The organism is Achromobacter sp. ES-001 (assembly GCF_019448355.1).
Lineage (GTDB): Bacteria > Pseudomonadota > Gammaproteobacteria > Burkholderiales > Burkholderiaceae_B > Achromobacter > Achromobacter spanius_B.
The window spans coordinates 1831992-2742897 of the sequence record NZ_CP079940.1; the positions used below are offsets into that span (position 1 = coordinate 1831992).

The window sequence follows — 910906 nt, forward strand, 5'->3', positions numbered from 1 at the left end:
GCATGCAGCCCAGCTGCGTGCGCGTTTGCCCGGCGGCGCGCGGGCCGCGTATCACCCGCCCTGCACCCTGCAGCATTGGCAGGGCCTGCGGCCGCTGTCCGAGCAGTTGCTGGTGGATCTGGGTTTCGATTTGCAGCCGTTTGCCGACAAACACCTGTGCTGCGGCTCGGCGGGTGCGTACTCGGTGCTGCATCCGGATATCGCGTTGCAGCTGCGCGACCGCAAACTGACGGCCATTGCCGCAGGCGGGCCCGACGTGATCCTGTCGGCCAACATCGGCTGCATTGGCCATCTGCAAAGCGGCACCGACACGCCGGTGCGGCATTGGGTGGAAGTGGTGGACGAACAGCTGCGCCAGACGGCGGCGGCGTAGGTACAGAAAGGCGCCGGTCCGAAGCTCGGATGAAGGCGCGCAACGAACGCCTGTCGCCAGGCGTTCGTTGCATGGCGCGGTTTATTCGACCGCCTTCACCATATCCTCAAGCACCTTCTTGGCATCGCCGAAGACCATCATCGTGCGGTCCATGTAGAACAACTCGTTGTCCAGCCCGGCGTAGCCGGATGCCATCGAACGCTTGTTCACGATCACGGTGCGCGCCTTGTAGGCTTCCAGGATCGGCATGCCGGCAATGGGCGACTTCGGATCGTTCTTGGCGGCGGGGTTGACCACGTCGTTCGCGCCCAGCACCAGCACGACGTCGGTCTGCGCGAACTCGCTGTTGATGTCGTCCATTTCGAAGACCTGGTCGTAGGGCACTTCGGCTTCGGCCAACAGCACGTTCATGTGGCCCGGCATGCGGCCCGCCACCGGGTGGATGGCGTACTTGACCGTCACGCCGCGTTCCGTGAGCTTGGTGGCCAGTTCTTTCAGCGCATGCTGCGCGCGCGCCACCGCCAGGCCGTAGCCCGGCACGATCGTCACGCTTTCGGCGTTGGTCATCAGGAATGCCGCATCGTCGGCGCTGCCCGACTTGACGCTGCGCTGCTGCGCCGCGCCCGCATCCGCCGCGCTGCCCGCCTGCCCGCCGAACCCGCCCAGAATCACGTTGAAGAACGACCGGTTCATCGCCTTGCACATGATGTATGACAGGATGGCGCCGGACGAGCCGACCAGCGAGCCGGCGATGATCAGCATCGGGTTGTTCAGCGAAAAGCCGATGCCCGCCGCCGCCCAACCGGAATAGCTGTTCAGCATCGACACCACCACCGGCATGTCCGCGCCGCCGATCGGGATGATGATCAGCACGCCCAGCACGAAGGCCACCAGCGTCATGATGATGAAGGGCGTCCATTCCTGCGTCAGCATGAACCACAGGCCGCAGCCCAGCATCACCAACGCCAGCGCCAGATTCAGCATGTGCTGGCCGGGGAACACGACGGGCGCGCCTTGGAACAGCCGGAACTTGTACTTGCCCGACAGCTTGCCGAACGCGATGACCGAGCCCGAGAACGTGATGGCGCCCACGAAGGTGCCGATGAACAGCTCGAAGCGGTTGCCCGTGGGAATCAGCATGCCGGCCGGCACGATGCCGAAGGCGTGCGGCTCGGCGACGACGGCAACCGCAATGGCGACCGCCGCCAGGCCGATCATGCTGTGCATGAAGGCGACCAGTTCGGGCATCTTCGTCATCTCGACGCGGCGGGCCATCAAGGTGCCGATGGAACCGCCCACCAGCAGGCCCAGCAGGACCCAGCCCAGGCCGATGGTGGCGGTGCCTTCGCGCGCCAGCCCGATGATGAGCGCTGCCGTGGTCAGCACGGCGATGGCCATGCCGGCCATGCCGAAGGCGTTGCCCAGCCGGGACGTGGTCGGATGCGACAGCCCCTTGAGCGCCTGGATGAAGCAGACCGAGGCAATCAGGTAGAGCAGGGTGACGAGGTTAAGCGAGATCATTTCGCTTCCTCCTTGCCCGGGCCAGGCTTGCGATCCTTTTTCTTGAACATTTCCAGCATGCGCCGCGTGACAAGAAAGCCACCAAACACGTTCACGGCCGCCAGCGCCACGGCGAACACGCCCATGCCGCGCGCCAGGCCACCTTCGGTCAGCGCGGCCGCCAGCATGGCGCCTACGATGATGATGGCGGAGATGGCGTTGGTCACCGCCATCAACGGCGTGTGCAAGGCGGGCGTGACGTTCCAGACAACGTGGTAGCCGACATAGATGGCCAGCACGAAGATGATGAGATTCATCAGGGTGGGGTTGATCGCTTCCATGTTCAGGTCCTTTGCATCACATTGCCGCCTTCGCACACCAGGCAGGCCGCCACGATTTCATCGTCGCGCTGGATCGCCAGCGCGCCGTCCGCATTGATGATGAGCTTCAGGAAGTCCATGACGTTGCGCGCATAGAGCGCGGACGCGTCGGTGGCGACCAGGCCGGGCAGGTTGGTCAGGCCGACGATCGTCACGCCGTGTTTTTCCACGATCTTGCCGCGTTCGGACAGGGGGCAGTTGCCACCGCGTTCGACCGCCAGGTCCACCAACACGGAGCCGGGTCGCATGGCCGCGACAGTGTCGGCCGACACCAGCGTGGGGGCGGGGCGGCCGGGGATCAGCGCGGTGGTGATGACGATGTCGGCCTGCTTGCAGCGTTCGGACACCAACGCCGCCTGCCGCGCCATCCATCCGGGTGGCATGGCGCGCGCGTAGCCGCCTTTGCCTTCGGCGATTTCGCGTTCTTCGTCGGTTTCGAAAGGCACGTCGATGAACTTGGCGCCCAGGGATTCGACCTGTTCCCTTGCGGCGGGGCGCACGTCGGACGCCTCGACGACCGCGCCCAGGCGCTTGGCGGTGGCAATGGCCTGAAGGCCGGCCACGCCGGTGCCCAGCACCACGGCGCGCGCGGCCTTGAGGGTGCCGGCGGCGGTCATCATCATGGGGATCAGCCGGCCGTAGTGGTGGGCGGCCAGCAGCACGGCTTTGTAGCCGGCCAGGTTGGCTTGGGAAGACAGCACATCCAGGCTTTGCGCGCGGGTGATGCGGGGCGCGGCTTCCAGGGCAAAGCCGGTCAGGCCGGCGCCGGCCATCTGTTCGATGCCTTCGGCGTCGAACGGGTCCAGCATGCCGATGACGACGGCCCCGCGCTTCATGTGGGGCACTTCATCGGCGGAGGGGGCGCGAACCTTCATGACCAGGTCCGCGCCCAGGGCATCCTGGGCAGAGCCTAGCGTGGCTCCCGCGGCCTCGTAGGCGTCGTCAAGATAACGGGCGGCGACGCCGGCCCCGCGCTCCACGACAACGGTGTGTTTGCCGCCTACGTACTTCTTGACGGTCTCCGGTGTTGCTGCGACACGGGTTTCCCCGTCTCGGGTCTCTTTGGGTATCCCGATGTGCATCGACGCCTCTCCTCAGAAGGTTCGCCGTAGTTATACACGTTAATGTTGCCCCCACGCGCGCTCATTGCATTCGCGCGCTGCCCCCCAAGGGGGCTGGCCCGCCTTGGGGCGGCCCGGCGGCGGGCCGTTGCCCCCACGCTGCGCTCATTGCATTCGCTTGCTGCCCCCCGAGGGGGCTGGCCCGCCTTGGGGCGGCCCGGCGGCGGGCCGTTGCCCCTACGGTGCGCTCATTGCATTCGCTTGCTGCCCCCAAGGGGGCTGGCCCGCCTTGGGGGTGGGCAGGTTCTTTGGGCTACGGCATTTGCCGGACGAAAAAAAGCCCCATGGCGAACCATGGGGCTCCGGGTTTTGCAACCCACTTGCTCCGGCCAGTCTTACCACGCCGCTGGCCGGCACTTGCGCGTAAACGTCCGGCGTCAGGCCGTTTGCGCGCGAGTCCAGTTGATCAGCGCAGCGGTCAGGTCGCGCAGATCGGCCTTCAGGCGGCCATAGTTTTCGGTCGGACGCAGCGTGACTTCGTCCATGTACAGCTTGCGGTTGATTTCGATCTGCAAGCTGTGGCGGCCTTCCTGGGGGCGGCCAAAAGCGCGCACCAGTTCGACACCCTTGTACGGGTCGTTGACCGTGACGTTATAGCCACGCTCGCGCAGCCACGCCGCGATGAACTCGCGGAACGCCGGGTCGCTGGTGCTGCCGTCGCGGTCGCCCAAGACGAAGTCCGGGTGAACCAGGCCGGGGCGGTCGGTGGCGAAGGCGCCGGCCACGCTGGGCATGGAGTGGCAGTTGATGTGCCAGACCTTGCCGAACTTCTTGTGTGCCGAATCCAGCACTTGGCCAAGGGCGGCGTGGTACGGCTTCCAGCAGGCGTCGATGCGGTGGCGCACTTCCTCGACCGTCAGCTTGCGGTTGTACAGCGGCGTGCCGTCGTCCAGCATGCGCCAGATCAGGCCCTTGCCCAGCTTGACCTTGGGCGATGCGTTGACGGCATCCGGCCAGGCTTGGTCCAGCAGCAATTCATCGATCTCGTCGGCCGCGCGGTTGGCGTCGATGTAGGCGCGCGGAAACGCGGCGGCTACCATCGGCACGCCCATGTCGAGCGCGTCGCCCCACAGGTCGTCAACCCAGGTGTCCTCGGCAGTGCGCAGCGCGCCAAAGTCCACCGCGGCGGCGAAGTCGGGAGGGTAGGCGGTGCCGCTGTGCGGAGAGTCCAGCACGAGCGGGGCCGAGGGCTCCGAATCGGGATATTGCTGCGGAAGGTCGAGCCGGTAAGACAGGGGTTGGGTAATTCGCATATAGAGGTGTTGCGTTCGTGATTCGAAAGGCCCGCGCTGCCCGTGATGGCGCGGCGCGGGCCGAAGATCGCTTAGTCGATCTTCACGTTGGCTTCTTTGGCGATGCGCTTGTTCTTGGCGATTTCAGCGGCGATCTGCTTGCCGAAGTCGGCCGAGCTGTTGGCGGCGGGTTCGGCGCCCAGGGCTTCCAGGCGCGACTTCACGTCGGCGTCGGCGCTAACTTTCTGCACGGCGGCGTTCAGCTTGGCCAGGATGGGTTCCGGCAGCTTGGCCGGGGCAACCAGGCCAAACCACGACGCGTCGTTCACAGCCGGCAGGCCGGCTTCGGCGAACGTGGGCACGTTGGGCAGGCTGGCCACGCGCTTGGGCGAGGCCACGGCCATGGCGATCAGGCGGCCGGACTGCACGTGCGGCAGGGTGGACGGCAGGTTGTCATACATGACGTCGACCTGGCCGGCCAGCGCGTCGTTCAGCGCCGGGCCCACGCCACGGTACGGAACGTGCATCAGGTCGGTGCCCGAAGCCATCTTGAACAGTTCGCCCATCATGTGCGAAACCGAACCGTTGCCGGCCGACGCGTACGTCAGCTTGCCCGGCTGGCTCTTGGCCAGCTTGATGAAGTCGGCGATGTTCTTGGCGTCAACCTTGGGGTTGATCGTCATGATGTTCGGCACGGCGGCCAGGTTCGAGATGGGCGTGAAGTCCTTCTCGCCATCGAACGGCAGGTTCGGGTAGATGGCCGGGTTGATGCCGTGCGTGCTGACCGTGGCGATGCCCAGGACGTAGCCGTCCGGTGCGCTGCTGGCAACGAATGCGCTGCCGATCGAGCCGCCCGCGCCACCGCGGTTTTCCACCACGACGGTCTGGCCCAGTTCCTTGCCCAGCTTGTCCGCGAACAGGCGGCCGACGATGTCGGTGGTGCCTCCGGGCGGGAAGGGAACGATCAGGCGGATGGGCTTGCTGGGATACGCGTCTTCAGCGTGCGCGATACCTGAGGTCAGCGGCATGGCCAGTGTCGCGGCGGCGACACACAGGCCCAGTACTACGTTACGGCGTTGCATGGATTCCCCTAATAAATGGAAAGCGAATGCGCAAAGGCAGTCGCAAACGCAACGATTCTTTCCTGGCGGGGCGGTTTGCGCAAACGAAAGTTTCTCCGTAAGCTATGACTTTTTTTCATGCCTCCCGTTTGCCGACACGATTCGGGCGTTACTTTTGTGTAACTTTTCCGCACTTGGCACACGCGATCGAGGCCGGGGAAACATCCCCGATCAAGCCCCGCCGGGGCGGGAGCCCCACGCGACGTGGGGGCGAATCATGCGACGTTTCTGTCCCTCTTTAACGGATCTTCAAGCATTTGAAGTTGCCGCGCGGCACAGCAGCTTTACGCGGGCGGCTCAGGAATTGTGCGTCACGCAAGGCGCGGTCAGTAAACAGGTGAAACATCTGGAAGAGTTCGTAGGCGTTGAACTATTCCTGCGCATCAGGCAAGGCCTGGTGCTGACCGAGGCCGGCCGCAGTTATCTGACCAAGGTTCAGGCGGGCTTGGGCCAGATCGAAGCGGCCACCGTCGAGCTGATTGCGCATCAAGGGCAGGGCGGCACGTTGAACCTGACCTGTATGCCCACGTTTGGCGCGCGCTGGTTGATCCCGCGCCTGACGGCTTTCATGCGCTTGCGCCCCGACATCCACGTTGAATTCCTGCCGCACCGCCAGGGCTACGATTTTTCCACGCCTGAACTCGATGCCGCCGTGCGATTCGGCGAAGGCATCTGGCCGGGCAGTGGCGCCGACTACATCGTGGGCCGCGACATCGTGCCCGTGTGCAGCCCGCGCTTGATTCCGGGCGGCTGTCCATCGCCCGAGGCTCTGCTGGCGTATCCGCTGCTGCACCATACGTCGGCGCTGGAGGGTTGGCGCGATTGGTTCGAGCAAGCCGGCTGCGATAGCCGTCGCAGCCTGGAAGGCGCGCGCTTTGACCAGTACGCGCTGTTGTCGCAGGCCGCCGCCGCCGGTTTCGGCGTGGCGCTGATTCCGCGTTGCCTGATCGAAGACGAGTTGCGCGACGGCAAGCTGGCCGTGGCCATCAAACTGCCGATCCGCGCGCGCATGGGCTATTACCTGTGTTACCCCGAGCAGAAGGCCAACCTGCCGACCTTGCAGGCGTTTCGCGCCTGGCTGATGGAAGTGTCCCGGGCAGCAGAGCCGCAGCCCAACGCCGAGCCGGCGCCCGAAGCCGCGTCCGAACTAAAATAGCCGCATCATGAGTCAAATATCCACCAAGAAAGGCCGCGTTGTCGTGGGCATGTCGGGCGGGGTCGATTCTTCGGTCACCGCATGGTTGCTCAAGCAACAAGGCTATGAAGTCGTCGGCCTGTTCATGAAGAACTGGGAAGACGACGACGATTCCGAATACTGCTCCACCCGCCAGGACTTGCTGGACGCCGCCAGCGTCGCGGACCTGGTTGGCGTGGACTTCGAGTTCGTCAACTTCGCCGCCGAATACAAAGACCGCGTGTTCGCCGAATTCCTGCGCGAATATTCCGCCGGCCGCACCCCCAACCCCGACGTGCTGTGCAATGCCGAAATCAAGTTCAAGGCATTTCTCGACCACGCCATGGCGCTGGGCGCCGAGCACATCGCCACGGGTCACTACGCCCGGGTGCGCGAAGTGCCGGCCGAGGGGGGCGGCACGCAGTTCCAGTTGCTCAAGGCTCTGGATGCGTCCAAGGATCAAAGCTACTTCCTGCATCGGCTGAACCAGGCGCAGCTGTCGCGCACGCTGTTCCCCCTGGGCGAAATCCACAAGACCGAAGTGCGCCGCATCGCCCACGAGATCGGGCTGCACAATGCCGCCAAGAAGGATTCCACCGGCATCTGCTTCATTGGCGAGCGCCCGTTTCGCGAATTCCTGAACCGCTACCTGCCGACCGAGCCCGGCCCGATCCTGACGCCCGAAGGCCAGCAGGTGGGCCGCCACGAGGGGCTGTCCTTCTACACGTTGGGCCAGCGCAAGGGTCTGGGCGTGGGCGGCGTGAAGGGCCGGCAGCGCGAGGACGGCACGGCCGAGGCCTGGTACGTGGCGCGCAAGGACCTGGAACGCAACATCCTGTACGTGGTGCAGGGGCATGACCATCCCTGGCTGCTGTCCGGCCAGTTGCAGGCCCAGGACGCCAGCTGGGTGGCGGGCCATCCGCCCGCGCTTGCCGGCTACGGCTCCAAAACGCGTTACCGCCAGGCGGATGCAGCCTGCCGTCTGGATCGGGCTGAAGGCGATACGTTTGCGCTGGACTTCACCGACCCGCAATGGGCCGTCACGCCGGGCCAGTCGGCCGTGCTTTACGATGGCGAGGTTTGCCTGGGCGGTGGCATTATTCTGTAGCGCACACGCCGCACCGGCACATGCGCGATCAAGCAAGGCCCCGTGGGCGCGTCGCCCGCGGGGCCTTGTTCATGAACCTGAGAATTCAAAACGAGAGGAGAGGGTTGTGGATGTTTCGATGGTGATTTGCCTGCTGGTGCTGGGCGCGGTGGCCGGCTTTGCGGCGGGGCTGCTGGGAATCGGTGGCGGGATGCTGCTGGTGCCGCTGCTGACCATGTTGTTCTCTTGGCAGGGCATGCCGCCCGAACTGGTGGTGCACGCCGCCATCGCAACGTCAATGACGTCCATCCTGTTCACGTCGATCTCCAGCGTGCGGGCGCACCAGCAGCGCGGCACGATCAAATGGAACATCGTGTGGGCGATGGCGCCGGGCATCATCATCGGCGGGCTGATATCGGGCGGAGCGGTGTTCGCGGCCCTGAACACGCTGTGGCTGTCGCTGTTCTTTGCGCTGTTCGTCGGTTATTCCGGCTGGAGCATGCTGCGCAACAAGAAGCCCAAACCGGCTCGGCAGATGCCAGGCGTGGTGGGCACCAGCGCGGCGGGGGCGGGCATCGGGTTCCTGTCCGGGCTGGTCGGCGCGGGCGGCGGATTTCTGTCGGTCCCGTTCATGGTCTGGTGCAACGTGGCCTTGCACAACGCCGTGTCCACGTCGGCCGCGCTGGGTTTTCCCATTGCGCTGGCCAACAGCGTGGGTTACGTGGTGTCGGGCCTGAATGAAGGGGCGACGCGCCCCGGCATGCTGGGCTACATCTATTGGCCCGCCTTGCTGGCGCTGGTGTGCACCAGCGTATTGACCGCGCCGCTGGGCGCGCGGATGGCGCACCGCCTGCCGGTGCAGACCTTGAAGCGCGTGTTCGCATGCCTGCTTTTCGCCTTGGCGGCGTACATGCTGTTCAAGGCCTGGCAGACGTTCGCGGCGCAATAAGGCAGTTCGGCGGCGGCCCTGGCCGCCGCGCCGGCAAGTCTGGCGCCCGCGCAATGCAAACCGGCCACACAAGGTGGCCGGTCATCAAGCACCCGTGTAAAACGGGCAGGCGGGGAACCGCTCAGGCGGTCTTGGGCGCGGTGTCGATAAACGATTGCCGCTGCGCCAGCTTGTCGTGCAGGCGCGCCAGGTTCAGGTGGTTGGCGCGCCAGTCCAGCGCCGCAAAGCGCAAGTCCAGGTAGCCCAGCGCGCAGCCGACGGCGATGTCGGCCAGGCTGTAGTTGATGCCCATGCAGTGGGCGTTGTCACCCAGGCTTTTGTTCATGGCGTCCAGGCTGGCGTGGATCTTGCCGTATTGGCGTTCGATCCATTCCGGGCTGCGCTGGGCCTCGGGGCGCTGGTTTTCCTTGACGATGGCGACACAGGCGTCCAGGACGCCATCGGCGATGGCCTCCCAGCACTTGACGGCGGCACGGTCACGCCCCTGTTGCGGAATCAGGCGGGCAACGGGCGACAAGGTGTCCACGTACTCGACGATGACGCGCGAATCAAACAGCGCGCCGCCATCTTCCATGACCAGGCAGGGCACCTTGCCCAGCGGGTTGTACGTTTGGATCTGCGTGTCGGCGGACCAGACGTTTTCGAGTTCAAGCCGGTAGTCCAGCTTTTTCTCGGCCATGACGATACGCACTTTGCGTACGTATGGACTGGTAAGCGAGCCGATCAGTTTCATGGAGTCACAAGCGGAGTCGAAAAGCGGCCGAAGTATAGCAGGCCGTATGACGGTCAAGCCGTCCGTTGGCCGGAATCTTCGCCAGTTTGCCACAATGTTGCACGCCCCTGGATGATAAAATCGCCGGGTTTTCCCATCCGTAGCCATTTCTTCTTCAGACCATGCAAATCGCCGACCAGTTGAGCCAACTTAATGCCCTTTCGCCATTGGATGGCCGTTACGCTTCCCGGAGCGACGCGCTGCGCGGCCTGCTGTCCGAAGCCGGCTTCATGGCGCATCGCGTCGAAGTCGAGGTGGCCTGGCTGGTCGCCCTGTCCGACGCCGGCCTGCCCGAGCTGCCCGCCTTTTCGCAGGCCGCCCGCCAGCGCCTGCAACAGCTGGTGCAGGATTTTTCGGAAGCCGATGCCGGCCGCATCAAGGACATCGAACGCGTCACCAACCATGACGTGAAGGCCGTTGAGTACTGGCTGAAGGAAAAAGTGGCCGACGACGCCGAGTTGGCGCGCGCCGCCGAATTCATCCACTTCGCCTGCACCTCGGAAGATATCAACAACACCTCGCACGCGTTGATGCTGTCGCGCGCCCGCGATCAGGTGGTGGTGCCGCGCCTGCGCGAACTGGCCGCCAAGCTGAACGACATGGCCGTGGCGCAAGCCGACCAGCCGATGCTGTCGCGTACGCACGGCCAGCCGGCCAGCCCCACCACGCTGGGCAAGGAGTTTGCCAACGTGGCCGCGCGCCTGAATCGCGCCATTGTCGCTGTCGAAGCCGTTGAACCGCTGGCCAAGCTGAACGGCGCCACCGGCAACTACAACGCCCACCTGTCGGCCTACCCGGAAATCGATTGGCCCGCCTTCAGCCAGCGCGTGCTGGCCGGCCTGGGCCTGACCCAGAACCGCCATACCATCCAGATCGAACCGCACGACTGGATGTCGGCCCTGTTCGACGCCATCACCCGCGCCAACATCATCGTGCTGGATCTGGACCGTGACGTCTGGGGCTATGTGGCGTTGGGCTACTTCAAGCAGCGCCTGAAGGAAGGCGAGGTCGGTTCGTCGACCATGCCGCACAAGGTCAACCCCATCGACTTCGAAAACTCCGAAGGCAACCTGGGCCTGGCCAATGCCGTGCTGCGCCACCTGGCCGACAAGCTGCCAATCTCGCGCTGGCAGCGCGACCTGACCGACTCCACCGTGCTGCGCAACCTGGGCGTGGGCCTGGGCTATTGCCTGGTGGCGTGGGACGCCTGCATGCGCGGCCTGGGCAAGCTGGAAGTGAACACGGCCGCCATCGACGCCGATATCGATGCTTGCTGGGAAGTGCTGGCCGAGCCGGTGCAAACGGTGATGCGCCGCTACGGTCTGCCGCAGCCTTACGAACAACTCAAGGCATTGACGCGCGGCAAGGGCATTACCGAAGAAGCGCTGCGCGAATTCATCCAGGGCCTGGCGTTGCCGGAAGAACCCAAGGCCCGCCTGTTGGCAATGACCCCCCGTTCGTACATCGGACTGGCCGCCGAGCTGGCCCGGGCGGTATAGTCGCCATGCCGCGCGCGTCATGCGCGCGGCATTCTTGTTGTTCTTACGGGAGATTGCAATGCAAAAGTTGTCCACGCTAGTCGCGTTGGCCTGTATGACCGTGGCGCCGTTGCTCGCGACGACCGCCTCGGCACAGTTCGCCAAGCCCGAAGACGCGGTCAAGTACCGCCAATCGGCGTTGACGCTGATGGCCTCGCACTTTGGTCGCATGACGCCGGTGGTCAAGGGTCAGGCGCCTTACGACGCCGCGCAGATCAAGGCCAACGTCGAAGTGCTCAAGACCTTGTCGGCGTTGCCGTGGACGGCTTTCGGGCCGGGAACGGAAGGCGGTGATGCTCGTCCCGAAATCTGGAGCGACGCTGCCGGCTTCAAGCAAAAGCAACAAGCCTTCCAGGACAATATCGTCAAGTTATCGGCAGCTGCTGATTCCGGCGACCTGGACAAGCTGCGTGCGGCCTTCGGCGATGTGGGCGCCAGCTGCAAGGCTTGCCACGACTCGTACCGCAAGAAGAAGTAAGGCGCTGCCGTCTGGCGACGGCATCGATACTTTCCAAGCAAAAAGCCCTTCGATGCATTGAGGGGCTTTTTGTTTTTCCGCGCGCTGGGTTCGTGCGTGGCGGATTACGAAAACGACATGTCGGCCACGATTTCCAGTGACCGTATCCACAGCACCAGGCCCGTCACGCAGGCGCCCAGCAGCAGTGCGCGCAACCACACGGCGAAACCGTCCTGTGCGGGCGGCGTCCCGGCGGGCAGGTCCTTGGCGTCGACATCGCCCGTGATGATGGATCGCACCAGGCGCTTGCGGCGCACCAGCGCGTACCAGGCAACCGCCACCAGGTGCAGCGCGATCAGGCCGATGATTACCCACTCGTTCAGCTTGTGCCACGACGTCAGGGTGCTGGCGGTGTCGGCGCTGACGTAACCGAACAAAGGCCCTTGCATCATGATGTCGTCGGTGGTGAACAAGCCGCTGACGGCTTGAAAGCCGATGACCAGCAGCAGCGCCAGTACCGACAGGGCGCCCAGCGGATTATGTCCGGCGGGCGCGGCGGCGCCCTTGAGGTATTTGGCCACCGCGCCGGGGCCGCGCACGAACGTGGCAAAGCGCGCGTAGCGCGGGCCGACGATGCCCCATAACAGGCGGAAGATAATCAGGCCCAGCGCCGTACAGCCAAAGCGCACGTGCCAGTCCATATACAGGCCGCCCAGCTTGACGCTGACGAACGCGCCGACAATACAGACGACTAGCGCCCAGTGAAAGAGGCGGGTGGGAAGGTCCCAGATCCGTACCGCGAGTCGATTGTTCTGCATGGTAAGCGTGCCAGGGCTGCGTTGCGAGCGACTTTATCACGCAACAATGAAATCGCCGCGCACCAGGCGCGGCGAAGCTGTCAGCGATATCGGCGCGTGGCGCCGATGGGTTCAATACGAAGCGTTGCGCACCGATTCGATGCGATGCACGTGTTCGTGGCGGAAACGGATCCGCTGGCCAGGGGCCTTCTGCGTGGTATTGCCGCAAGCCACGACTTCCGTCGTGTAAGTCGTCGTGCCGTTGATCGGCGCGTTGAAGATGACGGTTGCGCGAATGGCCGGGCCATTGGCCGGTTGCAGATGAACGATGTCGCCGATATGGATCGGGGTGTTGTCCAGCGTCGTGTGAGCCGGGCGGCGGATCAGGTCCGAGGTAGTGAAACGAGTATTCATGGTGTGTGTTCTCTTAGGTTCTAGTTATTAGAAAAGCTGCGTCTGGCGCATGCTGCGAAGGGCGGACGTACCAAAAGCGCCTCGCGTCCTCGCGGTTGCCTTGTCACCGGGTTTTGTTTTGACAGGGCAGGCATGACACTAACGCATAAGTGTTGCCGTCAGTTTGCGCATTCTCATGTTTTTTGCGTGCGCGCGTAACGGGGTACTGCGGGGGTGCTGCGGCCCAATGCCATCGGTCAGTCCTGGACGACATTGGTTCGAGCTAGAGGGCTGCCATGTCGGTGCATGCGCCTGCGGGCTCAAGGGATCGCACAGAGCGGGTTGACTCTGGCGGGTGCTGTGCGACCTGGAATGTGATGGGTAATCACGATCCTGGTTGCAACGTGTCTTGTTGCTTCTTTCCAAGCCGGACTGGCGGATTGGTGAAGATGTGGCGGGGTAGTGCCATGTATCCGGACGGATGCTGGCGATTTGCGCGTTTTTTCTCGTGATTGGTTTTGGGAAACCTGGAGTTTTTGCAAATCAGACTGCAATGCCGGGAGGCTGGGTGGCGCGCGGTTTTCGCGGCGGGTACCCGGGTTCAAGCCCCTGGTCTAATGTTTTCGGCCAATTTATTCTGGGAAATATGGGGCGCGAAAATGCATTAGTCGTCGATATTATCGCGACTTTTATTGCCGTGCAAGTGTTTTTTAAGGGGGCCAGGCCAGGCCCCCGGGGCGGGCTCAGTGCTCGGCCTGTCGGGCCTGGCGCTGGGCCTCGATGATCAGCTCTTCAAGGCGGGGAGACATCCGCAGCGCCACTTGCGCGCCCATCGATCCGTCGGGCTGGCGTTCGGTTTCAAGGGCCAAAACGATGCTTTCGTCGTTGAACGCCTCGGGCGCCGCGTCAAGGTCTGCATAGCGCAGGACCAGCGCGTCCACGGCCTTTTGGGCGGCCGCCAGGGCGTCTTCCGACAACTGGCCCTGCCCAAGGTACTGATTCACCACGCGAGCCAGGTCGTTCATGAAATACAGCAGCGCGGCCGCACCGCGGCAGTCGGGCAGGGTGAATCCCCAAGGGGCGGAAGAGGCGGGTTGAGTCATGAAGTGCGGTACCACGTAACGAAGGCCGGCTGGCCGGGATTTCGCATTTTACGGCCCCTTCAAGGCGGCTTCCCTCGGAAGCATCGACCAGGGTGCGCCGCCGGGGCGGGTTCCCTTCGGTGCCTCTCTTCTCGTGCCTATCTTCTCGTGCCTATCTTCTCGTGCTTCCCTTTGATGCATACTTCCGGGCCATCATGATTCGACTTGCCCATTCTTGCGACCTGACCCGCCTGGCCGACATCGAACGCTCCGCCGCCCAACGCTTTCTTGGCACGGACATGGCGTGGGCCGTCGACGGCGACACCTTGCCATTGGACACGTTGCGTCAGGCCCTGGCCGCTGGCCTGCTGTGGGTTGCCGTGGACGGCGAGCGGCTGTGTGGTTTTGCGCTGGCCATGCCGCTGGATGGCGACCTCTACCTGGCTGAAATGTCCGTGGCCATGCCCGAGCAGGGGCGCGGTCTTGGGCGCGCGTTGATGCGGGCGGTGCTGGACCACGCACGGCAGGCGGACCGCTACCGCGCCGTGGTGCTGACCACCGACCTGCATCTGCCCTGGAACGCGCCGTTTTATCGACGGCTGGGCTTTGACGTAGTGGCGCCGTCGTATTCGTCCGGCTTGCAGGCGCGCTTGCAAGCAGAAGCCGCCGCGGGCTTTGACTCCGCGCGCCGCTGTGCGATGGCTTATCCCTTGGCGCAACGGCCCGTCCAGCCGTGAGCCACGGCGTCCGTTTGCCGGCCCCTGTGTCAACTCGCTTCGATCGCAACAAATTCCACCCGTGGGCGGCGCGCGGCAAGGGCTTCAGGATAATCTGGCCTCATGCGTCGACTTCCGTTTCGAAGGCGGCGCGGTCTTGATCGGTCTGTAAATCAACCCGCTATGGCGAGGAGGACACGCATGTCACTGTGGCGAGCCGGCCTGATGGTTCTGGCAACGGCGTCGCTGTTGTTCGCAACGGCGTGCGTCAACAAAGAGCCCCAGGAGCGCGCGGCGTTCATCCAGCTGCTGCAAGCGCGGGTCAATAACGATGCGCTGCTGCCCCTGCCCGCCCTGAGCAAGGCGGAAAAGGAAGCGGTGGGCGATTACGCCGACGCCTACGAAGTCATCACCGATTTCCAGCAGAAAATGGCCAAGTCGGCCCAGGACATGCACGCAGTGCTTGAGTTGGAAACGATTCGATCCGTCGGTGAAATCGTCCAGCGTCAAAGCGGTTTCGAGGCCGCGCGCAAGACGCTTGCCGACAGCGCCGGCCGGCTGGAGGACGCCCGCGCGAAGGCGGACAGCGCGCGCGCCAAATTGGAATTGCCGGCGGATCTGGCGCCGGTGTATGACGGCGTGTACGACGAGGCCGTGACCGGGCCCGCCACCGAGCTCATGCGGTCGGCTTCCAAAATGGATTCGGTGGCGCGCGATGCGCTGGGCGTTGGGGCCTTTGTGGCCGCCAATGCCGCCGACATCCAGCTGGTGGACGACCAGGCGCGCGTGGCGACGCCCACTCTGCAACAGGAACTGAACCTGCGCCTGCAAGGCCTGAACGCACAGTCGGACGCCTTGACCCAGGCTCGCCGGACGATCCTGTTGGCCGCGCGGCGCGGCGAGTGACAGGGCGCTGGTGCATGGGCTTTGTACAATGCGGGTCTCGCGGCGATCGCCGTGCCTGGAATGGAACATGAGCCAATCACCCAGCTTGCACTACAGAACCTTTCTGCTCCTGCTCGTGGTGGTCTCCATCGCGTTCGGCTGGCTGTTGTGGCCTTTCTACGGCGCCGTTTTCTGGGGTGCCATTCTTGCCATCATCTTTGGACCCTTGCAGCGCCGTCTGGTCAAGCGCATGGGCGGGCGGCGCAATCTGTCCGCGCTGATCACATTGCTGGGCGTGTTGCTGTTGGTCATTCTGCCGTTGGTGGCGATTACCGGGTCCCTGGTTCGCGAAGGCGCCAACCTGTACCAGAGCATCAAGTCCGGCGAACTGAATTTCGGCGCCTATTTCCAGCAAGCCATGGCGGCGTTGCCGCCTTCCGTGCATGACGTGCTGGCGCGTTTCGATCTGGCCGATATTCCCAGCTTGCAAGAAAAGCTCAGCGCCGGCGCGATGCAGGCCAGCCAGTTCCTTGCGACCCAGGCGCTGAGCATCGGGCAGGACACGTTCCAGTTCGTCATCAGCTTCGGCATCATGCTGTACCTGCTGTTCTTCCTGCTGCGGGACGGGCCTGAGCTGTCGGCGCGCATCAAGCGCGCCATGCCGCTTAGCGACGCGCACAAGCAACATCTGTTCCGCAAGTTCACGACCGTGGTGCGCGCCACCGTCAAGGGCAACATCGCGGTGGCGGCCGCGCAGGGCGCGCTGGGCGGCATCATCTTTTCGATTCTGTCGATCCAGGGCGCGCTGCTGTGGGGCGTGATCATGGGGTTTTTGTCGCTGCTGCCGGCCATCGGGGCAGGCCTGATCTGGGCGCCCGTCGCGATCTACTTCCTGCTGACCGGCGCCGTGGTCAAGGGTGCGGTGCTGATCGCATTCGGGGTGCTGGTCATCGGCATGGTCGACAACGTGCTGCGACCCATCCTGGTGGGCAAGGACACGAAGATGCCCGACTACGTGGTGCTGATTTCCACGTTGGGCGGCATGGCCCTGTTCGGGCTGAATGGTTTTGTGATCGGGCCGCTGATCGCCGCGCTGTTCATGGCGTGCTGGGATCTTTTTTCGCCCACCGACAACACGCTTGAGCAGCAAGACAAGCTGCCGGTGGCGCCGCCGAAATAACGATTCGGCGCTGGCCGACTAGCGCCTGGCGGCTGGCCATTGCATCAACGCAGACGTAGCAACTGGTCGCCAATGAGCAGGTCGCGATCGGCTCGGGGGCGGGTGCGCACCAGCCCCTGCTTTAACGCCTGCGCCACATCGTCCACGCCGGTGACGTCTTCCATGGGTTGTTCAAAGCTGGCGGCGTGCAGGTCGCCTAGATAACGCCATTGGTCGGCCGCATCCAGCGTAAACGCGCTGAAGCGGTCCGGCCCCGGGTAGTCTGTGTCGGATTGAGGCGCCACGTACAAAACCAGTTCGTCCGCGCCGTCACCCGTCAGGTCGGCGAAGATGACACGGCAGCGCGACACAGGCGGTGCCTCGGCGGTAGACGCAGCGGCGCCCGACGCATCGGCGCCCGACGCTTCGGCGCCCGACGCAGCGGCGGCCGACGCTTCGGCACGGGCCTGGGGCTGGGCCTGGGCCTGGGCACCAGGCACGCACGCGCGTGCCAACGCGGGATGTTCGCGTCGCAGAGTGCGCCACCACGCCACCGGGACGTCGCGCCCGGCCGGTGTCACGGCCAGCGTTACAGCAAGGTCGGGGGCTTGGTCCCGCGCGGGATCCAAGGGCGCGTCCCAGCGGAAATATCCGCCTTGCAGCGTCTCTTTGGCGGCTTCGGCAATACGAGGGTCGCGCGCATTGGCAGCGCCGTCCGCCAGCCGGCGCAAGGCATCGTGCCCCCACACGCCGTAGTCTCTGCCCATGGCATGAAAGCTGAAATCCTCCGGATCCTTGCGCCCGTCCACCAGCCGCTGAAACTGGCTTTCGGCGCTCAGGCGCAGCGGGTTGGCCAGCGGCGTGGCAAGCGCCAGCAGCAGCGCCACCGTGGCCAATGCCGCGACCAGATTGGTGGCTGCAAGCGCCGCATGATGGTGTTTGCCACGTATCGCCGCCCATGCATACCCGACCCCGTACAGCACCAGGATCGCAGCGGCACCCACGCCCCAGGCGCGCAGCACCGTCCAGCCGTATTGCTCGACGCGAACTACCGCGCCGGTCAGGGCGACGGCCGCCAACGGCAACAGACACACCATCGCCCAGCGCAACAGCCGGCGCAGCCCAGGCCCAAACGGGTCTGCTTGCGGACCGTCTTGCCAGGCCGCGTTGATCAGCTTGATCCAGACCAGTAAAAAGGCGATCAGCGCGCCGGCGGATAATTGCACGGCCTGAAGCCCCAGCGCCAGCCTTGCCGCCAGCGCGACGGTAAAGGCCAGGCCCACTGCCGTCACCAGCGGCAGCAGCCACGCATTGAGCGTCAGCCAGGCGCGTTGCAGGATGTTCGTCAGCGCCGGCCGGCGGCGCACGCCGACCAGGCAGGCGGCCAGGACCATCGGCCACACGGCAAAGCGGAACGTCGCGTCCTCGACCAGGCTGCGCACGATGCGGATTCCGATCATGTCGAACATCGCCCCGGCCGCCGCCATCAGCAGGCAAACACAAAGCGCCAGGCCAAGGCTCAAGCCCAGGTGGACCGAGTTGCGCCATGCAGCGCGGAAAATGGCGGGGTAGTTCCAGCGAGGCCTGTGAACGTCCAGCGCCTGCACCAAGGCCAGCAGCACAAAGCCGACCATGCCCGCCAACAACAGCGCCATTGCCGTCTCGCCACGGCCCGCCCAGCCGCCTCGTTCATCAGGCATGGATCCAAAGGCGGCGGTCATGCCGTAAGCAGTGACCAGCGGCAGCAACACGCCGAAGATGCCCAGCGCCGTCAGCCACCGTCGGCGGCTTTTCATTCCCGACAGCAACGCTGCGGCAAGCGGCATCAGCGCCAGCCATTGCAGCAGGAAATACAAGGCGAAGGGGTGGCCCCAGGGCCAGGCCCGATGGGCCATTAACTGCTGCATGCCCGCGCCCAGCAGCGCGGCGATGGCGCCATGGATCAGCACGGTGATATCCGCCGCGTCCAGGCGGGCGCCGACGGTCTTTTTCAGGGACGGATTATTCATGGCGGCGATAGTAGCAACAGCTTGGCTGTCGCGCCCGGACAAGACGCGTTTCGCCCCCATCAAATCGTCGCGGGCGCGGATTTTTCGGAGTAAATTGGGGACGCGATGTGGCGCGCCAAAGGCGTGATAACGCCCCGAAAAGGCGTCTGTGCGCGGAGTGTGCGGTTGCGGCTTCTGCAATAATTTCTGAATTTCATCCTGACCGGACGGCGATCCGTACAGGACGTATCGGGAGGCGCATGGTTCCAAGGGGGAAGACGATGGCTGATGGCGAAAGCCTGCCTGGCGTGCGGACGCGCCCTCAACACCGGTATTCAATGCGCACCGGTCTGCTGACACTCGTCTTTGCCTGTATTTTGCCGGCCCTGGTCGTGGCGTCGGTGGCGGTGTACGAAAGTTACGTCGTCCAAAAAGACCGGATCCTGCGAGACACGATTTTCCTGGCTCGCAACCTTGCCGCCATCCTTGATCGCGAGCTGACCGGCGTTCAAGCCGGCTTGCAGATGCTGGCCACCTCGCCAGACCTGCTTAGCGGCGACCTTGCCAGTTTTCATCAGCGCGCGCGGGATTCGTTGCGTTTTCAGATCGTGGACAGTTATGTCCTGACCGACCACGACGGGCGCCAGCTGATCAATACCCTGGCGCCCTTTGGCGCGCCATTGCCTCTGAGCGGTGCGCCCGATGACCTGCGACGGGTATTCGCTACGCGGGCGCCGGTGCTGACCAGCCTGTTCATCGGCGGCGTCAGCAAGAAGCCGACGATTGCGATGGGTGTACCGGTGGTGCGGGCCGACAATGTGATTTACAGCCTGAACGTGGGCTTGTCACCCGACCGTATCGGCCACGCGCTGGCCCGGCGCGCCTTGCCCGAAGGCTGGGTGGCCGCGGTGCTGGATGGCTCGGGAACAATCATCGCCCGCACCCGCGACGGCGCGAAGTTCGTCGGCCAGAAGGCCGTGCCGGCGCTGGCGCAGGCCGTGCAGCAGGAAGGCGAAGGGGCGTTCGAATCCATCACCAAGGAAGGCACGCCGGTCTACACGGCGTTCAGCCGTTCGATGTTGTCGGAGTGGACGGTTGTGGCGGGTGCCCCCATGAGTCTGGTCACCACGGATCTGTACCGGTCGATTGCCTGGATTGCCCTGGGCACCTTGTTCGCGTTCGGCCTGGGGCTGTGGCTGGCGTTGCGCCTTGCCAGCCGCTTGACGTCCGCGGTGCAGGGGTTGGTCGGGCCGGCGTTGGCGTTGGGCGAGGGGCGCACCGTCGAGCTGGCGGGCACAAGCGTCAAAGAGGCAGAGGAAGTCGGCACGGCGTTGTTGCAGGCGTCCCGCATGCTGGCGCACGCGCAGCACCTGGCACACTACGACCCCTTGACCGGCCTGTGCAACCGGGTGCTGTTCGGTGAGCTCGTGCTGCGCGAATTAGCCGTGGCGCAGCGCAGCGGCGAATCCTTCGCCATCCTGGCCATCGATCTTGACGGCTTCAAGGCGGTCAACGACCTGCATGGCCATGCCGCTGGCGACACCGTGCTGAAAGAGGCCGCGGACCGCATGGCGCGCGCGATCCGCGTGTCCGATGTGGCAGCCCGGCTGGGCGGCGACGAATTCGCGGTGCTGCTGCTGGGCGTGGGCCAGGAACAGGCGCAGTCCGTGGCCGAGGCGCTGGTCGATAGCTTGTCTTTGCCCTATCCGGGCATCAGCGTGGGCGTGTCGGCCAGCGTGGGTATTGCCGTCTATCCCGACTCCGGTATTACGATGTTGCAGCTGCTTGAGCGCGCCGATGTGGCGCTCTACAAGGCCAAAGGCGAAGGTAAGCGGCGGGTGGCGTGGGATCGCTAGCGCGGGGCGCCAGGCGGTTTACGCGTCAGGCCGCGGCGGTTGCTGGGGCGCCAGCGCCGTCAGGACCTCGCCGGAATTCAACTGATATCGTCGCTCACCCAGGGCGATCACGCCTTCTCCCTCAGACGTTCTGAGGATGTACCGGGACGTCGCAAGCAGGGGCGGGCCGGACGCACCGGGCGTATCCGCTTGCAAGAAGACTTCGATCCGGTAAAGCCGGCCCGACTCCGTGCTGGCTAGCACATCGCTCAATCTGCGTATGGAAATGGCCATGCCGCTGATACTCCCTCTTGTTTGATGTTTCAGTGGGTCTGTCGCGTATCCCGGCGCGGTACTGGCCGCCCCGGTCGGTCACTACGATAACGATTGGTTTTCGCTACACTGCCCGCCTGCCGCCGCTCGGGTGCCAAACGAGGGGCATCAAGCAAATTAGCGGAAACGGTAATGCGATTCTCTCCCGGCCGGAATACGGCCACATTTTTCGGTCTGCTGGCGATCTTGCTTTGGGGCACGGTCGTCGGCCTGATTCGCGGCGTCAGTGAGAATTTCGGCGCCGTCGGGGGCGCCGCGCTTATTTATACGGTAGGTTCAGCCTTCCTTGTGTGTCTGCTTGGGTTTCCGACGTTACGGAGTTTTCCGCGGCCTTATCTCTGGGTGGGCAGCATGCTGTTCGTTGCGTATGAGATCTGCCTGTCGCTATCCCTGGGGTTTGCGCTGGACCGCGCCCAAGCTATCGAACTGGGCATCGTCAATTATCTTTGGCCTTGCCTGACTGTGCTGTTCGCCATTGCCATGAACGGGCAGCGCGCCAATGCCTGGGTGGTGCCCGGCATATTGCTGTCGGTATGCGGCATCGTATGGGTCGTGGGCGGATCAAGCCTGTCTTGGGAACGCACACTGGCAAACATTTCCAGCAACCCCCTGAGTTATGGATTGGCATTGGGCGGCGCCATTATCTGGGCCGTGTATTGCAACGTGACCAAACGATATGCCGACGGTAAAAACGGCGTGACCTTGTTTTTCATGCTGACGGCGGCAGCCTTGTGGGCCAAGTACGGATTCAGCGCCGAACCGCCGTTGGCGTTTACCGTGCCCGCCACGCTTGAACTCGTTATTACCGGCGGTGCAATGGCTGCCGGTTACGCGCTGTGGAACGTGGGCATACTGAACGGCAACTTGACCTTGTTGGCGACGGCGTCCTATTTCACTCCGGTGCTGTCCACCTTTTTCGCAGCCGTATGGCTGTCTACCCGCTTGACCGCGTCATTCTGGCAAGGAGTGGCGATGGTCACAGCGGGCTCTTTGTTGTGTTGGGCAGCAACGAAAAGCAAAGCCGCTCGGGGCGTGTAGCCCGGGGCGGCGATTACCGAAGGTTGAAAGCAATCAGTCGATCAGCATGGACTGCGCCACCGCGTATCCCAACGGGATAAGCAACAACGACGCAAAAGTTGAACTGACAATCGCCGCCGATATCTTCAGCCAGGGCTCGGGGCCCGCGCTTCGAATCGTTTGAACCACTAATCCGACGATACCCATAACCATCAAACAGCTCATTACCACTGCTACGTAAGTCATGTTGTCTCCGTCCTCGCCTGATTAAAGGGATTCGGCGCCGCGTTGTACGGTCTGTATGTGTGAACTGATTGTGCGCCTGTATTTGCGGACTTGGCCCTAGGGTTTTCCTGGCGCGGGGATCTCGGTGTGGCGTTTTTGCCGCGCGGTCCGCAGCATGAATTCGTGTGCGGTTGCAGCAATTCAAACGGTGTACGCCAAGGGCTTCATGCATCCACGGTTTGCGCTACGATGGCGGCGTCCCATCCTGGAAAAGGCGGCAACATGCCGAACAGATTGCGCCCTGGCACGCGTGCCACGCTTCAAGTCAGGCAACTGCTGCCGGGCGAATTCGCCTGGATCATCACGTTGCTGGATCCCGAAACCGGCAATGTGCACAGCACCAATTATTCTGAAAAGCGATATGGCAGCCAGGATGAAGCTTCGGTTGCCGGTAAGGCCGCAATCATGAAAATCCTGGGTAAAGACGGAAATAATGCCGTGGCGATAAGCCGGGACGGCAAACCCAAGCCGTGAAGCCCCCTCGCTGTTGAATGACCGAAAGCCCTCGCAAGAGGGCTTTTTTGCGCGCGCTGGTAATGGCTAATGGGAGCGGAGGACGCGTAGGGCGGGTACGGCGGGGACGGGGTGGCGGGACGTTGCCGGTGCCGGGAACGCCGCTTGCTGAAGGGCAGGGCGGTGCACTTTGCGCCGCAGAGGAGAACCGATCATGCCCCAGTCCCCGCATCGAGAGCCCGGCTTGCCGGACGATCTGCCGCCGGATGACCCGTCGTTGCCCGGCAACCTGCCGCCCGACGATCCCCTGTCGGACCCGAATCAGCCCCCGGATGATCCGCCGTTGCAGGACCCTACACCGCCTGCGCCGGACCCCCGCATGCCGGGCGCGATCGACCTGGCCTGAGCGCCACGTCCACTTTTTTCGATAACCCTGAGAAGGAGTCTGTCATGCGTTCCATTTTGCTTTGGCTGCTTGGCGTGCCTATTCCCATCATCATTTTGCTGGCGCTTTTCTGGCATTGATGCCGGTTGGCCGTCTCGTGCATCGGCGTCGGTGCGGCGTTGCACGCAGCCGGCGTGAAATAACAATGAACAAGGAATCACCATGGAAAACGCATCATCTTTGAGCCAACCCTACGGCGCCGTGCCGCCACGCGAGTCGGCGATATCGGCGGTGTCCTGGGCCGCGGTATTCGCGGGTGCCGTGATCGCCGCGGCGCTGTCATTGGCCTTGTTTGCCGGCGGTACCGGCCTGGGCTTCCTGTCTGTGTCGCCCTGGGGCGATGAGGGCATGTCGGCGCCCGCCGTGGGCATCAGCATCATTGCGTGGATGCTGTTCACGCAGATCGTGTCGTACGGTATCGGCGGCTACGTCGCCGGGCGCCTGCGCACCAAGTGGGTGGACGTGCATTCCGACGAGATCTATTTTCGCGACACGGCGCACGGCTTTCTGGTGTGGGCACTGAGCGCGGTTGTCAGCGCGGCCTTGCTGGGTTCGGCCATTGCCACGTTGGCGTCCGGCGCGGCCAAGGCGGGCGCGTCGGTGGCTGCCGGTGCAGGCACGGCGGTGACGGCCACGGCCGCGGCCGGCGCCAGCGGCGGTGGCATGGATCGCGCAACGGAGTACTTCACCGATACGTTGCTGCGTTCGGACCGGCCCGAAGCGGCTGGCGACCGTAACGCCGCCCGCACGGAAGTCGGCCGCATCGTGGCCATGAGCCTGGCGCGTGGTGACATGACGCCCGAAGACCGCGACTACGTGGCAAAGGTCGTGGCCGCGCAAACCGGTCAGGAACCGGCCGTGGCGCAGCGCCGTGTCGAGCAGACCATCGCCAACGCCAAGAAGGCCGCCGAAGACGCCAAGCAAAAGGCCAAGGAAGCGGCCGACAAGGCGCGCAAGGCAGCCGCCGCGTTCGCGCTGTGGGGCTTCGCATCGATGCTGATTGGCGCCTTCGTCGCCAGCCTGGCCGCAACCTGGGGCGGCAAGCGTCGCGATACGCTTCGCAAGCTGTAAAGCAGAAGCAGGCGGATGGGGCAGACGCAGGCAGCAGCGCCCCGGGCGCTTTGCGCTAATTTTGCGCAGGGGCAGTGCTCCAGCCCTCCGCCCCAGCCCCTGCAATGCAAAAGGCCCTCACCGAAGTGAGGGCCTTTTTAAATTCTTGGTGGCGCATCCCTGATTCGAACAGGGGACCTGCGGATTATGATTCCGTCGCTCTAACCGGCTGAGCTAATGCGCCAACTTGTCGTGCTTTTTCTTACTTTTCTTTTTCCTGCTTTCTCCGCTTTTCAGTGCCCGGTTTGTTTCCAAATTCGTGTCGCTGATCAACGAAGAACGAAATTCTAGCATAAAACTTTTTTCGCGTGCAAGCGGGCGGCAAGCGAAAAATCAGCGTGCCTTTTCACGCATCCCTGGCCAGCCGAATGCCCGAAAATTGCCAGCGCGCTTCCGGTGGAAAAAAGTTGCGGTAGCTGGCCCGGACATGGTCGCGCGGCGTCACGCACGAGCCGCCGCGCAACACGTATTGGTTGCACATGAACTTGCCGTTGTATTCGCCCACCGCGCCTGCGTCGGGCTTGTAGCCGGGATAGGCGTCGTACGAACTTGCCGTCCATTCCCAGGCGTCGCCAAACAGCTGGACCGGTCCGCCGGACGCATTGCGCGCGGGCGCGGGACGCGGGTCCAGGTGGCCGTTTTCCAGCATGTTGGCGCGGCCGGGAAACACGGGGTCGGTCTGCTGGCGCGCGGCGTGTTCCCATTCCGCTTCGCGCGGCAAGCGCACCCGGGCCCAGCGCGCATAGGCATCGGCTTCGTAGTAGCTGACGTGCGTGACGGGCGCCTGCAATTCCACTTCCCGCAGGCCGCGTAGCGTGAAGACCTGCCAGTCGTCGCGTTGGCCTTGCCAATAAAGCGGCGCGCGCCAGCCCTCGGCGCACACGCGGTCCCAACCTGCCGACAGCCACAGTTCGGGCCGCTTATAGCCGCCGTCGCGGATGAATTCCAGGAACTCGTGTTGGGTGACCAGGCGGTCGGCCAGGTAGTAAGGCCCCAGCAGCACCTCATGCGCCGGGCCTTCATTGTCAAAACCAAAACCTCGGCCGTCGTGGCCGATGCGCGTAATGCCGCCGCCATAGCGCGTCCACCCGGGCGGCGTGGCCGGCGGCAGTGCGGGCGAGCCCGGCGCCACGTACGCGGGCTTGAGGGGATTGAAGGACAGCATGTGCTTAAGGTCGGTCAGGATCAATTCCTGATGTTGCTGTTCATGGTTCAAGCCCAGTTCAAGCAGGGCATCAAACGCAGGATCATTGCCGCCCAGCCGCGAAATCAGGTCGTGCATGGCCGCGTCGACATGCTGCCGATATTGCTGGACCTCGGACAGGGCAGGGCGCGACAACAGCCCACGCTGCGGTCGCGGATGCTTGGCGCCGATGGCGTTGTAGTAGGAATTGAACAGCATCCGGTACTGCGGGTGAAACACGCTGTAGGCCGGGTGGAAATGCGTCAGCAGGAAGGTCTCGAAAAACCAGGTGGTGTGCGCCAGGTGCCACTTGACGGGGCTACAGTCCGGCATGGACTGCACCTGGCAATCTTCAGGACTGAGCGGCGCTGCAAGCGCGGTGCTGGTGGACCGCACCGCGTCGTAGCGGTCATGCTGGCCGGCCTGCCCGCTTGCGTAGGGTCCGGTGGCGGGGTGAGTCAGCAGGCAGGCAGGTTCCATGGCGATCCTCCAGTGGCGTTGATGAACTGCCCGCGTCATGCACGGGCGCTGAAAACCGAGAACCAGCCGCGCGAATCCGACCAGTGGGCAATGTCGCCAAAGCCCGCGCGTTGCAGCAGGTCCGAGAACGCTTGCGGCGTGAATTTGTAGGAATTTTCGGTATGGATGCGTTCGCCTTCGCGAAATTCGCGCTGGCCCCCGGGCCACGACACACGCACCGCGCGTAGCGCTTCAAGATGCATTTCCACGCGCGACCGGGCGCTGTTGAACAAGGCGACGTGGCGCCAGTCGGCCACGTCGAAATCGCTGTCCAGCACGTTGTTCACGTGCCGCAGCAAGTTCAGATTGAACGCCGCGGTCAGGTGTAGTGCATCGTCATAGGCAGGCTCAAGCACCTGCTTGGGCTTGACCCGGTCTACCCCCACCAGCAGTCCGCCACCGGCGCATTGCGCGCGGATGCGCTTGAGCATGGCAAGCGCACTGTCCGGATTCAGGTTGCCAATGCTGGAACCGGGGTAGAAGAACAGGCGCTGCGCTGGCGGAACGCCCGCCGGCAACGCAAGAATTTGTGAGAAATCCTGGCCCACCGGAGTCACTTTCAGGTCGGGGTACGACAAGCGCAGGCGTTCCACGGCGGCTTGAAGATAATCGGCCGAGATATCGATGGGGATGTAGTGCTGGGGGCGTAAGCGCGCGAACAGGCGCTCGGCCTTGACGCAATCGCCCGCGCCCAGATCGATCATCGACTGCACCGGCCCGATGTGGCGTGCGATGTCGTGGGCGTGATTCTGAAAAATCTCGGCTTCGCAGCGCGTCGGGTAGTACTCCGGCAGTTGGGTAATGGCTGTGAACAGCGACGAACCCAGCGCGTCGTACAGAAACTTGGGGTCGATATGCGCCGGATCATCCAGCAAGCCGTCGCGCAGCTCTGCCTGTTCGGGACGGGGGGCCTGGGCCTCGTGCGCCACGAAAGACGGCGCTGCGGGGGCAAGCATTGCGGAAGGGGAAACCATGCGTTCATTCCTTTTTTGAGGCAGTTGAAGCGCATTGCAAGGGGGTTATTGTGGCGGCCAGGGGGGCTGCGGTGTCAAGCGCTAAGCCGCTGAATGCAATGGACTTTTACGAAATTGAAGCAGCGGGCCGAAACAGGGATGCCGCCCGCCCAGCGCTTCGCGGTAGCCCTACAGCAAGTTTCGGGCCGCTGAAATATCGGATTACGGCTGGTTGCGAAAGCTGGAGCGGCGCCGCCAAATGATCGGCACAATGGGGACATGGTCAACGGGGTGGCGTCGTTGACGTTGCGGCAACGCGGCGTGGCTCTCCCCCCTTGCGACCCCAATCTTCAAAGGAGCGACTATGAATCGAAAGCACCAACGCGCCGAGATGGCTCTGCACCGTGACCGGGTCAACGACAGCTTCCGCGATCTGCTCTCTGGAACCGAAGACCTCTTGCGTTCGACGGCTTCTTATACGGGCTCCGAGATTGAATCCGCCCGTGCTCGGCTGAAGTCGCAACTTGCCGAAGCGCGCCACCATGCGGGTGATTGGGAAGGCGCGGCACGCGAACGTGCTTATCGCGCCAAGGCCTACGCCGATGAATACGTGCACGAGCATGCCTGGAAGTCGGTGGGCGTGGCGGCATTGGTAGGCGCCTTGCTGGGCTGCCTGGTGGCCAGCGGCCGGCGTTAAGCCGAAGTCGCCATGAGACCACCACCGGCCTTGGGCCGGGTAGTACGCGCGCCGGGCGCGCCTTCGTGGCTGTCCGGCGCGCGTCGTTGGGCGCACGCATTGGTGCTGGCGTGCGCGGCCACGCTGCTGGCGGCCTGCGCCCGGGTGCCGGACGCCGATGAACGCCAGGCCCGTAAAGAACAGGCCGGGCTGTCCGCCGAGGCCGCACGCGAAAGCTACCGGCGCGGCCAAGGCATTGTTGCCGACCCCAACACGCCGAAGGATGATTTCCTGGCGCGTCACCTGGCGGTCGAGCAAGCCGTCAGCGGCGCGCCTCTGTCGCCCGGCAATCAGGTCAAGTTGCTGGCCGACGGGCCCACGACCTATCAAGCGATGCTGAAATCCATTGCACAGGCGCGCCGCTATGTGCACATGGAGACCTATATTTTTGAAGACGATGCCGAAGGAGCGCGCTTTGCCGAGGCGCTTATCGCCGCGCGCAATCGCGGCGCCGAAGTGTCTTTGATGGTCGACGCGGTGGGCACCATCAAGACGCCCGACGCCTTGTTTCAACGCTTGCGCGACGCAGGCGTTCAGGTGGCGGTGTTCAACCCCGTCAACCCGGTTGCCGCGCGCGCGGGATGGTCACCGAACCAGCGTAATCACCGCAAGGTGCTGGTGGTTGATGGCAAGGTCGGCTACCTGGGCGGCATCAATGTCAGCAGCGTTTATGAGTCGTCGCCGGGGTCGGCCTCGGGCTCGACCCCCGGGTCGGGTGGTAAATCCAGTGGCGGCTCGGGCAGCGGCGCGGGCAAAGAGGCTGATGCCAAGCCGGACGATGAAAAACAAGACGGCCCGAAGGCCAAGGGCGATGCCAAGGCCGCGCCATGGCGCGATACGCACTTGCGCATCGAAGGGCCGGCCGTGGCGCAGCTGGAACAGGTGATTCAGGCGGGGTGGGCGTCGCAATCGGATGAACCGATCAAGGGCGGCGGCACGCATGTCGCGCCGCCGACGGGGTCGACCACCGTGCGCATCCTGGCGAATCAACCCGATCGCAGCGACGGCTATACCGTCTATCTGACGCTGATGTCGGCATTTGAAAGCGCGCAGAAATCCATCCACATCACCATGGCGTACTTCGTGCCCGATCCGGCCTTTATCGACGTGCTGTCGGCGGCCGCGCGGCGCGGTGTCGATGTGGTGTTGGTGTTGCCGGGGTTCAGCGATTCGTCGCTGGTCTTTAACGCCGGCCGCTCGCATTACACCGATCTGCTGGAAGCCGGCGTCAAGCTCTACGAGCGCCGCGATGCCTTGTTGCATGCCAAGACGGCGGTGGTGGACGGCGTCTGGTCCACGGTGGGGTCCAGCAATATGGACTGGCGCAGTTTCGCGCTGAACTACGAGATCAACGCGGTCGTGCTGGGCCCGGAATTCGCCGGCGAAATGGAAGCGCTGTTCCAGCGCGACGTTGCCGATTCCGTGCCCATCACCCCGGAAACCTGGCGGCAGCGGGGGGTGGACGATCGGTTCATGGAGTTCTTTTCGCGGATGTTCGAACGCTGGCTGTAGCGCCCGCGTCCGACCATCCGCCCAAGCTGTCTCAAGCGGTCAGCGCTGCGTGGCTAGGCGCGGTGCTCGGCCAGCGCCGTGGTGATGTCTTGCGTGGGTTGGAACGATTGCGCCTGGGCCATGGCCCAGCCCACGCGAAACACCTGATGCCGGAATTCGCCTCGCAGCAGTTCACCTGGCGCCAACTCCGGAAACAGCGCCGACAACAAACGGATTTCGCTGGACGAGATGCGGCGTGCGATGTGATGCGGGCGCAGTTGGCCCGGGTGCGTCAGGCCCGCCGCCGCCAGAAGCTCGGCCAGCGCATGCAGCGTATTGCGATGAAAGTTGGCCACGCGCTGGGCCTTGTCGGGCACCACCAGCGCGCGCTGGCGCAGCGGGTCTTGTGTGGTGACACCGGTGGGGCATTTGCCGGTATGGCAGGCCTGAGCCTGGATGCAACCGATGGCGAACATGAAACCGCGAGCCGCATTGCACCAGTCGGCGCCCATCGCCATGACGCGCGCCATGTCGAAGGCCGTAATGATTTTTCCGGATGCGCCGATCTTGATGCGGTCGCGCAGGTTCACGCCGATCAAGGTGTTGTGCACCAGGCGCAGCGCTTCGCGCAGCGGCGTGCCTACGTGGTCCACGAATTCAACCGGCGCCGCGCCCGTGCCGCCTTCCGCGCCGTCCACCACGATGAAATCCGGCGTGATGCCGGTTTCCAGCATGGCCTTGACGATGGCGAACCATTCCCAGGGGTGGCCCACGCAGAATTTGAATCCTACCGGTTTGCCGCCCGACAGTTCTCGTAGCCGCGCCACGAATTTCATCAAGCCGATAGGCGTGTCGAAAGCCGAATGGCTGGCTGGGGAATTGCAATCCTGCCACGCGGCCACGCCGCGTGCCTCGGCGATTTCCGGGGTGACCTTGCCGGCGGGCAAGATACCGCCATGGCCGGGCTTGGCGCCCTGCGACAGCTTGATTTCAATCATCTTCACCTGCGGCGTACAGGCGTTTTTGATGAAGGCTTCTTCGGAGAATGCTCCCTGTTCGTCGCGGCATCCGAAGTAACCCGACCCGATGTTCCACACCAGGCTGCCACCCGGCTGGCGGTGATAGCGGCTAATGCCGCCTTCGCCGGTGTCGTGCGCAAAATCCCCTTGGCGCGCGCCTTCGTTCAATGCCAGCACGGCGTTGGCCGACAGGGCGCCAAAGCTCATGGCCGACACGTTGAAGGTAGACATCGAATAGGGCTGCGTGCAGTCCGGGCCGCCCACCGTGACACGAAAGTCTGTGTCATTGATGTGCGAGGGCGACATGGAATGGTTGATCCATTCGTAGCGGTCGCCGTACACGTCTTCCTGCGTGCCGAAGGGGCGCTTGTCGATTTCGCGCTTGGCGCGCTGATAAACAATGGAACGTTGCGCGCGCGAGAAGGGCGCGGCCTGCGTGTCGTCTTCCAGGAAATACTGGCGGATCTCGGGTCGGATGAACTCGAACAGAAAGCGCAGGTTGCCGATGACGGGATAGTTGCGCCGGATGGCGTGGCGCGTCTGGATCAGGTCGTAGACGCCAAGCGCGCCCAGCATCGCCAGCGGAACGGCGGCCCATAGCCACCACAGTGAATCGGTAGCCGCCAGGAAAGCGGTGACGGCAGCGCCGGCAAGGGTCAATAAAAAGGCCGTGTAACGGCCAAGCATCCAGCTCATGTTCTCTCCGGGGTGCGCAAGTGACGCCACCATACACCAGCCGGCGCGGCCGAAAAAAGAAAAGCCCCCTGAAAAGGGGGCGATGCGTGGAACACAGTTTTTCAGCAGCGGGCCGTCAGCAGCTGGAAGCCGGGGGCGTTTTCTCGACGGCCAGGCCGAAGGCGGGGCGCAAGCGCACGCCCAGCGCGCTGCCCGCGAAGGCGGCCGGCAGCCACAGCCAGGCATGCAGGCTGCCCGACAGGATGCCGCTGAAGTACGCGCCGATGTTACAGCCGAAGGCCAAGCGAGCGCCATATCCCAGCAACAGGCCGCCGATGACGGCGCCGGCCAGCGAGCGTGCGGGCACCTTCCAGACGGGGGCGAACTTACCGGCGGCGCTGGCGGCGGCCAGGGCGCCCAGCATCAGGCCGATGTCCATGACGGTGGTGACGTCCTGGCGCAACGGCGCGCCCAGCGAAGGCTGCTTGCTCCAGTACGTCCAGCTGGCCACATCGCCGCTGACAGCGTTCAAGGCTTTGGCGCCCCACAAGGCAAAGGCGGATGTGATGCCCCACGGGCGGCCGGCCAGCGCCAGCGTGGCGAAGTTCAACACGACCAGCGCAACGCCGCCCCAGATCAGCGGCCACGGGCCTTGCAGCAGGGAAACGGGGCGCGAGGTGCGCGAGGCAAAGGAAATCACGTGGCCGTGGCGACGCTTTTCAAGCGCGGTGGTACCCCAGGCGATCAAGGCAAAAATCACCAGGTTGGCAATCAACGCGGGCGCCAGGCCCCAGGTCTTGATCAACGAGGTGGGCGCCAATGCGGGCAGCGTCGACCACCAGCTGAAATTGGCCGTGGCAACGACCGAGCCCACAATGAAGAACAGCAGCGTGACCAGCATGCGCGTATTGCCGCCGCCCACGGCGAACAGCGTGCCCGACGCGCAACCGCCGCCCAGTTGCATGCCGATGCCGAACAGGAACGCGCCCAGCACCACGGACACGCCCGGGGGCGATACGAAGCCGGTGACGGGTTGGCCGAACAGCGTGCCGGCGGCCAGGAACGGGAAGAACAGCAGCACGCCCACGCCCAACATCAGCATCTGCGCGCGCAGGCCCGCGCCGCGGCGGTCGGACACGAACACGCGCCAAGCCTGCGTAAAGCCGAAAGATGCGTGATACAGCGTGACGCCCAGCAGAGCGCCAATCACCCACAGCGCACCTTGGCGCCAGCTGACGGTTTGAAGCAGATAGAGCGCGCCGGCCAGCAACAGCAGCAGCGCAATCCACAAGGGCTTGCGGTTGATGTGCAGTGGCGGCAGGGCCGAGGGCAGGGGCAAGGTCGAGGCGTTGGAACTCATGGGGCATCCCGGGGGGATTGAATTGGTTCAAAGCAAACGGGCGCGTGTAGGGGCGCCCGTGGAGATGCTTGGAAGTTTACGGCGGCGGTTTAATGGCTCAAACCATCTATTTGTGCTTGCGTAATAACTAAAAGTTATTAAAGGCAGGGGGACAGTCGCTGCGCTATTGCAGCCGCCACACCAGCGCGGCCAGCGTCAGCAGCAGTACCGGCAACGTCAGCACAATGCCCACCTTGAAGTAATAGCCCCACGTGATCCGCAGCCCTTTGCGCGCCAGCACATGCAGCCAGAGCAGCGTCGCCAGGCTGCCGATCGGGGTGATTTTCGGCCCCAGATCGCTGCCGATGATGTTGGCGTAGATCATGGCGTCTTTCAGCGGACCGGTGGCGCTGGTGTCCGCAATGGACAGCGCGCCCACCAGCACCGTGGGCAGGTTGTTCATGACGGACGACAGGAACGCGGTGATCAGGCCCGTGCCCATCGCCGCGCCCCACAGGCCGTATTCGGCGCAGCGGTCCAGCACCTGCGCCAGGTGCGCGGTCAGGCCGGCGTTGCGCAGGCCGTAGACGACCAGGTACATGCCCAAGGAAAAAATCACGATGTGCCAGGGCGCCTCGCGCATGATCTTGCGCGTGCCCACGATGTGCTGGCGGCCGGCGATGACCAGCAGGCCCAGCGCACCGGCCGCGGCAATGGCGCTGACCGGAATGCCCATGGGCTCCAGCACGAAGAAGCCGGCAAGCAGCAAGGCCAGCACGATCCAGCCGGCACGAAAGGTGATGGGGTCGCGAATGGCGGACGCCGGGCTCGGCAATTGGCTGACGTCGTAGCGCGGCGGAATGCTCTTGCGGAAAAACAGCAGCAGCACCACCAGCGTGGCGCCCACGGCCATCAGGTTGACGGGCAGCATCACCGACGCATATTCGCCAAAGCCGATGCCGAAGAAATCGGCCGACACGATGTTCACCAGATTCGAGACAATGAGCGCGATGCTGCCCGTGTCGGCAATAAACCCCGCCGCCATCACAAAGGCCAATGACGCGCCCGGCCCGAAGCCCAGCGCAAGCAGCATTTCCATGACGATAGGCGTCAGGATCAGCGCTGCGCCGTCATTGGCGAACAGCGCCGACACCGCCGCGCCCAGCAGCACGATCAACACGAACAGCAGCCGTCCGCGCCCGCCGCCCCAACGCGCGACGTGCAAGGCCGACCATTCAAAGAAGCCGGCTTCGTCCAGGATCAGGCTGGTGACGATGATGGCGATAAAGGTGGCGGTGGCGTTCCAGACAATGCGCCAGACGTCCGCGATGTCGGCCAGGTGCACCACGCCCGTGGCCAGCGCCAGGCCAGCGCCGATGACGGCGCTCCAGCCTATGGACAAGCCTCTCGGCTGCCAGATGACCAGCGTGATGGTAAGAATGAAGATGGCGGCGGCAAGCAGCATGACGATCAATCAAGAAATGGGGTGGGCACTGATCCACGCGACCAGCAGGCTGACGGTCAACACGGAGGCGACGGTGGAAACCAGGATGGCGCGCGAAGTCAGGCGGGCATCGCGCCCGTACATCTTGGCCAGCATGAAGGGGCCGGTGCCGATGGGCAGCGCGCTCATCAGCACGGCCGTCCATGCCCACAGCGGTGGCATCGAAAAAACATAAAAGGCCAGCACCGCGGTGACGGCCGGTTGCAGCAACAACTTCCCGGTCACCAGGCGCAGCACGCCGGGGCCGGCGGTGGCGGTTTCAGTCTGCGCCAGGAACAGGCCGATGGTGACCAGCGCGCAGGGGCTGGCGGACGCGCCCAGCAGCGCGACGTAGCGGTCTATGCCTTCGGGCAGGGTCAGCCCGGTGGCGGCCCATGCCAGCCCGAGGACCGGCGCGGCCAGCAAGGGGTTGCGCATCAAGGCGCGGCCTACCTTCAATAGCGTGGCGGCGGGGTTCGGGGCTTGTTGCCGGTCGAATTCGATCAGCGCGATGGCAAAGCCGAACAGCACGCTGGCGGTCAGCAGGGTGGTGAAGGCGGCCGGCGCCAGGCTTTCCGCGCCGAACAGCGCCACGCACAGCGGAATGCCCATGTAGCCGGCATTGGCATACGACGCGGCCAGGCCTTCGATGCTGCGGTCGGTCAGTGCGCGGCGCCCGCCACGGCCGGGCAGGAAAGACACCAGGAAGGTCACGGCGATGCCGCCCGCGAAGGCGGCGACAAAACCCCAATGCGCCATGTGCGTCAGGTCCACCTGCGTCATTGCCCGAAACAGCAGCGCCGGCAGCGACAGGTAGACGACATAGCGGTTCAGCGCGTCGGTGGCGCCGGGTCCCAGCACCTTGCCGCGGGCGGCCAGCCAGCCGGTCAGGATCAGCGCAAAGACCGGCAGGGCGGCGGTAATGACGGCGTTCATCGGTGGTGATGGGGGCGTGGGCGCGGGAAGGCGCTCATTCTACTTGGCGCGGGCGCGGGTTGCGGGTGACCAGCAGGATGCCAAGGGCGGCCAGCGCCATGCCGGGCCACGCCAACATGGGTATCGGTTCGCCCAGGGCCATCAACGCAAACACGGCGGTGCAAGGCGGCACCATGAAGAAAAGGGCGGACACGCGGGACGCTTCACCGTGGCGGATCATGGTCAACAACAAGGTGATGGCCACCAGCGAATTGCCCACTACGAGATAAGCCAACGCGGCAAGCAGCGGACCGGTCCATTCGATGCGCATGGGTTCCAGCCAGAATGCCAGCGGCGCGGTCACTGTCAGGCCGACGGCGTATTGCAGCAGGTTGGACGTGACCGGATGCGTGGCCACCCCAAAACGCTTTTCGTAAAGCGTGCCGCTGGTGATGCAAAGCAGCGCGCCAACGGCGAACAGCAGCCCCAGTGGCGCCAGCACGTCGATGGATGCCTTGGCCACGATCACCAGCACAGCGCCCGCCACGCCCAGCCCCAGCCCGGCCCAGCGCCGCGCGTCGACGCGCTCGTGAGCGATCAATGGCGCCAGCAGGCCGATCAGGATGGGTTGCAATGACGCGATCAGGGCCAGCCCGCCGGCTGACATGCCCAGTTTCAGCGATAGATAGGTGCAGCAGAAATAGCCGGCTTGCAGCAGCAGGCCCACCATCGCCAGATGCCCCCAGGCGCGCGCGCCACGGGGCAGGGCGGGACGCAGCACCAGCATGAACGGCGCCAGGATCAGCACCACGCAGGCGTAGCGCACGGCCAGGAACGTCAGCGGGTCGGCATAGGCCAGACCGATTTTCAACACGACGAAACCGCTGGACCACAGCAACAGGAAAAGCGCGGGAGCGGCTTTCAACCAGGGCGGAGCGGCGGGTGTCATGTTGGATGCGGGCAACGGGGGCAAGCCGCGATCGTACCCCTTTTCGTGCCGGTATCATTCCCGCTTGAGAATGCGGCGTAGGATATTTATTGTTGATTGCCGCTCGCGAGGGAAATGAAGATGTCGACCCCAAAAAAATCAGCGGTGCGTATTGCATTGGGCACCTGGGACCGGCTGCGCGAAGACGCCAGTGCGGTTCGCTACGAGGTATTCGTCGTCGAGCAAAAGGTGCCGCCCGAGGTCGAACTGGATGACGACGACGCGCTATCGGTGCACGCCGTGGCGTACGGGCCGGACGGCACGCCAATGGGTACGGGGCGCTTGCTGCCCGACGGGCACATCGGCCGCATGGCCGTGCAGAAGCGGGCGCGCGGCATGGGCGTGGGCGGGCTGTTGCTGGATGCCCTGATCGAGCAGGGCCATGGCGATGGCCACCGCATGCTGGTGTTGCATGCGCAGACGCATGCCGCCGGCTTCTATCAGGCGCACGGCTTTGTCGTCGAAGGCGAGGAATTCGTGGAAGCTGGAATTCCGCACGTCGTGATGACGCGCGAGCTGAAGTAGTGCGGCGCATAATGCCGTGCGTATTGCCGCGAGTATTGCCGTGCGTATTGTCTCGACGCCGGCCGCATGCAAAAGAAAAAACCCCGGTCGTTTTCACGATCGGGGTTTTTCTTGGCGCATCACGACAGGTACCTCGTGATGTAATAATTGGTGCCCAGGAGAGGACTCGAACCTCCACACCTTGCGGCACACGGACCTGAACCGTGCGCGTCTACCAATTCCGCCACCTGGGCGCTGATGCTTCACGTGTTGCGTCGCTTGCGCGTCGTTTCTTGTTCAGCAGCAGAGAAGCGAGATTATGCACACTTTCTTTTGCGTGTGCAAGCCGGTGTCCTGCCTTTTTTTCACTTTTTCGCGCGCCTGGCGTTGGCGGCTTTCGCTATAGTGTCGCCCCATGTCACGTACCCTTTGCACGCGCTGCCTGCGTCCGGAATCCCATTGCCTGTGCGCGCTGATTCCTTCCTTGTCATGCCGCACCCGCGTCGTGGTGCTTCAACATCCAAGCGAAGCGCGCCACGCCTTGAACACGGCCCGGCTGGCCGTGCTGGGCTTGGTCGGCGCGCGCCGCGTGGTGGGCGAACGTTTTACGACCAGCGATTGGGCTGAGCCCGGCTACACGCCGCGTCTATTGTTTCCGGGGCCGGCCGCCGACGTCCTGACTCCCGGTTATGGGCGTGACCTGGACCTGCCGATTCAACTGATCGTGCCGGACGGCACGTGGGGCCACGCGCGCAAGCTGCTGCATATCAACCCCGAACTGGCTGCGCTGCCGCGCGTGATGTTGCCAGCCGGCTTGGTGACCCGCTATCGCGTTCGTCATGCCGATATCCCCGGTGCACTGTCGACAATCGAAGCGGTCACGCATGCCCTGAACGCCATTGAAGCGCCCATGAACGTCGATGCCTTGTTGCGTCCCTTCGAGGCGCTGATCGACGGACAGATCGAGGGCATGGGCCAAGATCTGTACGCCCGCCATCACTTGCAGCGCAAGGTGCCGTGGCGCTAAGCGGGCGCGGTATGAAAAAGGGTAGGGGATTAATACCGCGAAGCCGGCATATCGGCGTGGTGATTAACAAGATAAGCCGGCCACGTCGACGACCGGAAACATAAAGCCGAAACAAAAATGAAATAGCCCGGCGTGCAGTTAAATCGGCGACAAGTAAAAACACCGACAACAAAGCAAAAGCCCCGAATATCTTCCGATGTTCGGGGCTTTCTGTCTTGCTATCGAATCCGCGCAACGCGGCTTCGTCATCTATGCGGGTGGTGCCCAGGAGAGGACTCGAACCTCCACACCTTTCGGCACACGGACCTGAACCGTGCGCGTCTACCAATTCCGCCACCTGGGCACTGTAAGAGCCATGAGCTCTAGCAGGTTTACTGCAAGGACTGCTGATACTGCTTTGGCAGTCTTTACTGCATTTTTACTATCCAACTTGTTCGCGACCGTAGTCGGCAAGCAAGTTCGATTTAAATTCCGTGGTGCCCAGGAGAGGACTCGAACCTCCACACCTTGCGGCACACGGACCTGAACCGTGCGCGTCTACCAATTCCGCCACCTGGGCACTGAGACATGCTTGTCAGAACACTGTGATACGCTGCCGCTCTAGTTGCATTGTTTTAGCTCTGTTCTATTAAGCGCGTACGTTGTTTTCAACATACTGACTTAACCAAAACTTAACTAAAACATGCGTCCTGAGCGCACTTGGTTTTACAATGGGTCTTTCGACCTGGGGTTAGCAACCGCTTTGGTTTTCAACCCCTTCTGACCATTTCTGCTTCAGTGTTCAGCCTTGGGCGAACCACAGAAGCTGCGCATTATATACGGAACTTTCAGCTTTGGCAAAACGATCGAATAACGAATCGAAAAACAACAGATCAACACCCTTGCCCGAAGCGCCGCCGGACTTCGATCCCGATGTCCCGTCCCGTGAAGCCATCCTGACCGCACTGCGAGCCGCGGGCTCGCCGTTGTCTCCGGTGGAACTGGCCGAACGCATGGGCGTTGAGCGAGCCGCGACGATGGTGGGTTTCGAGCGCCGCCTGGGCGCCATGGAACGCGACGGCCAGTTGATGCCCAATCGCAAGGGCGTTTTGTTGCTGGCGACCAAATTGGATTTTGTCGCCGGCAAGGTGCTGGGTCACCGTGACGGGTTCGGTTTCCTGCTGCGTGATGACGGCGGCCCCGACCTGTTCCTGTCGCCGCGCGAAATGCTCAAGGTCTTGCATGGCGACCGCGTGCTGGTCAAGCCCACGGGCGAATACCGTGGCAAGCCCGAAGGCACCATCGTTGAAGTCATTGAACGCCGCACCAATAAGCTGGTGGGGCGTTTTCTGCACGAGCATGGCCTGTCCATCGTCGTGCCCGAAGATCAACGCATCAAGCACGACATCCTGATTCCGCCCAGCGACACCAACGGCGCCCAGCATGGGCAGGTGGTTGCGGTTGAAATCATGGAACAGCCCACGCGCCATACGCAGCCCCTGGGCCGCGTGGCCGAGGTGCTGGGCGAAATCGACGACCCCGGCATGGAAATCGAGATCGCCGTGCGCAAGTTCGACGTGCCCGTCGAATTCTCGGAAGCCGCTCGCAAGCAAGCCGCGCGCATCCCCGATACCGTCCGCAAAACCGACTTGAAAGACCGCGTCGACCTGCGCGACGTGCCGCTGATCACCATCGACGGCGAAGATGCGCGCGACTTCGACGATGCGGTGTATTGCGAGCCCGTCGAACTGGGCACCGGCCAGCGCAAGCGTCCAGGCTGGCGCCTGTTGGTCGCCATTGCCGACGTCAGCCATTACGTGCGTCCCGGCGACGCCCTGGACGACGACGCCATCGAGCGCGGCACCAGCGTGTACTTCCCGCGCCGCGTCATCCCGATGCTGCCCGAATCGCTGTCCAACGGCCTGTGCTCGCTGAACCCCGACGTCGACCGCCTGGTGCTGGTCTGCGACATGGTCATTCCGGCCACGGGCGCCAAGGCCGGCACGGTCACCGCCTACCAGTTCTATAACGCGGTGATGCATTCGCATGCCCGCACCACGTACACGAATATCTGGGCCGCCTTGCAGCAGCCGGGCGGCCCAGCCGCCGCGGCCATGCGCAACGTGATGCCGCATGTGCAGCATCTGTACGAACTGTTCCAGCTGCTGGTGCAAGGCCGCAAGAAGCGCGGCGCCATTGATTTCGACACCGTCGAAACCAAGATCGTCTGCAACGAACTGGGCCGTATCGAACAGATCGTGCCATCCGTGCGCAACGACGCCCACAAGCTCATCGAAGAGTGCATGCTGGCCGCCAACACTTGCGCGGCCGACTTCATGACGCGCAGCAAGCATCCCGGCCTGTACCGCATCCACGAAGGGCCCACGCCGGAACGCCTGCAATCGCTGCGCGAATTCCTGCGCACGATGGGCTTGTCGCTGGGCGGGGGCGACACGCCCACGGCCAAGGACTACGGTGACTTCCTTGACACCGTGCGCGGCCGTCCCGACTACCAGCTGTTGCAGTCGATGTGCCTGCGCTCCATGCAGCAGGCCGTCTACAGCCCTGACAACATGGGCCACTTCGGTTTGGCCTACCCCGGCTACAGCCACTTCACGTCGCCCATTCGCCGCTACCCCGATCTGTTGACCCATCGCGTCATCAAGGCCTTGCTGGCCGGCCAGCGCTATGTGCCCAGCCTGGATGACCACGCGGTCGTCATCGGTCGCACGCAGAAAGAACACGAGCACGCCATCTGGGAAAAGATGGGTCTGGTGTTGTCGGCCACCGAGCGCCGCGCCGACGAAGCATCGCGCGACGTCGAGGCCTGGCTCAAGTGCTGGTTCGTCAAGGAACGCGTGGGCGAAGACTTCAGCGGCACCGTCACCGGCGTGGCCAGCTTCGGTATCTTCGTCACGCTGGATACCTTGCACGTCGAAGGGCTGGTGCACGTGTCTGAACTTGGCGGCGAATACTTCCAGTTCAATGATGGTCTGCATGAATTGCGCGGTGAGCGCACCGGCATGCGCTACCGCCTGACCGACAAGGTCCAGGTGCAGGTGGCGCGCGTCGACCTCGAAGCGCGCCGCATTGAGTTCCGCCTGGTGCAGGGCACCAGCTTCGACGCCTTGCGCAAGGCGGCTGCCCGTGGGCCCGACGAGCCCGTGCGCCGCGTGAAGAAGGCGGCAGCCCCGAAGCCGGCCGCGCTGAAGGGCCAGACCGCCAAGGAACGCCGCGCCGACGCCAAGAAGGCCGGCAAGCCGCCCCGTGCGTCCAAGCGCGCATCGCCCGCCAAAAAGGCGACGCACAAGCGTCATTGACACGCGCTTTGTGACGCCTTTATGGCCCGCCCGCTGTAGGGCGGCGCGGCCATAAGGGGTAACATTGCGCAGATGGCCGGCTTGGTCCGGTGGCCCGCCCCCTCTGGGGCGGGTATTCGTTTATCTAAAGGTATTGCATCTATGGCGTCGACCCAAGTTCTAGCCGGGTTTCACGCGGTTGTCGCGCGGCTGCGCCACGCGCCCGACTCAATCAAGGAAATCTATGTCGAGGCCTCGCGCCGCGACAAGCGCATGCAGACGTTCATCGAGCAGGCCGAAAAGGCGGGCCGCCGCGTGCATCCCGTGCCGATGGAACGCCTGGACGGTCTGTCGCGCGGAACGCGGCACCAGGGCGTGGTCGCCTTGGCCGACGAGCGCCAACTGGCGGTGGATGTGGACGAAGTGCTCGACGTTATCGAGGGCCCGCCGCTGCTGCTGATCCTGGACGGCGTGACCGACCCCCACAATCTGGGCGCCTGCCTGCGCACCGCCGATGCGGCGGGCGTGCATGCCGTGATTGCCCCGCGCGACCGCGCCGTCGGCTTGAACGCCACCGTGCAGCGCGTGGCGTGCGGCGCGGCCGATACCGTGCCTTATCTGATGGTCACGAATCTGGCGCGCACCATGCGCAGCCTGAAAGACCGTGGCGTGTGGCTGGTGGGTACCGATGACCAGGCCACCGACAGCATGCACAAGATTGACGCCCGCCAGCCGATGGCGTGGGTCATGGGCGCCGAAGGCGAGGGCATGCGACGCCTGACCCGCGAAACCTGCGACCAGCTCGTCAATATTCCCATGTTGGGTTCGGTTGAAAGCCTGAACGTCAGCGTGGCCAGCGCCGTGTGCCTGTACGAAACGGTGCGCCAGCGTCAAGCCTGACCTTGTCCGACCCGACTACCTTGTAGCTCTTCCCTTTACGCGTCTGCCCATCATGCACCAGAACGGCTTTACCACCACGATCCTCCATTCCGACCGCCAACAATCCGTCGAGCACGGAGCGGTGCACAAGCCGATGCATCCCTCGTCGGAATTCGCCTACGACGACGCGCGCGAGCTGGCGGCGGTATTCCAGGGCAAGGCGGGCTTTACCTATGCGCGCCAGGGCACGCCCACGACCACGGCGCTGGAAGCCAAGATCAACCACATGGAAGGCGGCAAGGGCACCGTCAGCTTCGCCACCGGCATGGCGGCGTTGTCCGCCATTTTCACGACTTTGCTGCGTCGGGGCGATCATCTGGTGTCCAGCCAGTTTGTGTTCGGCAACACCAACAGCCTGCTTGGCACGCTGCTGGAGCTGGGTGTCGAAATCACCTTCGTCGATGCAACAGACGCCGAGCAAGTGCGCGCCGCGATCCAGCCCAACACGCGCATGGTCTTCACTGAAACGATTGCCAACCCGGGCACGCAAGTGGCCGACCTGGCGGTCATCGGTGAAATCTGCCGCGAGAAAAACCTGGTCTACGTCGTCGATAACACCTTGACGTCGCCGTGGATGTTCCGCCCGTCCACCGTGCATGCATCGCTGGTGATGAATTCGCTGTCGAAGTACATCGGCGGCCACGGCAACGCGCTGGGCGGCGCCGTCACGGATACGGGCCTGTACGACTGGGCCAACTATTCCAACATCTACGACGCCTACCGCAAGGGGGCGTCCACCAGTTGGGGTCTGACCCAGATCAAGAAGAAGGGCTTGCGCGACATGGGCGGCACGTTGGCCGCCGAGCCCGCGCACCGCATCGCCGTGGGCGCTGAAACGCTGGCGCTGCGCATGGCCAAGCACTGCGCCAACGCGCTGGCGCTGGCGCGCTTTCTGGATGAGCATCCTGGTGTGGCCAAGGTTCATTACCCCGGCCTGGCCGGTCACGCGCAGCATGCACGCGCCGCGGCGCTTTTTGGCTCGCGCTTCGGCGGCCTGTTGGGTGTGGAGCTTGCCGAAGGCGTGGACTGCTTCGATTTCCTGAACCGCCTGCGCATCGTGCTGATGGCTACGCACCTGGGCGACACGCGCAGCCTGGCATTGCCCGCCGCGCACACCATCTATTACGAGATGGGCGCCGAGCGCCGCAAACAAATGGGCATCGCGGACAGCCTGATCCGCGTGTCCGTCGGCATCGAAGACGAAGCCGACCTGCTGTTTGATTTCGATCAGGCGCTTAATGGTTGCCTGAAGGGATAATCCGGCAAAGGATCAGGCACATGCTTATACAGATCGCAGATGTATTCACGCCGCAAGAGGCGGCGGATATCCGCCAGCGGCTGGACGCCTCGGATTGGGTGGATGGCAAGATCACGGCGGGCTACCAGTCCGCCGAGGTCAAGCGCAACCGCCAGTTGCCCGAGCAGCATCCGTTGGCGCAAGAGCTGGGCAACCTGATCCTGCAACGGCTGGCCGCCAACAACCTGTTCATGTCGGCCGCCTTGCCGCGCAAGATATTCCCGCCGCTGTTCAATCGCTATGAAGGCGGCGAAGCCTTTGGCTATCACGTCGACAACGCGGTGCGCGGCATCACCGGCACGGCCGAGCGCGTGCGCACTGACTTGTCGGCCACGCTGTTCTTCTCGGACCCTGATTCCTACGATGGCGGCGAGCTTGTCATCGATGACACCTATGGGCCGCGCGCCGTGAAGCTGCCCGCGGGGCACATGGTGCTGTATCCCGGCACCAGCCTGCACAAGGTGAATCCGGTGACACGTGGTGCGCGGGTCAGTTCGTTTTTCTGGATGCAGAGCCTGGTGCGCGAAGACAGCCAGCGCGCATTGTTGCTTGACATGGACGTGGCCATCCAGCGTTTGAATCAGGACGTGGCGGGACATGCGTCGATCGTGCAACTGACCGGCATTTATCACAATTTGCTGCGCCGCTGGGCCGATGTTTGATTCAGGCTTGAAGTGATTTTTTTCGGTGTCGCGCAAACCCCGAAATGCGCGTTTTTGTTTATTGCGAAAATGGCTAAAAGCTAGTATTGGCGCGGGTTGTAGTGAGGTTTTTGCTTGACAGCCGCTCTACGCCAAGGCCTAATACACGTCTGCGTCGCTGACGGTTTGAAGGCATTTATGCCATCGAATCCTAAGCGGCGCAGCAGTTTAAAAGTTGTGCTTTGCAGCGCAAGAAAAAAGTCCATCCACTGTCTGTTCGTCGTTTGCCGGGCCTTGCGTTTTGTTGGTGGCGTCCCTGCATGACAGCCATGAACCGCACGGCCTCGCCAGACTCAATACCTTGTGAGGGGTACTCCTGAATGAACAAAACCGAACTCATCGATCACATCGCCAGCAAGGCCGATATCTCCAAGGCTGCCGCCGGCCGTTCGCTCGACGCCCTGATCGGTGCCGTCAAGACCACGCTGAAGAAGGGCGGTACGGTAACGCTGGTTGGCTTTGGCACGTTTGCCGTGTCGGCTCGCGCAGCTCGCACTGGCCGCAACCCGCGTACGGGCGAAACGATCAAGATCAAGAAGGCCAAGGTGCCGAAGTTCCGTCCGGGCAAGGCCCTGAAGGACGCCGTCAACTAATGGACGGCACGGCGATCGCGGGGCATCGGCCCGAAGCGATTTGCCGACAATGACGCGGTCCGGTATACTCCGGCCCGCGTATTGCTTTTGAGTACCCCGAGTTGGCTGCGAGTTAGTCACTGCTTCAAGCGAATCATCGCATTGAGGCGGCGCTGAAAGTGTCAGGATCGGGTGCTTAGCTCAGTTGGTAGAGCGGCGCCCTTACAAGGCGTAGGTCACAGGTTCGACCCCTGTAGCACCCACCAAAAGCGCATGCGTTGCGTTCGCGAATTTGAACGTACTTCTTGCAGATCACCCGCAAAACCCGCACACCTTACCGTGGCGGGTTTTTTGTTTTGGCGTTCTCTGTGTGTGGCGCATGGGCGTGATGCCTGGGCGTGTTCCTGCGCCTGCTCCACGGGCTGCGCCCTTGCGCTGGCGCAAGCTTTCTTGATGCCGTCTTGTGCTTTCTGGTTGAGCCCGGTAGGGCAGTGTTACGCTATTCCAGACGAAATAGGACGTGCGAATCATTCGCATTTAAGATATTATGATCGGCTTGTACCGGCTGGCTCACGCCGCTTTTTTTTGGCGCGCGTTTTCGTCAAGCTGGCCGGATAAGTCAATGCACCCTGGCTGATTCATGCCTAGTTTTCAACGCGGTTGGACTTCTTCTTCGCCGTCTTCATTTGGTATACGCGCTGGCGCCGGTCTGGCGGTTGTCGCCCTACACGCGGCGGTAATCGGGGCCATTTTCATGGCACCCGCGAATCGTCCTGAGCTTGAGGAGCCCGAGGCTGTCATGGTCAGCCTCATCGACGCGCCCGTTCCCCAGGTGGCCAAGGCCGAGCCCACGCCCGAGCCGCCGCAACCCGTCGTGGAACCGCCGCCGCCCGAGCCCGAACCCGTGGTCGAGCCGGACCCCGAGCCCCAACCGGAAATGAAGCCCGAGCCTGAACCGGAACCGGAACCCGTGGTTGAAAAGCCGCCGATGCCGGCCCCCAAGCCCAAGCCGAAGCCCAAACCCAAGCCCCAACCCAAACCGCAGCCCAAGCAGGAAGTCAAACCCGAGACGCCGCCCGTGCAGACGCCGCCCGCCGGCGCCGTGGATGGCGCGCAGGCGACGCAAAGCCCGCAACAAGGCCCGCCGCCCGATCAGCCCGTTTTGGTGTCCAGCATTGAATTCCAGGGCGCGCGCCCCATGCCCAGCTACCCGATGGCCTCGCGCCGCATGCGGGAAGAAGGGCGGGTGCTGGTGCTGGTGGAGATCAACACGCAGGGTCTGGTGGACCGCGCAACGATCGACACGTCCTCGGGCTTTCCGAGGCTGGACGAATCCGCGTTGACCGCGGCTCGCAAGGCCAAGTTCAAGCCCTATACCCGTAACGGCGTGGCCTATCCCGCCAAAGCCAAAATTCCGTTCGATTTCGTAATGAGGAACTGAGATGTCCAACGCACTGCATGGCGCCACCCTGGTGGCGCAGGCGACTACCAGCCCGGCTGCTCCGGCTGCCGCCGCCGCTGCGCCCGCAGCCCAACAAGCCGCCACGACCGGTGCCAGTGTCGTCCAGCAATCGGCTGACGCGCTGCAAAGCGCCGCCGCCGCGCTGCCGCCGACCGCGCCCATCGCGACCCCCGACATGGGCTTTCTGCACTTTGTCGCGCAGAGCGACTTCGTGGGCAAGAGCCTGTTCATCATCCTGATCCTGATGTCGCTGGTGACCTGGTACCTGATCCTGGTCAAGGCCGCCAGCAACGTCAGCATGCGCAGGCGTTCGGCCGATTTCCTGAACAAGTTCTGGAACGCCAGCTCGCTGGAGCAGGTCGAGCACGAGATCAGCACGCACGGCGCGCGCGATCCGTTCTCGCACCTGGCCAGCCACGCCATGCACGCGCAGGCGCACCACAACAAGTTCGGCGCGACCAAGCTGGAAGAGTCCGGCAGCAATTCCGATTTCGTCACGCGCACGATGCGCAAGGTGATCGACGAAGAAACCGCCAAGCTGGAAAACGGCCTGACGGTGTTGGCCTCGGTGGGTTCCACGGCGCCGTTCGTCGGCCTGTTCGGTACGGTGTGGGGCGTGTACCACGCGCTGGTCGGCATCGGCTTGTCCGACGGCGTGACCATCAACCGCATCGCCGGCCCCGTGGGCGAAGCGCTGATCATGACGGGCCTGGGTCTGGCCGTGGCCATTCCCGCCGTGCTGGCGTACAACACGTTTGTGCGCAACAACCGCGTGTTCCTGTCGCGCCTGGACGCCTTTGCGCACGACCTGTTCGCGTTCCTGACCACCGGCCAGCAGGTTGCGCTGTCCGACGGCAAGGTTCGCGCCTTGCGCCGCCAGAACGGTAACGGCGCCGCGGTTCAACGCGGGAGCGAATAATGGCCTTTGGCAGCTTCGAGGGAAAAGGATCCGGCAGCCATACGGTTTCCGAGATCAACATGGTGCCCCTGATCGACGTCATGCTGGTGCTGTTGGTGATCTTCATCATCACGGCGCCGCTGCTGGCGCACTCGATCAAGATCAACATGCCCCAGGTGGCAGCCGAGCAGATCGAAGAAGAACCCAAGACGGTCGACCTGGCAATTGACGCCAGCGGCGCATTGTTCTGGGACGAAAAGCCGGTCAATATCGATGACCTGCCCAACCGCTTCAAGTCGATCGCCGGCACCAAGCCGCAACCCGAGATCCGCATTCGCGCCGATCAGAACACGCGCTACGAAACCCTGGCCAAGGTCATGGCCTCGGCGCGCCGTTCGGGCATGTCGCGCATCGGCTTTGTCACGACGCCGCCTTCGGGGGGCGCCGCAGCGGGCGGCCAGGCACCCGCCGCGGGCGCCGCAACCCCGGCTCCCGCCGGGGCGCCGTCCGGCCGGTGAACGAATCCCACGGAAGGGGGCGCATTTCGCGCCCCTTTTTTTTCGGATCGCGCTAGAATCGCGGCATGCGAGTTCTGGTAATCGAAGACGACACCACCCTGGGCCATGCGCTCCAGGAATTCCTGGCCGACCAGGGTTATGCGGTCGACTGGCTGACGGAAGGCGACCGAGTTCTGGGCGCCCTGGCTGGCCAGCCGTATGACCTGATGCTGCTCGACCTGAACCTTCCCGGCATGAGCGGGCTTGATGTGCTGCGGCAATTGCGCCAAGACGGCAATCAGGTTCCGGTCCTGATCCTTACCGCGCGCGACGGCATCGAAGACCGCGTTGCGGGCCTGGATGCCGGCGCCGACGATTACGTCACCAAACCCTTTGAACTGCCCGAGCTGGCGGCGCGCGTGCGTGCCTTCGGCCGCCGGCGCGCGGGGCAGGCACAGCCGCTGATCGAAGTCGGCCCCCTGGTGTTCGACACGGTCGGCCGCGAAGTCCGCGCCAATGGCCAGCGCCTGTCGCTGTCGGTGCGCGAACTTTCCGTGCTGGAAATGTTGATGGCCCGCGTGGGCCGCGTCGTCACCAAGCGGCAAATCGTGAATTCGCTGTCCGCCTGGGATGCCGATTTCAGCGAAAACGCCGTCGAAGTCTATGTGTACCGCCTGCGCAAGCGCCTGGAAGGTACGGGCGCCAGCATCCAGACGGTGCGCGGCTTCGGCTACATGCTGGATGTGGAAACGGCCTGACGGCCCGGGCGCCGCCGGTATGCGCCGGCTGCGCTTCTGCATGCACCCAAGCGAGGGTATCGCGTCATGATGCACGATCGCACTCCTTCCGCTCCTACGGCGTCCCGCCCCTTGCTCCCCTCCCGCTCGCTTGCCCGGCATCTGGTCATCCGCTTGATGCCGCCCATTCTGCTGCTTGTCCTGCTGGACCTGGCGGCAACCTGGGTGATCACGCACAAGATCGATATGTCGCTGTGGATGCTGGAAGACTTCTTCTGGCTCATGGTGGTGGGGCAGGTGGCGCTGATTGCGCTGTTCACCTGGGTGGTCGTGCAGGGCGTGCGATCCGGATTGCGGTCCGTGAACCATCTGTCCGAAGAGATCCGGCAGCGTTCCATCGACGACATGCAGCCGCTGGAAGTGGCGGGCGTGCCGGTCGAAATCGAACCGCTGGTCACGCACACCAACGACCTGCTGCTGCGCCTGGACGCCTCGCTGGCGGCCCAGCGCCGATTCATCGGCCACGCGGCGCACCAGCTGCGCACCCCCTTGTCCGGCCTGCGGCTGGAATCCGAATTGATGTTGGCCCGCCCACTGCCGGACGACGTGCGGGCGCGGGCCGAACGCATCAAGGCCGTGAGCGACCGGATGATCCGCCTGGGTCAGCAGTTGCTGGTGCTGGCGCGCGCCGACCCCAATGCCCGCCCGCAAGACAGCTTTGTGCGCATCGACCTGTGTGAATGGGTGCGCGTGCACGGCGCCGAATGGTTTCCCCGGGTGCGCGAGGCGCGCTACGAGCTGGACCTGGTGGCGCCCGATGCGCCCATCTGGATCGATGCAGACCCCTTGCTGCTGGCCGAACTGCTGGGCAACCTGATCGACAACGCGCTGCGCTACGGCAACGAGACCGGCCGCATCACGTTGATTGTGGGCGCCAACCCGCCGTCCCTGACGGTCGAGGACGACGGGCCCGGCATTCCCTCCGAAGAACGCGACCGCGTCTTTGAAGCCTTTTACCGATCGCCCACCGCCACGGCGGGCGGCTCGGGATTGGGCCTGGCCATCGTGCGCGAGATCGCGCACGCGCATGGCGCCTGGTGGAAGCTGACCAGTCGCCCCGACTTCTCCGGAACCCGGCTTTCCGTCGTGTTCCCCGGCCCCCGCAAAGGGGCGCAACTAACTCGTCAAGAACCCACATCATGAGCCAAGCCACGGCGGGTGCCCCGCTTCCCACCGGCCCCCACGCGGGGGGCGTGCATGCGCCGTCGTCGCGCGCCGCGTTGATCCTGGGCGCGTTGGGCGTGGTGTACGGCGACATCGGCACCAGCCCGCTGTATACGCTGCGCGCCTGCCTCACGGGCCTTAGCGTGCACACCGACCTGGAGCCCGCGCACTTGCTGGGCGTGCTGTCCATCCTTTTCTGGATGCTGATGGTGGTGGTGTCCTTGAAGTACGTCACGCTGGTCCTGCGCGCCGATAACCGGGGCGAAGGCGGCACGCTGGCGCTGTTGGAACTGGCGGTGCGCAACCGCGACGGCAAGATGCGGTGGGTGCTGATCGTGCTGGGCATCTTCGGGGCGGCGCTGTTCTACGGCGACAGCATGATTACGCCCGCCATCTCGGTGCTGTCCGCGCTGGAAGGCATCGGCATCGTGTCCCACACCCTGGACGCGTGGGTCGTGCCCATTGCGCTGGTCGTGCTGGTGGGGCTGTTCGCCATCCAGTCGCATGGCACCGGCCTGATGGGCAAGCTCTTTGGCCCCGTGATGCTGATGTGGTTCGGCACGCTGGCGGCGCTGGGCGGCTGGCAGATCTGGCAGACGCCCGAAGTCCTGGCGGCGTTGAACCCGATGTGGGGCCTGCGGTTCGTCGTTGAATTTCCCTTGATCAGTTTCGTGCTGCTGGGCGCCGTGGTGTTGGCATTGACGGGCGCCGAGGCGCTGTACGCCGACATGGGCCACTTTGGCCGCCCCGCGATTCGCAGCGCGTGGTTCAGCATGGTGCTGCCGGCGTTGACGCTGTGCTACTTCGGCCAGGGCGCGCTGCTGCTGCGCGACCCCGAGGCCATCCGCAATCCGTTCTTCCTGATGGCACCCGACTGGGGCCTGGTGCCGCTGGTGGCGTTGGCCACCATTGCCACCATCGTCGCATCGCAAGCCGTGATCTCGGGCGCGTACTCGGTCACGCGCCAGGCGGTGCAGCTGGGCTTCTGGCCGCGCATGCAGATCCTGCATACCTCGGCGGTGGAAAAGGGCCAGATCTATCTGCCGCAGGTCAACGCGCTGCTGCTGTGCGCCGTGCTGGTGCTGGTGCTGCTGTTCCGCAATTCCGACAACCTGGCCGCCGCCTATGGGTTCGCGGTGACGGGCACGATGTTGACCACCTCGGTGCTGGCGTTTGCCGTCTTGCCGCGCGGGTCCACGGGCCTGAAGCGCATGCTGTGGTTTGGTGTGCTGGGCTTTCTGTTGCTGTTCGACGTGCTGCTGTTTTCGGCCAACGTGTTCAAGATCCACGAGGGTGGCTGGCTGCCGCTGCTGGTCGCCATCGTTGTGTTCACGCTGATGATGACGTGGCGCCGTGGCCGTCGCCTGTTGTCCGACATGCAGCAGCGCGACCGCCAGCCGCTCAAGGAATTCATGGAGCAGCTGGAACAATATCCGCCGTCGCGCGTGCCGGGCACCGCCATCTTCATGACGATGAATTCCGGCAACGTGCCCCCCGCGTTGCTGCATAACCTGAAGCACAACAAGGTGCTGCACGACCACGTGCTGTTCCTGACCATCCTGGTGGCGGACGTGCCCTACATTTCGCCTGAAGAACGCTTCGTGGTGAAGAAGCTGTCGGCCTCCAGCTGGACCGCCACCGTGAACTACGGCTTCAAGGAAGATCCGGACGTGCCCGAGGCCTTGCGCCTGGTGGCCGAAGCGTATCCGGAGCTGGACCTGGAGCCGATGCGCACGTCGTACTTCCTGTCGCGCCAGACCGTGGTGGCGGCGCGCAAGCCGGCGCTATGGCGTTGGCGCCGGGCGGTGTTTTCGTTCATGGCCCGGAACTCCACGCGCAGCACCAAGTTCTTCAAGATCCCGGCCAACCGCGTGGTGGAAATGGGGATGCAGGTCGAGCTCTAGGCCCCGGCGCGGCGCCATAAAAAAAACCCCTCGGTGTGATGACCGAGGGGTTTTTTGTTGCCTTGCCTGCAAGAATGCTTACTTCTTCTTCGCGGCGTCTTTCAGCTGCGGCAGCGACGTGCCGCTGGAAGCCAGCAGGCCCGTCTTCACGTAGGTGAACAGCTTTTCGCGCGTGTCGACGATGTCCAGGTTGCGCATGGTCAGCTGGCCGATACGGTCCGCCGGGGTGAACGGCGCGTTCTCGACCTTTTCCATCGACAGGCGCTCGGGCGCGTACGTCAGGTTGGCCGATTCCGTGTTCAGCAGCGAATAGTCATTGCCGCGACGCAGTTCGATGGTGACTTCGCCGGTGATGGCGCGGGCCACCCAGCGCTGGGCGGTTTCGCGCAGCATGATGGCTTGCGGGTCGAACCAGCGGCCCTGATACAGCAGGCGGCCCAGCTTGCGGCCGTTTTCGCGGTACTGCTCGATGGTGTCTTCGTTGTGAATGCCGGTGACCAGGCGTTCGTAGGCGATGAACAGCAGCGCCAGACCCGGGGCTTCGTAGATGCCGCGGCTCTTGGCTTCGATGATGCGGTTTTCGATCTGGTCGCTCATGCCCAGGCCGTGGCGGCCGCCGATGCGGTTCGCTTCCAGCAGCAGTTCAACCGGGTCGCTGTATTCCACACCGTTCAGGGCGACCGGCTGGCCTTCCTCGAAGCGCACGGTGACTTCTTCGGCCTTGACGGCCACGTCGTCGCGCCAGAACGCCACGCCCATGATCGGCTTGACGATGCGGATGCCGGAGTTCAGCTGTTCCAGGTCCTTGGCTTCGTGAGTGGCGCCCAGCAGGTTGGAGTCCGTCGAGTAGGCTTTTTCGGCCGACATCTTGTAGTCGAAGCCGGCTTGGCGCATGTATTCGGACATTTCCGAACGGCCGCCCAGCTCGTCGATGAAGCGCTGGTCCAGCCAGGGCTTGTAGATCTTCAGGTCGGGGTTGGTCAACAGGCCGTAGCGGTAGAAACGCTCGATGTCGTTGCCCTTGAACGTGCTGCCGTCGCCCCAGATGTTGACGTCGTCTTCCTTCATGGCGGCCACCAGCATGGTGCCGGTGACGGCGCGGCCGATGGGCGTCGTGTTGAAGTACGTGATGCCGGCGGTCGAAATATGGAACGCGCCCGATTGCAGGGCCGCGATGCCTTCAGCCACCAACTGCGCGCGGCAGTCGATCAGGCGGGCATTTTCGGCGCCGTAGGCCAAGGCCTTGCGCGGGATCTCATCGTAGTCGGACTCGTCCGGCTGGCCCAGGTTTGCCGTGTAGGCGTAGGGGATGGCGCCGTTATTGCGCATCCACAGCAGGGCTGCGCTGGTGTCGAGACCGCCGGAAAAGGCGATGCCGACCTTCTGGCCGGTAGGAAGGTTCGGGAGGATAGTGGTCATTGTTTGAGGTGAGACGCCAACAGGACTTTGACAGCAACGAGCCGCCAAACAAGAAAGGTAGCCGGCATTTTAACTCTTTTGCCTTGTGCGGCCAGACGCGGCGCCTTTTTGGCCGCCGGGCGCATCACGTGGCCGGGGCAAACAGTTCGGAAAGCTTCAGTTGCCGGATCAGTTGCGCGGTGGCGGTGGCCAGGCGCGTGGCGGGGCGGTGGCGGGCGCTGGCCAGCACCAGGTTGTTGGTGATGCGGGGCGAGCCGATATCCGAAAGGGACAGGGCGTGCTCGGCGGCAGGTCCGCGCGCGGCCGAGCGCGGCAGGATGGCGTACGCGTCGCCTTGCGCCGCCAGTTCCACGATGGTCTGCACGGCGTCGACTTCGGCCGCCACCTTCAGGCGCACGCCTTGCGCGCGGCACACGCTTTCCACCAGGGTCCGGATCGCGTTGGGCAGGCTGGGCAGCACCAGCGGGTAGTCGCCCAGCTGCGCCACGGCAACGTGGGCGGGCAGGGGCGGTTGATGGCCGGCGGCAGCGGCCAGCACCAGGTCTTCACGGAACAGCGATTCATACGCAAGCTGGGGCGAGGGCGCGGGATCGTAAAGCAGGGCCAGATCGACCCGGCCGGCCAAGAGCCATTCCCGCACCTGAGCGCTAAGGCCTTCGGCCACTGCAATGGACGCCTCTGGAAAGCCCCGCCGAAACGCCTGCACCAAGGGTGGCGTCAACACGCGCGCAATGCGCGGGGGCAGGCCCACCACCACCTTGCCGGTTGGCGTGGCGCGCAGCGTTTGCAGGTCTTCCTTGGCGCGTTCGGCCAGCGTCAGCAGCGCGCGCGCATGTTCCAGAAAGCGCAGTCCGGCCTCGGTGGGTTCGGCGCCGCGGCCGTTGCGGTAGAGCAGATGCTGGCCCAGCTCCAGCTCCAGCAGCCGTACCTGCCGGCTGAGGGTGGGCTGGGCCACGTCCAGCAGCTCGGCCGCGCGCGAAAAGCTGCGCCGCTCGGCGACGCTGACGAAATATTCGATCTGCTTTAAATCCACGATGCGCCCGCGCTGTTATGTATATGTTCTATATCTGAAATCAAAGATATAGCATTGTTAGTCGACTCGCAATCCGCGAGGATGTCGTTTTCCCAGCAGGAACCGACTGTGCCTGATTGCCGCCAACCGCTTGCGTCCCCGACCCGTCCGCGCCACGCCATGCCGCCCGGCGCCTGCGACGCGCATTGCCATGTCTTCGGGCCCGGCAACGTGTTTCCCTATGCCGAGGGCCGTTCCTACACGCCGCCCGATGCGCCCTATGCCGCCATGGCCGCGCTGCATGCGCACTTGGGCATCGAGCGCGCGGTGGTGGTGCAGGCCAACTGCCACGGCTCGGACCATAGCGCGCTGCTGGATGCCCTGGCGCAAAGCGGTGGCCGCTATCGCGGCGTGGCGTTGCTGGGCGCGGATGCCACGGCGGCGCGTGTCCGGCAACTGCACGACGGCGGCGTGCGCGCCGCGCGCTTCAACTTCGTGCCGCACCTGGGCGGCGCGCCGGACCCGGCCGTGTTCGACCACGCGGTGGCGCTGATTGCGCCGCTGGGCTGGCATCTGTGCCTGCATGTGGACGGCGCGATGCTGCCCGAACTGCTGCCCCGCCTGTTGGCATTGCCCGTGCCTTTCGTGGTGGATCACATGGGCCGATTGAAGGCGGCCGACGGCCTGGATTCACCCGCGATGCGCGCATTGCTGTCGTTGGCCGATGTGCCGCAGGCCTGGGTCAAGGTGTCGGGCATCGACCGCATCGCGTCGGGCAAGCGCCCGTTTGCCGAAGGCATACCCTTTGTGAGCGCGTTGGTGCAGGCCATGCCCGATCGTTGCCTGTGGGGCACCGACTGGCCACATCCCAACGTGGCGGGCGATATGCCCGATGACGGCGAGCTGGTGGATACCTTCTTTCAGGCCTGCCCCGATGCCGCCGTACGCCAGCGGGTGCTGGTGGACAACCCCGCAAAGCTGTACGGATTCGCGTAGACACCCGACGTTGCGCGTCGCTTAAAAAAATTCGATTCAACGAGGAGACACCATGTTCAAGAAATTGCTTTCGGCCACCGTGCTGAGTCTGTCCGCTTTCGGCGCGGCCCATGCCGACGGCCCGGTGCGCCTGATCATTGCGTTCCCGCCCGGCGGGCCGGTGGACCTGGTCGGTCGCGTGCTGGCCGAACAGCTGGGCAAAGAGCTCAAGCAAAACGTTATTGTCGAAAACAAGGCGGGCGCCAATGGCAACATCGCGGCCGCCTATGTGGCCAAGGCGCCGGGCGATGGCTCGGTGCTGTTCCTGACCAGCGTGGGGGCGGTGGCGATCAGCCCGGCGCTGTACAAAGACCTGCCGTACGACCCCGTGCGCGACTTTGCGCCGGTGTCCAAGGTGGTCAACAACGCCACGGTGTTCGTGGTGAACCCGTCCAACCCGGCTAGCGACGCGGCGGACTTCGTGAAGAAGTCGCAGGCGGCGTCGCAATCCGTGGCGATCGGCTCGTCGGGCATTGGCAGCATTCCGCACCTGACGATGGAAATGTTCGCCGACGCCAGCAAGGCCAACGTGCTGCATGTGCCGTACAAGGGGGCCGCGCCGGTCATCAACGATGTGATGGGCAACCAGGTGTCGGGCTTCTTCGGCGACGTGCCCGGCCTGATCGGCCATATCCAGGGCGGCAAGCTCAAGGCCCTGGGTATCGCCGCGCCCACGCGCCACCCGCTGCTGCCGGATGTGAAGACCTTGGCCGAACAGGGCATTGCTGGCGTGGAATCGAATAACTGGTACGGCATCGTCGCGCCTGCCTCCACGCCCGCCGCCACTGTCGACAAGCTGAATCAGGCGGTGCGCGCCGCCTTAGGCAATGAAGCCGTGCGCGCCAAGCTGGAGAAGTTTGGTGCCCAGGCAGCGCCCAGCTCGCCGCAGGAACTGGCCGCGCTGATCGCGTCCGACCGCGACAAGTGGACCGCGCTGATCCAGCGCAAGAACATCCGTCCGGAGTAAGCATGAGCGCCAGCCGAGTCAACCCCGTTGTCCCGGGCACCCGCCAGGAACTGGCTGCGATCGAGGCGCGTATCAGCGCCGCGCGCGGCCGGATCTCGCCGCTATACCAGGTGCTGCTGAACAGCCCCGCCGTCGTGGATGGCTGGGAAGCCATGCTGACCGCCATCCGCCAGAAGACGTCGCTGTCGCCGCGTCTGCGTGAACTGATCATCTTGCGCGTAGCGACCCTGAACAACGCGCCCTACGAATTTGACGCGCATGTGCCGCACGCCTTGGCGGGCGGCATGCCGCAGGAAGTGATCGACGCCTTGCGCTCCAACCCGGCGCCGCAAGATGTGCAAGGGCTGGCCCCCGGCGAAGCCGAGGTGCTGGCGTTGACCGACGCCATGACGCGCGACATCGAGGTACCCGACGCGGTGTTCGCGCCCGTGCGAGCACGCTACGATGACGCGCAACTGGTCGAGCTGGCCGCGACCGTGGGCGCGTACAACATGGTGTCGCGCTTCCTGGTGGCGCTACGCGTCGGACATTGAAGGAGATGACAGTGCAGGAATCCGTATTGCTGGTATCGCTGGGCGAACGCTTTGACAAGACCCGCGCGGCCGACATGGCAGAGCGTCTGACGGCCGGGCTGGACAGGGTTGAGATCAGCGCGTTTGCCGCGGTTGAAGAGGCGGACACGTATGTGTACCTGCGCGGCGCAAGCCATGCGCTGGCCGAAATCCAGGCGCGTCTGGCCGAAAGCTTCCCTGGCGCTCGCGCCCGCGTGTTGCATCAAACGCTGGACCTGCCGGGGGCGTCGGCAGGCCAGGACGCGCCGTGGCACTACATCGTTGAAACCGATGTGCTGCCCGAGGCCGAGCAGGACTTGAACGCCTGGTATGACCAGGAACATCTGCCGGGGCTGGCGTCCGTGCCCGGCACGGTGCGCGCGATGCGCTTTGAATGTCGCGATGAATCACCGCGATACCTGGCGTGCTACGACCTGCACACCCGCGAAACCTTCGGCAGCCCGCCGTGGCTGGCCGTGCGCGCCACCGACTGGAGCAGCCGCGTGCGGCCTTCGTTTCGCAACACGCGCCGCACGATGTTCAAGAAAATCCTGTGACGGCGGGCCGGCGATGGGCCGGCAAGGAGGCATGATGAAAATGAAACAGCTGCTGACGGGGCTGACGATCGGCTGCGCGGTCGTGGCGTCGACGCCGGTGCTGGCGGATGCGCCCAAACGCGTCAATGTGCTGGTCGGCAACGGCGCGTCGATTGAGGTGCTGGACCAGGGGCAGGGGCCCGCGCTGGTGCTGCTGCCGTCACGGGGACGCGGCGCGCAGGATTTCGACGAACTGGCCGAACGCTTCGTGCAAGCCGGCTATCGCGTGTTGCGTCCGCAGCCGCGCGGCATCGGCGGCAGTACCGGGCCGATGTCGGGCATCACCCTGCATGATTTGGCGGACGACCAGGCCGCCGTGATTCGCACCGTGGCGCGCCAACCGGTGGTGATGGTGGGCCATGCCTTTGGCAACTGGGTGGCGCGCGCCACGGGCGTCGACCACCCCGAGCTGGTGCGTGGCGTGGTGATCGTGGCGGCGGCGGCCAAGCAATATCCCAAGGGTCTGAGCGAACACGTGGATCGCAGCGCCGAACTGTCGTTGCCCGACGCCGAACGCCTGAAGTCGATCCAGTACGCGTTCTTTGCGCCCGGCAACGACGCGCGCGTCTGGTTGAACGGCTGGTACCCGGACGTCAGCGAGAGCCAGCGCCTGGCCGGCAAGGCCACGCGCCAGTCCGATTGGTGGTCGGGCGGGGTCAAGCCGTTGCTGGACCTGCAAGCGGAGCTGGATCTGTTCAAGCCGCCGGCTACGCGCAACGAAATCCGCGATGAGTTCGGTGACCGCGTGTCCGTTGTCGTGGTTCCCGGCGCGGGCCACGCGTTGGTGCCCGAAAAGCCCCAGGCGGTGGTGGACGCCATTGCGGCGTGGGAACGTACGCTGCGTTGATTGCGGTGTATTGAATGCGGCGCGGGCCGGCCACGCAACCCCAGCCGTCGCATTGCCGCCAAAGCAGCCCAAATGAAAAGGCCTGGATATCCGAAGATATCCAGGCCCTTTGCGCTTCCCGGCAGGCTTAGTTGATCTGGCCCAGCAGCAGGAATTCCATCAATGCCTTTTGCACGTGCAGGCGGTTTTCGGCTTCGTCCCAGACCACGCTTTGTGGCCCGTCGATGACTTCGCCGGTAACTTCTTCGCCACGGTGGGCGGGCAGGCAGTGCATGAACACGGCTTCGGGGTCGGCGGCCGCCATCATTTCAGCGTCAACGCACCAGTCGGCAAACGCCGCGCGGCGCTCTTCGTTTTCGGCTTCGTAGCCCATGCTGGTCCACACGTCGGTCGTGACCAGGTGCGCGCCCTGGCACGCCTGCATGGGGTCCTTGAACTGGCGCAGCACCTTGTCCGACGGCGAGCCGATGCGCGAGGCTTCAAGTTCGTAGCCCGCGGGCGTGGACACGTGCAGCGTGAAACCCAGCATCTCGGCTGCGTGCAGCCAGGTGTATGCCATGTTGTTGGCATCGCCCACCCAGGCCACCGTCTTGCCCGCGATGGGGCCGCGATGTTCGATGTAGGTGAAGATATCGGCCAGGATCTGGCAGGGGTGGAATTCGTTGGTCAGGCCGTTGATGACCGGCACGCGCGAATGCGACGCAAAGCGCTCGATGCGGGTCTGCTCGAACGTACGGATCATGACGATGTCGACCATGCGCGAGATGACGCGCGCCGTGTCTTCGATGGGCTCGGAGCGGCCCAGCTGCGAATCGTTGGAGGTCAGGTTGATGACCGAGCCGCCCATCTGGTACATGCCGGCCTCGAACGAGACGCGGGTGCGGGTGCTGGCCTTTTCAAACACCATCGCCAGCGTGCGGTCGTGCAGCGGCATATGGGGTTCGTAGCGCTTGAACTTTTCCTTGATCAGGCGCGCGCGGTCCAGCACGTAGGCGATTTCAGCGGAAGAGAAATCCTTGAACTGGAGAAAATGCCGCAACGGGCCGTTTTGAGTCGTGGGAGGAGTCATGGTGTTGTCGCAGGTCATTGAGCCCGGCCAGGCTGGTGGCCCGGTCGGTACGTTGATTATGGTTTTTCGGACAGGAAGCGTTGGATGAGCGGGACCAGGGTGGCGACGATCTGGTCCGCCTCTTGTTGGGTAAGGATCAGGGGCGGCAGCATGCGGATGACGCGGTCGCGCGTGACGTTGATGAGCAGGCCGGCTTCAAGGGCGTGCAGCACCAGCACGCCGCAGGGGCGCGCCAGTTCTATGCCCAGCATCAAGCCCCGCCCGCGCACTTCGGTAACGCCCGCCGTGTCTGCCAAGGCTTGCGCCAGGGCGTCCTTCAGGTAGGTGCCCACCGTGTGGGCGTTGTCCAGCAGCTTGTCGTCTTCCAGCGTGTCCAGCACGGCCAGGCCGGCGGCGCAGACCAGCGGCCCGCCGCCGAACGTGGTGCCATGGCTGCCGGGCGTGAAGACCCCGGCGGCAGGCCCTGCGGCCAGCATGGCGCCAATCGGCACGCCGCCCGCCAGCCCCTTGGCCAGCGTCATCACGTCAGGCTTGATGTCGGCCCATTGATGCGCGAACCACTTGCCGGTGCGGCCGATGCCGGACTGCACTTCGTCGATCATCAGTAGCCAGCCGCGCTCGGTGCACAGCGCGCGCACCGCTTGCAGGTACGAGATGTCGGATGGGCGTATGCCGCCTTCGCCTTGCAGCACTTCAAGCAACACGGCGGTGGTGCGCGGCTCGGCGTCGCCCGCCGCGCGCACGGCGTCCAGGTCGTTATAGGGCACCTGGATGAAGCCGCTGGGCAGCGGTTCGAAGCCCTTGCGGGCCTTGTCGCTGCCCGTGGCCGCCAGCGTGGCCAGCGTGCGGCCATGCCAGGACGAATCCATGGTGATGATGTGGGCGTGCTTGTTGCCGCGCTGGTAGGCGTAGTAGCGGGCCAGCTTGATGGCCGCCTCGTTCGCTTCCGAGCCGCTGTTGCAAAACAGCGCTTCCTGCATGCCCGACAAAGCGCTCAGGCGGGCGGCAAGCGCGGCCTGCTGGGGAATTTCGTAGATGTTCGACGTGTGGATGACGCGCGCGGCCTGTTCGCTGATGGCCGCCACCAGTTTCGGATGGGCGTGTCCCAGGCACGACACGCCGATGCCGGCCAGTGCGTCCAGGTATTTGCGCCCTTGGGCATCCCACAACCATGCGCCGTGGCCGTGCGTGAACGCAACCGGCAGGCGGGCATAGATATTGGCCAGAGGCGAGGTCATTGCGGATCCTCCTGGGGGATTACCAAAAAGCCGCCTTCAAAAAGCCGCCTTCAATTCGATGGACCCCGGGCGAAAGCGGGGCGGAATCGGCTTTTGGAAGAGGGCAAAGGATCAATCATATACAATTCGCGGCGCAGGGCGCATGTTTGATCACGCCGAAGATCCGGCTTTCGTGAAAGGCGCGCTGTAGTGAAGAACTCATGGCAACTCGCGTCAGACAATTCGTAATTCATGGCGTTACCGAAAGCGGTAGCCGATTCCGCCCCAGCGATTGGGCGGAGCGGCTCGCTGGCGTAATGGCACAGTTCCGGCCCGCCGGCTGTGCTGGTAACCACCTCACTTATTCGCCCTATGTGCTGCCTGTCGTGATCGACGGCGTGCGCGGAATCGTGGTCGACCTGCGTTTGCGCGACCTGGAACCGCTGGCGTACAAGTTCGTGGTGGATTTCGCTCGCGACAACAACCTCAAGACGGAAGAACGCGAAATCTAAGTGCCCGAACGAAAAAGCGCCCCGACCGGGCGCTTTTCTCATTCGTGCCGGACCGGCACGCCCGAACGGGCGGGCCGGCGCCTACGCCGCGCCTGCGCGCGGCGAGGTCAGCCGCGCGGCTCAGCTGCCGTAGCGGTCAAGAATCTTGCGGATGTCGCGCACGCCCGACCCGTCGGTGCTGAGCAGCGCGCGCGCCGTCACGGATTCCAGATGATGTTCCAGCAGATGCAGCACGTGCTTTTCGTCGCGCGCGCGCAGGCCTTCCACTATGTCCATGTGTTCGCTGACCGCGCATTCGCTGGAATGCGGCCGTCCGTAAAGCGCCAGGATCAGCGAGCAGCGCGACACGATTTCGTTCACGTAGCGGGCATAGACCGCGTTGCCGGATAGCTCGGCCATCAGGATGTGGAATTCGCCCGACAGTCGGATGGATTCGTTCGTGCTGTTGCGCTTGCGGGCCGCTTCCTCTTCTTCGACGTGACGCGCCAGTCGCGTCAGCCCGGCTTCGGTGATGTGTTGCAGCAGCCGGCGGGCGACGTCGCGTTCCAGGCAGCGCCGGGCCTCGAAGATATCGTGCGCTTCTTCCAGGCTGGGCCGCGCCACCGCCGCGCCGCGATTGGGGCGCAAATCCACCAGCCCTTCGCTGAACAGCCGCGTCAACACGCCGCGCACAATCGTGCGGCTGACCCCGAAACGCTCGCCAATGATGTCTTCGGGCAGCTTGTCGCCCGGCAGCAAGGCCTGTTCGATAATGGCGCGGCGTAAATTTATGTATACGATTTCGCTGCGGTTTACGTCTTTCTTGGCGGGCTCGTTGGCCGGCGGCGCGAGAGGTTTCATCGTCTTCTTTGGCTCCTGGACGTGCGCGTTTTCATTGTAATGGGATAGGCCGCGGCACCGGCCGCCGCTGCGCACTGCGGGTGTGGGCAAGCATACTACAACGCCCGCTAAGGGTTAGCGATAGCTTGAAGCCAGACTTCAAGCGCGTACATTGTCGGCATAAATCGTATACAAACATTTATACGAAATGGAATTCGCTGAACGAGTCCGTTCAGATTGTTTGTATACAAACCGCCGAGGTTGTTTGATGCCAGCAATGCCCGCCATGCCCCACGCCGTCACCGTCGACCGGCCCGCCTTCACGCCATACCGCCTGCTGGTGGTCAACGGCAACACCACGGCCGACTTGACCCGCAGCCTGGCCGCCCAGGCGCGCACGTTTTTCGATGGCGCGGGCCACATACACGCCGTCACCGCCGTATTCGGACCCGCCTATATCGCCAGCCGCGTCGAGGCCGCCGTGGCCGCGCATGCCGTGCTGGAAACCGTGGAGCAGGAAGTGGCCCGGGCCGAAGCGCCGTTCGATGCCTGCCTGTTGGCCTGTTTCGGCGAACCCGGCATCGGCGCCGTGCGCGAATGCCTGAACGTGCCCGTGGTGGGCATGGCCGAAGCGTCGATCATGGCCGCCATGCAGCGCGGCGACCGCTACGCCATCGTCACCGTTGGGCAGCGCTGGCCCGGCATGTTGCGCGAACAGATCCGCCAACTAGGCCTGGAAGCCCGCTGCGCCGCCATCATCGCCTTGCCCGGCAACGCGCTGGATTACGTGACGCGCTCGGCCGAATCAGCCGCGCAAGTCAGCCTGGCGCTGGACGCCGCCGTGGCGCAGGGCGCTGACGTGGTCATCGTGGCTGGCGCCGCCCTGGCCGGTTACCTGCCGGTGCTGCCGCGCCGGCCCCTCGTTCCGATCATCGATTCCTATCGCGCCGCGCTGGCCCAAATGCTGGCCCTGGCCTCACTGGACCGCGCGCAGCGCTTGTGCGCGTTGAACTGACCCCGCCGGGTCCGATCGCCATGCCTACCGCGCCGGGCCCGACCCGGCGACATCAAACCGGGTATCAACCCGATAGACAAGGGAGAGTTGCAGCCATGAAGACGTTGCTTAAATGGACCGCCGGCGCGGTGATCGCGCTGTCGGCCATCACGGGGGCTTCGGCCGCCAACACGCTTAAGTGGGGCGCCGCGCGCGACCTGGATTCGCTGGACCCGTATTCCTACGGCAGCACCTTCAACCTGGCTTTCCTGAACCATGTGTACGAAGCGTTGATCCGCTACGACGACAAGTTCAACATCACGCCCGCGCTGGCCGAATCCTGGGAATCCGTGTCGCCCACGGTGCTGCGCTTCAAGCTGCGCCCGGGTGTCAAGTTCCACAACGGCGCGCCCTTTTCGGCGGACGACGTCGTGGCGTCGATGACGCGCGTGTCGGACGAGGCCTCGCCGCTAAAGGGCAACCTGCCGGCGTTCAAGGCCGTGCGCCGTGTTGACGACCTGACCGTCGACATCGAAATGACGCATCCGTACCCGTTGATGCTCAACGACCTGACCAATATCTTCATCTTCAACCGCCAATGGCTGGTCGATAACAACAGCACGCGTCCGACCGACGCCGCCAAGAAGATCGAAGGCTATGCCACGCACAACGCCAACGGCACCGGCCCCTTCAAGGTGGAGTCATACCGGCCCGATACCCGCACCGTGCTGGTCGTGAACAAAGACTGGTGGGACAAGCCCCGCCACAATCTGGACCGCATCGAATTCACGCCCATTGCGTCGGCGCCCACGCGCGTGGCCGCGCTGCTTTCCGGCGACATCAACTTCACCGAAAACGCGCCGCTGCAAGACCTGGACCGCCTGCGCGCCGCGTCCAACGTGAAGGTGCTGGCGGCGACGGAATTGCGCACGCTGTACTTCGGCATGAACCTGGGCGACAAGCTGGTCGGCTCGAACATCACCGACAAGAACCCGCTGAAAGACCTGCGCGTGCGCCAGGCGCTGTACATGGCGCTGTCGCCCGATCTGCTGCAAAAGCGCGTCATGCGCGGCCTGTCGCGCACCACCGGCGCGCTGGTGGCCCCGTCCATTCCCGGCTACGACATCAAGCAGGAAGAGCGCCTGCCGTTCGATGCGGCCAAGGCCAAGAAGTTGTTGGCCGATGCCGGCTACCCCGACGGCTTCACCTTGTCGCTGCTGTGTTCGAACGACATGTTCGTGAACGAAGAAGAACTGTGTCAGGCCGCCGCGTCGATGTGGGCGCGTATTGGCGTCAAGGCGTCGCTGGCCAGCGGGCCGCGGTCGTTGCAGAACCCCAAGCGCTCGCGTGGCGAGTTCGACATCACCATCCACGGCTGGGCCAACGAGCCGCAGATCGATGCGCTGTCGATCCTGCTGCAAGTGATGCATAGCCGCACCGGCCCGGCGGGCGTCTTCAACTGGGGGCAGTGGGGCGACCCGGCATTGGACGCGAAGATCGACGCGGCCGCCGCCGAGATGGACCGCGACAAGCGCATCAAGATGATGGCCGAAGTGTTGCAGACGCTGCATGACGATGTGCGCTTCCTGCCGCTGCACCAGCAGCCCATGGCCTGGGCCGTGGGCGACAAGGTGGGCGACGTGCTGCAAATGCCGGACAACAAGGCGCGGCTGTGGACGGTGCGCATGCAGTAGCACGCGCGGTTCATGCGACCGCCGCGCCCCGGTCGGGGGCGGCGGTTGCAACAGTCCGACATCGGGTCTGAAGGAGGCCGCACATGCTGGCATTCATTGTTAGACGGGTCTTTAACGCAGTCGGCGTGATGCTGGCGGTGGCGTTGCTGGCCTTCGTGATATTTCGTTTTGTCGGCGATCCCGTCGACATGATGCTTAATGAGCAGGCTTCGCAAACCCAGCGCGACGAGCTGCGCGAACGCCTGGGCTTGAACGCGTCGGTGGGCATGCAGTTCGTGCACTTCGTCACCAACGCCGCGCAGGGCGAATTCGGCATTTCTTACCGTAACCAGCAAGACGTGTTCGCGCTGGTGGCCGAACGTTTCCCGGCCACGTTCGAACTGGTGATGATGGCCACGCTGCTGTCGCTTGCGATCGGCGTGCCGCTGGGCGTGCTGACGGCCATCTATCGCAAGTCACGCATGGCGCAGGCCTTGCAGTTCGTGTCCATCCTGGGTATCTCGTTGCCCAGCTTCGTCGTCGGCATCATGCTGATCCTGATTTTTTCGGTACAGCTGGGCTGGCTGCCGGGCTTCGGGCGGGGCGACACGGTGAAGATCGGCGGGTGGTCAACGGGCTTGTTGACGCCGTCCGGCCGCGCCGCGCTGGTGCTGCCGTCGATCACCCTGGCGCTGTTCCAGATCACGCTGATCATGCGGCTGGTGCGGGCCGAAATGCTGGAGACGCTGCGCACGGAATTCATCAAGTTCGCGCGCGCTCGCGGGCTGCCGGATCGCATCGTGCATTTTCGGCTGGCGCTGCGCAATTGCCTGATGCCGGTCATTACCGTGACGGGCATGCAGATCGGCAACCTGATCGCCTTCGCGTTGATTACCGAAACCGTGTTCCAGTGGCCGGGCATGGGCTTGCTGTTCATCCAATCGGTCATGTTCGTCGACATTCCCGTCATGGCCGCCTATCTGGTGATCGTGTCCTTCATCTTCGTGGCGCTGAACACGTTGGTGGACATGATGTACGGCGTGGTCGATCCGCGCCTGCGCAGCCAGCACGTCAAAGGAGGCGCCAGTGGCCACTAAACCTTTCTCTACGCCGTATTCGGGCGGCGCGCGCAGCCGGCTGTCGCGCTTCTTGCAAAGCGATTTGTGGTGGAGCCTGCGGCACGATTATGTGGCAATGGGCGCGGGCATCGTGTTGTTGGTGGTGGTGTTGCTGGCGGTGTTCGCGCCGTGGATCGCGCCGCAAAATCCTTATGACCTGGCGCAGCTGGATCTGTTGAACGCCGAGCTGCCGCCGTTCTGGGTGGAAGGCGCCGACCCGCAGTTCCTGTTGGGCACCGACACGCAGGGCCGCGATGTGTGGTCGGCCATTCTGTATGGCTCGCGCATGTCGCTGGCGATCGGGCTGGCCACGGTGGTGCTGTCGCTGGCCATCGGCTTGCTGGTGGGCCTGGCGGCGGGCTATTTCGGCGGTTGGGTCGACAACGCCTTGATGCGCGTGGGCGACACGCTGCTCAGTATCCCCACCATTCTGGTCGCCATTCTGGTGACCGCGGTGTTCCGGCAACTGCTGCCGCCGGGCCTGCGCGAAACCTTGTCCGCCGTGATCCTCATCCTGGCCATCTCCATGACCAACTGGGTGCAGTACGCGCGCACGGTGCGGGCGTCGGCGCTGGTCGAGCGTGGCAAGGAATATGTGCAGGCGGCGCGGCTGATCCGGGTCAGTTCGCTGCGCATCATGCTGACGCACATCCTGCCCAACACGCTGACCCCCGTCATGGTGACGGCCACGCTGAACCTGGGGCTGGCCGTGCTGATCGAGGCCACGCTCAGCTTCCTGGGCGTGGGCATGCCGCCTACCGAACCGTCGCTGGGCACGCTGATCCGGCTGGGCAACCAGTTCCTGTTTTCGGGGCAGTGGTGGGTGGTGGTGTTCCCCGCGCTGTATCTGAGCCTGATCGTGCTGGTGGTGAACCTGCTGGGCGATTGGCTGCGCGACGCGCTCAATCCCCGTCTGCGCTGACGGCGCAATCTTCAATAGAGGTCAAGCATGGAAAACGCAACGCTGTACACCCACGTCCGCCCGGCGGGTGGCGAGATCACCACGGTGCTGGTCAAGGACGGCCGCATCCACGCGTTGGGGGGCGAGGCGCCCTCAGGCGTGCCGGTGGTGGACGGGGGCGGTGCGCTGATGCTGCCGGGGCTGATCGACGCCCACGCGCACCTGGACAAGACGATGTACGGCATGCCCTGGTATCGCAACGAGGTCGGCCCGCGCCTGATCGACAAGATCGAGAACGAGCGTGCTGAAAAGAAGCGCCTGGGCATCGACCCGTATCGGCAATCGGCGCGGCAGCTGGTGATGTCGATTGCCGACGGCACCAGCCACATCCGCAGCCATGTGGACGTGGACACCGAGATCGGCCTGGGCGCGATCGAAGGCGTGATGCGCGCGCGCGAGCAGTACCGCGACCAGATCGACGTGGAACTGGTGGCCTTTCCGCAAAGCGGACTGCTGATCCGTCCCGGCACGCTGGCGCTGATGGACGAGGCGCTGCGCATGGGCGCCGAGGTGGTGGGCGGGCTGGACCCGGCGGGCATGGACCGCGATCCCAAGGGGCATCTGGATGCCATCTTCGGGCTGGCCGACAAGCATGGCAAGCCAATCGACATCCATCTGCACGAGGCCGGCGAGCTGGGGGCGTTTTCGATGCAGATGACGATCGACCGCGTGTTGGCGCTGGGCATGCAGGGCAAGGTCACCTTGTCGCATTCGTTCTGCCTGGGAATGCCGGACACGCAGGCGGTGCAAGCGCTGACGGACGGGCTGCTGGCCGCCGGCATCCACATCATGACCACCGGGTCCGCGTCGCGGCCGGTGCCCAATGTGGCGCGGCTGCGCCAGGCCGGCGTCACCGTCTGCACCGGCAACGACGGCATGCGCGATACCTGGGGCCCGTACGGCAAGCCCGACATGCTGGAGCGCACCATGCTGGTGGGCCTGCGCAACAACTTCCGGCGCGACGACGAACTGACGATGGCGCTGGACGTAGCCACCTATGGCAATGCGCGCGTGATGCAGTTGCAGGACTATGGCCTGGCGCCGGGCTGCCATGCCGACTTTGTGCTGGTCGATGCCGAGACCGTGGCCGAGGCCATCGTGGCCCGGCCCGTACGCAAGCTGGTCGTCAAGCGCGGCCACGTGGTGGCGCGCGACGGACGCGCCTTGGCGAGCGCGCCGTGATGTCCGCGATGATGCCCAACAGGGATGGCCCCATCCTCTTGACCGCGCGCTGGGTGGTCGGCCATGAAAACGGCCGCCATTGCCTCTACGAGAACGGCGAAGTCGTGTTCGACGGCGACCGCATCGTGTACGTGGGCCATCGCTATCCGGGCAGCGTTGCGCGCCGCCATGACTACGGCCGCGCGGTGATCGGCCCCGGCTTCGTGGACCTGGATGCCTTGTCGGACCTGGACACGACCATCCTGGGTTTCGACAATTCACCCGCCTGGCGCAAGGGCCGCATCTGGCCCGAGACGTACATGGAAAAGGGGCCGTACGAGATGTACACGCCCGCCGAACTGGCCTTTCAGAAACGCTACGCGTTTGCGCAGCTGATCCGCAACGGCATCACCACCGCCTTGCCGATTGCGTCGCTGTTCTACCGCGTGTGGGGCGAAACCCGCGACGAATTCCTGTCGGCCGCCAACGCGGCGGGCGAACTCGGCCTGCGCGTGTACCTGGGGCCGGCCTACCGCAGCGGCCACACCTATGTGGATGCCGACGGCAATATCCGCTGCCATTACGACGAGGCGCGCGGCATGGCGGGGCTGGCCGACGCCGTTGCGTTCTGCGATGAGATCGACGGACGTCACAACGGCCGGGTGTGCGCCATGCTGGCGCCGGACCGTATCGAAACCTGCACGCCGGACCTGCTGCGCGCATCGGCGCAAGCCGCGCAAGAACGCGATATTCCCATCCGGCTGCATTGCTGCCAGTCGCGCCTGGAATACGACCTGGTGCTGGAACAGCACGGCATGAGTCCGCCGGAATGGTTGCAAAGCCTGGGCTTCCTGTCGCCGCGCGCCTTGCTGCCGCATGGCACCTATGTCTCGGGTTCGCGTCACATCGCTCGCCCCGGGAATGACCTGGACATCATCCGCGATGCGGGCGCCAGCATCGTGCACTGTCCGCTGGTGTCGGCGCGACACGGCGCCACGCTGGACTCGTTTGCGCGTTATCGCAAGCTGGGCGTCAACATCGGCATGGGCACCGACACGTGGCCGCCGGACATGGTGCAGAACATGCAGGTGGGCATGATGCTGTGCCGCGTGGCCGAAGGGTCCACCGAAGCCGTGCGCGCCGAAGACTACTACGACGCGGCCACCGTCGGCGGCGCGGATGCCTTGGGTCGGCCGGACCTGGGCCGCCTGGCCGTGGGTGCCAAGGCGGACATCGTCGTCTTCGATTTTTCGCATGACCGCAACGGCCAGATGATCGACCCGATCCAGACGCTGATGATCAGCGGCAGCGGCCGCGATGTGTCGCAAGTGATCATCGACGGGCGTTTCGTCATGGTGGACGGGCGCATTCCCGGCTTTGACGCGCGCCTGGCGCAAGACCAGGCGCAGCGGCAATTCGACGGCCTGGTTGCGCGCTACCCCGACCGCACCTGGGGCCATCCCCCGGTGCAGCAGATTTTTTCTTCCAGCTATCCGCGTCCCACAAGGAGCAGGAGCCCGTCATGATGGCAATCGACCTTAACGCCGCGCCGGCCGGCGTGCCGACCTTGTCGGTGCGCGGCCTGTCGGTGGAATTTCCCACGCGCCACGGCACGCTGGTGGCCACGCGCGACATCAGCTTTGACATTCAGCCCGGCGAAATCCTCGGCATGGTGGGCGAGTCCGGCGCGGGCAAGTCCTTGACCGGCATGGCGGTGATCGGCCTGCTGGAGCCGCCCGGCCGCCTGGGCGCCGGAGAAATCCTGCTGGCGGGCAAGCGCATCGACAACCTGCCGGCCAAGGCGCGGCAACGTTTGCGTGGCAAAGAAATCGGCGCGATTTTTCAAGACCCGCTGACCAGCCTGCACCCACTGTTCACGGTGGGTGACCAACTGATCGAAACCATCCGCCATCACGACAAGGTGTCCGCCCCGGCCGCCCGCGCCCGCGCGCTGGAGCTGCTGCTGGCGGTGGGCATTCCGGCGGCCGACAAGCGCATCGACCACTATTCTCACCAGTTCTCGGGCGGCATGCGCCAGCGCGTGGTGATCGCGCTGGCCCTGGCCGCGCGGCCCAAGCTCATCATCGCGGACGAACCCACCACCGCGCTTGACGTGTCGGTGCAGGCGCAGATCACGGCGCTGCTGCGCCGGCTGTGCCGCGAGCACGGCACGGCTGTGCTGCTGGTTACGCACGACATGGGCGTGATCGCGGAAACCGCCGACCGCGTGGCGGTGATGTATGCCGGCCGCATCGTCGAGATCGGGCCGGTGCTGGACGTGCTGCGTCGGCCCGGGCACCCCTATACGCAAGGCTTGATGAACGCCATTCCGGGCCTGCGCCATCGAGCCGCCCGCTTGAACCAGATCGACGGCGCCATGCCGCGCCTGCACGCCATGCCCGATGGCTGTGCGTTTCACCCGCGTTGCGCGTCTGCCGGGCCGCGCTGTGCCCACACCCGGCCGCCCCTGGCCGCTTCGCCTTCGGGCGCTACCGTCAGCGCCTGCTGGCTGCACCAGGAAGGAGTGGCCCATGCCGCGTAACGATGATGTGCTGTTGCGGGCCGACGACCTGGCCTGCTGGTTCGACGTGTCGCCACCCTGGCTGGAACGCACGCTGTCGCGCCAGCCCATGCAGACGTTGAAGGCGGTGGATGGCGTGTCGCTGGCGGTGCCGCGCGGCACGACCCTGAGCATCGTTGGGGAATCGGGCTGCGGCAAGTCTACGTTGGCCAAGCTGCTGGTCGGCTTGGTCGCGCCCACGCGCGGCACGCTGCAATACGGGCGCAACCGGGCGGGCGGCGTGCTGTATCCACAAATGATTTTTCAGGATCCCTACGCCAGCCTGAACCCGCGCTGGCGCGTCGGCAACATCGTGGCTGAACCCATCATCACCCTGGGCCTGCGCCGCACGCCCGCCGACACGCGGCGCCGCGTGGACGAACTGCTGGAGCTGGTGGGCCTGTCCGCCAGTGACGCCAGCCGCTTTCCGCACGAGTTCTCGGGCGGGCAGCGCCAGCGCATTTCGATTGCACGGGCGCTGGCGACCCAGGCGGAATTCCTGGTGTGCGATGAGCCGACCTCGGCGCTGGACGTGTCGGTGCAGGCGCAAATCCTGAACCTGATGGGTGACCTGCAAAAGGAATTCGGCCTGACGTATGTGTTCATCAGCCACAACCTGTCGGTGGTGCGGCACGTGTCCGACAGCGTGGCGGTGATGTACCTGGGCAGAATCGTTGAGCAGGCGCCGGCCGATCAATTGTTCGAATCGCCGCGGCATCCCTACACGCGGATGCTGCTGGACACGATTCCCGACCTGGACGCCCCCCGCCGCGACCGTGAGCCCATGGGTGGCGAGGTGCCCAACCCGATCCGGCCGCCGTCGGGCTGTACGTTTCATCCGCGATGCCCGGAGGCGCGCGATGAATGCCGCAGCGAAGCGCCGCAGGTCACGCAAACCGGTGGCCGGCAAACCGGTGGCCGGCAATTGCGCTGCCACGCGGTGCGCTGGGAACGCGCGGTGGCGGCCTGAAGGACCCGCCCATCACGCACGCTGCGGTGATGGGCGGTGATGGGCGGTGATGGCGGTAACCCCGCCTTTTTTTACTTCGCGTAGACCAGGTCGCGCAGACTCAGCGACAGGCCCGGCCAATACGTAATCACCAGCAAGCAGACGATCACCACGCCCACGAACGGAATCAGCGGTTTGACTATCCGCTCCAGCGGCAGCTTGGCCACCGCGCAGGCGGCGAACAGGTTCACGCCGAAGGGCGGGGTGATCATGCCCAGCGCCAGGTTGACCACCATGATGATGCCGAAGTGCACCGGTTCCACGCCAAACTTCAGCGCCACGGGCAGCAGCAACGGGGCCAGCACGACGATGGACGCCGACGTTTCGATGAACATCCCGATCAGGAACAGCGCGGCATTCACGCCCATCAGGAACGAGAACTTGGTTTCGAAGATCTGCGACAGCCACGTGCCCAGTGCATCCGGAATGCCGGCGCGATTGAGCAGGAAGCTGAACACGCCCGCGTTGGCGATCACGAACATGATCACGGCCGTGGACACCACCGACTTGTGCAGCGTAACGGACAGCTGCTTGAAGCTCAGGCGGCGGTAAATGAACTTGCCGACCACCACCGCATACATCACGGCCACCACCGACGCTTCGGTCGGCGTGAACACGCCGCCGTAGATGCCGCCCAGGATGATGACGGGCATCATCAGCGCCAGCCAGGCGCTCTTGAACGCGGGCCACAGCGGCAGGCGGCCTTCGCCGTCGCGCTTGCCCAGGTTGTTGCGCTTGGCGTAGAACCACACGTAGAACATCAGCGCCAGGCCGATCAGGATGCCGGGCATCACGCCGGCAATGAACAGTTCGCCGGTGGATGTGTCGGTGGACACGGCGTACAGAATCATCGGGATCGACGGCGGAATGATCACGCCTAATTCGGCCGCGCTGGCTTGTAGCGACGCGGCAAACGGCGCCGGGTAGCCGTGCCGGACCATGGCGGGGATCAGGATGGCGCCCACGGCGAACGTGGTCGCCACGCTGGAGCCGGCCACCGCCGCGAAGATCATGCAGGTCAGCACGCAGGTGCAGGCCAGGCCGCCCTGGATGCCGCCCACCACGCTCTTGGCAAATTCCACCATGCGCTCGGAAATGCCGCCGGCTTCCATCAGGTTGCCGGCCAGGATGAAGAAGGGAATGGCGACCAGCGGGTACTTGTCCAGCGCGGCGTACAGCTGCTGGGCAACCACCACCCAGGGCAGGCCGGAGCTGCCGACGCCCGCCAGGCTGGCCAGGCCGATCGACACGGCGACCGGTACGGACAGCCCGAAGAAGATCAGCATCGAGACAATCATTAATTGGGACATGGCGATATCTGCTGCGTAGGTTCGATGGGGGCGGCTTAGCCTTGTGCGTCGTTGCGCACGGGCACGTCGTCTTCTTCGCCGGCGCACCAGCGGGCCAGCACGGCGATGGCGGCCAGCGTGGCGCCCACGGGGATCGCCAGGTAGATCCAGGAAATCGAGATGTCCAGGCTGGGCACCGTCTGGAAGCGCACGCGATAGGTCATGTTGCCGCCGATCCAGGCCAAAAAGCCCAGGAAGCTTGCGCAGATCAGGCCGATCACGGTTTCCAGCACGCGGCGCTTGGCGCCGCCCAGCAGGTTGCGCAGCAGTTCAACGCTGATCATCGCGCCATGGCGAAAGGCCAGCGCCACGCCCAACAGCACGGTCCAGATCAGCAGGGCGCGGGTCAGCACCTCGCTCCAGTCGGCGGGCGAATGCAGGACGAAGCGGGCAATGACCTGGTAGAAGGCGGCAGCCGCGGCGGCTACCAGCAGAAGTTGGGCAAGAACCGAGACCAGCTTGAACAGGCCGCGGTCGAAAGCGCAGAGCAAACGCATGATGAATCCCGATGGCGTGATACGCACAGGGTGGAAAACGGCAGGCGGCGGGATCAGCATCCCGCCGCCTGATGGCGCCGCGCCCGCACGGGGCGCGCGCCGCTTACTTGGTGTCGCGGATCGCGTCGATCAGCTTCTTGTCGAACTTCTTGTAGTACTCGGGGTAGGCGGGCTCGACGGCGGCGGCAAAGGCGGCGCGGTCCACTTCGGACACTTGCATGCCTTCTTTCTTCAGCTGTTCAACGCCGGTTTTCTCGATGTTGTCCACGTAGGCGCGCATGGCCATGGCGGATTCCTTGCCGGCCTTGTCGAAGTTGGCCTTGTCGGCGGCCGACAGGCCGTCATAGACGTTGGCCGACATCAGCACCAGCGCCGGGCCGTACACGTGGCCGGTCAGCGACAGGTACTTCTGCATTTGCGACAGCTTGGCCGACGTGATGACCGACAACGGGTTTTCCTGGCCGTCGATGGTGCCTTGCTGCAAGGCGGTGGCCACTTCGGGCCAGGCCATGGGCGTGGGCAGGATGCCGATCTGGCGGAAAGCCGTGATGTGGATCGGGTTTTCCGTGGTGCGGATCTTCAGGCCCTTGGCGTCGGCCGGGGTCTTGACCGGGCGCACGTTGTTGGTCAGATGACGAAAGCCCTGCTCGCCCCAGGCCAGGGCAATGATGCCGCGGCTGGGAAACTTGGCCAGCATGTCCTGGCCGATCTTGCTGTCCAGCACGGCGCGCGCGTGTTGCAGGTCGCGCAGCAGGAAGGGGATATCGAAAACCCCCGTCTCGGGAACAAAGTTCAGGGTGGCCCCTGTCGAAACGATGGCCAGGTCGATCGTGCCGATCTGCAAGCCTTCGATCACTTCGCGTTCGCCGCCCAGCGCGCTGTTGGCGAATTGCTGTACTTTGTATTTGCCGTTCGACGAGGCCTCGATGGACTTGGCCATGGCGTCGGCGCCCGCGCCGTAGTGCGACGAGGTCGACAGGGCGTAGGCCATCTTCAGGGTGGTCTGGGCTGCCGAGGGCAGGGAGGTGGCGGCCGCGCAGGCGGCCAGAATCGTGGCCGCAAGCCAGGATTTACGCATTGTCTTCTCCGGTATTAGGTATCTTTATGGGCGGCGTTGCCGCCCGCCCCGGGATGATATCGGGATTCGGACGGCCAATAAGCGGTTTTTAACATTGATGAATGATGGATTTCCCTGATATGTCACAGGCCAAGCGCCCCGGTTTCTGGTCCACCCTGCGCCTGGGCGCCAGGATGATGATGCGCGACGCCCGGGCGGGCGAACTGCGCTTGTTGGTGCTGGCCTTGGTGGTGGCCGTGGCCGCCGTGACCAGCGTGGGCTTTCTGGCCGACCGCGTCGGGCGGGCGCTGGAACGCGATGCGGGCCAGATGCTGGGCGCCGACCTGGTGCTGGACGCCGACGAGCCCGTGCCTGCCGCGTTTCTGGACCAGGCGCGCGAACGAGGCCTGACGCTGTCCAGCACCTGGCAGTTTCCGTCCATGGTGGGGGCGGGCGACGGCGCCCAGCTGGCCGCGCTCAAGGCCGTGGAACCTGGCTACCCGCTGCGCGGCGCGTTGCGCGTGGCCAACGCCCCGTTCGCGCCGGACGCGCCCACCCGCGACATCCCGCCCCAGGGCGCGGTGTGGGTCGATGCCCAGTTGCTGGCCCTGTTGAACCTGAAAGTGGGCGACACGCTGAACGTGGGCGACGCCCATCTGCGCGTGGACCGCGTCATCACGTACGAGCCGGATCGTGGCATGCAGTTCGTCAACGTGGCCCCGCGCGTGCTGCTGCGCGCCAGCGACCTGCCCGCCACGGGCCTGATCGCGCCCGGCAGCCGCATCGGCTACACCATGCTGGTGGCCGGCCAGCCGGACGCCGTGGCCGGTTATGCCACCTGGCTGAACCAGAACATCAAGCGCGGCCAGAAAGTGGCCACGCTGGAATCGGGCCGGCCTGAAGTGCGCCGCACGCTGGACCGCGCGCAGCGCTTTCTGTCGCTGGTCGCCCTGCTGGCGGTGCTGATTTCGGCCGTGGCGGTCGCGCTGGCGGCCGGCCGCTACATGACGCGGCACCGCGACGGCATCGCCGTCATGCGCTGCCTGGGGGCGGTGCAATCGCAGGTCTCGCGCATGCTGACGCTGGAATTTGCGCTGGTGGGCCTGTTTGCGTCGGCGGCGGGTTGCCTGCTGGGCTTTGCCGTGCATCAGGTGCTGGTGATGCTGCTGGGCTCATTGATCGACACGCGCCTGCCCGCGCCGTCCGCGATACCCGCATTGCAAGGGGTGCTGACCGGCCTGTTGCTGTTGCTGGGCTTCGCCTTGCCCGCGCTGGCGCAGCTGCGCCATGTGCCGCCCGCCCGGGTGCTGCGCCGCGACGCGGACACGCTCAGCGCCCGCAGCGCGGTCGGCTACGCGGTGGGCGCGGTCGGCTTCGCCTTGCTGATCTGGTGGTTCGCGGGCGATGCAAAGCTGGGCGCCGTGGTGGCCGGGGGCTTCCTGGGCGCCTTTGCCGTGTTCGCGCTGGTGGCCTGGCTGTGCATCCTGGGCCTGGCGCGTGTGCGCGGATTGGCCTCGGGCCTGCCCGCGCTGCGCTTTGCGCTGGCGGGCGTGGTGCGCCGTCGCGCCGCGACGATCACGCAGGTGTGCGCGCTGGCGGTGGGCCTGATGGCGCTGCTGCTCTTGACCATGACGCGCACCGACCTGATCCAGGGCTGGCAGCGCACGATGCCGGCGGATGCGCCCAATCGTTTCCTGATCAACGTGCAGCCCGACCAGCGCCAGCCCGTCACCGACGCGTTGACCCGCGAAGGGCTGGGCGGCATCACGCTGTCACCGATGGTGCGCGGGCGGCTGATCGCCATCAACGGCAAGCCGGTCGGCCCGGACGACTACGAAGAACCGCGCGCCAAGCGCCTGGTGGACCGCGAATTCAACCTGTCGTACGGCGACCAGATGCCGTCGTCCAACAAGATCGAGCAAGGCCGCTGGCTGAAGCCCGGCGCTTCCGAGGTCTCGCTGGAATCCGGCCTGGCCAAGTCGCTGGGCCTGAAACTGGGCGACAAGATGACCTTTGACGTGGCCGGCCAGCAGGTCCAAGCCGCCGTCACCAGCACCCGGCGCGTGGATTGGGATACGATGCGCGTCAACTTTTTCGCCATCCTGACCCCCTCGGCGCTGGCCGACATGCCCCAAAGCTGGATCACCTCTTTTTACCTGCCGCCCGACAAAGCGGCCGTGCTGCCCGCGCTGGTGCGCCAGTTTCCCAACCTGACCGTGTTCGACGTGGGCGCTATCCTGCAACAGCTGCAATCCGTGCTGAACGAAGTGGGCAAGGCCGTGCAACTGCTGTTCCTGTTCACGCTGGCCGCGGGCGTGCTGGTGCTGTCGGCCGCGCTGACGGCCACGCGCGACGAGCGCATGCGGGAAGCGGCGGTGCTGCGCGCGCTGGGCGCCACGCGCTCGCAACTGGCCCGGTCGCAGCGTATCGAGCTGTGGGCCGTGGGCGGTTTGGCGGGGCTGTTGGCGGCCGCTGGCGCCACCGCCATTGCCTGGGCGCTGTCGACCCAGGTGTTTGACTTCACCATTACCCTGAGCCTGTGGCCGTGGCTGGCCGGCATCGGGGCAGGCATGCTGGGCGCCTGGGCCGGCGGCGCCCTGGCCCTGCGCGGCGTGTTGCGCACACCGCCGCTGGTCACCCTTCGAGAAACCTGATGACAACCCGAGTCCATACCATTAGCGAACCCGTGGAAAATTCCCGCAGTATCTTTGACCTTCTGGGTGGCGAACCCGGTGTGCGCGCGCTGGTCTACCGCTTCTATGACCTGATGGACATGGAGCCCGACCTGAAAGAACTACGCGCCGCGCACGGCCCCAGCCTGGACGAGGCCCGCAACAAGCTGTTCTGGTTCCTCTGCGGCTATTTCGGTGGCCCCGACCATTACATCGAACGCTTCGGCCACCCGCGCCTGCGCGCGCGCCACCTGCCGTTTTCCATCGGCCAGGTCGAACGCGACCAGTGGGTGACGTGCATCGGGCGCGCCATGGAAGACCAGGGCATCGACCCGGCGCTGGTGGAGCGGCTGCTGGAATCGTTCTACGGCGTGGCTGACTGGATGCGCAATCGTGAAGGCTGAGGACGCACGCTCGGGCGCGGTGCGCCAGGCCTGGCCAGCGCCGCTGGCCGGCGCCATGCTGAGCGACGCGCGCCTGGGCAACACCGGCCCCGACATCTTCAACCCCGGCCACTATGGCGACCGCGCTCGGCCCGTGGACGCGGGCGGCCGCCAGGCGGCCTGGTTCGTGCAAGGGCAGGGCTGGCAGGGCGTGTTGCGGCGCTACCGACGCGGCGGCATGATCGCCCGCATCAGCCGCGACGCCTACCTCTGGAACGGCGAAGACCGCACCCGCAGCTTCCGCGAATTCCGCCTGCTGGCCGCGATGCGCGCGCAGGGCCTGGCCGTGCCCGCGCCGCTTGCCGCCGCCTACTGGCGCCAGGGCCCCATCTACCGCGCGGCCATCATCGTGGAACGCATCCCCGGCGTGCGGCCCCTGGCCCATGCGCTGGCCGAGCCGCTGTGGGGCGCCGTCGGGCAGGCCATCGTGCGCATGCATCGCGCGGGCGTCTGGCACGCGGACCTCAATGCGTTCAACATCCTGATCGGCGCCGACAACCAGGTCTGGCTGATCGACTTCGACCGTGGCACGCAGGGCGCCCTGTCCGAGCGCCAGCGCCAGGGCAACCTCAATCGCCTGCGCCGATCACTGGTCAAGGTGGCCGGCGAAGAGGGCGACCGCTACTGGATGAAATTGCGCGACAGCTACTGGACCGCCTGGGGCGTGGGCGTGCAGCCCTGACCCGGGGCTTGGCCCCGCCCTCGGTCGGCCGCTAATTGCGCGAACTCGCCGGTAAAGTTGGGCAGGTCATCGCTAAAAAGCTTTATCATTTCGCCTTTTGGTAGTCCTGACATACACGGCATACGGCAAGGGGCATGTAATGGAACTAAGGGCGGGAATGCGCTGGGCGCTTGGGGCGGTGTTGGTCGCGGCATCGGCATCGTCGGCGGTCGCGCAGAACAAGGTCGTCAACGTCTACAACTGGGCCGAGTACACGGCGCCGGACACGATTCCGGGTTTCGAAAAAGAAACCGGCATCAAGGTCCGCTATGACGTCTACGACAGCAACGACACGCTGCAAGCCAAGCTGCTTGCCGGCAAGTCCGGTTACGACGTCGTTGTACCGTCCACCCATTACGCCTCGCGCCAGATCGAGGCCGGGCTGTTCCAGAAGCTGGACAAGTCCAAGATCCCCAACTGGAAATACCTGGACCCCGAAGTGATGGCGCTGGTCGCCTCCGTCGATCCCGGCAACCAGTACGCCATTCCGTGGGGCTACGGCACCAATGGCCTGGGCTACAACGTCACCAAGGTCAAGCAGATCATGGGCGACAACGTCGACCTGGCCAACTGGGACATGATCTTCAAGCCCGAGAACGCCGCCAAGCTGAAAGAGTGCGGCATCTCGATGCTGGACGAAGCAGCGCAGGTGTTCCCCGCCGTGCTCAAGTACCTGGGCAAAGACCCCAACAGCACCAACGCGGACGACTACAAGGCCGCGCTGGACGTGCTCAAGCAGATCCGCCCGTACATCCGCCAGTTCAGTTCGTCGGGCTATATCGACGAACTTGCCGTGGGCGACCTGTGCATGGTCTACGGGTTTTCGGGCGACGTGATGATTTCCCGCAAGCGCGCGCAAGAAGCCAAGAAGTCGTATGAAGTGAACTACTTCATCCCCAAGGGCGGCGCGCCCGCGTGGTTCGACCTGATGGTCATCCCCAAGGATGCGCCGCATCCCGAAGAAGCCCTGGCGTTCATCAACTACATCGAAACGCCGAAGGTGCACGCCGCCATCACCAACACCATGTTCTACCCCAACGCCAATAAAGAGGCGCGGCAGTACGTGGTGAAAGACGTGGCCGACAACCCCATGATCTATCCGCCGGCCGAGGTCTCCAAGACCTTGTATGTGATCAAGGCGCTGCCCTTGAACATTCAACGCCTGCAAAACCGGATGTGGTCCGAGCTGAAGTCTGGAAGATAAGTCATGAGCGATAGCCGTTACTCGGCGCCGCATACGGTGGACCCGGACGAATTCGTCCGGGTGTCCGATGTGGTCAAGATTTTTGGCGATGTGGTCGCCGTGCGTTCCGTCAACCTGTCCGTCAAGCGCAACGAGATCTTCGCGCTGCTGGGAAGCTCCGGCAGCGGCAAGTCGACCTTGCTGCGCATGCTGGCCGGTTTCGAGGACGCCACCTCGGGTCAGATCCTGCTGGACGGCGAGGACATCACCAGCGTGCCGCCTTACCGCCGGCCCGTGAACATGATGTTCCAGTCGTACGCGTTGTTCCCGCACATGACGGTCGAGGCCAACGTGGCGTTCGGACTGAAGCAGGAAGGCGTGGACCGCGCCGAAATCCACGACCGCGTCTTCGAAGCGCTGGACCTGGTCCAGATGGCCGGCTATTCGCGCCGCAAGCCGCACCAGCTGTCCGGCGGCCAGCAGCAGCGCGTGGCGCTGGCGCGCAGTCTGGTCAAGCGCCCTAAGCTGTTGTTGCTGGACGAACCGATGTCCGCGCTGGACAAGCAGATTCGTCAGAAGACGCAGATTGAACTGGTAAAGATCCTTGAGCAGGTGGGCGTGACCTGCATCATGGTCACGCACGACCAGGAAGAAGCCATGACCATGGCGCACCGCCTGGCCGTCATGACCGAAGGCCAGATCGTCCAGTGCGGCACGCCGCAGGATGTCTACGCCTTTCCGAATTCGCGTTTCGTGGCCAGCTTCATCGGGTCGACCAATATGTTCACCGGCACCATCGTGGTGGACGAACCGGACCACGTCGCCATCGAATGCGCCGAGCTGACGCGGCCACTCTTCGTGAACCACGGCGTCAGCGAACCGCTGGGCATGGATGTGCACGTGTCCATCCGGCCCGAGCGCCTGCTGGTCTCGCGCGACCAACCCGACGGCGAATACAACTGGGCCCACGGCATGGTCAGCCACATGGCCTGGATGGGCAGCTACGCGCTGTATCAGATCCGGCTGGATTCCGGCAAGACGGTTGAGGCCAGCGTGCCCAGCCTGCTGCTGGCACAGATGGACGCCCCGGGCATCGACGAAGAAATCTTCGTCAGCTGGGGCGCCGACAGCGCGACGGTGCTGGCGTCATGATTCGTTTTTCGCCCCGCGACTGGTTGCCGTCGGGCCGGGCGCTGGCGGTGGTGCCGCCGTTTGCCTGGCTGGTGCTGTTCCTGCTGCTGCCCTTCCTGCTGGTATTGAAGATCAGCTTTGCCGAAGTCAAATTCGGTATTCCGCCGTATACGTCGCTGGCTGAATTCCAGGATGAAGCCGTGCAGTTCAGCCTGCACCTGCGCGGCTACATCCTGTTGTTCACCGACAGCCTGTATTTCAAGACCTACCTCAGCTCGGTGAAGATCGCCGGCATCACCACGCTGATCTGCGTGCTGATCGGCTACCCCATCGCCTATTACATCGCGCGCTCTTCGCCGCGCGTGCGCAACCTGCTGCTGCTGGGCGTGATCCTGCCGTTCTGGACGTCGCTGCTGCTGCGCGTTTACGCCTGGGTCGGCATCCTGCGCAACGACGGGCTGTTGAACAACCTGCTGCAAAGCCTGGGCATCATTTCCAGCCCGCTGGAAATCTATCGAACCGATGTGGCGGTGTATATCGGCATGGTCTATGCGTATCTGCCGTTCTTCATCCTGCCGCTGTACGCCACGCTGGTGAAGATGGACCTGCGCCTGCTCGAAGCCGCTTACGACCTGGGCGCCAAGCCGTGGCAGGCGTTCTGGCAAATCACCGTGCCGCTGTCGCGCCAGGGTGTGATCGCCGGGGCCATGCTGGTGTTCATTCCGGCGGTGGGCGAATACGTCATTCCTGAAATGCTGGGTGGCGCCAATACGCTGATGATGGGCCGCGTCATGTGGAACGAATTCTTCAACAACGCCGATTGGCCGATGGCGTCCGCGGTGACCTGCGTGATGGTGTTGCTCTTGCTCGTGCCGCTGGTCGTCTTCCAGTACAACCAGGTCAAGCAGCAGGAACTGGCCAACGGAGGCCGCAAATGAAGGGGCCCAACAAAACGTTGCGCGCCGTGGTGCTGGGGCTGGGATATTTCTTCCTGTACGTGCCCATCATCAGCCTGATGGTGTTCTCGTTCAACGAGTCGCCCACCGTCACGTCGTGGGCGGGCTTTTCTTTCCGCTGGTATCACGCGCTGGCCAATGACGATGCGCTGCTGCGCGCGGCGTGGCTGTCGTTTCGCATCGCCGCGATGACGGCCACCGCCGCCGTCATCATCGGCACGTGGGCCGGCTACGTGCTGGGCCGCATGGGGCGGTTTCGCGGCTTTGCGCTGTACGTGGGCATGTTGAGCGCGCCGCTTGTCATACCCGAAGTCGTGCTGGGCATTTCGCTGCTGCTGATGTTCGTGGAGCTGCGCGGCAGCCTGGGATGGCCGTCGGAAAACGGCGTGTTCACCATCTGGGTCGGACATGTGACGCTGTGCATGGCGTTCGTGGCCGTGGTTATCCAGACCCGTATTCGTGACCTGGACCGTTCGTTGGAAGAGGCCGCGCTGGATCTTGGCGCCACCCCCATCACCGTGTTTTTCAAGATCACGCTGCCCCTGATTGCACCGGCGTTGGCGTCGGCCTGGCTGCTGTCTTTCACGCTGTCGCTGGACGACGTGGTGCTGGCCTCGTTCCTGTCCGGCCCCAGCTCCAGCACGCTGCCGATGGAAGTATTTTCGCGGGTGCGGCTGGGGCTCAAGCCCGAGATCAACGCGCTGGCCACCTTGTTCATCCTGGCCGTGGGCACGTGCGTGATCCTGGCCAACCGCCTGCAATGGCGCAAGGAGTCTGAATCCAAATGAAGCAAACCACCCTGTATGGCCTGACCAAGTGCAGCACCTGCGTCAAGGCGCGCGACTGGCTGTCCGAACATGGCGTTGACCATGCCTTTGTGGACTACCGGGACAACCCCGTGGATGCGGCCACGCTGAAATCGTGGTCCGACCAGGTCGGCGGCTGGGAAAAGCTGGTCAACCGTTCGTCGATGACGTGGCGCAACTTGCCGGAAGACCGCAAGTCGGCCCATACCGACAAGCAGTGGAGCGACCTGATCGCCGAATACCCGGCGCTGGTGCGCCGCCCCGTCACCGTGACACCCGACGGCGAAGTCACCGTGGGCTTCAGCGAAAAGCGTTACGGCGAGCGCTTCGCCTGACGCCAGGCGGGTTGCGATGACGGCTGCAAAGTCGGCTTCCCCCAGCTCGGTATCGCGCGGCGCCGGCCAGGCGCTGCCCGATGCGTTTTTTGACCGCGATGCCTGCACGCTGGCGCGCGAGCTGTTGGGCAAGGTCATCCGCCATCGGGTTGACGGGCTGTGGCTGTCGGTGCGCATCATTGAAACCGAGGCTTATTACCTTGAAGAAAAGGGCAGCCACGCGTCCCTGGGCTACACCCACAAACGCCGCGCGCTCTTCATGGACGGCGGCGTCATCTATATGTATTACGCGCGGGGGGGCGATTCGCTCAATTTCAGCGCCGGGGGGCCGGGCAACGCCGTGTTGATCAAGTCCGGGTATCCCTGGACGGACGCCCTATCCGGCCCGGACGCGCTGGCCCGGATGCAGGCGTTGAACCCCGATGCGCAAGGCCAGCCTCGCCCGCCATCGCGGCTGTGCGCCGGGCAGACGCTGTTGTGCCGGTCGTTGGGGCTGAAGGTGCCGCAATGGGATGCGCGCCGATTTGATCCCGATGCGTTGTATGTGCAAGACGTGGGCGATTCGCCCGACGCGCTGATCTGCACCACGCGCCTGGGCATTCCGCCGGGGCGCGACGAACATCTGCATTACCGTTTTGTGGACCCGGCGTACGCCGCGTTCTGCACGCGCAACCCCTTGCGGCGGGGCCAGCGCGCCGGCCATGACTATGTGTGGGTGGATCGCCAGGGCGTCGTGCTGCCCGAAGCGCCCGGAATGCCCGGAATGCCCGAAGTGCGCTAGGCGCTCGGGGTGCCGGAGGCGGCCCGGGCTTTGTTTGCCGCCTCGATGCGCGCCTGCAACGACTTGCGCATTCTTCCGTACTTGCGGGCGATGCGCTTGCGGTTAAGGCTTTTGCTCCACGCGTAGACCGGCACCAGCGGCAACACGCCGAAGCCGTCCACCAGATACATGCCCGGTTTGCCATCGGCGTTCAGGCCACAGGCGATATTGCTGGCCGATATGTCGTGCAGCACGACGTGCGCGTCGGCCAGGTCGTCGAAGAATTCGTCCAGCTGTTCGAAGAACTTGGCGTCCACGCGGCCTTGCCTGGCCAGGTCCGCCACGGTGGGGGCCATGTTGCCGTCGGCGTCCGTGATTTTCTCGACGACCAGCCCCAGGCCCAGCGAGGTCTGCGCCACGCCCAGAATGCGCGCCATCGGCACCTGCCAGACGCCCGATGGGCGCGTCGTGGTGGTGACGTATTCGGCAATCTCGTTCAGGTAGACGCGGTAGGCGCTTTCCCGCTGGTACTGCTTGTACCAACGCTTGAACGGCCGCGTTTCCAGGTAGACCGCTCGGGCCTGCATGTCCATGACCTTGACCAGCAAGGCGGGAAAGTTCGGGTGCTGGAAAATGTGGCGATCACCGCCGGTGACCAGCGGCTTTTGCGTATCCAGGTCCAGGGGGCCGAATACGGATTGGAAGCTTGAACCGGACTGAGCGGAGAAGGGGTTGGCGGAATTCAAATTGGGTCGAACGTTGTGTTCAGGGTTCGGGAAGTTTAATCCCGTTGGGACGGCGGCGTTGGGCGGCATGCGACACCGCTTGTCGTTTGGTTACAACGCGACGATGATGCGGCCTACAATTTGCGCCTTTGGAGATGCCTGTTTTGAATGACATTCTGCTTTGGGTCGCCGCGGGTGGCGCGGTGCTGGCTTGTGTGGCGGCCTTGTTGGCGTGGCTGCGGCCGTCGGCCGATCATGCGCGGCTGGATGCGCTGCTGGAAGGCCTGGAAAGAACCGAACGCGCGCTGCGCGCGGATATCGCGGAAGGCCAGCGTGGCCTGCGCAGCGAATTTTCGGAGTCGACCCGCGCGTTGCGAGTGGAGCTGGGGCAGTCGCAGGGCGAACTGCGCGCCGGCCTGGCGCGCGACGCGCAGGCCGCGCGCGCCGAATCGGCCGAGTCGCTGGCCCGTTTCGCGGCCGGCTTTGGCGAGCAGTTGCAAGGGCTGATCCAGATCAACGAACGCCGCCTGATGGAGGTGCGCGCCACCGTCGACCAGCGCCTGCAATCCCTGCAAACCGACAACAGCGCCAAGCTGGACGAGATGCGTCGCACCGTGGACGAAAAACTGCACGCCACGCTGGAGCAGCGCTTGGGCGAATCCTTCAAGCTGGTGTCCGACCGCCTGGAAGCCGTGCATAAGGGGCTGGGCGAAATGCAGGCCCTGGCCGCCGGCGTGGGCGATCTGAAACGCGTGCTGACCAACGTGAAGTCGCGCGGCACCTGGGGTGAAGTGCAGTTGGCCCGGCTGATCGAAGACAACATGACGCCCGACCAATACGCCAGCAACATCAAGCCGGTGCCGGGCAGCGACGCGGTGGTCGAATTCGCCATCCGATTGCCGGGTCGTGGCGATGGCGGCGAGCCCGTCTGGTTGCCGATCGACGCCAAATTTCCCAAGGAAGAATACGAACGCCTGATGGATGCGCAGGACGCGGCCGACGCGGAAGGCGTGAAGGCCGCGGGCGCCGCGTTGGGCCGCGCCGTGGAACTGCAAGGGCGGCTGATTGCCGGTAAATACGTGTCGCCGCCGCATACGACGGACTTCGCCATCATGTTCCTGCCCACGGAAAGCCTGTACGCCGAGGTGCTGCGCCGCCCCGGCTTGCTGGACAAGCTGCACGACCTGCGCATCAACGTCGCCGGTCCCAGCAACCTGGCGGCGCTGCTGAACAGCTTGCAGATGGGCTTTCGCACGTTGGCGATCGAGCAGCGCTCGTCCGAGGTGTGGCAGGTGCTGCGCGCCGTCAAAACCGAATTCGGCAAGTTCGGCGACGCGCTGGCCAGCGTGAAGAAGACGCTGGACACGGCCAGCAACAAGATCGGCCAGACGGAAGTGCGTACCCGCGCCATGCTGAAAAACCTGCGGAACGTTGAAGCGCTGCCTGAAGCGGATGCGTTGCGCTTGTTGGCGGATGGCGCGGATGGGGCAGACAACGGGGACGGCGGCGACGACGCTGACTTCGACGGCACCGACGATGCCGCCCAACGGCCGTCTTCCAACGCCAGCCAGCCGTAGTCGGCCGACATGGCGCCGGCCCCGCTTGCGGCGCCGGCTTGTTGCTGAGCCGGACTGTCGATATCCTGGCGTGTGCGGCATGTCGCCGTCGAACCCCTGGAGCATCGCAAGCATGAGCACCGCTGACCGCCATGATTCCTCATCCCTCGACGCGACGGCGCTGGGCGCCGATATCGCCCAGGGGGTCACTACCGCGCTTGCTGCAATGCGGCAGGCCGTGGAGCGGGTGGCGGCGCGCAATCCCTCCATCAACGCCGCCTGCGGCGTCCAGGCCGAGACCGGCTTGCGGCTGGCCCAGGCGCTGGACGAAGAGCTTGCCGCCTTGTCCCCGGAACAACGGCGGGCGCAGTTGGACACCCGGCCCTTCCTGGGCGTGCCGACTTTGCTCAAGGATCTGGGCACGGCGGCGCTGGGCTTGCCCAGCGCCATGGGGTCGGTGCTGTACGGGCACGTGCAATGGGACGTGGATGCCGAAATCGTCAAGCGTTACCGCCGCGCCGGGCTGATTCCGTTCGGCCGCACGACCAGCGCCGAATTGGGCCTGAGCCCCACCACCGAATCTCCCGTCTACGGGCCGGCCACCCAAAACCCCTGGAAGGCCGGCCATAGCGCGGGCGGTTCCAGCGGCGGCGCGGGCGCGGCGCTGGCCAGCGGCATGGTGCGAATCGCGCACGGCAGCGACGGCGGTGGCTCCATCCGCATCCCCGCTTCTTGCTGCGGCGTGCTGGGCTTGAAGCCGTCGCGCGGGCTGATGCCCTTGGGGCCGTTGAAGGGCGAAGGGTGGGGCGGCCTGGCCACCGAACACATGATGACGATTTCGGTGCGTGATTGCGCCGCGTCGCTGGACATCAGCGCAGGAGCCGACGTGGGCGCGCCCTACGCCGCGCCCGCGCTGGCCACCCCGTCGTACCGGGCGGTCGTTGCCCGCGTTGCCGCCGACCCGCACAACGCGCCGCGCCGCCGCATCGCCTTCATCAACACCACCTATGAAGGCGGGGCCATCCACCCCGAGGTTGCCGCCACCGTGGATGAAGCCGCGCGCTTTTTTGCGTCGCTGGGGCACGAGCTGGTGCCGGCGTTGCCGCCCGTGGGCTCGGAAGAGGTGCTTTCACCCATGCTTCCGCTTATTGCCAGCGCCGCCGCCAACGCCATCGACGGCTTTGTGGCCGCGCGCGGGCGCCGGCTGGCCGCCGACGAACTGCAACCCACCACCTTGGGCGCGCGGGAATACGCCCGGGCCATTTCGGGCGCGCAGTACGTGGCGTGCGTGGACACCTGCCACGAAATCACTCGCCGCATCGGCCGCTTCCTGCATCGCGATGGCGCCCAGGGGCATGATCTTTTCCTCAGCCCGGTGTTGGCACAGCCGCCGGCGCCACTGGGCCGTTACGCCATGGACAACGCCGACTACCTGGCCTACCGTCTGGGCAAGAAGGGCGTGATCGGCTATTCGCCGTTCGCGCCCTTGGCCAACCTGACCGGCATGCCCGCCATCTCGATTCCGTTCGGCATGTCGTCCGACGGCCTGCCCATCGGCATCCAGGTAATGGGCCCCTTGGGCAGCGAAGCGTTGCTGCTGGAATTGGCGGCGCAGGTTGAAGCCTTGCGGCCATGGGCACAGGTGGCGCCCATGGCCAGATAGCCTTTTATTCAGGAGCCGCCATGTCTTCCTTTGCCACGCGGGTTACGTCGGCCGCGTCTGCCTCGTCCGCCACGTTTTCCACGCACACCGTGCAGAACCAGGTTCCCGTGCTGGAAGACTATTCGCTGTACGACACCGACCCCGCCTTGCAGGAAGCGGTGCGGCGCGAAGGCGCGCAGGCCTGGCACGGTGACCTGGCCGCGCACGGTGCGTGGCTGGGGCGCGCGCAAACCCTGGAGGCCGGGCACGAAGCCAACCGCTGCCCGCCCCGGCTGATTGCCTATGACCGTGGCGGGCACCGCATCGATCACGTGGAATTTCACCCGGCCTGGAACCTGCTCATGAGCGGCATCCTGGCGCGCGGCTTGCACAGCCGCGCCTGGGCGCAACCGACGCCCGGCGCACAGGTGGCGCGCGCCGCCGCCTATCTGATGCAAGGGCAGGTTGAAGCCGGCACGCTATGCCCCACCACGATGACGTTCGCCGCCGTGCCGCTGCTGCAACGTGAGCCCGCCGGCGCGGTGGAATTCGCCGGGCAATGGTTGCCCGCGCTGTATTCGCGCGACTTCGATCCGGCGGACGCGCCCTTGGCCGCCAAGCGCAGCGCGTTGATCGGCATGGGCCTGACCGAAAAGCAGGGCGGCTCCGACCTGCGCGCCGCAACCACCCGCGCGGCGCCCCTGGGCACGCCGGGCCGGGGCAATGCGTATCAGCTCGTGGGCCATAAGTGGTTCTTTTCGGTGCCGCAAGCGGACGCCCATCTGGTGTTGGCGCAGACGGACGAAGGGCTCAGCTGCTTTTTCGTACCCCGCTGGATACCGGACGGGCCGCGCAACGCCATTCGGGTACGCCGCTTGAAAGACAAGCTGGGTAATCGCAGCAACGCCAGCGCCGAAGTCGAATTTGAAAATGCCTGGGGCGTGATGGTGGGCGAGCCGGGGCGCGGCCTGGCGGTGCTGCTGGAAATGGCGGCCACCACGCGGCTGGACTGCGTGCTGGGCAGCGCGGCGTTGCTGCGTCAGGCGGTAGTGCAGTCGCTGCATCATGCGCAGTATCGGCATGCCTTCGGCAAATCGCTGATTGCGCAGCCGCTGATGCGCAATGTGCTGGCCGACCTGGCGCTGGAAAGCGAGGCGGCGATGGTGCTGGCGCTGCGGCTGGCCCGCGCGGTGGACGAACGCGCTGACGCGCAGGCCCGCGCGTTGGTGCGGGTGGGCACGCCCGCCGCCAAGCTGTGGGTGTGCAAGCGCGCCATCAACGCCATCGCGGAATGCATGGAAGTGTGGGGCGGCAACGGCTATGTGGAAGAAGGGCCGATGCCGCGCCTGTACCGCGAGGCGCCCGTCAATTCCATCTGGGAAGGCTCGGGCAATGTCATGGCGCTGGATGTGCTGCGCGCCTTGCAACGCGAGCCCGACGCGATGCCCGCGTTGGATCGCGAATTCGCGCCGGCCGCCGGCCATGCGGCCTTTGCGCGCGCTCTGTCGGCGTGGCGCGCGCTGCTGGCCGACCCCGCACAGGCCGAATTCCAGGCACGCCGTATCGCCTGCGGCCTGGCGCGGTTGTGGCAGGCCGCATTGCTGATCCAGCATGCGCCCGCGGCCGTTGCAGAGGCCTTTGTGGCCAGCCGGCTGCAAGCGGGCGGCGGGGTGTTCGGCGAACTGGGGCCGGACACCGATACAGCCGCGATCCTGGCGCGTGCCTGGCCACCCGCCGCCGCATGCTAAATTTCCTGGCTTGAACAACCTTCCCGCATTCTTCCCGCCATGCTCTCCCAGCAAGAACTCAAGCAACAAGCCGCCGACGCCGCCCTGCAATTCGTAGAACAGGTCGCTGGCCCGGACGTCATCATCGGCGTGGGCACGGGCTCTACGGCCGATCTGTTCATCGACGGCCTGGCGCGTTTCAAGGGCCGCATCGGCGGCACCGTCGCCAGCTCGGAGCGCAGCGCGGCCCGCCTCGCGGGTCACGGCCTGAAGGTGCTGGACCTGAACGATGTGTCGACCATGCCCATCTACGTGGACGGCGCCGACGAAATCGACGCGGACCTGTCCATGATCAAGGGCGGCGGCGGCGCGCTGACGCGCGAGAAAATCGTGGCCTCGGTGGCTGAACGTTTCATCTGCATCGCCGACGAATCCAAGCTGGTCCAGACGCTGGGCAAGTTTCCGCTGCCGCTGGAAGTGATTCCGATGGCGCGCGAATCCGTTGCCCGCGCCCTGACGGTCCTGGGCGGGCAGCCGCGCCTGCGCGAGGGATTCGTCACCGACAACGGCAACATCATCCTGGATGTGTCGGGCCTGGCTATCTCGGATGCGCGCGCGTTCGAGGCGCGGGTCAACAACCTGCCCGGCGTGGTCACCTGCGGTTTATTCGCCCTGGCCGGCGCCGACGTGGCGCTGCTGGCCACGCAATCGGGCATCCGCCGCCTGGACCGCGCGGCGTAACGTTGGCGGGCTGCCCGGCCTTGATTCATAATCCTGTCACACTTGGGTCATAACCTTGCCGGTTGTGCAGGCCCATCTCGTAACTCTCTTATTTCGGGGCAATGCAATGAGATCAACCACGCAGGGAGCCCGGATGACGGAGCATACAAACAAGCAGTTCGACGCCGATCTGGAAAGCGTCCGTTCGCAGTTCTTGCAAATGGGCGGCTTGGTGGAAGCCATGATCCAGGAAGCGATCGACGCGCTGGCCACCGGCGACCTGTCGCTGGTGGAAAAAGTCCGCGAGCGGGAAAAAGAAGTCAACCGCCACGAAGTCGAGATCGACGAGAGCATCAGCCGCATCCTTGCTCGCCACCAGCCCACCGCGATCGACCTGCGCATGCTGATGGCCGTGTCCAAGATGCTGACCGACATGGAACGCTCGGGCGACGAGGCCGAGAAAGTTGCCACCGTGGCGCGTCGCATCCACGAAGCCGAACTGCGCCACATCCCGGTGATTGAGCTGCGCCACATGGCCGCCGCGGTGCGCACCATGCTGCATCAGGCGCTGGACGCGTTTGCGCGCCTTGACCCGATCCAGGCCGCCGCCGTCGTGCGCAGCGACAAGGAAGTGGACAAGGAATGGAAGGGCGCGCTGCGCCACCTCATCACCTACATGATCGAAGACCCGCGCACCATTTCGCGCGCCATCGACATGATCTTCATTGCGCGTGCGCTGGAACGCATTGGCGACCATGCCAAGAACATGTCCGAACGCGTGATCTACATGGTCAAGGGCGCGGACGTGCGTCACACGGGCGTCAAGAACACCGAGCGCCTGGCGCGCGGTGAAGAAGAGTCGGAAGAGGACGCGTAAACCAACGGCTTGCGGCCACGCAGGCGAATAGACAAAACCCGGCACATCGCGCCGGGTTTTTTTATGGCCCGCATCGCACTGCGGCGCACCGCGCTACAGCGGCAGCACGGCGCCCTGGCATAGCCGGGGGTCGGGCACGCCGGGCTTGCCGGCGTCGATACGCCCCGCAAGCCTGCGCCCGAAAGCCGGCAGGGCAGGCGCACTGACCTGCACGTCGTACCAGCCTTCGCAGCCCACATACTTCAGCTCCAATGCGCCGCCCGCCTGCACGTGCGCCATCGTGCGCCAACCGTCGCCCATGTTCGATTCCAGCTTGACCGGCTGCGGCGTATCGCTGTGGTTGACCAGCCGGATGCGCAGGCCGGAAGTTACCGGCACCAGCTGCGCTTCCAGCATGCCGGCATCTTGCGCATCGCCCTTGAATTGGCGATGGAAGCCGTCCGGACCCAGCAGCCATAGATCGTAGGCGCCGCCCGTGCCCAGACGCCAACCATCGTCCAGCCGGGCGCCGGGGCCGATGGTGTAGCGGCGGGGCGCGCGCGCCAGGTCGTGGCGATCGTAGACGTGCAGCACAGCCGCCGCGCTGCCGGGGTTGCGCAGGGTCAGCCGATAGTGCTCGGCATCGGCGGTCATGCGGCCCACGGCTTCCAGCGCGTACGGCAGGGCGCAGGCGTGGCGGTTGCTGTCGGGATGATGCGGGCCCCGGTCGCCGCTGAAGTCGAAAGCGGATGTCAGGTCGCCCGCCACGGCCCGCCGCCATGCGCTGATGTTGGGTTCGGCCACGCCAAAGCGCGCTTCCAGAAAGCGGATCACCGAGGTGTGATCGAACACCTGCGAATTGACCCAGCCGCCTCGGCTCCAGGGCGAAACCACCAGCATCGGCACGCGCGGCCCCAGCCCGAAAGCGCGGCCGTGCAGGGCGGCAGGATCTTCCGGCGCGGCGCTGGGTCCGCATCGGGCATCGTGGTATTCGCCGTCCAGTTCCACCGTGGACAGGCCGCCCGAATAGCCATCGTCGTGGCGCGCGGGGGGCGCCGGCGGCGGTGCGTGGTCGAAGAAGCAATCGTTTTCGTCATAGGTAACGAGGAAAACGCAGCGGCTCCAGGTGTCGGGGTTGCCGGTCAGGATGTCCAGCACGCGCTCGGTGTAGGCGCCGCCCTGCCTGGGCGACGACACTTCGGGATGTTCCGAATCGGCCGTGGGCGCGATGATCCACGACACGGCCGGCAACTGGCCGGTGGCCACGTCGCGCGCCAGGTCATCCAGCGTGTGGGTGGACAAGGCGCGGTCGCGCAGCGGCGCCGATTCGGCGCTGTTGGCGTAGGCTTGGCGATACTGCCGGAAGCCTGCCAGCGGATTGTCGTGAAAATTGTCGGCCATGTCCTGGTAGATGCGCCAGTCCACGCCGGCGTCTTGCAGGCGTTCGGGGTAGGTGGTCCAGCCATAGCCTTCTGTGGCTGGCCCCAGCCGGTCGTAGGTGTTCACCAGCGCCGGGCCGCCGGCGGTGCCGGTGGGGTCATTCGTGCCCGTCCACAGGAACAGGCGGTTGGGATTGGTGCCCGCGTGCAATGAACAGTGGTAGGCGTCGCACACCGTGAATGCGTTGGCCAGGGCGGTCTGGAACGGCACGTCCTGGCTGGTGTAGGCGCCCAGCCCCAGGCGGCCCTTGGCCGGCAGCCAGTGGTCCATGCGGCCGTCGTTCCAGGCGTCTTGCGCATCCATCCAGGTGTGCGGCGTGATATAGCCGACGGGCGTGTCGCTGGCATGTTCGGCGCGCAGCGAATAAGGCCGGCAGGTGGCCGCGCCGTCAGTCTGCGTCAGCACGTTGCCGGCGATGGTGGGCACGGGATGCGGATCGGCAAAGCCTCGCACGCCAGGCAGTGTGCCGAAATAATGATCGAACGACCGGTTTTCCTGCATCAGGATGACAACGTGCCGGACATCGCGCAGCGTACCCGTCTGGCGATCGGGTTCGATCTGCATGGCGCGCTGGATGGACGACGGCGGATCGGCGGGGAGAGGCAAGCGCGATTCTTCTTTCATGACAGCATTAATACGGCCGGCAAACTTCGATCTTAAGGGCAGCTTCAGCTTGCGTGTCCGTGATCACGCGGCAGCGAGCCAAAATGCAAAGCCCCTCGCGAACGAGGGGCTTCGTGATGGGCCGCGGAGTGCCGGATCAGGCCGACGGCGGAACGTAGCCGTGGGCTTCGACGGTGCCGTCTTCGAACAGGAAGCGCTCCATCTGTTCTTTCAGGTACTTGCGGGCGCGGGCGTCAGCCAGGTTCAGGCGGTTTTCATTGACCAGGCGCGTCTGGATGGCTTTCCATTCTTCCCAGGCTTCCTTGGAAATGCTCTGCCAGATCTTCGTGCCGAGTTCACCGGGGTAGGGGGGGAAATCCAGCCCTTCGGCTTCACGCTTCAATTTCACACAGTTGACGATACGGGACATGGTTCGCTGCCGAATAAGGAATAACGCCGTATTTTAGCGGGCTTGGCGCGGCTAGGGCGCCAAGCCCCTTCGAACGCTGGGGACGGTACGGCGGGAACGGTCCGCCGGCAGCGTCACAGCTTCTTGATGAAGACGAGGCTGTTGCGCGACCGGTTGTAGTTGTTCTGCTTTTCACGGGGCAGGTCGGCAATGCCGCCCTGCACGAAGCCGCGCTTCATGAACCAGTGCGACGTACGCGTGGTCAGCACGAACAAGCGCTTGGCGCCGGAAGCGCGTGCGCGGGACTCCATATGGCGCAGCAGGATTTCGCCTTCGCCCGAGCCTTGCCATTCCGGGTGCACGATCAGGCAGGCCATCTCGGCCATCTGCTCGTCGGCAAAGGTGTGCAGCGCCGCGCAGCCGTAGATGACGCCGTCGTGCTCCAGCACGGTGAAGTTTTCTACGTCGCGCTCGATCACGCTGCGCGGGCGCGGCACCAGCGTGCCGTCCGCTTCCAGCGGTTCGATCAGGCTGAGGATGGCGCCCACGTCGTCGATCGTGGCGGCGCGCAAATCGTCCAGCGTGTCTTCGACCACCATGGTGCCCACGCCGTCGTGGGTGAAGATTTCAAGCAGCACGCTGCCGTCCAGCGCAAAGGGCAGCAAGTGGGCGCGCGCCACGCCGCGCTTGACCGCCAGCGACGCGTATTGCAGGAAAGCGTGCGTTTCCTCGTCAAGTTCGCCGCCGGCCAGCAACGCGTCGGCATCCACGCGCGCCAGTTCGGTGTCCAGCGTGCCGTCATCGTTCAGCACGCCTTGCGAGGTCGACAGGAAGATCAGCTTTTCAGCGCGCAGGGCCACGGCGACGCTGGTGGCCAGGTCTTCCATGGCCAGGTTGAACGCGTCGCCCGTCGGCGAGAAGCCCAGGGGCGACAGCAGCACCACGGACGAGCCTTTTTCGATGGCGAACTTCAATGCCTCGACGTCGATCTTGCGGACCTGGCCGGTGTGCTTGTAGTCCACCCCTTCGAGCACGCCGGTGGGGCGGGCGGTGACGAAGTTGCCGGAAATGACGCGGATGTGCGCATGCGACATCGGCGTGTTGGGCAGGCCCTGGCTGAACGCGGCTTCGATGTCCAGGCGGATTTCGCCCGCGGCTTCCTTGGCGCATTCCAGCGCGGCCGCGTCGGTGGGGGCCAGGCCACGGTCGAACTGCTGGGTGTAGCCCTTCAGGCGCAGCTGTTCATTGACCTGGGGCCGGGACCCGTGCACTAGCACCAGCCGGATGCCCAGGGACGACAGCAGCGACAAGTCCTGCACCAGCGCATTGAGCGCGCCGGCCTGAACCAGTTCGCCGCCAAACGCCACCACGAACGTCTTGCCTCGGAAAGCATGCACATAGGGCGCCACGTCTCGAAACCATCGGACGAATTGGGCGGGTGCGAATTCCGGGGCTTCAAGGGCGGAGACGGTGTCTGGTTCCAGGTCGGGCATGATGGGCGGAGGGATTCCTGAGAGTCGGTAAAAACGCGGCGCCTTGCCGCGTCATAGCGCCGTCGCATGACGGCGTGGCGAAATTATATGGCCCACGGGATGGGGCGCAGGCGGAAAATCAAGGCTAATTTAGTGCCGGATTTCGATGCGTTCCCAAGGGGTCGCCGGCAGGGGCGCCAGAGAAATTTATAATGCCGGGCTAACCGGACTATCGTACATGCCTGATTCATCTCGCCCGCGGGCGCCCAAAGCGGCTTCCCCGGGGGCCCCCGACGCGCCTGCCGCCCCGGCCGAGGCCGCCCGCGCGCCCCGCCGGCCCGCAAGGCCAGCGTCCGCCGAACGTCCTGAACGCCCGGCGCGCGTAGAGCGTCCCGAACGTCCCGAACGTCCCGAGCGTCCCGAGCGGCCTGCACGCGCGGATCGCCCCGAGCGGCCGATTCCTGCCGTGACCTACCCCGAAGACCTGCCCGTCAGTGCGCGGCGGCAGGAGATCGCGCGCGCGATCGCGGGCCATCAGGTGGTGATCGTCAGCGGGGAAACCGGCTCGGGCAAGACCACGCAGTTGCCCAAGATCTGCCTGGAACTGGGCCGGGGCCGTCAGAAGATGATCGGCCATACCCAGCCCCGACGCCTGGCCGCCACCTCGGTCGCCAAGCGCATTGCCGAAGAGCTGAACACGCCCCTGGGCGAAGTGGTGGGCTACCAGGTGCGCTTTAACGACCGCACCGGCCCCAACGCGTCCATCAAGCTGATGACCGACGGCATCTTGCTGGCCGAGTCGCAGCGCGATCCGCTTTTGCGCCGCTACGACACCATCATCATCGACGAGGCGCACGAACGTAGCCTGAACATCGATTTCCTGCTGGGCTATCTGAAGCAGCTGCTGCCGCGCCGCCCGGACCTGAAACTGATCATCACGTCGGCCACCATCGATGCCGACCGCTTCGCCAAGCACTTTGCCGCCTCGGAAGACAAGCCCGCCCCGGTCATCGAGGTGTCGGGCCGGCTGTACCCGGTGAAAGTGCGCTATCGCCCCGTGCGGGAAGAACCGGCCGAAGACGCCGCCGCGCCGGCCGCCAAGCCGGGCCGCGACCGCGAACGCATGTCGGGCGACGAAGAACGCGACCTGATCGACGCCATAGTCGACGCCGTGGACGAGTGCGCACGGCACGGCCCGGGCGACGTGCTGGTGTTCTTGCCCGGCGAGCGCGAGATCCGCGAATCGGCCGAAGCGCTGCGCAAGCGCCATCCGGCCGGCACCGAAGTGCTGCCGCTGTACGCGCGGCTATCGCAGGCCGAGCAGGAACAGATCTTCCACCCGCGCACGAATGCGCGGCGCATCGTGCTGGCCACCAACGTGGCCGAGACCTCGCTGACGGTGCCCGGCATCCGCTTCGTGGTCGATAGCGGGCTGGCGCGCATCAAGCGCTATTCGTGGCGCAACAAGGTTGAACAGCTGCGCATCGAGCCCATCAGCCGCGCGTCGGCCAACCAGCGCGCCGGCCGCTGCGGCCGCGTGGGGCCGGGCCTGTGCATCCGACTCTACGACGAGCTGGACTTCAATAACCGGGCGCCGTTCACCGACCCGGAAGTGCTGCGCTCGTCGCTGGCGTCCGTCATCCTGCGGATGAAGTCGCTGAAGCTGGACGATATCGAGCAGTTTCCGTTCGTCGAGGCGCCGCCAGGCCGCGCGGTGGCCGACGGCTACCATCTGCTGCAAGAGCTGGGCGCCATCGAACTGGCCTCCGCATCCGACGACGAAGGCGAAGGCGAGGCGACCCGCACCGGCGCGTCGTTCGTGCTGACTGAAACCGGCCATGAACTGGCCAAGCTGCCGGTCGACCCGCGCATCGGCCGCATGATCCTGGCCGCGCGCGAACACCAATGTCTGGCCGAAATGCTTATCATCGCGTCGGCCCTGTCGGTGCAGGACGCGCGCGACCGCCCCATGCAAGAGCGCGAAGCCGCCGAGGCCGCGCACGCCAAGTTCGCCGATGACAAATCGGAGTTCATTTCTTTCCTGAAGTTGTGGCGCTGGTATGGCGAACAGGTGCAGCACAAGGCGTCCCAGCGCAAGCTGGTGGGCTTGTTGCGGCAGAACTTCCTGTCGCCGATCCGGCTGCGCGAATGGCACGACGTGCACACGCAGCTGGCCGCGCTGGTGGGCGAGCAGGGCTGGCGCGTGAACCAGACGGAAGCCACCTACGAACAGCTGCATCTGGCGCTGCTGTCCGGCCTGTTGGGCAATATCGGCTTCAAAAGCGATGAAGGCGGCCACTATCAGGGCGCGCGCGAAATCCGCTTCCACATCCATCCGGGCTCGCGCCTGGTCAAGAAGGCCGGCCGCTGGATCATGGCGGCTGAATTGGTCGAGACCACGCGCCTGTATGCGCGCTGCGTGGCGCGGATCGACCCCGTGTGGCTGGAAAAGGTGGGTGCCCACCTGATCCGCAGGAATTGGTCGGACCCGCGCTGGGAAAAGAAGGCCGGGCAGGTGGTGGCCAACGAGCGCGCCACGCTGTACGGCCTGACGATCTACACGGGCCGACGCATTCAATACGGGCGCGTCAACCCGACGCAGGCGCGCGAGCTCTTTATCCGCCAGGCGCTGGTGCCCGGCGAGATCGACACGCGCCTGCCGTTCGTGGCGCACAACCGCAAGCTGATCGCCGGCATCGAAAAGCTGGAACATCAGACGCGTCGCCCCGACATTCTGGTGGACGACGAACTGATCTTCGCCTTCTACGACCGCCAACTGCCGGCGGATATCTCGCAGACGGCCACGCTGGAAAAGTGGGTGTCCAGCCTGGACAAGGCCGCCGCCGCCAAGCTGATGCTGACGCGCGACGAGCTCATGCGCCACGAAGCCGCGGGCGTCACCACCGATGTCTTCCCCAAAAAGGTGGAATGGCAGGGCGTGACGATGGCGCTGGACTATCACTTCGAGCCCGGTTCCCCGCGCGACGGCGTGACCCTGTCGGTGCCCTTGTTTGCGTTGAACCAGATCGACCCGGCGCGCTGCGAATGGCTCGTGCCCGGCATGCTTAAGGAAAAGGTCCACTTGCTGTTGAAGTCGTTGCCGCAAAAGCTGCGTCGCCATTGCGTGCCGTTGCCTGACTACGCGGCCGGCTTTTACGACCGCTGGTTTGAACGCCAGGCCGATCCGCAGCAAGGCTTGGTCGAGGCCATCATTGCCGACATGTGGGACCAGGTGCAGGTGCGTCCGGCCGTGGGCGACTTCAAGCTGGAAACCTTGCCCGCGCACTTGTTCATGAACTTTCGCGTGGTGGACGAACACGGTCGCATGCTGGCGGCCGGGCGCAACCTGGCGCAGTTGCGGGCTGAATTCGGCAAGCAGGCGCAGGCCACGTTCCAGCAACTGGCCGCCAGCGATACGCAGGTGGCCCAGGCGCTGGCGCACGAAAACCTGACGACGTGGTCGTTCGGCCCCTTGCCGGAAATCATGGAGATCAAGCGGCGTGGCCAGTCGGTGATCGGCTATCCCGCGCTGGTGGATCGCGGCACGCATTGCGACCTGGACGTTTTCGACGACCCTGACGAGGCGCGCAAGCATCACCGCGCCGGCCTGCTGCGGCTGTTCCGTCTGGGCCTGCGCGAGCAGGTCAAGTTCCTGGAAAAGAACCTGGCTGACCTGACCAAGATCAGCATGCTGTACATGACGCTGGGCACGCAGGAAGAATTGCGCGACCAGATCATCGACTGCGCACTGGGCCAGGCCTGCCTGGCCGAACCGTGGCCGGTGAACGAGCAGCAGTTCGATGCACGCCGCGCGGAAGGCAAGGGCAGGCTGGGGCTGTTGGCCCAGGAGGTTGCGCGGCTGGCCGGCGCGGTGCTGACCGAGTACGCCGCCGTGCAGCGCAAGCTGCCGCAAGCCAAGCCGCACGCGTCCGCCTACGCCGACCTGCAACAGCAATTAAGCGCGCTGATGCCCAAGTGGTTCATCCGCGACACGCCTTATGCCCAGTTGTCGCACTACCCGCGTTACCTGAAGGCCGCCGTGGCGCGTATCGACAAGCTGCGTGCCGACCCGGCGCGCGACGCCAAGCTGGTGGCCGAAATGGCGCCGCTGCTGACGCAATATCAGCGGGCACGGTCGGCGCTGAAGGGGGCGCCGGACCCGCGCCTGGACGAGTTCCGGTGGTTGCTTGAGGAATTGCGGGTGGCGTTGTTTGCCCAAGAGCTGCGCACGCCGATGCCGGTTTCGGTAAAGCGGCTGATGAAAAGCTGGGAATCGCTCAAGCGCTGAGGCTGGCTTGGGGGGGCTTGAGGGGGGCGGGTGGCGCGGGCCACCCGCCGATAGCGTCTGGCCTTACAGGGCGATAAAGCCCACGATCACCAGCGCAATCAAGCCGTACTTGGTGGCCTTGTAGACCGTGCGGTTCCAGTTCTTGAACGCCTTGCGCTTTTGGTCGATGACCCAGTGCGCATGCGTCAGCCGGTTGATGGCGCCGGTTTGGTCGCCGCCGTCGTTGGGCGAGCTGGCCGCCGACATCACCACGCGCCCGAACCAGCGGTTGAATGCTTCGGCCCAGCGCCATTTCAGCGGCCGTTCGACGTCGCAGAACAGAATGATGCGGTTTTGTTCCGAGTGGTTGTAGGCTTCGTGCACGTAGGTTTCGTCGAACACGACGCTTTCGCCGTCGCGCCAGCTATAGGATTCGCCGTCGACGATGATGTGGCAGCGGTCATCGTTCGGGGTGACCAGGCCCAGGTGATAGCGCAGCGAGCCGGCGAACGGATCGCGATGCGGGTTCAACTGGCCGCCCGGGGGCAGCTCGGCGAACATGGCGGCCTTGACCTTGGGCAGCGTTTTCAGGATGGCAACGGTTTTGGGGCAGAGCTCTTCGGCGGACGGGTGGCGGGCGTCATACCACTTCAGGTAGAACCGCTTCCAGCCGTATTTGAAGAAAGAATTGAAGCCGATGTCGTTATGGGCGTCCGCGGCCCGGATGCGCTGCATTTCCGCCATTTGCACGGCTTCGTCGCGTATCGTCTCCCAGTTGTCGTCCAGCACCTTCAGCTCGGCAATTTCGCTGGTCGTGAGGTACGGGGTGGGAGGCACGCGCGAGGCCAGCACCATGAAGGCATTGACGGGGGCGAGCAGCACCGAGTGGTCAAGCAACTGCCGGCCCAGCGGCAGTTTGACTCGGCCTCGGAAGTGGGCGAACAGGATGGCGGCGAGCCAGATCCCGGGGATTAACCATTTCATACTTGAACGTCGTCCTGCGGCAGATAGGTCAGATCGACCTCGTATTGTTACACAAGCTTCCTGAGGTTCGCCTGACGGGTCCCTTCAGTTTCCATGCGGCGCCACGCTCAAAATTCCGGACGCAAGGGCTTGGACCGTGATCCCTGGGTACAATTCCCGCTATGTCCGAAGCCGTAACAAACCCGACCCCTTTTGTGCACCTGCGCGTCCACTCCGAGTTCTCGGTGGTGGACGGTATTGTGCGCATCCCCGACCTGATCAAGCGCGTGGCCAAGCTGGGCCAGCCCGCCGTGGCGCTGACCGATCTGTCCAACCTTTTTGGCCTGATCAAGTTCTATAAAGGCGCGCGCGGCGCGGGGGTCAAACCCATCGCCGGCTGTGACGTCTGGTTAAGCAATGACGATGACCCGGGCAAGCCATTCCGGCTGTTGTTGCTGGTGCGCAACCATCAGGGTTACCTGAATCTTTGCGAGCTGCTGTCCAAGGCGTTTCTGACGAACCAGGGCAAGGGGCGTGCCGAAATCCGCCGCGAATGGCTGCAAGGCCAGCAGGGCCTGATCGCGCTGTCGGGCGGCCGCATGGGCGACGTGGGCCAGGCGCTGGACGCCGGCAACGCCGTGTCGGCGCTGGCGCTGGCGCGCCAGTGGGCGCACCTGTTTCCGGGCAGCTACTACATTGAATTGCAGCGCGCGGGCATGGACGGCGACGAAGCCTACACGCAGGCCGCCATGCGCCTGGCGGGCGAAGCCGGGCTGCCCGTGGTGGCCACCCACCCGGTGCAATTCCTGGACGAATATGAATTCCAGGCGCACGAGGCCCGCGTCTGCATCGCCGAAGGCGAAATCCTGGCCAACCCGCGCCGCGTGCGCCGGTTCACCAAAGAGCAATATTTGCTCAGTTCGGAAGAAATGGCGCGGCGCTTTGCCGACGTGCCCTCGGCGCTGGCCAACACGGTTGAAATCGCCAAGCGCTGCAACCTGAGCCTGGTGCTGGGCAAGCCGCGCCTGCCCAACTTCCCCACGCCCGACGGCGTGACGCTGGACGACTACCTGGTCCAGTTGTCGGAAGAGGGCCTGGAAAAGCGCATGGCGTTCCTGTTTCCCGACGAAGCCGAACGCGAAGCCAAGCGCGAGCAGTACTACGAGCGCCTGCGCTGGGAATGCAAGACCATCATCCAGATGGGGTTTCCGGGCTACTTCCTGATCGTTCAAGACTTCATCAACTGGGGCAAGAACAACGGCGTGCCCGTCGGACCCGGCCGGGGCTCGGGCGCGGGTTCGTTGGTGGCCTACGCGCTGGGCATCACCGACCTGGACCCCATTCGCTATGACTTGCTGTTCGAGCGCTTCCTGAATCCCGAGCGGGTCTCCATGCCCGACTTTGATATCGACTTCTGCCAGGACAACCGCGAACGCGTCATTGACTACGTCAAGGAAAAATACGGCCGCGCCGCCGTCAGCCAGATCGCCACGTTCGGTACGCTGGGCGCCAAGGCCGTGGTGCGCGACGCCGGCCGCGTGCTGGACATGCCCTATATGTTCTGCGACGGGCTGTCCAAACTGATCCCGTTCAACCCGATGGATCCGTGGTCCCTGGAACGCACCCTGAAGGACGAACCGGCCTTCAAGGACCGCTACGAACAGGAAGAGGAAGTGCGCGCGCTGGTCGATCTGGCCAAGCCGCTGGAAGGCCTGACCCGCAACATCGGCATGCACGCGGGCGGCGTGTTGATCGCGCCGGGCAAGCTCACGGATTTCTGCCCGCTGTATTGCCAGCCGGGGCAGGAAAACAGTGCCGTCTCGCAGTTCGATAAAGACGACGTCGAAGCCGCCGGCCTGGTCAAGTTCGACTTTCTGGGCCTGCGCAACCTGACCATCCTGGATTGGGCGGTGCGCTACGTGCGCCAGTTCAACGAGGACAAGCGCGACTTCGACGTCATGGCGCTGGAACTGGACGACCCGGCCGCCTACAAGATCCTGTGCGACGCCAACACCACCGCCGTGTTCCAGCTGGAATCGCGCGGCATGAAAGAGCTGCTGAAGAAGCTGCGGCCGAACACGTTCGAAGACATCATCGCCATGCTGGCCCTGTATCGTCCGGGGCCGCTGGAATCGGGCATGGTGGACGACTTCGTCAACCGCAAGCACGGCCGTGCCGCGGTGGACTACTTCCACAACGATCTGGAAGGCACGCTGAAAAGCACCTACGGGGTCATCGTCTACCAAGAACAGGTGATGCTGATCTCGCAGATCATCGGCGGCTATTCGCTGGGCGGCGCCGACCTGCTGCGCCGCGCCATGGGCAAGAAAAAGCCCGAGGAAATGGCCAAGCACCGCGAATTGTTCGAGCAAGGCGCCAAGGAAAAGGGCCACGACCCGGACCTGGCCGTCAAGCTGTTCGACCTGATGGAAAAGTTTGCGGGATACGGCTTTAACAAGTCGCACTCGGCAGCCTATGCACTGATCTCGTACCAGACCGCGTGGCTCAAGGCTTATCACCCGACGGAGTTTTTGGCCGCCACCATGTCGTCCGATATGGACGACACGGACAAGGTCCAGATTTTCTGCCGCGACGCCCAGGACAACGGCGTTGAAGTGCTGCCGCCCGATGTCAATTTTTCGGGCTACCGCTTCGAACCCGTCAAGGACAAGTACACCGAAAAAGGCAAGCCGCCGCGCACCATGCGCTACGGCCTGGGCGCCGTCAAGGGCACGGGGCAGGGCGCCGTCGAAGACATCCTGCGCGCGCGCAAGGAAGGCGGCCCGTTCCTGAACCTGTTCGATTTCTGCCGCCGTGTGGGCAAGCAGGCCGTCAACCGCCGCACTATCGAAGCGCTGATCAAGGCCGGCGCGTTCGACACCATCGAACCGAACCGCGCGGCGATGCTGGCCTCGGTGCCTACGGCGATGGAAGCGGCCGAACAGGCCGCCCGCAGCGCCAACCAGGCATCGCTGTTCGGCGACGACAGCAGCGACGTGGTCGCGGGCGAACTGGCCAAGGTCGCGCCGTGGGACCTGCACAAGAAGCTGACGGAAGAAAAATCCGCGCTGGGCTACTACTACAGCGGCCACCTGTTTGACGCCTGGCGCGACGAAGTGCGCCGCATCGTGCCGATGCAGCTGGCGCGGGTGGAACCGCAGCGCGACCTGCAATGGATGTGCGGCGTGCTGGCCAGCGTGCGGGTCATGATGACGCGGCGCGGCAAGATGGTGTTTGCCGTGCTGGATGACGGCACCGCGCAGGTCGAGATCTCGGTGTTCAACGAGCTCTACGAGAAGCATCGCAACCGCTTGCGCGAAGACCAGTTGGTCATCGTGCAAGGCAAGGTCAGCAACGACGATTACTCAGGCGGCATGCGCATCGTTGCCGAACAACTGTACGACTTGCAACTGGCCCGCGAAGCACGCGCCAAATCGCTGCGGGTCAAGCTGAACGGTACGGCGGACGCGGCGCGTTTGCGCCAGATGCTGAACCCGTTCCGCGCCGAACCGGAAAACGGTATCCCGGGCGTGCCCGTCGATATCGTCTATACCAAGAACAATTTTCTATGCACAGTGCGGCTGGGCGAAGAATGGCGCGTCCGCATGGCCGACACGCTACTTGAAAACCTGAACGCCTGGACCAAACCCGATGGAGTTGAGGTGACCTATTGATGCGAAGCCTGCGTATCGTGCATTCGGAAGCGGCTACCAGTTTCGGTGGCCAGGAAGGGCGAATCTTCAAAGAAATGACGGCCATGCGCGCGCGTGGTCACCATGTTGAAGCCATCGTCCAATCGCGGGCAATGCTGGTCGAACGTCTGACGGATGCCGGTTTTACCGTGCATAAAGTCGATATGGACGGGCCGGTGAATTACTTCAAGGGCGTGGCGGCCGTGCGCCGTATCCTGCGCGAGGGGCGGTTCGACGTGCTCAATACGCACAGCCGGCGCGATACCGTCATTGCGGCAATGGCCGGCCGGCTGGTCGGTACGCCGCTGATCGTGCGCACGCGGCACCTGTCGAACAAGGTCGGTTCGATGTGGTCCTACACGTGGCTGCCGCATCGCGTGACGACCGTGAGCGACCACGTGCGCAAATACCTGATTCAGCGCGGCGTGCCCGCCAACAAGATCGCCACCGTCTATTCGCCCATCGTGCTGCCGGCCCCTGTCGAACGGTCCACGTTGCGTGACGAACTGGGCTTGTCCGATGACGACGTGATCGTGGGCTGCGTGGCGGTCATGCGCGCCACCAAGGGCCACAAGGACCTCATCGACGCGATGGCGCCGCTGATGCAAAGCCGGCCCAAGCTGCACCTGGTGTTTGTGGGGGGCGGCTCGCCGGTGTTTGAGCAAACGCAGGAATACGTCGCCAAGCTGGGCTTGCAACACCGCATCCACCTGATGGGCATGCGGCGCGACGTGCCCAATCTGCTGGCCGGGTTCGACGTGTTCGCGCTGGCTACGCAGCAAGAGGCCTCGGGCACCGTCTACGTCGAAGCCCAGGCCAGCGGCCTGCCGGTGGTGGGCACCGATGTAGGCGGCGTATCCGAAATGTTCCGCAATGGCGAAACCGGCATCCTGGTCCCGCCCAAGAACCCGCAAGCCCTGGTCGACGCCTTGCAGCGCCTGATCGATGACCCGGCCCTGCGCCGCCAGATGGGCGACGCCGGCCGCAAGATGGTCTGGGAAGAAGCCGTGTTTTCGCCCGTGCGCCTGGCCGAAACCACCGAAGCCGTCTACCTGAAATGGTTGGCGGAACGCGCCGCATGAACGCGCCCAACGTCCCCGTGCTGATGTACCACCATGTCACCCCCGCGGGCGGCATGATCGCGGCGACGCCCGACGTGTTTGAAGCGCAGGTGTCGCGCCTGGCGCGCGCGGGTTATCAATCGCTGACGGCCGCGCAGTTTGCCGCCTACCTGGCGGGGCAGCCGGCGCCTGAGCGCTCGGTGCTGATCACCTTCGACGACGGCTATCTGAACAACTGGGTACACGCGCATCCGGTTCTGGCGCGCCACGGCATGCGCGCCGTGCTGTTCACCATCACGGGTTGGATCGGCGACGGCCCTGTGCGCGCGCACGCCGGTCAGGGCGGCGTGCTGCCGGCCACGCCCGACCACGACACCTGCAAGCAATGGGTGGCGGCCGGGCAGACGGACGACGCCATGCTGCGCTGGAGCGAAATAGAAGCGATGCAAGCGGCGGGCACGTTCGAATTCCATTCGCACACGCATACGCACACGCGCTGGGACAAGGTCTGCGGCAACGATGTGGACGCCAAGCGCGAGCACATCGCCCGCGAGCTGCACGATTCCCGCCAGACGCTGGTGCAGCGTCTGGGCTCGGTCAGCAGCCACTTGTGCTGGCCGCAAGGCTATTTTGACGCCGACTACGTCGCCGCCGCGCGCCAGGCGGGTTTTGCGCACCTGTACACCACCGACCCTTTCGGGCAGAACACGCCCGGCGCGGACCCCGAACACATCTATCGCTTCGCCGTGCGCAATCAGGGCGGAAGCTGGCTAAACCGGCGCATCTGGTTGTCGCGCGACCCTTTTTGGGGCCCGCGTTACCACGCCTGGAAGGCCTGGAAAAAGCGTCTTAGGAATCGCGGATGAAGCTATCAGTCATCATCATCACCAAGAACGAAGCGGCCAACATCGCCGCCTGCCTGAAGTCCGTGTCCTTTGCCGACGAATTCATCGTGGTGGACTCGGGCAGCACCGACGGCACCGTCGAGCTGGCGCAGGCGCTGGGCGCGCGCGTCGAAGTCACGGCGGATTGGCCCGGCTTCGGCCCGCAGAAAAACCGCGCGCTGGACCTGGCCACGGGTGACTGGGTCTTATCGATCGACGCCGATGAACGCGTGACGCCCGAACTGGCCCGCGAGATTCAGGACGTGCTGGCCAACCCGCGCGCCGATGCGTACGAGATTGCCCGTCTGTCCAATTTTTGCGGCAAGGACATTCGACATAGCGGCTGGTGGCCGGATTACGTGCTGCGCCTGTTCAAACGCGGCACGGCGCGCTTCACCGATGCCGCCGTGCACGAACGGGTGGTGCCGGCCAATGGCCAACCCTTGAAATTGCAGGGCTATTTCAACCACTATCCCTACGACAACCTGGACGCGCTGATCAACAAGGTCAATCGCTATTCGTCGGATGCCGCCGCCATGATGTACGCCAAGGGGCGCCGCACGTCGGTGTTCGGCGCGCTGGGCCACGGCTTCTGGACGTTCGTGCGCATCTACCTGATCCGGCGCGGTTTCCTGGATGGCCGGCACGGCCTGGTGCTGGCGGTGACGGCCGCGGCGGGCAGCTTCTTTCGCTATTCCAAGCTGATGTTCCTGGCCGAGAAGCAAAAGTGAAGATCCTGTACACGAACTTCCACGCGAACAACGGCGGGGGGCACGTCACCTACATCATCAATCTGGCGAAGGCGTTGGCGCGCGACCACGACATCACCGTGGCGGCGCCGCCCACCAGCCGGCTGTATCGCTACGCCCGCGCGATTCCCGGCGTGACGGTGGTGGACATGCTGTACACGACGCGCCCGTCGTCCTGGTTCAAGGACCGCGCAAAGTTGCGCCGCCTGATCAAGACCGGGCGTTTCGACATCATTCACGCCAACGGTTCGGCCGATCACAAGCAGGTCATGCTGGCGACGCTGGGCATGGCACGCCGGCCTCGCATCGTGTTTACCAAGCACAATGACCACCCGCTTTCCAGCTTTGGCCACAAGTTGCGCGTGGCGCTGGCCACGGACCACGGCATCGCCGTCAGCGATTACGTGCATGGACTGATGCAGCGCTCGCCCTACAGCAAGCGCCCCATCACCACGATACGCCACGGCGTTGACACTGACTTCTTCGCGCCGCCACCGCCCGAAAGCCTGGACAAGCTGCGTGCGCTGATCTTCGGGGAAGACTGGCAGGGCAAGCTGCTGCTGGGTAGCGCCGGCGGCACTGACTACGATAAGGGCTGGCTGGACCTGGTGGCCGCCGTGGCCGCGTTGCCGCCCGAAGACAAAGCGCGCGTGCTGCTGATGGTGGCGGGCGACCCGCCCAACGAGGCCAAGCTGGCTCGGGTGCGCGAGCTGGGCATGATCGATCAAGTGCGCTTTCCGGGCCTGCTGGACGACGTGCGCGCGTCGCTGGCGTCTTGCCACGCTGGCTTTGTCTTGTCGTATCGCGAAGCCCTGTCTTTCGCCTGCCGCGAAATCATGGCGCTGGGCCTGCCCGCGCTGGTGAGCGATGCCGGTGGCCTGCCGGAAAACGTGACTGACGGCGTCGACGGCTGGATCGTGCCGGTGCGCGACGTGCCCGCCATGACTGCCAAACTGCGTTTCATGCTGGACCATCCGGACACGGTGCGCGAGATGGGCGCGCGGGCGCGCGAAACCAGCTTGCGCGACTTCAATCTGCAACGTTTCGCGGCGGCCACAGTGGACGTCTACCAGCGTACGCTGGATGGACGTCGGGCTCTATAATCCGGTCCTATGTCTATTCCCATTCTCATGTACCACCAGATCGGCGAGCCCAATCCCAAGGGCACGCCGTTTCGTGGGCTCACGGTGCACCCCGACAGCTTCGCCCGCCAGATGCGCTGGATGCGTCGGCTGGGTTATCGCGGCTTGTCGATGCGCGACGTGATGCCCTATGTGCGCGGTGAACGGCAAGGCAAGGTATTCGGCATTACCTTCGACGACGGCTACCGCAACGTGCATCACAACGCGATGCCGATCTTGAGCGAGCTGGGCTTTACCGCCACCAACTATTTTGTTGCGCGCCAATTCGACGGCGGCAACGTCTGGGACTTGCAAAAAGGCATTCCTTTTTCGGCCCTGATGACCGTGAACGAAATGCGCGAATGGGCGCAGGCCGGCAACGAAGTGGGCTCGCACACGCTGGACCATGTGCATCTGCCCGAGCTTGCGCCCGACGAGGCGCGCCGCCAGATCGTGGAATCCAAGGATGAACTGGAACAAGCGCTGGGCGCGCCGGTTACCGCGTTTTGCTACCCCTATGGCGACCACGGCCCCGAGCATCGCGCCATGGCCCGCGAGGCCGGCTACGACAACGCCACGCTGACCCAACGCGGCCTGGCCGCGGCCTCGGATGATCCCTTCGGCTTGCCGCGTGTGACGGTGGCGCGTTCCACCAACATCATCCGTTTCCTGCAGAAGTGCCTGACCCGGTATGAAGACACCCGCCGGCGCCGTTGAGCGGCGGCTTCGCATCGCGCTGCTGGTGGACCGTTTCGGTAACCGCTTCGGTGGCGCCGAGGCTTACGGCGTGGAGCTGATGCGGGTGCTGGGCGAGCGTCACGACGTGTCCGTCGTTGCGCGCGATTTTGATAGCGATCTGCCGTTCGAGTTTCTGCCCGTGCGGTTTCCCGGGTGGCTGCCCAGTTGGATGCGGGTGCTGTATTTTGCCTGGCGCGCCGATCGGCTGACGCGCGGCCGGTTCGACATCGTGCATTCACACATGAACGGCTGGGCAGGCGAAATCCAGGTCATGCACGTGACGCCGGTGCGTTATAACCGCGTGGCGCGAGTCAACCCGGTGCAGGGGTTCCGCGCGTGGCTCAGCCCGCGCCTGGCCACCTATCTGCTGCTGGAGAAGCTGCGCGTGCGCCAGTCGCCCACGCGTCATGTGGTGGCCGTGTCCGGGCTGATCATGGACCAGCTGCACCGCAGTTATGGCCCACAGCTGAAGGTGGACATCATCGCGCCGGGCGTCAAGCTGCCATCGCCTGATCTGGCGTTTCGCCGTGAAGCGACCCGCGCCCGTCTGGGCTGGGATGCCGACACCATCGGCTGCCTGCTGGTGGCAAGAAACCCGCTACGCAAGGGCCTGCCGGCGCTGCTGGACGCGCTGGCGCAACTGCCGGCGCAATACAAGCTGCTGGTGGTGGGCGCCGATGACGCGACCCGCGACCGCGTGCGCGCAGCGGGCGGCATTGCCCACCGCGTAACGTTGATCGACCCCACGCCAGAAGTCGCGCAGTATTTCAGCGCGGCGGACATCTATGCGCATCCCACCCTGAACGACAGCTACGGCATGGCGCCGTTGGAAGCCATGTCGCACGGTTTGCCCGTGGTGGTGAGCTCGCCGGCTTACTGCGGGTTTGCGCAATACCTGTCCGCGGGTAAAGACGCGCTGATCCTGCAAGACCCGCGCGACGGCGCACAGCTTGCCCAGGCGCTGGAACGGCTGGGTTCGGAACCGGATCTGCGTGCGGCGTTGACCGAGCGCGGCCTGGCGATCGCGCGTGACCAAAGCTGGGAAACCGTGGCTGCGCGCTACGAGGCGCTATATGAAAAGGTGCTTGAAGCGCGGCAACAGGCTTGAAGCAGGGGATGCGTTCGATAGTTGGCGATTGACGGCCGGCGATTGACGGCCGGCGATTGACCGCTGGCCGTTGACGGTCAATGGCCGGGCGCGGTGGCGCGTTCCAGGTCCGCCAGCCATCGCACCGCGTGCTCGCGGTCCGGGCCGCACATCTCTTGCTGGGGTTGCAGCCCACCACAGAAATCGGGGCGGGATGGCTGGCCGAAAATCGCGCAGCGCATGTCCGGCAGCAACTGAATACAGGGCACGCCGGCCGGCTTGCCCTGGGGCATGCCGGGAATCGGCCGAGTGATAGACGGGGCGATGCAGCATGCGCCGCAGCCCGCCCGGCAATCCAGGTTGGAAGCCGTCAGGCTCATACCCATCCGCGCAGCCAATAGACGAACAGGCCGGCGTATTCCTTGATGATGGAACGGCTGGCGTCGAAAGTGCGCTGGTCGGGCAGCCACGGCGACAGCGAACCGTCGGCCGGAGCCACGATTTGCGGCGGCGCGGGCGCGGCGATGGCTTCCACGCCTTGCTTGGAAAACGCCGCCATGGCGCGCGGCATGTGCAGCGCGGACGTCACCAGCAGCACCTTGGCGATGCCGCGCGATTTCAGCGCGTCTTCGGTCAAGGCCGCATTTTCGTAGGTGGTGCGGCTGCTGTTTTCCAGGATCAACGCCGATTCCGGTACCCCTTGCTGACGGATGGCATGCGCCATGCCGCGCGCTTCGCTGACGTCGCCTTCCAGCGCGCCACCGGACAATACGACCTTGGGCGCGCGTCCGGCCAGATACAGCTGGGCGGCCGTGTCCACGCGCACGACGGCGGTGTCTTTGTCATAGGGCAGGAACCAGTTGGCGCGTCCATTGGCGGTATTGCCGCCCAGCACGACGATGGCGTCGGCGGTGGGGGAGTCCGCCGGGGGCAAGTGCGGATATCGGTTTTCAAGCGCGCCGCCCAGCCACAGCGAGGTCGCGGGCAGGGACCAGGCCAGCGCCCACAGCAAGCCCGCGGCGATGATGGCCGCGCCGGTCTTGCGCAGCCGGAACCATCCCAGCGCCAGACCGATGATGACCAGCGTCACGCACAAGTTGTAGGGAATGATCAGATTCGTAAGGTAGCTGGAAAAGGTCATGTCAAAACAATCCTGATTACATCGTCCCGCCCAGCAGGGACATTGCCTGCTGTTCTACTTCGTCGACGGTCGGCCATGCATGCTCCGACCCGACGCATACCGCCCGAGGCGACCACGGACCGGTTCGGCCCGGCCGGGTCACGCCAAACAGCGCAAGTTCCCGGGCGGACGCGGCGGCGGCAACGTGGGAGACCCCGGAGTCGTTGCAGATCACCAGCGCCGCGCGCGCCGTCAACGCGGCGAACGCGCCCAGCGGCAAGGCGGGCAGCAATTGCGCCGTTGGGGCGTTGCGCCGTGCCTCGTCCGTTTCGGCCGGAGGGGGGCACATTACCACGGTATGGCCTTGCGCCTGTAAGGCGCGCGTCAGTGTATCGAATCCCGGCCAGACCTTGATCTTGCCCTTGTGCAGGCCGGTGGCAGTGGGAGCAATCAGGACAAAACGCTGCGCGCTCAGCCCCGCAGCCTGCATGGCCTGGTCGGCGGCCTGCTGGTGCGACGGGGTCAGCGGCAGGTCCAGCGTGGGGCCGGGCTGCGCCGGGCCGCTGGGCAGGCCCCACAGCGACAAGGCCTGGCGGGTCAGGTGGTGCCAGGATTGCACCGCGTGCAAAGATTCATCCGGCTTGTTCACCGGCCAACGCAGCAGAAAGCTGCGGCCATCGTCGCGGTAGCCGGCGCACGGCAGGCCGGCCAGCCGGAACACCAGGGCGCTGGATAGCGAATCGGGCAGCAGCAGGCCCCGCGCGCGGCGGCCCATGGCGCCCAGCGAGCGGCGGTGGGCGCTGACGGCGGCCCGGTCCGGGCCGACCTTGCCGCGCATGGGAACAAAATCCTTCTTCGGCACGCCATCGAGCAGGTCGCGGGCCCATGGCCGCGCGCAGATCACCAGGGGCAGGCCACTGGCCTGCAACGCGCGCAAGCTGGGCAGGCTCATGCAGACGTCGCCCACCCAATTTGGCAGGCGCACGTATAAACAGCTGATATCGGACATGGATGGGTGGGAAGGCAAATTAGTCTTATTAGGGGTAGGGCCGCTCAGCGCGGCGGCGCGTAGCCAGTACAATCCTGGGCACAATTGTATAAAAGCGAGTGTTCCCTTTGAATTCTCCCGCACGCAACACACCCGCGGACTCCACCCCCGTCAAGGCTGAACTCTGGAGCCGGATCTACAGCCGGGTGGGTTCCTACTGGAAGGGCTTGTTGCTGGCCGTCCTGCTGATGGCCGGCGCGGCCGCGACCCAACCGGTTCTGGCCGTCATTATGAAGCCCTTGCTGGACGGCGGCTTTTCCGGCAACAAACCCTATTATGTCTGGGCACTGCCGTTGGCGGTGGTGGGCCTGATCCTGCTGCGCGGCATCTGCAACTTCTTCAGCGACTACCTGCTGGCCTGGGTGGCCAACAACGTGCTGCTGGGCATGCGCCGCGACATGTTCGAGCGCCTGCTGGGCCTGCCCGACGCCGACTTCAAGCGCGGCGACACCGGGCGCCTGCTGAACCGCTTCACCATCGACGCGGGCAACGTCACCGGCTATGCCACCGATGTCATCACGGTGCTGGTGCGCGAAACGCTGGTGGTCATCGCGCTGATCTGCGTCCTGCTGTACATGTCGTGGGTGCTGACGCTGATCATCCTGATCATGTTGCCGGTGTCGGTGCTGATCTCGCGCTTTTTCATCAAGCGCCTGCGCCGCATCAACCGCGATACGGTCAACATGAACGCCGAACTGACCCGGGTGGTCGGTGAAGGCATCGACGGCCAGCGCGTCATCAAGCTGTTCGATGGCTATGAAGTCGAACGCGGTCGCTTCGATTTCGTCAGCCGCCGCCTGCGCCGATTTGCCATGCGCACCGCCACGGCGGACGCCGCGCTGACGCCCCTGACCCAGGTCTGCATTTCGATTTCGGTGGGCGCGGTCATTGCCGTGGCGCTCAGCCAGGCCAACAGCGGCTCGCTGACGGTGGGCAGTTTTGCGTCGTTCATGGCGGCGCTGGCGCAGATCTTCGACCCCATCAAGCGCCTGACCAACGTGGCCGCCCGCATGCAAAAAATGCTGGTGTCCGCCGAAAGCGTGTTCACGCTGATCGACCAGACGCCCGAGATCGACACCGGCACCAAGGAACTGCCCGAACCGGTGCGCGGCAAGGTGGAATTTCGCCATGTCAAACATCGCTTTCCCGATGCCGACCGCGATACGGTCCACGACATTTCCTTCGTGGTGGAACCGGGCCAGACGGTCGCGCTGGTGGGCCGTTCGGGCAGCGGCAAGACCACGCTGGTCAACATGCTGCCGCGCTTTGTGCTGGCCGACTCCGGGTCGATTTTGGTGGATGACACCCCCATCAACGAGCTGACGCTGCGCAGCCTGCGTTCGCATCTGTCGCTGGTCAGCCAGGATGTCGTGCTGTTTGACGACACCATCGCGGCCAACGTCGGTTACGGCGCGCTGGGCAAGTCCAGCGAGCAAAAAGTGCGCGACGCCCTGGCGGCCGCCAACCTGCTGGAATTCGTGGAAGGGCTGCCGCAGGGCATCAACACGCAGGTCGGCGAGAATGCCGCCCGCCTGTCCGGAGGCCAGCGCCAACGCCTGGCCATTGCGCGTGCGCTGATCAAGAACGCGCCCATTTTGATCCTGGACGAAGCCACCTCGGCGCTGGACAACGAATCCGAACGCCAGGTGCAGGCCTCGCTGGAACGCCTGATGAAGGGCCGCACCACGCTGGTCATTGCGCATCGGCTGTCCACGGTTCAGAACGCCGACCGAATCATCGTGCTGGATGCCGGAAAAATTGTCGAAGAGGGTCCCCACGCCGAGCTGCTGGCCGCCAATGGCCTGTACGCGTCGCTGTACAAGATGCAATTTCGCGACGACTGAACGCGACCCTTATCGGCCCGAGCCGCCGCGCAACCAGCGCGGCGGTTTTTTTTGTGCCGCCCGGGGCACGGCGTGGGCGCTTCTTGGCGCCGCCCCGTCCACCGCCCAAGCCCCGTAGTTTCTGATTGCCAATCCGACGGATAGCCGGAAAATGGCGCAAGCCCCTCTGCTGTGGCCGGGCCCTGCCTTGCATGGCGGGCCCATCGTATAACCAGGAGCGCCTTATGGCTTCGCCTATCGAAGGCAATCAACTTGTGAACGTCGTCGTCCTGCTGGGCGCGGCGGTCGTCGCCGTACCGATCTTCAAGCGCCTGGGGCTGGGTTCCGTGTTGGGCTACCTGGCGGCCGGCTTGGCAATCGGTCCCTTCGGCATCGGTTTCTTTTCCGACCCCAAGTCCATCCTGCACGTGGCGGAACTGGGCGTTGTCATGTTCCTGTTCATCATCGGGCTGGAAATGCAGCCTTCGCGCCTGTGGAAGCTGCGGGGTGAAATCTTCGGGCTGGGCGTGGCCCAGGTCCTGGCCTGCGGCGGGCTGCTGACGGTGGTGGGCTTGCTGGCGGGCCTGTCGGGCGCGGCCGCCTTCATGGCCGCGATGGGGTTCGTGCTGTCGTCCACGGCAATCGTGATGCAGATCTTGGGCGAGCGCGACGAAAGCACCAGCGCGCAGGGCCAGCGCATCGTCTCCATTTTGCTGCTGGAGGATCTGGCCATCGTGCCCCTGCTGGCCTTGGTGGCCTTGCTGGCGCCCAGCGGCGCGACAGCGGATCACGGCAACCCCTGGACGCAGACCGCGATAGCCCTGGGTTGCATCCTGGCGCTGCTGGCGGCCGGGCGCTGGTTGCTGAACCCGTTGTTCCGGCTGTTGGCCGCCGCCCACGCCCGCGAAGTCATGACCGCCGCGGCCCTGCTCGTCGTGCTGGGCGCCGCCTTGCTGATGGAACTTGGCGGCTTGTCGATGGCGATGGGCGCGTTCCTTGCCGGGGTTCTGTTGTCCGAATCCACGTTTCGACACCAGCTGGAGGCCGAAGTCGAACCCTTCCGGGGCATATTGCTGGGCCTCTTCTTTCTGGGCGTCGGCATGTCGCTGGACCTGTCGGCCGTGGTGCGCGAATGGCCGCTGATCCTGGCGGCTGTCGTCGCGTTCATGGTCGTGAAATCGCTGGGCGTCTACGTGGTGGCCCGCTTACTGCGCGCCTCGCACGCAGAGGCGGTGACGCGGGCGGCGTTGCTGGCGCAGGGTGGCGAATTCGCGTTCGTGCTTTATGGGGCGGCTGCGGCTGCCGGCATTTTCGACGCGCATACCGGTGCGGTGCTGACCGCAGTCGTCATTATTTCCATGGCTCTGACCCCATTATGTGTGCTGTCGTTGCGGTGGCTGCTGCCCGCGCCGGTTCCTTCGATGGACGGAGTGGATGTTGCGCAAGACCTGGACGGCTGCGCACTGATCGTGGGTTTTGGCCGTTTCGGCCAGATCGTCACCCAGGCGATGCTGGCGCGCGACCTGAAAGTGTCGATTCTGGATACGGACACCGACGCCATCCGCGCGGCAGCGAAGTGGGGCGTGAAGGTGTACTACGGCGACGGTACCCGCATCGACATGTTGCGTACGGCTGGCGCTGAAAACGCCTGCGCGATCCTGATTTGTATCGACAACCCGCAGGCCGTGAATCACATGGTCAAGCTGATCAAGTCCGAATTCCCCTTGGTGCGCGTGGTGGTCCGGGCGTATGACCGCATTCATTCCCTGGCCCTCGCCAAGGAAGGGGTCGACTACCAGGTGCGCGAAACGCTGGAATCGGCGCTGGTATTCGGCGAAGCCGCATTGCGCGCCATCGGGGTGCCGGCGGACGAGGCCGCCGAGGTGGTGCAGGACGTGCGCCGGCGCGATACCGAACGCTTCGACCTGGAAGTGGCGGGCGGCCTGTTCGCGGGCCGGTCGTTGCTGTACGGCAATATGACCGGGCCTGCCGACGGGCGAAACGACAAGCCGGACCGAGAAGCCGCCGAGGCGGCTACCAATCCCCTGGCGTAACGCTGTATATCGCCATCGTTGCACAACTTTTCGGTTCATTTCACGCGCGGCGGTGCCCGGCTGCGGTAGATTTATCAGCACTGACTCTTCACTTACGAAGAGCATTTGCCAGGGGGCTGCCATGCTGCATTCGGACCGGGGTTTTTTGACACCGCACGCTGTAGGGGTTGAGCTTGCCCGACGCCAGGCTTTGGCGTTGCAATGCGGATTTTCGGCTGACGCGATGCGTCGGCTGCTCACGCCAGGGGGCAGCGCTGCGCCTGCGTGGGCGATCAGCGCACACCGCGAGACGGACCGGGTCCGGGGCGCGGGCGCGTTTCCGTTCCGAATCGGCGCGGCGGCGGTTTCTTGACGGCTAAGGCCGGGCGTACGGCGCCCGGAGCGTTGCTCGGGTTTGCCGCCTTGCGCGCCGCGCCAGGCGGCGGCATTATCCTGCTGAATATCACAAGGACGTCAGCCACGACACCCGCACGCATCGCCAAGGAGCGCCGGTTTGAAGTCTCGCAGTTTTGTGCACCGCGCCTTGTACGCGTTGGCCGGACTGGTGGCCATCGGCATCTGCATGGCGGCAGTGGCGTTGCTGTGGATCGACCGTCAGGCCACCTGGGCTACCGCGCACAAGTCGGCACGTAACATCACCGGGGTGCTTGCCGCTGATATTGGCCGCACGCTTCAAATCTACGATTTATCCCTGCAAGGCGTCGTAGAACGGCTGGGCGAGCCCGGTATCAGGGACGTCAGCCGTCCTACGCTACAGCGCTTTCTGTTTGACCGGTCGTCCACCGCCGAATACCTGGGCGCCATCGTGGTGCTGGATCGCGACGGAAACATCCGTTATGACTCCACCTCGATTAATCCCCCGCCGTTGAATTTTGCCGACCGCGACTACTTTCGCGTGCACCGCGATGCGCACGATGTGGGCTTGTACGTCAGCCGCCCTTATATCAGCCGCCTGCGACAGGGCGATGAAAGCATCGCGATCAGCCGTCGCCTGGTGAACGCGGATGGCAGTTTCGCCGGAGTCGTTGCCGGTTCATTGCGGATGGCGTATTTCCGCGATCGATTCGCAGAGCTATCCATCGGCCACAACGACGCCATCACGATATTTCGCAACGACGGCGTGGTGCTGGTGCGTAATCCTTATTCCGTTGCGGACGTTGCGGGTAGCGGGGTCGGGCTGCTGGCATTCCAGCAATTCCTGATCCGGCGTGAAAGCACTTTCGTGGGCGACTGGGCGCCTGATGGCGTGAACCGTCTTTACACCTTCGACACCATCGACAAGACGCCGCTGGTGATCGACGTGGCGCTATCCGTGGACGACATCCTGGCGCGTTGGGAACGGCGCGCGGCGTTGATCGTGCCCGTTACCCTGGCATTGTTTTTCTCGGTGATGGCCCAGATTGTGTTGTTCCGTCGTGAAATGCGGTGGCGTCAGGCATTCGAACAGCAATTGCGAGAGCGCGCACAGACGGATGGCCTGACCGGCATCGCCAACCGGCGCACGTTTGACGAAACGCTTGAACGCGAGTGGGCATCGGCCCGCCGCAATGGCACGCCGATCTCGCTGCTTTTTCTGGATGCGGATCACTTCAAGCGCTACAACGATCGCTACGGCCATCAAGAGGGCGACGAGCTGTTGAAACGGCTGGCGCTGGCCCTCGAGAGTAAAGCCCGGCGGCCTCGCGACCTGGCGGCGCGCTATGGTGGCGAAGAGTTCGTGCTGCTGCTGCCCGATACCGATCGCGGCGACGCGACGGCCATTGCCGAATCCATACGGGGAGCGATTGCGGAATTTGGTATTCCGCATGAAGACAATGTGGGCGGCATCGTCACGGTCAGCATCGGTGTGGCAACTGCCAGACCTACCGATGCAGAGCCCGCATCGACGTTGCTTGAGGCCGCCGACGCCGCCGTGTATCGCGCAAAAAAAGCCGGGCGCAATCGAATCGCCTCGGCTTGATGGTCCCTGACTTATCGGCCCAGCATCAACGCCTGCATGCGGGTATGCGCCTGTTGCAGGTTCTTGGCCTGTTCATTCAGGTTTTGCAGCAGCTGGTTCAACTCGGTTTGCACCGCCGGGTCGTTCACCTTGACGATCGGACCGGAGATCTCGATCTGCGCTTTGTGCGCCTCGACGTAGTCGGCGATTTTCAAGCCGCTGTCGAAGGTGGCATTCAATTGCGGCAGCACGTCGCGGAACGTGTCGGCGGGCAGGCTCACGGTCTTTTCATAGGCCTTGTCGTAAACCGTCTTCAAGTCCGCCGGCTGTTTAAGTTGCGCGTGCGCCGCGTCCGCCTTGGTCTGCTGATCTTTCAGTGCAACGCCCATATCGCTCAAGGACTGTTGCGCGGCTTTCATATCCTCGCGGCGCGTCACGATATCGTTCAACGAACGCAGGGCGCCTTTTTGGATGATTCCCGACAACGGCTTTACGGACGCGTCCATGCCGGCGTTGAAATCGGTGATCACGGCGTAATGGGCAGCGTAGTCGCCGAACGACTTCTGTTCCTCATCCGTCAGCTTGGGCACGCGCACGCCGGGCTTGTCCACGATGCGAGTTTGCAGGTACTGAATGAACGCGGCACGCTGCTCGGGCTCCTTGTCGCCGCAAGCGGCCAGCACCAGCGGCAGTGCCGCAACCAGCAGCAAGAACGGACGGAATAGGGACTTCATTGAATAACCTCCGAAAGCATGAAAAAGGGCGCTTGGCAGGGTAAACCCTGTCAAAGCGCCCGCGAGCTTATCGGCTGAAGCTACCCGCCGCCATCCGTTTCAAACTTCATTTCAATCGAATCGTTACGTCACATAATTTGCGAAGATTGATGTGAAAGTCAGATGGGTTTTTGCTATACGCGCGTGTCAGGCGAGATTAAACGAGAATGATGTCGTATTTTTCCTGCGTATAGGTGCTCTCGACTTCCAGGGATACCCGTTTGCCGACGAAATCGCCGAGCATCGCCAGATGCTGGCTTTCTTCTTCCAAAAACAAATCCACGACGTCTTGCGACGCCAAGATCCGAAACTCCTTGGGATTGAACTGCCGGGCCTCGCGCAGGATTTCACGCAGAATCTCGTAGCAGACGGTACGCGGCGTGCGGACATTGCCGCGCGATTCGCACATGGGGCAGGGCTCGCAAAGCTGATGCGCGAGCGAATCCCGCGTGCGCTTTCGCGTCATTTCCACCAGCCCCAGTTGCGTGAAGCCATTAACCGTCATGCGCGTGCGGTCGCGCGACAAGGCTTTTTTGAGTTCGGCCAGCACCGTGTCGCGGTGTTCCTGCTCTTCCATGTCGATGAAGTCCAGGATGACAATGCCGCCCAGGTTACGCAGCCGCAGTTGGCGCGCGATTGCCTGGGCCGCCTCCAGGTTGGTCTTGAATATGGTGTCGTCAAAGTTGCGGCCGCCTACGAACCCGCCGGTATTCACGTCCACCGTCGTCAGTGCTTCGGTCTGGTCGATGATCAAATACCCGCCCGATTTCAGATCCACCCTGCGAGACAGCGCACGCGTGATCTCGTCGTCGACGTTGGCGGTATCGAACAAGGGGCGGTCGCCGCTGTAATGTTGAATGCGGTCGACAACCGACGGGGTGTAGACCCGTGCCCATTCCAGCATCGCCGCGCTGGTCGTGCGCGAATCCACCAGAATGGCGCCAATCGTCGGCCCCACCATGTCTCGCAATACGCGTTGCGCCAGCGTCAGGTCTTGATGCAAAAGCGCGGGGGCGGGCTGGGTTCTAGCGGCAGCCTGGACGCTGCTCCAGAGCTTGCGCAAATATTCCAGGTCGGCGGTTAGTTCTTCATCATTAGCGCCTTCGGCCTGCGTCCGCACGATAAAGCCGCCTTTCTCATCCGCCGGCATCAGCGCCTGCAACCGCTCACGCAGCTGAATGCGCTCGGATTCGGCATCGATCTTCTGCGAAATCCCGATATGGGGATCATGGGGCAGATAAACCAGCATCCGTCCCGCCATGCTGATCTGGGTCGACAGACGCGCGCCCTTGGTCCCCAGCGGGTCCTTGACCACCTGAACCATGATGGTCTGTCCCTCAAAGAGCAGCTTTTCGATGGGCGTGGGCGTCAAACCCTGGCTACGTTCGCCGCGGTTCTCACGTAGGTCGGCAATATGAATAAAGGCGGCGCGCTCCAGGCCAATATCGATAAACGCGCTTTGCATGCCCGGCAACACACGAACCACACGCCCAAGGTAGATATTGCCGACATGGCCACGCTGGATGCTGCGTTCCACATGCAGTTCCTGCACTGACCCTTGTTCCACCAGCGCAACGCGGGTTTCAAACGGGGTCACATTGATCAGAATATCTTCGCGCTGGGCGATGGCGGGGGGCATAGCGTGCTCGTCTCCAAGTAGGTGCGGCGTACAGCGAATAGTAAACGTACCCTACGCCTAGGCAAGCCCGGGCGCCAACTATCTATATAGAGGGCGGCATCACCGGTTGCGATGCCCACTTCATGCGTATTTAGATTTACACAACTTTCTTGCCAGCCCGGGCGGCCCGCCCAAAAACCTGTGCTATAGTCTCGCTCCTTCGCAGTTCAGACATTTTTGAACCGCGAAGCCAAGCAGTACGACGGGCTCCGGCCTGCCGCCAAGTAGCCAGCGATGGCAGTCAGGTGGGATTGCAAGGAATGGTGCAAATCAGGCAAAAGCCAGTTGCACAATCTGCAAAAATCGTGCTATAGTCTTGGGCTTGGCTGGTGATGACGAGTAAGGGTTTACCCGGATCGAAATCGCAAGCCACCTGAGTAGTAACCGACGTATGGTTCCAGAGTCGCCCTAGCGAAAGCCGGTGGCGGGGTTGCAAGATAGGATGCAAATTAGGCAAGAGCCAGTTGCATAATCTGCAAAAGTCGTGTTATAGTTTCAGGCTTGGCAGTTGCCGAAAACTTAGGGTTTACCCGAATGGGTGGTTCTGATGTTTCGATAGCTGCTAAAGAGAGCAGACCTGAAGAGGTCGCAGGCAAGAAAGCGGTGGCGCGAAAGCGAACGAAGCTGACTTGACAAGCGATAAAAACTTCTTCATAATCTCGCCTCTCTGCTGCTGAAAACAGCAAGCGACGCAAGGCGGAAGCCGCGCAGCGCTGGCAGGATCAGCAGGTAGCAGTAAGTAGTTTGTAGTACCGAATTTGCAGTACCGCTCTTTAACAATTAAACAACCGATAAGTGTGGGCGCTTGATGCGATGCACTGTGATTTAAGTCTGGGGTTAAACCTTGGCTTGCTTCACAAGCACAATGAAATCAAGTGCTCACTAGAAGTGAAGTACCTTAGACGTCAAGTTTAAGAACATACCTCACTTCCTTTGAGTAGCGACGTATGACCTGGTTCGGATTTATTCGGACCAAGAATACGAAACAAATACAGAGATTAAACTGAAGAGTTTGATCCTGGCTCAGATTGAACGCTAGCGGGATGCCTTACACATGCAAGTCGAACGGCAGCACGGACTTCGGTCTGGTGGCGAGTGGCGAACGGGTGAGTAATGTATCGGAACGTGCCTAGTAGCGGGGGATAACTACGCGAAAGCGTAGCTAATACCGCATACGCCCTACGGGGGAAAGCAGGGGATCGCAAGACCTTGCACTATTAGAGCGGCCGATATCGGATTAGCTAGTTGGTGGGGTAACGGCTCACCAAGGCGACGATCCGTAGCTGGTTTGAGAGGACGACCAGCCACACTGGGACTGAGACACGGCCCAGACTCCTACGGGAGGCAGCAGTGGGGAATTTTGGACAATGGGGGAAACCCTGATCCAGCCATCCCGCGTGTGCGATGAAGGCCTTCGGGTTGTAAAGCACTTTTGGCAGGAAAGAAACGTCATGGGCTAATACCCCGTGAAACTGACGGTACCTGCAGAATAAGCACCGGCTAACTACGTGCCAGCAGCCGCGGTAATACGTAGGGTGCAAGCGTTAATCGGAATTACTGGGCGTAAAGCGTGCGCAGGCGGTTCGGAAAGAAAGATGTGAAATCCCAGAGCTTAACTTTGGAACTGCATTTTTAACTACCGAGCTAGAGTGTGTCAGAGGGAGGTGGAATTCCGCGTGTAGCAGTGAAATGCGTAGATATGCGGAGGAACACCGATGGCGAAGGCAGCCTCCTGGGATAACACTGACGCTCATGCACGAAAGCGTGGGGAGCAAACAGGATTAGATACCCTGGTAGTCCACGCCCTAAACGATGTCAACTAGCTGTTGGGGCCTTCGGGCCTTGGTAGCGCAGCTAACGCGTGAAGTTGACCGCCTGGGGAGTACGGTCGCAAGATTAAAACTCAAAGGAATTGACGGGGACCCGCACAAGCGGTGGATGATGTGGATTAATTCGATGCAACGCGAAAAACCTTACCTACCCTTGACATGTCTGGAATTCCGAAGAGATTTGGAAGTGCTCGCAAGAGAACCGGAACACAGGTGCTGCATGGCTGTCGTCAGCTCGTGTCGTGAGATGTTGGGTTAAGTCCCGCAACGAGCGCAACCCTTGTCATTAGTTGCTACGAAAGGGCACTCTAATGAGACTGCCGGTGACAAACCGGAGGAAGGTGGGGATGACGTCAAGTCCTCATGGCCCTTATGGGTAGGGCTTCACACGTCATACAATGGTCGGGACAGAGGGTCGCCAACCCGCGAGGGGGAGCCAATCCCAGAAACCCGATCGTAGTCCGGATCGCAGTCTGCAACTCGACTGCGTGAAGTCGGAATCGCTAGTAATCGCGGATCAGCATGTCGCGGTGAATACGTTCCCGGGTCTTGTACACACCGCCCGTCACACCATGGGAGTGGGTTTTACCAGAAGTAGTTAGCCTAACCGTAAGGGGGGCGATTACCACGGTAGGATTCATGACTGGGGTGAAGTCGTAACAAGGTAGCCGTATCGGAAGGTGCGGCTGGATCACCTCCTTTCAGAGCTTAAGTGCTCGTGTTAAGCGTCCACTCTTATCGGTTGTTTGATATAGCTGGGATCAGTTGTAGGCTTGGGTCGAGGGAATCTTCCCTGGGTCTTCAGCTACCTGACTACTGATCCGAGAAGGTTTTGGGTCTGTAGCTCAGTTGGTTAGAGCACCGTCTTGATAAGGCGGGGGTCGTTGGTTCGAATCCAACCAGACCCACCAAGTATTCTGCCATGCAGGATATGGGGGTGTAGCTCAGCTGGGAGAGCGCCTGCTTTGCAAGCAGGATGTCATCGGTTCGATCCCGTTCACCTCCACCATTGATTCTCATAATCGCCCCGGTGGTGATGTAGAGGCTAACTCATAGCGCTGTTGTCAGCGTTATGAGTTAGGTTTTACCTAACAGCTATATTCGTTCTTTAACAATCTGGAAGAAGCACAACGAAATGTACTTATTAAGTACTCGGCGCAAGTCGAAGAAAATAAGTACGGGTTGTGATTGCATTATTTTGTTCCAAGTTCTCAAGACTGGGGTGAATAACCTCAGACTGCTTTGAAACTTATGAACGGCACAAACGCTAATACTCAGGTCCTATAGCCTACAGCGTTATAGGATCAAGCGACTAAGTGCATATGGTGGATGCCTTGGCGATCACAGGCGATGAAGGACGTAGTAGCCTGCGAAAAGCTACGGGGAGCTGGCAAACAAGCTTTGATCCGTAGATGTCCGAATGGGGAAACCCACTGCAGCAATGCAGTATCCCTAGCTGAATACATAGGCTAGTGGAAGCGAACCGGGTGAACTGAAACATCTCAGTAGCTCGAGGAAAAGAAATCAACCGAGATTCCGAAAGTAGTGGCGAGCGAAATCGGAAGAGCCTTTACGTTTTAGCATGCAAGATAGTCGAACGGAATGGAAAGTCCGGCCGTAGCAGGTGATAGCCCTGTAGATGAAATCTTGTGTGTGGAACTAAGCGTAAGACAAGTAGGGCGGGACACGTGAAATCCTGTTTGAAGATGGGGGGACCATCCTCCAAGGCTAAATACTCGTGATCGACCGATAGTGAACCAGTACCGTGAGGGAAAGGCGAAAAGAACCCCGGAAGGGGAGTGAAATAGATCCTGAAACCGTATGCATACAAACAGTAGGAGCCTCCTTGTGGGGTGACTGCGTACCTTTTGTATAATGGGTCAGCGACTTACATTCAGTGGCAAGGTTAACCGAATAGGGAAGCCGTAGCGAAAGCGAGTCCGAATAGGGCGATTCAGTCGCTGGGTGTAGACCCGAAACCAGATGATCTATCCATGGCCAGGTTGAAGGCACGGTAACACGTGCTGGAGGACCGAACCCACTAATGTTGAAAAATTAGGGGATGAGCTGTGGATAGGGGTGAAAGGCTAAACAAATCTGGAAATAGCTGGTTCTCTCCGAAAACTATTTAGGTAGTGCCTCAAGTATTACTGCGGGGGGTAGAGCACTGTTATAGCTAGGGGGTCATGGCGACTTACCAAACTATGGCAAACTCCGAATACCCGCAAGTACAGCTTGGGAGACAGAGCACCGGGTGCTAACGTCCGGACTCAAGAGGGAAACAACCCAGACCGCCAGCTAAGGTCCCGAATTATCGCTAAGTGGGAAACGAAGTGGGAAGGCATAGACAGTCAGGAGGTTGGCTTAGAAGCAGCCATCCTTTAAAGAAAGCGTAATAGCTCACTGATCGAGTCGTCCTGCGCGGAAGATGTAACGGGGCTAAGCGATAAACCGAAGCTGCGGGTGTGCACTTTTAGTGCACGCGGTAGGAGAGCGTTCTGTAAGCCTGCGAAGGTGGCTTGTAAAGGCTGCTGGAGGTATCAGAAGTGCGAATGCTGACATGAGTAGCGATAAAGGGGGTGAAAAGCCCCCTCGCCGTAAGTCCAAGGTTTCCTGCGCAACGTTCATCGGCGCAGGGTGAGTCGGCCCCTAAGGCGAGGCAGAGATGCGTAGCTGATGGGAAACTGGTTAATATTCCAGTACCGTCGTACAGTGCGATGGGGGGACGGATCGCGGAAGATCATCAGGGTGTTGGATGTCCCTGTTGCTGTATCGAAGATGGCGCTTAGGCAAATCCGGGCGCGTAAATCAAGGGTATGGCACGAGCGAGCATTGCTTGCGAAGTGATTGGAAGTGGTTCCAAGAAAAGCCTCTAAGCTTCAGCTGTACGAGACCGTACCGCAAACCGACACAGGTGGACGGGATGAATATTCCAAGGCGCTTGAGAGAACTCAGGAGAAGGAACTCGGCAAATTGATACCGTAACTTCGGGAGAAGGTATACCCCGGTAGTGTGAAGCGCCTGCGCGCTTAGCATGATGGGGTCGCAGAGAATCGGTGGCTGCGACTGTTTATTAAAAACACAGCACTCTGCAAAGACGAAAGTCGACGTATAGGGTGTGACGCCTGCCCGGTGCCGGAAGGTTAAGTGATGGGGTGCAAGCTCTTGATCGAAGCCCCGGTAAACGGCGGCCGTAACTATAACGGTCCTAAGGTAGCGAAATTCCTTGTCGGGTAAGTTCCGACCTGCACGAATGGCGTAACGATGGCCACACTGTCTCCTCCTGAGACTCAGCGAAGTTGAAGTGTTTGTGATGATGCAATCTACCCGCGGCTAGACGGAAAGACCCCATGAACCTTTACTGTAGCTTTGCATTGATCTGTGAACCGGCCTGTGTAGGATAGGTGGGAGGCTTTGAAGCGTGGTCGCTAGATCACGTGGAGCCATCCTTGAAATACCACCCTGGTTTGTTTGCGGTTCTAACCTTGGTCCGTTATCCGGATCGGGGACAGTGCATGGTGGGCAGTTTGACTGGGGCGGTCTCCTCCCAAAGTGTAACGGAGGAGTTCGAAGGTACGCTAGGTACGGTCGGAAATCGTGCTGATAGTGCAATGGCATAAGCGTGCTTGACTGTGAGACTGACAAGTCGAACAGGTGCGAAAGCAGGACATAGTGATCCGGTGGTTCTGAATGGAAGGGCCATCGCTCAACGGATAAAAGGTACTCTGGGGATAACAGGCTGATACCGCCCAAGAGTTCATATCGACGGCGGTGTTTGGCACCTCGATGTCGGCTCATCTCATCCTGGGGCTGTAGCCGGTCCCAAGGGTATGGCTGTTCGCCATTTAAAGAGGTACGTGAGCTGGGTTTAAAACGTCGTGAGACAGTTTGGTCCCTATCTGCCGTGGGCGTTGGATACTTGACGGAGCCTGCTCCTAGTACGAGAGGACCGGAGTGGACGTACCTCTGGTGTACCGGTTGTCATGCCAATGGCATTGCCGGGTAGCTAAGTACGGAAGAGATAACCGCTGAAGGCATCTAAGCGGGAAACTCGTCTGAAGATTAGGTATCCCGGGGACTTGATCCCCCTAAAGAGTCGTTCGAGACCAGGACGTTGATAGGTCGGGTGTGGAAGCGCAGTAATGCGTTAAGCTAACCGATACTAATTGCTCGTGAGGCTTGATCCTATAACACTGATGGTTATTGACCTGGTGATATAGCGTTCCAAGTGTCGTTCAATACAAAATCTGGCTGCACCGTCAGCAGCCAGCCAACACCAATTACGACCCCCCTGTGCATGATCATCGAGCTAGCCTCTGATCATCCACACGTTGTGTTTCTTCCAAGATTGGAGCCGTTGCGTTAACCCGCAACCGCTCAACCAGTTACGCCTGACGACCATAGCAAGGTGGTACCACTCCTTCCCATCCCGAACAGGACAGTGAAACGCCTTCGCGCCGATGATAGTGGACGGACGTCTGTGAAAGTAGGTCATCGTCAGGCTTTTATTGCGCAAAACCCCACAGGTGATCCTGTGGGGTTTTGTTTTTTTGTTTTTCGGTTTTTGGTTTAAGTTTTAGTTTGAGAATTCATGAGAAAAGCCCCGCTGCTTGCAGCGGGGCTTTTCTGTTTATCGCCGCTAGTTGGACCACAAGTTTGATTACGACGCGGACAAGTACTGCTGACGGTCTATGCCATGACGCTGAAGTTTGTCGTAGAACGTCTTGCGCGGAATACCTAGCGATTCAAGCGTGGCTTTGATGTCGCCTTGATGGATTTGAAGCGCATCGCGTATCAGCTGAGCTTCAAATTGCTCCATACGCTCGGGCAGGGTTTGCTTATTGTCGGGCGCTGGTACGGGGCTGGATTTCACTGTGTCCGGGACGCCCAGGACCAGGCGTTCCGCGAAGTGGGCAAGCTCGCGCACGTTGCCGGGCCACGCGTGTGTCATCACATGCTGGGTGATTGAGCTTGGTATGTCCGGGATGTCTCGCTGGAAGCGGCGTGACGCGTGACCAAGGTAATGCGCGAACAGCAGAGGAATGTCCTCACGGCGCTCGCGCAGGGGCGGAATGCGGATGGTGACGACGTTCAGCCGGTAGAAAAGGTCTTCCCGGAATTTGCCGCGTATGGAGGGATCGCCCAAGTCTTCCTTGGTGGCTGCCACCACACGCAGGTCCAGGTTGCGAACCTCATTGCTGCCCAGCGGGGTGATCTGGCGTGATTCGAGCACGCGCAGCAGCTTCACCTGTACTGCCAACGGCATGCTTTCGATCTCGTCCAGGAAAAGAGTCCCGCCGCTGGCGTGTTCGATGCGCCCAATGCGTTTCTTCTGCGCGCCAGTGAAGGCGCCGGCTTCGTGACCGAATAACTCGCTTTCTATGACGCTTTCCGGCAATGCGCCGCAATTGATCGCAACCAGCGAACGATGACGGCGCCGGCTCAAGCGGTGAAGCGCAGTCGCGACGACTTCTTTGCCGGTGCCCGTCTCTCCCTCTACCAGTACGTCGACATTTGCGTCGGCGATGTGGCGCAGCGTTTCCTTGATACGTTGCATCGCCGGCGTCGAGCCTATAAACGGGACCTCGTCTGCCTCGACGGCAAACGCCGCCTCCCGCAGGCGTCGATTCTCCAGCACCAGGCGACGTTTTTCCGAAGCGTGAAGGATGGCGGTCGTCAGCCGGTCAGGCGCATACGGCTTGGCCAAAAAGTCATAGGCGCCATCGCGCATGCACTGCACCGCCGTAGCGATATCGCCATGGCCAGTGATCAAGATGACGGGAAGCTCCGGATCGATGTCGCGCAAGCGACGGAATAATTGCAGCCCGTCGATGTCGGGCATGCGGATGTCGGTGACCACCACGCCATCAAACCCGCGATGCAGCGTCGGAAGTGCCGAGCGCGCCGAGTTGTGCGCGTCTACCGTCATGCCATGCAACTTCAATGTCTGAACGTTGGCGTGGCGCAAGTCTTCATCGTCGTCGATGAAGACGACATGCGGCGGGCCGGGCTGACCGTCGTCAAGCGGCGCGACCGCGTAGGGGGAGGTGTCGGAAGGATGGTTCATGGCGAAATGGCTGGCCGGTAATGCGCGGTGGGCGCCTTGCGTAATGTGAGTATGAAAGTGGCGCCGCCCAAGGCGCCGGGCAGAGGCGGAAACGCGGGGTCGTTCGGGTCCACGGCCAACAAGTCGCCGCCGAATTCGGCGACGATGTCGCGGCATATCACCAGCCCCAGTCCCAAGCCTTCCGCTTTTGTCGTGTAGAAGGGCGTGAAAAGGCGTGTGCGCGTGCCGGCGGCAAGGCCGGGGCCGTTGTCGCTGACCGAGAGTCGCACTGTTTCGCCCAGGTCTTGCAGCGCGACGAGCACGCGGCCGTCGGCAACGCCTTCCAGCGCTTCCATTGCGTTCTGCAGCAAATTCACCAACACCTGTTCGAGGCGAATGCGGTCGGCACGGACCAGCACATCCTGGTCGTCGGGCGGCCGTACCAGGGTGACCCCTTGCCTGCGTGTACGCGGCCCGATCAGCAGCAGTGCGCCTTCCATGGCGTCCTTCAGGCTTGTCGGCCCCACTGAGGTGCCCGCCTTGCGCGAGAATGCGCGGAGTTCGCCGGTGATGTGGCCGATGCGTTCTGTCAACGCGGCGATGGTGCCCAGGTTTTCATTGACGGCAGCCATGTCGTCGCGGCGCACGAATTCGGTGGCGTTGTCGGCGTAGGCGCGGATTGCCGCAACGGGCTGATTGATCTCGTGCGCCACCCCCGCCGCCACCTGGCCGAGCAGCGCCAGCTTACTGGCCTGGACCAGCTCGTCCTGCATGGTGTGCAAGCGGGCTTCGGCCCGCTGCCGCTCGTCCATCTCGTCCATTAACTGCTCATTGAGTTCGCTAAGCTGCGCGGTACGTTCGCCGACCAGTGCAGCCAGCTGAGCCTGCGTGGCCGCTTGCTGCTGGGCTTGCTCGCGATTGCGCTGGCGCCGGTAAAGCACGATGCCCAGCGCCGCGGCCAAGAGGCTTAGCGCAAGCAGTGCCGCCATTTGGGCGTTGGCGGTGGCCTGGTTCATGGCGGCCTGGACTGGCGACAAAAGGTGCAGCGTCCAACCCGGAGACTCGGTGATCGGCAGCGTTGTGTGCAGCAGCGGAGCGCCTTTTGGAATCTGCGGCAAGGCGTCGTCAGTGTGTACCAACTGACCATTGCCCACGGACGACAGCGGTGGCGTCAGCGGCAAGGTTTGAAAGCGGGCATCACCGAACTGGAGACTGGTGCGCAACGTCTGTGCCAAATCGGGAGACAGGGGCGCTAACACGTCGAACCGCCAATCCGACACGCTGCCCAGCAGCACCACGCCATGTTCGTCCGTGACGAAGATGGGCGCGATGGATTGGCGCCAGTCGGATTCCAGGTCGCGAAAGTCCACCTTCAAGACGATCACACCCAACATGGCGCCTTGCGCGTCGTCCACCCGACGGGACAGGTACAGCCCGGCTTCGTGGCTGATCGTTCCCAACGCGAAATGTTCTGCCGAGCCTCGGGCAACCGCGCCTTGAAAGTACGGCCGAAACTGATAATCCACTCCGACAAACGTGGCGGGTTCTCGCCAATTGCTGGCTGCAATTGCCAAGCCCGTCTTGTCCAGCAGGTAGATCGCCGACGCGCCGACGCCACGCGTCAGTGTGTCGAGCTTGTCATCCAGCGATTCCACCTGAGCGGCCGAGGCGCCTTGCAGCACCGCGCGCACGTCCACGTCCCGGGTCAAGACAAAGGGCAGCGCGCGGAATTTGTCGAGGTTGTTGCGCAGCAAGGCCGCGTTGATCTGCCCCGCGCTACGCGCTTGAAGCGTGGCGCTTTTGATCGCGTTCTCGCGCGCCCACTCGGTGGCCGCCTGCAACACCCCGGCCACCACGCCGATGACGACCAGCATGGCAAGCACGCGCGCGCGCCAAGGCCGGGGCGCTGGGCGGGTGGGGGACCAGGCCAAGTTTGAATGCGCGGAACCGGCAGAGGGTGCGGGGCGAGCGGCGCGAGAGGAAGGAGCTTTGGACATGATGTGCGGGTTTCCGCACATTCTAACTTGATTCTGTGTGGTTATCCGCCATTTGGTTCGCCCAATACGAAACGAAAATCGGATAAATCCTTTAACTATCAATGGCTTGCCGTCCATGTATAGCCCGCCCACGACCTGGCACGGGTCTTGCGTATGTAGCCATAAGCCGAGCCGCTTTCCGCGCGCCCGGTGAAATCGGCGTGCGGCCACTGCGCATTGCCATAAAACAGAAAACGCCCCGTCGCCCGTTGCGGCAAGGGGCATTGGTGGGGACAAATCCCGATGATCGAAATAGATCAAGGCGCGCCTGCGCGCAAGCTCAAGTTCTATCAAATCCTGTACGTGCAGGTAATTTTCGCCATCGTGATCGGGGTGCTGCTGGGCGCGTTCAAGCCTGAACTCGGCCAACAGATGCAGCCCCTGGGCGACGCCTTCATCAAGCTGGTCAAGATGATCATCGCACCGGTCATCTTCCTGACCGTGGCCTCGGGCATCGCGGCGATGAGCGACCTGAAGAAGGTCGGACGCGTGGCCGGCAAGGCCATGCTGTACTTTCTGATTTTCTCGACGCTTGCGCTGATCATCGGCATGGTGGTCAGCCATATCGTCCAGCCGGGCGCGGGCATGCATATCGACCCCAGCACCCTGGACCAGAAGGCCGTGGCGAATTTCGTGGCCAAGGCCCATGATTCGACCATCACCGGCTTCCTGATGAACATCATCCCGACGACGATCTTCAGCCCATTCGTGGGCGGGGACATTCTTCAGGTGTTGTTCGTGGCGGTGCTGTTCGGCATTTCGCTGGCCATGGTGGGCGAGCGCGGCAAGCCGATCCTGAACTTCATGACCGCATTGGCCCAGCCGATTTTCAAGCTGGTCGCCATTTTGATGAAGGCCGCGCCCATCGGTGCATTCGGCGCGATGGCGTTCACCATCGGAAAGTACGGCATCAAGTCGGTCGTGAACCTGGCCATGCTGGTCGGCACGTTCTACGCGACCTCGGTCCTGTTCGTCGTCGTGGTGCTGGGCCTGGTTGCCCGCTACAACGGCTTTTCGATTCTGAAGCTGGTGCGCTACATCCGCGAAGAACTGCTGTTGGTGCTGGGCACGAGTTCATCGGAAGCCGCGCTGCCCACGCTGATGCAGAAGATGGAACGCGCCGGCTGTTCCAAGTCGGTGGTCGGGCTGGTAGTGCCCACGGGATACTCGTTCAATCTGGACGGCACCAACATCTACATGACGATGGCCGCGCTGTTCATCGCCCAGGCCTGCGACATTCCGCTGTCATTGGGCGACCAGATCTTGCTGCTGGCGGTTGCCATGCTCAGCTCCAAAGGGGCGGCGGGCGTGACCGGCGCCGGCTTCATTACCTTGGCTGCCACCTTGTCGGTGGTGCCGTCGGTGCCGATCGCCGGGATGACGCTGATCCTGGGCGTGGACCGCTTCATGTCCGAATGCCGCGCATTGACCAACCTGGTGGGTAACGCTACCGCCGCCGTCGTGGTGGCCCGCTGGGAGGGCGAGCTGGATCAAGAGCAATTGCACGCCGCGTTGGACGGCCAGCCTATGGCCGGTGGACCGGCCGGCGACATGCCTGCGCCGGAAACGCATGCGGCGATCAGCCACACGGCCTGAGGCCTGAGGCCTTAGCTAAAGCACGTCTCGCTATGAAAAATCCCCCGCGTCGGTTGCGACATGCGGGGGATTTTTTTAGGCGCTGCGGGACGGGCCTAGCCAATCGACAATGCGATGCCGGTTCAGGGCACGTGAATGCCCGCTGTTCGCAGCAGGTTTGCCGTTTCGAATAGTGGCAAACCCATCACACCCGTATAGCTGCCGGAGATGTGCGAGATAAAGGCGCCGGCCAGCCCCTGAATGCCGTACGCGCCCGCCTTGCCGTAGGGCTCGCCGCTGTCGCAGTAGCGGCCGATTTCGTCGTCGCCCAGTTCGCGCATCTGAACCTGGGTGATGGACACGGCTTCAAGCAACTGCCCGCCCGCGCATACCGCCACCGCCGTGTGCACCTCGTGTACCGAACCGGACAAGGCACGCAGAATCCGGAAGGCGTCTTCACGATCGGCGGGCTTGCCCAGCACGGCGCCATTCAGAATGACAGTGGTGTCGGCGGCCAGTAGCGGCAGTTCGGGCAGTGCGTGGTCGTGCATCCAGTCGCGGCCGCGCAGCGCCTTGTCACGGGCGGTGCGCTGGACGTAGTCGGCGGCGCTTTCACCTTCGTGTTGGGGTTCGTCTTCGCCCGGGGGGGCAGGCACAAGCAAGACTTTGTGCGCAAGACCGATCTGCGTTAGCAGTTCGCGCCGCCTGGGGCTGGCCGATGCCAGGTAAAGGCGGGCGGGGGAAGCGTCGGTGTCGGCGGTGTGAGACATGCGTGAACGCGTAAAAAATGGGGCGCTGCCCGGCCGGCGGTCAGGCGCGGTGGTAGGGGTGATTGGTCATGATGGCCCAGGCGCGATAGAGCTGTTCGGCCAACACCACGCGGACCATCGGATGGGGCAAGGTCAACGACGACAAGCGTAGCTGACCGCTGCACGAGGCCTTCAGGTCGGCGTCCAGGCCATCGGGCCCGCCGACGAGGAAGGCGACGTCCTGGCCACCGGCTCGCCATTGTTCCAGCTTTTGCGACAGGGCCATCGTGGTCAGATCGCGGCCGCGCTCGTCCAGGGCCAGGCGTAGCGCGCCTGGCGGCAGCGCGGCTTCGATGCGTTTGGCTTCGGCAGCCATCATCTGGGCGGGCGTTTTGCCGGTGGTGCGCGGTTCGGGTTTGATCTCGCGCAGTTCCAGCGCGCAATCGGCGGGCAGGCGCTTGGCGTAGTCGGCCCAGGCCGTCTCGACCCAATCCGGCATACGCGTTCCCACCGCCGCAACAATCAATTTCACGGCTGGAACTCAGGCTTCGGCGTCGTCGTAGCCGCTGTCGGTGGGGTTCGGCGCTACGCGGGTCGACTCCGGCAGCAGCTTCACTCGGACCGGCTTGCCACCCCAGATTTCTTCCAGGTTGTAGTACTGGCGAATCGCGGGCTGCATGATGTGCACGACCATGTCGCCCAGGTCGACGACGACCCATTCACCGGTGTCTTCACCTTCGATGGTGATGCCGGTCAGTTCAAGTGCGCGGCCACGGTCGGCCACGCTTGAAGCCAGGGCCCGGGTTTGGCGGTTGGAGGTGGCGCTGGCAATCACGACGCGATCGAACAAGCTTGTCAGATGCGTGGTGTTGTAGACCTTGATGTCTTGCGCCTTGACGTCTTCGAGGGCATCGATGACGGCGCGTTGGAGTTTCGTTATATCCATAGCTGCAAATATAACCCGCGGACGGACGGCGGATGCCGGCTCCGTGGCGTTTTCAGCGCCCGGCGGGTGTGGGTTTATCGGTAAAGTTGGTGCGCCGCAATATAGGCGGCGACCGAAGGGGCCAGCAGGCCGTCCGTGGACTCGCCCGCGGCCAGCCGGCGGCGGATGTCGGATGCGGACACCGCCATCGGGGCAAAGGGCAGTTCTTCCAGGCAGTGGCCTTGTTCTTGCAGCCAGGCGATCAGTTCCGCCGGCGGCGTCAACGCCGTGCCGGGGCGGGTGGCCACGGCCAGGTCCACCAGGCTGGCAATGTCGCGCCAGCTGCGCCAAGTGCAGAAATTGGCGAGCTGGTCGGCACCCAGCAGCCAGACATAGCGCGCGCCCGAGGGCAGGGCGCGCAATGTGTCGATCGTGTAAGTGGGGCCGCTGCGTTCGATTTCGATTGGGTTGACGACCAGCCCGTTATGGCCGGCAATGGCCAGTTCAAGCATGTCGCGGCGTTGTTCGCCGGTGGCATGCAGGGCGGCGCGCTGCCAGGGATTGCCCGCCGGGATCAGTTCCACGGCGGCCAGATCCAGCGTGGACAGGGCGTTTTGCGCCAGCGCGACGTGGGCGACGTGGACGGGGTCGAAGCTGCCGCCCAGGAGGCCGATGCGCTTCAAACCCAATCCCGCGGCGTCAGGTAGGGCGCGAGCTCGGCTTCGGGCGAGCCCGGTTCCGGGTGCCAGTCGTAGCGCCATTGCGCCATGGGCGGCATGGACAGCAGGATGGATTCGGTACGGCCGCCCGATTGCAGGCCAAACAGCGTGCCGCGATCGAACACCAGGTTGAATTCCACGTAGCGGCCACGGCGGTACGCCTGGAAATCGCGCTCGCGCTCTGTGTAGGCCATGCCGCGCCGACGTTCGACGATGGGCAGATAGCTGTGCAGGAACGCGTCGCCTACCGACCGCGTCAAGGCGAACGAGGCGTCAAAGCCCGGCGCGTTCAGGTCGTCAAAGAAAATGCCGCCGATGCCCCGCGTTTCGTTGCGATGCTTCAGGTAGAAGTATTCGTCGCACCAGCGCTTGTAGCGCGGATAGTAGTCCGGGCCGTGGCTGGCCAGTGCGTCGCGGCACACCGTATGGAAATGGCGCGCGTCTTCTTCAAACGGGTAATACGGGGTCAGGTCAATGCCGCCGCCGAACCAGAAGATGTCGGCTTCGTCATGCCCGGGCCGGGCCGCCGCCACGAACATGCGCACGTTCATGTGGGTGGTGGGCACGTACGGGTTGCGGGGGTGCAGCACCATCGACACGCCCATCGCTTCCCAGGCGCGGCCGGCAAGCTCGGGGCGGTGGGCGCTGGCCGACGGGGGCAGCTTGGTGCCCTTGACGTGGCTGAACAGCACGCCCGCGCGTTCGAACAGCTCGCCGCCTTCCAGCAGCCGCGACAGCCCGCCGCCGCCCTCGGGCCGGACCCATTCGTCAGCACGGAACGGGCCGCCTTCCGCGGCTTCCAGCGCCTGGACGATACGGGCCTGAAGGCCGGTGAGGTAATCGCGGACAGTGGCGACGGGCAAGGCGTTCATCGGCTTTCCGCTTACGCGTTGGACTTCGGTTTCTGTTGCGACGGCTTCAGGGCGCGCCAGCCGATATCGCTACGGTATTGGCGGCCATCGAAATGGATACCGTCGATGGCTTCGTACACGCGGTCGCGCGCCATCTTGACCGAATCGCCCAGTGCCGTAACGCACAGCACGCGACCGCCGGTGGTCTTGGTTTCTTCGCCGGTCAGTTCGGTGGCGGCGTGGAACACCATGCAGTCCTCGGCATCCGCGGGCAGGCCGCGGATGACGTCGCCGGTGCGCGGAGTATTCGGGTAATTGTGCGAGGCCAGCACCACGCCCAGCGCGGTGCGGCGGTCCCAGACGATATCGGCCTGGTTCAGCGTGCCGTCCACGGCGTGCTCAAGCGCGTCCAGCAGATCGCTCTTGACGCGCATCATGATGGGCTGCGTTTCCGGGTCGCCCATGCGGCAGTTGAATTCCAGCGTCTTGATCTCGCGGTCGGGATCATCGCCCGGGGCGATCATCAGGCCGGCGTACAGGAACCCGGTATACGGAATGCCGTCGCGCGTCATGCCCTGCACGGTCGGCAGGATGATTTCGCGCATGATGCGGTGGTGCAGTTCGGGCGTAACGATCGGCGCGGGCGAATACGCGCCCATGCCGCCGGTGTTCGGGCCCTGGTCGCCGTCTTGCAGGCGCTTGTGGTCCTGGCTGGTGGCCAGCGCCAGCACGTTGCGGCCGTCGCACATGACGATGAAGCTGGCTTCTTCGCCCACCAGGCATTCTTCGATGACGACACGAGCGCCCGCGGCGCCCATCGAGCCGTCGCCCAGCATGGCGTCAACGGCGGCGTGGGCCTCTTCCAGTGTGGCCGCGACCACAACGCCCTTGCCGGCCGCCAGGCCGTCAGCCTTGATGACGATGGGGGCGCCTTCCTGGTCGATATAGGCGTGTGCCTGGACCGGGTCGGTAAAGGTGGCATAGCGCGCGGTCGGGATGTTGTGCCGGACCATGAAGGCCTTGGCGTAGTCCTTCGAGCTTTCCAGCTGCGCGGCGGCCTTGGTGGGGCCGAAGATCTTCAGGCCACGCGCACGGAACACGTCCACGACGCCCGAGGCCAGCGGCGCTTCCGGGCCGACGACCGTCAGGGCGATTCCTTCGCGCTGGACGAAATCGGCCAGCTCCTCGGCATTGGTCAGCGGGATGTTTTCCATCTGCTCGGCCCGTTGCGTGCCGCCGTTACCCGGCGCGACGAACACCTTGTGTACGCGCGGGGAGCGGGCCAGCCGCCAGGCGAGGGCATGTTCGCGGCCGCCCGAGCCAATTACCAGGAGTTTCATGTTGCGTGATTCTGAAGGTTGCCACTCTAGCCCGTGGAGAAGGCGACGGACCCGGGACCACCCGGGGCCGTTTCACATTCCAGCGCGGCGGCGGCCGGGGCCGTCGACGTGCTGAAACCGTGCGATTTACTGCGCTTCGTCGAAAATGACGGTGGTATAGACTTCCTGCACGTCGTCCAGGCCTTCCAGGGCGTCGAGCAGTTTTTGCATCTTGATGGCGTCTTCGCCGGCCAGCTCGGTTTCGTTCAGCGCCTTCATGACGATGCCGTCCACTTCCGCCTTCAGGCCCGCGTCGTCAAACGCCTTGCGTACGGCAGCGTAGTCGGCCGGCGCGCAAACGACTTCGATCACGCCTTCTTCGTCGGTCGTGACGTCTTCGGCGCCCGCATCCAATGCGGCTTCCATGACTTTGTCTTCGGGCGTGCCCGGAGCGAATACGAACTGGCCGCAGTGCTTGAACATGAACGCCACCGAGCCTTCCTGGCCCAGGTTGCCGCCGTTCTTGGCAAACGCGTGGCGAACTTCAGCCACGGTGCGGGTGCGGTTGTCGGTCATGCAGTCGACGATGACCGCCGCGCCGCCGATGCCGTAGCCTTCGTAGCGGACTTCCTCGTAGGCGTCGCCGTCGGCACCGCCGGCGCCACGCTGGATGGCGCGCTGGATGTTGTCCTTGGGCATGTTGGCGTCGGTCGCCTTGTCCCACGCCATGCGCAGACGCGGGTTGCTGTCCGGGTCGGCGCCGCCGGCGCGCGCGGCCACGGTAATTTCACGAATGATCTTGGTCCAGAGCTTTCCGCGCTTGGCGTCTTGGCGCCCTTTGCGGTGCTGAATATTGGCCCATTTGCTGTGTCCGGCCATGGCTTCCCAGGATAAATTGGCTGCAAAAAAGGCATTTTACCGTGCCGACGGGCCTAGCGCCCGGGGCAGGGCTGCCTGTGTCGATATTGCCACGCGCACAAGCCGCGCGGCAGGCTCTACACTTGGGCATCCTTTAGCTTCCCGGTCCGGAGCGCTGCCCCATGCCCAACCCCATCGTCATCGCCAAAAACGCCCAGACCGAGCTCGCGCTGCTGCCCGCCCTGGCCAACCGGCACGGTTGCATTACCGGGGCCACCGGCACGGGCAAAACCGTCACCCTGCAAGTGCTGGCCGAATCCTTTTCCCGTATCGGCACGCCGGTGTTCATGGCCGACGTCAAGGGTGACCTGACCGGTATTTCGCAGGCGGGGGCGGCCAGCCCCAAGCTGGCCGAACGCCTGAAAAGCCTGGGGCTGGACGAGCCCGTCTGGGGAGCCAGCCCCGTCACGCTCTGGGACGTCTTTGGCGAGCAAGGCCAGCCGGTGCGAGCCACCATTACCGATATGGGGCCGCTGCTGCTGTCGCGCATCCTGGAACTGAACGACACGCAGGAAGGGGTGCTGACGCTGGTGTTCAAGGTGGCTGACGACGAAGGCCAATTGTTGTTGGACCTGAAAGACCTGCGCGCCATGCTGCAAAACGTGGCGGACCGCTCGGCCGAGCTCAAGACCCGCTACGGCAACGTGTCGTCGGCCAGCGTCGGCGCCATCCAGCGCGGCCTGCTGGCGCTGGAATCGCAGGGCGCTGAAAAGTTCTTTGGCGAGCCCATGCTGGACGTCGCCGACCTGATGCGTACGGACGCGCAAGGCCGCGGCATGGTCAACGTGCTGGCCGCCGACAAGCTGATGCAGGCCCCGCGCCTGTACGCCATCTTCCTGCTGTGGTTGTTGGCCGACTTGTACGAAAAGTTGCCCGAAGTGGGCGACATGGATCAGCCCAAGCTGGTGTTCTTTTTTGATGAAGCGCACCTGCTGTTCAACGATGCGCCTGCCGCGTTGCTGAACAAGATCGAACAAGTGGTGCGGCTGGTGCGCTCCAAGGGGGTGGGCGTCTACTTCGTGACGCAAAATCCGCTGGATATTCCCGATACCGTGCTGGGGCAGCTGGGCAATCGCGTGCAGCACGCGCTGCGGGCTTTCACGCCGCGCGATCAGAAGGCCGTCAAGACTGCCGCGCAAACCATGCGCCCCAACCCGGGGCTGGACATCGAAGCCGCCATTACCGAATTGGGCGTAGGCGAAGCGCTGGTGTCGTTGCTGGATGCCAAGGGGCGCCCCTTGCCCACCGAGCGCGCCTACATCGTGCCGCCTGCCAGCCGCATCGGCCCGGCCACCGACGCCGAACGCCAGGCGTTGCGCCAGGGCAGCCCCATGGCCGCCAAGTATGAAAAGGCCATCGATCGGGAATCCGCCTATGAGGTCCTTGCCGGGCGCGCCGCCGTCCCCGCGGACCCGCCGGCCACGGCCGGCCGCAATACGCGCGCTGAACCCGATGCGCCGGCCCCGACCGACGAGGCGGGCGGCGGTTTGATGGGCCGTCTGAACGACGTGCTGTTCGGCTCTACCGGCCCACGGGGCGGCAAGCGCGACGGCGTTGTCCAGACCATGGCCAAAAGTACGGCCCGGTCCATCGCGCGTGAACTGACACGTGGCATCCTCGGGTCGCTGCTGGGCTCAAAGACCCGGCGCTGAATCGCCCGGGGCATCCTCGACGTTACAGGCTGCGCGGCACCACCGTTTTGTAACGGGGGGTGTTGCGCCGTGGGCGTTTATGCCTATGATTCTGGGCGGTCTATCAAAGGAAAACTTAAGGAAACGTGGTGGCTAAGAAACACAAGATTGCGGTGATTCCAGGAGACGGGATTGGCAAGGAGGTCGTGCCGGAAGGCTTGAAGGTGCTGGATGCCGTGGCCAAGCGCTTCGGCATCGAATTCCAGTGGGATCATTTCGACTGGAGCTGCGACTATTACGCCCAGCACGGCAAGATGATGCCGGACGACTGGAAGGCGCAAATCGGCCAACACGAGGCCATTTTCTTCGGTTCGATCGGCTGGCCCGCCACCGTGCCCGACCACGAGGCGCTGTGGGGCTCGCTGTTCAAATTCCGTCGCGAATTTGATCAATACATCAATTTGCGACCAGTGCGCCTGATGCCCGGCGTGCCCTCGCCGCTGGCGGATCGCAAGCCCGGCGACATCGATTTCTTCATCGTCCGCGAAAACACCGAAGGCGAATACTCCAATAGCGGTGGCCGTCTGTTCGAGGGCACCGAGCGCGAAGTCGTCATTCAAGAAAGCGTGTTCACGCGTATCGGTGCGGACCGCGTGCTGAAGTTTGCATTCGAGCTTGCCCAAAAGCGCGGCAAGCACCTGACCGCTGCCACCAAATCCAATGGCATTTCGATTTCCATGCCGTGGTGGGACGAGCGCGTTGCCGACATCGCCGGGAACTATCCGGACGTGCGTTGGGACAAATACCACATCGATATCCTGTGCGCGCACTTCGTGCAGCACCCGGATTGGTTCGACGTGGTGGTGGCTTCGAATTTGTTTGGCGACATTCTTTCCGACCTTGGGCCGGCTTGCACGGGCACGATCGGTATCGCACCGTCCGCGAACCTGAACCCCGAGCGCAAGTTCCCGTCCTTGTTCGAGCCGGTTCATGGATCGGCCCCGGACATCTACGGCAAGGGCGTCGCCAACCCGATTGGGCAAATCTGGAGCGGCGCGCTGATGCTTGATTTCCTGGGTTACCCGCAGGCATCGGAAGCGGTGGTGAAGGCAATCGAAACCGTGTTGGCGGAGGGTCCGCGCACACGGGACATGAAGGGCACCGCGTCGACCGTCGACGTCGGCAACGCCATTGCGTCGCTGATTTCTGCCGGTTGAACGCATTAAGCGGGTACGGCCAATCAGGCTAGTTGATGGAACAATTAATCTCTCCCACTTCCGCCGCCCACGTGGGCGGTGGCCGTGCCGACCGCTTCGTGCGCAAGCTTTTCCGTTTGCTGCGTTCGCGCACGCAACGGCATAACCAGCATCTGTGGCCCTTCGTGCGGATCTGGCGTGACCGCACGGGCGCCATTTGCGGCTTCCGTGCCTTTGGCCGGTCGTTGCCCTTGACGCCCTTGTCGCAAGGGTACGACCGCGCCGACGAAACGGTGCACTTGATCCTGAGCGGCCCGTCGGTCGCCCAGATTCCGTACGACCAGCTGGACATACGCGTGGCGATGGGCGTGAATGGCGCCATCGCGCTGGCCCGCAAGTTTGATCTGCCGTTCAAGTACTACTGCATCATCGACCAGAATTTCGTGCGGGAACGCATTGAACTGGTGCGCGAAATCGTCTCCCGCGACCTGACGCTGTACGTCTTCCCGGAAGTGCTGCGCTACATCATGCAGGGCATCCCGCAGGACCAGATCCGCTGCCGCATCTGCATTATTGAAATGATCTCCGAACGCGCCTACCAGCGCAGCGCGGCGCCCGCCGTGCTCAAGCGGATTGCCGCCGCCACGCCGGACGTGCAATTGCTGGACGCCAAGCAGGGGCTGGGCTACAGCTTTGACGCATCGCTAGGCGTGTTCGACGCCGACACCGTGGCCTACGCGGCCTTGCAGGTGCTGGTCTCAGGCGGGGCGCGGCAGGTGTTCGTGCACGGGCTGGACCTTACCGTGCAAAATGGGCTGCGCTTTTATGACGAGGGCGGCCGTCCCCAGACCAGCCGACTGGCGCGCAATTTCGCGCACCTGATTGAACCGTCGTTCCGGTTTGCCGCCGCGCAGTGGCGAGCGCGCGGCGTGTCGGTATTCAACCTGTCGCCCGTCAGCGCCTTGTCGGCCGACATCATCGAACGGCGCGATTGGCAGGCGTTCTTGAAACCGGACGCGCTGAACATGCCATAGTCGCGCACGGCCAACCGCCGGGTAAAAAAAAGGGCGCCAGCGAAATCGCTGGCGCCCTTTTTATTTCACCGCGGCCCGGCGCGGCGTCAGTGCGCGCCTGCCGCCGCTTCCGCTGCACCGCCGTCCCCTGCCTTGGACGAACGGGGGCGCGCAAACCAGACCAGGCCCGTCAGCATCAAGAAGATGACGGCCGACGCATAGAACACGTCCACCGCCGACATCGTGAACGCCTGCGCGTTGATCAGGCCGTCAACCATGCTCAGGGCCTGCTGATGCGACACGCCCAGGCCGTTTTGCAACGTGTTGACCGTCTGGTCGAAAGCCTGCTGGCCGGGCTTGGCAATTTCGGTCAGCTGCGAGTGGTGCATGGTGGCGCGGTTTTCCCACAGCGTGGTGGCGATCGACGTGCCGAACGCGCCCGCCGTCAGCCGCAGGAAGTTTGACAGGCCCGACGCAGCGGGTATGCGCCAGGGTTCGATGCTGGACAGCGTGATGGACGTCAGCGGCACGAAGAACGCCGCCATTGCCGCGCCCTGGATGATGGTGGGCAGCATCAACGTGCGCACGTCGGTCTGCGTGTTGAACCCGGACCGCATGAAGCACACCAGCGCGAAGATCAGGAACGCCACGGTCACGATCTGGCGCGGGTCGCGCGTGGCCAGCATCTTGCCGACGATCGGGGTCAACAAGATGGCCAGCAGCCCCACCGGCGCGGTCACCAGGCCGGCGTAGGTGGCGGTGTAGCCCATATTGCTTTGCAGCCACAGCGGCAGCAGCACCACGTTGCCGAAGAACACGCCGTAAGCCACGGCCAAGGTCAGTGCGCCCACGGTGAAGTTGCGGACCTTGAACAGGCGCAAGTCCACCACCGGGTGGGCGTCGGTCAATTCCCAGATCAGGAAGAATACGAACGCCACAAAGGCCGTCGCGGCCAGCGCGATGATGGTCGGGCTGGCGAACCAATCCAGTTCCTTGCCCTTGTCCAGCATGATTTGCAGCGCGCCCACCCAGACCACCAGCAACACCAGGCCCAGCTTGTCGATGGGCAGCTTGCGCGTGACCGATTCGCGGTTGCCGTAGATGCGCCAGCTGATCCAGGCGGCCAGCAAGCCCACCGGGACGTTGATGTAGAAGATCCACGGCCAGGTGTAGTTGTCGGAAATCCAGCCCCCCAGCAGCGGCCCTGCCACGGGCGCGACCAGCGTGGTCATGGACCACACCGCCAGCGCCATGCCCGCCTTGGACTTGGGGAAGCTGGCCAGCATCAGCGTTTGCGACAGCGGAATCATCGGCCCGGCCACCGCGCCCTGCAACACCCGAAACGCGATCAGCGCTTCCAGCGACGGCGCAAAGCCGCACAGCCACGAGGCCAGCACGAACAGCAACGTCGAGATCAGGAACAGGCGCACCTGCCCGAAACGCTGAGTCAGCCACCCGGTCAAGGGCACCGTGATGGCGTTGGCAACGGCGAACGACGTAATGACCCAGGTGCCCTGGCTGGTGCTCACGCCCAGGTCGCCGGAAATCGTGGGGATGGACACGTTCGCAATCGACGTGTCCAGCACGTTCATGAACACCGCCGTGGACAGCGCGATGGACCCGATGATGCGGGCCGCGCCTTCCAGGGGCGGGTGGGTGCCCGGCGGGCGGGCGGGTTCGACGGGGGGCGCGCCAGCGCCCGCGGGCTGGGCGGTCGTGCTCATGATGCGAGGTTGTCGTCGATGATTTTCTTGATCATGGCGTCGACGTCGTCGTGCGCGGGTTCGAAGGCGCGCGTGGACCAGGCGGGCTCATTGCGCACGGCTTGCGTCAGCGCTTCGCCGTCTTGTTGGCCGACGTCCACTTCCACGTCCATTGACAGGCCGACGCGCAACGGGTGCGTCTTCAGGTCTTCGGGGTCGAGCAGGATGCGCACGGGCACGCGCTGCACGACCTTGATCCAGTTGCCCGTGGCGTTCTGCGCGGGCAAGAGCGCGAAGGCGCTGCCGGTGCCGGCATCCAGGCCGGCTACCTTGCCGTGATAAACGACCGAGCTGCCGTAAAGGTCGGCCACCATCTTGACCGGCTGGCCGATGCGCATCTTGCGCAGCTGGCCTTCCTTGAAGTTGGCTTCCACCCAGACCTGGTCCAGCGGCACCACGGTCATCAGCGCGGTGCCCGGGGCCACGCGCTGGCCCACTTGCGCGCTGCGGCGGGCAATGACGCCACCCACCGGCGCGGGCAGCACCGTACGCGACTGGGCCAGCCACGCGTTGCGCAAGCCCGCGGCGGCTTGCAGCACGTCGGGGTGATTGGCAACGGTCGTGCCTTGCGTCAGCGCCTGGTTGGTGGCCAGCTTGGCGCGCGAGGCGGCTAGCGCGGCGCGGGCCTGTGCCAGACCGGACTGCGCCGACTTCAGCGCGGCTTCGGCGTGCAGGATTTCTTCACCGCTGACGCCGCCCGACTTGGCCAGTTGCTGGCGGCGGGTGACGTCGCTTTGCGCGCGGGTCAGCTCGGCCTGGGCGCGCAGGATGTCGGCATTGCGCAGATCGACGTCGGCGGCCAGCGCATCGTTCTGCACGTAGTAGGTGCGAACCTGACGCACCATCTGCGCCAGCTTGGCCTGCGCCTGTTGCAGGGCCACGTCGGTGTCGGCCGGGTCCAGGCGCACCAGCGGCTGGCCGGCGGCGACGGTTTCGGTATCGTCGGCCTCGATGGCGATCACGGTGCCGGGCACTTGCGGCGTAATCTGCACCAGGTTGCCGTGCACGTAGGCGTCGTCGGTACTTTCAAAGTGGGAGCCAAACAGGAACCACCAGATGGCGTAGGCGATGGCGATAAGAATGAAGACGCCGGAGGCCAGCAGCAAGAGGCGTTTGCGGGCGGGATTGGCGGTGGGGGTGGCAGCGTTCATGACGTCTGAATCCGAGGATCGTTCAATGAATGGGGTTCGTGGCCGGGGCGGCCTGCGCGGCTTGCGCGGTGTCCGTGGGGGCGGGCGGGGTGTAGCCGCCGCCCAGCGCGTTGGCAAGATTGGCGTCAAGCTGGTAGGCGCGGATACGCAGATCGGTATCCATGCGCGCCTGCGTCAGCACGCCGGTTTGCGCGATCAGCACGGTGATGTAGTTGCCCAGCCCCGCCTTGTAGCGGTTAACGGCCAGGTCGTACGCGGCTTCGATGGCCTCGCGGGCCTGGCGCTGTTGGGTGCGTTCCTGTTCCAACAGGCGCAGCCCGTCCAGCGCGTCGGCCACTTGATGCACGGCGTCCAGCACGGCCTGGTTGTAGTCAGACACGGCAAGGTCCGCGTCGGCGCGGCGGCCGGCCAGGTTGGCGTTCAATTCGCCACCGTGGAAGATCGGCAACGTGACGGCCGGGCCGAAGCCGGCAGTGCGGGCGGCAGCGCCAAGCAGGTTGCCCGTGCCCAATGCCTGGAAGCCGGCGAATGCCGTCAAGTTGACGTTGGGATAGAACTCGGCCTTGGCGGTATCGATGGCGCTGCGCGCGGCTTCGGCGCGCCAGCGCGAGGCCACGACGTCGGGCCGGTGGCCCAGCAGGTCCAGGGGGATGGCCGTGGGCACGACGCCCGCGGGGGCGGTCAGGTCCACCGCAACCAGCGACTGCCCGCGCTGCGGGCCCGCGCCGGCCAGCGCCGCAACCTGGTTGCGCAGCTGCGCCAGCGTGGTTTCCGTCTGGGTCAGTTCAACCTTGCCGGCTGCCAACGAGGACTCAGCCTGCTTCACTTCCACCTGCGTGTCCAGCCCGGCGCTATAACGGCCCTGGGTCAGGGACAAGACGTCAGCGCGCTGCGCGATCACGCGCTTGAGCACGTCGCGTTGGGCAAAGGCGTTTTGCAGGTTCAGGTAGGCGCGTACGGTGGCGCTCGCGAGCATGTTGCGCGCGGCCTGGGCGTCGGCGGTGGCGGCTTCGCGCTCGGACACGGCCGACTTCAGGCGCGAACGGTTCTTGCCCCAGAAATCCAGTTCATAACTGAAATCGAGCGCCAGCCGGTTGTCGCTGACGACGGTGCCGCCCAGCGGGGCCGGGTAGATGTAGTCGGCCGACAGGTGTTCGCGATTCAGGGAGTAGTTGGCGTCCACGCGGGGCATCAGCGGGGCGCGGGCAGAGCTGACGGCGGCGTTGGCCTTGGCCAGTCGCGCTTGGGCAGCGCTCATTGAGGGGCTGTTGGCCAGCGCTTCGTCCATCAGGGCGTTGAGCTGGCTGTCGCCATAGCGTTGCCACCATTGCGTGTTGGGCCAGGCCGTGTCGTGAGCCGTCAGCCCCAGTTTGGCCGCATCCAGCGCTACGACGGGTTCGGGCCCGGGTTCCATCAGTGCGCAGCCGCTAAGTGCCAGCACCAATACGGTAGAAAGAAGGCGTTTCATCCTGACTGTTTGCTGAAAGTAATTGATTAATCTGTATTTGCCTAGGCAAACATTATGCCAAATAAAAACCCCGGTTCCGGGGGCAAGCATTGGGGGACTGGCGGCGTCACCGTTCCGGCGCCGTGCCCGAGGCCGAGCCGTTGGCGATCATGCGACGCAGGAAATGCATCAGCTGCGTTACTTCATCGGCCGAAAAACCGCGCAGGTGATGATTGAGCGAACGGGCGATGTTGGGCGCGATTTCGCGGGCCTTGGCTTCGCCCAGTTCCGTCAATTCAATCTTCACGACACGGCGGTCCTGCTGGCTGCGGTTGCGCCGCAGCAGGCCTTTTGCCTCTAAGCGGTCAAGCGCGCGGGTCATGGCGCCGGTGTCCATGTCGTTCAGGCGGGCCAGTTCGGCCGGGGTGTCGGCGCGCCCCAGAAAGACCATGGCCAGCGGACGCCATTGCATCGCGGTCAGGTCAAGCGGGGCCATTTCCTGGTCCAGCATTCGGGTCAGCGAGTGATAGACCAGCTTGATGAGGTAGCCGGCGTTCTCTTCCCCCATGCAGCGGTGATCGCTGCGGTAATGGACGGGGGAATCGGCGGCGGGCGGGGCAGTTTCGGCATTCATGGGCCGAATTTTACTGCCTAGTCAGTTATTGTCAAGGCTGCGAATTCGGCGCGTTATGGGCCTCGGGCGCGCCCTTGCGCAGGCCCGACCAGACGATTGCGGCGACGATCAGGGCCGCGCCCGCCATCATGCGCGGCGTGGGTTCCTGGCTGAACAGCGCCCATGCAAAGGCAATGGCATAGACCGGTTCCAGCGCAATCACCAGCCCGGCCGTGCGTGCGTTAAGCCGCGTCAGGCTGGAGACAAACAGGTAGTGCGACAGCCCCGTGCAGAACACGCCCAGCAAGGCCAGCCAGAACCAGTCCACCGCCGGCAGCGCCGGCAGCTGGCCCACCGCAAACGGCACCATCACCAACGCCACGACGACGTTTTGCCAGCAGGCCACCTGCATCGGGTCCATGCCGGACGCAGAGCGGCGGTTGCTCAGGGCAAGCAGTGCAAACGTCAGGCCGGACAACAAGCCCCAGGCCAGGCCGATGGTGCCCTGGTCCGCCAGGTCGAAAGACGGGGTGACCAGGATGAGCCCGGCCGTGACCAGACCCAGCAACATCCATTCGCCGGCGCGGATGCGTTCGCGAAAAAGCAGGCCTTCGAATAGCGTGATGAAGGCCGGGAAGCTGGCGAAGCCCAGCGTGGCAATGGCGATGCCCCCGACCTTGACCGAAATGAAGAACGTGACCCAGTGCGCGGCCAGCAGCGCGCCGGCCAGCACCAGCACGAACAGTTGCGCGGGCGTCAGCACACCTAGCAGCGGCTTGCCGCGCAGCCGGGCAAAGACCCCCAGCGACATCACCGCGAAGAGGGCGCGGCCCAGCGTGATGACGGCGGCGCTGGCTTGTATCAACTCCCCGAAAACGCCGGTCAGGCCGAAAAGCACGGCGGCAATATGGATATTCGTTAGAGCGCGTTGTCGGGTCATGCCTGGGGTGTCGATGCCAAAAAGCGATGTTGGGGCGTGCAAATCGGCTTGCACTGAATCTAAAATCATCGCATGAATCGTATTGCCAAGCTTTTGCCGCTCTATAGCCCGTCCGGTCGCGTGGCCGGAATCCTCATGGCGATGCTTGGCGCGGTGCTGTTTTCCGCGAAGGCGATTGTCGTCAAGTTCACCTATCGCTATGGGATTGACGCCGTTACGTTGATCGCCTTTCGCATGCTGTTCGCGATGCCGTTCTTCGCGGCGGTGGCCTGGTACCAGTCGCGCCGCGCGGCGCGGGGCGAGATCGTCGTCATGACTCCGAAGGAGCGCGTGCAGGTCATCGTGCTGGGGCTGCTGGGCTATTACCTGTCCAGTTTCCTGGATTTTCTGGGGCTGCGCTATATCACCGCCAGCCTTGAACGCTTGATCCTGTTTCTGTCCCCATCGCTGGTGGTGCTGCTGTCCGCGTTCTGGTTCAAGCGGCCCATCGAGCGCCGGCAGTGGCTGGCCATGGTGCTGTCTTATACGGGCGTGGTGCTGGTGTTTGCCCACGACCTGTCCTTCGGTGCCGGCAACGAGGTGCTGTTAGGGTCTTTGTTCGTTTTTGGCTCGGCGGCAAGCTATTCTGTGTACCTGATTTGTTCGGGCGAACTGATCAAGCGGGTCGGGCCGACGCGCCTGGTGGCCTACGCCATGCTGGTGTCGTGCATCGCCTGCATCATCCAGTTTTTTGTGATCCACCCGCCGTCAATGTTGATCCAGCCGGCGGGTGTGTATGGATATTCCGTTATTCACGCCACCTTGAACACGGTGGTGCCGGTGTTCATGCTGATGTGGGCGGTATCGCTGATCGGCGCGCCGACGGCCTCGTTGCTGGGCATGATGGGGCCGGTGTCGGTGCTGTTCCTGGCGTCGTGGTTCCTGGACGAGCCCATCACGGTATGGCAGATGGCGGGCACGGCCTTGGTGTTGACCGGCGTATTCGCATTGATGGGCGGCGGCGCCGGCAAAGCGGCACCGGTCGCCCCGCGCGAGGCCCCGCTGCCGCCGCGTTGAAATCTGGTTTTCTTGGTTTATTCGCATCACTTTCATTTAAAGGAGGCCAGCATGGCCAGCAATCTCGTCAAGGCAATTCGTATCGAGCAACACGGTGGTCCCGAAGTCCTGAAGCTGGTTGACGTGGAAGTGCCGGCGCCGGCCGCCAATGAAGTCACGATCGAACAGCACGCCGCTGGCCTGAACTTCATCGACATTTATTTCCGCACGGGCCTGTACCCCCATCCGTTGCCGCATGGCCTGGGCTTTGAAGCCGCCGGCGTGGTCACTGCCGTGGGCGCCGACGTCAAGCACCTGAAAAAGGGCGACCGCGTCGCGTACGGCCAAAGCCCCATCGGCGCGTATGCGCAGGCGCGCAATGTGCCCGCCAACCAGGTCGTGAAGGTGCCCAAGGGCATCGGCTTTGACGAGGCCGCCGCGCTGATGCTCAAGGGCTTGACGGTGCAATACCTGTTCCGCCAGACCTATCGCCTGCAAGGCGGTGAAACCATTCTGTTCCACGCGGCTGCTGGTGGCGTGGGCCTGATCGCCTGCCAATGGGCCAAGGCCCTGGGCGTGAAGCTGATCGGCACCGTGTCCAGCCCGGAAAAGGCCGAACTGGCCCGCGCCAACGGCGCCTGGGAAACCATCGACTACTCGCGCGAAAACGTCGCCGAGCGCGTGCTGGAATTGACCAAGGGCAAGAAAGTGCCGGTTGTGTACGACGGCGTGGGCAAGGACACCTGGGAAACCTCGTTGGACTGCATCGAGCCGCGCGGCCTGATGGTCAGCTTCGGCAACGCGTCCGGTCCGGTCGCCGGCGTCAACCTGGCCGTGCTGAACCAGAAGGGCAGCCTGTACGTGACGCGTCCGTCGCTGGGCGTGCATGTGAACACGCTGGAAAAGCTGCAAGCTGCCTCGGAAGAAGTGTTCGACCTGGTCTTGAAGAAGAAGATCAAGGTGCGCATCGACCAGCGCTATTCGCTGGAGCAAGCGGGCGAAGCGCAGACCGCGCTGGCCTCGCGCAAGACCACCGGCGCCACCGTGCTGATGCTGGACTGATCCGCCAGAATCGGCTGCCGGCCCTCGGGCCGGATCATGCCGTAGCCGGCTGAACCAGGGCCGGGCAAGACGCGCAATGCGCGGCTTGCCCGGCCCTTTTTGCTGCCGCGCGCCGTGCGCAGAATGACAAATCCCCATGCACGGCCCGACAAGCCTGCGCGCAATGCCGTTGCTATTCTGGCTCCACACTTTTTGTTGGAGCGTTCAGATGTCTTCAGCACGCAGCAGCGCCGCCGACACCGCCGCCAGCGACCGCCCGGAACTGGCCGCCATCCGGGAATTCATGCTGATAGACGGGCAGCCGGTACACGAAGGGCAGGGCCAGCCGATCCCCGTGTACGACCCAGCCACCGGCCGCGTCATCGCCCACCAGCCCGATGCCGGGCCCGCCCAGGTGGATCTGGCGGTACAAGCGGCGCGGCGCGCCTTTACCTCGGGCCCGTGGCGCGACATGCTGCCCGCCGGCCGCGAACGGCTGCTGCCGAAGCTGGCCGACCTGCTTGAACAGCACGGTACGGAACTGGCCCGTCTGGAAACGTTGAACAACGGCAAGCTGCTGGGCATTGCGCAGGGGCTGGAAGTGGGCGCGGGGGCACAGTGGCTGCGCTACATGGCCGGATGGGCCACCAAGATCACGGGCGACACACTGTCGCTGTCGATTCCGTTTCCCTCCGGCGTGCAGTACAGCGCCTACACGCGGGCGCAGCCGGTCGGGGTGGTCGGCGCCATCATTCCGTGGAATTTTCCCTTGTTGATGGCGGTGTGGAAGATCGCGCCCGCGCTGGCCACCGGCTGCACCGTTGTCCTCAAGCCCGCCGAAGAAACCCCGCTGACCGCGTTGCGGCTGGCCGAATTGGTGCTTCAGGCTGGCTTTCCACCGGGCGTCGTCAATGTCATCACTGGCCGTGGCGAGACCACCGGCGCGGCGCTGGTCGCGCATCCGGGGATCAACAAAATTGCCTTCACCGGCTCTACCGAGGTCGGCAAGCTGATCGGCCGGGCCGCCATGGACGACATGAAGCGCGTGTCGCTGGAACTGGGCGGCAAATCCCCCGTCATCGTGCTGGATGACTGCGACGTGGACCGCGCCGTGCAAGGCGCCGCCGCCGCCATCTTCTTCAACCAGGGTCAGGTATGCACGGCGGGTTCGCGCCTGTACGTGCAACGTGGCCTGTATGACAAGGTGGTGCCGGGGCTGGCCGCCGTGGCCGCCGGCATGACGCTGGGGTCGGGCTTTGATCCCGCCACGCAGATCGGGCCGCTGATTTCGGCGCGCCACAAGCAGCGTGTCATGGACTACATCGGTATCGGCCGCGCCGAAGGCGGGCGGGTACTGGCCGGGGGCGTGGCAGGCGATGGCGATGGCTACTTCGTGCGTCCCACCGTGTTCGCCGACGTACCGCAACAAGCGCGCATCACCCAGGAAGAAGTCTTCGGGCCCGTCGTCGTGGCGCAATCGTTCGACACGCTGGATGACGCGGTGCGTCTGGCCAACGACAGCGCGTTCGGACTGGGCGCCAGCATCTGGAGCAACGACCTGACGCGCGTGCAGCGCCTGATCCCGCAAATCGATGCGGGCACGGTGTGGGTCAACACGCACAACATGCTGGACCCCAACATGCCGTTTGGCGGGTTCAAGCAATCGGGCGTCGGCCGCGAACATGGCAGGGCGGTGATTGAGATGTATCTGGAGAAGAAGTCGGTTTGCATCGCGTACTAGAACGCAGGATGCGGGACGCTTCGCCCGACGAAACCGTGGCGATCGCGCGCAGCCACCCACTGGCGCTTGAGCTTACCCACCCGGTCAACGACGCCAACCAGATTCAAAGGCAGTACATCCACGACCTCAAGGTCGAGAACGGGCCTGGGATGCGCGGCGTGCAGCTGCGCTACGTCTACGCCTTCCAGGGAATCGGATCATGACACCAGGAGAATATCGATGATTGCGCTGCAAGCCAGATCACGGGCGTTGCGGGTAGGCCGATGGGCGCTGTGCGCCGCCTTGGTCAGCGCCACGGGCCTAGCCTGGGCCGACCTGCCCATAGAAGAGCTGAAGGGCGGCACCCGCTTGCCCCCGGCCAACGCGCACCGGCTTTACGTCGTGGACGTGGCCTTCAACCATATGGTCGACAGCCGGATCCACGTCTACGACGGTGACACCGGCAAATTCCTCGGCCTGGTGCCCACATCGCTCAACGGCCACATGACGGTATCGGCCAACGGCCAGGACATCTACGTCATGACGTCCTATTACGAGCGGCTCAATCGCGGCAAGCGCACCGACGTCATCGAAGCGTGGGACGCCGAAACGTTGACGCCGAAGTACGAAGTGCCGATTCCGAACAAGCGGGCGCAAGCGCTGAACTATCGCAATTATCTGCGCCAGACCACGGACGGTGAACTGCTGTTGGCGCAGAACGCCACGCCGGCCACGTCAGTCACCGTGGTCGATCTGAAAACGCGTCAGTTCACCGACGAAATCACGGCGACGGCGGGGTGCTGGAGCGTCATCCCGTTGCCGTCCCGCCCGCGCAGCTTCACCACCCTCTGCGGTGATGGCGCGCTGCTAACCATCGACCTGGACGCCGCGGGCAAGCCCGCCGCCCAGCAGCGCAGCAAGCCGATGTTCGACGTGGAAAAAGACCCCGTCTTCACGCACACCGAGAACCTGGGCGACACCTTCTACTTCGTGTCTTTCAACGGCAACGTCTACACCGCCGATTTCAGCGGCAAGGATGTGCAATTTGGCGCGCCATGGTCTTTGCTGGATGCCACCGGCAAAGATCGCGGCTGGCGGCCCGGCGGCTACAACCTGCTGGCCGTCAACCGCGCGTTGAAGCGGCTGTACGTGGGCATGCATCCCAACGGAGCGGAAGGCACGCACAAGAATCCCGCTGCCGAGATCTGGGTCTACGACCTGGAATCCCGCAAGCGCATCGCGCGCGTGCCGGGCAAGGGCGCCGTGTCGATGTCCGTTTCGCAGGACGACCAGCCCCGCCTGTTCACCATCGACGGCAGCAACGTCAGCGTGTTCGACGCCGTGCCGACGGCGCCGGTGTTCAAGACCACCATTCAGGCCGCGGGCGAAACCGCGGTGCAGGTCGAGCCGCAACCCGTCCGGAGCACGCCATGAATGACCCCGTGCTGTTCTACGGCGCCAGCGCCGCGCTGGCATGCGTGCTGCTGTTGGGCGCGCTTGAAAAGATCAAGGACCTGACGGCGTTCACAGCGGCCGTATCCGGTTACGACCTGCTGCCGGCCGGCCTTGTGGGCGTGTTTGCACGAGGCTACGTGCTTGCCGAGATCGCGGCGGGCGCATTGCTGCTGATCCCGGGGCGCCAGCCGCTTGGCGCCGCGCTGGCCTTGGGCGTGCTGGCCGTGGCAACCCTGGCGCTGGCGATCAACCTGGCGCGCGGGCACCGGGATATCGATTGCGGATGTTCGGGGCCGGTTGCCAAGGCGCCGGGTGCGCCGCATGGCGGCCTGACAGGGTGGCTGGTGCTGCGCAACGGCGCGCTGGCGCTATGGACGCTGCCGGCGCTGGCATCGCTGTCGGGCCATGCGCGCGGCCTGCAATGGGCGGACGCCGCTGCCGTGTTCGGCCTGGCGATGACCGCCGTGGGCCTGTACTTCACCGCCAATCACCTATTGGCCTCGCATCTCAAGCTACGGAACCTTTGAAGGAGTTTCATATGGATGCCTTGATCATTTCCAATTTCCTGTTGTGGGGCGTGGTGCTGTGCCTGGTGCTGGTCATCCTGGCCCTGTCGCGTCAGATCGGCGTGCTGTATGAACGCGTGGCGCCGATGGGGGCGCTGACGATGGACAAGGGCCCCGCCGTGGGCGAGCCCGCGCCGCACTTTGCCTTGCCCGATCTGCTGGGCCGCCGCATCACCATCGGTGAACGCGGCCAACACAGCCAGCTGCTGTTCTTTCTGTCGCCCACCTGCCCGGTGTGCAAGAAGCTGTTGCCCATCCTGAAATCGGTGGCCGCCACGGAAAACGCGTGGTTGCGCATCGTGCTGGCCAGCGATGGCGAGATGCCCGAGCATCTTGCGTTCTACAAGCAGGCTGGCCTGGAAAGATTCCCCTACGTGCTGTCGACCGAACTGGGCATGAAGTTCCAGATCAGCAAGCTGCCTTACGCGGTGCTGCTGGATGAAACCGGCACCCTGCGCGCCAAGGGGCTGATCAACTCCCGCGAGCAACTTGAAAGCCTGTTCACGGCCAAGGAACTTGGCGTGGCGTCGGTACAGGAATTCCTGGCCGCGGGCACGCTGGACGAAACCCAGATTTCCCGCAAGGAGAGCCGCAATGCACTGGCTGGATAAATTGGGAGAGCGCGCCACGCGCTCGGTAGCGCACGCCACGTCGCGGCGCAGCGTGTTGAATCGCATCGGCAAGCTGCTGGTCGGCACCGCGTTTCTGGTGCCGGTGCTGCCGGTGGCCCGCTCGGCGCCTGCCGCCGCGAAGAAGCCGCAAACCGACGACACGGCTTGCGACTACTGGCGCTATTGCGCGGTGGACGGGTTTTTATGTTCGTGCTGCGGCGGCAGCATGACATCGTGCCCGCCCGGCACCTCGCCGTCCGCCGTGTCGTGGGTGGGCACCTGCCATAACCCGCTGGACGGCAAGGACTATCTCATCAGCTACAACGACTGCTGCGGCAAGACGGCTTGCGGCAAGTGCATGTGCGCGGCCGCCGAGCGCGAGCGCCCGGGCTATCAGATGTTCCTGCACAACGACGTGAACTGGTGCATGTCGAACGAGTCCTCGATCTTTCACTGCACAACGTCGGTGATCGTGGGCATGGCCAAACCGCAGCCGAAGGCGCCGGCCAAACCATGAGGCAGGGCGGCAACGCGCGCATGCGACGGCGGTGCTTGGCAACAGCCCTCGTCCTGCTCTTGGCGGGGCGGGCGGCGGCCCAGGGCGATACCGCCCCGACCGACCGCCTGCGGCAGGCCGCCAGGGCCGACTACGTCCTGCAATGCGCGGGTTGCCATCGCGGGGATGGTCGCGGCAGCAACCCGCACGGCGTTCCCGATTTTCGGCAGTCGGTGGGAGCGTTCGTGCACTTGCCCGCCGGACGCGAATATCTGGTCCGGGTGCCGGGCGCCGCGCATTCGCAGCTGAGTCATGCCGAGCTTGCCGACGTGCTGAATTGGGTGCTGACCGAATTCAGCCCGGCCCAGTTGCCGGCGGATTTTGTTCCCTATGACGAAGCGGAAGTGGCCGCGGCCCGGCCGCGCCGTTATGACGATGTGGTGCCCGTTCGGCATGAATTGGCCAAGGCGTTGGCGGCAATGGGCTTCACCTTGTCTGATTATTCTTACGGTAATGACAGAAAGCCCTAGTCCGGACAATTTTTAGGGGTTGTCACCGATACTCGCCCGCCAGGCGTGGTGCTAGAAAGAGGCAGCATCCATCCACCGAACGCTGTAGCTGTGCCACGGGGCTAGCCGATCCAGGCACAAAAGGCACGCCGTTTCCAGACGCCGGAGTCGCCATGTCATCGTCCTTGTTGCGCAGCACGCCCAGCCATTTTCTGGATTGCGCCAGCTGGCAGGAAAGCATCAGCAGCACCTTCGTACCGTTGGAAGTATCGGCGGTATCTTCCGCGCGCTTTCGCAATAGCGTGGCGGTGGATTCGCTGGGTTGGATGCACGTTAGCGAATTGCGCAGCAGCGCGCAGCGCGTGCGCCGCAGCAAGCTGCTGGCGGGCCAGTCCGAGCAGGCGGGCTACAAAGTCACGCTGCAACTGTCGGGCCGCAGCGAAATTCGCCAATCCAGTCGCAGCGCCTTGCTGACGCCGGGCGAATGGAGCATCTACGACACGACGCGTCCCTACGAGGTTGACGTTGACGAGGGTGCGCATTTCCTGGTGATGCAGGTGCCGGGCAAGCATGCCGAGACCTGGCAGCCGCACATGCACAACGCGGTGGCGCGCAGCTTCAGCGCACGGCAAGGCTGCGGCCGCATGGCGATGGATCTGCTGCGGGTGGCGCTGAACGAGCACGCCCATCTGTCAGAAAGCGCCGCGCGCGACGCCGCCAACGCGGTGCTGCAAATGATGGGGTTGGATATCAGCGAGCGGACGGGAGGGCAGCTCGAACAAGACCAGATCGGGGTCAAGCAGGCGCAATTGCGGCGCGTGCAGCAGCACATCATGGAAAATCTGCACGATCCGAATCTGTCGCCGGCCTCGACCGCGGCGGTGTTTCGGATGTCGCGCCGCTATCTGTACAACCTGTTTGCGCTGGCATCGACGACGCCGGCCGAATTCATTCTTGGCACCCGGCTGCAACGCAGCCGCGACGTGCTGCGCGATGCCACGCAGTCGGCGCGGCAGATCGGTGATATCGCGTATCGCTTTGGATTTTCAGATGCGGCGCGCTTCAGTCACGCTTTCCGCAAGCGCTTCGGCGCGTCGCCGTCGGAATATCGGCGGCAAGGGCGTTGACGGGCTGAGCCGACGGTAGAAGGCAGGGGCCGACAGCGCAAGTGTCGGCCGGTATTTACAGCTGCTCTTCGTTGATCAGGTCTTCTTTGCCGTAGAACTTCACGCCGATGTGAATGCGGTCGCGACCTTGCGCGCGGCGATGGCGGTTGGTGTCGCGCAGCGAATACACGCAGCCGCAATATTCCTGCTGATAGAAGTTTTCGCGCTTGCTGATTTCGATCATGCGGGCCGAACCGCCGCCTTTGCGCCAGTTGTAGGTCCAGTAGATCAGATCGTCGTAGCGGGCGGCAGCGCGTTCGCCGCAGCCGTTGATCTGGTTCATGTCTTTCCAGCGCGAAATGCCCAACGAGCTGGTGATGGTGTCAAAGCCGTGCTCGTGCGCGTACAGGGCAGTGCGTTCAAAGCGCATGTCGAAGCAGGCGGTGCAGCGTTCGCCGCGCTCGGGGGCGTCTTCCATGCCCTTGACGCGGTCGAACCAGTTGTCCATGTCGTAGTCGGCGTCGATGAATTCGATGCCGTGCTGCTCGGCAAAGCGGATGTTTTCCTGCTTGCGGATCTCGTACTCTTTTACCGGATGAATGTTCGGGTTATAGAAGTAGATCGCGTAGTCGATGCCGGAAGCCGTCATGGCTTCCATGACCTCGCCAGAACAGGGCGCGCAGCACGAGTGCATCAGCACTTTGCTCCGGCCGGCGGGAAGGTCAAGCTTGGGGCGGACGAGTTCGGACATGGCGTGCAAGGGAAAAAGACGAAAAACGCCTTATTTTACCGCGAGTTGCCGCGCCCGGGCCGGCGCTTGGGCGATGACCCGGGCCACCACTCGGCCCAAGGTCACGTGTCACCCAAGCTGTGCCCCAAGCTGTGACCCCGGCTGCGGCCCCATCACCGAATCCCACAGCTCGCGCACCGCCGTGCGTTCGTCCACCAGCTGATCCGGCCCCACCCGCGCCTTTTCCACGCCCTGCATGCGCAGCTGATGCTGCACGCGGCGCAAGGTGCGGTAGGCGTCGGCGGCGCGTGCCGCGAGCTCGGGTGCGATCAGCCCGGCTTCGCCGGCCAGGCGCAACAGCGTGATGTTGCCCAGGTTCTTCACAAACACGGGGTGCGTGCCCGCATAGCAAAGCACCAGGTACTGCGTCACGAATTCCACGTCGACCATCCCGCCGCGGTCGTGTTTCAAATCAAACTGCTGGCTGGTGTTGGGATGGCCGGCGTTGATCTTTTCGCGCATGGCCAGCACTTCGTTGCGCAGGGCGGCGGGGTCGCGCGGCTGCACCAGGATCGCCTCGCGGATGGCTTCGAAACGGGCGCCCACGTTGGTATCCCCAGCCGCAAAGCGCGCGCGGGTCAACGCCTGGTGTTCCCAGGCCCAGGCATGCTTGTGCTGGTATTGCTCGAACGCTTCCACGGATACGGCCAGCAGCCCGGCGTCGCCATCGGGCCGCAAGCGCAGGTCCACTTCATACAGCCGGCCCGACGAAGTCATCGTCGACAGCCACGATGTCATGCGACGGCCTAGCTTGGCGTAGACCTCGGCGGCGTCCTCGCGCGCATCGTCGAACAGAAACACCAGGTCCAGGTCGGACGCGTAGCCCAGTTCCTTGCCGCCCAGCTTGCCGTACGCGATGACGGCGAATCGGGGCGGCTCGCCTTCCAGCTTGTTCACCAGCGGCCAGGCGCGGCGAATGGTCTCGGTCAGCAGCAGGTCGGCCAGCGCCGACAATTGGTCGGCCAGCTTTTCAACCGTGAGTTCGCCTTCCAGATCCTGCGCCAGCAGCTGGAAGCTGGCCTGGCGCTGTACGTCGCGCATCAGGTTCATCTGACGCTCGATGTCCGGCGAGCCATCTGGCAGTCGGCAAGCATCCAGGTCGGCGGTCAACTGCCGCGCGATCTGCGCGAAGTCCAGCGGTTGGAATAAGGTGCGCCAGTCGATCAGGCTGTCTAGCAGCAAGGGGTGCTGCGTCAGATACTGCGCGGCCCACGGGCTGGCCGCCACCATGCGCGCCACGCGCGCCAGGGTGTCGGGGTATTCGGCCAACAGCGCCAGGTAGGCGCTGCGTTGGGCAATTTTCTCGATCAGGTCAAACAGGCGGACAGCGGCGTTCAAGGGCGCCGGAGTCTGCCGCGCGGCGCGCAGCGCGGCGGGCAGCAGGGCTTCCATGCGGCGGCGGCTGCTTTCGGGCAGGCTGCGTACGCGATGGCTGCCCAACAGGGTCTCGGTACGCCGCAACAGGTCTTGGGCCTCGTCGCCGAAAGCCTGGCGGATCTGCTCGGCCAATTCGCATTCGTTGTCAGGCTCTTCGGCGTCGTCAGCAGCCTCGCCCGACGTGCCGGTGTCCTCGGCATCGCCCATGCCCACCATGCGGAACACGTTGCGGAACGTTTGCGAGACGAATTTGCGGTGCGCGGCCAGCGTGCTTTCAAAATCGTCATGGCTCATGCCCAGCGCGGCGGCCAGCGCGGCTCGCTGTTCGGCGTCGCCGGGCAACAGATGAGTCTGTTCGTCTTCGCGGTACTGCAAGGCGTGTTCGGTGCGGCGCAGGTAGCGATAGGCCTCTTCAAGGCGGCGCGCGTCGTCCTCCGGCACCAGCCCGGCCACGCGCTCGGCGTGCAGCGCTTCCAGGAGGCCGCGTTTTTGCAGGGCGGGCATGCGACCGCCGCGTATCAGTTGGGCCAGTTGCACCACGAATTCGATCTCGCGGATGCCGCCGTCGCCCAGCTTGATATTGTTGGCGCTGTCGATGCCGTTGCGCGCCATGGCGCGACGTTGCCAGTCTTGGCGGATACGTTCGCGCAGCGCGCGCAACGCGGCCAGCGCATCAAAGTCAAAATACTTGCGATAGACGAACGGCACCCGCAGGCTTTCCAGCTGGCGGGCCTGGGCGGCGCTGTCGCTGCCTTCAAACGCCTGGGCGGGCATGAGGCGCGCCTTCAGCCAGGCATAACGCTCCCATTCGCGGCCCTGGCCGATCAGGTAGTGCTCCAGCGCGTCCAGACTCCAGGCCAGCGGGCCGGCGTCGCCGTCGGGTCGCAGGCGCAGGTCCGTGCGAAATACCTGGCCGTTCGCATCCACTTCCGAAATCACCGGCATCATGCGCCGGGTGAGCCTACCGTAGAACTCGTGGTGGCTGATGCGGCGCGGGCCGTCGGTTTCGCCTTCTTCGCCATACAGCATGATCAGGTCGATGTCCGAGGACACGTTCAGCTCGCACCCGCCCAGCTTGCCCATGCCGACGATCAGCATTTCCTGGGGCTTGCCGGTGGCCGGGTCGCGCGGCACACCGTGCACGGCCGCCAAGTCGGTGGCCACACTGCGGTAGGCTTGCGCCACCGCGATGTCCGCCAGCGTGGTCATTGCGCCGACCACTTCTTCCAGATCGGCCTGGCCGGACAAGTCCCGCACGATCAATACGCTGAATACGCGTTCGCGTAATTTGCGCAGCACCATGCGGCAGGTGTCCACGGGCAGGATGTCCGGCGCGCCGGGGCCCGCCAGTTCGGCCTGCCATTGCGCCATGCGAGCGGCGGTAACCGGTTGCTGCACGGCCTCTGCGAGCCAGGCGGCCAAGTCGGGATGGGCGTCCAGTCGGCGGCGCAAATGGCCGGACCAGGCAAGGGCGGGGGCAAGCGAAGAGGGCGAGGACATGGCGTGGAGGCGGCAGACGAATGGACGCGTTTCAGGTATAAGTGGGGACGATACCGCAAGACATATTCTCCTGCCCACCGATCCGTGTCTGTTTCAAAAAAAGCCCCCGTGCCGCGCACGCGTAGCGTGCTCTGCTGCCTGTTCTGGGCCGCGCTGATCATCTATGGCGTGGTGGCGGTCGGCTTTCTGAGCGTGCGCTATTGGGTATTGCCCCGTGTGGGCGAATGGCGTCCACAGATCGAAGCGTACGCCAGCGAAGCACTGGGTGCGCGCGTCACCATCGGGGACATCAAGGCCGAGTGGCAGGGCCTGAACCCCCGGCTGGACCTGACCTCGGTTCAAGTCGTGGACGACAGCGCCACGCCAGTTCTGTCCCTGCCTTCCGTATCCGCCGTGCTGGCGTGGCGCAGCGTGCTGACTTTGTCGCCCCGCCTGGTGCGCTTGCAGGTGCGCAAGCCTGAATTGACCCTGCGCCGCGATCCCGATAATCATCTGTGGGTGGCTGGCCAGAACATCGATCTGAATGCCAGCGATCATCGGTCCGACCTGGACCACCCCGCATTGCGCTGGCTGGTGCGCCAGCGCGAGTTGGCCATCAACGACGCGACCATCATCTGGCAAGACGATTTACGCCGCGCGCCCGCGCTGCCGTTGACCGGCGTTGACTTCGTCATGCGCAACGGCAGCCTGTCGCATCGCTTCGTGCTGCGCGCCTCGGCCGGTGATGCATTGGCGCGCAAGGTCGAACTGCGTGGCGAATTCAATCGCAGCCTGTTCGCGGCGAATTCGGCCAATCCCGCCAACTGGAGCGGCCAGCTTTATACAGAGCTTGATGACGTCGAACCGCAAGCGTGGGCGCCGTGGGTACCGGCCCCCGTCATCTCGGGACGCATCGCCGCCCGTGCGTGGCTGCAACTGGAACGCGGCAAGTTCACTGACCTGACGACCGACGTGGCGGTACGCGGCGTGGACTGGGTGGCCGCCACGGACGGTACGGCGGTACGCGGCGCATCGGCGCAATTTCGTTTGCAGGGGCTGCCCGGGGACTTTTTCCAAGTAGAAGGGGTGCCGTTGGCGCGTAGCCCGGGGGCAGCCGATGTATCGCTGAAGGGCGCGGCGCAGCACCTGCAAGTGACGCTTCCGGGCGTGTTCCAGGAGCCGACCCTGATCGCGCGTGAATTGGCCGTGGATGCGCAGGTGAAAGGGCCGGATGCCAAGAACTGGTTTGTCGATGTGGCCCGATTGCACGTGGTGAACGACGATCTGGACGTGCGCTTGCAGGGCCAGTGGAAGCGCGAAGGCAAGACGGCGGCGGGCAGCGTCGACATGCGCGGCACGATGGTGCGTGGCGCCATGTCAGCCATCCATCGCTACCTGCCGCTAGAAGTCAACGCCGACGCCCGCGAATGGCTGGCGGGGGGCTTGCCCGCAGGCGAAATGCGGTCGGCCTCCATCTTGCTCAAGGGCGATCTGGACGATTTTCCATTCGCCGCGCCGAACGCCGTGGGCGAATTCGTCATCGCCGGCGCGTACGCCGGCGCCAAGGTCGATTACGCGCCGCCCGGCCAGCGACGCAAGGGCTGGCCCATGTTGGAGAACCTGTCCGGCAATTTCCGTATCGACAAGGTCAGCCTGACGCTGGATAGCGCCGGGGGCGCCACTGCGAGCACCGGGCCGGGGCAGACGCTGAATATGGGGGCGGTGACAGCCACGATCCCCAACATGGACCAGGGCGCGGAATTGTTGCTCAACGGCGAGACGTACGGTCCGGTGTCGGCCTATCTGGCGATGGCGGCCAATTCCCCGCTTGGCGGGTTGCTCGACGGGGCGCTGGACGAGGCGCGCGGCACCGGCGACTGGCGGGTGCCGCTGAAACTTAAGGTGCCGTTGTTGAACACCGACGACACGCAGGTGCAGGGTCACATCCTGTTCTCGGACAACAGCTTTACCTTTATGCCGGAAATGCCCTTGCTCAAGGAGATGCACGGCGATCTGGAATTCTCTGAAAAAGGGGTGCAGACCAAAGAGCTGCGCGCGCAGTTCCTGGGCGGGCCCGTAAAGATTTTCGGCACCCTGGCGCAGAACTCGGACGCACTTCAGTTTGAAGGGACACTGACGGCGGGCGGATTGACGCAACTGGGCAATATGCCCTCGATGTCGCGCTTTTCGGGCAAGACGGCCTACAAGGGGCGGCTGGGCTACCAGAAGGGCGGGTCGGTCGAGATCTCGATGGAATCGAATCTCTCGGGCATGGCCATCGACATGCCGGCGCCGGTGGGCAAAGCGGCTTCGTCATCGCAATTACTGAAATTGCAGTGGGGCGCGGCCCAGGACCGCGGCACGAAAGACCGCCGCTGGCTGACGGCCAGCCTGGGCGAAAACGTCAACGCGCTGTTCGAGCGTGACCCGGCCGACGCGTCTCCGTCTTATTTTGCCCGCGGCGCGTTGGGCATCGGCCGGCCCGCCAGCCTGCCGGACCGCGGAATGAGCCTGAACGCCAGCCTGCCCGAACTGGACATGGACGGCTGGGAAGCCGTAGTGAACGGCTTCGATACGCCGTCGGGCAAAAGCGGCGGCAAAAAAGCCGCTGCGAAGCCGGTCTTTCCGCCGCCCGAACGCATCAGCCTTGCCACCGGCATGTTGCGCGCCAGCGGCTACACGCTTAATGACCTGACGCTGTATGCCATGCGTCCCGGGCCGTCTCAATGGCGGGTGGACATCCAGTCGCGCCAGGCCACCGGGTCATTGGAATGGCAGGAGGCCTCGGGCGCGATTGCGGGCCAGATCAAGGCGCGGATGAAGCACCTGGCGTTCGGGGGCGAGGGCGACTCCAACGAAGCCGATAAGGCCCTGGCGTCAGGCAACGATTTATCCGATATTCCCGCCATCGACCTGCAAGCCAAGGAGTTCTTTCTATATGGCAAGAACGTGGGCGAGCTTCAGGTGGTGGGCACGAACCTGGAACGCGGGCGCCAGTGGCGGCTGGACAAACTGACGATCACCAACGATGCCGCCAATCTGAACGCCACCGGCACGTGGCGGCTGGAAGGGCCGGATCGCGGCTTGAGCGTGGACGCCAACGCCAACTTCGTGGACCTGGGCAAGTTCATGAACCGCATCGGCTTCGAGAACGTCGTCTCCGCTGGCTCGGGCACGGCGCAAGGCAAGGCAACCTGGCGCAATCTGCCGTGGACGCACAACGTGGCGGACGTGTCGGGCGAGGTCGATATCAGCCTGGACAAGGGCCGATTCATGCATGTGAACTCCCGTACGGCGCGGCTGTTGGAGCTGTTATCGCTGCAATCGCTGCAACGGCTGGCGCGGTTGGACGTCAACCCGAGCAACCTGCTGCGCGACGGATTTCCGTTCGATACCATCCGGGGCCGCGTGAAGATGGCCGATGGGAAAATGTCCACCGAAGGCTACAAGATCAACGGGCCCGTGGCGGCAATTGTCCTGGCGGGCGGCGTCAACATCATCAGCGAACGCTGGGACTTGAAGGCGGTGGTCATCCCCAATCTGGACGCCAGCGGGGCCGCCATGGTGACGGCGCTCGCTGTGAACCCACTGATTGGCCTGGGCGCTTTTGTCACGCAATGGCTGCTGAAGCAACCCCTGGCGCGCGCGATGACGATGGAATATTCCGTGACGGGTAATTGGGACGATCCGCAGATCGAGCCCATCGAGGCGTCGGGCAAGTCGGGCGAAAAGTCGGGCGAAAAGTCGGGCGATAAGCCGGCAGACAAGCCGGCAGACAAGCAGACGCCGCGTCCATTCACGGCTCCCGCGCGTGGCGCCATGCCGGAATTCATTGAGCATTAGAGCCGGGCCAGGTAACCAGGCCCATAAAAAAACCGCCTGTATGCAATGCAGGCGGTTTTTCTTTGATGCGAGGCGTCGGCTTACCGAACGTCGGCTTACCGAACGTGGGCTTACTTCTTCTTCATCATGTCGAAGAATTCGGCGTTGGTCTTGGTGGCGCGCATCTTGTCCAGGATGAACTCCATGGATTGCACTTCGTCCATGTCGTGGATGAACTTGCGCAGCACCCACACCTTTTGCAGCAGGTCGGGGGCAATCAGCAGTTCTTCGCGGCGCGTGCCCGACTTGTTCAGGTTGATGGACGGGTAGACGCGCTTTTCAGCCAGACGACGTTCAAGGTGGACTTCGGAGTTACCCGTGCCCTTGAATTCTTCGTAGATGACTTCGTCCATGCGGCTGCCGGTTTCGATCAGCGCCGTACCCAGGATGGTCAGCGAACCGCCTTCTTCCAGGTTACGGGCCGCGCCGAAGAAGCGCTTGGGGCGTTGCAGGGCGTTGGCGTCCACACCGCCGGTCAGCACCTTGCCGGAGGCCGGCACAACGGTGTTGTAGGCGCGGGCCAGACGGGTGATCGAGTCCAGCAGGATCACGACGTCTTTCTTCATTTCGACCAGGCGCTTGGCCTTTTCGATGACCATTTCAGCCACTTGCACGTGGCGCGTGGCGGGTTCGTCGAAGGTCGACGCCACCACTTCGCCGCGCACTGTGCGCTGCATTTCGGTCACTTCTTCCGGGCGCTCGTCCACCAGCAGGACGATCATGACGGCGTCGGGGTAGTTGGTGGTGATGGCATGCGCGATGTGCTGCATCATCACCGTCTTGCCCGACTTGGGGCTGGCGACGATCAAACCGCGCTGGCCCATGCCGATCGGGGCGAACACATCCAGGATGCGGCCCGTCAGGTTTTCTTCGCTCTTGATGTCCCGTTCCAGGCGCATCGTGCGGTTCGGGTGCAGCGGCGTCAGGTTCTCGAACATGATGCGATGCTTGATCGCTTCGGGCGCCACGCCGTTGACCTTGTCCACCTTGACCAGCGCAAAGTAGCGTTCGCCGTCTTTCGGCGTGCGCACTTCACCTTCGATGGAATCGCCGGTGTGCAGGTTGAAACGGCGGATCTGCGAGGGCGAGATGTAGATGTCGTCCGTGCTGGCCAGATACGAGGTCTCGGGCGAGCGCAGGAAACCGAAGCCGTCAGGCAGGACTTCCAGAACGCCGTCGCCGAAGATCTGCTCGCCTTGCTTGGCGCGCCGTTTCATGATGGCGAACATCAATTCCTGCTTGCGCAGGCGGTTGGCGTTCTCGATTTCCAGGCCAGCGGCCATTTCGAGCAGCTGCGAAACGTGCAGCGCCTTCAGTTCGTTGAGGTGCATCGCGGTGAATGTGGGGGAAAAGTAAAGGAGGGTTCTGGCGGCGCGCCACGGACGGGCTCGCGCGGTATTGAATGAGCGCCGCCTCCAGGGCGGCGCCTTCGTTCACAGCACGCGGTTTACAACGCGCCGTCCAGGAATGCGGTGAGTTGCGACTTCGACAGCGCGCCAACTTTGGTGGCGGCGGCTTGGCCGTCTTTAAAGAGCATAAGGGTGGGGATGCCACGGATGCCGTACTTGGTGGCGGTGCCCTGGTTTTCGTCCACGTTCAGCTTCGCGATCGTCAGGCGACCTGCGTACTCGGTGGCGACTTCTTCCAGGATCGGGGCAATCATCTTGCAGGGGCCACACCAGGCAGCCCAGTAGTCCACCAGCACCGGCTGGCCGGATTTCAACACATCGGCATCGAAGCTTGCGTCACTGACGTTCTTGATTTGGTCGCTCATGATGGTGATTCTCGGTTCGGCAGCAAAAGGCGCGTAAAAAGGGACGCGCCTTGCCGTTGTTCTTGTATGTGGAATGGGCTAAAGCATACCACTGTCAATAACAACAGGCATACCACTGTTAATAACAACAGGGTTTGCTGGTTTTGTGTAGGATGTTGCGGCGCAGTCGTTTGCGATCCGGGCCATCAAGCCCTGACGCGCCGGCTGTGACTGTCATCATCCTACCGAATTCGGAGTTGGTCAGGTCGTGCGCAACCCACCGGGAGCCGCGCAGAATCTAGGCTTATCCGTAAAATGTCGGTTTTTTTCCACAGATGTTGGGGATAACTTGGCCACTCCACGTTACACCGAGGCGTCCATTCGCGTCCTGAAGGGGCTGGAGCCCGTGCGCCAGCGCCCGGGCATGTACACCCGCACCGAAAACCCCCTGCACGTTGTGCAGGAGGTCATAGATAACGCCGCAGACGAGGCCTTGGCCGGCTACGGCAAACAGATACAGGTCACGCTGCACAGTGATGGCAGCGTGTCCGTCGAGGATGACGGCCGGGGCATCCCCGTCGGCCTGCATCCCGAAGAAGGCGCGCCCGTCGTCGAATTGGTCTTCACCCGCCTGCACGCGGGCGGCAAGTTCGACAAGGCGGGCGGCGGCGCCTATGCCTTTTCGGGCGGCCTGCACGGGGTGGGCGTTTCCGTCACCAACGCGCTGGCGACCCGGCTTGAAGTCGTGGTCTGGCGCGACGGCGCGGTCAACCGCCTGGTCTTCAAGGGCGGCGACGTTGCCGAACCCCTGGCGCCGTACGACCAGGGCGGCCGCAAGAAGTCGGGCACCCGCGTGCGCGTCTGGCCCGACGCCAAATACTTCGACAGCCCCAATATTCCGCTGGGCGAACTGACGCACCTGCTGCGCAGCAAGGCCGTGCTGCTACCTGGCGTGAAAGTCACGCTGGTCAACGAGAAAAGCGGCGACACCAAGACGTGGCAATACCAGGATGGCCTGCGCGGCTACCTGGCCGAAGCGCTGACCGGCGCCGAACTGATGGTGCCGTTCTTCGAAGGCCAGCAGTACGCCGGGGCCGACCACGAGAACTTCGCCGAAGGCGAGGGCGCCCAATGGGTCGTGGCCTGGACCGAAGACGGCAACGCCGTGCGCGAGTCCTACGTCAACCTGATCCCGACGCCGGCCGGCGGCACGCACGAATCCGGTCTTCGCGAAGGCCTGTTCGGCGCCGTGAAGGGCTTTGCCGAATTGCACAGCCTGTTGCCCAAGGGCGTGAAGCTGCTGCCCGAAGACGTGTTCGCCCGCGCCAGCTTTGTCTTGTCGGCCAAAGTGCTGGACCCGCAGTTCCAGGGCCAGATCAAGGAACGGCTGAATAGCCGCGATGCTGTGCGTCTGGTGGGCGGCTTTGCCAAGAGCGCGCTGGATCTCTGGCTGCACAGCAACGTCGAATACGGCAAGAAGCTGGCCGAACTGGCAATTCGCCAGGCGCAGGCGCGCCAGCGCTCGGCCCAAAAGGTCGAAAAGCGCAAGAGCTCCGGTGTGGCCGTGCTACCCGGCAAGCTGACCGATTGCGAATCCAGCGATGCCAGCCGCACCGAAGTGTTCCTGGTCGAGGGCGACTCCGCGGGCGGGTCCGCCAAGATGGGGCGCGACAAGGAATTCCAGGCCATCCTGCCGCTGCGCGGCAAGGTGCTCAATTCCTGGGAAGTGGACCGCGACCGGCTTTTTGCCAATAACGAAATCCACGACATTTCGGTGGCGATCGGCGTAGACCCCCACGGCCCCAACGACACGCCGGACCTGTCCGGCCTGCGTTATGGCCGCATCTGCATCCTGTCGGACGCAGACGTCGACGGCTCGCATATCCAGGTCTTGCTGCTGACGCTTTTCTACAAGCACTTTCCGAAGCTGGTCGAAGCCGGCAACGTGTTCGTGGCCAAGCCGCCTCTGTTCCGGCTGGATGTGCCGGCGCAGGGCAAGCGCCCCGCCCGCAAGATCTACTGTCTGGACGAAGGCGAGCTTGAAGCCGCGCAAGACAAGCTGCGCAAGGAAGGCGTGCGCGAAGGCGCCTGGTCCGTCAGCCGCTTCAAAGGCCTGGGCGAAATGAACCCGGAACAACTGTGGGAAACCACCATGAATCCGGACACGCGCCGCCTGCTGCCCGTGGGCTACGGCGATCAAACCCCCGAAGACACCACCCGCATGTTCGACATGCTGATGGGCAAGGGTGAATCCTCGCAGCGCCGCGCCTGGATCGAGGAAAAGGGCAACCTGGCAGAGCTGGACATCTGATGACGTCCACCTTGCCCGACCCCGCTTCCGATTCCGCCCGCATGACCGTCGACATGACGGCTGACGACTACGCCGAGTTCGCCGCCTATGTATACCGGCGGCCCGAACTGCGCCGGCGTCGGTATCGTTCGCACCTGCGCTTTGGCGTGCTGATGATCGTGGCGCTCTTTGCCTACCTGGTCTGGCAGACCTGGGACGGCAAGGGGCCCAACTGGTCGCGGATGCTGCCCGTGTATTTCGAAGGGCTGGCGGTCGGCCTGGGCATTCTGGTGCTGTTGGCGCTGGCGTATGAATTCGTCCTGCCGCCGCTGGTCCGGATGAACACCCGCCGCATGCTCAAGAAGCAGCCCGACGACCTTTTCCTGGGACGTCACCAGCTGGACTTTGGCCCCGACGGCATTCTGGATACCACCGGCAGCGCTTCCGGCCGGATGGAATGGTCGGATATCCGCCGCGTCGAGGAAACGCCGCAGCACCTGTACGTCATTCTGGGCACCTTGCAAGGCGTGATCATTCCCAAGCGCGGCCAGGACGCCGCCACGCTGGCAGCGGTGCGCGCCCAACTGCGCGCGCATGTCGCCGACACCCAGCTGGCCCCCTCCGCGTAAGGGCGCATTGACGCCGTTTCGATGAAATTGTCTACCTGAATAACCATGACCGACAGCAATCAACCCGGCCTGTTCGACCCCACCCCGCCCGATGGCGACGGCGATGCCAATGCCGCCATCACACTGGCGCGCTACGCGGAGCAGGCTTATCTGGACTACGCGGTGTCCGTGGTGCGCGGCCGCGCCTTGCCCGACGTGGGCGACGGGCAAAAGCCCGTGCAACGCCGCATCCTGTTCGCCATGCAGGCGATGGGGCTGGCCGCCGGCGCCAAGCCGGTGAAGTCCGCGCGCGTGGTGGGCGACGTGCTGGGCAAGTACCACCCGCACGGCGACCAGGCGGCCTATGACGCCATGGTGCGCATGGCGCAGGACTTCTCGCTGCGATATCCGCTGATCGACGGCCAGGGCAACTTCGGTTCGCGCGACGGCGACAACGCCGCCGCCATGCGATACACCGAGGCGCGCCTGACGCCGATCGCCAAGCTGCTGCTTGATGAGCTGGATGAAGGCACGGTCGACTTCGCGCCCAACTACGACGGCAGCCAGCAAGAACCGCAAATGCTGCCCGCGCGGCTGCCCATGATGCTGCTGAACGGCGCATCCGGCATTGCCGTGGGCATGGCCACCGAGGTGCCGCCGCACAACCTGCGCGAGGTGGCGCAGGCCTGCGTGGCGCTGATCAAGCATCCGCAATTGCCGGACGCCGAATTGCACGCCATGATTCCCGGCCCCGACTTTGCCGGGGGCGGCCAGATCATCACGCCGGCCGCCGATATCGCGCAGATCTACGGCGCGGGCCGGGGGTCCCTGAAGGTGCGTGCGCGCTGGCAGTTCGAAGAAATGGCGCGCGGCCAATGGCAACTGGTCATCACCGAATTGCCCCCGGGCACCTCGGGCCAGAAGGTGCTGGAAGAGATCGAGGAAATCACCAATCCCAAGGTCAAGTCCGGCAAGAAGAGCCTGACGCCCGAGCAGACCCAGGCCAAGGCCGTGATGCTGAACCTGCTGGACGCCGTGCGTGACGAGTCCGGCAAGGATGCGGCGGTGCGCCTGGTCTTCGAACCCAAGACCTCGCGCGTGGACCGTGACGAATTCGTCAACACGCTGCTGGCGCAGACCAGCATGGAAAGCAGCTCGTCGATCAACCTGGTGTGTATCGGCACGGACGGCCGGCCGCGCCAGAAGGGCCTGCGCGACATCCTGGTCGAATGGGTGGCGTTCCGCACCAACACCGTGGTGCGCCGCACGCGTTTCCGCCTGGACAAGGTCACCGACCGCATCCACGTGCTGGAAGGCCGCATGCTGGTCTACTTGAACGTGGACGAAGTCATCCAGACGATCCGCGAATCCGACGAGCCACGCGCGGCGCTGATGGAACGCTTCAAGCTGTCCGAGCGCCAGGCCGAAGACATTCTGGAAATGCGCTTGCGCCAGCTGGCTCGCCTTGAAGGCTTCAAGATCGAGCAGGAACTGGCCGACAAGCGCAAGGACCAGATTTCGTTGCAGGAACTGCTGGACAATCCGACGACGCTCAAGCGCCTGCTGATCAAGGAAATCGAGGCCGACGCCAAGCAGTATGGCGACGACCGCCGCACGCTGATCGAAACGGCCGAGCGCGCCGTGCTCGAAACCAAGGTGCTGGACGAACCGGTGACGGTGATCGTGTCGCAAAAGGGTTGGCTGCGTGCACGTCAGGGCCACGGCCACGATGCCGCGCAGTTCACCTTCAAGCAGGGCGACGACCTGTACGGCGCCTTCGAATGCCGCACCACCGACACGCTGATCGCCATGGGCGACAACGGTCGGGTGTATTCGGTGCCGGTCGCGGGCTTGCCCTCGGCGCGGGGTGACGGCCAGCCGGTCACGACGATGATCGATCTGGAATCCGGCACGCGCATCGTGCACACGATCGCGGCCGCGCCTGAATCGCGTTGGCTGTTGGCTACGCGCGGCGGCTATGGCTTTGCGGCCAAGCTGTCCGACATGGTCAGCCGCCAGCGCGCCGGCAAGCAGTTCATCACGCTGGAAACCGGCGATGAAATGCTGCGCCCGGTGCCCTTGTTCGACGGCGCCACGCAACTGGCGCTGCTGTCGGCCAAGGGCAAGTTCCTGGTGTTTGGGCTGGACGAATGCAAGTCCTTGTCGGGCGGCGGCCGTGGCACCATCCTGATGGGCCTGGACGCGTCCGACAAGCTGGACCAGACGGTGCCGATTGGCGCTCGCGGCCTGCGCGCCACGGGCATTTATCGCAACAAGCTGACCGAAGACATCCTGGTGGGTGACGCGCTGGCGCCGTATGTGGGCAAGCGCGCGCGCAAGGGCCGTCAGCTGGACGTGCGTCCCAAGCAGCCGGTCTTGTCGCCCGTGCTGGGGTAAGGCCACAGGCCATGCCCGGGCGCGCGCCCATGACTCACGCCGCCGCGCATGCCATGCCCGCCAGCCGCCTGGCGCACGTGGATGCGCTGCGCGGCTTTGCGCTTTTCGGCATCCTGGTCGTGAACATCGGCGTTTTCTCGTCGCCGTTCTACGGCGCGGGCATGGCCGATCCGACCTACTCCCGCACGCTGGACTTGGTGGTGCGCTGGCTGATTGCCTGCCTGTTCGAAACCAAGTTCTACCTGCTGTTTTCCTTTCTGTTCGGCTACAGCTTCACGTTGCAGATGGCGGCGGCTGAACGCAGCCAGGCGGCCTTCGCCCCGCGCTTTGTGCGTCGACTGGCAGGACTGGCCGTGCTGGGCGCACTGCACGCCGTGCTGTTCTACCAAGGCGACATCCTGCTGACCTACGCCTTGTTAGGCCTGGGCTTGCTGGCGTGCCGCCGGATCGCACCCCGGCATGCGCTGCACAGCGCGCTGTGGCTGATCGTGCTGGCCGCAACGGCGTGGGGGGTGCTGGGCCTGCTCAGTTTCCTGGACCCCGTGCCCGCCGGCTACGAGGCGCAGTACTGGGCCGACGCGCTGGCGTCCATCGAGGCGTATCGCGGCACGATTGGCACAACCATCTCGCAGCACATCAAGGAATTGACGACCTCGGTGTGGTTCATGGTGTTGTTCGTGCAAGGGCCGTTCGTCTTCGCGATGTTCCTCGCCGGTTGCGCGCTGGGCCGGCGCCAAGCGCTGGCCGACCCGTGGCGGCAACCACGCGTGCTGTGGCTGCTGTGCGCGTTCGGCTTGCTGCCCGGCCTGGCGGGGTCGGCGTTGTATGCCACCTCGTCCCTGCCGTTTGCCGGTGCCGCCTGGGAATTGCCCGGGCTGGCGGTGGACTTGCTGACGGCGCCGCTGTTAAGCATGTCGTACGCCGCCGCGTTTTTGCTGGCGTTCCGTAGCCGCGCGTTGGGCGGTTTGGCGGCGTGGCTGGCGCCAGCAGGGCGGATGGCGTTAAGCAACTACCTGATGCAGTCGGTCATTTGCGCGTTCCTGTTCACCGGCTGGGGGCTGCGCCTGTTTGCGTCGGTGTCGCCGCTGGCAACCGTGGGCATCGCGGTCGCCATATTCGCCGCGCAGCTGCCGTGGTCCGCATGGTGGTTAAAGCATCACGCATACGGCCCCGTAGAGTGGTTTTTGCGCGCGCTGACCATCGGGGCGTTGCCGCCTTGGCGGCGCGCGCGAGCGGGCTGATCGGCATACCGGATCACACGTCGCGGCGGACCGCGTTCAGCGCCGTGTCGATGGCGCCAACCAGTCGTTCGGTCAGCTGGTCCAGCTCGTCATCGGAAATGATGAACGGCGGGGCCAGCAACACGTGGTCGCCCTGGCGCCCGTCGATGGTGCCGCCCATCGGGTACACCATCAGCCCCTGCGCCATGGCTTCGCGCTTGATGCGCGCGTGTAGCGCCAACGCGGGGTCGAAGGTCTGCTTGGTGGCGCGGTCTTGCACCAGCTCAATCCCCATGAACAGGCCTCGGCCGCGGATGTCGCCCACGTGCGGATGCCGGCCCAGCGCCTGCTCCAGCCGCTGTCGCAGACCCGCGCCTTGTTCGCGCACGCGTTGCAGCAGGTTGTCGCGGCGGATCACGTCTTGTACGGCAAGCGAGGCCGCGCAGGCGATGGCGTGGCCCAGATAAGTGTGCCCGTGTTGGAAGAAGCCGCTGCCTTGCTGCATGGCGTCCACGATGCGCTGCTGGACCATCACGGCGCCAATGGGCTGATAGCCGCCACCCAGGCCCTTGGCGATGGTGATGAGGTCGGGCACGATGCCTTCCTGTTCCACCGCGTACAGCGTGCCCGTGCGGCCCATGCCGCACATCACTTCGTCGGCAATCAGCAGCACGCCGTGGCGGTCGCAGACTTCGCGCACGCGCTTGAAGTAGCCGGGCACGGCGGTGACGGCGCCGCTGGTCGCACCCACCACCGGCTCGGCCACGAACGCCATTACGGTGTCGGGGCCCAGCTTCTCAAAGGTCTGTTCCAGTTCCCGCGCCAGGCGTTCGCCGTACTGCTCGGCGCTTTCGCCGCTTTGCTGGTCGCGATACGCGTAGCAGGGCGACACGTGCTCCACGTCTATCAGCAGCGGCGCGAATTGCGCACGGCGCCACGCGTTGCCGCCTACCGCCAGCGCGCCCAGCGTGTTGCCGTGGTAGCTCTGGCGGCGCGCCACGATATGGCGCCGTTGCGGTTGGCCGATTTCCACAAAGTACTGCCGCGCCATCTTCAGCGCGGCCTCGACCGCCTCGGACCCGCCCGACACGAAGTACGCGTGCGAAATGCCCTGCGGCGCGTCCGCCACCAACCGCGCGGCCAGCTGTTCGGCGACGTCGGTCGTGAAGAAGCTGGTGTGGGCATAGGCCAGCGCGTCGATCTGGGCGTGCATGGCGGCCTGGACGTCGGGATGGTTATGCCCCAGGCACGACACGGCGGCGCCGCCGGAACCGTCCAGGTACGCGCGGCCGGCGCTGTCGTGGATCCACACGCCTTGGCCGCTGACGGCGACAGCGGGCGTCTGGCGTAGGGAACGATGCAGAACGTGGGAGTGGCTCATGGCAATCCGTTTGGCAAAGGTGAAGGTTGAAGTCAGCCGGGACGGCGGGAAGTCGGGGCGGTCCAATAGACGTTGTCGGCGCGCAGGCGCTGTTCCACTTCGGTCAGGCGGTTCAGGACGTCCGCGCCGCCGCGAGCCGTCAACCTGGCGATCAGATGTTCGGCCAAGCCGAGCAAGCCGGCGGTGGTGTGAAAGAACGAGCCGGGGCCTCGGCGGGCCGGGTTCGCCTGCACGCCGTCGCGGTCGGGCGGGGCGAAGCGCAGCGTGTGGCGTGCGTCCACGGCCAGCGGCGACAAGGGGTCGTCGGTCAGGGCGATCAGCGCCACGCCCCGCTGCGCCGCTTGGCGTGCCAGTTGCACGGTGGCGGTGGGGTAGGGCGCTTGCGAGATCACGATGAGCGCGTCGCCAGCGTCCAGGCCGTCGGCCTGTTCGGCTGGCGCCCCGCCCAGGCCGTCGATCAGCACGCTGTTACGGCGCACCAACTGATAGGCGTAGCGCATCTGGAACGCGATGCCGAAAGCGGAACGCGTACCCAGAAAACCCACCTGCCGGGCGTTCAGCAAAGTCTGGACGGCAGCGTCGAATGCGGACGCCTGGTTCAGGGCGCACACTGACGTCACCGCCTGGACCTGGTAGTCGGTCAAGGCGTCGTGGCCCGGCGTGGCGGCATCGCCGGCCGCCGCTTGCAGCGCGGCGGCGCGATCACGCAGGCCCGGCTGGGCTTGCCCGCTATTGCCGGCAAGCGCTTGTTGGAAAGGCTGTCTAAATGCTTCGTAGCTGGAGTAGCCCAGCGCCCGCGCCAGCCGCAGCATGGTGGCCGGCGCCACGCCCAGCGCCTGGGCTTGACGCCGCATCGACCACAACCCCACTTGCGCCGGATGCGCCGCCACCCAATGCGCCGCGCGTTGCAGCTCCGGTGGCAGTCCTTCCATTTTTTGCTGCAAGGTCGGGATGAGGTCAGGGGGCAATGACATGTAGGTAAGGCCCAGATTTACCGATTAAAAACAAATGATATATCCGCGGATTTAAATAAAACAATTGTTTTGTTGTTCGGCATTTCCCGTGCGGCGATGCGCGTTCTAGCCCACGCGGCCGCGCCTTGAGCACGCCACTTGCTCCTCTCGCAAGTCCGGGAAATTTGCTTATATCTTCTGCAAATCCGTGTTCATTTATTTACATCGTGCGCGGGTTTTTTGTTTGACGCGAATACATCGGGCGCATATCATTCGTGTAGAAATGAATTTGACCGAACCTTTCTCTTCCATGACCAGCCCCGCGAACACTGATCCCTCCCAGCAGTACGACCTGCGCATTTTGCGAGCCCTGCGCCGCATCACGCGTTCGATCGCATTGCACTCGCGACAGTTGTCCGCGGTCAGCCATATCACTGCTCCGCAGTTGATGTGTCTGCGCACGGTAATGGCCAATGGCCCGATGACGGCCACGGCCATCAGCCGTGAAATGCATGTCAGCCCCAGCACGGTGGTGGGCATCCTGGACCGCCTGGAAGACAAGGGTTTGATCCGCCGTGAACGCGGCCGCGAAGATCGCCGCATTGTTTTCGTTACTGCCACGGACGCCGGCCGCGAATTGGCCCAAGGCGCCCCGTCTCCCCTGCAAAAGCATCTGGCCGACGCATTGAACGCGTTGCCCGAGCTTGAGCAAGCCACCATCACGCTATCGCTGGAACGCATCGTGGCGCTGATGGAGCAGGAAGGGCAGGCAGTCGCAGCGGAACCGCACGGCGATGTATCGTCGCCCATCCTTGAAGTGCCCACGGGCGGGGCACCCCCAGAATCGGGAATCGTTGCATGAAGAAAAACGAACTGGACACCCCCCATCTCTCAAGTGCCGTGGCGCCGGCGGTTCGCGCGCAGACCCATACGATGCGTCTGCCCACCCGCAAAGACGGCGCCGCCATTCACCAGCTCATTTCCGAGTGCCCGCCGCTCGACCTGAATTCCCTCTACGCCTACTTGCTCCTTGGTGAGCATTTCAGCGACACCTGCGTCATCGCCGAAAGTGCCGGCGGACGTATCGACGGTTTTATCTCCGCTTATGTGATCCCGACCCGCCCCGACGTGTTGTTCGTCTGGCAGGTTGCGGTGCACACCCGCGCACGCGGCCATCGGTTGGGCCGCGCCATGCTTCGCGAACTCTTGCAACGCAAGGGGCTCGAGCATGTTCGATATCTTGAAACCACGGTGGGGCCTGACAACCAGGCATCGCGCCGCAGCTTTACCGGCCTGGCCGGCGAGCTTGGCGCCCACGTTTCCGAACAGCCGTTCTTCGACCGGCAATTGTTTGGTGGCGCGGACCATGACGACGAGATGTTGTTGAGGATAGGCCCGTTCGCATTGCCTGCCCCGTAGGGCAGCGCAACCCCAGCGGACTTATCGAAATTACCGGGATGGCAATGCCTGTCCGAATGCGTTCACCGCATCCGGAGGGATCGTGCCGTCTATTCAACTTATGAGATGAAAAGGGAGGATTGATCATATGGACTTGAAAATCTTTGACCGGATGGAATCCGAAGTGCGGGGCTACATTCGGTCGTTCCCCGTGATATTCAGCCAGGCCCGCGGCTCGACGCTGATCGACGAAGACGGCACCGAGTACATCGATTTCTTCAGCGGCGCAGGCACGCTGAACTACGGCCACAACAATCCTGTTCTCAAGGAAAAACTGCTGGAGTATGTGCAGGCGGACGGCGTCGTCCACGGCCTGGACATGGCGACCAGCGCGAAGAAGCGTTTCCTGGAGACGGTGGATCGCGTGCTGCTCAAGCCGCGCAACTGGCAATACACGCTGCAATTCACCGGCCCCACCGGCACCAATGCCGTGGAAGCCGCGCTGAAGATCGCGCGCCAGGTCAAGGGCCGTTCGAATGTGATTTCGTTCACGCATGGCTTTCACGGCGTCAGCGGCGGTTCGCTGGCCGTGACGGCCAACATGAAGTTCCGCGAAGCGTCCGGCTATGCGCTGGGCAACACCACGTTCATGCCCTATGACGGCTACTTCGGCCCCGACGTGGACACGATGGCCTACCTGGAACGCATGCTGGAAGATCCCAGCAGCGGCATGGACAAGCCCGCCGCCGTCATCGTTGAAACCGTGCAGGGCGAAGGCGGCGTCAACGTTGCCACGCTACGCTGGCTGAAAGAGCTGGAAAAGCTGTGCAAGCGCCACGACATGCTGCTGATCGTGGACGACATCCAGGTGGGCTGCGGCCGTACCGGCACCTTCTTCAGCTTTGAAGCCGCCGGCATCCGCCCGGACATCATCACGCTGTCCAAGTCGCTGTCTGGTTTCGGCCTGCCGATGTCCTTGGTGCTGATGAAGCCCGAGCTGGATATCTGGAAGCCGGGCGCCCACAGCGGCACGTTCCGCGGCAACAACCTGGCGTTCGTCACCGCCACGCAGGCCTTGGAAACCTATTGGGCCAACACCGCCTTCACGGCCGACATCCAGCGCAAGGAACGCACGGTGCGTGACTGGCTGGAAAACCTGGTCCACAGCTATCCCAACGCGGGCCTGTCGGTGCGCGGCCGTGGCCTGATCCAGGGCCTGGTATGCAACACCACGCCCGCGCTGGCCAACCGCATCGCGCAGCAGGCATTCAAGAAGGGCGTCGTCATCGAGACCTCGGGCGCGCATGACGAAGTGCTCAAGCTGCTGCCGGCGCTGACGATTGAAGAAGATTTGTTGAGCAAGGGCCTGGACATCATCGAGGCCAGCGTGGCCGACGCGCTGGCAGAAGAAGGCCAGTCCGCCCGCATTCTTAAATTTGGAGGAAAACGTCAATGATCGTACGCAATGTCAAAGATGTGATCGGCACCGCCGACGAAGTCCGTACCGACACCTGGGTCAGCCGCCGCGTGCTGCTCAAGAAGGACGGCATGGGCTTTTCCTTCCACGAGACCACCATCTTTCCCGGCGGCCGCACGCACATCCACTACAAGAACCATCTTGAAGCGGTGTGGTGCATTGAAGGCGACGGTTCCATCGAGACCATCGCCGACGGCAAGAAGTATGACCTGGGCCCCGGCGTGGTCTACGCGCTGAACGAACACGACGAGCACTGGCTGTGCGGCGGCAAAGAGCCGCTGCGCGTCATCTGCGTCTTCAACCCCCCGCTGACCGGCCAGGAAGTGCACGACAAAGAAGGCGTCTACGCCTTGCCTGAAGCCGAAGCCAAAGCGGCTTGATACAAGGAGGTTCGCATGATCTCACCTGCAAAGGATCCGTACGCCTCCCGTACGGACCGGGGCTCCGCCATCATTGCCCGCCAGGACCCGGTGGTCTATGGCGACGGCAAGTACGCCAACGCCTTGTCCGGCGAACAGGTCGGGCAATATGAGCGCGACGGCTTTCTCTTGTTGGAAAACCTGTTTTCCGAAGAAGAGATCCGCGCGCTGTCCGCCGAGGTCGAGCGCATGACGCGCGACCCGTCGATCATCCGGCGCGAGGAATCCATCACTGAACCCGGCAGCAACGCCGTGCGCTCCATCTTCATGGTGCATGTGTTGAACCCCGTGCTGTCGCGCCTGGTGCGCGACCCGCGCCTGGTCAACGTGGCGCGGCAGATCCTGGGCTCCGAGGTATACATTCACCAGTCGCGCGCCAACATGAAGCCCGGCTTCAAGGGCAAAGAGTTCTACTGGCACTCGGACTTCGAGACGTGGCACGTGGAAGACGGCATGCCGTCGATGCGCGCGCTGAGCTGCTCGGTGCTGCTGACCGACAACAACGAGTGCAACGGCCCGCTGATGCTGGTGCCCGGCTCGCACCGCCAGTTCATCTCGTGCGTGGGCGAAACCCCGAACGAGCACTACAAGCAATCGCTGAAAAAGCAGGAATACGGGGTGCCGGACCCGGTCAGCCTGCAATTGCTGGTAGAGCAGGGCGGCATCCGCTCGATGACCGCCAAGGCGGGTTCGGTGGTGTTTTTCGACTGCAACACCATGCACGGTTCGAACAGCAATATCTCGCCGTGGCCGCGCGCCAATGTCTTCATGGTCTACAACAGCATGGAGAACACCTTGAACCCGCCCAAGTACGGCCTGACGCCGCGCCCCGAACATATCGCGACGCGCAAGGGCTTCAAGGCGGTGACGCCGCTGGATACGCTGAAGCTGGTGGGCGGCTGATCCACCGCGTTCAGCCCGCCGCGTCGGACCTTGGCGGGTTGTACCTCCCACACCGAAACCCGGGCCTTGCCCGGGTTTTTTCATGCGCGGTGCGGCGCCTGAAATTCGACCGATGCCGGCGTCCGCTCTCTGCTATTCTTGCGCGGATTCCCCTCACGCCAAAGCGATGCCGCCATGTCCGCCCGTATCCTGAGCTTGCACATTTACCCGATCAAATCCTGCGCCGGCATCGATCTGGCGGAGTCGCCCATCGTCCGGGCCGGCCTGGCTTACGACCGTCGCTGGATGCTGATCGGCGCCGATGGGCAGTTCATGACGCAGCGCCAATGGCCGGCGATGGCCCTGATCCGCACGGCGCTGACCGCCGACGCCCTTCGCGTCAGCGCGCCCGGCATGCCCGATCTGGACGTGCCCCTGGATGAATCCGGCATCGAGCCCGGCGCGCAAACCGTGGCGGTCTGGGCCGACGCGATATCGGCGCGCCACGAAAGCGCCGCCACGGGCCAATGGTTTTCTGAATTCCTGAAAACGCCGTGCCGCTTGCTGAAGGTGGACAGCGCTGCCGCGCGCAACGCCAAGCCCGACTGGGTATCGCGCTGGGTGGATGCGCACCCCGATCTGGCGGACGCCTTCGTGGGCGACCACCACTTCGGCTTTGCCGATGGGTTCCCGCTGCTGATCGCCAACCAGGCCTCGCTGGATGACTTGAACGCGCGCCTGCAAGCCAAGGGCGTGGCGCCGGTGCCCATGGACCGTTTCCGGCCCAACATCGTGGTCGAGGGCGAATGGGAACCCTTCGAAGAAGACCATACCGCCATGATCACGGCAGCGGGCGTTCGGATGGCGTTCGTCAAGCCGTGCACTCGTTGCTCGATTCCCGACATCGACCAGCGCACCGCCCAGCAGCACGACGAGCCCGGCCGTACGCTGGCGGGCTATCGCAATCTGGATATCGGGGTGGTGTTTGGCCAGAACGCCATTCTGGACACGCCGGCCGGCGCGCGCTTGAAAGTCGGCGACGCGGTCGAGATCGAACTGGATTTCTGACCGGTCGTCGGGCCGGGGGTGTCTTCGGTCACGCCGAAGACACCTGTGCGGATTACGCCGAAGACAACTTCAGGCCGATCAGACCCAGCACAATCAGGGCCACGCTGACGATGCGCATCCAGCTCGTGGACTCGCCGAACAGCACGATACCGGCCACGAAGGCGCCCACGGTGCCGATGCCCACCCACACGGCGTAGGCGGTGCCCAGCGGCAGCGTTTTCATGGCGACAGCCAGCAGCCACACGCTGATGGCCATGCCGCCCGCGGTAATCAGGGACGGCCAGAGGCGGGTGAAGCCATGGGTGTATTTCAGGCCTACGGCCCAGACGATTTCAAACAGGCCCGCTAGCACCAGGATGATCCAGGTCATTGACGACTCCTTCTGTTGCGCTGCCGGCGTTGCGCCGGCAATAAGGGGTCGTCCCCGGATAAAAAAAACACCGGTCGTTTGACCGTGCGCAGCAACGGGCCGTCCCGCTGCGGCAAAAATTATAGAATACCGGCTTCCAACGGCAAAACCGGATGCCGGGCATCACTTAAGCAACACGTCGCGGACCGGACCGCGAACCAGGAATTTCCATCATGCAACGCATCATGCTGCGGGCAAAGCTACACCGCGTCACGGTCACCGAAGCCGACCTTCACTACGAAGGCTCATGCGGCATCGACGAAGACCTGCTGGACGCTGCCGGCATGCGCGAGTTCGAACGCATCGAACTCTACAACGTCACCAATGGCGAACGCTTCGACACCTACATCATCAAGGCGGCCCGCGGCAGCGGCGCCATCTCGCTGAACGGCGCGGCCGCGCGCCGGGCCCAGGTGGGCGATCTGTTGATCATCTGCACCTACGGGCCGATGTCCGAAGAAGACTCCGCCAAGCACAAGCCGCAGGTCGTGCTGGTGGACGACGCGAATCGCGTCAAGGAAATTCGCAAGTTCCCGGCCTGAGGCCGGGCCGGGCAACGCGCCATTTCGGCCTGGCCGGAGGGCGCTTTCGTCAACCCTGAACCATTTCATCATGAGCTTCCAGGTCATCATCCAACCCAGCAAGCATCAATTCCCGGTTGAGCCCGGCCAGACCGTGCTCGACGGCGCCTTGGCCGCCGGCATCGTGCTGCCCTACAGCTGTCGCAATGGCGCGTGCTCCACCTGCAAGGGCAAAGTGGTGTCCGGGGAGTTCGACGCCGGGCAATATCCCGCCCAGATCCTGTCGCCGGAAGAACTGGCCAACGGCTACACGCTGTTTTGCCAGGCCAGGCCCGCGTCCGACATGGTGGTTGAATCCACCGAAGTCCGGCTGGCCAGCGACATCCAGATTCGCAAGCTGCCGTCGCGCGTGCAGACGCTGGAACGCGTGGCGCCCGATGTCACCGTGCTTAAGTTGCAACTGCCTGCTTCCGAGCAGTTCCGCTATTACGCCGGGCAGTACATCGAAGTCATCCTGAAAGACGGGCGTCGTCGCAGCTATTCGATGGCCGGTGCGCCGCATACCGGCAGCCCGCTTGAACTGCACATCCGGCACATGCCGGGCGGGCTTTTCACGGACCATGTATTCGGCGCCGGCACCACGCAGATGAAGGAACGCGAGATCCTGCGGCTGGAAGGGCCGTTCGGCTCTTTCTTCCTGCGCGAAGACAGCAACAAGCCCATCGTGCTGCTGGCTAGCGGCACGGGCTTTGCGCCTGTGAAGGCCATCGTCGAGCACATGATCCACAAGAGCATTGCGCGCCCGGTCACGCTGTACTGGGGCGGCCGCCGTCCCCAGGACTTGTACATGGACGCACTGGCGCAGTCCTGGTCTGGCCTGCTGCCGAACTTCAAGTACGTACCGGTGGTGTCCAATGCGCTGCCCGAAGACGGCTGGTCGGGGCGCACCGGCTTCGTCCATGAAGCCGTCATGCAAGACATCGCGGACCTGTCCGGCCATCAAGTCTATGCCTGCGGCACGCCGCTGATGGTGGATGCCGCGCGTCGCGAATTCAGCGTGCAGAACGGGCTGCCGCCGGAAGAGTTCTACGCGGATGCCTTCACGTCCGAGGCCGACCTGGCGAAAGCCGCGTCGTAAATCGGACCACGGGAATCATCGGGGGGGAATTCACAGGCTGAAAAGCTTCGTGACTTCAGCCCCTTTTTTATACGTAGGCGAAGGCAAATCGGCGGGGTAAACTGCCTTCGCAGCGGCTTGCCAAAGGGGCGGACATCGGGTCCGTAACCGACTTGGCATGCAAGGAGCAATGCGGGCATGAAAGTAGCGGTATTGGGTAGCGGCATTATCGGAATCTCCAGCGCCTGGTGGCTGAACCAGGCCGGCCACGACGTTGTGGTCATTGATCGCTGCACCGGTCCCGCCCAGGAAACCAGCCTTGCCAATGGCGCGCAGATTTCGGTTTCCTATGCCGAACCCTGGGCCAATCCGCAGGCGCCGCTCAAGCTGCTCAAATGGATGTTCCAGGACAACGCGCCCTTGCTGTTCCGGCCGCAGCTGGACTGGCGTCAATGGATGTGGGGCCTGGCCTTTCTGCGTGAGTGCCTGCCCGGCCGGCTGGCTCCGAATATTCGGGCCATGGTGCGCATGGCCGAGTACAGCCGCGCCACGCTGCGCAGCATGCGCGCGGAACTGGGCATCGAATACGACCACCTTGAACGCGGCATCCTGAACTTCTACCGCGATCCCCACGAATTCGAAAACTCGCAACGGGCCGCCGGCCTGATGCGCGATTTCGGCGTCGAGCGCCGCGTGGTCACGGCAGACGAGGTCATCGCCATCGAACCGGCCCTGGCCCCGCACCGCCAGACCATCGTGGGCGGTGATTACACGCCTGAAGACGAAAGCGGCGACGTCCACTTGTTCTCGGTCGCGCTGGCCGAACGCTGCGCCCGCGCCGGCGTCGAATTTCGCTACAACACGCGAGTCACACGTTTGCTGACGCAAGGCGGCGCCGTGCAGGGCATGGAAATCATTGAACCCGATGGCCGCTACGGCACCCTCTCGGCAGACGCGTATGTCGTGGCGATGGGCAGCTTCAGCCCCAATCTGCTGCGTCCCTTGGGCATCCCGTGCAACGTGTATCCCGCCAAGGGCTACTCGGCGACCTTCCCGGTGCTCAAGCCGGAAGCCACGCCTACGGTCAGCCTGACCGACAGCAGCCATAAAATTGTGTTTTCGCGCCTGGGCGACCGTCTTCGCATGGCCGGCACCGCCGAGCTTTCGGGATATTCGCGCAGTCTGAACACCGGCCGTTGCGAAGCCATGACGCGCCTGGCGCAAGAACTTTTTCCCGACGCGCTCGATTTCGAACGCGTCAGTTATTGGTCGGGCCTGCGCCCGTCCACTCCCTCGAACGTGCCCATCATCGGCCGTAGCCGCATCCCCAACCTGTATATCAACACGGGTCACGGGACGCTCGGCTGGACGATGGGCGTTGGCTCGGGCCGGGCTTTGGCCGATCTGCTCAGCGGACGGCGGCCGGAACCGGAATTTCCTTTTCTTGGTCTGTGAACCTATGAAGAATCTGCAATTGGCGGGCGTTGCCCGCGCGATGTTCGCCAGCCGGCGTGCATGGGTCTTCGGCGCCGCGATGGCGCTGGCGGGGGTGGCTAACGCCGCACCCGTGGAAATCCAGGTCTGGCACACACTGTCGGACGCCAACAAGGCCGAGTTCGAAAAACTGGCCAAGCAGTACAACAAAGAGCAGGACCAGGTCAGCGTCAAGCTGCGTGGTTTCGCCTCGCAAGAGGCGCTGGAACAGGAAGCCGCATCGGCCGCCAAGGCCAAGAAGGCGCCCAACCTGGTCCAGCTGACGGATAACCATTCACCGGAAGTCGTGGCGCAGCACAAAGCCATCATGCCGATGTACGAACTGCTGGCCAAGTACCCGATCAAGGACCTGAACTGGTTCGTGCCGGCCACCAGCAGCTTCACGCGCGACAGCAAGGGCCGCCTGCTGGCGTTCCCGTGGATGGCCGAAGTGCCGGTGATGTTCTACAACACCGCCGCCTACAAGAAGGCCGGCTTGGATCCCAACAACCCCGCGCGCACCTGGAACGGCCTGCAAGCCGAACTGCTGAAGCTGCGCGACGTGGCCGACATCGATTGCCCCTACGCGTCCAGCGACCAGGTCACCGTGCACCTGGAGAACCTGGCCCCGATCAACGGTCAGCAATTCACCAGCAACAACAACGGCCTGGACGCGATCACGAAGAAAAGCGCCGCGCCCGCGATGCAGTTCGACACGCTCTACATGCGCCACATCTCCCTGATGGTCAGCTGGAAGCGTTCGTTGCTGTTCATGGCGCACACGGGCGACGCGTCGGCCGACAAGTTGTTCGCCAAGGGTGAATGCGCGGTGCTGACCGCCAATTCCGGCGCATTCGGCACGTTCCTGAACACCAAGTCGCTGTCGTTCGGCGTGGCGCCGGTGCCGTACTACGACCAGGCCACCAAGGCTGCCGGCCAACCGTTTGTCAGCGGCTCGGCTTTGTGGGCGCTGGAAGGCCGCCCGCAATCCGAAGAAAAGGCAACGGCACAGTTCCTGGCCTGGCTGTCCAAGCCGGTCGTGGCCGCCGAATGGCATCAGCGCACGGGCTTCCTGCCCCTGACCGAAGCCGCGTTCCGCGCGTCTGACGTGTCGTTCTACAAGAGCATCCCGGGCGCACAGGCCGTGATCGCGTCGATGAGCAACCGTCCGGCCAGCAACAGCCGCGGCTTCCGCATGGCCAACTACGCGCGCATCGAACCCGTTCTGAATCAGCAACTGAACGACGCCTTCGACGGCAAGGTTCCGCCCGTGTCGGCATTGAACAATGCGGCCTCGCAGGCGCGCAGCATCGCCGCCCAGCGTTAATCCATGCGCTAGGCCTGGGCAGCGTGTAGCTGCCTGCCGCCACCGCAAAAACCCGGTCTTTCAGACCGGGTTTTTTTTCGTCTTCGGCACGCCTGTCCGGCAGGGTGGATCAATCCATCCATGCGTACATGCCAGTCTGGCGGCCCGCTTTGCCCTCGTCCACCATGCCGTTCATGCGTACCGATTCCGGTGCGCCTTCAGCTTGCGGTGAGGCATGGTTCGAATCATTTTCCTGGTGGCAGGCGTGTCCTGCCTGGGGGCTTGCACTGGCTGGCCCGCCAATGATGGCGCCGGTGTGGCGTGGCAGGCTGCCGGGTCCGCTGCGCACGCGTTTCGTTTTGATTGGCGCTTGTCCGGCGACCCGGCGGTTGCGCCCATGCAGGTGTTCGACGACGGCAAGGACGTCTGGCTGCAATTCGCGCCGGGGCAACCTTTGCCCGCTATCTTCGGTGTGCGAGCAAATGTTGAACACGCGCTGCCCTATACGCGGCGCGACCCTTATGCGGTGGTGGCGGGGGCGTGGGACGCGCTGCGGTTTCGCGGCGGGCGCTTGATGGCGCGCGCTGAACGCGAAGCCCGACGCGACACCCAACGCGACACCGAACGCGCAGCCGATGTTGCGGCCGCGCCAGGCGCACCGGTTTCGATGTCGGCAGAAGCCGCCGTCGCCGTCCCGCTTGCGGGCGTAGGGCAACTGGCGGGTAAAGGGCCATTGGGCACGCGCGATGCGCCTGTGCTGGCGGCTTCTTTGCCCGGCGATTCCAAGGCAGACATTTCAACGGCGGGCGCTTTAACGGCAGCTGTTTCAAGCGGAGCCGCTTCAACGTCAGACACTTCAATTTCGGGCGTATCCCTATCCGCCATTCCAAGCCCAAACGCGGCTGCCGCCGTCAGCAGGTATCGGGCAGCACCCCCGGACACTACGCTGCGCGCCGTGCTGGCGCGCTGGGCCGGTGATTCGGGCTGGACCTTTCGCCCGCAACACTGGGCTGTCGACGTCGACATTCCCCTGTCCGCCTCGGCCGATTTTTCCGGCGATTTCAAATCCGCTGTCCGCGAATTGCTGAGCGCCACCGAGCTGGCCGACAAGCCCTTGCAGCCTTGCTTCTACGGCAATCAGGTCCTGCGTGTGGTGCCGTTGGCCCAACCGTGTTCGCGGGCCGCGCCTGCGCAAGGGGGTGGGGCATGAACCGGCTTCAATGGTTTGGCGTGGCTGCGACTTGCGCGCTAGCTGGCTGCGCGGCAACGGAGCAGGTGGCGCACTTGAATCGGGCGGCAAACGAACGGCTTGATGTTGTCTCCGGCCATCACCGCGCGTTCGCCCAGGGCTTGTCCGACCGCCAGGCGCGCATCGCCGCGCAGGACGTGGCGGCGCCGTGGGTGGCCGGCACGCCGCAACCCTTGGCGCGCGACGTGTCGCTGCCGCCCGCTTTGCGCGAGAACGTGCCCACCACGTTGATGCTTGCGGACGACGCCGATCTTTTCGGATTGGCGCAACGCCTGGGCGCTGCCACCGGCATCCCGGTGCGGGTGCAACCCGAAGCGTTGCTGCCGCTGGAGCAATTTCTGCCGCGTCTGGCCGTAACGGGCGGCCTGTCCGTGCCGGCGCCGTACCGCATGGAAGTCCGGGACGGCCCCTTGCCGCTTGCCGACTTGCTGGACGCGTTGGCCGCGCGCTTTTCGGTGCATTGGCGATACGTGCGCAACGCGCTGGAGTTCTACCGCACCGAGACGCGCGTGTTCGACGTGCGCGCGCTGTCGTTGGCAAGCGCGGTCGACGTGCGCCTGGGCAGGTCCGGCAACGCAGACGGCGAGGGCTTCGAAAGCACCTCCAGCACCACGTTGGCGGCCAAGGAACACAACGCGCTGGCCGTGCTGCGGGCCAGCATCGCGCCGTTCCTGACGCGGTCGGGCCTGATTGCCGATGCGGTGGACGGCGCATCGTCCCTCGTCGTCACTGACACTCCCGACGCGTTGGAGCGCATCGCGGTCTTCCTCGAACGCGAAAACAAAGCCATGACGCGTCGCGTACGCCTTGTCTTCGAAGAAATCACCGTCATCGTCAAGCAATCGGCCTCGGGTGGCCTGGACTGGAACGCGCTATACGCGGCGGCGGGGGCTTCCGCGCGCTACGCCATGCCGGCCGTGGCGGCTGCGGGCGCAAGCACGCTTGACCTGTCGGCGGGGCGGGGCGCCTGGCAAGGGTCGCAAGCGCTGGTGTCTGCGCTGAGCACAATGGGCGCGATCGTCCGGCACAACAAGGTTCCTGTCTTGACGCTTAACCGGCGCCCGGTCACTCATGCCATTCGCACCACGTTTTCCTACATCGATCGCGTACAAAGCACCGCGGTGCCGGGCACCACGGCGGGGGGCGCCAACGGCACGTTGCCGGCCGTGTCCATCACGCAAAAAGAAGAAACGGTGGGCTCGTTCCTGACCCTGGTTCCTGATATCCAGCATGACGGCCAGATCTTGCTGTCCGTGGCGTATGACAACGCGGTGGCGCAACCACTGAAGACCATCACCTTTGGCGAGCGCGGCAATCAGGTCCAGGTGCAGCAGATCACGATTGACGGCAATGGCACGGTTCAGCAAATAGAGCTGCGGCCGGGGCAACCCGTGATTTTGTCCGGCTTCGACCGCAGTACCGACCAGCATGCAGGCCAGCGCCTGGCCCCGGGGCTACCGCTGATCACCGGCGGGCACGACAGCGCCGAGCAGGCGCGCGAGACGACGTTGATGCTCGTCACCGCCCAAGTAGAAGAGGGGTACTAAGCCGCCATGAAACGAGCCCCCGACCCGTTGTTGCTTGACTGCCCCGGCGCCGGCCATCGCCTGGCGTTCGGCCTGCGATGGCTGGTATTGATCGGCTCCGACACGCAGGCCCTTGCGCGCGCGCGTGGGCGCCGGTTGCGCGCCACGCACGTCGTCGTAGGCGGTTCGCCTGCAACGATGGCGGGGTACGGGCGCCTGCGCGGAATGCGGCGTGCACGCGCTGGTGAATGGTGGCGCAATCGCGTAGCCAAACACGTAGACGGCCACGTAGGCAATCGGGCAGCGGACGCCGCGCCTGGTCGCGCGGCCCGCCGTCCTGCAAGGCCCTTCGTCCTGGCTGCCGCGCAGCTTTACGCGCTGCGGTTTCCGTCCGGCGGACACTGCGTCATCGCGCTTCCTGATGGTCGGTACTGGCTGGTCGCGGCTCAGGACGGTGTGGTGCTGTCCCAGGCGGATCGTGTGTTTGTGTCTCACGATGACGCGTTGCAGGCGCAAGCGCGGTTGCAAGAACAACGCCCTGGCTTACCGGCGCACGATCCCGACTCCATCTGGGCTTGCCTCATCAGCGCGGTGGATTCGGGCGCCCGCCTCGCGCCTTTGCCATCGCGCTGGGCGGGCGTGCCGTTTGCACTGCGTCTGTTCCTGCTGTGCGTCGCCATGGCGGCCCTTGCACCGCCGGTTTGGCGGTCTGTTGTCCCTTATGTTCTGTCCCATTGGGCGGCAGCGCCTGCTGAGGATTCCGCGCCACCCGATCCGCGAAGCGCCCATCAGGCTATGTTGGGCGCCCTGACCGCGCATGGGCCGAACGATGTCGCGCGGCTGCTACGCAGTGTGGGACTGTTGCCCATCCAGGTTCAGGGCTGGGCGCTACGCCGCGCGCAGTGCGATGCCGGCGAGGGCGTTTGGCGTTGTGCGGCGGTCTATGCGCGCGCGCACCGTTTCGCGACGAATCAACGCTTGTACGCGCGGCTGCCCGCTGGCTGGCAGGTGTCATTCAAGCCCTTGGACGAGGCCACGTTAGCGTGGCGCGTGGCATCCGAACCTATTCCTCTGACTGCCTTGGCGCTGCCTAGCGGCTTGCATGTCGACACCGAACTGGTGGCCGCATTGCAGCGCTTGCAGCCTGCATTCGCGTCAGTGTCGCTGGCGTCGGCGGTGGCATTGCCGCTGTCGTTGTCGAACGCATCGGTCGTTGGCGCCCAAGTCTCCCCGTCGCAGACCCTCCCGGTATTGCGACGGCGCGCGCTGCGTCTGCAAGGTCCGTTGCGGTCGATCGGCCTTATCCCCGCCGCGCTTGCCCCCGCGCTTACGCCCGCGCGTTGGTCTCGTCTTGTGGTGGACGTCCAAGCACAGGCCAAGCCTACCTTGGTGGCCAGCACGCTGGTTGCCGAACTGCAAGGAGATCTCTATGAACAAGACTAAACCGGGACTTGTCGCCATTGCGTTTGTGGCGCTATGCGGCGGCGGGGCCTCACATGCAACAACGCTGCCGCTTGAAGACGCCCGGCCCTGGCCAGAGGTTGAAACGGTGCAGACCTTGTTGCGTGCCGACGCGGCTGCCGCGCTGGCCGATTGCCGTGTGCCCGGCATCTGCCCGTCGGGCCGCGCGACGGCACAGCCCGACGAGCCCACCGCCCGGCAGGTAGACGCCATCCGCGTGGCGGCCATTTACGGATCTACCCGCCGCCTTAACGTCGACGTCGTTATCAACGGCGCGCTACTGCGCTATCGGGCCGGCCACCAAGCCCCGGTCGCCGGCGCCTACTCTGCGCGCGCTTATCGACTGCTGGCCGTCGAAGGCGCCTGCGTGCATTTGCGCCGCGACGATCTTGACCACACCGCTTGCGTCGATATCGGAGCGGCAACGCCATGATCCCGCGCATTATTCCAAGCCCCTCGCAGCCGCCTCCATTGTTGGGCACCCTCGATGACATCGCGCGGCTGACCCCTGCGCTTGTGCGGGCGCTGGCCCGCGAGTTTGACCTGGCCTCGTTGGCCGGCAGGCTGTGCCCGGTGTTGCTGGACAGTGGCGAGGTGGCCATCTTCGCGGTCAAGGAATATGTCCACGGCGATGCCATCGACGAGTTGCAGCGCATGGTGGCGGCGGCCGGCTACTCCCTGGCCGTGCCCCTGCGTTACCAGTTGCCCGCGCCATTGCTCCTGATGATTGCGCGGGGCCAATTGACAGCGTCCGGCGTGGGCGGATCGGGCGCCGGTCCTCAGGCGGATCGCGCATCTGCCCTGGCCGCGCTGTTCCTGGACATTGTTCGCTGGGGCGTCTTGCAGGGCGCCAGCGATGTGCATATCAACGTCAATCGACGGCGCGAGACCTGCGACATCCGCTACACGATCAACGGCGACTACGTTTCCACGGACCGGTTCGCCGGGTTGTCGAACGACACGCTGCTGGAGGTGCTGGCGGTGGCCTGGATGGACGTGCGCGGCGGCAATGGCGCCGTCTTCGACCCCGCGCTTGAACAGCAAGGGCGGTTGGCCTTTGTGGTCGATGGCATTCCGATCGTGTTGCGATGGGCCTCTCTGGCCGCCGATGCCGGGCCGTCGGTGTGCTTGCGCATCCTGCGCCTGGACGCCACGGCCGACGGCAACCTCCAGACCCTGGGCTACCCGCCCGGGCAAATCGCCACCTTGCTACGCGCCCGTGACCGCGAGGGCGGCGCCATTGTGCTGGCCGGCGTGGTCGGGTCGGGCAAGTCCACGACCATCGCGACCTTGATGCGCGGAATTGACCCCACGCGCAAGGTCATAACGTTGGAAGACCCGGTGGAGTACATCATCGCCAATGCGTTGCAAAACACCTTGGGTGGCGCGTTGGCGGAATCCGCCTGGGCGTCATTCGATGCCAAGTTGAAGACCATCAAGCGCTCGGCCATGAATGATCTGCTGATCGGTGAAATCCGTGACGTCAATACGGGCCGCGCGTTCATGGACCTTGCCAGTTCGGGCATCAGCCTTTACGCCACGACCCATGCGGGCGCGGCCGCCATGATTCCCGAACGCCTTGCTTCGGATGCCATCGGCGTGTCGCGAGATTTCCTGGCCACGCCAGGCATTTTGAAACTACTGGTCTATCAGACGCTGTTGCCGCGTTTGTGTCCCGCGTGCGCGTTGCCGGTGGACAGGCTCTGGCGGGCAACTGATGCCGTTGGGGGCGTCGAAGGCGCCTACGCGGCGTACGACGCGGCGGGTTGGCGGGCGTGGGTGCACGCACTTCAGGGCACCTATCAGTTGGATGCCGGCCAGTTACGGGTCAGGAACGCAGACGGATGTCCGGCGTGCCGACGCCCACAGTTGTCGCAGCTGAACGGCACGTCGGGTCGCTGTGTAGCGGCCGAAATGATCGAGCCCGAGCGCCTGGACGGATTTCTGGACCGCGTGCGCGCCCGTGATAACGCCGGGCTGGACAAGCTGGTACGCGAGGCGGGTTTTCAGTCGGGCACGGAGCCGGAGGCGGCTGGGCAAGACTGGCGGGAATCCGCCACGCGAGGGGCACGCGCGCTGCATTGTGCTCTGCTTAAGGTCAGCACTGGCGAGGTAGACCCGCGCGCGCTGTTGCGGCGTTTCGATGTCCCCATGGGGGCGCCGGCGGCGGCTGTGCGTCAAACCCCGCGAGGCGCCTCATGAACCGACCGCAAACACTTGCTCGCGGGTGGCCGCGAATCACAGGGCAAGGCATGTCGCCATGGTTCGACGCACTAAGGTTTCGGCCTCATCGCGCGGATTATTACGCGTATCTGGCCGATCTTATCGAGGGCACGCAGGGGCGTAAAAGCCTGCGCGACATCTTCGAGGACGATGCGCGCCGCTATGGCCCGGGAACGGTGCGTGGCCGCCTGTCCCGACATTGGGCGTCTTCCTATCAGGAGGAAGGCGGCGACCTTGGTGTTGCATGGTCTGGCACCTTGCCGCTGGACGAATGTCGTCTTGTCAGTTGTGTGCAGGAAGAGGGCGGTGACCTTGCCGCTGCGTTGCGCGATCTTGCCGGGGCCGTCCGCTTGGCGGGGCAAGCGTGGCTGGCTGTCGCCTCTGCCGCTGCCGCGGGAGTGGTCGCGGCCACGGTCGCCTTTGCGTTGCTATGCGCCATTCCTTACTTCACCGTGCCGCGCCTGCAATCGGTCTTCCAGCTGGTGCCGCCGGAAGACTACGGCCGCTTGACGCGCAACCTGTTCGGGCTGGCGGGCGCGCTGGATCAGTGGCTGTTGCTATGGCTGGTGTTGAGCCTGGGCATCGCCTTGCTAAGCCTCTGGTCCTTGCCAAATCTGACCGGCGGCGCCAGAGCCGCTTTGGACCGATGGTTGTTATGGCGCTTGTATCGCGACTTTCAGGCGATTCGCTTTCTGTGCCTGTTGTCTGTGCTGATCCGGCAACGCGGGTCCGCGGACACCCGGCTTCGTCGTGCGCTGTCGGTGCAGGCGGGGGGCGCGTCGCCTTGGCTGCACACGCATCTGCAAGCCATGTTGGACCACATTGATGCGGGCGATAGCGGGCCGGACATCTTCGCCACCGGCATGCTGGACCAGGAAACCTGGTGGTACATGGCCGACATGATGGATGCGTTGGGGCTTGAAGCGGGCTTGGCGCGAGTACGCCAGCGGGTCGAAGCTCGCCTGCTGGCGCGCGTGCGCAGACAGGCGACCGCATTGCGTTGGTCGCTGCTTGTCGCCTCGCTGGCAACGGTATTGGGCATCACGCTTTGGCACTACGGCGTCATTGACGAGTTGCGGCGCGCCCTTACGAATTTTTATGCAAGTCAGTAGCGCGGGGCAGGACTGTACCGAACCACCACTCGCGCACATTTCATCTATCCACGGAGGCAGCGATGCAGCGAATACCCATGAACAGTAAAAACCGGCGTCGATGCCGCATAACGCGGCAGCGGGGCTTTTCCTTGATGGAGGTGTCCATCGTGACCGCCATCGTGTTGTTGATCGCCATCGTCGGGATTCCGGCGATAGGCGCCTATGTCATCGAAAACAAGGTGCCCAAGGTCGGGGAAGAAATTCAGCGTTTCATTGCCAGCATGAAAATCAATGCCCAGGGTGGCGGCGTGACGCCGTACGAGGGGCTGGACACCGGCGCGCTGGCGAATGCGCTGCGCGACTCCAGCGTGCTGGCTGTCGTGGGCAGTGGGGCGTCGGCACGGGTGGTGCACGGTCTGGGCGGCAGCGGAACGGGCCGCAACGGTGTGGTCGAGGTGGCGGCCGCCGCGTCCGGCGGGGGCGGGCTGGGGTCGGCATTCGTCGTCACCCTGACTAACGTCAGCCATGCTGCGTGCCCAGCGCTGGCCTCGGTGTTGCAACGGGTCTCGGAGGCTATCTCCATAGGCGGCGGCACGGGAGCAAAAGTCGTGAAAGACGCGCTGGCCGTTCCCGACGTGCCGTATCGCGCCGCCTTGGCGCAGGCGCAATGCAGCCAGGGTGAAGTCAACACCTTCACTTTCACCGCAAGATGACGCCGCCGCTCTTTGGCAAGGGCGCGCGCGGGTCGCCGCGCGCATGCCAGCCCCAAGGCGGGTTCTCGCTGGTCGGTCTAGCGGTGGCGCTGGCATTGACGTCCATGATTGCGATCTGGGCGTCAAACCAGCTCGTCCAGCGGATCGAAGACGCGGCGGCGCGCTCCACGGGCGTGTGGCTGATGCAGGTCAGACAGGCGATGGCGCAAACGCTTCAGCGCCATTTCGACGCCTTGTCCAAGGGCGGCCCTTTGGTGGGCGAGGGCGGAGCCCCGTTGTTCGCGGACCCGTTTGCACCCACCGTGGCGGAATTGCGCACGCAGGCATATTTGCCCGCTGATTTTCCGGCGCGCACGGCGATGGGATTCGGCGTGCGGGTTCATATCGTGAGACACGACGCGTGCCCCGGCCCGCGCTGCCGGCTTGATGCCCTGGTCTACAGCGACACGCCCGTGCTGAAAAAGGGAACGCATGCGCCGGACCTGGTCGGCATCTCCACGATCATCGACGCCGCGCAAGGGTATGCGGGCGCAGTGTGGCCCGAGGCGCCCGGGCGGGTGCGGGGGCCGGCCTTCAGTTTTCCCAACCCCTTGGCCAACGCCCCGCCCTATGCGGCGGGCACGGTGGCGCTCTGGGCGGGCATCGGCGGACAAGCCGAGACCAGCGTCCAGCCCGTCATGCCGGACCTGACGCCGTACGTAAAGATTGGGGATGCGCGGGACCCCAGCTTGGCGGGGTCGCTCACCGCGGCATCCTCGATCATCGCAGGCGGGTATCTTTCCGTGGGCGCCCGCGCCACGGCCGGCCACGCCTGCAACGTTGGGGTTGGCACCGTGGCGTCATCCCACGAAAGTGAATTGTTGACGTGCCAGTCCGGGGTTTGGCAGCGTGCATCAAGCGGTTTTGGCGGCGCCTACAGCCTCAATCATCCGCGTGGGTGCAGGCATTACACCGGCGTGTCGACGGCCAATCCCGTGACAGGGCAGTGTTCCTGTCCCCCGGGCTTTGCCGGGGTCATCGTGTCCGCGGGCGGAAAATGGACGGAAACGGAAGGGTGGACGACGGGATATGTGTGTGTCAGATAGGGCAGCCGGACCGGCCTTTTCCGCGCTTTCGCGCTAACCCTCTATAATCAAAGATTCGCCTAAATCTGCGTCATCCACGATGAAATCCTCCGAGATTCGCCGCCAGTTTCTGCAATTCTTCAAGTCGAAGGGGCACACCATTGTCCCGTCGTCCTCGCTCGTTCCCGGCAACGATCCGACCCTGCTTTTCACCAATTCGGGCATGGTCCAGTTCAAGGACGTGTTCACGGGCAAGGAATCGCGGTCGTACACGCGGGCCACGTCCTCGCAGCGCAGCGTGCGCGCGGGCGGCAAGCATAACGATCTGGAGAACGTGGGCTACACCGCCCGGCACCATACGTTCTTCGAAATGCTGGGTAACTTCAGCTTTGGCGACTACTTCAAGCGCGACGCCATCCAGTACGCCTGGGAGCTGCTGACGCAGGTCTACAAGCTGCCGGCCGAAAAGCTCTGGGTCACCGTCTATCAGGAAGACGACGAGGCCTACGACATCTGGGCCAATGAAGTGGGCGTGCCGCCCGAGCGCATCGTGCGCATCGGCGACAACAAGGGCGCGCGCTACGCGTCGGACAACTTCTGGCAGATGGCCGACACCGGCCCCTGCGGCCCTTGCTCGGAGATCTTCTTCGACCACGGCCCGGACGTCTGGGGTGGCCCTCCGGGATCGCCCGAAGAAGACGGCGACCGCTACATCGAAATCTGGAACCTGGTTTTCATGCAGTTCGAGCGCGACGCCGAAGGCAATATGCCGCGTCTGCCGCGCCCCTGTGTCGATACCGGCATGGGGCTGGAGCGCATCGCCGCCGTTTTGCAAGGCGTGCATTCCAACTATGAAATCGACCTGTTCCAAAAGCTGATCCACGCCGCCGCGCGCGAAACGGGCGTGCAGGACCTCGAGAACAACTCGCTGAAGGTCATCGCGGACCACATCCGTGCCTGCTCGTTCCTGATCGTCGACGGCGTGATCCCCAGCAACGAAGGTCGGGGCTACGTGCTGCGCCGCATCGTGCGTCGCGCCTTGCGCCACGGCTACAAGCTGGGCCAGACCAAGCCGTTCTTCCACCGCCTGGTGCCCGATCTGGTCGCCGAAATGGGTGAAGCCTATCCGGAATTGGCCAACATGGCCGACCGCGTGGCGCAGGTGCTCAAGCAGGAAGAAGAGCGTTTCGGCGAAACGCTGGAACACGGTATGCGCATCCTGGACACGGCCTTGGCCAATGTGCCCAAGGGTGGCGTGCTGGACGGCACGACGCTGTTCACCCTGTACGACACCTACGGCTTTCCCGTCGACCTGACCGCCGACATCTGCCGCGAACGCGAAGTCGAAGTCGACATGGCGGGTTTTGAAGTGTCGATGGAACGCCAGCGGGATCAGGCGCGCGCCGCCGGCAAGTTCAAGATGGCCGAAGGCCTGAGCTACGAAGGCGCCGAAACGCGCTTCGAAGGCTACGAAAAGCTGGAGCTCGACAACGTCAAGGTCACGGCCCTGTACGTGGACGGCACGCAGGTCCAGCAGGTGCAGGCTGGCCAGAATGCCGTCGTGGTGCTGGACGCCACGCCGTTTTACGCTGAATCCGGCGGCCAGGTCGGCGATACCGGCTTGCTGGAAGCCGACGGCGTACGATTTGCCGTCGCCGACACCCTGAAGATTCAAAACGGTGTGTTCGGTCACCACGGAGTGCTGGAAGCGGGTTCGTTGTCGGTAGGCACGACGCTGCTGGCGCGCGTGGACGCCGTGCGCCGCGCGCGTACCGTGCGCAACCACTCGGCCACCCACTTGATGCACAAGGCCTTGCGCCAGGTGCTGGGCGCGCACGTGCAGCAGCGCGGTTCGCTGGTCGATGCCGACAAGACCCGCTTCGACTTCGCACAAGATGCGCCGATGACCGCCGAGCAGATCGCGCGCGTCGAAGCCATCGTCAACGCTGAAGTGTTGGCCAACCATCCCACCGTTGCCCAGGTCATGGCATACGATGACGCCGTCAAGGGCGGCGCCATGGCGCTGTTCGGCGAGAAATACGGCGATACGGTGCGCGTGCTGGATATCGGCTTCTCGCGCGAGCTTTGCGGTGGCACGCACGTCAGCCGCACCGGCGACATCGGTCTGTTCAAGATCGTGTCCGAAGGGGGCGTGGCGGCGGGTGTGCGCCGTATCGAAGCCATTACCGGCGACAACGCGCTGGCCTGGGTGCAGAACCAGAACGCCTTGCTGACCCAGATCGCCGGCATGCTGCGCAGCACGCCGGCCGACGTGCCGGCGCGTATCGCGCAGGTGCAGGATCAGATCAAGGCGCTTGAGAAAGACCTTGAGCAGTCCCGCAACAAGCTGGCGGCCAGTGCCGGCAACGACCTGGCGACCAGCGCCGCTGTCGACGTCAAGGGCATCAAGGTCCTGGCCGCCAGCATTGGCGACGTGGACCCGAAGGCCCTGCGTGGCATGGTCGACAACCTGAAAGACCGCCTGAAGCCGGCTGTCGTGCTGCTTGCCACCGGCTCGGCCGACGGCAAGATCAGCGTGGTGGGCGGCGTCACCGCCGACCTGACCGACCGCATCAAGGCGGGCGACCTGGTTGGCTTCGTTGCCAGCCAGGTGGGGGGCAAGGGCGGCGGACGTCCGGACATGGCCATGGGGGGCGGCACCGACCTGGCCGCCTTGCCGGCCGCCATCGCCGGCGTGCAAAAGTGGGTGGACGAGCGTCTCTGATGAGCAGCGCGGATACCGGTGTCGACGCCGGCGCGCAAGCGCCGGCTTTCGAACACGAGATCGATGCCAGCGGCCTGACGTGCCCGCTGCCCATCCTGCGCGCCAAGAAGGCGTTGGCGCAGATGGCCAGCGGCGAAGTTCTGCGCGTTGTCACCACCGACCGCAATGCAATCCGCGACTTTCAGGCGTTTGCCCGTCAAACCGGCAATACGCTGGTCGCGCAGCACGAGGCCGAGGGGCGCGGCGTGCATTACCTGCGCCGCCGATAGCCGGCGCAGGCGTTTATTCGGAGATTGCGCCGCACGCAAGCGGCAATTGAGTCCTCTGTCCGCCACTCGCTACGCTACCCGCTATCCGGCACGCACCGGCAAAGAAAAGGCCCGCTTGCATCAAGCGGGCCTTTTCTTTGCCGGTGCTCGGTTTATTTGTGGATGGCCGCGGCCACGGCTTGGGTAATCGTGAAATCCACCAAGTCGCCTTCCTTGAGCTGTTGCAGGCGCGCTTGCAAGGCGGGGTCTTTGACCTGGATCGTGCGCATGCCGCCCTGCGGCCCCTTCAGCGTGACCAGGTTGGCGCTTTTGTTGATGTGCCAGATCTCGGCGGTGATGGTGGTTTGGCGGCCCACTGCGCCGCCCGGCTTGGCGCCGTCGGCGCTGCGTGTCGCCGCCGTTTCAGTCTTGACTTCGGGGGCGCCCGAACCCGCTGGGCGCACATCCACCCCCACGGATTCGTAGTAGTCCAAGGTCAGCATGTCGCCCGGTTTGATCTGCTGGAAGTTGCGGACCTCGGGGCCGGCGACGACCTCGACCGTATTGCCGTTGTTGCCTTGCAAGGTAATGGCGCGCGTGGCCGGGTCCACGGCGGTGACCTTGCCCGTAGCGGTGGTCATCGCCGCGCCGACGATGCGGGCAGAAGCGGCGATGGGCATCGCCAGCGTGCCTAGCAATAGGCCGGTCAAGGCCAGGCGAGCGACGGGTTTGAAGACGGATGTCGGGTTCTTCATGGTGTGGCACCCTCCGAGAGAGGAAGTGTGGGGGAAAAAACACGAACGAACAGGCGTAACGATGCCGGAAGGAGTAAATCCGTCGTCAGGATGAAGATTGGAAAACAGGGGAAATGCCGCGCCGAAGGGGCACAGCGAAAGGCAGGCAAACGGGGGGTCTGGCGTAGGACGACATAAATCCGATCTCTCCAACCGGTTATTTCTTCAAACGCACTAAGGTGATTCGCAGGAAATACGGGCGAAAGCGCGGCCAGGCGGCTACACTTTGGCCTGCGGCGGGCTTCGGCCCGTTTTGTAGAATACCCGGATGCGGTGTTTTACGATACAAATTGCGCCGCCCCGACTGATTCAGCACCTGCATTTGCCAGCTGGCTTGTTTAAGTGCTAGAATTTCCCGTTTTTCACAACTAATTCAAGGGATTACCTATGGTGGTGATTCGCCTGGCCCGCGGTGGGTCCAAGAAGCGTCCGTTTTACAACCTGGTGGCCACCGATTCGCGTAACCGTCGCGACGGCCGCTTCATCGAGCGCGTGGGTTTCTACAACCCCGTAGCTAGCGAAGGCACGGAAAACCTGCGCATTGCGCTGGATCGCGTGCAGTACTGGACCGGCAATGGCGCCCAACTGTCGCCCGCCGTCGAGCGTCTGGTCAAGGACTACTCGGCTAAGGTTTCCGCCGCAGCTTAATTGCCTGCGTCGTACAACCGAACCGTTAGTTCAGCTGTAAAGCTACCATTCTTAGCTGTTTCATAATTACCAAGAGCACGATACATGTCTGATGCCGCAACCTCTAACGCGGCGCCTACGGATTTGATCGAGCTGGGCCGCATCACTGCAGCCTACGGTGTGAAAGGCTGGGTTAAGGTGCAGCCTCATTCGGCCAATGCCGAAGTGCTGCTCTCAGCATCTCAATGGTGGTTGACTCGCCCTGTGCCTGAATTGGCGCGGGGCGCTGTCGCGTCTGCGCCTGTCGCAATCAAGGTATTGCAATCCCGTTCACAGGGCGCCACAGTGGTGGCCCAGCTGGCGGGTATTGCGGACCGCGATCAGGCCGAAGCCTTGCGCGGATATTCCGTCCAGGCGCCGCGCGGTTCTTTTCCCGCGCCCAAAGAAGACGAATACTACTGGGTCGACCTCATCGGCTGCGCGCTGTATACCAGCGCCGACGGTGAACCCACGCTGATTGGTGTGGTGGACGAAGTCCTTGATAACGGCGCTCATGCCGTTTTGAAGGTCTTGTGCCAGAAGGTTGGAGCCGAAGGGCCCGAACCTATTCTGAACGCCAAGGGCCGACCCGCCGAAATGCTCGTTCCGTTCGTACGTGCGCACATCCACGCCGTCGATTTGGCTGCTCGCCGCATTGACAGCGACTGGCCGGCGGATCTTTGATGCGATTCGACGTCATTACGCTCTTTCCCGAAATGTTCGGGGTGGTGCGCGATTTAGGTGTCACCGGCCGGGCGCATGCCCAGGGCCGGTGGTCCCTTCATGCGTGGAATCCTCGCGATTTCACGCAGGACGTCCATCGCACGGTGGACGACCGCCCCTACGGCGGCGGCCCCGGAATGGTGATGATGGCAGCGCCACTGGAAGCTGCCGTCAACGCCGCCCAGGAGGCGCGCGCCGCGCAAGGTCTGGGCCGTGCCCCCGTGGCGCTACTGGCTCCGGTCGGCCAGCGCTATAACCAGGCGGGCGCCGAAACCCTGGCTGCCAGCGACGGCATCATCTTGATTTGCGGCCGCTACGAAGGCGTTGACCAGCGCTTCATTGAACGTTGCGTTACGCACGAGATTTCGCTGGGCGACTTTGTTCTGTCCGGCGGCGAAATAGCCGCGCTTGCCGTCATCGACGCCGCTGTGCGGCTGTTGCCTGGTGTGCTGAACGACGGCGATTCCGCATTGCAGGACTCGTTCAACGACACCTTGTCCGGTCTGCTGGACAGCCCCCATTACACGCGCCCGGAAGTCTACGAGGGCGAATCCGTGCCCGCGCCGCTACTAAGCGGCCATCACGCGAACATCGCCCGCTGGCGGCGAGAGCGTTCGCTGGCATTGACGGCCTCGCGCCGCCCGGAGCTGGTTGAATCCGCGCGCGCCAAGGGCTGGCTTAACAAGGCGGACGAGCGCTACCTGGCCGAGTTGGCCGGCACGTACGACCCCACAGCCGATGCACCCAAGCGCCGGCGCAGGTCCGCCGCATCTCCCTCCAAAAAATCCGAAGCGCCCGACGCGTCCTGAGCATTTCGCTTCCGCGTCCCGGCGTGTTGCCGCCATCTTCGGCTGCTCCTATCCGCTGTCCGGCACCCGTCCACAACCGCTAGGGATGTTCCTAGGTTGTGAGCTTTTGGCGTGCTCCTTAGTATTGAAAATTACACCACCGTGAAATTTTCACATGAGCAGATCCGAGCCTGGCGGCTCGCGTTCGACGCGGACCGCCCTTGATAGCCATCCCGAGTCGTCGCCTGCGTCGAAGGCCTTGCCGGCCGATCGGCCCGAGTCCGCCGTGGACTTATGGCTGGGCCAACAGCTGCGGCAGCTGCGTAAAGAGCAAGGCCGTTCACTGGCTGAAGTGGCGCGTGCCTGCGGCATGTCCTTGGGCTTGCTCAGTCAGATCGAACGCGGCCTGAGTTCCGCTTCCGTCAAGGTGCTGCACCTGCTGGCGCGTGAATTTCATGTCTCGGTCAATTCGCTGCTGCGCAATGCCGAGCCGACGCAGGGCGAAGATGGGGGCCGGGTGGCGCGAGCCGGCACGCACCGCTTCATTGACCTTAGTGAAAAAGGCATCAGCAAAGAGATGTACACGCCGCCGGCCTGCCGCAGCATGGACCTTTGCCGCGCCAGCATCGAGCCCGGCGGCTCCACCGGCAACGAGCTGTTCGTGACGGGGCAGGGCGAGCAGATCGGTGTTGTGCTGAAGGGGTCACTGGAATTGTGGGTGGGCGATCGCGTGGTCCTGCTCAATGAGGGCGACAGCTTTTGTTATGCCAGCAGCACGCCGCGACGCTGGCGCAATCCCGGCTCGCAGACGACCGAGGTCATCTGGGCCATTTCCAACATCACACCAGCCGCGGGGGACGACACGCAACAGGCGCCATAAGCGCGCAGCAGCCACATCCGCGCGACGACACTGGGGATTGTCGCGCCACCGGACACGCAGGGCGTTGCCCGGACTTCTTTGCCACGATGAGGAAATGTCATGAAATTCAAGACTCTTGTTGTCTCTGTATTTGCAGCATTGTCCATGGTCGCGGGCGCGCAAGCCCAAACGGTGTTGAAGGTGGGGTCCACGCCCACCGGCAGTCCTTTTACGTTTCTGGACACCAAAGCCAATAGCATCGAAGGCGTGATGGTGGACATCGTGAAGGCTGTGGGCAAAGAGGCCGGCTTCGAGGTTCAGATCGAACCCATGGCGTTTTCCGCATTGATTGGGTCACTGACATCCAAGCGCATCGATATCGTGTCGGCCGCAATGTTCATCACTCCGCAGCGCCAACAAGTCGTGAGCTTTTCCGAACCGGTCTATCGCTATGGCGAAGGACTGATGGTGCTTAAGACCGACAACAAGGAATACAAGTCGTTCGCGGACATGAAGGGCATGACCGTTGGCGTGCAGGTGGGGACGGCGTTTGTCGAACCCATCCAGAAGAGCGGTGTGTTCAAGGAAGTGAAGCTGTACGACAATCCGCCGGACATGATGCGCGACGCCAACGCCGGCCGCATCCAGGGCGGGTTCATGGACTACCCGATCGCCGCCTACATCCTGACGCAAGGCAACTACCCCAATCTGAAGATGGCACAAGCCTATCAACCTACCGTGATGGGTAGCCTGGGCCTGGCCACGCGCAAGGAAGATACCGCGCTGTTGGAACGCATCAATAAAGCGCTGGCCAAGCTCAAGGCCGACGGCGCCATCGACGCCATCTTGAAAAAGTGGGGGCTGTCCGGCGCATAACGCCGGCTGCTTGCAGGCAACCAACGTTTTAGCAACTGCCAAGCTGACGCGCGTGCGTGCGCGTCGGCGGGCGGGACGCATCCCGCGTCCCTGCTGGCGGTCGAGCCTGGGTGGATGAGGTCATGACGGAATTCTTCAACGACGCGGCGGAGTACCTGCCGATATTGCTGCAAGGCGCCAAGCTGACGATCCTGGTCACGCTCGGTTCGCTGGCGCTGTCCACGGTGCTGGGCCTGGTGTGGGCGCTGATGCGCGTCTCGGGCAATAAAATCCTGTCCAAGATCAGCGGCGGGGTGATCAACCTGCTGCGCGGTATCCCGATTATCGTGCTGCTGTTCTACATCTATTTCGTGATGCCGGACATGGGGGTCTCGTTGACCGCCGTGCAGGCGGCCATCATTGGTCTGGGCGTCGCGTATTCCGCGTATCAGGCCGAGAATTTCCGCGCCGGTATCCAGGCCATCGACCGCGGTCAGATCGAAGCGGCGATGGCGATGGGCATGAGCTGGAGCATGACGATGCGGCGCGTGGTCTTGCCGCAGGCCGTCAAGATCGTGCTGCCGCCGTACGGCAACATCATGATCATGATGTTGAAAGATTCGTCACAGGCGTCGACGATCACGGTGGCCGAGCTTGCGCTGCAAGGCAAGCTGATTGCGGTCTCCACCTTCAAGAACGCGACCGTCTTTTCGCTGGTGGCGCTGATGTACCTGGTGATGTGCGTGCCGTTGATCCTGCTGGTGCGTCACCTGGAAAAAAGGAGCGCCACCAAATGATCGAACTGCAAGGAGTGCGCAAGAGCTTTGGCTCGCTTGAGGTGTTGAAGGGTATCGACGCCGAAGTCCGCAAGGGCGAAGTGGTCTGCGTAATCGGCCCGTCCGGTTCGGGTAAGTCCACGATCCTGCGCTGCATCAACGGGCTGGAGCGCTATAACGCCGGCCGCATCACCGTGGATGGTGAACTCGTCGATGCCGACGCGGCGTCCATCGTGTCGATTCGCACGCAGGTGGCGATGGTGTTTCAACGCTTCAACTTATTCCCGCATCGCACCGCGCTGGAAAACGTGATTGAAGGGCCCATCTTCGTCAAAAAGGAGCCCCGCGCTCAGGTGATGGAACGCGGGCGCGAATTGCTGGCCAGCGTAGGCCTGGCGGACAAGGCCGACGCACATCCCAATCAACTGTCCGGCGGCCAGCAGCAGCGCGTGGCCATCGCGCGGGCGTTGGCGATGCAGCCCAAGGCCATTCTGTTCGATGAGCCCACGTCCGCCTTGGACCCTGAACTGGTCGGCGATGTGTTGGGCGTGATGCGCAAGCTGGCGGAAGCGGGCATGACGATGGTGGTCGTCACGCATGAAATGAGCTTTGCCCGCGAGGTCGCGGACCGCGTCATGTTCTTCGATGGCGGCGTCATGGTAGAGCAGGGCGCCGCCCGCGAAGTGCTGAATCATCCGCAGCATCCCCGGACGCAGGACTTCCTGCACCGCGTGCTGCATCCCATGTAAGGAACCGTCATGCCGCAAGCGCCGTTTCCCCTCTCTCCGTCCTTATGGGCCGCCACTGCGGCGCCGCCGCCTCCGACCGAGCCGTTGACCGCGTCGACGCAAGCCGACGTGTTGGTGATAGGCGGTGGCTACGCCGGGTTAAGCACGGCCTTGCACCTGGCCGAGCGGGGCGTGAAGACCATCGTGCTGGAGGCTCGCGAGATCGGCTTCGGCGGGTCCGGGCGTAATGGCGGTCAGGTGATTCCCGGACTGAAATACGACCCGGACGATTTGATCTCAATGTTCGGACACGACAAGGGCGAGCGGCTGTTGCGGTTTGCCGGTGCGACGGCCGATTCAGTCTTCAACCTGATCGACCGTCATGCGATGGACGTGCCGCATGTGCGCAAGGGGTGGATCCAGGGCGCGCACACCGCCGAGGCCTTGCGCATAGCGCATGGCCGCGCGGCGCAATGGGCCCGCCACGGCGTGGACGCCCAGCCGCTCGATCAGGATCAGGTCGCACGCCTGCTGGGCACGGACCGCTACCTGGGCGGCTGGGTCGATAACCGGGCGGGGGCGGTGCAGCCCTTGAGCTATGTGCGTGGCCTGGCACGCGCCGCGTTGAACGCGGGCGCGCTGATCCACACGGAAACGCCGGTCACGGGCTTGAAGCGCGACGGCGGCAAGTGGACAGCCACGACGGCACGCGGTGCAAGCGTGATGGCGGATCGCGTCGTCATGTGCACGAACGCTTACGGTGGCGACCTGCTGCCCGGCCTGAAGACGTCCATCATCGATGCCAACACCTTCCAGGTGGCGACGGCGCCGCTACCGGAATCGGTGCGCGCGGGCATCTTTCCCGAAGGCCATGTCACGTCCGATACGCGCAACCTGCTGCTGTACTTCCGTCTGGACCATCAGGGCCGCCTGTTGATGGGCGGACGCGGGCCGTTTCGTGAACCCAAGGGGCCGCAGGATTGGGCGCACCTGGAACGCGTGATGTTCAAGATGTTCCCGCAGGTGGCCGGCACGCCGTTTGAATACCGCTGGTGCGGGCGCGTGGCCATCACGCGCGATTACCTGCCGCATTTGCACGAGCCGCAGCCTGGCCTGCTCGTGGATATCGGCTGCCAGGGGCGCGGGGTGGGTCTGCAAACCAGCATGGGGCGCGCGATGGCGCAGTACGTGGCCACGGGCGACGCAACCGCGCTGCCGGTGCCTTTGTCACCGGTGGTGCCGTTTCCGCTCTACGGTTTGCGCCGACTGTACGTGAACGCGGTGGTCACGTGGTATCGCATGACGGACGGGGGCGTGTAAGCGTAGGCCACCGGCCAAGCAGAAAAAAACCCCGGAACGCGTTCCGGGGTTTTTGTTTGGCGGGCGTTTTGGCCAGAACCGATCAGGTTCAGTCCGCCAGCTTGGCACGCTGTTCGCGCACCTTTTGCAGGGTTTCGCCAAACTGCGCCATGCGCGCCTTTTCCTGCTCGACAACGGCTGCGGGTGCGCGTTCGACAAAGCTGGCGTTGGACAACTTGCCGTTGGCCTTGGCGATCTCGCCTTCCAGACGCGCGATTTCCTTGTCCAGACGGATGCGTTCGGCGGCCACGTCGATCTCAACGTGCAGCATCAGGCGGCTGGCACCCACCACCTGGACCGGTGCGCCGGCGTCGGGCAGGGTGTCCAGCACGTCCACCTGGCTCAGCTTGGCCAGCGCGGCAAGGTAAGGCGCGTTGCGCTTGAGCACGGGCGCATCGCCCTGGGCGCACAGCGGCACCTTCTGGGCGGGCGACAGGTTCATTTCGCCGCGCAATGCGCGCACGGCCTCGACCTGCGCCTTCAGCTCGGCCACGTCGGCTTCGGCCGCGGCGTCCACGGCAGCCAGATTGGCTTGCGGATACGGCTGCACGCTGACGCTGTCGGCAACGCCTTCCTTGCGCTTGCCCGCCACCACCGACACCTTCTGCCACAGCTCTTCGGTGATGAACGGAATGATCGGATGGGCCAGGCGCAACACGCATTCCAGCACACGGATCAGCGTGCGGCGCGTACCCAGTTGCTGGGCCGGCGTGCCGGTCTGGATCTGGACCTTGGCCAGTTCCAGGTACCAGTCGCAGTATTCGTCCCAGACAAAGCGGTACAGCGAGTTGGCGATATTGTCGAAGCGGTAGTCGGCAAAGCCGCGCGCCACGTCGGCTTCCAGCGTTTGCATCTGGCTGATGATCCAGCGGTCGACAAACGAGGTTTCGCCCGCGTCGGAACCCGTCAGGTCATGGCCTTCGGTGTTCATCAGCACGAAGCGCGTGGCGTTCCACAGCTTGTTGCAGAAGTTGCGATACCCCTCGCAACGCTTCAGGTCGAAATTGATGTTGCGGCCCAGCGTGGCGTAGGCGGCCATCGTGAAGCGCAGCGCGTCGGTGCCGAACGCCGGAATGCCGTCCGGGTACTGGCGGCGCGTTGCCTTTTCGATGGCGCCGGCCTGCTTGGGGTTCATCAGGCCGTAGGTACGCTTGGTGACCAGACCGTCCAGGTCGATGCCGTCGATCAGGTCGACCGGGTCCAGCGTGTTGCCCTTGGACTTGCTCATCTTCTGGCCGTCGGCATCGCGGATCAGGCCGTGCACATAGACGTGCTTGAACGGAATCTGGCCCGTCATGTGCGTGGTCAGCATGACCATGCGCGCGACCCAGAAGAAAATGATGTCGAAGCCGGTAACCAGCACGCTGGACGGCAGGTAGCGTTCCAGGTCGGGCGTTTTTTCAGGCCAGCCCAGCGTCGTGAAGGGCACCAGGCCCGACGAGAACCAGGTGTCCAGCACGTCAGGATCGCGCTTGAGATCGCCTGTGACGCCTGCGGCGCGTGCCTGCTCGATGGCGCCGGCTTCGTCGTGTGCAACGAAGATCTGGCCGTCTTCCGAATACCACGCCGGAATCTGGTGGCCCCACCACAGCTGGCGCGAGATGCACCAGTCCTGGATGTTGTTCAGCCACTGGTTGTAGATGGTGGTCCAGTTGTCCGGGTAGAACTTGATGCGGCCATCGGCCACCACTTCAAGGGCCACTTCGGTGATGCTCTTGCCCGGGTTCAGCGTGCCTTCGGGCGCGGGCTTGCTCATGGCCACGAACCATTGGTCGGTCAGCATGGGTTCCAGGACGACGCCGGTGCGGTCGCCCTTGGGCTGCATCATTTTGTGCGGTTCGACCTTGACCAGATAACCTTCGGCATCCAGCTGCGCAACGACTGCCTTGCGGGCTTCGTAGCGTTCCAGGCCCTGGAACTGCTTGGGGCCGTTTTCGTTGATGTGCGCGTCCAGCGTGAAGATCACGATCAAGGGAAGATCGTGGCGCATCGCGCAGGCATAGTCGTTGAAGTCGTGCGCGCCGGTGATCTTCACGCAGCCCGTGCCGAATTCCGGGTCAACGAAATCGTCGGCGATGATCGGGATGTTGCGGTCGCACAGCGGCAGCTCGACTTCCTTGCCGACCAGGTGCTGGTAGCGCGGGTCGTCCGGGTGCACGCACAGCGCGCCGTCGGCCAGCATCGTTTCCGGGCGGGTCGTGGCGATGGTCATGCCGCGCAGCGTGACGGTCTGGCCGTCTTTGTCGACGATGGTTTGCGGGCCGTCCACGAAGGGATAGAGGATGTGCCACATGTGGCCCTCGGTCTCTTCGGACTGCACTTCCAGGTCGGACACGGCGGTCAGCAGTTTCGGGTCCCAGTTGACCAGGCGCTTGCCCCGGTAGATCAGGCCCTGTTTATGCAGGCGCACGAAGGTCTCGACCACGCCTCGCGACATGCGGTCGTCCATGGTGAAATACTCGCGCGGCCAGTCAGCCGAGGCGCCCAGGCGACGCACCTGTTCGGTAATGGCGTTGCCCGACTTTTCCTTCCATTCCCAGACTTTTTCCACGAATTTTTCGCGGCCGAGGTCATGGCGCGAAATCTTCTGGGCATCCAGCTGTCTTTCAACAACGATCTGCGTGGCGATGCCGGCGTGGTCGGTGCCGGGAATGAACACCGTGTCGTCGCCGGACATGCGGCGATACCGCACCAGCCCGTCCATGATGGTCTGGTTGAACGCATGGCCCATGTGCAGCGTGCCCGTGACGTTGGGCGGCGGGAACTGGATGACATAGGGCTGGCTTTCTGTCCCCGTTTTTACGTGCTGACCCGCCGTGAAATATCCGCGCTTTTCCCATTCGGCGTACCAGCGCGATTCCAGTTCAGAAGGTTCGAAGCTCTTGGAGAGTTCCGGGGCGTCGCTCGCGGGGTTCGCGGCGGTGGGGGGAGCAGCTTGAGTCATTACAGGGTTCCGGCAGACAGGGCGCCCGGCGTAGGGATACGGGCAGCAAACCGCTCATTTTAAGATGTAATGCGGTCTTCTCAGCGTGTTAGAATACCGGGTTACTGTAAACCTTTTAGAAGTCCCTGAATTCATTGAGGATTCCTTCAGAAATGTGCGCTTAAAAGCTCCCGTTTCGGTATCCTCGGTAAGAATCCACGGCACGTCCGATCGGTGGCCAGTGTCGAATCCCTGCCTTGGCAAGCGGTTCGGGCCGGCCCGGAATGTTCAACGACATCGTTCAAACACGCCGGACCGCCCGCGCGCCCATCGCGCGATGACACTTCAAGGGTGACACCGACAAGTGCAGAGCCACGCCAGGCAATTCATCAGAAACCAGTCAGAAATCAGCTTTCGGAGTTCCTAATGTCCATCCAACGCACCCTCTCGATCATCAAGCCCGACGCCGTCGCCAAGAACGTCATCGGCCAGATCGTCGGCCGCTTCGAGCAAGCCGGCCTGAAGGTCATCGCTGCCCGCCTGGCGCAACTGTCGCGCGCCGATGCCGAGCGTTTCTACGCCGTGCACAAGGAACGCCCCTTCTTCAAGGACCTGGTCGATTTCATGATCTCGGGCCCCGTGTTCGTGCAAGTGCTGGAAGGTGAAGATGCCATCCAGAAGAACCGCGACCTGATGGGCGCCACGGACCCGAAGAAGGCTGAAGCCGGCACCATCCGCGCCGACTTCGCCGACAGCATCGACGCCAACGCCGTGCACGGCTCCGACGCTCCGGAAACGGCTGCCGTTGAAGTCGCTTTCTTCTTCCCCGAAATCAACATCCACAGCCGTTGATTTTCGCGTAAGCACTGAATTAGTTTTTTAGCGTTACCCAGGTCATGGAATCCGTCGAACGAATCAATCTGCTGGGGCTGGATGGCTCCGCCCTGTCCGAACTTGTCGGGCAGTGGGGCGGCAAGCCGTTTCGCGCCCGCCAGCTGCAGCGCTGGATGCACCAGCGCGGCGCCGATTCGTTCGACGCCATGACCGACCTGGCTCGCGAATTCCGCAGCCAGCTCGCGTCCAACTGCCGTATCGAGGCCTTGCCCGTCAATATCGAGCAACGCTCGACCGACGGCACGCGCAAGTGGCTGTTCGACGTGGGGCAGGGCAATGCCATCGAAACCGTCTTCATCCCCGAAGACGATCGCGGCACCCTATGTATTTCCAGCCAGGCCGGCTGCGTGGTCAATTGCCGCTTTTGCTCGACCGGGCATCAGGGCTTTAACCGCAACCTGAAAACCAGCGAAATCATCGGCCAGCTGTGGTGGGCCAAGCGTGTGCTGGAAGCCGATATCGGCACCGCCCGCCTGGAAAGCGCCAAGGCTACCGAAGATACGCGCGTCATCAGCAACGTGGTCATGATGGGCATGGGCGAACCCTTGCTTAATTACGACCAGGTCCTGCCGGCGCTGCGCCTGATGCTGGACGACAACGCCTACGGCCTGTCGCGTCGCCGCGTCACGGTTTCCTCCTCGGGCGTGGTCCCCATGATGGACCGCCTGTCGCAAGACTGTCCGGTGGCGCTGGCGGTGTCGCTGCACGCGCCCAACGATGCGCTGCGCGACGAACTGGTGCCGCTGAACAAGAAGTACCCGCTGAAAGAGTTGCTGGCGGCTTGCGAGCGCTATCTGGCGTTTGCGCCCCGTGACTTCATCACCTTTGAATACTGCATGCTGGACGGCATCAACGATACCGACCAGCACGCCAAGGAACTGATCCAAATTGCACGCCAGCTGCGCTGCAAGCTCAATCTGATTCCGTTCAACCCCTTCCCCGAGTCGGGCCTGAAGCGTTCCAACTCCGCCCGCGTGAAGGTATTTGCGCAGCGGCTGATGGACGCCGGCATCATCACGACCGTGCGCAAGACCCGGGGCGACGACATCGATGCAGCTTGTGGTCAATTGGCCGGAGAAGTGCGCGATCGCACTCGGATTACCGAGCGCAACGCCGCACAGCGCCAGACCATACCAATTAAACAGGTGCATGCATGACGCAGGAATTCGCTTCTGCAGTTTCTGAAACGCCCGCCGGTTCCGCGGGCAATATCGGCTCGGCATTGCGCGCGCTGCGACAGTCCAAGGGTTGGTCCCTGGACGAGGTGTCCAGCCGGATCAAGTTCTCCACGAAGCAGATCGAAGCCCTTGAAAACGAAGCGTGGGCAGACTTGCCTACCGGCGTTTCCCTGCGCGGGCTGGTCCGCAACTATGCGCGTTTGCTGGGTGCCGATTCCCAGGCCATCGTCGACTCGCTTGACCCGAAGGCCCGCGTTACCGGCCCCGTCAAGCTGAGCCCGGGCGCCCTGCATTCGGCGCATTCCATTCCCCAATCCAGTGCTGACGACGAGCGTTCGTCGTCCACGTCCTGGGGCTGGTTGATCGCCATTGTGCTGGTGCTGGCCGCCGGCGTGGCGTACGCCTTCTGGCAAGGCTGGTTGCCGCAGCAGTGGCTGCCGTTCGACTGGCTGCCCAAGCCCACCAAGTAAACCGGTTCCACCGATGCAAGATTCCTCTCTGCCTTGCCACGATGCGCCGCCTCCCTCTGTGGGGGCCGCCATGCGCCGCGCCACCCGTTCGGTGGCGGTGAAGTGGGGTGATCGCGTCGTCATGGTTGGCGGCGATGCCCCGGTCGTGGTGCAGTCCATGACCAACACCGATACCGCCGACGCCATCGCCACGGCGATCCAGGTCAAGGAACTGGCGCAGGCCGGTTCCGAGCTGGTGCGTATCACCGTCAACACGCCCGAGGCGGCCCGCGAAGTGGTCGCCATCCGCGAACAGCTGGACCGCATGGGCGTGAACGTGCCGCTGGTCGGCGACTTCCATTACAACGGCCACAAGCTGCTGACGCAGTTCCCGGAATGCGCGCAAGCGCTGTCCAAGTACCGGATCAACCCCGGCAACATGGGTGGCGGCAAGCGACGCGACGACAACTTCGCGCAGATGATCGAAGTGGCTTGCCGTTACGACAAGCCGGTGCGCATCGGCGTGAACTGGGGCAGCCTGGATCACGAACTGATGGCGCGCAAGATGGACGAAAACAGCCGTCGCGCGCAACCCTGGGAGGCCCAGGCCGTGATGCGTGACGCGCTGGTCGTGTCGGCCATCAGCAATGCCCAGCGTGCCGAGGAATTGGGCTTGCGCCGCGATGCGATCATCCTGTCGTGCAAGGTCAGCCATGTCCAGGACTTGATTGCCGTTTACCGCGACCTGTCCGCCCGCTGCGATTATCCGCTGCACCTGGGCCTGACCGAAGCCGGCATGGGCAGCAAGGGCATCGTGGCCTCCACCGCCGCGCTGGCCGTGCTGCTGCAGCAAGGCATTGGCGACACCATCCGCATTTCGTTGACGCCGGAACCCGGCGGCGACCGCAGCCGCGAAGCCATCGTGGCGCAAGAAATCCTGCAGACCATGGGCCTGCGCGCGTTCACCCCCATGGTGGTCGCATGCCCCGGCTGTGGCCGCACCAGCAGCACGTTCTTCCAGGAACTTGCCGACAGCATCCAGTCCTACCTGCGTCGTCAGATGCCGGTCTGGAAGTCGCAATATCCGGGCGTCGAAAGCATGAACGTCGCGGTCATGGGCTGTGTGGTCAATGGGCCGGGCGAAAGCCGCCATGCCGATATCGGTATCAGTCTGCCGGGAACGGGCGAAGTGCCCGCGGCGCCGGTATTCGTGGATGGCGAACGCACGGTCACCCTCAAAGGCGACCATATCGCCGAAGAGTTTCAGGCCATCGTCGAAGACTACGTGGCGCGCCGTTACGGCGTGCTCGCCTCTCATTAAAAGAAAGGGTGTAGCCGCAAACGCGCCGGCAGGCGCGTGATGCGGCATGATCAAGATGACTCAAGCTTTCCAGAAAGTCGCCGCCATACGCGGCATGAATGACGTGTTGCCCGGGCCGAGCGCCCGCTGGGAACAATTCGAGGAAATCGTGCGCGGCTGGCTGCGCGGCTACGGCTATCGCAACGTGCGTACGCCCGTGCTTGAGCATACGCGCCTGTTCACGCGCGGCATCGGCGAAGTGACCGACATCGTCGAAAAAGAGATGTACACGTTCACCGATGCGCTGAATGGCGAGTCGCTGACGATGCGCCCTGAAATGACGGCCGGCATCGTGCGCGCCTCCATCGAGCACAACCTGCTCTATGACCGCCCGCAACGCGTTTATTCGATCGGCCCGGTTTTCCGCCACGAACGCCCGCAGCGCGGCCGTTACCGCCAGTTCCACCAGATCGACGTCGAAGCCCTGGGCTTTGTCGGCCCCGACGTGGATGCCGAACTTATCGTCATGCTGGCCCGCCTGTGGAAGCTGCTGGGTCTGAAGGACGTGCGCCTTGAACTCAATTCGCTGGGTCAGCCCGCCGAACGCGCCGCGCACCGCGCCGCGCTGATCGAGCACCTGGAAAAGCACCGCGACATTCTGGACGAAGACGGCCAGCGCCGCTTGTACACGAACCCGCTGCGCGTGCTGGATACGAAGAATCCGACCATGCAGGAAATGGCCAACAGCGCGCCGCGCCTGTTCGATTTCCTGGGCGACGAATCGCGCGCGCACTTCGAAGGCGTTTGCCAGCGCTTGACGGAAGCCGGCATTGAATACAGCCTGAATCCGCGCCTGGTGCGCGGGCTGGACTACTACAACCTGACCGTGTTCGAGTGGGTCACCGATCGCCTCGGCTCCCAGGGCACGGTGTGCGGCGGTGGTCGTTACGACGGTTTGATTGAACTGCTGGGCGGCAAGCCCGCTCCCGCAGTCGGCTTTGCCATCGGCATGGAACGCCTGCTGGACCTCTGGGAACAGAGCGTTCAGTTGGACGCCCCTGCCGAATGCGACGTGTACGTGGTGCATCAGGGCGAAGACGCGCAGCGCCTGGCGGCCCGTGTGGGGGAGTCGCTGCGCGATGCCGGCCTGTCCGTGATCGTGCATGCCGGTTCGGCCGGCTTCAAGTCGCAATTCAAGCGCGCTGATGCCAGTGGCGCCCGCGTTGCGGTTATTCTTGGCGCCGACGAAGTCGCATCGCAGACCGCCAGCGTCAAATATTTGCGTGCGGATGCCCAAGGCGACGCGGCGCAGCAGCAGGTCCCGCTTGCGGATCTGGCTGCGGTACTGAACAACAAGGGTTAAGGCATGGCATACGATCTCGAAGAACAGGAAAAGCTGGACGCCATCAAGGCGTGGTGGGCTCGATACGGCACGCTGGTCGTGACGCTGTTTGCGGTGGTGGCGCTGGCCTGGGGCGGTTGGTGGGGCTGGAAGGCCTATGAATCGCACCGTGCCAACCAGGCCATGGGCTACTTCGAAGCGCTGGAAGATGCGGCACGCCTGGGCGGCGCCGATTCGGCGGTGCGCATCAAGACGGCGGCCGCCACGCTGCGCGAGCAGTACCCAGCCACCGGCTATGCCGCGCGCGGCGCCCTGGTGGCGGCTCAGGCCCTGCAAGCCCAGAAGGACGAAGCCGGCGCGCGTGAGCAGCTGGAATGGCTGGCGGCGCAAGGCAAGAATCCGTCAATGCAGGCCGTGGCCCGTCTGCGTCTGGCCGGCATGCTGCTGGATCAAAAGCAGTTTGATGCAGCGCTTGCGCAATTGAACAATCCGCCGGCTGCCTTTGCCGCCTTGTTTGCTGACCGTCGTGGCGATATCCTCGCGGCGCAAGGCAAGCGCGATGAAGCGCGTGCGGCCTGGCAAAGCGCCATTGATGGCTTGGGCACGGCGAATCCGCTGACCCAGGTTGTGCAATTGAAACTGGATGCCCTGAGCGGAGCGTAACTGTAATGCGTAAATTTGCACCTGGTCGTACGTGGCGTGGCGCGGTCTGCCTGGCAAGCTTGCTTGCCCTGGGCGGCTGCGGTTTGTTCTCCCACGATGACGGCCGATACGATCCCGCCCCGCTGACCGAATACAAGGCCGGCATGTCCGTGCGCCAGATCTGGTCCACGTCGATCGGTAGCGGCTCGGGCCTTGGCTTTGCGCCCACGGTGCTGGGCACGGCCGTCTACGCCGCCACGCCGGATGGCTCGGTCGGCAAGTTCGACCTGCAAAGTGGCCGCCCGTTGTGGAAGGCCAAGACCGAAGGCAAGCTGTCCGCCGGTGCCGGCAGCGACGGCACCACGACCGCGGTCGCCTCGCCCGATGGCGACGTGATCGCGTTCGACGACACCGGCAAGGTCAAGTGGAAGGTCCGCGCGACCAGCGACGTCACGATCCCGCCGGTGGTGGGCTATGGCATTGTCGTCGTGCGCAGCGGCGACTACCGCATTCAGGCGTTCGACGCCAATAGCGGCGAACGCGTCTGGAACGTGCAACGCCCCGGTCCGTCGCTTGCCTTGCGCAGCGTGTCGCAAATGGTCCTGGCCGAAGGCCTGGTGATCACTGGCCTGCCTGGCGGCAAGCTGATGGCAATCGCGTCCGACAGCGGCAACGTGCAATGGGAAGGCACCGTGGCTACGCCGCGCGGCGCCAGCGACCTTGAACGCCTGACCGACGTCGTCGGCACGCCGCGTATCACGGGCAACCTGCTTTGCGCAGTCGCCTACCAAGGGCGTATCGTCTGCTTTGACGTGACCGCCGGCGGCCGTCCGTTGTGGGCCAAGGATTTCTCCAGCGTCAGCGGCATGACGCTGGATGACCGTTTTGCCTATTCGGCAGATCAAAATAGCGTTGTCAACGCGTTTGCGCTGGATAATGGCGGCAATGTGTGGAAGCAAGCGGCGCTGAAGAATCGCCAGCTGACCGCCCCGGCCATGCTGGGCGGCGCGCTTGCCGTGGGCGACCTGGAAGGTTATCTGCACTTTCTGTCGCGTAGTGATGGCAGCCTGATGGCCCGGCTGTCCGTGGGTGGAGGCGCCGTCGTTTCGCCGCCGCAAACCACCCCCCAAGGTGTGCTGGTCCAGACGGGCAATGGCAATCTCGTCATGATCGGCGCCAACTAAAAACCTATAGAACAAAGCCTTACACCGTGTCTTTCAAGCCTGTCGTTGCCCTGGTCGGTCGCCCCAATGTGGGGAAGTCGACCCTTTTCAACCGCCTGACGCGATCGCGCGCCGCGCTGGTGGCCGATTTTTCCGGCCTGACCCGCGACCGCCATTACGGTGAGGGCAGGGTAGGCGAGATCCCGTTCATCGCTATCGATACCGGTGGTTTCGAACCCGTCGCCAAGGACGGGATCCTGCTGGAGATGGCGCGCCAGACCCGGCAGGCCATCGCCGAGGCTGACGTCGTGGTGTTCCTGGTGGACGCTCGCGCCGGCCTGAACGCCCACGACCACCAGATCGCCCAACTGCTGCGCAAGTCTGGCCAGCAGCGCGTGCTGCTGGCGGTGAACAAGGCCGAAGGCATGGGCTTGGGCCCCGCCATTGCCGAATTCCACGAACTTGGCTTGGGCCAACCCTTTCCGATTTCGGCAGCGCACGGTGACGGCATCGTCGACCTGATCGAACTGGCCCTGAAGGACCTGGCCGAACCGCCGGCCGAAGACGAGGCGTTCGAAGAAGGCGAGGGCGAGCACGATCACCGCATCAAGCTGGCCATCGTCGGTCGTCCCAACGTGGGCAAGTCGACGCTTATCAATACGCTGATGGGCGAAGAGCGCGTCATTGCGTTCGACTTGCCCGGTACGACGCGCGACGCCATCGAGATCGACTTCGATCGCGATGGCCGCCGCTACACGCTGATCGACACGGCCGGCCTGCGCAAGCGCGGCAAGGTCTTTGAGGCTGTCGAGAAGTTCTCGGTCATCAAGACGTTGCAGGCCATCGAGGCCAGCAACGTCGTGTTGCTGATGCTGGACGCGCACACCGAAATTTCCGAGCAGGACGCCCACATTGCGGGCTTCGTGCTGGAAACGGGTCGTGCCGTGGTGGTCGCCATCAATAAATGGGACGGCCTGGACGGCGAGGAAAAGGAACGCATCGAACGCGAGTTTCAACGCAAGCTGCGGTTCCTGTCGTTCGCGCGCATGCATACCATCTCGGCGCTGCGTGGCCAGGGCATCAAGCCGTTGCTCAAGTCCATCAACTCGGCGCACGCCGCGGCGTTCGCCAAGCTGTCCACGCCGAAGCTGACGCGTGAGCTTCAGGCCGCTATCGAACAGCAACAGCCGCCGCGCAAGGGTATCTTCCGCCCCAAGATGCGCTACGCGCACCAAGGGGGGCAGAACCCGCCGCTGGTCGTCATTCACGGCAACGCGCTGGATGCCATCCCCGATTCGTATCGCCGCTATCTGGAAACGCGTTTCCGCAATGCGTTCGATCTGGCCGGCACGCCGCTGCGCATCGAATTCAAGTCGTCGCACAACCCCTACGCGCAGGAAAGCTGATCCATGAGCCGTTTCTGGAGTCCCGTGGTCGGGACGCTCAGTCCGTATGTCCCGGGCGAGCAGCCCAAGCTTCAGAACCTGGTCAAGCTGAATACCAACGAGCACCCGTACGGGCCGTCGCCCAAGGTGCTCGAGGCCATCCGCGCGGCCGCCGACGACACGCTAAAGCTGTATCCGGATCCGGCTTCGGACCGGCTGCGCCAGGCAATCGCGACCACCGTCGGCGTGCAAGCCGACCAGGTCTTCGTCGGCAATGGATCCGACGAGGTGCTGGCGCACGCATTTCTTGCGCTGCTCAAGCACGACAAGCCGCTGCGCTTTCCCGACATCACCTACAGCTTCTATCCGGTCTACTGCGGCTTGTACGGTATCGAGTACGAAACGGTGCCGCTGGCGGCGGACTTTTCCATCAATGTCGACGACTACCTGCCGGGTGCAAACGGGCAGGCAGGCGCCATCATCTTCCCCAATCCCAATGCGCCGACCGGCCGGGCGCTGGGCCTAGCCGATGTTGAACGCATCGTGGCCGGCAACCCGGAGTCGGTTGTGGTGGTGGACGAGGCCTATGTGGACTTCGGCGGGGAATCCGCGGTGGGCCTGGTGGCCCGCTATGACAACCTGCTGGTCGTGCAGACGCTGTCCAAGTCGCGCTCGCTGGCAGGGTTGCGCGTTGGTTTTGCCGTGGGCAGCGCCGAACTCATCGATGGCCTTGAGCGCGTAAAGAACAGTTTCAACTCCTACCCGATAGATCGCCTGGCGTCGGCCGGCGCAGTAGCGGCATTGGAGGATACAGAGTACTTTGACAAGACTCGCCAAGCCGTGATCGAAACCCGGTCGCGGATGACGGCGGGCTTGCAGGCGTTGGACTTTGACGTTTTGCCGTCGGCCGCGAATTTCGTGTTCGCGCGGCATTCTTCAAAAGACGCTGCGGGCCTGGCCGCCGCCTTGCGCGAGCGCAGCATCATCGTGCGTCATTTTCGTCATGCTCGCATCGATCAGTTTTTGCGCATCACTGTGGGCACTGACGAGCAGGTCAACCTGCTTTTGAAGGCGCTTGAAGAGGTCCTGAAAGCGTGATCTTCAGGGGCATTTCAGCTTGAAATTTCTGGTGTCACTTTTGCTTCCTGGCCAAGTAGCACGGGCCGGGAAAACCCTGTAGAGTACATGTTTCGGTGTGCTCCACCAGCACAAGAAAGCACATCATCACTCAATAACAAACAAATGGAGCCTGGCCAATGAGCAATAAAGGGCAAACTCTGCAAGATCCGTTTCTGAACACGCTGCGCAAGGATCATGTGCCCGTGTCGATCTACTTGGTAAACGGCATCAAGCTTCAAGGGCAAATCGAATCTTTTGATCAGTACGTGGTGCTGCTGCGCAATACGGTTACGCAAATGGTTTACAAGCATGCCATTTCCACCGTCGTTCCCGCGCGCGCCGTCAACTTTCAGGTGGAAGTCCCTGCTGAATAATCTCGCTCCAGCTGTACCTTTTTTTGCCCGCCTGACGGTTGACGTCGGCGGGCATTTTCGCTTTGGCTCCAATATGGTGCATGTATGCGCGCTCTGATTATCAGCGTGGATCTGGGTGACCCGGACCACGCTGCCCACGCCGAAGAATTCACCATGCTGGCCAAGGGTGCGGGCGCGGAAGTCGTCGGTACGCTGACTGCTCGGCGCGATCGCCCCGACGCCAAGTTCTTCATCGGCTCGGGCAAAGCGGACGAAGCCGTGGCGATGGCGCAAGCCTTGCTGGCTGATATCGTTCTTTTCGACCAACCTTTGTCGCCAGCTCAGCAACGCAACCTTGAACGCGCTTTCAATCTGCGTGTGGTGGATCGCGTGGCCCTCATTCTGGACATTTTCGCGCTGCGCGCAAAAAGCCACGAAGGCAAATTGCAGGTCGAGTTGGCGCAGTTGCAGCATCTGGCCACGCGGTTGACCCGCATGTGGAGCCACCTGGAGCGTCAACGCGGCGGTATCGGGATGCGCGGTCCGGGCGAATCGCAGCTTGAAATGGATCGCCGCATGATCGGCGCCAAGGTCAAGACGCTGCGCGAGCGGCTCGATCGTGTCGAGCGCCAGCGGGTGACGCAACGGCGCGCCCGGGCCAGGGGCGGTGCGCTGTCGGTGTCGCTGGTGGGGTACACCAACGCCGGCAAGTCCACGCTGTTCAATGCGCTGACGCGTGCTGACAGCTACGCCGCCGACCAGCTGTTCGCCACGCTGGACACGACCACGCGTCGTATCTGGATCGATGGAGCCGGCTCGGTGGTGGTGTCAGACACCGTCGGGTTCATCCGCGACCTGCCTCACGGCCTGATCGCCGCGTTCCGCGCAACACTCGAAGAGACTGTTCACGCCGATCTGCTGCTGCATGTGGTCGACGCCGCCAGCCCGCAGCGCGACGAACAGATATTTGAAGTCAACAAGGTTCTTGCCGAAATCGGAGCCTCCGCAATTCCGACCATTCTGGTATACAACAAGATTGACCGGGCGGGTTTGGAACCCCGGGTGGAGCGCGATGCACATGGTACGATTGCGCGAGTATTTGTAAGCGCCACCGAGCGCGCCGGTCTGGATGCGTTGCGCGGGGCAATTGCGGAGACCGGACAGATTGTGGGAAACAATGCCGCGAATTATCAAACTCTTCAATCTGAATGACCCCGGTTGGGGTCGTGGGAACAACAATGGCTCCGAGCCGCCGCCGAAGCGGCCTCAAGGCAATGGAGACGGCCCACCTGACCTGGACGAAGTCTGGCGCGATTTCAATAATCGCATCGGCTCCTTGTTCGGTCGCAAGGGCGGTGGCGGTGGCAACAACCGCCCCGGTAACCGAGGCGGCATGACGCCGCCATCGCCGCGCGGTACGCGCATCGGCCTGGGCGTCATCGCCCTGGTCGCGGCGGGTATCTGGCTGGCCAGTGGCTTCTACATCGTGCAAGAAGGCCAGGTCGCGGTTGTGACCCAGTTCGGCAAGTACAAGAGCACGTCGCAAGCTGGCTTCCAGTGGCGCTTGCCGTACCCCATTCAAAGCCAGGAAATCGTCAACGTGTCGCAACTGCGCACGTTCGAAGTCGGTTTCCGTGGCGGTTCGCGCAATAAGGTCCTGCCTGAAGCGCTGATGCTCACGACGGACGAGAACATCGTCGATATGCAGTTCGTCGTGCAATACCGCCTGCGTGCCGACGGTGGCCCTGACTATCTCTTCAAGACGCGCGACCCGGACGAATCCGTCCGCCAGGCCTCTGAAACGGCGATGCGCGAAGTCGTGGGCAAGCAGTCGATGGACTTCGTCCTGTACGAAGGCCGTACCGCTGTCGCCACGCAAGTGCAGGCCTTGATGCAGCAAATCCTGGATCGCTATCAAAGCGGTGTGCAGGTCAGCACCGTTGCCATCCAGAACGTGCAGCCGCCCGAACAGGTGCAAGCCGCCTTCGACGACGCCGTCAAGGCTGGTCAAGACCGCGAACGCCAGATCAACGAAGGCCAGGCCTACGCCAACCAGGTCGTGCCATTGGCCAGCGGCCAGGCATCGCGCATGACCGAGCAGGCTGAGGGCTACAAGGCCAAGGTGGTGGGCGATGCGCAGGGTAATAGCTCGCGCTTCACCAGCATCCTGGGCGAATACGAAAAGGCGCCGCAAGTCATGCGCCAGCGTATGTACCTGGAAAGCATGCAAGACATCTTCACGCGCGCCAGCAAGGTTATGGTCGACACCAAGAGCAACAACAACATGTTGTATTTGCCTTTGGACAAAATCATGCATCTGGCTGCCCAGGACGCCAGCAAGTCCAGCGTCGGCAACCCGGGTTCGCCTGCGTTGATCAGCCCGCCAGTCCAACCGCCGTTGCGTAGCAACGCGGCGCCGGCGCCCCAGTCTTCCGGCAGCAGCAATAGCAACACGCTGCCCCGCGACCGCACGTCGCGCTAACCCGGAGGATTTCTGATCATGCAACGTTTTATGCCCATCCTGGTCGGCCTGCTTATCGTGCTGGCTGCCCTGTCGTCATGCGTCTTCGTCGTGCGCGAGCGCGACTACGCCCTGGTGTTCTCACTGGGTGAAGTGCGCAAGACCATTAATGAACCCGGCCTGTACTTCAAGGCGCCGCCGCCGTTCCAGAACGTGGTGACGCTGGACAAGCGCATTCTGACCATCGAAACCAACGAAGCCGAACGCATCCAGACTTCTGAAAAGAAGAACCTGCTGATCGATTCCTACGTGAAATGGCGTATTGCGGACCCCCGCCAATACTACGTTTCGACGGGTGGCAACGAGCGCGTCGCACAAGAGCGCCTGCAAGCGCTGATCCGCGACGCCTTGAACGCTTCGGTCAACGTGCGTACCGTGCGTGACGTGGTTTCGACCGAACGCGACAAGATCATGGCCGAGATCCTGACCAACGTGGCTAAGCGCGCCGAGCCCCTGGGCGTGCAAATCGTCGACGTGCGTCTGCGCCGCATTGAATTCGCGCCCGAGATTTCGGAATCGGTGTACCGCCGCATGGAAGCGGAGCGTACGCGCGTCGCCAACGAGCTGCGTTCCATTGGTGCCGCCGAGGGCGAGAAGATCCGCGCCGAAGCGGATCGCCAGCGCGAAGTGATTGTGGCTCAGGCTTACGCCACGGCGCAGGGCATCATGGGTGAAGGCGACGCTGCCGCCGCTTCGATCTATGCCCAGGCTTACGGCAAGAATCCGCAGTTCTACACGTACTACAAGAGCTTGGAGGCTTACCGCGCTTCGTTCTCGAAGCCGGGCGACGTGCTGGTGGTCGACCCCAGCTCCAGCTTCTTCCAGTTCATGAAGGACCCGGCGGGCGAAGCATTGGCGCCGGTCACCGTGCCCGCCAAGTAAGTCGCCACGCGCCTTGCACACTGAAAACCCCTTGGAAGTCCAAGGGGTTTTTTATTGCTGCAAGAGACCTTGAGGGCTGGGCTGCGGCGCTTGTTCGAACAAGCGGGGACGGCTCTTTCGGCCCTGATAATCCCGGCTGGCGCTGCCGGCCGACTCATGTACAATACCGCGTAAGCTAGAAAACATTCCGCAGCGGCTGAGCGGGCTTACGCCCCCTCAGCCGCTTTTTCGTTTGGGCGACGCCCACGCATCACTTGGCGTTATTCAGGTAAACATTCATGGGTAACTGGTTGCTGCCCGAGAGCCTTGCCGACGTACTTCCGGCAGAGGCCCGGCGCATCGAGGAATTGCGCCGCGAACTTCTCGATTTGTACCGTACATACGGCTTCGAGCTGGTCGCGCCGCCCCTGGTCGAATACATCGATTCATTGCTGTCCGGCACCGGTAGCGATCTGGATCTGCGCACGTGCAAGCTGGTTGACCAGCTGACGGGTCGCACGCTGGGTGTACGGGCCGACATGACTCCTCAGGTCACGCGCATTGATGCGCACTTGTTGAACCGTGCCGGCGTGACGCGCCTGTGCTATTGCGGCAACGTGCTGCACGCTCGCCCGGCGGACCTTCTGTCCAGCCGCGAGCTTCTGCAGATCGGCGCCGAGATTTACGGCCATGCTGGGTTTGAAGCCGATCTGGAAATTATCCAGCTCGTGTTGGAAACGGTGGCAATCGCCGGCGTGCGCAATCCCCGTCTGGACTTGTGCCATCCGGGTGTGGTGCGCGCCATCGTCGAATCCGATCCTGCCGCCGTCGCTTTGGCCGAAGATGTCATCCGTCTGCTGCGCGAGAAAGACGTGCCAGGGCTGGGTGAACTGGCCGAAAAGGCGCCCGGCATGCGCGAAGAAACGCTGAATGCGCTGAAGTTGCTGCCAAATTTGTATGGTGGCCCCGAAGTGCTGAAGAACGCACGTCGTGACTTGCCTTTGTTGCCTGGCGTGGCGGCGGCGTTGGATGCGCTGCAGGCTCTGGTGGATGCGATGCCCAACGTGGCATTCGGCGTCGACCTGGCTGATGTGGGCGGCTATGGCTACCACTCCGGCGTCAAGTTCGCGCTGTACGCCGAAGGGTGGCACGACGCGCTGGTCAGCGGCGGACGCTATGACGATGTCAGCCGAGCATTCGGCCGCGCCCGTCCCGCCACGGGCTTCAGTCTGGATTTACGCAAACTGGCGGCGGGTTTGCCGCCAGCAGAGCGGGCGCGTGCGGTTCGCGCGCCCTGGGGGCAGGCCCCCGCCTTGACCGAGGCGGTTCGCCGTCTGCGCCGGTCAGGGGAAATTGTCGTTCAGGTATTGCCCGGTCACGAGCAGGATCAGGACGAATTCGTTTGCGATCGCGAGCTGGCGCTGCAAGATGGTGCCTGGACGGTCAGAACGCTGTGACTAACTCCCTCTTGGAAACGAGAGGGCCGCGGGGAGATTTCCGGATTTCCCGAGAAACTCGATATTGATTCGTAACATGAGCAAGAACGTAGTCGTAATCGGCACCCAATGGGGTGACGAGGGCAAAGGCAAGATCGTCGATTGGCTGGCGGAATCCGTCCAAGGCGTGGTCCGCTTCCAAGGCGGTCACAACGCCGGCCATACGCTGTGGATCAACGGCAAGAAGACGATTCTTCGCCTGATCCCGTCGGGCATCATGCATCCCGGTGTCACCTGCTTTATCGGCAATGGCGTCGTGCTGTCCCCGGAAGCCCTGCTCAAGGAAATCGAAGAGCTGGAAGCCGCCGGTCTGGATGTGCGCTCGCGCCTGCAGATTTCCGAAATCTGCCCGCTGATCCTTCCTTATCACGTGGCCATCGACAAGGCGCGCGAAGCGCGCAAGGGCGAAGGCAAGATCGGTACGACCGGTCGTGGCATCGGTCCGGCGTACGAGGACAAGGTTGCCCGCCGCGCGCTGCGCGTGCAGGATCTGTTCAACCCGTCGCTGTTTGACGAGAAGCTGGCCGAAGTCCTGGATTACCACAACTTCGTGTTGACCAAGTACCTGGGCGCCGAAGCGGTTTCCGCTGATGAAGTGCGCGATCAGGCCATGGCCCTGGCTCCGGCCATTGCTCCCATGGTCAAGGACGTGTCCAGCAACCTGTATGCCATGCAGCAGGAAGGCAAGCGCATCCTGTTCGAGGGCGCGCAAGGCGCGTTGCTGGACGTCGACCACGGTACGTACCCCTTCGTCACCAGCAGCAATTGCGTGGCTGGCGCGGCGTCGGCGGGTGCGGGTGTGGGTCCGCAGCAGCTGGATTACGTGTTGGGCATCACCAAGGCCTACACCACCCGTGTGGGTTCGGGCCCGTTCCCCACGGAACTGGTCGACGAAATCGGCACGCGTCTGGCAACCATCGGCAAGGAATTCGGATCGGTCACCGGCCGTCCGCGTCGTTGCGGCTGGTTCGACGGTGCTGCGCTGAAGCGCTCGGTTCGCCTGAATGGCATTTCCGGCCTGTGCATCACCAAGCTGGACGTGCTGGATGGCCTGGAAACGATCCAACTGGGCGTCGGCTACCGCGTCAACGGTGAATTCCGTGATGTGCTGCCTTACGGCGCGCACGCCGTTGCGCAAGCGCAGCCGGTGCTGGAAGAATTGCCGGGCTGGTCCGAGTCCACCGTTGGCATCACCGAGTACGACAAGCTGCCCGCCGCGGCCCGTCGCTACCTGGAGCGCGTTGCCGAAGTTTGCGGCGTGCCGATCGACCTCGTGTCGACCGGTCCGGATCGCAATGAAACCATTGTCCTGCGTCATCCCCTGAAGGGCTGATCGGGTTAATATTCCAAAGGCCGCCGCCGGTCTCATACCGGCGGCGGCCTTTTCGTATTTTTAAGCAGGAGATGCTTACCTATGAGCGCACCGACCAATGATGAGAGCCATCTGTGGGTGACGTGGGACGATTACAACCGGCTGATCGAGCGCCTGACCTTGCAGGTGCACCAGTCGGGATGGAAGTTCGACAAGATTCTTTGCCTGGCGCGCGGCGGTATGCGCGTGGGCGACGTTATGTCCCGTATTTTTGATGTCCCGCTGGGCATTCTGGCCACCAGCAGCTATCGCGAAGCCGCCGGCACCAAGCAGGGCGACATGGACATCGCGCAGTTCATCACCATCACGCGCGGCACATTGTCCGGGCGGGTGTTGCTGGTGGACGACATGGTCGACACCGGCAAGACGTTCAGCAAGGTCTACGACCATCTGAAGAGCCAATTCGCCGACATCACGGAATTGCGCAGCGCCGTCCTCTGGTGGAAAGGGCATTCCCAGGCCACGCCCGACTATTACGTCGAGAAGCTGCCGACGAACCCCTGGATTCACCAGCCGTTCGAGGATTACGACAGCCTGCGACCACATCAGCTGGAAGCGTGGATCCGCAAGGGTTACAAGAGCTGAGCTCGGTCGGTCTGAAGTCCAAGGCAGGAAAGGAGGGATGCATGTATGCGTCAAGCGTCCCTCCTAGTAGTCAAAGCGGGCATGACCATGCTAGAATCGCTGGTTATCGCTAAACCGAACTTGGCTTGTTACTCTTTGGGTAGTCTTTGGGTAACGGAAACAGCCAGCGGAAATCCGAGAAATACGTAAAAAAACGGGCAAGAGTGGGTACGCATCAGTACTGCTAAAGCAGCGCTGCATGTTTTCCCGCTACGTCGTTTTTCGAGAACTTGGGTTGCGCTTTCAAGGTTCCTCGTTCCGCGGTTATTGGTTACCGCGGACCTGGACCCGCGCAGCGTTGCTGGTAAGCAAGCCAGGTTTGTCATCAACTTTTGTTACCCTACAAGCAGGCCAATCACTTTATGCCTATCGTTCGACTGAAGGAAAACGAACCGTTTGAAGCCGCTCTGCGCCGCTTCAAGCGCACCATCGAAAAGACCGGTTTGCTCACCGAGCTGCGTTCGCGCGAGTTCTATGAGAAGCCCACGGCCGAGCGCAAGCGCAAGCACGCCGCCGCCGTGAAGCGCCACTACAAGCGCATTCGTAGCCAACAACTGCCCCCGCGCCTGTATTGATTTTTGATTCCCGAATCTATTGATTCCAGAATCATTCATCCAGGATCTACTCGCCCGAGTCGACGTCGTCGACGTAGTCGGGCGATATGTGCAGTTGCGAAAGGGTGGGGCCAACTTGCTTGGCCTGTGCCCCTTTCATAACGAAAAAAGTCCGTCTTTCACTGTCAGCCCCACCAAGCAGTTTTATCACTGCTTCGGCTGTGGAGCCCATGGCAGCGCCATCACATTCCTGATGGAACATACGGGTACCAGTTTCCCCGAAGCCGTGCGCACGCTCGCGGCTTCGGCGGGAATGACGGTCCCGGAAGAAAATCGCAGTCCACGTCAGCAGCAGGAAACCGCGCGCCGCAAGGCCGAGGAGTCCCGCCATACGCAGGTGCTGGATGCCGCCCAGGCGCACTACCTGAAACAGTTGCGTGCCTCTCCGGCCGCCATCCGCTACCTGAAGCAGCGTGGCCTGACGGGCGAAATTGCCGCGCATTTCGGCTTGGGGTGGTCGGGAACCGACCGGCACGGCCTTGCGCAGGTCTTTCCCAATTACGACGACCCCACGCTCGTGGAGTCGGGGCTTGTCATCGAATCCGAAGATGGGCGCCGTTATGACCGCTTTCGCGAGCGCGTCATGTTTCCGATTCGCAACGCGCGAGGCAGTCTGATCGGGTTTGGCGGTCGCATCATCGGCAAAGGCGAACCCAAGTACCTGAATTCTCCCGAGACGCCGCTTTTCTCGAAGGGCCATGAGTTGTACGGCCTGTGGGAGGCGCGCCAAGCCATCCGCCAGGAAGGCCAGGTGATCGTGGTCGAAGGTTACATGGACGTGGTCGGGCTGGCGCAGCAAGGGATCGCCAACGCGGTCGCGACGTTAGGCACGGCAACGACGCCGGACCACGTCAAGAAGCTGCTGCGCGCCAGCGACAAGGTGATATTCAGTTTTGACGGTGACGGCGCCGGTCGGCGTGCCGCATGGCGCGCGCTGCAAGCCTGTCTGCCCGTTCTGCGCGACGATATCGCGATCCGTTTCCTGTTCTTGCCGTCCGAGCACGATCCGGATTCGTACGTGCGGGAGCTGGGCGCTGAAGCATTCCGCGCATGCCTGGGCGACGCTGTTGCCCTGTCCCGATTTTTGCTGGACGAATTGGCCTCGCGCCACAACATGAATGAAGCGGAAGGCCGCGCCAGTTGCCTGCACGAGGCCAAGCCTTTGCTGGCAGCGATTCCGGAATGCGCGTTGCGCGTCCAGATCGAGCGCGAAATGGCCAAGCTTGTGCAACTGACGCCCGAGGAAATGTCGCAGATCCTGGCGCAGCAGCCGGCCAAACCTTTTGCCCCGCCTGGCGCGGCGAAAGCCAGCGCAGGCGAGGCCGGTGCACCGTCAGGACATTCGGGTTCGGATCAGGACGGCGGTCACTCCGATATGGGGTATGACTTTGCCGGCCATGATTTCCACGATATTCCCGCCGAAGAGCCCGATTTTGCCGATTACGGGCATTTTCCGTCGGCGGGTGGGGATGCGGCGGCGGGCTCCGGCCAACGATCCGGCGGGAAGCCCGAATGGAAGAGCAAAGGCGATTGGAAAGGCAAAAGCGACTGGAAGGGCGGCAAGGGCAACTGGAAAGGGCGCCGGGACAATGATGTCGGCGGCTTTGAGGGGCGCCGCACCATGCCGTCCCTGGCCAAGCGTCTGCTGGGGCTTTTGCTGGCTCACCCCGAACTTGTCGACTCGATGGGCGATCAGCAGCTTGAAGTCATCGATCATGGCCCCCATCTAGGTTTGGTACGGGACTTGATCATGCTGGCTCAGTCCAGCGGCGCGCGCCATGTCGGCGCCCTGTTGGAGGCAGCCGAGCCCGATTCGGACCTGGCAACGGTCCTAAAGGGGCTGCGCGCGGACATCCTGTCTCAGGAAGATTTGCCGGATCCGCAAACCGAGTGGGATGACGCCTTGCGGCGCATTGAATTTGATTCAGCGAAGCTTGAAATGGCCAAACTGGCGGCGACGGGTCTGTCTACCGAGGAAGCTCGGAAGCGCTATCTGGAGCTGTCCAGCCGATTGGCGGTGTTGAAAGGTGCTGGGATACGGTAAATGCGCTAAAATCGAAGGTTGTCCGCTGGCAAGGGCCATGCGAAGCTGTGTAGTTCCGAGAGTGGTGCGACCATCGAGCATAGTCTTGGAGACTATAGCCTTGGAGCATATAGCCTTGAAGCATAGCCTTCCGACCGTAGCCTTGCATTTTATGCATCGATGTTTGCAGCGCAAAGATTCCTGAAATATTTCTGAATCCTAAGACGACTTGGCCCGAGAGCGCTCGTGCTGAAGGATGCGTCCAAGCCGGCGGAATCAATTTCGGCTAGATGAATCTAATAGATTTTCGCCGTCTTTGCTTGAAGCGGTTTGGCAGGAAGTAAGGCCGGCAGGACGGTGCAGGCACGACGGCATCGCAAGCGTGCATGAATGTGCAGTGCAAGACGTAGTGATGAATCGTAGTGATGAAGATTGATGCGAAAGCAGTATTGAGAAAGACCGAAGTACAGCAAAGGTACTTGTTTTAAGTGATTTTATGGCCGACGGCTGGAGCCGAAGGCTGAGCGGTGAATCAGGCAGTTCAGCGGTGAGCATTTTTGCGTAGCGTTAGTGGTCTGGGTGCTGTGTCTACATAGCTGCTAGGGGCAACCGTCCCCATAAGCAAGCAAAGCCTATTTATAGGCAGGCAGCCCCCCCGACGCCCGGAATCCGCCGCAGGATGAGGTTATGCACGCTAAGCGCCCGAACGGTATTGCACCGGCAAGGCGCCAAGCGGGCTCGCAAGAGCTGGCGCTGCGAACAACGCAGCCGCGTGATCTTGGCCGGTTTATCTGTTTTACCCGTATCTGCGTCGCGCTGGGCCACCGTCCAGGGTGAACCAGCGCGGTGCAACATGCCCAAACGGGTTGCGACGACCACGGAAGCGACTATGACCAAATCCACCGGCAAATCCTCCTCTGCAATTGATGCGGCTGAAACTCAGGCCCCCGCGGCCAAGCGTGCCGTAAGCATGGCGGCGGAAAAAGCGCCCGCCAAGACGGCGGTGAAGGTCGCCAAGCCTGCCGCCAAGACGGCTGCCAAAAAGGCAACCAAGACGGCCGCGGCTGACAAGCCCGAAAAAGTGACCAAGGCTCGCGCCAAGAAGGCTGAGGACAAACTCGCCGACTTGGTCGGCGGCAGCGCGCCTCGTTCGGGTCCGGTACCCAGCGGCCGCCGCCCGGGCCGCCCCGCCAAGAACGCCAATAACGACGGCGATGGTTTCGACGACACGATGGACGGCGAAGGCGAAGTGCTGCCTGACCTGAAGCCGCCCAAGCGCGGCGGCAAGCGCGGCAAGGCAGATCCCAAGGATCTGATCGCGCGCGGCCCTGTCACGCCTGAAGAATACGAAGCTCGCCGCAACCGTCTGAAGCAGCTCATCAAGCTGGGCAAAGACCGCGGCTACCTGACATACGGCGAAATCAACGACCATCTGCCTGACGACCTGGTCGACGCCGAAGCCATTGACGGCATCATCAGCACGTTCAGCGACATGGGTATCGCGGTCTACGACCAGGCCCCCGACGCCGAAACGCTGTTGATGAGCGAGAACGCCCCGGTTGCGTCCAACGACGACGATGTCGAAGACGAAGCCGAAGCCGCGCTCACCACCGTGGATTCCGACTTTGGCCGGACCACCGATCCCGTGCGTATGTACATGCGCGAAATGGGCTCGGTTGAACTGCTGACGCGCGAAGGCGAAATCGAAATCGCCAAGCGTATCGAAGACGGCTTGAAGCACATGGTCATGGCCATTTCGGCCTGCCCGACCACGATCAACGAAATCCTGGCCCACATCCTGCGCGTGCGGGAAGGCCAGGCGCAGATCGACGAAGTTGTCGACGGCCTGGTTGATCCGGAAGACGGCGAAGAATACGCCGGCGCCGGTGTGACCGCTGACGAAGACGAAAGCGATGACGGCCCCGCGGGCGGGATGTCCAGCAAGCAGCTGGAAGACCTGCGCGTGAAGGCGTTGGCCAAGTTCGACGAAGTGGGCAAGCAGTTCGACAAGATGCGCCTGTCGTACGAGAAAGACGGCTACAAGTCGGACATCTACGTGCGCGCGCAGGAATCCATCCAGAACGAACTGATGGGCATCCGCTTCACCGCGAAGATGGTCGAGAAGCTGGCTGACACGTTGCGCAACCAAGTGGAAGAAGTACGCCAGCTTGAACGCGCCGTCCTGCACACGTGTGTGGACCGTGCCGGCATGCCGCGCACGCACTTCATCAAGGTCTTCCCGGGCAATGAAACCAACCTGCAATGGGTCGTTGACGAAGTCAGCGCCGGCCACCCTTACGCCGAAACGCTGGAACGTCAGATTCCCGCGGTGCAGGAACTGCAGCAAAAGCTGATCGACCTGCAAACGCGTGTCGTGCTGCCGCTGAAGGACCTGAAAGACGTCAACAAGCGCATGGCCACGGGCGAAGCCAAGGCTCGCAAGGCCAAGCGCGAAATGACCGAGGCCAACCTGCGTCTGGTGATCTCGATTGCCAAGAAGTACACGAACCGTGGCCTGCAATTCCTGGATCTGATTCAGGAAGGCAACATCGGCTTGATGAAGGCCGTGGACAAGTTCGAGTACCGTCGCGGCTACAAGTTTTCGACGTACGCCACGTGGTGGATTCGTCAAGCCATCACGCGTTCCATCGCTGACCAGGCGCGCACCATCCGTATTCCGGTTCACATGATCGAAACGATCAACAAGATGAATCGGATCAGCCGTCAGATTCTGCAGGAAACCGGTGCTGAGCCGGATCCCGCGACCCTGGCGCAAAAGATGGACATGCCCGAGGACAAGATCCGCAAGATCCTCAAGATCGCTAAAGAACCGATCTCGATGGAAACGCCGATCGGCGACGACGATGATTCGCACTTGGGCGACTTCATCGAAGACACCTCGACGCTGGCGCCTTCGGACGCGGCTTTGCATGGTTCCATGCGTGATGTGGTCAAGGAAGTGCTAGACTCTCTGACCCCGCGTGAAGCCAAGGTTCTGCGTATGCGTTTCGGTATCGAAATGAGCACCGACCAGACCCTGGAAGAAGTGGGTAAGCAGTTCGACGTGACTCGCGAGCGCATCCGCCAAATAGAGGCTAAAGCGCTGCGCAAGCTGCGTCACCCCAGCCGCGCCGATAAGCTGAAAAGCTTCCTCGAAGGGCAGTAATCGTTTCCTGGGCCTCTAGCTCATGCCTGGTTAGAGCAGCGGACTCATAATCCGTTGGTGCCGAGTTCGACTCTCGGGGGGCCTACCAAGAAAATCCTGAGTAATCAGGTACGTACAGCCGCCAGCAATGGCGGCTGTTTCGTTTTTGGAGCGAAGAGGGGCCTTCAGTGTGTGCAGAATATGTGTCATTGAGAAACAGCGATATCTTTGTTGCCGTTAAGCGCCCATAGTGGCTGCGGGAATATTTTTTCCCTGTACATCTAGGACATACATTGAAGATAGAAACTGGTATCGTGAAGTGGTTCAACAACGACAAGGGCTACGGCTTTATTTCGCCGGAACTGGGTGGTAAAGACCTCTTTGCGCATTACTCGGAAATTCAGGGTGACGGGCACAAATCTCTTGAAGAGAACCAGCGCGTTTCTTTCGTCGCCGGCCAAGGACAGAAAGGTCCTCAGGCGACCATGATCAAAGCGATTTAATAACCTGTTTGCCCGCTGTCAGGCGGGCAAGTTGGTAGCAAGCTGCGGGGCCGAATCCATTGGAACAATGGATTCGGCCTTTTTGTTTGTGAGGCCGGTCTAGCGTTCGCTCTTGGGCTAACACGGGGCTAACAACAGGGCCAACAGACCAGATCGTGTGAATCTTGGCTGATTCTTTGTGCAGCCAAGGCGGGTATGCGGAAAGGTATGCGGCGGCCCCGACAAAAGCTATGGGCTTTGGCCGGGGCGTTCGCAGTCTTCATTGTGCAAAAGTCATACGGATATCGCCTTTACCCCCTCGTTCGGGAGCGTGTGGAACGCCCCCTTGCCTTTTCAAGGTCGGTAACTGCTGAAGGCACATCCGTATGGTGGGTTTCCGTGGGCTTATCTAATGCCTGCGGGCGTCGCCTGCCTATTCATTCGGATCCGGGCGCATGCCTCTCGCTTCTTGCAACGCTATCTCTGCGCAGAACGCTCGGATCATCGTTATGCAAAGCTCTTTGTCGGCTTCGGAGAGCGCCCGGAATTCGGCGGGCGGGAAATCGGGATAGGGCCATGTGTTCATTCAGACACTCTAGCAACGGGATTCGCTTCTGTATCGTCTGAAGCCCGGAACTAGGACTGATTGACGGGTCTATGCGCGGCGCTCCGGGGCTTGTGGCCTTGCCTTTTCAGCGCGGGGCCATTCCCTTGCGAAGCTTGTCAGGAGCCTCTAGCAGCGAGGCCGCCAGGCTGTCGCGCTCTTGCACACAGGGCTCGTCGCACAGACTTTTGACGAAATCATCGTACAGTTCGCCCGTCACGCCGGCGGGCCGCTTGAAGTCTCCCGATAGTTGATAGGCGCGCAGGATCACCGACCTTAGGCGCTTGACCTCCCAAAGCAGCGAGATCACGTCGGAGTTCCAGGGTTGACGCTCGCGGATCGTCCGGAGGTCGTCTAGGGTGAGGGGGGCTTTGAACGTCATGGCGAAAGACACTGTTTATATATCCAGTATATTCCACCAGAAACGGGGTCATTTCACGGCGTCGGCAATTAGTTTCAGGGCCGGATAGGCGCCGAGAAGGTCACGCGTCTCTTCCGAAGGCGCGCGCAGCCAGTCTTGGTACGAACCTTCCGACAGGATCACCACCATCCGCTTTTCCTCGTTTGGCCGGTGGTATCGACTGAACAGCGGATCGTCGTCGGCGTTGATGGTCAGCATTGTGTAGCTTTCGTACAGGTGGCCCGCGGCGTCGCGCCACCTGTCCCAAAGCCCGGCGATGCCTAGCGGCATGCCGTCGGCACGGCTGATCCGAGTCGGAACGGCCGCGCCTGATCGCCAGTCGGGTTCGAAGATGGCTTGGGCGGGGATGATGCAGCGTTGCGCGCGGCGCCAAGCGTTGCCGAACGTGTATGACTTTGCCGCGGTTTCGCTACGAGCGTTGAAGGTGGACAATTTGGCGGCTTTATCCACCGCATCCGGGCGCGTCGCCGCCGAGATCAGGCCCCATCGGCCGATGACAGCCTCTCGTTCCGGCACCGCTTCATCACCTGAATCCCACTCTATCGGCCGGCGGACAAACAAGCCTTCGTAACGGGGCCACATGTCGTACTTCGTGCTGACGGAAGGGGCGCGAACGCCGAATTTCTGCAGCAGCAGTTCTGCGTCTTTCAGCGTCTGATAGTGGGAACACATGCGTGCCTCGATGGCTGAAAAGTCGACGCGAAAACGGAAGAGCGCCCCAGCTCGAGATGAGTCTGAGGCGCTCCTGCCCGGCTTCGCACGCGATGGGTGTCAGACAGCCCGGCAACTCAAATCTACTGCTGGAAAAAACGGCCGGCAATAGGGAAAACCCCAAAAGAATTAGCGGGTTACAAGATCTCGGTCTTACGCAGCTCATTCCGCTCTGAACGCTCTTTATGACGCGTCCAGCGTTAACGAATTTTCTGCCCGCTGGGGCGCTCTTCCAACGCGTCAAGGCCCGGGGACACATTTGCCCACCTCGGCTTGTGCGAATTGTGGCGCCTGAGCGCGACGTCGACACTGACGCCTACTTTCAATGCAGCGGAGAGCAGAAATGTGGAGCAGTCGAAAACGTCAGCTTGGTCAGGGCATGACCGAATACATCGTCGTCGTAGCGCTTGTGGCGGTCGCGGCGATCGCCGTCTATCAATACTTCGGACAAGTGGTTCGCTCGCAAACCGCCGCGATGGCGCGCGAGCTGGCCGGAGAAGACGGCGGGACGCAGACGCGTGCGGCGCAGCAAGCGGCTCAGAAGGCGGGCGCGCAGGCAAAGGCCCGCTCGTTGAAGTCTTTCACCGGCAATGCGACGGAAGCGAAGTGAAGATGTTTACTCGTACGCCAGAGTCCCTTCAACATGGCCAGGCCCTGGTGCTCGGCATGGTCGTTGTGTCAGTGGCTGTGGCGTCCCTGGTCGTGCTTTACAACCTGGGCCAGACCGTCGAGGGCCGCGTGCGGCTGACGCATGCCGCGGATGCGGCGGCGTACAGCGGCGCACTGGAACAAGCGCGCACGCTCAACGCGATCACCTACGTCAATCGCACCCACATTGCCCACCAGGTCGCCATGGCGCATCTGGTCACGCTGGCAGCGGCCGCGCAGTACGGCGGCGCCTTGCACACGCAGCACACTCGCCGCAATCCGCCGGCGGGCCTGATAGCCATGCTGTTCGGCGCGGATATGGGCCTGGCCTATCGGGCCGGGCAAGCCCCATCGGACGCACAGTCGCGGCTGGCCGGCGCGTTTGCTCAACATGATCGGGCGGTACATCGCGTATTGAAGGCGGGTGCGGAATCGGCCAGGGCGGGGCTTGTCGCTACTCGCGATCGCATCATGCGCAAGGTGCTTGAAGCCAACATGGTCGACTTCGAGTCCGGCTCGGGGTCCGGTTCCGATTCCGGCGTAGGCGCACGTTCGTCGGGCTTGGCGCTGGATCTGCTGTCCGACAACTGGCCCGGCTTTATTGGGCGCAGCGCAGCTACCCGAAACGCGGGCCTGCGTCCGGCCGTGGAGCAGGCCACCGAACGTTATCGCTTTCTGAATAGCCGCGATGCAACGCGTCGCAATGCCTGGCCGGTCAGCCGCCGATGTCCGTTGAAGCGGCATGAATTGCGCCGTCGTGGAATGACCTGGCTTGGCCCGGACGGGCGATGGGGCGCGTTGGATACGCAATCGTTCCATGCGCTGCGTTCCAATCGCTGGATTGGGTGCTACTTCCGTGAGTACGCCATGGGTTGGGGCACGGCCCAAGGAAAAAAGTCCCAGACGCCTGACGGCATCGATTACGTGGATGAACCGCCCGCGGATTTCTCCCAAGAGGATTTTTGGCGATGGGTGCAGCAGTCCACCGGGTGGGACATTTTCAGCGGCGCGACCAATCCCATGGCCAACTCCTATGCGCTGGCATCAGCGCAGCGTTGGCCCGCCGGTGGCTTGCCGTCTTATCTGGAAATACCCACTGAGCGTATGCGCGACCCGCTGCGTTTTGCCGTGCGCGTGGCATGGTCAGGCGCCCGGCTCAAGACGACGGATGCGGATAGCGCACTGGCGCAACCTCGTGGTCACTTTCGCTATGACGGCTTGGGCCAGTCGGGCGCCATCACCGTCGCCAGCGCCGCCGAAACGTACTTTCTGCGGCCGGACCCTAGAGCCGACAAAAAAAGTGAATTGCCGACATTGTTTCGACCCTATTGGCAGGCACGTCTATCCGCAATCACTCGCGACGAAGCGCTGCGAATCAGGGAGGCACGATGAGCTCGATGTCGACTCGCGCGGGCTTTCCGGCCGCCCAGCAAGGGCAGGCAATGATTGAAGCGCTGCTGATGCTGCCATTGATGGCGGCGCTAGTGTGGGGTGTCACCTGGATCGGAGGGTTGCAGTTTTCGGCGCAACAGTTGGCGCATGCCAGCCGCAAGGCGGCCATGGCCGGCGCGTTGGGCGAACCGGTGACGCCACGACACTCTTTCGCAGCCGCCGCGCAAACTCGCCGGGTATTCGGCCTTGCTGACATCGCAGCGCCAAACCTGTCTCGCTTGCAGCACGAGTGGTTTGGAGCCGGGCTCCATTTGCTTGCGGTGTACGCCCGGTCGGCGCCTTCAGGGCGAGACGGACCGCCGGCGCCTTTGATCACGCGTCATACGCACGTGGCGGTCGGCACGGGACACGCACACGGAGACGCCGATGCACGCCGACGCATCGCCAACGCGCCCACGGCATGGCGTCACGTCGAACAAGCGTCTCTTGCCGAGGCGCGTCGGATGGCGCCGTACGTCCAGCGTATGGACCGCGCATGGGGCAGGGCGGCGATCCACACTGATTGGTTGTCGGCGTGGGACGACGTCGTCCCGCCGGACCGATTGGGCCAACAAAAGGAACGATCCCGATGACCACGGCTACGAACACTACTCAGAGACAAAGAAGGCGCGCTGTCAGCGCCGGCCTTCGTCCGCTGACGGCCGGCGTGCTGCTTGGCTGTATGGCCGTATCTTCCGTCGCGTGGCCGTCCGGGCGTTCGGCGGTATCGCCTGGCGTTACGTTGAACCGACTACGTTTTCCCGAAGGAAGCCGGCATGACATGTTGGCGGATCGTATATGGCTGCATGGGCTTCCTGCCCAGGTGCTTGTGTTCGACTCGCCTGTAGCAGTGCCCGATCTGATCCGCGACTTGTCGACTCAGCAGCCGGCCTTGGTCGACTTGAATGTGCTTCCCGATCAAATCATTTTGTCTGGCTGGGTCGACGACATGCAATGGGCGGTGCAGCTGCAAGCTGCGGGCCCGAGCCGCACGGTCGGCACGGTTTCTACGCTGCGCATGAATTCCGTTCCAGGCCTTGCGACACCGGCCTGGCTGCCGCAGGGCGCAATACCGAGGCTGGATCTTGCGGTGCAGGAAAAGGGAGGCAAAGTGTCCGATCGCATCTGGCAACTGGCCCTGCCGCCCGCCCGGCTTGGGCCGTTGCTGCACGGCGCGTTGCGCCGCGAAGGATGGGTATTTGAAACCGAAACCGAAAGTGGTGCAGAGCAGTCGTGGGCACAGGCTGGCGAGCGCCTGCAGATATCGTTGACTGCGTTGGACGGGGGCAGCGGGCTCCACGTCAGAAGGTGGACGCCATGAAGGCCGCACTGATGCACGGCGTTCTGCGGTTGCGGCGCGTTGGCGTTTATGGGTTGGCATTGGCGGCCGGGCTGGTGTCCGCGTGGGCCGTGCGCGAGCATGTGCAGCAGCGAGTGGAAGCGCTGGAAGCCGAAGCTCGGGCGCCTGTCGTCGAGCGCCTGGTGGCGGCGTATGACTTGGCGGCGGGGACGCAGCTTGAAGAAATCGACCTGGCCGTGCGAGAGATCCCGGTGAAGTGGGCGTCTGCCGCCAGTTTGGAGCCGCAGGCCGTGAACCATCTTCTTGGCGGCACGCTGGTCGTGGATGTCGCCCAGGGTGAACCCCTGCTGAAGTCGCAGGTGACGTTCACGGCGCCGGCGCCCGCGTTGGCCACCCGATTGCGATCGGGCCAACGGGCGCTGACCGTCAGCGCCGCGGACCTTGGCGGCTTGGCCGAAAGCTTGCGCGCCGACGACCTGATCGACCTTTACGTGACCTTCGTCCATCACCAACGAGAGGTCACTGTGCCCTTGCTGCAAGGGATGCGAGTGCTGACAGTAGGCGCCGGGGCGGACGAAGACGGCCTCGTCGGCTCGGCCGGCAGCATCACGCTTGCCGCCGATCCCGATCAAGCAATGAAGTTTGTTGCTGCCAGGCAGGCAGGCGCGCTAACCGCCATGCTGCGGCATCGCGACGATGTGGCCACCGTGGCTGGTTCGACTCAAACGGACCTGGCGTCCCTTATCGGGCTTGACCCCGAGCCCAAGCGCGCGCCGGACGTGACCATTTTGTATGGAGATCGTATGGACAAGCAGTCGGTGATGTTCCCACCGGAAGCCGTTGACGCGCCGGACTATTCCGCGAGGCGGCCATGAGACAAGTCATGGTGATTCTGCGGACTCTCTGCGTGGCGGCTGTCACTGCGCTTCTGACTCCCTGCGCAGCGGCCGCCCTGGCGAACTCGGAAGTGCTGGAGCTACAGGTCGGCGAAACCCGTGTTCTTTCCCACCCCGGTGTGAAGCGCGTGGCGATCGGCAACGGGCAGGTACTAAGCGCCATTGCCGCCGAGGGCCGCGACGTGGTGATCTTCGCGCGCGCGGAAGGAATGTCGTCGGTGCACGTCTGGACTGCCGCCGGCCGCGCGGCTGCGTACGAGCTGCGCGTGGTGCCTGCGGGGGCGCCACGCTTGCGCGCGGAGGTCGACTCGCTGCTTTCTCGCATTCCCGGGGCGCGCAGCACGCACGTGGGTGGCCGTATCGTGATCGAAGGGGATGACTTGTCTGACGACGACCGAGCGCGCATTGCCGCCCTGGCTGAACGCTATCCCGCCATCCTGGATTTCACCGGACAGGTGGGATGGGACCGCATGGTGCTTCTTGATGTTCAAGTCGTGGAAATCCCCACCTCGCGGATGCGAGAGTTCGGTGTGCGCTGGGACGGTGTTTCGCAGGGGGGCGTGAATGCCGGCGTCGCCTGGGACGCCGGCTCCAGAGGACGCATGACGCGTCCGGGCGAACCTGTGATCGAGACGCCGGGGCCCATGTCGACCGCGGCCGGATACTTCGGGGTCAACGCCTTGCTGTCCGCGCGTATCGCCGCGCTGGCCCAAAGCGGCGAGGCCGTCATGTTGGCTCAGCCGCAATTGCTGGCGCGCAGCGGCGCCAGCGCCACTTTCCTGGCTGGTGGCGAGGTCCCCTACACATCGACGGACTCGCGTGGCAACCCTACCACCTTGTTCAAACCGTATGGGGTGTCCCTGAACATCACGCCCCGCATCGACCGCAACGGCGTGATCCGTTCATTGATTGAAGTCGAGGCAAGTTCCGTGGACAGCTCGATAAGCGTCGCAGGAGGACCAGCGTTGCGCACGCGGCGGGCGTCTACCGAATTCAATGTCAGGTCGGGCAACACGCTGGTTATTGGCGGCTTCTTGTCGCGCGAGCAGGGGCAAGAGTCCACCGGACTGCCGTGGTTGAAGAACATTCCCATTCTGGGGGCGCTGTTTTCGTCCCGACGATTCCAGCAGCGCGAAACGGAACTGGCCATATTCGTGACGCCAAAAATCGTGTCGCAAAGCGAGCCGGCCCTGATGGACCGCGTGCAGCGGGGGCGGGGCGTTATTGACGCCGCGTTCCCGGACCCGCCCCGCCTGGGAACGGCGGCCCCGGTCGCTAGCCAGGGATGGGATCCCTATTCCGGCGCGGGCTCCCAGTGGGCCGTGAATGATGAACCTGCGCAGCCGCCAGATCAGCCCTGAAGCCATGCTAGACATCGAAATGACCTATGAAGATGCCGGCGTTCGCCGCCTGGCCACCACCGCGCCGGTACTGATCGGGCGAGGTGCCCAGTGCGGCCTTCGTATCGTCAATTGGCGAGTGGGGCGGCAGCATGCCCGGCTGCTGCGCGAGGACGGCCATATCGTCCTGGAGGATCTGGGTACGCTTGCCGGCACCATCGTCAATGGCGCTCGCGTCGTGCGGCATGCGCCGGTGCTGCCGGACGACGCCATCCTGATTGGACCGTGCCGCCTCAGGGTGCGCTTGGCAACCCCTGACGCAGCCGCGCTGCCGGATCCGTCCGCCAGTGCCTCGGCGCATTGCCACGCCCCGCCCGGCGGTGATGCAACCGCCCATTTGCCGCCGGCCGCCATCTCCCGGTTAACCCCGTCCCCATCCCCATCGCCATTGCCATCGAGCCTGCCGTCGCCCGCTCCATTGACCGCATCAAACGCATCAAACGCATCAACCCGAGCGACCACGGCAACGCAACAGGAGCCAACGCCCCCACCTCGACTTCAACCTCAACTTCAGCCACAGCAGGTGCAGGCGCGCCGCCGCCTGCATGCGGCGCTGTTGGACGCGCTGGACCTGCGCAGGCGCGATGTGGCAGGCATGAGCGATGGCACGTTGCGCGCCGAGGCCGAGCGCCTGCTGACGCGGATCGTGGCGTCGGACACCGATCTGCCGCCGGACGCCGACAGGCAGGCCCTGTGCGCCGAGGTGCTGGACGAGGCTGTGGGCCTAGGTCCCCTGGAACCGCTGCTGGCCGCGCCCGATATCACCGAGATCATGGTCAACCGCTATGACGAAATCTATGTTGAACGCGCGGGCCGTCTATGGCGGCATCCGGCCGCGTTCACCAGCGAACAGTCGGTCCGTTGGGTGATCGAACGTATTGTCACGCCGCTGGGCCGCCGCATCGACGAAAGCTCACCGATGGTGGATGCACGCTTGCCGGATGGCTCGCGCGTGCACGCCATCATCCCGCCCGTCGCGATGAAGGGCGCAAGCCTGACCATCCGCAAGTTTCCGCAGCGTCGGCCTCAGATGGCGGATTTGATTGCGGCGGCGTCATTAAGCGGTCCCATGGCCGGGTTCCTTGCGCTATGCGTCAGGATGCGCAAGAACGTCGTCGTGTCCGGCGGAACGGGGTCCGGAAAAACGACATTGCTGAACATCCTGTCCGACGAAATCTCTGAAGGAGAGCGTGTCGTCACCATTGAAGACGCGGCCGAACTGCGGCTGAATCACGATCATCTGGTTGCGCTGGAAGCGCGTCCCGCCAACCAAGAGGGCAGGGGGCATATCGCGATTCGCGAATTGGTTCGCAACGCGCTGCGCATGCGGCCCGACAGAATCGTCGTAGGCGAATGCCGAGGGGCCGAGGCGTTCGACATGCTGACGGCCATGAACACCGGGCATGAGGGCTCTTTGACCACGCTGCACGCCAACTCCCCCCGGGATGCACTGGCGCGGCTGGAATCGATGATCTTGATGGCTGGCCTGGATTTGCCTCTGTCGGTGGTGCGCGAACAGATAGCCGCCAGTGTGGACGTGATTGTGCAGCAGGCAAGAATGGCAAACGGCCGGCGAGTGGTGACATCCATTGTTGAAGTCGCGGGCATGGAAAGCGGTCGCATACAGATCCAGCAGCTATTTCGGTTTGATCGTGCAGCCGGCTTCAGCGGATGCGGAGCCTTGCCCGGCTTCATGCAGGATTGGGCCGACGAGGGTGTGTCGCTGGAACCGGCGTGGTTCTCCGAGGCCGCCTCCATACCCGCGCCGGTGGATGCCCATGGCGTATGGGGGGCATCATGATCTGGTTGGCGGCTGGGGCGGCGATGTGCTGCGCAGCGATGCTGGCTTGGCATGCGCAGGCCTGGTTTGCGCCGGCGTTGCGCCGCTATCGGGCGCTTTATACACAGGACGCCGGCGTGCGCTTGAGCGAGGTCTTTCTGTTCATTGACCCGGCGCAGTTATGGGCCGCCGCCATGGCGTTTGCGGCAATGTCCGCGGCGCTGGTCTTTTCATTGACCGGCAGCGGCATTTTGGCTGCCTTGTTCGCGGGCGTGGCCTCCAGGGCTCCCCGCATGACAGTTGGCCTGTTGCGGCGAAGACGGGCACGACGTTTCGAACAGCAGTTGCCCATGGCTTTGTTGATGCTGGCGGCGGCACTGCGCGCGGGCGTCGCGTTGACGACGGCGTTGCGCCATGTCGTCGAGCAAAGCGGCGCGCCCCTGGCGCAGGAATTCGGGTTGATGCTGCGGGAACAGCGCCTGGGCGTGCCCTGGGACGTCGCGCTGGAAAACCTGCAAGCGCGGATGCCGGGGGATTCCACTGCATTGGTGGTGGCGGCAATGCGTATCGCTGCGCAAACTGGCGGGAACCTGGCAGAAGCATTGGACAGCATCGCGCAAACCCTGCGGGCTCGCCTGCAGCTACAGGCGAAATTGCTCGCCTTGACCTCTCAAGGGCGCTTGCAGGCGTGGATCGTCGGCGCGTTGCCCGTGCTGTTGCTGGCTCTGCTGGACCGCCTGGAGCCCGATGTGATGGCCGTGCTGTGGCATACGCCGATGGGTTGGGGCGTCCTCGCGATATTGACCGTGCTGGAAACGGCCGGGGTGCTGTTGATCCGGCGCATCGTCCGAATCGAACTCTGACAGGGGGGAACCATGTTGCTGACTTTGAGCATGATGATGGCCGCAGCGGCCGTGGGCTGGTTGACTTGGTCCGCATTGCGTCCGTTGCTGGGCGGCAACCGATTGGTATTGGCCGGGCTGCCATGGTGGTGGCGGGTGGCTTGGCCGTGGGTGTCGGCCGTGGCGCCCCTTGTGGGGCCGCTTTGTTCGTGGCGTCTGCGTGCCCGCCTGGCCCGTGCAGTCGAACTGGCCGGGCTGACTGCCGAGGTTGGCTACGCGCACGTCGCGGCGTTGGGCGTCAGTGCGGCGTTGCTTGCAGGCGGTGTGTGCGCAGCCCTGGCGACGGCCTTTGACGCCTTCTTTCAAAGCGGGTGGCTGTGGTCGATAGCGGCGGCCATGGTGGCCGGCGTGGCGCCACGCCTGTGGTTGCATGGCCTGAGCGAAGCGCGGCGCCGCAGCATTGAACGCGACTTGCCCTTTGTGTTCGACATGATGACGCTATGCGTGGAAGCGGGCCTTAGCGTGCAGGGGGCGCTGCAAGTTGCGGCGCAAAGCGGGCCGAAGGGTGCGTTGCGCGATGCCCTGTCAGAAGCACTGTCGGAAATGCGGGCGGGCGTGACGCGCACCGTGGCGATCAAAGCGCTGGCTGACCGCAGCAATAGCCCGATCGCCCGGACGTGGGCTGCGGCGCTGGCTCAAGCTGAGACGCTGGGCATCAGCCTCGGCCCCGTCCTGCGTGCGCAGGCGGCGCAGTGCCGTGGTGACCGGCATGTGCGTGCCGAACAGCAAGCGATGCAGGCGCCGGTAAAAATGCTGTTGCCCTTGATTGGCTGCATCTTCCCGTGCACCTTCATTGTGCTGGCCTTTCCGATCGCGGTTCAGCTGCTTCAGAGCATTCCATGAACCGGAACGGGAACAGCCAAAACCAAAGCCCCTTGCCGGTGCCCCGGCTGCGATTCTTGCGTGTGCTTGACTGGAAAGGGCGGATGCGCGGACTGCTCGGGCGTCGACCGCCCGGCAGTCGGTCCGGTGTGATGCTGATGCCTTGTGCCGCTGTGCATACCTTTGGCATGCGCTACGCCATCGATGTGGCGTTTGTGTCGCGCGATTTAAGCGTGATAGCGGTGCGCCGGGCGCTGCCGCCATGCCGCATCGCCCTATGCCTGGGCGCTATTGCCGTTGTCGAGATGCGTGCTGGCGTTATTGATGCCAAACACGGAGGTATAGGCAGGATAGAAGCTGCAATACAACGCGCCGCCTGCGGCGATGTTGAACGGAATCTGCAACGTGCCGGCAAACTGCGGCGACAACCCCATGTAGACCAACAAGCCCGCGCACAGGTCGATGAAAAGAAACACCAAGGCCCACGTGGCGCCATAAACCAGAAAGGGCCACTTATTACGCCAGCACGCGATGCCAGAGAAGAACAGGGCTTGCACCAGCCGCAGGCCGTGCCAGGCGACCAGAACGGGTGCATGCCAGAACAACGCGGCAATCACCACATAAATGATGGCGAAGATGGTCAGCGGCACGCGCATGGCCATCAGGATCGGGTCCAGGGAACGTTCGACCGATGCAATCCGATAAGCTTCCGCCATCGAATCCATGAACGGCATAAACGTCAGCAAACCGGCCGCCATGCTCAAACCGGCGTACAGCAGGCCCATGACGAAAAGCTTTCTGAACACGCCCGGTTGCTTCAGCGGCTTGCCCCACATCGACGGCAGCATGACGCGGTCGGCTTCGACGTGCTTGCACGCGGACAACGTCATGAGGGTGATGATGGGCATGAACGCCACGACCAGGATGGGGCCGACGGGCGGTGTCGCGCTGGCGAAAACGACCAGCAGGCTGATGAACATGGCCCAGGTGAACATGGCCAGGGGTTGCTTGCGGAACAGGCGGAAGCCGTCTCGAACCCATTGCCAGCCGGATGTCGCGGGTAGGAATGCTGCTTGCATGGCTCTCTAAAGGAGGGATAGCTCTCAAAAAGGGACGCGCTAGCCCCATTATGGGGGGCGTTACGGTTACGGCAATATTGGCAAGCCCGGGCGGTGGCGCGCCTGCAACACTCTTTCAAAGTGTCGGGGGTCATGCGGCTTAAGCGTTTGGGCCGGGCGGGGCAGATAAAAGTCGTACAGGCGCGACAGCCAGAACCGCAACGCGGCGGCGCGCAGCATCAGCGGCCATACCTGGCGTTCGGCGTCGGTGAAAGGGCGCACGGCGGCATAGGCCGACAGCCAGGCTTGCACCAGTTCGGGCACGAACTCGCCCGTGTCACGTTCGATACACCAATCGTTGACGCTGACGGCCACGTCGAACAGCCAGGTATCGCAGCCAGCGAAATAGAAATCGATGATGCCGCCCATAAGCGGATCTTCGAAGGTGCCCGCGAACAGGACGTTGTCGCGGAAAAGGTCGCAATGGGCCGGGCCGGTTTGCAGGGCTTGCCAGGCGGGCGTGGCCACCGCGGCCTGCTGGGCAGCCAATTCGGCGGTCAGCAGTTCGGCTTGCGCGGGCGCCAGGAACGGCATCACCTTGGGGGCCGTATCCAGCCACCAGTTCAAGCCGCGCAAGTTGGGTTGGTGTATGGGAAAGTCCTGCGCCGCCAGATGGGCGCGCGCCAGGGTCGCGCCGGCAAGGGCGCAGTGCGCGGCGCCGGGAGCCGGCTCGTACCCGCCGGGCAGGCGCGACACGATGGCGCAGGGCTTGCCGTGCAGCGTCGTCAGGCGGGTGCCGTCGCGCAGGTTCTGCGGCCGAGGCACCGGGATGCCGCGTTCCGCCAAGTGATACATCAATTCGATATAGAACGGCAGTTGGGCGTGCGTCAACACTTCGAACAACGTCAGCACATATTCGCCGCGGGTCGTATACAAGAAGTAGTTGGTGTTCTCGATACCCGCCGTAATCCCTCGAAGCGAGACGAACTCGCCCAGATCGAATTGCGCCAGCAGGGCGCGCGCGTCGTCGTCGGATACGGGAGTAAATACGGCCATTGATATGCAGGGAATAGGGTTAACGGACGCTGGGACAAGCCCGTGCGGCGGCGGCGGCGCAATTTTAGACCACATAGCGTCCGGCCGTTCGGAAGCGCCGGGCACTGTCTGGCAGGGCGTCCCGGACATAATGCCGCGAAGCCCGTAAAATACCGCATCCCCTTGTTTTGTAGAGTGATTCTTGGACTCCCCCGACTGGCGGCTGTGCGTCGCCCCGATGATTGATGGTAAGTTCATCGGTCGGAGAGCCGCATAAAGCCTGGGCCGTAGCAAACCGCGTAGCACTGCCGTAGCACTGCTAAACACGGGTTGCCTCGTATTCGAGCTTGGCGGACTCGCGCATAGCGTCAAGGTATGCGGCCACGTCCCGCAGGTCGGCGTAGACGTTTCGACCTTCTTTATAGACAGGGACCGGCAGTTCACCGGCAGACTTCATGTTCTGCGCCCGGTGAAGGCTGACCCCCATGAAGTCGGCCAACTCGGCCAGACTAAGCCGGGGCTTCTGGTACTTTGCGAGCAGCAGGAATTCGCTGTTCATATCAGCTCCTATTTAGATCGCCAGAGGTTGAGGCCGTAGAGTCCCGGCCGTCCTTTGAGCGGCGCGAAGATCATTCGCATCTTGGTTGCCGGGTGCAAAGCGTTCGAAAATGTACCCATGCGCTTTGGCCGAAGCCGACGTTTCCGGATCTTCATATCGCCTCCAAAACGAAGCCCAGCATTAAGCCGAGCGCTTCTTAACCAGGCGGTAACCTAGGCGGTCAGCCGCTTCCTTGACCATCCGGACCGACATCGCACTGGTCGGCTCGTCTCGACGCCACGCGCCAGCCGCAATCGGCACAAAGCGGTAGCTGTCGAACACGCCGATGGTCTGGGCGTCGGCATGCTCACACAGCACGACGTGCCCATAACCTAGATCCGTCTGTCGGTCCTTCTCGCCAAAGCCCATGGCGAAGTTCATCGATCGCGCTATGTTCTTGCCCAGGTTCGGGTCGTTCTCCCAATTCCCGGCTTGATCGTTGTAGAGCATCACAACGGTTCGAAATCCCATCTGGTTTCTCCAAAACGAAGCCCGCGCTAGGCGGGCTGTTTCATCCAATTCTTGCGGGTGGTTCTGAGCATCTGCTCAATAACGTCAGTCACTGCGGGTCTTTCCAATTTCTGCTGCTACCAGGGTGACGGCTCGACGCGTGGCGGCGGCGCGGTCGCCTTTGTAATGTTGAATGGGCTGTTGAGGGATATCGCTATGCTGGGCTTCTACGCCGCTGACCCAAAAATACATGTCAATCCCGAGACTCACCGCCAGCCGCAGCACCTGCCCGTCATCCTGAAGCGGGTTCCAGCGCTCCACCGGACTGCCGTCGTCTTCTACGATCCAGACGTCTAGGCGGTCTGAGCGCGTGGTGTGGCCCGCAGCCTTCGCCGCCAGTTCCAGCAATTCACGATCTGTCATCTTCCTTCTCCGGATTAGCCTTCACCCAAGCCCTGGCCCAGCGCTCCATCAGTACGCCCGCATGCGACCAGTTATCAGCGTATCGGTCGATCAGGTGGAATGCGATGGCGGGGTCACGCTTGGACCAGTCGTCGCTTTCAGGGTCGATGTCGGGGAGCATGGTCATGGGGATTCCTTGTCGAGTTCATCGGCTCGAATCGATATGCGTTCGACGGGGACAGAATTGCCGCTAGAGAACTTCTCCACGACAACGCGGCAGATTCCCACCAGCGCATCCCGCTCGGCTCGCGACAGGGTGACCGCTTCGCCATCTGCCTTGCAGTACGTAGGCCGCTGCGCTATGGATTCGATTTCGTCTTGGGTCATGGCTGCTCCTTGTTGTCGGTGGTGGCCAGGACGCGGAACTCCACGACCCAGACCCAGGGGTTTGCCTTCCAGGAACCGGCGCCGTTGATCTGCTCCCAAAGCGCGCGATATCCATCAATGGCACCATCGCCGCAGCCCGGCGCATTGCATTGCTGAGGGTCACCACCTATGAATAGCCAGCCGCAGTCGCCGCATTGCTCGCAGGGTTCGGATTCCTCGGGAATGCCCTCGGCAACTGCATCGGCCTCGCTAATCTTATGCAGCCGCTCCACGCGCACGCCGGTGATCTCCAGCACCAGCCGGCACGCGGAGCGCGGCATGTGGATGCTGGGGCGCCATGGCAATTCAACCCCGTTGTCCAGCGCACGAGCTTCGCCGTCGGCCCGATACACGTAGCTGCGATCCATTCTGGTGTCACTGAGCTGATCCCAGTTTTGCGCCCAAGTTTCGCGCACCCACAGGCGGTCGCCGGGCTGGCCGTAGGGGCAGAAGTATGTCGGGCCAAAGGATACGGGTCTGTCGCGGTTGACCTGTCGCCATTGCGCCTTGGTCATCGTGGAATCCAGGTTGGCGGGGTCGATTCCCTTGACCACGCGCCGCGTCTGCGTCTTCGTGCCAGCCAGCAGCGCGCGCACCATCGGCGCGCTGAACAGAATAGGACGTTCACGCATCGCTATCCCCTTGCTTCTGCGCGGCCGAATGCTGGCCAGCGGTTCCCCACTTAGCCCTGTCGGCGTTGAAACAGTCGGGCGCGCGTCGATTCGGATGGTTGGGATCTTTCGATCCGCAGCACAGCCAGTACTTCTGCTGCACATCCCCCGCACCCTTCGCGCAATCCAGCTCTCCGGAAATTCCGGATAGCTGCTCCCCGCCGTCCAGGGCGCCACCCTTAGATTCAATGCTGGCGCGGCTTTCCGGTCGATTGGCGGGCGATTGGGCGCCGTCCTTGTCAGCCTGGATCGATTCGACAAACTCTTTCGCCCGCGCGATGCGTTCCGCTTCCTTCTCAGGCGTGTTCATGAAAGCGTGGTGGCGCTGGGCGGCCGAGATCACTGTGGACCAGTGAATGCCCTTGCCGAACCGCACGCCGCCAACCTGGGCCGGAGCATCCAGACGCACCGCCTCGCTGGCCTGGGGAGCGGCATAGAGCGGTTGCCATTGCACGTCGAGGCGTTCTTCTTCAGGCCAGAGCGTGAACAGCCATCGAGCGCCGTTGTCCTGGTCAAACCACGCCCGATATGCCACCGGCTGCGCCTCCCCGGCTACAGGGGCGCTCGCCATGATGACGCCCAACAGTGTGGAGGCTTGCCGCGCATCCTGCACAAGATTGCCGGTATCCAGTCCCGGGGCGATCTTGTCCACCAGTTCGTACAGCGCCTTTTCCAGAGGCAGCGTATCGGCTACAGGGGCGCTTGCCAGGGCGGCACGATAGCCGCGTTCAAACGACGGACCGTCGTATGCGATGCCGTCGATATCGCTGGCGTTGATGCAGGCTCCCGCGATTTCCTCATCGTCCGGGATAATCGGCGGCGGTTCCTCATCGCCCGCCTGCACGCCCTCCGCGCGCAGCTTGGACAGCGCCTTGTGCGCTTCGTACATGAGCAGGGTCACGCTGTTCTCGCCGCCGTTCAGGCCGATCCACTGCCACAGCCGGGCTATGACTGTTTCCGGGCTGTCGTAGCCGTGCTGGCGTATCACCGCGTTGACGTACTCGTCGCTCAGCGGGTCTTGCTCTGCCGCCTGGGCGGCGTTGTTCTCAGTCATTTCCTTTCCTTGGTGGTGGGTGGTCATGCGACAAGCCTCCCCTGGCGCTGGGCGTCTTCAATGCGACGGCAGGCAATGTCGAAGTACCGCTCGTCCAGTTCGCACCCGATGAAGGGTCGGCCGGCCGTGACACAAGCCACGCCCGTGCTCCCGCTCCCCATAAATGGGTCAGCAATGAGCCCGTCGGGCAGCTTTCGGAGTAGCCGCTGCAGGAGAGCGACCGGCTTTTCGTTTGGATGGCTACGACCGTTCTTGGCCATGCTTTGGACGGGCGGGCACATCAGCACAGCCCCCTCGTCCCTGGACCCCACGAACCCTTTCCCGATCACATAGATTTCTTCGGTGCTGGGCTTCCATGGAATATCCAAGGCACCCATGCCTAGGGCCGGTCCCTTGTCCCATATCAGGACGGCGCGAGTTCCATGCGGGCGCGGCGCTTTCCAGCTGCCAAAAACGAGCATGGGTTTGCCATGCAGTCTGGCCAGCACGTAGTCCCGCATCGCCGGGGAGTTGTCGCCCTTGATGCCCTCTTCACTCCATAGGGCGTCGGTCGCAAAGCCGCTTCGGTAGCTGATGCCGAATGGGGGGTCTGTCAGAACGCCCGCAGCGGCTTGCAGTGCTGGCAGATGGTCGGTGCAGTCGCCCAGATAAAGCGTTGCTCTGCCAATGTGCTCTATTCGCATCACGCCTCTCCCTTCTGCTGGGCAATGGCGGCGGTAAACGTCGGCTCGTATTCAAGGGCTACTTCCCAGCGCCCAATCTCGGGGCCGGTAAAGCCGTCGAATATGGCGAACGTCAGCGGCCAATTGGCCTCAAAGCCGTCGTGGTTGCGGAAGTAGTCTTCGGCGCATGCCTCGGCTTCCTCCTCGTCGATATCATCGACAGACGAGCGTTGGACAAATTCCGGGGCCAAAGTGCGGCGGCGCTCCGGGCCAGATTGCGGCCAAACCCGCGCGTAGAACCTCATGCTGCACCTCCTTTGTGCGGGACCTGGGCTGCGATGGCGGCGTCGATGGCGGCATCAAGTTCTTCGCCAGCGCGATATTCATAGGTGTGATATCCGCCAACACCAGGGACGCTTTCATCTTCTGGCACGAAGCCCGTGCGCTTATCCAGCACTAGGGCAGGGTCGGCTTTTGGGTCACGCAGCCAGCGATACCGCTTGGCATCCAGCGCATCGCCAGCAGCGGGAGCAGATGCCAGATCGCCCTTGGCGCGGAGAATCCACTTAGCCACGAGCAAAATTCGCGGCGCCCACCATGCCGGGTTTGAAATGATGGTTCCTCCCGGCATCTCACGAGTCAACCATTCCTCAAAGGCGATCTCTGCCTCGCTACGCAATTCGGGGATGTCGGAATCGTCGTCCTGCGTATCCACGGGGCCTGAAGGGGCGGCCCGGCACGACTTCACGTACTCCGCGATGCCCGGAATGTCCTCGAAGGCGATGTTGAAGCCGCGACCCTCGCAGGCCTCGCATTCCTCCTTGAACTCCTGCACGTCGGTCTTGCGCTCGGCGACCTGGTGCTTGACGAACACATGGCCGGAGGCGTTGCACTCGTCGCACGGCAGTTCCCAGTCACGATCCCCCGTCGCTCCGGTGGGTATAGGGTGCGAGGTAGGGGCGGGGGGAGAACAATCCGGGCACGGCTCGGCGTCGTATCCGGAATGTTGGGTCAAGCCACCGATCATTCCGTGGCCGCCGCAGGTCATGCACGGTTCGACCGGTAGCGACTGCCAGAGCGTCGGTTCACCGCGCAGCACGATCTTCGGGCATTCAAATCCATTGACCTCAAGGCCGACGGCTTCCCAGCCCGGCTCGGGTCGCGCCCATTCGTTCCACGCGATGACAACGCGATCTTGTTGCGGCCCCCAGCCAAGGATGGAACTGCCATCCTTCGGCGCGCTGGCGATAGGCTTCCATTCTGTGTTCATGCTCTCAGGCTCCGGGGAAGAAGAATTCCACCGCGCGGCGGCAGATGAATAGGATGGTGAAGATCACGACGCTGAACCCGAAAACGAAGCCCGGCAGACCCACGGACATCACCAAATTGACTACCGGGTCTTCGTCGTACTGAGGGGAGTCTTTGGATTCCACGTGGATCTCCAGGCAATAGAAGGGCAGCCCCGGACAGACGGCGGGGTACGGGGCTGCGGGGGGGGGAGTTACTTGATGCCCAGACGAACGCCGGGGACGACTTCACACCCGGGGACCTTGTGGCCCTCGGTGATCGCCTTGTAGATAAGGTTCTTGTCCGGCTGGGGTTCTGGCGGCAGAGGGCTGGTCAGGTATTCGCGCGGCAGCAATTCAGGGTGCTTGATTACGACTGAGCCCTTCGCGCCCAGAACGGACACCGTGAAGGTGCCAGCCTGGACGCGCTTCTCGCCAGCAGCCTGCAAACCGTCCAGCAGCATTGACTTCATGCGTTTGACGGCGCTGTCTGCTGACTTGATCAGGTCTTCAAAGCGTTCCTTCTCGCGCTTGTAGGCCTCAATCTCAGCCTCTTTTTCGCGCAGGACGATGCAGTAGATTTCCACCTTCCCGGGGAGATCGCTCTCTGCTTCCAGAGTGTCAGCTACTGCATCTTCGTCCAGGCCCATTTCGCGCAGCCGGTCAGCCAGGGCACGGTGCTGCGGGGCGATTTCGTAGAGTGTGGCCATTACTCACCCCAATCGTCAGCAGGGTTCTCGCTGCGGGCGGTCGTCTGCGTGGTGGTCGTGCGCGTCTGCACCGGCTTGTCCGCGAGGCCTTCCAGCACCTTAGGCAGCATTTCCGGAGCGGTCTTCCCGTCCAGAAGCTCAACCGCCATGAGTTCCGTGTCCGCGTGGAACGGGGCGTAGATGTTGAACTTGTAGCCGATGCTGTTGTCGTTCTTGACGTATTCCTCACGCTGGAGCAATAGGCCGATCTTCTTGCCTTGCAACCCCGGGAAGGAGATTACTTGCTCCGATCCCTGGCGGCCCTGGATAGTTGCTTCCTTGGCGGTCAAACCCTTTACGCGAGCGCAGCACATCAGCGCATCCAGAACCTTCTTGCCGTACAGCGGCTTGCCGTCCTTGTCGAACGTCCACAATTGCAGATAGTTTGCAGCGCGGCCATCTTCAGCTTCAAAGCTGAATTCAATGCCTTCCGTCCCCTTCTTGCTGATCACCTGCTTAGCCAGGGTGAAGACACCTTTGTACTTGCCAGTGGCGTCGATGAAATTGCTGGCGCCAGCTTGGCGGGCGGATTCTTCGTTGAATTCGTAATTTCGCATGTCGTTTCTCAGGCAGGTTGGGTAAGTCCGTAGAACTCGCAGATAGCAGCATCGACGGCTGCGAGGTCATTGGGTATGTGCATGCCGTCAAACATGCCAGGGGGGGATTTGCAGCAGTCTTGGCCGTTCGTTTGCGTGGCGAAGACGTGTTGGCCGTTGATCAATTCCGCGCGCAGGACGATGGTGAAATAGCCCTCAGGGACGATCTTTTCATCAACCATCTTGCCGACCGTCTTCATCCGGACGTTGCCGAATTCGTCGGTTTGGGTGTGGCCCATGATGTAGATACGCTTGTCGTCGGCGGCGTCACCAGCTGCCTGGAAGATGTTCCAGGCGCCGCGTCCGATATCTGAGAATTTCTGGAAGCCGCTCTCCGTGCTACGGCGCATCAACTCGTTAGTGAGAACTGCCTGATAGTCATCAATCACGACGATCTTGCGCGGGGTGCTGCGCATGGCGGTTTCAATGTCGGCCGCGACGTCGCTGCGGAATATCGCTCCCTTCTTGTCCTCAGCCGTGCGAACACGCCAGCCAGGGGATTTGAAGGGAAGGGGCTTCTTGATCGGCTGAATCAGCGTTACCTGATCCGGTTCCAGATTCCGAAGGCTGGAAGATTTTCCGCTCCCAGACGGGCCGATGATCATTACGGCGATGGACATGGTTGAACTCCTGTGATTCGGGCGATTCGGGCTGTTTGATTACTGCTATTGCTCGTCCGCGCTGGGCGCGTAGGTATTGATCGGGGATGCCCGGGGCGTAAAAGTCTTCGGCTTTCATGCTTCCGACTCCGGAACGCCAGACCGAATACGCAATTCGCGGACGGTGCTGGCAGTGAATTCGCTGTCCGAGGCGTGGCCGAACCACTCGCAAGCAGCGACCACGCCAAACTTCCGGATGACGTTCTCGAAAGCGTCGGCAGGGACGCGCTCATCAACGGGAGGGATGTCTCCCGGCCCGCCATGGGGGATGCGGCTCATATCTATTCCTTAGCGGCGTACTTCGTCGCGCCGTCGTGCGCCCATTGCTCGTTAGAGGCTTGATCGGATTGCTGAATCTTCCCGTAGGCCAGTACAGCGACACCGACGAACAGCAGGCAGGCAGAAAAAATGCCTACTTTCTCGTAGGCATCGGTTTGGAGTAGCTTGCGCAGGAGGCGGATCATTGGGAACCTCGGGCTTCGGTGATGGCGGCGTTGTGCCGCTTCCATTCGACAGACTTGGCCGGAGACCAAGGCAGGTAGGGGCCTTCAGGTGCAATGGGTTCTTGCCCGGGCGGGTAGCGGTCGAAACAGATACGCGGCAAGCCATCGTCTCCAGTCTCTAATCGGATCGTGTTCCACACGTCGCTCAGGTCACTCCACCCGTAGTCCTTGACCTGTTCCGATGTGATGTGAACGACACAAGCGAATACATGGGATTTGCATCCGTTCGGGCATGCGATGACATCAATGCGCTGCTGCCCGACGACGAAGCGGTCAGGCGCTCGGCCACACACCGGGCAAGTCGCAAGAGTTGGCTTGTGATTCGTCGTCATGCTGATTTCCTCAGAATGGCCGCCACCTCATCACCGATGAGCGCAACCAGGTACAGGGCGGCGACCAGGCCGATTAGGTGGGATAGGGTGGGGAGGGTCATCGCGAAGCCTTAGCGGTCGCCTCAATCAAGTCCTTGGCGCGCTGGATGAATGCCGCGCCACGGTCTGATTTGGGCGCCATAAGGGCCAGCAGCAAGTCTTCTTGCCCGCTGGAATTCCAGGCCAGTTTGTCTATGATTTCTTCGCCATACTCGAAGCCCGCATATCCGTATGCATCGCCGCCGCGCACTGTTGCCAAGACGACTGCCAAGACCACTTCGTCCTGACTTATGGGCGCATCTTCCACGCGCTGAACCTGCTGTTGGTGCCCAGGCGACGACGGGCGGCTTTCGTACTGCGCCTTCGGTTCGACACCCACATGGATGCCGTATCGGTCATATGAGACGGTTAGCATGGCTATTCCTTGTCCGCAGCCTTCGGGAACCCGTCGGCGTAGTAAGAGACCAGCGTCCGCCAGTCCTGCTTGGCCTGATGGCGGGTGCTGTAGTAGGTGTTCCGCATGGCTATCTTCAGAGACGAACCCAAGTCAGCCAGGAAGCACCACAGCAGCCAAAGCGGGAGAAAGACCGGCATAACCAACGCGCCAAGCAGGTACAGCGCTTTGCTCTTCATGGTGGTTCCTATGTAGGGGTGCAGTCTTCCGGCCAGATCCTCACGGCCAACCACACACCACGCTTTGTGCGCACGCGGCGGTATGGTGTGGAGGGCTTGAAGGGTGGGGGAAGACTGCGGTAAGTCGTAGATTCACTTCTTCCAGACGTCACTGCGCCCCGGATATAGCACCGGTTTGTCGTACCCGTTTTCGCGTGTTGAAAGTTGAGTTGTGCAGCGCGGCTAAGGCGCTACCGCAGTGACGTCTGGGGGAAGTGCTGGTTACGGTTCCAGCTCCGGCAACTACACCGGACGATTGCTGATGGCAGCCGGGTTTGGCCCGGCCCGGCTAGCACGGTACTGCTGCCATCAAGAGAACCCGCTACAGCGGAGTAAGACTGCCTCGCCCGGTGCGCGCACTTCTAGCCGTCCCTTGCGGGTGCAACGGGTTCTCTTGATAGCGCCGCGTTTCGTGCGGCTACGGCTGCTATGCAGCACCAGGGGGGAGAAACTTCAGACGGCGTGGGCGTAGCTGACTAGCGCAATCCCAACCAAGCCGATGTAGAACATGGGCGACCGAAACCCGTTGTATCCGACCGCCAACCCCGTCAGAAATAGTCCAAGCGCGAACATCTCGTTCTCCTTGTTAATCGGTATGAATCCTGAAAGAAGCGGGCCGGGCTTGATACCGGCTTCCCACGCTGGCGAGGATTGCTTGCGGATTTCAGGTCCGCACGGTCCTACGTGGGTCGCTCACGTATAGCGTGTCCTTCCACGCCGCCGCTTCTTTCAGGACTCATGTGGCTGCGCTATCAGTGCAACTTCGGGACCGGTGCCCAATGCGTCGGGCCGTAGCCGTGGGCATCGCACCACGTGTAATTGCCGTCTTTGGCGGACCACATGCCAACGATGCCGGGGAACAAGCCGTTCTCTTTCTTGGTGTCCCACGCCAAACGTGCAATGTCCTGCGGCTGGCCGTCTGCCTCCATCCAGGTCAGCAGGACTTCGGTTCCGTCTCGGGGCGCCGTTTCTATTGGCTGCCAGTCGTGCATATCTCTCTCCTTGTTCATTCGTAAGCCCGCTCTAGGAACGGGCTGGCGGATGAATTCCGGAGCAGCGCGCTACCTGGCTGTTCCCTCGCAGCTATCCGGAAATTCCGGACAACTGGTCATCGGCTCCAAGCCACGCGCTGCTTCTTCAATCCACCGCAGGGCCAGCAGTCCAACTGCCAGCCAAGGGATAGATAGCCTCATGCAGCGGCACCTTTTGAGTGCTTGCATCGTCGTCTTTGATCAGGGGAAGAGGATTGCGCCCTGGGCCTAGCCACCTTGCGGTCATCGGCCTGTTCTATCGCTTTGCTGGTTGTTAAAGAGCGGTGCTGCGGTCCTACTTGTCCTGCTTCCAATGCCCACCCGACTTTGTGGCGGTAACGTCCTCTCGCTGGGATACGAGGCCGAGGGCTTGTTGCGGCGCCGTTTTTGCAGCGCATGAATGAATCTTAGACGACTAAGATTTATGGTGTCAAGTAAAACTTAGCCAGCTAAGTTTTGGCAGCGTGACGACGGCGTGTTGGTACGATGGCGCGTCAACAGGAGCTTTCTATGAAGCGCGCACTTGCGAGTATTGCTGTGGGTTTGGGATGTGCTGGGCCACTGGTTGGCGTGGCGGCCGGCGAGGCGGCGGCTCAGGACAAGCAGTGCATCGACATGGCGGCGGCGCACCAGATCGTGGCCGGTTCTAGGAATGCAAGGCTATACCCGGACCGGGCACTTGCTCAGATGAAGGCGGACAAGTCCTTCAGGTTTTCCGACACCGAACTCAAGGGCATCGTGAACAACGTGTACTTCGGCGCGGCAAGTGAGATCGGCCAGCCCATGGCTGTCTATCAGGCGGTCTATGACGCGTGCCGGAAGGGCGGTACCGATCCTCGCTGGAAGCCACTCCAATAAAAGCCACCAGGAGGCGGATTAGAAACAGCTTGGCTCAAGAGACCTGTCGAGCTAAACTTTACTTGCGGGACTGATCCGGTGAAGGCCGGGGTAGGTTCTGCCTTTTCTTTTGTGCGCTCTCTAGCGCACTATGCCGTACGGATCGTTTCGATTCGCAGACTTGAAGCAAATCGGCTCCAACAGTGCAAAGTCCTCAGAAACCTCTGGAATTCTCTCCAGGGGTTTTTCTTTTCGCAGCAGGGCATATGCACAAAAGTCGACAGCCTGGATGAGGTACGACGATTCAGAATTTCGAAACACTGGATCCTCAAGGACTCGGCTTATGGGGATGTTCTTCCCCCCGGTAGCTCCACCATCCCAAGTCCCGAATTTGCTCGGGATTGGATTGTAGGCGCCCATCTTGCGAACGAGCTTTGTGTACTCCGCCTCTTTACCTTCATCGCTAATGATGATGGCGTAGCTATCCCGGGCTTCCATCGTCCGGTTGATACGGTTCAACATTCTTTCGTAGGCCCACTGCTGATTTCTCACAGCAACATTGAAGAGAATAAGTTTTTCTGGACCAAGCTTTGCTAAGCATTTAAGGGTGTACTGAAACACGCGTCGGCGAAGATGAGCATCTAGATGACGATCGGACGGTCTGCCACGGCCCGACATGAATTTCGTGGCGTGCAGTTCCTTGTTCATGAAGATCCCGGTATGGCGTCGAAGAGCCCTGCGATAGTTCCGGATCGCATTGGAGACCTCTCGCCAGTTCTTATCTTCCACCCCCAACGCGCTAAATATATGGAGGCCGTTCTCGCCCGAGTCATCCATGTAGAAAATGTACAAACGTGTTCTCCGCGCGACGTTTATGTTCCATTTGCCTCTCGTTCACCGAATCGCTGACCTCTTCGGCTTTAGCCTCGCACCCACTGCCCAGCCTCGTCATCCCGTAGTCGGGCGCCAACCCACACAACCTGGCCCAGAACACGGGCCGGGTGTCCATTCTCGAGAGGGATATCGGGGTATGCTGGGTTGAACGAACGAGCGACCCAGCGGCCAGTAAGTTTGTCCTTGGCCACGGTCTTCACGATCATCTTGCCGTCATAGTTGATGGCATAGACGCCGCCGCCGGCCAAGTCGCGCAGCGTCAGGTCTTCGTTTGGGACAACGAGCAGGGCGGCGCCGTCCTTGATGACCGGTTCCATACTGTCGCCTTTTGCATACACCACGCGGGCCTTTCCGGCGTCGGCGCCCACCGACCGTAGGAACGATCTACGGAACTGGATCACGCCGGTTTGAGTCTCGTCGTCGTTCTCGATTCCATCGCCCGCCGCCAAGCGAACATCCGATAGTTCCGGAACCTTCTCGAACTTGTCGTTTGCGGCGTGCGGTTCGCCTGGTCCTACATTAGCCACCACGCCTTCCTGGGTGCTGATCCGAAGCTTGGGCTCGCGCTCTGCTTGATGCGTCGTGCGTCCGCCTTCCCATGGAGCTGGCAACCCGGGGATCCTCATGGGGAAGGCGTCGTCGGCGTGGTCCATGTCGACCAGGCCGCCGGGTTTGTGCAAGCGCAGAGCCGCGCCAGTCGGGTTTCGCAATGGGGCGGCCGTGGGTGCAACATTGACACCAAGCTTTAGCTGGGCAATGGCCAGCGCGAGAGCTCCTTGCAGCGCGTTCAATTGAGCCGCCGGAAGCGCGCGCACGTCCTGTTCGGAAATGTCGGGGAAGGGCCACGGCGCGGGCGGCGGGCTAGCTGCAACTTGGGGTGCCCCGTCTGGGCCCTTGCGCTTTGGTCCCACTCCGTCGTACAGCCACTGCGGATTGACGCGCAATAGTGGGGCGACCTTCATGCAGGTCGCCATATCCATGCCATTTGACCCATTAAACCAATGGGTTGCAGCCCCGGATGAAGCGTCCGCAGCCTTCCAAATGTCTGTTTTCGTTAGGCGTGGCTCGCCCGCGTCCGCACGACGGGCCGCTTCTTCCTCGAAGGCCTGCTTAATTCTTTCCTGAAAGGTCATCTTAGGATGCTAAACAAAAATGTTCTTAGATGGCTTGCTTTTAAAGTCTTAGCCAACTAAGATTGGGCTATGAGCGACCACATTAACGATTCCGATCTCATCGACGCCTACGGCGGAACCAGCAAGGTAGCGGCCCTGTGTGGGCTAACAACCGGGGCTGTCTCTCAATGGCGGACCAACGGCATTCCGAAGGCCTGGAAGGAAGTTTTGCGCCTTGCAAAGCCGAAAGTCTTTCGAACCTGGGCTGCAAAGCGTGCGCCCTCCGAAGAGGCGAGGGCGGCATGACATCAATGCACCGTCGCCGATTCGCGGCCGTCGGTCGCCCACGCCATGCGGTCACGCTCGGCGCACAGCTCCTGAAACAAATCCATGACGGCCTTCTCGCTGGGTGCTTCAAACGCTCGGCGGGCCAAGTCCTGCGCATTGTTCAACAGTTTTTCAGTTTCGCTCATTTGTCTTCTTCGCCCTTTAAGGCGCCTTCCTCTACAGGTTCTGCTACCGACTCCTTGTCGGGGCGCTGTATGGGCGCCTGACTTAGTCGGGTGGCATCGATGCGCGCGAAGAGGTGCGCTCGGGTCACTGGTTTGGATTCGTTGTTGTTGTCCATGTGCCGAACTTTATCGACGGCGCAGAAAAACCGAAACGTTGAAATTTTGAAGGAATCAGCCCTATGACCGCTCACTACACAAACACCCAGTGGCGCGACACGCTCTACAACACAGTGCGCAAGGCTGATGGTGGCGTTTCAGCGGCTGCGACCTTCCTCACTGAGCGACGTGACACGTCCATTCATCCGGAGTCTCTGCGCCGTAAGCTGAAGGGCGACGAGCAACTGGACGTTGACGTTGCGGTCCTGCTGACCGAGTGGCTGGAAAGAGACGTCACCACGTCTGACAAGTCTCGCGATTGGTTGCTGTCGCTTTGCGCGCAGGAAGGGCTGTTTGTTGACTTCGTTCCACCGCCGCCGGCCAGCGGTCACCCGGACGAGTTGGCGGCGCTCCAAGAAAAACTCATGGAAGTCATGGCGAAGGTCGGCAAGATCGCCGCGGAGCTCCGAGATGCGATAGCTGATGGAGTTTTGTGCCAGAACGATGCCGACATGCTCGTACCGCTGTTCCGCGCAGGCCGTGTGATCTTGCACCGAATGGAGCGCAACGTACTCCGCGCCGTGACCAAGGGTGGACGTTGATCATGGCCGATATCACTTTGGTTCGTCAGCAACCCGCCCAAGCCTCCGAACAGGAAAAGGAAGCCGCGCGCCGAATTATCTTCGGCATGGTCGATGGCCTGGGTGAGCGCGGCCGCAAGCAATGGCGCCGGCTGTGGAATCAGATCGTGAGGCTGCAGCCGGGCGAAATGATGTCCATCACGACGCACAAGGAACGTCTCGGCTGGTACCACCGCAAGCACATGAAGATGGAGACTGTTCTGTTCGAAGTACAGGACCGCTTCGAAGACTTCAAGGCATTCAGGGACTGGCTGAAGGTCGGTAGCGGCTTCGTGGACTGGTACCCGGGCCCGAAGGGCGGCGTGATTCCCGTGCCGCGCTCTATCAGCTACGCAAAGCTGGAGCAGGCCGACATGGAGCAGTTCCACGACGACGCTATTGCCTTCCTGAGAACTGCCCACGCACAGAAAACTATGTGGCCGCATCTGCCGGCCGCGCGCGCCAGCGAAATGCTGGAACTTGTCTTGCAAGGATTCGGCGAATGAAAGGCCGTAACCCCACGGCGGAACAGAAGCGATTCTGGGATCTGCTGGTCACAAACATTGGCTGCGTGGCGTCCCGTATGGACGGTTTCTTTGACGGCCATTGCTCCATTCATCACATCGACGGGCGCACGAAGCCCAACGCGCATTGGCTGGTGCTGCCGCTGTCCGCGGGGAACCACCAAGACGGGACCGGCGCGCGTGGCCGCATTGCCGTTCACCCGTGGAAAGCCCGATTTGAAGCGCGGTATGGCCGTCAGTCCGATTTATTGGTCTGGTGCATTGAGCAGCTACAGGCACAAGGGTTAGATGTTCCTGACGGCGCATTGCGCGCCGCAGGGATGTTGGAGGTTGCGTAATGGCGAATGAATGGTTCCGACTCTGGCACGACATGCCGAACGATCCCAAGTGGAGAACGATCGCGCGGGCTTCCGGCCAGTCAATTTCGCTTGTCTTGTCCGTGGCCTTGCATGTCATGACTGATGCGTCACGCAACGTCACGCGAGGTCACGCGGATGTCACGGCGGAAGACATTGCGAGCGCATTGGACGTGACTGAGGCTGATATTAAAGCTGTCCTTGATGCGATGCAGGGCCGCGTTATGGACGGTGAACGGCTTACGGGATGGGAAAAGCGCCAGCCCAAGAAGGAAGACGTTGGCAACCCTGAAACCCGCGCCAAGTCTGCCGCTGAGCGGAAGCGCGACCAGCGCGAACGGGAACGGCAAGCAGCCTCCGGGGACGAGTCACGCACGAGTCACGCAGAGTCACGCGAAGTCACGACAGATAAAGATAAAGAAGAAGATAAAGATAAAGAAGAAAAACAAACACCCCCTAACCCCCGCAAGCGGGGGAACGGGTTCGACGCGTCTGCGATCGATCTGCCGGAATGGCTTGACCGCGAAGCCTGGCAAGGCTGGGTTGCTGACCGAAAAGCCCGCAAGAAGCCGGTGACGCAAGAGGCCGCAAAGCTCCAGATTAAACAGCTTGCCGACCTGCGCGCGGAAGGGCACCCGCCCAGCACCGTAATCGCCAACAGCATTGCAAGCGGATATCAGGGGCTGTTCCCGCCCCGAACTCAAACCCGAACGAAACCGAACGGAGCGACAGCGCATGGAAACTTCAGCCAGCAGGACTATCACGCCGGGGTCGCAGCCGATGGCACGTTTTAAAACCGAGCAGTCCGCCCAGCGCTGCGAGCAGCACGGGGAATACACGGCCATAACATACATGGGTCATACGTCCGGCTGCCCCGCTTGTATTAAGCAGCAGCAAGAGCGCGAGGCCAGCGAGGCGCATGCCAAATGGATGTTGGAGTTGCGCCAACGCCGCGCCAACGAGTTGCTGGGTCGCGCTGCAATCCCGCCGCGGTTCGCCGACAGGACGTTGGATAACTTTGTGCCGCACGCGGAAGGGCCGAAGAAGGCTCTGGCTGTGGCAAAGAGCTTCGCAGACGGCTTCGATGAATGCCTAAAGACCGGCCAGAGCATTGTCTTCTGCGGCGGGGTGGGAGCTGGCAAAACTCATTTGGCTGTCGGGGTGTGCCACGCAGTCATTAAACAGGACCGTGTCGCAGTGTTCACGTCGGTCATCGGCGCCGTTCGATCGATCAAGGACACCTATCGGAAAGGTTCGGAGTTCACCGAGGCGGAAGCAATCCAAAACTTGGTCGAGCCCGACCTTTTGGTCTTGGACGAGGTCGGTGTGCAGTTCGGCAGCGAAACCGAAAAGATGTACCTGTTCGAAGTGATCAACGGCCGCTATCAGGCTCTGAAGCCAACGATTGTCATTAGCAATTTGGCGAAGGAGCCACTGACCGAGTACTTGGGCGAACGAGTTATTGATCGCCTGCGTGAAGGTGGTGGCCGAATGGTGGTATTCGACTGGCCCAGCTATCGGAGGCAAGCATGATTGAGTTGCCTGATTTTTCTTCGGTGCCGAACGAACGGCGCTGGGCCTTGAGGATCTTACGCGAGAACGAGCGGCCAGGAGGCCGCCGCTACTCGATGACCGTCTTGTCCATGGCCAAGCGTGCGCTCGGGATTGGGTTGAACGCGGGGGAGGGGCAATGATAGTTGTCGACTTACCCTGGCCCCCCAAGGAACTGAGCCCGAATCATAGGGGCCACTGGGCGCCGGTTTCCCAAGCGAAGAAGCGCTATAGAACCGCTGCGCGGTTGCTCGCCCGCTCAGCGCTTTCCAAAGCAGACGGATTCAGTCAATTCCTGGCAGTCCGTCTCGCGTACGAGTTCTTCCCGCCAGATGCGCGTGCTTATGACCGCGACAACTTGGCAGCGCGGATGAAAGCCGCGACTGACGGCATCGCGGACGCTATCGGCATGAATGACCGAGGCTTCCATTTCGCGCCGGCCGAGATTCGGGGAAAGGCCAAGGGCGGCATGGTCCGCGTAACTATCGAACAGGTGACGCTATGACGATCATCGAGAAACCCCGCGCCCGCTTAGAAGGCGGCATGTGGTTGGTCTGGTGCGCTGCGGTTGGGCCCAGCCCACGCGCGACATTCGAGTCGGCGTATATGGCATGGGTCCATCGCCGTGGGTGGCTGGAATGACGGCGGATCTCCAACGGTGGGAGTTGCGCGATCCGATGCTGGTGGTGATGAGCCGCCAGCAGGCCGCCCTGAAACGATCGTGCGAGGGCTGCGCGCATGCCAAGACCATCGAAACTCCTTTCATCGGCGACACAATCACGCGTTGCTTGAAGGGCAAGCCCTACGGCAAGAAGTGCAGCCGGTACGAGGTGGTCAATGGATAGCAGCTTGCCGCGGTGGGTTGAGGACGAGATCCATAACTGGGCGCGCTCGCAATGGGAGGGGGAGTGGCCCGGTCCCGGTCGACCGGTGCATGACGAGCCGGCCGTATGCGCCTTCCCCGCGGAGCCAGGCCACGAGGATGACGACGAGCCCCCGCGCATTCCCGTGAACCATGACCGCGCGCGCAAGGTGAACCGCCTCTATGAGGCGTTGCCTCTGGCGGAACAGCGCGTGATCCAGGCGGAATACACGCGCCGCAATGAGTATGGCGACTTGCCCGCGCACCTTCGCCAGGACAAGGCGTGCCGCGTGATCGGAATCGCCCTGCCTTACTACAAGGTGGCGCTGGGCAGTTTCAAGCAGAAGGTTTGGAGGATGTTCGAATGAAGTACGCACACGAAGTTATCGATCTGCTGGGCGCTTTCCCCGGGCGCCGGTTCAAGATGAGGCAGATCATCAACCACGTGGCGCCTAGAGCCGATCAGCGCCAGCGCGCCGTGGTGCGTACCGGCGTGTGGCGCGTCCTGGTTGCGCTGGAGGAATCCGGGCAGATAGCCAGCACCCGCGATGAAGCAGAAAGCCGCGTCCATGTCGAATATTGGTGGGAAACCATAACATCAGCTTCTGGAAAAGCATTTCAGAAACCATCACAATACGTGCGGGAACTTGCGCCTTAAAGTTCTGCTCGTTATGACACGAATTTGGTCAAATTTTCGGTACAAGTTTGGGCTTTGCTTTGTCCGAATCGAACGCTTCCGGCAGGTAAGGCCAGTTTTCCAACACCTGGCCTGTGTCCTCCTGATTAAACTTTTCAGTGCCGAACGCATTTTTGAACGACCAGAGAAGGTTGTCGTCTGACACATTTAGGTTATCAAAAAGTGCGTATTTGTTGGCTAGTGCGGCAAGTCGCTCGTGAAAAATGCCGTTATAGGCGATAAGGATCAGCTCGGATTGCGATAGTTGGGCTCGAACGATTGCCATGTAATCCCAGCGGACAGCCTCGTCGTCCAATTCTGCTTTGTCAATCCATGACAGCAGTCGGTACAAGGTTCGCAACATCGCGCCTAGTTCGCTTTCATGTTGCCGGAACTCATCTTGATAGATCAACTTCGCCCTGCGCAAAGCTTCGATGAAGTTCTTTATAGTCTTGACGTCGCCTTTGTGGACTAATTGAATCGCTCCGGGGCCTGGGTTGAGAAGCCAAGGCCAGTTAAAACCCCGTGTGAAATTTTGATCGAAAGCAATCGTGTCCGAGAATGTTTCGACGATTTTCTCCAAGAGTGCGGTGCCCCGCTCTGTTTTTTTTGGTGCCGAGAATTCTCTAACTAGAGCCTTGTAGCTATTGAGCCAAGTAAACAGCGATTGCTCCATGTTCTGCTGAACAATCGCCTTATGCTGCGCGTCGAGGGCGGCAGTAGATTTGGTGGTTTCCTCGCGTTGTAGCTTCAGTTCGCGCCTTTGGAGAGCCAGTTCTTCACTTTGCATCCATATCGCATCCTGCTGCGACATCAATGTTCTAAGCAGCAGTATCAACGTCACAACACCGACGACTGGGTTGAGCAGGCCACCAAAGAAATCGCCGAGCTGGCCCCAATCATCGTGCTTTGCTGACAGGGCGCCGTCAAACTTGGATCTATAAGTGAAGTAAGCAATTGCGGCGACTATAGCCGGCACGCTTACGCAAATCTTCATCCAACGCATAGCCTTCTTTCTAGCGGCTAACCAAGCCTTCTTTCGCTCTTCTGCTTCTTGATCGAGTCGGGATTCTGCGACGCTCATACTTGCCTCGTAATTTAATGTAACGCGTGGAATATATTTGATATGGCGCTGACAAACAAACAGCGCTGCTTCGTGGATGAGTACCTCGTTGACCTCAACGCCACGCAAGCGGCGATAAGGGCGGGGTATAGCGCGAAGACTGCCTCATCCCAGGGCGAACGCCTGTTGAGGAATGTTGAGGTTTCCCAGGCCGTCCAAGATTCGCAGGCGAAACGGTCGAGCCGAGTCCAGGTGGACGCCGATTACGTCCTTCGCCGCTTGGTAGAGATCGACCAGATGGACGTCCTGGACATCATGCGCGAGGACATGTCGCTCAAGCCGGTGTCTGAGTGGCCCCTGGTGTGGCGCCGGTATCTATCCGGCTTTGACCTCGGCGAGATGTTCGAGGGCCGCGGCGAAGAGCGGGGAATGATCGGCATCTTGAAGAAGATCAAGTGGCCGGACAAGGTGAAGAACCTTGAGCTGCTTGGGCGCCATGTGGGCGTAAGGGCGTTCCGCGATCAGGTGGAACACATGGGCAAGAACGGCGGGCCGATGGAATTTGCCACACTGTCCAAAGAGGAATACCGCCAGGCCCGCCGCGAGATGCTGGCGAATGACGACTGCTGACCAGCGTGACTATGCCCGACGCCTAGAGTGTGAGGAAGATGGGCTGTACTTCGCCCGGTACTTCTTCAAGCAGCGCATGGGCAACAAGATGATCGTTGCCCCGCACCATAAGGTTATCCAGGACACGCTGGACCGGGTGGTAAGCGGCGAAATAAAGCGGCTGATCATCAATATCCCGCCCGGGTACACCAAGACAGAGCTTGCGACGATCAACTTGATCGGGCGCGGTCTGGCGCTGAACAATCGCGCTCGGTTCATGCATCTGTCGTACTCGCACAACCTGGCGCTGCTGAACTCCAGCACGGCGCGCGGTGTCATCAAGTCGCAGGCCTACCAGGCAATGTGGCCGATGGCGCTGAAGGACGACGCCGACAGTAAGGCCATGTGGTGGACGGAGCATGGCGGCGGCGTGTACGCCTCGTCGGCTGCTGGCCAGGTCACGGGCTTCCGGGCCGGCCACATGGAGCCGGGCTGGCAAGGCGCGCTGATCATCGACGATCCGGTCAAGCCGGACGACGCATATAGCGATACGGTGCGGGGCGGCATCAACGACCGCTTCAACGAGACGATCAAGTCCCGCTTGGCGATCGAGACGACGCCGATGATCGTCATCATGCAGCGCATCCACTATCAGGATCTCAGCGGATACCTCCTGCGGGGCGGGTCAGGCGAAAAGTGGCACCACCTGAATCTCCCGGTGATCATCAACAACAGCGATCCTTACCCGAGCGAGAACACGCACGGTATACCGATTGCGCACGGCCTGCCTGACGGGTGGCTATGGCCCTACAAGCACAACGAAACCCACCGGACGGCGCTCTTTGCCCACCGGCGGACTGCCGAAGCGCAGTACATGCAGCGGCCCCGCCGGTTCAATGCCGAGGGCGCTTTGTGGACTGAGGCGTTGATCGCCGCGGCGCACGCGCTCCAGATTCGGCATGATCGGAATCGCACTGTGGTGGCAATCGACCCGCAGGCAACGAACAGCGACGAGAGCGACGAAACCGGCATTGTGGTTGCCAGCTCCTACGGTGCTGGTGATGCCAAGCAATACTCGGTCGACGGCGACTACAGCGGCAAGTTCTCCCCTAACGGCTGGGCAACCAAAGCCATGGGCGCCTACGAGCAGCACCGCGCCGACGCCATCGTCATAGAGACGAACCAGGGCGGCGACATGGCCGAAGAGACTTTGCGCAATGCGGGTTTCAAAGGTCGCATCGTTCGCGTGCATGCCAGCAAAGGCAAGTACGCCCGGGCCGAGCCCATATCGGCGCTGTACGAGCAGGGGAGGGTTGCCCATCAAGGCAGCCTCTACCTACTTGAGAACCAACTTATGGAATACGTCCCGGCCACGGCGAAGAAATCCCCCGACAGGCTGGACGCAATGGTCTACGCACTCACAGAGCTCGGTGGCGCTAAGCCTATCGGCATGCTTCTCCCAGGACGGTAAATGGCAATTTTCAAGGTCACGCAGCGCGAGAGTGGCAAGTCCATGATCGTGCGGGCGAAGTGCGTCTCGTGCGCGCGCACGGTGGCTGTCGAGAATGCCGGGCCCGAGGGTACTGCCGTCTGGCGCGATCCGGATCAATCGAGTGTTGAGCTGGTGCGTCACGACGACAGGCCCGGCCTGATTCTCAAATCGGAATGAGCATGTCAGACACGAACAACAGCGCGCAGCTTCAGTTGGCGGTGAATGCCGCACTGAGCCAAGCGCAGATCGCGCGCGCCCGCATGGGATTGCTGGGCGGCTCGGGGGTCGACAACAAGCGGCCCCAGGCTTGGTGTGAGTACGGCTTCCCCGAAGAGATCGGGTTTTCCGACTTCTACGCGCTGTATCGCCGCGGCGGTATTGCGCACGGCGCCATTGGAAAGATTACGTCCGCATGCTGGAAGACGAACCCCTGGGTGATCGAGGGCGACGACCAGGACAACGCGACCGGCGAGACGGCTTGGGAACGTGGAAACAAGCAAGTCTTTACGCCGAAGTTCTGGCGCTCTGTGGCCGAGGCGGACAAGCGCCGTCTCGTAGGTCGATACTCGGGCCTGCTGCTGCAAGTGCGCGACAGCGGCCGCTGGGATGAGCCCATCAAGCGCAAGGGCTCGCAGCTGGTCAAGATGATCCCGACTTGGGCGGGTAGCCTCAAGCCGGCCGGATTCAACACCAACGCCCAGGATGAGGGATACGGGGCTGTCACCAAGTGGCAGTACACCGAGTACGGAATGGAAGGGAATGCTGGGCGCAAGGTGGATATCCACCCCGACCGCGTTTTCATCTTGGGCGACGCCTCATGCGACGCCATCGGCTTCCTGGAACCCGCTTACAACGCCTTCGTCAGCCTGGAAAAGGTTGAAGGCGGATCGGGTGAATCCTTCCTGAAGAACGCCTCGCGCCAGCTTTCGGTCAACTATGACAAGGACGTAGACCTGGGCAGCATCGCCCAGGCCTATGGTGTGTCGCTGGACCAATTGCAGGCCCGCTTCAATGAGGCGGCCCGTGAGGTCAATCGAGGCAACGACGCTCTGCTGGTCACGCAGGGCGCCACGGTCAACCCGCTGGTTACCGCCGTTGCCGACCCCGGCCCGACGTACAACGTAAACCTGCAAACGGCCGGCGCCGCACTCGATATCCCCAGCAAGATACTGGTCGGTATGCAGACCGGCGAGCGCGCCAGTTCGGAAGACCAGAAATACTTCAATGCCCGGTGCCAGTCGCGGCGTGCCGACCTGGGGATGGAAATCCACGACCTGGTGGAGCACCTGACGCGCATTGGATTGGTCAAGTCCATATCCGAATGTACGGTGATGTGGGACGACCTGACCGAAGCGACCCAGGCCGACAAGCTGGGTAACGCCAAGGCGATGAGCGAGATCAACCAGACTGCCCAGGCATCCGGCGCCGAGGTTTTCACGACGGACGAGATCCGCGAGGCCGCCGGCTACGACGCTCTGGACGACGAGCCATTGCCAGATGAGGACGACGATGGCCCGATCACCAATCCTGCCGAGTAATCAGGCAGACCCGACAGGGGTAGATCGGCTGGAGCGGGGCGCCATGAAGGATTTTGACCGGCGGATGCGGCGGATTCGGAATGGATACGTTGAGGCGCTGGCCCGCATTCCGGCCGAGCCGGTTGTGAACAAGCGCTATACGTTCAGGCTGGATCAGGCGCTGTTGTCGTCGATCTTCGCTGACACAGACCGCCTAGTTGACCAGATCCTGCTGGAAGGCGGGGAACGCAATCTATGGCTGTTTGAGTCGTATGTGGGGGTGGCTTACCAGCGCGGCACAGCGCAGGAGTTCGCCAACCTTGGCCAGCAGTCGCCGGCCTACAAGGCGGGGCGTGACTCTCTGCCAGCGTTGCTCAGATCCGAGCCATATCAGGCGCGTCTGTCCCTGGTACGAGCGCGCCAGTTTGAGGAAATGAAAGGTCTCTCCGGTCAGGTCAAGGCGGACATGTCCCGCATCCTGTCAGACGGTATCGGCCGGGGCTTGAACCCGCGCGACATCGCCAGGAATTTGACCGAGCAGACGGGCATAGAAGCCCGCCGGGGCCACCGCATCGCACGTACTGAAGTGCCCATGGCCCTACGCCGTGCGCGCTGGGACGAGCAAGACCAGGCCCAGGAAGACTACGGCACCCAGGCGAAGCTGATGCACATGTCCGCGCTTAGCCCGACTACTCGCCTGACTCATGCCCGCCGTCACGCGAAGCTCTTCACGAGCGAAGAAACCCGCGATTGGTACGCGCGCGATGCCAACGCCATCAACTGCAAGTGCAGCCAAGTATCGGTCCTGGTGGACGAGAAGGGCGAGCCGCTCGTGCCGGCCATCGTCGACCGGGCGCGTAAGAACTACCAAGTGATGAAAGACAAAGGCAACGGCCCCTGGGCCGATGACAAGGAATAGCCATGCCGATGCAGGTAAACATCCGCACGCAGGTCAACAGCAAGTCCATCCGCCGCGAACAGCACAACGGCCGCGAGCACATCGTAATCCCGAGCTACACGATGCCGTTTGACGTGGTCATGAACGGCGGCCTGTACCCGAAAGATCAGATCGTTGCGAATTACAAGAAGCTCGAAGGCACGTTGGCCCCGCTGGGTCACCCCACCGTGAACGGCGCGTTTGTGTCCGCCTTCTCTCCCGAGGGCATCAACCTGGGGCATATCGGTGCCTGGAACCGCAATACGAAGCTGGTCGGCAACCGCGTCTACACCGAAAAGTGGATTGACGTGGAGGTCGCGCAGAACACGGAGGGCGGCCGGCGCGTGATTGAGCGCGTAGAGCAGCTTGAGAAAGGGGAGGGTGAGCCGGTGCATACCAGCGTCGCCGTCTTCCTGGAGCGTGAGCCGGCCGTCAACGCCGACGGCTATGAATGGACCGCCAAGATCCACGGTATTGACCACGACGCCATCCTGCTTGACGAGCCAGGCGCCGCCACACCCGAGCAGGGCGTGGGCCTGATGGTCAACGCTGACCAGGCTGTGCCGGTCCAAGCGAATGCAGGCGCGCTGGTGGGTGAGTCCTTCCGCGAGCGCGAGAACCGCATCCAGGCGGCCGCCAAGGCCCGCTTTGCCCCTGGCGCAGAGGAGTACGTCTGGGTAGCCGATTTCACCGACACACAGGCGGTACTGGTGCGTAACGGCGACGTGGCCGAAGTCTATGGCTATGCCACCGAAGGCGGAACGATCGTCTTCGATGATGTCGGATCTCTAGTCGTCAGGAAGGAATCCTGGGTCACCGCCGTGGTGAACAGCGTCAAACGAATTTTCAACCATCAGGCTCGGCCTGATAACACTCTGGAGGGCAATATGCCTCTGACCGCTGAAGAAAAGGCCGAGCTGACCACCGATATCAGCAAAGCCGTCGCCGCCAACGTGGCGGAACAACTCAAGCCGCTGACCGCCAAGGTTGAGGGCTTGGAGACCAATCACAAGGCTTTGTCTGACGCACTGACTGCCAACGCCAAGGCCGAGGAAGCTGACAAGCGCAAGGCCGTGGCCGCCGTGCATGGTGACATCGTCGCCAATGCGCTGTCCGGCGAGTCCTTGGACGCGATGTTCAAGGTGCTGGGCACCGCGGCGCCGATCACCAACGGCCAGGTTGCCGATTCCGGCAAGCCGCGCTTTGACGAAGTCCCGGACTAAGGAGCCCAGATCATGGCTGTGAAATGGAACAAGATTTACCGTGGCGGCGTTCATCGCACCACGCCCGAAACGCGCGAAGTGAACGCGCCGACCACGGGCACCTTTCTGCCTGGCACGGCGGTCACCATCACCTCCGCCGCAGGCGACATGACCGTCCAGAAGGGGATCACGGGCGTGCGTGACTTCTGGTACCTGATTGGCGAGCAGTTGCACGGCTCCGTCGACGACAACCAGGTTGGCGGCGGTTCGTCCATGCGTCTGTACACCCCGCGTTCGGCAGACCTGATGGCTGGCCGCTTGGTGGCCGGCGTCGCGATCGCCGACGACGTGCCCCTAACGATCAACGCCGATGGCCGATTCGCTTTGGCCGTCACTGACGACCCGATCCATGCATACATCGACGATCCGGCCAATGCCTTCCCCGGCACGACCCCGACCACGTCGACGCTGGACCAGTTGGTCCCGATCAAGATCCGCTAAGGAGGCCGAAAATGGCTTTTTACGTAGACAAAAAGGGCCTGGAAGCGAATTCCGGCCTGAAGAAGCAGCACCAGTTCATCGTGAACTCACGTACCGCGAACTGGGACCACGAAACCGGCCTGATGAAGGCCGCCGGCCTGGAAGTGAACGAGGCGCGCATCCCTGGTGAAGTGTGGCGTGACTTCGACACGCAGACCAAGACACTGATGCTGTCCGATGAGGGCGGTGTCCTGCTGAACGACCTGATGCCCCTGGCGCGCAACGTCCACATCGGCAAGATCGTCAGCGAATACCGCCGCTACGGCGCGGATGAGCTGGAAGTCCGGTCCAGCATCGACGGCCAGCACCGCAAGCCCCTGAACCACGTCAGCTTCGACTATGACGGCGCCATCGTTCTGGTTCACTCCACGCAAGTCGGCCGCATCTGGCGCGAGCTGGAAGGCATGCGCTCGGAAGGCTACGACGCTCTGCTGGATGACCAGGCCGCGGCTACTCGCTTTGTCCGCAAGCGCACCGTTGACAACTTTGTCGATGGCACGCCCGACCTGACCTACAAGAACTACCAAGCCTTCGGTATCAAGAACAACCCGAACACCATCGCGTTGGACTTGGGCGCCGCCGGCCTGAACGTGGATCTGACCAGCCCGACGCTGACCTTTGCGCAGGCATGGGGCGCCTTCGTCGCAGCACTGCAAGCGCTGCAAGGCCAGGGCAACAACGCCGTCGGCAACGTCACGTTCTACATCTCGGACGCGATCTGGTTCAACCTTCTGCGCATCGCCAACCCCGGCACCAGCAACGTCGAAACCATCCTCCAGGGCCTGCAACGCATCCCCGGTGTGGCTGGCTTCAAGCGCACCGACACCGTAACCGGCAATGAATTCCTAGCCATCATCTTGTCCAGCGAGTACATCCGCCCGGTCGTCGGCATGCCCGTCACCACGACGCCGATCCCGCGCGTCACGCCGATGGACGATTGGCATGTTCTGGTGTGGGGCGCCTCGGGCTTGCAGGTCAAGGCCGATGCGCAGGGCCGTAGCGGCGTGCTGTATGCCAGCGCGGCATAAAGGGGGAATCATGGCGAAATCCAAGTACATCCTCCTGCGCAAGATCATCGGCGCCGAAGTGATGCTGGCCGGCGCGGTGATCGAGCTCACGCCCGACCAGGCCGCCCATCCGCTGTATCGCACCCGAGTGCGTAAGGCCGATGACGGTGTGGCGCTGGTGCCGGCCACGCCCGGTGCGGGTTCGGATGGCGCCGATCAAGAAAAGGGCGACGTCAAGAACCGCCTGAAAGAGCTGGGTATCAAGTACGACGGTCGGAAGAGCGCTGAAGAACTGGTTTCCCTGCTGCCCGACGGCGACCCGCTGAAGCCTGCCGCCAAGTAACCGCCTACGGGCGGTTTTCTTTTGGCCCCGCCTGATGGTGGGGCCATTTCTATTTTGAGGTCTGGATATGGTGACGATCGACCAAGCCAAGCAGTATCTGGAGGGCCAGGGGATCGTCCTGCCGGATTTCGTCCTGACGGCGCTGGTCGCCCAGGCAAACAGCATCCAGGAATGTCTGGATGTGCATTACACCCCGGAAACGGCGCTGCTGATCCAGTTGTACCTGTTGAGCCTGATGGGGATGGGGCAGGGCGATCGCTACATCAGCAGCCAGACGGCGCCCAGCGGCGCGTCGCGATCGTTCCGGTATCAAGGGTTCGCCGACCGATGGAGCGGCGCTCTGTCGCTGCTGCGCGGCCTGGACAAGTACGGGTGTGCTTCTGAGTTAATCCCTCCTGATCCGACCAAGAAGGCGTTTGCGGGCATGTGGATCGCTAAGGGCGGGTGCCAAGAATGAGCGCCACCGCCAACTGGAGCTATACGAATATCGCGACTGTCCGACCCTTCCTGACGATCGACATGATGACCGGCGAAACCGTCTACGGCCCGGAGTTCGATATCGCCTGCACATGGACGGCAGAAAGCAAGATGGAGCGCGAATCGGGAGGGCAGAGCGGGGCGCGCGGGGCGGAATTCCTGTCGCAGCACATCATCTTCACCGAAGACAAGCGCCCCAAGTACCTCGATCAGATCCGCTTTGACGGTTCGGACGGCTGGGAAGAGATTCGCTCGGTGACGAACTGGGATATGTCGTTCTTCGGCGAAGAGCCGGACCTGAAGCTGGTGACCTGACATGCCAGTAAAGGGCATCGAGCGCGTCAAGCGCGGGTTTCGGATTGCGGTAAAGGAAATCGGCGAAGGTAAGACCGAGCGCGCCGTCTACGAGACTCTGTCGCAGGGATCGGCTATGGCTGCCCAGATGACGCCGATTGACTCCAGCAACCTGGTCAACAGCCAGTACGCGCCACAGATCGACGTGAAGGAAGGCAAGGTGTCCGGCTCGGTCGGGTACACGGCCTCCTATGCGGCGGCTGTACACGAAGCGTCAGGCAAGCTCAAAGGGAAGCCTCGGGCCGACTTCGGCAGGACGCGCGCCGGCGTGGGTTTCGGCGGTGGCACAGGCAACGGCAACTATTGGGACCCCAATGCGGAGCCCGAATTCCTTACCAAGGGCTTTGATCAGATAAAGGGCGCGGTGCCGGCCATTCTCAAAAGGATTTACGGTGTTTGACGCCTTCACTGATTGGCTAAAAGCGGTTGTTGGCGACGGATACCAGTACAGCCGCGGCATGTGGATTGATAGCCCGTCGGTCAACGGAGCATTCATCGCATCTGTGGAGCAGATGGGTGGACCGGCGCCCAATGTTGAAGACCGCGTCATCCGCTTCAAGGTGATCCTGCTAGGCCCGCGTGACGGGCGCAAGCATGTCGTCGCTGTCGAACAAACCATGGAATCACTGGCCCAGGCCGCATTAGGCGATTCATCGCCCTGCGGCTCTGCGTCCGTGCGCGCGGTCGGCGAAGCCGTCGGCCCCGGCTACACGAGCGAGAACCGCCCTTGGTACTCGCTTGATTTTGAAGTGCTTTTATAACTGGAGGCCACTAATGGCTACTTGCAAGAACCAGAAGTATGTTGGCCGTGACGTGGTCCTGGAATACCACATCGGCTGCGGCGATCAACTCCCCGCCGAAACGGATTGGAAGCGCTTCGCCGCCCTCCGAACGAAGGAATTCACCCTCGAATGGGAAACGGCCGACGCGACCGCTGACGACTCGGTGGGCGCGCTGCGCGAGAATATCGCCACGTTCCAGACCCTCAGCATCTCGGGAGACGGCACTGCCAAGGCCTCCGGCGCCGGCTCTGAAAACCTGATCGAGATCACCAAGCACGTTGCGCGTCCCGACGCTACTGGCGGCCAGCCTGTCGCATGGATGCGTATGACGTTTCCGGACCTGACGTTCACGGCCTTCATGCTCGTGTCGAACATGAGCCGTAGCGCTCCGTTCGATGATGTCGTGACGTTCAGCCTGGAAGCTAGCGCCACCGGCAGCGATTACGGCTTGATCGTCGAAGACACTCCCGACCCAGACGCAGCCGATCCGACCAGCGTTGAGGTGATCCCGTCGACGCTGAGCTTGGCGGTAGGTCAGTCGTTCGATGCGGAGGCGGTCGTGATGCCCGTTGGTGCCTCGCAATCGCTGCGCTGGACGTCGTCCAATCCGGCCATGGCGACGGTGAACCAAGTTACAGGGCAGATTACGGCCATCGCCGCCGGATCTGTGACGATCACGGCGGCGTCCAGCGTTGCCCCGAGTGTTACCGACACGATCGCTCTGACGGTGGTCCCCTTGGTCCAAGGCATTTCCGTCTCTCCCACCGCGGTATCGGTGGAAGAGGGCGCGACGCAGGCATTGACGGCTTCTGTCTCGCCGGCTGGCGCGGCTCCGGGCCTAGTGTACGAAAGCGCATCGCCCGCTGTGGCCACCGTTAGCAACGTGGGCTTGATTACCGGTGTCGCCGAAGGCAACACCAGCGTCAAGATCACCAGCGCGGCTCGTCCGGCTGTGAGCGTCACTGTGCCGGTGACTGTCACGCCGGCATAACTCATGATCCTGACCGAAATTGGCGAAGTCGGTGTGTACGCGGGGGACCAGGTTGTGCGCCTACGTCCCTCTCTGTATGCAATGTCTAGATTGGGAGATCCCGTCGAGATTGTCGAAACATTCGCCACGGTCATGGGTGGGGCAGAGGATGACGCGCAGGCGCGCCGGTTGTTCCAGGCCGCTTTGGGCGTCATCTACGCATGCGCTAGCGAAGACGTCGACCCTTCGTCATTGTTTGGCACGTACGAGACCACCTCCGGGTCGCTGGAATACGTGCCAGGGGCTGCGCCGGCGGAGCATGTGGTCCCGCTTGCGCGCTGCCTGCTGAAGCATGGCGTCACTGGCGCACTGCCCCCGTTGCCGAGGCGGCCGGGTGATGATGAGCCGGTGTATGTGAAGGAGTTCGTGGCCCGGGACCATGTGGCTATGGCCATGGCTCATCTAGGCGTTTCGGAGCGAGACGCTTGGGATCTGACGATGACCGGGATGGTCGGCGCATTGCGCGCCAAGTTCCCGCCGGCCGAAAGTAACGCACCTGGCGCCAAGGCACCAACCAAAGAACAGCATGACGCGACTATGGCGTGGTTCGACAAGATCGAAGCAAAGCGAAAGGCAGCTAAAGGGGTTCAGTGATGGCAGGCGGAATGAATGTCGGGTCGATCTACTACGAGGTCGAGGCCGACACGTCGAAGCTCGTCAACAGCTCCACCAGCGTCGATTCGACGTTGGACAAGATGAACAAGCGCTTTGGCCAAACGGATAAGGCGGCCAACCAAGCGCAGTTTCAAATGACGCAGACGGCTGCGGCCGTAAAGGGGTTGGGCCGCGAGGCGGCTGTTTCGTCGTCTGCGCTAAAAGGGTTTTCAGGTGTGCTGGCGGGGATCATCTCGCTTCAAGGTGTTTCCGGCCTGATCCAGATGGCCGAGGCGTACAACGAAATGGCCGAGCGTGTGCAGATGGCCACCGCGAACGCCGCCGAGTACAACACCGTGCAGGCTCGTCTGCTTGAGACCGCGAACAAGACTTACCGGTCTTTGTCCGAGGCCCAGGAAGTCTATATCCGCACATCTGCCGCCCTTAAGTCGATGGGTTATGACACGGAATCGGCGCTGGACGTCACGGACTCGCTTTCGTACTCGTTCGTCAAAAATGCGACTAGCGTGGATCGCGCGAAGAGCGCCACGGATGCCTTTAGTAAGGTTCTCAACAAGGGCCGTGTCGAAGCGGACGCTTGGGAAACCATCCTGGCCGCGATCCCCACCGTTGTGGCGGACGTGGCCACGGCTACTGGGAAGACTGCGGAAGAGGTGCGCAGGTTGGGCGTGAATGGCCAACTGACCGCGCGCCAGTTGTCAGAAGGTTTGCGCACGTCGCTGGACGAGAACAAGAAGGCCGCTGATGGGATGGCCACGACCATCAAAGACGCGTTCACCGCGCTTCGGAACAACCTTTCCGCGATGGTAGGCGAGGCAAATAGGTCCACGGGCGCGACAGGTGTGCTGTCAAAGGCGGTGTTGACGCTTGCCGAGAACCTGCAAACGCTCGTGACCGCGTTGCTGGCGATCGGCGCCGGGGCGATGGCGAAGTACCTCGCAGGCATTACCGCGTCTACGCTCGCCAACGCCCGTGCGGCGCTGGGCGCCAAGGCCCAAGCGGCGGCGGCCCTTGAGCAAGCCATTGCCAACGAGAAGGCTGCGGCCGCAGCCGCAGGGCAGGCCGCAGCGCAAGTCCGTCTGGGCGGGTCGCTCGCTGCCTCCACCGCTGCTGCAAATGCCCATCGCGCAGCTCAGACCGCCCTAGCCGCAGCGCAACGCACGACGACTGCTGCGGGGACCGGGCTGGTCGCGATGCTGGGCGGGCCGGCAGGAATTATCGGATTGCTGGCCACTGCCGCAGCCGGCGTGTATTTATTTGGCGACAATTCTCGGAAGGCGGCGCCCAACGTCGAAGAGCTGGCGACCGCCGTAGACAACCTGACCCAGGCGCAACTAGAACTCCGGCGTGTGCAGGTAGGCGATGCGATCCAGCAGATCGAGAAAGAGGCGCGCGATGCTGCTCGAAGCGTGTCCACCATCACCAAGGACATCATTGAGCTGCAAAAGGCCCAGCAGCGAGGCGCAAACTTGGGCGCCGATGGTCTGTCGAATGCCAACAAGTCGCTTGTCGAAGAGAAGGCGAATCTTGATGAAGTGAACGGTCGCCTCCAAAAGCTGTACGAGCTCCAGGAAAAGCTTGCCAACCAGAAGCCGCGCGAGCGGACGAGCGGGGGGCCCAGCAAGCCGGCAGACGCAGACCCGGAGGTAGCGAAGCGCCTACAAGGAATGCGCGATGAACTGGCGCTCGCCAAGCTTACTGGAGACGCTCGGGCTCGCCTGGCGGCGATCCAGAAACTGGGTGCCAACGCTACGAAAGAGGATCGAGAGGAAGCAGAACGACTAGCCTCGGAGATCTACAAGCTAGAGCAGGCCCAGAAGGCCGGAGAATCTGGCTCAAAAAAGTCCGCTGAGGCAGCGAAAGAGAACGAGAAGGTGATAGACGGGCTGGCGACCGCCCTCTATGAAGCAGGATTGGCCGGCACCGAGCTCGAGGTGGTGAAGGCGAAGGCGGCTTTGAACCCCTTCGCCACTCCCGAGCAAGTGGCGCAGGTTGAAGCTTTGGCGCGCGCGATCGGCAAGGTCAACGAAGCAGAGCAGAATCAGAAACTGCTTGGCCAGGTAGATCCTATCGCCGCCGAACAACTGCGATTCCAAGCCGAACTAGAGAATCAACGCAAGCTGCACGAAGCGAAGATACTTGAAGACCAGCGCTACTTGGATCTCAAGGCCCAAGCTGAGACGGCTCACGACGAGAAGATGCGTGTTTTGCAGGAGGAGAATTTCCGCCGTCAGTCGGGCTGGAATGAGCTTCTCATGTCTAGCCTAGACCAGTTGGGCGCGACCGCTGCGGATACGCTCGTAGGAATTGCCACAGGTGCTAGCTCCGGTGAAGACGCGGTCAAGGCACTCGCAGGAGCCATTCTGAAGCAAGGCGTGAACGCGCTTGTGCAGATGGGTTTGCAGTACGTCAAAAATCTGATCATGGGCCAGGCCGCCACCGCAGCGGCAACGGCGGCCGGCACAGCGGCGGCGGCCACTCTGGCTACCGCTTGGGCCATCCCCGCCGCATTCGCATCGCTCGCGTCTTTTGGCGCCAACTCAGCGCCTGCTATGGCGGGTATCGGCGCTACGGTGGGCCTTGCCGAGGGCTTGGCCCTGGTCGGTGGCGGTGGCCGGCAGTACGGTGGGGGAGTGGACGCTGCGAAGATGTATCGCATCAACGAGAACGGGGCTCCAGAAGTCTTCAATGCTGCCAACGGCCAGCAATTCATGCTGCCGAACCGGCGTGGTGAGGTCGTTAGCAACAAGGACGCTACAGGGGGTAGCGGCTCTATCCCGAGCGTGACGATCAATTTGATCGAGAATCGGGATCGCGCCGGCCAAGTCTCTCGAAGCCGGGATGGTGATGGCAATTTGACGGCGGACCTGTTCGTTGCCGATATACAAGGCGGGGGTGAGATGTCTCAAACTCTGGAATCCACATACGGCCTTAAGCGCCAAGGTCGGTAAAAATGGAAACCTCGATCGACTATCCGTCTCAGCTTCCCGCACCCCTGTGGGCTCCGAATCAGTATGCTGTTACGTCCCCCAACCAGCGCACGGCCATGGATTCCGGCCGCGCTCGGCAACGTCGGAAATTCAGCTCTGTACCGGTGATGCGCTCTGCCACATGGGTTATGACGAGCGCACAAGCCCGGCTGTTTGAACTCTGGTACAAGGCCACTCTCAAAGACGGCACCGAGTGGTTCAATATCTATCTACGGCATCCCATCGGCTATGCAGTGCGGGTGTGCCGTATTTCCGGCGTCTACAACGGTCCGATCGCTTGGGGGGCAGATCGCTGGCAGTTCTCTGCCACCTTGGAAGTGTGGGAGCGCCCGCTGCTTCCTGACGAGTGGGCAATCCTGCCGAGCTTCGTGGCGAATCCGGAAATCTTTGACCTGGCGATGAACCGGGAGTGGCCGAAAGCATGAGCACTCTTGCCGAAGTGTACGCAAGCGCGCCCGCTGGCGAGTTGATCATCTCCACACTCGAAATTAATGTGGCCGGTCAGACTCCGATTCGAATCTGCGATGGGTTTGAAAACCAACTCTTAGGCGTGTCGGGCTCATTCGTCCTGTTCGTGGCGGGTTCTCTTTCTGTATCTCTTCCAGCGAAGAACAACTCGGGGCGTCAGACGTTGAACTTCGGTGTCGCCGGCGTATCGGCCATCGTTGACAGGTACTTCGATCTCGCCCAAGAGTCTGGGCAGCCTGTGCAGGTTATCTACCGCGAGTACCTCGAAAGCGATAAAAGTCAGCCGGCCAGAAAGCCTTATGTTATGGAACTTCTGGGCGGCACAATCGAGAGTGATGAGGCAACCTTGAGCGCTGCATTCTTTGACCTCTTGAATTTGCGGTGGTCCCGCCAGCTGTACACGGCGAGCAATGCGCCAGGTATCAAGTATCTATGAGCCTGCAAAGTTACCTCGCCACACGGTACGTTGCCGGCGGACGAGGCCCTGTCGAATACGACTGCTGGGGAATCACTCGCGACGCGAAATTCGAATTCTTCGGAGGCGTCAAATTGCCAGAGTGCGCAGACGCCAAACCCGGCTTGATTCCTGTCATAACGCGCGAGGTGTCACGGGTGGCCCAGCAGTACTCCATGAGGACCACCGAGCAACCCGAACCGGGCCATGTGGCCACCGCTTGGCATGGCCGTGTATGCGTTCATGTTGGGCTGGTGATCCGAGATCAAGAAGGCGTTCTCAAGATTTTGGAGACCGACGAGCCCACCGGGCCGTGCCTTACTCGCGTGCGTCACTTCGAACAACGATATTCAAGGGTTGTTTACTATGCGGATTGACATCTACTCTGCCCCCGAGTTGGAAACGCGGCTGGAGTCCATCGATTGGGCCGGCACGTTTGAGCAATACTTAGACGCCACAATCCCGGCCTGGCGCAACATGGAAGTGCAGCGCTTCGCTGCGTACCTTGATGGCGTCAAGTGGCCGCAAGATCGGTGGGGCGAGTCGCTGGCGCAGGACGCGCTAGTGCGATTGAACACGATCCCGATGGGCGGCCTGTTCAAGATCATCGATCCGGTCTTGTCAAAGCTGCTGAACGTGTTCCGCGGCAAACGTCCTGTGACGAATCGCGAAACGCCGGAATCGCGAAACTTGGAAGCGGCAGATGGGAAAGCCAACACCGCAAAACTCGGCAGCGTGGTGGCCGAGCCTGCCGGGCGGTATCGCCGCTTCGTGGACTATCTCACACCGCCGCGCCGCTATTTCGTGAACAAGCGAGAGCAATGGTTGGTCTTCCTTGCCAACGTCGGCCCAGGGAATTACCAGATCGCTGATTCGGATGTGCGCGTCGGGTCTACGCCATTTAGCGCACTGGGCGATGACGCAATCTACGGCGTGTACCCACCTGGCACGAATCTGTCCGGGCAAGTCGCGGCGCAGATCTGGCACACGGTTACCGAGGTGGGCGGCACGTCATCGGGGTCGGCGGGCCTGGAGCTCACAACGGATCTTGCCAATCGAGATAACACCGATCCGGCGTCGTATTCCTTTAGCGGCGCAACTATCACGCGTGGCGATGGAGAGTATCCAAGCGGGTGGGGCGTCAGCACCATCGTGGCGATTGAATACGTCCGTCCGTACAACATTGTCGATCACTTTGTAGACCCCACCGAATCTGCACCGGGCTATGTGATTAGTCGCTTCACCGGCTACTTTGGCCATATGCCCACCGTCGCTGTCGGGGCGGTATTTCAAGTCGGGGCGTTTGGTTCAAATGTGAAGTGGCGCGTGAAGACGGTTGTGTCTTCGCCTGGCGCAGGCATCTTCACGCTTGAGTTTGAAGAAGACACCGAGTTCTTTACGCCCATTCACGTCGCGCCTGCCACGGGGGTCTCTTATACCTTCGGAGCTGATATTGAACGCACCATCACTGGTTTTGATCCGGCCAGCATCAATGTGTCTCCCGGTGGGTTCGAGACGGGATCGGCGTCCGTGCGGCTGAGGTTTGCTGGCGGGGCCGTGTATGGGGAGTGGACAAATGAGTTTATTGCTACCCCTGACGGCGCAGTCACCAGCACGTTGGAGCTTGACGTTTTTTTCCCCAATGGGCTGTGCTATTTGTCAGATGGCGGTGATGTGGAGTCTCGCTCGGTCAGCGTTGAATACCAATACCGTAACGTGGCCGGCGGGCCGAGGGTGACGGTGGCACGTACATTTTCCGACGCCACTGTTGACCAGATCGGATTCACCGAACAATTCTCCATCGCGCCGATGGTGCCAGCAGTTCGCATGCGCCGCGTGGGAGCGCAGTCTACGAGCACCCAGGCCCAAGACAAATGCCAGTGGTACGGCCTCAAGGCGCGGATGCCTGACTATTGGGTGTACCCAGACTGGACGACCATAAGCGTGATGCTGCGCAGCGGCGGCAAGCTGGCGGCACAAAGTGAGAACCAAATCAACGTCATCCCCGTTCGTGTGCTCCCGACGCTACTGGCGGACGGCACATGGTCATCGCCCACACCCACGCGGGACATCACGGCTTTTGCGCGCTACATCCTCCAATCGGCAGGCGTGGGTGACGAGGCTCTTGACATTGAAGAGTGGCTACGCCTTGACGCGATCTGGAAAGCGCGCGGCGACACACTGGACTTCGTATTCGATACCACCACGGTAAAGGAAGCGCTAGATACAGCCTTCGGCGCCGGCATGGCTGAGTTCACGTGCGGAGATGGCCTAGTGCGTCCAGTGCGAGAGGACGTGAAGCCGGTTAACCAGTTCGAGCAGTCGTACGGCCCCTTCAATATGAAAGCGCCCCTGCGTCGCAATCGCTCCACGCATTCCGAAATCACGGATTACGACGGCGTCGATGTTGAGTACGTGAATGCCGAAACGTGGGTACGGGAGACGGTCCAGTGCCGCCTGCCGGGCGACTTGGGGGCCATAGTTCAAAAGATGACTCTGGACGGTGTAACGGATCGCACTCGCGCATGGCGCATTGGTATGCGTCGTCGGGCGGCCCTCTACTACCGCAAAAGTGAATACAGCTTTACGACGGAGTTGGATGCCCTCAACAGCGAGTACATGGGCTATGTGGGGCTGTTTGGATATGGCCGCACTGGGTTGCTCGTTGGCATTACTTCTGATGGCGTCGGCGGTGCGATCCTGGAAAGCAGTGAGCCGGTCACCTGGGATGCTTTGGACGGCCCGCATGTGGTCGCGTATCGGCGTCTAGACGGGTCATTTGCAGGGCCGTTCGCCGCATCAGAAGGAGACGACGAGTACCACATACGTGCCACGGTTCCCCAGCCTTGGCCTTCAATTTCCCTTAGCCATGAGCCCCCGCACTTGTATTTTGGGCCGCTGTCGTCGTTTTGCTTTCCTGCGCTTATTTCTGGCGTATCGCCACGCGGCGATTTTGAGGTCTCAGTGACGGCGGTGAATTACGACTCTCGTGTATACGCGTTCGACAACTATTCCCCGCCAACGTAACGATTTCCAGCATCAACCCAGGCCCCTTCCGAGGGGCCTTTTTATTGGGCAAATGAATGACTACCTACAACACTGGTAACCCGCTTGGTAGCGTCGCGGTCAAGGATCTCTATGACAATGCGGAGAATTTCGACGCTGCGCTGAACGATCCGGTAGCCGATAGTTGGGTCGATCGCCTGGGAAAGGTGCGACAGACCTGGAGCGGTATGGAACGTCAGTTTGACGGATTCATGTCGACAGCGGACGGTGAGTTTCGTGGCTTTATGGAATCGTCGGACGAGGCGTTCCAGCAGTTTCTCCTGTCGTCCGGCTACCAGGATCTAGGCGACTATTCCGCTGGTATTCAGATCACATCGCGGAACCAGATCTTTCGGAAAGATGGAGAACTGTATCGCGCTGGGGCGGCTCTTGATCTGCCGTACACGACTTCTGGCGATTGGGATGAAGACGGGGCTTATTTTTTATCAGTCGGGGATGCAGCGCTTCGTCAAGAACTAGCGGTAGCTTCCGACTCAAGCGGCGCCGCGCTAGTCGGCTTTTTGCAGGAGGGCGATAGCGCCGTCCTGCGTAGTTCCCAAGACAAGATGCGAGACATCGTCAGCGTAAAGGACTTTGGTGCCCTTGGGGTCCCTATATCTGAATCTGTCGTCCCAGACGAGACAGTCCTAATTCAGAAGGCGCTAGATGCGTCGGCGGGCAAAGTTCTGGTTCTGGCGGAGAACCGCGTATACGGCATCACCTCTATCAGTATCCCGGACAATTTGACCCTCTTCAGCAATGGGTCGCGGTTCAAGAAACTGGCTGAGTCTGAGACCTACGCTATTACGGGCGGACTTCGCCTTAATGCTGATCGTCTTTGGCTAATCACCGTTGGAGGTCCTACTGACACGGGTATCAATTTGTCGGGCGGCTCGATGGACATCGGGGAAATCCGGGTCGAGTCGCTTGCACCGAACAGCGGTGTTTCTGATTCGACGGTCAACGGACTGCTTATCGGGCCGGCCAGCGGAGCGGTGGCGCGGGACAAGATTGGCTCGATATTCATAAGCCAGTTCTGCCGACCAATTGTCTTTCGCAACATGCGGCATGCCGAGATCGGATTCATCCAGATCTTCAACTATCGGCGCGGCGTCTACGTGCAGAATTGCCAGAACTGCGACTTTGGCGATGCATCGATCACTGGAATTTCGCCTACGGCGGACGGCTCGCCAGGGGACAATGGTCTGCTCGTCGAGTCAACAATTGCTGGCGGAACCGTTGATATCGCAATCGGCAATTGGTACATCGAAGATCCGATGGAGCACGGTATCCGTCTTGGCGGGCTATTGCCTATTCGCGGCTTCTGGGCTGCACGATGCCACATTCTGCGACCGGGCTATGGCTCAGTCGGTCACGGAGGGAGTGGTTTCAAAGTGCAAGGATCTTCCAGCGATAGCTACCACTACAACATTTTTGTAGACGACCTAATCGTAGAAGACGGAAATCCAGGAGGCGGAAATTTTTGCGGCGTTCATTATGTTCTGGTGAGCGGTGGCCATATCAACAATGTGATCATTCGCAATCGCAACAACCCTGTTTCCACCTTCGACGGACTGTCATTTCTTTCTTGTCAGAACGTTCAAGTCAATAACCCAACAGTCATTAATGCCGGCCGTTATGGCGCACGGCTCTATACGGGGGTTTCCGCAGGATTGCCTGACGGTCTGAATGATGTCGTGATCAACGGTGGATTGCTCGATACGACCTCAAATTCGCCGGTCGTGAAATTCGAGGGGGATTCGGGGCCGATAGATCAAGCCTTCGTCCGGTGCGGCGTGCGGGGAACTACGCTGCGTCGTGGGAACAGAGCGGTAGAAGCAACGGCCCTAGCGGGAGCAGGTGCATTGACGGACTGCTTCGCAGAGTTCAGCTACTTCAATGGCGTTGGAGGCGCAATCACGGAGGGTACTGGATCGCTCCTGATGAACATCATCGCCAACGCATTTACGGACACCACGCCGGCGCGCGATGGGTCAACTTTTCAAGCTCAGGGCAGCCGTGTCTACACCAAAGAATTCGGAAAGTGGCAGTCGCCCACGCTGTCATTCACTATGACTATCGCCGACGACACCGCGATTTCCTGGACACCGCCAAGGGCACACCAGCATGTATTTGTATCGCTCGCTTCGAACAGCCAGTACGGGCAGGCGTGGGTGCGTCAGACACCGACGCCGAATGCCGTAAAGGTCTCCGGCGGAGCCGCCTTCGCTACCCTTGCATCCGCCCTTAGCGGTACGACCGGAACCGATGGCAACGTAACGCTGGGAGCTTCTGGCGGACTTATGTATCTGGAAAATCGTAGCGGAAATTCCCAGTCATTCACTGTCACGCAGCTGGGCTAATCGGCCTTTCAAACTATCGGAGCCGATATTGAACATCCAAGATTTTGACGCTTTTGCCGCAAAGTTCGCAGGTGTGCTGGGGGCTGCGGTCTCTATGCGATACCTACAAGGTTCATGGATGGCGCGGATAAGTATGGCCGCCAGTGGTTCGCTGGGGGCCTATTACGCGTCACCCTATTTGTCTGGGCTGCTAGGAATTCCAGAGGGGCTGATGGGCTTCCTGGTCGGAATGTTCGGCATGGCCATCGTCTCGCGCGCTTGGGAAGCAGTTCAGGCTGTGCCTATCCCTGCACTCTGGCAGGCCGTCATCGACCGCGTGCGCGGCAAAGGGGCGTGACATGGACAGCACCATTTACCTCACGCTGTGGGCCGTATTGGCTTTCGTGAGCTGGCTCATCGTCGCCGGCGGCGCGGTGCTGGCCGTGTTCTCGCGCGCCATCAAGGACACCACCTTCGAGCGTATCGGCCTGGCTGCCGTCTGCTTGACGGCTACCGGCGCGGCGTGTCGGGTATTCGTGGCGGGCTGGGCAAGCGCGGGCGATGCAGCGCTGGCAGCTTCAGCTGCTTTCTACGTGGCCGCAGTTACGGCCAAGCACGTCAGGACACCGAAGCCATGAACCTATCCGAGATCATCAAGACAGGTATCGAGCCCGCGCTGGCGCTGTTGCCAGCCAAGATGGACACGCCAGCGGCGCGCGTGATGCTGCTGGCGATCGGCCTCCAGGAAAGCCGGTTCATCCACCGGCGCCAGATCAACGGCCCGGCTCGCGGTTTCTGGCAATTCGAGCGCGGCGGCGGCGTGGTCGGCGTGCTCACCCACTCTGCGAGCGCAGCGTTGGCGCGCCAGGTTTGCGAAGCGCGCGGCGTGACGCCGACGGCCCCTGCGGTATATGCCCAGCTCGAAAGCGATGACGTACTGGCGGCGGCATTTGCGCGGTTGCTGCTTTGGACCGATCCGGGTCGTCTGCCAGCCGTGGGAGACTCGAAAGGCGGGTGGGATCTGTACGCCCGCACTTGGCGCCCTGGCAAGCCACACCAGCAGACCTGGTCGGACCTGCACGCCCAGGCCGTGGCTGAGGTGGCTCCATGAGCGCGCTGTCCAGCGTGGTCAGCCTGGCGGGATGGAAGGGGTATGCCGCGGCGGCGTTGGCTGGGGTGATTGTGGTGGCAGGTGCGGCTGCTTCTGTCCTTGGGTATGGCACGTCTCAGCGCGAGGCGGGCCGCGTGGAATGCCAGGAAGCGCACCGTGTCGCCGGCCTCGAAGAATTCAAGAGCGAAGCCGAACGCCTGACGGGTCTGTCGCAGAGCCTAGCCGACACTGCCGACAAGCTTGCGAATGCCGAACCACAAGTCATCGAGAGGTATACCCGTGTCGAAGTTCAAAGCCCTTTGCCTGCTGACTGTATGCGCGACCCTGGCCGGGTGCGCTCAACCAACGACGGGATCGACGCGGCCAACGCTGCCCGTCAATCTAAGCGCGCCGTGTCCTCCAGTCCCTCACGTTGATTCTGCATCCTGGGACGTTCTGGCCCGCGCCCACCTCGAGCTCGCATTTCAATACGCGGAATGCGCCGCTCGGCATGAGGCACTGGTGAGTGCGTGGAAGAAGCCGTAATGCCGGTGGGGCTCGCAATCGAGTTTCCGGCTAAAGTGCTGCGCACGCGCCTTAACCCCATATTTCGATCATCAAGTTTTGGTCAATTCCGCATAGGAGCCTCTGGGCATCCCGGAATCTGAATTTCAGATAAGATTTCGGCTGTTTTCCGCAGCGGACGGGCCGGCGGAATGATCAGAATATGAGCCGCAGATAGATGAGAAGTCCTTTTCCTGACTTGGGTCAGGCAGCCGTGGACGTAGTGCTACGGCATTTGCCAGGCCGCGTAAGCACAGACCCGGAGAGTTCGGCCAGGAATATTGTGGGCAACCGAGTGGTGACACTGCACGGTGGTTTCGAGTTCCATATCCAGCCGCATTGGAAAGGTGCGGAGGCGCTTACCCGGACCCAACAACGATCGCTGCATATGCATTGCTTCATCGGCGACTTGCTTGCCGCCGAGTGGCCAAAAATCAATCCAGAGTATTTGGCCGCAGCGATGTCGCTGATTGAGGACTGGTGCGACAGATACCAATACCCGCGGGATGCCTCCACGATGGCATTCCATGACGAAACCACTGCGCGACGCTTGGGGTATTGGCTCAGGTTGTACATCGCACTCCGAGGTGAAAACGACAGCGCGGCGGGCAAATTGTGGGGAAAAATAGACGCGCTGTTTTCGGTGCTATGTCAGGATGATTTTTACGCCGGTCGGAACAACCACGGCATGTTCCAGGACTTGGCCATCCTGTATTTCTGTTGCTGCACCCCGGACGCGACGGATATGCAGCGCAAAGCGCTCGGTAGGCTGCTGGACTATTTTTCAGCCGCTGTGTCAGCGGACGGTGTGCATAAAGAACACTCCCCCGCGTATCACTATCTGATCGCCGACAACATGACGCGGCACGTATCTCTAGTCAAGCGCCTAGATCCGAAATCGGCAGAAGATCTTGCTGCGCTCGCGACGAGCATGGGCCGTTATGGAACTAGCATCGTTACGCCGGATGGAAAGTATCCTCCGATCGGCGATACTCAACCGAAAGCGATTCCTAACGATTATTTTCAGGCTTTCGGGATGGAGCAAAGGTTGCCCGAACGCTCCGCGATCTTTCCAGACGGCGGCTACGCGGTCCTGCGCGATGATCCTACTAAACTTGAGCGGCAGACGTACGTAGTTCTTTGCGCAAGTCATCACGGGGACTATCACAAACACCAGGATGATCTGTCGGTGCTGCTTTACGCCGATGGTTGGATAATTTGCGAGAGCGGCCCCTACGGATACGATTACGCGCACCCGATGTCCAAGCATGGATACTCATCGTCGGCGCACAGCACGCTCGAAATAGACGAGCTGGCGCCGAGCATGGAGCCGGGCCTGGTCGGTATAGTTGGTTCGAGCGAAAGTGAAGATGCCACGACCGTTGATGCGATGAACCGGCGATATCCTGGGTTGGAACATCGGCGGTCAGTCACGCTCAACCGTGCGCAGCGACAACTGCAAATCGTGGACACCATTCATGCGGACCAACCACGCACAATGAACCTGTTGTGGCAGTTAGCGCCTGGGATAGAGCCAATTCGAGAGGGCCGAAATATTCAACTGTTGCGCGGCGGGTCCGAGGTGGCCAGGATGGTCGTAGAGTCGGATATCCCCATAGCGTTCGCACTAGGTCATGGGAATGCCGCTCCTGTCGGGTATGCAGCCCCTGCCGGTCATGTATTCCCCCAAATGGGCATGGCCGAAGACACGAGTGTCTTACGCGCGCGCTCGCCACGAGTCGCCAGCTGGAACTGTAGAACGATCATTTCACTGACTTGAGATTAGGGCTTCCACCTTTGCTCTATTACGGCAGCCAGAAGAAGTCCTAATGCGGCAGAACCAATTCCTAAGCCTTCTCCGCTCGCTTAGCTAGCCAAAACCAATGACTGAACTTGCCGCTCTTGGCTCTCTGCTTGCGGAAGAAAATGCACACCCGACCAACGTGGCCAGCATCGATCTCCACGGGGTACTCGCGGTCCTCGGCGGTCGCGGCAGGCGGCAAGGTCTTCATTGCCTCGCCCACGTAGGGGCCGCCCACTTGCTCTAGGATTCCGTTGTCGGTCATGGTGAAGTTCACTGGTTGGATATCCAGTTTAATTCACTGAAATCGGGGTCACTTCATCGGCGTGGCGACGAGCTTTTCGGAGGGGAACGGGACGAGGAAGTCCCGAGTTGCGTCCGCCGGCGCGGTCAGCCAGTCGCCGTATGCGCCTTCCGGCAGGATGACGACCATCCGCTTTTCCTTGCCCGCCTGGTGGTAGTCGCGGAAGAGGGGATCATCGTCCGCGTTGATGGTCAGCATGGTGTAGCTCTCTTGGAGCTGGCCAGCGGCGTCGCGCCAGCGATCCCATAAGCCCGCGATGCCAAGCGGTGCGCCGTCGGACCGCGTGAAACGCGTAGCCACTGCGGAGCCAGATCGCCAGTCGGGTTCGAAGATGGCGTCGGCCGGGATGATGCAGTGCTGCGCCCGGCGCCAAGCGTTGCCGAAGGTGAAGGATTTGGGCGCGGTCTCGCTGCGTGCGTTGAACGTCGACAGCTTGCCCGCCTTGTCCAGGCCGTCTGCCTTCGTCATCGCGCTGATCAGGCCCCAGCGGCCCACCACCGCCTCACGTTCCGGCACTGCCTCGTCGCCCGCGTCATGCTCCACCGGCCGGCGCACAAAGACGCCCTGATAGCGCGGCCACATGTCGTACTTGCCGAGCACGCCCGGCCTGGTCACGCCGAATTTCTTAAGCAGCAGCTCGGCGTCCTTTAGCGTTTGGTAGTGGCTGCACATGCTGGTCAAGACCTCAGTGCATGCACGTCGTCGAGGTGCTTTTGTCCTTCGGATTTCGACTTCGTGATGATCAGATGATTTTTGCAGATCACTGGTAGCCTTAGCCCATCGACGATGAACCACTCTAGACGGTCCAGAGAATCTTCGAAGACCAATCCGTTCAGCTGACTCACGATGTCCACGTCGACCGGCGGCCCGATTCTGGCGATGTTCTTAGGGCCATGGAGTTCTTGACAGCAAAGTGCCGCAGCATCCCATGCTATGCCACTGAACGTGAGAGATTCTTCGAGGGCGTTCATGTCGGTTCGGGACTCAGACACCCAAATGTCCAAGTCCTTCGTCGGTCGATGCGCCCCATGAAGGTTGACTGCCCACCCTCCGACCACAAGGAACTTGAGGTTCCTTAGGGCCATCTCTCGAAGAATCTCGAATTGTGAGTCATTTAGCTGATTCATCCCGAGAGCTTAGATTAGCTTGGCGGGACGTGCCAGTGGGAGCAGGTCCAGCAGCCGCCGGCCTTGTGGGATTCGGGGATGAAGTAGGACATATCCTGGACAAATATACAGCTATCTGTGCAGGGATTCCGGCTTGATCTGTGTATAGCGGCGCAACTGGTTCCAGCTACGGTGCCCGGTGAAGATGGCGACTTCCTGGATTCCATAACCCATCTCGAATAGGCGGCTGGTGCCTTCGTGGCGTAGGTCGTGGAATCTCAGGTCTTTGATGCCCAGGTGGGTGCAGGCCCGTGGGAAGGTGGAGGATATGGTCGCCGCAATGTAGGGGAAGATTCGGCCTTTATGCGGTTTCGGCTGGCGTTGGATGATTTCCCAGGCAGCCGGTAGCAACGGGACAACCTGGTGGTTGCCGGCCTTGCGTTTGGGGTCTTTGCGGTCGCGGATGATCACCGTCTTCTTCTTGGTGTCCACGTCTTCCCACGTGATGGAGAAGATTTCCCCGGCTCGCATAGCCGTAGCAATGGCGAAATCCACGATGTCCGCCATGGGCAGCTGATAGCGCCCCGAGGTATTGAAGTGCGCCTTCAGCGCTGTCAATTCGTCGGTGGTGGGGCGCCTGGTGCGCTCGCGGGGCGTGGTCACAACCCCAAGCATCTTGAATGCCTCTCTGGCATCCCGGATCGGGTCGCCCAGGAATGAGAGGTCCCAAAGGCTACGTGCTACGCGTAGCACTGTGTTCAGGTAGGACAGCTCCATGGACCAGGTCGGAGGCGCAACTCCCCGCTTCTTGGTGTATTCGATTATTCTTGCGCCAGTGAGCCCCGACAGGGTGACGGCCCCTAGTTCAGCCCGTAGCACCTTGAACGACTCTTTCTTGGCCGTCCCCATCCGGTGAACCTCGCGCTCGTAGCGGTCCAGCAGGTCGCCCACGGTCGTGACGCCCAGAGGTTTGGTATCCTTGAAGTCTCCCCGCTCGATCTCCGCCTCTATGGCGGTGGCCCATCTGGTGGCCAGCGCCTTGGTGGTGAACGTCTTGGTCTGGGTCGGGTGACCCTTCTTCCGGACTTGAGCACGCCACTTACCGTTTATCTGAATTATCGAAGCCATTCCGTAGCGATCTCGTAGCACTGAGGGCAGGAATCGGAGTGTAAAACAGGTGATTGGCGGGAAGCAATGGGAACGACAATTCTACGTATGTCCTTGAATTTTAAGGTAAGTGCTTGATTTCTAACGACTGGCGGCTATGCGTCGCCCCGATGATTGACGTGACCGACCGCCATTGCCGTTTCTTCCACCGGCTGTTGGCCCCCCGCGCGCGCTTGTATACGGAAATGATCACCACGGGCGCGCTGCAGCACGGCAACATCCCGCGCCACCTGGACTTTGACGAAGCCGAGCATCCCGTTGCGTTGCAGCTGGGCGGCAGCGAGCCCGATGCACTGGCCCAATCGGCCAAGCTGGGCCGTCAATGGGGGTACGACGAGATCAATCTCAATTGCGGCTGTCCATCGGAGCGCGTGCAGAAAGGCGCTTTTGGGGCTTGCCTGATGGCGGAACCCGACCTGGTCGCCGATTGCATCAAAGCCATGCAGGACGCGGTCGACATTCCTGTCACCGTTAAACACCGCCTGGGTCTGGATTACGAAAATTCCTACGACTTTGTCCGAGATTTCGTCGGCAAGATTTACGACACCGGCTGTCGCGTTTTCATCGCACACGCCCGCAATGCCGTGTTGAAGGGCCTGACGCCCAAGGACAACCGCGAAATCCCGCCTCTGCGCTACGACGTCGTCAAGCAGCTGAAGCAGGATTTTCCCGATTGCACCTTCGTGTTGAATGGTGGCTTGGCGGATGCGGACCAGTCGGTGCAGGCGGCGGGCGAATTCGATGGCGTGATGCTGGGCCGCGCGGCCTGGCACACGCCGCGCGTGCTGTCCGAGGTGTCGCTGCGCTTGTGGCCGTCGGTACGCTTGCCCAGTGACGCGCAAGTCGTCGACGCCATGACGGAATACGCCGCCCGCCAGGTGGCCCAGGGCGTGCCATTGCGGGTGATGACCCGGCCGATGCTGGGCTTGGTGAACGGCCAGTCCGGCGCGCGTCGCTGGCGCCGGATGCTGTCGGACCCGGCCCTGCTTTCGGCTAACAACCCGGAACTGATCTACGACGCATGGCGCAGCCAGCGGCAGGCGCCTGGCGTGCGCGGCGCCGCATTGGAAGCGGCGCCGGCAGGGGTGTAGCGTGGCGTCGGGGTGGCGGCTAGCGCTGCCTGAACCCCGGCCTGACCGAACTAATCAGAACAATCAGGACTTTGCCGGTTCGGCAGTTTCAGCCGGCCAGTCGCGGATATAGGCCTTCAGCATGTTGTTTTCGAACTGCTGCGCCGCGACGATCGCCTGCGCCATGTCATAGAACGAAATCACGCCCATCAGGGTCGGGCCGTCCATGACCGGGATGTACCGCGCATGCTTTTCCAGCATCAGGCGCTGGACTTCATCGGCGCTGGTATTGGGCGAAACGCTGACCGGCGCGTCGTCCATGATCGACCGAATCGTGGTTTCGCCGGCCCCGCCGTGCGCGTGCATGTGGCGGATGATCTCGCGGAACGTGAGCATGCCGGTCAGGGTGCCGAATTCCATGATGACAAGCGAGCCAATATCCTGCTCGCTCATGGTTTGCACAGCCTGGGACACAGGCATGTCGGGCGACGCCGTATAGAGCGTATCGCCCTTGACGCGCAAAATCTCACTGACCTTCAACATCGGTTCCTCCCGGGCGGACTACGCCCTGATGCTTTGCTATTTCTTGTTCGCTTCCAATTGCAGTAAGGGAGCGATTCCATTTTCGGTATTCTGCGCTTCTCCGCACAGTTCTTCCAGCGTGGGTGTATTTTGCTGTGAAATAACGGCCGAAGCGACTCGCAGAATTTCCGGGTCGTTACGGACCCTGGGCTGGCTGCGGTCCAGCAGGAAATTATCGACCACGGGCGCCATCGACGTTTCGCGGGCATCGCAGGTCAATACCCAGTGGTCGTCGGGGCTGCGGGTGGCCAGGCCCATTGCGCTCAGCGTTTCCAGCACCTCGTTCAGTTCGTCCTGATGCAGCCGCAACTGGGACGCCAGCACATTGGCGGGCAGGCCGGGCGGGTTGGCGGATTGCACACGGCGCAACGCGCGCAGCGCATCCAGGGCGTCGACGAATTGCGCGCCCGGGTAGCGGTTGATTTCCCAGCGGCCCAGCCGGATCAGCGGGGCGCTTGAGGCCAGGGTGGCGCCCAGCAAGACGGCCAGCCACGACAGGTAAATCCACAACAGGAAGATGGGCAGCGTCGCGAACGCGCCGTAAATGACCGTGTAGGTGGGGAACCGCGTCAGGTAGTAGGCAAAACCCGACTTCATGATTTCCAGCGCAACCGCCGTCACCCCGCCGCCCACCAACGCGTCCCGCCACAGCACGTCGCGGTTCGGCACGACGACAAATAGCGCCGCGAAGCCCAGCCCGGTCAGGACAAGCGGGATAAAAGAAACGATGACGCTGACGACTTCCGGCACGTCCCGGACCAGCCCCAGCGATTCGCGCGCCACGAACGAGGTCGCCCACAGGCTGGCACCTGCCAGCACGGGGCCCAGCGTGATGATGGCCCAATACACCAGCGCCCGCTGCGGCAAGGGCCGCTGGCGGGACACATGCCAGATGTCGTTAAAAGCCTGGTCGATCGTCATGATCAACAGCAGGGAAGTCACCAGCAGGAATGCGCCGCCGATCGCCGTCAGGCGGGACGCCTGGCGTGCGAACTGGTTCAGGTATTCCATGATGTTGTCCGAGACGGACGGGGGCATCAAGCTGTTGGTCAGGAAGTCTTCCAGGGCGACACGGAACTCCTGGAACACCGGAAAGGCGGTGAACAGGGAAAGCACCACTGCCAGCATGGGCACGATGGCCAGCACCGTCGTGAAGGTGAGGCTGGAGGCAACCTGCAGCAGCTTTTCTTCGCCGGCGCGTTGCAACGTGAACCGGATGACGCGTCCGGCCCTTGCTACCCATGAAGAGCGCGCGGTCGAGGGTTCGGGGGCCACCGGCGTAGCGGCGCCGGGCTCGGCGGGGCGATTCATCAGGCGATAATAGCAGCATGAATCCCGAACTCAACCCCCGTCTACGCCGGCTGGCCTCGGCGTCATTGTTCGCTTTGATCGTCTTGTGCATTACCTGGGAAACGGTGGTGGCGCCGCTGCGGCCGGGCGGGTCCTGGATGCTGCTGAAGGCGTTGCCGCTGGCCTTTCCGTTGCGCGGCATTTTGCGCGGCAACCTCTATACCTATCAGTGGGCGTCCATGTTGTCGCTGCTATATCTGATGGAAGGCGTGGTGCGGGCGATGTCGGATCCGGCGCCGCTTTCCGTCCTGATGGCCTGGGGCGAAATCGTTCTTTCGGCTATCTTTTTCCTTAGCGCCATTTTCTATGTGCGGCCCGCCAAGCGCGCCGCCAGGAGCCAACGCGCATGAATGCCAGATCTCTTTCCGAACTTCAAGCGGTCAACAGCTTTGCCGCGTTGCCCGCTGCTTTCTACACCCGGCTGGCGCCGCAAGGCCTGAATAATCCGCGCCTGTTGCACGCCAATGCGGACGCTGCGGCGTTGATCGGCCTGGACCCGGCCGCGTTGGATACGCCGGAATTCCTCGAAGTGTTTTCCGGCCGCGCACCCTTGCCGGGCGGCGACACCTTGGCGGCGGTCTACAGCGGCCATCAGTTTGGCGTGTGGGCCGGCCAACTGGGCGATGGCCGTGCCCATTTGCTGGGCGAAGTCCAAGGGCCGGATGGCGGCTGGGAATTGCAGTTGAAAGGCGCCGGGATGACGCCGTACTCGCGCATGGGCGACGGCCGCGCCGTGTTGCGATCCTCGGTACGCGAATACCTGGCCAGCGAAGCCATGCACGGCTTGGGCATCCCCACCACGCGGGCCCTGGCGTTGGTGACATCTGACGACCCGGTCATGCGGGAAACCGTCGAGACGGCCGCGATCGTGACCCGGATGTCCCCCAGCTTCGTGCGATTCGGTTCGTTTGAACATTGGTCGTCACGCCGCCAGCCCGAACTGCTCAAGACGCTGGCCGATTATGTGATCGACCGCTTTTACCCAGAATGCCGCGAAGCGCCGGCCGATCCGGCCCAGGCCCGGATTGCCCCGTATCTGAATCTGCTGCGTGCCGTCACGCACCGCACCGCGCGGCTGATGGCGGATTGGCAGGCCGTGGGCTTTTGCCATGGCGTGATGAACACCGACAACATGTCCATTCTGGGTTTGACCCTGGATTACGGCCCCTATGGGTTCATGGACGGTTTCCGGCTGGGGCACGTCTGCAACCATTCCGACTCGGAAGGGCGTTATTCGTGGAATCGTCAGCCGTCGGTGGCCCTGTGGAACCTGTATCGCTTGGGCGGAAGCCTGCACGCGCTGGTGCAAGACGTCGAGCCGCTACGGGCGGTGCTGGACGAATTCGAGGCGGTGTTCACGCGCGCTTTCCACGACCGCATGGGCGCCAAACTGGGGCTGGCCGCTTGGCAGCCGGCCGATGAGCCGCTGCTGGACGACCTGCTTAAACTGATGGACGCGAATCAAGCGGACTTCACTTTGTCGTGGCGCCGATTGGCGGATGCGGTGCTGGGACAGCGCAGCGGGTTCGAAGACCTGTTCATCGACCGTCCCGCTGCCGGCGCATGGCTGGACCGTCTGTTGGCGCGCCACGCACAAGAGGGCCGCCCCGCGCAAGAAGTGGCCGACGGCATGAACCGCGCGAACCCGCTATATGTTTTGCGAAATCATCTGGCTGAAGAGGCGATCCGGGCTGCCAAGACGGGCGACGCCAGCGAAATCGACACATTGATGAGGCTGCTGCGCGACCCGTACACGGCGCAGGCCGGGTACGAACGCTACGCCGGGTTGCCCCCGGATTGGGCCGGAAGTTTGGAAGTCAGCTGCTCGTCTTGACGCGCGGATTATCCCGAATCGCGCAAAGGTGGGCGGTGGCGGGGGCGTTTTCCTGCGATTTACGCGAAAAAGCGATGATAGAGAGCGAAATATCACGCTTTTTTTCTCTGCAATCATTCGTTTCCATTGTAAATCTCGTAAGATTGTCGCCTGCGGGACGCTCAGGATCGCATACCGCATCCATGGGGCATTTGTCGACAATTTTCAATATAAAGCACTCTGAATATGCCTGGCGCAGATGGTTTGCTATGTATCGGTCTGCTCGAGGATGACGCTGACTTCCGCGAGGAATTGGCGTTAGGCTTGGGCGGCTATGGTTTTCGGGTAGCGTTTGCTTGTGACAATGCTGCGGCGTTCTATCGCCGATTGCAGGAACAGCCGTGCGACATTGTCATCCTGGACGCGCATCTTCCTGGCGAGGACGGCTTTTCGGTTGCGACCCGTCTACGAGCCTTGAGCCCCGTGGGCATTGTCATGCTGACCGGCCGCAGCGCGCTTGAAGACCGCGTGCGCGGGCTGGAAGGCGGCGCCGACGTCTACATGACCAAGCCCGTCGACCTGCTGGAACTCAGTTCCGTGATTCGCAGCCTGGCGCGCCGGATGCGGCTGGCCAAGGCCCCGCGTCCCGCCGATGCTGAAACCCGCGCCTCGGCCGACAGCACCTGGTCCTTGCAAGACGGGGGCTGGATCCTGGTGGCCCCGGACGGCGCCTCGTTGCACCTTAGCGCCCAAGAACGGACGTTTTTGATGGCGCTGATGGACGCGGCAGGTAATGCCGTCAGCCGTCAGGTGCTGGCAGAACTGTTTTTGCCTGAAAGCCCGGGCGGTTTCGAATTGCGCCGTATTGACGTATTGGTCAGCCGCCTGCGCGCCAAGGCGCAAAGCGCGGGCCTGAAGTTGCCGGTGTTGTCGGTGCGCGGTCAGGGTTACGTTTTCGCCGCCTGATCCGCGCCCGGTTCTCCGGGGGCATTGACGGGCAGGGTGATTACAAAGCGCGTCCCCACGCCCACCTTGCTGTGCAGGGTCAACGAGCCCCCCTGGTTCTGACAAATACGCCGGGCCAGATATAGCCCGATGCCCATGCCTTGCGTTTCCCGATGCGCGGAACGCCGAAAATGCGGTTCGAACACGCGCGGCTGGTCCTGATCTTCGATGCCCGGCCCGCGATCCACCACCGCCAGCCACGCCATCGGCGCATCCCCTTCACGTATCTGACCCACTTCAATCCGGACCGGCTCGTTGGCCGGTGAATACTTGATCGCATTGTGAATCAGGTTGCGCACGACCACGCTGGTCAGCGGGCGGTCGCAGAACACCGGCAAGCGGTCGTCGGCGTCCAGCAGCAGCGCGTGCGCGGTGTCCGGCCGCATCGCCGTCACCACATCGCGTGCCAACTCCGCCAGATCCGTGTGCTCGCCCCTGGGCGTCCAGGCCTGATCGCCCAGGCGGTCCTGGTTCAGCAGCTGGTCCATCAATTCCGTCATCCGCGAAACGGACCGATGAATACGAGCCAGGCGCGTGTCGACCGCCTCACCGCCGTCGGACAGGATCATGTCCAGCGATTGCGCGGCCGCGCTGATGGTGGCCAACGGCGCGCGCAGCTCGTGCGAAATCAACGCGTTCATCTGGCGTTGCGTGTCCAGCGCGCCGGCCAGTTCCGCCACGCGCAGTTCGCCCTGGGCAACATGTTCGGCATCCGCGTGGTCCTGACCCGCCCGGCGGTCGCCGGCGCTTCCATGACGTTGGCCGATCAGCGCCAAGCCGAGCAGGGCGCCGGTCACCAGCAACAGCCGCGCCACTTCAATCAGCGAACCGGACGTGTCTGCGCCGTTCGATAGCCAGGCCTCGCCGCCCAGCATCCACGCAGTCGTGGCATGAATACACGCCAAGGTCAGCGCCAGCGGGCGGCCGATTTTTTGCGTTGCGGTCTGGACGGCGAACCAGACGGCCAGGCCCGCGCTGATGCCGGCTCCCAGTCCCGCGATCAGGGTTGGAATCAGCCCATCTTCGGTCTCGTAGACGAATATCAGCGCCAATGCGGCCACGCCGGCCAGCGCCATGCTCAAGGCACGGCATGCGGACGCGATGGTGGCGGACCGGGCCACGCCGGCACCCGCCACCAGCGGCGCCGTCACGGCCAGCAACGCGGCATAAGAGCCGGCTTGCAGGGCGCCTGGCGGCAGCAATGTGGGCAAGGTGCGAAACACGCCTTCCAGTGTCACGAAGGCCAGGCCGGCGCCGTAAATCGACGCGCGGGCGCACGCCCACACCAGCGCGCACGTCAGGCCGCACGCAATGGCGACGCCCGCCGTCAGGCCAAGCTGTAGTCCTGCAATTGGGGGAGAGACACCGTAGGCCCGCGCGACCGCCGGCAAGAAGAATGCACACACCAGCAATAGCCCCAGTGGCGACAACAGGGCTTGCGATCCTGTCGCGGCGCGGCGTTCGCCTCGTGCGCCGAAAAGGCCGTGGATGCGAAGAAACAATCCTTCCTTCAACTAGTAACCCATTGGTGATCCGGCGCCAGCTCGCGCGTATGGGCGAAGTTTACGACAGCCCCACGTATCGCGCGGACGCCCAGGTCTTCCAGAATGAGCTGGGTGGCGGAATCGGGAACGTCTTCGGCGTATACGGCCATGTCCAGCGTTGCCGCCGTGGCCATGACCGTGGCGGCCAGGTGCTGGCTGCCCGGGCTATGGCGCAAACCCGTAATGAAGCTGCCGCACAATTTCAAATAGGAAACCGGAAATTCGTGCAGCCGTTCCATCGCGCCGAATTGCTGCGACAGCCTGGACAGGCCGACGCGGGCGCCCGCCGCGGTCACGATGCGGCACAGCTGACGCAGGTCACCGGCTTGTTCGATCAAACCATCGGCGTCCACTTCGATGAACAGCCGTCCGGTCAACGCCGGGCGATCCGCCAACATGCGTTCAAGCCGCGACAGGAAAGAAGTCTGGGTCAAAGAGGCCAGGGATACCGGCACCGTCAGCGCGGCAGAACGGGTGAACAGCCAGTCCAGCCCCAGCCGGATCGCCTGGATGTCACACTCCGCCGACAGGCCAAGCCGCACCGCCGGTGGCATGAAGATCGAGGCGGGGACCGGGTCGCCGTCTGTGGTGTCATGCAGCGTCAGGCTGGCCTCGTGATGCAGTAATTCGCCCGTCACGGCGTAGAGCGGCAGCACCGACAACGAAAAGCGGTGTTGCTCCAGTGCGGTGACCAGGGCATCGTGCCAGCTGTACTCGCCGATGCGCGTGCTGTCGGCGGCTTGGCTGGCTGGGGTGATCTGGTCGTCGTCGGCGCTTTCCGCGCACATCAGCGCGTGATCCAGCCGGGCCAGCGTATCGCTCATGTTGTCGCCGGGCGCGAAAGCGGCCATCGCCAGCGCCCACCGGCACCATCCATATTTGTCCATGGGCACGCGCAGCGCGCGCAGTTCATGGCGTACGCGTTCGGCCAGGACGCTTGCCTGCGGCGCCGAGGTGCACGGCAGCAACAACGCAAAATCCGACCCGCTGATCCGGGCCAGCTGCGCCGAGGGCCCGCCAAATTCCGCCACCAGTTTGCGCAAACGGTCGGACGAGGACCGCAGCCATTGATCGGTGAACGCCCGCGACAGATGGCGGTTGATCTGGGCCAGGTCTCGCTGGCGGAACATCAGGATGTGGCCGCCCGCATCGGTGGACTTGTCCGCCAGCGCCGCGCGGAAAAGGTCGATGAAGTGCTTGCGGTTGGACAGGCGGGTGATGGGGTCGCGGTAAATCTCGCTTTGCAGCGACTCGATCTTTGCGTTCTGCTCCTCGACGGTCGCGGCCACCCGACGCTGGGCGTCGACGAACGCCTGATCCACCCCGGCCAGCTCGCAAGACCCGACGGGCGGCGCGCTGCTGCCCGGCGCCAACGCACGCACGCGATCACAGATGTCGCGCGAGGTGCGCGTCTCGATCCAGCGCACCAGATTGAAGGCAAACAGCGACCAGAACACGCCGGCTGCCAGCACCAGTCCCAGAACGCGCACCCCGCCTTGCCAGAGCGTGTCGCGAGCCAAGCGCCCATCCGCCTGCACGGTGACGGTGCCGCGCGCGCCGCCATCCATTGACACGTAGGGGCGCGACACGGCGGGGGCCTGCACGTTCAGCCAGGCCGTACGCCAGTCGCTGTCCCGCCCGGCCGTTGCGGCCTTGTGCCGTTCCAGCACCGTGGCGCCGCCTTCATCGGCGATACGCACCATGGAATACAGGCCCTGTCCGAACAGGTCATCCGCCAACGCCGCCCGCTCATCGGGGCGGGACGAGGCGTGCGCCAACGCCCACGACAAGGCGCTTGCGCCGCCTTCGCTCTGTTGGGCAAGTTGCGTATTCAGATAGCGATGGGCAGCGACCATCCCCAGCGCCTGTGCGCCGAGCAGGATGAAGCCGACCAGCAGAGCAGTGCAGAAAAGTAATCGGCGTAATGTCGACATGTCGGTCAATTCCCTTCGCGGGCAGCAAGCAAGCCAAGATTACTGGGCCGCCCGGGTAAAGGGGGCGCCGGGCAAAGAACGTGCCCAACGCGAAAAAAGCTGGATAAGAAACGTGACACACGTTACTAATACCTCAGCAGCGCCGCTTACACTGTAATTCGGCATGTCACAGAACGTACAGAATATTACGAAATTAGGCGCCACGTCAGACAAGCTGTGCAATTATTTCGATCGTGATAATCGTCCCATTGAGAACTATTGAGACACCACGTATTAATTTTTGGGCTTTGCCTGTCGTAGTAAGGGTAGGGCATGGGTCTGCGGACCGGCCGGCTAACGCTATCCAAGGACCGACATGACCACCCTCGAGCATCCTAAGAACCTTCGAAATACAAGGAAAAGAGGCGCGTTGCCTTCGAAGTGTGGCGTTTTTTTGCGAAAATAATGCATAATTTAAAAAATGTTACAGCCCTTGGGTTTCCTTCTGGACCGCAACGCCAAGGGTTTCCAGATAGGGGGCTCCGTGCGTGAGAGTTACCTGCTCGCACTGTGTCTGACGCTCGCAGGCGCTTTGGCGGCGATTAGTCTGTTTTTTGTCCGCAGGGAACGCGCCCTGCGTCGTCGCTTGATGCGCGATGAGTTGACCGGCGTTTTGAGTCAGCAGGAATTGCATCGTCGTGCCCGTGCCTGGCTGACGCAAAAAGAGGGGCCCGCGCGCCGAGGCGCTTTTTTTCTGGTCAGCTTTGAACAATACGCCGAGATCAGCGCCATGCTGCGCGCCGGCGAAGACCAGGCATTGCTGGTGCTGGTTGCCGATCGCCTAAGCCTGATCACCCGGACGCTGGGCGGCATGGTGGCCCGAAGCGGTACGGATTCATTCACTATTTGCGTGCCCGAAGTGGACGAAGTGGGCGCCGCCCAGGTATCGGCCAAGCTGCTGGAAGACCTTAGCGAACCCTACGCGCTTGGCGGGCGCACCTTGATTGCGGTATTCAGGGTGGGGGCGGCGCTTTATCCCGAGCATGGCCGCACGGTCGAAGAGCTGCAACGCTGCGTGCAGGTGGCCATGGTGCCGCTCAAAGAGCGCGGTGGACCGGGATGGAATCTCTTTGACTTCCGTCTGCTGGCGCGGCATCGCGATGAGCAGGGCCTGGAAAATGATCTGCGCCTGGCCCTGACCACGCCGGCCATGGAGCAGTTCGAATTGTTCTACCAGCCCGTTTGCGATAGCGGCTCCGGCGTCGTGCAGGGCTGCGAGGCCTTGCTGCGCTGGCATCACCCCACGCTGGGCAGCGTGTCGCCCGCCGTTACCATCGAGCTGGCCGAGCGCAGCGGCCTGATCGTGCCGTTGGGCGCCTGGATCCTGGAGCGTGCATGCTCGCAGGCCGCCCTGTGGCCCCCGGCGTGGCGCGTGCATGTGAATCTGTCCGTCAAGCAAATGAATGAAGACGGCCTGGTGCAGCTGATTGCCGACGTGCTGAAGGCCACGCAGCTGTCGCCTCGCAAACTGGTATTGGAAATTACCGAGTCGATTTTCATCCTGCACTACGAGCGCCACGTGAAGATGTTGAACACGCTGCGCGCGCAGGGCATCGGCATTGCGCTGGACGATTTTGGCTGCGGCTATTCCAGCCTGAACCACCTGCGTCATCTGCCCATCGACTGGGTCAAGATCGACCGCAGCTTCATTTCCGCGCTGGAGTCCGATGCCGGCAGCCGCGAAGTGGTATCCGCTCTTTTCGGTTTGTGCCAGGCGATGCGTCTGCCTGTTGTGGCCGAAGGCGTTGAAACCGAAGGGCAGCGTGAAATTCTGAAGTCGCTGGGTTGTCGGGTGATGCAGGGCTTCCTGTTGGGCCGGCCGGCTCCCGCCTCGGAAATCCAGGCTTTGGCTTCGGCGGTGTCATAATCGGGGTTGCTTGCAAATCCGACCTGTTGACTCCCTATGCCCGGCAATACCCTAGGTACCCTTTTTACCGTCACGAATTTCGGCGAATCCCACGGGCCGGCCATCGGTTGCGTCGTGGATGGCTGTCCCCCGGGGCTAAGCCTGGACGCCGCCGATATCCAGCTTGAACTGGATCGCCGCCGCCCTGGCACGTCGCGTCACGTTACGCAGCGCCAGGAAGCCGACCAGGTCGAAATCCTGTCGGGCGTCTACGAAGGCGTCACCACCGGGACCCCCATCGGTCTGCTGATCCGCAACACGGACGCCCGCAGCAAGGACTACTCAAACATTGCCGACACGTTCCGGCCGGGCCATGCCGATTACGCCTACTGGCGCAAATTCGGCGTGCGCGATCCGCGCGGCGGCGGCCGTTCGTCGGCCCGGCTGACGGCGCCCACGGTGGCGGCCGGCGCCATCGCCAAGAAATGGCTGGCCGAACAATATGGCGTGAAGGTGCGCGGCTACATGAGCCAGTTGGGCCCCGTCGCCATCCCGTTCGAGTCCTGGGACGAGGTGCCCAACAATCCGTTCTACGCACCCAACGCGCAGATCGTGCCGGAACTTGAAGCCTATATGGACCAGTTGCGCCGCGATGGCGATTCCGTCGGCGCCCGCATTGAAGTCGTCGCGGAAAACCTGCCCGCTGGCTGGGGCGAACCCATCTACGACCGTCTGGATGCCGACATCGCGCACGTGATGATGGGCCTGAACGCCGTGAAGGGCGTTTCCATCGGCGCGGGTTTTGATTGCATCGCCCAGCGCGGTTCCGAGCACGGCGACGAGATCACGCCCGATGGTTTCCTGACCAACCATGCGGGCGGCGTGCTGGGCGGTATTTCAACGGGCCAGCCGATCACGGTGTCGCTGGCCATCAAGCCCACGTCCAGCATTCGCGTTGAACGCCGCTCGGTCAATCGTGCGAACGAGCCCGTCATGGTGCAGACGCTGGGCCGTCACGATCCTTGCGTTGGCATCCGCGCCACGCCCATCGCCGAAGCCATGCTGGCGTTGGTACTGATCGACCACGCGCTGCGTCATCGCGGCCAGTGCGGCGATCCGCTCTGATCCCCGACACTCTTGCCATCGACTTCAGGAGGCCGACTTGAAACGTAATCGTCATCTGTTGCGCGGCGCCGGCGCCGTGCTTGCCTTGGCACTGCTGGGCGGTTGCACGGGCATGAACACCACGCAATCCGGTGCCATCGGCGTGAACCGTACGCAATACATGTCCAGCCTGGTGCCGTCCCAGGCGCTGGAGCAGGAAGCCAGTCAGCAATACGCCGACATCCTCAAGCAGGCGCAGGCCAAGGGCCTGTTGGACCGCGACGCGCAACAGCTGTCGCGCGTGCGCGCCATTTCGCAGCGGCTGATCGCGCAGGCTGGCGTATTCCGGCCAGACGCGGTGGGCTGGAAATGGGAAGAACACGTGATTTCCAGCGATGAAATCAACGCGTGGTGCATGCCCGGCGGCAAGATCGCCGTCTATACCGGCTTGCTCACCAAGATCAAGCCCACCGACGACGAGCTTGCGGCGGTGCTGGGCCACGAGATCGCCCACGCGCTGCGCGAACATGCGCGCGAGCGCGTCTCGCAGCAAATGGCCACGAACCTGGGTTTGTCGGTACTGTCCATCGCCACGGGCTCCAGCGCCGCGTCTGACCTGGGCGGCCAACTGACCGACGTGATGTTCTCGCTGCCCAATAGCCGCACCCACGAAACCGAGGCCGACCGCATGGGCGTCGAACTCGCTGCCCGCGCCGGTTTCGATCCGCGCGCCGCCGTGACGTTGTGGCAGAAGATGGGCGCGGCCAGCAGCGGCAACGCACCGCCGGAAATCCTGTCGACGCACCCGTCGGCAGAGTCCCGCATCACCGACCTGCAAGCTGCCGCCCAGCAAGTCCTGCCGCTGTATCAGCAAGCAAAGAAATAGCCGCATCGTCCTGCGATCGCGGGGAATAAAAAATACGCCGCCTGGAGATCCAGGCGGCGTATTTGTTGATGCAGGTGCCGGCTACGTCTATGCCCGCGCCTATGCCGATGCCGCGCCGGCCGCGGGTTTGACGCCCGGTCCGCGCATCACGGCAATGCCCAGGCCGGCCAGGATGCGCTGCGTTTCGGCGTCGGGCACGTCCTCGGCGTAGACGTCGATGTTCAGCGAGCGAGCCGTCTCCAGCACCGACGCGGTCAACTGCTGGCTGCCCGGACTTTGCGACATCCCGCCCACAAAACCGCCGCCCAGTTTTACATAGGACAGGGGCAGGGTGTGCAGCTGCGCCACGGCGCCAAACTGCTGCGCCAGGCGGCGCACGCCGATATGCGCGCCAAACTCGGAGGTCACGCGCGCCAGCGTGGCGATCTGTTCGTGGCATTCCACCAAGCCGTGCGCGTCGATTTCAAGATACAGGCGGTGCGCCAGCGGGCGGCTCTCGGTCAGCAACAGCGCCAATTGACGGAAGAACTTCTGGCCCCGTAGCGACGGCAGCGCCACGCGCACCGCCAGTTCACCCGGGTTGTCCGCCAGCCAGTCCAGGCCAAGGCGCACCGATTCCAGATCGCAGTCGGCCACCAGGTCCAGGCGCACCGCCGGCGGTATGAACAGCGTGGCGGGAATGGCGACCTGGTCGGGCGCCGTGCGTAGCATCAGCATCGCTTCGGTGCGCAGCGCGGTGCCGTCGGCAGCCAACAGATGCTCGGTCGCCAGCTCGAAATGGTGGTCTTCCAGCGCGGTCAGAATCGCGTCCTTCCACGCCCGTTCACCCGATTCCGACGGAGACTGCATGTCGGTCGCACCCGCAATCACCACTTGATCGCTATTGGCGCTTTCGGCTCGCATCAATCCAAAGTCCAGCCTTGCCAGCACGGGGCCAGCCTGGCTGCCTTGGCCATAGTCCGTCATGGCCAGAGCCCAGCGGCACAAATGCCCTTCACCAACGGGAATGCGGGTGGCATGCAGATCGGTGCGCAGCCGTTCGGCAACCATCATCGCCTGGGGCGCCGCGCAACCGGGCAGCAGCAATGCAAAGTCCGAACCATTCAAGCGCGCCAGCAACGGGGCCGACACGTTCAGCGCCTTCAAGGCACCCTGGATGCGTTCGCAAGCGGCGCGCAGCCACTGGTCGATGAATTCGCGCGGCATGTGGCGGTTCAGGTCGGCCAGATCGCGCTGACGGAACACCAGCACATGGCCGCCCGTCACGCCAGGCGCTTCCAGCGCGCGGCGGAATTCATTCACGAAATACTTGCGGTTCGGCAGGCGCGTGACGGGGTCCTGGTTCAGTTCCAGTTCCAGCGATTCGATCTTGGCGTTCTGTTCTTCAACGCTGGCGTAGACGCGTTCGCGGGTCTGGTTCAATGCCTGCACCACGCCCGACAACTCGGGTACGCGTGCCTCTACCTGTTCGGGCGGCGTGTCGCGCCCGATGCTGCGCACGTGGTCGCTGATTTCGCGCAGCAGGCGGTTCTTGATCCAGCCCACCAGCACGAACGCAAACACCGCCCACAGCACGCCCGCGCCGATCACCAGCGCGATCATCTTCAAGCTGCTGCGCCACAGCGCTTCCCAAGCGTAAGAATCGTTGGCGATCAGGGTCACTTCACCCACCTGACGCCAGCCGTCGCTGACCGCGTGGCTGGCCGGTTGCGTGTCCAGCGGCGCCAGCTTTTGAAACCATGCCGGCACCGACTTCGGCGTGGCGGTGGAGCGACGTTCGATCAGCACCTTGCCGTCCGGATCCGCCAGCCGCACCAACGAGAAATGTCCGCCGTCATACAGCGCCGACACCAGCAATTCCTGCAACACCGGGTCGTTGTTCGCGGGCTGCGACAAGGACAGCGCCAGCGACACGGCCGCGTCGGTGCTCTGCACCTGCAACTGGCCGGACAGGTATTCCCGCGCCGAATTCACGCTAAGCGCCAGCGTGCCCAGCAAAATGACGCCGATTGCCAAGGTAACGCTGAGCAGTAACTGTCGAAGTATGGACATAGTCTTATTTCCGGACATCAGGGGCGGATGCCTTCCCGTTCCATGCGTTGAAGTAGATCACGCCAGCGGCTCAGGCGGTCAACCGGCGCGGCGGGCTTGCCGTCCACGTAGACGCCGTCCGCGTTAAAGCTGAACACCGGCGTCAGGTCGCGTCGCTGCGTAGCCGGCAGGATGGTTGAAATCAAGCTGTCCAGCACCAGCGGGACCGCGTTGGGGGTGTCGTAATAGCCCAGCACCATGTGGGCGACCTGGCTGCTGCTGGCCGGTCCGCCCACGCGCGCGCGGACGTAAATGAAACGCAGCTTGTTGGCGGGCACGCCCATCGCAAGCAGCGTGAAGTACTTGCCGATGACGTAGTCTTCGCAATCGCCGGCGCCCCTGCCCAGGGATTCCAGCGGCGTGGCCCAGTAGTCTGCCTGCTTCCAAAGGGTGATGTCTTCGCCGGACAGCAGGGACTGATTCCAGAAATCGTTCGCGGTCGTCAGCTTGTCCCGCTCTTCGCGCGGGGGCGGGTTGCGCAACAGCTGTAGCCAGTTGCCCACCGCCTTCGCGCCTTTCGGACCGTAGCGGCTGGCGGCCAGGCTTTGCAGCCGGTCCGAGCTGACCTCCAGGGCGAAACTTCCGCCCCAGACGCAAGCCAGGCACAGCAACACCAACCGGCATAGGCCCTGCAGGCTGCGGAAACGGTGAGTCGAGGACATGAAACGGATTTTCACATTTTTCCAGCGCGTATAAGGCTCGCCTGAAAAAAATATCGGGGGGATGGCGGTTGCCCGTCGTCCCCCCGGTGCTTACGCGACTACGGCTTAGCTGTGGTCGACGTTCAGCTTACCCTTCTGCAGCAGGTCATTGATGATGGCCTGGTTGCTCATGGTGCCGTTGCCCGTCAGGTCCACGTTTTCCAGCACGATCTTCTGGTCGACGCCTTGGGCGATCTGGCCCTTGGTGTTGATGTCGATGACCGTGTTGTTGCCTTCCTTATGGATGTTCAGGAACTGGGTCAGCGTGCCGTCCTTCTCACCGATCAGCAGGTCCTTCAGGTCCAGGACGTCGCCGCCATTGGCCAGGGTGTCCGCCGAGAAGTCCTTGATGGTGTCGACGGCCGGGGCGCCAACCGAGCCCTGGTCGTTCAACTCCCACTTGAACGTGTCGCTGCCCAGGCCGCCGTACAACGTGTCGTTGCCCTTGCCACCGATCAGGGTGTCATTGCCAGCGCCGCCGTCCAGCGTGTCGTTGCCCGCGCCGCCATGCAGCAGATCGTTGCCGGCGCCGCCGTACAGGATGTCGTTGCCGTCATCGCCGTACAGGGAGTCGTCGCCGCCCTGGCCGTAGATGATGTCATCGCCCGTGCCGCCGTGCACCGTATCGTTGCCGCCGCGCGGATCATCCGCAATGTTGAACTGCGCGTGGTTGGCCTTCAGGTAGTCATAGACCTCGGCGCTGGTTGCCGCATGACCATTCTGGTAAGCCAGGAAGTCTTGCAGCGCCTTCAGGCCCTGGCCATCGTGCGAACCGGCGGCCACATTGCCCCAGGCAAGATGATCGGTATTGATCGTGTCGCCAAAGATGATGTCGTTGCCGGCACCGCCGTTGATGACGTCATTACCCACCACGGCCGGATCGGTGCTGGAGCTGCCGCCTTGCAGGGCGGCAGCCAGGTCCTCGGCCTTCATCACGATATCCACGTCGCCGCCGGGGGCGGCAATGACGTTGCTCGCCGAGAAGTTCGTGCGGCTGATGTCGTCGATCCACACGCTGGCGTTGCTGCTGCCAGCGGTGTTGTCGGCCACATCGAACACGAAGCGGTACGTGCCGCCGCCATACGTGTTGGTGGTGATCGTTGCCCAGTTCGACAAGGCGCTGGTGACGGAGCCCTTGTCAATCGTCATCCAGCTGCCGTCAGACTTCTGCACCTGCAATGCCCAAGTGAACACGTCGCCGTTGCTGAAGTTTTCGGTGGTGACGTTGAAGCTCATCTTCGCGTAACCGGAATAGGTGAACGTCGGCGTGATGGCGTTGGTGCTGCTGCCGCCATTCGTGTCCACCATTTTCCAGTAGTCATTGCGCCAGCCGGAGTTATCCACGCGGCCGGCGGAGCTTCCATTGCCGGTGCCCGAAATAGTCCAGCCGTTGGCATTGCTCCATCCGCTGCCCGACTCAAAATCTGCCAGAGTCGTTGTGGACGAACCGCTACCGAAGCTGGCGTACGTCTGCACCGAGCCACCCGAACTGCCCGTGTTGTCGAACAGGCGCAGGAAGTCTTCGTTCACGCCGTTGCCGATGCCGATGCCGTGCACGGTGCTGAGATTGGACAGCGGCGCGAAGGCGTTGACGGATTCCTGCACGGTGGTCTGGTCCGTGGTGCTGCCGTCGCCACCGGTCGAACCATTGCTCTTGATGTAGTACGTCGGATCACCGTCGGTCAGGAAGAATGTGACGTTCTCGTAACCGGCCGCTGCCGTCTTGCCCGCCGCGGTCTGGCCGTTGAACCACGTCACCGCGCTGTTGAATGCGGCTTCGTAGTTGGTGCCGCCACTGGCCGACAGATTGTTGATGGCGTTCAGCAGCGTCTGCACGTTCGAAGACGTCAGGTTCTGCAACGTAACCGGTGTGTCGGCCGACTTCTCGAACCCGATCAGCGTGACGTTGACGATGCCGTCGTGGCCCACCAGCTGGCTGGCAAGGTTCAACAACGCAGCCTTGACCAGCGCAATGCGCGACTGACCCGAACCGCTGGTCGATCCGTCCAGCTTGTACGCCATGCTGCCCGACGTATCCACGACCAGGGCAATGTTGTAGTTCTTGCCCGGCTCCACGGTCACGACCGTACCGCCCTTGTCGCCCAGGATGATGTCGTCGCCCGAACCGCCGTTCAGCACCGGCGTCGTGCCCGTGCCGCTGCCGACGTTTTCGCCCGTCACCATGTTGTTGGTGTTCAACACGAAGTTGTACGTGCCCGACGTGTTCTGGCCACCGTGGTCCGTACCGCCGTTGTCACGCACCTGGAAGCCGATCGAGGTATCCAGGCCGTTGGCCGAAGGCGTGAAGATCAGCTTGCCGGCGGCAATGTCCGCTGCCGAGACAGCGGTGTTCAGGCCCACGGGGTTGCCGTTCAACGTCAGCGTGCCGTCGGTCGGCAAGCGCGAGATGATCACGCTTTGCAGCGCATTGCCTTCGGCGCCGTCGCTGAAGTTGAATTCGGACAGGGTGAAGACGTGGCTGTCGCCGATCTCCACATTGGCCGAGTTGTCCGCGGCGACCGGTGCGTCGTTCGTGCCGACGATCGACACCGAGATCGGTTGCACCGTCGTGCCGTCGCCCGTCGTCACATTGAACGTCTCGGACAGCAGGGCGCCTGCCGGCAGGTTCTGCACCACAGCCAGGCTGTTGTTCAGCGTGTAGGTCCAGTTGCCGTTGGCATCGATCGAGAACGTGCCGTACTTGCCGACCACGTTGGTCTGCGCCATGACGCCGCTTTGGCCGACGTCCGCGTCCACCACAGTCAGCTTGCCGGTGGTGGACAGGCTGTAGTCCTCGGTCACCGTGCCAGAGGTCTGGCCGGTGATGACCGGGGCGTCGTTCGTGCCGGTAATGGTGACCGTGACCGGCAATTGCGCCGTACCGCCGTGGCCGTCGTTGACGGTCACGGTGATGGTGTCGGTGACCTGCTGGCCTTCCTTCAGGCCCTGGACGTTCGCGCTGGTGTTATTCAGCGTGTAGGTCCACTTGCCGCTGGAATCGACCACGAACGTGCCATACGTGCCCGCGCCGTTGTTGCTGACGGACCAGGTGTGCGTGTCGGTGAGGTCGATGTCCGACTTGGTCAGTTGGCCATTGGCGGTCAGCGTGCCGTCTTCCTTCACGGCGCCCGTGGCGTTGCCCGCGATGGTCGGGGCGTCGTTCGTGCCCGTCACCGTCACGGTGATCAACTGCGTGGCGGTACCGCCATGGCCATCGTTGACGGTCACGGTGATGGTGTCAGTCACCTTCTGCTCGTCGGCCAAGGCTTGCACCTTGGCGCTGGCGTTGTCCAGCGTGTAGGTCCACTTGCCGTTCGCATCCACCACAAAGGCGCCGTACGTGCCCTTGCCGGCGTTGTTCAGCGTCCAGGTGTGGGTGTCCGTCGTGTCGATGTCAGCCTTGGTCAACTGGCCGCTGACCACTTGTGTGCCATCTTCGGTCACGCCGCCGGTAATGACGCCGCCCATGGTCGGGGCGTCGTTCGTGCCGGTAACGGTGATCGTGATGGTTTGCTGCGCGGTGCCGCCATGGCCGTCGTCGATGGTCACGGTAACGGTGTCGGTCACTTGCTGGCCCTCGGCCAGGGCTTGCACCTTGGCGTTGGCGTTGTCCAGCGTGTACGTCCACTTGCCGGTGTTGTCCACTGTCAGCGTGCCGTACGTACCCTTGCCGTTGTTGCCGACCGACCAGGTGTGCGTGTCGGTAGCGTCAACGTCGGCCTTGGTCAGCTGGCCGGTGACCACTTGCGTGCCGTCTTCCTTGACGGCGCCGTTGGCCACGCCACCGATAGTCGGGGCGTCGTTGGTGCCAGTGATCGTCACGACCACTTGCTGCTGCGCCGTACCGCCATGGCCGTCGTCAACGGTCACGGTGATGGTGTCTGTCACTTGTTGGCCGGCAGCCAGGGCTTGCACCTTGGCGCTGGCGTTGTCCAGGTTGTAGGTCCACTTGCCGGTCGCATCAACCGAGAACGTGCCGTACGTGCCCTTGCCGGCGTTGTTGACCGACCACGTGTGGGTGTCCGTCGCGTCAACGTCGGACTTGGACAACTGGCCAGAGATGCTGCTGGGCGCAGTATCTTCCTTGACGGTGCCGACGGCCGTGCCCGAGATCGTCGGGGCGTCGTTGGAGCCCGTGATCGTAACGGTCACTTGCTGCTGCGCCGTACCACCATGGCCGTCGTTAACGGTCACGGTGATGGTGTCCGTCACTTGCTGGCCGGCAGCCAGGGCTTGCACCTTGGCGCTGGAGTTGTTCAGGTTGTAGGTCCAGTTGCCGTTGCCATCAACGGAGAAGGAGCCGTAGGCGCCCTTGCCGTCGTTGTTAACGGACCACGTGTGGGTGTCGGTCGTGTCGACGTCGGCCACATCCAGCTTGCCGGTGGCCACCTGCGTGCCGTCTTCGGTGACGGTGCCATCGGCTTTGCCGGTCAGAACCGGGATGTCGTTGGTACCGACGATGGTGACGACGACTTGACCGGTCGTGCCGTCAGCGGTGGTGACGGTGAACGTTTCGATCAGCGTCTTGCCAGCGCCCAGGCCTTGGACAGCCGGGTCGTTGTTGGTCAGGTTGTACGTCCATGCGCCGTTGGCATCGACGGAGAACGTGCCGTGTTGGCCAGGCGCGTTCGTCTGAACTTGGAACACGGCTTGGCCGGCGTCCGGGTCCGTGACGTCAAGCTTGCCACCCACGGAGAGCGTCTTGTCTTCGACGACTTCGCCCTTGTCGCTGTCAGGGGTAGAAGGCGTGATGATCGCGCCGTCATCGGTACCATTGATCGTGACGGTCACATCCTTGGTGACCACGCCGCCATTGCCGTCATCGACGGTGACGGTGAACGTCTCGGTAATAGATTGACCGGACTTCAGACCTTGGACATCCTTATTGGCGTTGTCCAGGTTGTAGGTCCAGTTGCCGTTGCCATCAACGGAGAAGGAGCCGTACGTACCCTTGCCGTCATTGTTGACGGACCAGGTGTGGGTATCGGTCGTGTCGACGTCGGCCACATCGAGCTTGCCGGTGGCAACCAGCGAACCGTCTTCCGTGACGGCACCATCAGCCTTGCCGGTCAGAACCGGGATGTCGTTGGTACCGACGATGGTGACGACGACTTGACCGGTCGTGCCGTCAGCGGTGGTGACGGTGAACGTTTCGATCAGCGTCTTGCCAGCGCCCAGGCCTTGGACAGCCGGGTCGTTGTTGGTCAGGTTGTAGGTCCACGCGCCGTTGGCGTCGACGGAGAACGTGCCATGTTGGCCGGCGGTGTTGGTTTGAGCCTGGAACACCGCTTGACCAGCGTCCGGGTCCGTGACGTCGAGCTTGCCACCGACGGAGAGCGTCTCGTCTTCAATGACTTGGCCCTTGTCGCTGTCAGGCGTAGCGGGCGTGATGATCGCGCCGTCATCGGTACCGTTGATCGTGACCGTAACGTCCTTGGTGACCACGCCGCCGTTGCCGTCGTCCACCGTGACGGTGAACGTCTCGGTAATGGACTGACCGGACTTCAGACCTTGGACATCCTTATTGGCGTTGTCCAGGTTGTAGGTCCAGTTGCCCGACGAGTCGACCGAGAACGAACCGTACGTGCCCTTGCCCTCGTTGTTAACGGTCCAGGTGTGCGTGTCGGTCGTGTCAACGTCGGCGACATCCAGCTTGCCGGTGGCAACCAGCGAACCGTCTTCCGTGACGGCACCATCAGCCTTGCCGGTCAGGACCGGGATGTCGTTGGTGCCGACGATGGTGACCACGACTTGACCGGTCGTGCCGTCAGCGGTGGTGACGGTGAACGTTTCGGTCAGGGTTTTGCCAGCGCCCAGGCCTTGGACGGCCGGGTCGTTGTTGGTCAGGTTGTACGTCCAGTTGCCGTTGGCGTCGACGGAGAACGTGCCGTGTTGGCCAGGCGCGTTCGTCTGAACTTGGAACACGGCTTGGCCGGCGTCCGGGTCCGTGACGTCAAGCTTGCCACCCACGGAGAGCGTCTTGTCTTCGATGACTTCGCCCTTGTCGCTGTCAGGGGTAGAAGGCGTGATGATCGCGCCGTCGTCCGTGCCGTTGATCGTGACGGTCACATCCTTGGTGACCACACCGCCATTGCCGTCATCAACCGTGACGGTGAACGTCTCGGTGATCGATTGGCCCGTCTTCAGACCTTGAACATCCTTGTTGGCGTTGTCCAGGTTGTAGGTCCAGTTGCCCGACGAGTCGACCGAGAACGAACCGTACGTACCCTTGCCATCGTTGTTGACGGTCCAGGTGTGGGTATCGGTCGTGTCAACGTCGGCCACATCCAGCTTGCCGGTGGCGACCAGGCTGCCATCTTCGGTAACTGCACCATCAGCCTTGCCGGTCAGCACCGGGATGTCGTTGGTACCGACGATGGTGACAACGACTTGACCCGTCGTACCGTCAGCGGTCGTAACCGTGAAGGTTTCGGTCAGGGTCTTGCCAGCACCCAAGCCTTGGACAGCCGGGTCGCTGTTGGTCAGGTTGTACGTCCACGCGCCGTTGGCGTCGACAGAGAACGTGCCGTGTTGGCCGGCGGTGTTGGTTTGAGCCTGGAACACCGCTTGACCAGCGTCCGGATCGGTGACGTCGAGCTTGCCACCCACGGAGAGCGTCTCGTCTTCGATGACTTGGCCCTTGTCGCTGTCAGGCGTAGCGGGCGTAATGATCGCGCCGTCATCGGTACCGTTGATCGTGACCGTAACGTCCTTGGTGACCACACCGCCATTGCCGTCATCAACCGTGACGGTGAACGTCTCGGTGATCGATTGGCCCGTCTTCAGACCTTGAACATCCTTGTTGGCGTTGTCCAGGTTGTAGGTCCAGTTGCCCGACGAGTCGACCGAGAACGAACCGTACGTACCCTTGCCATCGTTGTTGACGGTCCAGGTGTGGGTATCGGTCGTGTCAACGTCGGCCACATCCAGCTTGCCGGTGGCGACCAGGCTGCCATCTTCGGTAACTGCACCATCAGCCTTGCCGGTCAGCACCGGGATGTCGTTGGTACCGACGATGGTGACCACGACTTGACCGGTCGTGCCGTCAGCGGTGGTGACCGTGAAGGTTTCGGTCAGGGTCTTGCCAGCACCCAAACCTTGGACAGCCGGGTCATTGTTGGTCAGGTTGTAGGTCCATGCGCCGTTGGCGTCGACGGAGAACGTGCCGTGTTGGCCAGGCGCGTTCGTTTGAACTTGGAACACGGCTTGACCAGCGTCCGGGTCCGTGACGTCAAGCTTGCCACCCACGGAGAGCGTCTTGTCTTCGATGACTTCGCCCTTGTCGCTGTCAGGGGTAGAAGGCGTAATGATCGCGCCGTCATCGGTACCGTTGATCGTGACCGTCACATCCTTGGTGACCACGCCGCCGTTGCCGTCGTCCACCGTGACGGTGAACGTCTCGGTAATGGACTGACCGGACTTCAGACCTTGGACGTCCTTATTGGCGTTGTCCAGGTTGTACGTCCAGTTGCCGTTGCCATCAACGGAGAAGGAGCCATACGTACCCTTGCCGTCGTTGTTAACGGACCAGGTGTGGGTATCGGTCGTATCAACGTCGGCGACATCCAGCTTGCCGGTGGCGACCTGCGTGCCGTCTTCCGTGACGTTGCCGTCGGCCTTGCCGGTCAGGACCGGGATGTCGTTGGTACCGACGATGGTGACCACGACCTGACCCGTCGTGCCGTCAGCGGTCGTAACCGTGAACGTTTCGGTCAGCGTCTTGCCAGCGCCCAGGCCTTGGACAGCCGGGTCGTTGTTGGTCAAGTTGTACGTCCACGCGCCGTTGGCGTCGACGGAGAACGTGCCGTGTTGGCCGGGCGCATTCGTCTGAACTTGGAACACGGCTTGGCCGGCGTCCGGGTCGGTGACGTCGAGCTTGCCACCCACGGAGAGCGTCTTGTCTTCGACGACTTCGCCCTTGTCGCTGTCAGGGGTAGCGGGCGTGATGATCGCGCCGTCGTCCGTGCCGTTAATCGTGACCGTCACATCCTTGGTAACCACGCCGCCGTTGCCGTCATCGACGGTGACGGTGAACGTTTCGGTGATGGATTGGCCCGTCTTCAGACCTTGGACGTCCTTGTTGGCGTTGTCCAGGTTGTAGGTCCAGTTGCCGTTGCCATCAACGGAGAACGAACCGTACGTGCCCTTGCCATCATTGTTGACGGACCAGGTGTGGGTATCGGTCGTATCAACGTCCGCGACATCCAGCTTGCCGGTGGCAACCAGGCTGCCGTCTTCGGTAACTGCACCATCAGCCTTGCCGGTCAGAACCGGGATGTCGTTGGTACCGACGATGGTGACCACGACTTGACCGGTCGTGCCGTCAGCGGTGGTGACGGTGAACGTTTCGGTCAGCGTCTTGCCAGCGCCCAGGCCTTGGACAGTCGGGTCGTTGTTGGTCAAGTTGTACGTCCACGCGCCGTTGGCGTCGACGGAGAACGTGCCGTGTTGGCCGGCCGTGTTGGTTTGAACTTGGAACACGGCTTGGCCGGCGTCCGGGTCGGTGACGTCGAGCTTGCCACCCACGGAGAGCGTCTTGTCTTCGACGACTTCGCCCTTGTCGCTGTCAGGGGTAGCGGGCGTGATGATCGCGCCGTCGTCCGTGCCGTTAATCGTGACCGTCACATCCTTGGTAACCACGCCGCCGTTGCCGTCATCGACGGTGACGGTGAACGTTTCGGTGATCGATTGGCCCGTCTTCAGACCTTGGACATCCTTGTTGGCGTTGTCCAGGTTGTAGGTCCAGTTGCCGTTGCCATCAACGGAGAAGGAGCCGTACGTACCCTTGCCGTCATTGTTGACGGTCCAGGTGTGGGTATCGGTCGTATCAACGTCGGCGACATCCAGCTTGCCGGTGGCAACCAGCGTGCCGTCTTCGGTTACTGCACCATCAGCCTTGCCGGTCAGAACCGGGATGTCGTTGGTGCCGACGATGGTGACGACGACCTGACCCGTCGTACCGTCAGCGGTCGTAACCGTGAAGGTCTCGGTAAGGGTCTTGCCAGCGCCCAGGCCTTGGACGGCCGGGTCGTTGTTGGTCAGGTTGTACGTCCACGCGCCGTTCGCGTCGACAGAGAACGTGCCGTGTTGGCCAGGAGCATTCGTTTGAACCTGGAACACGGCTTGACCAGCGTCCGGATCGGTGACGTCGAGCTTGCCACCCACGGAGAGCGTCTCGTCTTCGATGACTTGGCCCTTGTCGCTGTCAGGCGTAGCGGGCGTAATGATCGCGCCGTCGTCCGTGCCGTTGATCGTGACGGTCACATCCTTGGTGACCACACCGCCATTGCCGTCATCGACCGTAACCGTAAACGTCTCGGTGATCGACTGACCGGTCTTCAGACCTTGGACGTCCTTATTGGCGTTGTCCAGGTTGTAGGTCCAGTTGCCGTTGCCATCAACGGAGAACGAACCGTACGTGCCCTTGCCATCGTTGTTGACGGTCCAGGTGTGGGTATCGGTCGTGTCAACGTCGGCCACATCCAGCTTGCCGGTGGCAACCAGCGAACCGTCTTCGGTGACGGCGCCATCGGCCTTGCCGGTCAGGACCGGGATGTCGTTGGTACCGACGATGGTGACCACGACTTGACCGGTCGTACCGTCAGCGGTGGTGACGGTAAACGTTTCAGTCAGCGTCTTGCCAGCACCCAGGCCTTGGACGGCCGGGTCGTTGTTGGTCAGGTTGTAGGTCCATGCCGTTGGCGTCGACAGAGAACGTGCCGTGTTGGCCGGCGGTGTTGGTTTGAGCCTGGAACACCGCTTGACCAGCGTCCGGATCTGTGACGTCGAGCTTGCCGCCGACGGAAAGCGTCTCGTCTTCAATGACTTGGCCCTTGTCGCTGTCAGGCGTAGCGGGCGTAATGATCGCGCCGTCGTCCGTGCCGTTGATCGTGACCGTCACATCCTTAGTGACCACGCCGCCGTTGCCGTCATCGACGGTGACGGTGAACGTTTCGGTGATCGACTGACCGGTCTTCAGACCTTGGACATCCTTGTTGGCGTTGTCCAGGTTGTACGTCCAGTTGCCCGACGAGTCGACCGAGAACGAACCGTACGTACCCTTGCCCTCGTTGTTAACGGACCAGGTGTGGGTATCGGTCGTATCAACGTCCGCGACATCCAGCTTGCCGGTTGCAACCAGGCTGCCGTCTTCGGTAACGGCACCATCAGCCTTGCCGGTCAGGACCGGGATGTCGTTGGTGCCGACGATGGTGACCACGACTTGACCGGTCGTACCGTCAGCGGTGGTGACGGTGAACGTTTCGGTCAGCGTCTTGCCAGCGCCCAGGCCTTGAACGGCCGGGTCATTGTTGGTCAGGTTATACGTCCATGCGCCGTTTGCGTCGACGGAGAACGTGCCGTGTTGGCCAGGCGCGTTCGTCTGAACCTGGAACACCGCTTGACCCGCGTCCGGGTCGGTGACTTCCAACTTGCCGCCGACCGACAGCTTCTCGTCTTCGACGACCTGGCCCGCGTCAGCACCCGGTGCCCCCGGGGTAATGATCGCGCCGTCATCCGTGCCGTTGATCGTGACGGTGACCACTTGCGTCGTCACGCCGCCGTTGCCGTCGTTGACCGTGACGGTGAACGTCTCGGTCAAGGTCTGGCCGGCGATCAGTGCCTGGACGGCGGGGTTGGCGTTAGCCAGGTTGTAGGTCCACGTGCCGTCGGCCGCAATCGTCAGCGCGCCGTATTGGCCGGCGCCATTGTCGTTGACGGACCACGTGTGCGTGTCGGACGTGTCGACGTCAGCCACGTTCAGCTTGCCGGTGGCGACCAGCGCCGTATCTTCGGTGACCGCGCCGGCGGCTTGGCCGCTGATCGTGGGGACGTCGTTGGTGCCCTGGATGGTGACGGTGACCGTGCCGGTCGTGCCGTCAGCCGTGGTGACCGTGAAGGTCTCGGTCAGGGTCTCGCCAACGGCCAGCGCTTGCACGCGGGTGTCGTTGTTGTTCAGGTTGTAGACCCACGCGCCGCTGGCGTCGATCGAGAACGTGCCGTGCTGGCCGGCCTGGCCGGATTGCACGACAAAGCGCGCTTCGCCGTCGTCCACGTCGGTGACGTTCAGCTTGCCGTTCGCGGTGAAGGTGGTGTCTTCCTTGACCGTGCCGGCATCGTCGCCGGCGTTGGCCGGGGTGATCTGGGCCGGGTCGTTCACGCCGACAATCGTCACTTCGACGGTGGCGGTGGACGTTGCGCCGCTGGGATCGGTGACCGTGTACGAGATCGTGCTGGTGGCGGTCTGGCCGGCGGGCAGGTTCTGAAAGCCCGTGCCGGGCGTGAAGACGTAGCTGCCGTCGGGCAGAACGGTAAAGGTGCCGCCGTTGGAGCCGTTGACGGTGACGCCGCCCGCGGTCATGGGCCGGCCGCTGACCGACACGATGGCCAGGGGATCGCCGTCGGGATCGCTGTCGTTGCTGAGCAGGTTGCCGCGCTGGACCGCGTTCTGGTCGCCCGTGCTGGCATCGTTCAGTGCGGACGGGGCGCTGTTGGTCGCTGCCGGGACAGCGGCATCGCCGTTGTTGTCGCCCGTGGCGCCGGCGGCGCCGGCGCGGGGCAGGGTGTCGTCACCGCGGCCGGGGTTGGCGTAGGCCAGGTCCAGCGGCGTGGTGGTTTCCAGGATGCGGGCCAGACGCACGAAGCTGCTGCCGCCGGCATCGCCGCCGCCGGCCACGATGGCGGCGGTGGGGTCCAGTTCGTCAAACGGGTCGCGGCCGGCTTGCAACGCGGCCAGCAGGCGGTCGGAATCCGTGCCGGTGGGCGGCGTCAGCGCGGCTTCGCTGGGGTCGGCCAAGGGGCCCGTGATGTCGCCGTTGACGGCGACTTCACGGCTTTCGCCGATCACGATCGGCATGCCGTTTTCAACCTGAAGGGAAACCGTGGCGCCCGAGGCCGTAACGATGTCGCTGCCGGCGGGGACTTTGCTGCCTTGATGCAGTTCGGTCAGCGAGCCGTCGCTGTTGCGTATCCACGCGCGACCGGAGATTTCATTGACGACTGCGGGAGTAGTGTTGGCCATGTGGGTTCCGTTTCAGGGAGTTATCCAAGATGGCCAGATACTAAAGAGCGCCGGGCGGGCGCGATATTGTCCTTAAGGACAGTTTCAGGAAGTAATTTTGCTGCGTGTGTCGGCCGGCGCCGAAATGCCGTGCACCAGCAGGGCAAGTTGAAGGCGATCGGACACGCCCAGCTTTTCAAAGACGGCGGATAGATGTGCCTTGACCGTGCGTTCGGTGATGCCCAGGGCCTCGGCGATCTGCGCGTTCGCCTGACCGCTGGCGGCGTAGCGCGCCACGGTGATCTCGCGCTCGGTCAGCAGGCCGTTGTCCCAGGAATGCGAATCCTGGGCGCGCTCGGTGACCAGCTTTAGCAAACGCGCCACCAAAGAGCGGCCCATCCATATCCCACCGGACAAGACCACTTCCAGCGCTTGCGACAGCGCGGCGGCGGGCGCGTAGCTGTGGCAATAGCCATGGGCGCCCGCGCCCAGCGCTTGCGTGCCTTGCTCGTCATTGGGGCTGGGGCTGGCGGCCACCAGATGCAGGCCGGCCAGGGCAGGGCCCCAGCTGGGATCCTGCCACGATGGCAAGCGCGGCACGTCGGTATCCAGCACGGCCAGCGTGCGGCCTTGCTCTCGCCAGCGTTGCAGGTCGGCCAGGCCGCGCCCGCGGGCAGCCAGCCAGCGCGTGGAATCCAACGCGCGCCAGTGTTGCCAGAGCAGGTCGTCGTGCGTAATCAACAAGACGGGAACGGGTTTCATAAAGCCTTGCAGCTCTCCTTTAACGTTCGGTGAAGGCGTTTGCCTTGGCACGCAGAATCGGTTTGAGCAGGTACTGCAACACGGTGCGTTTACCCGTCAGGATATGAACCTCGGCCACCATCCCGGGGATGATGGGCAATAGTTTGTCGCCCACGGTGCTGCGGTCCGTGCGGACCCGCACCACGTAATAGGAATTGCCTTTTTCGTCGGTGACCGTGTCGGCGCCGATCTGTTCGACCTTGCCTTCCAGGCCGCCGTAGATGGAGAAGTCGTAAGCGGTGAACTTCACTTCCGCCTTCTGGTCGGCATGCAGGAAACCGATGTCGCGCGGCTGGATGCGCACTTCCAGCAGCAGCGTGTCGTCCTTGGGCACGATCTCGATAATGTCCTTGCCCGGCTGCACCACGCCGCCGACGGTGTTGTTGAACAGCGTCTTGATGGTGCCGGCCAGCGGCGCGCGCACTTCGGCCAGCTTCACGCGGTCGGCCAGGGCCAGCTTGCCCTGGCGCAGGGTCGACAGCTTGGTGTTGGTCTCGGACAGTTCGCTGCGGGCCTGGTTGCGAATATTGAGCTCGGACTCTTCCAGCTTGCTTTGCGCTTCCTTGATCGACGCCTGGAATCGGTCAATCTGCGCCTCGGCGCCTTTTTGCTCGCCGCAATACCGCGCCACGTCGCGTTGCAGGCGCAGCAGGTCCACTTCGGACACGGCGCCGCTCTTGAGCAACGGCCGGGTCACCTGCAATTCACGCGATGTCAGTGCGCAACTGGCCGAGGCTTGATCGCGCTTGGCGATGGTTTCGCGCAGGTCTTCCTGGCGTTGCTTGAGCTGTTCGCGCGCCACGTTGATGGTGGCGTTCAGCTCGGTGTTGCGCGCTTGCCAGGCGTTGCGTTCCATTTCAGCCAGGCCGGGCGCCTGCTTCAGCACTTCTTCCGGCGCCACGAAAGGTTCGCCGGTGGCCAAGGCCTGCAAGCGGGCGGACTTGGCCAGCAGCGACAGGTATTCCGCGTTGTTTTCGCCCAGGGAAGAGGCAAAGCGCGTGGAATCGATTTTCAGCAGGGTCTGGCCGGCCTGGACTTCCTGGCCCGGGCGGACCAGGATTTCCTCGACGATGCCGCCGTCCAGGCTTTGGATGATCTGCACTTGGCGCGACGGCACAACCTTGCCTTCGCCGCGAACCACTTCGTCGATGCTGCCGGTGGCGGCCCAGACGATCAGCACGAAGGTCGCCAGCAGCGCCACCCACAGCAGCACGCGCGAGCTGCGGGCCTGCGACTCCTGGATCACCCATTCGGCATTGCCGACATAGTCCGAGCGCTTTTCCCGCTTGCCTTTTTCGGTGCCGTCCAGCAACCGGTCAAAGAAGAATACGAAGACGTTGCGCAATTTGCGCCACAGGGTGCCCAGCAGGCCGTGCCGGGTCTCTCCAGGATTTTTCAGCATGGCGCCCTTAACTCCCGCGTCCAACGCGTCCTTGACGCAGTGCTTCGACAACTTGCTCCTTGGGGCCGTCCGCAACGATGTGACCGTTATCGATCACGATCAGGCGGTCCACCAGGTCCAGCAGCGCGGTGCGGTGCGTGACCAGCAGGATCGTCTTGGTGGCGCTGGCCTCGCCCAGCCGCTTGCGTAACTGCGCTTCGCTCTGGTGGTCCATGTTGCTGCTGGGTTCATCCAGCAGCAGGATCGGCGGGTCGTTGATCAGCGCGCGGGCGACGGCGACGGACTGGCGTTGGCCGCCCGACAGCGATTCGCCGCGTTCGCCGATGACCATGTCGAAGCCGTTGGGATGCAGGTTGGCAAAGTCCGTCACGCCGGCCAGGTTGGCGGCGGCCAGGATGCTGGCGTCGTCGGCGTAGGGCGCGCCCATGGCCAGGTTGTGTTTCAGGCTGCCGTAGAACAGCGTGGGGTCTTGCGGCACATGGCCGATGGCGCGGCGCACGTCGGCCGGGTCGATCTGGCGCACGTCCACACCGTCCAGCAGCACAGCGCCTTCGGTGGGCTGATACAGCGCCAGCGCCAGCTTCTCCAGCGTGGTCTTGCCCGAGCCGATGCGGCCGATGATGCCGACCTTTTCACCGGGCTTGAGCTTGAACGACACCTTCTTCAGCACCGGCTGCGTGCTGCCGGGGTAGGCGAAGGTGACGTCGCGAAATTCCAGGCCGCCATGGAACACGGGGCGGTGCAGGAATTCGGCTTCGGCCGGGCGTTCAATCGGCAGCTTCATATAGTTGTCGATGGAACCCAGCGAGGTGCGGGCGTTCTGGTATTGCATCAACAGCCCGGCAACCTGGCCCAGCGGCGCCAGGCAGCGGCTGGCGATCATGGACGCGGCGATGATGCCGCCCATGGACATGGCCGATTCCTGCGCCTGGTACACGCCGATGATCACCACGGCGATCGACACCATTTGCTGGATCGCTTGCACAAAGCCGACGGTGGACGACGAAATCAGCTTGAGCTTGCCGCCTGTCTGCGCGATGAATTCCGTGGCGCGTTCCCAGTTGCGTTGCACCGAGCCTTGCGCGTTCAGCGTCTTGACGGCCTCCAGGCCGGTCAGCGCTTCGACCAGTGTCGCGTTGCGCTGCGAACTGGCCTGGAAGCTGGCCATCGTCAGCGCTTCCATGCGTGCCTGTGCGGCTAGCGACACCAGCAAAATCAGCACGATGGCAACCAGCGGCGGCAGGATCATCCACGGCGATATCCAGGCCAGCGCGGCCAGGAACAGCAGGATGAAGGGCAGGTCGACCAGCGTGGTGATGGTGGCCGACGCGATGAAGTCACGGATGGATTCGAACGACCGCAGGTTGGCCGCGAACGATCCGACGGACACGGGGCGGCCTTCCAGCCGCAGGTCCAGCACGCGTTCCATGATCTGCGCGGACAGGCGCACGTCGACGCGCTTGCTTGCACTGTCCACCACATGAGAACGGGCGGTCGACAGCACCATGTTGAAAATCACCACCAGCGTGATCCCGATAGCCAGCACCCACAGCGTTTCAACGGCGTTGTTGGGCACCACGCGGTCATACACGTTCATGGTGAACAAGGGCATGGCCATGGCGAAGATATTGATCAGCAGCGCGGCGACCAGCGCATCGCGGTACAGGCGCCGGTTTTCCATGATGGCCGCCCAGAACCAATGGCGTTCGCGCACTTTGGCCACTTCGGGCGCGCGGGCGTCGAACCGGAATTGCGGACGCACGAAGCAGACCAGGCCGGTGTATTGCGCGGCCAGGGCTTCGGGCGTCATCTCGACGGAACTGCCGCCAAGCTCGGGATGGCTGACCACATATTTGCCGTCTTCTTTTTTCAGCAGCAGGCAGGCGCGTTCGCCTTGCAACAGCAAGATGGCGGGCAGAAGGTCGGGGGAAATGCTGTCCAGCGTGCGCTTGACCACGCGCGCGGAAAGTTGGGCCCGCGCCGCGGCGCGCGGCAGCAGGGCAGGGGTCAGGCGGTGTTCTTCCAGGGGCAGGCCGGCGGACAGCGCCTGCGCCGTGGCGGTCACGCCATGCAGGCGCGTAATTTCAACCAGGCAGTCCAGCAAGGGGTCGTCATGCGCCGCTCGGGCGTCGGCGCGCCATTCACGCGCCGCCTTTTCAGATAACTTGTCCATCTTCGTCATCCAAGAGGTCTAGGTGTTCCGAGAGGCGCGCGCGTTGCTGCTTGCGCTGGGAAAGCTTTTGCTGTGCCTGGATAGGCAGGTCTGTCATGCGCAAGGTGCCATTGGCGATCAAGGCGTCGATCAGGTCTTCAAGAACGCGGACAAAGTCCGCGTCCAACTGCGAAAATTCGTTGCCCTGGGGCGTCATATGGCCTCCTTGCGCCCGCCGCCTTCAAGGCTTGGCGGTGGGTGCGTTCAGCGGCACGAGCGTGGGCGGCAGCGTGCCTTCGTTGTATTGAACGCGCACGGGAGCCAGGCGGGCAGAGTCGGGGACCGTCGAATTGCAAAGCTTGATCACTTCGTCGGTTACCTCCAGTTTGCCGTTTTCCTCGGGCATCTCGTTGCGCGCGGGTTGCAGCGACAGCGCGGGCAACAGCGCATGTGACAGCGCCAGCCAGCGGTACTGCGCAAGCTTGAGGTCATACAAGCCGTTGGTCAATGCGCGGCGCGACTCGAACAGTTCGTTTTCAGTGTCAAGCAAGTCCAGCAGCGAGCGCTGGCCAATCTGGAACTGTTGTCGATATGCGTCACGTACCTTGGTCGTGGCCACTTCGTGGTCGCGCAGGAACGGCAGCTTCTGGCTCAGGCTGGTGATGTTGTTCCAGGCCACGGCCAGGTCCTGCTGCACGTTGCGGCAGGTGTAGTCGCGGATGTCGCGCGCGGCGTACGACTGCGCGGCGGTTTGACGCACGCGGGCCGAATCCGCGCCGCCGCGGTACAGGTTGTAGCTCATCACAACTTGCACGCTGGAGCTTTGGATGTCGCGCGTTTCCGGCGTGGGGTCGTTCTGGTCACGGCCCGAGGACGCCACGAATTCAAACTTGGGCGAGAAAGCGCCCTTGGACGAGGCCACGCCGGCTTGCGCGGCTTGCAACCCGGCTTGCTTGGACAGGAAGCTGGGGTTGCGGCGCAGCGACTCGTTGAAGTCGCCCGGCTTGACGGGCAGCTTGGCGGCGATGTCGGGCGGCGGCTGCATGGCTTCGGGCGGGAAAGCGCCGGTCACGCGCTGAAAGCGCTGCTGCACGTCAAGCAGGTTGGCGGTTTCGGTCATCAGGTTGGTCTGGGCCAGCGACAGGCGGCCGCCTGCCTGTTCCAGGTCAACGCGGCGGCCCACGCCGGATTCGGTGCGTTCGCCGATCTGCTTCAGCGTTTCTTCATGCAGCGAATAGTTCTGGCGGGCCAACAGTTCCATGTCGCGGTAGCGTTGCAGGTCGATATACGCCTGCACGGCGGCGAACGCGGTGCTGTCGCTGGTAGCCAATACGTCATAGAAGCGCGCCAGCTTGTCAAAGCCGGCCTGTTTGACGTCGTTGCTGGTGCGGAAGCCGTCAAAAATCAACTGGCGCAGCTCAACGTTGTAGCCCGGGCGGCTCCAGCGTTGCGATCCCACGTCCGGCACGTTGCTGCGATATTCGCGGCCTACATAGCCCTGCGCATTGATTTGCGGGAAGAAGGCGGCGCGTGCAACCGACTGACCTTCCAGCGACGCCTGGAAGTCGTGATACTTGGCCTGGATTTCCGGGTTGCTCAACAGCGTCTGCTCAACAACCTGATTCAGCGTCACCGTGGATACGGTGGCGGCCGGCGCGCCTTGAGCGGCGGGCGGGGTGGGCTGGGCAAAAGCGGCGGGAACAAAAGCCAAGGCGAGAAGCGAAGTCGTGCGTTTGATCAAAAACGAAGCCATAGTGATTATTCGCGTGTCGGAGTGGGATTGAATGGCGGCCATATTGTATGTAAATGTCATAATTCCCTAGTCAAGATTTGTTAAGTCTTGCAGAAGGCAAAATGACTCGCCACAACGTTTCTTCGCGCAACATCACCTAATTTGACTGAATTTGCACGAACTTCACAGACCGTGAAAAGTGCCAACTTTATTAATACGGTTTATTTCGTATTATTTCGAAAGTGACGTGTCTGTAGTGAAACAGGATTATATCGGTTTGATAATTCTGTATCTGATTTCTCTTATCGAATTTGTAATTTGTGATTAATTTTCCACAGTGTTCTCGCACTGTTTGCCGCGCTGGAAGGGACAGATTCCGTAACCAACATGGTAGTGGTGGTACTAGTATGTATGGTGTGGTTGTACTAGGTTCAGAGCCTGTGCATAATTCCCGCATGCCGCAGTGGCCGGCACGGAAGCGATTTGCTGATCAACCGTGCGAGGCTCAAGCCGGACTGTCTATTTGCAGAGCGCATCCATGGCCCAAACCCTTTACGACAAACTCTGGGACGCCCACATCGTCCACCAGGAATCAGACGGCACCTGTCTGCTCTATATCGATCGCCATCTGGTGCACGAAGTCACCAGCCCGCAAGCCTTCGAAGGTCTGGCGATTGCCGGCCGCAAGCCCTGGCGCACCGGCGCCAACCTGGCGGTGGCCGACCACAACGTGCCGACGCTGAACCGCGCACAGGGCATTGACGACCCGATCTCGCGGCTGCAAGTGGACACGCTGGATGCCAACTGCGAGAAATACGGCATTACCGAATTCCGCATGAACGACTTGCGCCAAGGCATCGTGCACGTCATCGGCCCCGAGCAGGGCGCCACGTTGCCGGGCATGACCGTGGTCTGTGGCGATTCGCACACCAGCACCCACGGCGCGCTGGGCGCACTGGCATTCGGTATCGGCACGTCCGAGGTCGAGCACGTGCTGGCCACGCAGACGCTGCTGATGAAGAAAGCCAAAAGCATGCTCATCAAGGTCGACGGCGACTTGCCTTTTGGCTGTACGGCCAAAGACGTGGTGCTGCACATCATCGGCATCATCGGCACGGCCGGTGGCACGGGCCACGCCATTGAATTCGCGGGCAGCACCATCCGCGCCCTGTCCGTGGAAGGCCGCATGACCGTGTGCAACATGGCGATTGAAGCCGGCGCGCGCTCGGGCATGGTGGCGGTCGACGACAAGACCGTTGAATATTTCCGTGGCCGCCCCTTCGCGCCCACGGGCGTGGTGTGGGACCAGGCCGTCAAGTACTGGCGCACGCTGCACACCGACGAAGGCGCCAAGTTCGACACGGTGGTGGAAGTGAACGCGCGCGACATCAAGCCGCAGGTCACCTGGGGCACGTCGCCCGAAATGGTGCTGCCGGTGGATTCCCGCGTGCCGGATCCCGACCGCGAAAAAGACGATGTGCGCCGCAGCGGCATGGAACGCGCGTTGCAATACATGGGCTTGAAGCCCAACACGCCCCTGACCGACATCCGCGTGGACCGCGTGTTCATTGGCTCGTGCACGAACTCACGCATCGAAGACCTGCGCGCGGCTGCCGCCGTGGCGCGCGGCAAGCGCGTGGCTTCCAATGTGCGTCAAGCCATGGTTGTGCCGGGCTCTGGCCTGGTCAAGCAACAAGCCGAACGCGAAGGGCTGGACAAGATTTTCATCGAAGCCGGTTTCGAATGGCGCGAACCGGGCTGTTCGATGTGCCTGGCCATGAACGCCGATCGCCTTGAACCGGGTGAACGTTGCGCGTCGACGTCGAACCGTAATTTCGAAGGCCGGCAAGGTCAGGGTGGCCGCACGCATCTGGTCAGTCCCGCGATGGCCGCCGCCGCCGCAGTGGCCGGCCACTTCGTCGACGTCCGCACGTTCCGTTAAGCGATCACGCACCGAGTACCGACATCATGCAAGCATTTACCACTCACGAAGGCCTGGTGGCTCCGCTCGACCGTGAAAACGTCGACACGGACCTCATCATTCCCAAGCAGTTCCTCAAGTCGATCCAGCGCACCGGTTTCGGCCCCAACCTGTTCGACGAGCTTCGCTACCTGGATCACGGCGAGCCCGGCATGGACAACAGCAAGCGTCCTCTGAACCCGGATTTTGTGCTGAACCAGCCCCGCTACCAAGGCGCCTCGATTCTGTTGGCGCGCAAGAACTTCGGCTGCGGCTCCAGTCGCGAGCACGCGCCCTGGGCGCTGACGCAGTACGGCTTTCGCGCGATCATCGCGCCGTCGTATGCCGACATCTTTTTCAACAACAGCTTCAAGAACGGCTTGCTGCCGATCGTGCTGTCTGAATTGGAAGTGGCCCGCCTGTTCGACGAAGTCAAGGCGTTCCCGAATTACAAGCTGCAAATCGACCTGGACCGCCAGGTCGTGATCGCCGCGGACGGCCGCGCGATGGGCTTCGATATCGAACCGTTCCGCAAGTACTGCCTGCTGAACGGCTTCGACGATATCGGCCTGACGCTGCGCCATTCCGACAAGATCCGCGCCTTTGAGGCCGAACGCCTGGCCCGCCACCCCTGGCTGGAAAGCCGTCCCATCGCCTGAACCCATTCTGATCACAGGATCGCTTTCAAATGACCCACAACATTGCAGTCTTGCCGGGTGACGGCATCGGACCGGAAATCGTCGAACAGGCCGTGCGCGTGCTTCAAGCGCTGGACGTGCCGTTCGACATCAAGCAGGCGCCCGTTGGTGGCGCCGCGTTCGACCAGTTCGAACACCCGCTGCCCCCGGCCACGCTCAAGCTGGCCAAGGAATCCGACGCCGTGCTGTTCGGCGCCGTTGGCGACTGGAAGTACGACAGCCTGCCGCGCGAGTTTCGTCCGGAACAAGCCATTCTGGGCCTGCGCAAGGCGCTGGGCCTGTTTGCCAACCTGCGTCCGGCCATCCTGTACCCCGAGCTGGCCAGCGCATCGTCGCTCAAGCCCGAGATCGTGTCCGGCCTGGACATCCTGATCATTCGTGAACTGACGGGCGACATCTATTTCGGCACGCCGCGCGGCGTCCGTTCGTCGCCCGACGGCTCGTTTGCGGGCGAGCGCGAAGGCTACGACACCATGCGCTACGCGGAATCTGAAGTGCGCCGCATTGCGCGCATCGGCTTCGAGTCGGCGCAAAAGCGCAACAAGAAGCTGTGCAGCGTGGACAAGGCCAACGTGCTTGAAACCTCGCAGTTCTGGCGCGATATCGTCATTGAAGTGGCGCGCGAATATCCGGACGTAGAGTTGTCGCACATGTACGTCGACAACGCCGCGATGCAACTGGTGCGCAACCCGCGCCAGTTCGACGTGATCGTTACGGGCAACCTGTTCGGCGACATCCTGTCGGACGAAGCGGCGATGCTGACGGGTTCGATCGGCATGTTGCCGTCGGCCTCTTTGAACGCCGGCGGCCAGGGACTGTACGAACCCAGCCACGGTTCGGCCCCGGACATCGCGGGCAAGGGCATCGCCAACCCGTTGGCAACCATCTTGTCCGCCGCCATGTTGCTGCGCTATTCGCTGAACCTTGCACCGCAAGCCGACCGCATCGAAGCCGCCGTGCGCCGCGTGCTGGCCGACGGCCTGCGTACCGCCGACATCTTTGAAGCGGGCACCACGAAGGTCACCACGGCCGCCATGGGCGACGCCGTGCTCAAAGCCTTGGCCTGATCGCCAGGCAAGGGGCGCGCCCTTGCGGCGCCGCCCCATTTTGGAAGGGGCCGCTGCAGGTAGCGGCCCTTTTTTCGCCCGTGTTGTGGCGGCGCCGCGAAAGCCATTGGGCGGTCTTCCGGCCCCAATTTTTTATAGCTGCGCCGCAACATACGCGCGTGCATTCTGATAAATTGTTGAATTGCACGACTTTTTCTACCCGGACCTTGTCTCCACCTTTATAGAGCGATTGAAATGAATCAAGCAGTAGGCCTTGTCGGCTGGCGCGGAATGGTCGGCTCGGTGCTCATGCAACGCATGCGCGACGAGAACGACTTCGCACTGATCGAACCGGTGTTCTTTTCCACCAGCAATGCTGGCGGCGCCGCGCCCACGTGGGCCGAAGGCGCGGGCCCGTTGCAAAATGCCTACGACATTGATGCTCTGAAAAAACTGCCGATTATTCTGACGGCTCAAGGCGGCGACTACACGTCCGAGGTTTATCCCAAGCTGCGCGGCGCGGGCTGGAACGGCATCTGGATTGATGCGGCCAGCACCTTGCGCATGGCAGAAGACGCCATCATCGTCCTGGACCCGGTCAACCGCCCGGTCATCGACGCGGCGCTCAAGCGCGGCGTGCGCAATTTCATCGGCGGCAACTGCACGGTCAGCTGCATGTTGATGGGCCTGGCCGGCCTGTTCAACAACGACCTGGTGGAATGGATGACGTCCATGACCTACCAGGCGGCGTCCGGCGGCGGCGCGCAGCACATGCGCGAACTGCTGACCCAATTCGGCGAGATCAACCAGGCCGTCAAGCCCTTGCTGGACGATCCGGCGTCGGCCATTCTGGCTATCGATCGTGGCGTGCTGGCCAAGCAGAAAGATGCGTCGTTGCCGCACGAACACTTTGGCGTTCCGCTGGGCGGCAACCTGATTCCCTGGATCGACAAGGATCTGGGCGACGGCATGTCCAAGGAAGAATGGAAGGCCGAAGTCGAGACCAACAAGATCCTGGGCCGCGGCGCCGCCTTCGGCACGCCCGCCACCCCGATCGACGGCCTGTGCGTGCGCATCGGCGCCATGCGCTGCCATAGCCAGGCCCTGACCATCAAGCTCAAGCGCGATGTGCCGCTGGATGAGATCGAAGCGCTGATCGCGCAAGGCACGCAATGGGCCAAGGTGGTTCCCAACACCAAGGAAGCGACGGTTTCGGCGCTGACCCCGGTTGCCGTGACCGGCACGCTGGACATCCCGGTTGGCCGCCTGCGCAAGCTGTCGATGGGCTCGCAATACCTGGGCGCCTTCACGGTGGGCGACCAACTGCTGTGGGGCGCTGCCGAACCGCTGCGCCGCATGCTGCGCATCGCGCTGGCCGAAGCCTGACGCGCAGGTGTGGACGGTCGATAAAAGTGGTTTGATCGGCCGTGTAGACAAGCAAGGGCACCTTCGGGTGCCCTTGACGTTTGGACAATCGTAAAAGGGAAGCGGCGGATGTGCCCGAGAGCCAACGCCGAAGCGCCTTTCAGGTTTGTGAAACCGGCATCATCCATTACACTTTTCCCGTGAATTGAGGCCTGTTTCGCTAATATGTCGCGCGACCCGGCCAGCCCGTAATTCGACTACAAGAACGGAATTCCAGCTTATGACCCAGCGTTCGCGCCATGTGAAGCATGCCCGCCGTTTGAAAACCCTTCAATGGGCGATCGCGTTGGCGATTGGGTCGAGCATGTGCAGTTCGGCGCTGGCCATGCGGGTCGGGCATTCCCGCGTGGTGTCGGCACCGGGCGCGCCGTTGCAGGCGGTGGTTGGTTTGCAGGAATTGACGCCCGATGAGGTGTCGTCGTTGAAGGTGTCGGTGGCGGATGAAGCCGCCTGGCAGCGCGCCGGCCTGAAGCCGCCGGTGCCGTTGGCCAGCATGGTGGTCCGCATTGAAGACGGCATCGACGCCACGCGCAAGAACCTGCGCGTGCGCGGCACGCAGCCGCCGGCCAGCGGCGCGGTCGACCTGCTCTTGGACATCACTTCAAGTTCCGGCCAGCGCCAGGTGCAGGTCAGCGTATTGGTGCCCCTGCGCGGCACCGGCGCGGACGTGACGCCGGCCTCGGTGGGCGGCGCGGCGCGCGCGGGGGGCAGTACCGCGACGGTCAATGTGAAGCAGGGCGACAATCTTTTTGCCATTGCGCAGCGCAACGCGGTGCCCAACGCCTCGGTGTATCAGATGCTGGTGGCGTTGTGGCGCGCGAATCCAGACGCCTTTATTCAGAACAACATGAACCTGGTCCGCGCCGGGCAAAAGCTGAAGATTCCGGATGCGGCCACGGTTCGTGCGATTGATCCGGCCGAAGCGCGCCGCATCTTTAACGAACATGCCGAAGCGTTTGCCAAGTACCGCGCCAGGGTCGGCGCGGCGGCAGGCGCCAATCCGTCGGTGGTGAAGGGGCAGGACGCGGCATCCGGCTCCGTGGCGCAACCGGGTGACACGGGCGTGGCCACGCCCGCTCCAACCCAGGACCGTGTGCGCTTGTCGACCGGGCTGGCGGCAGGAGGCGCGGTCGCGCAGGCGGATGCGCAGGCCGACGCGAAGACATCGAACGAGCGCGCACTGAAAGACGTTGAAGGCCGCGTGAATCAGCTGCAAAGCAATGTGGACGAGTTGAACAAGGCCGTGGCGCAGCAGGGCGGTTCGGGAACCTCGGGCGCGGGTGGTTCCGGTGCGGCTGGCGGTGCGGGAGCCTCAGGAAGCGCAGGGGGCACGGGCGCGACGGGCGGTTCCGGTGCGGCAGGCGGTTCGGGCGCAGCGGGCGCAGCGGGCGGTCCGGGTGCAGCCGGTACTCCGGGCGCAACTGGTGCTCCGGGCACGGCGGGCGCTCCCGGCGCGACGGGCAGTTCCGGCGCGGCCGGTACCCCAGGTGTAACGGGCGCTTCTGGCGCGGCTGGTACCCCAGGTGCAGCGGGCGCTTCCGGCGCGGCCGGTACCCCGGGTGCAACGGGCGCTTCCGGCGCGGCTGGTACCCCAGGTGCAGCGGGCGCTTCCGGCGCGGCCGGTACCCCGGGTGCAGCGGGCGCTTCTGGCGTGGCTGGTACCCCAGGTGCAGCGGGCGCTTCGGGCGCGGCCGGTACCCCAGGTGCAGCGGGCAGTTCCGGCGCAGCCGGTACTCCGGGAGCTGCGGGCACTCCCGGCGCCGCAGGTACGCCCGGCGCAGCGGGCACCCCAGGCGGTGCGGGTTCGACGAATAATACCGGCGCGGCCGGTGCGGCGGGCGTGACCGGTACGTCCGGTAGCCCGGCCGCGTCCGGCGTTGCAGGCGCCACGGCGCCCGCGGGCGCGGCGGGTCCGGCCGGCACACCGGGCGGGGCCGGTAGCGCCGCAACCCCAGGGGCAGCGGGCGCAACCGGCGCCGCAGGCTCTCCAGGCGCCGCCGGCTCTCCAGGCGCCACCGGATCACCCGGCGCGCCGGGTGTCGCCGGCGCTCCCGGTGCATCCTCCTCGGACAGCGCCCGTGCGGGCACGCCGCCCGACAACGCCAAAGACCTCTCCAGCAGCATGCCCAGCTGGCTGGCGGACAATCTGCTCGTCATCGTTACCGCCTTGTTGGCGTTGATCGCCTTCGCGATCGCCTGGCTGCTGCGTCGCGCCGGCGCGCGTCGCGACGACGATGACGAGGATACCTACGCCTTTAACGAGCCGGTGCTGGACACGGCAGCGCTGAACCGCAAGCTCGATACGATCAATCTCGACCTGGACGAACCGCCCACGGACGAACCGCGCCGAGTCAGCGGTCCACGGGTTTGAACGATGTCTAGAGTTGCATTGGGGCTGGCGTATGACGGCTCCGCTTGGCAGGGTTGGCAGACGCAGCCGCACCGGCAAACGGTGCAGGACACACTGGAGTCTGCCTTGGCAAAATTCTCCGGCGTGCAGGGCGTAGTGCCCACGATATGCGCGGGCCGCACCGATACCGGGGTGCACGGCGCGATGCAGGTGGTACACCTGGACACCGAGTTGGACCGGCGCATGGAGTCCTGGGTACGCGGTGTGAATGCGTTTCTGCCGTCCAGCGTGTCGGTGCAATGGGCGCAACAAGTGTCCGACGAATTTCATGCGCGTTTTTCCGCGCGCGCCCGCACCTATGTGTACCTGCTGTGGCGCGGCCGGGTGCGGCCGGCTCTGTGGGCCGGGCGCGCCGGTTGGTGCTTTCAACCGCTGGATGTGCAAGCCATGCGTGCCGCCGCGCAGGCCCTGGTTGGCGAACACGATTTTTCAAGCTTCCGTTCTTCGCAATGTCAGGCCAAGCATCCGGTGCGCCAGATGCACCGGCTGGAAATCGCGGAACGCGGGCCGTTCCTGGTTTTCACCTTGAAGGCGAACGCGTTTTTGCATCACATGGTTCGCAACATCATGGGTGCGCTGCTGCAAGTGGGGCAGGGCAGGGAATCGGTGGACTGGATGGCGCAACTGCTGTCCTGGCGTGACCGTACGCGCGGAGCGCCCACCTTCGCGCCCGACGGCCTGTACTTGGCGGCTATTGATTACCCCGCCGAGTTCGGCTTGGAAGAGCTGGATGGCGGCTCGACGTTGTTGTCGCCGTTTACGCAGTCTTATTAGGAATTACCAGGAAGCCGCCGTCGCCATCGCGCCTTCCATGCGCTTAAAGGAACCATTGCCATGCAACGCCGCGCGTTTTTGAAACAAGCCGCCCTCGGCGCGGCAGGCAGCGCCGCGTTGGCCGCTCCGGCCATCGCACAACAGGCGACGGCCATCGGACAACAGGAGCCAGTCCTCGCACAGCAGACGCCGGCCGTCGCACAACATACACCACCCGTCGCACAACATACACCACCCGTCGCACAACATACACCACCCGTCGCACAACAGACATCGCCCAGCACAGAGCAGGCGCCAACGGTCGCATGGCGGCTTGCGTCCAGCTTTCCAAGCGAATCGCCCACCTTGTTCGCGGGCGCGGAAGATGTTGCGCGGTATGTGTCCGAAGTGACCGACGGTCGTTTCACGATCCAGATTTTCCCGGCAGGCGATTTGGTCCAGCCTGGCCAAGTGCTTGAAGCCGTGCAGCATCGTGTCGTGGACTGCGGGCACACCGCATCGACGCGCTACTTCGATACAGACCCTGCGCTGAGTTTTGACGCCGGCGTTCCGTTCGGGCTGAACACCCGGCAGATGAACGCCTGGATGCTTCAGGGCGAAGGCTTGGCGCTGACGCGTGTGCTGTTCGACAAGTACAACATCGTGAACTTCCCTTGTGGCTACACCGGTGCGCAGATGGGCGGGTGGTTCCGGGGCGAGGTCAAGACCGTGGACGACTTGCGCGGCTTGAAGATCAAGGCCAGCGGATTTGCCCGGCACGTGCTGGCGCGGTTGGGCGCCACGCCTGTCGATGTGCCGGTGGCCGACACGTACGCCGCATTGGAGCAGGGCGTCGTGGACGCGGTGGCCTGGGTTGGCCCTTACGACGATGAAAGCCTTGCGCTGTATAAGGTGGCGCGCAATTATTACTTCCCGGGTTGGTGGGCCGGCACCTTGCAGTTGTCGCTGTACGTGAACCAGGACGCCTACGACGAACTGCCCAAGCCGTATCAGTCGGCCCTGGCGTTGGCGTGCCGCATGGCAACCGCCAACATGATCGCGAAGTACGACGCTGGCAATCCGGACGCGTTGCGTCGCCTGGTCTCGCGCGGCGCGCAGCTCAAGGCGTTTCCCAAACCGGTGCTGCAAGCCTGCTATGACGCCTCGTTGGCGGCTTATAAAGAGCTGGGCGCCAAGGATCCGATGTTCAAAAAGCTCTACGACAGCATGGTCGCTTTCCGAGATAAGGAAGTGCCCTGGTTCCGTGTCGCCGAGGGCGGCTTTGACTCGATGATCGCCACACTGGGCCAGCCGGCCGGGTGATCGCCGCCCAAACGTTGCGCGATATACTGATACACCGATTTTTCATCGGGCCACTGATCGTTAATGCCATGCGTACACGCATCAAAATCTGCGGATTGACCCGCGAACAAGACATTGAAGCCGCCGTTTCGGCCGGCGTCGATGCCATCGGCTTTGTCTTCTACCCCAAGAGCAAGCGTTGCCTGACACCGAGGCGCGCGGCGCAATTGCGCCGCGCGGTGCCCGCATTTGTGGACGTCGTTGCGCTGTTCGTGAACCCGGCGCCTTCCGACGTGCAGGCCGTGCTGGACGAAGTGCATCCTGAACTGCTGCAATTTCACGGTGACGAATCCCCGCAGGATTGCGCCCGCTACGGCCAACGCTTCCTGCGCGCATTCCGCGCGGGGGCACCGGGTTTGGAAACCGCTGAAAACCTGGCGTCGTACTGCCGCGCATTCGGCGAAGCGGCGGGGTGGTTGTTCGACAGCTACAGCTCGGGATACGGTGGCAGCGGCCACGGCTTTGACTACGCGTTGCTGGACGACGTGCGCGCTGATCCCGTGTCGCGTCCCCTGATTTTGTCGGGTGGTTTGAACGGCGACAACATCGGCCAGGCGATCGAGCAAGTCAGGCCCTGGGCCGTCGATGTGAGCAGCGGCGTAGAGCTTGAGCAAGGAATAAAAAGTTCTGATAGAATCTCGTTCTTCGTTGATGCGGCACACGCCGCAGACGCGAAAATGAAGGGAAAAAAGTAGTGCTGTAGTTGCGTTGGTGTGCAGTTGCTGGCCAGTAAAAATTGGCGGTAGCTGCCGGTAGCCGAAGCGATTTGGAAGCGGTCATAAAGCGGTTTTGAAGCATGACATGCTTAATAAATCGAACTGAACGAATCGGTTACTGAAAGCCATTCAAATTGGTATTCAGTTGGGCAAGCGGAAGCAAATTGCCAAGGCAATAGCCCCAACCAAAGCACGCAATGAATACTGCAAAAAATCATTAAAGACGATTTGCACGGTTCAAAAAAGCACTATATAATTCTTCTTCTTTGCAGGCGGTTAGCTCAGTTGGTTAGAGCGCCACGTTGACATCGTGGAGGTCGTTGGTTCGAACCCAATACCGCCTACCAGATTCCTGCAAGTGCTGAAAAGCACGGCAAAAGCCGATACGAAAAGCCGCTAAGTCACTGACTTAGCGGCTTTTTTCATTTCAGCTTTCTACGCCGCCTCACCCCGCGCGGATTCGTCGTGTTGATTTTTCCGTACCCCCCGAATATTCAACGCCGCCAATCCCAGCTGAAGCGCAATCAACGCATAGGCTCCGTCGTGCAATCCCCACGCAATCCACAACGCATTGCTTAATAGAAATACCCAAAATCCCCATTTGCGTTTGGCTTTGCCTTGCGATGCCACCAGCCATGCGGCGGCCAGCGATGTCACCATCGCGGGCCATTGAAGAAAATTCCATAGCGCGTCCATGATGTAAGCCGGGTCCTCCGTTGCGGCGTGAGCGATCAGCCCAGTTTCTTGACGACGCGGGCCAGTTTGGCGATGCCGCCGGTGCCGCTTGCGGCGCGTCCCATCAACGCCGTGCCGGCCGCGGTCAGCATGGCGCGTTTGAATGGCGTGCGGCCTTTCATGCCGGCCACGATCAATAGCGCGCCTAGTCCAAATACGATGAGGTGCTCGCCCGGGAAGTCGGGGCGTCGGTCGTCTATGTCTTTCAGTTGCCGCGTCAGCGATGGGTCATCGCGACCCACGGGTTCCATTTCCACTACGTCATCGGTTTGCATCGCAGTTCCCCCAAAAAAAGAAGCCGCTTCTCTTCAGCAAGTGACATGCCACGCGCTGCCCCCAGGGAAGCGAACACCGTTTCGCGAAGGTAGGGCTTATCTGATAAGGTCCGGCGTATCTTCCGCCTGCTTACACCATGCACACATTCACCAAAGCACTACTGCTGGCTCCCTGCGTTTGGCTTGCCGCTTGCGCCATCAAACCGCCGGCGGCAACGCAAGCGCAGCCGCGCGTTGACGAATTGCCGATGTATGGGGGCATGGACCGGTCTGCCGCAGCCGAGTTGCAGGCCAGCGACAAGAAGCTGGCCGAGGACGCCGTCCGGGCATTTGGTTCAGCCGCCAAGGCGTCGCAGGCCTGGGTGTCGCAGGGATACCGGTTTTACCAGGCGGACCAATTGGGCATGGCGATGCGGCGGTTCAATCAGGCTTGGCTGTTGAACCCGGACAACCCCGAGGCCTATACCGGCTTTGCCGCGGTGCTGCACGACCAGGGCAAGTTTTGCCAGGCGATGAGCATGATGGATCTGGCGATCAGCCATGATCCCCCTACCTTTCAGGGCATTTACGCCGACGCGGGCCGCATTGCCGCCCGTTGCGCAGCGGAAGATAAGACGCTGCCGCCAGAGGCGCGAGTGGCGGCTACCGCGCGGTCCGACGAGTGGTATCGCAAAGGCGAAGCCGTCGAGCCCGACAAGGGGTATCTGTATTCGTCCTGGGCCACGGCGTACTACTGGCGCGGGCAATACGATCAGGCGTGGGCAATGGTGGTCAAGGCGCGCGCGGCGGGCGGATCGCCCAGCCCGAAATTCATGGAAATGCTACGCGCCCAAATGCCGGAGCCTCGCGGTTAGCCCCGCGGCTGCCTGAGTGATCGGCGCAGCTTCGGCGGCAATGCGGCAATTGCGATATTCTGCTGACCATCATGATCAAAGCTCTATGGTTGGCGTTGGGCTGCGTGATGCTGGCATTGGGCGTCATCGGCGCGTTTTTGCCGGTCATGCCGACGACGATTTTCCTGATATTGGCGGTGGGCTGCTTTTCGCGGTCGTCCCCGCGCCTGGAAAAATGGCTGTTGGACAGTCCGACTTACGGACCGCCGCTACGCATCTGGCGCGACCAGAAGGCGGTGTCGCGTAAAGGCAAGACGTACGCCTGCCTGGGAATGGCCGTGGGATACGCTTTGTTTTGGTGGAGCGCGCGCCCTTCCTGGCCGTTGGCCGTGGGTGTAGGCCTGTTCTTCGTTGCCAGCGCAGCCTATGTATTGAGCCGGCCGGCGCCCAAGGTGTCCGATGCCGGTGGCCGGCCGTTGCAACGATAGCGCTGGATGGCGCGTATCGTTGCGCCGGCCCTTGCCGGGCCGTGCTGCTTATCGCCTGACCGTTCAGTGCGAATGTCGGGGATCGCCCCGCGTCTCGATCACTTTCAGATAAAGCGTTGCCGGTTCCAGGCAGCCCCCGGTCGACAATTGACCCACCATTTGCCGATAGATTTCCTGCCACGGCGTTTGCGAAGCCGGCGGCTGATACGGCGGTTCCTGCTTGCGCCGTTCCATCTCGGCGTCGTCCACCAGCGCGGTCACGCTACGCTGGTTCAGGTCGACGCGGATCTTGTCGCCCGTGCGCAGCAGCGCCAGGCCACCGCCCACGGCGGCTTCGGGCGACATATTCAAAATCGACGGGCTGGCCGACGTGCCGCTCTGCCGGCCATCGCCCAGGCAGGGCAGTGAATCGATACCGCGCTTGAGCAGATGCGACGGCGGCGCCATGTTGACCACTTCGGCGCTGCCGGGGTACCCCACGGTGCCCGCGCCCCGTATCACCAGAATGCAGTGTTCGTCGATGTTCAGCGACGGGTCTTCGATGCGGGCGTGATAGTCCTCCGGGCCTTCAAAAACAATGGCGCGTGCCTCGAAGGCGTTTTCCGAACCGGGTTCCGCTAGATACGTGCGGCGAAATGCCTCGCCCACCACCGACATCTTGATAATGGCGCTGTCGAAGAAGTTGCCCGACAGCACGATGAATCCGGCGCGATGCTTGAGCGGCGCCTCGCAGGTGCGGATGACATCCGGGTCCCGCGTCTTGGACGCCGCGGCGATGTCGCCGATGCTGCGGCCCGATACGGTGGGGCAATCGGCGTGCAGGCGGCCGGCCGCCAGCAATTCGTGCATGACGGCGGGCACGCCGCCCGCACGGTGAAAGCCTTCGCCCAGGTGTTCGCCGGCCGGCACGCAGTTCACCAGCAGGGGCACGTCTTCGCCCAGCCGTTGCCAATCGTCCAGGCTGAGGTCGATGCCGGCGTGGCGGGCCATGGCGATCAGGTGGGGCGGACAGTTGCTGGAGGCGCCCAGCGCCGAGGCCACGACGATGGCATTCTCAAAGGCCTCGCGCGTCAGGATGTGCGACGGGCGCAAGTCTTCCCGCACCATGTCGCAGATGCGCATGCCGGTGGCGTAGGCCATCTGCGCGCGCTCGCGGTAGGGGGCGGGAATGCTGGCACACGTGGGCAAGGACATGCCCAGCGCTTCGGCCAGCGAGTTCATCGACAGCGCCGTGCCCATGGTGTTGCAGTGCCCGACCGATGGCGATGACGCTGTCGCCAGCGTCATGAAACCCTCGTAGTCCAGCTTGCCCGCCGCCATCAAATTGCGTGCATGCCAGATGACCGTGCCGGAACCCACCCGCTGGCCGTCGTGCCAGCCGTCCAGCATCGGTCCGCCCGACAGCACGATGGCGGGCAGGTCGACGGTGGCGGCGGCCATCAGGCAGGCGGGCGTGGTCTTGTCGCAACCGGTGGTCAGGACCACGCCGTCCAGCGGATAACCATGCAGGATCTCGACCAGGCCCAGATAAGCCAGGTTCCGATCCAGCGCGGCGGTGGGCCGCCGGCCCTGTTCGGCCAGCGGATGCACCGGGAACTCCATGGGGATGCCGCCCGCGTCGCGGATACCCGCCTTGATGCGCTCGGCCAGCGCCAGGTGATGCCGGTTGCAGGGCGCCAGGTCGCTGCCGGTCTGGGCGATGCCGATGATCGGCCGCCCGGATTGCAGTTCCTGCCGCGTCAGGCCGTAGTTAAGGTAGCGTTCGACGTAAATGGCCGTCATGTCGGCGTGCGCGGGATCGTCGAACCATTTCTGGCTGCGCAATTTGCGGGGTATCTGTGACATATGGAGCTCGCTTGCTTCGCGTGGGCGATCAGTAAAAAGGCGTCAGTTGCGCGCCTTCTGGATCTCATCATTCAACTGCTTGATGAGGTCGGGGCCCAGTTCCTGCGTGTATTTGTCGACCACCGGCTGGACCTTCTGGCGCATGCGCGCGACTTCCTCGGGGCTGACGGTGTTGATCTTCATGCCGGCCTTTTCAAGGGTGGTCATGGCCTTGGTGGAATCCGCGCGGCTGTCCTTGCGTTCAAATTCGCGCGATGCCTCGGCCGCCTGGCGCACCAGTTTCTGTTCGTCGGGCGACAACGTGTCCCACCACTTCTTGGACGCCAGCACGACCCACGGCGTATAGACGTGGCGCGTGATGGTCAGGAAAGGCTGCACTTCGTAGAACTTGCTGCTTTGAATCGTCGTGATGGGGTTTTCCTGCCCGTCGACCGTGCGCGTTTCCAGGGCGGTGAACAGCTCCGAGAACGGCATGGGAACGGCATTGGCACCCAGCGTATTGAAAACGCCCAGCGCGATCTGGTTCTGCATCACGCGCAGCTTGATGCCTTCCAGGTCTTCCGCGCGCGCGATCGGGCGCTTGGAGTTGGTCATGTTGCGAAAGCCGTTTTCCCAATAGACCAGGCCGACCAGCCCCTTGGCTTCCAGCTTCTTCAACAGGTCCTGGCCCAGTTGCCCATCCAGAACCGCATCGGCTTCCTTTTCGCTGTTGAACAGGAAGGGCAGGTCGAACACGCCGAATTCCTTGACCATCCCGGCCAACGGCGCGGTGGACCCGACCATCATTTCCTGGGCGCCGCCCGCCAGCGCGCCTTGCATCTGTTCGTCGGAACCCAGGTTGGCCGAGCCGAAGGTCTTCATCTTCAACTTGCCGCCGCTGACTTTTTCAAGCTCTTGCGCCAGGAAGCGCGCGGCGCGGCCCTGGACGCTCTCTTCGTTCAGGCCGTAGCCGAAACGGATCAGGCGCGGCTTGACGTCGGCCGCGGCGGCCACGCCGGCAACGGCGCAGGACAGCGCGGTGGCCAGCACGAGTAAACGGGTTTTGAATCGATAGGTCATGGTGCTCCTCCTTGGGGTTTTTTTGCCGCTAGTGCATCCAGCGTGCGGGTACGGTGATCAGCTCGGGGAAGATCACCAGCAGGACCAGCAGGCCCGTGTAGGCCACGACGTAGCGCCACACGCCCCTGCAGATGGTTTCCATATTGATGCGGGCCACGCCGCACACCACGTTCAGCACGGTGCCCACGGGCGGGGTCAACAAGCCCACGCAGCCCACCATCACGAACATGACGCCGAAGTAGACGGGGTCGATGCCGGCTTTGGTTACCACGGGCATCAGCACCGGCGCCAGGATCAGGATGGTGGGCGTCAGGTCCATGACCGTTCCCACCAATGTCAGCAGCACCAGCAGGGCGAACATCAGCAGCTTGGGCTGGTCCATGACCGGTTCGAGCAGCGCAATCAGGTCTTGCGGCATGTCGGCCAGCGTGATCATGTAGGACGAGACCATCGCGGCGGCCACCAGGAACATGACGACGGCGGTGGTGCGCGCGGCGTTCACGAACAACGGCAGCAGGTCGCGCAGCCCGATCTCGCGGTAGACGAACAGACTGACGCCCAGCGCGTACACGGCGGCCACCACGGCGGCTTCCGTCGGCGTGAACACCCCGCCGCGCAGCCCGCCGATGATGATGACGGGCAGCATCAGCGCCCATATCGATTCGCGCAGGGCCTTCAGGCGGTTGCGCCACGGTTCACGCGGCGACGGCTTGATGCTGCCGTGCTTGCGCGCCACCCATGTCCATACCGCCACCAGCGTCAAGCCCATCATCAGCCCGGGGGCGATGCCCGCGAAGAACAGCTTGGTGATCGATACGTTGGTAGCCACCCCGAAGATGATGAACGAGATGGACGGCGGGATGATGGGGGCAACAATGCCGCCCGCCGCGATCAGCCCGGACGCCTGGCCGGCGTCGTACCCCTTTTCGCGCAGCATGGGGATCAGCAAGGAGCCCAGCGCGGCGGCGTCGGCCACCGCCGAGCCGGACAAGGCGGCCAGCAGCACGCTGGCAAAAATCGCCACGTAGCCCAGGCCGCCCTGGACGTGCCCGACAAACATGCTGGCCAGGCGCACGATACGTCTGGATATGCCGCCGGCATTCATGAGTTCGCCCGCCAGCATGAATAGCGGGACGGCCATCAGCGTGAAGCTGTTGGCGCCCGTCAGCATGTTCTGCGCGAGGATCTGGGTATCGAAGAAGTCCAGCTGGAACATCATGGCCAGCGCGCTGAGCAGCAGCGCGAAGGCAATCGGCATGCCCAGGGCGATCAGCCCCAGCAGTACGAGCAGGAAGAGGGTCAGAATCATTGCAAAGGTCCGGGCGGGGTGGGGGCGGGCGCGTTGGGGACGGGCGGAGCCCGACTCAGACCGAGGGGTCTTCGGGACTGGATTCCGCCGGCAGGGGGTCGCCGGCCAGCACACGGATGATGTCGATGACGGTCAACAGGCCCATGGCCACGGACGCGTACAGCGCCGCCGTGTTGAACACCGCCAGGCGCATGCCGGTGACGGGCAGCACCGTGTCCATGCCGATCACGGTCTGCACCCAGCTGCCGCGTGCCATCAGCCACAGCACCCACAACACCAACAACTGGCAGAAGATGTGCGAGACACGACGCGCGGCGGGGCCGAAGCGTTCAACCAGCATGGTGACGCCGATGTGCTGGTGGTCGCGCAATGCAATGACGGCGCCCAGGAAGATCAGCCACACAAACGCCAGGCGGGATACCTCGTCGGACGCGTTGATGCCGGAATTGAACAGATAGCGCAGCGCCACGTTGCCGAACAGCAGCACGACCATGACGACCAGACAGGCGACCATCAGCCAGGTCTGTAACGCAAAACACCAATCGGCGGCACGGGCCAGCGGCGAACCGCCGCGCTGCCCGGAAGGGAAGGCTTGCATGTTTGTCTCCTGCCCGGTTTTTCTGGGCTTTTTTCGCTTATGCTTTGGCGGATGTTAGCGCTAACATTTCGCTTTTGGCAAGCCCCTGTTTTTTGCGTCAGACTACGCGCTTCCCACCCGACCACGAAGGCCAATGTCCATCCGTAAACCCCGCAGTTCGCACGCTGGCCGCGTCACCATGCAAGAGGTGGCGCGCCGCGCCGGCGTCAGCGCCATCACCGTGTCGCGTGCGTTGCGCACACCGGACAAAGTGGCCGAGGCGCTGCGCCTGCGCATCGCGCGCGTCTGCCAGGAGCTGGGGTACGTGCCCAACCATGCCGCCAGCGCGCTGGCTTCGGCGCGCTCGCAGACCATCGTTGTGCTGATCCCGTCGCTCAGCAACGTGGTGTTCGTGGACATTATTTCCGGCATCAAGGAAGTGTTGGACCAGCATGGCTATCACATGCTGATCGGGGTGACGGGTTATTCGCCGGATGCCGAGGAAGCCTTGCTGCGCAAGTATCTACAGCATTCGCCGGACGGCTTGATCCTGACCGGTATCGACCACAACCCCGGCACATGGGCCTTGCTGCGCACGCAGCGCATGGCCACGGTGCACACCATCGAAACATTGGCGGGCGCCGAGGACATGAGCGTCGGCTTTTCGCAATTTGACTCCGGCTATGCCGCCTGCCGCCATCTGGTGGAACGCGGCCGTCGACGCATCGGCATCATCGGCGCGCAGTTGGACCCGCGTTCCTTGCGCCGCTGCGAAGGGGCGCGGCAGGCGCTGCGTGATGCGGGTTGCTACGACGCCACGCTTGAAATCATGACGCCGGAGAAGTCGTCGATCAGTCTGGGGGCGTCCTTGCTGGAATCCTTGCGCCAGCAGCATCCGGATTGCGACGCGGTCTTTTTCTGCAACGATGACTTGGCGCAAGGCGCCGTGTTTCAGTGCGGCAGGCTGGGCGTGCGCGTACCCGAGCAGATGGCCCTGGTCGGCTTTCATGACCTGGCCGGCACGGCCTGGACGACCCCGCCGTTGTCCACAATTGCCACGCCGCGTTACCAGATCGGGGTGTCCGCAGCCGGCTTGCTGATGCAGCATCTGGCGGGTGAGCCTATCGCCCAGCGGCACGTGGACCTGGGTTTCACGCTGGTGCAGCGCGAAACCAGCTGAACGGCGGACTTAGCCTGCACGACGCATGGCCAGGAAAACACCCGACGCCATGATCAAGGCCATGCCCGCCAGCGCCAGGCTGTCGGGCGGGCGTTGGAACCAGAAGGTGCTGAACAGCACGGCCAGCAGCAGTTGAAAATAATTCAACGGCGCCAGGGTGGCTGCCGAGACGCGTTGGAATGCGGCAATCAGCAACACCTGCGCCAACCCGCTGCATGCGCCCAGCGCGATGATGATCGCGGCGTCGGCAGGCGTGGGCCAGGGGTCGGGCAGGAAGAAGGGCGCTGGCAGGGCCGTGACGATCAGGCAGATGATTGCCGTATACGCATACTGCACCGGCCCGGGCACCTTGCCCGACAGCTTGCGCGTGAGCACCTGGAAGATCGCGTAGCAGATTGCCGACACCGCCATCAACAGCGTGCCCAACAGCGGCAAGTCGCCGCCGGGCCGCACAATCAGCAGCATGCCGGCAAAGCCGACGGCCACCGCCAGCCATTGCACGGGGCGCACGCGCTCGCCCAGCAGCCAAGGCGACAGCGCCACCATGATGAGCGGCGACGTGAAGTAGATGGCGGTGGCTTCCGACAAAGGCATCCAGATCAGCGCGGTCATGAAGCACGTGGCCACGGTGGCCAGCGTGACGCCGCGCAGGATCAACAGGGGTTTTTCGGGGGCATCGCGCAGGCGCATCCCGCTACCGTGACGCCATAGCATGGTGATGGCCAGAACAATCACCGCCAGATACCGCATCACATTCAAGAACGGCGCGGGGTAGCGTTCCAGCATGTACTTGGACCCCGCGTCGAACGTGGCAAAGGCCACCAGCGCGGCGAAGAACAACAGGATGCCCGCATTGCGCGAGGCGGCAGGGGTAGGCAGGACGGCGGCGGGAACAGAGGCCATGGTGCTTGCCGCGCGTCAGGCGCCGGCGTGGCCCAGGCCTTGCAGGAACGCGTCCAGCGCGGGCCCGATCGCCTGCACCATATAGCCACCTTCCTGCACGACGACGGTGGGCAGGCGCAAGCTGGCCACGCGCGCGCCAATGTCGCGGTACGCGTCGATGTCCAGCTTCAGCACGCTGATAGGGTCGTCCTTGTAGGTGTCAAAGCCCAACGCCAGCACCAGCGCTTGCGGGGCGTACCCAGACAGTGCCGTCAGCGCGGTGTCCAGCGCGGCCAGGAACGGGTCGTTGCCTGAACCGTGCGCCAGCGGCAGGTTCAGGTTGCAGCCTTCGCCCGCGCCATGGCCACGTTCCTCGGCGTAGCCGGTGTAGAAGGGGTAGTAGGCGCCGGGGTCGGCGTGCAGCGACACCGTCATGACGTCCGCGCGCTGGTAGAAGATGTTCTGCGTGCCGTCGCCATGGTGGGCGTCCACATCCAGCACCGCCACTTTGGACCAGGTCTGTAGCAGGCGGCTGGCCGCCGCCGCGCTGCTGTTCAGATAGCAGAAGCCACCGGCGCGATCCCGGTGTGCGTGGTGGCCAGACGGCCGGCACAGCGCGTACGCCATGCCCGACGTGCCGGCAACGTGATCGGCGGCCGCCACCGCGCTGTGCGTGGAGCGCAGCGCCGAACGCCAGGTCTGCGGCCCGATGGGGCAAGACAGGTCGCTTAGGTAGTACCCCGCTTGCGCCACGATGGACGGAGACGGGCAGGGCCCGCGCCCCGCCTGCTCCACGCGGCCGTTGTAGTAAGGCGATAGGTTGGGCAACACTTCCGGGCCCGGGTCCACGCCGGGCGCCTTCAACGATTGCCAGCGCGTGTAGGCGGTTTCCAGGAAGTTCAGGTAGTCGGCGCTGTGGATGCTTTCCAGCGGTTTGCGGCCATAGTCCGAAGGCGCCTGGACCTGGATGCCGCGCGCTGTCAAAGCGCCTTGCAGGCTTTCCGCTCGGGACGGCAGGTCGGTAGGCGCGCTGATCCGCCCCAAGCGCATGAACTGCTGCGGGGTGTGCAGCAATTGTTCTTCCGAGAAAAACGCCTTCATGGTGGTCCTCGCTGACGCGTCAAGCCTGTTTGATTTCGATTTCGACAAAAACGAATTCGGTGTCGCTGGGGTTGATGACGTTGTGCTCAACGCCAACCGGTCGATAGTAGGCGATGCCGGTGGTGAGTTGGCTGGTGACCTCGCCGTCGGGCGTTTCCAGCAACAGCGGGCCGGTCGTTTGCGGGACCACGACGTAGTTCATGCCGTGGCGATGCCAGCCGGTTTCACCGCCGGGCGGAAAGCGCCATTCGGTGACGGTGACGCGGTCGTTGTCGATCTGCACGGTGGGAATGGCGGCGGGGCGTTGCACGGGGGATGCTCCTGAAGTTGTCATGGCGTCGTGGCGTCGGTGTCGGTGTGGGTGTAGGGGGCGATCAGGCCATTGTCGCTTGCGTGGGGTCCCAGTGCTGACCGGGCACGGCGGCAATCAACTGGCGCGTGTACGCGTGTTGCGGCTTGTCGAAAATCTGGGTCGGCGATCCGTATTCCACAACCTTGCCACGGTGCATTACCAGCACGGAATTGCAGATCTGCGCCGCGACCCGCAAATCGTGGGTGATGAATACCAGCGCAATCTGCAAGCGCTGTTGCAAGTCGTGCAGCAGTTGCAGCACCTGCGCCTGCACCGAGACGTCCAGCGCCGACACGGATTCATCGGCCACCAGCACCTTGGGTTCCAGCGCCAGCGCCCGCGCGATGCCGATGCGCTGGCGTTGCCCGCCCGAGAACTGGTTGGGGTAGCGATCAAAGGCGGACGGGTCCAGCCCCACCAGCGACAGCAGTTCGCGCACGCGCGCCTCGGCCTTGGCGCGCGGCACGCCGTTGGCCACGGGGCCATCGCTGATGATGCGGCCCACGGTGTGGCGCGGGTTGAGCGAGGCAAAAGGGTCCTGGAAGATCATCTGGATATCGTGGCGCAGCGGGCGGAAACGCGATTCCGACATCGCGGCGATATCCTGGCCATTGAAGATCAGTTGCCCGCCGTTGATGCCCACCAGCTTCAGCAGGCATTTGCCGATCGTCGATTTGCCCGACCCGGATTCGCCGACGATGCCCAGTGTTTCGCCACGTCGTACGCTGAAGCTGACGCCGTCAACGGCATGCACCTCGCGTTTGCTGCCGAGCCAGCCGTGGCCGATGACGTACGTCTTCTTCAGGTCTTTCACTTCCAGCACGGGCGCGTCATTGGCGGTGGCCACGCGTTCCTCGCCACGCCGATGCGGCACTGCCGCGATCAGCCGTTGCGTGTACGGATGGCGCGGACGGTTCAGTACGTCTTCGGCGGGGCCTTGCTCCACCAACACGCCTTTTTCCATGACGGCGACACGGTGGGCAATTTCGGCCACCACGCCGAAATCGTGCGTGACGAACATCACGCCCATGCCTTTCTCTTTCTGGATGCGCGCAATCAGCGCCAGGATCTGCGCTTGCGTGGTGACGTCCAGCGCCGTGGTGGGCTCGTCCGCGATCAGCAGGGCTGGCTCCAGCGCCAGCGCCATGGCGATCATCACGCGTTGGCGCTGGCCGCCCGACAGCCGGAACGGATACACGTGATACAGCGTTGCCGGGTCCGGCAAGCCCACAAAATCCAGCAATTCAAGCGTGCGCTTCATACGCTCGGCGCCCGGGTAGGCATCGTGTACGCGCATGACTTCGCTGATCTGCTCCCCCACGGTCATCAGCGGGTTCAGCGCCGACAGGGGTTCCTGGAAAATCATCGCCATGTCTTTACCGCGCATGGCTTGCAACGTGGCTTCGTCCTGCTGCAGCAGGTCTTTGCCGCGAAAGAGAATGCGGCCCTGCTGCGGCGTCAGGTAGTCCGGCAGCAGGCCCATGATGGCGTTGGCGCTCATGGACTTGCCCGATCCGGATTCGCCCACGATGCACAGGATTTCGCCGGCGCGGATGTCGTAGGAAACGTCTTGCACGGCAAAGGGCCGGTCGCCGCCGCGAGGCAGCGCGATACTCAGGTTCTGGATGGACAGCAAGGGCGTGGCTTCGGTCGTCATGTTGGCCTCCTATTCGCCGCGCTTGCGCAGTTGGGGGTTCAGGGCGTCGTTCAAGCCTTCGCCGATCAGGTTGATGGCCAGCACCGTCAACAGGATGGCCACGCCGGGCCACACACTCATCCACCACGCTTCGCGGATCATCGTGCGCGCCGCGCCGATCATGAAGCCCCAGCTCATCAGGTTGCGGTCGCCCAGGCCCAGGAATGACAAGGACGATTCTGTCAGGATGGCGGTGGCCACCATGAACGAGGCCGACACGATGATGGGCGACATGGCGTTGGGCAGGATCTGCGTGCTGACGATGCGCGCCGGCGTCTGGCCAATGACGATGGCCGCCTGGACGAATTCGCGCTGCTTGAGCGTCATGAATTCAGAGCGCACCAGCCGCGCGGCGGGCGGCCAGGATACGACGGCGATCGCACCCATGATGGAATAGACCGATGGGCTCAGGATGGCGACCAGCACCACGGCCATGGCCAACTGCGGAATGGTCTGGAAGAACTCGGTGAAGCGCATCAGCGCGTCGTCCACGCGGCCACCGCAGTAGCCGGCCACCGAGCCGACCAGGATGCCGAACAGCAGCGCCACCGCCGTCGACAGCAGGCCCACCATCAGGGACACCCGCGCGCCCCACACCAGGCCGGCGGTGATGTCGCGGCCCAGCATGTCGGTGCCGAACGGGAAGTCGGCGTTGGTGAACGGCGGAATCAGCGGGTCGGCCACCATCATCCAGGGGGATTCTTGATACAGCAGCGGCGCGGCCAGCGCCACAATGACGACGACCAGCATGATGGCAAGACCGGCCACCGCGCCGTAGTTGCGCATATAACGTTGGGCAAAAGCTTTCATGCGGCGGCTCCTTGCTGCGCGCCCGCGGCGATACGCGGATCAATCAGGCGGTACAACACATCGGTCAGCAGGTTAAACACCACCACCATGATGGAGGTGACCAGGAAGATGCCCAGCAGCAGCTGATAGTCGCGCTGAAGCAGGGCGTCGAACATCAGGCGCCCGATGCCCGGCCAGGCAAACACGGTTTCGGTCAGCACCGCGCCGCCCGCCATCTGGCCCAGTTGAATGCCGGCGAACGTAATGACGGGCAGCAGTGCGTTGCGCAGCACGTGCACGCGGATCACGCGGCTGGGGCTCACGCCCTTGGCGCGCGCCGTTTTCACGAAGTCCATGCCGATCACTTCCAGCATCGACGCCCGCGTCAGCCGCACGTACACGGCCATGAAGAAGCAACCCAGGGTGACGGTGGGCAGGATCAGGTGTTGGGCGATGTCCGAGGCGCGCGCCCAGCCGGTCAGGCCCGAGCCCACGGTTTCCATGCCGAATGCGGGCAGCCAGCCCAGCACGACGGAGAACAGCAAAATGCCCATCAGCGACAGCCAGAACAGCGGCGTGGCGTACAGCAGCAGCGCGCCGGTCATCACCGAACTGTCGATCCAGCGGCGCTTGTTGCGGTAACGCGCCTTGGCCGCGACCACGCCAAGGAAGACACCCAGCACGATGGAAAACAAAAAGGCGCAGGACATCAGCAGGAACGTGGCGGGCAGGCGCTCGACGATCAAGTCCAGCACGGGGACGTGGTTGCGGTACGAGAAGCCCAGGTCCAGCTGGACTACGCCTTTCAGGTACAGCATCAGCTGCGTCAGGATGGGTTTGTCCAGGCCAAAGGCCACACGTAGCTGGTCGACATAGGCGGCATCGCCCGCGCCGGCCTGGCCCGCCAGCACGGCAGCCGGGTCGCCGGGCGCCAGCCGGATCAGAAAGAAATTGATGATGACCACGCCCAGCACGACCACCAGGGCCTTGCCGACGCGGGACAAGAAAAAGGAAAGGAATTTCATGCTTGGGATGTCCTCTCGGGCTGAACGCGGGCGGCCGGGGGCGTGCCCATGCGCTGCCGGGATCCGCCGCCGCAAGGGCTTTGCGGCGGCGTCTTGCTGCGCTTACTTTTCGATGTAGACGTCGTCGAACGATTCGTTCAACCCGATCGCGGTCTTGACCAGGTTCTTCACGTTGGCGCGGTACAGGGTCGGGAATTCCATATCCACCAGGTAGCCGTTGGCCACGTCATTGACCAGCGTGGTTTGCAGCTTGGTGTAGATCTCCTGGCGCTTGGCCGGATCAACTTCAGAGGCGGCGGCTTCCCATAGCTTGTCGGTCTCGGGGTTGCTGTAGCCCTGCACGTTGGCAAACGGCGAACCCTTGACGATGTTCGACGAGATATACAGCCGCTGCACGCCCAGCGCGGGGTCGCCGTACTGGTAGGTGAACGTGGTGGTCAGGTCGAAGTCCCAATTGCCCGTGCGGCTGGCCCAGCCGCCCGCGTCGGTGGATTCCACATTGACCTTGAAGCCCAGCTGTTCCAGCGCCTGCTTGGTGTATTCGCCCAGGCGATCCCAGGTGGAACCGTACGGAAAGCTCAATTGGCGAATCGTGTAGTCCTCGGGCTTGATGCCCGATTCCTTGATCAGCGCGCGCGCCTTCTTCATGTCGAACGGCATCGCCGGCATGTTCTTGTCGTAGAACATCTCGGTCGTCACGAAGGGGCTGGTCGACACTTTGCCCAGGCCGAAGAAAATATTGTTGACCACCATGTTGCGGTTCATCGCGGCCATGATGGCCTGACGCACCTTCAGGTTGTCGAACGGGGGCTTGCGCATGTTGAAGATCAGGTAAGCCTGCGGCGAGAACATTTCCCAGCCGGCAGTGGTGTATTCCACCTTGGGCAGGGCGCGCAGGCGCTTGATGTCGACGTTGTCCACGTCACCGCCACGCAGCACGTCCACGCTGCCGCGTTCGAACGCGACCGCGCGCGAGGCCGCGTCGGGAATCACGTTGAACACCAGTTCATCCAGATAAGGCTTGCCCGGCTTCCAATAATCGGGGTTGCGCGTCAGCTTGATGTATTCGCCGCGCTTCCATTCCTTGAACATGAACGGGCCGGTGCCCACGGGCTTCTGGTTGGCCGGGTTGGTCATGAAGTCCGTGCCGGCGTACAGATGCTTGGGCATCATGGGCGCAAAGCCAGGTTCGAACATCAGCATGAAAGCGGGGAAGGGCGTCTTCAGCTTGATTACCACCGTTTTCGCGTCCGGGGCAGTCACCGAATCGACAAACTTGTTCAAGATGACGCGGGCGCGCGCATGCGTCTTGGGCAGCATCTCGGAAAGCGAGAACACCACGTCTTCCGACGTGAACGGCTTGCCGTCATGCCACTTGACGTTGTCTTGCAGGTGGAACGTGTAGGTCAGCCCGTCGGCCGCCGCTTCCCACGATTTGGCCAGGCCGGGCTGCGGCTTCAGGTCGGTGGAATAGGTCAGCAGGCTTTCGTAGATCTTGCCCGCGACAAATTGCGTGGGGCCTTGCTGGTTGATGGCCGTGACGATCACGGGCGGCTCGGGCTGCACGATCATGTTCAGCGTGCCGCCTTTGGTCTGCGCCAAGGCTTGCGTGGCGGGTAGCGCGGCCGCAAGGACCAATGCGCCGATGCTTAGGGAGAACCATTTCTTCGATTTCACTGCGAGCCTCCGGGCTGGAAAGGGACTGACAGGTGACCGCCGCTGCGCGGCGGATGCCGTGCTTTGACAAGCAAACCTTGTGCCACCTGGGTTTATCAGGGGTACTACAGGTAAAGCCGCTACCGCCATGCTTCGTACAGGTGCTGGGTAAGGCAGGCCGCGCACCAATGCGGCGAAATCGGCGGTGCACGCGCGGCGTGCCGAAAGACGTGGTGACGTCGGCATCGGCCGCGCGGCGATCCGCGAGGAAACAGTTGCCGCTATCTTGCGGCGTTGGCCCGCGCCACCATGGCGTCAAGCAGGACGTTGCAGCCGGCTTCCAGATGCTCGGGTTGCGCGTCCTCAATTTCGTTGTGGCTGATGCCGTCTTTGCAGGGCACGAAGATCATGGCGGTGGGCGCCACCGCGGCCATGTAGACGGCGTCGTGCCCCGCGCCCGTCACGATGTTCATCGCCGGCAGGCCGCGACTGGCGGCGCCTTGCCGGACCTTGTCCACCAGGTCGGTATCAAAGGGCGTGGGGCGGAAATACTGCACGTCTTTCAAGTCCACCTGCACGCCATGGGCCACGGCGATGTCATCGCAAGCCCGGCGCCATTGCTGGTCCATGCGCGTCAACGTGGCTTCGTCTTCGTGGCGCAGGTCGGCGGTAAAGCGCACCTGGCCGGGAATGACGTTGCGCGATCCCGGATGCGCGTGGATCTCGCCCACGGTGCCACGCCCGTGCGGCTGGTGCCCGTTGGCGATGTTGATGACGGTCTGCACCAGAAAACTGGCGGCAAAGAGCGCGTCGCGGCGAATCGCCATCGGCGTGGGGCCCGCGTGCATTTCCATGCCGGTCACCGTGATGTCGTACCAGCGCAGGCCCAGCGACCCGGTCACGACGCCGATGGTCTTTTCCTCGTGTTCAAGAATCGGGCCCTGTTCGATATGGGCCTCGAAGTAGGCGTCCACCGGGCGCCCGCCTACCGGGTCGGTGCCCGCGTATCCGATCGCGGCCAGCTCATCGCCTACCGAGATGCCTTGCGCGTCGCGGGCCGACAGCGCGGTTTCCAATGGGAACTTGCCGGCGAATACGCCGGACCCCATCATCACGGGCACAAAGCGCGAGCCTTCCTCGTTGGTCCAGATCGCCACTTCCAGCGGCGCTTCCGTCTGGACGCCGGCGTCGTTCAACGTGCGCATGACCTCCAGGCCGGCCAGCACGCCGTAGCAGCCGTCGAACTTGCCGCCCGTGGGCTGGGTATCGATGTGGCTGCCGGTCATGACGGGCGGCAGGTCGTTATTGCGGCCGGCGCGGCGCGCAAAGATGTTGCCCACCTGGTCCACCCGCACCGTCATGCCGGCATCGCGCATCCAGCCAGTGACAAGGTCGCGGCCCTGGCCGTCCAGCGCGGTCAGCGCCAATCGACAGTTGCCGCCTTTTGGCGTGGCGCCGATGCGCGCAAGGTCCATCAGCGACTGCCACAGGCGTTGGCCGTTGATGGACAGGGAAGACGTAGTCATGGGTTGCCTCGATGATCGGTAAGGGGATCGAAGTCTTCGCGCAGGCGCGCCAGGATGCCAAGCAGGTGCGTGTGCATGGCGTGGCGCGCGCGAATCGGGTCTCGCGCCGTGATGGCGTTCAGGATGCGTTGATGCTCGGCATGGGCGGCGACCCACGCTTGCGTCGTGACGAAATAGTCCTGCATGCGGCTATACAGCGAACTGGACTGGCTTAGATTCCACAGGTGCGCCACGGCCGACGCCAGCGCCGCGTTGCCGCAGGCCGCGCCGATGGCGCTGTGGAACGCGCGGTCATGGCGGCCGGGCGAGTCGGTCAGCGACATGGCGGCATGGGCATCGCGGATGCCGGCAATCTGTGCGGGCGTGGCCTGGTGCGCGGCCAGCGCCGCGCATTCCGGTTCGATCAGCATGCGGGCTTCAAGAAGGTCGAATGGCCCGATGTCGTCCTGTTCGGCCAAGGCCGGCGCGCCCATGGCGGCCGTTGCGGGAAACGCGGCGCCGTCCGGCGAGGTCGTGACGAACACCCCGGTGCCGACGCGAACTTCGACGTAGCCTTCGATTTCCAGGGCAATCAGTGCTTCGCGGATCGAGGCCCGACTCACTTGCAGTTGTTCGGCCAGCTCGCGCTCGGAAGGCAGGCGCGCGCCGCGCAGGAAATCACCCGCTCGGATGCGGCCGGCGATCTGGTCGGCAATCATGCGATACAAGCGGGTGGCGGCGACGGCCTGAAAGGTGCTCATCGTGGCGTGGAGTTGTCATGGCCTGGTGGTCAGGCCACCAATATAGGCACGCCGCCTTTGAAATAGAAGGGGAAATTTACGTTTTCAGGGAAAACGATCAGAGGGAATCTACGGCTTCCTATCCGGTGGTCAGGCCAGTTAGGCGACGTTAGTGTCTGGCCTGAAGCGGGCGTTGGCGTTGCGCCAGCGCCGCTTGCTTGCATGCCCGGTTCAGGGCTCGTTCGTGAACGCGCGGACCAGGCGCGCGATGCCGTCCAGTTCGTCCTGGGCGCCCTCTACCCATTGGGGCTTTTCAAAGGGGCTGTCGGACGGGGCGTTGTCCATGCCGGCCTTCAGGTCGTTAAGCAGTTCCAGCGCCATGTCGGTAGCTTGCGGGCTGCTGCGGGTGGATAGGGCGATGGCAATTGCCACCGCCTGGCGCATGGCCAACAGGCGGCCGTCCAGTTCAGTGCCCATGAGGTGTCCTTGTTGTGCAACGTAAAAGCCGCATTTTACGGGCGTGACCCGGCGCCCGCCCAAGACGCCGCCGGGTTTGCGCCAGATCAAGTTGCGGTGACCCGCAAGGGCGAATAATCCAGGCTATGCAAGCCGCCCTAAGCCCCGTCGTTTCATCGCCCGCGCCTGCCGCCGCCGAACCGTTCTTTCCCCCTCGATTGTTGGCGAGGCTGGACAAGAACGGGCCACGCTACACCTCGTATCCCACCGCCGACCGCTATCACGGCAATTTCGGCGAGCAGGACTATCGCAGCGCGCTGCGGCAGCGTCGCGCCAACGCCGCGACCGAGCCGCTGTCGCTATATGTGCACATCCCGTTCTGCGATTCGGTCTGCTATTACTGCGCGTGCAACAAGGTGGTCACGCGTCATCACGACCGTGCGGTGCGCTACCTGGAAGCGCTGGCGCAAGAGATCGCCTTGCACGTGAAGGAGCTTGGCGCGGGCGTGCCGGTGTCGCAACTGCACTTTGGTGGCGGAACGCCTACGTTTCTGTCCGATGCGGAGCTGACTCGTTTGATGCAGGACCTGAGATCGGCATTCCGGTTCGAGAACGATGCCGAAATTTCCATCGAAGTCGATCCTCGCACGGCTACGCCCCAGCGCCTGGCGCACCTTCGGCAGTTGGGCTTTAACCGCCTGAGCTTCGGCGTGCAGGATTTTGACGAGCAGGTGCAAAAGGCGGTGCATCGGGTGCAGTCTTTTGACGACGTGCGGGCGCTGATGCAAAGCGCGCGCGCCCTGGGCTACGACTCGGTCAACATGGACCTGATCTACGGGCTGCCGTTGCAGACCACGGAATCGTTCGCGCGCACGATCAAACAGGTGGTGGCGTTGCGACCCGACCGCATTGCGCTGTACGCCTACGCGCACCTGCCCGAGCGCTTCAAGCCCCAACGCCGCATCCACGAAGCGGACCTGCCCAACCGCGAGACCCGGGTGGGCTTGCTTGGCGCGGCCATCGACGGCTTTCTGCAGCAGGGCTACACGTACATCGGCATGGACCATTTCGCGCTGAACACCGACGCGTTGGCCATCGCCAAGCAGCGTGGCCAGCTGCACCGGAATTTCCAGGGCTATAGCACCCAGCCCGACCGCGATCTGGTCGCCCTGGGCGTATCCGCCATCGGCCGCATCGGCAACACGTACAGCCAGAACGCAAAAGTGCTGGACGCCTATTACGGCGCGGTCGAATCCGGCCATTTCGCGGTGGAACGCGGGCTCAGCCTGTCCAGCGACGACCTGGTGCGGCGGGAAGTCATCATGGACATCATGTGCCAGGGCCGCGTGGACTTTGCCGCCGTCGAGGCCCGCCACGGCCTGCGCTTTGGCGACTACTTCAGCCGCGAACTGGTGCAAATGGCGAACCTGGCCGAATTGGGCCTGGTCAATCTGCGCGCGGGCGAAGTAGAGGTTACCGGGCTGGGCTGGTACTTCGTGCGCGCGGTCGCCATGGCGTTTGACGGCTACCTGGGCAGCGCCGGCAGCGGCGCCAGCTATTCCCGCATCATCTGACGCGGCGCGTGCGCGGGGCGGCTTCATTCCGCGAATTTCTCGCGCAGGTATAGAGCCAGCGATAGATCGTCGGCCAGTTGCAGCTTTTGCATCGCCCGCCGCTTATGGGTGCTGATCGTCTTTTTGCTGCGCGACAGGCGCGCGGCAATCTGCGTGACGGACAGGCCCTGGCTGATATGGCGCAGGATCTCGATTTCGGATGTGGTCAGCATCGCGTGGGGGTGGTCGGGCAGCACGGGGCGAACCTTGCCGTCCTGCACGGACAGAAAGGTCTTCTTGTTGTTGAGTACGGCGCGAATGATTTCGGGCAGCAACACCATTCCCCATTGCTTGGCCAAATAGCCGTTGGCGCCGGCGCGATACGCGGCGTATTGCGTTTCCTGCCGGTTGCCCGCCGAAAACGTGATGAGCGCCAGGGCAGGGTAGTGCCGCCGCAGCCGCCGCAGGAAATTGACGCCGTCCCAGGGTTCCTGGGGCAGATAAAAATCCACCAGCGCTACATCACAGGGCGTATGACGCAGCTTCTCAAGCATTTCGCGCGCCGATGTCTCTCGGTGCAGCACCCGGAAGCCGGGGCGGCTTTCAAGATATGCCCCCACGCCTAGGGCGACGACGGGGTGATCGTCCAGTATCGCCACCTTGATAACCGACGGCAGCCGCGACAGCAGCATATGCCTGCGTCCGCTCGAGCGCACGCCTTCGCCGCAGCGTGGCGGGTTGGAAATAGAGGCTGCTTTGGTCACACGTATTGGGACAGCTTTCATCGATGCTCCACAAGCCGGTAGCGCGAACCGCGTCGCGCTTTTCTCGGCCAGAGTTGAAGTCCGGAGCACGCTCCGCGCCTGGTCATAAATTTGCGATGGAAGGTTACGTTTTCGAAAGCCTGTCCGGACGGGAATCACCCGAATATCGGACCTTTGCACCCTGAAACGAGCATTCAATCAGCCGCAAGACTGGGCATATTCGCTTGACTGGCGCCCGGAAAAGGCGCAAAGGGTGCTACAATCGACACATTAATTTCGGTCGATCCGTTGGTTGCTGGGGTGCCCCCGGCCCGGTCTTGGTTGGTATCGATCGCGCAACCTTGCAACGCGCCGTGCTGGCGCGTTTGAACAGGCTCAGAATCATGTTTTTCCTGCTGGCACGAACTACGACCCGGAACTTTCGCCCTATGTCGCGTTAGTTTTTCGTGCGTCGGGTTTCACCGTGTCAGGTCAGCGGTAAGACTCAGCAAGACAACCAGAAAACGCGGCTATCAGGCCGCGTTTTTCGTTTTCGTTCATTGATTTTTTTCTCGTTCCAAGAACCCCAGGAAGCACTCCCGATGGTACAGATCACATTGCCCGATGGTTCGCAACGCCAATATCCGGGGCCGGTCACGGTCGCCGAAGTGGCTCAGTCGATCGGTACGGGCCTGGCCAAGGCCGCCTTGGGCGGCCGCGTGACGTTTGAAGGCGAGTCGTCCAAGCTGGTCGACACAAGCTATCGCATCGAAGGCGATGCGCGCCTGGCAATCGTGACCGCCAAGGACGCCGATGGCCTGGATCTGATCCGGCACTCGACGGCCCACTTGCTGGCCTATGCCGTGAAGGAGCTGTTTCCGGACGCTCAGGTCACCATCGGTCCCGTGATCGACAACGGCTTCTACTACGACTTCTCGTACAAGCGCCCGTTCACGCCCGAAGACTTGGTCGCCATCGAAAAGAAGATGGCCGAGCTTGCCAAGAAAGACGAGGTTGTGACGCGTGAAGAATGGTCGCGCGATGATGCCGTTGAATTCTTCAAGGGTATCGGCGAAAAGTACAAGGCCGAGATCATCGCGTCGATCCCGTCCAACGAGCCCCTGAGCCTGTATCGCGAAGGCGATTTCATCGACCTGTGCCGCGGCCCCCACGTGCCGTCCACCGGCAAGCTGAAGGTGTTCAAGCTGATGAAGGTGGCCGGCGCCTATTGGCGCGGCGACAGCAAGAACGAAATGCTTCAGCGCATCTATGGCACGGCCTGGGCCACCAAGGAAGAACAGGAAGCCTACCTGCACATGCTGGAAGAGGCCGAGCGCCGCGATCACCGCAAGATCGGCCGCGAACTTGACCTGTTCCACTTCCAGGATGAAGCGCCGGGCCTGATTTTCTGGCATCCCAAGGGCTGGGCGTTGTGGCAGCAGGTCGAGCAATACATGCGTGCCGTCTACAACAACAACGGCTACCAGGAAGTCAAGGCGCCGCAGATCCTTGATATTTCGCTGTGGAAGAAGACGGGCCACTGGGACAACTATCGTGAAAACATGTTCACGACCGAGTCCGAGAACCGCGTCTATGGCCTGAAGCCGATGAACTGCCCGGGCCACGTGCAGATCTTCAACGCCGGCCTGCATTCCTATCGCGAACTGCCGCTGCGCTATGGCGAATTCGGCCAGTGCCACCGCAACGAACCCTCGGGTTCGCTGCACGGCATGATGCGCGTGCGCGGGTTCACGCAGGATGACGGCCACATCTTCTGTACCGAAGATCAGCTGCAAGACGAATGCGCCGACTTCACGGCCCTGCTACAGAAGGTCTATCGCGATTTCGGCTTTACCGAAGTGCTGTACAAGGTCGCCACGCGTCCTGAAAAGCGCATCGGCTCTGACGAAGTCTGGGATACGGCCGAGCAGGCGTTGATGGAAAGTCTGCGCCGCACGGGTTGCGAATTCGAGATTTCCCCGGGGGAAGGCGCGTTTTACGGTCCCAAGGTGGAATACACCCTGAAAGACGCCATCGGGCGCCACTGGCAATGCGGTACCATTCAGGTCGACTTCTCCATGCCCGTGCGCCTTGGCGCCGAGTATGTCGACCAAAACGACCAGCGTCGTCCGCCGGTCATGCTGCACCGTGCCATCCTGGGTTCGCTCGAGCGTTTCATCGGCATGCTGATCGAAAACCATGCCGGCGCGATGCCGCCCTGGCTGGCCCCGGTGCAAGCCGTTGTATGCTGCATTTCTGAACCTTCGGCCGATTATGCGGCTGAAATAACACAAAGCCTGAAAAAACAAGGCTTTAGAGTAGAGTCCGATTTGCGTGGTGAAAAAATCACTCGTAAAATCCGGGAGCACAGCCTGCAAAAGGTGCCGTACATTCTTGTCGTCGGCGACAAGGAAAAACAAAACGGCACCGTAGCCGTCCGCGGTCTGGGTGGATTGGACCTTGGCGCCATCGCATACGACGAATTCGTCGCGCGATTGTCCGAGGATGTTTCTGCCCGTCGCGACGTCAATCAACCTGATAGCAGTGCTGCTTAACATTTCTAGGAGCTTTCAACATCGCCACTGAAAAAGCCAATCGCATCAACGGTGAAATCCGCGTCCCCGAGGTGCGCCTGATAGGTCTGGACGGAGAACAGCTGGGCATCGTCAAGATCGCCGACGCGTTCCGTCTTTCCGAGCAAAGCGACGTGGATCTGGTGGAAATCGCGCCGAACGCCGAGCCGCCGGTCTGCCGTTTGATGGACTACGGTAAGTTCAAGTACCAAGAGCAGAAGCGCCAAGCTGAAGCTCGTTCCAAGCAGAAGGTCATCCAGGTCAAGGAAGTCAAATTCCGTCCGGCCACCGACGAGGGCGACTACCAAGTCAAGCTGCGCAACCTGCGCCGCTTCCTCGAAGAGGGCGACAAGGCCAAGGTGACCCTGCGCTTCCGTGGCCGCGAAATGGCTCACCAGGAACTGGGTATGCGTGTGCTTGAACGTGTGCGTGACGATCTGCTGGAACTTGCCCAGGTCGAAGCCATGCCGAAGCTCGAAGGCCGTCAGATGGTCATGGTGCTGGCGCCCAAGAAGAAGGCCGTGCCCGCTGCGGGCAAGCCTGAATCTGCCGCGTAAGTTCCAGCCATAGCCTTCGCAAGAAGGCTTGGCCGCTTCCCATCCGACCCGCCGTCCGTCACGTGACCGGCGGGTTCGCTTATTGGGCGGCTCTGCGCTACGATGTCATAAAGCCGCCTTCCCGCCAGGGAAGGCGGCGTACGTTCAGGGTGTCGCGATGCATGTTTTGTTCGTTTTGGATCCCTTGCCGCTTCTCAAGGCGTACAAGGACAGTTCGGTTGCCATGATGCGTGCCCTCGTGGCGCGCGGCCACACGCTTAGCGTGGCCATGCAGGGCGATCTCTACATCGAGGCCGGCACGGTCAAGGCCGTTACCACGCCGATCGCGCTGGTCGCGGATGCCGACTTGCACGGCCACGACTGGTGGACCGAGTCCCCCGCAAAAGATCTGCCGCTGGCCGATTTTGGCGCCGTCGTGATGCGCAAAGACCCTCCTTTCGACATGGAATACGTGTATTCGACGCATCTGCTCGAATACGCCGAAGCGCAGGGCGCCCGCGTGTTCAACAGCGGCGCGGCCATTCGCAACCATCCCGAAAAGCTGGCCATCACCGAAATCAGCGAGTTCACCGCCCCGACGCTGGTGACGCGCAACATGGCTCGCCTGAAGGCGTTTCACGATACGCACCACGACGTGATCGTCAAACCGCTTGACGGCATGGGTGGCACGGGCGTGTTCCGCCTGCAACCCAAAGACCCAAACCTGAACGCCATCCTGGAAACGCTGACCGACAACGGCGCGCGCACCATCATGGCTCAGCGCTACATCCCTGACATCGTCAAGGGTGACAAGCGCATCCTGCTCATCGGCGGTGAGCCGGTGCCGTATTCGCTGGCGCGCATTCCGCTGGCCGGTGAAACGCGCGGCAACCTGGCCGCCGGCGGCCGTGGCGTGGCGCAGGAATTGTCCCCGCGCGATCGCGAAATCGCCGAAGCCGTCGCCCCCAAGCTTGCCGCTCGCGGCCTGCTGCTGGTCGGCTTGGACGTCATTGGCGATTACGTCACCGAAGTCAACGTCACCAGCCCCACCTGTTTCGTCGAGATTGCCGAACAGACTGGCTTCGATGTCGCGGGCATGTTCGTCCAGGCGCTTGAAAAAGCCGTGGCGAATACTGCCCCGGCAGCCTGATCTTTCTGGAATCCGTCATGACCACGGGTATTGTTATCGTCGTGCACGCGCCTTTGGGCGCGGCGATGCGCGAATGCGCCAGCCACGTCATGGGCGACCTTGACGGCATGCTGGCCATTCACGACATCCTGCCCGAGGACCGGCCCGATGAGCAGGCACCGGCCGTCCTGAAAGATATTCTTGAACAGGATCACGGCGCCGGTGTGCTGGTGCTGACGGACCTGATCGGCGCCACCCCCGCCAATATCTCCAAGCGCGCCGTGGCCGATGCCCAGGCGCAGGGCATTCAGTGCTGTGTCCTGGCCGGCCTGAATACCCCCATGCTGCTGCGCGCCTTGACCTATCGCAATCTGCCGCTTGCCGATACGCGCGAAAAGGCCTTGGCCGGCGGCGTGCAGGGTGTCTTGCGTGTAGACTGACGGGCAGGAATTTGCCCTATTATGTCGGCTGGTATTTCCGGTCGAAATGCGGTTGACGGTTTGCCTCTTTGCTGCGATCAACACTGCGGCGTTAATCCGCGGTCATAATATTTCCTATGCCTACTAAAGACATCGTCATCAGCAATAAATTGGGTTTGCATGCGCGGGCCGCCGCCAAGCTGACGCAACTGGCCAGCAAGTTCTCCAGCGAGATCTTCATCTCGCGTGGCGCGCAACGCGTGAACGCCAAAAGCATCATGGGCGTCATGATGCTGGCGGCCGGGCTTGGCGTGACGGTCAAACTGGAGGCTTCCGGCAATGACGCCGATCAAGCCCTTTCCGAAATCGAAACTCTGTTCGACAGCAAATTCGGTGAGCAGGAATAGAACACCCCCTGAATCCGCCGGCCCTGGCGTTGCCGAGGCCGGCCCGTCTACGACCCTGAACATCGCCCACGACGGGGCTGGCCGCGCCAGCCCCGTCGTTTGTCTTTATGGCAAAGGCGTTGCCAAGGGATATGCCATCGGCCGCGCGGTCGTCATGGGCGCCGCGGCGCTGGAAGTGGCGCACTACCGGATATCACCCGAGGATGTGCCCGCCGAAAGCAGCCGCCTGACCGAGGCCCTGGCATCGGCGCAACAAGAGCTTCGGCTATTGGCCGACACCTTGCCCGCCGACGCGCCGCGCGAGCTGGGCGCCATGCTCAACGTGCACAGCCTGCTCTTGGGTGACCCCTTGCTGGCCGAGCAAACGCTGGGCCTGATCGCCGAACGCCACTACAACGCCGAATGGGCGCTGACCACGCAAGGCCAGATGCTGGGCCAGCAGTTCGACGCCATGGAAGACGAGTACCTGCGCGAGCGTGGGGCCGACGTACGCCAGGTCATCGAGCGCGTGCTGCATGTGCTTGCCGGCACGTCCGCCATCCTGCCCGACATGTCCCACATGGGCGGCGACGATGCGCTGGTGGTCGTGGCTCACGACATTTCTCCGGCGGACATGCTGCGCTTGCGCGGCGGCCGCTTCGCCGCTTTCGTGACTGATCTGGGCGGCCCCACGTCGCATACCGCCATCGTGGCGCGCAGCATGGGCGTGCCGGCCGTGGTTGCCATGGGCAACGTACGCGAGCTGGTACGCGATGGCGACATGCTCATCATCGACGGCGCGGCCGGCGCGGTGGTGGTCAATCCGTCTGACCGCATTCTTCAGGAATACCGCCGCCGCCAGGCCGTGTACGCCGATGAACGCGCAGAGCTGGGCCTGTTGCGCGACGAGCCTTCCGTGACGCTGGATGGCATCGACATCGTCCTGCACGCCAATATCGAACTGCCGGAAGAGGCCGCGCTGGCGCTGGCGTCCGGCGCGCACGGCATCGGCCTGTTCCGCAGCGAATTCCTGTTCATGGGCCGGCCGGACCTGCCCGGCGAAGAAGAGCAATACGAAGCCTATTCATCAGTGGTCAAGGTCATGGCCGGCAGGCCCGTCACGATCCGCACGCTGGACATCGGGTCGGACAAGACGCTGGACGGCGAAGCCACCGTGGCTACCAATCCCGCGCTGGGCCAGCGCGCAATCCGCTACTGCCTGGCGCGTCCGGAAATGTTCGCCACGCAGCTGCGCGCCATCTTGCGGGCATCGGCGCACGGCCCGGTTCGATTGCTGATCCCCATGATTGCGCACATGCACGAAGTGGTGGCCACCAAGGCTGCCATCGAGGCGGCGCGCCGCGAGCTCGATGCGCGTGGGCAGGCGTATGCGCCGCACATGGAAGTGGGCGCAATGGTAGAAGTGCCCGCCATCGCAATCGCCATCGAGCCCTTCGCGCAGGCGCTGGATTTCCTGTCTATCGGCACCAACGACCTGATCCAGTACACGTTGGCCATTGACCGCGGCGACCATGATGTTGCCGCGCTGTACGACCCGCTGCATCCCGCCGTGCTGCGCCTGGTGGCCAACACCATCAACGCGGGCGAGCGCGCCGGCAAGCCGGTGGCGGTGTGCGGTGAAATGGCGGGCGATTCACGCATGACACGCCTGTTGCTGGGCCTGGGCCTGACGGAATTTTCCATGCACCCGCAGCAGTTGCTGGACGTCAAGCGCGAGGTTCGGCGCGCGCATTCGAACGCCTTGCGGATCAAAGTGGCCACCGCGCTCAACCGCGCTTTGCCTGTCGACCTGGACGCGCTGGACCCGGCCTGAATCGACCGGGGTTGGCCGAATTTGCCTGTATTGGCCTGTATTGGCCATTCCGAACCTGCCAGACGCTGAACGCCCCTGAACGGGGCGTTTTTCTTTGCCTTTGCATCCGGGGTCACCAATGAAAAACGGCGTCGGGGGCAGCCCCCGACGCCGTTTCTGGCAAGCCCTGCGGCAGTCAAGCCGCAGGCCTGCAAACCGCTTTAGCTGTGATAAGCCGATTCGCCGTGGCTGGTGACGTCCAGACCTTCGCGTTCCTGATCTTCCGGCACACGCAGGCCGCACAGGGCGTTGGCGATCTTGTAGGCAATCCACGCCACCACACCGGACCAGACGATGGTCAGCAGCACGCCTTCCAGCTGCACCCACAGTTGGTGGGCGATCATGCCGGGTTCGGCCAGGCCGGGGCCACCGAGGACCTGGGCATTGAACACGCCGGTCAGCAAGGCGCCGACGATACCGCCCACACCGTGCACGCCGAACACATCCAGCGCGTCATCGGCACGCAGCAAACGCTTCAGGCCATTCACGCCCCAGACGCAGACGATGCCGGCGATCACGCCGATGATCAGTGCGCCCACCGGGCCGACCAAGCCGGCTGCCGGCGTGATGCCCACCAGACCCGCGATCGCGCCGGACGCAGCGCCCAGCATCGACGGCTTGCCCTTGACGGCCCATTCCGTGAACAACCAGGCCAGGACGGCACCGGCAGTTGCGATCATCGTGTTGAAGAAGGCCAGCGTGGCGTTCTCGTTGGCGGCCAGCGCCGAACCCGCGTTAAAGCCGAACCAGCCCACCCACAGCAGGGCGGCGCCCACGAAGGTCATCGGCAGGTTGTGCGGTTGCATCGCTTCGCGGCCGTAGCCCACGCGCTTACCCACCACATAAGCACCCACCAGGCCGGCCACACCGGCGTTGATGTGCACCACCGTCCCGCCGGCAAAGTCCAGTGCGCCCTTGGCGTTCAGCAGGCCAGGCGCCGTTTCGGACGCGAACCACACCATGTGGGCGATCGGCACGTAGGCAAACGTGAACCAGATCACCGTGAACACCAGCACGGCCGAAAAGCGGGCGCGCTCGGCAAAGCTGCCCACGATCAGCGCGCAAGTGATGCCGGCGAACGTGGCCTGGAACGAGGCGAACAGCAGCTCGGTCAGGGTGTTCGACATGGCGTACTTGCCGTCAGCCGGTGTGAACATGCCAGAGAAGAAGGCGCGCGACAGGCCGCCGAAGAATGCATTGCCTTCGGTGAAGGCAAGCGAATAACCGTAGATGAACCAGAGAACCAGGCCCAACACGAACGTGCACAACACTTGCAGCAACACAGACAGCACGTTCTTGCTGCGTACCAGGCCGCCATAGAACATCGCCAGACCGGGTACGGCCATCATCAATACGAGCAGGGTAGAGACGAGCAACCAGGAGATATCTGCTTTATCCATTTTCAGGCTCCAATGAGTCTTTCTTTATTTATTTACAGCGCAGCTTCGCCAGCTTCACCTGTGCGGATACGGATCACCTGTTCCAGCGGGGCGGCAAAGATCTTGCCGTCACCGATCTTGCCGGTACGAGCGGCTTGCTCGATCGCCTCGATGACCTGGTCCACAAGGTGATCGGGCACGGCGGCTTCGACACGCAGCTTGGGCAGAAAGTCCACGGCGTATTCCGCGCCGCGATACAGCTCGGTATGGCCCTTTTGACGGCCAAAACCCTTTACTTCGGTAACAGTCAGGCCCTGGACGCCGATCCCGGATAGAGCCACCCGCACTTCGTCGAGCTTGAAGGGCTTGATGATGGCGATGATGAGTTTCATGGCATTTCCTCTCATGGTTGCACGTTGGCTCCGACTATCAAGCAATATCCATGCCATGTTTCCTGGCGCGTGGAATGCGGGCTGCACGCGCGCATGTTGTGCCTGTGCGCACCAATCTGGGGCGTTATGCACCACGGAGCGGCCTCAATATGGTGCGTGATGCGCGCCATTGGGTGCATGCAACGAAATATGTTTCAAAAGCGGCATTTGTAGCCAGTTGATGCCGTGGCCGTTGCGGTTTGTATTGCCGTTTTCTTCGGTGCCCGGTCTGCCCGGTCGGTATGAACCGGCCGCGGAGCGTTGCAGCGCAACGGTGCCCTGCGTTTCAAGGCCGCCGCGTTCGGTAATCGGGCGGCCATTCAATCCGCCAAATGGAGGATTCCCTTGATACCAGGGATTACAGGCGTCGGCTTGTTGCCGGGGGACGGGTGAAGAAGAATCAAGACAGCTCCGGCCCAGGCAAGCGTCAACCAGTAAGCGTCAAGCAGCCTCTAGGCGGCCAAATCGCAGTGGGCTGCCGTTGCTGGCACGACGCAGCTAACGGCGCAATGCAAGCAGTCGTCGGATTTATATGCGCGATCGGCAAGCCGGATGGGTTGCCTGTAACGATGTTGGTAGGGGGTTGCCGCCATGGCAGCCCGGTTTTCTCCTGTGCTTTGATGGGCGGTCACCGCATGCGGCCCGCCCTTTTTTTTGGCGCGCGCTGGCGAGGCGTGGCTGCGTCGGCTCGGCAAGGCACTACACTTGAGGCATCAAGAACCAGAGAGGCCGTTATGAATAATCGCACCCAGTGGATGGAAGACATCCAGAAAAATATTTCTGACCTGATTGCCCGCAGCCCGGCTGCGGATGTGGAGCGCAATGTGCGCGCGATGATGACGCAGGCGTTCTCGAAGCTGGACTTGGTCACGCGCGAAGAATTCGACGTGCAAGCCGATTTGCTGGCGCGTACGCGCGCCCGCGTGGACCAGCTTGCCGCACAGGTACAACAGATGGAATCGCGCTTGTCCGCCCTCGACAAGTGATGTGCCGTCAGGAGCTAACCGTTAGCAGCTAGCCGCTCGCCGTGAGCCGCTCACCGTGAGCCGCTCGGCAGTCCCCGTCACAAAGCAAATCAAAACGACCGCACCGTGCGGTCGTTTTGCTTTTGGGGAACGGGGAAGGAGGGGCACGCGCAAGCGATCTCGGAGAAGTGATCGGGGCCGGGCGATCGGGGGCAGGGGCGGGGTCAGAGGAGGGGGGAACAGGAACGGGGAACAGGAACGGGGAACAGGAGCGGGGGACAAGGAACGGGGGGCAAGGAACAAGGGACATCATTGTCCCGCTCGGCCCATCGCGCCGGACGGAATTGCCGATACTGACGGTCTTGTATTCACGGAGACTGTCTTGACGCTTGCCGTACTTGCCAGCCGCGCGCTCAGCGGCATGCACGCGCACGCTGTTCGGGTCGAGACCCATTTGGGCCCCGGCCTGCCCAGCTTCAACGTCGTGGGGCTTGCGGACACCGAAGTGCGCGAAAGCCGTGAACGCGTGCGTGCCGCGATATTGAACAGCGGGTTTGATTTCCCGCCCGGCCGCATCACTGTCAATTTGTCGCCGGCCGACATCCCCAAGGAATCAGGTCGCTTTGATCTGCCTATCGCGTTGGGCCTGCTGCTGGCTTCCGGTCAGCTATCCGCGCCCGTTGCGGGCCAAGGGGAGGGGCAGCCAAGGGGGCCTGATCCCTCTTTGGTTGATCTGGTGTTCGCCGGCGAACTATCCCTGACCGGCGCGCTGGTGCCCGTTGCCGCACCGTTGGTTATTGCCTTGAGCGTGGCGCGGGATGCACCCGGCGCCACGCTGATACTGCCGGCGGGCAGCGCTGAAGAGGCCGCATGGGTGCCGGACCTGCGCGTTTTGTCCGCGCGCAGCCTGGCCGATGTCGCCGCGCATGCGGCCGGCTCGCATCGCCTTGCCGATGCCGTCCCCAAGGCATGGCCACAGGCGCCACCCGGGCCGTGCCTGTCGGATGTCCGGGGGCAGGCGGGTGCAAGGCGGGCGCTGGAAGTGGCGGCGGCGGGCGGCCATAGCCTGCTGATGGTGGGTCCGCCAGGCGCCGGTAAAAGCATGCTGGCGTCGCGTTTGCCGGGCTTGCTGCCGCTGCTGGATCGATCCCAGGCGTTGGAAGCGGCCGCCGTCTCCGCCTTGGCGGGCTTGCCGCAAACGTTGATGGGCCAGCCGCCGTTTCGCGCACCCCACCATTCCGCCTCGGTCGCCGCCTTGGTGGGCGGGGGCAGCCGGCCGCGCCCAGGCGAGATCAGCCTGGCGCACAATGGCGTGCTGTTCCTGGACGAACTGCCCGAGTACAGTCGGCGCACGCTGGAAGCCTTGCGCGAGCCCTTGGAGGCGGGCAGGGTGGTTATCGCCCGGGCGTTACACGCGGCGCAATTTCCGGCGCGTTTTCAATTGATCGCGGCAATGAATCCCTGCCCGTGCGGATGGCGCGGGCACCCGGTGCGGGCCTGTGTATGCAAACCGGACCAGATTGCGCGCTATGTGGGCAAGATATCGGGGCCACTACTGGATCGGATCGACCTGCACGTGGCACTGCCACCCTCTGACCCCGAATCAATGGCGGGCCCGCCTGGCGAAGCCTCCGGGCACGTGCTTGAACGGGTCACGCGCTGCCGACAGCGGCAGCACGACCGTCAGGGCAAGCTGAACGCCGCGTTGAGCGGCGCCGAGCTGGATCAGCACTGTGTGATGCAGGCGGATGCGCAGGCGCTACTCTTTCAGGCCATGCGGCGTTTGTCGGGTTCCGGGCGGGCGCTGCACCGGGCGCTGCGCGTTGCCCGCACGATCGCCGATCTTGAAGGGGCCGACGCGCTGGCTGCCAGTCATGTTGCCCAGGCGGTTCAGTACCGCCGGCCGGGTTTGTAGGGTTCCTTGGAAGCCGGCTGTGCGTCCACCTGGGGTTTTTCCGCATTCCGGCTCGACAACACCCAGGAAATCACCATATAATCAAAGGCTTTCCCGGATCTGGCGTGCTTTTTAGCGGCAGACGTTCCAGGAAAGAAGTAGCAGCAAAGAAGTAGCAGCAAAGAGATAAGCCAAGCTGGCCGCGCTGAAAATTAATAGGCGTTTGCCGGTAGCAGTACAGCAATGTCTCGGCAGCAGTACCCAGCAGTACCCCCCAAGAAGTGGCAACAGGTTTACAAGTTTTGCCGTTGTGTCGGTACCAGCCTTCGGGCTGCCAGCCACCAGCGCCCAAGCACCTCGCGTCATGTCAAATCAACAACGAGTTTAAGTTTAGGGAATCATCATGCCCAAGATGAAAACCAAGAAAAGCGCCTCCAAGCGCTTTAAGGTTCGCGGCAGCGGCTCCATCAAGCGCGGTCAGGCGTTCAAGCGCCACATTCTGACCAAGAAGACCACGAAGGCCAAGCGTCAATTGCGCGGCTCGACGGCCGTTCATGAATCCAACGTGGCCTCCGTCAAGGCCATGATGCCTTTCGCTTGATAAGGGAGACTTAATATGCCTCGCGTCAAACGCGGCGTAACTGCCCGCGCACGTCACAAAAAAGTCATTGCCGCCGCCAAGGGTTACCGTGGCCGCCGCGGTAATGTGTTCCGTATTGCCAAGCAAGCAGTCATGCGCGCTGGCCAATACGCCTACCGCGACCGTCGTAACAAGAAGCGCACGTTCCGTGCTCTGTGGATCACGCGTATCAACGCTGCTGTCCGCGAACATGGCGTCAGCTACAGCGTGTTCATCGCTGGTCTGAAGAAGGCTTCGATTGAACTGGATCGTAAGGTCCTGGCCGATCTGGCCGTGCGCGACAAGGCCGGCTTTGCCGCCATCGTGCAGCAAGCCAAGGCTGCCTTGGCTGCCTGATCGCGCGCTTTAACTCATCGCGCATCGCTGCAAACGGGGCTGTAATAGCCCCGTTTGCGTTTTGAAGGCTGGATTTCATGACTCTATTGGTTGACGACCTGGTCTCCCAGGCGCAAGAACGGTTCGCCGCGGCTACGGATGCCGCCGCGCTCGAGAACGCAAAGGCTCGATTCCTGGGTAAGGAAGGCGCACTGACGGTGCTGCTCAAGGGTCTGGGCAAGCTCGATCCCGAGCAGAAGCGCGAGATGGGCGCCCGTATCAATCAGGCCAAGCAACAAGTCGAAGAGCTCCTGAATTCGCGCCGCGCTGCATTGGCGCAGGCGGAACTGGACGCCCGACTGGCTTCTGAAACCATTGACGTCACCCTGCCGGGCCGCGGTCGCGCGCCGGGGGGCATCCATCCGGTGATCCGGACCTGGGAACGTGTGGAAGCTATCTTCCGTTCCATTGGCTTCGACGTGGCCGACGGCCCCGAAGTGGAAAACGACTGGACCAATTTCACCGCATTGAACAACCCGCTGGACCATCCGGCGCGTTCCATGCAGGACACGTTCTACGTCGACATGAACGACGCCGACGGCCTGCCGCTGCTGCTGCGCACGCACACCAGCCCCATGCAGGTGCGTTATGCCCGCATGCACAAGCCGCCCATCAAGGTGATTGCACCCGGGCGCACCTATCGCGTCGACAGCGACGCCACGCACTCGCCCATGTTCCACCAAGTGGAAGGGCTCTGGATCGCCGAGGACATCTCGTTTGCCGACCTGAAGGGCGTGTACACCGATTTCCTGCGTTGCTTCTTTGAAAGCGATGATCTTGTCGTGCGCTTCCGCCCGTCGTTCTTCCCGTTCACGGAGCCGTCCGCCGAAATCGACATGATGTTCACCTCGGGTCCCAACCGTGGTCGCTGGCTGGAAATTTCCGGCTCGGGCCAGGTGCACCCCGAAGTGGTGCGCAACTTCGGCCTTGATCCCGAGCGCTACATCGGCTTTGCCTTTGGTTCCGGCCTTGAGCGCCTGACGATGTTGCGCTACGGCGTCAACGACCTGCGCCAGTTCTACGAAGGCGATTTGCGCTTCTTGCGCCAGTTCAACGAATAACAGACGGCTGATCATGCAATTTCCCGAATCCTGGCTGCGTACGCTGGTCAACCCTCCCATCGCAACCGACGAACTCGCGCACCGCCTCACCATGGCCGGCCTGGAAGTCGAAGAGACGGCGCCTGCCGCCCCGGCCTTTACCGGCGTGGTCGTGGGTCACATCGTCGATATCGCTCCGCATCCCGACGCCGACAAGCTGCGCGTGTGCCAAGTGGACGATGGCTCCGGCGAACGCCTGCAAATCGTGTGCGGCGCGCCGAACGCGGCTGCCGGCCTGAAGGTGCCATTGGCACGCGTGGGCGCTGAACTGCCTGGCGGCATGAAGATCGGCGTAGCAAAAATGCGCGGCGTCCAATCGTCGGGCATGTTGTGCTCGGCCCGCGAACTGGGCTTGTCGCAAGACCACGCAGGCTTGTTGGAACTGCCCGCCGACATGGTGCCCGGTCAGTCCATCCGCGAAGCGCTGGACCTGGACGACACGCTCTTCACGCTCAAGCTCACGCCCAACCGCGCCGACTGCCTGTCGATACTTGGCGTGGCGCGCGAAGTGGCTGCGCTGACGGGCGCACCGTTGTCGGTGCCCACGGCCGTTGCCGTGCCCGTGCAGCTTGAAGATCGTCTGCCCGTCAAGATCGAAGCTCCCGACCTGTGCGGCCGTTTTGCCGGCCGCGTTATTCGTGGCGTGAATGCTCGCGCCGCAACGCCAGACTGGATGAAGACGCGCCTTGAGCGCGCCGGCCAGCGTTCGTTGTCGGCATTGGTCGACATCTCGAACTACGTCATGCTTGAGTTGGGCCGCCCGTCGCACGTGTTCGATCTGGACAAGATCGGTGGCGATATCTCCGTGCGCTGGGCGCGCGAAGGCGAGACGCTGGAACTGCTGAACGGCCAGACCATCACGCTGGATCCGAAGGTCGGCGTGGTGGTGGCCGGCGACCAGGTGGAAAGCCTGGCCGGCATCATGGGTGGTGAAGCCACGTCCGTAACGCTGGACACGCAGAACGTCTATCTGGAAGCCGCGTTCTGGTGGCCGCAGGCCATTGCGGGTCGCGCGCGCCGCTACAAGTTCAGCTCGGAAGCCAGCCATCGCTTCGAGCGCGGCGTGGACTACGCCAGCATTCCCGAACACATCGAATTCATTACGCGCTTGATCGTCGACATCTGCGGCGGCCAGGTCGGCCCGCTGGATGACCAGATCGTCAACCTGCCTACGCGCGCGCCTGTCCGCATGCGCCTGGCGCGCTGCCATCGCGTGCTTGGCGTGCCCGTCACGCAAGAGCAGGTCGCCAAGATTTTCGCCAGCCTGGGTCTGGAGTTCACGGTCGAAGGCGATGACTTCATCGTCAGCCCGCCGTCGTACCGCTTCGACCTTGAAATCGAAGAAGACCTGATCGAGGAAGTGGCTCGCATCTACGGCTTCGAGAGCATTCCCGATGTGCCGCCGATGGCGCGCGCCAAGATGTTCTCGCAGCCCGAAGTGCATCGTGGCGCGCATGCGCTGCGTCGCCTGACGGCCGCCCAGGATTACCAGGAAGTCGTGAACTACAGCTTCGTTGAAGCCGATTGGGAACGCGACTACGCCGGCAACGACACGCCGGTTCGCCTGGTGAATCCTATTGCCAGCCATTTGTCGGTCATGCGTTCCAGCCTGATTGGTGGCTTGGTCGCCAACATCCGCCACAACGCCAACCGTAAGCAGTCGCGCGTTCGCGTGTTCGAACTGGGTCGCGTCTTCATGCGCGACGCCAGTGCGCAAGACGGTCCGCTGGAAGTTGCGGGCGTGCGCCAACCGATGCGCTTGTCGGGCGCTGCCTGGGGCCCGGCCGTTGAAGAGCAGTGGGGCGTGGCCACGCGCCAAGTCGATTTCTTTGACGTGAAGATGGACGTCGAGGCGTTGTTTGGCGCCCGCGGTCGTCGTCTGCGATTCGAAGCTGCGTCGCATCCCGCGCTGCATCCGGGCCGCAGCGCCCGCATCGAGCTCGATGGCAAGCAAGTGGGCTGGGTCGGCGAACTGCACCCGCGTTGGGCGCAGCAGGCAGACTTGGCGCACGCGCCCGTCGTGTTCGAACTTGACGTTCAAGCCTTGTCCGAAGGCGAGTTGCCTCAAGTGCGCGAGCTCTCGCGCCAGCCCGTGGTCGTGCGCGACCTGGCGCTGTGGGTGGACGCTTCGGTGTCTACGCAATCGATGCTGGACACGGTGTTTGCCGCGGTCAAGGCGGATGCGCAACTGGCAGTTGTGCAGGACGCGCGCGTGTTTGACGTGTGGCGCGAGAAGGCCCATGGCAGCGAGCCCGTCACGGAGAAAAGCCTTGCTTTCCGTTTCTGGCTACAGGACACTGAGGTCACCCTGGACGAAGCCCGTGTGGCGGATTGCCTGTCCCGCATCAAGGATGCATTGGTTGGCGCCCACGGCGCGCGCCAGCGTACATGAACCATGGGGAACAGTATGCTTGCTGCCGAGCCACGCACCCTGACCAAGGCTGAGCTTGCCGAACTGCTCTTCGAGCGGGTCGGCTTGAACAAGCGCGAGGCCAAGGACATCGTCGATACCTTCTTCGAAGAAATCCGTGACGCCTTGGCTCGCGGTGATTCCGTGAAGCTTTCGGGTTTCGGCAATTTCCAGGTGCGCGACAAGCCGCCACGACCTGGCCGCAATCCCAAAACCGGCGAGACCATTCCCATCGCCGCACGCCGCGTGGTCACGTTCCACGCGAGTCAGAAACTCAAGAGCGTGGTAGAGCAGGCGACCCCTGCTGCACCCGACGCCGCGGAGTGATACGCTTTGTCGGTAATTGTTATCGGCACCCAGCTTACTCGCGGCATAAAATTCGCTTATGACACGTACTGAATCCACCGTTACCCTGCCGCCCATTCCCGCCAAGCGTTACTTCACCATTGGTGAAGTCAGCGAGCTGTGTGGCGTCAAGCCTCACGTCTTGCGGTACTGGGAACAGGAATTCACCCAGCTCAAGCCGGTCAAGCGGCGCGGCAATCGCCGCTACTATCAGCATCACGAAGTGCTGCTGATTCGCCGCATCCGTTCCTTGCTGTATGAACAAGGCTTCACGATCAGCGGTGCGCGCAATCGCCTGGGCGATGCGCGCGATATGCCGCACGATCAAGACGCCGCCGTTCGTTTGTCGGGCGCCGAAATGCAAGGCCTGCGCAACGAGCTTGCCAGCGTCTCTACGATGTTGGCAGACGCCTTGGGCCTGCCCGCTAACGTGACCAACGTGGCCGCCAGCGCAAGCAGCGGCACCGTCAGCACGGTGGCATAAGCCGGTTGGCCTCATCCGCGCCAACCCGCATTTGATAGAAAGCGTTATCCGCAACGCGCGTCGCTGATCCGCTTCGCGCGCGGCAACAAGCAGTGCATTGCGCTTCATGCGCCGTCTGATAGATAGCTAGTGCAGACGACGAACATGAAGCGCAAATTTTTTTGAGTATTCAGCACTTTTTTTGCACCAATGCGTGCAAACTTATTTTTGTTCTGCTATACTCTTTTTCTTTCGGGGCGTAGCGCAGCCTGGTAGCGCACTTGCATGGGGTGCAAGGGGTCGCGAGTTCGAATCCCGCCGTCCCGACCAGAAGTTCCAAGGCCGTTAGTGAGAAATCACTAACGGCCTTTCTCATTTCCGAATCAGGTTCGTTGCATCGATATCTGCACCTATCGCGCCGACATCCGCGCATCGCCCATCCCCCGATCGCTATCGCTATCGGCAGCCCACGCCCTCCGCGACAGATTGTGAAACCTTAGCCGAGACACCTTAGCGAACAGCATGCCAGCGGGAGGATACGGGCGCAGCAACACCACATTGCCTTCATCAATGTGCTGGTATAACTAGCGTCCCGACTTCGTTCGCAAAGGGTTCCCGTGGCTCGTAAACTCGCTGGTAGGCGTCTTATCGCGTTGACCTTCAATGCCATTGGTCAATACGGCAGGAACATGGTGGCTGCGGCGCCATGGTCCTTGTGCGTGTTTTTTCTATCGCTTCCTTTTGCATTGCTGGCGTCCAAGTCTGTGGGCGCGATCCAATTTGTGTTCCTGCTGCTGGCGCTGATTAATTTGCTGGCATTGGCACGGATGACGTTCGCATGGATGGATGTCGTCGCCAGTAGGGACGTCGTGATCGAACAGCCAAAGCGGCCGGCCAATGCCGAGGCAAAGCACTTGGCGCTGCTGGTTCTATTCGTCGTCGTGGCGGGCGCGGTGTTGCGTGCGTCCGCCGACATTCCGCTGTGGCTCTACTTCGCGCTGAATAGCGGTGGCGACGCAAAGTTCTTTGTCGCGTTGTTCAGCCTGCTTGGTCTGATCTGGGTGCCAACGATATACGCCGGCGCGGTCTATGTGCCGAGCCTGCCGCGCGCCGCGTCATCAGGCGAATACGGATTCAAGGAGGTGCGCCAAACCATGGTCTTTCGGCGCTGGCCGTTGGCCATTGTGTTGTTTGGCCTTGTCGTGTCGGCGGGCGTCACGAAGACCTTGGTCGTCGACGTTGCGCGCCGCGTTACCTTGTCCGGCATCGCTTATGGCCTGCTCGGCATGCTGATCTGCACGGCCATGATGGTCATAGCGGCGGTGATGGCCGCGGTCGCCTATCGCGAATCCTCACGCGGCAGCGCGGAGAAGATCGGCGGCGCTGCCGTGGTGGTTTGATTGATGCGAAGCCAACATCACATAACGAGTGGCCGGGCGTCGCTTTTTGCCGAGACGGCGGGACGTGGCGACCCGGTGCTATTCCTGCATGCCGCCATCTGCGACAGCCGTATGTGGGAGGCGCAGATGGGTCAAGTCGCGAAAACGAATACCGCTATTGCCTATGATCGTCGCGGCCACGGGCGGACGCGTGCCGAAGTGGAAGATTATTCAGCGGTTGCCGATCTGGTGGCAGTGCTGGATACGTTGGCAGAAGGCAAGCCGGCAATTGTGGTGGGTTGTTCGCAAGGCGCCCGCGTTGCACTGGACGCGGCGCTGTTGCACCCGTCGCGAGTGCGCGGTTTGGTGTTGATTTCGCCGACCGTTGCCGGCGCGGCCGACCCGGTGCATTCGCCAGCGGTGCACGAACTGATGGAAGAACTGAAGCGGGCCGGCGCGGCGGGTGATCAGGAACGTATCAATGCCTTGAAGGCGCGCCTGTTCCTGGATGGCCCGTTCGAGCAGGAAGGGCGGGTGTCGGGCGCCGCGCGCACGCTGTTTCTGGAAATGAACGGCGCCATATTAAGCGCGCCGTATCGCGGCTCAAGCATCGATAACGTGGCTGCGTACCAGCGCCTGGGCGAAATCGAAGTGCCGACGCTTGTATTGTGGGGCGCTTGCGACTTTCCACATATCCAGGCGCGTAGCAGACAAGTTGCCGCGTTGCTCCCTTATGGCATTGGCACGGAATTGCCCTGCACGGCGCATTTGCCCAGCCTGGATCGGCCTGCGGAATTGAACGCGCGCCTGGCCGCGTTTATCGCGAGCGCTACCTGATCGTCCGCCTGGCGCGTGCCGTGCACGCTCCGGCTTGAGAGATTGACGATGCACCGGCGCGCGGACGTTTAATCGGCTTAACGCTTCTTACCCGCGCCACGCGGCATGGGCGGTAGCGGGGAGCCGACGTGTGAGGCCAGCCAGTGTTCGATCTTGTCGTCGCGGCGGGCGGCCCAGTCTTTGCCAATTTCCAGGACAAGCATGTTGCGGGTGTCTCCAAGGTCCGGGGCGTCCTTTGGCAACATGACGCGCCAGATTTCCGAGGCGACCATATCGGTGGTCAACAGCACGCCGATGCCTTTGGCGTCGATCCATAGCGGCGCTGCCCGATCGTCGACAAACTTCTTCAGGTTTTCCAGCTGCTTTTGCGCGAGTGACGCGTTGTCTTTTGATGCCGCGATCAGGACCAGGTATTGCCGGTGGCCGACTGCGGGTTCTTCGGCGTCGCCAAAGGGGTTTTCCATGATGCATTCCTTGCAAAAGTAAACGCGTTCGGGTGCGCGATTGCGGCCCGGCGCGGTAGTGCGCGAACGCAATGGCGGCTTGGCGTGAGTGCCGCTGCGCGCGATTGCGATCCAGCACCACAGGGTACTCGACTCCGCCCCTGCTGTTATGGCGAAAATCCCCGTCTTCTGTGCCTGTTGCAACGTGGCTGACCGCGCGCATACTCGTCGCCTTACCACCGCCAAAGAGAAGACCGCATGCGCTACCGCTATGTCACTGCCGATGTGTTTACCGGCCAAACCTATTGTGGCAACCCATTGGCTGTCGTGTTGGACGCGCAGGGGCTGGATGGCGCGCAGATGCAGCGCATTGCGCGAGAGTTCAATTATTCGGAAACCAGCTTCGTGCTGCCGCCCAAGGACCCCGGTAATACGGCCTGGGTTCGGATATTCACGCCTGATCGCGAGGTGCCGTTCGCGGGGCACCCCAACGTAGGCACCGCCGTGGTGCTGGCGCGCGAGATGGTCGCGGCGGGGCGCCCGATGCCGGACGCGTTTGTCTTCGAAGAAGAAGCAGGCTTGGTGCGCATTACGTTGCGCGCGGGCGCCAAGGGTGTGGAAAGCGTCGAGCTTCTGGCGCCGCAACCGCTGTCGCGCGCTAGCGAAGTGTCGGCTGCGGATCTGGCGCGTGCATTGAAATTGAACCCCGAGGACGTGGACACGTCCGAGCATGCGCCGCAAGTCGTGTCGGTGGGTTTGATTTTTCTGGTGGCGCAGTTGGCCAGCCGCGATGCCTTGCGCCGCGCCTCGCCGGATTCGCAGGGCTACGCCGCGTTGCTGCCGCTGGATGGCGCAAAGTCCATTTACGTCTACACCACCGATACCTCAAGCGACACGATTGATGCGCCCACCGATATCCAGGCGCGCATGTTCACCGGCCGCATGACGGAAGACCCCGCCACCGGTAGCGCGACGGCCGCTGTCACGGCGCTGCGCGCGGCGTTGCGGGACCAGGGCAAACTGACGTTGCGCGTGGGGCAGGGCGTCGACATGGGGCGGCCAAGCCTGCTGCTGGCCCATGCCGAGCCGCGCACCGACGGCGTGTGGGCCGGGGTGGCGGGCCATGCCGTGGTGGTGATGGAAGGCACGTTGCCGGCGCCCGGCGCACAGTAAGCCGGTATTCACAGTAAGTCGGCACTCACAGTAAGCCGGTATTCACAGTAAGCCGGTATTGATCCCAGGGCAGGCGCTCGTGTAAGCTTGCCCGCATGAATCCCCATGATTTTCCTGCCGCATGCTTGGCAGACAACCGACGAGCCGCTCGACGTTTACGTTGAGTGGCTAGTCACGTACAGGCGCCGACCCTTCGGCGCTTTCCCTGAAGGCCACGATACCTCTCGTGGCCTTTTTGTTTTTGCGGTAAGTCCTTTGCCGCCCTGTAGCTTCCGAGGCGTATCGCCGAGCCTTCGTTTCCCTGATTGAAGGAACGAAGCATGACCTGCGAAACCCTGGCCATCCGGCCCTACCAACCCGCTGACGAAGCGGCGCTGATCCAGCTATGGCGCGACTGCGGCCTGACGCGTCCCTGGAACGACCCCGCCAAGGATATTGCCCGCAAGCTGACCGTGCAGCCGGAGTTGTTTCTGGTTGGTGAGATCCGCGGCGTGATCGTCGCCACGCTGATGGGTGGCTATGACGGGCACCGCGCCTGGATCAATTATCTGGCGGTGGCGCCCGCGCACCAGCGGCGGGGCTATGCCACCGAGCTGATGCGCGCTGTCGAAGCCAAGCTGCTTCAGATGGGCTGCCCGAAGATCAATCTGCTGATCCGGTTCGGCAACGTCGCCGTGCAGAGCTTCTACAAAAGCTTGGGCTTTGAGCTGGATGAAGTGATCAGCATGGGCAAGCGCCTCATCCCTGACAGGTAGGCCGCGTTGCCGCCTGGCGCATCGTGCGCCAGGTGGCTTAGATGGCTTCGGTAAGGTAGACCGCTTCCCTGCCGACGATCGGCATGCGCGTGGGCATGAAGATCGTGCAGCGGTCGCAAGGGGATCGGATTTCCTCGTCGCCGTTCATCGCGATGAGTTCGCCCTTGTCGAAGGTTTCAAAGCCGATGACATGGCGAGTGAAATGGAAGTCTTCGGACTTGACCATGTGCACTTCCAGCAAACGAAAGCGTTGCGGAATGGGCGGCGGCGGGGCGTTCAGGGGCGCATCGATGAGGCCGGTGTGGGCCAAAAAGCGCATCGTCACGTCGGTGGCCAATTCGGCGGCCGAGCGCGCGAAGTGCTGACCGCATTCGACAACCAGGGCTCCCTGGCTGTCGGACAGCGGGTCCCCATGATGGCCGTAGCCCATGACGCCCGTGCCGGGAAATTTATGCTGCGGCATCACCAGGTGCACCGCGGGCGCGCCAACGGCGGCCGCCAGGGCGGTATTGCGGTCCATCTCGTTGTAGACCCAGAACGGTTGCACGGGGGCGCGGGTCGAGTGGATATCCAGCACAAAATCGGCGGCGTCCAGCACCGGTCGCAGTTGGCGGGCGCGGCGCAGTTCGGGGCTATCTTCTGTTCCGTCCAACATGGCCGCCGACCAGATGCGATTCAGGTTATGCACCAGCTGCCGGTTCTCGTACGGGTTCTCGATGTCGAAGGCTTCATACGCTTCGACATGGGCAAAGCTGACGGTCAACGTGCCGATCTTGGGCCGCACACCGGTGTCCAGCAGATGCGTGGCGGCGACCATGCCACAGATTTCGTTGCCATGCGTGATGGCGTTGATCAGCACGTGAGGACCCGGGACGCCGGATTCAAAGCGATGCACGTACGGGATGCCGGTGTTGCCTTCGCGGTATGCAGACAGGTCGCGGGGCAGGACTTCGAGGGGGGCTGTGTCGGGTTCAAAAGGTAATGTTTGCATGGAACGAAAGGCCTCTTGGTGAACGTTGCAATATACCCCCCGACCGCGCCGAGCAAATCGCCCGCTGTGATCGCATGAATGAAAAAAAGACCGCATCGGCTTCAAAAGACGAAATTTCGATGTCATGCGGGCGTGTGCAAGATGCTGGAGTACTAGGTGTACTAGTGCTTCATGACCCGCTAAAAGCACTGCTTTTCAGTACCATTTTTTTTTGGCATATTGCGCGCGGAGTGTTTGATTTCAGGAGTGCGGAATGGGGGCGGGACCGCAACGCCATATCGATGGTTTTCAAGTGGGTTGTGAGATCGTGAGTCTGGATGCTGGCGTGATGGCTATCGAGGTCATCGTGAGCCGCCCAGGCAACGGAGGGGCGCAGCAGCAACGCTGGTCTTTGCCCCGCTTTGTCACGTTCGCGGATGCCGACGTGGCGCGGCGTCATGCGGAATTGGTGCTGTCTGGAATCGTGTCTGTGGATGCGTCCACCGGCGAACCGAGGTACGGCATTCTGTAGGCGCGCGGCAACGCCGGGCATGAGGTCCTGTCGGGGCAGCCTCTACTAAATGTTGCAGCAGCAAGGCAAGAGATTCGGCCCGCACAGGCCCATGGCTGTTGGATCCGGGGCATTGCGCACGAGATGAAGGCGGGTAGGTTTTGTTTCGTTTTACACAATCGTGTGCCTTGCTTCAGCGGGTTTGACCGGTACAGTGGTACTGGCTGACAACAATAAAGGAGCGTTCCATGCTTGACACTTTTCCTGTTCTGCGTCGTGTAGGTATTGCCGCGACGATCGGGGTAGCTGGTGTGCTGTTTGCCGGTTGCACCACGACCACCCCGAAGTCCTCGGCGACCTCAACCGAAAAGCGCGATTCCATGAATAGCGCGGCCAACGCCACATTAACCAAGCTGTACGAGGCTTCGCCGCAATCGAAGGAATTGGTGGCGCGCGCCAAGGGTGTGCTGGTGTTCCCCGACGTGTTGAGCGGCAGCTTCATCGTGGGCGCCGAGCATGGCAACGGCGTGTTGCGGGTGGGCGGCTCTAATGCCGGTTACTACAGCACCACGGCGGGCTCGATCGGCTTCCAGGCCGGCGCGCAGTCCAAGGCCATGGTGTTGTTGTTCATGACGGATGACGCCTTGAACAAGTTCCGCAACAGCAGTGGTTGGACCGTCGGCGCGGACGCCACGGTTGCCGTGGTGAACATCGGAGCCAACGGCCGCATCGATACCAATACGGCGCAGCAGCCGATCGTGGGTTTCGTGATGAACAACGGTGGCTTGATGGCGGGCGTTTCGCTGGCCGGCACCAAGATCTCGAAGCTTGACTGGTAAGCCTGACGGCTGAAAACCTTTGGCCAAGAAAAACGCCGCGGATTCAACTCCGCGGCGTTTTTTTTGCGGGGGCTATGGGTTAGCCGAGCAACGTGTCGCCGTTATTGCGCACGGCGCTTTCGCGCTGGATTTCGGCTTCTTCAATAGCTGGATCCAGGCCGCGCCACCGCAGTATGCGGCCGCGTTCGGCCTCGGGTTCCCAACCCAGCATGCCGTATCGGGTGATTTCAGTTTCGCCTGTGTCGAATTCCACTTCGAAGTAACCCTGACGATCGGGTAGCGCGCTGCCGGGTGACCATTCTGTTTCGGGCATGGTTGCTCCTTGCTAAGCGATGGGAGGGAAGCCGGCGCGCATGCCGCGCCGACGAATCATTGTGCGTGCGGCCGACTGATCCCGCAAGTTTCGGAACGCGTCGCCTGGTATCCGTCAGGCAAGCGGAACGGCGGTGGTGTACAGCACCTGCTTGAGCGCGAAGCTTGAACGGATGCTGGCCACGCCGGGGATGCGCGTGATGTGCTCGACGATCAGTCGTTCAAGCGCGTCCACGTCGGGCACCAAGGCGCGAATCAGATAGTCGGCGTCGCCCGACATCAGATAGCACTCCATGATTTCCGGCAGCACGGCGATTTCGCGTTCGAACACGTCCAGCGCGGCTTTGCGCTGCTTGTCCAGCGAGATCTGGATGAAGACGTTGACCTTCAGGCCCAGCTTGCGCGCATTGAGCAGGGTGACGCGGCGGTCGATCAGTCCGTCGGTTTCCAGCCGCCGCACGCGCGCCAGGCAAGGCGAAGCGGACAGATTCACGCGGGCGGCAAGTTCGACGTTGGTCAGTCGCGCATCGCGTTGAAGTTCGTTCAGGATTCGGATGTCGGTCGCATCCAGGTTGATTTCCGGCATAAGTCACCTAGTTGTCGTTGCTTGGCAATTCGTTCGTGCTGGGCAAGCAGTGTATCGGAGCAAATTGAGGTGAAATATGCTGGGGTTAACCCTATAGACTATTTCTTTCTTCGGCAAATGGGCCGAAGTGCGGAATATTCAAGCGGTAGATCCTGTGGTGATAAGTCAGCAAAGCACGTTGCGCAAGTTTTTGCCGCTGGTGGGCGCGGTCATGGTCTGGGGTGGAAACTGGCCCGTCATGAAGATGGGGTTGGCACACATGAGCCCGTTGTGGCTTGCCGCCAGCCGGTTTGGATCCGCTGCGGTGGTCAGCGTGCTGGTGTTGGCGGCGCTGGGTCGACTGCGGTTTCCCACACGCCAGGAATGGCCGCTGGTGGCCGGCGTGGCGCTGTTGCAGATGGGCGCGTTTACCGCGCTGGCGTTGTGGGCCTTGCAGTACGTGGCGCCGGGACGAGCGTCCGTGGTCGCCTACGCGACGTCGATTTGGGTCATCCCCTTGTCGGCACTGATTCTGAAAGAACGCCTGAACGCCGGCCAATGGGTGGCGACGGCGCTCAGCTATGCGGGCATCGGTGTGATCGTGGCGCCGGCATTCAGCCCTTGGCAGGCGCATACCGTAGTGGGCCTGGTCATGCTGCTGGGCGCCTCGTTCGCGTGGGCGTGCAACATCATCCAGCTGCGCGGCAATCGTCACGTGCGCCTGGGCGCCGACATGATTCCCTGGCAAACCGCGCTTGCCACGATTCCGTTGGCGGCGTTGGCCTGGATGCGCGATGGCGCGCCCGGCTTTTTGACGGTGCCCGATGCGTGGCCGATCATCCTGTACACCGGTCCGCTTGCGACGGCACTGACGTTCATCGTGGTGTTGGGCATGACGCAAAAAATGCCGCCCGTGGCTACGTCCATTGCGATGCTGTGCGTGCCGGTGATCGGCCTTGTCGTGTCGTCCGTCGTCTTTCATGAACGCCTGTCGGCCGACCTGGCGCTGGGCCTGACGTTGATCGGCATCAGCGTCGCCGCCTCGGCGGTCGCCGCGCGCGTGAAGCGCCCGCTTGCACTGCGGCCTTCGTAGAACGCACTAGAATGTCGCGCCGGGAGGGGCCTGGCAACGCGTGGGGATGCGCGGCAGAAATGCGGCAAATGGGGCAGAAATGGATTCGCTATATGTGCTGGTCGTGTTGGGCGCGGTGGCTGCCGGCTTCGTTCAGGGATTGTCTGGGTTCGGCTTCGGGATGGTGGCAATGTCGTTCTGGGCGTGGACCATCGACCCACGCCTGGCTGCCGCGATGACGGTCTTCGGCGCACTGACCGGCCAGCTGCTGGCGGCATTCACCGTGCGCCGGGGCTTTTCCTGGTCGAACCTGTTGCCGTTTGTTCTAGGCGGATTGGTGGGCATCCCCATCGGGGTAAAGGTCTTGCCGCATCTTGACCCCTTGATATTCAAGACCTTCATCGGCGGCTTGCTGGCCGTCTGGTGTCCGATCATGTTGTTCGCCACGCGTTTGCCGCGTATTACGGCGGGCGGCAAGGTGGCGGATGGAGTCGTGGGGGCGATGGGCGGCATCATGGGCGGCATCGGCGGCTTCACCGGCGTCATCCCGACGTTGTGGTGCACCTTGCGCGGCTTCGAGCGCGACGTGCAGCGCTCGGTCATTCAGAATTTCAACTTGTCGATGCTGGCGGTGACGATGGCAAGCTACATCGTCACCGGGGTGGTAACGACAGACATGCTGCCGCTGTTTGCCATCATCGTGCCGGCCATGCTGGTGCCGACATTACTGGGCGCGCGGGTGTATGTCGGCATCAGCGACGTGACGTTTCGGCGCGTGGTGCTGGGCCTCTTGACGTTGTCCGGCATTGCCTTGCTGGTGTCGTCGGTGCCCAAGCTTTTTGCATAGCCGGGCGGGCTTGACGAGCATGCTATCGTTAACGCCATTGAAGAGAGAATCAGCATGGCATTGCATCGTTTTCAGAAAGGCGAACTGGGTCATTGGCTGCGCATCGTGGCTGACAACAGCGAACCCGGCGCCGCGCAAGCACAAGTGCCTGTCGAAATTTCGCAGGCACTTCAAACTTTGCGCTGCATTCAGCCCGGCGAAGATGGCCGCTGGCTGATCACCGAAAAGGGCAAGCTCGCCCTTCGCATGGAAGAGCCCAGCGCCATCCACGTGCGCTGAACGCTGCCCGCCGGCACGCTCGCCGGCTTTCTTGCAGCACATATCGATCCCCCTTATGCGTTTTGGCTTGCTGCGGTTTGAAGCAAGTTGCGCCCAATTGCCGCATAGTTTGCGAATGATTTCGCGTTATGTCGCAAGGCAGGGGGTATTTATAGGGCAGTTCGGGAATCTCCTGAGACGGAATGTGTGATTTGGCATCTTCCGGACGTATCGCGCTTGTTATCTCGCCAGTAAGATGAACTTGCGTGACGCTTTCAGGTCTATTCAATTACGCGGGATTTCGTCCCGCCACGTCACGCGTGGTTCACGCGTTTAGGTAACCGACTGGGAGGTAGCACATGCAGCATCGTGACCAGGAAGTACTGATCGACGTTTCCACAGCGGCCATGGATACCGGCGGATATGGCGTCTTGCTGACGGTAACGGCCGAGGGCGGCACCGAAGTGGATGCCGCGTTTTCCCACTTGGGCAACTGCGCTTCATTAGACGAAGCACGAGATCGCGCGGAAGTATTCGCGCAGAACTGGGTCGAGGAAAACATCTTCCGATAGGGCTTATCCGCCCTGGACGGAGCTGATCGGTGGTACCGGTCTGTGTGTGCATGAGGCTGCGGAAAATACTCCAAAATTTGCGACGAAATTTTCGGTTATCGTTGCTGCTCCAAAACCTGGGGCCCTTTTCGGGTATGGGTCGTTCCAAGATGATTGCCGCACAGACCACTCCTATTCTGACGGAGCATGTCCGCGCGTTACGCGCACATTTCGACTCCGTTATCCTGCCGCTCTGGATGGGGCAGGGTTTCAACGGCGTATTGGGTCTGCCCTACGAATCGCTGGATGCCGCAACGGGCAAGCCGCTGCCGCCCAGCCGATATCGGGCCATGGCATGCGCGCGTCAACTCTATGTTTTCTCAGAAGCGTCTGGTGCTGCCGCGGGCCAGCATGCGGACCGCTTGTTTGCGTCCTTGTGCCGCGTGTTTCGCAATGAACATGGCGGCTGGCTGTACAGCGTGGACGCCGAGGCGCGCCCGTTGGACGACACCCAGGACTTATATACCCACGCCTTCGTGGTGCTGGCGTGTTCGGCGTATTTTCAGCGCAGCCGTAATGCGGATGCGCGCAAACTCATGCTGGCGACGGCGTCGGCAATTGAGGCGCGCTTCAAGACAAATGATGGGCTCTACCATGCGGCGCTTAGCGCCGATTGGCTGACGCCGCTGCGCCCGCCCGCGCAAAATCCCATGATGCACCTTACGGAAGCGTATCTGGCGGCCGCCCAGGTTGCCGAGCCCGCGCTGTTTGCCCAGCATCTGCGCACGCTGGCGCAAGGTGTCAGCCAGTTCTTCGTGCACGGTCCCACGCAGTGCATTTCCGAAGCGTTGCAAGGCACGGCGGGCAACCGGCTTGAACCGGGTCACCAGTTTGAATGGCTGTCGCTGGTGCACGGCGCGGCGCAGGTGTTTGAAGGGCTGGAGCTGGTGGAAACCTTGCCGCGCGCGGTGCAATGGGCACGCGCGCACGGGGTGGACGTACAAGGCCCGGGCGTGCTGGCGTCCTTGGATGAGTCGGGGGCGGTGGTGGACGGTACGCGGCGGATTTGGGCGCAGACGGAATACCTGAGGGCGCTGGCGGTGCTGGGCGATTGGCCGACGCTGGAGTCGGGGCTGGCCAGTTTTCGTACCCATTTCGTCCATGACGGCGGTTGGCACGAATGCCTGAACGGGCAGGGCGAGGTGGTGCGTGCCGACATGCCGTCGACATCGCCGTACCATTTGGCCACTTGCCTGGCGGCGATGCCTAACGTTGTTTAAACGCCCTTGTTAACAATTATTGTCGTTCAATTGTTATAAATCGATAGAAAAACATTGGTGAAATCCCTTACAATTTGCTAACACTGTTTGTGGGGAAGCATCAATGAGCGTTATGTGTTTGGCTTGCCAACGCATTAACCCGGGCCTTGCCGGCGTCGCGCCGCATTCGCACCTGGGACATCAAGGTTTCACCAATCCCACGCAGAAAGGGCGCGAAGAGAGTCGCGAAGATCACTTCCGGTGCCTGAGCTGCGGGGCGAAATGGTTGCGTGAAACCGATAAGTGGGGCGTGGACCTGGGATTCAAGCTGGCACCTTGATCGTTTTATCGCCGCACTTAAAGTCGGGCCTCTGTGAAGAGGCCCGTTTTATTTGGTTTCAAGTATACCGCGCGCGGTGAAACCAGAAGTGTCGATGGAGACGTCCCGCACTTCACGGCCTTTCGCCGTTTTCACGACGCCGATCTGGCCGCGATAACGTCGGGGTCGGCTTGCGCCGTGTCCAGCAACCATTGCCGGAAGCATTCCAGCGCGTAATGGTCGCGGCGCTGCGCTGGCGCGCACAGGTGGTATCCCCGGCTCAGACGAATGGGCAGATCAGGGAAGGGCGCGGCCACCTGGCCGGATTGAAGTTCGTCGCGCACCAGGCAGCGTTGCAATACCGCGACCCCCATATCCGCCATGACCGCGCGGATCAAGATGGACACCTGATCAAACCCCTTGGACAGCGTAACGGCATGGCGTGGCACGCCGGCTGCGTTGAACCACTGCGCCCAGTTGTCCTGGCCGTTGGTGTGAAAGAGCAGGGGTTCGCCCAGCAGGCCGTGCGGGGTGCTCCATAGCCCTTGCACCTGGCGGGCGGCCAAGCGGTCGGGGTGGCAAATAACGACCACCTCCCGGCCGATGACGTAATCGGCCTGGCATCCGGGCCATTGTTCCGGAGTGCCGGACAAGATGCTGGCGTCTGGCGTGGTGCTAGAGAAGTCCTCATTGCGCCGATAGGCTGCGAAATTAAGCTGGATATCGGGATGGCGCCGATGAAAGTCCGGCAAGTGCGGCACCAGCCAGGCGCTGGCCAAGGTGGGCACCGTGGATAGCGTCAAGCGCAACCGGCGGTCATCCGCCCGCAGGTCGGCACTGAGCTTTTCGATGGCTTGTAGCGGCGTGTGCGCGCCGTCATACAGCTTCTGGCCCATCTCGGTCAGCGTCAGACCATGCGCATTGCGATGCATCAGCGGCTGCCCGAAGTGGGCCTCCAGGCGGGCAATGGCACGGCTGATGGCACCTTGGGTGACGCACAGCGTCTGGGCCGCCAGGGTGAAGCTTCCCAAGCGTGCCGCCGCGATAAAGGCGTGCAGCTCGGACATGGACGGCGAATGCAGCCGCATTTAGCATGACCTTTGGTAATGAAGGAGTGCAATATAGTCGTTTGAAAGGGGATCGTAAAGTTTGGACACTGGCGGCCTGTCTCTGTCTGACAACCAGTTCTGACCCTTACTTCAACGTTTCCCTTTCGGAGTCGATCCATGTCTCGCCGCCTGCTTGGCCGGTCCGCGCGCTTTGCGCTTGCCGGCATGTTCGCCACGCTGTCCTTTGCCGCCATTGCCCAAGCCGCCGACTACCCCTCGCGTCCCATCAAGCTGGTGGTGCCGTTCGCCGCGGGCGGTTCGACCGACATCGTTGCCCGCCTGGTCGCGGAATATGCCGGTCGCGACCTCAAGCAAACCATCGTGGTTGAAAACAAGGCGGGCGCAGGCGGCTCGATGGGCATGGAACAGGTGGCGCGATCCACGCCCGACGGCTACACGATCGGCATGGCGACGATGAGCACGCACGGCTCGAACCCGGCCGTGTATCGCAAGATGAATTACGACCCGATCAAGGACTTCGCGCCTGTGGCGAACGTGCTGGCGGTGCCAAGCATCCTTGCCATCAACCCGAATATCCCGGCCAAGAACATGGCGGAATTCGTGGCGCTGGCCAAGAAGGCGCCGGCTGACCGCTACAGCTTCGCCTCGCCCGGCGTGGGATCGCTGGGGCATGTGAACATCGAGAATTTCATGATGCTGTCCGGCATCAAGCTGCTGCACGTGCCTTACCGTGGGGCGGGTCCTGCGTTGAACGACGTGATGGGCGGGCAGGTCGACGCCATCACCGACAACCTGTCGTCCACGCTGCCGCAGGTGCAGGGCGGCAAGCTGCGTGCGTTGGCCGTGCTGGGCGCCGAGCGTTCGCCGCTGCTGCCGGACGTGCCGACCTATATCGAACTGGGTTATCCCGACATGGGCACGGGCGGCTGGTTCGGATTGGTGGCCCCGGCCGGTACGCCGACGGCCGTGGTCGACCGCCTGAACCAGGCGGTGCGCGCGGCGATGCAAGACCCCGAGTTCCGCAAGAAGGCCGAAGACGTGGGTGGTACGCTGATGCCCACGACGCCCCAAGAGTTCCAGGTCCAGATCGAACAGGCCCTGGCCCGCTACGCCAAGGTGGCCAAAGCCGCCAACATTCAGGCTGACTGACGATGACGCTTGCCGATTTCAACGTGGTTTCCGTGCATGAACCTCAGGGGCCGGCCTTGCCGCTGGTCTGTGATTCGCCGCATAGCGGTGAACGCTATCCCGACGATTTCGGGGCGGTGGCAACGCAAGCGCAATTGCGCCAGGGCGAAGACACGCACGTGGACGCGTTGTGGTCGGCGGCGCCCACGCTGGGTGCAACGCTGATTGCCGCCCACTTTCCGCGCGTGTACATCGACCCGAACCGCACCTTGCAGGACCTGGACCCCGACCTGTTGGCTGAACCGTGGCCGCAGCCGCTGTCGCCGGGCGAGAAGACCCGCTTGGGCAAGGGGCTGATCTGGCGCCGCATGGACAAGGCCACGCCCATCTACGATCGCAAGCTGAGCCTGGCCGAGGTGCGGCATCGCATCCAGGCTTACTACGAGCCCTATCACGCGGCGTTGTCGCAGGCCATCAGCAGCGCCGAACAACGCTTCGGCGCGGTGTGGCACCTGAACCTGCATTCCATGCCCAACGACGCGTACGAACGCCTGGGCCGGCAAAGCGAACATCCGCTGGCGGACTTCGTGCTGGGCGACCGGGACGGTACAACTTGCGAGCCTGAATTCATCGCGCTGATCGAAAAAGCGCTGCGCGACCTGGGCTATACCGTGGCGCGCAACGACCCCTACAAGGGCGTGCAATTGATTGCGCAGATCGGCCAGCCGGCGTTGAACCGGCACAGCTTGCAGGTCGAGATTCGGCGCCCCTTGTATATGGACGAAGCCACGCGCGAGCGCAACGCCGGATTCGACTTGTTGCGCGGGCATTTGACGACCGTGCTTGCCCAGGTGGCCGATTACGTGCGTGTGCGCATGGACGCGGTTGCGGCGACCAAGTAGCGGTCGACAACATAACAGTCGACAAAATAGAGTCGTTTGTGTGGCTGTACCCAGGCAAAAAGCCGGCGTTGATGCAGATCAACGCCGGCTTTTTGCATGCCGCTTAAGTTTCCGTTTGCCGCGCCGTTGTCGCTAGGAACAAGCTGCGCCGACTGTGGCCGCGGCGCAAGGGAACCGTAATGCTAGAGAAGAAGATCAACGGATTTTCGGTGGTGGCGTACGCGACGCAACCCGAAGGGCGCACGCCGCCCCGGGCGTTCTTGGAGACGCGGCGCCTGGTGGCCAAGGTCAAGGAAGGCGAGGCCGGTGCACAGCAGGCGGCGGACCCGGATGGCGCCGAGCCGGCCGCCGCGCCGCCCGAAGGCCAGCCGTTCGAAATTTTTGTCAGCCGCCGCTTTCGCAGCGCCATCGAAGCGATGTCCGCCGCGCGCAATGCGCTGGACCGCGTGACCAGCGTGGACGAAGACGGCGTGCCGGATCCGCTGCCGGAATAAGCGTGAGGCCGGGCGGGCGTGTATTGACGGCCCGCCGCCGCACCCGCACCTTGTGGCAAGGTCATGTCAAGGTGCTGCGCATCAGGATGTCGGTCAGCGCCCGCGTGGGCTTGTTGGGGGCCGGAGCCGAGATGACGATGAATTCCACTTGCGGTAAAGCGGGCAGTTGCGTCGCGCCACCGGGCGCGGCCAGCCCCGCCGTGGACAGGTGCGAAGGCTGCACGGTAATGCCCAACCCCGCGCGCGCGGCCGCCTGGCAGCCCGCGTAGCTGGTGCTTGTGCAAACGATCTGCCAGCTGCGGCCGGCGCGCGCCAAGGCGTCCAGCGTCAGCGTGCGCGTCACGCTCGGCTCGCGCAGCAATATCAATGGCAGCGGCGCATCCGGCGCAAATCGCAGGCCTTCCTTGGCGCGCCACAGTAGCGCTTCCTTGTGCAGCGTCTGGCCCCGGCGATCGCCGCGCCGCCGCTTGCCGATCATCACGTCCAGCTCGTTGTCGTCCAGCAGTTTGTAGAGCTCGCTGGTGACGCCGATGGTCAGGTCCAGTTCCACTTCGGGATGCGCCAGCCGAAACGCGGCCAGCACATCCGGCAGCGGCCCCATCGCCAGATCGTCCGACGTGCCCAGCCGTACGCGACCGCGCAGGCGCGGCGCATCGAACAGCCGCGCGGCGCGTTCGTGCGCGTCCAGAATGATCTCGGCATGCACCAGCAAACTGCGCCCGTCGCTGGTCAGCGCCAGCGAATGCGTGTCGCGCAGGAACAGGCGCCGGTTCACGGACTGTTCCAGTTGTCGGATGTGCTCACTGACAGTGGGCTGGGTCAGACCCAGGCGGCGGGCGGCTTCGGTAAAGCTGGGGGCGCCGGCGGCCACCGTGAAGGTCTTGAGCCACAAGGGGTTAAGCATGGCAAGCCAATAGGGTCATAGAACTTTTCGATGACAGTCAAAGTAATCAATGGCCTTCACGATGGCAAGGGGCGCGCCTATAGTTTTCCGTAATTTCCTGGAAACCAAGCCATGCGCCGCTTTTTACCTGACCAATTCACGCTGATCCTGATCGCCACCGTGGCGTTTGCCAGCTTTTTCCCCGCCGTGGGCAAGGGCGCCACGTTCATGATGGTGGCCAGCAACGTGGCGATATCGTTGCTGTTCTTTCTGCACGGCGCGCGCCTTTCCACCGATGCCATCGTGGCCGGCGTGAAGGACGTGCGCCTGCATGCGTTGATCCTGGCCTGCACTTTCATTCTGTTTCCCGCGTTGGGGCTGGGCTTGCGGGCCCTGTTCCCCGGTCTGCTGACGCCTTCGCTGTGGCTGGGCGTGCTGTTCGTGTGCACGCTGTCTTCAACCGTGCAGTCGTCCATTGCCTTTACGTCGATGGCGCGGGGCAACGTGCCGGGCGCCATTTGCGCGGCGACCGCGTCCAACTTGCTGGGCACCGTGTTGACGCCGTTGCTGGTGGCGGTGTTGCTGCATCGGCAGGGCGGCGGACACGGGCTGGCCGACGCGGGCCGCATCCTGGCGCAGCTGCTGTTGCCGTTTGCGGTGGGCAGCCTGTTGCGGCCGTGGATCGGCGCCTGGGCGCAGCGCAACAGCCGCACGTTGTCCAAGGTGGATCGCAGTTCGATTTTGCTGGCGGTCTACACGGCCTTCAGTGAAGCCGTGGCGCAGGGCATCTGGCACGCGTTTCCGGCAATCGACCTGGCCACGATGGTGCTGGTGAATGCGTTGCTGCTGGGCTCGGTGCTGGTGATTACAACCTGGGGCAGCCGCAAGCTGGGCTTGTCCAAAGAGAACGAAATCACGCTGGTGTTCTGCGGGTCGAAGAAGTCGCTGGCGTCCGGCATTCCGCTGGCCACCGTGCTGTTCGGCACGTCGCAGATGGGCGTGGTGGTGCTGCCCTTGATGATCTTTCACCAGATGCAGCTGATGGTGTGCGCCGTGTTGGCGCGGCGCTATGCGGAACGGCAGCCGCCGGCGCAGGCAGCCGTGGCGGGGGCGTAGCGTCCGCGACGATGGTTACGTCAAGTCGGAAACGCCAAACGCCAACGTCGGCCAGCTGTCAGCCGCCGTCGCGCGGAACGATCTTGCCGGTGGGGTGCCAGTACACGGCGCCATCACGTTCCGACACCGTCAGCGCGGTCAGGCGCCCGTTCTTGCAAGGCCCGCCGACGCACAAGCCGGTGTCCGGCTGATAGGTCGCGCCGTGGCGCGCGCACATGATGAGGTCGCCCGCGCGGGTGAAGAAGCTGCCTTCCCAATCCAGTTCCACGCCCACGTGGGCGCAGCGGTTCAGGTATCCATGCACGCGGTCCTGGTAGCGGACGAAAAAGGCAGTGGTCTGACCCGAGCCGTCGGACACCGGCACTTTGACGCCCAGGCCGCCGTTGGCCAGGTCGGATGCCGCGCAGACGCGGACTTCGGGGGCAAGCGAGGGTTCCTGCATGGCGGGCCTTTTTACGAAAGGGTGCGATGTTCGGTCAGGGCGATGGGGCTTGTCAATTCGCCGGGCTGTTGGCTGGGTTGTGCACCGGATTGCTGGCCGGGGCGTCGCTAACGTCGGCGTCTTCGTTGGACGCCGCGCCGTCCTGCTGGCGCGCCCACATTCCGGCGTAGACGCCGCGTTGCGCCAGCAGCTGCGGATGGCGGCCGCGTTCGATGATGCGGCCTTCGGACAGCACGATGATCTCGTCGGCGTCGGCCACAGTGGATAGGCGGTGCGCGATGATCAGCGTGCTGCGGCCCTGGCTGACTTCGCGCAGGTTCGCCTGGATCTCGCGTTCGGTGTGGGTGTCCAGCGCGCTGGTGGCTTCGTCGAACAGGAAAATGGCGGGGTTCTTCAGGATGGTGCGGGCGATGGCTACGCGCTGCTTTTCGCCGCCAGATAGTTTCAGGCCGCGCTCGCCTACCATGGTCTGGTAGCCGTCCGGCATGGTCATGATCAGGTCGTGAATGTGCGCCAAGCGCGCGGCCGCCTGGATCTCGGCCTCGGTCGCGCCGGGCCGGCCGTAGCCGATGTTGTAGTGAATGGTGTCGTTGAACAGCACGGTGTCTTGCGGCACCACGCCGATCGCGGCGCGCAGGCTGGCCTGGGTGACGTTGCGCACGTCCTGGCCGTCGACCAGGATGGCGCCGCTGTCCGCGTCGTAGAAGCGGAACAGCAGGCGGGCGATGGTGGATTTGCCCGCGCCCGACGTGCCGACCACCGCAACGGTCTTGCCCGCCGCAATGGTGAAACTCACGCCCTTCAAGATGGGGCGGCGCGCGTCATAGCCAAAATACACGTCGCGAAATTCCACCTGGCCACCCGCCACGCGCAGCGGCAGGGCGTCGGGGCGGTCGGCCACTTCGCGGTCCTGCCCCAAGAGTTCGAACATGCGTTCCATGTCGATCATGGCCTGCTTGATTTCGCGGTAGATGAAGCCGAAGAAGCTCAGGGGCTGGTACAGCTGCAACAGGTAGGTGTTGACCAGGACAAAATCGCCCAGCGTGTAGCGGCCCTGGGCGATGCCGGTGGCGGCCATCCACATCACCAGCGTCAAGCCCACTGAAATGATGGCGGCCTGGCCCACGTTCAGAATCGACAAGCTGACCTGGCTGCGCACGGCGGCGCGCTCGTAGCGCGTCAGCGAGGCGTCGTAGCGGCGCGCCTCGTGCTCTTCGTTGCCAAAGTACTTGACCGTCTCGTAGTTCAGCAGGCTTTCGATGGCCTTGGTGTTGGCTTCTGAATCGGTTTCGTTCATCTGGCGCCGGAACTTGGCGCGCCATTCCGTGACGGCAAGGGTATAGGCCATGTACAGGATGACTGTCGCGCCGGTGGCCGCGGCCAGCCAGATGTCGAACATCTTCCACAGCACAATACACACCAGCCCGATTTCAAAGAACGTGGGCAGGATGTTGAACAGCAAAAACGACAGCAGCGTCTGGATGCCCTTGGTGCCGCGTTCAATGGCCCGTGTCAGCCCGCCGGTCTGGCGCGACAGGTGAAAACGCAGCGCCAACGCGTGCAGGTGGCGAAAGATCTGCAAGCCCACCGCGCGGATGGCGTGCTGGCCGACGCGGGCAAAGATGGCGTCGCGCAATTCCGAGAACAGCAGCGACAGCACGCGCGCGGTGCCATAGGCCAGGATCAGGCCCAGCGGCACCGTCACCGCGCCGGGCGCACCCTTGCCCAGTTCGTCGATGGCGTGCTTGTAGATCAGTGGCACATAAACGGTGGCCGCCTTGGCCGCGAACAGGCACAGCAATGCGGCCACGACGCGCACCTTGAGCCCGGTCTTGCCGGGCGGCCACAAGTACGGGAACAGGGTGCGCAAGGTAGAAAAACCGCCGCGATTCTTCGGGGGCGCGTCAGGGGAATTCATGGCTGGCCTTGGGGGGCGAAAGCGGGGGGTGGAGCGGTGTGAAGGGCATTATCCGGCACGGGCGCTATTATTTGGGTGATAACCCCTGGTATTTGCGGACCATTGCCTGGGGATGTCGGACCGGTATCGCAATGTGGGCGCAGCTCGGCAAGCCCGCTTTTTTATCTCTTCAATCCGGGGTTGGCCGGGCTGTGCCCCTGGATTGCGCGACCTGGCGCGTATTCGCCGTGCGAGCGTTGCGTTGCATGTTTCGGAGGGCTTATGGCGAAGGTACCCGCAGTGAAATTGAACGACGGCAGCAACATCCCGCAACTGGGGCTGGGCGTTTGGCAGGTGCCCGATGACCAGGCGGCCGCCAGCGTCAAGGAAGCCTTGGCGGCCGGCTACCGGTCGGTGGACACGGCGGCCATCTACGGCAACGAGGCAGGTGTGGGCGCGGGCTTGCGCGCATCGGGCGTGGCGCGCAAGGACCTGTTCATCACCACCAAGCTGTGGAACGACAAGCACGGCTATGACGACGCCCACAAGGCCATGGATGAAAGCCTGGAAAAGCTGGGCCTGGCCTATGTGGACCTGTACCTGATCCACTGGCCGGTGGCGGGCAGCACCCAGTTCCTGGATGCCTGGCGCGCGATGGTCGAAATGAAGGAAGACGGCCGCGCGCGTTCGATCGGGGTGTCCAACTTCACGCAGGCCAACCTGCAACAGTTGATCGAGACGTCTGGCGTCACGCCGGCGGTCAATCAGATCGAGCTGCATCCGGGCTTCGCCCAGCACGAGCTACGGGCCTTCCACGCCAAGCACGGCATCGCCACCGAATCCTGGAGCCCCTTGGCACAGGGCGGCGTGACGAAAGAAAAAGTCATCGTGGACCTGGCCGCCAAGCACGGCAAGTCTCCGGCGCAGGTCACGCTGCGCTGGCACGTGCAAAGCGGCCTTATCGTGATCCCGAAGTCGGTCACGCCCGCCCGCATCCGCGAGAACATCGACATTTTTGATTTTGACCTGTCGGCGGATGAGATGGCCGCGATTGACGGCATCAAGAACGGCGCGCGGCTGGGGCCGGACCCGGAACAATTCGGCCGATAGCCGGCTGGGGAAGGCGGGTTCAATGGCCGGGCTCAAGGTCTGGACTCAAGGGCCGGGACAACGCCCCGGGATCGGGTCCAGGACCGGCCCAGGACAGGGCGCGAGACTGGGGCGCGGGACTAGGGCGTCGGATGGGGCAGCGGGGCCCCATGAACCGCCTAGTGTTTCAGCGGGAACACCCAGTACCGGACGATGACCCCCAGCAGGATGGTCAACGTGATCCACGACGCCCAGTGCCAGGCGCCCGTGCCCAACAGCGCGGCCAACAGGCCAAAGACGCTGAGCACGCCCAGCAGGATGGGCGCGCCCCATACGAACATGAAGCCGCGACCTGTGCGGCCTTTGGTGTGGCGGGCGCTCATGCCGGATTCCTTTGCGGGGCGGCGGCGGCCTGGTGCTTTTTCACCAGCTCGTTGATGCGCGCCTCGGTGGCGCGGCGCCGCGCAATCCACAGGTACAGGCCGCTGACCAGCACCACGATGGTGATGAGATCAAGCAAGGCCCAGATGATCTTCAGCGGCAGGCCCGCGTAATCGCCAAAGTGCAGCGGGCGCGACACTTCCAGCGCGGTCAGGTACCACGGCATTTTGGCCACGGTAGTCAGTTCGCCGGTTCTGCCATCGACCAGCACGGGCGTGTTCAGCTTCGAGGTCAGCGGCGTGTCGCCACGCATCCAGGCGATGTAGTGGTGCGGGCTGCCGAAAGCGTTGCCCGGAAAGGCGATGAATGACACCTCGTTGCCCGGCATGGCTTTCTTGGCCGTGTCGGCCGCCAGTTGCGCCGAGGCCAGCTGGGTGGGCACGGTCTGGCCCTTGTAGGGTTCCAGAATGCGGACCAATTCGGTGGACTGCCACAGGCGGAACAACGGGGTCGACAGTTCGTTGATGACGCCGGTAAAGCCCACCACGAAGGCCCATACCAGCGTCACGATGCCCAGCAGGTTGTGCAGGTCCAGCCATTTCAGGCGCGTGGACCGGGCGGCGCGGACGGTGCCGAATTCCAGCTTTTTCATGAACGGGCCGTACAACACCACGCCCGATACGATAGCCACGCAGAACAGCAGCCCCATGAAGCCCAGGAACAGCTCGCCCGGCAAGCCGGCAAACAAATCCACATGCAGGGCCAGCATGATGCCCATGAACGAGAACTTGTCTTCGGTATACAGCGGGCCTTCCAGCAGCACGTCGCCGGTGCGGCCGTCCATGCGGACCGCGTGCCCGGACGCCTGGCCATCACCTGGCTTCTTGGCCATGCCGACATACACCTGGGGCTCGTCGGGGTCGAAGAACAGGTAATCAACCACTTCGCCCGGATACATGGTCAGGGCGCTGGCGACCAGTTTGTCCAGATTGGCGGGCGGCGTGTTGGCCGGCACGTTGGACAGCGGCTTGGCGTCATCCAGCCAGTGCTCGATTTCATGGTGAAAAACCAGCGGCAAGCCCGTCAGGCAGATGATGAGCAGGAAGATGGTGCAAACCAGGCTGGTCCACTTGTGGATCCAGTACCAGGTTTTGATGGTGGACGCGGCTGTCATGGCGGCGGAAGGGGGCGGCGGCGCGCGCGGCCCTCTTTAAGCTGTTTGTGAGGAAGGCGGAACATTATCACGAATAATAGCGATTCTCGTAACGGAATATTTGACCCCCGGATGGTCAGCGGTGCAAGGCCGGCGTCAACTAAAGCGGGTTAAAAAGACAGGTCGGGAGATACCGGGCGCAAGCCGCCACGGTTTGTTTCAAGGGACGGGTCTTGCTCGCCCCGCAACCGGCAGTCGAGAAGCATCATGGAGCAGCGATTTTTAAAAGTCCCGCGTAACGAGCATGGCCGCGATTTCGCGGTCGGCGACGTGCACGGTCATTTTTCGCGTTTGCAGGAAAGCCTGGACCGGCTGGGTTTCGACCCGGCCCGCGACCGGCTCTTTTCCGTGGGCGATCTGGTTGATCGCGGACCTGAAAGCGAAGCCGCGCTGCAATGGCTGGCCCAGCCCTGGTTTTACGCGGTCCAGGGCAACCACGAAGACTATGCGATTCGTCATGTGCGCACCGGCAAGGTGGACGTGACCAATTGGCGCGGTTACGGCGGCGGCTGGTTCCTGGACCTGCCCGTCGACCAGCAGCAAGTGTTTGCCGACGCGTTTGCCCAGCTTCCCATCGCGATCGAAGTCGAAACCCGCGAGGGCGCGGTGGGCCTGCTGCATGCGGATTGCCCGGTGCTGTTCTGGCCGCGCCTGGAGTTCGCGCTGCAAGATCGCTACAAGCGCACCAGCGCGACGTGCCAGTGGTCGCGCGACCGCTTGCGGCAGATGAACCGCACCGGCATCCAGGGCGTGCGGGCGGTGGTGGCCGGGCACACGCCCGTGGCCGCGCCGCTGGTCCTGGGCAACGTCTATCACATCGATACCGAAGGCTGGCGATCCGGCTACTTCACGTTCCTGGACCTGGAATCGCTGACGGCCTGGCCGCGCGAGGTCGTGACCGAGCTGGCGGTAGAGGAATAGGCCGTCGGGCGCTGGGGACGAGGGAGGGGGCCGTTTAACGGTCACCGTGGAACGAGAAAGCAGGGAAACGACACGGGCGCCGCAAAGGGCGCCCGTGTCGTTTTTCAGCGTTGGTCGGTTACAGCGTTGGTCGGTTACAGCGGCCGGGCGATGACCGAGCTGGACGTAGTTACCGCGCTGGCGCGCGCAGCGGCATCTTCCGCGCTGCCGGCAGCAGGCAGGGTGGCCGCCGCAGCTCCCGCCGCCGGTACGCCCGAAGCCGGTACGCCAGCAGCCGGTATGCCCGCCGCCGGTAGTCCAGACGTCGCGACGCCCGCCATGACCCCCGGCGCAACATTCGCGGCGCTGGGTACCGGAATGGGCTGCAACGGCGGCTGCACGGCGCTGTTGTTCGAATTTTGCGGCAGCGCGGCGCCACCCGGGCTCGGCAGCGGCTTGACGGACGTGTCCACGCCATCCGTGCTGCGGTTGTTGTTCAGGAAATCGGTCAGCGCATCGCCCGACGACAAATCCAGCGACGCCACCGCCTGCCCGGGCGGGAATTCCGCGAAATAGTATTCGCCGTTTTCCACCAGCAACCCGTCCGGACGCGGCGACTGCTTGGCTTCGGGCATGCCCTTCAAGACCGGCTGCATGTAGTCCAGCCACGTGGACAACGCCAGGCCGCTGCCGAATTCGTTGGTGCCCAGCGACTTGGGCTGGTCAAAGCCCATCCAGACGGTCGTGGCCAGATCGGGCGTGAAGCCCGAGAACCAGACGTCCACCGCGTCGTTGGTGGTGCCCGTCTTGCCGCCGACGTCGTTGCGCTTCAGCACCTGGTGCGCGCGCGCGGCCGTGCCGCTAGTCGTAACCCCGCGCAGGATGTCGTCCATGACCCAGGCGGTGCGCGGGTCGATAGCGCGCGCCGCTTCGTCGCCCGCCTTGACGGGCTGCGCCTGCATCAGCACTTTGCCCGAACGGTCGGTGACGTGGTCCACCAGGTACGGCGTCACGCGATAGCCGCCGTTGGCGAAGACGCCATAGCCATTGACCACTTGCAACGGCGTGGCGCCACCCGCGCCCAGCGCCAGCGGCAGCACCGCCGGCCAGCGCGATTTGTCAAAGCCGAAACGGGTCAGGTAGTCCTGGGCGTACTGCGGCGAAATCGCTTGCAGGATGCGGATCGACACCATGTTCTTGGACCGGTACAAGCCCTGGCGCAACGTCAGCATGGGTTCGTACTTGTTGCCGTCGTTCTTGGGCTGCCAGTCCTTGGAGCCCGTTTGCGCGGCCGTCAGCATGAACGGCTGGTCGGAGATCTGCGTGGCGGGGGTAAAGCCGCGTTCCAGCGCCGCGGCGTAGACGAACGGCTTGATGTTGGAACCGGGCTGGCGCCAGGCCTGCGTCACGCGGTTGAAGTTGCCCCGGTTGTAGTCAAAGCCGCCGATCATGGCGCGGATCGCGCCATCTTGCGGCGCCATCGACACCAACGCCGCTTGCAGCGCCGGCATGTTGATGATTTCCCAGGTGTCGCTGTCCTTGCCACCCGTTTTGTGGATGTACACGACCGAACCGCGACGGATGCGCTGGCTGTCGCTGGCCTTGGGGTTCAAGGCGCGCGCCACCACGGCCAGCGCCTTCTTGTCCGAAATGGTGATGATGTCGCGCGCGCTGCGGGCCACCTTCACTTCGGCAGGGCTGGCCGACAGGACGACCGCCGCCAGCAGGTCCTCGCTGTCCGGCGTCTTGTCTTGCACGCCGTCCAGAATCTCGTCCAGCGCCTGGGCATCGCTTTCGACGCCGTCAGGCAGGTCGATCTGATCTTCCGGGCCGGGATATACGGCGCGGCGCGTGTAGTCCATGACGCCATCGCGCACCGCGCGGTAAGCGGCTTCCTGGGCCTTGGAATCGATGGTGGTGTAGACGTCGATGCCCTTGGAATACGTTTCTTCCTGGAACACGCCGTACATCAACTGGCGTGCCAGTTCCGACGGGTAATCGCCATGCACGGCGAAGCCGCGCGCGCTGGTGCCGTCAGCCCCCCGGATCGTCAGGCGTTGCTTGAGCGCTTCGTCGGCCTGCTCGGGCGTCAGGTAGCCCAGCGCCTTCATGCGGCCCAGCACGTAGTGCTGGCGAATTTCGGCACGCGGGAAATTGGTGATGGGGTTGAAGCGCGACGGAGCCTTGGGGATGCCGGCCAGCATGGCGGCTTCCGCCGGGGTCACTTCCGACAGCGGCTTGCCAAAGTAAGCGCGCGACGCGGCCGCGAAGCCATAGGCGCGGTGCCCCAGGTAGATCTGGTTCATGTAGAGCTCAAGGATCTGGTCCTTGGTCAGCTCGTTTTCGATCTTGAACGTGAGCAGCAGCTCGTACAGCTTGCGCGAATAGGTCTTTTCGGAAGACAGATAGAAATTGCGCGCCACCTGCATCGTGATCGTGCTGCCGCCTTGCGACTTCGAGCCCTTGACCACGTTGGTCAGTACCGCGCGCGCCACGCCCATCCAGTCGACACCGCCGTGGCTGTAGAAGCGGTCGTCCTCGGCCGCCAGCACGGCCTGGCGCATCACCGGCGGGATTTCATCAAACCGCAGCACGTTGCGGTGTTCTTCGCCGTATTCGCCGATTAGCACCTTGTCGGCCGTGTAGATGCGCAGCGGCACGCGCGGCCGGTAGTCGGTCATGGCGTGCAGATCGGGCAGGCTGGGCCAGGCCAGGGCCAATGCCAGCCCAAGCACGACGGCCCCGCACGCGCCGACGCCGGCCGCGACGATGCCCGTCTTGACCAGGATGCGTTTCCAGGGAAGGCCCGATTTGCCGCCCGGGTTGGCGGAGGATTGCTGGGGGGTGCTCATTGCAGGCGATTCTAGGACAGAACGCTATAGACCAGCCATGGCGTCATAAGGTTTCAGTAACCAAACTTGCCGAAGCCAAGTGGGGGGCGTGTGCCGCGGTAGATATAGGGACGGGGTCTAGCATACGCGCGACGCGGCTTGCGTGCGCGAGCGACGGGAATTGCGCTGTGAAATGTATTGCGCGCCGTGACAAACAGCAAGGCCGGTTGCATGCGCCTGTTGTGATTCAGCTTTCGGTAAGGCGCCAGGAGCCCTGTTGATACCGCTGCGGCGGCGCGCCCAACGCGCGGTGGAACATGGCGCTGAACGCGCTGGTGCTGCGGTATCCCAGGTCGGCCGCGATGCGGGCAACGGGCACGCCTTCCGACAAGCGGCAGACCGCGTCGGCCAGGCGCACCTGTTGTACCCATTGCCGGTAATTCAGGCCCAGTTCGGCCTGGAACAGCCGGATCAGCGTGCGCGCGCTGGCGCCGACCTCGTTGCCCCAGGCTTCCATGCCGCGTTGCAGGCCGGGCTGGTCCAGGATGGCCGCGCAGATGGTCTGCAAGCGGCGGTCTCGCGGCCAGGGGATTTGTATGGGCAGCACGCGCGCGGCCGCTAGTTCAGACAGGATCAACGCGGCGATCTGCTCGGCCCGGCCTCCCAGCGGGTAGTCGATGGGCTCGGCCGTCAGTGCCAGGATCAGTTCGCGCAGCAGGCCGCTCACTTCCACCACCTGGGGTTGCCGCCAGTAGCCGGCGGCGGCATCGGCCTGGATGTAAAGCGAGCGCATCGACACGGCGCCCACCATGTCCACCCCATGAGGCACGCCGGCCGGCACCCACAAGGCGCGCAGCGGCGGCAGCGCCCAGAAGCCGCTGGGTGTGGTGACGCGCATCACGCCTTCGGCCGCGTAGATCAGCTGCGCGCGGGGATGCGAGTGCGCGCCCGTTTGCGCGCCCGCGCGAAATTCCTTGGCCAGCGCGGTGACGACGCGCGGGCGGTCCTGGTAGTCCTGCGCGTTGATGCTGCGGGCGGGGTCGGGCGGGGCAAGACGGGTGGCCATGATGTCACTTCCAACCAAAGGATGAGGCCGCGACGGCGGGCAGGATGCCGCTATTTTGTCACTTGCCCGATGAAAATTGGCAGATCTTCGCAGCGGCCGGTTTCTACACTGATGGCTGGTTTGGCTGTCAGCCAAACACAACCCCATCGCAAAAGCCGCCCATGACCCCCGCCCAAAATCCCGTTGCCGGCATGTCGGACGCCATGGTGCCCGCGCCCGCTGCGCAGGCGACCGCCGCCACGTCCGCCGCCCCGTCCACCACCCCATCCACCCCCCCATCCACCGCCTATAAAGTGCTGGGCGCGATCAGCGTGGCACATTTGATGAACGACATGATCCAGTCGATCCTGTTGGCCATCTACCCCATGTTGAAGGATTCGTTCAGCCTGTCCTTCGCACAGATCGGGCTGATCACCTTGGTCTATCAGTTGGCGGCCTCGCTGCTGCAACCCTTCATCGGCCTGTACACCGACCGCCATCCCAAGCCCTATTCGCTGCCCGTGGGAATGAGCTTCACGCTGGCTGGGCTATTGCTGCTGTCGGTGGCGCCGTCGTTCGGCTGGCTGCTGGTGGCCGCCGTGCTGGTCGGCACGGGGTCGTCGGTGTTCCACCCGGAATCGTCGCGGGTGGCGCGCATGGCCTCGGGCGGCCGGCACGGCTTGGCGCAGTCGCTGTTCCAGGTGGGGGGCAACGTGGGGTCGGCGCTGGGGCCGCTGCTGGCGGCGCTGTTCATCATTCCGCACGGCCAGCGCAGCGTGGCCTGGTTTGCCTTCGCGGCACTATTCGGCATCGTGGTGCTGATCGGTATCGGCCGTTGGTACAGCGCCAACCGCGTCATGTTGAAGCCGCGCGCGCGCACGGCGGGCGCCGGCAATGGGCTGTCGCGCAATCGGGTGATCGGTGCGCTGGCGGTGCTGGGCGTGCTGATATTTTCCAAGTACTTCTATCTGGCCAGCCTGAACAGCTATTTCACTTTCTACCTGATCGACAAGTTCGGTTTGTCGGTGCGCGAGGCGCAGCTGTACCTGTTCCTGTTCCTGGCCGCAGTCGCGGTGGGCACGGTGGTGGGCGGGCCGGTGGGCGACCGCATCGGCCGCAAGATCGTCATCTGGGTGTCGATCCTGGGCGTAGCGCCCTTCACCTTGCTGCTGCCCCACGCCAATCTGTTCTGGACGGCGGCGCTGGTGGTGGTGATCGGCATGGTGCTGGCGTCGGCGTTTTCGGCCATCGTCGTCTACGCGCAGGAATTGGTGCCGGGCAAGGTGGGCATGATTGCCGGGCTGTTCTTCGGCTTTGCCTTCGGCATGGGCGGGGTGGGGGCGGCCGCGCTGGGCAAGCTGGCCGACGCCACCAGCATTGGCTATGTGTACCAGGTGTGCGCGTATCTGCCGCTGTTGGGCGTGGTGGCAATCTTGCTGCCTAACGTGGAAAAGCCGCGCTGATGCAGTCCCGCGTTGATTCCCTACGCCAAACCAGCACGGATCTTCGGACGAAGGGGTAGTGCTTTTGGCCGACTGGCGGGGACGAACCACAATAATTAATCTAGGGTTTGCCCTTCGTTCCTTTCGATTGTCAGTTACCTGAAAGGTTTAACTGTCAAATACTGCAAACGGGTGAACCGGGCGCTCCTGGCTTGGCGTATTCTTCTGGACATGCCGCGCTATCGTCTTGGCGCGGGAGGTAAAGGTTCAGGACAACGTCGCGCCCTCGCTTCGGCGGATCGCCGTCACGCGGGGCGGCGGCTTTTCGTCCTTCTGGTAACAAAAAGCATCAAGCATGCTGACGTGTAACGCGTATCCATCCATGAACCCAGTGCAACGGCAGGTCTGAACCGACGGCATTTGTTCCCAAGGCGCGGCCGGCAAAAAACCATGACGACTTCTTTGTTCTTCCTGATGTGGGCGCTGGCCACGGCCTTGGCGCTACCGCTGTTGCTGCCGTTCCAGTCGCGCGGGGTCAAGGGCGTGCGTGCGTTCATCGCCGCCAACACGCTGGCCGTGCTGGCGCTGCTGGCCTTCGCCGCCGCCAAGCTTGTGCCGCCGGGCGCCTACATCATGGCGTCGAACGCGGCTTGGGTATGCGCAATCAGCCTGGTGTATGTGGGCGTGCGCCAGTTCTTCGGGCTGCGGCCGCATATCGCGCGCACCTCCGGCGTCACGGCGGCGGGTGTGCTGGCCTTTGCGCTGCTGCTGTATGGCGCGGACCACCTGCCAGAACGCATGCTGCTCAATTCCGGCTTTACCTGCATCAGCGCGCTGCTGACCGGGCGGGTCATCTACCAGCAGCGCGCAAAGATCCGCACCCCCGGCGTGATGCTGTATCTGATGCTGGCCATATTCGGGCTGGCGGCGCTGCACGCAACGCGGGTGGTGGTCTATGGGTTCGGTTTCGTGAAGCCCGTGTCCTTGCTTGAACCGTCATCCTGGGGGCTGTTCTTCATTGTGTGCGGTTCGGTGACGGTGCCGGCGCTGTTCCTGGCGTTGCTGCTGCTGGTGCAGACGTGGCTATCCGAGCAGATGCAGGCGGCCCTGACGTTCGACAGCCTGACGCACGCCTATTCCCGCCGCAGCATCCTGGATGAACTGGAACGCGAGTTGCAGCGCTGTAGCCGCTCCGGCGGTCCGCTGGCCGTGCTGGTGCTGGACATCGACCATTTCAAATCCATCAACGACCGCTACGGCCATGCGGCGGGCGACACCGCGCTGCGCCATTTCGCCAAGGTCGCGCAGCACGCCGTGCGCGGCGCCGACCGCTTCGGCCGCCTGGGCGGCGAGGAGTTCGTGCTGTTGATGGTGGACTGCGACCCGGCGCGGGCGCTGGTGCACGCGCAGCGCGTCTGCGATGCACTGCGCGATACGCCGCTTTACCTGCAAGGGGTGGAAGTGCCCATGACCGCCAGCGGTGGTCTGGCCACGTACCAGCCCGGCGATAGCGCCGATGTGATCCTGGCGCGCGCCGACGTGGCGCTATACCGCGCCAAGGAGCAAGGGCGCGACCGGGTGGAAATGGCGTTTGGCGCGCGCGGCGCGGGCCGCGTGCACGTGGGCGGGCTGGCCGGCATGGCGCCAGCGGCAAACGCGCCGCTGGTGACTCATGAAGGCGCGGGGAACTAAGGCTTGAGGTGTTCCGTCAGGAACTTTTCCATCGCTTCGTAGAACTCGAACTTGTTCTCGTCGTTGTGGAAACCGTGGCCTTCGTTGTCCTTGACCATGTATTCCACTTCAACCCCGCGCGCCTTCAACGCCGCCACCATCTGGTCGCTTTCGTCTTTGGCCACGCGCGGGTCCTTGGCGCCTTGTGCAACGAACAGCGGCGTCTTGATCTTGTCCGCGTGCAGCGCGGGCGAGGTCGCGGCCAGCCGGTCCTTATCGCGTTCGGGGTGGCCGACCATGTCCTGCATCTTGTCCAGCATGGGCTTCCAGTACGGCGGAATGGACTTCATGAACGTGAACAGATTGGACACGCCCACGTAGTCCACGGCCGCCGCGTACAGGTCTGGCGTGAACGTCACGCCAGCCAGCGTGGCGTAGCCGCCGTAGCTGGCGCCATAGATGCCGATGCGCTTGGGGTCGGCGATGCCTTGCTTGACCAGCCACTGAACGCCATCGGTGATGTCGTCCTGCATTTTCAGGCCCCATTGCCCGAAGCCGGCTTCCCAGAACGCGCGGCCATAACCCGTCGAGCCACGGAAGTTCATTTGCAGCACGCAGAAACCGCGGTTGGCCAGGAATTGGGTTTCGGGGTTGTAGCCCCAGCCGTCGCGTGCCCACGGCCCGCCGTGCGGGTTGACGATGCAAGGCAGGTTCTTGGGATCGCGGCCCGCGGGCAGCGTCAGGTAGCCGTGGATGGTCAGGCCGTCGCGGCTTTGGTAGCTGATGGGCCGCACTTGCGACATGTCGGCTTCCGGAATGGCCGGGTTGATGTCGGCCAGCTTGGTCAGCGTGTCGGTGTTGGCGTCGTACAAGTAGCGCGAGCCCGGCGTGCGGTCGTTGTAGGCCGCCACGATGAACACGGTTTCGTCGCTGTTGGACCCTTGCAGGGCGATGTCATAGCCCTTGAGCTTGTCGGACAGTTTCTTGAACAGCGCTTCGGACTGCGCGTCGAAGAACTTGTATTGCGGCTTGTCGGTCTGGTAGGCGGCCAGCGTCAGCACGCGGCGCTTGCGCGAGTAGCCCGCGCCGTCCAGGTCGACGGTGTCGGGCGTGAAGATTTCTTCTTCGACATCCGGTTGCGCCGGGTCGATGACCACCAGCGACAGCTTGTCGCGGCCACGGTTGCTCAGGGCGTAGATCTTCTTGTCGTCGAACGTGAAGAACGACGGGCTGACGTTGGTGCGGTAATCGGTGGTGATCAGCGGGCGGAAGTCGGACGCTTCGTTGTCGCGGTAGAGCAGGGTGGTGTTCAGGCCGTCGCTGGTGACGGCGGCGCGCACCTTGCCCGCATGGTCGGTCTGCCAGCCCACGATGTTGCCCGGGTTCTGCGCTACCAGCACGGCGGCGCCAGTGTGGACGTTGACGCGGTACACGTCAAAGACCTCGGGGTTGCGTTGGTTGTGGCTGATCAGGACGTGGTCGGGGTCGTCTTCAAGATCGTCTTCGATGCTGGCGCGCGCGCCTTCATAGGGCGTCAGGTCGGTGATCTTGCCCGTCTTGGCGTTGACGGCCAGTACGTGGAAGTTCTCGTCGCCGCCAAAGTCCTTCTGATAGAGCACCACGTCGGCGCCCTTCCAGAAGTAGTTGGAGATATCGCGCGCGGTTTCGCTGGTCAGTTGGCGGGGTTCGCCCACCAGCTGGCTGCCTTGCAGCGGCTGCACGTAAATGTTCATGCGGGCCGGGTTGCCGTCCACGCTGGTGGGCTGCATGAAGGCCAGGGTGCGGCCGTCGTCGGCCAGGCGGAAGAAGCCGCGTTCCGGGTTGCGGAAAAAGTCCTTCAGGGGATAGGCGCGGGGCGGGGGCTGGGTGGCGCAGGCGCCCAGCGTGGTGCCGACGATACTGGCGGCCAGAATGGTGCGCGTCATGAAGGAAAACAAGGCAGGACCTCCGCGATTTCAATGCGGTCGATAATGCCATAGTCGCGCGGGCGGTGTCGAACCGACCCCACTTATGCCGCCGTGCCGTTTGCGGGATAATCGCGGCAATTCATCTGGAGAATTACATGTACAGGAATCTGGTCGCGGCATCGGCGCTGGCGCTGGGCCTGGCGGGTTGCTCGCTGGGCATCTCGCAGGACAGCGCATCCCCGCACAGCGAATTCAAGGCGCCGGTCGCGTTCAAGGACGCCTACGCCACCGTGATCCGGCAGTCGAACAACTGCCTGCGCAGCACCGACAACGCCTATCGCGTGGTGTCCGACCTGAACGAGGCGGCGCAGTCGGGCGTGGTGCGCGTGCTGGCCCCGTATACCGACAACGAAATGTCACGCGTGGACCTCAAGGCCAATGGCCCGGCAAGCACCGACGTGAAGATCGTGATGTGGGGCAAGGGCACCTGGGACGCCGCCGCGATGCGTGCCATGCAGGACGCCATCTACTACAGCATCACGTCGTGCAGCACCTACATGCCGCTGGACCCGCGCCCGCCCGTCAAGCCGTCGCGCGACCTGCCCAACTGAGCGCCGTCGCGCGACCTGCCCGACTCAGCGCGCGCGACCTGTGCAACTAAGCGCCGCGCGCGACCTATGCAACTTGCGCCGCGCGCGACCTGTGCAACTTGCGGCGCGCGTCACATCCCAAGGGCGGCGCCGTTCAATCGCCGCCCGGGCGGCGGCGGATGATCTTGAAGGTTGCCGTGGCGCGCGCCACCAGTTCGCCGTCGGCGCGTCGGATGTCGCCTTCACAGAAGGCGATGGACGCGCCCCGGCGCAGGCAGCGCGCTTCAATGACCAGGTCGCCCGTGCCGGGAGACAGGAACGTGGTGTTCATGTCGATGGTGGCCATGCCTTCGGTGGCATCGGCGGACCCGCGTGCCGCCGCGCTGAGGGTAAAGTCCAGCACGCTCATCAGCGTGCCGCCGTGCACGTCGCCCCGGCTGTTGGTCAGGTCCTGGCGCCACGGCAGGGTGGTGCGGGCGAATCCCGGTGCAACGCTCTCGGGCACCAGCCCGATGAAGTGCATGAAGGGTATCGTCAGGCCGAAATAGTCAGTGGATGCAGAGGCAGAGGCGGTCATGAGCGTAGGCAAGATGGGTAAGCGGATAGAGCCGGTCATAATATATTTTTTTGCAGTGCCCGCCAGCGTGCAACGGCGACGGGCGCATCGTCTTCACTGGAATGTCTGAACTCTTGCGCAAGATCGTGCATGTGGACATGGACGCGTTCTACGCGTCCGTGGAGCAGCGCGACAATCCCGACCTGCGCGGCAAGCCCGTGGTGGTGGCCTGGACCGGGCCGCGCTCGGTTGTCTGCGCGGCGTCCTACGAGGCGCGGCGCTTTGGCATTCATTCGGCCATGTCCGCCATCCGTGCCGAACGCCTGTGCCCGCAAGCCATCTATGTGCCGCCGGACTTCAACCGCTATCGCGAGGTGTCGCGCCAGATCCGGCAGATATTCGGCCGCCATACCGACTTGATCGAACCGCTGTCGCTGGACGAAGCCTACCTGGACGTGACGCATAACAAAGGCGGGCTGCCCTCGGCGACCGAAGTGGCTCAGGTCATCCGCCATCAAATCCGCGAAGAAACCGGCCTGACCGCGTCGGCCGGCATCGCGCCCAACAAATTCCTGGCCAAGATTGCCTCTGACTGGAACAAGCCCGACGGGCAGTTCGTCATCCGGCCCACGAAGGTGCTGGAATTTCTGCAACCGCTGCCGGTGCGCAAAGTGCCGGGAGTGGGCAAGGTGACGCAGGCGCGGCTGGAGCAGTTGGGCATCCACACGGTGGGCGACCTGGCCACGCACAGCCTGGAAGAACTGGCCCACTATTTCGGGCGCTACGGGCGCCGCCTGTACGAGCTGGCGCGCGGTATCGACGATCGCGAAGTGCAAACCGACCAGCCCTTGCAGCAGGTGTCGGCCGAGACCACGTTTTCGGAAGATATCCGGCTGGACGCGTTGGGCGATGCCATCGACCGCATGGCGGGCAAGGTGTGGGACCAGGCGTTAAAGAAAGGCGCGCTGGGGCGCACGGTGGTCCTGAAGTTGAAGACCGACCGGTTTCGCATCCTGACGCGCAGTCAGACCAGCCTGAATCCGCCGGGGTCGGCGGCCGAACTGGCGGCGTTGGCCAGGCTGTTGTGCGAACGGGTGGAACTGCCGCCGGAAACGTTGTACCGGCTGGCAGGCGTCGGGATGAGCAATTTTGCCGATCCCGCCGAGCAGTCGCGCCAGCCCGATTTGTTCGGCGGCACGTTTTAACTGCCCGGCGCCGGGTCAGGCCAGCCGGGCCTTGACCTGTTGCGACAACGCCGTCATGTCGGCGCGGCCGGCCAGCGCCTGCTTGAGCAGCGCCATGACCTTGCCCATGGCGGGCGCGCCCGTCACGCCTTGCGCGGCCACTTCGGCCAGCGCGGCGTCGATGGCGGCGGCCACTTCTTCAGGGCTTGCGGCCTGCGGCAAGAACTCTTGCAGCACCAGCAATTCGGCCTTTTCCTGTTCAGCGGTTTCCGTGCGCCCGGCTTGTTCGAAGGCGGCGATGGATTCGCGCCGCTGCTTGACCTGCTTTTCGATGATGGCGGTGATTTCGGCGTCGTTCAGGTCGCGGCGTTCGTCCACTTCCTTTTGCTTGACGGCGGCCAGCAGGAAACGCAGGGTCGTCAGGCGTTCGGAAGCCTTGGCGCGCATGGCGTCCTTGACGGCATCGGACAGGCGGGTCTTGAGCGTAGCAGTGCTCATATGTGAACCTTTTGGGTGGTGTTGCGGCAATTCGCAAGTGTAAATCGGGCGGACCCGGATCGGGCCAGCATCTAGCCGGCGTCGGGCCGGCTTCGGCCCGGCTTACTTCACGCGGGCCAGATCCCCGCGCAGCGCCACGCCGGCCACCACGGCGCCCGCGTGGCATTCGTAGTCGGTCTTGCTGCTGGTTTCGTTTTTGCGATAGTAGCTGACGATGTTCGTCACGGCATTCGCGCCGGCCTTCTTGGCGGCTTCATGCAGCGAGATCACCGCCGATTGCGCCGCCCACAGGCACGCTTCCGGGTCTTTCTTGGCAAACGCGTTGGTCTTGCGGTTGGTGACCACGTTGGCTTCCAGCACCTGGCCCTTCGGACCCGTGCCCGCCAGGTAGAACTTGACGCTGCCGTCGATCTTGCCGGCGGCCAGGGCGGCGTCGATGGCCGGTTGCAGGGGCAGGAAGACGGTGCGGTCGGCGGCCAGTACCTGGGTCGAGCAGGCCAGCGACAGGGACAGAGCGCCAAAGAGCTTGTGGGTGATCTTCATGAAGTGCGTTTTCCGAGAATGAAAGTTGGGAAGAAGGCAGAAAGAAGGCGAAAAGAAGGTGAAAAGTCGGTGAAAAAAGGCGAATGGATGGAACAGGTCAATGCCGACCCGGCAAGGCCAGGCCGGCAACGCCCGACGCGGCTCAGGACCAGCGCCGGAAAATCAGTGAGGTGTTGATGCCGCCGAACGCGAAGTTATTGTTCATGACGTATTCATTGCTCATGCGGCGGCCTTCGCCTTGCAGATAGTCCAGGTCGCCGCAACGCGGATCGATGTTGCGTAGATTCAGCGTGGGCGCGTACCAGTCGCGGTTCAACATCTCGATGCTGAACCACGACTCCAGCACGCCGCAGGCGCCCAGCGTGTGGCCCAGATAGCTTTTCTGCGTGCTGATCGGCATGCGCGCGCCAAACAGCGCGTGCGTGGCCTGCGTTTCGGCGATATCGCCTTGTTCGGTCGCGGTGCCGTGGCCGTTCACGTAGCCGATGGCTTCCGGCGGCAGGCCGGCGTCCGCCAGCGCCATCTGCATGGCGACGCGCATGGTGGCCGCCTCGGGCCGCGTGATGTGCGTGCCGTCCGAGTTGCTGCCGAATCCCACCACTTCCGCATGGATGTGCGCCCCGCGCGCCAGTGCATGGTCCAGCGATTCCAGCACCAGCATGCCGCTGCCTTCGCCGATGACCAGGCCGTCGCGGTCGCGGTCGTAAGGGCGCGGCGTCAGTTCCGGCGTGTCGTTCTGCTGGCTGGTGGCATACAGCGCGTCAAACACCAGCGCTTCGCTGGCGCACAGTTCTTCCGCGCCGCCGGCCAGCATCATGTCCTGGCGGCCATAGCGGATGGCCTCGTAGGCGTAGCCGATGCCCTGGCTGCCCGAGGTGCAGGCGCTGGAGGTCGGAATGATGCGGCCCTTCAGCTCGAAGAAGATGCCCACGTTGGCCGCCGTGGTGTGCGGCATCATGCGCACATAGGAATTGGCGTTCAGGTCGTCGGTGACGCCGTTCAGCAGCATGTTGCCGAACGCGCGGATCTCGGCGGTGCTGCCCACCGACGACCCGCACGCCACGCCCATGCGGCCATCGGTGATGCTGGGCTCGCCCAGCAACGACGCATCGGCCAGCGCCAGCTCGGCGGCGCGCACGGCCAGTTGCGACACGCGGCCCATGCTGCGCAATTGCTTGCGCGTCCAGTGCGAGGGCACCTTGAAGTCTTCCACGGGCCCGGCCAGCCGCGTGTTCAGTTCGGCAAAGCGCGCCCAATCCGGCATGGCGCGGATGGCGCTGCGGCCCGATTCGAATGCTTGTTGCACGCTGGCCCAGTCCGAACCCAGCGCGCTGATGCCGGCCATGCCGGTGACCACAACCCGTTTCATCAGCACAACCCTCCGTTGACCGCGATGACCTGGCGCGTGATGTAGGCGGCGCCCGGCGACATCAGGAAGGCCACCGTGGCGGCCACCTCTTCGGGCTTGCCCATGCGCTGGGCCGGCACCGCTTTCAGAATTTCTTCCACGGGCACGTGCTCGTCGATCATGTCGGTATCGATCAGGCCCGGCGCCACGCAGTTCACGGTGATCTGGCGCTTGGCCAGTTCAACGGCCAGCGCTTTGGCCGCCCCGATCAGCCCCGCCTTGGACGCGCTGTAGTTGACCTGGCCACGGTTGCCCACCAGCCCGGACACCGACGCCATGCAGACCACGCGGCCCGGCGCGCGGCGCCGGATCATGGGCATGGCCAGCGGGCTCAGCACGTTGTAGAAGCCGTCCAGGTTGGTGCGCATCACCTGGTCCCAGTCGTCGGCCGTCAAGGCCGGGAAGGCGCCGTCGCGTGTCAGTCCGGCGTTGAGCACCACGCCGTAATACGCGCCGTGCGCTTCTACGTCCGCTTGCAGCACGGCCGCGCACTGTGCACGGTCGGACACGTCGAATTGCAGCACGCGCGCCTGGCGGCCGCGCGCGATGACCTCTGCCTGCACGGCCTCGGCCTGTTCGCGTTGCTGGCGGCAGTGCAGGACAAGATCGTGGCCGGCGTCGGCCAGTGCCAAGGCAATGGCGCGGCCGATGCCACGGCTTGATCCGGTTACAAGAATGGGGGCTGCGTTCATGTCAGGGAAGCTTCCTGGGTAAATTCGTCGGGGTCCTTGGGCTGATAGACGTTCAGCCGGGCGTGGGCCAGCAGGCGGGATTCGTCGCGCAGCTCGCATTCGAAGACGCTCATGCCGCTGGCATCGATCAAGCCGCGTTGGACATGGATGGTCAGGGCCGCGCCGGCGGGCAGGGTGTCCGCGTGGCAGTCATAGCGCCGGGTGCCAAGCAGGAATCCCAGCTTGACCGGGGCGTCGGCTTCGCGCGCCTGGCAACCGGCCCAGGCGCCCACCGCTTGCGCCATCAGCTCCATGCCTAGCCAGGGCGGCAACGAGCCGTCCGGCAGCGAGTACGGGCCGGGTTTGATGACGGTGCGGGCGGTGAGACTGTCGGCGTCATAGCCTTGCACCGCGTCGATCAGGATCATGTTGCCGGCATGCGGCAATAGGGCGGCAACGGGCCACGGGCAGGCTTTCATGGGCGGGCTCCCAGGATCAGGCTGGCGTTGTTGCCGCCGAACGCAAAGGAATTGCTCATTGCGATACGGGGGCGGCCCGACGCATAGCGATGCTGGCCGTTGCTGAAATTCAGCGCGGGCAGCGCCGGGTCGGCCTGGCCATCCCAGGTGTGGGGCATGAGCCGGCCGTCGGGATTCATGGCGGACAGCGTGATCCAGGCCAGCGCGGCTTCCATGGCGCCGGCCGCGCCCAGCGTGTGGCCGGTCAACGCCTTGGTGGACGCGCAGGGCACGCCTTCGGGGAACACGGCATGCATGGCGTGGCTTTCCATCGCGTCGTTGTGCGGGGTGCCGGTGCCGTGCAGGTTGACCCAGCCGATGTCGGCAGGCGCCAGCCGCGCGGCCTGCAAGGCGGCCAGCATGGCCTGGCGCGCGCCCGCGCCCGACGGCTCGGGCGCCGACATATGCCAGGCGTCCGAGCTGGCACCGCCGCCCAGCAGCGCCACGGCGTTGGCGTCATCGGCGTCGCGCTGCATCACGAACAGCACGCCGGCTTCGCCGATATTGATGCCACGGCGGTTGACCGAGAACGGCTGGCAAAGCGCGTCGTCCACCGCTTCCAGCGTGGCGAAGCCATTGATCGTCAGGCGGCAAAGCGTGTCCGCGCCGCCGCACACCACCGCGTCGCAAAGGCCCAGGCTCAGCAGTCGGCGCGCGGACAGCAGCGCGCGGGCGCTGGAAGTGCAGGCGGTCGACAGCGTGTAAGCCGGCCCGGTCAGGCACAGATGCGCCGCCAGGAACGCAGCGGGCGAGGACAGGGCCTGACGGCGATAGTCGTAGTCGGCGGGCCAGGCGCCTTGCGCCGCCAAGGTGCGGAAGGCGGGCGCGTTGTCGTTGACGCCTGACGTGCTGGTGCCCAGCACCACCGCGATGCGGCCGGGTCCGTGGCGGGCGATGGCGCGCCGCAATTGCGGGGCGATCTGTTCGGCGCAGGCCAGCAGCAAGCGGTTGTTGCGGCTGTGCAGATGGTCGGGCAAGGGGGGGGCCGCGGCCATGGCCAGGATGTCGCCGGGCGGGGCGTCTGAGGAGCCAGCGGTGGCCTTGGCAAGCATGTCGCGCGGGGCGGCGGCCGAGGTGCCAGGTGGGATGTCGCCAGCTGTGTTGGCGGCGGTGGGGGCGCGAGTGTCGGCGGCGGTGCCAGGAAACGCCGGCAAGGGGCCGACATAAGCGCCCAGCGTCAGGCTGCGGTCGTGGACCCAGCCGGCCTGTGCGCGCATGCCGCGCGTGTCGCCATCGAAGGCGGCTTGGGCGACGGCGTTCACTCCTGCGCCCAACGCGCAGACGATGCCGGGGGTGCCTAGCCAAGTGTTCACGGCAGTTCCTTGAGCGGCGCGACGCGCCAGGTGACGCCATCGGCGCCGGTAATCGAAAAAACGTCGGGCTGCGAGGGTTGCGCCCAACGCACCGTCCAGCGCACCTCGCCGCGATCCAGCAGGCTGCGTACCGCCGTGCCGTCATCTTGCTGCCGCGCGCGCCATGCGCCCGCGCCATAAGCGGCGTCCAGCTGGGCCTGCGGCGTCCACGCGAATATCAGTGCGGCAAACAGATCGCGCGCCTGGGCGTTGGGCCGCATGAATCCGTCGTTGCGCCAGTGGCCGCCCTCGAGCATCTGCCGCGCTTGCGGCACGCCCATCGGGTCGAACAGCGACCAGCGCAGCGCCGCCCCTTCGCGCTGCACCACCAGCATCGTGTCCACGCTGGGCTGGTCGGCGGCCACCTGCACGACGTGCAGCTGGCGCGGCACGGCAAACCCGGCGTCGCGGGCGGGCAAGGGTGGCGCGCCGGCGCAGCCGGCCAGCCCGATCAGCACGGCCAGCAACGCCGCCGTGGCCAGCGCGCGCCGGGCCGACTTGCGCACGGGCAAGGGCAAGCGCTGCACCACGCCAAGGCGGGGTACGGGCAGGGGCAGGCGTGCAAAAACGCCATGTGTGTGCACGGATACGGGCGGGCGTGGCGAAGCGGCTTGCATCATCGGTCTCAGGCGGGTTCGGCTTGCGTGGCGGCGCCACGGCAAAGCTCGCTTAGCATGCGCAGGCGGCGTTGCGGGCTGGCGACAAAGGGGTTGGCGGTGTCCCACGCGTAGCCGGCCAGAATCGAGCTGATCATCCGGCGGATTTCGGGCTGCGGGTTCTTGTGGAACACCACGTCCTGGAATTCGCCGCTGTACCAGCCTTGCACATAGGCGCGGAAGGTCTCTACGCCCAGCATCAAGGGGTCGGCAAAATCGGCCTGCCAGTCCACCACTTCGCCGCCCAGCTGGCGGTGCAGGGCGTCGGTGGCCAACTTGGACGAGCGTAGCGCGATGGTCACGCCGGATGAAAACACCGGGTCCAGGAATTCGGCCGCGTTGCCCAGCAGCGCGTAGCCGGGCCCGTACAGCCGGGTGACGCTGGCGGAATATCCGCCGATGGTATTGGCCGGCGTGTCCCACACGGCATTGGCCAGCACGCGCTTGAGGTTCGGCGCGGCAGCGGCCATCTCACGCAGGGTCGACATCAGGTCCTGGTCGGGGCCACCGAACAGATCCTGCCCCCCAACCACGCCGAACGAGCAGCGGCCGTTCGAAAACGGAATCAGCCAGTACCAGATGCCCGGCTGCTCGGGGTGCACGCTGATCAGGATTTTCTCGCGGTCAAAGCCGGGGTCGTCGATGCGGTCTTCGATGTGCGTGAAGATGGCCTTGCGCGGCGGCATCGAGGACGGGCGTTCCAAATCCAGCAAGCGCGCCAGCACGCGGCCATAGCCGCTGGCGTCCAGCACGAAGCGGCTCTTGACCTGGTAGCCGGCGCCGTCGGCGCCGCGCACGTCCAGCAGCGGTTGGTCGCCGCTGAAATCCGCGGCCGTGACTTCTTGCAGGTAGCGCACGTCCACGCCCTGGCGCGCGGCATCGTCGGCCAGCACTTTGTCGAACTGCGCGCGCTGCACCTGGAAGGTGGTGCCAGGGCCGGCGGTGAACTTGTCGCGAAAATCAAAGTAGGTGTAGTCGTCGCCCCGCGCAAAGGCGGCGCCGTTTTTCACCTGAAAGCCCGCCGCGTTGACGGCAGGCATCATGCCGGATTCTTCAACGAATTCCAGGCAGTGCGCCAGCAGGCTTTCGCCAATTGAAAAGCGCGGAAATTGCTGGCGTTCCAGCATCAGCACATCATGGCCTTGCCGCTTGAGCAGGGCCGCCGCAACCGCACCGGCGGGACCTGCTCCGATGACGACGACTTCACGATGTTCCATGTGGGGTGATTCCATGTAGGGGGGCTAATGGGAGCGGCCGCGCTGGGGCGGACGCACCCAGGGAGACCACAGCAAAGAAAAGGCAACGCCCAGCGCGACGGCCATGCCGAAGTTCGCAATGGCAGGCGTCTGGCTGACGGCAAGCAGACCGAAGGACAGCAAGGTGGTGACGGCGCCCAGCAGGACGCCGACCAGGCTGGCGGCGGCGCCCGCCACGCGTTCGTACATGAAAATGGCGTAGTCCACGCCGATGGCGGACACCAACAGCAGGCCGAACAGGCTGAACAGGGTCAGGGGCTGGCCCAGATAGCCCAACGCGGCCAAGGCGCAGGCGGTGGCGGCAAGCGGCACCGCCAGGATGCGCCAGGTGGCGGCGCGACCCAGCGTCAGCAGCAGCAAGACGGCCGCCACCCCATAGGACAGCAGCTTGAGTTCGGCGGCTTCGATACGGGTTGAGGCGAACATGCGGTTCAAGTCGCCGCTGCGGTCCACCAGTTCGACGCCCGGCAAATCGCCCGCGATGCCGTTCAGCGCGGCGGCGCTGCGCAGGCCCAGCAGCGTGACCATGCCGGCTGCCTGGCCGTCGTGCACGCCCAGCCATTGGCCGCGCCAGCGTTCGGCAAGCGGGCCTTGCAGCGCGGCGTCGATGGTCAACGCAGGCAAGGTGGCGAAGGCATTCAGTTCGCGCTGCAAGGCCTCAAACGGTATGCCCAGGTCGGTCAGGGGCTTCCAGGGGTCGGGCCGCGCGGCCTGCGCCGTCAGTTGCCGGCCTAGCGCCAGCTGGTCTTGCACGGGCGACACCAGTTGGCTAAGCGCGCTGTAACCGGCAAGGTCGCCACGCTGGACCAGCGCGTCCAGCTTGCGGGCCACCCGCGCTTGTCGGCGCAGCAGCTCGTCCGCATCCGGCGCGCGCACAAGAAAGAACTGGCTGGTCGGCGTGAAGCCGGTGATCTCGCCGATCTGGCGCGCTTGTTGCAATAGCGGCGCGGGCAGGCTCAACCATTGGCGCAGGTCGTCCTGGATGACCAGCCGGCTGACGCCACCCACGGTAGCGGCCACCAGCGCCAGCGCGCCCGCCGCCAGCAGCAGGCGTCGGCCCGCCACGCGTTCGCGCAGGCGCATAGCCGCTTCGGCGGCGTGCAACAGCGGCGGCCATGGGCGCGGATGCCAGCCGTTCATCCATGCCGGAAGCTGGCACACCGTGCACGCGTAGGCGCCCAATAGGCCGGCGGCTGAAAAGACGGCCGTCTGCGTCAGGGCAGGAAACGGTGTAAAGGCCAGCGCCACGTAGCCGACCAGGCTGGCCGCCAGGCTGATGGTCAGGCCGGGCAACACGCGGCGCAGCGCGGGCCATGCCTGCCAGTCGGCCATGCCGTAGCTTTTGCCCAGCCAGTGCATGGGAAAGTCCACCGCCACGCCGATCAGGCTGGCGCCGATCACCAGCGTCAGCACATGGATCGAGCCAAACACCGCCACGCAGGCTACGGCGCCGGTCAACAGGCCCACCGCCACCGGGATGAACGCCAGCAACGCACGCGCGCGGCGCAAGGCCAGCAACAGCACCAGGACGATGCCGGCCATGGCGATGGACCCGATCCAGGAGCTTTCGGCCACGGCCTGCGCCCGCCCGGCCGCCGCGTACAGCGGGCCGCCGGCGACCAATAGTTCCGCGCCGTCGGCCTGTAGCGCCTGGCGGGCTTCATCGATGCGGGACGCCAGGCCCTGCGGCGCGTCGGTGTCGAACGCGTCAGCGCGCGTTTCGGCGCGCACCAGCACCCAGCGCCGGCCGGCATGTTCCGCTTGCAACGTGCCGGTGCCCATGTCGTATTGCACCGCGCCGCCGGGCCGCAACGCTTGTTCGGCGCGCCGGGTCAGCCCCAGCCAGTCCTGGTCCACGGGCACCAGTCCCGACGACGAAAACGGGTCGGACAATTCGCGCGCGCGGCGTTGGGCGTAGGCGGCGGGGTCGCCGGCCAGTTGGTCGCGGTCGGCAGGGGGCAGCATGGCCAGGCGTCCGGCCAGCAGCTGCGCGCGCAGCGCGGCCACGTCCACATTCAATTCCAGCTGCACCGAGGCGAACAGGCCGCTGTCGCGCAGGCGGTCGACCAAGGCGCGCGCGGGCGCCACCGGGTCCGCGCCCGGCCGCGCCGCCACCAGCGCCAGCAACTGGCGAGACAGCGGTTCCTGGATGCGTGCTTCGGCCAATTGCCGCGTGGCGTCGGCCTGGGTGTGCGGCACCAGCTCCATCAGGTTGGCCGACACCGGCCAGCCATGGCGGCATTGCCACGCGCCCACGCACAGAACAAGTAGCAGACCCAGCTTGAACAGCCGGGGCAGCCAGCGCTCAATGGGAAAACGCACGTTGTTCTTCTGAAGTCAGGGCGTCGGCGGCAACCGCGTCCGTCATTTGCAGGACGCTGCGGTCGCCTTGGGATTCGCGCAATTCGATGCGGTCGACCAGCTTGCCGCCGTTGATCTGGATGTTGTCGAAAATCTGGCGCAGCAAAGCGGACCGCGGCGTCAGCATCAGCTGCCATGCCGCGGCGTCGCCCGTCAGGGCAAGGTCGAAGTTGTCTTGCAGGTCTTTGGTGTCGCCGGCCAGCACCGACAGGAACAGCCGGTTCTCGCGGCCCGACCCGGTCTGTTGCGGCAACGCCTGCCAGGCCCCGGATTCATCACGCCGCGATATGCCGCCAGCGTCGATGCGCAGGTCCTGGGCGATGGGCGTGCGCAGCAGCCACAACAGCCCTTTGCCGGCTGCCAGCGTGAAGTCGCCACGGCTGGTCAGGGGCTGCGGCAGCGAGCGCAGGAATTTTTGCTGGATGAAATGGCCACGCACGACCGGCGTGGCACGCAGCTGGGCTTGCAAGTCGTCCAGGCTGAAAGCGTGCGCGGTCCACGGCAGCGCGATCAGCAACAGCAAGAGCCACTGCAACTGCCGCAGCGCCGCATGTCGTGCGAGTGTCAGGCCACGTTTCAAGCCGTGTTTCAGCCCCAGTGCAAACGACTTGGTGGCAGGCGCCTTCATGCCGACGCCTCCAGGGCATGCAGCTTGCGCCGCACGGCGTCCACGAACGCGGGTGGCGAGGTCAGCTGCATTTCACGGGTTGCGATGCAGACGGCCACCTGTTCCGACGTGCCGCGCGTCAGCCGCTTGCCGCTTGCCGTATCCAGGATCAGGTAATTGATCTTCAAGCGGCTTTCCCATTCCACCAGCTCGGCGCGGACCGTCAGGCGCTGGCCGAACTCGGCCGGCTGGGCATAGCGCAAATGCAGATCGATGACCGGCCAGGCGTAGCCGCTGGCGCGCATGGCGTCGTAGTTGTGGCCCAGTTGGTCCAGCAGTTCGCAACGCGCCTGCTCCAGGTACTTCACGTAGTGGCCGTGCCACACGACATTGAGCGAGTCGACGTCGAAGAAGGGGACCTGGATGTCGACCTGTGCGCCGATAAGGCCTCGTTTACGCATCGTCTTTCCAGTAAGGGTAGAAGTTGAACCATTGCAGCGGCGCCAGTCGGCAGTGCGCGGCAAGTTGGTCGGCATAGCGTTGCGCCCAGTAGGCGATGCGTTCCTGGCGCGTGGCGCGCGTCCATTCGATGCCGTCGCACAGGCGTTGCATGGCGACGCGGTAGCGGCCGCCATGGCGCGTGCAGAACAGCACATTGACCGGGCAGCGCAGCAGCCCCGCCAGCAGCCAGGGCCCTTGCGGCAGCGCGGCCGGCGCACCCAGGAAGTTGACCCGCGTGGTGCGGTCGCCCTGCAACGGCACGCGGTCGCCGGCAATGGCCAGCCATTCCCCGCGATCCAGGCGCTGCGCCAGGTCCAGCATGGTGGCGGCGTCCAGTTCGCTGACCTGGATCATGCGCAAACCACCGCCGGCCTCATCCAGCAGGCGGTTGAAATGCACGGCGTGCTTGCTGTGCACCAGCACGTTCAGGCGCAGCGCGCCCGACTGTTCGGCCAGCGCGCGGCACACTTCGATGTTGCCCAGATGCGAGCCCACCAGGATCTGGCCACGGCCGGTGCCCATTTGCGCATGCAGGCCGTCGGGGTCGGCGATGTCCAGGTGCGACAGCGTGATCTTGCCTTGCCACACGTCCAGCTTGTCCAGCATGGCGTCGGCGAAGGCCAGGTATTGGCGGTAGACGGGCAGGGTGCGCGGCAGCGGCACGTGCGGCAAGGGCGGCATGTTGGCCATGTCGGGCATGTCGGGCGTTGTCGTGCCGGATAGCCGCTGCTGGTACTGCGCGATGGCGCGGCGCGCGCGGCCACCGAATGCGTAGAAGTACAGCACCACGATCCACACCACGGGCGCGACCACGCGGCGGCCCAGCCGACGCGCGGCCCAGGCCGTCAGGCGCATCAATAGGGGGCTGCCGCGCTCGCGCTGGTGGGCCCAATGGGAATCGGCGGCGCTCAAGATGGCGCCCTTCCTGCCAGGCGGTGCGCCCTGCGTGCCAGGCGGCGCCACAGCAACGCCGGCGCGCGGCCCAGCATCCCGAAGAACAGCCGCGCGTGCATGCGGCTGATCAGCACGTTGTCACGCAGGCCCTTGAAATGCGACACCCCGCCTGCCGGGTAGGTCACGCGGGTAGGGCGCCACGCCATTGGCACACCGCGCCAATGCAGGCGCACCAGGATGGCGATGTCGAAATCCATGCGGCGGCCCACGCCGGCGCGGTCAATGACGGGCAGCACGGACGCCAATGGATAAATACGAAAGCCGCACATGGCGTCGGGGATGTCCAGCGACAGCGTATTGATCCAGACCCAGACGCGGGTCAGCCAGCGCCCGTAAAGGCGGCTGCGCGGGACATCGTCGCCGTAGACGGGCGCGCCGCAGATCACGGCTTGCGGGTGGGCGCGCGACGCCTCGGCCATGGCGATGGCGTCGTGCAAGGCGTGCTGGCCATCGGCGTCCACCTGCAAGGCGTGGGTATAGCCGAAGGCGGCGGCGGCGCGCAGGCCGTCCTGTACCGCCGCGCCCTTGCCGCCATTGACGGCGCGGCGCACCAGGTGCGTGCGCGGCTGGGCGGCCAGCGTGTCCAGCACGGCCGCGCATCCCGGCTCGGAACCATCGTCCACCAGCACGCAGGGCAAGCCCTGCGCCGCCATCTGCGTATGCACGGCGGCTACCGTGGCGCCATGGTTGTAAACCGGGATGACCGCGCACAGCTTATGGGATTGCGGCATGGCCATCCCTTTGAATCATGCGGCCCGACGAGCAGGGCGCGTCGTCCACCGTCAAGGTGAAATACAGCTTTTGTTTCGCCTCGTCCCAGCGCAAAGCCATCACGGCCCGATCCCCGGGGCGCAGCAAGCGCTGGAATTTCAGGGCCTCCATGCCGCCAAATTGCAGGCCGGGGCACAGACCGCGCTGCGCCAGCGACAGCGCCCAACTGATTTGCGCGACGCCCGGCACCACGGGCACCGTCGGGAAATGCCCGCTGAAAAACGCCAGGTCGTAGGGAATATCCAGCGTGTAGCGGCGTTCGTTGCCGGGTTGGCCGGGCAGTTCGACCACATGGGGGTCCACCGGGCGCGGACCCGCCGCCGCGTCGAACAATACCTGCGGCAACTTGCCCTGCGCATTGGTGGGCAAATGCCTGAAAAGCCGCCACGATCGCGGGATGGCCAGCGACTCAAAGCCCGTGCCCAGATGCGTGCGTAGCGCGTCCACCAGCGTCTTGCGGCCATGGTTGCGCAGCACATGCAGTCCCGCGCTCGACAGCGCGACCAGCCCGGTCAGGCGCGTGGCGCCGCTTGCGATGCCCGCGCGCGCATCGGCCACATAGCCGTGGCGCATCAGCGCCTGTTCCAGCATTGGCAACGAGATCCGTTTTTCTTCGATCTTGACGATGCGGTCCAGGCGGCCCAGCAATTCAAAGCCGCTGCCGGTCAGCCGGGCGCCATCCGAGGTGTGTTCGTCGGCGGCGTTGACCCAGGGCGATTGCACGCGCAACGCGCCGTCGGCGCCTGTGCTGAGCGCAACGCCGGGCAAGGCTTGCCAGTCAGATGCCCCGGTGCGCCACGCAACGGCACCGGTTTCCGAACTGCCATAGATTTCGGTGGGACGCAGGCCAAGTTCGCGTTCAATGTCGTCGGATACCTGCACCGGCAGCGCACCGCCCGACGAATGAATACGCAGCAGTCGGCCGCGTAGTTGCACCCAGTCCAGCCGTTGACCCAGCCGCCGCAACATGGCCGGGCTGGCTATCCAGGTGAAGGACGGATAGCGCAGGCTGGCTTGCTGCAATTCCTCGGGATAGTGGCGCTGAAGGCGGTCGATCAAGCGGCCCGCGCACAGCGGCCACAGCACGCGAAACGGCAGGCCGTACATATGTTGTGCCGATACGCTGCCCAGCACGGGCGCGTTCGGTTCCGGCCATTGTCGCTGCAAGGCGTGGACCTCGGCCGACAGCTGGCGCCATTGCTTGTGCAGCGGCTTGGGCGCGCCGCTGGAGCCCGACGTGCACAGCACCAGAGTGCGTGCGGGGTCCAGGCTGGCGGGCGCAAGCGGCGCATGGTCTTGCAAGCCGTGCAGCCGCCATTGGCGCGACGGCGGCACGGGCAGGGCGGTATCGGTCAGCCAGGCGTCGACATCCGCGTCCAGCGTGGCGCAGGTGGCGGGCTGCGCATCGCCGGGCAAGACGGCGATGACGTTGGCGCGCCAGCAGGCGAACAGCGCAATGGCCAGCGCCACGGCGTCGTCGAACCACAGCGCCACGCGGCGTGGCGCGCGTGCCTGCAAGGCGCCGGCCGCGCGCAGGCTGGCCTGCGCGAAAGCGGCGCGAGTCAATGGCGGCTCGTCGGCCAGCAGGACGTCGTGGGCGGCTGCGTCTGGCAGCAGCAGGTGTTCTAGCGGTGTCCAGCGCATGGCTCAAACCGCCTTCGCGGCTGCCGGGCGCAGCAGCCATTCGCCTGCCATCAGCAGGCCCATCAAGCCATAGCTGATGGCGCCGTTGTAGGCGACCCACCAGCTCCAGGGCGCCCAGGCGGCCAGGGCCGCGGCTGCCGCGCCGTTACCCGCAAAAAACAGGCACCATGCACGCGTGACGTTACGCGTGTAGCGCACGCCCTCGGGCGGCAGGTTCGGATGACGCAGGCGGGCGATTTGTTCAATCACGGGACGGCCGACGCGCAGGCTTGCGCCGAAGATGGCAAGCATCATCGCGTTGACCATCACGGGGTACCAGCGCAGCCATGCTTCGGAATTGCAAAGCGCCAACACGACGCAGAACGTCACGGCCACGGCCGGCAGCAAGCGCGCGCCGGGTTGCCCGGCGCGCGCGGTCAAGCCACGCAGCAACCACAGCAGCGCCAGCGGCAAGGCCAGCCAGGCGGGACTGACGCGCCCCAGCGTCGCGTGCACCACAAAGGGATACGCGACGCCGGCCACGGCCAAGCCGGCCGCAACGCCGCGCCTCATGCGTCGGGAGCCTGCTTTTGCCACATGGCCTGGACCACGTCCTCGACGGTGCGCACCGTGCGAAAGTCGTTTGCGTCCAACTTGCGGCCGGTCTGGCGGCGCACGTGGTCGATCAGGTCGATGGCGTCGATGCTGTCGATTTCCAGATCGGTATATAGATTGGCTTGCGGCGTAACGCGTTCGGGTTCGATCTCGAACAGCTCGACCAGCGCGTCGCGCAACGTATTGAAGATGTCCTCACGGGTATGCATCGTGGACTCCATCTGCGTTAAGCGCGGCGCTGCGCGGCGACAAAGTCCGCCAGGCTGCTGATGCTGGTGAAATGCTCGCGCATGTTGCGCGTTTCGGGATCGATGGCGATGCTGTAGCGCTTTTGCAGCGCCAGGCCCAGCTCAAGGGCATCGACCGAATCCAGCCCCAATCCCTCGCCAAACAGCGGGGCGTCGGACGCGATGTCGTCGGGGGTGATGTCTTCCAGACCCAGCGATTCGATGACGAGCGTCTTGAGCTCAAGTTCCAATTGGTTCATCCCGCTTTGACTCCGTTGCCACCGTCCCGGGTGGCGTGTTCGTTCATGACAGCGCCGGCCGGCGCGGTGCGCGCCAGCTCGGCTTCGAAATAGGCATGCAGCCAGGCATTCATCTTGCGGCCCGCGGCGGGCAGGGGGTGCGCGCTGCTCCAGACGGTCGGGTCGATGTCCTCGCCCACCTGGATGACATAGCGCATGCGGCGCGCGGGAATCCGGTACCAGGGTTCGCCCTTGGTCAGGCTGCGCGGGTTCATCTGGATGACCACGGGCGTGACGATGCGCGCACCGCGCAGCGCAATGGCGCAGGCGCCACGGTGAAACTGCGGCAATGCGTCAGGCGGCGTGCGCGTGCCTTCGGGGAAGACGATCAGCGTTTCGCCGTTGCGCAGCACATCAGCGGCGCGGTCAAACATGTCGAAGCTCTCGTCGTTGGTGATGTAGCCCGCGTTGGCAACGGGGCCGCGCGTGAACGGGTTGGTGGCCAGCCCATGCTTGACGATGCAGTTGGCGTTCTTGACGTGTCCCACCAGAAACACCACATCGAGCAACGACGGGTGGTTGGCCAGGATCATCTGGCCGGGCTTGCCCAGGCGGTCGGCACCCTTGAATTCAACGGTCAGGATGCCCACCCGAACCATGAATCGGATGAACAGGCGAAACGTGCGGTTCAGCGCCCAGCGCGCGCGCCGCTGGCGTTCGATCCGGCCGCCCGGCAGCAGGCGCTGCGGCGGGAAGACCAGCACGCGCAACAGCACGCCGCCCACGCCAAACATCGTGAAGGCCATGCCGGTGGCCAGCAGGCGCCAAAGCCAGAAGTCCTGGCGGGGTTGGGTGGTGCTAGTCATGCGGTGCGGGTCCAGGTCCAGCGTCGGGCGCGATTGGCGTGCCCCCAAGTGGGGGTGCGCAGCGTCAGGTGGCGCAGCAGGTTCAAGGGGTTGGGCCAAACGTGCTCTGCTGCCGTCAAGTCGAAGGACGACGTGGGTGGCGGGCGGTGGCCGCCGGCGCCAGAGGACAGGGCCAGTGACCAGTCCGAGCCGGCGCGCAAACGAAACGCGGCGGCGTAGGTGTAGGGCACGTCATCGATCCAGGTGGCATAGGGCGCGGGCGGGCGTTCTTCGGCCAGCACCACCAGGACGTCGTCATGGCCCTGGTCGAGCAGCATGGCGGCTTCGACAAACGCGTGCTCCAGGCCGTCGTCGTCCACCGACAGCGCGACGGATTCGGTGGTTTCACCGCGTATGATCGACCACTGCGCGGCAATGGCGTTGTGCACCGACAGGCCGAACGCGGTGGGAGACAGCGGTTCGTTTGCCGCCAGCGCTTGCAGCAGGCCGAAATTGCGGGTGGTTTCGCCGTGCCGCGAGGCAAACACGAATGGCATCGCCGGGCGCCCGGCGGCTAGCGGCCACGCGCATTCGAACACCGCGCGGGCAAGCGGGCTGAGCCGGCGGCGTTGCATCGGGGGCAGAAAGTCCAGGCGGGGCGCGCGTGCGTCATCAAGAGGACAGTAAGGGTGTTGCGCCCAATGAAACCAGTCTTCGGGCGACTCCATTCCTTGCGTCCAACCTTGCCATTGCGCGATTGAAAACGTCAACATAGCGCGCGATTCTACTATGTCATCGCTCATGGAATTTGTTTTCAGTAGTAACTTTGTGTCGACGCCACAGCAAGGGGTTTCGCGTCTTCGAAATGTAATTGGTTACTTATTGCCGTGGAAATTCAGGAACTATTCATGTATTGGGCGGACAAAGGCGCCGCCGATCTTTATCGGGTGCAGGACCTGTCCGAAAACGACGCCTTGCTGGCGCCCGCCCGATCCGGCCCCAAGGCCCGCGAAGACTGGCGGGTCAGCCGCGCCTTGCTGCATGACGTGCGCCGGTCCACCCCTGCGGGCGGCGTGACGTCGCTAAGCCACAGCGGCGGGCACGCCGTCTGCGCCCGCGCCCCGGACGGCTGGGCAGTGGGCGCCGACCTTGAGCGCCTGCGCACACGGGATTTTGCCGCGCTGGCCGCTTGGGTGTGCTCAAAGGAAGAGGCCGTGGCGCTGGCCGCCTTGGAGGGGCCGGCCCAATGCCATCGTTTTTACCTGCTATGGACCTTGAAAGAAGCCTTGATCAAGGCAGCAAAATTGGCTTTTCCAGCGGATATGGCCACGGTTGGCCTCGCCAGGGATGGCGACGGCACATGGCGGCTACGCGCGCCGCCCGGCCCGTGGCAGGCGGCCAGCTGGATGGTGGGGGACGCATGGATGGCCTCCGTGGTGTGGCAGGGCCCGGACCCGGCCACAAGGTATCCAATTTGGCGCGGGGGCGCCGGCTGCGCCTTGCCGGCGCTAACACTTGTTGGCGAATGGCGACGCGACATCGATTAAGGGGTGCGCCGGGATGTGTCCTTGGCTATTGAAGATGACCCTTCGTTCTTAAAGATGTATTATAAATATATGTTTAAAGCGAGCCCGATCGCAATTCAAGGAGCAGCAAGATGTTGAGCCCCGAAGTCCGCGCGCTGGTCAAAGCCACGGCCCCCGTCCTCAAAACCCATGGCGTGGCGCTGACGCGTCATTTCTACGCGCGCATGTTCGAGCACAACCCCGAGCTCAAGCACGTGTTCAACCAGGGCCATCAGGCCGGCGGCCAGCAGCAGCATGCGTTGGCCGGCGCCGTGACCGCCTACGCGGAACACATCGACGACCCTTCCGTGCTGGCTCCCGTGGTGACGCGCATCGTGCACAAGCACGTCAGCCTGGGTATCCGGGCCGAGCACTACGCTACTGTGGGCAAGCATTTGCTGGCGTCCATCCGTGAAGTGCTGGGCGAGGCCGCCACCGACGAACTGGTGGATGCCTGGGCCGCAGCTTATGGCCAATTGGCGGACTTGCTGATCGCCGAAGAATCGCGCCTGTATGCCGAATCGGCGGCCAAGCCGGGCGGTTGGACGGGGTGGCGCGCCTTTCGCATCGTGGGTAAGCAGCCGGAAAGCGCTGAAATCACGTCCTTCTATCTGGCGCCGTCCGATGGCGGCAAGGTGCCCGCCTATCGCCCCGGCCAGTACCTGTCCGTGCGTGTCTACATTCCCGAGCTGGGCCTGATGCAGCCGCGCCAATACAGTTTGTCGGACGCGCCCGGGCAAGATCGCCTGCGTATTTCGGTCAAGCGCGAGGCCGCGGGCGCCCAGACGCCGGCAGGCCGGGTGTCCAACACTTTGCACGACCGGCTGCAAGAGGGCGACGTGCTGGATGTGGCGCCGCCGCAAGGCGATTTCTATCTTCAAGAAAATAGCGACGCGCCCGTGGTGCTGCTCAGTGGCGGAGTCGGGCTGACGCCGATGGTGTCGATGCTGAACCACCTGGTGCGCACCGACGACAAGCGCCAGATCCGGTTCGTGCACGGCTGTCGCAACCGCGCGGTGCATGCCATGCGCGACCACGTGAACCGCATCGCGGCAGAGCGCGGCAATGTACGCAAGGCGGTCTTCTATGAAGAAGTCGGCCACGCCGACAAGGCCGGCGAAGACTACGACCACCGTGGCCGCGTGAACCTGCGCGCCATCGCGGACGAGGCCATCGTGCCGGGCGCCGATTATTACCTGTGCGGTCCGGCGCCGTTCATGGCCGCGCAACGCTCTGCCTTGCTGGAGCTGGGCGTGGAACCCGCGCGCATCCACGCCGAGGCCTTTGGCACCGGCGGCGCTCCAGCCTGAGCGGTGTATCCTGGCGGCCTGAACTTTTCGGGCCGCCCGGCCACCCGAACCTCGCCATGCAACTGACCCGATTCACCGATTTCGGCCTGCGCGTCTTGATGTATCTGACGCAGTGCCGAGACCGGCCCAGCGCCGTGACCATCCCGGAGATCGCCGAGCGTTTCGACGTGTCGCGCAATCACCTGGTCAAAGTGGTGCACTTCATGTCGCAACGCGGCTGGATCAGTACCGTGCGGGGCAAGGGCGGCGGTTTGCGGCTGGCGCGCGACGCGTGCAGCTATCCCGTCGGCGACCTGATCCGCGAGCTGGAACAGCAGGGTCCGCTGATCGATTGTCGCGAACCGCCCTGTGCGCTGGACGGCGCCTGCCGGCTGGCGGGCGTGCTGGCCCAGACCCTGAACGCCTTCTACGACGCGCTTAACGGCTGCACGCTGGCCGATCTGGTGCGCGACCCGACCGCCGCTGCCATCATCAAGCTGCACCGCGCCGCCTGACCCGTCAGCCTTGGCCCGGCTGTCTTGACCCGGCCCGCTTGCCCCCCTCAATCCCATGATGTTTTGTTATGGATGCTGCGGCGTTTGGCATTTGCCGCGCTGCCCATGGCCGTTACAAAATGGGAGATTCCCTGTTTGATTGGATGAAGGCATGCGCGTTTGCGTAATCGGTGCGGGCGTTGTCGGCGTGACGTCTGCGTATTTCCTGGCGCGCCAGGGCCACGATGTGGTGCTGGTGGACAGCCAGGCGCGGCCGGCGGAAGTGTCCAGCTACGCCAACGGCGGCCAGCTCAGCTACAGCTACGTCGCGCCGCTGGCCGGTCCGGGCGTCTTGCCCAGCGTGCCGGGCTGGCTGTTGCGCCAGGATTCCCCGCTGCGCTTCCGGCCCCGGCTGGACCCCCACCAATGGCGTTGGTGCGTGCAATTTGCCCTGGCCTGCCGCGCGTCGGTGGCCAAGGCGTCCACCGCGCAGTTGCTGGGCTTGTCCTACCTTAGCCGCGACGTCATGCACACGCTGCTGCAACAGGAAAACCTGGATTTTGGCCATCTGAAAAACGGCAAGCTGATCGCCTACCGCAGCGCCGCCTTGCTGGACAAGGCGCGCGCGCTGGTGGCCTACCAGGCGGGGCACGGCGCGCAGCAGCAGGTGCTGGATGCGGCGCAAACCCTGGCAATGGAGCCCGCGCTGGCCGCCATGGGCCGCAATCTGGCGGGCGCGATCTACACGCCCAGCGAAGAGGCGGGTGATTGCCGTCAGTTCACCGAAGGCCTGTTCGACCGCCTGCAAGCGCTGGGCAATGTGGAGTGCGCCATGTCCAACCCCGTGACGGGTTTGCAGCGCGAAGGCCGCCGCATCGTCGCGGTGAACACGCGCCATGGCGATATCGGCGCCGACGCCATCGTGCTGGCCACCGGCATCGGCACCCGTGCGCTGCTCAAGCCGCTGGGGCATGACGTGCCCTTGTATCCGCTAAAGGGGTACAGCCTGAGCGTGCCCTTGGCGGACGACGACACGGTTGCCCCGCGTATCAGCGTGACGGATTACGAGCGCCGCATCGTCTATGCGCGCGTGGGCAAGGTGCTGCGCATTGCCGCCATGGTCGATATCGGCAGCGCCAACGCCGATATCGATCCGGCGCGCGTGGAGCTGCTCAAGCGCCAGGTGCGCGAGGCGTTTCCCGCGCTGGACCTGACGCAAGCCATCCCCTGGGCCGGCTTGCGCCCGGCCACGCCTACCGGCAAACCGTTGATCGGGCAGAGTCCGGCGGCCGACAACCTGTGGCTGAACATCGGCCAGGGCGCGCTGGGTTTCACGCTGGCCTGTGGCAGCGCCGCGTTGCTGACGGCGCAGATGGCCGGGCTGGAACTGCCCTTGGACCCGGCGCCGTTTCGGCCTTGAGCCCGCGTCCCCCAGGCGCCATTCCCCGCGTTCACGGGCGTTCAATACAAGCGCGTTCGGCCACGCCATAGTGCGGCTCTCTAGCGGGAGCACTCATGAGCATTTTCCAAAGAACCACCATCGCGCTGGCGCGCAGCCCCGTCATGGGGCGCGCAATGCGGGCGGTGGCGGCGCGCTCGTCGCTGGCGCAGCGCTTTGTCGGCGGCACGGATGTGCACGCCGCCGTTCGCACCGCGTTGAGGCTGTGGCAGGCCCATGGCATCCGGTCATCGTTGTTCTACCTGGGCGAATACGTGGCCGACCCCGCCGCCATCGAACACAACGTGTCGCAAGCCCTCGACGCCTGTCGCGCGCTGGGCGCGGCCGGGCTGGACGTGCACGTATCCGTGGACCCCACCGCCATCGGCTACATGGCCAGCGACGCGCTGGGCGCCGCCAACGCGCGCCGTATCGCCGACGCCATCGCAAGCCCCCGCGCCGCCATCGCCCGCCGCAACTGCATGATGTTGGATATGGAAGATTCCACCATCCGCGATCGCACCTGCGCGCTACATCGTGCCTTGCTGGAAGACGGCTTGCCCGTCGGCCTGACCTTGCAGGCGCGGCGGCGGCGCACGCCCGAAGACCTGGCCTGGGCCGTGCGCCGGCACACGTCGTTGCGGCTGGTGAAAGGCGCGTTTCCCGAGCGCGCGCTGGACCATGCGGGCCGCGCCCGGATCGACCTGGCCTATCTGGACGCGGCCGCCATCATGCTGTCGCACGACGCGCGCAAAGCGGGGTTTTATCCGGTGTTCGGCACGCATGACGACAGGCTGGCCGGCGCCATCATGACGCTGGCACGCGAGCGGGGATGGTCGCCCGACGCGTTCGAATTTGAAATGCTTTATGGTGTGCGCCCCGACTGGCAAATGGCGCTGCGCGGCCTGGGCTATAACGTCCGGGTCTACCTGCCATTCGGCGCCGACTGGTGGTCTTACGCCATCCGCCGCGTCGGCGAAAATCCGTCCAATGCGTGGCTGTTGGCGCGTTCGCTGACCGCGGATGGACGGTACTTCGGCTAGCGTAGCGGAGGAATGCGATAAGACGGCGGGGCGACAGGCCGGCGGGCTATGGGCCACGCCACGCCGTTGCCGTCCGGGCTGGCGGCAGTCGCGCAAGGACTTCTGGCTATCCACTTCTGGCTATTTGATGGCTGCATCTGAACATATCTGGCACTGCGGCGCGGGCCTGCCCGGCGACGTCTTGATCGCGGACCTGCGGGCGTATCGCTACGCGCCGCACTTTCATGATGCCTGGTCGATTGGCGCCATCGAACGCGGCCGGTGCTCTTTTACCGTACAGGGCCACACCCACGTTGCCGCCACCGGCGACCTGGTGGTGATCGCACCCGGCCAGGTGCACACGGGCGGCACGTCGGACGCGCCGCTGGCCTATCGCATGGCGTACATCGACCCGGCCTGGTTCGATGACCACGCGCGCGCCATGCTGGGAGGCGCCGCGCGCATATCGGGCCCCGTGATCCGCGCGCCCGCGTTGTGCGCACAATGGCTGGACGCGCTGGCGCCCGGCGCCATGGAAGACGGCGAACGCCGCGAACGAATCTCGGCCGCGCTGCTCGGCCTGCTTGGCGCGCACGGCGACGCGACCGCGCCTGCGGACAGCGACGCGTCCGACGTCTGCGCGTTGCTGCGCGAACGCATGGCGGCCGATCCCGCCTGCGCGCCGGACCTTGACGCGCTGGCCCGCGCGCAGGACCGTCACCGCACCACGCTGGTCAAGCAGTTTGCCCGCCGCTACGGGCTTCCGCCGCAAGCCTGGCTGCGCAATTGGCGCGTGGCGCGCGCACGGGTGTTGTTGCGTGGCGGCGTGCCGCTGGCGCAAGCGGCCCAGGCCGTGGGGTTTGCCGACCAGGCGCACCTGACGCGCGTGTTCAAGCAGGTCTACGGCAGTACGCCCGGCGTGCTGCTGCGCGCGGGTTCCCAGACGTTGTGAGGGCGGGGCGTTTCGATGCGGTAATCGGAATATTTCCGGGTAAAGAACGACGCGCCCAGCTGCTCGGCAGCCAATAAGGGCTGGCGAGGATCGGCCGCGATTTCTCCGCGCAGGTTGCCCGCGCCGTGCACATAGCCCACGAATTCGGAATGCGAATAGCGCGCGTATTCCTGCACCTGATGCACGATGCCCAGCGCCGCCCCGGGGTAGGTTTCCTCGGACGCCACCGCCAAGCCCAGGCGCTTGCCCGTCATGCCTGCCTTGACGCGTTCCGGCTCGGGGCCGCTGCCGGCATAGTGGCTGAACGAACGTTCAAAGAAAGCCTTGGTCTGCGCCGACATGCCGTACCAATAAATGGGCGTGCAGATCAGCACGCCATCGGCAGGCAGGAAGTGTTCAAGAAACAGTTCCGAATAGCGGTCATCGGGCGCGGGTTGGTGGCGCAGGTCGGACAGGAACCCGTGGAGGTAATCGTCCAGGAAAAGCAGGTTGGTGGATATGCCGGCGGCGTTTGCGCCACGTTGCGCGGCGGCGCCTAATGCGGCGCTGTTGCCGTCGCGGCGGGGGCTGCCGACCAGGATCAGCAGGCGCTGGGATGGATGATTTTGATTCATGATGGCTCCGAATGAGTTCGTGCCTTCAATATAGAAATCCGGCTTGTCCACGACAAATGATGAATCCTTGATTAAGATGAATTCATTTCATCCATAAGGCTGTCCAGTCCTCATGTTTTCGACCTTGCCGGTGACCGCCCTGCGCGCGTTCGAGGCCGCCGCGCGGCTGCGCAGTTTCAAGCTGGCCGCCGCTGAATTGGCGGTGACGCCCACGGCGGTGTCGCACCAGATCAAGTCGCTGGAACGGCAGGTGGGATTTGCGCTGTTCGACCGCGCGCCACGCAGCGTAAAACTGACGGACAAAGGCGCGCGCCTTTTCATCAGCGTGCACGGCGCGCTGCTGGACATTGCGCAAACGTTGGACGCCTTGCGCCCCGAACCGGCCTCCGGCGCCTTGACGCTATCGACCACGCATTCCTTCGCGGCCCTGTGGCTGGTGCCGCGACTGGGGCGCTTTCATCAAGCCTTTCCGCAATACCAGCTGAACCTGCAAACTGGCGCGGACCCCGTGGATCTGCTGCAAGACGCCAGCGTGGACGTGGCGGTGCGCTATAGCCGACGCGCCTATCCTGCCCTGCACACCGCCGCGACGCTGCCCGAGTGGTTTGGCGTCTACGGCGCGCCCGGGCTCATCGCGCAAATGGCGAAGACGCGCGCGGCCAAAGCGGCGCCTGCCTTGGTGACGGTGCGCTGGCGCGATTCGGATCTGTACGAACAAGGCTGGCTGGCGTGGTGCCAGGCGGCGCGCATGCCCGCTTGGCGCCAACCCGCGGCCGTGCACGCCTACGCAGAAGAACACTACGCGCTGCAAGCCGCCATCGCGGGGCAGGGGCTGGTGCTGGCCAGTTCGGTCATGGTGTCCGACAGCGTGCGCGCCGGCACCCTGGCCGCGTACCGGCCGCGGGTGCGCGTGCCCGGCGCGGCCTACACGGCGCTGTGCGCGCCAGGGCGCGAACGCCATCCGCCGGTCAGGGCTTTTTTGGCGTGGCTGACGCGGGAATTCCAGGCGTAGCGGTCGCCTGCCGTGACCTGCGCGTGGTCAGCTCGCCCGCCATGACGCGCGCGGCAACAGCGGCAGGGCGGCCAGCATCGCCACGCCCGCCAGCACCCAGGCGGCGGGCCACGAGCTGGCCGCCACCACGTGCGGCAGCGCAACGGGAGTCAGGAACAGGCCCAGGTAGACGCAGCTGTTCGCCATGCCCAACGCCGTGCCGGCCCGGTTCACGCCGGCCAGCGTCGCCAGTTCGGTATATGCCACGCCGTGCCACGCCGACGCGCACACGCCCGCCGCCGTCAGCAGGGCGGCCGTGGCAAGCACCGCGCCCGGCGTGGTGGGGCCGCCACTGACCAGCCAGGCGACCGCGCCCAACGCCGCGAACATCAGCGCGCTCAGTTGCGCGCAGCGGCGCAAAAAGGCGCGTCGGTTGCCGTGCCGATCGGTCCACCGGCCGCTGGCGATGCGCGCCACCATCGCGCCCAACTGCACCGCCACCATCACGGCAGTCAGCGTGCCGATGCCCGCCTGGCTGAAGTCGTGCAGGAACACCGTGGCGAAGGTCAGCACCGCGAACTGCGGGCAGCACATCAAGCCGATCGCCGCCGCCGCGCGCCAGACGCGCGCATCGCGCAACGGGCCGCTCGGATCGCGCAATTCGCCCGGACCGCGCAATCCGTCCGGATCGCGCAGCCAGCACACCGCCAGCACCGCCGCCGCTGCGCACATCGCGGCCAGTGCGCCGAAGACGGCGGCAAAGCCGGACCGTGCCGCCAGCCAAGGCAGCAGCAGGGCGCCCAGACCTCCGCCCAGCGGTACGGCGGTCTGGCGGATGCTCATGGCAAGCCCGCGTTCGCTATCGCCGAACCAGGCCATCACGGCCCGGCCGCTGGCGCCGTTGACGCTGCCGCCCAATACGCCCACCAGCACCAGACCCGCCGCCAAGAGCCACAAGCTGGGCACCACACCGGCCGTGGGCGAGGCGAACACGCTTAGCCAGGCCAGCGCGGCTGCCGTGGCGCTCAGGCCGGTCAACAGGACGGGGCGGTCGCCCCAGCGGTCGGTCAGCAGGCCCCAGGGCAATTCGAACAAGGCCACGCCCAGGCCCATCAAGCCCAGCGCCAGCCCAAGCTGATCGTTGTCCAGCCGATAACCGGCACGCATGAACACCGCCGTGGTCGGCAGGCCGGCGGCGGCGGCGGAAAAGGCCGCGTTGGCGGCCACGCCGACCGCCAGCATTTTCCAGCGGCGCGCGGCGGGCGCGGCCGGGGCGGACGGCAAAATCGCAGGGGCGGGGATGTCGGACATGCGAAACTCCAGAGCTTTTAAAAAAGGACCCGGCCAGTTTGCGCGTCTGCTATCGTTCTGAAAATCAGGAAATATTGATTCGATAGTTTTGAAAAACTGGACTATTAAGGCCCAGCAAGGCGACCCATGCGACCCGTAACCTTTGACCTGGACATCCTGCGCAGCTTCGTTGCGGGCGTCGATTTGGGTAGCTTCGGCCGGGCGGCCGACCGCCTGGGCCGATCCACGTCGGCGATCAGCGCGCAAATGAAAAAGCTGGAAGAGCAGGCCGGCGTGCCGCTGCTGCGCAAGGCCGGGCGCGGCCTTGCGCTCACCGACGCGGGCCAGACCATGCTGGCCTACGGCCGCCGCCTGTTGGAGCTGAACGACCAGGCAGCCCGCGCCGTGCAAGGCGCCGAGCTGTCCGGCCGCGTGCGCCTGGGCATGCAGGAAGACTTCGGCGAAATGCTGTTGCCCCGCGTGCTGGGCCAATTCGCCCGCGCGCATCCCCATGTGCGGATCGAAGCACGGGTGGCGCGCAACGGCGAACTGCTGGAACGCATGGCGCTGGGGCAGTTGGACCTGGCGCTGGCCTGGGACTTTGATGCGCGCCTGCCGCATGCCGAACGCCTGCTGGACCTGCCCATGCGCTGGATCGGCCCCAGCCAGCTTGCCGATCCGCCGCGCGGCGACGGCGGCGGCGGAGGCGAACTGCCGCTGGTGGCCTTCGAGGCGCCTTGCCTGTTTCGCACCTGTGCCACCGACGCGTTGGACCGCGCCGGTGTGAACTGGCGCGCGGCATTCACCAGCCCCAGCCTGGCCGGCTTGTGGGCGGCCGTGTCGGCGGGGCTGGGCCTGGCCGTGCGCACGCCGTTGGGCCTGCCCGCCGGCGTGCGCGCGCTGGCGGCGGGCGAGCAGGGCTTGCCCCCTTTGCCGTCGATCACGCTGTCGCTGTATCGTGCCCAGGCGCAGCCGGACCCGGTGGCCGCCGCGCTGGCCGATATCGTGCGGCAGTGTGTCCGGGACAGCAGCGCCGCCTGGGCGACGCCATCCGCCCTGTCCACTACCTTGCCCGCCACGGTCCCAGCATGAATCGATTCCAAGAAATGTCGGTGTTCCTGGCCGTGGCCGAAGCCCAGAGCTTTGCCGCCGCCGCACGCCGCCTGGAAATGTCCGCGCCGTCGGTCACGCGCAGCGTTGCGGCGCTGGAACGGCGGCTGGGTGCCTTGCTGCTGGTACGCACCACGCGCAGCCTGCGCCTGACCGAGGCGGGCCAGCGCTACGCGGCCGACTGCCGCCGCATTCTTGAAGACGTCGAACAAGCCGACGATGCCGCCGCCGGTGCGATGGCTGTACCACGTGGCGCGCTGCACGTCACCGCGCCCGCGTTCTTTGGCGAACTGCACGTCATGCCGGTGGTGCTGGCCTATCTGCGCGCGCATCGTGCCGTGTCGGTGCGCACCTTGCTGGTGGACCGGGTGGTCAACCTGCTGGACGAAGGCGTGGATGTTGCCGTGCGCATCGGCGCGTTGCCCGATTCCACGTTGACGGCGGTGCCGGTGGGCCACGTGCGTCGCGTGGTGTGCGCCACGCCTGAATTCCTGCGCCAACACGGCGAACCCCAGGACCCCGATGCGCTGCACCGCTTCTGCACCATCACGGCCGCGATGGAAGGGCGGGGCGCGCAATGGCGCTTCCAGCAAGCCGGCGAGCCGCGCCGGCTGAACGTGGAATCGCAGCTGGCCGTCACGTCGTTTCAGGCCGCCGTATTGGCCGCGTGCGAAGGGTGGGGCTTGACGCAGGTGGTGTCGTACCAGGTGGCGCGGCACCTCAAAAGCGGTGCCTTGCAGGTGGTGCTGCGCGATTTCGAATTGCCGCCCATGCCGGTGCATGTGGTGTACCCAGAAGGCCGCCGCAGTTCCGCCAAAGTGCGCAGCTTTGTCGAGTTCTGCGTGCAAGCCCTGCGGCGCGATCTGGCCGAATTGCCGCTCTGACGGGCCGGAGCTCGGGCAGCGCCGCCGGGGGATGAGGAGCCTTCGGCCGGTGCCTTCCCCGTGCCTTTGACCGTGAGCCTTCGGCCGTGCCTGCCACCGCTGCCTTCCATCCGTCCTTTCAAATCCGACAATAGTGTCTTGTCGCGGCTGGCCGTTCACGCGGGGCGCGCATCGGACCAAGATGGAGCCATGTTCATCCACCTTGGAAATTCCCATGTCCGCTGCCCCGTTGACCTTCTATAGCTTTCCCCTGTCCGGCCACGCGCATCGCGTCGCGCTGATGCTGTCGCTGCTGAACGTTCCGCACCAGCGCATCGACGTGGACCTGCGCGGCGGCGAGCACAAGCGCCCGGAATTCCTGGCGCTGAACGCGTTCGGCCAGGTGCCGGTCATCGACGACAACGGCACGGTGGTGGCGGATTCCAATGCCATCCTGGTCTATCTGGCCACCCGCTACGACGGCCAGGCCTGGCTGCCCGCCGATCCGGCCGGCGCGGCGGCGGTGCAGCGCTGGTTGTCGGTGGCGGCCGGGCCCCTGGCCAGCGGCCCGGCAACGGCCCGATTGATCACGGTATTTGGCGCGCCCTACGACGTGGAAACCACCTTGGCGCGCGCGCATGCCTTGCTGGGCGTCATGAATGCCGAGCTTGGCACCCGTGCCTTCCTGGCCGGTTCCCGCCCGACGATCGCGGACGTGGCCTGCTACGCCTACGTGTCGCACGCGCCCGAAGGCAATGTGTCGCTGGCCGACTACCCCCATGTGCGTGCGTGGCTCGACCGCATCGAAAGCCTGCCGGGCTTCGTGCCCATGGCCCGCACGCCCGCCGGCCTGCAGGCCGCCTGACACCGCCATCACCGCAACGGCCCGGAGCGCACCATGATCCCCACTGATACCCCTCTTGACGACGACTTGCCGTGGCATGCGGGCGAACGCCTGTTGCAAGCGCGCGCCGGCGTGGCTGAACGCATGGCGCAGATCGGCCCGAAGATCGTGCGCGACCACATGCCCGACCAGCACCGCGCTTTTTTCGCGCAGTTGCCATTCCTGGTAATAGGCACGGTGGACCCCCAGGGCGACCCGTGGGCCGGCGTGCTGGAGGGCCAGCCCGGCTTTGCCACGTCGCCCGACCCGCACACCTTGCGGGTGACCGTCATGCCGGATGCCGATGACCCGGTGCGCGCGGGCCTGGGCCCCGGGCAGGCGGTGGGGCTGCTGGGCATCGAGCTGCACACGCGGCGGCGAAATCGCATGAACGGTCGCATCGCGGCATGGGACGGCAAGCGCTTCGATGTAGCCGTGGCGCAGTCCTTCGGCAATTGCCCGCAGTACATCCAGGCGCGCGATTTTCATTTCTCGCGTTCGCCCGCCATGCGGTTTGCAGCCGCGTTGCCGGAAACCGATCAACTGGACGATGCCGCGCGCGCGTTGATCCAATCGGCCGACACCTTTTTCGTGGCCTCTTACCTGGACGATGATGCGCGGGGTGGCCGCGCGGTTGACGTGTCGCATCGCGGCGGCAAACCCGGTTTTGTGCGGGTGGACGGCAATGTGCTGACCATTCCCGATTTTTCCGGCAACCGCTTTTTCAATACCTTGGGCAACCTGATGGCGAACCCGCGCGCGGGGTTGGTCTTTGTGGATTTTGAACGGGGCGACCTGCTTCAGGTATCGGGCCGCGCCGAGGTGGTGCTGGACAGCCCCGAAATCCAAAGCTTTGCGGGCGCTGAACGGCTGTGGCGCGTGCACGTGCGCCGTGTGCTGCGGCGGCCCGGCGCCTTGGCGCTGCGCTGGCAATTCGGCGCGTATTCGCCCACCGCGCTGGGCACGGGGCAGTGGCCGGGGCAGCCGGGCTAGCCGGGCGAGGGCGTGGTTTTCTGCACGACGGTGTCGTCGGGCTCCAGCAGGCGCCCGTCCTGGGCGCGGATTTCCAGGCGGCGCACGGCTTGGCCGCGCTTGCGGTCGATCAGCGTGGAGTGCGCTTCGGCAGGGCCGTAGTAATGGTCTTCGCCCCACTGCCGCAAGCCGACGATGACCGGAAACAGCGCGCGGCCTTTGTCCGTCAGCACGTATTCCTGATAGGCGCTGCCGTCCGAGGCAGGGGCCACGGCCAGGATGCCGTGGGCAACCAGGGTGCGCAGCCGGTCGCTAAGGATGTTCTTGGCCACGCCCAGGCTTTTCTGGAATTCGCCAAAGCGGCGCACGCCGTCGAACGCGTCCCGCACGATCAACAGCGACCACCAGTCGCCGATGGCGTCTAACGAGCGCGCCACCGGGCAGGCGGCGCCTTCAAGGCTGGTGCGTTTGACCATGTCTGACCCTAGGATGGGGATGCAATGGTTGCATTATAAAACCTTCGGGTCTAGCATTCTGGTTTCGTAATAAAACCAGAAGGACGTACCATGCCCGATGCTCCACCGCCCGGCGCCAACACCTTGAGCGCTGCCTGCGCGCAACCCGCGGCGGCTGCCGCCCGCGGCACCCCGGCCGATGCGGGGCGCAATCCGGCCGACAACGACGCCAACGAAGCTGCCGACGCCAACGACGCCGCCGACGCCAACGAAGCCGCCGACGCATCGCCGCCCCTGCCTACATCGCTGGTGATGCTGCTGGCCGTAGCCTGTGCGCTAAGCGTGGCCAACGTGTATTACGCGCAGCCCTTGCTGGACGCCATCGGCCGCGAGTTCCTGCTGGACGAAGGCGCCGTGGGCGTCGTCGTCAGCGCAACGCAATTGGGCTGCGCGGTGGCGCTGCTGTTCGTGGTGCCGCTTGGCGACCTGCTGGACCGGCGCCGCCTGATGCTGGCGCAACTAGGCCTGCTGGTGCTGGCGCTGGGCGCGGTGGCCATGTCGGCCAATACGCCGTGGCTGCTGGCGGGCATGGTGGCGCTGGGCCTGTTGGGTACCGCGATGACGCAAGGCCTGCTGGCGCTGTCCGCCGCGCTGGCCGCGCCCGGCGAACGGGGCAGGGTGGTGGGCGCCGCGCAGGGCGGGGTGGTGATCGGTTTGTTGCTGGCGCGCACGGTGGCCGGCGTGGTGGCCGACGCCTGGGGCTGGCGCGCCGTGTACGTGGTGTCCGCCGCGATGGCGGCGTTGCTGGCGTGGGTGCTGCTGCGCCGCTTGCCTCGGCGCCGGCTGCCTACGGCAACGCTGTCCTACTGGGAGTTGCTGCGGTCCATGGCGACGCTGCTGGCCACGGAACCCGTGCTGCGCGTGCGGGGCATGATTGCCTTGCTGATGTTCGCCGCCATCAGCGTGTTCTGGACGGCGCTGGTGCTGCCCTTGAGCGCGCCGCCCCATTCCTTGTCGCACGCGGCGGTGGGCGGCTTCGGCCTGGTGGGCGTATTGGGCGTGTTGATGGCCGCGCGGGCCGGCCGCTGGGCGGATCGCGGGCTGGGGCAGCGCACCACGGGCGCGGGCTTGGTGCTGCTGTGCCTGGCGTGGGCGCCCATTGCCTTGCTGGATCACAGCCTGTGGGCCCTGGCGCTGGGCGTGCTGGTGCTGGACGTGGCGCTGCAAGCGCTGCACGTGACGAATCAAACGATGATCTTCAGCATCAGCGCCCAGTCGCATAGCCGCCTGGTGGGCAGCTACATGATGTTCTACGCGGTGGGTAGCGGGCTGGGCGGCATTGCGTCCACGGCGGTCTACGCGCGCGCCGGCTGGCTGGGTGTGTGCGCGCTGGGCGCGGCCATCAGCGTGACGGCCTTGTTGTTCTGGGCGGCGACGTTGCCCCGCAAGGCATCGCCGCCGCCGTCGCGTCAGGGTTGTACCGCGTAGTCCTTGGACCCCAGCACCACGGCCGCCAGTCCCGGCGCCTGGGTCAGCTTGTGCAGCGCATAGGTCTGTGCGGTGGCGATCTTGGCCTGATGGAAGTCGGGGTCTTCCTGCTGGTGGTCCAGGCTGGCCAGCAGCGCACGGGCCATCTGCCATCCGGCCAGCGTCGTGCCGGCCAGCAGCAGATACGGCACGGCCGACCCGAAGACGGCGTTGGGCGCGCCCGCGGCGTTGGCCAGCACAAAGTCCACGACATTGGCCAGGGCCAGCCGCGCCTGCCGCAGTGGCTTGAGCACCAGGTTGGCGGCCGGCTCGCTGCGCGATTCCAGCTCGGTTTCAGTCTGGCGGATGGCCTCCAGCAGCGCATGCGCCACCGCGCCGCCGTCGCGCAAGGTCTTGCGGCCGACCAGGTCGTTGGCCTGGATGGCGGTGGTGCCTTCGTATATGGTCAGGATGCGGGCGTCGCGGTAATACTGCGCCGCGCCGGTTTCCTCAATGAAGCCCATGCCGCCGTGCACCTGCACGCCCAGACTGGTCACGTCCAGCGACATCTCGGTGCACCAGCCCTTCACGATGGGCACCAGGAATTCCTGGATGGCCAGATGACGCTTGCGCTCGTCGGCGTCGGGGCTGGCGTGGGCCAGGTCGGCGTGGCCGGCCGTCACGTAGGCCAGCACGCGGCCCGCTTCGGTCAGCGCGCGCATGGTGCCCAGCATGCGGCGCACATCGGGGTGGTGGATGATGGTGACGGCATCGCGCGACGACCCGTCCACCGGGCGGCTTTGCACGCGGTCGTTGGCATAGGCCAGCGCGTGCTGGTAGGCACGGTCGGCAATGGCGATGCCCTGCACGCCCACCGCATAGCGCGCCGCGTTCATCATGATGAACATGGCGTCCAGCCCGCGGTTTTCCTGGCCCACCAGATAGCCCAGCGCGCCGCCCGCATCGCCGAATTGCAAGGTGGCGGTGGGGCTGGCCTTGATGCCCAGCTTGTGTTCGATGGACACGCAGGTGACGTCGTTGCGCGCGCCCAGTGAGCCGTCTTCGTTGACCAGGAACTTGGGCACCAGGAACAGCGAAATGCCCTTGACGCCTTCGGGTGCGTCGGGCAACCGGGCCAGCACCAGGTGCAGGATGTTCTCGGTCAGGTCGTGGTCGCCGTAGGTGATGAAGATCTTGGTGCCGGATAGCCGGTACGTGCCGTCGCCCACCGGTTGCGCGCGCGTGCGGATCATGGCCAGGTCCGAGCCGGCTTGCGGTTCGGTCAGGTTCATGGTGCCGGTCCACTGGCCCGAGATCATGGGCCCGATGAAGCGCGTTTTCATTTCCGCCGAGCCGACGGTCAGCAAGGCTTCGATGGCGCCGTTGGTCAACAAGGGGCACAGCGCGAACGACAGATTGGCGGCGTTCAGCATTTCAGAGCAGGGCGACCCGATCAGGCCGGGCAAGCCCTGGCCACCGTATTGCACTGGATGCGACATGCCCTGCCAGCCCGCTTCGGTGTATTGGCGAAACGCCTGCTTGAAGCCGGGCGACGTCGTGACGGCGCCGTCGCGCCAGGTGCTGGGCTCACGGTCGGCCGGGTGGTTCAGCGGGGCCAGCACTTCGGCCGCGAAATGCGCGGATTCTTCAAGCACGGCCTGTGCGGTGTCGGGCGTGGCCTCCTCGAAACCGGGCAGGGCGGCAACTTGCCGCAGGCCGGCCAGGTGGTTCAACACAAACAGCATGTCTTTCACGGGGGCTTGGTACGTCATGGCCGAAAAACTCCTTTGATGAAGGTGCCGGGCTGCCGGCGTTCAGGCGGCTTTGTTGGGGTCGGCCACATCAATGGCCTGCGTTGAGCCCACGGCGGCGCGCAGCTCAAATTTCTGGATCTTGCCGGTGGATGTCTTGGGCAGTTCTCCGAAGCGCACCGCGCGCGGCACCTTGAAGCCGGGCAACAGCAGTTTGCAGTGCGCGATGATCTCTTCGGCGGTGGCGCTGCAACCCGGTTTCAGTTCGACAAACGCGCAAGGCGTTTCGCCCCACTTCGGGTCGGGCATGGCCACGACGGCCACGGCCGCAACGGCGGGGTGCCGGTACAGCGCGTCTTCCACTTCAATGCTGGAGATGTTCTCGCCGCCGGAAATAATGATGTCCTTGCTGCGGTCCTTGATGCGCACGTACCCGTCCGCCGTCATCACGCCCAGGTCGCCGGTGTGAAACCAGCCGCCCGCGAAGGCGTCGTCGGTGGCGCGTTCGTTCTTCAGGTAGCCCTTCATGCAGATGTTGCCGCGAAACATGATTTCGCCCACGGTCTGTTCGTCGGCGGGCACTTCCTGCATGGTGTCGGGGTTGCGCACCGATACGCCGGCCTGCAAGTGGTAGCGCACGCCCTGGCGCGCGGTCAGCTGCGCACGGCGTTCGTCGTCCAGCGCGTCCCAGGATTCCTGGCGGGCGCAGACGGCGGCCGGCCCGTAGACTTCGGTCAGCCCATAGACGTGGGTCAGTTCAAAGCCGATGTCGCGCATCTTGGCGATGACGGCGGGCGCGGGCGCGGCGCCCGCGACCATGGTGCGCACGGTATGTGTGATGCCCGCGCGCATCTCGGCCGGCGCGTTGGCCAGCGCGCTTTGCACGATGGGCGCGCCGCAGTAATGCGTGACGCCTTCGGCGCGGATCAGGTCGAACACGGTCTGGGGGTCGAACTTGCGCAGGCACACGTTCACCCCGGCGCGCGCGGCCACCGTCCACGGAAAGCACCAGCCGTTGCAATGAAACATGGGCAGCGTCCACAGATAGACCGCGTGCTTGGGCATGTCCCATTCAAGAATGTTGCTGACGGCGTTCAGGTACGCGCCGCGGTAGTGGTAGACCACGCCCTTCGGATCCCCGGTGGTGCCCGAGGTGTAGTTCAGCGCGATGGCGTCCCATTCGTCGGCCGGCGGCTGCCAGTCGTAATGGGCGGGCGCGTCGGCCAGGAAGGCTTCGTAGTCGGTAGCGCCCGGTATAGGGGCGCCCGGCATAGGGGCGCCCGGCACAGGGGCGCCCGGCTCAGGGGCGTCCCTATGCCGGGCGGCTGCCGAGGTGGCGGGGGCGCCGTCCAGGTCGTGGACCGAGACGATCTTCAAGTGCGGGTATTCGGCGCGGGCGCGCTGCGCGATGTCGGCATATTCGGTGTCGATAATCAGGGCGCGCGCTTCGCCGTGGCCCAGCATGAACAGCACGCTGGGCGCGTCCAGGCGGGTGTTCAGCGTGTTGAGCACCGCACCGACCATCGGCACGCCGAAGTGGGCTTCGACCATGGCGGGAATGTTGGGCAGCATCACGGCGACGGTGTCGCCGCGCTGGATGCCGGCCCGTTCCAGCGCGTTGGCCAGGCGTTGCGCGCGTTCGTAGGTCTGGGCCCAGGTGCGGCGAACCTTGCCGTACACCACGGCAAGCCGCTGGCCGTACACCTCGGCCGCGCGGGCAATGAAGTCCACCGGGGTCAAGGGCGTGTAGTTGGCGTCGCGGCGCGCCAGGCCGTGGTCGAACATGCTGCTCATGCGTCGTCTCCGAGTGGGGCGCGTGGGCGGCCCCTGTCTAGTTCGAGGTTTGCTGATCGCGGAAAGCTTGATTTCCGTCGCTTGCGTGAGCGTAGGGGCGAGCCGAAAATACTGTCTGTCGCCTGCATGACAGACCTGCCAGCCGACCTCGCAAACTGCCAGTTTTACACGGTTCCGCCCATGTCCGATGTTTCAAACGTTGTTTCCGCCGCCGCGCTGGCCGAGCTCTTTGGCGCCTGTTCGTGGTTCGCCGCACTGGAGGCCGGCCACCAGGAACTGGTGCTGGCGACGGCGCGCGCGGAACACGTGGCCAATGGCGCCTGGATCGCGCGGCGCAACGCGCCATCGGACTATTGGCTGGGCGTGCACACGGGCTTGCTCAAGCTGGCCATCTATAACGAATCGGGCCGCAGCTGCACGTTTTCCGGCGTGCCGCGTGGCGGCTGGTTTGGCGAAGGCAGCGTCATCAAGCGCGAGCTGCGCAAATACGATGTGGTGGCGATCCAGCCGTCGCTGGTGATGTTGGTGCCGGCCGCCACGTTCCATGCGCTGCTGGCCGCCAGCCTGCCGTTTTCGCATTTCGTCATCGGCCAGCTGAACGACCGCATGGGGGAATTCATTGCATCGATCCAGAACCATCGTTTGATGGACGCCGATGCGCGGGTGGCGCAGTCGCTGGCCCAGCTGTTCAACCCGCAGCTGTATCCGTCTACCGACCTGACGCTGGCGATTTCCCAGGAAGAACTAGGCTATCTGACCGGCCTGTCGCGCCAGCGGGTGAACCAGGCGTTGCAGACCCTGGCGGACGCGCAGATCCTGGCGCTGGCGTATCACCAGATCAAGGTGCTGGATTTGAACCGGCTGCGGCAGTTCGGGCTGGAGCAGATCTAACGCCAATCGGGCCACGTCAGCGCGGCGCCGGGGCGGGCCAGGGCGCGGGTGACAGGGCACCGGACAGCGCGCGTGACAGCGCGGCGCGCGCCAGGATGCGTGTGGAATCCAGCGTGGGCAAGGCGCAGTTGCCGTCGTTCAGCACCAGCGGCAGTTCGGTGCAGCCCAGCACCACGGCGTCGCAACCGGCATCGCGCAAGCGTTCCACAATGCCTCGCAGGCGCGCGACCGACCCGGGCTGGAATACGCCGTAAACCAGTTCGTCCATGATGATGCGGCCCAGCGTGAGCCGGTCTTCTTCGATGGGGCGCACCCATTGCAGCCCTTGCGCGCCCAGCTTGTCCGGATACACCTCGCTATCGACCAGCCACCGCGTGCCCAGGATGCCGATGCGTCGAAAGCCTCGCGCGGCGGCCTGCAAGGCAACTTCCTCGGCGATATGCAGCCAGGGCAGCGGCGAACGCGGCAGCACATGGCCCCACGCCTGATGGATGGTGTTGTCCGGGCAGATCAGCAAGTCAGCCCCGACGCGCGCCAGCTTGTTGGCCGATGACAGCATCAACGCGCCCACACCGGCCAGGTCCTGGTTGTTCAGGCACACCACGTAGTCCGCCAGCGAATGGGTATGCAGCGAAATTTCGGGGTGCGCGTGCGGCCCCATGCGCTGCGAACCTTCGGCGCACAACGTGCGATAGCACAGCGCGGCGCCTTCGGCCGAACAGGCAACGATGCCGATGTGCAGGGCGGCGGTGGCGACCGGGTCGGCGGTCGTGGGGTTGGTGGTCATCGGCGCACTGTTCATGAGGCAGGGTCCTGGTTCAACGCCCGCACGTGGCGGGCAATGTCGACAAAACTCTTGGCCATGGCGGCTTGTTGCGCGGCGGGCAATCGCGACAGGAACAGTTCGTCGATGGCCGGGCCGTACACCTTCCACATCTCGCGCCGCAGCGCGCGGCCCTTGGGCGTCAGGCGGGCATAGGTGGCGCGCCTGTCCTCGTCGGAACGAAAGCGCTCGACCAGGCCGGCCGCCTCGATCCGGTCCATCAAGCGCGTCAGGTTATAGCGCGCGATCACCATGCGTTCGGCCATTTCGAACATGCGCGCCGTGCCGTCGGGAGCGCGTTCCAGCGCCCATAGCGCGTCGTACCACGCCAGCGGCGGCAGGTCGGCTGCCGACAGCCGTTTTTCAATCTCCTCTACCACCAGCGCGTGCGCGGTCAGGAAGAGGCTCCATGCGTCGGGCTTGCCCGTGGCCATGCGGTCGTTCCTTTTTTGATATCGGGAATGCAGCCGCGATTGTAAGAGCGGCGTTGCGGGATCGCGCGATCGAAGTGGAAAACGTGAACAGCGGTTGGCAAAGATAGTTGCACTTGCAATTGTGCAGGCGCGGCCATACGATTGCAATTGCACATGATGCAATTGCAATTCACGATGTGAAATGCGTGGAACGCCGACGCCTTGCTGCGTGGCGCAGCCCCATCACCAAAGGAACTCCCATGGACACCCCGATCGATTCCACCGACGCCGACCCGCAGGAAACCCAGGAATGGCTGGAAGCCATGCAGGCCGTGTTGGCCCACGAAGGCCGGCCGCGCACGCACTACTTGCTGGATCAATTGATCCAGCAGGACCGCGCGGCCAATGGGCGCTATACGGCGCCGGGCGTCACCCCCTACGTCAACACCATCAATGTTGCGAGCCAGCCCGCGTTTCCGGGTGATATCGGCATCGAGCAGCGACTGGACGCCTACCTGCGCTGGAATGCCATGGCCATGGTGCTGCGCGCCGGCAAGACTTCGGGCGTGGGCGGCCACATCGCCACCTACGCGTCGGCCACGACGCTGTACGAAACGGGCTACCGCCATTTCTTTCGCGCCGCCACGCCCGATTTCCTGGGCGACCTGCTCTACATTCAGGGCCATTCCGCGCCCGGCATTTATGCGCGCGCCTACCTGGAAGGCCGAATTTCCGAAGACCAGCTTGACGGCTTTCGCCGCGAAATCGGCGGCGGCGGGCTGGCGTCCTATCCGCACCCGCGCACCATGCCGGGCTTTTGGCAATTTCCCACGGTGTCGATGGGCCTGGGCCCGCTGATGGCTGCCTATCAGGCCCGCTACATGCGTTACCTGGAAGACCGCGAGCTGATTGCCGCGCAGGGCCGCAAGGTATGGGGCTTTCTGGGTGACGGGGAACAGGACCAGCCCGAAACGCTGGCCGCCGTGGCAATGGCCGGGCGCGAAAAGCTGGACAACCTGATCTTCGTGGTCAATTGCAACCTGCAACGGCTGGATGGGCCGGTACGCGGCAACGCCAAGATCATCCAGGAACTGGAAAGCGTCTATCGCGGCGCCGGCTGGAATGTCATCAAGGTGATCTGGGGCGCCGGTTGGGACGCGCTGCTGGCGCAGGACCACGACGGCCGCCTGCGCCGCCGCATGATGCAGTGCGTGGATGGCGAATACCAGGTGTTCAAGGCGCGAGGCGGCGCCTACGTGCGCGAGCATTTCTTTGGGGCGGACCCGGTGTTGCTGGACCGCGTGGCCCATCTGTCGGACAACGAGATCGGCGCACTGAACCGGGGCGGCCACGACCCCGCCAAGGTGCATGCCGCCTATGCGGCGGCCATGGCGCACCGGGGCCAGCCCACCGTCATCCTGGCCAAGACCGTCAAGGGGTACGGCATGGGCGCGGCGGGCGAGGCGGCCAACACCAACCACCAGCAAAAGAAAATGGCCGACCCGGCCGTGCGCGCCTTCCGCGACCGCTTCGCCATTGCCGTGCCGGACGATCAGCTTGAAGAGATTCCGTATATCAAGCCCGCGCCCGGCAGCGCGGAGCACCACTATTTCCAGGCCGCCGTCGCACGCGCCGGCGGTCATCTGCCGCACCGTTCGGGGGGCCCAGGGCCGTTGTCCACGCCGCCGCTGACGGCGTTCGCCGCCCATTTGAAGGGCAGCGACGGCCGCGAATTTTCAAGCACGATGGCCTTCGTGCGGGTATTGGCGCAGCTGCTCAAAGACCCGGATATCGGCCCGCGCGTCGTACCCATCGTGCCCGACGAGTCGCGCACGTTCGGCATGGACGGCATGTTCCGCCAAGTGGGCATCTATTCGCACGTCGGCCAGCTTTACACGCCCCAGGACGCGGACCAGCTCAGCGTCTACCGCGAGGACCGCAAGGGCCAGATCTTGCAGGAAGGCATCAACGAATCCGGCGCGATGTCGTCGTGGATCGCGGCGGGCACCGCCCACAGCACGCATGGGCTGGCCACCATTCCCTTCTATATTTTCTATTCCATGTTCGGCTTTCAACGCGTGGGCGATCTGGCGTGGGCGGCGGGCGACATCCGCGCGCGCGGCTTTTTGCTTGGCGCCACGTCGGGGCGCACCACACTGGAAGGCGAGGGGCTGCAACACGATGACGGCCATAGCCACGTGCTGGCCTCGGTCATCCCGTCCTGCCGCGCCTATGACCCTGCCTACGCCTATGAAATCGCGGTGATCGTGCAGGACGGGCTGCGCCGGATGTACACGGACGGCGAAGACGTTTTCTATTACCTGACGCTGGTCAACGAGAAGACCGCGCATCCGCCCATGCCCGAAGGCGCCCAGGCCGGCATCCTGCAAGGCATGTATCGCTTGCGCCAGGGCGAACCGGGCGCCTTGCGCGTGCAGCTGCTGGGTAGCGGCGCGATTCTGGCCGAGACGCTGGCCGCCGCTGATCTCCTGCAACAGGATTTCGGCGTGTCGGCGGACGTCTGGAGCGTGACCAGCTATTCCGAACTGATGCGCGACGGCCACGAGGTCGAACGCTGGAACCGCCTGCATCCGCAGGCCGAGGCGCGGCGCGGTCATGCCGAAACCGCGCTGGCCGCCAGCGTGGGGCCGGTGGTGGCCGCCACCGACTATATGAAGACGGTGCCCGAGCAGATCCGGCCGTTCCTGGCGGGCCGGCGCTACGTCACCCTGGGCACCGACGGATTCGGCCGCTCGGATACGCGCCCGGCGTTGCGCTCGTTCTTCGGCGTGGACCGCCATCACATCGCCTTGGCGGCGCTCAAGGCGCTGGCCGATGACGGGCAGGTGGACCCGGCCCAGGCCGCCCAGGCCATCGTCCGATACGGCATCGACGCCGAGGCCGTGTCGGCGGCCTTGCCCTAGGCACAGGGGCGTGTCGCCGTCGGCATGGGCGCGTCCGCGCCGCGCCCATGCCGCCCGCGCGAACCCGGGCGCGCGCCGGTAGTGTTAAATACGGTTTTCCCGGACAGTGAACGCGGGCCCCCGGGCTTTAGCGAAGGAAACAACATGGCATTCGATTTTGATCTGTTTGTGATCGGCGCGGGTTCTGGCGGCGTGCGCGCGGCCCGTTTTGCAGCAGGCTTTGGCGCGCGCGTGGCCGTGGCGGAAAGCCGCTACCTGGGCGGCACCTGCGTCAACGTGGGCTGCGTGCCCAAGAAGCTGCTGGTCTACGGCGCCCATTACAGCGAAGACTTCGAGCAGGCCCACGGCTTTGGCTGGAATGTAGGCAAGCCGTCCTTCGACTGGCCCACCCTGATCGCCAACAAAAACCGCGAAATCGAACGCCTTAACGGCATTTACCGCAACTTGCTGGTCAATAGCGGCGTGACGCTGCTGGAAGGCCACGCCCGCATCGTCGACCCGCACACCGTCGAAATCAACGGCCAACGCCACACCGCCGCCAACATCCTGGTGGCAACGGGCGGCTGGCCGCGCGTGCCCGACATTCCCGGCAAGGAACACGCCATTACCTCGAACGAGGCGTTCTTCCTGCCGCGGTTGCCGCGCCGCGTGCTGGTGGTGGGCGGCGGTTATATCGCCGTGGAATTCGCATCGATCTTCAATGGCATGGGCGCGCACACCGTGCAGGCCTATCGCGGCCCGCTGTTCCTGCGCGGTTTTGACCAGGGCGTGCGTGAACACCTGCGCGACGAGCTCACCAAAAAGGGCGTCGACCTGCGCTTTTTCACCGACCTGGCGCGCATCGACAAGCAGCCCGACGGCTCGCTGCTGGCCACGTTGAAAGACGGCGCGGTCATCGAAACCGATTGCGTCTTCTACGCCACCGGCCGCCGTCCGATGCTGGACAACCTGGGCCTGGAGAACACCGGCGTCAAGCTGCGCGAAGACGGCTTCATCGACGTGGACGACGAATACCGCACCGCCGAACCTTCCATCCTGGCGATTGGCGACGTCATCGGCCGGGTGCCGCTGACGCCGGTGGCGCTGGCCGAAGGCATGGCCGTGGCGCGCCGCCTGTTCCGCCCCGAGGAGTACCGCAAGGTCGACTACAAGCTGATTCCGACCGCCGTGTTCAGCCTGCCGAACATCGGCACGGTGGGCATGACCACGGAAGAAGCGCGCGAAGCGGGCTACGAGATCAAGCTTTTCGAAAGCCGTTTCCGTCCGATGAAGCTGACGCTGACGGAATCGCAGGAAAAGACCTTGATGAAGCTGATCGTGGACGCCAAGACGGACCGCGTGCTGGGCGTGCACATGGTCGGCCCCGATGCGGGCGAAATCGTGCAGGGCATCGCGGTGGCGCTCAAGGCCGGTGCTACCAAGCAGGTGTTCGACGACACCATCGGCATCCACCCGACGGCGGCGGAAGAATTCGTCACCCTGCGCACGCCGGTCGCGCAATAAGGGCGCCAAAAAACGCGCCGCGCGCCGGCCTGCACTACAAGCGTTCGATCATGGCGCGCGCCGCAAACGGCGCGCGTTCTTTTGCGCCATTGATAAAGAAGGCGTAGACGTCCTGCGCGCGCGGTGGCCCGGATGGCGCGGAACCGATCCGAGGCAGGTCCGCCGGATCGTCGCCACGCGACCAGGTGTGCAGCCTGTCCGCCCAGGCGTCCAGCACCTTGGGCGCATAGCCGGCCTTGAACGTGGTGCTGGCGCGCATCAACCGGGCGTAGACGAAATCGGCGGTGCGGTCGGCAATGGCCGGAAAGTTCTCGCTATCGGTATAGACGGTGGCGGCGCGGTGGCGGCGGGCCAGTTCCAGGTATTCCTCGCAGGCGAAGCTGGGGTGGCGCACGTCCAGCACGTGGCGCAGCGGCAAGCCATCGACCTTGTCGGGCAACAGCGCCAGGAATTCGCCGAAGTCCTCCGCGTTGAAGGTCTTGGTGGGCGCGAATTGCCACACCACCGGCCCCAGCTTGGGTCCTAATTCGGCAATGCCGCTATGGACGAAGCGCTGGATGGAATCGCCGGCGCCGGCAAGCTCGCGCCGGTTGGTGGCGTAGCGCGACGCCTTTAGCGAAAAGACGAAGCCGTCTGGCGTTTCGTCGCGCCATTTGGCGAAAGTGGCGGGCTTCTGGGTGCTGTAGTAGGTGCCGTTGATTTCAATCGCGGTGAACTGCCGGCTGGCGTATTCCAGCTCGCGCGCATGGGGCAGGTCCTCGGGATAAAAGGTGCCGCGCCACGGCGCGTACGTCCAGCCGCCGATGCCGACGCGAATGACGGGCGGGCTTTCCACCACGGACGGATGACGTTTCGGCATCTTCCGGTGCTCCATGCAGTGCAACGAATCGGTTCACTGTATCGCCACGCGCCCGGGGTCGTAAAGTTGCGGATGCCAATCACGGCGCGGGTTCGGGCCGGTGTGGCATGGGCGATACGTTTGCCGGGCGGCCGTGCCGCGTTCAAAAAGTTTCCTGTTCCGATACAGTTTTGCGATAACGTGTGCGCATCCCTGTTCGACATCGTCCGGCTCGCGCCGGCTCATCATGCCCGACCTGACTCATCTTCTGACATTCGCCCTGGTGGCCCTGGGCATGGTGCTGACGCCCGGCCCCAACATGATTTACCTGGTGTCCCGTTCCATCTCGCAAGGCGCGCGCGCCGGCCTGATCTCCCTGGGCGGCGTGGCGGTCGGGTTCATCTTCTATGTGTGCTGCGCGGCCTTCGGCATTACGGCCTTGCTGCTGACGGTGCCCTACGCCTATGACGCTTTGCGCATCGGCGGCGCCATGTACCTGCTGTACATGGCGTGGCAGGCCATCCGCCCCGGCGGGCGATCGCCGTTCCAGGTGCGCGAACTGCCCCGCAGCAGCCCGCGCACGCTGTTCACGATGGGGCTGGTGACCAACCTGCTCAACCCCAAGATCGCGGTGATGTATGTGTCGCTGTTGCCCCAGTTCATCCAGCCCGACCATGGCAGCGTGTTCACGCAGTCGCTGGCGCTGGGCATGACGCAGGTGGTCATCAGCCTGTCGGTCAATGCCGTCATCGCCATTACCGCCGGCTCCATCGCGGGCTTCCTGGCGGGCCGGCCGTTGTGGCTGGTGATCCAGCGCTGGTTGATGGGTACCGTGCTGGCTGGCCTGGCCGTGCGCATGTTGATGGACGCGCGACGCTGATGCCGCAGGACGACGGATTTTTCGGCTCGCTGGGCGTCATGCTCGGCGAAGCGCTGCGCGCGGTGGTGGGCGGCATCAAATGGCTGCTGGGCGGCTTGGGCGGTGCGCTGGGCGACTTCTACGGCGGGCTGTCCAAGGCAATGGGCATGAGCCCGTCCATCTTCAATTTTGTCTTGCTGGTGCTGGGCCTGATGTTCCTGTGGGCCGCCATCAAGGCCTTGCTGCGCCGCTCTATCCTTGGGTTTCTGTTCTGGGCGGTGCTGGCGGTGCTGGTGCTGGGTGGCCTGGTCAATTAGCGCCGGGCTTGCCGCGCCAGTTCCCCCAGGCGCTTGACCAGCGCGGGAAAGCGGTCGGCGCTGGTGTTGCCATAGCCGATCACCAGCCCGTTGTCTTCGGCGCGCGGCGCCATGGCGAAAGTCGATAGCGCGCTGGGGTTCATGCCCACCTGCCGCGCCAGCGCCACAATGGCCTGATCCGGGCAATCCGGTGGCAGGCGCACCGTCAGGTGCAGGCCGCTGTGTCCGCCCAGGACCTCGTGATCCCCCTTGAAATGCGTGGCCAGCGCATCGCGCAAGGCCGACTGCCGTTCGCGGTACAGGCGCCGCATGCGGCCCAAGTGACGCGAGAATTGGCCGTTGTCGATGAAGGCGGCCAGCGTCAGCTGTTCCAGCCGGTGGCCGCCGCGCAGCATCTCGATAATGGACGGCAAGGCGGTCTGGGCCAGGGCCTCGGGCAGCACCAAAAAGCCCAGGCGCAACGCCGGAAAAAGCGTCTTGCTGAACGTGCCCACGTACAGCACGGGCGCGTTGGGCAACAGCCCCTGCATGGCCGCGATGGGGTCGCCCTGATGCCGGAACTCACTGTCGTAGTCGTCTTCGATGATCCAGGCGCCCGCGCGCCCGGCCCGTTCCAGCAAGTCCAGCCGCCGCGCCACCGACAGCACGGCGCCCGTGGGGTATTGATGCGTGGGCGTGGTCTGGATCAGGCGCGGCGGATGCGTGCGCCAGGCGTCGTCGGGTATGACGATGCCGTCCGCGTCCACGCGCATGGCCACCACGTTCAGGTCGCCACCATGAAAGGCCGACTTGGCGCCGCGATAGCCGGGCTCTTCGAGCCAGGCGGTGTCGCCGGGATTGGTCAGCAGTTGCACGCATAGGGCCAGCGCGCCCTGCGCGCCTTCGGTGATGATGATGCGCGAGGCGTCGCAATGCACGCCGCGCGACACCCGCAGATATTGCGCGATGGCTTCGCGCAGCGCCGGCTCACCCGTCGGATGGCCGTAGCCCAGCGTGGTGGCGGGGGCGGCTTGCAGCGCACGGTCTTGCGCGCGGCGCCAGGCGTTCATGGGGAACTGCGTCAGGGCCGGCGTGCCGGGGGTCATGGGCAAAGAACTGTCGGTCGCGCCACGGGTGGCAACGATGCGCGACAAGCGCGTGGCGGTGGCGGTGGGGGCCGTCGTTGCATCGGCGGTCGCGGTTGCCGCTGCGGTTGCGCTGGCCGTGGCGCGGGCCGCCAATGCCCACGGGGCGGCTGACAGCGGCGCCACCCGGGTGCCCTGGCGGTCCGCGATGACATAGCCTTCGGCGGTCAACTGCTCGTAGGCGATCAGCACCGTATTGCGCGAGATTTCAAGCTCTTCGGACAGCGCGCGTGACGACGGCAGCTTGCCGCCGGCCGGCAATTGGCCGGCCAGGATGGCCTGCTTCAGGCGTTGAATAAGCTGGCGTTGGCGCGGCGGCGCGCCGGGGCCGCGCGCAAGCGGACTGGACAGCAGGGCGGTGTGGGCGGGTAGGCTTCGGCTGGGCGTTTGCATGGCGCGATGATCGCGGGCCGCTTGAGGCGTGGCCCTATTAAATTCGGGATCCGTGGTGCTTTTTATGATGCCACGATTCCGATATTGTGAGGCCCTGCGTGTTGCGTCCGCCACGGCCGGCGGCGCGCGCTTAACCGGATGAGGCCCCGCCCAATGCAAGCCCGCGTCAATGCATTCCAACAACCCATCGGCCCCGACGTACCCGGCTGGACGGCACGCCCGCGCCCGCCGCTGACGCCGGCCATCGGCCGTTATTGCCGCCTGGAACCCTTGTCCGCCGAGCGCCATGCCGCGGATCTGTACCAGGCCTTCAGCCAGGCGCCGGACGATAGCGACTGGACCTACATGGGCGTTGGCCCGTTTGCCGACGCGGACGCCTACCGCGCCTTCGCCGAAGCCGCGCAGGCGGGCAACGACCCGCTGCATCACGCCATCATCGACCTGGAAACGGGCCGGGCCATCGGCACGCTGGCCTTGATGCGTATCGACCCGGCCAATGGCGTCATCGAAGTCGGCTTCGTGTCGTTCTCGCGCAGGCTCAAGCGCACCCGGATCGCCACCGAAGCGCAATTCCTGCTGATGCGCCGCGCGTTCGACGAGCTGGGCTACCGCCGTTATGAATGGAAGTGCGACAGCCTGAATGCGCCGTCGCGCCAGGCCGCCGCGCGGCTGGGCTTTCAGTTTGAAGGCATCTTCCGCCAGGCCACGGTCTACAAGGGCCGCAGCCGCGACACCGCCTGGTTCTCGATCATCGACAGCGAATGGCCCGCGCTGCGCGCCGCCTACGAGCGCTGGCTGGACCCCGCCAACTTCGACGCCGAAGGCAATCAACGCCAAAGCCTGTCTGAACTGACCGCCCGGGAAAAAGCCGCGTGCGCCTGATTCCGGTGGCGTTGGCCCTGTTCTGGGGGTTGAACTGGCCGGCGGTGAAAATCATCCTCGCCATCTTCCCGCCGTTTACGCTGCGCGTGCTGGGGCTGGGCAGCGGCGCGGTCCTGCTGTTGCTGCTGGCGCGCGCCAAGCGGCTGCCCCTGTTGCCGCCGCGCGATGCGTGGCCGGGCATCGTCGTGGGCGGCGTGCTGGCCGTGGCGGTCTTTAACCTGGCGGTGGCGTGGGCGCAGCTCAGCACCAGCACGTCGCGCGCGGCGGTGCTGACCTTCACGATGCCCATGATGTCGGCGCTGCTGGCCTGGCTGGTGCTGGGCGAACGGCTGGACCGACGGCGCGCGCTGGCGCTGATGCTGGGCGCCATCGGGGTGGCCATCCTGGCCTGGCCGGTGTTGCGCGCGGTGTTCGGGCAGCACGACCTGGCCGCCACCCGTGGCCTGGTGTTTCCGCTGATGGCCGCGTTTGGGTGGGCGGCGGGCACGGTGTATCTGAAGCGCTGGCCGGTGGATGGCCACCGTATCGTCGTCACCGCATGGCAGTTGGCCGTGGGCGCCGCCTGTGCGCTGACGGGCGTGTTGATCGCTGGCGAGTCATTTCCTACCCATGGCTGGAACGGCCGCATCGTGGCGGCGCTGTCGTTTCACATCATCCTGGGCACGGCGGTGGCCTACTGGCTGTGGTTCGTGCTGAGCGAACGCGTCAGCGCCACGGTGGCGGCGTTGACCACGTTGATGGTGCCGGTGGTGGGCGTGCTGGGCGCGATGGCCCTGGTGGGCGACCGGCCCGCCGCCGCCGATTGGTGGGGCTTTGCCTTTGTGCTGGCAGGCGCCGCGCTGATCGTGCTGAACCTGGGCCGGAGCCGGGGGTAGGCAGGGCCAGGGCGCCGAGAGAGCACAGCATGGGGTGCCGAGATAGGGCGCCGAGATAGGGGCAGCAGGATAGGGCAGCAGGATAGGGCAGCAGGATAAAGCAGCCCTTGCCCGGATTGCCAGCTCAGTCCTGCCGCCTGCGCAGCCACTGCCTGACGACTTCGCCGCCGCTGACCAGGGTGATGCCCGACAGCACCAGCACCGCGCCGATGGCGAAGCCCGCGTCCAGCGGTTCATCCAGGATCAGCACGCCGAAGCTCACCCCGAACAGCGGCGTCATGAACGACAGGATCGACAGGCGCGACGCCAGGTAGCGGCGCAACAGCCAGAACCACGCCAGGTAACTGGACAAGGCCACGACCACCGCCTGGAACGCCACGCTGGTCAAGGCCGCCGTCGTGGGGCGGATGGTGTGCTGGCCGGTGACCACGGCATAGGCCAAGAGGCCCACCGCCGCCACCGCCATCTGATACAGCAAGGTCTTGGACGGGGCCGCCTCGGACAACGACGTTGCGCGGATGGCGACCGTGGTGGCGCCCCACAGCAAGCCCGCCGCCAATCCCATGGCGTCGCCCAGCAGCATGTTGGCGGCGCCGGCGGCTTCGCGCGGTGCGCCGCCCTTAAACAGGAACGCCACCGCAATACCGCCGAAAGCAATCGCGACCCCCAGCCATTGCAGCGGCTGCATGCGTTCTTCGGGCAGCAGCCAATGCAGCCCCAGCGCGGCAAATATGGGCGCGGTGTACAGAAACACCGACATGTGCGAGGCCGTGGTGTACAGCAGCCCCTGCGCCACAAACAGGAATTCCGCGCCGAACAGCAAGCCGACAAGCAGGCCTGGCAGCGCCGTGCCGTCGCGCACGGCGCCCAGGCCTTCGGCGCGCCACACCACCACCGCCAGCACCAGCGCGGCAAAGCTGGATCGCAGCGCAATCTGCATGATGGGCGCGATGTCGGCGGCCACCAGCTTGATGGCAATTTGCTGAAAGCCCCAGCACACACACAGGGCCAGCATGCCAGTGGTGGCCAGCGTGTCCAGCGGCAAGCGCAGCGGTTTGGACGCGGGCGCCGTCACGGCAGTTCGGCGGGGTAGCTGTCCAGCGCCAGGCCGATCTGTTGGCGCAAGTCCCATTCGGCCAGCGTCGATTGCACCGGCCCGAAAAAGGCGCCGTCGCGTGTCACAAACATGGCGGGCAGGTGAAAGACTTCGTAGCGCTCAACCAGGCCACGGTTGTCCCCGGCGTCCACCCAACAGACCCGTTCCACCGGCAGTTCCAGCGCGGGCAGCTGTTCGCGCGCAATGCGGCAGGTGCCGCAGGTGCGGCTATGGAAGACCAGCAGCGACAAGCCGGGCACGTCCAGCAGGAAGCGGTCGGCGGTGCTGTCGTTCAGTTCTATCTGTTCCATGGGGATTCATCCGGGGCAAGGCAGCCATTATGGCAGCGCGCCGCCCCGTGGCCGGCGATAACCGTGGGGGCGGAATGGGTGTGGCGCGTCAGGCGCCGCGCAGCACGCGGTCCAGTTGCAGCACGGACTGATACAGCACGCGCGTGCCGTCCAGCAGCTGCGACGGTTCGATCCATTCTTCCGGGCAGTGGCTGCGGCCGTTCAGGCAGGGGATGAAGATCATGCCGATGGGGCCGGTGGGCGCCATGTAGACGGCGTCGTGGCCGGCACCGCTGGGCAGGCTCATGGACGCGTAACCCAGCTGGTCCGCCGCCGCTTTCACGGCGTCCATCACCAGGGTTGAGCAGTCGGTGGGCTGGGCGCGGCTTAGTTGGGTGAAGCCGGCCGTCAGGCGCCACGCCTTCAGGTCGTCGGCGACGCCGGCCATCAATGTTTCGGGGAAGCTGTCCAGCACGGCGTTGCTGTCGCTGCGCATTTCCAGCGTCATCTCGACGCGGCCTGGCACGGCGTTGGCGGCGTTGGGCGTCATCGACAGCCGGCCCACGGTGGCCACCACGTAATGCGGGTTGCCGCTGGCGGCGCTGGCCTGGCGGCTGGCCGCGTCGATGATGCGTGCCGCGCCCACCAGGGCGTCGCGGCGGATGTCCATGGGCGTGGTGCCGGCGTGGTCGGGTTGGCCTTGCACCACGATCTGCACGCGGCGGATGCCAACGATGTTGGTGACCACGCCGATCGGCAGGCCACGGCTTTCCAGTACGGGGCCCTGTTCGATGTGCAGTTCGACGAAGGCCGCGGTGCCGCCCGCGCCACGCAGCGGTGCGCTCAACGCGGCGGGGTCGCCGCCGATGCGGGCGATGCCCTGGGCCAGCGATTCGCCGGCGGGGTTGCAGGCGGCCAGCATGTCCGCCGACAGCTGGCCGCTAAGGGCACGGCTGCCCACGCATGAGATGCCGTAGTCGCTGGGCTCTTCGGACAGGAAGTCGATGACTTCAAAGGGGTGGTCAAGTTCGATGCCGTGCTCGTTCAGCGTATGCGCGACTTCGATGCCGGCCAGCACGCCGATGATGCCGTCGAACCGTCCGCCTTCCATCACGGTGTCGCAGTGCGAGCCGGTGGCGATGGGCTTGCGCGACGGGTCGCGGCCGGCGCGCGTGCCGACCAGGTTGCCGCCCGCATCCATGCGAGTCGCCAGGCCGGCCGCTTCGAACTGGCCACGCAGCCAGGCGCGGGCGTCGTCGAACAATGGCGAAAAGGCGCGTCGCGTCCAGGGGACATCGGGCAAGGTAAACCGGGACAAGGCTTCAACGCGGGACCACAGGCGGTCGGCATTGAGGGGCGGGAAAGCGGGGGAAGGGGAAGTCGGATGCGGCATGAAAATTCCTGAAGATGCGCCAGGGATTATGTCATGGCGTGTTGGGCCTCCCGAGTCTGCCACCCTGTCATGGTGTCAGGAGCGCTGCCGCCAGGACGGCTCGCGCTTTTCCAGGAAGGCCGCCACGCCTTCGCGCGCTTCGTCGGTGGCGCGGCACGCGGCGATGCGCTCGACCGTGTCGGCGATCAATTCGGCGTCGATGGCCCGACCCGCAAAATCGCGCACCAGCCGCTTGCTGGCCTTGACGGCGTCCGGCCCGTTGGCGCACAGCGCGCGGCAGAGGGCGTCGGCCGCGTCGGGCAGGGCGTCGGCCGGCACAACATCGTGCACCAGCCCCAGCCGCAGCGCGGTGGCGGCGTCGAAGCGTTCGGCTGTCAGGAAATACCGGTTGGCGGCGCGCTCGCCCATGGCGCGGATCACGTACGGGCTGATGGTGGCAGGCAGCAGCCCCAAGCGCGTTTCAGACAGGCAGAAATGCGCGCCGTCCGCCGCGATAGCGATGTCGCACGCCGACAGCAGCCCCATCCCGCCCGCGTAGGCGTCGCCGTTCACGCAGGCCACCACGGGTTTCGGGCACGTCCAGATCGTGTGCAGCATGTCGGCCAGTCGGGTCGCATCCTGGCGGTTGTCCGCATCGGTATGCGTGGCCATTTTGCGCATCCAGTTCAGATCGCCGCCCGCGCAGAACGCCTTGCCCGCACCCGTCAGCAATAACACTCGCACGTCGGGGTCGCGCGCGGCGTCACGCACGGCGTCGGTCAGCGCGGCGATCAGCGTTTCGTCGAAGGCGTTGCGCATGTCCGGCCGGTTCAGGGTCAGGCGAACGATGGCGCCATCGCGCGAGACATTCAGCGGGGCTGTCGAAGTCATGCGGGTCTCCTGGTTTATTGATTTGTGCTCAAGAAGTGGGGGGGCAGCAACCGAAAGATTCTAGGACGGAATCGGGATTGCAGGGATGGGTTCGATATAAATATTGAGTTATCCTCAAAAAAATAACGGAGCGAGGCATGAACCCAGAATCGAATGTGCAGGCCAACCCCGCCTTGGGCACCGCCTCGGGCTTTACAGCAGACCCGACAGCGGGCGGCCAAGCCGCCATGTCGCGCTATGCGTCGGTGTTCAGACCGGGGCTTTTCGATGGCAAGACTGTTGTCGTGACAGGCGGCGGCAGCGGTCTGGGCCGTTGCACGGCGCACGAGCTGGCATCGCTGGGCGCGAACCTGGCGCTGGTGGGCCGCAAGCTGGAAAAGCTGGAAGCGGTGGGCGCGGAAATCGCCCGCGTCTACCCCGAAGCCGCCGGCCGCGTCAGCCTGCACGCCTGCGACATTCGTGATGAAGCCGGCGTGCGCGGCGCGGTGGCGGACGTGCTGGCCCGGCACGGCGCCATCGACGGCTTGTTCAATTGCGCGGGCGGGCAGTTCCCCGCGCCGCTGGACCGCATCAGCCTGAACGGCTGGAACGCGGTCGTGCAGAACAATTTGCACGGCACCTTCCTGATGGCGCGCGAGGTCTACACCCAGCACATGCGCCGGCACGGCGGGGCCATCGTCAACATGCTGGCCGATATCTGGGGCGGCATGCCCGGCATGGGGCATTCGGGCGCGGCCCGCGCCGGGGTCTGGAACCTGACCGAAACCGCCGCGTGCGAATGGGCGCATGCCGGCGTGCGCGTCAATGCGGTGGCGCCGGGCTGGATTGCCTCCAGCGGCATGGACAGCTACGACGACCACTACCGCGCGGTGCTGCGCGACCTGAAAACCAAGGTGCCGTTGCAACGCTTTGGCACCGAGGCCGAACTGGCCGCGGCCGTGGTGTTCCTGTTGTCGCCGGCGGCCGCCTTCATCAATGGCACGGTCATCCGCGTGGATGGCGGCGTGCCGAACGCACGCCATTCCTGGACCTTGCAGCCGGCCGAACGGGGCGAGGTCTACAACGGCTTTCCTCAGTACGTGCCGCCGTCCTTGTTTGCCGATGCGGGGGAGGGGGGCGGTGCGGAAGATGCAGCCGAAGCGGCGGGCGCGACCGATGCCGCGCGCGCAGCCGAAGCGAAACCCTCGGCCGATTCTTCCGACGCGTGAAGCCGGTGCAGGGCGTCGCGCACCTCGCCCCGGAACTGCGCCAGCGCCAGCGCGTCGCGGTGTGGCGGTTGCAGGGCTTGCCACAAGAACCCGACCAGCTGGTCGGCGGTGGTGGCCACGTCTACCCGCGCGCCGCGCAACATTGCGTCCCACAGCACGTGCTCCATCGGGCCGTAAACCGTGGACCGCAGCAACCGCAGGGGCATGTCTTGCCGGATGTCGCCATCGGCCTGCCCCTGCGCCAGGATGCGCATCAGCGGGGCGGTATAGCGCCGTTGCAGGGCCGCGTAGACCTCGCCGAAATCGTCGTTGCGCGCGCGCCCTTCGGACAGGATGAAGGCGCACAGCCCCGGCCCCTCGGCCAGCAGATGCCGCAAATGGGTATGCACAAGGTAATGCAGCTGCGCCCGCGCCCCGTGCACGTGCGGCAGGTTGTCTTCCACCTTGGCGATGATTTCGTCATACCAGTCGCCGATCACCCGCACGCACAATTCCCGCTTGCCGCCGAAGTACGTGAAGATCGTGGCTTCGGACACGCCCAGGCGCTGGGCGATCTCGGTGGTGGTGGCGGCCTGGAAGCCGGCCTCGGAAAACACCTGCCGGGCCATGTGCAGGATGTCCCGTATGCGCTGTTCGGACTTGGCGCTGGCGGGCGGGCGGCGGATCGGAACGACGGGAGTTTTTTCCATGCGAACGGCAAAAGGGCGGTGGGGCGAGGCTTATTATTGAGCCAGGGTCAAGCAAGTTCAGCAAGCCCTGGGCGATTTCCATAACAACATCAGAGACAAAACCATGCTGTCCCGAAAGGCATCCTACAAGCAGCTTGTGTCCGAATTCCAATGGCAGGTGCCGGACACCTACAACATTGGCGTGGACGCCTGCGACAAATGGGCGGACGGCAGCGGCCGCCTGGCGCTGATCTTCGAAAAAAGCGACGGCGCGCAAACCCGCTACTCGTTCGACGATATCAAGGCGCAATCGAACCGCCTGGCGCACAGCCTGATCCGCCATGGCGTGCGGCGCGGCGACCGCGTGGCCGTGTACCTGCCCCAGGCGCCCGAAACGGCGGTAACCCACATCGCCGTCTACAAAATGGGCGCGGTGGCGGTGCCGCTGTTCACGCTGTTCGGCGTGGACGCCATCCAGTACCGGCTGGCCAATAGCGGCGCCGTGGCGCTGGTGACCGACACCGAGGGCTGCCGCAAGCTGCGCGAGATACGCGCCAGCCTGCCCGGCCTGAAGGTCATTTATTGCATCGATGGGGATGGCGACGGCGATGACGCTGGCGACAACGACGGCGCCGCCGTGCCGTTCCACCCCGCACTGGCCACGGAATCGGACGATTTTGAACCGGTCGCCACGCGCGCCGACGACCCCGCCGTGATCATCTACACGTCCGGCACCACCGGCAAGCCCAAGGGCGCGCTGCACGCGCATCGCGTCCTGCTGGGCCACTTGCCCGGCGTGGAAATGTCGCACGAATTCTTCCCCGAAAACGCCGCCCTGATGTGGACGCCGGCCGACTGGGCCTGGATCGGCGGGCTGCTGGACGTGCTGCTTCCGTCCTGGCATCACGGCGTGCCGGTCCTGGCCCGCCGCTTCGAGAAGTTCGACGGCAGCGCCGCGCTGGCGCTCATGGCGCGCCACGGCGTCACCCACACATTCCTGCCGCCCACCGCGCTGAAGATGATGCGCGGGTCCGCCTACCCGGATGGCGCCGGCCCGCTGGCGCTGCGCTCGGTGGCCAGCGGCGGGGAGTCGTTGGGCGCCGAGCTCATCGACTGGGGCCGCCGCGTGCTGGGCGTGACCATCAACGAGTTCTACGGCCAGACCGAATGCAACATGCTGGTGTCGTCGTGTTCGTCGCTGTTCGACCCGGAAATCGGTTCGATCGGCCGCGCCGCGCCCGGTCACCGGGCGGCTATTGTGGATGACCAGGGCGTTGAAGTGGCCGATGGACAGGAGGGCAACATCGGCGTATTGCGGCCGGACCCCGTCATGTTCCTGGGCTACTGGAATAACCCCGAGGCCACCGCCGAAAAGTTCGTGGGTGACTACCTGCTGACCGGCGACCTGGGCGTGCGCGATGCGCGCGGCTTTATCCGCTTTGTCGGCCGCAACGACGACGTCATCACCAGCGCGGGCTACCGCATCGGCCCCGCGCCCATCGAAGACTGCCTGATCGGCCACCCCGCCGTGCGCATGGCGGCGGTGGTGGGCGTGCCCGATGAGCAGCGCACCGAGATCGTCATGGCCTATGTCGTGTTGAATGACGGCGTCACCGGCGACGACGCCCTGGTGCGCGACTTGCAGGCGCATGTACGCACCCGCCTGGCCGCCCATGAATACCCGCGCGCCATCCGGTTTGTAACCAGTTTGCCAACCACGGCTACCGGCAAGATCATCCGCCGGGAGTTGCGCGACGGTAACTACCGTTGAGCTCGTCTCAACCCGTGACAATCTCGTCCATGAGGATGGGTTGACGGGTTGCCCCGCGCTGCAAGTATGATGGCGCAAATTACATACGGCCCCACGCAATTGGGGCCGTATCACCATTCGTCTAAGCATGGAGATAGCCCCAATGAATAAGCCATTGGATGGGGGGTTGGCTGCGTTGAACGTGCCCGCCTACGTCAAGCATCGCGGCCTGATCGACTGGGTAGCCAGTTTTGTAGCACTGGCCAAGCCCGACCGCGTGGTCTGGTGCGACGGTTCGCAGGAAGAATACGACCGCCTGTGTGAACAGATGGTCCAGGCCGGCACGATGCGCCGGCTCAACCCCGCCAAGCGGCCCAATTCCTTCCTGGCGTGCTCGGACCCGTCCGACGTGGCGCGCGTGGAAGACCGCACCTTCATCTGTTCCGACCGCGCCGAAGACGCCGGCCCCACCAACAACTGGGCCGATCCGGCTGAAATGCGCGACACGTTGAACGGCCTGTTCGACGGCGCCATGCGCGGCCGCACGCTGTACGTCGTGCCGTTCTCGATGGGCCCGTTGGGCTCGGACATCGCCCACATCGGCGTCGAACTGTCCGACAGCCCGTATGTGGTCGTGAACATGCGCATCATGACCCGCATGGGCAAGGCCGTGTACGACGTGCTGGGCACCGACGGCGACTTCGTGCCGTGCGTGCATTCCGTGGGCAAGCCGCTTGCCGCCGGCGAAGCCGACGTGCCGTGGCCGTGCAACCCCACCAAGTACATCGTGCATTTCCCCAAGAGCCGCGAAATCTGGAGCTTCGGCTCGGGCTATGGCGGCAACGCGCTGCTGGGCAAGAAGTGCTTCGCGTTGCGCATCGCGTCCACCATGGGCCGCGACCAGGGCTGGCTGGCCGAACACATGCTGATCCTGGGCGTTACCTCGCCCAAGGGCCGCAAGTATCACGTGGCCGCGGCATTCCCGTCGGCCTGCGGCAAGACCAACTTCGCCATGCTGATCCCGCCGCAGGGCATGGACGGCTGGAAGGTCACCACCATCGGCGACGACATCGCCTGGATCAAGCCCGGCCCCGACGGCCGCCTGCACGCCATCAACCCGGAAGCCGGCTATTTCGGCGTAGCCCCGGGCACCAGCGAACAGACCAACTTCAACGCGATGGCCACGCTCAAGGCCAACGTCATCTTCACCAACGTGGCGCTGACCGATGATGGCGACGTCTGGTGGGAAGGCATGACCGACACGCCGCCCGCGCACCTGATCGACTGGCAAGGCCAGGACTGGACGCCCGCCATCGCCCGCGAGACCGGCCGCAAGGCCGCGCACCCGAACGCGCGCTTTACCGCGCCGGCCGCGCAATGCCCGTCCATCGACCCCGAATGGCAAAACCCGAAGGGCGTGGTCATCGACGCGTTCATCTTCGGCGGCCGCCGCTCGACCACCGTGCCGCTGGTGACCGAGGCCCGCAGCTGGGTGGAAGGCGTGTACATGGCCGCGACCATGGGCTCGGAAACCACCGCCGCCGCCGTCGGGCAGCAGGGCGTGGTGCGCCGCGACCCCTTCGCCATGCTGCCGTTCTGCGGCTACAACATGAGCGACTACTTCAACCACTGGCTCAAGCTGGGCAAGCAACTGGAAGCCACCGGCGCCACCTTGCCGCGCATTTACTGCGTCAACTGGTTCCGCAAGGGTCCCGACGGCAAGTTCGTCTGGCCGGGCTTTGGCGAAAACATGCGCGTGCTGCGCTGGATGCTGGGCCGTATCGACGGCGAATCCAAGGGCGTGGACCAGGTGTTCGGCGTATCGCCGAGCTACCAGGACATCGACTGGACCGGCCTGGAGTTCACGCCCGACAAGTTCGAGCAGGTCATGTCGGTGGACGCCGACGCCTGGCGCGACGAACTGGCGCTGCACCACGAACTGTTCGGCCAATTGTCCCAAGGCTTGCCGGAAGACCTGCCCGCCACCAAGACCAAGATCGAAGGCCGTCTGGCCGCCTGAGTCTGACTTGGTCCTAGAAGCCCGCGTGCCCGGTAGGCGCGCGGGCTTTTCTATTTCATGATGGATGCTTCGTTGGGAATCTAAGGAGTAGTCGTCGTGACGAAGTGGAATCTGGGCGAATCCGGCAGTCGGGCAGGCCGCGCAATGCCCGCCGATGCAGCACCGGCGCGTGCGCTGCACATGGCCATCGTGGCGGATATGGAATCCTTCCTGATGCAGCTCGATGTCGGCCTCGCGTTCGTGGCCAGGCAAAAGCGCCTGCGCATCGACAACGACGACCACACCCTGGACTTGCTGTTCTTTCACCGCAAGCTTCGCCGGCTGGTGGCCCTTGTCATGACGCTGGACGAGTCCTGCGTCATCAGCGAGAGGCAGATGGAATCTTGCCTGCGCTGGCTGGACAAATCCGACCGCCGGGCCGAAGAAGCGACGCCGCTGGGCATGATCCTGTGCGCCGGCACGCAAACCGAATACATCCAGCTGCTTGCGCTGACGCCGTCCGGCGTGGAAGCGGCGCAATATCCCACCGACCTGCCGCCCCGCGCGGTGCTGGCGCAGCGCTTGCAGCAGGCGGCGCGGCGCGCCCGGGCGCGACTTGAGCAACGCGCGTCGCAATCGAGCACAATGCCGTCATGAAACTCGATCCGGAAGACCTGGCCAAGATTACCGCGCTGACCTTGGCGAACTACGAAGAGAACGCCGAGGCGTTCGCGGCCAACACGCGTGGACACGATGTCACGCAGAACATTGCCGCGCTGCTGCGCCACATCCGTGTCGAGCCGCCGTACGACATCCTGGATCTGGGCTGCGGCCCTGGCCGCGACCTGATGGCGTTCGCCGCGCTGGGCCATCGGCCGGTGGGGCTGGATGGCACGCAAAGCTTCGTCAAGATGGCGCGCGCCGCGTCCGGCTGCGAGGTCTGGCACCAGGACTTCCTGCAACTGTCGCTGCCCGCCGAACGTTTTGACGGCATCTTCGCCAACGCCGTGTTGTTCCACGTGCCCGGCCAGGAATTGCCGCGCGTGCTGCGCGAGCTATGGTCCGCGCTGCGGCCCGGCGGCGTGCTGTTCTGCTCAAACCCTCGTGGCGGCAACCAGGAAGGCTGGAACCGTGGGCGCTACGGCGCGTACCACGACCTGGAAGGCTGGCGCGCGCTGATGGAGGCTGCCGGCTTCGAAGAACTTGAACACTATTACCGCCCCGACGGCCTGCCGCGCGACCAGCAGCCCTGGCTGGCGACGGTGTGGCGGCGTCCGGGGTAGGGCGCGGGGTTCAACTGCCAGGCTTCCTGGCGCCGGTCGCCCGAAGCTGGTCGCCCGAAGTCGATCTCCCGCCGCCGGTCGCCCGCCGCCGGTCGCCCAAAGCCGGTTCCACGGCCTTGCGCGGTTACTGGACGGGGCGGTTCAACGGATGCGCGATGCCTCCGTCGCCATAGCTTGTGATGACTTCGGCAATGACCACCTGATAACCGCGTAGCCACTTGGCCTGCTGCCGTTTGGCCTTGAGGTGGTCCTTGTGGTCGATCAGCTGCTGCAGGGCTTCGCGGTTGCTCCAGTAATACACGTTGGATACCAGGCCCGTCGCCGGATTTTCCCAGGCTTCCTCGCCCAGATAGCCGGGAATGGACCGCGCGATGGCCGCGATGGCGTTGTCCATTTCGTGGAAGGCGCTGTCGTACTCGCCGGGCATGAATGTGAAGGTTGCGGTGTACATAAAGGAAAAAGGCAGGGGAAAAAACCAAGCAGAAGCCAAGCGGAAATCAAGCGCAAAGCCGCGCGAACACGGATAAGAAAAAACGAGACTATGACGCACCTCTGGCACAATGAAAACGTCCAGTCCGATTGATTTTTTTCAAGCCAGTTAAGCCGCTCATGCCTACGTCCCCGGCCAAGCCCCCAGCCGACACCAGCCGCCGCATCTATGAACGCATCAGGGCGCAGATCCTTGATGGCACCTTGCGCGCGGGCATGCCCTTGCCTTCGACGCGGGCGATGGCGCTGGACCTGGCGGTGTCCCGCACCACGATCACGACGGTCTACGAACAGCTGGCCGCCGAAGGCTACGTTGAGACCAGCCTGGGCCGCCGCGCGCGCGTGGCGGCCGGCGCCGCCCACGCCGATGTGAATCCACGGCCGGCCATGGCAGCGCCGGATGCGGTGCTGCGCTTGTCGGCGTACGGCAAGAAAGTGCGCGGCTTTCTCGACAAAGATGGGCCGCAGGTTTTTGGCGCCGATCCGCGCGTTATTGATTTTCTATATGGCGCCTTGGCCTTTGACGACTTCCCGGTGCTGGCGTGGCGCAAAGCCTATAACCGAGCCTTGGTACAACGCCAGCCTAGTCTTTATTACCAGGCTCCCCAGGGTGAACTTGCGCTGCGTGTGGCGCTGCAAGGCTATTTGCGCCGGGCACGGGGGCTGGCCTGTCACGCCGACCAGATCCTTATCGTGCATGGCTCGCAACAGGCAATCGATCTATGCGCGCGCGTACTGGTGGACGCTGACGATACGGTGCTGGTCGAAGACCCTTGCTACGTGATGGCCCGCCGCCTGTTCGAGGCCGTGGGGGCGGATGTGCGCGAAGTGCCTGTGGACGAACAAGGGCTGCTGTCCGAGGCCCTGCCCGAAGAACGCACGCGCCTGGTCTACGTGACGCCGTCGCACCAGTTTCCCTTGGGCGGCGTGATGCCCATCGCCCGCCGCAGGGCGCTGCTGGCGTGGGCGGCCAGGCAGCGGGCATGGATCGTCGAAGACGACTACGACGGTGAATTCCGCTATGGAATGCGTCCCGTCGATACGCTGCAATCCATCGACGATTCAGGCGCCGTCATCTATGTCGGCACGTTTTCCAAAGCCCTGTCCCCGCAGATGCGAATGGGCTATCTGGTGCTGCCACCCAGCCTGGTCAGCGTGTTTCGAGAGGCCAAGCGGCTGATGGACCGGCACGCACCCCGGCTGGAACAGGCGGCGCTGGCTTCGTTAATTGAAGACGGGTCGTATGAACGCCACGTGCGACGTTGCCGGCGGCAAAACGAAGCGCGCCGCGTCGCCCTGCTGCGCGCCCTGGAACGCCACCTGCCCGACGCCGTCCAGGTGGCGGGTTCGGCCTCCGGCTTGCACGTGGTGGTGTGGGTGCCCGGGGTGGCAGAGGCTGACGAGCCTGAGCTGGTCAGCCTGGCCCGGCAGCACGGCGTGGGCGTTCGACCCATCTCACCCCTGTATTTCAAGGGCGAGGCGCACCGCTCGCATTGCTGCGCCGGCCTTGTTCTGGGCTACGCCAGTCTGGCGCCCGCGGCCATTGACGAGGGCGTGCTGCGGCTGGCTCGCGCCATCCAGACATTACGCGCGGGCAGCACCGCTGCCGGCATCAGCATCGACTCCTCGGAAACGCGCCGTGCCTAAATTGAACCTTCCGCCTGTCGATGCCGACGTTGACAAGGGCACCGGCGATTCCGATCGCCGGCTGCGGTATTTTCTGACGATTGCCGCGTGCGGGTCCATGTCCCGCGCCGCCGACGAACTGGGCATTTCGCAACCCAGTCTTAGCCGGCAGATATCCGCCTTGGAAGCCTATTTGGGCCGCCCGGTTTTTGATCGCAACGGGCGGGGCATGGTGCTTAGCGACGTTGGGCGAACGTTGCACCGCGCGGTGGCACCCGCGTTTCAATTGATCGATGACACCGTTGCCAAGACGCGGGATTCCAGTTCGGCCGGTTCTTCGTCGCTGCGCATCGCGGCGGTGCACACGCTGACTTATTACTTCCTGGGCGATCTGGTGTCGGCGGTGGCTCACGAAGGGGGTGATGCCAATCTGCACTTGATGGCGCGCAGTTCGCCGGAAGTGGTCGACCTGGTGGCCTCGGGCAAGGCGGAATTGGGTTTCGTGTACGACTCGGCCGTCGCCAGCCCCGGCCTGGTGTCCGTCCCATTGTTTGAAGACCAGATGTGCCTGATCGCCCGGATCGACGATGACGCCTACGACGAGACGACCGATATCTGGTCGCGGCCGTTGCGGCTGGTGGCCTTTCCCGAGCACTACGCACTGCGAAAAATGCTGCACCATTCGCGGCTGAACTATGTGGTGTCGGCCGAGACCGACACGGTGGATTCTGCGCTGGAACTCGTGTCGGCGGGCATCGGCAACTGCCTGTTGCCGACCCGCATGCCCGACCGCCTGTTGCAGGACCACCGGCTGAAGAAAATTACCATCACCGGGGGACGGCTGGCGCGTAAGGTAGTGGCGATCCACCGCGACGGCTACGCACTGTTTCCGCTGGCGGCGCTGACGTTGCAGATCGCGCAGCGTCTTTGCAAGCGTATGACCGAATAACTGAATGACTGAATGACTGAATAGCTGATATAGCCTCAGACGCATCGACGTCGCTTTGCGCACTTCTCATACTCGGCCCACCGACTCCGTGTCGACTTCACAAGGGGTAAGAGATGAGCGACGAGCTCCGCAGCAAAGCGTATTTCGACGAGCGCGCCACGCAAGAGATGGCGCAACACCTCAAAGGCCAGGATCGGTCCTTGAATGAAACCCTGGCCTACGCCTGTCGCATCCTGGCGATGACGGGGCAAGAAGCGGGCTTGGCGGGGCAGATCAGCGCGCGATCGGACACGCCAAATGCCTATTGGACACTACGCTTCGGCCTGGGCTTTGACGAAGCCACGCCTGACGACTTTATCGAGGTCGACCAGGACCTGAATACGATTTCCGGCACCGGCATGGCCAACCCGGCCACCCGTTTTCACCTGTGGGTGTACCGCAATCGGCCCGACGTCCAATCGATCATCCACACGCATTCGCCTTGGGCGACCACGCTGGCCACCGCGCGCCAGCCTTTGGTTGTGGCGCAGATGGACATGGCGCCGCTGTTCGACGATTGCGCCTTTCTTGGCGAATGGCCGGGCGTGCCGATTGCAGACGAAGAGGGCGTGATCATTTCGGCGGCATTGGGCCAAAAGAAGTCTATTTTGTTGGCCCATCACGGCTATCTGACCGCCGGCGTTTCGGTCGAGGAAGCCACCTATCTGTCCGTTTACCTGGAACGCGCTGCGCGCTTGCAGGTGCGCGCCCAGGCGTTCGGCCCATTGACGCCGGTGGACGCGAGGCTGGCGAAGGAAGCGCACGACTACCTGCTCAAGCGCTCCATTGTCCAAGCCACTTTCAATTACTGGTCCCGTCAGACGGACCGGCTTGCCGGCCCGAAATAAGCCGCGCCTACCTCCGCAAGGAACACCAAATGAACGACAAGAACACCCAATCCAATCAGGGTGGCAAGGGGAAGTCGCGCCAGCACGTTACGGCGGGCATTGCCAGCTTCATGGGCACCACGATCGAGTGGTATGACTACTTTCTGTACGGCACCGCCGCGGCGCTGATTTTCAACAAGATTTTCTTTCCCGCTTTCGATCCCATCACCGGGACGCTGGCCGCCTTCGCCACCTATTCGGTGGGCTTTTTTGCCCGGCCACTGGGCGGCGTCATCTTCGGGCATTTCGGCGACCGGGTCGGTCGCAAGTCCATGCTGTTGATTACGCTGTTTTTGATGGGCATACCGACCATCCTCATCGGGCTGATCCCGTCTTACGACAGCATCGGCTATTGGGCGGCCGTGTTGCTGGTCTGCATGCGATTTTTGCAGGGCATTGCCGTGGGCGGCGAATGGGGTGGGGCCGTGTTGATGGCCGTGGAACATGCGCCCGAAGGCAAGAAAGGGTTCTTTGGCAGCTTGCCGCAAGTGGGTGTGGCGCCGGGACTGATCCTGTCGTCGCTGGCGATGGCGGCGGTAGCGCAGCTGCCCGAAGAAGACATGTTGTCCTGGGGATGGCGCGTGCCCTTCGTGGCCAGCGTCGTGCTGTTGTTGGTCGGCTGGTTCATCCGGGTCAAGGTGGCGGAATCGCCAGACTTTCAGAACATGGAAAACAAGGGAGAAAAAGTCGATGTGCCCGCCAAGGTCGTGCTGAAGAAGTATCCCCGTGAAGTGTTGGCCGTTATCGGCGGGCGCCTGGCCGAAGTGACCTGGTTCTATACGGTGGTGACCTTTGCCTTGGCGTATGCGACGGGAAGCCTGGGCGTGCCCCGTGCCGTGATGCTGGACGCGACCATCTGGGGCGCGGCAGCGGCGCTGTTCACCATGCCGTTGTTCGGCATTCTTGGCGACCGCGTCGGCTATCGCTCGGTGTTCATCCTGGGGTCACTGGCCATCATCTTCTATGCGCCCACCTTTTTCACGCTGTTGCAGACCGGCCAGCCTAGCAGCATCAATTGGGCGATGATCATTGCGGTGGGCTTGATCTATGGTTGCTTGTATGGGCCGCAGGGCAGCTTGTTTTCATCGCAGTTCCCGCCGGAAGTGCGCTACAGCGGAATATCGCTTGCCGTGCAGGTGTCGGGCGCCATCGGCGGCGGCCTGGCGCCGTTGATCGCTACGTCGCTGTTGGCTTACGCCGACGGCAATCCCAAGTACATCGTCTGGTACCTGAGCATTCTTGGCGTTATCGCAGCGGCCAGCGCGCTGTTCATGCACGGACCCGAACGGTTCAACGCCCGTCAACCCATCACGACGCGCTAAGCCATGGACAAGAACATCGACTATTACTTCTGGATCAACTCCGACTGGGCCTATCTAGGCGCGCAGCGGCTGGACGCGCTGGCCGCGCGGCATGGCGTCGGCATCAACTATCGGCTTGTCGATCTGCCCGACGTCTATCGACGTACCGGCGGCGTGCTACTCGGCCAGCGGTCGCCCGAGCGGCAGGCCTATCGCATTGCCGAACTGAAGCGCTGGTGCCGGCTGTTGGAGACGCCGGTCAACCCGCAGCCGGCGTTCATGTGTCCCAACGGGGACCTGGCGTCGCGACTGGTGATCGCGGCCCTGGAAGTGCCCCAGCCCATCACACCGCTGTACACGCGGATACTGCAAGCCGAGTGGTGTGACGACGAGGACATTTCCGACCCCACGGTGTTGCGCCGCATTCTGGCCGAGCAGGGATACGCGGCGCAGGCGATCTTTGACCGGGCGGCGCAGCCGGACATCGAAGCCCGTTATAGAAAGAACACCGACGACGCGGTCGCGGCGGGCGTGTTCGGGTCGCCCAGTTATGTCTATGACGGTGAGGTCTTCTGGGGGCAGGATCGCCTGGATATGCTGGACCGCGCGATCACGCTTGAACGCGCGGGCTGACCCCGACACCGGGGCGGTCGCCCGGCAGGCCGCCGGGGGCCGCCCGCGGCCCCGGCGCGTTGCTGGCGAAGGATCAAGCCAGCGCTTGTCTCAGATCGTCCAGCAGATCGTCGATGTCTTCCAGGCCAACCGACAGCCGAACCAGCCCAGGGCTCACGCCCGGGCTCAGGCGCAGACTCGGATTGATCTTCTTGCGCGCGTCGACCATGCCCGCCGTGTGATAGATCAGCGAATCCGTGTCGCCCAGGCTGATGCCGCGCGCAATGATGTTGAGCTTGTCAATCATCGGCGCCACGCCGTCAAAGCCGGCTTTCAGTTCGAACGACACCATGCCGCTGCCGGCCGACATCTGCCGGCGGGCGATATCGCGGTCGGCAAAGTCGGGCAGGAAGGGGTAGATAACGCGGGCCACGGCCGGGTGCGCGGACAGCATCTGGGCCACCGCCAAGGCGTTTTTGCTATGGCGCTCCATGCGGATATCCAGCGTCTTCAGCCCGCGCAGCACCAGAAAGCAGGACATCGGTGACGGCGTGGCGCCGGTCAGATACTTGGCCCCGGCCGCGCGTATGGCCTCAATGGTGTCGCGACGGCCGATCGCCACCCCGCCCAGAATATCGCCATGCCCGTTGAGGTACTTGGTCAAGGAATGGATAACCAAGTCGGCCCCGTGTTCGATGGGGCGTTGAAGCGCGGGCGATGCAAACGTTGAATCCACGATCACCATGGCGCCAACGCGCTTTGCCGCCTGAGCAATACGCTGGATGTCCAGCACTTCGCAAGACGGATTGATGGGCGTCTCGAAATAGACCAGCTTGGTGGCCGGCGTGATCGCTGCCTGGGTGCCGGCCGCTGTGCTCAGATCGGCGCGCACCACTTTTACGCCGAACTTGGGCAGCCCCTCATCCATCAAGGCGCCGGCGGTGTTGTAGATGGTGTGGTGCACGACGATTTCATCACCGGCCGCAAGCAAGGTCAGCAACGTGGAGGCAATGGCACCCATGCCCGAGGCCGTCACAATGGCGGCTTCGGCGCCCTCCAGCGCCGCCAGCCGATCTTCCAGCAGCTTTTGCGTGGGATTTTGTTGGCGACCGTATACGCAGCGGTCGCTGTCGCCCGAGAACACCGCCTGAAATTGCTCGGTGGATTCAAATGCGTAGGTCGATGTCAGGAAGATGGGGGGCGACACGGCGCCTTCAAAGGCCACAGGGTCGTAGCCGTGGTGGATCGCCTTGGTGGCAAAGCCCGGCGGGCGAGTGTCTTTGGCGTGGTCTTTCATCATTGCGTCCTGGGAGATGTCCTGTCGGTTCGGTGGTTTGGTTCGATTCGATTGGATTCGGGAGCCGCCAGGCCTACCGGATCGGCCAGCCATACATGATTCCGCCCTTGCTGTAGAGCGCGTTCATGCCACGCTCCAGTTTCAGGGCGCTTGTCATTCCCAGCGTACGCTCGTAGATCTCGCCGTAGTTGCCGACCCGTTTGACGATGTTGTAGGCCCATTTGTCCTCCAGTCCCAGGTTCTTGCCCATGCCGGGAACGACGCCAAGGATTCGTTGCACGTTGGGGTTTGCGCTTTTCAGCATGTCGTCCACATTGGCCTGCGTGATGCCGTATTCCTCTGCTTCCAGCAAGGCGTTCAACGTCCAGCGCACCGTGTTGAACCACTGCTCGTCGCCTTGGCGCACCATCGGCCCAAGCGGTTCCTTGGACAGCGATTCCGGAAAGATGATGTACTCGGCATCGCTGCCCAAGTTGCGGCGCGTGGCGGCAAGCATGGATTTGTCGGCAGTGATCGCATCACATCGGCCTGCCGAGAAGGCCCGCAGGATCTCATCGAACTTGTCCAGCACCACCGGTTTGAAGGTAATGGCATTGCCTCGGAACCAGTCGGCCAGGTTCAGCTCGGTTGTCGTGCCGGGCAGAACGCAGATCGTCGCGCCATCCAGCGCTTTCGCGCTCTTGATGCCGATCGCGGTCTTGGCCATCAGCCCCTGGCTGTCGTAGTAATTGACCCCGGCGCCAATTAGCCCCAACGACGTGTCTCGCGTCATGGTCTGCGTCGTGTTGCGGGTCAGCACATCAACCTCGCCCGACTGCAACGCGGTAAAGCGGGCTTGTGTGGTCAACGGAACGATCTTGGATTTTCCTGGGTCGGCAAACATTGCCGCTGCAATCGCGCGGCAGGTGTCCACATCGATGCCTTGCCACACGCCGCGGCTGTCGGTGTAGGCGAAGCCGGGCAGATCCGTCGTGACGCCACATTGGACAAAGCCGCGCTTCTTGATGTTCTCGAACGTGGCGCCGGCGTGGGCGGCTTGCGTGCAGAGCGCGGCAAGGCTCAAGGCGCTAAGGATCGGCAGGATTCTCACGGCAGGGCTCCCGGAGGGGTAGGCGAGACGTCTGATCGGCGCTTCGCAGGACGCTTGTAATGTGTCGTTTATGACTCAAAGTGTCCATGCGGGTATACGCTAGCGGTTCCTCCGCTGCCGAATCCGGGGCTATTCCCGGGCGCGGGAACAGCCGCTTTGCTCCTATGAAAAGCGATAGCGGCCGCGCGTCCCGGTAATTGTCGGGCGCATTCTGGTACGGAAGAATTCGCGCAAACTGGCCCAGTTCAAACGCCTACGCGTCAGGCGTTGACGTCCACTACGACGCGCCCCTGCACCTTGCCTGCCATCAGGTCGTGCGCGGTGGCGACGGCTTCGCGCAGGGGGATGTCGCGGCTGATGCGGTCGATGATGTCGGCGGGCAAGTCCGTGGCAAGCCGGCTCCATGCCTGGATGCGTTCGGCGCGCGGGCGCGTCACGCTATTGACCCCTAACAGGCTGACGCCGCGAAGAATGAACGGTGCGACCGACGCCGGAAAGTCCAGGCCTTGCGCCATGCCGCAGGCAGCCACGGCGCCGTCTGCCTTTACGCTGGCGCACAAGTTGGCCAGTGTGTGGCTGCCGACGGAATCGACCCCGGCGGCCCAACGCTCTTTTTGCAGCGGCTTGCCGGGCGCGGAAAGGGTCGACCGGTCGATGATGTCCGCCGCGCCCAAAGCGGTCAGGTAGTCGCGTTCATTGGGTCGGCCGGTAGCGGCCACGACGCGGTATCCCAGCTTGTGCAGGATGGCAATGGCGTAGCCGCCGACACCGCCATTGGCGCCGGTCACGAGGATGTCGCCGGCGTCCGGCCGGATGCCGGCCTTTTCCAGCGCGATGACGCACAGCATCGCCGTATAACCGGCGGTGCCGATGGCCATTGCCTGCAGGCTCGATATGCTGTCGGGCGCGGGTATCAGCCACTGCGCATCCACCCGCGCGAACTGGGCCAGGCCGCCCCAGTGCTGCTCTCCCACGCCCCAACCATTCAGGATGACGCGTTGTCCGGGTTTGAAATCCGCGTGGTCGCTGTGTTCAACCACCCCGGCCAAGTCGATGCCCGGCACCATCGGGAAGCTGCGTACGATCGGGCCCTGTCCCGTGATGGCCAGCGCGTCCTTGTAGTTCAAGGTGCTGTAGTCCACTTTGACCAGCACGTCCGCCTGCGGCAGGCGGCTTTGTTCCATCTGTTGAATCGACGCGCGGTAACCGCTGTCGTCTTTCTCGATCAAGATGCCATTAAACATGGAAGCTCCGTAAGAGGGGCCGGGCCGGTCGGCCGGCGTAAGCGGGATCAGCCTGGCAGACCCGCAAGAAAACCATCAAGAAAGATGTCCATGGGCGCGGCGCTGCGCATCATCTTGGCGCGCAGAACCGCGCCTTCCCAGCCAATCCAGAAGAACCGGGCAAGCGACTCGCAATCCGCTTGCGCGCCGAGGGCGCCTTGTTCTTGGGCGGCTATCAGGCAGGCCGCCACGCGCGCTTCCCACTCCTGAAGAATCCCGTTCATGGCCTGGCGGTACGGCTCCGGCAGCGCGCCCACTTCCTGGCCGAAGTTTCCAATCAGGCAGCCGCGAGCGTAGTCATGCCGCGCCATCCCTTGCTTGGCGTCGTCAACGAAATTACGCAGGCGTTGCAAGGGCGGGGTGGATGCGTCAAGCAGCCAGCGGTCAAGCTTCCTGCCGAAGTAGTCGTCGTAAGCCTGCATCACTTGAAGGCCGAAGTCTTCCTTGTTCTTGAAGTAGTGATAGAAGGAGCCTTTCGGGACGGTGGCGCGCTTGAGGATGGCGTCCAGTCCCGTGGAGGTGAATCCCCGTTCGGTCAACAACTGCATGCCGACCCGGATTAGCAGGTCGCGGGTTTCGACCAGCGCCAAGGACGCCTGGGCACGCGTTCTGCGGCCGGTTCGTGCAGGGGGTGTCGTGTTCATTGGCGCAGTATAGACCGATCGTTTCTTATTTCAAGTGCGCCGTTTGCCGCGCTATGACTCCTTGCTTGGGGTCCTGAAAATTCGAATAAACCCCTGTTTTATCGGGGAATATAGGAATTTTTTCGTTATCGTTACCACGGTCTGTGGCGGCCTTTGGACCAAATATTTTCGACGCCCCGGTAGTTTCCCTAATGACACAAAGTGTACATAAGTCGATGCTTTCCCCACGGTCGGTGCGTTGACGCCAAGGCCAACAAAAGGGGAAGTTCATGAAATTTGGATTGTCACGACTGTTGGCGGCGAGCTTTTGTGTGGTGGCGATGGGCTCCAGTTCCCATGTGTTGGCCGACGCGTATCCCGGCAAGCCCATTCGCCTGCTTGTCGGTTTTCCGCCCGGCGGGCCGACGGACATCATCGCGCGGTTGATCGGCAAGGGCCTGTCGGAACAACTGGGCCAGCCCGTCGTGGTCGAGAATCGCGGCGGGGCCGGTGGGGTGATCGCTGCACGGGCAGTGGCCGCGGCCGCGCCTGATGGCTACACCTTGCTGGTCAGCGTGGAATCGTCGCAGACGCGTGGGGTAGCGTTGAACAAGACGTTGCCGTACGACGCCGCCAAGGACTTCACTTACATCGGAAAAATAGCCAAACAGCGCAACCTCGTCGTCATCGATCCTAAGCTGCCGATACCCGATGTCAAGGGCTTGATCGCGTACGCCAGGAAACACCCCGGCGAGCTGAATTACAGCGGAACCTACGGCGCAACGTCGCACATTGGCGGCGCCTTGTTCGATATGGACAACGGCGTAAAGATGACCTTCGTGAGCTATCCCGGGGGCGCGCAGCCAATCACTGACCTGATTGCGGGCGTCGTGCAGGTGGGTTTCTTCACCGAAGCCACGATTGCCGCGCACGTGAAGTCGGGAAGGCTGAAGGCGTTGGCCATCGCGGCGCCCGAGCGGTCGCCGGATTTCCCGGACGTGCCCACGTTGGCCGAGGCGGGCGCCCGCCCCATGGAACTGTCGCCCTGGTTCGGCCTGACCGGCCCGGCCGGCATGGACGCGGGCGTGGTTCAGCGCTTGAGCCAGGCCGTGTCGACGCTGGTGCGCAGCCCGACCTTTCAGGCGCAACTGGCAACGATCGGCGCGGTGCCGATCCCGGGCTCAACACCGCAGGCATTCCAGAAAGACGTGAACCAGGAAATCGCGTACTGGAAGACCTTCGTGGTCGACGCCAACATTCCCGTCAACTGAGCACCCTGAACGAGCACGATGATGACTGCCTCTTCCTCGACCGGCGCCAGTCTGGCCGGAAAATTAGGGTTCTTTGCCCCATTGGACGCATTGCTCAATGACGCCGAACAACGTGCCATTCAACAAGCCCGGGCCTTTTGCCACCAGCACGTAGCCGCAGCCGCCCATGCCGCCTTTACATTGGGCGAGCCGTATCCGATCACGATCCTGCATGACTGGGCCGCACAACGCTTTCTGGCCTTGCAGGCGCCCGAATCGGCGGGGGGGCTCGGCGCGTCGTTTCTGTGCAAGGTCCGCTTGGCCCAAGAGGTCGCGCGACACAGCTTTGCCACGGCCTTTTCGCTGAACAACCTTCAGGGCTCCGTCACGCGGGTCGCGCGCGGGGGCAGCGCCAGGCAACAGCAGGCTTACCTTGCCGGGCTGGCAAGCGGGCAGTTGCTGGGCGCGCCGGCCTTGTCCGAACCCCAGGCGGGCAGCGATCTTTCCGCCTTGTCGATGCGCGCCGAGCCCTCTGGCCAGCGTTGGCTGCTGTCGGGCACCAAGCGTTGGGTGACCAATGGGCAGATCGTGAACCTGCCGCTGGTGATGGCCAAAGCAGTGCCGCCTGGGCAGGACGAGGGGCCGATCGCAAGCTTCCTCGTGGACCTTGGCGCGCCCGCGCCGACGTGGTCGCGCCGGGAAATCAGCACGGTGGGCGGAGCGTCGTTTCGGCTTGCGGAGATCGAACTGCGGGAACACCCCGTGCCCGACTGGGCCATGCTGGGCGCGCCTGGCGATGCGTTCAAGGCGTCGATGGCCACGATCAACGCCGCGCGCGTTCATGTGGCGGCGATGTGCACCGCAACGCTGTACTCGGCGCTGGCCGAAACCGTTGCCTATTGCGCCGACCGAACCACCTTCGGCCAGCCGCTGATCGGCCACCAGGGCTTGCGCTGGGAATTGGCCGAGGTCGCCACGCGTCTGGAAGCGGCCAACGCGCTAATGGTGCAGGCGGCCCGCCATCTCAACGACGGCAACGACGCCGTGACGGTGGCGGCCCAGGCCAAGAAGTTTGCCGTGGATACCGCCATCTGGGGAGTGGACCAGTGCCTGCGCTGCGTGGGCGCGATCGGCACCACGCCCGCGTTGCGCTTGTCGATGCATCAGGCGGAACTGCGCTTTGCCGCCTACACGGACGGCACTGGCCAGCTGTTGCTGGACCGGGTCGGAAAGAACCTGGCCAAAGATTATTGCGTGACGACGGAAGGGGAATAGACGTGAGAAACATCGTTGTGGACGGGGCCGGCGCGGCCCTATCTGGATTGCAGGACGGACACACCGTGATGGTGGGCGGCTTTGGCGGGGCGGGCCTGCCCCGGCGCCTGATCGAAGCCGTCTTGGCCGCTGGCGTGCGCGACCTGACGGTGATTTCAAACAATGCCGGCTCCGGCGCGGGCGACCTATCGGCGTGGTTCGAGGCGAAGATCGTTCGCAAGATCATCTGCTCTTACCCCAGAAGCGCCGCGGCGTTTGCTGAGCAGTATCGAGCAGGCACGGTTGAACTGGAGTTGGTGCCGCAAGGCACGCTGGTTGAGCGGATTCGCGCGGCCGGGGCCGGGCTGGGCGGATTCCTGAGCCCCGTCGGCGTGGGTACGCTGTTCGAGCATGGCAAGCAACAGCTGGAAGTCGGCGGCAAGACCTACTTGCTGGAGCTGCCGCTGAAAGCGGATTTTGCGCTGCTGCGAGGCCGCGCCGCCGACACCATGGGCAATGTGGTCTACAACAAGACGGGCCGCAATCACCAGGCGGTCATGGCCACCGCTGCCGACACCGTCGTGGTGGAGGTGGCTGAAATTTTGGCTCCCGGCAACCTGGACCCCGAAGCCATCATCACGCCCTGCATCTTTGTAGACAGGGTTTTTCTAGCGGAGCGCGCATGAACCCCTTGACCCGAGACAGCATGGCCAGAATGGTCGCGCACAGCCTGCCGCGCAATGCCTTTGTGAATCTGGGCATCGGCGCGCCGACCCTGATTGCCGATCATCTGCCCGACGAACGGGGTGTGATTCTGCATAGCGAGAACGGCATGCTCAACCTGGGCCCCAAACCGGCCCCGGGTGAGGAAGACTTCGACCTGATCAATGCGGGAAAAAGCCCCGTCACGATCAAGACCGGCGGAGCCTTCTTTGACTCCAGCATGGCATTCGCGATGATGCGGGGCGGGCACATCGACGTGGCGGTGCTGGGTGCCTTTCAGGTGTCCGCATCTGGCGACCTGGCCAATTGGAATATCGGGAATGTTGACGGCGCGCCGCCCGCGATCGGCGGCGCCGTTGACCTGGCCGTGGGCGCCAAGCAGATCTGGGTCATGATGGATCACGTGACCAAGGACAACGTGCCCCGCCTGGTAAGGCGCTGCACCTTGCCATTGACGGCGGTGGGCGTGGTCAAGCGCGTATTCACCAACTATTGCGTCATGGCCGTGGAGCCAGATGGCCTGCGCGTCGAGGCGGTACGGCAAGGGCTGACGCCGGAGGCACTGCAAGCCATGACTGAGGCGCCGCTTCAGTTTGGCTGCCGCCTTGGGGTTATCCGCGAAGACGGCACTATGGAGCCGGCGGGCGCGTGATGCAACACAGCGCCCTTTGAGGAAGCCGGCGGCCGTTCGCCTGGAACGAATGAGCGCCTGAACGCATGAACGCAGGCGGGCGCGATCGGCCGCACGAATCTGCATACAATCCCCAGGATATCAACCCGGCCGCCCACCGCGCGGTGCCGATACCCATCCTGAAGGATTTCTACGTGGCGCTAAAACTGAAGCTTCTTCGCGTGCAGGCAGGCCTGACCTTGGAGCAGTTGGCACAGTCCTGTGGGCTGACGCGTAGCTACATATCCAAAGTCGAGCGGGGAATTTCCACGCCGTCGATCGAAACCGCGTTCAAGCTCGCCCATGCATTGGGCGTGAACGTGGATCGCTTGTTCGGCAAGTCGGAACAGCGCGACGAATTTTCCATCGTGCGCGCCAAGGATGCCGGACCCGACGAAGCCAGCGAATACCTGTCGCTGGTGGCCGGTGCCAACGGCAACCGGCTGATGCGTGCCTTTGTCATCCGGCCTGGCCAGTTCAACGGCGGGCGGGCCAAAAAGCGGATTCTGAGCCATCACGACGGCGAGGAGATCCTGTACGTGCTGGCGGGCAAGCTGGAACTGACGGTGGGCGACAGAAAGGAAATCCTGGATGTGGGCGATTGCGTCCAGTTCAATTCATCAATGCCGCACAAGCTGGTTTCCGTAGGAAAAAAAGAAGGGGTGGGGCTGATCGTGGTGACCAGCCGCGACCCCATGCTGCTTTAGCGGCACCCCTTCTGTATCAATGCATCTGCCCGTAGCGGCCGGCGTTGAAGTCCTGGATGGCTTCGACGATCTGTGCTTGCGTGTTCATCACGAAGGGGCCATAGCCCACCACGGGTTCATCGATGGGCTCGCCGCTCAAGACCAGGAACACCGCGTCGTTGTTGGCTTCAACGGTGATGTCTTCGCCGTCTTGTGAAAACAACGCCAGCTGCGCGTCGCGCGCCACGGATTCGCCGTTGATGAGCAGCGTGCCGCGCAGCACCACCAGCATGCTGTTGCGGCCCGCGGCGACCGGGAAGGTCGCGGACTTGCCCGCCTTCAGGCGCACGTCCCACACGTCCATCGGCGTGAAGGTGCGGGCCGGGCCGGCGTGGCCGTCGAAGTTGCCCGCGATGACGCGGACGCTGCCTGCCTCGTCCGGCAATGCCGCCACCGGAATGTCCGCGTTCAAGATGCCTTGATAGCCCGCCGCCGCGCCCTTGTCCTTGGCCGGCAGGTTGACCCACAGCTGCACCATTTCCAGCTCGCCGCCGGTGCGCGTGAACGCCGGGGAATGGAATTCCTCATGCAGGATGCCCGAGGCGGCCGTCATCCATTGCACGTCGCCCGGGCCGATGACGCCGCCGTTGCCGGTGGAGTCCCGATGCTCGACCTCGCCGCTGTAGACGATGGTGACGGTTTCAAAACCGCGATGGGGATGCTGGCCCACGCCGCGCGGGTGGTCGGCCGGCTCGAACTTCGCCGGGCCGGCGTAATCCAGCAGCAAGAAGGGGCTGACATTCTTGCCCTTGTCGTTGTACGAGAACATCGAGCGCACGGGGAACCCGTCGCCGACCCAGTGGGGGCGGGGGGCGGCGTGCAGGCCGAGGATCTTTTTCATGGCGTCTATTCCTATTGCGCGGCCCCTTTGGAGCCGTTCGTCATGGGGATAAAGGTTAGGGCGGAACAGGGCTTTCAGTAGTTCGGATTTTGATAAGGACTGTTCCATGAATCGGACGACCCCCGGCCTTGTCTTGCGCGGATCCTGAAGAACGGCGGCTCATTCTTAGGGCTATCGGCCAGAAGAACGAGGCGCCATTTTTTAAGAATAATCCGATTTTTAGGACGGGCTTGTCTCCCTATCGTGAAGCCCTTGCCGCCGGACGCACGACGTTGCCCGGCCCGGCTTTTCTTCTTGCCACCCGATATCCGACACCCAATACCTGACGCCCAGATCCATGACTACCACTTTGCTTTCCCGCCTCCGTTCCCACGCCGCGCACCTGTCCGTGGCCGCCGTCGCCCTGGCCGTGGGGCTGCTGGCCGGCAAGATCTGGATGCTGTGGCAGGCGCTGTCCTGACCCGGCATTGCGCCCGCCGGCGGTATCCCGCCTTGAGTCAGCCGGCGGTATCCCGCCTTGAGTCAGCCGGCGGTATCCCGCTTTCATCCGACCGGCGTATCGCCGCTTCGGCCAGCTGGCGTATCCTGCCGCCATGAAACCTGACGAGACTCTCGCGCCCGACGGCCCCACCGACCATGTCCGGGGCTTTGCGCCGGTTGCCGCGCCCGATGCGCGGGTGTTGGTGCTGGGGTCCATGCCGGGGGTGGCTTCGTTACGCCAGGCGCGCTATTACGGCCACCCACGCAACGCGTTCTGGCCCATTGCGGCCCAGGTGCTGGGCTTTGATGCGGCGCTGGAATACCCGCAGCGGCTGCAAGCGCTGCGCGCCGCGGGCGTCGCGCTGTGGGACGTGCTGGATGCCTGCGAGCGGCCGGGCAGCCTGGATGCCGACATCCGCCACGACACCTTGGTGCCCAATGATTTCGCGGCCTTTTTCAACGCCCACCCGGCCGTCGCGCGCGTGTGTTTCAACGGGGCCAAGGCCGGGGCGCTGTATCGCCGGTACGTGCTGCCGACGTTGCCGCCGCAGGCACGCGCGCTGGACTACGTGGACCTGCCATCGACCAGCCCGGCCCATGCCGCCGCCTCGTTCGACACGAAGCTGGCAGCCTGGCGCGCCGCGCTGACTTTGTAATCCCGGCCATCGCCAACGGGGGAAGGGCGCACGGATCTCTGTCCCCGATTTGATTCAGATCAACGGTCTATATAACTTCCGGTGATAAGGTAATAACAACAAGAAGTTACCTGTCCGGAGTTATCCGCAATGCCCCCATCCCCCGTCTCTTCCGACCCCCCTTTGCGGGGTAAACGCGGCTTCCTCAAAGGGCTGCTCGGCCTTGGCGCCGCCGCCACCGTCATCCCGATCCACGCCGAAGCCACGGGCCTGAACGGCCAGCCGCCGCGCCGCCCCGGCATGGCGGGCAAGCGCTACGGCATGGTCGTCGACATGCGCAAGTGCATTGGCTGCCAGTCCTGCACGGTCAGCTGTTCACTGGAAAATCTGCCGCCCATCGGCCAGTTCCGCACCACCGTCCTGCAATACGAAGTGACTCCCGACGATGGCGGCCCGTGCGCCATGGTGATGCTGCCGCGTCTGTGCAACCACTGCGACAACCCGCCCTGTGTGCCGGTCTGCCCGGTGCAGGCCACGTTTCAGCGCGAAGACGGCATCGTGCTGGTCGACAACGAACGCTGCGTGGGCTGCGCCTATTGCGTGCAAGCTTGTCCGTACGACGCCCGCTTCATCAACCACGACACGCAAACGGCCGACAAGTGCACGTTCTGCGAGCACCGGCTGGAAGCCGGGCTGCTGCCGGCCTGCGTGGAAAGCTGCGTGGGCGGCGCGCGCGTCATCGGTGACATGAACGATCCGGACAGCGCCATCTCGAAGCTGCTGGTGGAGCACAAGGCCGACATCAAGGTGCTGAAACCTGAAATGAAGACCGACCCCCACGTCTACTACATCGGCTTGCCCGATGCGTTCGTCCACCAGGTCGACGGCCAGGCCGGCGTGCGCCTGGCCGGCGGGCATTGAGCCATCAAAGGGGACTTTCATGCAGATCTCGGAATTGCTCACGCCGGTTTACGACGCCGCCTGGCTGCCTTGGGCCGTGCAGTATTTCTTTCTAATCGGCATCGCGGCCACCACGGCGCTGACCGCCGCCTTCGCCGCGTTCGGCCCGGCGGGGTCGCCGTTGCGCCGTTTGTTGCCGGCTGCGGTGGCCGTGCTGCTGGTCAGCGCCATCGCGGCGCCTGTTTCTCTACTGGCCGACTTGCATCAGCCCGGCCGATTCTGGCACTTCTATGCGCACCTGACGCCCTGGTCGTGGATGTGGCTGGGCGCCTTGTTGCTGCCTGTATTCGTCGGCCTGTCGGTGCTGTTTTGCGCGGCGTGGTGGTGGGGGCGCATCGGTTGGCTGCGCGTGTTGGCGGTCGGGCTGGCGCTGTCTGCCGCGTCCATCCTGGTCTACACCGGCGCCGAAGTCATGGTGCTGCGGTCGCGGCCCCTGTGGCACACGGCGTTCCTGCCCGTGAACTTCGCGTTGACGGCCTGGCTGGGCGCGTTGGGCGCCATGTTCCTGGTGGGCCGCTGGTTGCCCGGCGGCATGAAGGCCTTGCCGGTGGAGACGTTGCGCGGGCTGAGCTTGTCCGCCGTGATTTTGATGGCGGTGGGCGCGGGCGCCTGGGCGGGCTTGGGCCTGTTGGGCGCCGACCCGTCGTTTGACGCGGCGTTGCGGTTGTTCGCCGACTTTCCCATCTGGCGCATCAGCCTGGCGGGCGCGGTCATCACGGGCCTTTGCATGATTGCGTTGTTGCAACGGCCGGCCCAAGCGCTTGCCGCACCGCTGCCCTCGGCCACGTTGGCGCTGATGATGCTGGGCGCCGCCTGGATCTTCCGCTGGGTGGTCTTCATGAGCGTGCAGGGCGTGCCCAAGTATGGCGCGGGCCTGTATCTGTATGACATGCCGTGGGGCAGCGATGGGCTGCTGGGCATGGTTGGGGTGCTGGGGCTGTGCGTGGCGCTGATCACGGCGGTGACCTGGGCCTTGGAAAGCTACCCGGCGCGCAAGCGCGGCTTGGCGGGCTGACCGCAATGGAACACGAAGCAATGAACAAGCAACACGAAGACGACAAGCCCGGCGTGGATACGCCGGATGACGCCGCCCGGCGCAAGCTGATGGTGCGCGGCGGCATGGTCGCCGGTGGCATGGCCGCCTTTGCGGCCGGCTACGGCGAAACGGTGGCGCGGGCCGTCAAGGGCCTGGCCCAGGGCACGGCCGGCGTGCCGACCGCGCACGCGGTGCGCGGCAACTCGTTGACGCCCGAATTTCGCATCGACCCGCTGACCGGCGTCTTAAGCGCCCAGCCGGGCCAGACAGTCAGCCCGTCCAGCTGCCTGGGCTGCTGGACGCAGTGCGGCGTGCGCCTGCGCGTGGACACCGCGCAAAACCGCATTCTGCGTGTGGCCGGCAACCCATACCACCCCTTGGCCACGACGCGGCCGGCGGCCATGGAAGCGCCCGTGCGCGAGGTCTACGCGCAGCTGGGCGGCGACAACGGGCTGGAAGGGCGCGCCACATCCTGCGCGCGCGGCTCGGCCATGCTTGAACAGATGCACAGCCCGTACCGCGTGCTGCAACCGCTAAAGCGCGTGGGTGCGCGCGGGGAAGGCCAGTGGCAAAGCATTTCGTTCGAGCAGCTGGTGCAGGAAGTGTGCGAAGGCGGCGACCTGTTCGGCGAAGGCCATGTTGACGGGCTGCGCGCCATCTATGACCGCGACACGCTGCTGGACCCGGAAAACCCCGAGTACGGCGCGCGCGTCAACCAATTCCTGTTCACGGATGCGTCCAACGAAGGCCGCACGCCGCTGATCCAGCGCTTTGCCGCGCAGTCTTTCGGCACCGTCAATTTCAGTAATCACGGGTCGTATTGCGGACAGAGCTTTCGGGTGGGCGCGGGCGCCGCATTGGGCGACCTGAAGGGCATGCCGCATGGCAAGCCGGATTGGGACAACGCGCGTTTCGGCCTCTTCATCGGGGCGGCGCCCGCGCAGGCCGGCAATCCGTTCCAGCGCCAGGCCCGGCAGTTGGCCGAGGCGCGCGTGCGTCCGCAGGCCGACAGCTTCACCTACGTGGTCGTGTCGCCGGTATTGCCGGCCTCGTCCAGCCTGTCGGCCGGTTCCGGCAATGAATGGGTGCCCGTGAATCCCGCCAGCGACCTGGCGTTGGCCATGGGCCTGATCCGCTGGATTCTGGACAACGAACGCTTTGACGCCAAGGCGCTGGCGCAGCCCGGGCCGCAGGCCATGAAGGCGGCGGGCGAGGCCGCCTGGACCAACGCCACGCATCTGGTCGTGGCCGAACCCGGCCACCCGCGCCTGGGCACTTTTTTGCGAGGCGCGGACATGGGCTGGCCGCGCCCCACGGACGCCGGCGACAAGTGGGAAGACGTGTACGTGGTGCGTCGTGATGATGGCACGCTGGCCCCGCACACGGACGCATCGCCCGCGACGCTGTTCGTGGACGAACGCATCGCTGCACCGGGCCTGGCGGGCGCGCCCGATGCGCTGCGCGTCTGTTCGTCGCTGACCCTGCTGCGCGAGGAATCGCAGCGCAAATCGCTGGATGAATACGCCGACCTGTGCGGCGTGCCGGCGGAAAAGATCGCCCAGCTGGCGCAGCGCTTCACCAGCTACGGCAAGCGCGCCGTGGCCGACGCGCATGGCGGCACGATGAGCGGCGCAGGCTTCTACACCGCCTACGCCATCGCCATGCTCAACACGCTGGTGGGCAACCTGAACGTGGACGGTGGCCTGGTGCTGGACGCCGGCCCGTTCCCGCCTTACGGCCCGGGGCCGCGCTACAACATCGCCGGCTTTGCCAACCGCGCCACGCCCAAGGGCGTGGCCTTGTCGCGCAACCGTTTTCCCTACGAGAAATCCAGCGAATTCTCGCGCAAGAAGGCGGCGGGCCAGCCTGCCTATCCGGCATCGGCGCCGTGGTATCCGGCCACCGGCGGGCTAAGTTCCGAGATGCTGGCCTCCGCGCTGGCGGGGTACCCGTATCGCGCCAAGGTGTGGTTCAACCACATGAGCAACCCGGTCTACGGCATCGCGGGCTTCAAGTCCCTGCTGGCCGACAAGATGAAGGACCCGCGCATTCTGCCGCTGTCGGTGTCGATCAACCCGTTCATCAACGAGACCAACGCGCTGGCCGACTACATCGTGCCCGACACCGTTACCTATGAAAGCTGGGGCGTGTCGGCGCCGTGGGCCGACGTGGTCGCCAAGGCGTCCACCGTGCGCTGGCCGGCCGTGGAGCCGTTGGTGGCGCGCACCGCCACCGATGAACCGGTCTGCCTGGAAACGTTCCTGATCGCCTGCGCCAAACGCCTGGGCATGCCGGGCTTTGGCGCCAACGCCATCACGGACAAGGACGGTGGCAAGCACGCGCTGGACACGCCCGAGGACTTCTTTTTGCGCGGCATGGCCAATATCGCGTTCGCGGGCGGACGCGCCGTGCCCGAGGCCACCGACGAAGACATGGCCTTGACCGGGGTGGAACGCTATCGCGACCTGCTGCAACGCAAGCTGAAACCGGGCGAGTGGCGGCAGGTGGCGATGCTGATGAGCCGGGGCGGGCGTTTCGACAAGATGGACGACGCCTGGGTGCAAAGCGGTTCGGGCCGGCAGACGCGCGCCGCGTACACCAAGCCGCTGCACGTATGGAGCGAGGACCTTGCCGGGTTCCGCCACGCCATGACCGGCGAGCGTTATAGCGGCTGTCCCACGTGGTATCCGCCGCGCCTGGCGGATGGCCGCGACGTGCGCGCCGAGTATCCCGCGCAGGATTGGCCGTTCTTGCTGACTTCGTTCAAGTCGAACCTGATGAGTTCGATGTCGATCGGGGTGAACCGGCTTCGGCAGGTGCATCCGCATAACCCCGTGTCGATCAACCGCCAGGACGGCGAACGGCTGGGCATCCGCAACGGCGACGCGGTGCGCATCGTGACGCCGGGCGGCGCGGTGAGCGGGCTGGCGCTGTTGTGTGATGGCATCCAGCCGGGCGCGGTCGGCATCGAACACGGATACGGCCACACTGAACTGGGCGCGCGCGCGCACGTCATCGACGGCAAGGCCATGGCGCACGACGCGTCGCTGGCGGCGGGGGTCAACCTGAATGACCTGGGCTTTGGCGACGCCACGCGTGGCGTGCACGCCAACGTGTGGATCGACTGGGTCTCCGGCGCCGCCGTGCGCCAGGGCTTGCCGGCGCGGATCGAGCGGGTCTGAGGCGCGCGTCAGCGCACCACGGTGTCTGCCACCAGCTCCAGGTCGCTGGCCCGGATGTCCACGTCGGGCAGCACGCCCGACAGGTCGCCGGGTTCGGCCGCCGCCTTGCCCGAGCGGCTGATGCGGATCTCGACGCGGACGCGGCTGGCCTTGGACAGCGTTGCGTCCGGCGACATGGCGCTGCCGTCATCCAGCACAAACGCGCGCGGCAGGTCAGAGACGCGCCACTGCGTGATGGCCAGCGGCATGCGCGAGCCCGTGACCGGCCGTGCCAGGATGAAGACGGTATCGCCGGGCTGCACCTGATCGCGAAGGGCGTCGGCGATGCGCGCCGTGCCGGATAGACGGGCGGGGGCAGCCGTGGCGTTGCCATTAGCGCTTGCGTTGTTGGCCGACGGTGCGCCGGCCTGAAGGCCGCTGGCCGGCATGACGGGTTCGCCGCCTGGGGCGCCACGGGTCGGCATGCTCGGTTCGTTGTCTTTGGCGTCAGTTGCCGGCATGACCGGTGCTCCGTCTTTGACGCCAGTCGTCGGCAAGACCGATGCGCCGGCCGCCATGGCGCGTGCCTGCGCGATGTTCGACTGGATCTGGCGCGCGGCGTCGGAGTTCGCCGGCAGCAACGCTTGCAGCCGCTGCCAATGGCCCTTCGCCTCGGCGGCGTCGCCCCGACGCAACGCCATCATGCCGGCCAGCGCCAGCGCCTTGGGCTGGTCCGGGTCATTGGCCAGCGCCTCGGCCACCGCCGCGATGGCGTTGGCGTCGGGCTTGCCCTGGTTGGCGGACAACAACGCGTCGGCCAGGTCCGCCAAGACGACGGGTTGGCCCGGCACCAGGCGCAACACCTGCCGATACGCGGCCACGGCGTCCGTATAGCGCCCCAGCGTTTCGTAGGACCGCGCCAGCATGTACCAGCCGTCGGCATCGTCCGGGGCGGCGCGCAGCCGCCGGGCCAAGGCGTTGATGGCCATGGCCATGTCGTTGGCGCTGTCACTGTCGTTGTCATTGGCTGCCGGATTATTCGGCGCCGCACCGATTGCCGGGTCGCTCGCAGCACCGTTCTGCAAACCAATCGACGGGTCGATCCCCACACCGTTCTGTACACCGTTCGCCGCGTTGCCGCGCGCCATGTTGGCATGCGCGGGCGCTGCGCGCGTGGCCGTCATGTCCGCCACCGCGCGCGGATTGCCCAGCTTGCCGTATAGCAACACGGCAGCCACGGGCACCAGCACGCTCAACAGGCAGGCGGCGGCCAAGGCGGCGCGCTGGCCGCCCGCCGGTCCCACGCGGGGCTGCCTGGCCGCCAGGTCTTGCAGCAGTTCTCGCTGCAATTCTTCTTCCGCGCGCAGCCTGGCCTGGGGCGTCAGGCTGCCGCTGCGCACGTCGCGCTGCAATTGCTCGCGCTGCGCCAGATAGAAAGCGCGCAGGCTTTCGTCAGCGGCGGGCGCGGTGGACGGCGCGCGGCGCAGCAGAGGTGGGATGAGGCATAGCAAGGTCGCCAGCAACAGCAGCACGACGACGATCCAGAGCGTGGTCATGGGCCGGTGTCCAGAAAGTTCGCGGCGCGTGCGCGCTCGTCGGCCGTCAGCGGCGCGCGCGCCACGGCGCGCCGCTTCAGGGTGCGCAGCAACACCCAGAAGCCCAACGCCAGCAGGGCGAACGGCCCCAGCCACAGCAACCACGTTATGGGTTTGAAGGGCGGGTCGTAGCGCACGAAGTCGCCATAGCGGTCTTCAAAGAAACGCATGATTTGCGCGTCGCTGCGGCCGTCGGCCAGTTGCGCGTGGATCAGCTTGCGCATGTCATGCGCCAGCGGCGCGTTGGAGTCAGCCAGGCTCTGGTTCTGGCAGACCAGGCAGCGCAACCCGTGCGCCAGCTTGTCGGCGCGTTGCTGGTCGGCGGGCGATAGCGCGGGCAGGGCGGCAGGGGCGGGCGGCGAAGCGGCCTGCACAGCTGATGCGCCGAATGACAACGCGAATGACATCACGAGCGACATCAAGACTGGCATCACGAGTGACATCACGAGTGGCATCACGAACGACACCAAGAACGGCGGCAAGAACGGCGGCAAGAAGGCCAAGACGGCCGTCGATGTTCGCGCCGGTTCCGACGGCAGCGTTGGCCTTAGCTCCGTCAATCCTGCTATCCCGGGTTTATGCCGCCGTCTCATTTCAGCGCCTCGATGATCGGCAATATCCGCGACCGAAAGATGTCGGGTGTGATCAAGCCCAGATGCTTGTGGCGGATGCGGCCCGCGCCGTCGATCACGAAGGTCTCCGGCACGCCGTACACGCCATATTCAATGCCCACGCGCCCGTCCGTGTCGCTGGCCGACGCGACGTACGGGTTGCCGTTGCGTGCCAGCCAGGCGGCGGCGTCGTCCGGCTGATCTTTGTAGTTCAGCCCGTACAGCGGAATGGCATATTGCCGGGCGGCCTCGCGCAGCACGGGCACTTCTTCCTGGCACGGCGCGCACCAGGATGCCCACACGTTCAGCAGCCACACCTGCCCGCGCAGCGCTTGCACGTCCAGCCGTTCGCCGGGCGATTGCAGCACGGGCAGGTTGATGGCGGGGGCGGGCTTGTCGATCATGGCCGATGGCACGGCGCGCGGGTCTCGCGACAGCCCCATCGCCAGGAACACGGCGATTGCCATGAAGACAGCCAGCGGCAGCGCGTAGCGCATCAATAGCCCTCCCGGGCTTGACGCCGGGCCGGTGCCACGGCGGGCGGGTTCTGGCGTGCGACGGCTTCCTGCTGCCGGCGATAGCGCTTGTCGCCCGCCGCCAGCAAGCCGCCCAGCGCCATCAACAGGCACCCGGCCCAGATCCACGTCATGAAGGGCTTGACCTGGATGCGCACCGTCCAGGCCGTGTTACCGCCGGCATCGTCCACCGGTTCGCCCAGCGCCACGAACAGGTCGCGCGTGGGGCCGGTGTCGATGTCGGCCTGGCTTAGCGCCATGTCCTGCACGGTGTACAGGCGTTTTTCGGGATACAGCGTCACCACGGGTTTGCCATCGCGCGTGACGATGAATTCGGCGCGCTGGGCGGTGTAGTTGGGGCCGGTGGCGGGCGCGATGCCGGCAAACTTGAATGCGTAGCCGCCCGCTTCCTGGGTGGCGCCGACGTCCATGCGGATCTCGTGTTTGACTTCATAGCCGTTGGCCAACGTGACGCCCGCGATGAAGACGCCGATGCCCGCGTGCGCCAGCAGCATGCCGTACCAGGATCGCGGCTGCCGAGCCAGGCGGCGCAGCCATTGTCCGTGGGCGCCGTCGTTCAAGCGTTGCCACGCGTGCGCGCCGCAGGAGGCTACTGACCAGGCGGCCAGCCACAGCCCAAGCATGACCAGCGGCGAGCCCAGCCGCGCCGGCCCGGGCATGGCCAGCGGCAGAACCACGGCGGTTGCGACGCTGACGGCGAAGGCCGCTCGCAGGCGGCGCGCCAGGTCGGGCACTTCGGCCTGTTTCCAGCGCGCGACCGGGCCCACGCCCATCAAGAAGATCGCCGGCGTCATCAGCGGCACGAACACCGCTTCGAAGTAGGGCGGGCCGATGGATATCTTGCCCCAGTCCAATACGTCCAGCACCACGGGGTACAGCGTGCCCAACAGCACCGCGCCCGCCGCCACCGTCAGCACCACATTGTTGGACAGCAACAGGGATTCGCGCGAGAGCAACGAAAACCCGCCGCCCAGGCCCACCGACGGCGCGCGCCACGCGTACAGCGCCAGCGAGCCGCCGACGATCACCGTCATGAAGGCCAGGATGTACAGGCCGCGTCCCGGGTCCACGGCAAACGCATGCACGGATGTCAGCACGCCCGACCGGACCAGGAACGTGCCCAGGATGCTGAGTGAAAACGTGCAGATGGCCAGCAGCACCGTCCAGCTGCGAAATGCGCCCCGGCGCTCGGTGACGATCAGCGAATGGATCAGCGCAGTGCCAGCCAGCCAGGGCATGAACGACGCGTTTTCGACGGGGTCCCAGAACCACCAGCCGCCCCAGCCCAGCACGTAGTAGGCCCATGCGCTGCCCAGCAGGATGCCCACGGTCAGGAACGTCCACGCGGCCAAGGTCCATGGCCGCACCCAGCGCGCCCACAGCGCGTCCAACTCACCGGACAATAGCGCCGCGATGGCAAAGGCGAAGGCCACGGAAAAACCCACGTAGCCCATGTACAGCATCGGCGGGTGCACGATCATGCCGGGGTCTTGCAGCAGCGGGTTCAGGTCGCGGCCGGCCATGGCGGGCGGCATCAACCGTTCGAACGGGTTGGACAGGAACAGCATGAACAGCAGAAAGCCCACGCTGACCCAGCCCATGACCGCCAGCACGCGGCCGGTAAAGGGCAGGGGCAGGCGGTGGCTGAAGACGGCAACCGCCAGCGTCCAGGCAGACAACAGATACAGCCACAGCAGGAGCGAGCCCTCGTGCCCGCCCCACACGGCGGCAAAGCGATAGGCCGCGGGCAGGTCGGCATGCGAATTGCCCGCCACATACAACACCGAAAAATCGTTATCGACGAACGACCACGCCAGGCAGCCGAAGGCCAGCGTTGTCAGGCAGAACTGGCCTACGGCGGCGGGGCGTGCCACGCGCAACCCTGCCTGCCAGCCGGTGGCCGCGCCGATCAGTGGCAGCGTCGCCTGCGCCAACGCCACCAGCAGGGCAAGGATCAGGCTGAACAGGCCGATCTCGGGAATCATCGGGCCTCCGGGCGCAAGGGGCCGGCAGCGGCAAGGTTGTTGGGCCCGCTGCCCTGCGTGCCGCCGGCCTTGCCATCGGCGCCATCGACGCCACTGGGGGCGTTGCGCGCGCGCTTGAGCGCGTCGGCGGCCTCCGGCGGCATGTAGTTTTCGTCGTGCTTGGCCAGTACCTGCGTGGCGCGGAACACGCCGTCGGCATCCAGCTTGCCGGCAACCACCACGCCTTTGCCTTCGCGGAACAGGTCGGGCAGCAGGCCCTGGTAGGTGACGGGCACGGTGTGCTCGGTGTCGGTCACGATGAAGCGTAAGGTGACGCCGTCCGGTTCGCGCCGCACCGAGCCTTGTTCGACTAAACCCCCCACGCGAAAGCTGCCGCTGCGTGGCGCCTCGTTCGCCACGACCTGGCTGGGGCTGAAGAAGAACACCAGGTTCGATTGCAGCGCGTTCAACACTAGCGCCGTGGCCATCGCCAACAACGCCAGGCCGCCCGCGATGGCCCATGCGCGGCGCTTACGCGGGGTCATGGACTGGCCTCATGGACGGGCCTCATGCACGGCCTCATGGACGGGCGCATGTGCGGGACTCATGGACCGGGGCCTCGACGGACTCATGGGCGCCCCGACGAAGCGGGCGGGTCGGACAAACCGCGCGATGGGGGCGGGCTGAACTGCTGGCGCGGCCTGCGCATGCCGGACCGCTTGCGCGCGCGGCGCCATAGCGAAAATACCTCCAGCGCCATCAACGCCGCCGTCACGCCGTAGGCGCCCAGCAGGTAAGGGCCATGGCCTTGCAGCGAGAACAACGCGTCCCAGCTCATGGCGCCTCCGGTCGGCTGGGGCGCACGGCGCCCGGTTCGCGTTGCGCGATCAGGCCACGCACGCGTGCCAGCGCCACCGCCGCGCTGTACAGCCAGAACGCCGCCACCATCAGCAGCATGGCGGCCACCATGATGCGCGCCATGCTGGGCGCGGTGGTCAGGCCGATAGATGCGCCCTGATGCAAGGTGCTCCACCATTGCACCGAAAAATAGATGATCGGCACGTTGACCACGCCGGCCAGCAGCAGGATGGCGCCGCCGCGGTCGGCCCGGCGCACATCGTCGGTGGCCGCTTGCAGCGCGATGAAGCCCAGGTACAGAAATAGCAGAATCAGCTCGGAGGTCAGCCGCGCGTCCCAGACCCACCACGCGCCCCAGGTGGGCTTGCCCCAGAGCGCGCCGGTCCACAAGGTCAGGAACGTGAACAGCGCGCCGGTGGGCGCCAGCGCGCGCATCATCATGAAGGACAGGCGCGTGTTGTAGACCAGGCCCAGCGTGGCATATGCCGCCATCACCAGGTACAGGAACATCGACATCCAGGCGGCCGCCACGTGTATGAACAGAATGCGGTAGACCTCGCCCTGCTGGCTGTCCGGCGGCGCGACGACCAGGCCCACGACCAAGCCCGCTGCACCAAACAGCGCGGCCGCCAACGCCAGCCAGGGAATCAGCCGACCGGCAAGCGGGTAGAACAGCGCGGCAGAGGCATAGCGCATCCAGCCATAGCCGGCGCTTGCGTCCGCCCTTGCAATGGAACCGGAATCGAAGACAGGTCGCTTCTGCATGGGGTCCCTCATTCCAACGCCACGCGAAGCGCGGCGGACGCGCTCCAGGGGCAAAGCAGAATCGCCAGGCACAGGCATGCGCCCAGCAGCGATAGCTGCGGCCCCGCGCCCAACCCGGCATGCGTGGCAGACACCGCGCCCGCGCCGAATATCAGCACCGGCACATACAGCGGCAACACCAGCAGGGGCAACAGCGCAGCGCCGCGCAGGCCCAGCGTCAGCGCCGCGCCCAGGCCGCCCACCAACGCCAGCGTGGGCGTGCCCAGCAGCAGGGACAACACCAGCACGCCGATGGCTTGCGGCGGCAGATCGAATTGCAATGCCAGGATGGGGCTGGCCAGTATCAACGGCACGCAGCCGCTAAACCAGTGCGCCGCCAGCTTCACGCCCACCAGCAGCGGCAACGGATGCGGCGAGACCAGCAGCTGCTCCAGCGCGCCGGTGTCGTGGTCTTGCGAAAACGGGCGATGCAGGCTTAGCAGGATGCCTAGCAGCGCGCACACCCACAGCACCCCCGGCCCGATGGCGCGCAGCAGCGCCGGGTCGGGGCCGACCGCCAGCGGAAACAGCGACCCGGCGACCACGAAAAACAACGTCGCGCCCAGCGTGTCGGCGGGTCGCCGCCAGTCCAGCTGGATGTCACGCAACACCAACTGAGACAGCGTAGCCAGCATCCGCGTAGTCATCCATGTTCAGGGTTTGCAAGCGATTGGAAGCGGTGGCGGGCTGCCGATGGCAGGCCACCACCGCCGCGCCGCCATCGTCCAGGTGCGCATTCAGTTCGGTCCACAGTTGTTCGAGGCTGGCCGCGTCCAGCCCCGCATCGGGCTCGTCCAGCAGCCACAACGGCTTGCCGCCCAGCATGACGCCGGCCAGCGCCACCCGGCGCGCCTGGCCTTGCGACAAACGGGCCGCCAGTGTGTGCAGGCAGGCGTTCAGGCGCCAGGCCGTCAGCCCTGCCGCGATGGCGTCATCGCTTTGCGGCACGCCCGCCACATGCAGGCAGTAGCGCAGATTTTCCAGTGCGGTCAGGTCGCCGCACAGCGCGTTGGCGTGGCCCAGATACGCCACGCGCGCGTGGTACGACGACGGGTCGCGGAACACATCCCGCCCCAGCGCCTGCAACGAGCCGGCCATGGGCCGCAGCAAACCGGCCAGCATGCGCAGCACGCTGCTTTTGCCGCTGCCGTTGGCGCCGCGCAGATGCAGTAACTGCCCGGCATGCACATCAACGTGCAACGGGCCCACGCCTTGCCCCGGCACACCGCCGCGCGGGCAGCATAGGCCGTTGGCGGCCAGCAGGGGCGCGGGCGCGTCAGCGGGCCGCATTGGCGGGCTCCACCTTGGCTGGCCCAGCCTTGGCGATTTCCTTCGTTGCGCCGGCCGCCGGCGCTGCGTTCGATGTTTGTGCCGGCGGGATATGCGGCAACGTGTGCGCGATGCCCTTGTGGCAGTCGATACAGGTCTTGGACTTGTCCGCCAGATACGTGGAATGCATATTCTGCGCACGTACGCTCTGGCGCGTGAAGTCCATGTATTCGTAGTTGTGGCAGTTGCGGCATTCCAGCGAATCGTTCGCCTTGAAGCGTGCCCATTCGTGCTGCGCCAGTTCCAGCCGCTTGTCCACGAATTTTTCGCGCGTGTCGATGGTGCCGAAGATCTTGCCCCACACTTCCTTGGACGCCTGCATCTTGCGCGCGATCTTGTCCGTCCAGTTGTGCGGCACGTGGCAATCGGAACACAGCGCGCGCACGCCGGAGCGGTTGGTGAAGTGGATGGTGCCCTTCAATTCCGCGTAGACGTTGTCGCGCATTTCATGGCAGCCGGTGCAGAATTTTTCGGTGTTGGTCAGCTCCATCGCGGTGTTGAAGGCGCCCCAGAACAGGATGCCGCCGATGAAACCGCCTATCGTCAGAAAGCCCAGGCTGAAATGCACGCTGGGGCGGCGGATGATGTTCCAGTAGCGCTTCAGAAGCTTGACCATGGCGGCATCCTGTCCGTTACTTCTTGCCTGTGGCGGGGGCGGTCAGGCGCTTGAGGATCACGTCGATGTCCTCATAGGTGTTGGACACCAGCGGCTTGGCCTCGGCCTGCGGCACATGGCATTGCACACAGAAATACCGGCGCGGCGACACCTCGGCCAGCACGTTGCTGTCGCGGTCCATGTAATGCGTGACGCTAAGCGGCGGCGCCTGGGTTTCCTCGGTGTTCACGCGAGCATGGCAGGACAGGCAGCGGTTGTAGTTTTTGTCGATCTGATAGCCATCGATCTTGTGCGGAATGGTGGGCGGCTGCATCGAATACGTCCGCATCCGCTTGATGTCCTTGTTCTCGATGGGGCTGATCAAGGGCGGGTCGGTCTCGTCTGCAATGGGCGTGGGGCCCCGCATGGGGTCTTCGACCTCCAGCGGCGGGGCAGCGCGGGCGGCGCAAGTCAACAGCACACCCGCAACTAGGGCGATGGCGATGGCGGCGGCGCGGTGGTTCATGGCTGTCTCCCCGTGGCCGTCAAACCTTGACGATCCGGACCGCGCACTTCTTGAAGTCGGTCTGGAACGAGATCGGGTCGGTGGCGTCCAGCGTCACCTTGTTGATCAGCTGGCCGGCGTCGAACCAGGGCACGAACACCAGGCCGCGCGGCGGCTTGTTGCGTCCGCGCGTTTCCAGCCGGGTGCGCATCTTGCCGCGGCGCGATTCGATTTCGACTTCCACGCCCCGCCGTAATCCCATGGCCTGCGCGTCGTCCGGGTGCATGAAACAGACCGCGTTTGGAAAGGCACGGTACAGCTCGGGCACGCGCCGCGTCATGGACCCCGAATGCCAGTGTTCCAGGATGCGGCCGGTAGACAGCCAGAACGGGTATTCCTTGTCCGGCGATTCAGGCGGCGGCTCGTAAGGCAGGGCATAGATGATGGCGCGGCCGTCCGGGTGGCCGTAGAACTCAAAGCCCGCGCCCGCCTTCACGTAGGGGTCGCTGCCTTCGCGGTAGCGCCACAGCGTCTCTTTGCCGTTGACCACCGGCCAGCGCAAACCGCGCACCTCGTGGTAGGTGTCGAAGGGTGCCAGGTCGTGGCCATGGCCACGGCCGAACTCGGCATATTCCTCGAACAAGCCCTTTTGCGTATAGAAGCCGAATGCCCGGGCTTCCTGGTTTTCATATTCCGCATTCAATTCGCTATTGGGAAATTTGTTGACTTTGCCGTTGGCGTACAGCACGTCAAACAGCGTCTTGCCGCGATACTCCGGCTTCTTGGCCAGCAGGTCAGCCGGCCAGACTTCTTCCACCTTGAAGCGCTTGGAAAACTCCATCAGCTGCCACAGGTCGGAACGCGCATCGCCGGGCGCGTTCACCAGTTGATGCCAGAACTGCGTGCGCCGTTCGGCGTTGCCGTAGGCGCCTTCTTTTTCCACCCACATGGCGGTGGGCAGGATCAGGTCGGCCGAAATGGTCGTGACCGTGGGGTAGGCGTCCGACACCACGATGAAGTTGGCCGGGTTGCGGTAGCCGGGCAGCCCTTCGTTCATCAGGTTGGCGGCGGCCTGCATGTTGTTGTTCACCATCACCCAGTAGGCGTTGATGGTGCCGTCCTTCAGCATGCGGTTCTGCAACACCGCGTGCGCGCCGACCTTGTCGGGGATGGTGCCGTCCGGCAACTGCCAGATTTCTTCCGCGTGGGCGCGATGCTTGGGGTTGGTCACCACCAGGTCGGCCGGCAGCCGATGCGAAAACGTGCCCACTTCGCGCGCCGTGCCACAGGCCGACGGCTGGCCCGTCAGCGAGAACGGGCTGTTGCCGGGCGTCGAGATCTTGCCCGTCAACAGGTGGATGTTGTAGGCCATGTTGTTGGCCCAGACGCCGCGCGTGTGCTGGTTGAAGCCCATCGTCCAGAACGAGGTCACGCGGATTTTCGGGTCGGCGTACAGTTCGGCCAGATCCTGCAATTGCTTTTGCGGGACGCCGGTCAGCTTGGACGTATATTCCAAGTCGTATTTCGAGACGAACTTGGCGAATTCATCGAAGGTGATGGGCTTGGATCCCCCCGCCTTGTCCGCGTTCTTGGCCGCCTTTTGCAAGGGATGGTCGGGGCGCAGGCCATAGCCGATGTCGGTATTGCCTTCGTGAAATACGGTGTGCTTGTCGACGAACTCGCGGTTCACCCGCTTGGTCTGGATGATGTAGTTGGCGATGTAATTCAGGATGGCCAGGTCGGTCTGCGGCGTGAAGGTCAGCGTCAGGTCGGCCAGTTCGTACGAGCGATGCTCGAAGGTGGATAGCACCACCACGCGCGTCTTGGGCGCGGACAGCCGGCGGTCGGTCACGCGGGTCCACAAGATGGGGTGCATCTCGGCCATGTTCGAGCCCCACAGCACGAAGGCGTCGGCGTTCTCGATGTCGTCATAACAGCCCATGGGTTCGTCGGCGCCGAAGGTGCGCATGAAACCCACCGCCGCCGACGCCATGCAGTGGCGCGCGTTCGGGTCCAGGTTGTTGGACCGGAACCCCGCCTTCATGAGCTTGAGTGCCGCGTAGCCTTCCCAGATGGTCCATTGGCCCGAGCCGAACATGCCAACCGCAGTCGGTCCCTTGTCTTTCAGGACGCGCTTGAACTGTTCGGCCATCACGTCAAAGGCCTGGTCCCAGGACACGGGGGCAAACTCGCCGTCCTTGGCGTACTTGCCGTCTTTCATGCGCAACAGCGGCGTGGTCAGCCGGTCGTTGCCGTACATGATCTTCGACAGAAAATAGCCCTTGACGCAATTCAGCCCCTTGTTCACCTCGGCATTGAAATCGCCGTGCGTGGCCACGACCTGGTTGTCCTTGACCGCGACGTTCACGCCGCAGCCGGTCCCGCAGAACCTACAGGGCGCCTTCGACCATTTCAGCTTGGCCGCTTCGGATTCGGTCACGATGTTTTGCGTCATGCCGACGATGGGAATGCCCGCCACGGTGGCCGCGGCTGCGGCGGCGGATTGCTTGATGAAATCTCTACGAGCCATGGACATCGCCAATCTCCTCGTTCATCGCGGCCAGCGTGTCGGCATGCTGGTAGACCAGCGCCGAAGCCAGTACGCCATCCAGGCGCTGGATCTCGGAGATCCGCGCCATCATGTCGTCGGTGGTGGGCGCTTCCAGCGTGACGACCAGCTTGCCGGTGTCGGACGCGCCGTGGATGTCCGAGCCCGCTATCGCCAGGATGGCGGCGCGCACGTCGGGCAAGCGGTGGGGCAGGGCATGCACAACCAGACTGGCGATGTGCAGCTCGGGCGGCGCCGGGGGCGGCGCATTGGGGGGGAACGCGGACATGGAGGGGTTTCCGTCGCGTGGCATCAGCTGCCCGGGGGGCCGGCGATCAGCTGATAGAACCAGACGATGAACCCGTAGCCCGCCACGATGATGACCGTAAGGACGGGGGCCATGACAGCCGTCAGGAACAGAAAACTTCGCAGCTCCTGAGGCTTGGTGTACCCATCAGACTCGTTTTGCACACACCACCTCACTTGAAAAGTCGGGGTATTGCATTGAACGTGCGGATGTCGAAGTTTTTAGCAGTGCTTTTACATTGCGTCAATGTTGCATGACGGCGAAACACTTTTGCGGCGCTGCAATAAGCAAGCCCGGCGCGGCGCTATCGCGGCGGGGGCAGGCGAGAACGCGGCAATGGCGCGGCGACGCACGCGCGATTGCCGGGCGATAAAAAAAGCGTGCCGGACGCGCTGGCCGGATTGATCCGGCGAGGCATCAGGCACGCGATCCGCCATCCACAATCCGGCAGCGGCGGGGATACGTCTACGGGTTCAGGCAATGGCCCCGTAGATGCGGCGCGCGTCGGCGGCGGTGGCGATCGGGCGGCCCAGTGCGCGTGCGCCGTCCGCTGCCTGACGCACCAGCGCGGCGTTGTCCGGCGCGATGCCGCCGTCGCGCAGCTTCAAATTATTTTCAAAGCCCACGCGCATGTGGCCGCCAAACGCCGCCGCCGTCGTGACGCAGGCGTTTTCCTCGGGGCCAAACGCGCACACCGCCCAGGGCAAGGACTGATCGTACGCGCCCAGGAATGGCAGCAGGTCATACGCCGACGACGTCTGCCCGGCGCTGTAGCGGCCCAGCACAAACAGCACCGACCACGCGCCGGGCGGCACCAGCCCGCGCGCGCGCAACGACAACCAGCGCCGCACGTCGCCTTCGTCGTACAGGATGATCTGCGTCATGATGCGGCGCTCGGCCAGCCACGCCAGAAACGCCGCAAGCTCGGCTTCGGGAATGTCCGGCACGGCGATTTCGCGCAGCCCGATCGATACGGCTTCGGGTTGCAGTTCGCGCACCAACGCAATCTGCTCGGCCGCCTTGTACACGCCGGCGGCTTCACTGGTGACCTGCACCAGCAACTCGCGACCCACCGCGCGTTCCACGGCGGTCAGGGCGTCGCGATAGGCGGTGGCGTCCAGCAGATGGCTGCCGTCCGGCTTGCGGACGTGCATGTGCATCATGCCCGCGCCGGCATCCAGGCAGGCGCGTGCTTCGCGCGCCAGGTCGTCGGCGGTCAGCGGCACGGCCGGATGGTCGGCGGCTTTCTTGTAGGCGCCGTTGGGCGCCACGGTGATGATGACGGGGGATTCGGCCAGCGCGGCGCGCGGCAAGGCAGGGGCGTTCAAGGCTGGATCTCCGGCAGTTCCGGGTTGATAAGGTCGAGGCCGGCGCGCAGCAAACGGTCGTAGCGGGCACGCTCGGCGGCAATGGTTTCGGGCGTCCAGGCGTAGAAGCCTTCGCCCGCCTTCATGCCGTGGCGGCCATCGGCGGCGCGTTCGGTCAGGCAGCGCGCGGGGTGGTCGGCGTTGCAGAACGTGGGGTACATCGTGGCGCCGGCGGCTGCGTGTACGTCGATGCCGGCGTGATCGCGCTGCATGACGGGGCCGGCCGCCAGGAAGCGAAAGCCGAAACCGAAGCGCACGGCGGCGTCCACGTCTTCCGGCGACGCGATGCCGCGGTCGATCAGGTCAAACGCCTCGCGCGACAGCGCGTGCTGCAAGCGGTTGGCCAGAAAGCCGGGCAGGTCTTGCTTGACCTTGACCGGCACGCTGCCGCAACGGCGCATGAACCCAATCAACGAATCGGCGCAGGCGTTATCGCTGGCCTCGCCCAGCACCACTTCCACCAGCGGCACCAGGTGCGCGGGCATGAAGAAATGCAGGCCCAACATGCGGCCACGCGTGTCCAGGCCTTGGCTGATGGCGCTGATCGGAAAGCTGGAGCTGTTGCTGGCCAGGATGGCGTCCGGGCGCGCGCGCCGCGCCAGGTCGGCAAACAGCGCCTGCTTGATGTCCAGCCGTTCGGGTATGCACTCGATCACCAGGTCCACGGTGGACCAGTCCACCTCATCCAGGCTGGCAGCCGTGGCCAGCAGCGGGGCGTTGGCCTCGCGCCCGATCGTCTTCAGGTTTTCGGCCACGCGCGCGGGCAGGCCCGCCGCGCGTTCGGCGTTCGATTCGATCACGGTGGTGCGGCAGGCGGCGCGCGTCAGCACCACCGCCACGTCCGCGCCCATCGTGCCGCCACCCACCACCACTGCATGCGCCGCGCCCGGGTTGGGCAGCGCAGTTGCGTCCGTCTGCATGGTTTGCTCCTGTTATTGCATCGTCGTTGGGGGCGAGTGTAGAGAAGCCGGTTTGATAGATGAATCAGATTTTTTGGATAGAATGATCGACAAACCAGATCAATACAAACCGAGGTTTTGGGGACATGCAGATCAATCTTTCGATGCGCGACATCGATACCACGCTAGTGCTGGGCCGCACGCTGAACTTCCGGCAGGCGGCGGCGCAACTGCATCTGTCGCAGTCGGCGCTGTCCACGCAGATACAACGCATTGAAGAAGCGCTGGGCGTAAGGCTGTTCGACCGCACGACGCGCACGGTGCGGCTGACAGCCGCGGGCGAGGTCTTCATGCAGCAGGCCGCCACCTTGCAGGTTGCGTTCCGCGACGCCATCGCCGCCGTCAGCGGCGTCACCAGCGCCGAGCAGGGCCAGGTGTCGGTCGCCGCCTTGCCGTCGCTGGCCGCGCGTCTGCTGCCGCGCGTGCTGATGGCGTATCGACAGGAACACCCCAACGTCGCCCTGAAGGTGCGCGACACCTTGTCCGGCCCCGCGTTCGACCTTGTGCGCGCAGGCGAGGTGGACTTCGCGCTGACCGCCGCCGACCCCCAGCACGCCGACCTGCACTACGTGCCGCTGATGTCCGACAGCTTTTTGCTGCTGATTCCCGAGTCGCACGCCTTGGCAAGATCAAGTGGCCCGCTGCGCTGGGCCGACACCGCCACCGCCGCGCACGTATCGATGGTGCAGCCCAGCAGCGTGCGGCAATACACGGAATGGGCCTTCCTGCAAAACCGCATCCGCTTCACGCCCGCGTTCGAAGCCGAACACCTGACGACCATCGTGGCGATGGTGGAATGCGGTTTCGGCGTGGCGGCCCTGCCCGAGATCGCCGCCGGCGCGGTATCGCAGACGGGGATCGTGCAACGCCCGCTGATCGGGCCGGTGGCGGAAAGATCGATTGGCCTGGTCACGTCACGCAACCGCAGTTTGTCGCCAGCGGCGGCGGCGTTGGTGGGGACGTTGAAGGAATATTTGGCGGCGCGGTAACGCAGGGTCTATCCCGCCGGCCGCTCCAGCCCCAGATGCCCCCGCAGCGTAGTGTGTTCGTATTCCGTACGAAACAAGCCACGCCGCTGCAACACCGGTACCACCTGGTCCACGAAGTCATCGATGCCGCCCGGCAACGACGGCGGCATCAGGTTGAAGCCGTCGGCGCCTTCGTTACGGAACCAGTGTTCCATCCGGTCTGCGATTTGCTCGGGGGTGCCCACCATCGTGCAGTGGCCGCCACCCGCCGCCAGGCGGCCCAGCAGTTGTCGCACGGTGGGTTGCTCGGTTTCAATGATGCGCAAAATGGTGGCGTAGCGGCCCTTGGGGCCCTTGAATTCATGCAGCGGCACCAGCGCGGGCACGGGGGCGTCCAGCTCCCAGGTGCTGCAATCTTGCAGCACGAAGGTGCCCAACTGCCGTAGCGATGCGTCGCTGGGCAGCAACACGTCCAGCTCGCGCTGCTTGGCGCGGGCTTCGGCTTCGGTTGACCCCACGTACGTAACCAGCCCCGGCATGATGGGCACGAAGGCGGTGCGCCCTGCGTCGCGTACGCGTTGCTTGATGTCGCGGTAATACGATTGCGCGGCCGGCAGGTCATACGCCACGGCGTAGATCGCCTCGGCTCGCCGGGCGGCCAGGTCGCGGCCCTGGTCGGATGCACCGGCCTGGAACAGCACCGGGTGGCCTTGCGGCGGGCGTGGCACGGTCAGCGGGCCGTCCACCAGGAAGTGGTCGCCGTGATGGTGGATCGGGCGCACGCGCTCGGGCACGCCATAGACGCCGTTGCGGTCGATGGCCAGGGCATCGTCCTTCCATGAATCGAACAAGCGCAACGCTACGTCCACGAATTCTTCGGCGCGCGCGTAGCGCCAGTCGTGCCCCGGCATGGCTTCAAAGCCGTGGTTGCGGGCTTCGGCGTCGAACATCGACGTGACGACGTTCCAGCCCATGCGTCCGCCCGATATGTGATCCAGCGACGCCACCATGCGCGCCGCGTGGAACGGCGTGAAAAAGGTGCTGGACACGGTGCTGATCAAGCCGATGTGCGTGGTGGCGCGCGCGATGGCGGCCATGGTCGTCAGCGGCTCCAGGTACCAGCGCGGGCCGTCGCCGATGTTGTCGGTGGACTGGCCGTCGGCGAAAAAAATGGCGTCCAGCTTGCCGCGTTCCGCCGTGCGCGCCAGCGATTCGTAATAGCGGATATCGCCCAGGCGTTCAGCAGCCGAGTCCGGATGCCGCCAGGCGGCGCGGTGGTGGCCGCAGCCGAAGATGAACAGGTTCAGGTGCAACATGGCGATCAGTTCTTCACGAGGCCGCCGTCCACGACCAGGTTCTGGCCGGTGACGCTGCGCGACCAGGGGCTGGCAAAGAACAGCACGGCATCGGCGAACTGTTCCGGCGTGGTGACGGCGCGCAGCGGCGTGCTGGCGGCGATCAGGTCGAACACGGCTTCTGGCGTGGCGGCCGACGCGTCAGTGGTGCGCAAGAGGCCGCCGGACACCATGTTGACCGTGATGCCGTCGGGCCCCAGGTCCTGCGACAGCGTCCGCGTGAACGACAGCAGCGCGGCCTTGGCGGCGGTGTAGTCGTGATACGGCACCACCGGGTTCTGGACCAGGTTGGTGCCGATGTTGATGATGCGGCCCACCCCAGCCTGGCGCATGCCGGGCAGGGCGGCTTGCGTCGTGTTCAGCGCGCCGCGCACGCTGCCTTCGATCTGCTGATTCAAGTGGTCCCAGGTCAGCGTGTCGGCATGTGGGCGCGCGTCGCCGTTGAAGGCAAAGGCGGGCAGGGCGTTGTTGACCACCGTGGTGACGGGCATGCCGAAGTGGCTTTGCGCCTGGGCGATCATGGCGGCGACGGCGGTTGCGTCGCGCACGTCGGCCTGAACCGCCAGCGTCCGTTGCGGCGCGGTGGCGGCCAGCGCCTGCGCGGCCTGGGCGCTGTTCAGGTAATTGATCACCACCTTTGCGCCTTCCCGCAAAAAGGCCCGCGTGATGTGCGCACCCAATCCGCGGGCGCCTCCCGTCACGATTACCAGTTGTTCATTCAAGGCGGGGGCGGGGTGGGCAATGGGCATGGTGGGCTCGTCGGTTCACCGGCACGCGTGCAATCAGGTGCCGCAAGCGGGCGAACTTAGCATAAATCGATGCGTTGACATTGGCTTGCCGCGACCCTAATCTTGCGGCAATTCCTGGGGGAGCCTGTTTGGCTGAGATTCCGCGTTGTCGCGGTAACCCTTTGAACCTGATCCGGGTAATGCCGGCGAAGGGAAGGACATCGCGCCATTCGCGCGCCCTCCCTAGTGCTTTGATTCATCAGCGGCCCGCCTTGCGGACGGTGCCGCAACGCGCGTCCGGCCGTTTGCCGGGCCAGGGAGGACCGCTTTCCATGCTGACCCAAACCACCGCCTTGATGTGGCTGCTGCTCTTTTCGGGTGGCTTTGCCGCCGCCAGCGTGCTGTATACGCGACGCAAGCGCGGCACGCTGGAAGACTATATCGTGGCGCGCAACAGCCAGGGCGCTTTTGGCACCATCCTGACGCTGATGGCGTCCACGCTGGGCGCCTGGATTCTGTTTTCGCCGGCGCAGGCCGCCACCTGGGGCGGCTTGGCGGCGGTTATCGGCTACGCGCTGGGGTCCATGTCGCCGCGTCTGGTCATGATTCCGTTGGGCCGGCGCATGCGCGAACTGATCCCGCACGGTCACACGCTGACGGAATTCCTGATGGCGCGGTACGGGCGGCCTATGTACGGGCTGGCGCTGTTCATCATGCTGTTCTACCTGTTCATCGCGCTGTCGGCCGAGGTCACGGCCATTGCCAAGCTGGTCACCATGCTGGCGCCGGTGCCGCTGTGGGCCACGGCCGCCATCGTGATGGGCACGACGCTGCTCTACACCACGTATGGTGGCTTGCGATCATCGATCTTCACCGATCAGGTGCAGATGATGGTCATCGTGCCGCTGCTGGTGATTCTTTGCGTGGTGGGCTGGCAGGCGGCGGGCGGGGCCTTGCCGACGATCGAGGCTTTACGCGCCAAGGCGCCACAGCTGCTGGATCTGACCGATCCCGTGGGCGTCAAAGCCGGCCTGACCTTCTTCGTGGCGATTTTGCTGACCGGCATCTTCCACCAGGGCAATTGGCAGCGCATCTATGCCGCCAAAGACACGCGGTCGATGCGCAATGGCTTTTTGCTGGGGGGTATCCTGGCCGCGCCGTTCATCTTCCTGATGGGTTTGTTCGGCCTGGCGTTTGTCGGGCTGGCACCGCAGGGCGATAGTTCCATCGCGCTGTTCAGCGTCATCATGCCGCACGCGCCCGCCTGGTTCGTGATCGCGCTGATCCCGTTGGGCTTGTCGTTGGTCATGAGCACGGCCGACACCGCCATCAGCGCCGTGTCCAGCATCGTGGCGGTGGATATGCGCCGCCTGATGCCGCGCGCCACCGGCATGGACATGAAGCGTCTGGCGCGCTGGGCGGTGTTGCTGCTGGCGATTCCGGTGATGATCGTGGCCTCGCAGGGCTATAGCGTGCTGTACCTGTTCCTACTGGCCGACCTGCTGTGCTCGGCCGCCGCGTTTCCGGTGTTCTATGGTCTGTTCAGCCGCAAGCACGATGGCGTCACCGCAACGACCGCGACGGTCGCGGGGCTGGCGGCCGGGCTGTTCTTCTTTCCGGCGCCGGGCGACAAGCCTACGTTTCTGCTCGAATCGTTCCTGCTGGCCGCCTTTGTCCCGGTGCTGGTCACCGTGTTGATGCGCGGGATGCGTCGCGGCGTCAAGGAGTTTGATCTGTCGACACTGAGCGCGGCGGTGCGCCGTTTGGACAAGGACCCGGCCTGATGGTGGCTTGGAATATGGCCGGAATTCCGGCCTGAATTCCGGCCTGAATTTCGGCCCGATCCCGCGCCGCCAGCCAAAACAAAAAAGCCTTGGAACACGTTGCGGTGTCCAAGGCTTTCTTGTCTGGAATATTGGTGGAGCGGAGGAGGATCGAACTCCCGACCTTCGCATTGCGAACGCGACGCTCTCCCAGCTGAGCTACCGCCCCAATGAAGCAAGAGCAAAACTATACCTGAACAATAAAGCGCCGCGCAATACGGCGCGGCGCAATTATTTTCAGACGAATTCCAGGGTGGCCACTACCGGCGCGTGGTCCGACGGCTGCTCGTTGCGGCGCGGCTCTTTGTCGATGACGCAGGCCACGCAGCGCTTGACCAGCGGGGCAGACAACAACACGTGGTCGATCCGCAGGCCGGCATTGCGGCGGAAGGCGAATTGCCGGTAATCCCACCACGAAAACGACTTTTCGGGCTGCTCGAACAGGCGGAACGAATCGGTCAGGCCCAGCTCCATCAGGCTGCGCAAGGCCGCGCGTTCCGGTTCAGACACCAGCACCTGGCCTTCCCATTTCTCGGGGTTGTGCACGTCTTCATCGGCCGGGGCGACGTTGTAGTCACCCAGCACCGCCAAGCGCGGATACTGCTTGATTTCCTCGGCCAGCCAGTTGCGCATGGCGTCAAACCAGGCCAGCTTGTACAAATACTTGTCCGAATCCACCGCCTGACCATTGGGGCAGTACGCACAAACAACGCGCACGTCGCCTTCGGGGCTGGGAAACGTCAGCGCCAGCACGCGTTGCTGCGGATCGTCGTAGCCGGGAATATTGCGCACCATCGACGTACCCGGCACGCGCGACACAATCGCCACGCCGTTATACGTTTTCTGCCCCGCCCAAACCGCGTGGTAACCGGCTTCCTTGAACGCCGCCTCGGGAAACTTGTCGTCGGTCAGCTTCAGTTCCTGAATGCACAGCACATCGACAGGATTGGCAGCCAGCCAATCCAGCACCTGCTGCAGGCGTACATTCAGGGAGTTCACGTTCCAGGTGGCTAATTTCATGTGTCTGGTAGGGCCTTTATTTATTCATGCGAGTCTTGGCGAGGTCGCCCTGCCGAGGCCGGCTCAGCAACTGTCTGGCCAGTTCTCCGGTAGGGGCGTCGGCGGGCGCCAGGAATAGGGGCAGATGATACCGTGGCGACGGCGAAGCTTCGGATGCAGGCGCGACTCGCGGTGGCTGGCTTGCCTGCGCTCGTATCAATGCTCAGACCCGCTATTGAGCATCCGGCTCTTGGCCTTTTCGATATGGGAGCGCATGACGTTGCGGGCGCCGTCGGCGTCTTGGGCCTGGATCAAGCGGTACAGGTGGCGGTGTTCGTCGATGGCGGCGCGGGTGCGTTTCCAGGGTTCGCTGTGGACCAGGTGGCGCATGACGTTGACGGCGTGGCTGACGTCGTATTCCAGTGACTTGAGCACTTGCACGAAGCGCTGGTTGCTGGTGGCGGCGGCGATGGCTTGGTGAAAGCCGTAGTCGTAGTGATGCGCGATGGCGCCGGACGCGTCGGCTTCTTCGTAGCCCGTCAGCATGCGGTCCATGTCGTGCAAGTCGTCGCTGCTGCGGCGCAGGGCGGCCAGGTAGGCGCATTCGGGTTCGATCACCATGCGTAGTTCCAGGCCCTCCAGGATGTGGCCGACGCGGCGCGCCGGGTCAACGGCGGGCATGCCGCCCATCAGGTCGGGCTTGGCGCGCACGTAGGTGCCGGAGCCTCGGATGGAGTCCACCAACCGGTCTTCGCGCAGGCGGTCCAGCGCTTGTCGGACCACCGGGCGCGACACCTCGAACAGCGCGGCCAATTCCAATTCGGTGGGCAGCTTGTTGCCCGGCGCGATCTTGCCGGTGGCGATGGCGTAGAACAGGCTTTCGTAGACGCGTTCGGCAAAGCGCTCGGCGCGGACATAGCCCAGGCCAGAGGCCACGTCCGCCAACACGTCCAATTCGGGGCGGGGACGGGAAGCGGATTCCAGTAATGCGTCCAGCCGCGGGTCACGCTCGTTGCTCATTGGCGCGTTCCTGAAAGTGAATAGCGTGAAGAAAGCGGAAGTTTGTCAGTCGCCATGACAACATCGCGGTATCCGGGAAAAATTCCAGGGCAGGCACAGATCAGTAACCGTCTGATAGATAAGGGATTACCCGAATCCTCAGTCAAAAATTCCGAGCCTTGGATAGAAAGCTGTCAATTCAATTGACAAGTTATGCCGGCCTCCCGTAATTTGCCACAAACGACATCGCCCGCGCCGCTGACGCGCGGACGGCGACACGGGCTTTCCCGTTGCGCCCAGCCATCGGCAAAAACCGGCAAACCCGGAATGACCGCCGGGCTGCATCCGAGACAACACGACCACCGCCAATATGGGCTGCCGCACACCTACCGCTACCTTGCACTTTTTATCGTGCCGGGAACGTTGCGCGCGCGTCGGCGCCTTTTCCGCAACTGGCCGTTCGGCCGCTACTTTACTCCGCACACCGTGACTCAGAAGAACTTTATCGCCAATCAATGGGTGGCCTCTGCCACCGGTGAAACCATTGCCGTCGTGAACCCGTCCGATGGCAAGCCCTTCGAGGCGATTGCCCGATCCGGCGAGGCGGACGTAGACCGCGCCGTGCAAGCCGCGCGCCAGGCGTTTGAAGGCGAGTGGGGCCAGATGGCGCCCGCCGTGCGCAGCCGCCTTCTGATGAAGATTGCGTTTGCCCTGCTGGACCGCCAGGAAGAGCTGGCTCAACTGGAATCCGCCGATACCGGCAAGCCCATCAAGCAGGCGCGCGCCGACGCCGCCGCCGTGGCGCGTTATTTCGAGTTCTATGCCGGCGCCGTCGACAAGCTGCATGGCGAGACCATTCCCTACACCCCGGGCTTCACCGTGCTGACCGTGCGCGAAGCGCATGGCGTGACGGGCCACATCGTGCCCTGGAACTACCCGCTACAGATCTTTGGCCGCAGCGTTGGCGCGGCGCTGGCCGCCGGCAACGCCTGCGTGGTCAAGCCCGCCGAGGACGCGTGCCTGTCGCTGCTGAAGCTGGCCGAGATTGCCGCTGAGGTCGGGCTGCCCGCGGGCGCGCTGAACATCGTCACCGGCTACGGCCATGAAGCGGGCGCGGCGCTGTCGGCGCATCCCGGCATCGACCATATCTCGTTCACGGGTTCGCCGCAGACCGGCAAGATGGTGGCCCATGCCGCCGCCGATAACCACGTGCCGGTGACGCTGGAACTGGGCGGCAAGTCGCCCCAGATCGTGTTCGATGACGCCGACCTGGACGCCGCCATGCCGGTGCTGCTGGCAGCCATCATCCAGAACGCCGGCCAGACGTGCTCGGCGGGCAGCCGCGTATTGATTCAGCGCGGCGTGTACGAAACGGTGCTCAAGCGCCTGTCGGACGCCTTCGCCGCAACCGTTACCGGCCCGGCCGCAAAGGACCTGGACGTGGGTCCGCTGATCAGCGGCCGCCAGCACGATCGCGTGCGCGGTTTTCTGGCCGAAGCGGAAGCGGAAGGCTTGAAGGTTGCCGCGCGCGGCCAGCTTCAGGACGGTGCGCCCGAGTCGGGCTACTACCAGCCGCCCGTGCTGTTCCGCGACGTGCCGCCCAACAGCCGCCTGGCGCAGGAAGAAGTGTTTGGCCCGGTGCTGGCCGCCATGGTGTTCGACACCGAGCAGCAAGCGTTGGAAATCGCCAATGGCACGTTGTACGGCCTGGTGGCGGGCGTGTGGACGCGCGACGGGGCCCGCCAGATGCGTCTGGCCCGCCAACTGCGCGCCGGCCAGGTCTTCATCAATAACTATGGCGCCGGCGGCGGCGTGGAACTGCCGTTTGGCGGCTCGCGCCAGTCGGGCTATGGCCGCGAAAAGGGCTTTGAAGCGCTTTACGGCTTCACCACGCTCAAGACCATCGCCATCCGTCATTGATGGCTGGCGGGTGACGCCAGTTACCCGCATGCGGTGCGGCGGTCCGGAGCAAAATATCGGTTAACGTTGATGTTTTGCTTCTGGGGCCCGCCGCCCCGTATTCAGGATCTGTATGTTCACCGGTATTGTTCAAGGCACCGCGACGATCGCAAAGATCGCGGACCGCGAAGGCCTGCGCACCTTCACGCTGGATTTTCCCCCTGGTTTCTGTGTAGACCTGGCCATCGGCGCCAGCGTATCGACGGACGGCGTCTGCCTGACCGTCACTGAACTGCTGTCCGACAACCAGGCCACGTTCGACGTGATGCTGCAAAGCCTGGCCATCACCACGCTGGGCAGCTACGCCGAAGGCGACCGCGCCAACGTCGAGCGCGCTGCCAAGGACGGGGCCGAGATCGGCGGGCATCCGCTGTCGGGTCACGTCGATTTCACGTCTGAAGTCATCATGGTGAAGTCGTCCGACACCAATCGCCTGATGCGTTTCAGCATTCCCGAAGCTTTCCGCAAATACGTGTTCGCCAAGGGCTATATCGCCATCAACGGCGCCAGCCTGACTGTGTCGGAAGTGAACCGCGCCGAAGGTTGGTTTGAAGTGTGGCTGATTCCCGAAACGCGCCGCATGACGGTGTTCGAAGACAAGCAGGTGGGCGACTTCGTCAACATTGAAATCGAGCGCGGCACGCAGGTCATGGTCGATACCGTGCGCGAAACGGTGCAGGAAAGCCTGGGCAAGCTGCAACCGCTGCTGGAAGCCATCCTGAAGGAAAAGGGGCTGACACTGGAAGACTTTGTCAGCCCGCGGGGCAAGCTGAAATAACGCGCCCGGGGCGCGTACCCCGGACGGTTTATCCCCCAGCTTTATTGCCCGAAGGGCCGTCCCTCGGGGCGTACGCGCATACCCGGCTGCAAGCGCGTCCAAGGCAGGTCCGCCGGGTCGGCCTGCATCGGGCCGGGCGCCTTGGCCACCAGCACTTCGTGCGCAATCGGCTGGAAGTCGGCGCGAAAGTGCACCGAGCTTTTCACGACCAATATCCCCATTTCCTCAGGCTGCACACCGCCCACGCGGAACAGGTTGCGGTCCAGCATCTGCGCCTTGCTGGCGCTGACCACCACCCGCACGCCGCCGATACGCAAGCCCGCCACGGCGCCCAGGTCCACGTCCATGCCGTGCATCATCGGGCCATCAAAACGAAGCTTGCCGGGCGACAGCGTTTCCACGACGAAGTCCCCCGTAAACGGGGAATCGCCCGCAACGCCGGACTGCCCGCCCAGGCTTAACGTGACGGTCTGGCCGATGCCGGCGGCGGTGGCGGCGCGCACGGCGTCCGGGTCGTACAGCAGGCCCAGCGCGGCATTCTGCGCGTCCGCCTCGACCAGCGCGCGCAGCATGCCGGTGGTATTGGCGTCGCCGCCCGCGCCGGGGTTGTCCTGCGTATCCGCGATCACGATGGGGCGAGACGCGCCCGCGGCCAGATCCTGGGCGCGCCGCACGGCATCGGCCGGTTCCAGGAAGTCGGGCGACCATTGCGGTTCCAGCTCAAGCACCTGCCGGTATAGCGTTTCAGTGACGTGTTCCACGGCCGCCGCGTCGGTGCCGTACGCCCACACCACGGGGCCGCATTCCGGAAAGTCCGCTGCCGGAAAACCCGGCGCGAACGATATCGATGTGACGCCCGCCGTTTGCTCCAGGTGCGCCAGCGCGTCGTACACGCCTTTGGACGGTTGCAGCATGGTGCACATGCCGTTGATCGGGATCAGGAAGGGCAGGCGGCGCACGTGCATCGTCCAGTGGTCGCCCGCCGCAATGCGCGCCAGCAAGAGGCGGGCCGCGTGTTCGCCCGTGTCGGCCATGTCCACGTGCGGATAGGTGCGAAAGGCGACCAGCGCATCGGCCTGTTGCAGCATCTGCGCGGTGACGTTGGCGTGCAGGTCCAGGCTGGCGACCACGGGCACGGCGGGGCCGACAATCTGGCGCAGGCGCGCCAGCAGTTCGCCTTCGCCGTCGTCCAGGTGTTCGGTCACCATCGCGCCGTGCAAGTCCAGGTAGACGGCGTCGTAGGGGCGGGCGCGCGCGGCGTCCAGGATTTCGCCGGCGATGCGTTCGAAGGCGTCACGCGTCACGTGCGCGGATGGGCTGGCGCCGGCCCAGATCACCGGATGCACGGTGTGCCCGGCCGCCTGGATGGCGTTGATGAAGCCGCCGGCGGGAATGTTGACCGAACGCAGCGCCAGCATGTCCTGGCCGCGAACCATCGCGGGAAAGCCTTCGCCGCGGACAAAGTTGTCATACCCGGCCTTGGATGGCGCAAAGGTATTGGTCTCGTGCTGGAATCCAGCCACCAGGATGTGCATGTTTTTTCCTCTTGGATTTTTGAATGTGTGTCGTGGTCTTGCGGCGTAGCCGTTGCCGACGGGACGATTATTGGAGACGTACCAGGGTTTGGCAATAGCGCAAAACCGGGCCGCGCCGCCCGGGGGGGCTGGCCGCCGGGCCAGACCGGCGTGCAAGGTGTTTTTAGAAAGTCTTGATATTCAAAGGCAGTAACGACAATGCTTTCCAGGCAAAAATGGCTGGAAAGCCGCATGAACGTTCAAGAAATTTCTGAAATTCCCATAAGACGGTCGTTTCGAGGCGAATCGGAATACAATAGCGACACTTTCGGAGGTTCTTATGTCGGTCATATCCGATATCAAAATTCGCCCCCTAGAGCGCGGCGATCTGCACTTTGTGCACAAGATCAACAACAACGACGTCATCATGCGGTACTGGTTCGAAGAGCCCTACGAGGCCTATGACGAACTGGTCGCACTCTATGACCGCCACCTGCACGATCAAAACGAACGGCGCTTCATCATCGAGCACGATACCGGGCAGCCCGCCGGTCTGGTCGAACTGGTTGAAATCGACTACATCCACCGCCGTGCCGAATTCCAGATCATCATTGCGCCCAGCTACCAGGGCCGGGGTTACGCCAAGGCGGCCACTCGCATCGCCGTGGGCTATGCGTTTCGCGTGCTGAACATGCACAAGGTTTATCTGGTGGTCGACAAGGACAATACCGCCGCCGTGCACGTCTACGAACGCTGCGGCTTCCAGATCGAAGGGCTGATGAAGGAAGAGTTCTTTTCGAACGGCGCCTATCGCGACGCCTACCGCATGGCGCTGCTGCAACACGAACACCTGCGCGACGTCGGCCCCGGTGCACCCGATGCACCGGTGCTGCGCGACTGGCCGCAGGAAGAGCAGACGGGCTAAGCAAGCCCGTCCCGCCAACGCGTCACTGCATCACTGCGTCACTGCGTCACTACATCACTACATCACTACATCACTGCTGCGCCCGCATCACTGCGCCGCGAGCAGCAGACGCAGGCCGTTGGCCACCACCAGCAGGCTGGCGCCCACATCGGCGAACACGGCCATCCACAGCGTGGCGTTGCCCGTCATGGCCAGCGCCAGGAACACCACCTTGATACCCAGCGCCAGCACGATGTTCTGGATCAGCACGCGGTGGGTGGCGCGTGACAAGCGCAAAAATGTTCCGATCTTGCGCAGGTCGTCGTCCATCAGGGCGACGTCCGCCGTTTCAATTGCCGTTCCCGTGCCGGCCGCGCCCATCGCAAAACCGATGTCGGCGCGCGCCAGTGCGGGGGCATCGTTGATGCCGTCGCCCACCATGCCCACCTTGCCGGCGCTTGCCTCGTTGGCCGCCAGCTTGCTTTCGATGGCGGTCAGCTTGTCTTCCGGCAACTGATCCCCCCGCGCTTCGTCTATGCCCACCTGCTGCGCGATGGCTTGCGCGGTGGGCGTGTTGTCGCCGGTCAGCATCAGCGTGCGCACCCCCAGCGCGTGCAGGTCCGCGATGGCCTCGGCGCTGCTGGGTTTGACCGTGTCGGCCACAGCGGCCAACGCCAGCACGCGCTGCCCGTCGGTCAATGCGATGGCGCTTTTGCCCTGGCGTTCCAATTCGTCCATGCGAGCTTCCAGCTTGGGGCTGGACACGCCCGCGTCGCGCATCAGGCGGCGGTTGCCCAATTGGAAGGTCACGCCATCGATCCGCGCGCTGACGCCACGGCCGGGCAGGGCGGTGAAGGCGTCCACGTCCAGCAGCGTCTTGCCGGCCTCGCGCGCGGCGTTCGCCACGGCCAGCGACACGGGGTGGTCCGAGCGCGCCGCCAGGCTGGCCGCGATCAACGTGGCGGGGTGGCGGGTGGCGTCGGACACGTCCCAGTCTTGCAGGTCGGTCTGCACCGGTTTGCCGTGGGTCAGCGTGCCGGTCTTGTCCAGCGCCAGCCACTTCAGGTTGCGGCCTTCTTCCAGATACACGCCGCCCTTGATCAGGATGCCCCGGCGCGAGGCCGCCGTCAGGCCGCTGACGATGCTGACCGGCGTCGAAATCACCAAGGCGCAGGGGCAGGCAATGATCAGCAGCGCCAATGCGCGGTAGATCGCGTCAAACCAGGGTTGGCTCCACAGCAGCGGGGGCACGGTTGCCACCAGCAGCGCCACCGCCACCACCGCGGGCGTGTAGATGCGCGAGAAGCGGTCGATGAAGCGTTGCGTGGGGGCGCGAGCGCCTTGCGCCTGCTCGACGGCATGGATGATGCGGGCCAGCGTGGTGTTGCCGGCTGCGGCGGTGACGCGGTATTCGAACGAGCCCGCGGCGTTCACGGTGGCTGCGTAGACGGGGTCCTCCTGCGCCTTTTCCACGGGCAGGCTTTCGCCGGTGATCGGCGATTGGTCCACGGTGGAACGGCCGCTGACGATGACGCCGTCGGCCGCAATGCGTTCGCCGGGGCGTACGCGCACCACATCGCCCACGCCCAGTTGCGCGGCCGGCACCTCAAGCCAGCCGCCATCGGCCTGACGCACGGTGGCGGTTTCGGGCGCCAGGTCCAGCAGGCCGCGCACGGCGTTGCGGGCGCGGTCCAGCGAACGGGCTTCGATCAGCTCGGCCACGTTGAACAGGAACATCACCATGGCGGCTTCGGGCCACTGGCCGATCAGCACCGCGCCGGTCACGGCGATGCTCATCAGCGCGTTGATGTTCAGGTTGCCGTTGCGCACGGCGATCCAGCCCTTGCGGTAGGTGGTGACGCCGCAAGCCAGGATGGCTGCCACGGCCAGCGCTGCCGTGACGCCCCAATGCCAGCCCGCGAAATGCGAAAACTCGGACAGCGCGGCCAGCACGCCGGCCCCGCCGATCAGCCACCAGTTCACGCGGCTGGCGGCGGCGGGGGTGCCCGCGGCGCCGTCCGCCAGGGGTTCCGGCGTCATGTCCAGCGACTTGATGGCCGCGATGACCCGGTCCAGCGCGCCCTCGGCGTGCACCACCGTCAGCACCCGTTGCATCAGGTTGAAGTCCAGCGCGTGCACGACGTCCAGGCCGTCGAGCTTTTTGCGGATCAGGGTTTCTTCGGTGGGGCAGTCCATCTGCCCGATGCGCAACCGCGCCAGCGCCTGGCCGGGGCCGGCCGTAAGCGTCGCCGCGCCGCTGGCCGACGCCGTAAATGCCTGCCCGCCATGGTCATGGCCGCAGCAGGCGGTGGGGGCGGGGGCGTGATTGTGCTCATGGCCGTGGCGGTGATCGTGATCGTGCCCGTGCTTGTCCGAGCCATGGCTATGGCGCTGGCTGTGATCGTGCCCGCCCGTGCCATGGCTATGGTCATGGCCGCCCTGACCGTGGTCGTGGGCGGCGTGGTCATGCGCGGCGTGGTCGTGCTCGTGGTCCCCGTGGGCGTGGTCATGCCCGCTGCAGCAGGCGTCGGCCTGCCCGGCAGCGCGGTGATCGTGCGATTTGGTCGGAGGAAAAGCCATCTTCTGCGCCTTGTTGAAACGGATGACGCCATTGCACACCTTGGAGTTACTATAGGGTCAAGCCCAAAATTTCACTCGGAATGCGTTCCAGGAGGCGTGATGCGAATCGGCGAATTGGCGACGGCGGCCGGCACTACGGTCGAAACCGTGCGTTATTACGAAAAAGAAGGCCTGCTGCCCGCGCCCGACCGCGGGCTTAATAATTACCGCAGTTACGGCCAGGCCCATTTGGAACGTCTGCGCCTGATCCGCAATTGCCGGGCGCTGGACATGACGCAGGACGAAATCCGCGCGATCCTGTCCCTGGCCGACAACCACCAGAAGGGTTGTGGCCCTATTAATGAGCTGTTCGACGAACACATCTCGCATGTGGATGAACGCATCGCCGAGCTTCTGCAACTGAAAGCCCAACTGACCGAATTGCGCCAGCGCTGCCTGTCCGCGCGCCCGGATACGGACGATTGCGGCATCCTGCACGGCTTGTCCGAAATGCAGGTGGAAGAGCGCCAGGAACGGCATACGCATCTCGGGTGAATCCCCGGCCTGACCGCCACCCATTCACGGCGATGCCCTTGCCGCCGGTCAGGGGATACCCCTATCGGCCGGACGGCATCGCTTAATATGAGAATCTGTCTTTTTTACAAAAGCGCCCGACTCAATGACTGCCACCACCCCCACCGCCATCCCGCTGCGCGCGCTGACCTCGCGCCGTTCCTTCAAGTTCCTGCGCGCGCCGGCTCCCAAGCCGGACGAGCTGGAACAGATCCTGCAAGCCGCCATGTCGGCGCCCGATCACGGTGCCTTGCGCCCGTGGCGCTTTGTCGTGATTCAAGGCGAGGCCATCGGCAAGCTGGCGGACGTGGCGCTGGATGCCGTCAAGCGCAGCGGCGACCCGCGCATGACGCCCGAGAAAGAAAAGTCGGTGCGCGAATGGATGGCCAGCGTGCCGCTGTTTATCGGCGTGGCGCAGAAAATCGCCCACGGCAACACCAAGATTCCCGAACACGAACAGCTGCTGGCCACCGGCTGCGCGGTCATGAACATCCTGAACGCCACGCACATGCTGGGCTACGCCGCGTTCTGGAGCACCGGTGTGGGCACCTACGTTGAAGACGTGCAGAACGCCTTGGGCCTGGATTCGCTGGACTACCGCTTCCTGGGTTACCTGGCCATCGGCACGCCGGGTTGCGCCGTGCCGCCGGCCAATCGCCCGAACTTCCGCGAGTTCGTCTCGGAGTGGACCGGGCCCGTCTAAGGGCGGGTTGTTTGGCCGGGCGCCCCACGGGGCGCTTGCGCGCCAGGCAATAAATAACAATAATTCTTATTGTTATTTATTGCCTGGCGTTTTTCCATGTCCTCCACCGCGCGGCCCTCGGAGCATTCTCCTACCGAGTTGTATCAAGCGCATCACTCCTGGCTGCAAGAGTGGCTTCGGCGCAGGCTGGGATGCCGCCATGATGCCGCCGATCTGGCGCACGATACTTTCGTGCGAGTGTTGGCTGGCCGGCATACCGACACCATCCGCGAACCTCGCGCCTTCCTGACCACGCTGGCCCAGCGCACGCTGTTCAGTTTTTGGCGTCGCCGCGAACTGGAACGCGCGTATCTGGATAGCCTGAGCGCCATGCCGCAAACCAGCGCACCCAGCGAAGAATCCCGCGCCCAGGTGATCGACGCGTTGATGCACATCGACCGCGCATTGCAACGCCTGCCGCCCAAGGCGCGCCAGGCCTTTCTGTACAGCCAGCTTGATGAACTGAGCTATAGCGAGATCGCAGCGCGCATCGGCACGTCGGTGATGACGGTGCGCCGCTACATGAAGCAGGCCATCACGCTGTGCGTGACGGTGCGTCTGTCTGCATGACGTCCCCCATGCAGCAGTTGCCCGCCGACCTGCAATCGGCCGTGGACTGGATGGTGCTGCTGTCCTCCGGTAGCGTGCCGCGCGCCGACCGGGCGCGTTTCGAACAATGGAAGACGTCCGATCCCCGGCACGAGGCGGCCTGGGAAACTGTCAACGCCGCCGTCAAAGACCCCTTTGCCACGCTGGCCGACGTTGAGCAGCGGCAAGCTGCCGGCGCGGCCTTGCTTACCGCGCCGGGCCGGCGCCGGGCGTTGCGTAATGCGTTGGCCGTGGCGCTGGCCGCGGGCGGTATGGCGGCGCTGGTTGACCGCCAGATTCCCCTGCGCACGCTGACCGCCGACTTACGCACGGGCACCCGCGAACGCCGTACCTATACCTTGCCGGACGGCAGTGAGCTGACGTTGAACGCGCGGTCGGCCGTGGACGTGGATTTCAGCGCGGGCGTGCGTCTGGTGCGCTTGGCGGCGGGCGCGGTCTATGCGCGGGTGGCGCCAGATGCGGCGCGCCCCTTCATCGTTGCCACCCGCGATGGCGAAGTGCAGGCGCTGGGCACCGTCTTCAGCGTGGCGCGCGAGGCTGAGGCATGCGTCGCCAGCGTGATCGAACACAGCGTCGAGGTGCGCGCGGCGGGCCAGCGCAGGATCCTGCAAGCGGGGCAGGGCCTGCGCTTTGATTCGCGTGGCCTGGGCTCCCCGGACCCCGCCCTGCGGGACGCCGCCGCGTGGCACGCAGGCATGCTGGTCGTTCATGACCGGTCCTTGGGCGAAGTGGTCGATGCGCTGCGGCCGTACCGACGCGGCATCATCCGGATAACGCCGGCGGCCGCGCGGCTGCGGGTACTGGGCGCGTTTCCGCTGGACGACACCGACCGCTCGCTGGAATCGTTGCGGCAGACCTTGCCCATCAGTGTCAGTTCGCTGGGCGGCTGGTTCGTCAGTATCGACGTGGTGCGTCGCGCGTCCTGAAAATAAATGAACACTTTTGCCCCCGTCGTGGGACATCCCTCCTGAAACACCACACTGTTGCAGGAGAATCCATGTTTCATCGTCCCCCGCTGCGGCCGCTGGCCGCCGCGCTGTTCATTGCCCTGACCCTTCCCACGGCGTATGCCCAGACAACGCCGGCCGCCGCGTCGGCCCGGGCCGTCCTGCATTTTGATTTGCCGGCGGCCGCGCTGGGCGACACGCTGACCCGCATCGCGCGCCACAGCGGCCGCGCGGTGTCCGTCGACCCTGCCTTGGTAGCCGGCCGCAATGCGCCGGCTATCGTGGGCGATTACACGGCGGAAGACGCCGTGCGGCGCGTGCTAGCCGGCAGCGGGTTGGAGTTGGCCGTAACGGCCAACGGCACCCTGAGTGCCCGCCGCGTAGTCGAAGGCACCACGGTGCTTGAGCCCGTGCGGGTCACCGGGTCGCTGGAATCTCCCACCGGTCACGTTGACGGTTACGTGGCGCAGCGCGCCATGTCCGGCACCAAGACGGACACGGCGCTGATCGAAACACCGCAATCGGTGTCGGTCGTTACCAGCGACCAGATCCGCATCATCAAGGCGGCTTCGGTGGCGGACGCCTTGGGCTACACGCCGGGCGTGTCGGCGCAATCGCCCGCGTTCAGCCGCATGGTGGACGACCTGATGCTGCGCGGCTTCAACGTGGCCGCCGGCAACTCGGGGCAGCTGCGCGACGGCCTGAAGCTGCAATCCAGCGTCTACGATGGCGGTCAAGAGCCCTATGGGCTTGAACGTGTTGAAGTGCTGCGCGGCGCATCGTCCGTGCTGTATGGGCAGTTGAGCCCGGGTGGCGTGGTCAACACGGTCAGCAAGCGGCCAACGGCCGACACGCTGCGCGAACTGAACGTAGAGGCCGGCAGCTACGGCCGCCGCCAGGTGTCGGGCGACTTCGCCGGCGAGCTGTCTGAAGACGGTGCATGGACCTACCGTTTGACCGGCCTTGCCCGCAATGCCGACAACTGGGTGGATCATGTGCCCGACGATCGCACGTATCTGGCGCCCGCGCTGACATGGCAGCCTTCGGCGGCCACCTCGCTGACCCTGCTGGCCAGCTATCAGCGCATCCGCACGCGCTTTGCCGCGCCGATGCCCGCGGCCAATACCTTGAACGGCCAGGTGCCGCGCGACCTGTTCATCGGCGAGCCCGATTTCGACCGCTACGACACCGACACCTACACGGTCGGCTATCTGTTCGAACACGCCTTCAACGATCGCGTAAAACTGCGTCAAAGCGCCCGCTACTTCACGGCGGACGGCAAGTGGGACTACCTGAGTTTTGGCGCGTTGCAGGCCAACGGCCAGACCTTGCGCCGCGGCGTCGTCAGCCGCGACGAACATTCTTACGGCGTTGCGACCGATACGTCGCTGGAACTGAAGCTGGACGGAGGAACCCTCCAACACACGGTCCTGGCTGGCCTGGACTACTACCGCAGCGGCTACGATTCGCACCGTCATGCGGGAACGGTGGCCCCGTTGGCGAACATATACAACCCCGTCTACGGCGCGGTTCCCATCATCAACACCGCTGCCGATTACGGGATCAATACGCGCGGCGATTCGCTGGGCCTGTACTTGCAAGACCAGATCAAGATCCAGGACAAATGGGTGCTGGTGCTGGGCGGCCGCCAGGATTGGGCCAATACCGACCAAAAGAGCTACACCACCGGCGCCACCACGCGCTTGCGAGATACCGCCACGACGGGTCGCGTCGGCTTGGTCTATGTGGCCGACAACGGCTTGGCGCCATACGCAAGCGCCAGCCAGTCGTTCGCGCCCACCGTGGGTGTGGACCGGGCGGGCAACGCCTTCAAGCCCACCAAAGGCACGCAATTCGAACTGGGCCTGCGCTATGAACCGCCGGGCGGCAACATGCTTTACAGCGCCGCCGTCTACGACCTGACGCAGACGAATGCGCTGACCAGCGATCCGACCGACGCCACGTATTCCGTGCAAAGCGGGCGGGCCCGATCACGCGGCCTGGAACTGGAGGCCAAGGCGCGCCTGGGCGCCATGAACCTCACCGCCAGCTACGCTTACACCGATGCGCGCACCACGCGCAGCACCGTGCCCTCGCTGGTGGATCAGCGTATCGCGCTGGTGCCGCTGCACAGCGCTTCGGTCTGGGCCGATTACAACCTGAGCGCCATCGGCGTGACCGGTCTGACCGTCGGCGCGGGCGTGCGCTACGCCAGTTCGACGAACCTGCCCGGCTATCCCGCCAACGTGCCGGGGCAATTCCTGGTCGACGCGATGACGGCTTACGACTTCGGCGCCCTGGATCCGTCCATGTCAGGGTTGTCGTTGACGGTGAACGCGCGCAACCTTTTCAACCGGGGGTACCTGGCGTGCGCCGGCACGACAGGGTGCCGTTATGGTGAGCCGCGCACGCTGTATGCCACCCTGAGCTATCGCTGGTAAACCGTGGAAAACCCCTAGCGCAACGCGGGCCGGCATGCCGCTCAGGCCCGCTCAACGACCCTGTCCCCTGTGCTAATCTCGTCGACGGCCACGCATATTTATCCCTATGCGCGTGCCGACGATGGCTGCGCTTGGGGTCACACGCCCTTGGCAATGCCTTGGTAGGAAGAAAACGCGTGACACGATCAAGCGTGGAGACAATATATGAGCCAGTATGGGCCGTTGAAGTTGCACGTCCCCGAGCCTACAGGGCGTCCGGGTTGCAAGACCGACTTTTCCTATCTGCATCTATCGCCGCCCGGCGAGGTGCCCAAACCCCCCATTGATGTTGCCCCGGTCGATACCGGCGCGCTGGCGTACAGCCTGGTGCGAGTAATCGACGACGACGGCCGCGCGGTCGGGCCATGGGCGCCCGAGATCAGCAACGATCTGATGCGCGCCGGCATGCGGGCCATGCTGAAGACGCGCATCTTCGACGGGCGCATGCTGACGGCCCAGCGCAAGAAGAAAATTTCGTTCTACATGCAAAGCCTGGGCGAGGAAGCCATCGGCTCCGCTCACGCGCTGGCCCTGGAACAGGGCGACATGTGTTTTCCCACCTATCGCCAGCAAAGCATCCTGCTGTCGCGCGATGTGTCGCTGGTGACGATGATGTGCCAGCTGATGTCCAACGAGCGCGATCCGCTCAAGGGTCGCCAGCTGCCGGTCATGTATTCCGACCGACCCAACGGCTTTTTCACGATTTCCGGCAACCTGGCCACGCAGTTCATCCAGGCGGTGGGCTGGGCGATGGCGTCGGCCATCAAGGGCGACACCCGCATCGCCTCGGCCTGGATCGGCGACGGCGCCACCGCCGAAGCCGACTTCCATACCGCGCTGACCTTCGCGCACGTGTATCGCGCGCCGGTCATCCTGAACGTGGTGAACAACCAGTGGGCCATTTCGACGTTCCAGGCGATTGCCGGCGGCGAAGGCGCCACCTTCGCCGGGCGCGGCGTGGGCTGCGGCATTGCGTCGCTGCGCGTGGATGGCAACGATTTCCTGGCGGTGTATTCCGCCTCGCGCTGGGCCGCCGAACGCGCCCGCCGCAACTTGGGCCCAACCCTGATCGAATGGGTGACCTACCGCGCCGGCCCGCACTCGACTTCCGACGACCCTTCCAAATACCGGCCTGGCGATGACTGGGCGCACTTTCCGCTGGGCGACCCGATCGAACGCTTCAAGAAGCACCTGATCGGGCTTGGCATCTGGTCCGACGCAGAACACGACGCCGTGCGCGCCGAGCTCGACGCCGAGATCGTGGCGGCCCAAAAGGAAGCGGAAAGCTACGGCACCCTGGTGGACGGCCACGTCCCCAGCGCCGCCAGCATCTTTGAAGACGTCTACAAGGACATGCCGGAGCATCTGCGCCGGCAGCGCCAGCAGCTCGGAGTCTGACCATGGCAATCGATAACAACGCTGGTCCGGCCTCGGCGCCGATGACCATGATCCAGGCTTTGCGCTCGGCCATGGATGTGATGCTGGAGCGTGACAACAACGTGGTGGTGTTCGGACAAGACGTCGGCTATTTCGGCGGCGTGTTCCGGTGCACCGAAGGCCTGCAAACCAAGTACGGCAGCTCGCGCGTGTTCGACACGCCCATTTCCGAAGGCGGCATCGTGGGCGTGGCCGTCGGCATGGGCGCCTACGGCTTGCGGCCCGTTTGCGAAATCCAGTTCGCGGATTATTTCTACCCCGCCTCGGACCAGATCGTGTCCGAGGCCGCGCGCCTGCGCTATCGCTCGGTGGGGGAATTCATCGCCCCGATGACGATCCGCATGCCCTGCGGCGGCGGCATCTACGGCGGCCAGACCCACAGCCAAAGCCCCGAAGCCATGTTCACGCAGGTCTGCGGCCTGCGCACGGTAATGCCGTCCAACCCCTATGACGCCAAGGGCCTGTTGATTGCGTCCATCGAAAACGATGACCCGGTGATCTTCCTGGAACCCAAGCGGCTGTATAACGGCCCCTTCGACGGCCACCATGATCGCCCCGTGACGCCGTGGACCGGCCGCCCCGGCAGCGTGGTGCCCACCGGTTACTACACCGTGCCGCTGGACACCGCCGCCATCGTGCGGCCCGGCAACGCGCTGACGGTGCTGACCTACGGCACCACGGTCTATGTGTCTCTGACCGCCGCCGAAGAAACCGGCATCGACGCCGAGGTCATCGACCTGCGCAGCCTGTGGCCGCTGGATCTGGAGACCATCGTCAATTCCGTGAAGAAGACCGGCCGCTGCGTCGTGGTGCACGAAGCCACGCGTACCTGCGGGTACGGCGCGGAATTGATTGCGCTGGTCCAAGAGCATTGCTTCCATCACCTGGAGGCGCCCGTCGAGCGCGTGACCGGTTGGGATACTCCCTACCCGCACGCGCAGGAATGGGCGTACTTCCCCGGCCCGCGCCGGGTTGGCGAAGCGTTCAAACGCGCGATGGAGGTGTGACATGGGCATTCATATCATCAAGATGCCCGACATCGGCGAAGGCATTGCCGAGGTCGAGCTGGTGGGCTGGCACGTCCAGGTGGGCGACACGGTAGCCGAAGACCAGCCGCTGGCCGATGTGATGACCGACAAGGCCACGGTGGAAATCCCGTCGCCGGTCGTCGGCAAAGTGATCGCGCTGGGTGGCGACGTGGGCCAGGTGATGGCCGTGGGCGGGGAATTGATTCGCCTGGAAGTGGAAGGCGAGGGCAATGTGCGACCGGGCTCGGGCGCGCCGGGGCAGGGCGCATCGGCACCGGCCAAGCCGGCAGGCGGCGACGCGTCGGCGTCCACGTCCGCGCAGGCTGAAGCTGGCGGGAATGCTGGCGGGGCTGCCGGCGCGAAAGCTGGCGGCATCGCGGGCCAGATCGCCGCGTCCATGGCGCCGGCGTCTGCCTCGGCTGCCGCACCGGCCCAGCCCAAAGGCAATCAACAAGCCAGTGCGCAATCTTCTCGACAAGCGGGGCATCAACCCGGGCAACAAGCCGCGCGATCCGCATCCGCTTCTTCCGCCGCGCCCGCCGTGCCGCGCCAGCCGGGCGATAAACCCTTGGCCTCGCCCGCCGTGCGCAAGCGCGCCTGGGACTTGGGTATCGAACTGCGCTTTGTTGCCGGCAGCGGCCCGGCCGGCCGGGTCATGCACGAAGACCTGGACGCCTATCTGCAATCGCAGGGCACAGGCAACGCGGTGCGCGGCGGGTCGGCGTACGTGGAACGCCATGACCAGGACGTGGTGCCCGTCATCGGATTGCGCCGCAAGATCGCGCAGAAGATGGCCGAGTCCAAGCGCCGCATTCCGCACTTCAGCTACGTCGAGGAAATCGACGTGACCGAACTGGAAGACCTGCGCGTGCAGCTCAACCAAAAATGGGGCGAGTCGCGCGGCAAGCTGACCTTGCTGCCGTTGTTGGCGCGCGCCATGGTCGTGGCGTTGCGTGATTTTCCGCAGATCAATGCGCGCTATGACGACGAAGGTGGCGTGGTGACGCGTTACGGCGCCGTGCATATCGGCATCGCGACGCAAAGCGATGGCGGCCTGATGGTGCCCGTGATGCGACACGCCGAAGCGCGCGACCTGTGGTCCATGGCCGCCGAGATCGGACGCCTGGCGCAAGCGGTGCGCAGCGGCACGGCCGGGCGCGACGAGCTGACCGGGTCCACCATCACCATCACCAGCCTGGGGCCCTTGGGCGGCATCGTCACGACGCCGGTCATCAACCACCCCGAGGTCGGCATCGTCGGCGTGAACCGGATCGTTGAACGGCCCGCCTTCCGCAACGGCGCCGTGGTGGCGCGCAAGCTGATGAACCTGTCGTCGTCGTTCGACCACCGCGTGGTGGACGGCATGGACGCGGCGCGCTTCATCCAGGCGGTGCGCGCGCTGCTGGAACAACCCGCGCTGCTTTTCGTGGAGTAAGCATGAGCCAGATCACAAAGACAACGACCTTGCTGGTGATCGGCGGCGGCCCCGGCGGGTACGTGGCCGCCATCCGCGCCGGCCAGCTGGGCGTGCCGACCATCCTGGTCGAAGGCGCGCAGCTGGGCGGCACCTGCCTGAACATCGGCTGCATCCCGTCCAAGGCGCTGATCCACGCGGCCGAGGAATTCGACAAGGCACGTCACTACGCAGGCGAGTCTGCCCTGGGTATCTCGGTATCCCAGCCCGCCATCGACATTGCGCGCACGGTGTCCTGGAAGGACGGCATCGTGGGCAAGCTGACGGGCGGCGTGGGCGCGCTGCTGAAGAAAAACGGCGTGCAGGTGGTGCAGGGCTGGGCCAGCCTGCTGGACGGCAAGACGGCCGAAGTGGCCACCGCCGACGGCGGCACCTTGCGCATCCAGTGCGAACACCTGCTGCTGGCGGCCGGGTCCGAACCCACGCCGCTGGTGTCGATGCCGTTTGGCGGCATGGTGGTGTCGTCCACCGAGGCCTTGTCGCCCACGTCCATCCCCAAGCAGTTGGTGGTGGTGGGCGGCGGCTATATCGGCCTGGAACTGGGCACCGTGTACCGCAAACTGGGCGCGCAAGTTGCCGTGGTGGAAGCGCAGGACCGCATCCTGCCCACCTACGACGCCGAACTGACCAAGCCCGTCGCCGCCGCGCTGACCAAGATGGGTGTGTCGCTGCATCTGAGCCGCAAGGTGCTGGGCCTGAACGGCGCGGGCGATGCGGTGCGCATCCAGGATGCGTCAGGCGCCGAAACCCTGTTGCCGGCCGACCGCGTGCTGATCGCCGTGGGCCGCCGGCCGCGCACGCAGGGTTGGGGCCTGGAAAGCCTGCAACTGGACCGCCAGGGCAATGCGCTGCGTATCGATGACCAATGCCGCACGTCGATGCGCGACGTCTGGGCCATTGGCGATATCGCCGGTGAACCGATGCTGGCGCACCGCGCGATGGCGCAGGGCGAGATGGTGGCGGAACTGGTGGCGGGCAAGCGCCGCCACTTTCAGCCGGCCTCCATTCCCGCCGTGTGCTTCACCGACCCGGAAGTCGTGGTGGCGGGCTTGTCGCCCGATGATGCCCAGGCCGCGGGGCTGGACTGCCTGGCCGCGTCCTTCCCGTTTGCCGCCAATGGCCGCGCCATGACGCTGGAGTCCACCGACGGCTTTGTCCGCGTGCTGGCCCGGCGCGACAACCATCTGATTGTGGGCTGGCAGGCGGTGGGACGCGGCGTGTCGGAATTGTCGACGGCGTTCGGCCAGTCGCTGGAAATGGGCGCCACCCTGGAAGACGTGGCGGGCACCATCCACGCGCATCCGACGCTGGGCGAAGCCGTTCAGGAAGCCGCGTTAAAAGCGCTGGGCCACGCGCTGCACATCTGACGCGGCCTGGTGCGCGGATAGATGCACGGCCGGTAGGGGCAAACGCCGCTGCCGGCCGTAGTCGTCCTTAACGGCCGTTGCCGGGCGTCATTGTCTTTACCGGCCGCTGCCCGCCGTAATCAATTCAACGGCCGCCGTCGATATACGGCCGGGCTTGCAGCACGATGATGTTGTCGCCTTGCACGGCCCATTCGATATCCTGGTCCACGTTGCCCAAGCGCAGCTTGATCTGGTTGCCCACGGCCGCCAGCCGCGCGACCAGCGCATCGTTCAACACCTGCCTAGACCCTTCGATGGGTACTTCACGCACGCCACCGGCTGCGTCCGCGACCAGCTGCGTATCCTCGGCCGACCGGCTCAGCACCTGCACCGCCTTGGACCACGTCGAATACATCAGCTGTTCAGCCTGGCGCTTGCCTTCCACCACCTTGATGCCCAGGCCGCGCTTGGCCGAGATGTACGTCACGTAGCGGCGCGAGGCATCGAAGGGGTCGCGCGTGATCATCACGCCGGAACTGTCCGAGGCCGCCGCCGACTGCACCAGCACCGCCATCACCACGCCACCCTGGCCGATGCCGGCCGCGCGCCGCGCTTCGTAGGCCTCGAAGTTGTAGACCGACGCCCACACCGTCTGCACCGCTTTCGCCAAGGCATCCGGCTGCGTCACGTTCGGCACCGTGGTGTACAGGCCCGCGCCGCTGAACCCCGGTAAATCCTCGGAATTGGACGAACTACGCACGAAGACGCCGCGCCCCTTCAACTGCGTTCTCCAGCGTTCCCGCCAGGCGTCGGCAAGCGCGGTGTCGGGCGGGGCGTTGACGATGTCCTGGCGCAACGCGGCCAGTTCGGCGCGGCGCACATTGGCGTCGCCGATAAAGTCGGGCCGCTGTTCCAGCGCCGCGATGCGTTCGGGTACGCCCAGTCGATCCATGAACCCGGCGTACTGCGCGAAGGGTATGCAAAAGCCGTCCGGCACGCTGGCCAGCGGCGGCAGGGCGGCTTTCAGCGCGCCCAGGTTTGCGGCCTTGACGCCGCAATGCCGGCTGTCGCGCGTGGCCATGCCGGTCAGCGGCTTGATGGCGCGCACCGACAGGTCGGGCTTGGGCAGCGCCACGGCGGCGCGCGGCGGCGGGGGCAACGAGCCCGCGTCCGGACGCGCAATGCGCTCGACGTGATAGCCGTTGCTGTTCACCGTCAATTGCACCCATTGGCCATCATGCTCGCGCAGCACGGCCACGGCGTCGCGCACATACGCATTGGGAATGCGCCACCCCTTGGCCAGCAGATTCACGTGCGACAACAAGGTGGACGGGCGTTGCGTGACCAGCCCGGCGACAGGCGGCAGCGCAACCGGCACTTCGTCCAGCACCACGATGTCGGTCGGCGCCAGGTCGGGCGTATCCTCCACCGACTTCACAATACGCAGACGCCCCTGTGCGCGGCCGGTATTGAGCGGCAGAAAGGTCTGCTCGCGCAGCAGCGCCTCTTGCGTCACGAAAGCCAGCCCGGCCGATTGCGCCGTCTGCTCATGCATCGTGGAATTCGCCTTGAAGCGCACCGGCTCGTAAAAGGTGCTGTGCAGCTTGTCCTGGGTCAGGCGCAGCAGCGTGGGCGTGACCCGGTCGCCTTCCCAAAATTCATAGGTGTAGCCCGGCAGGTCCCGCTGCCAGCTCAGCGTGCCGAACAGCAGGCGCCGGTCGGGGTCCTTGTACTGCGCAATCAACGTGGCCTTGTCCATGCCGGGCAGCAGCTGGCGTTCACGCGCAAAGTTCTCGTGCAAGGTGTAGCGCGGCGTGTCCAGGTAGTAGATGCGGTCGCCGCGCTGCCGATCAATCACGAACAACACATGGGGAATCTCCAGCGGCGTCCCGGCGTTGTAGACGCGCGCCAACTGCTGGAATTCGGCCTCTGTGCGGATCTGGCCCAGAAACCCTGGCCCGCCACGCTTGGCGCTTTCCGCCAGCCTGGCTTCGCGTTCATCCGGGCGCAACGGGCGCTGGTTTTCGTAGGGCGACGGCTTGCGCGCCGTCTGCGCCTGGGCAGCCAGCCCCCAGCCGACGGCCAGCAGCCCGGCCAGGGCAAGCACAAGCAGTTTCGGCCGGCGCGGGGGGCCGGGACGACGTAAGGCGGCAGTGGGGCGCATCAAGGATTGGGGCGCATCAAAAAAGGAGGCGGGTCGCAAGAGGTTGCGATCATATCGGAGCCGCCAGGCCGGCCCGTAGTGGGATGTTTCCAGGTGTGGCCAAGCGTGTGAGCCGGGGGGTGAATCGGTCCCACGCTGACTCCCGACACGAACGGTACGTTGTTGGTGCTCTTTCCCGATTTTCCCGAGGCTGCCAGTGTCGCAACCGATGAACGGGCAGCACTCTGTCACCTTGCCCGCCGTGGTTACCAGCAAAGTGTTCCTGTCCAACGAAATGATTCGCCAAGGGGTTCGCAAAGCCGAGATGGCTCGACGTCTGGGCGTTCATACGCCCCAGGTTGATCGCCTGTTGAATCTGCGGCATTCGTCGCGCATCGAACAGGTCGAAGCGGCGCTGGAGACCCTGGGCCGCAGGCTGGACGTGTCCATCGCGTAGCCGATACGCCTGCATGCCTTGAACGCAACAAGGCCCCCAACCGGGGGCCTTGTCTTTACCGCAACCCGCTGGGCGGTGGAATCAGCCTCGGGCCGTTTCCGCCAGCACGCGGCGGGCTTCTTCGGCGACGCGTTCGGGGGCGGTACCGCCGATGTGCTTGCGGGCGGCAACCGAGCCTTCCAGCGTCAGCACGTGGTGGACGTCGTCGCCGATCTGGGCGTGATACGCCTTGAGCTCGTCGGTGGACAGGTCGGCCAGGTCGCAATTGCGTTGTTCGCAGTCGCGCACGGCGTGGGCAACCACTTCGTGGGCGTCGCGGAACGGCACGCCGCGCTTGACCAGGTAGTCGGCCAGGTCGGTGGCGGTGGCAAAGCCTTGCAGGGCGGCGGCGCGCATGTTGTCGGCCTTGACCTTGATGCCGGCAGCCATGTCCGCGAAGATGGTCAGCGTGTCGCGCACGGTGTCCACGGTGTCGAACAGACCTTCCTTGTCTTCCTGGTTGTCCTTGTTGTAGGCCAGGGGTTGGCCCTTCATCAGGGTCAGCAGGGCGACCAGGTTGCCGTTGACGCGGCCGGTCTTGCCCCGGGCCAGCTCGGGCACGTCGGGGTTTTTCTTTTGCGGCATGATCGAGCTGCCGGTGCAGAAACGGTCGGCCAGGTCGATGAAGCCCACGCGCGGGCTCATCCACAGCACCAGCTCTTCGGACAGGCGCGACACGTGCGTCATGATCAGCGCGCCGGCGGCGCAGAATTCGATGGCGAAGTCGCGGTCGGACACGGCGTCCAGCGAATTGCGGCACACGCCGTCAAAGCCCAGCGTCTTGGCGACACGTTCGCGGTCGATGGGGAACGACGTGCCAGCCAGCGCGGCGGCGCCCAGCGGCAGGCGGTTCACCCGGCGGCGGCAGTCGGCCAGGCGCTCGGCGTCGCGGCCAAACATTTCGGCGTAGGCCAGCAGGTGGTGGCCGAAGGTGACCGGCTGGGCAACTTGCAGGTGGGTGAAGCCGGGCATGATGGTGCCGGCGTTATCCAGCGCGACGGCGGCCAGCGCATGACGCAGCTGGCGCAGCAGGTCTTGCAGGTTGTCGATTTCGTCGCGCAGCCACAAGCGGATGTCGGTGGCGACCTGGTCGTTGCGTGACCGGCCGGTGTGCAGGCGCTTGCCCGCATCGCCCACCAGTTCCACCAGGCGCTTTTCAATATTCAGATGCACGTCTTCCAGATCCAGCAGCCATTGGAAGCTGCCGGCGTCGATTTCAGACAGGATCTGCGTCATGCCGCGCTGGATGTCGGCCAGGTCCTGGGCGCCGATAATGCCCTGGGCGGCCAGCATGTCCGCATGCGCGAGCGAGCCCTGGATGTCGTGTCGCGCCAGGCGCTTGTCGAAATCCACGGACGCCGTATAGCGTTTGACGAGTTCGGATACCGGTTCCGAGAACCGGGCGGACCAAGCCTGCGCCTTGTTGGCGAACTGGTTTTGATCGGGGGAGGGAGTGTTTGCCATGATGGGCGGAATTATAGGGCCTGCCGACAAGCCGGCGCACGCGTGGGCGGCGGGGCCGCGATTTTTGGGGACGGGAACGCGCGTCGCACGCCACTTGTCGGATAATCCCCCGTTGGTTTCAAGAACGTAGAGCGAGTACAAGACATATGCCCATGGAATGGGAAGAACTGGTGACCCAGCTGGACGCCCACATGCCGCACGAAGCGTGGGCGCAGACGCTGGTCGGCGCCGGCGTGCTGGTTCTGACGGCGCTGTTCGTGCAGTGGGTGGTGGCGCGCGTGGTGCTGCTGCTGGCGCACCGGGTGCTGGTCCTGAGCGGCCGGGGCGACTGGGACAAGGCCCTGCAACGCCGCCGCGCCTATCAAAACCTGTGGTACGCCGTGCCGTTTGCCGTGGTGTCGATGGGCATCGGCCTGGTGCCGCATGCCGAGCGGGCGGTGTCGGTGGTGGGCCGGCTGGCGCATGCGGGCGCGTGGATCTGCGTGTTCGTGGCGTTCTCGGGCGTGTTGAGCGCCTGGCAGGACACGTATTCGGCGACCACCCGGGCGCAGACGCGGTCCATCAAGGGCTATATCCAGATCGGCAAGCTGGTCCTGATGGCCGTGTGCACCGTGCTGGTGCTTTCCATCCTGATCGACCGCTCGCCGCTGTGGATGATTTCGGGCCTGGGTGCGCTGTCGGCCGTGCTGTTGCTGGTATTCAAGGACACGCTGCTGTCCCTGGTGGCCAGCACGCAGTTGACCAGCAACGACATGCTGCGTATCGGCGACTGGATCGAAATGCCGCAGTCCAACGCGGACGGCTTCGTCAAGGACATTGCGCTGCATACCGTCAAGGTTCAGAACTGGGACAACACGGTCACCACGGTGCCGACCTACAAACTGTTCTCGGAAAGCTATCGCAACTACCGTCACATGTTTGAATCGGGCGGCCGTCGCATCAAGCGCACGCTGCGCATCGATGCGGCCAGCGTGCGCTTTCTGACCGACGAAGAAGCCCGGCAACTGATGCGGTTTCGCCTGTTGCACGACTATCTGCAAGCCAAGACGCTGGACATCGCCCAAGCCAACCAGACCATGGGCGAACTGGCCAGCGTGCCGGCCAACCGCCGTCGGCTGACCAACATCGGTACGTTCCGCGCCTACGGCCTGGCCTATCTGAAACAGAACCCCGAAGTGCGCCAGGACATGGCCATGATGGTGCGCATGATGGAACCGGCGTCCGATGGCATTCCCGTCGAGGTCTATTGCTTTACCGCCGTGACCGCCTGGGTGGAATACGAGCGCATCCAGGGCGATATCTTCGACCATCTGCTGGCCATCCTGCCCGAACTGGGCCTGCGCCTGTACCAGCAGCCGTCGGGCGCGGACTTTGGCGCCATGGGCAGCCAGCTGCGCGAAAGCGCGATCCAGGCCGCGCTGGCGGCCGAACGCGAGCGCCCCGGGCTGGTCTTGCCCGACGGGCACGGCGCGGCGTCGGCGCAGCGTGGCCCCAGCGACGGCAAGGTGCCCGGCCAGCCGTAGCCGGCCCGGTCGCCATGAGATAATCCGCGCGTTGGAATTTAGTCTTCATTGACCCCAGGCGAACCCCCGATGTCGAACCCGTTCTTCAACCTGTATTCCCACGGCTTCGCCCGGGTGGCGGTCGGCGTGCCCGAATGCCGCATCGCCGATCCGGCCTTCAACGCCACGCAAACCATAGAACTGGCCCAGCAGGCCGCCCAGGGCGGCGCGGTGCTGGTGGCGTTTCCCGAGCTGGGCCTGTCGGCCTACACCTGCGACGACCTGTTCCACCAGAAAGCCTTGCTGGATGAATGCGAAGAGGCGTTGGCGCGGGTGGTGGCGGCCACGGCCGAACTGGATATCGCCGTGATCGTGGGCGCGCCGCTGCGCGTGTCCCACCAGCTGTTCAACTGCGCCGTGGTGGCCGCGGGCGGGCGCGTGCTGGGCGTGGTGCCCAAGAGCTACCTGCCCAACTACGGCGAGTTTTACGAAGCCCGCCAGTTCAGCGCCGCCGACTGCGCGGCCGTCACCGACATCGTCTTGCTGGGTCAGACCGTGCCCTTCGGGCCCGAGCTGCTGTTCCAGATGGAAAAGCTGCCGCTGTTCCAGTTCCACGTCGAAATCTGCGAAGACGTCTGGGTGCCAATCCCGCCATCCTCGTTCGCCGCGCTGGCCGGCGCCACCGTGCTGGTGAATCTGTCGGCGTCCAATATCGTCGTCGGCAAATCGCAATACCGCCATCAGCTGGTGGCGCAGCAGTCCGCGCGCTGCCTGTCGGCCTATATGTACACGTCGGCCGGCCGGGGCGAATCGTCCACCGACCTGGCCTGGGACGGCCAGGCAATCATCTATGAAAACGGCGAACTGCTGGGCGAATCCGAACGCTTCCTGAACCATTCGCACCTGCTGTTTTCCGATGTGGACCTGGACCGCCTGTCGCGCGAACGCATGCGCCAGACCACGTTCGGCCAGTCCGTGCGCCGCCATCAGGACGAAGTGCGCAAGTTCCGTTCGGTGCCGGTGCCGGTAAACCCGCCGCTGGACGATGCCGAACTGCCGCTTGAGCGCCGCGTGGCGCGCTTTCCGTATGTGCCGGCCGATCCGCAACAGCGCGACGCCCGCTGCAAAGAGGTCTATAGCATCCAGGTGCAGGCCCTGGCCCAGCGCCTGTCGGCCAGCAAGATGTCCAAGGTGGTCATCGGCATTTCCGGCGGGCTGGATTCCACCCACGCGCTGCTGGTGTGCGCGCAGGCCATGGACACGCTGGGCCTGCCCCGGTCCAACATCCTGGCCGTGACGATGCCCGGCTTTGCCACCAGCACCCGCACGCTGCAACAGGCGCGCCGCCTGATGGCGGTGGTGGGCTGCACGGCGTCCGAAGTCGACATCCGCCCCAGCTGCCTGCAAATGCTCAAAGACCTGGGCCACCCGTACGCGGAAGGCAAGCCGGTCTACGACATCACCTTTGAAAACGTGCAGGCCGGCGAACGCACCAATCACCTGTTCCGCATCGCCAACTTCAGCAACGCCATCGTCATCGGCACCGGGGACCTCAGCGAACTTGCACTGGGTTGGTGCACGTACGGCGTGGGCGATCACATGTCGCACTACAGCGTCAACGCCAGCGTGCCCAAGACCCTGATCACGCACCTGGTGCGCTGGGTGGCGGAATCCGGCCGGCTGGGCGATGACGGCGCCGGCGTGCTGCTGGACGTGCTGGGCACCGACGTCAGCCCGGAATTGGTGCCGGGTGGCGCCGACGACAAGCCCGTGCAGAAAAGCGAAGACTCCATCGGCCCGTACGAGCTTCAGGACTTCAACCTGTACTACACGCTGCGCTATGGGTTTGCGCCCACCAAGGTGGCCTTCCTGTCGCTGGCCGCCTGGCGTGACCGCGAAGCGGGCGCCTGGCCGGACGCCGGCCACGTGGCGCGCAACCAGTACGACCTGGCCGCCATCAAGCGCAACCTGAAGATTTTCCTGGACCGGTTTTTCCGTACAACCCAGTTCAAGCGCACCTGCGTGCCCAATGCGCCCAAGGTCGGTTCGGGCGGCTCGTTGTCGCCGCGCGGCGACTGGCGCGCGCCCAGCGATTCGGAATCGGTGGTGTGGATGCGCGACGCCGAACGCATCCCGGATGCCGCGCCCGACGCCTGATCGGGGTTCTCCCGCAATGACGCCGGCCGCCCGTTTGCACGGCGGGCCCCGGTGGTATTCTCTTATTCATCGCGCCCTGGCTGCCTCGCAAGCGGTGGGCAGGGCGCCGCAACACATCAAAAACCCAGGACGCCCAACGTGAAACAAGTCACCGCCATCATCAAACCCTTCAAGCTCGACGAAGTCCGCGAGGCGCTGGCCGAAGTCGGCGTCAGCGGCCTGACCGTCACCGAAGTCAAGGGTTTCGGCCGCCAGAAGGGCCATACCGAACTGTACCGGGGCGCGGAATACGTGGTGGACTTCCTGCCCAAGATCCGTGTTGAAGTCGTGCTGCCCGACGACCAGGTCGAAGCCGCCATCGAAGCCGTGGTCAAGGCCGCGCGCACCGGCAAGATCGGCGACGGCAAGATCTTCGTGTCGCCCGTCGAGCAAGCCATCCGCATCCGTACCGGCGAAGCCGACGAAGAGGCATTGTGATCCGCGCCGCCGGTTGACCGCCAACGGCTGAACGTCCAAGGCGCCCGCCCCATCACCGGGGCGGGCGCCTTGGTCTTTTTAGCCCTCTGTTTTTTTAACGGATCAGCTGGTTCATTTCCAGGATCGGCATCATCACCGCCAGCACGATCAGCAGCACGAACCCGCCCATCAGCAGGATCAGCGCCGGTTCAAGCAACGCCGTCATCGCCATGGCGCGGCGTTCCAGGTCGCGCGAGAGGTTCTGCGCGCCGCGATCCAGCAATTCCGGCAAGCGGCCGGTTTTCTCGCCGCTGGCGATCAGGTGCACCAGCAGCGACGGGAACACCTTCTGCGCGCCCAACGAGGCCGATAGCGCCGCGCCTTCGCGCACGCGGGCCGACGCCTCATCCACCGCCAGCCGCAGCACATCGTTGCCCAAGGTGCGGCGCGCGGCTTCCAGCGCCGTCAACAAGGCCACGCCGCTGCCGCACAGAATGGCCAACGTCGACGCAAAGCGCGCGGCGTTCACGCCCAGCACAAAGCGGCCCGCCAGCGGCAGCCGCAACACGCGGGCATGCCAGGCGCGACGCGCGGCCGGCGCGCGCAGCGTGTAGCGCCACAGCACGATGGCGGCCACCAGCACCGCGCCCGTCACCGCACCCCATTCACGCACGTAGTCCGACAGCGCGAGCATCACGCGCGTCAGCATCGGCAGCTGCTGCTTGGCATGGTTGAACGCCGACACCACTTGCGGCACGACATAGCCCAGCAGAAAGATCACGATGATGACCGATACGCTGGCGACCACGGCCGGGTAGATGAACGCCGTCATCACCTTGCTGCGCAGCGTGTTGCGTTCCTCGATGTAGTCCGCCAGCTTTTCCATCACTTGCGCCAGGTCGCCGGATTCTTCACCGGCGCCGATCAGCGCGCGATAGATCTCGGGAAAGTCGCGCGGCCGCGCGGCCAGCGCGGTAGACAAGCGATGGCCGGCGCGCACGTCGTCGCGCACCGCGCCCAGCGTGGCCGCGATGTGTTTTTTCTCGGCTTGTTCAAGCGTGGCCGACAGCGCGGCGTCCAGCGGCAGGCGCGCGGCCAGCAGGCTGGCCAACTGGCGCGTCAACCAGGCCAGGTCCGCATCCGACAAACGCGTGCGCAAGCTGGCACCCAGCCCTTGCGCGCGCGCCGCCGATGCGGTGGACAAGGGCAGCAAGCCCCGGCCGCGCAGCTGGTTGCGGGCACCGCGCTCGGTGTCGGCATCGATCGTGCCGCGCACGATTTTGCCCAGCGCGTCGGTGGCTTCGTATCGATAGGAAGGCATGGCGAAAGCAGGGGGCGGCGCGCAAATCAAAAACGCGCAAAAGCCCCGAATTTAAAGGGTTTGCAGCCCGTATGTTGCATGTCAAATATGACCGTAGTGTTGCACTGTCACCCCGTATACTCCGACGCGATTTCACGTTTTTTCACACTTGCATTCACGTCTGAAGGCACCTATCTCGTCATGCGTCACATCGCGCAATTCAGCCTTGCCGCCTTGCTCATCGCAAGCCAAATCGGACCGGCGATCAGCACGGCCCATGCTCAACAAACGGACAACCGTGTCAGCTTGAATTTCGTCGACACCGACATCCCCGCCGTGTTGCGCGCGCTGTCGTTGTTCACCCAGCGCAACTTTCTGGTGGACCCTCGCGTCAAGGGCAAACTGACGCTGGTGTCGGACCGACCCGTGGATAGCGGACAGGCGCTGGCCATGCTGACCGGTGCGCTACGACTGCAAGGCTTTGCAATTGTGGATGTGGACGGCGTGACGCGCGTGGTGCCCGAAGCCGACGCCAAGCTGCAAGGCAGCGCGGTGGTGGGCAACACGCCGCCGACCCAGGCGCGGCAAGCTCAGGCGCGTCCCGCACAGGCGGCAGCAGGCGCGCCGGCCGGCAACGCCGCGCGTGGCCCGGTGCCCGTGTCCGCGTTCGCCAAGGGCTCGAGCAGCAGCGGCGAGATGCTGACGCGCGTGTTCCCGCTGAAGTACGAAAACGCCGCCAACCTGGTGCCGGTGCTGCGCCCCATGGTGCCGCCGAATAACCCGATCAACGCGTACCCGGGCAACAACACCCTGGTAGTCACCGACTACGCCGACAACCTGGAACGCATCGCGCAAGTCATCGCGCGCATCGACGTGCCCAGCTCCATCGACACCGATGTGGTGCCGGTGCAGTCCGGCATTGCCACCGACATCGCCATCCTGGCCTCGCAATTGCTGGACACGCAAAGCAGCGACCCCACGCAACGCATCGCCGTGGTGGCCGACCCGCGCAGCAACAGCGTGCTGGTGCGCTCGGGCAGCCCGGCGCGCACGCGGCTGGCGCGCGACCTGATCCTGAAGCTGGACGCGCAGCAAAACCGCGCCGGCAATCTGCACGTGGTCTACATGCGCAACGCGCAGGCCACGCGCATCGCCGAAGTGTTGGGCGGCTTGCTGACCGGACAGGCCAACGCGGCGCCCGGCGCCTCGGGCGGCGCGGCAAGCAGCAACACGGGCGGCGCGCAGAACGGCGCCCGGGCGCAAAACACGTCTGCCGGCAACGCGCCGGCGGGGCAGGGCATGGGGGCAATGTCGGGCTCGTCCAAGGGTGGCTTGTCGGGCGAGCAAGAGCGCATCGCGCGGGAAGACAACAACTCGCAAGCGGTGTCGTATTCGGCCGGCGGCGCCACCATCCAGGCCGACCCGGCCACCAATTCGCTGATCATCTCCGCGCCGGAACCGCTGTACCGCAGCCTGCGTGAAGTCATCGACCAGCTGGACCAACGTCGCGCGCAAGTGCTGGTGGAAAGCCTGATCGTTGAAGTCAGCGAACAAAAGGCCGCTGAATTCGGCATCCAGTGGATGACGGGCGCGGGCAACATCAACAGCAACGGCACCAGCTTTATCGGCGGCACCAACCTGGGCGGCAGCGGCATCACGGGCACCGGGCCCACGTCGATCGACGCCCTGGGCAGCGGCCTGAGCCTGGGGGTGGTCAAGGGCACGGTGGACGTGTTGGGCAACCAGGTCATCAACCTGGGCGTGCTGGCTCGCGCCATGCAGAACACGGGCGAAGCCAACATCCTGTCCACGCCGAACCTGCTGACGCTGGACAACCAGTCGGCCAGCATCCTGGTGGGCAAGACCGTGCCGTTCGTGACCGGCCAATATGTCACGTCGGGCAGCAACGGCAGTTCGAATCCGTTCCAGACCATCGAACGCGAAGACGTGGGTTTGAAGCTGAACATCCGCCCGCAGATTTCGGAAGGCGGCGCGGTCAAGCTGGACATCTACCAGGAAGTCAGCAGCATCGACGAAAGCCGCTCGAACGCCACGACGGGCATCGTGACCAACAAGCGCGCCATCGACACCAGCGTGCTGATCGACGATGGCCAGATCATCGTGCTGGGCGGCTTGCTGGAAGACAACGTGACGTTGACGTCCAACAGCGTGCCCGGCCTGGGCTCGCTGCCGGTGATCGGTTCGCTGTTCCGTTACGACACGCGCAAGCGCACCAAGACCAACCTGATGGTGTTCCTGCGCCCCTACGTGGTGCGCGACGCCAACCGCAGCGCCAGCGTCACGATGGACCGCTACGACTACATGCGCCGCGCGCAGGGCTCCGCGCAACCGGGCCAGCATTGGGCGCTGCCCGATATGCAGGCGCCGATGTTGCCGCCGCCGGGCTCGGCGCCGTCGGTGTCCAACAACGCCTATGACCTGCGCCCCGACCAGCAGGCCGACACGCTGCGCCGCCCGCCGCCCACCACGGTGCAGTCGTTTGCCGTGCGGCAGTATCCCGGCGCGAACCCCACGCGCGATGCCGCGCGCCCGATCCGCGTGTCCGGCGCGCTGATGCACAGCGTGGCGGTGGACCCCGAGTCGCTGCTATGAGCGCGCACCCCTTGCCCTATGCCTGGGCACGGGCGCAGCGCGCCGTGCTGTCGCTGCGCGCGGGGCAGGCGCAGCTGACCGTCAGCCCGCGCACGCCGGAATGGGCGGTGCGCGAGATACGCCGTTGCCATGGCGAGGTGGCGCTGGCGCAGGTGGATGACGAGGCGCTGGAAACGTTGTTGACGGCGGCTTACAGCCATTCGGAGGATGCCGCGTCCGTCATGGGCGTGGCCGAAAACGAGATCGACCTGGACCGCCTGTTGCAGGACATGCCCGAAGTGGCGGACCTGCTGGAAGCGCAGGACGATGCGCCGGTGATCCGCATGATCAACGCGCTGTTCGCCCAGGCCGCGCGCGATGGCGCCAGCGATATCCACATCGAACCTTTTGAGACGCACTCGGTGGTGCGCTATCGCGTGGACGGCACGTTGCGCGACGTGGTGTCACCGCGCAAGGCGCTGCACGCGGCGTTGATATCGCGCATCAAGATCATGGCGCACCTGGATATTGCCGAAAAGCGCTTGCCGCAAGACGGGCGCATCGCGCTGCGCGTGGGCGGCCGGCCGATTGACGTGCGGGTGTCGACCTTGCCCACGGGCCACGGCGAACGCGCGGTGCTGCGCCTGTTGGACAAAGAGGCGGGGCGCTTGCAGCTGGAACGCCTGGGCATGTGCCCCGATGTGCTGACGCAGCTGGACCGCTTGATCCGGCAGCCGCACGGCATCGTGCTGGTGACGGGGCCGACGGGCAGCGGCAAGACCACCACGCTGTATGCGGCATTGAGCCGCCTGGATTCTGCCACCAGCAATATCCTGACGGTGGAAGACCCCATCGAATACGACTTGTCGGGCATCAGCCAGACGCAGGTGAACGCCAAGATCGACATGAGCTTCGCGCTGGCGCTGCGCGCCATCTTGCGGCAGGACCCGGACGTGATCATGATCGGCGAAATCCGCGACCTGGAAACCGCGCAGATCGCGGTGCAGGCGTCGCTGACCGGTCACCTGGTGTTGGCGACGCTGCACACCAACGACGCGGTCTCGGCCGTGACGCGGCTGACGGACATGGGCGTGGAACCCTTTCTGCTGGCTTCGTCGCTGCTGGGGGTGCTGGCGCAGCGGCTGGTGCGCAAGCTGTGTCCGGAATGCAAGAAGCCGTCGATGCAGGATGGCGTGCGCGTGTTTCACCCTGTGGGTTGCCCGACGTGCAATCACACGGGTTACAGCGGCCGTTCCGGCATCCACGAACTGTTCACGGTGGACGATGACGCGCGCCGTTTGATCCACGAAGGCCGCGACGAACGCGAATTGCGCCAGGCCGCCATGGCCGCGGGCATGCGGACGATGCGGCAAGACGGCCAGCGTTGGGTCGACAGCGGGCAGACGTCGCCCGAGGAAATTGTGCGGGTGACGCGCGACGCTTGATGGCGCCTTTTGCTTTTTGCTTTTTTTTTTGCTATTTACCCTTGCTGAAGACGACCGTATCGCCAGAACGGCGGCCCAGGGTGGACATCAGGCCGTCCAGCGCGGCGCGCTGAGCGTCGGTGGCCCCGGGCGCGTACGTCGCCTTGCCATCGAAGCGCACCCCGCGTGGGCCGGCCGTGCCTTGGCCCGTTACCGTCAATAGCCCGCTCTCGGTCGTCAGCGCCAATGTAGCGCCAGACTTTCCCGCGCCTTGCAGACGCAACAGGTAGGTGCCCACGGGGGTGATGGAGGTCAGCGCGGTGCCGGCGTTGCGCCAGCGCAGGTCCGCGATATTGCCCGCGGGCAAATCCCCGCCCAGGCGCAGCGCTTGCCAATTGATCTCCAGCATGCCGTCGGGCGCCAGCGTGTTCCAGGGCGCACCCAGCGCGGGTAACACCGTGGCCGGCACACGCAGGGATTGCGCGGGCAACGACACGCCGGCCCAGCCGACGCGCGCGCGCAGCGGGCCTTGCAACCACGGGTGCGTGATGTCCAGGGCCATCGCATCCCAGCGCCACTGCCATTGCACGGGTTGCGGCAACACGCGCTGCGACCCCGGTGGCCCCAGCGCCACCCACGCGCTGCCTTGCCACAACGTACCGCTGGCATCCGCGAGCGAAACCAGGGAGTCATCCGGCTGCATCGCCAACAGCCAACGTGCCGGCAGCACGCTTGCGGCGGCCGCCAGGAAACACACGCTGCCGGCCAGCCACAGGCCGGCAGTCCGCTTGTTGAAAGGGATGCGCGCCATCAGCGGGCACCCGGCATGGCAAATGAAAGGATCGGCATCAGTGGCTTGCCCCCGCATCGGCGGTGGTTAACGTGATGTGGCCATTGACCAGGCCTGGTAGTGGACGGCCATTGGGATTGGTCGCACGCGTCAATTCCACTTGCTGTGTTTGCAGGCCCCAATCGCGCGCGGCACCATCCAGCCAGCGCAGCAGCGCGGACGAGGGCGCCTGGTTCAACGTCAAGCGCACGCCCTTGCCGGATTCGGGCTGGCCTAGCGACCACATCGCCGCCGGCAGCGCCGCGCCTTCCAGGCTGGCGCTTATTTCGGCGGGCGTGGGGGCAACGGCGACCGGCGTGGCCGAGCGTTGCCGCAGGGCGCGGGCTTGCATCGTCAAGTCGGCCACGGTGGCGGCCTGGCCGCGCAGCGCGGGCAGCTCGGCTTGCAGCTTGCGCACGGTTTTCAGGGGCGGTTCGATCAGCGTGACGAAGATCACGGCGACGCCGACGAGCGCGCCCGCGACAGTGACCAGCCGTCGCTCGCGCGGCGCCAGCGCCTGGTAGCGCTGGCGCGCGCGGGTCAGCGTGGGGTCGACGGTTTTGCGCAACGTCCCGGCGGCGGTTTGCCAATGGCGATGCAGGCGTTCAATGGCGGTCATGGTTGTTTGCGCGTGATGCGCCAGGTGTTATCGGTGTCGCCGCGTTCCAGCTTCAGGCCCAGGGCCGCGGCTTGCTGGATCAGCGCGGGCGTTTCGGAGACGCGCTGCGCGTCGGCACCGGCGTCGGCCAGTTGCAGGGTCAGCGCTTGATCGGCGTACGTCAGCCGCGCGACTTTGTCGGCGGCAAAGGGCAGCGTTTGGGCGGCGGCGCGTGCCAGGGGCAGAAAGTCCCCCGCGCTGGCCGCGCCGCGATTGGCTTGCAGCGCGTCCAGGCCTTGCTGCGCCTGCCGCGCCGGGTCCAGCACGACGGGCAGGTCCGGAAAGGCGGCCAGCACCTGTTGACGCATGCCCGCCGTCAGCGCGTCGGCTTCCGCGCTGAGCCGCGAGGCGTAAAGATTCAATCCCGCAATCCAGACCACCGCCGCGGCCGCGCCCCAGCGCCACACGGGCCGCCAGCGCGACGCGCGCACCGGCGCCAGGCGTGGCATGGCCAACGACCACGAGGGCGACGGCGCGAGCCAACGCGGGTCGGCCGGATCGCGCAAGGGCGTGGCGGATAGATCGGCGTCGAAGGCGGAAGAAGCGGGGGAGGACAGGGTCGAGGACTGGGTCGAGGAAAGCGGGGCGGACGGCTCCGAGGACGGACCGGCCACTGTCGTACCCAGCGTCTGCGGTGCAATCAGCGCGTCGACACGCAGGCCGTGCGTGCTCAACAACGCCCAGGCGCGTCGTACCGGTTCGCGCGGCGACCACGCCAATGCCACGCTGCCATCCGCGGCGCGCGGGCTGAAGCCGATGGCCAGCGCCTCCAGGTCGCTAAGCACCAGGGGTTCCAGCGCGCCGTGCACGGCGGCGGCAAAGCGCGCGCGCGGCACGGCCGGAATGCGGATGGTGGTGGCGATGACGTCGCGCGGGTGCAGCACGGCTTCGCACACCGCGTTGGGATAGGCGTTGCCCAGCGCGTGCAAGGGCAGTTCGCCCTGCTGCGCGCAGCGCCCGCGCCGGTCGAACCAGGCATAGGGCAGCGGCGAATCCGCGCTGAATTCGTCCAGAGGGGCAAGCGCAATGCGCAAGGCGTTTTTCAAGGGGTTTCTCTTGTCCATATCGTATCGGGCGCAGCGGGCGGGGCGCTGCGCACCAAGGCTTGCATGGCGACTCGGGCGCGTTCGTAAACGACGGTGCCGCTGGCCAGGAACCAGCCGCTGGCCGTGGTGACGGTGGGGGCGGGCGCGTCCACGCCGGTGCCGGCAAGACGGTTGCCAAAGTCGCCCGCGTTGTTGAACCAGTTGCCGCGATCCCGCTCGCCCGCCAGCGCGCGCGCCTGCCCCAGCGAAAGGCCGGGCACCAACGCCGCGATGACCTCGGCGGGCGCGGTATTGACATTGACGCTGGTGGCGATGGGCAGCACGGTCATGGTGCGGCGCATCTCGTCGCGCACCGTCGGTTCCAGGCCCAGCTGCGCGGCGATGTCATCCACGCCACGCGGCAGCGGCGCGCGCGCGTCCGGCGCGGTGGCGGGTTGGCCGTTGGGAGCGGACGGCGCATCGGCCGGCAGGGCGGGCGGCTGCGCCATGGCAATGATGTCGATGATGCGCGGCGCCAGCGTATCGGGCAGTTGCTGCGCGGCCAGCAGCCGGCGCAACACCTTTTCCTGCTCGGGTTGCGGCACGCCATTGCGCGCCAGGTTGCTCAGGTTGTACTTGCCCTGTTCATCTTGCACGCGCCCCGAGAACACGGCGACGCGATCGTCTCCCGGGCGCTCGATGCGCGTGTCCAGGATCGGCGTGGCCCAGATCTGGTCGCCGCGCGTCGTGGCTTCGCGCTTGCCGTGATCGCGGATGACCAGGCGCGCCCAATCGATGCCGCCCGCCAGCATGACGCGCGCCTGCACGCGCGCCATTTCGTTTTCCACGCGCCGCGTGCTGGCCGTCTGGCGCTGGAACAGGCTGGTGGTCAAGGCGGCAACAATGGCAACGATGATCAGCGCGCTGATCACCGCGGCGCCCTGTTGCTGCGTGCGCGGGCCGCGTGGGCGGGCAACTTGCTGCGTGTGGCGGCGGCGCATCATGGCAGCTCCAGGATGCGCGTGTAGCGTTGCGGCTGGCCGGGCGCGCCGCGTTCCAGCGCGATTTCGATGCCGGTGGGCGGCGCGCCGAAGCTGGCGTTGGCGTTGGCCCAGCCCACGCCGGGTACCCAGGCGCGCAGGCTCAATGTCTTGACGCCAGGCAGCAGCAGCACGCCATTGACGGCCGCGGGTAGCGGGCTGCGCGGCGTGGGCGGGCCGCTGACGCGCCACAAGCCGTCGGTGCGCACCTGCCACTGCACGCGTTGCCACAGGCCGTTGCCGTCCGGGTCGGGGCGCAGCAGTTCCAGCGTCTGGCCGCCCTGGTTTTGGCGCAGCAGGCGCACGCCGCTGGTCAGCGTGACGGCGTCCTTGCCTGCTGCGTCAAAGCCGGGGCCGGAATAAGACAGTTCCACATCGCGCGACATCTGCCCCAGCGTGCGGACGATGGCGTCGGTGTCTTCGGCTTGCTGCTCGATCCAGTCGCGCGCGCTGGACACGCTGGCCAGCCCGCGCCAGGCCATCAGGCTGACCAGCGCCATCAGCGCCAACGCGACCAGCACTTCGATCAGCGTAAAGCCCGCCTGGCGGGCGGCGCGCGAAACGGGGCGTTGCATCGTCATCGCAGGCTGGACAGCAGGCCGTCCAATTGCAGCAGCACGGCGTCCGGGCGGGCGGAGCCGGCATCGTGGACGTTGACCGACACTTGGCGGAAGCTGCGGTTCATGGAATTGGTAAAGACCAGCTCGCACTGCAACGCGCGCCCGCCTTGCGGGCAGGGCACGGTTTGCGAGCCGGCGCGCGGCAGGCTTTGTTCCAGGCGCAATTGGGTCAAGGCATTCTGCGCGGCCAGCAGCGCCAGCGTTTTGTCCTGCAAGGCGCGGTTGTTGGCCGTCATGACGCCCGTGGCGCGCAGCGCGGCGGCCATCGCCACGGCGATGATGGCCAGCGCCACCAAGACCTCGATCAGCGTAAAGCCGCGTTCACGGCGCGCGCGGGCGGGGATGGCGCGGGGCATATCGAGGCGGGCGGCGGCCTCTGGCGAGCCGCCCGTATCTGGCACGGCGTCCCCGTCCGTGGGAACGACCACGTCGCATCGTTCGCCCGCGCGGCAGGAAAATCTAGTGGATTTCATAACGGCCGGCGGCGTCGCGTTGCAGGGTGACCGTGGCATCGCCCGCGTGCAGGGTCAGGGTGATCGGATCCGCGACCCATTCGGTGTTGAACACCAACGGGCGATCGGGCGTCAGCCGCAGTTGCACGGCACCCGCGCGCCAGGTTTGCGGGCGCAGCATGTCGTCGCCTTCCAGGCGATCCACTGGCACGACCACGTTTTCCTGGGCGCTGGGGCCGGGTGGGCGGCCCGCGCGTTCAAACGACCAGCCGGTGTTGCCGGCCAACCAGCGGATGGACCGGCCATCGCTGCGCGCCTCGCTCTGCGCCACGGTGAACGCGTCCGCCAGCCGCTGCGCATCGGTGCGCAGGCCGTTGTCGCGCTTGCCAATCGACAAGCTGACCATGCTGGCCGCGATGGCCACGATCACCAGCACCACCAGCACCTCGACCAGCGTGAAGCCGCGTTCAGAGTTCCCAGGAACCAATGTCGGCATCGCCGCTTTCCCCGCCGGGCTTGTTGTCGGCGCCAAACGAGAACACGTCGATGTCGCCCTTGACGCCCGGGCTCAGGTATTGATACGGATGGCCCCAAGGGTCATTGGGCAGCTTGTCCAGATAGCCGCGCCAGTTCGACGCGCCATCCGGTTTTTCAGCCAGCGCGCGCAGGCCCTGCGCGGTGCTCGGATAGCGGCCGTTGTCCAGCCGGTACAGCTTCAACGCCTGCATGATGCCCGCAATATCCTGCCGCGCCGCCACCTGGCGCGCCTGGTCCGGGCGATCCAGCACACGCGGCACAATCAGGGCCGCCAAGATTCCCATGATCACAATCACCACCATGATCTCGATCAGGGTGAAACCTTGCTGACGGGCAAGCCCGCGCGGTAACTGACGCACTTTACGACTCCGGTCTTCTAGTAGAAGCCCGGGATTGTGGATATGAAATATGACAGTAATGCTTGCGTTGGCGTGGCGGCGGCAAAAACCCCGGGCATTGCGGCTTCCCACAACTGGTGGCGGCTTCGGCTTTGTGTCTATACTTTCCGAATGTCTTGCTTCGGGTCGCAAGACGCCGATAAAAGGGAAGCGCTCATGCGGTCCATCATTTCTCATAGCGGCTTGGTCGCCTTCATTGTCGAGGGCGCCAGGGCCGACAGCAACCGTTCGCTGCACTTGCTGCGCGCTATCGAAGACACCGTGGCCAGCAACGAAGTGCTGGCCAATACCTTTGAAGCCATTTCAAGAAACGCCGCCGATGTTGCCTACGCCATCTGCCGTGCGCCCGCAAACGAACGGCAGCCCCTGGATCCTGATGGCGCATTCCAGGCTGCGTTTGACGAAACGCTGGATGTGGTGGCGGAGCTAGGCCGCACACTGGAGGAAAAGCGCCTGGCCGCCTCGCTGGATCGTCAACTTCGTGACAGCGATGGGGTGGTGGAGTCATTCGTCAAGGCAATCATTCAGGTCAAGGATGCCTTTTCCCATTTGCACGACTTGAAATGGGCCGTGATGGAAAATGACGCCGACGCGGCGGCGGTGGTCACGGGCGGGCCCCAGGACGACGTCGAGGCGTTCCTCAAGTCCTTGGGTCAATAGATTTGGCGGCCATACTGATCAGGGCGCTGTCCAGAAAAGAGACTTTCGACCGTGACTTTCGCCGGGCTCCTGTTGAAATCCAGAATGCCGCAAAGAACGCCATTCGCGATTTGATGCGTTGCCCGCAACCTAGCAAGCTGAGAATGCACTCGATCACCGGCTGCTTTGACCCGCGCATCCTGAAAATAGACGTGCTGGCCAACAAGTCCTGGCAAATCACATTTGAAATGGACGGTTCCGTGGCGATTCTGCGGCGGTTGGGCACACACCGGAATATTGATCGAAGCCCGTGAATGGGCCCGATAGTGTCATCGCCATCAGCGGCGGGAATCGGTGCAAGCCTCCCGCCTGCTACCATGGCCCTTCTACAAGGAGCGGTAATGGCTACAAAAGAGAAGTCTTCGACTGGTTTGGCAGCGTTGGTTGAAAAGGCGCTTCAACAGAAGAAGCTGGCTGCCGCCACGCAAAAGCCGACGGGATCTTCCCTGTCGAACATGGCGGGACGCAAGCAGATGGGGCGTCCCGCAGGCCGTAAGCGCTGATCGGCGGGCGCGGTAAGGACGCGCCAGCGGGTCTGCAACCCCGCATCATTCTTTTCCCTGCGTAATGCCCGCTGGCGCCGCCAACGCGGCGGGCGTTGCCAGGCGATTCAATCTTCCCCCTTGCTCGACCGTCACGGCGTCTACTGCGATATCGCGCAGCACGATGCCTGGCGCCACTTCGGCGCCGGCGCGCCACGCCAGTGGCGGGCCACCATCCACACTAAGCACCGCCGCCCCATCCGGGCCGGCCGCGATCAGGCCCAGCACGCTGATCTGCGTGCGCATCACTTCATCTTTGCCAAACCATAGCGCCACCGGCGTGTTGTCGGCCGCGCGCGGCGGGGCCGCGGACACGGCGGGCGGCAGCGCGCCCGGACGCGGGGCCAGCAAGATTGACGCCCACACCCCCAAGCCGGCGGCCAATGCCAGCACGGCAATCACGCGCAGCGTGGCGGGGGCGGAGGGCAGGGTGGGGCGAAACGACAGAGGCATGGCGAACAGGAAACGGTTGGGCGGTTAGGCGGTGGAACGGATAAGCGTTGGAACGGTGAAGCGGTGAAGCGGTGAAGCGGTGAAGCGGTGAAGCGGGGTAGCGGTGCAGCGGTGCAGCGGTGATGCGGCGATGCGGTAATGCGGCAATGCGGTGATGGGGTGAAACGGTAATGCGGTAATGCGGCAATGCGGTGATGCGGTGAAGCGGCGATGCGGCGAATCGTGAAGCAACGCGCCTGACTATAGCGGCGCTTCGTGACAATCCCGCGATGCATACCGGCCGTGTCGATTCAGCTTGCGTACAGCTTTCTGTCATTGTGATTACACGCCGCCTATCTAGCATGCGGGCACCGCTCGGCCTCAATGGCCGGGCATTCATCCGATCCAATGGGAACCCGCATGCAAGACACGAATCAAGCCAATCGCCGCCGACTCCTGAAGATGCTGGGAGGCGCGCCGATGCTGCCGATTGGCGGCGTCAGCATGGCTGCGTTGCTGGCCGGCTGTAATTCCAGCGACGATGATGACGATGACGCCACGGGCAATCCGCAGCCCAATCCCGGCCCCGGCACGCAGCAGCCCGCACCGGTGACGTTCACGTCGGCATCGTTCACCCCGATGGCCGCGCCCACGCTGGCCAACCCCGAACTGATGGCGCGCACGACCGTCAGCTCCGCCATGGCGCTGACGTTCAGCGATGGCTCCAAGCGGACCGTGCAGCTGGGCTACGAACCGTTCTTCATTACCGGCGACACGGTGCCCGACGGCAAGGGCGGCACCGCCGTCGCCGGTGGCTATTTCAACCTGGCCGGTGCGCCCATCATGGACAACTCGGTGCCCGCCCGCGCGCGCCAGTTTTTCTCGAACTGCCCCGACGGCACCTCGCTGCTGGCCTTGTCCGCGCCCACCACGGTGCCGGGCGTGGCGGGCAACGCCGTGTACGCGGTGGTGCAGTTTGAATACCAGTCGATGGACCAGGCCGGCAACGACATGTACGGCTTGCTGCCGTCGCCCATCGCCGTGCTGACGCTGTCGCAAGACCCGAATACGGGCAAGCTCAGCCTGGTGAAGTACAGCAACGTGGACACCTCGTCGGTGCATGGCCTGTGGATCACCTGCGGCGCCAGCCTGTCGCCGTGGGGCACGCATCTGTCCAGCGAAGAATACGAGCCTGACGCGACCACGGCACGCACGACGGCCTCGTTCCAGGCCTACAGCAACAACGTGTATGGCGACCCCAACAAGGCCAACCCGTACCACTACGGCCACCTGCCGGAAGTAACGGTGCACCCGGATGGCACCGGCACGATCAAGAAGCACTACTGCATGGGCCGCATCTCGCACGAGCTGGTGCAGATGATGCCGGACCAGCGCACCGCGCTGATGGGCGACGACGCCACCAACGGCGGCCTGTTCATGTTCGTGGCCGACCGCGCGGCGGATCTGTCGGCCGGTACGTTGTACGTGGCGCAATGGACGCAGACGTCGGGCACGGGCCCGGGCGCCGGCACGTTGAAGTGGATCAAGCTGGGTCATGCGACCAGCGCCGAGGTCAAGGAACTGGCCGACCAGCTCACGGCCGCCGACATCATGGACGTGCGCACGACGGACCCGGCCGACGCCTCGTTCACCAAGATCCGCTACAGCGGCAAGGACAACTGGGTCAAGCTGCAACCCGGCCGCCGCCAGGCCGCCGCGTTCCTGGAAACGCACCGCTATGCGGCGCTGGTGGGCGGCACGCTGGCCTTCACGAAGATGGAAGGCACCACCGTCAACGCCAAGGACAAGACCGCGTACAGCGCGATGTCGCGCATTGAATCGTCGATGATCGACGGCAAGGTGCCGGGCTTGAAGGTGGAAGCGAACTCGGCCGGCGCGGTGTACCAGCTGCATCTGCAAGCGGGTCAGGCCGATACCGACGGCGGCGCCATCGACAGCGAATGGGTGCCGGTGGACATGGCGGCCGTGCCGGAACTGATCGGCAAGCCGCTGGCCACGCCCGACGCGCTGGGCAACACGCACAACGCCGACTTCATCTCGAACCCCGATAACCTGAAGTTTTCGGAAAAGCTGCGCACGCTGTTCGTGGGCGAGGACAGCGGCGGCCACGTCAACAACTTCATGTGGGCCTACAACATCGACACCAAGGCCTTGTCGCGGTTGCTGTCGTGCCCGGTCGCGGCGGAATCCACCGGTTTGCAGGCGGTGGACGAGATCAACGGCTGGACCTACATCACCAGCAACTTCCAGCACGCGGCCGACTGGGGCAGCGTGCACGCGGTGGTGCGCCCGACGCTGGAGCCGCTGGTCAAGGCCAACTACAAGGACGGCTTTGGCGCGGCGGTGGGCTACCTGACCGGCGTGAAGATCGGCGCGTAAGCGCCAGGCGCAACGCAACCGCCAATAGCCCGCACGCCGGGGCGCGGCATCGCCCATCGGGATGCCGCGCGGCGTAAGGGAAGACATAAGGGACCGGCTAGCCGGTCCCTTATGCATTGTGGGCATCGGCAATCATTTCACAGGTGTAACGCCGGCCATGTCCGCGTCGGCTCGCTCCTACACTCGGCGGCGTCAGGCTTGCCTGATGCAGTTGATGCGTCTTCCGGCATGCGCTGCCAGGCGTGATTGCGTTTGCGGTGGCGTTGCGGTGGCGTTGCGGTCGGGCTTGCAATTAGGCTTGCACCCGCACCCGCACCCGCACCCGCACCCGCACCCGCACCCGCACCCGCACCCGCACCCGCACCCGCACTTGCACTTGCACCCGCACCTGCACCTGCACCCGCGCCTTCGCCAGCGTCTGTCCGCGCATTGCCGGTTCGTTGTTCGGCTTTGAACCTGGGAGCGTTCACATGAAAAATCCTGATCACACAGAGCGTCGCCGACTATTGAAGATGCTGGCCGGCGCGCCCATGCTGCCGCTGGGCGCGGCAAGCTTGTTGGCCGGCCACCCCGCGCGAGCCTCTGAGGACGGCACCCCCGCGTTGCCAAGCACCAAACCCATCGCCCGGCCATCCGTCGCCACGCCGGGCGCCGCGCCGTTCGTATCCGCCGAATTCATCTCCATGCCCGCGCCCGGCCTGTCCGAGCCGGAAGGCATGGCGCGCACGACGGTGGAATCCGCGATGGACCTGGTGTTTGCCGATGGCTCGCGGCGCCGCGTGCAACTGGGCTACGAGGCTTTCTTCATGACCGGCGACCGCGTGCCGGACGGCAAGGGCGGCATGGTGCTGGCGGGCGGCTATCTGGACATCCATGGCGCGCCCATCATGGATACGTCCGTGCCCGGCCGCGCGCGCCCGTTCTTTTCGGACTGCCCGGATGGCATGTCGCTGCTGACGCTGGCCGGCCCGCTTGGCGAGGCCGACGGCGCAACGGGTCCGCCCACCGTCACCAAACCGGCAACCGCCACCGTCTACGCCGTCGTGCAGTTCGAATATCTGTCGCGCGATCGGGCCGGCCAGGACATGTGGGCGCGGCTGCCATCGCCCATCGCGGTGCTGACGCTGTCGCAAAACCTGCAAACCGGCCAATTGACCCTGGTGCGCTACAGCAACGTGGACACCGCGCCGGTGCATGGCCTGTGGGTCACCTGTGGCGCCAGCCTGTCGCCGTGGAACACGCATCTATCCAGCGAAGAATACGAGCCCGACGCCACCACGGCGCGCACCTCGGCGTCGTTCCGCGCGTTCAGCCGCCACCTGTATGGCGACGCCCGCCGCGCCAACCCCTATCACTACGGCCACCTGCCCGAAATCACCGTGCAGCCGGACGGCACCGGCAGCATCAAAAAACACTACTGCATGGGCCGCATCTCGCATGAACTGGTGCAGATCATGCCCGACCAGCGCACCGCCTTGATGGGCGACGACGCCACCAACGGCGGGCTGTTCATGTTCGTGGCGGACCGCCGCGCGGATCTGTCCTCGGGCACGCTGTACGTGGCCCGCTGGACGCAGACATCAGGCACGGGGCCCGGCGCCGGGACGCTGACCTGGATCCGGCTGGGCCATGCCACCAGCGCCGAGGTCAAGGAACTGGCCGACGACCTGGTCGCCGCCGACATCATGGACGTGCGCACGGCGGACCCCAAGAATGCCGCCTACACCCGCATTCGGTTTGACGGCAAGAACAACTGGGTGCGTCTGAAGCCCGGCCGCCGCCAAGCCGCGGCATTCCTGGAAACGCACCGCTACGCGGCACTGGTGGGCGGCACGCTGGCCTTCACCAAGATGGAGGGCACCACGGTAAACGCCCAGGACAAGATCGCGTACACCGCGATGGCGCACATCGAAACGTCCATGGTGGACGGCACCTCGCCGCACCTGCACGTAGAAGGCCCGGACGCGGGCGCGGTCTATCAACTGCGGCTGCAAGCCGGGCAAGTGGATACGGACGGGCAGCGCATCGACAGCGAGTGGGTGCCGGTGGACATGGGCGCGGTGCCCGAGTTGGTGGGCGCGATGCTGGCCGCGCCCGACGCCTTGGGCAACCGCCACCGCAGCGACCGGATATCCAACCCCGACAACCTGAAGTTCTCGGAGAAACTGCGCACGCTGTTCGTGGGCGAAGACAGCATGGGCCGCGTCAACAGTTTCCTGTGGGCGTTCAACGTCGATACGCGGGTGCTGTCGCGCCTGTTGTCCTGCCCGGTGGCGGCGGAATCCACGGGGCTGCACGCGGTGGACGACATCAATGGCTGGACCTACATCACCAGCAATTTTCAGCACACGGCGGACTGGAACGACGTGCATGATGTGGTGCGCCCGGTGCTGGAGCCGCTGGTCAAGGCCAAGTACCGCAACGGCCGGGGCGCCTCGGTCGGATATCTGACGGCGGTGAAGATCAACGCCTGAGTCCGTGGCAAGGCGGCGCCGCCCGCCGCCTTGCAAAAATTCCTGATCCGTCGATCAAGCTTTCTGCTCTTTGTTTCATGGGCCTTTCACGTTCGCTCGCCACACTGTGCGCAGCGTAAACCGTGTTCATGAAACGAGAAGAGAAGCATGAGAACAATGGATTGGAGAAAATGGTGCGCCATGTTGCTGGCCACCAGCGCATTGGTCGGCTGTGGGGGCAGTGATGACGACGATGACGGCACGACCGCGCCGCCGCCGCCCACGCAACCGCCGGTCAGCGAACCCGCCGCGCCGCGCGCCGACAAGGTGCTGTTCATCGGCGTGGACGGCCTGACCTATGACGCCATGCGCCGTGGCGTGGCCGACAAGTCCCTGGCCAACATCGGCCAGTTGACCGCAACCCGCGCCTGGACGGGCGGCGTGACCGGCGACGTGACGCAGCAGCCGACGCTGTCCGCGCCCGGCTGGGCCACCTTGTTGACAGGCCAGTGGGCGGACGTACACGGCGTGCGCTCCAACGCGGCCGGGCAGGGGATGAAGGCGGCCAGCCTGTTCCAGCGCGTCAAGCTGGCGCACCCCGAGGCGCGCACGGCCGGCGCATTCAATTCGCCGTTGCTGGCCGGCCTGGTCGGCGGCGATCGCGACGCGGGCTACCTGCAAACCCTGACCGACTGCGCGGGCGTGGACGATTGCGTGGCTTCGCAAGCGCGCGACCGCATCACCGAAGGCTACGACGTGGTGGTTGCGCAGTTCGGCGCACCCGAACGCGCGGCCTCGGACAACGGCTTTACCGGCAACTACGATGCGGTTATCCGCCAGACGGACGCGGCCATCGGCGTGCTGGCCAAGCAGATCGCCGAGCGTCGCGCGGCGCATCCGAACGAGAACTGGCTGATGGTGGTGGCCTCCAGCCACGGCCTGGGCAAGACCGGCGTGGCCGATGGCCTGCCCCTGTCCCCGAACAAGACCATCTTCCTGGCCAGCAACCAGCCGACAATGTTGGGCGGCAGCGCGGATGACGCCTCGTTCGACGGCGCGTGGGACAGCAATTGGTACGCGCTGCCCAGCGCCGCCGACGTGGCCCCCACGATGCTGGCGCACCTGGGCGCCTTGCCCGCCGCCGGCCAGTACGACATGGCGGGCACGCCCTTGTCCGAAGCCCTGGCGCTGCGCCGCCTGTCGGCCCGCACGTCCATGGACAACAAGAGCGTGACGCTGTCCTGGGTGCGCGTGGGCGAACCCGACGGCCAGATCGTGGTCAGCCGCGACGGCGTGGAAGTTGCGCGCTTGCCCGGCACCGACGCCACCTATACCGACAGCGGTTTCACGTTCGACACGGAAGGCGTGCACACGCTGAACTACACCGTGTCGGCGGGCCGCGCCAGCAGCGCCACGCATGCGTCGGTGGTGTATGCCAAGCCGGTGCCGCTGTTGGCGTCACTGCGCACGGGGCTGACGATGCTGTTTCCGTTTGAAGGCAATCTGACCGACGTTGCAGCAGGCGGCGGCGCGATCACCCCGTATGACGGCGTACAGGCGCCCGCGTTCGCGGACGGCGGCGTGTTCGGCAAGATGTTCCAGAACGAGCGTGGCTCGGCCGCCCTGGGCGCGTTCAAGCTGGATTACCCGGCAGGCATGCTGGACAGCGTGTCCGTGTTCACCATCGGCTTCTGGTATCAGTCGGACGGCACGGCGAACGACCGCTCGATCCTGGGCAACAAGGACTACAACTCGGGCGGCAACCCCGGTATCACCATCGCCCAGTGGGCCGGCCCCGAGCTGCGCTTCAACGTGGCCGGTGGCGGCGTGCGCGCCGATATCAACGGCATCAAGTTCACGCCGAACAAGCCCGTGTACATCGCCATGACCATCGACAAGCCCGCCAAGATGATGACGGCGTACGTGTACGACAGCGAAATCGGCTTCCTGCGGCGCAACGTGACCACGGGCTCGGTGAACCTGGCGCAAGTGGCCGGCCTGTTCGGCCCGCACATCGGCCTGAACGAAGACGGCAAGGGCACCTACGGCATCTGCTGCGCCGGCACCAAGGGCCCGTACACGATGAATTTTGACGACCTGGCCTTCTGGTCGCGCGCCCTGACCGAGACGGAAGTGAAGTCCCTGGCGCTGTCCGGCAAGTCCGTTTCCGACCTGTTTCCCTGATGTGGCAAGGATAGAAAAACCATGAGCAAGTCCCTGATATTGCGCGGTTTCGTGCGCGCCGGCGCGGTGCTGATGTTGACCGCGGCCCTGGCCGCGTGTGGCGGCGACGACGGCGATGACAGCAAGCCGGATAACGGCGCCGGCACGCCCGGCAACGGCGGCACCGAAACGCCGGTGACGCCGCCGACCCCGGCCAAGCCCGAACTGCGTTGCGCGCCCTGAGCCGCGCTTCTTATCGATCACTAGGAATAGCATCCGTGAAGTCCGAAAAAGACCCGATCCACGCCGGCAAGCGCCGCTTCCTGCGCAATGCCGCCGCATCCACTGCCGGCCTGACCGCGCTGTCGATGTTCCCGCCCGCCATCCGCCGCGCGCTGGCCATTCCCGCCAACAACCGCACCGGCACGATCAACGACGTCGAACACGTGGTGATCCTGATGCAGGAGAACCGCTCGTTCGACATGTACTTCGGCACGTACAAGGGCGTGCGCGGTTTTGGCGACCGCATGACGATCCCGCTGCCGCAGAACCGTTCGGTGTGGGAACAGACCAACGGCACTCGCGTGGTGATGCCGTATCACCTGGACAGCACGCAGGGCAATGCCCAGCGCGTGTCCGGCACGCCGCACGACTATATGGACGCGCAGATGGCCTGGGACGGCGGCCGCATGGATCAGTGGCCGCGCTACAAGCAGAACCAGTCCATGGGCTATTACCGCCAGAAAGAGGTGGAATTCCAGTTTTCGCTGGCCGAAGCCTTTACGCTGTGCGACGCCTACCACTGTTCCACCCACGGCGGCACCAACACCAACCGCCTGTTCCTGTGGACCGGCACCAACGACCCGCTGGCCCAAGGCAATGGCCCGTCGACCCGCAACCAGTGGGACAGCCTGGGCGCGTCCACCACCGGCTGGACCTGGATGACGTATCCCGAACGCCTGCAAAAGGCGGGCGTCAGCTGGAAGGTCTACCAGAACCTGCCCGAGAACTTCGGCGACAACTCGCTGGCCGGTTTCCAGCAATACCGCCGCGCCAACGAACAGGCGGGCAACGCCGCCGACGGTTCGCCGTACCCAGCCTGGACGCCCAGCATGGACGGCGCCAACCCCTTGTACAAGGGCACGGCCAACACCATGCCCGACGGCGGCTTCCTGCAATCGCTGCGCGATGACGTCAACAACGGCACCTTGCCGCAGGTGTCGTGGATCGTGGCGCCCGCCACGTATTCCGAACACCCCGGCCCGTCCAGCCCGGTGCAGGGCGCGTGGTACATCCAGGAAACGCTGGACGCGCTGACGGCCAACCCCGACGTCTGGAGCAAGACCGTCCTGTTGATCAACTTCGACGAGAACGACGGCTACTTCGACCACGTGCCGTCGCCCGCCGCGCCGTCGCTGAACCCCGACGGCTCGATGGCCGGCGCGTCCACCGTCAACACCGACCTGGATCGCCACACGCACGCCTCGGCGCAAGACGCGGCCGACAACCGCGTCTATGGCCCCGGCCCGCGCGTGCCGATGTACGTGGTGTCGCCGTGGAGCCGTGGCGGCTGGGTCAATTCCCAGGCGTTCGACCACACCTCGGTGCTGCGCTTCCTGGAAGCGCGCTTTGGGGTGCCGGAAGACAACATCAGCCCGTGGCGCCGCGCCGTGCTGGGCGACCTGACGTCCGCCTTCAACTTCGCCACGCCCAACGATGAAAAGCTGCCCGACCTGAATATCCTGACCCGGTCCGGCGCCGACCAGTTGCGCGCCGACCAGCAGGCGCTGACCGCCGTGCCCTTGCCCGACACGACGACGCAGGCCAAGCCGGTGCAGGAGCAGGGCGTGCGTTATTCGCGCGCCTTGCCCTACGAGCTGCACACCAGCGGCCGCAGCCAGCCCACCACCGGCAACATGTGGCTGCTGTTTTCCAACACGGGCAAGCAGGCGGCGGTTTTCCATGTGTATGACCGCCTGCACCTGGACCGCCTGCCGCGCCGCTATACCGTGGAACCGGGCAAGCAGCTGGAAGGCAGCTGGGACACGGCGGCCGACGGCGGCAAGTACGACTTGTGGGTGTTGGGCCCCAACGGCTATCACCGGCATTTCGCGGGCGACCTGGCGCTGGCCCGCACGTCGCAGCTGGACCCGGAAATCCGAGTCTGCTATGACATCGCCAATGGCGACGTCTATGTCAGCTTCATCAACAGCGGCAAGGACGCCTGCACGTTCGAAGTCACGCCCAACGCCTACTACAGCAATAACGAGCGCTGGACGCTGACCGTGCCGGCCGGCAGCAAGGTCGAACAACATTGGGCGCTGGAAGGCAGCGGCCACTGGTACGACTTCACGGCCCGCCTGGCGCAAGACCCGTCCTACTTGCGCCGCTTCGCCGGCCGCGTCGAAACGGGCAAGCCGTCCGTCACCGATCCGGCGATGGGCATGTAAGTAGCCTTACGCGGCGGTTTGCGGTTCGCGCGCCCGGAAGGCCGTGGCGCAGGCTTCGCAGATCGCCGCCGTAATGCTCTGGCGCGCGTGTTCGCGCCGTTCCAGCATCCCGATGGCCCGCGACAGCGGGCCTAAATCTTGCGGCAGCGTCAGGATGCGCAGTTCGGGGCTGTGCTGCCAGTTGGACCCGTTGATCAGCGGCAGCAGGGTGACGCCGACTTCCTGGCGCACCAGTTCCACCAGCGTTTCGATGGCGTTCAGTTCCAGGAATTCATTGATCGGCACCGCCAGGCGGCGCAGCAGCCGGTCAATCTGCAAGCCGGTGCGCTGCGTGCGGTCAAAGCGCAGAAAGGGGTTGTTGGCCAGCACCTGGCGGGCGTCCTTGCCGGTGGCTGACGCCGGCGCAATCACCACCAGCTGTTCTTCATATAGCGGGGTCCAGCGCGTGCTGGCCATCTTGCGGCCGGCTTCCACCAGAAAGGCCGCGTCCAGCTCGCCGTCTTCGACCTTGCCGGCCAGTTCGCTGGCCTTGCCCGACAAAATGCGCACGTCCAGCTTGGGGTGCGCTTTTTTCAGCCCGGACACGACCTTGGACAAGGTGCCCATGCAGGACACGATGCTGCCCACCGACACCGACCCGGCCAGTTCGCCCGGCACGGTTCGGGGCAGCCGCATCCGGTCGTATAAATCCAGCAAATGCTTGATTTCGGGTAGCAATTCGCGGCCAGCTGCGTTAAGAATGGCAAGTCGACCGCTACGGTCGAACAGTTCCCGGCCCAGTTCGGCTTCCAGCGAACGCATCTGGAAGCTGACGGCGGCCTGGGTCAGCGCCACCTGCTCGGCCGCTTCGGAAAAAGAGCCATGGTGCGCGACGGCCAGGAAAGTGCGTAAAAACCGGATGGTGCTCATCGCCGTGATCCATAAAAATTTCTTTTATGACGGAACAAAAAATCAAATTGATTTAATTAGATCACGAGAGTACCTTCGCCTGCTTAACCGTTCAGACCGTTTAGAGACAAGCCATGAAAACCTTCGACTGGGTCAATCCGTATCCTTCCGTACGCATTCCGCTGTTCGCGCGCAACGTGGTGTCCACGTCGCACCCGCTGGCGGCCCAGGCGGGCTTGCGCATGCTGCTCAAGGGCGGCAACGCCGTTGATGCGGCCATTGCCGCCGCCGCCACCATCGTGCTGGTGGAACCGGTGTCTTGCGGCCTGGGCGGCGACTGCTTTGCCATCGTCTGGGACGGCAAGGAATTGCATGGCCTGAATTCGTCGGGCGTGGCCCCGGCAGCCTGGAATACCGAATACTTCAAGGCCAAGTACGGCACGGGCCCGGATGGCCTGGCCATCCAGCCCAAGCGCGGCTGGGACGCCGTGACGGTGCCGGGCGTGGTGGCCGGCTGGGCCGCGCTGCACGAAAAGCTGGGCAAGCTGCCGTTTGAACAACTGTTCGAACCCGCCATCGAAATTGCCGAGCGCGGCTATGCCGTGCCGCCGGTGGTGGCGCACAAATGGGCCGCCGCCGCTGACGAATTGAAGTCGCAACCCGGCTACGCCGCCGCCTTCATGCCCGAGGGCCGCGCGCCCAAGGTCGGCGAACACTTCCGCTTTCCGGATGCCGCCAACACGCTGCGCCGCATCGCCGAATCCAAGGGCCGCGACTTCTACGAAGGCGAACTGGCCGAACGTATCGCCGCCTTCAGCAAGGAATGCGGCGGCGCGATGACGCTGGAAGACCTGCGCAACTACCGCCCGGACTGGGTCAAGCCCATTTCCAAGTCGTACCGTGGCTACGAGCTGCACGAGATCCCGCCGAACGGCCAGGGCATTGCCGCGCTGATCGCGCTGGGCATCGTGGAACGCTTCGATATGTCGGACATCCCCGTGGATTCCGTGCAGTCGCAGCACATCCAGATCGAAGCCATGAAGCTGGCGTTTGCCGACCTGTACAAGTACGTGGCCGACCCGCGCGCCATGCAGGTGACGCCCGAACAGATGCTGTCGGACGCCTACCTGGACAGCCGCGCCAAGCTGATCCGCCTGGACCAGGCCACCCATTTCGAAGCGGGCCGCCCGCATGCAGGCGGCACGATCTACCTGACCGCCGCCGACGAAAACGGCATGATGATTTCGTTCATCCAGTCCAACTACATGGGCTTCGGATCGGGCGTGGTCGTGCCGGGCACGGGCATCAGCATGCAGAATCGGGGCGTGGGTTTCTCGATGGATCCCAAGTCGGCCAACGTGGTGGAAGGCGGCAAGCGCCCGTTCCACACCATCATCCCGGGCTTCCTCACGCGCGGCGGCAAGCCGGTGATGAGCTTTGGCGTGATGGGTGGCGACATGCAGCCGCAAGGCCATATGCAGACGGTTGTGCGCATGATCGACTACCACCAGAACCCGCAGGCCGCGTGCTGCGCGCCGCGCTGGAAGGTCAACCGCGACTTCACGCTGGACATCGAGACCAATATGAAGGCTTCCACCATTGCGGGCCTGAAAGACCTGGGGCATGCTCTGAAGTCCGTTGACGATCCGTACATGGACTTCGGCGCCGGCCAATTCATCTGGCGCATGTCGGAAAACGACAACGAACTGGGTTACGTCGCCGCCAGCGACAGCCGTCGCGACGGCCAGGCGGTCGGCTTCTAAGACCAAACCGCTCGCAAGCTACAAGGGGAAAACTCACAATGAAACGCTTGACCTTGACCTTCGGCGCCAGCCTGCTGGCGCTTGCCGCCGGCGCCGCGTGCGCGCAGAACATCCGCATCGGCCTGCAGGAAGATCCGGACGTGCTGGACCCGCACCGCGCCCGCACCTACGTGGGCCGCATCGTGTTCACGTCGCTGTGCGACAAGCTGGTGGACATCGACCCCAAGCTGCACTTTGTGCCGCAACTGGCCACCTCGTGGTCGTTCAGCCCGGACAACAAGGTGCTGACCTTCAAGCTGCGCGACGACGCGCTGTTCCATGACGGCTCGAAGTTCGACGCCGCCGCCGCCAAGGCCAACCTGGAACGCGCGATGACGCTGCCGGACAGCCTGCGCAAGGGCGAACTGGGCTCGGTTGAAAAAGTGGACGCGCCTGATGCCACGACGCTGGTGCTGACCTTGAAGAAGCCGGACGCCACCTTGCTGGCGCAACTGTCCGACCGCGCCGGCATGATGCTGTCGCCCAAGACCTTCACCGACGCCGACGTGGCCGCCGTGGGCCGCAAGCCCGTGTGCTCGGGTCCGTACAAGTTCGTTGAACGCATCCAGAACGACCGCATCGTGCTGGAAAAATTCGACCAGTACTACGACGCCAAGGATTACGCGTTCAAGCGCGTCACCTTCCTGCCGATCCCCGACACGACGGTGCGCCTGTCGAACCTGCGCGCGGGCGACCTGGACATGCTTGAACGCCTGAACCCGTCCGACGCGCCGCAAGTCAAGACCGACGCCAGCCTGACGTTCGCGCCGGTGGCCGGCCTGGGCTTCCAGCAGTTCATGTTCAACGTGGGCAACGGCAAGCGCGCCGAAGACAACCCGTTCAAGAACAAGCTGGTGCGTCAGGCGTTCCAGTACGCCATCGACCGCAACGCCATCAACGAAGTGGCCGGCGGCGGCATCTTTGAACCCGCGCAGCAGCCGTTCCCGCCCGCAAGCCCCTATCACAGCGACAAATTCCCCGTCACCCAGCGCGACGTGGCGAAGTCCAAGGCGCTGCTCAAGCAGGCCGGCATGGATCGCGTGAAGGCGGAACTGGTGTTCGGCAACAACACGACCACCTCGTCGATTGCCGAGATTGTGCAGGCGATGGCGTCCGAGGCGGGCTTTGACCTGTCGCTGCGCCCCACGGAGTACGCGGCGCTGCAAAAGGAAGCGTCGGGCGGCAACTTCCAGATCGTCATGCTGGGTTGGTCGGGCCGGGTGGACCCGGACGGCAATATCTACGCCTTCGTGACGTGCAAGGGCGCGCTGAACGACGGCCACTACTGCAACCCGGAAGTGGACAAGCTGCTGAACGAAGCGCGCACCGTTCCTGACGAGACGCGCCGCAAGGCCATCTACGAGCAGGCGATGACCATCATCCAGGACGAACTGCCCGGCGTGTATAACTACTACCAGCCGTGGCCTTTCGCGATGGGCAAGAAGGTCAAGGGCTTCACGCCGTACCCGGATGGCATGATCCGCCTGAAGGGCGTGACGTTCGCCCAGAAGTAAGAACGAGGCGCGGCGGCCCCAGGGCTGCCGCGCGCGTTGGACGCGGCAACGCGTCCTTTGGCTTTTTGCGGCGGACGCGCGCCAGGTGATGCAGGCCTGATGCCGTCCGCCGTTCCTGTTATACGGTTTTTCCCACATGCTTAAACTCATCTTGCGCCGCGTGATCGTCGCGATACCGACACTGATACTGGTGTCGATGATCGTCTTCATGCTGCAGAAAATCCTGCCGGGCGACCCGGTGCTGACGCTGGCCGGCGAAGAGCGCGACCCGGCCGTCCTGGATTATCTGCGCGACAAATACCGCCTGAACGACCCCTTGCCGATGCAGTACGCGGCGTGGGCCGGGCAGGTGCTGCAAGGCGACCTGGGCAAGTCGCTGCGCACCGACGTGCCGGTCACGACGCTGATCGCGCAAAAGCTGCCGGTGACCTTGCAACTGGCCGCCATGGCGATGTTCTTTGCGCTGTTGGTCGGCATTCCCATGGGGATCGTCGCCGCGGTGCGCAAGGGCAAGCCGATTGAAATGGGGGCGAACATCGCGGCGCTCTCCGGCATGTCGATACCCAACTTCTGGCTGGGCATCATCCTGATCATGGTGGTGTCGGTGCAATGGAAGCTGCTGCCGGCATCGGGCTATGTGTCGCCCGCCGAAGATTTCTGGTTGTCGATCAAGACCATGCTGATGCCGTCGCTGGTGCTGTCCACGGCCATCGCGGCGTACCTGATGCGGCATACGCGTTCGTCGATGCTGGAAGCCTTGTCGGCTGACTACGTACGCACGGCGCGCGCCAAGGGCGTGTCGCCGCGCCAGGTAGTGTTGCGCCACGCGCTGCGCAATGCGTTGATGCCGATCGTGACGCTGGTGACGCTGCTGTTCGGCGAATTGCTGGCCGGTGCGGTGCTGACGGAACAGGTCTTCACGATTCCGGGGTTCGGCAAGCTGGTGGTGGACGCGGTGTTCACGCGTGATTACGCGGTGGTGCAGGGCGTGGTGCTCTGCGTGGCGGTGGGCTTCATTCTGATGAACCTGCTGGCCGACATTCTCTACATCCTGGTCAACCCCCGCCTGAGGCACTCATGAGCGCAAATACTGCAACGGCCGCTGCCGTCACGCCGCCCCGCAGCCGCAACCGCGCCTGGGGAAAATTCAAACGTAATCACATCGCGATGCTGGGCCTGGCCATCGTCGCGTTCTTTGTGCTGTTGGCCGTGCTGGCGCCGTTCATCGCCAACCACGACCCCTTGCAGACCAGCTTCACCACCATCCGCAAGGCGCCGTCGGCGTCGTACTGGCTGGGCACGGACGAGCTGGGTCGCGACATTTTCAGCCGCATGGTCTATGGCGCCCGGGCGTCGTTGATGGCGGGCCTGGTGTCGGTGTTGATCGCCTTGGTGGTCGGGGTGCCGTTTGGCTTGGCCGCCGGCTACTTCGGTGGCTGGACGGACAGCATCATTTCGCGCGCCACGGAGGCGTTGCTGGCGATTCCGTTCCTGATCCTGGCCATCGCGCTGGCCGCCTTCCTCGGGCCCAGCCTGACAAACGCGATGATCGCCATCGGGGTGTCGGCCGCGCCGAAGTTTGTGCGCTTGACGCGCGGGCAGGTGCTGGCCGTCAAGAACGAAGACTATGTGCAAAGCGCGCGGGCGTTGGGCGCGTCGGACTTGCGCATCATTGGCCGGCACGTGTTCCCGAACGTGATGCCGCCGCTGATCGTGCAGGCCACGATCACCATCGCCACGGCGATCATTGCCGAGGCCAGCCTGTCGTTCCTGGGGCTGGGCCTGCAACCGCCGACGCCGTCGTGGGGCTCGATGCTGAACACGGCCAAGAACTTCATGACCCAGGCGCCCTGGATGTCGATCTTCCCCGGGTCGGCCATTTTCCTGGTGGTGCTGGGCTTCAATCTGCTGGGCGACGGGTTGCGCGACGCGCTCGATCCGCGTCAGGAAAAGTAATGACTATGGCAACAATGGATCCCAAACGCGTCGTTGATGTCAGCGGCCTGACGGTGCGCTTCAAGACGCCCGAACGCACGGTGGAAGCGGTGCGCAATGTGTCGTTCCACGTTGATCGCGGCGAGACGCTGGCGATTGTGGGCGAGTCCGGTTCGGGCAAGTCGGTGACGTCGCTGGCGCTGATGCGGCTGGTGGAATACGGCGGTGGCAAGATCGTCAATGGCGATATGTTCCTGCGCCGCCGCAACGGCGAGGTGCTGGACCTGGCGCATGCGCCCGACACGACGCTGCAACGAGTGCGTGGCGCGGACGTGGCGATGATTTTTCAGGAGCCGATGACGTCGCTTAACCCCAGCTTTACGGCGGGCAACCAGATTGCCGAGGCGTTGCAGTTGCACCAGGGGCTGGACGCGGCGGCGGCGCGGGCGGAAACGTTGCGGATGCTGGAACGGGTACGAATTCCCGAGGCGCGCGCGATTCTTGACCGTTATCCGCACCAGTTGTCCGGGGGCATGCGGCAGCGGGTGATGATTGCGATGGCGTTGTCGTGCAAGCCGCAATTGCTGATTGCGGATGAGCCGACGACGGCGTTGGACGTGACGATTCAGGCCCAGATTCTGCAACTGATACGCCAGCTGCAAGAAGAGATGGACATGGGGGTGATTTTCATCACGCACGATATGGGCGTGGTGGCGGAAGTGGCCGACCGTGTGCTGGTGATGTATCGCGGCGACAAGGTGGAAGAGGGCGGCTCGGACGAGATTTTTGCGCGGCCGCGGCATGCGTATACGCGGGCGTTGTTGTCGGCCGTGCCGCGCTTGGGCGCGATGCATGGCACGGACGAGCCGGCGCCGTTTCCGCTGTTGAAGGTGGAAGAGGCGGCGCATGTGGCAAACCCGGCGGCGCTGGTGGATGCGCCGGTGGCGGCGCCGTCAACGGTGCGTCGCGAGAATGGCCCGGTGCTCAAGGTGCGGGATCTGACGACCAGTTTCGACATCACGGGCGGCATTCTGGGACGCGTGCAGAAGCGCGTGCATGCGGTGGAGAAGGTCAGCTTTGATCTGTACCCGGGCGAGACCTTGTCGCTGGTGGGTGAGTCGGGTTGCGGGAAGACGACGACGGGTCGGTCGCTGTTGCAGCTGGTCAAGAGCAAGAGCGGCACGATTGAATTCGACGGCAAGAATATCGGGGCGTTGCGCGGTAGCGCGATGCAGACGCTGCGCCAGCACATTCAGTTCATTTTCCAGGACCCCTTTGCGTCGCTGGATCCGCGCATGACGGTGGGCTATTCCATTATGGAACCGCTGCTGATTCATAACGTGGCCAAGGGCAAGGCGGCGCAAGAACGGGTGCGCTGGCTGATGGATAAGTGCGGCTTGCTGCCTGAAATGATCGACCGCTATCCGCATGAGTTCTCCGGCGGGCAGCGTCAACGGATCTGCATTGCGCGGGCATTGGCGCTGAACCCGAAGGTGGTGATTGCCGACGAGTCGGTGTCGGCGCTGGATGTGTCGATTCAGGCGCAGATCGTGAATTTGCTGCTGGATCTGCAACGGGAATTGGGGGTGTCGTTCCTGTTTATCTCGCATGACATGGCGGTGGTGGAACGCGTGAGCCATCGGGTGGCGGTGATGTATCTGGGGCAGATCGTCGAGATCGGACCGCGCCGGGCCATCTTCGAAAATCCGCAGCATCCCTATACGAAAAAGCTGATGGCGGCGGTGCCGATCGCGGATCCGCAAAGGCGGCATCGCGAGAGGTCGTTGCTGGTGGATGAGATTCCCAGCCCGATGAGAAAGCTGGGGGACGATCCGCTGGTGGAGCCGTTGGTGGCCGTCGGAGAGGGGCATTTTGTGGCCCGGCATTCGGTCGGGGTTTATTGACGAATGTGCGCAGGCGGTATCATGGCGGGCTTCACGCTATTTGCCCTTTCTTATACGGATTTTTGCCATGGCCCTGCGCGCCACTATCTACAAGGCCGAACTTAACGTTGCCGATACCGACCGCCACTACTACGGCAGCCACGCGCTGACGGTGGCGCGTCATCCCTCCGAGACCGATGAACGGATGATGGTACGGCTGGTGGCGTTTGCGTTGCATGCGCAGGAAGACCTGGCGTTTACCAAAGGGCTGAGCGATACCGATGAGCCCGACCTGTGGGTCAAGGATCTGACGGGGGCGGTCAAGCTGTGGATCGAGGTCGGGCAGCCGGAAGAGCGGCGCATCTTGCGCGCTTGTGGGCGGGCGGACGAGGTCATCGTTTATTGCTACGGCGGGTCTGCCAGCAAGATCTGGTGGGACGGCGTACGCAACAAGCTGGAACGCACGCGCAACCTGAAGGTGGTGAATCTGCCTTCGGAGCAGAGCCGGGCGCTGGCGAAGCTGGCGGAACGCACCATGCAGCTGAATGCAAACATTTCTGATGGCATCGTGTATTTCTCGGCCGACAAGGGCGAGGTCAGCATCGAGCCCGAGGTGTGGCGCTAAGCGCTGCGCCTGAACCCGGCGTTACACATTTTCCGGCGATTTTTCTTGCTCGCCGCTTTTTTGCGGGACTAATATGACGATCATCATATTTCAGAAGCCCGATCATGCCTGGCCCATCCAACCGCAAAGCGCTTTCCCACGAACGGATCGTTGACGCCGCCGCGCGCGCGATCCGGCGAGAGGGGTACGCCGGGGTGGGCGTGGCGGACATCATGAAGGAAGCGGGGCTGACGCATGGCGGGTTCTATGCGCACTTCCCATCGCGTGATGCGTTGCTGGCCGCTGCGATGGAGCGGGCGGGCAGCGACGGCGCGGCGCGGATGAAGCAAAGCGTGGCCCGGCGCGAGGCCGAGGGGGCCAGCACGCTGCGTGCGTGGGTGGAAGCGTATCTGGGCGATGCGCATCTGAAAGGCTGCGAAAGCGGCTGCCCGGTAGCGGCGCTGGCGTCCGAGATGCCGCGTCAGTCGACCGAAGTGCGCGAGGTGTCGGCGGTGCGTGTGCAGCGCCTGATACAAGCGGTGCGGGCGGTGTTGCCGGCGGAGGCGGGCGAGCATGCGGCGGTGGCGGTGACCAGCACGATGGTGGGCGCCTTGCAGCTGGCGCGTGCGTTGGGCGATAACGATGACGGGCGGGCGGTGTTGGCGTCGGCGCGCCAATCGATTCTGGATCAGTACGAGCGCAAGGCAGTCGGCCCGGCGCACTGAATCCCACATTTCCAAGGGCCGCCATGCGCGGCCCTTTTATCCGACACAAATATGATGATCGTCATATTTGTGCCTTCTGTCACCAGCGGTGTGCAGGCCTTATCGAGAAATCATCATGGATTTAAAGAATGCAGTCGTTTTGATTACCGGCGCCAATCGTGGGCTTGGCCTGGCGTTTGCGCGCGAAGCCTTGGCGCGGGGGGCGCGCAAGGTCTACGCCGGGGCGCGGGACCCGTCCATGGTGACGTTGCCGGGCGTTCAGGCCATCAAGCTGGACGTGACGAACGCGGCCGATGTGGCGGCGGCAGCGGCGCTGGCCACGGACGTGACCTTGGTGATCAACAATGCGGGCATCGCGGCGCTGGGTGGTTTTCTGGATGCGGATGCAATCGAATCGGCCCAACGTCATCTGGAGGTCAACCTGTACGGGTCATTGCGTGTGGCGCAGGCCTTTGCCCCGGTGCTGGGCGCCAATGGCGGCGGGGCGTTGCTGAATGTGCTGTCGGTGGCCAGCTGGGTCAATGGGCAGCCGCTGGGTTTGTATGCGATGAGCAAGTCAGCCGCGTGGGCGATGACGAACGGGCTGCGCCATGATCTGCGTGGGCAAGGGACGCAGGTCTTGGGGCTGCACATGGGCTTTGTCGATACCGATTTCACCAAGGGCATCGACGCGCCGAAGTCCACGCCGCAAGACATCGTGGTGCAAGCGTTTGACGGCTTGGAAAAGGGCGCCGAGGAAGTGCTGGCCGATGCGGTGGCGCGTCAGGTCAAGCAGGGCTTGTCCGCCAACCCGGCGGTGTACTTGCAGGCGCGGGGCTAAGGCTGTCATGCACGCTACGACTCATTCTTCTACGTCGCCCGCGGCCGAACCGGTGGCGGCTTCGCCGTGGCCGGTGTTCTGGGTGGCCAGCATTGCGGTGTTTCTGGTGTCGCTGGACGGCACGATGTTGTATGCGGCGTTCGGCGCGTTGCGGGCGGGCTTTCCCGAGGCGTCCGCCGCGGATATGTCGTGGGTGCTGAACGCCTACACGGTGGTGTACGCCGCGATGTTGATTCCGTCGGGCGGGTTGGCGGACACGCATGGGCGCAAGCGCATGTTCATGATGGGGGTGGTGTTGTTCCTGGCCGCGTCGGCGGCGTGTGGCTTGGCGGGCAGCGTGGGCTGGCTGATTGCCGCGCGCGTGTTGCAGGCGATAGGCGCGGCGTTGTTGACGCCGGCGTCACTGTCGATTGTGCTGGCGGCGTTTCCGGTGTCCAAGCGCGCGGTGGCGGTCAGCCTGTGGGGCGCGGTGGGTGGTCTGGCGGCGGCGGTCGGCCCCAGCCTGGGGGCGTTCGTGGTGGACGCGGCGGGTTGGCCGTGGGCGTTTTATATCAACTTGCCGTTGGGCGCGCTGTCGCTGTGGTTTGGGGCGGGGCTGCTGCGTGAATCGGTCAAGCCGGACGCGCGCCGCCGGGTGGATGGCGTGGGCATGACATTGTTGATGTTGGCGGTGGGTGCGCTGGCGTTGGCGACGGTGCAGTCGGAATCGCCTTCATGGAGCCGGCTGGAATTGGGGGTGGTGGCGGCGGTGGGCGTGGTGTCGTTGGGCGCGTTCGTGGCGTGGGCGCGGGCGACGCCGCATCCGCTGGTGGACCTGTCGCTGTTTTCGCATCGCACGTATCGCTACGTGAACCTGGCGACGTTGAGCTTCGGCATCGCGTTCGCGATGATGTTCTTTGCGTTCTTTTTCTACATGACCGGGGTGTGGCAGTACAGCCTGCCGCGTGCCGGGTTGGCGGTAACGCCGGGGCCTTTGCTGGTGGTGCCCACGGCGATCCTGACGGGGCGGCTGGCCGCGCGTCTGGGCCATCGGCCGTTCCTGGTGACGGGGGCGCTGATCTACGCGGCGAGCGGCCTGTGGTTCTTGCTGGTGCCGGGCGAGCAGCCGGCTTATCTGACGCAATGGTTGCCGGGCCTGTTGCTTAGCGGCATCGGCGTGGGCATGGTGCTGCCGTCCTTGTCGGCGGCGGCGGTCAGCCGTTTACCGGCGCAGCACTACGCGGTGGGCAGCGCCGTGAACCAGGCCACGCGGCAGATCGGCGGCGTGATGGGGGTGGCGATCACGGTGCTGTTGCTGGGGCACGGCGCGGTGAACCATGCGGCGTTTTCACCGCTGTATGTGGGGCATGTGGCGCTGGCCTTGGTGACGGCGTTGCTGTGTTTGGCAGTCGATACGCGGCCGGGCAAGGGCTGACCGGCCGGGCGGGCCGATCCTCAGCTTGCGCAGGCGTCGGGGGCCGGGTTGGCCGGGTCGCTGCATGCCTTCCACTTTTCCGGTGGCATGGCGGGCAGCAGCATGACGCGGCTTGCCGGGTCCCGGTAGAAGTACACGCGCCATGGGTGTTCCCCCATCGCTTGCCATACCGCTTGCTGTTGAGCCGGCGTCAGGATCGCGCCACCGGGCGTGCTTTGCGCGCCTTCGGCCAGCACGGTCTGCGCGTCGGGGTCCCAGGACAGCATGTCGTCGTCCGGCGGCACGTCGTCCTTGATGCGGACAACGCGCCACGGGTTGTCCGGCACGTCGACGGGCAGCGCCGCCAGCGCATCGCGATGCACGGGGAACAATCGATCAGACGGTTTGCCGGGCGGCGCGGCATAGGCGGCCAGCGTATCGCCGCCCGGCGCGAAGTCGCCAAGGGTCTGAAGAACGTAACGCGGCCCGGGCTTGCCCTGCGCATCCACGGTCTGAACGGCCACGGGCTGCCCCGGTGACGCCAGATCGATCACGCGCAGCAAGCCGCCGGACGTATCGCGCACATAGTGACGGCTGGCGCCGGTGGTGGTGCCGGTCGTGGCGCTGGCAGTGCTGCCGGCACTGCCGAGGCTACAACCGTCGTCGATAAACGCCGTCAGCCGGCCTTGGGCGTCGCGCTGCACGCACGCGCGACGCGTTGGCTGGTAGGGTTGATCGCCGGATGCGCCGGCCTCGCCGTATTCGGTATAAGCCTTCAATGCGCCGGTGGCGTCGTACGCCAGCGTAAAGCCGCCGTCCAGCACGGCCTTGCCGCGTATTGGCCGATAGCGCTCTATGCGGCAAAGGCGCCCGTCGGCGTCGAAGTACAGCCGCGTGGGCGCGGAGCCCGCCACCTTGTTGCCGGCGCGGTAAGCGGACCAGTCGACCTTGTCCGCCCAGGTGTGCGGCATCAGGTCGCCGCTGTCGTCTATCCAGGCCAGCCTGCCGTTGGTCGGCACCCGTTCTCCGCGCTTGCCGAGCAGCACGCGCTCATCGTCCAGCGCCAGGGTGACCGGCACGGCGGGCAGGGGGGACGGCTCCGAGAAGTCGGTCTCGGTCGGGCCGCAGGCGGCGTGGGCCGGGGCGGCGAAGAACATCGGCGCGGCCGCGCATAACAGCAACAACAAACGCGGGATGGGGCTGGCGTGCGCGGTGCGCGGAATAGGCCGGCTGCGCGAAATATGCAGGGGGTGCGAAGTACGCGGGGTGTGAAAACTGTGCGGCATAGGCAGGCTATTGGGCGGCTTATGCATATTGCAGCGAGTCCATGAACTTCACCAGATCCCAGAATTCCTTCGACACCCCGCCCAGGCGCAGCCCGCCCTGGCTATCTTCGAACAACAGGAACGGGTAAGCATTACGCGCATACACGCCGTTGTCCGGCAGCCGGTAGGGCGTGAAGATTTCCGGGTTATTGAAATACCGCTCTAGCCTTCCGCCGCCGTCCACGTGCATGTAGCGCACGCGCAAGGTCTGCAATTTGTACGTGTCGTGCGTCTCGGGGTACACGCCGCCATCGCCGGCCACCACCGATTGGGCCAAGGCGCCCATGAACACCCGCTGGATCCCCACGAAGTGAATTTCCCCGTGCGTGCTGCCGCCCGGCGCCTTCGCCAATGACTTGACCAGCTGCGTGGCGCGCGAGCCTGGCACCAGCGTCTTGGCAAACATCTTGTCGATGTCGGCGTTGGCCGGGTCAGGCGACTGCCGCAAGGTTTGCAGGTCTTGCCGGAAGTCGGTCAGCCATTGCTGGTAGCGCAGGTTCTCAAGCTGGCGGTCAAACGACTCGGCCCGGACCACGCCCGCAACCAGCGCGAACCATGCGACCAAGGCGAACATGCCGATGCGCCAAAGCCAGGGGCGGGGGGCGGAAAGGGGGAAGGGGGGACGGGTGCGCATAGGAAAGCGATGATACCGCCGAGTTCGGCGGGGGCGGCGGTTTCTTGGCGACAGGTCTGGCAGGCGACCCTCGATAAAAACCTGGCCGCGATCCCTAAATTTTTGCGCGCACCTGTCGATAACAGGGGTAGTCGGCCCGCGGTTTCGCAGGGCTGGCCGGAGCTTGCCGACGGCAACAAACCCTCTTCGACCTGAGACCGTATCCATGCGTATTCCCGCCCATACCGCACGCAAACTGAAACGCACGCCCGGATACCTGGCTCTTGCCGCCGCGACCTGCATACCCTTGGTAGTGACGCCGACTTTCGCGGCCAACCTGCTGGTGGGCAGCGGGGGTAACGGTGGCCAGTCCGCGGGTGACGCTTTCGCAGCGGGCAGTGGCGGCGGCGGCGGTATTGGCGGGGGCGGCGGGGGTGGCGGAAGCGGCTTCAGCGGCGGCGCGGGGGGCGGCCTGGTGCGTGGGGGCGACGGGCCTTCGGGAACCAGCGGGCCGGCCGGTGGCAGCAACACTGGTATCGACGGCGGCGCGGGCGGCGCATCCGGAACCTTGGGAGGCGCAGGTGGCCTGGGCGGCGGCGGTGGCGCCGGCGGCCCCAGCGGCGCCACCGGAGGCGGTGGCAGCGGCGGCGGTGCACTGGGTGCAGGAGGCGGCCAGGGCAACGGTGGGGCCGGCGGCGACGGCGGGGCCATTGTCGACATTGACGGAACGTCTTTTGCAGGCACGGCAGGCCAGGGCGCCCAAGCGGCTTCCTCGGGCGTCATTACCTTGCCGGCCACCTACGACTATGTCGGCATCGGCGGCGGCGGCGGCGGGGCCGGAAAGATCGTTGCGGGTGGCGCCGGCACGGCAGGCGACCTGACCGTCAACAATGCGACGCTGACGGTGAACCGCTCGCTGTTGCTGGGCGGGTCTGGCGGAGGCAGCAGCATCGTGGGCATCGGCGGACGCGGCGGGGATGGCGCATTGACGCTGATGGGGTCGTCGCTTTCCGTCGCGGGCACCCTTCTGATCGGCGGCGCGGGCGGGGGCAGTGCCGATGCCTCGTACACAGGCGGGCAGGGCGGCAACGGTACGCTGACTGTTGGCGGTAATTCCACCGTGGCGATCGGAAGCGGCGCGCGCGTCCAGCTTGGCGGCGGCACGGGTGGCGGGACCGGTGTGTTCAACCTGGGCCCGGGCACGGCCAACTTCGCCGGGGGCGGCGCGTTCACCATCGACGGCAACGGCACGCTCAATATCGGTGGCGCTTCGCCGGGCGTTGCAACGGGCGGCACGATCGTCAACCTGACCTCGTTGGTCAACAACGGGCTCATCAATTTCAACCAGTCCGATGCCGGCTCTTATGTGTTGACACCGGCCATCGCCGGGTCCGGTTCCGTGGCGGTCAACAGCAGCGGCACGACGGTCCTGACGGGCAATAACACCTACACCGGCGGAACGACGGTATCCGCGGGGACGTTGCAAATCGGCGCCGGCGCCACCACGGGTTCGATCGCCGGCAATATTGTCAATAACGCGTCGGTGGTGTTCAGCCGGTCCGACACCGTTGACTATGCAGGCGCCATGAGCGGCAGCGGCAACCTTGCCAACAACGGTACGGGCATGCTGCGCCTGTTGGGCGCGAGTACGGGAACAGGCGACGTCTACGTGAATCGCGGCACCGTCGAGCTCACGGGCGCCACGGCGCGGCAGGGCAGCGGGACTTCGGAAATCATCGTCGGATCCATGGCCGACGCGACCTTGACCGTAAGCGCCGGCGCGCAATTGAATTCCCATGATATTCAAATCGGTTCAAACGGTACCGGCACTGCCATCGTCACCGGTGCAGATTCCAAATGGACTGCCTTTTACTTCAATGTAGGCGCCGGCGGCCTGGGCGAACTGCGATTGCTGGACGGCGGCCAATTGTCCGTCGCGCGAGTCTTCGTCGGTTTGTATTCCAACGGCACGGCCCTGGTCTCCGGCGCGAACTCGCGCCTGGACACTGCAACCGGAATCCTCTTGGGCAATCTGCCAGGGACGACGGGCAGCCTGGTTATCGAAAAGGGCGCCACGGCTAGTGCACCCCGGGTCGAGATCGGGGGGCAAGGCGGGTCGCTGTTTGTCTATGGCCTGGACCCGGCGTTGCGGGGCGTTCTGGAAACGGGACCCATCATCCGGCATGCCGGCACGGCAACCGGCACTGTCGATTTCGATGGCGGCATCTTGCGCGCGACTACCGCGCAAGCGGATCTCTTCCAGGGATTCAGCGCGGGCGACGTCACGCTGGGTGCCAACGGCATGTACCTGGATTCCGACGGCTTCGACGTGGGCATTTCGACGGGGCTGGGCGGCACCGGGCGGCTGACGAAAACAGGCGGGGGCACGTTGACCCTTGCGGGCGTCAATACGTATTCGGGCGGCACCGAAATCCAGAGCGGCACGCTATCGGTTGCGTCGGACGCCAACCTGGGGGCGGCCGGTGGCGGGCTGGCGATGGCCGGCGGCACGCTGACCACGACGGCCAGCTTTGACTCGGCGCGCAACGTTTCCCTGGTCCAGAACGGCATCTTCAATGTGGCGGCCGGTATCGAACTGGGCTTGGCCGGCACGGTCTCCGGCGCCGGCGCGCTTGTAAAGGATGGCGCCGGCACGCTGACGTTGTCGGGTGCCAATACCCACGCCAGCACACAAGTGCTGGCGGGCAGCTTGATCGGCGACAGTGCGTCGATCCGGGGCAATCTGCTTAACAACGGTACTGCCATCTTCAACCAGAGCGTGGACGGCAGCGCGTCGGGCGTGTTCACCGGCAGCGGCGCATTCGAAAAGCGAGGCATGGGCGTGCTGAGCCTGACGGCCGACAGCAGCGCATTTGCCGGCTCGACGCGCGTGCGCGGTGGTGTGCTGACGGTGGCCAACCAGCTTGGCGGCAGCGCCGACGTGATCGGCGCTCGGCTGAACGTCACGGGAACGCTGCTTGGCGGCGCCACCATCGGCAGCCTTGGTTTCCTATCGGGCAGTGGCACGATCGGCCAGAACGTCAGCGTGACGGGCGGCACGCTGCAAGGCGCGCAAGGTGGCACGCTGACGATCAACGGCGACCTTGCGCTGGACAACGCCAGCCGGGTCAATGTGGCGCTGGGTAGCGCCCCGTCATCGAACGCGTTGTTTGACGTGGGGGGCAACCTGGCTTTGGCCGGCACGCTGAACGTCAGCGACCAAGGCGGATTTGGCCCCGGCATCTATCGCCTGTTCAACTATGGCGGTGCGCTGACCTCGAACACGCTGGCCCTGGGCTCCGCGCCGACAGGCGTATTGCCCGGCGACCTGCGCATTCAGACCGCCGTGGGCGGCCAGGTGAACCTGGCATCCACCAGCGGCGCGACGCTGGGTTTCTGGGACGGCGGCAATAGCGCCGGCCACGACAACGGCATCATCAACGGTGGCACGGGCGCGTGGCGCGCCGACGGCCGCAACTGGACCAATCTGGACGGCACGCTGAACGGCGTGTTTCAGCCCAACCCCACCTTTGCCGTGTTCCAGGGGCAAGCCGGCACGGTCACGGTCGACACGTCGGCCGGCGCCATCGGCGTCACCGGCATGCAGATCGCAACCGACGGCTACCGCATTGAAGGTGACGACATCGCTCTGCAAGGCGCAGGCGGTGAAAGCGTCATCCGAGTGGGGTCGGGCCTGGCTGCCGGGGCTGGCATGACGGGGACCATCGCCTCGCGTCTGACCGGCGCCAGCACGCTGGCCAAGACGGATTACGGCACCCTTATTCTGGCGGGCGACAACACCTATACCGGTGGCACCGATGTGCGCCTGGGCACCGTGTCGGTGTCGAACGACGCCAACCTGGGGGCCGCCACCGGCGGTTTGACGCTGAGCGGCGGTGTGCTGGCGACCACGGCCAGTTTCAACACGAATCGCGCCGTCACGCTGACGCCGGGGCAGGCAAGCGGCATCAACGTGGCATCGGCCACAACGCTGGGCTTGTCCGGCACGATCACCGGCAGCGGTGACATGAGCAAGACGGGCGCGGGCGTGCTCAACATTGCCGGGGACGGCAGCGCGTATGCCGGCAACCTGCTGGTGCAGGCCGGTGTGCTGAACATGGCGTCCGCCGGCAAGCTTGGCGGCACGTTGACCATGGCCAACGGCACGCTGTTGCAAGGCACGGGCCAGGTCGGCACGACCACGCTGCAAAACGGCGCGGTGCTGGCCCCGGGTAACGCCAACAGCACGCTGAAGGTGGCGGGCGACCTGACGTTCATGCCGGGCTCGGTCTACCAGGTGAGCGCCGACCCGGCCTCGTCGGCAAGCTCTCGGGTGGCGGTCAGCGGCGCGGCAAATCTTGCCGGTTCGCTGGTGCACGTCGGGCCGGAAAGCGGTTTTGAAAGTACGCGCCAATACACGATCCTGACGGCCGGCTCGGTCAACGGCCAGTTCAACGCCGTGTCGTCGAACTACGCTTTCCTGGCCCCGACGCTGCGCTACGGCGCGCAGGACGTCACGTTGCAACTGGGACGCAAGCAGGTGCCGGTGGACCCCACCACGCCGATCACGCCAACCCCACCCACCGAGCCGGCTGCGCCCACCCCGCCCAGCCGTCCGATTGCCTTTGCCGACGCCGCGCGCACCGGCAACCAGCGCGCCGTCGCCAACGCGCTGGACAGCCTGCCAGCCGGCAATGCGCTGCACGAGTACATCCTGACCTTGCCCGACGGCGCTCCGCCCGCCGCGTTCAACAGCCTGTCCGGCGAAGCGCACGCCAGCGTCGCGTCCAGCCTGATGGGTTCGGCCGGCACGACGCGCACGCTGCCGCTGTCGCACCTGCGCGCAAACCTGAACGCCGGCATGCGCCCGGGGTCTCCCACGGCGCAGGCGGGCGGCACGCTGTCCGCCTCTGCCTTGCCGTCGTCAAACGCGCAGCCCGCCTGGGCCGAGCTGGTTGGCAATTGGCAAACGCAGAACGCCACCGACAACACGGCGCAAGTGCGTCAGCACACCGGCGGGTTGTTTGTGGGCGCCGACCATGCCGTGGGTAGCGGATGGCGGCTGGGTGCGGCCCTGGGCTACACGGACAGCAAGATCCGCGTCGACGACCGCGCCTCGAAGGCGGACGTGTCCGGCTACAGCGCCGCTGTCTATGGCGGCAAATCGTTTGACGCCGGCTCGGGCAAGCTGAACCTGCTGGTCGGCACGTCCTACACCTGGCACGACGTCGCCAGCGAGCGCTACGCCTCGGTAGCCGGCGCGTCGCAAAAGCTGACCGCCGACTACGGCGCCAGCACGGCGCAGCTTTTTACCGAGCTGGGCTATGCGCTGCCTTTGTCCGACCGCACCACCCTGGAACCCTTCGCGGGCGTGGCCTGGAGCGACTTGCGCAGCCGCAGCTTCAGCGAGTCGGGCGGCTCGGCGGCGCTTAGCGGCCAAAGCAGCAGCAACAAGCAGACCAGCAGCACGCTGGGCGTGCGCACGCAAACGAACGTCTCGTTGGCGGGCGCCGAAGCGCGCTTGCAAGCCACGCTGGGTTGGCGCCATGCCTTCGGCGATGTACTGCCGCGGTCCACCATGGCGTTCGATGGCGGGCAAGCGTTCACGGTGTCGGGCGCGCCCATCGCCCGCAACGCCGCCATCGCCGAACTGGGCGGGGAAGTGGCCGTGTCGCGTAATGCGTCGCTGGGCTTGAACTACAGCGGCCAGTACGGCGGCGGCAACCGGGAACATGCAGGGTCGTTGAACGTGCGCTGGCGGTATTGAGGCGGTATTGAGCCGGGACCGAGGCGGGATCGAGGCGGGGTCGCTCGAACCCGACCTCGGTGTTTTCCCGATAGAACAACCCATCCGACCATTTGTTCCATTGACGGTACATTAGGACACCCCTAGAGTTTCCGGCATGGGAACCACACTGCCTCTGCCGAAGTACCACCAGATCTACCTTGTGTTGCGCGAGCAATTGCAAGAAGGTCGTTTCGATCAGGACGGGCTGCCGGGCGAGCACGCGCTGGCGGCGCAGTTCGACGTGGCCCGCATCACCATCCGCAAGGCGATGGAGATGCTGGTGTCCGATGGGCTGGTGTCTCGCCGCCCAGGGTTGGGCACCTGGCCGTTGCGCGCGTCCACCGCCGCGCAGGCCGTGCCCGCCGCCAATGCGTCGCAAAAGGCGCACCTGACCGGGCTGCTTGAGAACATCGTCAACATGGGCCTGCGCACCTCGGTGCAGGTACTGGACAGCACGCTCGTGTCCGCGCCGCCAACGGTGGCCGAGTCGTTGCGCATTCCCGCGGGTGCGCCGGTTCACAAAAGCCTGCGCGTGCGCAGCACCGAGGCCGGGCCGCTATCGCACATCACCACCTACGTGCCGCAAGCGGTGGCCGACTTCACACGGCAAGACCTGGAACGCGAGCCCTTGCTGATGCTGCTGGAAGCGGCCGGCGTGGAATTTGGCGGCGCCACGCAGACCATCTCGGCGCGTCTGGCCGATGCGCAGGTGGCGCGCCATCTGGATGTGTCGGTGGGTTCGGCGCTGCTGGCCGTGACGCGAGTCGTGCGCGACGTGAATGATCGCCCCGTCCAGCTGTTGCAGGGCCTGTACCGGCCCGACCGATACCAATACCAATTGCAGCTGTCGCGCGTCGGCAGCATCGACGCCAAGGTCTGGGTCAGCGAAGAGCTGTCGGCCCAATTTCATTGAACCCTTCGGAGATCACCCATGAATTCGCGCCGCACCTTCCTCTATCGTTCCGCCGCCGCCACGGCGCTGTTGTCCGCGCCCTGGGTGGCGCGCGCGCAAGGCGCCGCGCCGGTGAAGATCGGCGTGCTGCATCCGGTGACGGGCGCCTTGGCGTATTCGGGCCAGCAATGCCGCTTGGGCGCGCTGCTGGCCATTGAAGACATCAACAAGGCCGGCGGCATCAAGTCCCTGGGGGGCGCGCCGTTGTCCGCCGTGCTGGGCGATGCGCAGTCGCGCCCCGAGGCCGGTTCCGCCGAGGTGGAAAAGATGAATGAGGCGGGCGTGTCGGCCATCGTCGGCGCGTATGCGTCCGCGATCTGCCTGGCCACCACGCAGACGGCGGCCAAGTACAACCTGCCGCATGTGGTGGACGTGGGCGTGGCGGATCAGATTGTCGAGCGCGGGCTCAAGAACACCTTCCGCTTCGGGCCGGGCTACCGGGCTTGCAGCGAGCGCGCCATTACCGACCTGGTGGCGCTGAACGACGCTGCCGGCAAGCCGGCCAAGACCGTGATGATCGTGCACGAGGATTCGCTGTTTGGCACCGGCACGGCGGCGCTGTTGTCCAAGTCGTTGCCGCAGCAGGGCTTTGAGGTCAAGGAAGTGGTCAAGCACCCGAACCCCACGCGCGACTTCAACAACATCGTGCTGCGCATGAAGTCCGTGAATCCGGACATCGTCATCCCCGCCAATTACTACAACGAATACGCGCTGTTGCTGCGCGCCATGAAGCAGCAAAAGGTGCAGCCCAAGGCGATTTATTCGGTGCTGGGGGGCGCGGCGTCCAGCTACAAGTTCTTGAAGGAATTTCCGGATATCGCCAACGGCATCATCGACTGCAACCACTGGTTCAATCCGAAAGACCCGCGTGTTGCGCCGTTGAAGGCGCGCGTCGAGGAAAAGGGCGCGTACTTCAGCTACGAAGTGTTCATGACCTACGTGGCGGTGCAATTGCTGGCGGATGCCATCGAACGCGCCAAGTCCGCCGACCGCGCCGCCATCATCGACGCCCTGGCGGCCAGCACCTTTCACGACAACCTGATGCCCTACGGCCCGACCAAGTTCGTCAACGGCCAGAACACGGGCGCGCAGCCGCTGCTGACGCAGGTGATCGGCGGCGACATCAAGGTGATCATCCCGGCGGAGTATCGCCAGGCCGACGCGATTTTTCCGTTAAAGGGCTGAGCGCAAGCATGCTGGACCCGGCCATCCTTTTCTCGTCGGTGCTGAACGGCCTGACGACCGGCGCGGTGTACGCGCTGATCGCCCTGGGGCTGACCCTGATCTACGGGGTGCTGCACATCATCAATTTCGCCCACGGCGCCGCGCTGATGGTGGCGCTGTACGCCGTCTATCTGCTGAAGGACCGGCTGGGCATCGACCCGTATGCCGCGCTGCCCCTGGTGGTGGCGGGCATGTTCGGGCTGGGCTATGCGCTACAGCGCTTCGTCATCAACCGGGCCAGCCATGGCAAGGACGAGAACATCCTGCTGGTGACGCTGGGCCTGGCCATTGTGCTGGAGAACCTGGCGCTGGTGTGGTTCAAGTCCGACACGCGCAGCATCGACACCGCCTACACCCTGTCCACGCTTGAAATCGGCCCGGCCATGATCGCGCTGCCCAAGGTCATTGCGTTCTTCGGCGCGCTGGCGGTGGCGGTGGTGCTGTTCTGGATCATCCGCGGCACCGACCTGGGCCGCGCCATCCGCGCGGTGGCGCGCGAAAAGCAGGGCGCCAAGCTGATGGGCATCGACGTGGAAAAAGTCTATGCGCTGTCGTTCGGCATCGGCATGGCCTGCCTGGGCGCGGCGGCCTGTTTCCTGCTGCCGGCCTATTACGTGAACCCGCAGGTGGGCAGCGGCTTCGTGCTGGTGGCCTTCACGATCGTGGTGTTGGGCGGCATGGGCAGCTTCGTGGGGGCGCTGGTGGGCGGGCTATTGATCGGCGTGGTGGAATCCATCGGCGGCCTCTTCCTGGGCGATTCGTTAGGCCAGATGGGCATCTTCGCGATCTTTATCGCGGTGCTGCTGTTTCGCCCGCAGGGGCTGTTCGGGGCGAGGGGCTGAACATGAATAGGGATCTTTGCGCCATCGCGCTGTTCGGCCTTGCGTTGGCCGCCTTGGCAACGTTTGCGCAGTCGGGCGTGCTGCTGACGTTCGTGATGATGTCGCTGTACGCCGCGCTGCTGTCGCAGGCCTGGAACATTCTGGGCGGGTATGGCGGGCAGCTGTCGTTCGGCCATGCGCTGTTCTTCGGCGTGGGCGCTTATGCGCAAGCGCTGGGGCAATTGAACTTCGGCATCAATCCGTGGCTGGCGTTGCCGGTGGCGATTGCGCTGGGCGCGCTGGTCGGCCTGGCGGTGGGCGGGCTGACGTTTCGCTACGGCCTGAAGGGGTCTTACTTTGCCCTGGTGACGCTGGCGTTTGCCGAAGTGTTTCGCATCCTGGCCTTGTCGGCGTCCTTCACGGGCGGCGGGGTGGGGCTGATGGTGCCGTTGCAAGAGGGCGCGGCAAACATGCAGTTTGCGTCGCGCCGGGGCTACATCTATCTGCTGCTGGCGTTTGTGGTGCTGGCGTTGCTGGTGACGGCGTGGCTGCGGCACTCGCGCTTTGGCGCGTACTTGCAAGCGGTGCGCGACAACGAAGACGCCGCGCGGGCCATCGGCGTGAACCCCTTGCGGGTGAAGCTGGGCGGCATTGCACTGTCGGCGGCGTTCATGAGCGCGGCGGGCGCGTTCTATGTGCAGGTGTTCCAGTACATCGACCCGGGCATCGCCTTCGGTTCCGCCGTATCGGTGGAAGCGCTGGTGGGGGCCATCGTGGGCGGCATGGGCACGTTGTGGGGGCCGGTGCTGGGCGCCGTCGCCCTGCATGGGCTGGCCGACCTGACACGCAATCTGTTTGGTGAATTGCCCGGCATCAGCATGGTGATCTACGGCGTGGTGCTGATTTTGATCGTGATGTTCCTGCCGCGCGGCATCAGTGGCAGCGGCCAATCGTTGGGCCGGCTGTTCGGCAAGGAGCGCGCCCGTGCCTGACATCCTTTTGCAAGCCAGCAATCTCTCCATTTCGTTCGGCGGCCTGAAGGCCGTGCAGGACGTGAACCTGGCCGTGCCCGAGGGCTCGTTGACCGCGCTGGTCGGCCCCAACGGCGCAGGCAAGACCACGCTGTTTGCGCTGCTGTCCGGCTTTTTGAAACCGGGCGCCGGGTCGGTGCGCTTTGCCGGGCAAGACATCACCGGACGCGCACCGCATGAATCCGCGCAGCTGGGCCTGACCCGCACTTTTCAGATCGTGCAGCCGTTCGGTGCGCAGACGGTGCGCCAGAACATTGCCGTGGGCGCGCATCTGCGCCTGCGCGATCGGCGCGCTGCCCTGGCCGCCGCCGAAGACGTGGCCGCGCGCGTGAACCTGCACAAGGTGCTGGACAAGCCCGCCGCCGACTTGACCGTGGCCGGGCGCAAGCGGCTGGAACTGGCCCGCGCGCTGGCCACGCGCCCGCGCCTGCTGCTGCTGGACGAAGTGCTGGCCGGCCTGAATCCAAGCGAGATCGACGAGATGATTCCGGTGGTGAAAAAGCTGGTGGACGATGGCGTTACCGTCTTGATGATCGAACACGTGATGCGCGCGGTGATGAGCCTGGCCGAACACGTGTGGGTGCTGGCGCAGGGGCGTTTGATTGCGTCCGGTACGCCGGGCGAAGTCACCCGCGACCCGACGGTGGTCGAGGCCTACCTGGGGCATGGCGCGGCCGCGCGGCTGGCCGCACAAGGGGCGCCGGCATGAGCGCGCTGCTTGAAGTGACCGGCTTGCGGGCGGGCTACGGGCGCATGGAAGTGCTGCGCGGCGTGGACCTGGCGGTGGGCGAAGGGGAAATCGTCGTCCTGCTGGGCAGCAACGGCGCCGGCAAATCCACGTTGAACAACACCGTCTGCGGGCTGTGCAAGCCCTGGGGCGGGTCGGTGCGTTTTGACGGTCACGACCTGACCGGCAGGCACTACCGTGACGTGGTGCGCGCCGGGCTGATCCAGGTCCCTGAAGGCCGCCGCATTTTTCCCAACCTTAGCGTGCGCGAAAACCTGGAACTGGGTTCGTTCACCCGGGCGCGCGAGCATCGCACGGCCAACCTGGACAAGGTGCTGGATATTTTTCCGCGCCTGCGCGAACGGCTGGCGCAGCTGGCCGGCACCATGTCGGGTGGTGAGCAGCAGATGCTGGCGATCGGACGCGGGCTGATGGCCGAACCGCGCCTGTTGATTCTGGACGAACCCTCGCTGGGCCTGTCGCCCTTGATGGTTGAAGAACTGTTCGGCCTGATCCAGCGCCTGCACACCGATGGGTTGGCAATTCTGCTGGTCGAGCAGAACGTGGGGCAATCGCTGGAAACCGGGCAGCGTGCCTATGTGATGGAAAACGGGGCGGTGCGCTATAGCGGATCGTGTGCGCAACTGATGGCCAGCGACGACGTGCGCCGGGCCTATCTGGGGATGTAGCGATGCCTGTTGTTGATCAAGCCCTCCGGCCCCAGGATTCACCGCAGCGCTCACCGCAGACCCTGGCCCAGAAGTTGATCGCCGCCGCCTGCGGACGTGCCTCGGTCCAGCAGGGCGAAATCGTGACCTGCGCCGTGGACCTGGCGATGTTCCATGACTCCAGCGGGCCGCGCCGCTTGCAGCCGATGCTGCAAGAGTTGGGCGCGTCGCTGTGGGACCCGAAGAAGATCGTGCTGGTCATCGACCACTACGTGCCCGAATCCGACGACGAATCGCGCCGCATCGTGCGCATTGCGCGCGACTGGGCGGCGGGGCAGCAACTGCCCAACGTGTATGACTCGGTTGGCATCTGCCATGTGGTCGTGCCGCAGCATGGCCACATCCGCCCCGGCATGTTCTGCGTGGGCGGGGATTCGCATTCGCCCACGGGCGGTGCGTTCGGCGCGTATATGTTCGGCATCGGCAGCACCGAAATGCTGGGCGTGGCCGTCACCGGCAAGATCTGGGTCAAGGTGCCGCAAACGTTGATGATGCGCTGGAACGGGCGGCTGGCCGCCGGCGTGACCGCCAAGGACATGATGCTGCACATGATTGGCCGCTACGGCATGAACGGCGGGCGCTACCAAGCCGTGGAGTTCTGCGGCGAGGCCGTGCGCGCGCTGCCCATGCAGGAACGCATGACCCTGTCCAACATGAGCGCCGAGCTGGGCTCGCAGGTGGGCCTGATCGCGCCGGACGAGACCACGGCCGCCTACTTGCGCAAGGCGGGGGTGACCGACAGCCTGGACTTGGCGCGCTGGCAAAGCGACGCGGACGCCGACGCCGAATGGCACGACTTTGACGCGGCCTTGCTGGCGCCGCAGGTGGCCGCGCCGCACAGCCCGGCGAACGCGCGCGACGTGGACCAGTACCGCGATGTGCCGGTGCAAGTGGCCTATATCGGCGCGTGCACGGGCGCCAAGCTTGAGGATCTGCGCGCCGCGGCCAGCGTCTTGCGCGGTCGCCGCCTGGCGCCGGGCATGAGCCTGATGGTGGCGCCGGCCAGCCGCCTGGACCAGCAACAGGCCGAACAGGAAGGCGTGATGCAAGTGCTGCAAGACGCCGGCGCAGAGGTGCTGGCCACGTCATGCGGGGCCTGTGCGGGCTATGGCGGGTCCATTCCCGACGGGGCCAGCGTCATCTCCACCACCGCGCGTAATTTCAAGGGCCGCATGGGCTCCGAGACGGCGCGGGTTTACCTGGCGTCGCCCTACACCGTGGCGGCCTCGGCCGTTGCCGGCCGCATTGCAGACCCGCGCGAGGTGATGGCATGACCGACCGCGCTGCAACAACTCCCATCGCCGTCGAAGCCGGCGCGGCGCGGACCACGTCGACGCCCGCCACATCGACCCATCGCGTCTGGCGCGTGGGGGCCGATATCGACACCGACGCGCTGGCCCCAGGCGCCTACATGAAGTTCGGCATCGACGAAATCGCGCGCCACTGCCTGCAACGCGTCCGCCCGGAATTCGCGGCGCAGGTGCAGCCGGGCGACGTGTTGGTGGCCGGGCACAACTTCGGCATCGGCTCCTCGCGCGAGCAAGCCGCATCGGCGCTGGTGCGCCTGGGCGTGGCCGCCGTCATCGCCCCGTCTTTCAACGGCCTGTATTTTCGCAACGCCTTCAATGTCGGCCTGTTGCTGTTGACCTGCGCCCAGGCGGATGCGCTGGCCGAAGGCGAACGCATCACGTTCGACCCCATAGCCGGGCATATCGGCCGCGCCCGAGCCGCCGACCCCGCTGCATTGCCTTGCGAGCCCGTACCTGACTTCCTGATGGACATGGTGCGGGCCGGCGGGCTGCTGAATCTGCTGAAACAGCGCCAAACCTCCTAGGAAGAACACGATGCTAGATCCCGTCACCCTGGCGGTCCTGAAGGGCCGTCTGGAACAGATTGCCGATGAGATGGACGCGACGCTGTACCGCAGCGCGTTCAACCCCATCATTGCCGAGGCCCACGATGCTTGCCACGGCATGTACGACGCGGCCACGGGCGCCACGCTGATCCAGGGCAAGTCCGGCCTGCCGGTCTTCGTGGGCGCGATGGCGTTTGCCGTGAAGGCGGCGGCCAAGGTGGCGGCCGAACGTGGCGGCATGGTGGACGGCGACGTCTGGCTGTTCAATGACCCGTACGAAGGCGGCACGCACGCCAACGACTTCAAGCTGGTGCGCCCGGTGTTCCGCGACCAGAAGCTGTTCTGCTTTCTGGCGTCGGCCGCGCATTGGCACGACGTAGGCGGCGCGGTGCCCGGCAATTACAACCCGGCCGCCACCGAATGCTGGCAAGAGGCGGTGCAGATCCCGCCGGTGCGCATCGTGCGCGCGGGCGTGCTGGACTCGGACGTGCTGGCCATCCTGAAGGCCAACACCCGCTTGCCGGACAGCTTGTGGGGCGACCTGAACGGGCAATTGGCCGCGCTGGAATTGGGCGCGGGGCGTCTGGACGGGCTGCTGGACGAATATGGCGACGCCACCGTGCTGGAGTCGCTGGACACCTTGCGCCAGCGCGCGCGTCGTTTGATGCGCGACCACATCGCGCGCCTGCCCGACGGCGACTACGCGTTCGAAGACATGCTGGACAACGACGGTGTGCGCGACGTGGCGCTGCGCATCGCGCTGAAGCTGTCGATCAATGGTGACCGGCTGACGCTGGACTTCAACGGCACGTCGCCCGCCTGCGCGGGGCCCGTCAATATCTCCCGCGCCACTGCCATCGCCGCGTGCTACGTGGCGCTGAAGCACCTGTTTCCCGACGTGCCGGCCAACGCGGGCGTGCTGGACGCGGTGGACGTGGTGTTGCCCGATGGCCTGGTCATCTCGGCCGACCGGCCGCGCCCGGTGGGCGGCTATACCGAAACCATCCTGCGCATGATCGACGTGATCTTCTGCGCGATGGCGCAAGCCGCCCCAGAGCGCGCGATGGCGCAGGCCTACGGCACGATCAATGCGCTGTCCATCGCGGGCTATCGCAGCGACGCCGCGCGCAAAGGGCAGCGCTGGGTGATGTTCAGCTTTTTCGGTGGCGGGCACGGCGGGCACGCCGATGGCGACGGGCTGAGCCACGGCAATGCGCCGATTTCCACCGCCACCATTCCACCGCTGGAGATCCTGGAAGCCGCCTATCCCGTCCGCTTCACGCAGTGGGCGCTGCGCCCGGATTCGGCGGGCGACGGCAAGCATCGCGGCGGGCTGGGCGCCATCTATGAAATCGAATTGCTGGAAGACAGCGCCGAAGCGTTCATCTTCGGGGAACGCGGGCGCAGCGCGCCCAAGGGCATCGCGGGCGGCGGCCAGGCCGCACTGAACGTGTTCCGGTATCAGCAGGACGGGCAATGGGCATCCCCGCCGATGAGTTCGAAGATGCTGGGCATTCAGCTACAGCGCGGCGACCGCGTGCGGCTGGAAACGCCGGGCGGTGGCGGCTACGGCGATCCTGCCGGCCGCACGACGGCCGCGCGTGAACACGACCGCAAGATGGGCTATGTGGGCGATATCGCCGGCAACAAGAAGGAGCAGTTGGCATGAGCACGGCAGATCGGGGTTTCGTCCCAGGCAACAACGCGTCGCGGGGGCTTGTGGTGGGCGTGGACGTGGGCGGCACGTTCACGGACCTGTTCGTGCTGGACGAGGCAGGCGGTACGGCGCGCGTGGTCAAGGTACCGTCCACGCGCGGCGAAGAAGCGCGTGGCTTCATGAACGGCATTGCGCGCGTGGCCGACGGCGCGGGCGCCATCAACACCATCGTCCATGGCACCACCGTGGGCACCAACGCGCTGCTGGAACGCAAGGTGGCGCGCACCGGCATCATCACCACGGCGGGATTCCGCGATGTGCTGGAGATGCGCCGCCGCGACCGGCCTCAGACCTGGGGCCTGCGCGGCAATTACGAGCCGGTCGTCTCGCGCGACCTGCGCCTGGAAGTCAGCGAACGCGTGCTGGCCGACGGCACCGTGCATACGCCGGTGGACCTGGGCCAGGTCGAGGCCGCGGCGCGCGCGCTGCTGGAGCAGGGCTGCGAGGCCGTGTGCGTGTTCTTCGTCAACGCGTATGCGAACCCGGTGAACGAGGCGCAGGCGGTGGCGCGCGTGCGCGCGATTTGGCCCAACGCCAATGTCACGGCGGCCACCGAAGTGCTGCCCGAGATCCGCGAATTCGAACGCTGCTCGACGGCGGTGCTCAATGCCGCGTTGCAGCCGGTGGTGGGCAGTTATCTGACGCGATTGGAATCCGATTTGCGCGAGCACGGCTTTGACGGCGAGCTGCTGGTCGTGCAGAGCAATGGCGGCGTGATGTCGCGGCAGACGGCGTGCGACGTGCCGGTGCGCACCGCGCTGTCGGGCCCGGCGGCGGGCGTGATTGCATGCGCGGCGATTGCGCGCGCTTCCGGCTTTCCCAACGTCGTTACCGGCGACATGGGCGGCACCTCGTTCGATGTGTCGCTGGTGGCGGGCGGCGAGGCCTCGCTGTCGGCGCAGACCGTGATCGACTTCGGCATGGTGGTGCGCGCGCCGATGATCCAGATCGAGACCATCGGCGCGGGCGGCGGGTCGATCGCCAGCGTGGACGCGGGCGGCCTGTTGCAGGTGGGGCCGGAATCCGCGGGCAGCGTTCCGGGCCCGGCCTGCTATGGGCGCGGCAATACCCGGCCCACCGTTACCGACGCCAATGTGCTGCTGGGCCGCATCTCGGCCGAGCGGCCGTTGGGCGGCGGCCTGCTGGCCACCATGAACGTGGAGCTGGCGCGCGCGGCCATCGAAGAACATGTGGCCAAACCGCTGGGCCTGGAGGTGCACGCGGCCGCCGAGGCGATCCTGACGGTGGCCAACGCCAAGATGGCCGGCGCGATACGCGTGGTGTCCATCGAACGCGGCCACGATCCGCGCAAGTTCGCGTACATGCCCTTCGGCGGCGGTGGCGCCTTGCATGTGTGCGCCATGATGAATGAAGTGGACGCCGCGCACGGCATCGTGCCGCGCTACCCGGGCGTGACGTCCGCGCTGGGCTGCGTCATGGCCGACATGCGGCACGACGGCGTGCAGACCTTGAACACCGCGCTGGACGCGCTGGACACCGACGACCTGTTGGCGCGTATCGATGCCCTGGCCGCGGCCTGCCAGGAACGCCTGGATTCGGCGGGCGTGGCATTCGAAGGCGTGCGTGAAAGCATCGAACTGGACATGCTTTATGTGGGCCAAAGCCACACCGTCTGCGTGGAAGTCACGCGCGATGCATTGACCCGGACAGGCATTGCAGCGGCCTTCGACCGCGCCTACCGCGCCGCATTCGGCCGCAGCTTGAGCGGCATCGCCGTGCGCATCCTGAACCTGCGCTATGCGCGGATCGGCCAACGCCCCAAATTCGATTTGTCGCTGCTGGCGCCCACCTGCCGCGACATGCCGGCCGCGCTGGGCACGCAGCGCGTGTTTCACGCGGGCCAGTGGCGCGACGCCGTGCGCTATGCGCGGCTGGACCTGCCGGTAGGCGCCGAGGTGGCCGGCCCGGCGATTCTTGAACAGCCCGACACCACCATCTGGATCGAACCGGGCTTTGCCGGCCGCGTCGACGCGTTGGGCAATTTGCTGATTACCCGGCAGGACGCCTAGGAGACAAGCATGCAGGTTCTGGACCCTCGTACCACCGCCTTGCTGGTGATCGATCTGCAAAACGATTTCCTGGCGCCCGGCGGCGCCTATGATCGCGGCGGCGCGGTCAGCCCACAGGCGCGGGCCTTGCCGGCCCGCGTGGCGCCCGTGGCCCGCGCGTTGAAGTCGCAAGGCGGCTTTGTGGCGGCCAGCCAGTTCACGCTGTGGCCCGACGCGCACGGCGAGCCCATGATCTCGCCGCATTTGAAGCAACTGCGTCCGTTCCTGGCAAAAGGCGATTTCGCGGCAGGCTCCACGGGGCAGGCCAATGTGGCCGAGCTGGACGGGTTGGTGGACGTGGCGGTGTGGAAGGTGGCGTATTCGGCCTTCTTCAACACGCAGCTGGATTGGGTGTTGCGCCGCGCGGGCATCTCCAGCGTGGTGATTGCGGGCATCGTCACCAACGGCGGCGTGGCCAGCACCGCCCGCGATGCGCACATGCGCGACTATCACGTGACCGTGCTGGCCGACGGCTGCGCCGCGCCCACGCCCGCCATGCACGATGCCGCGCTGGCGGACCTGCGCACGGTGGCGGACGTGATCACGTGCAAGGATTTCATCGGCAGGCTGGCGTCGTGAGCGCGGCTGTCGTCAAACGCGGAAAGCCCGGCGGCCCTTCGGACGCCGACATGATGCAGGTGCCGGTGCTGATCATCGGCGCGGGCGCTTGCGGGCTGACCGCCGCGCTGCGGCTGGCGCAGGCGGGCATTGAAACCGTGTTGATCGAACGCGACGCCGCGCCCAGTGGCTCGTCGGCGTTGTCCTCGGGGTTTATTCCGGCAGCGGGGTCGGCGGTGCAGCGCGCCGCCGGCATCGATGACGACGCGGCGCGTTTCGCCGCCGACATCCAGGCCAAGGCCCACGGCACGGCCGCGCCGCATCTGGTTGCCGCCTACACGGGCGCGGCGGCCCCGGCCATGGATATGTTGGCGCGACATGGCCTGGCGTTCGAGGTCCTGGACGGTTTTCTGTATCCGGGACACCGCGCGCGCCGCATGCATGCCTTGCCGGAACGCACGGGCGTGGCCTTGGTGACCGCGCTGGAACGCGCCGCCACGGCGGCGGGCGCGCATCTGTTGACGCGCGCGCTGGCCCGTGACATCTGGGTGGAAGCGGGCGAGGGCGACCGTGGCGGCGTGGACGCCGGCAGCCGCATCACCGCCGTGGGCTGCGAACGGCCGGACGGGTCCGTGGACGTGATCGGCTGCCAGGTGCTGATCCTGGCCTGCAACGGATTTGGCGGCAACGCGGCCATGGTGGCCGAACATTTGCCCGCCATGCGCGAGGCCGTCTACGGCGGCCACGTCGGCAACGACGGCAGCGCCATCGAATGGGGCAAGGCCTTGGGCGCACGCCTGGCCGATCTGGGCGCCTACCAGGGGCACGGGTCCTGGGCGACACCGCAAGGCGCGTTGATCTCCTGGGCCGTCATGATGGACGGCGGGGTGCAGATCAATCGCGATGGGCGGCGCTTTCATGACGAAACGCAGGGCTATTCGGAAGCCGCCGTGCATGTGTTGTCGCAGCCGGGCGGCGTGGCCTGGAACGTGTTCGACGATCGCACGCTGGCATTGGCACGCGGCTTTCCGGATTTTGTGGCGGCCGAAGCGGGCCAAGCAGTGAAAGCCTGTGCGGATCTGCCCGCCCTGGCCACGCTGATCGGCTGCGATGCCGGCGTGTTGCAACAGACCTTGCAAGCCGTCGGCCCGGATGGGGCGGACCCCCATGGGCGCCGCTTTGAACGCACGCTGCAAGCGCCGTACCACGCCGTCAAGGTCACGGGCGCGCTGTTTCATACGCAAGGTGGCCTGGATATCGATGCGCAATGCCGCGTGTTGACCCGCGATGGGCAGCCGCTGCCGAATTTGCTGGCTGCCGGTGGCGCCGCGCGCGGCGTGTCGGGCAACGACGTGTCGGGCTATCTGTCCGGCAACGGATTGCTCAGTGCGGTGGCGGGCGGCTATATCGCCGCCGCGACCGCCGCATCGCTGCTGGGGCACGAACTTGTACAGGAACCCTCATGAAGCAAACCCTGAAAACGCAATTGGCAGCGGGCGCCGTGCTGGCCCCCGGCATCTACGACCCCCTGTCGGCGCTGATCGCCGAGCAGGCCGGGTTTGCCGCGCTGTACCTGTCGGGCGCTTCCATCGCCTACACCCGCTTGGGCCGTTCAGACATCGGCCTGACCACGTATTCCGAGGTCGAGGACACGCTGGCCCGGATCACCGAACGCGTCGCCACGCCGGTGATCGTGGATGCCGACACGGGCTTTGGCAACGCGTTGAACACGCAGCGCACCGTGCGCGGCTTCGAACGCGCGGGCGCTGCCATGATCCAGTTGGAAGACCAGACGTTTCCCAAACGCTGCGGGCATCTGGATGGCAAGGCGGTGATACCCGCGACCGAGATGTGCGGCAAGCTGCGCGCCGCCGTGGACGCGCGGGTGTCAGCGTCCACGCTGATACTGGCGCGCACCGACGCGGTGGCGGTTGAAGGGCTGGAGGCCGCGCTGGACCGCGCCGAGCGCTATCTTGAAGCCGGCGCCGACGCGCTGTTCATTGAAGCCTTGCGCACGCCAGAACAGATGCGGGCGGCCTGCGCCCGCTTTGCCGCGCGCGTGCCGCTGTTGGCCAATATGGTGGAAGGCGGCAAGACGCCGGTGCAAAGCGCGAACGCGCTGACCGCCCTGGGCTTTCGCATCGTCATCTTTCCCGGCGGCACGGCGCGCGCCGTGGCGCACACCTTGCAGGCTTACTACGGCAGCCTGCGCCAGCACGGCACGACTGCGCCATGGCAGGACCGGATGCTGGATTTTGACGGCTTGAACGCGGTGATCGGTACGCCTGAACTGCTGGAGCAGGGGCGACAGTACGAGGGGTAGGGCAAGGGTAGGCCACGCGCGCGGCCCGATCATAAATTCCCCAAAGCGCATCGCATTTCGCGGATCAATAGCGCTAAGATGGATTCGCTGCAACCGCCGGGCCAACTATCGTGCTGGCCAGGCAATCGCCGTCATCGCAAGACGAAGACGGCGGCATCGGCGCGAGAGGGAATCATGACTGGAATCATCCGAGTCTCCATTCTTGCTGTGTTGCTGCTGATCCTGACGCCTGCACTGTCCGCTGGGGCAGAGGACGCGCGTCCGGAACCCTCTCCCCTTGAGCTGGCGCTTGAGACCGCCCCGGTCGAGGTGGACGGCCAGGTGCTCTTCCGGGTCCGAGGGCTGTCCTCATTTCCCGCCGAGCGGCGCGCCGAGGCCATCCGGGAAAGAATCACGAAGGTCGCGGCGGATACCTCGTTTTCAAGCGCCGGCCTTCGGTCCGAGCCCGTTGATAATGGCACCGTCATCATGGCGGGGGCAACCGCGCTGATCATCGTCAGCGACGCCGACGCCCAGCTTGAACAAACTACCCGCGACAATCTCGCGGCGTTGCATCTGCTGCGAATCCGGCAAGCCATAGACGACTTCCGGCGGGCGCGCGGCACCGAAGCCCTGCTCAGGTCCGGCCTTTACAGTGCCGGCGCAACGGTATTGCTGGCCCTGGGTATCGCCGTTTTGCTGTTGCTTAACCGCTGGCTGGACAGGGCGGTGTCCCGGCTTTTGAAAAGCCGCGTCCGCGCGGTGGATATCCAGTCATTCGAGCTATTGCGATCGGACACTATCTGGAAGGCGTTGCACGCGCTGGTGCTGGCGGTGGGCGCCGCCACCATCGTCATATCGGTGTATGCGTACCTGCAATACGTGCTTGCGCTGTTTCCCTGGACGCGCTCGCTTTCCAACGACCTGTTCGACCTGGCCACCGGTACCGCCGAAAGGCTGGGAAAATCCGCGGCCGCAGTGATCCCCGACATTCTTATCCTTGTCCTTATCTATTACGTGGCCCGCTTCGCGCTGCGACGGGTCCGCACTTTCTTCGATGCGGTCGAACACCGGCGCGTGAGCTTTGCCCAATTCGAGCCGGAATGGGCCATCCCCACCTACAAGCTTGCGCGGATATTGATCCTGGCGTTTGCGCTGATCGTTGCATACCCGTATATCCCCGGTTCCGAGACTGCCGCGTTCAAGGGCATTTCGATCTTCATCGGCCTGGTGGTGTCGCTGGGATCTTCCACGGCAATCTCCAACTTTATCGCCGGCTATCTGATGACCTATCGACGGGTGTTCAAGGTGGGGGACAGGGTGAAGGTGGGTGACGTGGTGGGGGAAGTGGTGTCGGTGCGCCTACAGGTGACCCATGTCCGGACGAACAAGAATGAAGAAATCACGATTCCGAACTCCCAGATCCTGAACAGCGACGTCACCAACTACAGCTCGCTGGCCGCCTCCCAAGGCTTGATTCTTCACACCAGTGTCGGCATCGGCTACGAAGTCCCGTGGCGGCAGGTTGAAGCCATGCTGCACGCCGCGGCCGCGCGGTGCGCGGTGGTGCTGGCCGAGCCCGGCCCCTTCGTGCTGCTGACCAAGCTGGGAGACTTTGCGGTTACCTACGAGCTGAACGCCTACACCCGCGATACGCAAAGAATCGCCAAGACCTATGCCGAACTGCACCGCCACATTCTTGACGTCTTCAACGAATACGGCGTGCAGATCATGACGCCGGCCTACGAAGGGGACCCGGACCAGCCCAAGGTGGTGGCGCCGACGCAATGGTATACGGCGCCAGCGGTGTCGGCAGTATCGGATGATCGCGCGGACCGCTGATCGGTTCGGCGTCAAACCCGTGATTGGCCAGCCTGGGCGGCGCGCACACCCACCGACGCGGCCGATTCCCGGTCTGACGGAATTTTGCCGGATATAGCATGGACTTTGCGATCCGTCGGTAGCAACAATGCCATGCAGGTTTCGCACTTGAGGGGGCTTCCCCGGAGGTGGTAGGTCGGGGGTCCAGAACGTCGTCTTTCGAGGGCCGAACGCCATGGACTTCTTAGGCAACTTGCTGCAGCGCTACCCCGAGCTTGCCGTTTTCCTGGCGATCGGCCTGGGCTATTGGGTCGGCGGATTCAAGATTCGCGGGGTCGGCTTTGGGCCGGTGACAGGCTCCTTGCTGGCGGGGTTGCTGATCGGCTATTTCTTTCTCATACCGGTATCCGACACCGCCAAGCAGGTGCTCTTCCTGCTGTTTATGTTCGGAATCGGCTACTCGGTGGGGCCAAGTTTCTTTCGAGGCATGAAGGATGGCGGCTGGCGGTGGGCGGTGCTGGGCGTCGTCATACCCGTTGCGGGGCTGCTCACGGCCTGGGCGCTGGCGCTCTTGCTGAAGCTGGAACTCGGTTATGCCGTGGGCTTGATCTCGGGCGGCTTGACCGAGTCGCCCGCTATCGGCACGGGTAGTGAAGCCATCCGCAATCTTCCCATCGGCGCTGCCGAGAAGGATCGCCTGATCAGCCAGATCGCCGTTGCCGATGCGCTCTGCTACATCTTCGGGACGTTCGGAATCATCTGGTTCTGCTCCAGCCTGGGGCCGAAGCTATTGCGCGTGGACCTGAAGGCGGAGGGCGCGCGGCTTGAGCAGGCGTACGGCATACAGCGTCAGAAAGCCGGCGTGGCTTCGGCGTGGCGCAAATTCGACTTGCGCGCCTATCTTCTTCAGCCCGACCACCCCGCCGTGGGCCATAGCGTTGCGCTGGTCGAATCGCGATATGCCCCGGACCGGATGTTCGTGGAACGCATCCGGCGTGACGGCAGCTTGCTTGCCGTTGAGCCCACGACGGTCCTGCGCGCGGGTGACGTGGTGGCGGTCTCAGGCAAAAGCGAAGTGATACTGAAATGGCTGGACGGCCACGCCGTCGAGCAGGCAGACCGCGAACTGCTGGATATTCCAAGCGCGATGTACGACGTCGTGTTGTCCAACCCTGCGCTTGTCGGCAAGACAGTGGCTCAGATTGCGGAGCAGGCACAGGAAGTGCGCGGTGTGTTCCTGCGCGACATCCGGCGCAACGGCGTGCAGATACCGGTGGGTTCCAAAACGGTGCTGTTGCGCGGCGACGTGCTCAGTATCGTCGGGCTTGAGCCCGCGGTTGAACGCGTGGCCGAGCGCATGGGCAGCATCGTGCGGGAATTGAACGCCACGGACTTTGTTGCGCTGGGATTCGGCATTTTCGTCGGCGCGGTGGTGGGGACGTCGCTGGTGCTGCCCATCGGCAGCATGCATATCGCCATTGGCAGCAGTGTCGGGACACTGATTCTTGGGCTGCTGGTGGGCTGGCGAAATTCCGCAAGGCCGTTGTTTGGGCGCATCTCCCACGGCGCCCTTGAATTCATGAAGTCCATCGGGTTGGCGGGTTTTGTCGCGATGATCGGGCTGAAGGCGGGGCCGGTATTCGTGCAAGCGCTTCAAGAAGTCGGGCTGACGATTTTCCTGGCGGGCATCGTGGTGACGATGGTTCCGCAGTTTGTCGGCTTGCTGTTCGGGCGCTACGTGCTGGGGCTTGAGCCCCTGTTGCTGCTGGGCGCGCTGGCCGGCGCGCAAACGATGACGGCCGGGCTTGCCGCGGTGCAGGAAAAATCACAGAGCCCGGTCGCGGTCATCGGGTATTCCGGCACGGTGGCGTTCGGACACATTTTGATCACGACGTGGGGAACGGTGATCGTCTGGCTGCTTTACTGATCGACCCCGCGACGGACGGTTGCCCACCATGCCCGCATCCTCGCCCACGCCTGCCCCCGTCGACTCGGCGGTTACGCGCTGGATGCCCGGGCTGTCTGTACTACGGTCATATCAAGCGGCTTGGCTACCCAACGACCTGGCGGCGGGCCTGGCATTGGCCGCGATGCTGGTACCGGTGGGCATCGCCTATGCCGAGGCGTCGGGCGTGCCGGGCATCTACGGGCTTTACGCCACCATCGTGCCGCTGCTGGCCTATGCCATTTTTGGACCGAGCCGCATCCTGGTGCTGGGGCCGGATTCGGCGCTGGCCGCGCCCATTCTTGCGGTGGTGCTGAGCGTGTCCGGGGGCGACCCCGTGCGAGCGGTGGCCGCGGCCAGCCTGATGGCCGTTATCGCCGGGCTGGTCTGCATTGTTCTGGGCTTGTTGCGCCTGGGGTTCATCACCGAACTGTTGTCCAAGCCCATACGCTATGGCTACATGAACGGCATTGCGCTCACCGTGCTTGTCAGCCAGCTGCCGAAATTGTTCGCCATTCCGATCGAAGGCGGCGGCCCCTTGCGCGAGCTGTGGCAATTGGGGCGGGCAGTGGCCGATGGCAAAACCAACGGCTATGCCTTCGCGGTAGGGGCGGCCAGTTTGGTGACGATCTTGCTGCTTAAGCGTTTTAAGCGCGTGCCCGGCATCTTGGTCGGCGTTGTCCTGGCCACATTGGCGGTCAGCATTTTTCGGCTGGATGTTCACGGCGTGAAAGTGCTGGGCGAGATCCCGCAGGGCTTGCCGACATTCACCTGGCCATGGCTGGACAACGCGGACTGGCTCACCATCATCGTCGGGGGCGGCGCGGTGGCGATGATTTCCTTCGCGGATACAAGCGTGCTGTCGCGAACCTACGCCGCGCGCACGCACTCCCATGTCGATCCAAATCAGGAAATGGTGGGCTTGGGCGTGGCCAACCTGGCGGCGGGATTCTTCCAGGGGTTTCCGATCAGCAGCAGCGCATCACGCACGCCAGTGGCTGAAGCGGCGGGTGCGCGCACGCAGCTGACGGGCGTGGTCGGGGCGGCGGCCGTGGCGCTTTTGCTGTTGTTGGCGCCTGACCTGCTGCGCTACCTGCCCAACAGCGCGTTGGCCGCCGTGGTGATCGCCGCGGCCATCGGCCTGTTCGAAATCAAGGACCTGCGCCGTATCTACCGCATCCAGCAATGGGAGTTCTGGCTGTCGATGTTGTGCTTTGCCGGCGTGGCGGCGTTTGGGGCGATACCCGGCATCGGCCTGGCGGTCGTCATCGCCATCATCGAGTTTCTGTGGGATGGCTGGCGGCCGCATTTCGCGGTGTTGGGGCGTGTGCCCAACTTGCGCGGCTATCACGACTTGAAGCGCTATCCAGATGCCGCACTGATCGACGGCCTGGTGCTGTTTCGCTGGGACGCGCCGCTATTCTTCGCCAATGCCGAGCTGTTTCAGCAACGGCTGTTGGAAGCCGTCGATGCCTCGCCCACGCCGGTGCGCCGGGTCGTGGTGGCGGCCGAACCCGTCACCAGCGTTGACGTGACCGCGGCGGACATGTTGCGCGAACTTGCCCAACATCTGTCCAAGGAAGGCGCGGCACTGCATTTTGCCGAGATGAAGGATCCGGTACGGGACAAGCTCAAGCGCTTTGAGCTGGCGGAAATTTTTGGCGACGATCATTTCCATCCAACGGTGGAAAGCGCCGTGGAGCTTTATCTGGGCAAAACCGGCGCCGACGGTTGCGAGCAATAGCGCCAGGCGGTTCCGGCGTGGCTGGCGGCTACGGTTATCGCGCCGTGCGCTGATGCGGCACCAGCGGGGGCGTGGGCTGGCCGGCTATCACATCCCAGAAGCCGGGCAGGAAGCACTCGGCCACCAGCAGCGGCTGGCCCTGGCGCCAGAAGACGGACCGTCTTGCCCACACGCGGTGGGCGTCTTGCGAGTGGCCGTCGGTGGGCAGCACGTCGCGCGCCGTGGCGTAGAACGGCACGGGCGAGGCCAGGCGGCGGCAGGCAAAGCGGGAACGGATGACGGTGCTGTCGTGATACAGCATGTCGGCCAGCGGCCGCGTCAGCAGGCGGCGCATGCCTTGCCACGCACCATGCGACGCGCGTAGCGGCGTCAGGCTGCGGGCGGGCACGCTGTCCACGCCGTTCACCGACATCAGCACTTCGCGGATCCAGACCGGCGAGCCGGGCGCGATGCCCATGGCGCGGGCTTCGTCGGGCGGCGCGCCGTCGGCGTATTCGGCCAGCACGCGCAGGCGCACCTGGCCTACCTGGCGCAGGCCGGCGGTCAGGGCGCCGGGGCGAAACAGCCAGTGGCGCATGGCGGGGGGCAGGACGGGTGGCGCGACGGCCAGCCAGCCGGGAGCAAGCGGGGGGAGATGGGCGGCGGGTTTCATCATGGCTGCGTATTATGCCAAGCCCGAAGGGCGGCTCGCCAACGCATACAATACCGGCCATGGAAAAAGTACGAATCTCCAAGCTCATGTCCGAGCGCGGACTTTGCTCGCGCCGCGAGGCCGACAGCTATATCGAACGCGGCTGGGTCCGCGTGGACGGCGAAGTGGTGTCCGAACTGGGCGCCAAGGCGTTTCCGGATCAGGTCATCACGCTAGAGCGCGCCGCGCAGGCGCGCCAGACCTCGCGCGTGACCATCCTGATCAACAAGCCGGTGGGTTATGTGTCCGGCCAGGCCGAAAAAGGCTATACGCCCGCCGTGGCGTTGATCGACTCGCGCTCGCGCTTTGCCGGCGACCGCCATCCGCAGCGCTTTGAACGCGCGCACCTGGACGGCCTGGCGGTGGCGGGGCGGCTGGACATCGATTCGCAAGGCTTGCTGGTGCTGACGCAAGACGGTCGCATCGCCAAGCACCTGATCGGCGAAGACTCCAGCGTGGACAAGGAATACCTGGTGCGGGTGCAGGGCGATTTGCCCGACCGTGGCCTGGAACTGCTGAATCACGGCCTGTCGCTGGACGGCAAGGCGCTGAAGCCCGCCCATGTGCGCTGGCAAAACCACGACCAGCTGCGCTTCGTGCTGCGCGAAGGCAAAAAACGCCAGATCCGCCGCATGTGCGAACTGGTCGGGCTGAAAGTCGTGGGCCTGAAGCGCGTGCGCATCGGCCGCGTGTCGCTGGGCGACCTGCCGCTGGGGCAGTGGCGGTATCTGCGCGACGACGAGGGCTTTTAATCCCACTATCGTTCAGCATCTAGTCAGCCTGGGCCCGCCCGGGCTGTTCTTTCTGGCCGACAAGTGAATTCGGGCGTCAGCAGATTTTTCAGTCTGTTTCGAACCTGCCGTTATTTCATGAAGGCGGGCGTATCCTTCGCTTGCCCGTTGCTGCCCAGGCGCTCCATCAGGAATTCGATGAAGATCCGGGTCTTGGCCGGCAGCAGCCGCGTCTCGGTCACGGCATAGACAGGGAAGGGGCCCAGTTGCCAGTCTGGCAATACGCGCCGCAACTGCCCTGATTGCTGTTCAGCCGTCTGGCCGCCCACCAGGACCGCGATGCCCGCGCCCAGCATGGCCAGCCGCCGCGCCATGGCGACGCCGTTGACCGAAAACCGGTTGCCCGGCGTGAACTCAATGTGTTGATCGCCGTTGCTGAGCGGCCATCGCGTGACGCGGCCCGCGCCTTCCGCGCGGAACTCAATGCACTCATGGCGAGTCAAGTCACTGGGATGTTTGGGTTCTCCGTGCTTTTCCAGGTAGTCGTGCGAGGCATACAGGTGGGCGGGCAGCATGCCCAGCAGCCGGGCGATTTGCGTCGAGTCGGGCAGGTCGCCGATTTCGATTGAGATATCGCAGGTCTGGAACACGCGCGAGGCGTGGTCCGGGTTTGCCAGGTCCAGGAAGAACGTGACGTCGGGATAGCGGCGGGAGAACTCCATGAACGATTCAGCCAGGAAGTCGGTGCCGAAATCCGCGGGCATGTTGACCCGCAGCGGCCCGGCCGGCGTGTCGACCAGCTTTTGCAGTTCTTCATGGGCGATCTGCGCTTCGGCCACGATGCGCTGGCAGCGTTCGAAGTACAGCCGCCCGGCATCGGTCAGCTCTACCTTGCGGGTGGTGCGGCTCAACAAGCGCAGGCCCACCGATTTTTCCAATTCGGCCACCTGGCGAGACAAGGTCGATTTAGGCACGCCCAGCGTTGCTGCAGCGCGGCTAAAACTACGTGTCTTGGCCACTTCGACGAAGAGTTCCATGCCTTGTAAGCGTTTCATGTCGAGATTCTTTCACAGACTTGGTGTGGGAAATTGTCCCATAAATGGAATGATGTTTTCTTTATCCGCCCCTTTGTTTCTGGGGCGGGATAACTCAGAATGCGGGTTCTGCAATGCAGCAATGCAATAAAGCCCTCTTGCGTTTTCAATGCCAATCCACCCATTCGATGCACAAGACCTCCCCCTTATCGTGGGCGGAGGCGGGCTCCTTTTTTGTCGGAAATCGGGAATATCTATGAATAAGAAAAGCGCTATGTGGCGCAGCGCGGCAGTGCTCACGCTGACGGCATCGGCTCTCACCCTGGCCGCTTGCGGCAAGAAACAAGACGCACCGCAGGCGGGCAAACCGCAAGTGACCGTGGTGACCCTGACCACGCAACCCGTTTCCCTGACCACCGAACTGCCGGGCCGCACGTCCGCGTTCCGCGTGGCCGAAGTGCGGCCCCAGGTGAACGGCATCGTGCAAAAGCGCCTGTTCACCGAAGGCGGCGAGGTCAAGGCCGGCCAGCAGCTCTATCAGATCGACCCGGCGCTGTACCAAGCCAGCCTCGACAGCCAGAAGGCTGCGCTGGCCCGCGCCCAGGCGCAGCAGAAGACGGCAGCCTTGCTGGCCGAACGCTACAAGCCGCTGGTGGCCACGCGCGCCGTCAGCCAACAGACCTACGACAACGCCGTGGCGTCGCGCGACCAGGCGGCGGCCGATGTGCTGTCGGCCAAGGCCGCGCTGGATACGGCGCGCATCAACCTCGTCTACACCAAGGTGCTGTCGCCCATCGACGGCATCATCGGCCGTTCCGCGGTGACCGAAGGCGCGCTGGTCACGGCCAACCAGACCGCCGCCCTGGCGTCGGTGCAGCAGATTGACCCGATCTACGTCGACGTGACGCAGTCCAGCGTGCAGCTGCTGCGCTTGCAGGACGCGCTGGCCAGCGGCCAGCTGAAGAAGGCCGATGGCGAACAAGCCGCGCTGGTGTCGCTGACCCTGGAAGACGGCTCGCAATACAAGCAGACCGGCAAGCTGCAATTCTCGGAAGTCACGGTGGACCAGGGTACGGGTTCCATCACGTTGCGCGCGGTGTTCCCGAACCCCGACCGGCGCCTGTTGCCCGGCATGTTCGTGCGCGCGCGGCTGGCTGACGGCGTGGCCGCCGACGGGCTGCTGGTGCCGCAACGCGGCGTGACGCGCAACCAGCGTGGCCTGCCGACGGCGCTTGTCGTCAATGACAAGAACCAGGTCGAGCTGCGCCAACTGACGACCGACCGCGCCATTGGCGACAAGTGGCTGGTTACCGACGGCCTGGCCGCCGGCGACAAGGTGATCGTGGAAGGCTTGCAAATGGTGCGTCCGGGCGTCGAAGTCGTCGCCACCGAGGCTGGCGCCAACGCACAGCAGCCGCAGGCGGCCAATGCCGCCCCGGCCAAGCAGTAATCAGGGAGCCTTGCATGGCAAAGTTTTTTATCGATAGGCCGGTATTCGCGTGGGTGATCGCGATCGTGCTGATGATGGCCGGTGCGCTGTCCATCCTGCAATTGCCGGTCTCGCAGTACCCCAACATCGCCCCGCCGGCGATCGGCATCGCGGTGACCTACCCGGGTGCGTCCGCGCAAACCGTGCAGGACACCGTGGTGCAGGTCATCGAACAGCAGATGAACGGGCTGGACGGCTTGCAGTACATCTCGTCGGAAAGCAATTCCGACGGCAGCATGTCCATCACGCTGACGTTCAAGCAGGGCACCAACCCGGACACGGCGCAGGTGCAGGTGCAGAACAAGCTGGCGCTGGCGCAGCCTTTGTTGCCGCAGGAAGTGCAGCAGCAGGGCATTCGCGTCACCAAGGCCACGAAGAACTTCCTGATCGTGGCGGGCTTCGTGTCCACCGACGGCACGATGACCAAGGACGACCTGGCCGACTACGTGGCCTCGTACGTGCAGGATCCCATCAGCCGCACGCAAGGCGTGGGTGACTTCCAGCTGTTCGGCTCGCAGTACGCGATGCGGATCTGGCTGGACCCGGCCAAGCTCGTGAACTACGGGCTGACCACGGTGGACGTGGTGACGGCGATCAAGGAACAGAACGTGCAGGTGTCGTCCGGCCAGCTGGGCGGCTTGCCGTCCGTGCGCGGGCAGCAATTGAACGCCACCATCATCGGGCCGTCGCGCCTGGAGAAGCCGGAAGACTTCGGCCGCATCCTGCTCAAGGTCAATGCCGATGGCTCGCAAGTGCGTCTGGGCGATGTTTCGCGCATTGAACTGGGTGGGCAGACCTACGCCATCGACAGCTTCTACAACGGCAAGCCCGCCTCGGGCCTGGCGATCAAGCTGGCCCCGGGCGCCAACGCGCTGGACACGGCGCAGGCGGTGCGCGACACCATCAACAACCTGAAGCCGTACTTCCCGCCGGGCATGGACGTCGTCTATCCGTACGACACGACGCCGTTCGTCAGCCTGTCGATCCATGAAGTGTTCAAGACGCTGGTCGAAGCCATCATCCTGGTCTTCCTGGTGATGTACCTGTTCTTGCAGAACTTCCGCGCCACCATCATCCCCACGCTGGCCGTGCCGGTGGTGTTGCTGGGTACGTTCGGCGTGCTGGCCGCGTTCGGTTATTCCATCAACACCTTGACGATGTTCGGCATGGTGCTGGCCATTGGTCTGTTGGTGGACGATGCGATCGTGGTGGTGGAAAACGTGGAGCGGGTGATGGCCGAAGAGGGCTTGACGCCCAAGCAGGCCACGCGCAAATCCATGGGCCAGATCACGGGCGCGCTGATCGGTATTGCGATGGTGCTGGCCGCCGTGTTCATCCCGATGGCGTTCTTCGGCGGCTCCACCGGCGTGATCTACCGCCAGTTCTCGATCACGATCGTGTCCTCGATGGTGTTGTCGGTGCTGGTTGCCATCGTCTTCACGCCGGCCTTGTGCGCCACCTTGCTCAAGCCGATCCCCAAGGGCCATCACGGTACGAAGAAGGGTTTCTTCGGCTGGTTCAACCGCTCGTTCGAGCGCAGCAGCAACGGCTATGCCAATACGGTCGCGCGCGGGCTGAACCGCACCAAGCGGCTGATGATCGTGTACCTGGCGTTGGTCATTGCCATGGGCTGGCTGTTCACGCGTATTCCCACGGCGTTCCTGCCGGCCGAGGACCAGGGCATCTTGTTCGCCCAGATCCAGACGCCCGCCGGCGCCACCGCCGAAGCCACCAAGGCCGTCATCGACGACGCGACCAAGTACCTGCTGACCGAGGAAAAGGACGCCGTGACATCGGTGTTCGCCGTCAACGGCTTTAACTTCGGCGGCCGTGGCCAGAACGCGTCCATCCTGTTCATCAAGCTGCGCGACTGGGAAGAACGCGGCGACGCCAGGCTCAAGGCCGGCGCCGTGGCGGCGCGCGCCAACGCGCACTTCGGCAAGACCGAGCGCCGCGCGCAACTGTTCGTGGTGCCGCCGCCGTCCGTGATGGAATTGGGCAACGTCACCGGCTTTGACTTCCAGCTGATGGACCGCGCCGGTGTGGGCCATGAAAAGCTGCTTGCCGCGCGCAACCAGCTGCTGGGCGAAGCCGCCAAGAGCCCGGTGCTGGTGGGCGTGCGTCCCAACGGCATCGAAGACGCGCCGCAGTACCAACTGGATATCGACCGCGAAAAAGCGCGTGCGCTGGGCGTGGCCGTGTCGGACATCAACAGCACGCTGGCCACCGCGTGGGGGTCGTCGTACGTCAACGACTTCATCGACCGGGGCCGCGTGAAGAAGGTGTTCGCGCAGGGCGAGGCATCCTCGCGCATGCTGCCGGAAGACCTGAACAAATGGTACGTGCGTAACAACGCGGGCGACATGGTGCCGTTCTCGGCGTTCTCGAAAGCCACGTGGAGCTTCGGCCCGCAAAAGCTGAACCGCTATAACGGCGTGCCGTCCTACAACATCCAGGGCCAGGCGGCGCCGGGTTATAGCTCGGGCGCGGCCATGGAAGAAATGGAAAAGCTGGCGGCCAAGCTGCCGGTGGGCGTGGGCTTTGAATGGACGGGGCTGTCGTTCGAAGAACGCCTGTCCGGTTCGCAGGCACCGGCGCTGTACGCCATTTCGTTGATCGTGGTGTTCCTGTGCCTGGCCGCGTTGTATGAAAGCTGGTCCATCCCGACGGCGGTGATGCTGGTGGTGCCGCTGGGCATTATCGGCGTGCTGCTGGCGACGCTGGCACGCGGCCTGTCCAACGACGTGTACTTCCAGGTGGGGCTGTTGACCACGGTGGGGCTGGCGGCCAAGAACGCGATTCTGATCGTGGAATTTGCCAAGGAACACTTCGAGGCAGGCGCAAGCCTGACGGAGTCAGCCATCCACGCCGCCCGCCAACGCTTGCGCCCCATCCTGATGACGTCGCTGGCGTTCATCCTGGGCGTGACGCCGCTGGCGATTTCGTCGGGCGCCGGTTCGGGCAGCCAGAACGCCATCGGCACGGGCGTGATCGGCGGCATGCTGACCGGCACGTTCCTGGCCATCTTCTTTGTTCCGGCTTTCTTCGTCATCATGCTGCGCGTGTTCAAGGTCAAGCGCATGAGCGAAAACCAAGACAAGCACGACACCAGCGCCAACGGCTCGCAGGAAGTGTCCGCCGAAGGACAACCGTAATGAAACTTCAGATGAGAACCTTGTTGTCTGTTTCCCTGGCGGCGGCCCTGGCGGGCTGCTCGCTGGCCCCGACCTACGAACGGCCTGACGCGCCCGTCAGCGCCAACTATCCCACGGGCGATGCCTACAAGGCCGATGGCTCGCAGCTGGCGCAGGGCATGTCCACCGCCGACGTCGGCTGGCGCGACTTCTTCAGCGACCCGCTGCTGCAACAGCTGATCGAACTGTCGCTGGCCAACAACCGCGACCTGCGCGTGGCCGCGTTGAACGTGGAAGCGGCGCGTGCACAGTACCGTATTCAGCGTGCCGACCTGCTGCCCAGCGTGGGCGTGGCCGGCAAGGAAACCGCGCAGCGCACGCCGGCCGACCTGTCGCCCAGCGGCAGCGCCACCACCAGCCACAACTACCAGGTGGGCGCCGCACTGTCGGCCTGGGAACTGGACCTGTTCGGCCGCATCCGCAGCCTGAGCGACAAGGCGCTGGAGTCTTATCTGGCGCTGGACGAAACGCGCACGGCCACGCAGCTGACGCTGATTGCCGAAGTGGCCAATGCCTACCTGACCTTGCGCGCCGACCAGGAATTGCTGGGCCTGACGCGTGACACGCTAAAGAGCCAGGAAGATTCGTTCAAGCTCACGCAGCAAAGCTACGACCAGGGGCTGTCCACGGCGCTGGACCTGAGCCAGGCGGAAGTGTCGCTGCGCACGGCCCAGCGCAACCTGTCGCAATACACGCGTCAGGCCGCGCAGGACCGCAATGCGTTGACGCTGCTGGTGGGCCAGCCGATGTCGCCGGAAATGGTGGCGGCGCTGGACCAGGCCGTAAAGCTGGATGACGGCATGTTGCCCACGACCTTGCCGGCCGGCTTGCCGTCGGATCTGTTGGCGCGCCGCCCGGACATCCGCGCGGCCGAACATCAGCTCAAGGGCGCCAACGCCAACATCGGCGCGGCGCGCGCGGCGTTCTTTCCCACCATCAGCCTGACCGGCCAGGCGGGCACCGCCAGCGCCAGCCTGGGCGGCTTGTTCGAAGGCGGGTCGGGCGCGTGGAGCTTCGTGCCGCAGATCACCGTGCCGATCTTCGCCGGCGGTTCGCTGCAAGCGAATCTGGATTTGGCCAAGGTGCAGAAGAACATCCAGGTGGCGCAGTACGAAAGGTCCATTCAGACGGGGTTTCGTGAAGTGGCCGACGCCCTGGCCGGGCGCGGCACGCTGGACGACCAGATCCAGGCGCAGCGCTTGCTGGTGGACGCCAACCAGCGCGCCTACGACGTGTCGGACCAGCGTTTCCGCCAGGGCATCGACGACTACCTGAGCGTGCTGGATTCGCAGCGTTCGCTGTACACATCGCAGCAAGCGCTGGTGGATACGCGGCTGGCCCGGCTGTCCAACTTGGTTACCTTGTACAAGGTGCTGGGCGGCGGTTGGACCGAGCGCACGGTCACGGCTACGACCGCGCAGGGGTCGGGCGCGGGCGCGAGCGCAGGCTCGGGTTCGTAACCGCAACGGACTCGCCAAAAACAAAACGGGCCGATCGAAAGATCGGCCCGTTTTTTATTGATGCTTGCCTGGCAGGGCGTCAGGTGCGCTTGCGGGCGACAAGGCCAACCACGAACAGCACGATGATGGCGCCCACAACCGAGGCGATCCAGCCAGCCGGTTCGCCCTCTGCGTACCAACCCATCGTCTGACCCAGGAAACCGGCAACCACGGCGCCGACGATACCCAGGATGGTGGTCATGATGATCCCCATGTTCTGGTCTCCGGGCATGATGGCGCGGGCGATCAAGCCCACGATGAACCCGACGATGATCATGATGATAATGCTCATGCGCATACTCCTTGCTTTAATAAAAAGGGGGCGATGTGCACTGATGATACTCACGCTTTTTGGGGGGCGGCTGTAACAACTGGTATGTGGCGCGGCCATGCAACAAGTCGGGCAATCGGGCCTGGATGGTGTCCGGATCAGGAGGTAATGTCGATCAGTTGGGCGACGTCCTTGGTCAGCGCCGAGACGCTGTCGGTGTCAGACGCCAGCAGCCGCGCGTGGCCGTCCTTGTCGAAAATGTACACGCCACGGCTGTGCGTGACCTCGTACATGTCGGCGTCGTCGCCCGGGCGCGGCTTTTCAATCTGGTAGGCCACGCGGTAGCGCCGAGCCAGGTCGGCGATCTGTTTTTCGTCGCCCGTCACGCCGATGGCGTTGTTGTTGAAGGCGTTGACGTAGGCTTGCAGGATGTCGGGCGTGTCGCGGTGCGGGTCGACGCTGACGAACACGATGCGCACGTTCTTGGCCTTGTCGCCCAGGTTTTGCAGCACGGCCGTCAACTGCGCCATGGTGGTGGGGCAGATGTCCGGGCAACTGGCGTAGCCGAAGAACAGCATGACCGTCTTGCCCTTCAGGTCGTCGCTGCTGATGGTCTTGCCCCCCGCGCCGGGCAGCGAGAATTTCAGGTCGGGCAGATGCCCCTTGACGTTGTACAGCGTCCAGTCCACGTTCCGATCGCCGCAGGCGGCAAGAAACACGCAAAGGGCCAACAGCAGACCACGCCAGGCGCGGCCGGTAATGAGGTGTCGCATGAGTCTCAGGAAAGGCCGAAAGAGTTGTAGGAGCAATCCGTCCCGGATCAAGCCGGTCAAACCCGTTGATTCTACCTGCATGGATGCGGCGGGCCGGCGGCCGGCCAGGGGCACGGGGCGTTGGGCGCGCCCGGTTCTTGTCCTGGCGCAAACATCCGCTTCGGCCTGGGGCCCCGGGCCGATTTGTGAAGCTTTGTGGGGAGTGTGTTTGAGATGTCGCAAAGTCATTCCATCGACGATGCGCGCGGTCTATATTCAGAGCCTCGTCAGTAACGCAGCTACAGGAAGGTCCTGAACGTGGATATGGCATCCGGCACGGCAATTCGTTATCCGTTGTTCCCGTATTACCCCGCAGTAATCGACATCCTGCATAACCGCAACGCCGGCCGCGTGCTGGACGCGCCCTGCGGAACAGGCTGGCTGGGCGATATGCTCTCGGCCCAGGGCAGCCGGCAAATTGCCGTGGACGGCGTAGGCCTGTGGGAATTTCCGCCCGCCGACGCCGGCTATCAGTCAGTCACCGAGCACGATCTGGACACGCCCCTGAAGGTGGACACCGCCTACGACGCGGTGGTGTGCTGCGAGGCGATCCACCTGATGACCAACCCGGGCGTGCTGGCGCAGAGCCTGTACCAGGCGCTGCGGCCGGGCGGTACCTTGATCGTCACCACCCCGAATACGTGGTATCTGCGGTCCCGGTGGCAATTTCTGATGCGCGGGTTTCATTCCGGCTTTCGCCCCATGGTGGGCAAGCAGCGCGGCGTGGATTACATCGCGTATTTTCCGTTCAGCTTTCCGCAACTGCACCTGCTGCTGACGCATTACGGCTACACGGACATTACGCTGCATGAAGTCAACGAGCCCAAGCCCAAGCGCATGATCGAGCGTCTGCTGGCCGTGCCGTCGCGCCTGTATTACCGAGGCCGGGTGAAGGGGGCCGAGAACGAAGACGTGCGTCGCTTCTGGAAGCAGGCCGGGTCGGATCAGTCGGTGTATGGACGCTGGCTGGTGGTGTCGGCGCGTCGTCCGGACGAGCCGATGTTTGCGCAGACGCAGGCGTAGGCGACGGGGAAAGGCGAAGCGAAGTCGAAGCCGAAGTCGAAGTCGAAGTCGAAGTCGAAGTCGAAGCCGAAGTCGAAGTCGAAGCCGAAGTCGAAGTCGAAGCCCTAGCCGTAGCCGTAGCCCTAGCCGTAGCCGTAGCCCTAGGCGCAGGCGCAGGCGCAGGCGAAAAAAAGCCCGCAGCGGATTGCAACCGCTGCGGGCTTTTCTGCGCGGGGCAGGGCGATCAGCTGCCGCTCATTCCACTGTGGCGCAGCAGGGCGTCGATGCGAGGCGCGCGGCCGCGGAACGCGGCGAACGATTCGGCCGCCGGGCGCGAGCCGCCCACGGCCAGCACTTCGCGCCGGAAGCGCGCGCCGGTTTCCGGGTCCAGCGTGCCCAAGGGGTTGCCCGGCTGCTTGGCCGCGGCTTCCTCGAAGGCCTCGTACGCGTCGGCCGACAGCACTTCCGCCCACTTGTAGCTGTAGTAGCCCGCGCCGTAGCCGCCGGCGAACAGGTGCGAAAACGCGTGCGGCAGACGATGCCAGGACGGCGGGAACAGCACGGCCACTTCCTGGCGCACTTCCTGCAACAGCGCCAGCACTTCCGTAATGGTGGCGCCGTTGGGGCGGTCGTGCATCAACATGTCGAACAGGGCAAATTCGATCTGGCGCACCGCCTGCATGCCGCTTTGGAAATTGCGCGCGGCGACCAGGCGGTCGTAAAGCGCGCGCGGCAGCGGCTCACCGGTGTCCACGTGCGCCGACAGCTTTTGCACCACGGCCCATTCCCAGCAGAAGTTCTCCATGAACTGCGACGGCAGTTCGATGGCATCCCATTCAACGCTGGCGAAGGCCGCCGCGCCGGGTTCGTCCACCTCGGACAGCAGCGCGTGCAGCGCATGGCCGGTTTCGTGGAACAGCGTGATGACGTCGTCGTGCGTAAGCACGGCGGCGCGGTCGCCGTTGGGGCGCGAGAAGTTGCAGGTCAGGTAGACCACGGGCGTTTGCACGTGGCCGGCGACGACGCGGCGGGCGCGTTCGCTGTCGACCCAGGCGCCGCTTTGCTTGCCCGAGCGGGCATACAGGTCCAGGTACAGATAGCCGATCAAGCCGCCATCCGCGCGCTCGACGCGCACGCCGCGCGCGTCGCTGTGCCAGGTGGAGACGGGCGTTTCGGTCAGGCGCACGTCGAACAGTTTTTCGATGACGTCGAACAGGCCGGCCAGCACACGCGGTTCGGTGAAGTACTGCTTCACTTCGTCTTCGGAATACGCATAGCGCGATTCGCGCAGGCGTTCCGAAGCAAAGGCCACGTCCCAGGGTTGCAGCTCGTCCAGGCCCAGTTCGCCCGTGGCGTAGGCCTTAAGTTCAGCCAGGTCGCGTTGCGCAAACGGTTTGGCGCGGGCGGCCAGGTCACGCAAAAAGACGGTGACTTCGCCGGCGTCGCGCGCCATGCGGGTCTGCAAGCGCAGCGAGGCGTAGGTGCCCAGGCCCAGCAGGCCGGATTCTTCGGCGCGCAGCGACAGCAGCTCTTCGATCAGGGGGGAATTGTCGAACTTGGCATCGCCTTGTTCGGATGCCACGGTGCCGTAGCCCCGATACAGCGCTTCGCGCAGCGTGCGGTCTTGCGCGTACTGCATCACGGGCAGGTAGCAGGGCATTTTCAGGGTCAGCTTCCAGCCCGTCTTGCCGTCTTCTTCGGCGGCGGCGCGGGCGGCGGACAGCACATCGGCCGGGATGCCGGCCAGGCGCGATTCATCGTCCACCAGCAGCGACCAGGCGTCGATGGCGTCCAGCACGTTCTCGGAAAACTTCTGCGACGCCTGCGCTTCGCGGTCGGAGATCTGCGCGTAGCGTTCGCGGTCGGCGCCTTGCAATTCCACGCCGCTCAAGCGGAAGTCGCGCAGCGCCATGTCGACGATGCGGCGGCGCACGGGCGACCACGATGCAAAGTCGGGCGCGGCGGCCAGACGCTGGTATTGCTGGTACAGGCCTTCGTGCAGCCCGACCCAGGTTGAAAATTCGGTGATCAGCGGCAGCGCGGCGTTATAGGCTTCGCGCAGTTCGGGCGTGTTGACGACAGCGTTCAAGTGGCCGGCCACCGACCAGGCGCGCCACAGGCGTTCAGAGGCGGTGTCCAGCGGTTCCACCACGGCGTCCCAGGTGGGCGCCAGCGCGGCATCGGCGGCGTGGTCCACGGCCTTGCGGGCGATGCCCAGCAGTTCTTCCACGGCCGGCACGATGTGCTCGGGCTTGACGGCCGCGTAGTCGACCAGATCGGAAACGGGGGCAAGCAAGGGGTTCTGGGTCATGGTGTTACCGGGATCGGGATGTGAAAAGGCGGGGCGGACCCAGCACGGTGCCCAACGAAGGCACGCGGGGCCGCAAAGACATAAGGATCAGATAGGGACGATCCGCCCGAAAGCAAGGGCAGTCAAGCCCACATGCGGCAAGGGCAACGCGCAGCCGTTGGCGGCCTGCGCATTGCCCTTGTGATGGGTCTGGAACGTGTCAGCCCGCCGCGCGTTCGGCGGCCTCGACCGTGTTGACCAGCAGCATGGCGATGGTCATGGGGCCCACGCCACCCGGCACGGGCGTGATGGCGCCGGCAACTTCCTTGGCGGACACGAAGTCCACGTCGCCGCACAGCTTGCCGTCTTCGCCACGGTTGATGCCCACGTCGATGACCACGGCGCCGGGCTTGATCATCGAACCGTCGATCATGCCGGGCTTGCCGGTGGCCACCACCAGGACGTCGGCGCGGCGGGTCTGGGCCGCCAGGTCGCGCGTCTTGGAATTGCAGATGGTGATGGTGGCGCCGGCGGCAAGCAGCAACATGGCCATCGGCTTGCCGACGATGTTGCTGGCGCCGACGATCACGGCTTCCGCGCCGCGCAGCGTCACGCCTTCCGATTCCAGCATCTTCATCACGCCGTAGGGCGTGCAGGGGCGGAACAGCGGCTGGCCGGTCATGAGCAGGCCGGCGTTGCTGATGTGAAAGCCGTCCACGTCCTTCTCGGCCGAAATGGCTTCGATGACCTTGTGGGCATCCATGTGCTTGGGCAGCGGCAACTGCACCAGGATGCCGTGGATGGTGGGGTCCTGGTTCAACACGGCGATGCGGGCCAGCAATTCGGCCTCGGTCATCTCGGCCGGGTACTGTTCCTTGACGGAATGCAGGCCGGCTTTTTCGCAGGCGGCAACCTTGTTGCGCACGTAAACCTGGGACGCGGGGTCCGCGCCCACCAGCACCACGGCCAAACCCGGGCGCGTGCCCTTGGCCGCCAGGGTGGCGACGCGCTGGGCGACTTCTTCACGAATGCGCAGCGACAGGGCCGCGCCGTCAATAATCCTGGCGGTCATGCATGCGCCTCGGGTTTGGCCAAGGCCACTTTCATCAAATCAGCAACGGTAGTCACTTCCAGTTTTTCCATAATGTTGGCGCGGTGCGCCTCGACGGTCTTGATGCTGATGCCCAGGTCGTCGGCAATCTGCTTGTTCAAGCGGCCGGCGACGATGCGCTCCAGCACCTGCTGCTCGCGCGCGGTCAGGCGTGCCAGCATGGCTTCGTGGTCCTTTTGGGCCTGGTGCTTGGACACGCGCTGCGTGGCTTGCTCAAGCATGCGCGCAACGATCTCGCGCAGGTCCGATTCGTTGAAGGGCTTTTCCAGGAAGTCGACGGCGCCTTTCTTCATCGTGGAAACGGCCATGGGCACGTCGCCGTGGCCAGTGATGAAGACGATGGGCAGCGGCGCGTTGCGGGCGATAAGCTGCTCCTGGAGTTCCAGGCCGCTCATGCCGGGCATGCGCACGTCGGCGATCAGCACGCCGATCTGGCTGGCGTCGTAGTCTTCCAGGAAGGATTCGCCGCTGGCATAGGCGCGAACGCGATAGCCATTGGCTTCCAACAGCCAGCGCAGCGAATCGCGGACCGCTTCGTCGTCGTCAACTATGAATACCGTGCTCGACAGGTGGGGCGTGTTCATGCGTGCAACTCCTCGGACTGATCATTCTGGGCCTGCGGCTGGGAAGCAGCGCAGGGCAGGGTAAAGCGGAAAATAGTACCGCCAGCGGGGTTGGGGTCCGCCCACAGGCGGCCATGGTGCGATTCAATAATGGTACGGCAGATGTTCAGCCCCATGCCCAGGCCCTGGGTCTTGGTGCTGAAGAACGGTTCGAACAGGCGTTCGGGCTCGGCCAGGCCATGGCCGCGGTCCACCACGGCCACTTCTATATGTTGCTCGTGCAGGATCACGGCGACTTTCAATTCGTCCGATTCGCTGTTTTCCATGGCTTCCAGCCCGTTCTTGAGCAGGTTCAACAGCACCTGTTCGATCAGGATGGGGTCGGCCAGCACGTCGGGCGCATTCGACGGCACGAAGCTGTCGATGCGGATGCGGCGCTTGCGGGCGTCGATTTCGGCAAAGCCGATGGCGTTGTCGACAATGCGGCCGATAGCCACGCGTTGGCGGCGCGGCTCGCTGCGCTTCACGAATTCGCGGATGCGGCTGATGATCTTGCCCGCGCGTTCGGCCTGCGACGCGGCTTTTTCCAGCGCGGGTAGCAGCATGTTGGGGCTGGTGTGGCCGGCCTTGACCAAGGCCACCGCGCCCATGCTGTAGTTGGCGATGGCGGTCAGCGGCTGGTTCAGTTCGTGCGCCAGCGACGAGGCCATTTCGCCCATCGTCGTCAGGCGGCTGGTCAGCTGAATCTTTTCCTGCTGCACGCGGGACGCTTCTTCGTGGCCACGGCGCTCGGTGATGTCGCGCGCCACCTGCATGCGCACGCGGCGGCCGTCCGTCCAGGCCAGCATGCGGTGGTGCACTTCAAACCAGCGCTGCACCGACGGCGCGAACACTTCCACGGATTCATCGGTGAAGCGGCCACGGCGGCCGGCCAGCAATTCGTCGTGGCCGCCCGTCTGCGCGCCGAATACGCGGCGATAGGTGCGGTTGGCAAACAGCAGTTCCAGGCCGTCGTGGGTGTCCGCCGTGACCGAGATGGCGTCGTCCAGGCCTTCCAGCACGGTCATGAAGCGTTCGTGCGCGGCCGTCAGGGCTTCGCGGATGCGCTTGGGTTCGGTGATGTCGGTCATCGACGTCATCCAGCCGATCTGGTTGCCGTTCGGGTCCAAGAGCGGCGACACATACATGCGCGCGGTGAAGCGCGAGCCGTCGCGGCGTTGCGCTTCCACTTCCAGGCCGCTGCTGGGCGTCTTGCCCGACATCAGCACGTCCAGCGTGTGCTGGTGTTGTTCATGGCGGCCGGGCACCCAATAAGGAAAGGGCGGGCTGCGGCCGATCAGGTCGGCTTCGTTCCAGCCGATCATGCGGCAGAACGCCGGGTTCACGTAGGCGATGCGGCCTTCCATATCCAGCACGCGCATGCCGGTGGACATGGAATTTTCCATGGCGCGGCGAAAGCCGGTCTCGGCGATGAGCGCGGCTTCGGCGGTGGATCGAAAGCGGGTATAGCGCCACAGCATCAACAGGCTGATGACGATCACGCAGGACAATGCCAGCACCACCCATATCAGGCGCTGCTGGCGCATTTCCTGGTCGATCGTCACAAACATGACGCTATCGTCATGAATGCGTTGCAGCCAGAAGAACACCCCCATCACACAGATGTACAGGATCAGCACCATGGCAGGCGTGACCCAATACACGCCGCGGCGGCGAGTGCGGGCGTGATCGTGGAACGGCGTAGGAATATTGGACTTGGGCGCGCTGGACATGGAATTCGGGCCAGATAGACCGCGCATTTTAGTGCGTGTTGGGCGGGAATTGCCGGGAATCAAGCCCTGCTTTTGGCCTAGGCCATAAAAAGACGCGTCAGAGGCCGTTCAGCGGATGGTCAACATTTCGCATTATGAAATGCCGTACCGCAACATGAAATTTTCCTTGCGACCGGTTAATCTTCTTTCTTAGAATGCCGGCTGATAGGGAACCGACCCAAAGCAGGTCTCTAGAAAAACACCCCGACCCATGCCTGACATGGTAGCCCGGATGATCCCGGCTACCATGCAGAGTCCGCGAGTTGAACCATCAAGCGGGTGTGGTCACGACGAACCCCAACAGGAGACACACGATGTCCTCTTTCGCCCAGGCTGGCGCCCCGCAGGCTGCCAACGACGAAGACACCCTTGAAACCCAGGAGTGGCTCGAAGCCCTGGCGGCAGTCCTTGATCGCGAAGGGCCGCAGCGCGCGCACTACCTGCTGGAACGCCTGATCGACGAAGCGCGTCGTTCGGGTGCCCACATCCCGTTCTCGCCGAATACCGCTTACGTCAACACGATTCCGCCGGGCCTGGAGCCCGCGCATCCGGGCAACCTGGAACTGGAAACGCGTATCCGCTCGTATGTGCGCTGGAACGCCATGGCCATGGTCGTCAAGGCCAACAAGCACAACCCGCCGGACGGCGGCGACCTGGGCGGCCACATCGCATCGTTTGCCTCGCTGGCCACCATGATCGGCTGCGGCCAGAACCACTTCTGGCACGCCGAAGACGAAAACCACGGCGGTGACCTGGTCTACTTCCAGGGCCACACGTCGCCCGGCATGTACGGCCGCGCCTACCTTGAAGGCCGCCTGACCGAAGAACAGCTGAACCACTTCCGCCAGGAAGTGGACGGCAAGGGCCTGTCGTCCTATCCCCACCCGAAGCTGATGCCGGATTTCTGGCAATTCCCGACGGTGTCGATGGGCCTGGGCCCGCTGATGGCCATCTATCAAGCCCGCTTCCTGAAGTACCTGCACGCCCGCGGCATTGCCGACACCAGCAACCGCAAGGTCTGGGTATTCTGCGGCGACGGCGAAATGGACGAACCGGAATCGCTGGGCGCCATCGCCCTGGCCGCGCGCGAAAAGCTCGACAACCTGATCTTCGTGGTGAACTGCAACCTGCAACGCCTAGACGGCCCGGTGCGCGGCAACGGCAAGATCATCCAGGAACTGGAAGGCGACTTCCGCGGTTCGGGCTGGAACGTCATCAAGCTGATCTGGGGCGGTTACTGGGATCCGCTGCTTGCGCACGACAAGGAAGGCATCCTGCGCCAGATCATGGAAGAAACCGTGGACGGCGAGTACCAGGCGTACAAGGCCAACGACGGCAAGTTCGTCCGTGAACATTTCTTTGGCAAGCACCCCAAGCTGCTGGAAGCCGTCTCGCGCATGAGCGACGAAGACATCTGGCGCCTGAACCGTGGCGGCCACGACCCCCACAAGGTGTACGCCGCGTTCGACGCCGCCACCAGCCACACCGGGCAACCCACCGTCATCCTGGCCAAGACCATCAAGGGCTACGGCATGGGCCACGTGGGCCAGGCCAAGAACCCGACCCACCAGCAAAAGAAGCTGGAACTGGAATCCATCCGCGAATTCCGCGATCGCTTCGGGATCCCGATTCCGGACGACAAGCTGGAAGACCTGCCGTACTTCAAGCCGGCCGAAGATTCGCCCGAAATGAAGTACCTGCACGAGCGCCGCGCCGCGCTGGGCGGCTATCTGCCGCGCCGTCGCGCCAAGGCCGACGAGCAGCTCAAGGCCCCCGCGCTGGACGCCTTCAAGGCCGTGCTGGAACCCACTGCCGAAGGCCGTGAAATTTCCACCACGCAAGCCTTCGTTCGCATCCTGAACCAAGTGCTGCGCGACAAGGAATTGGGTCCGCGCGTGGTGCCGATCCTGGCCGACGAATCGCGTACCTTCGGTATGGAAGGCCTGTTCCGCCAGATCGGCATCTATGCGCCGGAAGGCCAGAAGTACATCCCGGTCGATAAGGACCAGGTCATGTACTACAAGGAGTCGGCCGACGGCCAGCTGCTGCAGGAAGGCATCAACGAAGCGGGCGCAATGAGCTCGTGGATCGCGGCGGCCACGTCGTATTCCTCGAACAACCGCATCATGATTCCGTTCTTCATCTACTACTCGATGTTCGGGTTCCAGCGCATTGGCGATCTGGCCTGGGCGGCGGGCGACATGCAGGCGCGCGGCTTCCTGTTGGGCGGCACTGCCGGCCGTACGACGCTGAACGGCGAAGGCTTGCAGCACGAAGACGGCCACAGCCACATCCTGGCGTCCACCATCCCGAACTGCGTGTCGTACGACCCGACGTTCGGCCATGAGCTGGCCGTGATCATCCAGCATGGCTTGAAGCGCATGGTGGAAGACCAGGAAAACGTCTATTACTACCTGACGGTGATGAACGAAAACTACCCGCAGCCCGGTCTGACCCAGGGCGACGAGGAAGGCATCATCAAGGGCATGTACAAGCTGAAGACGCACGGCAAGGGCAAGAACCGCGTGCAGCTGATGGGCTCGGGCACGATCCTGCGCGAAGTCATGGCGGCGCAAGAACTGCTGGACGCCGACTGGGGCGTGGCATCGGATCTGTGGAGCGTCACCAGCTTCACCGAACTGCGCCGCAACGGCCTGGACGCCGAGCGCCACAACATGCTGCACCCTGACGAGAAAAAGCCGCAAGTGGCTTACGTCACGGAACAGCTGGCCAAGACGGAAGGCCCGATCATCGCGTCGACCGACTACATGAAGCTCTTTGCCGACCAGATCCGTCCGTTCGTGCCCAAGGGCCGCGAATACAAGGTGCTGGGCACCGACGGTTTCGGCCGCTCGGACTTCCGCGCCAAGCTGCGTGAGCACTTCGAAGTGGATCGCCACTTTGTCGTGGTCGCCGCGCTGCGCGCACTGGCAGACGAAGGCAAGGTTCCGATGGCCAAGGTGGCGGAAGCCATCAAGAAGTACGGCATCAATCCGAACAAAGCCAACCCGCAATACGCCTGAGGGTAAAGAGACATGAGCAACATCGTGCAAATCAAGGTTCCCGATATCGGCGACTTCAAGGAAGTGGAAGTCATTGAGGTGTTGGTGGCAGTGGGCGACACGATCAAGGCCGAACAAAGCCTGATCACCGTCGAGTCCGACAAGGCGTCGATGGAAATTCCCGCGTCGCAAGGCGGCGTGGTGAAGTCCATCTCTGTAAAGGTGGGCGACAAGGTTGCCGAAGGCGCGGTCGTGCTGGAAGTGGAAGCCGAAGCCGAAGGCTCGGGCGCCGCCCCGGCCGCCAAGGAAGAGGCCCCCAAGGCCGCTGCCAAGGAAGCGCCGAAGCAGGCTGCTGCCGCAGCTCCCGCCGCCAAGGCGCAAGCCGCCGCGCCCGCTGCCAGCAGCGGCCCGGTCAATATCGAAGTGCCCGACATCGGCGACTTCAAGGAAGTGGAAGTCATCGAAGTAATGGTCGCCGTGGGCGACACCATCAAGGCCGAGCAAAGCCTGATCACCGTGGAGTCCGACAAGGCCTCGATGGAGATCCCGGCCTCGCAAGGCGGCGTGGTCAAGGAAGTGAAGGTCAAGGTTGGCGACAAGGTTGCCAAGGGTTCGGTGGTGGTCGTCGTTGAAGGCGACGCCGGCGCTGCCCCTGCTGCCAAGGCTGAAGCCCAGCCGGAAGCCAAGGCCGAAGCCAAGACCGAAGCGAAAGCAGAGTCCAAGGCTGACGCACCCGCCGCCGCCCCTGCGTCGCGTCCGGCACCCGCCGCCGCGCTGGAAGACCCCAACCTGAAGCCGGGCCAACTGCCCCACGCGTCGCCGTCCGTGCGCAAGTTCGCGCGCGAGCTGGGCGTAAACCTCAGCAAGGTCAAGGGTTCGGGTCCCAAGGAACGCATCACCGCCGACGACGTGCGCGGTTTCGTCAAGCAGGCGCTGGCCGCCGGCCCCGCAACCGCCGCTGCCGGTGGTTCGGCCGATGGCGCCGCGCTGGGCCTGTTGCCGTGGCCGAAGGTCGACTTCACCAAGTTCGGCCCGATCGAAGCCAAGCCGCTGTCGCGCATCAAGAAGATTTCCGGCGCGAACCTGCACCGCAACTGGGTCATGATCCCGCACGTCACCAACAACGACGAAGCGGACATCACCGACCTGGAAGCGCTGCGCGTCACGCTGAACAAGGAAAACGAGAAGTCGGGCGTCAAGGTCACGATGCTGGCCTTCCTGATCAAGGCCGTGGTCGCCGCCTTGAAGAAATTCCCCGAGTTCAACGCGTCGCTGGACGGCGACAACCTGGTGCTCAAGCAGTACTACCACATCGGTTTCGCTGCCGACACGCCCAACGGGCTGGTCGTGCCGGTGATTCGCGACGCCGACAAGAAGGGCATCTTGCAGATCGCGCAAGAAATGACGGACCTGTCCAAGAAGGCGCGCGACGGCAAGATCTCGCCCGCTGAAATGCAGGGCGGCTGCTTCTCGATTTCGTCCTTGGGCGGTATCGGCGGCACGTCGTTCACGCCGATCATCAACGCGCCCGAAGTGGCCATCCTGGGTGTGTCGCGTTCCGCGCACAAGCCCGTCTGGGACGGCAAGCAGTTCGTGCCGCGCCTGATGGTGCCGCTGTCGCTGTCGTACGACCACCGCGTCATCGACGGCGCCTCCGCTGCCCGCTTCAACGCCTATCTGGGCGCCTTGCTGGCCGACTTCCGCCGCATCGCGCTGTAAACGGGGAGCCCTATGAGCAATACCGTTCAAATCAAAGTGCCGGACATCGGCGACTTCAAGGAAGTGGAAGTCATCGAAGTGCTGGTCGCCGTGGGCGACACGATCAAGGCCGAACAAAGCCTGATCACCGTTGAGTCGGACAAGGCGTCGATGGAAATCCCCGCGTCGCAAGGCGGCGTGGTGAAATCCATTGCGGTCAAGGTGGGCGACAAGGTTGCCGAAGGCGCGGTCGTGCTGGAAGTGGAGGCGGCGGACGCCGCCGCTGCGCCGGCCGCCAAGGACGCACCCAAGGCCGCCGAGGCACCCAAGCAAGCTGCGGCTGCTGCGGCGCCTGCCCCGAAGGCCGCGACGCCTGCCCCGGCGGCGGCAACCTTCAAGGGTTCAGCCGACGGTGAATACGACATGCTGGTGCTGGGCGCGGGCCCCGGCGGCTATTCCGCCGCCTTCCGCGCCGCCGACCTGGGCCTGTCCGTGGTCCTGGTCGAACGCTACGCCACGCTGGGCGGTGTCTGCCTGAACGTGGGCTGCATCCCGTCCAAGGCGCTGTTGCACAACGCCGCCGTCATCGACGAAGCCCGCGAGCTGGCTGCCCACGGCATCAGCTTTGGCGAGCCCAAGATCGACCTGGACAAGCTGCGCGGCTACAAGGACAGCGTGGTCGCCAAGCTGACCGGCGGCCTGGCCGGCATGGCCAAGGCCCGCAAGGTCACCGTGGTGACGGGCGTGGGCGAATTCGCCGATGCCAACCACCTGACCGTGACGTCGGCCGACGGCAAGAGCCAGACGCTGCGCTTCAAGCAAGCCATCATCGCGGCCGGCAGCCAGTCGGTGAAGCTGCCCTTCATGCCCAAGGACGACCGCGTCGTCGACTCCACCGGCGCATTGCTGCTGCGTGAAGTACCCAAGAAGATGCTGATCGTGGGCGGCGGCATCATCGGCCTGGAAATGGGCACGGTGTACTCCACGCTGGGCGCACGCCTGGACGTCGTCGAAATGCTGGACGGCCTGATGCAAGGCGCTGACCGCGACCTCGTCAAGGTCTGGCAGAAGAAAAACGCCTATCGCTTCGACAACATCATGTTGAAGACCAAGACCGTGGGCGCCGAAGCCAAGAAAGACGGCATCTACGTCACCTTCGAAGGCGAGGGCGCGCCCAAGGAACCGCAACGCTACGACCTGGTTCTGCAAGCCGTGGGCCGCAGCCCCAACGGCAAGAAGATCGGCGCCGACAAGGCCGGCATCGCCGTGACCGACCGCGGTTTCATCGAGGTCGATCGCCAGATGCGCACCAACGTGCCGCACATCTACGCCATTGGCGACATCGTCGGCCAGCCGATGCTGGCGCACAAGGCCGTGCACGAAGGCCACGTGGCAGCGGAAGCCGCCGCCGGCCAGAAGTCGTTCTTTGACGCGCGCGTCATTCCGTCGGTGGCCTACACCGATCCGGAAGTGGCATGGGTGGGCCTGACCGAAGACGAAGCCAAGAAGCAAGGCATCAAGATCGAGAAGGGCGTGTTCCCGTGGGCCGCCTCCGGCCGCGCCATCGCCAACGGCCGCGACGAAGGCTTCACCAAGCTGATTTTCGACGCGGAAACGCATCGCATCCTGGGCGGCAGCATCGTGGGCACCCACGCCGGCGACCTGATCAGCGAACTGGCCCTGGCGGTGGAAATGGGCGCCGACGTCGTCGACATCGCCAAGACCATCCACCCGCACCCGACGCTGGGTGAATCGGTGGGCATGGCGGCGGAAGTGGCGGAAGGCGTCTGCACGGACTTGCCGCCGATGAAGAAGAAGTAATTGCCGGTGGGGCGGCTTGGCCGCCTCACGTTACGCAACGGCAAACAAAAAGCGCCGACCCTGTTCAGGGTCCGGCGCTTTTTTTATCGGCTGGCCGCGTAGGTGGGCGGCGCCGTGGGACTGAACGCGTGCGCGTCAGGCCTGGGTATTGATGCGCGAACCCAGCGTGCTATCAATCGCCATCGGCGCCACGGATTGCATCAACGTTGCGACCGTATCGGCTTGCGCGTTCAGCGCCTTCTTGAGCACGGTGGCCTGCACTTCCTGGACCACATTCGCGTCCTTCAAAGCCAGCGCGTGTTGACGGTGTTGTTGATGGAATCCATGGTCACAGTATCCTAAAAAGAGAGAAGTGTAGGCCGAAAGTGTTTGCATTATTGCGTACATTTTCAGTTTGATGCACAGGATTGTCGTGCTCGTACGTGGCGGGCGTTTGACATCGTGCGCATCGCACCCAAGCGATGGCCTAGGGCCGCGCCGGGCATTCGTTCACAATGCCCCAGCCATGGTTCGCTTCACAGAACTGGTTGCGAGCCGCCCAGGCGCAATCGGGGCGGTCAAAGAACCCCAACTCGGCGCATCGGGATAACTCTGTCTGCAACCCCTTGACCCACGCAAGGGGATCCCGCGCCGGGATTTCGATGACACGCAAGGTCGAATGCGGGCCGCTTATGGCAGGCGCCGGAGTGGTGTCGGCGGCCGTCCTGGATTCCGGACGCGACGCGGGGAGGGCAACCGCCGTTGTGGCCGATTCATCCGCGGCCGGCGTAGCCGCTTCGGGCTTTGCTTCGGCTTTCGTTTCGAGTTTCGCTCCGGACGCTGGGTCCGGTTTCGGCGGCGCCTCGGGTGCAGTCAGAGCAGGGGACGCCAACGCATCGGGCTCCCATTCGCTGGGCGGCTCATCGGCCGGCAATGCGGTCGGGGGCATCAGCGGCACGCGGACAGGGCTGGCCGCAGTGGCGCCGGTAATCCCGTTGTTCGGGGCATTCCACGACACAATCAATAGCACCAGCGCACCGTAGATGGCCAAGGTGTAGAGCACGGTCAACGTCGCCGACCCCACGCGCCGCCCCGTGATGGGCAGCGCATCATCACGGCTCAGCAAGCGTCGCCAGCCTACCAGCGCCGCGCCCGGGGCCGAAATCAGCCACCAGCACAAGCGCCGCGACCCGCCGGCTTCCCGGGCTGGCTGGGGCAGGGCGGCGTGGACTTGGGCCGCCAACAAATCGCGCAGTGCGCGGTTCTCTTCGCGCAGACGCAATGTCTGCGCATCGACCGGCGCCTGATCTTCGAGATCCGTATTGCTGTCGTGCTGCGTAGCGAGTGGATCGGGGGGCGTGGCGGTCATGGTCTGAAAAATATAGATACAAAAGCGGGCGGCGGCAATTATGGCGTAAGCAGTGGGCTCCTCAAAAGGCGAATAGAAGGAGAAAAGGGTGGTTTGGCGCGAATTCGACGCGCACCTGAGACATGGGGCAACGTAGATTGTGTCGCTGGTGATTCAGTGCGAATGGGTGGCCGATCAGGTCGCATTCCTGGTTCAGCGACTTTTAGCCGCGAATCGTAGAACACAGCGCTGTCGACCCGTTCCGGCGGACTCACCGAAGCGTTCGCTTCGCATAAGGGCAGGCTGATCAGGAGACGCGCCTGAGGAAGCCATCTTCGGCCACGGTGATCTGAAGTTTGTGTTGAATGCTCAGATCCTGTTGAAACTCAGGATGTTGGGGCAACCAGGAGCGAACCGCTGATTTCGGGCTATTGCCCTGGCCCCAGGGACGATGCACACAAAGCTCGGGCGGCATATCTTCGATGACCGTATCGAACACAACGCAATAGCTTCCAGGCGTCACCATCGGGGCATACGCTTCCAATTCCGCAAGCACGTGGTCATGGGTGTGGTTCGAATCCAGGCAGACCAGCACGCGTTTCGCATCGCCCACCAGATCCCGCACTTGCTGGACAATGTCTTGAGCGATACTTGAGCCCTCGACCATCCTGATCAAGTGGCTCATGGGATGAGCTTCAATGGCTTGCCGGTTGTGCGACCGGATATCGATATCCACGCCGATGACGTGACGGCTTGAAACCCCCGGCATCAACGGCATCCGGTTCAATTGCGCATCGCAGTAGTCCAACATGGCAAGCATTGACGCGCTCATGACAAGCGAACCGCCGTGGGCGATGCCGGTTTCGACGATCACGTCTGGGCGAGTTTTCCAGATAAGTTCCTGCATCGCGTGAATGTCTTGCGGATACTGGATGATAGGGCGGCCTAACCATTGGAAATTGTAGGTGTAGGCGCCGGTAGTACCTGCTCGTATCATCCAGGCGAGCGTGTCTGCCGCCAGCGTCCGGTCCTCTCCCAGGCGTTTTATATTTTCCTGCACTTCAATATTGAATTGATTGATTGCGTCCATAGTCTTAATTCTCGGATGTCTCGATTAACGTGACGCTATCGACTCTTCCGCCGATCTGCGCGCCCTTGTAAAGATTTTCATAGCAAAATGGTTCGAAGCCCGCGGCTTTCATCCTTTCAGTAGTGCGGGCAATGTCGTACGGCACGCGGTGCAACTGAATTCTGTCGCCGTCCAAGGTCGCGTAGGCGGCGCGGCAATCGCCATCGCGAGGCTGCCCGACGGAACCGGGATTGCAGTAGCGTTGCTGACCAAAGGTGGCCAGTACTTGCACATGCGTATGACCGGAGCACAGCAGTTGTACATCGGCGGGGATCACGTCTTTGGATATTTTGTATAGATACTGGTCGCGCGGATCTTGTGGCCCCCCATGTAAAAACAGGCGTCCGGGTTCGCGGATGAAATCTTGCGACGCCCTTAGCCACTCCACCTGATCTGCGCTCAGAATGGTCTTCTGATAATCGATAATCTGGGTTACGACGCGCGAACGGGGGCAGTTCTGATCCATCGTTATGTAGCTATCGTGGTTGCCCAATACGTTGGGCGCATCAAGCTCCCGCAGCAGGTCGATGCATTCTCCGGGCTGTGCGTAATAGCCGGCTACGTCACCCAATGAGATGAAGCGCGTGCAGCCGCGTGCCTTGGCATCCGCCACGACCGCCTGGAGCGCCGGAAAATTACCGTGTATATCAGAGAGAATGGCTAGCATGGATGACGTAGTCTTCGGTGTAACGCCAAGCTTTGCCTGCCGTTATGCGGGGCTCGGCTGGCTCGACGTCAAAAAGATAAAACTGAATTGCCATTTCGGCCTCGTTAAAGCCGAACGCGGTGCGCAGTGAATTACTGCTTGAAAAGCGCGGGTTGATTTCCAGAAGATAGGCGTGTTTACCTTCCACCCGGAACTGGAAATTCGTGGGTCCCAAGGGTTGGAAATATTGGCAAAGAACCTCAGTCGCATCGTTGATGACGTCGTGATCTTGCACGACTTCCGCAGCCAAAGTGTTACCTGCGCTTGACAGTAGGCGCCGGAAAGTCAACGGCCCAACGTGCCGTCCATCCCCAAGGCCGAATACGCCGACGGTATATTCTTCATTTGCTTCGCCTACGATGCGTTGGAGCATCCACGGCGTTACAGACTTGGCTCGCCAATAGTTGAAGTCGTCCTCGTCTTTGAGCACAACAATTCCGCGAGAGCCATTGCCATGAAGGGGCTTGAGTATTAGCGGCGCTGAGCCGAGCGCCTGGGTAGCATCCGCCCATGACTCCGGGCGCGCTGATGGGATAGCCGGGTAGCCCATGGCATCGAGAGCCAGACCGAAATTCCATTTGTCGGCTGTGACGCTGATGAGTCGAGTTGAGTTCAACGCAAGCCTGACTCCAAGCGCGGCAAAGAACTCGCGGTGGCGGTTGAGGAACGCCATGTCGATTTCCAGACCTGGCAGAATCAAGGTGATGCCGTGCTTCCGGACGATCCTCTCCCAATAGTCCAGATACGCTTGGCTGTCTTCGGGCGCTTCGGGCTTCTTCTCGAAGGCATCGCAAAGATGAGGGCCCGGGGAATTGTCGTTCCGGTCCACGCCGATAACGCGGACGCGATGTCCGCTTTGGCGCAGGCTCTTGATAATTCCCTGGCCAATGATTGCGCCCACCCCGGTGACCGCGATCGGTATTTCCGCGCTTTGAGCTCCAGCCTGCCAAGCATGCTTGGTCATTGTGCGTCCAGTTCCATTAGCAATGCGACGCAAAGATCCGGGAAGTCAATGCCGACTCGCAGCATAGCCTGAAGGTTCGCATCGAAATCGTCGAGTGTTTTAAGCACGGCTAGCGGCAAAGGCTTCAAGTAGATGCCTTCTTCGTAAGTGACGCGATAGCCTGTTCGCTGAACCGCCTCGGTAAGCGTTTGCCGGCAGTATTGTCGCTGATGTCCCAGCGCAATGTCATTGGCATTCAAGCTGTATATGTCGTCGATCACTCCTAATTCGAGGCCCAGGCGACGGTTCATCGATTTCCCGTTGGGCACCGCCACATACAGCTTTCCGCCAGGTTTCAGGAATTGGCGATAGCGTTTCAAAATTAGATCTGGATCATCGACATGTTCCAGAATAAAGCCCATTACGATGACGTCGAACTGCTCTATCGGCGTGTAGTCTTCAAAGTAGGCTTCAACGATCTCACCTTTAAAGTCTGGGGTGTTCTGGACGAATTGATCAATGACTTCGCTGGCGCCGTCGATAATCACATGTCGCTCGCAAGCCTGCGCGAATATGCGGGAGGTATAGCCGTGACCCAGTCCGAGTTCCAGCAAGGCGCCGGCATGGTTGAATCGATCGATGATCCGATGCGGATACCAGTTCAACATCAAGTTGTTTTCGATTTCGGTCGCTCCATTGGGGCGATACTCGGATGACACGGCATTTAGATCTTTTTTCATAGACTAAGCTCTTATTCGGTGGATCGAGCCAGGAAGCTGCGCCATGGCACGGCTTGCCCCCTGATTTTGGCAACGCCATCCGGTCCAAGGTTGGCAATCAAATCCAACGCGCTGACGTAAGGGGTAAAGGTGCCATGCAATTGCGCATACGCTGCGCAGCCATAGTTCATATAGCTCACGTCAATGCCGTGGGCTTCAAAGGCTTCATGGTCCAGGTAGTTGCGAGCGCCATGGCCGGTCAGGTAGGTGGCGGCTTTCAGCGCAAGGCACAAGTCTATGAGCCGTTGTGTACTGGTTCCCGGGACGTTCATCTTCGATGCCGTCATGAAAGTTGTCTCGGCGCCGATCACAGGGAAGTACGCTACCAGCGCGTCCATCGAGGCCCGGGCGAGGCAAGCCAGGCTCTGGTGCCTAGCTGACAGTACAGAGTCAATCAGCGCAAGCATGTCAGCTTTGAATGGCGAGTCTTCGTAGGCCTGGCTCAACTGGCTGAGATGGCTGCGCCTCCAGTCCGTGCGGTAATCAATCTGGACTTCGTTGATCAACTGCCCGCGCCTTTGGCCTGCCAAGGGTACAGTCAACCAGCTGATTCCCGTGCGCGTCTTGATCTGCACACGATTAAAAAAGCCGCGTGCAAACTGCACGTCGTCGTAGTGGACAAAAACATCCGCATGCTTGATTTGTTCAAGCATGCCAACCCACGGGAAGTACATGGGCTGGGAAACCACCACGCAGGGTTGACAGTCGGTCAGATCACGGTTCACGAGTGGCCGCTCCGTACAGTTTCCTAACCACCGCAATGACGCGATCCAAATCCGCTTGTGTCATATCGTGGTAGCTGGGGAGATTGATGGCGCGTTCCGGAATGTCATAGGCATTGGTATTCTTCGGGCAAGCGTCAAACATCGGCAGACTGGATAGGGGGTGGAAAAAAACCCGGGCATCAATGCCTTCCGGGTTCAAAGCGGCTTGCAGGTCTTTACGCTTAATCCCCAACTGAGTATGAAAAACTGCGGTCGGCATCCAGAATCCATTCTGCGTGCCGCCGGGCTCGGGATTCAATGTCACACCGGGCAGATCCTTCAGCCCTGCTTGATATGTCGCGAACACGCGCCGTTTGCCCTCAATGAGTTCGTCGATACGTTCAAGCTGCGCGCAGCCGATTGCAGCCTGGATGTTCGACATTTTGTATTTGAAACCGAGCAGATCAGGCCAGAACTGCTTTGGCTGACTGGCATGGCGGCCGTGATTTGACAGCGTGATAGCGGCTTCATAGAGAGATGGGTTGTTAGTGACAAACATGCCGCCTTCGCCTGTCGTAACCGTTTTCGTTCCATGGAAGGAAAACGTTCCGAATATTCCCATGCTGCCCGCCCGGTTGCCGTGGTACGACGAGCCAATCGCTTCGGCAGCATCCTCGATCACCGGTATGCCATATTGCTCACCGATGGCCAATAGCCGGTCCATCTCGCAGAGGTTTCCATAGAGATGCACGGCGAGGATCGCTTTGGTGCGGGGCGTAATGGCAGCCTGTACTCGCGCTGGATCGAGGCACCAGGAATCGGGGAGAATATCTACGAACACCGGTTTGGCGCCAAGATGGACAATGGGTGCGGCGCTCGCGATCCAGTTGGTGTCGGCCATGATGACTTCATCGCCTGGTCCAATTCCCAAAGCTGCCATGCCGATATGTAGCGCGCCCGTGCAGCTAGACGTGGCGATGGCGAATTCCGTGGCCACGTGTGCTTTGAATTGGCGTTCGAAGCGGCCCAGGTATTCGTAGCAGCGTTCGCCCCAGCCATGGCGGGCGGCGTCGGTGGCATATTCCACCTCAAGTTCGGTAATCGAGGGCTTGGTGTAATGGATGCGCGCGCTCATCGGATTTCCAGGGTAGGAACCGCCGTCACGAACTTGCCGCCCCAGCTACGAATATTTTCATTCTGGCCAATGACTTCTTCAACGATGTTCCATGGGAATACCACGACATAGTCGGGTTGAAGCTCTTTCAACTTTGCCGGCGGGAAAATCGGAATTCTGCTTCCAGGCAGGAACTTTCCCTGCTTGTAGGCGGCGGCATCGCAAACGAAAGGCAACAGGTCCGATTTGATTCCTGCGTAGTTCAGCAGCGTATTGCCCTTGGCCGCGGCGCCGTAGGCAGCCACCGTCTTCCCCAATCGTTTTTGCTGAATCAGAAACTCGACAAAATTGTCTTTGATCTGGTCCACGCGTGTCTGGAACGTCAGGTAAGCGCCGGGATCTTGCATGCCCGCCTGCCTTTCGATTTGCAGGACGTTGGCAACGGCTGAACTGTCGGCCCGGCCATCGTCAACATGGCAGCCGTACACGCGCAAGCTACCGCCGTGGGTCGACAATTCTTCCACGTCGGTCACGCGGAGTCCGCACGTGGCGAAGATGCGCGCCACCGTGTAGAGCGACAGGTAGGAGTAGTGCTCGTGGTAGATCGTGTCGAACTGTGTATGCGAAAGCAGACGAAGTAGGTGCGGAAACTCCAGCGTGATCGTGCCTCCGGGCCTCAAGGCAGCCTTAAGTCCGAGAGTGAAATCGTTGATGTCCGGCACATGCGCGTAAACGTTGTTGCCAACAATCAGATCCGCCTGTTGACCGCTGTTCTGAAGCCGTTTACCCAACTCCTCGCCGAAGAATTCGCGTAGAACAGGTATGCCCAGCGCCTGCGCCACATCGGCCGTGCTTGCTGTGGGTTCGACGCCCAGGCAGGGAATGTCCGCGGCGGCAAAGTTCTTCAGTAAGTAGCCATCGTTGGAGGCCAATTCAATAACGAGACTTTGTTCATTCAGCGAAAACCGCTCTATTGCCATCTCGCTATAGCGGGCGGCGTGGGCCAGCCAGCTTGCGGATGTCGACGAAAAGTAGGCGTAGTCTTTCGTGAATAACGCGTCGGCCAAAGCGTAGTCTTCGGTCTGCGCCAGCCAGCAGTTGTGGCAAACTCGCACCTTCAGCGGATAGTAGGTCTCGGGCTGCGTCATTTCGGCGGCAGTCAAATACGCATTCGATGGCGGCGCTGCGCCCAAGTCGACCAGCGATTGCAAAAGAGGCGTAGCGCAATGGCGGCATCTCATAGGTGAATTCCTGCGAAATCATCGGGAATCAAGGGGTGGCTCTTGTCCCGCGGGGATAGTTCGACGGGGGGCAAGGGCCAGCGAATCGCCAGTTTTGGGTCGTCGTGGCGCAATCCCGCTTCCGATGCCGGTGTGTAGAACGCGGTGTGCAGATAGATCAGTTCGCTGTCCGGTTCCATCGCCTGGAAACCATGAGCGCAGCCCTCTGGAATCACCAGCATCGTTGCAGACCTGGGATCAAGCTCCTGCGCGTGCCAGCGTAGGAAAGTGGGCGATGCCGCGCGCAGATCAACCACCAGATCCCACACGCGTCCCCGAATGCAACGTATGAGCTTCATCTCGGCGTGGGGAGGGTTTTGATAATGCAGTCCACGCACAGTGCCTGTCCGCAATGTTTGCGATTGGTTGATCTGCATGATTTGCCGTGGTCCGATGATGTCGGCAAGGCTTTGCGCGCAGAAGAGGCGCGTAAACGTGCCGCGCTCGTCCCCAAGTTTGCGCGTGTGGACCACGTACGCGCCCGGGATAGGCGTTTCGATTACGTTCATGTTCCCGCCCACTGGCAGCCAGCATCGGCGGCCTTCTCAACATAGTGGCGTAATTGTTCGCCAGAAATCGCATATCCGGTTTGTTGGTGATGGCGATACCAGTTTGCGGTCATTGCCAGCGCATCATCCAGCTGCAACGCGGGGCGCCATCCCAAGATATTGCGCGCCTTGGAGCAATCCAGTAGCAGCAATCCGGCTTCGTGTGGACCCGTGGATGACGTCGTACTCCAGGCCAGACCTGGCCAATGGCGCTGCAACATGTCCAGAAACTCTGCCACGCTGCGATTGTCTTCAGCGGGTGGGCCAAAGTTCCAACTGTCCGCGTACGCCGCTTCGCCGGCCAGCAATTTTTGGCCAAGCATTAGGTAACCGGAAAGGCAGTCCAAAACATGTTGCCACGGCCGCGTGGAGGCTGGCGAACGTATCTCCAGCTTCCGTTGTTCACACACCGCTCTGACCAGATCCGGCACTAACCTATCCACGGCCCAGTCCCCCCCGCCGATCACATTGCCAGCTCGAGCCGACGCTACAAGAACGGAGTGGTTTCGGCTCCAGAACGATTTTCGGTAGCTTTCAAGTAGGATTTCGCAAGCGGCCTTTGACGCGCTGTACGGGTCGTGTCCACCCAATACGTCGTTCTCGCGGTACCCCCAATGCCATTCGCGATTGGCGTAAACCTTGTCCGTGGTCACGATGACAACTGCGCGAACGCTTGGGGTGTTCTGACATGCTTGCAGAACATTTGCTGTTCCCATGACGTTGGTGGACCAGCTTTTTAGGGGGTCGGCATAGGACTCCCGCACCAGAGTCTGCGCTGCCAGATGGAAAACGATTTCTGGCTGAGCCCGTGTCATGGCGTCTGAGACCTGTGCGGAGTTGCGTACATCGCCGTGCAACTCGTGTATGTCTTGAGTGAGGAGGCGCCAATGATTGGGTTCAGAGGAGGGCGGCAAAGAGAAGCCGGTGACACGCGCGCCCAAGACCTCCAACCACGCCGTCAACCAGCTGCCTTTGAAGCCGGTGTGCCCGGTGACCAGGACGGGAACTCCTGCGTAGGTGCCTCCGAATTGCGTTATGCCCATGTTTTCCACGGCGGATTTCCTTGGGCCCACAGGTGTTCGAGCTGATTCTTGTCGCGTAGGGTATCCATAGGCTGCCAAAAGCCCAGGTGCTCAAAGGCCTGAAGTTGGCCCTGGCGGCTGAGAGTTTCCAACGGTACGCCTTCCCAAGGCATGTCATCGCTCTCGATCAAGGAAAGCACGCTGGGCGATAGCACAAAGAATCCGCCGTTGATTAAGCCGCCGTCGCCGCGGGGCTTTTCGGTGAAGCCGGTCACTAGGTTGCCTTCGCGGCGCAGGGCGCCGTAACGGCCTGGAGGCTGCACGGCCGTTACCGTGGCGGCCTTTCCGTGCTCGCGGTGAAAGGCGATCAAGGCGCTGATGTTGACATCAGATACGCCATCACCATAGGTAAAACAGAACGCTTCTTCTTCCTTCACGTAATCCGCCACGCGCTTCAGGCGGCCGCCAGTCATGGTTGTTTCCCCCGTGTCGACCAGCGTCACCCGCCACGGTTCAGCCTTTCGTTGGTGTACTTCCATGCGATTGTCCGCCATGTCGAACGTCACATCGGACATGTGCAGGAAATAGTTCGCGAAGTACTCCTTGATCATGTAGCCCTTGTATCCGCAGCAGATGACAAAGTCATTCACGCCATGCGTGGAATAGGTTTTCATGATGTGCCACAAAATTGGACGGCCGCCAATTTCGATCATGGGCTTGGGACGCGCCTGAGTTTCTTCCGAAATTCGGGTACCCAGACCGCCAGCGAGGATGATGGCTTTCATGCTTGACTCTCACACCATTGAAGGAAGATTCTCTTGATTTCGGTTTCGAACTCGCCGGCGAAGCCGACTTCGTTCATGAGTACGCTGGCTTGCAGTTTCTTGCGCAGGTTCATCCGAATGTTGGACAGCGCGGGCACATCACTGGCCAGCGCGACCGCTTTCTCGATGTACTCCGTCTCGGTTGAGCAGATCAGGTCGGCGTAGCCGACTGATTTAAGAATGGAACTGCCCAAGCGGCCGACGCTGGGTCGATCCGCCAAGGTGATGTACGGAATTCCCATATGGATGAATTCCATGAGGGTCGTGCCCGAGTTGTGGGGAAAGCAGTCCAAGCCAATATCGATACTGCGCAATAGATCCCACGGCGGGCTGTTAAAGCCGATGGACAGTCTTTGGCGGTTGACGCCCAACGCTTCAAAACGGGCGGCCAAGCCATCACACATGGCGGCATCTCGATAGCTGCCGCTATTCACAACCAGCGTAGAGTTGGGCAGTTGGCGCAGGATTGCCGCCCACGTGCGAATGGTGCGGTGATTGATACGAATGGCGCGTGACAGTGTGCCGAAGGTGATTCCGCTGTTAAGCAGTGCGGGAAGCTCACTAACGTCACCCATGCCCGTAGCCGGGCGGTAGGCGCACGCCGTGCTCAAACGCAGGACCTTCTCCGAGAACAGGGGTTCGCTACCGGAAGGTGCCATTGCCTCATCCAGCACGATGTAGTCGATTGCGGACAGGCCCGTCGTGTAACCATATCCCATCCATGTCAGGGAGATGGGGGCCGGCTTCCGGGCGAATACGGCAAGCCTGTTCCCTTGGGTGTGTCCGGCCAGGTCAATCAAGATGTCGATGCCATCGCTCCGGATCTTCTCCGCTAGATCTGCATCGCTCAGCCGGGAAGTTGGTACCCATTTGTCGAAGTAAGTCTTGAATCGAGCGGTGACGTCGTCTTCAGCGGCAAGCTCCGCGTAGGCGGTAATCTCAAATGCCTGCCTGTCGTGATGGGTGAGTAGAGGCTCGACAAAGTTGTTGCCCGAGTGCTTCTTAAAATCAGGAGAAACATAGCCGATCTTCAGTCGACGGGCTGGGTGGCGTGAATTGGTATGGGGACGCCATTTGTCTCGCAATGGCTGAAACAACAGACGATCGCTGTTTTGATAAGCTAGATAAACGTCACTGGCGGATTTGTCAGGGGAATAATTGATCGCAAATAGCAGGTTGCTGTGCGCGCTTGCGGCGTCTGGGTATGCGGAGACCGCGATTTGCGCCGCTTGCTCTGCCGCGACGATATCCCCGCCATCGATAAGCACCTTGCAAAGGTTCAACAGCGACTTGCGGTGTTTGGGATCCCACTTCAGCGCTTCCTCGTAAGCGGTGCGCGCTTCGGCGTATCGGCGCTCCACATTCAGCGCATCGCCCAAACCGGAGTGGGTATGGGCGTTATGTGGTGCAAGTTCCACCGCCCGGCGGCAGGCGTTGATAGCTTCGGAGGAGCGGTCAAGCCGAGCCAGGGTGATACCTAGCAGCACGTAGGATCGAAAATCGGCGGGGGCCGCCTGCAGCATTTTCAGTGCAGCAATCAGCGCTTCGTGCACCTGATTGGTATTGAACAGACAGGCCGTCAGAACTTCCCATGCATCTGCGAATCCTGGGGCGATGTTTGTCAGTTTTCTGGCGATTGGTTCTGCCTGCTGATAGGCGTTCTGGCGAATCAGCTCTTGCATCTTGTTCGCTTGCGCAACCAGCGCAGGCGCGGGCTTGGACTCGGCGTCGTTACTGCACAAAACTCCGATTTCCAGGCTGATTCGGGCGAGCGCACTGGTGTATAGCCCGCACAAGGGTGCCGAACCTTCACTGGACTTCAGACCGGCCTCCAGCAGTTTGCTCCAAGCACCAGCGGAGGCCTGGACCAAGGCATAGCGGCGCAAGAGGTAGAGAAGCTCTGATACCTCCGACGAGCCCAATTGAAGGCCTTGCGCATTTATTGGCTGGTCTTGAGCAGCGATATGCGCCAACGCCGCCAGGCTCAATCCTTCCGACAACGCGCGACCCATGGCCTGCTGCGTGGGCGTCAGTTGAAGTTTGACGGGCTCATTCCAAAGATTGAAATTGGGGCAGGAAGCGAACAGCACCTTGATGGATGCCCGGTTATCCGCCGGCTCGGGTGTGTCATAAGGACCGAGGCCCAGGCAATAGTGGGCGACGTTATTCTCAAGTAGTATCTTTAGCGCGTCGTCGAGAAGTTTCCTTGCGGAAGAGTCGTCATTTTTCAAGCGATGCATGAGTACTGCCAGGAGCGTCCCATATGGGGTGGACGCAGGCCAGACGTGGCCGAGCGTGTCGACAATGATTTCCACCGCGACATCCCTGGTACTCAGGGCTTGGCCCAGGTGATTGACGTAAGTGATACCTTTTTCCGGCGAAGATCCCGCCAAGCGTTGCAGACCGCAGGCCCAACGCAAGCCTTGCATCCTCATCAGGTCGAGTCTGGGCTGTTGCGCAACGCCGCGCGCCGCCGACATCCACAAACTCTGCCGGAAGCCCCGGCTCGTGGCGAAGTCGAGATACTGTTGTTTGACGGTGGGGGGCTGACCGATGGTGAGTAGGCTATTGGACAGAGATACTCCCTGGCCATAGTTCAGCGGCACTTCAGACAATGCCAGGCTATCGCCAACGTAGTCCAAGCCCGCCTCGGCGGCGCGGCCCGCGAATTCGATGAAATAGCACGGGTTCGTGGCGAGCAGATTCCGTCCGTCCGGAGGTGGGGCGTTGGAAAACTGGGATTCGAACTGCCGCAGCGTCGCCGACAGGGCGACCCCCATCGGATTCACGGATGCCAACCCTTCCTTGAACAGTGTCATGGCCGATCGCGCGCTGGCGATGACTTCTTCATTTGTCTGCGCAGCGTGGGCATGCAGAAGAATCGCGTCGCGAATGACCTCCTGAGCTTTTGCTCCGGGGTAGACGTGGTAGTCCACATACAGCAAGCCTAGTGGCGATAGGCGCTGTGCGCAGGTCTCCAGCAAGGCTTGGGCGGCTTCGCCGGGCAGGTAACTATAGAGGCCACTGGCGATGATGTAGTCGAATTCGCCCAAGTCAGTGCTTAAACTGGCGTAATCCTTGCAATACAGCTGGACGTTATCCAGCTTTAGCTGTTTGGATATGGCCTGGCCGCGCTGCACCTTTTCGTCATCAGCATCGACACCGACGACATATGCCTGTGGATACGCCATGGCGAACGGTAGTAGTCCTTCGGCGGCCCCGCAACCCAACACCAGCACTCGTGCATTGTGCAGCGGTACAGTGGCCACACCATAAAGATGGGCAGTCGCGCGCAGGTGCAGCGGAGAGTGGCTTGGCGTCAAGCGGCCCGTGTCCGCTTGGGTTTGCTGTTGAATATAGGCCGGGTTAGACATGGTGGATTCGGTTTCGCGTAAGCCTGAATTGGGATTTCGGAATTCTAGGAAGTCCTATCTCCCTCCATTCGGGGAATCAGCGTCTGAAATCGCCGCCAGTTTGGGAGACACGGCGGGGCGCGGCGCAGAAAAAAAAAAACCCGCCGTGGCGGGTTTTCATAGTTGCCGGGTCTGGCGCGAAGGGCCGTTCCTAGCAGCCTGCCAAGGGAAACCGAAGCTTCCCCAGGCGACCGAAGCCTTTGCTGAGAATTAACGCAGCAGCGACAGAACGGTTTGCGGCACTTGGTTGGCTTGCGCCAGAACCGAGGTACCAGCCTGTTGCAGGATCTGAGCCTTGGACATGTTCGACACTTCCGTGGCGTAGTCGGCGTCTTGAATACGCGAACGAGCGTTGGACAGGTTGTTGACCACGTTGTTCAGGTTCGAGATCGTCGACTCCAGGCGGTTCTGCACCGCGCCCAGTTCGCCGGTCAGCTTGTCCAGCTTCGTGAATGCGGCGTCCAACGTCTTCATCGGGTCGGTGGTCTTGGTGCCCTTGCTGGTGTCTTCAGTCGTCAGATTGCCCGAGCTGTTGACCTTGGCTTCAGCGCCAGCCTTGGCTTCGTAGTCGCCAGTGCCAGTGCCGCTCTTGACCGTCACCTTGCCGGTGTTGGGGTCAACCAGGTAGGTGGTGTCGTAGCTGGCGGTCGTGTTGAAGGTGCCCTTGTCGTCAACGTACGTGTCGGTAGATTTGCCGGACGTGAACTGCAGCGTGGCGGTGGTGATGCCTTGACCCAGGGTGACGGTAACGTCATTGGCCGTACCGTTCGCCTTCACGTTGGCGAGCAGAGCATCGCTGCTGATCGTGTCGGTGAATTCCAGGTTGTTGGCGGTGGCGGTGCTCGTGTAGGTCTTGCCACCGATCGAAACGCTAGCGTCGCCAGCGGTCGACACAGCAGCAGCGGCCTTCATCACGCCGTCCAACGTGGCGGCGGACGTGCCCGAGCCGGCGTTGTTGGTCGTCAAGTTGCCAGCCGAATCCAGGTATGCGTCTTGGCCACCAATGGTGACCTTGCCCGTAGCGTCAACTTCGAACGAGGTCGAGTTGGAGCCGACGTTGTTGTACGTACCCTTCACGGTGCCGGTGGCCGGCTGCAGTGAGGTAGCCAGCGTGCCGACGGCAGCGGTGCCCACAGCCGAGTTCGTGAACGTGAAGTTCTTGTTCGCCGCGTCGTAGGTGTAGGTAACGTCAGCGGCCGAACCGTTCAAGACGGTAACCTTGTTGCCGTTTTCCAGCTTGCCGAAAGCTTGCTCGGCGGTCACGGCTTCGTGCGCCGTCGTGACCTTCCATTCGTTGGCGGCCGTGGTGGTACCACCAGCAGCTTGCAGATCCGACACCGTAGCCGAACGGTTCTGGGTCACGCCCGAGCCGTTGACGTTAAAGCCGTCCAGACCCAGCGTCTTGACGCTGATTTCCGACAGGTTCAGGGTGATCGTTTCGCCGTCGTTGGCGCCAACTTGCAGCGTCAGGGGCTTGGCCGAGTCCGACAGAACCTTCACGCCGTTGAAGTCGGTTTGTTGCGAGATGCGATCGATGTCCGACAGACGTTGGTTGATTTCGTCTTGCATCGAGTTCAGCTGTTCTTGCGAGTAGCTGCCGTTCGAAGCTTGCACCGACAGTTCGCGAACGCGTTGCAGGTGGGTGTTGACTTCGGAGGCGGCGCCTTCCGTCGTCTGAGCCAGCGAGATACCGTCGTTGGCGTTACGAGCGGCTTGGGTCAGGCCCTTGACGTTCGCGGTGAAGCGGTTGGCAATGGCCATACCGGCGGCGTCGTCCTTGGCGCTGTTGATGCGCAGGCCCGACGACAGGCGTTCGATGGCGGTGCCCAGGGAAGATTGCGACTTGTTCAGGTTGTTCTGAGCAACGAGCGACAAGTAGTTGGTATTGATAACTGCAGCCATGTTTAGGCTCCCAAGAGAGAAAGGCTTCTTCAAACCGGGCAGCGGGGCCGCCCATCGTGTTAACGGGAGAATTCGCTTTCTTGCGTCTTCGAATTTCTCCGTTGTCAGGATTACGGCAGTCGCAAATCAATCTTTAGCCCTATTTCTCGAAAGTCGAATTTATTGTTGTATCCGTTGAACGATGGATGCGACGTGGCTTGGCATGCGCTGGCTGTAGGTCTCGATGAACGGGAACGGGCGCCAGTTCGTCACTGAGCGCCCGTTCTTGTCTTGTGCTGGGAGCAGCCGCGCTATCGCAGCCTCTTCCTATATAGGCATCAAATAATCTGCGCGATCTGCCCTTCCAGCGGCAGGTCCTGCCAGGCCATCTCTTTCAGCTTCGCCCGGATCCGCGCCGTGGCCTGCGACCGTAACTGGCACACCCGTGCCTCGGTCACATTCATGATCGCGCCGATCTCTTTCAAGTTCAGCCCCTGCTCGTAACACAGCGACAGCAACAACTTCTCCCGATCAGGCAGGGCATCAATCGCCTGCACCAGCGCCTGACGGAAATCACCAGCCAGTAACGCATCCAGCGGATTTCCACCGGCCGAGCCGTGGTTCAGCGTGGCGGTCCAGTCGGATTGGCCGGAGGCGGAATCGGGTTCGGTGGTGAAGTCTTCGTAATGCACGATCTGCACGCCTTGCGCGTCGTGCAGCAGCGATTGATATTCGCCGATCGGCATTTCAAGCTGGGCGGCGATCTCGGCTTCGGAAGGCGCGCGCATCAGGCGCTGCTCGAGCTGCTGGATAGCTTGCTCGATCTTGCGCGCCTTGGTGCGGACGCTGCGGGGCAGCCAGTCCTGGCCGCGAAGCTCGTCCAGCATCGCGCCACGAATACGGGTCGTGGCGTAGGTCTCGAATTGGGCGTCTGCCGTTTCCTGATAGCGCCTTACGGCGTCAAGCAGGCCGATCATGCCGGCCTGTATCAGGTCGTCGAGCTCCACACTAGCGGGTAGCCGTGCGAGCAATTGCAGGGCCAGCTTCCGCACTAGCGGGGCATATTCGACCAAGCTGTCATCTGCGTGGGGCATTGCGGGAATGTCAGGCGGTGTCCATCGTGACGCATCGTCAGACGTTGTCAATTTGCGACATTGTCGACAAACGCGCGGCTGCGCTAAAGCGACCAGGATTTAGTGATCGGCAAGGTGACATTGTCGGCACTGCACAACATTTCATTCCTGGAAGTACGCAACGTTTTGAATGCTTATTTGCCAAATTGACGTAAATTCGTCACGAGTTTCTATGTCAATGTGTATCGAAACTCACAGGTTGCGCAATATCAACAAAGATTTGTCATATAAGTCATAGAAAATGACATCACCTGTGGTAAATTTTACTTAAATTGCGAACAAATGATACATTTCGCATTAAAACAGGATGCAGCAGCAATCAGGTGTCACTAAGACACCGGTGCTTTTGGTTATCGAGCCCCCGTGGGTGGGATTGGGATAGGGAGTAGGGCGTGCAACAAGTCGAAAATTCTTTGCTGGCAGACATTCGCGAAGTGAATCTGTCATACCTGTTACTTGCGCAACGTATGTTGCGTGATGACTTTGCAGCATCCATGTTTCGTTTGGGATTCAGCAACGAAGTCGCTGACATTCTGATGCGCCTGTCGCCGGCGCAACTGGTCAAGCTGGCCAGCTCGAGCTCGCTGCTGTGCCGTTTCCGCTTTGATGACTACAGCCTGCTGTCGGCCCTGACCCATGATGTTCTGGGCGGCGCGCTGCAACAAGCTCACGCAACAATCTTGCTGGCCAAGCAACCTGTAGAAGAACTGGCCTGACGGCCGCTCCAACACCCACTCGGACTCGTGTAATGGCCTCCAAAAGCGTATCTCAGGAAGCGGACGACATCCTGCTTGCCAGCTCCATGATTACCCTGGGAGCGCGGCTTCAGGTCCTGGAGGCTGAAACCAGCCTCAGCCACGACCGCCTGGCACGCTTGTACCGCGAAATCCGCGGCTGCTCGCCACCCAAGGGCATGCTGCCGTTCTCGGTGGACTGGTTCATGACCTGGCTGCCGAATATTCACTCGTCGCTGTTCTACAACGTTTATTCGTTCTTGAACGCGCGCACCAGCAGCAAAGGCATTCGCGCCATCATCGACGCCTACCGCCTTTATCTGGAAAACGCCGGCCTGGACACGGCCGAAAGCTCGGAACCGGTGTTGAGCTTCACCCGTGCCTGGATGCTTGTGCGCTTCTTTGACAGCGGCATGCTCCAGCTGTCCGCCTGCCGCCAATGTGGCGGCCATTTCATCGCCCATGCCCACGATCCGCACTCGGATTTCGTGTGCGCGATCTGCCGCCCGCCTCCTCGCGCCGGCAAGACGCGCGCGGCCGCCAAAGCCCGTGCCGGCACCCGTCCGGTGCCCGCGCTCGGCGCTGCCCGTCCGTGACCCGGACGCGCAAGGCGCGCGTCCAAATACATCAAAAGCCCTGGAAAACTCCCCGTAACCCGCCTTTTTGGGTCGGGGGGAACAGGGGATCATTGACGCCAGTTTTAGACTTCGTTGGCAGGGGCCTGATGTGTTGATTGTTATCGGTTTTCTCGTGGTGATCGTGTCGGTCGTCGGCAGCTTTATAGCGCTGGGCGGCCATTTGGGCGCGCTTTACCAGCCCTTCGAGCTGACACTGATTTTTGGTGCGGCCTTTGGGGCTTTTCTTGCCGGCAACAGCAAAAAATCGCTGATGCTGGTCAAGAAGGCGCTGCCCGACGCGCTTAAAAGCTCGCGCTACAGCAAGGACGTGTACATGGAGCTGATGGCTCTGCTGTACGTGTTGTTGAATAAAGCGCGCCGTGAAGGCCTGATGGCCATCGAATCGCATATAGAGGACCCGGCTTCCAGCCCGATCTTCAGCGAATATCCGCGCATTGCCAAAGACGCGAAGCTCATGGAGTTCATTACGGACTACCTGCGCATCATGATCAGCGGCAACATGAGCTCGTTTGAAATCGAGACGCTCATGGACGAGGAAATCGAGACCTATCGCCATGAACGCGAAGTGCCCGCGCACGCGCTGCAACAGATGGCTGACGGCCTGCCGGCCTTCGGTATCGTGGCCGCGGTGCTGGGCGTGATCAAGGCGCTGGCCGCCGTGGACCAGCCGCCCGCCATCCTGGGCGACCTGATCTCCAAGGCCATGGTGGGCACGTTCCTGGGCATCTTGCTGGCGTACGGTTTCGTGGGGCCGCTGGCTTCGCGGGTCGAGCGCCGCAATGACGAGGCCATGAAAGTGCTGGAATGCATCAAGACCACGCTGCTGGCCAGCATGAACGGCTACCCGCCGCAGCTGGCGGTGGAATTTGGCCGCAAGGTGCTGTTCTCGTCCGTGCGTCCGACCTTTGGTGAGCTGGAAGAGCACGTCCGGCAAACCAAGTCGACCGGCAAGGCCTGACGGAGCGGGCGATGAGCACCGTAAACAACCACCGTGTGGTGATCCGCCGCAAGAAGGTCAAGGGCGGCGGGCACCATGGCGGCAGCTGGAAAATCGCCTACGCCGACTTCATCACGGCGATGATGGCGTTCTTCCTGGTGATGTGGCTGATCAGCATCGTGCCGCGCGAAGAGCTCAAGGGCATCGCGGAATACTTCCGCATGCCGCTGCGCGTGGCGATCACGGGCGGGCCCAGCAGCTCGGCCGAGACCAGCGCCGTGCCCGGCGGCGGCCGCGACCCCTTGCGCAGCGAGGGCGATGTGCGCAAAGGGCAGGGCAACCGGGTCGAATCCCAGCCCATGGGCGACGCCGAACGGCGCGAACAGCACCGCCTGGAAAACCTGAAGCGCCGCCTTGAAAACGTCATCGAGACCAGCCCCGTCCTGAAAAGCTTCAGGCCGCAGCTGCTGATCGACCTGACGACCGAGGGCCTGCGCATCCAGATCATCGACAACCAGAACCGCCCGATGTTCGCCACCGGCCGCGCCGAAGTGCAGCCGTACATGCGCGACATCCTGCGCGAATTGGGGCCGGTGCTGAACGAGCTGCCCAACCGCGTCAGTATCTCGGGCCACACCGACGCCTCGCAGTACGCACGCGGTGAGCGCGCCTATAGCAACTGGGAATTGTCGGCCGACCGCGCCAATGCCTCGCGTCAGGAATTGGTGGCCGGCGGCATGAGCGAAAGCAAGGTCATGCGCATCCAGGGTCTGTCTTCCAGCATGAGTCTGGTTAAAGATGATCCGTATGCAGCCGTTAATAGACGTATCAGCCTCGTGGTGCTCAATATGAACACCCAGAAGCGCATCGAAAACGAGAACGCCGCAGCCGCGGACGTAAGCGCCAAAGATGCTCGCGAGGTGGGGACGGCCGTGGAGGCGGTGCAAGCCGCCGCCCAGGCCGCGACGGCAACCAATCAAGGCGAAGCGGCGAACGCGCCGCCGGTTCAGGGGGTTCGATAGCAATGGCGGCAACGATTCTGGTGGCGGACGACTCGGCGACGATGCGGATGATCGTCCAGGCGACGTTGACGGGCGCGGGGTGGAAAGTGTTGACGGCCGGCAACGGTCAGGAAGCGCTGGAGGTGGCCAAGAGCCATCCGGTGGACCTCGTGGTCAGCGACTGGAATATGCCCGTCAAGGGTGGGCTTGAATTGATTCAAGGCCTGCGTGAGCTGGACCAGTACCTGGATGTGCCGGTGCTGGTGCTGACCACCGAAGACGATGTGGGTAGCAAGATGGCCGCTCGGGATCTGGGCGTTTGTGGCTGGCTGTCCAAGCCGGTCGACCCCGATGTGCTGGTGGAATTGGCGACCGAGCTGCTCGATGAGCAGGCCGGCGCGTAAAGCAGGTTCATTTATGAAGGCGTACGGGTCATGAGTTCTGGTTTGGACCTCAGTCAGTTTTACGAGACCTTTTTCGACGAGGCGGATGAGCTGCTCGCGCAGATGGAGCAGCTGCTGCTGGAGCTCGACGTAGGGTCTCCCGACATTGAACAGCTCAATGCCATCTTCCGCGCGGCGCACTCGATCAAGGGCGGCGCGGCGACATTCGGCTGTTTTACGCAGCTGGCGGGCACCACCCACCTGCTTGAAAACCTTCTTGACGCAATCCGTCGCGGCGAAATGGCGCTGCGCACGGACATGATTGATATCTTCTTGGAAACGAAAGACGTGCTCAAAAGCCAACTGGATGCCTACCGGGCCTCCGAAGAGCCCGATGAAGCCGTGTTTGAGCGTATCTGCGCCGTATTGAGGCAGCTGGCGCTGGAGCATAAGGACCCCGCTGCGGCCGTGGCCGCGCCGGCGGCCCCCGCGCCCGTCGTGGCCCCTGCGCCCGCGCCTGTCGCCGCTGCGCCGGCCCCCGCGCCCGAACCCGTACAGACGCCGGCGGCTGACGCCGGCGACTTGCCGCTCAAGGTCAGGATCACCAAGGTGTCCGACAAGGACGCCGCGTCGCTGCTCGAAGAAATGGGCAACCTGGGCAACGTGCGCGCCAGCGAACGTGCCAACGGCGCCTTGACCGTGTGGATGGACAGCACGTGCACGCCGGACGATATCGAAGCGGTGTGCTGCTTCATCGTTGACGGCGACCAGTTGTCCATCACCCGCGAAGCCGCGCCCGCCGCCCAGGCCGCCACGCCCGTGGCTGAACCCGTGGCAGCGGCACCGGCAGCCGCCCCGGCGCCCGTCGCCGCCGAGCCCGTGCCGTCGGTCGCCGACACCGCCGCCGCGGCCGAAGCCATCACGCAAGCCGCCGCCCGCGCCTCGCGTCCGGCTGCGCCCGCGCATGCCGACAAGGAATCCACGTCGATTCGGGTGGGCGTTGAAAAAGTCGACCAGGTCATCAACCTGGTGGGCGAGCTGGTCATCACGCAAGCCATGCTGGCGCAGACCGCGTCCACGCTGGACCCGGTGCTTCACGACCGCCTGCTCAACGGCATGGAACAGCTGGAACGCAACGCCCGCGACTTGCAGGAAGCGGTGATGTCGATCCGCATGATGCCGATGGACTACGTGTTCAGCCGCTTCCCGCGCCTGGTGCGCGATATCGCCGGCAAGATGGGCAAGCAGATCGAATTGCAGACCTACGGCCGCGCGACCGAGCTGGACAAGAGCCTGATCGAACGCATCATCGACCCGCTGACGCACTTGGTGCGCAACAGCCTGGACCATGGCATCGAAACGCCCGAAAAGCGTATCGCCGCCGGCAAGGACCCGGTTGGCCAGCTGGTGCTGTCCGCGCAACACAACGGCGGCAACATCGTCATCGAAGTCAGCGATGACGGCGGTGGCCTGAGCCGCGAAAAGATCCTGAAGAAGGCGATGGCGCAAGGTTTGGCCGTCAACGAAAATTCGCCTGACGATGAAATCTGGCAGCTGATCTTCGCGCCGGGTTTCTCCACGGCTGAAAAGGTCACGGATATTTCCGGTCGCGGCGTCGGCATGGACGTCGTGCGCCGCAACATCCAGGACATGGGCGGCCACGTGCAGCTGTCGTGCGAGCCGGGCAACGGCACCACCACGCGCATCGTGCTGCCGCTGACGCTGGCCATTCTGGACGGCATGTCGGTTCGGGTGGGCGAAGAAACCTTCATCCTGCCGCTGAACCACGTTACCGAATCGCTGCAACCGACCAACGACCAGATCTACTCGGTGGCGGGCAACGAACGCGTGATGCATGTGCGCGGCGAATACCTGCCGCTGGTCGAGATGCACCGCGTGTTCTCGGTTGCGCAGGCGCAGACCGATCCCACGCAAGCCATCGCGGTCATCATGCAGGCCGAAGACCGCCGTTTTGCGCTGCTGGTGGATCACCTGATCGGCCAGCACCAGGTGGTGGTCAAGAACCTGGAATCCAACTACCGCAAGGTGCCTGGCATCTCGGCCGCCACCATCCTGGGTGATGGCAGCGTGGCCCTGATTGTCGACGTATTTGCGCTTGCGCGCGCCAACCGTGAGCGTTGGTCGCAGCCCGAAGCCATTCTGAATTGATGGAGCAATAAAAAATCATGGCAGCCAAACCGCAAGCGCAATCCGCGCGCAACGAAGATGTCGGCAGCGAATTCCTCGTCTTCACGCTGGGCGACGAAGAGTACGGCATCGACATCCTGAAGGTGCAGGAAATCCGCGGCTACGACGCCGACACGGTGACCCGTATCGCCAACGTTCCCACGTTCATCAAGGGCGTGACGAACCTGCGCGGCATCATCGTCCCGATCGTGGACCTGCGCATCAAGTTCAACCTGGGTCGCGTCGACTACAACGAGCAGACCGTCGTCATCATCCTCAACCTGGATCGCCGCGTTGTCGGCATCGTGGTTGACGGCGTGTCCGACGTGCTGATGTTGAACGCCGGCCAGATTCGTCCGGCACCGGAATTCGGCGCCACCTTGTCCACCGAATACCTGACCGGTCTGGGCACGGTGGACGAACGCATGCTGATCCTGGTTGACATCGAAAAGATGATGACCAGCGATGAAATGGCGCTGGTGGAGAAGGTCGCTTCCTGATCGGAATCCGGCCGGAACGCGGGGTAGAGGCGCCATATTCAATCCGATGTGGCGCTTTCCTTTAACGATTGCAGTCAAAGGGTGGTTCTTGAGATGCGCAAGTTTTTCGCGAACATGACGATACGCAGCAGCCTGTTGTGGGTGCTGGCGTTCTTCTCCTTCATGTTGGTGATCGGGGCGGCGCTGGGCGTGTTGTCCCTGCGCATCAGCAATGGCACCCTTGCCCAGATCAAGCAGTCGCAGGAACTGGACGACGCGGTGGGCCGCGTCGTATCCAGCTACAAGGACACGATGAACGGCCTGGGCCGCGCCGCGACCGCAAATTATGCGGACATCGTGGGCAGCGTGGGCCAGGCCACCTTGCTGACGCAGGGTTTGTCGGCGGAAGCCACCGGTTTGCTGGAACGCGCCAAGGCGTCCATGAACAAGGGCCAGGCCGAATACGAGTATTACAAGAGCCTGCCGCAACCAGCGGAAGCCGCCGAATCGCTGAAAGAAATCGAAGCGTCGTACGCCGCGCTGGTGCAGCAGGGCTTGACCCCGCTGGTCGCCGCGCTGGAAAAGGCCGACATGCCGGCCTACCAGAAGCAGGTGCAGACGGTGCAGGACGCGCTGGAAGGGCGCTTTGCCCGCGCCGTCGAAGGCTTTGATTTCTGGCGCGCCAGCAAGATGCTGGACGCGCACGAAGTGGCGCAGGTGCGTTACCAATTTGTGTTGATCGCCGTGGCCGCGGGTGGCGTGATCGCCGCGCTGCTGGTGTTCGCCACCTATATCTTCCTGCGCCGCCGCGTGCTGCTGCCGCTGAAAGAGGCCGGTCATCACTTTGACCGCATCGCGGGCGGCGACCTGACCGCGCGCGTGGACGTGCGCAACACCAATGAAATCGGCCAGCTGTTTGCCGCCTTGAAGCGCATGCAGGAAAGCCTGACGCGCACGGTGTCGACCGTGCGTCGGGGCGTGGACGAAATCAACGTGGGCTCGCATGAAATCGCGGCCGGCAATACCGACCTGTCCAGCCGTACCGAACAGCAGGCGGCGTCCCTGGAAGAAACCGCCGCGTCCATGGAGCAGCTGGCGTCCACGGTGAAGCAAAACGCCGACAACGCGCGCCAGGCCAATCAGCTTGCCGCCAGTGCGTCGGACGTTGCCGAGCGGGGCGGTTCGGCGGTGTCGGAAGTGGTGAACACCATGCACGACATCTCGGCCAGCTCGCGCAAGATTTCCGAAATCGTTTCCGTGATCGACGGCATCGCCTTCCAGACCAACATCCTGGCGCTGAACGCCGCCGTGGAAGCGGCGCGCGCGGGCGAGCAGGGCAAGGGCTTTGCAGTGGTGGCGGGCGAAGTGCGCTCGTTGGCCCAGCGCAGCGCGCAGGCCGCCAAGGAAATCAAGGGCCTGATCGAAGACTCGGTCAGCAAGGTTGGCGCCGGTTCGCAGCAGGTGGAACGCGCGGGCGCGACCATGCAGGAAATCGTCGCGTCGGTAAAGCGCGTGACGGACATCATGGGCGAGATCTCGGCCGCGTCGGAAGAACAATCCAGCGGCATCGACCAGGTCAACCGCGCGGTATCGCAGATGGACGAAGTGACGCAGCAGAACGCGGCGCTGGTAGAAGAAGCGGCCGCTGCGGCGGGCTCGCTGCAAGAGCAGGCCCAACGCCTGGCGGAAGCCGTGGCGGTGTTCAAGATCAATGCGGGCGAAGTCATCGAAGTACCGGCGCATCGCCTGTCTTCGGCGCGCCCGTCCGATGAAGACTCTCGTTTGCAAGCGCCTGACGCGTTTGCGCTTGGGCACTGAGGAATCGCGTGGCAACTGCGGCAACCCAGGCGCCGTCCATCTCGGTGGACCGCCAATTCGATTTCCGTGACGCGGACTTTTCCCGCGTCCGCAAGATGATTCACGCGCGCGCGGGCATCTCGCTGGGCACGCACAAGCGTGAAATGGTCTACAGCCGCCTGGCCCGACGCTTGCGCGCGCTGGGCCGCCACGACTTCGGCAGCTATCTGGACCAGCTGGAGAACGAGCCCGACGCCCACGAGTGGGAAGAATTCGTCAATGCCCTGACGACCAACCTGACGGCGTTTTTCCGCGAGTCGCATCACTTTCCCATTCTGGCCGACTTCGCCCAAAAGCGCGGCGGCCCGGTGTCGGTGTGGTGCTGTGCGGCGTCCACGGGCGAAGAACCTTATTCGATTGCGATGACGCTGGTCGAGGCCCTGGGCCCGCGCGCGGCCTCGTCCACGGTGCTGGCCACCGACATCGACACCAACGTGCTGAACCGCGCGCGCGCCGCCGTGTATCCGGCCGAACGCGTGGCCAAGATGGAAGACGAGCGCCTGCGCCGCTTCTTTTTGAAGGGCCGTGGCGCCAACGCCGGCCAGGTCCGCGTGCGCCCCGAGATTGCCGACATGGTGCGGTACGAAACGTTGAACCTGTTGGCGCCCAGCTGGCCGATCAACGAAAAGTTCGACGTGATTTTCTGCCGCAACGTCATGATTTATTTCGACAAGCCGACACAGGCGAAGATCCTGGAGCGCTTTGCGCCGCTGCTCAAGCCGGGCGGCCTGCTGTTTGCGGGGCACTCCGAGAACTTCACCTACATCAGCCGTGATTTTCGTCTGCGCGGGCAGACCGTCTACGAATGTGCGAGTAAGGCCTGAACGGGTCGAGGCAGCAAACAATGAAAAAAATAAGCGTTTTGTGTGTAGACGACTCCGCGCTGGTGCGCGGGCTGATGACCGAAATCATCAACAGCCAGCCGGACATGGAAGTGGTTGCGACCGCGCCCGACCCGTTGGTGGCGCGCGACCTGATCAAGCGCCACAACCCCGACGTGCTGACGCTGGACGTGGAAATGCCTCGCATGGACGGGCTGGATTTCCTGGAAAAGCTGATGCGCCTGCGGCCGATGCCGGTGGTGATGGTGTCGTCGCTGACCGAGCGCGGCGGTGAAATCACGCTGCGCGCGCTGGAACTGGGCGCCATCGACTTCGTGACCAAGCCCAAGCTGGGCATTCGCGACGGCCTGCTGGAATACACCGAGATCATCGCCGACAAGATCCGTGCCGCCTCGCGCGCCAAGCTGCGCGCGCCCACGCCGCACGCCGCGCCGGCAGCGCCCGCGCCGATGTTGCGCCGGCCGCTGGCCAGCTCGGAAAAGCTGGTGATTGTGGGCGCCTCCACGGGCGGCACCGAGGCCATCCGCGAAGTGCTGCAACCCTTGCCGCCGGACAGCCCCGCCATTCTTATTACGCAGCACATGCCCGCCGGCTTCACGCGCTCGTTCGCGCAGCGGCTGGATGCGCTGTGCGCCGTCACGGTGCGCGAAGCCGTCCATGGCGACCGCGTGCTGCCGGGCCACGTGTATCTGGCGCCGGGCGGCGACACGCACATGCGCCTGGGCCGTAGCGGCGCCAACTATGTGATCGAACTGGAAGCCAGCGAACCGGTCAACCGCCACCGCCCGTCGGTGGACGTGTTGTTCAATTCCGCTGCCGTGGCCGCGGGCAAGAACGCCATCGGCGTCATCCTGACCGGCATGGGCAAGGACGGCGCGGCGGGCATGCTGGCCATGCACCGCGCGGGCGCGCACACCATCGCGCAAGACGAAGCCAGCTGCGTGGTGTTCGGCATGCCGCGCGAGGCCATTGCCATTGGCGCAGCCGACGAAGTGGTGACGCTGTCGGCGATTAGCGAACGCATTCTGACTCGCCTGGGCGACCGTGGGCACCGCGTGTGACGCGACTGCACCCCGATCGATCTCAAGCAAATTTCTTCTGGAGTGAAAGATGGTAGACAAGGGCATCAAGATTCTGGTGGTGGATGACTTCCCCACCATGCGACGAATCATCCGCAACCTGCTCAAAGAGCTGGGTTTCGAGAACGTCGACGAGGCCGAAGACGGCGCGATCGGTCTGGAAAAGCTGCGTAACGGCGGCTTCCAATTCGTCGTGTCCGACTGGAACATGCCCAACCTGGACGGCCTGGAAATGCTCAAGCAGATCCGCGCCGACGCATCGCTGGCTTCGTTGCCGGTGCTGATGGTGACGGCTGAAGCCAAAAAGGAAAACATCGTCGCGGCGGCCCAGGCCGGCGCCAACGGTTACGTGGTCAAGCCTTTCACCGCGGCAACGCTGGAAGAAAAGCTCACCAAGATCTTCGAGAAAATTGCGGGCTGAGGTGTGCAATGAGCACAACGGAACATGTAGAACCCGCTGGGGAAAATCCTGACCTGATTCATCGGATCGCCTCGTTGACGCGTATGTTGCGCGACAGCATGCGCGAGCTTGGGCTGGATCAGGCCATCAAAGACGCCGCCAACGCCATCCCCGATGCGCGCGATCGTTTGCGCTACGTGGCGCAGATGACCGAGCAGGCCGCCAACCGCGTGCTGAACGCCACCGAGCAGGCCGGCCCCATCCAGGACGGCATGTCGCGTTCGGCGCAGGCGCTGGATAGCCGCTGGCAGCAATGGTACGACCAGCCGCTGGAAATGCCCGAAGCGCGTGAACTGGTCAAGGACACGCGCGCCTTCCTGGCGGATGTGCCCAAGCAGACGCAGCAGACCCAGTCCAAGCTGATGGAAATCATCATGGCGCAGGATTTCCAGGACCTGACGGGCCAGGTCATCATGCGCATGATGGACGTGGTCGGCGCGATTGAGCGCGAGCTGTTGCAGGTGCTGCTGGACAACGTGCCGCAGGAACGCCGCGACGAGGCCAACAGCCTGTTGAACGGTCCGCAGATCAGTCCGCAGGGCAAGACCGATGTGGTGACCAGCCAGGACCAGGTCGACGACCTGCTGGCCAGCCTGGGGTTCTGATCGACCCATCGCGCCGCCCGGCCTGGCCGCCGGCGGCGCGTGCATAGAAGAATAAGCAGGGGGGCCTTGCAGTACGAGACAAGGCGCGCGCCGCGCGCCAGGCAACGGACGCCCACAGAAGGCGGTCCGGGCCAGCACAAGGAGGTCCATCATGGCCAGATCCGTATTCCGCCTCGGCGGCATGTGGGCACTGTTACGCCGCTTGAACCGGGGCGACGGCACGCTGTCGGAACGCACCTTTTCCTTAAGTCCCGCGGTATTTCCCCTGCATCGTTTCCTGTCGCGCATGCGCGGGCGCGTGGTCACCGTCAGGCAATCCAGCATTGAAATCGCGCTGAACGCGGCCCGCACGCAATACCAGGCGGGGCGCTGTTCGGTCTTGGCGCAAGAGCAGGCGCGGGCGGCGGGTGCGCTGGCGGACAGCGGCGCGCAGATCGCCGCGTTGTCCGCATCCACATCCGAACATGCGCGCCAGATTGCCGACGTATCCGGCAAGAACCTGCATGCGGCCGAAACGGCGCTGTCCGAGCTGTCCGACGTCAAATCCCGGGTCGACCGCATGACGCGCGAGATGGCCGCATTTACCGAAGTAGTGGGTCAGCTGACCCTGCGCGCGCGTTCGGTCGCGGACATCAGCAAGCTCATCGAGGACATTGCCCTGCAAACGCAGCTGCTGGCCTTGAATGCGGGCGTGGAAGCGGCCAGGGCAGGGGACGCGGGGCGGGGCTTTGCGGTGGTGGCCAGCGAAGTGGGGCGGCTGGCCGAGCGCGTGAACGCCGCGACCAACGATATCGGCCGGCATACGGTTGAAATGCTGGACCTGGTCGACACCACCCAGCGCCAAACCGGCACGCTGCGCGAAGATGTGGACGCGTCCGGCGCGGTGCTGGACCGCACCTGCACCGACTTCGAACGCTTCGTGCGCGATTTCGGCAGCATGAACCTGCAAGTGAACGAAGTTGTGCAGGCCATCGGCGACGTCGACGCCACCAACCACGGCATGAGCCACGAAGTGAGCCGCATCGCCGCCTTGAGCGCCGATGTGCTGGGCCGGGTGGGCAGCATGTCGGACGAGATCGACCGCATCCGCCGCCAGACCGAAAGCGTGCAGGAAGTGCTGGCGGACGTGCGCACCGGCCGCACTGCCTTTGACCAGTTGTGCGAGGCGGTCGAGAGTTTCCGCGATGCGGCCACGCGCTTGCTGGACGACGCCCGGCGCCGGGGCGTGGATGTGTTCGACCGCCATTACCAGCGCATCGCGGGCAGCGAGCCGCCGCGCTACCACACGCGTTACGACCGGGCCATCGACGACGCCCTGACGCAGTTGCTGGACGAGGTGCTGGACGCCGTGCCAGGCGGCATCTACACGCTGGTGGTGGATGCGCGCGGCTATGCGCCGGCCCACAACGGGCGCTTTTCGCATCCGCCCACGGGCGACCCGCAGCAGGACATCGCGCGGTCGCGGCACAAGCGCATCTTTGACGATCCGGTGGGCGCGCGGCTGGCGGCCAATACCGGCGCGATGCTGTTCCAGACCTATTCTCGGGATACGGGCGAGATCGTTAACGACATTTCCATTCCGCTTTATCTGGGGTCGGAACACTGGGGCGCCGTCCGTATCGGGCTGGACTACGTGCGCTTCCAGGCAGCGCTGGACGGGGGCCGCGCGCCCGCCATCGGGCGCAACGGCGAATAGCGCCGCTTTCTTCCCGCTTCTTGGCTTATCGCCCAACCCCGGGCGATCCTAGAATCTCGGCGGGCGGCTCGTAATCCGAAAATCCGCGAGCCGCAACGACACCGCAGAGCATGGCTGAAGAAAGCGACCTCGAGAAATCAGAAGCAGCCTCTCCCAGGCGCCTGGAAAAGGCGCGCGAGGAGGGGCAGATTGCGCGTTCCCGCGAACTGGGAACGTTCATGATGCTGGCCGCCGGTGTCGGGGTGATCTGGGCGCTGGGCGGTTCGCTGTACCAGGGCATGAGCGGCGTGCTGCACAACGGCCTGGCCTTCGACCAGCGCATCGTGACGGACCCGGGCGTGATGGTGGAGCAGGCCGTGATCGGCTTCGGCCACGCCCTGACCGCCTTGCTGCCCGTATTCGGCGTGCTGGCAGTGGTGGCCGTGCTGTCCAGCGTGTTGCTGGGCGGCATCGTGATTTCCGGCAAGCCGCTGCAAGCCAATTTTTCGAAGCTGAGCCTGTTCGCCGGCCTGAAGCGGATGTTCTCGTCGCAGACGGTGGTGGAACTGATCAAGGCGCTGGCCAAGGCGTTGCTGGTGGGTGGTGTGGCCGTCTGGGTCATCTGGCGCTACCACGACGACATGCTGGGCCTGATGCACGTGGCCCCGTCGGCCGCGCTGATCAAGGCGCTGTCGCTGGTGGCGATCTGCTGCGCGTTGATCGTGTCCTCGCTGCTGGTGATTGTGCTGCTGGATGTGCCATGGCAGATCTGGAGCCATTTGAAAAAGCTGCGCATGTCCAAAGAGGATGTGCGCCAGGAACACAAGGAAAGCGAAGGCGATCCGCACGTGAAGGCGCGTATCCGGCAGCAGCAGCGCCAGGCCGCGCGGCGCCGGATGATGTCGGAAGTGCCCAAGGCGGATGTGGTCGTGACCAACCCGACCCACTACGCCGTGGCGCTCAAGTACGACGAGGACAAAAGCGGCGCCCCGCGCGTGATCGCCAAGGGCACCGGCCTGATCGCGGCCAAGATCCGCGAACTGGCTGCTGAAAACCGCATTCCCACATTGGAAGCGCCGCCGTTGGCGCGCGCATTGCATCAACACGTCGACCTGGGTAAGGAAATCCCGGCCGAGCTATATACCGCGGTGGCGGAAGTGCTGGCGTGGGTCTTCCAGCTGCGTTCGTGGCGGTCGGGATGGGGCGTCCAACCGACGGCCCCGACCCGCCTGGCCGTGCCCGCCGAGCTGGACCCGCAAGCAAAAACCGCAGCACAAGGAGTCTAAGGTATGAGCGCTTTGCTCACCATGTTGAAGAGTAGCGGGGCCGGCCATGCGCGGCTTCTGGCAGGCCCGATCCTGATCGTGATGGTGCTGGGCATGATGGTGCTGCCCCTGCCCACGTTCCTGCTCGACCTGCTGTTCACCTTCAACATTGCGCTGTCGGTAATGATCCTGCTGGTGGCCATGTTCACGCGCAAGCCGCTGGACTTTGCCGCCTTTCCGGCCGTGCTGCTGTTTGCAACGTTGCTGCGCCTGTCGCTGAACGTGGCGTCCACCCGCGTCGTGCTGCTGCACGGCCACACCGGCCCCGACGCGGCGGGCAAGGTGATCGAGGCGTTTGGCCACTTCCTGGTGGGCGGCAACTTTGCGGTCGGGATCATCGTGTTCGTGATCCTGACCATCATCAACTTCATCGTTATCACCAAGGGTGCGGGCCGGATTGCCGAAGTGGGCGCGCGCTTTACCCTGGATGCGATGCCCGGCAAGCAGATGGCCATCGACGCCGACCTGAACGCGGGCCTGATCGGCGAAGACGAAGCGCGCAAGCGCCGCGCCGAAGTGTCCCAGGAATCCGACTTCTTCGGCTCGATGGACGGCGCCAGCAAGTTCGTGCGCGGTGACGCGATTGCGGGCCTGCTGATCATGGTGATCAACGTGATCGGCGGCCTGATCGTGGGCGTGGCCCAGCACGATATGTCGATGGCCGAGTCGGGCCGCGTCTACACGCTGTTGACCATCGGTGACGGCCTGGTCGCGCAGATTCCGGCGCTGGTGATTTCGACGGCGGCCGGTGTGGTGGTGTCGCGCGTGTCGACCGACCAGGACGTTGGCCAGCAGATCATGAGCCAGCTGTTCTCGAACCCGGCCGTGCTGTTCCTGACGGCCGGCATCATCGGCATCATGGGCCTGATCCCGAACATGCCGCACGTGGCGTTTCTGACGCTGGCTGGCGCGCTGGGCTACGGTGGCTGGGCCTTGCACAAGCGGCGCCTGGCGGCCGCGCAAGCCGCCGAAGTGGTGCCGCCGGCCGCGATCACACAGGCGCAGGCGGCAGCCGCCGAAGCCAGTTGGGACGACGTTTCCATGGTGGACCAACTGGGGCTGGAAGTGGGCTATCGCCTGATCCCGCTGGTGGACCACGCGCAGAACGGCGAGCTGCTGCATCGCATCCGCAGCCTGCGCAAGAAGTTTGCGCAGGACGTGGGCTTCTTGCCGCCTGTCGTGCACATTCGCGACAACCTGGAGCTGAAGCCCAACGATTACCGCATCTTGCTGTCCGGTGTGGAAGTGGGCCATGGCGTGGCGATGCCGGGCCAGTGGCTGGCCATCGACCCGGGCGGCGTCACCATCCAGATCAAGGGCACGCCCACCACCGATCCGGCGTTCGGCTTGCCGGCGCTGTGGATCGACGGGGGCTTGCGCGATCAGGCGCAGGTGGCCGGTTACACGGTGGTGGACGCGGGCACGGTGGTGGCCACGCACTTGAATCACCTGATGCACCGCCACGGTTCGAACCTGCTGGGCCGCCAGGAAGTGCAGCAGTTGCTGGACCGCATCGGCCGCGACGCGCCCAAGCTGGTGGAAGACCTGGTGCCCAAGACGCTGTCGCTGACGGCGTTGCAGAAGGTGCTGCAAGGCTTGCTGTCGGAAGAAGTGCCGATCCGCGACATGCGCACCATTATCGATACGCTGTCCGAGCACGGCCCGCGCCTGGCGGCGCAGGCGGCGGCCACGGGCGGTCAACCCGACATCAACGAATTGATCATGCTGACGCGCCGCTCGCTCGGCCGCGCGATTACGCAGCAGTGGTTCCCGGGCGAAGGCGAGTTGCGGGTCATTGGGCTGGACGTGAAGCTGGAACGCGTGCTGTCGCAGGCAATGACGACCAGCGGTGGCCTGGAGCCCGGCCTGGCCGACACGCTGCTGCGCGAAACGCAGGCGGCGGTCGAGCGCCAGGAAGCGCAGGGCAATGCGCCGGTGCTGCTGGTGTCGCCAGTCTTGCGCGCGCCGTTGTCGCGCTTCCTGCGCCACCATTTGCCGCAGCTGGGTGTGTTGTCGAATACGGAAATACCGGATGAGCGCATGGTCCGCGTGACCGCGCTGATCGGCGGGAGTAATGGGTAATGAAGATAAGCCGCTTTGTAGGTGCCAACAGCCGTGACGTGATGCGCCAGGTGCGCCTGGCCCTGGGGCCGGACGCGCTGATCGTATCGAACCGCAGCGTGGACGGCGGGGTGGAAGTGCTGGCCACGTTGGACGGCGCGTTCGAGGATTCTGCGTCGGACACGCCGCAACGCGATATGTCGTCGCACGCCGGGGCGTCCGGGGCCGCGGCTGCCGCGCCTTCGGAATCGCGTCCGCAGGGGCCGGCGGTCTCACCCTACGGCGCGCAGCCCACTGCACCTTACGGCGCGCCGCCCGCTGCACCTTATGGCGCGCAGTCCCCCGCAGCTTATGGCGCGCAGCCCGCTGCACCTTATGGCGCGCAGCCCCCCGCAGCTTATGGCGCCGCGCCCGAGCGGCAAGAAGCGCGCCCCTACACGGCGGCGCCGCCCGCCATGCCGCAACCCGGCTACACGACCCCGTCGCGTTCGATTGCCGCGTATCAATCGGCATTTGCATCGTCGGCCCAGCCGGAAGAAGAAGGCTCGCCCGCTGAGGCAAGTGCGGCAGCGATGCCGTTGGCGGCGTCGTATCCCACGCCGCTGCAACCTGCGACTGCGCAATCGTCGGCCGCGCAACCTGTTGCTTCGCAACCGGTTTCCACGCCGGTCACTCCGCTGGTAGGCGCCGCGACCCGCGTCGAGCTGCCGGCCTTGGCGCCCGCCCGTCCAGGCGCGCCGACGCACGCCGCGCCGATGGCTGCCGCGTCGCCGCTCGCTGCGACTTCCGCCGCGATACCCGCCGCGTATTCGCCCGCATCGTCGGCCCCCGCGCATGCTGCATCGTCGGCCAATGCACCCGTCGCTTATGCGCCCGCCGCGTCCTCGGCCGCCGCACCCGCCGCATATGAGCCCGCCGCATCCCCGGCCGCCGCGCCCGCTGCTTACGCGCCCGCTGCATCCCCGGCCACCGCACCCGCCGCTTATGCGCCCGCCGCATCCCCGGCCGCTGCACCTGCTGCTTATGCGCCCGCCGCATCCCCGGCCGCCGCGCCCGCCGCGTCTTCGACCACCGCGCGCGCCGCGGTCACCGCAGCCGCTGCGTCCGCGCCCGCGCCGTCCATGGCGCGCATGCCGGATGCGCCGTTGCGTCAGGCACCGCCGTCGTTGCCTCCGGACACCACGGCCGGTTTGCAGGATGCCATCAGCGCCTTGCGCGGCGCGCTGGAAACGCGGATGGACGGACTGCTTTGGGGTGGTCGCCCCGGCGCGACTCGTGAAGCCGCCGCCGCCGCGCTGTTCCGCAGCCTGCTGGATGCCGGGTTCAGCACAAAGCTGGTGCGCACGCTGGTGGACCGCCTGCCGCAAGGGCTGTCGTCCGACGCCGCGCAGGCGTGGGCGCGTAATGAACTGGTTACCCACCTGCCCGTGGTGGCCTCCGAAGACGAATTTCTGGCCGGCGGCGTGTACGCGCTGGTCGGCCCGACGGGCGTCGGCAAGACCACCACGCTGGCCAAGCTGGCCGCCCGTTGCGTAGCCCGCGAAGGCCGCGACCAGGTCGCGATGTTGACGACCGACCTGTTCCGGATCGGCGCATTGGAACAATTACAGATCTACGGCCGCCTGATGGGCGTGCCCGCGCATTCCGTGCGCGACGCCGGCGAACTGCGCCGCATTCTTGCCGAACTGGGCAACCGCAAGATCGTGCTGATCGACACCACCGGCATCAGCCAGCGCGACCGCCTGGTGGCCGAGCAGGCCGCGATGTTGACCAGCGCCGGCAAGCCCGTGCGCCGCCTGCTGGTGCTGAACGCCGCCAGCCAGGGCGACACGCTGGACGAAGTGGCGCACGCCTACCGCAACGGCGTGGGCGAAGACGTGGCCGGCTGCATCATCACCAAGCTGGACGAAGCCACCCGCCTGGGCGCGGCGCTGGACACGGCCATCCGCCACCGCCTGCCCATCCATTACATGTCGGTGGGGCAGAAGGTGCCGGAACATATGGAACTGGCGCGCGCCGACGTGCTGATCGACCGGGCCTTTGCCATGGTCGAGCGCGCGCGCGCCCTGTACACGCCCAGCGAGGCGGACCTGGCGTCGCTGGTGCCGGCCGCGCGCGAGGCCGACGCCGTTGATCCTGCCCGCCGCCGCCAATTGCTGGCCTCGGCCATCCTGCGCCCGCAAGGCGGATCGGCGTCGATCGCCGCCGCGCAACATCTGGACGACACGATTGCCATGCTGGACAGCGACCCGGCCTGCGTACAAGCCCGGGCGTCGTGGCGCGAGTATGTCGGCGACGGCGCGGGCGCCAGTCTGGCGGCGTTGGGCGACGACCCGCTGGCCATGGTGCGACGTGAATTTTCGGCCACCTGCAACCGCCATCTGCTGGCCATGCATGGCAAGACCAGCATGAAGGGCGAAGGTTTGCCGGGTGGTGTGTTGATGGGGTCGCTGCTGATGAGCGACCGTGGCGTGGCCCTGGCCGCGCCCGCGCAGCAGCTGGCGTTGGCCCACGGCATGTTGACCTCGTTCGCGCCCGGCGCGGCGGGTCTGGCGGATGCCGGCCCGGCGCTGCAAGCGCGCGTGCGCTGGCTGGGCGAACAGCTGCCGCGCCTGCCGATGGTGCATCTGCTGGAGGCCGGCACGTCGGCCTTGTGGCAGTCGTTGAGCGAGCAGGGCGCCTCGTGGGTGGCGCGCTGCCCGGGCGGCATGCGCGTGGTGCAGGACGAATGCCCGACCAATCTGAACGCGGTCGGCAAAAGCGTGGGCTATCTGCCCGTGGGCCAGCCCGGCGACATGCCCGGTTTGACGCGCGAGCAGGGCGGCCAGACCGTGCCGCTGGCGCTGTGGGCCTCGGGCACCGAAATCAGCCTGCCGGGCCGCTCCGAAACCGCGCCGATCCGCCTGGTCTGCGCGCGACTGATCGATACGGTCAGTGGCGAAATTGCCGCACAGCTGTTCGGGCTGACCAACTTGCCCGCGTCCCAGGCCGACGCCGCCACCGTCGCACGCTGGCTGGTATTGCAGGACGAAGCCAAGGCCGGCTTCCGCTACATGGCCAACGCGTGGCAGGCGCTGCCCGCCGTCGACGGCGCCCACACGCTGGCGCGCCAGTCATTGATGGCCGGCCAACTGGGCGCGGCCTGCTGGCAGATGGCGCATTCGCCGTCCGCCGCCGTCGTGCGCGGCCCGCTGTCCGGCATCATGGGCTCGGAACGCAAGCTGTCGGGCCGCCTGCTGCCCGTGGCGATCCTGAAAATGTTCGCCATGCTGGAGATGGCCGCGGGCGGCTGAAGTCCAGGGCCGAAGCCAAGGCAAGGCCCCAGAGCTCCAAAACTCCAAAGCCCCAAAGCTCCCAAGCTCCAAAGCCCCAAAGCTCCAAAGCCCCAAAGCCCCAAAGCTCCAAAGCCCCAAAGCCCCAGCGCCCCAGCGCCAGGCTCAAGCCCAGCCGAAGCCCCGGCACTCCTGTCCAGCAAAAAGCGCGCGGTATCCCGTCAGGGATCCCGCGCGCTTTTCACAAGAATTCGCGTATTTTGGCGCGCATGCCGCGCCAGGGACTATACGCCGGATCAGCCGGCGACGATCGGTTTGCGATTAGGCGCGCCGCGCGCACCTCGGCCGTACGCGTCATAGGTCGCATTCTTGCTGCCTGCGCCGTTCACGTCGCGCAGCGCGTCCAGCGACTGCTGCGTGTAGCGCAGATGCACATCGATCAACGCCCCATTGCGCAGGTTGATCTCGTTGGCCGATGCCGACTTGGTCAACAGCGCCTGCCAGATCCCCGACAACTGCGGATGCAGCACGGCAGCCTGCTCGGTGCCGGCGTGGCCGATGGGCAGGCCGATTTCGGCCAACAGGCCGTCGCGCGTGCCGCTCAGGTCAACCAGCTGCTGTGCCACGCGCGACTTGCGTTCGGTAATGGCTTGCAGCGCGCCGACGTTGCCCGGGCCGACCAGAACCTCGGTCTCTTCTTCCAGAATGGCTGAAAACTCGGTAATCAGCGCGTCTTCCTGACGCATGCAGGCCTGGAGGGAGTCGACGGGGTTCATGGTCATGCTTCGAAGGAGGATAGGGCGGTGGACGGGATTACTTCAGCAGATCGCGCGCACTGGCGATCAGGCTGTCGGCAATGCGGCCGGTATCGATCTTCAACTGGCCCGAGGCAATGGCCGCACGGATGGCAGCCACGCGCTCGACGTTGATGTCGTTCGAACCGTCTTGCAGGGCCAGCATCTTGCGCGACGCCGAACTCAACGCCACTTGCGAGCTGCTGGAGCCCGAGGGGGTGCTTGCGCCATAGGCTTGCGCAACCGCGGAATCCGGGCGCTGGCTCACGGCGTCGGCCGAGAGGGGCCGGTTGGTGGTCGAATTGATTTTCAAGGTTTTCTCCGCAGGGCGTCCTGGGTCGGTTTGCGACGGATACGCCTACTATTGTCTCTGTAACGACAGGGCCGGAAGGAACTTTAGGGCAGCTTGCCCAATGGTGTCGCGCGATTTGTAACAGACCCTACAGTTGTATTTCCACCAGACCCGCGTTACGCACCACACCGCTGACCACCTGGCCGCTGGCGGTGCGCACCTGTACCGTGGCGCCCGGCGCTGCATTGTCCAGTGCCTGCCCCTCGCTACTGACCACGAATCCGTTGCCGCGCGCGTTGATCCGAACGTTGGCGCCCCGCATGACCGACTGCGCGTTGCGCAGCGACGAGCCACGCACCGGCTGGCCGGCGTTGATGCGGTAAGCGGCCGACATGCCCACGACCGTTTGCGGGTCGGTGATGGCACCCGGCGGCAGCGACACCAGGTCGCCGTCCCGGGGGGAGAGGTCGTCCGGCGTCAGCGCCTGGCCCGCCGCGATCATGCGCGAAGCGACGTAATAGTACCCGGGCACGCTGACAGTGGCCTGCACATACGTCGTCCAGGGCTTGGGCGCGTTGCATCGCACACCCACCGTCATGCGCGACCGCAGCTTCATGCCCGACGGCATAAACGGGGACATGGCGTCGCAGGGCGCCAGGCGGTCCACCCTGGGCGGGTCGATCGCCACCGAGGGCTGCCCGGGCAGGCCGGCCAATTGTTCAAGCAGATAGTCTTGCGCCGCGTTCACGATGGCCTCGGGCGGCTGGCTGGCGGCGTCTTGCGCCAGCGCGGCTTCGTTGCCTGCCAAAGCCAGGACAAGAAGGCCGCTTGCGCGCGCGAGGAGAAGTCGTGCGGAGATTTTCATGATGACTGAATTGTAAGAGTCCGAGCCGCTTGGCAATACGTGAATTGGATGAGAAATGGCGGGTTATTTGGCTGATTGTGTTTCACCGTCGGCCCCTATGATTCCGTCATCCAATGGGATAACGGTGCGTCCGAAGTCCCGTGCTCTATCCGTATTGCAACGCACGAAGGCGCCACGATGCTAGACAGGCTTAACGAAGATTTCCGGTTCTACCAGCAGGCTTTGGGACTGCGCGCGCAGCGCCAGGAAGTGTTGTCGTCCAACATCGCCAACGCCGACACGCCGAACTACAAGGCCCGCGATTTCGACTTCAAGACGGCGATGCAGAACGCGATGGAAGATTCCAAGCGCCTGGCCGATACGTCGTTGACGCTGACCTCCGCGCGCCACATTCCGGCCAAGGCCGTGTCGCAGGGCCCGACGGACCTGCTGTTCCGTTTGCCTTACCAGCCCAGCATGGACGGCAACACGGTGGACATGGACATCGAACGCGTGCAGTTCGCCGACAACACCTTGCACTACCAGAGCACGATGCAAATGATCTCCGGCCGCATCCGGACCATGCAGACCGCCATTCAGGATTGATCCATAAAGGGAGCAACAGGCAATGTCCTTGTTGAGCATTTTCGATATCGCCGGTTCGGCGCTCAGCGCGCAGTCGCAGCGCATGAACGTCACGGCCAGCAACCTGGCCAACGCCGACAGCGTGGTGGGCCCGGACGGCCAGCCGTATCGCGCGCGCCAGGTTGTATTCCAGGTCAACCCGGCCGCCGGCCAGGCCATGGGGCAGGAGATCGGCGGCGTGCGCGTTGCCGGCGTCATCCAGGACCCGTCGCCGCTCAAGCAGATCTATGACCCCAAGCATCCGCTGGCCGACGCCCAGGGCTACGTCAGCATGCCCAACGTCGATCCCGTGGCCGAAACGGTCAACATGATCGCGGCGTCGCGCTCGTACCAGGCGAACGTCGAAGTGCTGAACACCGCCAAGTCCTTGATGCAAAAGACGTTGACCATCGGTCAATCCTAATTTCCGCTCAGAGTGAATCCATGACCACCGTCGATCAAAACACCAGCACCACCGGCTTGGGCCTGGCCCAGGCGGGCGCCGGCAGCTCCATTACGTCGCAGGGCCTGCAAGACCAGTTCCTGAAGCTGCTGATGACGCAGCTGCAGAACCAGGATCCGCTGAACCCGATGCAAAACGCCGAGCTGACCTCGCAGATGGCGCAAATCGCAACGGTGGAAGGCATCACCAACCTGAAGAGCACCATCCTGGCCATCAGCGGCCAGATCGATGTGTCCCAGTCGATGAACGCCGTGTCGATGATCGGCAAGGGCGTGTTGATCCCGGGTTCCAAGGTCAAGGTCGGCGTGGACGGCGACAACGCCGCCGAGCGCGTCGTCACCCCCTACGGCCTGGATCTGCAAAGCGATGCGCAGAAGGTCCAGGTTCGTATCGCCGACGCGAACGGCGCCGTGGTGCGCACCATTGAAATGGGCGAACAGAAGACCGGCGTCTACACCCTGAACTGGGATGGCAAGAACGACGGCGGCGTGGCATTGGAGCCGGGCGCGTACACCGTGTCCGTGCTGGCAACCGACGGCGACGGCAAGAAGGTGAACGCGGAAGTCCTGAGCTACGGCCAGGTCAAGAGCGTGGCTTACTCGACGAACGGACTGCGTCTGGACCTGGGCCTGGAAGGCCAGACCAGCATGTTGGACGTGCGCAAGGTTATCGGCGCCTGAACCGGGCGGATTTGAATCGATGCCGGCGCACGGGCGACGGCTCCACATCATTAATTAGCGAGAGAAAACATGGGCTTCGGACAAGGACTAAGCGGCTTGAACGCCGCTGCGCAGAACCTGGACGTGATCGGCAACAACATTGCCAACTCCGGCACCGTCGGCTTCAAGTCGGCCACGGCCTCGTTTGCTGACGTGTACGCCAGCTCGCGCGTGGGCCTGGGCGTCAAGGTCGCCGCCATCAATCAACGCTTCACCGTCGGTACGGTGCAGGGCGGTGGTGGCGAATACGACATCGCCATCGACGGCGCCAAGGGCATGTTCCGCCTGACGGACACCAGCGGCGCGGTGATGTATTCGCGCAATGGCGAATTCCTGGTCGACAAGAACAACTTCATCGTCAACGCGCAGGGCTACCGCCTGACGGGCTACCCCGCCGGCGCCATTGGCGCGAACCCGGTCGAACTGCAACTGCCAACGGCCAACGTGGCGCCGCGCGCCACCACCACCGGCACGACCGTGGCCAACCTGGACGCCAACGCCAAGGTGGTTTACCCGGTTGATACCGTCACGGCCCCGGCCGTCGACGGCAGCGTGTCCCTGGGCGGCACGGCATATACGTTCACCCGCGATCCGCTGGGTGCACTGGTCTGGTCGGGCGCCACGCCGCCGGCCAACACCTACGGCACCGCGCCGAACACGGTCACCATCGATGCCACGGGCGCCATCACGGCCGGCGACATCAGCCAGATCCCCGGCTATGTCAACTACACCGCCGCCGTCACCGAAATCGGCCGTCCGTTCGACCCCGCGGTGTCCAACAGCTACACCAACGCGTCGCCCATGACGGTGTTCGATTCGCTGGGTAACTCGCACCAGGTAATGCAGTATTTCGTCAAGCGCCCGGCGGATGCCGCCGGCAACAGCGTGTACGACGTCTACTACACGATGGACGGCCAGGCCATGGCGCCCACGACCGAAGCGGGCGGCGTCTGGGGCACCCCCCAGCAGTTCACGTTCAACAAGGCCGGCGCGCTGACCAGCGCCCCGGTCGTGACCTTGAGCTTTGCCCAGCCCGGCGGCGCCACCACGCCCGCCGACCCCATCAGCATCGCCATGAACTACACCGGCACCACGCAGTACGGCAGCAACTACAAGCTGGTTGCCAAGCCCGACGGCTACACCTCCGGCGAATTCAGCGGCATCAACATCGGCGGCGACGGCAGCCTGGTGGCCAGCTACACCAACGGTGAAACGCAAGTGGTCGGCAACATCGTGCTGGCCGACTTCGCCAACCTGCAAGGCCTGCAACCGGTGGGCAACAACGCGTGGACGGAAACGTCCGCCTCGGGCCAGCCGATCCTGGGTCAGCCCGGCACCAACGGCATGTCCAAGGTGGTGGGTCAGGCGACGGAAGCGTCCAACGTCGACATGAGCAAGGAACTGGTCAACATGATCATTGCCCAGCGCACCTACCAGGCCAACTCGCAAACCATCAAGACTCAGGACGAAATCATGCAAGTCCTGATGAACCTGAAGTAAAGCTGGCTCGCGACGACACCGACGGAATAGGCAATGGACAGAATCATCTACACCGCCATGAATGGCGCGGCACGTATCACTGAGCAGCAGGCCGCGATTTCGAACAACATGGCCAACGTGAACACGACGGGCTTTCGCGAGCAGATCGCGCTGTACCGCTCGGTTCCCGTGACGGACGGAGTGAGCCTGCCCACGCGTGTTTCGACGGTGGCCTCGACCCCGGGCAACAGCTTTGAAATGGGCAACATGCAGACCACGGGCCGCGACCTGGACGTGGCACTGGCCAGTGAGAACGGCTGGATCGCCGTGCAGACGCCGCAAGGCGAAGCCTATACGCGCGGCGGCAGCCTGCAAGTGGGCATCAACGGCCTGTTGCAGACCTCGCTGGGCCAGCCGGTGCTGTCCGACCAGGGCGGCCCCATCGATGTGCCCGACCAGGCCTCGCTGACGATCACGTCCGACGGCACCATCACGGCCATCGGCGCCGGCGACGGCCCGAACAATATTCTGAACCTCGGTCGCCTGAAGCTGGCCAACCCGAACAACGCGCAACTGGTGCATGGCGACGACGGCGTGTTCCGCCTGGCGCCGGTCAATGGCCAGCCCGCGCCGCCCGCGCCGGCGGACCCCAGCCTGCGCCTGCTGTCCGGCGTGCTGGAAGGCAGCAACACCAATCCGATGAAAGCGATGGTGGGCATGATTGAAAACGCCCGCCGCTTCGAGCAGCAGATGCAGGTGATCCAGCAGTCGGACCGTAACGCCGAACGCGCCAACGGCATCTTGTCCGTCAGCTGACTCGGCCGCTGATTCAACCAAATTTCGCGCGCGGCGCTGCCGCGGCACCAGGAGTACTTCATCATGATGCGTTCGTTGTGGATTGCCAAAACGGGCCTGGAAGGTCAACAGACCTCCATGGACGTGATCTCGAACAACTTGGCCAACGTTTCCACCAACGGGTTCAAGCGCGGCCGCGCCGTGTTCCAGGACTTGATGTACCAAACGCTGCGCCAGCCCGGTGCACAAGTGGGCGACGCCACGCAACTGCCGTCCGGCCTGCAATTGGGCACGGGCGCCCGCGTGGCCGCCACCGAGCGCATCCACACCGCTGGCAACCTGAACAACACGGGCGGCGAAATGGACATCGCCATCAACGGCCGTGGCTTCCTGCAAGTCGAACTGCCCGACGGCACCCAGGGCTACACCCGTGACGGCGCCCTGCAACGCGACCAGAACGGCCAGCTGACCACCGTCAGCGGTTACGTCATCCAGCCGCCCATGAACGTGCCGGACAACGCCTTGTCCATCTCCATCGGCAAGGATGGCATCGTCTCGGTGACCCAGCCCGGCGCCGCCGGCGTGAACGTGCAGATCGGCCAGTTGCAGATCGCCACCTTCATCAACCCCACCGGCCTGCAAAGCATCGGCGAAAACCTGTATCTGGAAACGGATGCATCGGGCCCCGCAAACCTGCTGCAACCCGGCGTGGACGGCGCGGGTTCGATCATGCAGAACTACGTTGAAACGTCCAACGTGAACGTGGCTGAAGAACTGGTCAACATGATCACGACCCAGCGCGCCTACGAAATGAACAGCAAGGCCGTCAAGACCTCTGACGAGATGCTGGCCCGCCTGACCCAACTGTGATGCCCATGTCTGTCCTGCGTCTGGTATTCGCTGCGGCGCTGGCTATGCTGGCGGCCGGTTGCGCCATGATCCCGCCCGAGCCCATCGTGACCGGGCCGACCACGGCCGCGCCGCCGCCGCCGCCCATGCCGATGGCGCAGCCGACGGGCTCGATCTATCAGCCCACCACGTACGGCAACTATCCGTTGTTCGAGGATCGTCGTCCGCGCAACGTGGGCGACATCGTCACCATCGTGCTGAACGAACGCACCAATGCGTCCAAGAACGTGGCGACGAATACGAACCGCACCGGATCGGCCACGCTGGGTATCGCCGCCGCGCCGTCCTTCATGGACAGCTGGGCGGGCGCCAACCTGAACACCGACGCCAAGGGCGGCAACGTGGCGCAGGGCAAGGGCGACAGCACCGCCAACAATGCCTTTACCGGCACCATCACCACGACGGTCGTGGGCGTGATGTCGAACGGCAATTTGCAGGTAGCTGGCGAGAAGCAGATCGCGATCAACCGCGGCAGCGAATACGTACGCTTTGCCGGGGTGGTCGACCCGCGCTCCATCACCGGCACGAACACCGTGTCGTCCACGCAGGTGGCCGACGCCCGCATCGAATATCGCAGCAAGGGCGTCATGGACGAAGTTCAGACCATGGGCTGGCTGCAACGTTTCTTCCTGCTTGCTTCGCCGTTCTGACCATGACAAAACCCACCTCCATATCCGCCATGCTGTCCCTGTTCGCCCGTGTGTGCGTGGCGGTAGGGCTGGTGGCCGGCGCCGGCGCGGCGCACGCCGAGCGGCTCAAGGACCTGGCCTCGATCCAGGGCGTGCGGGGCAACCAGCTGATCGGCTACGGCCTGGTCGTGGGCCTGGACGGCAGCGGCGACCAGGTTCGCCAGACGCCTTTCACGCAGCAAAGCCTGACCAACATGCTGTCGCAGCTGGGCATCACCGTGCCCGCCGGCAGCAACATGCAATTGAAGAACGTGGCGGCCGTCATGGTCACCACCACCTTGCCCGCGTTCGCGCGGCCCGGCCAGACGCTGGACGTGGTGGTGTCGTCCATGGGTAACGCCAAGAGCCTGCGCGGCGGCACCTTGCTGATGACCCCGCTCAAGGGCGCGGACAGCCAGGTCTACGCCATCGCCCAGGGCAACATCCTGGTCGGCGGCGCGGGCGCATCGGCCGGCGGCTCCAGCGTGCAGATCAACCAATTGAACGGCGGCCGCATCAGCGCGGGCGCCATCGTCGAACGCGGCGTGCCCACCACGTTCTCGCGCGACGGCTACATCCACGTCGAATTGAACAACACCGACTTCGGCACCGCGCAGAACGTGGCGCAGGCCCTGAACCGCAAGTTCGGCCAAGGCACGGCCACCGCGCTGGACGGCCGCGTGGTGCAGGTGCGCACGCCCATGGAGCAGTCCTCGCAGGCGCGCTTCCTGTCGCAAGTGGAAGACTTGCAGGTGGCGCGCGCGCCCACGGTGGCCAAGGTCATCATCAACGCCCGCACCGGTTCCGTCGTGATGAACCGCACGGTCATGATTGAAGAGGCGGCCGTGGCCCACGGCAACCTGTCGGTCATCATCAACCGCCAGAACCAGGTGTCGCAACCGGACACCCCGTTCACGGAAGGGCAGACCGTGGTGGTGCCCAACACGCAGATCGAAGTGCGCCAGGACAACGGCTCGTTGCAGCGCGTAAGCACCAGCGCCAACCTGGCTGATGTGGTCAAGGGCCTGAATGCCCTGGGCGCCACGCCGCAGGACCTGCTGGCCATCTTGCAGGCCATGAAAAGCGCGGGCGCTTTGCGCGCCGAACTGGAAATCATCTGACGGCCATGGCGATTACTCAAGATGCGGCAAGCGGCGCGGGCCGCCAGGAATCGGTCTTTGACATGGGCCGCTTGTCGGACCTGAAGCGCGACGTCAAGAAAGACCCCGCCGGCACCGAGCAGCAAAAGCAGGTCGCCAAGCAGTTCGAAGCCCTGTTCCTGCAAATGATGGTCAAGCGCATGCGCGAGGCCACGCCCAAGGAAGGCCTGTTCGATTCGCAGCAGACGCAAATGATGCAGTCCATGGCCGACGAGCAATTGGCGCTGCACCTGGCTTCGCCCGGCATCGGCCTGACGCAATCCATCCTGTCGCAGATGCAGCAAGGCAAGCCGGCGGACATGTCCGACGAGGCGGTGCGCGCGATCGGGCAGGGCGGCGACCTGGACTTCCGCACGGGCGGTTCGCGCGAAGTGTCGGCGCTGCTGAACGTGATGCGAAACAACCGTCCCAGCGACCGCGCGCTGGCCGCCGCCGAAGGCGCGCCCGAGCACGTGGTGGACTTCGTGTCGAAGATGTCGCGCGCGGCCAACCTGGCGTCGCAGCAAAGCGGCGTGCCGGCTCGCCTGATCATGGGTCAGGCGGCGTTGGAATCGGGCTGGGGCAAGCGCGAAATCAAGCACCCGGACGGCAGCACCAGCTACAACCTGTTCGGTATCAAGGCAGGCGCAAGCTGGAACGGCAAGGTCGTCAACGTGCTGACCACCGAATACGAAGGCGGCGTTGCCAAAAAGGTGACGCAGCCGTTCCGTGCCTATTCCTCTTACGAGGAATCGTTCTCGGACTACGCCCGCCTGATTGGCAACAGCCCGCGCTACGAGGCCGTTACCCAGGCGCGCAACGAGATCGACGCGGCGCGCAAGATCCAGGACGCGGGCTACGCAACCGACCCGCGTTATGCACAAAAACTGATCGGCATCATGGGCCAATTGCGCGGCGCGGCCTCCAACGTGGAAATTTCTCGCCAGATGTTGGAAGGACTCTAAATTTGGACGATCTCCTGCCGTTATTGGAGTATCCAGAAATATCAGCTGCGGTTACATACGGGGCATTGTCAGCATGAACTTGTACAAAACAGCGCTGGGCGGGCTGAACGCCGCCCAGGCCGGCCTGGCAACCACCAGCCACAACATCAACAATGCCACCACGGTCGGCTACAACCGCCAGCGCGTCCTGACCTCGACCGCCGGCGCCCAAGCCACCGCCAACGGTTACATCGGCCGCGGCGTGCAAGTGGACACGGTTGAGCGCAGCTACGACAGCTTCCTGTACAAGCAGCTGGTCGGCGCGCAAGGCAGCGGTGCGCAATTGCAGACGCAGTTTGCACAGGTATCGCAGATCAACAATCTGTTCGCCGACCGCACCGTGGGCATCGCCCCGGGCCTGACCGATTTCTTCACCAGCATGAACACGGTTGCCAGCAAGCCTGCCGACCCGGCGGCCCGCGCCGACCTGCTGGGCAAGGCCAACAGCTTGACCACGCAGATCCGCTCGGCCTATTCCGAGATGCAGAACCAGCGTGAAGGGCTGAACACGCAGATCACCACGACGGTCGATCAGGTCAACAGCTACCTGAGCCGCATCGACGACCTGAACACGCAGATTTCTCTGGCGGCGGGCAAGGCCAATGGCAGCCCCCCCAACGACTTGCTCGACCAGCGCGACCAGGCGGTGTTGGAACTGAACCAGATCGTGGGCATCACCACCTACGAGCAGGGCAACAAGATCAATATTTCGTTGACCAAGGGCGGCCAGTCGCTGCTGTCGGGCACGACGCTGTATCCGCTGCAAGCGGTGGCCTCGTCCAAGGACGCCAGCCGCACGGTCGTGGCCTACACGCTGCCGGCCGGTTCGGGCAAGACCGTCGCCGTTGAAATGAACGACAGCGACGTCACGGGCGGCAGCCTGGGCGGCCTGTTGCAGTTTCGCGCGACGTCGCTGGACACGATGCAGAACCAGCTGGGCCAGATGGCCGTTGGCCTGGCACTGTCGTTCAACGAGCAACACAAGCAGGGCCTGGACCAGAACGGCAACCCGGGCACCGACTTTTTCAGTATCGGCTCGCCCACGGGCGTGCCCAACACCGCGAACAAGAGCAACGCGCAGCTGACCGGCCAGTTCACCACGTTGAACAACATCAACGCCAAGGACTACGAGATCTCGTTCGACGGCACCAACTACCAGGTGCTGCGCATGCCGGAAGGCGCGCGCGTGTACAACGGCCCCGCGACCGGCACGCCGCCGAACGCCACGCTGAACCTGGACGCCGAGATGGGCGTGACGCTGACGATCGACGCGCCGCCGCAAGCCGGCGACAAGTGGTCGCTGTCGCCCACCCGCGATGCCGCGCGTGACATCAACGTGCTGATCACCGACCCGGAAAAAGTGGCCGCGGCCGACGCCGATGGCGGCGACGCCAACGGCAAGAACGCCCTGAAGCTGGCGCAACTGCAAAGCGCCAAGGTGTTGGGCCACGGCACGATGAGCACGACGGACATGTTCGCCCTGGTGGTGAACACGGTGGGCGTGCAGACCGCTCAGGTGAAGACGGCCGCCACGGCGCAGGCCAACCTGATCAAGCAGACGACGGCTGCCCAGCAGGCGGTGTCGGGCGTGAACCTGAACGAAGAATACGTCAGCCTGTCGATCTATCAAGAGCAGTACCAAGCCAGCGCCCGCATCATCGATGTGGCCAGCACCGTGTTCGACACGCTGTTGGGCCTGCGCGGCTAAGGCGATCTTTACTGTGATGACTAAAAAGCAATTCGGAGTTGGACCATGCGCTTGAGCACCTCGATGATGTACGCGAACGGCCTGAGCGGCATTATGGCTCAGGAATCCGACATGAACCGCCTGGTTGAACAGGTCGGCAGCGGTCGCAAGTTTCTGACGCCCGCGGACGATCCCCTGTCGGCCTCGCTGTCCATCGGCGTGGCGCAGACCAAGAGCATGAACAGCACGTACGGCATGAACCGTGACACGGCCATGACGAACCTGGGGCAGGAAAGCAACGTCCTGGAGTCCATCACCACCGCGTTGCAGGACGTGCGCACCCGCGTCATCCAGGCCGGTAACGGCACGTTTGCCGACAGCGACCGCCAAGCCTTGTCGACCGCGCTGAAAAGCGCCCGCGACGCACTGCTGGGCCTGGCGAACAGCACGGACGGCAACGGCCAGTACGTGTTCTCGGGCTATCAGGGCGGCGTGGTGCCTTACTCGCAGGACACCACGGGCAAGATCGTCTACAGCGGCGCCACCGGCGAACGCACGGTGCAGGTAGACCAATCGCGCCAGTTGTCCACCAGCGATCTGGGCAGCGATGTGTTCGGCCGCGCCAACCCCGGTTCGCAGGCTTACGTCAGCACCGCAGCCAACGGCAACACCGGCACGGCGCAGTTCAGCACGGTGTCGGTCACGCCGGGTTCGGCCAACATCGGCAAGAATTTCCAGGTCCAGTTCGAAGCGGACCCCACCACGGGCAGCATGGGCTACCGCGTCACCACGACGGACCCGAATGCCAACCCGCCCGTGCCGCCCGTCGTCACGCCCGCGCCGCCCGCCACCGCCACGCCCTATACCGATGGCGCGGCCATCGACTTCGGTGGCGTGTCGGTTGTGATCAAGGGCACGCCGGCCAACGGCGATGTCATCAATGTCGAGTCCGTGCAGTCGGCGGACCTGGATATGTTCAACACGCTGGACAGCCTGATCAAGGTTCTGGATTCGCCGATCGCCGGTGATGAAGTTGCCCTGGCCAAGCTGAACAACGAACTGGCCACGGCCAACAAGAAGTTGTCGAACAACTACGACAACGTCCTGACCGTGGCGGCTTCGGTCGGCGCCCGCATGAACGAGCTGGAAGCGCTGGACGCAACCGGCACGAAGAAGGGCCTGACGTATTCCAAGACGTTGTCGGACCTGGAAGATCTGGATTACTACGCCGGCACCAGCCAGCTTGCCTTGCGCCAGGTGGCGCTGCAAGCCGCGTCCGGCGCGTTCCTGACCATCCAGGGATCCAGCCTTTTCAGCCGCAAATAAGCGGCAGGTTTTCCAGGCCGGGCCAGGATAGGGCTTGAGCCTAGTGCGCCACTCTCGGACGCTTCCGGTCAAGGGCCGGGGCGTCCGTGGTTGCGTTCAGGGTAGGTTGTGTCGTTTCACGTTGCTTAACGCTCGGGTATTTCATGCTTGTCAATTTGAAAGTCCGCACCTGTATCGTCCTGGTGCTGTTGCTCTTCACGGCCGCCATGTTCGCGTCGAACGGCGTGGCGTGGATGGGGCTCAATTCCAGCAACGCCAAGCTGGAACAGGTCAATGACGCCTATTCCAATCAGGCGACCCAGCTCAATCGCGCGTACGCCGCATTCCTGCGTGGCCGCTTGCTGCTGGCCAATTCGCTGATGGACATGCAGCAGGGCAAGACCGAGCAGGCCACCTCGCAGGCCAAGCGCGCCGACGCGCTGATGCAGGAAGGCAACCAACAGCTGGACGCCTTCCGCAAAAACCCCCGCATGCCGGGCTCGGACGCCGTGGTTCAAAAGCTGGAAGCCGGCTACAAGCAGTTCGAAGACGTCTACAAGCGTCAGGCCGCCGCGCTGGCGAACCTGGCCATTCAAGATTATCTGGACCTGAACGATGCCGGAGGTGCCGCCAACACGGCGTTCCGCGAAGGCGTGTATGGCGTCTTGCAGTTTGTCGATGCGCGCACCGACGAATTGGTGGTGCAGGCCGAGGTCGACCACCGCATCTCGCGCACGGTCACCATTGCACTGCTGGCCATTTCGCTGCTGTTGGCGCTGGGCTGCTGGCTGTTCATTAACCGCACCGTGCTGCGTCCGCTGCATCAGGCGGGCGAGCACTTCGACAAGATTTCCGGTGGCGACTTCACGGGCCGTATCGACGTGCGCAGCACCAATGAAATCGGCCAGCTGTTTGCCGCCATCAAGCGCATGCAGGAAAGCCTGACGCGCACGGTGGCCACGGTGCGCCGTGGCGTGGACGAGATCAACGTGGGCGCGCGGGAAATTTCCGCCGGCAACACCGACCTGTCCAGCCGTACGGAACAACAGGCCGCCTCGCTGGAAGAAACCGCTGCGTCGATGGAGCAACTGGCGTCCACCGTCAAGCAGAACGCCGACAACGCTCGCCAGGCCAATCAGCTGGCTGCCAGCGCGTCGGACGTGGCCGAGCGCGGTGGTTCGGCGGTGTCGGAAGTGGTCAGCACGATGCAGGGCATTTCCGCCAGCTCGCGCAAGATCTCGGAAATCGTTTCCGTCATTGATGGCATCGCGTTCCAGACCAACATCCTGGCGCTGAACGCCGCCGTGGAAGCGGCGCGCGCGGGTGAGCAGGGCAAGGGCTTTGCGGTGGTGGCGGGCGAAGTGCGCTCGCTGGCGCAGCGCAGCGCGCAGGCCGCCAAGGAAATCAAGGGCTTGATCGAAGACTCCGTCAACAAGGTTGGCGCGGGTTCGCAGCAGGTCGAACGCGCAGGCGCGACGATGCAGGAAATCGTGGCCTCCGTGAAGCGCGTGACGGACATCATGGGCGAGATCTCGGCCGCGTCGGAAGAACAATCCAGCGGCATCGACCAGGTCAACCGCGCCGTCTCGCAGATGGACGAAGTGACGCAGCAGAACGCGGCGCTGGTGGAAGAAGCGGCCGCTGCGGCGGGCTCGCTGCAAGAGCAGGCCCAACGCCTGGCGGAAGCCGTGGCGGTGTTCAAGATCAATGCGGGCGAAGTCATCGAAGTGCCGGCGCGTCAACTTGCCGCGCAGCAAAGCGCGCCGCGCGTGTCGTCGCCGCAATCGCCGCCGCAAGCTTCCACCCACGCCCGCGCATCGACCCCGTCATCGACTGCCCCTCGCGCCTCTGCCGCGCGCCTGGCCAAGCCGATGCCGGCCGCTGCCGAACCGGCAACGCAAGAGTCGGACGACGAATACGAAGCGCCGACGCAGCCCGCACCCGCCCCGGCGGCCGCGCCTGCGCCTGCGCCGCGCAAGACCCAGGTGGCGCGCCCCAAGCCGGCGGCTACCGCCGCCACGGTGGTGCGCCCGTTGCGCCGCCCGGCGACGCGCGCTGATGGCGCCGGCGCGGGCGGAGCGGCAACGTCGCCCTCCGCGCCCGCCGCCAGCCGCCGTCCGCCGCCCGCGGATGATGATTGGGAGTCCTTCTGACGCAACCCACGTCAGTGCATTGAACAGGCAGTCGATTACGAACAGTACCCCCCCTTTACGGACCGGCGGCCACAGCGTGCCGCCGGGACGACTACCGGAACTCTTGGAACATGTTTAGCAATCTGAAGGTGCGCACGGGCTTGATGCTCGCTCAGTTGGCAGTTGCCCTGGCCGCACTGGTTGCAATTGGTTTGGGCTGGAACAGCATGCAGGCCAGTGCTGTCACGATCAACGCGCTGGATTCGCTGAGCGTGCAGCAAAGCAATTTGATCAAGGACGCGTACACGCAGATGTTGCGCGCCACGATCCGTGCGGATATCGCCGCTGCGCAACGTGCGGCGGGCGACGCGAACGGCGCCGCCGACAACTCGCGCACCGTGCAGCAACTGATCGGCGATGCGAACAAGAAGATGGAAGCGTTCAAGGCCGTGCCCAAGCTCACGACCATGGGCAAGACGGCGGAAGGCGAGCTGATTGCGACGTTCAACGCCTTCTCGGGGGCCTTGCAGGCCATGATGGGCGCGCTGGACAAGGGCGACGCCGCGACGTACCTGACGCTGAAGAACACCAAGGCGGGCGCCGCCAGCGGTGCGTTCTTCAAGCAGCTGAGCGATTTCGCCGGCAACATCAATACCTTCAGCGAACAAGAAGTGCAGGCCGCGCGCTCGCAGGCGTCCACGATGACGTTTGTGTACCTGGGCCTGGCCGCGTTGATCCTGGCTGTGTCGCTGGGCGCCTTCCTGTTCATGAACCGCGTCATCCTGCGCCCCTTGCGCGCCGTCAGCGAGAGCTTTGACAAGATCGCGGGCGGCGACCTGACCGTGCGCGTGGAAGCCACCTCGTCCAATGAAATTGGCCATTTGATGGCGGCGGTCAAGCGCATGCAGGAAAGCCTGACGCGCACCGTGTCGGCCGTGCGCCGTGGCGTGGACGAAATCAACGTGGGCTCGCGTGAAATCTCCGCCGGCAACACGGACCTGTCCAGCCGCACCGAGCAGCAAGCCGCTTCCTTGCAGGAAACCGCCGCGTCGATGGAACAGCTGGCGTCCACGGTGAAGCAAAACGCCGACAACGCGCGCCAGGCCAACCAGTTGGCCGCCAGCGCGTCGGACGTGGCGGAGCGAGGCGGTTCGGCGGTGTCGGAAGTGGTCAACACCATGCACGACATTTCGGCCAGCTCGCGCAAGATCTCGGAAATCGTTTCCGTTATTGATGGCATCGCCTTCCAGACCAACATCCTGGCGCTGAACGCCGCCGTGGAAGCGGCGCGCGCGGGCGAGCAGGGCAAGGGCTTTGCCGTGGTGGCGGGCGAAGTGCGCTCGCTGGCGCAGCGCAGCGCGCAGGCCGCCAAGGAAATCAAGGGCTTGATCGAAGACTCCGTCAACAAGGTTGGCGCGGGTTCGCAGCAGGTCGAACGCGCAGGCGCGACCATGCAGGAAATCGTCGCGTCGGTGAAACGCGTGACGGACATCATGGGTGAGATCTCGGCGGCCTCGGACGAGCAGTCCAGCGGCATCGACCAGGTCAACCGCGCCGTGTCGCAGATGGACGAAGTGACGCAGCAGAACGCGGCGCTGGTGGAAGAAGCCGCCGCGGCGGCCGGTTCGCTGCAAGAGCAGGCCGAGCGCCTGGTCCAGGCCGTGGCCGTGTTCAAGATCAATGCGGGTGAAGTCATCGAAGTGCCGGCTCGCCAGCTGGCGCAGCAGCAACCGCAGCGTCGCGCGCCGCGCGTGGCCGCGCCGGCTGCCGCGCCCGAGGCGCCCGCCGAAGCGCCGGCACCCGCGCGCGCCGCGCCGGCCGTGCGCCTGACGCATGCCACGCGAGCCAAGCCGGCCGCCGCCGCTGAAGGCGCCACCGCGACACGTCCGGTGCGTCGTCCGGCACCGCGCGCCGCCGCCCCGGCAGGTGAGGCCAAACCGGCCCCCGCGCCGAGCCGCCGCACCGCGCCGTCCGACGACGACTGGGAATCTTTTTGATGCCGGCGCAGCCGGCGAACAGGTAAGGTATGCGAGGCTATAGACATCTTCTGGCGGCCGCCGCCATCGCGTTGTTGCTGGGCGGCTGCGCGGCCACGGGTCATAACTTTGATCCGGGCAAGCTGGGCACCCTGACCCCGGGCCAGACGACGCTGGAAGAAGCCTCGCGCGCGCTCACCGCGCCGCCTGACAAGCTATACAGACAGACCGACGGCACGCAGCTTGCCCTCTGGTCCTTCAAGATCACGTTTGTCGCCGATGGGCTGTACAGCCGCAAGGAAGCGCTGTTGCAGTTCGGCCCGGATGGTCGCTTGATGCGGCTGGTCGACAGCACCAATATTCTGCTGGAACCTTGGGAACGCCAGAAGTTGCTGGGCCCCGCGCCCATGCCCGACGTGCGTCAGGACTGGGCGCAGCCCGTGGCCGAACCCGAGGTCCAAACCATCTACATACCTGGTCCGGGCGAACCGGCCGTGTTGGCGCCGAAAGGCAAGTAGCGCTGGAAATCCGGTAGAGAGCATTGCGGCTCACGCCGCAATGTACGTCGCCTTGAATGTACCCGCCGTGTAACAGGGCGTGTCCACAAGGTGGTTTTTCATTTGGTCAGAGCAGTTCCTGAGGGATGGGGAAATAATATGGAAGCGAGTCTCGAATCCGGCGCAAAGGCCGGCAAAGGCGGCAAGAAAAAGGCCGCGCGCGCACCCAAGGTGAAACGCAAGCTACGGCTGCGCGACGCCCGCGTCGGCACGATGCTGCTGTGGGTCATGGCGTTCTTCGCGATCTTGATCGCGGCCGTCGGCGGTCTGGCGGCATTCTTCTTGCAGCACAATTACGAGTCCATCCGCGAAGTCAACGCGCTGACCGAACGTGCCAAGCAGGTCGAGGTCATTAACAGCGACATGCTGCGCGCCCGCGTCAGCCTGATGGTGGCCGCGCGCCACTTGCAGGAATCGGGCTGGGGCAGCGGCGAGAACTCGGCACGCGATGCAGCCGCCGCGCTCAAGGGCGCCACGGACCTGCTGACGGGCGTGCGCAGCCGCTTCTCGGACTTCCAGAAAAACATGCTTCAGGACGACACCGGCCGCCAGCTGTCGATGAACCTGGTGCGCCGCTATCGCTCGTACATTGACGACGGCGTCGACACGATGGTCGAAGCCCTGCGCAGCGAAGACTATTCAACGTTCTACATGGTGAACAACGAATACGGCACGCCGCGCAGCGCCGCCTTCATCGAGGCGATCAGCGACTTCAGCAAGTACATCGGCGACCAGCAGCAAGCCACGATCGACCAGGCCGAAGCCAACTTCAACCGCGCCATGGTTGCCGTGGGCGTCGCCGTGGGCCTGGCCCTGCTGTTGATGGTGTTCTGCCGCATCCTGTTCGGCCGCCTGGTGGTGCGCCCCTTGGTGGAAGCCGGCCAGCACTTCGACAAGATCGCCGCCGGCGACCTGACCAGCCGCGTGGAAGTCAAATCGCATAATGAAATCGGCCAGCTGATGGCTGCCGTCAAGCGCATGCAGGAAAGCCTGTCGCGTACGGTGGCGACGGTGCGCCGTGGCGTGGACGAGATCACCGTAGGTTCGCGCGAGATCGCGGCCGGCAACACCGACTTGTCCAGCCGCACGGAAGAGCAGGCGGCATCGCTGGAAGAAACCGCCGCGTCGATGGAAGAACTGGCATCTACCGTGAAGCAGAACGCCGACAACGCGCGCCAGGCCAATCAATTGGCCGCCAGCGCGTCGGACGTGGCCGAGCGCGGTGGTTCGGCGGTGTCGGAAGTGGTCAGCACGATGCAGGGCATTTCCGCCAGCTCGCGCAAGATCTCGGAAATCGTGTCCGTCATCGATGGCATTGCATTCCAGACCAACATCCTGGCGCTGAACGCCGCCGTGGAAGCGGCGCGTGCCGGCGAGCAAGGCAAGGGCTTTGCGGTGGTGGCGGGCGAAGTGCGCTCGTTGGCCCAGCGCAGCGCGCAGGCCGCCAAAGAAATCAAGGGCTTGATCGAAGACTCGGTGCACAAGGTTGGCGCGGGTTCGCAGCAGGTGGAACGCGCCGGTGCAACGATGCAGGAAATCGTGGCCTCGGTGAAGCGCGTGACGGACATCATGGGCGAGATCTCGGCCGCATCGGAAGAGCAGTCCAGCGGCATCGACCAGGTTAACCGCGCCGTCTCGCAGATGGATGAAGTGACGCAGCAGAACGCGGCGCTGGTGGAAGAAGCGGCGGCTGCCGCCGGTTCGCTGCAAGATCAGGCGCATCGCCTGGCCGAAGCCGTGGCCGTGTTCAAGATCAACGCGGGCGAAGTCATTGAAGTGCCCGCGCATCAACTCAGCGGCTACGCGTCGCCGACGTTGACGCAGGGCTGATCGCCACCGACTTCCCGCCGGGGCACGCCTCGGCGGGAACTTCATGCTGGACGGCGTCACGATGCAATGTCGTGACGTTGCAATGCTGTGACGTCGCCATGCTGTGACGTCGCAATGCTCTGACGTGCCCGCGCCCAAGCGGCGAATTAATACGCACGTTAAGTTTTCGAAAATAAGTCCGTTAATAACAATAACGCCTGGGGAAGGGCGGTGAACAGTGTTTGACGATAGGGCGGCGCTCGCGGCGCGTCCATCGGACAAACCGGGCGGGGACAGGTTTATCCGGGGCGTTACGGCCGGTTTGCTCGCTGCTAATCATTCGCTGCTCTATAGATGTCACTGGAGACTAGCTGTGCGCGTAAACCTACCCATCAACGATGTGGAAACCAAGCTGCGCGAGGATCAGTACCTGATCTCGCGCACCGACACCAAGGGCCGCATCGTTTACGCGAACCCGGCTTTTGTCGAAGTCAGCGGATTTACCCGCGAAGAACTGATCGGCAAGCCGCACAACATCGTGCGCCATCCCGACATGCCGCCCGAAGCCTACGCAGATCTGTGGGAAACGCTGGAAGCCGGCGAGTCGTGGTTGGGCCTTGTCAAGAATCGTCGCAAGGACGGTGGCTACTACTGGGTGCTGGCCAACGCCACGCCCATCGTCGAGAACGACGAAGTGGTGGCGTATTCGTCCGTGCGCGTGCGCCCGTCCGACGAACAGATCGAGATGGCAGAAGATCTCTACGCCCGCATCCGCGAGGGCACGGCACGCGGCGTCCGCATCAAGCGCGGACGGCCGGTGCGCGCTGGTTGGCGGCGTGGCCTGGACGTGATCGCGTTTCCGTTCCGGCGCAGCGTGCGCAGCCGTATGTTCCGTCATGCCCTGGTGTCCGCGGGCATCGTGGCGGGCGCGGGCGCCTATGGCCTGCACGCCAATTGGGACAGCTTGGGCGTGTGGGGCGCCGGCCTGGGTTGCGGGGTGATCGCGTTGGGCGTGATGGCCATTTTCGGCATGGGCTGGAGCTTGTCGCGGTCGCTGCTGGACCCGATGCAGGATGCCGCCAACATGGCGCGCCAGGTGGCCGCCGGCAATCTCACCACGCAGATCATCGCGGACTCGGATGACGAAGTCGGCAGCTTGAAGTTCTCGCTGGAAGTCATGCGCAAGAGCCTGATCGGCATCGCGCAGGACGTCTATCGCGGCATTGAGGGCACGACGCATGCGGCCGTGCACATCGCGCGCGGCAACCAGGAACTGGCCGGCCGCACGGAAGGGCAGGCGTCTTCCTTGCAGCAGACGGCCGCCAGCATGGAGCAGCTGACGTCCACCGTGCGCCAGAACGCGGACAACGCACGTCAAGCCAACCAATTGGCGGCCAGCAGCATGGACGTGGCGCGGCGCGGTGGCGTGGCGGTGGGCCAGGTGGTGGACACCATGCACGGCATTTCGGCCAGCTCGCGCAAGATCGCCGACATCGTCAGCATCATCGAAGGCATTGCGTTCCAGACCAACATCCTGGCGTTGAACGCTGCCGTGGAAGCGGCCCGCGCCGGCGAAACCGGCAAGGGTTTCGCGGTGGTGGCGGGCGAAGTGCGCAGCCTGGCGCAAAAGAGCGCGCAGGCGGCCAAGGAGATCAAGGGGTTGATCGAGGATTCCGTGGACCGCGTGTCGGAAGGTTCGGCGCAGGCCGAGCAGGCGGGCGCGACGATGGAAGAAATCGTGGCCGCCGTCAATCGGGTCACCGACATCATCGGCGAGATCTCGCAAGCGTCCCAAGAGCAGTCCAGCGGCATCGAGCAGGTCGATACCGCCGTGTCGCAGATGGACGTAATGACCGTGCAGAACACGGCGCTGGTGCAGGAACTGGGCGGTGCGGTGATGCAGCTGGGCACGCAGTCCGGCGCGCTGCGCGAGACGATTCGCGTCTTCCGCCTGACAGGGCAGCCGTAGCCTTTTTCGTAAGCCTCCTATAGACGCGCGGCGCCTACGCTGCGCACACTGGCCCCTCTCATTGGATTCGTCCTGGAGGGGCCAGTGTCTTTGCAGGCGCACATTTATCGTTTTACGTTCACGCCCGCCAGTGGCGCGGCATTCGACGTCATTGAATTCACGCTGGACGAGGCGCTGTCCGAGACGTATCGGCTATGCGTGGAGTTGTCCAGCTTTGATCCCGCGGTGGATTTCGGCGCCTTGCTGGATCAGCCCGCGCTGTTCACGATATGGCGCGGGGCGGTGGCTATGCGGCACGTGCACGGCGTCGTCACCGAATTTGTTCAAGGCGACACGGGCTTTCGGCGCACGCGGTACCGGCTGGTGCTGGAACCGTCATTGGCGCGCGCCGCGCTGTGTTCCGATTGGCGCATCTACCAGCATCTGTCCGCGCCCGAGATCCTGGCCGACGTCATCAAACGGCAGGGGATTTCCGACTACGAACAGGTGACGACGCAGGAACACCTGCCGCGCGAATATTGCGTGCAGGCAGGCGACACGGACTTGGCGTTTATCGACAGGCTGGCGGCCGAGGAAGGCTATTTCTATCGCTATGCGCATTCGGAGCATGGGCACCGCCTGATTCATGGCGACCGGATTTATATCCACGGCGAGATCGCGGGCGGGCCGGTGGTTTACAACCCGATGCCGGGAGGCGATCAGGCAGAACCGGCGTTGCATCGGTTTTCTTATGCCGAGCGCGTGCGCACCGCCGTGCAGACTCAGCGCGACTACACCTACACGCATCCGCGCTACAGCCAGGAACATTCGCCGGTTGCATCGGATCTTTCTCATCAGGATGCCCGCTACGAACGTTACGACTACCCCGGCCGCTACAAGCGCGACGAGGCGGGCCAGCCGTTTACCCTGGCCCGTTTGCTGGGACACCGCCGCGATGCGCGCGTTGCACTGGTCGAAGGGGATGACGCGCGCTTGATTCCTGGCGTGGCGTTCGATCTTGTCGGTCATCCTCGCGAAGACTGGAACCACGGTTGGCGACCCGTGCGGATGCAACATCGGGGCGTGCAGCCGTCGAGCCAGGAAGAAGAAGGATCGGGATCGCAGGGGGGGACACAATACCGCTACACCGCTGAACTGGTGCCCGACAAGGTCGATTGGAAGCCCGAGCCCTTACCCAATCCCCGCATCGACGGCCACCAGATGGCCACGGTGGTTGGCCCGCCCAATGAAGAAATCTATTGCGACGACTGGGGCCGCGTCAAAGTCCAATTCCCGTGGGATCGCGTAGGCGAGCACAACGAACATAGCTCGTGCTGGATTCGCGTATCGCAAAACTGGGCCGGTGCGCAGTGGGGTCACATGGCGATACCTCGCATCGGGCAAGAGGTCATCGTGCAATTCGCGAACGGCGACCCGGACCAGCCGCTGATAATCGGCAGAACTTTCCGAGCGACCAATCTGCCGCCCTATGAATTGCCACGGCACAACGTCCTGAACACCATCAAGAGCAAGGAATTCAGGGGCAATCGCGCCAACGAATTGCGCTTGGATGACACGTCCGCGCAGATCAGCGCGGCGTTGATGAGCGAACACGGCGACACGCAGCTGCATCTGGGGTATCTGACCCATCCGCGTCCAAGCGGTGGGCAAGCTCGCGGTGAAGGGTTCGAACTGCGCACGGATGAACATGGAGCGCTGCGGGCGGCGAAGGGATTGTTGCTGACGGCCGAGGCGCAACTGCACGCCAAGGGCGGGCAGCTGGACCGGTCCGATATCGTCGCGGCTTTGCAAGCGGCGCTGGAACTTGCCCGCAACCTGGGGGATTACGCCGAGAAGCACGAAGGCGTCGCCCACGACGCCCAGCCGCAGCAATCCCTGTCGGATGCGGTGCGCGACCTGGGCCACGGCGCCAATAACCAGTCGGACGGTAACGGCCTAGGCGACGTTGGCGCCATCGGCCTAAGCGCCCCAGCCGGCATCGCCGCCGCCACGCCGGCAGGCATCGTGATGTCGGCCGGGGGCAATGTGGACAGCGTCGCGCAACAGCATCAGCAGGTCAGCGCGGGCGACAAGATCGTGCTGAACGCGGGCGGCGATGTAGGCCTGTTCTCGCAAAGCGGCGCGCTGCGCCAGATCGCACATCAAGGCGAAATGCTGCTACAGGCGCAGCACAACGCCATTCGCATCCAGGCCGATCAAAGCGCGGAAATCACGTCCAGCCAACAACACGTGCTGGTCGCCGCCGACAAACACATCACGCTGTTGTGCGGCGGGGCGACGATCAAGATTGCCGACGGCAACATCGAACTGGGCATGCCGGGCACGTTTACGGTGAAGGCAGCGCAGCACGTTTTTTCGGGGCCAAGCAGCGCGTCAATGGAATTCAACACCTGGGACGCAACCCCGTTCGACGACGCCTACGTCGTACGAGACGCCGCCAGCCTAGAGCCGCTGGCGCACACCAAGGTGGAATTGCGCCGGGGTGACGGCGCCATCTTTCAGGTGGTCACCGACGCTCAGGGCCGCCTGCCCATGCAGCAGGATCTGTTGATGGACCTGGTCAGCATGCGCACCGTGTCGGCTGATTCCGACGCACAAGACAATCGCAAGGAAAACGCATGAAGCCGATGCTGCCCGATGACGAGGTGCTGATTCCGTGTACACGCGACGACCTGGGCCGGCGAGTGTATTCAACACGCCTGACGCCGACAGAAGACAAGCGCGACAAGGTGCTGCTTTGCTCCGTGCCGGCGCCGATACCGGTGGTGTTTCTGCCCGGGATCATGGGTACGAATTTGCGCAATAAAGCGACCAAGGCGTCGGTATGGCAACCGCCAAATACCAGCTTTTCAATCGCCGATATCTTTGGGCTGATTGCCGCGATCTTTACCTGGTGGAGCCGGGGTCCAAAGGTGCGTCAGAAGCTGCTGGATCCGGCGGCCGTCGAGGTGGACGGCAGCGGCCCGATCAGTCTGGGCGATTCTGGGCTAAACGCCGACGCGGCACGACGACGGGGGTGGGGCAGCGCTCACAAGATGTACTACCACCCGTTCCTGGCCCGCCTGGAACAACGGCTGGACAACATCTATCGCGCTCGAAAAATTCAGGAATGGTGGAACGAAGAAAGCCTGCGCGACCCCGCGGAATACGGCGAGGAACGGGGCCAGGTCACCGCGCTGACAGAAGATGAACTGATCCGCGCCGGCAAATACCAGTTCGACGTCTGGTGCGGCGGCTACAACTGGCTGCAATCCAATGCGGATTCCGCAGCAGACATCCGCGACTACATCGAAAACACGGTGCTCGCCCACTACCGCGAAGAAGGCGGGATCAGCGCCGAACAGGCCGACAGCATGAAGGTGATCCTGGTCACGCACTCGATGGGCGGCATCGTCAGCCGCGCGCTGACTCAGTTGCAGGGGTACGACCGCGTGCTAGGCGTAGTCCACGGCGTGCAGCCCGCCAGCGGCGCACCAGCGGCCTATCACCACATGCGCTGCGGTTACGAAGGCGCGGTTCAGATCATCCTGGGATCCAACGCCGGCGAGGTCACCGCAGTCGTGGGGCGTTCACCGGGCGGCCTGGAATTGCTACCCACGACGCAGCACCGAGGCGGCATGCCATGGCTGTTCCTGCGCGATGCCAAGGGGCAGGTGTTGAAAGACGCAGCCGGTGTTCCCCGCGCCTATCCGCAACGCGGGAATCCGTACGAAGAAATTTATAAAACCGAAGCGTGGTATGGCTTGGTGCCGGAGCAGAACACGAAGTATTTGAATATGTTGGAGAAATCGGAGGGATCGGTGACCACCGCAGACGCTAGAGAAGATTTTCAGCAACTGGTGATCGATGCGATGGGGTTTCAAAGCGCTTTAGCTGCCAGGGGATATCACGCGCACACCTATGCCCACTACGGCGCCGATGATGGCTTGCATAGCTGGCGCGAAGTTATTTGGCAAGGCGATCCCACTGCACTGGAGATGTTTGGTGCCAAACCCTGCGATGACGGTAACGGCAGTTACCAAGGTTTATTCGCACGCAGTCTTCCCAGATTGGTGCCGACCACGTCGGCGTGGACCGAGCAGGGTCAGGACACGCATGGAAGCGGCGGCGATGGCACCGTTTCAACCGACTCCGGTCGAATTCCCGGGAGGAGTGGCATCACGGCCAGTTTCCGGCATGGCAGTAAAGGCTATGGCGAATACAACAAAGAAAAAGGCTACGAGCATGCGGATAGCTATGTCGACGAACGCGCGCAATGGGCAGCGATATTTAGCGTGATCAAGATCGCGCAACTTGCAGATTGGCATCCTTCCGATAGGAGAAAGACGTGAATGCCGTGTTTCGAGCGTTGATTGCCGCTGGCGTGGCGGCTTCCCTTGCCCTTTCCGGGTGTACTTCCTTTTCAACCCGATCTCGGAGTTCCAACGTGAATAAAGATGAATGGATCACGCATTGCTTTGGCCGTTTCGCCATCGACCTGCCGCCGAATGCCGTGGTCAGACCGAGCTATCGTTTGTGGGGCATAAGCCTGGAAAAGCTGCAAGATCCGGCCTCTGCGATCGCGGGGATTCTCGATGCCCGAGAGCGTGAACTGAAGGCACAGCCTCATAGCATGAACGGTGGCAGTATGTTTGTGCGACGCATCGAGCTTGGCCCAGGGGCGCGGGGCATTTACTCCTGGTCCAGCGAATTTAGCTCGGTGATCTATCGCCTAGAGGCTTATGCCATTGCGGAACCCTCTGGTCAGGTATATCGCTGGCGACCAAAAATATCCCATGACCGCGAAGAGCGCGCGATGCAACGCGCAAAGACCTGGACCAGCAACCTGCGTTCACGCGAACCGCTGGAAATCCCGACCGACCCCGGCTTCTGCATCGACGGCGCCTTCATCGCCGGCAGCGCATTCCAAGTCGAAGACTTCGAGGTGGGCGTGACCTTTCCCAACCATCCCGGCGCGCAATTTCTATTCCGCTCCAGCACCGGCGCCGAAGAAAATCGCTTGCTGGAAAGGATGGGCGGCTTCCTGATGGGCGTCGCCAAGCTAGTCGCGGGCATGACCACCTTGCGCAAAGGCGAGCGCAACATTGGCCCGATCCAGGCCGAGGAATACGCCACGGCGGGCAGCCAGGAAGGGCAGCGGCTTTACTCCTTTACCTGGGAATCGCAAGGCAAGGATGACTCGATCACCGAGCCCAATCTAGCCGCGCAATTGGGTGTCCTGGAGCGCAACCGCGACAACCAAGGCAACCCGCCGCCGCCCGCGTTTGCATCGGACGCGGAGGCCGTGGCGTTATGGGACGCGATCGTCGAATCCATTCGCCTGCGTCCCGGCGCGGCGGGCGCGTCGTCAAGCCAGGGCAATGCGAGCACGGGGTGACGGCGGCGTCCGGTACGCCTTGTCCCTGGCCTGGCATCTGGAAGTGCGACGGCGCGGCGCAGGAACCTGAGCAGACCTTCATGCATGGCCAGATTTTGCCGCTGGTCGACGGGCGTGTAGTGCCGTGGCGGCTGGTCAAAGCGTTCTGATAGGCAGCGATATGAATCTTGTGTTTCGAGCATTGATTGCTGCTGGCGTGGCGGCTTCCCTGGCGCTGTCCGGTTGCACCGCTTTCCCGAGTCCATCTCGGAGCTCCACCGTGAACAAAGAAGGATGGATCACTCACTGCTTTGGTCGCTTCGCCATCGACCTGCCACCAAATGCCGTGGTCAGACCGAGCTATCGTCTATGGGGCGTAAGCCTGGAAAAACTGCAAGATCCGGCCTCTGCGATCGCGGGAATTCTCGATGCCCGAGAGCGTGAACTGAAGGCGCAGCCCCATAGCAAGACCGGTGGCAGTATGTTTGTGCGACGCATCGAGTTTGGCCCAGGGGCTAGGGGCATTTACTCCTGGTCCAGCAGAGTTAACTCGGAGGTCTATCGCCTAGAGGCTTATGCGATTGCTGAGCCTTCCCATCAGGTGTATCGCTCGCGACCAGAAATATCCTATGACCGCGAAGAGCGCGCGATGCAACGCGCAAAGACCTGGACCAGCAACCTGCGTTCACGCCAACCGCTGGAAATCCCGACCGACCCTGGCTTCTGCATCGACGGCGCCTTCATCGCCGGCAGCGCATTCCAAGTCGAAGACTTCGAGGTGGGCGTGACCTTTCCCAACCATCCCGGGGCGCAATTTCTATTCCGCTCCAGCACCGGCGCCGAAGAAAACCGCTTGCTGGAAAGAATGGGCGGCTTCCTGATGGGCGTTGCCAAGCTGGTCGCGGGCATGACCACCTTGCGCAAAGGCGAGCGCAACATCGGCCCGATCCAGGCCGAGGAATACGCCACGGCGGGCAGCCAGGAAGGACAGCGGCTTTACTCTTTTACCTGGAAATCGCAAGGCAAGGATGACTCGATCACCGAGCCCAATCTAGCCGCGCAGTTGGGTGTCCTGGAGCGCAACCGCGACAACCAAGGCAACCCGCCGCCGCCCGCGTTTGCATCGGACGCGGAGGCCGTGGCGTTATGGGACGCGATCGTCGAATCGATTCGCTTGCGTCCCGGCGCGGCGGGCGCCTCGTCAAGCCAGGGCAATGCGAGCACGGGGTGACGGCGGCGTCCGGTACGCCTTGTACCTGGCCTGGCATCTGGAAGTGCGACGGCGCGGCGCAGTCCTACCAACCCGCCAGCATCACAGGGGCAAGGCCCTACCGGCCCGCCAACGCATCCACCACGCGGCTCATTGCGCCCAACCCGGATTCGAATAGCGTTTCCAGGAACGGTCCCGCGTGGGGTAGCACCACCGTCAGCACGGTGACGCCGATGATGAGCGTGACCGGAAAGCCGACCGAGAACACGGACAGTTGCTGGGCGGCGCGGTTCAGGATGCCCATCGCCAGGTTGATGGTCAGCAGCGCGCAAATCAGCGGCAGTGCCAGCAGCAGGCCGGAGACGAAGACGGTCTTGCCCCATTCCACCACGACGCCCCAGCCGTTCTGGTGCAGCTGGATCGCCGCGACCGGCAGCGTGTCGAAGGATCGCACCAGGGCGGCCAGCACCAGCAGGTGGCCGTCCAGGGCCAGGAAGGTCAGCATGGCCACCATGTTGAACAGGCGCGACAGCACAGCGGTGTTGGCGCCGGCGCTGGGGTCGAAGAACGAGGCGAACGACAAGCCCATTTGCAGGCCGACGAATTCGCCGGCCGTCTGCACGGCGGCGAACACGATGCGCATCGTGAAGCCCATGGCGATGCCGATCAGCACCTGCTGCATCACCATCCACAGCCCGGCATACGAGCCCGGTGAGATCGGCGGCATGGGGTCCAGCGCGGGGCTTACCGCCACGGCCAGCACGAAAGACAGGCCGACCTTCACCTTGACGGGAACGGCGGATTCCGAGAACAGCGGCGCGGTGCCGATCAGCGCCAGGATACGCACGAAGGGCCAGAGAAACTGGCCGATCCAGCCGTTGAGCTGTTCGAGCGTGAAGGCGATCATGGGGAGACGTCCGGGGCCGGGCGGCGCGGGCCGCTCAGGACACCAGCATGGGAATCTGGCCGATCAGCTGCCGGATGTAGTCGACCATGACGCCGATGAGCCACGGGCCCAGCAGCACCAGCACGCCGCACATGGCCAGCAGCTTCGGAATGAACGACAGCGTCATTTCGTTGATCTGCGTGGCGGCCTGGAAGATGCTGATGACCAGGCCCACCACCAGCACCACCAGCAGCAGCGGGCCGGCCATCGCCAGGACGATCTTCATCGCCTGGTAGGCCATGGTCATGACGGTTTCCGCGGTCATGGCGATTGCTCCGGCGTTATTGGTAGAAGCTCTGGGCCAGAGAGCCCATCAGCAGGTTCCAGCCATCGGCCAGCACGAACAGCATCAGCTTGAACGGCAGCGCCACGGTCACGGGCGGCACCATCATCATGCCCAGCGCCATCAGCACGCTGGCCACCACCAGGTCGATGATCAGGAACGGGATGAAGATCGTGAAGCCGATCTGGAACGCCGTCTTCAATTCGCTGGTGATGAAGGCGGGCACCAGGATGCGCAAGGGCACCTGCGACGGGTCTTCCAGCGCGGGCTGCTTGGCCAGGTTGGCGAACAGCGACAGATCGTTCTCGCGGGTCTGGTGCAGCATGAACGTACGCAGCGGACCGGCGGCGCGTTCCACGGCGGTCTCGAACTGGATCGACCCTTCGGACAAGGGCTTGTAGGCGTCGGCGTAGATCTTGTCGAACACCGGCGACATCGTATAGAAGGTCAGGAACAGCGCCAGCCCGATCAGCACGTGGTTGGGCGGCGACATCGCCGTGCCCATCGCGCTACGCAACAGGCCCAGCACGATGATGATGCGGGTGAAGCCCGTCATCATCAGCAAGGCGGCCGGCAGGAACGACAAGGACGTCATCAGCAGCATCGTCTGCATGCTGAGCGAATACGTCTCCGAGCCGTTGGGGCCGGGGGTGGCCGTCAGGGCGGGCAGGGTGGCCTGGGCGACGACTCCGGCGGGAAAGAAGGCCAGGCCCAGCACCGCGGCGGCGGCCAGCAGGGGCAGCGCGCGCGGGCGAGCAGGCAGGAGTGTCGTGCGAGAGAGAAAGCTCATGGGTGTCGCAAAGATGCGCGTGTCGCGCTAGCGGCGCTTGAGCGCCTGGCCCAGCTTGGCCGCGAAGGCCGCGGCGGGCAAGGGCGAACCCTCCGGCATCTGGCCGGCGGGCAGGGTATGCAGCGTGGTGAGCTGGTTCGGGCCTACGCCCACCACCAGCCAGGTGTTGTCGATTTCAACGACGACGATGCTTTGGCGCGCCCCAACGGGCAGACTGGCCACTTGCTTGAGCAGGTTGCCGCCGCCGCGCTGGGTCAATCCGGCCCGCCGCGCCAGCCAGGCCGATACCAGGATGGCGGCCACCACCAGCACCAGGCCGATGATGACGCGCAGCAGGGCGGATTCAGTCATGGCGCCGGACTGCTAGCGGCGGTTGTTCAAGCGGTTGATCCGCTCGGACGGGGTGATGATGTCGGTCAGGCGGATGCCGTACTTGTCTTCCACAACCACGACTTCGCCTTGGGCGATGAGGTAGCCGTTCACGAAGATGTCCATCGGCTCGCCAGCCAGGCCGTCCAGCTCGACCACGGAACCCTGGCCCAGCTGGAGCAGGTTCTTGATGGTCAGGCGGGTGCGTCCCAGTTCAACCGTCAACTGGACGGGAACGTCCATGATCAGGTCGATGTCGGTACCGGTGCCGCTTGTGGCGCCGGCCAGCGGCTTGAACACCGACTGCGCTGCCGATTGCGCGGCGGGGGCAGCGGGGGCAGCGGCCGGTGCGGGAGCAGCCGGTGCCGGCGCGGGCGCCGGTGCCGCAGCAGCGGGCGCCGAGGCGGTTTGTTCAGCCATCGCGGCCGCCCAGTCGTCCTGCGGCTTTAAGCCGTCGGCTTGCGTGGGCGGGTTGGCGCGGGATTGTTCGGCGAGCGCGTCGGCCCAGTCGTCGGCCGGGGACGAGCCGGAGCCAGGCTCGTTCTTGTCAGTCATGGTCGGGGGCCTCGTTTGAATCGGTATCGTAGGTAAACATGTTCTGTACGCGTAGCGCGTACTGGCCGTTGAAGACGCCGTAGCCGCATTCCATCAGCGGCACGCCATCCACATTGGCAATGATGGTCTCGGGCACGTCCACGGGAAGGACGTCGCCCACCTTCAAATTCATCAGTTCGCGGATCGAGGACGGGATGCGCGCAAATTCCGCCACCACGTCGATATCGGCGCTGCGCACCTGGCGCGACAGCTGCTGCGACCAGCGCTGGTCAACTTCTTCCAACGTGGTTTCCTGCAGCGGCCGCGTCAGCAGATCGCGCACCGGCTCGATCATGGAATAGGGCAGGCAGATGTTCAGGTCGCCGCCGGTCGCGCCGAATTCGATATGGAACGAGGTGACGACCACCACTTCATTGTTGCCGGTGATGCTGGCGAACTTGGTGTGCATCTCCGAGCGCACGTACTCGAATTCGATCGGATAGACGGGGTCCCAGGACTTGCCGTAGCTTTCCAGGGTCAGGTTGAGCAGGCGCCGGATGATGCGCTGCTCGGTCGTGGTGAAGTCCCGGCCTTCGACGCGCGTGTGGTAGCGGCCATCGCCACCGAACAGGCTGTCGATAACCAGGAACACCAGGTTCGGGTCATACGTGAACAGTGCCGTGCCACGCAGCGGCTTCATCTGAATCATGTTCAGATTGCTGGGCACGGGCAGGTTGCGTTCAAAGTCCGCGTACTTCTGGATCTTGATCGAGCCGACGGTAATGTCGGCGCTGCGGCGCATGAAGTTCAACAGCACGTTGCGCATATGCCGCGCAAAGCGTTCGTTGATGAGCTCCAGCGTTTGCATGCGGCGGCGCACGACGCGCTCGGGCGAGCTCAGGTCGTAGGCACGCGCGCCATCATTGGAGTTCGCGGCCGCCGACTTGCTATCGCTCTCGCCGGTAACGCCGGCAAGCAGCGCATCGACTTCGTCCTGCGAAAGAAATGCCTCGTAGGCCATGCTTATTGCACCACGAACGCCGTGAACAGTACGTCGGTGACATACTGGCCGTCGGGCAACGGCGAGAACGGACGGTTGACCGCGACCTTGATCGCGTTGGCCATGTCGGTCTTGCCTTGCTGGGTCTGCACGCCGGTGGGCGATTGCGACGACAGCACCATCAGGATGCGGCTGCGCACTTCAGGCATGTACTTTTCCAGGCGCGTGCGGGTCTGCTCGTCGCTGACGCGCAGGGTCAGGCCCACGTGCATGATGCGTTCGGTGTCGGCGTTTTGCAGCGTGACGGTGAATGCTTCGATGGGCACGAAGATCGGCGCGGGCACGGCGATGGGGCCGGCGGGCGGCGCAACAAACGTGGTCGGGGTGGCTTGCGGGCCCTGGCCGGGCTGACCCGGCTGACCGGGTTGGCCGGGCTGGCCGCCGGGCACCTGGCCCACGCCCAATTGCACGGCAGCGCCGGCGGGCGGTTGCTGCATGCGCTGCGTGATGAACCAGGTTGCGCCGGCGCTGGCGCCTGCAACGATGAGCAGGACCAGAAGGCCCAGCAGCAGGCGAAGGACGCCGATGCCGCCGGATTTCTTGGCGCCCGACGGCGCGGTAATAGGTTTGGTAGTCGCCATCTCGGTTTCGATGCGTATTAAGCCGCTGGTGAAAACGGATTCTTAGTGGATGAAAGCATTCTGCCCCAAAGTGCGTCTCGCCTTGGAGGCGAAAAACAGGGCGAAAGCCGCGTATCTCAAGCTATTGCTGCACCGCCCGCTTCCGTTGCCGGTCGCGGGCCGCGTGTTTATCAGGCAAAGGTGTCGACCAGTGCGTTGGCGTTGCGCGACACCGTCACGGTGGGCGCGGCGATATCGGCCGATGCATCGGCAACCGCCGATCCATTGCCCGACTGCCGATGCGATCCGCCGTTGCCTTGTTGCTGTGCGAATTCCTGCTGCGCGGCCTGCTCGCCCACGCTGGTCTGGCCCAGCGAGATACCGGCTTGCGCCAGCGCCTGTTGCAGTTGCGGGATCGCGGTTTCGATGGCCTGGCGCACGGAGGCATGCGCCGACACGAACGACGCGCTGGCCACGCCATCCGACAGGTTCAGGCTGACGCGCAAGGGGCCCAGGTCGGGCGGGTCCAGGCGCAACTCGGCGGTCTGCATGCCCTGGCGTGCGTTGGTGCTCATCATGACGACCTGCTGGCCCAGCTCGGTGCCCCAATGCGTGCCGCCAACGGGCGTGGCGACCTGCATCACCAGCGGTACGGCCGGCGGGGCGATGGCGGCCTGGTTCACGACCGGCGCGGCCTGGCGCTGGCTGGCGGCGGCAAGCGCCTGGGCCAGGTTGTCCTGCGGCGTGGCGCCATGTTGCGGCGCCTGGAATTGCTGCGCGGTGCTATTCAGGGCGGCCGTCAATTCCTCTTCGGTGTGGGCGGGCAACGTCGTCGTGTGCTCGGCGGCAGCGGCGTGCGTGTCGCGCGCCACGCGCGGCAAGGGGATCTCGGGCGCCAGACGCGGCGCATCGGCCTTGGCCGTGGTGGGCGCGGCGGGCTTGGCGGCCGGCGCGGCGTCCGCTGCCGGGGGCACGGCGCTGCCCGGTTTGACGGCGCTGGTCAGGATGGGTTGCGCGGCCTGGGCGTCGCGCGCGGCGGCGGCTAGGGCAGCTTCGGCCTGGACGGCGGTGGCGGCAACCGGCGTGCGCGGGGTGGCGGGTGCATCGGCGGCGGTCAGCGCGGCGGTCAGGATGGCTGCGCCGTTGCTCATCGCGGTGGCGGCGGACTCGGCGGTGCCGCGTGCCAGCTGCACCTGTTCGGCGGCCTGCGCCGCCAGTTCCAGCGTTTGCTGCGGCAGCGCGGCAACCGGCTGCTGCGCGGCGGCCACGGCCAGCGCGCCGGCTTCGGCCGACGTGGCGGTCTTTACGGCTTCATCGATCGCGCCCGAGGCGGCCGATTCGGCCTTGCCGGCGGCGTCGTTGCCGGCGTCACCGGCGTTTGCATTCTTGGCGGGCGTTTTGGCGCCGTTGTTTGCGGGGCGCGAATCGGCGGACGGCTTCGGGCGCTGCTGGGCCAGCACGTCGGAAAAGCTCGGGCCTTTCTTGTTCGCGGGTGCGGACTTGGCACCCAGCGCGTCGGCGATGGACGTGGGCGCAAAAGGCGCGACGGTGGGCAAGGGCAGGGGAGCGGTCATCTGGGGCTTCCTGTTAGGTATTGCTTAATGCATCCCGGCCTGGCGCTGGACCAGGCGGGCGGAATATTCATCATTGGCGCGTTGTTCGCGGCGCGATTCCACGACGGCCTGCGCGCGCAGTTCGCGCTGCGCCAGGGCGTCGTACGAGCTGAGCTTGCGCTTTTCCTGTTGCCAGTACTGGCGGCCCTTGGCCAGGTTGTCATCGGCCTGGCGCAACACCGCCTGCTGCTGGCCGATGGCGTCGTCCAGGGTGCCGATAAAGCGCTGGTAGTTGTGGCAATCGCTGGCCGACATGCCGGTCGTCATGGCCTGTTGCAGACGTTCCAGGTAGTCCTGGCGATAGTCGCTCAACATACCCAGCTGGCGCTCGGCGTTGGTGCGTTCGGCGCTGAGGCGGCCCAACAGGCGCGCGGCTTCGTCCGTGCTTTCCTTGGCCAGGTTGATCAACATGTCCAAGGGCAATTGGCTAGGCATAGGTGTCCCTTAACTCGAAACTGGCGCGCAACTGGTTGACGGCTTCGTCGTAGCCGATGTTCTCGCCGATGTCTTGCTGCAAGAAGGCTTCCAGGCGCGGATAGCGGGCGATGGCTTCGTCCAGCTGCGGATCGTTGCCCGCCGCGTAGGCGCCCACCGCGATCAGGTCGCGGTTGCGCTGGTAGCGCGACAGGTTCTGCTTGAAGCGACGCACCACGGCGAATTGCTGCGGCGTGATCAGCGACGTCATGGCTCGCGAGATCGACGCCTCGATATCGATGGCGGGGTAGTGGCCGGCTTCGGCCAGATGGCGCGACAGCACTACGTGGCCGTCCAGGATGGCGCGGGCCGAATCGGCGATGGGGTCTTGCTGGTCGTCGCCTTCGGCCAACACCGTGTAGAACGCGGTGATGGAACCGGCCTTGCCGGACGGCCCCGGTGCACCCATGCCGGCGCGTTCGACCAGCATCGGCAGCTTGGCGAACACCGACGGCGGGTAGCCCTTGGTCGCGGGCGGCTCGCCGATGGCCAGCGCGATTTCGCGTTGGGCCATGGCGTAGCGCGTCAGCGAATCCATGATCAGCAAGACGTCCAGCCCCTGATCGCGAAAGTGCTCGGCCAGGCGCGTGGCATAGGCCGCGCCTTGCAGGCGCAGCAGCGCGGACACGTCGGCGGGCGCGGCCACGACGACCGAGCGCGCCAGGCCCTCGGGGCCCAGGTTGTGTTCGATGAATTCCTTGACTTCGCGGCCGCGTTCGCCGATCAGGCCCACGACGATGACGTCGGCCTTGGTGTAGCGGGCCATCATGCCCAGCAACACGGATTTACCCACGCCCGAACCGGCGAACAGGCCCATGCGCTGGCCGCGTCCCACCGTCAACAAACCGTTGATGGCGCGCACGCCCGTGTCCAGCACGGTGTCGATCGGCGCGCGCGACAAGGGGTTGATGGGCAGCGCGGACAAGGGCGCGAGTTCGGCGCCGGTCAGCGGGCCCAGCCCGTCCAGCGGGCGGCCCGCGCCGTCCAGCACGCGGCCCAGCAGCGCGTTGCCCACGGGCAGGTGGCGGCCCAGCTGCGGCTTGGCATTGCCATTCAATTCGGCCTTGCGCGGCAGCGGAATTGCGCGTTGCACGGGCGGCTCGCCGGGCACGACGCGCGCGCCGGGCGGCAGGCCGGAAATATCGGCTTGCGGCATCAGATACAAGGTGTGGCCATCAAAGCCCACCACTTCGGCATCGGCCCAGTGATCGTGGCCGCGCGCTATTTCAATGCGGGCGGCCGCGCCCACGGGCAGGCGCAGGCCGGTGGCATGCAGCACCAGACCGGTGGCGCGGGTGATTTTGCCGCTGACCAGCCAGGGGTCGGTGGACGCCGCGCGGATCGAACCGATCTCAAGCTGCGTCTTCCAGCGGTCCAGCACCGGCACCGTGCTCGCGGACGCGGCGGGCAGGGTGGGTTGGGCGGTCTGCGCCGAAGCCTGATCGCCGTTCACGCCGGGTCCTCCCACGACACGTTGCGGCCCAGCGAGGCCGCCACGCGGCGCCAGCGGGTTTGCAAGGTGGCGTCGATATCGCCAAAAGGCGTTTCGGCACGGCAGCCGCCGCGCGCGATGGACTCATCGGCCAGCACGCGCCAATGGCCTTCTTTCAGTTCGTCCGCCAGGTGCAGGCGGATCAGCTCGATGTCTTCGGGGTTGGCCCACAAACGCATCTGGCCGCCGGCCGACGGGTTGATGTGCAGCACATCGCGCACGGCGGCAATCACGGTGTCGGGTTGTTCGGACAGGGTGGTGCGCACGACCTGCTGCGCAATGTCCAGCGCCAGCGTCAGCAGGCTCTGGCCCATCTTTTCTTCCAGCGCGCCCACGGACGCGGCGCAGGCTTGCACCAGCGCGTTCAAGCGCTGCGCTTCCTCCGCGCCTTGCTGGCGCGCCTGGGCCAGCCCTTCGGCGTAACCGGCTTCGCGGCCCGCGGCGTACCCTGCTTCGTGGCCCGCCTGCTGGCCGGCTTCAACGCCGGCCGCATGGCCCTGCGCGTAGCCTTCCTCGCGACCTTCGGCCATGGCCTGGGCGCGCAGCTGCGCCATCACTACCGCGGGGTCCGGACCGGGATCGGGTTCCGGTTCGGGCTCCGCTTCGACGGTCGCCGGCTCGTCGAACGACAGCATCTGCCAGCGCCGCCAGGCGGCACTGCGCGAGATGAGCGTCGTCGCGCCGTTGTCCGCTTCAGACATACGCGTCGTCTCCGGAATTGCCCAGCACGATCTGGCCGCTCTCGGCCAGGCGGCGGGCGATTTGCAGGATCTTCTTCTGCTCGCCTTCCACCTTCGACATGCGGATGGGGCCTTGCGCTTCCAGGTCCTCGCGCAGCATTTCGGCGGCACGGCTGGACATGTTGCGCAGGAACTTCGCACGCAGCTCTTCCTGGGCACCCTTGAGCGCGACCATGAGCGTGTCGTTGTCGATTTCCTTGAGGATGAGCTGGATGGCGCGGTCTTCGACGTCCAGCAGGTTGTCGAACACGAACATCTCGTCGATGATCTTCTGTGCCAGGTCGTTGTCGCGTTCGCGCAGGCTGGCCACGACGGTTTCCTCGTCCGAGGAATTCATCATGTTCAGGATCTCGGCCGCGGTGCGCACGCCGCCCATCTTGCTGCGCTTGGCGCCTTGGCCGGCCAGCACGGAATTGAGCACTTCGGTCAGTTCGGACAGGGCAGCCGGCTGCACGCCGCCAAACGTGGCGATGCGCAGCATGACGTCGTTGCGCAGGCGGTCGGTCAACAAGGCCAGCACGCCGGCCGCGCGGTCGCGCTCCAGGTGCACCAGGATCGTTGCGATGATCTGCGGGTGCTCGTCGCCGATCAGTTCGGCCACGGTGTTCGGGTCCAGCCAGTTCAGCGCGTCGATGCCGCTGCCGCCGTCGCCGGCTTCCAGAATGTCTTCGATCAGGCCGGCCGCGCGGTCGCTGCCCAGCGCCTTGGTCAGCACGCTGCGGATGTAGTCGTCCGAGCCCAGGGTGACGGCCATGAACTGGTCGGCTTCCTGGCGGAATTCTTCCAGCACCACGGCCACGTCGTTGCGCGTGACCTGCTTCAGGCTGGCCATCGCGCCGCCCACCTGCTGCACTTCACGCGCGCTCAGGTACTTGAAGACCTCGGCTGCGGCGTCTTCGCCCAGCGACATCATCAGGACGGCGCTGCGCGTCATGCCGTCCATCGGAGTGGAATCATTTTTCATCTTTGCTCATCCAGGTGCGCAGAACCATCGCGACGGCGCGCGGATCCTTGTTGGCCATCGTGCGGGCGCGTTCCAGGTTGTCTTCGTAACGGCTAAGTTCCTTGCTGCGGGCGGCGTCCTGGGCCTCGCGAGCGGCTTCCTGACGCTCGGCTTCAGCCATTTCCGGATCCACCGGCGGGTACAGGTACTCGGTGACCGAGCGGCGAATCTTGCGATACAGCCAGAACGCAACCACCAGACCCACCAGCCACGCCAGGATCGTCTTGAACAGGGCAATCATTTCCGGATCGCGCCACATCGGCAGCGGCGGCGGGCCATCGTTGAACTGGCTGTTGACCAGGTTCAGCGAGTCGCCACGCGTTTCGGAATAGCCCATGGCTTCACGAACCAGGTTGGTCAGCTTGTTCAGTTCTTCGGGCGGCAGGGCTTGCGGCTCGCCGTCCTTGTCGCGGATGTAGTTCACCACCACAGCCACCGACAGGCGCTTCAGGTTGCCCACCGGCTGCTTGATGTGGCTGATGGTGCGGTCCACTTCATAGTTGGTGGTGGCGTCGCGGCGCTCGTTCAGGTTGGCCGTGGCCGCCTGGGTGCCGGTCTGCTGTTGTTGTTGCTGCTGTTGCTGGGCGCCGGCCGCGGCGGGCGGCTGGCCCGGGCGCGGCGGCTGCTGCGCGGGCGGGTTGGCCAGCGGCGCTTGCGCGTTGGGAGGCGCCTGGTTCGACAATGCACCCGGCACGCCCTGAGCGGGGCTGACGCCGCGCTGGGTGGAATCGCTGGTTTGCTGGCTGCGCACGGCGGCCTGGCCAGGTTCCTGGTTCGGGCGGTAGACCTCGGAGGTTTCTTCGCGGCGGGCGAAGTCCACGTCGGCGCTGGCTTGCGCGTGCACGTTGCCGGGGCCGACCAAGGGGTTCAGGATCGTCAGGATGCGTTCGACGGTGCGCTGTTCCATTTCGCGCACGAAGCGCATCTGGTCGGCGTCCATGCCGCGTCCTTCGCCCAGCGGCGCGGACAGCAGGCGGCCGTTCTGATCGACGATGGAGACGTTTTCGGCGGTCAGCTCGGGCACGCTGGAGGCCACCAGCCACGAAATCGCCGAGACCTGCGCGTCGCTCAGGCTGCGGCCCGGGTAGACATTCAGCAGCACGGACGCGGTGGGCGCCTGGCGTTCACGCACGAACAGCGACTGGCGCGGCATGGCCAGGTGCACGCGGGCGTGCTGCACGGTATTCATGGCTTCGATCGAACGGGCCAGCTCGCCTTCCAGACCGCGCTGGTAGTTGATCTGTTCCGCGAACTGGCTGGCGCCGAAGCGGGCGTTGTCCATCAGCTCGAAGCCGACGGAACCGCCGCGCGGCAAGCCTTGCGACGCCAGTTGCAGCCGGGCGTCGTAGACGCGGTCGGCCGGCACCAGCAGCGCGGTGCCCGTCTCGTTGTAGCGGTAGGGCACGTTCATGGTGCCCAGGGCCGTAACGATGGCACCGCCGTCGCGGTCGTCCAGGTTCGAGAACAGGACCTTGTACTTGGGCTCGCTGCTCCACATCACCGCGGCGATGATCAGCGCGACGACGGCGGCCGCCGCGCCAAGCAAGACGGGCTTGGGCAGTGCGCGGACCTTTTCCAGCACAGGGAACTTCGCCAGCAGCGACGAACTCAGAGTGGCCTGCTGATTCATCGACGGCTCCCGCTGGCTGCGCGGCGCAAGGAAAAGGACTTCATGTCTGGGTAGGGCAGATTACACATGCAACGTGCTTCTGGTCTGGGGAGAGCCTGGATTATTGCCGTTGGGTCGACAATCCCAATCGATGAAAACAGCCGGTTTTTGGCGTTACTTATCTTCTATGTCGATAGCGAATGGGCGGATCCGGCCCCGGCTATGGGCATTCGTTGAAATGTCGGGGTTTTTGGCGGTTTTTAATCGCTATGGGTGCGCGCGATCGGCGGTACGCTTTGCGGCAACATTGGCGAATCGCCCCACCAGCAAGGAATCAGGTAATGGCTGTATCAGGCTTGAACGGCATCGAAAGCATGCTCCAGCAGATGCGCACCGTCGTGAGCAAGGCGGAAACCGGCAATCTGGCCGCCGGAGAATCGGTCGGCCAGCCCGACGGTTTTGCCGCCGAGTTGCAGCGCTCGATCCGCCGCGTGACGTCGGCGCAGAATGCCTCGTCGGCGCAGGCGAAGGCCTTCGAAATGGGCGCGCCCGATATTTCGCTCAACGATGTGATCATCGACATGCAGAAAGCCAGCCTTGGCTTTCAGACGGCGGTACAGGTGCGCAACAAGCTGGTTGCGGCCTACAAGGAAATCTCGTCGATGGCCGTGTAAGGCGGGTAAGCCGGGTAAGCCGGGTAAGTCGTCTAACGGCGGCGTCGATTTGAAAAGGCCTTTCCACTGGAAAGGCCTTTTTGCTTTTTGGCGCGGGGCTGCCGCGTCAGTTGCGCTGCGCGCCTTTCTCCAGGCGCCACACCACTTTTTGCAGCCAGTTTTCCTGGCGCGCGTCCAGATTCAGGAACACCGCGCCCACGTGGCTCATCGGCGGTTCGCCGGTCAGCGACAAATGCCGCGGCGCTTCGTCCGGGCTGTCGGGCTGGACCATCGGCTGGCCGGAAATCGGGTAGACGTTGCGCACTTCCAGGTTGGCGCTGAGCTTGCCCAGATCGCCGAAGTCCAGCTGAACGTCTTCCATGACGGTGCCGCGCTCGGGCAGGGCGGGCACGGCCAGCCCGGCGCGCAGCCCCACGCCGTCAACGGAAATATCGCGCACGGTGAAGCTGAAGGGGCGGGCCTTGGGTTCGGGCTGCCACGTGGCCTGGCATTGCCCCGCGCCGGTAACCAGCGAGGCGCGGAACATCTTGCGTCGCTGGATGCGGGCCAGGCGATCGGGAAACGGTGACATCAACGCCGCGCTGCCGTCATCGAAATGAATAACCTCGGGGCGCTGCACGCGAAAGCGGATCTGCACGCCGCCATAGGCGGTGGCGTGGAAGTGGAACGTCGTGCCGCTTAACAACCCCATGCTGTCCGACTGTTCGAAGTCGGCGCCGGCGTAGTCCCGGGGCCGCCAGAAGAACTGGCGCGTCTGCTTGTCGGCGCCCAGCACCAGCACCGCCATCTCGCGGTCGGCGGCGTCGCGCACCAGGATGTGGCTGTCGGGGTGCGTCAGCTCGAACAGGGCGGAACGCATGTCTTCCGGCCGGGTCAGCAGGAATTCCGGGTCGCTGGCTTCCAACACGATGGTGGTCCTTAGAAAGTGGGGTCAGGCGGGCGGCGCCGCTTGGGGAAGCTCGCGCGATTCCAGGCGATACAGCCAGGCCAGCAATTCTGCCACCGCTACGTACAGTTGGGGAGGAATATGTGCGTCCAGATCCACTTGCATGAGCAAGCCGACCAATTCCCGGGACTCATGCACATACAGGCCGTTTTCCTCGGCGGCGCGCACGATGGTGTCGGCAAGCTGGCCGTAGCCCTTGGCCACCACGCGGGGCGCGCCGTCCTTGTCGTCGTAGGAAATGGCGACGGCGGCATTGCGGTTGGCATTGGGGCCGGCATGGGGGCCGGCATTGGGGCCACCATTTTGGCCGCCGTCCTCGGAATAGGAGATGTTGCTCATCAGAAGTCGGTCGGGATGACGGGGCGCGGGTCCGTCACGCTGACCGCCAGGTTGCTCAGCGTCAGGCCGGCGGCCAACAGGCGCGAGCGCAGCTGGTCGGACGCATCGTTGATTTCACCGGCGGCCAGCGGCGCGACCAGTTGCAGGACGATCTGGTCGCCTGCCAGGTTCAGGCGGGCGTCCACCAGCCCAAGGCGCGGCAGGTCCAGCTTCAAGCGCGTGGCCCAGGTGGGCGTGGCCGAATCGGGATCGCCGCCGTAGGGGTCGCGTTCTACTTCCCATTCCATCGGCGTGCCGGGCCAGGCTTCGCCTTGCCAGGTCAGCGATTGGTTGGCCAGCACGTCCAGCTGTTGGCGCACCAGCACGGTTAGATCCTGGTGGATGCCGGCTACGGGCGTGCCGGGTGCCGGACTGGTCGAGGTTCCGGTGCCTGTTGCCGCATCGCCGCCGCCGGCCGCGCGGTTGGCGGCGGGCGCATCGGCGCGGTTGCGCGCCAGCGTCGCGTTCTGCTGGGCGGGGTCTTTGGTCAGGCTGGCCTGGGGCTCTTTTTGCAGCGCGTCCGGGTTGGTGCGGCCGAACACCATGTCGGTCAGGTGCGATTCGTAGAACAGTCCGCTGGTCTGCAAGGCCTGGCGCAGCGCCTGTCCCAGCAGGCGTGCCGACGGGCCCCCGGCGGCAAGCGCGGCATGGGCCGCGTCGGCGCCGCGCGTGGCAGCCGTGTCGGCGTGGCCGGCGGGGCGGCTGGCCTTGGTGCCGGCGGTCGCATCGGCGCCGGCCGTCGCGGCGGAAGGGGGGGCGGAGGGGGCGGCTGCGTTCGCGGCAGCGCCCGTCTGCGGGGCGCCCGGCAACGTCTGCGCGGCTTGTCCGGGCTGGGCGGCCGGGCCGTTCGCGGGCGCGGGTTGGGATCCGGCTTGGGCGGGCGCTTGCTCAGCCGCGCCGCCATTGGCGTTCCACAGCGGTGCGCGTCCCTGGACGGCGGGCGCGGCTTCAGGAAACTGCGCCAGCAAGGCAAGAATCGTGCGGGCGGTGGTGCCCAGCGTGGTCGGCGCGGACGCGGTGGTGTCGCTACTGGTGACCAGCCCGCGCGCGGCCAGCGCCAGCGCGGCGGCGGTCTTGGCGTCGACAACGGTATTCTGGCGGTCGCCTCGGGCGCCGCCAGTCTGTATGCCTTGCCGGGGATCGCGGGTGGACCCGTCCGACGACCCGGGCTTTTCCGGGCCGCCAGGCTGGCTGACGGCGTCCGGCCGGGCGCCTGAAACCTGGTTGGCATTCGCGGCGGACATCGTCGTGCCAAGCACGGCGTCCAACCGCTGCACCAGGACGTTACCGAGTGCGGCGGGACCGACGCTCATTCTTCAGGCGCCTGCTGGTATCCGTAGGCCGACAGCAGCGTCTGCTGGCGCTTCATGCGCCCCAGCAGTTCGCCCAGGCGGGCCAGTTGAGGAATGGCCAGATCACGCGTCAGCGCGTCGTTTTCCAGGATGCGCACCAGCAGGTCGTACTTCATGGCCCGCGTGGCTTCGTCCAGCGGCGCCTTTTGTTCGGTCTGACGCAGGCGTTCGACGCGTTCGCAGTATTGCTGGCCGTGCACCATGGCCAGGTCCCAGTCGCCGGCCTTGGCGGCGGAAAGCATTTCCCCCGTGATGTCAGCAATCTCCTGGTAGTTTTCCAGGATGGAGGGAGGGGACTGGGTAAGGGACGTCATGGAAATCTCGGGCGTGCGCAGGCTGGCTAGGGACATGGTTCTGGCCATTACGGCTCCATGCCGCCGGCAGGCCGGTCGATGGAAGTCTGCCAGGCCTCGGCCAGGTCGGCCAGCAGGCGGTCGGCAATATCCAGCTGTTCGGCATCCGCCTTCAGGTTCGCCGTCAGCAGCGTGCGGATGATGTAGTCGTACAGCAGGGCGAGGTTGGCGGCGATATCGCCGCCGGCCTCCATATTAAGCCCCGTCTTCAGACCTTCATCGACGATCTTGATCGCTTTCGAGATGGCGGCGCCGCGCTCGGCGATCCGGCCTTCGTTCAAATGGATACGTGCCTGCCCGATGGCCGCCCGCGCACCCAGATACAGCAGGGTGATCAGCCGCTCCGGGCTTGCGCCCAGGACTTGCGTTTCCAGACCGATATCGGCGTAGGAACGAACAGAATAAGACCCTGAGGGCCGTCGGGCGGCATACGTCATTTAATGCATCTTCTATAAGTTACTTGTTGGACTTATTCATTGCCTCAAACTGCTGGGTCAGGTACGCGCCTGTGCTTTGCATCTTCATGTAGAAGGTGTCCAGCGCAACAAACTGCGAGCGCATCCGTTCGATTTCAGCGTCGCTGGACGCCTTGGCGCGTGCCTTCTGCGCATCCACGGCAGTGATGGACTTGGCCAAGCCGTCCTGGCGCGTCTTGAGCGAACCCGTCGAACCCAGCACGTCCTTGAGGGCGGCGTCGATGTTCTTGGCCAGGCCGTTTTCGCCGGTCAGCAGCTTGGTGACGTCTGCCGGGTTTTCCGTCAGGGCCTTGGTCAGCTTGGTCGTGTCCAGCTTCAATTCGCGGGCGGTGGCATCCGTGGTGATGCCCAGGTCGGCCAGCGATTTCAGCGTGCCGTTGCCCAAGACGCCTTGCAGCGCGCCGGACAGGGCGGATTGGATCGAACGCGTCGTACCGTCGCCGGTCAGCGGCTGGTTGGTGGCGGCCTTGGCGTCGAACGACGTCAGGTTCTTGATCGTGGTTTGCAGCGTCTTGTACTTGGTGACGAAGTCCTGCACGGCCTTGCTGGCGACCGAGGTGTCGGCCTCCAGCTTCAGCGTGATCGGCTTGTCGGCTTCCGTCTTTTCAGCCAGGTTCAGCGTGATGCCGTCGATGGCGGTCGAAATGTTGTTCGAACCGCTCTTGACCGGGATGCCGTTGATGATGACTTCGGCGTCCTGGCCCTTGGTGGCCGTCATGCCGCTGGTGACACCGCCGGCGTCGGTGCTGAAGGTCAGGATGTCTTTCAGCGACTGGTCGCCGTTGACGGTAATGGACTTGACCGATGCCTTCTCGCCCGTGTCGCGCGCGGTCAGCATCAGGAAGTTGTTGCCATTGCCGTCGTTGATGACCGTGGCGCGCAGGCCGGTCTTGTCATCGGCGTTGATGGCTTTGACGATCCCGTTCAGCGACGTGTCGTCTTTCAGGTCGACGGTACGCTTGGTGCCGTCGGCCAGTTCGATTTCAAACGTGCCGGTGGCGCCGTTCTGGGCCGTGCGGTCGGCAATGGCCGACGATTGCAGGCTTTGGGCACGCGCCAGGTTTTTCACTTCGATGGTGTACTCGCCAGCCACCGCGCCTTCCGCGGCCACGGTGGCCGTCAGGGCGGAACCGCCGGTCACGCTGCCCTTGATGGCAGCCATCGTTTCGGTCTTGCCCAGCACGGCGGCAGACGACTGAAGGGCTTCCAACGCGCTTTGCAGCTGCGAGTAAGCGTCGATACGGGTTTGGTAGCTTTCGGCGCGGGTCGTGTAGACCGACAGCTTTTTCGTCTCGGCGTCTTGCAGGTCCGACAGGATCTTTTCCAGCGGCAAGCCGGACACGGACCCAAGGTTGGTAATAGAAGCCATGTGAAATTCCTTCCTAGCGATGCGATTCTGTCAAAAATATGATGCCGGCGATTGGCCGGGTAAGGGCATAAGGCGGGCCTAATTCGGGGTTTCCCTCACGAAGTGGCGCCAACTTGCATGGAAAACACCGTTTTAAAGGGTCACCTACGCAGAAGTCTTGATGCCGTTGCCTTGCATGTTCACGATCATTTTGGCGATTTTCAGCACGGTTTCGCTGGGGATCGTGCGAATGACATCGCCCGATTCCGCGTCCACCACCGACACCACCACCTGATGCACGTTCGGGTCTATCTCGAACTGAAGCTGAGTCGACCACGCCTTCATCTGGTCGTTGATTTCGTCCAGCGCCTTGTCCAGCGGCAGCTTCTGCGAATCTGATTGGTCCGACGTGGCACTGTCGGAGGCGCCGCTGTTCGTGGCGGCGGCCGCGGGCGTCACGCTCACAGCCGGTTCGGCTGCGACGGGGGCCAACACGGGCGCAACGGGTGCGAACGTAGCGGGGGCTAGGGGGGTTACGGCCATGATCACTCCAGCGGCGATGTGGGCGTCTCGGAGGAACGCGCTGTTTTCAGGGAATTCTCAGCTACGATTACGGCACCTTTGCAGGGAACTTTAGCCCCCGGCGGGGCTGGGTCTTTCACGTGCTAATCAGTTTGGATCGGGCAATGAGTGTCAAGACGGCGCTGCGAGTCATCGAAATCATCGAAACCTTTGCCCGCGAAAAGCGCGCGTTGCCCTTGTCGGAGCTGGCCCGTCTGCTGGATGTGCCGGTGTCCAGCTGCCTGGCGCTGATCCGCACCTTGACCGGGCTGGGCTACCTGTACGAAACGGGGCGGCGTCAGGGGTACTACCCCACCGGCCGGCTGCTGGCCATGGCGCAACGCATCGCGCGTGCCGACCCCGTGCTGGATCGCGTCTACCCCAGCCTGGCCGAATTGCGCGACGCCACCCGCGAAACCGTTGTTTTTGCCAAGCTGACGCAGGACGGCCGCGTGGTCTATCTGGACGTGCTGGATTCGCCACATACCATCCGATACGCGCCCGTTGCCGGCGAGTTCAAGGACGTACATGCCAATTCGCTGGGCAAGGCCTTGATGTCGCTAATGGACGAGTCCGCGCGCCATGCCGTCCTGGCCGGCACGCCGATGACGCGCTACAACGAACGCACGCTGGTCACCGCCGAGGCACTGGAAGCTGATCTTCAGCGCTCGCGGCAACGCGGCTGGTTCATGAACAGTGGGGAATCGATCGCCGACGTGGGCGCCATTGCGTGGCCCGTCACGCTGTCGGGCGAGCACTATGCGATTTCGGTGGGCGGCCCGATCTACCGGATCGAGCCGCAGCAAGAGGCGTATGCGCGCATCCTGCGGGCGGCCTGCACGGCCCTGGAACAGCAGGCCTGACGGGGCGCGGGCCCCGCCCTGATCCTTAATACGACTTCGGCAGCCCCAGCACCTTTTCGGCGATAAAGCACATGATCAGCTGCGGGCTGACGGGCGCAATGCGCGGAATGAAGCTTTCGCGCAGCAGCCGTTCCACGTGGTATTCCTTGGCGTAGCCCATGCCGCCCAGCGTCATCACCGCCGTCTGGCAGGCGTTGTAGCCGGCTTCGGCCGCCAGGTATTTGGCCGTGTTGGCGTAGGGGCCGCAGGGCAGGCCGGCGTCGTACAGGCTGGCGGCCTTGAACACCATCAGGTCGGCGGCCTCCAGCTGCATCCAGGCTTGCGCAAGCGGGTGCTGGATACCCTGGTTCTGGCCGATGGGGCGGCCGAACACCGTGCGTTCGCCGGCATACTTCACCGCCCGGTCCAGCGCCGCGCGGCCAATGCCCACGGCTTCCGCCGCGATCAGGATGCGTTCGGGGTTCAAGCCGTGCAGGATGTATTCAAAGCCTCGGCCTTCTTCGCCAATGCGGTCGGCCACCGGGATGCGCAGGCCGTCGATGAACAGCATGTTCGAGTCCACGGCCTTGCGCCCCATTTTCTCGATTTCACGCACCTCGATCTTTTCGCGGTCCAGGTCCGTATAGAACAGCGACAGGCCCTGGGTGGGTTTGTCGACCTCGGACAACGGCGTGGTGCGCGCCAGCAGCAGCATTTTGGTGGCAACCTGCGCCGTCGATATCCAGATCTTGCGCCCATGCACCACGTATTCATCGCCCTGGCGCACCGCCCGGGTCGACAGCTTGGTGGTGTCCAGCCCGGCATCGGGCTCGGTCACGGCGAAGCAGGCTTTCTCGCGGCCGGCGATCAGTGGTTCCAGCCAGCGGCTGCGTTGTTCGTCACTGCCGAAGACCACCACCGGATTCAGCCCGAAGATGTTCATGTGCACGGCGGACGCGCCGGTAAAACCCGCGCCGGACGCGGCGATGGTCTGCATCATCAGCGCGGCCTCTGTCATGCCCAGGCCGGCGCCACCGTATTCCTGCGGCATGGCGATGCCCAGCCAGCCGTCGCGGGCCAGATCGGCATGCAGCGGCTCGGGAAAGCCGCCTTCGCGGTCGCGTTCCAGCCAGTATTCGTCGGGGTAGCGGTCGCAGATGCGCGAAACGGCGTCGCGCAGCGCCAATTGGTCGGGGGTGAAAGCAAAGTCCATCAGTCGTTTCCGTCCTGGGTAATGCCACGGGCGAGCAGGTCGTCGATCCGGGCGTCGTCGTAGCCGGCCTGCGCCAGCACCTCGCGGCTGTGTTCGCCCAGCCGGGGGGCGGGCCGGCGCAGCGATGTCGGCGTGCCTTGGTAATGGCCCAGCGGCGCGGGGGTGCGCAGCGGGCCTTCGCTGGGGTGGTCGATGTGGCGGATGAAGTCGGTGGCGGCCAGGTGTTCGTCTTGCAGCAGGTCGTCCACCGTGTACAACTGCGAGGCCGGGATGTCGGCCCCCGCCATCGCTGCCAGCCAGTAGTCCGTGCTGCGGGTGCGAATCACGTCGGCCACGAAGGCGTAGACCTCGCTGATGTGCGCCGCCCGCGCGCCGTGCGTGCAAAAGCGCGGGTCCTGGGCCAATTCCGGCTGCTCGATCAGCTTGAAGAAGTTGCGCCAGTGCTTGTCGTTGTAGATCAGCAGGCACAGATAACCGTCGGCCGTGGCGTAGGGCCGGCGGTGCGGCGCCAGCAGCCGGGCGTAGCCGGTGGGTCCCAGAGGCGGTTCAAAGGTCGCCCCGCCAAGGTGATCGCCCAGCACCAGATGCGCCATGCCTTCAAACATCGGGATCTCGACCTGTTGGCCGCGCCCCGTGGTCTTGGCGTGCAGCACGGCCGACACCAGGGCGATGCCTACGTGCAGGCCCACCGCGCGGTCCGCCAGCGTCAGCGGCGCATAGCGCGGCACGTCGCCGCTTTGCTGGGCCGACAGCGCCGCGATGCCCGTCTGCCCCTGGATCAGGTCGTCGTACGCGGGCCGGCCGGCGTAGGGACCGGCCTCGCCAAACCCGTATGCGCCCAGGTAAACGATGCGCGGGTTGCGCGCGGCCACCGCCTCGTACGACAAGCCCAGCCGCGCCATGGCTTGGGGCCGGATGTTGTAGAGCAGGGCGTCGCAGCTTTCCGCCAGCTTCAAGCAAGCTGCCAGGCCCTCGGGCGTCTTCAGGTCCAGCACGATGGACCGCTTGTTGCGGTTCAGGTGCAGGTACAAGTGGCCCATGCCCGGATTGCGCATGGGGCCCACGGCGCGCATGTTGTCGCCCGCGGGCGATTCCACCTTGATAACGTCCGCGCCCAGGTCCGCCAGCGTCTGGGTGGCGTAAGGGCCCATCACGACCGAGCTCAGGTCCAGGATGCGCACGCCGGCAAGCGGGCCGCCGGCGGCGGCATCAGTGGATGAATGCGGCGTCATTGTTGTTGGATCCCCGCGTCTTTGATCAGCTTGCCCCACAGGTCGCGCTGTTCGCTGACGAACGTGGCGAAGTCCTGCGGCGTACCCGAGAAGGCGTCGAAACCCAGGCCCGCCAGGCGCTTCTTCACGTCGGGATTGGTCACCACTTTGTTGATCGCGGCGTTCAACTTGGCGACCACCTCGGGCGGCAGGCCGGCCGGGCCGAAGTAGCCGTTCCAGGAATTCAGGTCAAAGTCCTTCACGCCCGCCTCGGCCATGGACGGCAGGTCCGGCACGATGGCGCTGCGCTCGGCGGTGGACACGGCCAGGGCCCGCAGTTGACCGGACTGCACGAACGGCAGGCCGGAAGCCAGGTCGGTGAACATGAAATCCACCTGCCCACCCACCACGTCGGTCAGCCCCTGCGGCGTGCCCTTGTACGGCACGTGCAGGATGTCGATCTTGGCGCGGTCGGCCAGCGTTGCGCCCGCGACGATGCCCGTGCTGTTGCCGCTGGCATAGGTGATGCGGCCCGGGTTTTTCTTCGCGTCGGCCACCAGTTCGGCCACGTTCTTCCACGGCCGTTTCGGGTTCACGACCAGGATGAAGGGCAGGTTGCCGCCGCGCGCGATGGGCGTGAAATCCTTGACGGGGTCGTAGGACACGTTCTTCATCAGCCAGGGGGCGGCCGAGTGCGACGTATTGGTGGTGACGAACAAGGTGTAGCCGTCCGGCTTGGCGCGCGCCACATAGCTGGCCGCGATGGTCGCGTTGGCGCCGGGCTTGTTCTCGACGACGATCTGTTGGCCCAGGATGGTCGACAGCTCCTGCCCGAAGATGCGGCCGACGGCATCGGTGCCTGAACCGGCCGGGAACGGCACGATCAACGTAATGGGTTTGTTGGGGTAGTCGGCCGCCTGCGCCAGGGGCGCGGCCAACAATGCCGCGCCGCTGAGCAGGGCGGTACCGAATAGACGGAAGGGGTGCATGGGTTGTCTCCAGTTTTTATAGATAGGAATGCAAGCGCGGCTCTGCGTCCGCTGCCTGGTGCCGCGCCGCGTCAGGCGGCGGGCGAGGGCGCCGGAAAGTCCCGGATCACGCGGTCGGGGGATTCTTCGTACGGAGGGGTGTAGATCACCAGCAGCCTGGCGGGCTCGTCGCTGGTCACGGTAAATACGTGGGGGATGTCGGGCGGGAAGTAGCAGCAGTCGCCCGCCACCATGTCGGCCGTTTCGTCCGCCACCTGCGCGCGCGCGGTGCCGGACAGCAGATAACAGACCTGTTCGATGCCCGGATGCGCATGCGGCAGCGCGCCCTGGCCTTTTTCAATCACGCCCAGCAGCACTTCCACGCCGCGCGCGCCGACCGTGTCGGGGCTGATCAGCCGGCGGTTCAAGGTGCCGGTGTGATTGGCGGGGTGATAGCCGGGGATGTCGGCTTCGCGAACCAGCCAGCGGGGGGTTGAAGATTGCGTCATGTTTGTCCGTCTAAGTTTTCATACGTAAATTCATTTTCACGTATGCGAAAAACATCGGCAAGCGCTTTTTCGGAATCGATACCGTGGCGCGCCCTAGGGGATTAGGGAAAACACCGGGCACCGGCTGCTAAAATCCTGGGCTGATCTCCTCTCTCGGCCCCGACATGTCCCCCGTTTCTTCGCCTGACGCTTCCGCCACCCTGTCCGACTGGCTCCAGTACCTGGAATCCATACACGCCACCGCGATCGACATGGGCCTGGACCGCGTGCGCGACGTGGCCACCCGCATGGGGCTTGAGCTGTCGGGCGTGAAGTTCGTGGTGGGCGGCACCAACGGCAAGGGGTCCACCTGTGCCATGCTTGAAGCCATCCTGCTGGCTGCCGGCTACAAGGTCGGGCTGTACACGTCGCCCCACCTGATCGACTTCAACGAACGTGCCCGCGTCAACGGCCAGATCGCCTCGGACGCCGAGCTGATCGCGCAGTTCCAGGCGGTCGAAGCGGCGCGGGGCGAGGTTTCGCTGACCTACTTTGAATTCACCACGCTGGCCATCCTGCGGCTGTTCTCGCAAACGCGGCTGGACGCCATCGTGCTGGAAGTGGGGCTGGGCGGGCGGCTGGACGCCGTCAACATCGTCGACGCCGATTGCGCCATCGTCACCAGCGTAGACCTTGACCACACCGACTGGCTGGGCGACACCCGCGAAAAAATCGGCTTCGAAAAGGCCCACATCTATCGCGCTGGCCGTCCGGCCATTTGCAGCGACCCGGTGCCCCCGCAATCGCTGCTGGACCACGTTGAAAAAATCGGCGCGGATCTCTGGCTGTTCGGGCGCGATTACAACTATTCCGGCGACCGCCAGCAATGGGCCTATGGCGGGCGCGAACAGCGCCGCAGCGCGCTGGCGTACCCGGCGCTGCGCGGGGCCAACCAGCTGCTGAACGCGTCCGCCGCGCTGGCCGCGCTGGAATCGGTGCGCGACCGGCTGCCGGTGCAGCAGCAGGCGGTGCGGCTTGGGCTGCTGCAAGCCTCGCTGCCGGGCCGCTTCCAGATTCTGCCCGGTCAGCCGTCGGTGATCCTGGATGTGGCGCACAACCCGCATGCCGCGGCCGTGCTGGCGCAGAACCTGGACAACATGGGCTTTCATCCGTACACCCACGCGGTGTTCGGCATGCTGAACGACAAGGACCTGGCCGGCGTCATCGCCAAGCTGGGCTCCCGCGTCGACCACTGGTATTGCGCAGGGCTGCCGGGCCCGCGCGGCACGTCGGGCCAGGCGCTGGCCGACAAGGTGGCCGCCGCCTTGCCGCCATCGCCCGCGGGGGCGGAAAGCCCCAGCATCGCCGCCTTCGACGATCCCGCGCAAGCCTACGCGGCGGCGCGCGAACGGGCGGTCGAGAATGATAGAATCGTCGTGTTTGGGTCGTTTCTCACCGTGGCCTCGGTTTTGCAGGCTCTGGGTCGCAAGGCATAGGCAAAACGGGACATGGCGGCCCGCCGCCATATTGCCGCAAGGCGCCGCAAGGAATTCTCTTCCATGGGTTTTTTCAATCGCAAAGATCCTGCCGACCAGGCGCAGTCCTCTAAACGGGCGGCAGTGCCTAGCGAGGTTCAGGCTGCGCAGCTGCGCGGCCGTGCGCGGCGCAGGTTGGCAGGCGCCGTCGCCTTGGTGCTGGCGGCGGTCATCATCCTGCCCATGGTGCTTGATTCGCAACCGGTGCCGGTTGCCGACAACATTCCCATCCGCGTGCCGGACCGCAACACACCCTTCCAACCGCAGGTAAGCGAGCCGCAGGCCGCCGGGTCCGGTGCTGCCGCGTCGGGCGCAGCCGCCGCCAATGGCGCCGCCACGGGCACCGCGCCTACCGAAACCCCGGTGCCCACGCCGCCTGCCGTGACCTCCACGCCGCCCGCCGCGACGGCGTCCAGCGCGCAAGGAACCACCGTGCAGGTCACGCCGCCCCTGGTGCCGCCCAAGCCCGAAGCCAAGCCCAAGCCGGAACCCAAGCCCGAGGCCAAGCCGGAAGCCAAACCGGCTACCCCCGCCAAACCCGACACGCGTTCCGATGACGGCGCGCGCGCTTTGGCGCTGCTGGAAGGGCGCGCGGCACCGGCTGCTTCGGCGCCGGCCGCCGCGCCCAAGCCTGCCGCCAAGGGCAATTTCGTGTTGCAGATCGCGGCGTACACCACGTCGGAAGACGCCCAATCGCGTCGCGCCAAGCTGCATCAGGCGGGCGTCACCAACGCATTTGTTGAACAAGCCTCCATCGGAGGCAAGCAGCAGTACCGTTTGCGCGTGGGGCCGTTCCCCTCTCGCGAAGCGGCACAGGCGGCCCAGGCGCGTTTGCGCACCTTGGGCTATGACAATGGTTTTATCGCCGCCCAATAGTGACCGGTTTCGACTTCGTCGTGCTGGCCATCCTGGCGGTCTCGGGTGTGCTGGGCCTGGTGCGCGGCCTGCTCAAAGAGGTGCTGTCGCTGGTCGCCTATCTGCTGGCCTTCGTGGCCGCGATATGGTGGGGTCCCACGGTGTATACGTGGCTAGAGCCCTATATTGAAACGACGCTGCTGCGCATGGGAGTCTCATACGCCGTGGTGTTCATCCTCGTGCTGCTCGGTGTGGGTTTGGTCAACATGACGCTAGCCGCCTTGATCCGCAGTACCGGACTCAGCCCGGCCGATCACGGCCTGGGCGGAATGTTCGGGCTGGCCCGTGGTCTGCTGATCGTGCTGGCGTTGGTGGCCGCTGCCGGCTACACGCCGCTGCCCCAAGAGCCGTGGTGGAAGGACGCCATGTTTTCGCATTCGGCCATCGAGGCCATCAAACATATCAAAACGTGGCTGCCGCCGTCTTTGGCGACTTGGCTGCCGTATTGATTAGCTTCAAATCAACCAGGAAATCTCACCATGTGTGGAATCGTAGGGGTCATCGGGCGCGGGCCGGTCAACCAGCTGCTCTATGACAGCTTGCTGTTGTTGCAGCATCGCGGGCAGGACGCCGCGGGCATCGCGACGTCGCAAGGCAACCAATTCAATATGTACAAGGCTCACGGCCTGGTGCGCGACGTTTTCCGTACGCGCAACATGCGTTCGTTGCCCGGTACGTCCGGCGTCGGCCAGGTTCGCTATCCCACCGCGGGCTCCAGCGCCAGCGAGGAAGAGGCCCAGCCGTTCTACGTCAACGCCCCGTTCGGCATCATGTTTGCCCACAACGGCAACCTGACCAACTGGCGTGAACTGCGTGAATCGCTGTACCGCGTCGACCGTCGCCACATCAACACGAATTCCGATTCCGAAGTGCTGCTGAACGTGCTTGCGCACGAGCTGCAATCCTCGGCCAACGGTGTGTCGCTAGACGACGACGCGATCTTCCGTGCGGTGTCGGCCGTGCATAAGCGCGTGCGTGGCGCCTACGCCGTCGTGGCGCAGATTTCCGGTTACGGCCTGCTGGCCTTCCGCGACCCCAACGGCATCCGCCCGTTGTGTATCGGCCGCATGGAAACCGACGAAGGCGTTGAATGGATGGTGGCCTCGGAATCCGTGGCGCTGGAAGGCAGCGGCTTTGTCTTCGTGCGCGACGTCGAGCCCGGCGAAGCCGTGTTCGTCGACCTGGACGGCCGCTTCGTCAGCCGCCAGTGCGCCGAGAACCCGCAACTGGTGCCCTGCATTTTCGAATACGTGTACTTCGCGCGTCCGGATTCGCTGATCGACGGCGTGTCGGTCTACGACGCCCGCCTGCGCATGGGCGAGTACCTGGCCGACAAGGTTGCGCGCAACATGCGCCTGGGCGACATCGACGTCGTCATGCCGATTCCGGATTCCTCGCGTCCCGCCGCCATGCAGTTGGCCGCGCGCCTGAACCTGGACTACCGCGAAGGGCTCATCAAGAATCGCTACGTGGGCCGCACGTTCATCATGCCGGGCCAGGCCGTGCGCCGTAAGTCCGTGCGCCAGAAGCTCAATGCCATCGGCATGGAATTCAAGGGCAAGAACGTGCTGCTGGTTGATGACTCCATCGTGCGCGGCACCACCAGCCGCGAAATCGTCGACATGGCGCGCGCCGCCGGCGCCAACAAGGTGTACTTCGCGTCCGCCGCGCCTCCGGTGCGATTCCCGAACGTGTACGGCATCGACATGCCTACGCAATCGGAACTGATCGCCACCGGCCGCAGCGACGAAGAAATCGCCCGCGCCATCGGCGCCGATTCGTTGATCTACCAGGATCTGTCCGACATGCAGCAGTCGGTGCGTGACCTGAACCCCAAGATGCAGCGCTTTGAGGCTTCGTGCTTCGACGGCGAATATGTCACGGGCGACATCACCGCCGAATACCTGGCCCGCCTGGGTCAGTCGCGCGCCGAACCCGGCCAGGACGAAGGCGCCAGCGGCTTGCAATTCAACATGGGCTACGCCGCCAACGACGCCTGATCTACCCCTGCGCGCCGCGGCCATCCTCTTGGCCGCGGTAAGCGGCCGGCAACCCTTGCTGGCCGCAGCAGGCGCCCCAATTCAACAGTTTTGACGTGTGCCCGATGCCCGGGTTGAACGTGTTGGTGGGGTCCAGTTCCCGATAGAACGCAGCCAGCGCCGGCTTGGCAACATACAAGTGCCCCACGTTGTGCTCGGCCGGATATTCCGCCTGCCGCGCGTCCAGCAACGCCCACATGCGATGCTCCATCGCGACCGGGTCGACGCCCTTGCGCACGATGTAGTCCTGGTGAAACACGTGGCAGAAGAAGTGCCCGTAATACAGCTTGTGCACGATGTCGCGTTCCATGTCGGCCGGCAGGGTCTCGACCCATTCCCGGTCATTGCGGCGCAACGCGATGTCCAGCGGCACGATGTCCTGCACCGTTGAGCGATGCGTGTCGCGATAGCGGATTGCCGCGCCCGCGATGGCAAAGCGGTGCAGGAAGGCCTTGCGTCCTTCTTCGGCGTCGCATTCAAAGAATGCGGCGTCCTTGCGTCCCGCGAAGTGCTTCGTCAAAAACGCGCGCGTGGCCTCGACCGTATCGTTGGACACGCGCAGCAGCAGGTGGTGTTCGTAGCGGTCGCGGTAGTCGCGCATGCGGCGCGGCAGATGATTCGGCAGCAGCGCCACAACGGCCTGTATCGCGCGGTCGATCAGGCCTGGCAGGCCCAGCCGTTCCGCCATGCCGTCCAGCCGGCTCTTTATGGCAAAGGCCTTGGGTACGCGGGCGGTGCCCAGTTTGTCGATCAGCAGAAACACGTCTTTGCCATAGCGCGCGCCGATATCGAATGCGTCGCGATGGATGTATTCGCCCGCGATAGGCAGCCGTGGAAGCTTGGCCAACAGTTCGCGGCGCACGGCGGTCAGGTCATCGGGCCGGTTGCTGCCGATATAAAACACCGTGCTGGGTTCGCGCTCGAACGTGTCCAGCCGCACCGCGAACAGGCACACACGGCCGGCCGAGCCGGAGGCTTCGTGCAGGCGTGAGGGGTCCGCATTGAAGCGCGCCGGCGTGGGGGCGTCGATCTGGCGCACATGGTCGGCATAGTTGGGGTCTGACGCCGCGCCCACGTCATCGCTGATATCGCCGGGACCATAGTCGCCGGCCTGCAAACGGGTCAGGATCTCTTCGGGCGTCTGGCCCAGGTCGATGCCCAGATGGTTGACCAGGTTAAGCGAACCGTCTTGGTCCAGCCGCGCGTACAGCGCCAGTTCGGTATACGCGGGCCCGCGCCGGAGCAAGGCGCCGCCCGAGTTGTTGCATACGCCGCCTAGCACCGACGCCCCAATGCAGGACGACCCGATCACCGAATGCGGTTCGCGGCCCAGCGGCGCCAGCGTCTGCTCCAGCCGGTCCAGCGTGGCGCCGGGCAGGCACACCACCTGCCGCCCGTCGCGGATCACCTGCACCCCGGGAATGCGCAGCGTGCTGATCAGCACGATCTCGCGGTCGTACTGATCGCCATCGGGCGTGGACCCGCCGGTCAGCCCGGTGTTGGCGGCCTGCATGATGACGATGCGCCCCGATTGCACCACGGCTTGCAGCACACGCCATTGCTCCAGCAAGCTGGCGGGGCGTACCACCGCAAGCACACGGCCTTCGCCCGTGCGATGGCCGCGACGAAAGCGGCGCGTGGCCGCATCGCCGGTCAGTACATGCGCGTTGCCGACCACGGCGCGCAGTTGGGTCAGCAATTCGGTGCCGGTGTCGGTGTCCGGGGCGAAGGCAGGCGTCATGGTTGGGGCTAGGGCGGGGTCGGGGAGGGCAGGCGGGCGGCGCGGTCGCGCCGGGCGGCGTCTTCGTCCATTTTGACGAGCGTGGCGCGGATGTAGTCCAGGTGCTGGCCGATGACGGCGCGCGCCTGGTCGGCGTCGCCGTCAAGGATGCTTTGCATCAGCGCCTGGTGCTGATGGGTCAGCTTGTCGTGCGAGGACGGGCTGTCCTGGATGACCATGATGCGGCGGTTTTGCGCCACGGTGGACAGCATCAGGTCGAACAGCCCGCGCATGACTTGCAGCAGCACCAGGTTGTGCGAGGCTTCGGCAATGGCCAGGTGAAACTGCGCGTCGGCGTGGGCCGAGAGCTCGGCATTGCCGCGTTGCTGGTAGTCGACCATCTGATCGAAGCAGCGCTGGATCTTGGCCTTGTCCGCGTCGGTGGCGCGTTGCGCCGCGTAGCTGGCGGTGCTGGTTTCCAGCGCGCAGCGCGTTTCCAGCACGTCATAGCGGTACTGCGGATCGTGCTGCATCAGCGCGGCCAACGGCGACATTGATTCCTGCGGCCATTGATGCGCGTCGGCCGTCAAAAACGTGCCGGCGCCGACGCGGCTGATCAGGATGCCGTGGCTGGACAGCTTCTGGATGGCCTCACGCAAGGCGGTGCGTGACACGCCCAGGCTTTGCGCCAAGCCGCGCTCGGCCGGCAGCCTTCCACCCGGCGCGATGTTGCGGGCCTGGATCAGGGATAACAGCTTTTCAGCGACTTGGTCTGACAGACGCATGGGATATTGGTACGACCAATTTGCCGTCCCTTGCGGGCGGCGGCGCATGCCAATCAGGCGCCGGAGGCAATGATACCCAAGAATCGCCGCTCAATCTCGCGGGAAGATTCGTTTAATTCGCGATATTGCCAAGCGAACTGGTACGACCAATTTGTTGTAAAGCTACGCTGCCTGACCTTCAGCCCGCCGGCGCCCACAGCGTTTCGCGGGTGGCTTCCAGATGCGTCAGATACAGCCGCAGATCAAATTCGTATTGGTGGTAGTGCGGTTCCATGCGCAGGCACAAGTTGTAGAAGGCCTTGTTATGGTCCTTCTCTTTCAAGTGCGCCAACTCATGCACGGTGATCATTTTCAGAAACTGCGCGGGCACGGTCTTGAATAGCGTCGCCACCCGGATCTCGTGCTTGGCGCGCAATTTCCCGCCCTGCACGCGCGAGATGTACGTGTGCTGTCCCAACGCGTGCTGGATCACATGAATCTTGCTGTCGTACGTTACCTTGTTGATCTGGTCGCCATTGCGCAGATACGTGTTCTTCAGGTCGGTCACGTACTGGTATAGCGCGCGGTCGGTGCGGATGTCGTGCGGCCCATCCGGGTAGCGCGCAAGCAGGGCGTCGCCCAGCTTGCCGCGCTCAAGCAGCGTCTGGGCCTGGACGAGCAGGGGTTCCGGATAGCCGGTAAGAAATTTCAGGGTAGTCACAGCGCCGAGCGAGCAGGCGCGCGCCCGAAGACCACCGGCAGCGCCATGAAGAACAGGATCACGAAAAGCGCCAGGCTCCACAGGGCGTATTCGATGCCCAGCACCGGCACCTTGGCGTCCATGCAGGTGGCGAAAATGCCGAACACCCAGGGCACGTTGCCTTCCAGGCCGATGCCCGTCATGAAGCGGTCGGCAAACGTCTGGTCGCACGACAGCATGTTGGCCGCCACGGTGTACTGGTACCAGGCCGCCACCACGCCGGACAACGACAACAGCGCCGCCAGCGCGCCGGCAATCCGGGTCAGCGCACGGCCGCCACCAAAACCGCCCACCAGCGCCACCACCCCGATCACCAGATAGATCAGGCGTTGCAGCACGCACCAGGCGCAGGGCGGCATGTCAAAGACGTGTTGTGAAATCAGGGCCACGCCAACGGCGCCGAAGCAAAACAGGGCAATCAGGCGTAGCAGGCGTTCAGAGCGGGTAGTCATTTTTTTTAGCTTGTCTTGAGATTGGTCGATGCGGGCACGCGGCCCGGCCAACGCTTAGGCTTTGGGAACCGGAATTGGTTGCATCACCTGCGTCAACAAACCCAGCATCAGGTCGCGCGCGCCTTCCCAGAAGATCTGTACGCCCAGGCACAGCATGATGAAGGCGGACAGCCGCATGAACACGGCCGTGCCGTTGTCGCCCAGCCGGTGCAGCATCTGGGCGGCAAAGCGCAGGCAGATATACAGGGTCAGCGACACGGCGATGATGCCCGGAATCGAGCCGCCCAGGCGTACCAGGCTCAGCACATGGTTCTGGTCGCGCAGCGACACGCCCACGGTAATGGCGGCGGCAATCGAGCCCGGGCCGCAGCTGATGGGGAAGGTTAACGGGTAGAACGCGCGCGCCTTGGCCATTTCAGGCGTAAACGATTCGGCCATGCGGGCCACGCGCTCGGTATCGGCATCCGGCGAATTCACCAGCCGCCACGCGCTGGCAATCACCAGCATTCCGCCACCCACGCGCACGATCGACAACGAAATGCCGAAGAAACTGAGCAGCACGTTGCCGGCCACCATGGCCACGACCAGCATCAGGCACACGTTGATAGCGACGCGCTTGGCCAGCACCACGCGCGTGGCTGACGAGGCGCCTTCGGTCAGCGACAGGAAGATTGGCGCGATGGCGGGCGGGTTCAGGAAGGGCAAGAGCGTGGCCAGCGCAAAAAAGAAGCTGCTGCCAAAGACGCGCAGATAGTCGTTGAGCTGCATGAGAGCGGGCATCGCGTGGCCGAAAACCCGGATTGTATGCGGTCCGGGTGCCGTCTGGCGATGCCGCGGCTGCGGTCAGATCAAGCGACCCGCTGTTGCGCCTCGTCGCCGGCCAGCGCATCCAGGATGTCGCGTTCAAACTGCATCTGGCTGCGGGGGCGGGCCAAGGTGGATCCGTCCACGATGAAGACGTCTTCCACGCGGTCACCCAGCGTCATGATCTTGGCCATCAAGAGGTTGATTTCGTGCCGCGCGAACACGCGCGCCAAAGCGTGCAGCAGGCCAGGGCGGTCGGTGGCCGTGACGGACAGGCGCCACGATGTGCTGCGCTCGTCCGGTTGCAGTTCAGCCTGCGGCATGACGGGAAATACCCGCGACACGCGCGATTGCCGGTTGCGGCCGTAATAGCCGCCCCGGTTGGGCTGCGCTTGCGCGGCCGCCTGCGGGTCTTTCAGACGTTCGGCCAGTTCGTGTTCCACCAGCGTGGCTTGCGCGCGCAGGTCGCTGGCGCCTTCGGGCAGCAGCACGATAAAGCTGTCCAGCGCCCAGCCATGGCGGGTGGTGTGGATGCGCGCGTCCTGAATAGACAGGCTCTTGGCGTCGAAGTACCCGCAGATCGCCACGAACAGGTCCGGCGCATCGCGCGTGTAGACCATGATCTGCAAACCTTCGCCTTGCTCGGTGGGGCGCGCTTTGACCACGGCTTGCGCGGGAGCCACCTGGTGATACAGGTGGCGCGTGTGCCAGGCAATGTCGGAAGCGTCGTGGCGCAGGAAATAGGCCACGTCCAGCTGGTTCCAGAAGGCCTCGCGGGCGTCGTCGCGCAGGCCGGCCCGGCGCGTCAGGCGGGCCGCTTCTTCCTTGCGTTCGGTCAGCACCGTGTGCGCGTCCGCGTGGGCGCCGCCCAATGCGGCCAGCGTCAACTTGTACAGGTCTTCCAGCAGCTTGCCCTTCCAGGCGTTCCACACCTTGGGGCTGGTGCCCCGGATGTCGGCCACCGTCAGCAGATAGAGCGCCGTCAGATGGCGTTCGTCTTTGACCGTGCTGGCAAATTCCTGCACCACCGCCGGGTCGGAAAGGTCACGCTTTTGCGCCACGGCCGACATCAGCAGGTGCTGGCGCACCAGGAATTCCACCAGCTTGGCGTCTTCCGGGTCCATGCCGTGGTCTTGCGCAAACTTGCGCACTTCGCGGGCGCCCAATTCGGAGTGGTCGCCGCCCCGGCCTTTGGCGATGTCGTGAAACAGCGCGGCTACGTACAGCAGCCAGTGCCGGTCCAGCCCGGCAATCAGCTGGCTGGCCAGCGGATATTCCTGCGCGTGCTCCGGCATGGTGAAGCGGCGCAGGTTGCGCACCACGGCCAGCGTGTGCTGGTCCACCGTGTAGGCGTGGAAAAGGTCGTGCTGCATCTGGCCCACAATGCGGCGAAACACCGGCAGGTAGCGGGGCAGGATGTTCAGCATCGTCATGCGCCGCAGCTCGTGCACGATGCCGCGCGGCTGCTGAAGAATTTGCAGGAACAGCTTGCGGTTGACCGGGTTGCGTCGGAACTGCGCGTCGATGCGATGGCGCGAATGCCAGATGGCGCGCAGCGTGCGCGCCGACATGCCGGTCAGTTCGGGGTGCTGCTGCATCACCAGGAAGGCGCGCAGCAGCAGGGTGGGGTTGCGTTCGAAACCGTCGTCGCGAATGATGTCCAGGCGGTCGCGCAGGTTGCGGAAATCGTCGTCGATATCGCGCGCGTCGCTATCGGGGCGCGGAAACAGCCGCTCTTCGATGTTCTGCACCAGGATGCCGTTCAGCTGCGTTACCAGGCGCGCTGCCCAGTAGTAGCGCTGCATCAGCAGTTCGCTGCCGCGCCGCGTGGCGGTGGCATGAATGCCGTAGACCTCGGCCAGCGCCGGCTGCAAGTCGAACAGCACGCGGTCCTCGCGGCGGTTCGACAGCAGATGCAATTCAATGCGCAGGCGTTTGAACGCCTGTTCGGCCTTGCGCAGGTCGCGCGCCTCGGATGAGGTCAACAGGCCCGCTTGCGCAACCGACCGCCAGCTGTCGCCAAAACCCGCCGCGCGCGCCATCCACAGAATCACTTGCAGATCGCGCAGGCCGCCGGGGGATTCCTTGCAGTTCGGTTCCAGCGCATAGGGGGTGTCTTGGTAGCGTGCGTGGCGCTGCTGCATTTCGACCCGCTTGGCGCGGAAGAAGGCGCGCGGATCCAGCCGCGACTTGGTGGCCGCGTCGAACTTGCGCATCAGGATGCGGCTGCCCGCCAGCCAGCGCGATTCCAGCAGCGCCGTTTCCACGGTGATGTCAGCGTCGGCCTCGCGCTCGCAGTCTTCAATGGTGCGCACGCTGTGGCCGGGCTCCAGGCCCAAGTCCCACAGCGACGCCACCAGCCGTTCAATCGCCGTTTCTTCTTCGCGCGTGGGGGCGTGCGGCAACAGGATCAGCAGGTCGACGTCGGAATGCGGATACAGTTCGCCCCGGCCATAACCGCCCACCGCGGCCAGCGTGGCACCCAGCGGCAGCGGATAGTGCTTGACCAGGTCTCGCAGCGCGGCGTCCACGATGCGCCGCAATTCAGACAGCAGGGTGTCCGGGCGCTCGTGTTCGCGAAACTGCGCCACCGCGGCGCGTCGGGACTGCTGGATGCGTTCGCGCAGGGAGCTCAGGAATTCGGCGGTCATGGGCGGGCGGCGATGCGTTACACGGCGGGGATGACGATGGGCTCGGTGATGAACGCCGGCGGGGGCGGCATGCCGGGCGACAGCGTCAGCACTTCATAGCCGGTTTCCGTGACGCAGACCGCGTGTTCCCATTGAGCGGACAGGCTGTGGTCGCGCGTGACCACCGTCCAGCCATCGGCGAGCTGGCGGATTTCGCGGCGGCCGGCATTGATCATGGGTTCAATGGTGAACAACATGCCCGTTTCCAGTTTCACGCCGGTGCCGGGCTTGCCATAATGCAGCACTTGCGGATCTTCATGGAAGCGCTGGCCGATGCCGTGGCCGCAGAATTCACGCACCACCGAAAAGCCGTTGGATTCCGCATGCTTCTGAATGGCGTTGCCCACGTCGCCCAGGGTGGCGCCGTTCTTGACCTGCTGAATTCCCTTCCACATGCATTCGAAGGTGATTTCGGTCAGGCGGCGCGACAAGATGGACTGTTCGCCCACGGGGTACATGCGGCTGGTGTCGCCGAACCAGCCGTCTTTGATGATGGTGACGTCAATATTGAGAGAGTCCCCATTTTTCAGGACCTTGTCGCCCGGGATGCCGTGGCACACCTGGTGGTTCACGGACGTGCAGATGGCGCCGGTGAAGGGCGGGTAGCCGGGCGGGGCGTAGCCCACCGTGGCGGACTTGACCTTCAATTCGTCAGTCAGGTATTCCAGGCAGAGGCGATCCAGCTCGCCGGTGGTGACCCCCGGCTTGACGTAGGGGGTGATGAAGTCGAGGACTTTGGCGGCGTCCTGGCAGGCGGCGCGCATCTTGGCCAGGTCGGCCGGATTGGTAATTGTGCCCATGGAGTAACTTGACGATCTCTCGCTTGAATGTCTGCTTGAAAGAATAGTAGAATTATAGGCTTCCCTAAAATTTTGGGGAGCCATCGGTAGCGATACCGGTAGAAGTTGTAGTAGCAGTGGTAGTAGTGCTGGTAACAGTACTGTTACCGTAACTGGGTAACGGCAAGAGCCGATCCTGGCAGCGGTGGTCGAAGATGCGCCGCATGAGTTTTGCCAGTCCCTTTGCCCCGAACGATCTTTCATGAGATCGGCAGCATGCCCTGAAGTTTCACCGCAAGCGAAGGTTGTGGAGCGAAATCGGGCAGGTTGCCAGGTACTGAAAGAGCGCAAGGTGCGAAAGGGGCCACGCAGGATTTGTGTGGGTATTTGAAATCAGCAAAACCGGGGCACGGCGTGCTTGTACGCCCGGTCATGTTTTTGAGCGGCGATGCAGGTTCGGTATGGACGCCAGATTAAGTTCTTGAAAACCTTCGGGTTTTTTTAAGAAATGCCCTGGTGGTCTGATGCGCAAGATGGCGTTGAGCCTGACTGCGAAGAGCTGGATTTCGCTGCCAACAAAACAAGTCCGGGTGCGCTGAACCCCGGAAACTTCCAGGAATTTCCCGGAGGGTCTGGCTCAGCGCCTGCTTGTGCAGAACAAGCGGGAACAAGTGTGTAGTGCAAGGCTCTGGTCGTGTCGGTCGTCTGGGTTTATCGCGGAAGCAGTAGTTTTATTGCGACAGTGATCGGTCGGCCCGGTTAAAATTTTGTCTATCCCGCATGTTGCGGGAAATCGCGCGTCTCACCACCCAGGGTGTCAGCCAGATGCTGATGCAGGTGCGGCGCAAGAAACCAACCCTTGGAGAATTACATGTCTTTGATGCGCGAAATGCTGGAAGCGGGTGTCCACTTTGGTCACCAGACCCGTTACTGGAACCCCAAGATGGCTCCGTACATCTTCGGTCACCGCAACAAGATTCACATCATCAACCTGGAAAAGACGGTTGATAAGTACCAGGAAGCCACCAAGTTCGTGAAGCAGATCGCTGCTCGCGGCGGCAACATCCTGTTTGTCGGCACCAAGCGCGCTGCTCGCGAGCTGGTCGCCTCTGAAGCCGCTCGTTGCGGCATGCCCTTCGTCGACGCCCGCTGGCTCGGCGGCATGCTGACCAACTTCAAGACGGTCAAGACCTCGGTCAAGCGCCTGAAGGACATGGAAGTCGTCGTCGCCGAAGGCGGCGCCGAGCGCATGATCAAGAAGGAAGGCCTGCTGTTCCAACGCGAACTGGACAAGCTGAACAAGTCGATCGGCGGCATCAAGGACATGAACGGTCTGCCTGACGCCATGTTCGTCATCGACGTCGGCTACCACAAGATCGCCATCGCCGAAGCCAAGACGCTGGGTATCCCCGTCGTCGCCGTGGTTGATACCAACCACTCGCCGGACGGTATCGACTACGTCATCCCCGGTAACGATGACTCGGCCAAGGCCATCGCGCTGTACGCCAAGGGCATCGCCGACGCCGTGCTGGAAGGCCGCGAACAGAACATCAATGGTCTGGTCGAAGAGCAAGGCGAAGGTCAGGAAGAGTTCGTTGAAGTGCAGGACAACCAGGCCTAAGCCTGTTGTCATGTCCGGCGGTTAGTGTCCGGGAGCGGCTTTTGAAACAGAACCGCTCCCGCCTCGCCGGCACTGCGAAGGTGGGCTCCCATCTTCCTGGCCCGCCACTGGCGGGCGTCCCATCGAATCAAATCACTGCCCCGGCGAGCCGGGGCGTGTCTTAGCAAAATTGGAGCAAACATGGCTGAAATTACCGCTGCCCTGGTCAAGGAACTGCGCGAGAAGACCGACGCGCCCATGATGGAGTGCAAGAAGGCCTTGACGGAAGCCGAAGGCGACCTGGCTCGTGCCGAGGAAATCCTGCGCGTCAAGCTGGGCAACAAGGCCAGCAAGGCCGCTGCCCGCGTCACCGCCGAGGGCCTGATCGGTCTGTTCATCTCCGCCGACGCCAAGCAAGGCGCCGTGGTTGAAATCAACTGCGAAACCGACTTCGTTGCCAAGAACGACGACTTCGTCGGCTTTGTGAACAAGCTGGCTGAACTGGTTGCCACGCAGAACCCGGCCGACGTCGCCGCTCTGTCGGCCCTGCCGTTCGGTGAAGGCACCGTTGAAACGACCCGTACCGCCCTGATCGGCAAGATCGGCGAAAACATCTCGATCCGCCGCTTCGAGCGCATCGAAACGCCGAACTCGCTGGCCAGCTACGTGCACGGTGGCAAGATCGGCGTGCTGGTGGAATACACCGGCGCCGAAGAAGTGGGCAAGGACCTGGCGATGCACATCGCCGCCACCAAGCCCAAGGCCCTGAACGCCGACGGCGTGAATCCGGCCGACATCGCCGCCGAGCGTTCGGTTGCCGAGCAGAAGGCCGCCGAATCCGGCAAGCCGGCTGACATCGTCGCCAAGATGGTTGAAGGTTCGGTCGCCAAGTTCTTGAAGGAAGTGACCTTGTTGTCGCAACCTTTCGTCAAGAACGACAAGCACACGGTCGAACAGCATCTGAAGGCCAATGGCGCTTCGATCAGCAAGTTCGTGCTGTTCGTTGTCGGCGAAGGTATTGAGAAGAAGACCAGCGACTTCGCCGCTGAGGTTGCCGCCGCCGCCGCCGGCGCCGCCTAACCTTCTGGGGTAGTGCTTAAAGGCCGGCACTAGATTAAATTCTAGTCCGGCCTTTTTACGCCGAGGGGCCGGTTCGGGTGCAGCAGCGCCCGGCAGATAGCCGGCCCTGGGGCTTTGAGGGTCACCCTCATTCTTGTCATACACTTTCGTCGGATTGTTCTTCGGGATATCACCTATGAGCAGCAGAGCATACAAACGGGTTCTTCTCAAACTTTCCGGCGAGGCGCTGATGGGCGAGGATGCTTTTGGCATCAATCGTTCCACCATCGTCCGCATGACCGATGAGATCGCCGAAGTCGCCGCCACGGGCGTCGAACTGGCCATCGTCATTGGCGGAGGTAACATTTTCCGTGGCGTCGCCCCGGGTGCGCAGGGCATGGACCGCGCCACCGCCGACTACATGGGCATGATGGCCACCATCATGAACGCGCTTGCCCTGCAAGACGCGCTGAAGCACAAGGGCATCGACACCCGCGTACAATCCGCCCTGAACATCGATCAGGTCGTCGAACCCTACATCCGCCCGAAGGCTTTGCGCTACCTCGAAGAGGGCAAGGTCGTCATCTTCGCCGCGGGCACGGGCAACCCCTTCTTCACGACCGACACCGCCGCCGCCTTGCGTGGCGCGGAAATCGGCGCGGAGATCGTGTTGAAAGCCACTAAAGTGGACGGCATCTACAGTGCGGATCCCAACAAGGATCCCACCGCGACGCGTTATTCGCGGATCAGCTTCGATGAAGCGATCGTGCGCCGTCTGGAAGTCATGGACGCCACGGCCTTCGCACTGTGCCGTGACCAGAAACTGCCGATCAAAGTGTTTTCGATCAATAAGTCCGGCGCGCTCAAGCGAGTGGTCAGCGGCGAAGACGAAGGCACGTTGGTACACGTTTAAAGAAAAGGAAATTCCATGAGCGCAGCAGAAATTCGCAAATCCGCCGAAGCCAGGATGGCCAAGTCGCTTGATACGCTCAAGATCAACCTGGGCAAGATCCGGACGGGCCGCGCCCACACCGGCATCCTGGACCACGTGCAGGTCGAGTACTACGGCTCGCCGGTTCCGGTCGGCCAGGTCGCCAACGTGAACCTCGTGGACGCCCGCACCATCAGCGTGCAGCCCTACGAAAAGCACATGGCCGGCCCGATCGAAAAGGCCATCCGTGAATCGGATCTGGGCCTGAACCCGATCTCGATGGGCGATACCATCCGCGTGCCGATGCCCGCCCTGACCGAAGAGCGCCGCCGCGATCTGACCAAGGTTGTGCGCAGCGAAGGCGAAGACGCCAAGATCGCCGTGCGCAACCTGCGTCGTGAAGCGAACGAAGCCCTGAAGAAGCTGGTCAAGGACAAGGAAATCTCCGAGGACGACGAACGTCGTGCGCAGGACGATGTCCAGAAGCTGACCGATCGCGCCGTGGCCGACATCGACAAGATGGTCGTCCAGAAAGAAGCGGAAATCATGACCGTATAATCCGTGATTACTTCGGGGCGAGCGGCTTGGCCGTATCGCCCCGGCGTCAGGATTTTCTTGCCCATGCGCCGTCCTTACCATTGCTTCGCAGCACCCTTACGCAGCAATGGAACGACGGCGCAGGTTTTTCTCCCGTAGTTTCGATATTGGCCGGCTTTCCGCGCTTAAGTCCCACATCCATGGCAACCAGTTCGACCCAGGCGGTTCCCGATACTCGCGACATCCCAGAACACGTGGCCATCATCATGGACGGCAACGGGCGATGGGCCACGCGACGGCTGCTGCCTCGCACGGCCGGCCACGCCAAGGGCGTGCAGGCGGTACGCCGAGTGGTTGAAGCTTGCGGTCGCGCGGGCGTGCGCTATCTGACGCTGTTTGCGTTCAGCTCTGAAAACTGGCGCCGGCCCGCCGAGGAAGTCTCGCTGCTGATGCGCCTGTTCGTGCAGGCGCTTGAACGCGAAATCGGCAAGCTCGACGAGCAGGGCGTGCGCTTGCACGTCATCGGCGACCTGAGCGCGTTCGAACCCCGCTTGCAAGAGCTGATCCTGGCCGCGCAGGCGCGCACCGCCCACAACGACCGCTTGCACCTGACGGTGGCGGCCAACTACGGCGGCCGCTGGGACATTCTTCAAGCCACGCGCGCCATGCTCGCGGCCGAGCCCGAACTGGCCGCCCACCCCGAGCGCGTCGACGAAGAGCGGCTGGCCCGGCACCTGTCGATGTCCTGGGCGCCCGAGCCCGACCTGTTCATCCGCACCGGCGGCGAGCAGCGCATTTCCAATTTCCTGATCTGGCAGATGGCCTACGCGGAGTTCTACTTCACGGATCGCTATTGGCCGGATTTCGGCGCCGCCGAATTGCAGGCGGCGTTTGACTGGTATCGCACCCGCGAACGCCGCTTCGGCCGCACCAGCGCGCAAGTCAGCGAAACCGGCGCGCAGTAAGCAGACCGCGACAAGCGTGTCTTTCCAGAGCAGCACACGAGGAGACCGTCATATGTTGGGCCAGCGTATCGTTACCGCCGTCATCCTGTTGGCCATTCTGGCCGCCGCGATGATCAGCGCGAATCCCTGGTGGTTTGTTGCCTTGCTGGCCCTGGCCGCCGCGTGCGCCAACTGGGAATGGCTGCGCTTGACGCTGCCCCAGCCCCCGTCCCCCCTGATTGCCATCGGCGTCGCCGTGCTGCTGTTTTGCGGCATGCTGGCGCTGGCGTCGGCCTGGCTGGCGGGCAACGGCGTGGGCTGGCGCGATCCTACGTGGGTGTTGCGCTATGTGGTGCCGGCCGTGGCGGCCGTCTGGTTGTTGGGCGGCTTCACGGCCGTAATCCAGGGCCGTTCCGACGCTTCGCCTGCCAGCCTGGGCTGGTCCGTCTTCTCGGTGCCCGCCGCGTTTGCGGCCTGGGCGGTGCTGGCGCAGATGTTCATCGCGCGCGGCGCGGGGTTCGTGGTGTCGCTGCTGGCGCTGGTTTGGGTGGCCGACATTGCCGCTTATTTCGCCGGCCGTGCATTCGGCAAGCGTAAACTGGCTCCTCGGGTCAGCCCGGGCAAGACCATCGAGGGTGCCGTTGCCGGCGTGTTGGGCGCCGTGATCTGGATCGGCTTGTCCAGCCTGTGGGACGGCTCGTTCGGACATGCGCTGGTTGAACACTGGAGCTTCTGGCTGGCGCTGCCCATTGCCGCCTTGCTGGGCGTGGTGTCCATTGTTGGCGACCTGTTCGAATCGCTGCTCAAGCGCCGCGCCGGCCGCAAGGATTCCAGCACGCTGCTGCCCGGCCACGGCGGGGTCTATGACCGCATCGATGCGATTCTTCCGGTGGCCCCCTTTGCGCTACTTTTGTCTGGAGTGTTGTTTTGACGGCTTTTCAACGCGTCGTCGTGCTGGGGTCGACCGGGTCGATCGGTGAAAGCACGCTGGATGTGATTGCCCGCCACCCCGATCGGCTGGCGGTTTATGCGCTGTCCGCGTACAGCCGGATGGAACGCTTGGCGCAACAGGCCCAGGCCAGCCGCGCCGCTGTTGTCGTGGTGCCGGATGACGCGGCCCGCAGGCAATTCACCGCCGCCTGGACAGGCAAGCAGCCGCTGCCCGAAATCCGCGTCGGCGCCGAGGCGCTGGCGGACACCGCGGCCGACCCGGAATGCGATTCGGTCATGGCCGCCATCGTCGGCGCTGCCGGTTTGCCCGCCGCGCTGGCGGCTGCCCGTAGCGGCAAGCGCGTGTTGCTGGCCAACAAGGAAGCCCTGGTCGCAGCCGGGTCCTTGTTCATGCAGGCCATCCGCGACCACGGCGCCGAGCTGCTGCCCATCGACAGCGAGCACAACGCCATTTTCCAATGCCTGCCCCACGGCGGGCGGGCGCAAGCGCCCGATGCACCCGCCCCGGGCGTGCGCCGCCTGCTTCTGACGGCCTCTGGCGGCCCGTTCCGCGGACGCGACCTTGAAGACCTGCACGATGTGACGCCCGCCCAGGCATGCGCCCATCCCAACTGGAGCATGGGCCGCAAGATCTCGGTGGACTCGGCCACCATGCTGAACAAAGGCCTGGAAGTGATCGAGGCGCATTGGCTGTTCGCCATGCCGGCCGATCGCATCGAAGTCGTGGTGCACCCGCAAAGCGTCGTGCATTCGATGGTCGAATACGACGACGGTTCGGTGTTGGCACAGCTGGGGCAGCCCGACATGCGCACGCCCATCGCCTACGGGCTGGGCTTTCCCGACCGCCTGGCCAGCGGCGTGGGCCCGCTGGACCTGACGCGTCTGGGCCGGCTGGATTTCGAAAAGCCCGATCTGGCTCGCTTTCCCTGCCTGGGGCTGTCTTTTGCCGCGCTGCGGGCCGGGCAGGGCGCCTGCGTGGCGCTGAACGCCGCCAACGAAGTCGCCGTGGCGGCATTCCTGGATGGCCGCCTTCCCTACACCTGGATCGCGCGCGTCATTGAAGCCACCCTGGAGTGGCAAGCCGCCCGGGCATCTGTTACGCTCAACAGTCTTGACGAAGTGCTGGCGCTGGATGCCGACGCGCGCATCTTCGCCGGTAACCTTGGGCTGGCCTGATGGCTGGCCCCGCTTGCTTCTGATTCCCTAGATCCCGATCCCGATGCTTTTCACCCTGCTGGCCTTTGCGGTAGCGCTTGGCTCCCTGATCACCTTCCATGAGCTGGGGCACTATTGGGTGGCTCGGCTTTGCGGCGTCAAGGTGCTGCGGTTTTCGCTGGGCTTTGGCAAGGTCATCTTGCGTCGCACGGATAAAAACGGCACCGAATGGGCCGTTTCGGCGTTGCCGCTGGGCGGCTACGTCAAAATGCAGGACGACGCGCCCGCCGGGGCCAGCCCAGCCGAGGCCGCCAGCGCCTTCAACAACAAATCCGTGGGCAAGCGCATTGCCATCGTTGCCGCGGGCCCCATCTTCAACCTGATCCTGGCGGTCTTCCTGTACGCCGGCCTGAACATGGCCGGCACGGACGAACCGCAGGCCATCATCGCCCAACCCGCTGCTGAGACGCCCGCTGCAAATGCCGGCCTGCTTGCGGGCGACCGCATCCTGGCCGTGGATGGCCAGGAAATTGCTTCGTGGTCCGACGCCCGCTGGCGCCTGATGGACGTCATGTCCACCGGCGGCCGCGCGCTGATCGAAGTCAGCACCCCGTCTGGCGCCGTCCAGCAACGCGAGCTCAATCTGCCGCCCAACGCCATGGACCCGTCCTCGGGCGATCCCCTGGCCGCTGCCGGTATCCGCCTGGCCCAGCCCAAGCCCGGCGTGCGCGCCGTGAACGATGGCGGCGAAGGGCAGGCGGCGGGCATGCGTACCGGTGACCTGATCGTGGCCATCAACGGCCAGCCCACGCCGGAAACGGGGTCGGTCATCAAGCAGATCCAGCAAAGCGCCGGGCAGACGCTGACGCTGACCCTGCTGCGCGATGGCGCCAATATTTCGCTGAACGTGACGCCGCGCGCTGAAACGGTCAACGGCCAGGAAATCGGCCGCTTGGGCGTGCAGCTGGGCGGTGACGTGCCGATGGTCACCGTTCGCTATGGCCTGTTCGAAAGCGTATGGCGCGGTGCCGTCCGCACCTGGGATACCGCCTGGTTCTCGCTGCGCATGATGGGCCGCATGGTCACCGGCGATGTCTCGTGGCGCAACGTCAGCGGCCCGGTCACCATCGCCGACTACGCCGGCCAGACCGCCCGGATCGGCATTGTTGCGTATATCGCCTATATTGCCTTGATCAGTATCAGCCTGGGCGTACTAAATTTGCTGCCCATTCCTATGCTGGACGGCGGCCATCTGCTGTACTATCTCGTCGAAATTGTGCGGGGTAGCCCGCCGCCAGCGAGGTGGATCGATATCGGACAGCGCGCCGGCATAGGTTTATTGGCAGGCCTGATGGGCCTTGCGCTGTTCAACGATTTCACGCGTTTATTCACGTAAACGCGATTTAGCATAAAATCCCCCGCCATTTGCACGACCGAGGATACTCAAGGATGTCTTTTCGCCGGATGTTTCATCACAAAAAGGGTGTACTGCCGGGTCTCATCGCCGCATTAATGCTGCCGGCCATGGCCCAAGCCTTCGACCCTTTTGTCGTGCGGGATATCCGCGTAGAGGGTATTCAACGGACTGACGCCGGCACCGTCTTCGGTTATCTCCCCGTCAAGGTGGGCGAGAAATTCACCGAAGAAGAGGCCACCGAAGCCATCCGTCGCCTGTACGGCACGGGCTTTTTCACCGACGTGCAAATCCAGACGGACAACAACGTCGTGGTGGTCGTCGTGCAAGAGCGCCCGACCATCGCCTCCGTCAACTTCAACGGCATGCGCGAATTCGACTCCAAGGCGATCACCACGTCGCTGGGGCAGGTCGGTTTCGCCGAAGGCCGCATTTTCGACCGCTCGATGCTCGAGCGCGCGGAATACGAACTGAAGCAGCAATACCTGTCCAAGGGCAAGTACGGCGTCGAAGTCACCTCTACCGTGACCCCGCTGCCGCGCAACCGCGTGGGCGTGAGCTTCGACGTGTTTGAAGGGTCGGTTGCCCGCATCCAGGAAATCCGCTTCGTCGGCAACAAGGCCTTCTCGGAAAGCGACCTGCTTGACGAGTTCAAGCTGACGACGCCGGGCTGGTTGACCTGGTACACCGATACCGACAAATATTCCCGCGAAAAGCTGGAAGGCGACCTTGAGCGCCTGCGTTCGTTCTACCTGGACCAGGGTTACCTGGAGTTCACGGTCGAGCCCCCGCAGGTCACCATTTCGCCTGACCGCAAAGACATCCGCATTACGATTACCGTTCACGAAGGCGAGCCCTACAAGGTGCGCAGCGTGAAGCTGGCCGGCAACCTGCTGGGCCTGGATAAGGAAATCAACGCCCTGGTGCAGACCAAGCCCAACGAGACGTTCTCGGCCGCCAAGGCCAACGACTCGGCCAAGGCCATTACCGACTACCTGGGCGAATTGGGCTACGCGTTCGCCAACGTTAACCCGAACCCGCAACTGGACCGCGCCAAGCACGAAGCCGACCTGACGTTCTACGTCGACCCGAGCCGCCGTGTGTACGTGCGCCGCATCCAGATCGGTGGCAACACCCGCACGCGCGACGAAGTCGTGCGCCGCGAAATGCGCCAGCAGGAAGCTGCCTGGTACGACGCCAAGGACATCAAGACGTCCCGCGACCGCGTCGACCGCCTGGGTTACTTCAGCGACGTCAACGTCAAGACCGATCCCGTCCCCGGTTCGCCCGACCAGGTCGATGTGAACGTGGACGTGAAAGAAAAGCCCACCGGCATGATCAACCTGGGCGTGGGCTACGGCTCGTCCGAAAAGGCGATTCTGTCGGCCGGTATCAGCGAAGACAACGTTTTCGGCAGCGGCACCAACCTGACGCTGCAATTGAACACCAGCAAGACGAACCGCGCGGTCGTGCTGTCGCACACCGACCCGTACTGGACCAAGGAAGGCATCAGCCGCACGACGTCCGCGTACTACCGCGTGACCGAGCCCTGGAACAACAACGACGGCGACTACCGCGTCAAGGCGCTCGGCCTGGGCATGAACTTCGGCATTCCGATTTCGGAATACGACCGGATCTTCCTGGGTGCCAACTACGAACACAACCAGATCGACCTGTTCACGAACTCGCCGCAGGCCTACCGCGACTTCGTAAGTCAGTACGGCGATTCGACGAACGCGGTCATCTTCAGCACCGGCTGGTCCAAGGACACGCGTGACAGCGCGCTGGCGCCGACCAAGGGTTCGTACACGCGCCTGAAGGCCGACGTATCCACCGTCGACCTGCAATACACGATGTTGACCGGCCAACAGCAGTACTTCGTGCCGCTGGGTGGCTCGTACACGCTGGCCTTGAACGGCATGGTCGATTGGGGCAACAGCTACGGCAGCAAGAATTACCCCGTCATCAAGAACGTGTATGCCGGCGGTATCGGCACCGTTCGCGGGTATGAAGGGTCGTCGCTGGGTCCGCGCGATACGCTGACCGGCGATTACCTGGGCGGTACGCGTCGTGTCGTGGCCAACGCGCAGTTGTATCTGCCGTTCCCGGGCGCCACCAAGGACCGCACGCTGCGTTGGTTCATCTTCAGCGATGCAGGCCAGGTCGCTGCCGGCAGTGGTCTGAGCTGCACCCGTGGCCGCAACAACACCGAGGTCGAGGATCCTTGCGGCTGGCGTTTCTCGGCGGGTGTCGGCCTGTCGTGGCAGTCGCCGATGGGACCGTTGCAGCTGTCTTACGCGCGTCCGCTGAACTCCAAGCAGGGTGACGACAAGCAAAGCTTCCAGTTCCAGATCGGTACCGGTTTCTAAGCGCGCCGTTACGCTTGAAAACAAGGGAGGGGCCCCATGGCCCGGCTCCCTTGCTGTTTAGTGGCACAATACACACTTTGGCTTTGCCTTACTGGAAGGTGAGATTTTCATGATGTCTGATTTCGCACTTAAATCATCGAATACGCCGCGCGCCAAGCGCCGTGGCAAGCTGGGCGGCTCCATTGCCCTGGTGGGTGCTCTCATTCTCGGTTCGGCTGCTGCGATTCCCGCGCAGGCTCAAAACACCAAGATCGGCTTCGTCAACACCGAGCGGATCCTGCGTGAATCGGGCCCGGCCAAGACGGCGCAAAGCAAGATCGAAGCCGAATTCAAGAAGCGCGACGACGAGCTCCAGCGCCTGAACAACAGCCTGCGTTCGCAAGCCGAGAAGTTCGACAAGGACGCTCCGGTTCTGTCGGAATCCGACCGCGTCAAGCGCCAGCGCGAACTGTCCAACCTGGATACCGACCTGCAACGCAAGCGTCGTGAATTCCAGGAAGACTTCAACCGCCGCCGCAATGAAGAGTTCTCGGGCATCGTCACGAAGGCCAACGAGGCCATCAAGCGCATCGCCGAGCAAGAAAGCTACGACCTGATCATCCAGGACGCCGTGACGGTCAACCCGCGCATCGACATCACCGACAAGGTGATTCAGAGCCTGGGCAAGTAAGCAGCACCCGTCACACCATGCCGGTTTTACTGGATCTTGCTCGCGCGCCGACTCTTGAAGCACTGTTGAGCGCCGCCAATACCCAGGGTATGGACTGGCGCATCAGCGCGCCCCAGGGCGCAGAACCTTTCAAGGTCTGCGGTATCGGGACGCTGTCTTCGGCGGGTAGCCAGGAAATCACGTTCCTGGCCAACCCCCGCTACCAGAGCCAACTGACCACCACGCAAGCCGGGGCGGTCATCGTCTCGGCCGACGTGGCCGAGGCGCTGGAAGCCCAGGGCGCCGATCGGCCGCCCTTTGCGCTGGTCGTCTGCAAACATCCCTATCTGCTGTATGCCCGTGTGGCCCAATGGTTCGACGCGGCGCGTCGTCCTGCGTTGCCGGGTTCCACGCATCCGTCCGCCGTTGTTGCGCCCGACGCCGTCCTTGAAGAGGGCGTGCGTATCGGCCCCAATTGCGTGGTCGAGGCGGGCGCCCGCATCGGTCGCGACACGGTCCTGGGACCGGGCTGCGTGGTCGGAGCGGGCTCGTCCATTGGCGCGGGCAGCCGCCTGCACGCACATGTCACCCTTTACGAAGGCGTGAAAGTGGGCGAGCGGGCCATCATTCACAGCGGCGCCGTGCTGGGCGCCGACGGTTTCGGCTTTGCGCCGGACCCGACGCTGGGGCACGGCGCCTGGGGCAAGATTCCCCAGCTGGGCGGCGTGTCCGTGGGCAACGATGTCGAAATCGGGGCCAACACCACCGTCGACCGCGGCGCCTTGGACGACACCGTGGTGTCGGACGGCGTCAAGCTGGACAACCAGATCATGGTGGCGCACAACGTGCGCATCGGCGCGCATACCGCCGTGGCGGCGTGCGTCGGCATCGCCGGCTCCACCACCATTGGCGAACGCTGCACCATCGGCGGCGCCGCGATGCTGTCGGGCCATTTGACCCTGGGCGACGACGTGCACATCTCGGGTGGCACGGCGGTCACCTCCAGCATCACCAAGCCAGGCCGCTATACCGGGGTGTTCCCGTATGCCGAGCATGGCGACTGGCAGCGCAACGCCGCCGTGATACAACAGTTGGCGCAACTGCGCCGCCGCGTGCGCACGCTGGAAAAAGACTAGAGCGCGCAATTGCCGCCTGGGCGTGCACGCGCCAAAATTATTTCATCTCGCAGGAAAGCATAGAAAAATGGAACTCGACATCAAGGGGATCATGGAGAGGCTGCCGCATCGTTATCCGATGCTGCTGATTGATCGCGTCGTCGAAATGGTGCCCGGCAAGTCTATTGTCGCCATCAAGAATGTCTCGATCAATGAACCGTTTTTCAACGGTCACTTCCCCCACCATCCGGTGATGCCGGGCGTGCTCATCGTGGAAGCCATGGCGCAAGCTTCGGCACTGTTCTCGTTCACGGACGAAAACGGCGGCCTCAAATGCGATAGCTCCAAGACGGCCTACTATCTGGTCGGCGTCGACGGCGCGCGCTTCCGCCGCCCCGTCGTGCCGGGTGATCAACTGCGCATCGAAGTCGAAGCCGAACGTCTGAGCCGCAGCATCTGTAAGTACGCCGCGCGCGCGACGGTCGACGGACAAGAAGTGGCGTCCGCCAAGCTGATGTGCGCGATTCGCAGCCTGGAAGAGTAAATGGCAGGAAACATCCATCCCACCGCAGTCGTTGATCCGGCGGCAAAAATTGACCCGAGCGCCGTAATCGGCCCGTTCGCAATGGTGGGGCCAGACGTCACCATCGGAGCAGGGACCGAAATCGGCCCCTACTGCATGGTTGACGGCGTCACGACCATCGGGCGCGACAACCGTTTTTACCGCTACTGCTCGATCGGCGGCATGCCGCAAGACAAGAAGTACGCCGGTGAAAAGACGCGCCTGACGATCGGCGACCGCAATACCGTGCGCGAATTTGTCACGCTGAACACGGGCACCGTCCAAGATGGCGGCGAAACGACGCTGGGCAGTGACAACTGGATCATGGCGTATGTGCACGTGGCGCATGACTGCCACGTTGGCAGCCACACCATTCTGGCCAACTCGGTGCAACTGGGCGGCCACGTGCATGTGGGCGACTGGGCCATCATCGGCGGCCTGACCGGCGTGCACCAGTTTGCACGCGTGGGCGCGCACACCATGACGGGCGGCAACAGCTCGTTGATGCAGGATACGCCGCCGTTCGTGCTGGCGGCGGGCAACCCGTGCCGGCCGGTGGGCATCAACGTCGAAGGCCTGAAGCGTCGCGGTTTTACCCCCGTGATGATTTCGGCCTTGCGCGAAGCCTACAAGATCATCTACCGCCGTGGTTTGCCGCTGGACGCCGCGCGCGCTGAATTGCACAAGCGCCAACAAGAAATTCCCGAAGCGGCCGAGCATCTGCAAACGCTGCTGGATTTCCTGGACGTCGCCTCGCGCGGCATCATTCGCCCATGAACACTCGGATCGGCATGGTGGCCGGCGAGCCCTCGGGCGACTTGCTGGCCGGTCGGATCATTGCCGGTCTGCAAGCCCGCGATGCCAGCGTGCGGTGCGAAGGCATCGGCGGCCCGCAAATGCAGGCCCGCGAATTTGACGCCTGGCATCCCATGCACGCGCTGACCGTGTTCGGCTACGTCGATGCGCTCAAGCGCCTGCCCAGCTTGCTGAGCACCTATCGCGACGTCAAGCGCCGCTGGCTGGCCGAGCCGCCCAAGGTCTTCGTGGGCATCGATGCCCCCGACTTCAACCTGCGGCTGGAACACCAGCTACGCCTGGCCGGTACCCCCACGGTACATTTCGTCGGCCCGTCCATCTGGGCGTGGCGCTACGAACGCATTCATAAGATCCGTGAATCCGTGTCGCACATGCTGGTGCTTTTCCCGTTCGAGGAAGAGATCTACCGCAAGGAAAACATTCCGGTCACCTACGTGGGCCACCCGCTTGCCGGCGCCATCCCGATGCAGCCGGACCGCGCCGCCGCGCGCGCAAGCCTGGGCATCGACCCGAACGCGCGCGTGCTGGCGATTTTGCCCGGTAGCCGTTCGTCCGAAATCCGCCTGTTGGCGCCGCGCTTTTTGCAGGCTGCCCAGCTGTTGATGAAGAAAGATCCCGCCCTGCAGTGCGTCGTGCCGATGGTTAACGACCAGCGCCGCGCCGAATTCCAGGCGATTCTGGCTCAGCACCCGGTGCCCGGCCTGCGCTGCATCACCGCCGACGACCTGCATGGCGCCGGCGGCGATCGCAAGGCGCCCGTGGCCTGGTCCGTGATGGAAGCGGCCAACGCGGTGTTGGTGGCCAGCGGCACGGCCACGTTGGAAACGGCGCTGTACAAGCGCCCCATGGTGATTTCGTACGTGTTGTCGCCCTGGATGCGCCGCATCATGACGTGGAAGTCGGGGCAGCAGCGGCCTTACTTGCCGTGGGTGGGCCTGCCCAATGTGCTGTTGCGCGATTTCGCGGTGCCTGAATTGCTGCAAGACGACGCAACGCCCGAAAAGCTGGCCGAGGCGACCTGGGCGTCCTTGACCGACGATGCGCTGATCGCCCGCGTCGAGGCCCGCTTTACCGCCATGCACCAGGAATTGCTGCGCGACACGCCGGCCCTGGCAGCCCAGGCGATTCTGGAGGTGGCGGGTGGAGCAGCCTGAATTGTTCGCGGCCCCCGTGCAACCCACCATGGTTACGGCGGGCGTGGACGAGGCGGGCCGTGGCCCGCTTGCCGGCGCGGTCTATGCCGCGGCGGTGATCCTGAACCCGGCGCGGCCCATCGATGGGCTGGCCGATTCCAAGGTGCTTAAAGCCGCCACCCGCGAGGCGCTGGCGCTTGAGATCCAGGAATACGCCCTGGCCTGGTGCGTTGCCAGTGCCAGCGTGCAGGAAATCGATACCCTGAACATCCTGCGGGCCACGATGCTGGCCATGCAACGGGCGGTGCAGGGCTTGTCCTTACCCGCGCAACTGGCTTTGGTGGACGGCAACCAGGCGCCCAAGCTCGGTTGCACCGTGCAGACGGTCATCAAGGGCGATGCGCTGGTGCCGGCAATTTCCGCTGCCTCCATCCTGGCCAAGACCGCGCGCGATGCCGATCTGGTGCGCCTGCACAGCCTGTATCCGCAATACGCCTTTGACCAGCACAAGGGCTACGGCACCGCGCTGCACCTGCAAATGCTGCGCGAACACGGCCCTTGCGCGGAACACCGCCGCAGCTTCGCTCCGATCAAGGCGTTTGGCCTGGCGTCATGAAGCACATCAGTTCCCGCGACAATCCGGCGGTCAAGGCCTTGGCCAAACTGGCCGGCACGGCCGGCAAGCGCGGCGCGCCCGTATTGCTGGACGGCGTGCACCTGTGCCAGGCCTGGTTGCAGCACCACGGTGCGCCGGACCAGGCCATCTTCGATGTGGACCGCCTGGCACAACCCGATATCGCCGCGCTGGCAGCCGCGGCTCCCGACGCCCGCTGCCTGGCCCTGGACGCACGCCTGATGCAGTCGCTGGCCAGCGTGGAAAGCGGGCAGGGCGTGGCCTTTCTGGTCACTCCCACGCCGTTGGAATTGCCGGCCGACATCGACGAAAACTGCGTGCTGTTCGACCGTATCCAAGATCCCGGCAACGTCGGCACGCTGCTGCGCACCTGCGCGGCGGCGGGCGTGAAACGTGTGTTCCTGGCAACGGGTACCGCCGCCGCGTGGTCGCCCAAGGTCTTGCGCAGCGGCCAAGGCGCGCACTTCGCGCTGGCCATCCACGAACACGTTGACCTGCCCGCCTTGTTGCCCAGCCTGCGCGTGCCGCTGGTAGCGACCGCCCTGGACGGCGCACAGAACCTGTACGAAGGCGCGTTGCCGGCCCGGTGCGCCTGGGTCTTCGGGCACGAGGGTCAAGGCGTGGATCCCGCTTTGCTGGCCGCCGCCCGGCTCAAGGTCTGCATCCCCCACGACATGGCCGCCGTCGAGTCCCTGAACGTCGGCGCGGCTGCCGCGATCTGCCTGTTCGAGCAGCGGCGCCAAGCGCTTGCCCGCGCGGAATACTGACGAAGCCGTCATTTTTCGTCCTTTTTTTGAGCCGATTCGTTGATCCGGCCCCGCTTATACTCGCGCATTGCTTAAGACGCGGACCTGGCGCACATACGTCGCACCCACGGCACGCGGACGATCCAGCGGAGAATCCAGCGGACGAACAAACAGGCCCAAACATGAAGGTGATTTCAAGTCGCCTGCGCTATTGGACCGCAGGCCGGCACGACCGCCAGTCCGTGCGTTTTTGAAGCCGCACGTTTTGTAAAATCCGGTCGCACTCATATACTTCACGCTTTAAATTTCTGCGAGATGGCTATGGCGGCATCGCCGGTTCCGAAACTGAAGGCATGGATGGCGCGGGCGGGTGTGACACGTGTGGCACACGTCGGCCGGGCGCTGCTATTGGCTTCCACCTGCGCGCTTGCACTGAACGCGTGCATGTCGGTCAGCACGCAGAAAGTCGGCATGACGCCCGTGGCCTCTGCCGACCCGGTCCACACCATCCAGCTGTCGCGCGTCGTCATCGCGGCCTTGCCGAACGACAGCAGCGTGACCTTGCCCGCGGCGTCGCAGTGGCGCCGCGTCGGGGCGTTGCCGCAAGGCGACGTCTACCGTTCGATGGGCGGCTTGTTCACCATTCAGACCCGACGGCAGGGTGAGGCTTATCTGGTGGCGTCATCCGGCAAGCTGCTGGGTTTTTACCTGCCGGGCGAAAGCGCTTATATGGCGCTGTCTCGTCCCGTCACTTTGCCTGTGGAGATGCGTCAATGAAGTCGTGGATCAAGGGTGTGGCGGCAGTTGCCGTCGCCGTGTTGCTGGCCGGATGCGCGGGCCCGAAGTTTGATGCATTGCATGGGCGCTTGCCCCCGATCGCCGAAGGCAATGGGCGGATCTATTTCTATCAGCCGCAGCCCACCAACCTGGCGGCGGCGCAGCAGAAACTGCGCGTCAATGATGTTGTGGTCGGCCGCAACAAGCCGGGCAGCTTTTTCTTTGTTGACCGACCCGCCGGCAGCTATGTGGTCACCAACCTGCATTGGACGGGCGACGGCGTGAGCTTCATGCTGGACCCGGGGCAGACGCGTTATGTGCGCGTCATGGCCGAGGTGTACGGCGCCACCGGCGCCGTGGGCAAGTTGTCGATGCAACTGGTCGACCCGCCAGAACTCGCCGAAAACGAGATGCGTGGCCTGCGGTATTGGGGCGCGGCAAGTCCCGAGCGGATGCCGGGCTTCTGACCCACGCCCATCTTTTGAATAGGCCAAGCTTGGGCGCACCATTGGTGCGCCCAAGTTTTTTCAGCCCCGATCCAGGCCCACTTCCTGCAACACCGTCGTCGCGATTTCTTCAATCGATTTGGTGGTGCTGGACAGCCACGAAATGCCTTCACGGCGCATCATCCGTTCGGCTTCCGCCACTTCGTAGCGGCATTGTTCCAGCTGGGAATAGCGGCTGTTGGGGCGGCGTTCGTTGCGAACTTCCGCCAGGCGCTCGGGCTGGATCGACAGGCCGAACAGCTTGGCGCGGTGCGGGGCGATGGTCGAGGGCAGGGTGCCGCGTTCGAAATCGTCCGGCGTCAGCGGGAAGTTGGCGGCCTTGATGGCGTACTGCATCGCCAGGTACAGGCTGGTGGGGGTCTTGCCGCAGCGCGACACGCCCACCAGGATGACATCCGCCTGGTCTAGCTGGTTGACGAACTGGCCGTCGTCGTGGGCCAGGCTGAAGTTGATGGCGTCGATACGGTTGCGGTACTTCTCGGAATTGGCCTGCATGTGCGACCGACCGATCGAATGGCTGGACTTCAGGCCCAGCGCTTGCTCGATATGGCTGACGAAGGTGCCGAACAGGTCCATGAAGATGCCGTTCGCCTGGCGAACACGCGCCAGGATCTCGGGGTTGACCAAGGTGCTGAACACAATCGGGGGCACACCGGCTTCCAGGGCGCTGCGGTCGATGCGCATGGCGACCTCGGCGGCCTTTTCCAGGGTGTCGACGAACGGCAGCCGAATCGGCTTGAATTCCACCTCTTCGAACTGGGACAGCACCGACTGGCTGAAGGTCTCGGCGGTGATGCCGGTACTGTCGGAAACGATGTATACCGTGCGTGCGATCGGGGTAGATGTCATGTGTAAAAAATTCCAACCAGTCAGATAGCCCAGGGTACTCCACCGAGTACAATCAGGCCCCTATAAGTCACCCCAAGGGCGGTCCAAGGCCAGTTTGGTCAGCGTCTGAAAAAAGCAGTTTTTGTGCTTGTTTCGTGCTTTGACCTAACTCGCTTTCATTCCATTGTAAAAGGTGACTTCAATGTCGTATGTTGTTTTGTTCGAGCAGCTCCGCATGACGGACGTGGACTCGGTAGGAGGCAAGAACGCATCACTAGGCGAAATGATCAGCCAGCTGTCTGGCGCGGGCGTCCGCGTGCCGGGCGGCTTTGCCACGACCGCCGACGCCTTCCGTGATTTTCTGAAGGCCTCGGGCCTGGACAAGCGCATCGCTGAACGCCTGACCACGCTGAACCCCGAAGACGTGCGCGAGCTGGCCACCGCCGGCGCGCAGATCCGCCAATGGATCGTCGAAGCGCCGTTCTCGGCCGAATTCGAAGCACAAATCCGTGCAGCCTTTGCCAAGCTCGACGCTGACGGCAAGGGCTCGTTTGCCGTGCGCTCGTCCGCCACGGCGGAAGACCTGCCCGATGCGTCCTTCGCCGGCCAGCAGGAAACCTTCCTGAACGTTGTGGGCATCGACGACGTGCTGGACAAGATCCGCCACGTGTTCGCCTCGCTGTACAACGACCGCGCCATTTCGTACCGCGTGCACAAGGGCTACGCCCACGCCGATGTGGCGCTGTCGGCCGGCATCCAGCGCATGGTGCGTTCCGACAAGGGCAGTGCCGGCGTCATGTTCACCATCGACACCGAATCGGGCTTTGAAGACGTGGTGTTCATCACGTCGTCCTACGGCCTGGGCGAAACCGTCGTGCAAGGCGCCGTCAACCCCGACGAGTTCTACGTCTTCAAGCCCACGCTGGCCCAAGGCAAGTTCCCCATCGTCGGCCGCCGCATCGGTTCCAAGCTGATCAAGATGGAATTCGACCCCGAGCGTCCGGAAGGCCGCGCGGTGCGTACCGTTGACGTGCCCGTGTCCGAGCGCAACCGCTATTCGCTGACCGACGACGAAGTCAACGAACTGGCCCGCTACGCCGTCATCATCGAGCAACACTACAAGCGCCCGATGGACATCGAATGGGGCCGTGACGGCGTTGACGGCAAGATCTACATCCTGCAAGCGCGCCCGGAAACGGTGAAGTCGCAGCAGGGCGTGAACGACGTGCAGCAGCGTTACCGCCTGAAGGCCACCGGCCAGGTCCTGATTACCGGCCGCGCGATCGGCCAGAAGATCGGCGCCGGCCCCGTGCGCGTGGTGGGCGACATCTCCGACATGGACAAGGTCCAGCCGGGCGATGTGCTGGTCACCGACATGACCGATCCCAACTGGGAACCCGTGATGAAGCGCGCCTCGGCCATCGTCACGAACCGTGGCGGCCGTACCTGCCACGCGGCGATCATCGCGCGCGAACTGGGCATTCCGGCTGTGGTGGGTTGCGGCAACGCCACCGACCTGCTCAAGGAAGGCCAGGCCGTGACCGTGTCTTGCGCGGAAGGCGACGAAGGCCGCATCTATGACGGCCTGATCGAAACCGAAGTCGAAGAAGTGCGCCGTGGCGAAATGCCCGCCATCGATCTGAAGATCATGATGAACGTGGGCAACCCCCAGCTGGCGTTCGACTTTGCGCAAATTCCCAACGGCGGCGTCGGCCTGGCGCGTCTGGAATTCATCATCAACAACAACATCGGCATCCACCCGAAGGCAGTCCTGGACTACCCGAACGTGGACGGCGAACTGAAGAAGGCCGTTGAATCGGCTGCCCGTGGGCACGCCAGCCCGCGCGCGTTCTTCGTTGAAAAGATGGCCGAAGGCGTGGCCACGATTGCTGCCGCGTTCTACCCGAAGCCGGTCATCGTGCGCATGTCGGACTTCAAGTCCAACGAATACCGCAAGCTGGTGGGCGGTTCGCGCTACGAGCCCGAGGAAGAGAACCCCATGCTGGGCTTCCGTGGCGCTTCGCGCTACATCGCCGAGGACTTCGCCGAGTGCTTCCGCATGGAATGCGAAGCGCTCAAGAAGGTTCGCGACGACATGGGCCTGACCAACGTTGAAATCATGGTGCCGTTCGTGCGCACGCTGGGTCAGGCCGAAAAGGTCGTGAACCTGCTGGCCAAGCATGGCCTGGCTCGCGGTGAAAACGGCCTGAAGCTGATCATGATGTGCGAAGTGCCGTCCAACGCCATCTTGGCCGACGAATTCCTGCAATTCTTCGACGGCTTCTCGATCGGTTCCAACGACATGACCCAGCTCACGTTGGGCCTGGACCGCGACTCCGGCATGGAGCTCCTGGCTGCCGACTTCGACGAACGCGACGAAGCCGTGAAGTTCATGCTGCGCCGCGCGATCAAGGCTTGCCTGGCCGCCAACAAGTACGTGGGCATCTGCGGCCAAGGCCCCAGCGACCACCCCGACTTCGCGCAATGGCTCAAGGACGAAGGCATTCTGTCGATGTCGCTCAACCCGGATACGGTAGTCGACACCTGGCAGCGTCTGGCCAAGCAATAAGCGCCTGGCCCGTTCCAATAAAAAACCCCGCGTCCGATCAGGATGCGGGGTTTTTTCTTTGGCGCACGATGCGGGGGGCGGGAGTGCTACGCCGCTTTCAATTCGCGCGCGATCAATTCCCGCTTGCGATCGATGCCCCAGCGGTAACCCGCCATGGACCCGTCCGTGCGCACCACGCGGTGGCACGGGATGGCCAGCGCAATGGAGTTGGTGGCGCAGGCGCGCGCCACCGCCCGCACGGCGCTGGGCGCACCGATGCGTTCGGCCACTTGCGTGTAGGTGACCGTGGTGCCCACCGGAATGTCGCGCAGTGCTTCCCATACCCGGCGCTGAAAAGCGGTGCCGCGCACGTCCAGCGGCAGGTCCAGCCCGCGCGACGGGTCTTCGACGAAGCTCACCACGGCGGCCACCCAGGTCTCAAACTCGGCATCCGCCCCGATCAGGTGGGCGGCCTTGAAGCGGTCTTGGAGGTTGCGGACCAGGTGTTCCGGGTCGGCGTCCAGCGAAATGTCGCAGATGCCCGTGCCGGTGGCCGCCACCAGCAAGGCGCCCAGCGAGCACTGCGCCACGGCGAAGCGGATGTCGAGGCCTTCGCCGTTCTTGCGAAAGGCGGTGGGCGTCATGCCCAGGATGGCGGGGGCGGCTTCGTAGAACCGGCCGCTGGAATTGAAGCCGGCGTCGTACATCGCGTCGGTGACGCTGGCGCTGCTTTCCAGTTGCTGGCGCGCGCGGGCGGCGCGCAGCGCGTTGGCGTAGGCCTTGGGCGTGATGCCGGTGGCTGCCTTGAATACGCGGTGAAAGTGAAAGCGGCTCATGCCGGCTTGTTCGGCCAGCGTGGACAGGTCGGGCGGCTGCTCCGCCTCAAGGGCGCGGCAGGCGCGTTCGACGACGGCGGCATGCTGTTTGTTTAACAGCTCTTTGCTTACAAGCTGTTTGCTTACTAGCTGTTTGCTTAAACCGGCTGCGGCTGCGGCTGCGGCTGCGGCGGACGGCTGCTTGCTTGCGGCGGCGATGGGGCTCATCGAAGACTCCTGACATGCGCGTAATGGATTGCGCTTTAGGTTCATGGTCTCAGTTGCCGACTAGCCTCGCACTCCGGATGTTGCGCGCCGCCGTTCAGGCCGGCGCGTAAGCGTCCAGGAAGCGGCGCAGCAGCCCCCCGGCCACGGGCGTGGCGCGCACGTTCGCGGTCAGGTCGGGAAGGTCCAGGTTTTCCGCCGCGTAACGACGGCCATAGCGATCCAGGTGGGCGCGAATGAAGTCGGGGCCAAATTCGGGATGGAATTGGGTCGAGAACACGTTGCGGCCGATGCGGATCATCTGGTGTTCGTCCAGGTCCGAGCGCGCCAGCACGGCCGAGCCGGGCGGCGGCTGCAACACGGTCTGGGCATGCAGCATCTGGGCGGGAAACGTGCCGGGCAGGCCGGCCAGCAACTTGTCGCCCGAGGCCGGCGGCAGCAGCTCGACGGTTTGCGTGCCGACTTCGCGGCCCGCCGGGTTGTAGCCCACCTTGCCGCCCAGCGCATAAGCCAGCAACTGGTGGCCGTAGCACACGCCGAACATGGGCAGCTCGGCGGCGGCGGCCTCGCGCAGCCAGGCGGCCGTGTCTTCGCTCCAGGGTTCCTTATCGGTAACCATGGCGGGCGATCCGGTGATGAGGGCGGCGCGATAGTGCGCCGGCGATTGTGGGCGCTGGCCTTCGTGCACGGCAACGATCTCAACCGCGTCGGCCGTCAGGCCGGCGGCCTGGGTCAGTTGTTCGGCATAGCCGCCGAACTGGCTTTTAAGCGTGTCGTCCGGATCGCCGGTATGCAGGATCAGGACGGGTAGGGCGGAAGGTGTTGCAGCGGTCATGGATCGATGTGCTTGAAAAGGCGGACGCGGGCCATCCGGGTGGGATCGTCGCGTCAGGCGCACATCATAATCCAGCGCCGCCGGGACCGAGGCCAACGGGCTTTCCCGTTACGTCCCGGAAATACGTACAATCCGCTCACGAATCATCCTTTCAGGCGACGTTAAGACTATGTGGATCTGGCTGGGACTGGCCGCGCTGGCCCTTATCGGGGAGTTGGCGACGGGTACTTTCTATTTGCTGCTGGTGGCCTTGGGGCTGGCGGCGGCCGGTGCTGCCGCGTGGCTTGGCACCGGGCTTGAATGGCAATTGGTGGCGTGCGGCGTGGTCTTGATGCTGGGTCTGCTGGCGCTGCGCAAGACGCGCGTGCTGAAAAAGCGCGAGGTCAATTCGGCGCGCAACGCCGACGTGAACCTGGACATCGGCCAGACGGTTTCCGTGGAATCGTGGTCCGAACAGCGCACGGCGCGTGTCTGGTATCGCGGCGCCCACTGGCAGGCCGAGCTGGCCCCGGGGCACGCGCCCCACGCCGGAGAACACACCATTACCGAACTGCGTGGCTCGACCCTGGTGCTCAAGCCCACGGGGGCGCCGGGTTCAACCAGGTAAGACCGGCTCGCGCCTCGCGCGGCCCGCAGCAGGCGTCGGGGGCTTGTTGTCCGACGCCATCGCATTAACTCAGAAGAGGTTTCAATCATGATCGATACATCCACTATCGTCCTGCTCGTCGTCGTCGCGCTGGCGATCCTGATCGTCATCAAGTCGATCGCCATCGTGCCGCAACAGCACGCCTGGGTGGTCGAACGCCTGGGCAAGTTCGACCGTGTCTTGTCGCCGGGTGCCGGTTTTGTCATCCCCTTCATCGAACGCGTGTCCTACAAGCATTCGCTAAAGGAAATCCCGCTGGACGTGCCCAGCCAGGTCTGCATCACGCGTGACAACACGCAGCTGCAAGTGGACGGCGTGCTGTATTTCCAGGTGACCGACCCGATGCGCGCATCGTATGGTTCGTCGAACTACATTTCGGCCATCACGCAGCTGGCGCAGACCACCTTGCGCTCGGTCATCGGCAAGATGGAACTGGACCGCACGTTCGAAGAACGCGATTCGATCAACAGCAACATCGTGTCGTCGCTGGACGAAGCCGCACTGAACTGGGGCGTGAAGGTGCTGCGCTACGAGATCAAGGATTTGACGCCGCCCAACGAAATCCTGCGTTCGATGCAGGCGCAGATCACCGCCGAACGTGAAAAGCGCGCGCTGATCGCGGCCTCGGAAGGCCGCCGCCAGGAACAGATCAATATCGCCACCGGCGAACGTGAAGCCGCCATTGCCCGCTCCGAAGGCGAGAAGCAGGCACAGATCAACCAGGCGCAGGGCGAGGCCGCCGCGGTGCTGGCCATTGCCGAAGCCACCGCCAAGGCCATTACCCAAGTGGCCGATGCCGTGCGTCAGCCGGGCGGTATGGAAGCGGTGAACCTGAAGGTGGCCGAGCGCTACGTCGAGGCGTTCGCCAACGTGGCCAAGGAAGGCAACACGCTGATCCTGCCGGCCAACATGTCCGACGTGGGCGGCATGATCGCCTCGGCCATGACCATCGTGAAGTCCACGCGCAACACCTGATACCGCGCCTAGCGGCGCGCCGCCCATGATCGCTCCCGTTAATTTGCTTCTGATAGCAGCACTGGCGGGGGTGCTATCGCTCTGCGTGCTGGGGTCGCTGGCTCGCAGCGGCATGGCCGGCATCCGCGAAACCATACGCGCCAACTTGCTTACGCTGTTGGCGTTTTTTACGTTTGCGCTTCAGAACACATCGGCGCCCTGGCTGGTGTCGGTTGTGGTGCCCAACGCGGCCGTGGGCCTGGCGCTGTTTTCCTATTACTCGGGCGTGCGGCGCTTGCTGGGGCTTAGCGTGCCCAAGCACCTGATGACGCTGGCATGCCTGGTGGCGCTGGTGGTGTTGCTGGCCTATACGTATGTGGACTGGCGCATCAACCCTCGCATCGTGGCGATGTCGCTGCTGCAAATGGGCTTTCTGATTGCGGTGGCGGTCACCGTCCAGCGCAATATGCCGGTGCATCGTTCGCGCTACAGCTATCGCTTCGTGTGGGCCGTGGCGCTGATCTCGGCCGCCGTCTGTGCGTTGCGGGCCGCGATCTACGCGCTGGACCTGGCGCTGCCCGAATCCTTGATGGAACCAAACGTCTGGAACATCGCCTTCCTGACGCTGGGCGTGCTGATCATGCCGTGCCTGACGCTGGGCACCATCATGATCATCCACGACCGCATGCTGGCCGACCGCGAGCAAGAGGCCAACACCGATTTCCTGACGGGCCTGATGTCGCGCAAGGCGTGGTGGTTGCAGGCCGAACGCTATTGCGCGCAGGCGCTGCGCACGCGGCGTCCGCTGACCCTGCTGCTATTGGATATCGACCATTTCAAGCGCATCAACGACACGCATGGCCATGTGGCGGGCGATGCCGTGCTGCGCCATTTCGGCCTGCTGGCCACCGCCACCTTGCGCACGGGCGACCATGTCGGGCGCGTGGGCGGTGAGGAGTTCGGGGTGTTGTTTCCGGATATGCGCGGCGACGCCGTGCTGGATGTGGCGGCGCGCCTGCTCGATTCCGTGCGGCGCACGCCTTGCGCGCATGGCGGCAGCACCATTTCGTACACGTTCAGCGCGGGCGTGGCCGAATGGGTGCCCGGCGAAAACCTGCAAGTGTTTTTCGAACGCGCCGACCGCAAGCTCTATGCCGCCAAGGCGGCGGGGCGCAACCGCATCGTGGGGCCGGCCGAGCAGGCAGAGCGCCTGGTCATGCCGGCCGCGGCCTGAATCAATCGTCTTTGTCTTTGCGGGGTGCGCGCGTGTCGTGCTTCATGATGCGTTCTTTCTCGCGCTGCCAGTCTTTTTCGCGGGCGGTGTCGCGCTTGTCGAACAGCTTCTTGCCCCGGCCCAGCGCGAAGTCCAGCTTGATGCGGCCATTCTTGTAGTGCAGGTTCAGCGGCACCAGCGTGTAGCCGCGCTGCTCGACCTTGCCGATCAGCTTGCTGATTTCTTCGGCCTTGAGCAGCAGCTTGCGCGTGCGCATGGCATCGGGGTGGATGTGGGTGGACGCCGTGGGCAGCGGGCTGACGTGCATGCCCAGCAGGTACAGTTCACCATCGCGTACGATGACGTAGCTTTCCTTGAGCTGCACGCGGCCGTCGCGAATCGCTTTGACTTCCCAGCCTTGCAGGACAAGGCCGGCTTCATAGCGGTCTTCGATGAAATAGTCGTGCGTGGCCTTGCGGTTGTCGATAATGCTCATAACGCCTTTTTGCGCATAACGCCTTTTTTGCTCATAACGGCAATTTGCGGGCTGCAAAGCGCCACATTAGGCTCATGTTGCGCGGTGCCGGTAAAATCTTGCCATTCTAGCCATTTGCGATAGTCGATGCACAAAGTACAACGATCCGTCCTGGTGCCTTACAGCGCCGCCCAGATGTTCGACCTGGTTGCCGACGTGGAGAAGTACCCCGAGTTCATGCCGTGGTGCGGCGGGGCCGAGGTGCAAAGCCGCGACGAACATGGCATGCAGGCCTCTATCCTGATCAGTTTCGCGGGCATGAAGCAGCGCTTCACCACGCGCAATACCCACGTCTATCCCGACCGGATCGACCTGGAACTGGTGGATGGCCCGTTCTCCAGCCTGGTCGGGCACTGGGAATTCCAGGCGCTGGCCGAAGATGCCTGCAAAGTCCTGTTCACCATGGAATACGCGTTTTCGAACCGCGCGCTGGAAATGGTGGTGGGGCCGGTGTTCAACCGCATTGCCACCAGCTTTATTGATTCCTTCACCAAGCGGGCGCAGGCCAAATATGGCGAATGAGCCCTCTGACGCGGCGTTGCTGAACGTCAGCGTTTGCTATGCCTTGCCCGGCCACGTGTGGCTGCGCGAACTGCGCCTGCCTGACGGTGCCACGGTAGCGGACGCGCTGGCGGCCAGCGGGTTTGCGCAGGCGTTTCCGGTGGTGCAGCCCTGGGAACGCGGGGTGGGCGTGTTTGGCCGCGCCGCCGAACCGCAATCCCGGCTGGCCGAGGGCGACCGCGTCGAAATCTACCGGGGCCTGAGCTTCGACCCCAAGGAATCGCGCCGCCGCCGCGCCGAACACCGTCGGACCAAGACGGCCAAGAACGGCCGGGTTCGGCCCGCGGGCTTGCTGTAGGCCGCTTTCTGTAGACCCCTTCTGTAGGCCCCTTGTGCAGGCCGCCTTGTGCAGGCCACCTTCCGCAGGCTGCTCTCCGGGCCGGGCCGGCGCCGCCGGACATTGTCACCAACAAGACAAATACCGCCCCGGCATCCGGCGTAACATAAACGCGGTTTCATATTTACGTTTACGTTAACGTCATGCCAGAATCCATCTTGCCACGGCGATGGGCGGGCGTTCACGAGACGACCCGCAACGCCAACAGACAATACCGACACCAACAGGAGACAGGCTGTGGACTTGGAACTGACCGACGAGCAGCGCGCGTTTGCGCAAGCCGCCCGCGACTACGCCGAGGGCGAACTGGCCCCTCACGCCGCGCGCTGGGACGCTGAAGGCATTTTTCCGCGCGAGGCCTTCGCCCGGGCGGGCGAAATGGGCTTTTGCGCCATCTACGCCAGCGAAGAAATCGGCGGCCTGGGCCTGCCGCGCCTGGACGCCACCCTGGTGTTCGAGGAAATGGCCGCCGTGGACCCGTCCACGACTGCGTTCCTGACGATACACAACATGGCCACCTGGATGGTCGGAAAATGGGGCCAGCCCGCCCTGCGGGAGGCTTGGGGCCCGCTCTTGGCCAGCGGCCAGAAACTGGCTTCTTACTGCCTGACCGAACCGGGCGCCGGGTCGGACGCCGCGTCCCTGTCCACGCGCGCGCAGCGCCAGGGTGATGACTACGTGCTGAACGGCGCCAAGGCGTTCATTTCGGGCGGGGGCGACACGGACCTGCTGGTCGTCATGGCACGCACGGGCGGCGATGGGGCGGGCGGTATCAGCGCGTTTGCCGTGCCCGCCGACAGCCCGGGCATCAGCTACGGCCGCAAAGAAGAAAAAATGGGCTGGAACAGCCAGTCCACCCGCCCCATCACTTTTGAAAACGTCCGCGTGCCGGCCGCCAACCTGCTGGGCCAGGAAGGCGAAGGCTTCAAGATCGCCATGAAGGGCCTGGACGGCGGGCGCATCAATATCGGCACTTGCTCGGTGGGCGCGGCCCAGGGCGCGCTGGACGCGGCCCGCCGCTACATGGACGAACGCCGGCAGTTCAACCGCCGCCTGGCGGAATTCCAGGCGCTGCAATTCAAGCTGGCGGACATGGCCACCCACCTGGTGGCGGCACGCCAGATGGTGCGGCTGGCGGCCTGCAAGCTGGACGGCGGCGCGCCGGACGCGGCCACCTATTGCGCCATGGCCAAGCGCTTCGCTACCGACATGGGCTTCCAGATCTGCCTGGACGCGCAACAGATTCATGGCGGTTACGGATACTTGAAGGACTATCCCTTGGAGCGTCTGGTGCGCGATACTCGCGTTCATCAGATTCTGGAGGGCACCAACGAGATCATGCGCGTGATCATTGCCCGCCAATTGTTGGAAAAAGGAGCCGACATAAGATGAATGCACCGGTGTTGTTCGAAGAAAGAAGCGCGGCGAACGGCATGCGGTTCGGGATTGCGACGCTGAACGCGCCGCAAACCCTGAACGGCCTGTCGCTGGAAATGGTGGACTTGCTGGCAGAGCGCCTGGACCAATGGGCGCGCGATCCGGGCGTGGCCCTGGTGGTCTTGCAAGGCGCGGGCGAAAAGGCTTTCTGCGCGGGCGGCGACCTGCACGGCCTGTACCGCAGCATGACCGAAAACGCGGGTAAAAGCGGCTGGAGCAACGCCTACGCGCGCCGCTTCTTCGAGCACGAATATCGGCTGGACTACCGCATTCACACGTATCCGAAACCCGTGCTGTGCTGGGGCCACGGCATCGTCATGGGCGGCGGCATCGGCCTGATGATGGGCGCCAGCCATCGCGTTGTCAGCGAAAGTTCGCGCCTGGCGATGCCGGAAGTCTCGATCGGCCTGTTCCCGGACGTGGGCGGCAGCTGGCTGCTGAACCGCATGCCGGGCCGCATCGGCCTGTTCCTGGCGCTGACCGGCGCGCAGATGAACACGGCGGACGCGTTCTTTGCGGGCCTGGCGGACTTCCGCCTGAACCACGCCGACTGGCCGCGCCTGCTGGCGTCGCTGGAAGAACAGCCGTGGGCGGGCAAGCCGGCCGGCGCCTCGGACGAGGCCATGGCGCCGCGCTCCATCAACGACGGCCTGCTGCGCCGCGCGCTCACCGCGCTGGAACCGCAAACGCCGCTGGAACCCGGCCACCTGCGCCAGCATTCGTTCCTGATCAACAACCTGTGCACGGGCAACCGGCTGGACGAGATCTACGAAGAACTGGCGCTGCTGAAAGACCATGAAGACCCCTGGCTGGCGCGCGCCGCGACGACCATGCTGGCCGGTTCCCCCGGTTCGGTGCGCCTGGCCTTCGCCTTGCAGCAGCGCATGCGCCTGCGCTCGCTGGACGACGTGTTCCGCGCCGAATACATCGCGGCGCTGGCGTGCACGGCCCATGGTGATTTTGCCGAGGGCATCCGCGCCTTGCTGATCGACAAGGACAAGAAGCCGCGCTGGAACCCCGCGGTGATCGACGTCGCAACCGACGCCTGGGTGCAAAAGTTTTTCGAGGAACCCTGGCGCGAGGGCGAGCCGCATCCCTTGGCCGACCTGGGACAGGAAGGGCGCTGATTGCCTCGGCCGGCCCGTACGCGCGGGTCGGCGTGCCGCGCATACCCCGCCGAGGAACCTCCGCGTAGCCTCGCGTACCCGCGTATCCCGATAGACGAGCCGCGCCCGTCATGCAGGTCACGATGAATCCATACCTAAAGCAAGAACAACAGCAATAGCAATAGCAATAGCAAGCCATAGCCATAGCCATAGCCATAGCACCAGGAGACAAAACATCATGAGCAGTATCGCGTTTATCGGTTTGGGCAACATGGGCGCGCCCATGGCATTGAATCTGATCAAGGCCGGACATAGCCTGACGGTCTTTGACCTGGTGCCGGCAGCGGTGAAGCTGCTGACCGATGCCGGCGCCAGCGCCGCGGCATCGGCGGCGGAAGCGGTCAAGGGCGCGGACGTTGTCGTGACCATGCTGCCCGCCAGCAAGCACGTCGAAGGGCTGTACCTGGACCACGACCTGCTGGGCAAGATTTCGGCCAGCGCGCTGGTCATCGATTGCAGCACCATCGCGCCGGACACGGCGCGCAAGGTGGCGCAGGCCGCCGAGGCGCGTGGCATTGCCATGATCGACGCGCCGGTCTCCGGCGGCACGGCGGGCGCGGCGGCGGGCACGTTGACGTTCATTGTGGGCGGCCCCGCAGCCGCGCTGGAACGCGCCCGGCCCGTGCTGGAAAAAATGGGCAAGAACATCTTTCATGCCGGCCCAGGCGGCGCGGGCCAGGTGGCCAAGATCTGCAACAACATGCTGCTCGGCATCCTGATGGCTGGTACGTCCGAGGCCCTGGCGCTGGGCGTGGCCAACGGGCTGGACCCCAAGGTGCTGTCGGACATCATCGCCAAGAGCTCGGGCCGCAACTGGGCGACCGAACTCTACAACCCGTGGCCGGGCGTGATGGACCATGCGCCCGCGTCCAAGGGCTACGCCGGCGGTTTCGGCGTGGACCTGATGCTGAAGGACCTGGGCCTGGCCGCCGAGGCCGCGCTGTCCACGCGCGCCTCAATCCCGCTGGGCGAACTGGCCCGCAACCTGTATTCGCTGCATAGCGCGGGCGGCTCGGGCAAGCTGGATTTCTCCAGCATCGTCAACCTGGTCAAGCGCGAGCAAGACTGACATGGCCGCGCCGCAAGCGTCGGCTGATCCCGCCGCGCGGGTCAAGGCCAGCTTCGACCAGCAGACCGTCATGCGGCTGCTGGGCGCGCGGTTGGATGTGGTGGAGCCGGGCAGGGTGGACATCGGGCTGCCTTACCGGGCCGACCTTTGCCAGCAAAACGGCTTTCTGCACGCCGGCATTTCCACCACGATTGCGGACAGCGCGGGCGGTTACGCTGCCTACACGCTGTTTGGCCCGGGTGAAGACGTACTGACCTCGGAGTTCAAGATGAACTTCCTGGCGCCGGCCAAGGGCGACCGCTACGTGGCCAGCGGCCGCGTGGTCAAGCCGGGCAAACGTCTGTCGATCTGCCAGGTGGAAGTACATGCCTACGAAGGTGAGCAAGCCACGCTTTGCGTGATAGGCTTGCTCACCGCGGTGCGCGTGACACCGCGATGACTCCGGCGCGCCACGCGCCTGGCCCTTTCATGGGGCAGGTGCGTGTCGCGCTTGTCACGCGTTGCATGGGTACCGGGTAATGCCAGCCAAAGAACATCACCGAATTTTCCGCAGCAACTGGCTGCGCGCCGCCGTGCTGGGCGCCAATGACGGCATCGTGTCTACCGCCAGCCTGATCACCGGGGTGGCCGCCGCGCAGGCCTCGCATGGCGCAATCCTGACGTCGGGCCTGGCGGGGCTGGTGGCCGGCGCCTTATCGATGGCGGCCGGCGAATACGTGTCCGTCCGGTCACAGGCCGACACCGAAGCGGCCGACCTGCGGATGGAACAGCGCTCGCTGAAGGGCAACTCGGAAGAAGAGCTTGCCGAACTGATCGATATCTATGTGGACCGGGGCTTGACCCGGCAGCTGGCGACGCAGGTGGCGCGGCAACTGACCCGCCATGACGCGCTGGACGCGCATGCGCGCGATGAACTAGGCATTTCCGTTCATAACCGCGCGCGGCCCGTGCAGGCGGCCGTGGCGTCCGCCGCGTCGTTCGCGGGCGGCGCGGCGCTGCCTTTGGTCGTGGCCGTGGTGGCGCCGGTCCCGCAACTGATCGGCTGGGTAATCGGCGCGTCGGTGCTCTGTCTGGCCGGCTTGGGCACGCTGGCCGCGCAGGCGGGCGGGGCGCCCAAGGGGCCCGCCGCGCTACGCGTGACGCTGTTGGGCGCTTTTGCAATGGCGGCAACGGCAGGCGTCGGCGCGCTGTTTGGGGTGGCGGTCTGACGTTATGTGGGACGGCGGTCTGACGTTATGTGGGACACGCGGCGGCGCAAAGCACGCCCGCGTCCGGTTGCCGTGGCGCAAAGCACGCCCGCGTCCGGTTGCCGTGGCGCATAGCGCGCCCGCGTCCGCTTGCCACGGCGCAAAGCGCGCCCGCGTCCGCTTGCCACCGCGTATTGCCGCAACGCGCCGCCGGCCCTGGCGCGCGTCCGCGTCCGCCTTAACTCAAGGCGTAATGGAATACGGCAGCGGCCCAACGTTGATGCGCGGGCCGTCCTGGGCGCCCAGGCGCAGGTCCCCCTGGGGCAGCGCGGCAAGCGTGGTTTCGAACAGCACTGAAGCCACGCCGGCTTCGCTGGCGGCATCCACGACGCGGCCGATGGGCTCGCCCGGCTGGGTGGCGTCGAACACGTCCACGCCGGCCAGCGCCGCGCTTTGCCCGCCCGCTTGCTCGCCGGCCTGATCAATGGTGCCGTACGCCATGCGCCGCTTCACGGTGCCACGGTAATGGCTGCGCGCCACCACTTCCTGGCCCGGGTAACAGCCCTTGGTGAAGCTCACGCCCTGAACCAGCTCCAGGTTGACGGTCTGCGGGATGAATACGTCCTGCGTCGCCGAGGCAATCCACGGAATGCCCGCGGCAAGATCAGCCACCTGCCAATGCGTAGCGGGCGCCAGGCTTAGCGCGCCGGCCAATGCCGAAGACTGGGCCAGTTGTTCGTCCGAAGCAATCCACCACCAGCGCAGGCGGGTATCGGCCGACGGGGCGGCGATCCAGGTGCCCGACGGCAGGTCCACGCGCTGCCACGGCGCTCGCGGCAGCGCGCCAGTTACGGATTCCAGGGCGGCAGCTTGTTCGGTGGTGGCCTGCACACCCGCCACGTTCAAGGCGGTTGCGGCCAGCTTGACCTTGGCGCGCAGCACGAACATGGACAGGCGCTTGAGCAACGTTTCGGAAAGGTCGCGGCGGACCAGCCCATACAGTTGCGGGGCGTCGTCGGCGCCGGGGGCGGCGCGCCACATGACCAGGGTGGCCAGAAGGCGGCCCTTGGCCGTGCAGTAGCCCGCCAGGCGGGCGGTGTCCAGCGGCAGGCCGGTAACGTCTTGCGTCAGTTGGCCGTGCAGGAAAGGAAGTGCGTCGGCGCCGGACGCGCTGAAGACCAGAAAATCATCCAGCGGCGCGCACGGAGCGGACGGGGCACCCGTCGCGCAACCTTCGGCGCTGGCAGGAATCGAAGAATAGAAAGCGTGCATGGCGGCGGTGTGATCACGTCATCAAAGTGCAGATGATAGCCGCCTTCACCGCGTCATTGGCCCCTTGCCCACGCCGCGCAAAGGGCCGCCCCGTAACGTCTGGCCCCGGTTTTGCCACGACAGGTCCGCGCGATCCATTAAACTTCTGGGACTTATGAAGAAGCGACTCCGTTTTTACGTCTTGTGGTCATTCCTGCTGATCGTGATCGCCGCCGCCGCAGCGGTTGGCGCCGCCTGGAGCTGGATGCATCGCCCCATGCATCTACCCGCCGACAGAATCGACTTTGTGGTGGACCCGGGCAGTAGCCCGCGCACGGTCGCGCGCGCGCTGAACGCCGTGGGCGTGCCCATCTGGGAGCCCGGTTTTGTCTGGATGGCGCGCCTGTCCGAGCAGGACAAACTGCTGAAGGCCGGCGGCTATCAGGCCATCAATGGCGACTCGCCCTGGCAACTGCTGGAACGCATGGCGCGGGGCGACATGACCCAGCGCCAGATCACCTTTCTTGAGGGCTGGACGTTCCGCCAGATCCGCCAGGCGCTGCGCGAGCACCCCGACGTCAAGCAGACGCTGGGCGAAGTCAGCGACGAAGAGTTGATGACGCGCCTGGGTTCCGACATCAAGCATCCCGAAGGGCTGTTCTTTCCCGACACCTACATCTTTACCCCGGGCAGCACCGACTACGACCTGCTGCGCCGCGCTTATCAGGAAGGCCAGCGCATTTTGCAGGACACCTGGGCCAAGCGGCAGGCGGACCTGCCCGTGGCCACGCCTTACGAGGCCCTGGTGCTGGCGTCCATCATCGAAAAGGAAACGGGGCACGGGCCGGACCGCCGCCGTGTGTCCGGCGTGTTCACCAACCGCCTGAAGATCGGCATGCTGTTGCAAACCGACCCCACTGTGATCTACGGCATGGGCGACGCCTACCAGGGCCGTATCCGCAAGCGTGATTTGCAGACCGATACGCCGTGGAATACCTACACGCGACCCGGCCTGCCGCCCACGCCCATCGCGGCGGCGGGCAGGGCGGCGCTGCTGGCGGCGGTGCAGCCCGAGCAACACAAGTATCTGTTCTTCGTGTCGCGCGGCAATGGCACCAGCGAATTCGCCGAGAACCTGTCCGGCCACAATCGCAACGTGTCGCGCTACATCCTGGGCCAGGGCGCCCGCCCGACCCCGACCCCGACGCCTACGCCGAGCCCCGCGTTGACGCCCGCGACCCCCCCGGCCACCGCGCCCGTCACCGTGCCGGACGGCCCCGGCGCGGCGACGGACTCCGAAACCGACACACCTGAAGGACAAGACCAATGACCTCTCGCGGACGCTTCATTACGCTGGAGGGCGTGGACGGCGCCGGCAAAAGCACGCATACCGACTGGATCGCGGACTTCCTGCGCAGCCAGGGGCTGGACGTGGTCTCCACGCGCGAGCCGGGCGGCACGCCCCTGGGCGAAAAGCTGCGCGCGCTGGTACTGACCGATCAGATGGGCCTGGATACCGAAACCCTGCTGATGTTCGCGGCGCGCTGCGAACATGTGCGGCAAGTCATCGAACCGGCCCTGGCGCGTGGCGCCTGGGTGGTGTGCGACCGCTATACCGACGCCACTTACGCCTACCAGGGCGGCGGCCGCGAGTTGGGCGCCGAGCGGGTGGCCGTGCTGGAACAATGGATGCACGCGGGCCAACCCGATCGCACCTGGCTGTTCGACGTTCCCCTGGAAGTGGCGCGCGCCCGGCTGGCCGATGCGCGCGAGCCCGACCGCTTCGAACGCGAAGGCGCTGCCTTCTTCGAGCGCACCCGGCAGGCGTATCACGCCCGCGCCCAGGCTAACCCCGACCGCATCCACATCATCGACTCCACCCAGTCCATCGCCCAGATCCGCACGGAACTGGAAGCCGGGCTGCGGGCGTTGCTGGCCGCGACGACATGAGCGCGCCCCAGTTCCTGCCGTGGCAAATGGAGACGGCGCGTGCCTGGCTGGGCAACCGCGACCGCTTTGCGCACGCCTGGCTGGTGCACGGCCTGGCCGGCATCGGCAAGCTGGATTTCGCGATTGCCGCCGCTGCCAGCCTGCTGTGCGAAACCCCCGATAACGGCCTGGCCTGCGGCCACTGCGCCGCCTGTGCCTGGTTTGCCAGCGGCAACCACCCTGATCTGCGCCGCATCCGCCCCGAGGCCGTGGCCGTGGAAGAGGGCGCGGACGCCGCCGAGCCTGCCGAGGACGCCGAACCGACCTCGGGCGCGGCCAAGCGAGCCCCGTCCAAGGAAATTCGCATCGACCAGATCCGGTCGCTGGAGTCCTGGTTCAACACCGCCACGCACCGGGGCGGATGGCGCGTGGCGCTGCTGTACCCGGCGCACGCGCTGAACGTGGTGTCTTCCAACGCCTTGCTCAAGGTGCTGGAAGAACCGCCTCCCCATACCGTTTTCCTGCTGGTTGCCGACGCGCCTGACCGCCTGCTGCCCACGCTGGTATCGCGCTGCCGGCGCTTGCCCTTGCCGGCGCCCGACCCCGATACCGCGCTGCAATGGCTGCGCGCGCAGAACGTAGAGCCGGCGCGGGAATGGCTGGCGGCCGCGGGCGGCGCGCCGCTGGCTGCGTTGCGGCTGGCGCAGGCGGGCGATACGCCTTGCCCGCCGTGGCTGTCGCAACTGATCAACCCCTTGGCGCAGGGGCAGGCACCTGATGTCGGCACGATGGCCGAAACGCTGGAAAAGGTGCCGGCCACGGAATGGATCGACGCCTTGCAGCGCCTGTATACGGATCTGATGCTGGCCAGCGCCGGCGCGCCCGTGCGGTACTTTCCGGCGTTGGGCGCGGGCGTGGCCAAGGTGGCCGCGCGCATGAACACGGCCCGCGTGGCCGAGGCGGCGCGCTGGCTGACGCGGCAGCGCGCGCTGGCCACCCACCCGCTGAACGCCAAGCTTTTCGCGCACGCCACCCTGCAACGCGTGGTGCTATCCTGCCAGGCGTAAGTCCCTGATTCAGCGGCGCTTTGCCTGTTGCGATTTCCTTTCGCAGCGGCCGCGCCGCGATCACTTTATGTAGTCACATCATGTACGTCGATTCGCACTGTCATTTGAATTTTCCTGAACTGGCTGCCGATCTGCCAGCCATTCTTGAGCGCATGGCCGCCAACCAGGTCAGCCACGCGCTGGTCGTCAGCGTCAACATGCCCGAATGGCCCGGCCTGATGTCGCTGGTGGAGCCCCAGCCCAACCTGTGGGCCTCGGTGGGCGTGCACCCCGATTACGAAGACACGCCCGATCCGTCGCCCGAAGAGCTGGCGCGCTTGTCGCAACACCCCAAGGTGGTGGCCATTGGCGAAACCGGGCTGGATTACTACCGTTTGTCCGAACCGCTGGATTGGCAGCGCGAACGCTTTCGCCGGCATATCCGCGCCGCGCGCGACACCGGCTTGCCGCTGATCGTGCACACGCGTTCATCCGCCGAAGACACGGTGCGCATGCTCAAGGAAGAAAAGGCAGCCGAGGTGGGCGGCGTGATGCACTGTTTCACCGAAACCTGGGAAGTGGCCCAGGCCGCGCTGGACCAGAATTTCTACATTTCGTTGTCGGGCATCGTCACGTTCAAAAACGCGCAGATCGTGCACGAAGTGGCCAGCAAGGTGCCGCTGGACCGCCTGCTGATCGAAACCGATTCCCCGTACCTGGCGCCGGTGCCGTATCGCGGCAAGCTGAATGACCCGTCCAAGGTGATCCACGTGGCCGAAAAGATTGCGGACCTGCGAGGCATCCCGGTGGCCGACGTGGCGCGGGCGTCCACGGAGAACTTCTTCAAGCTGTTCGGCAAGATCAAGAAGTAAGAAGTAAGAAGTAAGAAGTAAGCAGTAAGCAGTAAGCAGTAAGCGCGGTGCGCAAAGACATACCGTTCAAAGACATACCGTTCAAAGACATACCGTTCAAAGACATACGGTTTGAATGCACGCCATCGGCCAGGCCAGAAACCCGGCCTTCAGGCCGCCGCCCACCTAACCCTCGTTCCTTTCCATCCAGGATAGCCATGACCGCCCGCACACCGACTTTCCGCCCAGTCCTGTCGCAATGCCGAGGCGCGCTGTTGGCGCTGGCCATCGCCTTCTGTGCCTGCGCGGCCCCCGTGGCCCACGCCGCCAACCCGGGCGATTGGTGGGTGTACGTGGCCAACGATTACCCGGACGACGTCAAGGACCTGCTGGCGCAGGGGGCCGACCCCAATGTGCGCTACCAAAACGGGCAGCCCGCCCTGATGCGCGCGGTGGTCGACGGCGCCTGGAAGGTGTTTGACGTGATTGCGGCCGACAAGCGCACGGACGTCAACGCCGAGAATCCGGCCGGCGAAACGCCGCTGATGTACCTGGCCATTGCCGGCCAGACCGAACGCGCCAAAAAGCTGATCGCCCGGGGCGCCCAGGTCAATCGGCTGGGCTGGACGCCGCTGCACTACGCCGCGTCCAAGGGGCAGATGGAAATGGCGCGCATGCTGCTGGGCAAGAAAGCCATGGTGAACGCGCCAGCGCCGGGCGGTGAAACGCCCCTGATGATGGCGGCGTTGGGCGGCAACCTAGAAATGGTCGATCTGCTGATCAAGGCGGGGGCGGACGTCACCACGCGCGACCTGAAGAGCCAAAGCGCTGCTGACTGGGCGCGCAACGGCAAGTCGGAGGCGGTGGCGACGTACCTGACCACGAAGGTGGCCCAGGCGGACGAGGCCAAGCGCGCGCGCCGCGCGGCCAGCCCCGCGCCGGTAGAAGCCGATGCCGCGACGGGCGCGGATGCCGCCGCGCAGGGCAGCGCGCAAGGTGCCGCGCAGCCGGCTGGGGAAACGTCTGGCGCGTCGGTGGGCGTTGCGCCGGGCGCCGCGCCGGCGGCCGGGGCTCCGGCACCCGCTGGCAGTGCCTCGGCCCCGGCCGCCGCACCTAGCGTGGGCGGGGTATCCGGCGTCAAGCTGAACAACTACGACACCCCTGCCGCACCGTAAACAGGCAGGACGCAGAGCGCCCAGCCATCGCAACGCGCTGTTGCCCCTTTTCCCCCTGATAGGGACACATCAAAGAGACCGCATTGCGGTCTTTTTTTTCGTACTTATCTGGGGTTTTCCCTGCTCATTCTCATCCTTCGGGAAAAAATTAAAGAAGAACCACCATGAATTGATAATCTCGGCTCCTTATTGGCGGGAGCAGAGTTGATGTCGGAACCATCGGTAGGGGCGGGCGCGGATCGTGTCCTGTACGTGTTGGCCACGCTGGCCCGGCACGATGGGCCGTTGACGATCGCCGCCCTGGCGGAAAAAACCGGGCTGGCCCAAAGCACGCTGTATCGCCAGGTTGCCTTGCTCAAGCGCTGGGGCTTTGTGGCCGAGCACGAGGGCGAATACGGCCCGGGGCCGCTCTGCGTTCAACTGGCGTGGGGCTTTGACCAGTCGTCCTTTTTGATACACGAAGCGCAGCCCGACATGGCGACGCTGGCTGCCGCATCCGGCGAGACCATCGGTTTGCTGGTCGCCGTCAAGGATCAGGCCGTGTGCCTGGACATGATCGAAAGCCAGCACCCGCTGCGCTGTTCGTTCACCAAGGGACGCGGCCTGCCATTGGCGCGCGGCGCATCCGCCAAGTCATTGTTGGCCTTCATGCCGCTGGGCCGTCTGCAAGCCGCCTTGGCCTATCTGGCCGACGAAGCCGGGGTGGACCCGTCCCGCCTGGAGGACGAGCTGGAACGGATACGCGGGCAGGGCTATGCCGTCACCGATAGCGAAGTGGATGCCGGCGTGTGGGGCGTAAGCGTCCCGATATTCCAGCGGCCCAATCAGGCCGTGGCCTCGATCACGCTGATGGCGCCGTCCACGCGCGCGGCGCAACGGCCCGACGCGCTGATCGCCATGACCGTGGCCGCGGCGCGCCGCATTTCCGACCGCCTGAAGGTCCACTAAAGAGCCTCTGACCGGGCGCTGCCGCCCGATCCCAATCGAATATGTCGTTGCACTGTCGCCCCAGCCGTTTCGTTTAGCCGTCCCCTTGGCCGCCTGTTCCGCCGCATCCGCGGGCCGGCCCTTTTGGCCGCCTGTTCCGCCGCATCCCTCTAGCCGTACTCACCGCCGTACCCATTCGCATAGGACTCACCATGACCACTCGCCGCACATTGTTGACCGCCGCCCTGACGCTGGGCCTTGCCTGGAGCGCCGGCGCGGCGCATGCCCAGGAAACCATCCGCGCCGTTACCGACGCCACGTTCCCGCCGATGGAGTTCGTCAAGGACGGCAAGCGCACCGGCTTTGACATCGAGCTGGTCGAAGCGCTGGCCGGCGCCATGGGCAAGAAGGTCGAGTGGATCGACATCGATTTCAAGGGCCTGATCCCCGCCTTGCAAGCCGGCCGTGCCGACATCGCCGTGTCCGCCATCTACATCACGCCCGAGCGCAGCAAGGTGGTGGACTTCACCGACCCGTACTACGCCGGCGGCCTGGTCGTGCTGACCAAGACCGATAGCCCCATCAAGACGCTCAAGGACCTGGACGGCCGCAAGGTGTCGGTGCAGGTGGGCACGAAGTCGGTCAACTACCTGAAAGAACACCTGCCGGCCGTGCAGCGCGTGGAAGTCGAGAAGAACCAGGAAATGTTCAACCTGGTGCAGATCGGCCGCGCCGACGCCGCCGTGACGGGCAAGCCCGCCGCCAAGCTGTTCGCACAAAGCACCACCGGCCTGACCGTGCTGGACGACCAGGTGACGACCGAGGACTACGGCATCGCCGTGCCCAAGAGCAAGCCCGAGCTGACCCGTGATTTGAACGCCGCCCTGAAAAAGCTGAAGGCGGACGGCAGCTACCAGGCCATCGTGAACAAGTGGTTCGAGGCGCCCAAGAAATGAACCTGGAATTCGCCCCCGTCTTTGCCGACTTCGACAGCCTGATGCGGGGCGCGGTGGTTACCGTGGAGGTAACCGCCGGCGCCTTGCTGCTGGGCTGTGTCATGGGCCTGTTGGTCGGCGTCGGCCGGCTCAACCCCAAGCGCTACGTCATCTACAACCTGTGCAGCGTTTATCTGCTGTTCTTTCGCGGTACGCCGTTGCTGGTGCAGCTGTTTATCTGGTTCTTTGGTCTGCCGCAGTTTGGCGTGACCTTGCCCGCGTTCGCTTGCGGCGTGCTGGGCCTGGGCATGTATTCGGGCGCCTACGTGTCGGAAATCGTGCGCGGCGCCATTCAGTCGGTGGACCGTGGCCAGACTGAAGCCGCGCGTTCGCTGGGTATGTCGTCCGGCCAGGCCATGCGCATCATCATCCTGCCGCAGGCGGTCGTGCGCATGATTCCGCCGCTGGGCAACGAGTTCATCGCGCTGATCAAGAATTCGGCGCTGGTGTCGCTGCTGACCATTCACGACCTGATGCACGAAGGGCAGAAGATCATCAGCGTGTCGTATCGGTCGCTGGAGACCTATCTGGTGGTGGCCTTGATCTACCTGGTGCTGACCACCGCCGCCATGTTGATTTTGCGCAGGGTTGAAAAGCACCTGCGCGCCGGAGGGATGGTGCAATGAACCCGCTAGGCAATCCGCAGGAAATGATCCGCATCCGCGGCCTGGAAAAATCCTACGGCGAGCATGCCGTGCTCAAGGGTATCGACTTTGACGTGCTGCCGTCGCAGGTAGTTGTGGTGATCGGCCCTAGCGGGTCGGGCAAAAGCACGCTGCTGCGTTGCTGCAACGGCCTGGAAGTGGCCGAGGCGGGCACCGTGGACATCTGCGGCCAGACCTTGCTGGACCACGGCACGCTGCTGCCCGAGGCCGCGCTGAACCAGCTGCGCATGCAGGTGGGCATGGTGTTCCAGAGCTTCAACCTGTTTCCGCACCTGTCCGTGCTGGATAACGTTACGGTGGGCCCGCGCACGCTGCGGGGCATGGGGCGCGACCAGGCCAATGCGCTGGCCGAAGACCTGCTGAAAAAGGTGGGGCTGGTGCAGAAAATGGCGGCCATGCCGGCCAGCCTGTCGGGCGGGCAGAAGCAGCGCGTGGCCATTGCGCGCGCGCTGGCCATGCAGCCTAAGGTCATGTTGTTCGACGAGCCGACCTCGGCGCTGGACCCCGAACTGGTGGGCGAAGTGCTGCAGGTGATGAAACTGCTGGCGCGTGAAGGCATGACCATGATGGTCGTCACGCACGAAATGGGTTTCGCGCGCGATGTGGCCGACGTGGTGGCGGTGATGGACGGCGGGGTGATCCTGGAATCCGGCCCGCCCGAAGTGATCTTTACTGAACCGCGCGAGGCTCGCACCCGTGAATTCCTGCAAGCGGTATTGAGTCAGGGGACGGCGGCATGAGCGCGGCACAGCGGGATCAGAACGTGTGGAAGGCGCGCGACGACAGCGCCGAACAGGGCGACACGCGCCGCTTGGCGCATATCGTTCAGGCGGAAGCTGGCCAGGCAAACAAGGGCGAACCCGTCCTGCTGGGGTTTGCTTGCGACGCGGGCGTGGCGCGTAACCAGGGGCGTGTCGGCGCGGCCGAAGGGCCGGCGGGCATCCGCAAATTCCTGGCCGGCTTGCCGGCGCATGGGCTAGCCCGGCTGCTGGACGGCGGCGATGTGGTGTGCCAGGGCGATGCGCTGGAAGACGCGCAAGAACGCCTGGGCCTGCGCGTGGCGGAACTGCTGGGGCAGGGCGCCCGCCCGTTGGTGTTGGGCGGCGGGCATGAAATTGCCTGGGGCACTTTCCAGGGGTTGGCGCGTTGGCTGCAAGCCCGCGGCGACACCGAACCCGTGCTGGTCCTGAACCTGGACGCGCACTTCGACCTGCGTACCGGCCGCCCGGGAAGTTCCGGCACGCCCTTTGACCAGATCGCGCGCTACTGCGAAGCCGAGGGGCGGGCGCTGCAATATGCCTGCCTGGGCGTCTCGCGGCTGGCGAACACGCCGGCGTTGTACGCCCGCGCCGCCGAGGTGGGCGCCGTGTGGGTAGAAGACCGCGACATGCAGGAGCGCCATCTGGAAGCTCGGCTGGCCAACGTGGACGCGTTGCTGGCGCGCGCGCGCCACGTGTACCTGACCATCGACCTGGACGTGTTGCCGGCGGCGGTGATGCCCGGCGTGTCCGCGCCCGCGCCCTACGGGGTGCCGATGGCCGTTGTTGAGGAAATCGTGCTGCGCGTGAAGGCCAGCGGCAAGCTGCGGGTGGCCGACATGGCTGAGTACAGCCCGCGCTTTGACGTGGACGGCCATGGCGCGCGCGCGGCGGCGCGATTGGCTTGGCAGCTGATGGCGCCGTGAAGTGGTGCGCGGTGAAAGGGGGGCAGTCCTGAACGGGGCTGCCCCTTTTTTCATCGCTGTTCCGGTAACGCCCGGCCGGCGCGGCTTGCGGTTGACCGAGGCTAGACGCGTGCGCGTTCGCGGCTTAGGATAGGTCAGTTTTCGAGCCGGGCTCGTGACCCGTACGGTATCCGCCACAGCTATGCGTCCCTATTAAAAATATTTAGGTTTTAAATAGGGACGCTATAGTTTTCGTGGATAAAATGGCGCAACTTTGTCAGGAGATCATGCTCATGTCTCACACTCCCACCCATGCCTTGCCGTCTTATCTGAATGCCGATGACCTCGGCCCCTGGGGTAATTACCTGCAACAAGTCGACCGGGTCACCCCGTACCTCGGCACCTTGGGTCGGTGGGTCGAGACGCTGAAGCGTCCCAAGCGCGCCTTGATCGTCGATGTGCCGATCGAACTCGATAACGGCACCATCGCGCACTTTGAAGGCTATCGCGTGCAGCACAACGTGTCGCGCGGCCCGGGCAAGGGCGGTGTGCGTTTCCACCAAGACGTGACGCTCTCCGAAGTGATGGCATTGGCCGCATGGATGTCGGTCAAGAACGCCGCCGTGAACCTGCCTTATGGCGGCGCCAAGGGTGGCATCCGCGTTGATCCGCGCACGTTGTCGCAATCCGAACTGGAACGCATGACGCGCCGCTACACCAGCGAAATCGGCGTCATCATCGGGCCGTCCAAAGACATCCCCGCCCCCGACGTCGGCACCAACGCCCAGGCCATGGCCTGGATGATGGACACCTATTCCATGAACGAAGGCGCCACCGCCACGGGCGTGGTCACCGGCAAGCCGATCGCGCTGGGCGGCAGCCTGGGCCGTGTCGAAGCCACCGGCCGTGGTGTGTTCGTGGTGGCGTGCGAAGCCGCTCGCGACCTGAACATCGACGTGTCCAAGGCGCGCGTGGTCGTGCAGGGCTTTGGCAACGTGGGCGGCACCGCTGCCCGTCTGTTCCATGAAGCCGGCGCCAAGGTCATTGCCGCCCAGGATCACACCGGTACCGTGCACAACCCCGCCGGTCTGGACGTCCACAAGCTGCTGTCGCACGTGTCGCAACATGGCGGCGTGGGCGGCTTCTCGGGTGGTCAGGCGCTGGACAAGGACGAGTTCTGGACGCTGGAAACCGAATTCCTGATCCCGGCCGCATTGGAAAGCCAGATCACCGCCGACAACGCCGCCAAGGTGCGCGCCAAGGTCGTGGTGGAAGGCGCCAACGGCCCCACCACCCCGGAAGCGGACGACATCCTGTTCGAACACGGCGTGTATGTGGTGCCGGACGTGCTGGCCAACGCCGGCGGCGTGACGGTGTCGTACTTTGAATGGGTGCAGGACTTCTCCAGCTTCTTCTGGAGCGAAGAAGAGATCAACCAGCGCCTGGAACGCATCATGCGCGAAGCCTACAGCGCGGTGTCGCAGGTGGCCAAGGAACACAAGGTAACGCTGCGCACCGCCGCGTTCATCGTGGCTTGCACGCGCATCCTGCAAGCGCGCCAGGTGCGCGGCCTGTATCCGTGATGACTGAATCGGCGTGGCGTCATTGACGCGGCGCCGAGGAGGCCGAGGCAGACAAAAAGAGAAATCGCCCCGCAAGGGGCGATTTCCATTGGGGCATGGCCGGCGCAATCTGAATAGAATGTGCCGGAGCTGGAGCCCAAGCTCAAAGCCGAGCCCCGACCCAGACCATGGTCCAGGCCAAGGTCCAGGCCTATACCCAAGCTGAGCCCATCGCCAGGCCGGTCGCAGCCGCCGGCGCCCATCGACACTTCCCCCCTATCGCCACCCGGAGACCTTCATGACTCAAGCCCTGCCGTCCACGACACTTACCGTGGACCCCGCCTGGATCGACGCGTATGGCCATTTGAACGCCGCGCACTATGTCGGCATCTTCGATCGTGTGGGCTTTGAGCTGCTGGGGCAGGTGGGCGTGGGGCTGGACTACACCGAGGCCACGCGCTGCGGCATCTACACCATGAACGTGCACGTGGCCTATCTGCGCGAAGTGCTGGCCGGTGACCCGCTGATGCTGCGCGTGCGCTTGCTGGAATCGGATAACAAGCGGGTGCTCTGCCTGATGGAACTGACCCAGACCCGCGACGGCTACCTGGCCGCCACCATGGAGCAGCTGTCCTTGCATGTGGACCTGAACACGCGTCGCGCCACGCCATTCCCGCCCGAGTTGGAACAACGCCTGGCCCGCGCCGTAAGCGAACACGCGGCCGAGCCACTGCCGCCCGGCTACCGCCGCCTGCTGCCGCTGAAAGGTCCGCGTTAAGGGACGAAGCGACGCTTGGGCCGACGCCCAAACCCGGGTCGAAACTGCGCCGAAACAACACTCCAACCCGCGCCGAACCACGCTCGGTGATGCCGTGATTGCATTGCCAGTGCGGCCTTCATAACATGCTCTGGTGACGTGCTCGTGGCCGCACCGGCATTCTTTCCGGTTGTGGAGCGCTGACCACAGTGGGGCTTTTTTTTCGCGAATCGGGGCCACTAGCCGTACCGCATCATTTTCTGACACATAGCGTCCCTAGAATTCGTTCCTGCCATGCGCCATGCGCCGCTTGCCCAGCAAGTCGGCACGCGGCCTGGGTATGTTCAATCAAAGGGAATATGTAATGAAAAAGACTCTGCTCGCAACCGCGCTCCTGGCCGCCGTCACCGGCGTGGCCCAAGCGGAAACCTCGGTAACGCTGTATGGCCTGATCGACACCGGTATCGGCTACCAGCGCATCAAGGGCGACGGTTATCACGAATCCAAGGTCGGCATGGTTAACGGCGTGTCGAGCGGCTCGCGTTGGGGCCTGCGTGGCGCCGAAGACCTGGGCGATGGCCTGTCTGCCGTGTTCACGCTGGAAAGCGGCTTCAATTCGGGCAACGGCCAATCCGGCCAAAGCGGTCGCCTGTTCGGCCGCCAAGCCACTGTCGGCCTGAAGGCCGATTCGTGGGGCCTGCTGGAATTCGGCCGCCAGACCAACATCGCATCCAAGTACCTGGCCTCGATCGACCCGTTCTCGGGCAGCTATGGCCAAGCCAACGTGGGCGTGGCCTTCAGCGCCGCCAACACCGTCCGCTACGACAACATGGTCCAGTATTCGACCCCGTCGTTCAGCGGCTTCCAGTTTGGCGTGGGCTACTCGTTCAACGCGTCCGACACGACCGCCGCGCAAACCGGCTTCAAGACTGCTGACAACACGCGCGCCATCACGACCGGCCTGCGTTACGTGAACGGCCCGCTGAACGTCGCCGCCACGTACGACCAACTGAACCCGGCCAACCAGCTGGGCACGGATGCCACGCCCAAGTCCTGGTCCATCGCCGCCGCCTACGACTTCGAAGTCGTCAAGCTGGCCTTGGGCTTTGGCCAGACGCGCGACGGCTGGTTCACCGGCCAAAGCATCAACTCGTTCGGCAGCGGCAGCCCCACGGCCAGCAGCTTCGGCACCAACGTTGCCGTGTCCGGCTTCAAGGCCAATTCGTACCTGGTCGGCCTGACCGTGCCGTTGGGCGCCAGCAGCATCCTGGCGTCGTGGCAGCGTGCCGACCCGAACGGCAACCCGCTGACCGCCGGCAACGATTCGACGATGAACGTCTACAGCATCGGCTACACGTACAACCTGTCCAAGCGCACCAACCTGTACGCGCTGGGTTCGTACGCGACCGACTTCGCGTTTGTTGACGGCGTCAAGAGCACCGTCGGCATCGTGGGCGTGCGCCACCGCTTCTAAGCCATCGCGGCAGGCCGGCGACGCGCGCGCGTGGCGCGCGCCGCCGGCCCGTTCTTGCCGCGGTTGTATTGAGCGGACTGGGCGTCTTACCCGGCCACAGACGCGAAAAAAGCGGCCACCTCCCTAGCTCCACTCTCAGTCCGCTCACCCGAACCTCGGCCTGCACAAGGCCTTGCGCCGCGCTGAGCACGCATCCTTGACCGGCATTGGGCCATGCGCCCGTTGCCGGTCTTGGCATTGGCCTATGACGTGGGCAGCAGTTCCGGCTTCAGGATGCCGCGCAGGTCGGCATAAGGGATGCTTAGTTCCGGTTCGCCGTGCGAGTAGGGCGCAATCGAATAGGCGTCGTATTTGACGACGATGCCGTCGCGCGTCAACGCAAAGTTGTCGCTTTCCTGGAAGGGCCACATCTTGTTGTAGGCGGCGGGATCGCGCTTGGCGTCGGGGTTGCCCGTCAGCCATTTGGCATGCGCGCGCTGCAAGGCCGCAACGTATTCCGCGCGCCGGCCTGGGATCAACGCTTCATCCAGACTCATGACGCGGCCGCGCGAACGCTCCCAGTTCAAATACTGCGTGGCCGGAATGCCGTGCGCGGCGCCCGTCAAAAATTGCTCGGTGTGCAATTCAATCGCCACGATGTCGCCCACCGTGTCTTTCACCGACGCCTTGAAATACGTGGCGTCGCGGGCGCGCGCGGTCGACCAGAAGTATTGGGTGTATTCCGACAGCGTGTTGTAGGGGCCACGCCGATTGGCATCGGTGCCGGTCATGTAGGCCAGCACGTGGTCCACCAACGCCGTCAATTTGGGTATGCCCGGAAACGCCACGCTGTCGATTTCAATGCGCGGGCAGTCGCCTTCGCAGCCCGGTTTGTTCGACGCCCATTTGATCCGCTCGGTGGACAGGTCGCCCACTTTTTCCGGGGTGGTCGAAGCGGGCGCGGCCAGGGTGATGTTGGCAGGCGGCGTACTGCCGCAGCCGGCCAGCGCCAACAAGGCCGCGCCCAGGATCAGACCGCTTATCCCGCCTGGCGGCGTGAATGTGCGACGCATTGAACTACCTCCACAAAATCAAGATCTTGCCGTCAAGGCACCACGCCCGTCCACTCGGGCGTCGAGAACTTTTCATCGGCTTGCTGCTGGGCGCGCGCCAGCGTGTCGCTGCCGATTTGCCCCGGAGTCAGACGATGCAGGCCGGCAAAAGTTTCCAGCATGCGCTCGATGATGACTTCGCGCGCCAGACCGGTCTGCGTGCGCAGCGGGTCCACGCGTTTCTTCGCGCTGGTGGTGCCTTTGTCGGACAGTTTCTCGCGGCCAATGCGCAAAACCTCGACCATTTTATCGGCGTCGATGTCGTACGACATGGTCACGTGGTGCAGCACCGCGCCCGCACGTCGGGCTTGCGCCGCGCCGCCAATCTTGCCGATGTCGGACGCGATGTCGTTCAGGGGTTGATACCAGGCCTTGATGCCCAGGCCCTGCAACGCCGTCAAAACCCAGGCGTCCAGGAATGCGTAGGATTCCTGGAAGCTCATGCCGTGCACCAGGGCTTGCGGCGCGCTTAGCGAATAGGTAATGGAGTTGCCCGGTTCGATGAACATCGCACCGCCACCGCTGACGCGGCGCACGACTTCAATGCCGTGGCGCTTGGCGCCGTCGGGGTCCACTTCGTTTTTCAGGGATTGGAAACGGCCGATAACGACGGCGGGCGCCGCCCATTCCCAGATGCGCAGCGTGGGCGGGCGCTGGCCCGCGCCCACTTCATCGGTAATGACGGCGTCCAGCGCCATGTGCAGCGACGGCGCCTGCGGGCCTTCGTGGATCAATTGCCAGTCGTAATCGTTCCAGTCGGTGCGCGTCATGCGAGCGCCCTCCGCAGCACCACGGCCACGGCTTCGGCCGAAAAGCCGAACAGTTCGGCATCGGCGGGCAGGGCGGATTGCACCGCCACCGCCAATTCCAGTTCGCCGGCATCGGCCGGCATGCCGTTCAAGCCGCTGTTGATGGCTTCCAGCGCTTCGGGCGGCTCTAGAAAGAAGTCGCCGCTGATGCGTACGTTGGCCAGGCGGCCGTCGCGCACTTCCAGATCCGCGACAACCAATTTGCCGCCGGGGACTTTGTATTCGCCATGCATGGGCGCTCCTTGCGAAATCAATGAACAAAAACTACAGGTTCAGCTTCATGCCGTCGTGGCTGGCCGTAAAGCCCAGGCTTTCGTAGAACCGGCGCGCATCGGGGCGCGCGCGGTCGGTCGTCAGCTGGACCAGGCCGCAGCCCTGGGCGCGGCACTGGTCGATGGCCCATTCGAACATGGCCCGACCCAGACCCTGGCCGCGCGCCGACGAGGCGATGCGCACGCTTTCGACCTGGCCGCGCCACAGGCCCAACCGCGACAAGCCGGGTATGAACGATAACTGCAAACAGCCGACCAGGTGTGGACCTTGCTCAACCACGGCAAGGAACTGGTTGGAATCCTGCGCGATGGCGGCGAAGGCAGCCGTGTAGCGCGGGTTCAGCGGCACCGAGGCGTCTTCGCGCTTGGCGCCCAGCTCATCGTCGGCCAACAGGGCCACGATGTGCGGCAGGTCTTCCTGGCGCGCGCGGCGAAAGACCAATTGCGGATCGGACATCGCAGTGCTCCTGGCTAGCGGGCAAGGTTCTGCGCGGTCTGGCCGAACAGAATGCGGCGCGATTCCTCATCGCTGATGGAGGGCGTGGTGTTGACGCTGTCGGCCAACGCGTACGCGCGCTGCGTGGCGGGGCGTTGCGCGATGGCGTTGAACCAGCGTTGCAGATGCGGGAAGTCGTTCAGGTCCTGACCCTGCTTGGCATGCGGCACGATCCACGGGTAGGCCGCCATATCGGCGATGGAGTAGTCGCCCGCCACGAATTCGCGGTCGGCCAGACGCTTGTTCAGCACGCCGTATAAGCGGTTGGTTTCCTTGACGTAGCGGTCGATGGCGTAGGGGATGCGCTCTTGCGCGTAGCCCGAGAAGTGATGATTCTGGCCAGCCATGGGGCCAAGGCCGCCCATTTGCCAGAACAGCCATTGCGACACTTCCGCGCGGCCGCGCAGGTCGGCCGGCAGGAACTGCCCGGTCTTTTCGGCCAGATACAGCAGGATGGCGCCCGACTCGAACAGCGACAAGGGCGCGCCGCCGTCGGCCGGTTGCTGGTCGACGATGGCAGGGATGCGGTTGTTGGGCGCGATGGCCAAAAATTCGGGTTTGAACTGATCGCCGCGGCTGATGTTCACCGGGTGGATCTTGTAGGGCAGGCCGGTTTCTTCAAGGAACAGCGTGATCTTGTGGCCGTTGGGGGTGGTCCAGTAATAGAGATCGATCATGGGGTGCGTCCTGGGAATCAAGGCGCCGCCGGCCGTGCCGGCGGGTGGAAGGCCATGATAGCGGCAGGCATTGTTGCCGGCCCCGAATAACCGGGGCCGGGGGCGGGTTTCTTGGCGGCCCCCAAACCCCGCGCCTTACACCACCCGGTGGGACCCGCCCGGCAGCCGCCACGTCCAGTTCAGGCTGACGCCGGCGGCGGCCACGAAGATCATCGCCACGCCCACCACCTGCATGGGTTCCATGCGCTGGCCGTAGACGACCAGGTCCAGCAGGATGGCCACGGCGGGGTAGATGAAGCTGAGCGCGGCGGTGGACGTGGTCGGCAGCTTCTGGATGGCCGAATACATCAGGATGTACATCAGGCACGTATGCACCAACCCCAGCGCCACCAGATAGCCCCATTGCAGCGGCGCGGTCGGGACGGCGCTGAAATCCGCCATCGGCAGCAGCATCACGGCGCCTAGCGTCACCTGAACCAGCGCCAGCACCTGCGGCGGCACGCCCTTCAAGCGCTTGACGATGACCGCCGTCACGCCATACAGCGCGGCCGCGCCCAGGCCCAGCAGCAGGCCCGACAGATAGGCCTGGCCGCCGGCGTGCGTGTCCGTCAGGCGCAGCACCAGCAGCAGGCCGGCAAACGCCACCACGGACCACGCCAGCTTGCCGCGTGACGGGCGTTCGCCCAGGAACAGCACGCCCAGCCCGATCAAAAAGAAGGGCTGCACGTTGTAGACCGCGGTGGCCAGGGAAATGGACGCCAGCCGGTAGGCCGAGAACAGCAAGACCCAATTCATGACCAGCGCGGCGCCGGCCACCAGCGCCAAGAACAGCGTCTTGCGCGTGAACAGGCCGGGCTTGAGCAGGCCGCGCGACCAGCAATAGATAAACAGCGCCATGGCCCCGAACAGGCAGCGAAAGAAAACGACGTTCCAGGCGCTTTGACCGGATTCCAGGACAAACACGCCCAGGGTGCCGGATAAGGTCATGGCGGCGGCCATTTGCGCCAGGCCAAGGCGTTCTGATGCGGGGGTCATGAGGGGGTCTCCATCGGCCGTCTGGCCACGTTCTTGATGGAGAAATTATCCCAGGCGCATCGGCGCGGTTATATGATGAATGCGTGGCGCTTTCATTCGTCAACCTTCATTTAGGTGAAATTTATGCAGAACGACCTAAAAAACGAAAACCCGGTACTGGATGGTATTGATCGCCGCCTGGTGCAGACCCTGGCGGCCAACGCGCGGACCACCACGGCCGACCTGGCTCGGCAGGTAGGCATGTCGGCGCCTAGCGTGGCGGACCGGCTGCGGCGCCTGGAGGAATCCGGCGTCATCCGCGCCTACACGCTGGATGTGGACCCGGTGGCGCTGGGCTACACGCTGGAAGCCATCGTGCGCATCCGGCCGCTGCCGGGCCAGCTGCGTCACGTCGAAGGCTTGATCGAGGAAATCCCGGAATTCGTCGAGTGCGACAAGGTCACGGGCGACGACTGCTTTATCGCCCGTGTGGTGCTGCGGTCGATCTCGCATCTGGACGGCATCCTGGAACGCGTGACGGAGTTCGCCGAAACCAACACCGCCATCGTCAAGGCGCATACGGTGCGCCGCCGCCTGCCGCCGTTGCGCTAAGGGCGAAGTCCCGGCCGCGTCGTCCCAGCCCCGTAGTCCCAAGCCCTTACACCGGGGCCGACAACGCCCGCGCCACGTCGTCCTTCAAACCCGCCGGCGTGTCGGTGGGCGCGTAGCGCTTGATGACCTGGCCATCGCGGCCCACCAGGAATTTGGTGAAATTCCACTTGATGCCTTCGGTGCCGAAGACGCCGGGCTTTTCGCCCTTGAGCCAGCGGTACAGCGGATGGGCGTCGGCCCCATTGACGTCGATCTTGGCAAACAGCGGAAAGCTGATGTCGTACTGCGTGGCGCAGAAATTACGGATCTCGGCTTCGTCGCCCGGTTCCTGGTGGCCGAATTGGTCGCACGGAAAGCCCAACACCGTGAAGCCGTCGTCACGGAACGAACGGTACAGCTCTTCCAGCCCCGCGTATTGCGGCGTGAAGCCGCACTTGGACGCCACATTGACGACCAGCAGCACGCGGCCGCGATACGTGTCCAGGGATTGATCCACCCCGTGAATATCGCGGGCGGTGAAATCGAAAATCGTGCTCATGCGGGCTCCTGTGTCGGGCGTTGCGACGCGGGCGCGTCGGTGCGCCAATTGGCTCGTGGAGTGTAGCGCCGCGTGCGCACGCCGGGGTATCAGACCAATCCGATATCCACAGGGGCCACACCCGGGAATACCTGCGCCAGGCGGGCTTTGTCCAGCCCGTATAAGCGCGCGAACAGGCCCGCGAAAACGGCGCGGTATTCGTTCAGAACAGGGTAGTCGCGGTCCTGGAACAGGGTGTCGTGGCGGACAGGGACCTGGCGTCCGGCAATCCGGCCACCGCGCACGTTGCCGCCCATCACCCAATAGACGGTGCCGTGACCGTGGTCCGTGCCCTTGTTGCCGTTTTCGCGAAACGTGCGGCCAAACTCGCTGATGACCACGACGGTGGTCTGGCCCCAGGCCGGCCCCATCGCGTCGGCATAGGCCGCCAGCGCGCGCCCCAACTGTCCCAGCCGGCCGGCCAAGGCACCCGTGGCGGCGCCCTGGCCGACGTGCGTGTCCCAGCCGCCCACATCCACAAACCCGACGTTGTAGCGGTCGGTCATGAAGCGGGCGATGCGGCGGATTTCCTTTTCCAGCTTGTCGGTCGACACCGCGTTGCCGTTCGCGGCCTGCATTTCGGCGTCCAGTTCCTGCCGGGTGGCGCCCATGACGCGCTGGCCTTCGTCCACGGCCGCGTGCAGGTCCGTGTCGCGGTACATCGCGGCAATGGCGCGGTTGTCGGCGTCGCTCAAGCGGGATTTTCTGTTCGCTCCGCCCAGGTCCACGTTGGGCACGCGGGCATCGCCACGCAAAATTTGCGGCACATCGGAGGTAAACGCGGCGGGGTGCGAACCGTTGGCGCCCAGGGCCAACGTCAACCGGTTCAGAAACCCGGATCGGTAGTTGCCATCCTTGCGGGCGCCTTGGCCCAGCTCGATGCTGTTCTGCGTTTCGAAGTGGCTGCGGGTCAGGTCCTCGGTGCCGGCAAACGGGACAAAAGCCAGCTGCTTGTTGCGGTAGAACGGCAGCAGGCTATCAGCCAGCGCCGGGTGCAGGCCCCAGCCATCGGCCAGCGGCAGGGCGGCGCCATCGCCCGACCCGGGTCGGGCGATGGCAATGCTGGGGCGCGACTCGTAATAGAAGTCGCTGGACGTGGGCACCAGCAGGCTGGCGGCGTCGTACGCGCCGCGCATGAAGACGACCAGCAGGCGGTTGCCCGACGCGGCGGGCGCCGCATACAAGCGGCTGCCGCCCAGCAGCAGGGGGGCGGTGGCCATCATTTGAAGCAAGCGGCGGCGGTCCATCGCGTTCTCCTAGCGGCGCATGAATTCTGGCGAGGCCAGCAGGTAGGTATTGGCATCCACGGGTTTTCGGGCCTGGCCCATGGCCTGGCGCGTTGCGGACGACAGGACGCGCAACAGATCCGGGTTGGCATCCAGCAGCGGCGTCGCCTTGGGCAGCGCGACCGGCTCCGGGGCCTCTGTCGTGCGATAAAACGGCTGCGGTGCGGCGGCAATGGCGCGCGCAATTTCAAACCGTTGTGTCATCTGCCCCGAACCCGCCCAGTCAGATTGCGACATCGGATAGCCGTCGGGCGTGGGGCGTTGGTACATGCCCTGGCCCATCTGTTGCAGCATCGACAACACCGCCTTGGGATTGCGGATGGGCGGCATGTCGGCATAGGTCAATCGCAAAGCAGAAAACACGTAATGCACCGGGTCCTTGAACACGCCGGTCTTCAAGGACTTGGCGAACTCCGGCGAGGCGATCATCGTTTGCAGCGTGGCCGCGATGTCGCCATCTTGGGCCTGAAAGGTTTTGGCCATGCGCGCCACCAACGCGGGCGGCGGCGATTCCCCCACGAAGTACGCGGCCAGTTTGGTACTGACAAAGCGCGCGGTGGACGGGTGGCGCGCTAGCAGGTCGATGGCTTGATCGACTTCGTCCAGGCCGCCGCCGCGAATGGTGTGGCCCAGGAACACCTTGTCGCCGCTATCGTGGCGCGCGGGGTTGAACAAAAACAGCCCCTGTTGGACCAGCCCGGCGCGCAATTCGGGTTTGACCTTGGGCGGCTTGTCGCTGTTATGCACGCCCAGGCCGGTCAGGATGCGCGCCAGTTCCTGCACGTCTTTTTGCGTATAGCCGCCACCCACGCCCAGCGTGTGCAGCTCCATGATTTCGCGCGCATAGTTCTCGTTGATGTGCCCCGCCACATTGCGCGTGTTGTCCAGGTACACCAGCATGGCGGGCGACCTGACGGTGGCGCGCAGCATGTCGCGGAATTTGCCCAGCGCGTGCGGGCGAATGGCGCGCTCTTCGTATTGCGGCAGATACGTGCCCACGTCGCCTTTGCCCGCGAACACATTGAAGTGGTTCATCCAGAACCACGTCATCTGTTCCTGCAAGGGGGCGGGCGAATACAGCGCGCGCCACACGGCGCGGCTGGCGGCGTCCTGGGCGCGCTGCCGCGATATCGCACGTGCTTCGCGCTGCGCTTGCAGCTTGGCTTGGGGATCCAGATCGCGCGCGTCTTGTCGCAGCTTGCGCTGCCGCGCCTGGGCGTCCTGTTCGGTTTCCTGGTTGATGGGCAGTGCATCGATGGCCGACTGCACCTCGGCGGGTAACCGCGCGTGCGCGTCCGGGTGCAACTGCGCATGCAGGTAGCGCTGCGCGCCTATCTCGCGGATGCGAGCCAGCTCGGCGGGCGTGGCGCCCCAGGTGATGCGGTTGACCAGGGCGGCTTCATACGCGCGGGTGTCTTCTTGCGGGGCAGTGGCCGCGGCAGGGGGAGCAGCCGCCGCTGCCACGCTCGCCAGCGCCAGGCACAGCATTGGCACGACGTTGGTCAGCAGCATTCGTGATCGCATCATGAAGCAAGACCCTGAAAGGGCAATAAGCGGTGTGACAGGATAATCCTCCGAACATTCCCGCGCCGGGCGGTCCTGAAACGCGCGGAAACCGCAATTTTCAGTTCGCTGCCGACCCGGCGCGGGCTGGGGCCATTGCGGCGCTTGGCGGCACGTCGTCCTATCATGGCCGCTTGCAGGCAATAACGCTGCACAAGACGATGCACAAGACGAAAGCAGGAGCACGCCGATGGAAGGAATGATCGAACGCCTGGAGGCGATGTTGGCCAAGGGCACCGACAATATGTTGCTGCGATTTTCGCTGGGCAAGGCCTATGCCGAGCAAGACAGCTTTGAAAAAGCCGAAACCCATTTGCGCGCGGCGTTGGAGTTCGACCCCGCGTATTCCGTCGCTTGGAAATGGCTGGGCAAGGCTTGCCTGGGGCGGGGCGACGTAGAACAGGCGCGCGCAGCGTGGGACCGGGGCGTGGCGGCCGCCCAGGCGCGCGGCGACAAGCAGGTCGAAAAGGAATTGCAGGTCTTCATCAAGCGCCTGGACAAGCAGGCGGCGGCGGGTTCGTGATCCGCCGCGCGCCGCGCTTGATCGCATTCACCCCACCGCCGGCAAATTCCCAAACGCTTCCAACGCACGCAAGCGGCTTTGCGCCAGGTCGACGATCGGCATCGGGTAGCCCGCCGCCGCACGCTCCATCGGGCTGGGGTCGTGGATGGCCTTGTCGTCCAGGTCGGCCAGTTCGGGCAGCCATTCGCGCAGGAACACGCCGCGCGGATCGAAGCGGCGCGATTGCGATAGCGGGTTGAAGACGCGGAAGTACGGCACGGCGTCGGCGCCCGTTGACGCGCTCCATTGCCAGCCGCCGTTGTTGGCGGCCAGGTCGCCATCCACCAGCTGCGCCATGAACCACGCTTCGCCCAGCCGCCAATCGATCAACAGGTTTTTCGACAGGAACATGGCGGTGACCATGCGCAGCCGGTTGTGCATCCAGCCCAGCGCCAGCAATTGGCGCATGGCCGCGTCCACGATCGGAATACCGGTCCGGCCTTGCTGCCACGCGTGCAGGTCATCCGGCGCGTCGCGCCACGGCACGGCGGCGGTTTCCGGCTTCATCGGCTGATGCATGGACAGCGAGGGGTAGGCGGCCAGCAGATGCTGATAGAACTCGCGCCACAGCAGTTCGTTGATCCATGTGGCCGCGCCCGCCTTGCCGCTATCGATCTCGCCGTGATTGGACGCCAGCGCCGCGCGCAGCGCCTGGCCGGGCGACAGTACGCCTGCCGCCAGATAGGGCGACAAGCAACTGGTGGCGGGCAAGGACGGAAAATCGCGTTCGTCCTTATAGGCGTCGATGATGCCGTCGGTGAAGGCGTCCAGCCGGTCTCCCGCGGCAGTTTCGCCGGCGGGCCATAGTGTGCGGACCGCGTCGCCGGGCGCGGCGAAGCCGTCGAAGGCGTCCGGCAGCGGGTCGGCCGCCCAATTGGGCGGGGTTTGCGGGCGGGGGGCGGGCACCGCTACCACCGGCGCCGTGCGCAGCCGTTCGCGGCAGGTGCGCGCATAGGGCGTGTACACGCGATAACAGTCGCCCTTGCCCGTGGTAACCGTGCCGGGCCGCAGCAGGGTCGCGCCGTGATGCAGCGTCCAATCCACGCCGATGCCGTCCAGCGCGGCGGCCACGGCGGCGTCGCGGCGACGTTCGTTGATCGCCCATTCGGTGTTGGCGTGCACTTGGGAAATGCCGTGCGCCTGGCAGAAATCAGCAATCGCCTGGGGCGCGTTGCTCCAGTCCGACACCGTCAGCAGCTTCAGCGGAATGCCGCGTTCGCCCAGATCGCGCGACAGTTCACGCAGGTTGCGCAACCAGAAATCCACCTTGGCCGGCGCGTCGCCATGCTGGCGCCACTGTTCGGGCGCGGCCAGGAACAGCGCGGTCACCGTGCCGTTTTCACGGGCAGCCGCCAGCGCGGGGTTGTCGTGCATGCGCAGGTCGGTGCGCAGCCAGAGCAGCGTATTCATGGAGGGCGATCCAGGCAGAATGTGGGCGGACGGCACTGCCGTTCGTCGAGGCTGGCATTCTATATTGGCCCGGCGCTTGGAAGACGATGTAAAAACTACGAGTAGATGTGACGGCGCGGAGTCGCGGAATCGGCGCTTGCCGAGCGCCCGCTCGCGTGACGCCCGGAACCCGCGCCTCTCCTGGGTAGCGTGGGGACGCGAATGACGTCGCGCAGCATGTTGCGAGCCTGGCGGCATGGCCTATACCGGTCAAACCATGAAACACGCTGGCGCGAGGTTTGTATTGACGCGCCTGGGCCGCCGCCATGTAATCGATTCAACGACTGAAAAAAAGTTGAACGCTATGGGAAATCTGATGGACCTTCGCCCGTCCTTTCTACGGGGACGCACATCCGCCGCCACGACATCGCGCGACGTCCTGCAAAGGTTGTGGCGTTCTTTCGATTTACCCGACGAATCCCTCGACCACGTGATGCTGACGGGCGCCGAACCGGTGTTGCCGTCTTCGTTCGCTGTGGGGACGGCCGCGCAAACCAGCATGGCCGCCGCAGCGCTCGCAGCGGCTGAACTCTGGTATCTGCGAGGCGGCTCGCGCCAGCAGGTCAGCGTAGACATGCTGCACGCGGCGCAGGAATGCCGCAGCCACTTCACCATCAACGGCGTCACGCCCAATATCTGGGACCCGATCAGCGGCGTCTACCAGTGCGGTGACGGGGGCTGGGTGCGCATCCATGCCAACTTTGCGCACCATCGAGACGGCGCGTTGGCCCTGTTGGGCTGTCCCGTCGGAGAGGGCACTACGCGCGACGCGGTCCAGGCGGCGTTGAGCCGCTGGAAAGCGCTGGACTTTGAACAGGTGGCCGCCGACGCGGGCCTGGTGGTTGCCGCGATGCGCAGCTTTGACGAATGGGACCGCCATCCGCAGGGCCAGGCCGTGGCGGCGCAACCCTTGATGACCATTGAGCGCCTCGGCGATGCCGACCCGCGTCCCTTGCCCAAGTATGGGCACGACGCCCGGCCGCTGAAAGACATTCGCGTGCTGGACCTGACGCGCATCATCGCCGGCCCCGTGTGTGGCCGGGCGCTGGCGGCTTATGGCGCCGACGTGATGCTGGTGAACTCGCCGCAGTTGCCCAACATCGACAACATCATCGACACCAGCCGGGGCAAGCTCTCGGTGCTGGCTGACCTGGACACGGCCGACGGCCGCATCGCGCTGGGCAACCTGCTGCGCAGCGCCCACGTGTTTGTACAGGGCTATCGGCCGGGCGGGATGGCGGCGCTGGGCTTCGGGCCGGAAGACGCCGCACGCATCCGCCCGGGCATCGTGTATGTGTCGCTATCGGCCTATGGCAACGTGGGCCCGTGGGCCAACCGCCGGGGTTTCGATTCGCTGGTGCAGACCGCCACGGGCTTTAACCACGCCGAGGCGCAGGCAGCTGGCCAGGAAGCGCCCAAGCCCCTGCCGATGCAGATTCTTGACCATGCCTCGGGCTACCTGATGGCGTTTGGCGCGCAGGTGGCGTTGGCGCGGCAAGCAACGGAAGGCGGCAGTTGGCACGTGCGCGTGTCGCTGGCGCAGACGGCGCATTGGTTGCGCGGGATGGGCAGGGTGGAAGGCGGGCTGGACTGCCGCATGCCGGACTTTGACGGTTTGCTGGAAACGGAGGCGTCGGGCTTTGGCGAGCTGGTAGCCCTGCGTCATGGCGCGCGCTTTTCGGAAACGCCGGCCCGTTGGACCCGCCCGTCCAGCCCGCCGGGCACGCATCCGACCGTGTGGCCGTTTAACACGTAGGACGTTCCGCGCTCGTGGCCGGAAAATAACGAAGGCGCCGTTCGGCGCCTTTTTTCTTGCTTGCGGAAGTCGCTTCTTATTTGGCCTTTTCCTGCTTGGCCTTCCAGTCGCGCAGCGCGCGCATGGTGTTCGTCACGTGCGACTCGGGGTTCATGTCGGTGAATTCGTACAGGATTTTGCCCTGCGGCGAAATCACGTAGGAAATCCGCTGTGCGTATTCCGGGCGCTTGTCGTGCACGGCGTCATACGACTTCATGATCTTGCCATCGGCATCCGCCGCCACGGCGAACTTGCCACGGCATTCACTGACCGAGAATTTGTTCAGCGTGTCGATGTTGTCCGTCGATACGCCAATGACGGTGGCGCCCAGCGACTTGTATTCGTCGGTGGCCTCGGCAAAGTTGTGCGCTTCGATGGTGCAGCCCTGCGTGAAGGCGGCGGGAAAGAAATACAGGACGACCGGGCCTTGCTGTAGCGCGTCGTTCAACTTGAACGTGAAGACCTTGCCGCCCAGCGAGGCGTCGGTGCTGAAGTCGGGCGCGGGCGCCCCGACGTTCAAGGCGGCGTGGGCGGATGCGGCGGCCAGCAGGCCGCAGAGCATCAGGCTAGAAACAAGGCGCTTCATGGAAGTCTCCAATAATCAATCGTTGGGCGCGCGGCGGTGGGCGGCAAGTGGCCTACTGTAGTCCGCGCGCGGCCCAGGGTCCAGTTCAGTCACGGTTAGGGCCACCGCCTCGGCCACCGCCATCGCCGCCACCGCCCGGCTGCCGCTGCGGCTGTTCACGCGCCTGCTGTTGCCGCGCCTGCTGCTGTTCGCGGCCTTGTTGTTGGCGAGCTTGTTGCTGCTGTTCCCGTGCCTGTTGTTCACGCGCCTGCTGCTGACGGCCTTGCTGCTGCTCACGGGCCTGCTGCTGGCGGGCTTGTTGCTGCTGTTGGTCGCGGGCCTGCTGCTGGCGGGCCTGTTGTTGCTGTTGCTGCTGCTGTTCGCGCGCCTGTTGCTGGCGCACTTGTTGTTGTTCGCGATCTTGCTGCTGCTGGCGCTGCTGTTGATCGCGCTGCTGCTGATTCCGCTGCTGCTGATCGCGCTGTTGAATCTGCTGCTGAACCCGCTCTACATCCCGCTGCTGCACATCCCGTTGCGCCTGCGTCCCGACCACGGTCTGGCCCGGGCCTCGGCCTTGGTCCGGCCGATTCGGATTCCCGCGATTCGGGTCGGGGCGGTTGTTGTCGGCGCCCGGTCGCCCACCCTGTGGCCCGCGACCGTTATCGGGGTGATCCACAAACGCCTGCGGCGGGCGGCCCTTGTTGTGGTCGTAGAACTGCGCGCGGTTATTGCCCGCTTCGCGCACGTAGTTGCGCTGTATGTCGGTCGGCGGCGCATGGCGGTCGTTGCGGGCGGCCAGTTCGCGCGGGTCCGCCGCGCGCCGGATGCCGTTCGGCCCGCCGTGATAGCTGACGCGGCGGTTGTCGATGTTGTTGACGACCACGGTGTGGTTGTAGACGTTGGTGACCCGCGTGACGTTTACGTTCGTCACCGAGCGGTTGTAGTAGAAGCGGTCGCGCTTCCAGTAACCGCCCACATAGCCCATCCCGACATAGCCGAAGCCATAGTTGATGCCGCCATAGAATCCCACGTGGGGGCCCCAGTAACCGGGGCTCCATACGTACAGCCCATTGGAGAACCCCCAGTATCCGGGCGTCCACAAGGCGCCGTTATAGGGCGCCAGCACCCAGGCGCCGGGCACCCAGAAAAATCCGTAGCGGTTGCGGCTCCAGTAGCCTGGCACCCACAGATAGCCGTCGGCCGGGGCAGGCGGCTGCACATACTGGGGCAAGGGCGGCGGCGGTTCCGGGCTGCGGTCCACCAGCGCAAGATTCGCGGATGCCGGGTCGCCGCCATCGTAGTCAGGGGCGGCGGGCGCGCCCGGTGGGGGCGGCGGCGCGTCGTAGGTTTGCGCCACGGCGGCGCTGCCCGTCGCCAGCAAGGACACGGCAAGAGCGATATGGGCGGCGGCAGGCCGCAGGCGGGAAATCCGGGCTAGGGGCGTCATGGCAGTTCCTTCAGGACGCGTCGACGGCGACGGTCAATAACCGCGGTAGTAGTAATGCGGCGCGGGATACGCCGGGTAGTAATAGTGCGGCGTGTAATACACCGGCGCGGGGCGATAGTACGCCGGGCGGGCCGGCACCACGACGCATCCGGTCAGCGTGCTGGCTATCACCATCATCAACAAAAGGCGCTTCTTCATGTTCTTGACTCCCTACCTGCGCCAGGCGTGTCATACGCCCTTGGTGCGCTGGTAAGGATTAGGCCATACCGGATGGCAGTCGTTCGCCTCTTGTAATCGATCCGAAACAGCTTTCGCGTGACCGATGTTTGCGCCTGCGTGACGGCGCATGTCGTTGGTATCAAACGTTGCGGAAAAAAGAACGGGGCCGCCATGGCGACCCCGTTTTGCGTCACGCCGCGTCACGCCGCGTAACGGCGATGGCGGCAGTGGAGGCGATCAGTTCCAGCGTCCGCCGTTGCCGGCCAGGCTGAAACGGCCGGCGCCCATGAAGGCCAGCGCCAGCGCGGTGAACAGGAACATGCCTTGCAGTTCCAGTGCCCAGCCGCCATTGTTGGTCATGCTGCTGAGCTGCCCGGTGTGCGCCAGCAAGATGGCAACCACCATATTGATGGCGATGATCAGGCCACCCAGGCGCGTGTACACGCCAACGATGAGCAGAACGGGCGCGATGATCTCGCCCACGTAGACGCCATAGGCCAGAAAGCCCGGCAGGCCGTGCGAAGACAGCATGCCGCTGATGCCGGTAACGCCATTGCCCATCAGTTTGGACAAGCCGTGCAGCAGAATCAGGATGCCCAAAGCCAGGCGCAGGATCAGCTTGCCGGTATCGTCGGACTTGATCATGGTGAATTTCTCTTGTGATGGTTAAAGGAGGACAAGGCTACGTTGGAACCCACCGCGAACCATTGGTTCCAAGCCCACACCGCCGCGCATCCGACGGGGCGGCTGCGTCAAGCGGCGCCATTATGGCAAATGCCCTGCAAAATCATCAAGCTTTCGTCACGTCCTGGCGGTAATTGCTGGCGGTACCGCCGGGCGTATCGAACCCTGCCAAAAATCAGAATTCCTCAAGAAAGCGCATACGGAAGCGCCGGCCCTTGATGTTGCTGTTGGACACGCGCGAAAACGCCTGCTTGGCAATCTGGCGGTCCAGCGCCACGTAGGCGTTGAATTCCGTGATGTTGATCTTGCCCACCTGTTCAAACGTCAGCCCGCCGTCGCCCGTCAGGGCGCCCAGCAGGTCGCCCGGGCGCAGCTTGTCTTTCTTGCCGCCCTGGATGCACAGCGTGACCATGGGCGCGCGCAAGGGGCGGTCGGCCTTGGGTTTCAGCGATTTGATGTCGCCCCACTTCAAGGGCGAGCCCTGGTATTGCTCAACCAGGTTGGCCCAGCGCATCTCGTCGGGCGAACACAGGCTTAGCGCCAAACCCTTCTGATCGCCCCGGCCGCTGCGGCCGATGCGGTGCACGTGCACTTCGGTGTCCTTGGTGACGTCCACGTTGATGACGGCGCCCAGATTCTGGATGTCCAGGCCACGGGCCGCCACGTCGGTCGCCACCAGCACGGCGCAGCTCTGGTTGGCGAACTGGATCAGGATCTCGTCGCGTTCGCGCTGTTCCAGGTCGCCATTGAGCGCCTGTGCGCTGATGCCGTCGGCTTGCAGGCGTTCCACCAGGTCGTGGCTGCGGACCTTGGTGTTGCAGAACGCCAGCGTGGACACGGGGCGGTAATGCGCCAACAGGCGGGCCACGGCGTCCAGGCGGTCTTTTTCGTCGATTTCAAAGAAGATCTGTTCGATGCGGCTGGCGTCGTGCTGCGCCTCGACCTTGACCTCGGCGGGGTTGCGCAGAAACCGCGCGCTGAGCTTGCGGATGTTGTCGGGGTAGGTGGCCGAGAACAGCAGCGTCTGGCGCTTGGTGGGGCAGTGCGAGGCAATGGCCACGATGTCGTCGTAGAAGCCCATGTCGACCATGCGGTCGGCTTCGTCCAGCACCAGCGTGGTCAGGCCGGCCAGGTCCAGGCTGCCGCGTTCCAGATGGTCCTGGATACGGCCCGGCGTGCCCACCACCAGATGCGCGCCGCGCGCCAGCGATTCGGCTTGGGGGCGGGCAGGCGCGCCGCCGCACAGCGTCAAGATCTTCACGTTGGGAATCAGGCGCGCCAGGCGGCGCAGTTCCTGTGCAACCTGGTCGGCCAATTCGCGGGTGGGGCACACCAGCAACGCTTGCGGCGCCAGGCGGGTGGGGTCCAGCTTTTGCAGCACGCCCAGGCCAAACGCCGCGGTCTTGCCGCTGCCGGTCTTGGCTTGCGCGATGATGTCGCGGCCTTCCAGGATCAGCGGCAGGCTTTGCGCCTGAATAGGCGTCATTTGCTCAAACCCCAGGCTTTGCAGGTTATCAAGCAGGGCGGGCAGAAGGGGAAGGGTAGAAAAGGGCGTGTTGGTCACAATAGGGCGGTTCGCAAAAACCGCGAAAAAACGAAGTCGACCGACAGTGTAAGCCCTGGAGTGGGCGGACCCTAGCCCGCAGCCCTGGCCCTGGCCACAGCCCCAGCCCCACAGCCCCAGCCCCACAGCCCCACAGCCCAGTCCAGCCCAGCCCCAGCCCCAGCCCAGCCGCCCGCTGTGCCGCTAGCCCCGCCGCTACCCTTCAGCGTCGTAGGTGCCGGCCAGCGCGCGGGCGGCCTCTTGCATGCGGGGCAGCCAGCCGCGCGCCCCGTCGATGGACAAGCGGGCCACCGGCGCGTGCAGCGCCACGGCGGCGATCACCCGCGAGCCACGCAGGATCGGCACGGCCATGCAGACGATGCCCAGCAGGAATTCCTCGCGGTCAAAGCTGGCGCCTTCCTTCTTGATGGCCCGCAGCTCGTTTTCCAGCGCGCCCACCTCGCACAACGTGTTCGGCGTGTAACGCGGCAGGGGCGCGGCGGCCAGCAGGCGCGCGCGCGCCTCGCGCCGCATGTGCGCCAGAAACAGCTTGCCGCTGGCCGAACAATGCAGCGGCACGCGCGAACCCGTTTGCAGGTTCACCCGCAGCGGCCAGGCGGTTTCCACGCGGTCCAGGTAAATGACTTCGTCGCCATCCAGCATGGTGCAGTTACAGGTTTCGCCGATTTCGTCGACCAGGCTGTCCAGGATGCGATGGCGTTCACCGCGCAAGGGGGAATTGAGCAGCGTCTCGCGGGCCAGGGCGCTAAGGCGGGGGCCGCTGACATAGCTTTTGCCGGCGGGTTCGCGCAGCAGCATGCCGGCGTCGACCAGCCGCGTCAGGATGCGCAGCACCGAGGGCTTGGGCAGGCCCGTCGCGTCGGTCAGGGCCGCCAGCGACACCGGCGCGTCGGACCGGGCTACCTGTTCCAAGAGGGTCAGCGCGCGTAGCGCGGCAGAGGATTCGTCTTTCATCTTTCAATATTTGAAGATTCAGCTGCCAGCGCGCCATCGTCGTACGGATTTTGCAGAAAATGGAACGCAGTGGGATGGGAAACGCGGGATTTCTCCGGCAGTATCGATTCACCCCGGCCACGATGCAAGCACGATGCGGGCAACCGCCCCGCGTGCCACCTCCCACAGCGCCGGCCTGCCAGGAGACACACCATGAGCAGCAAGCAACACATGACCCCCAGTGAAGCGTTCGTTGAAACGTTGGTCGCGCAGGGCGTCAAGGACGTATTCGGCATTGTGGGTTCGGCCTTCATGGACGCGCTGGACTTGTTCCCCGCCGCCGGCATCCGCTTCGTGCCCACCGTGCACGAGCAGGGCGCCGCCCACATGGCCGACGGCTATTCGCGCGTGACCGGCCGCCACGGCGTGTGCATCGCTCAGAACGGGCCGGGCATCACCAACTTCGTCACCGGCGTGGCGGCGGCGTACTGGGCGCACAGCCCCGTCGTGGCGATCACGCCCGAAACCGGCACCGCCGGCATGGGCCTGGGCGGTTTTCAGGAAACCGAGCAGCTGCCCATTTTTTCCCGCATCACCAAGTACCAGGCGCACGTGAACCGGCCGGATCGCATGGCGGAATTCACCGCCAAGGCCTTTGACAACGCGATGGCCGAACGCGGCCCGACGCAGCTGAACATCCCGCGCGATTATTTCTACGGCGAGATCGATGTGGCCATCCCCGAACCGCGCCGCGTGCGCCGGGGGCCGGGCGCCGAAGAAGACCTGGAAGCGGCGGCGCGGCTGCTGGCCGAGGCCAAATTCCCGGTCATCGTGGCGGGCGGCGGCGTGCTGTTTTCCGAGGGCCAGGCGGAATGCGTGGCCTTGGCCGAACTGCTGGGCGCGCCGGTCGTTACCAGCTATCTGCACAACGACGCCTTTCCCGCGAGCCACCCGCTGTGGTGCGGCCCGCTGGGCTATCAAGGGGCCAAGGCCGGCATGAAGCTGCTGTCGCAAGCCGACGTCGTGCTGGCGCTGGGCACGCGGCTGGGGCCGTTCGGCACCTTGCCGCAGCACGGCCTGGACTACTGGCCGCAGGGCGCGCGCATCATTCAAGTGGATGCCGACCACCGCATGCTGGGGCTGGTGCGGCCCGTATCGGTCGGCATCTGCGGCGACGCCAGGCCCGCCGCCGCCGCGCTGACCGAAAAGCTGAAGTCGCGTGACGTCGCTTGCGTGCGCACCAAGGCCGCGCGCGGTGACGACATCGCCTCGCAAAAGGCTGCCTGGGAAGCCGAGCTGGATGGCTGGTCGCACGAACGCGACGACTGGAGCCTGGACATCATCGAACAAGGCGGCGGCCGCATGCACCCACGGCGCATGCTGCGCGAGCTGGAACGCGCGATGCCCAAGCATGTCATGGTGTCCACCGACATCGGCAACATCTGCTCGGTGTCCAACAGCTATCTGCGCTTTGACGAGCCGAACTCCATGCTGGCCGCCATGAGCTTCGGCAACTGCGGCTACGCGCTGCCCGCGTTGATCGGCGCCAAGCTGGGCCGCCCGGACCGCCCGGCGGTGGCCTATGTGGGCGACGGCGCGTGGTGCATGAGCTTTCAGGAATTGCTGACCTGCGTGCGCGAAAAGATCCCGGTCACGGCCGTGGTGTTCCATAACGGCCAGTGGGGCGCGGAAAAGAAAAACCAGGTGGACTTCTATGGCCGCCGCTTCGTGGGCAGCAATCTGCTGAACCCGAATTTTTCCGAGCTGGCGCGCGCCATGGGCGCCGAGGGCATCCGCGTCGAACACGCGGACCAGGTGGGCGCGGCGTTGCAGGCGGCGTGCCAGGCGCAGTCCGAAGGCAAGACCACGGTGCTGGAAATGATGGTCAGCCAAGAGCTGGGCGATCCGTTCCGGCGCGACGCGCTGAAGCAGCCCGTGCGCTTTCTGGACAAGTACAAGCGCTACGTCAACCAGCCGTTCCAGGCGGGCGAGGTGCCGTTGCCGATCGATCCGGTTGGGCGTTAGGGCCAGCCGCCGCCAGAGACCAGGAGCCCGCCGTATGGCTAGCGATCAATTGTTCGCGCCGCTGCGCGATGCCGCGCTGTCGGCGGGCCGTTTGCGCACGGCGGTGGCGTACCCCATGTCGGCCTCCAGTCTGGATGCCGCCGTGCAGGCGCAGCGCGCCGGCCATATCGAGCCCGTGCTGGTGGGGCCGGCGCGTAAGCTGCTTGACCGCTTGGCACAGGCGGGCTTGCGGCCGGGCGACTTCGACATCGTCGACACGCCCGATGACGAATGCCTGGCCGCGCAGACGGCGGCGGGGCTGGCGCGCGACGGCGCCGTGCAGATGTTGATGAAGGGCAGCCTGCATACCGAACACTTCATGGCCGCCGTGGTGTCGCGCGAATCCGGTTTGCGCACGAGCCGGCGCGTCAGCCATGCCTTTGTGATGGGCGTTGCCGCCTACGCCAAGCTGTTCATCCTGACGGACGCGGCGGTCAACATCGCGCCTACGCTGATGGAAAAGGCCGACATCGCGCAAAACGCCATCGACCTGGCGCAAGCGCTGGGCATCGACCGGCCCAAGGTGGCGGTGTTGTGCGCCACGGAATCCGTCAACCCCGCCATGCCCGCCACGCTGGACGCGGCGGCCCTGTCCAAGATGGCCGACCGCCAGCAGATACGTGGCGGCGACATCGATGGCCCGCTGGCGTTCGACAACGCCATTTCGCGACAGGCGGCGCACGAAAAGGGCATTGTGTCGCGCGTGGCGGGCGACGCCGACATCCTGCTGGCGCCCGACATCGAAGCGGGCAACATGCTCTACAAGGAGCTGACCTGGCTGGCCGGCGCGGACACCGCCGGGCTGGTACTGGGCACGCGCGTGCCGGTGCTGCTGACCAGCCGGTCCGACTCCGTGCAGGCGCGCGTCAACAGCTGCGCCATCGCGGTGCTGCACGCCCGTGCCTTGCTGGCAGCACGCGACGCTTGAACCCGGAAAATTCTGGTGCAAGCGATTTGCCGCGTCTGGTTCTAGACCCTGCCACCCCCGCCACGTACCTTGAGTCCAGACGCCCGCGCGCGCTTTGCGACGGGTATTTCGACACAGGGAGCAGGCAATGCCAAACACCGTCACCGCCGACATGCTGGCCGAATTCGCGGCAGCCTGGAACCGCCACGATATCGACGCGCTGATGCGCTTCATGACGCAAGACTGCGTGTTCGAGACCGTCGGCGGACCGGACGCCTGCGGCAGCCGGCACACGGGGTCGGAAGCCGTCCGCACGGCCTTCGCGGCGGCCTGGAAGAACTTCCCGGATGCGCAATGGAACAACGGCCGGCATTGGGTGGCGGGCGATCGTGGCGTGTCGGAATGCATGTTCACGGGGACGGCGGCCGACGGCACGCGCGTCGAGGCCGACATGGTCGATATCTTCACCTTTCAAGACGGCAAGATCCGCGTGAAGAACGCGTTCCGCAAGCAGCGGCCCGCCTTGCCCGCCCGGGCGTGAGACGCGCATGGATACCCAAATGTCCTTCGACACTACGCGCCCGGCCCCGGCCGCCGCCGCACGCGTGAACGCCTACAACCCCACGTACGATCCGCTGGTGTCGCCACCCGGCCAGGGGCAGGACTACGCGCCAACCTACTGGGTCGCCACCGCGGGCGCACCGCCCGAAGACGATGGCCCCATCCAGGGCGACGTGGATGCCGATGTGGTGATTGTGGGTTCGGGCTTCACGGGCCTGTCCGCCGCGCTGACGCTGGCGCGCGACTTCGGCGTGCGCGCGCTGGTGCTGGACGCCAACCGCGCGGTGTGGGGCTGCACCAGCCGCAATGGCGGGCAGGGGCAGAATGCCTCCGGGCGTCTGTACCGGTCGCAATGGATCGGCCGCTGGGGCATGGATACCGCCAAGCGCCTGGACGCCGAAATACGCGAAGGGTTCGAATACTGGAAAAGCCTCGTGGCCCAGGTCGATTGCGACGCGCAGCCCGGCGGGCATCTGTACACCGCGCATCGGCAGAAGAAGATGGCGTTCCTGGCGAACGAGGCGCGCGTCATGCGCGAGGTGTTTGGCTACGACGCTCGCATGCTCAGCCAGGGCGAGTTGCGTGAACGCTATGTGCACGATCACGAGGCCGTCGGGGCCATGCACGAGCCCGACGGCGTGGGCGTGCATCCCTTGAAGCTGGCGTATGGCTATTTACGCCAGGCGCGCGCGCTGGGCGTGCGCGTGCATCCGTCCAGCCCGGTGCTGGGCTGGCGCCGCGACAATGGCGCCATCGCCCTGCAAACCCCGGCGGGTGTAGTGCGTGCGCGCCGCGTGGCGTTTGCCACCGGCGGCTACACGGCGCAGGGCGTCAACCCGCTGCTGGACAATCGCATCATGCCGGTGCTGTCCAATTCCATGGTGACGCGTGTGCTCTCCGACGCCGAGCGCGAGGCCGCCGGCCTGAAAAGCACCGTGTTCATCACCGACACCCGCACCTTGCGTTTCTATTACCGCCTGCTTCCCGACGGCCGCATGCAGATCGGCAGCCGTAGCGCCTTGCGCGGCGCCGACGCCCAGCACCCGCGCCACCTGGCCTTGCTGCGCGAGGGGCTGGCGCGCAAGTTTCCGTCGCTGCGTGATGTCGAGGTGGCGTATTCGTGGTGGGGCTGGGTCGACGTCAGCCACGACATGATGCCGCGCGTAACGCAGCCCGACCCGTCCCAGCCCGTGTACTACGCCTTTGGCTACGGCGGCAACGGGGTGGCGTTCTCGGCCCAGGCCGGCAAGCGGCTGGCCCAGCGGATGATGGGCCAGGACGGCGCGCCCTGGAACCTGCCCATCTACGATTCACCGCTGCCCGGGCACCTGTTCGCCCCGTTCAGGCGGCTGGGGCAGGGGCTGCTGTATCGCTGGTATCACCTGCGGGACGAGCATCTGTAGCGTGCACAGGTGTCGTGCATCGGTGGCAGGCCTCCGTAGCGTGCCACCTGAACCGCGTGCCGAACGCGGCCCGCGCCTACGCCGCCGCCCGCAGCCGATACCGGCGCACCACCTGCGCCAGTTTTGCGATGCCCGGTTCGATCAGTTCGGGCCGAATCGACGTGAATCCCACGCGGAGGAAGTTGCGGGGCGCGTCGGCCCCGTTCATGAAAAAGACGTCGCCCGGTTCCACCACCACGCCCTCGGCCAGCGCCGCCTCGGACAGCTGCGCCGCGTTCAGCCAGGGTGGGCCTTGCAGCCAGCACGACGACGACCCCGTGATGGGCGTGGGCGTGAAGTCGGGCAAGTGGCGGGCCAGCGCGTGCGCCAGTTCCGCGCCGCGCCGCTGATACGCCTGCGATTGCTTGCGCAGCAGTGAATGGTGATGGCCCAGCGAAATAAACAGCGAAAACGCGCGCTGGATGTACGCGGACGGGTGCCGCAGCATCAGCCGGCGCAGCGCGCGCAGTTCGCGGGTCAGCTCGCGCGGGGCAACGATATAGCCGATGCGCAGGCCCGGCGCGAACGACTTCGCCAGGCTGCCGACATAGATCACCCGCCCGTCACGGTCCTGGCTTTTCAGCGCCGGAATCGCGCCTTCGCCCCAGCGGCTTTCGCTTTCGAAGTCGTCTTCGATAATCATGCTGTCGGCCTGTCGCGCCAAGGCCAGCAGGGTTTCGCGGCGTTCCATCGACAGCGTGACGGTGGTGGGGCATTGATGCCCCGGCGTCACAAACACATAGTCGCAGCCCAGCAGATGCGTGCCCGTGCACAGGCCGCCTTCGTCCACCGGCATCGGCAGCAAGTGGCGCGTATGGCTGGCAAAGATGTTGCGGGCGTCGGGGTAGCCGGGGTCTTCCATGCCGACCACGGTGTCTTCGTTGACCAACAGGTCCGCCAGCAGATATAGCGCGTGCTGCGCACCCACGGTGATCACGATTTCTTCGGCATCCGCCCACACGCCCCGGCGCGGCAATACCTGCGTGCGGATCTGTTCGATCAGCGCGGGGTCGTCGTGCGTGATCAGGTCGGGCGCCCAACTGCGGATGTCCAGTACCGACAGCGCCTTGATGCAGCATTCGCGCCATTCGGCGGTGGGAAACAGGTCTGCGTCGAACTGGCCGTACACAAATGGGTAGGGCTGCTTCTGCCAGTCTTGCGGCTTGGTGATATTGCGCTGTTGCGATGGCCGAAAGCGCAAGCGCTCGTCCCAGCGCACGCGTTGCGGGGCCTCAACGTCCAGCATGGCGGCGGTCGGGTCGGGCACCGACCCCGAATGCCCCTGCATCACTGAATCGCAAACGAAATGGCCGCTACGTTCGCGCGACACCAGATACCCTTCGCTGACCAGTTGCTGGTACGCAAAAACCACCGTGTTGCGCGCAATGCAAAGCTGGTCGGCCAACTGGCGGCTGGACGGCACCGGCATGCCGGGCGGCAGGTGCCCGCTAAGAATGGCCGACACCAGCATCTGGCGCACGCGGCCTTGCAGGCTGAGGTTGGGCGCGCTTTCCCGTTCGAACAGGCGTTCCCACATCACAGGCTTTTGCATCGCGGCCTGGCTGGACATGACGGCTCCTTGTGATGGCGGCGCGGGGCCTCAAGGCAAGGGCCGCCGCGCGATCCGGTAGGTAGGATAGAGGACGCCCCTTTGGGGCGGAATGGGGGATTGCCCTGCCGGGCGCGTGCAGCGGCCGGGCAGGTCAATCGGGGCCGCGCCATCAGCCCGCCCCATCAGCCCGCGCGGCTAGATGCGTCCCTTCCAGGGGATGGCAAATTTCTCCACATACCGCACCAGCAGATCGAAGGCGAAGGCGAATATGCCGATCACGATGATGCCCATGATGACGATGTCGCTGGCCAGGAACTGCGCGGCGTTCAGCACCATGAAGCCCAGACCCCGGTCCGCTGCCACCATTTCAGCGGCCACCAGCGTGGTCCACCCCACGCCGATGCCGATGCGCAGGCCCGTGAAAATCTCGGGCATGGCCGCCTTCAGGATCACGTGCCAGACGATCTGCATCGGCGTGCCGCCCATGGCGTAGGCCGCATGGATCTGTTCGATGGATACCGACCGCACCCCGGCGCGCGCCGCGATGGCCATGGGTGCAAAGATCGCCAGATAAATCAGCAGGATCTTCGGAAATTCCCCGATGCCGAACCAGATGATGATCAGCGGCAGGTACGCCAACGGCGGCAGGGGGCGGTAGAACTCGATGGGCGGGTCGAAGATGCCGCGCGCGTAGCGGTTGACGCCCATCAGGATGCCGACCGGCACCGCCGTGATGCAGGCCAGGAAAAATGCCGAGAACACACGTGTCAGGCTGGCCATGGCGTGTTCGGCCAAGGTGGAATTGGCCACGCCGTCGGTCATGGCCGACACGAACTTGTCGTACACGGCAAAGGGCGACGGCAGGAACAGCGGCTTGACCCAGCCGGTGCTGGTCACCAGGAACCACAGCGCCACCAGCGCAATGCTGGTGATCAGGCTGATGTGGCCGCTGTAGCCCGCGCCGGGGGCGCCATAGACCTTGCCGGGGGCGGCCGGCTTGCGGCCCCCGCGCGGTTCACGCATGGGCCGGCTCGCGGGCGGACTCGTGGGCGGCAAGCTCGTCGCCGTAGATGATGCCAAGGACTTGCTCGCGCATGGCGATGAAGTCGGGGCTGGATTTGATGCGGCGGCCATCGCGGGTCTCCAGGTAGCGCCGGTTGAAGTCCGGCGTGAAGGTGTGCGTGATGCGCCCCGGGCGCGGCGACATGACGATCAGCCGCGATCCCAGGAACAGCGCCTCTTCCACGCTATGGGTAATGAAGAAGAACATCTTGTTGGTCTGGCGCCAGATATCCAGCAGCAGTTCCTGGATGGTTTCACGCGTCAGCGCGTCCAGCGCCGCCATGGGTTCGTCCATCAGCAGCATGGCGGGGTCGCAGGTCAGCGCGCGCGCAATGCCCACGCGTTGCTGCATGCCGCCGGACAGCTGGTAGATCATGTGACGGTGAAAGTCCTGCAAGCCCACCAGTTCCAGGTTGCGGCGCGCGCGGGCGCGCCGCGTTTCCTTGTCCACGCCTTGCAGCTTCAAGCCGAATTCCGTGTTCTCCAGCACGTTCAGCCAAGGCAGCAGGGCGTGCTTCTGGAACACCACGCCCCGGTCGGCGCCCGGGCCAATGATGGGCCGCCCGCCTAGCGTGATCTGCCCTTCGGTGGGCGACAGAAAGCCGGCAAGCAGGCTAAGCAAGGTGGTCTTGCCGCAGCCCGACGCGCCCAGCGCGACGACGAACTCGCCGGGCTCGATGGTCAGGTTGACGTCTTGCAGCGCGATGACCGGCCCGCTGTCGTGCAAGCCGGGATAAGTGACGCTGACATGGTCCGCGCGCAGCGCCTGGGCGGCGGGCAGGGTCGGGTGGTTCATGCGGTTTCCCCTTGTAACGGGACGCCCGCGTCTAGGCGGGCGTCCTTTCCGAAGACAGCCGGGCTACCTACTTGGCCGCCGCCTTCGCGTACTGGTCGGTCACGTGCGGGCTGTAGTCAGTCAGCGCCCGGTCGATCTGCTTCTGGTCCTTCAGGAACTTGGCGCTGGCGTCCAGCGCGCGCACCGCGCCGGATTCCTTGCCGCCACCCAGCCATGTCGGCGACGCCTGCTCTTGCGCGGTCGGGAACACCAGCAGCTTGAGCGCGCCGATGATGTCGTCCGGCTTGCCGCCGATCAGCCGCACGATGCCTTTGACCTGGGGCGATTCCGCCGTCCACTTGGCACCGTTGGCCTGGTAGTCGGCATAGGACTTGGCCAGCACGCCGGTGAAGGCGGCCATGAACTTCGGGTTCTTCGCGGCCCAGGCGCGGTCCACGACGATGCCGTCGAACGTGGGCACGCTGGCGCGGCCGATGGCTTCGGAATCGGCAATCACTTTGCCGGTCTTTTCAATTTCAGTCAGCGCGGGCGGCCAGACGTAGGCGGCGTCGATGTCGCCGCGCTGCCAGGCGGCCACGATCTGCGGCGGCTGCATGTTCAGGATTCGCACGTCGCGCGGGTTGATCTTCCATACCTGGTCCAGGCCCACCAATAGGTGAAAGTGTGACGTCGATACAAACGGCGTCGCCACCCGCTTGCCCTTCAAATCAGCCGTGCTGTTGATGCCCGAGCCGTTACGCGCCACCAGTGCTTCGGACTTGCCGATGTTGTCCAGAATCCAGAACAGTTGCAGGTCCACGCCGCGCGTGGCGGCCGATGTGATGCCGGTCGACCCCAGCACCCCCACCGGCACATTGCCCGAGGCCAGCGCCGTCGAAATATCCCCACCGGACGTGAACTGCCGCCAGTCGACCTGGTACCCGGCTTCTTTTAATGCGGCATCGAAACTGCCATCGGCAATGGACGACAAAAACGGGCCCACGATCTGTTGATAGCCCACTACCAGCTTGGTCTGGGCGTAAGCGGGCGCGGCCACCAGCGCAGCGGCAAGGCCGGCCAGGGTGCAGCGGCGGATGAGGCGGTAAATCGCGTTCATGGTGATCTCCGAAAGAGAGTGGGCCGCGCCCCGACGCGACCGGCTTTGTGCCGGTGCGGCCTGGTGCCAGTTTGCCCGGATAGGGCCAGAACGCTAGGTCCAGATGGGCGGTTCAGTAGGTGCCAAAGCGGCGACCCGAGCCGCGCGCGGGCGGGATGTGCCCATGGTGGTTCCCGGCATCGTCCAGCGGCTATCGGCCAAATGCCCGAGGCCCGCGCCAGCGCTCGTCGATAGCACCAAAGCATCGCTTTCGCGGTGACGGAAATGTCATTCATTTGTTAACGATTTGTCGGAGGCGCTGGGATACATTCGTTTCGTCCGACCCAGCGGGCGCGGTGGACACCCCAGGCCCTCAGTCCCCGCTGGCGCGCGTTGCTGCCCCGGGGTCATGAATTCCTTCGAGGTCGTATGTTCACTCACTTGAAAGTCCGCAGCTGTCTGGGCATTTTGCTTGCGCTGTTCTTCACCGGCATGCTGGTCGCCAACGGCGCGGCCTGGCTGGACACACGCTCCAGCAACGCCAAGCTGGGCCAGGTCAACGAAGCCTATTCAATGCGCGTCGTGCCCGTCTACGAGGCCTACACCCTGATGCTGCGCGCACGCCTGGCGATGGACGCCGCGATGATCAACCGGCAGGTCGGCCGCATCACGGAAAGCGATGCCGACGCCGCGCGTGCCGAAGACCTGTGGCGACGCTCGCGCGAGCGGTTCGATGCGTTCGCCAGCGAGGTGCGCGCGCCCGCGTTGCAGGAAAAAGCGGCCCCGGTGGCGGCCGCGTTCAAGCTTTACGACTCGTTGGCCGCCGAACAGTTCGAATCCATGCGCGGCCAGGACGCCCGGGCGTTCGCCTTGCAGATGGACGCGGTGCAGGGCGCCCACCTGGCGTTCGACCACGAAGTGGCCGGCTATCTGCGCTATGTAGACGCCCAGACCAACGGCTTTGTCGAAGCCGCCGCCACCCAGCACGTGCGCGCCAATACGCTGATCGCGGCGCTGCTTGCCGTGGCCGTGTTGCTCAGTATCGGCGCGGCGCTGTTTGTCAGCCGCTCGGTGTTACGCCCCTTGCTGCGCGCCGGCGCGCATTTTCAAAGCATCGCCGACGGCAATCTGACCAACCCGATCGAGATCAAATCGCACAATGAAATGGGTCAACTTTTTCTTGGCCTGCAACGCATGCAGGCCAGCCTGGCCAAGACGGTCGCCGCCGTCCGCCAAAGCGTGCACCAGATCAGCCACGGAACGCGCGACATCGCCGAAGGCAATGTGCTGCTGTCGTCGCGTACCGAACAGCAAGCCGCTACCTTGGAAGAAACGGCGCTGTCGATGGGCCGGCTGGCGGTAACCGTCAAGGAAAACGCCGACAACGCGCTGCGCGCCAACCAGCTGGCCGAAGGCGCGTCGCAGGTGGCGGGGCGGGGCGCGGCGGTGGTGGCCGACGTGGTCGGCACCATGCAGGACATCAGCGCCAGTTCGGCCAAGATCACGCACATCGTGTCGGTCATCGACGGCATTGCGTTTCAAACCAACATCCTGGCGCTGAACGCGGCCGTGGAAGCGGCGCGCGCGGGGGACCAGGGCAAGGGGTTTGCCGTGGTGGCCGGTGAAGTGCGGGCGCTGGCGCAACGCAGCGCGCTGGCCGCGCGCGAGATCAAGCAGCTGATCGCCGACTCGGCCGGCCGGGTGCAGGCGGGCGCGCAGCAGGTGGCGCTGGCCGGCGAAACGATGCGCGAAATCGAAAGCGCCGTGCACCGGGTGACCGACATCATGGGTGAAATTGCCGCGGCATCCAGCGAGCAGGCCCAAGGCATCGACCAGGTGAACCTGGCCGTGTCCAGCATGGACGAGGCCACGCAACAGAACGCGGCGCTGGTCGAGCAGGCCGCCGCATCGGCGCGCGCGCTGCGCGACCAGGCCGAAGGTCTGGCGCAAACCGTCGCCGTCTTCACCGTATCGCCGCGCGTGGTCATCGACATGCCCGATGCGCGTGTGTCGAATGCATCCACGGCAAACCAGACGAACCCGGCCCGGGCGGGGGCGCCGCGCAAGCGCGTGGCGTTGCAGCGCCCGGCAGCGGCGCCCGCGCCGGCGGGCCTGGGTGCGGCCGTGCAGGACGATTGGCAGGTGTTCTGACGAAGCGGCGCCGGAAGGAGGATCTGGCGCCCGCCCGGTAGTATCCGCTGGCCGGTTCCGTGGGGATAGGCCAGCGGTCGATCAACGCTACGCACGTGCGCAAAGCCGGGCAGCCGGTCGGCCGCGTGCCCTCACGACAAGAAGAAAACAATGAGCGATTTCGACATGGTGATACGCGGTTCGCTGGTCAACGCCGATAGCATTCTGGAAGACGGCTGGTTGGGGATCATGGACGGCAAGATCGCGGCAATGGGCAGCCACAGCCCGCCCGCCGCGCGGGATCTGGTGGACGCGCGCGGCTTGTGGGTGCTACCGGGCGCCGTCGACAGCCGTACGTATATCGGCGGCTGGGCCGATGGCTGCGGCATCCGCCGCGCCTCCCGGGCGGCAGCCGCGGGCGGTGTGACCACGCTGGTGGACATGCCTTACGAACACGCCGAGGTGGTCGCCAGCCGCGCGCAGCTGGATGCGATGGTCTCGCGCATCGGGCGTGAGGCGCATGTGGACGTGGCGGTGGCGGGCACCGTCAACACCCAGCACGGCCTGGATGCCGCTGACGCTCTGGCCAGCGGCGGCGTGTGCGCCTTTTCCATTCCCACGTTCGAGCACGAGCGCAACCGCTTTGCCCATCACGAAAGCGATTTATTGCAGGCTTTTCAGGGCATTGCGCGCTTCGGCCTGGCGTGCAGCATGCACAACCACGCGCGGCTGACGGCCAGCCGTAACGCGCGGCGCTTGCTGGATGCCGGCCGGGCGGGCAGGGAAGTGCTGGCCCGCGCCAACCTGCCCCTGATCGAAGGCTTGACCACGCGCCTGCTGTGTCGCGTCGGCGCGGCGGCCGGGGTGCGCATGCAGGCGGCGGATGTGTGGTCCGAAGAAGGCTATGCCATGTGCGCCCGCTACCGCCAGGCCGGGCACTGGGTCACCATCGAGACCAGCCTGCGCAGCCTTGTCATGAGCACCGAAGACGCGATGCAGCAGTTTGGCGGATCAGCCGACGACTACCCCTTGCTGCGTCCCAGTGTCGAGGTCGACGCCCTGTGGCGGCGTCTGGCCACCGACATGTGCACCTTCGTGTCCAGCGGATACCAGGCGCGCGGCGACGACGCCGGTGATGACTCGGCCCCCACGGTGGACTACGGGCCCGACCTGCTTTTGCCAGCGCTGTGGTCCGGCTGCGAGTCGCGCGGCCTGTCGCCCACGCTGGTGGTACGACTGCTGTCGCAAAAGCCCGCCGAACATTTCCTGCTGGACGACCGCAAGGGCTCGTTCGATATCGGCAAGGACGCGGACTTCGTCGTGCTGGCGCCCGGGCGGTCGGCGGCGCAGCCTGAGCAGGCGTTCGGCCGGCCCTACACCGTGCATGTGTTTGGCACGTGGCGCCGTGGCGAACTGGTGTATGACGGCAGCCAGGTGCAAGGCGAACCGGGCAAGGGCCGTTACCTGCGGCCGCGCGCCACGGTCCGTGAGGAGCGTGGCGCGATGATGATGTGACGCATGAGCCGATGCGCGCCGGGCGTGAGCGCGGCGCGCATTAATCAGTAGGGCGGGTCGCGTTGTTCCAGGACGTAGCCCAGGCCCCAGACGGTGTGCAGCAGGCGCGAACTGAAGGGGTCGTCCATTTTCATGCGCAGCCTGCGCACGGCCACGTCGATGGCGTTGGTGCCACGGTCAAAGTTGATGCCCCACACGTGCGCCGCCAGGTTCATGCGCGACTGCACTTCGCCATGCTTGCGCATCAGCCGTTCAAGCAGCGCGAATTCAATCGCGGTCAGCCGGATGCGTTGGCCTTCGCGCAAGGCCTTGCGGCTTAGCAGTTGCAGTTCAAGATCGCCCACGCGCAAGACGTGTTGCGTGCTGGGCTCGTCGGCCGGTGAGGATCGCCGGTTGATCGCCTTCATGCGAGCGACCAGCTCGCAGGTGGCATAGGGCTTGGCCAGGTAGTCGTCCGCGCCTTCGCTCAAGCCTTGCACGCGGGCTTGCAGTTCGTCGCGCGCCGAGACGATCAGCACCGGCACATTGCTTTCCTTGCGCAGTTCCCGCAGCACGGTGAAACCGTCCATCACGGGTAGCTGCACATCAAGCAGGATCAGGTCATAGGGAAATGTTTTTGCAATGCGTAGGCCGCTTACTCCATCGGTGGCAATGTGGACGATCTGGCCTTGCTCGGCAAGCGTATGGCTCAGTGCTTCCGCCGAGGTCTTGTCATTGTCGATTACGAGGACTTTCATGGGTTGCTGCATCGAATGGACGCCGCTGGCTTGCGGGGCCGCGCCAAGGCGCGAACCTGCAAATTGGCGGTCTTGTGCAAACGGACTGGCGCAACGATTGCAGCGATGAAGCGTGCACGCCAGGCGACCCGTCATGCTGACGGCTAATAACGCTCTTGTGAATTGGAAGAGTCTTAAAAATGCCCCGACCGGCAGGCCGGTCGGGGTAAAGCTGCTGCGAACGGTGTGTCAGATCGGGGGGGGGAAGGCGACGACACCGTTTTTGCTGCGACGACTGCAACTTCAAACAACAACTAGACATCTCACGACGTTCGCTTTCGGAGGCTGTGGCGGCTCCGATTGCTAGGCCGCGGTTCGCAGCGTAATGATTGTGAGGGGGCTGCGAATGACTTCAATGTAGAGCGCGTCGGCGCCCTCCGTTCGCTTGAAAACGGAGGCTTGCGGTGGGGATTTGGGGCGTTTCAATTGCCCGTGATAAGCCGGTCGATTCCGCGAATTCAGGCGGATATCCGGGCGGGTGCGCGCAGACGCTGCAAAACGAGGCGATGGGCGCGAAATGCCATCGCGCAATCCACCGAGCAAGGACGTCGGCGGGTGCTATCTCCGCGGATTCAATGCCAAGTGAAACGGGCGGTGCAGCCAGCTTGGCCGCACCGCCCGTTGTGGCGTGCTGGAACGATCAGCGGATCAGGCTGAGGAATTCGGCGCGGGTGGACGGGTTGTCATGAAATTCGCCCAGCATCACGGACGTGACCATCGACGAATTCTGCTTTTCAACGCCGCGCATCATCATGCACATGTGCTGCGCTTCGATCACCACGGCCACGCCGGCCGCGCCGGTCACCTTCTGCACGGCCTCGGCCACCTGGCGGCTGAGGTTTTCCTGGATCTGCAAGCGGCGCGCGTACATTTCAACGATGCGGGCCACCTTGGACAGGCCCAGCACCTTGCCCGCCGGCAGATACGCCACGTGCGCCTTGCCGATGAAGGGCAGCATGTGGTGTTCACACAGCGAATACAGTTCGATGTTCTTGACCAGAACAATTTCGCGCGTATCGGACGTGAACAGCGCGCCGTTCACGATTTCGTCCAGGTTCTGCGCGTAGCCCCGGCACAGGTGGCGCATGGCCTTGGCCGCGCGGGCGGGCGTATCGGCCAGCCCTTCGCGGCTTGGGTCTTCCCCTAGCGCTTCGAGAATGGCGGTGTAGTTCTTTTCCAATGACATGGGGGACTCCAGGGGCAACACGTTCATCGTGGCATTGTCGCGTGCCGCGTCGGCGACGCGGGAATGCAGGCAAGTCTACCGCAGCGCGCGCTTGCAATCATGGGTAACCCCACGCCATGGGCGGTTCATAGGTGGGTCAGGGCAGGGTAAAAGCCGCATTCATGCGCCGCCCGGTCCAGCCTTCGGTACGCTCGTCAAACCCCCCGGTTTTCCACCGCGTACTTGATCAGTTCGGCCTGCCCGTCGATACCCAGCTTGCGCTTGATGTTCAAGCGGTGCGTTTCCACGGTGCGCACCGACAGGCCCAGCGCGTGCGCGATCTGCTTGTTGGCCTGGCCGGTGGCGATGTGGCGAAGCACGTCGCGTTCCCGTTGCGTCAGCAAGGTGGCCGGTGCGCTGGCCTGCGACAAACGCACCGCGACGGACGCGCTGAAATAGCTGCGGCCTTCCATCACGGCGCTGATCGCCGTCACGATTTCCTCGGCCGGCTCATCCTTGAGCAGATAGCCGCGCGCCCCGGCCTTGACCGCCTGCACCATGTATTCCGGGTTGTCGTGCATGGTCAGCACCAGGACGGCAATCTGCGGATAGCGTTCGTGCAGCTGCGCCGTCAGTTCCAGCCCGCCGCCGCCTGGCATGTTCAGGTCCATCAGCGCCAAGTGGGGCAGGGTGTCGCCAAGCGGGGCTTCGGCTTGGCACGCGGCCAGGAATGCCAGCGCGGCGGCGGCGTTGCCGGCTTCGCCCACGACCTGAAGACGGGGCACGGTTTCCAGCCGCAAGCGCAGGCCGTCGCGTACCAGCGGGTGGTCGTCAACCAGCAACAGTCGAATGGCGTCGGGCGTGGAATTCATGCGGGGCTCGTTGAAGGGGGAGGGGCGGTCGGGGGAAGGGCGGTCGGGGGAAGGGCGGCCGGGGGCAGCGGCAGCCAGGCCTGCAAGGTGGTGCCTTGCTGGCTGGAATGAAAACTCAGGTTGCCTGACAGCGCGTTCAGGCGTTCGCGCATGTTGCGCAGCCCGATGCCGCGTCGCGGGTCTTCCTGCACCTGTGCATAGTCAAAACCGCGTCCATCGTCGGTGATGGTCAGGCGCAGATCGTGCGCCGAGTAGGCCAGCGTCATGTCGGCGCGCGTGGCGTGGGCATGGCGGATCACGTTGGTCAGCGCTTCCTGCGTCACGCGGAACAGCGCGGTGGCGTAGGCGTCCGGCAGCTTCACAGGCTGGCCGGTGGTGGACAGGCGCACGGCCAGCGGCGGCGCGCCGTCCGTGCTGGGAATGGCGAATTCCCTGCCCAGATGTTCCAGCGCGGCGGGCAGGCCCAAGTCGTCCAGCAGGGTGGGGCGCAGATTATGCGAAATGCGCCGCACCTCGCCCACCGCCGTGTTCAGCCGGTCCAGCGCGCCGCCCAGCGGCTTGTCGATATGGGCATGGGCCTGGGGTTCGGCCGGCGGCGCCTGCCGTAATCTTTCCCGGGCGGCTTCCACCGATAGCTTGATGGACACGAGCACCTGGCTGATGCCGTCATGCAGCTCGCGCGACAGGCGCGCGCGCTCGTCCTCCTGCGACCGCACCACCTGTTGGGCCATCAGGCGCAGCTTGGCGTCGGACTGCCGGTGGTCGCTGATGTTCAGCGCCAGCCCACAGGCCGCCACAAACAGGATCGACACCACGGCAATGCCCGCCACCCAGGCGAACATGCTGCGGATGTTGGCCTGCGCGGCGGCATCGATACGCACCAGGGCCTGCTCCACGTCATCCAGATAGATGCCGGTGCCCAGCATCCAGCCCCACCGGTCCAGCACGACTACATAGCCCAGCTTCTCCACGGTCTGGTGCGTGGACGGCTTTTCCCATAGGTAATGCACCACTTCGCCTTGCTGCCCGCCCTGGCGCGCGGCCGCCAACAGGTTCTGGATGACGGCTTGCCCGCGCGTGTCGCGCAGGTTCCAGAGGTCTTGCCCCACCAGCTCGGGCTGGCGCGGGTGCATCAGGTTCTTGCCTTGCAGGTCGTAGACGAAGAAATAGCCATCGTGGCCGAACTCCATCTGCGCCAGCAGTTCCAGCGCTTTCTGGCGCGTGGCTTCGTCGTCGCCCGTGGCCTGCAACGGCGCCACGGCGCTGTAGGCCAGGCTGACATAGTGGCGCAACTCGCTTTCCTTGCTGGCCAGCCAGGCGCTTTCCACCACCTGCTTTTCGCGCTGTGCCAGCTGCAAGCCCTGCACGTAGACGGCCACGGTGATGGCGGCCAAGGCCACCAGCAACGGCACCGCTGCCAGCAGCAGGATCTTCAAGCGCAGCTTCATGGGAATTCTGTCTAAGGGGTGATTGGTGCGCCGCCGCATTGGGGCGGCCTGACGGAGGATGTTGATTAACAGCGAGGATTCACCGGATTCCGCCATTTTATGTTGCGGCGCATTGCGTAGTAATACGTACCCGGATTGCGTAGTTCCGCGCTTGTTGGCGGGGGGGCAAAACGAAATACTAACGCCCGCGTCCAGCAGGACGCAGCGCGGGCGCTTGCGCACCCGCCACCCCACAACAATGAGTCTGCCTTCCGCGAGACGAAAAAAGCGTTTCACGCCACAAGCATGGCGGGAGGCAAGAGGAGCACTTATGCAAACCAGCAGTAAGGGACTGGGTCAGCACCTGGTCTGGCTGGCGGTTGCGGTACTGGGCGCGTTTGCGCTGGGCACCGTGGCGCTGGCCAGAGGAGAGACCATCAACGCGCTTTGGGTGGTAATTGCCGCCGTCTGCGTCTACCTGATCGCATACCGCTACTACAGCCGCTTCATCGCAAAGAACGTGTTCCAACTGGATGCCTCGCGCATGACGCCGGCCTGGAAGCACAACGATGGCCTGGACTACGTGCCTACTAATAAGCACGTGCTGTTCGGCCACCACTTTGCCGCCATTGCCGGCGCCGGCCCCTTGGTGGGCCCGGTGCTGGCCGCGCAGATGGGTTATCTGCCGGGCATGCTGTGGATTCTGGCGGGCGTGGTGTTCGCCGGCGCCGTGCAGGACTTCACCATCCTGTTCATCTCGACCCGCCGCGACGGCCGTTCACTGGGCGACCTGGTCAAGTCCGAGCTGGGCAAGATCCCCGGCGTGATCGCGCTGTTTGGCGCATTCATGATCATGGTCATCATCCTGGCCGTGCTGGCGCTGATTGTGGTGAAGGCGTTGACGCATTCGCCGTGGGGCACCTTCACGGTAGCCGCCACCATCCCCATCGCGCTGTTCATGGGCGTGTACCTGCGCTACATCCGCCCGGGCAAGATCGGCGAGGTCTCCATCATCGGCTTCGTCGGTCTGATGGCCGCCATCACCTTCGGTCAGGACGTGGCCGCCCACCCGGTGATCGGCCCCATGTTCGATTTCGACGGCAAGGGCCTGACTTGGATCCTGATCGTCTACGGCTTCATCGCCGCCGTGCTGCCCGTGTGGCTGCTGCTGGCCCCGCGCGACTACCTGTCCACCTTCCTGAAGATCGGCACGATTCTTGGCCTGGCGATCGGCATCGTGGTCGTGGCGCCGGAACTGAAGATGCCCGCGCTGACGCAGTTCGTGGACGGCACCGGCCCGGTCTGGTCGGGCAACCTGTTCCCGTTCCTGTTCATCACCATCGCCTGCGGCGCGGTGTCGGGCTTTCATGCGCTGATCGCCTCGGGCACCACGCCCAAGCTCATCGAAAACGAAATGCAGGCCCGCTACATCGGCTACGGCGGCATGTTGATGGAATCCTTCGTGGCCATCATGGCGCTGGTTGCGGCTTGCGTGATCGAGCCGGGCATCTACTACGCCATGAACAGTCCGGCCGCCGTCATCGGCACCACGCCGGACCAGGTTGCACAAGTGGTCTCCAGCTGGGGCTTCGTGGTCACGCCGCAAGACCTCATCCAGACCGCCAAGGACGTCGGCGAAAGCACCATCATTTCGCGCGCGGGCGGGGCGCCCACGCTGGCCGTCGGCATGGCGCACATTCTGCATCAGGCCATTGGTGGCCCGGGCATGATGGCGTTCTGGTACCACTTTGCCATCCTGTTCGAAGCGCTGTTCATCCTGACCGCTGTCGACGCGGGCACGCGCGCCGGCCGCTTCATGCTGCAAGACTTGCTGGGCACTTTCGCGCCTTCGCTCAAGCGCACCGATTCGCTGCCCGCCAACCTGATCGCCACCGGCTTGTGCGTGGCGGCCTGGGGCTACTTCCTGTACCAGGGCGTGGTCGATCCGCTGGGCGGCATCAACACCTTGTGGCCGCTGTTCGGCATCGCCAACCAGATGCTGGCCGCCATTGCGCTGACGCTGGGCACCGTGGTGCTGTTCAAGATGAAGCGCGACCGCTATGCCTGGGTCACGATCCTGCCCACGCTGTGGTTGCTGGCGTGCACGCTGACCGCTGGCTGGCAGAAGCTGTTCCATGCCGATCCGCGCGTCAGCTTCCTGGCCCACGCCAACAAGTACAACGCCGCCATCGCGCAAGGCAATGTGCTGGCGCCCGCGCATTCGCTCAAGGAAATGTCGCGGGTCGTGGTCAACGACTACATCAACGCCGGCCTGTGCGCGATCTTCATGTTCGTGGTGATCAGCATCGTGGTCTTCGGTGTGAAGTCGGTGCAGCGCGCCCGCGCCGAGAACAAGCCGACGTCCCGCGAGACGCCGTACGAAGCGCTGCCGGCCGCCGCCGGCGCCGACTGACCCCCAACGGAGACGCCGCATGCTGTTCAGCAACATGACCTCGGCAGCCGGCGCCGCCGGCCGCTACCTGGGCCAAACGCTACGGTTGATGGTCGGCGTGCCCGACTACGAAACCTATGTCGAGCACATGCGTCGCACCCACCCGGACCAGGAGCCGATGACCTACGAAGCCTTCTTCCGCGAACGCCAGGACGCGCGATACGGCGGCAAGAAGCGAATCGGCTGCTGCTGAGGTTGAGTGAAAACAGAAAACAAGCCCCCGTGTGGGGCTTGTTTATTTTGGGGTGGCGGTGGAAGGCAGGGGATGCCCGACAAGCTGCGGGGTCATTCAACGAACCGAACCTGGGCGCGAATTACCACCTAGGTACACCGCCAGCCGCGCCTGATAGGCGAAAGAATCGGCATTCGAACTCATCGTTAACTCCGCACTCTGTTCAGGGTGTAAAGCACGTCGCGCCATTCCGCGGTATCCAGCGCCGCAAAAGAATCCAGTAGCCGAGCCTTGCCGGCCACCGCCTCTTGAATGCACTGCTGAATACGTGGGTGCGTTTCCAGATGCGGGTGCACCGTCAGATGCTTCAAGGCAAAGGTCACGCGGTCCGAGGCGTTGCGCAGCCCCAGCACATGGGTGCGCCGCAGATGCGACAAGACCTTGGCAGCCGCGTGCGTGGCGGGGCCGGGCTTGTCCTGCATTAAGGGCGCCAGCACGCGCGCGTCGGCTGGCATCGGCTGATCGGCCAGCCGCTTCCACGCGGTCAACACGTTGCCAACCAGCGGCGCCAGGTGCTGCGCGTTCATGTCCGCCGTGTCGAAAATCGGCGTCGGCGTGTTGTTGTGGCTGCGCAGCTGCAACAAGCGGCCCGCGCTGTTCGGCACGATCCACTGCGTGATGGGGTTCAACCACGAGCCCATGCGCTCGCGCAAACTAACGGCCAACAACTCCAGCCGCAACGGTTCGAATAGGGGTAGGACGCGCTGCGCATCCTGATCGGGCACCAGGCAGCGCTGCGCCAGGTCCTTAGCCAATACAGCCAAAGGCGAAGGGCTGTTCAGCCAACCGCACACCATGCGCTTGCCGCCGATGGGCTCGGCCAGCGCGGTGTTGACCGTCAGGCGCAGCACGTCCCGATCGAACCGCTGGCCCGCTTCAGCCAACGTGATCAGCTTGGGACAGGCGGACGTGTCGTGTGCCAGGTCCGCGCGCAAAACGGGCGCGATAGCCTCCGCTGCAAACCGCGCCAGCAGCTTGTCGGGATGCAAGGGGCTATCGTCGGCGCGATCAGCCTGGGGATCGATCAACAGATAAAAGCCCTGGTCGGCGTTTCGGGACCGGGCAAGCAAAGCCGCAAACGATGTCATCGTGGCGGCATCCGGCAAGAAGCCGGACAGCGGCAAAGTGCGTGCGTAGGCATAGCGTTGTCCTGGTTGCGCGGCGCGGCCACAAGGGCAGGGCGCCTTTCAAAAAGAAGTGCTGCCAGGGCTAATGCAATATCCATGCCATGCGCGGCGCTGGCACAAAACCCTCAACGCTATCAATGGCTTACGAACGTATCGTGTGTGGCAGCCAGCGTGGTGCAATGCCTGCGAATTGAAATTGACCGGGTTTTAAACGAGAACCGAGCCAGTTCTGGCCCGATAAAAACTAAGCGCCGCCTTATCAACGACTTACGGCGGGCCATATTTGGCTCGATCGAGCCAAATATGGCCCGACAGGTATCGCTTAAGCCCAAACGCGCGGGGCGCCGCTGCTCGGCAAGACTGGCCCGGCGCGCATCCCCGGTCAGGACAGTTCCAGCGCCCGTGCGCCTACCGCGCCGCCTATTCGTCCGACCGCCAAGACTTCCGGCGCGACTTGCGCGGTTTGGGCAGCACCCCTAAACGCGGGTCGCGCGCCAGTGACAGCGCCGCCAGACGTGAGGCCAGCGCCTCGAACGCGTCATCCCACTGGGGCAGATACAGCCACTTGCCCAGCACGGGGTGCGGCAACAGGCTCGGCATCTCTTCGCACAGCGCCGCATGACGCTCGCGCGAAGTGCATACCATGACGCCATTCCAAGGCTCATCACGGTCGGCCACCACCAAATACAGCGCGCCATCCAGATACGCGGCATCGCAGCCGAACATCTTCCGTCGTTGATAATTGGCGTCGCGCTCCAGAGGCTCTAGCACCCACAGCAGCGAATTCTGGCGCGCAGCAAGCTGCTTTTTGGGCGGGGCAAAGAGGTCTGACGATGTAGGCATGATGGCAAGTTTATGCCGATCACGCGCGCCGTTCATCCTGGATTTGCACGCCGCCTGGGAACGGCAGCTAATCCTAGGAAAGCAGTGTCGATTTTGCGCGGGCTACCGTAACGCTACATAAGTAGGACCCATTCACCCCATTCACGGGCCGTTTGTTCGCAAATATGTGGGCCCCGGGAGTCTATGATGGTTCGTCGCATCGAATAGTGATTTCGACCATATTTGATTTGGCCCAAAGGTAAAAATTATGATCCCTGCCTGGAACCTTCAAGGCGTAATTCCGCCGGTACGCCCAGGTGCGCATGGTCACGACCCGGATCGTTCACCTTACCGATCATCTCTTCAGTCGCTGGTTGACGCGATGGGGATCTCTCGCGCGCGATTGAACATTCTTGAAGGGCTTCTGAAATTCCGCGCCGCGATTCACGGAATTGGGATCGACACAGGGTTTCAATGGTTGAACGGCAGTTTTTCAGAACACGTGGAGATCGTTGAAGCCAGAGATCCGCGTGATGTGGATGTCGTGACGTTCTTGCATCTTCCCAATGGGCTGGACCAGGCAGCGCTCGTAGCCCGGAATCCTCGTCTTTTCGATCAAACGTATGTGAAGGACACCTATCACGTCGATGCCTATTGGGAAGTTTTAGGGCGCCCGCTGAAAGCCGAGTCGGTTCAATCAGTGTCCTACTGGTACAGCATGTGGTCCCACCGAAGAGACGGCGTGTGGAAGGGATTTGTCCAAGTGCAGTTGGAGCCGTCCGAAGATCTCGTCGCCGTTCAAGTGCTAGCTCAAGCCAAAGCAGAGCTTGGAGTCGAGACATGATTAATCGTGATGAATTCCTCATCTCCGAAATCCGACAGCTGGAGCGAATGCTGGAGGATATTCCCGCGTCAGCAGCGATACAACGCATATCGATTGAAAATCGTTTAAACAGGGTTCGTGCTTCGCTCAAGCGGGAGCTGGCGTCGTCAGTACCCCCACGCGTGAAGCTTACCTTCCGAGGACGTCCGACGATCGGTAGCCACGGAATCGCGGCTGACTTTGGGGGAAAGGCAACCATCGCATTTGCTGATGCCTTCGCGGCAGTCGTTGCCGGGCTCAACGACAACCTTCAACTGATGGGGCCAATTCCTGATCGCGAAAAAAACCAGCTTTTGATCACTGGTACGGCCGTGGGTTCGTTTGGGTTCGAATTCGAGCTTCCCGCTGGCGGCCTTTTCCCCGAGCAAGAGAATACAGAAGAAGCACTGCGGAAGATGCAGTCTTTGCTAGAGGCCTCCGCCACGGGCAGCGATGACGACGTGGCGGAGTTAGTAGATGCAATCCACCCCCGTGCGGTGAAGAAAATCTCTGAGTTCCTATCGGTGTTATCTCAGTACCAGGCCTGGTGCGGCCTGGAGTTCAAGGATCGGATATTCAGATACGACGGCTTCGACCAGCTGACACGTTCTGCCAGCCGGCTTGGCGAAGAGAACATACAAGAAGCGGCGGAATCCTACGCGGGTGAGTTTGTGGGCATCCTTCCCAATTCGCGTACGTTTGAATTTCAGACGGCAGACGGTTTGATCAAAGGCAGGATAGGAGCTTCCATTGAAGATCCCGGCGTGATCCTCCGTCACTGGCTTAAGCGCAGCGTTCACATAACGTTAGCGGTCGTTCACGTTGGCCAAGGGCGCCCTCGGTTTACGCTAAATGATCTTCCCGATCACCGATAGAGCATCGTGTCGAGCAACCGGCTGTGGTCGGCCTCGTCCATACCCACGGTGCTTTGCATGGCCCTGGAGTCAGGCCCATCTTGTGATAAAGGCGGACAAAGGTGTCAGGCAGCATTTCCGGAAGTGTTATTTGCCGTCTGAATCCATTGAAAAGTTCAAGGTAGCTTAATGATAAAAAGTTCTGCACTCTTTGCTTTATCGACCGCGCTCTTGGCGGGATGCGGTCCAAACAAAATCATTGTGGATCTGCCTTCGCCACAGGGCCAATACCACGTAGAAGTTCGCAAATGCGCTGAGCCCGGCGCCATGTCATCGACTTCGCAAACCCAGGTCTCGGTCCTGAAGTCCGGCGTATCAGAAAACTGCCAGTCTGCGGTGAATGCGTTGGCGCAGTTCCAGTCGTATGCGCCCGACGATCAACTGCAACTGGAATGGTTGTCGGAGGCGGAGCTTCGGGCATGGCATCCCGGATTTGATCCAAAGTCCGGGCCGCGTTCCGCTTCGTATAAGGCGGACAACCCGGTCAAAGTGATATTTGCGCCGGCCAAGTGATTTACACCGCAATGTCGTCGCGCGGCGTCCATGGGGTGCCGCCGTTCGCGGGCCTGCGCGCTACGTCAGCAACGCCAACGCGTCAACCAGCGACAGCACGGTGGTGCGCGACGCGAACGCGGTGGAAAACAGGTGCTCGTGCACAATCGAATCCGGGTCGTAGCAGCAGTCTTTGACGGTAAACAATCGGTAGTCTGCGTCGCTGGCATGCGCAATCGACGACAGCATCACGCCAGTGGACGCAATGCCCACCATCAGCAGCGTATCGATGCCTTGTGCCGATAGCCGCAATTCAAGGTCCGTACCAAAAAACACGCTGGCGCGATGCGCGATGATGATCGGCTCGTCGGGCTGCCGGCCCAATTCAGGGGAAATCTGGTCGCCGGTGAAAAGGCCAAGTTGCTTGATGCCTTGCCCGTTCTTGTTTAGCGGACTGACTTCGGGATAGCCCGGACTGAACCGAATCTGGGCGAAATAGATTTTGATCCCTTGCCGCCGTGCCGCGTCGCAAAGCGCGCGCGTATTCGCTAGCAAGGTGGGCGCGACAGAAGGGAACAGGTTGATGATGTCGGTCTGATAATGCATGACCAACAACGCGCTGCGGGCGGGCACGAGGGTGTCTAGGGTGCTCATGGGCGCGGGCTCCACAAGGCGGGCAGTTTCACCGCGGCATACCGCTTCGGTAGTGGCGTCATCGATATCAGGTTCCGGACGGGACTGTATTTTTTAGCACGAGGCGACGGAAACAAGGCAGCTAGACAGCTTACAAATGTCCAGCTAAAAAAGTGTCGGACCGCGTTATTCAGACAGCTTTAGCGGTTGTGCAAGTGAGGTGACTTGGACGCCAAGCTAGGTGCGAATTGGGGCGCGGTCACTGGCGGGGGACCGGTATCAAAGTTTCCATCTTTCTAGCCAGGCGCACTACGCGACTCCGCGTCGATTTGCGCCGGCCACCGGACTTTAGGCGCCAGACGCAGCGCAAGGTTGTAGGGCGGCACTTCGTCTGGATCGTTGAACGTGTCGACGGGAGGCAATGCGTCGGGCCCGTGCTGCATGTAGGCACGGACGAAATCCCAGGAGCTGCCCTCGTCTTGCCCGACGCTTAACGGAAAACGATCAATGACTTGGTTCGTGCCGGGCTTGACGACGGCGATGGATACACCCCACGTGAAGATCAAGCCGCCTTGCCCGGTGGCGCCGCGTTGGCTCCAGGCTTCGGCGCGCAGATGCGGCCAGGGGTAGACCTTTGTGGTGACGTGCCATCGCGACCAAGGTTTCCACCAAATATGGTGGAAGCTATTTACGTAAACATTTCGACGAAGGCGATTAAACCGAATCGGCTCGTCGCTCGGCGTGGATATGTCTATGCGAACAGTCAATGCCGTTATCCAAAGCGCCATTAGAAAACACGGGATATCCATAAGAAAATATGACAGATCCGGTTTTCTTATCAGCAGAAAGGGTATCGCGAAGAACATCCAGATGAATGGGAAGATGGCCAGGAAAAGCAAAAGTCCGCGCATGGTATTGCGCCGGCTCAATTCGAGGTAGATTCCGTTCATTGAGTTAACGACCGGTATCGGAGTGTTCCGCTTGGGCGACGCTGCTGAATCATCCGGCAATTGCAGATCGCGCACCCACCCGCGATATGGCTTGTCCAGAGCAGGAGTGCTGTGATTAGAGCTTCTTTGCTGCGATGTCACTTCGTCTCTCTCGGAAAAGGGTTCGCGATTGTGCAAGCCAGTTGATCCTCTCTGCGATTACGAACAAACGTCGCGTTAATTCTGTGACTGGACCGCTACGAGCAAGGCAAATTTGGGCGCCGCGACGGGCGCGGGCATTGATATCGGGATTTTCATCGTTCTAGCTAGATCCACTACGCGACTCCGCATCCATTTGAGCCGGCCACCTGACTTTAGGCGCAAGACGCAGCGCAAGGTTGTAGGGCGGCACTTCGTCCGGGTCGTTGAACGTCTCAACGGGGGGCAATGCGTCGGGTCCGTGCTGCATGTAGGCACGGACGTAATCCCACGAGCTGCCCTCATCCTGGCCCACGCTTAGGGGGAAGCGATCAATGACCTGGTTCGTGCCGGGTTTGACGACGGCGATGGATACGCCCCACGTGAAGATCAGACCGCCTTGCGCGGTGGCGCCGCGTTGGCGCCAGACTTCGGCGCGAAGATCGTCCCAGTTGTAGGTGCGGGTTGTGACGTACCAGCGGGCGAAGGGGTTCCACCATATGTAGTGGAAGCTGTAGACGTAGACCTTGCGGCGCAAGCGATTGAAGCGGATGGGTTCGTCACGGGGAATGGCGGTATCGACCCGAATCATAAAAATGGTCCACCAAAGCATTCCGACCGTAATCGGTATAGCTTTTATAAAGTGAGAAAACCCTGTCCTGCCTATGATGATTTTCGGCACTGCGAATACGAGCCACGCAATGCCGACCAAGGAGAGGATGAGCATAAGCCCGCGCAATTTTTGCCCTCTGCGGCTGATTTCCAAGTGAATGTTGTTCATCGAATTGATGGGGGGCGGGGGATGCGGGCCGTCTAGCCGAGGTGCGGATTCTCCGGGCAAGGTGAGGTCGCAGACCCAACCTGGATGTGGGGCAGCTAACGTAGGTCCGTTGCGAGTGGGGAGATTCTTGGTCGACATTAATTTCCTGGATTGAATCTTGTGCAATTTTTGCAGCGCTCAATATGCTTACCGAGTAGAGATCACCGTTACTTCGGCGTGTCCTCCTTGATCAGCGATATCTGGCCAGTACTTGATTCGAAGCGTTGCAAATTCGATATCAGCCTCGCCGATATCAAGCAAAAGCGAGCCGCCCAGTACACCCGCGTCTCTGGTAGGTCGACGCGTTGCTTGGTCGTCTATTCGATATCCGGGGCGCTTGGGGTGGTCAGATATTTCGCCAATCCTGGGTGAGTTGTGATGCTCTGCAATTACGATTTGCTCAGGCGAGTAGCGCTTCAATGCCAAAGTCATGGCGTATCCCGACTTATTCGGATCCCACATGGGAAGCTTGACGTGATAAGTGAGCGTGGTTCCCCATTGCATTCCTGCGCCGATGGCTGGCAACGTAGATAATCGCGGTGCAAAACGAAATTCGAGATCTGTCTGCATCCCGATCAACGCAGCATTCAGCGCGCTAATGGCTATATCCTTGTCAATATTGGCCGCGGTAGTTTTCTGAGTTTCTAGGTCTTCGCTCGCGTACCTCGGGATGCTGGGGACCGATTTGGCCGAGTTCCACCAGATGGAAGGCGTTTCGTCATGGTTTCCAAAGTAGCAGCGGCGTGCCCATTGTTCGATTGCCGTTGACTCGCTGCCCTTAGCAGAAATGGAAACTGCGTAGGCCAGCATACCCAGGGCGATAGCCCATCCAAGCGGTCCTAGCAATGAGGAGGCGCTCGCCCAAGCCGCGTATGTTGCTGCCAAGCCGGAGGCGGCCGACAGGATGCCAGCATAGATATAGCTGTCTCGTGCTTCGCCATCGCCAGACCGCATTGCTCGTACTGCGGCAGTTCCAAACTGCACCCCCTCAACCACACCCGACAGAGCACTTGTCACGCCGCCAAAGCGAATCATCCCTTTGCCCAGCGTCAACGCATTCACCGCGCGTACTTCGGCGACAGCGGCTTTCTCCATCGCCCGGGCCACGCTTCTTATTCCCAACCCCGTCGCTTCAATGCTGACGCCCACCACCCCCACCGCGCTTGCCGCCACGCCCGCGACGGCTTCTGGGTATTTGTCTCCCATCACGCGCTCCAGGTCTTGCAGGCTTCTTGCCAGCCCATCTTGCTGAAAGAACAACGCGCCCATGGACAACGCTAAGTCCAAGTTCGCCATCCCGCGTATTCCAACAAAGGCGGTATGCGCCCGTAGCTTTGCATCCGCAGCCGTCGTTCGTAGTTGCCCGGCTATGGCATGTGCCTTCGGTTCCAGGCCGCCAATGCCCACCACCACGCTGCGCCAACCGCCTTCCAGGGTCTCCGCCGTGGCGTTGGACATTGCAGTTAGCTTATTTTTCAGTCCTTCAGCGGTATCCGCCACCCAGAACGTGGCTTTGAATATGTGGTTCTGTGCCGGACCCGGCAGGGTCAGCATGCCGCTGAATATCAGCGCGCGAGCCTTCTTGCCGGTCTCCTTTGCGGCCTTGTCGTATTCCTGGCGCATCTGTTGGGTGAGTAATTCCTGATACTCGCCCAGCGTCAGTTCGATCTGAACGCGCAGCATTTGGACGCGCTCGCATAGCAGCAGGGCGGCTTGATGCACCGTGGCGGCCACGGGTAGAAGCTGTTCTTGCGCCCGTGCGTCCATCGTCAACATCGCGTTGATCATCGCGCCTTGCAGTTGGCCCACCGCGTCTCTCACGCTGCTGCGTAGGTACATATCGCCTTCTTGCGAGGCCATCACGTCTTTGATCGCGGCATACAGCTTGCCGGAATCATTGGCCTTGAAGCCTTCGGTAAAGGTCGGGCGCAGGCCTTCAAGCAGGCGGGCGTTCTTGGCCAGTAGCGCCTGGTACAGAATGCTGTCGGGGTTTTCTAGCAAGGCCTTCCACAGCTGCTGCGTGGGACCAAGATCCGCGCCATCAACCGGGGGCGCTTCGCTGGGGCCGCCGTCCAGGCAGGCCGCCACCATCTTGGTGTACGCCGCTGCCGAGTGCGGATCGGTAGCCGAGTAGTCGTATCGCGCGATGCGGAGCCAAGCCAGAGATTGCAGCCATGCGACATAGCGGGCGGCCATCGTATCTATCAGTCCTTGCCTGCGCTGCGATTCCTTATCGTGCATGTCCTGAAACTGCTTGCGACGCGGCTCGCTGTAGCGTTGTTCCAGGCGTTCGTGATACTCAGCCGTGATGCGCTTGGCTGCGATTTCCGTTTCGCGGGGGACATCCACCGGCGGCAAATGGGAACGCGTGCCCAGCACCGGATGGTCATTATGTTGTCGGCGGTATTCGATCTGTTTTTCGACTTCCTGTACCGCTTGGGTGTGTGCCCAGGTCTTCTCCAACTCTCTGATCTGCACCAGCGCCGCCGATGTAAAAAGCAGATACTGCCGTTCGGCATTGCCCGCCCATGCGAGCCGGTCGTTAATCAACAAATGGCGTTGTTGATTGAATTCCAACACCGCGCCGACCGGATCGGGCAACGCCAATACCGGCACACCTTGCGGCAGGCCTTGCGTCTTTGCGATGTCGTCGACGTAATCATTTATCGGCACAAACCTGGGGGTACGTGTACGCACCGCATGCCGGCTGCCGAAATCCTCGCCGTCGTAACGGTATTCCCACACGTGATCGGTCAGAAACCCATCCGCGAATTTCAACCCGTGCAATACCGTTTGGGGCGTTTCTCGCAACGTCGTCAGATCCACTTTCAAGAACCGCGCGGATGGCGCCGTCTGCGCCTTGTAGGCATCCAACACCGGCTCAGGCCACCGATCTTGCGAGAACGCGATCCACGCTTCCTTGTAGACCGCGGTGTCGACGTGTATGAACGAAGCGCGCACGTCGTGCCCTACACCCGTGCAAGCCTGGGACAAGGGGCGGGGAGTGCCCTCCGGCATTCGGTACGGATCATATTGGCGCATGTGCCCGTCGGCGGTGACTTGATACGCGTGCCAGATTTCCTGATCCAGCAGCACATACACAAACCCTTCGCGCAGTAGGCGATAGTTGCCCGGCTGCATATCGATGCGTACGCGGTCTTGTTCAGGGTCGAACGGCAACGACGTTGACGAAGATGTCCAAGACGGCGAGGATCTCGGCGGCAATGGCGCATCGCGCAGCAACAAGATCGGCATTCCGCTGCGCTCGCAAGCGCGGCAAGTACCTGCTGGCACCGCCATCGTTTCCAACACCGCCAGCCGAGCTTGGTGGGCGAAAGAGCTTGCATGCGAACTCATCATCAACTCCGCGATCAATTCGGCGTGTAAAGCACGTCACGCCATTCACTAGCGCCCAGCGTCGCAAATGAATCGACCCGGCGCTTTCAAAACGAAGTGCTGTGAGGACTAATGCAATATCCGTGCCATGCCGGCAGGGAAAAGTAAAACCGTCAACGCTATCAATGACTTATGGACTATTTTCCCGACGCTGCCCGCGCTGCGTTGCGCCAATCACCCGGAATTGCCGGGATTTCCAACGCAAAACGGGCCATATTTGGCCCGTTAAAAAATAAGCAGCGCTTTATCAAGGAGTTATAGCGGGTCAAATTTGGCTTGATCGGGCCAAATGTGGCCCAGCGGGTTTGCTCCGCCCAGAACGAGGCAGACAAGATCGCCGTGCCGATAAACACCCGCCTTAGATGCCCGCGAAGCGCTCCGCCAACGCATCGCAATGCCGCACCAAGATCGCCGCGTCCACGCCGACCGCCGTAAACAAACTCCCTGCCTCGATATAGCGCCGCGCCAGCGCCTCATCGCCCGTCAACACCCCCGGCGCCTTGCCTGCCGCGCGTACCCGCCGGATGGCGCTTTCCACTTCGGCCACCACCTTCGGATGCTGCGGCTCGCCGGGATATCCCAAGCTGGCAGCCAGATCCGCGGGGCCGATAAACACCCCATCGACGCCATCCACCGCAATCATCGCGTCCAGGTTCTCTAGCGCTTCGCCCGTCTCGGCCTGCACTAGCAAACACAATTCCTCTTCGCACCGGCGCATATAGTCCGCCACACGCCCATACCGCGTTGCGCGCATCGTGCCGCTAACGCCCCGCACGCCGCGCGGCGCATAACGCATACCCGCCACCGCGCTTTGCGCCTCGTCCGCGTTCTGCACATACGGCAGCAACAAGGTCTGCGCGCCGATATCCAGATACTGTTTGATCTGCACCTTGTCATTCCAAGACGGGCGCACCACCGGATGGCTCTTATACGCGCCAGCCGCCTGCAACTGCGCCATTACCGTCGGCAGCACCACGGGCGTGTGCTCGGTATCCAGCAGCAGCCAATCAAAGCCGCTGGCCGCGACCAGTTCGGTACTGTTCGCAGCCCCAAGCGTGACCCACAGCCCGGTTTGATGGCGCTGTTCACGCAGCGCGCGTTTAAACGTATTGATGGGGAGTTCCATGCGCGCCGCCTTATGAGAAGTGCACCGAGATGCTGCCCAGCTTGCCGTAGTCCGCATGCAGCGTATCGCCGCGCTTTACCGCAACGGTGCGGGTGAAGGACCCCGCCAGCACAATATGCCCGGCTTCCAACCCGGCGTCGTGCTGCGCAAGCTTGTTCGCCAGCCACGCAATGCCCAGCGCGGGATGCCCCAGCACTGCTGCCGACACGCCCGATTCTTCGATCACGCCATTCTTCAACAGCAAGGCCGCGACCCAGCGCAGATCAATATCCATCGGCCGCACCGGCCGGCCGCCCAGCACGATGCCGGCACACGCCGCGTTATCGGCAATGTTGTCCACGATGCGGCGCGGATATTTGCTGCGGCCGTCGATCAGTTCCAGCGCGGGCACCACGTAATTCGTGGCATCCAGCACGTCGAACAGGCTCACATCCGGGCCGCGTAAGGGCTTGCCCAGCACAAACGCCAGCTCGACTTCCACGCGCGGCACGATCAGCTTGTCGGTGGGAATGGTCTGCCCATCTTGAAAGAACATCGTGTCCAGCAAATGGCCGTAGTCCGGCTCGTCGATACCGACGGTGCTTTGCATCGCCTTGGACGTCAGGCCGATCTTATGGCCGCGCAGCTTGGCGCCATCGGCAATCTTCTGGTCGATATTGCGTTGCTGGATGGCATACGCATCCGCAATCTCAATACCGGGAAACGCCTGGTCCAACTGCGTGGTGGGCACGCCGCTGCGCTCGGCTTCAAGCAGCAGGCTGGCCGCGCGGGCGCGGTCTTCGTCGTTAAGCATGGAAGGCTCCTGATCAGTGCGCGGCGACTTCGTCGGCCACGGGGTTGGACAACACGCCGATGCCGGCGACTTCCACCTCGACCACGTCGCCCGGCTTCAAGAAACGCGGCGGCGTAAAGCGCACGCCCGCGCCGATGGGGGTGCCGGTGGAAATCACGTCGCCGGGCTTCAGCGTGGTCCAGATGGAGATGTAGCGGATCAGTTCCGCGAACGGGAACATCAGGTTGTCGGTGGCGTCTTGCTGGCGCAGTTCACCGTTGACACGCGTCGTCACCGTCAACGGCGCGGCCGGATCGAACTCATCGGCCGTCACCATCCACGGCCCCATCGAACCGCTGGCGTCAAAGTTCTTGCCCTGCGTCACGTTGAACTTGCCGTGCTTGATCCAGTCGCGCACCGTGCCTTCGTTCAGGCAGGTCAGGCCCGCGACGTGGCTCCAGGCGTCCTCGGCAGCGATGCGGCGGCCGGCCTTGCCGATGATGATGGCGATCTCGCCTTCGTAATCCAGTTGCTCGGATTCCGGTGGGCGCAGCAAGGGTTCGCCATGGCCCACGAACGAACCGGGAAAGCGCGGGAACACGCTGGGGTAGGCGGGCGGCGCGCTGCCGTCTTTATATTCCTCGTTGCGCTTGCCGTAGTTCACGCCGACGCAGATGATCTTTTCGGGCGAGGGTATGGGCGGCAATAGCCGCACCTCATTCAGCTTGTGCGTGGCGGGAAGCGTGTCCGCCAATTTGGCCAGCGCGGGCATGGCGTTGGCTTCCAGCGCGTCGCGCAGGCTGTCATAACCATGTCCATCCAAGGCCACGATCTGGTCCTGACCGCGCAGTGCGCCAAAGTGCGTGCGGCCTTCATGCGTATAAGTCAGCAGTTTCATTCGTCGAATCCGAACAAGCGAGCGGGGTTGTCCACCAGGATTTTCTTAAGCGTCGCGGCGTCGCCCGCATAACGCGCCAACTGGTCCACCAACTGGCCCTCGTCGGGCGTGGGCTTGGTGGAGACGGGATGCGGCCAGTCGCTGCCCCACACCACGCGGTCGGGGTTGGCGGCGATCAGCGCTTGCGCAAGCGGCGTCACGTCGTCCCAAGGCGGGCCGCTGCGTGAGATCTTTTCCGTCAGCGACAACATCACCCAGAAGTTGCCGCGACGTAGCAAGGACTCCAACAACTGCCGAGTCGGATCTGCCGCGCCCGCAGTGGGATCGGCACGCCCCATGTGATCCAGCAGCACCGGAATATCCAGCCGTTCAAATTGCGCCGCCTGCGCCATCATGCCGTCGGGCTCCGGCTGAAACTTGGCGTACCAGCCCAGTTCACGAATGCGCGCAATGGCGCGGTCAAACACGGCGGGCGCCATGCTGATGCCCAAGCCCTGCCGCGTGAACCGCGCCCCGCGCACGCCCGCGTCGTGCAGCTTCTGAATGTAGGCATCGTCACGCTCGGCCAGCACCACCGCATTCGCGCAACCGCGATACGACGGGCCGGCGGCGGCCAGGCCGTCCAGCACCACCTGATGATCCGCCCCGTAGGTCGTGGCCTGCACGATCACGCCGCGTTCGATGCCCAGCAGGCGGTGCAGGCCCAGCGCGGTCTCGATGGTGGCGCTGGGCATTTCGTACGCCGCGCCGGGGCGCACGGGGTAACGGTCTGCGGAGCCGAATACGTGAACCTGGCTGTCGCAGGCCTTAGGCGGCAGGCGAGTGGCGGGCGCAGTGGGGCGGGGATTGAAGGGTTGGTACTGCGAGGGGGAATGTTGCGGCGCTTGCTTCTGCGACGCTGAATTCTGCGCAGCTTGATTCTGCGAACTTTGGCTTTGAGTCGTTTGGCTCTGATCCATTTGGCTCTGAGTCATGGTCTGTCTCCCTTACCCGATCACGGCCACGAAATCGCATTCGATCAGCTTGTCGCCATCCAGATCGGCCTGCATCGTGTGGCGCGCGGGACGGTTCTCCGCATCCGGAAACGCTTGCAACCACACCGCATTCAGCGCCGCGCGCTGGCTGCGGTCGCGCATCCACACCGTCATCTTGGCGACGTGATCCAGCGTGCCGCCGCCCGCTTCCACAATGCGGCGCACGTGGTCGAACATCAGCTCGCACTGGCGTTCTAGCGACGCACCGTAGGCGCCGGTGGCCGGATCGGTGCCCTGGATGCTGCCCGAATACAGCATGGGCCCAATCCGGCACGCGGCCGGAATGGGGTTCTTGTGGCTGAAGCCTTCGGCGTAAATGCTGCGTCTGCTCATGGCGGGTTCCGTCTGGAAAGAAGAGGGTGGGACGGCATCGCGGCCATGACCAGGCAAGGCCGCGATGCGTTCGGTTTTCAGGGCGTGGCTGCTGGCGGGTCAGGCCAGGCTGTGGTCCAGCGGTGGTGGTCGGGCCTTAGTTCGCCGTGATGCCCGCCCGCTTGATGATCGGCGTCCAGCGCGCGTCTTCCGCTGCCAGATAGCGCGTGAATTCCTCGGGCGTACTACCGCGCGCCTCGGCGCCCAGCTCATCAAAACGCTGAATGATCGTCGGCTGCGCCAGAATCTTGGTCAGCGCCTCGCTCAACTGTTTCAGCACATCCGGCGGCGTGCCCTTCGGCGCCAGCAGCCCGGTAAACGTGGCAGCCTCCATGCCCTGCACACCCGCTTCCGCAAACGTCGGCACGTCCGGCATCGACGGCACGCGCTTGGCCGTCGTCACCGCCAAGGCGCGCAAGCGGCCTTCCTTCACATACGGCAGCGCCACTGAAATCTGATCAAAGTTGAAATCCACCTGCCCGCCCAACAGATCGGTCGTGGCCGGCGCGTTGCCCTTGTACTGCGCCGTCGTCCAGCGCGCGCCCGTCAACGACTGCAACAGCTCGCTGACCAGATGATTCGTGGTCCCCGCGCCGGGTGACGCCATGTTCAGCTTGCCCGGCTCTTTCTTCGCCAGCGCCAGCAATTCAGCCAGCGTCTTCGCCGGCACGCTCGGCTTCACCTGCAACACCAGCGGCGTGTACGACACCGAACTGATCGGCGCAAAGTCCCGATCCCACTTGTACGCATCCCGCTTAAAAATCAGCGGCGAAAACAGCAGCGGCCCGTTCGCCGCCATGAACAAGGTGTAGCCATCGGGCTCGGACCGCGCCACCTGCTCACCCGCAATCATCCCGCCCGCACCCGGCTTGTTCTCGACAATAAACGGCTGCCCAAACGCCGCCTGCAAGCCTGGCGCAATCAGCCGCGCGGCCACATCCACATTGCCGCCCGGCGGATAGGGCACCACGATCTTCACGGGCTTCTCGGGCCACGCGGCGTGCGCCATGGAAGTCAGAACGGTCAGCGCCACCGTGGCGCAGGCGCGAAGGGTATTGCGAGTCATGGGTTGTCTCCTGGTCGTGTCATCACGTTTTGTTTGTTGTGTTTGACGACACTCTAGAAATTCCCGCGCCGCTGAACAATCCGAATTTCAAGAAAAGTTCCGGATGTTGGACTCTTTTGGCAGGTTGCTTTGCGGGCAGCTTCTGGCATGACCGCGTTTCGCCGCAGAATTACCCTGGGCGCCTATTGCGCACGCGGTTTTATTCATTGTTGAATGTTCAATATCCGGACTACGGAGCCAGACCCATCATGCACTTTCCCGCCAGCGACCTGAACCCCGAACAAACCTACCGCCTGATGAGCGGCATCGTCGTGCCCCGGCCCATCGCCTGGATCAGCAGCGTCAACGCCCACGGCGGCGTCAACCTGGCGCCGTTCAGCTGCTACACCTTCGTCTCAAACAAACCGCCCATGATCGGCGTCAACATCGGCCGCAAAGCCGGTAAACGCAAAGACACCGCCGAAAACATCCTGGCCAACCGCCACTTCGTCGTCAACGTCGGCGACGAAACCCTGCTTGATCCCCTGCACGACAGCGCCCAAGAACACCCGCCCGAAATCAGCGAAGTCGACGTGCTGGGTTTAAGCGTGCTGCCCGGCGCCGTTATCGACACCCCCAGACTTGCCGCCGCGCCCATCAGCCTGGAATGCCGCTTTCATAGCGTCACCCCGTTTGGTGACACCGGCGCGGAGCTCTTCGTGGGCGAAGTGGTGATGTTTCATATTCGGGATGGCCTGCTGCAAGACGGCAAGATCGATACGGCATTACTACGCCCCATCTGCCGCATCGGCGGCCCCAACTACGCATCGCTAGGCCCCATCGTCACCAAGCGCGGTATTCAGCAAACGCCAAAATCCATTATCAAACCGGAGGCCACGTGAGCGAATCAGAAGATAAAAGCGCGTCCGGCGCACAGACCGTACGCAGGGCCTTGGCGCTGCTGCGGCTGATTGCCTGCGGACAAGAACGCGGCGTGCGGCTGGTGGATCTGGAACGCATGTCCGGCCTGAATCGGCCCACCGTGCATCGCCTGCTGAAGACGCTGGTGCAAGAGGGCGCGGTTGAACAGGATTCAGAAACGCGACGGTATTTGATCGGGCAAGAGATCAGTTTGCTGGGGCTTGCCAGGACGCGACGCTTTCCGCTGCTGACACTGGCGGACCCGTATATGAGCGAGCTGGCCGATCAGGTGGGGGATACGGTGTTTTTGAGTATTCGACATGGGCACGATTCGATATGTATTGGAAGGCGGACGGGCAGGCATCCGATACAGGTGCTGTCGATTGAGGTGGGGGTTAGACGGCCGCTGGGCGTGGGGGTGTCGGGGGTGGCGTTGTTGGCGAGTTTGGGGAGGGAGGAGAGTGTGGAGTTGGTGCAGGGGAATGCGGCCAGGCTGGAGGTGATGGGGGAGCGGGTGGAGGATGTGATTGCGCGGGTTGAGGTGGCTCGGAGGGAGGGGATTGCGCATGCGCCGGCCGGGCTGATGCCGGGGACTAGTGCGGTGGCGGTGCCGGTGTTGACGGAGGGAGGGGTGGCGCTGGGGGCGATTACGGTGACGGCGATGGCGGAGAGGTTGGGGGTGGAGAGGTTTGGGATGGTGGTGGAGAGGATGAAGGCGGCGGCGGGGGGGATTGGGGGGAGGTGGGGGCGGGTGGAGGGGAAGTGAGAGGAAAGCTCGGCGGGGCATTTAGGCCCTCGCGTACGGAAATTCGCATTAAGGAAAGAGCGAGCGCAGACAACAGATCGGTATCTGCTTATCTATGGCCGCTTGCATGCGGCTTTTGACCTGCCGTAGATCAAAGTTAGTAACTAAGGTAACATTTGGAATCTTTGGCCGACCTTGGCCCCTGAAGTCTGGCTTCGGGGCAACGTAATCAGCATCGATTCGTTAAGCCAAGTTGTCATTTGCGGTTTGCTTGTGCATCAGCTTTGGCAAGGTCGGCGGGCATTACACCGCAAGAGCAGCCCAAGCACGGGACAGCACAATCCGCATCATCGGTCAGGGCTCGGAGTAACGCGCATAAGCGCTTTCCGAGATAGAGAGTTTCTATCCTGCAACCTTAGAACGAGATGTTGATGTTCCGTATCCCTATCGCAGCAGCAGTTGTCCTCTCCCTCGGCGCTTGCACGACCGTCAAGCACGCACCGATCTCCCAAGATTCCCTGAGCAAGCTGGAACGAAAATCCATCGTTTCCTCCCGCTACGGCCAGCCGGACTTCACCGCCTTCACCGCTGGCAAGGCGGCATTCGCGATGCTTGGCGCTGCCGCCATGGTCACGGAGGGCAATACCATCGTGAAAGAGAACGGCATTGAAGATCCAGCGATTGCGATCTCTGCCGGGCTGCAAAGCAAGCTAGCCAGCTTGAAGAACACCACGGCTGTGAACGCGTCTGGCGTAGCAGCTAAAGATGATGTCGCAACGGTAGTCGCCGCCAGTCCAGGCGGCGATTATGTTTTGGACGTGAAGACGTTGATTGAACTTCCTAGTGCAGCCTAAAGCTAGGTCGGGTCTTTCCAATCCAACTTTGGAGTCGTCAGTTGCGACGTGCGTACTCGGAAAATGAAATTAATAAAGATCCTTTTTAGGTTCCTGATCATGGCGCCGCCAGTGCTTGTACTGGTTGGCGCCGTCATCCTCTCTTTGCTCGGATTTGGAGCCGCATTCGCCATTGAGAGCATCTTCGGTGTGCCAAGGGAAATGACCTACAACACGCCGTTAGATCTGCTTAATTTGGGTGGTCACGTTATCGCGGGAGGACTGGAATCTTTGGACGGCTGGTCGAAGTCGAAGAACTTTACGCAGATTGCACTACTTGCTTGCGGTGCGGGAGCCGCAATTACCGCGCTCTGGTTGCTCTACCGGGCAGTCGCTGTGCACGGAAGAAAGCAAAATGACGACAGAAGCTATCGACCGAATCGAAGGATTCCCGGTGCAATTGCCGTGGTGCGCTTTGGGCGATGGCTGTTCAAGGAAAAATGGTGCCTAATTCCATGGCTAATTATCAGTGCAATCCCCTGGTTGTGTATTTATTTCATGGGGTTCGTGCTTATTTTGTTCGCCGGAATACCTGCTATTGGGTATGGCATTGCAAATGACTACCTTCACGGTTGGATTGTGGATGCAGAATATTGCGCTCCCGTAAGTAGCCGCGAAGAGAGGTTGAGAATAAAAGCTAGCGATGTGGCGTCTCGGCGTAAGCCTTCTGAGGACGCAAGATTAACGCCATGCTTATCCTTGTGGAAGGATGGAGTGCTAATAGGAGAGGGTCGACACGTTGCTTCTACGGATAAGTATATTATTTTGTTTGATCCGGTGACTGGTGGCGTCAATTTGGAGCCAGCCAATGGGGTGACCATTCGCCTAAAGGGCATGTCAGCATCTGAGCTGTATCAGCTAATCGATAGAGATAACACAGAGGATTGATGAAAAAATGGTGTCAGACCGCGATTTTGCAATTGGTGATCAGCGATGTTGCAGTCTTACACCCATATTTTGCAGACCGCAATTTTGAGGGTGAGAATGTAGTCTGACAAATCTTGCCAAGACGTATGATGCAAAACTCGGTTAATCACAGCGTGGCATGACTAATATTCGGATCGCTCATGGGTAAAGGTAAAGAAAACAAAATCCAATCGGCAATTGCAGGTGCACTTCAGGTTTATTGTCAAGACCGAAGTTTGCAGCTGTTCCCACCTTACGCAAATCAGCAGGGTGAGAATCTGCGGAAGTACTGCGGAGATCTTTTTGGCTTATTAGACAATGCTGATCTCATCGCTCTGGAAATAAAGGAACTTGATGTTGCCCAAGGCATCTTTCCCGCATTCGATGATAGCCAGCATGACATTGCGATGCGATTTGAGAGCCTTGGAGTACCTCTAGCGTATGCCTATAACGCGGTTGAGACTCTGCCATATCATCAACGTCCGCAGCCTCCGGCGTGGGCAAGGTCTACGTTAGCGTTGGTGAAGAGGTCAACGCCAACGCCGTTACCGGGGCGTGTGCCAAGTGCGAATGATCACGAATCTCTTCTGGATTGGTTAAATGGTCCACATGGAACGAATGCTGCGGATCCCTTCGGGCGAGTTCATGGAGCTGTCACTGCAGTTGATGACCTGCGCAACGGAATTTTGGTCTTGCTCTATGCAGTTCCTGAGCAGACGCTTGCAGCATTGACGCCGGACGACATCATCCGGACGGTCAATGTGCTAAGAAATAATGCGCACCTTTCATCCAGACAAAGACTTCTTCTGCAAAACCTAATGGGGGCCTCGGCCGATGTTTTCCACCGTTTTGTATCGCCGGCAGAACATGAGGAAAGGAGCAGCAAGCCAAGCCGCCCACGCCCAAGAATATGAGTGCAACGATTAATGTCAAATCACAATTTTGCTATCTAGATTATGCGAAATTTCAGTCTGACACCTTTATTTTTGGTGGACGTTTGGAGCATAGGTTTCAGACTGCACTTTTGCACTGACTCGTCGTCTGAAATGTAGTCAGACACATTTATTTATTACCCAGACTTTACGATCGAAGATGAAATTAGCGGCCGAATGATTTATTGGGAGCACCTTGGAATGCTCGGGGAGAAGAGCTATAGCGCAAAGTGGCAGAAGAAACTCGCTTGGTACATCAAAAATGGCGTGTTTCCCGAAAGCGCCGGAGGGGGGCAAAAGGAATGCTAGTGACTTCAGAAGGGTCCGGGTCAACTGCGTTCAATGCTGCCGAAATTCAGGCAATCATAACTCGATTATTTTAAATTCTCCGGGAGACAAGAAAGGCTGCGTAAGCTCCCCTTCAAGTACACAACAACCGATAGAGATTCGGAGCGTGAGTTAGCCGGGGCATGTACCGCCCCGGTGGATTGCCGGTCATTCACCCGGAAGGCTAATTAGCTTGAGTTGCCCGGTGAAACCCCAAAGGCCGTCGAAATGCCGTTCAAGGTTCACTTCGGCAGTCTGTAGTTGCCGCTGCAACACAGTAACGGCGCGGCCAGTTGCCACGGAAAGCTTGGACTTTATATCCATGATTTCTCTGACGTTCAATACAATTGCGTCGTGTGCATCAATGTGAGCTGGGTTGCCGACCAAGTCAAGAGTTGGGACCGGAACATCCGCCAGCACTGCACTCCCGCGGCTATAGTAGCCACCTCGGAACGGACTTCCCCGCTTGCGGACAAAGTACTCAATGGCACGTTGATTAAGTAGGCCCATCACAAACTCGAGAGAGTAGCCATCACGGGGGTTTAAAATCATGGCCTCGCCCGCAGTCCCACCTGACGCGACCGCCACTCCAAGGGTATCGAACGCGTATTTATTTCCGGTCTGATTTACTGAATAGATGATCTTTGGCCGAGTGAAGACTGTTTCAAGCGCCTGATGCCTACCAAATGCATAGAAAATACCAGCGGGAGGGGGCGGCGAAACATCTCGGTTTTCTAAAACGGTTTTGAAGTGGCGGAGATAGGCCCAACCCAGCGGATAGTTGTTTTTAAGTTCCGCTTGGCTGAGAATCCTCGGTGCGCCGTTGGGACCAGCTTGGTACGGAAAGATGACTAGGGCGTCTGCCGCAAGCTCGCAGAACGATCTCACCTGACCCGAATCAGCTACGTACGGCCTCGTCAGCGCCTTCTCCACTTCCCACTGGACACCCTGTTTCTTGAAAGTGACCGTGGTACCGGCGTCTGTATAGTTGGAGATGACAAACACGGTGTTTTTGCTCGTCTGCACACCATTCTTGATGTCCACGATGTCGCCGAGCTTCCGGCTGTTGGCGTACAGCATCGTAAGCACTGCATGTTCTTGGATAGTCCCTGGAAGAACCCACGCCCCCCCATCCAATGCGGTCAATACCGTCGCAGGCTGGGTGTATCCCTTGCCTGCGGGATCCACCTCAAACTCCGCTTGCATGTGAATGTTGCGGTAACTGAACTGGGCTGCACCAGGCTGCAAAATCAGAATGCACACATAAGCCGATTTGCCGGCAAAGAGCGTCTCGTTTCCAAAATCTAACACCTCTCGAATAGCGGCTTGGTCCGACAAAAGCTGCCGAAGCTTGCTTCCAGACTCGATGGTGAGCCACTTGTTTGGAACAAGCAGGCCTACGGCGCCGGCGGGCACAAGCGAGCGCAGTGCGCGCTCAATGAACACAAAGTATTTGTCAAACTGCTTGTGACAACTACTGTACTTCGCCTTGTAATATTCGAACTCGGCCCTATTGGCCTGTCGCATATCGTCTGTTGTCATGTACGGCGGATTCCCGATGACAACGTCAAATTTATGAGGTAGGCCCTCGGCAACCCAATCGATAGGTACGGTCTCGTCCACCACATCTTGAGAGGCTTCAAAATCGATGTCGACTACGGTATTGCCCCATACGACATTAGCGTGAAGGTTTGGAAGTATTCTTCTGGCCGTCGGAAGTGTGTGCGCAGTCTCGTCTTCCAAGAGCTTTACAATCAAGCCGAATCGAGTGACCTCAACAGCATTGAAATCAAGGTCTATCGCGAACAAGCAATGCTCAAGAAGTTCGCGCTTAGCCTCGAAACGCAACCTAATTTCATTACTCGAGACTTTATATATTCTAGGGTCGCTTGGGCTGCTCCTCAGGATATCAATCGAGGTATCCACAAGTTTGTCGAGTGCGTGAACCAAAAACCTACCCGATCCCACTGCGACGTCGAGCACTCGTATCGCTTTAAGTTCTTCAAAAGTACGTACTGGCGCTGCGTTGAGCCGCGCGTCGAACGCGCGTTGGACCACCTCCTCGACTAGGGGCTGTGGTGTGGTGACAATTTCTCGATCCTCATAAGCGGGCTTTTGGACTAGACCGATGCTGCCGTTGTCGAACAGCTCAAGACGTTTTGCGAGAAAATGTTCGTAGACCTGCCCTAAAAAGTCGGCGTCCAATACGGCGAAGCTGTAAGGCGATGCTGGCGAGTAGACCTCTTCGACGAACTCGTGGAATAGCGCGGCGTTAAGGTCGTAGCGGTCATGGAAGTGGTCCTGCGTGACATCGAATAGGCCTGTGTTGTAGCGGTCGTTGAGTCTTCTAAACAGCGTCAGCAGTTCAACGCTGTTCTGTTTTCCAGCGACCTTCCGCAAAGTCTCGCGAGCCTCAATTCCACGATCCTCGCACATACGCAGGAAGATGATGCGATTCACCACCTTTTGCGCTAGGTCACTTAGCTCCACGACTGACAGCGCCGGGTACTGTTGGTGCAGCTCGTTTGCCAACCGAACGCGCCAGTCATTGATGCGCGCTAGAAATTTCTCACTGACTGCTAATGTGCCTGCAGTCGTACTGCCATAGAAATCGTCGATGGATCCACGCGCAACGTTTGCGCGTCCGAAGCGGTTCAGGATATTCGTGAATTGGCGCGGCAGATCGGTGTAATGAATCGTTTCCAGGAGTCCGACGTCGGCATCATCTTGTGACCGGGGCTCGAGCATCGTGTTGTAGATGCGTAGCGTACGAAAGTTCGTCAGGATGGATATGGGTAGGCCGACAGTGTGTCCGTAACTTCGCACCTGAAATGCGGCGGCCTTGTTGTTCGTGATGTCGACGGATGGCTTCTTAGCTTCAACGAAGAATTTTTTGGCAGAGGCAATGCGGAATGTGTAGTCAGGACGCCCGCTGTATCCTTCTTGCGACTCCTCGCGCAGTACATCCTTCAGTTTGTTTGGAAGACCATGGGCATTGGACATGTCCCAACCCAAGAGTTCGAAGAACGGGTCGATGTACTCTACGCGGACCTCAGTCTCTTGGTAACCGGAGGCCGATATGCCGAGCTTCGTCTCGTCTGCAGCGAAACGCGCAACGAGGTCTAAGAGGCGCGCTGGCGCAGTCATTCAACCTTCTCCTTCAAGGTCTCGCCAAGGAGGCGATGACGGCGGCTTCGAATACGGATGAGTGCTTGGCGTAGGAGCACGCTCTCGTCCTCACTGAGTCCTACGGCCGTAAGGACTTTCTCGTCCTGCGCTTTCAATAGTTCCATTGGGCAGGTTCCTGCACGAACAGCATCATCCAGCTGTTTTAGGTCGGGGAGTAGGGGGGGAAGCGGTACCAGCAGCTTCTCGATTTCGCTGGGGACAAGCTCGAGGACTCCGCCGCCGTAGTGTCTACCTTCGAGCTCAGCGGTCAGGGCGGTGAGGCTGTTTACAAAACAGTAAACCAAGACCTCCGCATCCGGTCCATCGGGCAGCGGTGTGATGCGGTATGCAGTATCCGTTGTGAATGCGCCCAAGGAGTTGAAAATCAGGCGGGGAAAGTTGTGCGACCTCTTTAGCAAACCGATTGGTGTGGAGTACACCGACGGTACGCTGAACCACGGAGACCGTACGCGGCATTTGTAGCGGGTGTGCAACTGTTGCGACTCTCCAAGCTTGATGTATTCGAGAACACTCCGTGGCAGGCGGGAAACACTCCCGCTTTTTTCTATGCGGAGAAAATTGGTCGGCAGCCCACGGCGCCGATTGGCTTCATGTACGGCTTCATCGTAGACGACGCCTGGGCAATGTTCACTGCGGCCGAACATGGGCTTCACGAACTTCTCGAGTCCAAACTTGACGACCGTGTCGTCGTCGATCAGGAAAAACTTGTTGGCGCCGGTGACGATGCCGACGTCTACCTTAGCGATGTCCTGGAATCGCTTAACCAACGGGAGGCTCCTGGCCTTCTCGAACACGGCAAGTTCGGCTGGTTCCAGCAAGACCTTCATCCATTTTCCATTCAGCACGTCACCGCTGACGAACTTGGCGGCTTGAAAAAGCTGCTCCGGGTCTCCGTTCAGAAATGAATTGTCTGGGGCTGCATGGACAGCAACGCCTTCTGATGTTTCCATTGGATCGACCTTCTTTTCAACCAATAGAAGCACAGTTCCTTGGAGCGCGGATTCGAAGAGCAGCTCGTTCGGATCAACCATGAGCACTCGCTTCGCCTGCTGGAGAAGAAATGCCCGCAGAGAGCCCGCGTGCAGCACATGCATCAGTTCGGAGGGAATAACCATCGCTAGTCGACCGCCGGGCGAGAGCAAGGCCACGCAAGCAATCACGAACGGCACCCAGGCGTTGGTATGTTTTGTGAACGCCAAAGAGAAACGGTCGAACAGCTGCTCAGAGAGCTGCTGATCCTCTTCATCTAAGTATTGATAGCGGATGTATGGGGGGTTTCCTGTCACGGAGTCAAAAGACGTGCCAGCGTCAAGTTGCTTCTGAGCCCATTGCAAGAAATCCGCCGTCACGATACGGGCAGCTCGTGCATCCAGGCGGGTTGCGGCCCTCCGCGCCTTCGCAGCCTCGCCTGCTAGTCTTTCAACCCCGGTGATTTCAAGGGCGGAGATAGCCAAGCCTTCGAGAGCGCGGATGAACGCTCCGTCTCCGCAACTTGGCTCGAGCAGGTTTCTAGGCCGCCCGCACAGCACCCACCGGGAGAGGAATCGGGCGATGTCAGGGGGGGTGTAGTACCCCCCCCGGAGTTTGTCTTCTGTTTCGTTTTCTTTGAAATTCATAGACGCGCAAAAAAAAAAGCGTCAAGGCGGCACTGCTGGGGCCACCGTGTGCTGTTAACACGCGACATTTACCGTCTTTGAGGCCCTCCAACTCGGCCGGGCTTGCTCGGTTAGTGCGTGAGTTTAAATGAAAAGGCACTTCAACCTTCGAAATTGGGCTAGCCACTCTCGAAGTGGCTACGGTAGCGACCAAACGTGCTTGTGGGCGGTCCGAAGCTCCGGCGCGTGGCCCGCTTCGATCTTCCTAGCTGTCGTTCGAGATGCTCTTGGAAAGTTGCGCGTTGGCTTCGGGACCAAGAGGAGACACCAATGGTTCATCGATCGCTACGGCTACTGCTACGAGTTCGGTAAGGTGAGCGCAAAGGCCCTCGACGCTACCCATCAGATCCGACACCACCCACGGCTCAAACGGCTGCGCTCCACTGGCGCCAGGCTCATTCACACCATTCCCCACAATCCGAGCAATCGCCCAAATCCCTTGGCAAGCCCGCTCCATCTTCCTTAAATCATCCACCCGCACAAGCGCAAACTCCGGATCATCCGGCGTGGCCCAACGGTCATAGGTATAAGGGTGATCATTCATAGCAGCCTCTTTCGTCGTTAGACCCGCTCCCCGCTGTCAATCGGGGTGGGCGGGCGCAAGGCCGGGTTGACAGACCGGTGACAAAAGAAACCGGCGCACGCGAGCGTGCCCCAGCCAAGGCCCGCCCATAGCAGGGACGTGCGTCGGCCTACGGACGTAAAAATGCCGCTATTGCAGCGGCAGTCCGCCTTTTGTCATTTCCAGCTGTCAAACCGGACGGTCATTGGTGTGACCGCAGGGCGAGTATACGGCGGAACGCTATGTAAGCCGCAACGATGCGCGTGACGTTTTTGTCTCGCCCCAAACGACGGTCAAAAAGCACAAAGGGCTCCGCAGAGCCCTTCGTCATATTCATGCAGCCACCGGCACAAAAAACCGATCCTTCAACTCTTGCAACCCAATCCTCTCCAACATCTCAGTCAACCTCTCCGCAGGCTTCCTGGTCGGCAAATCCTTAAACTGCGCCACGATCAGCTCATTCTTCATCGAATGCTCCCACCCGACCAGCTCCGTCACGCTAACCTGATACCCATGCGCTTCCAGCTGTAAACACCGCAGCACATTCGTAATCTGGCTACCAAACTCTCGCGTATGCAACGGATGCCGCCAAATCTCCGCCAAGGGATCAGCCAGCGCCTTGCCCTTATTCTTCCTTAGCACCGAAGCCACCTCCGCCTGGCAGCAAGGCACGACCACGATGTACTTAGCCTTCTTCTCCAACGCAAAGTGAATCGCGTCATCCGTTGCCGTATTACAAGCGTGCAACGCAGTCACCACATCAATCGTCGCCGGCAATTTATCCGACGTAATCGACTCCGCCACCGACAGATTCAAAAACGACATCCCGCCAAACCCCAGCCGCTTAGCCAGTTCTTCCGACGACTTCACCAGTTCTTCGCGAGTCTCGATCCCATAAATATGGGACCCATTCCCGACGGCGTCTTTCTGTTCCTTGAAGAACAGGTCATACAGAATGAACCCCAGATACGACTTTCCAGCCCCGTGATCCGCGAGCGTGACGGCGCCGCGTTCTTGTTGGACGTCTTTCAGCAGCGGCTCGATGAACTGAAACAGGTGATAGACCTGTTTCAGCTTACGGCGGCTGTCCTGGTTCATCTTGCCGTCGCGGGTCAGGATGTGCAGGGCTTTTAGCAGTTCGACGGACTGGCCGGGGCGGATGTCGTGGGTTTTTTCTGACATGGGGGAAGGCAAAGCGCCCCGCACGGGGCGGGGCGCGTAGTGGCGCGGAAAGTGTCAGTTTAACGAAAACGCTGATGCGCCCGCAGGGCAGTACAAAAAGCGGGTCTTAACCTACGGTGGCAAAAACCGGTTCGCCCAGGTTCAGCATCAAACGATTTGCCCAGGCGAAGATCGCGTCCGAGTGCAGCAGGTCCAGCACTTCGCCTTCGCTCAAGCCCGCATCCTTTAATGCCTGGATGCTGTTGGCGTTGACGTCGGCCTGGGCTTCGGTGATCTGGATCGAGAACTGGGCAATCGCCAGTTCACGTGCCGTGGTGCCGGCGGTGTAGGGGTCTTCGAACACTTGCGCGATCACTTCATTGCGCTTGGCCAGTTGTTCGAAGCGCTGCGCGTGGACGGATGCGCAGTACACGCAGCCGTTCACACGCGAGACGACCGTGGAGCCCAGCTCGCGTTCGGCGCGCGACAGGCCGCCTGGGGCGTACATGATGGCGTTGAAGGCGGTGGAGCGCTGGCGCAGGATTTCCGGTTGGTGGACCAGGAACAGGTAGTAGTCCGAGACCTTGGCCTTGGGGTGGCTTTCTTCCAGGACGGCGACTTGTTCCGGGGTGGCGGTGTCGACGTTGACGACGTCGAGCCATGCCTTCCATTCCAGCACTTCGTTGGTGAAGCCGTGGGCCTTGATGACGGCGCCGGGTTCGGTGGCGGCGGTGTTGGGTTCGAAGGGCGCGGGCGGGACGGCGGCGGCGCGGGGGGCTTGGCCTTCCAGGTCTTTCATCGCGATCAAGCCCGCGACCAGACGGGTCTGGTACGACAGGAAGGCGATCAGTTGCGACAGGGTGACCACCGCAGGCGTGGAGACGCCTGCTGCGGGCAGGGTCTTCAGCGCGGCTTCGTCGCCTTCGACGGGGTTTTCGATCAGCTTGCGCGTGAATTCCAGCACGGCAGCCAGGCGCGGGGTGGAGGCGTCGGACGGCTTGCCGGATTCTGCGACGGCGATGTCGGCGGGGGCTGCGTCCGTTTCCGCCAAGCGGGCGCGGTAGTGCGAGGCCAGCAGCGGCGACGGGCTGATGCGGGTGGCGTACAGCGCGACCAGCAAACGTTCGGCCAGCGACAAGCCGGGCAGGGCCGGGTCGAACAGGGCGTCGTAGCTGCCTTGCGTGGCGGCGGCGACTTTTTCGCGTTGGTGGCGGACCTCATAGGTTTTGCTGCCGGGTGTCAGGCCGACGAGCTTGTCGACCAGATCATTGACGGCGTCATAGACGATGGGTTGTTGTGCCATGGGGATGTTCTCCTTGGTGTCTGATCAGCCGGCGTTGCCGGAAGTGCTTGCCGAATGTGCAGCCGCCCGCGCCTTCACCGCCGCGTCCAAAAACTTCTTCACGCCTTCCCACGATTCCTGGTCGGCGCGTGCGTTGTCTTTTGGATTCCCGCCGCTGGTGCTGATCTTGCCCGACACGGGGTGGGCGTAGACGAGCTGGGTGGTGGGCACGTACGGGAACAGGATCGAGTGGCCGCCGTTTTCGTAGTCGAGCCATTCGACGGGGTAGGGGTGTTTCACTTCAACGAGCTTGTCCTGCACCATCTTCGAGTACAGGCTGGACGGCCACGAGCCATCGTCGGTGGCCGACAGCAGCATGACCGGGCCTTCGATGTCTTCCACGCGAATGCGGGCGCGGGCGACGGCGTCGGGGTCTTGCAGCGCGGTCAAGATGGCTTTTTCGTGACGATGCGGCGACGGGCCTTCGTCAAACGGCGCCCACGTGGCGGTGCGGTTGTTTTCCCAGACGTGGGGGATGGGCTTGCCGCCCAGCAGCCAGGTCGGGCCTTCGCGGCCGATCTTGGGGTCGCAGGCGTTCTGGCCGCTGTGGACGACGGCGCCGGGTACGTAGGCGACGACGGCGGACACTTCCTTGGGAAAGGTCGCGCCCAGCAGCAGCACGAGTTCACCGCCGCGCGATTGGCCGCTGATGGCGACGAAGTTGTGCTTGGGCTGAACCTTTTTGCGCAGCCAGCGCAGGCCGGTCTGGAAGTATTCCAGCGGGGTGTTCGAGATGTAGTCGGACAGGCCCGGTGCCTTGAAGTACGCCAGCGCAAAGGCGGCGTAGCCGCGCGATGCGTATAGCGCCGCGCGGGGTTCGTTGATGCCGCCGCCCGAGCCGTTCAGGATCATGACGGCGGGGTGCGAACCGGGCTTGCTGCCTGCCGGCAGGTACAGCGTGCCGACCAAGCCTTCTTCGCGGACCTCGTGGCGCGTGACGCCGTCCAACGCCAAGCGTTGCGTGAAGGTGGCTTGCGCCTGCATGTCGGCTACAACGCCGGCATCAGCGCTGGCTTCCGCACCGCCTTCAACCGCGCCCACACGCGCAACCACATCGGTAACCAAAGCATCGGTCACCGGGTGGTTGAAGTGTTCGCGGCTGGGCGAGTCCACCGGAGCTTGCGACCAGATCAGGCCCATCGGCGACAAACCGGTGTAGTCGCCCGAGACGGGCGCGTCACGGGTCAGGTCGACCACGCCGTCTTCGCCCGCCGTGTAGGCGGCCTGGGCTTGCCACAGCACGCCGTTGCGGCGGGTGCGCGCGGTGATATGCACCGTTTGGCCGGGTGCCACGTTTTCCACCCGGATCTGGCGCGGCACGTCGATCAAGGCGTCCGCGGGGGTGATGGTCAGGGTCGGCGCCATGGCTTATTTACCGGCCGCGGCGGCGGGTTCTTTGGTGACCATCATGGCGGCCGTGCGGTCGCTGGTCATCGGCGTCACCTTCAAGCCCTTCTTGGTGGCCCAGATGTTCTTGTAGTGGAACAGCGGGATGATGCCGACGTCGTCGGACACCAGCTTGACCGAGTCGCGCAGGATGGCTTCACGCTTGGCCACATCGAATTCCGACGTGGACTGTTCCAGCGCGGCGTCCACCTTGGGGTTGGTGTAGTGGCCCCAGTTGGACGCGCCCAGGCCCTTCTTGGCGTCGACAGTAGCCAGGATGTTGACCAACGCGTAGCTGGCTTCACCCGTGCCGTTGCCCCACGCCAGCATGCTGACGGCGAATTCGTTCTTGTTGGCGCGGCCCGAGTACACGGCCCATGGCACGACTTCCACTTGGGTCTTGACGCCGACGCGGGTCCAGAACTGCGCCACGGCTTGGGCCGTTTCCGGGCCTTGCGGGTAGCGGTCGTTCGGCACGTGCATGGTCAGCTTGAAGCCGTCGGGAAAGCCTGCTTCGGCCAGCAGCTTCTTGGCTTGCGCGACGTCGTTGGGGATGTCTTTGACGTCGGGGTTGTAGCCGAAGGTGCCCTTGGGCATCCACTGGTTGGCTTCAGTGGCCGCGCCTTGCAGGATGCGGTCCGAAATGGCCTTGCGGTTGATGGCCAGGTTCAGCGCCTGACGCACGCGCAGGTCCAGCAGCGGGTTCTTGTCCAGCGGCTTGCCGTTGTTGTCGGTGATGTACTGGTTGGGCGCGGGGTTGAAGCTGGGTTGCAGGATCATCACGCGCAGGCCGTCGTACGGGTACACCGCGATGTTCGGGGCCTTTTGCAGCTTGGCCAGGTCCGACACCGACACCTTGTCGATCACGTCCACGTCACCGGCCAACAGGGCGGCGGTGCGCGAGGCGGCGTTGTTGATGTAGCGGTAGTTGACCTTGTCCCAGGTGGCCTTGTCGCCCCAGTAGCCGTCGTTGCGTTCCATGATGACGCGGTCGCCGGGGGTGTAGGACACGAACTTGTACGGGCCGGTGCCAACCATGGCCTTGCCCGAGTTGTAGTCTTCGGTGGTGGACTTTTCACCGACGTGCTTGCTGACGACGTGTACGGATGCCAGGTTCAGCGGCAGGTCGGGGTTGGGCGCTTTGGTCTTGACGATAAGGGTCAGCGGGTCCTTGGCGGTCATCGTGTCGATGGTGCGCAAGTAGCCGGCGTACGTTGCCACGCTGCCCGGCACGGCGCGCGCGCGGGTGTAGGAATAGATCAGGTCGTCGGCGGTAAACGGCGTGCCGTCTTGCCACTTGACGCCTTCACGCAGCTTGAATTCCCAGGTGGTGGGGTCCAGCGGTTTCCAGCTGACGGCCAGGCCGGGTTGCAGCTTGTTCCACTTGTTCTCAATCAGCAGGTCCCAGAAGTGCAGGGCCACCGAGCGGTCGCCGGCGTGGTTGTTTAGTTGCGGGTCCAGAGACGACAGCGGGTCGGCAAAGCCGATCGACAGGTTGTCGGCGGACGCGGCGGCAGAGGCGCCCAGGATGGCAGCGGTCAGGGTCGAAAGAATCAAGCGTTTCATGTTCGGGGTCCTTGGTAGGGGGGGAACGAGTTAAGTGTTCCGAAGGCTGCGTTGTCATTAGCGCCACTGAAGGAATTCAGGACAACGCCGCCAATTAGGTTCAGGCCATGTCGTTCAAATGACAGGCGCTTAAATGGTTGATGGCGATTCCCTTCAATGTGGGAACTTCGGTCTTGCAGCGCGGCATCGCATGCGGACATCGCGGATGAAAATGGCAGCCGCCGGGCGGGTTCAGCGGGCTGGGAATCTCGCCTTTGATCGCGGTAAAGATCTTGTGGCGGGACTTCAGGCTGGGAATTTCCGCCAGCAGCGCTTGCGTGTACGGGTGGTTGGGGCGCTGGAACACTTCGTCCACCGTGGCCGTTTCCACGACGCGGCCCAGGTACATGATGACGACGCGGTCAGACAGGTGTTCCACCACGCCCAGGTCATGGCTGATGAAGAGATACGTCAGGTTCAGTTCTTCGCGCAGGTCCATGAACAGGTTCAGGATCTGGGCTTGAATGGACACGTCCAGCGCGGCCACGGCTTCGTCGCACACCAGCATGGACGGCTGCACGGCTAGCGCGCGGGCGATGCCGATGCGCTGGCGCTGGCCGCCGCTGAATTGGTGCGGATAGCGTTGGCGCAGGGCGGGGTCGAGCCCCGCGCGTTCCAGTTGGGCGCTGACGTAGTCGTCAAAGTCGCCATTGCCGACCAGGCCATGGATGCGGGCTGCTTCGCCCACGATCTCGTCCACGCGCAGGCGTGGGTTGAGGCTGGCGTAGGGGTCCTGGAAAATCATCTGCACGGTCAGGCGCGCGGCGTGGGCGGCGGCCGAGTTCATGTCGGACGGGCGCACGCCGTTGATGCGGACCTCACCGCCGGACGGCGTCAACAAGCCGGCGGCGATGCGGCCCAGCGTGGATTTGCCGCAGCCGGATTCCCCCACCAGGCCGACGACTTCGCCGGGGTTCACGATCAGGTCCACGTTGTCGACCGCGCGCGTGATGGCGGGCGGCTTGGACAAGCCCAGCTTTTGCATGGCGCGGCCGGCTGCGCCGACCTTTTTTTCGCCAAAGCGCTTGCTGACTTGAGAAAGGTCAATCAGCGGCGTGGGGGCGGCGGATACAGTCATGCCGTCACCTCGTTGTGGATCAGGATAGTCGGATGGAAGCAGCGCACGTCGTGTTCGGGCAGGGCTTGAGTGATGCCGGGTTGCTGGCCACAGGCAGCGGTGGCGCGCGAGCAACGCGCGGAAAACGCGCAGCCGGCGGGCAGGTGCAGCAGGTTGGGCGTCATGCCGGGAATCTGGCGCAGGCGCTGGCCGCGTTGGTTGTTGCTGGGCAGGCTGTCGATCAGGCCAACGGTGTAGGGGTGCTGCGGGCGGTCAAGCACGTCGTCGACCTTGCCGTGTTCAACGATGCGGCCGGCGTACATCACGGCCACGTCATCAGCAAGGCCCGCCACCACGGACAGATCATGCGTAATCCAGATCAGGCTGGTGCCGTGCTGCTGCGCCAGCTTTTGGACTTCAGACAGAATCTGCGCCTGAATGGTGACGTCCAGCGCCGTGGTGGGTTCGTCGGCAATGATCAGGTCAGGGCGGTGCAGCATGGCGATGGCAATGGCCACGCGCTGGCGCATGCCGCCGGACAGCTGATGCGGGTAGGCCAGCAAGCGTTCTTCCGGGCTGGGAATGCCCATCATGCCCAGCGTGTCGCGGGCCAGCGTGCGGGCTTGTGCCTTGCTCATTTTGTTATGCGCGCGCACGGTTTCGATCATCTGCACATCCACCCGCAAGACGGGGTTCAGCGTCATCATCGGATCTTGAAAGATCATGGCGATGCGGTTGCCTTGCAACTTGCGCAGTTCACGCGGTGCCAGCTTGGTCAGGTCGCGGCCCTGGAACAGGATTTCGCCGCCGACGATGCGGCCGGGGGCGTCAACCAAGCCCATGATGGAAAAGCCCGTCACGGATTTGCCCGAGCCGGATTCTCCGACCAGGCCCAGGATCTTGCCGCGCTCCAGCGTGAACGACACGTCGTCCACGGCGGGCAGCACGCCCGCGCGGGTATGAAAGTGCGTGCGCAGGTTGCGCACTTCAAGCGTGGCCGGCGCGCCAGCGAAAGCGGTGCGGTCGGTCATTTGTGAGTCCTTGGGTTCAGCACGTCGCGCAGGCGGTCGCCCACCAGATTGATGGCGACGATGGTGATCAGCAGCGCGATGCCGGGGTAGAAGCTGATCCAGTATTCGCCGGACAGCATGTATTGAAAGCCATTGGAAATCAGCAGGCCCAGCGACGGTTCGGTCACCGGCACGCCCAGGCCCAGAAAGCTCAACGTGGCTTCCAGCGTGATGGCGCGCGCAATCTGCAAGGTGCCGATGACGATCAGCGGCGGCAGGCAGTTGGGCAGGATGTGCTTCAACATGATCCGCCAGTTGGGAATGTCCAGGCAGCGGGCGGCTTCGACGTATTCACGGCGGCGTTCCACCAGGGCCTGGCCGCGCGCGGTGCGGGCGTAATAGGCCCATTCCAGAATCACCAGCGTCAGCACCACGTTGCCCACGCCCTTGCCCAGGTAGGCCAGGATCATCATGGCCACCAGGATGGACGGGAACGACAGAATCAGGTCGACCAAACGCATGATGAAGGCGTCGACCTTGCCGCCCGCGTAGGCGGCCAGCAGGCCCAGCAGCGTTCCGACGATGCCGGCGATAACGGCCGAGCCCACGCCCACCATCAAGCTGATGCGCAGGCCGTACAGAATGCCGGACAGCAGATCGCGGCCCTGGCCGTCGGTGCCCAGCCAGTAGTGGAAGGTGTCCAGGCCGTTCATGGAGCCCGGCGGCATGCGGGAATCCAGCACGTCGATTTGCAGCAGGTCATACGGGTTCTGCGGCGAGATCCACGGCGCGAAGATGGCCGCCAAAATCAGCAGGGTGGCCACGGCAAGGCCGAATACCGCCGTCTTGGACGACAGGAATTCGGTCAGGTTGCGGCGCCAGGGCGATTCGCGGCGCAGGGCGGGAATCTTGTCAGGGGTTGCAGTGGTGCTCATGCCGAGCCCTCCAGCCGTACCCGGGGGTCCAGCACTTTATAAAGAATGTCGACGATCAGGTTCAGCGTGACGAACAGGCACACGACCACGATCAGGTAGGCGACGATGACGGGGCGGTCCAGCGCGTTCAGGCTGTCCAGGATCAGCTTGCCGGCGCCGGGCCACGAGAAAATGCTTTCCGTGATGACGGCGAACGCAATGGTCGAACCCAGTTCCAGGCCCAGCACGGTTACCAGCGGGATCATCGTGTTGCGCAGCACGTGTACACAGACCACGCGAAACGGCGACAAGCCCTTGGCACGCGCGAACTTCACGAAGTCCAGCGGAATCACGTCGCGCACGCCGGCGCGGGTTAGGCGGATGACAAGCGAAATCTTGAACAGCGACAGGTTCAGCGCGGGCAAGATCAAATGGCGCCAGCCGTCGGCGGTCAACCACGACCACTGAAAGCCCAGGAATTCCACCGTCTGCCCACGCCCGCTGGCGGGCAGCCAGCCGAGTGACACGCTGAACGTCATGATGAGCATCAGCGCCACCCAGAACGTGGGCAGCGAGAAGCCGACGATGCTGCCGGCCATGATCATTTTGGAAAAGCGGCTGTCGGGGTACAGGCCGGCAATCAAGCCCAGCGGCAGGCCGATGATGACGGCCAGCAGCAGCGCGCTGATCGCCAGTTCCAGCGTGGCGGGCAGGCGCTGGATCACCAGTTCAATCGCGGGGATGTTGTAGACGAAGCTGTTGCCCAGGTTGCCGTGCAGCGCCCCGTTCAGAAAGCCCAGGTATTGCTGCCACAGCGGCTTGTCCAGGCCCAGTTCCGCGATGATGCGGGCGCGGTCCACCTGGTCTACGTCCTGGCCGATCAGGATGTCCACGGGGTTGCCGATGGCGTGCAGGCCCACGAAGACGATCAGCGTCATCAGCAACACCACCACCGCCGCTTGCGCGACACGGCGTATCAACCAACCGGTCATTGCGTGGTCTCCGCTTGCGAGGCCGGGGTGGCAATTGCCGCGGGCGGCGGGGCCGGCGTCCATTCATCGCCGAACACTTCCGGTTCGGAAAACGCTTCCATATTTGCGTAGTACGTTTCGACGTCTTCGCGGTAGAACAGGCCGGCGATGCCTTGCGCCAGGCGCTTGGCGCCGTCGCTGATGGCGGGGATGTCGCCCGAGATCGTGCCTTGGGTCAGCGCGGCGGGGTAGGAAAAGCAGTGCACGCGGTCCAGGCCCGGGCAGGCGCCGGGCACTTTTTCTTGCAGTTCAAAGACGGCGCCCAGGTCGGGCGAATCATGCAGTTCCTGGTCTTCTTCGCCGGGGGGCGGGGTGAACCGGTCGCCCCAGTTGCGCACGTGAGGCGCCAGCGGGGCGAATTCCGGGCGCACGGTCCAGTCGATACGAAAGCCCGTGGAGAAGATCAGGAAGTCCAGCACGAACACGCCTTTGGGCGTGGTGACGTGGATGTCGTCGCCCACCATTGCCAGGTCTTGCACGCCACAGCCCAGGTTGAAGCGGGCGTTGGGGAAGCGCGACACGCGCAAGGTGCTGCCGCGCGGGGGCGGCACTTGCGCGGCGTTGATGTAGTGGCGGATCTTCCACTTCCATTCGTCGGGCAGGGTCAGGTGGCCGTGGGTCAGGCCGGGGTTGCCTGCGCCTTTGCCCTTGTTCACGCGCGGGATGTCGTTGCGGCGGATCAGCAGGTCGACGCTGGCGGCGCCGGCTTCCAGCGCCGTGCCTGCGCTGTCCATGGCGGACGCGCCCGCGCCCACGACGCCGACGCGCTTGCCGGCCAGTGTGGCGTAGTCCATCACGTCGGACGAATGCGCCCAGCGGTCACGCGGCAGTTTCTTGGCAAAGTCAGGCACATAGGCGCCGCCCAGGCCGTCGCGGCCGGTGGCCAGCACCACGCGGCGGGCCAGCACGGTGCTGCGTCCGGCGGGCGATTCGATGTCCAGTTGCACCAGGCGGTCGGCGCGGGGTTGCACGGACAGCACGCGATGCTTGTTGCGCACGTCCAGGTTCAGCACGCGGCGATACCAGCGCAGGTAGTCCATCCATTGCAGGCGCGGAATCTTGTCCAGCGCGTCCCATTCGGCGGTGCCGAATTGCGCTTCGAACCAGGCGCGGAACGTCAGCGCGGGCAAGCCCAGCGCGGGGCCGGTCAGCTGCTTGGGACTACGCAGCGTTTCCATGCGGGCGGTGGTGGCCCACGGGCCTTCGTAGCCTTCGGGCGCCTGGTCGAAGATGGGCGCGGTGATGCCCAGGTGCGTCAACGACGCGGCCGCGGCCAGGCCGGCCATGCCGCCGCCGATGACGACAACGTCCAGTACCTGTTGTCCATCAACCAGACGGGGCGCAACCCAGTTCTTGGCGGGAATTTCCAGCCAGGACAGGTCTTGCCGCAGACGCGCTTCCAGCGCATCCAGGCCTTGCGGCGGGGTGGCAATGGGCAGATTCATAGTGTGGGGGTGTCCAAAACAGGGGCGTCATCACCGTAGATCGACTGCAACAGCGCCGCGTGTTCGCAGGCGTCGTGCAGCACAAAACCGGGCAGCAGGGCGGCGGCGGCTTCGGCCAGGGCGTCGGCCATGGCCTGGCAGGCGGGCGTCAACGGTTGCGATTGCGGTTGCGATTGCGGGGTGATGACCCCGAAGAAAAAAGGAATGTCCAGGTCGATGGGGCGGATCGCCACGCCCGGCATCGGGACGCCGTAAGCGGTGATCGGTTCCAGCACCGACACGCCCAGCCCGGCGCGCACGGCGGCCAGGGCGTTGACGGACGAATTGGTTTCGATGGTGCCCGGCGCATTGCCATCAGGCGCCAGCGCGGCGTCCAGGCGGCGACGCAGCCGGTACGGGTTGGCCATGGTGATCAGGCGGCGGCCGGCTAGAAGATGAACGGGCACCACGTCGTGCGCGGCCAGCGGATCGTCGTCGCGCAGTGCCACGACGCAGGGGGCTTGGGCAATCCAATGCACCGTCAAGCCGCGATGCTCCAGCGGCAAACTTGTGGCGCCCAGTTGCGCGGCGCCGGTCAGCACCGCGTGCACCACGCGTTCGGGCGAGGCGCTGCGCACTTGCACGCGCGTGGCGCCGGTTTGGGATTCGATGCGCTTGAGCGCGTCGGGCAGCAGGCCTGCGGCCAGCGCCGACGTTGCCGCCAGCAGCAACGGCTTGGCTTGGCCCCGCGCAATTTCTTCGGCGCGGCTGCGAATCTGCTGCAAGCCGGCCAGCGCGCGTTCTACGTCGTCATACAGCAGAAAGCCCTGTTCGGTAGGCGTGACGCGCGGTCCGCTGCGGTTGAACAGGGCATAGCCTATCTCAGCTTCCAGCTCTTGCAACAGGCGGCTGATGGCCGGCTGCGAGCGCCCAAGCAGGCGCCCGGCAGCGGTGACGCTACCTGTGGACATGACGGCCGCGAAGGCCTCGAGTTGGCGAAGTTCCATCTGTGTTGCTTTATGCTCAGGGCGAATTCTTGCCCGGCAAGTATGCGCGCAGCAAATAGTTAAAAGGCATAAGCAAATTCCCTAATAGGGGATTTCCTTATGCTTTTTCATAACTACGCGTTATTTCAAGGGCTTAGGGACGGAGCGAATGCGCGGGTGTGGCGGGAAAGTCCGTCAAATTGAAACATCCATAGGCCATCCACTTGGATGGTTTTAAGATTCCGTCCATGCCTCCTCGCCCTCCAAGCCTCGCTTCCGCCCCTAAGCCTTCGGACGAAAAGATCACGATCAACCTCGGTTATGTCGACCTGGGGCAGATCGATCTTCTGGTCCAGGAAGGCTTCTACGCCAACCGTACCGACTTGATCCGCACCGCAATCCGCAACCAGCTTGCCGCCCATGGCGACGCGGTGCGGCAGGCGGTCAGCCGAAAAACCTTGGTGCTGGGCATTCAGCACTACACGGCCGACGACTTGCTGGCGGTGCAGGCTGCCGGGCAGATGTTGCAGATCCGAATCCTGGGGCTGGCGACCATCGCGCCCGACGTCACGCCCGAATTGGCGCTTGCCACGATTGAATCCGTGACGGTGCTGGGCGCGTTGCACGCCAGCCCCGCAGTCAAGGCCGCCCTGCGTCAGCGCATCCGCTGACACGTTATTGCCGCTTTAAAGGTCACCCCATGCATCCAGATTTTCAGCAGTTGATGAGCCAGGCCACGCGCCTTACCCGGTCCGGCAACCTGGCCGCGGCCACCGCCGCCATCCAGGCCGCCTTGATGGGCGCGTCGCCCACGGCGGCATCCGCCGCACCGCGCTATGACGAGGCCGATGTCATTGATGTCGAGGCGCGCGAGGTTCCTGCGTCGACGGTAAGCGCTGCCGCGTCGTCTGACTCCGGCTCCCATTCCACCCCCGCGCCGTCCCGGGCTCGGGACGACGACGTCGGGCAAAGCCCCCACACCCCCGCCACGCCCCGGGCGCCCGGCGAATCTTCGGCCACGCCGGGTGATTACTTCACGGCCGGCTCGTTTCGCAATAGCGCCGGCCAGCGGGCCTACAAGTTGTATGTGCCGCCCGGTGCAAACGGGCAAGCTCGGCCGCTGGTTGTGATGCTGCACGGCTGCACGCAGGATGCCGACGACTTTGCCGCAGGCACCGCGATGAATGAGGCCGCGCGCAAGCAAGGTTTCTATGTGCTGTATCCGGTGCAGCCGCGCGAGACCAATCCGCAAAAGTGCTGGAACTGGTTCAAGCACAATCACCAGCAGGCTGGCAAAGGCGAGCCGTCGATCTTGGCCGACATGACGCGCCACGTCATCGCCGAATATGGCATCGACCCCCACCGTGTGTACGTGGCGGGTTTGTCAGCAGGCGGCGCGATGGCCGCGATTTTGGCCAATACTTATCCGCAGCTGTATGCAGCCGCCGGCGTGCATTCCGGCCTGGCGGCGGGCGCGGCCACGGATCTGCCGTCGGCCTTGTCCGCCATGAAGGGGATCGGCGTGCGCCCCGGCGCGGCGTCCGGCACGCCGGTGCCGACGATTGTCTTTCACGGCGACCGCGACGCCACCGTGCATCCGAGCAATGGCGATGCGGTCGTGGCCGCCAGCGCCGGGGCGAATGCCCAGGTCCAAAGCCAGCGTGTGGCGGGTGCTAACCGGGGGCGCGACAGCACTAAGCGCGTATATATGGACGCATCGGGCAAGGTGGTGGCGGAATATTGGGTGGTGCACGGCGCGGGCCATGCCTGGGCAGGCGGGTCGCCCAAGGGCTCGTACACGGATGCTTCTGGCCCGGATGCCACGCAAGAGATGCTGCGGTTTTTCTTCGAGCATCCGTTGGCGACGAAGCAGTAAGGGAATAAGGGCTCATGCACTGGGGGTCGTCATTCCTTTCTTCGTCATTCCTTGCTATCCGGTCGCGGCCTTCCAACCGAGGAAGGCCGCGACCGTGCCCACACGGATGAGGCTGAACCATCAGCCCCGCGCGATCAAACCAGCGTCACCTTCCCAGTGGCCAAGTCGTACACGCCGCCCGCCACCATCAGCTTCTTTTGCTCGACCATGCTTTTCAACACCGGCTGCGCGCTCTGTAATCGCTGGACGGCCAAGCGGACGTTTTCAGCGATGGCGGCGGCCAGCAGGTTTTTCGGTTCGCCCTTGCTGGCGCGTTCCACGGCGGGCTTGATGGCGTTGACCAGTTCGGGCAGATGGCCGGGCAGCTCGGCTTTTTCTTTCAGCACCTTTACCGTGGCATCCACCGCGCCGCAATTGTTATGGCCCAGCACCACGATCAGCGGCACGTTCAGAAACTTGGCGGCATATTCAAAACTGGCCAAGCCATCGTCATTGACGAAGTTTCCCGCCACGCGAACGATAAATACATCGCCCGGGTTCTGGTCAAAGGCCAATTCCGGCGCCACCCGGGAATCCGAACAACTGAGTATCGCGGCAATCGGTTTCTGCGTTTTGACGCGAGCCGCCCGGCCCGCTGAAAAGTCCCGCATATTGGGTTTGTTGGCCGCATACCGGGCGTTGCCGGCCAGCAGTCGTTTCAACGCCTCTTCGCCACCAATATCATTCGACGGGACTTCGGCATAGGCGGTTTCCGCCCAGCCCGTCGCGCCAAAAGCCGCCAGACCCGCCGCGCCCAACAGCAGGCGGCGGCGGGGGTTGTCCAGCGTGGAAGCAGTCAGGCAATCAGCACAGTCGCACATAGGTTTCTCCCAAAGGACAAATGTCCAGAGAATTCGTGCGCAATCATTGTGCGGCGATAACTGTGTTCTGACGCGGTAACCCGTGTGGACTTAACAATTGTTTTGGCTGGCCGGCGCTTGACCTTGCCAGCGTGGGAATCTTTAGGCTGGGCGTCCTGGTTTGAATGTTCCAAGACCACCCACTAAGGCGGGCCTTATGCCAAAAATCACCGTTCTTCCCCATCCCGATCTTGCTCCCGCCGGCGCAGAGCTGGACGTTCCCGCGGGAACGTCGCTTTGCGACGCGCTGCTGGACCACGGAATAGCCATTGAACACGCGTGCGAACAAAGCCGCGCCTGCACGACATGCCACTGCATCGTGCGCAGCGGTTTCGATGCGCTGAATGAAGTGGAAGAGGGCGAAGAAGACCTGCTGGACCGCGCCTGGGGAGTCGAGCCGCAGTCACGTCTAAGCTGCCAGGCCATCGTCGGCGATGAGGACGTGACGGTCGACATCCCCAAGTACACGGTCAACCATGCGAAGGAAAATCACTGAAGCCAGACGCGGCGCTGCCCGCCGATAGCTCGCCAGCTGAGCGAGGGTTCCCCCCTATTGAAGGGCTTGTTTTCGATCCCTTACATCGGTGTTACGACTCCAACGATAGGATTTAGATATTCGAAACTAGGAGTCCATCATGAATAACGAGAAGCCGACACCCGAACCAAATAAGCGTCGCTGGCCTTTCGGCTATGGGGACGAATCCAATCAGCTGGAGACGTCATGGACTGTTCGGTAGAAGGAAAGGTGGCATTCGCGGACGGCCATTCGTACCATTTCGCCACGGTGGACGCCGCGCTGGCATTTGCCGAATGCGTGAAAAGCTCGCAGCAGCCCGGTCAATGCGCGGCAGCCAATGGCTGTACGCAGACGGTAAAGCTGGAGGATGTGGCGGCGGCGGAAGAGCAGGAGCAGCGGGAAGACCGCTGATCAGCGGCCGGTTTCAGTCGCGCCCCGCTGGGTCATTGCACCCGGGGGCGCGACGTCGTTTGCGTTACCCCGTTTGCGTTACCCCGTTTAGGTCACCCCGTTTAGGTCACTCCCTTTACGTCACGCCGTTTCCGACGCCTCTGCGTTAGCCGGACGCACACTGCCGGGTTTGCCGTAATACCAGTAGGCACAAAGAAAACCGGCAAGCATGCCCGGCAGGCCACCCACGAATAACGGAAACACCATGTCGCGCACGGCGGCGTCGCGGCCGGAGAACGGCAGGAATGCACCCATGCCAAAGATCAGGCCGACCAGCGCTACCTTGCCCAAGGCTTTCCAGTTGGATCGCACCGGCCGTAGCGCGCCGGCCACGATGCCGCACAGCAGCGCGGGGATGACACCAAACAGATAAAACCAGGGCAGGCCAAAGACCATGATCATCAGGTTTTGGGGCGTTTGCGACAGCACGCTGAGAACCAGCGTAACGGCGATGCCGCCAATGGCGGGCGCGATGAACGCAAACATCAAGCCGCCCGCGAAAATATCGCTGCGTATGCGGTGGCCGGTGTCATCCGGGCTGCGTCGGGTCACCCGATAAACCACGGATGCCACGGTGGCCAATAGCAAAATGGCGGCGGTGATGATCAATTTCATGGCGCCATTCTGGCATAAACCCAAGCTTGCGCCGGCACGCGTTAATGCCGGTAGACTGCTTGCTTTCGCGTCCCGTTTTTAATGGGGCAACGAACCGGCGCCGGCCCATGCGGGTGGCCAGGCGCCAATATCAAGGGGGCATCAACGCTGTGAAAATAAAAAAACTGATTGAAGAACGCCGTCTGGGCGAACGCGTCGCCGTCAGCGAACGCGACGACCCGACCCACGCCGATACGCTGGCCGCGCTGGACCAGCTGGACGGCGCGCAATACAGTTCCGTCGCCTTCGTGACGGAAGACAACACCGTCATGGCGATCGGGGGCGGCGATGGCGCGTTTGTCGTGTCCATCACGCTGGATGACGACGCGCGCATCTATACGCTGGTCGACCCGTCGCGGTCCGAAGACCACGACCAGGAAGTGGTGGTGGGCGGGCAGGCGGGCAGCTACCAGCAATACCAATGCGTGGACCGCGACATGGCGAGGGCGGCGCTGCTGCATTTCCACCAGGAAGGCGCGCCGTCACCCGACCTGCAATGGGTTAGCGAGTAGGGCGGGCTTTACACCACCCGCGTCAGCACCTTTTCTTCCCGGAACCAGCCGTCCAGATTGGCCACCATCAACTCGGCCATGGCGCGGCGGGTTTCGTGCGTGCCGCTGGCGATGTGGGGCAACAGCACCACGTTGTCCATGGCGTGCAGGGCGGCCGGGGTCTTGGGTTCATGTTCGAACACGTCCAGCCCGGCGCCCGCAATCCGCTTGCCTTCCAGGGCGCTGACCAGCGCGGCCTCGTCCACGACCGTGCCGCGCGCGATATTGATGAGCCACCCATCGGGGCCCAGCGCTTCCAAGACACGCGCGTTCACCATGTGCTGCGTGGCGCCACCACCGGGCACGGCCAGCACCAGGAAGTCGCACTGCGCGGCCAGCGTTTCGATGTCCGGCACGTAACGGTAGTCCGCCGGCGCATCCGCGCGCGGCTTGCGGTTGGTGTACAGAATTTGCATGTCGAAGGCGGCGGCGCGGCGGGCGATCTGCAAACCGATATTGCCCAGCCCCACGATGCCGCAGCGCTTGCCGCTCATGCGGGTGCCCAGCGGAAAGCCTTCGTTGGGCCAACGGCCGGCGCGCACGAAGCGATCGGCTTGGGCGATGCGGCGCGGGGCGGCCAGCATCAAGGCCAACGCCGTGTCGGCGACGCAGGCGTCCAGCACGCCGGGGGTGTTGGTGACGACCACGCCGCGTTCGCGGGCTGCCGCCAGGTCTATCGTGTCGTATCCCACGCCAAAACTGAAAATGCCTTCCAGCGCGGGCAGCGCGTTGATCAGGTCGGCGGTAGCGCCAAAGCGTCCGCTGGTGGCGATGCCGCGTATGTTGGCGCCGTGTTCACGCAGCAGCGCATCGGCGTCGGCGGCTTCCCACAGGCGATGCACGTGATAGCGCGATTCCAGGTCGGCGACCAGGTCGGGCAGCAATGGGCCGACCATCAACAGGTGCGGGGCGGAGGAGGGCGTGGAATCTGTCATGGATGCGGCTTATTGGAAAGGCTGAAAGAAAATGGCTAAATGAAAGCGACCGGCCCGAACATTGGGCCGGTCAACGATCAATTGGTCTGGATATTACGGGTCTTGATGATCTGCCCATAGCGCGCGCGTTCGCTGGCGGCCAGCTCTTGCAACTGCTGCGGGGTGGAGCCGTGCGCGACGGCGCCTTGCGATTCCAGCTTGGTCTTCATGACCGGATCGTTGGCCACGTCGCGAATGGCTTGCGACAGCTTTTCGATCACGGCGGGCGGCGTGCCGGCCGGCGCCAGCACGGCGGTCCACGAGCCGGATTGCGCGTTCTTCACGCCCGCCTCATCGATCGTGGGCACGTCGGGCATGGCGGGCGAACGCGTGGCGCCCGTGACGGCCAGCGCGCGCAGCTTGCCGCCGGTGACGTAGGGCATGGTTTCCAGTACGGACGCAAACAGCATGTCGACGCGGCCGGCCATCAGGTCGGTCATGGCGGGGCCGCCGCCTTTGTACGGCACGTGCATCAGGTCCACACCCGTTGCCTGTTGGAAGATTTCGCCGGACAGGTGCGGCGCGCCGCCCGTGCCCGAGCTGGCGAACGTGTGCTTGCCAGGTTCCGCCTTGGCCAGCTTGACCAGCTCGCCCACATTCTTGGCGGGCAGGGTGGTGGGCACGACCAGCACGAAGGGCAGGTCCGAAAAGAGCGACACGGGGGCGAAGGCGGTGGCCGGGTCCGAATGCAGTTTGTAGATCCACGGGTTGATCGCCAGCATGCCCGAATTGGCGAACAGCAGGGTGTAGCCGTCGGCGGGCGAACGCGCCACCAGGTCGGCGGCGATCTGGCCGCCCGCGCCGGGGCGGTTGTCCACCACCACGGACGACGCCAGCTTGTCGCCCAACGCCGCCGCCAACAGGCGCGCCGAGATGTCGGTGCCGCCGCCCGGTGAAAAAGGCACGATCAGGTTGATCGGGCGCTCGGGGTAACCGGCGGCCTGCGCGCTGAACGGCAATGCGGCGGTGGCGGTCAGGGCCAGCGCCGCGGCGATGAGCCGGACGCGGTGGCGTGCGATGGGGGTTGTCTCCATATCTTTTCTCTTTTTGGGGTGGGAAACGGCTTGCGCCGCGAAAAATTACCGTGCTGCGGTGATGCTCCTTTGGATCCCTGATGCCGTCGTGCGGCCATTTTTTGCGAGTATAGAAACGGCTTTCGATGGATAGCCGTTCGAGCTATAAATAGCATTGATCAATTCAAGGATTGAATCGATGGAGTTTCGTCAGCTAGAGTGTTTCATTGCGGTAGCCGAGGAATTGCACTTCGGCCGCGCGGCCGAACGGCTATGCATGACGCAGCCGCCGCTGTCGCGCCAGATCCAGTTGCTGGAGCAGGACCTGGGCGTGACGCTGTTCGAGCGCAACAGCCGGCAGGTGTTGCTAAGTGCCGCCGGACGCCGCTTTCTGCGCGATGCGCGTCATTTGCTGGAGTTCTCGGCACGTGCCGCCGCCACGGCGCGGCGCACCTCGGGCGGCGAGGCCGGGCATATCACCCTTGGCTTTACCGCCGTGGCGTCCTACCGCTTGATGCCGTCGATGATCATGCGGGCGCGCAAGCTGCTGGCCGATGTTGAAATCCAGCTGCGCGAAACGGTTAGCACCGATCTGGCGCGCTTGCTGGTGGCGCGCGAACTTGACGCGATTCTGGCGCGCAGTGTGCCGCAGCAGGCGGGCATCGAATCGCGCTTGGTCGAGCGCGAGCCGCTGGTGCTGGCCTTGCCCGTCGGATCGCCGTTATGCGAACACGAGACCGTGCCGCTGCGCTTGTTGCAAGGGCAGCCCTTCGTGCTGTATTCGCCGCGTGACGGCAAGTATTTTTACGACCGTATCGTGGGCGCGTTTGGGCTGGCCGATGTGCAGCCGAACTATGTGCAGCGCGCGGGGCAAACCCATACCTTGCTGGCGCTGGTGCGGGCGGGGCTGGGCGTGGGCATCGTGCCGGATTCCGCGCGTGAACTGCGCTTTGAAGGCGTGGAGTTTCGTCCGATCGGCCAGCGCGACCTTTACGCGGATATGTATTTGGCGTGGCATGCCCAGCATGACAATCCCGCGCTGGACGCGTTTCTGGAACGCGTGGTGGGGGTGGATGGCGCGGGGCGCCGCGCGCCGTAGGCCGCCGTGCCTACAGCTGCATCTTGCGCTTGCCCAGCAGCGTCAACGCCAAACTACGGCCGGTACGCATGAAAGGGTACAACGCCGTGGACAGGCAGGGGTTGCGGAATACGGCGGCGTTCACGCTGTTGAACAGGTCGTTGCTGGTGCTGATCAAGGCCAGCCGGTTGATGCAATCGGCGCCCCAGTAGTCTTGCCCATCCAGGTGCAGCAGCATGCCCTGGTTCAAGTCGTAGCCTTGCGCCTTGTAGGCCACGGCCAGGTCGGGGTGGTCGCGCATGTTCAGCAGGTCGATCGGCCCCACCGCTTTCTGCAATTGCAGCATCCGCACGTAGTTCGAGCAGAAGGGGCAGTCTCCGTCGTACAACAGGAAGTTCTTGGAGATGGACATGATGCACCTTGGGTTGAAAACACAGGTCCATTAAAGCGCAATGCGTGCCGCTGTGCGCGGGGCGTTCTGCCAGCTCCCGGCCTTCACCCTTGCGCGGGCGGGCGGCGCGTGGCGGCGTCGCGATCCTGGTCGCGCCAGCGCGCGCGCAGCTGTCCGATCTGGCGCAGCGCCGCTTGCGACATTTTCCACCAGCCGAACGGCCGGGGGTCGGCCAGCATGCTCATGGCGCGCGCGTAGTCCAGCGTCAGCCCGGGCGTCCAGGCCATCGTCAGGGCACGTTTACGAATCTGCGAGGCCACCCACAGTTCCGGCGTCAACAGCAGACGCAGCAATACGCGCCAGCCGGCCTGGCTGCCATGCAGCCGTCCCACCACGCCGTCCAGCGCGGCATCCAGCGCCCGGGCGACCGAGCTTGAGCAGTTGCGGTGAGTCAGGTTGTAGGTGCTGTCCTGGCGATACTGCTGCCAGAAATCGGCCAGCTTCTGCGCGTCGTAATTGCGAAACCGCACGCGCACGGTAGACGGGCACCAGGCCTTGGATTCCGTGGGGTAGTCGGGTTGATACACGCCGGGGATATCGTTTTCGGCGGTGGCGCGCAGCAGGTTGCCGAATTCATCGGGCGAGCGGTCGATTTCGTCGCGCGGGTACAGGCTGATGTAGATGCCTTCTGGCGATTCCAGGGCGGCGTGCCCGGTCGAGATGACGCCGTTGACGTCCACGGCCGCAATGTAGCGGTCCACCAGCGGAAGGTTGCGTGTTTGCGCCTTGGCCGAGCCGGACGGCGTCCACACGTGTACCGTCAGCGCGGGCTCGGAGTCGGCGGGCGGGCCATCCCACATGGTGGGGCCAAGGGGGCGGGGCGCCAGTGTCGACCCTGCCTGTGAAGCCGCCGCAGAAGCGGGCTCCGACGGCATGAAGTCCGGCGACGGGTTGGAGGCGAACGCCGGGTTCGATGCCAGGTGCCTGACCCGCCGCGCCAGCCACAGCAACTTCAGGCCCGCGATGCCCAGGAACAGTCCTACGCAATACGGCAGCGTGCCGACATAGTTGGTGGGGTAGGGCTGGAAGAAGAAAATGGCCAGCAGGATTTCTGCAATGCCCCCCGCAAAGGCGTAGCGCCAACGCTGGTAGCGCACCACATACGCGGCCAGGCACTGCAATACGCCGTCGGTCAGGAACAAGGCGCCAAAAATCATCGACAGGGCAAAGTGCCCGTGGTGGTGGCCCGCCAATATCAAGCTGCCGGCCAGCAGCACGAACAGCCCTTTCACATAGCGCAGCACACGCTGCCCGCCCACGCCGCTGGACGCGATCATCAGCGTGGCCAGCCCTTCGATGATGAAGAGGATCGCGAAGGCGTTCAGCGGAAAGTACAGCGCGTTGTCCAGCGCGTCGATGAAAACGAAGATGCCCGCGACCAAGAAAAACAACCCGGCCGCGAACAGGCCCTTCCAACGCTTGCGCAGATAGGGGACTCCCAAGAGCAGCAATACAAGTTGTGGCATGCCTGTGTTTTCCGGTTCAAGAAGGGCGAAGGACGAAAACCGAATCGTACAGAAACTTGATGGCTTTTTTTACCTTTATGGCTGCTGCTGGGGCGGCGACTAGGGCTGCGGCCGGGGCGTCGTCGGCGCATCCCACGCCAGGCCCATCGCGTAGCCGCGCACGTCTTCCGGCCACGCGGCGACACATTGCGCGTAGCGGTCGCGGTCATCGGCGTACAGCGCGCGGGTGGCTTCTTCAAAGCCGGGCAGGTTGCCGGCCATGCCGGACATGAACCGGTACGCGGCTTCCTGGCGCTGACGTTGCCGACCTTGCGCGTCGTTGTCACGGCGAGCCTGTTCCACCAGCTTGCGCAACGCCACCGACGCGCCGCCCGGCTGCGCGCCCAGCCATTCCCAATGCCTGGGCAACAGCGTGACTTCGCGCGCCACCACGCCCAGCTTGGGCCGGCCGCGCCCGCGCGGCGCCAGGGCGGCGCTGTCGGAAATCTCGCTCGATTCGGGGGGCGCGCCAGCGGGCGCCGCGCCGACGGGCGCCGCGCCAACGGGCGCCGCGCCAACGGGCGCCGCGCCATCGGGCGAACGGTAGCGGTCGGCAACCTGCGCGTCGGACCCGGACAGGTTCAGGTCCGTCTGCGTGCCACTGCCGTCTTGATAGACAAGCAGCGCTTGCGCCGCATCGGCGTCCATGGCGCGCTTGACGGCAAGCGCCACGTCGGCCAGCGGCCCGGCGGCAAGTATTCGGTAGCCTTCAAAGGCGGTGTAGGTGGGGGCGGGCGAGTGATCAGAGACAGTCATGGCGTAGGGGTTCCGGTGGCCAATATCGGCTTGGATGCGTCCAACGCCTTTTGTGAAACGGCGGCGGAAACGTCGTGCAATTATGACCCGGGTAAAAATAACCTGTCAATAACGTCCGGGTAAAAATAGTTGTGGGATTCATGTGTCGAGGCTATAACCCGGGCACTGATTCCGGCGCCCATGCGTGCCGGCCTGGCTGCGCCGTACCCTGTAAAAAACCCTGCATAAACCTAGGGTAGACACCTAGAAAAAATCAGCGGGCGGCGTATAATCTTGCTTTGCGCCCGGAGTTACCCATGCGTCTCGTTCAAAAAGCGCTCACCTTCGACGATGTGTTGTTGGTGCCTGCGTATTCCGAGGTGTTGCCGCGCGACACCTCCCTGGCCACCCGCCTGACCCGCAATATCAGCCTGAATATTCCGCTTGTGTCCGCCGCCATGGACACCGTCACCGAGTCGCGCCTGGCTATCGCCATGGCCCAAGAAGGTGGCATCGGCATCATTCACAAGAATTTGACCGCCGATCAGCAAGCCCGTGAAGTGGCTCGCGTCAAGCGCCACGAATTCGGCATCGTGATCGATCCGGTCACCGTCACCCCCCAAATGAAAGTGCGCGACGCCATTGCGTTGCAGCGCCAGCATGGCATTTCGGGTCTGCCGGTCGTTGAAGGCCGCAAGCTGGTCGGCATCGTGACCAATCGCGATCTGCGTTTTGAAGAAAACCTGGATCAACCCCTGCGCAACATCATGACGCCGCAGGAACGCCTGGTCACCATGAAGGAAGGCGCCACGCTGGACGAGGCCCAGGCGCTGATGCACAAGCACCGTCTGGAACGCGTGCTGATCGTGAACGACGGCTTTGAGCTGCGTGGCCTGGCCACCGTCAAAGACATCGTCAAGAACACCGAACATCCGATGGCCAGCAAAGACGGCCAAGGCCAGTTGCGCGTTGGCGCAGCGGTTGGCGTGGGCGCGGGCACTGAAGAACGCGTGGAAAAGCTGGTTGCCGCCGGCGTTGACGTCCTGATCGTCGACACCGCGCACGGCCACTCCAAGGGCGTGCTGGAAGGCGTGCGCTGGGTCAAGCAGAACTACCCCAAGGTTGAAGTCATTGGCGGCAACATCGCCACCGCCGCCGCCGCGCGCGCGCTGGTCGAGTACGGCGCCGACGGCGTCAAGGTCGGTATCGGCCCCGGCTCCATCTGCACCACGCGTATCGTCGCCGGTGTGGGCGTGCCGCAAATCCATGCCATTTCCGAAGTGGCCAAGGCGCTGGAAGGCACGGGCGTTCCGCTGATCGCCGACGGCGGCATCCGCTACTCGGGCGACGTCGCCAAGGCGCTGGCCGCCGGCGCGTTCTCGTGCATGATGGGCGGCATGTTCGCCGGCACGGAAGAAGCCCCGGGCGAAGTCGTGTTGTTCCAAGGCCGCTCGTACAAGTCGTACCGCGGCATGGGCAGCCTGGGCGCCATGACGGACGGCTCGGCCGACCGCTACTTCCAGGACCCGGCCAACAACGCCGATAAGCTCGTCCCCGAAGGCATCGAAGGCCGCGTCCCCTACAAGGGCAGCGTGCTGGCCATCATTTACCAATTGGTCGGCGGCATCCGCGCCTCGATGGGCTACTGCGGCGCCGCCACCATTGACGACATGCGCACCAAGGCCGAATTCGTGGAGATCACCTCCGCCGGCGTGCGCGAGTCCCACGTACACGACGTGCAGATCACCAAGGAAGCGCCTAACTACCGCGCCGACTGATCCGCACAGTCAACTACAATGTCATGCATCACGCACCGGCAGAATCGCATTAACAATCGCGGTTCTGCCGGTGCGGTTTTATTTAATCGGTAGAGCTCAATGCACCAGCGCATCCTCATTCTTGATTACGGTTCGCAAGTCACCCAACTGATTGCCCGCCGCGTCCGCGAAGCCGGCGTCTATTCCGAAGTGCACCCGGGCGACGTCGACGACGCCTTCGTGCGCGACCAAATGGCGCAGGGCTTGAAGGGCATCATTCTGTCCGGCAGCCACGCATCCGCGTACGAAGAAGGCTCGATGCGCGTGCCGCACGCCGTGTTCGAACTGGGCGTGCCGGTGCTGGGCATCTGCTACGGCATGCAGTCCATGGCGCAGCAACTGGGCGGCGTGGTCAGCTTCTCGGACCACCGCGAATTCGGCTACGCCGAAGTGCGCGCGCACGGCCACACCAAGCTGCTGGAAGGCCTGGACGACTTCACCACGCCCGAAGGCCACGGCATGCTGAAGGTCTGGATGAGCCACGGAGACAAGGTCACCGAGCTGCCCCCGGGCTTCAAGCTGATGGCGTCCACGCCGTCGTGCCCCATCGCCGGCATGGCCGACGAAGACCGCCGCTTCTACGCCGTTCAGTTCCACCCCGAAGTCACGCACACCGTCCAAGGCAAGGCCATGCTGGCCCGCTTTGTGAACGAGATCTGCGAATGCCAGGGCGACTGGAACATGCCCGACTACGTCGCCGAAGCCGTCGCCCGCATCCGCGAGCAAGTCGGCACCGACGAAGTCATCCTGGGCCTGTCCGGCGGCGTGGATTCCTCGGTAGCCGCTGCCCTGATCCACAAGGCCATCGGCGACCAGCTCACCTGCGTGTTCGTCGACCACGGCCTGTTGCGCCTGGACGAAGGCAAGCAGGTCATGCAGACCTTCGCCGAAAACATGGGCGTGAAGATCATTCACGTCGACGCCACCGCCCAATTCATGGGCAAGCTGTCTGGCGTTGCGGACCCCGAAGCCAAGCGCAAGATCATCGGCCGCGAATTCGTCGAAGTGTTCCAGGAACAAGCCGGCAAGCAGCAAAGCGCCAAGTGGCTGGCCCAGGGCACGATCTACCCCGACGTCATCGAATCCGCCGGCGCCAAAACGGGCAAGGCCACGTCCATCAAGTCGCACCACAACGTGGGCGGCCTGCCGGACACGCTGAACCTGCAACTGCTGGAACCCCTGCGCGAACTGTTCAAGGACGAAGTCCGCGAGCTGGGTGTTGCGTTGGGTTTACCGCCGCAAATGGTCTACCGCCACCCGTTCCCGGGTCCGGGTTTGGGTGTTCGGATTCTGGGCGAAGTGAAGCATGAATATGCTGAACTGCTGCGCCGCGCCGATGCGATCTTCATTGAAGAATTGCGGAACACCAAGGATGAGGCTAGTGGTCTGACTTGGTACGAGCTGACCTCGCAAGCGTTTGCCGTGTTCCTGCCGGTGAAGTCGGTGGGCGTGATGGGCGATGGGCGGACTTATGAGTACGTTGTGGCGCTGCGTGCGGTCCAGACGTTTGACTTCATGACCGCTGACTGGGCGCCGCTGCCGCACCCGCTGCTGGCTCGCGTTTCTTCGCGGATCATTAATGAAGTGCGCGGGATTAATCGCGTGGTGTATGACGTGTCGAGCAAGCCGCCGGCGACGATTGAGTGGGAGTGATCCTGCTTAAGGGTTGAGGTAAGAGAAAAGAGCGCTTCGGCGCTCTTTTTGTTTCTGCCGTGGTTGTCAGTGGCTTTAATTGGGGGAGGTGGCTCGCAGCTCAATAAGAATGGGAGCTTCAAATTAAAGTCCTCCCGTTTTTTATTCGGACCAAAGCGATCATGCTAACCGCCGCTCGCTCGTCGCCCGCAAACTAGGGTTATCCGGGATTCTTCATGCTTAAACTTTTGTGAAGAATAAGCGCCAGATGCAGGGCTCCGCCGCGATGAGGCATCAAGGTGGTTCACCGGGGTGCGGCACCTGACGCACCGTACGCAGGATCGCGCGGTGGCGGCCCAGAAGGAGAATCGGATGCTGTTGCGTAGACATTGCCTGGCCGTGATGATGCTGGCGCTGACTGGCTGGGCGACGGGCAGCCAGGCGCAAACGGCGCCTCAGGCCTGGCCGACCAAGCCGGTGCGTCTGGTTGTGGGATTGGCCCCTGGCGGGCTGGTCGACGTGCTGGCGCGCACGGTTCAGCCGCATTTGGCCGAGGCCTTGAAGCAGACCGTTATCGTGGAGAATCGGGGCGGGGCGGGCGGCAACGTGGCGGGCGCCGAGGTCGTGCGTAACGGCGGAGACAACCATACCTTCTTGCTCAATCCATCGACGACCGAATCGGTCAACCCGCTGATGTTCACCAGCATGCCGTTCGATCCGCAGCGTGACCTGCGGCCGGTTGCCTTGTTGGCCAACAGCCAGTTGTTCCTGTTTGTCCGGTCCTCGCTGGGCGTCGATACGCTTGAAGCGTTCGTCGAATACGCGCGCAAGCAGCCCAATCCGCTTAACTACGGGTCGGCCGGCAACGGCACGACGCCGCATCTGGCTGGCGAGCTGCTCAAGCAGGCTACCGGCATGCAGGCCACCCATGCGCCATATCGCGGCGTGGCGCCGGCGATACAAGACCTGGCCGCGGGCCAGATCGACTTTGCGTTTGGACCGGCCACGGTTTTTCCCATGGTGCAAGCGGGCAAGCTGAAGGTGCTGGCGGTGGCGAGCCGGCAACGGGCCGCCGTGGCGCCGGACATACGGACCTTTTCTGAGGCGGGCATTGACGGCGTTTTCGCGGACAGCCTGTTCGGCGTGTATGCCGCCGCCGGCACCCGCGATGATGTGGTCGATCGCATGAACGGCGAAATCAACAAGGTGCTGGCACGGCCGGAGATCAAGGCGCGATTCCTGGACGCCGGCGCCGAGGCGCTACCGCTGAGCGTGGCGGACTACACCGCGCGCGTGCAGGACGAAAAGAAATTGTTCGCCCCATTGATGAAGTCATTGGGGCTGAAGGAACAGTAGAGAAATAAGAAATAAGGAGTCAGACTGCAATTTCGCCGATGCCAGCGCAAAAATGCAGTCTGACTCCATGGTGCAATTTCGCCGATGCCAGCGAAAAATTGCAGTCTGACTCCATGGTGCATCAGCCCAACAGTTCCTTGCGAACGATTTCCGCGCCTTCGCTCAAAGCCAGCAGCTTGCCCTTCGCAATAGCCCGCGACAACGGCGCCATGCCGCAGTTCGTGCACGGATACAGCTTGTCGGCATCCACAAACTTCAGCGCCTTTCTCAGCGTATTGGCCACTTCTTCGGGCGTTTCCACCTTATCGCTTGCCACGTCGATGGCGCCGACCATCACCTTCTTGCCGCGAACCAGTTCAAGCAGATCGATCGGCACGTGCGAGTTGTGGCATTCCAGCGAGATGATGTCGATATTGGATTGTTGCAGCTTGGGGAACGATTCCTCGTACTGACGCCACTCGGACCCCAGCGTTTTCTTCCAGTCGGTGTTGGCCTTGATGCCGTAGCCGTAGCAGATGTGCACGGCGGTTTCGCACTTCAGGCCTTCGATGGCGCGTTCCAGCGTGGCGATGCCCCAGTCGTTGACTTCGTCGAAGAACACGTTGAATGCCGGCTCATCGAATTGGATGATGTCCACGCCCGCGGCTTCCAATTCGCGGGCTTCCTGGTTCAGGATCTTGGCGAATTCCCAGGCCAGTTTTTCACGGCTCTTGTAGTGGGCGTCGTACAGCGTGTCGATCATCGTCATGGGGCCTGGCAGCGCCCATTTGATGGGTTGCTTGGTTTGCTGGCGCAGGAACTTGGCGTCTTCAACAAACACCGGCTTTTGACGGCTGACGGCGCCCACCACGGTCGGCACGCTGGCGTCATAGCGATCACGGATTCGAACGGTTTCGCGCTTTTCGAAATCGACGCCGTCGAGATGCTCGATGAACGTCGTGACAAAGTGCTGACGGGTTTGCTCGCCGTCGCTGACGATATCAATGCCCGCATGCTGTTGTTCTTGCAGCGCCAGGCGCAAGGCGTCTTGTTTGCCCTCGACCAGCTCTTCGTCTTGCAGTTTCCAAGGCGACCAAAGTTTTTCAGGCTGTGCAAGCCACGAGGGCTTGGGCAGGCTGCCGGCGGTGGAGGTGGGCAGTAGTTTTTTCATGATCAGTTGGTCTCGTGTGTTATCTGAGTGATTAGTGCGCGTAGTTGGCGGCCCAGCTTTCCAGCACGTGCTTGTAGGGTTTGATGAAGTGCTCTTCCGTGAACTTTCCCTGCTTCACGGCAAGCTGGCTGCGCTCATCGCGGTCATAGACGATCTGCGTCAGCGAGTAATCCTGATTCTTCAGGCTCGGTTGATAGACCTTGCCCGCGGCGGAATTGGCGTTGTAGATCTCGGGGCGGTAGATCTTCTGGAACGTTTCCATTGTGCTGATGATGCTGATCAGCTCAAGGTTCGTGTAATGGCCAAGCAGGTCGCCCTGAAAATAAAAGGCCAACGGCGCGGCGCTGCCCGGGGGCATGAAGTAACGGACCTGCAAGCCCATTTTTTCGAAGTACTGGTCCGTTGGCGAGAATTCGCTTTGCTGATATTCAACGCCCAGGATGGGGTGCTGATTTTCAGTACGCAGGTACGTCTTGCTGCTCGAGGCGCTGATGCAAATAACCGGCGGCTTGCTGAACTGTTCTTTGTAGGCGCTGGAACTGACAAAGTGCTTGAACAGCTTGCCGTGCAGATCGCCGAAACCGTCAGGCGAGCTAAAGCTGGATTTGTTCTTGTTGTGCTCTTGCAAAAGCACGCTGAAGTCGTAGTCGCGCACGTACGAAGAGAAGTTATTGCCGACGATCCCATCGATGCGTTCGTTGTTGTGGCGGTCGACGATATTGGTCTTCAAGATTTCGATCAGCGGAAACGCATCACTGCCGCCGTTGGCGGCAATGTTCATTTCAACCGAGATGATTTCAAGTTCGACCGTGTAGCGATCTGCCTTGGGGTTGTCCCAATGCGCCAGACTATTGAAGCGCCTGTCGATCATCTTCAGCGTGTTGCGAAGGTTCTGCTGGCGACTCGCGCCCCGCGCCAGATTGGCGAAGTTGGTCGTGATGCGCGTGTTGTCGGACGGCTGATAATTTTCATCAAAAGGAATGCTCTTGATGTTGAAAGTGAACGCGTTGCTCATGGTGATGGTGTGCTGATTTTGGCGAATGGAATACGGAGCCGGCTGCCGCCAGGCGACGGACGCTATGGCCGCTGCGGGCGGCGTTGAATGGGCTTTGCTTCAGGCTGCTACCGGTTCTTCTGTGGCGGCGGTGCTTGGATGGCGCATCAATTCGATTAAGGGCAACGCGCGCTGGACCGCCAGTCTGGCCCGTTCGATCAGGGCCATGTCGTGCAGGCGGTAGTCGGCAAAATCCTTGTCGGTCGCGTAGACGCCCAGCGGCAAGGTGCGCGCCTGGAAGAAGCTGAACAAGGGCCGCAACTGGTGATCGATGATCAGGGCATGGCGTTCGCTGCCGCCGGTGGCCGCCAACAAGACGGGCTTGTCGATCAGGGCGTCTTGATGAATGAAGTCGAAGAAGTGCTTGAACAGCCCCGTGTACGAGCCTCGGTAGACCGGGGTGGTCACCACCAGGACGTCCGCTTGTTCGACCGCGCCAAGCTCGCGCTCCACCGTGTCGGGCAATTGAGAGCGCCAGACGGCGCCGGCCAGTTGCGGGGCGAGCTCACCCAGTTCAACCAGGTGTTGTTCGCACGGAATATGGTCGGCGATCAGGTCCAGCAGGTGTTCTGCCAGGGCCGCTGACTTCGAGGGGCGTTGCAGTCCGCCGGAAACTGCGACTAGACGGAGTGGACGTGTCATCTTTGCTTCACATGAATAGAGCTGCCCGGCGCGGCATCTGTCTTTGTGCAGTTGCAGCATCAAGCTGGAACCGCATGCTAGAGGAGGGTAACGATGAAGTAAAATGGTTTTATTTCACCTATCCATGAGCAGGAATCATCTGAATGCTTGAACGCATACACCTCAGCATCGTCCAGCAGGTCGAAAAGCAAGGGTCCTTGACGGCCGCTGCGGGCGTGTTGAACCTGACCCAGTCGGCCCTGAGCCACAGCATGAAGAAGCTGGAAGTGCAGCTGGGCACCGACGTCTGGCTGCGCGAAGGTCGAAGCCTGCGCCTCACCCAGGCCGGCCAATACCTGCTGGCGGTGGCGAACCGCGTGTTGCCGCAACTGGACCTGGCCGAAGAGCGACTGGGCCAGTTCGCGCAGGGCGAACGCGGCGCGCTGCGCATCGGCATGGAATGCCACCCTTGCTATCAATGGTTGCTGAAGGTGGTTTCACCCTATCTGGCGGCGTGGCCCGACGTGGATGTGGACGTCAAGCAGAAGTTCCAGTTTGGCGGGATCGGCGCGCTGTTCGGCTACGAGATCGACCTGCTGGTTACGCCCGACCCGCTGTTTAAGCCGGGCCTGAAGTTCGAGCCCGTGTTCGACTACGAGCAGGTGCTGGTCGTGCCCAAGGGCCACCGCCTGGCAACGGCTGCGTACGTGAAACCGCAGCAGCTGACGCAGGAAGTGTTGATCAGCTACCCCGTGGACATCGAGCGCCTGGACATCTACAACCAGTTCCTGCTGCCGGCAGGCGTCACGCCCAAGCGCCACAAAGCCATCGAAACCACCGACATCATGGTGCAGATGGTAGCCAGCGGACGCGGCGTGGCCGCGCTGCCGCGCTGGCTGGTCGAGGAATACGCGGCCCGGATGGAGGTGGTGCCGGTACGGCTGGGCGCGCGCGGCATCGCCAAGCAGATTTTTCTTGGCGCGCGCGAGGCGGACAGCGCCATTGATTACGTGCGGGCATTCATTGAACTGGCCCGCCACCCGGGCACCGACGCGCCGACCGCTGTGGCGCAAGAAGCCAATGGACAATCACGGTAGCGCTACAGTGAATGTCGCGACTCCAGCGGGCACGGAATCGTCCTGACAGTCCCAGCTACATTAGAAAGTCACGCAGCGGCGCGGGGTAGAGTACGCAGGCATCGAAGATCTGGATGTCGCAATAAACGAAAGCCGAACGCTCACTCGTGCCTGCCCCCCTCGATCAGCATGCCTCGCAACCGCTGGCGCTGTCTTTCCAGCGCCGCTATCTGCTTCTCCAAGATCGCCAGCCGTTTGCGCTTCGCATCCTTCATATCCGCGCATGCCTTCGCCCCTTCAATCAGCAACATGCAACCCGGAAAGCTGCGAATTTCTTCCAAACTGAAGCCGGTGGCGATCAATCGCTGAATCTGCTTGACCTGAGTGACGGCCACTGCGTAAAAGGCGCGGTAGCCATTCTGGGCACGCGTTGACGCAAGCAAGCCGTGCTGATCGTAGTGACGAATCGAACGTACGCTGACGCCGGTTGCTTGCGCCAGCGCGCCGATCTTCAGCAGGGTGGTGGACTCAGTTTTATTCATGGATCGAACCTTATCACCTAGTGCTTGACTGTGACACTAATGTCAGGCTTTAGCCTGGGCTCTTTCCATTCGAAGGAGCTTCAACATGATGTCTTTCACCGCTTTCACCCATTGGCGCAAGGGGTTTGCCGCAATGGCCCTGATGGTTCTATCCACGCTGGCGCGGGCCGCAGTAGATCCATACACAGTGACGGCGCCTGATGGCGTGCGCATCGCGGTGCAAGAGGCCGGCGACCCGAACGGTCAGCCCATCATCTTTATTCACGGTTTGCTTGGCAGCCACCTTAGCTGGGAAAAGCAGGTCAACAGCCCTCAGTTGCAGCGGTACCGCCTGATCACTTTCGATATGCGGGGGCATGGCCTGTCCGGGCAACCTGAGCGTGCCGATGCCTACCGTGATGGACGCCGTTGGGCGGATGATCTGGCTGCGGTGATTGCGGGGTCAGGCGCCCGGCAGCCCGTCTTGGTGGGATGGTCGCTAGGCGCGGCAGTTACCACGAATTATCTGGCTGCCTATGGTGACGAGAAAATCGCCGGTGCTGTGTACGTGGGAGGGGTCATCGAGCTGACACCGGAACAAATCGTGTCGCAGCCGCATGCTTACAAAGGAATGGCGTCGCCAGATCTCAAGACGCATCTCGATGCTGAACGCGAATTTGTGGCCCTGTGCTTTGCCACCCAGCCTGACGCGCGGACGTTCCAGCGTTTGCTGGCCAATGCCGCCATGGCTTCCCAGAGCATGCAGAACGCCGTGCATGGTATGTCGCTGAATGCGCCCAAGGGTTTGGGGGCCATGCACAAGCCGCTGTTGTTGATTTATGGCGCGCGTGATGCGTTGGTGCAGGCCCAACCGTCCTTCAATCGCGCCAAGGCCTTGAACGCCGGCGCCATCGGCAAGTTCTACGCAGACTCGGGGCACGCTCCCTTTCTGGAGGAGGCCGAGCGTTTCAACCGCGATCTGTCCGCCTTTGCTGACGCCGCGACGCAGCCCTAGCCGTTCATGTGCCCAGCGCAAATATCAACGCTGGCATGTTTTATGGCGATCGATATAAAATCCCCGGACGTTCTCGGGTACCTGCCACGCACGTGCCTTCGTCAACCCGCTTGCCCCACGGAAGGCCACGCATGACGCAACCTGCCGACCCCGTCCAGGATGCCCCCGTCGGACCCGTTCCCGTCCCCCATCTTCCGCGACCCTCCCGCAAAACCCTCCACGGGCTTTGCTGGGCGGGCATCAGCGTGTTGATCTTTGCCGGCTGGTTTGTGGTGACGCGCTTTAGCGTGACGCGCGAACTGCGCTTGTGGGATGTCACCGCGCTGCGGTTCGGTATCGGCGCTGTAATTCTTTTTCCGGTGCTGCTGCGGGGTTCCGGGCGCATATCCGGCAAACAATGGGGTGAAGGACTGTTGTACGCCTGTCTGTGGGGCATGCCTTTTGTCCTGGCGGTGGCTCTGGGGCTACAGCTCACGTCAGCCGGGCGGGCGGCGGCAGTCGCGCCGACATTGATGCCCGTTTTTGTCGGGCTTTTTGCCTGGGTCTTCCTGAAAGAAAAGCAGGGCTTGGGCCGCTGGCTGGGGTATCTGGCCATCGTCATCGGATTGGCCTGCATGATTGCGGGCGGCGCCTCGGCGCACGGGGTGGCGAACCCCGTGGGGATCCTGGCGCTGATTACTGCCGCCGCGATGTGGGCCGTCTATACGCTGCTGTTTCGGCGCAGCGCGCTGACGCCGGTGCAGGCCGCGGCGTTGATCTGCTTCTGGTCGGCCGTGCTGTTTCTGCCGATCTACCTGATTGCCGACCTCAGCCGCCTTGCTTTGGCGTCGCCCGGCGAAATTGCTTTGCAGGCGTTTTACCAGGGCGTCTTGATGAGCGGCGTGGCCATCGTGTCCTTCAACAGATCCGTTGCGCTGCTGGGGCCGACCGCCGCCACGGCCATCATTGCCTTGATCCCGGCGGTTGCCGCGCTGACCGCCATTCCCGTCCTGGGCGAGCTGCCGTCGTGGGAAGAGGGCATTGCCCTTCTTGCCGTGGTTGGCGGCGTGCTGCTGGCGGCCCGTCCCAAGCGCCCGGCAGCAGCCCCATCGACCACCACGACAGCGAGACAACAGCCATGATCCGTTTTTACTTTCATCCGACGCCTAACCCCGCAAAGATCGCGCTTTTCCTGGAAGAGACCGGGCTGGAGTACGAAGCCGTGCCGGTCGACACCAGCAAAGGCGAGCAGCACACGCCGGCGTTTCGTGCCATCAACCCGAACGGCAAGGTGCCGGCCATTGTTGACACTGACGGCCCTGGCGGCAAGGAAGCGCGCGTGTTCGACTCGACGGCCATCCTGATCTATCTGGCCGACAAGACCGGCCAGCTTACGGGCACGCCCGAAGATCGGCCTGAGCTGCTGTCGTGGCTGCTGTTCATTGCGTCCGGCCTGGGTCCGTTTTCCGGTCAGGCGGTGCACTTTCAGTTTGCCGCGCCGGATGGTCTGGACTACGCCGTCAACCGTTACCGCCGCGAAGCCGACCGGCACTATCAGGTGCTGGACGAGCATCTGAAGGGGCGCGAATTCATCGTGGGTAACTGCTACACCATCGCGGATATTTCGGCGTGGGGCTGGCTTGATCGGGCGTCGCGCGTGCGCAAGGGCGCGGAAGATCCGCTGGCGCCATTTCCGGAATTGAAGCGCTGGTTCGCCGGCGTGGATGCACGCCCGGCGGTTGCGCGCGCCCGGGCGCTCAGCAAAAGCCACCAATGGAAAACCGTCAACGACGACGAGACCAAGCGGGCCTTGTTCCCCTCAAATTTCGCGCCTGCGTCGTCGCAAGCGATTTGAAATGAAGATGCAGAACGAGCGTAATAGAACGACGTCACCATCGTCTGCTTGTTGCACGACACAGCCGCGTAGGGTTGCACATGGCGCGCCCCAAAGAGTTTGACGAAGCGGCGGCGCTTGATGTCGCTATCGAATGCTTCTGGTCGCGCGGCTATGAAGCCACGTCGGTGCGTGATCTGGCCGCTGCCATGGGCATCGTGGGCCCCAGCTTGTACAACACGTTTGGCGACAAGCGCCGGCTGTACCACCGGGCGCTCGCGCATTACGTCGAGCGCGGCTTTTGCGAACGGGTCAGGCGTTTTGAATCGCAAATGACGCCTCGCGAGGCCATCGGCGCGTTCTTTGACGAGATCATCGAACTATCGTTGGCGGACGAGCAGCGCAAGGGCTGCATGATCGTGAATTCGGCGCTGGAGTTGTCTGCGCACGATGCCGAGTTCCAAGAGGCGCTGACGCTTGTGCTGCGGGATATGGAGGCTTTCTTCCTGCGCTGCGTGCAGGCGGGCCAGCAAGCCGGCACGATCAACGCCACGCAGCCGGCGGATGACCTTGCGCGCATGCTGCTCGGCTTGCTGATGGGCCTGCGCGTGCTGGCGCGCTCGCGGCCGGAACCGGAGTTGCTGCATGGTCTGGTTCGGCCCGCGCTGGCCTTGCTTGATGACGCCCGCCCGCGTTGATGGCAAAGCCGGACAAAGCGGTGGGCTCCCCGCAATAAACCCGGCATCGGGCGATGGCCTGGAATTTTTCTACGAAAGCTGGCCGCGCGGGCGGTGACGTGTTGAGGCTGTCCGGGCGGCGCTGCCTTATAAATCCAGCACGAGCCTGCTGCCCTTGGCGCTGGACACGCAAATCAGCATCGTCTTTTGCGTGGCCTTTTCCGCGTTGCTGAGATATTGGTCGGCGTGTTCGGCTTCGCCTTCCAGAATGCGGGTCTCACAGGTGCCGCACACGCCCTCGCGGCACAAGCAATCCACCGGCACGGTGCTGTCGCGCTCGATGGCGTTCAGGATGGACTCGCCGGCGGCCACCTCTACGGTCTTGCCGGACTTGGCCAGCACCACGGTGAAAGCGCCGCCGGTTTGCTTGGGCGCGGCGAATTGTTCGACGTGCACGCGCGCTGACTCGATCCCGACCGCTTGCGCGGCGCCGCGCACGGCATCGATCAGTGGGGTGGGGCCGCACACGTAGGCGTGCGCACCGGGTTCCATGCCGCCCAGCAGGGCCTCCAGATCCATGCGCTGGCCTTTGCTGTCGACATAGAAACGGACGCCATTCCCGCAAAGCCGGGCAAGCTCGTCCCGAAAGGCGCCGTGTTCGTCAGCGCGATAGGCGTAGTGCAGTTCGTACGAACCACCGCGCCGGTGCAGGTCATGCAACTGCGACATGAATGGGGTGATGCCGATGCCGCCGGCGATCAGGACGTGGTGGCGGGCGGCCTCGTCCAGGGCGAATAGGTTGTTGGGCGCGGTGATGTAGAGTGCGTCGCCTTCGGCCACCTTGTCATGCATAAAGGCAGACCCGCCTTTGGACGGCGTTTCGCGCCGCACGCCGATCTGGTAGTTGCCAAGGGCGTTGGGCGAACTCATCAGCGAGTAAGCGTTGTTGTAATGGCGACTGCCGTCGCGCAGCTGCACGATGATGTGGCTGCCGCCCGTGAAGGGCGGCAACGCGCCGCCGTCCATGGCTTCCAGCGTGTAGCGCTTGACCAGCGGGGTGACGTGCTCGATGCGCGCGACGCGCACGAGCAGGGCCGCTTGGGTGCCAAGGGTGCCGGCGGTGCTGGTGGTGCTGGCGGTGCTCTCCGTGCTGGCGGTGCTCAGGCTGCTCAGGTTGCTCATGTTGCTCACGGTCCTCATGCTCGCGCCGTGGCGCGATGGAGCGCGGGCGGGGAAGTGTCGGCAGACAAGGCTTCCTGGTATTCCGTGGCCAGCTTGCGATGAAAATGCACGATGCCGTGCTCGCTGATTCCACTGCGCTGGCGGTCGACCATGATGCGGCCTTGCCCGCGATAGCCGCGCGACTTCAATCCCTTCTGCACGCTTTCTACCAGTCGCAGGTCTTCAGGCCGAAAAACGTCGCGATACCAGTCCACCAGCTTCTGCTGTTCCTCGGTCAATTCCTTGTTCAGAAAGTAAATGTCGTAGTGCTGCAACGTGACGCCCGCGCTGGCGGGAAATTCGTAGATGACGGTCATGAAGTCGGCGCCCGGTGGCACGTTGAACATCGTGCAGGGCCAGGCCCAGAAGCCTGCAAAGCTGGGGTCCTTCACCGAGGCATCGACCTTGAAGGATTTTTCGGACGATTTCGCCAGGCCGAATTGCAACGTCCAGTTGCCGTGCATCGTGTGGGTGTATTTGTCGACCTGGACAGAGTCCGCAAAGCTGGGGTGCACCGGGCCGCAGTGATAGCACTCCAGGTAGTTGTCGACGATGGACTTCCAATTGGCGGGGGTTTCGGTGACGAAGCGCGCGGCCAGTTGCAGGGTGTCCACCACCGGGCAGGCGGCGCGCAGGCGGGCTTCGAAGCCGGGGAGTTGGTCTTCTACCGACCCCGCGCGCGGGTTCAGGTTGATGAAGACAAAGCCCGCGGCTTCTTCGACCTTGATCGGGACCAGCGTGGCCTTGTCCCGGTCAAAGTTGGGCACGTTGTCGCAGTTGCGGGCGAAGGCCAGCTCGCCATCCAGCTTGAACGTCCAGGCGTGGTACGGACAGGTGATGACGTTTTTGGCTTTGCCGCTGCCTTGCAACAGTTGGTGGCCGCGATGCGGGCACACGTTGTAGAACGCGCGCAGGATGCCGTCGCGGTCGCGCAGCACAATGATGCTTTCACCGATGATGTCGCGCGTTACGTAGTCGTTGGGCTCGGCTAATTCGCTACGGTGGGCCACGCAGATCCAGCTGTGGGCAAAGATCTTTTCCTGCTCGTACTGGAAGACGGCGTCCTGGGTGTAATACGGGGCGGGCAGCGTCCAGGCGTTTTCTTCGTCGGCGTTGAAGTCGGCGGGCAGCTTGGGGATGCGGTTCATGATGCTCTCCTGGGAACAAAGGCCGGTTGGGTGGGCGATTCAATCTGATGCGCCGGGATATCTCCGTAGTCCTGCATCAACCAGCGGAACAGGCCGAACAGCTTGATGCCCAGAATGAAGACAAAGGGGATGGCGGTCAGCACCACGGCCGTTTTCATCGTTTCCAAAGACGCCTTGGTGAACAGCATTGCCAGCGGGACCAGCGTCAGTGCAATGCACCAGAAGACGCGGCTGGCGGGCGTGGGGTCTTCGCCTTCCGACAGGTTGCGCGTGGTGGTGGCGGCGACGGCGTAGGCCACGGCGTCGACGTGGGCGGCCAGAAAGACCAGCATGGTTGCCAGGTAGAGCGCCAAAAACAGCTTGCCGGCCGGCAGCGCGCTTAGCAGCATTTCCACTGCCGTTTCGCCGCCTTGTTCCTGCAAGACGCGGGGCACGTCGATGGCGCCCGTCATGAACTGGTGCATTGAATAGCTCTCCAGCGCGCCGAAGAAGAACCAGCATCCGGCGCTGCCGCCAAGCAGCAGCGCATAGATCACTTCCTTGATCTTGCGGCCCTTGGAAACGCGCGCCACAAACATGGCCACGCCCGGCGAATACGACACCCACCACAGCCAATAGAACACCGTCCAACCGCGGTTGAAGGCCCCGTCGCCGGCGGGGTCGGTGAAGAGGCTCATGCGGACGTAGTTTTGCAGCATCAGGCCCAGGCCATTGACGATGTTGTTGCCGGAAAACTGCGTGGGGCCCACGACCAGCACGACGGCAGCCAGCAGCAGCGCGCCCCAACAGACCAGATGGCTCAGGCGCTTCATGCCGCTGGCGATGCCGATATAGGCGCTGGCCGAAAACAGCGCGGACACGCCGACGATCACGATCACCTGCATGGCGAAGGTGTCGGGCGTGCCGACCAGGCTGGCCAGGCCGCGCGTGAAGGTGGATGCCGTCAGCGCGATGGACACTGTCAGCGCGCCGAACATCGTCAGCAGGAAGATCAGGTCCGCCAGACGGCCGACGGGACCCGTCGCACGAAACCCCGTTATCGCCTGGAGGATAGATGCCAGGTTCAACCCCGCCTTCTTGCGCACATGAAAGTGGTAGGCCATGGCCAGCGAGGGCAGGGCGTATACCGCCCACGCGCTTAACCCCCAGTGGAAAAACGAATAGCTGATGCTGGTTTCCAGGGCCTCGCGCGTGCCGGACGCGACGTTGAGCCCGGGCGTTTGGTAGTAATAGGCCCACTCCATCACGCCCCAATACAGCGTCGACGAGCCCATGCCGGCACAGATGAACATGAAGATCCAGGACAGCGTCGAGTATTCGGGCTTGCTGTCACCGAGGCGCACGTTGCCGTATTTGCTGAACGCCAGGCCAATGCAGGCGATGACGCAGCCGAAGACAAACACCTGGATCAGCGAGCCGAATGAACGCGTGGTCCAGTCGAATAGATCGGCCGCGGTGGCGGCGGCTTGCATGGGCCACAGGACCATGGCGATGACGGTGAGCAGCACGGCGGTAAGTGTGCAAAGCGTCAGGAACCCGTCGCGGCGTGGCGCGGCTATTTTCACGTTGTCTCCTTCCTTGCGTCGTTGCGCACGGTATCTTGTCGTGTGTTAACCAGCGGTTTACATTAACCATTGATTAACCCAATGATTGACCCGGACTGTAGGAAGAACCTTGCCCATGCACAAGCTTCAATCGGAAAACGGCGCGTTTGTAACGGGTGGTTTTTGTTTTCGCTGTGTCGGCTGGACACGGTCGTCATGAAAGAAGACAGCTTTGCGTTCCGCTTGAAAGAGCTGCTTGAACACAAGCAACTGACCCTGCAAGCCGTGGCCGGCGCGCTGAACGTCTCGCGCCCCGCCGTCCATAAATGGACGAAGGGCGGCGAGATCGACTACGAAAAGCTGCGCAAGCTGGCGGCGTTTCTGGGGGTGAACTGGATCTGGCTGCGATACGGCGAGCAAGCGCGGGAAGAGGCCGGTGCAGCAAGCGCCGTGGACATCCCCATGACGGATACGCGCCGCCGCTACATGGCCGACATCATGGAAAGCGAAGCGCGGATGAAGCTGGCGCAAGAGGGCGCGCGCATCGTTACGTGGGAATGGAACCTGATCACGGACGACGTCAGCTACTCGCCCAACGTCCAAGCCGTATACGGTTGGCGCATTGTCAGCAACGACAGCTTCTGGTTGCACGTGCACCCCGACGACGTTGCCATGATGCAGGCCGTCTACGACGAATCCCTGCGCACGGGCAACGCGCACGAATTCGACTTTCGCGTGATCCAGCCGGATGGCGCCCTGCGCTGGATTTCCTCCCGCGCCACGCCCGTGCGCGACTTTGACGGACGCATCGTCAAGGTGGTCGGCATCAGCATGGACAACACCGCCCGCAAGCTGGCCGAGCAATCCCTGCGCGATCAGCAGGCGCGCTTTGAAGCGGTGTTTGAGCTGACGTCGCAAGGCATGGCGCTGCTGGACGCCAACCTGCGCTGCGAATCCGTCAATGGGGCGCTGGCGAGGATGCTGGGGGTCGATGCAAAAACGCTGCTGGGCGATGGCCTGGCCAGGCTGCTGGCCGATGGCGGCGCGCGCCTGAAGAAGATGCTGCACGGCAGGCCCACCGCCGCGTTTGGCGCAAAAATGCGCGGCAAGGATGGCCGCTGGCTTGCAGTGAACGTGCGGGCGGTGTTGACACGCGGCACGGACGCGGGGGCCGCGGCGTACTTTGCGTTGGCGGTGGAGCAGGGGTGAGCGGGGGAAAGACGCTGCCAGCCCGCCCCGCGCAAACGCCGGTCATCACCCCCCGCGACTCTTCACCACCAAATTGCTCACAAACACCTGCACCACTTCATCTTTCTGATTCAAGGTGGTGGTGCGCGCTTTCACCAAGCCCTGTTCCGGCCGGGTTTTCGATGGCCGCACTTCCAGCACCTCGCTTTCTATCCGCAGCTCGTCGTCCGGACGCACCGGCAGCGGCCAGCGCATTTCTTCCACGCCCGCGCCGATGATGCCGCCGGCGGGTTTGAAGTCGCTGGCGACCAGCAGTTGCATGGTCAGCGCGGCGGTGTGCCAGCCGCTGGCGGCCAGGCCTTTGAACAGCGTGACGTTGGCCGCGTCTTCATCAAGATGGAACGGCTGCGGGTCGAATTCCTTGGCGAAGGCCTTGATGCGTTCGCGCGTGACGCGCACGCGGGCGGTGCCGATGAAGCGTTGTCCGGGGGTCAGGTCTTCCAGGTAGTGCACGGCCATGTTGGTTTGCTCCGTCGGTGGGCGTGGCAGGCGTGAATAAGGAAAAATCAGCGGGGGGATTCCGAAGCCAGGGACGCCAGCAATTCGCTGCGACAGGCTTCGAGGATTTCGTCGGCCAGCGGCGAGTCATCAGGGCAGGCCCGCGACAGCGCGACGGCGCCGATCACGTGGGCCAGCAAATCGATGCGCTTGGCGCGCGCGCGCTTGGCGGATAAAGACGGGTCTATGTTCGGGTTTGAATCGGGGTTTGAATTCGCACCCGAATGCGCACCCGAATGCGCGCCCGAATCCGGGTCCGCGTTCAGGCCCGAATCTTGCGGCGCAACGTCGTCCTTGGCCAACGCCGCCAGCATGTTCTCGATGCCTGCGGCAAAGGTGGTCTTGACGTCGTCGGACTGGCGCGCGGCGTCGCCGCACAGGGCGGCCATGGTGCAGCCCGCGCTGCGGCCGTCGCGATGGGCGCGGGACAAGTAGATGTTGACGAACTTGGCGGGGTCCATGTCGCCCGTCATCGCCAGGGATTGCGACAACCCCGACGCGGCCGTTTCGGCCATCAAGTCGGCCTTGGAGCGGAAGTGCTTGTAGAACCCGCCGTGGGTAAAGCCGGCGGCGGCCATCAGTTCGGCCACGCCCACGCCGTCGTACCCGCGTTCTCGAAACAGGGTCGATGCGGTCTCGACAATGTGCGCCCGGTTTGCCTGCGCCTGCGCCTTGGTGACCCTCATTTTTGCAACCTCGTTGGATGACACGCCCGCGCGTGCCAGTTTGTTAATGCCATGTGCAGGTGACAAATATACATTGATGTCGATCATCATCAAAGTGCTTGACGATTTAGATGTTGATCATCATCATTAACGCCGTTGGCCGCCCGGCCCGGACCGTATTCCGGACTTGGCTGTGCCGCGATCAGCCCAAGGCCACCGCCTTGCGCACCGCAATCAACCCCTATTTATGGAACCCGACCATGACCGACAACGCTTTGTTCCAGCCCTACACCTTAGGAACCCTGACGCTTTCCAACCGCATCGTGATGGCGCCGCTGACGCGCAATCGCGCCGAAGCGGGCTTTGTGCCCAGCCGCCATGCCGCGACGTACTACGGCCAGCGCGCTTCGGCGGGTTTGTTGATTGCCGAGGCGACGCAGATCTCGCAGCAGGGGCAGGGGTATCAGGACACGCCGGGTATTTACACGGCAGCGCAGGTCGAAGGCTGGCAGCAAGTGACGCAGGCCGTGCATGCCAAGGGCGGCAAGATATTCCTTCAGCTGTGGCATGTGGGCCGCGTGTCGCACGTGGACCTGCAAGAGAACGGCGCCGCGCCCGTCGCGCCGTCCGCCATCCGCGCCGAGACCAAGACGTTTGTCAACAATGGCTTTGAGCCGGTGTCGATGCCGCGCGCCTTGGCGCTGGACGAGCTGCCCGGCATCGTCGACGACTTTCGTCAGGCAGCCGCGAACGCCATTGCGGCGGGTTTCGATGGCGTGGAAATCCACGGCGCCAACGGCTATCTGCTTGAGCAATTCGCCAAGGACGGCGCGAACCATCGCGACGACGCGTACGGCGGTTCGGTGCAGAACCGTGCGCGGCTGTTGCTGGAGGTGACGCAGGCGGTGGCCAACGAGGTGGGCGCCGACCGTACCGGCGTGCGCATTTCGCCGGTGTCGCCGGCCAACGGCATTACTTGCAGCGACCCGCAGGCGCAGTACGACTACATCGCTGACCAGCTCAATGCGTTGGGCGTGATCTACCTGCACGTGGTGGAGGGCGCGACGGGCGGGCCGCGTGATGTGGCGCCGTTCGACTACGGTTCGCTGCGCAGGCGCTTTACGAACACCTATATCGCCAACAACGGGTATTCGCTGGACCTGGCCGCCACCCAGCTTGCCCAGGGCCATGCCGACCTGTTTGCATTCGGCCGCCCGTTCATCGCCAACCCCGATCTGGTGCAGCGCCTGAAGACGGGCGCTGCGCTGGCGCAGCTGGACCCCGCCACGCTGTATGGCGGCGGCGCGCAAGGCTATATCGACTACCCGGCGCTGGCCGACGCGCGCTGATTGGCGGGCTATCGCCGTTTTCGCGGCGTGCCATCCCCGGACTTACAACGAGAACTGCAAAATGAATTCCTCTACTGTTTTGATTACCGGCGCGTCGTCGGGCATAGGCGCAACCTATGCCGAGCGCTTTACGCGGCGCGGCCACGATCTGGTGCTGGTGGCGCGCGACCTGACCCGGCTGGAGACGCTGGCTGCGCGCCTGCGGCAGGACCATGGCGTGGCGGTTGACGTGCTGGCGGCCGACCTGACGCGCAATGACGACATTGAAGCCGTCGAGGCCCGGCTGCGCGATGATGCCCGCATCCAGATCCTGATCAACAACGCGGGCGCTGCGCAGACCGGCAACTTTGTGGCGCAGACGCCCCAGGCGGCCGGCCAATTGGTGGCGCTGAACACGACCGCGCCCACGCGGCTGGCCAGCGCCATCGCGCCGCGCCTGGTGCGGGCCGGCACCGGCGCCATCGTGAATGTGGGGTCGGTGGTGGGCTTCATGCCGCAGTTCGGCATGGCGGTGTATGGCGCCACCAAGGCCTATATGTTGTTCTTGTCGCAGGCCTTGCATGAAGAGCTGGCGCCCGCCGGCGTCTATGTGCAGGCGGTGCTGCCCGCCGCCACGCGCACCGAGATCTGGCAACGCGCGGGCATCGATATCAATGCGCTGCCCGAAGTGATGGACGTGGGTGAATTGGTGGATGCGGCGCTGATCGGATTCGACCGCCGCGAGACGGTGACGATCCCGCCGCTGCATGAGGCGTCGCGCTGGGATGCCCTGGACGGGGCGCGCCAAGCGCTGTTGGGCGACATCAAGATGGCCAGCGCGGCCGCGCGCTATCAGGCAGCCTGAGGCGACGATGGGCGGGCGTCGGTGCCGACATGCCCGCCCATCTTTGCGGTCGTGGGTGCGCAAGCCACGTCTTGGTGCCCCAGCCAAGGCTATTGAAGCATCGGCGCGCCCAGTCCGATCGCGCCCGTGTTGATCAGCCGTTGCAGATACTGCGTGCCTTCGCGCAACGCCTCGGCGGGGGTTTCCCAGGGCGTGTGCGGGCACGGCATGCACCAGTCAACCAGGATGTCGGTGCATCGCACCACCTGCACCAGCGAAATGAAACCGGCCGGCAAAGAGCCTGGTTTTTCCAGCGCGCGCAACGGGATGGCACGTACGCTAAGGACGTAGCCGCGATACTGCGTGATGACGGAATGCTCCATAAGGCCTCCCCCACATGGTGGCTAAAACGCGAACGCGCCCGGCATACACCGGGCGCAACGTTTCAAGCCTGCCGATCAAGTCACGGTGACAGAGATCTTGCGGGGCTGCGCCTCGCGCAGTCGCGGAATCTGCAAGGTCAGCACGCCGTGCTTCAAGTTGGCGGTGATGTTGTCCTTGTCCAGATCGTGGCCCAGCGTGAAGCTGCGGCGGAACAGCGGTTCGCGCAGTTCGTTATGCACCAGCCGCACCTCGGCCGGCACCTGCACCGCGGCTTCGCCTTCGATCAGCAATTCGTTCGACTGCACCTTGATCGACAGCCTGTCCTTGGACACACCGGGCAGGTCGGCCAAGAGCGTAATGCCCGTGGCGTTCTCGTAGATGTCCACGGCGGGCAGGGTGGCGGGGCGGTTGGTGTCGTCAGCGACCTTGGCCAGGGATTCCGAGCCGCGCGTGGCGGCTAGTTGGTTGCGTTCTTCCATGATGATCCTCCTGTGTCGTCGCCAGTGTTCATTGGATGGAAATCAAACGCGGCTTGGCGGACTCGCGTTTGCCGATCGAAATGCAAAGGCAGCCGTCGGTGTAGCGCGCCTGGATGTTCTCTGGATCGGCGTCGGCAGGCAGTTCCACCACGCGGCTGAATCGGCCGCGCGCGCGTTCGCGTGCATACAGGGTGGTTTGCCCGGAAGGTTCTTCTTCGCGGCGTTCACCCGAAATGGTCAGCAGGCCTTTTTCCATGGTGACTTCAAGCGCGTCCGGGTCTACGCCGGGCACAAACGCCACGACTTCAATCGAGTCGGCGCACGCGCCTACGTTCACGGGCGGAAAGTCACCGCGCGCCGTGGACCGCAGGTTGGAAGGCGCGGTCGAGGATCGCAGGATTTTGTCCAGCTGTTGCAGGGTGTCCAGGGCGGAACTGATGCCGCTATCGAAAAATGGATAAGTTGCCATGTTCGTCTCCCGATAAGGTCTGGTTCAGACGGGCGTAGGGCTTGGCGGCATGGGGTGTCTACGCTGCGCTGCCCCGCCATAGCGCAAATGTGGCATCGGGTTTGCGGGTTTCAAGAGAGGGGGCGATTGAATTCTTCAATCGAGGCGGCGGGAAAAATTGCGGATTTTTAGCGCGGGTGGGGGCCCGCGGGCGGCGTTGAACGGCCGTGGCACGATGCGCCTTTCCCCGCCGGTTGAGCGCCCTGTGAAGACGCGATAAATTCATTCGACACGTTGGTTCGATGGGCATGACCCCACGCGAAATCCGCTTTTGGCTAACGGAGATCCCATGGACATATTCACGACTATCCACACGCACATCGCCGCGCTGGGCCTGCCGCTGTATGCGGTCAGCGCCAGCGCGGTGCAAAAGGCAGACACCCCCATTTTGTTGACGCTGCACTGGCATGGCTTCAAGCCTGACCGGACGGCGATTGCACAGCCGCTGCGTTCGGTGGCGGCGTCGGCCTTGCAGTTGAATCAGCGCTGGAGCCACTACGCCGAAATCGATGAAGCGGTGCTCGAAGCCGGATGGCGCTTGGGCGCATGGGATGTGGAACGCGTGGCGCATCCCGGTTGGTGCCGCCTGAATGCGCCGCTGGAAGAAGCCGTGGCTTGCCGTCGGGCGTTTGCCGACTATTCCGATCTGCCCGGCGGGCAGGAACGCGTTGCGCTTGAGGCGCCGGATCATTCGGCGCTGATGGAGCTGGCCGCGCGCAAGGGATATCTGCGCTGGATGTTCCGGCCGCGCAAGAACGGCATCTGGAATCAGACGGACGCGGATGACGCCACGGTGGACGCCGAGGGCGGCCGTACGCAACCCTGTCCCGTGCATGCCGCGCCTGCCGCCCAGCTGCAAAAGCGCGTGACCTTTCGTCTGGGAAAGGCGGTCGGCATCTGGGTCTGCGGTGATGTACGTCGGTGATGCACGTCGGTGATGCACGTCTCTGATGCAATTTGATTCAATTTGCGGGTCTTGAACTTGCGCGGCCCCGCCCATAAATCCTGATGCGCGCCCGCGAAGGCGCAGTGTTTGGTGATCTGAATTGTTCAGGAGATTGAGTCATGAAGATCCGTCCCCTCTATGACCGGGTAATCGTCAAGCGCATCGAACAGGAACGCAAGACCGCATCCGGCATCGTGATTCCCGATTCCGCGGCGGAAAAGCCCGAGCAGGGCGAAGTCGTGGCGGTCGGTACCGGCAAGGTCGGTCGCGACGGCGCCGTGCAGAAGTTGCAACTTAAAGTGGGTGACCACGTCCTGTTCGGGAAATACGCCGGGCAGACCGTCAAGGTCGACGGCCAGGAACTCTTGGTCATGCGCGAAGACGACGTGCTGGCGGTGCTGGAACCCACGCGCGACACGTTCAAGAAAGCGGCATAACGCGGTGGCCCGAGCCGCTATCAGGAATCTACCCAAGAAATAGCAGGAGCCTTAGAAATGAGTGCCAAGGACATTCAATTTCACGATAATGCGCGCGCCCGCGTGGTGAAGGGCGTCAACATTCTGGCCGACGCCGTCAAGGTCACGCTGGGTCCGAAGGGCCGCAACGTACTGCTGGAACGCAGCTTCGGCGCGCCCACCATCACGAAGGACGGCGTGTCTGTCGCCAAGGAAATCGAGCTGAAGGACAAGTTCGAAAACATGGGTGCGCAGATCGTCAAGCAAGTGGCCTCGAAGACGGCCGACGTGGCGGGCGACGGCACCACCACCGCCACCGTGCTGGCGCAGGCCATCGTGCAAGAGGGCATGAAGTATGTGGCCTCGGGCATGAACCCCATGGACCTGAAGCGGGGCGTGGACCAGGCGGTGCAGGCGGTGGTGGACAAGCTGAAGGATCTTTCCAAACCCATCTCGACCAGCAAGGAAATTGCGCAGGTCGCGTCCTTGTCGGCCAATTCCGACGAGACCATCGGCCAGATCATCGCCAAGGCCATGGACAAGGTGGGCCGCGAGGGCGTCATCACGGTGGAAGACGGCAAGTCGCTGGACAACGAACTGGATGTGGTCGAGGGCATGCAGTTTGACCGTGGCTACCTCAGCCCGTATTTCGTGACCGACCCCGAGAAGCAGGTGGCGCAGCTGGATGAGCCGCTGGTGCTGCTGCATGACAAAAAGATCTCGAACATTCGCGATCTGCTGCCGGTGCTGGAAATTGCCGCCAAGGCGGGCAAGCCGTTGATGATTGTGGCCGAGGATGTGGACGGTGAAGCGCTGGCCACCTTGGTCGTGAACTCGATTCGCGGCGTGCTGAAGGTGGTGGCGGTCAAGGCCCCCGGTTTTGGCGACCGCCGCCGCGCGATGCTGGAAGATATCGCCATCCTGACGGGCGCCACGGTGATCTCGGACGAGACCGGCATGCAGCTGGAAAAGACCACGCTGGAACAGCTGGGCAACGCGCAGCGCGTCGAGGTCCGCAAAGAAGAGTCGGTCATCATCGGCGGCGCGGGCAAGCAGGCCGACATCCAGGCGCGCGTGGCGGTCCTGCGCAAACAGGCGGACGAGGCCACCAGCGACTACGACCGCGAAAAGCTCCAGGAGCGCGTGGCGAAGCTGGCGGGCGGGGTGGCGGTCATCAAGGTGGGCGCCGCGACCGAGGTCGAGATGAAAGAGAAGAAGGACCGCGTGGACGACGCGCTGCACGCCACGCGCGCGGCGGTCGAAGAGGGCATTGTGCCCGGGGGCGGCGTGGCGTTGCTGCGGGCGCGCACGGCCATTCACGGCTTGAAGGGCGCCAACGCCGATCAGGACGCCGGCATCCGGATCGTGTTGCGCGCGCTGGAGGCGCCGTTGCGGGCCATCGTCACGAACGCCGGCGACGAGCCCTCGGTGATTGTGGCCAAGGTGCTGGAAGGCAAGGGCAACTACGGCTATGACGCCGCCACCGGCAACTATGGCGACCTGGTGGACCTGGGCGTGGTCGACCCGACCAAGGTGACGCGCACCGCGTTGCAGAACGCGGCGTCTATCGCGGGCCTGATCCTGACCACCGACGCCACCGTGGCGCAACTGCCGGAGGAGTCCAAGGCACCCGCCGCGCCCACGCCTGAGATGTCGTTCTAAGGGGGATCGGGGTGCCCACCCCGATTCAGTGCGAAAAAAGGGCGCCGGGCAGCAAGGTCAACCTTGCCGTCTGGCGCCCTTTGTCGTGGGGGCTTTGTCGTGCGGGGGGCCTTTGGCTCGGGGGGCTTAGCTATCCGGCCTTAGCTTTGGCTATTCGGCCTCAGCCTTGGCTATTCGTTCTCAGCCTTGGCGGCCCATGATGCTCAGCGCGACGGCTTCGGCAATCTTGATGCCGTCCACGCCCGCCGACAAGATTCCGCCCGCATAACCGGCGCCTTCGCCGGCCGGGAACAATCCCCGGGTATTCAGGCTTTGCAGCGTGTCGTTGTCGCGCTTGATGCGCACGGGCGACGACGTGCGCGTTTCCACGCCGGTCAGCACGGCGTCGTGCATGCCGAAGCCCTTGATGGTCTTGTCGAACGCGGGCAGCGCTTCGCGGATGGCCGTGATCGCAAAGTCGGGTAGCGCGGTGGCCAGGTCGGTCAGGTGCACGCCGGGCGTGTACGACGGCAGCACGGACCCGAATTCCGTGGACGCCTTGCCCGCGATGAAGTCGCCCACCAACTGGCCGGGCGCGCTGTACGTTTCGCCGCCCAGCACAAAGGCCTGCGATTCCCACTTGCGCTGGAAGTCCACGCCGGCCAGCACGTGTTCCGGGTAGTCTTCTTCGGGCGAAATCCCGACCACGATGCCGGCGTTGGCATTGCGTTCGTTGCGCGAATACTGGCTCATGCCGTTGGTGACGACGCGGTTCGGCTCCGACGTGGCGGCCACCACCGTGCCGCCCGGGCACATGCAAAAGCTATAGACCGACCGCCCGTTGCTGGCGTGATGCACCAGCTTGTAATCGGCCGCGCCCAGGATGGGGTGGCCGGCGCTGGGGCCAAAGCGCGCCTTGTCGATCAGCGACTGCGGGTGTTCGATACGGAAGCCGATCGAGAAAGGCTTGGCTTCCATGAACACGCCTTGCTCGTGCAGCATCTGGAACGTGTCGCGCGCGCTGTGGCCGATGGCCAGCACCACGTGGTCGGCTTCGATGTGGTCGCCACTGGCCAGCGTGACGCCGGTGACCTGGCCGTTTTCGCGATGCAGCGTTTCCACCTTGCTGGAAAAGCGCACTTCGCCGCCCAGCCTGGTGATGGTGTCGCGCATGACTTCCACCATGCCCACCAGCCGGAACGTGCCGATGTGCGGCTTGCTGACGTACAGGATTTCTTCCGGTGCGCCGGCCAGCACGAATTCCTTCAGGACTTTTTCGCCGTAGTGCTTGGGGTCTTTGATCTGGCTGTACAGCTTGCCGTCCGAAAACGTGCCCGCGCCGCCTTCGCCGAACTGCACGTTGGACTCGGGGTTCAAGATGCGCTTGCGCCACAGGCCCCAGGTGTCCTTGGTGCGCTCCCGCACCGCCTTGCCGCGTTCCAGAATGATGGGCTTGAACCCCATCTGCGCCAGCACCAGGCCGGCGAACAGGCCACAGGGGCCGGTGCCGATGACGATGGGGCGCTTGGTCAGCGTGGCGGGCGCCTGGGCGACGAATTTGTATTCGGTGTCGGGCGTAGGCTTGACGTGGCGGTCGTCATGAAAGCGCGCAAGCAGCGCGGCCTCGTTTTCCACGTCGATATCCAGCGTGTAGGTCAGCAGGATATTGTGCTTTTTGCGCGCGTCGTAACTGCGCAAAAAAATGGTGAAGCCATGCAGGTCGCTGGCCGGTATGCCCAGTTTCTTGAGAATCGCGGCGGGCAATTCCTCGGGCGTGTGGTTCAACGGCAGCTTGATTTCGGTCAGTCGCAACATGCTTCGGGTCCAGAAGGTGGGCGATCACAACGTCGCCAAACGCGGGATTGTACTGGAGCGATCAGGCGGCGGCGTCGCCGATTCGCCACCAGGGGGAACCCACCTCCGGGGTCTCTATCGCCACCCGTTCCCCCATGACCGGCGTCGTCAGCGCGACGCCTTTGGCCGCTGCCAGCGCGGCAATGCGTTCAAACGGGTCTTCCCATGCGTGCAGCGCCAGATCGAATGTGCCGTTATGAATGGGCAGCAACCAGCGGCCGCGCAGGTCCAGGTGGGCTTGCAGGGTTTCTTCGGGCTGCATGTGTACGAAGGCCCAGCGCTTGTCATAGGCGCCGGTTTCCATCAGCGTCAGGTCGAAGGGGCCGTAGGTGTCGCCGATGGTTTTGAAGCCGTCGAAGTAGCCGCTGTCGCCGCTGAAGAAGACGCGCAGGTCGGCGTCCTGGATGACCCACGAGGCCCACAGGCTGCGGTCTGAGTCGGTCAGGCCGCGTCCCGAAAAGTGCTGGGCCGGCGTGGCGGTTAGCCGAAGGCCGTCGACGTCGGTGGATTGCCACCAGTCCAGTTGTTCGACGCGCGCCGGGTCCACGCCCCAGGCGATCAGCTGGTCGCCCACGCCCAAGGGGGTGATGAAGCGGGCGGTCTTGGCGGCCAGCTTGTCGATGGCGGCGCGGTCCAGGTGGTCGTAGTGGTTGTGCGACAGTATCACGCCGGCAATGGGCGGCAGGTCTTCGATGGAAATGGGCGGGGCGTGAAAGCGCGCGGGGCCGGCCCATTGCACGGGCGAGGCGCGCTTGGAGAACACCGGGTCGGTCAGCCAGAAGCGGCCGCGCAGTTTCAAGAGGATGGTGGAGTGGCCCAGGCGGTACAGGCTGCGGTCGGGCGCGGCTTGCAGGTCGGCCAGGGTGAGGGGGCGCACGGGAATGGCTTGCTCGGGCACCGTGCCGCGCGGCTTGGCAAAGAAGAACGTCCACGCCAGCTTCACGCCTTGCCAGAAGCCCAGCGAGGGGCGCGGCAAGGGGTTTCTAAAACGGCCCTCGTGGTGTTGGGGCGACTGCGGATAGCGGGGCTGGGCAGTGGGGCAGGAGGTGAGGGCGGTCACGGCGGGTTCCAGGGGGCAAAAAATTACACTGCGCAGTGTAGTTTTGTTTTTCTGAAAAGTACACCGATCAGTGTAAAATTTTTCGCACTCCCATCCGCGCATTCCATCCGCGCATTCCGCGCGCGTATTCCACCTTCCAAAAAGCCGAGCCTGTTCATGTCCAGCCCCCCGACCCGCCTCACTGATCGCAAACGCCAAGCCATCGTGCGCGCGGCGGTGGAAGAGTTTCGGTCGGCCGGGTTTGAGGCCACCAGCATGGATCGCATCGCGGCGGCGGCGGGGGTTTCCAAGCGCACCGTCTACAACCATTTCCCCAGCAAGGAAACGCTGTTCTCGCTGATTCTTGAAGAGCTCTGGGCCACCAGTGCGGACAGCGTTTCGCTGGCCTATCAGCCCGACGTGGCGCTGGATCAGCAGTTGCGGCAGTTGCTGATGCAAAAGCTGGACCTGCTGGCGGACCCCAACTTCATCGACCTGGCGCGCGTGGCCATGGCCGAAATCATCCATTCCCCCGAACGCGCCCGGGCCATCGTGTGCCGCATGGGTGAAAAAGAGGGCGGCGAAACGGCGTGGATACGCGCGGCGATCCAGGACGGGCGGCTAATGGACGTGGACCCCGAGTTCGCCGGCCACCAGTTGCAGGGGCTGGTCAAAAGCTTTGCGTTCTGGCCGCAAGTCACGCTGGGGCAACCGCCATTGAGCGCCACCGAGCGTAAGCGCGTGGCGGATTCGGCGGTGGAGATGTTCCTGGGGTGCTACGCGCGGCGCGGATGACAGGGCGCATAGGGTTGCTGCAATCCGATGGCGCGGCCTTGCGCAAGCGCGTGCCTTACATTTTGGTAAGGCACACTTCCAAGGAGCTAGCCAATGCCTTCCGCCACCTTGACTTCCAAGGGCCAGATCACCATTCCGGTCGATGTACGGAACCATCTGGGCTTGTCGACTGGCGACAGAATCGAGTTTGTTCTAAACGAGGCAAGCGGCCGTTACGAAATGGTGCCGGCAACGTACTCGGTTACGGCGCTCAAAGGCATCATCGCGAAACCACGCAAACCCGTCACGATTCAAGAGATGAACGACGCGATCGCCGAGCAGGGCAAGTCAGCGCGATGATCGGCCTGGATACCAATGCGAGACGGTATGGAAGGCAGTGCGTTTGTACGCCGCCTCCACAGCGGATTTTGCCGATTGTCTGATCGAGCGCACGGGGCACGAGGCGCTGTGTGAATACACGGCGACGTTTGACGTGAAGGCGGCAAAAGCCACCGGCATGCGTCTGATCAAATAGTCCGTGCGTGATGCATTGGCGGACGCAAAGCACTCGTGTCGTGTGGCACGACGGCAATCGTCCTAAAACACATTCAACGCCCGCGCCACCCAAAGCGCCAAGCCCACGGCGATGCCGATTAAAAGCGCGCGCCGCAGGCCGCCGCTTTTGGGCACGGCGCCGGGGGACGCGGCGGGGTCCATCTCGACGCGCGCGCCCTGCGCGGCGGCAGTGCTTGGGGGCCTGCCGGTGTCAGCGGCGTGCGGCGCGTCAGCCACCGGCGCAGACGTTGCCGCTATCGCACCCGCTCCATCACCGTCCGTCTCAATCGTGAACGCAGGTTTGCCAGTGCGCGCAACGTGATCACCAGGCATATCCTCAATCTGCACCCCGGCATTTTTCAGCATGTCCCACAGGCCTTTCATGCCTTCGCCGTCGCGTAGCGCCTCGATGCGTTCGCGGGTGGCGCGCGGGACTTCGTCCAGGCTGTCGTAGTGCCGGCCGTTGACGGTGACCGCGCCGTTGTCGATATCGACCTTGAAGGCTTCGCCGTTTTCCGTGCCGGCGTAGCTCCATTTTTCTTGAACGCTGACGCTGACCGGCGCGCCGCCCAACAGTTCTTCGATGCTTGCCTGCTGCTCGGGCGTCAAGTTCGTTGTGGAACTCCAGCTGCGCGTTGTCGTCGAACTTTTCCAGATCTTGGTCTTGTCGTTCATGCCTGCCATCCGTGGTGTTCCATGCGCGGAATATACAGAATCCGTTCACCCAGTTGTCAGAAAAGCCCGCATTTTCGGACTTCTTACTTTGTCCTTAAAGCAAAAGACTTTTCCATGTCAAGAATTTCGATCTGATCCGCTCCAATGAGCAGATCAGATGCCTGAATAGGCGCATAATGCAGCACCTTCTCTTGCGTCCCCAATGAAGAGAAGGTTCAGCTTGTTTCTGTAAGTACAGAGCGTGTTGTCACTAGCTCGGCAGTTCGTGTTTCCAGGGTTCATGTTCGGTAGCGCGCTAGGACAACTTGGAAAATTCACGGAGATGTCTATGACAGATGATGCAAAGCCGCGTCGTCGGTTTCTTCAGGCGTTGGCTATCGTGCCGGCGTCGACATTGGCGGTAGGTGCACTGACCACCGGCTGTACCAACGCTGCGGACACCAAGACCGCCGCGCCCGCCAAGCCCTACGAGCCCACCTATTTCACCAAGCCCGAATGGGACTTCATCGTTGCCGCGGTGGATCACCTGATCCCCGCCGACCAATACGGTCCTGGCGCGATTGAAGCGGGTGTGCCCGAATTCATCGACCGTCAAATGGAAACGCCGTTCGGCCACGGCAAGCTCTGGTACATGCAGGGCCCGTTCCACACCGACCAGGTGCCTGAACTGGGCTATCAGCTGAACCAAAACCCGCGCGAGGTCTATCGCCACGGCATCGAAGCCTGCAATGCCTGGTGCGTGAAAACGCACGGCAAGGTGTATGCCGAGCTGGACAAGGCCTTGCAGGAACAGATCCTGAAAGACCTGCAAGGCAACAAGATCAAGCTGGAAACCGTTCCCGCGTCGACCTTCTTCAGCTTTCTGCTTTCCAACACCAAAGAAGGCTTCTTTGCCGACCCGATCTACGGCGGCAACAAGAACATGGTGGGCTGGAAGATGGTGGGCTTTCCCGGCGCGCGCGCCGACTACATGGACTGGGCCGACCAGCCCAACGTCAAGTACCCCTATGGCCCCGTGTCGATCTCTGGGGAAAAGGGTTAATCAATCATGGCAATCAAGAAAGACAAAGTTGATGCGGTCCTGGTCGGGTTCGGCTGGACCGGCGCGATCCTGGGCCAAGAGCTGACCGAAGCCGGCCTGCACGTGCTGGCGCTGGAACGCGGCGGCATGCAGGACACCCCCAAGGACGCCGAATACCCCAAGGTGATCGACGAGCTGGCCTATTCGGTGCGTGGCAAGCTGTTCCAGGACCTGTCGAAAGAAACCGTGACCATCCGCCACGGCGTGGACGATGTGGCCGTGCCGTATCGGCAAAATGGTTCGTTCCTGCTGGGCACTGGCGTGGGCGGCGCGGGCTTCCACTGGAACGGCATGCACTACCGCGTGCTGCCCGAAGAACTGGAACTGCGCACCCGCTACGAAACGCGCTATGGCAAGAACTTCATCCCGGAAGGCATGACCATCCAGGACTTCGGCGTGACCTACGACGAACTGGAACCATACTTCTCCAAGTTCGAATACGTGTGCGGCACGTCGGGCAAGGCCGGCAACCTGAACGGCAAGATCGTGGAAGGCGGCAATCCGCTGGAAGGCAAGCGCAGCAAGGAATTTCCGCTGCCCCCGCTGACCACCACCTACGGCGCGCAGTTGTTTGAAAAGGCCGCGCGCGAAGTGGGCTTCAACCCGTATCCCGCGCCTGCCGCGAACGCGTCCGGCCCGTACACCAACCCGTACGGCGTGCGCCTGGGCCCCTGTAATTTTTGCGGCTTCTGCGAAAACTACGGCTGCTACATGTATTCCAAGGCATCGCCGCAGACGACGATTCTGCCGGTGCTGCTGAAGAAGACCAACTTCGAACTGCGCACGCATTCGCAAGTCATCAAGGTCAATCTGGATTCGACCGGCAAGAAGGCCATCGGCGTGACGTATATCGACGCCCAGGGCCAAGAGATCGACCAGCCGGCCGACCTGGTGATCCTGTCGGCGTATCAAATGCACAACGTGCGTTTGCTGCTGCTGTCGGGTATCGGCAAGCCGTATGACCCCAAGACGAACGAAGGCGTGGTCGGCAAGAACTACGCCTACCAGATGAACGGCGCGGTCAACGTGCTGCTGCCCAAGGGCACGCAACTGAACCCCTTCGTGGGCACGGGCGCGGGCGGCGTCGGCATGGACGACCTGAACGGCGACCAATTCGATCACGGCCCGCTGGGTTTCGTGGGCGGCGCCAGCATCCGCCACGTGCGTTACGGCGGTCGTCCGATCAAGCAGACGCCCACCACGCCGGGCACGCCGTCGTGGGGCACGGCCTGGAAGGCCGGGGTGCAAGACGCGTACCAGCGCTTCATGACGATCGGCATCTCGGGCTCGGTGATGTCGTACCGCGACGCCTATCTGTCGCTGGACCCGACGTACAAGGATGCCTTCGGCCAACCGCTGCTGCGCATGACGTTCGACTGGCACGACAACGAATTCGACATGCTGGGCTACATGGGCAAGCGCATGGAAACCGTGGCCAAGGCCATGAATCCGGAAAAGCACTTCGTGGCGGTGCGCAAGAAGGGCGCGCGCTATGACACGCGCGTCTACCAAAGCACGCACAACACGGGCGGCGCGATCATGGGCTCGAACCCCAAGGAAAGCGTGGTCAACAAGTACCTGCAAAGCTGGGATGTGCCGAACGTGTTCGTGATGGGTGCCTGCGTGTTCCCGCAGAACATGGGCTACAACCCGACCGGGCTGGTGGGCGCCTTGGCCTATTGGGCCGCGCAGGCGATCCGCGATCAGTACTTGAAGAACCCCGGCCCGCTGGTCCAGGCATAAGGAGACGGAACAATGTTCAAGCAAACCATTGTTGCGGCCTTCTCGGCCCTGGTCGCCAGCGCCGCTTTCGCGGCGGACGGCACGCCGGCCTCGAACGACGCGCAGATGATCAAGCAGGGCGAATACCTGTCGCGCGCCGGCGATTGCATTGCCTGCCACACGGCTGGGGGCGGCAAGCCCTTTGCCGGCGGCCTGGGCATTGAATCGCCGCTTGGCACGATCTATTCGACCAACATCACGCCCGACAAAGAAACCGGCATCGGCAACTACACGTACGAGGACTTCGACCAGGCCGTGCGCCACGGCAAGGCCAAGGACGGCCATTCGCTGTATCCGGCCATGCCTTACACCGCCTACGCCAAGGTCACGCCCGAGGACGTCAAGGCGCTGTACGCGTACTTCATGCACGGGGTCGAGCCGGTCAAGCAGGAAAACAAGGACACGGATATTTCGTGGCCCATGTCGATGCGTTGGCCGCTGACGGTGTGGCGCTGGATGTTCGCGCCGGATGTCGTGAACGGCCCGGCCGCCAGCGACCTGAAGGGCGCGGACCGCGCGGCACTGCTGCGCGGCCAGTACCTGGTTGAAGGCCTGGGCCATTGCAGCACCTGCCACACCCCGCGCGGTTTTGCCTTGCAGGAAAAGGCGCTGAGCGACGCGGACGGCTCGGCCTTCCTGTCGGGCGGCGTGGTCGAAGGCTGGCTGGCCAAGAACCTGCGTGGCGACATGGTCGACGGCCTGGGCAGCTGGACCAAGGAAGACATCGCCGTCTTCCTGAAGTCCGGGCGCAACGGCCATTCGGCCGCGTTCGGCGGCATGGCACAGGTGGTGCAGGACAGCACGCAGCACCTGACCGATGACGACCTGAACGCCATCGCCGTGTATCTGAAGAGCTTGCCGCCGGTGAACAAGGACGCCGCCACCAAGCCCCTGGCCTATGACGAGACCGTGGCGCAAGCGCTGCGTACCGGCAAGGACAAGGGCGACGGCGCCATGGCCTTCCTGAACAACTGCGCGGCCTGCCATCGCAGCACCGGCAAGGGCTACACGGAAACGTTCCCGCAGTTGGCGCTGAGCTCGACGGTGAATTCGGCGGACCCCACGTCGCTGATCCACATCGTGCTCAAGGGCGCGCAGATGCCGGGCACGACGGCGGCCCCGACCGCCTACGCCATGCCGGGCTTTGACTGGCGCATGACCGACAAGGAAGTAGCCGACGTGGTGACCTTTGTGCGCTCCAGCTGGGGCAACAAGGGCGCGGCGGTCAGCGCGGCCGACGTAGCCAAGGTCCGCAAGGACGTCGGCGCGGCGGCGCAGCCGGCGCGCTAAGGCAGTGTGGGAAGTGGCCGCTTTTCGGAGCGGCCATTGACAACAAAGCGCGCCAGGCGCACTGTTGTGCCCATGCGCCAAACCCTGAACGCGTTCGCCGTGATTATTAGCCGCCTTGTCACCAAGGTGGGTTAGCGCGCATCGGTACATCGCCACATAAACCCGCCAACCGGCGGGTTGTTTGTTGGCTCGCCAGGCATGGATTTCCCAGGAGAGCCTTGCATGACGCCGCCGTCCCCGACCCAAACCTCCGCCCAAACCCCCGCCCAAACCCCTGCCCAACCCCAGGCCGAAGCCGCAGCTCAAACTGAAGCTCAGGCCCGAAGCCCGTCCTTCACGCCTGCCACCCTGCATTTTCTGTGCGGCAAGATTGCCGCCGGCAAGTCCACCCTGGCCGCGCAGCTTGCCGCGCAACCCCATACGGTGCTGATCAGCGAAGATGCGTGGCTGGCGGCTTTGTATCCCGGCGAGATCCTGGGCATCGCGGATTACGCCCGCTGCGCGGATAGGCTGCGCAACGCCATGGGCAGCCACGTGGCGGCATTGGTGGGGGCAGGGGTGTCCGTGGTGCTGGACTTTCCGGCCAATACGCTGGCGGGCCGGCAATGGCTGCTGGACGTGGCGCGGCAAGCGGGTTGCCCGCACCAGTTGCACTACTTGCGGGCGTCGGATGCGCTGTGCAAAGCGCGGTTGCGCGCGCGCAACGCGTCCGGTACGCATGCATTTTCTACATCGGATGCGCAGTACGACGCCATCACCGCCTATTTTGTCGAGCCCGGTCCGCAGGAAGGGCTGACCATCGTGACGCACGCGCAAGGCTGAGAAGCGACGCAAGAATGTCCCGGTGCAACGCCGGGCCGCCTGCTATGATTACTGGATAAAACCCCAGCTATCCGGCCCGGCCGATGTTTCCCCCGCACCGCTACTACTATCTGCACAATTTCCTCTGCGCCCTGGCGTGGGTCGGCGACCGCTACGCCGACGTGCTGGACGCCGACGAACGCCGTTTCCTGGCAAACTTCCAGGCCTTGCCGCAAGCCTCGCAGGCGTTGATGGCCCGCATGCTGATGCGCCGTGGGCCGTGGTTTCGGGCCAGCCGGCTGGTATACGAGGAAATCGGCAACGCGGTCGACGCCGCCGGGCCGCTTGCCGCGCTGGGCTGGCTGGATGCCGCAGCGCCGATGACGCTGGATGAATTGTTTGACCTGCATACCAAGCCCGAGCTTTGCCGGCTGTTTTTCGGCGCAAGTTCGGGCTCAAAGTCGGGCGCAAGTTCGGGCGCAAACTCGGGCGCAAATCCGGGATCAAATCCGGGATCAAATCCGGGATCAAATCCGGAATCGAATCCGGGCTCAAATTCGGGCTCAAATTCGGAATCAAATTGCGGCCCAAGCACAGGCCCGCATCACTTCGCCAGCCTCAGACCCACCGCGCGCAAAGCCGATCTGCTGATCGCGCTGCGTGCCGTGCACGCCGCGCCCCGGCCTTACTCCGAATGGAACCCCGTTGCGCAAGAACCCGTCTGGCGCGTCATGGTCGGCGACTTGTGCGAACGCTTGCGCCTGATGTTCTTCGGCAATCTGCACCAGGACTGGTCGGAATTCGTGTTGGCTGACCTGGGCGTCTTCCAGTATGAAACCGTACCGTTTGATGCCTCGTCCCGCGCGTTCCAGACGCGGGCGGACGTAGACGCTTATCTGGCGTTGCACGCCTGCCGGACGGCCTTGGAAGAAGGCGCGAACATGCCTGCCCTGCTGGCCCGAGTACACGGCTGTGTCAGCCAGAACCCCTGGCTGGAAAAGCGCCGCGCCAAGGTGCTGCTGCGCATCGGGCAGGCATGTGAACGCGCCCGCGACTGGCCCACGGCGCAAGCCGCCTATGAGCAATGCGCGTACCCCGGCGCGCGCCATCGCCGCATCCGCGTGCACGAGCGCATGGCGCGGTATGACCAGGCGCTGACCCTGGCGCTGCAAGCGCGCGACGCACCGGAAAGCGAAGAAGAAAGCCAGCGCGTGGCGCGCATGTTGCCGCGCCTGTATCGGGCGGTGGGGCAGGGCGGGCCGGCCCGCCCACCCGTCCCTGCCGTGCCGCGCACCGATCTGACGCTGCAACGGCCGGCGACGCCGGCTTCGGTTGAATTCATCACGCGCGACCACCTGCATCAAGACGACGCGCCCGTGCACTACGTGGAAAACGCGCTGCTTAATTCCCTGTTCGGCCTGCTGTGCTGGCCCGCCGTGTTCGCGCCGTTGCCGGGCGCGTTCTTTCATCCGTTCCAACGCGGCCCGGCCGACCTGGACGCGCCTGATTTTTACCAGCGCCGCCAAGACCTGTTCGCCGACTGCCTGGCGCAACTGGACACGCCCGAGTATCGCGACGTGATCTTGCAGCGCTACGCCGATAAAGCCGGCGTGCAATCGCCGTTTGTGTTCTGGGGCGCCTTGTCCGAAACCTTGCTGACGCTGGCGCTGGATTGCCTGCCCCCCGCGCACCTGAAGCTGGTTTTCACGCGCCTGCTGCGCGACGTCAAGACCAACCGATCCGGCTTGCCGGACCTGATCCGCTTTTGGCCGGCGCAGCGCCGCTATGAACTCATCGAAGTAAAAGGCCCGGGCGACAAGCTGCAAGACAACCAGATTCGGTGGTTGCAATACTGCGTGTCGCACGGCATGCCGGTGCGCGTGTGCCACGTCAGCTGGCAGGAGGGCGCGGCATGAGCTATGCCGTGGCGGTGCGCGCGCTGTGCGAATTCACGGCGCGGGCCGGCGACCTGGACTTGCGCTTTACCCCCGCGCCGACCGGCCTGGAGGGTATGGCCGGGCACTCGGTGGTGACGGGGCGGCGCGGCCCGCAGTACGAGACCGAAGTGTCTTTGTCCGGCGAGCACGAGGGCCTGCTGGTGCGCGGGCGCGCCGATGGTTTTGACCCGGTCTTGAACCAGCTTGAAGAGGTCAAGACGTATCGCGGCCAGTTGGACAGCGTGCGCGACAACCACCGCGCGGTGCATTGGGCGCAGGCGCGGGTCTATGGGCATCTGCTGTGTGAATCGCGCGGGCTGGAGCAGGTGCGCGTGGCGCTGGTGTACTTCAACGTGGTTACCGAAGAAGAAACGGTGCTGACCGAAACGCATGACGCCGCCGCGTTGCGCGCGTTCTTCCAGGAACAGTGCAACCGTTTCCTGGCGTGGGCCAAGACCGAACTGGCGCATCGGCAGGCCCGCGACGCGGCGCTGGAGAAACTGGCGTTTCCCCATGGCGAATTCCGTGCCGGGCAGCGCGACCTGGCCGTGGCCGTGTACCGCACCGCGCGCGACGGCCGTTGCCTGATGGCGCAGGCGCCCACCGGTATCGGCAAGACGCTGGGCACGATTTTCCCGTTGCTCAAAGCCAGCCCCGGCACCGGTCTGGACAAGATTTTCTTCCTGGCGGCCAAGGGCTCGGGCAGGGCGCTGGCCGTTCAAGCGCTGGACACCGTCAACGCGCAACCCGCCGCGCCCGGCCTGCGCGTGCTGGATCTGCAAGCGCGCGACAAGACCTGCGAGCATCCGGATTTGGCGTGCCACGGGGATTCCTGTCCCTTGGCGCAAGGCTTCTATGACCGCCTGCCCCAAGCGCGCGAGGCGGCGGTGCAGCACGCACGGCTGGATGCGCCCACGGTGCGAGCCGTTGCCCGGGATCACCACGTTTGTCCGTATTACCTGTCGCAAGAGTTGATCCGCTGGAGCGATGTGGTGGTGGGCGACTACAACTATTACTACGACGCGTCGGCCATGTTGTACGCCATGACGCAGGCCTATCAATGGAAAGTGGCGGTGCTGGTGGACGAGGCGCACAACCTGGTCGACCGGGCACGTCGCATGTACACGGGCGAGCTGGATCAGGCGTCGCTGTCGGCGGCGCGTTATGCCGCGCCCAAGGAATTGAAAAAGCCGCTGGATGGCTTGCAGCGGTCCTGGAATGCGCTGAACAAGAAGCAGGCGGAACGCTATCAGGCTTACGACGCGGTGGCGGCCGGTGTGCTGTCGGCCGTGCAGAAAGCGGTGGGCGCCATCATGGAATACATGGGCCAAACCCCCTTGCCGCAAGACGACCCGGTGTTGACCTTCTACTTCCAGGCGCTGCAATTCATGCGACTGGCGGAACAATTCGGTTCGCACGCTTTGTTCGACGTGACGCTGTCTGACGTGGGCGTGGCCAGCGCCAAGACCGGGCCGTCGACCCTGTGCGTGCGCAACGTGATACCCGCCCCGTATCTGGCGGCGCGCTACGCCGCGGCGCATGCCACGGTGCTGTTTTCCGGCACGTTAAGCCCGCAGCAGTTCTATCGCGACACGCTGGGCTTGCCGCGCGACACGCCCTGGATCGACGTGGCCGCGCCGTTCCAGGCCGAACAGTTGGCGGTGCGGGTGGTGGGCAACGTGTCCACCCGCTATCGCGACCGCGAGCGCTCGCTGGCGCCCATCGTCGACCTGATCGCCACACAGTACGCCGAACGACCGGGCAATTACCTGGGCTTTCTCAGCAGTTTTGACTACTTGCGGCAGGTGTCCGACCTGATGCGCGAGCGCCATCCTGCCGTGCCGATCTGGTTGCAGACGCCCGGCATGGACGAAGGGGGCCGGGCGGCCTTCCTGGCGCGCTTCACCGAAACGGGGCAGGGCGTGGGTTTTGCGGTGCTGGGCGGCGCGTTCTCGGAAGGGGTGGACCTGCCGGGCAAGCGGCTGATCGGCGCGTTCATCGCCACGCTGGGCTTGCCCCAGGTCAACCCCGTGAACGAAAACATGAAGCGGGCAATGGACCAGCGCTACGGCGAGGAAAACGGCTACGACTACACCTACCTGTATCCCGGCATGCAAAAGGTGGTGCAGGCGGCCGGCCGCGTTATCCGCACCGAAAACGATGTGGGCACGGTCCACCTGATCGACGACCGTTACCGCCGCGCGAAGGTGCGCGGCCTGCTGCCTAGCTGGTGGCGGGTGGACTGAGCGGCGCGGCAACCGGATCACGACGGCCCAGCAGCAGCGTTATCGCCAGCGCGGTCAGCACCGCGATGACGGCCAAGGCATGCAAGACGTGGCGAAAAGCGTTGTCGTAGGCGTGATGCAGCAGCGGCAGCGCATCGGTCAGGGATGCCGGCAGCCGCGCCGCCGCGTCGTCCAACTGCCCCAGCGCCGCGCGGTTGGCGGCTGCGGCCAAGGCCTGCGCCTCGGGCATCGCCACCGTCAACTGCGTCTGGATCAGCAACGCCAGCAGCGCGCCGACCACGGCGATGGCCACGCCGTCCGCCGACACGCGCACCGTATTGAAAATGCCGGTCGCCATGCCGACGTTGCGGGCGTCGACCACGCTGACCGCCATTGCGTCCATCAACCCCCACGGCAAACCGATGCCACACCCGATCAACAGCATCGGCATCCAGAGCGCCGACGTGCCGGTGTCCAGGATGCCGGCCAGCCACACCAAACCCGCCGCCACCGCCAACAAACCCAGCGCAGACAGCACGCCCGGCCGGAACCAGCGTGTCAGCAACGCGGCCACGAAAGGCACGACCAGCAAAGGCGCGGCCAGGCCGATCATCAGTTGCCCTGCTTGCAGCGCGCTATGGCCGTCGATGCCGATAAAGCGGCCGGGCAGCAGCGCGACCAGCACAATGAACAGGAACGCGGGGGATGCCGCCAGCACCTGCACGCCGACAAAGCGCGGGCTGCGGAACAGGCGCAAGTCCAGCATGGGCCGAGCTACCCGCCGTTCAATCCGCACGAAGGCCACGGCCAGCAGCACGGACGCCAGCAGCGCGGCCAGGACGTGCGTGTCCGTCCAGCCCGCTTCGGGCGCCAGCAGGATGCCGTAGGTGAACAGCCCCAGTGCGCCGGTAAAACTGATGGCGCCCGGCCAGTCGAGCCGGCCTTGCACGGCGCGCGCCGTGGGGCGCACGCTGACGGCGACCATGGCGGCGCCCAACACGCCCACTGCACCGGTAGCCAGGAACACCCACTGCCAACCGGCGGCGTCCACCATCCAGCCGGCGGCCAGCGGCCCGAACGACAGGCCCACGCCAAACGTGGTGCCCAGCAGGCTGAACGCGCGGGTGCGCGCCACGCCGTGGAAAAGCGGCGCCAGCGACGACATGGCGGCGGCGAAAGCGGCCGCGCCACCCACGCCCTGCAACAGGCGCAGCAAGTTGATCCAGCCCGTTGTCGGCACGAAGGCAATGGCGAAGGTCGTGACGCAAAAGCCCACCAGGCCCAGCAGCCATACGCGTCGCGGCCCGTACAGGTCGGTCAGGCTGCCCGACACCATGATGACGCTGCCGTACGCCAGGATGTAGCCGTTCAAGATCCAATTCAGTTGTACGGGCGTGCCGCCCAGGTCGTGACTGATGGACGGCAGCACCACGGCGGGGCCGGTAAAGCACAGCGGAATCAACAATGCGGTCAGGCAGGCCGACAGCAATTGCAGCCAGCGGCGGTAAGGGGGTAAATGGTCGTGGGTAGGCATGGAACGCGCCAGGGAAAACGAAAGGACGGCCAGCTTAGGGCGCGATGCATAAAAGAAAAATAGGCTAGGATTCCCGACATTCCGGACACCTATGTCCGTATTGGAGTGCGTCAAATGGATAGCCTTAGCGGCATAGGGGTGTTTGTGCTGGTGGCGCAGGCGGGCAGCTTTGCCGAGGCAGGGCGCGCGCTTGGGGTGTCGCCGTCGGCGGTGGGCAAGAGCATCGCGCGAATGGAAGCGCGCCTTAAGGTGCGACTGTTTCATCGCAGCACACGCCAACTGGCGCTGACGCCGGAAGGCGAGAAATTTCTGGATCGCTGCCGCCGCATCCTGGCCGAGGTCGAAGCGGCAGAGCTGGAACTTTCCGCCGCCTCGGACGCGCCGCAGGGCAAGCTGCGCGTGAGCCTGCCTCGCTACAGCGGCCTGTTTGACGCCGCCGTGGCCAGCTTCATGCGGCAATACCCGCTTGTGAAGCTGGACCTGGACTTCACCGACCGCATGGTCGATGTCATAGGCGAGGGCTACGACGCCGTGGTCCGCACTGGCGACATGGAAGACTCCGGCCTGAAGCGCCGCCGCCTGGGCCCGTTCCGCCGGGTGCTGGCGGCTTCGCCCGACTATCTGCGTCAGCACGGCACGCCCAAACGCGCCGCCGATCTGCTGGGCCACGCCTGCCTGCATTACCGCTATCCCGCCACGGGCCGCCTGGAAAAATGGCCGTTCAAACTGGGGCAGGACGCGCAGGCGCCCGAGCTGCCGTTGACGCTGGTGTGCAACAGCGTGGAAATGCGGATTGCGCTTGCCGTGGGCGGGCAGGGCATTGCCTGCCTGCCGGACTTTACGATCCGCCGCGAGCTGGCGGCGGGGCAGTTGCACGTGGTGATGGAAGACCGCACGCGCGGCGGCGGCACGATGTGGGCGTTGTGGCCCGCCAGCCGTCAGGCGTCGCCCAAGCTGCGCGTGTTCATCGACCACCTGGCGCAGCATTTGTTTCCGTAGTGGCGCTGGCCTGCGCCCGCCCAGGTTGCGTAGTATGTCGCCTGGGCGCACTGGCACTGCCCGCCAGTGTGACAACCATCACGATCCTCCGGAGCCTCTCGCATGCCTCTCGCCACGCCGGCCGACGCCGCCAGCCTGAACCCCATCGTCGCCATGTCGGCGCATGCCTTGTCGGACGCGATCCGGCGCCGCGAGCTCTCCTGTGTCGAGGTCATGCGCGCCTATCTGGCGCATATCGACAAGGTCAATCCCAAGGTCAATGCCATCGTCGCGCGCCGCGATGCCGATGAACTGCTGCGCGAGGCCGCTGAACGCGATGCGCAGCTGGATGCCGGCCAGTGGCTGGGCTGGATGCACGGCATGCCCCAGGCGCCCAAGGACCTGACCGCCGTGCGCGGCATGGTCACGTCGATGGGCTCGCTGGTCTACAAAGACCAGGTTACGCAGCACGATTCGATCATCGTCGAACGCATGCGGGCGGCGGGCGCCATCTTCATCGGCCGCACCAACGTGCCGGAATTCGGGCTGGGCTCGCATACGTACAACCCGGTCTATGGCACCACGGGCAACCCCTACAACCCCACCAAGACGGCCGGCGGCAGCAGCGGCGGCGCGGCGGCAGCGCTGGCCGCGCGCATGCTGCCGGTGGCCGACGGCAGCGACTTTGGCGGCTCGCTGCGCAACCCCGCGGCGTTCTGCAACGTGTACGGCATGCGGCCGTCGGCGGGGCGCGTGCCGTTTGGGCCGTCGCCCGAAGTGTTCTTGAAACAGCTGTCCTACGAAGGCCCCATGGGGCGCACCCCGCGCGACGTTGCAATGCTGCTGTCCGTTCTGGCTGGCTATGACAAGCGTTCGCCCTTGTCCTTGCGTGACGACCCGGCGCAGTTCACTGCCGCGCTGGATGCGGATATGCGAGGCAAGCGCGTGGGGTGGTTGAGTGACTGGAAGGGCTATCTGCCAATGGAGCCGGGCATTCTTGACGTGTGCGCGCAGGGCCTGGCCACGCTGGACACCGTGGGCTGCGACGTGGTCGATTACGACGTGCCGTTCGCCGGCGACCGGCTGTGGCGCATGTGGTTGACGCATCGCCACCTGATGGTGGGCGGGCAGTTCCAGGCGTTGGTGCAGGACCCAGCCACGCGCAAGCTGGTCAAGCCGGCGCTGATCTGGGAAGTGGAAGGCCTGGACGGCATGACGGCGCTGGATGTCTATCAGGCCACGCAGGAACGCAGCGCGTGGTACCAGACGGTGCTGCGCATGTTCGAAGACGTGGACTTTCTGGCGGTGCCGTCCGCGCAGGTGTTTCCCTTTGACGCCACGCTGGATTGGCCCAAGCACATCGACGGGCGCCCCATGGACACCTATCACCGCTGGATGGAAACCGTCACGCCGTGGACGCTGGCCGGCTGCCCGGTCATCAGCGTGCCGGTGGGCTTCAGCCCTGACGGCCTGCCGATGGGCATGCAGTTGATCGGGCCGCCGCAAGCGGACCTGGACGTGTTGCGCCTGGCCCAGGCGTACGACCAGGCCTGCGATTGGGTTGCCGCGTATCCGCCTGCTGCGCTGTGGTCCGCGTCGACGTAGGCGCGGGAACTGCCGGTCGGCCCCGGCGCCGGCCCCCGTGCCCCCGTGCCCCCGTGCGGCCATAGGGGCCTGACCGGCCCCACGCCGCGCCCCAACCGCGCTACGCACCGTCATCCAGAAAAGACAAGCTTTGTAAGCGATCTTTGCTTTTTTCTGACGAATAGCCCATTTTTGCGGGGATTTCCCTAGTTTTTCATGGCTGGGTGGACCGGGCTTTGCAATAATCAGCCAAATTCCCCACATCCTGTCATGGGTTCAGGGTCGGGCGTTGTCGTGTGGCACCACCACAAAGGTCTTCCAGTATGAATAATCTGACTCTTCGCCAGCGCATCTTGGCCAGCTTCATGGTGATCCTGGCCATCATGGCCTTGATGGTGGTGGTGGATTACCGGCGCCTGCTGCACATCGAAGACGAAGTGGTGATGATCAACACCGATGCCGTGCCGGGCATTTACTACAGCACGTCGATCCGGGCGTCGTGGTTCGCGGGCTTTGTCGTGGTGCAAGACGCCTTTAACAGCGACACCGAGCAAGAGCGCCGCGCCACGCTGGAAACGCTGCCCAAGAACGATCAGCAGCTGCAAGAAAACGTCGATTTCTACCGCCGCACAATTGCGCGCGACGACGACCGCGCGATGTTCGCGGAGTTCGAAAAAGACTTGCAGGAATACAAACGCATTCGCGCCGACATCCTGGCGGCGACGGCCGATCCGCTTGTATCGCGCATGCGGGTCAAGAACGAACTGCGGCCCGCCTTCTACAAAGGGCGCGACATCCTGGCCAAGATGGTGGCCGAAAACAAGAAGCAGGCCGATGATGCCGCCGTCAGCATCAAGTCCGCCGTGGATTCGGCCGAAGTCGGCATGCTGGTGTCGCTGGCGTTCGCCATCGCGGCGGCGCTGGTGTGCGGCTTCTTGCTGATGCGCGCCATCGCCAACCCCATGCGCGACATCGTCAAGACGCTGGAAGCGACCGGCGGGGGTGACCTGACCCGCCGCTTGTCGCTGGCCCGCAAAGATGAATTCAACGCCATCGAAACCGGCTTCAACGGCATGGTTGATGAGCTGACCGGCCTGGTGGGCAAGACGCAGCGCTCGGCCGTGCAGGTCGCGACCTCGGTCACGGAAATCGCCGCCACCTCCAAGCAGCAGCAAGCCACGGCATCCGAAGTGGCGGCCACCACGACCGAGATCGGCGCAACCTCGCGCGAAATCTCGGCGACCTCGCGCGAATTGGTGCGCACCATGACGGAAGTGTCCAGCGCGGCCGAGCAGACGGCGTCGCTGGCGGGCAGCGGGCAGGTGGGCCTGGCGCGCATGGAAGACACGATGCGCAACGTGGTGGGCGCCGCGGGTTCGGTCAACGCCAAGCTGGCCATCCTGAACGAGAAGGCCGGCAATATCACGCAGGTGGTCACGACGATCACGAAAGTGGCGGACCAGACGAATCTGCTGTCCCTGAACGCGGCGATTGAAGCCGAGAAGGCCGGCGAATACGGCCGAGGCTTTGTGGTGGTGGCCACCGAGATCCGCCGTCTGGCCGACCAGACCGCCGTGGCCACCTACGATATCGAACAGATGGTGCGCGAGATCCAGTCGTCGGTGTCGGCCGGTGTGATGGGCATGGACAAGTTCTCGGAAGAAGTGCGCCGGGGCATGGCCGACATGCAACAGGTGGGCGATCAGCTGTCGCAGATCATCCAGCAGGTGCAGACGCTGGCGCCGCGCGTGCAGATGGTCAACGAAGGCATGCAGGCGCAGGCCACGGGCGCCGAGCAGATCAACCAGGCCTTGCAGCAATTGAGCGATGCGGCCCAGCAAACGGTGGAATCGCTGCGACAGTCCAGCCTGGCCATCGAAGAACTGACGCTGGTGGCCAACGACCTGCGCAGCGGCGTGTCGCGCTTCAAGATCTGATTCTTCCATGGTGGAAACTGCGTCCTTGCCCAAGCCCAGCGTCGCCGCCAACGCGGCGGCCAGGCGGCTGTATCTGCTGTTCCGCATCGGCGGCGACCGCTATGCGCTGGACGCGGGAGATGTGATCGAGGTGCTGGGCCTGCGCGTCTTCAAGCAAGTGCCGGGCGCCCCGTCGTGGGTGGCGGGCTTGTTGCAATGGCGCGGCGCGGCGGTGCCCGCCATCGACATGAGCGCGCTGGCCGGCCACGCCGACGCGGCGCGCGTGACCAGCACCCGCCTGGCGCTGGTGCGCTATCGGGCAGGCGGGGCGGCGGCCGAGCATGTGCTGGGCCTGATCCTGGAACAGGCCACCGAAACCGTGCATTACGACCCCGCCGCGTTCCAGCCGTTTGCGCTGGATAACGCCAATGCGCGCTACCTGGGGCCCGTGCTGAACGACGGGCAGGGCATGGTGCAGGCGGTGGGCGTGAACGAACTGCTGCCGCCGCCCGTGCGCGCGATGCTGTACCCGGCGGACCGGGAGATCACGCCATGATGCTGGTCGACGAATTCAGCGCCTTGCTCAAACGCAAGATGGGGCTGGATAGCGGCTCCATCGGCAAGGCCGCCGTTGAACGCGCCGTGCGCCACCGGATGGGCGCGGCGGGCGCGGCCGACGAACACGATTACCTGACGCGCCTGCACACTACGCCGGCCGAGATGCAGCAGCTGATCGAAGCCGTGATCGTGCCCGAGACCTGGTTCTTTCGGTATCCGGAATCGCAGACGGCGATGGCCGCGCTGGCGCGTGAACGCCTGTTCGCGGCGGGCGCGCCCGATGACCGCGTGCTGCGCGTGTTGAGCATGCCGTGTTCCAGCGGCGAAGAACCGTATTCCATTGCCATGGCCTTGCTGGACGCCGGGGTGCCCGCTGCGCGTTTCCAGATCGATGCCGTGGACATCAGCGAACGCATGGTCCAGTTTGCGCAACGCGCCGTGTATGGGCGCAACTCGTTTCGTGGCGACGACCTGGCGTACCGCGACCGCCACTTTGCCGAGACGGCCGACGGCCATCAACTATCCGCGCAGGTGCGGGAACGCGTGTGCTTTCGGCAGGGCAACGTGTTCGACAGCCAGTTGCTGCTGGGCACGTCGCCGTATGACTTCGTGTTCTGCCGCAACCTGCTGATCTATTTCGACGGGCCGACTCAGGAGCGCGCGGTGCAGGTGCTGCGGCGCTTCACGCGCGCCGACGGCGTCATCTTCGTGGGTCCGGCTGAAACCAGCTTGCTGACCGCGCGCCGCCTGCCGTCGGTGGCAATGGCGCGCTCGTTCGCCTTCCGTAATCAAGCCATGCCGCCCCAAGCCGATTTGCCCGCGGCGTCCCGGCCGATCGTGCACGCGTGGACGCCGCCCCGACGGCCGGTGGCGCAGGTCCCAACCGGACACCTGCCGGTGCCGCATGCGGCGATTCCGCCCGCTTCGGGGGCGTCGCCGATGCGCTCATCCGTGGCCGGCCCGACCGCGACGTCCGGGTCGACGTCCGGGTCGACGTCGGGGGCGACAAACGCCGCTAGCTGGCAGGCATCGCCCAGCGCGGCGACCAGCGCATCGACCAGTACATCCAGCACATCCCCCGGCGCATCCCCCAGCGCCGACGCTTCCCTGCGCCAGATCGCCGCGCTGGCCGACCGGGGCCGCGTGCAAGACGCGCTGGCGCAGTGCCGCGCGCATATCGACATCCACGGCGTCAGCGCCGACGGGCTGCATCTGCTTGGCCTGTTGCAGGATGCGGCGGGCGACTCGCGCGAGGCGCAGGCGTCCTACCGCAAGGCGCTGTACCTGGACCCCACCCACCGCGAGGCGCTGCTGCACCTGGCCGCGCTCATCGCGTCGGCGGGTGACATCGAAGGCGCGCGCCGCCTGCAAGCGCGCGCGGCGCGACAGGAGGCCAGACGTGGTTGAACCCATCGCGCTGCTGTCCGACGTGGACGACTGCTGGAACCGCATCGGCATCCGGGGCGACAAAACCTGCCCGCAATTGCCCGAGCACGTGCATTGCCGCAACTGCCCCGTCTACGCCGCCGCCGCCAAACGCATCCTGGACCGCCTGCCGCCGCAGATGGACGCGTTGGATGGTGATTCGCCAGACGCCGACCACGACAAACCCCATGAAGACGTTCAGATGTCTTCGCTGCTGGTCTTCCGGCTGGGCCGCGAATGGCTGGGCCTGCCGACGCGCGCGCTGGACGAAGTGGCCGGCACGCGCGGCATTCTGGCGCTGCCCCATCGCCGCGACCCGGCAGTGTTGGGCGTGACCAATGTGCGCGGCACCTTGACCGTCTGCGTGTCGCTGGCGCGTTTGTTGGGGCTGGACATGACGCCGGCCCCGCTGGATGTGCGCGAACGCTCGGGCGCCGCGCGCATGTTGATCTTCGGCGGCGCGGGCCGGGCCGTGGTGTTGCCGGTGGACGAGGTGGAAGGGATACACGCCGTCGACCTGGACCGGCTGGAACCGCTGCCGTCGACGGTGCAGGGCGCGGGCCTGAAATATTCGCGCGGGGTGCAGCGCTGCGGCAGCCGCAGCGTGGGCGTGCTGGACGAAACCCAGTTGATGCAAGCTTTGGAACGGAGTCTGGCGTGAACCCGGACGAAATGCGCGACGCCTCGCTGCTTGAGCTGTTTCAGCTTGAGACCCGCACCCAGGTGCAGGTGTTGAACAACGGCCTGTTGGCGCTGGAACACGACCCCACCTCGGCGGCGCAGCTGGAAGCCTGCATGCGGGCGGCGCATTCGCTGAAAGGGGCCGCGCGCATCGTGGACCTGCACCCGGCCGTCCGCATCGCGCACGCCATGGAAGATTGCCTGGTGGCCGCGCAGGAAGGGCGGCTGCGCTTGCAGGCAGACGATATCGACGCCTTGCTGCTGGGCACCGATTTGTTGCAGCGGGTCGCTACGCCGGGCGCGGAGCTGGGCGGTGAAATCGACGAGGTGGTAGTGCGCCTGAGCAGCGCGCCCAACGCGCCGCCGGCCGTGCCGCCGCGCGCGCCCCGGCCGTCGGATTTCCTGCCGCCCATCAAGCGCGTTGAGGACGAGCCGCTGACGGCAACGCCGCCGAGGTCGCCCGATCCGATGCCCTTGGGCGTGCCGGTTTCACCCGCATCGCCCACCCCGGCGCCGGTGCGCCGCAGTTCCGACCAGGGGCTCTCCGAAGGCGAACGCGTGCTGCGCGTCACGGCCGACACGCTGAACAAATTGCTGGGCCTGTCCAGCGAAACGCTGGTGGAATCGCATTGGGTCGGGCCGTTTGGCGCGTCCATGTTGCGGCTGCGGCGCATGCAGGCGGGCGCCGCGCAAGCGCTGGACGGCGTGCGCGGCGCCCTGGCCGGACAGCAGCTGGACGCGCGCGCCCAGGCGGCGCTGGACGACGCGCAGCGCATCGTGGACCAATGCCAGCAGGAACTGATTGAACGCACCAATGAAGTGGATGAATTTGGCTGGCGCATGAGCCATCTGGCGCAGCGCTTGTACGACACCGCGCTGACGTGCCGCATGCGCCCGTTTGCCGACGGCGTGGGCGGCATGGCGCGCATGGTGCGTGACCTGGGCCGATCGCTGGGCAAGCAGGTGCGGCTGGAAATAGACGGCGACGCCACGCAGGTGGACCGAGACATCCTGGAAAAACTGGACGCGCCGCTGATGCACCTGCTGCGCAACGCCGTGGATCATGGCATTGAAATGCCGATGGACCGCATGGACGTCGGCAAACCGCCCGAAGGCTTGATCCGGCTGTCGGCGCGCCATTCGGCCGGCATGCTGGTGATTGAACTGAGCGATGACGGCTCCGGCATTTCGCTGGATCGGCTACGCGTTGAAGTCGTGCAGCGCAAGCTGACCACGGCGGAAACGGCCGCCCGTCTAAGCGAAGCCGAGCTGCTGGAATTTCTGTTTCTGTCCGGCTTCAGCACGCGCGGTGAAGTCACTGAAATTTCAGGACGCGGCGTGGGGCTGGACGTGGTCCAGACCATGGTGCGCCAGCTGCGCGGCGCCGTGCGTGTGCACCAGACGACCGGGCAGGGCACGCGTTTCGTGCTGGAAATGCCGCTGTCCCTATCGGTGGTGCGCAGCCTGCTGGTCGAGGTGCAAGGCGACATCTACGCGTTTCCGCTGGCCTATGTCAGCCATGCCTTGCAGGTGCGCTCGCAAGAGATCGAGCAGCTGGAAGGGCACCAGCACTTTCGCTTCATGGGCCGGCAGGTGGGCCTGGTGTCCGCGCGGCAGATCCTGCGGGGCGGCGAGCCCGCGCCCTCGACCGAGTCCATGGCCGTGGTGGTCGTGGGCGACCACGACAAGCGGTACGGCATCGCCGTTGACCGCTACGTCGGCGAGCGCACGCTGGTGGTGCAAGCGCTGGACCCCCGGCTGGGCAAAGTGCAGGACGTGATGGCGGGCGCCTTGATGGACGACGGCACGCCGCTATTGATCCTGGACGTGGAAGACATGCTGCTGTCGGTACAAAAGCTGATCGAAGGCGGGCGGCTGGCGCGGGTGGACGGCGGTGGCCCCATCGCCCAGGAGCGGCGCCGCAAGCGCGTGCTGGTGGTGGACGATTCCCTGACCGTGCGCGAGCTGGAACGCAAGCTGCTGGTGAACCGGGGCTTCGACGTGGCCGTGGCGGTGGACGGCATGGATGGCTGGAACATGCTGCGCGGGGAGGATTTCGACCTGGTCGTGACCGATGTGGACATGCCACGCATGGACGGCATCGAACTGGTGTCGCGCATCAAGGCCGACCCCAAGCTGCAGGGCTTGCCGGTGATGGTGGTGTCGTATAAGGATCGCGAAGAAGACAGGCGGCGCGGGCTGGACGCCGGCGCTGATTACTATCTGGCCAAGGGCAGCTTCCACGATGACGCGCTGTTGGACGCTGTCGAGGACTTGATCGGGAAGGCACTGACGTGAGAATCGGCATCGTCAACGATATGCAGATGGCGGTTGAAACCCTGCGCCGCGCCATCGCGCTGGAACCGGGGCTGGAAGTGGCGTGGGTGGCGTCAAACGGCGAAGAAGCCGTGGCGCAATGCGCGCGCGACCGGCCCGACGTGGTCTTGATGGACCTCATCATGCCCGTCATGGACGGGGTAGAGGCCACCCGCCGCATCATGGCGGAAACGCCGTGCGCCATCGTGGTGGTGACGGTGGACGTCGCCCGCCATACGGCGCGGGTGTTCGACGCCATGGGCCACGGCGCGCTGGACGCGGTGGACACGCCGGTGGTCAGCGGCGGCGACATGCGTGCCGCCGCCGCGCCCTTGCTGCGCAAGATTCGCAACATCGGCTGGCTGATCGGGCGCTATGGCAACCGGCCCACGCTGACGCCCGTGCCCAAATCAGCGGCGCGTGCCGACGCACAACGCCTGCTGGTGATCGGCGCGTCGGCGGGCGGCCCGGCCACGTTGGCCCAGTTGCTAGGCGACCTGCCGCTGGATTTTCCCGCCGGCATCGTACTGGTGCAGCACGTGGATGCCTCGTTCGCGGCAGGCATGGCGGACTGGCTGAACGACCAGGTGCAGCTGCCCGTCAGGCTGGTGCGCGAGGGCGAACGGCCGATGCCCGGCCAGATCTTGCTGGCGGGCACGGACGACCATCTGCATCTGCTGCCCGACGGCACGCTGCGCTACACGCAAGACCCAAAAGAAAGCCTGTATCGGCCTTCCATTGACGTGTTCTTTCACAGCGTGGCGCAGCATTGGCGCGGCACGGCGGTTGGCGTGCTGCTGACCGGCATGGGCCAGGACGGCGCGCGTGGCTTGAAGGCCATGCGCGAGCGGGGCTGCCTGACCATCGCGCAAGACCAAGCCACCAGTGCTGTCTACGGCATGCCCAAGGCGGCCGCCGCCATGCAGGCCGCGGTGGAAATCAAACCATTGGACCAGATCGCGCCGCGCTTGATTCAGGCCTTGGCCTAAGCGCTCGATCCCGTTCGACATCAAGGACTTACCATGCACCCACCTTTCGACAGCGCAGCCTCGGCCGACCTGAACGCGCACGCAGCCATGGTGCTGCTGGTTGACGATCAGGTGATGGTCGGCGAAGCGATCCGGAGGGCGCTGGCCACGGAAGGGAACATCGATTTCCACTATTGCTCGGACCCGTACAAAGCGCTGACGGTGGCGATCCAGACGCGGCCCACCGTGATCCTGCAAGACCTGGTGCTGCCGGGCGTGGACGGGCTGAGCCTGGTCAAGGAATACCGCAGCCATCCGGTGACGCGCGACATTCCCATCATCGTGCTGTCCACCAAGGAAGACGCAGCCATCAAAAGCGCCGCGTTTTCCGCCGGCGCCAATGACTATCTGGTCAAGCTGCCGGACGCCATCGAACTGGTGGCGCGCATCCGCTATCACTCGCGTTCGTACCTGGCGCTGGTGCAGCGCGACGAGGCCTACCAGGCGCTGCGCCAAAGCCAGCAGCAGCTGCTGGAAAGCAATATGGAGTTGCGCCGCCTGACCAATTCGGACGGGCTGACGGGCCTGGGCAACCGCCGGTATTTCGACGAATACCTGAATGCCGAATGGCAACGCGCGCGTCGCGACCAACGCGAAATCAGCATGTTGATGATCGATGTGGACCACTTCAAGGCCTACAACGACACCTATGGCCACATCGCGGGCGACGAGGCTTTGAAGCGCGTAGCCAACACCATCTTCGCCAGCTGCGACCGGTCCACCGACCTGGCCGCCCGTTTTGGCGGCGAGGAATTTGCGCTGGTGCTGCCGGGCTCGCCGGCGGGCAGCGCCAGGCTGGCGGCCGAGAAACTGCGGCGCGCCGTCGAGGCCATGCAGATTCCGCAAAAGGACACGGGCTCAGGCCCTTGGCTGACCGTCAGCATCGGGACGGCCACGGCCATTCCGGTGGCCGACCAACCCTGCACCGACCTGATCCAGGTGGCCGATCGCGGCCTTTACCAAGCCAAGCGCGACGGCCGCAACCGCGTCGTTCCCGGGCAGATGCAAGCGCCTGCCTAGGCGCCGCGACAGGTGAAGCGGGGTTGACGACTTTGCTTCATGCGCGCAAGGCGCTCCAGGCGCGGTAACCGTTTCCAGCAGGGCGAGGGCCGATAGCGACACGCGCTCGGCCAGCTCGGCCTTGCTGAGCCGGCCATCTTCCGGACGGATTTTCATGGTTTTCCAATCGATCGCGTCCAGTTGATGTAACAAGGCAGTGTCTTTCAGGGACAAGTGCGAATGGGAAACAAAGTTTCTCATCAATATTTCGCATCAATATTTCTCATCAATACTGCAAGACATCCCGAGGCGGCTGGCGCTATCGTCGCAGCATGCGACACGCGCCTGCCCGGTCGGCTGGAACCCCGAAGAAAGAGGCACACCATGACGTATTCGACTTATCACAAGAAAGATATCTTTGGCCGTCCGCTGCATGCGGAAACGCAGATGATGTCGTACGGCTACGACCCCTTCCTGTCCGAAGGGGCGGTCAAGCCGCCGGTATTCCTGACGTCCACCTTTGCCTTCCGGTCCGCCGAGGACGGCGCGGCGTTTTTCGACCTGGTGTCGGGCCGCAAACCCTTGCCCCAGGGCGAATCCGCCGGGCTGGTCTATAGCCGCTTCAACCATCCCAACCTGGAAATCGTGGAAGACCGGCTGGCCCTGCTGGACGGGTCCGAGGCGGCGGCCGTGACGGCCAGTGGCATGGCCGCGATCAGCGCCGTGCTGATGGCCTTTTTGCGCCCGGGCGACCAATTGGTGCAATCGCTGCCGCTATACGGCGGCACGGAAACCCTGATCGCCAAGATTTTCCCGGAATGGGGTATTGGCTCGCACCCCATTCAGGACGGGCTGTCGCCCAAGCACATGCGCGCGGCGCTGGAAGCGGCGGCGGCCAAGGGGCCGGTGCGCGTCTTCTACGTGGAAACGCCCGCCAACCCCACCAACGCGCTGATCGATTTCGAAGGCATGAAGAACGAGCTGGACGCCTTCGAAACGCGGCACGGCTATCGCCCGGTCTCGGTGTGCGACAACACGCTGCTGGGGCCCATCTTCCAAAAGCCGGCCGAGCATGGCGTCGACCTGTGCGTGTATTCGCTGACGAAATACGTGGGCGGTCACAGCGACTTGGTGGCGGGCGCTGTGACGGGCAGCAAGGACCTGATCAAGAAGGTGCGCGCGATACGCAGCGCGTTCGGTTCGCAGCTGGACCCGCATTCGTGCTGGATGATTACGCGGTCGATGGAAACCGTGGTGCTGCGCATGAAGCAGGCCGCGCGCACGGCGACCAAGGTGGCGCAATGGCTGGCCGGCAACCCCTACGAAAAGGTCACGCTTTTTCATCCCGAGATGATTGCGGATCGCGCCTATCAGGAAGTCTACAAGCGGCAGTGCACGGGGCCTGGCTCGACGTTTGCGTTCGTGCTGGACGGTGGCCGCGAACGCGCCTTCCGCTTCATCAACGCGCTGCATCTGTTCAAGTCGGCCGTGAGCCTGGGCGGCACGGAATCGCTGGTGTGCCATCCCGCGTCCACCACCCATTCCGGCGTGCCGGCCGCCGAACGCGAGGCGGCGGGCGTGTCGGAAGGGCTGATCCGCATTTCGATCGGGCTGGAGCACGAAGAAGACCTGATCGCGGACATGGACAACGCGTTTCGCACGCGCTGAGCGCTTGGATGCTTAGGGGGCAGGGGACGGGTTGCGCCACCATGCGCAGCCACATACGTAGCCACATACGTAGCCACATACGCAGCCACCGTACGTAGCCACCTTACGCAGCCACCTTACGCAGCCACCGCCTGCCGCCGCGACCGGTTCAGCAGCACGAACGCGGCGGTGGCCACCAGCATGACCGTGGCGGTGGCGATGACGGCCGCGTAGCCCGTGTCGAACGCCGTCCGGGCCAACTCGGTCAGCGTGGCTGCCAGGTCGGTGGGCAGGCCTTCGGCCACGATCAACGCTTCGTCCAGGCTGTCGCGCAGCGCGGGGGCCGCCGCCAACGCCGGCGGCACGTCCAGCGTGTTGGCGTACACGCCCGACAGGATGGACCCCATCAACGTCACGCCCAGCGCACCGCCCAGCTCGTACGACACTTCCTCAATCGATGCCGCCATGCCCGCGCGTTCCGGCGTGGCGCTTTGCATGATGGAGCTGGATGCCGCCGTCATCGTTGCACCGATGCCCAGCCCCAGCACGCTCAGGCTGACCATCTGCGGCAGCACGGCGCCGTCATAGCACAGCAGGTACGCGCCCATGCCCGCCGCCGAGACGGCCAGCGACAGGAACATCAGCCGAGGTCCGCGCACGTAGGCCAGCAGCCATCCCGCCACGGGGCCGGCCACGAAAGCGGCCAGCGGCAGCGGCAGGATGAACAGCGCGGCCTGGATGGGCGACATGCCCAGCACCAGCTGCAAGCGCTGGCTGAAGACCAGTTCCAGGCCCAGCAGCGCGGCGCCGGCGAACAGCGCGGCGGCGACGCCCGAGCTGAAGGTGGCGTTGCGGAAGATGGCAAAGTCGATCAGCGGATAAGGCCGGCGGCGCTGGCGGCGCACGAACACCGTCAGCATGGCGACCCCGGCCACGCAGGCCAGGCCCGCATGCAGCCACGACGTGGACGCGCGGCCCAGTTCCTTTAGCGCATAGGCGCACAGGATCAAGCCGGCCATGACTTGCAGCGACCCGGTCAGGTCCCACGGCCGCGCGGTGGCGGGGCGGCTGGCCGGAATCAGCCGCCAGGCCAGCGGCAGCGCCAGCAGCACAATCGGCACATTGATCAGGAACACCGATCCCCACCAGAAATGCTCCAGCAGCACCCCGCCCACCACCGGCCCCAGCGCCGCGCCGCCCGAGGCCACCGAGGCCCAGATGCCGATCGCCACGGCGCGCTCGCGCTCTTGCGCGAAAGTCAGCCGGATGATGGACAGCGTGGCGGGCATCATCATGGCGGCGCCCACGGCCAGCAGCACACGCGCCGCGATCAGCGGGGCGGCCGCCGGCGAATACGCCGCTGCCAGCGAGGCCACGCCAAACACCACCAGCCCCATCATGAACAGACGCTTGTGGCCCAGCCGGTCGCCCAGCGTGCCCATGCCCAGCAGCAGGCCCGACACCACCAGGCCATACACGTTCACGATCCACAATTTTTCCGACGCGGTGACGCCCAGCTCGTGCGTAAGCCGGGGCAGGGCGGTGTACAGCACCGTCATGTCCACCACGATCAATAACAAGGCGATGGACACAATGCCCAGCACCAGCCAACGGCGCGGATCGGCCGTGGCGACAGCGTTCGAATGAGTCCGCTGCATAGTTCTACTCCCTTTGAATCCACGCTTGGGTTGTTGCGCCGCAAGGGCGGCTGCCAAGCGCAAGGCACGCATTATCTATCTGTTTATTTGCCTTAAAAAGTTTGATTCCATCTATAAAATAGATGAATTAAGGAGGCGCTCATGCAATGGACCCTGGACCAACTTCGGCATTTCGTCGCGGCGGCCGACGCCGGCTCTTTCTCGGCGGCGGCGCGCGGGCTGGGGCGGGCACAGTCCGCCATCAGCACCTCGGTGGGCCTGCTGGAGGCGGATCTGGGTGTGGAACTGTTCGACCGGTCGCGCCGCAACGCCACCCTGACGCCCGCCGGCGAAGTCATGCTGCAAGAAGCGCGCGAACTGCTGCGGCAGGCCGGCGGGCTGGACCAGCGGGCGCTGTCGTTTGCCGCCGGGCAGGATGCGCGCCTGTCGATCGCGCTGGACGAAGCACTGCCGTATCAGGTGCTGGGCGCGCTGGTGGTCGAAGTGGCCGACCGCTTTCCCGCCCTGGAATTGACGCAGCTGAACGGCACCGCCACCGAGGTGGCCGACTACGTGCAGCAAGGCCGCGCCAGTCTCGCGTTCCACTTTGACCGGGGCGACCCGGGCAGCGCGTTCGCGCACCGTTACCTGGGCAATGTGGCGCAGGCGGTGTTCGTGGCGTCGGGGCATCCGCTGACCGATCTGGCAGAGGTCACGCGCAGCGATCTGGCCCGCTATCGGCAACTGGTGATGCAGATGGAAGGCGTGGAAGAGGTGGTGCTGAGCCCGACGGTGTGGCGCACGGACAGCTTCTACAGCATCGCCGGCATGGTGGCGGACGAGCTGGGCTGGGCGATCCTGCCGCTGAACATCGCGGAATACGAAAGCTTTCGCCGCACGCTGGCGCGCGTGCCGTGCGCGGGCCTGTCCTTGCCGATGCTGTCGGTGCGCGCGCTGTGGCTCCAAGGGGCAACGTTAAGCGCGACCGAGATTTGGTTGCAGGAACGGATGGGGCAATTGTTGGGGTGATGCGAGCTCGGCTAGCTAAGCAACGCCGTCACCAGATCGCTGCCGCCCTGGCTGTCGTCGGTGAAGTTCAGCGCTGTCTGCACGTGTTCCAGATGCTCATCCATCAGCGCGCAGGCGCGTTCGGTGTTGCCCGCGCGGGCCGCCTCGATGAAGGCGTGGTGCTCTTGCGACGAGCAACTGGCGTCGTGCGAACTTTGGTACAGCACGGTAATCACGGCACTGCGCGCCGACAGTTCGCGCAGCATGCCGGTCAGCACCGAATTGCCCACGGCTTCGGCCAGCAGGATGTGGAAATGGCCCAGCAGCTGGTTGCGCTTTTGCACGTCGCCGGCTTCAAGCGCCGCGCGTTCTTCTGCCAGATGGGCGTCAATGCGGCGGTAATCGGCAGCCGTGGCGCGCGCCACGAATTCCTTGGCCAGCGCGGCTTCCAGGATGCGGCGCACGGCGTAGACCTCGCGCGCTTCGTTCGCGTCGGGCTTGCTGACGAACGCGCCCTTGTCCGGAACGATATTGATCAGCTTGTCCTTGGACAGCATCAGCAGGGCGGCGCGGATCTTGGTGCGGCTGACCTTGTAGACCCGCGCCAGCGCCTCTTCGCGCAGCCGGGTGCCGGGCGGAAGCTTGTGCGCCACGATGGCGGCGGAAACTTCGCGGGCAATATCGTCGGCGCTGGGGTCTGTGGAAACTTCCTGGGTCATGGGACGCGGCTGCGGCGGCCGCAGGGCAAAATCTTCGGGCAGCCAGTCTATCAAAAAGCCGGACAGGAAAGACAAACATTTTTTGCATACAAAGCGCGGATGCAAAACCGCGTCCGGGCGCGCGTTGTGCTTGCATACGCTTTGCCCCCCAGGCCGTCATACCGCGGTGCGCGCAGCCTTATCGCCCGCGCGCACCCCCCGGCGTCAGTCCTTGGCCATCAGACCCAGGTATTCGATCAAGCCCTTTTCCTTCACATAGGTCGCCTGCGCCCACGCCTTGTAGTCTTCGCTGTTGCGATAGGCCGGCTCCTGGTTCAGCTGCTTCATCACGTCCATGCTGGCCTGGTCGAACAGCGCTTTCTTGAACGCATCGTGCAAGGTCTTGACCACGGCAGGGTCCATGCCCTTGGGGCCGGCCAACCCATACGGGGACGTGGACACGACCTTGTAGCCCAGCTCTTGCGCCGTGGGCACGTCGGGCCAGCGCGTGGTGCGCTTTTCGCCAAAGGTCACCAGCAGCCGCATCTTGCCCGAGTCCACGAACTGGTCCCAGCCCGTGGCGTCGCTTTGCGCCATGACGTGGCCGCCCAGCAGCGCCTGCTGCATGTCGGCGTTGCCCTTGAACGGCACGTGGTTCAGCTTGACCTTGGCGTTGATGGCGATTTCTTCAATCAACAGATGCGGCGACGAGCCGATGCCCGTGGAGCCGTAGTCGATGGTGCCCGGCGCCTTGCGAGCCGCCTCGATGTATTCGTTAAACGTCTTGTAGGGCGAATCCGAGCGCACGGTGAAGCCGAACGTATAGCCCGACAGCCCGATGATGAAGCTGAAATCGTTGATCGGGTCCCAGCTGCTTTTCTGCATGTAGGGCATGCGCAGCATAGCCAGCGTGTAGAGCGCGATCGTGTAGCCGTCGGGCTTGGCGGTGCGCGCCATGGTGGCCGTGCCCAGCGTGCCGCCCGCGCCGGGACGGTTTTCCACGATGACCGGTTGCCCCAGGTACTTAGAGGCGTCCTGCGCCACGATGCGCAGGTGGCGGTCGGTCGAGCCGCCAGCCGGGAACGGCACGATCAGGGTGATGGGCTTGGTGGGAAAAGCGGCTTGCGCGCTGGCGGCCAGCGGCACGGCGGCGCCAACGGCGGCAAGCAGCAATGCGCCCAGGCAGGCGCGGCGCAAAGGCATCTTCAGCATGGGTTGTCTCCTGTGGTGTTGTTGTGGTGTGTTGTGGTCGGTCGTCGGTTGTCGCTGAAAGGGCGGGGGGGGCGGCGTCGGTTCAGTCGCGCAAGGCCACCTTGACCGGCAATCGCGCCAACGCCTCGCGCAGCTGCTCCTTCAGCGGCGTGGGCGCGTCGGCGTCCGCCTGGACGGCGACATCCGGTTGTGCATCGGCCAGCACGCGGAAGATCTTGCTGTCTTCCGTCAGGCCGGCCGCTTGCAGGGTGCGCGCCACCACGGCCTCTACCGAGACGGCAGTGGCCAGGCGGCGCAAATCGGGTTTGTAGATCTTGCCCACATTGGTCATGGGCATGGCGTCCAGCACGATTACGCGCTTGGGCCGCGCCGGGCCTTCGTCCACATGGGCGGCGGCGTAGGCAACCAGTTCGGCCTCCGTGACCTGCACGCCCTCCATCAGCGTGACGAAGGCCACGGGCAGCTCGCCGGCGTAGGCGTCCGGCGCGCCGACCGCCGCGCACAGGTGCACGCCGGGGTGCGTGGCCAGGGCGTCTTCGATGGTCTTGGGATCGATGTTGTGGCCGCCCCGGATGATCAGGTCCTTGGCGCGGCCTTGCAGGTGCAGCCGGCCTTCGTCGTCCATGAAGCCGACGTCGCCGCTGATCAGCCAGCCGTCTTCCGTGAAGGCGCGGGCGGTGTCTTCCGGGTCCAGAAAGCCGGGGATCACATTGGGTGCCTTGAACAGCACCATGCCCGGCGTGCCGGGCGGCAAGTCGCGCGCGGCCTGGCCCGAGGGCACATCCAGCCCCACGATGCGTACCTGCACATAAGGCAGCGGGTAACCCACGCAATTGACCGGGAATACCGAGCCGGGCGGGGTGATGGACGATATGCCCGCCATTTCCGTCATGCCCAGGCTTTCGTTTACCTGCAATCCGAACAGCCGCTTGAAGCGCGCGGCCAGTTCAGCGGGCAAGGGCGCCGCGCCCGTGCGGCAATAGCGTAGCGATGAGATATCGGCGCCGGCCAACGGTATGTCGGCCAGGGCCGCCAAAATCGTCGGCACGCCTTGCAGCGAGGTTGCGCGGTGCTTTTCCACCAGCCGCCAGTAGTTGCGCAGCACCTCGCGGTTGCGCAGCAACATGGGCGTGGGGATGACGGTTTCCACGCCCGCCGACAAGGCCGCCAGCGACGCCGGCAATACGCCCGCCACGTGAAAAAGCGGATAGCCGTTGATGACCACGTCCGTCGGTCCGGCGTTCTGCAACTGCACGGCGGCCCAGGCCGTAAAGACCTGGTTGGCGTGGGTGTGGATGGCCAGCTTGGGTGCACCGGTGGTGCCGCCCGTGTGGAAATACGCCGCCACGTCGCTGGCGCGAATAACGCGTTCGCTAAGCAGGCGGCTGGCGGGCTGCGCGGACTGGTTGGCGTTGAAGTCCAGCGCGTAATCGGGCAGGGCGGGCCGGTCGGACAGCGCTTCGGTGTGGGGCGCCACGCGCAGGATCGTCTGCAAGGTCGGTACGCGGTCGCGCAGGCGCAGGGCCTTGGTCCACATCTCGCATTCGGCCTCGGCACCGTAGGCGATCAGCACCTTGGCGCGCGCCGCCGTCATCAGAGACGCGAGCTTGTCTTCGGTCAGCATCGGGTTCAGCGGCTGGACGATGCCGGCCGCCTCGCCGCCCCACAGCGCCAGGTGGTATTCCAGGCAGCCGGGCAGCATGACCGCCACGGCGTCATCCGCGCGCACGCCCAGGTCGTGCAGCAGGTTGGCCGTTTGGTGGATGCCGGCCAGCAAGTCGCGGTAGCTCCAGCGGATGGCCTCGTCGTCCGGGTCGGCGGATCGCAGGAAGGTCAGCGCGGTCTTGTCGCCGAAGGCCGCGGCCGAGTTGCGGAAGATCTCGTAGGTGCTTTGCACCGTCAGCGTTTCCGCCAGCGGCCGCGCTTGCAGGCGCTGCACGTCGGCGGCGCTGCGCACGGGGAACGGCGCCGAGAATGGGGGCGACAGGGGCGGGGCGGCGTGGGCCTGCGTCATGGTGTGCCGGCCTCCGTTCACGCCTGTGCCAGCGCGATGTAGCGGCGCAGGTGGTGGTCTTCGTCGCCCAGTTGGTGGTCGATCATGACCAGGCGCTTGGCGTAGTGGGCCAGCGGCAATTCCCAGGTCATGCCGATGCCGCCATGCAGCTGGATGCTTTCTTCGGCCACCAGCGTGCCGATGCGGCCGATGGTGAACTTGGCGGCGGACAGCGCGCGTTCTCGGGTGGCGCGGTCCGGGTGGTCCAGCGCGGCGGCGGCGTTGATGACGGCCGAGCGCGCCTGTTCAATTTCCAGCAAGACATCCGCCATGCGGTGCTGCAAGGCCTGGAAGCTGCCGATAGGCGTGCCGAACTGGCGCCGCGTGCGCAAGTATTCCAAGGTGGCGTCGCGGGCGCAGTCCATCGCGCCCACGGCTTCGGCGCACAGCGCCAGGATGCCGCGCCCCACGGCGCGTTCCAGCACCGCATGGCCCGCATCCACATCGCCCAGCAGCGCCTCGGGGCCCAGCTTGACGTTGTCCAGCGCGACTTCGGCCGCGCGCCCGCCGTCGATCAAGCCATAGCCGCGCACGCCCAGCCCGGCCGTGCCCGCGCTGACCAGGAACAGGCTGATGCCCGCTTCGTCGTCTTGCGCGCCTGATGTGCGCGCCGACACCAGGAACAGGTCGGCATGTTCACCCGCCGTGACAACGGCCTTGGCGCCGTTCAGCACCCAGCCCTCGCCTGACCGTTCGGCGCGCGTGCTGACGCGCGACAGTTCGTAGCCCGAGTCCGGTTCGGCCTGCGCCAGCGCGGCCGTGATGCTGCCCGCGATCAGGCCGTCCAGCGCTTCGCGCTGGGCGGGCGTGCCGGCGGCGGCAATCGCGCTGCCCACCATCAAGGCGTCCAAAAAGGGTTCAACAACCAAGCCGCGCCCCAAGGCCTCGAAGACGACGGAGATATCGAAGCCCGCGCCGCCCAAGCCGCCGTCGGCTTCGGTAAACAGGGCGCCGATCGCGCCCAGCTCGGCATAACGGCGCCAGAACTCCTCGCTATAGCCTTGGGGCGATTGGGCATTGCGTTCGCGGGTCGCAAAGTCGTACTGCTCGGTGACAAAGCGGCGCAGCATGTCGGAAAGCATGCGCCGGTCTTCGGTATGTTCAAAGTTCATGGCCGGCCCTTACAGTCCCAGGATCATCTTGGAAATGATGTTCTTTTGAATTTCGTTGGAGCCGCCGAAGATCGACAGCTTGCGGTTGTTGAAGTACTGCGCGGCGGCGCTGTCGGCGCCTTCCGGGCCGATGGGGGCGGCGTCATAGCCGTCATGCAGCGCTTCGGGCACGAAGGGGCGCGCGTACGGGCCCATTGCGCGGCGGTTCAACGCCGTGATTTCCTGGCGGATCTGCGTGCCGCGTATCTTCAGCATCGAGCTTTCAGCGCCCGGTGCACCGCCGCCTGCCACCGCCGCCACCACGCGCAGGTTGGTGGTGCGCATGTTGGCCAATTCAATTTCCACGCGCGCCAGTCGGGCGGCAAAGTCCGGGTCTTCGGCCAGGGGGCGGCCGTTCTTTTTTTGCTTGGCGGCCACGGCCTTCAAGCGTTCCAGCGCGGCGGTGGACTGGCCCACGCCGGCAATGTTGGTGCGTTCGTAGGTAAGCAGGTACTTGGCGCAGGTCCAGCCACGGTTTTCTTCGCCCACCAGGTTGGCCACCGGCACGCGCACGTCCGAGAAGAACACCTCGTTGACTTCGTGTTCGCCGTCCAGCGTGATGATGGGGCGCACTTCAATGCCGGGGCTGTTCATGTCGATCAGCAAAAAGCTGATGCCTTCCTGGCGCCGGCCTTCCTGCGACGTGCGTACCAGGCAGAAGATCATGTTGGCGTACTGGCCCAGCGTGGTCCACGTCTTCTGCCCATTGACGATGTAGTGATCGCCATCGCGCACCGCCGTGGTCTTGACCGAGGCCAGGTCGGACCCCGCGCCCGGTTCCGAATAGCCCTGGCACCACCAGTCGCTGCCGTCCAGGATGCGGGGCAGCCAGTACTGGCGCTGCGCGTCGTTGCCGTACTTGATCAGCACCGGCCCCAGCATGCTCAGGCCGAAGGGCACGATGCGCGGCGCGGCGGCCAGCGCGCATTCGTTGTCAAAGATGTACTTCTGCGTGGCGCTCCAGCCGGTGCCGCCGTATTGCACGGGCCAGTGCGTGGCCAGCCAGCCTTGTTCATTCAGGATGGCGTGCCACTGGACCATGTCGTCCTTGGTCAGCAGCTTGCCCAGGTTGACCTTGTCGGACAGGCGGCGCGGCAGCTTGGCCGCCAGGAACGCGCGTACTTCGTCGCGAAAGGCATTTTCTTCGGGGGTGAATTCCAGGTCCATGACGATCCTCAGGCGATATCAAGCATAGATTTCAAACAGGCCGGCCGCGCCCATGCCGCCGCCGATGCACATGGTGACCACGGCGTAGCGGGCGCCACGGCGGCGGCCTTCGATCAGTACATGGCCGGCCAGGCGCGCGCCGGTGACGCCAAACGGGTGGCCCAGCGCGATGGAGCCGCCGTCCACGTTCAGGCGGTCCATGGGGATGCCGAGTTTTTCCTGGCAATACAGCGCTTGCGACGCAAACGCCTCGTTCAGTTCCCACAGGTCGATGTCCTGGACCTTCAAGCCGTGGCGCGCCAGCAGCTTGGGCACGGCGTAGACGGGGCCGATGCCCATTTCGTCGGGCTCGCAGCCGGCAATGGCCAGGCCCCGGAACGCGCCCAGCGGGCGGATGCCGGCGCGCTGCGCCTCGGCCGCTTCCATCAGCACGCAGGCGGCGGCGCCGTCGGACAGCTGCGACGCGTTGCCGGCCGTGACGAACTGGCCTTCGCCACGCACGGGTGCAAGGCCCGCCAGGGCTTCGTAGGTGGTGCCGGGGCGGTTGCAGGTGTCCTGGTCCACGGTGACTTCGCGTTCGCTGACCACGCCGGTGGCGCGGTCGGTGACGGACATGGTGGTGGTGACCGGAATGATTTCTTCGCGATAGCGGCCGGCGGCCTGCGCGGCTTCGGTGCGTGCCTGGCTTTGCGCGGCAAAGCGGTCTTGCGCTTCGCGGCTGATGCCGTAGCGCGCGGCCACGATGTCGGCCGTTTCGATCATGGGCAGGTAAAGCTCGGGCTTGTTGGCCAGGATCCACGGGTCCATGCCGCTGACGCCGTCATCGCGAGTGCGAATCTGGGACACCAATTCCACGCCGCCCGCGATCACGGCCGGCGCGCCGTCCATCACGATGCGGCCGGCGGCCGACGCAATGGCTTGCAGGCCCGACGCGCAATAACGGTTGATGGTGGCGCCGCCCACGCTGACGGGCAGGCCGGCGCGGATGACGGCCTGGCGGCCGATGTTGCGGCCGGTGGCGCCTTCCGGGTAGCCGCAGCCGATGAAGGCGTCTTCGATCAGCGCGGGGTCGATGCCGGCGCGATCAACGGCGGCGCGCACCGCGTGCGCGGCCAGCGTGGGCCCGGCGATCTGGTTAAATTCGCCGCGCCCCGCCTTGGTGATGGGGGTGCGGGCGGTAGAGACGATGACGGCTTCGCGCATAAGAGTTCCAGTAAAAAGTAAGGGGCAGGGATCAGGCAGCCGTGCTAAGTGGCTGCGATCCGGTGCAGCGGCCCGGCGCGGCGATCCTGGGTGGCGATCGGGGCTTGCATGGATTGCCCCGCGTTCAAGCGCCTTGGTTCAAGCTGGCGAAGGTGCCGCCGGATTCGGCCAGGCGCACCAGCAAGGGCGACGGCTTCCAGAACGCCGGGTCTTCTTTGGCAAAGGCGCGGATGTCGGCCAGCACCTGCGCCGCGCCCACGCTGTCGGCGTAGTGCATCGGGCCGCCGCGATGGCGCGGAAAGCCGTAGCCGGACAGAAACACCACGTCCACGTCCGACGGCCGCAGCGCGATGCCTTCGTGCAGCACGTTGGCGGCCTCGTTGACCATGGCGGCCAGATACCGGCGCAGGATGTCCTCGTGGGTAAAGGCGCGTGGCGTAACGCCGGCGCGGCGGCGTTCTTCGTCGATGATGGCCAGCACCTCGGGGTCCGGCGTGCCCACGCGCGCGCCGTCGGGATATTGGTAGAAGCCCCGGCCCGTTTTCTGGCCGAACCAGCCGCGTTCGCACAACCGGTCCGGGATCTGCACATAGCGCAGCGCCGGGTCGCGGGTGGCGGCGCGGCGCTTGCGCGTGGCCCAGCCGATGTCGCCGCCCGCCAGGTCCGCCATTTGATACGGGCCCATCGGGTAGCCGAATTCGCGCGCGGCGGCGTCGATGTCATAGGGCGACGCGCCGTCTTCCATCATCATGTCGGCGGCCTGGCGGTAGACGGCCAGGATGCGGTTGCCAATGAAGCCGTCGCACACGCCGGCGCGCACCGGCGTCTTGCGCAGGCGGCGCGCCAATTCGAAGCCGGTGGCCACCGTGTCGGGGGCGGTATGTTCGCCCACCACGATTTCCAGCAGCTTCATGATGTTGGCCGGTGAAAAGAAGTGCAGGCCCAGCACGTCGGCCGGGCCGCGCGTGGCCGAGGCGATGCGGTTGATATCCAGGTAAGACGTGTTCGTGGCCAGCACCGCGCCGGGCTTGGCCACGCGGTCCAGCTGCGCGAAGACGGCCAGCTTGACGTCCATGTCCTCGAACACCGCCTCGATGATCAGGTCTGCATCGTCCAGCGCATCGTAGGTGGTGGCGCCGGTCAGGCGCGCCAGCCGCGCATCGCGTTCCTGCGCACTGATGCGGCCGTTTTTCACCAGTCGGTCGTAGACCTGCGCCACGCGGGCGCGACCCCGTTCCAGCGCGGCGTCGTCCTGTTCCACCATGACCACCGGCAGGCCCGCGTCCAGCACCGACACGGCAATGCCGGCGCCCATCGTGCCGCCGCCCACCACGCCGATCTTGTCCAGGCGGCGCGGCTTGGCTTCCTTCAGTTCGGGGATTTTGGTGGTTTCGCGTTCGGCAAAAAAGGCGTGCACTAGGCCGGCGCGTTGCGGGCTGTCCAGGCATTGCAGAAACAAGGCGCGTTCGGTACGCAGGCCCTCGTCAAACGGTTGTTCGATGGCGGCGCGCACGGCTTCGACGATCTTCGCGGGGGAATACAAACCGCGCAGGGTCTGGGCGACGCGTTCGCCGGCGGCGGCGGCTTCGGCCAGCGCGGCGGCCTTGTCGGCCAGCGCGGCGGTGGCGTCGCGGCTGCGGCGCGGGCCGGCGCCCTGTGCCAACAGCTGGCGGGTGTAGGCCAGCCCGGCCGCCAAGGCGTCGTCGCCGTCGGCCAGCGTATCCACCAAGCCCGCACGCAAAGCGGCGTCGGCTGACAGGTGCTTGCCGGACAGCATCAGGTCCAGCGCCGCCGCCGCGCCAATCAGGCGGGGCGTGCGCTGCGTGCCGCCGGCGCCGGGCAACAGGCCCAGGTTCACTTCGGGCAAGCCCAGCTTGGCGCTGGCCAGCGCCACGCGGTAGTGCGCGGCCAACGCGACTTCCAGGCCGCCGCCCAACGCCGCGCCATGCAGCACGGCGACGACGGGCTTGGTGCTGGCCTCAATGTGGTTGCACACGTCGGGCAGCGCGGGCGGCTTGGGCGGTTTGCCGAATTCGCGGATGTCGGCGCCCGCGATGAAGTTCTTGCCCGCGCCCACCAACAGAATGGCGCGCACGGATGTATCGGCCTGGCCTGCCTGGATGGCGTCGGCCAGGTCGCGGCGCACATCGGCGCTCAGGGCGTTCACGGGAGGATGGTCCAGGGTGATGACCAGGATGTCTTCGTCGCGGCGCGCGTGGGCGGCGCCGGCAGGGCTGCTGTCCGTCATGGGGTCCTTGTCTCCGGTAAGGCGTCCGCCGGGGCGGCGCCTGGGCAAGCCGGTAACGGCTTATCGCTGATCGCT

The 910906-nt window shown here is 64.1% G+C and carries 836 protein-coding genes, 11 tRNA genes, 3 rRNA genes, 8 pseudogenes and 1 riboswitch (1 of these 859 running past the window's edge); of the genes and pseudogenes, 492 read left to right on the forward strand and 366 right to left on the reverse strand.

Annotation, left to right across the window (positions count from 1 at the left end; translation table 11 throughout):
- Positions 1–373, forward strand: the final stretch of a protein-coding gene (gene glcF, locus KYT87_RS08180) for a glycolate oxidase subunit GlcF (RefSeq protein WP_046805533.1). The gene continues 863 nt to the left of window position 1, outside the view; only the last 373 of its 1236 coding nucleotides appear in the window; its start codon lies beyond the left edge, outside the window; it ends in the stop codon at positions 371–373.
- Positions 374–454: 81 nt separating this feature from the next.
- On the opposite strand, the gene KYT87_RS08185 is transcribed toward glcF, so the two are convergent.
- The 5 genes from KYT87_RS08185 to KYT87_RS08205 all read right to left on the reverse strand — a co-directional run bounded on the left by KYT87_RS08185 (position 455) and on the right by KYT87_RS08205 (position 5688).
- Positions 455–1894 carry an NAD(P)(+) transhydrogenase (Re/Si-specific) subunit beta gene (locus KYT87_RS08185; RefSeq protein ID WP_046805532.1) on the reverse strand — a complete coding sequence of 480 codons (1440 nt, stop codon included), beginning with the start codon at positions 1892–1894 and terminating at the stop codon, positions 455–457.
- The gene (locus KYT87_RS08190; protein WP_046805531.1) at positions 1891–2214 is read right to left on the reverse strand and encodes an NAD(P) transhydrogenase subunit alpha; all 324 of its coding nucleotides are present in this window, start codon (positions 2212–2214) and stop codon (positions 1891–1893) included. Before KYT87_RS08190 ends, KYT87_RS08185 begins: the two co-directional genes overlap by 4 nt.
- Before the next feature lie 2 nt (positions 2215–2216).
- Complete coding sequence (locus KYT87_RS08195) at positions 2217–3335, reverse strand: Re/Si-specific NAD(P)(+) transhydrogenase subunit alpha (protein ID WP_219991976.1); 1119 nt, start codon at positions 3333–3335, stop codon at positions 2217–2219.
- A 416-nt stretch (positions 3336–3751) separates the two neighbouring features.
- The gene (locus KYT87_RS08200) at positions 3752–4627 is read right to left on the reverse strand and encodes an N-formylglutamate amidohydrolase (protein ID WP_046805529.1); all 876 of its coding nucleotides are present in this window, start codon (positions 4625–4627) and stop codon (positions 3752–3754) included.
- A gap of 71 nt (positions 4628–4698) precedes the next feature.
- Positions 4699–5688 (reverse strand): tripartite tricarboxylate transporter substrate binding protein, encoded by a 990-nt coding sequence (locus KYT87_RS08205; protein ID WP_046805528.1) that lies wholly within the window; start codon positions 5686–5688, stop codon positions 4699–4701.
- Positions 5689–5944: 256 nt separating this feature from the next.
- On the opposite strand from KYT87_RS08205, the gene KYT87_RS08210 reads away from it, so the two are divergent.
- From KYT87_RS08210 to KYT87_RS08220, 3 genes are all read left to right on the forward strand, one after another.
- On the forward strand, positions 5945–6883 hold the full coding sequence (locus KYT87_RS08210; protein ID WP_046805527.1) for a LysR substrate-binding domain-containing protein: 939 nt from the start codon (positions 5945–5947) through the stop codon (positions 6881–6883).
- Between the two features lie 7 nt (positions 6884–6890).
- Entirely contained in the window at positions 6891–8009 is a 1119-nt protein-coding gene (gene mnmA / locus KYT87_RS08215; protein ID WP_219991977.1) for a tRNA 2-thiouridine(34) synthase MnmA, read from the forward strand.
- 106 nt (positions 8010–8115) lie between these two features.
- Positions 8116–8937 carry a sulfite exporter TauE/SafE family protein gene (locus tag KYT87_RS08220; protein ID WP_046805525.1) on the forward strand — a complete coding sequence of 274 codons (822 nt, stop codon included), beginning with the start codon at positions 8116–8118 and terminating at the stop codon, positions 8935–8937.
- 121 nt (positions 8938–9058) lie between these two features.
- On the opposite strand, the gene KYT87_RS08225 is transcribed toward KYT87_RS08220, so the two are convergent.
- Positions 9059–9670, reverse strand: coding sequence for a glutathione S-transferase (locus tag KYT87_RS08225; protein WP_104143238.1), 612 nt, complete (start codon positions 9668–9670; stop codon positions 9059–9061).
- Positions 9671–9831: 161 nt separating this feature from the next.
- On the opposite strand from KYT87_RS08225, the gene purB reads away from it, so the two are divergent.
- The gene (gene purB / locus KYT87_RS08230) at positions 9832–11208 is read left to right on the forward strand and encodes an adenylosuccinate lyase (RefSeq protein ID WP_219991978.1); all 1377 of its coding nucleotides are present in this window, start codon (positions 9832–9834) and stop codon (positions 11206–11208) included.
- 58 nt (positions 11209–11266) lie between these two features.
- Positions 11267–11725 (forward strand): cytochrome c, encoded by a 459-nt coding sequence (locus KYT87_RS08235; protein WP_046805522.1) that lies wholly within the window; start codon positions 11267–11269, stop codon positions 11723–11725.
- A gap of 104 nt (positions 11726–11829) precedes the next feature.
- Here KYT87_RS08235 and KYT87_RS08240 read toward each other — a convergent pair whose 3' ends face one another.
- From KYT87_RS08240 to KYT87_RS08250, 3 genes are all read right to left on the reverse strand, one after another.
- Positions 11830–12522: a cytochrome b/b6 domain-containing protein gene (locus KYT87_RS08240; RefSeq protein WP_219991979.1), complete on the reverse strand. Its 693-nt coding sequence runs from the start codon at positions 12520–12522 to the stop codon at positions 11830–11832.
- A 111-nt stretch (positions 12523–12633) separates the two neighbouring features.
- The gene (locus KYT87_RS08245) at positions 12634–12915 is read right to left on the reverse strand and encodes a hypothetical protein (protein WP_046805520.1); all 282 of its coding nucleotides are present in this window, start codon (positions 12913–12915) and stop codon (positions 12634–12636) included.
- A gap of 722 nt (positions 12916–13637) precedes the next feature.
- A complete protein-coding gene (locus KYT87_RS08250; protein ID WP_046805559.1) occupies positions 13638–13997 on the reverse strand; it encodes a hypothetical protein in 360 nt (119 codons plus the stop codon).
- A gap of 194 nt (positions 13998–14191) precedes the next feature.
- Here KYT87_RS08250 and KYT87_RS08255 point away from each other — a divergent pair, with 194 nt between their 5' ends.
- The 3 genes from KYT87_RS08255 (at position 14192) to KYT87_RS08265 (ending at position 16757) form a co-directional block, all read left to right on the forward strand.
- Positions 14192–14713, forward strand: a complete 522-nt coding sequence (locus tag KYT87_RS08255) for a GNAT family N-acetyltransferase (protein ID WP_219991980.1) — start codon at positions 14192–14194, stop codon at positions 14711–14713.
- Between the two features lie 180 nt (positions 14714–14893).
- Entirely contained in the window at positions 14894–15598 is a 705-nt protein-coding gene (locus KYT87_RS08260) for a DUF3053 family protein (RefSeq protein ID WP_120154517.1), read from the forward strand.
- A gap of 67 nt (positions 15599–15665) precedes the next feature.
- On the forward strand, positions 15666–16757 hold the full coding sequence (locus tag KYT87_RS08265; protein ID WP_046805517.1) for an AI-2E family transporter: 1092 nt from the start codon (positions 15666–15668) through the stop codon (positions 16755–16757).
- 44 nt (positions 16758–16801) lie between these two features.
- On the opposite strand, the gene KYT87_RS08270 is transcribed toward KYT87_RS08265, so the two are convergent.
- Positions 16802–18745 (reverse strand): DUF4153 domain-containing protein, encoded by a 1944-nt coding sequence (locus KYT87_RS08270; protein ID WP_219991981.1) that lies wholly within the window; start codon positions 18743–18745, stop codon positions 16802–16804.
- A 260-nt stretch (positions 18746–19005) separates the two neighbouring features.
- On the opposite strand from KYT87_RS08270, the gene KYT87_RS08275 reads away from it, so the two are divergent.
- Both KYT87_RS08275 and yddG read left to right on the forward strand, forming a co-directional pair.
- Entirely contained in the window at positions 19006–20580 is a 1575-nt protein-coding gene (locus KYT87_RS08275; protein ID WP_046805515.1) for a sensor domain-containing diguanylate cyclase, read from the forward strand.
- A gap of 444 nt (positions 20581–21024) precedes the next feature.
- Positions 21025–21930, forward strand: coding sequence for an aromatic amino acid DMT transporter YddG (gene yddG, locus KYT87_RS08280; RefSeq protein WP_046805513.1), 906 nt, complete (start codon positions 21025–21027; stop codon positions 21928–21930).
- A 33-nt stretch (positions 21931–21963) separates the two neighbouring features.
- Here the strand turns inward: yddG and KYT87_RS08285 are convergent, their stop codons facing one another.
- On the reverse strand, positions 21964–22155 hold the full coding sequence (locus tag KYT87_RS08285) for a hypothetical protein (protein ID WP_046805512.1): 192 nt from the start codon (positions 22153–22155) through the stop codon (positions 21964–21966).
- 261 nt (positions 22156–22416) lie between these two features.
- Here KYT87_RS08285 and KYT87_RS08290 point away from each other — a divergent pair, with 261 nt between their 5' ends.
- The 3 genes from KYT87_RS08290 (at position 22417) to KYT87_RS08300 (ending at position 24163) form a co-directional block, all read left to right on the forward strand.
- Positions 22417–22668, forward strand: a complete 252-nt coding sequence (locus tag KYT87_RS08290) for a hypothetical protein (RefSeq protein ID WP_046805511.1) — start codon at positions 22417–22419, stop codon at positions 22666–22668.
- A gap of 193 nt (positions 22669–22861) precedes the next feature.
- A complete protein-coding gene (locus KYT87_RS08295) occupies positions 22862–23053 on the forward strand; it encodes a hypothetical protein (RefSeq protein WP_046805510.1) in 192 nt (63 codons plus the stop codon).
- Positions 23054–23254: 201 nt separating this feature from the next.
- Complete coding sequence (locus tag KYT87_RS08300) at positions 23255–24163, forward strand: hypothetical protein (protein WP_046805509.1); 909 nt, start codon at positions 23255–23257, stop codon at positions 24161–24163.
- 146 nt (positions 24164–24309) lie between these two features.
- Here KYT87_RS08300 and KYT87_RS08305 read toward each other — a convergent pair.
- The 3 genes from KYT87_RS08305 to egtD all read right to left on the reverse strand — a co-directional run bounded on the left by KYT87_RS08305 (position 24310) and on the right by egtD (position 26878).
- A tRNA-Met gene (locus tag KYT87_RS08305) sits at positions 24310–24386 on the reverse strand.
- A 162-nt stretch (positions 24387–24548) separates the two neighbouring features.
- Entirely contained in the window at positions 24549–25865 is a 1317-nt protein-coding gene (gene egtB / locus KYT87_RS08310) for an ergothioneine biosynthesis protein EgtB (RefSeq protein ID WP_219991982.1), read from the reverse strand.
- Between the two features lie 35 nt (positions 25866–25900).
- A complete protein-coding gene (gene egtD, locus KYT87_RS08315) occupies positions 25901–26878 on the reverse strand; it encodes an L-histidine N(alpha)-methyltransferase (protein WP_219991983.1) in 978 nt (325 codons plus the stop codon).
- Between the two features lie 343 nt (positions 26879–27221).
- Between egtD and KYT87_RS08320 the strand changes: the two genes are divergently transcribed.
- Together KYT87_RS08320 and KYT87_RS08325 are read left to right on the forward strand one after the other, a co-directional pair.
- Positions 27222–27554 carry a YqjD family protein gene (locus tag KYT87_RS08320; protein WP_046805506.1) on the forward strand — a complete coding sequence of 111 codons (333 nt, stop codon included), beginning with the start codon at positions 27222–27224 and terminating at the stop codon, positions 27552–27554.
- A 12-nt stretch (positions 27555–27566) separates the two neighbouring features.
- On the forward strand, positions 27567–29105 hold the full coding sequence (locus KYT87_RS08325; RefSeq protein WP_255594007.1) for a phosphatidylserine/phosphatidylglycerophosphate/cardiolipin synthase family protein: 1539 nt from the start codon (positions 27567–27569) through the stop codon (positions 29103–29105).
- Positions 29106–29158: 53 nt separating this feature from the next.
- Here KYT87_RS08325 and KYT87_RS08330 read toward each other — a convergent pair whose 3' ends face one another.
- From KYT87_RS08330 to KYT87_RS08350, 5 genes are all read right to left on the reverse strand, one after another.
- On the reverse strand, positions 29159–30799 hold the full coding sequence (locus tag KYT87_RS08330; RefSeq protein WP_219991984.1) for an FMN-binding glutamate synthase family protein: 1641 nt from the start codon (positions 30797–30799) through the stop codon (positions 29159–29161).
- A 115-nt stretch (positions 30800–30914) separates the two neighbouring features.
- Positions 30915–32138: a YeeE/YedE family protein gene (locus tag KYT87_RS08335; RefSeq protein ID WP_219991985.1), complete on the reverse strand. Its 1224-nt coding sequence runs from the start codon at positions 32136–32138 to the stop codon at positions 30915–30917.
- Between the two features lie 163 nt (positions 32139–32301).
- Positions 32302–33582, reverse strand: a complete 1281-nt coding sequence (locus tag KYT87_RS08340) for an arsenic transporter (protein ID WP_104143365.1) — start codon at positions 33580–33582, stop codon at positions 32302–32304.
- 9 nt (positions 33583–33591) lie between these two features.
- On the reverse strand, positions 33592–34536 hold the full coding sequence (locus KYT87_RS08345) for an AEC family transporter (protein WP_104143255.1): 945 nt from the start codon (positions 34534–34536) through the stop codon (positions 33592–33594).
- Between the two features lie 34 nt (positions 34537–34570).
- Positions 34571–35464, reverse strand: a complete 894-nt coding sequence (locus KYT87_RS08350; protein WP_219991986.1) for a DMT family transporter — start codon at positions 35462–35464, stop codon at positions 34571–34573.
- A gap of 120 nt (positions 35465–35584) precedes the next feature.
- On the opposite strand from KYT87_RS08350, the gene KYT87_RS08355 reads away from it, so the two are divergent.
- Positions 35585–36028 (forward strand): GNAT family N-acetyltransferase, encoded by a 444-nt coding sequence (locus KYT87_RS08355; protein WP_255594009.1) that lies wholly within the window; start codon positions 35585–35587, stop codon positions 36026–36028.
- A 148-nt stretch (positions 36029–36176) separates the two neighbouring features.
- Here the strand turns inward: KYT87_RS08355 and KYT87_RS08360 are convergent.
- A tRNA-Leu gene (locus KYT87_RS08360) sits at positions 36177–36261 on the reverse strand.
- Positions 36262–36422: 161 nt separating this feature from the next.
- Between KYT87_RS08360 and KYT87_RS08365 the strand changes: the two genes are divergently transcribed.
- Positions 36423–37034: a tRNA-uridine aminocarboxypropyltransferase gene (locus KYT87_RS08365; protein ID WP_219991988.1), complete on the forward strand. Its 612-nt coding sequence runs from the start codon at positions 36423–36425 to the stop codon at positions 37032–37034.
- 258 nt (positions 37035–37292) lie between these two features.
- On the opposite strand, the gene KYT87_RS08370 is transcribed toward KYT87_RS08365, so the two are convergent.
- Positions 37293–37377 (reverse strand) — tRNA-Leu (locus tag KYT87_RS08370).
- Between the two features lie 131 nt (positions 37378–37508).
- Positions 37509–37593: transfer RNA gene (locus tag KYT87_RS08375), tRNA-Leu, on the reverse strand.
- Positions 37594–37867: 274 nt separating this feature from the next.
- On the opposite strand from KYT87_RS08375, the gene rnr reads away from it, so the two are divergent.
- The 12 genes from rnr to KYT87_RS08435 all read left to right on the forward strand — a co-directional run bounded on the left by rnr (position 37868) and on the right by KYT87_RS08435 (position 50543).
- Entirely contained in the window at positions 37868–40333 is a 2466-nt protein-coding gene (rnr, locus tag KYT87_RS08380) for a ribonuclease R (protein WP_046805501.1), read from the forward strand.
- 141 nt (positions 40334–40474) lie between these two features.
- A complete protein-coding gene (rlmB, locus tag KYT87_RS08385) occupies positions 40475–41212 on the forward strand; it encodes a 23S rRNA (guanosine(2251)-2'-O)-methyltransferase RlmB (protein ID WP_046805500.1) in 738 nt (245 codons plus the stop codon).
- A gap of 52 nt (positions 41213–41264) precedes the next feature.
- The gene (locus KYT87_RS08390) at positions 41265–42509 is read left to right on the forward strand and encodes a cystathionine gamma-synthase family protein (protein WP_046805499.1); all 1245 of its coding nucleotides are present in this window, start codon (positions 41265–41267) and stop codon (positions 42507–42509) included.
- A 20-nt stretch (positions 42510–42529) separates the two neighbouring features.
- The gene (locus tag KYT87_RS08395) at positions 42530–43210 is read left to right on the forward strand and encodes a Fe2+-dependent dioxygenase (protein WP_046805498.1); all 681 of its coding nucleotides are present in this window, start codon (positions 42530–42532) and stop codon (positions 43208–43210) included.
- 359 nt (positions 43211–43569) lie between these two features.
- Positions 43570–43842 carry an HU family DNA-binding protein gene (locus tag KYT87_RS08400; protein WP_003812968.1) on the forward strand — a complete coding sequence of 91 codons (273 nt, stop codon included), beginning with the start codon at positions 43570–43572 and terminating at the stop codon, positions 43840–43842.
- Positions 43843–44011: 169 nt separating this feature from the next.
- Positions 44012–44087: transfer RNA gene (locus KYT87_RS08405), tRNA-Val, on the forward strand.
- Between the two features lie 374 nt (positions 44088–44461).
- The gene (locus tag KYT87_RS08410; protein ID WP_219991989.1) at positions 44462–45262 is read left to right on the forward strand and encodes an energy transducer TonB; all 801 of its coding nucleotides are present in this window, start codon (positions 44462–44464) and stop codon (positions 45260–45262) included.
- Between the two features lies 1 nt (position 45263).
- The gene (locus KYT87_RS08415) at positions 45264–46202 is read left to right on the forward strand and encodes a MotA/TolQ/ExbB proton channel family protein (RefSeq protein WP_219991990.1); all 939 of its coding nucleotides are present in this window, start codon (positions 45264–45266) and stop codon (positions 46200–46202) included.
- Positions 46202–46699 (forward strand): biopolymer transporter ExbD, encoded by a 498-nt coding sequence (locus KYT87_RS08420; protein WP_120154535.1) that lies wholly within the window; start codon positions 46202–46204, stop codon positions 46697–46699. Before KYT87_RS08415 ends, KYT87_RS08420 begins: the two co-directional genes overlap by 1 nt.
- Before the next feature lie 65 nt (positions 46700–46764).
- Entirely contained in the window at positions 46765–47436 is a 672-nt protein-coding gene (locus KYT87_RS08425) for a response regulator transcription factor (RefSeq protein WP_006218435.1), read from the forward strand.
- Positions 47437–47592: 156 nt separating this feature from the next.
- Entirely contained in the window at positions 47593–48618 is a 1026-nt protein-coding gene (locus KYT87_RS08430) for a HAMP domain-containing sensor histidine kinase (RefSeq protein WP_104143268.1), read from the forward strand.
- Positions 48615–50543: a potassium transporter Kup gene (locus tag KYT87_RS08435; RefSeq protein ID WP_046805494.1), complete on the forward strand. Its 1929-nt coding sequence runs from the start codon at positions 48615–48617 to the stop codon at positions 50541–50543. The genes KYT87_RS08430 and KYT87_RS08435 overlap by 4 nt, the downstream gene beginning before the upstream one ends.
- A gap of 78 nt (positions 50544–50621) precedes the next feature.
- On the opposite strand, the gene argG is transcribed toward KYT87_RS08435, so the two are convergent.
- Both argG and KYT87_RS08445 read right to left on the reverse strand, forming a co-directional pair.
- Positions 50622–51962 (reverse strand): argininosuccinate synthase, encoded by a 1341-nt coding sequence (argG, locus tag KYT87_RS08440; protein WP_046805493.1) that lies wholly within the window; start codon positions 51960–51962, stop codon positions 50622–50624.
- A 124-nt stretch (positions 51963–52086) separates the two neighbouring features.
- Complete coding sequence (locus KYT87_RS08445; protein WP_219991991.1) at positions 52087–52995, reverse strand: LysR family transcriptional regulator; 909 nt, start codon at positions 52993–52995, stop codon at positions 52087–52089.
- Between the two features lie 108 nt (positions 52996–53103).
- On the opposite strand from KYT87_RS08445, the gene KYT87_RS08450 reads away from it, so the two are divergent.
- The 5 genes from KYT87_RS08450 to KYT87_RS08470 are packed head-to-tail and all read left to right on the forward strand — an operon-like array spanning position 53104 to position 56970.
- Complete coding sequence (locus tag KYT87_RS08450) at positions 53104–53970, forward strand: amidohydrolase (RefSeq protein WP_219991992.1); 867 nt, start codon at positions 53104–53106, stop codon at positions 53968–53970.
- A gap of 52 nt (positions 53971–54022) precedes the next feature.
- Positions 54023–54976, forward strand: a complete 954-nt coding sequence (locus KYT87_RS08455; protein ID WP_120154541.1) for a tripartite tricarboxylate transporter substrate binding protein — start codon at positions 54023–54025, stop codon at positions 54974–54976.
- A 2-nt stretch (positions 54977–54978) separates the two neighbouring features.
- Positions 54979–55509, forward strand: coding sequence for a carboxymuconolactone decarboxylase family protein (locus tag KYT87_RS08460; protein ID WP_219991993.1), 531 nt, complete (start codon positions 54979–54981; stop codon positions 55507–55509).
- An 11-nt stretch (positions 55510–55520) separates the two neighbouring features.
- The gene (locus tag KYT87_RS08465; RefSeq protein WP_219991994.1) at positions 55521–56084 is read left to right on the forward strand and encodes a DUF4286 family protein; all 564 of its coding nucleotides are present in this window, start codon (positions 55521–55523) and stop codon (positions 56082–56084) included.
- A gap of 34 nt (positions 56085–56118) precedes the next feature.
- Entirely contained in the window at positions 56119–56970 is an 852-nt protein-coding gene (locus KYT87_RS08470; RefSeq protein WP_219991995.1) for an alpha/beta fold hydrolase, read from the forward strand.
- A 127-nt stretch (positions 56971–57097) separates the two neighbouring features.
- Here KYT87_RS08470 and argF read toward each other — a convergent pair whose 3' ends face one another.
- Positions 57098–58039: an ornithine carbamoyltransferase gene (gene argF / locus KYT87_RS08475; protein WP_046805553.1), complete on the reverse strand. Its 942-nt coding sequence runs from the start codon at positions 58037–58039 to the stop codon at positions 57098–57100.
- A gap of 56 nt (positions 58040–58095) precedes the next feature.
- A complete protein-coding gene (locus KYT87_RS08480; protein WP_046805487.1) occupies positions 58096–59277 on the reverse strand; it encodes an aspartate aminotransferase family protein in 1182 nt (393 codons plus the stop codon).
- A gap of 200 nt (positions 59278–59477) precedes the next feature.
- On the opposite strand from KYT87_RS08480, the gene KYT87_RS08485 reads away from it, so the two are divergent.
- Positions 59478–59768, forward strand: coding sequence for a DUF3579 domain-containing protein (locus KYT87_RS08485; protein ID WP_013392635.1), 291 nt, complete (start codon positions 59478–59480; stop codon positions 59766–59768).
- Positions 59769–59888: 120 nt separating this feature from the next.
- Here KYT87_RS08485 and KYT87_RS08490 read toward each other — a convergent pair whose 3' ends face one another.
- Entirely contained in the window at positions 59889–60608 is a 720-nt protein-coding gene (locus KYT87_RS08490; protein ID WP_219991996.1) for a GntR family transcriptional regulator, read from the reverse strand.
- 265 nt (positions 60609–60873) lie between these two features.
- On the opposite strand from KYT87_RS08490, the gene KYT87_RS08495 reads away from it, so the two are divergent.
- The 8 genes from KYT87_RS08495 to KYT87_RS08530 all read left to right on the forward strand — a co-directional run bounded on the left by KYT87_RS08495 (position 60874) and on the right by KYT87_RS08530 (position 70024).
- A complete protein-coding gene (locus KYT87_RS08495; protein ID WP_255594011.1) occupies positions 60874–61602 on the forward strand; it encodes an aspartate/glutamate racemase family protein in 729 nt (242 codons plus the stop codon).
- A 95-nt stretch (positions 61603–61697) separates the two neighbouring features.
- Positions 61698–63275: an ABC transporter substrate-binding protein gene (locus KYT87_RS08500; protein WP_120154550.1), complete on the forward strand. Its 1578-nt coding sequence runs from the start codon at positions 61698–61700 to the stop codon at positions 63273–63275.
- A gap of 83 nt (positions 63276–63358) precedes the next feature.
- Positions 63359–64351: an ABC transporter permease gene (locus KYT87_RS08505; protein WP_046805483.1), complete on the forward strand. Its 993-nt coding sequence runs from the start codon at positions 63359–63361 to the stop codon at positions 64349–64351.
- Positions 64341–65294 (forward strand): ABC transporter permease, encoded by a 954-nt coding sequence (locus KYT87_RS08510; RefSeq protein WP_052946039.1) that lies wholly within the window; start codon positions 64341–64343, stop codon positions 65292–65294. The genes KYT87_RS08505 and KYT87_RS08510 overlap by 11 nt, the downstream gene beginning before the upstream one ends.
- Positions 65295–65321: 27 nt before the next feature.
- Complete coding sequence (locus KYT87_RS08515; protein WP_219991998.1) at positions 65322–66515, forward strand: amidohydrolase family protein; 1194 nt, start codon at positions 65322–65324, stop codon at positions 66513–66515.
- On the forward strand, positions 66515–68020 hold the full coding sequence (locus tag KYT87_RS08520; RefSeq protein WP_255594157.1) for an amidohydrolase family protein: 1506 nt from the start codon (positions 66515–66517) through the stop codon (positions 68018–68020). Before KYT87_RS08515 ends, KYT87_RS08520 begins: the two co-directional genes overlap by 1 nt.
- Positions 68017–69036 carry an ABC transporter ATP-binding protein gene (locus KYT87_RS08525; RefSeq protein WP_219991999.1) on the forward strand — a complete coding sequence of 340 codons (1020 nt, stop codon included), beginning with the start codon at positions 68017–68019 and terminating at the stop codon, positions 69034–69036. Before KYT87_RS08520 ends, KYT87_RS08525 begins: the two co-directional genes overlap by 4 nt.
- Positions 69026–70024 (forward strand): ABC transporter ATP-binding protein, encoded by a 999-nt coding sequence (locus KYT87_RS08530; protein ID WP_219992000.1) that lies wholly within the window; start codon positions 69026–69028, stop codon positions 70022–70024. The genes KYT87_RS08525 and KYT87_RS08530 overlap by 11 nt, the downstream gene beginning before the upstream one ends.
- A 71-nt stretch (positions 70025–70095) precedes the next feature.
- On the opposite strand, the gene KYT87_RS08535 is transcribed toward KYT87_RS08530, so the two are convergent.
- The 3 genes from KYT87_RS08535 to KYT87_RS08545 all read right to left on the reverse strand — a co-directional run bounded on the left by KYT87_RS08535 (position 70096) and on the right by KYT87_RS08545 (position 72987).
- Positions 70096–71373, reverse strand: a complete 1278-nt coding sequence (locus tag KYT87_RS08535; RefSeq protein ID WP_046805479.1) for a TRAP transporter large permease — start codon at positions 71371–71373, stop codon at positions 70096–70098.
- 35 nt (positions 71374–71408) lie between these two features.
- Positions 71409–71909, reverse strand: a complete 501-nt coding sequence (locus KYT87_RS08540) for a TRAP transporter small permease (protein WP_046805550.1) — start codon at positions 71907–71909, stop codon at positions 71409–71411.
- Between the two features lie 103 nt (positions 71910–72012).
- Positions 72013–72987 (reverse strand): TRAP transporter substrate-binding protein, encoded by a 975-nt coding sequence (locus tag KYT87_RS08545; protein ID WP_046805478.1) that lies wholly within the window; start codon positions 72985–72987, stop codon positions 72013–72015.
- A gap of 101 nt (positions 72988–73088) precedes the next feature.
- Between KYT87_RS08545 and KYT87_RS08550 the strand changes: the two genes are divergently transcribed.
- The 9 genes from KYT87_RS08550 (at position 73089) to KYT87_RS08590 (ending at position 81994) form a co-directional block, all read left to right on the forward strand.
- A complete protein-coding gene (locus tag KYT87_RS08550; protein WP_219992001.1) occupies positions 73089–75620 on the forward strand; it encodes an ABC transporter permease in 2532 nt (843 codons plus the stop codon).
- Positions 75620–76042, forward strand: coding sequence for a group II truncated hemoglobin (locus KYT87_RS08555; protein ID WP_219992002.1), 423 nt, complete (start codon positions 75620–75622; stop codon positions 76040–76042). Before KYT87_RS08550 ends, KYT87_RS08555 begins: the two co-directional genes overlap by 1 nt.
- Positions 76032–76763, forward strand: a complete 732-nt coding sequence (locus KYT87_RS08560) for a 3-deoxy-D-manno-octulosonic acid kinase (RefSeq protein ID WP_219992003.1) — start codon at positions 76032–76034, stop codon at positions 76761–76763. Before KYT87_RS08555 ends, KYT87_RS08560 begins: the two co-directional genes overlap by 11 nt.
- 139 nt (positions 76764–76902) lie before the next feature.
- Positions 76903–78006 (forward strand): polyamine ABC transporter substrate-binding protein, encoded by a 1104-nt coding sequence (locus KYT87_RS08565; RefSeq protein WP_104143288.1) that lies wholly within the window; start codon positions 76903–76905, stop codon positions 78004–78006.
- A 3-nt stretch (positions 78007–78009) separates the two neighbouring features.
- Positions 78010–79137 carry an ABC transporter ATP-binding protein gene (locus KYT87_RS08570; protein WP_219992004.1) on the forward strand — a complete coding sequence of 376 codons (1128 nt, stop codon included), beginning with the start codon at positions 78010–78012 and terminating at the stop codon, positions 79135–79137.
- Entirely contained in the window at positions 79134–80054 is a 921-nt protein-coding gene (locus KYT87_RS08575; RefSeq protein WP_054428121.1) for an ABC transporter permease subunit, read from the forward strand. The genes KYT87_RS08570 and KYT87_RS08575 overlap by 4 nt, the downstream gene beginning before the upstream one ends.
- Entirely contained in the window at positions 80051–80860 is an 810-nt protein-coding gene (locus tag KYT87_RS08580) for an ABC transporter permease subunit (RefSeq protein WP_046805472.1), read from the forward strand. The genes KYT87_RS08575 and KYT87_RS08580 overlap by 4 nt, the downstream gene beginning before the upstream one ends.
- Entirely contained in the window at positions 80857–81213 is a 357-nt protein-coding gene (locus KYT87_RS08585; protein ID WP_046805471.1) for a Spx/MgsR family RNA polymerase-binding regulatory protein, read from the forward strand. Before KYT87_RS08580 ends, KYT87_RS08585 begins: the two co-directional genes overlap by 4 nt.
- A gap of 16 nt (positions 81214–81229) precedes the next feature.
- Positions 81230–81994 carry a DNA-3-methyladenine glycosylase gene (locus KYT87_RS08590; RefSeq protein WP_219992005.1) on the forward strand — a complete coding sequence of 255 codons (765 nt, stop codon included), beginning with the start codon at positions 81230–81232 and terminating at the stop codon, positions 81992–81994.
- Here KYT87_RS08590 and KYT87_RS08595 read toward each other — a convergent pair.
- On the reverse strand, positions 81991–82719 hold the full coding sequence (locus KYT87_RS08595) for a PhoP regulatory network YrbL family protein (protein ID WP_223264789.1): 729 nt from the start codon (positions 82717–82719) through the stop codon (positions 81991–81993). The genes KYT87_RS08590 and KYT87_RS08595 overlap by 4 nt on opposite strands.
- 134 nt (positions 82720–82853) lie before the next feature.
- Here KYT87_RS08595 and rmuC point away from each other — a divergent pair, with 134 nt between their 5' ends.
- The 5 genes from rmuC (at position 82854) to phoU (ending at position 89220) form a co-directional block, all read left to right on the forward strand.
- Positions 82854–84275 carry a DNA recombination protein RmuC gene (gene rmuC / locus KYT87_RS08600; protein WP_219992006.1) on the forward strand — a complete coding sequence of 474 codons (1422 nt, stop codon included), beginning with the start codon at positions 82854–82856 and terminating at the stop codon, positions 84273–84275.
- Positions 84276–84387: 112 nt separating this feature from the next.
- Complete coding sequence (locus KYT87_RS08605) at positions 84388–85917, forward strand: amidase (protein WP_219992007.1); 1530 nt, start codon at positions 84388–84390, stop codon at positions 85915–85917.
- Positions 85918–85937: 20 nt separating this feature from the next.
- Positions 85938–87644, forward strand: coding sequence for an isovaleryl-CoA dehydrogenase (locus KYT87_RS08610; RefSeq protein ID WP_219992008.1), 1707 nt, complete (start codon positions 85938–85940; stop codon positions 87642–87644).
- A 39-nt stretch (positions 87645–87683) separates the two neighbouring features.
- Positions 87684–88364 carry a ribose-5-phosphate isomerase RpiA gene (gene rpiA / locus KYT87_RS08615; protein ID WP_219992009.1) on the forward strand — a complete coding sequence of 227 codons (681 nt, stop codon included), beginning with the start codon at positions 87684–87686 and terminating at the stop codon, positions 88362–88364.
- Positions 88365–88497: 133 nt separating this feature from the next.
- Positions 88498–89220, forward strand: coding sequence for a phosphate signaling complex protein PhoU (gene phoU / locus KYT87_RS08620; RefSeq protein WP_046805464.1), 723 nt, complete (start codon positions 88498–88500; stop codon positions 89218–89220).
- A gap of 93 nt (positions 89221–89313) precedes the next feature.
- On the opposite strand, the gene KYT87_RS08625 is transcribed toward phoU, so the two are convergent.
- The 3 genes from KYT87_RS08625 to argA all read right to left on the reverse strand — a co-directional run bounded on the left by KYT87_RS08625 (position 89314) and on the right by argA (position 93144).
- Positions 89314–91263, reverse strand: coding sequence for a phosphocholine-specific phospholipase C (locus KYT87_RS08625; RefSeq protein WP_219992010.1), 1950 nt, complete (start codon positions 91261–91263; stop codon positions 89314–89316).
- Between the two features lie 136 nt (positions 91264–91399).
- Positions 91400–91672 carry an oxidative damage protection protein gene (locus tag KYT87_RS08630; protein ID WP_006218476.1) on the reverse strand — a complete coding sequence of 91 codons (273 nt, stop codon included), beginning with the start codon at positions 91670–91672 and terminating at the stop codon, positions 91400–91402.
- Between the two features lie 113 nt (positions 91673–91785).
- On the reverse strand, positions 91786–93144 hold the full coding sequence (argA, locus tag KYT87_RS08635) for an amino-acid N-acetyltransferase (RefSeq protein WP_046805463.1): 1359 nt from the start codon (positions 93142–93144) through the stop codon (positions 91786–91788).
- Positions 93145–93361: 217 nt separating this feature from the next.
- Between argA and hrpA the strand changes: the two genes are divergently transcribed.
- Positions 93362–97411, forward strand: coding sequence for an ATP-dependent RNA helicase HrpA (gene hrpA / locus KYT87_RS08640; protein ID WP_219992011.1), 4050 nt, complete (start codon positions 93362–93364; stop codon positions 97409–97411).
- 63 nt (positions 97412–97474) lie between these two features.
- Here the strand turns inward: hrpA and lpxO are convergent, their stop codons facing one another.
- Positions 97475–98374 carry a lipid A hydroxylase LpxO gene (gene lpxO / locus KYT87_RS08645; protein ID WP_046807751.1) on the reverse strand — a complete coding sequence of 300 codons (900 nt, stop codon included), beginning with the start codon at positions 98372–98374 and terminating at the stop codon, positions 97475–97477.
- Positions 98375–98535: 161 nt separating this feature from the next.
- Between lpxO and dnaE the strand changes: the two genes are divergently transcribed.
- From dnaE to KYT87_RS08680, 7 genes are read left to right on the forward strand one after another with little or no spacing between them, the layout of a single operon-like run.
- Positions 98536–102027 carry a DNA polymerase III subunit alpha gene (dnaE, locus tag KYT87_RS08650; protein ID WP_104143301.1) on the forward strand — a complete coding sequence of 1164 codons (3492 nt, stop codon included), beginning with the start codon at positions 98536–98538 and terminating at the stop codon, positions 102025–102027.
- Positions 102027–103127 (forward strand): glycosyltransferase family 4 protein, encoded by a 1101-nt coding sequence (locus KYT87_RS08655; RefSeq protein ID WP_046807753.1) that lies wholly within the window; start codon positions 102027–102029, stop codon positions 103125–103127. The genes dnaE and KYT87_RS08655 overlap by 1 nt, the downstream gene beginning before the upstream one ends.
- Positions 103124–103972: a polysaccharide deacetylase family protein gene (locus KYT87_RS08660; RefSeq protein WP_219992012.1), complete on the forward strand. Its 849-nt coding sequence runs from the start codon at positions 103124–103126 to the stop codon at positions 103970–103972. The genes KYT87_RS08655 and KYT87_RS08660 overlap by 4 nt, the downstream gene beginning before the upstream one ends.
- Positions 103969–104721, forward strand: coding sequence for a glycosyltransferase family 2 protein (locus KYT87_RS08665; RefSeq protein WP_046807755.1), 753 nt, complete (start codon positions 103969–103971; stop codon positions 104719–104721). The genes KYT87_RS08660 and KYT87_RS08665 overlap by 4 nt, the downstream gene beginning before the upstream one ends.
- The gene (locus KYT87_RS08670) at positions 104718–105842 is read left to right on the forward strand and encodes a glycosyltransferase family 4 protein (RefSeq protein ID WP_219992013.1); all 1125 of its coding nucleotides are present in this window, start codon (positions 104718–104720) and stop codon (positions 105840–105842) included. The genes KYT87_RS08665 and KYT87_RS08670 overlap by 4 nt, the downstream gene beginning before the upstream one ends.
- 9 nt (positions 105843–105851) lie before the next feature.
- A complete protein-coding gene (locus tag KYT87_RS08675; RefSeq protein WP_143215596.1) occupies positions 105852–106577 on the forward strand; it encodes a polysaccharide deacetylase family protein in 726 nt (241 codons plus the stop codon).
- Complete coding sequence (locus KYT87_RS08680; protein ID WP_219992014.1) at positions 106552–107706, forward strand: glycosyltransferase family 4 protein; 1155 nt, start codon at positions 106552–106554, stop codon at positions 107704–107706. Before KYT87_RS08675 ends, KYT87_RS08680 begins: the two co-directional genes overlap by 26 nt.
- 77 nt (positions 107707–107783) lie before the next feature.
- Here the strand turns inward: KYT87_RS08680 and KYT87_RS08685 are convergent, their stop codons facing one another.
- From KYT87_RS08685 to KYT87_RS08695, 3 genes are read right to left on the reverse strand one after another with little or no spacing between them, the layout of a single operon-like run.
- A complete protein-coding gene (locus KYT87_RS08685; RefSeq protein WP_370638755.1) occupies positions 107784–108065 on the reverse strand; it encodes a YkgJ family cysteine cluster protein in 282 nt (93 codons plus the stop codon).
- Positions 108062–108826, reverse strand: coding sequence for a YdcF family protein (locus KYT87_RS08690; protein WP_046807760.1), 765 nt, complete (start codon positions 108824–108826; stop codon positions 108062–108064). Before KYT87_RS08690 ends, KYT87_RS08685 begins: the two co-directional genes overlap by 4 nt.
- A gap of 16 nt (positions 108827–108842) precedes the next feature.
- Positions 108843–109814, reverse strand: coding sequence for a glycosyltransferase family 9 protein (locus KYT87_RS08695; protein ID WP_046807761.1), 972 nt, complete (start codon positions 109812–109814; stop codon positions 108843–108845).
- A 107-nt stretch (positions 109815–109921) separates the two neighbouring features.
- Here KYT87_RS08695 and msbA point away from each other — a divergent pair, with 107 nt between their 5' ends.
- From msbA to KYT87_RS08710, 3 genes are all read left to right on the forward strand, one after another.
- Positions 109922–111697 (forward strand): lipid A export permease/ATP-binding protein MsbA, encoded by a 1776-nt coding sequence (gene msbA / locus KYT87_RS08700; RefSeq protein ID WP_046807762.1) that lies wholly within the window; start codon positions 109922–109924, stop codon positions 111695–111697.
- A 224-nt stretch (positions 111698–111921) separates the two neighbouring features.
- Positions 111922–113730 carry a monovalent cation:proton antiporter-2 (CPA2) family protein gene (locus tag KYT87_RS08705; RefSeq protein WP_046807763.1) on the forward strand — a complete coding sequence of 603 codons (1809 nt, stop codon included), beginning with the start codon at positions 111922–111924 and terminating at the stop codon, positions 113728–113730.
- Between the two features lie 493 nt (positions 113731–114223).
- The gene (locus KYT87_RS08710; protein ID WP_219992016.1) at positions 114224–115690 is read left to right on the forward strand and encodes a sensor domain-containing diguanylate cyclase; all 1467 of its coding nucleotides are present in this window, start codon (positions 114224–114226) and stop codon (positions 115688–115690) included.
- 11 nt (positions 115691–115701) lie between these two features.
- On the opposite strand, the gene KYT87_RS08715 is transcribed toward KYT87_RS08710, so the two are convergent.
- From KYT87_RS08715 to KYT87_RS08725, 3 genes are all read right to left on the reverse strand, one after another.
- The gene (locus KYT87_RS08715) at positions 115702–116403 is read right to left on the reverse strand and encodes a DUF3053 domain-containing protein (protein WP_046807765.1); all 702 of its coding nucleotides are present in this window, start codon (positions 116401–116403) and stop codon (positions 115702–115704) included.
- A 196-nt stretch (positions 116404–116599) separates the two neighbouring features.
- A complete protein-coding gene (gene rng, locus KYT87_RS08720; RefSeq protein ID WP_219992017.1) occupies positions 116600–118081 on the reverse strand; it encodes a ribonuclease G in 1482 nt (493 codons plus the stop codon).
- 488 nt (positions 118082–118569) lie between these two features.
- The gene (locus tag KYT87_RS08725) at positions 118570–118815 is read right to left on the reverse strand and encodes a hypothetical protein (protein WP_219992018.1); all 246 of its coding nucleotides are present in this window, start codon (positions 118813–118815) and stop codon (positions 118570–118572) included.
- A 305-nt stretch (positions 118816–119120) separates the two neighbouring features.
- On the opposite strand from KYT87_RS08725, the gene KYT87_RS08730 reads away from it, so the two are divergent.
- The 5 genes from KYT87_RS08730 (at position 119121) to rrf (ending at position 124452) form a co-directional block, all read left to right on the forward strand.
- Positions 119121–120651, forward strand: a 16S ribosomal RNA gene (locus KYT87_RS08730).
- A gap of 132 nt (positions 120652–120783) precedes the next feature.
- Positions 120784–120860: transfer RNA gene (locus tag KYT87_RS08735), tRNA-Ile, on the forward strand.
- A gap of 22 nt (positions 120861–120882) precedes the next feature.
- Positions 120883–120958, forward strand: a tRNA-Ala gene (locus tag KYT87_RS08740).
- Positions 120959–121251: 293 nt separating this feature from the next.
- A 23S ribosomal RNA gene (locus KYT87_RS08745) occupies positions 121252–124136 on the forward strand.
- Between the two features lie 203 nt (positions 124137–124339).
- Positions 124340–124452 (forward strand): 5S ribosomal RNA (rrf, locus tag KYT87_RS08750).
- Together the 16S, 23S and 5S rRNA genes with 2 tRNA genes alongside form the textbook arrangement of a ribosomal RNA operon.
- Before the next feature lie 157 nt (positions 124453–124609).
- On the opposite strand, the gene KYT87_RS08755 is transcribed toward rrf, so the two are convergent.
- Positions 124610–126016 (reverse strand): sigma-54 dependent transcriptional regulator, encoded by a 1407-nt coding sequence (locus KYT87_RS08755; protein ID WP_255594014.1) that lies wholly within the window; start codon positions 126014–126016, stop codon positions 124610–124612.
- Entirely contained in the window at positions 126013–127869 is a 1857-nt protein-coding gene (locus tag KYT87_RS08760) for an ATP-binding protein (protein ID WP_219992613.1), read from the reverse strand. Before KYT87_RS08760 ends, KYT87_RS08755 begins: the two co-directional genes overlap by 4 nt.
- A gap of 405 nt (positions 127870–128274) precedes the next feature.
- Between KYT87_RS08760 and KYT87_RS08765 the strand changes: the two genes are divergently transcribed.
- Positions 128275–129627 carry a dicarboxylate/amino acid:cation symporter gene (locus KYT87_RS08765; RefSeq protein ID WP_219992019.1) on the forward strand — a complete coding sequence of 451 codons (1353 nt, stop codon included), beginning with the start codon at positions 128275–128277 and terminating at the stop codon, positions 129625–129627.
- A gap of 122 nt (positions 129628–129749) precedes the next feature.
- On the opposite strand, the gene KYT87_RS08770 is transcribed toward KYT87_RS08765, so the two are convergent.
- From KYT87_RS08770 to KYT87_RS08800, 7 genes are all read right to left on the reverse strand, one after another.
- Positions 129750–130376, reverse strand: a complete 627-nt coding sequence (locus KYT87_RS08770; RefSeq protein ID WP_104145739.1) for a nucleoside triphosphate pyrophosphatase — start codon at positions 130374–130376, stop codon at positions 129750–129752.
- A gap of 40 nt (positions 130377–130416) precedes the next feature.
- Positions 130417–130887: a 23S rRNA (pseudouridine(1915)-N(3))-methyltransferase RlmH gene (gene rlmH, locus KYT87_RS08775; RefSeq protein ID WP_006218506.1), complete on the reverse strand. Its 471-nt coding sequence runs from the start codon at positions 130885–130887 to the stop codon at positions 130417–130419.
- 9 nt (positions 130888–130896) lie between these two features.
- On the reverse strand, positions 130897–131301 hold the full coding sequence (gene rsfS / locus KYT87_RS08780) for a ribosome silencing factor (RefSeq protein WP_219992020.1): 405 nt from the start codon (positions 131299–131301) through the stop codon (positions 130897–130899).
- A 74-nt stretch (positions 131302–131375) separates the two neighbouring features.
- Complete coding sequence (gene nadD / locus KYT87_RS08785) at positions 131376–131963, reverse strand: nicotinate (nicotinamide) nucleotide adenylyltransferase (RefSeq protein ID WP_219992021.1); 588 nt, start codon at positions 131961–131963, stop codon at positions 131376–131378.
- A complete protein-coding gene (gene hemF / locus KYT87_RS08790; protein ID WP_219992022.1) occupies positions 131960–132871 on the reverse strand; it encodes an oxygen-dependent coproporphyrinogen oxidase in 912 nt (303 codons plus the stop codon). The genes nadD and hemF overlap by 4 nt, the downstream gene beginning before the upstream one ends.
- Before the next feature lie 11 nt (positions 132872–132882).
- Positions 132883–134190 carry a phosphoribosylamine--glycine ligase gene (gene purD / locus KYT87_RS08795; protein WP_104145737.1) on the reverse strand — a complete coding sequence of 436 codons (1308 nt, stop codon included), beginning with the start codon at positions 134188–134190 and terminating at the stop codon, positions 132883–132885.
- Positions 134191–134316: 126 nt separating this feature from the next.
- Positions 134317–135048, reverse strand: coding sequence for a YebC/PmpR family DNA-binding transcriptional regulator (locus KYT87_RS08800; protein WP_046807830.1), 732 nt, complete (start codon positions 135046–135048; stop codon positions 134317–134319).
- A 161-nt stretch (positions 135049–135209) separates the two neighbouring features.
- Here KYT87_RS08800 and KYT87_RS08805 point away from each other — a divergent pair, with 161 nt between their 5' ends.
- From KYT87_RS08805 to KYT87_RS08815, 3 genes are all read left to right on the forward strand, one after another.
- The gene (locus KYT87_RS08805; RefSeq protein ID WP_219992023.1) at positions 135210–136739 is read left to right on the forward strand and encodes a helicase HerA-like C-terminal domain-containing protein; all 1530 of its coding nucleotides are present in this window, start codon (positions 135210–135212) and stop codon (positions 136737–136739) included.
- A gap of 128 nt (positions 136740–136867) precedes the next feature.
- Complete coding sequence (locus tag KYT87_RS08810; protein ID WP_046807828.1) at positions 136868–137935, forward strand: tartrate dehydrogenase; 1068 nt, start codon at positions 136868–136870, stop codon at positions 137933–137935.
- Between the two features lie 35 nt (positions 137936–137970).
- The gene (locus tag KYT87_RS08815; RefSeq protein WP_104145733.1) at positions 137971–138948 is read left to right on the forward strand and encodes a hypothetical protein; all 978 of its coding nucleotides are present in this window, start codon (positions 137971–137973) and stop codon (positions 138946–138948) included.
- Positions 138949–139034: 86 nt separating this feature from the next.
- Here KYT87_RS08815 and KYT87_RS08820 read toward each other — a convergent pair whose 3' ends face one another.
- From KYT87_RS08820 to KYT87_RS08840, 5 genes are all read right to left on the reverse strand, one after another.
- Complete coding sequence (locus tag KYT87_RS08820) at positions 139035–140651, reverse strand: DHA2 family efflux MFS transporter permease subunit (RefSeq protein WP_223265034.1); 1617 nt, start codon at positions 140649–140651, stop codon at positions 139035–139037.
- Entirely contained in the window at positions 140648–141841 is a 1194-nt protein-coding gene (locus KYT87_RS08825) for an efflux RND transporter periplasmic adaptor subunit (RefSeq protein ID WP_120154603.1), read from the reverse strand. The genes KYT87_RS08820 and KYT87_RS08825 overlap by 4 nt, the downstream gene beginning before the upstream one ends.
- A 22-nt stretch (positions 141842–141863) precedes the next feature.
- The gene (locus KYT87_RS08830) at positions 141864–143309 is read right to left on the reverse strand and encodes an efflux transporter outer membrane subunit (protein ID WP_219992024.1); all 1446 of its coding nucleotides are present in this window, start codon (positions 143307–143309) and stop codon (positions 141864–141866) included.
- Positions 143310–143415: 106 nt separating this feature from the next.
- Positions 143416–143922, reverse strand: a complete 507-nt coding sequence (locus tag KYT87_RS08835) for a MarR family winged helix-turn-helix transcriptional regulator (RefSeq protein ID WP_082134389.1) — start codon at positions 143920–143922, stop codon at positions 143416–143418.
- Between the two features lie 31 nt (positions 143923–143953).
- Positions 143954–144841 carry a DMT family transporter gene (locus tag KYT87_RS08840; protein ID WP_219992025.1) on the reverse strand — a complete coding sequence of 296 codons (888 nt, stop codon included), beginning with the start codon at positions 144839–144841 and terminating at the stop codon, positions 143954–143956.
- Positions 144842–144913: 72 nt separating this feature from the next.
- Between KYT87_RS08840 and KYT87_RS08845 the strand changes: the two genes are divergently transcribed.
- From KYT87_RS08845 to KYT87_RS08890, 10 genes are all read left to right on the forward strand, one after another.
- Positions 144914–145897, forward strand: a complete 984-nt coding sequence (locus KYT87_RS08845) for a DMT family transporter (protein WP_046803726.1) — start codon at positions 144914–144916, stop codon at positions 145895–145897.
- Between the two features lie 51 nt (positions 145898–145948).
- Entirely contained in the window at positions 145949–146938 is a 990-nt protein-coding gene (locus tag KYT87_RS08850; RefSeq protein WP_046803725.1) for a quinone oxidoreductase, read from the forward strand.
- A 208-nt stretch (positions 146939–147146) separates the two neighbouring features.
- Entirely contained in the window at positions 147147–148658 is a 1512-nt protein-coding gene (styD, locus tag KYT87_RS08855) for a phenylacetaldehyde dehydrogenase StyD (RefSeq protein WP_219992026.1), read from the forward strand.
- Positions 148643–148861 (forward strand): hypothetical protein, encoded by a 219-nt coding sequence (locus KYT87_RS08860; protein ID WP_255594018.1) that lies wholly within the window; start codon positions 148643–148645, stop codon positions 148859–148861. Before styD ends, KYT87_RS08860 begins: the two co-directional genes overlap by 16 nt.
- Positions 148862–148877: 16 nt before the next feature.
- Positions 148878–150071, forward strand: coding sequence for an amine dehydrogenase large subunit (locus KYT87_RS08865; RefSeq protein WP_104145728.1), 1194 nt, complete (start codon positions 148878–148880; stop codon positions 150069–150071).
- A complete protein-coding gene (locus KYT87_RS08870; protein WP_219992027.1) occupies positions 150068–150619 on the forward strand; it encodes a MauE/DoxX family redox-associated membrane protein in 552 nt (183 codons plus the stop codon). The genes KYT87_RS08865 and KYT87_RS08870 overlap by 4 nt, the downstream gene beginning before the upstream one ends.
- Positions 150620–150630: 11 nt before the next feature.
- Positions 150631–151269: a methylamine dehydrogenase accessory protein MauD gene (gene mauD, locus KYT87_RS08875; protein ID WP_104145726.1), complete on the forward strand. Its 639-nt coding sequence runs from the start codon at positions 150631–150633 to the stop codon at positions 151267–151269.
- Positions 151253–151786, forward strand: a complete 534-nt coding sequence (locus KYT87_RS08880; RefSeq protein WP_046803719.1) for a methylamine dehydrogenase light chain — start codon at positions 151253–151255, stop codon at positions 151784–151786. The genes mauD and KYT87_RS08880 overlap by 17 nt, the downstream gene beginning before the upstream one ends.
- Positions 151787–151821: 35 nt before the next feature.
- Positions 151822–152295 (forward strand): cytochrome c, encoded by a 474-nt coding sequence (locus KYT87_RS08885; RefSeq protein WP_255594019.1) that lies wholly within the window; start codon positions 151822–151824, stop codon positions 152293–152295.
- Positions 152296–152447: 152 nt separating this feature from the next.
- Positions 152448–153401, forward strand: a complete 954-nt coding sequence (locus tag KYT87_RS08890) for a helix-turn-helix domain-containing protein (protein WP_219992029.1) — start codon at positions 152448–152450, stop codon at positions 153399–153401.
- 55 nt (positions 153402–153456) lie between these two features.
- Here KYT87_RS08890 and KYT87_RS08895 read toward each other — a convergent pair whose 3' ends face one another.
- Complete coding sequence (locus tag KYT87_RS08895; RefSeq protein WP_006218530.1) at positions 153457–154131, reverse strand: epoxyqueuosine reductase QueH; 675 nt, start codon at positions 154129–154131, stop codon at positions 153457–153459.
- Positions 154132–154239: 108 nt separating this feature from the next.
- Positions 154240–157047 (reverse strand): bifunctional [glutamate--ammonia ligase]-adenylyl-L-tyrosine phosphorylase/[glutamate--ammonia-ligase] adenylyltransferase, encoded by a 2808-nt coding sequence (glnE, locus tag KYT87_RS08900; RefSeq protein ID WP_219992030.1) that lies wholly within the window; start codon positions 157045–157047, stop codon positions 154240–154242.
- A gap of 108 nt (positions 157048–157155) precedes the next feature.
- On the opposite strand from glnE, the gene KYT87_RS08905 reads away from it, so the two are divergent.
- Complete coding sequence (locus tag KYT87_RS08905; protein WP_304505149.1) at positions 157156–160869, forward strand: YhdP family protein; 3714 nt, start codon at positions 157156–157158, stop codon at positions 160867–160869.
- Positions 160870–160979: 110 nt separating this feature from the next.
- On the opposite strand, the gene rho is transcribed toward KYT87_RS08905, so the two are convergent.
- The gene (gene rho / locus KYT87_RS08910; RefSeq protein WP_006218533.1) at positions 160980–162239 is read right to left on the reverse strand and encodes a transcription termination factor Rho; all 1260 of its coding nucleotides are present in this window, start codon (positions 162237–162239) and stop codon (positions 160980–160982) included.
- Positions 162240–162355: 116 nt separating this feature from the next.
- Entirely contained in the window at positions 162356–162682 is a 327-nt protein-coding gene (trxA, locus tag KYT87_RS08915; RefSeq protein WP_006218534.1) for a thioredoxin TrxA, read from the reverse strand.
- Between the two features lie 328 nt (positions 162683–163010).
- On the opposite strand from trxA, the gene parE reads away from it, so the two are divergent.
- The 4 genes from parE to KYT87_RS08935 are packed head-to-tail and all read left to right on the forward strand — an operon-like array spanning position 163011 to position 169197.
- The gene (gene parE / locus KYT87_RS08920; protein WP_046803714.1) at positions 163011–164972 is read left to right on the forward strand and encodes a DNA topoisomerase IV subunit B; all 1962 of its coding nucleotides are present in this window, start codon (positions 163011–163013) and stop codon (positions 164970–164972) included.
- On the forward strand, positions 164972–165580 hold the full coding sequence (locus KYT87_RS08925) for a YcxB family protein (RefSeq protein WP_219992031.1): 609 nt from the start codon (positions 164972–164974) through the stop codon (positions 165578–165580). Before parE ends, KYT87_RS08925 begins: the two co-directional genes overlap by 1 nt.
- Positions 165581–165625: 45 nt before the next feature.
- A complete protein-coding gene (gene parC / locus KYT87_RS08930; protein ID WP_219992032.1) occupies positions 165626–167956 on the forward strand; it encodes a DNA topoisomerase IV subunit A in 2331 nt (776 codons plus the stop codon).
- Positions 167957–167985: 29 nt separating this feature from the next.
- On the forward strand, positions 167986–169197 hold the full coding sequence (locus KYT87_RS08935; RefSeq protein ID WP_255594020.1) for a DUF418 domain-containing protein: 1212 nt from the start codon (positions 167986–167988) through the stop codon (positions 169195–169197).
- 13 nt (positions 169198–169210) lie between these two features.
- On the opposite strand, the gene KYT87_RS08940 is transcribed toward KYT87_RS08935, so the two are convergent.
- A complete protein-coding gene (locus KYT87_RS08940) occupies positions 169211–170557 on the reverse strand; it encodes an aspartate aminotransferase family protein (protein ID WP_219992033.1) in 1347 nt (448 codons plus the stop codon).
- A 32-nt stretch (positions 170558–170589) separates the two neighbouring features.
- On the reverse strand, positions 170590–171531 hold the full coding sequence (locus KYT87_RS08945) for a MurR/RpiR family transcriptional regulator (RefSeq protein ID WP_219992034.1): 942 nt from the start codon (positions 171529–171531) through the stop codon (positions 170590–170592).
- A gap of 289 nt (positions 171532–171820) precedes the next feature.
- On the opposite strand from KYT87_RS08945, the gene KYT87_RS08950 reads away from it, so the two are divergent.
- From KYT87_RS08950 to KYT87_RS08975, 6 genes are all read left to right on the forward strand, one after another.
- Positions 171821–172372 carry a MarR family winged helix-turn-helix transcriptional regulator gene (locus tag KYT87_RS08950; RefSeq protein ID WP_046803710.1) on the forward strand — a complete coding sequence of 184 codons (552 nt, stop codon included), beginning with the start codon at positions 171821–171823 and terminating at the stop codon, positions 172370–172372.
- On the forward strand, positions 172369–172929 hold the full coding sequence (gene ectA, locus KYT87_RS08955; RefSeq protein WP_046803709.1) for a diaminobutyrate acetyltransferase: 561 nt from the start codon (positions 172369–172371) through the stop codon (positions 172927–172929). Before KYT87_RS08950 ends, ectA begins: the two co-directional genes overlap by 4 nt.
- A gap of 127 nt (positions 172930–173056) precedes the next feature.
- On the forward strand, positions 173057–174364 hold the full coding sequence (ectB, locus tag KYT87_RS08960) for a diaminobutyrate--2-oxoglutarate transaminase (RefSeq protein ID WP_104145719.1): 1308 nt from the start codon (positions 173057–173059) through the stop codon (positions 174362–174364).
- The gene (locus KYT87_RS08965) at positions 174361–174765 is read left to right on the forward strand and encodes an ectoine synthase (protein WP_006218546.1); all 405 of its coding nucleotides are present in this window, start codon (positions 174361–174363) and stop codon (positions 174763–174765) included. The genes ectB and KYT87_RS08965 overlap by 4 nt, the downstream gene beginning before the upstream one ends.
- 15 nt (positions 174766–174780) lie before the next feature.
- Positions 174781–175707: an ectoine hydroxylase gene (thpD, locus tag KYT87_RS08970; protein WP_046803707.1), complete on the forward strand. Its 927-nt coding sequence runs from the start codon at positions 174781–174783 to the stop codon at positions 175705–175707.
- 174 nt (positions 175708–175881) lie between these two features.
- Positions 175882–176754, forward strand: coding sequence for an MOSC domain-containing protein (locus tag KYT87_RS08975; RefSeq protein WP_219992035.1), 873 nt, complete (start codon positions 175882–175884; stop codon positions 176752–176754).
- Positions 176755–176806: 52 nt separating this feature from the next.
- On the opposite strand, the gene sugE is transcribed toward KYT87_RS08975, so the two are convergent.
- Complete coding sequence (gene sugE, locus KYT87_RS08980) at positions 176807–177124, reverse strand: quaternary ammonium compound efflux SMR transporter SugE (protein WP_046803706.1); 318 nt, start codon at positions 177122–177124, stop codon at positions 176807–176809.
- Between the two features lie 212 nt (positions 177125–177336).
- Between sugE and panD the strand changes: the two genes are divergently transcribed.
- The 14 genes from panD to KYT87_RS09050 all read left to right on the forward strand — a co-directional run bounded on the left by panD (position 177337) and on the right by KYT87_RS09050 (position 193904).
- Positions 177337–177705: an aspartate 1-decarboxylase gene (panD, locus tag KYT87_RS08985; RefSeq protein WP_039883066.1), complete on the forward strand. Its 369-nt coding sequence runs from the start codon at positions 177337–177339 to the stop codon at positions 177703–177705.
- 70 nt (positions 177706–177775) lie between these two features.
- Positions 177776–178822, forward strand: coding sequence for a CDP-6-deoxy-delta-3,4-glucoseen reductase (locus KYT87_RS08990; protein ID WP_219992036.1), 1047 nt, complete (start codon positions 177776–177778; stop codon positions 178820–178822).
- A 177-nt stretch (positions 178823–178999) separates the two neighbouring features.
- Positions 179000–180256, forward strand: a complete 1257-nt coding sequence (locus KYT87_RS08995; RefSeq protein ID WP_046803705.1) for a D-amino acid dehydrogenase — start codon at positions 179000–179002, stop codon at positions 180254–180256.
- Positions 180257–180260: 4 nt separating this feature from the next.
- Positions 180261–181601 (forward strand): extracellular solute-binding protein, encoded by a 1341-nt coding sequence (locus KYT87_RS09000; RefSeq protein ID WP_046803704.1) that lies wholly within the window; start codon positions 180261–180263, stop codon positions 181599–181601.
- A gap of 214 nt (positions 181602–181815) precedes the next feature.
- Positions 181816–182790: a TcpQ domain-containing protein gene (locus KYT87_RS09005; RefSeq protein WP_219992037.1), complete on the forward strand. Its 975-nt coding sequence runs from the start codon at positions 181816–181818 to the stop codon at positions 182788–182790.
- Positions 182787–184376: a type II secretion system protein GspD gene (locus KYT87_RS09010; protein WP_219992038.1), complete on the forward strand. Its 1590-nt coding sequence runs from the start codon at positions 182787–182789 to the stop codon at positions 184374–184376. The genes KYT87_RS09005 and KYT87_RS09010 overlap by 4 nt, the downstream gene beginning before the upstream one ends.
- 6 nt (positions 184377–184382) lie before the next feature.
- Positions 184383–185798 (forward strand): hypothetical protein, encoded by a 1416-nt coding sequence (locus tag KYT87_RS09015; RefSeq protein ID WP_255594021.1) that lies wholly within the window; start codon positions 184383–184385, stop codon positions 185796–185798.
- Positions 185785–186249 carry a hypothetical protein gene (locus KYT87_RS09020; RefSeq protein ID WP_120154628.1) on the forward strand — a complete coding sequence of 155 codons (465 nt, stop codon included), beginning with the start codon at positions 185785–185787 and terminating at the stop codon, positions 186247–186249. Before KYT87_RS09015 ends, KYT87_RS09020 begins: the two co-directional genes overlap by 14 nt.
- A complete protein-coding gene (locus tag KYT87_RS09025; protein ID WP_219992039.1) occupies positions 186246–188018 on the forward strand; it encodes an ATPase, T2SS/T4P/T4SS family in 1773 nt (590 codons plus the stop codon). Before KYT87_RS09020 ends, KYT87_RS09025 begins: the two co-directional genes overlap by 4 nt.
- A gap of 50 nt (positions 188019–188068) precedes the next feature.
- Positions 188069–189151, forward strand: coding sequence for a general secretion pathway protein (locus KYT87_RS09030; protein WP_219992040.1), 1083 nt, complete (start codon positions 188069–188071; stop codon positions 189149–189151).
- Between the two features lie 134 nt (positions 189152–189285).
- Positions 189286–189846, forward strand: a complete 561-nt coding sequence (locus tag KYT87_RS09035) for a type 4 pilus major pilin (protein ID WP_240434059.1) — start codon at positions 189286–189288, stop codon at positions 189844–189846.
- Positions 189843–190931: a type II secretion system protein J gene (locus KYT87_RS09040; protein WP_255594022.1), complete on the forward strand. Its 1089-nt coding sequence runs from the start codon at positions 189843–189845 to the stop codon at positions 190929–190931. Before KYT87_RS09035 ends, KYT87_RS09040 begins: the two co-directional genes overlap by 4 nt.
- Positions 190932–191010: 79 nt before the next feature.
- A complete protein-coding gene (alaS, locus tag KYT87_RS09045) occupies positions 191011–193635 on the forward strand; it encodes an alanine--tRNA ligase (RefSeq protein ID WP_046803697.1) in 2625 nt (874 codons plus the stop codon).
- Positions 193635–193904 carry a sulfurtransferase TusA family protein gene (locus KYT87_RS09050; RefSeq protein WP_046803696.1) on the forward strand — a complete coding sequence of 90 codons (270 nt, stop codon included), beginning with the start codon at positions 193635–193637 and terminating at the stop codon, positions 193902–193904. Before alaS ends, KYT87_RS09050 begins: the two co-directional genes overlap by 1 nt.
- Before the next feature lie 152 nt (positions 193905–194056).
- Here the strand turns inward: KYT87_RS09050 and KYT87_RS09055 are convergent, their stop codons facing one another.
- Positions 194057–194638, reverse strand: a complete 582-nt coding sequence (locus tag KYT87_RS09055) for a hypothetical protein (protein WP_046803695.1) — start codon at positions 194636–194638, stop codon at positions 194057–194059.
- Between the two features lie 426 nt (positions 194639–195064).
- Between KYT87_RS09055 and rpsP the strand changes: the two genes are divergently transcribed.
- The 8 genes from rpsP to KYT87_RS09095 all read left to right on the forward strand — a co-directional run bounded on the left by rpsP (position 195065) and on the right by KYT87_RS09095 (position 201392).
- Positions 195065–195325 carry a 30S ribosomal protein S16 gene (gene rpsP, locus KYT87_RS09060; protein ID WP_006218566.1) on the forward strand — a complete coding sequence of 87 codons (261 nt, stop codon included), beginning with the start codon at positions 195065–195067 and terminating at the stop codon, positions 195323–195325.
- Between the two features lie 84 nt (positions 195326–195409).
- On the forward strand, positions 195410–196027 hold the full coding sequence (rimM, locus tag KYT87_RS09065) for a ribosome maturation factor RimM (RefSeq protein ID WP_046803694.1): 618 nt from the start codon (positions 195410–195412) through the stop codon (positions 196025–196027).
- Positions 196027–196875, forward strand: a complete 849-nt coding sequence (trmD, locus tag KYT87_RS09070) for a tRNA (guanosine(37)-N1)-methyltransferase TrmD (protein WP_219992041.1) — start codon at positions 196027–196029, stop codon at positions 196873–196875. The genes rimM and trmD overlap by 1 nt, the downstream gene beginning before the upstream one ends.
- Positions 196876–197029: 154 nt before the next feature.
- Positions 197030–197734: a helix-turn-helix domain-containing protein gene (locus tag KYT87_RS09075; protein WP_046803692.1), complete on the forward strand. Its 705-nt coding sequence runs from the start codon at positions 197030–197032 to the stop codon at positions 197732–197734.
- A gap of 99 nt (positions 197735–197833) precedes the next feature.
- A complete protein-coding gene (locus KYT87_RS09080; protein ID WP_219992042.1) occupies positions 197834–198589 on the forward strand; it encodes an ABC transporter substrate-binding protein in 756 nt (251 codons plus the stop codon).
- 122 nt (positions 198590–198711) lie between these two features.
- Positions 198712–199365, forward strand: a complete 654-nt coding sequence (locus tag KYT87_RS09085) for an amino acid ABC transporter permease (protein WP_046803690.1) — start codon at positions 198712–198714, stop codon at positions 199363–199365.
- Complete coding sequence (locus KYT87_RS09090; RefSeq protein ID WP_046803689.1) at positions 199362–200093, forward strand: amino acid ABC transporter ATP-binding protein; 732 nt, start codon at positions 199362–199364, stop codon at positions 200091–200093. The genes KYT87_RS09085 and KYT87_RS09090 overlap by 4 nt, the downstream gene beginning before the upstream one ends.
- A 9-nt stretch (positions 200094–200102) precedes the next feature.
- The gene (locus KYT87_RS09095; protein ID WP_104145708.1) at positions 200103–201392 is read left to right on the forward strand and encodes an FAD-binding oxidoreductase; all 1290 of its coding nucleotides are present in this window, start codon (positions 200103–200105) and stop codon (positions 201390–201392) included.
- An 88-nt stretch (positions 201393–201480) separates the two neighbouring features.
- Here the strand turns inward: KYT87_RS09095 and KYT87_RS09100 are convergent, their stop codons facing one another.
- Positions 201481–204375 carry a valine--tRNA ligase gene (locus KYT87_RS09100; RefSeq protein ID WP_219992043.1) on the reverse strand — a complete coding sequence of 965 codons (2895 nt, stop codon included), beginning with the start codon at positions 204373–204375 and terminating at the stop codon, positions 201481–201483.
- Between the two features lie 405 nt (positions 204376–204780).
- On the opposite strand from KYT87_RS09100, the gene ndk reads away from it, so the two are divergent.
- The 21 genes from ndk to KYT87_RS09205 all read left to right on the forward strand — a co-directional run bounded on the left by ndk (position 204781) and on the right by KYT87_RS09205 (position 227338).
- The gene (gene ndk, locus KYT87_RS09105; RefSeq protein WP_006218576.1) at positions 204781–205206 is read left to right on the forward strand and encodes a nucleoside-diphosphate kinase; all 426 of its coding nucleotides are present in this window, start codon (positions 204781–204783) and stop codon (positions 205204–205206) included.
- Between the two features lie 44 nt (positions 205207–205250).
- Entirely contained in the window at positions 205251–206405 is a 1155-nt protein-coding gene (gene rlmN / locus KYT87_RS09110) for a 23S rRNA (adenine(2503)-C(2))-methyltransferase RlmN (RefSeq protein ID WP_219992044.1), read from the forward strand.
- Positions 206402–206896: a helix-turn-helix transcriptional regulator gene (locus tag KYT87_RS09115; RefSeq protein WP_046803685.1), complete on the forward strand. Its 495-nt coding sequence runs from the start codon at positions 206402–206404 to the stop codon at positions 206894–206896. Before rlmN ends, KYT87_RS09115 begins: the two co-directional genes overlap by 4 nt.
- Before the next feature lie 13 nt (positions 206897–206909).
- Positions 206910–208196, forward strand: coding sequence for a flavodoxin-dependent (E)-4-hydroxy-3-methylbut-2-enyl-diphosphate synthase (gene ispG, locus KYT87_RS09120; protein WP_046803684.1), 1287 nt, complete (start codon positions 206910–206912; stop codon positions 208194–208196).
- 55 nt (positions 208197–208251) lie between these two features.
- Positions 208252–209538, forward strand: a complete 1287-nt coding sequence (hisS, locus tag KYT87_RS09125) for a histidine--tRNA ligase (RefSeq protein ID WP_219992618.1) — start codon at positions 208252–208254, stop codon at positions 209536–209538.
- Positions 209539–209541: 3 nt separating this feature from the next.
- The gene (locus KYT87_RS09130; RefSeq protein WP_046803682.1) at positions 209542–210180 is read left to right on the forward strand and encodes a tetratricopeptide repeat protein; all 639 of its coding nucleotides are present in this window, start codon (positions 209542–209544) and stop codon (positions 210178–210180) included.
- A 5-nt stretch (positions 210181–210185) separates the two neighbouring features.
- Positions 210186–211343, forward strand: a complete 1158-nt coding sequence (bamB, locus tag KYT87_RS09135; protein ID WP_046803681.1) for an outer membrane protein assembly factor BamB — start codon at positions 210186–210188, stop codon at positions 211341–211343.
- A 26-nt stretch (positions 211344–211369) separates the two neighbouring features.
- Entirely contained in the window at positions 211370–212728 is a 1359-nt protein-coding gene (gene der / locus KYT87_RS09140) for a ribosome biogenesis GTPase Der (protein WP_046803680.1), read from the forward strand.
- A gap of 3 nt (positions 212729–212731) precedes the next feature.
- Positions 212732–213805, forward strand: coding sequence for a histidinol-phosphate transaminase (gene hisC, locus KYT87_RS09145; protein ID WP_219992045.1), 1074 nt, complete (start codon positions 212732–212734; stop codon positions 213803–213805).
- 158 nt (positions 213806–213963) lie between these two features.
- On the forward strand, positions 213964–214200 hold the full coding sequence (hfq, locus tag KYT87_RS09150) for an RNA chaperone Hfq (RefSeq protein ID WP_006218585.1): 237 nt from the start codon (positions 213964–213966) through the stop codon (positions 214198–214200).
- A gap of 84 nt (positions 214201–214284) precedes the next feature.
- Positions 214285–215391, forward strand: coding sequence for a GTPase HflX (gene hflX / locus KYT87_RS09155; RefSeq protein WP_046803678.1), 1107 nt, complete (start codon positions 214285–214287; stop codon positions 215389–215391).
- Entirely contained in the window at positions 215357–216661 is a 1305-nt protein-coding gene (gene hflK, locus KYT87_RS09160; RefSeq protein ID WP_046803677.1) for an FtsH protease activity modulator HflK, read from the forward strand. The genes hflX and hflK overlap by 35 nt, the downstream gene beginning before the upstream one ends.
- Positions 216662–216679: 18 nt before the next feature.
- Entirely contained in the window at positions 216680–217582 is a 903-nt protein-coding gene (hflC, locus tag KYT87_RS09165) for a protease modulator HflC (RefSeq protein WP_046803676.1), read from the forward strand.
- Positions 217583–217860: 278 nt separating this feature from the next.
- Positions 217861–219018 (forward strand): ATP phosphoribosyltransferase regulatory subunit, encoded by a 1158-nt coding sequence (locus KYT87_RS09170; protein ID WP_046803675.1) that lies wholly within the window; start codon positions 217861–217863, stop codon positions 219016–219018.
- A 76-nt stretch (positions 219019–219094) separates the two neighbouring features.
- Positions 219095–220390, forward strand: a complete 1296-nt coding sequence (locus KYT87_RS09175; RefSeq protein ID WP_162941177.1) for an adenylosuccinate synthase — start codon at positions 219095–219097, stop codon at positions 220388–220390.
- Positions 220391–220471: 81 nt separating this feature from the next.
- Positions 220472–221014, forward strand: coding sequence for a phosphoribosyltransferase (locus KYT87_RS09180; protein WP_046803673.1), 543 nt, complete (start codon positions 220472–220474; stop codon positions 221012–221014).
- 401 nt (positions 221015–221415) lie between these two features.
- Complete coding sequence (gene rpsU, locus KYT87_RS09185; protein WP_006218592.1) at positions 221416–221628, forward strand: 30S ribosomal protein S21; 213 nt, start codon at positions 221416–221418, stop codon at positions 221626–221628.
- 19 nt (positions 221629–221647) lie between these two features.
- Complete coding sequence (gene dnaG / locus KYT87_RS09190; RefSeq protein WP_104145705.1) at positions 221648–223711, forward strand: DNA primase; 2064 nt, start codon at positions 221648–221650, stop codon at positions 223709–223711.
- Between the two features lie 868 nt (positions 223712–224579).
- Positions 224580–226856, forward strand: a complete 2277-nt coding sequence (rpoD, locus tag KYT87_RS09195) for an RNA polymerase sigma factor RpoD (protein ID WP_046803671.1) — start codon at positions 224580–224582, stop codon at positions 226854–226856.
- Between the two features lie 9 nt (positions 226857–226865).
- Positions 226866–226944: transfer RNA gene (locus KYT87_RS09200), tRNA-Ile, on the forward strand.
- Positions 226945–227134: 190 nt separating this feature from the next.
- Complete coding sequence (locus tag KYT87_RS09205) at positions 227135–227338, forward strand: cold-shock protein (protein ID WP_172616244.1); 204 nt, start codon at positions 227135–227137, stop codon at positions 227336–227338.
- A gap of 671 nt (positions 227339–228009) precedes the next feature.
- On the opposite strand, the gene KYT87_RS09210 is transcribed toward KYT87_RS09205, so the two are convergent.
- Both KYT87_RS09210 and KYT87_RS09215 read right to left on the reverse strand, forming a co-directional pair.
- Positions 228010–228303 carry a hypothetical protein gene (locus KYT87_RS09210; RefSeq protein ID WP_046803669.1) on the reverse strand — a complete coding sequence of 98 codons (294 nt, stop codon included), beginning with the start codon at positions 228301–228303 and terminating at the stop codon, positions 228010–228012.
- Positions 228304–228351: 48 nt separating this feature from the next.
- Positions 228352–229014 carry an SOS response-associated peptidase gene (locus KYT87_RS09215; protein ID WP_219992046.1) on the reverse strand — a complete coding sequence of 221 codons (663 nt, stop codon included), beginning with the start codon at positions 229012–229014 and terminating at the stop codon, positions 228352–228354.
- A gap of 382 nt (positions 229015–229396) precedes the next feature.
- On the opposite strand from KYT87_RS09215, the gene KYT87_RS09220 reads away from it, so the two are divergent.
- The 10 genes and pseudogenes from KYT87_RS09220 to KYT87_RS29995 all read left to right on the forward strand — a co-directional run.
- Positions 229397–229663 (forward strand): hypothetical protein, encoded by a 267-nt coding sequence (locus tag KYT87_RS09220; RefSeq protein WP_046803667.1) that lies wholly within the window; start codon positions 229397–229399, stop codon positions 229661–229663.
- A 2-nt stretch (positions 229664–229665) separates the two neighbouring features.
- Positions 229666–231093: a pilus assembly protein TadG-related protein gene (locus KYT87_RS09225; protein WP_219992619.1), complete on the forward strand. Its 1428-nt coding sequence runs from the start codon at positions 229666–229668 to the stop codon at positions 231091–231093.
- The gene (locus KYT87_RS09230; protein WP_255594025.1) at positions 231090–231725 is read left to right on the forward strand and encodes a TadE/TadG family type IV pilus assembly protein; all 636 of its coding nucleotides are present in this window, start codon (positions 231090–231092) and stop codon (positions 231723–231725) included. Before KYT87_RS09225 ends, KYT87_RS09230 begins: the two co-directional genes overlap by 4 nt.
- A gap of 188 nt (positions 231726–231913) precedes the next feature.
- Complete coding sequence (locus tag KYT87_RS09235) at positions 231914–232453, forward strand: hypothetical protein (RefSeq protein WP_255594026.1); 540 nt, start codon at positions 231914–231916, stop codon at positions 232451–232453.
- Positions 232450–233307 (forward strand): Flp pilus assembly protein CpaB, encoded by an 858-nt coding sequence (gene cpaB, locus KYT87_RS09240; protein WP_219992048.1) that lies wholly within the window; start codon positions 232450–232452, stop codon positions 233305–233307. Before KYT87_RS09235 ends, cpaB begins: the two co-directional genes overlap by 4 nt.
- A gap of 8 nt (positions 233308–233315) precedes the next feature.
- Entirely contained in the window at positions 233316–234689 is a 1374-nt protein-coding gene (locus tag KYT87_RS09245) for a type II and III secretion system protein family protein (RefSeq protein WP_255594027.1), read from the forward strand.
- Positions 234655–236529: an ATPase, T2SS/T4P/T4SS family gene (locus KYT87_RS09250; RefSeq protein WP_370638756.1), complete on the forward strand. Its 1875-nt coding sequence runs from the start codon at positions 234655–234657 to the stop codon at positions 236527–236529. The genes KYT87_RS09245 and KYT87_RS09250 overlap by 35 nt, the downstream gene beginning before the upstream one ends.
- Positions 236526–237371, forward strand: a complete 846-nt coding sequence (locus KYT87_RS09255; RefSeq protein ID WP_219992050.1) for a type II secretion system F family protein — start codon at positions 236526–236528, stop codon at positions 237369–237371. Before KYT87_RS09250 ends, KYT87_RS09255 begins: the two co-directional genes overlap by 4 nt.
- A gap of 12 nt (positions 237372–237383) precedes the next feature.
- The gene (locus tag KYT87_RS09260; protein WP_219992051.1) at positions 237384–238253 is read left to right on the forward strand and encodes a type II secretion system F family protein; all 870 of its coding nucleotides are present in this window, start codon (positions 237384–237386) and stop codon (positions 238251–238253) included.
- A 137-nt stretch (positions 238254–238390) separates the two neighbouring features.
- Positions 238391–238504 (forward strand): annotated as a pseudogene (locus KYT87_RS29995) (DUF192 domain-containing protein); the annotation flags it as partial.
- Positions 238505–238507: 3 nt separating this feature from the next.
- On the opposite strand, the gene KYT87_RS29745 reads toward KYT87_RS29995, so the two are convergent.
- The 22 genes from KYT87_RS29745 to KYT87_RS09370 form a co-directional block, all read right to left on the reverse strand.
- A complete protein-coding gene (locus tag KYT87_RS29745) occupies positions 238508–239311 on the reverse strand; it encodes a BPSS1780 family membrane protein (RefSeq protein WP_046803619.1) in 804 nt (267 codons plus the stop codon).
- Positions 239312–239377: 66 nt separating this feature from the next.
- Positions 239378–240346: a homoserine kinase gene (locus tag KYT87_RS09270; RefSeq protein ID WP_219992053.1), complete on the reverse strand. Its 969-nt coding sequence runs from the start codon at positions 240344–240346 to the stop codon at positions 239378–239380.
- A 298-nt stretch (positions 240347–240644) separates the two neighbouring features.
- Entirely contained in the window at positions 240645–240884 is a 240-nt protein-coding gene (locus tag KYT87_RS09275) for a pyocin activator PrtN family protein (protein ID WP_046803617.1), read from the reverse strand.
- 180 nt (positions 240885–241064) lie between these two features.
- Positions 241065–241394, reverse strand: coding sequence for a hypothetical protein (locus tag KYT87_RS09280; RefSeq protein ID WP_219992054.1), 330 nt, complete (start codon positions 241392–241394; stop codon positions 241065–241067).
- An 84-nt stretch (positions 241395–241478) separates the two neighbouring features.
- Positions 241479–241796: a hypothetical protein gene (locus tag KYT87_RS09285; RefSeq protein WP_219992055.1), complete on the reverse strand. Its 318-nt coding sequence runs from the start codon at positions 241794–241796 to the stop codon at positions 241479–241481.
- Entirely contained in the window at positions 241783–241962 is a 180-nt protein-coding gene (locus tag KYT87_RS09290) for a hypothetical protein (protein WP_219992056.1), read from the reverse strand. Before KYT87_RS09290 ends, KYT87_RS09285 begins: the two co-directional genes overlap by 14 nt.
- Positions 241959–242162: a hypothetical protein gene (locus KYT87_RS09295; protein ID WP_219992057.1), complete on the reverse strand. Its 204-nt coding sequence runs from the start codon at positions 242160–242162 to the stop codon at positions 241959–241961. Before KYT87_RS09295 ends, KYT87_RS09290 begins: the two co-directional genes overlap by 4 nt.
- Positions 242159–242833 carry a hypothetical protein gene (locus KYT87_RS09300; RefSeq protein ID WP_219992058.1) on the reverse strand — a complete coding sequence of 225 codons (675 nt, stop codon included), beginning with the start codon at positions 242831–242833 and terminating at the stop codon, positions 242159–242161. The genes KYT87_RS09295 and KYT87_RS09300 overlap by 4 nt, the downstream gene beginning before the upstream one ends.
- On the reverse strand, positions 242826–243953 hold the full coding sequence (locus tag KYT87_RS09305; protein ID WP_219992059.1) for a hypothetical protein: 1128 nt from the start codon (positions 243951–243953) through the stop codon (positions 242826–242828). The genes KYT87_RS09300 and KYT87_RS09305 overlap by 8 nt, the downstream gene beginning before the upstream one ends.
- A complete protein-coding gene (locus KYT87_RS09310; RefSeq protein ID WP_219992060.1) occupies positions 243950–244609 on the reverse strand; it encodes a site-specific DNA-methyltransferase in 660 nt (219 codons plus the stop codon). Before KYT87_RS09310 ends, KYT87_RS09305 begins: the two co-directional genes overlap by 4 nt.
- Entirely contained in the window at positions 244609–244893 is a 285-nt protein-coding gene (locus KYT87_RS09315; protein ID WP_050446304.1) for a hypothetical protein, read from the reverse strand. The genes KYT87_RS09310 and KYT87_RS09315 overlap by 1 nt, the downstream gene beginning before the upstream one ends.
- On the reverse strand, positions 244890–245858 hold the full coding sequence (locus KYT87_RS09320) for a hypothetical protein (RefSeq protein WP_219992061.1): 969 nt from the start codon (positions 245856–245858) through the stop codon (positions 244890–244892). Before KYT87_RS09320 ends, KYT87_RS09315 begins: the two co-directional genes overlap by 4 nt.
- A 4-nt stretch (positions 245859–245862) precedes the next feature.
- Positions 245863–246021 (reverse strand): hypothetical protein, encoded by a 159-nt coding sequence (locus KYT87_RS09325; RefSeq protein ID WP_219992062.1) that lies wholly within the window; start codon positions 246019–246021, stop codon positions 245863–245865.
- A 68-nt stretch (positions 246022–246089) separates the two neighbouring features.
- Complete coding sequence (locus KYT87_RS09330) at positions 246090–246584, reverse strand: siphovirus Gp157 family protein (protein ID WP_219992063.1); 495 nt, start codon at positions 246582–246584, stop codon at positions 246090–246092.
- On the reverse strand, positions 246584–247180 hold the full coding sequence (locus KYT87_RS09335) for a hypothetical protein (protein WP_219992064.1): 597 nt from the start codon (positions 247178–247180) through the stop codon (positions 246584–246586). The genes KYT87_RS09330 and KYT87_RS09335 overlap by 1 nt, the downstream gene beginning before the upstream one ends.
- 8 nt (positions 247181–247188) lie before the next feature.
- Positions 247189–247839 carry an ATP-binding protein gene (locus KYT87_RS09340; protein ID WP_219992065.1) on the reverse strand — a complete coding sequence of 217 codons (651 nt, stop codon included), beginning with the start codon at positions 247837–247839 and terminating at the stop codon, positions 247189–247191.
- A gap of 114 nt (positions 247840–247953) precedes the next feature.
- A complete protein-coding gene (locus KYT87_RS09345; RefSeq protein WP_219992066.1) occupies positions 247954–248157 on the reverse strand; it encodes a hypothetical protein in 204 nt (67 codons plus the stop codon).
- A 2-nt stretch (positions 248158–248159) separates the two neighbouring features.
- Positions 248160–248342 carry a hypothetical protein gene (locus KYT87_RS09350; protein ID WP_219992067.1) on the reverse strand — a complete coding sequence of 61 codons (183 nt, stop codon included), beginning with the start codon at positions 248340–248342 and terminating at the stop codon, positions 248160–248162.
- Positions 248339–248713 (reverse strand): hypothetical protein, encoded by a 375-nt coding sequence (locus tag KYT87_RS09355; protein ID WP_219992068.1) that lies wholly within the window; start codon positions 248711–248713, stop codon positions 248339–248341. The genes KYT87_RS09350 and KYT87_RS09355 overlap by 4 nt, the downstream gene beginning before the upstream one ends.
- A gap of 97 nt (positions 248714–248810) precedes the next feature.
- Positions 248811–249167: a hypothetical protein gene (locus tag KYT87_RS09360; protein WP_219992069.1), complete on the reverse strand. Its 357-nt coding sequence runs from the start codon at positions 249165–249167 to the stop codon at positions 248811–248813.
- Between the two features lie 2 nt (positions 249168–249169).
- Positions 249170–249385 carry a hypothetical protein gene (locus KYT87_RS09365; protein ID WP_219992070.1) on the reverse strand — a complete coding sequence of 72 codons (216 nt, stop codon included), beginning with the start codon at positions 249383–249385 and terminating at the stop codon, positions 249170–249172.
- Between the two features lie 791 nt (positions 249386–250176).
- Positions 250177–250416, reverse strand: a complete 240-nt coding sequence (locus KYT87_RS09370; protein WP_219992071.1) for a hypothetical protein — start codon at positions 250414–250416, stop codon at positions 250177–250179.
- A gap of 549 nt (positions 250417–250965) precedes the next feature.
- On the opposite strand from KYT87_RS09370, the gene KYT87_RS09375 reads away from it, so the two are divergent.
- On the forward strand, positions 250966–251313 hold the full coding sequence (locus KYT87_RS09375; RefSeq protein WP_219992072.1) for a hypothetical protein: 348 nt from the start codon (positions 250966–250968) through the stop codon (positions 251311–251313).
- Between the two features lie 120 nt (positions 251314–251433).
- Here KYT87_RS09375 and KYT87_RS09380 read toward each other — a convergent pair whose 3' ends face one another.
- Together KYT87_RS09380 and KYT87_RS09385 are read right to left on the reverse strand one after the other, a co-directional pair.
- Positions 251434–252129: a DUF3800 domain-containing protein gene (locus KYT87_RS09380; RefSeq protein WP_255594159.1), complete on the reverse strand. Its 696-nt coding sequence runs from the start codon at positions 252127–252129 to the stop codon at positions 251434–251436.
- An 83-nt stretch (positions 252130–252212) separates the two neighbouring features.
- On the reverse strand, positions 252213–253319 hold the full coding sequence (locus tag KYT87_RS09385) for a S24 family peptidase (RefSeq protein WP_219992074.1): 1107 nt from the start codon (positions 253317–253319) through the stop codon (positions 252213–252215).
- Positions 253320–253388: 69 nt separating this feature from the next.
- Here KYT87_RS09385 and KYT87_RS09390 point away from each other — a divergent pair, with 69 nt between their 5' ends.
- The gene (locus KYT87_RS09390) at positions 253389–253604 is read left to right on the forward strand and encodes a hypothetical protein (protein ID WP_083447554.1); all 216 of its coding nucleotides are present in this window, start codon (positions 253389–253391) and stop codon (positions 253602–253604) included.
- Positions 253605–253606: 2 nt separating this feature from the next.
- On the opposite strand, the gene KYT87_RS09395 is transcribed toward KYT87_RS09390, so the two are convergent.
- Both KYT87_RS09395 and KYT87_RS09400 read right to left on the reverse strand, forming a co-directional pair.
- A complete protein-coding gene (locus KYT87_RS09395; RefSeq protein WP_219992075.1) occupies positions 253607–253771 on the reverse strand; it encodes a hypothetical protein in 165 nt (54 codons plus the stop codon).
- Positions 253768–253926, reverse strand: a complete 159-nt coding sequence (locus KYT87_RS09400; RefSeq protein ID WP_219992076.1) for a hypothetical protein — start codon at positions 253924–253926, stop codon at positions 253768–253770. Before KYT87_RS09400 ends, KYT87_RS09395 begins: the two co-directional genes overlap by 4 nt.
- Before the next feature lie 63 nt (positions 253927–253989).
- Here KYT87_RS09400 and KYT87_RS09405 point away from each other — a divergent pair, with 63 nt between their 5' ends.
- The 10 genes from KYT87_RS09405 (at position 253990) to KYT87_RS09450 (ending at position 258477) form a co-directional block, all read left to right on the forward strand.
- Complete coding sequence (locus KYT87_RS09405; RefSeq protein WP_219992077.1) at positions 253990–254508, forward strand: hypothetical protein; 519 nt, start codon at positions 253990–253992, stop codon at positions 254506–254508.
- A 2-nt stretch (positions 254509–254510) separates the two neighbouring features.
- Entirely contained in the window at positions 254511–255032 is a 522-nt protein-coding gene (locus tag KYT87_RS09410) for a DUF1367 family protein (protein ID WP_219992078.1), read from the forward strand.
- Positions 255029–255388 carry a Ref family recombination enhancement nuclease gene (locus tag KYT87_RS09415; RefSeq protein WP_219992079.1) on the forward strand — a complete coding sequence of 120 codons (360 nt, stop codon included), beginning with the start codon at positions 255029–255031 and terminating at the stop codon, positions 255386–255388. Before KYT87_RS09410 ends, KYT87_RS09415 begins: the two co-directional genes overlap by 4 nt.
- Entirely contained in the window at positions 255388–256200 is an 813-nt protein-coding gene (locus KYT87_RS09420) for a hypothetical protein (RefSeq protein WP_219992080.1), read from the forward strand. Before KYT87_RS09415 ends, KYT87_RS09420 begins: the two co-directional genes overlap by 1 nt.
- Positions 256187–256939, forward strand: a complete 753-nt coding sequence (locus tag KYT87_RS09425) for an ATP-binding protein (protein ID WP_219992081.1) — start codon at positions 256187–256189, stop codon at positions 256937–256939. The genes KYT87_RS09420 and KYT87_RS09425 overlap by 14 nt, the downstream gene beginning before the upstream one ends.
- On the forward strand, positions 256936–257100 hold the full coding sequence (locus tag KYT87_RS09430; protein WP_219992082.1) for a hypothetical protein: 165 nt from the start codon (positions 256936–256938) through the stop codon (positions 257098–257100). Before KYT87_RS09425 ends, KYT87_RS09430 begins: the two co-directional genes overlap by 4 nt.
- Positions 257101–257327: 227 nt before the next feature.
- A complete protein-coding gene (locus KYT87_RS29750; RefSeq protein WP_255594033.1) occupies positions 257328–257462 on the forward strand; it encodes a hypothetical protein in 135 nt (44 codons plus the stop codon).
- Between the two features lie 133 nt (positions 257463–257595).
- Entirely contained in the window at positions 257596–257802 is a 207-nt protein-coding gene (locus tag KYT87_RS09440; RefSeq protein WP_219992084.1) for a hypothetical protein, read from the forward strand.
- Positions 257795–258187: a hypothetical protein gene (locus KYT87_RS09445; RefSeq protein ID WP_219992085.1), complete on the forward strand. Its 393-nt coding sequence runs from the start codon at positions 257795–257797 to the stop codon at positions 258185–258187. Before KYT87_RS09440 ends, KYT87_RS09445 begins: the two co-directional genes overlap by 8 nt.
- The gene (locus KYT87_RS09450) at positions 258184–258477 is read left to right on the forward strand and encodes a hypothetical protein (RefSeq protein ID WP_219992086.1); all 294 of its coding nucleotides are present in this window, start codon (positions 258184–258186) and stop codon (positions 258475–258477) included. The genes KYT87_RS09445 and KYT87_RS09450 overlap by 4 nt, the downstream gene beginning before the upstream one ends.
- Positions 258478–258505: 28 nt before the next feature.
- On the opposite strand, the gene KYT87_RS09455 is transcribed toward KYT87_RS09450, so the two are convergent.
- Positions 258506–259579, reverse strand: a complete 1074-nt coding sequence (locus tag KYT87_RS09455) for a putative phage abortive infection protein (protein ID WP_219992087.1) — start codon at positions 259577–259579, stop codon at positions 258506–258508.
- A 42-nt stretch (positions 259580–259621) separates the two neighbouring features.
- On the opposite strand from KYT87_RS09455, the gene KYT87_RS09460 reads away from it, so the two are divergent.
- The 25 genes from KYT87_RS09460 to KYT87_RS09585 all read left to right on the forward strand — a co-directional run bounded on the left by KYT87_RS09460 (position 259622) and on the right by KYT87_RS09585 (position 283196).
- Positions 259622–260188: a terminase small subunit gene (locus KYT87_RS09460; protein ID WP_219992088.1), complete on the forward strand. Its 567-nt coding sequence runs from the start codon at positions 259622–259624 to the stop codon at positions 260186–260188.
- Positions 260175–261638, forward strand: coding sequence for a hypothetical protein (locus tag KYT87_RS09465; protein WP_219992089.1), 1464 nt, complete (start codon positions 260175–260177; stop codon positions 261636–261638). The genes KYT87_RS09460 and KYT87_RS09465 overlap by 14 nt, the downstream gene beginning before the upstream one ends.
- Positions 261639–261836, forward strand: a complete 198-nt coding sequence (locus KYT87_RS09470; protein WP_219992090.1) for a hypothetical protein — start codon at positions 261639–261641, stop codon at positions 261834–261836. It begins immediately after the preceding gene.
- A gap of 2 nt (positions 261837–261838) precedes the next feature.
- Entirely contained in the window at positions 261839–263197 is a 1359-nt protein-coding gene (locus KYT87_RS09475) for a DUF1073 domain-containing protein (RefSeq protein WP_219992091.1), read from the forward strand.
- A 43-nt stretch (positions 263198–263240) separates the two neighbouring features.
- Positions 263241–264095, forward strand: coding sequence for a phage minor head protein (locus tag KYT87_RS09480; protein WP_219992092.1), 855 nt, complete (start codon positions 263241–263243; stop codon positions 264093–264095).
- Positions 264096–264097: 2 nt separating this feature from the next.
- A complete protein-coding gene (locus tag KYT87_RS09485) occupies positions 264098–265336 on the forward strand; it encodes a hypothetical protein (protein ID WP_219992093.1) in 1239 nt (412 codons plus the stop codon).
- Positions 265337–265348: 12 nt separating this feature from the next.
- Positions 265349–265816, forward strand: coding sequence for a hypothetical protein (locus tag KYT87_RS09490; protein ID WP_219992094.1), 468 nt, complete (start codon positions 265349–265351; stop codon positions 265814–265816).
- A gap of 11 nt (positions 265817–265827) precedes the next feature.
- Complete coding sequence (locus tag KYT87_RS09495) at positions 265828–266883, forward strand: major capsid protein (protein ID WP_219992095.1); 1056 nt, start codon at positions 265828–265830, stop codon at positions 266881–266883.
- Between the two features lie 10 nt (positions 266884–266893).
- Positions 266894–267205 (forward strand): hypothetical protein, encoded by a 312-nt coding sequence (locus KYT87_RS09500; RefSeq protein ID WP_219992096.1) that lies wholly within the window; start codon positions 266894–266896, stop codon positions 267203–267205.
- Positions 267206–267272: 67 nt separating this feature from the next.
- Positions 267273–267662 carry a hypothetical protein gene (locus tag KYT87_RS09505; RefSeq protein ID WP_219992097.1) on the forward strand — a complete coding sequence of 130 codons (390 nt, stop codon included), beginning with the start codon at positions 267273–267275 and terminating at the stop codon, positions 267660–267662.
- Entirely contained in the window at positions 267659–267997 is a 339-nt protein-coding gene (locus KYT87_RS09510; protein ID WP_219992098.1) for a hypothetical protein, read from the forward strand. Before KYT87_RS09505 ends, KYT87_RS09510 begins: the two co-directional genes overlap by 4 nt.
- Position 267998: 1 nt before the next feature.
- Entirely contained in the window at positions 267999–268436 is a 438-nt protein-coding gene (locus tag KYT87_RS09515; protein ID WP_046803576.1) for a hypothetical protein, read from the forward strand.
- Complete coding sequence (locus KYT87_RS09520) at positions 268429–268797, forward strand: hypothetical protein (RefSeq protein WP_219992099.1); 369 nt, start codon at positions 268429–268431, stop codon at positions 268795–268797. Before KYT87_RS09515 ends, KYT87_RS09520 begins: the two co-directional genes overlap by 8 nt.
- Positions 268798–268810: 13 nt before the next feature.
- On the forward strand, positions 268811–269809 hold the full coding sequence (locus KYT87_RS09525; protein ID WP_219992100.1) for a phage tail protein: 999 nt from the start codon (positions 268811–268813) through the stop codon (positions 269807–269809).
- A gap of 3 nt (positions 269810–269812) precedes the next feature.
- Complete coding sequence (locus KYT87_RS09530) at positions 269813–270442, forward strand: DUF6246 family protein (RefSeq protein WP_219992101.1); 630 nt, start codon at positions 269813–269815, stop codon at positions 270440–270442.
- 11 nt (positions 270443–270453) lie between these two features.
- Positions 270454–273414, forward strand: a complete 2961-nt coding sequence (locus KYT87_RS09535) for a tape measure protein (RefSeq protein WP_219992102.1) — start codon at positions 270454–270456, stop codon at positions 273412–273414.
- Between the two features lie 2 nt (positions 273415–273416).
- Positions 273417–273878: a hypothetical protein gene (locus KYT87_RS09540; protein WP_219992103.1), complete on the forward strand. Its 462-nt coding sequence runs from the start codon at positions 273417–273419 to the stop codon at positions 273876–273878.
- Entirely contained in the window at positions 273875–274357 is a 483-nt protein-coding gene (locus KYT87_RS09545; RefSeq protein ID WP_219992104.1) for a DUF1833 family protein, read from the forward strand. The genes KYT87_RS09540 and KYT87_RS09545 overlap by 4 nt, the downstream gene beginning before the upstream one ends.
- Before the next feature lie 384 nt (positions 274358–274741).
- Positions 274742–277402 (forward strand): host specificity factor TipJ family phage tail protein, encoded by a 2661-nt coding sequence (locus tag KYT87_RS09555; protein WP_219992106.1) that lies wholly within the window; start codon positions 274742–274744, stop codon positions 277400–277402.
- Positions 277403–277458: 56 nt separating this feature from the next.
- Positions 277459–279783: a hypothetical protein gene (locus KYT87_RS09560; protein WP_219992107.1), complete on the forward strand. Its 2325-nt coding sequence runs from the start codon at positions 277459–277461 to the stop codon at positions 279781–279783.
- Between the two features lie 28 nt (positions 279784–279811).
- Complete coding sequence (locus KYT87_RS09565) at positions 279812–280120, forward strand: hypothetical protein (protein WP_219992108.1); 309 nt, start codon at positions 279812–279814, stop codon at positions 280118–280120.
- Between the two features lies 1 nt (position 280121).
- On the forward strand, positions 280122–280400 hold the full coding sequence (locus KYT87_RS09570; RefSeq protein ID WP_219992109.1) for a hypothetical protein: 279 nt from the start codon (positions 280122–280124) through the stop codon (positions 280398–280400).
- Positions 280397–280873 (forward strand): hypothetical protein, encoded by a 477-nt coding sequence (locus KYT87_RS09575; protein ID WP_219992110.1) that lies wholly within the window; start codon positions 280397–280399, stop codon positions 280871–280873. Before KYT87_RS09570 ends, KYT87_RS09575 begins: the two co-directional genes overlap by 4 nt.
- On the forward strand, positions 280870–281289 hold the full coding sequence (locus tag KYT87_RS09580; protein ID WP_219992111.1) for a hypothetical protein: 420 nt from the start codon (positions 280870–280872) through the stop codon (positions 281287–281289). The genes KYT87_RS09575 and KYT87_RS09580 overlap by 4 nt, the downstream gene beginning before the upstream one ends.
- A gap of 422 nt (positions 281290–281711) precedes the next feature.
- On the forward strand, positions 281712–283196 hold the full coding sequence (locus KYT87_RS09585) for a heparinase II/III-family protein (protein ID WP_219992112.1): 1485 nt from the start codon (positions 281712–281714) through the stop codon (positions 283194–283196).
- A gap of 67 nt (positions 283197–283263) precedes the next feature.
- On the opposite strand, the gene KYT87_RS09590 is transcribed toward KYT87_RS09585, so the two are convergent.
- The 4 genes from KYT87_RS09590 to KYT87_RS09605 all read right to left on the reverse strand — a co-directional run bounded on the left by KYT87_RS09590 (position 283264) and on the right by KYT87_RS09605 (position 285755).
- The gene (locus tag KYT87_RS09590; protein ID WP_219992113.1) at positions 283264–283494 is read right to left on the reverse strand and encodes a hypothetical protein; all 231 of its coding nucleotides are present in this window, start codon (positions 283492–283494) and stop codon (positions 283264–283266) included.
- Between the two features lie 36 nt (positions 283495–283530).
- Complete coding sequence (locus tag KYT87_RS09595; protein WP_219992622.1) at positions 283531–284193, reverse strand: SOS response-associated peptidase; 663 nt, start codon at positions 284191–284193, stop codon at positions 283531–283533.
- A gap of 5 nt (positions 284194–284198) precedes the next feature.
- The gene (locus KYT87_RS09600) at positions 284199–284648 is read right to left on the reverse strand and encodes a nucleotidyltransferase (RefSeq protein WP_219992114.1); all 450 of its coding nucleotides are present in this window, start codon (positions 284646–284648) and stop codon (positions 284199–284201) included.
- Between the two features lie 111 nt (positions 284649–284759).
- A complete protein-coding gene (locus KYT87_RS09605) occupies positions 284760–285755 on the reverse strand; it encodes a site-specific integrase (protein ID WP_219992115.1) in 996 nt (331 codons plus the stop codon).
- Positions 285756–285904: 149 nt separating this feature from the next.
- Here KYT87_RS09605 and dusA point away from each other — a divergent pair, with 149 nt between their 5' ends.
- Positions 285905–286885 (forward strand): tRNA dihydrouridine(20/20a) synthase DusA, encoded by a 981-nt coding sequence (dusA, locus tag KYT87_RS09610; protein ID WP_255594036.1) that lies wholly within the window; start codon positions 285905–285907, stop codon positions 286883–286885.
- 63 nt (positions 286886–286948) lie between these two features.
- Here dusA and KYT87_RS09615 read toward each other — a convergent pair whose 3' ends face one another.
- Together KYT87_RS09615 and KYT87_RS09620 are read right to left on the reverse strand one after the other, a co-directional pair.
- Positions 286949–287407, reverse strand: coding sequence for a CBS domain-containing protein (locus KYT87_RS09615; protein WP_006218678.1), 459 nt, complete (start codon positions 287405–287407; stop codon positions 286949–286951).
- Positions 287408–287443: 36 nt separating this feature from the next.
- Positions 287444–288757 (reverse strand): YihY family inner membrane protein, encoded by a 1314-nt coding sequence (locus KYT87_RS09620; RefSeq protein WP_219992117.1) that lies wholly within the window; start codon positions 288755–288757, stop codon positions 287444–287446.
- Positions 288758–288774: 17 nt separating this feature from the next.
- On the opposite strand from KYT87_RS09620, the gene KYT87_RS09625 reads away from it, so the two are divergent.
- Together KYT87_RS09625 and KYT87_RS09630 are read left to right on the forward strand one after the other, a co-directional pair.
- Complete coding sequence (locus KYT87_RS09625; RefSeq protein ID WP_219992118.1) at positions 288775–289146, forward strand: DUF2069 domain-containing protein; 372 nt, start codon at positions 288775–288777, stop codon at positions 289144–289146.
- Positions 289143–290630 carry a YdiU family protein gene (locus KYT87_RS09630; protein ID WP_219992119.1) on the forward strand — a complete coding sequence of 496 codons (1488 nt, stop codon included), beginning with the start codon at positions 289143–289145 and terminating at the stop codon, positions 290628–290630. Before KYT87_RS09625 ends, KYT87_RS09630 begins: the two co-directional genes overlap by 4 nt.
- On the opposite strand, the gene KYT87_RS09635 is transcribed toward KYT87_RS09630, so the two are convergent.
- Positions 290614–290757: a hypothetical protein gene (locus KYT87_RS09635; protein ID WP_219992120.1), complete on the reverse strand. Its 144-nt coding sequence runs from the start codon at positions 290755–290757 to the stop codon at positions 290614–290616. The two genes, KYT87_RS09630 and KYT87_RS09635, sit on opposite strands and share 17 nt — an antisense overlap.
- Positions 290758–290855: 98 nt before the next feature.
- Here KYT87_RS09635 and KYT87_RS09640 point away from each other — a divergent pair, with 98 nt between their 5' ends.
- Positions 290856–291575 carry a response regulator transcription factor gene (locus KYT87_RS09640; RefSeq protein ID WP_006218682.1) on the forward strand — a complete coding sequence of 240 codons (720 nt, stop codon included), beginning with the start codon at positions 290856–290858 and terminating at the stop codon, positions 291573–291575.
- Here KYT87_RS09640 and KYT87_RS09645 read toward each other — a convergent pair.
- The 3 genes from KYT87_RS09645 to KYT87_RS29755 all read right to left on the reverse strand — a co-directional run bounded on the left by KYT87_RS09645 (position 291557) and on the right by KYT87_RS29755 (position 295765).
- Positions 291557–293116: a sensor histidine kinase KdpD gene (locus KYT87_RS09645; RefSeq protein ID WP_219992121.1), complete on the reverse strand. Its 1560-nt coding sequence runs from the start codon at positions 293114–293116 to the stop codon at positions 291557–291559. The two genes, KYT87_RS09640 and KYT87_RS09645, sit on opposite strands and share 19 nt — an antisense overlap.
- An 8-nt stretch (positions 293117–293124) precedes the next feature.
- A complete protein-coding gene (locus KYT87_RS09650) occupies positions 293125–295092 on the reverse strand; it encodes an EAL domain-containing protein (RefSeq protein ID WP_219992122.1) in 1968 nt (655 codons plus the stop codon).
- A 463-nt stretch (positions 295093–295555) separates the two neighbouring features.
- Positions 295556–295765 carry a hypothetical protein gene (locus KYT87_RS29755; protein WP_255594224.1) on the reverse strand — a complete coding sequence of 70 codons (210 nt, stop codon included), beginning with the start codon at positions 295763–295765 and terminating at the stop codon, positions 295556–295558.
- Here KYT87_RS29755 and KYT87_RS09655 point away from each other — a divergent pair.
- Genes KYT87_RS09655 through KYT87_RS09665 form a run of 3 tightly spaced genes read left to right on the forward strand, consistent with a single transcriptional unit; the run spans position 295721 to position 298967 of the window.
- Entirely contained in the window at positions 295721–296998 is a 1278-nt protein-coding gene (locus KYT87_RS09655; RefSeq protein WP_223265054.1) for a bifunctional diguanylate cyclase/phosphodiesterase, read from the forward strand. The two genes, KYT87_RS29755 and KYT87_RS09655, sit on opposite strands and share 45 nt — an antisense overlap.
- A 36-nt stretch (positions 296999–297034) precedes the next feature.
- Positions 297035–298102, forward strand: a complete 1068-nt coding sequence (aroC, locus tag KYT87_RS09660) for a chorismate synthase (protein WP_219992123.1) — start codon at positions 297035–297037, stop codon at positions 298100–298102.
- A gap of 37 nt (positions 298103–298139) precedes the next feature.
- Positions 298140–298967 carry a M48 family metallopeptidase gene (locus tag KYT87_RS09665; protein WP_046803556.1) on the forward strand — a complete coding sequence of 276 codons (828 nt, stop codon included), beginning with the start codon at positions 298140–298142 and terminating at the stop codon, positions 298965–298967.
- A 99-nt stretch (positions 298968–299066) separates the two neighbouring features.
- Here the strand turns inward: KYT87_RS09665 and KYT87_RS09670 are convergent, their stop codons facing one another.
- The 9 genes from KYT87_RS09670 to KYT87_RS09710 form a co-directional block, all read right to left on the reverse strand.
- Positions 299067–301019, reverse strand: a complete 1953-nt coding sequence (locus KYT87_RS09670; protein WP_219992124.1) for a LapD/MoxY N-terminal periplasmic domain-containing protein — start codon at positions 301017–301019, stop codon at positions 299067–299069.
- Positions 301020–301036: 17 nt separating this feature from the next.
- Positions 301037–301720, reverse strand: coding sequence for a transglutaminase-like cysteine peptidase (locus KYT87_RS09675; protein ID WP_219992125.1), 684 nt, complete (start codon positions 301718–301720; stop codon positions 301037–301039).
- Positions 301721–301825: 105 nt separating this feature from the next.
- On the reverse strand, positions 301826–311470 hold the full coding sequence (locus KYT87_RS09680) for a VCBS domain-containing protein (protein WP_304505157.1): 9645 nt from the start codon (positions 311468–311470) through the stop codon (positions 301826–301828).
- Complete coding sequence (locus KYT87_RS09685; RefSeq protein ID WP_255594040.1) at positions 311385–313778, reverse strand: retention module-containing protein; 2394 nt, start codon at positions 313776–313778, stop codon at positions 311385–311387. The genes KYT87_RS09680 and KYT87_RS09685 overlap by 86 nt, the downstream gene beginning before the upstream one ends.
- An 84-nt stretch (positions 313779–313862) precedes the next feature.
- On the reverse strand, positions 313863–314519 hold the full coding sequence (locus tag KYT87_RS09690) for a response regulator transcription factor (RefSeq protein WP_219992127.1): 657 nt from the start codon (positions 314517–314519) through the stop codon (positions 313863–313865).
- Between the two features lie 19 nt (positions 314520–314538).
- Positions 314539–315960: an HlyD family type I secretion periplasmic adaptor subunit gene (locus KYT87_RS09695; RefSeq protein ID WP_219992623.1), complete on the reverse strand. Its 1422-nt coding sequence runs from the start codon at positions 315958–315960 to the stop codon at positions 314539–314541.
- Between the two features lie 7 nt (positions 315961–315967).
- Positions 315968–318133: a type I secretion system permease/ATPase gene (locus KYT87_RS09700; protein WP_370638757.1), complete on the reverse strand. Its 2166-nt coding sequence runs from the start codon at positions 318131–318133 to the stop codon at positions 315968–315970.
- Entirely contained in the window at positions 318117–318329 is a 213-nt protein-coding gene (locus KYT87_RS09705; protein WP_006218695.1) for a hypothetical protein, read from the reverse strand. Before KYT87_RS09705 ends, KYT87_RS09700 begins: the two co-directional genes overlap by 17 nt.
- A gap of 24 nt (positions 318330–318353) precedes the next feature.
- Entirely contained in the window at positions 318354–319865 is a 1512-nt protein-coding gene (locus KYT87_RS09710; protein WP_046807557.1) for a TolC family outer membrane protein, read from the reverse strand.
- 517 nt (positions 319866–320382) lie between these two features.
- On the opposite strand from KYT87_RS09710, the gene leuC reads away from it, so the two are divergent.
- The 9 genes and pseudogenes from leuC (at position 320383) to KYT87_RS09755 (ending at position 330561) form a co-directional block, all read left to right on the forward strand.
- Positions 320383–321786 carry a 3-isopropylmalate dehydratase large subunit gene (gene leuC / locus KYT87_RS09715; RefSeq protein WP_046807556.1) on the forward strand — a complete coding sequence of 468 codons (1404 nt, stop codon included), beginning with the start codon at positions 320383–320385 and terminating at the stop codon, positions 321784–321786.
- Positions 321787–321812: 26 nt separating this feature from the next.
- A complete protein-coding gene (leuD, locus tag KYT87_RS09720) occupies positions 321813–322463 on the forward strand; it encodes a 3-isopropylmalate dehydratase small subunit (protein ID WP_006218698.1) in 651 nt (216 codons plus the stop codon).
- Between the two features lie 29 nt (positions 322464–322492).
- Positions 322493–323569, forward strand: coding sequence for a 3-isopropylmalate dehydrogenase (leuB, locus tag KYT87_RS09725; RefSeq protein ID WP_046807555.1), 1077 nt, complete (start codon positions 322493–322495; stop codon positions 323567–323569).
- A gap of 234 nt (positions 323570–323803) precedes the next feature.
- On the forward strand, positions 323804–324934 hold the full coding sequence (asd, locus tag KYT87_RS09730; protein WP_046807554.1) for an aspartate-semialdehyde dehydrogenase: 1131 nt from the start codon (positions 323804–323806) through the stop codon (positions 324932–324934).
- Positions 324935–325193: 259 nt separating this feature from the next.
- The gene (locus KYT87_RS09735; RefSeq protein ID WP_255594041.1) at positions 325194–327344 is read left to right on the forward strand and encodes a FimV family protein; all 2151 of its coding nucleotides are present in this window, start codon (positions 325194–325196) and stop codon (positions 327342–327344) included.
- A 3-nt stretch (positions 327345–327347) separates the two neighbouring features.
- Positions 327348–328157 carry a tRNA pseudouridine(38-40) synthase TruA gene (truA, locus tag KYT87_RS09740; protein WP_046807552.1) on the forward strand — a complete coding sequence of 270 codons (810 nt, stop codon included), beginning with the start codon at positions 327348–327350 and terminating at the stop codon, positions 328155–328157.
- A gap of 288 nt (positions 328158–328445) precedes the next feature.
- Positions 328446–329459, forward strand: a pseudogene (locus KYT87_RS09745) (TRAP transporter substrate-binding protein); the annotation flags it as partial.
- Positions 329460–329527: 68 nt separating this feature from the next.
- Positions 329528–330193, forward strand: a complete 666-nt coding sequence (locus KYT87_RS09750; RefSeq protein WP_219992130.1) for a phosphoribosylanthranilate isomerase — start codon at positions 329528–329530, stop codon at positions 330191–330193.
- Positions 330194–330484: 291 nt separating this feature from the next.
- Positions 330485–330561, forward strand: a tRNA-Val gene (locus tag KYT87_RS09755).
- A gap of 88 nt (positions 330562–330649) precedes the next feature.
- Here KYT87_RS09755 and KYT87_RS09760 read toward each other — a convergent pair.
- Both KYT87_RS09760 and KYT87_RS09765 read right to left on the reverse strand, forming a co-directional pair.
- Positions 330650–330910: a hypothetical protein gene (locus KYT87_RS09760; RefSeq protein WP_046807549.1), complete on the reverse strand. Its 261-nt coding sequence runs from the start codon at positions 330908–330910 to the stop codon at positions 330650–330652.
- A 35-nt stretch (positions 330911–330945) separates the two neighbouring features.
- A complete protein-coding gene (locus KYT87_RS09765; RefSeq protein ID WP_052946133.1) occupies positions 330946–331224 on the reverse strand; it encodes a hypothetical protein in 279 nt (92 codons plus the stop codon).
- 137 nt (positions 331225–331361) lie between these two features.
- On the opposite strand from KYT87_RS09765, the gene KYT87_RS09770 reads away from it, so the two are divergent.
- Together KYT87_RS09770 and KYT87_RS09775 are read left to right on the forward strand one after the other, a co-directional pair.
- Positions 331362–332078 (forward strand): tetratricopeptide repeat protein, encoded by a 717-nt coding sequence (locus KYT87_RS09770; protein WP_046807548.1) that lies wholly within the window; start codon positions 331362–331364, stop codon positions 332076–332078.
- A 71-nt stretch (positions 332079–332149) separates the two neighbouring features.
- Positions 332150–332545 (forward strand): YbaN family protein, encoded by a 396-nt coding sequence (locus tag KYT87_RS09775; protein ID WP_219992131.1) that lies wholly within the window; start codon positions 332150–332152, stop codon positions 332543–332545.
- Between the two features lie 63 nt (positions 332546–332608).
- On the opposite strand, the gene KYT87_RS09780 is transcribed toward KYT87_RS09775, so the two are convergent.
- The 4 genes from KYT87_RS09780 to KYT87_RS09795 are packed head-to-tail and all read right to left on the reverse strand — an operon-like array spanning position 332609 to position 337356.
- Positions 332609–334390 (reverse strand): IlvD/Edd family dehydratase, encoded by a 1782-nt coding sequence (locus KYT87_RS09780; RefSeq protein ID WP_046807547.1) that lies wholly within the window; start codon positions 334388–334390, stop codon positions 332609–332611.
- 42 nt (positions 334391–334432) lie between these two features.
- Positions 334433–335449, reverse strand: a complete 1017-nt coding sequence (locus KYT87_RS09785; protein WP_046807546.1) for a TRAP transporter substrate-binding protein — start codon at positions 335447–335449, stop codon at positions 334433–334435.
- Positions 335450–335477: 28 nt separating this feature from the next.
- Positions 335478–336758 carry a TRAP transporter large permease gene (locus KYT87_RS09790; RefSeq protein WP_046807545.1) on the reverse strand — a complete coding sequence of 427 codons (1281 nt, stop codon included), beginning with the start codon at positions 336756–336758 and terminating at the stop codon, positions 335478–335480.
- A 55-nt stretch (positions 336759–336813) separates the two neighbouring features.
- The gene (locus KYT87_RS09795) at positions 336814–337356 is read right to left on the reverse strand and encodes a TRAP transporter small permease (protein WP_219992132.1); all 543 of its coding nucleotides are present in this window, start codon (positions 337354–337356) and stop codon (positions 336814–336816) included.
- A gap of 133 nt (positions 337357–337489) precedes the next feature.
- On the opposite strand from KYT87_RS09795, the gene KYT87_RS09800 reads away from it, so the two are divergent.
- The gene (locus KYT87_RS09800; protein ID WP_046807713.1) at positions 337490–338515 is read left to right on the forward strand and encodes a LacI family DNA-binding transcriptional regulator; all 1026 of its coding nucleotides are present in this window, start codon (positions 337490–337492) and stop codon (positions 338513–338515) included.
- Between the two features lie 9 nt (positions 338516–338524).
- Here KYT87_RS09800 and KYT87_RS09805 read toward each other — a convergent pair whose 3' ends face one another.
- The 10 genes from KYT87_RS09805 to KYT87_RS09850 form a co-directional block, all read right to left on the reverse strand.
- The gene (locus KYT87_RS09805; protein ID WP_219992133.1) at positions 338525–339418 is read right to left on the reverse strand and encodes a DMT family transporter; all 894 of its coding nucleotides are present in this window, start codon (positions 339416–339418) and stop codon (positions 338525–338527) included.
- A 15-nt stretch (positions 339419–339433) separates the two neighbouring features.
- Positions 339434–340498, reverse strand: coding sequence for a histone deacetylase family protein (locus tag KYT87_RS09810; RefSeq protein WP_104145409.1), 1065 nt, complete (start codon positions 340496–340498; stop codon positions 339434–339436).
- 19 nt (positions 340499–340517) lie between these two features.
- A complete protein-coding gene (locus KYT87_RS09815) occupies positions 340518–340808 on the reverse strand; it encodes a cupin domain-containing protein (RefSeq protein WP_162941180.1) in 291 nt (96 codons plus the stop codon).
- 64 nt (positions 340809–340872) lie between these two features.
- Complete coding sequence (locus KYT87_RS09820; protein WP_219992134.1) at positions 340873–342507, reverse strand: ABC transporter ATP-binding protein; 1635 nt, start codon at positions 342505–342507, stop codon at positions 340873–340875.
- 9 nt (positions 342508–342516) lie between these two features.
- Positions 342517–343356: an ABC transporter permease gene (locus KYT87_RS09825; protein ID WP_219992135.1), complete on the reverse strand. Its 840-nt coding sequence runs from the start codon at positions 343354–343356 to the stop codon at positions 342517–342519.
- Positions 343353–344360, reverse strand: a complete 1008-nt coding sequence (locus KYT87_RS09830; protein WP_162941181.1) for an ABC transporter permease — start codon at positions 344358–344360, stop codon at positions 343353–343355. Before KYT87_RS09830 ends, KYT87_RS09825 begins: the two co-directional genes overlap by 4 nt.
- A 102-nt stretch (positions 344361–344462) precedes the next feature.
- Complete coding sequence (locus KYT87_RS09835) at positions 344463–346037, reverse strand: ABC transporter substrate-binding protein (protein ID WP_219992136.1); 1575 nt, start codon at positions 346035–346037, stop codon at positions 344463–344465.
- A gap of 260 nt (positions 346038–346297) precedes the next feature.
- Positions 346298–347542, reverse strand: a complete 1245-nt coding sequence (locus tag KYT87_RS09840) for a Zn-dependent hydrolase (RefSeq protein WP_219992137.1) — start codon at positions 347540–347542, stop codon at positions 346298–346300.
- On the reverse strand, positions 347539–348282 hold the full coding sequence (locus KYT87_RS09845; RefSeq protein WP_120154692.1) for a FadR/GntR family transcriptional regulator: 744 nt from the start codon (positions 348280–348282) through the stop codon (positions 347539–347541). The genes KYT87_RS09840 and KYT87_RS09845 overlap by 4 nt, the downstream gene beginning before the upstream one ends.
- Positions 348283–348492: 210 nt before the next feature.
- Positions 348493–348738, reverse strand: a complete 246-nt coding sequence (locus KYT87_RS09850) for a hypothetical protein (RefSeq protein WP_219992138.1) — start codon at positions 348736–348738, stop codon at positions 348493–348495.
- A 125-nt stretch (positions 348739–348863) separates the two neighbouring features.
- On the opposite strand from KYT87_RS09850, the gene hemN reads away from it, so the two are divergent.
- Positions 348864–350291, forward strand: coding sequence for an oxygen-independent coproporphyrinogen III oxidase (gene hemN / locus KYT87_RS09855; protein ID WP_219992139.1), 1428 nt, complete (start codon positions 348864–348866; stop codon positions 350289–350291).
- Positions 350292–350314: 23 nt separating this feature from the next.
- On the opposite strand, the gene KYT87_RS09860 is transcribed toward hemN, so the two are convergent.
- Positions 350315–351055, reverse strand: a complete 741-nt coding sequence (locus tag KYT87_RS09860; protein ID WP_052946146.1) for a response regulator transcription factor — start codon at positions 351053–351055, stop codon at positions 350315–350317.
- Positions 351056–351615: 560 nt separating this feature from the next.
- On the opposite strand from KYT87_RS09860, the gene thrS reads away from it, so the two are divergent.
- The 6 genes from thrS (at position 351616) to ptsP (ending at position 357890) form a co-directional block, all read left to right on the forward strand.
- On the forward strand, positions 351616–353568 hold the full coding sequence (gene thrS, locus KYT87_RS09865; RefSeq protein ID WP_046807724.1) for a threonine--tRNA ligase: 1953 nt from the start codon (positions 351616–351618) through the stop codon (positions 353566–353568).
- Between the two features lie 20 nt (positions 353569–353588).
- Positions 353589–354143, forward strand: a complete 555-nt coding sequence (gene infC / locus KYT87_RS09870) for a translation initiation factor IF-3 (RefSeq protein WP_081451529.1) — start codon at positions 353589–353591, stop codon at positions 354141–354143.
- Positions 354144–354300: 157 nt separating this feature from the next.
- The gene (gene gshB / locus KYT87_RS09875) at positions 354301–355272 is read left to right on the forward strand and encodes a glutathione synthase (protein ID WP_046807725.1); all 972 of its coding nucleotides are present in this window, start codon (positions 354301–354303) and stop codon (positions 355270–355272) included.
- A 17-nt stretch (positions 355273–355289) separates the two neighbouring features.
- Positions 355290–355691 (forward strand): PTS sugar transporter subunit IIA, encoded by a 402-nt coding sequence (locus KYT87_RS09880; protein ID WP_120154701.1) that lies wholly within the window; start codon positions 355290–355292, stop codon positions 355689–355691.
- Positions 355692–355807: 116 nt separating this feature from the next.
- Entirely contained in the window at positions 355808–356077 is a 270-nt protein-coding gene (locus KYT87_RS09885) for an HPr family phosphocarrier protein (RefSeq protein ID WP_046807727.1), read from the forward strand.
- A 154-nt stretch (positions 356078–356231) separates the two neighbouring features.
- Positions 356232–357890 (forward strand): phosphoenolpyruvate--protein phosphotransferase, encoded by a 1659-nt coding sequence (gene ptsP, locus KYT87_RS09890; protein WP_046807728.1) that lies wholly within the window; start codon positions 356232–356234, stop codon positions 357888–357890.
- Positions 357891–358090: 200 nt separating this feature from the next.
- On the opposite strand, the gene amt is transcribed toward ptsP, so the two are convergent.
- Both amt and KYT87_RS09900 read right to left on the reverse strand, forming a co-directional pair.
- Positions 358091–359329 (reverse strand): ammonium transporter, encoded by a 1239-nt coding sequence (gene amt / locus KYT87_RS09895; protein ID WP_046807729.1) that lies wholly within the window; start codon positions 359327–359329, stop codon positions 358091–358093.
- Between the two features lie 32 nt (positions 359330–359361).
- The gene (locus KYT87_RS09900; RefSeq protein ID WP_006218735.1) at positions 359362–359700 is read right to left on the reverse strand and encodes a P-II family nitrogen regulator; all 339 of its coding nucleotides are present in this window, start codon (positions 359698–359700) and stop codon (positions 359362–359364) included.
- A gap of 773 nt (positions 359701–360473) precedes the next feature.
- Here KYT87_RS09900 and KYT87_RS09905 point away from each other — a divergent pair.
- The 11 genes from KYT87_RS09905 to KYT87_RS09955 all read left to right on the forward strand — a co-directional run bounded on the left by KYT87_RS09905 (position 360474) and on the right by KYT87_RS09955 (position 370147).
- Positions 360474–360725 carry an accessory factor UbiK family protein gene (locus KYT87_RS09905; RefSeq protein ID WP_006218738.1) on the forward strand — a complete coding sequence of 84 codons (252 nt, stop codon included), beginning with the start codon at positions 360474–360476 and terminating at the stop codon, positions 360723–360725.
- A 361-nt stretch (positions 360726–361086) separates the two neighbouring features.
- Entirely contained in the window at positions 361087–362619 is a 1533-nt protein-coding gene (locus tag KYT87_RS09910) for a YifB family Mg chelatase-like AAA ATPase (RefSeq protein WP_219992140.1), read from the forward strand.
- 382 nt (positions 362620–363001) lie between these two features.
- A complete protein-coding gene (gene rpmI, locus KYT87_RS09915) occupies positions 363002–363199 on the forward strand; it encodes a 50S ribosomal protein L35 (RefSeq protein ID WP_006218740.1) in 198 nt (65 codons plus the stop codon).
- 15 nt (positions 363200–363214) lie between these two features.
- The gene (gene rplT / locus KYT87_RS09920; protein WP_006218741.1) at positions 363215–363574 is read left to right on the forward strand and encodes a 50S ribosomal protein L20; all 360 of its coding nucleotides are present in this window, start codon (positions 363215–363217) and stop codon (positions 363572–363574) included.
- 77 nt (positions 363575–363651) lie between these two features.
- A complete protein-coding gene (gene pheS, locus KYT87_RS09925; RefSeq protein WP_006218742.1) occupies positions 363652–364674 on the forward strand; it encodes a phenylalanine--tRNA ligase subunit alpha in 1023 nt (340 codons plus the stop codon).
- A 13-nt stretch (positions 364675–364687) separates the two neighbouring features.
- Positions 364688–367105, forward strand: coding sequence for a phenylalanine--tRNA ligase subunit beta (gene pheT, locus KYT87_RS09930; RefSeq protein WP_219992141.1), 2418 nt, complete (start codon positions 364688–364690; stop codon positions 367103–367105).
- 3 nt (positions 367106–367108) lie between these two features.
- A complete protein-coding gene (locus tag KYT87_RS09935) occupies positions 367109–367450 on the forward strand; it encodes an integration host factor subunit alpha (protein WP_006218744.1) in 342 nt (113 codons plus the stop codon).
- A 58-nt stretch (positions 367451–367508) separates the two neighbouring features.
- Positions 367509–367952: a MerR family transcriptional regulator gene (locus tag KYT87_RS09940; RefSeq protein WP_046807426.1), complete on the forward strand. Its 444-nt coding sequence runs from the start codon at positions 367509–367511 to the stop codon at positions 367950–367952.
- A 232-nt stretch (positions 367953–368184) separates the two neighbouring features.
- Positions 368185–368261, forward strand: a tRNA-Pro gene (locus KYT87_RS09945).
- A gap of 323 nt (positions 368262–368584) precedes the next feature.
- A complete protein-coding gene (locus KYT87_RS09950) occupies positions 368585–369331 on the forward strand; it encodes a hypothetical protein (RefSeq protein ID WP_219992142.1) in 747 nt (248 codons plus the stop codon).
- A 126-nt stretch (positions 369332–369457) separates the two neighbouring features.
- Entirely contained in the window at positions 369458–370147 is a 690-nt protein-coding gene (locus tag KYT87_RS09955) for an alpha/beta fold hydrolase (protein ID WP_255594043.1), read from the forward strand.
- A 77-nt stretch (positions 370148–370224) separates the two neighbouring features.
- Here KYT87_RS09955 and KYT87_RS09960 read toward each other — a convergent pair whose 3' ends face one another.
- A complete protein-coding gene (locus tag KYT87_RS09960; RefSeq protein WP_046807431.1) occupies positions 370225–370611 on the reverse strand; it encodes a hypothetical protein in 387 nt (128 codons plus the stop codon).
- 237 nt (positions 370612–370848) lie between these two features.
- Here KYT87_RS09960 and KYT87_RS09965 point away from each other — a divergent pair, with 237 nt between their 5' ends.
- Complete coding sequence (locus KYT87_RS09965; protein ID WP_219992144.1) at positions 370849–371763, forward strand: PhzF family phenazine biosynthesis protein; 915 nt, start codon at positions 370849–370851, stop codon at positions 371761–371763.
- Between the two features lie 320 nt (positions 371764–372083).
- Entirely contained in the window at positions 372084–372518 is a 435-nt protein-coding gene (locus tag KYT87_RS09970; protein ID WP_219992145.1) for a GNAT family acetyltransferase, read from the forward strand.
- A 37-nt stretch (positions 372519–372555) separates the two neighbouring features.
- Here the strand turns inward: KYT87_RS09970 and KYT87_RS09975 are convergent, their stop codons facing one another.
- Complete coding sequence (locus tag KYT87_RS09975) at positions 372556–373509, reverse strand: succinylglutamate desuccinylase/aspartoacylase family protein (protein WP_219992146.1); 954 nt, start codon at positions 373507–373509, stop codon at positions 372556–372558.
- A gap of 307 nt (positions 373510–373816) precedes the next feature.
- Here KYT87_RS09975 and KYT87_RS09980 point away from each other — a divergent pair, with 307 nt between their 5' ends.
- On the forward strand, positions 373817–374020 hold the full coding sequence (locus KYT87_RS09980; protein ID WP_223264989.1) for a hypothetical protein: 204 nt from the start codon (positions 373817–373819) through the stop codon (positions 374018–374020).
- Between the two features lie 227 nt (positions 374021–374247).
- Positions 374248–374838 carry a YSC84-related protein gene (locus tag KYT87_RS09985; protein WP_046807420.1) on the forward strand — a complete coding sequence of 197 codons (591 nt, stop codon included), beginning with the start codon at positions 374248–374250 and terminating at the stop codon, positions 374836–374838.
- Between the two features lie 79 nt (positions 374839–374917).
- On the opposite strand, the gene KYT87_RS09990 is transcribed toward KYT87_RS09985, so the two are convergent.
- Complete coding sequence (locus KYT87_RS09990; protein ID WP_046807419.1) at positions 374918–375151, reverse strand: hypothetical protein; 234 nt, start codon at positions 375149–375151, stop codon at positions 374918–374920.
- 114 nt (positions 375152–375265) lie between these two features.
- Positions 375266–375736, reverse strand: a complete 471-nt coding sequence (locus KYT87_RS09995) for an Lrp/AsnC family transcriptional regulator (protein ID WP_006218755.1) — start codon at positions 375734–375736, stop codon at positions 375266–375268.
- 160 nt (positions 375737–375896) lie between these two features.
- On the opposite strand from KYT87_RS09995, the gene KYT87_RS10000 reads away from it, so the two are divergent.
- The 6 genes from KYT87_RS10000 to KYT87_RS30000 all read left to right on the forward strand — a co-directional run bounded on the left by KYT87_RS10000 (position 375897) and on the right by KYT87_RS30000 (position 380042).
- On the forward strand, positions 375897–376808 hold the full coding sequence (locus KYT87_RS10000) for a DMT family transporter (RefSeq protein WP_046807430.1): 912 nt from the start codon (positions 375897–375899) through the stop codon (positions 376806–376808).
- Between the two features lie 79 nt (positions 376809–376887).
- A complete protein-coding gene (locus tag KYT87_RS10005; protein ID WP_046807418.1) occupies positions 376888–377634 on the forward strand; it encodes a sulfite exporter TauE/SafE family protein in 747 nt (248 codons plus the stop codon).
- Positions 377635–377688: 54 nt separating this feature from the next.
- Positions 377689–377913, forward strand: a complete 225-nt coding sequence (locus KYT87_RS10010) for a hypothetical protein (RefSeq protein ID WP_046807417.1) — start codon at positions 377689–377691, stop codon at positions 377911–377913.
- 338 nt (positions 377914–378251) lie between these two features.
- Positions 378252–378464, forward strand: coding sequence for a hypothetical protein (locus KYT87_RS10015; protein ID WP_008159938.1), 213 nt, complete (start codon positions 378252–378254; stop codon positions 378462–378464).
- 149 nt (positions 378465–378613) lie between these two features.
- The gene (locus KYT87_RS10020) at positions 378614–379723 is read left to right on the forward strand and encodes an AGE family epimerase/isomerase (protein WP_219992624.1); all 1110 of its coding nucleotides are present in this window, start codon (positions 378614–378616) and stop codon (positions 379721–379723) included.
- Positions 379724–379826: 103 nt separating this feature from the next.
- Positions 379827–380042, forward strand: coding sequence for a hypothetical protein (locus tag KYT87_RS30000; RefSeq protein ID WP_025135384.1), 216 nt, complete (start codon positions 379827–379829; stop codon positions 380040–380042).
- A gap of 131 nt (positions 380043–380173) precedes the next feature.
- On the opposite strand, the gene KYT87_RS10025 is transcribed toward KYT87_RS30000, so the two are convergent.
- The gene (locus tag KYT87_RS10025) at positions 380174–381109 is read right to left on the reverse strand and encodes a LysR substrate-binding domain-containing protein (protein ID WP_219992147.1); all 936 of its coding nucleotides are present in this window, start codon (positions 381107–381109) and stop codon (positions 380174–380176) included.
- Between the two features lie 138 nt (positions 381110–381247).
- Between KYT87_RS10025 and KYT87_RS10030 the strand changes: the two genes are divergently transcribed.
- The 3 genes from KYT87_RS10030 to KYT87_RS10040 all read left to right on the forward strand — a co-directional run bounded on the left by KYT87_RS10030 (position 381248) and on the right by KYT87_RS10040 (position 383615).
- A complete protein-coding gene (locus KYT87_RS10030; RefSeq protein ID WP_219992148.1) occupies positions 381248–382240 on the forward strand; it encodes a tripartite tricarboxylate transporter substrate binding protein in 993 nt (330 codons plus the stop codon).
- Between the two features lie 2 nt (positions 382241–382242).
- On the forward strand, positions 382243–383121 hold the full coding sequence (locus KYT87_RS10035; protein WP_046807414.1) for an N-formylglutamate amidohydrolase: 879 nt from the start codon (positions 382243–382245) through the stop codon (positions 383119–383121).
- Positions 383122–383300: 179 nt separating this feature from the next.
- Positions 383301–383615, forward strand: a complete 315-nt coding sequence (locus KYT87_RS10040; RefSeq protein ID WP_046807413.1) for a hypothetical protein — start codon at positions 383301–383303, stop codon at positions 383613–383615.
- A gap of 61 nt (positions 383616–383676) precedes the next feature.
- Here the strand turns inward: KYT87_RS10040 and KYT87_RS10045 are convergent, their stop codons facing one another.
- Entirely contained in the window at positions 383677–384519 is an 843-nt protein-coding gene (locus KYT87_RS10045; protein WP_046807412.1) for a LysR substrate-binding domain-containing protein, read from the reverse strand.
- Positions 384520–384630: 111 nt separating this feature from the next.
- Between KYT87_RS10045 and KYT87_RS10050 the strand changes: the two genes are divergently transcribed.
- Positions 384631–385614: a bile acid:sodium symporter family protein gene (locus tag KYT87_RS10050; RefSeq protein ID WP_046807411.1), complete on the forward strand. Its 984-nt coding sequence runs from the start codon at positions 384631–384633 to the stop codon at positions 385612–385614.
- A gap of 58 nt (positions 385615–385672) precedes the next feature.
- Here the strand turns inward: KYT87_RS10050 and KYT87_RS10055 are convergent, their stop codons facing one another.
- Together KYT87_RS10055 and KYT87_RS10060 are read right to left on the reverse strand one after the other, a co-directional pair.
- Positions 385673–386056 carry a Rieske (2Fe-2S) protein gene (locus tag KYT87_RS10055; protein ID WP_046807410.1) on the reverse strand — a complete coding sequence of 128 codons (384 nt, stop codon included), beginning with the start codon at positions 386054–386056 and terminating at the stop codon, positions 385673–385675.
- Between the two features lie 52 nt (positions 386057–386108).
- The gene (locus tag KYT87_RS10060) at positions 386109–387974 is read right to left on the reverse strand and encodes an ABC transporter ATP-binding protein/permease (protein ID WP_219992149.1); all 1866 of its coding nucleotides are present in this window, start codon (positions 387972–387974) and stop codon (positions 386109–386111) included.
- A 261-nt stretch (positions 387975–388235) separates the two neighbouring features.
- On the opposite strand from KYT87_RS10060, the gene KYT87_RS10065 reads away from it, so the two are divergent.
- Positions 388236–389063, forward strand: coding sequence for an aldo/keto reductase (locus KYT87_RS10065; protein ID WP_219992150.1), 828 nt, complete (start codon positions 388236–388238; stop codon positions 389061–389063).
- A gap of 158 nt (positions 389064–389221) precedes the next feature.
- Here the strand turns inward: KYT87_RS10065 and KYT87_RS10070 are convergent, their stop codons facing one another.
- Together KYT87_RS10070 and KYT87_RS10075 are read right to left on the reverse strand one after the other, a co-directional pair.
- Entirely contained in the window at positions 389222–389425 is a 204-nt protein-coding gene (locus KYT87_RS10070; protein ID WP_046807407.1) for a hypothetical protein, read from the reverse strand.
- The gene (locus tag KYT87_RS10075; protein WP_046807406.1) at positions 389422–390597 is read right to left on the reverse strand and encodes a PepSY domain-containing protein; all 1176 of its coding nucleotides are present in this window, start codon (positions 390595–390597) and stop codon (positions 389422–389424) included. The genes KYT87_RS10070 and KYT87_RS10075 overlap by 4 nt, the downstream gene beginning before the upstream one ends.
- Before the next feature lie 246 nt (positions 390598–390843).
- Between KYT87_RS10075 and KYT87_RS10080 the strand changes: the two genes are divergently transcribed.
- The gene (locus KYT87_RS10080) at positions 390844–391557 is read left to right on the forward strand and encodes a metallophosphoesterase (RefSeq protein WP_046807405.1); all 714 of its coding nucleotides are present in this window, start codon (positions 390844–390846) and stop codon (positions 391555–391557) included.
- Between the two features lie 134 nt (positions 391558–391691).
- On the opposite strand, the gene KYT87_RS10085 is transcribed toward KYT87_RS10080, so the two are convergent.
- The gene (locus KYT87_RS10085; RefSeq protein WP_219992151.1) at positions 391692–394388 is read right to left on the reverse strand and encodes a penicillin-binding protein 1A; all 2697 of its coding nucleotides are present in this window, start codon (positions 394386–394388) and stop codon (positions 391692–391694) included.
- Positions 394389–394614: 226 nt separating this feature from the next.
- A complete protein-coding gene (locus KYT87_RS10090) occupies positions 394615–395433 on the reverse strand; it encodes a helix-turn-helix domain-containing protein (protein WP_219992152.1) in 819 nt (272 codons plus the stop codon).
- A 161-nt stretch (positions 395434–395594) separates the two neighbouring features.
- Between KYT87_RS10090 and KYT87_RS10095 the strand changes: the two genes are divergently transcribed.
- Both KYT87_RS10095 and KYT87_RS10100 read left to right on the forward strand, forming a co-directional pair.
- Complete coding sequence (locus tag KYT87_RS10095) at positions 395595–396875, forward strand: MFS transporter (protein ID WP_304505150.1); 1281 nt, start codon at positions 395595–395597, stop codon at positions 396873–396875.
- Positions 396876–397304: 429 nt separating this feature from the next.
- The gene (locus KYT87_RS10100) at positions 397305–398546 is read left to right on the forward strand and encodes a GGDEF domain-containing protein (protein ID WP_120154737.1); all 1242 of its coding nucleotides are present in this window, start codon (positions 397305–397307) and stop codon (positions 398544–398546) included.
- On the opposite strand, the gene KYT87_RS10105 is transcribed toward KYT87_RS10100, so the two are convergent.
- On the reverse strand, positions 398543–400450 hold the full coding sequence (locus KYT87_RS10105) for a prolyl oligopeptidase family serine peptidase (protein ID WP_370638758.1): 1908 nt from the start codon (positions 400448–400450) through the stop codon (positions 398543–398545). The two genes, KYT87_RS10100 and KYT87_RS10105, sit on opposite strands and share 4 nt — an antisense overlap.
- A gap of 137 nt (positions 400451–400587) precedes the next feature.
- Between KYT87_RS10105 and KYT87_RS10110 the strand changes: the two genes are divergently transcribed.
- The gene (locus KYT87_RS10110; RefSeq protein WP_046804510.1) at positions 400588–401043 is read left to right on the forward strand and encodes a BPTD_2524 family lipoprotein; all 456 of its coding nucleotides are present in this window, start codon (positions 400588–400590) and stop codon (positions 401041–401043) included.
- Positions 401044–401176: 133 nt separating this feature from the next.
- On the opposite strand, the gene KYT87_RS10115 is transcribed toward KYT87_RS10110, so the two are convergent.
- The gene (locus tag KYT87_RS10115; RefSeq protein WP_046804511.1) at positions 401177–401599 is read right to left on the reverse strand and encodes a PaaI family thioesterase; all 423 of its coding nucleotides are present in this window, start codon (positions 401597–401599) and stop codon (positions 401177–401179) included.
- Between the two features lie 101 nt (positions 401600–401700).
- On the opposite strand from KYT87_RS10115, the gene dinB reads away from it, so the two are divergent.
- Positions 401701–402783 (forward strand): DNA polymerase IV, encoded by a 1083-nt coding sequence (dinB, locus tag KYT87_RS10120; protein WP_120154739.1) that lies wholly within the window; start codon positions 401701–401703, stop codon positions 402781–402783.
- 15 nt (positions 402784–402798) lie between these two features.
- On the opposite strand, the gene KYT87_RS10125 is transcribed toward dinB, so the two are convergent.
- The 19 genes from KYT87_RS10125 to KYT87_RS10215 all read right to left on the reverse strand — a co-directional run bounded on the left by KYT87_RS10125 (position 402799) and on the right by KYT87_RS10215 (position 419180).
- Positions 402799–403260 carry a GatB/YqeY domain-containing protein gene (locus KYT87_RS10125; RefSeq protein ID WP_046804513.1) on the reverse strand — a complete coding sequence of 154 codons (462 nt, stop codon included), beginning with the start codon at positions 403258–403260 and terminating at the stop codon, positions 402799–402801.
- A gap of 102 nt (positions 403261–403362) precedes the next feature.
- Positions 403363–403803 (reverse strand): hypothetical protein, encoded by a 441-nt coding sequence (locus KYT87_RS10130; RefSeq protein ID WP_046804514.1) that lies wholly within the window; start codon positions 403801–403803, stop codon positions 403363–403365.
- Positions 403804–403945: 142 nt separating this feature from the next.
- On the reverse strand, positions 403946–405172 hold the full coding sequence (locus tag KYT87_RS10135; protein WP_104145382.1) for a beta-ketoacyl-ACP synthase: 1227 nt from the start codon (positions 405170–405172) through the stop codon (positions 403946–403948).
- Positions 405172–405903, reverse strand: a complete 732-nt coding sequence (gene fabG, locus KYT87_RS10140; protein ID WP_046804516.1) for a 3-oxoacyl-ACP reductase FabG — start codon at positions 405901–405903, stop codon at positions 405172–405174. Before fabG ends, KYT87_RS10135 begins: the two co-directional genes overlap by 1 nt.
- Positions 405900–406361 carry a hotdog family protein gene (locus KYT87_RS10145; RefSeq protein WP_104145380.1) on the reverse strand — a complete coding sequence of 154 codons (462 nt, stop codon included), beginning with the start codon at positions 406359–406361 and terminating at the stop codon, positions 405900–405902. The genes fabG and KYT87_RS10145 overlap by 4 nt, the downstream gene beginning before the upstream one ends.
- Positions 406358–407713 carry a beta-ketoacyl-ACP synthase gene (locus tag KYT87_RS10150; RefSeq protein ID WP_255594047.1) on the reverse strand — a complete coding sequence of 452 codons (1356 nt, stop codon included), beginning with the start codon at positions 407711–407713 and terminating at the stop codon, positions 406358–406360. The genes KYT87_RS10145 and KYT87_RS10150 overlap by 4 nt, the downstream gene beginning before the upstream one ends.
- Positions 407710–408372, reverse strand: coding sequence for a hypothetical protein (locus tag KYT87_RS10155; protein ID WP_255594049.1), 663 nt, complete (start codon positions 408370–408372; stop codon positions 407710–407712). The genes KYT87_RS10150 and KYT87_RS10155 overlap by 4 nt, the downstream gene beginning before the upstream one ends.
- 5 nt (positions 408373–408377) lie before the next feature.
- Positions 408378–409625, reverse strand: coding sequence for an NAD(P)/FAD-dependent oxidoreductase (locus tag KYT87_RS10160; protein WP_219992154.1), 1248 nt, complete (start codon positions 409623–409625; stop codon positions 408378–408380).
- Between the two features lie 24 nt (positions 409626–409649).
- Positions 409650–411986 carry an MMPL family transporter gene (locus tag KYT87_RS10165; RefSeq protein WP_219992155.1) on the reverse strand — a complete coding sequence of 779 codons (2337 nt, stop codon included), beginning with the start codon at positions 411984–411986 and terminating at the stop codon, positions 409650–409652.
- Positions 411970–412653, reverse strand: coding sequence for an outer membrane lipoprotein carrier protein LolA (locus tag KYT87_RS10170; RefSeq protein ID WP_219992156.1), 684 nt, complete (start codon positions 412651–412653; stop codon positions 411970–411972). The genes KYT87_RS10165 and KYT87_RS10170 overlap by 17 nt, the downstream gene beginning before the upstream one ends.
- A complete protein-coding gene (locus KYT87_RS10175) occupies positions 412650–413093 on the reverse strand; it encodes a thioesterase family protein (RefSeq protein ID WP_219992157.1) in 444 nt (147 codons plus the stop codon). The genes KYT87_RS10170 and KYT87_RS10175 overlap by 4 nt, the downstream gene beginning before the upstream one ends.
- Positions 413086–414045, reverse strand: a complete 960-nt coding sequence (locus tag KYT87_RS10180) for a glycosyl transferase (RefSeq protein WP_219992158.1) — start codon at positions 414043–414045, stop codon at positions 413086–413088. The genes KYT87_RS10175 and KYT87_RS10180 overlap by 8 nt, the downstream gene beginning before the upstream one ends.
- Positions 414042–414818 carry a glycosyltransferase family 2 protein gene (locus tag KYT87_RS10185; RefSeq protein ID WP_219992159.1) on the reverse strand — a complete coding sequence of 259 codons (777 nt, stop codon included), beginning with the start codon at positions 414816–414818 and terminating at the stop codon, positions 414042–414044. Before KYT87_RS10185 ends, KYT87_RS10180 begins: the two co-directional genes overlap by 4 nt.
- Positions 414802–416502 (reverse strand): AMP-binding protein, encoded by a 1701-nt coding sequence (locus KYT87_RS10190; RefSeq protein ID WP_219992160.1) that lies wholly within the window; start codon positions 416500–416502, stop codon positions 414802–414804. Before KYT87_RS10190 ends, KYT87_RS10185 begins: the two co-directional genes overlap by 17 nt.
- Before the next feature lie 3 nt (positions 416503–416505).
- Complete coding sequence (locus tag KYT87_RS10195) at positions 416506–417054, reverse strand: hypothetical protein (RefSeq protein ID WP_120154760.1); 549 nt, start codon at positions 417052–417054, stop codon at positions 416506–416508.
- Positions 417051–417305 (reverse strand): acyl carrier protein, encoded by a 255-nt coding sequence (locus KYT87_RS10200; RefSeq protein WP_039883125.1) that lies wholly within the window; start codon positions 417303–417305, stop codon positions 417051–417053. Before KYT87_RS10200 ends, KYT87_RS10195 begins: the two co-directional genes overlap by 4 nt.
- Positions 417306–417322: 17 nt before the next feature.
- Positions 417323–417583, reverse strand: a complete 261-nt coding sequence (locus KYT87_RS10205) for a phosphopantetheine-binding protein (protein ID WP_046804525.1) — start codon at positions 417581–417583, stop codon at positions 417323–417325.
- Positions 417580–418428, reverse strand: coding sequence for a 1-acyl-sn-glycerol-3-phosphate acyltransferase (locus KYT87_RS10210; RefSeq protein WP_104145427.1), 849 nt, complete (start codon positions 418426–418428; stop codon positions 417580–417582). Before KYT87_RS10210 ends, KYT87_RS10205 begins: the two co-directional genes overlap by 4 nt.
- Positions 418425–419180 (reverse strand): beta-ketoacyl synthase chain length factor, encoded by a 756-nt coding sequence (locus tag KYT87_RS10215; protein ID WP_219992161.1) that lies wholly within the window; start codon positions 419178–419180, stop codon positions 418425–418427. Before KYT87_RS10215 ends, KYT87_RS10210 begins: the two co-directional genes overlap by 4 nt.
- 135 nt (positions 419181–419315) lie before the next feature.
- On the opposite strand from KYT87_RS10215, the gene KYT87_RS10220 reads away from it, so the two are divergent.
- From KYT87_RS10220 to KYT87_RS10245, 6 genes are all read left to right on the forward strand, one after another.
- Entirely contained in the window at positions 419316–419954 is a 639-nt protein-coding gene (locus tag KYT87_RS10220; RefSeq protein ID WP_255594050.1) for a 4'-phosphopantetheinyl transferase superfamily protein, read from the forward strand.
- A 110-nt stretch (positions 419955–420064) separates the two neighbouring features.
- Positions 420065–421282 (forward strand): NO-inducible flavohemoprotein, encoded by a 1218-nt coding sequence (gene hmpA / locus KYT87_RS10225; RefSeq protein WP_219992163.1) that lies wholly within the window; start codon positions 420065–420067, stop codon positions 421280–421282.
- A gap of 56 nt (positions 421283–421338) precedes the next feature.
- Positions 421339–421776 carry an Rrf2 family transcriptional regulator gene (locus KYT87_RS10230; RefSeq protein WP_219992164.1) on the forward strand — a complete coding sequence of 146 codons (438 nt, stop codon included), beginning with the start codon at positions 421339–421341 and terminating at the stop codon, positions 421774–421776.
- Positions 421777–421927: 151 nt separating this feature from the next.
- Positions 421928–423175 (forward strand): D-amino acid dehydrogenase, encoded by a 1248-nt coding sequence (locus KYT87_RS10235; protein WP_104145426.1) that lies wholly within the window; start codon positions 421928–421930, stop codon positions 423173–423175.
- A gap of 95 nt (positions 423176–423270) precedes the next feature.
- Complete coding sequence (locus KYT87_RS10240; protein WP_219992165.1) at positions 423271–424236, forward strand: proline dehydrogenase family protein; 966 nt, start codon at positions 423271–423273, stop codon at positions 424234–424236.
- Positions 424237–424363: 127 nt separating this feature from the next.
- On the forward strand, positions 424364–425167 hold the full coding sequence (locus tag KYT87_RS10245) for an AraC family transcriptional regulator (RefSeq protein WP_219992166.1): 804 nt from the start codon (positions 424364–424366) through the stop codon (positions 425165–425167).
- On the opposite strand, the gene KYT87_RS10250 is transcribed toward KYT87_RS10245, so the two are convergent.
- Positions 425116–425781 carry a flavodoxin family protein gene (locus tag KYT87_RS10250; protein ID WP_219992167.1) on the reverse strand — a complete coding sequence of 222 codons (666 nt, stop codon included), beginning with the start codon at positions 425779–425781 and terminating at the stop codon, positions 425116–425118. The two genes, KYT87_RS10245 and KYT87_RS10250, sit on opposite strands and share 52 nt — an antisense overlap.
- 112 nt (positions 425782–425893) lie before the next feature.
- On the opposite strand from KYT87_RS10250, the gene KYT87_RS10255 reads away from it, so the two are divergent.
- Positions 425894–426793, forward strand: a complete 900-nt coding sequence (locus tag KYT87_RS10255; protein ID WP_219992168.1) for a LysR substrate-binding domain-containing protein — start codon at positions 425894–425896, stop codon at positions 426791–426793.
- A gap of 27 nt (positions 426794–426820) precedes the next feature.
- Here the strand turns inward: KYT87_RS10255 and KYT87_RS10260 are convergent, their stop codons facing one another.
- The gene (locus tag KYT87_RS10260) at positions 426821–428083 is read right to left on the reverse strand and encodes an MFS transporter (RefSeq protein ID WP_255594051.1); all 1263 of its coding nucleotides are present in this window, start codon (positions 428081–428083) and stop codon (positions 426821–426823) included.
- Between the two features lie 126 nt (positions 428084–428209).
- Here KYT87_RS10260 and KYT87_RS10265 point away from each other — a divergent pair, with 126 nt between their 5' ends.
- From KYT87_RS10265 to KYT87_RS10280, 4 genes are all read left to right on the forward strand, one after another.
- Positions 428210–429154 carry a LysR substrate-binding domain-containing protein gene (locus KYT87_RS10265; RefSeq protein ID WP_219992169.1) on the forward strand — a complete coding sequence of 315 codons (945 nt, stop codon included), beginning with the start codon at positions 428210–428212 and terminating at the stop codon, positions 429152–429154.
- Complete coding sequence (locus KYT87_RS10270) at positions 429151–430056, forward strand: LysR family transcriptional regulator (RefSeq protein ID WP_219992170.1); 906 nt, start codon at positions 429151–429153, stop codon at positions 430054–430056. Before KYT87_RS10265 ends, KYT87_RS10270 begins: the two co-directional genes overlap by 4 nt.
- Before the next feature lie 214 nt (positions 430057–430270).
- Positions 430271–430900: a glutathione S-transferase family protein gene (locus tag KYT87_RS10275; RefSeq protein ID WP_104145367.1), complete on the forward strand. Its 630-nt coding sequence runs from the start codon at positions 430271–430273 to the stop codon at positions 430898–430900.
- A 33-nt stretch (positions 430901–430933) separates the two neighbouring features.
- Positions 430934–431911 carry a pyridoxamine 5'-phosphate oxidase family protein gene (locus KYT87_RS10280; protein WP_219992171.1) on the forward strand — a complete coding sequence of 326 codons (978 nt, stop codon included), beginning with the start codon at positions 430934–430936 and terminating at the stop codon, positions 431909–431911.
- On the opposite strand, the gene KYT87_RS10285 is transcribed toward KYT87_RS10280, so the two are convergent.
- Complete coding sequence (locus tag KYT87_RS10285; protein ID WP_046804538.1) at positions 431908–432366, reverse strand: helix-turn-helix domain-containing protein; 459 nt, start codon at positions 432364–432366, stop codon at positions 431908–431910. The two genes, KYT87_RS10280 and KYT87_RS10285, sit on opposite strands and share 4 nt — an antisense overlap.
- A gap of 291 nt (positions 432367–432657) precedes the next feature.
- Between KYT87_RS10285 and KYT87_RS10290 the strand changes: the two genes are divergently transcribed.
- Positions 432658–433833 (forward strand): MFS transporter, encoded by a 1176-nt coding sequence (locus KYT87_RS10290; RefSeq protein WP_082134460.1) that lies wholly within the window; start codon positions 432658–432660, stop codon positions 433831–433833.
- On the opposite strand, the gene KYT87_RS10295 is transcribed toward KYT87_RS10290, so the two are convergent.
- Entirely contained in the window at positions 433815–435584 is a 1770-nt protein-coding gene (locus tag KYT87_RS10295; protein WP_219992172.1) for an acyl-CoA dehydrogenase, read from the reverse strand. The genes KYT87_RS10290 and KYT87_RS10295 overlap by 19 nt on opposite strands.
- Positions 435585–435626: 42 nt before the next feature.
- Entirely contained in the window at positions 435627–437357 is a 1731-nt protein-coding gene (locus KYT87_RS10300; RefSeq protein WP_219992173.1) for an acyl-CoA synthetase, read from the reverse strand.
- A 180-nt stretch (positions 437358–437537) separates the two neighbouring features.
- Here KYT87_RS10300 and KYT87_RS10305 point away from each other — a divergent pair, with 180 nt between their 5' ends.
- Positions 437538–438248, forward strand: coding sequence for a Crp/Fnr family transcriptional regulator (locus KYT87_RS10305; protein ID WP_046804541.1), 711 nt, complete (start codon positions 437538–437540; stop codon positions 438246–438248).
- Between the two features lie 16 nt (positions 438249–438264).
- On the opposite strand, the gene KYT87_RS10310 is transcribed toward KYT87_RS10305, so the two are convergent.
- Entirely contained in the window at positions 438265–439050 is a 786-nt protein-coding gene (locus KYT87_RS10310; RefSeq protein ID WP_255594052.1) for an aspartate/glutamate racemase family protein, read from the reverse strand.
- Positions 439047–439505 carry a MarR family winged helix-turn-helix transcriptional regulator gene (locus tag KYT87_RS10315; protein ID WP_046804542.1) on the reverse strand — a complete coding sequence of 153 codons (459 nt, stop codon included), beginning with the start codon at positions 439503–439505 and terminating at the stop codon, positions 439047–439049. The genes KYT87_RS10310 and KYT87_RS10315 overlap by 4 nt, the downstream gene beginning before the upstream one ends.
- A gap of 239 nt (positions 439506–439744) precedes the next feature.
- Between KYT87_RS10315 and aceE (KYT87_RS10320) the strand changes: the two genes are divergently transcribed.
- Together aceE (KYT87_RS10320) and gorA are read left to right on the forward strand one after the other, a co-directional pair.
- Positions 439745–442408 carry a pyruvate dehydrogenase (acetyl-transferring), homodimeric type gene (aceE, locus tag KYT87_RS10320; RefSeq protein ID WP_219992174.1) on the forward strand — a complete coding sequence of 888 codons (2664 nt, stop codon included), beginning with the start codon at positions 439745–439747 and terminating at the stop codon, positions 442406–442408.
- A gap of 144 nt (positions 442409–442552) precedes the next feature.
- Positions 442553–443911, forward strand: a complete 1359-nt coding sequence (gorA, locus tag KYT87_RS10325; protein WP_046804544.1) for a glutathione-disulfide reductase — start codon at positions 442553–442555, stop codon at positions 443909–443911.
- A gap of 34 nt (positions 443912–443945) precedes the next feature.
- On the opposite strand, the gene KYT87_RS10330 is transcribed toward gorA, so the two are convergent.
- On the reverse strand, positions 443946–444770 hold the full coding sequence (locus KYT87_RS10330; protein WP_219992175.1) for a DUF72 domain-containing protein: 825 nt from the start codon (positions 444768–444770) through the stop codon (positions 443946–443948).
- 226 nt (positions 444771–444996) lie between these two features.
- Here KYT87_RS10330 and KYT87_RS10335 point away from each other — a divergent pair, with 226 nt between their 5' ends.
- Both KYT87_RS10335 and KYT87_RS10340 read left to right on the forward strand, forming a co-directional pair.
- Positions 444997–445629: a LysE family translocator gene (locus KYT87_RS10335; protein WP_046804546.1), complete on the forward strand. Its 633-nt coding sequence runs from the start codon at positions 444997–444999 to the stop codon at positions 445627–445629.
- The gene (locus KYT87_RS10340; protein ID WP_046804547.1) at positions 445629–445925 is read left to right on the forward strand and encodes a hypothetical protein; all 297 of its coding nucleotides are present in this window, start codon (positions 445629–445631) and stop codon (positions 445923–445925) included. Before KYT87_RS10335 ends, KYT87_RS10340 begins: the two co-directional genes overlap by 1 nt.
- Here the strand turns inward: KYT87_RS10340 and KYT87_RS10345 are convergent.
- Entirely contained in the window at positions 445922–447442 is a 1521-nt protein-coding gene (locus KYT87_RS10345; protein ID WP_120154796.1) for a PLP-dependent aminotransferase family protein, read from the reverse strand. The genes KYT87_RS10340 and KYT87_RS10345 overlap by 4 nt on opposite strands.
- A gap of 153 nt (positions 447443–447595) precedes the next feature.
- Between KYT87_RS10345 and KYT87_RS10350 the strand changes: the two genes are divergently transcribed.
- Both KYT87_RS10350 and KYT87_RS10355 read left to right on the forward strand, forming a co-directional pair.
- Positions 447596–448324 (forward strand): GNAT family N-acetyltransferase, encoded by a 729-nt coding sequence (locus KYT87_RS10350; RefSeq protein WP_120154798.1) that lies wholly within the window; start codon positions 447596–447598, stop codon positions 448322–448324.
- Complete coding sequence (locus KYT87_RS10355) at positions 448315–449199, forward strand: DMT family transporter (protein ID WP_046804550.1); 885 nt, start codon at positions 448315–448317, stop codon at positions 449197–449199. Before KYT87_RS10350 ends, KYT87_RS10355 begins: the two co-directional genes overlap by 10 nt.
- A 124-nt stretch (positions 449200–449323) precedes the next feature.
- Here the strand turns inward: KYT87_RS10355 and KYT87_RS10360 are convergent, their stop codons facing one another.
- The 4 genes from KYT87_RS10360 to KYT87_RS10375 all read right to left on the reverse strand — a co-directional run bounded on the left by KYT87_RS10360 (position 449324) and on the right by KYT87_RS10375 (position 452848).
- A complete protein-coding gene (locus KYT87_RS10360; protein WP_219992630.1) occupies positions 449324–450214 on the reverse strand; it encodes a DMT family transporter in 891 nt (296 codons plus the stop codon).
- 56 nt (positions 450215–450270) lie between these two features.
- Positions 450271–450606, reverse strand: coding sequence for a co-chaperone YbbN (locus KYT87_RS10365; protein ID WP_219992176.1), 336 nt, complete (start codon positions 450604–450606; stop codon positions 450271–450273).
- Between the two features lie 88 nt (positions 450607–450694).
- Positions 450695–451978: a Zn-dependent hydrolase gene (locus tag KYT87_RS10370; protein ID WP_219992177.1), complete on the reverse strand. Its 1284-nt coding sequence runs from the start codon at positions 451976–451978 to the stop codon at positions 450695–450697.
- 75 nt (positions 451979–452053) lie between these two features.
- Complete coding sequence (locus KYT87_RS10375; protein ID WP_219992178.1) at positions 452054–452848, reverse strand: enoyl-CoA hydratase/isomerase family protein; 795 nt, start codon at positions 452846–452848, stop codon at positions 452054–452056.
- Between the two features lie 227 nt (positions 452849–453075).
- Here KYT87_RS10375 and KYT87_RS10380 point away from each other — a divergent pair, with 227 nt between their 5' ends.
- Positions 453076–454056, forward strand: a complete 981-nt coding sequence (locus KYT87_RS10380; protein ID WP_255594163.1) for an SDR family oxidoreductase — start codon at positions 453076–453078, stop codon at positions 454054–454056.
- Here the strand turns inward: KYT87_RS10380 and KYT87_RS10385 are convergent.
- Positions 454029–454745: pseudogene (locus tag KYT87_RS10385) on the reverse strand (TetR/AcrR family transcriptional regulator); the annotation flags it as partial. The gene KYT87_RS10380 and the pseudogene KYT87_RS10385 sit on opposite strands and share 28 nt — an antisense overlap.
- Positions 454746–454848: 103 nt before the next feature.
- Between KYT87_RS10385 and KYT87_RS10390 the strand changes: the two are divergent.
- From KYT87_RS10390 to KYT87_RS10405, 4 genes are all read left to right on the forward strand, one after another.
- On the forward strand, positions 454849–456495 hold the full coding sequence (locus KYT87_RS10390) for an acyl-CoA synthetase (RefSeq protein ID WP_219992179.1): 1647 nt from the start codon (positions 454849–454851) through the stop codon (positions 456493–456495).
- A 142-nt stretch (positions 456496–456637) separates the two neighbouring features.
- Complete coding sequence (locus KYT87_RS10395) at positions 456638–458494, forward strand: phosphoenolpyruvate carboxykinase (GTP) (RefSeq protein ID WP_219992180.1); 1857 nt, start codon at positions 456638–456640, stop codon at positions 458492–458494.
- Positions 458495–458590: 96 nt separating this feature from the next.
- Positions 458591–459130, forward strand: coding sequence for a PDDEXK nuclease domain-containing protein (locus KYT87_RS10400; RefSeq protein WP_162941184.1), 540 nt, complete (start codon positions 458591–458593; stop codon positions 459128–459130).
- The gene (locus KYT87_RS10405) at positions 459127–459756 is read left to right on the forward strand and encodes a class I SAM-dependent methyltransferase (RefSeq protein WP_046804556.1); all 630 of its coding nucleotides are present in this window, start codon (positions 459127–459129) and stop codon (positions 459754–459756) included. Before KYT87_RS10400 ends, KYT87_RS10405 begins: the two co-directional genes overlap by 4 nt.
- Before the next feature lie 124 nt (positions 459757–459880).
- On the opposite strand, the gene KYT87_RS10410 is transcribed toward KYT87_RS10405, so the two are convergent.
- Positions 459881–460207, reverse strand: coding sequence for an antibiotic biosynthesis monooxygenase (locus KYT87_RS10410; RefSeq protein ID WP_046804557.1), 327 nt, complete (start codon positions 460205–460207; stop codon positions 459881–459883).
- 158 nt (positions 460208–460365) lie between these two features.
- On the opposite strand from KYT87_RS10410, the gene KYT87_RS10415 reads away from it, so the two are divergent.
- From KYT87_RS10415 to KYT87_RS10435, 5 genes are all read left to right on the forward strand, one after another.
- Positions 460366–461892 carry a PLP-dependent aminotransferase family protein gene (locus KYT87_RS10415; protein ID WP_219992181.1) on the forward strand — a complete coding sequence of 509 codons (1527 nt, stop codon included), beginning with the start codon at positions 460366–460368 and terminating at the stop codon, positions 461890–461892.
- Positions 461885–462820, forward strand: coding sequence for a LysR family transcriptional regulator (locus KYT87_RS10420; protein ID WP_219992182.1), 936 nt, complete (start codon positions 461885–461887; stop codon positions 462818–462820). Before KYT87_RS10415 ends, KYT87_RS10420 begins: the two co-directional genes overlap by 8 nt.
- 113 nt (positions 462821–462933) lie before the next feature.
- Positions 462934–463707 carry an aldolase gene (locus tag KYT87_RS10425; protein ID WP_046804558.1) on the forward strand — a complete coding sequence of 258 codons (774 nt, stop codon included), beginning with the start codon at positions 462934–462936 and terminating at the stop codon, positions 463705–463707.
- A gap of 29 nt (positions 463708–463736) precedes the next feature.
- Entirely contained in the window at positions 463737–465068 is a 1332-nt protein-coding gene (locus tag KYT87_RS10430; RefSeq protein WP_219992183.1) for an MFS transporter, read from the forward strand.
- Positions 465069–465071: 3 nt separating this feature from the next.
- Entirely contained in the window at positions 465072–465680 is a 609-nt protein-coding gene (locus tag KYT87_RS10435) for a 2-hydroxychromene-2-carboxylate isomerase (protein ID WP_046804560.1), read from the forward strand.
- A 73-nt stretch (positions 465681–465753) separates the two neighbouring features.
- Here KYT87_RS10435 and KYT87_RS10440 read toward each other — a convergent pair whose 3' ends face one another.
- From KYT87_RS10440 to KYT87_RS10455, 4 genes are all read right to left on the reverse strand, one after another.
- Positions 465754–466956, reverse strand: a complete 1203-nt coding sequence (locus KYT87_RS10440) for a PLP-dependent aspartate aminotransferase family protein (RefSeq protein ID WP_219992184.1) — start codon at positions 466954–466956, stop codon at positions 465754–465756.
- 73 nt (positions 466957–467029) lie between these two features.
- Positions 467030–468037, reverse strand: coding sequence for an amino acid ABC transporter substrate-binding protein (locus KYT87_RS10445; protein WP_370512741.1), 1008 nt, complete (start codon positions 468035–468037; stop codon positions 467030–467032).
- Positions 468038–468306: 269 nt separating this feature from the next.
- Complete coding sequence (locus KYT87_RS10450) at positions 468307–469230, reverse strand: MDR family oxidoreductase (RefSeq protein WP_370638771.1); 924 nt, start codon at positions 469228–469230, stop codon at positions 468307–468309.
- 107 nt (positions 469231–469337) lie between these two features.
- Positions 469338–469973: a TetR/AcrR family transcriptional regulator gene (locus tag KYT87_RS10455; protein WP_082134455.1), complete on the reverse strand. Its 636-nt coding sequence runs from the start codon at positions 469971–469973 to the stop codon at positions 469338–469340.
- A gap of 269 nt (positions 469974–470242) precedes the next feature.
- Between KYT87_RS10455 and KYT87_RS10460 the strand changes: the two genes are divergently transcribed.
- From KYT87_RS10460 to KYT87_RS10480, 5 genes are all read left to right on the forward strand, one after another.
- Complete coding sequence (locus KYT87_RS10460) at positions 470243–471223, forward strand: tripartite tricarboxylate transporter substrate binding protein (RefSeq protein ID WP_219992186.1); 981 nt, start codon at positions 470243–470245, stop codon at positions 471221–471223.
- Between the two features lie 21 nt (positions 471224–471244).
- Entirely contained in the window at positions 471245–472477 is a 1233-nt protein-coding gene (locus KYT87_RS10465; protein WP_219992187.1) for an acyl-CoA dehydrogenase family protein, read from the forward strand.
- Positions 472478–472545: 68 nt separating this feature from the next.
- Complete coding sequence (locus KYT87_RS10470; RefSeq protein WP_255594164.1) at positions 472546–473142, forward strand: CoA transferase subunit A; 597 nt, start codon at positions 472546–472548, stop codon at positions 473140–473142.
- Positions 473139–473831, forward strand: a complete 693-nt coding sequence (locus KYT87_RS10475) for a 3-oxoacid CoA-transferase subunit B (RefSeq protein ID WP_219992189.1) — start codon at positions 473139–473141, stop codon at positions 473829–473831. Before KYT87_RS10470 ends, KYT87_RS10475 begins: the two co-directional genes overlap by 4 nt.
- A 173-nt stretch (positions 473832–474004) precedes the next feature.
- Positions 474005–474556 (forward strand): helix-turn-helix domain-containing protein, encoded by a 552-nt coding sequence (locus KYT87_RS10480; protein ID WP_046804642.1) that lies wholly within the window; start codon positions 474005–474007, stop codon positions 474554–474556.
- A gap of 16 nt (positions 474557–474572) precedes the next feature.
- Here the strand turns inward: KYT87_RS10480 and KYT87_RS10485 are convergent, their stop codons facing one another.
- Positions 474573–475436, reverse strand: coding sequence for a pirin family protein (locus KYT87_RS10485; protein WP_046804566.1), 864 nt, complete (start codon positions 475434–475436; stop codon positions 474573–474575).
- A gap of 337 nt (positions 475437–475773) precedes the next feature.
- Between KYT87_RS10485 and KYT87_RS29770 the strand changes: the two genes are divergently transcribed.
- The 5 genes from KYT87_RS29770 (at position 475774) to KYT87_RS10505 (ending at position 481729) form a co-directional block, all read left to right on the forward strand.
- Positions 475774–475896, forward strand: coding sequence for a hypothetical protein (locus KYT87_RS29770; RefSeq protein ID WP_255594053.1), 123 nt, complete (start codon positions 475774–475776; stop codon positions 475894–475896).
- Between the two features lie 235 nt (positions 475897–476131).
- Positions 476132–476572 (forward strand): DNA-deoxyinosine glycosylase, encoded by a 441-nt coding sequence (locus KYT87_RS10490; protein ID WP_255594165.1) that lies wholly within the window; start codon positions 476132–476134, stop codon positions 476570–476572.
- Between the two features lie 129 nt (positions 476573–476701).
- The gene (gene dsrO / locus KYT87_RS10495; protein WP_046804567.1) at positions 476702–477472 is read left to right on the forward strand and encodes a sulfate reduction electron transfer complex DsrMKJOP subunit DsrO; all 771 of its coding nucleotides are present in this window, start codon (positions 476702–476704) and stop codon (positions 477470–477472) included.
- A 19-nt stretch (positions 477473–477491) separates the two neighbouring features.
- Positions 477492–478526, forward strand: a complete 1035-nt coding sequence (nrfD, locus tag KYT87_RS10500) for an NrfD/PsrC family molybdoenzyme membrane anchor subunit (RefSeq protein WP_219992191.1) — start codon at positions 477492–477494, stop codon at positions 478524–478526.
- 20 nt (positions 478527–478546) lie between these two features.
- Positions 478547–481729, forward strand: a complete 3183-nt coding sequence (locus KYT87_RS10505) for a tetrathionate reductase subunit A (protein ID WP_219992192.1) — start codon at positions 478547–478549, stop codon at positions 481727–481729.
- Between the two features lie 8 nt (positions 481730–481737).
- On the opposite strand, the gene ccmI is transcribed toward KYT87_RS10505, so the two are convergent.
- The 16 genes from ccmI to KYT87_RS10585 all read right to left on the reverse strand — a co-directional run bounded on the left by ccmI (position 481738) and on the right by KYT87_RS10585 (position 495647).
- The gene (gene ccmI / locus KYT87_RS10510; RefSeq protein ID WP_219992193.1) at positions 481738–483264 is read right to left on the reverse strand and encodes a c-type cytochrome biogenesis protein CcmI; all 1527 of its coding nucleotides are present in this window, start codon (positions 483262–483264) and stop codon (positions 481738–481740) included.
- Positions 483261–483710, reverse strand: coding sequence for a cytochrome c-type biogenesis protein CcmH (locus tag KYT87_RS10515; RefSeq protein ID WP_370512743.1), 450 nt, complete (start codon positions 483708–483710; stop codon positions 483261–483263). Before KYT87_RS10515 ends, ccmI begins: the two co-directional genes overlap by 4 nt.
- Positions 483711–483892: 182 nt before the next feature.
- Positions 483893–484414, reverse strand: coding sequence for a DsbE family thiol:disulfide interchange protein (locus tag KYT87_RS10520; protein WP_219992194.1), 522 nt, complete (start codon positions 484412–484414; stop codon positions 483893–483895).
- Positions 484411–486435 carry a heme lyase CcmF/NrfE family subunit gene (locus KYT87_RS10525; protein ID WP_219992195.1) on the reverse strand — a complete coding sequence of 675 codons (2025 nt, stop codon included), beginning with the start codon at positions 486433–486435 and terminating at the stop codon, positions 484411–484413. The genes KYT87_RS10520 and KYT87_RS10525 overlap by 4 nt, the downstream gene beginning before the upstream one ends.
- On the reverse strand, positions 486432–486959 hold the full coding sequence (gene ccmE, locus KYT87_RS10530) for a cytochrome c maturation protein CcmE (protein WP_255594054.1): 528 nt from the start codon (positions 486957–486959) through the stop codon (positions 486432–486434). The genes KYT87_RS10525 and ccmE overlap by 4 nt, the downstream gene beginning before the upstream one ends.
- Before the next feature lie 83 nt (positions 486960–487042).
- A complete protein-coding gene (ccmD, locus tag KYT87_RS10535; protein WP_046804574.1) occupies positions 487043–487252 on the reverse strand; it encodes a heme exporter protein CcmD in 210 nt (69 codons plus the stop codon).
- Positions 487249–488037 carry a heme ABC transporter permease CcmC gene (gene ccmC, locus KYT87_RS10540; RefSeq protein WP_046804575.1) on the reverse strand — a complete coding sequence of 263 codons (789 nt, stop codon included), beginning with the start codon at positions 488035–488037 and terminating at the stop codon, positions 487249–487251. Before ccmC ends, ccmD begins: the two co-directional genes overlap by 4 nt.
- Before the next feature lie 8 nt (positions 488038–488045).
- Complete coding sequence (gene ccmB, locus KYT87_RS10545) at positions 488046–488711, reverse strand: heme exporter protein CcmB (protein ID WP_219992631.1); 666 nt, start codon at positions 488709–488711, stop codon at positions 488046–488048.
- Positions 488677–489366: a heme ABC exporter ATP-binding protein CcmA gene (gene ccmA, locus KYT87_RS10550; RefSeq protein WP_219992196.1), complete on the reverse strand. Its 690-nt coding sequence runs from the start codon at positions 489364–489366 to the stop codon at positions 488677–488679. The genes ccmB and ccmA overlap by 35 nt, the downstream gene beginning before the upstream one ends.
- Entirely contained in the window at positions 489353–490021 is a 669-nt protein-coding gene (locus KYT87_RS10555; protein ID WP_104145342.1) for a cytochrome c3 family protein, read from the reverse strand. Before KYT87_RS10555 ends, ccmA begins: the two co-directional genes overlap by 14 nt.
- Before the next feature lie 16 nt (positions 490022–490037).
- Entirely contained in the window at positions 490038–490526 is a 489-nt protein-coding gene (locus KYT87_RS10560) for a nitrate reductase cytochrome c-type subunit (protein ID WP_143215357.1), read from the reverse strand.
- Positions 490527–490545: 19 nt separating this feature from the next.
- Positions 490546–493041, reverse strand: a complete 2496-nt coding sequence (gene napA / locus KYT87_RS10565) for a periplasmic nitrate reductase subunit alpha (protein WP_219992197.1) — start codon at positions 493039–493041, stop codon at positions 490546–490548.
- On the reverse strand, positions 493025–493342 hold the full coding sequence (locus tag KYT87_RS10570) for a chaperone NapD (RefSeq protein WP_046804581.1): 318 nt from the start codon (positions 493340–493342) through the stop codon (positions 493025–493027). Before KYT87_RS10570 ends, napA begins: the two co-directional genes overlap by 17 nt.
- 23 nt (positions 493343–493365) lie before the next feature.
- The gene (napE, locus tag KYT87_RS10575; RefSeq protein ID WP_035212934.1) at positions 493366–493524 is read right to left on the reverse strand and encodes a periplasmic nitrate reductase, NapE protein; all 159 of its coding nucleotides are present in this window, start codon (positions 493522–493524) and stop codon (positions 493366–493368) included.
- 309 nt (positions 493525–493833) lie between these two features.
- Positions 493834–494688, reverse strand: a complete 855-nt coding sequence (locus tag KYT87_RS10580) for a 3-keto-5-aminohexanoate cleavage protein (protein ID WP_219992198.1) — start codon at positions 494686–494688, stop codon at positions 493834–493836.
- Positions 494685–495647 (reverse strand): 3-hydroxyacyl-CoA dehydrogenase family protein, encoded by a 963-nt coding sequence (locus tag KYT87_RS10585; RefSeq protein ID WP_219992199.1) that lies wholly within the window; start codon positions 495645–495647, stop codon positions 494685–494687. Before KYT87_RS10585 ends, KYT87_RS10580 begins: the two co-directional genes overlap by 4 nt.
- A 125-nt stretch (positions 495648–495772) precedes the next feature.
- Between KYT87_RS10585 and KYT87_RS10590 the strand changes: the two genes are divergently transcribed.
- Positions 495773–496675 carry a LysR family transcriptional regulator gene (locus KYT87_RS10590; RefSeq protein ID WP_219992200.1) on the forward strand — a complete coding sequence of 301 codons (903 nt, stop codon included), beginning with the start codon at positions 495773–495775 and terminating at the stop codon, positions 496673–496675.
- Positions 496676–496683: 8 nt separating this feature from the next.
- Here KYT87_RS10590 and KYT87_RS10595 read toward each other — a convergent pair whose 3' ends face one another.
- Positions 496684–497970, reverse strand: a complete 1287-nt coding sequence (locus KYT87_RS10595) for an LLM class flavin-dependent oxidoreductase (RefSeq protein WP_046804585.1) — start codon at positions 497968–497970, stop codon at positions 496684–496686.
- Positions 497971–497975: 5 nt separating this feature from the next.
- A complete protein-coding gene (locus KYT87_RS10600) occupies positions 497976–498758 on the reverse strand; it encodes a 3-oxoacyl-ACP reductase (RefSeq protein WP_046804586.1) in 783 nt (260 codons plus the stop codon).
- Positions 498759–498864: 106 nt separating this feature from the next.
- Positions 498865–498969: riboswitch (TPP riboswitch) on the forward strand.
- Positions 498970–499069: 100 nt separating this feature from the next.
- On the opposite strand from KYT87_RS10600, the gene KYT87_RS10605 reads away from it, so the two are divergent.
- The gene (locus tag KYT87_RS10605; RefSeq protein WP_219992201.1) at positions 499070–500521 is read left to right on the forward strand and encodes a sodium:solute symporter family protein; all 1452 of its coding nucleotides are present in this window, start codon (positions 499070–499072) and stop codon (positions 500519–500521) included.
- Positions 500522–500653: 132 nt separating this feature from the next.
- Here the strand turns inward: KYT87_RS10605 and KYT87_RS10610 are convergent.
- The 3 genes from KYT87_RS10610 to KYT87_RS10620 all read right to left on the reverse strand — a co-directional run bounded on the left by KYT87_RS10610 (position 500654) and on the right by KYT87_RS10620 (position 502579).
- Positions 500654–500729: transfer RNA gene (locus KYT87_RS10610), tRNA-Ala, on the reverse strand.
- A gap of 68 nt (positions 500730–500797) precedes the next feature.
- Positions 500798–501580 carry an exodeoxyribonuclease III gene (gene xth / locus KYT87_RS10615; RefSeq protein ID WP_104144911.1) on the reverse strand — a complete coding sequence of 261 codons (783 nt, stop codon included), beginning with the start codon at positions 501578–501580 and terminating at the stop codon, positions 500798–500800.
- 195 nt (positions 501581–501775) lie between these two features.
- The gene (locus KYT87_RS10620) at positions 501776–502579 is read right to left on the reverse strand and encodes a FadR/GntR family transcriptional regulator (protein WP_219992202.1); all 804 of its coding nucleotides are present in this window, start codon (positions 502577–502579) and stop codon (positions 501776–501778) included.
- A 465-nt stretch (positions 502580–503044) separates the two neighbouring features.
- On the opposite strand from KYT87_RS10620, the gene KYT87_RS10625 reads away from it, so the two are divergent.
- Both KYT87_RS10625 and KYT87_RS10630 read left to right on the forward strand, forming a co-directional pair.
- Positions 503045–504478, forward strand: coding sequence for an aldehyde dehydrogenase family protein (locus KYT87_RS10625; protein ID WP_219992632.1), 1434 nt, complete (start codon positions 503045–503047; stop codon positions 504476–504478).
- Between the two features lie 112 nt (positions 504479–504590).
- Positions 504591–505295, forward strand: coding sequence for a riboflavin synthase subunit alpha (locus KYT87_RS10630; protein WP_219992203.1), 705 nt, complete (start codon positions 504591–504593; stop codon positions 505293–505295).
- 41 nt (positions 505296–505336) lie between these two features.
- Here KYT87_RS10630 and KYT87_RS10635 read toward each other — a convergent pair whose 3' ends face one another.
- Positions 505337–506830 carry a M81 family metallopeptidase gene (locus KYT87_RS10635; protein ID WP_219992204.1) on the reverse strand — a complete coding sequence of 498 codons (1494 nt, stop codon included), beginning with the start codon at positions 506828–506830 and terminating at the stop codon, positions 505337–505339.
- Positions 506831–507149: 319 nt separating this feature from the next.
- Here KYT87_RS10635 and speG point away from each other — a divergent pair, with 319 nt between their 5' ends.
- Positions 507150–507734, forward strand: a complete 585-nt coding sequence (gene speG, locus KYT87_RS10640; protein ID WP_006218930.1) for a spermidine N1-acetyltransferase — start codon at positions 507150–507152, stop codon at positions 507732–507734.
- An 87-nt stretch (positions 507735–507821) separates the two neighbouring features.
- On the opposite strand, the gene KYT87_RS10645 is transcribed toward speG, so the two are convergent.
- Complete coding sequence (locus KYT87_RS10645; RefSeq protein ID WP_219992205.1) at positions 507822–510293, reverse strand: cation-translocating P-type ATPase; 2472 nt, start codon at positions 510291–510293, stop codon at positions 507822–507824.
- A gap of 99 nt (positions 510294–510392) precedes the next feature.
- Here KYT87_RS10645 and cadR point away from each other — a divergent pair, with 99 nt between their 5' ends.
- The 9 genes from cadR to lpdA (KYT87_RS10690) all read left to right on the forward strand — a co-directional run bounded on the left by cadR (position 510393) and on the right by lpdA (KYT87_RS10690) (position 520929).
- Positions 510393–510827, forward strand: a complete 435-nt coding sequence (gene cadR, locus KYT87_RS10650; protein ID WP_046804592.1) for a Cd(II)/Pb(II)-responsive transcriptional regulator — start codon at positions 510393–510395, stop codon at positions 510825–510827.
- Positions 510828–510951: 124 nt separating this feature from the next.
- Positions 510952–511548, forward strand: coding sequence for a nitroreductase (locus KYT87_RS10655; RefSeq protein ID WP_219992206.1), 597 nt, complete (start codon positions 510952–510954; stop codon positions 511546–511548).
- A gap of 96 nt (positions 511549–511644) precedes the next feature.
- A complete protein-coding gene (locus KYT87_RS10660; protein ID WP_219992207.1) occupies positions 511645–512157 on the forward strand; it encodes a sigma-70 family RNA polymerase sigma factor in 513 nt (170 codons plus the stop codon).
- On the forward strand, positions 512154–513122 hold the full coding sequence (locus KYT87_RS10665) for a FecR family protein (RefSeq protein WP_219992208.1): 969 nt from the start codon (positions 512154–512156) through the stop codon (positions 513120–513122). Before KYT87_RS10660 ends, KYT87_RS10665 begins: the two co-directional genes overlap by 4 nt.
- A gap of 71 nt (positions 513123–513193) precedes the next feature.
- Positions 513194–515584 carry a TonB-dependent siderophore receptor gene (locus KYT87_RS10670; protein WP_219992209.1) on the forward strand — a complete coding sequence of 797 codons (2391 nt, stop codon included), beginning with the start codon at positions 513194–513196 and terminating at the stop codon, positions 515582–515584.
- 204 nt (positions 515585–515788) lie between these two features.
- Positions 515789–517021, forward strand: coding sequence for a 3-methyl-2-oxobutanoate dehydrogenase (2-methylpropanoyl-transferring) subunit alpha (locus KYT87_RS10675; protein ID WP_046804594.1), 1233 nt, complete (start codon positions 515789–515791; stop codon positions 517019–517021).
- Between the two features lie 2 nt (positions 517022–517023).
- Entirely contained in the window at positions 517024–518067 is a 1044-nt protein-coding gene (locus KYT87_RS10680) for an alpha-ketoacid dehydrogenase subunit beta (protein ID WP_046804595.1), read from the forward strand.
- A 1-nt stretch (position 518068) separates the two neighbouring features.
- The gene (locus KYT87_RS10685; RefSeq protein ID WP_219992210.1) at positions 518069–519523 is read left to right on the forward strand and encodes a dihydrolipoamide acetyltransferase family protein; all 1455 of its coding nucleotides are present in this window, start codon (positions 518069–518071) and stop codon (positions 519521–519523) included.
- 2 nt (positions 519524–519525) lie between these two features.
- A complete protein-coding gene (gene lpdA / locus KYT87_RS10690) occupies positions 519526–520929 on the forward strand; it encodes a dihydrolipoyl dehydrogenase (protein WP_219992211.1) in 1404 nt (467 codons plus the stop codon).
- 124 nt (positions 520930–521053) lie between these two features.
- Here the strand turns inward: lpdA (KYT87_RS10690) and KYT87_RS10695 are convergent, their stop codons facing one another.
- Positions 521054–523072: a PEP/pyruvate-binding domain-containing protein gene (locus KYT87_RS10695; protein ID WP_219992633.1), complete on the reverse strand. Its 2019-nt coding sequence runs from the start codon at positions 523070–523072 to the stop codon at positions 521054–521056.
- A 196-nt stretch (positions 523073–523268) separates the two neighbouring features.
- On the opposite strand from KYT87_RS10695, the gene KYT87_RS10700 reads away from it, so the two are divergent.
- Positions 523269–523508, forward strand: coding sequence for a hypothetical protein (locus KYT87_RS10700; protein WP_319305777.1), 240 nt, complete (start codon positions 523269–523271; stop codon positions 523506–523508).
- 81 nt (positions 523509–523589) lie between these two features.
- On the opposite strand, the gene argH is transcribed toward KYT87_RS10700, so the two are convergent.
- Entirely contained in the window at positions 523590–525011 is a 1422-nt protein-coding gene (argH, locus tag KYT87_RS10705) for an argininosuccinate lyase (RefSeq protein WP_219992212.1), read from the reverse strand.
- A gap of 152 nt (positions 525012–525163) precedes the next feature.
- Here argH and KYT87_RS10710 point away from each other — a divergent pair, with 152 nt between their 5' ends.
- The 3 genes from KYT87_RS10710 to KYT87_RS10720 all read left to right on the forward strand — a co-directional run bounded on the left by KYT87_RS10710 (position 525164) and on the right by KYT87_RS10720 (position 529147).
- The gene (locus KYT87_RS10710; protein WP_046804647.1) at positions 525164–526534 is read left to right on the forward strand and encodes a mechanosensitive ion channel family protein; all 1371 of its coding nucleotides are present in this window, start codon (positions 525164–525166) and stop codon (positions 526532–526534) included.
- Positions 526535–526603: 69 nt separating this feature from the next.
- Positions 526604–528670: an NAD(+) synthase gene (locus KYT87_RS10715; protein WP_046804600.1), complete on the forward strand. Its 2067-nt coding sequence runs from the start codon at positions 526604–526606 to the stop codon at positions 528668–528670.
- A 138-nt stretch (positions 528671–528808) separates the two neighbouring features.
- Positions 528809–529147 (forward strand): P-II family nitrogen regulator, encoded by a 339-nt coding sequence (locus tag KYT87_RS10720; protein WP_046804601.1) that lies wholly within the window; start codon positions 528809–528811, stop codon positions 529145–529147.
- A gap of 94 nt (positions 529148–529241) precedes the next feature.
- Here KYT87_RS10720 and gspF read toward each other — a convergent pair whose 3' ends face one another.
- On the reverse strand, positions 529242–530447 hold the full coding sequence (gene gspF, locus KYT87_RS10725) for a type II secretion system inner membrane protein GspF (protein WP_046804648.1): 1206 nt from the start codon (positions 530445–530447) through the stop codon (positions 529242–529244).
- 180 nt (positions 530448–530627) lie between these two features.
- On the opposite strand from gspF, the gene gspD reads away from it, so the two are divergent.
- Both gspD and gspE read left to right on the forward strand, forming a co-directional pair.
- Positions 530628–533039: a type II secretion system secretin GspD gene (gene gspD, locus KYT87_RS10730; protein ID WP_219992213.1), complete on the forward strand. Its 2412-nt coding sequence runs from the start codon at positions 530628–530630 to the stop codon at positions 533037–533039.
- Positions 533036–534463 (forward strand): type II secretion system ATPase GspE, encoded by a 1428-nt coding sequence (gene gspE, locus KYT87_RS10735; protein ID WP_219992214.1) that lies wholly within the window; start codon positions 533036–533038, stop codon positions 534461–534463. The genes gspD and gspE overlap by 4 nt, the downstream gene beginning before the upstream one ends.
- A 31-nt stretch (positions 534464–534494) precedes the next feature.
- Here the strand turns inward: gspE and gspN are convergent, their stop codons facing one another.
- Genes gspN through gspG form a run of 8 tightly spaced genes read right to left on the reverse strand, consistent with a single transcriptional unit; the run spans position 534495 to position 539962 of the window.
- Entirely contained in the window at positions 534495–535253 is a 759-nt protein-coding gene (gene gspN, locus KYT87_RS10740; protein WP_219992215.1) for a type II secretion system protein N, read from the reverse strand.
- Positions 535254–535290: 37 nt separating this feature from the next.
- Positions 535291–535890, reverse strand: coding sequence for a type II secretion system protein GspM (gene gspM, locus KYT87_RS10745; protein WP_219992216.1), 600 nt, complete (start codon positions 535888–535890; stop codon positions 535291–535293).
- Entirely contained in the window at positions 535887–536975 is a 1089-nt protein-coding gene (gene gspL, locus KYT87_RS10750; protein WP_255594057.1) for a type II secretion system protein GspL, read from the reverse strand. The genes gspM and gspL overlap by 4 nt, the downstream gene beginning before the upstream one ends.
- On the reverse strand, positions 536972–537958 hold the full coding sequence (gspK, locus tag KYT87_RS10755) for a type II secretion system minor pseudopilin GspK (protein ID WP_255594058.1): 987 nt from the start codon (positions 537956–537958) through the stop codon (positions 536972–536974). Before gspK ends, gspL begins: the two co-directional genes overlap by 4 nt.
- Positions 537955–538575 (reverse strand): prepilin-type N-terminal cleavage/methylation domain-containing protein, encoded by a 621-nt coding sequence (locus tag KYT87_RS10760; protein ID WP_219992218.1) that lies wholly within the window; start codon positions 538573–538575, stop codon positions 537955–537957. The genes gspK and KYT87_RS10760 overlap by 4 nt, the downstream gene beginning before the upstream one ends.
- A complete protein-coding gene (gspI, locus tag KYT87_RS10765; RefSeq protein WP_255594060.1) occupies positions 538572–539087 on the reverse strand; it encodes a type II secretion system minor pseudopilin GspI in 516 nt (171 codons plus the stop codon). Before gspI ends, KYT87_RS10760 begins: the two co-directional genes overlap by 4 nt.
- Complete coding sequence (gspH, locus tag KYT87_RS10770; RefSeq protein WP_046804608.1) at positions 539074–539562, reverse strand: type II secretion system minor pseudopilin GspH; 489 nt, start codon at positions 539560–539562, stop codon at positions 539074–539076. The genes gspI and gspH overlap by 14 nt, the downstream gene beginning before the upstream one ends.
- Positions 539534–539962, reverse strand: coding sequence for a type II secretion system major pseudopilin GspG (gene gspG / locus KYT87_RS10775; RefSeq protein WP_046804609.1), 429 nt, complete (start codon positions 539960–539962; stop codon positions 539534–539536). The genes gspH and gspG overlap by 29 nt, the downstream gene beginning before the upstream one ends.
- A gap of 42 nt (positions 539963–540004) precedes the next feature.
- Here gspG and KYT87_RS10780 point away from each other — a divergent pair, with 42 nt between their 5' ends.
- From KYT87_RS10780 to KYT87_RS10790, 3 genes are all read left to right on the forward strand, one after another.
- Complete coding sequence (locus tag KYT87_RS10780) at positions 540005–540661, forward strand: hypothetical protein (RefSeq protein WP_219992219.1); 657 nt, start codon at positions 540005–540007, stop codon at positions 540659–540661.
- Positions 540662–540663: 2 nt separating this feature from the next.
- Entirely contained in the window at positions 540664–540954 is a 291-nt protein-coding gene (locus KYT87_RS10785; protein WP_219992220.1) for a hypothetical protein, read from the forward strand.
- An 87-nt stretch (positions 540955–541041) separates the two neighbouring features.
- A complete protein-coding gene (locus KYT87_RS10790; RefSeq protein WP_006218955.1) occupies positions 541042–541203 on the forward strand; it encodes a hypothetical protein in 162 nt (53 codons plus the stop codon).
- A 45-nt stretch (positions 541204–541248) separates the two neighbouring features.
- On the opposite strand, the gene KYT87_RS10795 is transcribed toward KYT87_RS10790, so the two are convergent.
- Complete coding sequence (locus KYT87_RS10795; protein ID WP_219992221.1) at positions 541249–541695, reverse strand: general secretion pathway protein GspC; 447 nt, start codon at positions 541693–541695, stop codon at positions 541249–541251.
- A gap of 399 nt (positions 541696–542094) precedes the next feature.
- Between KYT87_RS10795 and KYT87_RS10800 the strand changes: the two genes are divergently transcribed.
- Complete coding sequence (locus KYT87_RS10800; RefSeq protein ID WP_219992222.1) at positions 542095–544074, forward strand: PhoX family phosphatase; 1980 nt, start codon at positions 542095–542097, stop codon at positions 544072–544074.
- A 292-nt stretch (positions 544075–544366) separates the two neighbouring features.
- Here the strand turns inward: KYT87_RS10800 and KYT87_RS10805 are convergent, their stop codons facing one another.
- Positions 544367–544504 carry a hypothetical protein gene (locus KYT87_RS10805; RefSeq protein WP_219992223.1) on the reverse strand — a complete coding sequence of 46 codons (138 nt, stop codon included), beginning with the start codon at positions 544502–544504 and terminating at the stop codon, positions 544367–544369.
- Between the two features lie 40 nt (positions 544505–544544).
- On the opposite strand from KYT87_RS10805, the gene KYT87_RS10810 reads away from it, so the two are divergent.
- The 4 genes from KYT87_RS10810 (at position 544545) to KYT87_RS10825 (ending at position 551140) form a co-directional block, all read left to right on the forward strand.
- Positions 544545–546548 (forward strand): PhoX family phosphatase, encoded by a 2004-nt coding sequence (locus KYT87_RS10810; RefSeq protein ID WP_219992224.1) that lies wholly within the window; start codon positions 544545–544547, stop codon positions 546546–546548.
- A 180-nt stretch (positions 546549–546728) separates the two neighbouring features.
- On the forward strand, positions 546729–548711 hold the full coding sequence (locus KYT87_RS10815; protein WP_219992636.1) for an alkaline phosphatase family protein: 1983 nt from the start codon (positions 546729–546731) through the stop codon (positions 548709–548711).
- Positions 548712–548732: 21 nt separating this feature from the next.
- Complete coding sequence (locus tag KYT87_RS10820; RefSeq protein WP_046804613.1) at positions 548733–548933, forward strand: hypothetical protein; 201 nt, start codon at positions 548733–548735, stop codon at positions 548931–548933.
- Between the two features lie 35 nt (positions 548934–548968).
- Positions 548969–551140 (forward strand): phosphocholine-specific phospholipase C, encoded by a 2172-nt coding sequence (locus KYT87_RS10825; RefSeq protein WP_046804614.1) that lies wholly within the window; start codon positions 548969–548971, stop codon positions 551138–551140.
- 6 nt (positions 551141–551146) lie between these two features.
- Here the strand turns inward: KYT87_RS10825 and KYT87_RS10830 are convergent, their stop codons facing one another.
- Positions 551147–552049 carry a LysR family transcriptional regulator gene (locus KYT87_RS10830; protein ID WP_219992225.1) on the reverse strand — a complete coding sequence of 301 codons (903 nt, stop codon included), beginning with the start codon at positions 552047–552049 and terminating at the stop codon, positions 551147–551149.
- Positions 552050–552162: 113 nt separating this feature from the next.
- Between KYT87_RS10830 and ggt the strand changes: the two genes are divergently transcribed.
- The 9 genes from ggt (at position 552163) to KYT87_RS10875 (ending at position 562725) form a co-directional block, all read left to right on the forward strand.
- Complete coding sequence (gene ggt / locus KYT87_RS10835; RefSeq protein ID WP_046804616.1) at positions 552163–553791, forward strand: gamma-glutamyltransferase; 1629 nt, start codon at positions 552163–552165, stop codon at positions 553789–553791.
- Between the two features lie 38 nt (positions 553792–553829).
- Positions 553830–555344, forward strand: a complete 1515-nt coding sequence (locus tag KYT87_RS10840) for an ABC transporter substrate-binding protein (RefSeq protein WP_046804617.1) — start codon at positions 553830–553832, stop codon at positions 555342–555344.
- Between the two features lie 136 nt (positions 555345–555480).
- Entirely contained in the window at positions 555481–556425 is a 945-nt protein-coding gene (locus tag KYT87_RS10845; protein ID WP_046804618.1) for an ABC transporter permease, read from the forward strand.
- A complete protein-coding gene (gene nikC, locus KYT87_RS10850; RefSeq protein ID WP_046804619.1) occupies positions 556422–557300 on the forward strand; it encodes a nickel transporter permease in 879 nt (292 codons plus the stop codon). The genes KYT87_RS10845 and nikC overlap by 4 nt, the downstream gene beginning before the upstream one ends.
- A 14-nt stretch (positions 557301–557314) precedes the next feature.
- Positions 557315–559183 carry a dipeptide ABC transporter ATP-binding protein gene (locus KYT87_RS10855; RefSeq protein WP_219992637.1) on the forward strand — a complete coding sequence of 623 codons (1869 nt, stop codon included), beginning with the start codon at positions 557315–557317 and terminating at the stop codon, positions 559181–559183.
- 67 nt (positions 559184–559250) lie between these two features.
- Entirely contained in the window at positions 559251–559787 is a 537-nt protein-coding gene (locus tag KYT87_RS10860; RefSeq protein WP_046804620.1) for a YaeQ family protein, read from the forward strand.
- 104 nt (positions 559788–559891) lie between these two features.
- The gene (locus KYT87_RS10865) at positions 559892–560491 is read left to right on the forward strand and encodes a TetR/AcrR family transcriptional regulator (RefSeq protein WP_120154928.1); all 600 of its coding nucleotides are present in this window, start codon (positions 559892–559894) and stop codon (positions 560489–560491) included.
- A gap of 115 nt (positions 560492–560606) precedes the next feature.
- Complete coding sequence (locus tag KYT87_RS10870; RefSeq protein WP_219992226.1) at positions 560607–561311, forward strand: SDR family oxidoreductase; 705 nt, start codon at positions 560607–560609, stop codon at positions 561309–561311.
- A gap of 7 nt (positions 561312–561318) precedes the next feature.
- Positions 561319–562725 carry an MFS transporter gene (locus KYT87_RS10875; protein WP_120154930.1) on the forward strand — a complete coding sequence of 469 codons (1407 nt, stop codon included), beginning with the start codon at positions 561319–561321 and terminating at the stop codon, positions 562723–562725.
- A 20-nt stretch (positions 562726–562745) separates the two neighbouring features.
- Here KYT87_RS10875 and KYT87_RS10880 read toward each other — a convergent pair whose 3' ends face one another.
- Together KYT87_RS10880 and KYT87_RS10885 are read right to left on the reverse strand one after the other, a co-directional pair.
- A complete protein-coding gene (locus tag KYT87_RS10880) occupies positions 562746–563990 on the reverse strand; it encodes a hypothetical protein (protein ID WP_255594064.1) in 1245 nt (414 codons plus the stop codon).
- Positions 563991–564009: 19 nt separating this feature from the next.
- Entirely contained in the window at positions 564010–564603 is a 594-nt protein-coding gene (locus KYT87_RS10885; RefSeq protein WP_255594066.1) for a hypothetical protein, read from the reverse strand.
- Between the two features lie 265 nt (positions 564604–564868).
- Here KYT87_RS10885 and KYT87_RS10890 point away from each other — a divergent pair, with 265 nt between their 5' ends.
- From KYT87_RS10890 to KYT87_RS10970, 17 genes are all read left to right on the forward strand, one after another.
- Positions 564869–570409 carry an autotransporter domain-containing protein gene (locus tag KYT87_RS10890; RefSeq protein ID WP_255594067.1) on the forward strand — a complete coding sequence of 1847 codons (5541 nt, stop codon included), beginning with the start codon at positions 564869–564871 and terminating at the stop codon, positions 570407–570409.
- Positions 570410–570545: 136 nt separating this feature from the next.
- On the forward strand, positions 570546–571343 hold the full coding sequence (locus tag KYT87_RS10895) for a GntR family transcriptional regulator (RefSeq protein WP_104144942.1): 798 nt from the start codon (positions 570546–570548) through the stop codon (positions 571341–571343).
- Positions 571344–571361: 18 nt separating this feature from the next.
- Positions 571362–572567, forward strand: a complete 1206-nt coding sequence (locus KYT87_RS10900; RefSeq protein WP_219992228.1) for an ABC transporter substrate-binding protein — start codon at positions 571362–571364, stop codon at positions 572565–572567.
- Between the two features lie 8 nt (positions 572568–572575).
- On the forward strand, positions 572576–573448 hold the full coding sequence (locus tag KYT87_RS10905) for a branched-chain amino acid ABC transporter permease (protein ID WP_219992229.1): 873 nt from the start codon (positions 572576–572578) through the stop codon (positions 573446–573448).
- Between the two features lie 2 nt (positions 573449–573450).
- A complete protein-coding gene (locus KYT87_RS10910; RefSeq protein ID WP_104144943.1) occupies positions 573451–574419 on the forward strand; it encodes a branched-chain amino acid ABC transporter permease in 969 nt (322 codons plus the stop codon).
- Positions 574412–575167, forward strand: a complete 756-nt coding sequence (locus KYT87_RS10915; protein WP_046806405.1) for an ABC transporter ATP-binding protein — start codon at positions 574412–574414, stop codon at positions 575165–575167. Before KYT87_RS10910 ends, KYT87_RS10915 begins: the two co-directional genes overlap by 8 nt.
- Complete coding sequence (locus KYT87_RS10920; protein WP_104144944.1) at positions 575164–575874, forward strand: ABC transporter ATP-binding protein; 711 nt, start codon at positions 575164–575166, stop codon at positions 575872–575874. Before KYT87_RS10915 ends, KYT87_RS10920 begins: the two co-directional genes overlap by 4 nt.
- A gap of 2 nt (positions 575875–575876) precedes the next feature.
- On the forward strand, positions 575877–577187 hold the full coding sequence (locus tag KYT87_RS10925) for a 3-isopropylmalate dehydratase large subunit (RefSeq protein ID WP_120154943.1): 1311 nt from the start codon (positions 575877–575879) through the stop codon (positions 577185–577187).
- Positions 577184–577747 (forward strand): 3-isopropylmalate dehydratase, encoded by a 564-nt coding sequence (locus KYT87_RS10930; protein WP_219992230.1) that lies wholly within the window; start codon positions 577184–577186, stop codon positions 577745–577747. The genes KYT87_RS10925 and KYT87_RS10930 overlap by 4 nt, the downstream gene beginning before the upstream one ends.
- A gap of 10 nt (positions 577748–577757) precedes the next feature.
- Entirely contained in the window at positions 577758–579437 is a 1680-nt protein-coding gene (locus tag KYT87_RS10935) for a hydantoinase B/oxoprolinase family protein (RefSeq protein WP_219992231.1), read from the forward strand.
- Positions 579434–581515, forward strand: a complete 2082-nt coding sequence (locus KYT87_RS10940) for a hydantoinase/oxoprolinase family protein (RefSeq protein ID WP_219992232.1) — start codon at positions 579434–579436, stop codon at positions 581513–581515. Before KYT87_RS10935 ends, KYT87_RS10940 begins: the two co-directional genes overlap by 4 nt.
- A 9-nt stretch (positions 581516–581524) precedes the next feature.
- Positions 581525–582133 (forward strand): cysteine hydrolase family protein, encoded by a 609-nt coding sequence (locus KYT87_RS10945; RefSeq protein ID WP_104144948.1) that lies wholly within the window; start codon positions 581525–581527, stop codon positions 582131–582133.
- On the forward strand, positions 582130–583578 hold the full coding sequence (locus tag KYT87_RS10950; RefSeq protein WP_255594068.1) for an FAD-dependent oxidoreductase: 1449 nt from the start codon (positions 582130–582132) through the stop codon (positions 583576–583578). The genes KYT87_RS10945 and KYT87_RS10950 overlap by 4 nt, the downstream gene beginning before the upstream one ends.
- A complete protein-coding gene (locus KYT87_RS10955) occupies positions 583575–584435 on the forward strand; it encodes an oxaloacetate decarboxylase (protein WP_219992233.1) in 861 nt (286 codons plus the stop codon). The genes KYT87_RS10950 and KYT87_RS10955 overlap by 4 nt, the downstream gene beginning before the upstream one ends.
- A 78-nt stretch (positions 584436–584513) precedes the next feature.
- Positions 584514–586256 (forward strand): mechanosensitive ion channel family protein, encoded by a 1743-nt coding sequence (locus KYT87_RS10960; protein WP_255594069.1) that lies wholly within the window; start codon positions 584514–584516, stop codon positions 586254–586256.
- A 214-nt stretch (positions 586257–586470) separates the two neighbouring features.
- Positions 586471–588162 (forward strand): aspartate-alanine antiporter, encoded by a 1692-nt coding sequence (gene aspT / locus KYT87_RS10965; protein WP_046806413.1) that lies wholly within the window; start codon positions 586471–586473, stop codon positions 588160–588162.
- 28 nt (positions 588163–588190) lie between these two features.
- Positions 588191–589924: a SulP family inorganic anion transporter gene (locus tag KYT87_RS10970; protein ID WP_219992234.1), complete on the forward strand. Its 1734-nt coding sequence runs from the start codon at positions 588191–588193 to the stop codon at positions 589922–589924.
- Between the two features lie 34 nt (positions 589925–589958).
- Here the strand turns inward: KYT87_RS10970 and KYT87_RS10975 are convergent, their stop codons facing one another.
- Positions 589959–590579: a chorismate lyase gene (locus KYT87_RS10975; RefSeq protein ID WP_046806414.1), complete on the reverse strand. Its 621-nt coding sequence runs from the start codon at positions 590577–590579 to the stop codon at positions 589959–589961.
- Positions 590580–590635: 56 nt separating this feature from the next.
- Here KYT87_RS10975 and KYT87_RS10980 point away from each other — a divergent pair, with 56 nt between their 5' ends.
- The gene (locus KYT87_RS10980) at positions 590636–591367 is read left to right on the forward strand and encodes a pseudouridine synthase (RefSeq protein ID WP_046806415.1); all 732 of its coding nucleotides are present in this window, start codon (positions 590636–590638) and stop codon (positions 591365–591367) included.
- 110 nt (positions 591368–591477) lie between these two features.
- Here the strand turns inward: KYT87_RS10980 and KYT87_RS10985 are convergent, their stop codons facing one another.
- Entirely contained in the window at positions 591478–592383 is a 906-nt protein-coding gene (locus tag KYT87_RS10985; RefSeq protein WP_046806416.1) for a LysR family transcriptional regulator, read from the reverse strand.
- A gap of 271 nt (positions 592384–592654) precedes the next feature.
- Between KYT87_RS10985 and KYT87_RS10990 the strand changes: the two genes are divergently transcribed.
- Genes KYT87_RS10990 through adeC form a run of 3 tightly spaced genes read left to right on the forward strand, consistent with a single transcriptional unit; the run spans position 592655 to position 598523 of the window.
- Positions 592655–593830: an efflux RND transporter periplasmic adaptor subunit gene (locus KYT87_RS10990; RefSeq protein ID WP_104144953.1), complete on the forward strand. Its 1176-nt coding sequence runs from the start codon at positions 592655–592657 to the stop codon at positions 593828–593830.
- A 14-nt stretch (positions 593831–593844) separates the two neighbouring features.
- Positions 593845–597024, forward strand: coding sequence for an efflux RND transporter permease subunit (locus tag KYT87_RS10995; protein WP_219992235.1), 3180 nt, complete (start codon positions 593845–593847; stop codon positions 597022–597024).
- Positions 597024–598523, forward strand: a complete 1500-nt coding sequence (gene adeC, locus KYT87_RS11000; protein WP_046806419.1) for an AdeC/AdeK/OprM family multidrug efflux complex outer membrane factor — start codon at positions 597024–597026, stop codon at positions 598521–598523. Before KYT87_RS10995 ends, adeC begins: the two co-directional genes overlap by 1 nt.
- 79 nt (positions 598524–598602) lie before the next feature.
- On the opposite strand, the gene KYT87_RS11005 is transcribed toward adeC, so the two are convergent.
- Positions 598603–598854, reverse strand: coding sequence for a GlsB/YeaQ/YmgE family stress response membrane protein (locus KYT87_RS11005; RefSeq protein WP_046806420.1), 252 nt, complete (start codon positions 598852–598854; stop codon positions 598603–598605).
- 137 nt (positions 598855–598991) lie between these two features.
- Positions 598992–599606 (reverse strand): SCO family protein, encoded by a 615-nt coding sequence (locus KYT87_RS11010; protein ID WP_046806421.1) that lies wholly within the window; start codon positions 599604–599606, stop codon positions 598992–598994.
- A gap of 303 nt (positions 599607–599909) precedes the next feature.
- Here KYT87_RS11010 and KYT87_RS11015 point away from each other — a divergent pair, with 303 nt between their 5' ends.
- Complete coding sequence (locus KYT87_RS11015) at positions 599910–600668, forward strand: bifunctional 2-polyprenyl-6-hydroxyphenol methylase/3-demethylubiquinol 3-O-methyltransferase UbiG (protein WP_185975411.1); 759 nt, start codon at positions 599910–599912, stop codon at positions 600666–600668.
- A 223-nt stretch (positions 600669–600891) separates the two neighbouring features.
- Here KYT87_RS11015 and KYT87_RS11020 read toward each other — a convergent pair whose 3' ends face one another.
- The 4 genes from KYT87_RS11020 to KYT87_RS11035 form a co-directional block, all read right to left on the reverse strand.
- On the reverse strand, positions 600892–602958 hold the full coding sequence (locus KYT87_RS11020; RefSeq protein WP_219992236.1) for a M3 family metallopeptidase: 2067 nt from the start codon (positions 602956–602958) through the stop codon (positions 600892–600894).
- Positions 602959–603157: 199 nt separating this feature from the next.
- Positions 603158–604009 carry a bifunctional methylenetetrahydrofolate dehydrogenase/methenyltetrahydrofolate cyclohydrolase FolD gene (gene folD, locus KYT87_RS11025; protein ID WP_219992237.1) on the reverse strand — a complete coding sequence of 284 codons (852 nt, stop codon included), beginning with the start codon at positions 604007–604009 and terminating at the stop codon, positions 603158–603160.
- A complete protein-coding gene (locus KYT87_RS11030; protein WP_006219003.1) occupies positions 604006–604632 on the reverse strand; it encodes a response regulator transcription factor in 627 nt (208 codons plus the stop codon). The genes folD and KYT87_RS11030 overlap by 4 nt, the downstream gene beginning before the upstream one ends.
- Positions 604629–606383 carry a PAS domain S-box protein gene (locus KYT87_RS11035; protein WP_006219004.1) on the reverse strand — a complete coding sequence of 585 codons (1755 nt, stop codon included), beginning with the start codon at positions 606381–606383 and terminating at the stop codon, positions 604629–604631. The genes KYT87_RS11030 and KYT87_RS11035 overlap by 4 nt, the downstream gene beginning before the upstream one ends.
- A gap of 353 nt (positions 606384–606736) precedes the next feature.
- On the opposite strand from KYT87_RS11035, the gene aceE (KYT87_RS11040) reads away from it, so the two are divergent.
- The 3 genes from aceE (KYT87_RS11040) to lpdA (KYT87_RS11050) are packed head-to-tail and all read left to right on the forward strand — an operon-like array spanning position 606737 to position 612943.
- Positions 606737–609445 carry a pyruvate dehydrogenase (acetyl-transferring), homodimeric type gene (gene aceE / locus KYT87_RS11040; RefSeq protein WP_046806424.1) on the forward strand — a complete coding sequence of 903 codons (2709 nt, stop codon included), beginning with the start codon at positions 606737–606739 and terminating at the stop codon, positions 609443–609445.
- Positions 609446–609457: 12 nt separating this feature from the next.
- The gene (gene aceF, locus KYT87_RS11045; protein ID WP_219992238.1) at positions 609458–611143 is read left to right on the forward strand and encodes a dihydrolipoyllysine-residue acetyltransferase; all 1686 of its coding nucleotides are present in this window, start codon (positions 609458–609460) and stop codon (positions 611141–611143) included.
- Between the two features lie 12 nt (positions 611144–611155).
- On the forward strand, positions 611156–612943 hold the full coding sequence (lpdA, locus tag KYT87_RS11050; RefSeq protein ID WP_219992239.1) for a dihydrolipoyl dehydrogenase: 1788 nt from the start codon (positions 611156–611158) through the stop codon (positions 612941–612943).
- 135 nt (positions 612944–613078) lie between these two features.
- Here the strand turns inward: lpdA (KYT87_RS11050) and KYT87_RS11055 are convergent, their stop codons facing one another.
- The 15 genes from KYT87_RS11055 to KYT87_RS11125 all read right to left on the reverse strand — a co-directional run bounded on the left by KYT87_RS11055 (position 613079) and on the right by KYT87_RS11125 (position 629707).
- Entirely contained in the window at positions 613079–613231 is a 153-nt protein-coding gene (locus KYT87_RS11055) for a putative motility protein (protein WP_255594070.1), read from the reverse strand.
- 178 nt (positions 613232–613409) lie between these two features.
- Entirely contained in the window at positions 613410–614291 is an 882-nt protein-coding gene (locus tag KYT87_RS11060) for a hypothetical protein (RefSeq protein ID WP_219992240.1), read from the reverse strand.
- 286 nt (positions 614292–614577) lie between these two features.
- The gene (locus tag KYT87_RS11065; protein WP_219992241.1) at positions 614578–615360 is read right to left on the reverse strand and encodes a cephalosporin hydroxylase family protein; all 783 of its coding nucleotides are present in this window, start codon (positions 615358–615360) and stop codon (positions 614578–614580) included.
- A gap of 4 nt (positions 615361–615364) precedes the next feature.
- Positions 615365–616066: a metallophosphoesterase gene (locus KYT87_RS11070; protein WP_219992242.1), complete on the reverse strand. Its 702-nt coding sequence runs from the start codon at positions 616064–616066 to the stop codon at positions 615365–615367.
- The gene (locus tag KYT87_RS11075; protein ID WP_219992243.1) at positions 616047–617069 is read right to left on the reverse strand and encodes an ATP-grasp domain-containing protein; all 1023 of its coding nucleotides are present in this window, start codon (positions 617067–617069) and stop codon (positions 616047–616049) included. Before KYT87_RS11075 ends, KYT87_RS11070 begins: the two co-directional genes overlap by 20 nt.
- Positions 617066–617788, reverse strand: coding sequence for a bifunctional 2-polyprenyl-6-hydroxyphenol methylase/3-demethylubiquinol 3-O-methyltransferase UbiG (locus KYT87_RS11080; protein ID WP_219992244.1), 723 nt, complete (start codon positions 617786–617788; stop codon positions 617066–617068). The genes KYT87_RS11075 and KYT87_RS11080 overlap by 4 nt, the downstream gene beginning before the upstream one ends.
- Before the next feature lie 11 nt (positions 617789–617799).
- Entirely contained in the window at positions 617800–618552 is a 753-nt protein-coding gene (locus KYT87_RS11085) for a WbqC family protein (RefSeq protein ID WP_255594071.1), read from the reverse strand.
- Positions 618542–619666, reverse strand: coding sequence for a DegT/DnrJ/EryC1/StrS aminotransferase family protein (locus KYT87_RS11090; RefSeq protein WP_219992245.1), 1125 nt, complete (start codon positions 619664–619666; stop codon positions 618542–618544). Before KYT87_RS11090 ends, KYT87_RS11085 begins: the two co-directional genes overlap by 11 nt.
- Positions 619663–620886: a class I SAM-dependent methyltransferase gene (locus tag KYT87_RS11095; RefSeq protein WP_219992246.1), complete on the reverse strand. Its 1224-nt coding sequence runs from the start codon at positions 620884–620886 to the stop codon at positions 619663–619665. The genes KYT87_RS11090 and KYT87_RS11095 overlap by 4 nt, the downstream gene beginning before the upstream one ends.
- On the reverse strand, positions 620883–621434 hold the full coding sequence (locus KYT87_RS11100) for a dTDP-4-dehydrorhamnose 3,5-epimerase family protein (RefSeq protein ID WP_219992247.1): 552 nt from the start codon (positions 621432–621434) through the stop codon (positions 620883–620885). Before KYT87_RS11100 ends, KYT87_RS11095 begins: the two co-directional genes overlap by 4 nt.
- Positions 621431–622516, reverse strand: a complete 1086-nt coding sequence (rfbG, locus tag KYT87_RS11105; protein ID WP_219992643.1) for a CDP-glucose 4,6-dehydratase — start codon at positions 622514–622516, stop codon at positions 621431–621433. The genes KYT87_RS11100 and rfbG overlap by 4 nt, the downstream gene beginning before the upstream one ends.
- A complete protein-coding gene (gene rfbF / locus KYT87_RS11110; protein WP_219992248.1) occupies positions 622507–623280 on the reverse strand; it encodes a glucose-1-phosphate cytidylyltransferase in 774 nt (257 codons plus the stop codon). The genes rfbG and rfbF overlap by 10 nt, the downstream gene beginning before the upstream one ends.
- Positions 623277–626693, reverse strand: coding sequence for a methyltransferase domain-containing protein (locus tag KYT87_RS11115; protein ID WP_219992249.1), 3417 nt, complete (start codon positions 626691–626693; stop codon positions 623277–623279). Before KYT87_RS11115 ends, rfbF begins: the two co-directional genes overlap by 4 nt.
- 249 nt (positions 626694–626942) lie before the next feature.
- Entirely contained in the window at positions 626943–628634 is a 1692-nt protein-coding gene (locus KYT87_RS11120; RefSeq protein WP_219992250.1) for a flagellin, read from the reverse strand.
- Between the two features lie 317 nt (positions 628635–628951).
- On the reverse strand, positions 628952–629707 hold the full coding sequence (locus KYT87_RS11125) for an RNA polymerase sigma factor FliA (protein ID WP_046806432.1): 756 nt from the start codon (positions 629705–629707) through the stop codon (positions 628952–628954).
- Positions 629708–630138: 431 nt separating this feature from the next.
- On the opposite strand from KYT87_RS11125, the gene flhD reads away from it, so the two are divergent.
- From flhD to flhF, 16 genes are all read left to right on the forward strand, one after another.
- A complete protein-coding gene (flhD, locus tag KYT87_RS11130; RefSeq protein WP_046806433.1) occupies positions 630139–630462 on the forward strand; it encodes a flagellar transcriptional regulator FlhD in 324 nt (107 codons plus the stop codon).
- A gap of 32 nt (positions 630463–630494) precedes the next feature.
- Complete coding sequence (flhC, locus tag KYT87_RS11135) at positions 630495–631076, forward strand: flagellar transcriptional regulator FlhC (RefSeq protein ID WP_046806434.1); 582 nt, start codon at positions 630495–630497, stop codon at positions 631074–631076.
- A gap of 130 nt (positions 631077–631206) precedes the next feature.
- Entirely contained in the window at positions 631207–632076 is an 870-nt protein-coding gene (motA, locus tag KYT87_RS11140; protein ID WP_046806435.1) for a flagellar motor stator protein MotA, read from the forward strand.
- An 11-nt stretch (positions 632077–632087) separates the two neighbouring features.
- A complete protein-coding gene (gene motB / locus KYT87_RS11145) occupies positions 632088–633077 on the forward strand; it encodes a flagellar motor protein MotB (protein ID WP_046806436.1) in 990 nt (329 codons plus the stop codon).
- Between the two features lie 2 nt (positions 633078–633079).
- Complete coding sequence (locus KYT87_RS11150) at positions 633080–633460, forward strand: response regulator (protein ID WP_046806437.1); 381 nt, start codon at positions 633080–633082, stop codon at positions 633458–633460.
- Between the two features lie 30 nt (positions 633461–633490).
- Entirely contained in the window at positions 633491–635608 is a 2118-nt protein-coding gene (gene cheA / locus KYT87_RS11155; RefSeq protein ID WP_120154983.1) for a chemotaxis protein CheA, read from the forward strand.
- 17 nt (positions 635609–635625) lie between these two features.
- The gene (gene cheW, locus KYT87_RS11160) at positions 635626–636126 is read left to right on the forward strand and encodes a chemotaxis protein CheW (protein WP_006219029.1); all 501 of its coding nucleotides are present in this window, start codon (positions 635626–635628) and stop codon (positions 636124–636126) included.
- Positions 636127–636219: 93 nt separating this feature from the next.
- Positions 636220–637923 (forward strand): methyl-accepting chemotaxis protein, encoded by a 1704-nt coding sequence (locus KYT87_RS11165; RefSeq protein ID WP_219992251.1) that lies wholly within the window; start codon positions 636220–636222, stop codon positions 637921–637923.
- Between the two features lie 8 nt (positions 637924–637931).
- Positions 637932–638786 carry a CheR family methyltransferase gene (locus KYT87_RS11170; protein WP_046806440.1) on the forward strand — a complete coding sequence of 285 codons (855 nt, stop codon included), beginning with the start codon at positions 637932–637934 and terminating at the stop codon, positions 638784–638786.
- A gap of 20 nt (positions 638787–638806) precedes the next feature.
- Positions 638807–639865 (forward strand): chemotaxis response regulator protein-glutamate methylesterase, encoded by a 1059-nt coding sequence (locus tag KYT87_RS11175; protein ID WP_046806441.1) that lies wholly within the window; start codon positions 638807–638809, stop codon positions 639863–639865.
- A gap of 49 nt (positions 639866–639914) precedes the next feature.
- Positions 639915–640304, forward strand: coding sequence for a chemotaxis response regulator CheY (cheY, locus tag KYT87_RS11180; RefSeq protein ID WP_006219033.1), 390 nt, complete (start codon positions 639915–639917; stop codon positions 640302–640304).
- Positions 640305–640312: 8 nt separating this feature from the next.
- Entirely contained in the window at positions 640313–640948 is a 636-nt protein-coding gene (gene cheZ / locus KYT87_RS11185) for a protein phosphatase CheZ (RefSeq protein ID WP_006219034.1), read from the forward strand.
- 151 nt (positions 640949–641099) lie between these two features.
- Positions 641100–642644 (forward strand): methyl-accepting chemotaxis protein, encoded by a 1545-nt coding sequence (locus tag KYT87_RS11190; RefSeq protein ID WP_370638759.1) that lies wholly within the window; start codon positions 641100–641102, stop codon positions 642642–642644.
- Between the two features lie 110 nt (positions 642645–642754).
- The gene (flhB, locus tag KYT87_RS11195; protein ID WP_046806442.1) at positions 642755–643909 is read left to right on the forward strand and encodes a flagellar biosynthesis protein FlhB; all 1155 of its coding nucleotides are present in this window, start codon (positions 642755–642757) and stop codon (positions 643907–643909) included.
- A 3-nt stretch (positions 643910–643912) separates the two neighbouring features.
- Positions 643913–646030, forward strand: coding sequence for a flagellar biosynthesis protein FlhA (gene flhA, locus KYT87_RS11200; protein WP_120154990.1), 2118 nt, complete (start codon positions 643913–643915; stop codon positions 646028–646030).
- Positions 646030–649302: a flagellar biosynthesis protein FlhF gene (flhF, locus tag KYT87_RS11205; protein ID WP_219992252.1), complete on the forward strand. Its 3273-nt coding sequence runs from the start codon at positions 646030–646032 to the stop codon at positions 649300–649302. The genes flhA and flhF overlap by 1 nt, the downstream gene beginning before the upstream one ends.
- A 275-nt stretch (positions 649303–649577) precedes the next feature.
- Here the strand turns inward: flhF and KYT87_RS11210 are convergent, their stop codons facing one another.
- From KYT87_RS11210 to flgA, 3 genes are all read right to left on the reverse strand, one after another.
- The gene (locus tag KYT87_RS11210) at positions 649578–650057 is read right to left on the reverse strand and encodes a flagella synthesis protein FlgN (protein WP_046807750.1); all 480 of its coding nucleotides are present in this window, start codon (positions 650055–650057) and stop codon (positions 649578–649580) included.
- Positions 650058–650094: 37 nt separating this feature from the next.
- Positions 650095–650388, reverse strand: a complete 294-nt coding sequence (flgM, locus tag KYT87_RS11215) for a flagellar biosynthesis anti-sigma factor FlgM (RefSeq protein ID WP_046807748.1) — start codon at positions 650386–650388, stop codon at positions 650095–650097.
- Between the two features lie 127 nt (positions 650389–650515).
- Positions 650516–651232, reverse strand: coding sequence for a flagellar basal body P-ring formation chaperone FlgA (gene flgA, locus KYT87_RS11220; protein WP_046807747.1), 717 nt, complete (start codon positions 651230–651232; stop codon positions 650516–650518).
- A 177-nt stretch (positions 651233–651409) separates the two neighbouring features.
- Between flgA and flgB the strand changes: the two genes are divergently transcribed.
- From flgB to KYT87_RS29780, 20 genes are all read left to right on the forward strand, one after another.
- Positions 651410–651817 (forward strand): flagellar basal body rod protein FlgB, encoded by a 408-nt coding sequence (gene flgB / locus KYT87_RS11225; protein ID WP_006219042.1) that lies wholly within the window; start codon positions 651410–651412, stop codon positions 651815–651817.
- Between the two features lie 22 nt (positions 651818–651839).
- Entirely contained in the window at positions 651840–652259 is a 420-nt protein-coding gene (gene flgC / locus KYT87_RS11230) for a flagellar basal body rod protein FlgC (protein ID WP_046807746.1), read from the forward strand.
- 20 nt (positions 652260–652279) lie between these two features.
- On the forward strand, positions 652280–652978 hold the full coding sequence (locus tag KYT87_RS11235) for a FlgD immunoglobulin-like domain containing protein (RefSeq protein ID WP_046807745.1): 699 nt from the start codon (positions 652280–652282) through the stop codon (positions 652976–652978).
- 69 nt (positions 652979–653047) lie between these two features.
- Positions 653048–654517: a flagellar hook-basal body complex protein gene (locus tag KYT87_RS11240; protein ID WP_219992253.1), complete on the forward strand. Its 1470-nt coding sequence runs from the start codon at positions 653048–653050 to the stop codon at positions 654515–654517.
- A 33-nt stretch (positions 654518–654550) separates the two neighbouring features.
- Entirely contained in the window at positions 654551–655312 is a 762-nt protein-coding gene (locus KYT87_RS11245) for a flagellar basal body rod protein FlgF (RefSeq protein WP_046807743.1), read from the forward strand.
- A 63-nt stretch (positions 655313–655375) separates the two neighbouring features.
- Positions 655376–656161, forward strand: a complete 786-nt coding sequence (gene flgG, locus KYT87_RS11250; RefSeq protein ID WP_006219047.1) for a flagellar basal-body rod protein FlgG — start codon at positions 655376–655378, stop codon at positions 656159–656161.
- The gene (locus tag KYT87_RS11255) at positions 656161–656850 is read left to right on the forward strand and encodes a flagellar basal body L-ring protein FlgH (RefSeq protein WP_046807742.1); all 690 of its coding nucleotides are present in this window, start codon (positions 656161–656163) and stop codon (positions 656848–656850) included. The genes flgG and KYT87_RS11255 overlap by 1 nt, the downstream gene beginning before the upstream one ends.
- Before the next feature lie 2 nt (positions 656851–656852).
- On the forward strand, positions 656853–657989 hold the full coding sequence (locus KYT87_RS11260; RefSeq protein WP_046807741.1) for a flagellar basal body P-ring protein FlgI: 1137 nt from the start codon (positions 656853–656855) through the stop codon (positions 657987–657989).
- 5 nt (positions 657990–657994) lie between these two features.
- Positions 657995–658972, forward strand: coding sequence for a flagellar assembly peptidoglycan hydrolase FlgJ (flgJ, locus tag KYT87_RS11265; RefSeq protein ID WP_046807740.1), 978 nt, complete (start codon positions 657995–657997; stop codon positions 658970–658972).
- A gap of 73 nt (positions 658973–659045) precedes the next feature.
- Entirely contained in the window at positions 659046–660719 is a 1674-nt protein-coding gene (gene flgK / locus KYT87_RS11270) for a flagellar hook-associated protein FlgK (protein WP_046807739.1), read from the forward strand.
- Between the two features lie 45 nt (positions 660720–660764).
- Positions 660765–662024 (forward strand): flagellar hook-associated protein FlgL, encoded by a 1260-nt coding sequence (gene flgL, locus KYT87_RS11275; protein WP_046807738.1) that lies wholly within the window; start codon positions 660765–660767, stop codon positions 662022–662024.
- Between the two features lie 143 nt (positions 662025–662167).
- Positions 662168–664156 (forward strand): methyl-accepting chemotaxis protein, encoded by a 1989-nt coding sequence (locus KYT87_RS11280; RefSeq protein ID WP_219992254.1) that lies wholly within the window; start codon positions 662168–662170, stop codon positions 664154–664156.
- A 110-nt stretch (positions 664157–664266) separates the two neighbouring features.
- On the forward strand, positions 664267–666132 hold the full coding sequence (locus KYT87_RS11285) for a methyl-accepting chemotaxis protein (protein ID WP_219992255.1): 1866 nt from the start codon (positions 664267–664269) through the stop codon (positions 666130–666132).
- A gap of 29 nt (positions 666133–666161) precedes the next feature.
- Positions 666162–666629 (forward strand): hypothetical protein, encoded by a 468-nt coding sequence (locus KYT87_RS11290; protein ID WP_046807735.1) that lies wholly within the window; start codon positions 666162–666164, stop codon positions 666627–666629.
- A gap of 138 nt (positions 666630–666767) precedes the next feature.
- The gene (locus KYT87_RS11295) at positions 666768–668498 is read left to right on the forward strand and encodes a methyl-accepting chemotaxis protein (RefSeq protein WP_046807734.1); all 1731 of its coding nucleotides are present in this window, start codon (positions 666768–666770) and stop codon (positions 668496–668498) included.
- Positions 668499–668850: 352 nt separating this feature from the next.
- Positions 668851–670446 (forward strand): PAS domain-containing methyl-accepting chemotaxis protein, encoded by a 1596-nt coding sequence (locus KYT87_RS11300; protein ID WP_120155000.1) that lies wholly within the window; start codon positions 668851–668853, stop codon positions 670444–670446.
- Positions 670447–670530: 84 nt separating this feature from the next.
- Positions 670531–673068: a type VI secretion system Vgr family protein gene (locus KYT87_RS11305; RefSeq protein WP_219992256.1), complete on the forward strand. Its 2538-nt coding sequence runs from the start codon at positions 670531–670533 to the stop codon at positions 673066–673068.
- Entirely contained in the window at positions 673065–674777 is a 1713-nt protein-coding gene (locus KYT87_RS11310; protein ID WP_219992257.1) for a triacylglycerol lipase, read from the forward strand. The genes KYT87_RS11305 and KYT87_RS11310 overlap by 4 nt, the downstream gene beginning before the upstream one ends.
- A 95-nt stretch (positions 674778–674872) precedes the next feature.
- The gene (locus tag KYT87_RS29775) at positions 674873–675823 is read left to right on the forward strand and encodes a T6SS immunity protein Tli4 family protein (RefSeq protein ID WP_255594076.1); all 951 of its coding nucleotides are present in this window, start codon (positions 674873–674875) and stop codon (positions 675821–675823) included.
- A gap of 259 nt (positions 675824–676082) precedes the next feature.
- Positions 676083–677033, forward strand: a complete 951-nt coding sequence (locus KYT87_RS29780) for a T6SS immunity protein Tli4 family protein (protein ID WP_255594077.1) — start codon at positions 676083–676085, stop codon at positions 677031–677033.
- A gap of 97 nt (positions 677034–677130) precedes the next feature.
- Here KYT87_RS29780 and fliR read toward each other — a convergent pair whose 3' ends face one another.
- From fliR to fliF, 13 genes are all read right to left on the reverse strand, one after another.
- Positions 677131–677919: a flagellar biosynthetic protein FliR gene (fliR, locus tag KYT87_RS11325; protein ID WP_046807478.1), complete on the reverse strand. Its 789-nt coding sequence runs from the start codon at positions 677917–677919 to the stop codon at positions 677131–677133.
- A gap of 34 nt (positions 677920–677953) precedes the next feature.
- Positions 677954–678223 (reverse strand): flagellar biosynthesis protein FliQ, encoded by a 270-nt coding sequence (gene fliQ / locus KYT87_RS11330; RefSeq protein ID WP_006219058.1) that lies wholly within the window; start codon positions 678221–678223, stop codon positions 677954–677956.
- A 16-nt stretch (positions 678224–678239) separates the two neighbouring features.
- Positions 678240–679031 (reverse strand): flagellar type III secretion system pore protein FliP, encoded by a 792-nt coding sequence (fliP, locus tag KYT87_RS11335; protein WP_082134665.1) that lies wholly within the window; start codon positions 679029–679031, stop codon positions 678240–678242.
- Between the two features lie 27 nt (positions 679032–679058).
- On the reverse strand, positions 679059–679382 hold the full coding sequence (fliO, locus tag KYT87_RS11340) for a flagellar biosynthetic protein FliO (protein ID WP_006219060.1): 324 nt from the start codon (positions 679380–679382) through the stop codon (positions 679059–679061).
- Between the two features lie 12 nt (positions 679383–679394).
- Positions 679395–679955 (reverse strand): flagellar motor switch protein FliN, encoded by a 561-nt coding sequence (gene fliN, locus KYT87_RS11345; protein ID WP_219992258.1) that lies wholly within the window; start codon positions 679953–679955, stop codon positions 679395–679397.
- Positions 679948–680955, reverse strand: a complete 1008-nt coding sequence (fliM, locus tag KYT87_RS11350; protein ID WP_046807476.1) for a flagellar motor switch protein FliM — start codon at positions 680953–680955, stop codon at positions 679948–679950. Before fliM ends, fliN begins: the two co-directional genes overlap by 8 nt.
- A 2-nt stretch (positions 680956–680957) precedes the next feature.
- Positions 680958–681575 carry a flagellar basal body-associated FliL family protein gene (locus KYT87_RS11355; protein WP_104145628.1) on the reverse strand — a complete coding sequence of 206 codons (618 nt, stop codon included), beginning with the start codon at positions 681573–681575 and terminating at the stop codon, positions 680958–680960.
- A gap of 170 nt (positions 681576–681745) precedes the next feature.
- Positions 681746–683128, reverse strand: a complete 1383-nt coding sequence (locus tag KYT87_RS11360) for a flagellar hook-length control protein FliK (RefSeq protein WP_219992259.1) — start codon at positions 683126–683128, stop codon at positions 681746–681748.
- A 24-nt stretch (positions 683129–683152) separates the two neighbouring features.
- Positions 683153–683602 (reverse strand): flagellar export protein FliJ, encoded by a 450-nt coding sequence (fliJ, locus tag KYT87_RS11365; RefSeq protein WP_046807473.1) that lies wholly within the window; start codon positions 683600–683602, stop codon positions 683153–683155.
- Complete coding sequence (fliI, locus tag KYT87_RS11370; RefSeq protein WP_162941321.1) at positions 683595–685028, reverse strand: flagellar protein export ATPase FliI; 1434 nt, start codon at positions 685026–685028, stop codon at positions 683595–683597. The genes fliJ and fliI overlap by 8 nt, the downstream gene beginning before the upstream one ends.
- A gap of 62 nt (positions 685029–685090) precedes the next feature.
- Positions 685091–685834 carry a flagellar assembly protein FliH gene (fliH, locus tag KYT87_RS11375; protein ID WP_046807472.1) on the reverse strand — a complete coding sequence of 248 codons (744 nt, stop codon included), beginning with the start codon at positions 685832–685834 and terminating at the stop codon, positions 685091–685093.
- Positions 685827–686837, reverse strand: a complete 1011-nt coding sequence (gene fliG, locus KYT87_RS11380) for a flagellar motor switch protein FliG (protein ID WP_046807471.1) — start codon at positions 686835–686837, stop codon at positions 685827–685829. Before fliG ends, fliH begins: the two co-directional genes overlap by 8 nt.
- Positions 686827–688506 (reverse strand): flagellar basal-body MS-ring/collar protein FliF, encoded by a 1680-nt coding sequence (fliF, locus tag KYT87_RS11385; protein ID WP_219992260.1) that lies wholly within the window; start codon positions 688504–688506, stop codon positions 686827–686829. Before fliF ends, fliG begins: the two co-directional genes overlap by 11 nt.
- Before the next feature lie 320 nt (positions 688507–688826).
- Here fliF and fliE point away from each other — a divergent pair, with 320 nt between their 5' ends.
- Positions 688827–689159, forward strand: a complete 333-nt coding sequence (gene fliE, locus KYT87_RS11390) for a flagellar hook-basal body complex protein FliE (protein ID WP_046807469.1) — start codon at positions 688827–688829, stop codon at positions 689157–689159.
- Between the two features lie 106 nt (positions 689160–689265).
- Here fliE and KYT87_RS11395 read toward each other — a convergent pair whose 3' ends face one another.
- From KYT87_RS11395 to KYT87_RS11425, 7 genes are all read right to left on the reverse strand, one after another.
- Entirely contained in the window at positions 689266–690066 is an 801-nt protein-coding gene (locus KYT87_RS11395; RefSeq protein WP_219992261.1) for a flagellar brake protein, read from the reverse strand.
- A gap of 24 nt (positions 690067–690090) precedes the next feature.
- Positions 690091–690444, reverse strand: a complete 354-nt coding sequence (locus KYT87_RS11400; protein WP_223265020.1) for an EscU/YscU/HrcU family type III secretion system export apparatus switch protein — start codon at positions 690442–690444, stop codon at positions 690091–690093.
- Entirely contained in the window at positions 690444–691796 is a 1353-nt protein-coding gene (locus tag KYT87_RS11405) for a flagellar hook-length control protein FliK (RefSeq protein ID WP_219992262.1), read from the reverse strand. The genes KYT87_RS11400 and KYT87_RS11405 overlap by 1 nt, the downstream gene beginning before the upstream one ends.
- The gene (locus KYT87_RS11410; RefSeq protein ID WP_104145683.1) at positions 691793–692149 is read right to left on the reverse strand and encodes a flagellar protein FliT; all 357 of its coding nucleotides are present in this window, start codon (positions 692147–692149) and stop codon (positions 691793–691795) included. Before KYT87_RS11410 ends, KYT87_RS11405 begins: the two co-directional genes overlap by 4 nt.
- Before the next feature lie 47 nt (positions 692150–692196).
- Positions 692197–692625, reverse strand: coding sequence for a flagellar export chaperone FliS (gene fliS / locus KYT87_RS11415; RefSeq protein ID WP_046807466.1), 429 nt, complete (start codon positions 692623–692625; stop codon positions 692197–692199).
- A gap of 19 nt (positions 692626–692644) precedes the next feature.
- Entirely contained in the window at positions 692645–694033 is a 1389-nt protein-coding gene (fliD, locus tag KYT87_RS11420; protein WP_219992263.1) for a flagellar filament capping protein FliD, read from the reverse strand.
- 144 nt (positions 694034–694177) lie between these two features.
- Entirely contained in the window at positions 694178–694555 is a 378-nt protein-coding gene (locus KYT87_RS11425) for a flagellar protein FlaG (RefSeq protein WP_046807464.1), read from the reverse strand.
- A gap of 143 nt (positions 694556–694698) precedes the next feature.
- Between KYT87_RS11425 and KYT87_RS11430 the strand changes: the two genes are divergently transcribed.
- Positions 694699–695436 (forward strand): IclR family transcriptional regulator, encoded by a 738-nt coding sequence (locus tag KYT87_RS11430; RefSeq protein ID WP_046807463.1) that lies wholly within the window; start codon positions 694699–694701, stop codon positions 695434–695436.
- A 25-nt stretch (positions 695437–695461) separates the two neighbouring features.
- On the opposite strand, the gene KYT87_RS11435 is transcribed toward KYT87_RS11430, so the two are convergent.
- The 4 genes from KYT87_RS11435 to KYT87_RS11450 form a co-directional block, all read right to left on the reverse strand.
- Complete coding sequence (locus KYT87_RS11435) at positions 695462–696628, reverse strand: acyl-CoA dehydrogenase family protein (RefSeq protein ID WP_046807462.1); 1167 nt, start codon at positions 696626–696628, stop codon at positions 695462–695464.
- On the reverse strand, positions 696628–697860 hold the full coding sequence (locus tag KYT87_RS11440) for a CaiB/BaiF CoA-transferase family protein (RefSeq protein WP_219992264.1): 1233 nt from the start codon (positions 697858–697860) through the stop codon (positions 696628–696630). The genes KYT87_RS11435 and KYT87_RS11440 overlap by 1 nt, the downstream gene beginning before the upstream one ends.
- Positions 697857–698828 (reverse strand): tripartite tricarboxylate transporter substrate binding protein, encoded by a 972-nt coding sequence (locus KYT87_RS11445; RefSeq protein ID WP_219992265.1) that lies wholly within the window; start codon positions 698826–698828, stop codon positions 697857–697859. Before KYT87_RS11445 ends, KYT87_RS11440 begins: the two co-directional genes overlap by 4 nt.
- 71 nt (positions 698829–698899) lie before the next feature.
- Entirely contained in the window at positions 698900–699316 is a 417-nt protein-coding gene (locus KYT87_RS11450; protein ID WP_219992266.1) for a cupin domain-containing protein, read from the reverse strand.
- A 164-nt stretch (positions 699317–699480) separates the two neighbouring features.
- Between KYT87_RS11450 and folC the strand changes: the two genes are divergently transcribed.
- The 4 genes from folC to purF all read left to right on the forward strand — a co-directional run bounded on the left by folC (position 699481) and on the right by purF (position 703745).
- Positions 699481–700791, forward strand: a complete 1311-nt coding sequence (folC, locus tag KYT87_RS11455; protein WP_219992267.1) for a bifunctional tetrahydrofolate synthase/dihydrofolate synthase — start codon at positions 699481–699483, stop codon at positions 700789–700791.
- Positions 700792–700854: 63 nt separating this feature from the next.
- The gene (locus tag KYT87_RS11460; RefSeq protein ID WP_046807480.1) at positions 700855–701706 is read left to right on the forward strand and encodes an SPOR domain-containing protein; all 852 of its coding nucleotides are present in this window, start codon (positions 700855–700857) and stop codon (positions 701704–701706) included.
- Complete coding sequence (locus tag KYT87_RS11465) at positions 701706–702194, forward strand: CvpA family protein (RefSeq protein ID WP_046807457.1); 489 nt, start codon at positions 701706–701708, stop codon at positions 702192–702194. The genes KYT87_RS11460 and KYT87_RS11465 overlap by 1 nt, the downstream gene beginning before the upstream one ends.
- Before the next feature lie 30 nt (positions 702195–702224).
- Positions 702225–703745, forward strand: coding sequence for an amidophosphoribosyltransferase (gene purF / locus KYT87_RS11470; protein WP_120155022.1), 1521 nt, complete (start codon positions 702225–702227; stop codon positions 703743–703745).
- 1 nt (position 703746) lies between these two features.
- Here purF and dld read toward each other — a convergent pair whose 3' ends face one another.
- From dld to map, 7 genes are all read right to left on the reverse strand, one after another.
- Positions 703747–705525: a D-lactate dehydrogenase gene (gene dld / locus KYT87_RS11475; RefSeq protein WP_219992268.1), complete on the reverse strand. Its 1779-nt coding sequence runs from the start codon at positions 705523–705525 to the stop codon at positions 703747–703749.
- An 8-nt stretch (positions 705526–705533) separates the two neighbouring features.
- Complete coding sequence (gene lldR / locus KYT87_RS11480; protein WP_219992269.1) at positions 705534–706289, reverse strand: transcriptional regulator LldR; 756 nt, start codon at positions 706287–706289, stop codon at positions 705534–705536.
- 178 nt (positions 706290–706467) lie between these two features.
- Entirely contained in the window at positions 706468–706989 is a 522-nt protein-coding gene (locus KYT87_RS11485) for a M48 family metallopeptidase (protein ID WP_104145639.1), read from the reverse strand.
- On the reverse strand, positions 706986–707480 hold the full coding sequence (locus KYT87_RS11490; protein WP_046807197.1) for a disulfide bond formation protein B: 495 nt from the start codon (positions 707478–707480) through the stop codon (positions 706986–706988). Before KYT87_RS11490 ends, KYT87_RS11485 begins: the two co-directional genes overlap by 4 nt.
- Positions 707481–707534: 54 nt before the next feature.
- Positions 707535–708248: a MarC family protein gene (locus KYT87_RS11495; RefSeq protein WP_046807192.1), complete on the reverse strand. Its 714-nt coding sequence runs from the start codon at positions 708246–708248 to the stop codon at positions 707535–707537.
- Between the two features lie 80 nt (positions 708249–708328).
- Positions 708329–710935, reverse strand: coding sequence for a [protein-PII] uridylyltransferase (locus tag KYT87_RS11500; RefSeq protein WP_104145640.1), 2607 nt, complete (start codon positions 710933–710935; stop codon positions 708329–708331).
- Positions 710936–710952: 17 nt separating this feature from the next.
- Positions 710953–711774: a type I methionyl aminopeptidase gene (gene map / locus KYT87_RS11505; protein WP_046807190.1), complete on the reverse strand. Its 822-nt coding sequence runs from the start codon at positions 711772–711774 to the stop codon at positions 710953–710955.
- An 850-nt stretch (positions 711775–712624) separates the two neighbouring features.
- Between map and rpsB the strand changes: the two genes are divergently transcribed.
- The 18 genes from rpsB to KYT87_RS11595 all read left to right on the forward strand — a co-directional run bounded on the left by rpsB (position 712625) and on the right by KYT87_RS11595 (position 729612).
- Entirely contained in the window at positions 712625–713374 is a 750-nt protein-coding gene (rpsB, locus tag KYT87_RS11510) for a 30S ribosomal protein S2 (RefSeq protein ID WP_046807189.1), read from the forward strand.
- A gap of 180 nt (positions 713375–713554) precedes the next feature.
- The gene (gene tsf, locus KYT87_RS11515) at positions 713555–714433 is read left to right on the forward strand and encodes a translation elongation factor Ts (RefSeq protein WP_046807188.1); all 879 of its coding nucleotides are present in this window, start codon (positions 713555–713557) and stop codon (positions 714431–714433) included.
- Between the two features lie 175 nt (positions 714434–714608).
- Positions 714609–715325 (forward strand): UMP kinase, encoded by a 717-nt coding sequence (gene pyrH, locus KYT87_RS11520; RefSeq protein ID WP_046807187.1) that lies wholly within the window; start codon positions 714609–714611, stop codon positions 715323–715325.
- A 15-nt stretch (positions 715326–715340) separates the two neighbouring features.
- Positions 715341–715901 (forward strand): ribosome recycling factor, encoded by a 561-nt coding sequence (gene frr, locus KYT87_RS11525; RefSeq protein WP_046807186.1) that lies wholly within the window; start codon positions 715341–715343, stop codon positions 715899–715901.
- Positions 715902–716080: 179 nt separating this feature from the next.
- Positions 716081–716845 carry a polyprenyl diphosphate synthase gene (uppS, locus tag KYT87_RS11530; RefSeq protein WP_046807185.1) on the forward strand — a complete coding sequence of 255 codons (765 nt, stop codon included), beginning with the start codon at positions 716081–716083 and terminating at the stop codon, positions 716843–716845.
- A gap of 52 nt (positions 716846–716897) precedes the next feature.
- A complete protein-coding gene (locus KYT87_RS11535; RefSeq protein WP_219992270.1) occupies positions 716898–717755 on the forward strand; it encodes a phosphatidate cytidylyltransferase in 858 nt (285 codons plus the stop codon).
- On the forward strand, positions 717752–718951 hold the full coding sequence (locus tag KYT87_RS11540) for a 1-deoxy-D-xylulose-5-phosphate reductoisomerase (RefSeq protein ID WP_219992271.1): 1200 nt from the start codon (positions 717752–717754) through the stop codon (positions 718949–718951). The genes KYT87_RS11535 and KYT87_RS11540 overlap by 4 nt, the downstream gene beginning before the upstream one ends.
- A gap of 43 nt (positions 718952–718994) precedes the next feature.
- A complete protein-coding gene (gene rseP / locus KYT87_RS11545; protein ID WP_046807182.1) occupies positions 718995–720326 on the forward strand; it encodes an RIP metalloprotease RseP in 1332 nt (443 codons plus the stop codon).
- Between the two features lie 53 nt (positions 720327–720379).
- Positions 720380–722713 carry an outer membrane protein assembly factor BamA gene (gene bamA, locus KYT87_RS11550; RefSeq protein WP_046807181.1) on the forward strand — a complete coding sequence of 778 codons (2334 nt, stop codon included), beginning with the start codon at positions 720380–720382 and terminating at the stop codon, positions 722711–722713.
- Positions 722714–722822: 109 nt separating this feature from the next.
- The gene (locus tag KYT87_RS11555) at positions 722823–723383 is read left to right on the forward strand and encodes an OmpH family outer membrane protein (protein ID WP_046807180.1); all 561 of its coding nucleotides are present in this window, start codon (positions 722823–722825) and stop codon (positions 723381–723383) included.
- Positions 723384–723400: 17 nt separating this feature from the next.
- Positions 723401–724498, forward strand: a complete 1098-nt coding sequence (gene lpxD, locus KYT87_RS11560; protein ID WP_219992272.1) for a UDP-3-O-(3-hydroxymyristoyl)glucosamine N-acyltransferase — start codon at positions 723401–723403, stop codon at positions 724496–724498.
- 67 nt (positions 724499–724565) lie between these two features.
- Positions 724566–725021, forward strand: a complete 456-nt coding sequence (gene fabZ / locus KYT87_RS11565; RefSeq protein ID WP_006219108.1) for a 3-hydroxyacyl-ACP dehydratase FabZ — start codon at positions 724566–724568, stop codon at positions 725019–725021.
- On the forward strand, positions 725022–725816 hold the full coding sequence (lpxA, locus tag KYT87_RS11570) for an acyl-ACP--UDP-N-acetylglucosamine O-acyltransferase (RefSeq protein ID WP_219992273.1): 795 nt from the start codon (positions 725022–725024) through the stop codon (positions 725814–725816).
- Positions 725813–727009 carry a lipid-A-disaccharide synthase gene (gene lpxB / locus KYT87_RS11575; RefSeq protein ID WP_219992274.1) on the forward strand — a complete coding sequence of 399 codons (1197 nt, stop codon included), beginning with the start codon at positions 725813–725815 and terminating at the stop codon, positions 727007–727009. Before lpxA ends, lpxB begins: the two co-directional genes overlap by 4 nt.
- Positions 726996–727604, forward strand: a complete 609-nt coding sequence (rnhB, locus tag KYT87_RS11580; RefSeq protein ID WP_370638760.1) for a ribonuclease HII — start codon at positions 726996–726998, stop codon at positions 727602–727604. The genes lpxB and rnhB overlap by 14 nt, the downstream gene beginning before the upstream one ends.
- Positions 727601–728389, forward strand: coding sequence for an RNA methyltransferase (locus KYT87_RS11585; protein WP_219992275.1), 789 nt, complete (start codon positions 727601–727603; stop codon positions 728387–728389). Before rnhB ends, KYT87_RS11585 begins: the two co-directional genes overlap by 4 nt.
- A 351-nt stretch (positions 728390–728740) precedes the next feature.
- Entirely contained in the window at positions 728741–729145 is a 405-nt protein-coding gene (locus KYT87_RS11590; protein ID WP_240434083.1) for a hypothetical protein, read from the forward strand.
- Positions 729142–729612, forward strand: a complete 471-nt coding sequence (locus KYT87_RS11595) for a DUF2846 domain-containing protein (protein ID WP_046807174.1) — start codon at positions 729142–729144, stop codon at positions 729610–729612. The genes KYT87_RS11590 and KYT87_RS11595 overlap by 4 nt, the downstream gene beginning before the upstream one ends.
- A gap of 60 nt (positions 729613–729672) precedes the next feature.
- On the opposite strand, the gene KYT87_RS11600 is transcribed toward KYT87_RS11595, so the two are convergent.
- Complete coding sequence (locus KYT87_RS11600; RefSeq protein ID WP_046807173.1) at positions 729673–730500, reverse strand: pyruvate, water dikinase regulatory protein; 828 nt, start codon at positions 730498–730500, stop codon at positions 729673–729675.
- A 181-nt stretch (positions 730501–730681) separates the two neighbouring features.
- Here KYT87_RS11600 and ppsA point away from each other — a divergent pair, with 181 nt between their 5' ends.
- Positions 730682–733048 (forward strand): phosphoenolpyruvate synthase, encoded by a 2367-nt coding sequence (gene ppsA, locus KYT87_RS11605; protein WP_046807172.1) that lies wholly within the window; start codon positions 730682–730684, stop codon positions 733046–733048.
- Between the two features lie 86 nt (positions 733049–733134).
- Here ppsA and KYT87_RS11610 read toward each other — a convergent pair whose 3' ends face one another.
- Complete coding sequence (locus KYT87_RS11610; protein WP_255594080.1) at positions 733135–734070, reverse strand: bifunctional transcriptional activator/DNA repair enzyme AdaA; 936 nt, start codon at positions 734068–734070, stop codon at positions 733135–733137.
- Between the two features lie 94 nt (positions 734071–734164).
- Positions 734165–734902, reverse strand: a complete 738-nt coding sequence (locus tag KYT87_RS11615) for a glutamine amidotransferase (protein WP_046807171.1) — start codon at positions 734900–734902, stop codon at positions 734165–734167.
- Between the two features lie 169 nt (positions 734903–735071).
- On the opposite strand from KYT87_RS11615, the gene KYT87_RS11620 reads away from it, so the two are divergent.
- The 3 genes from KYT87_RS11620 (at position 735072) to KYT87_RS11630 (ending at position 737736) form a co-directional block, all read left to right on the forward strand.
- The gene (locus KYT87_RS11620; RefSeq protein WP_046807170.1) at positions 735072–735509 is read left to right on the forward strand and encodes an NfeD family protein; all 438 of its coding nucleotides are present in this window, start codon (positions 735072–735074) and stop codon (positions 735507–735509) included.
- 87 nt (positions 735510–735596) lie between these two features.
- A complete protein-coding gene (locus KYT87_RS11625; protein WP_046807169.1) occupies positions 735597–736523 on the forward strand; it encodes an SPFH domain-containing protein in 927 nt (308 codons plus the stop codon).
- A 25-nt stretch (positions 736524–736548) separates the two neighbouring features.
- Positions 736549–737736, forward strand: coding sequence for a GGDEF domain-containing protein (locus KYT87_RS11630; RefSeq protein ID WP_046807168.1), 1188 nt, complete (start codon positions 736549–736551; stop codon positions 737734–737736).
- 1 nt (position 737737) lies between these two features.
- Here the strand turns inward: KYT87_RS11630 and smpB are convergent, their stop codons facing one another.
- Complete coding sequence (gene smpB / locus KYT87_RS11635; protein WP_006223414.1) at positions 737738–738211, reverse strand: SsrA-binding protein SmpB; 474 nt, start codon at positions 738209–738211, stop codon at positions 737738–737740.
- Positions 738212–738337: 126 nt separating this feature from the next.
- Here smpB and KYT87_RS11640 point away from each other — a divergent pair, with 126 nt between their 5' ends.
- The 7 genes from KYT87_RS11640 (at position 738338) to KYT87_RS11670 (ending at position 744028) form a co-directional block, all read left to right on the forward strand.
- Complete coding sequence (locus KYT87_RS11640) at positions 738338–738772, forward strand: type II toxin-antitoxin system RatA family toxin (protein ID WP_046807167.1); 435 nt, start codon at positions 738338–738340, stop codon at positions 738770–738772.
- Positions 738762–739109 (forward strand): RnfH family protein, encoded by a 348-nt coding sequence (locus KYT87_RS11645; RefSeq protein WP_104145647.1) that lies wholly within the window; start codon positions 738762–738764, stop codon positions 739107–739109. The genes KYT87_RS11640 and KYT87_RS11645 overlap by 11 nt, the downstream gene beginning before the upstream one ends.
- Before the next feature lie 276 nt (positions 739110–739385).
- Entirely contained in the window at positions 739386–740540 is a 1155-nt protein-coding gene (locus KYT87_RS11650; protein WP_219992276.1) for an acyl-CoA dehydrogenase family protein, read from the forward strand.
- On the forward strand, positions 740537–741712 hold the full coding sequence (locus KYT87_RS11655) for an enoyl-CoA hydratase/isomerase family protein (RefSeq protein WP_046807164.1): 1176 nt from the start codon (positions 740537–740539) through the stop codon (positions 741710–741712). Before KYT87_RS11650 ends, KYT87_RS11655 begins: the two co-directional genes overlap by 4 nt.
- Before the next feature lie 217 nt (positions 741713–741929).
- Entirely contained in the window at positions 741930–742820 is an 891-nt protein-coding gene (gene mmsB, locus KYT87_RS11660) for a 3-hydroxyisobutyrate dehydrogenase (protein WP_046807163.1), read from the forward strand.
- A 1-nt stretch (position 742821) separates the two neighbouring features.
- Complete coding sequence (locus tag KYT87_RS11665) at positions 742822–743259, forward strand: PaaI family thioesterase (RefSeq protein ID WP_104145648.1); 438 nt, start codon at positions 742822–742824, stop codon at positions 743257–743259.
- Positions 743260–743338: 79 nt separating this feature from the next.
- Entirely contained in the window at positions 743339–744028 is a 690-nt protein-coding gene (locus KYT87_RS11670) for a VIT family protein (protein WP_046807161.1), read from the forward strand.
- A gap of 222 nt (positions 744029–744250) precedes the next feature.
- Here the strand turns inward: KYT87_RS11670 and KYT87_RS11675 are convergent, their stop codons facing one another.
- Entirely contained in the window at positions 744251–745279 is a 1029-nt protein-coding gene (locus KYT87_RS11675; RefSeq protein ID WP_219992277.1) for a folate-binding protein YgfZ, read from the reverse strand.
- Between the two features lie 154 nt (positions 745280–745433).
- On the opposite strand from KYT87_RS11675, the gene mltG reads away from it, so the two are divergent.
- The 13 genes from mltG to KYT87_RS11740 all read left to right on the forward strand — a co-directional run bounded on the left by mltG (position 745434) and on the right by KYT87_RS11740 (position 758302).
- Positions 745434–746588: an endolytic transglycosylase MltG gene (gene mltG, locus KYT87_RS11680; protein ID WP_219992278.1), complete on the forward strand. Its 1155-nt coding sequence runs from the start codon at positions 745434–745436 to the stop codon at positions 746586–746588.
- On the forward strand, positions 746585–747208 hold the full coding sequence (gene tmk, locus KYT87_RS11685; protein WP_219992279.1) for a dTMP kinase: 624 nt from the start codon (positions 746585–746587) through the stop codon (positions 747206–747208). Before mltG ends, tmk begins: the two co-directional genes overlap by 4 nt.
- Entirely contained in the window at positions 747205–748254 is a 1050-nt protein-coding gene (holB, locus tag KYT87_RS11690; protein WP_046806813.1) for a DNA polymerase III subunit delta', read from the forward strand. The genes tmk and holB overlap by 4 nt, the downstream gene beginning before the upstream one ends.
- Positions 748255–748334: 80 nt before the next feature.
- A complete protein-coding gene (locus KYT87_RS11695) occupies positions 748335–749105 on the forward strand; it encodes a TatD family hydrolase (protein WP_046806814.1) in 771 nt (256 codons plus the stop codon).
- Between the two features lie 197 nt (positions 749106–749302).
- The gene (locus KYT87_RS11700; protein WP_219992280.1) at positions 749303–750259 is read left to right on the forward strand and encodes an ankyrin repeat domain-containing protein; all 957 of its coding nucleotides are present in this window, start codon (positions 749303–749305) and stop codon (positions 750257–750259) included.
- 207 nt (positions 750260–750466) lie between these two features.
- Entirely contained in the window at positions 750467–751207 is a 741-nt protein-coding gene (locus KYT87_RS11705) for an IclR family transcriptional regulator (RefSeq protein WP_046806816.1), read from the forward strand.
- A 191-nt stretch (positions 751208–751398) separates the two neighbouring features.
- Complete coding sequence (locus KYT87_RS11710) at positions 751399–752142, forward strand: transporter substrate-binding domain-containing protein (RefSeq protein ID WP_046806817.1); 744 nt, start codon at positions 751399–751401, stop codon at positions 752140–752142.
- The gene (locus KYT87_RS11715) at positions 752139–752807 is read left to right on the forward strand and encodes an amino acid ABC transporter permease (RefSeq protein ID WP_046806818.1); all 669 of its coding nucleotides are present in this window, start codon (positions 752139–752141) and stop codon (positions 752805–752807) included. Before KYT87_RS11710 ends, KYT87_RS11715 begins: the two co-directional genes overlap by 4 nt.
- Complete coding sequence (locus tag KYT87_RS11720) at positions 752804–753586, forward strand: amino acid ABC transporter ATP-binding protein (RefSeq protein WP_046806819.1); 783 nt, start codon at positions 752804–752806, stop codon at positions 753584–753586. Before KYT87_RS11715 ends, KYT87_RS11720 begins: the two co-directional genes overlap by 4 nt.
- Positions 753583–754530: a formimidoylglutamase gene (hutG, locus tag KYT87_RS11725; RefSeq protein WP_219992281.1), complete on the forward strand. Its 948-nt coding sequence runs from the start codon at positions 753583–753585 to the stop codon at positions 754528–754530. Before KYT87_RS11720 ends, hutG begins: the two co-directional genes overlap by 4 nt.
- Positions 754531–754802: 272 nt before the next feature.
- On the forward strand, positions 754803–756092 hold the full coding sequence (locus KYT87_RS11730) for a Glu/Leu/Phe/Val dehydrogenase (RefSeq protein WP_104145655.1): 1290 nt from the start codon (positions 754803–754805) through the stop codon (positions 756090–756092).
- A 277-nt stretch (positions 756093–756369) separates the two neighbouring features.
- The gene (locus KYT87_RS11735) at positions 756370–756849 is read left to right on the forward strand and encodes a thioesterase family protein (RefSeq protein ID WP_104145656.1); all 480 of its coding nucleotides are present in this window, start codon (positions 756370–756372) and stop codon (positions 756847–756849) included.
- A gap of 343 nt (positions 756850–757192) precedes the next feature.
- Positions 757193–758302: a porin gene (locus KYT87_RS11740; protein ID WP_046806857.1), complete on the forward strand. Its 1110-nt coding sequence runs from the start codon at positions 757193–757195 to the stop codon at positions 758300–758302.
- Between the two features lie 242 nt (positions 758303–758544).
- On the opposite strand, the gene KYT87_RS11745 is transcribed toward KYT87_RS11740, so the two are convergent.
- From KYT87_RS11745 to KYT87_RS11770, 6 genes are all read right to left on the reverse strand, one after another.
- The gene (locus tag KYT87_RS11745; protein WP_046806823.1) at positions 758545–759354 is read right to left on the reverse strand and encodes an RsiV family protein; all 810 of its coding nucleotides are present in this window, start codon (positions 759352–759354) and stop codon (positions 758545–758547) included.
- A gap of 32 nt (positions 759355–759386) precedes the next feature.
- Complete coding sequence (locus tag KYT87_RS11750; protein WP_143215538.1) at positions 759387–760163, reverse strand: biotin/lipoate A/B protein ligase family protein; 777 nt, start codon at positions 760161–760163, stop codon at positions 759387–759389.
- A complete protein-coding gene (locus tag KYT87_RS11755) occupies positions 760160–760435 on the reverse strand; it encodes a lipoate protein ligase C-terminal domain-containing protein (protein ID WP_046806825.1) in 276 nt (91 codons plus the stop codon). The genes KYT87_RS11750 and KYT87_RS11755 overlap by 4 nt, the downstream gene beginning before the upstream one ends.
- A gap of 31 nt (positions 760436–760466) precedes the next feature.
- Positions 760467–760931, reverse strand: a complete 465-nt coding sequence (locus KYT87_RS11760; protein ID WP_219992282.1) for a GNAT family N-acetyltransferase — start codon at positions 760929–760931, stop codon at positions 760467–760469.
- Between the two features lie 14 nt (positions 760932–760945).
- A complete protein-coding gene (locus KYT87_RS11765) occupies positions 760946–761647 on the reverse strand; it encodes a glutathione S-transferase N-terminal domain-containing protein (protein ID WP_120155068.1) in 702 nt (233 codons plus the stop codon).
- 135 nt (positions 761648–761782) lie between these two features.
- Positions 761783–762682 (reverse strand): DMT family transporter, encoded by a 900-nt coding sequence (locus KYT87_RS11770; RefSeq protein ID WP_120155070.1) that lies wholly within the window; start codon positions 762680–762682, stop codon positions 761783–761785.
- Between the two features lie 123 nt (positions 762683–762805).
- Between KYT87_RS11770 and KYT87_RS11775 the strand changes: the two genes are divergently transcribed.
- On the forward strand, positions 762806–763273 hold the full coding sequence (locus KYT87_RS11775) for an Lrp/AsnC family transcriptional regulator (RefSeq protein WP_046806829.1): 468 nt from the start codon (positions 762806–762808) through the stop codon (positions 763271–763273).
- Between the two features lie 46 nt (positions 763274–763319).
- Here KYT87_RS11775 and KYT87_RS11780 read toward each other — a convergent pair whose 3' ends face one another.
- From KYT87_RS11780 to KYT87_RS11790, 3 genes are all read right to left on the reverse strand, one after another.
- Positions 763320–763811, reverse strand: a complete 492-nt coding sequence (locus KYT87_RS11780; RefSeq protein ID WP_120155072.1) for a glutathione peroxidase — start codon at positions 763809–763811, stop codon at positions 763320–763322.
- Positions 763812–763900: 89 nt separating this feature from the next.
- The gene (locus tag KYT87_RS11785; RefSeq protein WP_046806831.1) at positions 763901–765097 is read right to left on the reverse strand and encodes a DUF1501 domain-containing protein; all 1197 of its coding nucleotides are present in this window, start codon (positions 765095–765097) and stop codon (positions 763901–763903) included.
- A 9-nt stretch (positions 765098–765106) separates the two neighbouring features.
- Positions 765107–766663, reverse strand: a complete 1557-nt coding sequence (locus KYT87_RS11790) for a DUF1800 domain-containing protein (RefSeq protein ID WP_219992283.1) — start codon at positions 766661–766663, stop codon at positions 765107–765109.
- 226 nt (positions 766664–766889) lie between these two features.
- Here KYT87_RS11790 and KYT87_RS11795 point away from each other — a divergent pair, with 226 nt between their 5' ends.
- A complete protein-coding gene (locus tag KYT87_RS11795; RefSeq protein ID WP_104145663.1) occupies positions 766890–767222 on the forward strand; it encodes a tetratricopeptide repeat protein in 333 nt (110 codons plus the stop codon).
- A gap of 27 nt (positions 767223–767249) precedes the next feature.
- On the opposite strand, the gene phrB is transcribed toward KYT87_RS11795, so the two are convergent.
- A complete protein-coding gene (gene phrB, locus KYT87_RS11800; RefSeq protein ID WP_219992284.1) occupies positions 767250–768671 on the reverse strand; it encodes a deoxyribodipyrimidine photo-lyase in 1422 nt (473 codons plus the stop codon).
- 343 nt (positions 768672–769014) lie between these two features.
- On the opposite strand from phrB, the gene KYT87_RS11805 reads away from it, so the two are divergent.
- Positions 769015–770466: a CoA transferase gene (locus tag KYT87_RS11805; protein WP_219992285.1), complete on the forward strand. Its 1452-nt coding sequence runs from the start codon at positions 769015–769017 to the stop codon at positions 770464–770466.
- Between the two features lie 76 nt (positions 770467–770542).
- Here the strand turns inward: KYT87_RS11805 and KYT87_RS11810 are convergent, their stop codons facing one another.
- The 6 genes from KYT87_RS11810 to KYT87_RS11835 form a co-directional block, all read right to left on the reverse strand.
- Complete coding sequence (locus KYT87_RS11810) at positions 770543–771091, reverse strand: peroxiredoxin (RefSeq protein WP_219992286.1); 549 nt, start codon at positions 771089–771091, stop codon at positions 770543–770545.
- 85 nt (positions 771092–771176) lie between these two features.
- Positions 771177–772517 (reverse strand): adenylate cyclase, encoded by a 1341-nt coding sequence (locus tag KYT87_RS11815; protein WP_219992287.1) that lies wholly within the window; start codon positions 772515–772517, stop codon positions 771177–771179.
- A gap of 33 nt (positions 772518–772550) precedes the next feature.
- On the reverse strand, positions 772551–772715 hold the full coding sequence (locus KYT87_RS11820; protein ID WP_162941192.1) for a hypothetical protein: 165 nt from the start codon (positions 772713–772715) through the stop codon (positions 772551–772553).
- Between the two features lie 258 nt (positions 772716–772973).
- The gene (locus KYT87_RS11825; protein ID WP_046806835.1) at positions 772974–773381 is read right to left on the reverse strand and encodes a DoxX family protein; all 408 of its coding nucleotides are present in this window, start codon (positions 773379–773381) and stop codon (positions 772974–772976) included.
- Positions 773382–773595: 214 nt separating this feature from the next.
- Complete coding sequence (gene dbpA / locus KYT87_RS11830; protein ID WP_046806836.1) at positions 773596–774984, reverse strand: ATP-dependent RNA helicase DbpA; 1389 nt, start codon at positions 774982–774984, stop codon at positions 773596–773598.
- Between the two features lie 195 nt (positions 774985–775179).
- Positions 775180–775938: an IclR family transcriptional regulator gene (locus tag KYT87_RS11835; protein WP_046806837.1), complete on the reverse strand. Its 759-nt coding sequence runs from the start codon at positions 775936–775938 to the stop codon at positions 775180–775182.
- Positions 775939–776130: 192 nt separating this feature from the next.
- Here KYT87_RS11835 and xsc point away from each other — a divergent pair, with 192 nt between their 5' ends.
- The 4 genes from xsc (at position 776131) to KYT87_RS11855 (ending at position 780852) form a co-directional block, all read left to right on the forward strand.
- On the forward strand, positions 776131–777942 hold the full coding sequence (gene xsc, locus KYT87_RS11840; protein ID WP_120155081.1) for a sulfoacetaldehyde acetyltransferase: 1812 nt from the start codon (positions 776131–776133) through the stop codon (positions 777940–777942).
- Positions 777943–777976: 34 nt separating this feature from the next.
- Positions 777977–778909, forward strand: coding sequence for a bifunctional enoyl-CoA hydratase/phosphate acetyltransferase (locus KYT87_RS11845; RefSeq protein WP_219992288.1), 933 nt, complete (start codon positions 777977–777979; stop codon positions 778907–778909).
- A 127-nt stretch (positions 778910–779036) separates the two neighbouring features.
- Complete coding sequence (locus tag KYT87_RS11850) at positions 779037–779429, forward strand: nuclear transport factor 2 family protein (RefSeq protein WP_219992289.1); 393 nt, start codon at positions 779037–779039, stop codon at positions 779427–779429.
- A gap of 19 nt (positions 779430–779448) precedes the next feature.
- Positions 779449–780852, forward strand: a complete 1404-nt coding sequence (locus KYT87_RS11855; protein ID WP_370638761.1) for an NAD(P)/FAD-dependent oxidoreductase — start codon at positions 779449–779451, stop codon at positions 780850–780852.
- 76 nt (positions 780853–780928) lie between these two features.
- Here KYT87_RS11855 and KYT87_RS11860 read toward each other — a convergent pair whose 3' ends face one another.
- From KYT87_RS11860 to tauA, 4 genes are all read right to left on the reverse strand, one after another.
- Positions 780929–782461, reverse strand: coding sequence for a PLP-dependent aminotransferase family protein (locus tag KYT87_RS11860; protein ID WP_219992291.1), 1533 nt, complete (start codon positions 782459–782461; stop codon positions 780929–780931).
- Positions 782462–782638: 177 nt separating this feature from the next.
- Entirely contained in the window at positions 782639–783466 is an 828-nt protein-coding gene (locus KYT87_RS11865; protein WP_219992292.1) for an ABC transporter permease subunit, read from the reverse strand.
- On the reverse strand, positions 783459–784301 hold the full coding sequence (locus tag KYT87_RS11870) for a taurine ABC transporter ATP-binding protein (RefSeq protein ID WP_219992293.1): 843 nt from the start codon (positions 784299–784301) through the stop codon (positions 783459–783461). Before KYT87_RS11870 ends, KYT87_RS11865 begins: the two co-directional genes overlap by 8 nt.
- Positions 784302–784368: 67 nt before the next feature.
- Complete coding sequence (gene tauA, locus KYT87_RS11875; RefSeq protein WP_046806844.1) at positions 784369–785397, reverse strand: taurine ABC transporter substrate-binding protein; 1029 nt, start codon at positions 785395–785397, stop codon at positions 784369–784371.
- Between the two features lie 408 nt (positions 785398–785805).
- Between tauA and KYT87_RS29970 the strand changes: the two genes are divergently transcribed.
- Complete coding sequence (locus KYT87_RS29970) at positions 785806–787527, forward strand: methyl-accepting chemotaxis protein (RefSeq protein ID WP_046806845.1); 1722 nt, start codon at positions 785806–785808, stop codon at positions 787525–787527.
- A gap of 150 nt (positions 787528–787677) precedes the next feature.
- Complete coding sequence (locus KYT87_RS11885) at positions 787678–789021, forward strand: amidohydrolase family protein (RefSeq protein WP_046806846.1); 1344 nt, start codon at positions 787678–787680, stop codon at positions 789019–789021.
- 44 nt (positions 789022–789065) lie between these two features.
- On the opposite strand, the gene KYT87_RS11890 is transcribed toward KYT87_RS11885, so the two are convergent.
- The 4 genes from KYT87_RS11890 to KYT87_RS11905 all read right to left on the reverse strand — a co-directional run bounded on the left by KYT87_RS11890 (position 789066) and on the right by KYT87_RS11905 (position 793282).
- Positions 789066–789758 (reverse strand): response regulator transcription factor, encoded by a 693-nt coding sequence (locus tag KYT87_RS11890; RefSeq protein ID WP_046806862.1) that lies wholly within the window; start codon positions 789756–789758, stop codon positions 789066–789068.
- A gap of 679 nt (positions 789759–790437) precedes the next feature.
- Positions 790438–790983: a GTP cyclohydrolase I FolE gene (folE, locus tag KYT87_RS11895; protein WP_006219193.1), complete on the reverse strand. Its 546-nt coding sequence runs from the start codon at positions 790981–790983 to the stop codon at positions 790438–790440.
- A 194-nt stretch (positions 790984–791177) separates the two neighbouring features.
- The gene (locus KYT87_RS11900; protein WP_046806847.1) at positions 791178–791834 is read right to left on the reverse strand and encodes a response regulator transcription factor; all 657 of its coding nucleotides are present in this window, start codon (positions 791832–791834) and stop codon (positions 791178–791180) included.
- Positions 791831–793282 carry a cache domain-containing protein gene (locus tag KYT87_RS11905; RefSeq protein ID WP_219992294.1) on the reverse strand — a complete coding sequence of 484 codons (1452 nt, stop codon included), beginning with the start codon at positions 793280–793282 and terminating at the stop codon, positions 791831–791833. The genes KYT87_RS11900 and KYT87_RS11905 overlap by 4 nt, the downstream gene beginning before the upstream one ends.
- Positions 793283–793592: 310 nt before the next feature.
- Between KYT87_RS11905 and KYT87_RS11910 the strand changes: the two genes are divergently transcribed.
- Positions 793593–795674 (forward strand): carbon starvation CstA family protein, encoded by a 2082-nt coding sequence (locus KYT87_RS11910; RefSeq protein ID WP_046806849.1) that lies wholly within the window; start codon positions 793593–793595, stop codon positions 795672–795674.
- Between the two features lie 19 nt (positions 795675–795693).
- Entirely contained in the window at positions 795694–795906 is a 213-nt protein-coding gene (locus KYT87_RS11915) for a YbdD/YjiX family protein (protein ID WP_104145677.1), read from the forward strand.
- 185 nt (positions 795907–796091) lie between these two features.
- On the opposite strand, the gene KYT87_RS11920 is transcribed toward KYT87_RS11915, so the two are convergent.
- Both KYT87_RS11920 and KYT87_RS11925 read right to left on the reverse strand, forming a co-directional pair.
- Positions 796092–797033, reverse strand: a complete 942-nt coding sequence (locus KYT87_RS11920; RefSeq protein ID WP_219992295.1) for a hypothetical protein — start codon at positions 797031–797033, stop codon at positions 796092–796094.
- 459 nt (positions 797034–797492) lie between these two features.
- The gene (locus KYT87_RS11925; RefSeq protein ID WP_219992648.1) at positions 797493–797915 is read right to left on the reverse strand and encodes a hypothetical protein; all 423 of its coding nucleotides are present in this window, start codon (positions 797913–797915) and stop codon (positions 797493–797495) included.
- Between the two features lie 247 nt (positions 797916–798162).
- Between KYT87_RS11925 and KYT87_RS11930 the strand changes: the two genes are divergently transcribed.
- From KYT87_RS11930 to KYT87_RS29790, 3 genes are all read left to right on the forward strand, one after another.
- A complete protein-coding gene (locus tag KYT87_RS11930; protein ID WP_219992296.1) occupies positions 798163–798738 on the forward strand; it encodes a hypothetical protein in 576 nt (191 codons plus the stop codon).
- Entirely contained in the window at positions 798735–799631 is an 897-nt protein-coding gene (locus tag KYT87_RS11935) for a hypothetical protein (RefSeq protein ID WP_219992297.1), read from the forward strand. Before KYT87_RS11930 ends, KYT87_RS11935 begins: the two co-directional genes overlap by 4 nt.
- 306 nt (positions 799632–799937) lie before the next feature.
- Positions 799938–800183 carry a hypothetical protein gene (locus KYT87_RS29790; RefSeq protein WP_223265025.1) on the forward strand — a complete coding sequence of 82 codons (246 nt, stop codon included), beginning with the start codon at positions 799938–799940 and terminating at the stop codon, positions 800181–800183.
- A 60-nt stretch (positions 800184–800243) separates the two neighbouring features.
- On the opposite strand, the gene KYT87_RS11945 is transcribed toward KYT87_RS29790, so the two are convergent.
- From KYT87_RS11945 to KYT87_RS11990, 10 genes are all read right to left on the reverse strand, one after another.
- Positions 800244–800816, reverse strand: a complete 573-nt coding sequence (locus KYT87_RS11945) for an isochorismatase family cysteine hydrolase (RefSeq protein ID WP_219992298.1) — start codon at positions 800814–800816, stop codon at positions 800244–800246.
- 275 nt (positions 800817–801091) lie between these two features.
- Entirely contained in the window at positions 801092–801922 is an 831-nt protein-coding gene (locus KYT87_RS29795; protein ID WP_255594083.1) for a DUF6708 domain-containing protein, read from the reverse strand.
- A gap of 124 nt (positions 801923–802046) precedes the next feature.
- Positions 802047–802514, reverse strand: a complete 468-nt coding sequence (locus KYT87_RS11955) for a DUF6708 domain-containing protein (protein WP_219992299.1) — start codon at positions 802512–802514, stop codon at positions 802047–802049.
- 375 nt (positions 802515–802889) lie between these two features.
- On the reverse strand, positions 802890–806099 hold the full coding sequence (locus KYT87_RS11960; RefSeq protein ID WP_219992300.1) for a T6SS effector BTH_I2691 family protein: 3210 nt from the start codon (positions 806097–806099) through the stop codon (positions 802890–802892).
- 397 nt (positions 806100–806496) lie between these two features.
- Positions 806497–807264, reverse strand: a complete 768-nt coding sequence (locus tag KYT87_RS11965) for an aldolase/citrate lyase family protein (protein WP_219992301.1) — start codon at positions 807262–807264, stop codon at positions 806497–806499.
- A 10-nt stretch (positions 807265–807274) separates the two neighbouring features.
- On the reverse strand, positions 807275–808057 hold the full coding sequence (gene hpaH, locus KYT87_RS11970; RefSeq protein ID WP_219992302.1) for a 2-oxo-hept-4-ene-1,7-dioate hydratase: 783 nt from the start codon (positions 808055–808057) through the stop codon (positions 807275–807277).
- A 13-nt stretch (positions 808058–808070) separates the two neighbouring features.
- Positions 808071–808934 carry a fumarylacetoacetate hydrolase family protein gene (locus KYT87_RS11975; protein WP_219992303.1) on the reverse strand — a complete coding sequence of 288 codons (864 nt, stop codon included), beginning with the start codon at positions 808932–808934 and terminating at the stop codon, positions 808071–808073.
- The gene (locus KYT87_RS11980) at positions 808931–809752 is read right to left on the reverse strand and encodes an amidohydrolase (protein WP_219992650.1); all 822 of its coding nucleotides are present in this window, start codon (positions 809750–809752) and stop codon (positions 808931–808933) included. The genes KYT87_RS11975 and KYT87_RS11980 overlap by 4 nt, the downstream gene beginning before the upstream one ends.
- Before the next feature lie 168 nt (positions 809753–809920).
- Positions 809921–810301, reverse strand: a complete 381-nt coding sequence (locus tag KYT87_RS11985; RefSeq protein WP_219992304.1) for a RidA family protein — start codon at positions 810299–810301, stop codon at positions 809921–809923.
- A 136-nt stretch (positions 810302–810437) separates the two neighbouring features.
- Positions 810438–811406: a tripartite tricarboxylate transporter substrate binding protein gene (locus KYT87_RS11990; protein ID WP_219992305.1), complete on the reverse strand. Its 969-nt coding sequence runs from the start codon at positions 811404–811406 to the stop codon at positions 810438–810440.
- A 248-nt stretch (positions 811407–811654) separates the two neighbouring features.
- Between KYT87_RS11990 and KYT87_RS11995 the strand changes: the two genes are divergently transcribed.
- The 5 genes from KYT87_RS11995 (at position 811655) to KYT87_RS12015 (ending at position 815764) form a co-directional block, all read left to right on the forward strand.
- Positions 811655–812287, forward strand: coding sequence for a flavin reductase family protein (locus tag KYT87_RS11995; RefSeq protein WP_219992306.1), 633 nt, complete (start codon positions 811655–811657; stop codon positions 812285–812287).
- Positions 812284–813072, forward strand: coding sequence for an IclR family transcriptional regulator (locus tag KYT87_RS12000; protein ID WP_219992307.1), 789 nt, complete (start codon positions 812284–812286; stop codon positions 813070–813072). Before KYT87_RS11995 ends, KYT87_RS12000 begins: the two co-directional genes overlap by 4 nt.
- Positions 813073–813482: 410 nt before the next feature.
- Positions 813483–813905, forward strand: coding sequence for a hypothetical protein (locus tag KYT87_RS12005; protein ID WP_219992308.1), 423 nt, complete (start codon positions 813483–813485; stop codon positions 813903–813905).
- A gap of 99 nt (positions 813906–814004) precedes the next feature.
- Entirely contained in the window at positions 814005–814832 is an 828-nt protein-coding gene (locus tag KYT87_RS12010; protein WP_219992309.1) for a hypothetical protein, read from the forward strand.
- A gap of 179 nt (positions 814833–815011) precedes the next feature.
- Entirely contained in the window at positions 815012–815764 is a 753-nt protein-coding gene (locus KYT87_RS12015; RefSeq protein ID WP_219992310.1) for a hypothetical protein, read from the forward strand.
- 513 nt (positions 815765–816277) lie between these two features.
- Here the strand turns inward: KYT87_RS12015 and KYT87_RS12020 are convergent.
- The 13 genes from KYT87_RS12020 to KYT87_RS12080 form a co-directional block, all read right to left on the reverse strand.
- Positions 816278–819256, reverse strand: a complete 2979-nt coding sequence (locus KYT87_RS12020) for an N-6 DNA methylase (RefSeq protein WP_219992311.1) — start codon at positions 819254–819256, stop codon at positions 816278–816280.
- A complete protein-coding gene (locus KYT87_RS12025; protein WP_219992312.1) occupies positions 819253–820914 on the reverse strand; it encodes an N-6 DNA methylase in 1662 nt (553 codons plus the stop codon). The genes KYT87_RS12020 and KYT87_RS12025 overlap by 4 nt, the downstream gene beginning before the upstream one ends.
- 244 nt (positions 820915–821158) lie before the next feature.
- Positions 821159–821497, reverse strand: coding sequence for a hypothetical protein (locus KYT87_RS12030; protein WP_219992313.1), 339 nt, complete (start codon positions 821495–821497; stop codon positions 821159–821161).
- Between the two features lie 351 nt (positions 821498–821848).
- Positions 821849–822697 (reverse strand): SAM-dependent methyltransferase, encoded by an 849-nt coding sequence (locus KYT87_RS12035; protein ID WP_219992314.1) that lies wholly within the window; start codon positions 822695–822697, stop codon positions 821849–821851.
- Between the two features lie 106 nt (positions 822698–822803).
- Positions 822804–823979: a CMD domain protein gene (locus tag KYT87_RS12040; RefSeq protein WP_219992315.1), complete on the reverse strand. Its 1176-nt coding sequence runs from the start codon at positions 823977–823979 to the stop codon at positions 822804–822806.
- 24 nt (positions 823980–824003) lie between these two features.
- Positions 824004–825383, reverse strand: a complete 1380-nt coding sequence (locus tag KYT87_RS12045) for an acyl-CoA thioesterase/bile acid-CoA:amino acid N-acyltransferase family protein (protein ID WP_219992316.1) — start codon at positions 825381–825383, stop codon at positions 824004–824006.
- Positions 825384–825386: 3 nt separating this feature from the next.
- Positions 825387–826970 (reverse strand): ABC transporter substrate-binding protein, encoded by a 1584-nt coding sequence (locus KYT87_RS12050; RefSeq protein WP_219992317.1) that lies wholly within the window; start codon positions 826968–826970, stop codon positions 825387–825389.
- A 100-nt stretch (positions 826971–827070) separates the two neighbouring features.
- Positions 827071–828087, reverse strand: coding sequence for an ABC transporter ATP-binding protein (locus KYT87_RS12055; protein WP_219992318.1), 1017 nt, complete (start codon positions 828085–828087; stop codon positions 827071–827073).
- Positions 828084–829097: an ABC transporter ATP-binding protein gene (locus tag KYT87_RS12060; protein ID WP_219992319.1), complete on the reverse strand. Its 1014-nt coding sequence runs from the start codon at positions 829095–829097 to the stop codon at positions 828084–828086. The genes KYT87_RS12055 and KYT87_RS12060 overlap by 4 nt, the downstream gene beginning before the upstream one ends.
- Positions 829094–830011 (reverse strand): ABC transporter permease, encoded by a 918-nt coding sequence (locus KYT87_RS12065; protein ID WP_219992320.1) that lies wholly within the window; start codon positions 830009–830011, stop codon positions 829094–829096. The genes KYT87_RS12060 and KYT87_RS12065 overlap by 4 nt, the downstream gene beginning before the upstream one ends.
- Complete coding sequence (locus KYT87_RS12070) at positions 830008–830982, reverse strand: ABC transporter permease (protein WP_120155148.1); 975 nt, start codon at positions 830980–830982, stop codon at positions 830008–830010. The genes KYT87_RS12065 and KYT87_RS12070 overlap by 4 nt, the downstream gene beginning before the upstream one ends.
- On the reverse strand, positions 830979–832466 hold the full coding sequence (locus tag KYT87_RS12075; protein ID WP_219992321.1) for an NAD(P)/FAD-dependent oxidoreductase: 1488 nt from the start codon (positions 832464–832466) through the stop codon (positions 830979–830981). Before KYT87_RS12075 ends, KYT87_RS12070 begins: the two co-directional genes overlap by 4 nt.
- Entirely contained in the window at positions 832463–833452 is a 990-nt protein-coding gene (locus tag KYT87_RS12080; RefSeq protein WP_046805849.1) for a LysR family transcriptional regulator, read from the reverse strand. Before KYT87_RS12080 ends, KYT87_RS12075 begins: the two co-directional genes overlap by 4 nt.
- A 227-nt stretch (positions 833453–833679) precedes the next feature.
- Between KYT87_RS12080 and KYT87_RS12085 the strand changes: the two genes are divergently transcribed.
- Both KYT87_RS12085 and KYT87_RS12090 read left to right on the forward strand, forming a co-directional pair.
- A complete protein-coding gene (locus tag KYT87_RS12085; RefSeq protein WP_046805916.1) occupies positions 833680–834102 on the forward strand; it encodes a CopG family transcriptional regulator in 423 nt (140 codons plus the stop codon).
- A gap of 29 nt (positions 834103–834131) precedes the next feature.
- Entirely contained in the window at positions 834132–835307 is a 1176-nt protein-coding gene (locus KYT87_RS12090) for a PHB depolymerase family esterase (protein ID WP_219992322.1), read from the forward strand.
- Positions 835308–835441: 134 nt separating this feature from the next.
- On the opposite strand, the gene KYT87_RS12095 is transcribed toward KYT87_RS12090, so the two are convergent.
- Positions 835442–836167: a carbonic anhydrase gene (locus tag KYT87_RS12095; protein WP_219992323.1), complete on the reverse strand. Its 726-nt coding sequence runs from the start codon at positions 836165–836167 to the stop codon at positions 835442–835444.
- Positions 836168–836363: 196 nt separating this feature from the next.
- Here KYT87_RS12095 and fdx point away from each other — a divergent pair, with 196 nt between their 5' ends.
- Positions 836364–836702 (forward strand): ISC system 2Fe-2S type ferredoxin, encoded by a 339-nt coding sequence (gene fdx / locus KYT87_RS12100; protein ID WP_046805852.1) that lies wholly within the window; start codon positions 836364–836366, stop codon positions 836700–836702.
- Positions 836703–836927: 225 nt separating this feature from the next.
- Positions 836928–837134 carry a hypothetical protein gene (locus KYT87_RS12105; protein WP_046805853.1) on the forward strand — a complete coding sequence of 69 codons (207 nt, stop codon included), beginning with the start codon at positions 836928–836930 and terminating at the stop codon, positions 837132–837134.
- Between the two features lie 120 nt (positions 837135–837254).
- Here KYT87_RS12105 and KYT87_RS12110 read toward each other — a convergent pair whose 3' ends face one another.
- The gene (locus KYT87_RS12110; RefSeq protein ID WP_046805854.1) at positions 837255–837788 is read right to left on the reverse strand and encodes a hypothetical protein; all 534 of its coding nucleotides are present in this window, start codon (positions 837786–837788) and stop codon (positions 837255–837257) included.
- Positions 837789–837937: 149 nt separating this feature from the next.
- Between KYT87_RS12110 and KYT87_RS12115 the strand changes: the two genes are divergently transcribed.
- Positions 837938–838339: an Imm1 family immunity protein gene (locus KYT87_RS12115; RefSeq protein ID WP_219992324.1), complete on the forward strand. Its 402-nt coding sequence runs from the start codon at positions 837938–837940 to the stop codon at positions 838337–838339.
- Between the two features lie 8 nt (positions 838340–838347).
- On the opposite strand, the gene KYT87_RS12120 is transcribed toward KYT87_RS12115, so the two are convergent.
- Together KYT87_RS12120 and KYT87_RS12125 are read right to left on the reverse strand one after the other, a co-directional pair.
- The gene (locus KYT87_RS12120) at positions 838348–839313 is read right to left on the reverse strand and encodes a 2-hydroxyacid dehydrogenase (RefSeq protein ID WP_104143718.1); all 966 of its coding nucleotides are present in this window, start codon (positions 839311–839313) and stop codon (positions 838348–838350) included.
- Positions 839314–839390: 77 nt separating this feature from the next.
- Positions 839391–840386, reverse strand: a complete 996-nt coding sequence (locus KYT87_RS12125) for a tripartite tricarboxylate transporter substrate binding protein (RefSeq protein WP_104143719.1) — start codon at positions 840384–840386, stop codon at positions 839391–839393.
- 178 nt (positions 840387–840564) lie between these two features.
- Here KYT87_RS12125 and KYT87_RS12130 point away from each other — a divergent pair, with 178 nt between their 5' ends.
- Complete coding sequence (locus tag KYT87_RS12130) at positions 840565–841464, forward strand: LysR family transcriptional regulator (protein WP_046805918.1); 900 nt, start codon at positions 840565–840567, stop codon at positions 841462–841464.
- A 10-nt stretch (positions 841465–841474) separates the two neighbouring features.
- On the opposite strand, the gene KYT87_RS12135 is transcribed toward KYT87_RS12130, so the two are convergent.
- From KYT87_RS12135 to KYT87_RS12145, 3 genes are all read right to left on the reverse strand, one after another.
- A complete protein-coding gene (locus KYT87_RS12135) occupies positions 841475–841855 on the reverse strand; it encodes a DCC1-like thiol-disulfide oxidoreductase family protein (RefSeq protein ID WP_046805857.1) in 381 nt (126 codons plus the stop codon).
- Between the two features lie 83 nt (positions 841856–841938).
- On the reverse strand, positions 841939–843360 hold the full coding sequence (locus KYT87_RS12140) for an HdeD family acid-resistance protein (RefSeq protein ID WP_104143722.1): 1422 nt from the start codon (positions 843358–843360) through the stop codon (positions 841939–841941).
- Positions 843361–843459: 99 nt separating this feature from the next.
- Entirely contained in the window at positions 843460–844155 is a 696-nt protein-coding gene (locus KYT87_RS12145; RefSeq protein ID WP_219992325.1) for a DUF2239 family protein, read from the reverse strand.
- 296 nt (positions 844156–844451) lie between these two features.
- On the opposite strand from KYT87_RS12145, the gene guaB reads away from it, so the two are divergent.
- The 3 genes from guaB (at position 844452) to KYT87_RS12160 (ending at position 848939) form a co-directional block, all read left to right on the forward strand.
- Complete coding sequence (gene guaB / locus KYT87_RS12150) at positions 844452–845912, forward strand: IMP dehydrogenase (protein ID WP_046805860.1); 1461 nt, start codon at positions 844452–844454, stop codon at positions 845910–845912.
- A 99-nt stretch (positions 845913–846011) separates the two neighbouring features.
- Positions 846012–847604, forward strand: a complete 1593-nt coding sequence (gene guaA / locus KYT87_RS12155; RefSeq protein WP_046805861.1) for a glutamine-hydrolyzing GMP synthase — start codon at positions 846012–846014, stop codon at positions 847602–847604.
- Positions 847605–847955: 351 nt separating this feature from the next.
- Positions 847956–848939, forward strand: coding sequence for a tripartite tricarboxylate transporter substrate binding protein (locus KYT87_RS12160; protein ID WP_219992326.1), 984 nt, complete (start codon positions 847956–847958; stop codon positions 848937–848939).
- 121 nt (positions 848940–849060) lie between these two features.
- On the opposite strand, the gene KYT87_RS12165 is transcribed toward KYT87_RS12160, so the two are convergent.
- From KYT87_RS12165 to msuE, 3 genes are all read right to left on the reverse strand, one after another.
- Positions 849061–850089: a methionine synthase gene (locus KYT87_RS12165; protein WP_104143727.1), complete on the reverse strand. Its 1029-nt coding sequence runs from the start codon at positions 850087–850089 to the stop codon at positions 849061–849063.
- A 31-nt stretch (positions 850090–850120) separates the two neighbouring features.
- Positions 850121–851104: a DUF1852 domain-containing protein gene (locus KYT87_RS12170; RefSeq protein ID WP_120155183.1), complete on the reverse strand. Its 984-nt coding sequence runs from the start codon at positions 851102–851104 to the stop codon at positions 850121–850123.
- A 99-nt stretch (positions 851105–851203) separates the two neighbouring features.
- Positions 851204–851785, reverse strand: a complete 582-nt coding sequence (gene msuE, locus KYT87_RS12175; RefSeq protein WP_219992327.1) for an FMN reductase — start codon at positions 851783–851785, stop codon at positions 851204–851206.
- A gap of 143 nt (positions 851786–851928) precedes the next feature.
- On the opposite strand from msuE, the gene KYT87_RS12180 reads away from it, so the two are divergent.
- Positions 851929–852861, forward strand: coding sequence for a LysR family transcriptional regulator (locus KYT87_RS12180; protein ID WP_046805866.1), 933 nt, complete (start codon positions 851929–851931; stop codon positions 852859–852861).
- 7 nt (positions 852862–852868) lie between these two features.
- Here KYT87_RS12180 and KYT87_RS29800 read toward each other — a convergent pair.
- Positions 852869–852976, reverse strand: a pseudogene (locus KYT87_RS29800) (PIN domain-containing protein); the annotation flags it as partial.
- Between the two features lie 25 nt (positions 852977–853001).
- The gene (locus KYT87_RS12185) at positions 853002–853382 is read right to left on the reverse strand and encodes a MerR family transcriptional regulator (RefSeq protein WP_219992328.1); all 381 of its coding nucleotides are present in this window, start codon (positions 853380–853382) and stop codon (positions 853002–853004) included.
- A gap of 88 nt (positions 853383–853470) precedes the next feature.
- Here KYT87_RS12185 and KYT87_RS12190 point away from each other — a divergent pair, with 88 nt between their 5' ends.
- The 4 genes from KYT87_RS12190 to KYT87_RS12205 all read left to right on the forward strand — a co-directional run bounded on the left by KYT87_RS12190 (position 853471) and on the right by KYT87_RS12205 (position 856887).
- On the forward strand, positions 853471–854376 hold the full coding sequence (locus tag KYT87_RS12190; RefSeq protein ID WP_219992651.1) for an alpha/beta fold hydrolase: 906 nt from the start codon (positions 853471–853473) through the stop codon (positions 854374–854376).
- A 245-nt stretch (positions 854377–854621) separates the two neighbouring features.
- Complete coding sequence (locus KYT87_RS12195; RefSeq protein ID WP_255594084.1) at positions 854622–855497, forward strand: DMT family transporter; 876 nt, start codon at positions 854622–854624, stop codon at positions 855495–855497.
- On the forward strand, positions 855494–856210 hold the full coding sequence (locus KYT87_RS12200; RefSeq protein WP_219992330.1) for a glutathione S-transferase family protein: 717 nt from the start codon (positions 855494–855496) through the stop codon (positions 856208–856210). Before KYT87_RS12195 ends, KYT87_RS12200 begins: the two co-directional genes overlap by 4 nt.
- 80 nt (positions 856211–856290) lie before the next feature.
- Entirely contained in the window at positions 856291–856887 is a 597-nt protein-coding gene (locus tag KYT87_RS12205) for a TetR/AcrR family transcriptional regulator (RefSeq protein WP_219992331.1), read from the forward strand.
- A gap of 126 nt (positions 856888–857013) precedes the next feature.
- On the opposite strand, the gene KYT87_RS12210 is transcribed toward KYT87_RS12205, so the two are convergent.
- From KYT87_RS12210 to KYT87_RS12220, 3 genes are read right to left on the reverse strand one after another with little or no spacing between them, the layout of a single operon-like run.
- Positions 857014–858048, reverse strand: coding sequence for a PDR/VanB family oxidoreductase (locus tag KYT87_RS12210; protein WP_219992332.1), 1035 nt, complete (start codon positions 858046–858048; stop codon positions 857014–857016).
- Between the two features lie 14 nt (positions 858049–858062).
- Complete coding sequence (locus KYT87_RS12215; RefSeq protein WP_120155193.1) at positions 858063–859235, reverse strand: aromatic ring-hydroxylating dioxygenase subunit alpha; 1173 nt, start codon at positions 859233–859235, stop codon at positions 858063–858065.
- Positions 859232–860800: a BCCT family transporter gene (locus KYT87_RS12220; protein WP_219992333.1), complete on the reverse strand. Its 1569-nt coding sequence runs from the start codon at positions 860798–860800 to the stop codon at positions 859232–859234. The genes KYT87_RS12215 and KYT87_RS12220 overlap by 4 nt, the downstream gene beginning before the upstream one ends.
- 195 nt (positions 860801–860995) lie before the next feature.
- On the opposite strand from KYT87_RS12220, the pseudogene KYT87_RS30005 reads away from it, so the two are divergent.
- The 3 pseudogenes from KYT87_RS30005 to KYT87_RS30015 all read left to right on the forward strand — a co-directional run.
- Positions 860996–861124 (forward strand): annotated as a pseudogene (locus tag KYT87_RS30005) (sensor box protein); the annotation flags it as partial.
- 117 nt (positions 861125–861241) lie between these two features.
- Positions 861242–861589, forward strand: a pseudogene (locus KYT87_RS30010) (PAS domain-containing protein); the annotation flags it as partial.
- A gap of 120 nt (positions 861590–861709) precedes the next feature.
- Positions 861710–861988, forward strand: a pseudogene (locus KYT87_RS30015) (sensor box protein); the annotation flags it as partial.
- Positions 861989–862033: 45 nt separating this feature from the next.
- Here the strand turns inward: KYT87_RS30015 and KYT87_RS12230 are convergent.
- Both KYT87_RS12230 and KYT87_RS12235 read right to left on the reverse strand, forming a co-directional pair.
- Positions 862034–862486, reverse strand: a complete 453-nt coding sequence (locus KYT87_RS12230) for a MaoC family dehydratase (RefSeq protein ID WP_046805872.1) — start codon at positions 862484–862486, stop codon at positions 862034–862036.
- Positions 862487–862533: 47 nt separating this feature from the next.
- Positions 862534–863211 carry a TetR/AcrR family transcriptional regulator gene (locus KYT87_RS12235; protein ID WP_120155197.1) on the reverse strand — a complete coding sequence of 226 codons (678 nt, stop codon included), beginning with the start codon at positions 863209–863211 and terminating at the stop codon, positions 862534–862536.
- A gap of 239 nt (positions 863212–863450) precedes the next feature.
- Here KYT87_RS12235 and KYT87_RS12240 point away from each other — a divergent pair, with 239 nt between their 5' ends.
- Positions 863451–864539, forward strand: a complete 1089-nt coding sequence (locus KYT87_RS12240; RefSeq protein ID WP_219992335.1) for an alkene reductase — start codon at positions 863451–863453, stop codon at positions 864537–864539.
- A 61-nt stretch (positions 864540–864600) separates the two neighbouring features.
- Entirely contained in the window at positions 864601–865383 is a 783-nt protein-coding gene (locus KYT87_RS12245; RefSeq protein ID WP_219992336.1) for an SDR family oxidoreductase, read from the forward strand.
- Between the two features lie 89 nt (positions 865384–865472).
- Here KYT87_RS12245 and KYT87_RS12250 read toward each other — a convergent pair whose 3' ends face one another.
- The 3 genes from KYT87_RS12250 to KYT87_RS12260 all read right to left on the reverse strand — a co-directional run bounded on the left by KYT87_RS12250 (position 865473) and on the right by KYT87_RS12260 (position 866694).
- Positions 865473–865745 carry a hypothetical protein gene (locus tag KYT87_RS12250; protein WP_046805874.1) on the reverse strand — a complete coding sequence of 91 codons (273 nt, stop codon included), beginning with the start codon at positions 865743–865745 and terminating at the stop codon, positions 865473–865475.
- 75 nt (positions 865746–865820) lie between these two features.
- Positions 865821–866225 (reverse strand): Hsp20/alpha crystallin family protein, encoded by a 405-nt coding sequence (locus KYT87_RS12255; RefSeq protein ID WP_104143745.1) that lies wholly within the window; start codon positions 866223–866225, stop codon positions 865821–865823.
- 28 nt (positions 866226–866253) lie between these two features.
- Positions 866254–866694 (reverse strand): Hsp20/alpha crystallin family protein, encoded by a 441-nt coding sequence (locus tag KYT87_RS12260; protein WP_046805876.1) that lies wholly within the window; start codon positions 866692–866694, stop codon positions 866254–866256.
- 328 nt (positions 866695–867022) lie between these two features.
- Between KYT87_RS12260 and KYT87_RS12265 the strand changes: the two genes are divergently transcribed.
- The 3 genes from KYT87_RS12265 (at position 867023) to groL (ending at position 869796) form a co-directional block, all read left to right on the forward strand.
- Complete coding sequence (locus KYT87_RS12265; RefSeq protein ID WP_219992337.1) at positions 867023–867658, forward strand: diguanylate cyclase; 636 nt, start codon at positions 867023–867025, stop codon at positions 867656–867658.
- 140 nt (positions 867659–867798) lie between these two features.
- Positions 867799–868116 (forward strand): co-chaperone GroES, encoded by a 318-nt coding sequence (groES, locus tag KYT87_RS12270; protein WP_219992338.1) that lies wholly within the window; start codon positions 867799–867801, stop codon positions 868114–868116.
- A gap of 57 nt (positions 868117–868173) precedes the next feature.
- A complete protein-coding gene (gene groL / locus KYT87_RS12275) occupies positions 868174–869796 on the forward strand; it encodes a chaperonin GroEL (protein ID WP_120155201.1) in 1623 nt (540 codons plus the stop codon).
- A 180-nt stretch (positions 869797–869976) separates the two neighbouring features.
- Here groL and KYT87_RS12280 read toward each other — a convergent pair whose 3' ends face one another.
- Positions 869977–871590, reverse strand: coding sequence for an NAD(P)/FAD-dependent oxidoreductase (locus tag KYT87_RS12280; RefSeq protein ID WP_219992339.1), 1614 nt, complete (start codon positions 871588–871590; stop codon positions 869977–869979).
- A 61-nt stretch (positions 871591–871651) separates the two neighbouring features.
- Positions 871652–872689: an MBL fold metallo-hydrolase gene (locus tag KYT87_RS12285; RefSeq protein ID WP_255594085.1), complete on the reverse strand. Its 1038-nt coding sequence runs from the start codon at positions 872687–872689 to the stop codon at positions 871652–871654.
- A gap of 156 nt (positions 872690–872845) precedes the next feature.
- On the opposite strand from KYT87_RS12285, the gene KYT87_RS12290 reads away from it, so the two are divergent.
- The 3 genes and pseudogenes from KYT87_RS12290 to KYT87_RS12300 all read left to right on the forward strand — a co-directional run.
- Complete coding sequence (locus tag KYT87_RS12290) at positions 872846–873463, forward strand: TetR/AcrR family transcriptional regulator (protein ID WP_219992341.1); 618 nt, start codon at positions 872846–872848, stop codon at positions 873461–873463.
- Positions 873464–873556: 93 nt separating this feature from the next.
- Complete coding sequence (locus KYT87_RS12295) at positions 873557–873802, forward strand: AbrB/MazE/SpoVT family DNA-binding domain-containing protein (RefSeq protein WP_219992342.1); 246 nt, start codon at positions 873557–873559, stop codon at positions 873800–873802.
- A gap of 19 nt (positions 873803–873821) precedes the next feature.
- Positions 873822–873977 (forward strand): annotated as a pseudogene (locus KYT87_RS12300) (VapC toxin family PIN domain ribonuclease); the annotation flags it as partial.
- Positions 873978–874039: 62 nt separating this feature from the next.
- Here the strand turns inward: KYT87_RS12300 and KYT87_RS12305 are convergent.
- The gene (locus KYT87_RS12305; RefSeq protein WP_219992343.1) at positions 874040–874672 is read right to left on the reverse strand and encodes a hypothetical protein; all 633 of its coding nucleotides are present in this window, start codon (positions 874670–874672) and stop codon (positions 874040–874042) included.
- A 328-nt stretch (positions 874673–875000) separates the two neighbouring features.
- On the opposite strand from KYT87_RS12305, the gene KYT87_RS12310 reads away from it, so the two are divergent.
- The 6 genes from KYT87_RS12310 to KYT87_RS12335 all read left to right on the forward strand — a co-directional run bounded on the left by KYT87_RS12310 (position 875001) and on the right by KYT87_RS12335 (position 883809).
- A complete protein-coding gene (locus KYT87_RS12310; RefSeq protein WP_046805883.1) occupies positions 875001–875714 on the forward strand; it encodes a gluconate 2-dehydrogenase subunit 3 family protein in 714 nt (237 codons plus the stop codon).
- A 6-nt stretch (positions 875715–875720) separates the two neighbouring features.
- Complete coding sequence (locus KYT87_RS12315) at positions 875721–877496, forward strand: GMC family oxidoreductase (RefSeq protein ID WP_046805884.1); 1776 nt, start codon at positions 875721–875723, stop codon at positions 877494–877496.
- A 12-nt stretch (positions 877497–877508) separates the two neighbouring features.
- Positions 877509–878825 carry a cytochrome c gene (locus KYT87_RS12320; protein ID WP_046805885.1) on the forward strand — a complete coding sequence of 439 codons (1317 nt, stop codon included), beginning with the start codon at positions 877509–877511 and terminating at the stop codon, positions 878823–878825.
- A 222-nt stretch (positions 878826–879047) separates the two neighbouring features.
- Complete coding sequence (locus tag KYT87_RS12325) at positions 879048–879647, forward strand: ATP-binding protein (RefSeq protein ID WP_219992344.1); 600 nt, start codon at positions 879048–879050, stop codon at positions 879645–879647.
- 83 nt (positions 879648–879730) lie between these two features.
- Positions 879731–881542 carry a VRR-NUC domain-containing protein gene (locus KYT87_RS12330; RefSeq protein ID WP_219992345.1) on the forward strand — a complete coding sequence of 604 codons (1812 nt, stop codon included), beginning with the start codon at positions 879731–879733 and terminating at the stop codon, positions 881540–881542.
- Positions 881539–883809, forward strand: coding sequence for an ATP-dependent DNA helicase (locus KYT87_RS12335; protein WP_219992346.1), 2271 nt, complete (start codon positions 881539–881541; stop codon positions 883807–883809). The genes KYT87_RS12330 and KYT87_RS12335 overlap by 4 nt, the downstream gene beginning before the upstream one ends.
- Here the strand turns inward: KYT87_RS12335 and KYT87_RS12340 are convergent.
- On the reverse strand, positions 883787–885322 hold the full coding sequence (locus KYT87_RS12340; protein WP_219992347.1) for an MFS transporter: 1536 nt from the start codon (positions 885320–885322) through the stop codon (positions 883787–883789). The genes KYT87_RS12335 and KYT87_RS12340 overlap by 23 nt on opposite strands.
- Before the next feature lie 114 nt (positions 885323–885436).
- On the opposite strand from KYT87_RS12340, the gene KYT87_RS12345 reads away from it, so the two are divergent.
- From KYT87_RS12345 to KYT87_RS12390, 10 genes are all read left to right on the forward strand, one after another.
- Positions 885437–886321 (forward strand): LysR family transcriptional regulator, encoded by an 885-nt coding sequence (locus KYT87_RS12345; protein ID WP_219992348.1) that lies wholly within the window; start codon positions 885437–885439, stop codon positions 886319–886321.
- 102 nt (positions 886322–886423) lie between these two features.
- Positions 886424–887905 carry an amidase gene (locus tag KYT87_RS12350; RefSeq protein ID WP_219992349.1) on the forward strand — a complete coding sequence of 494 codons (1482 nt, stop codon included), beginning with the start codon at positions 886424–886426 and terminating at the stop codon, positions 887903–887905.
- A 302-nt stretch (positions 887906–888207) separates the two neighbouring features.
- Positions 888208–889821 carry a methyl-accepting chemotaxis protein gene (locus KYT87_RS12355; RefSeq protein WP_219992350.1) on the forward strand — a complete coding sequence of 538 codons (1614 nt, stop codon included), beginning with the start codon at positions 888208–888210 and terminating at the stop codon, positions 889819–889821.
- Positions 889822–889828: 7 nt separating this feature from the next.
- A complete protein-coding gene (locus tag KYT87_RS12360) occupies positions 889829–890356 on the forward strand; it encodes a chemotaxis protein CheW (protein WP_219992351.1) in 528 nt (175 codons plus the stop codon).
- Complete coding sequence (locus tag KYT87_RS12365; protein WP_219992352.1) at positions 890353–891765, forward strand: protein-glutamate O-methyltransferase CheR; 1413 nt, start codon at positions 890353–890355, stop codon at positions 891763–891765. The genes KYT87_RS12360 and KYT87_RS12365 overlap by 4 nt, the downstream gene beginning before the upstream one ends.
- Positions 891758–892444, forward strand: a complete 687-nt coding sequence (locus KYT87_RS12370) for a chemotaxis protein CheW (RefSeq protein WP_046805894.1) — start codon at positions 891758–891760, stop codon at positions 892442–892444. The genes KYT87_RS12365 and KYT87_RS12370 overlap by 8 nt, the downstream gene beginning before the upstream one ends.
- Positions 892441–894762 carry a hybrid sensor histidine kinase/response regulator gene (locus KYT87_RS12375; protein ID WP_219992353.1) on the forward strand — a complete coding sequence of 774 codons (2322 nt, stop codon included), beginning with the start codon at positions 892441–892443 and terminating at the stop codon, positions 894760–894762. Before KYT87_RS12370 ends, KYT87_RS12375 begins: the two co-directional genes overlap by 4 nt.
- A complete protein-coding gene (locus tag KYT87_RS12380; RefSeq protein WP_219992354.1) occupies positions 894759–895769 on the forward strand; it encodes a chemotaxis response regulator protein-glutamate methylesterase in 1011 nt (336 codons plus the stop codon). The genes KYT87_RS12375 and KYT87_RS12380 overlap by 4 nt, the downstream gene beginning before the upstream one ends.
- Before the next feature lie 33 nt (positions 895770–895802).
- Positions 895803–896828: a diguanylate cyclase gene (locus KYT87_RS12385; RefSeq protein ID WP_046805897.1), complete on the forward strand. Its 1026-nt coding sequence runs from the start codon at positions 895803–895805 to the stop codon at positions 896826–896828.
- A gap of 363 nt (positions 896829–897191) precedes the next feature.
- The gene (locus KYT87_RS12390) at positions 897192–898475 is read left to right on the forward strand and encodes a cystathionine gamma-synthase family protein (RefSeq protein ID WP_046805898.1); all 1284 of its coding nucleotides are present in this window, start codon (positions 897192–897194) and stop codon (positions 898473–898475) included.
- Positions 898476–898591: 116 nt separating this feature from the next.
- Here the strand turns inward: KYT87_RS12390 and KYT87_RS12395 are convergent, their stop codons facing one another.
- Positions 898592–900112 (reverse strand): MFS transporter, encoded by a 1521-nt coding sequence (locus KYT87_RS12395; protein WP_219992355.1) that lies wholly within the window; start codon positions 900110–900112, stop codon positions 898592–898594.
- A gap of 141 nt (positions 900113–900253) precedes the next feature.
- Between KYT87_RS12395 and KYT87_RS12400 the strand changes: the two genes are divergently transcribed.
- On the forward strand, positions 900254–901120 hold the full coding sequence (locus tag KYT87_RS12400; RefSeq protein ID WP_219992356.1) for a LysR family transcriptional regulator: 867 nt from the start codon (positions 900254–900256) through the stop codon (positions 901118–901120).
- 11 nt (positions 901121–901131) lie between these two features.
- Here the strand turns inward: KYT87_RS12400 and KYT87_RS12405 are convergent, their stop codons facing one another.
- From KYT87_RS12405 to KYT87_RS12435, 7 genes are all read right to left on the reverse strand, one after another.
- Positions 901132–901818: a GntR family transcriptional regulator gene (locus tag KYT87_RS12405; RefSeq protein WP_046805930.1), complete on the reverse strand. Its 687-nt coding sequence runs from the start codon at positions 901816–901818 to the stop codon at positions 901132–901134.
- Between the two features lie 204 nt (positions 901819–902022).
- Positions 902023–903009 carry a tripartite tricarboxylate transporter substrate binding protein gene (locus KYT87_RS12410; protein ID WP_046805901.1) on the reverse strand — a complete coding sequence of 329 codons (987 nt, stop codon included), beginning with the start codon at positions 903007–903009 and terminating at the stop codon, positions 902023–902025.
- An 82-nt stretch (positions 903010–903091) separates the two neighbouring features.
- Positions 903092–905023 (reverse strand): acyl-CoA synthetase, encoded by a 1932-nt coding sequence (locus tag KYT87_RS12415; protein ID WP_219992357.1) that lies wholly within the window; start codon positions 905021–905023, stop codon positions 903092–903094.
- 17 nt (positions 905024–905040) lie between these two features.
- On the reverse strand, positions 905041–906174 hold the full coding sequence (locus tag KYT87_RS12420) for an acyl-CoA dehydrogenase family protein (protein WP_219992358.1): 1134 nt from the start codon (positions 906172–906174) through the stop codon (positions 905041–905043).
- Between the two features lie 9 nt (positions 906175–906183).
- Positions 906184–907380 (reverse strand): acyl-CoA dehydrogenase family protein, encoded by a 1197-nt coding sequence (locus tag KYT87_RS12425; RefSeq protein ID WP_104143785.1) that lies wholly within the window; start codon positions 907378–907380, stop codon positions 906184–906186.
- A gap of 18 nt (positions 907381–907398) precedes the next feature.
- Positions 907399–908583, reverse strand: a complete 1185-nt coding sequence (locus tag KYT87_RS12430) for an acetyl-CoA C-acyltransferase (protein ID WP_219992359.1) — start codon at positions 908581–908583, stop codon at positions 907399–907401.
- Positions 908584–908707: 124 nt separating this feature from the next.
- Complete coding sequence (locus tag KYT87_RS12435) at positions 908708–910831, reverse strand: 3-hydroxyacyl-CoA dehydrogenase NAD-binding domain-containing protein (RefSeq protein WP_219992360.1); 2124 nt, start codon at positions 910829–910831, stop codon at positions 908708–908710.
- Positions 910832–910906: the final 75 nt, after the last annotated feature.

Coding starts and splice junctions, on each gene's coding strand:
- KYT87_RS08185 (WP_046805532.1), bottom strand. CDS start 1,894: ATGATCTCGCTTAACCTCGTCACCCTGCTCTACCTGATTGCCTCGGTC.
- KYT87_RS08190 (WP_046805531.1), bottom strand. CDS start 2,214: ATGGAAGCGATCAACCCCACCCTGATGAATCTCATCATCTTCGTGCTG.
- KYT87_RS08195 (WP_219991976.1), bottom strand. CDS start 3,335: ATGCACATCGGGATACCCAAAGAGACCCGAGACGGGGAAACCCGTGTC.
- KYT87_RS08200 (WP_046805529.1), bottom strand. CDS start 4,627: ATGCGAATTACCCAACCCCTGTCTTACCGGCTCGACCTTCCGCAGCAA.
- KYT87_RS08205 (WP_046805528.1), bottom strand. CDS start 5,688: ATGCAACGCCGTAACGTAGTACTGGGCCTGTGTGTCGCCGCCGCGACA.
- KYT87_RS08210 (WP_046805527.1), top strand. CDS start 5,945: ATGCGACGTTTCTGTCCCTCTTTAACGGATCTTCAAGCATTTGAAGTT.
- mnmA (WP_219991977.1), top strand. CDS start 6,891: ATGAGTCAAATATCCACCAAGAAAGGCCGCGTTGTCGTGGGCATGTCG.
- KYT87_RS08225 (WP_104143238.1), bottom strand. CDS start 9,670: ATGAAACTGATCGGCTCGCTTACCAGTCCATACGTACGCAAAGTGCGT.
- purB (WP_219991978.1), top strand. CDS start 9,832: ATGCAAATCGCCGACCAGTTGAGCCAACTTAATGCCCTTTCGCCATTG.
- KYT87_RS08235 (WP_046805522.1), top strand. CDS start 11,267: ATGCAAAAGTTGTCCACGCTAGTCGCGTTGGCCTGTATGACCGTGGCG.
- KYT87_RS08240 (WP_219991979.1), bottom strand. CDS start 12,522: ATGCAGAACAATCGACTCGCGGTACGGATCTGGGACCTTCCCACCCGC.
- KYT87_RS08245 (WP_046805520.1), bottom strand. CDS start 12,915: ATGAATACTCGTTTCACTACCTCGGACCTGATCCGCCGCCCGGCTCAC.
- KYT87_RS08250 (WP_046805559.1), bottom strand. CDS start 13,997: ATGACTCAACCCGCCTCTTCCGCCCCTTGGGGATTCACCCTGCCCGAC.
- KYT87_RS08255 (WP_219991980.1), top strand. CDS start 14,192: ATGATTCGACTTGCCCATTCTTGCGACCTGACCCGCCTGGCCGACATC.
- KYT87_RS08260 (WP_120154517.1), top strand. CDS start 14,894: ATGTCACTGTGGCGAGCCGGCCTGATGGTTCTGGCAACGGCGTCGCTG.
- KYT87_RS08265 (WP_046805517.1), top strand. CDS start 15,666: ATGAGCCAATCACCCAGCTTGCACTACAGAACCTTTCTGCTCCTGCTC.
- KYT87_RS08270 (WP_219991981.1), bottom strand. CDS start 18,745: ATGAATAATCCGTCCCTGAAAAAGACCGTCGGCGCCCGCCTGGACGCG.
- KYT87_RS08275 (WP_046805515.1), top strand. CDS start 19,006: ATGGCTGATGGCGAAAGCCTGCCTGGCGTGCGGACGCGCCCTCAACAC.
- yddG (WP_046805513.1), top strand. CDS start 21,025: ATGCGATTCTCTCCCGGCCGGAATACGGCCACATTTTTCGGTCTGCTG.
- KYT87_RS08285 (WP_046805512.1), bottom strand. CDS start 22,155: ATGACTTACGTAGCAGTGGTAATGAGCTGTTTGATGGTTATGGGTATC.
- KYT87_RS08290 (WP_046805511.1), top strand. CDS start 22,417: ATGCCGAACAGATTGCGCCCTGGCACGCGTGCCACGCTTCAAGTCAGG.
- KYT87_RS08295 (WP_046805510.1), top strand. CDS start 22,862: ATGCCCCAGTCCCCGCATCGAGAGCCCGGCTTGCCGGACGATCTGCCG.
- KYT87_RS08300 (WP_046805509.1), top strand. CDS start 23,255: ATGGAAAACGCATCATCTTTGAGCCAACCCTACGGCGCCGTGCCGCCA.
- egtB (WP_219991982.1), bottom strand. CDS start 25,865: ATGGAACCTGCCTGCCTGCTGACTCACCCCGCCACCGGACCCTACGCA.
- egtD (WP_219991983.1), bottom strand. CDS start 26,878: ATGGTTTCCCCTTCCGCAATGCTTGCCCCCGCAGCGCCGTCTTTCGTG.
- KYT87_RS08320 (WP_046805506.1), top strand. CDS start 27,222: ATGAATCGAAAGCACCAACGCGCCGAGATGGCTCTGCACCGTGACCGG.
- KYT87_RS08325 (WP_255594007.1), top strand. CDS start 27,567: ATGAGACCACCACCGGCCTTGGGCCGGGTAGTACGCGCGCCGGGCGCG.
- KYT87_RS08330 (WP_219991984.1), bottom strand. CDS start 30,799: ATGAGCTGGATGCTTGGCCGTTACACGGCCTTTTTATTGACCCTTGCC.
- KYT87_RS08335 (WP_219991985.1), bottom strand. CDS start 32,138: ATGAGTTCCAACGCCTCGACCTTGCCCCTGCCCTCGGCCCTGCCGCCA.
- KYT87_RS08340 (WP_104143365.1), bottom strand. CDS start 33,582: ATGCTGCTTGCCGCCGCCATCTTCATTCTTACCATCACGCTGGTCATC.
- KYT87_RS08345 (WP_104143255.1), bottom strand. CDS start 34,536: ATGAACGCCGTCATTACCGCCGCCCTGCCGGTCTTTGCGCTGATCCTG.
- KYT87_RS08350 (WP_219991986.1), bottom strand. CDS start 35,464: ATGACACCCGCCGCTCCGCCCTGGTTGAAAGCCGCTCCCGCGCTTTTC.
- KYT87_RS08355 (WP_255594009.1), top strand. CDS start 35,585: ATGTCGACCCCAAAAAAATCAGCGGTGCGTATTGCATTGGGCACCTGG.
- KYT87_RS08365 (WP_219991988.1), top strand. CDS start 36,423: ATGTCACGTACCCTTTGCACGCGCTGCCTGCGTCCGGAATCCCATTGC.
- rlmB (WP_046805500.1), top strand. CDS start 40,475: ATGGCGTCGACCCAAGTTCTAGCCGGGTTTCACGCGGTTGTCGCGCGG.
- KYT87_RS08390 (WP_046805499.1), top strand. CDS start 41,265: ATGCACCAGAACGGCTTTACCACCACGATCCTCCATTCCGACCGCCAA.
- KYT87_RS08395 (WP_046805498.1), top strand. CDS start 42,530: ATGCTTATACAGATCGCAGATGTATTCACGCCGCAAGAGGCGGCGGAT.
- KYT87_RS08400 (WP_003812968.1), top strand. CDS start 43,570: ATGAACAAAACCGAACTCATCGATCACATCGCCAGCAAGGCCGATATC.
- KYT87_RS08410 (WP_219991989.1), top strand. CDS start 44,462: ATGCCTAGTTTTCAACGCGGTTGGACTTCTTCTTCGCCGTCTTCATTT.
- KYT87_RS08415 (WP_219991990.1), top strand. CDS start 45,264: ATGTCCAACGCACTGCATGGCGCCACCCTGGTGGCGCAGGCGACTACC.
- KYT87_RS08420 (WP_120154535.1), top strand. CDS start 46,202: ATGGCCTTTGGCAGCTTCGAGGGAAAAGGATCCGGCAGCCATACGGTT.
- KYT87_RS08425 (WP_006218435.1), top strand. CDS start 46,765: ATGCGAGTTCTGGTAATCGAAGACGACACCACCCTGGGCCATGCGCTC.
- KYT87_RS08430 (WP_104143268.1), top strand. CDS start 47,593: ATGCCGCCCATTCTGCTGCTTGTCCTGCTGGACCTGGCGGCAACCTGG.
- KYT87_RS08435 (WP_046805494.1), top strand. CDS start 48,615: ATGAGCCAAGCCACGGCGGGTGCCCCGCTTCCCACCGGCCCCCACGCG.
- argG (WP_046805493.1), bottom strand. CDS start 51,962: ATGACCACTATCCTCCCGAACCTTCCTACCGGCCAGAAGGTCGGCATC.
- KYT87_RS08455 (WP_120154541.1), top strand. CDS start 54,023: ATGTTCAAGAAATTGCTTTCGGCCACCGTGCTGAGTCTGTCCGCTTTC.
- KYT87_RS08460 (WP_219991993.1), top strand. CDS start 54,979: ATGAGCGCCAGCCGAGTCAACCCCGTTGTCCCGGGCACCCGCCAGGAA.
- KYT87_RS08470 (WP_219991995.1), top strand. CDS start 56,119: ATGAAAATGAAACAGCTGCTGACGGGGCTGACGATCGGCTGCGCGGTC.
- argF (WP_046805553.1), bottom strand. CDS start 58,039: ATGACTCCTCCCACGACTCAAAACGGCCCGTTGCGGCATTTTCTCCAG.
- KYT87_RS08480 (WP_046805487.1), bottom strand. CDS start 59,277: ATGACCTCGCCTCTGGCCAATATCTATGCCCGCCTGCCGGTTGCGTTC.
- KYT87_RS08485 (WP_013392635.1), top strand. CDS start 59,478: ATGGCAACTCGCGTCAGACAATTCGTAATTCATGGCGTTACCGAAAGC.
- KYT87_RS08490 (WP_219991996.1), bottom strand. CDS start 60,608: ATGAAACCTCTCGCGCCGCCGGCCAACGAGCCCGCCAAGAAAGACGTA.
- KYT87_RS08495 (WP_255594011.1), top strand. CDS start 60,874: ATGCCCCACGCCGTCACCGTCGACCGGCCCGCCTTCACGCCATACCGC.
- KYT87_RS08500 (WP_120154550.1), top strand. CDS start 61,698: ATGAAGACGTTGCTTAAATGGACCGCCGGCGCGGTGATCGCGCTGTCG.
- KYT87_RS08505 (WP_046805483.1), top strand. CDS start 63,359: ATGCTGGCATTCATTGTTAGACGGGTCTTTAACGCAGTCGGCGTGATG.
- KYT87_RS08515 (WP_219991998.1), top strand. CDS start 65,322: ATGGAAAACGCAACGCTGTACACCCACGTCCGCCCGGCGGGTGGCGAG.
- KYT87_RS08520 (WP_255594157.1), top strand. CDS start 66,515: ATGTCCGCGATGATGCCCAACAGGGATGGCCCCATCCTCTTGACCGCG.
- KYT87_RS08525 (WP_219991999.1), top strand. CDS start 68,017: ATGATGGCAATCGACCTTAACGCCGCGCCGGCCGGCGTGCCGACCTTG.
- KYT87_RS08530 (WP_219992000.1), top strand. CDS start 69,026: ATGCCGCGTAACGATGATGTGCTGTTGCGGGCCGACGACCTGGCCTGC.
- KYT87_RS08535 (WP_046805479.1), bottom strand. CDS start 71,373: ATGTCCCAATTAATGATTGTCTCGATGCTGATCTTCTTCGGGCTGTCC.
- KYT87_RS08540 (WP_046805550.1), bottom strand. CDS start 71,909: ATGCGTTTGCTCTGCGCTTTCGACCGCGGCCTGTTCAAGCTGGTCTCG.
- KYT87_RS08545 (WP_046805478.1), bottom strand. CDS start 72,987: ATGCGTAAATCCTGGCTTGCGGCCACGATTCTGGCCGCCTGCGCGGCC.
- KYT87_RS08550 (WP_219992001.1), top strand. CDS start 73,089: ATGATGGATTTCCCTGATATGTCACAGGCCAAGCGCCCCGGTTTCTGG.
- KYT87_RS08555 (WP_219992002.1), top strand. CDS start 75,620: ATGACAACCCGAGTCCATACCATTAGCGAACCCGTGGAAAATTCCCGC.
- KYT87_RS08565 (WP_104143288.1), top strand. CDS start 76,903: ATGGAACTAAGGGCGGGAATGCGCTGGGCGCTTGGGGCGGTGTTGGTC.
- KYT87_RS08570 (WP_219992004.1), top strand. CDS start 78,010: ATGAGCGATAGCCGTTACTCGGCGCCGCATACGGTGGACCCGGACGAA.
- KYT87_RS08575 (WP_054428121.1), top strand. CDS start 79,134: ATGATTCGTTTTTCGCCCCGCGACTGGTTGCCGTCGGGCCGGGCGCTG.
- KYT87_RS08580 (WP_046805472.1), top strand. CDS start 80,051: ATGAAGGGGCCCAACAAAACGTTGCGCGCCGTGGTGCTGGGGCTGGGA.
- KYT87_RS08585 (WP_046805471.1), top strand. CDS start 80,857: ATGAAGCAAACCACCCTGTATGGCCTGACCAAGTGCAGCACCTGCGTC.
- KYT87_RS08590 (WP_219992005.1), top strand. CDS start 81,230: ATGACGGCTGCAAAGTCGGCTTCCCCCAGCTCGGTATCGCGCGGCGCC.
- rmuC (WP_219992006.1), top strand. CDS start 82,854: ATGCCTGTTTTGAATGACATTCTGCTTTGGGTCGCCGCGGGTGGCGCG.
- KYT87_RS08605 (WP_219992007.1), top strand. CDS start 84,388: ATGAGCACCGCTGACCGCCATGATTCCTCATCCCTCGACGCGACGGCG.
- KYT87_RS08610 (WP_219992008.1), top strand. CDS start 85,938: ATGTCTTCCTTTGCCACGCGGGTTACGTCGGCCGCGTCTGCCTCGTCC.
- rpiA (WP_219992009.1), top strand. CDS start 87,684: ATGCTCTCCCAGCAAGAACTCAAGCAACAAGCCGCCGACGCCGCCCTG.
- phoU (WP_046805464.1), top strand. CDS start 88,498: ATGACGGAGCATACAAACAAGCAGTTCGACGCCGATCTGGAAAGCGTC.
- KYT87_RS08625 (WP_219992010.1), bottom strand. CDS start 91,263: ATGAAAGAAGAATCGCGCTTGCCTCTCCCCGCCGATCCGCCGTCGTCC.
- KYT87_RS08630 (WP_006218476.1), bottom strand. CDS start 91,672: ATGTCCCGTATCGTCAACTGTGTGAAATTGAAGCGTGAAGCCGAAGGG.
- argA (WP_046805463.1), bottom strand. CDS start 93,144: ATGCCCGACCTGGAACCAGACACCGTCTCCGCCCTTGAAGCCCCGGAA.
- hrpA (WP_219992011.1), top strand. CDS start 93,362: ATGCCTGATTCATCTCGCCCGCGGGCGCCCAAAGCGGCTTCCCCGGGG.
- lpxO (WP_046807751.1), bottom strand. CDS start 98,374: ATGAAATGGTTAATCCCCGGGATCTGGCTCGCCGCCATCCTGTTCGCC.
- dnaE (WP_104143301.1), top strand. CDS start 98,536: ATGTCCGAAGCCGTAACAAACCCGACCCCTTTTGTGCACCTGCGCGTC.
- KYT87_RS08655 (WP_046807753.1), top strand. CDS start 102,027: ATGCGAAGCCTGCGTATCGTGCATTCGGAAGCGGCTACCAGTTTCGGT.
- KYT87_RS08660 (WP_219992012.1), top strand. CDS start 103,124: ATGAACGCGCCCAACGTCCCCGTGCTGATGTACCACCATGTCACCCCC.
- KYT87_RS08665 (WP_046807755.1), top strand. CDS start 103,969: ATGAAGCTATCAGTCATCATCATCACCAAGAACGAAGCGGCCAACATC.
- KYT87_RS08675 (WP_143215596.1), top strand. CDS start 105,852: ATGTCTATTCCCATTCTCATGTACCACCAGATCGGCGAGCCCAATCCC.
- KYT87_RS08680 (WP_219992014.1), top strand. CDS start 106,552: ATGAAGACACCCGCCGGCGCCGTTGAGCGGCGGCTTCGCATCGCGCTG.
- KYT87_RS08685 (WP_370638755.1), bottom strand. CDS start 108,065: ATGAGCCTGACGGCTTCCAACCTGGATTGCCGGGCGGGCTGCGGCGCA.
- KYT87_RS08690 (WP_046807760.1), bottom strand. CDS start 108,826: ATGACCTTTTCCAGCTACCTTACGAATCTGATCATTCCCTACAACTTG.
- KYT87_RS08695 (WP_046807761.1), bottom strand. CDS start 109,814: ATGTCCGATATCAGCTGTTTATACGTGCGCCTGCCAAATTGGGTGGGC.
- KYT87_RS08705 (WP_046807763.1), top strand. CDS start 111,922: ATGGCTTCGCCTATCGAAGGCAATCAACTTGTGAACGTCGTCGTCCTG.
- KYT87_RS08715 (WP_046807765.1), bottom strand. CDS start 116,403: ATGAAGTCCCTATTCCGTCCGTTCTTGCTGCTGGTTGCGGCACTGCCG.
- rng (WP_219992017.1), bottom strand. CDS start 118,081: ATGCCCCCCGCCATCGCCCAGCGCGAAGATATTCTGATCAATGTGACC.
- KYT87_RS08755 (WP_255594014.1), bottom strand. CDS start 126,016: ATGAACCATCCTTCCGACACCTCCCCCTACGCGGTCGCGCCGCTTGAC.
- KYT87_RS08760 (WP_219992613.1), bottom strand. CDS start 127,869: ATGCTGGTCGTCATCGGCGTGGTGGCCGGGGTGTTGCAGGCGGCCACC.
- KYT87_RS08765 (WP_219992019.1), top strand. CDS start 128,275: ATGATCGAAATAGATCAAGGCGCGCCTGCGCGCAAGCTCAAGTTCTAT.
- KYT87_RS08770 (WP_104145739.1), bottom strand. CDS start 130,376: ATGTCTCACACCGCCGACACCGACGCTTCCCCCGCCCGCCTTTACCTG.
- rsfS (WP_219992020.1), bottom strand. CDS start 131,301: ATGGATATAACGAAACTCCAACGCGCCGTCATCGATGCCCTCGAAGAC.
- hemF (WP_219992022.1), bottom strand. CDS start 132,871: ATGAACGCCTTGCCCGTCGCCACTGTCCGCGATTACCTCACCGGCCTT.
- purD (WP_104145737.1), bottom strand. CDS start 134,190: ATGAAACTCCTGGTAATTGGCTCGGGCGGCCGCGAACATGCCCTCGCC.
- KYT87_RS08800 (WP_046807830.1), bottom strand. CDS start 135,048: ATGGCCGGACACAGCAAATGGGCCAATATTCAGCACCGCAAAGGGCGC.
- KYT87_RS08805 (WP_219992023.1), top strand. CDS start 135,210: ATGCCCAACCCCATCGTCATCGCCAAAAACGCCCAGACCGAGCTCGCG.
- KYT87_RS08815 (WP_104145733.1), top strand. CDS start 137,971: ATGGAACAATTAATCTCTCCCACTTCCGCCGCCCACGTGGGCGGTGGC.
- KYT87_RS08820 (WP_223265034.1), bottom strand. CDS start 140,651: ATGAGCACGACCGCCCAGCCCGCGGGCGCTGGCGCGCCCCCCGTCGAA.
- KYT87_RS08825 (WP_120154603.1), bottom strand. CDS start 141,841: ATGAACGCTGCCACCCCCACCGCCAATCCCGCCCGCAAACGCCTCTTG.
- KYT87_RS08830 (WP_219992024.1), bottom strand. CDS start 143,309: ATGAAACGCCTTCTTTCTACCGTATTGGTGCTGGCACTTAGCGGCTGC.
- KYT87_RS08835 (WP_082134389.1), bottom strand. CDS start 143,922: ATGAATGCCGAAACTGCCCCGCCCGCCGCCGATTCCCCCGTCCATTAC.
- KYT87_RS08840 (WP_219992025.1), bottom strand. CDS start 144,841: ATGACCCGACAACGCGCTCTAACGAATATCCATATTGCCGCCGTGCTT.
- KYT87_RS08845 (WP_046803726.1), top strand. CDS start 144,914: ATGAATCGTATTGCCAAGCTTTTGCCGCTCTATAGCCCGTCCGGTCGC.
- KYT87_RS08850 (WP_046803725.1), top strand. CDS start 145,949: ATGGCCAGCAATCTCGTCAAGGCAATTCGTATCGAGCAACACGGTGGT.
- styD (WP_219992026.1), top strand. CDS start 147,147: ATGTCTTCAGCACGCAGCAGCGCCGCCGACACCGCCGCCAGCGACCGC.
- KYT87_RS08865 (WP_104145728.1), top strand. CDS start 148,878: ATGATTGCGCTGCAAGCCAGATCACGGGCGTTGCGGGTAGGCCGATGG.
- KYT87_RS08870 (WP_219992027.1), top strand. CDS start 150,068: ATGAATGACCCCGTGCTGTTCTACGGCGCCAGCGCCGCGCTGGCATGC.
- mauD (WP_104145726.1), top strand. CDS start 150,631: ATGGATGCCTTGATCATTTCCAATTTCCTGTTGTGGGGCGTGGTGCTG.
- KYT87_RS08880 (WP_046803719.1), top strand. CDS start 151,253: ATGCACTGGCTGGATAAATTGGGAGAGCGCGCCACGCGCTCGGTAGCG.
- KYT87_RS08890 (WP_219992029.1), top strand. CDS start 152,448: ATGTCATCGTCCTTGTTGCGCAGCACGCCCAGCCATTTTCTGGATTGC.
- KYT87_RS08895 (WP_006218530.1), bottom strand. CDS start 154,131: ATGTCCGAACTCGTCCGCCCCAAGCTTGACCTTCCCGCCGGCCGGAGC.
- glnE (WP_219992030.1), bottom strand. CDS start 157,047: ATGTCCTCGCCCTCTTCGCTTGCCCCCGCCCTTGCCTGGTCCGGCCAT.
- rho (WP_006218533.1), bottom strand. CDS start 162,239: ATGCACCTCAACGAACTGAAGGCGCTGCACGTTTCGCAGCTGCTCGAA.
- trxA (WP_006218534.1), bottom strand. CDS start 162,682: ATGAGCGACCAAATCAAGAACGTCAGTGACGCAAGCTTCGATGCCGAT.
- KYT87_RS08925 (WP_219992031.1), top strand. CDS start 164,972: ATGACGTCCACCTTGCCCGACCCCGCTTCCGATTCCGCCCGCATGACC.
- parC (WP_219992032.1), top strand. CDS start 165,626: ATGACCGACAGCAATCAACCCGGCCTGTTCGACCCCACCCCGCCCGAT.
- KYT87_RS08935 (WP_255594020.1), top strand. CDS start 167,986: ATGACTCACGCCGCCGCGCATGCCATGCCCGCCAGCCGCCTGGCGCAC.
- KYT87_RS08940 (WP_219992033.1), bottom strand. CDS start 170,557: ATGAGCCACTCCCACGTTCTGCATCGTTCCCTACGCCAGACGCCCGCT.
- KYT87_RS08945 (WP_219992034.1), bottom strand. CDS start 171,531: ATGTCATTGCCCCCTGACCTCATCCCGACCTTGCAGCAAAAAATGGAA.
- KYT87_RS08950 (WP_046803710.1), top strand. CDS start 171,821: ATGACCAGCCCCGCGAACACTGATCCCTCCCAGCAGTACGACCTGCGC.
- ectA (WP_046803709.1), top strand. CDS start 172,369: ATGAAGAAAAACGAACTGGACACCCCCCATCTCTCAAGTGCCGTGGCG.
- ectB (WP_104145719.1), top strand. CDS start 173,057: ATGGACTTGAAAATCTTTGACCGGATGGAATCCGAAGTGCGGGGCTAC.
- KYT87_RS08965 (WP_006218546.1), top strand. CDS start 174,361: ATGATCGTACGCAATGTCAAAGATGTGATCGGCACCGCCGACGAAGTC.
- thpD (WP_046803707.1), top strand. CDS start 174,781: ATGATCTCACCTGCAAAGGATCCGTACGCCTCCCGTACGGACCGGGGC.
- KYT87_RS08975 (WP_219992035.1), top strand. CDS start 175,882: ATGTCCGCCCGTATCCTGAGCTTGCACATTTACCCGATCAAATCCTGC.
- sugE (WP_046803706.1), bottom strand. CDS start 177,124: ATGACCTGGATCATCCTGGTGCTAGCGGGCCTGTTTGAAATCGTCTGG.
- panD (WP_039883066.1), top strand. CDS start 177,337: ATGCAACGCATCATGCTGCGGGCAAAGCTACACCGCGTCACGGTCACC.
- KYT87_RS08990 (WP_219992036.1), top strand. CDS start 177,776: ATGAGCTTCCAGGTCATCATCCAACCCAGCAAGCATCAATTCCCGGTT.
- KYT87_RS08995 (WP_046803705.1), top strand. CDS start 179,000: ATGAAAGTAGCGGTATTGGGTAGCGGCATTATCGGAATCTCCAGCGCC.
- KYT87_RS09000 (WP_046803704.1), top strand. CDS start 180,261: ATGAAGAATCTGCAATTGGCGGGCGTTGCCCGCGCGATGTTCGCCAGC.
- KYT87_RS09005 (WP_219992037.1), top strand. CDS start 181,816: ATGGTTCGAATCATTTTCCTGGTGGCAGGCGTGTCCTGCCTGGGGGCT.
- KYT87_RS09010 (WP_219992038.1), top strand. CDS start 182,787: ATGAACCGGCTTCAATGGTTTGGCGTGGCTGCGACTTGCGCGCTAGCT.
- KYT87_RS09015 (WP_255594021.1), top strand. CDS start 184,383: ATGAAACGAGCCCCCGACCCGTTGTTGCTTGACTGCCCCGGCGCCGGC.
- KYT87_RS09020 (WP_120154628.1), top strand. CDS start 185,785: ATGAACAAGACTAAACCGGGACTTGTCGCCATTGCGTTTGTGGCGCTA.
- KYT87_RS09025 (WP_219992039.1), top strand. CDS start 186,246: ATGATCCCGCGCATTATTCCAAGCCCCTCGCAGCCGCCTCCATTGTTG.
- KYT87_RS09030 (WP_219992040.1), top strand. CDS start 188,069: ATGTCGCCATGGTTCGACGCACTAAGGTTTCGGCCTCATCGCGCGGAT.
- KYT87_RS09035 (WP_240434059.1), top strand. CDS start 189,286: ATGGAGGTGTCCATCGTGACCGCCATCGTGTTGTTGATCGCCATCGTC.
- KYT87_RS09040 (WP_255594022.1), top strand. CDS start 189,843: ATGACGCCGCCGCTCTTTGGCAAGGGCGCGCGCGGGTCGCCGCGCGCA.
- alaS (WP_046803697.1), top strand. CDS start 191,011: ATGAAATCCTCCGAGATTCGCCGCCAGTTTCTGCAATTCTTCAAGTCG.
- KYT87_RS09050 (WP_046803696.1), top strand. CDS start 193,635: ATGAGCAGCGCGGATACCGGTGTCGACGCCGGCGCGCAAGCGCCGGCT.
- KYT87_RS09055 (WP_046803695.1), bottom strand. CDS start 194,638: ATGAAGAACCCGACATCCGTCTTCAAACCCGTCGCTCGCCTGGCCTTG.
- rpsP (WP_006218566.1), top strand. CDS start 195,065: ATGGTGGTGATTCGCCTGGCCCGCGGTGGGTCCAAGAAGCGTCCGTTT.
- rimM (WP_046803694.1), top strand. CDS start 195,410: ATGTCTGATGCCGCAACCTCTAACGCGGCGCCTACGGATTTGATCGAG.
- trmD (WP_219992041.1), top strand. CDS start 196,027: ATGCGATTCGACGTCATTACGCTCTTTCCCGAAATGTTCGGGGTGGTG.
- KYT87_RS09075 (WP_046803692.1), top strand. CDS start 197,030: ATGAGCAGATCCGAGCCTGGCGGCTCGCGTTCGACGCGGACCGCCCTT.
- KYT87_RS09080 (WP_219992042.1), top strand. CDS start 197,834: ATGAAATTCAAGACTCTTGTTGTCTCTGTATTTGCAGCATTGTCCATG.
- KYT87_RS09085 (WP_046803690.1), top strand. CDS start 198,712: ATGACGGAATTCTTCAACGACGCGGCGGAGTACCTGCCGATATTGCTG.
- KYT87_RS09090 (WP_046803689.1), top strand. CDS start 199,362: ATGATCGAACTGCAAGGAGTGCGCAAGAGCTTTGGCTCGCTTGAGGTG.
- KYT87_RS09095 (WP_104145708.1), top strand. CDS start 200,103: ATGCCGCAAGCGCCGTTTCCCCTCTCTCCGTCCTTATGGGCCGCCACT.
- KYT87_RS09100 (WP_219992043.1), bottom strand. CDS start 204,375: ATGACTCAAGCTGCTCCCCCCACCGCCGCGAACCCCGCGAGCGACGCC.
- ndk (WP_006218576.1), top strand. CDS start 204,781: ATGTCCATCCAACGCACCCTCTCGATCATCAAGCCCGACGCCGTCGCC.
- rlmN (WP_219992044.1), top strand. CDS start 205,251: ATGGAATCCGTCGAACGAATCAATCTGCTGGGGCTGGATGGCTCCGCC.
- KYT87_RS09115 (WP_046803685.1), top strand. CDS start 206,402: ATGACGCAGGAATTCGCTTCTGCAGTTTCTGAAACGCCCGCCGGTTCC.
- ispG (WP_046803684.1), top strand. CDS start 206,910: ATGCAAGATTCCTCTCTGCCTTGCCACGATGCGCCGCCTCCCTCTGTG.
- hisS (WP_219992618.1), top strand. CDS start 208,252: ATGACTCAAGCTTTCCAGAAAGTCGCCGCCATACGCGGCATGAATGAC.
- KYT87_RS09130 (WP_046803682.1), top strand. CDS start 209,542: ATGGCATACGATCTCGAAGAACAGGAAAAGCTGGACGCCATCAAGGCG.
- bamB (WP_046803681.1), top strand. CDS start 210,186: ATGCGTAAATTTGCACCTGGTCGTACGTGGCGTGGCGCGGTCTGCCTG.
- hisC (WP_219992045.1), top strand. CDS start 212,732: ATGAGCCGTTTCTGGAGTCCCGTGGTCGGGACGCTCAGTCCGTATGTC.
- hfq (WP_006218585.1), top strand. CDS start 213,964: ATGAGCAATAAAGGGCAAACTCTGCAAGATCCGTTTCTGAACACGCTG.
- hflX (WP_046803678.1), top strand. CDS start 214,285: ATGCGCGCTCTGATTATCAGCGTGGATCTGGGTGACCCGGACCACGCT.
- hflK (WP_046803677.1), top strand. CDS start 215,357: ATGCCGCGAATTATCAAACTCTTCAATCTGAATGACCCCGGTTGGGGT.
- hflC (WP_046803676.1), top strand. CDS start 216,680: ATGCAACGTTTTATGCCCATCCTGGTCGGCCTGCTTATCGTGCTGGCT.
- KYT87_RS09170 (WP_046803675.1), top strand. CDS start 217,861: ATGGGTAACTGGTTGCTGCCCGAGAGCCTTGCCGACGTACTTCCGGCA.
- KYT87_RS09175 (WP_162941177.1), top strand. CDS start 219,095: ATGAGCAAGAACGTAGTCGTAATCGGCACCCAATGGGGTGACGAGGGC.
- KYT87_RS09180 (WP_046803673.1), top strand. CDS start 220,472: ATGAGCGCACCGACCAATGATGAGAGCCATCTGTGGGTGACGTGGGAC.
- rpsU (WP_006218592.1), top strand. CDS start 221,416: ATGCCTATCGTTCGACTGAAGGAAAACGAACCGTTTGAAGCCGCTCTG.
- rpoD (WP_046803671.1), top strand. CDS start 224,580: ATGACCAAATCCACCGGCAAATCCTCCTCTGCAATTGATGCGGCTGAA.
- KYT87_RS09210 (WP_046803669.1), bottom strand. CDS start 228,303: ATGACGTTCAAAGCCCCCCTCACCCTAGACGACCTCCGGACGATCCGC.
- KYT87_RS09215 (WP_219992046.1), bottom strand. CDS start 229,014: ATGTGTTCCCACTATCAGACGCTGAAAGACGCAGAACTGCTGCTGCAG.
- KYT87_RS09220 (WP_046803667.1), top strand. CDS start 229,397: ATGTGGAGCAGTCGAAAACGTCAGCTTGGTCAGGGCATGACCGAATAC.
- KYT87_RS09225 (WP_219992619.1), top strand. CDS start 229,666: ATGTTTACTCGTACGCCAGAGTCCCTTCAACATGGCCAGGCCCTGGTG.
- KYT87_RS09230 (WP_255594025.1), top strand. CDS start 231,090: ATGAGCTCGATGTCGACTCGCGCGGGCTTTCCGGCCGCCCAGCAAGGG.
- KYT87_RS09235 (WP_255594026.1), top strand. CDS start 231,914: ATGTTGGCGGATCGTATATGGCTGCATGGGCTTCCTGCCCAGGTGCTT.
- cpaB (WP_219992048.1), top strand. CDS start 232,450: ATGAAGGCCGCACTGATGCACGGCGTTCTGCGGTTGCGGCGCGTTGGC.
- KYT87_RS09245 (WP_255594027.1), top strand. CDS start 233,316: ATGGTGATTCTGCGGACTCTCTGCGTGGCGGCTGTCACTGCGCTTCTG.
- KYT87_RS09250 (WP_370638756.1), top strand. CDS start 234,655: ATGATGAACCTGCGCAGCCGCCAGATCAGCCCTGAAGCCATGCTAGAC.
- KYT87_RS09255 (WP_219992050.1), top strand. CDS start 236,526: ATGATCTGGTTGGCGGCTGGGGCGGCGATGTGCTGCGCAGCGATGCTG.
- KYT87_RS09260 (WP_219992051.1), top strand. CDS start 237,384: ATGTTGCTGACTTTGAGCATGATGATGGCCGCAGCGGCCGTGGGCTGG.
- KYT87_RS29745 (WP_046803619.1), bottom strand. CDS start 239,311: ATGCAAGCAGCATTCCTACCCGCGACATCCGGCTGGCAATGGGTTCGA.
- KYT87_RS09270 (WP_219992053.1), bottom strand. CDS start 240,346: ATGGCCGTATTTACTCCCGTATCCGACGACGACGCGCGCGCCCTGCTG.
- KYT87_RS09275 (WP_046803617.1), bottom strand. CDS start 240,884: ATGAACAGCGAATTCCTGCTGCTCGCAAAGTACCAGAAGCCCCGGCTT.
- KYT87_RS09280 (WP_219992054.1), bottom strand. CDS start 241,394: ATGGGATTTCGAACCGTTGTGATGCTCTACAACGATCAAGCCGGGAAT.
- KYT87_RS09285 (WP_219992055.1), bottom strand. CDS start 241,796: ATGACAGATCGTGAATTGCTGGAACTGGCGGCGAAGGCTGCGGGCCAC.
- KYT87_RS09290 (WP_219992056.1), bottom strand. CDS start 241,962: ATGACCATGCTCCCCGACATCGACCCTGAAAGCGACGACTGGTCCAAG.
- KYT87_RS09295 (WP_219992057.1), bottom strand. CDS start 242,162: ATGACCCAAGACGAAATCGAATCCATAGCGCAGCGGCCTACGTACTGC.
- KYT87_RS09300 (WP_219992058.1), bottom strand. CDS start 242,833: ATGCGTGAACGTCCTATTCTGTTCAGCGCGCCGATGGTGCGCGCGCTG.
- KYT87_RS09305 (WP_219992059.1), bottom strand. CDS start 243,953: ATGACCACCCACCACCAAGGAAAGGAAATGACTGAGAACAACGCCGCC.
- KYT87_RS09310 (WP_219992060.1), bottom strand. CDS start 244,609: ATGCGAATAGAGCACATTGGCAGAGCAACGCTTTATCTGGGCGACTGC.
- KYT87_RS09315 (WP_050446304.1), bottom strand. CDS start 244,893: ATGAGGTTCTACGCGCGGGTTTGGCCGCAATCTGGCCCGGAGCGCCGC.
- KYT87_RS09320 (WP_219992061.1), bottom strand. CDS start 245,858: ATGAACACAGAATGGAAGCCTATCGCCAGCGCGCCGAAGGATGGCAGT.
- KYT87_RS09330 (WP_219992063.1), bottom strand. CDS start 246,584: ATGGCCACACTCTACGAAATCGCCCCGCAGCACCGTGCCCTGGCTGAC.
- KYT87_RS09335 (WP_219992064.1), bottom strand. CDS start 247,180: ATGCGAAATTACGAATTCAACGAAGAATCCGCCCGCCAAGCTGGCGCC.
- KYT87_RS09340 (WP_219992065.1), bottom strand. CDS start 247,839: ATGTCCATCGCCGTAATGATCATCGGCCCGTCTGGGAGCGGAAAATCT.
- KYT87_RS09345 (WP_219992066.1), bottom strand. CDS start 248,157: ATGAGCCGCATCCCCCATGGCGGGCCGGGAGACATCCCTCCCGTTGAT.
- KYT87_RS09350 (WP_219992067.1), bottom strand. CDS start 248,342: ATGATCCGCCTCCTGCGCAAGCTACTCCAAACCGATGCCTACGAGAAA.
- KYT87_RS09355 (WP_219992068.1), bottom strand. CDS start 248,713: ATGACGACGAATCACAAGCCAACTCTTGCGACTTGCCCGGTGTGTGGC.
- KYT87_RS09360 (WP_219992069.1), bottom strand. CDS start 249,167: ATGCTAACCGTCTCATATGACCGATACGGCATCCATGTGGGTGTCGAA.
- KYT87_RS09365 (WP_219992070.1), bottom strand. CDS start 249,385: ATGAAGAGCAAAGCGCTGTACCTGCTTGGCGCGTTGGTTATGCCGGTC.
- KYT87_RS09370 (WP_219992071.1), bottom strand. CDS start 250,416: ATGCACGACTGGCAGCCAATAGAAACGGCGCCCCGAGACGGAACCGAA.
- KYT87_RS09375 (WP_219992072.1), top strand. CDS start 250,966: ATGAAGCGCGCACTTGCGAGTATTGCTGTGGGTTTGGGATGTGCTGGG.
- KYT87_RS09380 (WP_255594159.1), bottom strand. CDS start 252,129: ATGGATGACTCGGGCGAGAACGGCCTCCATATATTTAGCGCGTTGGGG.
- KYT87_RS09385 (WP_219992074.1), bottom strand. CDS start 253,319: ATGACCTTTCAGGAAAGAATTAAGCAGGCCTTCGAGGAAGAAGCGGCC.
- KYT87_RS09390 (WP_083447554.1), top strand. CDS start 253,389: ATGAGCGACCACATTAACGATTCCGATCTCATCGACGCCTACGGCGGA.
- KYT87_RS09395 (WP_219992075.1), bottom strand. CDS start 253,771: ATGAGCGAAACTGAAAAACTGTTGAACAATGCGCAGGACTTGGCCCGC.
- KYT87_RS09400 (WP_219992076.1), bottom strand. CDS start 253,926: ATGGACAACAACAACGAATCCAAACCAGTGACCCGAGCGCACCTCTTC.
- KYT87_RS09405 (WP_219992077.1), top strand. CDS start 253,990: ATGACCGCTCACTACACAAACACCCAGTGGCGCGACACGCTCTACAAC.
- KYT87_RS09410 (WP_219992078.1), top strand. CDS start 254,511: ATGGCCGATATCACTTTGGTTCGTCAGCAACCCGCCCAAGCCTCCGAA.
- KYT87_RS09415 (WP_219992079.1), top strand. CDS start 255,029: ATGAAAGGCCGTAACCCCACGGCGGAACAGAAGCGATTCTGGGATCTG.
- KYT87_RS09420 (WP_219992080.1), top strand. CDS start 255,388: ATGGCGAATGAATGGTTCCGACTCTGGCACGACATGCCGAACGATCCC.
- KYT87_RS09425 (WP_219992081.1), top strand. CDS start 256,187: ATGGCACGTTTTAAAACCGAGCAGTCCGCCCAGCGCTGCGAGCAGCAC.
- KYT87_RS09430 (WP_219992082.1), top strand. CDS start 256,936: ATGATTGAGTTGCCTGATTTTTCTTCGGTGCCGAACGAACGGCGCTGG.
- KYT87_RS29750 (WP_255594033.1), top strand. CDS start 257,328: ATGAAAGCCGCGACTGACGGCATCGCGGACGCTATCGGCATGAATGAC.
- KYT87_RS09440 (WP_219992084.1), top strand. CDS start 257,596: ATGACGGCGGATCTCCAACGGTGGGAGTTGCGCGATCCGATGCTGGTG.
- KYT87_RS09445 (WP_219992085.1), top strand. CDS start 257,795: ATGGATAGCAGCTTGCCGCGGTGGGTTGAGGACGAGATCCATAACTGG.
- KYT87_RS09450 (WP_219992086.1), top strand. CDS start 258,184: ATGAAGTACGCACACGAAGTTATCGATCTGCTGGGCGCTTTCCCCGGG.
- KYT87_RS09455 (WP_219992087.1), bottom strand. CDS start 259,579: ATGAGCGTCGCAGAATCCCGACTCGATCAAGAAGCAGAAGAGCGAAAG.
- KYT87_RS09460 (WP_219992088.1), top strand. CDS start 259,622: ATGGCGCTGACAAACAAACAGCGCTGCTTCGTGGATGAGTACCTCGTT.
- KYT87_RS09465 (WP_219992089.1), top strand. CDS start 260,175: ATGACGACTGCTGACCAGCGTGACTATGCCCGACGCCTAGAGTGTGAG.
- KYT87_RS09470 (WP_219992090.1), top strand. CDS start 261,639: ATGGCAATTTTCAAGGTCACGCAGCGCGAGAGTGGCAAGTCCATGATC.
- KYT87_RS09475 (WP_219992091.1), top strand. CDS start 261,839: ATGTCAGACACGAACAACAGCGCGCAGCTTCAGTTGGCGGTGAATGCC.
- KYT87_RS09480 (WP_219992092.1), top strand. CDS start 263,241: ATGAAGGATTTTGACCGGCGGATGCGGCGGATTCGGAATGGATACGTT.
- KYT87_RS09485 (WP_219992093.1), top strand. CDS start 264,098: ATGCCGATGCAGGTAAACATCCGCACGCAGGTCAACAGCAAGTCCATC.
- KYT87_RS09490 (WP_219992094.1), top strand. CDS start 265,349: ATGGCTGTGAAATGGAACAAGATTTACCGTGGCGGCGTTCATCGCACC.
- KYT87_RS09495 (WP_219992095.1), top strand. CDS start 265,828: ATGGCTTTTTACGTAGACAAAAAGGGCCTGGAAGCGAATTCCGGCCTG.
- KYT87_RS09500 (WP_219992096.1), top strand. CDS start 266,894: ATGGCGAAATCCAAGTACATCCTCCTGCGCAAGATCATCGGCGCCGAA.
- KYT87_RS09505 (WP_219992097.1), top strand. CDS start 267,273: ATGGTGACGATCGACCAAGCCAAGCAGTATCTGGAGGGCCAGGGGATC.
- KYT87_RS09510 (WP_219992098.1), top strand. CDS start 267,659: ATGAGCGCCACCGCCAACTGGAGCTATACGAATATCGCGACTGTCCGA.
- KYT87_RS09515 (WP_046803576.1), top strand. CDS start 267,999: ATGCCAGTAAAGGGCATCGAGCGCGTCAAGCGCGGGTTTCGGATTGCG.
- KYT87_RS09525 (WP_219992100.1), top strand. CDS start 268,811: ATGGCTACTTGCAAGAACCAGAAGTATGTTGGCCGTGACGTGGTCCTG.
- KYT87_RS09530 (WP_219992101.1), top strand. CDS start 269,813: ATGATCCTGACCGAAATTGGCGAAGTCGGTGTGTACGCGGGGGACCAG.
- KYT87_RS09535 (WP_219992102.1), top strand. CDS start 270,454: ATGAATGTCGGGTCGATCTACTACGAGGTCGAGGCCGACACGTCGAAG.
- KYT87_RS09540 (WP_219992103.1), top strand. CDS start 273,417: ATGGAAACCTCGATCGACTATCCGTCTCAGCTTCCCGCACCCCTGTGG.
- KYT87_RS09545 (WP_219992104.1), top strand. CDS start 273,875: ATGAGCACTCTTGCCGAAGTGTACGCAAGCGCGCCCGCTGGCGAGTTG.
- KYT87_RS09555 (WP_219992106.1), top strand. CDS start 274,742: ATGCGGATTGACATCTACTCTGCCCCCGAGTTGGAAACGCGGCTGGAG.
- KYT87_RS09560 (WP_219992107.1), top strand. CDS start 277,459: ATGACTACCTACAACACTGGTAACCCGCTTGGTAGCGTCGCGGTCAAG.
- KYT87_RS09570 (WP_219992109.1), top strand. CDS start 280,122: ATGGACAGCACCATTTACCTCACGCTGTGGGCCGTATTGGCTTTCGTG.
- KYT87_RS09575 (WP_219992110.1), top strand. CDS start 280,397: ATGAACCTATCCGAGATCATCAAGACAGGTATCGAGCCCGCGCTGGCG.
- KYT87_RS09580 (WP_219992111.1), top strand. CDS start 280,870: ATGAGCGCGCTGTCCAGCGTGGTCAGCCTGGCGGGATGGAAGGGGTAT.
- KYT87_RS09595 (WP_219992622.1), bottom strand. CDS start 284,193: ATGTGCAGCCACTACCAAACGCTAAAGGACGCCGAGCTGCTGCTTAAG.
- KYT87_RS09600 (WP_219992114.1), bottom strand. CDS start 284,648: ATGAATCAGCTAAATGACTCACAATTCGAGATTCTTCGAGAGATGGCC.
- KYT87_RS09605 (WP_219992115.1), bottom strand. CDS start 285,755: ATGGCTTCGATAATTCAGATAAACGGTAAGTGGCGTGCTCAAGTCCGG.
- dusA (WP_255594036.1), top strand. CDS start 285,905: ATGATTGACGTGACCGACCGCCATTGCCGTTTCTTCCACCGGCTGTTG.
- KYT87_RS09615 (WP_006218678.1), bottom strand. CDS start 287,407: ATGTTGAAGGTCAGTGAGATTTTGCGCGTCAAGGGCGATACGCTCTAT.
- KYT87_RS09620 (WP_219992117.1), bottom strand. CDS start 288,757: ATGAATCGCCCCGCCGAGCCCGGCGCCGCTACGCCGGTGGCCCCCGAA.
- KYT87_RS09625 (WP_219992118.1), top strand. CDS start 288,775: ATGAATCCCGAACTCAACCCCCGTCTACGCCGGCTGGCCTCGGCGTCA.
- KYT87_RS09630 (WP_219992119.1), top strand. CDS start 289,143: ATGAATGCCAGATCTCTTTCCGAACTTCAAGCGGTCAACAGCTTTGCC.
- KYT87_RS09635 (WP_219992120.1), bottom strand. CDS start 290,757: ATGGAAACGAATGATTGCAGAGAAAAAAAGCGTGATATTTCGCTCTCT.
- KYT87_RS09640 (WP_006218682.1), top strand. CDS start 290,856: ATGCCTGGCGCAGATGGTTTGCTATGTATCGGTCTGCTCGAGGATGAC.
- KYT87_RS09650 (WP_219992122.1), bottom strand. CDS start 295,092: ATGTCGACATTACGCCGATTACTTTTCTGCACTGCTCTGCTGGTCGGC.
- KYT87_RS09655 (WP_223265054.1), top strand. CDS start 295,721: ATGCGCGATGAGTTGACCGGCGTTTTGAGTCAGCAGGAATTGCATCGT.
- KYT87_RS29755 (WP_255594224.1), bottom strand. CDS start 295,765: ATGCAATTCCTGCTGACTCAAAACGCCGGTCAACTCATCGCGCATCAA.
- aroC (WP_219992123.1), top strand. CDS start 297,035: ATGCCCGGCAATACCCTAGGTACCCTTTTTACCGTCACGAATTTCGGC.
- KYT87_RS09670 (WP_219992124.1), bottom strand. CDS start 301,019: ATGTCCATACTTCGACAGTTACTGCTCAGCGTTACCTTGGCAATCGGC.
- KYT87_RS09675 (WP_219992125.1), bottom strand. CDS start 301,720: ATGTCCTCGACTCACCGTTTCCGCAGCCTGCAGGGCCTATGCCGGTTG.
- KYT87_RS09685 (WP_255594040.1), bottom strand. CDS start 313,778: ATGGCCAACACTACTCCCGCAGTCGTCAATGAAATCTCCGGTCGCGCG.
- KYT87_RS09690 (WP_219992127.1), bottom strand. CDS start 314,519: ATGAAACCCGTTCCCGTCTTGTTGATTACGCACGACGACCTGCTCTGG.
- KYT87_RS09695 (WP_219992623.1), bottom strand. CDS start 315,960: ATGCTGAAAAATCCTGGAGAGACCCGGCACGGCCTGCTGGGCACCCTG.
- KYT87_RS09700 (WP_370638757.1), bottom strand. CDS start 318,133: ATGGACAAGTTATCTGAAAAGGCGGCGCGTGAATGGCGCGCCGACGCC.
- KYT87_RS09705 (WP_006218695.1), bottom strand. CDS start 318,329: ATGACGCCCCAGGGCAACGAATTTTCGCAGTTGGACGCGGACTTTGTC.
- KYT87_RS09710 (WP_046807557.1), bottom strand. CDS start 319,865: ATGGCTTCGTTTTTGATCAAACGCACGACTTCGCTTCTCGCCTTGGCT.
- leuC (WP_046807556.1), top strand. CDS start 320,383: ATGGCCCAAACCCTTTACGACAAACTCTGGGACGCCCACATCGTCCAC.
- leuD (WP_006218698.1), top strand. CDS start 321,813: ATGCAAGCATTTACCACTCACGAAGGCCTGGTGGCTCCGCTCGACCGT.
- leuB (WP_046807555.1), top strand. CDS start 322,493: ATGACCCACAACATTGCAGTCTTGCCGGGTGACGGCATCGGACCGGAA.
- asd (WP_046807554.1), top strand. CDS start 323,804: ATGAATCAAGCAGTAGGCCTTGTCGGCTGGCGCGGAATGGTCGGCTCG.
- KYT87_RS09735 (WP_255594041.1), top strand. CDS start 325,194: ATGACCCAGCGTTCGCGCCATGTGAAGCATGCCCGCCGTTTGAAAACC.
- truA (WP_046807552.1), top strand. CDS start 327,348: ATGTCTAGAGTTGCATTGGGGCTGGCGTATGACGGCTCCGCTTGGCAG.
- KYT87_RS09750 (WP_219992130.1), top strand. CDS start 329,528: ATGCGTACACGCATCAAAATCTGCGGATTGACCCGCGAACAAGACATT.
- KYT87_RS09760 (WP_046807549.1), bottom strand. CDS start 330,910: ATGGACGCGCTATGGAATTTTCTTCAATGGCCCGCGATGGTGACATCG.
- KYT87_RS09765 (WP_052946133.1), bottom strand. CDS start 331,224: ATGCAAACCGATGACGTAGTGGAAATGGAACCCGTGGGTCGCGATGAC.
- KYT87_RS09770 (WP_046807548.1), top strand. CDS start 331,362: ATGCACACATTCACCAAAGCACTACTGCTGGCTCCCTGCGTTTGGCTT.
- KYT87_RS09775 (WP_219992131.1), top strand. CDS start 332,150: ATGATCAAAGCTCTATGGTTGGCGTTGGGCTGCGTGATGCTGGCATTG.
- KYT87_RS09780 (WP_046807547.1), bottom strand. CDS start 334,390: ATGTCACAGATACCCCGCAAATTGCGCAGCCAGAAATGGTTCGACGAT.
- KYT87_RS09785 (WP_046807546.1), bottom strand. CDS start 335,449: ATGACCTATCGATTCAAAACCCGTTTACTCGTGCTGGCCACCGCGCTG.
- KYT87_RS09790 (WP_046807545.1), bottom strand. CDS start 336,758: ATGATTCTGACCCTCTTCCTGCTCGTACTGCTGGGGCTGATCGCCCTG.
- KYT87_RS09795 (WP_219992132.1), bottom strand. CDS start 337,356: ATGCAAGCCTTCCCTTCCGGGCAGCGCGGCGGTTCGCCGCTGGCCCGT.
- KYT87_RS09800 (WP_046807713.1), top strand. CDS start 337,490: ATGTCCATCCGTAAACCCCGCAGTTCGCACGCTGGCCGCGTCACCATG.
- KYT87_RS09805 (WP_219992133.1), bottom strand. CDS start 339,418: ATGGCCTCTGTTCCCGCCGCCGTCCTGCCTACCCCTGCCGCCTCGCGC.
- KYT87_RS09810 (WP_104145409.1), bottom strand. CDS start 340,498: ATGAAGGCGTTTTTCTCGGAAGAACAATTGCTGCACACCCCGCAGCAG.
- KYT87_RS09820 (WP_219992134.1), bottom strand. CDS start 342,507: ATGACGACCGAAGCCACGCCCTTGCTGTCCATCCAGAACCTGAGTATC.
- KYT87_RS09825 (WP_219992135.1), bottom strand. CDS start 343,356: ATGAAAGCTTTTGCCCAACGTTATATGCGCAACTACGGCGCGGTGGCC.
- KYT87_RS09830 (WP_162941181.1), bottom strand. CDS start 344,360: ATGAAATTCCTTTCCTTTTTCTTGTCCCGCGTCGGCAAGGCCCTGGTG.
- KYT87_RS09840 (WP_219992137.1), bottom strand. CDS start 347,542: ATGACTACGTCTTCCCTGTCCATCAACGGCCAACGCCTGTGGCAGTCG.
- KYT87_RS09845 (WP_120154692.1), bottom strand. CDS start 348,282: ATGAGCACCTTTCAGGCCGTCGCCGCCACCCGCTTGTATCGCATGATT.
- KYT87_RS09850 (WP_219992138.1), bottom strand. CDS start 348,738: ATGGGCACTGAACTGGACGGCCGCCTGTTGGCCATGCGCCAGGCGGTG.
- hemN (WP_219992139.1), top strand. CDS start 348,864: ATGCAAGCCGCCCTAAGCCCCGTCGTTTCATCGCCCGCGCCTGCCGCC.
- KYT87_RS09860 (WP_052946146.1), bottom strand. CDS start 351,055: ATGAAAGCTGTCCCAATACGTGTGACCAAAGCAGCCTCTATTTCCAAC.
- thrS (WP_046807724.1), top strand. CDS start 351,616: ATGGTACAGATCACATTGCCCGATGGTTCGCAACGCCAATATCCGGGG.
- gshB (WP_046807725.1), top strand. CDS start 354,301: ATGCATGTTTTGTTCGTTTTGGATCCCTTGCCGCTTCTCAAGGCGTAC.
- KYT87_RS09880 (WP_120154701.1), top strand. CDS start 355,290: ATGACCACGGGTATTGTTATCGTCGTGCACGCGCCTTTGGGCGCGGCG.
- KYT87_RS09885 (WP_046807727.1), top strand. CDS start 355,808: ATGCCTACTAAAGACATCGTCATCAGCAATAAATTGGGTTTGCATGCG.
- ptsP (WP_046807728.1), top strand. CDS start 356,232: ATGGGCGCCGCGGCGCTGGAAGTGGCGCACTACCGGATATCACCCGAG.
- amt (WP_046807729.1), bottom strand. CDS start 359,329: ATGGATAAAGCAGATATCTCCTGGTTGCTCGTCTCTACCCTGCTCGTA.
- KYT87_RS09900 (WP_006218735.1), bottom strand. CDS start 359,700: ATGAAACTCATCATCGCCATCATCAAGCCCTTCAAGCTCGACGAAGTG.
- KYT87_RS09905 (WP_006218738.1), top strand. CDS start 360,474: ATGAATAATCGCACCCAGTGGATGGAAGACATCCAGAAAAATATTTCT.
- rpmI (WP_006218740.1), top strand. CDS start 363,002: ATGCCCAAGATGAAAACCAAGAAAAGCGCCTCCAAGCGCTTTAAGGTT.
- rplT (WP_006218741.1), top strand. CDS start 363,215: ATGCCTCGCGTCAAACGCGGCGTAACTGCCCGCGCACGTCACAAAAAA.
- pheS (WP_006218742.1), top strand. CDS start 363,652: ATGACTCTATTGGTTGACGACCTGGTCTCCCAGGCGCAAGAACGGTTC.
- pheT (WP_219992141.1), top strand. CDS start 364,688: ATGCAATTTCCCGAATCCTGGCTGCGTACGCTGGTCAACCCTCCCATC.
- KYT87_RS09935 (WP_006218744.1), top strand. CDS start 367,109: ATGGGGAACAGTATGCTTGCTGCCGAGCCACGCACCCTGACCAAGGCT.
- KYT87_RS09940 (WP_046807426.1), top strand. CDS start 367,509: ATGACACGTACTGAATCCACCGTTACCCTGCCGCCCATTCCCGCCAAG.
- KYT87_RS09955 (WP_255594043.1), top strand. CDS start 369,458: ATGGGTCAAGTCGCGAAAACGAATACCGCTATTGCCTATGATCGTCGC.
- KYT87_RS09960 (WP_046807431.1), bottom strand. CDS start 370,611: ATGGAAAACCCCTTTGGCGACGCCGAAGAACCCGCAGTCGGCCACCGG.
- KYT87_RS09965 (WP_219992144.1), top strand. CDS start 370,849: ATGCGCTACCGCTATGTCACTGCCGATGTGTTTACCGGCCAAACCTAT.
- KYT87_RS09970 (WP_219992145.1), top strand. CDS start 372,084: ATGACCTGCGAAACCCTGGCCATCCGGCCCTACCAACCCGCTGACGAA.
- KYT87_RS09975 (WP_219992146.1), bottom strand. CDS start 373,509: ATGCAAACATTACCTTTTGAACCCGACACAGCCCCCCTCGAAGTCCTG.
- KYT87_RS09985 (WP_046807420.1), top strand. CDS start 374,248: ATGCTTGACACTTTTCCTGTTCTGCGTCGTGTAGGTATTGCCGCGACG.
- KYT87_RS09990 (WP_046807419.1), bottom strand. CDS start 375,151: ATGCCCGAAACAGAATGGTCACCCGGCAGCGCGCTACCCGATCGTCAG.
- KYT87_RS09995 (WP_006218755.1), bottom strand. CDS start 375,736: ATGCCGGAAATCAACCTGGATGCGACCGACATCCGAATCCTGAACGAA.
- KYT87_RS10005 (WP_046807418.1), top strand. CDS start 376,888: ATGGATTCGCTATATGTGCTGGTCGTGTTGGGCGCGGTGGCTGCCGGC.
- KYT87_RS10010 (WP_046807417.1), top strand. CDS start 377,689: ATGGCATTGCATCGTTTTCAGAAAGGCGAACTGGGTCATTGGCTGCGC.
- KYT87_RS10015 (WP_008159938.1), top strand. CDS start 378,252: ATGCAGCATCGTGACCAGGAAGTACTGATCGACGTTTCCACAGCGGCC.
- KYT87_RS10020 (WP_219992624.1), top strand. CDS start 378,614: ATGATTGCCGCACAGACCACTCCTATTCTGACGGAGCATGTCCGCGCG.
- KYT87_RS30000 (WP_025135384.1), top strand. CDS start 379,827: ATGAGCGTTATGTGTTTGGCTTGCCAACGCATTAACCCGGGCCTTGCC.
- KYT87_RS10025 (WP_219992147.1), bottom strand. CDS start 381,109: ATGCGGCTGCATTCGCCGTCCATGTCCGAGCTGCACGCCTTTATCGCG.
- KYT87_RS10030 (WP_219992148.1), top strand. CDS start 381,248: ATGTCTCGCCGCCTGCTTGGCCGGTCCGCGCGCTTTGCGCTTGCCGGC.
- KYT87_RS10035 (WP_046807414.1), top strand. CDS start 382,243: ATGACGCTTGCCGATTTCAACGTGGTTTCCGTGCATGAACCTCAGGGG.
- KYT87_RS10040 (WP_046807413.1), top strand. CDS start 383,301: ATGCTAGAGAAGAAGATCAACGGATTTTCGGTGGTGGCGTACGCGACG.
- KYT87_RS10045 (WP_046807412.1), bottom strand. CDS start 384,519: ATGCTTAACCCCTTGTGGCTCAAGACCTTCACGGTGGCCGCCGGCGCC.
- KYT87_RS10050 (WP_046807411.1), top strand. CDS start 384,631: ATGCGCCGCTTTTTACCTGACCAATTCACGCTGATCCTGATCGCCACC.
- KYT87_RS10055 (WP_046807410.1), bottom strand. CDS start 386,056: ATGCAGGAACCCTCGCTTGCCCCCGAAGTCCGCGTCTGCGCGGCATCC.
- KYT87_RS10060 (WP_219992149.1), bottom strand. CDS start 387,974: ATGAATTCCCCTGACGCGCCCCCGAAGAATCGCGGCGGTTTTTCTACC.
- KYT87_RS10065 (WP_219992150.1), top strand. CDS start 388,236: ATGGCGAAGGTACCCGCAGTGAAATTGAACGACGGCAGCAACATCCCG.
- KYT87_RS10070 (WP_046807407.1), bottom strand. CDS start 389,425: ATGAGCGCCCGCCACACCAAAGGCCGCACAGGTCGCGGCTTCATGTTC.
- KYT87_RS10075 (WP_046807406.1), bottom strand. CDS start 390,597: ATGACAGCCGCGTCCACCATCAAAACCTGGTACTGGATCCACAAGTGG.
- KYT87_RS10080 (WP_046807405.1), top strand. CDS start 390,844: ATGGAGCAGCGATTTTTAAAAGTCCCGCGTAACGAGCATGGCCGCGAT.
- KYT87_RS10085 (WP_219992151.1), bottom strand. CDS start 394,388: ATGAGCACCCCCCAGCAATCCTCCGCCAACCCGGGCGGCAAATCGGGC.
- KYT87_RS10090 (WP_219992152.1), bottom strand. CDS start 395,433: ATGGCCACCCGTCTTGCCCCGCCCGACCCCGCCCGCAGCATCAACGCG.
- KYT87_RS10095 (WP_304505150.1), top strand. CDS start 395,595: ATGACCCCCGCCCAAAATCCCGTTGCCGGCATGTCGGACGCCATGGTG.
- KYT87_RS10100 (WP_120154737.1), top strand. CDS start 397,305: ATGACGACTTCTTTGTTCTTCCTGATGTGGGCGCTGGCCACGGCCTTG.
- KYT87_RS10105 (WP_370638758.1), bottom strand. CDS start 400,450: ATGACGCGCACCATTCTGGCCGCCAGTATCGTCGGCACCACGCTGGGC.
- KYT87_RS10110 (WP_046804510.1), top strand. CDS start 400,588: ATGTACAGGAATCTGGTCGCGGCATCGGCGCTGGCGCTGGGCCTGGCG.
- KYT87_RS10115 (WP_046804511.1), bottom strand. CDS start 401,599: ATGACCGCCTCTGCCTCTGCATCCACTGACTATTTCGGCCTGACGATA.
- dinB (WP_120154739.1), top strand. CDS start 401,701: ATGTCTGAACTCTTGCGCAAGATCGTGCATGTGGACATGGACGCGTTC.
- KYT87_RS10125 (WP_046804513.1), bottom strand. CDS start 403,260: ATGAGCACTGCTACGCTCAAGACCCGCCTGTCCGATGCCGTCAAGGAC.
- KYT87_RS10130 (WP_046804514.1), bottom strand. CDS start 403,803: ATGAAGATCACCCACAAGCTCTTTGGCGCTCTGTCCCTGTCGCTGGCC.
- KYT87_RS10135 (WP_104145382.1), bottom strand. CDS start 405,172: ATGAAACGGGTTGTGGTCACCGGCATGGCCGGCATCAGCGCGCTGGGT.
- fabG (WP_046804516.1), bottom strand. CDS start 405,903: ATGAACGCAGCCCCCATTCTTGTAACCGGATCAAGCCGTGGCATCGGC.
- KYT87_RS10145 (WP_104145380.1), bottom strand. CDS start 406,361: ATGAAAGCCTGCCCGTGGCCCGTTGCCGCCCTATTGCCGCATGCCGGC.
- KYT87_RS10155 (WP_255594049.1), bottom strand. CDS start 408,372: ATGATGCAAGCCGCTTCGCCACGCCCGCCCGTATCCGTGCACACACAT.
- KYT87_RS10160 (WP_219992154.1), bottom strand. CDS start 409,625: ATGGAACATCGTGAAGTCGTCGTCATCGGAGCAGGTCCCGCCGGTGCG.
- KYT87_RS10170 (WP_219992156.1), bottom strand. CDS start 412,653: ATGAAGGCGCCTGCCACCAAGTCGTTTGCACTGGGGCTGAAACACGGC.
- KYT87_RS10175 (WP_219992157.1), bottom strand. CDS start 413,093: ATGCGTAAACGAGGCCTTATCGGCGCACAGGTCGACATCCAGGTCCCC.
- KYT87_RS10185 (WP_219992159.1), bottom strand. CDS start 414,818: ATGCCGCAATCCCATAAGCTGTGCGCGGTCATCCCGGTTTACAACCAT.
- KYT87_RS10190 (WP_219992160.1), bottom strand. CDS start 416,502: ATGCGCTGGACACCGCTAGAACACCTGCTGCTGCCAGACGCAGCCGCC.
- KYT87_RS10195 (WP_120154760.1), bottom strand. CDS start 417,054: ATGAGGCGCGGCGTTGCGGCCGGCTTGGCCGTGGCCGGCGTCGCGTAT.
- KYT87_RS10200 (WP_039883125.1), bottom strand. CDS start 417,305: ATGCATACCCGTGAGGACATCTTCAATACGTTGCGCGACGCGCTGGTC.
- KYT87_RS10205 (WP_046804525.1), bottom strand. CDS start 417,583: ATGAACCAATTGGAACTTGAGCTCAAGACGCTCGTCATCGAATCGCTG.
- KYT87_RS10210 (WP_104145427.1), bottom strand. CDS start 418,428: ATGACTAGCACCACCCAACCCCGCCAGGACTTCTGGCTTTGGCGCCTG.
- KYT87_RS10215 (WP_219992161.1), bottom strand. CDS start 419,180: ATGTTGACGTTTTCAATCGCGCAATGGCAAGGTTGGACGCAAGGAATG.
- KYT87_RS10220 (WP_255594050.1), top strand. CDS start 419,316: ATGTATTGGGCGGACAAAGGCGCCGCCGATCTTTATCGGGTGCAGGAC.
- hmpA (WP_219992163.1), top strand. CDS start 420,065: ATGTTGAGCCCCGAAGTCCGCGCGCTGGTCAAAGCCACGGCCCCCGTC.
- KYT87_RS10230 (WP_219992164.1), top strand. CDS start 421,339: ATGCAACTGACCCGATTCACCGATTTCGGCCTGCGCGTCTTGATGTAT.
- KYT87_RS10235 (WP_104145426.1), top strand. CDS start 421,928: ATGCGCGTTTGCGTAATCGGTGCGGGCGTTGTCGGCGTGACGTCTGCG.
- KYT87_RS10240 (WP_219992165.1), top strand. CDS start 423,271: ATGAGCATTTTCCAAAGAACCACCATCGCGCTGGCGCGCAGCCCCGTC.
- KYT87_RS10245 (WP_219992166.1), top strand. CDS start 424,364: ATGGCTGCATCTGAACATATCTGGCACTGCGGCGCGGGCCTGCCCGGC.
- KYT87_RS10250 (WP_219992167.1), bottom strand. CDS start 425,781: ATGAATCAAAATCATCCATCCCAGCGCCTGCTGATCCTGGTCGGCAGC.
- KYT87_RS10255 (WP_219992168.1), top strand. CDS start 425,894: ATGTTTTCGACCTTGCCGGTGACCGCCCTGCGCGCGTTCGAGGCCGCC.
- KYT87_RS10260 (WP_255594051.1), bottom strand. CDS start 428,083: ATGTCCGACATCCCCGCCCCTGCGATTTTGCCGTCCGCCCCGGCCGCG.
- KYT87_RS10265 (WP_219992169.1), top strand. CDS start 428,210: ATGCGACCCGTAACCTTTGACCTGGACATCCTGCGCAGCTTCGTTGCG.
- KYT87_RS10270 (WP_219992170.1), top strand. CDS start 429,151: ATGAATCGATTCCAAGAAATGTCGGTGTTCCTGGCCGTGGCCGAAGCC.
- KYT87_RS10275 (WP_104145367.1), top strand. CDS start 430,271: ATGTCCGCTGCCCCGTTGACCTTCTATAGCTTTCCCCTGTCCGGCCAC.
- KYT87_RS10280 (WP_219992171.1), top strand. CDS start 430,934: ATGATCCCCACTGATACCCCTCTTGACGACGACTTGCCGTGGCATGCG.
- KYT87_RS10285 (WP_046804538.1), bottom strand. CDS start 432,366: ATGGTCAAACGCACCAGCCTTGAAGGCGCCGCCTGCCCGGTGGCGCGC.
- KYT87_RS10290 (WP_082134460.1), top strand. CDS start 432,658: ATGCTGCTGGCCGTAGCCTGTGCGCTAAGCGTGGCCAACGTGTATTAC.
- KYT87_RS10295 (WP_219992172.1), bottom strand. CDS start 435,584: ATGACGTACCAAGCCCCCGTGAAAGACATGCTGTTTGTGTTGAACCAC.
- KYT87_RS10300 (WP_219992173.1), bottom strand. CDS start 437,357: ATGAGCAGCATGTTCGACCACGGCCTGGCGCGCCGCGACGCCAACTAC.
- KYT87_RS10305 (WP_046804541.1), top strand. CDS start 437,538: ATGTCCGATGTTTCAAACGTTGTTTCCGCCGCCGCGCTGGCCGAGCTC.
- KYT87_RS10310 (WP_255594052.1), bottom strand. CDS start 439,050: ATGAACAGTGCGCCGATGACCACCAACCCCACGACCGCCGACCCGGTC.
- KYT87_RS10315 (WP_046804542.1), bottom strand. CDS start 439,505: ATGGCCACGGGCAAGCCCGACGCATGGAGCCTCTTCCTGACCGCGCAC.
- aceE (WP_219992174.1), top strand. CDS start 439,745: ATGGACACCCCGATCGATTCCACCGACGCCGACCCGCAGGAAACCCAG.
- gorA (WP_046804544.1), top strand. CDS start 442,553: ATGGCATTCGATTTTGATCTGTTTGTGATCGGCGCGGGTTCTGGCGGC.
- KYT87_RS10330 (WP_219992175.1), bottom strand. CDS start 444,770: ATGCCGAAACGTCATCCGTCCGTGGTGGAAAGCCCGCCCGTCATTCGC.
- KYT87_RS10335 (WP_046804546.1), top strand. CDS start 444,997: ATGCCCGACCTGACTCATCTTCTGACATTCGCCCTGGTGGCCCTGGGC.
- KYT87_RS10340 (WP_046804547.1), top strand. CDS start 445,629: ATGCCGCAGGACGACGGATTTTTCGGCTCGCTGGGCGTCATGCTCGGC.
- KYT87_RS10345 (WP_120154796.1), bottom strand. CDS start 447,442: ATGCAAACGCCCAGCCGAAGCCTACCCGCCCACACCGCCCTGCTGTCC.
- KYT87_RS10350 (WP_120154798.1), top strand. CDS start 447,596: ATGCAAGCCCGCGTCAATGCATTCCAACAACCCATCGGCCCCGACGTA.
- KYT87_RS10360 (WP_219992630.1), bottom strand. CDS start 450,214: ATGCTGGCCCTGTGTGTGTGCTGGGGCTTTCAGCAAATTGCCATCAAG.
- KYT87_RS10365 (WP_219992176.1), bottom strand. CDS start 450,606: ATGGAACAGATAGAACTGAACGACAGCACCGCCGACCGCTTCCTGCTG.
- KYT87_RS10370 (WP_219992177.1), bottom strand. CDS start 451,978: ATGCCGCATCCGACTTCCCCTTCCCCCGCTTTCCCGCCCCTCAATGCC.
- KYT87_RS10375 (WP_219992178.1), bottom strand. CDS start 452,848: ATGACTTCGACAGCCCCGCTGAATGTCTCGCGCGATGGCGCCATCGTT.
- KYT87_RS10380 (WP_255594163.1), top strand. CDS start 453,076: ATGTCGCGCTATGCGTCGGTGTTCAGACCGGGGCTTTTCGATGGCAAG.
- KYT87_RS10390 (WP_219992179.1), top strand. CDS start 454,849: ATGCTGTCCCGAAAGGCATCCTACAAGCAGCTTGTGTCCGAATTCCAA.
- KYT87_RS10395 (WP_219992180.1), top strand. CDS start 456,638: ATGAATAAGCCATTGGATGGGGGGTTGGCTGCGTTGAACGTGCCCGCC.
- KYT87_RS10405 (WP_046804556.1), top strand. CDS start 459,127: ATGAAACTCGATCCGGAAGACCTGGCCAAGATTACCGCGCTGACCTTG.
- KYT87_RS10410 (WP_046804557.1), bottom strand. CDS start 460,207: ATGTACACCGCAACCTTCACATTCATGCCCGGCGAGTACGACAGCGCC.
- KYT87_RS10415 (WP_219992181.1), top strand. CDS start 460,366: ATGCCTACGTCCCCGGCCAAGCCCCCAGCCGACACCAGCCGCCGCATC.
- KYT87_RS10425 (WP_046804558.1), top strand. CDS start 462,934: ATGAGCGACGAGCTCCGCAGCAAAGCGTATTTCGACGAGCGCGCCACG.
- KYT87_RS10430 (WP_219992183.1), top strand. CDS start 463,737: ATGAACGACAAGAACACCCAATCCAATCAGGGTGGCAAGGGGAAGTCG.
- KYT87_RS10435 (WP_046804560.1), top strand. CDS start 465,072: ATGGACAAGAACATCGACTATTACTTCTGGATCAACTCCGACTGGGCC.
- KYT87_RS10440 (WP_219992184.1), bottom strand. CDS start 466,956: ATGAAAGACCACGCCAAAGACACTCGCCCGCCGGGCTTTGCCACCAAG.
- KYT87_RS10450 (WP_370638771.1), bottom strand. CDS start 469,230: ATGGAACAAAGCCGCCTGCCGCAGGCGGACGTGCTGGTCAAAGTGGAC.
- KYT87_RS10455 (WP_082134455.1), bottom strand. CDS start 469,973: ATGAACACGACACCCCCTGCACGAACCGGCCGCAGAACGCGTGCCCAG.
- KYT87_RS10460 (WP_219992186.1), top strand. CDS start 470,243: ATGAAATTTGGATTGTCACGACTGTTGGCGGCGAGCTTTTGTGTGGTG.
- KYT87_RS10465 (WP_219992187.1), top strand. CDS start 471,245: ATGACTGCCTCTTCCTCGACCGGCGCCAGTCTGGCCGGAAAATTAGGG.
- KYT87_RS10470 (WP_255594164.1), top strand. CDS start 472,546: ATGGTGGGCGGCTTTGGCGGGGCGGGCCTGCCCCGGCGCCTGATCGAA.
- KYT87_RS10475 (WP_219992189.1), top strand. CDS start 473,139: ATGAACCCCTTGACCCGAGACAGCATGGCCAGAATGGTCGCGCACAGC.
- KYT87_RS10485 (WP_046804566.1), bottom strand. CDS start 475,436: ATGAAAAAGATCCTCGGCCTGCACGCCGCCCCCCGCCCCCACTGGGTC.
- KYT87_RS29770 (WP_255594053.1), top strand. CDS start 475,774: ATGACTACCACTTTGCTTTCCCGCCTCCGTTCCCACGCCGCGCACCTG.
- KYT87_RS10490 (WP_255594165.1), top strand. CDS start 476,132: ATGCCGGGGGTGGCTTCGTTACGCCAGGCGCGCTATTACGGCCACCCA.
- dsrO (WP_046804567.1), top strand. CDS start 476,702: ATGCCCCCATCCCCCGTCTCTTCCGACCCCCCTTTGCGGGGTAAACGC.
- nrfD (WP_219992191.1), top strand. CDS start 477,492: ATGCAGATCTCGGAATTGCTCACGCCGGTTTACGACGCCGCCTGGCTG.
- KYT87_RS10505 (WP_219992192.1), top strand. CDS start 478,547: ATGAACAAGCAACACGAAGACGACAAGCCCGGCGTGGATACGCCGGAT.
- ccmI (WP_219992193.1), bottom strand. CDS start 483,264: ATGACCACGCTCTGGATCGTCGTCGTGCTGCTGTTGCTGGCGACCTTG.
- KYT87_RS10515 (WP_370512743.1), bottom strand. CDS start 483,710: ATGTCATTCGCGTTGTCATTCGGCGCATCAGCTGTGCAGGCCGCTTCG.
- KYT87_RS10525 (WP_219992195.1), bottom strand. CDS start 486,435: ATGATTCCCGAGATCGGCCTGTTCAGCCTGATCCTTGCCCTGCTGGTG.
- ccmE (WP_255594054.1), bottom strand. CDS start 486,959: ATGACCCCGCGTAAGCGCCGCGCATGGGCCATCGCGGGCGGCCTGGCG.
- ccmD (WP_046804574.1), bottom strand. CDS start 487,252: ATGAGCTGGGACGCGTTGTTCTCGCTGCAAGGCCATGGCCCTTACCTG.
- ccmC (WP_046804575.1), bottom strand. CDS start 488,037: ATGCAGAAGCGACCTGTCTTCGATTCCGGTTCCATTGCAAGGGCGGAC.
- ccmB (WP_219992631.1), bottom strand. CDS start 488,711: ATGCTGGCTACGCTGTCTCAGTTGGTGTTGCGTGACATCCAGCTGGAC.
- ccmA (WP_219992196.1), bottom strand. CDS start 489,366: ATGCGGCCCGCTGACGCGCCCGCGCCCCTGCTGGCCGCCAACGGCCTA.
- KYT87_RS10555 (WP_104145342.1), bottom strand. CDS start 490,021: ATGGTCAAGCTTCTGAAGCGCTACTGGAACATCATCCGCCGCCCCAGC.
- KYT87_RS10560 (WP_143215357.1), bottom strand. CDS start 490,526: ATGAACCACCGCGCCGCCGCCATCGCCATCGCCCTAGTTGCGGGTGTG.
- napA (WP_219992197.1), bottom strand. CDS start 493,041: ATGTCCATGGCTCGTAGAGATTTCATCAAGCAATCCGCCGCCGCAGCC.
- KYT87_RS10570 (WP_046804581.1), bottom strand. CDS start 493,342: ATGTCCGCGTTCCCCCCCAATGCGCCGCCCCCGGCGCCGCCCGAGCTG.
- KYT87_RS10585 (WP_219992199.1), bottom strand. CDS start 495,647: ATGCAGACGGACGCAACTGCGCTGCCCAACCCGGGCGCGGCGCATGCA.
- KYT87_RS10590 (WP_219992200.1), top strand. CDS start 495,773: ATGCAGATCAATCTTTCGATGCGCGACATCGATACCACGCTAGTGCTG.
- KYT87_RS10595 (WP_046804585.1), bottom strand. CDS start 497,970: ATGTTGCACCTGAACCTGTTCATCTTCGGCTGCGGCCACCACCGCGCC.
- KYT87_RS10600 (WP_046804586.1), bottom strand. CDS start 498,758: ATGCCCATTGCCCACCCCGCCCCCGCCTTGAATGAACAACTGGTAATC.
- KYT87_RS10605 (WP_219992201.1), top strand. CDS start 499,070: ATGCTGACCCAAACCACCGCCTTGATGTGGCTGCTGCTCTTTTCGGGT.
- xth (WP_104144911.1), bottom strand. CDS start 501,580: ATGAAATTAGCCACCTGGAACGTGAACTCCCTGAATGTACGCCTGCAG.
- KYT87_RS10620 (WP_219992202.1), bottom strand. CDS start 502,579: ATGAGCAACGAGCGTGACCCGCGGCTGGACGCATTACTGGAATCCGCT.
- KYT87_RS10630 (WP_219992203.1), top strand. CDS start 504,591: ATGTTCACCGGTATTGTTCAAGGCACCGCGACGATCGCAAAGATCGCG.
- KYT87_RS10635 (WP_219992204.1), bottom strand. CDS start 506,830: ATGCACATCCTGGTGGCTGGATTCCAGCACGAGACCAATACCTTTGCG.
- speG (WP_006218930.1), top strand. CDS start 507,150: ATGTCGGTCATATCCGATATCAAAATTCGCCCCCTAGAGCGCGGCGAT.
- KYT87_RS10645 (WP_219992205.1), bottom strand. CDS start 510,293: ATGGCTTTTCCTCCGACCAAATCGCACGATCACCGCGCTGCCGGGCAG.
- cadR (WP_046804592.1), top strand. CDS start 510,393: ATGCGAATCGGCGAATTGGCGACGGCGGCCGGCACTACGGTCGAAACC.
- KYT87_RS10655 (WP_219992206.1), top strand. CDS start 510,952: ATGACTGCCACCACCCCCACCGCCATCCCGCTGCGCGCGCTGACCTCG.
- KYT87_RS10660 (WP_219992207.1), top strand. CDS start 511,645: ATGTCCTCCACCGCGCGGCCCTCGGAGCATTCTCCTACCGAGTTGTAT.
- KYT87_RS10665 (WP_219992208.1), top strand. CDS start 512,154: ATGACGTCCCCCATGCAGCAGTTGCCCGCCGACCTGCAATCGGCCGTG.
- KYT87_RS10670 (WP_219992209.1), top strand. CDS start 513,194: ATGTTTCATCGTCCCCCGCTGCGGCCGCTGGCCGCCGCGCTGTTCATT.
- KYT87_RS10675 (WP_046804594.1), top strand. CDS start 515,789: ATGAGCCAGTATGGGCCGTTGAAGTTGCACGTCCCCGAGCCTACAGGG.
- KYT87_RS10680 (WP_046804595.1), top strand. CDS start 517,024: ATGGCAATCGATAACAACGCTGGTCCGGCCTCGGCGCCGATGACCATG.
- KYT87_RS10685 (WP_219992210.1), top strand. CDS start 518,069: ATGGGCATTCATATCATCAAGATGCCCGACATCGGCGAAGGCATTGCC.
- lpdA (WP_219992211.1), top strand. CDS start 519,526: ATGAGCCAGATCACAAAGACAACGACCTTGCTGGTGATCGGCGGCGGC.
- KYT87_RS10695 (WP_219992633.1), bottom strand. CDS start 523,072: ATGCGCCCCACTGCCGCCTTACGTCGTCCCGGCCCCCCGCGCCGGCCG.
- argH (WP_219992212.1), bottom strand. CDS start 525,011: ATGGCAAACACTCCCTCCCCCGATCAAAACCAGTTCGCCAACAAGGCG.
- KYT87_RS10710 (WP_046804647.1), top strand. CDS start 525,164: ATGGAATGGGAAGAACTGGTGACCCAGCTGGACGCCCACATGCCGCAC.
- KYT87_RS10715 (WP_046804600.1), top strand. CDS start 526,604: ATGTCGAACCCGTTCTTCAACCTGTATTCCCACGGCTTCGCCCGGGTG.
- gspF (WP_046804648.1), bottom strand. CDS start 530,447: ATGCCTTCCTATCGATACGAAGCCACCGACGCGCTGGGCAAAATCGTG.
- gspD (WP_219992213.1), top strand. CDS start 530,628: ATGCGTCACATCGCGCAATTCAGCCTTGCCGCCTTGCTCATCGCAAGC.
- gspE (WP_219992214.1), top strand. CDS start 533,036: ATGAGCGCGCACCCCTTGCCCTATGCCTGGGCACGGGCGCAGCGCGCC.
- gspN (WP_219992215.1), bottom strand. CDS start 535,253: ATGGCGCGCATCCCTTTCAACAAGCGGACTGCCGGCCTGTGGCTGGCC.
- gspM (WP_219992216.1), bottom strand. CDS start 535,890: ATGACCGCCATTGAACGCCTGCATCGCCATTGGCAAACCGCCGCCGGG.
- gspK (WP_255594058.1), bottom strand. CDS start 537,958: ATGATGCGCCGCCGCCACACGCAGCAAGTTGCCCGCCCACGCGGCCCG.
- KYT87_RS10760 (WP_219992218.1), bottom strand. CDS start 538,575: ATGACGATGCAACGCCCCGTTTCGCGCGCCGCCCGCCAGGCGGGCTTT.
- gspI (WP_255594060.1), bottom strand. CDS start 539,087: ATGAAATCCACTAGATTTTCCTGCCGCGCGGGCGAACGATGCGACGTG.
- gspH (WP_046804608.1), bottom strand. CDS start 539,562: ATGCCGACATTGGTTCCTGGGAACTCTGAACGCGGCTTCACGCTGGTC.
- KYT87_RS10780 (WP_219992219.1), top strand. CDS start 540,005: ATGAAATATGACAGTAATGCTTGCGTTGGCGTGGCGGCGGCAAAAACC.
- KYT87_RS10790 (WP_006218955.1), top strand. CDS start 541,042: ATGGCTACAAAAGAGAAGTCTTCGACTGGTTTGGCAGCGTTGGTTGAA.
- KYT87_RS10795 (WP_219992221.1), bottom strand. CDS start 541,695: ATGCCTCTGTCGTTTCGCCCCACCCTGCCCTCCGCCCCCGCCACGCTG.
- KYT87_RS10800 (WP_219992222.1), top strand. CDS start 542,095: ATGCAAGACACGAATCAAGCCAATCGCCGCCGACTCCTGAAGATGCTG.
- KYT87_RS10805 (WP_219992223.1), bottom strand. CDS start 544,504: ATGCGCGGACAGACGCTGGCGAAGGCGCGGGTGCAGGTGCAGGTGCGG.
- KYT87_RS10810 (WP_219992224.1), top strand. CDS start 544,545: ATGAAAAATCCTGATCACACAGAGCGTCGCCGACTATTGAAGATGCTG.
- KYT87_RS10815 (WP_219992636.1), top strand. CDS start 546,729: ATGTTGCTGGCCACCAGCGCATTGGTCGGCTGTGGGGGCAGTGATGAC.
- KYT87_RS10820 (WP_046804613.1), top strand. CDS start 548,733: ATGAGCAAGTCCCTGATATTGCGCGGTTTCGTGCGCGCCGGCGCGGTG.
- KYT87_RS10830 (WP_219992225.1), bottom strand. CDS start 552,049: ATGAGCACCATCCGGTTTTTACGCACTTTCCTGGCCGTCGCGCACCAT.
- ggt (WP_046804616.1), top strand. CDS start 552,163: ATGAAAACCTTCGACTGGGTCAATCCGTATCCTTCCGTACGCATTCCG.
- KYT87_RS10840 (WP_046804617.1), top strand. CDS start 553,830: ATGAAACGCTTGACCTTGACCTTCGGCGCCAGCCTGCTGGCGCTTGCC.
- KYT87_RS10845 (WP_046804618.1), top strand. CDS start 555,481: ATGCTTAAACTCATCTTGCGCCGCGTGATCGTCGCGATACCGACACTG.
- nikC (WP_046804619.1), top strand. CDS start 556,422: ATGAGCGCAAATACTGCAACGGCCGCTGCCGTCACGCCGCCCCGCAGC.
- KYT87_RS10855 (WP_219992637.1), top strand. CDS start 557,315: ATGGATCCCAAACGCGTCGTTGATGTCAGCGGCCTGACGGTGCGCTTC.
- KYT87_RS10860 (WP_046804620.1), top strand. CDS start 559,251: ATGGCCCTGCGCGCCACTATCTACAAGGCCGAACTTAACGTTGCCGAT.
- KYT87_RS10865 (WP_120154928.1), top strand. CDS start 559,892: ATGCCTGGCCCATCCAACCGCAAAGCGCTTTCCCACGAACGGATCGTT.
- KYT87_RS10870 (WP_219992226.1), top strand. CDS start 560,607: ATGGATTTAAAGAATGCAGTCGTTTTGATTACCGGCGCCAATCGTGGG.
- KYT87_RS10875 (WP_120154930.1), top strand. CDS start 561,319: ATGCACGCTACGACTCATTCTTCTACGTCGCCCGCGGCCGAACCGGTG.
- KYT87_RS10880 (WP_255594064.1), bottom strand. CDS start 563,990: ATGCCGCACAGTTTTCACACCCCGCGTACTTCGCACCCCCTGCATATT.
- KYT87_RS10885 (WP_255594066.1), bottom strand. CDS start 564,603: ATGTTCGCCTTGGTCGCATGGTTCGCGCTGGTTGCGGGCGTGGTCCGG.
- KYT87_RS10890 (WP_255594067.1), top strand. CDS start 564,869: ATGCGTATTCCCGCCCATACCGCACGCAAACTGAAACGCACGCCCGGA.
- KYT87_RS10895 (WP_104144942.1), top strand. CDS start 570,546: ATGGGAACCACACTGCCTCTGCCGAAGTACCACCAGATCTACCTTGTG.
- KYT87_RS10900 (WP_219992228.1), top strand. CDS start 571,362: ATGAATTCGCGCCGCACCTTCCTCTATCGTTCCGCCGCCGCCACGGCG.
- KYT87_RS10905 (WP_219992229.1), top strand. CDS start 572,576: ATGCTGGACCCGGCCATCCTTTTCTCGTCGGTGCTGAACGGCCTGACG.
- KYT87_RS10910 (WP_104144943.1), top strand. CDS start 573,451: ATGAATAGGGATCTTTGCGCCATCGCGCTGTTCGGCCTTGCGTTGGCC.
- KYT87_RS10920 (WP_104144944.1), top strand. CDS start 575,164: ATGAGCGCGCTGCTTGAAGTGACCGGCTTGCGGGCGGGCTACGGGCGC.
- KYT87_RS10925 (WP_120154943.1), top strand. CDS start 575,877: ATGCCTGTTGTTGATCAAGCCCTCCGGCCCCAGGATTCACCGCAGCGC.
- KYT87_RS10930 (WP_219992230.1), top strand. CDS start 577,184: ATGACCGACCGCGCTGCAACAACTCCCATCGCCGTCGAAGCCGGCGCG.
- KYT87_RS10935 (WP_219992231.1), top strand. CDS start 577,758: ATGCTAGATCCCGTCACCCTGGCGGTCCTGAAGGGCCGTCTGGAACAG.
- KYT87_RS10940 (WP_219992232.1), top strand. CDS start 579,434: ATGAGCACGGCAGATCGGGGTTTCGTCCCAGGCAACAACGCGTCGCGG.
- KYT87_RS10945 (WP_104144948.1), top strand. CDS start 581,525: ATGCAGGTTCTGGACCCTCGTACCACCGCCTTGCTGGTGATCGATCTG.
- KYT87_RS10955 (WP_219992233.1), top strand. CDS start 583,575: ATGAAGCAAACCCTGAAAACGCAATTGGCAGCGGGCGCCGTGCTGGCC.
- KYT87_RS10960 (WP_255594069.1), top strand. CDS start 584,514: ATGGATTCGCTGCAACCGCCGGGCCAACTATCGTGCTGGCCAGGCAAT.
- aspT (WP_046806413.1), top strand. CDS start 586,471: ATGGACTTCTTAGGCAACTTGCTGCAGCGCTACCCCGAGCTTGCCGTT.
- KYT87_RS10970 (WP_219992234.1), top strand. CDS start 588,191: ATGCCCGCATCCTCGCCCACGCCTGCCCCCGTCGACTCGGCGGTTACG.
- KYT87_RS10975 (WP_046806414.1), bottom strand. CDS start 590,579: ATGATGAAACCCGCCGCCCATCTCCCCCCGCTTGCTCCCGGCTGGCTG.
- KYT87_RS10980 (WP_046806415.1), top strand. CDS start 590,636: ATGGAAAAAGTACGAATCTCCAAGCTCATGTCCGAGCGCGGACTTTGC.
- KYT87_RS10985 (WP_046806416.1), bottom strand. CDS start 592,383: ATGGAACTCTTCGTCGAAGTGGCCAAGACACGTAGTTTTAGCCGCGCT.
- KYT87_RS10990 (WP_104144953.1), top strand. CDS start 592,655: ATGTGGCGCAGCGCGGCAGTGCTCACGCTGACGGCATCGGCTCTCACC.
- KYT87_RS10995 (WP_219992235.1), top strand. CDS start 593,845: ATGGCAAAGTTTTTTATCGATAGGCCGGTATTCGCGTGGGTGATCGCG.
- adeC (WP_046806419.1), top strand. CDS start 597,024: ATGAAACTTCAGATGAGAACCTTGTTGTCTGTTTCCCTGGCGGCGGCC.
- KYT87_RS11005 (WP_046806420.1), bottom strand. CDS start 598,854: ATGAGCATTATCATCATGATCATCGTCGGGTTCATCGTGGGCTTGATC.
- KYT87_RS11010 (WP_046806421.1), bottom strand. CDS start 599,606: ATGCGACACCTCATTACCGGCCGCGCCTGGCGTGGTCTGCTGTTGGCC.
- KYT87_RS11015 (WP_185975411.1), top strand. CDS start 599,910: ATGGCATCCGGCACGGCAATTCGTTATCCGTTGTTCCCGTATTACCCC.
- KYT87_RS11020 (WP_219992236.1), bottom strand. CDS start 602,958: ATGACCCAGAACCCCTTGCTTGCCCCCGTTTCCGATCTGGTCGACTAC.
- folD (WP_219992237.1), bottom strand. CDS start 604,009: ATGACCGCCAGGATTATTGACGGCGCGGCCCTGTCGCTGCGCATTCGT.
- KYT87_RS11030 (WP_006219003.1), bottom strand. CDS start 604,632: ATGAACACGCCCCACCTGTCGAGCACGGTATTCATAGTTGACGACGAC.
- KYT87_RS11035 (WP_006219004.1), bottom strand. CDS start 606,383: ATGTCCAGCGCGCCCAAGTCCAATATTCCTACGCCGTTCCACGATCAC.
- aceE (WP_046806424.1), top strand. CDS start 606,737: ATGTCCTCTTTCGCCCAGGCTGGCGCCCCGCAGGCTGCCAACGACGAA.
- aceF (WP_219992238.1), top strand. CDS start 609,458: ATGAGCAACATCGTGCAAATCAAGGTTCCCGATATCGGCGACTTCAAG.
- lpdA (WP_219992239.1), top strand. CDS start 611,156: ATGAGCAATACCGTTCAAATCAAAGTGCCGGACATCGGCGACTTCAAG.
- KYT87_RS11060 (WP_219992240.1), bottom strand. CDS start 614,291: ATGACCGCCACGCCCCCCGATCCACTCGCTACGCAGCACGACAGCAAT.
- KYT87_RS11065 (WP_219992241.1), bottom strand. CDS start 615,360: ATGGACGCAATCAATCAATTCAATATTGAAGTGCAGGAAAATATAAAA.
- KYT87_RS11070 (WP_219992242.1), bottom strand. CDS start 616,066: ATGCTAGCCATTCTCTCTGATATACACGGTAATTTTCCGGCGCTCCAG.
- KYT87_RS11075 (WP_219992243.1), bottom strand. CDS start 617,069: ATGACCAAGCATGCTTGGCAGGCTGGAGCTCAAAGCGCGGAAATACCG.
- KYT87_RS11080 (WP_219992244.1), bottom strand. CDS start 617,788: ATGAAAAAAGATCTAAATGCCGTGTCATCCGAGTATCGCCCCAATGGA.
- KYT87_RS11090 (WP_219992245.1), bottom strand. CDS start 619,666: ATGAGCGCGCGCATCCATTACACCAAGCCCTCGATTACCGAACTTGAG.
- KYT87_RS11095 (WP_219992246.1), bottom strand. CDS start 620,886: ATGAGATGCCGCCATTGCGCTACGCCTCTTTTGCAATCGCTGGTCGAC.
- KYT87_RS11100 (WP_219992247.1), bottom strand. CDS start 621,434: ATGAACGTAATCGAAACGCCTATCCCGGGCGCGTACGTGGTCCACACG.
- rfbG (WP_219992643.1), bottom strand. CDS start 622,516: ATGGGCATAACGCAATTCGGAGGCACCTACGCAGGAGTTCCCGTCCTG.
- rfbF (WP_219992248.1), bottom strand. CDS start 623,280: ATGAAAGCCATCATCCTCGCTGGCGGTCTGGGTACCCGAATTTCGGAA.
- KYT87_RS11115 (WP_219992249.1), bottom strand. CDS start 626,693: ATGTCTAACCCGGCCTATATTCAACAGCAAACCCAAGCGGACACGGGC.
- KYT87_RS11120 (WP_219992250.1), bottom strand. CDS start 628,634: ATGGCTGCAGTTATCAATACCAACTACTTGTCGCTCGTTGCTCAGAAC.
- KYT87_RS11125 (WP_046806432.1), bottom strand. CDS start 629,707: ATGCCCCACGCAGATGACAGCTTGGTCGAATATGCCCCGCTAGTGCGG.
- flhC (WP_046806434.1), top strand. CDS start 630,495: ATGGCCTCCAAAAGCGTATCTCAGGAAGCGGACGACATCCTGCTTGCC.
- motB (WP_046806436.1), top strand. CDS start 632,088: ATGAGCACCGTAAACAACCACCGTGTGGTGATCCGCCGCAAGAAGGTC.
- KYT87_RS11150 (WP_046806437.1), top strand. CDS start 633,080: ATGGCGGCAACGATTCTGGTGGCGGACGACTCGGCGACGATGCGGATG.
- cheA (WP_120154983.1), top strand. CDS start 633,491: ATGAGTTCTGGTTTGGACCTCAGTCAGTTTTACGAGACCTTTTTCGAC.
- cheW (WP_006219029.1), top strand. CDS start 635,626: ATGGCAGCCAAACCGCAAGCGCAATCCGCGCGCAACGAAGATGTCGGC.
- KYT87_RS11165 (WP_219992251.1), top strand. CDS start 636,220: ATGCGCAAGTTTTTCGCGAACATGACGATACGCAGCAGCCTGTTGTGG.
- KYT87_RS11175 (WP_046806441.1), top strand. CDS start 638,807: ATGAAAAAAATAAGCGTTTTGTGTGTAGACGACTCCGCGCTGGTGCGC.
- cheY (WP_006219033.1), top strand. CDS start 639,915: ATGGTAGACAAGGGCATCAAGATTCTGGTGGTGGATGACTTCCCCACC.
- cheZ (WP_006219034.1), top strand. CDS start 640,313: ATGAGCACAACGGAACATGTAGAACCCGCTGGGGAAAATCCTGACCTG.
- KYT87_RS11190 (WP_370638759.1), top strand. CDS start 641,100: ATGGCCAGATCCGTATTCCGCCTCGGCGGCATGTGGGCACTGTTACGC.
- flhB (WP_046806442.1), top strand. CDS start 642,755: ATGGCTGAAGAAAGCGACCTCGAGAAATCAGAAGCAGCCTCTCCCAGG.
- flhA (WP_120154990.1), top strand. CDS start 643,913: ATGAGCGCTTTGCTCACCATGTTGAAGAGTAGCGGGGCCGGCCATGCG.
- flhF (WP_219992252.1), top strand. CDS start 646,030: ATGAAGATAAGCCGCTTTGTAGGTGCCAACAGCCGTGACGTGATGCGC.
- KYT87_RS11210 (WP_046807750.1), bottom strand. CDS start 650,057: ATGAACCCCGTCGACTCCCTCCAGGCCTGCATGCGTCAGGAAGACGCG.
- flgA (WP_046807747.1), bottom strand. CDS start 651,232: ATGAAAATCTCCGCACGACTTCTCCTCGCGCGCGCAAGCGGCCTTCTT.
- flgB (WP_006219042.1), top strand. CDS start 651,410: ATGCTAGACAGGCTTAACGAAGATTTCCGGTTCTACCAGCAGGCTTTG.
- flgC (WP_046807746.1), top strand. CDS start 651,840: ATGTCCTTGTTGAGCATTTTCGATATCGCCGGTTCGGCGCTCAGCGCG.
- KYT87_RS11235 (WP_046807745.1), top strand. CDS start 652,280: ATGACCACCGTCGATCAAAACACCAGCACCACCGGCTTGGGCCTGGCC.
- KYT87_RS11240 (WP_219992253.1), top strand. CDS start 653,048: ATGGGCTTCGGACAAGGACTAAGCGGCTTGAACGCCGCTGCGCAGAAC.
- KYT87_RS11245 (WP_046807743.1), top strand. CDS start 654,551: ATGGACAGAATCATCTACACCGCCATGAATGGCGCGGCACGTATCACT.
- flgG (WP_006219047.1), top strand. CDS start 655,376: ATGATGCGTTCGTTGTGGATTGCCAAAACGGGCCTGGAAGGTCAACAG.
- KYT87_RS11255 (WP_046807742.1), top strand. CDS start 656,161: ATGCCCATGTCTGTCCTGCGTCTGGTATTCGCTGCGGCGCTGGCTATG.
- KYT87_RS11260 (WP_046807741.1), top strand. CDS start 656,853: ATGACAAAACCCACCTCCATATCCGCCATGCTGTCCCTGTTCGCCCGT.
- flgJ (WP_046807740.1), top strand. CDS start 657,995: ATGGCGATTACTCAAGATGCGGCAAGCGGCGCGGGCCGCCAGGAATCG.
- flgK (WP_046807739.1), top strand. CDS start 659,046: ATGAACTTGTACAAAACAGCGCTGGGCGGGCTGAACGCCGCCCAGGCC.
- flgL (WP_046807738.1), top strand. CDS start 660,765: ATGCGCTTGAGCACCTCGATGATGTACGCGAACGGCCTGAGCGGCATT.
- KYT87_RS11280 (WP_219992254.1), top strand. CDS start 662,168: ATGCTTGTCAATTTGAAAGTCCGCACCTGTATCGTCCTGGTGCTGTTG.
- KYT87_RS11285 (WP_219992255.1), top strand. CDS start 664,267: ATGTTTAGCAATCTGAAGGTGCGCACGGGCTTGATGCTCGCTCAGTTG.
- KYT87_RS11290 (WP_046807735.1), top strand. CDS start 666,162: ATGCGAGGCTATAGACATCTTCTGGCGGCCGCCGCCATCGCGTTGTTG.
- KYT87_RS11295 (WP_046807734.1), top strand. CDS start 666,768: ATGGAAGCGAGTCTCGAATCCGGCGCAAAGGCCGGCAAAGGCGGCAAG.
- KYT87_RS11310 (WP_219992257.1), top strand. CDS start 673,065: ATGAAGCCGATGCTGCCCGATGACGAGGTGCTGATTCCGTGTACACGC.
- fliR (WP_046807478.1), bottom strand. CDS start 677,919: ATGATCGCCTTCACGCTCGAACAGCTCAACGGCTGGATCGGCCAGTTT.
- fliQ (WP_006219058.1), bottom strand. CDS start 678,223: ATGACCGCGGAAACCGTCATGACCATGGCCTACCAGGCGATGAAGATC.
- fliP (WP_082134665.1), bottom strand. CDS start 679,031: ATGAGCTTTCTCTCTCGCACGACACTCCTGCCTGCTCGCCCGCGCGCG.
- fliO (WP_006219060.1), bottom strand. CDS start 679,382: ATGACTGAATCCGCCCTGCTGCGCGTCATCATCGGCCTGGTGCTGGTG.
- fliN (WP_219992258.1), bottom strand. CDS start 679,955: ATGACTGACAAGAACGAGCCTGGCTCCGGCTCGTCCCCGGCCGACGAC.
- fliM (WP_046807476.1), bottom strand. CDS start 680,955: ATGGCCTACGAGGCATTTCTTTCGCAGGACGAAGTCGATGCGCTGCTT.
- KYT87_RS11355 (WP_104145628.1), bottom strand. CDS start 681,575: ATGGCGACTACCAAACCTATTACCGCGCCGTCGGGCGCCAAGAAATCC.
- KYT87_RS11360 (WP_219992259.1), bottom strand. CDS start 683,128: ATGACCGCTCCCCTGCCCTTGCCCACCGTCGCGCCTTTTGCGCCCACG.
- fliJ (WP_046807473.1), bottom strand. CDS start 683,602: ATGCCTAGCCAATTGCCCTTGGACATGTTGATCAACCTGGCCAAGGAA.
- fliH (WP_046807472.1), bottom strand. CDS start 685,834: ATGTCTGAAGCGGACAACGGCGCGACGACGCTCATCTCGCGCAGTGCC.
- fliG (WP_046807471.1), bottom strand. CDS start 686,837: ATGAAAAATGATTCCACTCCGATGGACGGCATGACGCGCAGCGCCGTC.
- fliF (WP_219992260.1), bottom strand. CDS start 688,506: ATGAATCAGCAGGCCACTCTGAGTTCGTCGCTGCTGGCGAAGTTCCCT.
- fliE (WP_046807469.1), top strand. CDS start 688,827: ATGGCTGTATCAGGCTTGAACGGCATCGAAAGCATGCTCCAGCAGATG.
- KYT87_RS11400 (WP_223265020.1), bottom strand. CDS start 690,444: ATGAGCAACATCTCCTATTCCGAGGACGGCGGCCAAAATGGTGGCCCC.
- KYT87_RS11405 (WP_219992262.1), bottom strand. CDS start 691,796: ATGAGCGTCGGTCCCGCCGCACTCGGTAACGTCCTGGTGCAGCGGTTG.
- KYT87_RS11410 (WP_104145683.1), bottom strand. CDS start 692,149: ATGACGTCCCTTACCCAGTCCCCTCCCTCCATCCTGGAAAACTACCAG.
- fliS (WP_046807466.1), bottom strand. CDS start 692,625: ATGACGTATGCCGCCCGACGGCCCTCAGGGTCTTATTCTGTTCGTTCC.
- fliD (WP_219992263.1), bottom strand. CDS start 694,033: ATGGCTTCTATTACCAACCTTGGGTCCGTGTCCGGCTTGCCGCTGGAA.
- KYT87_RS11425 (WP_046807464.1), bottom strand. CDS start 694,555: ATGGCCGTAACCCCCCTAGCCCCCGCTACGTTCGCACCCGTTGCGCCC.
- KYT87_RS11430 (WP_046807463.1), top strand. CDS start 694,699: ATGAGTGTCAAGACGGCGCTGCGAGTCATCGAAATCATCGAAACCTTT.
- KYT87_RS11435 (WP_046807462.1), bottom strand. CDS start 696,628: ATGGACTTTGCTTTCACCCCCGACCAATTGGCGCTGCGCGACGCCGTT.
- KYT87_RS11440 (WP_219992264.1), bottom strand. CDS start 697,860: ATGACGCCGCATTCATCCACTGATGCCGCCGCCGGCGGCCCGCTTGCC.
- KYT87_RS11445 (WP_219992265.1), bottom strand. CDS start 698,828: ATGCACCCCTTCCGTCTATTCGGTACCGCCCTGCTCAGCGGCGCGGCA.
- KYT87_RS11450 (WP_219992266.1), bottom strand. CDS start 699,316: ATGACGCAATCTTCAACCCCCCGCTGGCTGGTTCGCGAAGCCGACATC.
- folC (WP_219992267.1), top strand. CDS start 699,481: ATGTCCCCCGTTTCTTCGCCTGACGCTTCCGCCACCCTGTCCGACTGG.
- KYT87_RS11460 (WP_046807480.1), top strand. CDS start 700,855: ATGGGTTTTTTCAATCGCAAAGATCCTGCCGACCAGGCGCAGTCCTCT.
- purF (WP_120155022.1), top strand. CDS start 702,225: ATGTGTGGAATCGTAGGGGTCATCGGGCGCGGGCCGGTCAACCAGCTG.
- dld (WP_219992268.1), bottom strand. CDS start 705,525: ATGACGCCTGCCTTCGCCCCGGACACCGACACCGGCACCGAATTGCTG.
- lldR (WP_219992269.1), bottom strand. CDS start 706,289: ATGCGTCTGTCAGACCAAGTCGCTGAAAAGCTGTTATCCCTGATCCAG.
- KYT87_RS11490 (WP_046807197.1), bottom strand. CDS start 707,480: ATGACTACCCGCTCTGAACGCCTGCTACGCCTGATTGCCCTGTTTTGC.
- KYT87_RS11495 (WP_046807192.1), bottom strand. CDS start 708,248: ATGCAGCTCAACGACTATCTGCGCGTCTTTGGCAGCAGCTTCTTTTTT.
- KYT87_RS11500 (WP_104145640.1), bottom strand. CDS start 710,935: ATGACCGCCGAATTCCTGAGCTCCCTGCGCGAACGCATCCAGCAGTCC.
- map (WP_046807190.1), bottom strand. CDS start 711,774: ATGGGCACAATTACCAATCCGGCCGACCTGGCCAAGATGCGCGCCGCC.
- rpsB (WP_046807189.1), top strand. CDS start 712,625: ATGTCTTTGATGCGCGAAATGCTGGAAGCGGGTGTCCACTTTGGTCAC.
- tsf (WP_046807188.1), top strand. CDS start 713,555: ATGGCTGAAATTACCGCTGCCCTGGTCAAGGAACTGCGCGAGAAGACC.
- pyrH (WP_046807187.1), top strand. CDS start 714,609: ATGAGCAGCAGAGCATACAAACGGGTTCTTCTCAAACTTTCCGGCGAG.
- frr (WP_046807186.1), top strand. CDS start 715,341: ATGAGCGCAGCAGAAATTCGCAAATCCGCCGAAGCCAGGATGGCCAAG.
- uppS (WP_046807185.1), top strand. CDS start 716,081: ATGGCAACCAGTTCGACCCAGGCGGTTCCCGATACTCGCGACATCCCA.
- KYT87_RS11535 (WP_219992270.1), top strand. CDS start 716,898: ATGTTGGGCCAGCGTATCGTTACCGCCGTCATCCTGTTGGCCATTCTG.
- rseP (WP_046807182.1), top strand. CDS start 718,995: ATGCTTTTCACCCTGCTGGCCTTTGCGGTAGCGCTTGGCTCCCTGATC.
- bamA (WP_046807181.1), top strand. CDS start 720,380: ATGTCTTTTCGCCGGATGTTTCATCACAAAAAGGGTGTACTGCCGGGT.
- KYT87_RS11555 (WP_046807180.1), top strand. CDS start 722,823: ATGATGTCTGATTTCGCACTTAAATCATCGAATACGCCGCGCGCCAAG.
- lpxD (WP_219992272.1), top strand. CDS start 723,401: ATGCCGGTTTTACTGGATCTTGCTCGCGCGCCGACTCTTGAAGCACTG.
- fabZ (WP_006219108.1), top strand. CDS start 724,566: ATGGAACTCGACATCAAGGGGATCATGGAGAGGCTGCCGCATCGTTAT.
- lpxA (WP_219992273.1), top strand. CDS start 725,022: ATGGCAGGAAACATCCATCCCACCGCAGTCGTTGATCCGGCGGCAAAA.
- lpxB (WP_219992274.1), top strand. CDS start 725,813: ATGAACACTCGGATCGGCATGGTGGCCGGCGAGCCCTCGGGCGACTTG.
- KYT87_RS11585 (WP_219992275.1), top strand. CDS start 727,601: ATGAAGCACATCAGTTCCCGCGACAATCCGGCGGTCAAGGCCTTGGCC.
- KYT87_RS11595 (WP_046807174.1), top strand. CDS start 729,142: ATGAAGTCGTGGATCAAGGGTGTGGCGGCAGTTGCCGTCGCCGTGTTG.
- KYT87_RS11600 (WP_046807173.1), bottom strand. CDS start 730,500: ATGACATCTACCCCGATCGCACGCACGGTATACATCGTTTCCGACAGT.
- ppsA (WP_046807172.1), top strand. CDS start 730,682: ATGTCGTATGTTGTTTTGTTCGAGCAGCTCCGCATGACGGACGTGGAC.
- KYT87_RS11610 (WP_255594080.1), bottom strand. CDS start 734,070: ATGAGCCCCATCGCCGCCGCAAGCAAGCAGCCGTCCGCCGCAGCCGCA.
- KYT87_RS11615 (WP_046807171.1), bottom strand. CDS start 734,902: ATGACCGCTGCAACACCTTCCGCCCTACCCGTCCTGATCCTGCATACC.
- KYT87_RS11620 (WP_046807170.1), top strand. CDS start 735,072: ATGTGGATCTGGCTGGGACTGGCCGCGCTGGCCCTTATCGGGGAGTTG.
- KYT87_RS11625 (WP_046807169.1), top strand. CDS start 735,597: ATGATCGATACATCCACTATCGTCCTGCTCGTCGTCGTCGCGCTGGCG.
- KYT87_RS11630 (WP_046807168.1), top strand. CDS start 736,549: ATGATCGCTCCCGTTAATTTGCTTCTGATAGCAGCACTGGCGGGGGTG.
- smpB (WP_006223414.1), bottom strand. CDS start 738,211: ATGAGCATTATCGACAACCGCAAGGCCACGCACGACTATTTCATCGAA.
- KYT87_RS11640 (WP_046807167.1), top strand. CDS start 738,338: ATGCACAAAGTACAACGATCCGTCCTGGTGCCTTACAGCGCCGCCCAG.
- KYT87_RS11645 (WP_104145647.1), top strand. CDS start 738,762: ATGGCGAATGAGCCCTCTGACGCGGCGTTGCTGAACGTCAGCGTTTGC.
- KYT87_RS11655 (WP_046807164.1), top strand. CDS start 740,537: ATGAATGCACCGGTGTTGTTCGAAGAAAGAAGCGCGGCGAACGGCATG.
- mmsB (WP_046807163.1), top strand. CDS start 741,930: ATGAGCAGTATCGCGTTTATCGGTTTGGGCAACATGGGCGCGCCCATG.
- KYT87_RS11665 (WP_104145648.1), top strand. CDS start 742,822: ATGGCCGCGCCGCAAGCGTCGGCTGATCCCGCCGCGCGGGTCAAGGCC.
- KYT87_RS11670 (WP_046807161.1), top strand. CDS start 743,339: ATGCCAGCCAAAGAACATCACCGAATTTTCCGCAGCAACTGGCTGCGC.
- KYT87_RS11675 (WP_219992277.1), bottom strand. CDS start 745,279: ATGCACGCTTTCTATTCTTCGATTCCTGCCAGCGCCGAAGGTTGCGCG.
- mltG (WP_219992278.1), top strand. CDS start 745,434: ATGAAGAAGCGACTCCGTTTTTACGTCTTGTGGTCATTCCTGCTGATC.
- tmk (WP_219992279.1), top strand. CDS start 746,585: ATGACCTCTCGCGGACGCTTCATTACGCTGGAGGGCGTGGACGGCGCC.
- holB (WP_046806813.1), top strand. CDS start 747,205: ATGAGCGCGCCCCAGTTCCTGCCGTGGCAAATGGAGACGGCGCGTGCC.
- KYT87_RS11695 (WP_046806814.1), top strand. CDS start 748,335: ATGTACGTCGATTCGCACTGTCATTTGAATTTTCCTGAACTGGCTGCC.
- KYT87_RS11700 (WP_219992280.1), top strand. CDS start 749,303: ATGACCGCCCGCACACCGACTTTCCGCCCAGTCCTGTCGCAATGCCGA.
- KYT87_RS11705 (WP_046806816.1), top strand. CDS start 750,467: ATGTCGGAACCATCGGTAGGGGCGGGCGCGGATCGTGTCCTGTACGTG.
- KYT87_RS11710 (WP_046806817.1), top strand. CDS start 751,399: ATGACCACTCGCCGCACATTGTTGACCGCCGCCCTGACGCTGGGCCTT.
- KYT87_RS11715 (WP_046806818.1), top strand. CDS start 752,139: ATGAACCTGGAATTCGCCCCCGTCTTTGCCGACTTCGACAGCCTGATG.
- KYT87_RS11720 (WP_046806819.1), top strand. CDS start 752,804: ATGAACCCGCTAGGCAATCCGCAGGAAATGATCCGCATCCGCGGCCTG.
- hutG (WP_219992281.1), top strand. CDS start 753,583: ATGAGCGCGGCACAGCGGGATCAGAACGTGTGGAAGGCGCGCGACGAC.
- KYT87_RS11730 (WP_104145655.1), top strand. CDS start 754,803: ATGTCTCACACTCCCACCCATGCCTTGCCGTCTTATCTGAATGCCGAT.
- KYT87_RS11735 (WP_104145656.1), top strand. CDS start 756,370: ATGACTCAAGCCCTGCCGTCCACGACACTTACCGTGGACCCCGCCTGG.
- KYT87_RS11740 (WP_046806857.1), top strand. CDS start 757,193: ATGAAAAAGACTCTGCTCGCAACCGCGCTCCTGGCCGCCGTCACCGGC.
- KYT87_RS11745 (WP_046806823.1), bottom strand. CDS start 759,354: ATGCGTCGCACATTCACGCCGCCAGGCGGGATAAGCGGTCTGATCCTG.
- KYT87_RS11750 (WP_143215538.1), bottom strand. CDS start 760,163: ATGACGCGCACCGACTGGAACGATTACGACTGGCAATTGATCCACGAA.
- KYT87_RS11755 (WP_046806825.1), bottom strand. CDS start 760,435: ATGCATGGCGAATACAAAGTCCCCGGCGGCAAATTGGTTGTCGCGGAT.
- KYT87_RS11760 (WP_219992282.1), bottom strand. CDS start 760,931: ATGTCCGATCCGCAATTGGTCTTTCGCCGCGCGCGCCAGGAAGACCTG.
- KYT87_RS11765 (WP_120155068.1), bottom strand. CDS start 761,647: ATGATCGATCTCTATTACTGGACCACCCCCAACGGCCACAAGATCACG.
- KYT87_RS11770 (WP_120155070.1), bottom strand. CDS start 762,682: ATGACCCCCGCATCAGAACGCCTTGGCCTGGCGCAAATGGCCGCCGCC.
- KYT87_RS11775 (WP_046806829.1), top strand. CDS start 762,806: ATGCAGAACGACCTAAAAAACGAAAACCCGGTACTGGATGGTATTGAT.
- KYT87_RS11780 (WP_120155072.1), bottom strand. CDS start 763,811: ATGAGCACGATTTTCGATTTCACCGCCCGCGATATTCACGGGGTGGAT.
- KYT87_RS11785 (WP_046806831.1), bottom strand. CDS start 765,097: ATGGACCGCCGCCGCTTGCTTCAAATGATGGCCACCGCCCCCCTGCTG.
- KYT87_RS11790 (WP_219992283.1), bottom strand. CDS start 766,663: ATGATGCGATCACGAATGCTGCTGACCAACGTCGTGCCAATGCTGTGC.
- KYT87_RS11795 (WP_104145663.1), top strand. CDS start 766,890: ATGGAAGGAATGATCGAACGCCTGGAGGCGATGTTGGCCAAGGGCACC.
- phrB (WP_219992284.1), bottom strand. CDS start 768,671: ATGAATACGCTGCTCTGGCTGCGCACCGACCTGCGCATGCACGACAAC.
- KYT87_RS11805 (WP_219992285.1), top strand. CDS start 769,015: ATGGGAAATCTGATGGACCTTCGCCCGTCCTTTCTACGGGGACGCACA.
- KYT87_RS11810 (WP_219992286.1), bottom strand. CDS start 771,091: ATGAAGCGCCTTGTTTCTAGCCTGATGCTCTGCGGCCTGCTGGCCGCC.
- KYT87_RS11815 (WP_219992287.1), bottom strand. CDS start 772,517: ATGACGCCCCTAGCCCGGATTTCCCGCCTGCGGCCTGCCGCCGCCCAT.
- KYT87_RS11820 (WP_162941192.1), bottom strand. CDS start 772,715: ATGAAGAAGCGCCTTTTGTTGATGATGGTGATAGCCAGCACGCTGACC.
- KYT87_RS11825 (WP_046806835.1), bottom strand. CDS start 773,381: ATGATCAAGTCCGACGATACCGGCAAGCTGATCCTGCGCCTGGCTTTG.
- KYT87_RS11835 (WP_046806837.1), bottom strand. CDS start 775,938: ATGAAAGACGAATCCTCTGCCGCGCTACGCGCGCTGACCCTCTTGGAA.
- xsc (WP_120155081.1), top strand. CDS start 776,131: ATGAGCAGCAAGCAACACATGACCCCCAGTGAAGCGTTCGTTGAAACG.
- KYT87_RS11845 (WP_219992288.1), top strand. CDS start 777,977: ATGGCTAGCGATCAATTGTTCGCGCCGCTGCGCGATGCCGCGCTGTCG.
- KYT87_RS11850 (WP_219992289.1), top strand. CDS start 779,037: ATGCCAAACACCGTCACCGCCGACATGCTGGCCGAATTCGCGGCAGCC.
- KYT87_RS11855 (WP_370638761.1), top strand. CDS start 779,449: ATGTCCTTCGACACTACGCGCCCGGCCCCGGCCGCCGCCGCACGCGTG.
- KYT87_RS11860 (WP_219992291.1), bottom strand. CDS start 782,461: ATGTCCAGCCAGGCCGCGATGCAAAAGCCTGTGATGTGGGAACGCCTG.
- KYT87_RS11865 (WP_219992292.1), bottom strand. CDS start 783,466: ATGCGTGAACCGCGCGGGGGCCGCAAGCCGGCCGCCCCCGGCAAGGTC.
- KYT87_RS11870 (WP_219992293.1), bottom strand. CDS start 784,301: ATGAACCACCCGACCCTGCCCGCCGCCCAGGCGCTGCGCGCGGACCAT.
- tauA (WP_046806844.1), bottom strand. CDS start 785,397: ATGAACGCGATTTACCGCCTCATCCGCCGCTGCACCCTGGCCGGCCTT.
- KYT87_RS29970 (WP_046806845.1), top strand. CDS start 785,806: ATGTTCACTCACTTGAAAGTCCGCAGCTGTCTGGGCATTTTGCTTGCG.
- KYT87_RS11885 (WP_046806846.1), top strand. CDS start 787,678: ATGAGCGATTTCGACATGGTGATACGCGGTTCGCTGGTCAACGCCGAT.
- KYT87_RS11890 (WP_046806862.1), bottom strand. CDS start 789,758: ATGAAAGTCCTCGTAATCGACAATGACAAGACCTCGGCGGAAGCACTG.
- folE (WP_006219193.1), bottom strand. CDS start 790,983: ATGTCATTGGAAAAGAACTACACCGCCATTCTCGAAGCGCTAGGGGAA.
- KYT87_RS11900 (WP_046806847.1), bottom strand. CDS start 791,834: ATGAATTCCACGCCCGACGCCATTCGACTGTTGCTGGTTGACGACCAC.
- KYT87_RS11905 (WP_219992294.1), bottom strand. CDS start 793,282: ATGAAGCTGCGCTTGAAGATCCTGCTGCTGGCAGCGGTGCCGTTGCTG.
- KYT87_RS11910 (WP_046806849.1), top strand. CDS start 793,593: ATGCAAACCAGCAGTAAGGGACTGGGTCAGCACCTGGTCTGGCTGGCG.
- KYT87_RS11915 (WP_104145677.1), top strand. CDS start 795,694: ATGCTGTTCAGCAACATGACCTCGGCAGCCGGCGCCGCCGGCCGCTAC.
- KYT87_RS11920 (WP_219992295.1), bottom strand. CDS start 797,033: ATGACATCGTTTGCGGCTTTGCTTGCCCGGTCCCGAAACGCCGACCAG.
- KYT87_RS11925 (WP_219992648.1), bottom strand. CDS start 797,915: ATGCCTACATCGTCAGACCTCTTTGCCCCGCCCAAAAAGCAGCTTGCT.
- KYT87_RS11930 (WP_219992296.1), top strand. CDS start 798,163: ATGATCCCTGCCTGGAACCTTCAAGGCGTAATTCCGCCGGTACGCCCA.
- KYT87_RS11935 (WP_219992297.1), top strand. CDS start 798,735: ATGATTAATCGTGATGAATTCCTCATCTCCGAAATCCGACAGCTGGAG.
- KYT87_RS29790 (WP_223265025.1), top strand. CDS start 799,938: ATGTCATCGACTTCGCAAACCCAGGTCTCGGTCCTGAAGTCCGGCGTA.
- KYT87_RS11945 (WP_219992298.1), bottom strand. CDS start 800,816: ATGAGCACCCTAGACACCCTCGTGCCCGCCCGCAGCGCGTTGTTGGTC.
- KYT87_RS11955 (WP_219992299.1), bottom strand. CDS start 802,514: ATGATTCGGGTCGATACCGCCATTCCCCGTGACGAACCCATCCGCTTC.
- KYT87_RS11960 (WP_219992300.1), bottom strand. CDS start 806,099: ATGAGTTCGCATGCAAGCTCTTTCGCCCACCAAGCTCGGCTGGCGGTG.
- KYT87_RS11965 (WP_219992301.1), bottom strand. CDS start 807,264: ATGGAACTCCCCATCAATACGTTTAAACGCGCGCTGCGTGAACAGCGC.
- hpaH (WP_219992302.1), bottom strand. CDS start 808,057: ATGCTTAACGACGAAGACCGCGCCCGCGCGGCCAGCCTGCTGCTTGAA.
- KYT87_RS11975 (WP_219992303.1), bottom strand. CDS start 808,934: ATGAAACTGCTGACTTATACGCATGAAGGCCGCACGCACTTTGGCGCA.
- KYT87_RS11985 (WP_219992304.1), bottom strand. CDS start 810,301: ATGAGCAGACGCAGCATTTACGCCGAAGGCTTCAGCCACAAGAACCCC.
- KYT87_RS11990 (WP_219992305.1), bottom strand. CDS start 811,406: ATGACTCGCAATACCCTTCGCGCCTGCGCCACGGTGGCGCTGACCGTT.
- KYT87_RS11995 (WP_219992306.1), top strand. CDS start 811,655: ATGCACTTTCCCGCCAGCGACCTGAACCCCGAACAAACCTACCGCCTG.
- KYT87_RS12005 (WP_219992308.1), top strand. CDS start 813,483: ATGTTCCGTATCCCTATCGCAGCAGCAGTTGTCCTCTCCCTCGGCGCT.
- KYT87_RS12010 (WP_219992309.1), top strand. CDS start 814,005: ATGGCGCCGCCAGTGCTTGTACTGGTTGGCGCCGTCATCCTCTCTTTG.
- KYT87_RS12015 (WP_219992310.1), top strand. CDS start 815,012: ATGGGTAAAGGTAAAGAAAACAAAATCCAATCGGCAATTGCAGGTGCA.
- KYT87_RS12020 (WP_219992311.1), bottom strand. CDS start 819,256: ATGACTGCGCCAGCGCGCCTCTTAGACCTCGTTGCGCGTTTCGCTGCA.
- KYT87_RS12025 (WP_219992312.1), bottom strand. CDS start 820,914: ATGAATTTCAAAGAAAACGAAACAGAAGACAAACTCCGGGGGGGGTAC.
- KYT87_RS12030 (WP_219992313.1), bottom strand. CDS start 821,497: ATGAATGATCACCCTTATACCTATGACCGTTGGGCCACGCCGGATGAT.
- KYT87_RS12035 (WP_219992314.1), bottom strand. CDS start 822,697: ATGTCAGAAAAAACCCACGACATCCGCCCCGGCCAGTCCGTCGAACTG.
- KYT87_RS12040 (WP_219992315.1), bottom strand. CDS start 823,979: ATGGCACAACAACCCATCGTCTATGACGCCGTCAATGATCTGGTCGAC.
- KYT87_RS12045 (WP_219992316.1), bottom strand. CDS start 825,383: ATGGCGCCGACCCTGACCATCACCCCCGCGGACGCCTTGATCGACGTG.
- KYT87_RS12050 (WP_219992317.1), bottom strand. CDS start 826,970: ATGAAACGCTTGATTCTTTCGACCCTGACCGCTGCCATCCTGGGCGCC.
- KYT87_RS12055 (WP_219992318.1), bottom strand. CDS start 828,087: ATGACTGTATCCGCCGCCCCCACGCCGCTGATTGACCTTTCTCAAGTC.
- KYT87_RS12060 (WP_219992319.1), bottom strand. CDS start 829,097: ATGACCGACCGCACCGCTTTCGCTGGCGCGCCGGCCACGCTTGAAGTG.
- KYT87_RS12065 (WP_219992320.1), bottom strand. CDS start 830,011: ATGAGCACCACTGCAACCCCTGACAAGATTCCCGCCCTGCGCCGCGAA.
- KYT87_RS12070 (WP_120155148.1), bottom strand. CDS start 830,982: ATGACCGGTTGGTTGATACGCCGTGTCGCGCAAGCGGCGGTGGTGGTG.
- KYT87_RS12075 (WP_219992321.1), bottom strand. CDS start 832,466: ATGAATCTGCCCATTGCCACCCCGCCGCAAGGCCTGGATGCGCTGGAA.
- KYT87_RS12080 (WP_046805849.1), bottom strand. CDS start 833,452: ATGGAACTTCGCCAACTCGAGGCCTTCGCGGCCGTCATGTCCACAGGT.
- KYT87_RS12085 (WP_046805916.1), top strand. CDS start 833,680: ATGCCTCCTCGCCCTCCAAGCCTCGCTTCCGCCCCTAAGCCTTCGGAC.
- KYT87_RS12090 (WP_219992322.1), top strand. CDS start 834,132: ATGCATCCAGATTTTCAGCAGTTGATGAGCCAGGCCACGCGCCTTACC.
- KYT87_RS12095 (WP_219992323.1), bottom strand. CDS start 836,167: ATGTGCGACTGTGCTGATTGCCTGACTGCTTCCACGCTGGACAACCCC.
- fdx (WP_046805852.1), top strand. CDS start 836,364: ATGCCAAAAATCACCGTTCTTCCCCATCCCGATCTTGCTCCCGCCGGC.
- KYT87_RS12105 (WP_046805853.1), top strand. CDS start 836,928: ATGGACTGTTCGGTAGAAGGAAAGGTGGCATTCGCGGACGGCCATTCG.
- KYT87_RS12110 (WP_046805854.1), bottom strand. CDS start 837,788: ATGAAATTGATCATCACCGCCGCCATTTTGCTATTGGCCACCGTGGCA.
- KYT87_RS12120 (WP_104143718.1), bottom strand. CDS start 839,313: ATGACAGATTCCACGCCCTCCTCCGCCCCGCACCTGTTGATGGTCGGC.
- KYT87_RS12125 (WP_104143719.1), bottom strand. CDS start 840,386: ATGGAGACAACCCCCATCGCACGCCACCGCGTCCGGCTCATCGCCGCG.
- KYT87_RS12130 (WP_046805918.1), top strand. CDS start 840,565: ATGGAGTTTCGTCAGCTAGAGTGTTTCATTGCGGTAGCCGAGGAATTG.
- KYT87_RS12135 (WP_046805857.1), bottom strand. CDS start 841,855: ATGTCCATCTCCAAGAACTTCCTGTTGTACGACGGAGACTGCCCCTTC.
- KYT87_RS12140 (WP_104143722.1), bottom strand. CDS start 843,360: ATGCCACAACTTGTATTGCTGCTCTTGGGAGTCCCCTATCTGCGCAAG.
- KYT87_RS12145 (WP_219992325.1), bottom strand. CDS start 844,155: ATGACTGTCTCTGATCACTCGCCCGCCCCCACCTACACCGCCTTTGAA.
- guaB (WP_046805860.1), top strand. CDS start 844,452: ATGCGTCTCGTTCAAAAAGCGCTCACCTTCGACGATGTGTTGTTGGTG.
- guaA (WP_046805861.1), top strand. CDS start 846,012: ATGCACCAGCGCATCCTCATTCTTGATTACGGTTCGCAAGTCACCCAA.
- KYT87_RS12160 (WP_219992326.1), top strand. CDS start 847,956: ATGCTGTTGCGTAGACATTGCCTGGCCGTGATGATGCTGGCGCTGACT.
- KYT87_RS12165 (WP_104143727.1), bottom strand. CDS start 850,089: ATGAAAAAACTACTGCCCACCTCCACCGCCGGCAGCCTGCCCAAGCCC.
- KYT87_RS12170 (WP_120155183.1), bottom strand. CDS start 851,104: ATGAGCAACGCGTTCACTTTCAACATCAAGAGCATTCCTTTTGATGAA.
- msuE (WP_219992327.1), bottom strand. CDS start 851,785: ATGACACGTCCACTCCGTCTAGTCGCAGTTTCCGGCGGACTGCAACGC.
- KYT87_RS12180 (WP_046805866.1), top strand. CDS start 851,929: ATGCTTGAACGCATACACCTCAGCATCGTCCAGCAGGTCGAAAAGCAA.
- KYT87_RS12185 (WP_219992328.1), bottom strand. CDS start 853,382: ATGAATAAAACTGAGTCCACCACCCTGCTGAAGATCGGCGCGCTGGCG.
- KYT87_RS12190 (WP_219992651.1), top strand. CDS start 853,471: ATGTCTTTCACCGCTTTCACCCATTGGCGCAAGGGGTTTGCCGCAATG.
- KYT87_RS12200 (WP_219992330.1), top strand. CDS start 855,494: ATGATCCGTTTTTACTTTCATCCGACGCCTAACCCCGCAAAGATCGCG.
- KYT87_RS12205 (WP_219992331.1), top strand. CDS start 856,291: ATGGCGCGCCCCAAAGAGTTTGACGAAGCGGCGGCGCTTGATGTCGCT.
- KYT87_RS12210 (WP_219992332.1), bottom strand. CDS start 858,048: ATGAGCAACCTGAGCAGCCTGAGCACCGCCAGCACGGAGAGCACCGCC.
- KYT87_RS12215 (WP_120155193.1), bottom strand. CDS start 859,235: ATGAACCGCATCCCCAAGCTGCCCGCCGACTTCAACGCCGACGAAGAA.
- KYT87_RS12230 (WP_046805872.1), bottom strand. CDS start 862,486: ATGGCCGTGCACTACCTGGAAGACCTGACCCCCGGACAACGCTTCATC.
- KYT87_RS12235 (WP_120155197.1), bottom strand. CDS start 863,211: ATGAGGGTCACCAAGGCGCAGGCGCAGGCAAACCGGGCGCACATTGTC.
- KYT87_RS12240 (WP_219992335.1), top strand. CDS start 863,451: ATGACCGACAACGCTTTGTTCCAGCCCTACACCTTAGGAACCCTGACG.
- KYT87_RS12245 (WP_219992336.1), top strand. CDS start 864,601: ATGAATTCCTCTACTGTTTTGATTACCGGCGCGTCGTCGGGCATAGGC.
- KYT87_RS12250 (WP_046805874.1), bottom strand. CDS start 865,745: ATGGAGCATTCCGTCATCACGCAGTATCGCGGCTACGTCCTTAGCGTA.
- KYT87_RS12255 (WP_104143745.1), bottom strand. CDS start 866,225: ATGGAAGAACGCAACCAACTAGCCGCCACGCGCGGCTCGGAATCCCTG.
- KYT87_RS12260 (WP_046805876.1), bottom strand. CDS start 866,694: ATGGCAACTTATCCATTTTTCGATAGCGGCATCAGTTCCGCCCTGGAC.
- KYT87_RS12265 (WP_219992337.1), top strand. CDS start 867,023: ATGGACATATTCACGACTATCCACACGCACATCGCCGCGCTGGGCCTG.
- groES (WP_219992338.1), top strand. CDS start 867,799: ATGAAGATCCGTCCCCTCTATGACCGGGTAATCGTCAAGCGCATCGAA.
- groL (WP_120155201.1), top strand. CDS start 868,174: ATGAGTGCCAAGGACATTCAATTTCACGATAATGCGCGCGCCCGCGTG.
- KYT87_RS12280 (WP_219992339.1), bottom strand. CDS start 871,590: ATGTTGCGACTGACCGAAATCAAGCTGCCGTTGAACCACACGCCCGAG.
- KYT87_RS12290 (WP_219992341.1), top strand. CDS start 872,846: ATGTCCAGCCCCCCGACCCGCCTCACTGATCGCAAACGCCAAGCCATC.
- KYT87_RS12295 (WP_219992342.1), top strand. CDS start 873,557: ATGCCTTCCGCCACCTTGACTTCCAAGGGCCAGATCACCATTCCGGTC.
- KYT87_RS12305 (WP_219992343.1), bottom strand. CDS start 874,672: ATGAACGACAAGACCAAGATCTGGAAAAGTTCGACGACAACGCGCAGC.
- KYT87_RS12310 (WP_046805883.1), top strand. CDS start 875,001: ATGACAGATGATGCAAAGCCGCGTCGTCGGTTTCTTCAGGCGTTGGCT.
- KYT87_RS12315 (WP_046805884.1), top strand. CDS start 875,721: ATGGCAATCAAGAAAGACAAAGTTGATGCGGTCCTGGTCGGGTTCGGC.
- KYT87_RS12320 (WP_046805885.1), top strand. CDS start 877,509: ATGTTCAAGCAAACCATTGTTGCGGCCTTCTCGGCCCTGGTCGCCAGC.
- KYT87_RS12325 (WP_219992344.1), top strand. CDS start 879,048: ATGACGCCGCCGTCCCCGACCCAAACCTCCGCCCAAACCCCCGCCCAA.
- KYT87_RS12330 (WP_219992345.1), top strand. CDS start 879,731: ATGTTTCCCCCGCACCGCTACTACTATCTGCACAATTTCCTCTGCGCC.
- KYT87_RS12335 (WP_219992346.1), top strand. CDS start 881,539: ATGAGCTATGCCGTGGCGGTGCGCGCGCTGTGCGAATTCACGGCGCGG.
- KYT87_RS12340 (WP_219992347.1), bottom strand. CDS start 885,322: ATGCCTACCCACGACCATTTACCCCCTTACCGCCGCTGGCTGCAATTG.
- KYT87_RS12345 (WP_219992348.1), top strand. CDS start 885,437: ATGGATAGCCTTAGCGGCATAGGGGTGTTTGTGCTGGTGGCGCAGGCG.
- KYT87_RS12350 (WP_219992349.1), top strand. CDS start 886,424: ATGCCTCTCGCCACGCCGGCCGACGCCGCCAGCCTGAACCCCATCGTC.
- KYT87_RS12355 (WP_219992350.1), top strand. CDS start 888,208: ATGAATAATCTGACTCTTCGCCAGCGCATCTTGGCCAGCTTCATGGTG.
- KYT87_RS12360 (WP_219992351.1), top strand. CDS start 889,829: ATGGTGGAAACTGCGTCCTTGCCCAAGCCCAGCGTCGCCGCCAACGCG.
- KYT87_RS12365 (WP_219992352.1), top strand. CDS start 890,353: ATGATGCTGGTCGACGAATTCAGCGCCTTGCTCAAACGCAAGATGGGG.
- KYT87_RS12385 (WP_046805897.1), top strand. CDS start 895,803: ATGCACCCACCTTTCGACAGCGCAGCCTCGGCCGACCTGAACGCGCAC.
- KYT87_RS12390 (WP_046805898.1), top strand. CDS start 897,192: ATGACGTATTCGACTTATCACAAGAAAGATATCTTTGGCCGTCCGCTG.
- KYT87_RS12395 (WP_219992355.1), bottom strand. CDS start 900,112: ATGCAGCGGACTCATTCGAACGCTGTCGCCACGGCCGATCCGCGCCGT.
- KYT87_RS12400 (WP_219992356.1), top strand. CDS start 900,254: ATGCAATGGACCCTGGACCAACTTCGGCATTTCGTCGCGGCGGCCGAC.
- KYT87_RS12405 (WP_046805930.1), bottom strand. CDS start 901,818: ATGACCCAGGAAGTTTCCACAGACCCCAGCGCCGACGATATTGCCCGC.
- KYT87_RS12410 (WP_046805901.1), bottom strand. CDS start 903,009: ATGCTGAAGATGCCTTTGCGCCGCGCCTGCCTGGGCGCATTGCTGCTT.
- KYT87_RS12415 (WP_219992357.1), bottom strand. CDS start 905,023: ATGACGCAGGCCCACGCCGCCCCGCCCCTGTCGCCCCCATTCTCGGCG.
- KYT87_RS12420 (WP_219992358.1), bottom strand. CDS start 906,174: ATGAACTTTGAACATACCGAAGACCGGCGCATGCTTTCCGACATGCTG.
- KYT87_RS12425 (WP_104143785.1), bottom strand. CDS start 907,380: ATGGACCTGGAATTCACCCCCGAAGAAAATGCCTTTCGCGACGAAGTA.
- KYT87_RS12430 (WP_219992359.1), bottom strand. CDS start 908,583: ATGCGCGAAGCCGTCATCGTCTCTACCGCCCGCACCCCCATCACCAAG.
- KYT87_RS12435 (WP_219992360.1), bottom strand. CDS start 910,831: ATGACGGACAGCAGCCCTGCCGGCGCCGCCCACGCGCGCCGCGACGAA.